The 922,746-nt window shown below is 65.8% G+C and carries 711 protein-coding genes, 5 tRNA genes, 2 other RNA genes, 107 pseudogenes, 1 riboswitch and 1 other annotated feature (1 of these 827 running past the window's edge); of the genes and pseudogenes, 472 read left to right on the top strand and 353 right to left on the bottom strand.

Features of this window, described 5'->3' with window-relative positions; translation table 11 throughout:
* The first annotated feature begins 23 nt into the window (after positions 1 to 23).
* Positions 24 to 2,190 (top strand): annotated as a pseudogene (locus tag SHTP_RS06170) (PE family protein).
* A gap of 6 nt (positions 2,191 to 2,196) precedes the next feature.
* Here the strand turns inward: SHTP_RS06170 and SHTP_RS06175 are convergent.
* Positions 2,197 to 2,829 (bottom strand): annotated as a pseudogene (locus tag SHTP_RS06175) (carboxymuconolactone decarboxylase family protein); the annotation flags it as partial.
* A gap of 69 nt (positions 2,830 to 2,898) precedes the next feature.
* Between SHTP_RS06175 and SHTP_RS06180 the strand changes: the two are divergent.
* The 4 genes from SHTP_RS06180 to SHTP_RS26800 all read left to right on the top strand — a co-directional run bounded on the left by SHTP_RS06180 (position 2,899) and on the right by SHTP_RS26800 (position 7,733).
* Positions 2,899 to 3,342, top strand: a complete 444-nt coding sequence (locus SHTP_RS06180; RefSeq protein ID WP_015354785.1) for a condensation domain-containing protein — start codon at positions 2,899 to 2,901, stop codon at positions 3,340 to 3,342.
* A gap of 213 nt (positions 3,343 to 3,555) precedes the next feature.
* Positions 3,556 to 4,911 (top strand): PE family protein, encoded by a 1,356-nt coding sequence (locus tag SHTP_RS29960; protein ID WP_157756276.1) that lies wholly within the window; start codon positions 3,556 to 3,558, stop codon positions 4,909 to 4,911.
* 4 nt (positions 4,912 to 4,915) lie between these two features.
* Positions 4,916 to 5,281, top strand: a complete 366-nt coding sequence (locus SHTP_RS26795) for a hypothetical protein (protein ID WP_231991824.1) — start codon at positions 4,916 to 4,918, stop codon at positions 5,279 to 5,281.
* A complete protein-coding gene (locus SHTP_RS26800; RefSeq protein ID WP_157756280.1) occupies positions 5,217 to 7,733 on the top strand; it encodes a GTP-binding protein in 2,517 nt (838 codons plus the stop codon). Before SHTP_RS26795 ends, SHTP_RS26800 begins: the two co-directional genes overlap by 65 nt.
* An 11-nt stretch (positions 7,734 to 7,744) precedes the next feature.
* On the opposite strand, the gene SHTP_RS06195 is transcribed toward SHTP_RS26800, so the two are convergent.
* Genes SHTP_RS06195 through sdhC form a run of 4 tightly spaced genes read right to left on the bottom strand, consistent with a single transcriptional unit; the run spans position 7,745 to position 11,226 of the window.
* Positions 7,745 to 8,557, bottom strand: coding sequence for a succinate dehydrogenase iron-sulfur subunit (locus tag SHTP_RS06195; RefSeq protein ID WP_096370077.1), 813 nt, complete (start codon positions 8,555 to 8,557; stop codon positions 7,745 to 7,747).
* The gene (sdhA, locus tag SHTP_RS06200; protein WP_096370078.1) at positions 8,557 to 10,311 is read right to left on the bottom strand and encodes a succinate dehydrogenase flavoprotein subunit; all 1,755 of its coding nucleotides are present in this window, start codon (positions 10,309 to 10,311) and stop codon (positions 8,557 to 8,559) included. Before sdhA ends, SHTP_RS06195 begins: the two co-directional genes overlap by 1 nt.
* Positions 10,312 to 10,339: 28 nt before the next feature.
* Entirely contained in the window at positions 10,340 to 10,807 is a 468-nt protein-coding gene (locus SHTP_RS06205; protein ID WP_012393082.1) for a succinate dehydrogenase hydrophobic membrane anchor subunit, read from the bottom strand.
* On the bottom strand, positions 10,804 to 11,226 hold the full coding sequence (sdhC, locus tag SHTP_RS06210) for a succinate dehydrogenase, cytochrome b556 subunit (protein WP_096370079.1): 423 nt from the start codon (positions 11,224 to 11,226) through the stop codon (positions 10,804 to 10,806). The genes SHTP_RS06205 and sdhC overlap by 4 nt, the downstream gene beginning before the upstream one ends.
* Before the next feature lie 219 nt (positions 11,227 to 11,445).
* On the opposite strand from sdhC, the gene SHTP_RS06215 reads away from it, so the two are divergent.
* The 3 genes from SHTP_RS06215 to SHTP_RS06225 are packed head-to-tail and all read left to right on the top strand — an operon-like array spanning position 11,446 to position 14,227.
* Positions 11,446 to 11,844, top strand: coding sequence for a cytidine deaminase (locus SHTP_RS06215; protein WP_012393084.1), 399 nt, complete (start codon positions 11,446 to 11,448; stop codon positions 11,842 to 11,844).
* Positions 11,841 to 13,142, top strand: coding sequence for a thymidine phosphorylase (locus SHTP_RS06220; protein WP_020727320.1), 1,302 nt, complete (start codon positions 11,841 to 11,843; stop codon positions 13,140 to 13,142). Before SHTP_RS06215 ends, SHTP_RS06220 begins: the two co-directional genes overlap by 4 nt.
* A complete protein-coding gene (locus SHTP_RS06225; RefSeq protein WP_096370080.1) occupies positions 13,139 to 14,227 on the top strand; it encodes an adenosine deaminase in 1,089 nt (362 codons plus the stop codon). The genes SHTP_RS06220 and SHTP_RS06225 overlap by 4 nt, the downstream gene beginning before the upstream one ends.
* Before the next feature lie 8 nt (positions 14,228 to 14,235).
* Here SHTP_RS06225 and SHTP_RS29700 read toward each other — a convergent pair whose 3' ends face one another.
* The 5 genes and pseudogenes from SHTP_RS29700 to SHTP_RS06240 form a co-directional block, all read right to left on the bottom strand.
* Positions 14,236 to 14,661: a hypothetical protein gene (locus SHTP_RS29700; protein ID WP_265338865.1), complete on the bottom strand. Its 426-nt coding sequence runs from the start codon at positions 14,659 to 14,661 to the stop codon at positions 14,236 to 14,238.
* 599 nt (positions 14,662 to 15,260) lie between these two features.
* Positions 15,261 to 15,445: pseudogene (locus tag SHTP_RS30665) on the bottom strand (PGRS repeat-containing protein); the annotation flags it as partial.
* A gap of 1,041 nt (positions 15,446 to 16,486) precedes the next feature.
* Positions 16,487 to 16,987: pseudogene (locus SHTP_RS30670) on the bottom strand (PE family protein); the annotation flags it as partial.
* A 402-nt stretch (positions 16,988 to 17,389) separates the two neighbouring features.
* On the bottom strand, positions 17,390 to 18,592 hold the full coding sequence (locus tag SHTP_RS06235) for an ISAs1-like element IS2404/ISMul1 family transposase (RefSeq protein WP_420872952.1): 1,203 nt from the start codon (positions 18,590 to 18,592) through the stop codon (positions 17,390 to 17,392).
* 119 nt (positions 18,593 to 18,711) lie between these two features.
* Positions 18,712 to 20,160 carry a PE family protein gene (locus tag SHTP_RS06240; RefSeq protein WP_420872953.1) on the bottom strand — a complete coding sequence of 483 codons (1,449 nt, stop codon included), beginning with the start codon at positions 20,158 to 20,160 and terminating at the stop codon, positions 18,712 to 18,714.
* Positions 20,161 to 20,310: 150 nt separating this feature from the next.
* Between SHTP_RS06240 and SHTP_RS06245 the strand changes: the two genes are divergently transcribed.
* The 4 genes from SHTP_RS06245 (at position 20,311) to puuE (ending at position 24,893) form a co-directional block, all read left to right on the top strand.
* On the top strand, positions 20,311 to 21,513 hold the full coding sequence (locus SHTP_RS06245; RefSeq protein WP_420872954.1) for an ISAs1-like element IS2404/ISMul1 family transposase: 1,203 nt from the start codon (positions 20,311 to 20,313) through the stop codon (positions 21,511 to 21,513).
* Between the two features lie 232 nt (positions 21,514 to 21,745).
* Positions 21,746 to 23,029 carry a DUF6986 family protein gene (locus tag SHTP_RS06250; protein ID WP_096372347.1) on the top strand — a complete coding sequence of 428 codons (1,284 nt, stop codon included), beginning with the start codon at positions 21,746 to 21,748 and terminating at the stop codon, positions 23,027 to 23,029.
* Positions 23,026 to 23,985, top strand: coding sequence for an allantoicase (gene alc, locus SHTP_RS06255; protein WP_096370083.1), 960 nt, complete (start codon positions 23,026 to 23,028; stop codon positions 23,983 to 23,985). Before SHTP_RS06250 ends, alc begins: the two co-directional genes overlap by 4 nt.
* Positions 23,986 to 24,002: 17 nt before the next feature.
* Positions 24,003 to 24,893 carry an allantoinase PuuE gene (gene puuE / locus SHTP_RS06260; protein WP_085979794.1) on the top strand — a complete coding sequence of 297 codons (891 nt, stop codon included), beginning with the start codon at positions 24,003 to 24,005 and terminating at the stop codon, positions 24,891 to 24,893.
* Here the strand turns inward: puuE and SHTP_RS06265 are convergent.
* Positions 24,872 to 26,398: an NCS1 family nucleobase:cation symporter-1 gene (locus tag SHTP_RS06265; protein WP_096370084.1), complete on the bottom strand. Its 1,527-nt coding sequence runs from the start codon at positions 26,396 to 26,398 to the stop codon at positions 24,872 to 24,874. The two genes, puuE and SHTP_RS06265, sit on opposite strands and share 22 nt — an antisense overlap.
* 108 nt (positions 26,399 to 26,506) lie before the next feature.
* Complete coding sequence (locus SHTP_RS06270; protein ID WP_096370085.1) at positions 26,507 to 27,961, bottom strand: HNH endonuclease signature motif containing protein; 1,455 nt, start codon at positions 27,959 to 27,961, stop codon at positions 26,507 to 26,509.
* Between the two features lie 114 nt (positions 27,962 to 28,075).
* Between SHTP_RS06270 and SHTP_RS06275 the strand changes: the two genes are divergently transcribed.
* Positions 28,076 to 28,972: an alpha/beta fold hydrolase gene (locus SHTP_RS06275; RefSeq protein ID WP_096372348.1), complete on the top strand. Its 897-nt coding sequence runs from the start codon at positions 28,076 to 28,078 to the stop codon at positions 28,970 to 28,972.
* Positions 28,973 to 29,037: 65 nt separating this feature from the next.
* Here SHTP_RS06275 and satS read toward each other — a convergent pair whose 3' ends face one another.
* Both satS and SHTP_RS06285 read right to left on the bottom strand, forming a co-directional pair.
* Positions 29,038 to 30,372: a protein export chaperone SatS gene (gene satS / locus SHTP_RS06280; RefSeq protein ID WP_096370086.1), complete on the bottom strand. Its 1,335-nt coding sequence runs from the start codon at positions 30,370 to 30,372 to the stop codon at positions 29,038 to 29,040.
* Between the two features lie 48 nt (positions 30,373 to 30,420).
* Entirely contained in the window at positions 30,421 to 31,308 is an 888-nt protein-coding gene (locus tag SHTP_RS06285) for an alkaline phosphatase family protein (RefSeq protein ID WP_012393095.1), read from the bottom strand.
* Positions 31,309 to 31,399: 91 nt separating this feature from the next.
* Between SHTP_RS06285 and upp the strand changes: the two genes are divergently transcribed.
* A complete protein-coding gene (upp, locus tag SHTP_RS06290) occupies positions 31,400 to 32,023 on the top strand; it encodes a uracil phosphoribosyltransferase (RefSeq protein ID WP_015354800.1) in 624 nt (207 codons plus the stop codon).
* Between the two features lies 1 nt (position 32,024).
* Here the strand turns inward: upp and SHTP_RS06295 are convergent, their stop codons facing one another.
* Together SHTP_RS06295 and SHTP_RS06300 are read right to left on the bottom strand one after the other, a co-directional pair.
* Positions 32,025 to 33,605, bottom strand: a complete 1,581-nt coding sequence (locus SHTP_RS06295) for a phospho-sugar mutase (RefSeq protein WP_096370087.1) — start codon at positions 33,603 to 33,605, stop codon at positions 32,025 to 32,027.
* Positions 33,595 to 34,416: a purine-nucleoside phosphorylase gene (locus SHTP_RS06300; RefSeq protein ID WP_096370088.1), complete on the bottom strand. Its 822-nt coding sequence runs from the start codon at positions 34,414 to 34,416 to the stop codon at positions 33,595 to 33,597. Before SHTP_RS06300 ends, SHTP_RS06295 begins: the two co-directional genes overlap by 11 nt.
* Before the next feature lie 82 nt (positions 34,417 to 34,498).
* Between SHTP_RS06300 and SHTP_RS06305 the strand changes: the two genes are divergently transcribed.
* From SHTP_RS06305 to SHTP_RS06315, 3 genes are all read left to right on the top strand, one after another.
* Entirely contained in the window at positions 34,499 to 35,680 is a 1,182-nt protein-coding gene (locus SHTP_RS06305) for a M20 family metallopeptidase (RefSeq protein WP_096370089.1), read from the top strand.
* Positions 35,677 to 36,846, top strand: coding sequence for a M20 family metallopeptidase (locus tag SHTP_RS06310; RefSeq protein ID WP_096370090.1), 1,170 nt, complete (start codon positions 35,677 to 35,679; stop codon positions 36,844 to 36,846). Before SHTP_RS06305 ends, SHTP_RS06310 begins: the two co-directional genes overlap by 4 nt.
* A 111-nt stretch (positions 36,847 to 36,957) precedes the next feature.
* Positions 36,958 to 37,845: a type IV toxin-antitoxin system AbiEi family antitoxin gene (locus tag SHTP_RS06315; protein WP_096370091.1), complete on the top strand. Its 888-nt coding sequence runs from the start codon at positions 36,958 to 36,960 to the stop codon at positions 37,843 to 37,845.
* 91 nt (positions 37,846 to 37,936) lie between these two features.
* On the opposite strand, the gene SHTP_RS06320 is transcribed toward SHTP_RS06315, so the two are convergent.
* Positions 37,937 to 38,416, bottom strand: coding sequence for a gamma-glutamylcyclotransferase family protein (locus SHTP_RS06320; RefSeq protein WP_011740604.1), 480 nt, complete (start codon positions 38,414 to 38,416; stop codon positions 37,937 to 37,939).
* Positions 38,417 to 38,557: 141 nt separating this feature from the next.
* Between SHTP_RS06320 and SHTP_RS06325 the strand changes: the two genes are divergently transcribed.
* Positions 38,558 to 39,970, top strand: coding sequence for an NAD(P)H-quinone dehydrogenase (locus SHTP_RS06325; RefSeq protein ID WP_096370092.1), 1,413 nt, complete (start codon positions 38,558 to 38,560; stop codon positions 39,968 to 39,970).
* An 84-nt stretch (positions 39,971 to 40,054) separates the two neighbouring features.
* Complete coding sequence (locus tag SHTP_RS06330; protein ID WP_096370093.1) at positions 40,055 to 41,812, top strand: glycerol-3-phosphate dehydrogenase/oxidase; 1,758 nt, start codon at positions 40,055 to 40,057, stop codon at positions 41,810 to 41,812.
* Between the two features lie 13 nt (positions 41,813 to 41,825).
* Here the strand turns inward: SHTP_RS06330 and SHTP_RS06335 are convergent, their stop codons facing one another.
* The gene (locus tag SHTP_RS06335; protein WP_020727309.1) at positions 41,826 to 42,008 is read right to left on the bottom strand and encodes a hypothetical protein; all 183 of its coding nucleotides are present in this window, start codon (positions 42,006 to 42,008) and stop codon (positions 41,826 to 41,828) included.
* Positions 42,009 to 42,219: 211 nt separating this feature from the next.
* Here SHTP_RS06335 and SHTP_RS06340 point away from each other — a divergent pair, with 211 nt between their 5' ends.
* Positions 42,220 to 43,764 (top strand): FMN-binding glutamate synthase family protein, encoded by a 1,545-nt coding sequence (locus SHTP_RS06340; RefSeq protein WP_096370094.1) that lies wholly within the window; start codon positions 42,220 to 42,222, stop codon positions 43,762 to 43,764.
* A gap of 7 nt (positions 43,765 to 43,771) precedes the next feature.
* Here the strand turns inward: SHTP_RS06340 and SHTP_RS28605 are convergent, their stop codons facing one another.
* From SHTP_RS28605 to SHTP_RS06350, 3 genes are all read right to left on the bottom strand, one after another.
* Positions 43,772 to 44,065, bottom strand: coding sequence for a three-helix bundle dimerization domain-containing protein (locus tag SHTP_RS28605; RefSeq protein ID WP_231991714.1), 294 nt, complete (start codon positions 44,063 to 44,065; stop codon positions 43,772 to 43,774).
* A 1-nt stretch (position 44,066) separates the two neighbouring features.
* A complete protein-coding gene (locus tag SHTP_RS28610; RefSeq protein ID WP_231991303.1) occupies positions 44,067 to 44,411 on the bottom strand; it encodes a DUF5994 family protein in 345 nt (114 codons plus the stop codon).
* Between the two features lie 132 nt (positions 44,412 to 44,543).
* The gene (locus SHTP_RS06350) at positions 44,544 to 49,007 is read right to left on the bottom strand and encodes a cation-translocating P-type ATPase (RefSeq protein ID WP_096370095.1); all 4,464 of its coding nucleotides are present in this window, start codon (positions 49,005 to 49,007) and stop codon (positions 44,544 to 44,546) included.
* A 319-nt stretch (positions 49,008 to 49,326) separates the two neighbouring features.
* On the opposite strand from SHTP_RS06350, the gene phoU reads away from it, so the two are divergent.
* From phoU to SHTP_RS06370, 4 genes and pseudogenes are all read left to right on the top strand, one after another.
* Positions 49,327 to 49,992, top strand: a complete 666-nt coding sequence (gene phoU, locus SHTP_RS06355) for a phosphate signaling complex protein PhoU (protein WP_096370096.1) — start codon at positions 49,327 to 49,329, stop codon at positions 49,990 to 49,992.
* A gap of 41 nt (positions 49,993 to 50,033) precedes the next feature.
* Positions 50,034 to 51,032, top strand: a pseudogene (locus SHTP_RS06360) (magnesium transporter CorA family protein).
* A 204-nt stretch (positions 51,033 to 51,236) separates the two neighbouring features.
* A pseudogene (locus SHTP_RS06365) lies at positions 51,237 to 52,103 on the top strand (pseudouridine synthase).
* Between the two features lie 21 nt (positions 52,104 to 52,124).
* Positions 52,125 to 55,028 (top strand): arylsulfatase, encoded by a 2,904-nt coding sequence (locus SHTP_RS06370; protein WP_096370097.1) that lies wholly within the window; start codon positions 52,125 to 52,127, stop codon positions 55,026 to 55,028.
* Positions 55,029 to 55,049: 21 nt separating this feature from the next.
* Here the strand turns inward: SHTP_RS06370 and SHTP_RS06375 are convergent, their stop codons facing one another.
* A complete protein-coding gene (locus tag SHTP_RS06375; protein ID WP_012393111.1) occupies positions 55,050 to 55,370 on the bottom strand; it encodes a DUF732 domain-containing protein in 321 nt (106 codons plus the stop codon).
* Between the two features lie 260 nt (positions 55,371 to 55,630).
* Here SHTP_RS06375 and pstS point away from each other — a divergent pair, with 260 nt between their 5' ends.
* The 3 genes from pstS to SHTP_RS06390 all read left to right on the top strand — a co-directional run bounded on the left by pstS (position 55,631) and on the right by SHTP_RS06390 (position 58,929).
* Positions 55,631 to 56,743 (top strand): phosphate ABC transporter substrate-binding protein PstS, encoded by a 1,113-nt coding sequence (gene pstS / locus SHTP_RS06380; protein ID WP_096372349.1) that lies wholly within the window; start codon positions 55,631 to 55,633, stop codon positions 56,741 to 56,743.
* Positions 56,744 to 56,828: 85 nt separating this feature from the next.
* Positions 56,829 to 57,959: a PPE family protein gene (locus tag SHTP_RS06385; protein ID WP_096372350.1), complete on the top strand. Its 1,131-nt coding sequence runs from the start codon at positions 56,829 to 56,831 to the stop codon at positions 57,957 to 57,959.
* Between the two features lie 52 nt (positions 57,960 to 58,011).
* Positions 58,012 to 58,929, top strand: coding sequence for a CE1 family esterase (locus SHTP_RS06390; RefSeq protein ID WP_096370098.1), 918 nt, complete (start codon positions 58,012 to 58,014; stop codon positions 58,927 to 58,929).
* A gap of 14 nt (positions 58,930 to 58,943) precedes the next feature.
* Here SHTP_RS06390 and nei2 read toward each other — a convergent pair whose 3' ends face one another.
* The 5 genes and pseudogenes from nei2 to hglS form a co-directional block, all read right to left on the bottom strand.
* Entirely contained in the window at positions 58,944 to 59,708 is a 765-nt protein-coding gene (nei2, locus tag SHTP_RS06395) for an endonuclease VIII Nei2 (RefSeq protein WP_011740593.1), read from the bottom strand.
* A 3-nt stretch (positions 59,709 to 59,711) separates the two neighbouring features.
* A pseudogene (locus SHTP_RS06400) lies at positions 59,712 to 64,331 on the bottom strand (ATP-dependent helicase).
* Between the two features lie 32 nt (positions 64,332 to 64,363).
* On the bottom strand, positions 64,364 to 65,038 hold the full coding sequence (locus SHTP_RS06405; protein WP_096370099.1) for a TetR/AcrR family transcriptional regulator: 675 nt from the start codon (positions 65,036 to 65,038) through the stop codon (positions 64,364 to 64,366).
* 48 nt (positions 65,039 to 65,086) lie between these two features.
* Positions 65,087 to 66,601, bottom strand: a complete 1,515-nt coding sequence (amaB, locus tag SHTP_RS06410) for an L-piperidine-6-carboxylate dehydrogenase (protein ID WP_096372351.1) — start codon at positions 66,599 to 66,601, stop codon at positions 65,087 to 65,089.
* A gap of 77 nt (positions 66,602 to 66,678) precedes the next feature.
* Positions 66,679 to 67,950, bottom strand: coding sequence for a 2-oxoadipate dioxygenase/decarboxylase (gene hglS / locus SHTP_RS06415; protein WP_096370100.1), 1,272 nt, complete (start codon positions 67,948 to 67,950; stop codon positions 66,679 to 66,681).
* Between the two features lie 33 nt (positions 67,951 to 67,983).
* Here hglS and SHTP_RS06420 point away from each other — a divergent pair, with 33 nt between their 5' ends.
* The 6 genes from SHTP_RS06420 to SHTP_RS06450 all read left to right on the top strand — a co-directional run bounded on the left by SHTP_RS06420 (position 67,984) and on the right by SHTP_RS06450 (position 72,426).
* A complete protein-coding gene (locus SHTP_RS06420; RefSeq protein ID WP_096370101.1) occupies positions 67,984 to 68,436 on the top strand; it encodes an Lrp/AsnC family transcriptional regulator in 453 nt (150 codons plus the stop codon).
* Between the two features lie 53 nt (positions 68,437 to 68,489).
* On the top strand, positions 68,490 to 69,830 hold the full coding sequence (gene lat, locus SHTP_RS06425; RefSeq protein ID WP_420866653.1) for an L-lysine 6-transaminase: 1,341 nt from the start codon (positions 68,490 to 68,492) through the stop codon (positions 69,828 to 69,830).
* Between the two features lie 79 nt (positions 69,831 to 69,909).
* Positions 69,910 to 70,296, top strand: coding sequence for a hypothetical protein (locus SHTP_RS06430; protein ID WP_172900639.1), 387 nt, complete (start codon positions 69,910 to 69,912; stop codon positions 70,294 to 70,296).
* 112 nt (positions 70,297 to 70,408) lie between these two features.
* Positions 70,409 to 70,720: a protein UsfY gene (gene usfY, locus SHTP_RS06435; protein ID WP_012393121.1), complete on the top strand. Its 312-nt coding sequence runs from the start codon at positions 70,409 to 70,411 to the stop codon at positions 70,718 to 70,720.
* 483 nt (positions 70,721 to 71,203) lie between these two features.
* The gene (locus SHTP_RS06445; RefSeq protein WP_096370103.1) at positions 71,204 to 71,641 is read left to right on the top strand and encodes an anti-sigma factor; all 438 of its coding nucleotides are present in this window, start codon (positions 71,204 to 71,206) and stop codon (positions 71,639 to 71,641) included.
* Positions 71,638 to 72,426 (top strand): RNA polymerase sigma factor SigF, encoded by a 789-nt coding sequence (locus tag SHTP_RS06450; protein WP_011740583.1) that lies wholly within the window; start codon positions 71,638 to 71,640, stop codon positions 72,424 to 72,426. Before SHTP_RS06445 ends, SHTP_RS06450 begins: the two co-directional genes overlap by 4 nt.
* A 61-nt stretch (positions 72,427 to 72,487) precedes the next feature.
* On the opposite strand, the gene SHTP_RS06455 is transcribed toward SHTP_RS06450, so the two are convergent.
* On the bottom strand, positions 72,488 to 73,057 hold the full coding sequence (locus SHTP_RS06455) for a TetR/AcrR family transcriptional regulator (RefSeq protein ID WP_096370104.1): 570 nt from the start codon (positions 73,055 to 73,057) through the stop codon (positions 72,488 to 72,490).
* 627 nt (positions 73,058 to 73,684) lie between these two features.
* Between SHTP_RS06455 and SHTP_RS06460 the strand changes: the two are divergent.
* Positions 73,685 to 83,150: pseudogene (locus SHTP_RS06460) on the top strand (amino acid adenylation domain-containing protein).
* A gap of 21 nt (positions 83,151 to 83,171) precedes the next feature.
* On the opposite strand, the gene SHTP_RS06465 reads toward SHTP_RS06460, so the two are convergent.
* The 6 genes and pseudogenes from SHTP_RS06465 to SHTP_RS06490 form a co-directional block, all read right to left on the bottom strand.
* The gene (locus SHTP_RS06465) at positions 83,172 to 84,965 is read right to left on the bottom strand and encodes an acetyl/propionyl/methylcrotonyl-CoA carboxylase subunit alpha (protein ID WP_096370105.1); all 1,794 of its coding nucleotides are present in this window, start codon (positions 84,963 to 84,965) and stop codon (positions 83,172 to 83,174) included.
* A gap of 110 nt (positions 84,966 to 85,075) precedes the next feature.
* The gene (locus SHTP_RS06470; RefSeq protein WP_012393126.1) at positions 85,076 to 85,495 is read right to left on the bottom strand and encodes a SufE family protein; all 420 of its coding nucleotides are present in this window, start codon (positions 85,493 to 85,495) and stop codon (positions 85,076 to 85,078) included.
* Positions 85,492 to 86,397, bottom strand: a complete 906-nt coding sequence (locus SHTP_RS06475; protein ID WP_096370106.1) for a sulfurtransferase — start codon at positions 86,395 to 86,397, stop codon at positions 85,492 to 85,494. The genes SHTP_RS06470 and SHTP_RS06475 overlap by 4 nt, the downstream gene beginning before the upstream one ends.
* Before the next feature lie 39 nt (positions 86,398 to 86,436).
* A complete protein-coding gene (locus SHTP_RS06480; protein WP_096370107.1) occupies positions 86,437 to 87,087 on the bottom strand; it encodes a Maf family protein in 651 nt (216 codons plus the stop codon).
* Positions 87,084 to 87,293 (bottom strand): annotated as a pseudogene (locus SHTP_RS06485) (acyl-CoA carboxylase subunit epsilon); the annotation flags it as partial. The gene SHTP_RS06480 and the pseudogene SHTP_RS06485, both read right to left, overlap by 4 nt.
* Positions 87,294 to 87,400: 107 nt before the next feature.
* On the bottom strand, positions 87,401 to 89,041 hold the full coding sequence (locus SHTP_RS06490) for an acyl-CoA carboxylase subunit beta (protein WP_096370108.1): 1,641 nt from the start codon (positions 89,039 to 89,041) through the stop codon (positions 87,401 to 87,403).
* Positions 89,042 to 89,191: 150 nt separating this feature from the next.
* Here SHTP_RS06490 and SHTP_RS06495 point away from each other — a divergent pair, with 150 nt between their 5' ends.
* Both SHTP_RS06495 and SHTP_RS06500 read left to right on the top strand, forming a co-directional pair.
* Positions 89,192 to 90,022: a biotin--[acetyl-CoA-carboxylase] ligase gene (locus tag SHTP_RS06495; protein ID WP_096370109.1), complete on the top strand. Its 831-nt coding sequence runs from the start codon at positions 89,192 to 89,194 to the stop codon at positions 90,020 to 90,022.
* A gap of 62 nt (positions 90,023 to 90,084) precedes the next feature.
* On the top strand, positions 90,085 to 90,603 hold the full coding sequence (locus tag SHTP_RS06500) for a PH domain-containing protein (RefSeq protein ID WP_012393132.1): 519 nt from the start codon (positions 90,085 to 90,087) through the stop codon (positions 90,601 to 90,603).
* Here SHTP_RS06500 and SHTP_RS06505 read toward each other — a convergent pair.
* Entirely contained in the window at positions 90,558 to 91,241 is a 684-nt protein-coding gene (locus SHTP_RS06505) for a GtrA family protein (RefSeq protein ID WP_096370110.1), read from the bottom strand. The two genes, SHTP_RS06500 and SHTP_RS06505, sit on opposite strands and share 46 nt — an antisense overlap.
* Before the next feature lie 99 nt (positions 91,242 to 91,340).
* Here SHTP_RS06505 and SHTP_RS06510 point away from each other — a divergent pair, with 99 nt between their 5' ends.
* The 6 genes from SHTP_RS06510 (at position 91,341) to SHTP_RS06535 (ending at position 97,745) form a co-directional block, all read left to right on the top strand.
* Positions 91,341 to 92,555, top strand: a complete 1,215-nt coding sequence (locus SHTP_RS06510) for a 5-(carboxyamino)imidazole ribonucleotide synthase (RefSeq protein ID WP_172900640.1) — start codon at positions 91,341 to 91,343, stop codon at positions 92,553 to 92,555.
* Positions 92,548 to 93,063, top strand: coding sequence for a 5-(carboxyamino)imidazole ribonucleotide mutase (purE, locus tag SHTP_RS06515; protein WP_011740570.1), 516 nt, complete (start codon positions 92,548 to 92,550; stop codon positions 93,061 to 93,063). Before SHTP_RS06510 ends, purE begins: the two co-directional genes overlap by 8 nt.
* 24 nt (positions 93,064 to 93,087) lie before the next feature.
* Complete coding sequence (locus tag SHTP_RS06520) at positions 93,088 to 94,257, top strand: acyl-CoA dehydrogenase (protein WP_096370112.1); 1,170 nt, start codon at positions 93,088 to 93,090, stop codon at positions 94,255 to 94,257.
* Between the two features lie 193 nt (positions 94,258 to 94,450).
* Positions 94,451 to 95,689, top strand: coding sequence for a PP2C family protein-serine/threonine phosphatase (locus SHTP_RS06525; protein ID WP_096370113.1), 1,239 nt, complete (start codon positions 94,451 to 94,453; stop codon positions 95,687 to 95,689).
* On the top strand, positions 95,686 to 97,308 hold the full coding sequence (locus SHTP_RS06530; protein ID WP_096370114.1) for a sensor histidine kinase: 1,623 nt from the start codon (positions 95,686 to 95,688) through the stop codon (positions 97,306 to 97,308). The genes SHTP_RS06525 and SHTP_RS06530 overlap by 4 nt, the downstream gene beginning before the upstream one ends.
* Positions 97,305 to 97,745: a response regulator gene (locus tag SHTP_RS06535; protein ID WP_096370115.1), complete on the top strand. Its 441-nt coding sequence runs from the start codon at positions 97,305 to 97,307 to the stop codon at positions 97,743 to 97,745. Before SHTP_RS06530 ends, SHTP_RS06535 begins: the two co-directional genes overlap by 4 nt.
* A gap of 13 nt (positions 97,746 to 97,758) precedes the next feature.
* Here the strand turns inward: SHTP_RS06535 and SHTP_RS06540 are convergent, their stop codons facing one another.
* From SHTP_RS06540 to SHTP_RS06550, 3 genes are all read right to left on the bottom strand, one after another.
* Positions 97,759 to 100,005 carry a SulP family inorganic anion transporter gene (locus SHTP_RS06540; RefSeq protein ID WP_012393139.1) on the bottom strand — a complete coding sequence of 749 codons (2,247 nt, stop codon included), beginning with the start codon at positions 100,003 to 100,005 and terminating at the stop codon, positions 97,759 to 97,761.
* A gap of 277 nt (positions 100,006 to 100,282) precedes the next feature.
* Positions 100,283 to 101,470 (bottom strand): CoA transferase, encoded by a 1,188-nt coding sequence (locus tag SHTP_RS06545; protein WP_096370116.1) that lies wholly within the window; start codon positions 101,468 to 101,470, stop codon positions 100,283 to 100,285.
* A 176-nt stretch (positions 101,471 to 101,646) separates the two neighbouring features.
* Positions 101,647 to 102,291: a TetR/AcrR family transcriptional regulator gene (locus tag SHTP_RS06550; RefSeq protein WP_231991304.1), complete on the bottom strand. Its 645-nt coding sequence runs from the start codon at positions 102,289 to 102,291 to the stop codon at positions 101,647 to 101,649.
* A gap of 84 nt (positions 102,292 to 102,375) precedes the next feature.
* On the opposite strand from SHTP_RS06550, the pseudogene SHTP_RS06555 reads away from it, so the two are divergent.
* Both SHTP_RS06555 and SHTP_RS06560 read left to right on the top strand, forming a co-directional pair.
* Positions 102,376 to 104,082, top strand: a pseudogene (locus tag SHTP_RS06555) (CocE/NonD family hydrolase).
* A gap of 78 nt (positions 104,083 to 104,160) precedes the next feature.
* Positions 104,161 to 104,862, top strand: a complete 702-nt coding sequence (locus tag SHTP_RS06560) for a cation diffusion facilitator family transporter (protein ID WP_096370118.1) — start codon at positions 104,161 to 104,163, stop codon at positions 104,860 to 104,862.
* Positions 104,863 to 104,905: 43 nt separating this feature from the next.
* Here the strand turns inward: SHTP_RS06560 and ctpC are convergent, their stop codons facing one another.
* The 4 genes from ctpC to SHTP_RS06580 all read right to left on the bottom strand — a co-directional run bounded on the left by ctpC (position 104,906) and on the right by SHTP_RS06580 (position 109,675).
* A complete protein-coding gene (gene ctpC / locus SHTP_RS06565) occupies positions 104,906 to 107,104 on the bottom strand; it encodes a manganese-exporting P-type ATPase CtpC (protein WP_096370119.1) in 2,199 nt (732 codons plus the stop codon).
* 9 nt (positions 107,105 to 107,113) lie between these two features.
* Entirely contained in the window at positions 107,114 to 107,392 is a 279-nt protein-coding gene (locus SHTP_RS06570; protein ID WP_096370120.1) for a DUF1490 family protein, read from the bottom strand.
* A gap of 115 nt (positions 107,393 to 107,507) precedes the next feature.
* Positions 107,508 to 108,230 (bottom strand): TIGR03089 family protein, encoded by a 723-nt coding sequence (locus SHTP_RS06575; protein ID WP_197706230.1) that lies wholly within the window; start codon positions 108,228 to 108,230, stop codon positions 107,508 to 107,510.
* Entirely contained in the window at positions 108,218 to 109,675 is a 1,458-nt protein-coding gene (locus SHTP_RS06580; RefSeq protein WP_096372353.1) for an LCP family protein, read from the bottom strand. Before SHTP_RS06580 ends, SHTP_RS06575 begins: the two co-directional genes overlap by 13 nt.
* Before the next feature lie 67 nt (positions 109,676 to 109,742).
* Between SHTP_RS06580 and rfbD the strand changes: the two genes are divergently transcribed.
* Genes rfbD through manB form a run of 3 tightly spaced genes read left to right on the top strand, consistent with a single transcriptional unit; the run spans position 109,743 to position 112,624 of the window.
* Positions 109,743 to 110,669, top strand: coding sequence for a dTDP-4-dehydrorhamnose reductase (gene rfbD, locus SHTP_RS06585; protein ID WP_012393147.1), 927 nt, complete (start codon positions 109,743 to 109,745; stop codon positions 110,667 to 110,669).
* On the top strand, positions 110,662 to 111,546 hold the full coding sequence (locus SHTP_RS06590) for a glycosyltransferase family 2 protein (RefSeq protein ID WP_096370121.1): 885 nt from the start codon (positions 110,662 to 110,664) through the stop codon (positions 111,544 to 111,546). Before rfbD ends, SHTP_RS06590 begins: the two co-directional genes overlap by 8 nt.
* A 1-nt stretch (position 111,547) precedes the next feature.
* Entirely contained in the window at positions 111,548 to 112,624 is a 1,077-nt protein-coding gene (manB, locus tag SHTP_RS06595; protein WP_096370122.1) for a mannose-1-phosphate guanylyltransferase, read from the top strand.
* Between the two features lie 28 nt (positions 112,625 to 112,652).
* Here the strand turns inward: manB and SHTP_RS06600 are convergent, their stop codons facing one another.
* Genes SHTP_RS06600 through cofD form a run of 4 tightly spaced genes read right to left on the bottom strand, consistent with a single transcriptional unit; the run spans position 112,653 to position 117,163 of the window.
* The gene (locus tag SHTP_RS06600) at positions 112,653 to 113,201 is read right to left on the bottom strand and encodes an NUDIX hydrolase (protein WP_012393149.1); all 549 of its coding nucleotides are present in this window, start codon (positions 113,199 to 113,201) and stop codon (positions 112,653 to 112,655) included.
* On the bottom strand, positions 113,198 to 114,784 hold the full coding sequence (locus SHTP_RS06605; protein WP_096370123.1) for an Eco57I restriction-modification methylase domain-containing protein: 1,587 nt from the start codon (positions 114,782 to 114,784) through the stop codon (positions 113,198 to 113,200). Before SHTP_RS06605 ends, SHTP_RS06600 begins: the two co-directional genes overlap by 4 nt.
* A gap of 28 nt (positions 114,785 to 114,812) precedes the next feature.
* Entirely contained in the window at positions 114,813 to 116,177 is a 1,365-nt protein-coding gene (locus tag SHTP_RS06610) for a coenzyme F420-0:L-glutamate ligase (RefSeq protein ID WP_096370124.1), read from the bottom strand.
* A complete protein-coding gene (cofD, locus tag SHTP_RS06615; protein ID WP_011740552.1) occupies positions 116,174 to 117,163 on the bottom strand; it encodes a 2-phospho-L-lactate transferase in 990 nt (329 codons plus the stop codon). The genes SHTP_RS06610 and cofD overlap by 4 nt, the downstream gene beginning before the upstream one ends.
* A gap of 419 nt (positions 117,164 to 117,582) precedes the next feature.
* Here cofD and SHTP_RS06625 point away from each other — a divergent pair, with 419 nt between their 5' ends.
* Positions 117,583 to 117,939 (top strand): WhiB family transcriptional regulator, encoded by a 357-nt coding sequence (locus SHTP_RS06625; RefSeq protein ID WP_020788379.1) that lies wholly within the window; start codon positions 117,583 to 117,585, stop codon positions 117,937 to 117,939.
* A gap of 65 nt (positions 117,940 to 118,004) precedes the next feature.
* Here SHTP_RS06625 and SHTP_RS06630 read toward each other — a convergent pair whose 3' ends face one another.
* Positions 118,005 to 118,427, bottom strand: a complete 423-nt coding sequence (locus SHTP_RS06630) for a metallopeptidase family protein (protein WP_020727278.1) — start codon at positions 118,425 to 118,427, stop codon at positions 118,005 to 118,007.
* A 173-nt stretch (positions 118,428 to 118,600) separates the two neighbouring features.
* Here SHTP_RS06630 and SHTP_RS06635 point away from each other — a divergent pair, with 173 nt between their 5' ends.
* The 4 genes from SHTP_RS06635 to manA all read left to right on the top strand — a co-directional run bounded on the left by SHTP_RS06635 (position 118,601) and on the right by manA (position 122,935).
* The gene (locus SHTP_RS06635; protein ID WP_181005660.1) at positions 118,601 to 119,047 is read left to right on the top strand and encodes a DUF3499 domain-containing protein; all 447 of its coding nucleotides are present in this window, start codon (positions 118,601 to 118,603) and stop codon (positions 119,045 to 119,047) included.
* A 147-nt stretch (positions 119,048 to 119,194) separates the two neighbouring features.
* Positions 119,195 to 120,595 carry a phosphomannomutase/phosphoglucomutase gene (locus SHTP_RS06640; RefSeq protein ID WP_096370125.1) on the top strand — a complete coding sequence of 467 codons (1,401 nt, stop codon included), beginning with the start codon at positions 119,195 to 119,197 and terminating at the stop codon, positions 120,593 to 120,595.
* The gene (locus tag SHTP_RS06645) at positions 120,592 to 121,701 is read left to right on the top strand and encodes a TobH protein (protein ID WP_096370126.1); all 1,110 of its coding nucleotides are present in this window, start codon (positions 120,592 to 120,594) and stop codon (positions 121,699 to 121,701) included. Before SHTP_RS06640 ends, SHTP_RS06645 begins: the two co-directional genes overlap by 4 nt.
* Before the next feature lie 7 nt (positions 121,702 to 121,708).
* The gene (gene manA, locus SHTP_RS06650) at positions 121,709 to 122,935 is read left to right on the top strand and encodes a mannose-6-phosphate isomerase, class I (protein WP_015354847.1); all 1,227 of its coding nucleotides are present in this window, start codon (positions 121,709 to 121,711) and stop codon (positions 122,933 to 122,935) included.
* On the opposite strand, the pseudogene SHTP_RS06655 reads toward manA, so the two are convergent.
* Together SHTP_RS06655 and SHTP_RS06660 are read right to left on the bottom strand one after the other, a co-directional pair.
* Positions 122,913 to 124,297: pseudogene (locus SHTP_RS06655) on the bottom strand (FAD-dependent oxidoreductase). The gene manA and the pseudogene SHTP_RS06655 sit on opposite strands and share 23 nt — an antisense overlap.
* Positions 124,298 to 124,363: 66 nt before the next feature.
* The gene (locus SHTP_RS06660; RefSeq protein WP_096370127.1) at positions 124,364 to 125,758 is read right to left on the bottom strand and encodes an FAD-dependent oxidoreductase; all 1,395 of its coding nucleotides are present in this window, start codon (positions 125,756 to 125,758) and stop codon (positions 124,364 to 124,366) included.
* Between the two features lie 56 nt (positions 125,759 to 125,814).
* Here SHTP_RS06660 and SHTP_RS06665 point away from each other — a divergent pair, with 56 nt between their 5' ends.
* The 7 genes from SHTP_RS06665 (at position 125,815) to SHTP_RS06695 (ending at position 133,475) form a co-directional block, all read left to right on the top strand.
* Positions 125,815 to 127,299 carry an APC family permease gene (locus tag SHTP_RS06665; RefSeq protein ID WP_096370128.1) on the top strand — a complete coding sequence of 495 codons (1,485 nt, stop codon included), beginning with the start codon at positions 125,815 to 125,817 and terminating at the stop codon, positions 127,297 to 127,299.
* A 110-nt stretch (positions 127,300 to 127,409) separates the two neighbouring features.
* A complete protein-coding gene (locus SHTP_RS06670; RefSeq protein WP_096370129.1) occupies positions 127,410 to 128,660 on the top strand; it encodes an alkane 1-monooxygenase in 1,251 nt (416 codons plus the stop codon).
* Positions 128,660 to 128,830 (top strand): rubredoxin, encoded by a 171-nt coding sequence (locus SHTP_RS06675; protein WP_011740542.1) that lies wholly within the window; start codon positions 128,660 to 128,662, stop codon positions 128,828 to 128,830. Before SHTP_RS06670 ends, SHTP_RS06675 begins: the two co-directional genes overlap by 1 nt.
* Complete coding sequence (locus SHTP_RS06680; RefSeq protein WP_011740541.1) at positions 128,831 to 129,013, top strand: rubredoxin; 183 nt, start codon at positions 128,831 to 128,833, stop codon at positions 129,011 to 129,013.
* A 41-nt stretch (positions 129,014 to 129,054) separates the two neighbouring features.
* On the top strand, positions 129,055 to 129,660 hold the full coding sequence (gene alkX, locus SHTP_RS06685; protein ID WP_420866654.1) for a TetR family transcriptional regulator AlkX: 606 nt from the start codon (positions 129,055 to 129,057) through the stop codon (positions 129,658 to 129,660).
* A gap of 104 nt (positions 129,661 to 129,764) precedes the next feature.
* On the top strand, positions 129,765 to 131,243 hold the full coding sequence (ahcY, locus tag SHTP_RS06690; protein WP_012393163.1) for an adenosylhomocysteinase: 1,479 nt from the start codon (positions 129,765 to 129,767) through the stop codon (positions 131,241 to 131,243).
* Positions 131,244 to 131,786: 543 nt separating this feature from the next.
* Positions 131,787 to 133,475, top strand: coding sequence for a PecA family PE domain-processing aspartic protease (locus SHTP_RS06695; protein ID WP_172900513.1), 1,689 nt, complete (start codon positions 131,787 to 131,789; stop codon positions 133,473 to 133,475).
* Between the two features lie 442 nt (positions 133,476 to 133,917).
* On the opposite strand, the gene SHTP_RS06700 is transcribed toward SHTP_RS06695, so the two are convergent.
* Positions 133,918 to 135,120, bottom strand: coding sequence for an ISAs1-like element IS2404/ISMul1 family transposase (locus SHTP_RS06700; RefSeq protein ID WP_420872955.1), 1,203 nt, complete (start codon positions 135,118 to 135,120; stop codon positions 133,918 to 133,920).
* A gap of 145 nt (positions 135,121 to 135,265) precedes the next feature.
* On the opposite strand from SHTP_RS06700, the pseudogene SHTP_RS06705 reads away from it, so the two are divergent.
* A pseudogene (locus tag SHTP_RS06705) lies at positions 135,266 to 136,240 on the top strand (PPE family protein); the annotation flags it as partial.
* A gap of 15 nt (positions 136,241 to 136,255) precedes the next feature.
* On the opposite strand, the gene SHTP_RS06710 reads toward SHTP_RS06705, so the two are convergent.
* Positions 136,256 to 137,458 (bottom strand): ISAs1-like element IS2404/ISMul1 family transposase, encoded by a 1,203-nt coding sequence (locus SHTP_RS06710; protein ID WP_420872956.1) that lies wholly within the window; start codon positions 137,456 to 137,458, stop codon positions 136,256 to 136,258.
* Positions 137,459 to 137,586: 128 nt separating this feature from the next.
* Between SHTP_RS06710 and SHTP_RS06715 the strand changes: the two are divergent.
* The 11 genes and pseudogenes from SHTP_RS06715 to mddA all read left to right on the top strand — a co-directional run.
* Positions 137,587 to 138,492, top strand: a pseudogene (locus tag SHTP_RS06715) (pentapeptide repeat-containing protein); the annotation flags it as partial.
* Positions 138,493 to 138,582: 90 nt separating this feature from the next.
* Positions 138,583 to 139,236, top strand: coding sequence for a dTMP kinase (locus SHTP_RS06720; protein ID WP_012393166.1), 654 nt, complete (start codon positions 138,583 to 138,585; stop codon positions 139,234 to 139,236).
* 70 nt (positions 139,237 to 139,306) lie between these two features.
* Positions 139,307 to 139,993: a two-component system response regulator MtrA gene (mtrA, locus tag SHTP_RS06725; RefSeq protein ID WP_015354856.1), complete on the top strand. Its 687-nt coding sequence runs from the start codon at positions 139,307 to 139,309 to the stop codon at positions 139,991 to 139,993.
* 49 nt (positions 139,994 to 140,042) lie between these two features.
* Entirely contained in the window at positions 140,043 to 141,722 is a 1,680-nt protein-coding gene (gene mtrB, locus SHTP_RS06730; protein WP_012393168.1) for an MtrAB system histidine kinase MtrB, read from the top strand.
* Positions 141,723 to 141,739: 17 nt separating this feature from the next.
* On the top strand, positions 141,740 to 143,500 hold the full coding sequence (gene lpqB, locus SHTP_RS06735) for an MtrAB system accessory lipoprotein LpqB (protein WP_096372356.1): 1,761 nt from the start codon (positions 141,740 to 141,742) through the stop codon (positions 143,498 to 143,500).
* 60 nt (positions 143,501 to 143,560) lie between these two features.
* Positions 143,561 to 144,391, top strand: coding sequence for a hypothetical protein (locus SHTP_RS06740; RefSeq protein WP_096370133.1), 831 nt, complete (start codon positions 143,561 to 143,563; stop codon positions 144,389 to 144,391).
* A 42-nt stretch (positions 144,392 to 144,433) separates the two neighbouring features.
* Positions 144,434 to 145,069 carry a ComF family protein gene (locus tag SHTP_RS06745; protein ID WP_086085449.1) on the top strand — a complete coding sequence of 212 codons (636 nt, stop codon included), beginning with the start codon at positions 144,434 to 144,436 and terminating at the stop codon, positions 145,067 to 145,069.
* A gap of 341 nt (positions 145,070 to 145,410) precedes the next feature.
* Positions 145,411 to 146,100, top strand: coding sequence for a ribosome hibernation-promoting factor, HPF/YfiA family (gene hpf, locus SHTP_RS06750; RefSeq protein ID WP_011740530.1), 690 nt, complete (start codon positions 145,411 to 145,413; stop codon positions 146,098 to 146,100).
* A gap of 96 nt (positions 146,101 to 146,196) precedes the next feature.
* The gene (secA, locus tag SHTP_RS06755; protein ID WP_096370134.1) at positions 146,197 to 149,049 is read left to right on the top strand and encodes a preprotein translocase subunit SecA; all 2,853 of its coding nucleotides are present in this window, start codon (positions 146,197 to 146,199) and stop codon (positions 149,047 to 149,049) included.
* A gap of 84 nt (positions 149,050 to 149,133) precedes the next feature.
* Positions 149,134 to 152,364: pseudogene (locus SHTP_RS06760) on the top strand (MFS transporter).
* A gap of 56 nt (positions 152,365 to 152,420) precedes the next feature.
* On the top strand, positions 152,421 to 153,176 hold the full coding sequence (mddA, locus tag SHTP_RS06765; RefSeq protein ID WP_096370135.1) for a methanethiol S-methyltransferase: 756 nt from the start codon (positions 152,421 to 152,423) through the stop codon (positions 153,174 to 153,176).
* On the opposite strand, the gene SHTP_RS06770 is transcribed toward mddA, so the two are convergent.
* A complete protein-coding gene (locus SHTP_RS06770) occupies positions 153,142 to 154,344 on the bottom strand; it encodes an ISAs1-like element IS2404/ISMul1 family transposase (RefSeq protein WP_420872957.1) in 1,203 nt (400 codons plus the stop codon). The genes mddA and SHTP_RS06770 overlap by 35 nt on opposite strands.
* A gap of 317 nt (positions 154,345 to 154,661) precedes the next feature.
* Between SHTP_RS06770 and SHTP_RS06775 the strand changes: the two genes are divergently transcribed.
* Positions 154,662 to 155,144 carry a cation:proton antiporter regulatory subunit gene (locus SHTP_RS06775; protein ID WP_012393175.1) on the top strand — a complete coding sequence of 161 codons (483 nt, stop codon included), beginning with the start codon at positions 154,662 to 154,664 and terminating at the stop codon, positions 155,142 to 155,144.
* A 4-nt stretch (positions 155,145 to 155,148) separates the two neighbouring features.
* Positions 155,149 to 156,294 carry a cation:proton antiporter gene (locus SHTP_RS06780; RefSeq protein WP_096370137.1) on the top strand — a complete coding sequence of 382 codons (1,146 nt, stop codon included), beginning with the start codon at positions 155,149 to 155,151 and terminating at the stop codon, positions 156,292 to 156,294.
* Between the two features lie 17 nt (positions 156,295 to 156,311).
* Here SHTP_RS06780 and SHTP_RS06785 read toward each other — a convergent pair whose 3' ends face one another.
* Positions 156,312 to 156,851: an Rv3235 family protein gene (locus SHTP_RS06785; RefSeq protein WP_020727266.1), complete on the bottom strand. Its 540-nt coding sequence runs from the start codon at positions 156,849 to 156,851 to the stop codon at positions 156,312 to 156,314.
* A gap of 206 nt (positions 156,852 to 157,057) precedes the next feature.
* On the opposite strand from SHTP_RS06785, the gene SHTP_RS28160 reads away from it, so the two are divergent.
* The 5 genes from SHTP_RS28160 (at position 157,058) to SHTP_RS06810 (ending at position 162,627) form a co-directional block, all read left to right on the top strand.
* Positions 157,058 to 158,476: a WS/DGAT/MGAT family O-acyltransferase gene (locus SHTP_RS28160; protein ID WP_096370138.1), complete on the top strand. Its 1,419-nt coding sequence runs from the start codon at positions 157,058 to 157,060 to the stop codon at positions 158,474 to 158,476.
* A 42-nt stretch (positions 158,477 to 158,518) separates the two neighbouring features.
* Positions 158,519 to 159,391 (top strand): polyphosphate kinase 2, encoded by an 873-nt coding sequence (ppk2, locus tag SHTP_RS06795; protein ID WP_096370139.1) that lies wholly within the window; start codon positions 158,519 to 158,521, stop codon positions 159,389 to 159,391.
* A 65-nt stretch (positions 159,392 to 159,456) separates the two neighbouring features.
* Positions 159,457 to 159,957: a DUF6912 family protein gene (locus SHTP_RS06800; protein ID WP_096372357.1), complete on the top strand. Its 501-nt coding sequence runs from the start codon at positions 159,457 to 159,459 to the stop codon at positions 159,955 to 159,957.
* Positions 159,958 to 160,097: 140 nt separating this feature from the next.
* On the top strand, positions 160,098 to 161,252 hold the full coding sequence (locus SHTP_RS06805) for a ferredoxin reductase (RefSeq protein WP_096372358.1): 1,155 nt from the start codon (positions 160,098 to 160,100) through the stop codon (positions 161,250 to 161,252).
* Between the two features lie 88 nt (positions 161,253 to 161,340).
* A complete protein-coding gene (locus SHTP_RS06810) occupies positions 161,341 to 162,627 on the top strand; it encodes a fatty acid desaturase family protein (protein ID WP_096370140.1) in 1,287 nt (428 codons plus the stop codon).
* A gap of 37 nt (positions 162,628 to 162,664) precedes the next feature.
* On the opposite strand, the gene SHTP_RS06815 is transcribed toward SHTP_RS06810, so the two are convergent.
* Positions 162,665 to 163,846: a thiolase family protein gene (locus SHTP_RS06815; protein ID WP_096370141.1), complete on the bottom strand. Its 1,182-nt coding sequence runs from the start codon at positions 163,844 to 163,846 to the stop codon at positions 162,665 to 162,667.
* Between the two features lie 89 nt (positions 163,847 to 163,935).
* On the opposite strand from SHTP_RS06815, the gene SHTP_RS06820 reads away from it, so the two are divergent.
* Positions 163,936 to 164,409, top strand: coding sequence for a winged helix-turn-helix transcriptional regulator (locus SHTP_RS06820; protein WP_096372359.1), 474 nt, complete (start codon positions 163,936 to 163,938; stop codon positions 164,407 to 164,409).
* On the opposite strand, the gene rsgA is transcribed toward SHTP_RS06820, so the two are convergent.
* A complete protein-coding gene (gene rsgA / locus SHTP_RS06825) occupies positions 164,396 to 165,388 on the bottom strand; it encodes a ribosome small subunit-dependent GTPase A (protein ID WP_096370142.1) in 993 nt (330 codons plus the stop codon). The two genes, SHTP_RS06820 and rsgA, sit on opposite strands and share 14 nt — an antisense overlap.
* Positions 165,385 to 166,671, bottom strand: a complete 1,287-nt coding sequence (gene aroA, locus SHTP_RS06830) for a 3-phosphoshikimate 1-carboxyvinyltransferase (RefSeq protein ID WP_096372360.1) — start codon at positions 166,669 to 166,671, stop codon at positions 165,385 to 165,387. Before aroA ends, rsgA begins: the two co-directional genes overlap by 4 nt.
* Before the next feature lie 63 nt (positions 166,672 to 166,734).
* Here aroA and SHTP_RS06835 point away from each other — a divergent pair, with 63 nt between their 5' ends.
* From SHTP_RS06835 to SHTP_RS30075, 3 genes and pseudogenes are all read left to right on the top strand, one after another.
* Positions 166,735 to 167,508, top strand: a complete 774-nt coding sequence (locus SHTP_RS06835; RefSeq protein ID WP_197706231.1) for an SOS response-associated peptidase — start codon at positions 166,735 to 166,737, stop codon at positions 167,506 to 167,508.
* A gap of 97 nt (positions 167,509 to 167,605) precedes the next feature.
* Entirely contained in the window at positions 167,606 to 168,490 is an 885-nt protein-coding gene (locus SHTP_RS06840; RefSeq protein WP_172900514.1) for a 3-hydroxyacyl-CoA dehydrogenase family protein, read from the top strand.
* Between the two features lie 64 nt (positions 168,491 to 168,554).
* A pseudogene (locus SHTP_RS30075) lies at positions 168,555 to 169,834 on the top strand (PucR family transcriptional regulator).
* 20 nt (positions 169,835 to 169,854) lie between these two features.
* Here SHTP_RS30075 and SHTP_RS27940 read toward each other — a convergent pair.
* Positions 169,855 to 170,031, bottom strand: coding sequence for a hypothetical protein (locus SHTP_RS27940; protein ID WP_015354875.1), 177 nt, complete (start codon positions 170,029 to 170,031; stop codon positions 169,855 to 169,857).
* Between the two features lie 613 nt (positions 170,032 to 170,644).
* On the opposite strand from SHTP_RS27940, the gene SHTP_RS06850 reads away from it, so the two are divergent.
* The 9 genes from SHTP_RS06850 (at position 170,645) to SHTP_RS06885 (ending at position 181,610) form a co-directional block, all read left to right on the top strand.
* The gene (locus SHTP_RS06850; RefSeq protein ID WP_096370144.1) at positions 170,645 to 173,374 is read left to right on the top strand and encodes a helix-turn-helix transcriptional regulator; all 2,730 of its coding nucleotides are present in this window, start codon (positions 170,645 to 170,647) and stop codon (positions 173,372 to 173,374) included.
* Positions 173,375 to 174,369: 995 nt separating this feature from the next.
* Complete coding sequence (locus SHTP_RS06855) at positions 174,370 to 175,458, top strand: EspA/EspE family type VII secretion system effector (RefSeq protein ID WP_231991305.1); 1,089 nt, start codon at positions 174,370 to 174,372, stop codon at positions 175,456 to 175,458.
* 75 nt (positions 175,459 to 175,533) lie between these two features.
* Positions 175,534 to 175,848 carry an ESX-1 secretion-associated protein gene (locus SHTP_RS06860; protein ID WP_012393193.1) on the top strand — a complete coding sequence of 105 codons (315 nt, stop codon included), beginning with the start codon at positions 175,534 to 175,536 and terminating at the stop codon, positions 175,846 to 175,848.
* A gap of 81 nt (positions 175,849 to 175,929) precedes the next feature.
* Positions 175,930 to 176,313, top strand: coding sequence for a hypothetical protein (locus tag SHTP_RS28630; protein WP_231991306.1), 384 nt, complete (start codon positions 175,930 to 175,932; stop codon positions 176,311 to 176,313).
* Entirely contained in the window at positions 176,306 to 176,545 is a 240-nt protein-coding gene (locus SHTP_RS28635) for a hypothetical protein (RefSeq protein ID WP_231991307.1), read from the top strand. Before SHTP_RS28630 ends, SHTP_RS28635 begins: the two co-directional genes overlap by 8 nt.
* Positions 176,546 to 176,767: 222 nt before the next feature.
* Positions 176,768 to 177,364, top strand: a complete 597-nt coding sequence (locus SHTP_RS06870) for a hypothetical protein (RefSeq protein WP_096370145.1) — start codon at positions 176,768 to 176,770, stop codon at positions 177,362 to 177,364.
* A 78-nt stretch (positions 177,365 to 177,442) separates the two neighbouring features.
* A complete protein-coding gene (gene espB / locus SHTP_RS06875) occupies positions 177,443 to 178,963 on the top strand; it encodes an EspB family ESX-1 secretion system-associated protein (protein ID WP_096370146.1) in 1,521 nt (506 codons plus the stop codon).
* A complete protein-coding gene (locus SHTP_RS06880; protein ID WP_096370147.1) occupies positions 178,960 to 179,307 on the top strand; it encodes a YbaB/EbfC family nucleoid-associated protein in 348 nt (115 codons plus the stop codon). Before espB ends, SHTP_RS06880 begins: the two co-directional genes overlap by 4 nt.
* Positions 179,308 to 179,477: 170 nt before the next feature.
* Positions 179,478 to 181,610 carry an EspK C-terminal domain-containing protein gene (locus SHTP_RS06885; protein ID WP_096370148.1) on the top strand — a complete coding sequence of 711 codons (2,133 nt, stop codon included), beginning with the start codon at positions 179,478 to 179,480 and terminating at the stop codon, positions 181,608 to 181,610.
* Positions 181,611 to 181,635: 25 nt separating this feature from the next.
* Here the strand turns inward: SHTP_RS06885 and SHTP_RS06890 are convergent, their stop codons facing one another.
* Positions 181,636 to 182,091 carry a YbaK/EbsC family protein gene (locus SHTP_RS06890; protein WP_015354882.1) on the bottom strand — a complete coding sequence of 152 codons (456 nt, stop codon included), beginning with the start codon at positions 182,089 to 182,091 and terminating at the stop codon, positions 181,636 to 181,638.
* 11 nt (positions 182,092 to 182,102) lie between these two features.
* Complete coding sequence (locus SHTP_RS06895; protein ID WP_096370149.1) at positions 182,103 to 182,951, bottom strand: SDR family oxidoreductase; 849 nt, start codon at positions 182,949 to 182,951, stop codon at positions 182,103 to 182,105.
* A gap of 316 nt (positions 182,952 to 183,267) precedes the next feature.
* Here SHTP_RS06895 and SHTP_RS06900 point away from each other — a divergent pair, with 316 nt between their 5' ends.
* Together SHTP_RS06900 and rsrA are read left to right on the top strand one after the other, a co-directional pair.
* A complete protein-coding gene (locus tag SHTP_RS06900) occupies positions 183,268 to 183,918 on the top strand; it encodes a sigma-70 family RNA polymerase sigma factor (RefSeq protein WP_172900644.1) in 651 nt (216 codons plus the stop codon).
* Positions 183,915 to 184,220: a mycothiol system anti-sigma-R factor gene (rsrA, locus tag SHTP_RS06905; protein ID WP_096370151.1), complete on the top strand. Its 306-nt coding sequence runs from the start codon at positions 183,915 to 183,917 to the stop codon at positions 184,218 to 184,220. The genes SHTP_RS06900 and rsrA overlap by 4 nt, the downstream gene beginning before the upstream one ends.
* Positions 184,221 to 184,316: 96 nt before the next feature.
* Here rsrA and SHTP_RS30325 read toward each other — a convergent pair whose 3' ends face one another.
* Complete coding sequence (locus SHTP_RS30325; protein ID WP_011728008.1) at positions 184,317 to 184,391, bottom strand: 50S ribosomal protein bL37; 75 nt, start codon at positions 184,389 to 184,391, stop codon at positions 184,317 to 184,319.
* Between the two features lie 190 nt (positions 184,392 to 184,581).
* On the opposite strand from SHTP_RS30325, the gene SHTP_RS06915 reads away from it, so the two are divergent.
* Both SHTP_RS06915 and SHTP_RS06920 read left to right on the top strand, forming a co-directional pair.
* On the top strand, positions 184,582 to 184,797 hold the full coding sequence (locus SHTP_RS06915; RefSeq protein ID WP_012393203.1) for a biotin/lipoyl-binding carrier protein: 216 nt from the start codon (positions 184,582 to 184,584) through the stop codon (positions 184,795 to 184,797).
* Between the two features lie 49 nt (positions 184,798 to 184,846).
* Positions 184,847 to 186,346, top strand: a complete 1,500-nt coding sequence (locus SHTP_RS06920) for a sensor histidine kinase (RefSeq protein ID WP_012393204.1) — start codon at positions 184,847 to 184,849, stop codon at positions 186,344 to 186,346.
* Positions 186,347 to 186,408: 62 nt separating this feature from the next.
* On the opposite strand, the gene whiB1 is transcribed toward SHTP_RS06920, so the two are convergent.
* Positions 186,409 to 186,663 carry a transcriptional regulator WhiB1 gene (gene whiB1, locus SHTP_RS06925; protein ID WP_012393205.1) on the bottom strand — a complete coding sequence of 85 codons (255 nt, stop codon included), beginning with the start codon at positions 186,661 to 186,663 and terminating at the stop codon, positions 186,409 to 186,411.
* A 296-nt stretch (positions 186,664 to 186,959) separates the two neighbouring features.
* Positions 186,960 to 187,709: pseudogene (locus SHTP_RS06930) on the bottom strand (diacylglycerol/lipid kinase family protein); the annotation flags it as partial.
* A 134-nt stretch (positions 187,710 to 187,843) separates the two neighbouring features.
* Between SHTP_RS06930 and SHTP_RS06935 the strand changes: the two are divergent.
* Positions 187,844 to 189,046 (top strand): ISAs1-like element IS2404/ISMul1 family transposase, encoded by a 1,203-nt coding sequence (locus SHTP_RS06935; RefSeq protein ID WP_420872958.1) that lies wholly within the window; start codon positions 187,844 to 187,846, stop codon positions 189,044 to 189,046.
* Between the two features lie 21 nt (positions 189,047 to 189,067).
* Here the strand turns inward: SHTP_RS06935 and SHTP_RS06940 are convergent.
* Positions 189,068 to 189,301, bottom strand: a pseudogene (locus tag SHTP_RS06940) (diacylglycerol/lipid kinase family protein); the annotation flags it as partial.
* A 124-nt stretch (positions 189,302 to 189,425) separates the two neighbouring features.
* On the opposite strand from SHTP_RS06940, the gene SHTP_RS06945 reads away from it, so the two are divergent.
* Complete coding sequence (locus SHTP_RS06945) at positions 189,426 to 189,857, top strand: hypothetical protein (RefSeq protein WP_172900515.1); 432 nt, start codon at positions 189,426 to 189,428, stop codon at positions 189,855 to 189,857.
* Here SHTP_RS06945 and SHTP_RS06950 read toward each other — a convergent pair.
* The 3 genes from SHTP_RS06950 to SHTP_RS06960 are packed head-to-tail and all read right to left on the bottom strand — an operon-like array spanning position 189,809 to position 191,984.
* Positions 189,809 to 190,291 carry a GNAT family N-acetyltransferase gene (locus tag SHTP_RS06950; RefSeq protein WP_011740496.1) on the bottom strand — a complete coding sequence of 161 codons (483 nt, stop codon included), beginning with the start codon at positions 190,289 to 190,291 and terminating at the stop codon, positions 189,809 to 189,811. The two genes, SHTP_RS06945 and SHTP_RS06950, sit on opposite strands and share 49 nt — an antisense overlap.
* Positions 190,288 to 191,388 carry an isochorismate synthase gene (locus SHTP_RS06955; RefSeq protein ID WP_096370153.1) on the bottom strand — a complete coding sequence of 367 codons (1,101 nt, stop codon included), beginning with the start codon at positions 191,386 to 191,388 and terminating at the stop codon, positions 190,288 to 190,290. The genes SHTP_RS06950 and SHTP_RS06955 overlap by 4 nt, the downstream gene beginning before the upstream one ends.
* Positions 191,385 to 191,984, bottom strand: a complete 600-nt coding sequence (locus tag SHTP_RS06960; RefSeq protein WP_071497839.1) for an acid phosphatase — start codon at positions 191,982 to 191,984, stop codon at positions 191,385 to 191,387. Before SHTP_RS06960 ends, SHTP_RS06955 begins: the two co-directional genes overlap by 4 nt.
* A gap of 76 nt (positions 191,985 to 192,060) precedes the next feature.
* Here SHTP_RS06960 and SHTP_RS06965 point away from each other — a divergent pair, with 76 nt between their 5' ends.
* A complete protein-coding gene (locus SHTP_RS06965) occupies positions 192,061 to 192,861 on the top strand; it encodes a ParA family protein (RefSeq protein WP_096370154.1) in 801 nt (266 codons plus the stop codon).
* A 22-nt stretch (positions 192,862 to 192,883) separates the two neighbouring features.
* Here the strand turns inward: SHTP_RS06965 and SHTP_RS06970 are convergent, their stop codons facing one another.
* On the bottom strand, positions 192,884 to 194,098 hold the full coding sequence (locus SHTP_RS06970) for an Rv3212 family protein (protein ID WP_096370155.1): 1,215 nt from the start codon (positions 194,096 to 194,098) through the stop codon (positions 192,884 to 192,886).
* A gap of 14 nt (positions 194,099 to 194,112) precedes the next feature.
* Complete coding sequence (locus SHTP_RS06975; protein ID WP_096370156.1) at positions 194,113 to 195,666, bottom strand: DEAD/DEAH box helicase; 1,554 nt, start codon at positions 195,664 to 195,666, stop codon at positions 194,113 to 194,115.
* Between the two features lie 262 nt (positions 195,667 to 195,928).
* On the opposite strand from SHTP_RS06975, the pseudogene SHTP_RS06980 reads away from it, so the two are divergent.
* A pseudogene (locus SHTP_RS06980) lies at positions 195,929 to 196,584 on the top strand (ferritin-like fold-containing protein).
* A gap of 51 nt (positions 196,585 to 196,635) precedes the next feature.
* Here SHTP_RS06980 and SHTP_RS06985 read toward each other — a convergent pair.
* Positions 196,636 to 197,616 (bottom strand): MmpS family transport accessory protein, encoded by a 981-nt coding sequence (locus SHTP_RS06985; protein WP_096370157.1) that lies wholly within the window; start codon positions 197,614 to 197,616, stop codon positions 196,636 to 196,638.
* Between the two features lie 14 nt (positions 197,617 to 197,630).
* On the opposite strand from SHTP_RS06985, the gene SHTP_RS06990 reads away from it, so the two are divergent.
* Positions 197,631 to 197,876 (top strand): DUF3107 domain-containing protein, encoded by a 246-nt coding sequence (locus tag SHTP_RS06990; RefSeq protein ID WP_012393216.1) that lies wholly within the window; start codon positions 197,631 to 197,633, stop codon positions 197,874 to 197,876.
* Here SHTP_RS06990 and SHTP_RS06995 read toward each other — a convergent pair.
* Positions 197,873 to 198,556, bottom strand: coding sequence for an HTH-type transcriptional activator FasR (locus SHTP_RS06995; RefSeq protein WP_011740487.1), 684 nt, complete (start codon positions 198,554 to 198,556; stop codon positions 197,873 to 197,875). The two genes, SHTP_RS06990 and SHTP_RS06995, sit on opposite strands and share 4 nt — an antisense overlap.
* Before the next feature lie 185 nt (positions 198,557 to 198,741).
* Between SHTP_RS06995 and SHTP_RS07000 the strand changes: the two genes are divergently transcribed.
* The 3 genes from SHTP_RS07000 to SHTP_RS07010 all read left to right on the top strand — a co-directional run bounded on the left by SHTP_RS07000 (position 198,742) and on the right by SHTP_RS07010 (position 202,040).
* The gene (locus tag SHTP_RS07000; RefSeq protein WP_096370158.1) at positions 198,742 to 199,767 is read left to right on the top strand and encodes a DUF3152 domain-containing protein; all 1,026 of its coding nucleotides are present in this window, start codon (positions 198,742 to 198,744) and stop codon (positions 199,765 to 199,767) included.
* Positions 199,768 to 199,938: 171 nt separating this feature from the next.
* Entirely contained in the window at positions 199,939 to 201,120 is a 1,182-nt protein-coding gene (gene moeZ / locus SHTP_RS07005; RefSeq protein ID WP_012393218.1) for an adenylyltransferase/sulfurtransferase MoeZ, read from the top strand.
* 65 nt (positions 201,121 to 201,185) lie between these two features.
* On the top strand, positions 201,186 to 202,040 hold the full coding sequence (locus SHTP_RS07010; protein WP_012393219.1) for a TIGR02569 family protein: 855 nt from the start codon (positions 201,186 to 201,188) through the stop codon (positions 202,038 to 202,040).
* Here SHTP_RS07010 and SHTP_RS07015 read toward each other — a convergent pair.
* The 3 genes from SHTP_RS07015 to SHTP_RS07025 form a co-directional block, all read right to left on the bottom strand.
* Positions 202,037 to 202,339, bottom strand: a complete 303-nt coding sequence (locus SHTP_RS07015) for an MGMT family protein (protein WP_096370159.1) — start codon at positions 202,337 to 202,339, stop codon at positions 202,037 to 202,039. The two genes, SHTP_RS07010 and SHTP_RS07015, sit on opposite strands and share 4 nt — an antisense overlap.
* 2 nt (positions 202,340 to 202,341) lie before the next feature.
* Entirely contained in the window at positions 202,342 to 203,127 is a 786-nt protein-coding gene (locus SHTP_RS07020) for an alpha/beta fold hydrolase (RefSeq protein ID WP_157756284.1), read from the bottom strand.
* 64 nt (positions 203,128 to 203,191) lie between these two features.
* Positions 203,192 to 203,413 carry an Rv3202a family protein gene (locus SHTP_RS07025; protein WP_012393222.1) on the bottom strand — a complete coding sequence of 74 codons (222 nt, stop codon included), beginning with the start codon at positions 203,411 to 203,413 and terminating at the stop codon, positions 203,192 to 203,194.
* 169 nt (positions 203,414 to 203,582) lie between these two features.
* Between SHTP_RS07025 and SHTP_RS07030 the strand changes: the two genes are divergently transcribed.
* The 5 genes and pseudogenes from SHTP_RS07030 (at position 203,583) to nudC (ending at position 213,328) form a co-directional block, all read left to right on the top strand.
* Complete coding sequence (locus tag SHTP_RS07030) at positions 203,583 to 204,425, top strand: DUF6159 family protein (protein ID WP_096370160.1); 843 nt, start codon at positions 203,583 to 203,585, stop codon at positions 204,423 to 204,425.
* 145 nt (positions 204,426 to 204,570) lie between these two features.
* Positions 204,571 to 207,744 (top strand): PD-(D/E)XK nuclease family protein, encoded by a 3,174-nt coding sequence (locus SHTP_RS07035; protein ID WP_096370161.1) that lies wholly within the window; start codon positions 204,571 to 204,573, stop codon positions 207,742 to 207,744.
* Complete coding sequence (locus SHTP_RS07040; RefSeq protein WP_096372363.1) at positions 207,741 to 211,046, top strand: ATP-dependent helicase; 3,306 nt, start codon at positions 207,741 to 207,743, stop codon at positions 211,044 to 211,046. Before SHTP_RS07035 ends, SHTP_RS07040 begins: the two co-directional genes overlap by 4 nt.
* A gap of 61 nt (positions 211,047 to 211,107) precedes the next feature.
* A pseudogene (locus SHTP_RS07045) lies at positions 211,108 to 212,172 on the top strand (potassium channel family protein); the annotation flags it as partial.
* A gap of 217 nt (positions 212,173 to 212,389) precedes the next feature.
* Positions 212,390 to 213,328 carry an NAD(+) diphosphatase gene (nudC, locus tag SHTP_RS07055; RefSeq protein WP_172900517.1) on the top strand — a complete coding sequence of 313 codons (939 nt, stop codon included), beginning with the start codon at positions 212,390 to 212,392 and terminating at the stop codon, positions 213,326 to 213,328.
* Positions 213,329 to 213,331: 3 nt separating this feature from the next.
* On the opposite strand, the gene SHTP_RS07060 is transcribed toward nudC, so the two are convergent.
* Positions 213,332 to 213,994 carry a sensor domain-containing protein gene (locus tag SHTP_RS07060; protein WP_231991584.1) on the bottom strand — a complete coding sequence of 221 codons (663 nt, stop codon included), beginning with the start codon at positions 213,992 to 213,994 and terminating at the stop codon, positions 213,332 to 213,334.
* A 295-nt stretch (positions 213,995 to 214,289) separates the two neighbouring features.
* Here SHTP_RS07060 and SHTP_RS07065 point away from each other — a divergent pair, with 295 nt between their 5' ends.
* Entirely contained in the window at positions 214,290 to 215,492 is a 1,203-nt protein-coding gene (locus SHTP_RS07065; RefSeq protein ID WP_420872959.1) for an ISAs1-like element IS2404/ISMul1 family transposase, read from the top strand.
* Positions 215,493 to 215,617: 125 nt separating this feature from the next.
* On the opposite strand, the gene mrx1 is transcribed toward SHTP_RS07065, so the two are convergent.
* On the bottom strand, positions 215,618 to 215,872 hold the full coding sequence (mrx1, locus tag SHTP_RS07070; RefSeq protein WP_096370165.1) for a mycoredoxin Mrx1: 255 nt from the start codon (positions 215,870 to 215,872) through the stop codon (positions 215,618 to 215,620).
* Positions 215,873 to 216,027: 155 nt separating this feature from the next.
* Here mrx1 and SHTP_RS07075 point away from each other — a divergent pair, with 155 nt between their 5' ends.
* The gene (locus SHTP_RS07075; protein WP_172900519.1) at positions 216,028 to 218,127 is read left to right on the top strand and encodes an ATP-dependent DNA helicase UvrD2; all 2,100 of its coding nucleotides are present in this window, start codon (positions 216,028 to 216,030) and stop codon (positions 218,125 to 218,127) included.
* 431 nt (positions 218,128 to 218,558) lie between these two features.
* A complete protein-coding gene (locus SHTP_RS07080; protein ID WP_036451446.1) occupies positions 218,559 to 218,822 on the top strand; it encodes a WhiB family transcriptional regulator in 264 nt (87 codons plus the stop codon).
* Between the two features lie 102 nt (positions 218,823 to 218,924).
* On the opposite strand, the gene SHTP_RS07085 is transcribed toward SHTP_RS07080, so the two are convergent.
* Positions 218,925 to 220,268, bottom strand: a complete 1,344-nt coding sequence (locus tag SHTP_RS07085) for a macrolide-binding ATPase MABP-1 (RefSeq protein ID WP_012393232.1) — start codon at positions 220,266 to 220,268, stop codon at positions 218,925 to 218,927.
* A 191-nt stretch (positions 220,269 to 220,459) separates the two neighbouring features.
* On the opposite strand from SHTP_RS07085, the gene SHTP_RS07090 reads away from it, so the two are divergent.
* Entirely contained in the window at positions 220,460 to 220,633 is a 174-nt protein-coding gene (locus SHTP_RS07090) for a hypothetical protein (RefSeq protein ID WP_012393233.1), read from the top strand.
* 19 nt (positions 220,634 to 220,652) lie between these two features.
* On the opposite strand, the gene SHTP_RS07095 is transcribed toward SHTP_RS07090, so the two are convergent.
* Positions 220,653 to 221,492, bottom strand: a complete 840-nt coding sequence (locus SHTP_RS07095) for a TOMM precursor leader peptide-binding protein (RefSeq protein WP_096370167.1) — start codon at positions 221,490 to 221,492, stop codon at positions 220,653 to 220,655.
* Positions 221,493 to 221,530: 38 nt separating this feature from the next.
* On the bottom strand, positions 221,531 to 222,949 hold the full coding sequence (locus SHTP_RS07100; RefSeq protein WP_096370168.1) for a zinc-dependent metalloprotease: 1,419 nt from the start codon (positions 222,947 to 222,949) through the stop codon (positions 221,531 to 221,533).
* Positions 222,950 to 223,027: 78 nt separating this feature from the next.
* Here SHTP_RS07100 and SHTP_RS07105 point away from each other — a divergent pair, with 78 nt between their 5' ends.
* Both SHTP_RS07105 and SHTP_RS07110 read left to right on the top strand, forming a co-directional pair.
* The gene (locus tag SHTP_RS07105) at positions 223,028 to 224,050 is read left to right on the top strand and encodes a YlbL family protein (protein ID WP_011740464.1); all 1,023 of its coding nucleotides are present in this window, start codon (positions 223,028 to 223,030) and stop codon (positions 224,048 to 224,050) included.
* A gap of 121 nt (positions 224,051 to 224,171) precedes the next feature.
* Complete coding sequence (locus SHTP_RS07110) at positions 224,172 to 227,159, top strand: UPF0182 family protein (protein ID WP_096370169.1); 2,988 nt, start codon at positions 224,172 to 224,174, stop codon at positions 227,157 to 227,159.
* Here the strand turns inward: SHTP_RS07110 and SHTP_RS07115 are convergent.
* On the bottom strand, positions 227,143 to 227,331 hold the full coding sequence (locus SHTP_RS07115) for a hypothetical protein (RefSeq protein ID WP_096370170.1): 189 nt from the start codon (positions 227,329 to 227,331) through the stop codon (positions 227,143 to 227,145). The two genes, SHTP_RS07110 and SHTP_RS07115, sit on opposite strands and share 17 nt — an antisense overlap.
* Positions 227,332 to 227,375: 44 nt before the next feature.
* Entirely contained in the window at positions 227,376 to 228,389 is a 1,014-nt protein-coding gene (locus tag SHTP_RS07120) for a TIGR03617 family F420-dependent LLM class oxidoreductase (RefSeq protein ID WP_096370171.1), read from the bottom strand.
* 228 nt (positions 228,390 to 228,617) lie between these two features.
* Between SHTP_RS07120 and SHTP_RS07125 the strand changes: the two genes are divergently transcribed.
* The 5 genes from SHTP_RS07125 (at position 228,618) to SHTP_RS07145 (ending at position 233,426) form a co-directional block, all read left to right on the top strand.
* Positions 228,618 to 228,694: transfer RNA gene (locus SHTP_RS07125), tRNA-Met, on the top strand.
* Between the two features lie 313 nt (positions 228,695 to 229,007).
* Positions 229,008 to 229,328 (top strand): FKBP-type peptidyl-prolyl cis-trans isomerase, encoded by a 321-nt coding sequence (locus SHTP_RS07130; protein ID WP_231991585.1) that lies wholly within the window; start codon positions 229,008 to 229,010, stop codon positions 229,326 to 229,328.
* A 297-nt stretch (positions 229,329 to 229,625) separates the two neighbouring features.
* Positions 229,626 to 231,929, top strand: a complete 2,304-nt coding sequence (locus SHTP_RS07135) for an arylsulfatase (RefSeq protein ID WP_096370172.1) — start codon at positions 229,626 to 229,628, stop codon at positions 231,927 to 231,929.
* A 112-nt stretch (positions 231,930 to 232,041) separates the two neighbouring features.
* Positions 232,042 to 232,497, top strand: a complete 456-nt coding sequence (locus SHTP_RS07140) for a nuclear transport factor 2 family protein (protein WP_231991308.1) — start codon at positions 232,042 to 232,044, stop codon at positions 232,495 to 232,497.
* Complete coding sequence (locus SHTP_RS07145) at positions 232,494 to 233,426, top strand: TIGR03619 family F420-dependent LLM class oxidoreductase (RefSeq protein WP_096370173.1); 933 nt, start codon at positions 232,494 to 232,496, stop codon at positions 233,424 to 233,426. The genes SHTP_RS07140 and SHTP_RS07145 overlap by 4 nt, the downstream gene beginning before the upstream one ends.
* 50 nt (positions 233,427 to 233,476) lie before the next feature.
* Here SHTP_RS07145 and SHTP_RS07150 read toward each other — a convergent pair whose 3' ends face one another.
* On the bottom strand, positions 233,477 to 234,907 hold the full coding sequence (locus SHTP_RS07150; RefSeq protein WP_096370174.1) for a short-chain fatty acyl-CoA regulator family protein: 1,431 nt from the start codon (positions 234,905 to 234,907) through the stop codon (positions 233,477 to 233,479).
* Positions 234,908 to 235,017: 110 nt separating this feature from the next.
* On the opposite strand from SHTP_RS07150, the gene prpD reads away from it, so the two are divergent.
* The 8 genes and pseudogenes from prpD to SHTP_RS07190 all read left to right on the top strand — a co-directional run bounded on the left by prpD (position 235,018) and on the right by SHTP_RS07190 (position 241,515).
* The gene (prpD, locus tag SHTP_RS07155; RefSeq protein ID WP_197706232.1) at positions 235,018 to 236,523 is read left to right on the top strand and encodes a 2-methylcitrate dehydratase PrpD; all 1,506 of its coding nucleotides are present in this window, start codon (positions 235,018 to 235,020) and stop codon (positions 236,521 to 236,523) included.
* Positions 236,523 to 237,440, top strand: a complete 918-nt coding sequence (gene prpB / locus SHTP_RS07160) for a methylisocitrate lyase (RefSeq protein WP_015354914.1) — start codon at positions 236,523 to 236,525, stop codon at positions 237,438 to 237,440. The genes prpD and prpB overlap by 1 nt, the downstream gene beginning before the upstream one ends.
* Positions 237,437 to 238,570: a bifunctional 2-methylcitrate synthase/citrate synthase gene (locus SHTP_RS07165; RefSeq protein WP_096370175.1), complete on the top strand. Its 1,134-nt coding sequence runs from the start codon at positions 237,437 to 237,439 to the stop codon at positions 238,568 to 238,570. The genes prpB and SHTP_RS07165 overlap by 4 nt, the downstream gene beginning before the upstream one ends.
* A gap of 360 nt (positions 238,571 to 238,930) precedes the next feature.
* Complete coding sequence (locus SHTP_RS07170; RefSeq protein WP_231991309.1) at positions 238,931 to 239,449, top strand: DUF5994 family protein; 519 nt, start codon at positions 238,931 to 238,933, stop codon at positions 239,447 to 239,449.
* A 129-nt stretch (positions 239,450 to 239,578) separates the two neighbouring features.
* Positions 239,579 to 239,812, top strand: coding sequence for a hypothetical protein (locus SHTP_RS07175; RefSeq protein WP_011740453.1), 234 nt, complete (start codon positions 239,579 to 239,581; stop codon positions 239,810 to 239,812).
* Positions 239,813 to 239,882: 70 nt separating this feature from the next.
* Positions 239,883 to 240,617, top strand: a pseudogene (locus SHTP_RS07180) (DUF2652 domain-containing protein).
* A 48-nt stretch (positions 240,618 to 240,665) separates the two neighbouring features.
* A pseudogene (locus tag SHTP_RS07185) lies at positions 240,666 to 241,041 on the top strand (nuclear transport factor 2 family protein).
* A 69-nt stretch (positions 241,042 to 241,110) separates the two neighbouring features.
* A complete protein-coding gene (locus tag SHTP_RS07190; RefSeq protein WP_096370177.1) occupies positions 241,111 to 241,515 on the top strand; it encodes a nuclear transport factor 2 family protein in 405 nt (134 codons plus the stop codon).
* Between the two features lie 10 nt (positions 241,516 to 241,525).
* On the opposite strand, the gene SHTP_RS07195 is transcribed toward SHTP_RS07190, so the two are convergent.
* Positions 241,526 to 242,917, bottom strand: coding sequence for a flavin monoamine oxidase family protein (locus tag SHTP_RS07195; protein WP_096370178.1), 1,392 nt, complete (start codon positions 242,915 to 242,917; stop codon positions 241,526 to 241,528).
* A 160-nt stretch (positions 242,918 to 243,077) separates the two neighbouring features.
* On the opposite strand from SHTP_RS07195, the gene SHTP_RS07200 reads away from it, so the two are divergent.
* Positions 243,078 to 244,058, top strand: coding sequence for an alpha/beta fold hydrolase (locus SHTP_RS07200; RefSeq protein ID WP_197706233.1), 981 nt, complete (start codon positions 243,078 to 243,080; stop codon positions 244,056 to 244,058).
* Here SHTP_RS07200 and SHTP_RS07205 read toward each other — a convergent pair.
* Positions 244,053 to 245,399 carry a flavin monoamine oxidase family protein gene (locus tag SHTP_RS07205; RefSeq protein ID WP_096370179.1) on the bottom strand — a complete coding sequence of 449 codons (1,347 nt, stop codon included), beginning with the start codon at positions 245,397 to 245,399 and terminating at the stop codon, positions 244,053 to 244,055. The genes SHTP_RS07200 and SHTP_RS07205 overlap by 6 nt on opposite strands.
* Before the next feature lie 103 nt (positions 245,400 to 245,502).
* Between SHTP_RS07205 and SHTP_RS07210 the strand changes: the two are divergent.
* Positions 245,503 to 246,501: pseudogene (locus tag SHTP_RS07210) on the top strand (TIGR03617 family F420-dependent LLM class oxidoreductase).
* Positions 246,502 to 246,562: 61 nt separating this feature from the next.
* On the opposite strand, the pseudogene SHTP_RS07215 reads toward SHTP_RS07210, so the two are convergent.
* A pseudogene (locus SHTP_RS07215) lies at positions 246,563 to 248,978 on the bottom strand (PE family protein).
* Here SHTP_RS07215 and SHTP_RS28645 point away from each other — a divergent pair.
* Complete coding sequence (locus tag SHTP_RS28645) at positions 248,865 to 249,131, top strand: hypothetical protein (RefSeq protein ID WP_231991826.1); 267 nt, start codon at positions 248,865 to 248,867, stop codon at positions 249,129 to 249,131. The pseudogene SHTP_RS07215 and the gene SHTP_RS28645 overlap by 114 nt on opposite strands.
* A 60-nt stretch (positions 249,132 to 249,191) precedes the next feature.
* Here the strand turns inward: SHTP_RS28645 and SHTP_RS07220 are convergent, their stop codons facing one another.
* Positions 249,192 to 250,316 carry an Rv3169 family protein gene (locus SHTP_RS07220; protein ID WP_096370180.1) on the bottom strand — a complete coding sequence of 375 codons (1,125 nt, stop codon included), beginning with the start codon at positions 250,314 to 250,316 and terminating at the stop codon, positions 249,192 to 249,194.
* Complete coding sequence (locus SHTP_RS07225; protein ID WP_420866688.1) at positions 250,316 to 251,395, bottom strand: phosphotransferase family protein; 1,080 nt, start codon at positions 251,393 to 251,395, stop codon at positions 250,316 to 250,318. Before SHTP_RS07225 ends, SHTP_RS07220 begins: the two co-directional genes overlap by 1 nt.
* A gap of 101 nt (positions 251,396 to 251,496) precedes the next feature.
* Between SHTP_RS07225 and SHTP_RS07230 the strand changes: the two genes are divergently transcribed.
* The 8 genes and pseudogenes from SHTP_RS07230 to SHTP_RS07265 form a co-directional block, all read left to right on the top strand.
* On the top strand, positions 251,497 to 252,099 hold the full coding sequence (locus SHTP_RS07230) for a TetR/AcrR family transcriptional regulator (RefSeq protein ID WP_096370182.1): 603 nt from the start codon (positions 251,497 to 251,499) through the stop codon (positions 252,097 to 252,099).
* Positions 252,096 to 252,962, top strand: a complete 867-nt coding sequence (locus tag SHTP_RS07235) for an SDR family NAD(P)-dependent oxidoreductase (protein ID WP_096370183.1) — start codon at positions 252,096 to 252,098, stop codon at positions 252,960 to 252,962. Before SHTP_RS07230 ends, SHTP_RS07235 begins: the two co-directional genes overlap by 4 nt.
* A 116-nt stretch (positions 252,963 to 253,078) precedes the next feature.
* A complete protein-coding gene (locus SHTP_RS07240) occupies positions 253,079 to 254,059 on the top strand; it encodes a DUF4129 domain-containing protein (protein ID WP_015354924.1) in 981 nt (326 codons plus the stop codon).
* A pseudogene (locus SHTP_RS28650) lies at positions 254,056 to 254,367 on the top strand (hypothetical protein); the annotation flags it as partial. The gene SHTP_RS07240 and the pseudogene SHTP_RS28650, both read left to right, overlap by 4 nt.
* Position 254,368: 1 nt before the next feature.
* A pseudogene (locus tag SHTP_RS07250) lies at positions 254,369 to 254,551 on the top strand (ISAs1-like element ISMul1 family transposase); the annotation flags it as partial.
* A 265-nt stretch (positions 254,552 to 254,816) separates the two neighbouring features.
* Positions 254,817 to 255,986, top strand: a pseudogene (locus tag SHTP_RS07255) (PPE family protein); the annotation flags it as partial.
* Positions 255,987 to 256,129: 143 nt separating this feature from the next.
* Positions 256,130 to 257,332, top strand: a complete 1,203-nt coding sequence (locus tag SHTP_RS07260; RefSeq protein ID WP_420872960.1) for an ISAs1-like element IS2404/ISMul1 family transposase — start codon at positions 256,130 to 256,132, stop codon at positions 257,330 to 257,332.
* Between the two features lie 21 nt (positions 257,333 to 257,353).
* Positions 257,354 to 258,073 (top strand): annotated as a pseudogene (locus SHTP_RS07265) (hypothetical protein); the annotation flags it as partial.
* Between the two features lie 58 nt (positions 258,074 to 258,131).
* Here the strand turns inward: SHTP_RS07265 and nuoN are convergent.
* The 14 genes and pseudogenes from nuoN to SHTP_RS07335 form a co-directional block, all read right to left on the bottom strand.
* Positions 258,132 to 259,718 (bottom strand): NADH-quinone oxidoreductase subunit NuoN, encoded by a 1,587-nt coding sequence (gene nuoN, locus SHTP_RS07270; protein ID WP_096370185.1) that lies wholly within the window; start codon positions 259,716 to 259,718, stop codon positions 258,132 to 258,134.
* Positions 259,715 to 261,301 (bottom strand): NADH-quinone oxidoreductase subunit M, encoded by a 1,587-nt coding sequence (locus SHTP_RS07275; RefSeq protein WP_096372366.1) that lies wholly within the window; start codon positions 261,299 to 261,301, stop codon positions 259,715 to 259,717. The genes nuoN and SHTP_RS07275 overlap by 4 nt, the downstream gene beginning before the upstream one ends.
* Positions 261,298 to 263,199, bottom strand: a complete 1,902-nt coding sequence (gene nuoL / locus SHTP_RS07280) for an NADH-quinone oxidoreductase subunit L (RefSeq protein WP_096370186.1) — start codon at positions 263,197 to 263,199, stop codon at positions 261,298 to 261,300. The genes SHTP_RS07275 and nuoL overlap by 4 nt, the downstream gene beginning before the upstream one ends.
* A 10-nt stretch (positions 263,200 to 263,209) precedes the next feature.
* Entirely contained in the window at positions 263,210 to 263,509 is a 300-nt protein-coding gene (gene nuoK, locus SHTP_RS07285) for an NADH-quinone oxidoreductase subunit NuoK (RefSeq protein ID WP_096370187.1), read from the bottom strand.
* Positions 263,506 to 264,282, bottom strand: a complete 777-nt coding sequence (locus SHTP_RS07290) for an NADH-quinone oxidoreductase subunit J (protein WP_096372367.1) — start codon at positions 264,280 to 264,282, stop codon at positions 263,506 to 263,508. The genes nuoK and SHTP_RS07290 overlap by 4 nt, the downstream gene beginning before the upstream one ends.
* An 8-nt stretch (positions 264,283 to 264,290) precedes the next feature.
* Positions 264,291 to 264,854, bottom strand: a pseudogene (nuoI, locus tag SHTP_RS07295) (NADH-quinone oxidoreductase subunit NuoI); the annotation flags it as partial.
* Entirely contained in the window at positions 264,829 to 266,103 is a 1,275-nt protein-coding gene (gene nuoH / locus SHTP_RS07300; RefSeq protein WP_011740429.1) for an NADH-quinone oxidoreductase subunit NuoH, read from the bottom strand. The gene nuoH and the pseudogene nuoI, both read right to left, overlap by 26 nt.
* Before the next feature lie 49 nt (positions 266,104 to 266,152).
* Positions 266,153 to 268,570 (bottom strand): NADH-quinone oxidoreductase subunit G, encoded by a 2,418-nt coding sequence (locus SHTP_RS07305; protein ID WP_096370189.1) that lies wholly within the window; start codon positions 268,568 to 268,570, stop codon positions 266,153 to 266,155.
* Complete coding sequence (nuoF, locus tag SHTP_RS07310) at positions 268,567 to 269,913, bottom strand: NADH-quinone oxidoreductase subunit NuoF (protein ID WP_096370190.1); 1,347 nt, start codon at positions 269,911 to 269,913, stop codon at positions 268,567 to 268,569. Before nuoF ends, SHTP_RS07305 begins: the two co-directional genes overlap by 4 nt.
* Positions 269,913 to 270,668, bottom strand: coding sequence for an NADH-quinone oxidoreductase subunit NuoE (nuoE, locus tag SHTP_RS07315; protein WP_011740426.1), 756 nt, complete (start codon positions 270,666 to 270,668; stop codon positions 269,913 to 269,915). The genes nuoF and nuoE overlap by 1 nt, the downstream gene beginning before the upstream one ends.
* A complete protein-coding gene (gene nuoD / locus SHTP_RS07320) occupies positions 270,665 to 271,963 on the bottom strand; it encodes an NADH dehydrogenase (quinone) subunit D (RefSeq protein ID WP_096370191.1) in 1,299 nt (432 codons plus the stop codon). Before nuoD ends, nuoE begins: the two co-directional genes overlap by 4 nt.
* A 19-nt stretch (positions 271,964 to 271,982) precedes the next feature.
* A complete protein-coding gene (locus SHTP_RS07325; RefSeq protein ID WP_012393325.1) occupies positions 271,983 to 272,699 on the bottom strand; it encodes an NADH-quinone oxidoreductase subunit C in 717 nt (238 codons plus the stop codon).
* Positions 272,696 to 273,250: a NuoB/complex I 20 kDa subunit family protein gene (locus SHTP_RS07330; protein ID WP_011740423.1), complete on the bottom strand. Its 555-nt coding sequence runs from the start codon at positions 273,248 to 273,250 to the stop codon at positions 272,696 to 272,698. The genes SHTP_RS07325 and SHTP_RS07330 overlap by 4 nt, the downstream gene beginning before the upstream one ends.
* Positions 273,251 to 273,258: 8 nt before the next feature.
* A complete protein-coding gene (locus SHTP_RS07335) occupies positions 273,259 to 273,642 on the bottom strand; it encodes an NADH-quinone oxidoreductase subunit A (RefSeq protein WP_011740422.1) in 384 nt (127 codons plus the stop codon).
* A 91-nt stretch (positions 273,643 to 273,733) separates the two neighbouring features.
* Here SHTP_RS07335 and SHTP_RS26860 point away from each other — a divergent pair, with 91 nt between their 5' ends.
* The 5 genes and pseudogenes from SHTP_RS26860 (at position 273,734) to SHTP_RS07355 (ending at position 279,921) form a co-directional block, all read left to right on the top strand.
* Entirely contained in the window at positions 273,734 to 273,895 is a 162-nt protein-coding gene (locus tag SHTP_RS26860; RefSeq protein WP_157756286.1) for a hypothetical protein, read from the top strand.
* Between the two features lie 165 nt (positions 273,896 to 274,060).
* A complete protein-coding gene (locus SHTP_RS07340; RefSeq protein ID WP_096370192.1) occupies positions 274,061 to 275,401 on the top strand; it encodes a PPE family protein in 1,341 nt (446 codons plus the stop codon).
* A gap of 227 nt (positions 275,402 to 275,628) precedes the next feature.
* Positions 275,629 to 276,801, top strand: a complete 1,173-nt coding sequence (locus SHTP_RS07345; protein WP_420872961.1) for an ISAs1-like element IS2404/ISMul1 family transposase — start codon at positions 275,629 to 275,631, stop codon at positions 276,799 to 276,801.
* A gap of 123 nt (positions 276,802 to 276,924) precedes the next feature.
* Entirely contained in the window at positions 276,925 to 278,127 is a 1,203-nt protein-coding gene (locus tag SHTP_RS07350) for an ISAs1-like element IS2404/ISMul1 family transposase (protein WP_420872962.1), read from the top strand.
* 226 nt (positions 278,128 to 278,353) lie between these two features.
* Positions 278,354 to 279,921 (top strand): annotated as a pseudogene (locus tag SHTP_RS07355) (phospholipase C).
* Between the two features lie 36 nt (positions 279,922 to 279,957).
* Here SHTP_RS07355 and SHTP_RS07360 read toward each other — a convergent pair.
* The 10 genes and pseudogenes from SHTP_RS07360 to SHTP_RS07405 all read right to left on the bottom strand — a co-directional run.
* Positions 279,958 to 280,359, bottom strand: coding sequence for an Rv3143 family two-component system response regulator (locus SHTP_RS07360; protein ID WP_096372368.1), 402 nt, complete (start codon positions 280,357 to 280,359; stop codon positions 279,958 to 279,960).
* A gap of 74 nt (positions 280,360 to 280,433) precedes the next feature.
* Entirely contained in the window at positions 280,434 to 280,973 is a 540-nt protein-coding gene (locus tag SHTP_RS07365; RefSeq protein ID WP_096372369.1) for a YceI family protein, read from the bottom strand.
* 35 nt (positions 280,974 to 281,008) lie between these two features.
* Entirely contained in the window at positions 281,009 to 281,419 is a 411-nt protein-coding gene (locus SHTP_RS07370) for a nuclear transport factor 2 family protein (RefSeq protein WP_096370195.1), read from the bottom strand.
* Positions 281,420 to 281,430: 11 nt separating this feature from the next.
* Positions 281,431 to 281,772 carry a DUF6285 domain-containing protein gene (locus SHTP_RS07375; RefSeq protein ID WP_096370196.1) on the bottom strand — a complete coding sequence of 114 codons (342 nt, stop codon included), beginning with the start codon at positions 281,770 to 281,772 and terminating at the stop codon, positions 281,431 to 281,433.
* Complete coding sequence (locus SHTP_RS07380; protein WP_096370197.1) at positions 281,772 to 282,734, bottom strand: phosphotransferase family protein; 963 nt, start codon at positions 282,732 to 282,734, stop codon at positions 281,772 to 281,774. Before SHTP_RS07380 ends, SHTP_RS07375 begins: the two co-directional genes overlap by 1 nt.
* Entirely contained in the window at positions 282,731 to 283,969 is a 1,239-nt protein-coding gene (locus SHTP_RS07385; protein WP_096370198.1) for an acyl-CoA dehydrogenase family protein, read from the bottom strand. The genes SHTP_RS07380 and SHTP_RS07385 overlap by 4 nt, the downstream gene beginning before the upstream one ends.
* A gap of 24 nt (positions 283,970 to 283,993) precedes the next feature.
* Positions 283,994 to 284,635 (bottom strand): TetR/AcrR family transcriptional regulator, encoded by a 642-nt coding sequence (locus SHTP_RS07390; protein WP_012393335.1) that lies wholly within the window; start codon positions 284,633 to 284,635, stop codon positions 283,994 to 283,996.
* A complete protein-coding gene (locus tag SHTP_RS07395) occupies positions 284,635 to 285,531 on the bottom strand; it encodes a hydroxymethylglutaryl-CoA lyase (protein WP_011740412.1) in 897 nt (298 codons plus the stop codon). Before SHTP_RS07395 ends, SHTP_RS07390 begins: the two co-directional genes overlap by 1 nt.
* Complete coding sequence (locus tag SHTP_RS07400) at positions 285,528 to 286,733, bottom strand: CaiB/BaiF CoA transferase family protein (protein ID WP_096370199.1); 1,206 nt, start codon at positions 286,731 to 286,733, stop codon at positions 285,528 to 285,530. Before SHTP_RS07400 ends, SHTP_RS07395 begins: the two co-directional genes overlap by 4 nt.
* Positions 286,730 to 287,578: pseudogene (locus SHTP_RS07405) on the bottom strand (alpha/beta hydrolase); the annotation flags it as partial. The pseudogene SHTP_RS07405 and the gene SHTP_RS07400, both read right to left, overlap by 4 nt.
* A gap of 140 nt (positions 287,579 to 287,718) precedes the next feature.
* On the opposite strand from SHTP_RS07405, the gene SHTP_RS07410 reads away from it, so the two are divergent.
* Positions 287,719 to 288,921: an ISAs1-like element IS2404/ISMul1 family transposase gene (locus tag SHTP_RS07410; RefSeq protein WP_420811867.1), complete on the top strand. Its 1,203-nt coding sequence runs from the start codon at positions 287,719 to 287,721 to the stop codon at positions 288,919 to 288,921.
* 21 nt (positions 288,922 to 288,942) lie between these two features.
* On the opposite strand, the pseudogene SHTP_RS07415 reads toward SHTP_RS07410, so the two are convergent.
* From SHTP_RS07415 to SHTP_RS07425, 3 genes and pseudogenes are all read right to left on the bottom strand, one after another.
* Positions 288,943 to 289,296 (bottom strand): annotated as a pseudogene (locus SHTP_RS07415) (alpha/beta hydrolase family protein); the annotation flags it as partial.
* A 2-nt stretch (positions 289,297 to 289,298) separates the two neighbouring features.
* The gene (locus tag SHTP_RS07420; RefSeq protein WP_096370200.1) at positions 289,299 to 290,402 is read right to left on the bottom strand and encodes a homogentisate 1,2-dioxygenase; all 1,104 of its coding nucleotides are present in this window, start codon (positions 290,400 to 290,402) and stop codon (positions 289,299 to 289,301) included.
* A gap of 463 nt (positions 290,403 to 290,865) precedes the next feature.
* Entirely contained in the window at positions 290,866 to 292,068 is a 1,203-nt protein-coding gene (locus tag SHTP_RS07425; RefSeq protein WP_420872963.1) for an ISAs1-like element IS2404/ISMul1 family transposase, read from the bottom strand.
* A gap of 144 nt (positions 292,069 to 292,212) precedes the next feature.
* Between SHTP_RS07425 and SHTP_RS07430 the strand changes: the two are divergent.
* Positions 292,213 to 292,617, top strand: a pseudogene (locus tag SHTP_RS07430) (ISAs1 family transposase); the annotation flags it as partial.
* Positions 292,618 to 292,638: 21 nt separating this feature from the next.
* Here SHTP_RS07430 and SHTP_RS26880 read toward each other — a convergent pair.
* Positions 292,639 to 293,118: pseudogene (locus SHTP_RS26880) on the bottom strand (ISAs1-like element IS2404/ISMul1 family transposase); the annotation flags it as partial.
* Positions 293,119 to 293,241: 123 nt separating this feature from the next.
* Positions 293,242 to 293,403: a hypothetical protein gene (locus SHTP_RS26890; RefSeq protein WP_157756288.1), complete on the bottom strand. Its 162-nt coding sequence runs from the start codon at positions 293,401 to 293,403 to the stop codon at positions 293,242 to 293,244.
* On the opposite strand from SHTP_RS26890, the gene SHTP_RS07440 reads away from it, so the two are divergent.
* Genes SHTP_RS07440 through alsS form a run of 4 tightly spaced genes read left to right on the top strand, consistent with a single transcriptional unit; the run spans position 293,343 to position 297,750 of the window.
* A complete protein-coding gene (locus tag SHTP_RS07440) occupies positions 293,343 to 294,221 on the top strand; it encodes an acetylating acetaldehyde dehydrogenase (RefSeq protein ID WP_420872964.1) in 879 nt (292 codons plus the stop codon). The two genes, SHTP_RS26890 and SHTP_RS07440, sit on opposite strands and share 61 nt — an antisense overlap.
* On the top strand, positions 294,218 to 295,252 hold the full coding sequence (gene dmpG / locus SHTP_RS07445; protein ID WP_096370202.1) for a 4-hydroxy-2-oxovalerate aldolase: 1,035 nt from the start codon (positions 294,218 to 294,220) through the stop codon (positions 295,250 to 295,252). The genes SHTP_RS07440 and dmpG overlap by 4 nt, the downstream gene beginning before the upstream one ends.
* Before the next feature lie 48 nt (positions 295,253 to 295,300).
* Positions 295,301 to 296,077: an acetolactate decarboxylase gene (budA, locus tag SHTP_RS07450; RefSeq protein ID WP_011740401.1), complete on the top strand. Its 777-nt coding sequence runs from the start codon at positions 295,301 to 295,303 to the stop codon at positions 296,075 to 296,077.
* Between the two features lie 2 nt (positions 296,078 to 296,079).
* Positions 296,080 to 297,750 (top strand): acetolactate synthase AlsS, encoded by a 1,671-nt coding sequence (gene alsS / locus SHTP_RS07455; protein WP_096370203.1) that lies wholly within the window; start codon positions 296,080 to 296,082, stop codon positions 297,748 to 297,750.
* Between the two features lie 9 nt (positions 297,751 to 297,759).
* Here alsS and SHTP_RS07460 read toward each other — a convergent pair whose 3' ends face one another.
* From SHTP_RS07460 to hisN, 3 genes are all read right to left on the bottom strand, one after another.
* Positions 297,760 to 298,965, bottom strand: coding sequence for an acyl-CoA dehydrogenase family protein (locus SHTP_RS07460; protein WP_096370204.1), 1,206 nt, complete (start codon positions 298,963 to 298,965; stop codon positions 297,760 to 297,762).
* A gap of 54 nt (positions 298,966 to 299,019) precedes the next feature.
* Positions 299,020 to 300,417, bottom strand: a complete 1,398-nt coding sequence (locus SHTP_RS07465; protein ID WP_096370205.1) for an acyl-CoA dehydrogenase family protein — start codon at positions 300,415 to 300,417, stop codon at positions 299,020 to 299,022.
* Between the two features lie 81 nt (positions 300,418 to 300,498).
* A complete protein-coding gene (gene hisN, locus SHTP_RS07470; RefSeq protein WP_096370206.1) occupies positions 300,499 to 301,287 on the bottom strand; it encodes a histidinol-phosphatase in 789 nt (262 codons plus the stop codon).
* Between the two features lie 23 nt (positions 301,288 to 301,310).
* Between hisN and SHTP_RS07475 the strand changes: the two genes are divergently transcribed.
* Positions 301,311 to 301,646, top strand: a complete 336-nt coding sequence (locus SHTP_RS07475; RefSeq protein ID WP_096370207.1) for a hypothetical protein — start codon at positions 301,311 to 301,313, stop codon at positions 301,644 to 301,646.
* Positions 301,647 to 301,664: 18 nt separating this feature from the next.
* Here SHTP_RS07475 and SHTP_RS07480 read toward each other — a convergent pair.
* The 4 genes and pseudogenes from SHTP_RS07480 to SHTP_RS07495 form a co-directional block, all read right to left on the bottom strand.
* A pseudogene (locus tag SHTP_RS07480) lies at positions 301,665 to 302,162 on the bottom strand (PE/PPE C-terminal domain-containing protein); the annotation flags it as partial.
* Positions 302,163 to 302,182: 20 nt separating this feature from the next.
* Positions 302,183 to 303,023 (bottom strand): annotated as a pseudogene (locus SHTP_RS07485) (ISAs1 family transposase).
* A 141-nt stretch (positions 303,024 to 303,164) separates the two neighbouring features.
* A pseudogene (locus SHTP_RS07490) lies at positions 303,165 to 303,827 on the bottom strand (PPE family protein); the annotation flags it as partial.
* Between the two features lie 539 nt (positions 303,828 to 304,366).
* Positions 304,367 to 305,515, bottom strand: a complete 1,149-nt coding sequence (locus tag SHTP_RS07495) for a PPE family protein (RefSeq protein ID WP_096370208.1) — start codon at positions 305,513 to 305,515, stop codon at positions 304,367 to 304,369.
* A gap of 937 nt (positions 305,516 to 306,452) precedes the next feature.
* Between SHTP_RS07495 and SHTP_RS07500 the strand changes: the two genes are divergently transcribed.
* Genes SHTP_RS07500 through SHTP_RS07510 form a run of 3 tightly spaced genes read left to right on the top strand, consistent with a single transcriptional unit; the run spans position 306,453 to position 309,690 of the window.
* Positions 306,453 to 307,247 (top strand): universal stress protein, encoded by a 795-nt coding sequence (locus SHTP_RS07500; RefSeq protein ID WP_096370209.1) that lies wholly within the window; start codon positions 306,453 to 306,455, stop codon positions 307,245 to 307,247.
* Positions 307,248 to 307,270: 23 nt separating this feature from the next.
* Positions 307,271 to 307,921, top strand: coding sequence for a hypoxia response regulator transcription factor DosR/DevR (dosR, locus tag SHTP_RS07505; RefSeq protein WP_011740390.1), 651 nt, complete (start codon positions 307,271 to 307,273; stop codon positions 307,919 to 307,921).
* Positions 307,922 to 307,932: 11 nt separating this feature from the next.
* Positions 307,933 to 309,690, top strand: coding sequence for a sensor histidine kinase (locus SHTP_RS07510; RefSeq protein ID WP_231991312.1), 1,758 nt, complete (start codon positions 307,933 to 307,935; stop codon positions 309,688 to 309,690).
* On the opposite strand, the gene SHTP_RS07515 is transcribed toward SHTP_RS07510, so the two are convergent.
* Complete coding sequence (locus SHTP_RS07515; protein ID WP_096370210.1) at positions 309,670 to 310,668, bottom strand: Acg family FMN-binding oxidoreductase; 999 nt, start codon at positions 310,666 to 310,668, stop codon at positions 309,670 to 309,672. The two genes, SHTP_RS07510 and SHTP_RS07515, sit on opposite strands and share 21 nt — an antisense overlap.
* A gap of 191 nt (positions 310,669 to 310,859) precedes the next feature.
* On the opposite strand from SHTP_RS07515, the gene SHTP_RS07520 reads away from it, so the two are divergent.
* Positions 310,860 to 312,248: a WS/DGAT/MGAT family O-acyltransferase gene (locus tag SHTP_RS07520; RefSeq protein WP_015354971.1), complete on the top strand. Its 1,389-nt coding sequence runs from the start codon at positions 310,860 to 310,862 to the stop codon at positions 312,246 to 312,248.
* A gap of 2 nt (positions 312,249 to 312,250) precedes the next feature.
* Positions 312,251 to 312,667: a group III truncated hemoglobin gene (locus SHTP_RS07525; protein ID WP_015354972.1), complete on the top strand. Its 417-nt coding sequence runs from the start codon at positions 312,251 to 312,253 to the stop codon at positions 312,665 to 312,667.
* Between the two features lie 83 nt (positions 312,668 to 312,750).
* On the opposite strand, the gene SHTP_RS07530 is transcribed toward SHTP_RS07525, so the two are convergent.
* Together SHTP_RS07530 and SHTP_RS07535 are read right to left on the bottom strand one after the other, a co-directional pair.
* Complete coding sequence (locus SHTP_RS07530; protein WP_096370211.1) at positions 312,751 to 313,179, bottom strand: pyridoxamine 5'-phosphate oxidase family protein; 429 nt, start codon at positions 313,177 to 313,179, stop codon at positions 312,751 to 312,753.
* A 4-nt stretch (positions 313,180 to 313,183) separates the two neighbouring features.
* Positions 313,184 to 314,185, bottom strand: coding sequence for an Acg family FMN-binding oxidoreductase (locus SHTP_RS07535; protein ID WP_096372371.1), 1,002 nt, complete (start codon positions 314,183 to 314,185; stop codon positions 313,184 to 313,186).
* A gap of 151 nt (positions 314,186 to 314,336) precedes the next feature.
* Between SHTP_RS07535 and SHTP_RS07540 the strand changes: the two are divergent.
* From SHTP_RS07540 to SHTP_RS07550, 3 genes and pseudogenes are all read left to right on the top strand, one after another.
* Positions 314,337 to 315,712: pseudogene (locus SHTP_RS07540) on the top strand (HNH endonuclease signature motif containing protein).
* Between the two features lie 28 nt (positions 315,713 to 315,740).
* On the top strand, positions 315,741 to 315,944 hold the full coding sequence (locus tag SHTP_RS26900) for a hypothetical protein (RefSeq protein WP_012393364.1): 204 nt from the start codon (positions 315,741 to 315,743) through the stop codon (positions 315,942 to 315,944).
* A gap of 10 nt (positions 315,945 to 315,954) precedes the next feature.
* Positions 315,955 to 317,547, top strand: a complete 1,593-nt coding sequence (locus tag SHTP_RS07550; RefSeq protein WP_096370212.1) for an FAD-binding oxidoreductase — start codon at positions 315,955 to 315,957, stop codon at positions 317,545 to 317,547.
* On the opposite strand, the gene SHTP_RS07555 is transcribed toward SHTP_RS07550, so the two are convergent.
* A complete protein-coding gene (locus SHTP_RS07555) occupies positions 317,548 to 318,918 on the bottom strand; it encodes an FAD-dependent oxidoreductase (protein ID WP_096370213.1) in 1,371 nt (456 codons plus the stop codon).
* A gap of 133 nt (positions 318,919 to 319,051) precedes the next feature.
* On the opposite strand from SHTP_RS07555, the gene prfB reads away from it, so the two are divergent.
* Genes prfB through smpB form a run of 6 tightly spaced genes read left to right on the top strand, consistent with a single transcriptional unit; the run spans position 319,052 to position 323,783 of the window.
* Positions 319,052 to 320,167, top strand: a complete 1,116-nt coding sequence (prfB, locus tag SHTP_RS07560; RefSeq protein WP_096370214.1) for a peptide chain release factor 2 — start codon at positions 319,052 to 319,054, stop codon at positions 320,165 to 320,167.
* Positions 320,157 to 321,143 (top strand): mechanosensitive ion channel family protein, encoded by a 987-nt coding sequence (locus tag SHTP_RS07565; RefSeq protein ID WP_096370215.1) that lies wholly within the window; start codon positions 320,157 to 320,159, stop codon positions 321,141 to 321,143. Before prfB ends, SHTP_RS07565 begins: the two co-directional genes overlap by 11 nt.
* Positions 321,144 to 321,145: 2 nt before the next feature.
* On the top strand, positions 321,146 to 321,646 hold the full coding sequence (locus SHTP_RS28655) for an Rv3103c family proline-rich protein (RefSeq protein WP_096370216.1): 501 nt from the start codon (positions 321,146 to 321,148) through the stop codon (positions 321,644 to 321,646).
* Between the two features lie 44 nt (positions 321,647 to 321,690).
* The gene (ftsE, locus tag SHTP_RS07575) at positions 321,691 to 322,380 is read left to right on the top strand and encodes a cell division ATP-binding protein FtsE (RefSeq protein WP_011740377.1); all 690 of its coding nucleotides are present in this window, start codon (positions 321,691 to 321,693) and stop codon (positions 322,378 to 322,380) included.
* On the top strand, positions 322,381 to 323,274 hold the full coding sequence (gene ftsX / locus SHTP_RS07580) for a permease-like cell division protein FtsX (protein ID WP_096370217.1): 894 nt from the start codon (positions 322,381 to 322,383) through the stop codon (positions 323,272 to 323,274).
* A gap of 2 nt (positions 323,275 to 323,276) precedes the next feature.
* Complete coding sequence (smpB, locus tag SHTP_RS07585) at positions 323,277 to 323,783, top strand: SsrA-binding protein SmpB (RefSeq protein ID WP_096370218.1); 507 nt, start codon at positions 323,277 to 323,279, stop codon at positions 323,781 to 323,783.
* Positions 323,784 to 323,816: 33 nt separating this feature from the next.
* Here smpB and SHTP_RS07590 read toward each other — a convergent pair whose 3' ends face one another.
* Both SHTP_RS07590 and SHTP_RS28660 read right to left on the bottom strand, forming a co-directional pair.
* Entirely contained in the window at positions 323,817 to 324,686 is an 870-nt protein-coding gene (locus SHTP_RS07590) for a hypothetical protein (protein WP_172900521.1), read from the bottom strand.
* The gene (locus SHTP_RS28660) at positions 324,683 to 324,991 is read right to left on the bottom strand and encodes a hypothetical protein (RefSeq protein ID WP_231991717.1); all 309 of its coding nucleotides are present in this window, start codon (positions 324,989 to 324,991) and stop codon (positions 324,683 to 324,685) included. The genes SHTP_RS07590 and SHTP_RS28660 overlap by 4 nt, the downstream gene beginning before the upstream one ends.
* 362 nt (positions 324,992 to 325,353) lie before the next feature.
* Between SHTP_RS28660 and SHTP_RS07600 the strand changes: the two genes are divergently transcribed.
* Complete coding sequence (locus tag SHTP_RS07600) at positions 325,354 to 326,556, top strand: ISAs1-like element IS2404/ISMul1 family transposase (protein ID WP_420872965.1); 1,203 nt, start codon at positions 325,354 to 325,356, stop codon at positions 326,554 to 326,556.
* Here SHTP_RS07600 and SHTP_RS28665 read toward each other — a convergent pair whose 3' ends face one another.
* Positions 326,557 to 326,973, bottom strand: coding sequence for a hypothetical protein (locus SHTP_RS28665; protein WP_231991718.1), 417 nt, complete (start codon positions 326,971 to 326,973; stop codon positions 326,557 to 326,559).
* Positions 326,946 to 328,397, bottom strand: a complete 1,452-nt coding sequence (locus SHTP_RS30330; protein ID WP_420866689.1) for a putative alpha/beta hydrolase — start codon at positions 328,395 to 328,397, stop codon at positions 326,946 to 326,948. Before SHTP_RS30330 ends, SHTP_RS28665 begins: the two co-directional genes overlap by 28 nt.
* A gap of 344 nt (positions 328,398 to 328,741) precedes the next feature.
* Between SHTP_RS30330 and SHTP_RS07610 the strand changes: the two genes are divergently transcribed.
* The 4 genes from SHTP_RS07610 (at position 328,742) to ssrA (ending at position 332,321) form a co-directional block, all read left to right on the top strand.
* A complete protein-coding gene (locus tag SHTP_RS07610; RefSeq protein WP_172900522.1) occupies positions 328,742 to 329,977 on the top strand; it encodes an ATP-binding protein in 1,236 nt (411 codons plus the stop codon).
* Complete coding sequence (locus tag SHTP_RS07615) at positions 329,977 to 331,005, top strand: tetratricopeptide repeat protein (protein WP_096370221.1); 1,029 nt, start codon at positions 329,977 to 329,979, stop codon at positions 331,003 to 331,005. The genes SHTP_RS07610 and SHTP_RS07615 overlap by 1 nt, the downstream gene beginning before the upstream one ends.
* Before the next feature lie 24 nt (positions 331,006 to 331,029).
* A complete protein-coding gene (locus SHTP_RS07620) occupies positions 331,030 to 331,875 on the top strand; it encodes a maleylpyruvate isomerase family mycothiol-dependent enzyme (RefSeq protein WP_096370222.1) in 846 nt (281 codons plus the stop codon).
* Positions 331,876 to 331,953: 78 nt separating this feature from the next.
* Positions 331,954 to 332,321, top strand: a transfer-messenger RNA (tmRNA) gene (ssrA, locus tag SHTP_RS07625).
* Positions 332,322 to 332,475: 154 nt separating this feature from the next.
* On the opposite strand, the gene SHTP_RS07630 is transcribed toward ssrA, so the two are convergent.
* On the bottom strand, positions 332,476 to 333,876 hold the full coding sequence (locus SHTP_RS07630) for a PecA family PE domain-processing aspartic protease (protein WP_096372373.1): 1,401 nt from the start codon (positions 333,874 to 333,876) through the stop codon (positions 332,476 to 332,478).
* A 289-nt stretch (positions 333,877 to 334,165) separates the two neighbouring features.
* The gene (locus tag SHTP_RS27960; RefSeq protein WP_015354987.1) at positions 334,166 to 334,318 is read right to left on the bottom strand and encodes a hypothetical protein; all 153 of its coding nucleotides are present in this window, start codon (positions 334,316 to 334,318) and stop codon (positions 334,166 to 334,168) included.
* 173 nt (positions 334,319 to 334,491) lie between these two features.
* Here SHTP_RS27960 and SHTP_RS07635 point away from each other — a divergent pair, with 173 nt between their 5' ends.
* Together SHTP_RS07635 and SHTP_RS07645 are read left to right on the top strand one after the other, a co-directional pair.
* The gene (locus SHTP_RS07635; RefSeq protein WP_012393378.1) at positions 334,492 to 334,845 is read left to right on the top strand and encodes a hypothetical protein; all 354 of its coding nucleotides are present in this window, start codon (positions 334,492 to 334,494) and stop codon (positions 334,843 to 334,845) included.
* Positions 334,846 to 335,397: 552 nt separating this feature from the next.
* Positions 335,398 to 336,096 carry an MspA family porin gene (locus tag SHTP_RS07645; RefSeq protein ID WP_172900523.1) on the top strand — a complete coding sequence of 233 codons (699 nt, stop codon included), beginning with the start codon at positions 335,398 to 335,400 and terminating at the stop codon, positions 336,094 to 336,096.
* A 43-nt stretch (positions 336,097 to 336,139) separates the two neighbouring features.
* On the opposite strand, the gene SHTP_RS07650 is transcribed toward SHTP_RS07645, so the two are convergent.
* The 3 genes from SHTP_RS07650 to SHTP_RS07660 form a co-directional block, all read right to left on the bottom strand.
* Entirely contained in the window at positions 336,140 to 337,006 is an 867-nt protein-coding gene (locus SHTP_RS07650; protein ID WP_096370223.1) for a VOC family protein, read from the bottom strand.
* A gap of 66 nt (positions 337,007 to 337,072) precedes the next feature.
* On the bottom strand, positions 337,073 to 337,768 hold the full coding sequence (locus SHTP_RS07655) for a hypothetical protein (RefSeq protein WP_096370224.1): 696 nt from the start codon (positions 337,766 to 337,768) through the stop codon (positions 337,073 to 337,075).
* 42 nt (positions 337,769 to 337,810) lie between these two features.
* Positions 337,811 to 338,428 carry a PadR family transcriptional regulator gene (locus SHTP_RS07660; RefSeq protein WP_012393382.1) on the bottom strand — a complete coding sequence of 206 codons (618 nt, stop codon included), beginning with the start codon at positions 338,426 to 338,428 and terminating at the stop codon, positions 337,811 to 337,813.
* A 74-nt stretch (positions 338,429 to 338,502) separates the two neighbouring features.
* On the opposite strand from SHTP_RS07660, the gene SHTP_RS07665 reads away from it, so the two are divergent.
* The 3 genes and pseudogenes from SHTP_RS07665 to SHTP_RS29965 all read left to right on the top strand — a co-directional run.
* Positions 338,503 to 339,324: a maleylpyruvate isomerase N-terminal domain-containing protein gene (locus SHTP_RS07665; RefSeq protein WP_096370225.1), complete on the top strand. Its 822-nt coding sequence runs from the start codon at positions 338,503 to 338,505 to the stop codon at positions 339,322 to 339,324.
* Between the two features lie 333 nt (positions 339,325 to 339,657).
* A complete protein-coding gene (locus tag SHTP_RS07670) occupies positions 339,658 to 340,860 on the top strand; it encodes an ISAs1-like element IS2404/ISMul1 family transposase (RefSeq protein WP_420872966.1) in 1,203 nt (400 codons plus the stop codon).
* Between the two features lie 781 nt (positions 340,861 to 341,641).
* Positions 341,642 to 342,688, top strand: a pseudogene (locus SHTP_RS29965) (PPE family protein); the annotation flags it as partial.
* An 8-nt stretch (positions 342,689 to 342,696) separates the two neighbouring features.
* Here SHTP_RS29965 and SHTP_RS07685 read toward each other — a convergent pair.
* Entirely contained in the window at positions 342,697 to 343,899 is a 1,203-nt protein-coding gene (locus SHTP_RS07685) for an ISAs1-like element IS2404/ISMul1 family transposase (protein WP_420872967.1), read from the bottom strand.
* Positions 343,900 to 344,043: 144 nt separating this feature from the next.
* Between SHTP_RS07685 and SHTP_RS07690 the strand changes: the two are divergent.
* The 3 genes and pseudogenes from SHTP_RS07690 to SHTP_RS07700 all read left to right on the top strand — a co-directional run.
* Positions 344,044 to 344,643, top strand: a pseudogene (locus SHTP_RS07690) (alpha/beta hydrolase fold domain-containing protein); the annotation flags it as partial.
* A gap of 67 nt (positions 344,644 to 344,710) precedes the next feature.
* Complete coding sequence (gene glsA, locus SHTP_RS07695) at positions 344,711 to 345,673, top strand: glutaminase A (RefSeq protein WP_011741248.1); 963 nt, start codon at positions 344,711 to 344,713, stop codon at positions 345,671 to 345,673.
* A gap of 93 nt (positions 345,674 to 345,766) precedes the next feature.
* Positions 345,767 to 346,189, top strand: a complete 423-nt coding sequence (locus tag SHTP_RS07700) for a pyridoxamine 5'-phosphate oxidase family protein (protein WP_096370228.1) — start codon at positions 345,767 to 345,769, stop codon at positions 346,187 to 346,189.
* 4 nt (positions 346,190 to 346,193) lie between these two features.
* On the opposite strand, the gene SHTP_RS07705 is transcribed toward SHTP_RS07700, so the two are convergent.
* Positions 346,194 to 348,167: a PPE family protein gene (locus tag SHTP_RS07705; RefSeq protein WP_096370229.1), complete on the bottom strand. Its 1,974-nt coding sequence runs from the start codon at positions 348,165 to 348,167 to the stop codon at positions 346,194 to 346,196.
* Positions 348,168 to 348,494: 327 nt separating this feature from the next.
* The gene (locus SHTP_RS07710) at positions 348,495 to 349,358 is read right to left on the bottom strand and encodes a phytanoyl-CoA dioxygenase family protein (protein WP_036426372.1); all 864 of its coding nucleotides are present in this window, start codon (positions 349,356 to 349,358) and stop codon (positions 348,495 to 348,497) included.
* 139 nt (positions 349,359 to 349,497) lie between these two features.
* Here SHTP_RS07710 and SHTP_RS07715 point away from each other — a divergent pair, with 139 nt between their 5' ends.
* Positions 349,498 to 349,812 (top strand): hypothetical protein, encoded by a 315-nt coding sequence (locus SHTP_RS07715; RefSeq protein WP_094359373.1) that lies wholly within the window; start codon positions 349,498 to 349,500, stop codon positions 349,810 to 349,812.
* Positions 349,813 to 350,018: 206 nt separating this feature from the next.
* Complete coding sequence (locus SHTP_RS07720) at positions 350,019 to 350,507, top strand: LppP/LprE family lipoprotein (RefSeq protein WP_096370230.1); 489 nt, start codon at positions 350,019 to 350,021, stop codon at positions 350,505 to 350,507.
* Positions 350,508 to 350,520: 13 nt separating this feature from the next.
* On the opposite strand, the gene SHTP_RS07725 is transcribed toward SHTP_RS07720, so the two are convergent.
* A complete protein-coding gene (locus SHTP_RS07725; RefSeq protein WP_096372375.1) occupies positions 350,521 to 351,657 on the bottom strand; it encodes a cellulase family glycosylhydrolase in 1,137 nt (378 codons plus the stop codon).
* Positions 351,658 to 351,917: 260 nt separating this feature from the next.
* Positions 351,918 to 352,394 carry a winged helix-turn-helix transcriptional regulator gene (locus SHTP_RS07730; protein ID WP_096370231.1) on the bottom strand — a complete coding sequence of 159 codons (477 nt, stop codon included), beginning with the start codon at positions 352,392 to 352,394 and terminating at the stop codon, positions 351,918 to 351,920.
* A gap of 79 nt (positions 352,395 to 352,473) precedes the next feature.
* Between SHTP_RS07730 and SHTP_RS07735 the strand changes: the two are divergent.
* From SHTP_RS07735 to SHTP_RS07745, 3 genes and pseudogenes are all read left to right on the top strand, one after another.
* Positions 352,474 to 353,647, top strand: a pseudogene (locus SHTP_RS07735) (acyl-CoA dehydrogenase family protein).
* Positions 353,644 to 354,621, top strand: a complete 978-nt coding sequence (locus SHTP_RS07740; RefSeq protein WP_096370232.1) for an LLM class F420-dependent oxidoreductase — start codon at positions 353,644 to 353,646, stop codon at positions 354,619 to 354,621. The pseudogene SHTP_RS07735 and the gene SHTP_RS07740 overlap by 4 nt, the downstream one beginning before the upstream one ends.
* On the top strand, positions 354,618 to 355,625 hold the full coding sequence (locus SHTP_RS07745) for an NADP-dependent oxidoreductase (RefSeq protein WP_012393394.1): 1,008 nt from the start codon (positions 354,618 to 354,620) through the stop codon (positions 355,623 to 355,625). The genes SHTP_RS07740 and SHTP_RS07745 overlap by 4 nt, the downstream gene beginning before the upstream one ends.
* A 21-nt stretch (positions 355,626 to 355,646) precedes the next feature.
* Here SHTP_RS07745 and SHTP_RS07750 read toward each other — a convergent pair whose 3' ends face one another.
* From SHTP_RS07750 to miaB, 8 genes and pseudogenes are all read right to left on the bottom strand, one after another.
* Positions 355,647 to 357,122 carry a glutamate-cysteine ligase family protein gene (locus SHTP_RS07750; protein ID WP_096370233.1) on the bottom strand — a complete coding sequence of 492 codons (1,476 nt, stop codon included), beginning with the start codon at positions 357,120 to 357,122 and terminating at the stop codon, positions 355,647 to 355,649.
* A gap of 65 nt (positions 357,123 to 357,187) precedes the next feature.
* A complete protein-coding gene (locus SHTP_RS07755) occupies positions 357,188 to 358,168 on the bottom strand; it encodes a nucleoside triphosphate pyrophosphohydrolase (protein WP_096370234.1) in 981 nt (326 codons plus the stop codon).
* A gap of 86 nt (positions 358,169 to 358,254) precedes the next feature.
* A complete protein-coding gene (miaA, locus tag SHTP_RS07760; protein WP_096370235.1) occupies positions 358,255 to 359,199 on the bottom strand; it encodes a tRNA (adenosine(37)-N6)-dimethylallyltransferase MiaA in 945 nt (314 codons plus the stop codon).
* Positions 359,200 to 359,367: 168 nt separating this feature from the next.
* Positions 359,368 to 359,958: an LOG family protein gene (locus SHTP_RS07765; RefSeq protein ID WP_231991586.1), complete on the bottom strand. Its 591-nt coding sequence runs from the start codon at positions 359,956 to 359,958 to the stop codon at positions 359,368 to 359,370.
* A gap of 173 nt (positions 359,959 to 360,131) precedes the next feature.
* Entirely contained in the window at positions 360,132 to 360,593 is a 462-nt protein-coding gene (locus SHTP_RS07770; protein WP_096370237.1) for a nuclear transport factor 2 family protein, read from the bottom strand.
* On the bottom strand, positions 360,590 to 361,825 hold the full coding sequence (locus tag SHTP_RS07775; protein WP_231991720.1) for a cytochrome P450: 1,236 nt from the start codon (positions 361,823 to 361,825) through the stop codon (positions 360,590 to 360,592). The genes SHTP_RS07770 and SHTP_RS07775 overlap by 4 nt, the downstream gene beginning before the upstream one ends.
* Positions 361,826 to 361,895: 70 nt before the next feature.
* A complete protein-coding gene (locus tag SHTP_RS07780) occupies positions 361,896 to 362,744 on the bottom strand; it encodes a methyltransferase domain-containing protein (RefSeq protein ID WP_231991722.1) in 849 nt (282 codons plus the stop codon).
* Between the two features lie 216 nt (positions 362,745 to 362,960).
* A pseudogene (gene miaB, locus SHTP_RS07785) lies at positions 362,961 to 364,447 on the bottom strand (tRNA (N6-isopentenyl adenosine(37)-C2)-methylthiotransferase MiaB).
* A gap of 519 nt (positions 364,448 to 364,966) precedes the next feature.
* Here miaB and SHTP_RS07790 point away from each other — a divergent pair.
* Positions 364,967 to 365,773, top strand: a pseudogene (locus tag SHTP_RS07790) (ISAs1-like element IS2404/ISMul1 family transposase); the annotation flags it as partial.
* A gap of 20 nt (positions 365,774 to 365,793) precedes the next feature.
* Here SHTP_RS07790 and SHTP_RS07795 read toward each other — a convergent pair.
* Positions 365,794 to 366,198: pseudogene (locus SHTP_RS07795) on the bottom strand (ISAs1 family transposase); the annotation flags it as partial.
* Positions 366,199 to 366,342: 144 nt separating this feature from the next.
* On the opposite strand from SHTP_RS07795, the gene SHTP_RS07800 reads away from it, so the two are divergent.
* Together SHTP_RS07800 and SHTP_RS07805 are read left to right on the top strand one after the other, a co-directional pair.
* Positions 366,343 to 367,545, top strand: coding sequence for an ISAs1-like element IS2404/ISMul1 family transposase (locus tag SHTP_RS07800; RefSeq protein ID WP_420872968.1), 1,203 nt, complete (start codon positions 366,343 to 366,345; stop codon positions 367,543 to 367,545).
* A gap of 309 nt (positions 367,546 to 367,854) precedes the next feature.
* Positions 367,855 to 368,771: pseudogene (locus tag SHTP_RS07805) on the top strand (DUF808 domain-containing protein).
* A 16-nt stretch (positions 368,772 to 368,787) separates the two neighbouring features.
* Here the strand turns inward: SHTP_RS07805 and SHTP_RS07810 are convergent.
* The 6 genes and pseudogenes from SHTP_RS07810 to SHTP_RS07835 all read right to left on the bottom strand — a co-directional run bounded on the left by SHTP_RS07810 (position 368,788) and on the right by SHTP_RS07835 (position 375,382).
* The gene (locus SHTP_RS07810) at positions 368,788 to 369,591 is read right to left on the bottom strand and encodes an SDR family NAD(P)-dependent oxidoreductase (RefSeq protein ID WP_015355012.1); all 804 of its coding nucleotides are present in this window, start codon (positions 369,589 to 369,591) and stop codon (positions 368,788 to 368,790) included.
* 32 nt (positions 369,592 to 369,623) lie between these two features.
* A complete protein-coding gene (locus tag SHTP_RS07815; RefSeq protein ID WP_096370240.1) occupies positions 369,624 to 370,391 on the bottom strand; it encodes a TetR/AcrR family transcriptional regulator in 768 nt (255 codons plus the stop codon).
* Positions 370,392 to 370,444: 53 nt separating this feature from the next.
* On the bottom strand, positions 370,445 to 371,080 hold the full coding sequence (locus SHTP_RS07820; RefSeq protein WP_231991724.1) for a DUF732 domain-containing protein: 636 nt from the start codon (positions 371,078 to 371,080) through the stop codon (positions 370,445 to 370,447).
* A 59-nt stretch (positions 371,081 to 371,139) separates the two neighbouring features.
* Positions 371,140 to 372,831 carry a patatin-like phospholipase family protein gene (locus SHTP_RS07825; protein ID WP_096370241.1) on the bottom strand — a complete coding sequence of 564 codons (1,692 nt, stop codon included), beginning with the start codon at positions 372,829 to 372,831 and terminating at the stop codon, positions 371,140 to 371,142.
* 36 nt (positions 372,832 to 372,867) lie between these two features.
* Entirely contained in the window at positions 372,868 to 373,758 is an 891-nt protein-coding gene (locus tag SHTP_RS07830) for an Rv3090 family protease (RefSeq protein WP_096370242.1), read from the bottom strand.
* Positions 373,759 to 373,918: 160 nt separating this feature from the next.
* Positions 373,919 to 375,382: pseudogene (locus SHTP_RS07835) on the bottom strand (protein adenylyltransferase SelO).
* Positions 375,383 to 375,461: 79 nt separating this feature from the next.
* Here SHTP_RS07835 and SHTP_RS07840 point away from each other — a divergent pair.
* The 3 genes from SHTP_RS07840 to SHTP_RS07850 all read left to right on the top strand — a co-directional run bounded on the left by SHTP_RS07840 (position 375,462) and on the right by SHTP_RS07850 (position 377,292).
* Entirely contained in the window at positions 375,462 to 375,860 is a 399-nt protein-coding gene (locus SHTP_RS07840; RefSeq protein WP_012393410.1) for a DUF4267 domain-containing protein, read from the top strand.
* Positions 375,861 to 375,868: 8 nt separating this feature from the next.
* Positions 375,869 to 376,696, top strand: a complete 828-nt coding sequence (locus SHTP_RS07845) for an LLM class F420-dependent oxidoreductase (protein WP_096370243.1) — start codon at positions 375,869 to 375,871, stop codon at positions 376,694 to 376,696.
* 209 nt (positions 376,697 to 376,905) lie between these two features.
* On the top strand, positions 376,906 to 377,292 hold the full coding sequence (locus SHTP_RS07850) for a DUF2750 domain-containing protein (RefSeq protein WP_012393412.1): 387 nt from the start codon (positions 376,906 to 376,908) through the stop codon (positions 377,290 to 377,292).
* Positions 377,293 to 377,313: 21 nt separating this feature from the next.
* Here the strand turns inward: SHTP_RS07850 and SHTP_RS07855 are convergent, their stop codons facing one another.
* The 5 genes and pseudogenes from SHTP_RS07855 to SHTP_RS07875 form a co-directional block, all read right to left on the bottom strand.
* Positions 377,314 to 379,125 (bottom strand): sulfatase-like hydrolase/transferase, encoded by a 1,812-nt coding sequence (locus SHTP_RS07855; RefSeq protein WP_096370244.1) that lies wholly within the window; start codon positions 379,123 to 379,125, stop codon positions 377,314 to 377,316.
* Positions 379,118 to 379,567 (bottom strand): SRPBCC family protein, encoded by a 450-nt coding sequence (locus SHTP_RS07860; protein WP_096370245.1) that lies wholly within the window; start codon positions 379,565 to 379,567, stop codon positions 379,118 to 379,120. Before SHTP_RS07860 ends, SHTP_RS07855 begins: the two co-directional genes overlap by 8 nt.
* A gap of 113 nt (positions 379,568 to 379,680) precedes the next feature.
* Positions 379,681 to 381,354 (bottom strand): amidohydrolase, encoded by a 1,674-nt coding sequence (locus tag SHTP_RS07865; protein WP_096372377.1) that lies wholly within the window; start codon positions 381,352 to 381,354, stop codon positions 379,681 to 379,683.
* A 63-nt stretch (positions 381,355 to 381,417) separates the two neighbouring features.
* Positions 381,418 to 382,841, bottom strand: a pseudogene (locus SHTP_RS07870) (phytoene desaturase family protein).
* Positions 382,838 to 384,654, bottom strand: a pseudogene (locus SHTP_RS07875) (DUF3556 domain-containing protein). Before SHTP_RS07875 ends, SHTP_RS07870 begins: the two co-directional pseudogenes overlap by 4 nt.
* A gap of 191 nt (positions 384,655 to 384,845) precedes the next feature.
* Here SHTP_RS07875 and SHTP_RS07880 point away from each other — a divergent pair.
* Both SHTP_RS07880 and SHTP_RS07885 read left to right on the top strand, forming a co-directional pair.
* The gene (locus tag SHTP_RS07880; protein ID WP_096370246.1) at positions 384,846 to 386,123 is read left to right on the top strand and encodes a PucR family transcriptional regulator; all 1,278 of its coding nucleotides are present in this window, start codon (positions 384,846 to 384,848) and stop codon (positions 386,121 to 386,123) included.
* 108 nt (positions 386,124 to 386,231) lie between these two features.
* Positions 386,232 to 387,149 (top strand): HpcH/HpaI aldolase/citrate lyase family protein, encoded by a 918-nt coding sequence (locus SHTP_RS07885; RefSeq protein ID WP_096372378.1) that lies wholly within the window; start codon positions 386,232 to 386,234, stop codon positions 387,147 to 387,149.
* Between the two features lie 21 nt (positions 387,150 to 387,170).
* Here the strand turns inward: SHTP_RS07885 and SHTP_RS07890 are convergent.
* Positions 387,171 to 388,447: pseudogene (locus SHTP_RS07890) on the bottom strand (HNH endonuclease).
* A 57-nt stretch (positions 388,448 to 388,504) separates the two neighbouring features.
* On the opposite strand from SHTP_RS07890, the gene SHTP_RS07895 reads away from it, so the two are divergent.
* Genes SHTP_RS07895 through SHTP_RS07905 form a run of 3 tightly spaced genes read left to right on the top strand, consistent with a single transcriptional unit; the run spans position 388,505 to position 390,418 of the window.
* Positions 388,505 to 388,861 (top strand): DUF488 domain-containing protein, encoded by a 357-nt coding sequence (locus SHTP_RS07895; RefSeq protein ID WP_011741222.1) that lies wholly within the window; start codon positions 388,505 to 388,507, stop codon positions 388,859 to 388,861.
* Between the two features lie 41 nt (positions 388,862 to 388,902).
* Positions 388,903 to 389,781 carry an LLM class F420-dependent oxidoreductase gene (locus SHTP_RS07900; protein ID WP_096370247.1) on the top strand — a complete coding sequence of 293 codons (879 nt, stop codon included), beginning with the start codon at positions 388,903 to 388,905 and terminating at the stop codon, positions 389,779 to 389,781.
* A gap of 13 nt (positions 389,782 to 389,794) precedes the next feature.
* A complete protein-coding gene (locus SHTP_RS07905) occupies positions 389,795 to 390,418 on the top strand; it encodes a GNAT family N-acetyltransferase (protein ID WP_096370248.1) in 624 nt (207 codons plus the stop codon).
* 9 nt (positions 390,419 to 390,427) lie between these two features.
* On the opposite strand, the gene SHTP_RS07910 is transcribed toward SHTP_RS07905, so the two are convergent.
* Genes SHTP_RS07910 through crcB (SHTP_RS07920) form a run of 3 tightly spaced genes read right to left on the bottom strand, consistent with a single transcriptional unit; the run spans position 390,428 to position 392,300 of the window.
* Entirely contained in the window at positions 390,428 to 391,534 is a 1,107-nt protein-coding gene (locus SHTP_RS07910) for a DUF190 domain-containing protein (RefSeq protein WP_096370249.1), read from the bottom strand.
* Positions 391,531 to 391,905, bottom strand: coding sequence for a fluoride efflux transporter CrcB (crcB, locus tag SHTP_RS07915; RefSeq protein WP_096370250.1), 375 nt, complete (start codon positions 391,903 to 391,905; stop codon positions 391,531 to 391,533). The genes SHTP_RS07910 and crcB (SHTP_RS07915) overlap by 4 nt, the downstream gene beginning before the upstream one ends.
* On the bottom strand, positions 391,905 to 392,300 hold the full coding sequence (crcB, locus tag SHTP_RS07920) for a fluoride efflux transporter CrcB (RefSeq protein WP_096370251.1): 396 nt from the start codon (positions 392,298 to 392,300) through the stop codon (positions 391,905 to 391,907). The genes crcB (SHTP_RS07915) and crcB (SHTP_RS07920) overlap by 1 nt, the downstream gene beginning before the upstream one ends.
* 127 nt (positions 392,301 to 392,427) lie before the next feature.
* Between crcB (SHTP_RS07920) and pgm the strand changes: the two genes are divergently transcribed.
* The 3 genes from pgm to SHTP_RS30335 all read left to right on the top strand — a co-directional run bounded on the left by pgm (position 392,428) and on the right by SHTP_RS30335 (position 394,567).
* Positions 392,428 to 394,059 (top strand): phosphoglucomutase (alpha-D-glucose-1,6-bisphosphate-dependent), encoded by a 1,632-nt coding sequence (gene pgm / locus SHTP_RS07925; RefSeq protein ID WP_096370252.1) that lies wholly within the window; start codon positions 392,428 to 392,430, stop codon positions 394,057 to 394,059.
* A 65-nt stretch (positions 394,060 to 394,124) separates the two neighbouring features.
* Positions 394,125 to 394,197 (top strand) — tRNA-Ala (locus SHTP_RS07930).
* A 160-nt stretch (positions 394,198 to 394,357) separates the two neighbouring features.
* A complete protein-coding gene (locus SHTP_RS30335) occupies positions 394,358 to 394,567 on the top strand; it encodes a hypothetical protein (protein ID WP_161628242.1) in 210 nt (69 codons plus the stop codon).
* On the opposite strand, the gene SHTP_RS07935 is transcribed toward SHTP_RS30335, so the two are convergent.
* From SHTP_RS07935 to SHTP_RS30345, 3 genes and pseudogenes are all read right to left on the bottom strand, one after another.
* Positions 394,560 to 394,712, bottom strand: coding sequence for a hypothetical protein (locus SHTP_RS07935; protein ID WP_231991317.1), 153 nt, complete (start codon positions 394,710 to 394,712; stop codon positions 394,560 to 394,562). The two genes, SHTP_RS30335 and SHTP_RS07935, sit on opposite strands and share 8 nt — an antisense overlap.
* Positions 394,713 to 394,822: 110 nt before the next feature.
* Positions 394,823 to 399,181, bottom strand: a complete 4,359-nt coding sequence (locus SHTP_RS30340) for a PE family protein (protein ID WP_157756294.1) — start codon at positions 399,179 to 399,181, stop codon at positions 394,823 to 394,825.
* Positions 399,178 to 400,964 (bottom strand): annotated as a pseudogene (locus tag SHTP_RS30345) (PE family protein). Before SHTP_RS30345 ends, SHTP_RS30340 begins: the two are co-directional and overlap by 4 nt.
* On the opposite strand from SHTP_RS30345, the gene SHTP_RS28690 reads away from it, so the two are divergent.
* Positions 400,864 to 401,100 carry a hypothetical protein gene (locus SHTP_RS28690; RefSeq protein WP_231991631.1) on the top strand — a complete coding sequence of 79 codons (237 nt, stop codon included), beginning with the start codon at positions 400,864 to 400,866 and terminating at the stop codon, positions 401,098 to 401,100. The pseudogene SHTP_RS30345 and the gene SHTP_RS28690 overlap by 101 nt on opposite strands.
* Positions 401,101 to 401,774: 674 nt before the next feature.
* The gene (locus tag SHTP_RS07950) at positions 401,775 to 402,977 is read left to right on the top strand and encodes an ISAs1-like element IS2404/ISMul1 family transposase (RefSeq protein WP_420872970.1); all 1,203 of its coding nucleotides are present in this window, start codon (positions 401,775 to 401,777) and stop codon (positions 402,975 to 402,977) included.
* Positions 402,978 to 404,202: 1,225 nt separating this feature from the next.
* Positions 404,203 to 404,333 (top strand) — a sequence feature (AL1L pseudoknot).
* A gap of 49 nt (positions 404,334 to 404,382) precedes the next feature.
* Here the strand turns inward: SHTP_RS07950 and SHTP_RS07955 are convergent.
* Positions 404,383 to 404,634 (bottom strand): hypothetical protein, encoded by a 252-nt coding sequence (locus SHTP_RS07955; RefSeq protein WP_157756296.1) that lies wholly within the window; start codon positions 404,632 to 404,634, stop codon positions 404,383 to 404,385.
* 24 nt (positions 404,635 to 404,658) lie between these two features.
* On the opposite strand from SHTP_RS07955, the gene SHTP_RS07960 reads away from it, so the two are divergent.
* The 5 genes and pseudogenes from SHTP_RS07960 to SHTP_RS07980 all read left to right on the top strand — a co-directional run bounded on the left by SHTP_RS07960 (position 404,659) and on the right by SHTP_RS07980 (position 409,218).
* Complete coding sequence (locus SHTP_RS07960) at positions 404,659 to 405,615, top strand: SAM-dependent methyltransferase (protein ID WP_096370257.1); 957 nt, start codon at positions 404,659 to 404,661, stop codon at positions 405,613 to 405,615.
* On the top strand, positions 405,608 to 406,369 hold the full coding sequence (locus SHTP_RS07965; protein WP_096370258.1) for a class I SAM-dependent methyltransferase: 762 nt from the start codon (positions 405,608 to 405,610) through the stop codon (positions 406,367 to 406,369). Before SHTP_RS07960 ends, SHTP_RS07965 begins: the two co-directional genes overlap by 8 nt.
* A gap of 172 nt (positions 406,370 to 406,541) precedes the next feature.
* On the top strand, positions 406,542 to 407,165 hold the full coding sequence (locus SHTP_RS07970) for a TetR/AcrR family transcriptional regulator (protein WP_172900648.1): 624 nt from the start codon (positions 406,542 to 406,544) through the stop codon (positions 407,163 to 407,165).
* Positions 407,166 to 407,578: 413 nt separating this feature from the next.
* A pseudogene (locus tag SHTP_RS07975) lies at positions 407,579 to 408,697 on the top strand (IS3 family transposase).
* A 131-nt stretch (positions 408,698 to 408,828) separates the two neighbouring features.
* Positions 408,829 to 409,218: a DUF732 domain-containing protein gene (locus tag SHTP_RS07980; RefSeq protein WP_096370260.1), complete on the top strand. Its 390-nt coding sequence runs from the start codon at positions 408,829 to 408,831 to the stop codon at positions 409,216 to 409,218.
* A 106-nt stretch (positions 409,219 to 409,324) separates the two neighbouring features.
* On the opposite strand, the gene SHTP_RS29975 is transcribed toward SHTP_RS07980, so the two are convergent.
* Positions 409,325 to 409,921: a PE family protein gene (locus SHTP_RS29975; RefSeq protein WP_096372379.1), complete on the bottom strand. Its 597-nt coding sequence runs from the start codon at positions 409,919 to 409,921 to the stop codon at positions 409,325 to 409,327.
* Between the two features lie 371 nt (positions 409,922 to 410,292).
* Here SHTP_RS29975 and SHTP_RS28700 point away from each other — a divergent pair, with 371 nt between their 5' ends.
* The 3 genes from SHTP_RS28700 (at position 410,293) to SHTP_RS28710 (ending at position 412,373) form a co-directional block, all read left to right on the top strand.
* Entirely contained in the window at positions 410,293 to 410,799 is a 507-nt protein-coding gene (locus SHTP_RS28700) for a hypothetical protein (RefSeq protein WP_231991319.1), read from the top strand.
* 8 nt (positions 410,800 to 410,807) lie between these two features.
* Positions 410,808 to 411,986 carry a GMC family oxidoreductase N-terminal domain-containing protein gene (locus SHTP_RS28705; protein WP_231991320.1) on the top strand — a complete coding sequence of 393 codons (1,179 nt, stop codon included), beginning with the start codon at positions 410,808 to 410,810 and terminating at the stop codon, positions 411,984 to 411,986.
* Between the two features lie 84 nt (positions 411,987 to 412,070).
* A complete protein-coding gene (locus SHTP_RS28710; RefSeq protein ID WP_231991587.1) occupies positions 412,071 to 412,373 on the top strand; it encodes a GMC oxidoreductase in 303 nt (100 codons plus the stop codon).
* Here the strand turns inward: SHTP_RS28710 and SHTP_RS07995 are convergent.
* Positions 412,300 to 413,565, bottom strand: coding sequence for a PucR family transcriptional regulator (locus SHTP_RS07995; RefSeq protein ID WP_096370261.1), 1,266 nt, complete (start codon positions 413,563 to 413,565; stop codon positions 412,300 to 412,302). The genes SHTP_RS28710 and SHTP_RS07995 overlap by 74 nt on opposite strands.
* 281 nt (positions 413,566 to 413,846) lie before the next feature.
* Between SHTP_RS07995 and SHTP_RS08000 the strand changes: the two genes are divergently transcribed.
* The 6 genes and pseudogenes from SHTP_RS08000 (at position 413,847) to SHTP_RS08015 (ending at position 419,400) form a co-directional block, all read left to right on the top strand.
* Entirely contained in the window at positions 413,847 to 414,737 is an 891-nt protein-coding gene (locus SHTP_RS08000) for a lysophospholipid acyltransferase family protein (protein ID WP_096370262.1), read from the top strand.
* Between the two features lie 6 nt (positions 414,738 to 414,743).
* A pseudogene (locus SHTP_RS29725) lies at positions 414,744 to 415,112 on the top strand (wax ester/triacylglycerol synthase domain-containing protein); the annotation flags it as partial.
* Between the two features lie 34 nt (positions 415,113 to 415,146).
* Positions 415,147 to 415,230: pseudogene (locus SHTP_RS30085) on the top strand (wax ester/triacylglycerol synthase domain-containing protein); the annotation flags it as partial.
* A 74-nt stretch (positions 415,231 to 415,304) separates the two neighbouring features.
* A pseudogene (locus SHTP_RS30090) lies at positions 415,305 to 416,276 on the top strand (WS/DGAT domain-containing protein); the annotation flags it as partial.
* Entirely contained in the window at positions 416,273 to 417,760 is a 1,488-nt protein-coding gene (locus tag SHTP_RS08010; protein ID WP_096370263.1) for a long-chain-fatty-acid--CoA ligase, read from the top strand. The pseudogene SHTP_RS30090 and the gene SHTP_RS08010, both read left to right, overlap by 4 nt.
* 92 nt (positions 417,761 to 417,852) lie before the next feature.
* Positions 417,853 to 419,400, top strand: a complete 1,548-nt coding sequence (locus SHTP_RS08015) for an aldehyde dehydrogenase family protein (RefSeq protein ID WP_096370264.1) — start codon at positions 417,853 to 417,855, stop codon at positions 419,398 to 419,400.
* Between the two features lie 16 nt (positions 419,401 to 419,416).
* On the opposite strand, the pseudogene SHTP_RS08020 reads toward SHTP_RS08015, so the two are convergent.
* The 9 genes and pseudogenes from SHTP_RS08020 to SHTP_RS08060 form a co-directional block, all read right to left on the bottom strand.
* A pseudogene (locus SHTP_RS08020) lies at positions 419,417 to 421,297 on the bottom strand (alkyl/aryl-sulfatase).
* Between the two features lie 35 nt (positions 421,298 to 421,332).
* Positions 421,333 to 421,884 (bottom strand): hypothetical protein, encoded by a 552-nt coding sequence (locus SHTP_RS08025; RefSeq protein WP_096370265.1) that lies wholly within the window; start codon positions 421,882 to 421,884, stop codon positions 421,333 to 421,335.
* A gap of 95 nt (positions 421,885 to 421,979) precedes the next feature.
* Entirely contained in the window at positions 421,980 to 422,228 is a 249-nt protein-coding gene (locus SHTP_RS08030; protein ID WP_096370266.1) for a hypothetical protein, read from the bottom strand.
* Positions 422,229 to 422,384: 156 nt separating this feature from the next.
* Positions 422,385 to 422,963, bottom strand: coding sequence for a TetR/AcrR family transcriptional regulator (locus tag SHTP_RS08035; RefSeq protein ID WP_096370267.1), 579 nt, complete (start codon positions 422,961 to 422,963; stop codon positions 422,385 to 422,387).
* The gene (locus SHTP_RS08040) at positions 422,960 to 423,283 is read right to left on the bottom strand and encodes a DMT family transporter (protein WP_096370268.1); all 324 of its coding nucleotides are present in this window, start codon (positions 423,281 to 423,283) and stop codon (positions 422,960 to 422,962) included. The genes SHTP_RS08035 and SHTP_RS08040 overlap by 4 nt, the downstream gene beginning before the upstream one ends.
* A gap of 68 nt (positions 423,284 to 423,351) precedes the next feature.
* Positions 423,352 to 423,987, bottom strand: a complete 636-nt coding sequence (locus SHTP_RS08045) for an HD domain-containing protein (RefSeq protein WP_096372380.1) — start codon at positions 423,985 to 423,987, stop codon at positions 423,352 to 423,354.
* Positions 423,988 to 424,076: 89 nt separating this feature from the next.
* A complete protein-coding gene (locus SHTP_RS08050; RefSeq protein ID WP_096370269.1) occupies positions 424,077 to 424,907 on the bottom strand; it encodes an oxidoreductase in 831 nt (276 codons plus the stop codon).
* Positions 424,908 to 424,931: 24 nt separating this feature from the next.
* Positions 424,932 to 426,470 carry an Hsp70 family protein gene (locus SHTP_RS08055; protein WP_096370270.1) on the bottom strand — a complete coding sequence of 513 codons (1,539 nt, stop codon included), beginning with the start codon at positions 426,468 to 426,470 and terminating at the stop codon, positions 424,932 to 424,934.
* 82 nt (positions 426,471 to 426,552) lie between these two features.
* Positions 426,553 to 428,830: pseudogene (locus SHTP_RS08060) on the bottom strand (carbon starvation CstA family protein).
* Positions 428,831 to 429,198: 368 nt separating this feature from the next.
* Between SHTP_RS08060 and SHTP_RS27970 the strand changes: the two are divergent.
* Together SHTP_RS27970 and SHTP_RS28715 are read left to right on the top strand one after the other, a co-directional pair.
* Positions 429,199 to 429,423 (top strand): hypothetical protein, encoded by a 225-nt coding sequence (locus tag SHTP_RS27970; RefSeq protein WP_172900525.1) that lies wholly within the window; start codon positions 429,199 to 429,201, stop codon positions 429,421 to 429,423.
* A 99-nt stretch (positions 429,424 to 429,522) separates the two neighbouring features.
* Positions 429,523 to 429,792 (top strand): annotated as a pseudogene (locus SHTP_RS28715) (multicopper oxidase domain-containing protein); the annotation flags it as partial.
* Between the two features lie 17 nt (positions 429,793 to 429,809).
* Here SHTP_RS28715 and SHTP_RS28720 read toward each other — a convergent pair.
* On the bottom strand, positions 429,810 to 430,013 hold the full coding sequence (locus SHTP_RS28720) for a hypothetical protein (protein ID WP_231991726.1): 204 nt from the start codon (positions 430,011 to 430,013) through the stop codon (positions 429,810 to 429,812).
* Between the two features lie 40 nt (positions 430,014 to 430,053).
* On the opposite strand from SHTP_RS28720, the pseudogene SHTP_RS28725 reads away from it, so the two are divergent.
* The 3 genes and pseudogenes from SHTP_RS28725 to SHTP_RS08075 all read left to right on the top strand — a co-directional run.
* Positions 430,054 to 430,761, top strand: a pseudogene (locus SHTP_RS28725) (multicopper oxidase family protein); the annotation flags it as partial.
* An 82-nt stretch (positions 430,762 to 430,843) separates the two neighbouring features.
* A complete protein-coding gene (locus SHTP_RS28730) occupies positions 430,844 to 431,563 on the top strand; it encodes a hypothetical protein (RefSeq protein WP_096370271.1) in 720 nt (239 codons plus the stop codon).
* Between the two features lie 245 nt (positions 431,564 to 431,808).
* On the top strand, positions 431,809 to 432,393 hold the full coding sequence (locus SHTP_RS08075) for a hypothetical protein (RefSeq protein WP_036450758.1): 585 nt from the start codon (positions 431,809 to 431,811) through the stop codon (positions 432,391 to 432,393).
* Between the two features lie 14 nt (positions 432,394 to 432,407).
* Here SHTP_RS08075 and SHTP_RS08080 read toward each other — a convergent pair whose 3' ends face one another.
* A complete protein-coding gene (locus SHTP_RS08080; protein WP_096370272.1) occupies positions 432,408 to 433,142 on the bottom strand; it encodes a Crp/Fnr family transcriptional regulator in 735 nt (244 codons plus the stop codon).
* A gap of 205 nt (positions 433,143 to 433,347) precedes the next feature.
* Between SHTP_RS08080 and SHTP_RS08085 the strand changes: the two genes are divergently transcribed.
* Positions 433,348 to 433,824, top strand: a complete 477-nt coding sequence (locus SHTP_RS08085) for a hypothetical protein (RefSeq protein WP_231991728.1) — start codon at positions 433,348 to 433,350, stop codon at positions 433,822 to 433,824.
* Between the two features lie 4 nt (positions 433,825 to 433,828).
* Here the strand turns inward: SHTP_RS08085 and SHTP_RS08090 are convergent.
* A pseudogene (locus SHTP_RS08090) lies at positions 433,829 to 435,274 on the bottom strand (ATP-dependent DNA ligase); the annotation flags it as partial.
* 144 nt (positions 435,275 to 435,418) lie between these two features.
* Between SHTP_RS08090 and SHTP_RS08095 the strand changes: the two are divergent.
* Positions 435,419 to 436,621 carry an ISAs1-like element IS2404/ISMul1 family transposase gene (locus tag SHTP_RS08095; protein WP_420872971.1) on the top strand — a complete coding sequence of 401 codons (1,203 nt, stop codon included), beginning with the start codon at positions 435,419 to 435,421 and terminating at the stop codon, positions 436,619 to 436,621.
* A 20-nt stretch (positions 436,622 to 436,641) separates the two neighbouring features.
* Here the strand turns inward: SHTP_RS08095 and SHTP_RS30350 are convergent.
* Positions 436,642 to 436,746 (bottom strand): annotated as a pseudogene (locus tag SHTP_RS30350) (hypothetical protein); the annotation flags it as partial.
* A 108-nt stretch (positions 436,747 to 436,854) separates the two neighbouring features.
* Between SHTP_RS30350 and SHTP_RS08100 the strand changes: the two are divergent.
* Both SHTP_RS08100 and SHTP_RS08105 read left to right on the top strand, forming a co-directional pair.
* Positions 436,855 to 437,613, top strand: a complete 759-nt coding sequence (locus SHTP_RS08100) for an SDR family NAD(P)-dependent oxidoreductase (RefSeq protein WP_011741195.1) — start codon at positions 436,855 to 436,857, stop codon at positions 437,611 to 437,613.
* A gap of 110 nt (positions 437,614 to 437,723) precedes the next feature.
* Complete coding sequence (locus SHTP_RS08105; protein WP_096370274.1) at positions 437,724 to 439,889, top strand: acyl-CoA dehydrogenase family protein; 2,166 nt, start codon at positions 437,724 to 437,726, stop codon at positions 439,887 to 439,889.
* 33 nt (positions 439,890 to 439,922) lie between these two features.
* Here SHTP_RS08105 and SHTP_RS08110 read toward each other — a convergent pair whose 3' ends face one another.
* Positions 439,923 to 440,597, bottom strand: a complete 675-nt coding sequence (locus SHTP_RS08110) for a winged helix-turn-helix transcriptional regulator (RefSeq protein ID WP_096370275.1) — start codon at positions 440,595 to 440,597, stop codon at positions 439,923 to 439,925.
* A gap of 165 nt (positions 440,598 to 440,762) precedes the next feature.
* Here SHTP_RS08110 and SHTP_RS08115 point away from each other — a divergent pair, with 165 nt between their 5' ends.
* A complete protein-coding gene (locus SHTP_RS08115) occupies positions 440,763 to 441,593 on the top strand; it encodes a class I SAM-dependent methyltransferase (RefSeq protein ID WP_096370276.1) in 831 nt (276 codons plus the stop codon).
* Here the strand turns inward: SHTP_RS08115 and SHTP_RS08120 are convergent, their stop codons facing one another.
* Positions 441,594 to 441,944, bottom strand: a complete 351-nt coding sequence (locus SHTP_RS08120; protein WP_020786449.1) for a Zn-ribbon domain-containing OB-fold protein — start codon at positions 441,942 to 441,944, stop codon at positions 441,594 to 441,596.
* Between the two features lie 56 nt (positions 441,945 to 442,000).
* Between SHTP_RS08120 and SHTP_RS08125 the strand changes: the two genes are divergently transcribed.
* The 3 genes from SHTP_RS08125 (at position 442,001) to SHTP_RS08135 (ending at position 445,768) form a co-directional block, all read left to right on the top strand.
* The gene (locus SHTP_RS08125) at positions 442,001 to 443,194 is read left to right on the top strand and encodes a thiolase family protein (RefSeq protein ID WP_096370277.1); all 1,194 of its coding nucleotides are present in this window, start codon (positions 442,001 to 442,003) and stop codon (positions 443,192 to 443,194) included.
* A 22-nt stretch (positions 443,195 to 443,216) separates the two neighbouring features.
* Complete coding sequence (locus SHTP_RS08130) at positions 443,217 to 444,683, top strand: FadR/GntR family transcriptional regulator (RefSeq protein ID WP_096372381.1); 1,467 nt, start codon at positions 443,217 to 443,219, stop codon at positions 444,681 to 444,683.
* A gap of 122 nt (positions 444,684 to 444,805) precedes the next feature.
* Positions 444,806 to 445,768, top strand: a complete 963-nt coding sequence (locus SHTP_RS08135) for a sensor histidine kinase (protein WP_096370278.1) — start codon at positions 444,806 to 444,808, stop codon at positions 445,766 to 445,768.
* 41 nt (positions 445,769 to 445,809) lie between these two features.
* On the opposite strand, the gene SHTP_RS27980 is transcribed toward SHTP_RS08135, so the two are convergent.
* Positions 445,810 to 445,962, bottom strand: coding sequence for a hypothetical protein (locus SHTP_RS27980; protein WP_015355071.1), 153 nt, complete (start codon positions 445,960 to 445,962; stop codon positions 445,810 to 445,812).
* Between the two features lie 311 nt (positions 445,963 to 446,273).
* Between SHTP_RS27980 and SHTP_RS08140 the strand changes: the two genes are divergently transcribed.
* Entirely contained in the window at positions 446,274 to 446,804 is a 531-nt protein-coding gene (locus tag SHTP_RS08140) for a 2-isopropylmalate synthase (protein WP_096370279.1), read from the top strand.
* Positions 446,805 to 446,831: 27 nt separating this feature from the next.
* Here the strand turns inward: SHTP_RS08140 and SHTP_RS08145 are convergent, their stop codons facing one another.
* On the bottom strand, positions 446,832 to 448,310 hold the full coding sequence (locus SHTP_RS08145) for a cytochrome P450 (protein ID WP_096372382.1): 1,479 nt from the start codon (positions 448,308 to 448,310) through the stop codon (positions 446,832 to 446,834).
* A gap of 113 nt (positions 448,311 to 448,423) precedes the next feature.
* On the opposite strand from SHTP_RS08145, the gene SHTP_RS08150 reads away from it, so the two are divergent.
* Complete coding sequence (locus tag SHTP_RS08150) at positions 448,424 to 449,074, top strand: TetR/AcrR family transcriptional regulator (protein ID WP_096372383.1); 651 nt, start codon at positions 448,424 to 448,426, stop codon at positions 449,072 to 449,074.
* A 72-nt stretch (positions 449,075 to 449,146) separates the two neighbouring features.
* Positions 449,147 to 450,022: an SDR family oxidoreductase gene (locus SHTP_RS08155; RefSeq protein ID WP_011741183.1), complete on the top strand. Its 876-nt coding sequence runs from the start codon at positions 449,147 to 449,149 to the stop codon at positions 450,020 to 450,022.
* Positions 450,023 to 450,062: 40 nt separating this feature from the next.
* Here SHTP_RS08155 and SHTP_RS08160 read toward each other — a convergent pair whose 3' ends face one another.
* On the bottom strand, positions 450,063 to 450,665 hold the full coding sequence (locus tag SHTP_RS08160) for a TetR/AcrR family transcriptional regulator (RefSeq protein WP_012393465.1): 603 nt from the start codon (positions 450,663 to 450,665) through the stop codon (positions 450,063 to 450,065).
* Between the two features lie 90 nt (positions 450,666 to 450,755).
* On the opposite strand from SHTP_RS08160, the gene SHTP_RS08165 reads away from it, so the two are divergent.
* The 9 genes and pseudogenes from SHTP_RS08165 to SHTP_RS08205 all read left to right on the top strand — a co-directional run bounded on the left by SHTP_RS08165 (position 450,756) and on the right by SHTP_RS08205 (position 463,017).
* Entirely contained in the window at positions 450,756 to 451,313 is a 558-nt protein-coding gene (locus tag SHTP_RS08165; RefSeq protein WP_096370280.1) for an NAD(P)H-dependent oxidoreductase, read from the top strand.
* 482 nt (positions 451,314 to 451,795) lie between these two features.
* Positions 451,796 to 453,406 carry a PPE family protein gene (locus tag SHTP_RS08170; protein WP_420872925.1) on the top strand — a complete coding sequence of 537 codons (1,611 nt, stop codon included), beginning with the start codon at positions 451,796 to 451,798 and terminating at the stop codon, positions 453,404 to 453,406.
* A gap of 123 nt (positions 453,407 to 453,529) precedes the next feature.
* Positions 453,530 to 454,732: an ISAs1-like element IS2404/ISMul1 family transposase gene (locus SHTP_RS08175; protein WP_420872972.1), complete on the top strand. Its 1,203-nt coding sequence runs from the start codon at positions 453,530 to 453,532 to the stop codon at positions 454,730 to 454,732.
* Positions 454,733 to 454,756: 24 nt separating this feature from the next.
* A pseudogene (locus tag SHTP_RS08180) lies at positions 454,757 to 457,099 on the top strand (beta strand repeat-containing protein); the annotation flags it as partial.
* Between the two features lie 511 nt (positions 457,100 to 457,610).
* Positions 457,611 to 457,850: a redoxin NrdH gene (locus SHTP_RS08185; protein WP_012393468.1), complete on the top strand. Its 240-nt coding sequence runs from the start codon at positions 457,611 to 457,613 to the stop codon at positions 457,848 to 457,850.
* Positions 457,851 to 457,896: 46 nt separating this feature from the next.
* Positions 457,897 to 458,355, top strand: coding sequence for a class Ib ribonucleoside-diphosphate reductase assembly flavoprotein NrdI (gene nrdI / locus SHTP_RS08190; protein ID WP_096370282.1), 459 nt, complete (start codon positions 457,897 to 457,899; stop codon positions 458,353 to 458,355).
* The gene (gene nrdE, locus SHTP_RS08195; protein ID WP_096370283.1) at positions 458,325 to 460,490 is read left to right on the top strand and encodes a class 1b ribonucleoside-diphosphate reductase subunit alpha; all 2,166 of its coding nucleotides are present in this window, start codon (positions 458,325 to 458,327) and stop codon (positions 460,488 to 460,490) included. The genes nrdI and nrdE overlap by 31 nt, the downstream gene beginning before the upstream one ends.
* 114 nt (positions 460,491 to 460,604) lie before the next feature.
* Entirely contained in the window at positions 460,605 to 461,348 is a 744-nt protein-coding gene (locus tag SHTP_RS08200; protein WP_015355078.1) for a TetR/AcrR family transcriptional regulator, read from the top strand.
* A gap of 118 nt (positions 461,349 to 461,466) precedes the next feature.
* Positions 461,467 to 463,017 carry a flavin-containing monooxygenase gene (locus SHTP_RS08205; protein ID WP_231991323.1) on the top strand — a complete coding sequence of 517 codons (1,551 nt, stop codon included), beginning with the start codon at positions 461,467 to 461,469 and terminating at the stop codon, positions 463,015 to 463,017.
* Here the strand turns inward: SHTP_RS08205 and SHTP_RS08210 are convergent.
* Both SHTP_RS08210 and SHTP_RS08215 read right to left on the bottom strand, forming a co-directional pair.
* Complete coding sequence (locus SHTP_RS08210; protein ID WP_096372385.1) at positions 463,007 to 463,546, bottom strand: TetR/AcrR family transcriptional regulator; 540 nt, start codon at positions 463,544 to 463,546, stop codon at positions 463,007 to 463,009. The genes SHTP_RS08205 and SHTP_RS08210 overlap by 11 nt on opposite strands.
* Positions 463,530 to 463,976, bottom strand: coding sequence for an SRPBCC family protein (locus SHTP_RS08215; protein WP_096370284.1), 447 nt, complete (start codon positions 463,974 to 463,976; stop codon positions 463,530 to 463,532). The genes SHTP_RS08210 and SHTP_RS08215 overlap by 17 nt, the downstream gene beginning before the upstream one ends.
* Positions 463,977 to 464,186: 210 nt before the next feature.
* Between SHTP_RS08215 and nrdF the strand changes: the two genes are divergently transcribed.
* Entirely contained in the window at positions 464,187 to 465,161 is a 975-nt protein-coding gene (gene nrdF, locus SHTP_RS08220; protein WP_096370285.1) for a class 1b ribonucleoside-diphosphate reductase subunit beta, read from the top strand.
* Positions 465,162 to 465,288: 127 nt separating this feature from the next.
* Positions 465,289 to 465,672 carry a DUF3349 domain-containing protein gene (locus SHTP_RS08225; RefSeq protein ID WP_096372386.1) on the top strand — a complete coding sequence of 128 codons (384 nt, stop codon included), beginning with the start codon at positions 465,289 to 465,291 and terminating at the stop codon, positions 465,670 to 465,672.
* Here the strand turns inward: SHTP_RS08225 and SHTP_RS08230 are convergent.
* A complete protein-coding gene (locus SHTP_RS08230) occupies positions 465,661 to 466,701 on the bottom strand; it encodes an NAD(P)-dependent alcohol dehydrogenase (RefSeq protein WP_096370286.1) in 1,041 nt (346 codons plus the stop codon). The two genes, SHTP_RS08225 and SHTP_RS08230, sit on opposite strands and share 12 nt — an antisense overlap.
* Before the next feature lie 133 nt (positions 466,702 to 466,834).
* Positions 466,835 to 467,914, bottom strand: a complete 1,080-nt coding sequence (locus tag SHTP_RS08235; RefSeq protein WP_096372387.1) for an iron-siderophore ABC transporter substrate-binding protein — start codon at positions 467,912 to 467,914, stop codon at positions 466,835 to 466,837.
* A gap of 193 nt (positions 467,915 to 468,107) precedes the next feature.
* Between SHTP_RS08235 and ctaD (SHTP_RS08240) the strand changes: the two genes are divergently transcribed.
* The 15 genes from ctaD (SHTP_RS08240) to SHTP_RS08310 all read left to right on the top strand — a co-directional run bounded on the left by ctaD (SHTP_RS08240) (position 468,108) and on the right by SHTP_RS08310 (position 484,187).
* Positions 468,108 to 469,829: an aa3-type cytochrome oxidase subunit I gene (gene ctaD, locus SHTP_RS08240; protein WP_012393478.1), complete on the top strand. Its 1,722-nt coding sequence runs from the start codon at positions 468,108 to 468,110 to the stop codon at positions 469,827 to 469,829.
* 58 nt (positions 469,830 to 469,887) lie between these two features.
* On the top strand, positions 469,888 to 471,117 hold the full coding sequence (gene serB, locus SHTP_RS08245; RefSeq protein ID WP_096372388.1) for a phosphoserine phosphatase SerB: 1,230 nt from the start codon (positions 469,888 to 469,890) through the stop codon (positions 471,115 to 471,117).
* Positions 471,118 to 471,298: 181 nt separating this feature from the next.
* The gene (locus SHTP_RS08250) at positions 471,299 to 471,643 is read left to right on the top strand and encodes an ArsR/SmtB family transcription factor (RefSeq protein WP_096370287.1); all 345 of its coding nucleotides are present in this window, start codon (positions 471,299 to 471,301) and stop codon (positions 471,641 to 471,643) included.
* A gap of 14 nt (positions 471,644 to 471,657) precedes the next feature.
* The gene (locus tag SHTP_RS08255; RefSeq protein ID WP_011739972.1) at positions 471,658 to 472,137 is read left to right on the top strand and encodes an NADH-quinone oxidoreductase subunit B family protein; all 480 of its coding nucleotides are present in this window, start codon (positions 471,658 to 471,660) and stop codon (positions 472,135 to 472,137) included.
* Entirely contained in the window at positions 472,134 to 474,110 is a 1,977-nt protein-coding gene (locus tag SHTP_RS08260; RefSeq protein ID WP_096370288.1) for a proton-conducting transporter transmembrane domain-containing protein, read from the top strand. The genes SHTP_RS08255 and SHTP_RS08260 overlap by 4 nt, the downstream gene beginning before the upstream one ends.
* Before the next feature lie 5 nt (positions 474,111 to 474,115).
* A complete protein-coding gene (locus tag SHTP_RS08265; RefSeq protein WP_096372389.1) occupies positions 474,116 to 475,054 on the top strand; it encodes a respiratory chain complex I subunit 1 family protein in 939 nt (312 codons plus the stop codon).
* A gap of 4 nt (positions 475,055 to 475,058) precedes the next feature.
* Positions 475,059 to 475,721: a hypothetical protein gene (locus tag SHTP_RS08270; RefSeq protein WP_096370289.1), complete on the top strand. Its 663-nt coding sequence runs from the start codon at positions 475,059 to 475,061 to the stop codon at positions 475,719 to 475,721.
* Entirely contained in the window at positions 475,721 to 477,187 is a 1,467-nt protein-coding gene (locus SHTP_RS08275; protein WP_096370290.1) for a proton-conducting transporter transmembrane domain-containing protein, read from the top strand. The genes SHTP_RS08270 and SHTP_RS08275 overlap by 1 nt, the downstream gene beginning before the upstream one ends.
* Positions 477,187 to 478,683 carry a hydrogenase large subunit gene (locus SHTP_RS08280; protein WP_096370291.1) on the top strand — a complete coding sequence of 499 codons (1,497 nt, stop codon included), beginning with the start codon at positions 477,187 to 477,189 and terminating at the stop codon, positions 478,681 to 478,683. Before SHTP_RS08275 ends, SHTP_RS08280 begins: the two co-directional genes overlap by 1 nt.
* 98 nt (positions 478,684 to 478,781) lie before the next feature.
* A complete protein-coding gene (locus SHTP_RS08285; RefSeq protein WP_012393487.1) occupies positions 478,782 to 479,624 on the top strand; it encodes an ABC transporter ATP-binding protein in 843 nt (280 codons plus the stop codon).
* Positions 479,621 to 480,463, top strand: coding sequence for an NUDIX hydrolase (locus SHTP_RS08290; RefSeq protein WP_096370292.1), 843 nt, complete (start codon positions 479,621 to 479,623; stop codon positions 480,461 to 480,463). Before SHTP_RS08285 ends, SHTP_RS08290 begins: the two co-directional genes overlap by 4 nt.
* Positions 480,460 to 481,233 (top strand): enoyl-CoA hydratase, encoded by a 774-nt coding sequence (locus tag SHTP_RS08295; protein WP_096370293.1) that lies wholly within the window; start codon positions 480,460 to 480,462, stop codon positions 481,231 to 481,233. Before SHTP_RS08290 ends, SHTP_RS08295 begins: the two co-directional genes overlap by 4 nt.
* A gap of 10 nt (positions 481,234 to 481,243) precedes the next feature.
* Positions 481,244 to 482,227 carry a class I SAM-dependent methyltransferase gene (locus SHTP_RS08300; RefSeq protein WP_096370294.1) on the top strand — a complete coding sequence of 328 codons (984 nt, stop codon included), beginning with the start codon at positions 481,244 to 481,246 and terminating at the stop codon, positions 482,225 to 482,227.
* A gap of 164 nt (positions 482,228 to 482,391) precedes the next feature.
* Positions 482,392 to 483,429 carry a THUMP-like domain-containing protein gene (locus SHTP_RS08305; protein WP_096370295.1) on the top strand — a complete coding sequence of 346 codons (1,038 nt, stop codon included), beginning with the start codon at positions 482,392 to 482,394 and terminating at the stop codon, positions 483,427 to 483,429.
* Positions 483,430 to 483,503: 74 nt separating this feature from the next.
* Entirely contained in the window at positions 483,504 to 484,187 is a 684-nt protein-coding gene (locus tag SHTP_RS08310; protein ID WP_020728139.1) for an esterase, read from the top strand.
* A gap of 3 nt (positions 484,188 to 484,190) precedes the next feature.
* On the opposite strand, the gene SHTP_RS08315 is transcribed toward SHTP_RS08310, so the two are convergent.
* Together SHTP_RS08315 and SHTP_RS08320 are read right to left on the bottom strand one after the other, a co-directional pair.
* Positions 484,191 to 484,580, bottom strand: a complete 390-nt coding sequence (locus SHTP_RS08315) for a DUF6264 family protein (protein WP_096370296.1) — start codon at positions 484,578 to 484,580, stop codon at positions 484,191 to 484,193.
* 16 nt (positions 484,581 to 484,596) lie between these two features.
* Positions 484,597 to 485,913 carry an outer membrane protein assembly factor BamB family protein gene (locus SHTP_RS08320; RefSeq protein ID WP_096370297.1) on the bottom strand — a complete coding sequence of 439 codons (1,317 nt, stop codon included), beginning with the start codon at positions 485,911 to 485,913 and terminating at the stop codon, positions 484,597 to 484,599.
* A gap of 176 nt (positions 485,914 to 486,089) precedes the next feature.
* Between SHTP_RS08320 and SHTP_RS08325 the strand changes: the two genes are divergently transcribed.
* Positions 486,090 to 486,827, top strand: coding sequence for an acyltransferase (locus SHTP_RS08325; RefSeq protein ID WP_096370298.1), 738 nt, complete (start codon positions 486,090 to 486,092; stop codon positions 486,825 to 486,827).
* 20 nt (positions 486,828 to 486,847) lie between these two features.
* Here the strand turns inward: SHTP_RS08325 and SHTP_RS08330 are convergent, their stop codons facing one another.
* The 5 genes from SHTP_RS08330 to SHTP_RS08350 all read right to left on the bottom strand — a co-directional run bounded on the left by SHTP_RS08330 (position 486,848) and on the right by SHTP_RS08350 (position 492,266).
* The gene (locus tag SHTP_RS08330; protein WP_020786477.1) at positions 486,848 to 487,627 is read right to left on the bottom strand and encodes an alpha/beta hydrolase; all 780 of its coding nucleotides are present in this window, start codon (positions 487,625 to 487,627) and stop codon (positions 486,848 to 486,850) included.
* Between the two features lie 24 nt (positions 487,628 to 487,651).
* Positions 487,652 to 488,197 carry an anti-apoptotic protein gene (locus tag SHTP_RS08335; RefSeq protein WP_096370299.1) on the bottom strand — a complete coding sequence of 182 codons (546 nt, stop codon included), beginning with the start codon at positions 488,195 to 488,197 and terminating at the stop codon, positions 487,652 to 487,654.
* Between the two features lie 126 nt (positions 488,198 to 488,323).
* Entirely contained in the window at positions 488,324 to 489,667 is a 1,344-nt protein-coding gene (locus tag SHTP_RS08340) for a cryptochrome/photolyase family protein (RefSeq protein WP_096370300.1), read from the bottom strand.
* An 8-nt stretch (positions 489,668 to 489,675) separates the two neighbouring features.
* Complete coding sequence (locus SHTP_RS08345; RefSeq protein WP_096370301.1) at positions 489,676 to 490,155, bottom strand: TspO/MBR family protein; 480 nt, start codon at positions 490,153 to 490,155, stop codon at positions 489,676 to 489,678.
* A complete protein-coding gene (locus SHTP_RS08350; protein WP_096370302.1) occupies positions 490,152 to 492,266 on the bottom strand; it encodes an MMPL family transporter in 2,115 nt (704 codons plus the stop codon). Before SHTP_RS08350 ends, SHTP_RS08345 begins: the two co-directional genes overlap by 4 nt.
* 214 nt (positions 492,267 to 492,480) lie before the next feature.
* On the opposite strand from SHTP_RS08350, the gene ampC reads away from it, so the two are divergent.
* Both ampC and SHTP_RS08360 read left to right on the top strand, forming a co-directional pair.
* Positions 492,481 to 493,689 (top strand): class C beta-lactamase, encoded by a 1,209-nt coding sequence (gene ampC, locus SHTP_RS08355; RefSeq protein ID WP_096370303.1) that lies wholly within the window; start codon positions 492,481 to 492,483, stop codon positions 493,687 to 493,689.
* 109 nt (positions 493,690 to 493,798) lie between these two features.
* Positions 493,799 to 494,302: a MarR family winged helix-turn-helix transcriptional regulator gene (locus SHTP_RS08360; RefSeq protein WP_096370304.1), complete on the top strand. Its 504-nt coding sequence runs from the start codon at positions 493,799 to 493,801 to the stop codon at positions 494,300 to 494,302.
* A gap of 2 nt (positions 494,303 to 494,304) precedes the next feature.
* Here the strand turns inward: SHTP_RS08360 and SHTP_RS08365 are convergent, their stop codons facing one another.
* Entirely contained in the window at positions 494,305 to 494,712 is a 408-nt protein-coding gene (locus SHTP_RS08365; protein WP_096370305.1) for a hypothetical protein, read from the bottom strand.
* A gap of 173 nt (positions 494,713 to 494,885) precedes the next feature.
* On the opposite strand from SHTP_RS08365, the gene SHTP_RS08370 reads away from it, so the two are divergent.
* Positions 494,886 to 495,527 carry an SOUL family heme-binding protein gene (locus SHTP_RS08370; protein WP_096370306.1) on the top strand — a complete coding sequence of 214 codons (642 nt, stop codon included), beginning with the start codon at positions 494,886 to 494,888 and terminating at the stop codon, positions 495,525 to 495,527.
* A gap of 236 nt (positions 495,528 to 495,763) precedes the next feature.
* Complete coding sequence (locus SHTP_RS08375) at positions 495,764 to 496,411, top strand: Rv1815 family serine proteinase (protein WP_231507101.1); 648 nt, start codon at positions 495,764 to 495,766, stop codon at positions 496,409 to 496,411.
* A gap of 4 nt (positions 496,412 to 496,415) precedes the next feature.
* On the opposite strand, the pseudogene SHTP_RS08380 reads toward SHTP_RS08375, so the two are convergent.
* A pseudogene (locus SHTP_RS08380) lies at positions 496,416 to 497,771 on the bottom strand (TIGR01777 family oxidoreductase).
* A gap of 66 nt (positions 497,772 to 497,837) precedes the next feature.
* Here SHTP_RS08380 and SHTP_RS08385 point away from each other — a divergent pair.
* Positions 497,838 to 498,815 (top strand): SDR family NAD(P)-dependent oxidoreductase, encoded by a 978-nt coding sequence (locus SHTP_RS08385; RefSeq protein WP_096370307.1) that lies wholly within the window; start codon positions 497,838 to 497,840, stop codon positions 498,813 to 498,815.
* Here the strand turns inward: SHTP_RS08385 and SHTP_RS08390 are convergent.
* The 3 genes from SHTP_RS08390 to SHTP_RS08400 all read right to left on the bottom strand — a co-directional run bounded on the left by SHTP_RS08390 (position 498,812) and on the right by SHTP_RS08400 (position 502,558).
* Positions 498,812 to 500,056 (bottom strand): glycosyltransferase family 4 protein, encoded by a 1,245-nt coding sequence (locus tag SHTP_RS08390; protein WP_012393506.1) that lies wholly within the window; start codon positions 500,054 to 500,056, stop codon positions 498,812 to 498,814. The genes SHTP_RS08385 and SHTP_RS08390 overlap by 4 nt on opposite strands.
* Before the next feature lie 91 nt (positions 500,057 to 500,147).
* Positions 500,148 to 501,743, bottom strand: coding sequence for a 1,4-alpha-glucan branching protein domain-containing protein (locus SHTP_RS08395; RefSeq protein ID WP_096370308.1), 1,596 nt, complete (start codon positions 501,741 to 501,743; stop codon positions 500,148 to 500,150).
* Positions 501,740 to 502,558, bottom strand: a complete 819-nt coding sequence (locus tag SHTP_RS08400; protein WP_011739997.1) for a class I SAM-dependent methyltransferase — start codon at positions 502,556 to 502,558, stop codon at positions 501,740 to 501,742. The genes SHTP_RS08395 and SHTP_RS08400 overlap by 4 nt, the downstream gene beginning before the upstream one ends.
* 272 nt (positions 502,559 to 502,830) lie before the next feature.
* Between SHTP_RS08400 and SHTP_RS08405 the strand changes: the two genes are divergently transcribed.
* The 7 genes from SHTP_RS08405 to mnmA all read left to right on the top strand — a co-directional run bounded on the left by SHTP_RS08405 (position 502,831) and on the right by mnmA (position 509,333).
* Positions 502,831 to 503,622, top strand: a complete 792-nt coding sequence (locus tag SHTP_RS08405; protein WP_012393508.1) for an electron transfer flavoprotein subunit beta/FixA family protein — start codon at positions 502,831 to 502,833, stop codon at positions 503,620 to 503,622.
* Between the two features lie 47 nt (positions 503,623 to 503,669).
* The gene (locus SHTP_RS08410) at positions 503,670 to 504,626 is read left to right on the top strand and encodes an electron transfer flavoprotein subunit alpha/FixB family protein (protein ID WP_096370309.1); all 957 of its coding nucleotides are present in this window, start codon (positions 503,670 to 503,672) and stop codon (positions 504,624 to 504,626) included.
* Between the two features lie 100 nt (positions 504,627 to 504,726).
* Entirely contained in the window at positions 504,727 to 505,587 is an 861-nt protein-coding gene (locus SHTP_RS08415) for a GNAT family N-acetyltransferase (protein ID WP_096370310.1), read from the top strand.
* Entirely contained in the window at positions 505,587 to 506,423 is an 837-nt protein-coding gene (locus tag SHTP_RS08420; RefSeq protein WP_096370311.1) for a lysophospholipid acyltransferase family protein, read from the top strand. The genes SHTP_RS08415 and SHTP_RS08420 overlap by 1 nt, the downstream gene beginning before the upstream one ends.
* A gap of 79 nt (positions 506,424 to 506,502) precedes the next feature.
* The gene (locus SHTP_RS08425) at positions 506,503 to 507,003 is read left to right on the top strand and encodes a DUF427 domain-containing protein (RefSeq protein ID WP_096372390.1); all 501 of its coding nucleotides are present in this window, start codon (positions 506,503 to 506,505) and stop codon (positions 507,001 to 507,003) included.
* A gap of 60 nt (positions 507,004 to 507,063) precedes the next feature.
* Positions 507,064 to 508,245 carry a cysteine desulfurase family protein gene (locus SHTP_RS08430; RefSeq protein ID WP_096370312.1) on the top strand — a complete coding sequence of 394 codons (1,182 nt, stop codon included), beginning with the start codon at positions 507,064 to 507,066 and terminating at the stop codon, positions 508,243 to 508,245.
* Complete coding sequence (gene mnmA, locus SHTP_RS08435; RefSeq protein WP_096370313.1) at positions 508,242 to 509,333, top strand: tRNA 2-thiouridine(34) synthase MnmA; 1,092 nt, start codon at positions 508,242 to 508,244, stop codon at positions 509,331 to 509,333. The genes SHTP_RS08430 and mnmA overlap by 4 nt, the downstream gene beginning before the upstream one ends.
* Here mnmA and SHTP_RS08440 read toward each other — a convergent pair.
* Positions 509,330 to 509,959: a sensor domain-containing protein gene (locus tag SHTP_RS08440; protein ID WP_011740004.1), complete on the bottom strand. Its 630-nt coding sequence runs from the start codon at positions 509,957 to 509,959 to the stop codon at positions 509,330 to 509,332. The genes mnmA and SHTP_RS08440 overlap by 4 nt on opposite strands.
* Before the next feature lie 95 nt (positions 509,960 to 510,054).
* Between SHTP_RS08440 and SHTP_RS08445 the strand changes: the two genes are divergently transcribed.
* The 8 genes and pseudogenes from SHTP_RS08445 (at position 510,055) to SHTP_RS08480 (ending at position 519,555) form a co-directional block, all read left to right on the top strand.
* Entirely contained in the window at positions 510,055 to 511,068 is a 1,014-nt protein-coding gene (locus SHTP_RS08445) for a uroporphyrinogen decarboxylase/cobalamine-independent methonine synthase family protein (protein ID WP_096370314.1), read from the top strand.
* A gap of 325 nt (positions 511,069 to 511,393) precedes the next feature.
* Positions 511,394 to 511,666, top strand: coding sequence for a hypothetical protein (locus tag SHTP_RS08450; RefSeq protein WP_096389512.1), 273 nt, complete (start codon positions 511,394 to 511,396; stop codon positions 511,664 to 511,666).
* A gap of 119 nt (positions 511,667 to 511,785) precedes the next feature.
* Positions 511,786 to 512,626 (top strand): annotated as a pseudogene (locus tag SHTP_RS08455) (ISAs1 family transposase).
* Between the two features lie 22 nt (positions 512,627 to 512,648).
* Positions 512,649 to 513,038 carry a hypothetical protein gene (locus tag SHTP_RS08460; protein WP_231991730.1) on the top strand — a complete coding sequence of 130 codons (390 nt, stop codon included), beginning with the start codon at positions 512,649 to 512,651 and terminating at the stop codon, positions 513,036 to 513,038.
* Between the two features lie 289 nt (positions 513,039 to 513,327).
* Positions 513,328 to 515,391: an NAD-dependent DNA ligase LigA gene (gene ligA / locus SHTP_RS08465; RefSeq protein ID WP_096370315.1), complete on the top strand. Its 2,064-nt coding sequence runs from the start codon at positions 513,328 to 513,330 to the stop codon at positions 515,389 to 515,391.
* A gap of 57 nt (positions 515,392 to 515,448) precedes the next feature.
* Positions 515,449 to 516,057, top strand: coding sequence for a TetR/AcrR family transcriptional regulator (locus tag SHTP_RS08470; RefSeq protein ID WP_085979884.1), 609 nt, complete (start codon positions 515,449 to 515,451; stop codon positions 516,055 to 516,057).
* Positions 516,058 to 516,229: 172 nt separating this feature from the next.
* The gene (locus SHTP_RS08475) at positions 516,230 to 516,661 is read left to right on the top strand and encodes an MmpS family transport accessory protein (RefSeq protein ID WP_197706235.1); all 432 of its coding nucleotides are present in this window, start codon (positions 516,230 to 516,232) and stop codon (positions 516,659 to 516,661) included.
* Positions 516,658 to 519,555 carry an MMPL/RND family transporter gene (locus tag SHTP_RS08480; RefSeq protein ID WP_096370317.1) on the top strand — a complete coding sequence of 966 codons (2,898 nt, stop codon included), beginning with the start codon at positions 516,658 to 516,660 and terminating at the stop codon, positions 519,553 to 519,555. Before SHTP_RS08475 ends, SHTP_RS08480 begins: the two co-directional genes overlap by 4 nt.
* Before the next feature lie 10 nt (positions 519,556 to 519,565).
* Here SHTP_RS08480 and SHTP_RS08485 read toward each other — a convergent pair whose 3' ends face one another.
* Positions 519,566 to 520,222: an ACT domain-containing protein gene (locus SHTP_RS08485; RefSeq protein ID WP_020786497.1), complete on the bottom strand. Its 657-nt coding sequence runs from the start codon at positions 520,220 to 520,222 to the stop codon at positions 519,566 to 519,568.
* Positions 520,223 to 520,379: 157 nt separating this feature from the next.
* On the opposite strand from SHTP_RS08485, the gene gatC reads away from it, so the two are divergent.
* The 5 genes from gatC (at position 520,380) to SHTP_RS08510 (ending at position 525,547) form a co-directional block, all read left to right on the top strand.
* Positions 520,380 to 520,679: an Asp-tRNA(Asn)/Glu-tRNA(Gln) amidotransferase subunit GatC gene (gene gatC, locus SHTP_RS08490; RefSeq protein WP_011740011.1), complete on the top strand. Its 300-nt coding sequence runs from the start codon at positions 520,380 to 520,382 to the stop codon at positions 520,677 to 520,679.
* Positions 520,676 to 522,157, top strand: coding sequence for an Asp-tRNA(Asn)/Glu-tRNA(Gln) amidotransferase subunit GatA (gatA, locus tag SHTP_RS08495; RefSeq protein WP_096370318.1), 1,482 nt, complete (start codon positions 520,676 to 520,678; stop codon positions 522,155 to 522,157). The genes gatC and gatA overlap by 4 nt, the downstream gene beginning before the upstream one ends.
* A gap of 99 nt (positions 522,158 to 522,256) precedes the next feature.
* Entirely contained in the window at positions 522,257 to 523,288 is a 1,032-nt protein-coding gene (locus SHTP_RS08500; RefSeq protein ID WP_011740013.1) for an ATP-dependent 6-phosphofructokinase, read from the top strand.
* Between the two features lie 114 nt (positions 523,289 to 523,402).
* Positions 523,403 to 524,911 (top strand): Asp-tRNA(Asn)/Glu-tRNA(Gln) amidotransferase subunit GatB, encoded by a 1,509-nt coding sequence (gene gatB, locus SHTP_RS08505; protein WP_096370319.1) that lies wholly within the window; start codon positions 523,403 to 523,405, stop codon positions 524,909 to 524,911.
* 36 nt (positions 524,912 to 524,947) lie between these two features.
* On the top strand, positions 524,948 to 525,547 hold the full coding sequence (locus SHTP_RS08510; protein WP_096370320.1) for a flavin reductase family protein: 600 nt from the start codon (positions 524,948 to 524,950) through the stop codon (positions 525,545 to 525,547).
* A 25-nt stretch (positions 525,548 to 525,572) separates the two neighbouring features.
* On the opposite strand, the gene SHTP_RS08515 is transcribed toward SHTP_RS08510, so the two are convergent.
* Complete coding sequence (locus tag SHTP_RS08515; protein ID WP_096372391.1) at positions 525,573 to 526,694, bottom strand: PQQ-dependent sugar dehydrogenase; 1,122 nt, start codon at positions 526,692 to 526,694, stop codon at positions 525,573 to 525,575.
* Positions 526,695 to 526,924: 230 nt separating this feature from the next.
* Here SHTP_RS08515 and SHTP_RS08520 point away from each other — a divergent pair, with 230 nt between their 5' ends.
* Positions 526,925 to 527,773 carry a DoxX family protein gene (locus SHTP_RS08520; RefSeq protein ID WP_096370321.1) on the top strand — a complete coding sequence of 283 codons (849 nt, stop codon included), beginning with the start codon at positions 526,925 to 526,927 and terminating at the stop codon, positions 527,771 to 527,773.
* Between the two features lie 8 nt (positions 527,774 to 527,781).
* Here SHTP_RS08520 and SHTP_RS08525 read toward each other — a convergent pair whose 3' ends face one another.
* Positions 527,782 to 528,141, bottom strand: a complete 360-nt coding sequence (locus SHTP_RS08525; protein ID WP_373120878.1) for a PH domain-containing protein — start codon at positions 528,139 to 528,141, stop codon at positions 527,782 to 527,784.
* A gap of 80 nt (positions 528,142 to 528,221) precedes the next feature.
* Here SHTP_RS08525 and SHTP_RS29740 point away from each other — a divergent pair, with 80 nt between their 5' ends.
* The 4 genes from SHTP_RS29740 (at position 528,222) to ilvC (ending at position 531,927) form a co-directional block, all read left to right on the top strand.
* Entirely contained in the window at positions 528,222 to 528,344 is a 123-nt protein-coding gene (locus SHTP_RS29740; RefSeq protein ID WP_020728169.1) for a hypothetical protein, read from the top strand.
* Positions 528,345 to 528,487: 143 nt separating this feature from the next.
* The gene (locus tag SHTP_RS08530; protein ID WP_096370322.1) at positions 528,488 to 530,344 is read left to right on the top strand and encodes an acetolactate synthase large subunit; all 1,857 of its coding nucleotides are present in this window, start codon (positions 528,488 to 528,490) and stop codon (positions 530,342 to 530,344) included.
* Positions 530,344 to 530,853 (top strand): acetolactate synthase small subunit, encoded by a 510-nt coding sequence (gene ilvN / locus SHTP_RS08535; RefSeq protein WP_096370323.1) that lies wholly within the window; start codon positions 530,344 to 530,346, stop codon positions 530,851 to 530,853. The genes SHTP_RS08530 and ilvN overlap by 1 nt, the downstream gene beginning before the upstream one ends.
* Before the next feature lie 72 nt (positions 530,854 to 530,925).
* On the top strand, positions 530,926 to 531,927 hold the full coding sequence (ilvC, locus tag SHTP_RS08540) for a ketol-acid reductoisomerase (protein ID WP_036450759.1): 1,002 nt from the start codon (positions 530,926 to 530,928) through the stop codon (positions 531,925 to 531,927).
* Positions 531,928 to 531,983: 56 nt separating this feature from the next.
* Here the strand turns inward: ilvC and wrbA are convergent, their stop codons facing one another.
* The gene (gene wrbA / locus SHTP_RS08545; RefSeq protein ID WP_096370324.1) at positions 531,984 to 532,586 is read right to left on the bottom strand and encodes an NAD(P)H:quinone oxidoreductase; all 603 of its coding nucleotides are present in this window, start codon (positions 532,584 to 532,586) and stop codon (positions 531,984 to 531,986) included.
* Positions 532,583 to 534,013, bottom strand: coding sequence for a phytoene desaturase family protein (locus tag SHTP_RS08550; RefSeq protein ID WP_096370325.1), 1,431 nt, complete (start codon positions 534,011 to 534,013; stop codon positions 532,583 to 532,585). Before SHTP_RS08550 ends, wrbA begins: the two co-directional genes overlap by 4 nt.
* Positions 534,014 to 534,043: 30 nt before the next feature.
* On the opposite strand from SHTP_RS08550, the gene serA reads away from it, so the two are divergent.
* Both serA and SHTP_RS08560 read left to right on the top strand, forming a co-directional pair.
* The gene (gene serA, locus SHTP_RS08555) at positions 534,044 to 535,630 is read left to right on the top strand and encodes a phosphoglycerate dehydrogenase (RefSeq protein WP_096370326.1); all 1,587 of its coding nucleotides are present in this window, start codon (positions 534,044 to 534,046) and stop codon (positions 535,628 to 535,630) included.
* A 55-nt stretch (positions 535,631 to 535,685) separates the two neighbouring features.
* Entirely contained in the window at positions 535,686 to 536,705 is a 1,020-nt protein-coding gene (locus SHTP_RS08560; protein ID WP_096370327.1) for a 3-isopropylmalate dehydrogenase, read from the top strand.
* Here SHTP_RS08560 and SHTP_RS08565 read toward each other — a convergent pair.
* Positions 536,605 to 537,879 carry an MFS transporter gene (locus SHTP_RS08565; protein ID WP_172900655.1) on the bottom strand — a complete coding sequence of 425 codons (1,275 nt, stop codon included), beginning with the start codon at positions 537,877 to 537,879 and terminating at the stop codon, positions 536,605 to 536,607. The two genes, SHTP_RS08560 and SHTP_RS08565, sit on opposite strands and share 101 nt — an antisense overlap.
* A 220-nt stretch (positions 537,880 to 538,099) precedes the next feature.
* On the opposite strand from SHTP_RS08565, the gene SHTP_RS08570 reads away from it, so the two are divergent.
* The 4 genes from SHTP_RS08570 (at position 538,100) to SHTP_RS08585 (ending at position 540,723) form a co-directional block, all read left to right on the top strand.
* Positions 538,100 to 538,897, top strand: a complete 798-nt coding sequence (locus SHTP_RS08570; RefSeq protein WP_096370329.1) for a fumarylacetoacetate hydrolase family protein — start codon at positions 538,100 to 538,102, stop codon at positions 538,895 to 538,897.
* Positions 538,894 to 540,363: a glutamate--tRNA ligase gene (gene gltX / locus SHTP_RS08575; RefSeq protein WP_096370330.1), complete on the top strand. Its 1,470-nt coding sequence runs from the start codon at positions 538,894 to 538,896 to the stop codon at positions 540,361 to 540,363. Before SHTP_RS08570 ends, gltX begins: the two co-directional genes overlap by 4 nt.
* Positions 540,364 to 540,506: 143 nt before the next feature.
* Positions 540,507 to 540,578 (top strand) — tRNA-Gln (locus SHTP_RS08580).
* A gap of 72 nt (positions 540,579 to 540,650) precedes the next feature.
* Positions 540,651 to 540,723: transfer RNA gene (locus SHTP_RS08585), tRNA-Glu, on the top strand.
* Between the two features lie 16 nt (positions 540,724 to 540,739).
* On the opposite strand, the gene SHTP_RS08590 is transcribed toward SHTP_RS08585, so the two are convergent.
* Positions 540,740 to 541,261: a pyridoxamine 5'-phosphate oxidase family protein gene (locus tag SHTP_RS08590; RefSeq protein WP_011740027.1), complete on the bottom strand. Its 522-nt coding sequence runs from the start codon at positions 541,259 to 541,261 to the stop codon at positions 540,740 to 540,742.
* A 152-nt stretch (positions 541,262 to 541,413) separates the two neighbouring features.
* Here SHTP_RS08590 and SHTP_RS08595 point away from each other — a divergent pair, with 152 nt between their 5' ends.
* Complete coding sequence (locus SHTP_RS08595) at positions 541,414 to 542,379, top strand: NAD(P)H-dependent flavin oxidoreductase (protein ID WP_096370331.1); 966 nt, start codon at positions 541,414 to 541,416, stop codon at positions 542,377 to 542,379.
* 25 nt (positions 542,380 to 542,404) lie between these two features.
* On the opposite strand, the pseudogene SHTP_RS08600 reads toward SHTP_RS08595, so the two are convergent.
* Both SHTP_RS08600 and SHTP_RS08605 read right to left on the bottom strand, forming a co-directional pair.
* A pseudogene (locus SHTP_RS08600) lies at positions 542,405 to 545,265 on the bottom strand (MMPL/RND family transporter).
* Positions 545,262 to 545,510 (bottom strand): annotated as a pseudogene (locus SHTP_RS08605) (MmpS family transport accessory protein); the annotation flags it as partial. The pseudogenes SHTP_RS08600 and SHTP_RS08605, both read right to left, overlap by 4 nt.
* A gap of 145 nt (positions 545,511 to 545,655) precedes the next feature.
* On the opposite strand from SHTP_RS08605, the gene SHTP_RS08610 reads away from it, so the two are divergent.
* Positions 545,656 to 546,858, top strand: coding sequence for an ISAs1-like element IS2404/ISMul1 family transposase (locus tag SHTP_RS08610; RefSeq protein ID WP_420872973.1), 1,203 nt, complete (start codon positions 545,656 to 545,658; stop codon positions 546,856 to 546,858).
* Here SHTP_RS08610 and SHTP_RS08615 read toward each other — a convergent pair.
* From SHTP_RS08615 to SHTP_RS08625, 4 genes are all read right to left on the bottom strand, one after another.
* Positions 546,824 to 547,045: an MmpS family transport accessory protein gene (locus SHTP_RS08615; protein WP_231991732.1), complete on the bottom strand. Its 222-nt coding sequence runs from the start codon at positions 547,043 to 547,045 to the stop codon at positions 546,824 to 546,826. The two genes, SHTP_RS08610 and SHTP_RS08615, sit on opposite strands and share 35 nt — an antisense overlap.
* Before the next feature lie 239 nt (positions 547,046 to 547,284).
* Positions 547,285 to 548,286, bottom strand: a complete 1,002-nt coding sequence (locus SHTP_RS08620) for an aminotransferase class I/II-fold pyridoxal phosphate-dependent enzyme (RefSeq protein ID WP_231991326.1) — start codon at positions 548,284 to 548,286, stop codon at positions 547,285 to 547,287.
* Entirely contained in the window at positions 548,286 to 548,534 is a 249-nt protein-coding gene (locus SHTP_RS28735) for a hypothetical protein (protein WP_231991327.1), read from the bottom strand. The genes SHTP_RS08620 and SHTP_RS28735 overlap by 1 nt, the downstream gene beginning before the upstream one ends.
* A 543-nt stretch (positions 548,535 to 549,077) precedes the next feature.
* Positions 549,078 to 549,779, bottom strand: a complete 702-nt coding sequence (locus SHTP_RS08625; RefSeq protein WP_096370333.1) for an IclR family transcriptional regulator — start codon at positions 549,777 to 549,779, stop codon at positions 549,078 to 549,080.
* A gap of 82 nt (positions 549,780 to 549,861) precedes the next feature.
* Here SHTP_RS08625 and leuC point away from each other — a divergent pair, with 82 nt between their 5' ends.
* From leuC to SHTP_RS08640, 3 genes are all read left to right on the top strand, one after another.
* Positions 549,862 to 551,283 (top strand): 3-isopropylmalate dehydratase large subunit, encoded by a 1,422-nt coding sequence (gene leuC, locus SHTP_RS08630; RefSeq protein WP_096370334.1) that lies wholly within the window; start codon positions 549,862 to 549,864, stop codon positions 551,281 to 551,283.
* Between the two features lie 24 nt (positions 551,284 to 551,307).
* Positions 551,308 to 551,904 carry a 3-isopropylmalate dehydratase small subunit gene (gene leuD, locus SHTP_RS08635; RefSeq protein WP_096370335.1) on the top strand — a complete coding sequence of 199 codons (597 nt, stop codon included), beginning with the start codon at positions 551,308 to 551,310 and terminating at the stop codon, positions 551,902 to 551,904.
* Positions 551,905 to 552,128: 224 nt separating this feature from the next.
* Positions 552,129 to 552,791: an HU family DNA-binding protein gene (locus SHTP_RS08640; protein ID WP_012393541.1), complete on the top strand. Its 663-nt coding sequence runs from the start codon at positions 552,129 to 552,131 to the stop codon at positions 552,789 to 552,791.
* 61 nt (positions 552,792 to 552,852) lie between these two features.
* On the opposite strand, the gene mutT1 is transcribed toward SHTP_RS08640, so the two are convergent.
* From mutT1 to cofC, 3 genes are all read right to left on the bottom strand, one after another.
* Positions 552,853 to 553,791: an 8-oxo-(d)GTP phosphatase MutT1 gene (gene mutT1 / locus SHTP_RS08645; protein WP_096370336.1), complete on the bottom strand. Its 939-nt coding sequence runs from the start codon at positions 553,789 to 553,791 to the stop codon at positions 552,853 to 552,855.
* Between the two features lie 79 nt (positions 553,792 to 553,870).
* Complete coding sequence (locus SHTP_RS08650) at positions 553,871 to 556,087, bottom strand: RNA degradosome polyphosphate kinase (RefSeq protein ID WP_096370337.1); 2,217 nt, start codon at positions 556,085 to 556,087, stop codon at positions 553,871 to 553,873.
* Between the two features lie 78 nt (positions 556,088 to 556,165).
* A complete protein-coding gene (gene cofC / locus SHTP_RS08655; RefSeq protein WP_012393543.1) occupies positions 556,166 to 556,819 on the bottom strand; it encodes a 2-phospho-L-lactate guanylyltransferase in 654 nt (217 codons plus the stop codon).
* A gap of 191 nt (positions 556,820 to 557,010) precedes the next feature.
* Between cofC and SHTP_RS08665 the strand changes: the two genes are divergently transcribed.
* Positions 557,011 to 558,018, top strand: a complete 1,008-nt coding sequence (locus SHTP_RS08665; protein ID WP_096370338.1) for an NAD(P)H-dependent glycerol-3-phosphate dehydrogenase — start codon at positions 557,011 to 557,013, stop codon at positions 558,016 to 558,018.
* Positions 558,019 to 558,109: 91 nt separating this feature from the next.
* Positions 558,110 to 559,231 carry a D-alanine--D-alanine ligase family protein gene (locus tag SHTP_RS08670; RefSeq protein WP_096370339.1) on the top strand — a complete coding sequence of 374 codons (1,122 nt, stop codon included), beginning with the start codon at positions 558,110 to 558,112 and terminating at the stop codon, positions 559,229 to 559,231.
* Here the strand turns inward: SHTP_RS08670 and SHTP_RS08675 are convergent.
* The gene (locus tag SHTP_RS08675; protein ID WP_172900527.1) at positions 559,228 to 559,812 is read right to left on the bottom strand and encodes a DUF3515 domain-containing protein; all 585 of its coding nucleotides are present in this window, start codon (positions 559,810 to 559,812) and stop codon (positions 559,228 to 559,230) included. The genes SHTP_RS08670 and SHTP_RS08675 overlap by 4 nt on opposite strands.
* A 207-nt stretch (positions 559,813 to 560,019) precedes the next feature.
* Between SHTP_RS08675 and SHTP_RS08680 the strand changes: the two genes are divergently transcribed.
* From SHTP_RS08680 to SHTP_RS08700, 5 genes are read left to right on the top strand one after another with little or no spacing between them, the layout of a single operon-like run.
* Complete coding sequence (locus SHTP_RS08680; RefSeq protein WP_096370341.1) at positions 560,020 to 560,985, top strand: thiamine-phosphate kinase; 966 nt, start codon at positions 560,020 to 560,022, stop codon at positions 560,983 to 560,985.
* 25 nt (positions 560,986 to 561,010) lie between these two features.
* Positions 561,011 to 561,301 carry a DUF1330 domain-containing protein gene (locus tag SHTP_RS08685; RefSeq protein ID WP_011740044.1) on the top strand — a complete coding sequence of 97 codons (291 nt, stop codon included), beginning with the start codon at positions 561,011 to 561,013 and terminating at the stop codon, positions 561,299 to 561,301.
* Positions 561,298 to 561,981, top strand: coding sequence for a uracil-DNA glycosylase (locus SHTP_RS08690; protein WP_096370342.1), 684 nt, complete (start codon positions 561,298 to 561,300; stop codon positions 561,979 to 561,981). The genes SHTP_RS08685 and SHTP_RS08690 overlap by 4 nt, the downstream gene beginning before the upstream one ends.
* Before the next feature lie 5 nt (positions 561,982 to 561,986).
* Positions 561,987 to 562,919 (top strand): NADP-dependent oxidoreductase, encoded by a 933-nt coding sequence (locus SHTP_RS08695; protein ID WP_096370343.1) that lies wholly within the window; start codon positions 561,987 to 561,989, stop codon positions 562,917 to 562,919.
* A 49-nt stretch (positions 562,920 to 562,968) separates the two neighbouring features.
* Positions 562,969 to 563,619, top strand: coding sequence for a nitroreductase (locus tag SHTP_RS08700; protein ID WP_012393550.1), 651 nt, complete (start codon positions 562,969 to 562,971; stop codon positions 563,617 to 563,619).
* 155 nt (positions 563,620 to 563,774) lie between these two features.
* Here SHTP_RS08700 and rpmB read toward each other — a convergent pair whose 3' ends face one another.
* The gene (rpmB, locus tag SHTP_RS08705; protein ID WP_011740047.1) at positions 563,775 to 563,969 is read right to left on the bottom strand and encodes a 50S ribosomal protein L28; all 195 of its coding nucleotides are present in this window, start codon (positions 563,967 to 563,969) and stop codon (positions 563,775 to 563,777) included.
* Positions 563,970 to 564,250: 281 nt separating this feature from the next.
* Between rpmB and SHTP_RS08710 the strand changes: the two genes are divergently transcribed.
* Genes SHTP_RS08710 through SHTP_RS08720 form a run of 3 tightly spaced genes read left to right on the top strand, consistent with a single transcriptional unit; the run spans position 564,251 to position 568,897 of the window.
* Entirely contained in the window at positions 564,251 to 565,945 is a 1,695-nt protein-coding gene (locus SHTP_RS08710) for a DAK2 domain-containing protein (RefSeq protein WP_096370344.1), read from the top strand.
* 2 nt (positions 565,946 to 565,947) lie between these two features.
* Complete coding sequence (recG, locus tag SHTP_RS08715) at positions 565,948 to 568,179, top strand: ATP-dependent DNA helicase RecG (protein WP_096370345.1); 2,232 nt, start codon at positions 565,948 to 565,950, stop codon at positions 568,177 to 568,179.
* 4 nt (positions 568,180 to 568,183) lie between these two features.
* The gene (locus SHTP_RS08720) at positions 568,184 to 568,897 is read left to right on the top strand and encodes an HNH endonuclease family protein (RefSeq protein WP_096370346.1); all 714 of its coding nucleotides are present in this window, start codon (positions 568,184 to 568,186) and stop codon (positions 568,895 to 568,897) included.
* A gap of 4 nt (positions 568,898 to 568,901) precedes the next feature.
* Here the strand turns inward: SHTP_RS08720 and SHTP_RS08725 are convergent, their stop codons facing one another.
* A complete protein-coding gene (locus SHTP_RS08725; protein ID WP_036426399.1) occupies positions 568,902 to 569,750 on the bottom strand; it encodes an aldo/keto reductase in 849 nt (282 codons plus the stop codon).
* Between the two features lie 624 nt (positions 569,751 to 570,374).
* Between SHTP_RS08725 and SHTP_RS08735 the strand changes: the two genes are divergently transcribed.
* The 6 genes from SHTP_RS08735 (at position 570,375) to coaD (ending at position 577,570) form a co-directional block, all read left to right on the top strand.
* A complete protein-coding gene (locus tag SHTP_RS08735) occupies positions 570,375 to 571,436 on the top strand; it encodes an alpha/beta hydrolase (RefSeq protein WP_272890004.1) in 1,062 nt (353 codons plus the stop codon).
* 186 nt (positions 571,437 to 571,622) lie between these two features.
* Positions 571,623 to 572,390, top strand: coding sequence for a DsbA family protein (locus tag SHTP_RS08740; protein WP_096370347.1), 768 nt, complete (start codon positions 571,623 to 571,625; stop codon positions 572,388 to 572,390).
* A 5-nt stretch (positions 572,391 to 572,395) separates the two neighbouring features.
* Positions 572,396 to 573,034 (top strand): vitamin K epoxide reductase family protein, encoded by a 639-nt coding sequence (locus SHTP_RS08745; RefSeq protein ID WP_096370348.1) that lies wholly within the window; start codon positions 572,396 to 572,398, stop codon positions 573,032 to 573,034.
* Positions 573,035 to 573,076: 42 nt separating this feature from the next.
* Positions 573,077 to 576,472: a pyruvate carboxylase gene (locus tag SHTP_RS08750; protein ID WP_096370349.1), complete on the top strand. Its 3,396-nt coding sequence runs from the start codon at positions 573,077 to 573,079 to the stop codon at positions 576,470 to 576,472.
* Positions 576,469 to 577,023, top strand: coding sequence for a 16S rRNA (guanine(966)-N(2))-methyltransferase RsmD (gene rsmD, locus SHTP_RS08755; protein ID WP_081435690.1), 555 nt, complete (start codon positions 576,469 to 576,471; stop codon positions 577,021 to 577,023). The genes SHTP_RS08750 and rsmD overlap by 4 nt, the downstream gene beginning before the upstream one ends.
* 73 nt (positions 577,024 to 577,096) lie before the next feature.
* Positions 577,097 to 577,570, top strand: coding sequence for a pantetheine-phosphate adenylyltransferase (coaD, locus tag SHTP_RS08760; protein WP_011740055.1), 474 nt, complete (start codon positions 577,097 to 577,099; stop codon positions 577,568 to 577,570).
* Positions 577,571 to 577,982: 412 nt separating this feature from the next.
* Here coaD and purU read toward each other — a convergent pair whose 3' ends face one another.
* On the bottom strand, positions 577,983 to 578,879 hold the full coding sequence (gene purU / locus SHTP_RS08765) for a formyltetrahydrofolate deformylase (protein ID WP_015355151.1): 897 nt from the start codon (positions 578,877 to 578,879) through the stop codon (positions 577,983 to 577,985).
* Positions 578,880 to 578,912: 33 nt separating this feature from the next.
* A complete protein-coding gene (locus tag SHTP_RS08770) occupies positions 578,913 to 580,094 on the bottom strand; it encodes a permease (protein ID WP_096370350.1) in 1,182 nt (393 codons plus the stop codon).
* Between the two features lie 498 nt (positions 580,095 to 580,592).
* Between SHTP_RS08770 and SHTP_RS08780 the strand changes: the two are divergent.
* Together SHTP_RS08780 and SHTP_RS08785 are read left to right on the top strand one after the other, a co-directional pair.
* Positions 580,593 to 581,854: pseudogene (locus tag SHTP_RS08780) on the top strand (glycosyltransferase).
* 160 nt (positions 581,855 to 582,014) lie between these two features.
* Entirely contained in the window at positions 582,015 to 582,812 is a 798-nt protein-coding gene (locus SHTP_RS08785; protein ID WP_011740058.1) for a class I SAM-dependent methyltransferase, read from the top strand.
* A gap of 50 nt (positions 582,813 to 582,862) precedes the next feature.
* On the opposite strand, the gene SHTP_RS08790 is transcribed toward SHTP_RS08785, so the two are convergent.
* Positions 582,863 to 584,119, bottom strand: coding sequence for a saccharopine dehydrogenase family protein (locus SHTP_RS08790; RefSeq protein ID WP_096370352.1), 1,257 nt, complete (start codon positions 584,117 to 584,119; stop codon positions 582,863 to 582,865).
* A gap of 281 nt (positions 584,120 to 584,400) precedes the next feature.
* Here SHTP_RS08790 and SHTP_RS08795 point away from each other — a divergent pair.
* The 6 genes and pseudogenes from SHTP_RS08795 (at position 584,401) to SHTP_RS08820 (ending at position 598,491) form a co-directional block, all read left to right on the top strand.
* Positions 584,401 to 585,489 (top strand): annotated as a pseudogene (locus tag SHTP_RS08795) (LLM class flavin-dependent oxidoreductase).
* 948 nt (positions 585,490 to 586,437) lie between these two features.
* A complete protein-coding gene (locus SHTP_RS08800) occupies positions 586,438 to 588,186 on the top strand; it encodes an AMP-binding protein (protein WP_096372393.1) in 1,749 nt (582 codons plus the stop codon).
* Positions 588,187 to 588,190: 4 nt separating this feature from the next.
* Positions 588,191 to 588,829, top strand: a complete 639-nt coding sequence (locus tag SHTP_RS08805; RefSeq protein ID WP_096370353.1) for a chorismate--pyruvate lyase family protein — start codon at positions 588,191 to 588,193, stop codon at positions 588,827 to 588,829.
* A 118-nt stretch (positions 588,830 to 588,947) separates the two neighbouring features.
* A complete protein-coding gene (locus tag SHTP_RS08810) occupies positions 588,948 to 591,056 on the top strand; it encodes a p-hydroxybenzoic acid--AMP ligase FadD22 (protein ID WP_096370354.1) in 2,109 nt (702 codons plus the stop codon).
* Between the two features lie 16 nt (positions 591,057 to 591,072).
* Positions 591,073 to 597,387, top strand: a complete 6,315-nt coding sequence (locus tag SHTP_RS08815; protein ID WP_096370355.1) for a type I polyketide synthase — start codon at positions 591,073 to 591,075, stop codon at positions 597,385 to 597,387.
* Between the two features lie 414 nt (positions 597,388 to 597,801).
* Positions 597,802 to 598,491, top strand: a complete 690-nt coding sequence (locus SHTP_RS08820; protein ID WP_096370356.1) for an LppX_LprAFG lipoprotein — start codon at positions 597,802 to 597,804, stop codon at positions 598,489 to 598,491.
* A 39-nt stretch (positions 598,492 to 598,530) separates the two neighbouring features.
* On the opposite strand, the gene SHTP_RS08825 is transcribed toward SHTP_RS08820, so the two are convergent.
* Positions 598,531 to 601,281 carry an MMPL family transporter gene (locus SHTP_RS08825; protein ID WP_096370357.1) on the bottom strand — a complete coding sequence of 917 codons (2,751 nt, stop codon included), beginning with the start codon at positions 601,279 to 601,281 and terminating at the stop codon, positions 598,531 to 598,533.
* Position 601,282: 1 nt separating this feature from the next.
* Complete coding sequence (fadD28, locus tag SHTP_RS08830) at positions 601,283 to 603,025, bottom strand: fatty-acid--AMP ligase FAAL28/FadD28 (RefSeq protein ID WP_096370358.1); 1,743 nt, start codon at positions 603,023 to 603,025, stop codon at positions 601,283 to 601,285.
* A 436-nt stretch (positions 603,026 to 603,461) separates the two neighbouring features.
* On the opposite strand from fadD28, the pseudogene SHTP_RS08835 reads away from it, so the two are divergent.
* Both SHTP_RS08835 and pks2 read left to right on the top strand, forming a co-directional pair.
* Positions 603,462 to 604,272 (top strand): annotated as a pseudogene (locus SHTP_RS08835) (phthiotriol/phenolphthiotriol dimycocerosates methyltransferase).
* 559 nt (positions 604,273 to 604,831) lie between these two features.
* Complete coding sequence (pks2, locus tag SHTP_RS08845) at positions 604,832 to 611,131, top strand: sulfolipid-1 biosynthesis phthioceranic/hydroxyphthioceranic acid synthase (RefSeq protein WP_096370359.1); 6,300 nt, start codon at positions 604,832 to 604,834, stop codon at positions 611,129 to 611,131.
* A gap of 205 nt (positions 611,132 to 611,336) precedes the next feature.
* On the opposite strand, the gene SHTP_RS08850 is transcribed toward pks2, so the two are convergent.
* From SHTP_RS08850 to SHTP_RS08900, 12 genes and pseudogenes are all read right to left on the bottom strand, one after another.
* Entirely contained in the window at positions 611,337 to 612,581 is a 1,245-nt protein-coding gene (locus tag SHTP_RS08850; RefSeq protein ID WP_096370360.1) for a phthiocerol/phthiodiolone dimycocerosyl transferase, read from the bottom strand.
* A gap of 33 nt (positions 612,582 to 612,614) precedes the next feature.
* Positions 612,615 to 613,445, bottom strand: a complete 831-nt coding sequence (locus SHTP_RS08855) for an ABC transporter permease (protein ID WP_011740070.1) — start codon at positions 613,443 to 613,445, stop codon at positions 612,615 to 612,617.
* A complete protein-coding gene (locus SHTP_RS08860) occupies positions 613,442 to 614,311 on the bottom strand; it encodes an ABC transporter permease (protein ID WP_096370361.1) in 870 nt (289 codons plus the stop codon). Before SHTP_RS08860 ends, SHTP_RS08855 begins: the two co-directional genes overlap by 4 nt.
* The gene (locus SHTP_RS08865) at positions 614,308 to 615,303 is read right to left on the bottom strand and encodes an ATP-binding cassette domain-containing protein (protein ID WP_096372394.1); all 996 of its coding nucleotides are present in this window, start codon (positions 615,301 to 615,303) and stop codon (positions 614,308 to 614,310) included. The genes SHTP_RS08860 and SHTP_RS08865 overlap by 4 nt, the downstream gene beginning before the upstream one ends.
* A gap of 10 nt (positions 615,304 to 615,313) precedes the next feature.
* Positions 615,314 to 619,759 (bottom strand): type I polyketide synthase, encoded by a 4,446-nt coding sequence (locus tag SHTP_RS08870; protein ID WP_096370362.1) that lies wholly within the window; start codon positions 619,757 to 619,759, stop codon positions 615,314 to 615,316.
* A 5-nt stretch (positions 619,760 to 619,764) separates the two neighbouring features.
* The gene (locus SHTP_RS08875; protein ID WP_096370363.1) at positions 619,765 to 625,185 is read right to left on the bottom strand and encodes a type I polyketide synthase; all 5,421 of its coding nucleotides are present in this window, start codon (positions 625,183 to 625,185) and stop codon (positions 619,765 to 619,767) included.
* Complete coding sequence (locus SHTP_RS08880; RefSeq protein ID WP_096370364.1) at positions 625,185 to 631,796, bottom strand: type I polyketide synthase; 6,612 nt, start codon at positions 631,794 to 631,796, stop codon at positions 625,185 to 625,187. The genes SHTP_RS08875 and SHTP_RS08880 overlap by 1 nt, the downstream gene beginning before the upstream one ends.
* Positions 631,796 to 636,370 carry a type I polyketide synthase gene (locus SHTP_RS08885; protein WP_096370365.1) on the bottom strand — a complete coding sequence of 1,525 codons (4,575 nt, stop codon included), beginning with the start codon at positions 636,368 to 636,370 and terminating at the stop codon, positions 631,796 to 631,798. Before SHTP_RS08885 ends, SHTP_RS08880 begins: the two co-directional genes overlap by 1 nt.
* The gene (locus tag SHTP_RS30355) at positions 636,370 to 637,848 is read right to left on the bottom strand and encodes a beta-ketoacyl reductase (protein ID WP_420872974.1); all 1,479 of its coding nucleotides are present in this window, start codon (positions 637,846 to 637,848) and stop codon (positions 636,370 to 636,372) included. Before SHTP_RS30355 ends, SHTP_RS08885 begins: the two co-directional genes overlap by 1 nt.
* 221 nt (positions 637,849 to 638,069) lie before the next feature.
* Positions 638,070 to 641,178, bottom strand: a pseudogene (locus SHTP_RS30360) (type I polyketide synthase); the annotation flags it as partial.
* On the bottom strand, positions 641,175 to 642,950 hold the full coding sequence (gene fadD26 / locus SHTP_RS08895; protein ID WP_096370367.1) for a long-chain-fatty-acid--AMP ligase FAAL26/FadD26: 1,776 nt from the start codon (positions 642,948 to 642,950) through the stop codon (positions 641,175 to 641,177). The pseudogene SHTP_RS30360 and the gene fadD26, both read right to left, overlap by 4 nt.
* Positions 642,951 to 643,655: 705 nt before the next feature.
* The gene (locus SHTP_RS08900) at positions 643,656 to 644,441 is read right to left on the bottom strand and encodes a thioesterase II family protein (protein WP_172900657.1); all 786 of its coding nucleotides are present in this window, start codon (positions 644,439 to 644,441) and stop codon (positions 643,656 to 643,658) included.
* A gap of 269 nt (positions 644,442 to 644,710) precedes the next feature.
* Between SHTP_RS08900 and sepIVA the strand changes: the two genes are divergently transcribed.
* From sepIVA to SHTP_RS08955, 11 genes and pseudogenes are all read left to right on the top strand, one after another.
* Complete coding sequence (gene sepIVA / locus SHTP_RS08910) at positions 644,711 to 645,448, top strand: cell division protein SepIVA (protein WP_015355171.1); 738 nt, start codon at positions 644,711 to 644,713, stop codon at positions 645,446 to 645,448.
* Between the two features lie 74 nt (positions 645,449 to 645,522).
* Entirely contained in the window at positions 645,523 to 646,116 is a 594-nt protein-coding gene (locus tag SHTP_RS08915) for a YceD family protein (protein ID WP_096370370.1), read from the top strand.
* Positions 646,113 to 646,844, top strand: a complete 732-nt coding sequence (rnc, locus tag SHTP_RS08920) for a ribonuclease III (protein ID WP_011740085.1) — start codon at positions 646,113 to 646,115, stop codon at positions 646,842 to 646,844. Before SHTP_RS08915 ends, rnc begins: the two co-directional genes overlap by 4 nt.
* Positions 646,845 to 647,723 (top strand): DNA-formamidopyrimidine glycosylase, encoded by an 879-nt coding sequence (gene mutM / locus SHTP_RS08925; RefSeq protein WP_096370371.1) that lies wholly within the window; start codon positions 646,845 to 646,847, stop codon positions 647,721 to 647,723.
* Between the two features lie 90 nt (positions 647,724 to 647,813).
* Positions 647,814 to 648,218: pseudogene (locus SHTP_RS28740) on the top strand (OsmC family protein); the annotation flags it as partial.
* Between the two features lie 6 nt (positions 648,219 to 648,224).
* Entirely contained in the window at positions 648,225 to 648,506 is a 282-nt protein-coding gene (locus tag SHTP_RS28745; protein ID WP_231991593.1) for an acylphosphatase, read from the top strand.
* A gap of 98 nt (positions 648,507 to 648,604) precedes the next feature.
* The gene (gene smc, locus SHTP_RS08935; RefSeq protein WP_096370373.1) at positions 648,605 to 652,207 is read left to right on the top strand and encodes a chromosome segregation protein SMC; all 3,603 of its coding nucleotides are present in this window, start codon (positions 648,605 to 648,607) and stop codon (positions 652,205 to 652,207) included.
* A gap of 59 nt (positions 652,208 to 652,266) precedes the next feature.
* Positions 652,267 to 653,643, top strand: a complete 1,377-nt coding sequence (gene ftsY, locus SHTP_RS08940) for a signal recognition particle-docking protein FtsY (protein ID WP_015355175.1) — start codon at positions 652,267 to 652,269, stop codon at positions 653,641 to 653,643.
* A 143-nt stretch (positions 653,644 to 653,786) separates the two neighbouring features.
* The gene (locus SHTP_RS08945; RefSeq protein WP_096370374.1) at positions 653,787 to 655,220 is read left to right on the top strand and encodes an ammonium transporter; all 1,434 of its coding nucleotides are present in this window, start codon (positions 653,787 to 653,789) and stop codon (positions 655,218 to 655,220) included.
* Positions 655,217 to 655,555: a nitrogen regulatory protein P-II gene (glnB, locus tag SHTP_RS08950; RefSeq protein WP_012393592.1), complete on the top strand. Its 339-nt coding sequence runs from the start codon at positions 655,217 to 655,219 to the stop codon at positions 655,553 to 655,555. Before SHTP_RS08945 ends, glnB begins: the two co-directional genes overlap by 4 nt.
* A gap of 93 nt (positions 655,556 to 655,648) precedes the next feature.
* On the top strand, positions 655,649 to 658,087 hold the full coding sequence (locus tag SHTP_RS08955) for a [protein-PII] uridylyltransferase (RefSeq protein WP_096370375.1): 2,439 nt from the start codon (positions 655,649 to 655,651) through the stop codon (positions 658,085 to 658,087).
* Positions 658,088 to 658,113: 26 nt separating this feature from the next.
* Here the strand turns inward: SHTP_RS08955 and SHTP_RS08960 are convergent, their stop codons facing one another.
* Together SHTP_RS08960 and SHTP_RS08965 are read right to left on the bottom strand one after the other, a co-directional pair.
* Positions 658,114 to 659,850, bottom strand: a complete 1,737-nt coding sequence (locus tag SHTP_RS08960; protein WP_096370376.1) for a DEAD/DEAH box helicase — start codon at positions 659,848 to 659,850, stop codon at positions 658,114 to 658,116.
* A gap of 215 nt (positions 659,851 to 660,065) precedes the next feature.
* Positions 660,066 to 660,281, bottom strand: a complete 216-nt coding sequence (locus SHTP_RS08965) for a hypothetical protein (protein ID WP_011740092.1) — start codon at positions 660,279 to 660,281, stop codon at positions 660,066 to 660,068.
* 138 nt (positions 660,282 to 660,419) lie between these two features.
* On the opposite strand from SHTP_RS08965, the gene ffh reads away from it, so the two are divergent.
* From ffh to SHTP_RS08990, 5 genes and pseudogenes are all read left to right on the top strand, one after another.
* Complete coding sequence (ffh, locus tag SHTP_RS08970; RefSeq protein WP_096370377.1) at positions 660,420 to 662,000, top strand: signal recognition particle protein; 1,581 nt, start codon at positions 660,420 to 660,422, stop codon at positions 661,998 to 662,000.
* Positions 662,001 to 662,006: 6 nt separating this feature from the next.
* On the top strand, positions 662,007 to 663,098 hold the full coding sequence (locus SHTP_RS08975) for a metal-dependent hydrolase family protein (protein ID WP_096370378.1): 1,092 nt from the start codon (positions 662,007 to 662,009) through the stop codon (positions 663,096 to 663,098).
* Between the two features lie 48 nt (positions 663,099 to 663,146).
* A pseudogene (locus SHTP_RS08980) lies at positions 663,147 to 664,948 on the top strand (serine/threonine-protein kinase).
* 75 nt (positions 664,949 to 665,023) lie between these two features.
* Positions 665,024 to 666,847 carry an N-acyl-D-amino-acid deacylase family protein gene (locus tag SHTP_RS08985; RefSeq protein ID WP_096370379.1) on the top strand — a complete coding sequence of 608 codons (1,824 nt, stop codon included), beginning with the start codon at positions 665,024 to 665,026 and terminating at the stop codon, positions 666,845 to 666,847.
* A 1-nt stretch (position 666,848) separates the two neighbouring features.
* Positions 666,849 to 667,451, top strand: coding sequence for a TetR/AcrR family transcriptional regulator (locus tag SHTP_RS08990; protein WP_096370380.1), 603 nt, complete (start codon positions 666,849 to 666,851; stop codon positions 667,449 to 667,451).
* 19 nt (positions 667,452 to 667,470) lie between these two features.
* Here SHTP_RS08990 and SHTP_RS08995 read toward each other — a convergent pair whose 3' ends face one another.
* A complete protein-coding gene (locus tag SHTP_RS08995) occupies positions 667,471 to 668,343 on the bottom strand; it encodes a D-alanyl-D-alanine carboxypeptidase family protein (RefSeq protein ID WP_096370381.1) in 873 nt (290 codons plus the stop codon).
* A 71-nt stretch (positions 668,344 to 668,414) separates the two neighbouring features.
* Between SHTP_RS08995 and SHTP_RS09000 the strand changes: the two genes are divergently transcribed.
* The 5 genes from SHTP_RS09000 (at position 668,415) to trmD (ending at position 671,026) form a co-directional block, all read left to right on the top strand.
* Positions 668,415 to 668,834, top strand: coding sequence for a nuclear transport factor 2 family protein (locus tag SHTP_RS09000; RefSeq protein WP_096372395.1), 420 nt, complete (start codon positions 668,415 to 668,417; stop codon positions 668,832 to 668,834).
* Between the two features lie 205 nt (positions 668,835 to 669,039).
* A complete protein-coding gene (gene rpsP, locus SHTP_RS09005) occupies positions 669,040 to 669,525 on the top strand; it encodes a 30S ribosomal protein S16 (RefSeq protein ID WP_096370382.1) in 486 nt (161 codons plus the stop codon).
* 8 nt (positions 669,526 to 669,533) lie between these two features.
* Positions 669,534 to 669,776, top strand: a complete 243-nt coding sequence (locus tag SHTP_RS09010) for an RNA-binding protein (RefSeq protein WP_003878715.1) — start codon at positions 669,534 to 669,536, stop codon at positions 669,774 to 669,776.
* A gap of 24 nt (positions 669,777 to 669,800) precedes the next feature.
* Positions 669,801 to 670,325 (top strand): ribosome maturation factor RimM, encoded by a 525-nt coding sequence (gene rimM, locus SHTP_RS09015; RefSeq protein ID WP_011740101.1) that lies wholly within the window; start codon positions 669,801 to 669,803, stop codon positions 670,323 to 670,325.
* 8 nt (positions 670,326 to 670,333) lie between these two features.
* Entirely contained in the window at positions 670,334 to 671,026 is a 693-nt protein-coding gene (gene trmD, locus SHTP_RS09020; protein ID WP_011740102.1) for a tRNA (guanosine(37)-N1)-methyltransferase TrmD, read from the top strand.
* 111 nt (positions 671,027 to 671,137) lie between these two features.
* Here the strand turns inward: trmD and SHTP_RS09025 are convergent, their stop codons facing one another.
* Positions 671,138 to 672,097: a serine hydrolase gene (locus SHTP_RS09025; protein WP_096370383.1), complete on the bottom strand. Its 960-nt coding sequence runs from the start codon at positions 672,095 to 672,097 to the stop codon at positions 671,138 to 671,140.
* Between the two features lie 357 nt (positions 672,098 to 672,454).
* On the opposite strand from SHTP_RS09025, the gene rplS reads away from it, so the two are divergent.
* The 4 genes and pseudogenes from rplS (at position 672,455) to SHTP_RS09045 (ending at position 674,918) form a co-directional block, all read left to right on the top strand.
* Positions 672,455 to 672,796 carry a 50S ribosomal protein L19 gene (rplS, locus tag SHTP_RS09030; protein WP_012393605.1) on the top strand — a complete coding sequence of 114 codons (342 nt, stop codon included), beginning with the start codon at positions 672,455 to 672,457 and terminating at the stop codon, positions 672,794 to 672,796.
* A gap of 111 nt (positions 672,797 to 672,907) precedes the next feature.
* Positions 672,908 to 673,771, top strand: a complete 864-nt coding sequence (gene lepB, locus SHTP_RS09035; RefSeq protein ID WP_012393606.1) for a signal peptidase I — start codon at positions 672,908 to 672,910, stop codon at positions 673,769 to 673,771.
* A gap of 2 nt (positions 673,772 to 673,773) precedes the next feature.
* A pseudogene (locus tag SHTP_RS09040) lies at positions 673,774 to 674,608 on the top strand (ribonuclease HII).
* A gap of 4 nt (positions 674,609 to 674,612) precedes the next feature.
* Positions 674,613 to 674,918 (top strand): DUF2469 domain-containing protein, encoded by a 306-nt coding sequence (locus SHTP_RS09045; protein ID WP_012393608.1) that lies wholly within the window; start codon positions 674,613 to 674,615, stop codon positions 674,916 to 674,918.
* Positions 674,919 to 674,923: 5 nt separating this feature from the next.
* Here the strand turns inward: SHTP_RS09045 and SHTP_RS09050 are convergent.
* Positions 674,924 to 675,708: pseudogene (locus SHTP_RS09050) on the bottom strand (ANTAR domain-containing protein).
* Between the two features lie 77 nt (positions 675,709 to 675,785).
* A complete protein-coding gene (locus SHTP_RS09055) occupies positions 675,786 to 677,144 on the bottom strand; it encodes a WS/DGAT/MGAT family O-acyltransferase (protein WP_096370384.1) in 1,359 nt (452 codons plus the stop codon).
* 117 nt (positions 677,145 to 677,261) lie between these two features.
* Here SHTP_RS09055 and SHTP_RS09060 point away from each other — a divergent pair.
* The 8 genes and pseudogenes from SHTP_RS09060 to SHTP_RS09095 all read left to right on the top strand — a co-directional run bounded on the left by SHTP_RS09060 (position 677,262) and on the right by SHTP_RS09095 (position 685,369).
* Positions 677,262 to 678,241, top strand: a pseudogene (locus SHTP_RS09060) (NAD-dependent epimerase/dehydratase family protein).
* Between the two features lie 134 nt (positions 678,242 to 678,375).
* The gene (fdhD, locus tag SHTP_RS09065) at positions 678,376 to 679,197 is read left to right on the top strand and encodes a formate dehydrogenase accessory sulfurtransferase FdhD (RefSeq protein WP_094361834.1); all 822 of its coding nucleotides are present in this window, start codon (positions 678,376 to 678,378) and stop codon (positions 679,195 to 679,197) included.
* A gap of 116 nt (positions 679,198 to 679,313) precedes the next feature.
* Positions 679,314 to 679,682, top strand: coding sequence for a YraN family protein (locus SHTP_RS09070; protein ID WP_096370385.1), 369 nt, complete (start codon positions 679,314 to 679,316; stop codon positions 679,680 to 679,682).
* On the top strand, positions 679,682 to 681,193 hold the full coding sequence (locus SHTP_RS09075; protein WP_096370386.1) for a YifB family Mg chelatase-like AAA ATPase: 1,512 nt from the start codon (positions 679,682 to 679,684) through the stop codon (positions 681,191 to 681,193). Before SHTP_RS09070 ends, SHTP_RS09075 begins: the two co-directional genes overlap by 1 nt.
* Positions 681,190 to 682,365: a DNA-processing protein DprA gene (dprA, locus tag SHTP_RS09080; RefSeq protein ID WP_096370387.1), complete on the top strand. Its 1,176-nt coding sequence runs from the start codon at positions 681,190 to 681,192 to the stop codon at positions 682,363 to 682,365. The genes SHTP_RS09075 and dprA overlap by 4 nt, the downstream gene beginning before the upstream one ends.
* Positions 682,366 to 682,397: 32 nt before the next feature.
* Positions 682,398 to 683,246 carry a siderophore-interacting protein gene (locus tag SHTP_RS09085; RefSeq protein ID WP_096370388.1) on the top strand — a complete coding sequence of 283 codons (849 nt, stop codon included), beginning with the start codon at positions 682,398 to 682,400 and terminating at the stop codon, positions 683,244 to 683,246.
* Positions 683,247 to 683,269: 23 nt separating this feature from the next.
* A pseudogene (locus SHTP_RS09090) lies at positions 683,270 to 684,429 on the top strand (lactate 2-monooxygenase).
* A gap of 31 nt (positions 684,430 to 684,460) precedes the next feature.
* Positions 684,461 to 685,369: a tyrosine recombinase XerC gene (locus SHTP_RS09095; RefSeq protein ID WP_096370389.1), complete on the top strand. Its 909-nt coding sequence runs from the start codon at positions 684,461 to 684,463 to the stop codon at positions 685,367 to 685,369.
* A 21-nt stretch (positions 685,370 to 685,390) separates the two neighbouring features.
* On the opposite strand, the gene SHTP_RS09100 is transcribed toward SHTP_RS09095, so the two are convergent.
* Positions 685,391 to 685,897: a M23 family metallopeptidase gene (locus tag SHTP_RS09100; protein ID WP_096370390.1), complete on the bottom strand. Its 507-nt coding sequence runs from the start codon at positions 685,895 to 685,897 to the stop codon at positions 685,391 to 685,393.
* Between the two features lie 304 nt (positions 685,898 to 686,201).
* Between SHTP_RS09100 and rpsB the strand changes: the two genes are divergently transcribed.
* The 3 genes and pseudogenes from rpsB to SHTP_RS09120 all read left to right on the top strand — a co-directional run bounded on the left by rpsB (position 686,202) and on the right by SHTP_RS09120 (position 689,286).
* Entirely contained in the window at positions 686,202 to 687,032 is an 831-nt protein-coding gene (gene rpsB, locus SHTP_RS09110; protein WP_096370391.1) for a 30S ribosomal protein S2, read from the top strand.
* A 1-nt stretch (position 687,033) separates the two neighbouring features.
* Positions 687,034 to 687,849 (top strand): translation elongation factor Ts, encoded by an 816-nt coding sequence (gene tsf / locus SHTP_RS09115; RefSeq protein WP_011740116.1) that lies wholly within the window; start codon positions 687,034 to 687,036, stop codon positions 687,847 to 687,849.
* 20 nt (positions 687,850 to 687,869) lie between these two features.
* Positions 687,870 to 689,286, top strand: a pseudogene (locus tag SHTP_RS09120) (amidase).
* A gap of 15 nt (positions 689,287 to 689,301) precedes the next feature.
* Here SHTP_RS09120 and SHTP_RS09125 read toward each other — a convergent pair.
* Positions 689,302 to 689,721 carry a MarR family winged helix-turn-helix transcriptional regulator gene (locus tag SHTP_RS09125; protein ID WP_096372396.1) on the bottom strand — a complete coding sequence of 140 codons (420 nt, stop codon included), beginning with the start codon at positions 689,719 to 689,721 and terminating at the stop codon, positions 689,302 to 689,304.
* 289 nt (positions 689,722 to 690,010) lie between these two features.
* Here SHTP_RS09125 and SHTP_RS09130 point away from each other — a divergent pair, with 289 nt between their 5' ends.
* Both SHTP_RS09130 and SHTP_RS09135 read left to right on the top strand, forming a co-directional pair.
* Entirely contained in the window at positions 690,011 to 690,493 is a 483-nt protein-coding gene (locus tag SHTP_RS09130) for an MPT63 family protein (protein ID WP_096370392.1), read from the top strand.
* Positions 690,494 to 690,611: 118 nt separating this feature from the next.
* On the top strand, positions 690,612 to 691,562 hold the full coding sequence (locus SHTP_RS09135; RefSeq protein ID WP_096372397.1) for a lysophospholipid acyltransferase family protein: 951 nt from the start codon (positions 690,612 to 690,614) through the stop codon (positions 691,560 to 691,562).
* Here SHTP_RS09135 and SHTP_RS09140 read toward each other — a convergent pair whose 3' ends face one another.
* Positions 691,563 to 692,363, bottom strand: a complete 801-nt coding sequence (locus tag SHTP_RS09140; protein WP_172900528.1) for a winged helix-turn-helix domain-containing protein — start codon at positions 692,361 to 692,363, stop codon at positions 691,563 to 691,565. It abuts the gene before it with no gap.
* 392 nt (positions 692,364 to 692,755) lie between these two features.
* Here SHTP_RS09140 and pyrH point away from each other — a divergent pair, with 392 nt between their 5' ends.
* The 3 genes from pyrH to SHTP_RS09155 all read left to right on the top strand — a co-directional run bounded on the left by pyrH (position 692,756) and on the right by SHTP_RS09155 (position 695,122).
* Positions 692,756 to 693,553 (top strand): UMP kinase, encoded by a 798-nt coding sequence (gene pyrH / locus SHTP_RS09145; protein ID WP_096370394.1) that lies wholly within the window; start codon positions 692,756 to 692,758, stop codon positions 693,551 to 693,553.
* A gap of 64 nt (positions 693,554 to 693,617) precedes the next feature.
* Positions 693,618 to 694,175, top strand: a complete 558-nt coding sequence (gene frr, locus SHTP_RS09150) for a ribosome recycling factor (protein ID WP_012393625.1) — start codon at positions 693,618 to 693,620, stop codon at positions 694,173 to 694,175.
* Between the two features lie 32 nt (positions 694,176 to 694,207).
* Complete coding sequence (locus tag SHTP_RS09155) at positions 694,208 to 695,122, top strand: phosphatidate cytidylyltransferase (RefSeq protein WP_011740124.1); 915 nt, start codon at positions 694,208 to 694,210, stop codon at positions 695,120 to 695,122.
* Between the two features lie 240 nt (positions 695,123 to 695,362).
* On the opposite strand, the gene SHTP_RS09160 is transcribed toward SHTP_RS09155, so the two are convergent.
* The 4 genes from SHTP_RS09160 to SHTP_RS09175 all read right to left on the bottom strand — a co-directional run bounded on the left by SHTP_RS09160 (position 695,363) and on the right by SHTP_RS09175 (position 699,283).
* Entirely contained in the window at positions 695,363 to 696,565 is a 1,203-nt protein-coding gene (locus tag SHTP_RS09160) for an ISAs1-like element IS2404/ISMul1 family transposase (RefSeq protein ID WP_420872975.1), read from the bottom strand.
* A 520-nt stretch (positions 696,566 to 697,085) separates the two neighbouring features.
* Positions 697,086 to 697,214: a hypothetical protein gene (locus SHTP_RS29745; RefSeq protein ID WP_020725846.1), complete on the bottom strand. Its 129-nt coding sequence runs from the start codon at positions 697,212 to 697,214 to the stop codon at positions 697,086 to 697,088.
* Between the two features lie 104 nt (positions 697,215 to 697,318).
* Positions 697,319 to 697,579, bottom strand: a complete 261-nt coding sequence (locus SHTP_RS28750) for a hypothetical protein (protein ID WP_231991733.1) — start codon at positions 697,577 to 697,579, stop codon at positions 697,319 to 697,321.
* A gap of 501 nt (positions 697,580 to 698,080) precedes the next feature.
* Positions 698,081 to 699,283: an ISAs1-like element IS2404/ISMul1 family transposase gene (locus tag SHTP_RS09175; RefSeq protein ID WP_420872976.1), complete on the bottom strand. Its 1,203-nt coding sequence runs from the start codon at positions 699,281 to 699,283 to the stop codon at positions 698,081 to 698,083.
* A gap of 147 nt (positions 699,284 to 699,430) precedes the next feature.
* Here SHTP_RS09175 and SHTP_RS30675 point away from each other — a divergent pair.
* Positions 699,431 to 700,165, top strand: a pseudogene (locus tag SHTP_RS30675) (protein kinase domain-containing protein); the annotation flags it as partial.
* Between the two features lie 138 nt (positions 700,166 to 700,303).
* Positions 700,304 to 701,179, top strand: a complete 876-nt coding sequence (locus tag SHTP_RS30680) for an ATP-binding protein (protein ID WP_477506021.1) — start codon at positions 700,304 to 700,306, stop codon at positions 701,177 to 701,179.
* Here the strand turns inward: SHTP_RS30680 and SHTP_RS09185 are convergent.
* Positions 701,176 to 702,378 carry an ISAs1-like element IS2404/ISMul1 family transposase gene (locus tag SHTP_RS09185; RefSeq protein WP_420811867.1) on the bottom strand — a complete coding sequence of 401 codons (1,203 nt, stop codon included), beginning with the start codon at positions 702,376 to 702,378 and terminating at the stop codon, positions 701,176 to 701,178. The two genes, SHTP_RS30680 and SHTP_RS09185, sit on opposite strands and share 4 nt — an antisense overlap.
* 61 nt (positions 702,379 to 702,439) lie before the next feature.
* On the bottom strand, positions 702,440 to 704,878 hold the full coding sequence (locus SHTP_RS09190) for an ATP-binding protein (RefSeq protein ID WP_231991737.1): 2,439 nt from the start codon (positions 704,876 to 704,878) through the stop codon (positions 702,440 to 702,442).
* 205 nt (positions 704,879 to 705,083) lie between these two features.
* Here SHTP_RS09190 and htpG point away from each other — a divergent pair, with 205 nt between their 5' ends.
* On the top strand, positions 705,084 to 707,030 hold the full coding sequence (gene htpG / locus SHTP_RS09195; protein WP_096370399.1) for a molecular chaperone HtpG: 1,947 nt from the start codon (positions 705,084 to 705,086) through the stop codon (positions 707,028 to 707,030).
* On the opposite strand, the pseudogene SHTP_RS09200 reads toward htpG, so the two are convergent.
* The 5 genes and pseudogenes from SHTP_RS09200 to SHTP_RS09220 form a co-directional block, all read right to left on the bottom strand.
* A pseudogene (locus tag SHTP_RS09200) lies at positions 707,031 to 708,003 on the bottom strand (aldo/keto reductase). It abuts the gene before it with no gap.
* A 116-nt stretch (positions 708,004 to 708,119) separates the two neighbouring features.
* Positions 708,120 to 708,758 carry a TetR/AcrR family transcriptional regulator gene (locus SHTP_RS09205; protein WP_096370400.1) on the bottom strand — a complete coding sequence of 213 codons (639 nt, stop codon included), beginning with the start codon at positions 708,756 to 708,758 and terminating at the stop codon, positions 708,120 to 708,122.
* A gap of 210 nt (positions 708,759 to 708,968) precedes the next feature.
* On the bottom strand, positions 708,969 to 709,154 hold the full coding sequence (locus SHTP_RS09210; RefSeq protein WP_011740670.1) for a rubredoxin: 186 nt from the start codon (positions 709,152 to 709,154) through the stop codon (positions 708,969 to 708,971).
* A 1-nt stretch (position 709,155) separates the two neighbouring features.
* Positions 709,156 to 709,323, bottom strand: a complete 168-nt coding sequence (locus SHTP_RS09215) for a rubredoxin (protein ID WP_096370401.1) — start codon at positions 709,321 to 709,323, stop codon at positions 709,156 to 709,158.
* The gene (locus SHTP_RS09220) at positions 709,323 to 710,543 is read right to left on the bottom strand and encodes an alkane 1-monooxygenase (RefSeq protein WP_096370402.1); all 1,221 of its coding nucleotides are present in this window, start codon (positions 710,541 to 710,543) and stop codon (positions 709,323 to 709,325) included. Before SHTP_RS09220 ends, SHTP_RS09215 begins: the two co-directional genes overlap by 1 nt.
* 209 nt (positions 710,544 to 710,752) lie before the next feature.
* Between SHTP_RS09220 and glgX the strand changes: the two genes are divergently transcribed.
* The 3 genes and pseudogenes from glgX to SHTP_RS09235 all read left to right on the top strand — a co-directional run bounded on the left by glgX (position 710,753) and on the right by SHTP_RS09235 (position 714,728).
* Positions 710,753 to 712,897 carry a glycogen debranching protein GlgX gene (gene glgX, locus SHTP_RS09225; RefSeq protein ID WP_096370403.1) on the top strand — a complete coding sequence of 715 codons (2,145 nt, stop codon included), beginning with the start codon at positions 710,753 to 710,755 and terminating at the stop codon, positions 712,895 to 712,897.
* A gap of 199 nt (positions 712,898 to 713,096) precedes the next feature.
* Positions 713,097 to 713,862 (top strand): annotated as a pseudogene (locus tag SHTP_RS09230) (SDR family oxidoreductase).
* 50 nt (positions 713,863 to 713,912) lie between these two features.
* The gene (locus tag SHTP_RS09235) at positions 713,913 to 714,728 is read left to right on the top strand and encodes an SDR family NAD(P)-dependent oxidoreductase (RefSeq protein WP_096370404.1); all 816 of its coding nucleotides are present in this window, start codon (positions 713,913 to 713,915) and stop codon (positions 714,726 to 714,728) included.
* 13 nt (positions 714,729 to 714,741) lie between these two features.
* Here the strand turns inward: SHTP_RS09235 and SHTP_RS09240 are convergent, their stop codons facing one another.
* From SHTP_RS09240 to SHTP_RS09250, 3 genes and pseudogenes are all read right to left on the bottom strand, one after another.
* A complete protein-coding gene (locus SHTP_RS09240) occupies positions 714,742 to 715,770 on the bottom strand; it encodes an acyl-CoA dehydrogenase family protein (RefSeq protein ID WP_096370405.1) in 1,029 nt (342 codons plus the stop codon).
* Positions 715,767 to 716,945: pseudogene (locus tag SHTP_RS09245) on the bottom strand (acyl-CoA dehydrogenase family protein). The gene SHTP_RS09240 and the pseudogene SHTP_RS09245 overlap by 4 nt, the downstream one beginning before the upstream one ends.
* The gene (locus tag SHTP_RS09250) at positions 716,945 to 717,721 is read right to left on the bottom strand and encodes a crotonase/enoyl-CoA hydratase family protein (RefSeq protein WP_015356358.1); all 777 of its coding nucleotides are present in this window, start codon (positions 717,719 to 717,721) and stop codon (positions 716,945 to 716,947) included. The pseudogene SHTP_RS09245 and the gene SHTP_RS09250 overlap by 1 nt, the downstream one beginning before the upstream one ends.
* A gap of 70 nt (positions 717,722 to 717,791) precedes the next feature.
* Here SHTP_RS09250 and SHTP_RS09255 point away from each other — a divergent pair, with 70 nt between their 5' ends.
* Positions 717,792 to 718,610, top strand: a complete 819-nt coding sequence (locus SHTP_RS09255; protein WP_096370406.1) for an SDR family NAD(P)-dependent oxidoreductase — start codon at positions 717,792 to 717,794, stop codon at positions 718,608 to 718,610.
* Positions 718,611 to 718,646: 36 nt separating this feature from the next.
* Here SHTP_RS09255 and SHTP_RS09260 read toward each other — a convergent pair whose 3' ends face one another.
* Together SHTP_RS09260 and SHTP_RS09265 are read right to left on the bottom strand one after the other, a co-directional pair.
* The gene (locus SHTP_RS09260; protein WP_096370407.1) at positions 718,647 to 719,153 is read right to left on the bottom strand and encodes a hypothetical protein; all 507 of its coding nucleotides are present in this window, start codon (positions 719,151 to 719,153) and stop codon (positions 718,647 to 718,649) included.
* A gap of 166 nt (positions 719,154 to 719,319) precedes the next feature.
* Positions 719,320 to 720,177 carry a helix-turn-helix domain-containing protein gene (locus tag SHTP_RS09265; protein ID WP_231991739.1) on the bottom strand — a complete coding sequence of 286 codons (858 nt, stop codon included), beginning with the start codon at positions 720,175 to 720,177 and terminating at the stop codon, positions 719,320 to 719,322.
* 110 nt (positions 720,178 to 720,287) lie between these two features.
* Between SHTP_RS09265 and SHTP_RS09270 the strand changes: the two genes are divergently transcribed.
* Positions 720,288 to 721,211: a hypothetical protein gene (locus SHTP_RS09270; RefSeq protein ID WP_231991740.1), complete on the top strand. Its 924-nt coding sequence runs from the start codon at positions 720,288 to 720,290 to the stop codon at positions 721,209 to 721,211.
* A 45-nt stretch (positions 721,212 to 721,256) separates the two neighbouring features.
* Here the strand turns inward: SHTP_RS09270 and SHTP_RS09275 are convergent, their stop codons facing one another.
* Entirely contained in the window at positions 721,257 to 722,594 is a 1,338-nt protein-coding gene (locus SHTP_RS09275) for an adenylate/guanylate cyclase domain-containing protein (protein WP_096370408.1), read from the bottom strand.
* A gap of 143 nt (positions 722,595 to 722,737) precedes the next feature.
* Here SHTP_RS09275 and SHTP_RS09280 point away from each other — a divergent pair, with 143 nt between their 5' ends.
* The 9 genes and pseudogenes from SHTP_RS09280 (at position 722,738) to SHTP_RS09320 (ending at position 731,513) form a co-directional block, all read left to right on the top strand.
* Positions 722,738 to 723,100 (top strand): bleomycin resistance protein, encoded by a 363-nt coding sequence (locus SHTP_RS09280; RefSeq protein WP_172607291.1) that lies wholly within the window; start codon positions 722,738 to 722,740, stop codon positions 723,098 to 723,100.
* Between the two features lie 193 nt (positions 723,101 to 723,293).
* Positions 723,294 to 725,108: pseudogene (locus tag SHTP_RS09285) on the top strand (heavy metal translocating P-type ATPase); the annotation flags it as partial.
* Between the two features lie 171 nt (positions 725,109 to 725,279).
* A complete protein-coding gene (locus tag SHTP_RS09290) occupies positions 725,280 to 726,281 on the top strand; it encodes an Acg family FMN-binding oxidoreductase (RefSeq protein ID WP_096370409.1) in 1,002 nt (333 codons plus the stop codon).
* A 61-nt stretch (positions 726,282 to 726,342) separates the two neighbouring features.
* Positions 726,343 to 726,924, top strand: coding sequence for an Rv1733c family protein (locus tag SHTP_RS09295; protein WP_020786902.1), 582 nt, complete (start codon positions 726,343 to 726,345; stop codon positions 726,922 to 726,924).
* Positions 726,925 to 727,009: 85 nt separating this feature from the next.
* Entirely contained in the window at positions 727,010 to 728,146 is a 1,137-nt protein-coding gene (locus SHTP_RS09300) for a 4Fe-4S dicluster domain-containing protein (protein ID WP_096370410.1), read from the top strand.
* Positions 728,139 to 728,995: pseudogene (locus SHTP_RS09305) on the top strand (FAD/NAD(P)-binding protein). Before SHTP_RS09300 ends, SHTP_RS09305 begins: the two are co-directional and overlap by 8 nt.
* Entirely contained in the window at positions 728,996 to 729,751 is a 756-nt protein-coding gene (locus tag SHTP_RS09310; RefSeq protein WP_096370411.1) for an NADH-quinone oxidoreductase subunit B family protein, read from the top strand.
* Positions 729,751 to 731,043 carry a Ni/Fe hydrogenase subunit alpha gene (locus SHTP_RS09315; RefSeq protein WP_096370412.1) on the top strand — a complete coding sequence of 431 codons (1,293 nt, stop codon included), beginning with the start codon at positions 729,751 to 729,753 and terminating at the stop codon, positions 731,041 to 731,043. The genes SHTP_RS09310 and SHTP_RS09315 overlap by 1 nt, the downstream gene beginning before the upstream one ends.
* The gene (locus tag SHTP_RS09320) at positions 731,040 to 731,513 is read left to right on the top strand and encodes a hydrogenase maturation protease (RefSeq protein ID WP_012395128.1); all 474 of its coding nucleotides are present in this window, start codon (positions 731,040 to 731,042) and stop codon (positions 731,511 to 731,513) included. Before SHTP_RS09315 ends, SHTP_RS09320 begins: the two co-directional genes overlap by 4 nt.
* A 10-nt stretch (positions 731,514 to 731,523) precedes the next feature.
* Here the strand turns inward: SHTP_RS09320 and SHTP_RS09325 are convergent.
* From SHTP_RS09325 to acsA, 8 genes and pseudogenes are all read right to left on the bottom strand, one after another.
* Positions 731,524 to 731,943, bottom strand: a pseudogene (locus SHTP_RS09325) (DUF302 domain-containing protein).
* Between the two features lie 259 nt (positions 731,944 to 732,202).
* The gene (locus SHTP_RS09330) at positions 732,203 to 733,810 is read right to left on the bottom strand and encodes a PE family protein (RefSeq protein WP_231991335.1); all 1,608 of its coding nucleotides are present in this window, start codon (positions 733,808 to 733,810) and stop codon (positions 732,203 to 732,205) included.
* A gap of 167 nt (positions 733,811 to 733,977) precedes the next feature.
* Positions 733,978 to 734,397, bottom strand: coding sequence for a pyridoxamine 5'-phosphate oxidase family protein (locus SHTP_RS09335; RefSeq protein ID WP_012395125.1), 420 nt, complete (start codon positions 734,395 to 734,397; stop codon positions 733,978 to 733,980).
* 101 nt (positions 734,398 to 734,498) lie between these two features.
* Positions 734,499 to 734,756 carry an acyl carrier protein gene (locus SHTP_RS09340; RefSeq protein WP_012395124.1) on the bottom strand — a complete coding sequence of 86 codons (258 nt, stop codon included), beginning with the start codon at positions 734,754 to 734,756 and terminating at the stop codon, positions 734,499 to 734,501.
* A 7-nt stretch (positions 734,757 to 734,763) separates the two neighbouring features.
* Positions 734,764 to 736,005: a dihydrolipoamide acetyltransferase family protein gene (locus tag SHTP_RS09345; protein ID WP_096370413.1), complete on the bottom strand. Its 1,242-nt coding sequence runs from the start codon at positions 736,003 to 736,005 to the stop codon at positions 734,764 to 734,766.
* A complete protein-coding gene (locus SHTP_RS09350) occupies positions 736,002 to 736,979 on the bottom strand; it encodes an alpha-ketoacid dehydrogenase subunit beta (protein WP_096370414.1) in 978 nt (325 codons plus the stop codon). Before SHTP_RS09350 ends, SHTP_RS09345 begins: the two co-directional genes overlap by 4 nt.
* Positions 736,976 to 737,980 (bottom strand): pyruvate dehydrogenase (acetyl-transferring) E1 component subunit alpha, encoded by a 1,005-nt coding sequence (pdhA, locus tag SHTP_RS09355; RefSeq protein WP_096370415.1) that lies wholly within the window; start codon positions 737,978 to 737,980, stop codon positions 736,976 to 736,978. The genes SHTP_RS09350 and pdhA overlap by 4 nt, the downstream gene beginning before the upstream one ends.
* Positions 737,980 to 739,779, bottom strand: a pseudogene (gene acsA / locus SHTP_RS09360) (acetate--CoA ligase). The gene pdhA and the pseudogene acsA overlap by 1 nt, the downstream one beginning before the upstream one ends.
* A gap of 169 nt (positions 739,780 to 739,948) precedes the next feature.
* Here acsA and SHTP_RS09365 point away from each other — a divergent pair.
* From SHTP_RS09365 to SHTP_RS09410, 10 genes and pseudogenes are all read left to right on the top strand, one after another.
* Positions 739,949 to 741,151, top strand: coding sequence for an ISAs1-like element IS2404/ISMul1 family transposase (locus SHTP_RS09365; RefSeq protein WP_420872977.1), 1,203 nt, complete (start codon positions 739,949 to 739,951; stop codon positions 741,149 to 741,151).
* Between the two features lie 322 nt (positions 741,152 to 741,473).
* A pseudogene (locus SHTP_RS09370) lies at positions 741,474 to 742,454 on the top strand (Acg family FMN-binding oxidoreductase).
* A 209-nt stretch (positions 742,455 to 742,663) separates the two neighbouring features.
* A complete protein-coding gene (locus SHTP_RS09375) occupies positions 742,664 to 742,936 on the top strand; it encodes a hypothetical protein (protein WP_096370418.1) in 273 nt (90 codons plus the stop codon).
* Between the two features lie 189 nt (positions 742,937 to 743,125).
* Positions 743,126 to 743,389, top strand: coding sequence for an Mtp family mycobacterial-type pilin (locus tag SHTP_RS09380; RefSeq protein ID WP_373121360.1), 264 nt, complete (start codon positions 743,126 to 743,128; stop codon positions 743,387 to 743,389).
* A 195-nt stretch (positions 743,390 to 743,584) separates the two neighbouring features.
* Positions 743,585 to 744,016, top strand: a complete 432-nt coding sequence (locus SHTP_RS09385) for an Hsp20/alpha crystallin family protein (RefSeq protein ID WP_096370419.1) — start codon at positions 743,585 to 743,587, stop codon at positions 744,014 to 744,016.
* Positions 744,017 to 744,034: 18 nt separating this feature from the next.
* Complete coding sequence (locus SHTP_RS09390) at positions 744,035 to 746,077, top strand: erythromycin esterase family protein (protein ID WP_096370420.1); 2,043 nt, start codon at positions 744,035 to 744,037, stop codon at positions 746,075 to 746,077.
* Between the two features lie 28 nt (positions 746,078 to 746,105).
* Positions 746,106 to 747,077 carry a 1-phosphofructokinase family hexose kinase gene (locus SHTP_RS09395; RefSeq protein ID WP_096370421.1) on the top strand — a complete coding sequence of 324 codons (972 nt, stop codon included), beginning with the start codon at positions 746,106 to 746,108 and terminating at the stop codon, positions 747,075 to 747,077.
* Between the two features lie 141 nt (positions 747,078 to 747,218).
* Positions 747,219 to 747,983 carry a universal stress protein gene (locus SHTP_RS09400; RefSeq protein WP_096370422.1) on the top strand — a complete coding sequence of 255 codons (765 nt, stop codon included), beginning with the start codon at positions 747,219 to 747,221 and terminating at the stop codon, positions 747,981 to 747,983.
* Between the two features lie 208 nt (positions 747,984 to 748,191).
* Entirely contained in the window at positions 748,192 to 748,845 is a 654-nt protein-coding gene (locus SHTP_RS09405) for a response regulator (RefSeq protein WP_096372401.1), read from the top strand.
* 177 nt (positions 748,846 to 749,022) lie between these two features.
* Complete coding sequence (locus SHTP_RS09410) at positions 749,023 to 750,735, top strand: sensor histidine kinase (protein WP_096370423.1); 1,713 nt, start codon at positions 749,023 to 749,025, stop codon at positions 750,733 to 750,735.
* Positions 750,736 to 750,756: 21 nt separating this feature from the next.
* Here the strand turns inward: SHTP_RS09410 and SHTP_RS09415 are convergent, their stop codons facing one another.
* On the bottom strand, positions 750,757 to 751,539 hold the full coding sequence (locus SHTP_RS09415) for a universal stress protein (protein WP_231991337.1): 783 nt from the start codon (positions 751,537 to 751,539) through the stop codon (positions 750,757 to 750,759).
* A 335-nt stretch (positions 751,540 to 751,874) separates the two neighbouring features.
* On the opposite strand from SHTP_RS09415, the gene SHTP_RS09420 reads away from it, so the two are divergent.
* The 5 genes from SHTP_RS09420 to SHTP_RS09440 all read left to right on the top strand — a co-directional run bounded on the left by SHTP_RS09420 (position 751,875) and on the right by SHTP_RS09440 (position 757,450).
* Positions 751,875 to 752,771, top strand: coding sequence for a universal stress protein (locus tag SHTP_RS09420; protein WP_096372402.1), 897 nt, complete (start codon positions 751,875 to 751,877; stop codon positions 752,769 to 752,771).
* Positions 752,772 to 752,896: 125 nt separating this feature from the next.
* On the top strand, positions 752,897 to 754,351 hold the full coding sequence (locus tag SHTP_RS09425; protein WP_443986817.1) for a bifunctional aminoglycoside phosphotransferase/ATP-binding protein: 1,455 nt from the start codon (positions 752,897 to 752,899) through the stop codon (positions 754,349 to 754,351).
* A 103-nt stretch (positions 754,352 to 754,454) separates the two neighbouring features.
* Positions 754,455 to 755,444, top strand: a complete 990-nt coding sequence (locus tag SHTP_RS09430; protein ID WP_096370425.1) for an Acg family FMN-binding oxidoreductase — start codon at positions 754,455 to 754,457, stop codon at positions 755,442 to 755,444.
* Between the two features lie 28 nt (positions 755,445 to 755,472).
* On the top strand, positions 755,473 to 756,573 hold the full coding sequence (locus SHTP_RS09435) for a 3-oxoacyl-ACP synthase III family protein (protein WP_096370426.1): 1,101 nt from the start codon (positions 755,473 to 755,475) through the stop codon (positions 756,571 to 756,573).
* Positions 756,557 to 757,450 carry a beta-ketoacyl-[acyl-carrier-protein] synthase family protein gene (locus SHTP_RS09440; RefSeq protein ID WP_096370427.1) on the top strand — a complete coding sequence of 298 codons (894 nt, stop codon included), beginning with the start codon at positions 756,557 to 756,559 and terminating at the stop codon, positions 757,448 to 757,450. The genes SHTP_RS09435 and SHTP_RS09440 overlap by 17 nt, the downstream gene beginning before the upstream one ends.
* Before the next feature lie 6 nt (positions 757,451 to 757,456).
* Here the strand turns inward: SHTP_RS09440 and SHTP_RS09445 are convergent, their stop codons facing one another.
* Positions 757,457 to 758,350, bottom strand: coding sequence for a haloalkane dehalogenase (locus SHTP_RS09445; RefSeq protein ID WP_096370428.1), 894 nt, complete (start codon positions 758,348 to 758,350; stop codon positions 757,457 to 757,459).
* 434 nt (positions 758,351 to 758,784) lie between these two features.
* On the opposite strand from SHTP_RS09445, the gene SHTP_RS09450 reads away from it, so the two are divergent.
* The 4 genes and pseudogenes from SHTP_RS09450 to SHTP_RS09465 all read left to right on the top strand — a co-directional run bounded on the left by SHTP_RS09450 (position 758,785) and on the right by SHTP_RS09465 (position 763,247).
* Positions 758,785 to 759,219, top strand: coding sequence for an SRPBCC family protein (locus tag SHTP_RS09450; protein WP_012395103.1), 435 nt, complete (start codon positions 758,785 to 758,787; stop codon positions 759,217 to 759,219).
* A gap of 9 nt (positions 759,220 to 759,228) precedes the next feature.
* Positions 759,229 to 760,014: pseudogene (locus SHTP_RS09455) on the top strand (SDR family NAD(P)-dependent oxidoreductase).
* A 90-nt stretch (positions 760,015 to 760,104) separates the two neighbouring features.
* The gene (locus SHTP_RS09460; RefSeq protein ID WP_096370429.1) at positions 760,105 to 760,347 is read left to right on the top strand and encodes a hypothetical protein; all 243 of its coding nucleotides are present in this window, start codon (positions 760,105 to 760,107) and stop codon (positions 760,345 to 760,347) included.
* A gap of 1,436 nt (positions 760,348 to 761,783) precedes the next feature.
* The gene (locus tag SHTP_RS09465; protein ID WP_231991742.1) at positions 761,784 to 763,247 is read left to right on the top strand and encodes a PE family protein; all 1,464 of its coding nucleotides are present in this window, start codon (positions 761,784 to 761,786) and stop codon (positions 763,245 to 763,247) included.
* Here the strand turns inward: SHTP_RS09465 and SHTP_RS09470 are convergent.
* Together SHTP_RS09470 and SHTP_RS30365 are read right to left on the bottom strand one after the other, a co-directional pair.
* Entirely contained in the window at positions 763,213 to 764,415 is a 1,203-nt protein-coding gene (locus SHTP_RS09470; RefSeq protein ID WP_420872978.1) for an ISAs1-like element IS2404/ISMul1 family transposase, read from the bottom strand. The two genes, SHTP_RS09465 and SHTP_RS09470, sit on opposite strands and share 35 nt — an antisense overlap.
* A gap of 141 nt (positions 764,416 to 764,556) precedes the next feature.
* Positions 764,557 to 764,682, bottom strand: a pseudogene (locus SHTP_RS30365) (transposase); the annotation flags it as partial.
* Positions 764,683 to 765,399: 717 nt separating this feature from the next.
* Here SHTP_RS30365 and SHTP_RS09480 point away from each other — a divergent pair.
* On the top strand, positions 765,400 to 766,542 hold the full coding sequence (locus SHTP_RS09480) for a PPE family protein (RefSeq protein WP_096370431.1): 1,143 nt from the start codon (positions 765,400 to 765,402) through the stop codon (positions 766,540 to 766,542).
* Between the two features lie 174 nt (positions 766,543 to 766,716).
* Here SHTP_RS09480 and SHTP_RS09485 read toward each other — a convergent pair whose 3' ends face one another.
* The 4 genes and pseudogenes from SHTP_RS09485 to SHTP_RS09500 all read right to left on the bottom strand — a co-directional run bounded on the left by SHTP_RS09485 (position 766,717) and on the right by SHTP_RS09500 (position 770,602).
* The gene (locus SHTP_RS09485) at positions 766,717 to 767,919 is read right to left on the bottom strand and encodes an ISAs1-like element IS2404/ISMul1 family transposase (protein ID WP_420872979.1); all 1,203 of its coding nucleotides are present in this window, start codon (positions 767,917 to 767,919) and stop codon (positions 766,717 to 766,719) included.
* Positions 767,920 to 769,452: 1,533 nt separating this feature from the next.
* Positions 769,453 to 769,932: pseudogene (locus SHTP_RS09495) on the bottom strand (IS1380 family transposase); the annotation flags it as partial.
* Complete coding sequence (locus SHTP_RS29755; RefSeq protein ID WP_257535291.1) at positions 769,916 to 770,041, bottom strand: hypothetical protein; 126 nt, start codon at positions 770,039 to 770,041, stop codon at positions 769,916 to 769,918. The pseudogene SHTP_RS09495 and the gene SHTP_RS29755, both read right to left, overlap by 17 nt.
* A gap of 72 nt (positions 770,042 to 770,113) precedes the next feature.
* On the bottom strand, positions 770,114 to 770,602 hold the full coding sequence (locus SHTP_RS09500) for a transposase (protein WP_197706236.1): 489 nt from the start codon (positions 770,600 to 770,602) through the stop codon (positions 770,114 to 770,116).
* A gap of 460 nt (positions 770,603 to 771,062) precedes the next feature.
* On the opposite strand from SHTP_RS09500, the gene SHTP_RS09505 reads away from it, so the two are divergent.
* From SHTP_RS09505 to SHTP_RS09520, 4 genes and pseudogenes are all read left to right on the top strand, one after another.
* Positions 771,063 to 772,475: an FAD-binding oxidoreductase gene (locus tag SHTP_RS09505; RefSeq protein ID WP_096372403.1), complete on the top strand. Its 1,413-nt coding sequence runs from the start codon at positions 771,063 to 771,065 to the stop codon at positions 772,473 to 772,475.
* A gap of 474 nt (positions 772,476 to 772,949) precedes the next feature.
* Positions 772,950 to 774,134 (top strand): annotated as a pseudogene (locus SHTP_RS09510) (IS30 family transposase).
* A gap of 17 nt (positions 774,135 to 774,151) precedes the next feature.
* Positions 774,152 to 775,331 (top strand): annotated as a pseudogene (locus tag SHTP_RS09515) (acyl-CoA dehydrogenase family protein).
* A gap of 101 nt (positions 775,332 to 775,432) precedes the next feature.
* Complete coding sequence (locus SHTP_RS09520; RefSeq protein ID WP_020786938.1) at positions 775,433 to 776,161, top strand: 3'(2'),5'-bisphosphate nucleotidase CysQ; 729 nt, start codon at positions 775,433 to 775,435, stop codon at positions 776,159 to 776,161.
* Between the two features lie 18 nt (positions 776,162 to 776,179).
* Here the strand turns inward: SHTP_RS09520 and SHTP_RS09525 are convergent, their stop codons facing one another.
* Positions 776,180 to 777,028: a DUF3159 domain-containing protein gene (locus SHTP_RS09525; protein ID WP_096370433.1), complete on the bottom strand. Its 849-nt coding sequence runs from the start codon at positions 777,026 to 777,028 to the stop codon at positions 776,180 to 776,182.
* A 132-nt stretch (positions 777,029 to 777,160) separates the two neighbouring features.
* Between SHTP_RS09525 and SHTP_RS09530 the strand changes: the two genes are divergently transcribed.
* Positions 777,161 to 777,706 carry a PadR family transcriptional regulator gene (locus tag SHTP_RS09530; RefSeq protein ID WP_096370434.1) on the top strand — a complete coding sequence of 182 codons (546 nt, stop codon included), beginning with the start codon at positions 777,161 to 777,163 and terminating at the stop codon, positions 777,704 to 777,706.
* 3 nt (positions 777,707 to 777,709) lie between these two features.
* Here SHTP_RS09530 and SHTP_RS09535 read toward each other — a convergent pair.
* The 3 pseudogenes from SHTP_RS09535 to SHTP_RS30095 all read right to left on the bottom strand — a co-directional run bounded on the left by SHTP_RS09535 (position 777,710) and on the right by SHTP_RS30095 (position 781,184).
* A pseudogene (locus tag SHTP_RS09535) lies at positions 777,710 to 778,908 on the bottom strand (MalY/PatB family protein).
* A gap of 67 nt (positions 778,909 to 778,975) precedes the next feature.
* Positions 778,976 to 780,055, bottom strand: a pseudogene (locus SHTP_RS09540) (DUF190 domain-containing protein).
* 188 nt (positions 780,056 to 780,243) lie between these two features.
* Positions 780,244 to 780,318, bottom strand: a riboswitch (Fluoride riboswitch).
* Positions 780,318 to 781,184: pseudogene (locus SHTP_RS30095) on the bottom strand (metallophosphatase). Its footprint overlaps the riboswitch before it by 1 nt.
* Positions 781,185 to 781,585: 401 nt before the next feature.
* Here SHTP_RS30095 and SHTP_RS09550 point away from each other — a divergent pair.
* On the top strand, positions 781,586 to 781,906 hold the full coding sequence (locus SHTP_RS09550; protein ID WP_096372404.1) for a DUF732 domain-containing protein: 321 nt from the start codon (positions 781,586 to 781,588) through the stop codon (positions 781,904 to 781,906).
* 71 nt (positions 781,907 to 781,977) lie between these two features.
* Here the strand turns inward: SHTP_RS09550 and SHTP_RS09555 are convergent.
* Positions 781,978 to 782,859: pseudogene (locus SHTP_RS09555) on the bottom strand (alpha/beta fold hydrolase); the annotation flags it as partial.
* A 134-nt stretch (positions 782,860 to 782,993) separates the two neighbouring features.
* Between SHTP_RS09555 and SHTP_RS09560 the strand changes: the two are divergent.
* Positions 782,994 to 784,196 carry an ISAs1-like element IS2404/ISMul1 family transposase gene (locus tag SHTP_RS09560; protein WP_420872980.1) on the top strand — a complete coding sequence of 401 codons (1,203 nt, stop codon included), beginning with the start codon at positions 782,994 to 782,996 and terminating at the stop codon, positions 784,194 to 784,196.
* Between the two features lie 21 nt (positions 784,197 to 784,217).
* Here SHTP_RS09560 and SHTP_RS27005 read toward each other — a convergent pair.
* Positions 784,218 to 784,349 (bottom strand): annotated as a pseudogene (locus SHTP_RS27005) (alpha/beta fold hydrolase); the annotation flags it as partial.
* Positions 784,350 to 784,401: 52 nt separating this feature from the next.
* Positions 784,402 to 785,736 (bottom strand): M23 family metallopeptidase, encoded by a 1,335-nt coding sequence (locus SHTP_RS09565; protein ID WP_096370436.1) that lies wholly within the window; start codon positions 785,734 to 785,736, stop codon positions 784,402 to 784,404.
* A gap of 17 nt (positions 785,737 to 785,753) precedes the next feature.
* Between SHTP_RS09565 and SHTP_RS09570 the strand changes: the two genes are divergently transcribed.
* From SHTP_RS09570 to SHTP_RS09580, 3 genes and pseudogenes are all read left to right on the top strand, one after another.
* Positions 785,754 to 786,242, top strand: coding sequence for a hypothetical protein (locus tag SHTP_RS09570; RefSeq protein WP_231395635.1), 489 nt, complete (start codon positions 785,754 to 785,756; stop codon positions 786,240 to 786,242).
* Between the two features lie 56 nt (positions 786,243 to 786,298).
* Positions 786,299 to 786,838 carry a hypothetical protein gene (locus SHTP_RS09575; protein ID WP_231991744.1) on the top strand — a complete coding sequence of 180 codons (540 nt, stop codon included), beginning with the start codon at positions 786,299 to 786,301 and terminating at the stop codon, positions 786,836 to 786,838.
* Positions 786,839 to 786,945: 107 nt separating this feature from the next.
* Positions 786,946 to 787,835, top strand: a pseudogene (locus SHTP_RS09580) (CDP-diacylglycerol diphosphatase).
* 75 nt (positions 787,836 to 787,910) lie between these two features.
* Here SHTP_RS09580 and SHTP_RS09585 read toward each other — a convergent pair.
* A complete protein-coding gene (locus SHTP_RS09585; RefSeq protein ID WP_096370438.1) occupies positions 787,911 to 789,044 on the bottom strand; it encodes a PPE family protein in 1,134 nt (377 codons plus the stop codon).
* Here SHTP_RS09585 and SHTP_RS09590 point away from each other — a divergent pair.
* Positions 789,043 to 789,279 (top strand): hypothetical protein, encoded by a 237-nt coding sequence (locus SHTP_RS09590; RefSeq protein ID WP_231991342.1) that lies wholly within the window; start codon positions 789,043 to 789,045, stop codon positions 789,277 to 789,279. The genes SHTP_RS09585 and SHTP_RS09590 overlap by 2 nt on opposite strands.
* Here SHTP_RS09590 and SHTP_RS09595 read toward each other — a convergent pair.
* The 6 genes from SHTP_RS09595 to SHTP_RS09620 form a co-directional block, all read right to left on the bottom strand.
* Positions 789,273 to 790,007, bottom strand: coding sequence for a hypothetical protein (locus tag SHTP_RS09595; protein WP_015356320.1), 735 nt, complete (start codon positions 790,005 to 790,007; stop codon positions 789,273 to 789,275). The genes SHTP_RS09590 and SHTP_RS09595 overlap by 7 nt on opposite strands.
* The gene (locus SHTP_RS09600; RefSeq protein ID WP_096370439.1) at positions 790,004 to 790,870 is read right to left on the bottom strand and encodes a TIGR03619 family F420-dependent LLM class oxidoreductase; all 867 of its coding nucleotides are present in this window, start codon (positions 790,868 to 790,870) and stop codon (positions 790,004 to 790,006) included. Before SHTP_RS09600 ends, SHTP_RS09595 begins: the two co-directional genes overlap by 4 nt.
* A gap of 83 nt (positions 790,871 to 790,953) precedes the next feature.
* Positions 790,954 to 792,480, bottom strand: coding sequence for an FAD-dependent monooxygenase (locus SHTP_RS09605; protein ID WP_096370440.1), 1,527 nt, complete (start codon positions 792,478 to 792,480; stop codon positions 790,954 to 790,956).
* On the bottom strand, positions 792,473 to 793,123 hold the full coding sequence (locus SHTP_RS09610; RefSeq protein ID WP_096370441.1) for an acyl-CoA-like ligand-binding transcription factor: 651 nt from the start codon (positions 793,121 to 793,123) through the stop codon (positions 792,473 to 792,475). Before SHTP_RS09610 ends, SHTP_RS09605 begins: the two co-directional genes overlap by 8 nt.
* Before the next feature lie 62 nt (positions 793,124 to 793,185).
* The gene (locus SHTP_RS09615) at positions 793,186 to 794,778 is read right to left on the bottom strand and encodes a Na+/H+ antiporter (RefSeq protein ID WP_096370442.1); all 1,593 of its coding nucleotides are present in this window, start codon (positions 794,776 to 794,778) and stop codon (positions 793,186 to 793,188) included.
* 95 nt (positions 794,779 to 794,873) lie between these two features.
* A complete protein-coding gene (locus SHTP_RS09620) occupies positions 794,874 to 796,022 on the bottom strand; it encodes a DUF5685 family protein (protein WP_096370443.1) in 1,149 nt (382 codons plus the stop codon).
* Positions 796,023 to 796,467: 445 nt separating this feature from the next.
* Here SHTP_RS09620 and SHTP_RS09625 point away from each other — a divergent pair, with 445 nt between their 5' ends.
* Positions 796,468 to 796,908, top strand: coding sequence for a protease inhibitor I42 family protein (locus tag SHTP_RS09625; protein WP_096370444.1), 441 nt, complete (start codon positions 796,468 to 796,470; stop codon positions 796,906 to 796,908).
* A 144-nt stretch (positions 796,909 to 797,052) separates the two neighbouring features.
* Positions 797,053 to 797,745, top strand: coding sequence for a mycothiol-dependent nitroreductase Rv2466c family protein (locus SHTP_RS09630; RefSeq protein ID WP_172900529.1), 693 nt, complete (start codon positions 797,053 to 797,055; stop codon positions 797,743 to 797,745).
* Positions 797,746 to 797,750: 5 nt separating this feature from the next.
* Here SHTP_RS09630 and SHTP_RS09635 read toward each other — a convergent pair whose 3' ends face one another.
* The 4 genes from SHTP_RS09635 to SHTP_RS09650 all read right to left on the bottom strand — a co-directional run bounded on the left by SHTP_RS09635 (position 797,751) and on the right by SHTP_RS09650 (position 802,769).
* Positions 797,751 to 798,899, bottom strand: a complete 1,149-nt coding sequence (locus SHTP_RS09635; RefSeq protein ID WP_096370446.1) for an acyl-CoA dehydrogenase family protein — start codon at positions 798,897 to 798,899, stop codon at positions 797,751 to 797,753.
* An 80-nt stretch (positions 798,900 to 798,979) separates the two neighbouring features.
* Entirely contained in the window at positions 798,980 to 800,320 is a 1,341-nt protein-coding gene (locus tag SHTP_RS09640) for a WS/DGAT/MGAT family O-acyltransferase (RefSeq protein ID WP_096370447.1), read from the bottom strand.
* A 188-nt stretch (positions 800,321 to 800,508) separates the two neighbouring features.
* A complete protein-coding gene (locus SHTP_RS09645; RefSeq protein ID WP_096370448.1) occupies positions 800,509 to 801,510 on the bottom strand; it encodes a tocopherol cyclase family protein in 1,002 nt (333 codons plus the stop codon).
* Positions 801,507 to 802,769 carry an alpha/beta hydrolase gene (locus SHTP_RS09650; RefSeq protein ID WP_096370449.1) on the bottom strand — a complete coding sequence of 421 codons (1,263 nt, stop codon included), beginning with the start codon at positions 802,767 to 802,769 and terminating at the stop codon, positions 801,507 to 801,509. The genes SHTP_RS09645 and SHTP_RS09650 overlap by 4 nt, the downstream gene beginning before the upstream one ends.
* A 101-nt stretch (positions 802,770 to 802,870) precedes the next feature.
* Here SHTP_RS09650 and SHTP_RS09655 point away from each other — a divergent pair, with 101 nt between their 5' ends.
* Both SHTP_RS09655 and SHTP_RS09660 read left to right on the top strand, forming a co-directional pair.
* Positions 802,871 to 803,245, top strand: a complete 375-nt coding sequence (locus tag SHTP_RS09655; RefSeq protein ID WP_096370450.1) for a ClpX C4-type zinc finger protein — start codon at positions 802,871 to 802,873, stop codon at positions 803,243 to 803,245.
* Positions 803,246 to 803,680: 435 nt separating this feature from the next.
* Entirely contained in the window at positions 803,681 to 804,373 is a 693-nt protein-coding gene (locus tag SHTP_RS09660; protein WP_231991746.1) for a PE domain-containing protein, read from the top strand.
* Here SHTP_RS09660 and SHTP_RS09665 read toward each other — a convergent pair.
* Entirely contained in the window at positions 804,339 to 805,541 is a 1,203-nt protein-coding gene (locus SHTP_RS09665; protein ID WP_420872981.1) for an ISAs1-like element IS2404/ISMul1 family transposase, read from the bottom strand. The two genes, SHTP_RS09660 and SHTP_RS09665, sit on opposite strands and share 35 nt — an antisense overlap.
* Before the next feature lie 142 nt (positions 805,542 to 805,683).
* Here SHTP_RS09665 and SHTP_RS09670 point away from each other — a divergent pair.
* From SHTP_RS09670 to SHTP_RS09685, 4 genes and pseudogenes are all read left to right on the top strand, one after another.
* A pseudogene (locus tag SHTP_RS09670) lies at positions 805,684 to 806,706 on the top strand (PE-PPE domain-containing protein); the annotation flags it as partial.
* 290 nt (positions 806,707 to 806,996) lie between these two features.
* Positions 806,997 to 807,323 (top strand): lysophospholipid acyltransferase family protein, encoded by a 327-nt coding sequence (locus tag SHTP_RS09675; RefSeq protein ID WP_231991344.1) that lies wholly within the window; start codon positions 806,997 to 806,999, stop codon positions 807,321 to 807,323.
* A 123-nt stretch (positions 807,324 to 807,446) separates the two neighbouring features.
* Positions 807,447 to 808,649, top strand: coding sequence for an ISAs1-like element IS2404/ISMul1 family transposase (locus SHTP_RS09680; RefSeq protein WP_420872982.1), 1,203 nt, complete (start codon positions 807,447 to 807,449; stop codon positions 808,647 to 808,649).
* Between the two features lie 20 nt (positions 808,650 to 808,669).
* A pseudogene (locus SHTP_RS09685) lies at positions 808,670 to 809,191 on the top strand (lysophospholipid acyltransferase family protein); the annotation flags it as partial.
* A gap of 8 nt (positions 809,192 to 809,199) precedes the next feature.
* On the opposite strand, the gene SHTP_RS09690 reads toward SHTP_RS09685, so the two are convergent.
* Positions 809,200 to 810,432, bottom strand: a complete 1,233-nt coding sequence (locus SHTP_RS09690) for an alpha/beta hydrolase family protein (RefSeq protein ID WP_096370452.1) — start codon at positions 810,430 to 810,432, stop codon at positions 809,200 to 809,202.
* A 284-nt stretch (positions 810,433 to 810,716) separates the two neighbouring features.
* Here SHTP_RS09690 and SHTP_RS29760 point away from each other — a divergent pair, with 284 nt between their 5' ends.
* Both SHTP_RS29760 and SHTP_RS09700 read left to right on the top strand, forming a co-directional pair.
* Positions 810,717 to 812,081 (top strand): PE family protein, encoded by a 1,365-nt coding sequence (locus SHTP_RS29760; protein ID WP_096370453.1) that lies wholly within the window; start codon positions 810,717 to 810,719, stop codon positions 812,079 to 812,081.
* A 184-nt stretch (positions 812,082 to 812,265) separates the two neighbouring features.
* The gene (locus SHTP_RS09700; protein ID WP_015356312.1) at positions 812,266 to 812,859 is read left to right on the top strand and encodes a TetR/AcrR family transcriptional regulator; all 594 of its coding nucleotides are present in this window, start codon (positions 812,266 to 812,268) and stop codon (positions 812,857 to 812,859) included.
* Positions 812,860 to 812,985: 126 nt separating this feature from the next.
* On the opposite strand, the gene fdxA is transcribed toward SHTP_RS09700, so the two are convergent.
* Positions 812,986 to 813,312 carry a ferredoxin gene (fdxA, locus tag SHTP_RS09705; protein WP_096372406.1) on the bottom strand — a complete coding sequence of 109 codons (327 nt, stop codon included), beginning with the start codon at positions 813,310 to 813,312 and terminating at the stop codon, positions 812,986 to 812,988.
* Positions 813,313 to 813,334: 22 nt separating this feature from the next.
* Positions 813,335 to 814,708, bottom strand: a pseudogene (locus tag SHTP_RS09710) (FAD-dependent oxidoreductase).
* A 77-nt stretch (positions 814,709 to 814,785) separates the two neighbouring features.
* On the opposite strand from SHTP_RS09710, the gene SHTP_RS09715 reads away from it, so the two are divergent.
* Positions 814,786 to 815,724 (top strand): LysR family transcriptional regulator, encoded by a 939-nt coding sequence (locus SHTP_RS09715; protein WP_096370454.1) that lies wholly within the window; start codon positions 814,786 to 814,788, stop codon positions 815,722 to 815,724.
* Between the two features lie 20 nt (positions 815,725 to 815,744).
* Here SHTP_RS09715 and SHTP_RS09720 read toward each other — a convergent pair whose 3' ends face one another.
* From SHTP_RS09720 to SHTP_RS09735, 4 genes and pseudogenes are all read right to left on the bottom strand, one after another.
* Positions 815,745 to 816,464 (bottom strand): sirohydrochlorin chelatase, encoded by a 720-nt coding sequence (locus SHTP_RS09720; protein ID WP_096370455.1) that lies wholly within the window; start codon positions 816,462 to 816,464, stop codon positions 815,745 to 815,747.
* On the bottom strand, positions 816,461 to 817,195 hold the full coding sequence (locus SHTP_RS09725; RefSeq protein ID WP_096370456.1) for a phosphoadenylyl-sulfate reductase: 735 nt from the start codon (positions 817,193 to 817,195) through the stop codon (positions 816,461 to 816,463). The genes SHTP_RS09720 and SHTP_RS09725 overlap by 4 nt, the downstream gene beginning before the upstream one ends.
* Before the next feature lie 29 nt (positions 817,196 to 817,224).
* Positions 817,225 to 818,892, bottom strand: a complete 1,668-nt coding sequence (locus SHTP_RS09730) for a nitrite/sulfite reductase (protein WP_096370457.1) — start codon at positions 818,890 to 818,892, stop codon at positions 817,225 to 817,227.
* 419 nt (positions 818,893 to 819,311) lie between these two features.
* A pseudogene (locus tag SHTP_RS09735) lies at positions 819,312 to 820,948 on the bottom strand (inorganic phosphate transporter); the annotation flags it as partial.
* A 603-nt stretch (positions 820,949 to 821,551) separates the two neighbouring features.
* Here SHTP_RS09735 and SHTP_RS09740 point away from each other — a divergent pair.
* Positions 821,552 to 822,754, top strand: a complete 1,203-nt coding sequence (locus tag SHTP_RS09740; protein WP_420872983.1) for an ISAs1-like element IS2404/ISMul1 family transposase — start codon at positions 821,552 to 821,554, stop codon at positions 822,752 to 822,754.
* Positions 822,755 to 822,774: 20 nt separating this feature from the next.
* Positions 822,775 to 823,053: pseudogene (locus SHTP_RS09745) on the top strand (potassium channel family protein); the annotation flags it as partial.
* Positions 823,054 to 823,076: 23 nt separating this feature from the next.
* On the opposite strand, the gene SHTP_RS09750 reads toward SHTP_RS09745, so the two are convergent.
* From SHTP_RS09750 to SHTP_RS09770, 5 genes and pseudogenes are all read right to left on the bottom strand, one after another.
* Positions 823,077 to 823,412: a DUF202 domain-containing protein gene (locus SHTP_RS09750; protein ID WP_096370460.1), complete on the bottom strand. Its 336-nt coding sequence runs from the start codon at positions 823,410 to 823,412 to the stop codon at positions 823,077 to 823,079.
* Complete coding sequence (locus SHTP_RS09755) at positions 823,409 to 823,786, bottom strand: YidH family protein (RefSeq protein ID WP_096370461.1); 378 nt, start codon at positions 823,784 to 823,786, stop codon at positions 823,409 to 823,411. Before SHTP_RS09755 ends, SHTP_RS09750 begins: the two co-directional genes overlap by 4 nt.
* 198 nt (positions 823,787 to 823,984) lie before the next feature.
* On the bottom strand, positions 823,985 to 824,293 hold the full coding sequence (locus SHTP_RS09760) for a cupin domain-containing protein (protein WP_231991749.1): 309 nt from the start codon (positions 824,291 to 824,293) through the stop codon (positions 823,985 to 823,987).
* 86 nt (positions 824,294 to 824,379) lie between these two features.
* A complete protein-coding gene (locus SHTP_RS09765) occupies positions 824,380 to 824,913 on the bottom strand; it encodes a hypothetical protein (RefSeq protein WP_096370463.1) in 534 nt (177 codons plus the stop codon).
* A 68-nt stretch (positions 824,914 to 824,981) separates the two neighbouring features.
* A pseudogene (locus SHTP_RS09770) lies at positions 824,982 to 825,600 on the bottom strand (ester cyclase).
* Positions 825,601 to 825,858: 258 nt separating this feature from the next.
* On the opposite strand from SHTP_RS09770, the gene SHTP_RS09775 reads away from it, so the two are divergent.
* Together SHTP_RS09775 and SHTP_RS09780 are read left to right on the top strand one after the other, a co-directional pair.
* On the top strand, positions 825,859 to 826,875 hold the full coding sequence (locus tag SHTP_RS09775; RefSeq protein ID WP_231991751.1) for a hypothetical protein: 1,017 nt from the start codon (positions 825,859 to 825,861) through the stop codon (positions 826,873 to 826,875).
* Between the two features lie 192 nt (positions 826,876 to 827,067).
* On the top strand, positions 827,068 to 827,694 hold the full coding sequence (locus tag SHTP_RS09780; RefSeq protein ID WP_096370464.1) for a class I SAM-dependent methyltransferase: 627 nt from the start codon (positions 827,068 to 827,070) through the stop codon (positions 827,692 to 827,694).
* 8 nt (positions 827,695 to 827,702) lie between these two features.
* On the opposite strand, the gene SHTP_RS09785 is transcribed toward SHTP_RS09780, so the two are convergent.
* The 3 genes from SHTP_RS09785 to SHTP_RS09795 form a co-directional block, all read right to left on the bottom strand.
* Positions 827,703 to 829,076, bottom strand: coding sequence for a flavin monoamine oxidase family protein (locus tag SHTP_RS09785; RefSeq protein ID WP_096370465.1), 1,374 nt, complete (start codon positions 829,074 to 829,076; stop codon positions 827,703 to 827,705).
* Between the two features lie 33 nt (positions 829,077 to 829,109).
* Positions 829,110 to 830,411 (bottom strand): cytochrome P450, encoded by a 1,302-nt coding sequence (locus SHTP_RS09790; RefSeq protein ID WP_096370466.1) that lies wholly within the window; start codon positions 830,409 to 830,411, stop codon positions 829,110 to 829,112.
* 105 nt (positions 830,412 to 830,516) lie between these two features.
* On the bottom strand, positions 830,517 to 830,855 hold the full coding sequence (locus SHTP_RS09795; RefSeq protein ID WP_012395006.1) for an MmpS family transport accessory protein: 339 nt from the start codon (positions 830,853 to 830,855) through the stop codon (positions 830,517 to 830,519).
* Positions 830,856 to 831,069: 214 nt separating this feature from the next.
* Here SHTP_RS09795 and SHTP_RS09800 point away from each other — a divergent pair, with 214 nt between their 5' ends.
* Positions 831,070 to 832,155 (top strand): NAD(P)H-dependent amine dehydrogenase family protein, encoded by a 1,086-nt coding sequence (locus SHTP_RS09800; RefSeq protein ID WP_015356278.1) that lies wholly within the window; start codon positions 831,070 to 831,072, stop codon positions 832,153 to 832,155.
* Positions 832,156 to 832,286: 131 nt separating this feature from the next.
* A complete protein-coding gene (locus tag SHTP_RS09805) occupies positions 832,287 to 834,224 on the top strand; it encodes an Hsp70 family protein (RefSeq protein WP_096370467.1) in 1,938 nt (645 codons plus the stop codon).
* A gap of 23 nt (positions 834,225 to 834,247) precedes the next feature.
* Here SHTP_RS09805 and SHTP_RS09810 read toward each other — a convergent pair whose 3' ends face one another.
* The 3 genes from SHTP_RS09810 to SHTP_RS09820 all read right to left on the bottom strand — a co-directional run bounded on the left by SHTP_RS09810 (position 834,248) and on the right by SHTP_RS09820 (position 836,760).
* Entirely contained in the window at positions 834,248 to 834,604 is a 357-nt protein-coding gene (locus SHTP_RS09810; protein ID WP_096370468.1) for a hypothetical protein, read from the bottom strand.
* A 94-nt stretch (positions 834,605 to 834,698) separates the two neighbouring features.
* Positions 834,699 to 835,805, bottom strand: coding sequence for a class I SAM-dependent methyltransferase (locus tag SHTP_RS09815; protein ID WP_096370469.1), 1,107 nt, complete (start codon positions 835,803 to 835,805; stop codon positions 834,699 to 834,701).
* Position 835,806: 1 nt separating this feature from the next.
* The gene (locus SHTP_RS09820; RefSeq protein ID WP_096372407.1) at positions 835,807 to 836,760 is read right to left on the bottom strand and encodes an SDR family oxidoreductase; all 954 of its coding nucleotides are present in this window, start codon (positions 836,758 to 836,760) and stop codon (positions 835,807 to 835,809) included.
* 82 nt (positions 836,761 to 836,842) lie between these two features.
* Between SHTP_RS09820 and SHTP_RS29765 the strand changes: the two are divergent.
* The 5 genes and pseudogenes from SHTP_RS29765 to SHTP_RS09840 all read left to right on the top strand — a co-directional run.
* Positions 836,843 to 837,067: pseudogene (locus SHTP_RS29765) on the top strand (apolipoprotein N-acyltransferase); the annotation flags it as partial.
* Between the two features lie 68 nt (positions 837,068 to 837,135).
* On the top strand, positions 837,136 to 838,344 hold the full coding sequence (gene lnt, locus SHTP_RS09825; protein ID WP_265338831.1) for an apolipoprotein N-acyltransferase: 1,209 nt from the start codon (positions 837,136 to 837,138) through the stop codon (positions 838,342 to 838,344).
* On the top strand, positions 838,341 to 838,790 hold the full coding sequence (locus SHTP_RS09830) for a hypothetical protein (protein ID WP_231991346.1): 450 nt from the start codon (positions 838,341 to 838,343) through the stop codon (positions 838,788 to 838,790). Before lnt ends, SHTP_RS09830 begins: the two co-directional genes overlap by 4 nt.
* Before the next feature lie 119 nt (positions 838,791 to 838,909).
* Positions 838,910 to 840,112 (top strand): ISAs1-like element IS2404/ISMul1 family transposase, encoded by a 1,203-nt coding sequence (locus SHTP_RS09835; protein WP_420811867.1) that lies wholly within the window; start codon positions 838,910 to 838,912, stop codon positions 840,110 to 840,112.
* Positions 840,113 to 840,133: 21 nt separating this feature from the next.
* Positions 840,134 to 840,466: pseudogene (locus SHTP_RS09840) on the top strand (SHOCT domain-containing protein); the annotation flags it as partial.
* Between the two features lie 62 nt (positions 840,467 to 840,528).
* Here the strand turns inward: SHTP_RS09840 and SHTP_RS09845 are convergent.
* Both SHTP_RS09845 and SHTP_RS09850 read right to left on the bottom strand, forming a co-directional pair.
* Positions 840,529 to 841,152: an MBL fold metallo-hydrolase gene (locus SHTP_RS09845; RefSeq protein WP_012394998.1), complete on the bottom strand. Its 624-nt coding sequence runs from the start codon at positions 841,150 to 841,152 to the stop codon at positions 840,529 to 840,531.
* Positions 841,152 to 842,237 (bottom strand): S-(hydroxymethyl)mycothiol dehydrogenase, encoded by a 1,086-nt coding sequence (locus SHTP_RS09850; protein ID WP_011739474.1) that lies wholly within the window; start codon positions 842,235 to 842,237, stop codon positions 841,152 to 841,154. Before SHTP_RS09850 ends, SHTP_RS09845 begins: the two co-directional genes overlap by 1 nt.
* Before the next feature lie 139 nt (positions 842,238 to 842,376).
* On the opposite strand from SHTP_RS09850, the gene SHTP_RS09855 reads away from it, so the two are divergent.
* From SHTP_RS09855 to SHTP_RS09865, 3 genes are all read left to right on the top strand, one after another.
* The gene (locus SHTP_RS09855) at positions 842,377 to 843,438 is read left to right on the top strand and encodes a class I SAM-dependent methyltransferase (protein WP_085981931.1); all 1,062 of its coding nucleotides are present in this window, start codon (positions 842,377 to 842,379) and stop codon (positions 843,436 to 843,438) included.
* Between the two features lie 12 nt (positions 843,439 to 843,450).
* Positions 843,451 to 844,269, top strand: a complete 819-nt coding sequence (locus SHTP_RS09860) for a serine hydrolase domain-containing protein (protein ID WP_012394996.1) — start codon at positions 843,451 to 843,453, stop codon at positions 844,267 to 844,269.
* Between the two features lie 153 nt (positions 844,270 to 844,422).
* The gene (locus SHTP_RS09865) at positions 844,423 to 844,935 is read left to right on the top strand and encodes a DUF3145 domain-containing protein (protein ID WP_011739477.1); all 513 of its coding nucleotides are present in this window, start codon (positions 844,423 to 844,425) and stop codon (positions 844,933 to 844,935) included.
* Between the two features lie 5 nt (positions 844,936 to 844,940).
* Here the strand turns inward: SHTP_RS09865 and SHTP_RS30100 are convergent, their stop codons facing one another.
* The 3 genes from SHTP_RS30100 to SHTP_RS09880 form a co-directional block, all read right to left on the bottom strand.
* Entirely contained in the window at positions 844,941 to 845,459 is a 519-nt protein-coding gene (locus SHTP_RS30100) for an Rv2253 family sensor-like surface protein (RefSeq protein ID WP_096370471.1), read from the bottom strand.
* A 122-nt stretch (positions 845,460 to 845,581) separates the two neighbouring features.
* A complete protein-coding gene (locus tag SHTP_RS09875) occupies positions 845,582 to 846,517 on the bottom strand; it encodes a diacylglycerol kinase (RefSeq protein WP_172900659.1) in 936 nt (311 codons plus the stop codon).
* A 23-nt stretch (positions 846,518 to 846,540) separates the two neighbouring features.
* Positions 846,541 to 848,121 carry an FAD-binding oxidoreductase gene (locus tag SHTP_RS09880; protein WP_096370473.1) on the bottom strand — a complete coding sequence of 527 codons (1,581 nt, stop codon included), beginning with the start codon at positions 848,119 to 848,121 and terminating at the stop codon, positions 846,541 to 846,543.
* Positions 848,122 to 848,168: 47 nt separating this feature from the next.
* Between SHTP_RS09880 and SHTP_RS09885 the strand changes: the two genes are divergently transcribed.
* Together SHTP_RS09885 and SHTP_RS09890 are read left to right on the top strand one after the other, a co-directional pair.
* Positions 848,169 to 848,738, top strand: a complete 570-nt coding sequence (locus SHTP_RS09885) for a TetR/AcrR family transcriptional regulator (protein ID WP_096370474.1) — start codon at positions 848,169 to 848,171, stop codon at positions 848,736 to 848,738.
* Positions 848,738 to 850,273 carry a glycerol-3-phosphate dehydrogenase/oxidase gene (locus SHTP_RS09890; RefSeq protein ID WP_096370475.1) on the top strand — a complete coding sequence of 512 codons (1,536 nt, stop codon included), beginning with the start codon at positions 848,738 to 848,740 and terminating at the stop codon, positions 850,271 to 850,273. The genes SHTP_RS09885 and SHTP_RS09890 overlap by 1 nt, the downstream gene beginning before the upstream one ends.
* Positions 850,274 to 850,353: 80 nt before the next feature.
* Here the strand turns inward: SHTP_RS09890 and SHTP_RS09895 are convergent, their stop codons facing one another.
* The 8 genes from SHTP_RS09895 to aceE form a co-directional block, all read right to left on the bottom strand.
* On the bottom strand, positions 850,354 to 851,241 hold the full coding sequence (locus tag SHTP_RS09895; protein WP_197706237.1) for a type IV toxin-antitoxin system AbiEi family antitoxin: 888 nt from the start codon (positions 851,239 to 851,241) through the stop codon (positions 850,354 to 850,356).
* A gap of 125 nt (positions 851,242 to 851,366) precedes the next feature.
* Entirely contained in the window at positions 851,367 to 852,788 is a 1,422-nt protein-coding gene (locus SHTP_RS09900; RefSeq protein ID WP_096370476.1) for an acyl-CoA carboxylase subunit beta, read from the bottom strand.
* Positions 852,789 to 852,825: 37 nt separating this feature from the next.
* Complete coding sequence (gene kasB / locus SHTP_RS09905) at positions 852,826 to 854,079, bottom strand: 3-oxoacyl-ACP synthase KasB (protein ID WP_197706238.1); 1,254 nt, start codon at positions 854,077 to 854,079, stop codon at positions 852,826 to 852,828.
* Positions 854,080 to 854,160: 81 nt separating this feature from the next.
* Positions 854,161 to 855,411: a 3-oxoacyl-ACP synthase KasA gene (kasA, locus tag SHTP_RS09910; RefSeq protein ID WP_096370478.1), complete on the bottom strand. Its 1,251-nt coding sequence runs from the start codon at positions 855,409 to 855,411 to the stop codon at positions 854,161 to 854,163.
* Positions 855,408 to 855,755 (bottom strand): meromycolate extension acyl carrier protein AcpM, encoded by a 348-nt coding sequence (acpM, locus tag SHTP_RS09915; protein WP_011739486.1) that lies wholly within the window; start codon positions 855,753 to 855,755, stop codon positions 855,408 to 855,410. The genes kasA and acpM overlap by 4 nt, the downstream gene beginning before the upstream one ends.
* Positions 855,756 to 855,827: 72 nt before the next feature.
* Positions 855,828 to 856,736, bottom strand: a complete 909-nt coding sequence (locus SHTP_RS09920) for an ACP S-malonyltransferase (RefSeq protein WP_096370479.1) — start codon at positions 856,734 to 856,736, stop codon at positions 855,828 to 855,830.
* Positions 856,737 to 856,897: 161 nt separating this feature from the next.
* The gene (locus tag SHTP_RS09925) at positions 856,898 to 858,208 is read right to left on the bottom strand and encodes a PucR family transcriptional regulator (protein ID WP_096370480.1); all 1,311 of its coding nucleotides are present in this window, start codon (positions 858,206 to 858,208) and stop codon (positions 856,898 to 856,900) included.
* 133 nt (positions 858,209 to 858,341) lie between these two features.
* Entirely contained in the window at positions 858,342 to 861,131 is a 2,790-nt protein-coding gene (gene aceE / locus SHTP_RS09930; RefSeq protein WP_096370481.1) for a pyruvate dehydrogenase (acetyl-transferring), homodimeric type, read from the bottom strand.
* 184 nt (positions 861,132 to 861,315) lie between these two features.
* Between aceE and SHTP_RS09935 the strand changes: the two genes are divergently transcribed.
* The 4 genes from SHTP_RS09935 to SHTP_RS09950 all read left to right on the top strand — a co-directional run bounded on the left by SHTP_RS09935 (position 861,316) and on the right by SHTP_RS09950 (position 863,013).
* Positions 861,316 to 861,918, top strand: coding sequence for an Rv2240c family protein (locus SHTP_RS09935; RefSeq protein ID WP_096370482.1), 603 nt, complete (start codon positions 861,316 to 861,318; stop codon positions 861,916 to 861,918).
* 80 nt (positions 861,919 to 861,998) lie between these two features.
* A complete protein-coding gene (locus SHTP_RS09940) occupies positions 861,999 to 862,421 on the top strand; it encodes a DUF3052 domain-containing protein (protein ID WP_015356256.1) in 423 nt (140 codons plus the stop codon).
* Positions 862,421 to 862,882 (top strand): peroxiredoxin, encoded by a 462-nt coding sequence (locus SHTP_RS09945; protein ID WP_011739492.1) that lies wholly within the window; start codon positions 862,421 to 862,423, stop codon positions 862,880 to 862,882. Before SHTP_RS09940 ends, SHTP_RS09945 begins: the two co-directional genes overlap by 1 nt.
* A 56-nt stretch (positions 862,883 to 862,938) precedes the next feature.
* Positions 862,939 to 863,013: transfer RNA gene (locus SHTP_RS09950), tRNA-Val, on the top strand.
* 7 nt (positions 863,014 to 863,020) lie between these two features.
* On the opposite strand, the gene SHTP_RS09955 is transcribed toward SHTP_RS09950, so the two are convergent.
* The 6 genes and pseudogenes from SHTP_RS09955 to SHTP_RS09980 all read right to left on the bottom strand — a co-directional run bounded on the left by SHTP_RS09955 (position 863,021) and on the right by SHTP_RS09980 (position 871,467).
* Positions 863,021 to 864,571 (bottom strand): WS/DGAT/MGAT family O-acyltransferase, encoded by a 1,551-nt coding sequence (locus SHTP_RS09955; RefSeq protein WP_096370483.1) that lies wholly within the window; start codon positions 864,569 to 864,571, stop codon positions 863,021 to 863,023.
* Entirely contained in the window at positions 864,568 to 866,040 is a 1,473-nt protein-coding gene (locus SHTP_RS09960) for a WS/DGAT/MGAT family O-acyltransferase (protein ID WP_096370484.1), read from the bottom strand. The genes SHTP_RS09955 and SHTP_RS09960 overlap by 4 nt, the downstream gene beginning before the upstream one ends.
* A gap of 36 nt (positions 866,041 to 866,076) precedes the next feature.
* Positions 866,077 to 867,114, bottom strand: coding sequence for a zinc-binding dehydrogenase (locus tag SHTP_RS09965; protein ID WP_231991752.1), 1,038 nt, complete (start codon positions 867,112 to 867,114; stop codon positions 866,077 to 866,079).
* Between the two features lie 44 nt (positions 867,115 to 867,158).
* On the bottom strand, positions 867,159 to 867,719 hold the full coding sequence (locus tag SHTP_RS09970; protein WP_012394980.1) for a 2,4'-dihydroxyacetophenone dioxygenase family protein: 561 nt from the start codon (positions 867,717 to 867,719) through the stop codon (positions 867,159 to 867,161).
* Between the two features lie 176 nt (positions 867,720 to 867,895).
* A pseudogene (locus SHTP_RS09975) lies at positions 867,896 to 870,484 on the bottom strand (PE family protein).
* Between the two features lie 422 nt (positions 870,485 to 870,906).
* Positions 870,907 to 871,467 (bottom strand): 2,4'-dihydroxyacetophenone dioxygenase family protein, encoded by a 561-nt coding sequence (locus SHTP_RS09980; RefSeq protein ID WP_012394978.1) that lies wholly within the window; start codon positions 871,465 to 871,467, stop codon positions 870,907 to 870,909.
* Between the two features lie 368 nt (positions 871,468 to 871,835).
* On the opposite strand from SHTP_RS09980, the gene SHTP_RS09985 reads away from it, so the two are divergent.
* From SHTP_RS09985 to SHTP_RS10025, 9 genes are all read left to right on the top strand, one after another.
* Complete coding sequence (locus SHTP_RS09985; protein ID WP_096370485.1) at positions 871,836 to 872,837, top strand: NAD-dependent epimerase/dehydratase family protein; 1,002 nt, start codon at positions 871,836 to 871,838, stop codon at positions 872,835 to 872,837.
* A 59-nt stretch (positions 872,838 to 872,896) separates the two neighbouring features.
* Entirely contained in the window at positions 872,897 to 873,958 is a 1,062-nt protein-coding gene (locus SHTP_RS09990) for a thiamine pyrophosphate-dependent enzyme (protein ID WP_096370486.1), read from the top strand.
* Positions 873,955 to 874,968 carry an alpha-ketoacid dehydrogenase subunit beta gene (locus SHTP_RS09995; RefSeq protein WP_096370487.1) on the top strand — a complete coding sequence of 338 codons (1,014 nt, stop codon included), beginning with the start codon at positions 873,955 to 873,957 and terminating at the stop codon, positions 874,966 to 874,968. The genes SHTP_RS09990 and SHTP_RS09995 overlap by 4 nt, the downstream gene beginning before the upstream one ends.
* 10 nt (positions 874,969 to 874,978) lie before the next feature.
* Complete coding sequence (locus SHTP_RS10000; RefSeq protein ID WP_096370488.1) at positions 874,979 to 876,400, top strand: SRPBCC family protein; 1,422 nt, start codon at positions 874,979 to 874,981, stop codon at positions 876,398 to 876,400.
* A gap of 72 nt (positions 876,401 to 876,472) precedes the next feature.
* Entirely contained in the window at positions 876,473 to 877,507 is a 1,035-nt protein-coding gene (locus SHTP_RS10005) for an AraC family transcriptional regulator (protein ID WP_096370489.1), read from the top strand.
* Positions 877,508 to 877,610: 103 nt separating this feature from the next.
* On the top strand, positions 877,611 to 878,621 hold the full coding sequence (locus SHTP_RS10010) for an NAD-dependent epimerase/dehydratase family protein (RefSeq protein ID WP_096370490.1): 1,011 nt from the start codon (positions 877,611 to 877,613) through the stop codon (positions 878,619 to 878,621).
* 134 nt (positions 878,622 to 878,755) lie between these two features.
* Positions 878,756 to 878,950 carry a hypothetical protein gene (locus SHTP_RS10015; protein WP_012394971.1) on the top strand — a complete coding sequence of 65 codons (195 nt, stop codon included), beginning with the start codon at positions 878,756 to 878,758 and terminating at the stop codon, positions 878,948 to 878,950.
* A gap of 29 nt (positions 878,951 to 878,979) precedes the next feature.
* Positions 878,980 to 880,104, top strand: a complete 1,125-nt coding sequence (locus SHTP_RS10020; RefSeq protein WP_096370491.1) for an epoxide hydrolase family protein — start codon at positions 878,980 to 878,982, stop codon at positions 880,102 to 880,104.
* A gap of 88 nt (positions 880,105 to 880,192) precedes the next feature.
* On the top strand, positions 880,193 to 881,122 hold the full coding sequence (locus SHTP_RS10025) for a cation diffusion facilitator family transporter (RefSeq protein WP_020725686.1): 930 nt from the start codon (positions 880,193 to 880,195) through the stop codon (positions 881,120 to 881,122).
* Positions 881,123 to 881,142: 20 nt separating this feature from the next.
* On the opposite strand, the gene SHTP_RS10030 is transcribed toward SHTP_RS10025, so the two are convergent.
* Positions 881,143 to 881,958 carry an oxygenase MpaB family protein gene (locus SHTP_RS10030; RefSeq protein ID WP_011739495.1) on the bottom strand — a complete coding sequence of 272 codons (816 nt, stop codon included), beginning with the start codon at positions 881,956 to 881,958 and terminating at the stop codon, positions 881,143 to 881,145.
* A 113-nt stretch (positions 881,959 to 882,071) separates the two neighbouring features.
* Between SHTP_RS10030 and SHTP_RS10035 the strand changes: the two genes are divergently transcribed.
* Positions 882,072 to 883,013, top strand: coding sequence for a cobalamin biosynthesis protein (locus tag SHTP_RS10035; RefSeq protein WP_096370492.1), 942 nt, complete (start codon positions 882,072 to 882,074; stop codon positions 883,011 to 883,013).
* On the opposite strand, the gene SHTP_RS10040 is transcribed toward SHTP_RS10035, so the two are convergent.
* The 3 genes from SHTP_RS10040 to SHTP_RS10050 are packed head-to-tail and all read right to left on the bottom strand — an operon-like array spanning position 882,995 to position 885,025.
* Positions 882,995 to 883,783 (bottom strand): SURF1 family cytochrome oxidase biogenesis protein, encoded by a 789-nt coding sequence (locus tag SHTP_RS10040; RefSeq protein ID WP_231991597.1) that lies wholly within the window; start codon positions 883,781 to 883,783, stop codon positions 882,995 to 882,997. The two genes, SHTP_RS10035 and SHTP_RS10040, sit on opposite strands and share 19 nt — an antisense overlap.
* Before the next feature lie 35 nt (positions 883,784 to 883,818).
* Complete coding sequence (locus tag SHTP_RS10045; protein WP_096370493.1) at positions 883,819 to 884,313, bottom strand: low molecular weight protein-tyrosine-phosphatase; 495 nt, start codon at positions 884,311 to 884,313, stop codon at positions 883,819 to 883,821.
* Positions 884,306 to 885,025: an HAD-IA family hydrolase gene (locus SHTP_RS10050; RefSeq protein ID WP_172900530.1), complete on the bottom strand. Its 720-nt coding sequence runs from the start codon at positions 885,023 to 885,025 to the stop codon at positions 884,306 to 884,308. Before SHTP_RS10050 ends, SHTP_RS10045 begins: the two co-directional genes overlap by 8 nt.
* A gap of 187 nt (positions 885,026 to 885,212) precedes the next feature.
* On the opposite strand from SHTP_RS10050, the gene cobC reads away from it, so the two are divergent.
* The 6 genes and pseudogenes from cobC to SHTP_RS30370 all read left to right on the top strand — a co-directional run bounded on the left by cobC (position 885,213) and on the right by SHTP_RS30370 (position 892,600).
* Positions 885,213 to 886,268 (top strand): Rv2231c family histidinol phosphate aminotransferase CobC, encoded by a 1,056-nt coding sequence (cobC, locus tag SHTP_RS10055; RefSeq protein ID WP_096370494.1) that lies wholly within the window; start codon positions 885,213 to 885,215, stop codon positions 886,266 to 886,268.
* On the top strand, positions 886,265 to 887,401 hold the full coding sequence (locus tag SHTP_RS10060) for a Nif3-like dinuclear metal center hexameric protein (protein ID WP_096370495.1): 1,137 nt from the start codon (positions 886,265 to 886,267) through the stop codon (positions 887,399 to 887,401). The genes cobC and SHTP_RS10060 overlap by 4 nt, the downstream gene beginning before the upstream one ends.
* 22 nt (positions 887,402 to 887,423) lie before the next feature.
* Complete coding sequence (locus SHTP_RS10065; RefSeq protein ID WP_096370496.1) at positions 887,424 to 888,161, top strand: zinc ribbon domain-containing protein; 738 nt, start codon at positions 887,424 to 887,426, stop codon at positions 888,159 to 888,161.
* Positions 888,158 to 889,282, top strand: coding sequence for a bifunctional RNase H/acid phosphatase (locus SHTP_RS10070; RefSeq protein ID WP_012394957.1), 1,125 nt, complete (start codon positions 888,158 to 888,160; stop codon positions 889,280 to 889,282). The genes SHTP_RS10065 and SHTP_RS10070 overlap by 4 nt, the downstream gene beginning before the upstream one ends.
* A gap of 92 nt (positions 889,283 to 889,374) precedes the next feature.
* Positions 889,375 to 889,800, top strand: an RNA gene (rnpB, locus tag SHTP_RS10075) — RNase P RNA component class A.
* Between the two features lie 432 nt (positions 889,801 to 890,232).
* Positions 890,233 to 892,600, top strand: a pseudogene (locus SHTP_RS30370) (PE family protein).
* Positions 892,601 to 892,662: 62 nt separating this feature from the next.
* Here the strand turns inward: SHTP_RS30370 and SHTP_RS10095 are convergent.
* Positions 892,663 to 893,472, bottom strand: coding sequence for a sulfotransferase family protein (locus tag SHTP_RS10095; RefSeq protein WP_096370499.1), 810 nt, complete (start codon positions 893,470 to 893,472; stop codon positions 892,663 to 892,665).
* A 323-nt stretch (positions 893,473 to 893,795) separates the two neighbouring features.
* On the opposite strand from SHTP_RS10095, the gene SHTP_RS27995 reads away from it, so the two are divergent.
* The gene (locus SHTP_RS27995) at positions 893,796 to 893,966 is read left to right on the top strand and encodes a hypothetical protein (protein WP_015356207.1); all 171 of its coding nucleotides are present in this window, start codon (positions 893,796 to 893,798) and stop codon (positions 893,964 to 893,966) included.
* A gap of 99 nt (positions 893,967 to 894,065) precedes the next feature.
* Here SHTP_RS27995 and SHTP_RS10105 read toward each other — a convergent pair whose 3' ends face one another.
* Positions 894,066 to 895,658 (bottom strand): CYTH and CHAD domain-containing protein, encoded by a 1,593-nt coding sequence (locus SHTP_RS10105; RefSeq protein WP_096370500.1) that lies wholly within the window; start codon positions 895,656 to 895,658, stop codon positions 894,066 to 894,068.
* Positions 895,659 to 895,814: 156 nt separating this feature from the next.
* Between SHTP_RS10105 and SHTP_RS10110 the strand changes: the two genes are divergently transcribed.
* Entirely contained in the window at positions 895,815 to 896,243 is a 429-nt protein-coding gene (locus SHTP_RS10110) for a heme-binding protein (RefSeq protein ID WP_020787057.1), read from the top strand.
* 7 nt (positions 896,244 to 896,250) lie between these two features.
* Here SHTP_RS10110 and panB read toward each other — a convergent pair whose 3' ends face one another.
* Entirely contained in the window at positions 896,251 to 897,132 is an 882-nt protein-coding gene (gene panB, locus SHTP_RS10115; protein WP_231507117.1) for a 3-methyl-2-oxobutanoate hydroxymethyltransferase, read from the bottom strand.
* Positions 897,133 to 897,279: 147 nt separating this feature from the next.
* Here panB and SHTP_RS10120 point away from each other — a divergent pair.
* The 8 genes and pseudogenes from SHTP_RS10120 to SHTP_RS10155 all read left to right on the top strand — a co-directional run bounded on the left by SHTP_RS10120 (position 897,280) and on the right by SHTP_RS10155 (position 909,790).
* A pseudogene (locus SHTP_RS10120) lies at positions 897,280 to 898,671 on the top strand (WS/DGAT/MGAT family O-acyltransferase).
* A 59-nt stretch (positions 898,672 to 898,730) separates the two neighbouring features.
* On the top strand, positions 898,731 to 900,287 hold the full coding sequence (locus tag SHTP_RS10125; protein WP_011739507.1) for an alpha/beta hydrolase: 1,557 nt from the start codon (positions 898,731 to 898,733) through the stop codon (positions 900,285 to 900,287).
* Between the two features lie 143 nt (positions 900,288 to 900,430).
* Entirely contained in the window at positions 900,431 to 902,164 is a 1,734-nt protein-coding gene (gene ctaD / locus SHTP_RS10130; RefSeq protein ID WP_096370501.1) for an aa3-type cytochrome oxidase subunit I, read from the top strand.
* Positions 902,165 to 902,224: 60 nt separating this feature from the next.
* Positions 902,225 to 903,793, top strand: a complete 1,569-nt coding sequence (locus SHTP_RS10135; RefSeq protein ID WP_096370502.1) for an alpha/beta hydrolase — start codon at positions 902,225 to 902,227, stop codon at positions 903,791 to 903,793.
* 89 nt (positions 903,794 to 903,882) lie between these two features.
* The gene (locus SHTP_RS10140) at positions 903,883 to 905,223 is read left to right on the top strand and encodes a glutamine synthetase family protein (protein WP_096370503.1); all 1,341 of its coding nucleotides are present in this window, start codon (positions 903,883 to 903,885) and stop codon (positions 905,221 to 905,223) included.
* A 70-nt stretch (positions 905,224 to 905,293) separates the two neighbouring features.
* Positions 905,294 to 908,281 (top strand): bifunctional [glutamine synthetase] adenylyltransferase/[glutamine synthetase]-adenylyl-L-tyrosine phosphorylase, encoded by a 2,988-nt coding sequence (locus SHTP_RS10145; protein ID WP_096370504.1) that lies wholly within the window; start codon positions 905,294 to 905,296, stop codon positions 908,279 to 908,281.
* Positions 908,282 to 908,294: 13 nt separating this feature from the next.
* Positions 908,295 to 908,933: a PaaI family thioesterase gene (locus SHTP_RS10150; RefSeq protein WP_096370505.1), complete on the top strand. Its 639-nt coding sequence runs from the start codon at positions 908,295 to 908,297 to the stop codon at positions 908,931 to 908,933.
* Positions 908,930 to 909,790, top strand: coding sequence for a TIGR03619 family F420-dependent LLM class oxidoreductase (locus tag SHTP_RS10155; protein ID WP_096370506.1), 861 nt, complete (start codon positions 908,930 to 908,932; stop codon positions 909,788 to 909,790). Before SHTP_RS10150 ends, SHTP_RS10155 begins: the two co-directional genes overlap by 4 nt.
* Positions 909,791 to 909,834: 44 nt before the next feature.
* Here the strand turns inward: SHTP_RS10155 and SHTP_RS29980 are convergent, their stop codons facing one another.
* The 3 genes from SHTP_RS29980 to glnA all read right to left on the bottom strand — a co-directional run bounded on the left by SHTP_RS29980 (position 909,835) and on the right by glnA (position 913,588).
* On the bottom strand, positions 909,835 to 910,026 hold the full coding sequence (locus SHTP_RS29980) for a PE-PGRS family protein (RefSeq protein WP_276527063.1): 192 nt from the start codon (positions 910,024 to 910,026) through the stop codon (positions 909,835 to 909,837).
* A gap of 137 nt (positions 910,027 to 910,163) precedes the next feature.
* A complete protein-coding gene (locus tag SHTP_RS10160; RefSeq protein WP_276527064.1) occupies positions 910,164 to 911,888 on the bottom strand; it encodes a PE family protein in 1,725 nt (574 codons plus the stop codon).
* A gap of 263 nt (positions 911,889 to 912,151) precedes the next feature.
* The gene (gene glnA, locus SHTP_RS10165; protein WP_096370507.1) at positions 912,152 to 913,588 is read right to left on the bottom strand and encodes a type I glutamate--ammonia ligase; all 1,437 of its coding nucleotides are present in this window, start codon (positions 913,586 to 913,588) and stop codon (positions 912,152 to 912,154) included.
* A 245-nt stretch (positions 913,589 to 913,833) separates the two neighbouring features.
* Between glnA and SHTP_RS10170 the strand changes: the two genes are divergently transcribed.
* A complete protein-coding gene (locus SHTP_RS10170; RefSeq protein WP_012394942.1) occupies positions 913,834 to 914,256 on the top strand; it encodes an RDD family protein in 423 nt (140 codons plus the stop codon).
* Between the two features lie 50 nt (positions 914,257 to 914,306).
* Here the strand turns inward: SHTP_RS10170 and SHTP_RS10175 are convergent, their stop codons facing one another.
* The 3 genes from SHTP_RS10175 to lipB are packed head-to-tail and all read right to left on the bottom strand — an operon-like array spanning position 914,307 to position 916,782.
* Positions 914,307 to 915,059 (bottom strand): DUF4191 domain-containing protein, encoded by a 753-nt coding sequence (locus tag SHTP_RS10175; RefSeq protein WP_096370508.1) that lies wholly within the window; start codon positions 915,057 to 915,059, stop codon positions 914,307 to 914,309.
* A gap of 26 nt (positions 915,060 to 915,085) precedes the next feature.
* Positions 915,086 to 916,060, bottom strand: coding sequence for a lipoyl synthase (gene lipA / locus SHTP_RS10180; protein ID WP_096370509.1), 975 nt, complete (start codon positions 916,058 to 916,060; stop codon positions 915,086 to 915,088).
* The gene (gene lipB / locus SHTP_RS10185; protein WP_096370510.1) at positions 916,057 to 916,782 is read right to left on the bottom strand and encodes a lipoyl(octanoyl) transferase LipB; all 726 of its coding nucleotides are present in this window, start codon (positions 916,780 to 916,782) and stop codon (positions 916,057 to 916,059) included. Before lipB ends, lipA begins: the two co-directional genes overlap by 4 nt.
* Positions 916,783 to 916,942: 160 nt before the next feature.
* On the opposite strand from lipB, the pseudogene SHTP_RS10190 reads away from it, so the two are divergent.
* From SHTP_RS10190 to SHTP_RS10200, 3 genes and pseudogenes are all read left to right on the top strand, one after another.
* Positions 916,943 to 918,784, top strand: a pseudogene (locus SHTP_RS10190) (ABC transporter ATP-binding protein).
* Positions 918,785 to 918,963: 179 nt separating this feature from the next.
* Positions 918,964 to 921,039, top strand: coding sequence for an ABC transporter ATP-binding protein (locus SHTP_RS10195; RefSeq protein ID WP_157756304.1), 2,076 nt, complete (start codon positions 918,964 to 918,966; stop codon positions 921,037 to 921,039).
* Positions 921,040 to 921,151: 112 nt separating this feature from the next.
* A complete protein-coding gene (locus SHTP_RS10200; RefSeq protein ID WP_096370511.1) occupies positions 921,152 to 921,544 on the top strand; it encodes a DUF1622 domain-containing protein in 393 nt (130 codons plus the stop codon).
* Between the two features lie 24 nt (positions 921,545 to 921,568).
* On the opposite strand, the gene SHTP_RS10205 is transcribed toward SHTP_RS10200, so the two are convergent.
* Positions 921,569 to 922,746 carry the 3' portion of an acetolactate synthase large subunit gene (locus SHTP_RS10205; protein WP_096370512.1) on the bottom strand. The gene runs 499 nt beyond the window's last position, so 1,178 of the gene's 1,677 nt are visible here — the last part of the coding sequence; the start codon falls outside the window, past its right edge; it ends in the stop codon at positions 921,569 to 921,571.

The raw sequence follows: 922,746 nt of genomic DNA on the forward strand, positions 1-922,746 counted from the left end.
CAGTGCCTGCGCGGAGGTCGGCGATGTCATACGTTCTAACGATTCCCGACGCGCTGACCTCAGCGGCCAGGGATGTGCGGGGAATCGGCGCGGCGCTGGACGCAGCAAACCTGACGGCGGCGGTCCCGACCGCAGGGGTGCTGGCCGCGGGTGGCGATGAGGTGTCGGCGGCGGTCGCGGCGGTGTTTTCTGCCCATGCCCAGGACTATCAAGCGCTCAGCGCCGAGGCGACGCAGTTTCAGAGCCGGTTTGTGTCGGCGCTGAGCAATGCCGGAAGCGCCTATGCGGCCGCCGAGGCGGCCGCCGCGTCGCCGTTGGCCACCGTGCAGGAGGACCTGCTGGCTGTGATCAATGCGCCGACCCAAGCGCTGTTGGGGCGCCCGCTGATTGGCAACGGTGCCGACGGGACGGCCGCCAATCCGAATGGCGGGGCGGGCGGGTTGTTGTACGGCAACGGCGGCAACGGCTATTCCTCAACGACCGCCGAGGTGGCCGGCGGCAATGGCGGCGCCGCGGGGCTGATCGGCAACGGCGGGACCGGCGGCGGCGGTGGGGCGCGGGCGGCCGGCGGATACGGCGGCCACGGCGGCTGGTTGTACGGCAGCGGCGGTGCCGGCGGCGATGGCGGATCGGGCGCCGCAATTTCCGCAGGCGTGGTCGCAGGTGCCGGCGGAGCGGGCGGGGCCGCGGGGTTGTGGGGCTCAGGAGGGGCCGGTGGTGCCGGCGGGGCCATGACCGGCGGCGGCCAAACCGGCGACGGTGGCGCCGGCGGGGCGGGCGGCCACGGCGGCTGGGTGCATGGCAATGGCGGCGCTGGGGGCGATGGCGGGCTTAGCAACAGAGGCGGCGGCGGCACCGCCGGTGCCGGGGGAGACGCCGGGCTATGGGGCGCCGGCGGGTCCGGCGGGGCCGGTGGGAACGCCCAAGGTTCGACCGGCAACGTGTCCGGGCCCGGCGGGGCCGGCGGTGCGGGCGGCCACGGCGGGTCGTTGTATGGCGACGGTGGTGCTGGTGGGGCCGGCGGGTACGCCACTGCCCAGCACGCCGGCGGCATCGGTGGTGCCGGCGGCTCAGCGGGGCTGATCGGCGATGGTGGGGCCGGTGGGGCCGGCGGTCGTGGACCGACAAGTGCGACTGTGCAGTCGGGCGGGGCCGGTGGGGCCGGCGGGGCCGGCGGGTCGCTGTACGGCGACGGCGGTGCGGGCGGTGCCGGTGGCGACAGTTTTGGCAGCCAAGTGGGTAGTGCTAGCGGCGGTGACGGCGGGGCCGCCGGGTTGATCGGCACCGGCGGCACCGGCGGAGCCGGGGGCAACGGCCACGGTCAGGGTGCCGACGCTCCCGCCGGCGGAGCCGGCGGCACCGGTGGGGCCGGCGGGCGGCTGTACGGCGCCGGCGGGAATGGTGGGGCCGGTGGCGACGGCGGCTCCGGCGGTCAACCAAACGATCAAGATGCCGGGAATGGAGGCTACGGGGGGGGGCGGTGCCGGCGGTGCTGCCGGGTGGTTCGGTGCCGGCGGAAATGGTGGAGCCGGCGGGGTCGGTGGTGACAGCTACGGCGCCGACAGCGGCATCGGCGGACGCGGCGGCGCTGGTGGCGCAGCCGGATTGCTGTCCGGGGCTGGCGGGGCTGGCGGGGCCGGCGGGTCCAGCTCGGGCGGGAACGCAAATGGCGGGGCCAGCGGCGCCGGCGGTGCCGGCGCCCTCGGGGGCCTGCTGAACGGGGCTGGCGGTAACGGCGGCGCCGGTGGGGCCGGCGGCAACGGCGGGGACATCAGTCCTCTTGCGGGCGGTAACGCTGGAAATGGTGGTGTCGGCGGGTCCGGCGGGGATGCCGGTCTGTTCGGTTTGGGCGGAGCCGGCGGGTCAGGCGGCGGCGGTGGGGACAGCGTCGGGCTGCAGAGCGGAGCCGGTGGCGGCGGCGGGGCCGGCGGTGATGGTGGTTTGCTCAACGGCACTGGTGGTGCGGGTGGCGCCGGTGGCGACGGTGGTAGCGCGCTTTCCGGCGGTACCGGGGGTAATGGCGGGGCGGGTGGGGCCGGCGGGGACGCCGAGCTGACCGGAGATGGCGGCAGCGGGGGAGCCGGTGGCGATGGCGGAAGTCCCGGTGGCACCGGCGCGGCCGGCGGGGCCGGCGGGGACGGCGGGCAGCGCGGCGGCAGCCCCGGCGCACCGGGTGCCGCCGGCGTCTGACTGCGCTTACCTCCCGAACTGCGGCTCGGCGGTGGCCCATGGCACGCGGCAGGCGTCACCGAAATTGAAGCCCTGCTCGGTGATGCCCAGCGCGGCGTTCATCCGCGCCCGCATGTTCTCCAAGCCGATCTGATAGGTCAGCTCGACCACTCCGGCGTCACCGAAGCGGCTCCGCAGCTCGGCCACCTGCTCGTCGGTGACGGTGTGCGGGTCGGTGGTTATCGCCTCGGCATAGGCGATAGCGGCGCGCTCGTCGTCGCTGAACAGCGGTGACGTCGCGTACTCGTCGATGTCCTCGAGTCGGTGCACGTCCAGGCCGTCGAGGCGCTGCAGCATCGATCCGAAGTCAACACACCATGAGCAGCCGATTTGGCGCGCGGTCCAGAACACGGCCAGTTCTCGCACGCCGGCCGGCAGCGTCCGTGACGCTCGCTCGACCATGGTTTCGTGCACGGCATTGGCAACCAGCAGACGCCGGTGCTGTGCCACCACGCTGAATGGCTCGGGAACTTCGCCGCGGCGCCGTTTGGCTATCCGATAAAGGGCGCCGACCAGCAGGCCGGCTCGCTTTGGGGGCAAGGGTTCGATACGGGTTTTCTGTGTCATACCCCTCAGACGAGACGGGCCGCCCGAATGTGACAGGCCGGCGCGGCGGCGCTCCAAGAATCTGCCAAGAATTCATCGAGGACTGTGCCGGAGCCTCGGGTCATGTCGTACTCGTATTTCGCGGAGCTGCCCCGGCTCGAGGACATCGAGCCCAGCGCACACACCAACGTGTTGGTCGCACACTCGCGGGTGGATCAGTCGCGCATACGAGCCGCGGTCGACACGGTCTTCGACGCTCATCCCGCCCTCGGCACCATGTTCGAACCCCGGGTGGATACCTGGACGTCTCGGCCCGGCGGCGGCTGGGGTTGGGCGGTGGAACCCCCGGGCGCGGCGGTGGCAGAGGTGGTCGCACGGCATCGGTCCAGCTTCGACATGTGCACCGGCCGGCTGTTCGCTGCGTCGCTACTTCCCGGGGCACCCGAGCGGTTGGTGCTCACCGCCAGCCAACTCTGCATCGACGGCCCGGGGTGGCAGTCGGTGGTCGACGAGTTGGTGCGCGAGTGTGACGGGGACGTCCTAAGGTCTGAAACGTCGAACGCATGAGGTAACCAGCGCCGTGCGTTGGTGCGTGCCGGAGCGGCTCCGATACCCCGGGGCCAGTTGCGTCACTTGCCCGTTGGCCGCGCCATCCCAAGCATTCTAGAATGAAATTCTAAAATGTACTGTGGGCGAGACCGCCGCCGTCTACTCTACTGATTAATCAACAAAGTGACCGGATGACTCCGGTGAGTAGCTAAGACGTCCTGGAGGTCCCAAATGGGGTATGTGGTTGCCGCGCCGGAAATTTTGTCGGTCGCCGCGTCTGATCTGGCAAACATCGGGCCGATGCTTCAGGCGGCCAACGCGGCCGCGACAACCCCGACCGTTTCGGTGCTGTCGGCGGCCGCCGACGAGGTATCGGAAGCCATTGCGGAGCTGTTTGGCGCCTACGCCCGTGACTATCAGGCCATCAGCGCACAGGCGGCTGGGTTTCACGCCGAGTTTGTTCAGGCCGTGAACGCGGCTGCCGAGTGGTATTCGGCCACCGAGGTCGCCAACGCGTCGCCACTGCAGACTCTGCTGGGAGCGGTCAACGCGCAAACCGAGGCCATGATCGGGCGCCCATTGATCGGCAATGGCGCCGACGGGACAGCGGCCAGCCCGAACGGCCAGGCCGGCGGGCTGCTCTATGGCAACGGCGGAAACGGCTACAGCCAAACCGAGGGTGGGCTAGCCGGTGGTAGGGGTGGTGGCGCGGGACTGATCGGCAACGGCGGTGCCGGCGGTGCCGGTGGCTCCGGCGGGTGGCTCTACGGCTCCGGAGGGTCCGGCGGGTGGGGCGGGAACAGCGTCACCGGTATCGGCGGAAACGCCGGGGCCGGTGGAAACGCCGGACTGTTCGGCAACGGCGGATTGGGCGGAAACGGCGGGAACTGGCTCAGCGGGGCGGCCGGTGCGGGTGGTGCCGGCGGCAACGGTGGCTGGCTGATCGGCAATGGTGGCGCCGGCGGCGCCAATGGGGGTGACGGGGGCAGCGCCGCGGGACTGTACAACGGTGGCGGCCAGGGTGGGGATTCCGACGTCGATGGAGTCGCTGGGGGGCGCGGTGGCAACGGTGGTTGGTTGATCGGTCAGGGCGGTGCCGGCGGTGTTGGTGGTGTGGACGGTGACGGTGGCGGCGGGGGCAACGGCGGGTTGATGCTTGGCCGCGGTGGTGCGGGCGGTGCCGGTGGTCGTGGGGGTGCGCGCGGACTGTTCGGGCTGCACGGCAGTGCCGGTGCCGGTGGTATCGGTGGTGACGGTGCCCTGGGCGGGGCTGCTGGTGATGGTGGCTCCGGCGGCAACGGCGCCGCGGGACCGACGGGCGGTGACGGTGGTGCCGGCGGTGCCGGTGGCGATCCCGGCGCGGGCGGCAAGGGGGGCATTGGCGGTGACAGCGGCAACGGCACCCATGCCGCTAGCGGTGCCACCGCCGGTGATGACGGCACCGGAACCCGCGGCATCAGCGGTAATGGCGGGGCTGGAGGTCGAGGTGCCGACGCGACCGTGGCCGGTGGTGCCGGCGGCGCTGGTGGGGCCGGCGGCGATGGCGGGCGCATTGGGTCTGGGCGGTGCCGGCGGCGCCGGTGGTGACGGCATGGCGGGAACTTCGGGTGCGGATGCCACCGTCGCCGGTGCGACCGGTGGTGCCGGCGGGGCCGGCGGCGGCGGTGGTGCCGGCGGGGACGGCGGCAGTGGCGGCACGCATGCCGGCAACGGCGGAGATGGTGGCATCGGCGGCAAGGGCGGGGCCGGCGGTCTTGGCGGGCACGGCGCCACCGGTGCTGCCGGTACGCAGGCCGGTGCCAATGGAGACGATGGTGACGATGGTGGCGTCGGCGGTGCTGGTGGTTCCGGCGGTGCCGGTGGGGCTGGCGGCGGTGCGGTAGCGGCTGGCTATGTCTCCGGCGGTCATGGCGCGGGCGGCGTTGGCGGTGACGGCGCTGGGCGGGGCCGCCGGTGACGGTGGTGCCGGGGCCGCCGGTAGCGCGGCGGTCAACGATGGCGCCGGTGGCGCTGGTGGCGCCGGTGGCGCTGGTGGCGCCGGTGGTGATCCCGGCGCGGGCGGCAAGGGGGGCATTGGCGGTGACAGCGGCAACGGCACCCATGCCGCTAGCGGTGCCACCGCCGGTGATGACGGCACCGGAACCCGCGGCATCAGCGGTAATGGTGGGGCTGGAGGTCGAGGTGCCGACGCGACCGTGGCCGGTGGTGCCGGCGGCGCTGGTGGGGCCGGCGGCGATGGCGGGCGCATTGGGTCTGGCGGTGCCGGCGGTGCCGGTGGTGACGGTATGGCGGGAACTTCGGGTGCGGATGCCACCGTTGTCGGCGGATCCGGCGGCGATGGCAGTGCTGGCGGCAGCGGTGGTGCCGGCGGGGACGGCGGCAAGGGCGGCGCCGGTGCCGGCAACGGCGGCGATGGCGGGGTCGGCGGCAACGGAGCGGCCGGCGGCAACGGCGGGGACGGCGCTGACGGCAAGTTGATGTCGGTCCACAACGGCGCGGGCGGTAACGGTGGAGACAGCGGCGCTGGTGGCGCCGGCGGCAAGGGCGGCAACGGCGGCACGGCGGCGGCGGGCACCCAGGGTCATGGCGGCAACGGTGGTAACGGTGGACTGGCCGGGACTGCTGGTGACGGCGGAGACGGTGCCACCGGTACCTATGACTCGAGGCTGATCGGCGGGGGAGACGGATCCGGAGGGGGGACATATGGTGTCGACCTCACGGGCGGCGCCGGCGGCTCCGGCGGTGACTCCGGGTATAACGGGGCCGGCGGCGCGGGCGGAACCGGTTCCGGCATCAGTTTCAGCGGCTCGACCACGCTCACTGCAGGCAGTGGCAACGGCGGCAACGGCGGGGCGGGCGCTGATTCCGGATGGTCGGCCAGTTCCCCCAACGGCGGTGACGGCGGGGTAGGTGGCGATGGCGGGCGGCTCGGCAACGGCGGCACCGGTGGGGCCGGTGGAGCCGGGAGGGTCGGTGCCGAGGGCAGCGGCGGGCTCGCCGCGGGCGATAGCGGCGGCGCTGGTCAGGCCGGCGGGACCGGCGGTTCCGGTGGCGCCGGCGGCAAGGGCGGTTCCGAGTTCGGCAACGGCGGTAACGGCGGGGCGGGCGGGGCCGGCGGCGACGGCGGTGTTGGCGGCACTGGCGCCGACGGGACGGTCGGCAACGCGCTGTCGAACGATATCGGCGGCGGAACTGGCGGTGACGACGGGACCGGCGGGGCTGGCGGAGCTGGCGGGAAAGGGGGCACCGCGGCAGCAGGTCATGCCGGCGAACAGGGCCACGGTGGGGTGGGAGGTGACGGCGGGACCGGTGGCATCGCCGGCAACGGGGGCGACGGCGCCAATGCCGTCAACCCGGGCCAAGCCGGTGGGGCCGGTGGTAACGGCGGCGATCCCGGCGCCGGTGGTGCTCTCGGCAAGGGAGGCGCGGGCTCCGTGAGAGGTGCGTCCGGCGTCTCAGGCGCCGCCGCCGATCACGGCGGCAACGGCGGCAACGGCGGCAACGGCGCAACCGCCACTACCGCCGGGGCCGCCGGTGGCGCGGGCGGCGCTGGTGGCAACGGCGGCCTGGTTGGCGACGGCGGCGACGGTGGAAACGGAGGTAACGGCGCCAGCGGCGTGGCCGGCGCTGCGGGCGCGGATGGCTCCGTCGGTCGCCCAACGAACGGCGAAGACGGCGGCACCGGCGGGATCGGCGGTGCCGGTGGCAACGGTGGTATGGGCGGAAGCCTCGCAGGTGATGGGGGCTCCGGCGGGGCCGCGGGTGCGGCACCGGTCGGCGACGCGGGCAGCTTGGGTGCCGGCGGGGTCGGTGGAACCGGCGGCCAGGGCGGCGACGGCGGCAACGGCGCCAACGGGCAAACGGGTGGCTACATCCACGGCGCTAGTGGCGGTAACGCTGGCGCCTCCGGTGCAGGGGGTGCGGGCGGGAGTGGCGGCGCTGACAGTAACGGAGCCACAAGTGCCAACGGTGCTACCGGCGCGGCGGGTACCTGGGGCAACGGTAAGAACGGCGGAAACGGCGCCGACGGCGCCGGCGGCGAGGCCGGCGGACGTGGGGGTCGTGGCGGTGACAGCCTGTACGGGACAGCGGGCGACGGCGGCGACGGCGGCCGGGGCGGCGACGCCTATGCCGGCCACAACGCCGGAAATGGCGGAAACGGCGGGGTCGGCGGGGCCAGCAACGTCCACTCGGGCGATGGCGGTAGGGGCGGTGCCGGCGGCACCGGCCTACCAGGGGTTCCGCCCCCATTTGGGAGTGGCGACTACCTGGCCGGTAGCGGCGGGAACGGTGGTAATGCTGGTGCTCTGGGGGTCATTCCGGGTGCGCAAGGCGAATACGGCGGCGCTGCCAATGGCATCGATGGCGGCGGCGGCGGTGCCGGTGGCTTCGGCATCTCCCTATCTTGAGACGGACCGGCTCAGCGGGAGAACAGCAGCGCCCGCTTGACTTCCTGGATCGCCTTGGTCACCTCGATGCCGCGCGGGCAGGCCTCGGTGCAGTTGAACGTGGTGCGGCAGCGCCACACGCCGTCGACCTCGTTGAGGATGTCGAGTCGCTCGGCGGCCGCCTCGTCACGGCTGTCGAAAATGAAGCGGTGCGCGTTGACGATCGCCGCCGGGCCGAAGTAGCTGCCCTCGTTCCAGAACACCGGGCAGCTGGTGGTGCAGCACGCGCACAGGATGCACTTGGTGGTGTCGTCGTAGCGGGCGCGGTCGGTGGGGCTCTGAATGCGCTCCCGGGTGGGCGGGTTGCCGCTGGTGATCAGATAGGGCTTCACCGCGCGATACGCGTCGAAGAACGGCTCCATGTCGACCACCAGGTCTTTTTCCACCGGCAGCCCGCGGATCGGTTCGACGGTGAGGGTGAGCTGTTTGCCCGATTTCTTGGGCAGCAGGTCACGCATCAGCACCTTGCAGGCCAGCCGGTTCACGCCGTTGATCCGCATGGCGTCGGAGCCACACACTCCGTGTGCGCAGGAACGTCGGAAGGTCAGGGTGCCGTCCAGGTAGCCCTTGATGTAGATGAGCAGGTTCAGCAGCCGGTCACTGGGCAGGCACGGCACCCGGAAGCTCTGCCAGCCGCCGGTCGATGCGAAGGCCTCGGGGTCATCCGGGTTGAACCGCGCGATCTTCACCGTCACCATCACCGCACCGTCCGGAACCGGCGGCAACGGTGGGGCCAGCGAGTCGGTGACGTCGTCGGAGGAGGCCCTCTCAGTGTCCAAAGACATCAGTACTTCCGTTCCTTGGGTTCGTAGCGGGTCTGCACGACGGGTTTGAAGTCCAGCCGGATGTCGCTGAGCAGGTCGGTGCCTTCTTTGTAGGCCATGGTGTGGCGCATGTAGTTGACGTCATCGCGGTTGGGGTAGTCCTCGCGGGCGTGCCCGCCGCGGGACTCCTTGCGGTTCAATGCGCCGACCACGGTGACTTCGGCCAGCTCCAGCAAAAAGCCCAGTTCGATGGCTTCCAGTAGATCGCTGTTGAACCGCTTCCCCTTGTCGTGCAAGGTGATGCGGGAATACCGCTCCTTGAGCGCGTGGATGTCGGTGAGTGCCTGTTTGAGGGTTTCCTCGGTGCGGAACACCGCGGCATTGTTGTCCATGGTCTGCTGCAGGGCACCGCGGATGTCGGCGACGGGCTCGTTGCCGTGCTCGGACAGGATGTCGGCTACCCAGCTGACCACCATCGAGGCCGGCTCCGCCGGCATGTCCACAAAGTCGTGCCCGCGCGCGTAGCGAGCCGCGGCGATACCGGCCCGGCGGCCGAACACATTGATGTCCAGCAGCGAGTTGGTGCCCAGCCGGTTGGCGCCGTGCACCGAGACGCAGGCGCACTCACCCGCGGCGAACAGGCCGGGAACGACGTGAGTGTTGTCCCGCAGTACCTGTCCGGTGACGGTGGTGGGGATGCCGCCCATCACGTAGTGGCAGGTCGGATAGACCGGCACCAGCTCGTGCACCGGGTCCACCCCCAGATAGGTGCGGGCGAACTCGGTGATGTCGGGCAGCTTGGCCTCCAGCACGTCCTCGCCCAGGTGGCGGACGTCGATGTAGACGTAGTCCTTGTGCGGACCGGCGCCGCGGCCCTCCAACACTTCCAGCACCATCGAGCGGGCGACGATGTCGCGGGGCGCCAGGTCGACGATGGTGGGGGCGTAGCGCTCCATGAAGCGCTCGCCTTCGCCGTTGAGCAGCCGGCCGCCCTCGCCTCGTACCGCCTCGGAGATCAGGATGCCCAGGCCGGCCAGGCCGGTCGGGTGGAACTGATGGAACTCCATGTCCTCCAACGGGAGTCCCTTGCGGAAGACGATGCCGATGCCATCACCGGTCAGCGTGTGCGCGTTCGAGGTGGTCTTGTACATCCGGCCCGAACCGCCGGTCGCCAGGACGATGGCCTTGGCGTGGAAGATGTGAATGTCGCCGGTCGCCAGCTCGTAGGCGATGACTCCGGTGGCGACCGGACCGCTCGGGGTCTCGGTGAGCGCGAGATCGAGCGCATAGAACTCGTTGAAGAACTCCACGTCGTGCTTGACGCAGTTTTGGTACAGCGTCTGCAGGATCATGTGCCCGGTGCGGTCGGCGGCGTAGCAGGCCCGACGCACCGGAGCCTTACCGTGGTCGCGCGTGTGCCCGCCGAAGCGGCGCTGGTCGATGCGGCCCTCGGGGGTGCGGTTGAACGGCATCCCCATCTTTTCCAGGTCGAGCACCGCGTCGATGGCCTCTTTGCACATGATCTCGACGGCGTCCTGGTCGGCGAGGTAGTCGCCGCCCTTGACGGTGTCGAACGTGTGCCATTCCCAGTTGTCGTCTTCGACGTTGGCCAGCGCGGCGCACATGCCGCCCTGGGCCGCGCCGGTGTGACTGCGGGTCGGATACAGCTTGGTCAGCACCGCGGTGCGGACCCGCGGACCCGCTTCTACCGCCGCACGCATGCCGGCACCGCCCGCGCCGACGATCACCACGTCGTATCGGTGTTGCTGGATCAAGGCTTGCCTTTCCGGACTTTCTGGACTTTCAGGAGATGTTCGCGTCGAACGTCAACAGCACGTAGCTGCCTAGGGCCAGCGTGAACACGATCGACACCACCAGCAGCGAATTCAGCCAGAATCGAGTGGAATCCTTGCGGCTGTAGTCGTCGATGATGACTCGCAGCCCGTTGCCGCCGTGCAACTGTGCCAGCCACAACAGCAGCAGATCCCAGGTCTGCCAGAACGGGGACGACCAGCGCTGCGCCACGTAGTTGAAGTCGATTCGGTAGACCCCGTTTTCCCACATCAGCCCGATGAACAAGTGCCCCAGCGCCAGGAACACCAGCACTACGCCGGAGAATCGCATGAACAGCCAGGCGTATTTCTCGAAGTTGGGCATGCCGGCGCGGCGACGCGGCGAACGTGGATTGTCCAGGCTGGCGGGCCGGTCGTGGCTGCGCTGCAACACCGGAGCGTGCTCGCCCCGGCCGAGCTGGTGGTCTGGGGCGCTCATAGGAAGTGCTCCGCCATGTGAATGCCCAGCACCACCGCCGACGGCACCAGGATCAGCAGCCAGGCCACGCCGATGACCGCCAACATCAGCCGCTGATAGCGCGGCCCCTCTGACCAGAAGTCGATCAAGATGATCCGGATCCCGTTCAGTGCGTGGTAGGAGACCGCGATCACCAGCCCGAATTCCATCAGGCCGACGATCGGTGTCTTGTAAGTGTCGATTACCGAGTTGTAAGCCTGTGGGCTCACCCGCACCAGGGCGGTGTCCAGAACGTGGACAAACAAGAAAAAGAAAATGGCGGCGCCGGTGATGCGGTGCAGCACCCACGACCACATTGCGGGATCGCCCCGATACAGGGTGCGTGGCGGTCGCCTTTTACGGGAAGATCCCGGCGCCTTTTTCGCGGCGGCCGGATCCACGCTTGTCGCCGTTGTGCTCACCTTTTACTGACCCCTTCCAAGCCCTTCAAGCACCCCTAAAAGCCCCTCAAAACCACGGTCGAACAGCTCTTGTCGGGCAATCGAGCTTATCTTGACCGCGATGCGCGCGATACCGCACTCTGCGATCCAGATCATGTGTCGGCTACCGGGAGTTAGGGTGACTTACCTGAAACAGGCCATCGTCGAGCGGGGTTGGGAATGCCCGATATTGATTGGAAACAATTGCGCGACAAAGCAACCCAGGTTGCGGCCGGGGCTTATGCACCCTATTCGCGGTTCCCGGTCGGTGCCGCCGCGCTGGTCGACGACGGCAGGGTCGTTACCGGGTGCAATGTGGAAAATGTCTCATACGGGCTTGCCCTGTGCGCGGAATGCGGTGTGGTGTGCGCCCTGCATGCCACGGGTGGGGGTCGGCTGGTCGCGCTGGCATGTGTCGACGGCCGCGGAGCACCGCTGATGCCGTGCGGCCGGTGTCGCCAGCTGTTGTTCGAGCACGGCGGCCCGGAGCTGCTCGTCGACCATCTCGCCGGGCCTCGCCGGCTCGGCGATCTGCTGCCCGAACCTTTCCACGCCGACCTCACCGGGGAACCAACTTGACCGACTTCGAGTTCGATGCACCGACGGTGATCCGCATCAAGCGTGACGGCGGTCGGCTGTCCGATGCCGCTATCGACTGGGTGATCGACGCCTACACCGAGGGCCGGGTCGCGCCCGAACAGATGTCGGCGCTGCTGATGGCGATTGTCTTGCAGGGCATGGACCGAGGTGAGACCGCCCGGTGGACATCGGCGATGCTGGCGTCGGGCCCGCGGTTGGACTTCTCCGATCTGCGCGCGGGCGGTGCGCCGTTGGTGACCGTGGACAAGCACTCCACCGGCGGGGTGGGGGACAAGATCACGCTGCCGCTGGTGCCTGTCGTCGTCGCCTGTGGGGGCACTGTCCCGCAGGCGTCGGGTCGTGGGCTCGGCCACACCGGCGGCACCCTGGACAAACTGGAATCCATCAGTGGATTCACCGCGACGCTGTCCAACCAGCAGGTGCGTGAACAGCTTTGCGATGTCGGCGCCGCGATCTTCGCCGCTGGTGAGCTGGCGCCCGCCGATGCCAAGCTGTACGCGCTGCGCGACATCACCGGCACCGTGGAATCGCTGCCGTTGATTGCCAGCTCGATCATGAGCAAGAAGCTGGCCGAGGGGGCGGGCGCGCTGGTGCTGGACGTGAAGGTCGGCTCGGGAGCGTTTCTGAAATCCGAAACCCAATCACGTGAATTGGCACACACCATGGTCGAGCTGGGCGCGGCACACGGCGTGCCCACCCGAGCGCTGCTGACCGACATGAACTGTCCGTTGGGCTCGACCGTCGGCAATGCGCTCGAGGTGGCCGAGGCGCTGGAGGTGCTCGACGGCGGTGGGCCGCCCGACGTGGTGGAACTGACGGTGCGGTTGGCAGCCGAGATGCTCGACCTGGTTGGGATCGATGGCCGCGACCCGGCCGAGACGCTGCGCGACGGCTCCGCGATGGACCGGTTTCGCCGGCTGATCGCGGCCCAGGGGGGAGAGTTGGCCAAACCGTTGCCGATTGGTGCGCATTCGGAAACCGTCCGGGCCGGCCGCGGCGGCACAATGGGCGACATCGATGCGATGGCGGTGGGGTTGGCGGCATGGCGGCTCGGCGCGGGCAGGTCCCGCCCCGGCGCACGGGTCCAGCACGGCGCTGGCATTCGGATCCATCGGCGACCGGGGGAGCCGGTGGCGGCCGGTGAGCCCTTGTTCACGCTCTATACCGACACCCCCGAGCGGTTCGGCGCCGCGGTAGCCGAGCTGGCCGCCGGCTTCAGCGTCGCTGACAGCGCGCCGACCACTCGGCCTCTCATCATTGATCGGATCAGCCGATGACAGACATGCCGACGCTAGACGCAATCCGGCAGGCGCCCAAGGCCCTGCTGCATGACCACCTCGACGGCGGGTTACGTCCGGAAACCGTGCTCGACATAGCCGGCCAGGTCGGGTACGACGGCTTGCCCTCCACCGATGCCGGGGAGCTGGCGAGTTGGTTTCGCACGCAGTCGCACAGCGGCTCGCTGGAGCGCTACCTGGAGCCGTTCTCGCACACCGTCGCGGTGATGCAGACGCCCGAAGCGCTGTATCGGGTCTCCTACGAGTGTGTGGAAGATCTGGCCGCCGACGCGGTGGTCTATGCCGAGATTCGTTTTGCGCCAGAACTACACATCAATCAGGGATTGACCTTCGACGAGATCGTCGACGCGGTGTTGGCGGGCTTTGCCGCCGGCGAACGGGCCTGTGCCGGTGCCGGGTGTCCCATCAAGGTGCGCCTGCTGGTCACCGCGATGCGACACGCGGCCATGTCGCGCGAGATTGCCGAGCTGGCGATCCGGTTCCGCGACAAAGGGGTAGTGGGCTTCGACATCGCCGGCGCGGAAGCCGGCTACCCGCCGTCGAGGCACTTGGACGCATTCGAGTACATGCGGGACAACAACGCGCGCTTCACGATTCATGCTGGTGAGGCGTTCGGTCTGCCGTCCATCCACGAGGCGATCGCGTTTTGCGGAGCGGACCGGTTGGGTCATGGGGTGCGGATCGTCGACGACATCGAGGTGGGTCCCGACGGCGATGTGAAGTTGGGCCGGCTGGCGGCAATCCTGCGGGACAAGCGGATTCCGTTGGAGCTGTGCCCCAGCTCCAACGTCCAGACCGGAGCGGTGGCCAGCATCGCCGAGCACCCCTTTGACCTGTTGGCCCGCAGCCGATTCCGGGTCACCGTCAACACCGATAACCGGTTGATGAGCGACACATCGATGAGCCAGGAGATGTACCGCCTGGTGGAGACGTTCGGCTACGGGTGGAGCGATATCCAACGCTTCACGATCAATGCCATGAAGTCGGCGTTCATTGCTTTTGACGAGCGCCTGGAGATCATCGACGAGGTGATCAAGCCGCGGTTCGCGGTGCTGATCGGCTAGCCGGGCGGCTACCCGCCGGAATTGCCGAACACCAGTCCGCCGGACCCGCCGGCACCGCCGACTCCGTCCTGTCCGTCGTTTCCGGCCGGGATGTCGGGCGGACTGTCGGGCCCGCCGGCCCCGCCGGTCCCCGCCGCTCCGCCGGAGCCGCCGGAGCCGATGACCTGTGCGGCTCCGCCGTTTCCGCCGTTTCCGCCGGTGCTACCCGGGTAAAAGCTGGCCGTTCCGGCTCCGCCCGCGCCGCCGCTGCCGCCGGAGCCGTAGAGCCATCCGGCCGTGCCGCCGGTGCCGCCGGCTCCGCCAGTGCCTCTGAGCAGACCGTCGACCCCATCCGGGGTACCCGATACTCCACCTTGTCCGCCGGCCCCGCCGTTGCCGATCAACCATCCGGCGGCGCCGCCGGTGCCGCCGCTGCCGCCGCCGCCGGCGAACACTACGGTGCCGCCCCCCCCCCTACTCCGCCGTTTCCGCCGCTTCCGCCGTCGCCGAATAGCCTTGCGGCCCCGCCGCCACCGCCACTACCACCGGTCCCGCTTGCGGAATCCCCCAACCCGCCGACACCACCGGTCCCGCCGGCACCTCCGCTGCCGGCCAACCAACCGCCGTAGCCGCCCTGGCCACCGTGACCGGCGTCGCCACCGGCGGGGGCGTTGCCATTGCCGCCGGTTCCGCCGGTCCCACCAGCCCCGCCGGCTCGGAACAATCCGGCGGCACCGCCATTGCCTCCCGCCCCGCCACCGCCGGCGATGTAGTTTGACGCCACCCTGGCGCCGCCTTGCCCGCCGGCCCCGGCGTCGCCGGACAGCCAGCCGCCGCCTCCGCCGTTGCCACCGGTGCCGCCATTTCCGGCATGGATTCCAGTCCCGCCACCCGCTTCTCCGCCGGTGCCGCCTTGGCCGCCGATGCCCCCGCGGCCCCACCAGCCGGCGGCTCCGCCGGCTCCGCCGTTGCCGCCGTTACCGCCGTTGACACCGGGCAAGCCGGCGACGGCGTCTCCGCCGGTTCCGCCGGTTCCGCCGTTGCCGAACAGCCAGCCACCGGCGCCGCCGTTGCCACCGGCGCCGCCGTTGCCGATCAACCCGGCTGCACCTCCGGCCCCCCCGGCTTGCCCGGCGGCGCCGGAGCCGCCGGCGCCGCCGTTGCCGTAGAGCCAGCCGCCGTCGCCGCCGGCTTGCCCGGTGCCCCGTCGGCGCCGTCGCCGATTAGTGGGCGGCCAAAGATGTCGGGGATCCCGTTGCCCGAGTACAGTCGTCCGCCCACGCCGCTGGCGCCGGCGCTTCCGGTCACCCCCGCGGCCCCGGTTCCGCCGACCCCGCCCTCCCCGCCGCCACCGCCGGCACCGATCAGCTGTGCCGCCCCGCCGTTGCCGCCGTTGCCGTCGTTGCCGCTGTAGCCCGAGACTTGGTTGGTATTGCCGGCGCCGCCGGCGCCGCCGGCGCCACCATTGCCGATCAGCCCGCCGATGCCGCCGGTGCCGCCATTACCGCCGCTGCCGCCGGCGCCGCCGTTGCCGTAGAGCCACCCGCCAGCGCCACCGGTCCCGCCGGCCCCGCCGTCGCCGGTAAACGTCTGGCTTGCCCCGCCGGCCCCGCCGGCGCCACCGGCGGCGCCGGCGCCGAACAATCCGGCGGCACCACCGCTGCCACCCGCGCCGCCGTTGCCGGGAAAGACGGGGCTGGTACTGTCCAGGACCCCGCCGGCCCCGCCGGCCCCGCCGGCCCCGGCGTTACCACTGAGCCACCCGGCGCGCCCACCATCGCCACCGGCGCCGCCGTCGCTCGCGCCGACTAATCCCGCCGGTCCGCCGTCGCCGCCTTGTCCGCCGGCTCCGCCGTCGCCGAAGAGCCCGGCGGCGCCCCCGGCCCCACCGACCCCGCCGGCACCGGCAACCAGGCCATGGTCGGCGGCGTTGCCGTCTCCGCCGACTCCGCCGTTGCCGCCGGCCCCGGCGTTGCTGGCGAACCATCCGCCGTTGCCGCCGCTGCCGCCGTTGCCACCGGCCCCGCCCGTTTGGCCGTATGCGATATCGGCCGGGTCGCCGCCGGCGGCCCCGCCCTCGCCGCCCGCGCCGCCGGCCCCACCAGTGCCCCACCAGCCGGCCGCGCCACCGTTGCCGCCGTTGCCACCGTTGTTGCCGTTGAAGCTCACCGGCCCCGGCGCGCCGGCCCCACCGGCGCCACCGGCGCCGCCGTTGCCGTAGAGCCAGCCCCCGGTCCCGCCGGCACCGCCGGAGCCACCGGCGCCGCCGATCCCGCCGGCACCGCCGTTGCCGATCAACCCGGCCGCCCCGCCGGCCCCGCCGGCCACTCCGGGGTTGGTGCCCGCGGCGCAGTTACCGCCGTTGCCGTAGAGCAGTCCACCGGCTCCGCCGGCCTGCCCTGGCGCGGTTCCGTCGGCGCCGTCGCCGATCAGCGGGCGCCCCAACAGTGCTTGGGTGGGGGCGTTGACGACATTGAGCAGGTCTTGCAATGGCGTGGCGGCGGCGGCCTCGGCGCTGGAGTACAGGCCGCCACCCGCGGTCAGGGCCGCCACGAATTGATCGTGAAACGCTGTCATCCGGGCGCCGAGGCTCTGATAGTCCAGGGCGTGGCCGGAAAACAGCGAGGCGATGGCTTCGGAGACCTCATCGGTCCCGGCGGCCAGCAGCTCCGCGGTGGGTGCCGCGACCGCGGTATTGGCCGTGTTGATCGCCGAGCCGATATTCGCCAAATCCGACGCCGCGGCCGTCACCATCTCCGGAGCCACCAACACAAACGCCATCGCTGCCCTCCAAGCCAGAAATAAATCAGTAAAATCGGCAGGCGTTTACGCTAAAGGCTGAATGCGTTGCCTATCGGTCTTTTGGCCGAATTTCATATGTCGCATCGGATTAGCGCAGGATTAATTTGAATCCATTTGTGGCGAAATGAAATTGGTCGGGTGGCGATTGCGCGGATTGCCAGGTCCTAACGCTCCGGTTTGTTGCGGCGCGAAGAAGCATTGCGCCGTTGGCTCCCAACATGATTGGTGCAGATCGGGTGGCGAGGTGCCTATCCGCCGGAATCGCCGAACACCAGTCCGCCGGACCCGCCGGCGCCGCCGGCTCCGTCCTGTCCGTCGGTTCCGGCCGGGATGTTGTTGGGCGGATCGTCGGGCCCGCCGGCAGGGCTCCGGCGTTGTTGATTAGCAGGCTTGTGAGCTGGGGAATTGTGGATTGAGGAGGTCTAGGCGGCGGTTGGCGGTCAAAGCGGTGATCCGGCAGGCTTCGGCGATGTTGTCGGCGCCGTTGAGGCGGTGCAGATTGATCGCGGTGTTGCGTAGCGTTGCTAGGACCTGTGCGCCGTTTCCGGTATGTGCTCTTTGACGGTCTTCGTCGAAGGTGACGTCGCGTATCCAGTGCAGGCTGTTCTCGATTCCCCAGTGTTGACGCATCCAGGTCATGATCGCGGTAGGGCGGGCGTGCTCGAACGGCAGGCTGCAGATGGCATAGACCACCTCCACGCTGCGCTGGTCGGTGGCGGTGATCAAGCGTTCACGAGTGATCCGGATGATTTGTTTTGCGTAGGGGAAGCCGATTCCTCGTGCAGCGGTGATGATTTGCAGGGTGCGGGTCTCGACACGGCCGTGGCCGCGGGAGTCGTCGGTAGCGGCTGCGGGCACCTCGGCCCAGGGCAGCGCGGTGATACGCGCAAGTATTTTGGCTTGGTTGGACTTGACGATCATCAGGTAGTGCGACTTCAAGGTGGCGCAGATCAACTTCGCGGTGACGACCTGGGTATGCATCGCATCCACGGTGACCAGCCACCGCAAGCTACCCGGCAGCAGCGTGAGCAGGGCACGTACGCAGGGAATTTCATTGCTTTTCTCGGCGACAGCGAGTTGACCGAGCACCAATCGGGCACGGTGGGCGAACACCGACACGAGATGCGTGGCTGTCGCTTTGGCGCGTAAAGCACCACGCAGCATCTTGCCGTCCAACGCGATCGGCACCAATCCACTGGGGTCGCTGCTGGCCACGTATGCAGTGAAGTAACTGCCCATCCTGGCGTTGAGGTCGGCGGGGTCTAGCCGAGACAAAACAGCGCGGAAGGTCTTCTCACTGGGCCGCCGGAACCGGACCCCTAATTGGGCCAACACATCATCGGGAGCGGTGGCCGCCCATGTGGCAAAACCAGCATAGCCGCGCATCCCCGCGGCAGTGGCCAGAACCGCGATCGCCAACAAAGCCATCAGCGAATACCTCCGACCGCGTGGGCCCCTCGGGTCTGGCACCGAGGCCAACACATCGAGAAACTCCGATCCGATGAGCTCGCTGCGCTCACCAGGACTCCAGCGGTCGAACACCTCTGGAACCGACGACACAGGCAATACTGAAACGGTAGGCACGAGCAACTCCAGACCAACGACGAACAGTAACCAACTCGATCGTTCTCCAGATAGCCCGTGCCTACACTCCGGCCCCAATAGCGCGGCACCAAAGATCATCAACCCAGTTCACAAGCCTGCTAATCAACAACGCCGGAGCCCTGGCTTGCTCCACCAACTCCGCCGGCGCCGCCGGTTCCACCGGTCCCGAATAGTCTTGCGGCTCCGCCGCTACCCCCGGTTCCGCCGTAGATATCACCCGAACCGCCGGTGCCGCCGGTGCCGCCGGCGCCTCCGCTGCCGCCCAGCCAGCCGCCCTGGCCGCCGTGGCCGCCGTTGCTGCCGACGGCGATGCCCGCCCCGGCGGTTCCGCCGGCGCCGAACAGTCCGGCGGTCCCGCCATTGCCGCCGGCGCCCCCGCTGCCGCCAGTGCTACCGCCTACCAAGGGGTCGGTCGCCGCTCCGCCGGTGCCACCGGCGCCGCCGTTGCCGATCAACCCGGCTGCACCTCCGGCCCCTCCGGCTTGCCCGGCGGCGCCGGAGCCGCCGTTGCCGGCGTTGCCGTAGAGCCAGCCGCCGTCGCCGCCGGCTTGCCCGGTGCCCGGTGCCCCGTCGGCGCCGTCGCCGATTAGTGGGTGGCCAAAGATGTCGGGGATCCCGTTGCCCGAGTACAACCGTCCGCCCACGCCGCTGGCGCCCGCGCTTCCGGTCACCCCCGCCGCGGCCCCGGTTCCGCCAGCCCCGCCGACCCCGGCCACTCCGCCGCCGCCGGCACCGATCAGCTGTGCCGCCCCGCCGTTGCCGCCGTTGCCGCCGTTGCCGCCGCTGTAGCCCGAGGGGCCGGAGGCGCTGCCGGCGCCGCCGGCGCCACCGGCGCCACCATTGCCGATCAGCCCGCCGATGCCGCCGGTGCCGCCATTACCGCCGTTGCTGCCCAAGCCCCCCGTCCCGATCCCGGCGCCGCCGGCCCCGCCAGTGCCCCACCAGCCGGCCGCGCCGCCGTTGCCGCCGTTGCCGCCGCCGTTGCCGTAGAGCCAGCCCCCGGTCCCGCCGGCCCCGCCGGCGCCACCGGCGCCGCCGTTGCCGTAGAGCCAGCCCCCGGTCCCGCCGGCACCGCCGGAGCCACCGGCGCCGCCGATCCCGCCGGCACCGCCGTTGCCGATTAACCCGGCCGCCCCGCCGGCCCCGCCGGCCACTCCGGCGTTGGTGCCCGCGGCGCCGTTACCGCCGTTGCCGTAGAGCAGTCCACCGGCTCCGCCGGCCTGCCCTGGCGCGGTTCCGTCGGCGCCGTCGCCGATCAGCGGGCGCCCCAACAGTGCTTGGGTGGGGGCGTTGACGACATTGAGCAGGTCTTGCAATGGCGTGGCGGCGACGGCCTCGGCGCTGGAGTACAGGCCGCCACCCGCGGTCAGGGCCGCCACGAATTGATCGTGAAACGCTGTCATCCGGGCGCCGAGGTTCTGATAGTCCAGGGCGTGGCCGGAAAACAGCGAGGCGATGGCTTCGGAGACCTCATCGGTCCCGGCGGCCAGCAGCTCCGCGGTGGGTGCCGCGACCGCGGTATTGGCCGTGTTGATCGCCGAGCCGATATTCGCCCAGGGCTCCGTCGTTGTTGATTAGCAGGCTTGTGAGCTGGGTTGATGATCTTTGGTGCCGCGCTATTGGGGCCGGAGTGTAGGCACGGGCTATCTGGAGAACGATCGAGTTGGTTACTGTTCGTCGTTGGTCTGGAGTTGCCCGTGCCTACCGTTTCAGTATTGCCTGTGTCGTCGGTTCCAGAGGTGTTCGACCGCTGGAGTCCTGGTGAGCGCAGCGAGCTCATCGGATCGGAGTTTCTCGATGTGTTGGCCTCGATGCCAGACCCGAGGGACCCACGCGGTCGGAGGTATTCGCTGATGGCTTTGTTGGCGATCGCGGTTCTGGCCACTGCCGCGGGGATGCGCGGCTATGCTGGTTTTGCCACATGGGCGGCCACCGCTCCCGATGATGTGTTGGCCCAATTAGGGGTCCGGTTCCGGCGGCCCAGTGAGAAGACCTTCCGCGCTGTTTTGTCTCGGCTAGACCCCGCCGACCTCAACGCCAGGATGGGCAGTTACTTCACTGCACACGTGGCCAGCAGCGACCCCAGCGGATTGGTGCCGATCGCGTTGGACGGCAAGATGCGGCGTGGTGCTTTACGCGCCAAAGCGACAGCCACGCATCTCGTGTCGGTGTTCGCCCACCGTGCCCGATTGGTGCTCGGTCAACTCGCTGTCGCCGAGAAAAGCAATGAAATTCCCTGCGTACGTGCCCTGCTCACGCTGCTGCCGGGTAGCTTGCGGTGGCTGGTCACCGTGGATGCGATGCATACCCAGGTCGTCACCGCGAAGTTGATCTGCGCCACCTTGAAGTCGCACTACCTGATGATCGTCAAGTCCAACCAAGCCAAAATACTTGCGCGTATCACCGCGCTGCCCTGGGCCGAGGTGCCCGCAGCCGCTACCGACGACTCCCGCGGCCACGGCCGTGTCGAGACCCGCACCCTGCAAATCATCACCGCTGCACGAGGAATCGGCTTCCCCTACGCAAAACAAATCATCCGGATCACTCGTGAACGCTTGATCACCGCCACCGACCAGCGCAGCGTGGAGGTGGTCTATGCCATCTGCAGCCTGCCGTTCGAGCACGCCCGCCCTACCGCGATCATGACCTGGATGCGTCAACACTGGGGAATCGAGAACAGCCTGCACTGGATACGCGACGTCACCTTCGACGAAGACCGTCAAAGGGCACATACCGGAAACGGCGCACAGGTCCTAGCAACGCTACGCAACACCGCGATCAATCTGCACCGCCTCAACGGCGCCGACAACATCGCCGAAGCCTGCCGGATCACCGCTTTGACCGCCAACCGCCGCCTAGACCTCCTCAATCCACAATTCCCCAGCTCACAAGCCTGCTAATCAACAACGCCGGAGCCCTGGATATTCGCCAAATCCGACGCCGCGGCCGTCACCATCTCCGGAGCCACCAACACAAACGCCATCGCTGCCCTCCAAGTCGGATTCCCCATCAACAAGATCGACAGCGCATGTTGGCATCCGGGCGTTTCGATTGTGATTCATATGATTTGCTGAAGCCCCGTCCAATTCATGGACGCCCCGTCGTGCTTGCCCGCCATTGGCTGTCAGCCGGGTGCGGGGCATCTGTGATGATGGGCGGGTGGCAGCAGCGACCGAAAACCCCAAATCGGGGTCTAGACCCGTCGACTCGCCGGCTCTCGCACACATCGATGCGGTATTGGCGCAGGTTGACCAGGAGTTGGCGGCTCGCTACCCGGGCGACGGCCCCGGCGTGCAACCGGTCCACACCGTGTACGTCAGCGCCGCCGAAGCTACCTCCCAGACGCCTTCCCAGTGGGGTGCCGCCGCCGCCGCGTTGCTGCAGCGCCATGTCGACCTATTGAGCGAACTTGGCGACGATGCGGCACTTGGGTTGGTCCAGCGACGTCTGGCCGCCGGCCCCATCGAGGACCTACGGCTGGACTTGGAGGACGGGTACGGGATACGCGGTGACGACGTGGAGGACGACGACGCCGTGCGCGCCGGACAGACGTTGCGGTCGCTGGGACTGCCTGTCTGCGGCGTCCGGATCAAGGGCTTGACCAGCTCCGAGTGGCGTCGGGCGCTACGCACACTGGAGCTGGTGCTCGACGGTGCGGGTGGCGTTCCGGACGGTTTCGTCTTCACCGTGCCCAAGCTTCGCGCCGGGGACCAGGTCGGCGCGGCGGTGCAATTGTGTGAGGCCCTGGAAACAGCGCACGGCTTGCCGACGGGCGCTCTGAAGTTCGAATTGCAGATCGAGAGCCCGCAGGCAGTCATCGGCCCGGACGGCGCCGCTATCCTCGCACGAGCGATCCACATGTCGCAGCGCCGCTGCACCGGCCTGCACTACGGCACCTACGACTACAGTGCCGCGTGCGGGATCGCACCTCAGCACCAGGCGCTCGATCACCCGGTGGCCGACCACGCCAAGGCGGTGATGCTTGCCGCGGCCGCGCAGACCGGTGTCCGGGTCTCCGACGGATCCACCAACGTGGTGCCTGAGGGAACCGAAGAGCAAGTGGTGCAGGCGTTTCGGAGTCACTACCGGTTGGTCACCCGGTCGCTGGAACGCGGTTATTACCAGGGATGGGACATGCATCCCGGCCACCTGGTCACCCGATGGCTTGCCACCTTCACCTTTTTCCGGGCGGCGCTGGGCGTTGCCGCCCCGCGGCTGCAGGCTTATCTCGAGCGCGCCGGTGGTGGTGTCATCGACGAGCCGGCCACCGCGGAGGCACTGGCGGCGGTCGTGCTGCGTGGCCTTGATTGTGGAGCCTTCAGTGCCGACCAGGTGCGCGACGCCGCACCTGGCGCCACTGAGTCAGTGCTGCGAGCCCTAAAAATGCGAATACCGCAGGAGTACAACCCTTCATGACAGATACCCCGGACTTCACCTGGCTGCCCGATCTGGCGCTGCGACCGCTTGGCGGCGCGGTGATTTGGGCCAACGATGAGTCGTTCGCCGAAAAAGAGAACCTGATCAATCCGGGCCCCGCAAGCTATCGCCGGGCTTCCTTTGGGCACAAGGGCCAGGTCTATGACGGATGGGAGACCCGCCGTCGCCGTGAGCCTGGTCACGACCAGGCGATCGTGCGACTCGGTGTCCCGGGTGTGATCTGCGGTGTGGTGGTCGACACCGCGTGGTTCAAGGGCAACTACCCGCCCGAAGTCTCGATCGAGGCGTTAGCGGTCGACGGTTATCCGCCGGCCGAGCAGCTGGCCAGCGACGGTGGCTGGGTAACGATCGTGGCCCGTGCCAAGGTGGTCGGTGACGCCGACAATCCCTTTGTGGTCAGCTCCGAAAAGCGTTGGACCCATGTGCGGCTCAGCATCTATCCGGACGGCGGCGTGGCGCGGTTGCGGGTACACGGAGAGGGACGTCCCGACCGTCGGTTCCTAGGTGCCGGCCCGCTGGATCTGGCCGCGCTGGAAAATGGCGGGCTGGTGCTGGACTGCTCGAACCGCTTCTACAGCTCGCCGCAGCACGTCATCTTCCCGGGCCTGGCGCGAGTCATGGGTGACGGTTGGGAGACTGCCCGGCGTCGTGACGATGGCAACGACTGGGTGCTGATCAAGCTGGCCGGCCCCGGCGTGGTGCGGCTGGTCGAAATCGACACGTCGTATTTCGTCGGGAATAGTCCGGGCGCGGCGGCGGTGGTTGGTCGGCAGCCCACTGGCGAATGGATCGAGCTGCTACCGCGCACCAACCTCTTGCCCGACACCCGGCACCGGTTTCTGGTCAGCACCAAAGATGTGGTGGATCAGGCTCGTTTGGAGATCTATCCGGATGGCGGGCTATCGCGGCTGCGGCTGTTCGGGGACCTGGCGTGACGGGGTATCCGCGGGATATGACCGGGTATGGTCGCACGCCGCCCGATCCCCAGTGGCCCGGCGGTGCGCTGATCGCGGTGCAATTCGTGCTGAACTACGAAGAGGGGGCCGAAAGCAGCGTCCTCGACGGCGACTCGGGGTCAGAGACCTTCTTGTCCGAGATCGTGCCCGCACAGTCATTTCCGAACCGGCACATGAGCATGGAGTCGCTCTACGAATACGGATCTCGGGCGGGCGTGTGGCGGGTGCTGCGGGTCTGCGAGCAATCCGGCGTGCCGCTGACCATTTTCGCCGTCGCCCAGGCGATGCAGCGAAACCCAGAGGTGGCAAAGGTTTTTCGTGAGCTCGGTCATGAAATTGCTTGCCATGGGCTGCGTTGGAAGTCCTACCAAGAGATCGACCGGGATACCGAGCGGGCCCACCTGTCCGAGGCGGTGCGAATCCACCATGAGCTCACCGGGTCCGCGCCGCGCGGTTGGTACGGCGGTCGCGACTCACCGCACACCCGCGAGCTGGTGGTCGAACACGGTGGTTTCCTCTATGACTCCGATTCGTATGCCGACGACCTGCCGTACTGGGTGCGGGTCGGCGCCAGCGATCACCTGGTCGTGCCGTACACCCTGGATACCAACGACATGCGATTCGCCTCACCGGCGGGGTTCTCCAACGGCGATGAGTTCTTCGCCCATCTGCGCGACGCGTTCGATGTGCTGTATGCCGAGGGGCGTGCGGGCAGCCCGAAGATGCTATCCGTCGGTTTGCATTGCAGGCTGGTCGGCCGCCCGGCCAGAACGGCTGCCCTGCAGCGCTTCCTCGACCATGTGCGGTCCCACGATCGGGTGTGGCTGGCCCGGCGCGTCGAGATCGCCGAGCACTGGCGCGAGGTTCATCCGGCGCCAACCGGGTGATAGGGCGGCGCTATGGCGAGCCGGCCGCGGGTAGCCAACAGGTAGTAGACGACTAGCGCGACACCGCAGCCGATGAACCAGCTGTACTCCGCGGCGGTGTACATGCCGTAGACATCGCTGGCCAACACCGGGACCATGGCAATCGCCGCTGACACGGCCGTGGCGATGACCGCGGCGGGGTTGTATCCCTTGCGGTACCAGTAGGTTCCGTCGTGCGAGAGGCTGAACAGGTAGTCGACGACGACGTGTTGCTTGCGCACCAGGTAGTAGTCCGCGATCAGCACGCCGAACAGTGGGCCGATGAAGGCGCCAAGGGTCTCGAGCGTGTAGTGGATGACATCAGGGTGGTTGTACAGATTCCACGGCGTGATCAGCGCCGACCCCACCGCCGCGATCATCCCGCCGGTTCGCCAGCTGATCCGCTGCGGGTTGACGTTGGAGAAGTCGAACGCAGGGGAGATGAAGTTGGCTACGATATTGATGCCGATGGTCGCGATGGTGAATGTCGAAGCGCCCAGAATGATCGCGAAGGTGGAGTCGATGCGTGCCACCGTCTGCACCGGGTCGGTGATCAGTTCGCCGAACACCGGAACGGTGAGCGAGGCCGTGACCACCACCAGAAGCGAGAACAGCAGGAAGTTGAGCGGCAGCCCCAGGAAATTTCCCTTGCGTACCGCGCCGAACGAGCGTCCGTAGCGGGAGAAGTCGCCGAAATTGAGCATCGGGCCGGAGAAGTAGGACACCACCAGCGCGATGGCCCCCAACATCACCGGTATCGCATCCCATCCGGAGTACCTCACGTCGCCGAGATTCAAATCGATGGCAGCCCAACCGGCCTTGCTGATGAGATATCCGGACAGCGCGAATATCACGACGTATACCGCAGGACCGCAGAAGTCGATGAACTTGCGAATGGCCTCCATGCCGCGCCAGAACACGCATGCCTGCAGAACCCACAGAATCAAGTAGCTGGCCCAGCCCAGTGCCGGCAACCCCAGGAATCCGTAGTCCTCGACGACGGCGTAGCGGGCCAGGCCGGGAAACAGCTTGATCATGACCACATCGAGTGCGGCCGAAGCAAGGTATGTCTGGATTCCGTACCAAGCCACCGCGATCAGCCCGCGGATGATTGCCGGGATGTTCGCGCCGAGAACGCCGAATGCGGTCCGGCAGATGACGGGATACGGCACGCCGGTTGCCTGACTGGGCCGCGCCACCAGGTTGCACAGGAAGTAGACGATGGTGATCGCGATGACCAGTGAGACCAACACCTGCCAGCTGGCCAGTCCCAGCGCGAACAGGCTCCCCGCCGTCACGTAGCCCCCGACGCTGTGCATGTCTGACATCCAGAAAGCGAAGATGTTGTAGGTGCCCCACGTCTGCTCGCGCAGCGGCGCCAGGTCGTCGTTGGTCAGCCGAGGGTGATAATCGGGCTTGATGTTGGCGGGTCCGGCTCCATGGCTTGGCGAATGCACTGGACTGTGCGGTGCGGTGGTGTCGATCATGGCTCTTCCGTCGGGCGTCGATGAACCCATGACACTATTTCCAAGGTATTGCCGTCACATTTCGCGCGGGCTATGTGCCTATTGCGCGTGAGGCGGATGGGTCCAGCGTTAGAAGGGTGGCGGTTCCTCGTCATCGGATGCCGATGCGTCGCGCGGCCCGAAATAGCACTCTTCCCAACGCCGTCGCCGGGCTTCGCGGCTAGTCATGTTGTGGTTGCGTTCGGCCGCAATGCGTGCGGCCGAGCTTTGGGCGCGAGTTCGGGCGCGTTTGGGCATCATCGCGTCGCGGCTTCCGCAGTGATCCTGTGGCTTCCGAGCGGGGGGCGGCAGCTCTGGGCTGGGCGCGAATAGTCCCGGGAGAAGCCATGCGCTGCCCGGCGTGGTGACGTAGGTCTGCCCATCGGGCAACGACCAGATGACAGTTGCATCCGGTAGCTGCTCGTCGTGCCAGCCCCAAAATGTCTTGAGCAGATGATGTTTGCGGCAGAGGCATTTCAGGTTCGACGGGTGCGTCGCTCCGCCGTCGCTGTACGGGATTGTGTGATCGACATCGCACTGGGTTGCGGGTCGATCGCAGCCGGGAGCCCGGCAGGTCAGGTCGCGGGCGCGAACAAAGTCCATCAGTGCCGGGGACGGTACATATCCGGTTTCGGCCAGTATCGGCGTCGACAATGGTTGGAGCTTGGCTGATTTGGCCAGTTCGCGCACGATCTCGGCGGGGATGATCCCGTCGCCCGGAAGAACTCCCGGCGCCTCGCCCGCCCCGTCCACCGTCTCGCGACCCGCAACAACGTGAATCACCACTCGGCTGGGTTGTTGCGGAGCGCCCGCGGCCGGGCAGTCCGTCCTGCCGCAGTCGCATATCAGCCGGTCCTGACCGGCGGCCAACGTGCCCAGTGCGTCCGCACGCCGCTGTACGACGGTACGCGGATCATCGGCACAGACTGTCTTGGCGAGTTCATCGAGGCGACGCGCTAGCGCCTCGGCCGTCGCCGAGAAGACCTGGCCGTTGACCAAGGCCATCCCGGGCTCGAGCGGGGCGCAGTCCACATGCCGGTCGGCGGCATCGCGTCGCGAGCGGCGTACCGCGTCGCGATCGAATTTTGCAACCACGCGATCGACCTCTGTCGCGAGCTTCCAACTGGTCATCGATGGCCAGCGGGGCGCCTTGATGGCCAGTCGAGCGTCCACGGCCGCCAGGGCGTCAGAGTCGGTGATCAGATCGATGCGAAACACAATCGTGCGGAACAGCCGAAAGTCGATGCCGCCGGCCCGGAACTCCGCACCCAACTGCGGTAGCCGCTCACGCATCGCCCGCGCATAACGCAGGTTGCTGTGCCCCATCGCCACGCTGGTGTTTAGCGCTGCGGCGACCTCAGCCGCTACCGCGTCGCAGGTGTCGGCCACCCAATCCTCGCGGTTGCCGTGCTGGGACAGCCGCAACCGGAACAGATCGCCGATGGCCGCCAGGCGTTCCGCGGCAGCCCGGGCCTCGGCCCGCGCGGCAGCGGTGATCCGAGTCAGGGGCGCGGAATCGTCAGTATCGAACACATATTCGATCATATGCTGGTCCACCGACACCGTGGGGCGCAGCGCCTGAGCACGCACATCGCGGCCTACCATCGCTCGTGTGCTGCGCAACCGGGTCACCGCCCCCGCCGGGGCGGCGCGCGCCTGATGCAGACCTTGTCGGAAGACATTCGCGCCGACGAGGCCAACGTGGTCACCTTGCCCGATGGGCGCGAACTTGCCTGCCTCGAATGGGGCGACCCCACCGGATACCCGACGTTCTACTTTCACGGCACACCCAGCTCGCGGCTGGAAGGAGCCTTCGCCGACGGCGCCGCGCGGCGTGCCCGGTTTCGGCTCATCGCCGTCGACCGGCCCGGCTACGGGCGATCGACGTTCCAAGAGGGCCGCACATTGCGGGACTGGCCGGCAGACGTCTGCGCTTTGGCCGACGCGTTGGGGTTGGACAAGTTCGGCGTGGTGGGTCATTCGGGGGCGGGACCGCACCTGTTCGCCTGCGGTGCCCGGATTGCCCTCTCGCGTCTGGCGTTCATCGGCGCACTCGGCCCCTGGGGGCCGCTGGCGACGCCGGAAATCATGGGTAGCCTCAATTTGGCGGACCGGTCCTACGCCCGTCTGGCCCAACATGGGCCGCGGTTGTTTCACGCCCTGTTCGCCCCGCTCGGTTGGTGTGCAAAGTACGCACCCGGACTGTTCACCAAGCTGATAACCGCTTCGGTACCCGCGGTCGACAAGCACCGGATGCGTGACAAACGCTTCGTCCAACACTTCCAGGCGGTGCAGCTCGAGGCGTTTCGGCAAGGCAGCCGGGGTGCCGCATACGAAGCGTTTCTCGAGTATCGGCCGTGGGAGTTCGACCCCAGTGAGGTGGACGTGCCCACCCATATCTGGCTGGGCACCCACGACAGCTTCGTGCCGCGCGAGATGGGGGAGTACCTCGAGCGTGTGATCCCCAACGTCGAGTTGCATTGGGCCGCCGGCAAGGGCCATTTCAACGTCGAGGACTGGGATGCGATTTTCGCTGCCTGCGCCGCCGACATCTGAGCTCGCGACGCTGTTCGCGCCTTAGCCGCGACGCTTTGGTTATATGTCGTCGCCGGCTGGCGGCGCTATTCGCGCCTTAGCCGCGACTCCACGAACCGCTCCAACTGTTCCCACTCGCGCACCGCTTTCGCATACGGAGCCGCCGGCTTGCTGCCCGAATCGGGGTCCAACACGTAGGCCACCAACTTGCCCAGCGGCTTGGCCGGGTTGAGCGCCTTGTCGACGGTGCCTTCCTCGGAGTAGTCGCCGATGTCGCGGAGCAATTCGACGGCCAGGTCGAGCTGGTCATGATCCACCGCCTCGGGTCCGTCGGCGAAATCGTCGGCCAGCCCGGTCAACACATAGATGTTTTCGTCGGTCACATCCACCGCCAGTGAGCCGTCCGTGGCGGCGGTGCGGATGTCGTCGTAGGTGGCCAAATCCGACAGATCGTGATCATGCTCGTCGGCAAGATAGCGCGCGAGCGCCCGCTCGGAGCTGAAGACGCTGATCCGGCCGTTGCGGCCCAGGAAGATCGGGCGATCGTCCAGGTAGCAACGAAGCGTGTAGAGGTTGCCCGCGCCGGTCATGATCCGGATCGGGTCAATCCCCACCTTCAGCCAGAAATCCTCGTCGCCGCCCAGCACGACGGTGTCGCCGGCGGCGCGGTCTTCTTCGACGGAGTCTTCCTCGTCTTCCTCGTCTTCCTCGTCTTCCTCGTCTTCGTCCTCGGCGGCCTCGTCCTCGTCGTCCTCATCCGCGGAGTCAGCGCTGGCCTCGTCGTCCTCGCCGGCTGCGCCCTCGTCCTCTTCGGGCTCCTCGGGCTCCTCTTCCAATTCCTCGGCGGCCTTGGCGGATAGCTTTTCGTCAACCTCAGGGGTACTGACGACTTCTTCGATCGCCTTGAGCACGTCGTCCCAGCTGCGAGCGATGATCTCGGCGATCGCGTTCCAGCGTTTCTGGCCGGCTTTACCGGAGAAGTAATCGATGCCGCCCGACACGGTGCCCAGCGTGGGATTGCCGTTGAAGAACTTCGAAACCGCCGTCAGCTCGCAGACCGATCCGATCGACGACACGATCGCCAGGGTTGCGGCCATCGCGTTCACCGATTGCTCGGTCGGCTTTTCGGCCACCAGCTCCTCGACGATGACCAGATCGAACTTCTTGTCGTCGGCCGGATCGAAGTTGTGGGCGTGGGCCTCCGTCAGGTCCTGCCACCCCGGGTGATCAACCAGGTCGTTGTCGGTGTCGGTGCGTACGAATGCGACGAGGTCCGCGACGCTGTCGAAGACGTAGAGGTCCTCGTCCTTGCCCAGGAACGCCTCCCACTCGTCCCCGGAGTCACGCCAGCGCGGTGCCCACAGCGTGTAGTGGTCACCATCGGGCAGGCTCAGGCGAATGGGCACGAGGTCAGCAGCCATGCGGCACAGAATAGCGACGGCCCGCCGGCGGGCCCGGCCCGGTAGTGGTTAGCCGCCCCAGATATCAGCGATGACCGGGGCGTTCGCCGCGAAACCCGTCTTGGGCAAGCCGTACATCTGCTCCAGCGTGGAAAGCACGTTGTAGTGGCTGATGGTCTGGTTGTAAGTGCCCGGCCGTACGTGTGCGCCGTAGAACACCGTGGGAATCTGGTTGCGGCTGCCGCCGTCGTCCTCATCCCACGTCACGATCAGCAGGCTGTTGTTGGATCGGGCCCAGTTGGCGTACGGCGACAGTTGACGGTTCAACCACTCGTCAGCTGCCGCGATGGTGCCGTCGTGCATGTTGTTATCCCCGTTGGGGATGACGAAGGACACCGTGGGCAGCCTGGCGTAGTCCGCCGGCGTCGGAAACGCGGAGAAGGGCATCGACAGCGTGGCCGGAACATTGCTGAAGTTCACCCAAGGCGCATGCTTGCGCCCGTACTTTCCGGCGCTGCAGACCGTCGAACCGACTTCGGGCAGGCTCTCGGCGAAACCTACGAACGTGTGGCCCGCGGCGAGCAACTCCGAAGCCAGGTTGGGCGTGCTGCCCGCATTGACCGGACACGTGTTCTTCTTCAAGCCGAAGGTGGTACCGGCGAACAAGGCCAGGTAGTTGGGTTCGCTGGGGTGCGTTTCGGCGAACGACTGCGACATCATCGCGCCATTGGCGGCCAGCGCATTGATGAACGGGGCCGCCTTGTTGCCAATGATGTTGGCCTGCGAATGGTTCTCCTCCACCACGACCACCACATGTGAGAACGCCGGCAACGCAGTGGCGGTCAGGTCGATACGCGGGGGAGCGTCGCTACCGTGGGCCGGTAGGGATACCGCCACCGCGCCGAGCACCGCCAGAGCTCGAAATGTACTGGTAAAACGCTGTTTCAGGCCACACACGCCCGGAGTATATGGGCGGCTCGGCCTCGGCGCCGCGAGGAGGGGGAGCGTGTCAGCGGCTTGAATCCGATTGTTATATAGGGTCACCCATGTGGAAGTCCACGTCATTGATCACCCGCTGGCGGCGGCCCGCCTGACCGCGCTGCGTGACGAACGCACCGGAAACGCTGCTTTCCGCCAGGCCTTGCGTGAGCTGACACTGGTACTGGTCTATGAGGCGACCCGCGCAGCGCCCACCGAATCCGTCGCTATCCGTACACCGCTTGCGGCCACGACAGGCCTAAGACTGGCCAACCCCCCGCTTCTGGTTCCGGTGCTGCGCGCCGGACTGGGCATGGTCGACGAAGCGCATGCGGCGCTGCCGGAGGCGCGGGTCGGCTTTGTCGGTATCGCCCGCAATGAGCAGACCCACCAGCCCGTCCCATATCTTGAATCGCTGCCCGACGACTTGTCCGGGCTACCCGTAATGGTGTTGGACCCGATGCTGGCCACCGGCGGATCGATGACCTTTACCGTCGACTTGTTGTTGTCCCGCGGTGCGACGGACATCACGGTGCTGTGCGTGGTGGCGGCGCCGCAAGGCGTCTCGGCGCTCGAGAAGGCGGCACCGAACGCGCGGCTGTTCACGGTAGCCATCGATGACGGGCTCAACGAGGAGGCGTATATCGTGCCCGGGCTCGGCGATGCCGGCGACCGCCAATTCGGTCCGCGCTGAACTACCAACCGCTGACCGTGGAAGCCAGCTCACGACGCAGCTCCTGGGCCCGTTGACGGGTGGCCGCCAAGTCGCCGGCTACTTCGCACCGAACTTCGATGTAGCACTTCAGTTTCGGTTCGGTGCCCGACGGCCGCACGACCACTCGCACCGAGGTGCGGTCGTCCCCGCCGGCGAAGATCAGCGCGTCGGTGATGTCGGTCACGGTTGCGGTGAAACCGGCGAGCCGTTCCGGCGGGGATTCACGCAGCCGACGCATCAGTGCCGCGGCCTGGTCGGCATCGGCAACCCGGCGCGCTACCGCGCCAACCTCGTGGACTCCGTACCGGTGGGCGAGGTCGTCGAGGACATCGGGAACCGATCGGCCCTGCCGCTCGAGGCTGGCCACCAGATCGCACGTCAAGACGGCGGCGCTGATGCCGTCTTTGTCCCGCACGGCGGTGGGGTCCACACAGTGCCCGATCGCCTCCTCGTAGGCGTACACCAGGGTGCCGGGCCGGTCGGCATCGGCGCGGGCCAGCCATTTGAAGCCGGTGAGGGTCTGCACGTGGACCACGTCGTAGTCCGCGGCGATAGCGGCCAGCATCCGCGACGAGACCAGCGTGCTGGCCACGATCCAGTCGCCAGGCGGTTGCTTCGAGAGGATGTAATCGCCCAGCAGCCAACCGGTTTCATCGCCCGATAGCATTCGCCAGCCGGAGGACGTCGGTATCGCGACCGCGCATCGGTCGGCGTCGGGGTCCAGCGCGATTGCCACGTCCGCCCGCACGCCGGCGGCCAGCTCCAACAGCGCATCGGTCGCGCCCGGCTCCTCCGGGTTCGGGAATGCGACGGTGGGAAAGTCCGGATCGGGCTCGAACTGTGTCGCGACGGTATGCACGTCGGTGAAGCCGGCCCGACGCAGCGTCGCCACGGCAACCGTGCCGCCCACCCCGTGCATCGGGGTCAGGGCGACTCGCACCGAACCGGCGCAACGGCGGATCCCGGCCGCACGCGCGATGTAGTGCTCAACCAGATCGGTGCGAGCGGGTGTGACGGGTTTGCGGGCGATCTGGTCGGCCGGCGGAGCGGCGGCCATCGCGGCCTCGATCTTGCGGTCGGTGGGGGAGATGATCTGGATTCCGCCATCGAGGTAGACCTTGTAGCCATTATCGGTGACCGGGTTGTGTGACGCCGTGATTTGGATGCCGGCCACCGCGCCGCTGTGACGTACGGCGAACGCGACTATCGGTGTGGGTAGCGGCTCGGGCAGCAGCACCACCTGGAATCCTTCGGCGGCAAGTACTTCGGCTGTCGCAGTGGCGAAAGACGCCGAGCCGTGACGAGCATCACGTCCGACGATCACTGTCGCGGGCCCCGCCGGGGTCTGCTCGGCGAGCACCCGTGCCACCGCCCAGGTGGCGCGCAACACCACCGCGAGGTTCATCGCGTCCGGCCCGCCGCGCACCGGTCCGCGCAGCCCGGCAGTGCCGAAGGCCAGCGGCCGGGCGAACCGTGCGGCAAGTTCTTGGGCGTCACAGGCCGCCAGCTCGGCGGCGGTCACCGGGTCAGGATCGTGCGCGATCCACTCCTCAGGCGTCACTGTTGCGTAACTCGGCGATGACGGTGGCTAGCAGTGAGCCGATCCGCGACGCCGACGCGGCGCCCGCCGCAAGCACCTCGGCGTGGCTCAGCGGCTCACCGGTGATCCCGGCGGCCAGGTTGGTCACCAGCGAAACACCGAGCACCTCGGCCCCCGCCGCGCGGGCGGCAATGGTCTCGTGCACCGTCGACATGCCGACCAGGTCGGCGCCCAACACCCGCAGCATGCGGATCTCGGCGGGTGTCTCGTAATGCGGCCCCGGCAGGCCGGCGTACACGCCTTCGGCCAACTCGGGGTCGGCTTGCCGGGCGACCGCGCGCAGCCGCGCCGAGTAGGCGTCGGTCAGATCCACGAACTGCGCCCCGACCAGTGGCGATCGCGCGGTCAGGTTCAGGTGGTCGCTGATCAACACCGGCTGGCCGACCTGCATGTCCGGTCGCAACCCGCCGGCCGCGTTGGTCAGCACCACGGTCCGCGCGCCCGCCGCGCACGCCGTTCGCACCGGGTGCACCACATGGCGCAGGTCATGCCCCTCGTAGGCGTGAATGCGGCCCGCCAGTACCAGCACCCGGTGATCGCCGACGGGCACCGACAGCAGCTCGCCCGCGTGCCCGGCCGCGCTCGGCGGGGTGAACCCGGGAACTTCGGTCTGCGCCAGCACGGCGGTCGGGGATCCCAGCGCGGCGATGGCCGCCGACCATCCGGATCCGAGAACTACCGCGACGTCATGCTCAGCGATCCCGGTGCGCTCGCCGATGACCTGGGCCGCGCGGCGTGCGAGTTCGTCGGGATCGGGCTGGGGGCCAGTCACACTGGGGAGCCTAGCGAGTGTGGCCGGGCGTTGAGATGGCTGTTGTGCGGGGCCGGGCGCGCGTCGATGAGATACTGCCAGAATGCCCGCACTCGTCTTGGACACCGTCGAAGAGTTGGTGCGACGGCGTGCCGGTGATCTGGTCGAGCTCTCCCACGCGATCCACGCCGAGCCGGAGTTGGCCTTCGCCGAGCACCGCAGCTGTGCCAAGACACAGGCGCTGGTGGCCGAACGCGGCTTCGAGATCACCCGGGCCGCCGCGGGGCTGGACACCGCATTTCGGGCCGATTTCGGCGATGGACCGCTGGTGGTGGGAATTTGCGCCGAATATGACGCGCTGCCCGAAATCGGGCACGCCTGCGGGCACAACATCATTGCGGCATCGGCGGTGGGGACCGCGCTGGCCCTGGCGGAAGTCGCCGACGATCTCGGTCTGACGGTCGCATTGCTGGGCACGCCGGCCGAGGAGTCCGGCGGTGGCAAGGCACTGATGTTGGACGCCGGGGTATTCGACGACATCACGCTGGCCCTGATGGTGCATCCGGGGCCCACGGACATCGCCGGCGCTCGATCCCTGGCGTTGTCCGAGGTCACCGTGCGTTACCGGGGTAAGGAATCACACGCCGCCGTGGCGCCGCACCTGGGGGTCAATGCTGCCGACGCCCTAACCATTGCGCAGGTGGCAATCGGATTGCTGCGGCAGCAACTGGCGCCGGGGCAGATGACCCATGGAATCGTTATCGACGCAGGTCAGGCGGTCAACGTAATTCCCGGACACGCGATGATGCAGTACGCGATGCGCGCGGTCGAGTCGGAATCGCTGCGCGACTTGGAGGGCAGGATGTTTGCTTGCTTTGCGGCGGGGGCGCTGGCCGCCGGATGTGAATACGACATCGATGCGGCCGCACCCGCATATGCGGAATTGAAACCCGACCACTGGCTGGTCGAGGTGTGTCGAGAAGAGATGCTTCGGCTTGGGCGCACCCCGGTGCCGGCCAGCGTCGAGGAGGGGCTGCCGCTGGGCAGCACCGACATGGGCAACGTGACACAGGTGCTGCCGGGCATCCATCCGGTGATCGGTGTCGACGCCGGCGGGGCCACGGTGCACCAGCGCGCCTTCGCGGCCGCCGCGGCCGGTCACAGCGCTGACCAAGCGGTCGTCGACGGCGCAATCATGCTGGCACGCACCGCGGTCGCGCTGGCCGAGAATCCGGACCAGCGGGACCGAGTGCTGGCCGCCCAGCAGCGCAGGGCGGCGTCATGAGCCTTGTCGACACCGCTGAATCCTGGCTGGCCGCGCACTATGACGACCTGGTCGGCTGGCGCCGGCACATCCATCGCTATCCGGAGCTGGGCCGCCAGGAGTTCGCCACCACCCAGTTTGTCGCCGAACGGCTGGCCGACGCTGGGCTCAACCCCAAGATATTGCCCGGCGGGACGGGACTGACCTGCGATTTCGGTCCCGAGCATCAGCCCAGGATCGCGCTGCGTGCCGACATGGACGCGCTGCCGATGGCCGAGCGCATCGGTGCGCCGTACGCCTCGACGATGCCCAACATCGCCCACGCCTGCGGGCACGACGGCCACACCGCGATTCTGCTGGGTACCGCGCTGGCGTTGGCGACGGTGCCGGAGCTGCCGGTCGGGGTGCGTCTGATATTCCAGGCCGCCGAGGAGCTGATGCCCGGCGGCGCCATCGACGCGATCGCGGCCGGAGCACTGACCGGGGTGTCACGGATCTTTGCCCTGCACTGCGATCCCCGGCTCGAGGTGGGCAGGGTTGCGGTGCGGCAGGGGCCTATCACCTCGGCGGCCGACCATATCGAGATCACGCTGTATTCACCCGGTGGGCACACGTCGCGGCCACACCTGACCGCCGACCTGGTCTACGGGCTGGGCACGCTGATCACCGGGCTGCCCGGCGTGCTGTCGCGGCGCGTCGACCCCCGTAACAGCACCGTCCTGGTCTGGGGGACGGTCAACGCGGGCGTGGCGGCCAACGCCATTCCGCAAACCGGCGTGTTGGCCGGCACCGTTCGCACCGCCAGCCGGCAGACCTGGATCGATCTGGAAGAGATCATCCGTGAGTCCATCACTGCGCTGCTGTCGCCCTTGGCGATCGAGCACACGCTGCAATACCGGCGCGGCGTTCCACCTGTGGTCAACGAGGAAGTCTCGACCCACATCCTCACCCACGCCATCGAAGCCGTCAGCCCGGATGCGCTGGCCGATACCCGCCAGTCAGGCGGCGGCGAGGACTTCTCCTGGTACCTCGAAGAGGTCCCGGGTGCCATGGGGCGTCTGGGAGTTTGGTCCGGCGACGGACCGCAGCTGGACCTACATCAGTCGACGTTTGACCTCGATGAGCGGGCACTGGGGATCGGCGTGCGCGTGATGGTCAACATCATCGAGCAGGCTGCGGCGTTCTAACCGCTCGCGAGGGTGCGTGTCTGGACAACGACACGCCGGTATTGCCGGCATTATGCGCACGCTCGTCGTGGTGAATTGTGGGCCCGTCAGTTGCGCCTCGACGATGGCCCCATGCACGCAGAGCTCGCCCGGTTGCTCGACGCCCAAGGCGGGGTGGCGACGTCCGCCCAGGTACTGACGTTCCTGACCCGGCGCGGGCTGGAAGCCGACCTGAAAAGCGGGGTACTGAGCAGAGTTTGGCATGGCATTTATGGCCGCGGTGAGTTGACCAGTGGGCTGCGGCTGCGCGGAGTGGACCTGGTAGTCGGCACACCGGTCGCCGCATGCCTGGGGACCGCCGCCGCGGCCTACGGCTTTGACACCGAGCAAACCGGGGATCTGCATGTGCTCAATCCCGAGGGGCGGCAATTGCGATCCACCGACGGCCTGACCGTGCACCGGCGCGCCGGTGCACCGTTGACTCGCCTCGCGGGGCGAGAACTCAGGACGCCGGCGTGGACGGCGATAGAGGTCGCCCGGGGGCTGCGTCGGCCGCGAGCGTTGGCGACACTGGACGCCGCCCTGCGCAGCGGGACATGCGACCGTGACGACCTCGACCGAGCGGTCTGTCTGCAATCCGGCCGGCGCGGCGTCGTGGCCGTGCGCGAGTTGCTCGCCTTGGCGAGTCCGCTGGCGGAGTCGCCGATGGAGAGCGAGACCCGGCTGGTGATGATCGAAGGCGGACTACCCGCGCCAGTGCTGCAATACGAGCTGGTCGGCTCCGACGGCCGGCGCTGGCGACTGGATTTCGCGTGGCCGGGTCTGCGGGTCGCGGCAGAGTACGACGGCGTCGACTGGCATAGCGGGCCGCAAGCGTTCCTGCGGGATCGACGGCGCAGTGCGGCGCTGCAGGAGGTGGGGTGGGTGATAGTGCCCATCGTGGCCGGCGATGTCAGGCATCGGCCGGCCGAACTTGTTCAGCGGCTGGCCGGGGCGCTGGCCCGGGCTCAGGCCGCCTGATGGGCTCGCGAGGGTGCCCAAATTGCCGGCCGCAACGGCGTGTCGGCGTGCAGACACGCACCCTCGCGGCAGAGGGTGACGCAACCCCCGGCTAGGTTCCGGTCCCCGGGCCGATGTTGCGGGCCGGCCGGGTACGCAAATCGTGCACATAATCGCTTGGTGCGCCCGCGATCTCGGCGGCATCGGCCATCACGCCCAGGTAGCGCGCCGACGGCAGACCGCCCTCCCAGGCGTCGAGCACATACAGCCAGGCCAGGACGGGATCGGTGGTGGTGTCCGAGGACAATCGCTCCACCCGGCAGCGGATCTTCTGGTGGATGCCGAACTCCGAGCCCTCCCAGTGGTCGAGGTTCTTCTCGTCGGCCGGTGTCATGTCGTAGAGCACCACGAACACCTTGGAGTCGGGATCCTCGACGACGGTGGCCAGGGCTCCTTCCCAGCCGATGTCCTCGCCGCCGAAGGTCAGCCGCCACCCGGGCAACCAGCCGGTTCCGGCCATCGGGGAGTGGGGTGCACGCATGAGCATCTGATCGGGATGCATGTTCGATCCGTACGCGGCGTAGAGCGGCACGCAGAAATCTTAAACGTCACGTAAACGGATGCGGCTCATCCCTGGGTGTGATGCTTGGCTCTTCATGCTCAGGCGCGCCCGGTCGGGCTCTCGCGGCGGCACGCGAGGCAGTTCTGAGCCCCTCAAGCTAGGTTATTGCGTGTGGTGACCCGCATCGTGATCCTCGGTGGAGGCCCAGCCGGTTACGAAGCTGCGCTGGTGGCCGCCACCTCACACCCCGAATCAGCCCAAGTCACAGTGATCGACTCCGACGGTATCGGTGGTGCCGCCGTTCTGGACGACTGTGTGCCGTCCAAGACGTTCATCGCGTCCACCGGCCTGCGCACCGAGCTGCGAAGAGCGCCTCACCTGGGCTTCCTCATCGACTTCGACGAGGCGAAAATCTCGTTGCCCAAGATCCACGCCCGGGTCAAGGAGCTGGCCGCGGCGCAGTCGGCGGACATCACCGCCCAGCTGCTCAGCGTGGGCGTGCACGTGATCGCCGGCAAGGGCGAGCTGCTCGACCCCGCACCCGGCCTGCGCCACCGCGTCAAGGCGACGGCCGCCGACGGCACCACCAGCGAGCACGACGCCGACGTCGTGTTGATCGCCACCGGAGCGAGCCCGCGGATCCTGCCGTCGGCGCGACCGGACGGCGAGCGCATCCAGACCTGGCGGCAGCTCTACGACCTGGACGCGTTGCCGCAGCACCTGATCGTGGTGGGCTCGGGGGTGACGGGCGCGGAGTTCGTCGACGCCTACACCGAGCTGGGTGTGCGGGTCACGGTGGTGGCCAGCCAGGATCACGTGTTGCCCTACGAGGACGCCGACGCCGCACTGGTCTTGGAGGAGTCGTTCGCCGAACGTGGCGTCCGACTGTTCAAGAACGCCCGCGCCCAGTCCGTCACCCGCACCGAAAACGGGGTTCTGGTGACCATGACCGACGGCCGCACCGTCGAGGGCAGCCACGCGCTGATGACGATCGGGTCGATCCCCAACACCAGCGGCCTCGGCCTGGAGCGCGTTGGTATCGAGCTCGGCCCGGGCAACTATCTGAACGTGGACCGGGTGTCGCGCACGTCGGTGCCCGGCATTTACGCCGCGGGTGACTGCACCGGCCTGCTGCCGCTGGCCTCGGTCGCCGCGATGCAGGGCCGCATCGCGATGTACCACGCGCTGGGCGAGGGCGTGAGCCCGATCCGTTTGCGCACGGTTGCGGCGACGGTGTTCACCAGGCCCGAGATCGCCGCCGTCGGCGTGCCGCAGTCGGCGATCGACAACGGTTCGGTGCTTGCCCGCACCATCATGTTGCCGTTGCGGAGCAACGCCCGGGCCAAGATGTCGGAGGTGCGGCACGGTTTCGTCAAGGTCTTCTGCCGGCGGTCCACCGGTGTGGTCATCGGCGGCGTGGTGGTGGCGCCGATCGCATCCGAGCTGATCCTGCCGATCGCGGTGGCGGTGCAGAACCGGATCACGGTCAACGAGCTGGCCCAGACACTGGCCGTCTACCCGTCGTTATCGGGTTCGATCACCGAGGCCGCTCGCCGCCTGATGGCCCACGATGATCTGGACTGAAGCCCAACTACTGCCACGCCCCACCAATTAGCCTTGTGGTGCACCTAACGCCTACTGACAAGCAACCGACAGGAGTTCATTGTCGTGAGCAATCCGACCGACGCATCGCAGCGTGACCAGACCGGGCCCGCCGATTCGCTGGGGCCCGAGCAGCGCGCGTTGGCCTGGGAGCGGCTCGGTGCCGAGCAGTTCGATGTGGTGGTTATCGGCGGCGGGGTAGTGGGCTCCGGGTGTGCGCTGGACGCCGCCACCCGCGGGCTGAAGGTGGCCCTGATCGAAGCCCGCGATCTGGCCTCTGGCACGTCGAGCCGTTCGTCGAAGATGTTCCACGGTGGACTGCGTTACCTCGAACAACTGGAATTCGGCCTGGTGCGCGAAGCCCTTTTCGAGCGGGAGCTGTCGCTGACCACGTTGGCGCCGCATCTGGTCAAGCCCCTGCCGTTTCTGTTCCCGCTCACCAAGCGTGGCTGGGAACGTCCCTACATTGCCGCCGGGATCTTCCTCTACGACCGCCTCGGCGGCGCGAAATCGGTTCCCGCGCAGAAGCATTTGACCCGTGCCGGCGCGTTGCGGCTGAGCCCGGGCCTCAAACGCAGCTCCCTGATCGGCGGTATCCGCTACTACGACACCGTCGTCGACGATGCCAGGCACACCATGACGGTCGCTCGTACCGCGTCGCACTACGGGGCGGTCGTCCGTTGTTCCACCCAGGTGGTAGCGCTGCTGCGCGAGGGCGACCGGGTGGTCGGGGTGCGGGTGCGCGATTCCGAGGACGGCTCGATCACCGAGGTCCGCGGGCACGTGGTGGTCAATGCCACCGGGGTCTGGACCGACGAGATTCAGGCGCTGTCCAAGCAACGCGGGCGATTCCAGGTTCGAGCGTCCAAGGGTGTGCACGTGGTGGTGCCCCGGGACCGCATCGTCAGCGACGTCGCGATGATCCTGCGCACCGAGAAGTCGGTCATGTTCATCATTCCGTGGGGAAGCCACTGGATCATCGGGACTACCGACACCGACTGGAACCTGGACCTGGCCCACCCCGCGGCCACCAAGGCCGACATCGACTACATCCTGGGAACGGTCAATGCGGTGCTGGCCACGCCCCTGACGCATGCCGACATCGACGGCGTGTACGCCGGTCTGCGGCCGCTGCTGGCCGGGGAGAGCGACGACACGTCCAAGCTGTCGCGCGAGCACGCTGTGGCGGTACCGGCGGCAGGGCTGGTGGCCATCGCCGGCGGCAAGTACACCACCTACCGGGTGATGGCGGCCGACGCGATCGACGCCGCCGTGCAGTTCGTTCCGGCCCGGGTGGCGCCGTCGATCACCGAGAAGGTCAGCCTGCTGGGCGCCGACGGTTACTTTGCGCTGGTCAACCAGGTGGAACACGTCGGCGAGATGGTCGGCCTGCACCCCTACCGAGTGCGTCACCTATTGGACCGCTACGGATCGCTGATCAACGAGGTGCTGGAACTGGCGGCCGACGATCCGGACCTGCTGACGCCCATCAAGGAGGCTCCTGGCTACCTCAAGGTGGAGGCCCTCTACGCCGTCACCGCCGAGGGCGCGCTGCATCTGGAAGACATCCTGGCCCGCCGCATGCGAGTCTCCATCGAGTACCCGCACCGAGGTGTCGATTGCGCCCGTGAGGTGGCCGACGTGGTCGCACCGGTGCTCGGGTGGGCCGTCGAGGACATCGAGCGAGAAGTCGCGAACTACAAGGCGCGGGTGGAAGCGGAGGTCTTGTCGCAGGCCCAGCCCGACGACGTATCGGCGGACATGTTGCGGGCCAGCGCACCCGAGGCGCGTGCCGAGATCCTCGAGCCGGTGCCGCTGAATTGAAACTAGCTGGACCTCAACACCGCTCGGCGCCGCGAGCCATGAGCATCGGGTCGTCCTCATCGCTGGCGGCCGGGGTCAGCTTGCTGGCGACCGCCGCCAACGCCGAGCGCACCGCCTCGCGAGATCGCGCTGTCAGAACGGCCGCGGCTCGCACACCGTCGGGCCGCATGTTGATGTGATCGGGCAACGACACCATTGGCCTCCTTCGTGGGAAGAGGACACCTGCGGCCCGGGATTTAAGGCCAGCGGCCCCGGTTCGCCGTCGAACCGTCACCCGGCCGCTGGTAGATCACGTTATTCATCGGTGACGTCAAATCCGACATTTGCGCGTCAAATCCACGTGAACAAATTTCTCCTGGGGATCAGCAAGGGGCAAACATGGTGATGACGACGAACCCGGGTTCGGCATGAAGCCGCGATCGGTGGCGGCGGTGCTCGGCGGCGGTATGGCCGGGGTAGCGGGCTGGGATCTCTGGCAGCGCCGGCACGCCATCCTGCGCAACTTCCCGATCATCGGCCATCTGCGCTTTCTGCTCGAAGCCGTTGGACCGGAGTTGCGCCAATACATCGTCACCGACAACAACGAAGAGCGGCCCTTCAGCCGTGACCAGCGGCGCTGGGTGTACACGTCATCTAAATTTACCAACCGATACTTCGGATTCGGCACCGACAACGACCTGGAGCGGGCCCACAACTACCCCATCATCAAGCACGCGGCATTTCCGGTATCGGCCCCGGACGGCGAGCCCGCTCATCCGGATCCCGCCGTCGCGCTGCCGGCGGCAAAGGTGCTTGGTGGCGCCCGCGGGCGTGCCAAAGCCTTCCGGCCCTCGTCTTTGGTCAAGATTTCCGGGATGAGCTATGGCGCGCTCGGTGGCGCGGCCATCAGCGCGCTGAATCAGGGCGCGGGGATCGCGGGCGCCCTGCACACCACCGGTGAGGGCGCGGTGTCGCCCTATCACCTCAACGGTGGCGACCTGGTATGGCAGATCGGCACCGGATACTTCGGCTGCCGCAGCGACGACGGGACGTTCAGCCTGTCGCGGCTGATCGATCGGGTGGCCGCCACGCCCTCGATACGCGCGATCGAAATCAAGCTGAGCCAAGGCGCCAAGCCGGGGCTGGGCGGCATGCCGCCCGGCGCCAAAGTCACCGCGGATATCGCTGCCATCAGGGGGATTCCGGTCGGAGTGGACTGCAAGAGCCCCGCCGGACACTCCGCGTTCGCTGACATCGACGGGATGCTCGAGCTGGTGGAGACCATCGCCGATGCGACGGGTCTTCCCGTCGGCATCAAGTCCGCCGTCGGCGAAGGGTTGTTTTGGCCCCAGCTTGCCGCGCGGATGGCACGCACCGGTCGCGGTGTCGATTTCGTGACCGTCGACGGCGGAGAGGGCGGCACCGGCGCGGCCCCGCTGGTCTTCAGCGACCATGTCGCCCTGCCCTTCAAATGGGCCTTCCCCAGGGTGTTTCGCGCCTTCGCCGAAGAGGACCTGCACCACGACGTGGTGTTCATTGGCTCCGCCAAGCTCGGTATCCCCGAGAACGCGCTGCTGGCCCTGGCGATGGGCGCCGACATGATCAACGTCGGACGGACCGCCATGTTCGCCATCGGTTGCATCCAGGCTCAGCGCTGCCACACCGGCCGATGCCCGTCCGGCGTGGCCACCCAGTCGGCGTGGTTGCAGCACGGTCTGGACCCGGCCCTCAAAGCGGTGCGCTGTGCCAACTATCTGGCCACGCTGCGCTTCGAGTTGCTGTCTTTGGCCCGGGCCTGCGGCTACGTACACCCCGCCCTCGTCCCGTTGCAGGCGATCGAGCTTCTCGACGTGGATCTGCAGACGGTGCAGGTCGACGACTTGTTCGGCTACCAGCCCGGTTGGGGCATACCCAGCCCCGCTGACGTGGCGGCGATCACGGCTCTGATGACCAAGGCGAGCCCGCCCCGATAGGGACGGTTCAGCGGCTGTTCGCCGGCTCGGGTGAGCGTTCCAGCAGCGGCGAGCGCGTCGCACCACGGGATTCGATCATGCGATTGCGCACGATGTGCTCGACCAGGATCGGAACGAACGTTTGCACCGGCGCATCGACGAACTGTGCTGCGGCCTCTTCACACCACCGGTTGATCTGGGCGGTCCGCTGATCGTCGTCGAGCCCCTCGTGGCGGGCCAGCTTGTCGGCGACGTCGGCTACGTTGCGCTCCACCAGGGAGCGGCCCGCGGGCGGGCTGCCGGCGCCGGTATCGACCCGCACCTCATCGAGGGTCCGCTGCGCACTCTGGTCGCTGGCATCCGGTGAGATCACCCGCAGCGTCAGATGGTGACCGGTCTTGGCCGATCAGGATGAGACTGGCCGGGTCGTCGCTGCTGAAGCCCAGCAATTCGACAGTGTGACCGGCGATCTCGGCCACCGTCGGGGTCTGTTCACACCCATTGCGGTGGTAGCTGACCATCACGATCGGTCCCAGGCGTTCGGTAATCGAGGCAACCAGGCCCGGCAGCTCGTCCACCAACTGCCTCGACCGCGGCCACCACGCGCCATCGACATGTTCCAAAGCAGGCCGAAATGATCTCAGCTGCAAGCGAGTTTCGCGCTCCATCCCAACCACCCGTCGGTTGACTGTGCGGGTTGTCAGCCAACCCGTCGGACCCCGAATCAAAAACTACGGGCGTAGGGAACGCCCTGCGACTCGAAAGCTCGACGTCGGGGTAGCGGCTGAACGAACATTTGGTTACGTGGGCGCCCCGGCTTCGCGTTCCTGCACCGTTGCCTGCCCATCGGCGGTGACGCTGATTAGGCGCTGAGCTTGCCGCGACACCCGCATGAGCAGTTCGGGTGCGATGACCGACGCCGAACCCGCCACCGCGGCGGCCAGCAGCGCCTGACCCCAGGCCAACGGGCCCACCGGGGTGCAACCGAACAGGTGACTGAGGCCCGGGGTGGTCACCACCACCACGAGCACCCCGAAGGACCCGACCGTGGTCAGCACCACCAGCGGGCCGTGCGAGTCGGCCACGGTCTGCGTGAGTTGCGTGCCGACCAAACCGATCAGCGCGACCGTCGCCGCCCGGCGCCGGGTGCCGGTCGCGCTGGCCATCAGCCACGCCAGCATGGCGCCGGTCGTGGTGGAGGCGCCGCGTATCCCGATCGCTCGCCACATGGCCGCCTCGTCGCGTTCCACCTCGACGTTGCTGGTTTGGGGACTGACGGCCAACGCCGCCGCCGGCAGCGCATCGGTAAGCATGTTGACCAGCAGCATCTGCCGCGCATTGAACACCGAGCAGCCGGTCAGCAGCGTGGTGATCAGCGCGAACGACACCTCGCCGAGGTTGCAGCCCAACAGCACCGAGACCGCCGAATGCACGCGACGCCACAGCTGTTGGCCTTCGTCGAGAGCCTCCAGCAGCGCGTCGATCCGTCCGTCCAACAGCACCACATCGGCCGCCGTCCGGGCCGCATCGCTGCCGCGGGCGGCCATCCCGATACCCACGCTGGCCGCTCGGATCGCGGCGGCGTCGTTGACCCCGTCGCCGACCATCGCGGTAACCAGCCCGGCGCGCTCGAGAGCCTGCACCACCTCCACCTTGTGTTCGGGCGACATCCGGGCAAAGACCAGCCGTGATGCGACCACCGTGGCCCGCTGGTCGGCCGACAGCGCTTCCCATTCGGCGCCGGTGATCACCTCGGAGTCGGTGACGTCCAGTCCGAGCTCCTGGGCGGTTGCGGTGGCGGTGGCGGGGTGGTCGCCGGTGATCAGGCGGACCCCGATATCGCGGTCGGCGAGCCCATTGAGCACGGACTGGGCCGTCGGCCGGGGAGTGTCGGCCAGGCCCAGCAGACCGACCGGCGTGAGTTCGGACTGGCACAGGGATTCCAGCAGATCGGGATCGGCGGCGGCCGCGGTGGCTTGCTCGGGGCGCAGCTGACGCTCGGCCACCGCCAGCACCCGCAGGCCACCGGTGGCCATCTCGTCGATCTGCTTGGTGAAGGGGTCCGCGGCGGCCTCGGGGGCCCGCCGCAGCGCCGCCGAGAGCACCTCCGGTGAGCCCTTGATGGTCAGTCGGGTCCCGGCCAGGGCGGCGGCAAACGGGCGGCCCGACTGGAACGGCAGGAACGCGTCACGGGAGAGCCGCGGTTGCGGCTGGGAACCGTCGCCGCGAACCGCGGGGTCGTCGGCGGCCTGGAATATCGCGTCGTCGGTGGCATGCTCAACCCGGTGGGTGTGCCTGGAGTAGGTGGTGCTCAGCGCGGCATCCAACACCTGCCCCGGGGTGAAACCCGGCGCCGGGCGCACCGTTTTGACCTTCAGCCGGTTCTCGCTCAGCGTTCCGGTTTTGTCGAAGCACACCACGTTCAACCGGGCGAGCGCTTCGATCGAGTGGGCATTGCGGATCAGCACGGATTCGCCGGTGAGCCGGCGCGCCGCAGCGAGCTGGGCCAGCGTCACCACCAGCGTCAAGCCTTCCGGCACTGCCGCGACGACCAGGGTGACCGCACTGGCCACCGCCTCTCGCAGCGGAGTGCCGCGCGACATGCTGAGCAGCCCGACCAGGCCCCCGCTGGCGACGCTGAACGGCAACGCGCGCCGGGTGATTCGGCTCAACTGCCGCTGCAGGCCGATTTCCCGGGACTTGCGCGGGGCCATCGCCAGCGCCCGGCGCATCTCCGAACGCGAACCGACTGCGGTGACCACGGCCACCGGCGTGCCCGCCACCATCGTGGTGCCGGCATAGAGCATGCAGGCCCGCTCGGCCAGCGGGGCGCCCGGGGTGGGCTCGGTCTGCTTGGAGACCGGCAGCGACTCGCCGGTCAACGTCGACTCATCGACCTCGACACTGGATGCGTGCAACAGCCGGGCGTCGGCGGGCACCACCTCGTCGGTGTGGACTTCGATGATGTCGCCCGGACGCAGCCGCTTGGCCGGAACCTTCTCGCGGCGCTGGTCGTCGAGCGGGCCAAGTCGTCGCCGCGCGGGTGGATCCTGCACTGCCAGTAAGCGATTCAGGATGCGCTCGGCGTGCAGTTGCTGCTCGGCCGACAGCGCGGCATTGAGCAACAGCACACTGCTGACCAGGAAGGCATCCAGCGGAGAACCCAGCAATGCGCTGGCGGCGGCGCCGGTGGCCAGCATCGGGGTGATCGGATCGGACAGATCGTCGCGCATCTCGGCGGCGAAATCACGAACCAGGCGCAACGATGCGGCGGTGCCGCGGTGCACCATCCGAATCGGCGGCAACTTCTCCCATCGGTTCTCCGCGTCACGACGGTCTTCTTCGGCCGGACGCGGCAGCAGCCGCCGCACCTCCGCGATGGGCAGGCTGTGCCAGTCGTGGCCGGCTTCGGGCTCCGGCACCGTATCGTGAAAAACCTTGGTGCCCGAGCGGAATCCCAGATACAGGCTGACCGCCATGCCGACATTGACCGACGCCGAACCGCGCCCCGGCACACTGGGAATCAGCATCAGCGCGCCGATCGCCGAAGCCGACGCCGACAGGCGGATGGCGCTGTCGGTGGCGGTGCGCGCCGCCGGCAGCGCGTGCAGCACCCGCCAGGCGCCGGTCAGGTCCGAAACCAGGACATCGGCGCCCCACGGCGGCGGATGGCGCGCCCGGAGCACCCCGATGGTGACGTCGGACCGGTGCTCGGCCTGCAGCGCCGAGGTGGTCAACAGCGCCACCGTGGCCCCACCGGCTTTCAGCTCGGCAAGCGCGGCCGCCATCGCATCGTCGATCGACTCGGCCGAGGGATAAAGGTGGTCGAATCCTTGCGCCAGAGAACGTAATCCGTCATCCTCCAGGGAAAAGACCCGAGGGCGCGCGCGGCGTGCTTCGGTGGTCACCGCGGCCGCGTATGGGTCGCGAACGGGGCTGATCAGGGCCCGGCCGGTCCGCCCGGCTCCCGGGATGTCAGCCAGGTGGTGCCATCCGGGGGCCAGCCGTTGGTCGTCGAGGGCGGCCGCGACCGCCTCCCAGGCCTTGCCGCGCGCCGAATTCTGTACTCCCAAGACGCGGCTGACCGTCAACTCGTCGGTGTAGAGGGCGCGCGGATCGATCATGATCGCGTCGACCCGGTCGAGTGCCCGCAGGGCGCGGGGGCGCAGCACCAGCGCGTCGTGCTGGGAGGTCAGGCCGTTGCTCAATGCGTAGCCGAACGCTTCGCGCACGGTGCGCAACGGCTTTGGGACCGCGGCCAGGGCGGCGGCGCCGGCCGCGTCCGGGTTACGTGACAACAACCCGACCACGGCGGCGGCGCCGAGACCGGTCAAACCGATCCGGTTGGCGTAGCGTTCCGCGGGTGCATCGGGCGGACTCGAGATGCGCTTTGGTGTTGCCGCGGTAGCGTCCGGGGTGGCGTAGCTGCCCAGGCGCGGCTCGTGCCGAAACCAGGTGGACCGGCCGTTCCACGCCTCGGCGGCGAGCATCGCCCGGGTGGCGGCTTCGGCGGCGGCGGCCGTCGGCGACAGCGTCAATGCGGCCGTGGTGGCATTGACGACGCCGAACAGGACGTCGGTGCCCTCCGGCCCGAGCCGCTTTTCCGGTTCACGCCGTAGCCGGGGCAGGTGGTCGATCAGCGTCGGGGGTACCGCGACCAAGTCGGGCAATCGGGGCAGCCGCAGCAGGCTGCCGGTCAGCGAAAGGCCAAGGCCCATGGTGGCGGCCCCGGCCGCGATCATGCGGCCCATCAGCACCACGTCGTCGCCCGGCAGGCCGGTCGGCTGCTGCCCGGTTGTCCGGGTCCGATGGCGCCGCTCGGCAGCGGCGACGATCCGGCACAGTTGCGCCGTCGAGGGCCCCTCGGCCTCGGCATCCAACGTGACCACCAGCCGTGCCAGGGTGCGATTGAGGAATGCGGTGTGCACGCCCGGTGTCTGGCGCACGGCCGCCAGTACGTCGCCGGCGATGGCCGCGGCGTCGTCGCCGCTCAAGCCGCGCACCTCGATCCAGCGGCGCCGACCATTGGTGCTGCAGCGCCGTGCCGGTGGGCCGCCCATCGCCTCGACCGCCACGCCCGCCGCCGCCCGGGCCAAGGCCGGCACATCGGGGGTGGCGCGGGCCAAGGACTTTCCGATGCTGGCCGCAACGTTGCCGCCCAGCAGAGCCGTGCTGCCGGCGGTGGCCGCCAGCAGGGCTCCCGCCCGCAGCGGCGCCGTCACCAGGCCGAAACCGGGCAGATACCGCGTGATCGAGTTGTTCACGTTACCTAGCACCGATTCCCGATTGGTCTGTCAAGAACTTCCGAGCGGTCTGGCAGCCTCCCCGGTCGCACCACACTCGAATGCGTTAGCGCCGCTGCTCTCACTGGGAACACTAGTCGGGCGCGACGACATGCGCAGGAGCCATTCAGGCCCGGATCCGCGGGTCTTTCGTCACTAGCGCAAGTCGCGCGACGGTGACCGCGCGGGTTGAAAAATTTGGCTCGCAATCTCATGTCTGCGGGCGCCGCCTGGTCCATGATGGCCCTGTCGACTCCGCGGTGGCACTACCCGGAAATTCACGCCTAGAGAGGTTCTACCCATGCGGACCGCCTACCACGAGCAGCTCGCCGATCTGGCCGCGCGACTAGGAGAGATGTGTGGCATGGCCGGGTTGGCGATGAAGCGTGCGACCCAAGCCCTGTTGGAGGCCGATGCGGTGGCCGCCGACCAGGTGATCGCCGACCACGAGCAGATCGTGGCGATGCGCGCGAAAATCGAAAAAGACGCGTTGGCGTTGCTGGCGTTGCAGCAGCCGGTGGTCAGCGAGTTGCGGTCGGTCTTCAGCGCCGCGCAGATCATCGCCGATACCGAGCGGATGGGTGCGCTGGCGGTACACATCGCCAAGATCGCCCAGGTGGAGTATCCCAAGCAGGTGCTTCCCGAGGGAGTCCGCGGCTGCTTCGCCGAGATGGCCAAGGTGGCAATCGCGTTGGGGGACAGCGCAAAACAGGTGCTGCTGACCCGTGACCCGAAGAAGGCCGCGTTGCTGCACGACCAAGATGATGCGATGGACGATCTGCATCGGCGCCTGCTCGGTGTGCTGATTGACCAGAAATGGAAATACGGGGTCGCCACGGGTGTGGAAACCGCACTGTTGGCCCGTTTCTACGAACGCTTCGCCGACCATGCGGTGGAGGTCGGGCGCCGCGTCATCTTCATGGTCACCGGGGTACTGCCTTCCGAGGACGAGATATCCACGTATTAGGTCGGCGCGCCGCATCTGCTCTGGGCTGACAAGATGACCTCGTGCAGGTAGCGCCGAGTGTCCGGGGCCGCGTGTGGCGGTCTGGGCAGCTCCAGGATGAGTTCGATTTCGACAAGATCGCTGAGTACCTCAGCGAGGAGAACACCCTGGTCTGGGCCGATTTGTGCAATCCGGACCATGACACGTTGAGCGACCTGGCCGAAAAACTCCGCCTGAACCACTGGGCCGTCGAAGACGCGGTGGCGGCGGCGGAGCGGGTCAAGTCGACCGCCTATGTGACCCACACCTTCTTCACCGTCTAAGACGCCGGTGTGGTCGGCGGCCTGGGCGAAGACACTGCGCCGATGTTGTCGATGCGCCGGATTTCGGCGTTCGTGCTCGGTCAGGGGTTGATCACCGTGCGGCTGACGCCGGATTTCGACATCACCCAAGTCACCCGGCGCTGGGATGAGATCGGCGGGCAACAGTACGGCGTGGGTGCATTGGTGCACGGTTTGCTTGACGTGGTGGTCGACAGTCACTTCGCGGCGGTGGAAGCCCTCGATGACTGCATCGAGGCGATTGAAGACGAATTGTTCGAAAACAACTCGCCACGGGGGAGCTTTCAGCGCCGAACCTTTCAGATCCGCAGAGACCTGGTCAACCTGCGGCGCATCGCGCTACCGATGCGCGAAGTGGTCAACTCCCTGCAGCATCACCGCCTGCACGTTGAGGCCGCCCGGGAACTCGACCCGCTCTACGCCGATCTGTATGACCACGTGCTTCGGGTTTCGGAGTGGACAGAGTCGTTACGCGACATGATCTCAACCATTTTCGAAACCAACCTCTCGCTGCAGGACGCCCGGCTCAACGCCGTCATGAAGAAGCTGACCGGATGGGCGGCCATCATCGCGGTGCCAACCGCGATCACGGGCTTCTACGGCCAGAACGTTCCCTACCCGGGCTTCGGAACGCTAGCGGGTTTCCTCGCCAGTACCAACGTGATCGTGGTCCTGATGGCGTTGCTCTACGTGATGTTCCGCCGTCGCGACTGGCTCTGATCCCGAATCACATGCGGGACATGGTGTTTTGCGTTCAAGGGCGCGCCCAGCACCAGTCCGTCCGGCATTTGGGTGAATGAACCCAAGGAGTCCGCAGCGCCAACCCCGGACGCGACGGCGCAAACTTTGCCGTTAGGGCCCCTATGCTCGGCTGGGTCGGTAGTCTCCCACCGGCGACGTCGCCACCCGGCTAGGAGGACCGCTGTGAAGCCCGCACGGCTGCGCGTCCGCGACGCTTTGGGGCCGGCGCGGGTACGACTGCACGGTGGGCCGGTGCTGGCCGAGCTGAGCGAACGGTTCGGCGCGGCCGCCCGCGCAAAGGTGCTGGCCGGCGAGGTGGTCGACGCGGCAGGCGCCATCGTCGATACCGCGACGGTGGCGGAGCCCGGATCGCATGTGTACCTCTACCGTGATCTTCCCGAAGAAGTGCCGGTGCCCTTCGAGATGCCGGTGCTCCACCAGGAGGAGGACATCGTGGTCGCCGACAAGCCGCACTTTCTGGCAACCATGCCGCGGGGTCGCCACGTCGCGCAAACCGCGCTGGTGCGGTTGCGCTGCGAGCTCGGGTTGCCCGAGCTGAGCCCGGCGCACCGGCTCGATCGGCTGACGGCCGGGGTGTTGCTGTTCACCACCCGGCGCGAGTTGCGCGGGCGATATCAGACGCTGTTTGCCCGGGGTGCGGTACGCAAGACCTACCTGGCCCGGGCCGCGGTCGATGCTGACCTGGCATTCCCGCGGGTTATCCGCAGCCGCATCGTCAAGCGGCGGGGCCACTTGCAGGCGGTCTGCGAGCCCGGTGAGCCCAATGCGGAAACGCTGGTGGAGCTGATCTCACCCGAGGGCCTGTACCGGTTGACCCCGCGGACCGGGCGCACCCACCAGCTGCGGGTGCACATGGCCTCGCTTGGCCTGCCGATCTTCGGGGATCCCCTGTACCCCAACGTGATACCCGAGTAGCCACATGACCTTAGCGACTTCAGCTCGCCGCTGAGCCTGGTGGCTCAGCGCATCGAGTTCGAGGATCCGCTGTCCGGCTCGCGCCGCGAGTCCGTCAGTCCCCGAGAAATATGAGCCAACCACCGGGAGTGCCTCATGAGTGAAGAAAACACACTGGTCATCGTCGCCGGGTACCAGGATCTGGATGCGACTCAACACGATTTCGAGAATCTGACCGGTCGGGCCAACGCCAAGACTCTGCCGCTGCAAGGCGCGGTGCTGGTCGGCAAGGACAATGAGGGCAATCCCGTCCTGATCGATACCGGCAACCGTCTCGGCCGCCGTGGGGCCGCCTGGGGGGCCGGCGCGGGGCTGGCGGTCGGCCTCTTCTCGCCGGCGCTGCTGGCGTCGACGGCGGTGGGTGCGGCGGCCGGCGCGCTGGCGGGCACCTTCATCCAGCACCGGGTCAAGAGCGGCCTGGCCGACAAGATCGGGCAGGCGTTGTCGGCGGGCAGCGCGGTGGTCATCGCCGTGACGCCGGCGCAGGGCCGGTTGCCGGTGGAGCAGACGTTGTCGGGCTCGCCGATGAAATCGGTTGCCGAATTGAGCCGGTCGACGATGCGGAGCCTGGGTGCGGCGCTGCAGGAAGCGATGGGCAAGTTCAATCCGGACCGCACCAAACTGCCGATCCCGCAGCGCAGCTTCGGTGGCACCATCGGCCGCACCATGGCGGAGTCGGTCGGCCACTGGACGATCGTCGCGGGCGCCAACGCCCCCGACGATGCACCCAACGTGCTCATCGTGCTCATCGACGACGCCGGATTCGGGGGACCGGATACCTTCGGAGGCGGCATCAGAACTCCGACGCTGTCGCGGGTGGCGAACAATGGTCTGGCCTACAACCGCTTTCATCTCACCGCGATCTGCTCGCCGACTCGTGCCGCGCTACTGACCGGCCGCAACCATCATCGGGTCGGCTTTGGATCGGTGTGCGAGTTGCCCGGCCCCTACCCCGGCTATTCGACGGTCAAGCCGCGCAGCTGCGCAGCGCTACCGCGTATCCTGCGCGACAACGGTTATGTGACCGGCGCTTTCGGTAAATGGCATCTGACCCCGGACAACGTTCAGGGAGCGGCGGGTCCATTCGACAACTGGCCGCTGGGTTGGGGGTTTGACCATTTCTGGGGATTCCCGTCGGGTGCGGCCGGCCAGTATGACCCGATCATCACCCAGGACAACTCCGTGCTGGGCATACCGCAGGGGGACGACGGGAAGCCCTATTTCTTCCCCGACGACCTCACCGACAAGGCCATCGAGTGGCTGCACACCGTACGGGCGCAGAACGCGACCAAGCCGTGGCTGTTGTACTACTCGACCGGCGCCACACATGCACCGCACCACGTGTTCAAAGAGTGGGCCGACAAATACCAGGGCCAGTTCGACGAGGGCTGGGATGTGTATCGGCAAAAGACATTCGAGCGCCAGAAGGAGCTCGGGATCATTCCGCCCGACGCCGAACTGACCGAGCGTCCCGACCTGTTCCCGGCCTGGGACAGCTTGTCGGAGGCGCAACAGAAGCTCTTCGCCCGACAGATGGAAGTGTTCGCCGGGTTCTCCGAGAACGCGGACTGGAACGTGGGCAGGCTGCTCGACGCGATCGACGGTCTCGGTGAATCGGACAACACGCTGGTCTTCTACATCTGGGGCGACAACGGCGCCAGCATGGAGGGCACCAACACCGGATCGTTCAACGAGGTGACGTTCCTCAACGGCCTGGATCTCGATGCCGAGCGGCAGCTGGAGCTCATCGAACAATACGGTGGCATCGAGGCGCTCGGCGACGAGTTCACCGCACCGCATTTCGCCAGCGCGTGGGCGCACGCCAACAACACGCCGTTCCAGTGGGGCAAGCAGATGGCCAGCCACCTCGGCGGCACCCGGGACCCGATGGTGGTCTGCTGGCCCAGCCGGATCCCGCGCGAAGGCGGTATTCGAAGCCAGTTCACCCACTGCATCGATATCGCGCCAACTGTGTTGCAGGCCATCGGCTTACCGGAGCCCACCAGTGTCGATGGCTTCGAGCAGGAACCGATGGACGGCACCAGCTTCGTGCACACCTTCGATGACGCGCAGGCCGAAGAACGTCATACCGTGCAGTACTTCGAAAACTTCGGCAGCCGCTCCATCTACCAGGACGGCTGGTGGGCGTGTGCCCGGTTGGACAAGGCGCCGTGGGACCTGTCTCCGCAGACCATGGCGCGCTTTTCGCCCGGCAACTACGACCCGGAGAAGGATGTCTGGGAGCTCTACTACCTGCCCGACGATTTCTCTCAGGCCAGAAATGTGGCGGCCGAGCATCCGGACAAACTGGCCGAGCTACGTGAGCTGTGGTGGCAGGAAGCCGAACGCAATCGGGTGCTGCCGCTGCTCGGCGGGCTCGCGGTGATGTACGGCGAGCTACCGCCGCTGCCCACCATCACCCGGTTCGCCTTCCAGGGCGGCGTGCAGAACATCCAGCGTGGCATGGTGCCGCGCGTCTTCGGGCGCTCCTACGCGATCGAAGCACGGCTGCACATCCCCGATGGCGGTGCCGAAGGGGTGATCGTGGCCAACGCCGACTTCATGGGTGGGTTCGCGTTATGGGTAGACGAACAGCGGCGGTTGCACCACACCTATTCGTTCCTCGGCATCGAGACCCACCGGCAGGTGTCCACCGAACCCGTCCCCACCGGCGATGTCACGGTCCGGATGTTGTTCGAATCCGAAGCGCCCGTGGTCGGCTCCGGTGGCCGGGTGACGTTGTGGGCCAACGACCGTCTGATCGGCGAGGGCGAGTTGCCGCAAACCGTGACGCTGGCCTTCACGTCCTATGCCGGGCTGGATGTCGGTCGCGACAACGGCCTGGTCGTCGACCGGGACTACGAGGACAAGGCGCTGTACATGTTCAGAGGCACGGTAAAAGAGGTCGTCTTCGACCTCAAACCCGTCCATCCTGACGCGGAGAAGGCGTTGCATGAGCATGCCTCGATCCAAGCCGTGGGTCAGGGTGCTGCCGGCTAGCCCGAGACGCTCGCCCGACGCTTAGGCCTGGGAGTGATGCCTGGGGCAGTACGCGGCAATGCTCACGCCGACGAAGTAGCCGGCACGGTAGCCGTCCAGGCTGCTGCTGGCCGCCACGTCACCAGCGACATCGGACTTCTGCCTGCCGGAATCGAGCGCATTGCACACCTGGTGACCGGCCATGATCGCGGCTTGTGGCGATGCGAAGTTGATGCCGTGGGACCTCACGGCGTTCAAGAAGGCGTCATCCACCGCATCGGCGTGCGCGGTCGCGGTGGCCAACTCCGTGAGCCCGACCAGCGCGACCACCAAGACCAGGGCACGCGTTCTGCTGCTCCTCATTGCTGGAACCTCCCCGCCGAGAAGAGCCCTTCGGCCCTCGGCCGCCATACCCGCAACAGGTTGTAGTTGGCCATCCGGGCGCGGTGATGTCGGCCGTCTTTCGGGAGCGTGTACCGGTCGCAAACTGTGGCTGAATTTGCGAATGCGGCCCCGTTGCGGCTTCGCCGGAGCCGATCTTTGCATCGGAGATCTTGTTACGATGTGTCTGGCTGGCCGCGACCATGCCGACGGCGATCATTTCATCGTTGCAAGGAATTGAAGTGAGATTCAATCGATTTGGCGCCGCGGTGAGCGTATTGGCCCTCGGCGCATCGATACTTTCGGGATGTTCGGGTGACAACAACGTCGCCGGCAAAAGCGCGGCGCCGGGAACCACTTCGGCGCAAGTGACCTGCGGCGGCAAGCGGACTCTGGCGGCCAGTGGTTCCACCGCCCAGGAAAACGCCATGATCCGGTTTGTCCGTTCCTTCGAGCAAGCCTGCCCCGGTCAGTCGTTGAACTACACGGCCGACGGCTCAAGCGCCGGGATTAGCGAATTCATCCGCGGCCAGACCGATTTCGGGGGCTCGGATTCGCCGCTGAACAGCGACGAGCACACCCAGGCCGAGCAACGCTGCGGCTCGCCCGTCTGGAATCTGCCACTGGTGTTCGGCCCGATTGCCATCGCCTACCGGGTCAACGGTCTGACATCGCTGAACCTGGACGGCCCCACCGCGGCCAGGATCTTCAACGGCAGCATCACCAACTGGCACGATCCCGCGATCGAAGCACTCAATCCGGGCGCCGACCTGCCCACCGAACCCATTCGCGTCGTCTTCCGCAGCGACGGGTCCGGCACCACGGACAACTTCCAGCGATACTTCGATAGCGCTTCCAACGGTGGGTGGGGCAAGCGTGCCGGCAAGCATTTCAACGGCGGCGTGGGGGAGGGCGCCAAGGGCAACGCCGGCGCCGCCGCCGTCGTCAGCAGCACCGAAGGGGCGGTCAGCTATGTGGAATGGTCGTTCGCTCGTGAGCAGCATCTCGACATGGCCAAGATCATCACCTCGGCCGGGCCCGCTCCGGTAGCGATCAGCGAAGAGTCGGTGGGAAAGACGATTTCGGCTGCCTGGTTTGTCGGGGAGGACAACGATCTGGCTTTCGATACCCTCTCGTTCTACCGGCCAAACCAACCGGGCGCTTACCCGATCGTGCTGGCGACCTATGAGATCGTGTGCTCGAAGTACCCCGATGCGCAGGTCGCAATGGCTGTCAAAGCGTTTCTGCAGAGCTCGGTCGGTGCCGGCCAGAATGCCCTTGCGGGCACCGGATACGTGCCGATTCCCGACGAATTCAAGTCGCGATTGTCGCGCGCCGTCAGTGCCATCGCCTGACGGTGACGCGCAATGTTCCAAGGCATTTCCCGCCGTCGTCTACGCGATGTTCCGGAAAATTTTCTCGCGTAGTCAAGGTGATGTCATGGACTTCATCGCGATGCCCCCGGAGATGACCTCGGCGTTGATCCACTCGGGGCCCGGTCCCGAATCACTGATTGAGGCCGCCGATGCGTGGCAGCGGCTGGGCGCCGATTTGGAGGAATCCGTTCGCGCTCACGATCCGGTGTTGTCCGTGTTGACCGATGTCTGGCGCGGCCCGTCCTCGGCGGCGATGGTTGGGGCCATCAGCCCGTATCTCACCTGGCTGCGAGCCACCGCCCAACAGGGCCAGCAACTGGCGGCATCGGCGCAGGTCGCCGCGGCCGCATTTGGCTCCACGCTGGCGACCGTGGTGCACCCCTCGGAGGTCAGGGCCAACCGGATTGCGCTGGCGCAGTTGTTGGCCACCAACCGACTGGGCCGAAACCTTGCGGCCATCGTCGAGACCGAAGCCCAGTACGAGGGCATGTGGGTGAACAACTCTGCGGCCATGTGTCGCTACGAGGCGGCCTCGGTACAAGCTGTCGCATTACCGCAGTTCTCTTCGCCGCTGTCGACGCCCGATCTGACCGGCCCGGCCACTCGAGCCAACGTGGCCGCGGCGGCCGCGGCTCCCGTTTCGGCCGCCTCCCCGCTTGATGTATTGCAGTCGCTGACCTCTATCGATCCCAACAGCGGCTGGTTTGGATTGGCGAACACCTATGCCAATCAATTTGTGTCGTCCGGTTTTCCGGTCAACCTGCTCAGCTACCTGGCACAGAACACCTCGGCGCAGGCGTTGACGTCGGTGGCCCCCGACATCGCCGAGGGACTGTCGGAAGGTGAGTCGGCGCTGGGGGAGTCGGCGGCCACCTTGTCCAGCGCGGTGGAAGGTGTCGGCGCCGCGGCGGCGCCGACGGCCGCGTTGGGGGTCGGCATGCCGATAGGCAACCTCACCGCACCACCCGCTGCGGCCGGGCTGTTGCCAGCCGCCCAGACGCCGGTGCAACTCGCGTCGGTGGCATCACCGCTCGGGACCGCGGAGTCCGGGTTTCCGATGCTGCCACCGCTGATGCCACCGCCGATCTCGGCGGGCAGCGGTTGGCGCAAGCGCAAGCAGCAGAAGTACGAAGACCTCGAATACGGCCTGGAACTCAAGGGGACGTTCATGCCCCGACCGCCATCGGCGGGCTGAACGGCGGGGAGGCCGTCAAGCACGTTGGGGCAGCGGACGGTAACTTTGCGTCATGCTCGCGGTGCGCTGGCTATCACTGCTGGTTCTGGCGCTATGCCTGGTGGGGTGCGGTGAACAACAAACCTCGGTGCCCCGCGCGCGAAACGAGGCCGGAATGTTTGCGTTCGGCGGTCTCAAGCGGACCTACATCCTGCACGTGCCGCCCGGTCCGCCGACTGGGCTGGTACTCAATCTGCATGGTGGCGGCTCCAGCGGCGCCGGACAGCAACGCCTCACCGACTTCGACTCCGCGGCCGACGCGAACAACTTGCTGGTGGTGTATCCCAACGGCTACGACAAGAGCTGGGCCGACGGGCGGGGGGCCGCACCGGCCGACCGGCGCCACCTCGATGACATCGGCTTCCTGGTGGCCCTAGTGGGCAAGGTACAGAAGGACTTTGGGGTGCCGGCCGGGCACGTCTTCGCCACCGGGATGTCCAACGGGGGATTCATGTCCAACCGCCTGGCGTGTGACCGCGCGGACGTATTCGCGGCGATCGCTCCGATCGCCGGCACGCTGGGCGTGGGTGTGCCGTGCAATCCGTCCCGCCCGGTGTCGGTGTTGGCGGCGCACGGTACCGGAGATCGGGTGGTGCCCTTCAAGGGAGGCAAGGTGCGCGGGCGCGGCGGGCTGAGCCGCGCCATCTCGGCCGCGAGCATGATCGAGCGCTGGCGGGCAGTCGATGAGTGCCAAGGCAAACCAGCGGTAGCAGAGTTGCCCGAAGCCGGGGATTCAACGGTGGTGCTGCGCTTCGATTCCACCGCGTGCGCCCCCGGCACGGAAGTGATCTTCTACCAGATCGGCAACGGCGGGCACACCTGGCCGGGCAGCAGGCAGTACCTGCCCAAGCCGGTCATCGGGGCCACCACCCGCGCATTCGACGGGTCGGAGGCGATTGTCCAATTCTTCGTGACCCACGCCCGCGAGTAGCTGGGATCGCCGGCTCAGCGTTGGCAGGCCGGGCACCAGTACCGCACCCGCTCGCTGGAGCCGTCAGGCCCTTGGCGCTCGATGCCGGTCGCGCAGCGCCGGCATGGCTGACCGGCCCTGCCGTAGACCCACAACTGCCGACCGGCGCGGGTGTCGCCGGTGGTGGTACGGTTCCAGCGCAGCCGGTTGGCCCACAGCATTTCTCGAGCGCGGGTAACCAGGCGCAGCGGCTTGGCAACGTCGCTGACCGGCGCGGTTGGCAGGTGTCCGCTGACGAAGCACAGCTCGTTGCAGTAAACGTTGCCGATCCCGGCCAGCACCCGTTGATCGAGCAGTGCCTCGGCGATGCAACGATGCGGGTCGGCGGCCAGGTTGGCGGCCGCGATGTGTGGATCCCAGTCCTCACCCAGCAGATCGGGCCCCAGATGCGCGACGACGGCGCCCTCGTTGTCGCGCTCCAGCAGCTCCAGCACGCCCAGGTCAACGCCCACTGCCCGGATATCGTTGGCTTCCAGGATGATTCGTGCGTGGTGGTCTACCCGCGGCGGCCGGTCGCCGACTCGCCAGCTGCCGTCCATCTTCAGATGGGAGTGAATGCTGACCAGAGCGGTCCGGATGAACAGATGCTTGCCGCGGCTTTGCACCTCCTCCACCACTTGCCCGGTCAGGTCCACGGTCGCGAACCGCGGCACCCGAATATCACAGCGGGTCAGCGTTTTTCCGGCCAGGTATTGACGCAGCCTGGCTGCGGTGTGCCAGACGGTGTCACCCTCGGGCATGGCTCACCGAAGCCGCAGACCGCGAGGCGTGCGTAGGAAGCCGGCATCGGCCAGGGCGGTGACCGCCAGGCTCGCATGGCCGGCCCCGGCCTGTAGCACCGGCACTCCGTTGATTCGCTCGACCAATAGTGACCCGACCCGCCGGGTGGCGACCAGGTCGGCCAGCGCGATGGCCGCCGCAGCGTTGGCCTCGGGGTCGTCGGTGAAGGTCAGCAGTGTTCGCCCGCCTCGTTCGAGGAACCAGGCCAGGGCGCCATCCACCAGCACGACCAGTGCCCCGGCCTTGCGGCCTGGGCGGGCCCCGACGTTGGAACCGTCGTCGTCCGAAGTGGGCCACGGCAGCGCGGCGCCATAGGGGTTGGCCGGGTCGGCGGCGGCCAGCAGCACGGCCTGATACTGCGGACGCCGGCTGTCGGTGAAAGCGCTCGGATCGTCGAGGTAGCTGCGTAATCTGTCGACGGTGGCCGCGACGGCGAATTGCGCACCACCGAGCGACTCGACGAAGTAGCCGCGTTGGCATCGCCCGGCATCCTCAAACGCGCTCAACACCTTGTAGAGGGTCGCGAATCCGCCCGGAACACCTTCGGAGGCCACCGTACCCTTGGTCAGCGCACCGTGTCGGTTCAGCAGCAGCTCGGCTTGGTAGTGGGCCCGCACCGTCGAGTCCGGCTCCGGCGGCGGCAGCAGCGACCAGCGGCCGGCCACGGTCGGGTCGACGGAACGGGGCTGGGCATGGGCGACGCTGTATCGGCTGAGCCGGGGTGGGCGGTGTCCGCGATGCGCGGGGGCGGAGCGTTTTCGGCTCCCCGGGCCGCCGCCACCGAGCAATGCCCGCACCGGCACGAACGTGTCGCCGCAGACCCGGCCGGCCCAGATCAGTTCCCACAGGGCGGCCTTGATCGCCGCCTCATCCGGTATGTCGCCGATGAGCTGGCGGAAGAAGTAGGCACCTCCGCCGGCCAGCGTGTCCAGGATCGCCCGGTGGGCTTCGCCGAACTCGATCTCGGCGGGTGCGGCCAGGGTCAACGGAGCCGAATCGGCAAGGTGCAGCGTCACCCAACCGTCACTGCCCGAAATGGATCCGGCGCCCGCCCAGGTGACTTCGCCGGTGGCAAGCAGCTCGTCGAGCATCGCCGGGTAATAGTCGCGCACCCGCGGGGCCAGCACCAGCGGTTCCAGCGCGGACGCGGGGATCCGCACGCCGGCGAGCTGATCGATCACCGATGCCAGCCGGTCAATGCCGCCGTGGCCCGAGTCGGCGCCGCCCACCTGGTGCCACTCCGGTAGGAAACGCCCGTAGGCAGCGGTGCTGATCGGCTCAACCTGGGCCCGCAGCGCGGCCAACGAACGGCGCCGCAAGATGCGCAATACCTCGGCATCGCACCACTGCTCGGACCCCGCGCCGCCAAAGACCCCGGTGGCGACGAAATCGCCGCGCACCAAGCGCCCGTCGCTGGCCAGCCGGCCCAGTACATCGGCGGTCACCCGCAGCCCCAAGCCGAACCTGCCCGCGGCCTCGGCGGTGGTGAACGGCGGGTGGGTGCGTGCATAGCGGCCCAGCAGCTCGGCCAACGGGTCGGCCACCGCCTCGGTAAAGGCGGTCGGTAAGCCCACCGGAACCGCCGCGCCGACGCCGTCGCGCAGCCGGCCGATGTCCTCGACAGCCACCCACCAGCTGCGGCCCGCGTAGGACACCTACAGCGCGCGCCGCGCGGCACGCAGGCCCTCTAGCCAGCCGCCGATGTCGGTGCCGCCGGTGGTGTCGGACCGCGCCGCGACCTCTTCCTCGGTTAGTGGACCCAGCAGACGCAGCAGATCCGCCACCCCTTCCGCGTCGCGGGCGGCCCGATCGGCGCACAGGTGCTGCAATTGGCGGCCGGTCGCGGCGATCACCTCGGGGTCCAGCAGCTCGCGCAGCTCGACGCGGCCGAGCAACTCGGCCAGCAGCGTGCTGTCCAGTGACAGTGCCGCGGCGCGGCGCTCGGCCAGCGGCACATCGCCCTCGTACATGAACGCGCCGACGTAGCCGAACAGCAGCGACGCCGCGAACGGCGAGGGCTTGGTGGTTTCGGTCTCGGCCACCCGAACCCGACGCTGGGCGATGTCGGTCATCAGGGTGGTCAGCGTCGGAACGTCATAGACATCCTGCAGACACTCGCGCACCGTTTCCAGCACCATCGGGAAGTCGGGGTACTTGCGCGCCACATCCAGCAGCTGCGCGGCGCGCTGGCGCTGGTGCCACAACGGTGACCGGCGGCCGGGATGGCGGCGGGGGAGCAGCAGCGCCCGGGCCGCCGACTCCCGGAATCGGGAGGCGAACAACGCCGAAGCGCCCACTTCGGCGGTCACGATCGCGTCGACCTCGTCGGCGTCGAAAAGGAACAGCTCGGCACCCGGGGGCGTTTCGGTGCCGGTGTCGGAAATGGTGTCGGGCAATCGAACCACGATGCCGTCATCGGAGGCCGTTGGCTTCTCGTCGAGGCCGTAGCGATCACGCAGTCGCCGGCCGACTGCCAGCGCTAGTGGGCCGTGCACCCGCAGGCCGTAGGGCGAGTGCAGGATTACCCGCCAGTCGCCGAGCTCGTCGCGGAAGCGCTCGACCAGCAGCGTGGTGTCGGTGGGTACCACCCGGGTCGCGGTCTTCTGGTCGTCGAGCAGTCCCCACAGGTTGTCCGTCGCGAAATCGTCGAAACCCAACCCCGCACAACGCTTGTCAAATTCCGCGCGGTCTAGCCGGGCCAACTCGCCGGTGAGCGCGCCCAGTGCGGCGCCCAGTTCGGCGGGGCGGCCGACATCGTCACCGCGCCAGAAGGGCAGCCGAGCGGGTTCGCCCGGAGCGGGTATCACCAGCACCCGGTCGTGGGTGATCTCGGTGATTCTCCAGCTGGTGGCACCCAGCGAGATCACGTCACCCGGCCGGGACTCGTAGACCATCTCCTCGTCGAGTTCGCCTACCCGAGAGGGCTTTTCCGGTTCGCTGGCCAGGTAGACGGTGAACAGGCCGCGGTCGGGGATGGCGCCGCCGGAGGTGACGGCCAGGCGCTGCGCCCCGGGGCGTGCGGTCAGCGTTCCGGTTCCGCGGTCGTAGACCAGTCGTGGGCGCAACTCGACGAATTCGGTGGACGGATACTTGCCCGACAGCAGATCCAGCGTGGCCTCGAAGACGCTGCGCGGCAGGGTGGCGAAGGAAGCGCTGCGGCGCACGGTGTCGAACCATTGATCGGCGTCGAGCGGCTCCAGGGCGGCGGCGGCGACCGTGTGCTGGGCCAGGATGTCCAGCGGGTTGGCCGGCACCCGCATGGTCTCGATCTGGCCGGTGCGCATGCGCTGCACGCTGATCGCGCAGCCGAGTAGGTCGGTGCGGTGCTTGGGGAACAGCACCCCGCGGGAAACCTCGCCGACCTGGTGGCCGGCCCGCCCGATGCGTTGCAGGCCGCTGGCCACCGACGGCGGTGCTTCCACCTGAATCACCAGATCGACAGCCCCCATGTCGATCCCGAGTTCCAGGCTCGAGGTTGCCACCACCGCCTTGAGCGCTCCGCGTTTGAGGTCCTCCTCGACCTGGGCGCGCTGTTCCTTGCTGACCGAACCGTGGTGGGCCCGGGCCAGCAGGGGCGCAGCGCCGAAGGTCTGCCCACTGGCCATGATCTGGGCCGGGGCGCCGCCGGCGACCTGCGTGTTGGCCTCCGACGGGAGCGTCATGCCGGACCGCTCCGCGTGAATCTCGTTGAGCCGTGCGGTGAGCCGTTCGGCTAGTCGCCGCGAATTGGCAAACACGATGGTCGAGTTGTGCGACTCGATGAGGTCGACCAACCGAGACTCCACATCGGGCCAGATGGTGTTGTTCGCCAAGTTGGCCATGTCAGCCACCGGAACCTGCACCGTGAGGTCGAAGGTCTTGGCCGAATGCGGGGCGACGATGGTGGGCGGCGCCGATCCGGACAGGAACCGGGCGAGTTCCTCGGGCGGTCGTACGGTCGCCGATAGCCCGATGCGCTGCGCGGGGGGCCCGACGCGGCGATCGGGGGCCAGTTGGTCGAGTCGCTCCAGGGATAGCGCCAGGTGCGCTCCGCGCTTGGTGGCCGCGATCGCGTGGATCTCGTCGACGATGACGGTCTGCACCCCGGCCAACGTCTCGCGTGCGGCCGAGGTCAACATCAGAAACAGCGACTCCGGGGTGGTGATCAGCACGTCGGGCGGTCGCGTGATGAGTTGGCGGCGCACCGCCGGCGGTGTGTCCCCGGAGCGGACCCCGACGCTGATCTGCGGCGGGGGCAGACCCCGGCGTTCGGCAAGCCGGGTGAGCCCGGCCAGCGGCGTGCGCAGGTTGCGCTCCACATCGACCGCCAGGGCCTTCAGCGGCGACACGTAGAGCACCCGGGTGCCGGCCGTGCGGTCGGGGCAACGGGCCAGGCTGTCCAGGGCCCACAGGAACGCGGCGAGCGTCTTACCCGAGCCGGTCGGGGCGATCACCAACGTGTTGTCGCCGGCCGCGATGGCGGCCCAGGCGCTGGCCTGTGCTGGGGTGGGCGCGGCGAAGGTGTTGGTGAACCATTCGCGAGTGATCGCGCTGAACCGCCCCAGGGGTTCGGGGCCCAGGGGTTCGGGGCGCGCGGTGCTCACCTAGCCATGGTGCCAACGGGCACCGACAAAAACTATTGCGGCGTGTGTCGGGCGGTCGCCATCGCCTCGGCGAGCTCGCCGGGAATCTCGGGCACCCGCGCGATCGCGTCCAGCAGCGTGTGGGCACAGGCGTCGGCGAGGCGGTCGGCGTCGGTGCCGGGGTCCATGATCCGCTGGCGGCAGATTTCGAAGGTGAACGCCAACCAGCCGTAGATGATCACCCGCAGGTCACGCTCGACATGCTGGTCCAGCGCGGTGCCGCCCGGAATGCCGCTCACGACTTGGCCGATCCGGGTCATGATGTGTTCCATCTGGCGGTTCTTGGCCTCGTCATCGATGCCCAGCAGAACCGGATCGGAGCGTCCCAGGCCCACGTAGGCGGCCCAGGCGGCCTCCGGGTTCTGTTGGTGGTAGGCCATGTAGGCCAGCACGCCGAGGCGGATCTCCTCGAACATCGTCATTCCGACGGGGGACTCGATGCTGGTGGCCTCGTAGAGCCGATCCGCCTCGTCCTTGACGACCGCCGCGAAGAACGCCCGTTTGTCCGGGAAGTAGTGATACATCAGCGCGCGCGAAACCCCGGCGCGCTCCGCAATCTCATCGATGCGGACCTCGTCGTAAGGTCGCTTGCCGAAAACTTCCGCCCCCAGGGCGAGCAGTTCAGCGCGTCGATCCTCGGGGGATAACCGCCTTCTGGCTGTCGCCATGGGGAAGATACTACTCACGCGGCCAACGCCCTCCGCTAGCGCGCAGGCTCACCCAAACTGGACGCTCTGGGCCAGCGGCAGCTCGGTGGAGTAGTTGATGGTGTTGGTGGCGCGGCGCATATACGCCTTCCAGGCATCCGAACCGGACTCGCGGCCGCCGCCGGTCTGCTTCTCGCCGCCGAACGCCCCGCCGATCTCCGCGCCCGATGTCCCGATGTTGACGTTGGCGATCCCGCAGTCGGATGCGGCCAGGAAGCGCTCGGCCTCACGCAGGTCGTTGGTGAAGATCGCCGACGAGAGTCCCTGCGGTACAGCATTGTTGAGCGCGATCGCGTCATCTAGATCGTCGTAGGTGAGGACATAGAGGATGGGGGCGAAGGTTTCGGTCGCCACAATGGCGGTCTGCGCCGGCATCCGGACCACCGCCGGTGCGACGTAATAGCCGCCCGCGGGGCCGTCGCGGCGCGGGTTGGGGTCGATCACCTCGCCGCCCTCGGCGCGCGCCTGGTCCAGCGCGCCCAGCATGTCGCGGTAGGCGGTCTCATGGATCAGCGGGCCGATCAGGGTCGCCGGATCGCACGGGTCGCCGACGGGCAGCGTGCGGCAGGCGGCGACGACGTGCGCCACCACATCGTCGGCCACGGAGCTGTGCACGATCAGGCGGCGCAGGCTGGTGCAGCGCTGCCCGGCGGTACCGGCGGCGGCGAACACGATGCCCCGCACCGCCAGGTCCAGGTCGGCCGATGGCGTCACAATGACCGCGTTGTTGCCGCCCAGTTCCAGCAGTACCCGGCCGAATCGCCGGGCGACCCGGGGCCCCACCTGCTGGCCCATGCGCACCGAACCCGTCGCGGACAGCAACGCGATGCGCGGGTCATCGACGAGTTGTTCGCCCAGCTCGGCCCCACCCAGCACCACAGCGCCCACCGACGGCGGCGCGCCGACGTCGGCCGCGGCCCGGGTCAGCAGTGCCTGGCAGGCCAGCGCCGTCAATGGCGCCAGCTCCGAGGGCTTCCACAGCACGGTGTCGCCGCACACCAGCGCCACCGCGGTGTTCCATGCCCAAACCGCAACCGGGAAGTTGAACGCGGTGATCACGCCGACCACACCGAGCGGATGCCAGGTCTCCATGAGCCGGTGCCCGGGGCGCTCGGAGGCGATGGTGAGACCGTAGAGCTGGCGGGACAGGCCGACCGCGAACTCGCAGATATCGATCATTTCCTGCACTTCGCCCAGCGCCTCGGAGCCGGTCTTGCCGACTTCGATCGTCACCAGCTCGGCCAGGTCGTGCTTGTGTGCGCTGATCAACTCACCGAGGCGGGCCACCAATGCGCCGCGCACCGGCGCCGGCGTGCTTCGCCATTGGGTGAACGCGGCCTGCGCGTCGGCGATGCTGCGCTCGGTCTGTTCGGCAGTGGTGGCGGTCAGGGTGAACAGCGTCTCGCAGGTGATAGGCGTGCTCGACGGCATCCCGTGTCCGCCTGGCTCGTCGAGGCTGGCGGTCACGCCGATCGCCTCGAACGCCTTGCGTACCCGGTTACGTAGCTCATCTGAGTGGGTCATTGGCCCCGCTCGCTCCTTTTCACTGTTTGTCGCTGTCTGTGGCTGCTTGTTGCCGATTGTCGCTGCGCCGTGCACCGTCATCGCGCCCGCTCGGTGGCGAGTGCATGGTAGAGCGAGTACGGGTCGTAAATGTCGCGGTCGATGGCCCCGGCCAGCCACCCCACGTGGTAATCGGGGTCGCTGTCCACGGCGCCGGCCGCCTGCCCGGTGCGGGTATCGCCGTCCAGGTTGGAGCGGAAGATGCCGGCCGCCGAGGCGGGCAGGAAGTCCTCATAGACGATAGGCGACGACGGGTCACCGCCGCGGTAATAGGCCAGACCCTGCGCCGCCATTTCGGCATCGGTCGTCGGAAAGTGGTCGCTCCAGATCGTGGCTGGGTCCCCGGCGCCGGCGAGCCGTGCCATCGCGGCGTCGTAGCGCTCCCGTCCGCGTCGCGTCAGCGCGACGCCGCGCGCCTCGACCTCGCCGAACCGCACCCGCAGGCTGCCTTCGGTGACGGTGCCATCGGCACCGCGGAACAGTCGCGGCTCGGCCAATGCGCGAAACGACGTCTGGCGCAACAGCGCCGCGGGTCCGACGGTGCGCGGCGGACCCTGGATCGCCTCGATCATGGTGATGCCGCGCCCGGTCATCCTCGCGTAGAGGTCGTCGATGTCGAGCACGCGTGGCGTGAGGTGGTTGATGTGGGTCGAGCCGACCTCCGCGATGTCGGCCGCCACCGCCGATACCCGCGAGAGCTCGTCGTACCACGCCTTGTCGATCGGCTCGCGCGAGAGCGCGAACGCCGCCACGGCTTTGGCGACGAAGTCCGGTGCCTGCGCGGCGTCGCAGCCGCCTTCGGCGGCGATCACCCGGGCCTGGGCCAGCAGCGCGGGGTCGAACAGCTGCCGGCGGCCCAGAAATGTCAGCACTCGCGCGCGCAGCCCGGAATCGAAGAACCGGCTGTCGCCGGTGGCCAGCATCGAGGTGAACACCCGAAAGGGGTTGTTCGCCAATTCTTCGGCGTCGATTGGGCGGAATGCGGTGGATACCACGGGAATCGGCGACCGGGCCGAGCGCAGGTCGTAGAAGCCCACCGCGAACATGCCGAACGCGGCGAACAGGTCGGCGACGGCGGCAAGTTCGGCGGGGCTGCCCACCCGGATGGCGCCGTGGCGCTCGGCGGTGACCCGCTGCAGTGATCCCAGCCGTTCGGCGCCGGAGTGCGCTGCCACACAGTCACGGTTCACCTCTGCGGTGACGTCCACCAGCGTGCTGTATGCGGGGACTTCGCCGGCGTACATGGCCGACAGTCCCGCGGCGAAGCGGGCCCGCAGTTCCCAGGTCGCCAGCTTATTCGTCGAACTCATGGTGTGCCCTGGCTGCTGCGATAGTCTGCGCCCATGGGTGAGACGCTCGACGACATCGACCGGATCCTGGTGCGCCAGCTGGTCTCCGACGGGCGTGCGACTCTTGCGGAGCTGGCGGCCAGTGCCGGTCTTTCGGTCTCGGCGGTCCAGTCGCGGGTGCGCAGATTGGAGTCACGCGGTGTGGTGACCGGGTACTCAGCGCGCGTCGACCCCGAGGCGGTGGGGCACTTTCTATCGGCGTTCGTGGCGATTACTCCTCTTGATCCTTCCCAACCCGATGATTCGCCCGCCCGTCTGGAACACATCCATGAGGTTGAGTCGTGTCATTCGGTGGCCGGTGAAGAGAGCTATGTCCTGCTGGTGCGGGTTGTCTCCGCGCGGGCGCTGGAGGACCTGCTGCAACGGATCCGGGCAACCGCTAACGTGCGCACGCGAAGCACCATCATTTTGAACACTTTTTACAGTGATCGGCAGTTCATACCATAATCTTTCCGGCCCAAGGGTCATGTTTTCGTAAATAACACGCTAGCATGGTCGGCATGACCGCCGCCGTGAGATCCACCGTGCCTGCATGCCAGCAAATAGAAGCAGATGACGTCCAGGAGGTGCTGGGGCGCAGCATGCTGGTCGATGGCTTCGACCTGGTGCTCGATCTGTCCCAATCCGCCGGCTCGTATCTGGTCGACGCCCGAACCGGTCGGCGCTACCTGGACATGTTCACTTTCTTCGCCTCGTCGGCATTGGGGATGAACCACCCGGGGTTGGCCGAGGACGAGCAGTTCCGCGCCGAACTACTCGAGGCGGCGCTGAACAAGCCCAGCAACGCCGACGTGTACTCGGTGCCGATGGCGCGCTTCGTCCAGACCTTCGTGCGAGTGCTGGGCGACCCGGCATTGCCGCACCTGTTCTTCGTCGACGGTGGCGCATTGGCTGTCGAAAACGCGCTGAAGGTGGCTTTCGACTGGAAGCGCCGGCACAACCAGGCACTCGGTATCGATGCGGGGCTGGGCACCAAGGTGTTGCACCTGCGCGGGGCGTTTCACGGCCGCAGCGGCTACACGTTGTCGCTGACCAACACCAAGCCGGTCAATGTCGCCCGCTTCCCGACGTTCGACTGGCCGCGCATCGATGCTCCATACATTCGGCCGGATGCCAACATGGATGCCGTGGAGGCGGAGTCCTTGGCTCAGGCCCGCGCCGCGTTCGAGGCGCACCCGCACGACATTGCCTGCTTTATCGCCGAACCCATTCAAGGTGAAGGTGGTGACCGGCATTTCCGGCCCGAGTTCTTCGCGGCGATGCGACGGCTCTGCGACGAGCACGATGCGCTGCTGATCTTCGACGAGGTCCAGACGGGTTGCGCAATGACCGGTACCCCCTGGGCTTACCAGCAGCTCGGGGTGAAACCCGATGTGGTGGCGTTCGGCAAGAAGACCCAGGTGTGCGGGGTGATGGCCGGCGGCCGGGTCGACGAGATCGTCGACAACGTGTTTGCCGTCTCGTCGCGGCTCAACTCGACCTGGGGCGGCAATCTCACCGACATGGTGCGCGCCCGCCGCATTCTGGAAGTGATCGAGGCCGAAGGATTGGTCGATAACGCGGCCGAGCAGGGTCGCTACCTGCGTGCCCAATTCGACGAGCTAGCCAAGGACCTGCCGGCGGTGGTTCTGCATCCCCGTGGGCGTGGCCTGATGTGCGCCTTCGACCTGCCGACCACCGCCGATCGCGACGAATTGATTCAGCGTCTGTGGCAGCGGGCGGTCATTGCGTTGCCGGCCGGTAAGGTCAGTGTGCGATTTCGTCCCGCGCTCACCGTCGGTCGCGACGAAATCGATCTGGCAATTGCGGCCGTGCGTAGCGCATTATCGGCTATGACCTGAGCCGCGCGCTGTTTATCCCAGCTCCCGGCGGGGTATTCGGTTTGCTGTGTATCCGCAGAACGCAGGATTGGGGTTCAGGATGCAAAGGGTGCATGAGCGATCGGACGGTGATCGCCTCGGACAGGATGACGAAGAGGTCCGAGCTGCTATCCGCTTTGCGGCCCTGGCGGCCAGCGCTGGCGTCGGCTTCCTCATTATGGCGGCGTTATGGGTCAGTACGTGCGGCGGACGCGCAGGAGTCGACACCGCGGCGTGTGGCATGCCCGAGCGCACCTTGCTCGCGCTCGGGGCGCCGGCGATCCTGTTCGCCAGCGGGATATGGGCCTTCGTGCGCACCTATCGCGTGTGGCGTGACGGGGGCACCTGGTGGGGGTGGCACGGCGCCGACTGGTTTTTGCTGACGCTGATGGTGGTGGCTCTTTCCCTGGGCGTTCCGTCAATTGCGGGTCCGGTACTGGCACTTTGACAAATAATTTGCCCTGATCACTCCACATCCTATTCGGGGAGTTCTACCGTTGAAGGTAATGCCTGGTAATGGCAGCAATCGCGGGATAGAACGGGATAGCAGAGGAGGAGCCATGGGGGACACCTATCGTGACCCCGTCGACCACTTGCGGACGACGCGGCCACTCGCAGGCGAGTCGCTGATCGACGTGCTGCACTGGCCTGGGTACCTCTTGGTCGTGGCGGGCGTAATCGGCGGCGTCGGGTCGCTGGCGGCCTTCGGTACCGGGCATCACTCCGAGGGCATGGCTTCCGGCGTGGTCGCGCTCACTGTCGCCGTGGTCGGTTTGATCTGGCTGGCGTTCGAGCATCGACGGGTTCGCAGGATTGCCGATCGCTGGTACAGCGAACACCCCGAAGTCCGTCGACAGCGGCTGGCCAGCTAGACGCCATTGGTGAGCACCCCGTCGTCGCTTGGCGGCTGCGGAGTCCGCCCCCCTGCCGCGTCGGTGCTTGTTGGTGTTTGTCGCGGCTGCGGGGGTGGGGCATCTCGGCGGTACCCGGTGCGCGAAGAAACATGCAATCGAAAATCGATTCGCGGTTTTACCGGCGGTAGCGACTGGGTATCAGGTCTAAACCATGATGAGTACCGGCATTGTTGCGTCCGCGTTGTCACCCCATCATGGGGGACAAAATCGCCAAAGCACCGACCTAGATTTCCACTGCGACCACGATCACGACGACCGACGTCATCCCGGCAAACATCGCGATTTGCTCGAGCCGGCGCGTCCGGACTGTGTCGGTCCCGCCCGCCTCGCCGGTAGCTGGTTGAATACCCGGTGGCGATCATGACCAACCGGCTGCAACGCTGGGCCCAAAGCGGGACTCAAAGCGAGAGTACTGTCGGTGCAAAATTGCCGGGAGGCCAGATGACCGATGCGGATCCGCGCATCAACAAGCGCGAACGCGGCCACCGTGCCGTCGAACTCAACGTTGCTGCGCGCTTGGAGAACCTGTCGATGCTGCGCACCCTGGTTGGTGTCATCGGCACGTTTGAAGACTTGGATTTCGACGCTGTGGCAGACCTGCGGCTGGCCGTCGACGAGGTGTGTACTCGGCTGATCCGTTCGGCCACACCGGACGCCACGCTGACCCTGGTGGTGGACCCGCGCGACGACGAACTTGTGGTCCAGGCCTCTGCCGCGTGCAGTACGCACGACGTGGTGGCGCCGGGAAGTTTCAGCTGGCATGTGCTGACATCGCTGGCCGACGATGTTCAGACATTTCACGATGGCCGCCCACCTGAGGCAGCCGGCAGCGTGTTCGGCATCATGTTGACGGCTCGAAGGGTGGCCTCCGGCAGGTGACCTCCCGAACTGCCGGCGGTTCCTCTTCACGACCCAACGAATACGCCGATGTCCCGGAGATGTTTCGTGAGTTGGCCACCTTCGATGCCGACTCACCGAATTTCCAGCGCCACCGCGACACGATCGTCGAGCGCTGCTTGCCGTTGGCCGATCACATCGCCCGGCGGTTCGAGGGACGTGGCGAACCACGCGATGACCTGGTTCAGGTCGCGAGGGTCGGGCTGGTCAACGCGGTGGTCCGCTTCGATGTCGAGACGGGTTCGGATTTCGTCTCGTTCGCGGTGCCCACCATCATGGGCGAGGTCCGGCGGCATTTCCGAGACAACAGTTGGTCGGTCAAGGTTCCGCGGCGGCTGAAGGAACTGCATCTGCGATTGGGCGCGGCCACCGCCGAGCTGTCGCAGCGGCTGGGCAGGGCGCCCACCGCGACCGAACTTGCCGCCGAGCTCGAGATGGACCGAGCCGAGGTAGTCGAGGGCTTGGTAGCGGGCAGCTCCTACAACACCTTGTCCATTGACAGCGGTAGCGGTAGCGAGGACGACGACGCCCGCGCTATCGCGGACACGTTGGGTGACATGGACGCCGGTTTGGATCGGATCGAAGATCGCGAGTCGCTTCGTCCCTTGCTCGAGGCGCTGCCCGAGCGGGAGCGAACGGTGCTGGTGCTGAGGTTTTTCGACTCGATGACACAAACGCAGATCGCCGAACGGGTGGGCATCTCACAGATGCACGTCTCGCGGCTGCTGGCCAAATCCCTGGCGCGGCTGCGCGATCAGCTCGAGTAAGCGCGGCCGCGCGTCCCGTTCGCGGCCGGTTTTCGCGCGCCCTAGTGTCCGTTGACCGATGTCACGTCTCGAACAGCATGAGCGCGACCCGCTCCGCAGTTGCGATCGGATCCGTGCATTCGCCCGGGTCCGACGGCAGCACGCCGTTGAGCCACAGCATCGAGAAGCCATGGATGAGCGACCAAGCCGCGAGTTCGGCGCCGTGGCGATCCGCCACGGCTTTTGGATCTTGGAGCAGTGAGGCGCCCCGGGCGAGCTCCATCGCGGCGGCCGCGTGCGCGGCGGCCAGATTGCTATCCGTGCGGTCGATCAGGGACCAGTCGAACATCACCGCGTAGTGGCCCGGATGCTCGATCGCAAAGCGGACGTAGGCGCGGGCACCGTCGAGGAAGTTTCCGCGGGCCTCACGCAGTGCTTCGGCAAGCAACATGAAGCCTTGCGCCGCTAGTGCGGTGAACAATCCGCGCCGGTCGGTGAAGTGGTGGCCATAGGCATTGTGTGACACGCCAGCGCGGCGGGCCAGCTCACGCACCGACACGGCGCCAACTCCGCGCTCGGCGACCAGGGTGGCCGCTTCGGTCAGGATCGCGTCGCGCAGACCGCCATGGTGATACTGCGAGCGTTCACTCATTCGAGCATCGTACGAGTTGGCCCTGAGCTGCCACGCGTTAGCTCATGGTAAATCAACGAGGCGGGTCCGGCCCTTCGGTCGACAGGTAGGCCAACCCGTGGCGGGAGATTCGGCCCAGCTTATCGACGTTGGCGTGCCGCAGTTCCGCAGCGTCGGGACGCCGTTCGGCTACCGATACCGGTGGCTCATCAAAGTTTGCTGACTAACGCCTGCTTGTCTCGTTCTGACGCGCTGATCGTGGCTCTTGCCGGAAGATCCGCTGTGTTACGGACGTCGCAGGCTAACTACGTTTGCCGATCAGCGGCGTTGCGTCGAATCCTCTATTGAATACCGACGCCGCGAGCAAAAAGCTATGACCTGCTAGTAATTGATCGTTCTGGCTCTGTGTCGCGGCAGCCCGCCGTCTGCCGCCTCGCCAATCGGAACATTCAGCTAACTTCACGCCGAGCCGTGTAGCCAATGTCAAGTTGGCAATGTCAATATTTCACGTTGACAATGACAACATAGCCATGTACCTAACGGGGCGTGACCGCATCGCGCGGTCTTGTGGTCCCCCTGGGCAGGGAATGCGCGCCGCCCTTGTGTCGCGTGGCAGGTAGCCGTGGCGAATGAGCTGAGGAGTTTCATATGACGGCTGGTACCCCGACGGTCTCGCAATGCCCTGGTGAGGACGACGGGGACCAGGCAGCCCGGTGGGTAGCGGCTTCGGCATCGTTGACCCTTGATCGGTCGTTGCATGAACTCGCCGACGCGGGACACTTCGGACACATCAGTGCCGGAGCCGACGGATCCGCGGTCGATCTCGCCGAGCTCAGTGCGATCGTGGAGCGCGTCGGTGGCATCGATGTCGGCCATGCGGCCCTGCTCGCGGTACATCACGGTGCGATGCAGACCGTCTTGCTCCATGGCAGCAGCCAAGCCCGTCAGCGATTCATCGATCCGATGCGCACCGCCCGGCTGCTGGGTTCCCTGGCGATCACCGAGCCCAGCGTGTCCGGTTCCAACCTGCGTGAACTGGTCAGCACAGCGATCCCCGACGGCTCCGACTGGGTGATCAGCGCCGCGAAATCCTGCATTACCGGTGCGGGATGCACCGGCGTGTTCGTGACTCTGGTGCCGTTCGCCGTCGACGGTGGCACCGCGTTGACCGCGGTGGCGATCCCGGCTGACAGTCCGGGGGTCAGCGTGCTGCCCCCTGAGAGAACCTTCGGATTGCGGTCCGTTCCGGTGTCGGGCATCCGCTTCGATGGGGTGCGGGTAGCGCCCTGGCAGATCCTCGGCGGGATTGGCGATGGGCTCGAGGTGATCGACCAGGGCCTGCGGATCGGCCGCGCTAGCGCCGGCGCGATTGGCCTGGGCGTGATGAAGCGATGCGCGCAGTTGATCTACCGCTTCGCGTCACAACGGGAGGTGAGCACCGGCCTGCTCATCACCGACCCGGTTGTCCAGCGCCGCACGGCGCGCATCGCCGCAGAGATCGAATCGATCGAGGCCCTGCTCGGCGTCGTCGCGACCGAGCCCGACACCCCGCAAGAGATCTTCCTGACGCTCAAGGTCGCCGCCTCCGAGTTCGCCTATCACGCCACCGACAACGCGATGCAGACGCTGGGATGGCGCGGCTACGTGGAGCGCAACCGGGTCGCCGCATTGATGCGAGACGTCCGGTTCCTGCGGATCGGGGAGGGGCCTTCGGAAGCCCTGCTGACCGAACTGGGCGCTCGCTTGGCCGCGCGATCGGACACCGTCTATGACTGGATGGCCAGCCGCGGCTCAGGCCGCGATGCGGCAAACCGGCTGCGGGAAATCGTGGACGAACTCGCTGCCGATACCTCGGTCAACAATTTTCACGACCTGGGCCGGCTTGGGGGCTGGGCGATCCTTGCGGCGGTGGCACCGCAAGGGTTGGCGGCGCAGGCGCTCATCGAGCGGGGTTGGCGTCTCGAACGGACCAAGGTGGGCGGGCGAAACGAGCACGCCAGCGGCTACGAACAGGCGCTACCTGCCTACGCCGATGCGGTCGGCACGCTTGATGAATTTCTCGCCGGCGACGCCGAGGTTGACCCGGCCCTGCATCCGCTTCGCCGGCGGGAGGCTGAACCGATCGCCGGTCCCCGGCGGCCGGGCGGGGATCACAGCATTCACGAACTCGTTGCCGCCCAGATCGAGCGCACCCCCCAGGCCATCGCCATTGAAGACGTTCACGGGGCCACGGTCACCTATGCCGAGCTGGGCGAGCGGGTCGACGCGTTCGCCGAACACCTAGCCGCGGCGGGGGTCCGACCCGGTGATGCCATCGGCGTCTTCCTCGGGCGCAGCGTTCACCTGGCCGTCGCGGCGCTGGCGATCGCGCGATCCGGGGCGGTGGTGGTGGTGAACCCAACCCATCCGAGCGCGCGGGTCGCGGACATGATCACCGATGCCGGTGTCAGTCGCGTTGTCGTCGACGATCAGACCCGGCCATTGGTTCCGGTCAACGCACCCGAGCTGATCGCGGCCGACCGCGCCGGCGCAGCGGTCGCGTCGATGCCGCCGCCCCAGCTCGATCCTGCTGAGCCGGCCTACCTCAACTTCACGTCGGGTTCTACCGGCCACCCCAAAGCGGTGACCAGTTCGCACCGTGCATTCTGCAATCAGCTGCTGTGGCGGCGCGACGAATTCGGCCTTGGCGGCGATGATGCGTTGCTGCAGACGGCCGCACCCACATTCGACATCTTCATGTGGGAGATCTTCGGCCCGCTGGTGGCCGGTGCCCGGCTGGTGTTCAACCCGGGGGGAGTGGGATCCGCACTCTATCGTCCAACGCGTCAGGCAGTCGAGCATCACGATGCTGCAGATCGTTCCCTCGCAGCTGGATGTGCTGCTCGAGGAGCCCGATCTTGGCCAGTGCATGACCTTGCGCTACGTGTTCTGCGGTGGTGAACCGTTGTCGTTGGCGCTGTGCCGGCGGTTTGCCGCCGTGTTGCCCCACGCCGAGCTGGTGAATCTGTACGGACCGACCGAGACGACCATCGATGCGACCTTCTGGCGTGTCGAAGTCGCCGACGAGGCATCCTGGGCGCCTATCGGACGTCCGATCGCCAACGCGTGCCTCTACGTTGTCGATCCGGAGGGCGCGCTGGCCGCCCCGGGGGGCGAAGGCGAGCTGTGGATCGGCGGTGCCGGTGTCACGATGGGCTACCTCGGCTCGCCGGCCATCACCGCGCAGCGTTTCCGCCGCGACGTCCGCTGCGCGCATCCCGGTGCCCGGGTCTATCGCACCGGTGATCGGGTACGCCAAAGACCCGACGGGACGCTGGAGTTCCTCGGTCGGATGGACCGGCAGCTCAAGGTGCATGGCGTGCGGATAGAACCGGCAGAGATCGAGCGAACCCTGTGTGAGCACCCGGGTGTGCAGCATGCGGTGGTCACCGTCAAAGAGCGCGCGCCCGGCGACAAGGCCCTGGCCGCCTATCTCATTTCCGACTCCCCGAACATGGAGCTGGATCTGGAGGCCGTGCTCAAGACCTGCCGCACCAAGTTGCCCGCCACGATGGTTCCGGCCGCGGTGATGGTGCTGGACTCGCTTCCCCGCACCTCGACCGGCAAGGTGGATATGGCCGCGCTACCAGCCGTTCCCTTCGCCGGTGCTGTCGGTGCTGCCGATGCTGACGCCGATGTGCGCGATGTGCCGCAGCGACTGATCGGACTGGCCAGAATCTGGGAAGAGATCCTCGGCCGGCCCGTCCTCGATCCCAATGCGGACTTCTTCCGCATCGGTGGGCATTCCCTTGCCGTGTTGCGGGTGATCATGCGGGTGCGTGAACGGATGGGCGTGGTCCTGCAGATGCGCGACTTCGTTTCGGCCGGGACCCTGACCGGCCTGCAAGACCTCATCGAGCAGAAACTGCGACAGGTCGCTACCGCCGCCGAGGTCGAGATGCTTGAACCGGCGCCCGTGGACCGGCGGGCGCCCCTGCCGCTGGCACCCATGCAGGCCAATCTGTGGTACCTGCAGCAGCTGGCACCGACGATGTCGGCCTACAACATCGTCGAGGCCGTGCACATTCGTGGCGAGGTGGACACTCGACGCTTGGAAGCCGCGTTCGCCGCGGTGATCGAGCGGCACGAGGCGCTGCGGACGATCTTCCCCTATCAGCAGGGGCAGCCGGTCCAGGTTGTGCTGGCACCCGGCGGCGCCGCGCCGATCGAACATGCCGACCTTTGCGGCGGCGGCCAAGACGACGGCGATGCCCGCGCCCACGAGCTCATCGCCGAACTGGGGGCGCGCCCATTCGTCCTGCAAAAGGATCTACCCATCCGAGTGCTGCTCATCGCGCTCGGCGCCGATGACCACTACCTGGCCTGGAGCGTGCACCACATCGCCGCCGACGGGTGGTCGGCCGCCGGACTGCTCAACGCCGAGCTGAGCAAGGCCTACGCGGCGCTGGGTAGGGCAGCGCGGCTGCCCCAGCTAAGCCTGCAACCAATCGATTACCACCACTGGGTGGCCGGGCAAATCACCTCCGGCGACCGCGCGGCGCTGGAGGGCTATTGGAGTGAGCATCTGCGCGATGCGCCGCCGGCGATCGATCTGCCCAGGGATTTCCCGCGCCCGCTGCGGGGTAGCTTCCGCGGGGCGCGAGTGCCGATCGTGATCGACGACGACGACGACCGGGCGGCGGTGCGAGCACTGGCTCGCGAGCATGGCGCGACCCCGTACAGCGTGCTGGTCGCGGCCTTCATGGCGTGGATCGCCAGCCGTGGCCGCCAGCGCGACATCGTGATCGGCGGCGTGACCGCCGGGCGTGAGCATTCCGGCATCGAGAACGTGATCGGCAACTTCGCCAGCACCCTGCCGTTGCGCTGCCGGCTGCGCGACAACCCCACGTTCGCCGACCTGGTCGTCCGCGCCCGCGATGAGGTCCAAGCCATGGTCGACCACAGTGCTTTGGCATTCCCCGACATCGTCAATGTGGTCCGCGCGGAGCGCGCTGGTACCCGCAACCCGATCTTCCAGGCCGTGGTCACGTTGTTCGACGGCGATATCGCCCCGGTGCGCATCGAGGGTGCCGAGGTCAGTCACGTGGCGGTCGACCCGGGGTCGGCCAAATTCGACTTGGTGGCGTCGTTTGCCGACGACGGGAAAACGCTGGGCGGTTTCCTGGAATACGACCGCGAGCTGTTCAAAGCGGCCACGGCCGAACGGCTGGCGGCCGAGCTGGTCGCGACCATCGGTTCGCTCACCCGAACACCCGAATGCCGCATCGAGGACTACGCCGTGGGCGGTGGGGCCTTCGTTGCGGTCACCCCAGCCCCGCTGACCCATGCCCAGCTGCGGATCTGGCTGCTCGACCGGAGGAACGCGGGCGGCCCGGAACTGTGTGCGCAGCGGTATTTCGACCTGCGCGGCAAGGTTGACGTCGAGCGGTTGCACGACGCCCTGGAGCTCCTTGCACAGCGCCACCCCGTGCTGCGGACCAGATTCCCCGAACGCGCGACCGGGCCGGTCCAGATAATCGGGGATGCCGAGCCGGTGCAAGTCCGCGATCTGCGCGGCCATGACCCAAGCGATCAGGAATCGCTACTGCGAGAGCTGGTCTGCGCGGATGCCGCCAGACCGATCGACATCACCACCGACTCTCCGCTGCGTGCGCTCATTCTTCGGCTGGCCGACGACCGGGTGGTGCTCGGACTCAACTACCACCAAATCGTTGCCGATGATTGGGCCGGGGCGACGATCTTGGCCGAACTGTCCCGGCTCTACGGCGCCCTGGGCGACGGGCCGCTCGATGATGAACCCCCCGTCGCGCCGACCATGGGGCAGCTGGCCCTGGCCGAGTCCGCCCAACCCCGCCATCGGCTGGAGGAAACCGACCTGCCGTTCTGGGACGAGATGCTCTCCGGCCTCCCGGGTCGCCTGGAGCTTCCCACTGATTTCCCGGCGCCGTCGGTGGCGTCGTTTTCCGGGGCCAGGTTCGAATCGCCGCTGCCCGATGATGTGCTCGAGCGGCTGGACCGGTTCGCGGCGCAGATCCAGGTGCAGCGGTCCACGGTGGTGCTGGCGATGTGGCAGTACCTGCTGCACCGCCACTCCCAGCAAGACGCGTTGCTGGTTGGGCTGCCGTTCCCGGCCCGCCCCGCCGGGGTGTCCGAGGCCGCGATCGGATATTTCGCAAACCTCCTGCCGGTGCGCGCGGATTTCTCGCCGGCGCTCACCTTGTGGTCGCTGACGACCGCGACCGCCGAGCGGCTGGCCGCGACGACAGCCCACGCCGACGTGCCCTTCGAAGAGCTGCGGGAGCGGTTCGCGGCGCGGGACAAGGCCGCGTCGCTGATCGAGGCGGCGTTCGTTCCGGAGGTCCCCGGCTCCTATCGGCCGACGCTGGACGGGCTCGACGTCACCCCGGTGCCACACGACCCCGGCCGTTCGCTGTTCTGGCTTTCGCTGTCCTTGCAGTCCGACGGGACCGCATTGCGGCTGGTGTTCGAATACCGCGATGCGTTGTGGGACGCACAGAGCATCGCGCGGATGGCCGCTCATCTGGTGACACTGCTGGCCGCGGGCCTCACCCAACCCGACACCACGTTGGCCGAGTTCTCCATGCTCACCCAGGGCGAGACCGACCAGTTGCGGGCTCTGGATGGACGCCGCGAGATTCGGCCCGCACACCCTGCGCTGCACCGATGGTTCGAGGACCGGGCGCGAGTTGATCCGGACGCCGAAGCCGTCCGGTTCCTGGGGCGTGGGCTGACCTATGCCCAGCTGGACGCCGAGTCGAACCGGCTGGCCAGGTTACTGATCGCCGGTGGCGTGCGCCCCGGTGACAAGGTCGCGATGCTGCTCGAACGCACCCCGCTGATACCCATTGCGGTACTGGCCATCATCAAGACCGGCGCCGCCTATGTGCCGCTGGACCCCAGCTGGCCACCGCAACGAGCCGAACTCGTGCTGTGCGACTGCGCCCCGACGGCAATCCTCACCGAGACCGCGCTTCAACACGTGGTGGCCGACCATGACGCGCCGATCCTGCAGCTGGATGCGCTGGACCTCTCCGACCAGCCCGGGACCGGGGTCGACATCGAGGTGAACGACGACGACGTCTCCTATGTCATCTACACCTCGGGCTCGACCGGCCGCCCCAAGGGTGTCGAGGTTACCCACGCCAATGTGATGCGGCTGTTCAGCGCGACCGAGGGGCTCTTCGAGTTCACCAGCGCGGACCGTTGGACGATGTTCCACTCCATCGCCTTCGACTTCTCGGTTTGGGAGCTGTGGGGACCGCTTCTGTACGGCGGATGCGTGGTGATGGTGCCATATCTGGAGACCCGGACCCCGCGCGCGTTTCGCGAATTGCTGTCACGTGAGCGGATCACCGTACTCAACCAGACGCCGTCCGCGTTTCGACTGCTGCGCGACGCTGACGCCGAGGCCGACACACCGCTGTATTTGCGCTACGTGATCTTTGGCGGCGAAAGGCTGACGTCCTCGGACCTGATCCCCTGGATCGAGGCACACGGCGATTCCCATCCCGACCTGATCAACATGTACGGCATCACCGAGACGACGGTGCATGTGACGTTTCGTCGATTGCGCCGCGAGGATGTGCTGGGCGGGCGGGGTTCGCGGATCGGACGCCCGATACCCGACCTCGAGTGCCTGCTCACCGACGCTGCCGGCAACCTGGTCCCGCTCGGTGTGCGCGGCGAGATCTGCGTGGCCGGTCCCGGGCTGGCAAAGGGCTACCTGGGGCAGCCGGAACTGGCCGGTCAACGCTTTGTTCCACACCCGTTTCGCCCTCGGGAGCGGCTGTACCGAAGCGGCGACGTCGGACGGCGACTGCCGTCGGGCGAGATCGAGTACTTCGGCCGCCTCGATCACCAAGTCCAATTGCACGGTTTTCGGATCGAGCTCGGAGAGGTCGAAAACGCCGTCTCGGGGCTGGAAGAGGTGGTGGCCTGTCATGCGATGGTGCGCCACGACGACGCCAAACCCCGGTTGGTGGCCTACGTGGTGACCTCGACCGGCGAGCAACTGCCGATCAATTCCAGCCGCCAGAAGTTGGCCGCCCGCCTTCCCGGCTACATGCTCCCGTCAGCGATCGTCATCGTCGAATCCCTGCCACTGACCGCGAACGGCAAGATCGATCAGCGGGCGTTGCCGGCACCGATGGTGGCGGCCGGGGCGCCCAGCGCAACGCCGAGTGAGACCACCGACTCCACCCGGAATCTCGCCGCCTCGACGGTTGACCAGATCCGGCAGGTGTTCGCCGAGGTCCTGGGACTTCCCTCGGTCGGTGCTGACGACAACTTCTTCGATATCGGCGGCGACTCGATGTACGCGGTGCAGCTCTCGGCGAAGGCCAGAGCGTTGGGGCTGGCGGTGGAGGTTCAAGATCTCTTCCAGTGCCAGACGCCCGAGCAACTCGCGGCCGGCATGATCCGCACCGGTTCGGCCGGTGCGGCGCTGCAATCGGAGCCGCGAACGCCGATGGTCGAGGGTCCGCAACCCAGCGATCTGCCGCCGAGTGTGGAGGATGCCTACCCCCTGGCCGCCCTACAAGCCGGGATGCTGCTGCACAGCCGAGTCGATGGGCCGTGCATCTATCACGACGTGTTCAGCTATCTGGTAGACGCCCCGTGGGACGAGATCGCGTTCCGCGCCGCCGTCGACGTGGTCACCGCCCGGCACCCGATCCTGCGGACGACCTTTGATCTGTCCGGCTATTCGCGACCGCTACAGGTGGTGCGTGAAGAGGTGTGCACCCCACTGACGGTGATCGACCTGTCCGGGCAGAGCGCCGCCGAACAGGAGGCCACCGTGGCGGCCTGGATGGAAGCCGAATCGAGTGCGGCCATGCAGTGGCAAACCCAGACTCCGTTCGGGGTGGTGATCCACGTGCGCGATGGCGAACGCTTCGAACTGGGGCTGACGGTCCACCATGCGCTTCTGGATGGGTGGAGCGTGGCCGAACTTCAGCGTGACCTGCTCGTCAGCTACGACGCATTGCGGACCACCGGCGCGCCCCCGGCCCGACCGCGGCTGCAGAACCATTTTCGGGAATTTGTCATGCTCGAGAGCGAAGCCGAGGCCAGCCCGTCGAGGGCCTTCTGGCTCGATCGGCTACAGGGCTTCCAAACGCTGCGCTTCGCGGGTGACCGCCTGCAGCACGTCCGCCCCAAGTTCCGGTGGATCGAGCTGCCCGAGCGCATCGAGGCGGGCCTGGTGCGGATGGCTCGCAGTCGACACGTACCGCTGAAAAGCACGCTGCTGGCCGCCCACCTGGCGGTCAACGGCCGTCTCGGCGCCACCGACGACGTCCTGAGCGGGGTTGTCGTCAACGGCAGGCCCGAAACCGACGACTCGGCCAGCGCCCTGGGGATGTTCTTGAACACGGTCCCGTTGCGGATCAAGATGACGGCACCGGACTACGCCGGGCTGGTCGACCAGGCGTTCGCCGCCGAGCGCGACCTGTTGCCGCATCGTCGGGTGTCGTTGCGGGCAATCCAGCGTGACATCGGCATCGGCGGATTGTTCGAGACGGCGTTTAACTTCGTCAGCTTCGACAAGGCCGGTGCCAGAGAGCGCACACCGGGTTCCGCGGGTGCCAGGGATTCGAGAACCTTGCGGCGCAAGATGATCGCCCACACCAATCTGCCGTTGGTCACCATATTCGCCCGCGAGTATGGCGCCCTCGGCATCGGCATCGAATACGATCCGCGGCTGGTTTCCGACGAACAGTTCGACGCGATTGTCGCCGCCTATCTGGATGCCATCGAAGCCATCGCCGATGGTGGATCAGCTCGACTTCCGGTGTTTCGGCACGAGACGGAGTTGAACTTCCTTCGCCCGACGGGTCTGGTGGCGCCACACGTGGCGGCCAACCCCCAGGAAGTCACCCGCAGGCAGCTGGAGCGGATCTGGGAGCGGGTTCTGGGCCATCCCGTGGTCGGTACGGATTCGGTGCGCGATTGCGGCGGCGACTCCATCGACGCTTTGGTCATCGGTGAGCACATCGCCACCGAATTCAAGTGCGATCCGCCCCTTGCCGAACTCCTCGACGGTGCCACCGTGCAGTCGCTGACGTCGACGCTGACGCCGGCGGGCACCGGGTGAAATCTGTGGCCGGGGGCGGCCCTACTTGATCTCGGCGAGCACCGTTCCCTGGGTGATGGCCGCGCCGGCCTCGACCGCAAGCCCGGTGATGACACCGTCTTTGTGAGCGGTGACCGGGTTCTCCATCTTCATCGCCTCGAGGACCACGACGAGCTCGCCGACGACGACCTCCTGGCCTTCTTCGACCGCCACCTTCACCACGGTGCCCTGCATCGGCGCAGTCACGGCGTCGCCGGAGGCGGCGGCACCGGTGTGGGCACCGCGCTTGCGCGGCTTGGGCTTGCGCCGGATGACACCCGCATCGGCGCCGGAGCCGTTGGACATCGCCAGATCGGCGGGCAGCGAGACCTCGACGCGGCGACCATCGATTTCGACGACCACGGTTTGGCGTGGGCGGAAGTCTTCGTCGTCGAGCGGTTCACCGGCGGTGAACGGTTCGATCGTGTTGTTCCATTCCGTCTCGATCCAGCGCGTGTGCACCGAGAAACCGTGCTCGTCGCCGATGAATGCCGGGTCGGAGACCACCGCGCGGTGGAACGGGATGACGGTGGCCAGGCCCTCGACCTGGAACTCGGCCAGAGCGCGTCGAGCTCGCTCCAGCGCCTCGGTGCGGTTGGCGCCGTACACGATCAGCTTGGCCAGCATCGAGTCGAATTGGCCGCCGATCACCGAGCCGGTCTCCACACCGGAGTCCATCCGCACGCCAGGACCGGCCGGCGGGTGGAACTTGGTGACCGGACCGGGAGCCGGTAGGAAGCCGCGGCCGGCGTCCTCGCCGTTGATCCGGAACTCGATTGCGTGTCCCCGCGGGGTGGGGTCTTCGGTCAGGTCCAGCTTCTCGCCGTTGGCGATGCGGAACTGCTCGCGGACCAGGTCGATCCCCGCGGTCTCCTCGGTGACCGGGTGTTCGACCTGAAGACGGGTGTTGACCTCCAGGAAGGAGATCAGGCCGTCCTGGCCGACCAGGTATTCGACCGTGCCGGCGCCGTAGTAGTGGGCCTCTTTGCAGATCCGCTTGGCCGACTCGTGGATCTCCTTGCGCTGGGCGTCGGAGAGGAACGGCGCCGGAGCCTCTTCGACCAGCTTCTGGTAGCGGCGCTGCAGCGAGCAGTCGCGGGTACCGGCGACCACGACGTTGCCGTGCTGGTCGGCGATCACCTGCGCCTCGACGTGGCGCGGCTTGTCCAGGTAGCGCTCGACAAAGCACTCGCCGTGGCCGAATGCCGCGGTGGCCTCGCGCACCGCCGAATCGTAGAGCTCGGGAATCTCTTCCATGGTGCGGGCGACCTTCATGCCGCGCCCGCCACCACCGAAGGCCGCCTTGATGGCGATCGGCAGCCCGTACTCCTGGGCGAAGGCGACCACTTCTTCGGCGTTCTTGACCGGGTCGGGAGTGCCGGGCACCAGGGGCGCCTTGGCGCGGGCGGCGATGTGGCGGGCGGTGACCTTGTCGCCGAGGTCGCGGATGGACTGCGGGCTGGGACCGATCCAGATCAAGCCGGCGTCGATCACGGCCTGGGCGAAGTCGGCGTTCTCCGACAGGAAGCCGTAGCCGGGGTGGATCGCGTTGGCTCCGGACTCCGCCGCCGCGTCGAGGAGCTTCTCAAAGTCCAGGTAGGACTCGGCGGAAGTCTGGCCGCCCAGGGCGAACGCCTCGTCAGCCAGGCTGACGTGCGGGGCCTCGGCGTCGGGTTCGGCGTAGACCGCCACGCTGGCCAGGCCCGCGTCCCGGGCCGCCCGGATCACTCGGACTGCGATCTCGCCGCGATTGGCCACGAGAACCTTGGAGATCCTGGAGCTGGCGTGACTGGCCACTGCGCCTCCTGTAGGGCTGGAAGTCTCTTCGTCTTTAAGAGAATTTCTTACAAGTCTTGTCCGGGGAAGTTTAAGCGGCGCGCCGGAAGCTCGGTCACGCGGTTCCCCTTTCACACGGTCTCGCGCAGCCGCCGCTTGATTCGGGCGAGCATCGCCGACATCCCGCGCAGCCGTAACGGGCTGATCAGATCCGCCAGGCCCAGTTCGCTGTAGAAGTCCTCAGGCACGGCCAAGATCTCGGATGCGGGTTGCTCGTCGAGGCCGGCGGCCAGGATCGCGGCAAAGCCACGGGTGGTCGGCGCCTGCGCCGGGGCGCTGAAGTACAGCCGCACCCGGTCCGGGTCTTGCGCGTCGACATGCAGGAACAGGGGGGACTGGCACTCGGGCACGGGCTCCATGGCGGCCTCGGCGAGGTCGGACGGCAGCGGCGGTAGCTCGTTGGCGAATTCCAACAGCAAGGCGAGCTTGTCCTGGCCCTGGACTTCGCCAAAGTCGGACACCACCTCCGCCAGCGGAGCGGGCATGCTCATCGCGGCGACGCAAGTCCATCGGCGGATCCGGGGCTCTCGCCCCCGACGATCGGCACCCGCACGGTATTGCCCCACTCGGTCCAGGATCCGTCGTAGTTGCGCACCCCGGGCTTGCCCAACAGATGGGTGAGCACGAACCAGGTGTGGCTGGAGCGCTCGCCGATGCGGCAGTACACGATGGTCTTGTCATCGGGGTCCAGGAAGCCGTAAAGCTCGTCAAGCTCGGCGCGGCCGCGGAACCGCCCGCTCTCGTCGACCGCCTTGGCCCACGGAATGGACTGCGCCGTGGGGATGTGGCCGCCCCGCAACACGCCTTCCTCCGGGTAGTCGGGCATATGCGTGCGCTTGCCGGTGTACTCGTCGGGGGAGCGCACGTCGATCAGCGGCTGGGTGCCCAATGTGGCCAGCACGTCGTCCTTGTAGGCCCGGATGGGGGCGTCGTTTCGCTCCACGATCGGATAGCCCGCGGAGGTCTTGGCGGGCACGGTCAGCGAGGTGTCCCGGCCCTCTGCGATCCACAGGTCGCGGCCCCCGTTGAGCAAGCGCACGTCGGGGTGGCCGAACAGGGTGAACACCCACAGGGCGTAGGCCGCCCACCAGTTGCTCTTGTCGCCGTAGATCACCACGGTGTCATCGCGGCTGATGCCCTTGCGGTCCATCGACTCGGCAAATTGCGCACCGTTGATGTAGTCGCGCACGCGCGGATCGTTGAGGTCGGTATGCCAGTCGATCTTGACGGCGCCCGGGATGTGGCCGATGTCGTAGAGCAGGACATTTTCGTCGGACTCCACGATTGCCAGGCCGGGAACGCCCATGTGTGCGGACAGCCAGTCGGTGGTCACCAGGCGTTCGGGGTGGGCGTAGGCCGACAGGGTGGGATTTGGGTCTGGGGGCAACGGCACGGTGTCAGCCTACCCATCGCACTATCAGGTCAAGCAGCATCAGGGGAGCGGATTCGACGCCCAAAGTGCGGCTATGGATATACCGGCGCGGCTGATCAGGTCCCGCGTCAGCGGCAGCCCAATTCCCACCACGGCGGACGGATCGCCCTCGACGCCGGTGATGAACCAGCCGCCCAAGCCGTCCAGGGTGAACCCGCCGGCCACCTTCAACGACTCCCCGGTGGCCAGATAGGCCTCCAGGTCGTCGTCCGAGGGGGCCGCGAAGTGGACCGTGGTGGTCGAGGTCTCGTCGTCGCGGTGCGTGACGCGTTGCTCGGTCAACCGTACGACGCTGTGCCCGGTGTACAGGTGCCCGCAGCGACCGGCCATCGAGCGCCACAATTGCCGGGCGCCGTCGACGGTCTCGGGCTTTCCGCACAGCCGGCCGTCAATGTAGAGCATCGAATCGCAGCCGATGACAAGGCAGTCCGCGGCGACGGAAGCCTGCTGCCCGGTCAGGGTGGTCGCTACCTGTTCGGCCTTTGCGCGTGCCAGCACACGCACCACATCCGCCGGTGTTGCGGCCGGACCCAGCCCGGCCATGATGGCGTCCTCGTCGACTCCGGAGACCACCACCAGCGGATCAACGCCAGCCTGTTGAAGCACCTTGAGCCGACCCGATGAGGCCGAGCCCAGTACCAGTCGGGTCATCGCCGCATGTGCGTCATTTCCTGCAACGTGATGCGCTGCCAACTGAAGACGGGGTAGCGCAATCTGTCTACCGACAACCCCCACCGGGATGGCTCGGGCGCTGCGGCCGGGGCTGCGCTGCGCAGGCTGCCCAGCACCGCGACCAGCGCCGCGAGCTCCTGTTCGGTCGGCGCTCCCTTGAGCACGTGGATGTGCGGTTCCAGCGGGTCATGCGCCGGCGCGGTCACCGTACCCTCGCCGCCCTCGCTGGCCTCGGTGGCGTCGCTGGTCTCGGGCTGTTGATCGATCGGCTGGTTGCCGTTGTTCACGTCGCTCACAGGGGGATGTTCCCATGCTTCTTGGGGGGCTGCTGGGCGATCTTGCGTTCCAGCAGACGCAACGCGGTTCCGATGTACCCGCGGGTGTACGACGGCGGGATCACCGCGTCGACGTACCCGCGTTCGGCGGCGATGTAGGGATTGACCAGGGTGTCCTCGTACTCCTGCTGCAGCTGCAGCAGGAGCGCGTCGACATCCTTGCCGGCCTCGGCCGCTTTCTTGAGCTGCTGGCGATACACGAAGCCGACCGCCCCGGACGCGCCCATCACCGCGATCTGCGCTGTCGGCCAGGCCAGGTTGACGTCGCAGCCCATGTCTTTGGAACCCATCACGCAGTACGCGCCGCCGTAGGCCTTGCGGGTGATGACGGTGACCTTCGGGACGGTGGCCTCGCCGTAGGCGTAGAGCAGCTTGGCGCCGCGGCGGATGATGCCGTTGTACTCCTGGCCGGTTCCGGGCAGGAAGCCCGGAACGTCCACCAGCATCACGATCGGGATGTTGAAGCAGTCGCAGGTCCGCACGAAGCGGGCCGCTTTCTCGGAGGCATCGATGTCCAGGCAGCCGGCGAAGTGGGTCGGCTGGTTGGCGACGATGCCCACCGGCCGGCTCTCGATGCGCCCGAACCCGACCACGATGTTCTGCGCATAGCCGGCCTGGATCTCGAGGAACTCGTCCTCATCGAGGATCCGGGTGATGACCTCATGCATGTCGTAGGGCTGGTTGGGCGAGTCCGGGATCAGCGTGTCCAGCTCCAGGTCCTCGTCGGTGAGGTTCTCCTCGATGGGCCCCTCGGGGGCGGGAGCGGGGTAGCGCGGTGCGTCGGTGGCGTTGTTGGGCGGCAGATAGCTCAGCAGCTCGCGCACATATTCGAAGGCGTCCTGCTCGCCGGACGCGACATAGTGGGCGGTACCCGACTTGACCATGTGGGTGTGGGCACCGCCGAGCTCCTCCATGGTGACGTCCTCGCCGGTGACGGTCTTGATGACGTCGGGTCCGGTGATGAACATCTGACTGGTCTGGTCGACCATGACCACGAAGTCGGTCAGTGCCGGGGAGTAGACGTGCCCGCCCGCGGCGGCTCCCATGATCAGCGAGATCTGCGGGATGACGCCCGAGGCCAGGATGTTGTTGCGGAAGATCCGGCTGTACAGGCCCAGGGAGACGACACCTTCCTGGATGCGCGCGCCGGCGCCGTCATTGATGCCGATCAACGGTCGTCCGGTCTTGACTGCCAATTCCTGAACCTTGACGATCTTCTCGCCGTACACCTCACCCAGGCTGCCGCCGAACACGGTGGCGTCCTGGCTGAAGATGCACACGTCGCGGCCGTCGATGGTGCCGTAGCCGGTGACCACACCGTCGCCGACCGGGCGGTTGCTCTCCAGGCCGAAGTTGGTGCTGCGGTGCTTTGCCAGCGCGTCCAGCTCCACGAACGAGTCCTCGTCGAGCAGCGCATAGATCCGTTCGCGTGCGGTCAGCTTGCCTTTGGCGTGCACCTTCTCGATGGCGCCCTCGCCGACCGGATGCAGCGACTCGGCGCGGCGCTTGTGTAGCTCTGCGAGCTTGCCCGCGGTGGTGTGGATATCGATGGTGTGCTCGGCAGCGGGCTCAGCAGTGTGGTCGGTAACGCTGGTCATGGGAGTTGATGGTATCGGCCGGACCCGCATCGGTTGGCCCGGGCGTGCCTGAGCACCCGACGGTCGCGCGGGGATTGCCGATGTGCGCCGCGGCGAACCGTCCGACAATTGATCTCCCACGGCCGGCCCGGCGTTCTCTAGGCTTGTGCCGTGACGGACCGCGATCAGCTCAGGTTGCCGTTGGACGCCAGCAAGCTGCGTAGTGAGGCGATCGACTCGGGATGGCGCCAGCTCGACGTCGTCGATGAGACCGGCTCCACCAACGCCGATCTGCTGGCCCGGGCCGCTGCCGGGGCCGATATCGAAGGGGCGGTGCTGATCGCCGAACACCAGACGGCCGGACGGGGGCGGCTGGGGCGCGGCTGGTCGGCCACGGCGCGAGCGCAGATCACCATGTCGGTCGGGGTGCGGGTGGACGGCGTCCCCACCGCCACCTGGGGCTGGCTGTCGCTGGCCACCGGGTTGGCCGTGGTGGACACGGTGACCCCGTTGCTTGACGGCACGGCGGCGCAAGCGGGTTTGAAGTGGCCCAACGATGTGCTGGCCGGTCTGCCCGGATCGCTGGGCAAGCTGGCGGGCATTCTCGCCGAGGTGGCGATGCCCTACGCGGTGATCGGCATCGGGCTCAATGTCACCCAGGCGCCCGACGAAATTGCGGGGCCCGCAGCGACCTCGCTGCTGGACCTCGGGGTGCCGGCACCGGATCGCAACGAACTGGCTGCCCGCCTGTTGCGCGAGCTTGCGGCGCGGATCGATGAGTTCAGACGCGCTCACGCGCGGCTATCGGCGGACTACCGGGCCCGCAATCTGACCATCGGTTCGCGCGTGCGTGCGCAACTCCCCGGCGGGCGCGAGATCGTCGGGATCGCCCGCGACATTGATGAGCAGGGGCGATTGCGCCTGCAGACTACGCCCGACGAGGCGGGCAAGTCCGGCGAGACGGTCGTGGTCGCCGCGGGTGACGTGGTGCATCTGCGCTAGTGCGGCGCGGCCATCCGTCCAACTTCAGCAAACAGCAGCCAACGGGGGATAGGGTCGCCACCATGGGCTATCCGGACAATGCCATGGCCGCAGGCGAGCAGGTCGTCCTGCATCGTCACCCGCACTGGACCCGGCTGGTCTGGCCGGTCGTGGTGTTGATCCTGATCACCGGGCTGGCCGCGCTGGGCTCGGGGTTCGTCAACTCGACGCAATGGCAGCAGCTGGCCAAGAACATCATCCATGGCGTCATCTGGGGGATCTGGCTGGTGATTGTCGGCTGGCTCACACTATGGCCGTTCCTGAGCTGGCTGACCACACATTTCGTGGTCACCAACCGCCGGGTGATGTATCGCCAGGGCGTGCTGACCCGCAGCGGGATCGACATCCCGTTGGCCCGGATCAACAGCGTGGAATTCCGGGACCGGATATTCGAGCGAATGCTTCGCACCGGGACGCTGATTATCGAATCGGCGTCACAGGATCCGTTGGAGTTCTACAACATTCCGCGCCTGCGAGAAGTGCACGCGCTGCTCTATCACGAGGTTTTCGACACCCTGGGCTCCGAGGAAGCCCCCAGCTGAGCGGCCGATCGCGCATCTGAGCGGTTGGCCCTGGCGGACTTGTTGCGCCGGGAGCGCAGCAGGGTGACGTTGCCGCCCTCGATCTCGTCTTCGAAGACTTCGGCGATACCGCCCGCGGTCAGTGCCGACTCCAGCGCCTTGTCCGGGTTGCGTGCGAACTCGTCGGGGAACACCCAGCGGCGGAACGCCCAGAACCGGAAGGCCATCTGCAGCAGATTTCCGATGATGTAGGCCGAGACAAAGTCGGCCAGGTTCTCCACGGTCAGCGAGACCATCGGCACCCGTAACTGCAAGACATAGCTGGAGAACCACAGCGGGGCCATGCTCAGCAGCACACCCACGCCGCTGAACGCGAAGAACAGCAGCGCCTCGTGGTGGCGCTCCCGGCCGCCACGGTCGCGGAAGCTCCATTCCCGGTTGAGCACATAGGACGCGATGACAGCGACGATTCCGGCGATCACCTTGGCCGTCACCGGCTTGGGTTCCAGAATCGTCAACTTCAGCGTGTAGAAAATTGCCGAGTCGATGATAAAAGTAGTGCCGCCGACGATGGCAAATTTGATCAGTTCATGATGACGCTGCGCAAAGGGCTGAACCACCCTGGGAAGGCGCGCGATTGTGGCATCGGCAAAGGACACAACAAGTCAGTGTACGGATTGACACGAAATAGACGCAAAATGATACATAACGATTTGGTGTTGCAGCCGCCAAACACGCCGGTCATGGGCCATGACACCATGATGGCCGTGCCAAGTTCTCGCACCCCCCAGGTTGCCATGGTCGGTGGTGGCCAGCTCGCCCGGATGACCCATCAGGCCGCTATCGCCCTGGGTCAGAACCTGCGTGTGTTGGTTAACTCCGCCGATGACCCGGCGGCGCAGGTGACACCCAATGTGGTGATCGGATCGCACACCGATCTGGACGACCTGCGCCGCATCGCGGCCGGAGCCGACGTGGTGACCTTCGACCACGAGCACGTTCCCGCCGAGCTGCTGGACAAGCTGGTGGCCGAGGGAGTCGTGCTGGCGCCGCCGCCACAGGCTCTGGTGCACGCGCAGGACAAGCTGGTGATGCGCCGGCGGCTGCAGGCACTCGACGTCCCGGTGCCGCGCTACCTGGGCATCCACCAGCTCGAGGAACTCGGTGAGCTGGACGCGTTTGCCCGCGAGCTGGACGCGCCGCTGGTGGTCAAGGCGGTCCGGGGTGGTTACGACGGCCGCGGTGTGCAGATGGCGCGCGATCTGGCCGATGCTCGCGACATCGCCAGCGGCTACCTGGCCGGGGGTGTTCCGGTGCTGGTCGAGGAGCGGGTCCAGTTGCATCGAGAGCTCTCGGCGCTGGTGGCACGCTCGCCGTTCGGCCAGGGGGCGGCGTGGCCGGTGGTCGAGACGGGGCAGCAGGACGGCATCTGCGTCGCGGTGATCGCGCCCGCGCCGGCGCTGTCCGCGCAAGCTGGCGCCGATGCGCAACAGCTAGCGCTGCGGTTGGCCGCCGAACTGGGCGTGGTCGGGGTGCTCGCCGTGGAACTCTTCGAGACCACCGACGGCGCTTTGGTGGTCAACGAGCTCGCGATGCGGCCGCACAATTCCGGGCACTGGACCATGGACGGATCGCGCACCAGCCAGTTCGAGCAGCACTTACGCGCGGTGTTGGACTACCCGCTCGGCGATACCGAGGCGATCGCGCCGGTGACCGTGATGACCAACGTGTTGGGGGCGGCCGCGCAACCGGCGATGAGCCTGGACGAGCGGCTGCACCACCTTTTCGCCCGGATGCCCGATGCCCGGGTGCACCTCTACGGCAAGGACGAGCGTCCCGGCCGCAAGGTGGGACATATCAATTTCCTCGGTTTCGACCCGGCGGCCGTTGCCGGGCTGCGAGAGCGGGCCGAGTTGGCGGCACACTGGTTGTCACACGGACAGTGGACGGACGGATGGGATCCCCATGGCTGAACAGCCCCGGGTCGCGGTGATCATGGGCAGCGACAGTGACTGGTCGGTAATGGCTGACGCCGCCAAGGCGCTGGCCGAATTCGACATCGCGATGGAGGTGCGCGTGGTCTCGGCGCATCGCACCCCGCAGGTGATGTTCGACTACGCGCGCGACGCGGCCGGTCGTGGCATCGAGGTGATCATCGCCGGCGCCGGCGGAGCCGCGCACCTACCCGGAATGGTGGCCTCGGCCACCCCGCTGCCGGTGATCGGGGTGCCGGTGCCGCTGGCCCGCCTCGACGGACTGGACTCGCTGTTGTCGATCGTTCAGATGCCGGCCGGGGTGCCGGTGGCTACCGTGTCCATCGGAGGCGCCCGCAATGCCGGCCTGCTGGCGGTGCGGATGCTGGGATCATCCGATCCTGCGCTGCGCGCGCGGATCGCCGCTTTCCAAGACCAGCTGGCGCAGACCGTGCAGGCCAAGGATGCGGAACTTCAGAAACTTGCGGGTAAGTTAACCCGCGACTAGAAGCCGACTAGGAGGGCTCGCAAGATGGCTGGTTGGGCCGGAAACCCGTCTTTTGATTTGTTCCAGCTTCCGGAGGAACACCAGGAGTTGCGGGCGGCGATACGCGCGCTGGCGGAAAAGGAGATCGCGCCGCACGCCGCGGACGTGGATGAGAATTCCCGGTTTCCGCAGGAGGCCCTTGATGTGCTCAACGCTTCCGGGTTCAATGCGTTGCACGTCCCCGAGGAGTACGGCGGCCAGGGGGCCGACTCGGTGGCGGCCTGCATCGTCATCGAGGAGGTCGCTCGCGTCGACGCCTCAGCCTCGTTGATCCCGGCGGTCAACAAGTTGGGCACCATGGGCCTGATCCTGCGCGGTTCCGACGATCTGAAGAAGCAGGTGTTGCCGTCGCTCGCCGATGGCGCCGCGATGGCCTCCTACGCGCTCAGCGAGCGCGAGGCCGGTTCGGACGCCGGAGCGATGCGCACCCGGGCCAAGGCCGACGGTGACGACTGGATTCTCAACGGCACCAAGTGCTGGATCACCAACGGCGGCAAGTCCTCCTGGTACACGGTGATGGCCGTGACCGACCCCGAAAAAGGTGCCAACGGGATATCGGCGTTCATGGTGCACAAGGACGACGAAGGCTTCGTCGTGGGCCCCAAGGAGCGCAAGCTGGGGATCAAGGGCTCACCGACCACGGAGTTGTACTTCGAGAACTGTCGGGTTCCCGGCGACCGGATGATCGGGGAGCCCGGCACCGGCTTCAAGACCGCCCTGGCGACGCTGGACCACACCCGCCCGACCATCGGTGCCCAAGCGGTGGGCATCGCTCAGGGCGCCCTGGATGCCGCAATCGCCTACACCAAGGACCGCAAGCAGTTTGGGAAGTCGATCAGCGATTTTCAGGCGGTGCAGTTCATGCTCGCCGACATGGCGATGAAGGTGGAGTCCGCGCGGCTGATGGTCTACTCCGCCGCCGCGCGCGCCGAGCGTGGCGAATCCAACCTCGGATTCATCTCCGCCGCGTCGAAGTGCCTGGCCTCCGACGTGGCGATGGAGGTCACCACCGACGCGGTGCAGCTGTTCGGTGGCGCCGGATACACGGTTGACTTCCCGGTCGAGCGGATGATGCGCGACGCCAAGATCACCCAGATCTACGAGGGCACCAACCAGATTCAGCGCGTCGTGATGTCGCGGGCATTGCTGCGCTGAGGTACCGAACCGCAGATTCGCTTCATCGCATCCGATCCGCCCGTACAGTCAAGGTCACGGCACCGCCAATCAATCGGGTGGGCAGGCAGGTGGCCGAAATAAGCTGGCGCGCCGAGTATCGTCGGCCTTCGTCTGACTCGAGCAAACGGGTTATCCGCGGCCAGGGGGTGTGAGGTAGAGGACGTGGTTACCTGTGCGCGTACCACATGAGCATGATCTGACTGCGGGGCTTGGTCCCAGCACCGGCCAGCGGGCTCAGTGGCAGATGTTGTCGCTGCTGCTGGTCGAGGACGATCGGGCCGACGCAATGCTGGTCGAGGAGCTGATCGCGGACGCGGCCGTCGACATCCAGGTGGTGTGGGCGCGCTCGATGGCTCACGCCGAGCGCGAATTGAGCGCGGCCCGGCCCGATTGCGTGCTGTTGGACCTCAACCTTCCCGACGCCAGCGGCATCGACGCGCTGGACCGCATCGCCAACCGCGATGCCACCGTCCCGGTGGTGGTGCTGACCGGGCTGAATGACGAGTACTTCGGCGCGACGGCGGTCGCCGCCGGTGCACAGGACTATCTGGTCAAGGGTCGCGTCGATCCGGAGATGCTGCGGCGCGCGATGCTGTACGCGATTGAGCGCAAACGTGCCGAGCTGATCGCCGCCGACCTGCACGCAACCCAGCTCCGAGCCCGCGAGAATGCGCTGCTGGAACGCGGCCTGCTGCCCTCGCCGCTGCTGCTCGACTCGCCGGGAGTCGACATCGTCGCCCGGTACCGGCCCAGCCGCGAAGACGCGTTGCTGTGCGGCGACTTCTATGACGTCGTGCAAACGGCCGACCGGGTGGTCCACGTGTTGATCGGTGACGTCGCGGGGCACGGCCCCAATGAGGCCGCGCTGGGCGCGGCGCTGCGCATCGCGTTTCGGGCCCTGACGCTGGCCGGCGTGCACGGCGGCGAGCTGATGCGCCAGCTCGACCGGGTGCTGCGCGCCGAACGCACCGGCGAGGGGATCTTTGCGACGGTGCTCAGCCTGGCCATTCCGCCCCAGCCCGCCGGCTCGGCCGACGGCGCTCACATCCAGGTGATCCGTGCCGGACATCCCGGGATGCTGCTGCACGGCGGTGGCACCGTGCACTGGCTCGAGCCGCCGGCCGGGCCGGCGCTGGGGCTGAATTTGGGCAACTGGTGCCAGCATGAGGTGGAGCTGCCGGTGGACCACGGGCTACTGCTGCTTACCGACGGGCTCTTCGAGGGGTATTCGGGGCACCGTCGGGAACGGCTGGGCGAGCATGGGCTGCTGTCGCTGGCCCGTTCACACGCTGGCTTGTCGGGTCCGGCGTTCGTCGACGCACTCATCGACGGTGCGCAGCAACGCGCTCAATCACTCGGCGGGCTCACCGACGACATAGCGGTGCTGCGAGTGGAACGCACGCCTGCATGACTCCGGAACCGCCCATCCGGCCCCGCACGCGGCGCCGTATCGCGCTCACGGTGCGGGGATGGCAAGCCCTGGTGCTGTCGATCATGGGCGTGATGGTGCTCGCCGGCACCGTCGCCGGCGCGGTCCTGCTCAATCGCACCGACGGTGTATCGCGGGAACTCAGCGACAACATCGAGCCCGCACGGGTCGCGGCTTTCCAGCTGCAGTCGGCCTTGCGCGAGCAGGAATCGGGGATCAGAGGCTATGTGATTTCCTCCGACAGCCAGTTCCTCAGCCCCTATTACGACGGCCGGCGCACCGAAGAGGCTGCGGCCCAAAATATCCGGCGACTACTGGGGCGCCGGGGTGACCTGCTTGCCGACCTGGACGCGATCGAGAAGGCGGCGCGCGCGTGGCGGGCCAGCTACGCCGAGCCGCTCATCGCACAGGTCAACTCGAATGCTCCGGTCATGCTCAACGGCGCGGCAACCGCGATCGGTAAGGCCCAGTTCGACCAGCTACGAACCCTTTTCGAGGACCAAAACCGGCATCTGGGTGCCGCCCGCGCGCAGGCCGCCGAGCGCCTGCAACGAATGGACGACTGGCGTGACCGGGTGCTGGCCGCAATGGTGCTGTTGTTCTTCGCGACGGCAGCGCTACTGGGAATCCTGACCAGGCGTGCGGTCACCATTCCGCTGGCCGCGCTGGCTGCGGCCTGCCGCCGGGTCACCGAAGGCAACTTCGGCGAACGCATCGTTGCGCCGCGCCGGCCCAGAGACATCCGGGGTATCGCGATCGACGTCGAGAACATGCGCCAGCGAATGGTCGAAGAGCTCGACACCTCACGTTGCGCCCGAGCTCAATTGGACGAACAGGCAGAGGAATTGCGACGGTCCAATGCCGAGCTCGAGCAGTTCGCCTACGTCGCGTCCCACGATCTGCAGGAGCCGCTGCGCAAGGTCGCCGCATTCTGCCAGTTACTGGAGCGGCGTTATGCGGATCAGCTCGACGAACGCGGCATCGAGTACATCGGCTTCGCGGTCGACGGCGCCAAACGCATGCAGGTCCTGATCAACGACCTGCTCAGTTTCTCCCGGGTCGGCCGGCTGGGTGCCACCAGCGTCGAGGTCGAACTCGGCGCGACCCTCGATGCTGCCGTGGCCAATCTCGGCGCGGCCATCGAGGAATCAGACGCCGAGATCGTGCGCCTCGAGCACGGCTTCCCACCGGTTGTTGGAGATCCGACCCTGCTGACGATGTTGTGGCAGAACCTGATTGGCAACGCGGTCAAATTCCGGCGCGAAGACCTGCCGCCCCGGGTGGTCATCGATTGCCAGCTCGGCTCGGGAGATCACCAGGGCCTGTGGCTGTTGAGCGTGTCGGACAACGGTATCGGCATTGCGCAGGAGTTCGCCGACAAGGTCTTCATCATCTTCCAGCGCCTGCATGGTCGCGATTCCTACGGCGGAACCGGTTTGGGCCTTGCGCTGTGCCGAAAGATCGTCGAGCACCACGGCGGCACGGTGTGGATTGACTCCTCGTACACCGATGGGACTCGCTTCCAGTTCACCTTGCCCGTCGCCGCGCCCGCGACCGCGGACCCAGAACACCTCGAACCTGCCGAAGGGATAGCCGAATGACAGCACCGGGTCGACCCATTGACATCCTGCTCATCGAAGACGATCCCGGGGATGAACTCATCACCCGGGAGGCGTTCGAGCACAACAAGGTCAACAACCGGCTGCACGTCGCCCACGATGGCGAGGAGGGGCTGGATTACCTTTATCAGCGGGGCAAGTACCAGCAGGCGCGCCGGCCCGATCTGATCCTGCTCGACTTGAACCTACCGAAGTACGACGGTCGGCAGTTGCTGGAGAAGATCAAGTCCGACTCCGAGCTTTGTCGTATCCCGGTGGTGGTACTGACCACGTCCTCGGCCGAGGCGGACATTCTGCGTAGCTACAACCTGCATGCGAACGCCTACGTCACCAAGCCGGTCGATCTCGACCAATTCATGACCGCCGTCCGGCAGATCGACGAGTTCTTTCTTCAGGTGGTTCGGCTTCCGCAAAGCTGAGTAGCGCCGCGGCTCAAGGTTTTCCGACAGGCTGGTTGGACGCCACGATCCCGAGTTGGTCGACCTCGTGTACGTGGACGGTCGAGAAATCGAAGAACATACCGACGATCTGTATCGCACCGGAGGCTATCGCGGGAGCCAAGACCTGGTTGTGCGCAAGCCTTTCCAGCTGAACCGCCACATTGACCACAGCTAGCTGGTCGAGTTCGCCGAACCCGACGGACGCCGCGCTCGCCCGTGCCGGATGACCGTCTCGGAACGCGGCCAAACTATCGTGTGCGTGTTCAAGCCAGTGGTTCATCGGGCGGTCGACGTCACTCGCGCCGTTGTCCAGCAACGCCTGCATTGACCGGCACGACGAGTGTCCGCATACGACAACCGAACTCACACCGAGTTGGTTGACCGCGAAGTCCAGGGCGGCATCCACCGAGCGTTCGGTTGGATCGATCGGTACCAGGTTGCCGACGTTGCGGACGATATACAGGTCGCCCGGTTTGCTGGCCGTGATGACGTCGGGCAGGATCCGGGAGTCGGCGCAGGTGAGAAAGACCGTGTCCGGGTTGGCCGGATCCATCAGTTCCCGCACATGGTGGTGCAGCGTGCCGATGCCGTTGCGATGGTATTCCTCGACACCGTGCCGAATCGAGGGTTCGGCATCGGGATGGCTGTCGCGCCTCGATGTCCAGGGTTCCCGCAGCGCTCGAGACATGAAGTGGCGTTTCGGCGGACTGGTGTGCGCGCTGACCAGGTTGGCCGGCGACGTCTCGATGATGGTGACTTCGCCGCCGGTTGCTTCGTGAGCGGTCTTCCAGTCGGAAATGGCTTCGGAGACGGAGTGGTCGATGTAGTCGGCATTCAGGTTCAGCGTGATGTCGCTGCCCTCTGGCAGCTCGGAGAGCACGTTGGTCAGCCGCGGCAAGAGCAGGAAACTCAACGTGCCATCGATGTCGACCCGCCAGCGCTTCGCCTCTTCGCTCACCAGCCTGGCCTCGATCGGGGCGCGGATGACCCTGATCAACAAGAAGGCAATCGCAACACCGAGTCCAATGACCACGCCCTCGAGCAGGTTGAGGAATATGACGCCCAGGATGGTGATGACGTAGATCGCAAAATTGCCGGTCCGCCACGCAATCTGGATGTGTGCCAGCTGGATGAGCTGGGCGCCGACCACAATCAGGAGCCCGGCGAGCGCCGCTTTGGGGATGAGTTCCACCAGGCCGGTGAACAGCGAGGCGAACAGCAAGATCCACACCCCGTGCAGCACCGCTGAGGTGCGGGTGCGGGCTCCGGCTGCCACATTGGCCGAACTGCGCACGATGACGCCGGTGACGGGAAGACCGCCGAGCAGCCCGGAGAGGACGTTGGCGCTGCCCTGCCCGAGCATTTCTCTGTTGAAGTTGGTCCGCGGGCCATGGTGCAACTTGTCCACACCGACCGCGCACAGCAGCGATTCGACGCTGGCGATCAGGGCGATGGTCAACACGCCGACGGCGATGATGCTGATGTCATTGCTCCAGGGCTGACCGTCGGGGGTCAGCTCGGGCAGCCGGGGCAGCGAGATGGCCTCGAAGAAGTTGCCCGAAAGGTTGATGCGCTCCACATCTAGATTCACCATCAGCGACAGTGCGGTGGCTCCGGCGATGGCCACCAGGGGGCCCGGAACCATCCGCACCATGGCGGGCAACCGTGACCACACCAACAATATTGCGATCACCGTTCCGCCGACGATCACTTCGTGTAGCTCGTGATGAAGGATGCCGTTGGGCAACGCCGCAATGTTGCGCCACGCCGAGCTGTGCGCCGAGCCGCCCATCAGGACATGGATCTGTTGCAGCACGATGGTCACGCCGATGCCGGCCAGCATGGCGTGCACCACCACCGGTGCAATGGCCAGCGCGGCGCGTGCCATCCGGCTCAGCCCGAAGATGATCTGCAGGACGCCCGCGCCGAGGGTCATCAGGCACAACATCTGCCAACCGACCTGTTCGATCAATCCGGCGACCACCACGGTGAGGCCGGCGGCCGGGCCGCTCACCTGAACCGACGACCCGCCGAGCAGTCCGGCGACAATGCCACCCACCACCGCGGCAATCAAACCGGCCATCAACGGAGCACCGGAGGCAATGGCGATCCCCAGCGACAGGGGCAGCGCTACCAGGAAGACGACGAGCGACGCGGGGAAGTCATGGCGCAAGTTGGCCCGCATCCACTGGGATCGAGATTCGGGTGCCTCGGCGGAGTTCTTGACTGCGGTGCTCATTTGTTGACTCCTCAAAGCCGGTCAAAGAGGCCATCCCGGGCGGGCCGGCAATCGAGACCTGACACCCCTTCGACACCGGCTGGAATGTGGTCTGTCAAATCAAGTGTCCGCCGAGCGTCGTAGGTGCGTGTGAGGCAGTTCATATTTGTGCGCAGCAAATCTATGAGTCGGCAGGTTTTATATCCAAAATCCTCCACGCTTCACCGGCCCGTGCGGCAAACCCCCGCACTGATTCATTGACAACTCACAAGAAAGTTTCCGGTGCTGACCGCGAAAATTAGGATTCGCCCAGAAGTGTTTCGTTGTGCTCGCCGGTGGCCGGCGGGGGATCGGCGAGCACCGCGCTAAAGCTCGAGTAGCGCGCGGGCGTCCGGATCACCGTGACGGCGTCATCGCCACTGCCGACCTGCAATGCCAGCTCGTTCTCGGCGAACAACGGCGTTGTGACGACCTGTTTCCAGGTGTAGGCCAGGCAGGCCATCAACCCGCCTTCGTGCAGCAGTTCGACCCATTGCGCGGCGGTCTTGGCGGCCAGGGCCGATTCCAGTTCTTCGGTCAATTCCGCGTAGTTGATCGCCCGCGCGCGTTGGTCGATGAAGCGCTCGTCGTCGAGGAGATCGGGCTGGCCGATGATCTCGCACAGCCGCTGCCAGTGCTTGGGCACGTAGGCGCTGATCAGCAGGTAGCCGTCGGCGGCGCGGAAGGCATCCGATGGCTGGGTCGCAAAGGCAACCCGTTTGCGGCGCGCGCCCGCGGGTGTCTGCTCGGGCCTTTTCGGCGCGTCCGAACTGGGACGATTGAGGTGCATGGTGAGCTGGTTGGCCTGCAGCCCCACCGCGACGTCGTACATCGCCACCCGGACGGTGTCGGCCACCCCGTGCCGCTCGCGGTTGAGCAGCGCGGCCAGGACCGCCTGGGCCAGCACATGCCCGCTGGCATTATCGACCAACTGAAACGGGATGATCTGTGGCTTGCCGTCGGGGGTGGGCATTCCGGTGGTCATTCCCGCCTCGGCGGCGATCATCAGATCGACGCCCGGTCGAGTGCCGTGCGGACCGTTGCTGCCGAATGCCGACAACCGGGCATAGATCAGTTTGGGGTTGCGGGCGCGCAGGTCCTCGGGGCCAAGGCCCATTCGCTCCATCACGCCGGGCCGAAACCCCTCCAGCACCACGTCGGCGGTGTCGGCGAGCCGCAGGATCTGCCGGCGAGCCGTGTCGGTGGACAGATCCACCGACACCGACTTCTTGCCCCTGTTGTTCGGTAGGAAATAGGTCGCTAGCGGCGGGCGGTGCGGCAGCACGGCGGTGATGTGCCGCGCCGCCTCACCGCCGGGGGCCTCAACCTTGATCACCTCGGCGCCCAGGTCGGCCAGGACCTGTCCGGCCAGCGGCCCGGCAACGTTCTGGGTGAAATCGAGCACCCGAAACCCATCGAGTGGTTTGGCGGGGTTGCCCTCGGGCATCGGCAAATCCTTCCCTGCGGCGCGTGTCACCAGGCGACCGGCTCGGCGCGCTCGGTTGGACGAGTCGCGACATCGTGACGTTCGCCCCGAAAACTCAAGCTGTCAAGTGGGACATCAAGATCGGCCACTGCTCAGCCCGGTTGACGAGCCGCCGGGGCGGCGCGGCACGACGTGGCTCACCCGCTGCCCTCCGGATCGCGCAGGATGGCGTTTTGCAAGGTGGTGGTGAGCCAGGCTTCAAAGCGCTGCAAGGTGAACCCGCCGTGGGTAACCATGATCTCGTGGCTGGCTGGACTGGTGATGGCCCAGGCGGTATCCACCGCGTCTTGACGGGGCAATCGCAGGGCGTCGTCGGGAATGGTCACCAGCAGTGCCCGCATCGTTTCCCGGCGCAGCATCTGGATCTGATGCCACTCCGCTGCGATGGCGCTGTCGACGCCGGATCCGTCGCGGTAGGCGCGCCACGCTATCGCCGAGCGCCGTGCCGCGTCGCAGACCAACGCCGAAACCTGGGCCAGGGTCCCGGCGGGGCTATCGGGTTGAAGTTGAGCGGCAAAGTGCTGTCCCGATGGCGCGGCGTCGGGGGCGAGGGTGCTCTCGAGATAGCCGCGGAGCAGCGCGCGTTTGCTGCCCCAGGCGAGGTAGAGCGTTTGCACGGTCACCCCGGCTCCCTCGGCGATCCGGCTGACCGTCGAGGCGACGTATCCGACACGAGCGAATTCTTCGGCGGCGGCCGTGAGCAGCAGGTGACGGGTCTGCGCGCGCGACGCGGCCCCCGCTTCGCGTACCCGGGTTTTATTTCGCTGCCGCTTTCTTTCCATCGAAGTCAGCATACTTCAGCGTGCTAGATTGTAACTCAATCAGGATTGAGTGCCACTCAAGTATGTGCGTGAACAGGAGTTATCGTGCCGACGCGAAATCCAATCTACGACCGTCCATGGCGGCGGGCCGGGGTTGTCCGCTACGCGGCGGCTCGGGTACGGGCAATCCTGCGGCCGCCGGTGAGGGTGTCGGCGGCGCCGTCGGACCTGGTGGTGGACCGCGACGTTTCGGTTCGGATGCGCGATGGCGTGGTGCTGCGGGTCAACGTATACCGGCCCCCCGGTTCGGGGCCGTTTCCCGTCATCCTGGCGGCCCATCCCTACGGCAAGGACCGGCTGCCCAAGCGCAGATGGTGGGGCTGGGGCATCAATCCGCAGTTCAGGATCCTGCGCCAGCCCGGCCAGGTGGAGATCTCGAGCGAGACCAGCTGGGAGGCGCCCGATCCGGTCTGGTGGCTGGCCCATGGCTATGCCGTTGTCAACGCCGACATCCGCGGCGCCGGGACATCCGATGGCGCCGGGGCGTTGATGTCCGACCAATAAGCCGAGGACGTCTACGACCTGATCGAGTGGGCCGGCGCCGCGCCTTGGTCCAGTGGCGGCGTCGGCATGGCGGGCGTGTCCTACCTGGCGATGGCACAGTTCAAGGCCGCCGCGTTAAGACCGCCGAGCCTCAAGGCGATTTGCCCCTGGGAGGGGTTCACCGATGCGTACCGGGACATGTTCAACCCCGGGGGAGTGGCGGAAAAGGGCTTCTCGCGAGTCTGGCAGACCGGCACCAAGCATGTGATGCGGGTGACCGAGGACATCGGCGCGCAGCGCCGGGTGCACCCGCTGCGTGATCAGTGGTGGCAGTCCCTGGTACCCGACCTCGGCCGGATCGAGGTCCCGATGCTGGTCTGCGCCAGCTTTTCGGATAACAACCTGCATGGGCGCGGTTCTTTTCGGGCATTCGAAAAGGTCGGTGCCGAAGACAAGTTCGCCTACACCCACCGGGGCGGCAAGTGGACGACCTTCTACAGCCCCGAGGCCCGCCAGGCCCAGCTCGCCTTCTTCGACCGCTATCTCAAACACCTTGATGTGCCCAAACCGCCCCGGGTTCGGCTCGAGGTGCGCGAGCGGGGCGACGTCATCGCGGAGACTCGCGCCGAGCGGCAATGGCCACTGGAAAACACCGACTGGCGCGACCTCTACCTGGCCGACGACGGTGTGTTGGACCATGAGCCCTCGGCAGCCGAGGGATCGGTCACCTTCCACACTCGCAGGCGCGCAGCGGCATTCACCCTTCCCGTGGTGGCAGATCTCGAGCTCACCGGTCCGATGAGTTTGGCGCTGTGGGTGTCAGTCGAGGGCGCCGACGATGTCGCGTTGTTTGCCGGCGTTGAGAAATGGGTTGGCAACAAATGGGTTTCGTTTGAAGGGTCCTACGGTTACGGCCGGGACCGGATCACCACCGGGTGGCAACGCGTATCGCTGCGAGAACTCGATGTCGAGCAGTCGACGCCGTACGAGCCGGTGCACACTTTCGCACACTCCCAGCCGCTGTCGCCGGGTGAGGTTGTTCCCGTCGAACTCGCATTGGGCCCATCAGCAACCGCCTTTCACCACGGCGATCGCATCCGGCTGGTCATCGCCGGTCGCCAGCTTGCCCCGCGCAATCCGCTCTACGGAAGTTTTCCCGCCCTGTACGCGCCCAGCCCGCCGGCGCGCTGCACCCTGCACTGGGGAGTGGACCGGCCGGCACGGTTGCGGGTGCCGGTCACCAGCTTCGGCGACAACGCCCCAGCCTGAGAATTACTACCGCCCAGCTCAACCGCGCCGCGCGCCAACCTGTCCGAGGGTCACAGAACCTTGACCTACCATCGCCTGATGAACACTTCCAGTTCGGTCGGCAAGGTAGGTGACTTGGCCGGCGACGCCTGCTGCGATGTGTCCACAACAGCTGCGCATACCGGGCACTCCGGCGATGCGGCCTGGCAACAGGGCGTTCGATGGGCGCGCCGACTGGCCTGGATCAGCTTGGCCGTATTGGTCACCGAGGGTGCTGTCGGGGTGCGGGAGGGCGTTGCCGTCGGGTCCGTCGCATTGACCGGATGGGCCCTCGGTGGCGCATCCGAAGGGCTGGCCAGCGCAATGGTGTTGTGGCGGTTCACCGGTTCCCGCACGTTGTCGGAGACCGCCGAGCGCCGCGCCCAACGTGGCGTCGCCGTGTCTTTCTGGTTGGTTGCGCCGCTGGTTGCCGCGGAATCCATTCGCCACCTCACCGACAAGCACGAGGTTGGCACCTCGGTGATCGGAATCGGGTTGACGGTCTTCGCTTTGGTCGTCATGCCCATCCTCGGCCGGGCCAATCACAAGCTGGGTGTGCTCTTGCAGTCCGGGGCCACCGAAGGTGAAGGCACCCAGAATTATCTGTGCGCGGGCCAAGCCGCCGGGGTGTTGCTTGGGCTTGCGATCACCGCGGCCTGGCCCGGCGGTTGGTGGATCGACCCGGTGATCGGGCTCGTCATCGCCGGCATAGCCGTCTGGCAGGGTGTCAGAGCCTGGCGCGGCCAGGACTGCGGCTGCTGAGTAAGGCCTCGCCGATCCGAGGCCCTACTCGAGCATCGAGGCCTCACTCCAGGCGGTACCGGATCAGCCGGGAGCTGTTGGCTACCACCGCCACTGAGGACGCGTTGTGCAGGATCGCGGCCAGCACCGGTGAGAGCGCACCGCCCGCACCGATCAGCAGACCGGCGGCATTGACGGCGATCGACATACCGTAGTTCTGCCGGATCACGTCGACTGCCCGCCCACCGAGATCGCGGACGTCGAGCAGCCGATGCAGATCGTCGTTGGCCAGCGCCACATCGGCGGTCTCCACGGCGACGTCGGTTCCGGCCAGGCCCATCGCGATTCCGATATCGGCGGCGGCCAATGCCGGGGCATCGTTGATGCCGTCACCGACCATGCCGACCACGTAGCCCTCGTCCTGCAGGTCCCGCACCACTTCGAGCTTGTCCTCGGGCATCACCTCGGCGCGCCATTCGTCGATCCCCAGCTCTTCGGCGACGACTTTGGCGATGTCGGGGTGATCCCCGGTGAGCATGACGATCCGGCGAACTCCGTTGTCCCGCAACTTGGTCAGCACTTCGGCGGCCTCGGGCCGCACTTCGTCGCGCAGGCTGATCAGCCCGACCAGCGTGCCGTCCACGGCGAGCAGCAGCGGTGTTTCGGCCTGTTGTCGCAGCTTGCCGACCCATTCCGATGCCTTCTTGGATACCTTGACCTGCTCCGACTCGAGCAGCGATGGGCTGCCGAGCAGCAGGGTCCGGCCGTCGGCCCAGGTTCGCATGCCCAGACCCACCAGGACCTCGCACTCCTCGTGCGGCGGGATGCTGATGCGGCGTTCCTCGGTCGAACGGATCACCGCCTCGGCCAGTGGGTGACGGGAGTGGATTTCCGAGCTGGCGGCGTAGGCCAGAACCTGCTCGGGCTCCCAATCCTTGTGCATCGCAATAATGTTGGTGACCACCGGACGTCCCACGGTGAGCGTTCCGGTCTTGTCGAACACGATTGCGTCGACCCGGCCGGCCTGCTCGAGGTGCGATCCGTCCTTGATCAGGATGCCGCGCCGGGCGCCGTTGCCGATGGCGGCGCTGATCGCGGTCGGGGTGGACAGGCCTACCGCGCATGGGCACGCGATCAACAGCATCGTCATCGCGCGCCGGACATCCCCGGTGACCAACAAGGTGATGGCTGAGACGATGAACGAGGTGGGCACGAAGCGGCGAGAGAAGTTCTCGCCCACCGTTTGAATCGGTGCCCGGTCGTTCTGGGCTTCTTCGACTCTGGTGATGATCCGCCCGATCGTGGTCTGGTTGCCGACCGCCTGCGCACGCACCACCAGGCGCCCGCGTACCACGACGGATCCGGCGTGCACGGTCGCGCCGGCCACGACGCTGACCGGCAGGTTTTCCCCGGTGATCGCCGACTGGTTGACGATGGCCTCACCGTCGACCACTTCACCGTCGACCGGGATGGCAACGTGATCGTGTACGACGACCTCGTCGCCGATCTGCACACTGTCGATCGGTACCTGGACCTCGGTTCCTGCTTCGGGGCCGTCGGTCAGCCGGATCCAGGCGGTGTCCTGGTTGCCGCGCAGTAGCTCCGAGATGGCGCGCCGGGTCCGGCGCAGGGTCAGATCCTGCAGGTACTCACCGATATTGAGCAGCCACAGCACGGTGAGCGCGACGACGTTTTCCCGCAGGATGAGGCTGGCGATCGTGGCCGCCGAGACCAGCGCGTCGGTGCCGGCCTTGCCGGAGCGCAAGGAGCGCAGGGCGCCGCGCAGGAAGGGATAGCCGGTGAAGATGGTGACACCGGTGGCCACCATCCTCCCGCTCGGCCCCAGCAGTGGTGGGCGCGCGAACACATACCGGCGAACGCCCAGCAGGGCCAGTGCCGCTCCACCGATCACCATGCGCAGCACATCGGTGTTGCGGATCTCGGTCGAGTGGGGTGCGCGCGCCGGGATCAGTTCGGCGGCAACGTGCTTGGCGCCGCCGATCGCTTCCAGTACCGCGGCGCGATCACAACGTCGCGGTGAGTACCACACCACGACCGACCCGGTGCGCGGGTAGGCGTGGACGACCCGTACCCCGTCCTGCTTGGCGACGGCCTCTTCGACGGCTACCGCGCGCCGGGAATTGCCGCGTACCCAGTCCGCCCGGACGCGCATGCGTCCGGCCGCGTCGGAAAGTACGACCAGGTCGGTGGTGTCGTCACCGTCCGCACCTGCTGGGACCTCTTTAACGATCGCTAGGGTCATGTCGCCGGATCAGTGGTCGTGGTCGTGCGCGCCGACGGCGGGGGTGGGCGCCTCTTCGCCAATGCGTTCGCGGGCCTCGGACATCACGTCGGAAATCTTGAGCCGGGCCGACTCCGCGGCCTCTTCGGCCTTGCGGGTTCCGCGCAAGCTCAGCTCCGCTGCCGACACCGCGGTCTGGCGCAGTGGTGCCTTCTTCGCGGCCTTGCGGACCACGCCATAGGCTGCCGCCCCGACCACACCGTGGACCACGAGTGTGCCTAGCTTCGCGAACAATCCGTACGCCACCATTACCTGAACCTACCTTCCGTCGTGTTCTCGCCTTGGGCCCTCGACGCTAACATCTAAATATCGCGATATCAACATGTATTGGGCGTGCCGAGTGCGGCGCTGATCACGCGCCGGATCACAAGACGCGCGACACCTTTTCCATCTCGATCCGGCGCTGCATGGCCGCCGGATCGGGGTTGGCTACCTGCACCAACGACGCGCCCACGGACAGAATTGCCAGCAGGTGATCCACCAACTCACCGGGGCTGGTCCAGGTACCGGTGGACAGCACCCGGTCGGCCGCCGTCAGGTGCCGCGCCGCCGCCGACTCGGCGCACTCTCGCAGCACTTGTTCGACCGATCGGCCGGCCAGCGCCGGTCCGGGCAGCCGTTCGGGACTGATCTGGTCGCCGTGCACCCGCACCGAGGTCGCGTAGTCGGTGACGCCCACCGGTAGGTCGGGAGCGGGGCGGCCGAACGGGTCCAGTGACAGCACCGCCACCTCGCCGGCCGCGTCCTGCACGGCACTGTCGGCTTCATCGAGGCGCCCCGCGGTGCACAGCGCGACGTCGGCCGCACCGTCGAACACCACTTCGGCCCCGATCCACCACACCCCGAACAGCACCGCAGCGGTCTGCCAATGGGCCGGCAGCAGAATCGCGACCCGGCTTTGCGGCCCGGCGGCCAGTTCGTCGCGCAGCAGGTTGGCGGTCTTGGCGGCCCAGTTGGCCAGTGTCACCGCCGACAGTTCGATGCGCTCGCCGGTGGCATCGTCGTAATAGGTGATTCGGGGGCCGACGGGATCGGCCCGCAGCATCGGGTCGAGGATCGCCGCGCTGAGCGTGCTCAGTTGATGCACTCCGGCTGATCTGATCCGGCGGTCAGGATCGGCGACGGCGGGGGAGCGGTGTCGGAGTACCCGGGGTTGGACGCATGCGCGGGAGCCATCGCGCCGCCCAGCCCGGAGCCCGGGCCGCTGTAGTCGTTGGACAGCACCACCCGAACGGATCCACTCGGTATCGACGTGTCGGCGACCACCGGTAGGCCGCCCAGTTCCTTGGCGACCTGCTGTGCTCCCAGATCGTCGGTGGTGGCGGCGCGAACCTGGCTGAGCTTGACATGGCCGGCCTCGTTGTTGCCGACCGAACCGGTGGTAAACCCTTTTGCGCTCAACACGTCTGACACCGCTGCCGCCAGTCCGTTGATGTCGGTGTCGTTGACCACGTCGGCGGTGGTCTTGGCGGGCGCGTACGCGAGTTCCGCGGTCTTGCCTTCGTTCTGCTCGTTGAGCAGGCTGCCGACCCAGTCGGCAACCTGGTGCGGGTCGACGCCGACCACGCTTTGCATGCCGTCGTCACTCCAGCCGGACCCGTCGAGCACCGGGATGGTGGCGAAGGCGACGTTGCCGCCGGTCAGCTGTTGTAGCTGTTGGACGAAGTCAATGATGTTCCAGCCGGAAGACAGCACCACCGAGCGCTGCACGGCCTGCTCCAGGCGCCGCACCGTCGTCGGGCTGGACAGTGTCTTGCCGGAGATGACGCGGTGGGCCAGTGAGGCCATCACCGCTTGCTGACGCACCACCCGGTCCAGGTCGCCTCGGGGCAGCTCGTGGCGCTGACGCACGAAGGCCAGTGCCTGCGGACCGGTGAGTTTCTGTCGCCCGGCCGGAAAATCCGCTCCCGAAAGCGGTTCGTAGACGGGCCCGTTGAGGCAGACATCGACGCCACCGAGCGCATCGGTGATCAACGCGAAACCCAGCAGGCCGATCTCGGCGTAGTGATCGACGGTGACACCGGTGAGGTCGGCAACGGTCTTGATCAGCGCCTCACGCCCGGCCTCGGTACCCGCGGCCGCGGCTTCCGCCGCCGACGCGCCGGCCTGGACCAGGCCGGCCCGCTTGGTCTCCCTGGTCTGGCCATAGACGCCGTTGATCTTGGTCTTGCCCAGGCCGGGGGCCTGGACATAGGAATCGCGCGGGATCGATATCGCGGTGGCCGACCTCCCGTTGTTGGGGATCCGGACCAGGATGATCGTGTCGGTGTTGGTGGCTTCCTCGTCGCCGGCCCGCAGGGTCGCCAATTCCTCGGGCGTCAGCGGGTTGCCGTGGGCATCGGTACGGCTGTCGAGGCCGACCAACAGAATGTCGATCGCTCCGTCGTCGGCGCCGTGTCCCAGCGAGGGTGCGGACATGTGGAAGATGCCGCCTTCGAAGGACCGGACGTTGGTCCACGCCAAACCGGTGCCCAGGACGACCACGACGGCCAATGCGGTAGCGACCGCACGAACCACACGTTGCACAGGCATCACTGTAGGTTATTTGTGTAACAGCCGCTTTCCTGTTAGCCCGCTCCGGCGTGCCAGACTCGAACGCATGGTTGGCAGGTCGGAGAGGCTGGTTATCACCGGCGCAGCGGGGCAGCTCGGCGGTGTTTTGGCTGCCCAGGCGGTGCGTGCGGGCCGTGATGTGTTGGCAAAAACGTCATCGGAATGGGACATCACCGACGCCGCGGCCACCGAGGAGATCATCGGAACCGGTGATGTCGTGATCAACTGCGCGGCCTACACCGACGTCGACAGCGCGGAAAGTGACGAGGCTCGCGCCTACGCCGTCAACGCCACCGGCCCGGAAAATCTCGCCAAGGCCTGTGCGCGCGCCGGTGCGGCGTTGATTCACGTCTCCACCGACTACGTATTCGATGGTGATCACGCTGATCTGCCCGACGGGGCGCAGCCGCAACCCTACGAGCCCGGCGACAAAACGGCGCCACAGGGCGTGTACGCGCGCAGCAAGTTCGCCGGTGAGCGGGCGGTGCTGGCGGCCCTGCCCGATGCCGTCGTGGTGCGGTCGGCCTGGGTCTATACCGGCGGGACGGGCAGCGATTTCGTCGCCATCATGCGCCGACTGGCCGCTGGAGAGGGCCCGGTGGATGTGGTGGACGACCAAACCGGGTCACCGACCTATGTCGCTGACTTGGCGGCCGCGCTGCTGGAGGTGGCCGATGCCGGCGTGCGCGGGCGCCTGCTGCACGCCGCCAACGGGGGCGCGGTCTCGCGGTTCGGGTTGGCCCGCGCGGTGTTCGAGGAATGCGGCACCGATCCGCAGCGGGTGCGCCCGGTCAGCACCGCACAGTTCCCCCGGCCGGCGGTGCGGCCGGGCTACTCCGCGCTGGGCGGGCGGCAGTGGGCCGCAGCAGGCCTGACTCCGCTGCGTCCGTGGCGCAGTGCCCTGGTCGCCGCGTTGGCCGCGGCTTCGGACCGGGCGTTGGCCGGTCGACCGGTACCCTCGACGAGTGACTGACGTCCTGCCGGTCGTGGCGGTGACCTACTCGCCGGGCCCCCACTTGGAGCGCTTCTTGGCGTCTTTGTCGCTGGCCACCGACCGTCCGGTGAGTGTGCTGCTGGCCGACAACGGCTCCACCGACGGAACACCTCAGGCGGCCGTCGAGCGCTACCCCAACGTGCGGATCTTCGACACCGGGGCCAACCTCGGGTACGGCACCGCGGTGAACCGGGCCGTCGCCCAGCTCACCGAACAACCGGAGCCAGACGACTGGCTGATCGTGGCCAACCCGGACGTGCAGTGGGGTCCGGGCAGCATCGACGCGCTGCTCGAGGCCGTCGAGCGCTGGCCCCAGGCCGGGGCGTTGGGCCCGCTGATCCGCGATCCCGATGGATCGGTGTACCCCTCGGCGCGCCATCTGCCCAGCCTGGTCCGCGGCGGTATGCACGCGGTGCTCGGGCCGGTATGGCCCCGCAATCCCTGGACCAAGGCCTATCGCCAGGAACACCTCGAGCCCAGCGAACGGCCGGTGGGCTGGCTATCGGGTTCGTGCCTGTTGGTGCGCCGCTCCGCGTTCAGCCAGATCGGCGGTTTCGACGAGCGCTACTTCATGTATATGGAAGACGCGGACCTCGGCGACCGGCTGGGCCAGGCCGGCTGGCTCAGCGTCTATGTGCCGTCGGCGGAAGTGCTGCACCACAAAGGCCACTCCACCGGACGCGATCCGGCCAATCACCTGGCGGCACACCACCGAAGCACCTACATTTTCCTGGCGGATCGCTATGCCGGCTGGTGGCGGGCCCCATTGCGCTGGACTTTGCGGGGATCGCTGGCGGTACGCTCCCGTCTGATGGTGCGCAGTTCGCGCCGAAAGCTGGTAGAAGGGCGGCACTGACTTGGCAACCAACGGCGTCGACGCGGTGGTCCTGGTTGGTGGTAAGGGCACCAGGCTGCGCCCGCTCACATTGTCCGCACCCAAGCCCATGCTGCCCACGGCTGGGCTGCCGTTTCTCACCCACCTGCTCTCGCGCATCGCCGCGGCGGGGATCGAACACGTGGTGTTGAGCACGTCGTATCAGGCCGGGGTGTTCGAGGCCGAGTTCGGCGACGGATCCAAGCTGGGCCTGCAGATCGACTACGTCACCGAAGACAAGCCGTTGGGGACCGGTGGCGGCATCGTCAACGTCGCCGGCAAGCTGCACCACGACACCGTGATGGTGTTCAACGGCGACGTGCTCTCCGGTGCGGATTTGGGCCAGCTGCTCGACTATCACCACCAGAACCAGGCCCACGTCACCCTGCACCTGGTGCGGGTGGGCGACCCCCGGGCATTCGGCTGCGTGCCCACCGAGGACGGCCGGGTCACGGCGTTCTTGGAAAAGACACAGGATCCGCCCACCGACCAGATCAACGCCGGCTGCTATGTCTTCAAGCGCGAGATCATCGACCGGATTCCCCGGGGCCGTGAGGTATCGGTGGAACGCGAGGTGTTCCCCTCGCTGCTGTCCGACCCCGACATCAAGATCTACGGCTACGTCGATGCCACCTATTGGCGGGACATGGGCACGCCGGAGGACTTCGTGCGCGGCTCGGCGGATCTGGTGCGCGGGATCGCGCCTTCCCCGGCGCTACAGGGCCAGCGTGGCGAACAACTGGTACACGACGGCGCGGCGATTGCTCCCGGCGCGGTACTGATCGGCGGCACCGTGGTGGGCCGAGGCGCCGAGATCGGACCCGGTGTCCGGCTGGACGGCGCCGTCATCTTCGACGGCGTCAAGGTCGAAGCGGGCAGTGTGATCGAACGATCGATCATCGGCTTCGGTGCGCGCATCGGCCCCCGTGCGCTGGTCCGCGACGGCGTGATCGGCGATGGCGCCGACATCGGCGCGCGCTGCGAGTTGCTGCGCGGTGCCCGCGTCTGGCCCGGCGTCTCCATTCCCGACGGCGGCATCCGCTACTCGTCGGACGTGTGATCGCCGGCCGCCCAGGCTGCGGTCGGTGTCAGGCCCTCTGTGCCGCGCGGTCGACCAGGTATCGCAGCGCGTGATCGGTGCCCGGCGGCAACGCATCCGGCGGCCACCACTGCAGATCGTCGGATTCCTCGCTGACCGTTATTTGCGCCCCGGCCGGCGCACGCGCCACGAACTGCAGGTCGAGATGACGTGTCGGCACGCCCAGTGAACAGGTCACCGGGTGGACATGCACGGCCACCAATTCGGGGTCGATGAGCAGGTTGTCGATGCCGGATTCTTCGGTCGCTTCCCGCAATGCCGCGGCGACGATGTCATGGTCGTCCTCGCAGTGCCCGCCCAGCTGCACCCAACGGCCCAGCCGCGGATGCAGGGTGAGCAGCACGTGGCCACGCTCGTCGAGCACCAGCGTCGACGCGGTGATATGACCGGCTTCGCACTCGCGCAGACACGCATCGGCGCGGGCGTGCAGGAAGGCCAGCACGGCATGACGTAGCGAGTCCTGGGCCGGGTCCGGGGCCCGCCACTGCGACAGCATCGCGATCGCGGACTCTCGAACACCGACGGGGGCAACCTTCATCGTGATCCCCGTTTGATCCGGCGATCACGCAGCGTCATCCAGGCCGAGCGGCATCGCGCCACGGCGTCTGGAGCCATGCCCAGTTCGCCGATCAGCACATGTCGGTCCACCAGGTCCAGCGCCTTGTCGATCTCATCGGCCTTGAGCAGCAGGTCCACATCGGTGGCCAGCTCGGCACCCGTACGGGTGGGCGGGGGAATCGGAAGTAGCTCGGCCTCACGGGGTTCCAGTTCCAAGATGCCTCCTCCGTAACTGCGGCCCATGATCTCGGCGAAGGCGAACGTCACGCTGTTGTGGAACGCCACGGCCAGGGCCGTCGGGTCGACCCGGGGCCCTGCCGTCTTGATCCGGACCCGATGCACCGTGTCGGTGCTGGTTGCCGCCGCGGAATTGACGCTCAGACGCGGCGTCCGATGGATTTGGCGCAGCATGAACAAATCTGGGACCCACAGCGACGGTGTGCTCCACCACGGCTTGCGGATCGAGCACTTGTAGCCCAGGTGGACACCAGCCGCCTCGCCGGCGTCGATGTGCGCGATCAGCGCTGGGTCGGCCGGATCGGCGGGAGCGTCGAGCAACCAGGTCCGATGATCGGCGGCGATATCGCTTGCCCGGCAGTCCGGGTCGTAGACCAGACCACGCAACTGCGCGCTGCGCGAAACCAGCGGCACGCAATGTGCCGCCAGCCCCAATTGGCGGGCCACGGTGTCGGTGAAGGTGAAGAAGCTGTTGCGGCCCGTCACGATTCCCACATTCACATCGGCCACCGCGCCCAGCCGGATCATCGCATCGCATTGTTTGAGCGCGCGCATTGTCTGTATTTGACGGGGGTCAAGAAAGTATTTTGTCCACTTCTCATTTTCGTGACGCAGCGCGGCCGCGGGCTCGACTTCAAGATCAGCGGTCGCAAGCGCGTCGGCGTCGCCGAGGTTGACCGTGCGGATCTGCGCGGCGTCACTGCCGACGACACCACAGAACAAAACAACTTCCTGCAAGACTCCGTCGAATACCAACCGGTCGAAGGTCACCAAGGTGATTTCCCGGAACCGGTTCAGCAAGAATTCGCGTAATTGACCGGCGTAGCCGACCTGAAGCAGTTCGGCGGGTAGCACCAGACCCACTCGTCCGCCGTCGCGCACCACGATGGTGCTCGCCACAACGAACGGTACCCATGCGTTGGTCAATCTGGTGGGGTTCAGTCCGACCTGTCGCATGAGTTCCAAAGCCGGGTCGCGTTGGTCGGCCGGCCAGTTTCCGAACCTGATGTAGGGCGGGTTGCCGGCCACCCCGTCCCAGCGGCCGGTCGCTGACTCGTCCAGCCAGGTGAACAGGTTCGTATTGTCGACGGGCGCGAACCGTCGAGCCTTGGCCGCTTCGTCTGCGATGAGCTCCACACCCCGGGCGCTGCCACTGGCCGCGGCCAGCTCGGCCAGGATCCGGCCGTCGCCGCACGATGGCTCCAGGATCTTCGTCCCGGCCCGGCCGACCCAGCGCGCCAGAAATCGGGCTACCGGCGCCGGGGTGTAGTAGCCGCCGCGGACCTTGTCGGCAGACGCGGCGGTCTTGCCCGCGAACGTCTTCATAGCTCCAAGTATCGTCGCAGCCGTCGGCTCACTTGCGGATCAGCAGGTCCCCGGGGTGCACCGGGTCGCGTAACTCGGCCGGCTGCTGCGCGTAGCCGATCGCGATGGCGCCCAATGGCTCCCAGTCGGCAGGCAGCTGCAACTGTGCGCGTACCAGGTCGGCGGCAAAGATCGTGGAGCCGATCCAGCAACTGCCCAGCCCGCGCACCGCCAAAGCCACCAGCAGGGTCTGCACGGCCGCTCCCACCGCGACGGTGAACATGGTGTGCTCGGCTTGGGTGCGGGCCCCGTCGGGGTAGGTGTGCGCGCCGTCGGGGACCAGCATCGGAATCACGACCTCGGGCGCATCGTAGAGAATCTGACCGCGCGTGACTCGGCGTTCGATCGAATCAGCCGACCTGCCGTCGCCGGCGAGGTCGTGGCGCCACTTGTCTTTCATGGCGTCGAGCAGCGCAATTCGGGTGGCATGGGATTGCAGCCAGACGAACCGCACCGGGCGGGTGTGGTGTGGCGCCGGAGCGGTAAGCGCCTCTGCGACGGCGGCCTCCAGCAGCTGCGGAGGGACCGGCTCGTCGGCGAACTGCCGGATCGACCGGCGCATCAGTTGGGCTTGTTGGTGGCCCAGCTCGATGGCTTCGGCGGTGCCCAGCCAGAACAAGTCTTCCTCGCCCGGCCGCACCAGATTCCGGGCGGTTGAGCCGTCGTCGCGCACCGGCAGCCCGCGCACCACGGCCACTGGCATCGCGGTCAGTTTGCCCTTGACCAGATCCGCCGCGGCGGCGATTTCGTCGGCGACCGCGATCTCGGTGACAATCAACTCGTTGCCATGCCGGTCGGTGGCGCCCGAATAGTTGTGCAGTACCGAGACGCCGGCGGCGCCGACCGCGGCGTCGATCTGGCCGTTGCGCCAGGCGCGGCCCATGGTGTCGGTGATGACCACGGCGACGGTGACACCGAGCCGCTCCCGCAGGCCGGTCCGCAGAGCCGCCGCACTGGCGTCGGGATCGACTGGCAGCAATGCCAATTCAGATCGATCCACGTTGGAGCCGTCCACGCCGGCGGCAGCCTGGACCAGTCCGAGCCGGCTCTCGGTGATCAGGGTGCGGCCCTTGCGTGCGAGTACCCGCACCGCTTCGTCGTCGACCAACTTGCGGCGCAGCTGATCTCGGGCTTCTTCATCGGCAGGTGCGGTCACCAACCGGCCCTCGCACTTGGACACCACTTTGCTGGTGACCACGACTACGTCGCCGTCGCGCAACCACGGTGCGGCCGTGGCGATGGCCGCGCTGAGCTCATCACCGGGGCGGAATTCGGGCAGGCCCTCGACCGGCAAGATCTCGATGGCCGATGCCGTGCCGTGTTCGCCCGTCGGCGGTAGCGCAGGACCGCTCACACCGTCACGCCTGCAAGCTCGAGACCGGCCCGCACCATCTGTGCCGTCGCTTCCGGGTCACTCATTAGCAGCGGTATCGATCGCACCGTGACCGAGTCGATTTCGGCCTGATCGCCCTCGGCGACCAGCCAGTAGTCGAGTACACCGGTGGCGGCGCGGGCGCCGTAGTGCCGGCCGACCGCCTCCGCGGTGGTGTCCACACCGATCACCGAAAGGCAGGCATCGGCCATGCCGCGCACCGGCTTTCCGGCGATGATGGGGGAGTAGCCGATGATCGGGGCGCGGGTGGCCCGCAGCGCGGCGCGGATGCCGGGAACCGCAAGGATGGCCCCGATGCTGACCACCGGGTTCGACGGCGCCAGCATGACGACATCTGCATCGGCAATCGCTGCCGTGACTTCTGTTGTGGCGCTGGCTGTTTCGGTGCCGATGAAGGCAAAGCTATGTGTTGGCAGTTCGGCGCGATAGCGCACCCACCATTCCTGGAAATGGATCGCCCGCTGTTGCTGGTCGGTCGGATCGGTGACCACAACGTGTGTCTCGCAACGATCGTTGCTCACTGGTAGCAACGTCGCGCCCGGTTGCCAGCGATCGCACAGTGCCGTGGTGATCTGTGCCAGCGGGTAGCCGGCCCGCAGCATCTGGGTGCGCACCAAATGGGTTGCCAGGTCTCGATCACCCAGCTGGAACCAGTCGGGCTGGACGCCGTAACGTGCGAGTTCCTCTTTGGCATGCCAGGTTTCGTCTCGATGGCCCCAGCCGCGCTGGGGGTCCACGCCGCCGCCGAGGGTGTACATGCAGGTGTCCAGGTCTGGGCAGATGCGCAGCCCGTGGATCCAGGCGTCATCGCCGATGTTGACCACTGCGGTCAGTTCGTGGCGCGCGTTGTCGTCGGGTGTGGCAAACTGGCCCAGGCCGAGCAGACGCTGCGCCCCGAGTAGGAAGCGGGCGCCGCCCACTCCGCCGACGAGAACGGTGAGCTTCACAACGCAGGACAGTACCTGTTGGCTAAGGCAGGGTCGGGCGGGGTCAGGTACGCGGGATTAGTCGGGCGGGTAGTCTGTCGGCGCACATCGTGACCGACCCGTGACCGAGCCAGGAAGGACTTTCGGCAAGTACTGTGACGAGTTCCATTCGACACGCCGGGACCGCAACTGAAACAGAAACGCCGAATTTTCATCACGAGATGATATGGAAATGCGCCGTAGTGCTTGACCAGGCTGCCCAACCCGTGTCTAATCACATCAGTGTCATTTCCCGGTTGGCCGGCCGGTTTCGGTGTCGCAGACCGAGATTCGATCACTAGTTCGAATTGGGTTGGCTGTACATCAAAACAGTGGGAAACCATTCATTATCTATTAGGTGAGGAGGCGGAGGCATGCCCTATGAGCACCTTCGGGGCGTAATGGGAGGCACACCGCACACCACGGCCGGTTCGGTGACGGTGTCGCCGATGGAAATTGCCCGGCCGCATTTGAGTTTGGTTCCCGATGCGTCTGCCGCATTCGAGCCTGAACCGCTGCCGGAGCCGGTAGACCCGCCCGCCGACCAGTGGCAGGACCGCGCCCTTTGCGCGCAAACCGATCCCGAGGCTTTCTTCCCGGAGAAGGGTGGCTCCACCCGGGAGGCCAAGAAGATTTGTCTGGGCTGCGAGGTGCGGCACGAGTGCCTGGAGTACGCACTGGCCCACGACGAACGCTTCGGCATCTGGGGCGGCCTGTCCGAGCGCGAACGCCGCCGCCTCAAGCGCGGCATCATCTGATCAGAGCTGAGTCGGATAGGGTCCAGATCTGATCCACTGCGGATGCGACTGGGCCAACCGTCGATCTAGTCGTCGCCGATGGTCGGATCGATGACCGAGGGTTCAACGTCCAAATGAATGGCCACCTGGGCCACCAAGATCTCATGCAGTAGTTCGCCAAGCTCGATGGTGTCTTTAGCCCGTCGCTCTATTGGCTTGCGGAACAAGACAATTCGCGCCCGCGTGGAGTTGCCGCGGACGTCCACTCCTGCCGGAATCAGCCGGGCAAGCGCAATGGGGCCGTCGGCGATCACTTCGGGCGGCCACTGCACACTGTGCGGATCCTTGGCTGCGATGCGGGGGATCTCGTCGACCGCGATGTCCAGTTCGGACAACCGATCTTGCCAACGACGCTCGATGGGTTCGTATGCCTCCAGCACCGCCATGTCGAATCGCTCGGCGCGGCTGCGCCAGCCGGGCACCGTGGGCGGCAGCAGCGGGCCGCGCAAATCGCGACCCCGGCGTCTGGCTCGGCGCGACGCGGGCCTGCCGCTGGGCCGACCGCTTCGCTCGAAGCCGCGGTAATCGCTCACGCGCCGATAGTAACGGTTGGACATCGTGGCTAGAGCGGATGCGCGTGTCCGCCCCTTCGGCGGCGTTTCCGCACGATAGCCTTTGCCTCGTGAACGTACCCCGTCGCTGCTGCCGGCCCGGGTGTCCGCACTATGCAGTGGCCACGTTGACGTTCGTCTACTCGGACTCGACTGCGGTAATAGGTCCGCTCGCTACCGCGCGGGAACCACACTCCTGGGACTTGTGTGTTGGTCACGCTGGCCGAATTACCGCCCCGCGCGGGTGGGAACTCGTGCGCCATGCGGGCCCACTGCCTACCCACCCGGATGAGGATGACCTGGTCGCACTCGCTGACGCCGTGCGCGAACAGGGCCCAACCGCGGATGCATCCTGCGCGGGTGCAACAGGTGCGGCACACAACGGATTCTCTGACCAGGTGATGCGTCATGCCGGAGCGCATGCCACCGCGCCGAGCGGTGGCGTGCTGGCTTCACCCGAACATCGCTCCGGCCGGCGCCGTGGACACCTGAGGGTGTTGCCCGACCCCTCCGATTAGTTCTGGGCCCGACTTCGGCCCAGCCCCGGTCGGTCGCTGTCGGCGGCCCCGGCAACTCGACACCGTTCGGGTCCCCGGCTGATTCGGCGGGCCGATAGGCTGGCGGCCAAGAGTCCAACCAATCTAGGTCGTCAGGAGCCCCCCGCCATGTCTTGGCCCGCCGCGGTTATCAATCGTGTCATCAAGGCTTATGACGTCCGAGGGCTGGTAGGCGAAGAGATCACCGAAGCCCTGTGCGCCGATATCGGCGCCGCGTTCGCGCGGTTGATGCGCGGCGAGGGGGCGCGGCAGGTGGTGATTGGCTACGACATGCGCGACAGCTCGCCGGCGCTGGCCGCGGCCTTCGCCAGTGGGGTGGTCGCGCAAGGCCTCGACGTGGTGCGCATCGGTCTGGGATCCACCGACCAGCTGTATTTCGCCGCCGGGCAGCTCGATTGTCCGGGCGCGATGTTCACTGCCAGCCACAACCCGGCGGCCTACAACGGCATCAAGCTGTGCCGGGCCGGCGCCAAGCCGGTCGGTGCGAACACCGGGCTCAACGCCATTCGCGAGGACCTGGTCAATCCGGTGGCGATCGCCGTGGCCGAGACCGCCGGAACAATCGCCGACAAGGATGTGCTCGGGGACTACGGGGTGTTTCTGCGCTCGCTGGTCAACACCGCGGATCTGCGACCGCTGCGCGTGGCCGTGGACGCCGGTAACGGGATGGCCGGGCACACCGCGCCGGCCGTGCTCGGTGCGATCGATTCGGTCACGCTGTTGCCGTTGTATTTTGAGCTCGACGGCACCTTCCCCAACCATGAAGCCAACCCGCTGGACCCGGCGAATCTGCTGGACCTGCAGAAGTTCGTGGTGGCAACCGGTGCCGACATCGGGCTGGCCTTCGACGGGGATGCCGACCGCTGCTTCGTGGTGGACGAGCGTGGGGAGCCGGTCTCTCCATCGACGGTGACCAGCCTGGTGGCGGCGCGCGAGCTCAGTCGGGAGATCGGCGCCACCGTGATCCACAACGTGATCACCTCGCGCGCGGTGCCCGAGCTGGTCGTCGAGCGCGGCGGCACGCCGCTGCGTTCGCGGGTCGGCCACTCCTACATCAAGGCCCTGATGGCCGACACCGGCGCGATATTCGGCGGCGAGCATTCGGCGCACTACTACTTCCGCGACTTCTGGGGCGCCGACTCGGGAATGCTGGCCGCGCTGTACGTGCTGGCGGCCCTCGGTGAGCAGAGCCGACCATTGTCGGAGTTGACCGCCGACTATCAGCGCTATGCATCCTCGGGCGAGATCAATTTCACCGTGGCTGACGCGCCGGCGTGTGTCGAGGGCGTCTTGAAGTCATTTGGTAGCAGGATTGTGTCCATCGACCACCTGGATGGGGTGACGGTGGATTTGGGTGACGACAGCTGGTTCAACCTGCGCAGCTCCAACACCGAGCCGCTGCTGCGGCTCAATGTGGAAGCCCGCAGCGCCGAGGATGTCGACGCGGTGGTCCAACAGGTCAGCGCGGAAATCGCTGCCCAGTCACCCCGGGGAGAGGCGGGACCGTGAAGGCCACCCAGGCGATCGATCTGGAAGATGCCGATGGCCTGATTGCTGCTGATCGAGACGGCCTGTTGCGGGCCGCATCGACGGCCGGCGCGCAGGTGCGCGCCATCGCTGCCGCGTCCGACGAAGGCGAACTGGACTCACTGAACATCGATGACCGACCACGTACGGTTATCTGGGTGGCCGGCCGGGGCACCGCCCAGACCGCCGGGGACATGCTCGCCGCAACGCTGGGGGCGACGGTTGGTGCGCCGATCACGATCGCCACTGAGGCGCCGCCGTGGGTGGGCCCGCTCGACGTGATGGTCGTCGCCGGCGACGACCCCGGAGATCCCGCGCTGGTGGGAGCGGCGGCGATGGGAGTGCGTCGAGGTGCGCGGGTTGTGGTCGCGGCCCCCAACGAGGGGCCACTGCGCGATTGCGCGGCGGGTCGGGCCGCGGTGCTGGCACCGCGGTTGTCGGTTCCCGACGAATTCGGGCTGTGCCGCTACCTGGCCGCGGGGCTGGCCGTGCTGCGCACCGTGGATCCCAAGCTGCGCATCGACCTGGCGGCGCTGGCCGACGACCTGGACGCCGAGACGTTGTGCAACAGCGCCGGTCGCGAGGTATTCACCAACCCGGCCAAGGCACTTGCCGCGCGCATCTCCGGTCGCCGGATTGTGCTGGCCGCCGATGGTGCCGCGACATTGGCCCTGGCCCGCCACGGCAGTTCCGTGCTGCTGAGGATCGCGCACCAGGTCACCGCTGCCACCTGGCTGGCCGACGCGGTTGTCGCGCTGCGTGCCGGGGCGGCTTCCGGGTACGACGACGGTGTGGACGCGTTGTTCCACGACGAGGAGATAGACGGCCCGCGGCCGGAGCAGATGCGAGTGCTGGCATTGACGCTGGCCGCCGAGCGCACGGTGGTCGGCGCGCGGGTCGCCGGGCTCGACAACATCGACCTGATTGCGGCCGAGGATGCGGCGCAGGTTCCAGGGGGACCCGGCGGGCCCGCCGGCTCGGACCGTGCGCCGGCTCCGACCGCCGCACCCCGTGCCGAACAACAACTGGCAGTATTGGCCGTTCGCCTGGAGATGGCTGCGGTGTATTTGCGACTCGTGCGGGGATAGGTAGAAGGTGGAACTACTACGCGGAGCGTTACGGACATACGCGTGGGGATCGCGCACCGCCATCGCCGAGTTCACCGGTCGGCCGGTACCGGCCGCTCATCCTGAGGCCGAACTCTGGTTCGGCGCGCACCCCGGAGACCCGGCCTGGCTGGAAACCGATGGCGGCGAGAGCTCGCTGCTCGAGACGCTGTCCGCAGATCCGGAGGGACAGCTTGGGCCCGGCGCACGAGCCCGGTTCGGTGACGTGCTCCCGTTTCTGGTCAAGGTGCTGGCCGCCGACGAACCGCTGTCGCTGCAGGCCCACCCGAGTGCCGAGCAAGCCGTCGAGGGATATCTGCGTGAGGAACGAATGGGCATCCCGGTGTCCTCACCCGTGCGCAACTACCGCGACACCAGCCACAAGCCGGAACTGCTGGTGGCGTTGCAGCCCTTTGAGGCGTTGGCCGGATTCCGTCAAGCGGCCCGTACCCGCGAACTCCTGCAGGCGCTGGCGGTGTCGGACCTCGACCCGTTTATCGACTTGCTCTTTGACCAGTCCGACGCCGATGGCCTGCGTGCCCTGTTCACCACTTGGATCACCGCTCCCCAGCCCGACATCGACGTGCTGGTGCCGGCCGTGCTCGACGGCGCCATCCACTACGTCAGCTCCGGCGCGACAGAATTCGTTGCCGAAGCCAAGACGGTGCTCGAACTCGGTGAGCGTTATCCCGGTGACGCCGGAGTGCTGGCGGCGTTGCTGCTCAACCGCATCAGCCTGGCACCCGGGGAGGCCATCTTCTTGCCGGCCGGCAATCTGCATGCGTACCTTCGCGGTTTTGCGCTTGAGGTAATGGCCAACTCCGACAACGTATTACGCGGCGGACTGACTCCGAAGCACGTGGATGTCCCGGAACTGCTGCGAGTGCTCGACTTCGCTCCGACTGCCGCTTCCGACCTGCGGTCGCCGGTTCGCCGGGAAGGCCCGGAACTGGTGTATGAGACCCCGACCGACGAGTTCGCCGTCGCGCTGCTGGTGCTCGACGGCGACTACCTCGGCCATGAGATCGACGCATCCTCGAGCCACGAGGGACCGCAGATCTTGTTGTGCACCGAGGGTTCCACGGTGGTGCATGGGAAGTCTCAGTCGCTGACGCTCGAACACGGTAATGCCGCTTGGGTGGCGGCTGACGACGGCCCGATCCGGTTGCTTGCCCAGGAGCCCACCAAGCTGTTCAGGGCGACCGTGGGGCTGTGAGGGTTCGGCCGCGGCTGCTGGCCGATTGCCGGCGTTCGCGCAACCACAGTCCTACATTGTGGGCGATGGTGCGACCGATCAGCCGCGGTGGCGGGACGATGTAGAGGCTGTCCAGCAATGAGAACCTGCGCAGAAACCATTCGGCGAGAACGGGATCGGTTTCGGCGGCCCCGAGGAACTGATCGAACAGGGCCCCGGCCGGCCGCCACCAGGCCGGTGGCGACTGCGTGAGGCCATGGTGGAAGCTGATGTCGCTGATAGCGTTCATCGTCCACACCGGGTAGGTCGTTTTGGCGGTGGCCCGATTCAGTTGGGTGGCCAGGTCACCGTGCGGGGATTGCAGCGCGCGGCGCAGATGACCGGCTTGTAGCGATGTCATCGTCATGCCCTGCCCGAAAGTGGGATTGAAACTGGCCACCGCGTCACCGAACGGCACTATCCCGGCCGGGAAGCGGTCCAGTTTGTCGTAGCGGCGCCACTTGCTGGCGGGGAAGGCGTGAAACATCGGGGCCCCGATGGGTTCGGACTGTGCCAGCGCGGCGTTGAATCGGGCCGGGAGCAGCCGCTCGGCGAGCGCGCGCATCTCGCCGAAGGTCGGCGGTGGCTTGGCGCCGGCGACTCCGAAGGTGGTCATGACCCAGGTGCCGTCCTCGTAGCACAGCATCCCAAGCCCAAGCGAGCGGTCATGTGCGACACCGGCTACCACCACTTTTTCCTGGATCAGGCCGTCGGGGATGCGTAGCTGTTGACTCGCGTAGTTGATGCCGATGTCCATGCTTTGTTCGGCGGGGCGCTGATACCCCCACTTGCTCAACCAAACCGGTAGGCGGGTACCCCGGCCTGCCGCGTCGACCACGAGGTCGGCGGCCAGAAACTGTGGCTCAGCACCATCGTCGTCGTCGGGGGTGCGACCAGCACCCCGCTCACTGTCTGGGTCGTCGGTTCGAAACGGGGCTCGATGACAAGTCCCCGCACGATTTCGATGTTGTCGAGTTCGATCACTCGCCGGCGCAGCTGCCACCCCAGATGTGGCCGACTGGGTACGTAGGCGGTGAATTCTTTGCGCAGGGTGTGACCCGTGCCCAGGGCGTGGCCCGCGGCGGCGAAGTAGATGCAGTCCGGCCGGTTCTCCAACATGGGCACGCCCGCGGCCACCATGTCGGTCAGCAGGCCGGGGAACAGGTTCTCGAATTCGTTTGCCCCACGGGCCATCAACATGTGCAGGTGGCGGTCCTGCGGAACGGTCGCACGACCGTGTGGCACGCTGGGTAACTCGTCGCGCTCGATGAGAGTCACTCGGTGGAAAAAATCCGAGAGCACCCGTGCCGCGCAGAGCCCCGCGATGCTTGCCCCGATGACCAGCGCATGGTTATTCGAAGTGCTCAAGGTCCCCCTCATCTGCGCAGGGTACCCATTGCCATGCCGTTACTACCGTGATGTGGCCGATGGTTTCGGCCGGCGCTGCCGAAGCCACATCCGCGCGTTGTGTGCGACGGCGCGGCCGATGATCAGTGGCGGCGGCACCATGTAGAGACTGTCGAGCAGCGAGATCCGGCGCAAGAACCATTCGGCGAGAACGGGATCGGTTTCGGCGGCACCGAGGAATTGGTCGTAGAGCCCCCCGACCGGCCGGTACCACCGCGGCATCCGTCCCTCGGCGTGTTGGAAGCAAAGGTCGGTGAGTGCGTTCATCGTCCACACCGGTCGGATGGTCTTGGCGGTCGCCCGGTTGAATTCGTTCGCCGGTTCGGCGGGGTGGGATTGCAGGGCCCGGCGCAGATGACCGGCTTGCAGCGACGCCATGGTCATGCCCTGCCCGAAGGTGGGGTTGAAGCTGGCCACCGCATCCCCCAACGCCACGATTCCGGCCGGGAAGCGGCTCAGCTTGTCGTAGCGGCGCCATCTGCTGGCCGAAAATGCGTGAAACACCGGTTCGCCGATGGGTCCGGCCGCCGCCAGCGCGGCAACGAATCTGCTGGGGAGCAGCCGGTAGGCGAGTTCGCGCATCTCGCCGAACGTCGAGGGCGGCTTGACCTTGGCCACCCCGAAGGTCGTCAAGATCCAGCTGCCGTCCTCGTTGCACAACATGCCCAACCCCAGTGATTGTCCTGGGCCGACACCGGTGACCACGATCCTTTCCCGCATCAGGCCGTCCGGGATACGGAGCCGCTGGCTGGCGTAGTTGATGGCGATGTCCACGGTTTCCTCCGGTGGGCGCTGATATCCCCATTGGGTCAACCACACCGGCAACCGGGTGCCGCGTCCGGCCGCGTCGATTACCAGGCCGCTGGCGATCAGTTCTGGATCGCCGTCGTGGTCATCGAGCAGCAGTCCGGTAACCCGCTGGCGTACCGGATCGAAGTGCGGCTCACGAACCTTGCGCTGCCGGATTTCGACGTTGCCGAGGGCAAGCACCCGTCGTCGCAGCTGCCATTCCAGGTGCGGCCGGCTCGGCAGATAGGCGGTGTATTGCTTGCGCAGCTTTGCGCCGGTGCCCAGGACATGGCCCGCGGCACCGAGATAGATGCAATCCGGACGGTTGTCGAGCATGGGCACCCCCGCGGCCACCAGGTCGGTCAGCAGTCCCGGAAACAGGGTGTCCAACTCCGCCGCGCCGCGGGCCATCAGCAGGTGTAGGTGCTGGTCCTGAGGAACCGTGCCGCGCCCGGATGGCGTGCTCGGTAAGTCGTCGCGTTCGCAGACAATGACCTTGGAATAGAAATCGGATAGCACCCGCGCGGCGCACAAACCACCGATACTGGCGCCGATTACGGTCGCGTGTTCGGCGGGATTTACGGCGCGCTTCTCTACGCTCGCGCCCATCCCGGAAGCGTACCCAGTACTGTGCGTTCACATCCGTTGATGAGAGGGACAAATTGATGGCCGGTCGTTTGCGCACGAAGTCGGTAGAACAGTCAATCGCCGACACCGACGAGCCGGAGACACGGCTGCGCAAGGACCTCACCTGGCGTGATTTGGTGGTCTTTGGTGTCTCGGTGGTGATCGGGGCGGGTATTTTCACGGTTACGGCGTCGACCGCGGGTGACATCACCGGCCCGGCCATCTGGATATCGTTTCTGATCGCCGCGGGCACCTGCGCGCTGGCGGCCCTGTGCTATGCCGAATTCGCCTCGACGCTGCCGGTGGCGGGGAGCGCTTATACGTTCTCCTACGCCACTTTCGGTGAGTTTTTGGCGTGGGTGATCGGCTGGAACCTGGTGCTGGAATTGGCCATCGGCGCGGCGGTGGTCGCCAAGGGCTGGTCCAGCTACCTCGGCACCGTATTCGGATTCTCCGGTGGCACCGCCGATTTCGGATCGATACGCCTCGACTGGGGTGCGTTGCTGATCGTTTCCATCGTGTCGCTGCTGGTTGCCTACGGCACCAAATTGTCCTCGAGGTTTTCCGCCGTGGTCACCACCATCAAGATGGCGGTCGTGATCTTGGTCGCGGTGGTCGGGGCGTTCTACGTCAAGGCCGCCAACTATTCGCCGTTCATTCCTGAACCCGAGGCCGGGCCAGAGGGCAGAGGCGCCGATCAGTCTTTGCTGTCACTGCTGACCGGTGCTCCGGGCAGTCATTACGGCTGGTATGGCGTGTTGGCCGGGGCCTCGATCGTCTTCTTCGCGTTCATCGGTTTCGACATCGTGGCCACCATGGCAGAGGAGACCAAACATCCCCAACGCGATGTCCCGCGGGGAATTCTGGTGTCGCTCGGTGTTGTCACCCTGCTGTACGTGGCCGTTTCGATCGTATTGTCCGGAATGGTCTCCTATACCCAGCTACGCACGGTCTCCGGCGGCGGACACGCGAACTTGGCCACGGCATTCAAGGCCAACGGTGTGTATTGGGCCAGCGGCATCATCTCGGTGGGTGCGCTGGCCGGATTGACCACCGTGGTGATGGTGCTGATGTTGGGGCAGTGCCGGGTGTTGTTCGCGATGGCGCGCGACGGACTGTTGCCGCGCCAGTTGGCCAAGACCGGGGCACGCGGCACCCCGGTTCGGATCACCGTGCTGGTGGCGGTGGTGGTGGGTGCGACGGCATCGGTGTTCCCGATCACCAAGCTTGAAGAGATGGTCAACGTCGGCACGCTGTTTGCGTTCGTCCTCGTTTCGGCCGGCGTGATCGTATTGCGCAAGAAACGGCCTGACCTGGAGCGTGGGTTCCGCGCGCCCTGGGTGCCAGTGCTGCCCATCGCCTCGCTCTGCGCGTGCCTTTGGTTGATGCTGAACCTGACGGCCCTGACATGGATCCGATTCGGCGTCTGGTTGTTGGTGGGCACCGTGATCTACGTCGGGTACGGGCGCAAGCACTCGATGGTGGGTCGTCGGCAGCTGGCCGAAGCCGCGATGGACAAATAATGATCGTTTGATAATTAACTGGACAAAATAGGCAGCTGTGTCTAGACGGCTGACGAATAGGTGCGTATTGTCCAAACCTACGTGGTGTGACTCACGAGGAGGTTTGGCATATGACCACACAGTTCAGGTCCGACGTACCTGATGCGCCGGAAACCGAATGGCGAGACAAGAAGCGCTATCTCTGGCTCATGGGGCTCATCGCCCCCACCGCGCTGTTCGTGGTCTTGCCGATCGTCTGGGGGCTGAATCACTTTGGCTGGCACCTCGCCGCCCAGGTGCCCCTGTGGGTGGGCCCCATGCTCGTCTACATCCTGCTGCCGCTGCTCGACCTGGGGTTCGGGCCCGACGGGCAGAACCCGCCGGACGAGGTGATGGAGCGGCTGGAAAACGACAAGTACTACCGCTACTGCACCTACATCTACATCCCGTTCCAGTACCTCAGCGTGGTGCTGGGGGCCTACCTGTTCACCGCCTCGGACCTCGGCTGGCTTGGTTTTGACGGCGGCTTGAACTGGTTGGGGAAGATCGGTGTGGCGTTGTCGGTCGGGGTTCTCGGCGGCGTCGGCATCAACACCGCCCACGAGATGGGGCACAAGAAGGATTCGCTGGAACGCTGGCTGTCCAAGATCACCCTGGCGCAGACCGGCTACGGCCACTTCTACATCGAGCACAACCGGGGCCACCACGTGCGCGTCTCCACACCGGAAGACCCGGCATCGGCGCGCTTCGGGGAGACCTTCTGGGAATTTCTGCCCCGCAGCGTTTTCGGCAGCCTCCGTTCGGCGATCGGGCTGGAGGCACAACGGCTGCGCCGGCAGGGGCGCAGCCCCTGGAACCCCAAGACCTATCCGTCCAACGACGTGCTCAACGCCTGGGCGATGTCAGTGCTGCTGTGGGGCGTGCTGATCGCGGTCTTCGGGCTGGGGCTGATTCCCTTCGTGATCATCCAGGCGGTGTTCGGCTTCTGCCTGCTGGAAGCGGTCAACTACCTCGAGCACTACGGGCTGCTGCGGCAGCCGACTTCCAACGGCCGTTATGAGCGTTGCGCGCCGGTGCACAGCTGGAACTCCGACCACATCGTCACCGACCTGTTCCTCTACCACCTGCAGCGACACAGCGACCACCACGCCAACCCCACCCGTCGGTACCAAACGCTGCGCAGCATGGACGGCGCTTCCAACCTGCCCAGCGGGTACGCGTCGATGATCTCGCTCACCTACTTCCCGCCGCTGTGGCGCAAAGTGATGGACCACCGTGTGCTCGAGCACTACGGCGGTGACATCACCAAGGTCAACCTGCACCCCCGGGCGCGGGACAAGATGCTGGCCCGCTACGGGGCTTCGCACCAAGGCATTGGGTGATGACCGCCTACCGGTGTCCCGTCTGCGATTACACCTATGACGAGGGCAAAGGCGATCCGCGGGAAGGTTTTCCGGCCGGCACCCGGTGGGACCAGATTCCCGACGACTGGTGCTGTCCGGACTGCTCAGTGCGCGAGAAAGTTGATTTCGAAAGGATGGGAGGCAAGTAAGTGAGTGACTACAAGTTGTATCAGTGCGTCCAATGCGGCTTCGAGTACGACGAAGCGCTGGGCTGGCCGGAAGACGGTATCGCACCCGGCACCAGATGGGACGACATCCCGGAGGACTGGAGTTGCCCCGACTGCGGTGCGGCAAAGGCGGACTTCGTGATGGTGGAGGTGGCTCGACCGTGATCGACACCAACTCCTTCGCCAAAAGAGATATCGTCGGCCCTGTGAAGCGCGTTCCCTACGCCGAAGCCTCCCGCGTCCTGCTGCGTGATTCGGTCCTGGATGCCATGCGTGATCTGCTGTTGACCCGCGACTGGTCGGCGATCACCTTGTCCGACGTTGCCCGGTCCGCGGGCATCAGCCGCCAGACCATCTACAACGAGTTCGGCTCGCGGCAAGGCCTTGCGCAGGGCTACGCATTGCGTCTGGCCGACCGCCTGGTCGACAAGGTGCATGCCGCCCTGGACGCCAACGTCGGCAACATCTGCGAGGCGTTCCTGCAGGGCTTTCGGTCATTCTTCGGTGAGTCGGCGGCCGACCCGCTGGTGATCTCGCTGCTGACCGGGGTGGCCAAGCCCGACCTGCTACAGCTCATCACCACCGACAGCGCGCCGATCATCACGCGTGCCTCGGCTCGACTGGCGACGGCCTTCACCCAGACCTGGGTGGCGACCAGCGACGACGACGCCAATGTGCTGGCGCGGGCGATCGTACGTCTGTCGTTGAGTTATGTGTCGATGCCGCCGGAGGCCGACCACAATGTGGCGGCGGATCTGGCTAGGCTGATGACCCCGTTCGCCGAGCGTCATGGTGTGATTAACGTCCCCTGACCTGCGCGGCTTGGGGGCCGAGGGATACAGTGGCGCGAGAGCATTTATAGCCAAAATAGTCTGCTCAGTTTTTCATAGGTCCCCTAAGTAAGGATGTAACCCGTATGACGACTACCGAAACTTCGCTATCTGCCGACACGAAGAACGGCATCGATTTCAAGATTGCCGATTTGTCGCTAGCGGATTTCGGGCGCAAAGAACTGCGGATCGCTGAGCACGAGATGCCCGGCCTGATGTCGCTGCGCCGCGAGTACGCCGAGGTGCAACCTCTCAAAGGTGCCCGTATCTCGGGTTCGCTGCACATGACCGTCCAGACCGCGGTGTTGATTGAAACCCTCACCGCGCTAGGCGCCGAAGTTCGTTGGGCGTCATGCAACATCTTCTCGACCCAAGACCATGCGGCGGCCGCCGTTGTCGTCGGCCCGCATGGCACCCCCGAGGAGCCCAAGGGCGTCCCGGTGTTCGCCTGGAAGGGCGAATCGCTTGAAGAGTACTGGTGGTGCGCCGAGCAGATGCTGACGTGGCCCGACTCGGACAAGCCGGCGAACATGATCCTCGACGACGGTGGCGATGCCACCATGCTGGTGCTGCGCGGGATGCAGTACGAGAAGGCCGGTGTGGTGCCTCCGGCCGAGGAAGACGACTCGGCCGAGTGGAAGGTCTTCCTGGGCCTGCTGCGCAGCCGCTTCGAGACCGACAAGGGCAAGTGGACCAAGATCGCGGAGTCGGTCAAGGGCGTCACCGAGGAGACCACCACCGGCGTGCTGCGGCTTTACCAATTCGCCGCGGCCGGGGATCTGGCCTTCCCGGCGATCAACGTCAACGACTCGGTCACCAAGTCCAAGTTCGACAACAAGTACGGCACCCGGCACTCGTTGATCGACGGCATCAACCGCGGCACCGATGCGCTGATCGGTGGCAAGAAGGTGTTGATCTGTGGTTACGGTGACGTCGGCAAGGGTTGTGCGGAGGCGATGAAGGGCCAGGGTGCCCGCGTCTCGGTCACCGAGATCGACCCGATCAACGCGTTGCAGGCCATGATGGAGGGCTTCGACGTGGTTACCGTCGAGGACGCCATCGGCGACGCCGACATCGTCGTCACATCGACCGGTAACAAAGATATCATCATGCTCGAGCACATCAAGGCGATGAAGGATCATTCGATCCTGGGCAACATCGGCCACTTCGACAACGAGATCGACATGGCCGGCCTGGAGCGTTCCGGAGCCACGCGTACCAACATCAAGCCGCAGGTCGATCTGTGGACCTTCGGCGACACCGGTCGCTCGATCATCGTGCTGTCCGAGGGCCGTCTGCTGAACCTGGGCAACGCCACCGGGCACCCCTCCTTCGTGATGAGCAACAGCTTCGCCAACCAGACGATCGCCCAGATCGAGCTGTGGACCAAGAACGACGAATACGACAACGAGGTCTACCGGCTGCCCAAGCACCTCGACGAGAAGGTGGCGCGCATCCACGTCGAAGCCCTTGGCGGTCGCCTGACCAAGCTCACCAAGGACCAGGCCGAATACCTCGGCGTGGACGTCGAAGGCCCCTACAAGCCCGACCACTACCGCTACTGACACTCAACGGAAGCCACGCTGGTAGCTGCACCGCTGCCCGCGTGGCTTCCGCTTTTGGCGGGTACGGCAAGTGCCCGCTGCAATCGCGCTGTTGTGGCTTCGACCGTTAGGCGGTCGTGAGCGGACGCGCGACCCAAGTGTCGGTAGCGGCGATCGCCATGACGGCCACCGCGGGACTGCCCGTTCCCCCGAAGCCCCCATAGGCGGCCGCTGATCCGAGTGGCGACATCATCGAAGACCGCAACCCCAGACACCCGAGTGCATGAGTTGGGGTGTGGTGGGACCGGGGCGCGGGTGATGGTTGGGGTGTTTGTGGGTCTGTCTCGGTGTTGAGACGGGTTTGGTGGCTGCCGGTGGTTGTTTGTGCAGTTTGGGTTGGGGTGGCTAAGACGCTGGTGGGCGGCGTGCGGGAGCGGTGCTACTCAACTTTTGACGATCTGATTTTTCTACGGATGCATCGCTGACCTGCGGATATAGCGTGTTTGGACCGGTTGGGTCCGGGTCGAACTCTGTTGGCCTTTGGGTGGATGGGCGGTGGGTGTTGTGTCGTTTGTGAGTGTGGTTCCGGAGTGGGTGGCGGCGGCGGCAACCGATGTGGCCGGGATTGGGTCGGTGGTGGGTGCGGCTAATGCGGCGGCGGCGGGGGCGACGACGTCGGTGACGGCGGCTGCCGGTGATGAGGTGTCGGTGGCGATTGCGGCGGTGTTTGGGGGGTTTGGTCGCGAGTATCAGGCGGTGTGTGGGCAGTGGGCGGAGTTTGAGCAGCGGTTCGCGCGGGCGTTGGGGGCCGGGGCGGGGGCGTATGCGGAGGCTGAGGCGGTTGCGGTCGGCTATGTCCGGGACTATCAGGCGATCAGCGCGCAGGTGGATGCCGCGCCGCTGCAGGCCGTCGAGCAAGACCTGTTGGGCGCGATCAATGCGCCGACTCGAGCCCTCTTGGGGCGCCCGCTGATCGGCAATGGAACAAATGGGACGGCCGCCGATCCCAACGGCGGGGCGGGCGGGCTGCTGATCGGCGACGGTGGAACTGGTTATTCGCAGACGACGGCAGGGGTCGCCGGTGGGGCCGGCGGCGCGGCGGGGCTGATCGGCAACGGGGGCGACGGTGGTGCCGGCGGTGCTGGCGCAAATGGCGGGGCCGGCGGTCGCGGCGGCTGGCTGATCGGTGACGGCGGGCACGGTGGGCAGGCGGGAGCCGCAGGAAGCGGGCCCGCTACCGTCGGTGGGCCGGGAGGCAGGGCGGTCCTGATCGGCAATGGCGGCGATGGGGGTGCCGGCGGCACCAACGCGGCCGGTGGGGCAGGAGGCCTCGGCGGCTGGTTGTTTGGGCAGAACGGGGCGGCTGGTGTTGGTTCACCGGTGAACGTCACCGTCCCGTTGGACGTCGCCGAAGGTTACGGTCTGACTTCGCCGAACGTCAACGTCTCGGTGAACGGGGGACCGAGCGTGTCCGTGCTGGTTGACACCGAATCCAGGGGCCTCGTCATCCCGTTCTGGGCGGTCGGATTCCAGAATCTGGGCTGGCCCACCGGCATTGGCATCGCTAGCTACGCCTCGGGTCTGGACTTCGTCACCATCGGGTTCAACACGACGGTGGATTTCGGCAACGGCGCCGTTAGCGCGCCGACGCCGATTGAGGTCGCCGTCCTACCCTTCCCGACGACTCTGAACAGCCTACTGATCATTGCCCTGAGCCCAGTCCTACAACCCGTTTTCGGCGTGGGCATGTTCGGTTTGGCACATGGCACGCTGGGCGTTGGGCCCAACGCCGGGGGCCCGGGGATCAGCAGTCCTACTACGGCGTTGCCGGGCCAACTCGACGAGGGCGTGCTCTTCAACGCGCCCCAGGGTGAGCTGCAGTTCGGCCCCAATTCACTACCCTCGGGCATCTCGGTTCCGGGTGCGCCGATTACCCCGCTGCTGGTACAGGTCAATGGCGGTCCGCTGCAACCCATTACCGCGGTCATCGACTCCGGTGGTGTGGACGGGACTATTTCGTCATCGGTGCTCGGAACCGGTCAGGTCTCTGGAACCGTGCCAGCCGGGACAGCCATTTCGGTGTATACCAGTGACGGCTCCACACTGCTGTACTCGTACACGACGACGGCGACCAACGGCCCAACGGTGACCTCGGGAACCTCGATGAATACCGGATATCTCCCCTTCGGGCAGCAGGCGATATACATCTCGAACAGCCCCAGCGGCGTCGGGACCACCATCTTTCACAACTGACACGCAGGTTGCCGAGCGCCCACCCGATTTCCGCTGATGTCGACCGGGCGGACTGTCGCCATCGTGTCGTGTGCATGCCCAACCCGAAGTGACCACCGGCGTCGCCGGTGCGCCGCCTTGGCAATCGGTAGCGTCCGCACCGTGTGCGTATTTCAACGCACCATGAATTATCAAGAACTCCAGTTAATTTCACCAAATGGAGTGTTGGCGACATTTCATCGCGTTATGAAATAATCTAAGCGACAATCTATTTCGCTTCTAGCAGGTCGTTGAATATCTCATCCAACTATGAATTATCAAGTGCTCAAAGTCATTCCCGATAATCGACATCTATGTAGACTCCGTCGCAATAACTGGGCGGGCGGTCGCCGATGGTTGCGGCCGGAAGGGGATGTTGTGATGAATTTTTCGGTCATGCCACCCAGGGCTCCGGCGTTGTTGATTAGCAGGCTTGTGAGCTGGGGAATTGTGGATTGAGGAGGTCTAGGCGGCGGTTGGCGGTCAAAGCGGTGATCCGGCAGGCTTCGGCGATGTTGTCGGCGCCGTTGAGGCGGTGCAGATTGATCGCGGTGTTGCGTAGCGTTGCTAGGACCTGTGCGCCGTTTCCGGTATGTGCCCTTTGACGGTCTTCGTCGAAGGTGACGTCGCGTATCCAGTGCAGGCTGTTCTCGATTCCCCAGTGTTGACGCATCCAGGTCATGATCGCGGTAGGGCGGGCGTGCTCGAACGGCAGGCTGCAGATGGCATAGACCACCTCCACGCTGCGCTGGTCGGTGGCGGTGATCAAGCGTTCACGAGTGATCCGGATGATTTGTTTTGCGTAGGGGAAGCCGATTCCTCGTGCAGCGGCGATGATTTGCAGGGTGCGGGTCTCGACACGGCCGTGGCCGCGGGAGTCGTCGGTAGCGGCTGCGGGCACCTCGGCCCAGGGCAGCGCGGTGATACGCGCAAGTATTTTGGCTTGGTTGGACTTGACGATCATCAGATAGTGCGACTTCAAGGTGGCGCAGATCAACTTCGCGGTGACGACCTGGGTATGCATCGCATCCACGGTGACCAGCCACCGCAAGCTACCCGGCAGCAGCGTGAGCAGGGCACGTACGCAGGGAATTTCATTGCTTTTCTCGGCGACAGCGAGTTGACCGAGCACCAATCGGGCACGGTGGGCGAACACCGACACGAGATGCGTGGCTGTCGCTTTGGCGCGTAAAGCACCACGCAGCATCTTGCCGTCCAACGCGATCGGCACCAATCCACTGGGGTCGCTGCTGGCCACGTGTGCAGTGAAGTAACTGCCCATCCTGGCGTTGAGGTCGGCGGGGTCTAGCCGAGACAAAACAGCGCGGAAGGTCTTCTCACTGGGCCGCCGGAACCGGACCCCTAATTGGGCCAACACATCATCGGGAGCGGTGGCCGCCCATGTGGCAAAACCAGCATAGCCGCGCATCCCCGCGGCAGTGGCCAGAACCGCGATCGCCAACAAAGCCATCAGCGAATACCTCCGACCGCGTGGGTCCCTCGGGTCTGGCACCGAGGCCAACACATCGAGAAACTCCGATCCGATGAGCTCGCTGCGCACACCAGGACTCCAGCGGTCGAACACCTCTGGAACCGACGACACAGGCAATACTGAAACGGTAGGCACGGGCAACTCCAGACCAACGACGAACAGTAACCAACTCGATCGTTCTCCAGATAGCCCGTGCCTACACTCCGGCCCCAATAGCGCGGCACCAAAGATCATCAACCCAGCTCACAAGCCTGCTAATCAACAACGCCGGAGCCCTGTCATGGCACGTGAGATCAATTCGGTGTTGATGTTCGCCGGTGCGGGCTCCGAGCCGATGCTGCCGGCGGCTCGAGGGTGGAGCGAGTTGTCCGCGGAACTGCAGTCGGCGGCGGCCGGCTTTGCTTCGCTGACCTCGGGGCTCACGGGTCAGTTCTGGCAGGGCGCGGCGGCGCAGGCGATGACGGGTGTGGCGCAGGCGTACGCGGCGCATCTATCCGCGACGGCCGCACAAGCTGGGCAGGTGTCGGCGCAAGCCAATGGTGTTGCCGCGGTGTTCGATGCGGCGCGGGCTGCGATCGTGCATCCGCTTCAGGTGGCGGCCAACCGCACCCAGCTGGTGTCGTTGGTGGTATCGAATCTGTTCGGTCAGAACGCACCGGCGATTGCCGCGGTCGAGGCCAACTACGAGGAGATGTGGGCCCAGGACGTGTCTGCGATGTCTGGCTACTACACCGGCGCCTCGGCGGCGGTCGCGCAGTTGACCCCCTGGGAGCTGACGTCGGAGGGCATCGTCATACCGTTGCCCGACCATATTGGCGTCCTCAACTTCACCCCGGGCAACATCGGCTCCCTCAACCTGGGTATCGGTAACGTCGGCGACCTCAACCTGGGCAGCGGCAACACGGGACCGGGCAATCTGGGTCTGGGCAACTTCGGCGAGCTCAACCTGGGTAGCGGGAACATCGGCAGCCACAACTTCGGCTCCGGGAACAGCGGCAGCGCCAACTTGGGTAGCGGAAACACCGGCAACTCCAACTTCGGTTTGGGCAACACCGGCAGCACCAACCTCGGCAGCGGGAACACGGGATCGGCAAACTTCGGCAGCGGCAACCTCGGTGACGCCAACGTCGGCTGGGGGAACCTGGGTAGCCATAACCTCGGCTTCGGAAACAACGGCAGCAACAACATTGGTATCGGGCTGACCGGCGACAACCAGATCGGCATCAACTTCGGTGCGCTCAACAGTGGCCCAGGGCTCCGGCGTTGTTGATTAGCAGGCTTGTGAGCTGGGGAATTGTGGATTGAGGAGGTCTAGGCGGCGGTTGGCGGTCAAAGCGGTGATCCGGCAGGCTTCGGCGATGTTGTCGGCGCCGTTGAGGCGGTGCAGATTGATCGCGGTGTTGCGTAGCGTTGCTAGGACCTGTGCGCCGTTTCCGGTATGTGCCCTTTGACGGTCTTCGTCGAAGGTGACGTCGCGTATCCAGTGCAGGCTGTTCTCGATTCCCCAGTGTTGACGCATCCAGGTCATGATCGCGGTAGGGCGGGCGTGCTCGAACGACAGGCTGCAGATGGCATAGACCACCTCCACGCTGCGCTGGTCGGTGGCGGTGATCAAGCGTTCACGAGTGATCCGGATGATTTGTTTTGCGTAGGGGAAGCCGATTCCTCGTGCAGCGGTGATGATTTGCAGGGTGCGGGTCTCGACACGGCCGTGGCCGCGGGAGTCGTCGGTAGCGGCTGCGGGCACCTCGGCCCAGGGCAGCGCGGTGATACGCGCAAGTATTTTGGCTTGGTTGGACTTGACGATCATCAGGTAGTGCGACTTCAAGGTGGCGCAGATCAACTTCGCGGTGACGACCTGGGTATGCATCGCATCCACGGTGACCAGCCACCGCAAGCTACCCGGCAGCAGCGTGAGCAGGGCACGTACGCAGGGAATTTCATTGCTTTTCTCGGCGACAGCGAGTTGACCGAGCACCAATCGGGCACGGTGGGCGAACACCGACACGAGATGCGTGGCTGTCGCTTTGGCACGTAAAGCACCACGCAGCATCTTGCCGTCCAACGCGATCGGCACCAATCCACTGGGGTCGCTGCTGGCCACGTGTGCAGTGAAGTAACTGCCCATCCTGGCGTTGAGGTCGGCGGGGTCTAGCCGAGACAAAACAGCGCGGAAGGTCTTCTCACTGGGCCGCCGGAACCGGACCCCTAATTGGGCCAACACATCATCGGGAGCGGTGGCCGCCCATGTGGCAAAACCAGCATAGCCGCGCATCCCCGCGGCAGTGGCCAGAACCGCGATCGCCAACAAAGCCATCAGCGAATACCTCCGACCGCGTGGGCCCCTCGGGTCTGGCACCGAGGCCAACACATCGAGAAACTCCGATCCGATGAGCTCGCTGCGCCCACCAGGACTCCAGCGGTCGAACACCTCTGGAACCGACGACACAGGCAATACTGAAACGGTAGGCACGGGCAACTCCAGACCAACGACGAACAGTAACCAACTCGATCGTTCTCCAGATAGCCCGTGCCTACACTCCGGCCCCAATAGCGCGGCACCAAAGATCATCAACCCAGCTCACAAGCCTGCTAATCAACAACGCCGGAGCCCTGAACAGTGGCCACGGAAATATCGGCCTGTTCAACTCCGGCAACGACAATGTCGGTTTCTTCAACTCCGGCGACAAGAACATCGGCATCGCGAACTCGGGCTTGGGAGTTGGGCCGCTGAGCACGGAATTTTTCACCTCGGGGGAGTTCAATTCGGGTGTCGGGAGCTCGGGGACACTCAACACCGGCTGGGGAAACTCGGGTTCCACCAACACGGGCTACTTCAACGCGGGTCACACCAACACGGGCCTGTTCAACTCCGGTGACACCAGCACCGGCCTGTTCAATGACACCAACACCGGTCTGTTCAACTCCGGTGACACCAACACCGGCTTCTTCAACGCCGGCACCGCCAACTTCGGTAGCTTCAACGGCGGCAGCACCAACACCGGCGACTGGAACTCGGGCAGCATCAATACGGGCTACGCAAATTCCGGCGGCACGAATACCGGCATCCTCAATGCGGGCAACCTCAATACCGGCGCGTTCAGTCCCTTTGATCAGCCGGTGGTGAACTCGGGCTTCTCCAATGATTTCGATGGCCCATTCGGTAAAGGGGGCGTCAACCAATCGGGCGCCTTTAACCAGGGCGTCGGTAACTCGGGCTTCGATTCCGGCGACAACATAAAGGGCGGCACCGTGAGCTCTTCGGGCTTCGAGAACCACGGAAACTTCGGATCCGGTTTCCTGAATGCCGGTTCGTTTAGTTCGGGCTTTCGCAACACCGGCCCCGAGGGCATCAACCCCGGCTTCATGTCGGGCTTCGTCAACAGTTCCGGGACGTTCATCTCCGGCTTCTTCAATGCGGGCACCTTCACCCCGGGGTTGTTGGAGACCTTCAATTCGGGGTTCGGGAACCTGGGTAACCAGGTATCAGGCTTGTTCAACGCCTAGAACGTCAAGTCAGGGCCGATTCACTGACCGTGCGGATGGGCACCGACATGCTCCGCAGAAGTGCCGCACGGCGCGCAATAGGCTGATGCCGTGCTGATCGCGATCGAAGGCGTTGACGGCGCGGGCAAGCGAACTTTGTCCGAGGGTCTGCGCAAGGAGTTCGAAGCCGCCGGAAGATCGGTGGCCACGCTGGCCTTCCCGCGCTACGGAAACTCGGTCACGGCCGATATCGCGGCCGAGGCGCTACACGGCGAGCACGGCGATCTCGCGTCCTCGGTGTTCGCGATGGCGACGCTGTTCGCGCTGGACCGCGCCGCCGCGGTCGACGAGATCCACGGCTTGTGTCTGGCCTACGAGGTGGTGATTCTGGACCGCTACGTGGCGTCCAACGCCGCCTACAGCGCGGCGCGCCTGCATCAGGACTCGGCGGGGGAAGCTGTGGCCTGGGTGGGGCGGATGGAGTATGAGCGGTTCGGGCTGCCCGAACCGGACTGGCAGGTACTGCTCGCGGTGCCCGTCGAGCTGGCCGGCGAGAGGTCGCGTGGGCGGGCCCGCAGCGACCCGGGCCGGCCCCGCGACAGCTACGAACGCGACGATGGGCTGCAGCAGCGCACCGGCTCGGTGTACGCCGAGCTGGCCGCCGCGGGCTGGGGTGGTCGGTGGCTGGTTGTCGACGCGGACGTCGATCCGGGGGCTCTGGCGGCGACATTGATGTCGCCGACGGCCCCAGAGGGGGGAAATTGAGGGGTATTTGCCCTAATCAAGCGCGAAACGCCCGTGTGGTGCGCCAGTTTTGTCCCAATCTGGTGCCACCATGGACACCATGAGGCAAAGGATTCTGGTTGTCGACGACGACGCTTCGTTGGCGGAGATGCTCACCATTGTGTTGCGTGGGGAGGGTTTCGATACCGCGGTCATCGGCGACGGTACTCAGGCCCTGACTGCGGTGCGCGAGTTGCGCCCGGACTTGGTGCTGTTGGATTTGATGTTGCCCGGGATGAACGGGATCGACGTGTGCCGGGTGCTGCGCGCCGATTCCGGGGTGCCGATCGTGATGCTGACCGCCAAGACCGACACCGTCGATGTGGTTCTCGGCCTGGAGTCTGGCGCTGACGACTACATCATGAAGCCGTTCAAGCCCAAGGAGCTGGTGGCCCGGGTGCGGGCGCGGCTGCGCCGCAACGACGACGAGCCCGCCGAGATGCTGTCCATCGCCGACGTCGACATCGACGTGCCGGCGCACAAGGTCACTCGCAACGGCGAGCAGATCTCGCTCACGCCGCTGGAGTTCGACCTGCTCGTTGCGTTGGCACGCAAACCGCGCCAGGTGTTTACTCGTGATGTGCTGCTCGAACAGGTGTGGGGGTACCGGCACCCGGCGGATACCCGCCTGGTGAACGTGCATGTCCAGCGTCTGCGGGCCAAGGTTGAGAAAGACCCTGAGAACCCGACCGTGGTATTGACCGTTCGAGGAGTGGGTTACAAGGCCGGACCTCCGTGATCTGCACCGGCGACGATGCAGAGCGCGGCGATGCTGAGGATCGGTGCCAGTGATCTGGGGCTCGCGACGGCGCATGCGGGGTCGCTGGGGGCGTTCCGGTCCGATGACGCGCGGGTTGAGCGCGTTGAGCCGAGCCGTTGGCGTTGCGTGGCGTCGGTCGCTGCAACTGCGCGTGGTGGCGCTGACGCTGGGGCTTTCGCTGGCTGTCGTCATGGCGCTGGGCTTCGTGCTGACCAGTCAGGTCACCAACCGCGTGCTCGATATCAAGGTCAAAGCCGCCATCGACCAGATCGAGCGGGCCCGCAACACCGTTAGCGGAATAGTCAACGGCGAGGAGACCCGCTCGCTGGACAGCAGTCTTCAGCTTGCCCGCAACACTTTGACCTCGAAGACCGATCCGGCCTCGGGTGCCGGTCAGGCCGGTGCGTTTGATGCGGTGCTGATGGTGCCGGGTGACGGTCCGCGCGCTGCCTCCGCGGCCGGCCCTGTCGACCAGGTGCCCAGCGCATTGCGCGGCTTCGTCAAGGCGGGGCAGGCCGCATATCAGTACGCCACCGTGCATACCGATGGCTTCTCCGGGCCGGCGCTCATCGTCGGCACCCCGACGTCGTCGCGGGTGGCCAATCTCGAGCTGTACCTGATCTTTCCGCTGGCCAATGAGCAGGCCACGATCACGCTGGTGCGCGGCACGATGGCCACCGGCAGCCTGGTACTGCTGGTCCTGCTGGCCGGTATCGCGTTGCTGGTCTCGCGTCAAGTCGTGGTCCCGGTCCGGTCCGCATCGCGGATCGCCGAGCGCTTCGCCGAGGGACACCTGTCCGAACGGATGCCGGTGCGTGGTGAGGATGACATGGCGCGGTTGGCGCTGTCGTTCAACGACATGGCCGAAAGCCTGTCTCGTCAGATCACCCAGCTCGAGGAGTTCGGCAACCTGCAGCGTCGGTTCACCTCCGATGTCAGTCATGAGCTGCGCACCCCGCTGACCACGGTCCGGATGGCCGCCGACCTGATCTATGACCACAGCGCCGACCTGGATCCGACGCTGCGGCGCTCCACCGAGTTGATGGTCAACGAACTGGACCGGTTCGAGTCCTTGCTCAACGACCTCCTCGAGATCTCGCGCCACGACGCCGGTGTGGCCGAGCTGTCGGTTGAGGCGGTCGACCTGCGCACCACCGTCAACAGCGCGCTCGGCAACGTGGGTCACCTGGCCGAGGAGGCCGGCATCGAGTTGTTGGTGGAGATGCCGGACAGCGAGGTGATCGCCGAGGTCGATGCGCGCCGGGTGGAACGGATACTGCGCAATCTGATTGCCAACGCCATCGATCACGCCGAGCACAAGCCGGTGCGGATTCGGATGGGCGCCGACGAAGATACCGTCGCGGTCACCGTCCGCGACTACGGCGTGGGACTGCGGCCCGGCGAGGAGAAGTTGGTGTTCAGCCGCTTCTGGCGGGCGGATCCGTCCCGGGTGCGCCGGTCCGGCGGCACCGGGCTGGGTCTGGCCATCAGCGTCGAGGACGCGCGGCTGCACCAGGGCCGGCTGGAAGCCTGGGGCGAACCCGGCCAGGGTGCCTGCTTCCGGCTGACCTTGCCGCTGGTTCGGGGCCACAAGGTCACTACCAGCCCGCTGCCCATGAAGCCGATCCCGCAACCGGCGGCGCAACCGAATGCGCTGGAGCACACCGACCGCCTGCGCCCCCGTGAGCACGCGGAGTGGAGCGGCTGATGCGGGAGTTTCCGACGATGGTTCGGTCGGTATTTGCCCTGGTGTTCGCGGCTGTGCTGCTCGGTGGCTGCGCGAGCGTGCCGAGTTCATCAGCTCCACAAGCCATCGGCACCGTGGAGCGTCCGGCGCCGTCGAATCTGCCCGAGCCGATCCCGGGCATGGATCCTGACGTGCTGCTGCGGGAATTCCTCAAAGCCACGGCCGATCCGGCCAACCGGCATCTGGCGGCGCGGCAGTTCCTCACCCAGTCGGCTTCCAACGCGTGGGACGATGCCGGTAGCGCCCTGCTGATCGACCACGTGGTCTTCGTGGAAACCCGTGGCGCCGAACGGGTTTCGGCGACCATGCGGGCAGACATCCTGGGCTCACTGTCCGATATGGGAGTCTTCGAGACCGCCGAAGGCGAGTTACCCGACCCGGGGCCGATCGAGTTGGTCAAGACCTCCGGCGGCTGGCGCATCGATCGGCTGCCCAACGGAGTCTTCCTGGACTGGCAGCAATTCCAATCCACCTACAAGCGCAACACGCTGTATTTCGCGGACCCGACCGGCAAGACGGTGGTTCCCGACCCACGCTATGTTGCCGTGTCCGACCATGACCAGCTGGCCACCGAGCTGGTGTCCAAGCTGCTGGCCGGCCCACGTCCGGAGATGGCGCATTCGGTGCGCAACCTGCTGGCGCCGCCGTTGCGGCTGCGCGGTCCGGTGACGCGGGCCGATGGCGGCAAGAGCGGCATCGGCAAGGGATACGGTGGCGCGCGCATCGACCTGGAGAAGCTGTCCACCACCGATCCGCACAGCCGGCAATTGCTGGCCGCGCAGATCATTTGGGCGTTGGCCCGAGCGGACATCCGAGGGCCCTATGTGATCAACGCCGACGGTGCCCCGCTGGATGACCGGTTCGCCGAAGGGTGGACCACCTCCGATGTCGCCGCCACCGACCCGGGGGTAGCCGACGGAGCCGGGGCGGGACTGCACGCCCTGGTGGGGGGGTCACTCGTGGCGCTGGACGGACAGCGGATCACTACCGTCGGGGGAGCCTTCGGTCGGATGGGGGACCAGACCGGTGCGGCGTTGTCACGCACCGGTCGCCTGGTGGCCTCGGTGGTGACGCTGCGGCGCGGCGCCCCCGACGTGGCCGCCTCACTGTGGATTGGTGAGCTCGGCGCCGAGGCGGTGCAAGCCGCCGACGGCCACAATCTGTCGCGGCCCAGCTGGTCGCTCGACGACGCGGTCTGGGTGGTGGTCGACACCAACAATGTGCTGCGCGCGATCCAAGAACCTGCGTCCGGACAGCCGGCCCGGATTCCCGTCGACTCCACCGCGGTGTCCAGTCGCTTCCCCGGGGCGATCACCGATCTGCAGCTCTCCCGGGACGGCACCCGCGCGGCGATGGTGATTGACGGGCGGGTGATTCTGTCCAGCGTCGAGCAGACCCAGGCCGGCCAGTTCGCCCTGACCTACCCGCGGCGGCTGGGTTTTGGGCTTGGTACCTCGGTGGTCTCGTTGTCCTGGCGAACCGGCGATGACATCGTGGTGACCCGTAACGACGTCGGCCATCCGGTGTCGTATGTGAACCTGGACGGAGTGAATTCCGATGCGCCGGCGCGCGGTCTGCAGATTCCGCTGTTCGCCATCGCGGCCAACCCCTCGACGGTGTACGTCGCCGGACCGCAAGGGGTGATAATGTACTCGGCCTCATCCGCCGAAGGCCAACAGAGCTGGGCGGAAGTGCCCGGCCTGATGGTGGCCGGGGCGGCGCCGGTGTTGCCGGGATAACCGCTGGGCTGCGCCGGGCCGGGCGGGCCAACTACCCTCGTAGTGAGGAGTCGCTTTCCGATGTCGCCCAAAGTTCCTTTCCTGCGTTGGGATGATCCGTTCCGCGCGCTGGAAATGCTGGGCTCGCTATGGTCATCAACCGGTTTGCAGTCGGTGACCGCGGGAGCCGCCCAGGTCGTCGCCATGCCATACCGGACGCTGTTCATGACGCTGCAGCAACTGCTTGTCGGCAAGGAAGTCACCGTGCGCATGGGCGACCAGGACGTGGTGCTCACCGTCACCGAGTTGGACTCCGCGCTGGACCCGCAGGGCCTTGCCGTCGGGCAGCTCGGCGAGGTCCGGGTGGCCGCCCGGGATGTCAGCTGGGATGAGCAGCGGCTGCAGAGCGCGGTCGCGGTCCTGCGCAACGTGCACATCCGCCCGGGGGTACCACCGATGGTGGTGGCGGCACCGGTCGAGTTGTCCTCGGTGCTGCCGGCGGCGATCTTCGACGAGGTGCTGCAGCAGGTGGCTCCGCAGCTGCGCAGCGAGCTGTCCGAGGATGGGACCGCCCGACTGCGCTGGTCGCGCCGGCCCGAGTGGGGCGGACTGGAGGTGGACGCCGACGTGGTGGGGACGACGCTGTGGCTGCGACCCCGCGCCGTGATGACCGGACGCCGACGCTGGTCTTTGCCGGCCCGGATGCCCGCCTACCAGGTACCGCTGCCGCCACTGCCGCACGGATTGCTGATCACCCACGTCAACCTCGGACTGGATGCACTGCAGCTGTCTGCGCTGCTGCCCGAGTGGCGCATGGAGTTGCCGCTGCGGCACCTAGAGGACCTGATCACCCGGCTGAGCCAGGGAGCGCTCAGCTTCAGTTGGCCCTCCCTGTTGCGCGGCTCGGACTGAACGCCGGCCTCGGATGTCACCCCGAGCGGCGACACTTCTTTCGTGCTCGACCTCGTCTTGCCGCTGGAATGCGGCGGCTGCGGAGCCCCATCGACGCGGTGGTGCGCTGCCTGCGCCACCGAGCTCGCGGTGGCCGCCACCCGCCCGCATGTGGTCAGCCCCCGGGCCGACCCGCAGGTGCCGGTGTTCGCGTTGGGTCGCTACGCGGGTGCGCGGCGCCACGCGATCCTGGCCCTGAAGGAACGCGGTCGCGGCGACCTCGTGGCGCCGTTGGCCCGGGCGCTGGCCGTCGGTGTCCATCGGCTGCTGTGCTGGGGCATCGTCGGCACCCCGCTGACGCTCGTGCCCGCACCGACCAGGCGTGCCGCGGCGCGGCGCCGGGGCGGGGACCCCATCACCCGGATCGCGGACGCGGCGGTGGCGGCTCACCCTGACATCGCCGTAGTCCAGGCGCTGCGGATGAGAGCACTGGCTCGCGACTCGGTGGGCCTGGGTAGCTCGGCCCGGGAACGCAACGCCGCGGGCCGCGTGCTGATGCTGAAGGGACAGCGACTGGGCACCGAAATCGTCGTCGTCGACGACGTCGTGACGACCGGGGCGACGGTGCGGGAGTCGGTTCGGGTGCTGCGGGCCGCCGGGGTTCGGGTGGCCGCCGTGCTGACCATCGCGGCGGCGTGATGGGGCGAATCGAAAGCCGTGAATGTCAACGCATCCGCGCAACCCGATGAATCTGCCAAGAGACGGTGAAGAACACACAACACGTGTGCCAATTAGGTGGCACGGTAGGGCAAACACCAGCTAACGTCGAGAGCAGATTTCAGACTCAATGAGAAGACTCACGGTCGATTCTCCTAGGTTCCAGCAATACCCGCGGTAGGAGGTGAGCTACTCGACATCTTGCTCCGGCGGGCAGCCTGCGGCGGTGCTTGCTCCAAACCGCTCCAACCCCCGTCGGCGCGTATCAGAAAGCCGGGCACGCAGGGCGCGTGCGACGTGAAAAGAGAAACGAGTTGTCACGAATGACAAGGCTAACTGTGGATTCCGACCAGGTTCTGGACCAGGCGCCGGCACAATCCGGTCAACCGGAGGAACCGCAAGCGACCGCCGAGATCGTCTTCAAAGGCCGCAACGTCGAGATTCCCGACCACTTCCGTACCTACGTTTCGCAGAAACTCTCCCGCTTGGAGCGGTTCGACCGAACCATCTACCTGTTCGACGTCGAACTCGACCACGAACGCAACCGTCGCCAGCGCAAGTCTTGTCAGCGGGTGGAGATCACCGCGCGCGGCCGGGGGCCGGTTGTGCGCGGCGAGGCCTGCGCCGACAGCTTCTACGCCGCCCTGGAATCTGCGGTGGTCAAGGTTGAGAGCCGGCTGCGGCGCACCAAGGACCGGCGCAAGGTTCACTACGGCGACAAGACCCCGGTTTCGGTAGCCGAGGCGACCGCGACGGTGACAGCGCCCGAAATGGCTTTCGCCGCGGAGCCGGCCGAGCCGCACGAACATGATGGGGCGGTGTTGGACCACCAGCCCGGGCGGGTCGTGCGCACCAAGGAACACCCGGCCAAGCCGATGTCGGTCGATGATGCGCTCTACGAGATGGAACTCGTCGGACACGACTTCTTCTTGTTCTTCGACCAGGAGACCGAGCGGCCAACCGTGGTGTACCGCCGGCACGGCTATGACTACGGGTTGATCCGACTGTCGTGACCGGGCTCGACTGACGATCACCGGCCATTACCGCGTCGTCACCTACGATGGGAGTCGCCTAACCGAAGAAGACTCCTACCCACAAGGGACATTGCTGTGCTGTCGAAGTTGCTGCGCGTTGGTGAAGGTCGCATGGTCAAGCGCCTCAAAAAGGTCGCTGACTATGTCGAATCATTGTCCGGAGACGTCGAGAAGCTTACCGACGCCGAACTGAGGGCCAAGACCGACGAATTCAAGAAGCGGCACGCCGAAGGCGAGAGCCTCGACGAGTTGCTGCCTGAAGCCTTCGCGGTGGCGCGCGAAGCCGCATGGCGAGTGCTCGACCAGCGCCCGTTCGAGGTCCAGTTGATGGGTGCGGCCGCGTTGCACCTGGGCAACGTCGCCGAGATGAAGACCGGTGAGGGCAAGACCCTGACCTCGGTGTTGCCGGCCTACCTCAACGGCATCGGCGGCAAGGGCGTGCACATCGTCACCGTCAACGACTATCTGGCCAAACGTGACAGCGAGTGGATGGGCCGGGTGCACCGCTTCCTGGGGCTGGACGTGGGCGTGATCCTGGCCCAGATGACGCCGGAGGAACGTCGTGTCGCCTACAACGCCGACATCACCTATGGGACCAACAACGAGTTCGGCTTCGACTATCTGCGCGACAACATGGCCCACACGCTCGACGACTGCGTCCAGCGCGGGCACAACTTCGTCATTGTCGACGAGGTCGACTCCATCCTGATCGACGAGGCCCGCACCCCGCTGATCATCTCGGGTCCCGCCGACGGCAGCTCGAACTGGTACACCGAGTTCGCCCGGCTCGCACCGCTGATGGAAAAAGACACCCATTACGAGGTCGACCTGCGTAAACGCACCGTCGGGGTGCATGAGCTCGGGGTGGAGTTCGTCGAAGACCAGCTCGGCATCGACAACCTCTACGAGGCCGTCAACTCGCCGTTGGTCAGCTACCTCAACAACGCCCTGAAGGCCAAGGAGCTGTTCAACCGCGACAAGGACTACATCGTCCGCAACGGTGAAGTGCTCATCGTCGACGAGTTCACCGGCCGGGTGCTGATCGGCCGGCGCTACAACGAAGGCATGCACCAGGCGATCGAGGCCAAGGAGCACGTCGAGATCAAGGCCGAGAACCAGACGCTGGCGACCATCACGCTGCAGAACTACTTCCGCCTCTACAACAAGCATGCCGGCATGACCGGTACCGCCCAGACCGAGGCGGCCGAGCTGCACGAGATCTACAAGCTGGGTGTGGTCCCCATCCCGACCAACAGGCCGATGGTCCGCGAAGACCAGTCGGATCTCATCTACAAGACCGAGGAAGCCAAGTACATCGCGGTGGTCGACGATGTCGCCGAGCGCTACGAAAAGGGCCAACCGGTGCTGATCGGCACCACCAGCGTGGAGCGCTCGGAGTACCTGTCCCGGCAGTTCACCAAACGGCGCATCCCGCACAACGTGCTCAACGCCAAGTACCACGAGCAGGAGGCCGGCATCATCGCCGAGGCGGGCCGGCGCGGAGCGATCACGGTCGCCACCAACATGGCCGGCCGCGGTACCGACATCGTGCTGGGCGGAAACGTCGACTTTCTGACCGACAAGCGGCTGCGCGACAACGGTCTGGATCCGGTGGAGACCCCCGACGAGTATGAGCAGGCCTGGCACCAAGAACTGCCCAAGGTCAAGGAGGAGGCCCGCGACGAGGCCACCGAGGTGATCGAGGCCGGCGGCCTGTACGTGCTGGGCACCGAACGTCACGAGTCGCGGCGCATCGACAACCAGCTGCGCGGCCGTTCCGGCCGCCAGGGTGACCCCGGGGAGTCGCGCTTCTACTTGTCGTTGGGCGACGAGCTCATGCGCCGGTTCAACGGCGCCGCGCTGGAGTCGCTGCTGACCCGGCTGAACCTGCCCGACGATGTCCCGATCGAAGCCAAGATGGTCACCCGGGCCATCAAGAGCGCCCAGACCCAGGTCGAGCAGCAGAACTTCGAGGTGCGCAAGAACGTCCTCAAGTACGACGAGGTGATGAACCAGCAGCGCAAGGTCATCTACGCCGAGCGCCGCCGCATTCTCGAGGGCGAGAATTTGCAGCAGCAGGCCAAGGACATGCTCACCGACGTCATCACCGCCTACGTTGACGGTGCGACCGTCGAAGGCTACGCCGAGGACTGGGACCTTGACGCGCTGTGGACGGCGCTGAAGACGCTGTACCCGGTGGGCATCAAAACCGACACCTTGATGCGGCGCGACCAAGACTCCGATCGCGACGACCTGACTCGTGATGAACTGCTCGAAGCCCTGCTGCAAGACGCGGACCAGGCCTATGCGGCACGAGAAGCCGAGCTCGAGGAGCTGGCCGGCGAGGGCGCGATGCGCCAGCTGGAACGCAACGTTTTGCTCAATGTCATCGACCGCAAGTGGCGTGAGCACCTCTACGAGATGGACTACCTCAAGGAGGGCATCGGCCTGCGCGCGATGGCGCAGCGCGATCCGCTGGTCGAGTACCAGCGCGAAGGCTACGACATGTTCATGGCCATGCTTGACGGCATGAAAGAGGAATCGGTCGGATTCCTGTTCAACGTCAGTGTCGAGGCGGTCCCGGCCCCGCAGGTTGAGGTCGCTCCCGTCGCCGAGCCCGAAGACCTGGCCGAATTTGCCACCGCGGCCGCGGCCGCGGCCCAGGAGGGGGGCGCTGGCCGCAAGACTGCGGCGGCGCGCGAAGAAGCGCCGAGTAGGTTGCGCGCCAAGGGGATTGAGGACGAGTCGCCCGCTCTGACATATTCCGGACCGTCCGAGGACGGCTCGGCGCAGGTGCAGCGCAATGGTGGTGGCGCGGCCAAGACCCCGGCCGGAGTACCCGCGGGTGGCAGCCGGCGTGAGCGACGTGAGGCCGCGCGTCGGCAGGGCCGCGGCGCCAAGCCGCCGAAGTCGGTCAAAAAGCGCTGATGTGCTAGCTACCCGCGGCATTGGTGATCGGCTACAGTAGGCACCCTCACCAGCTGCGCAGTGTCGCCAACAGGAGCTTGCACGATGAGCGGTGTGTCGATTTCTTCGTTCGAGAAGGTCACCTCCCGTCACAGCAAACGCCCCGGCGCGACGCCCGCGCGAACCCATCTGGCCGGTCATGCGCGCAAGGGGTTCGCCAATCTGACCCACCGCCGGCAGCCCTCGTCGGCGGCGGTTCTGCTGGTGGCCGCATTTGGCGCCTTCCTAGCCTTCCTGGACTCGACGATCGTGAACATCGCGTTCCCCGATATCCAGAAATCGTTCCCCTCCTATGATCTCGGCAGTCTGTCCTGGATCCTCAACGCCTACAACATCGTCTTCGCCGCTTTCCTGGTCGCTGCGGGCCGGATGGCCGATTTGCTGGGCCGCAGAAGAACATTCACGTTCGGAGTGGTGATATTCACCATCGCCTCCGGGCTGTGCGCGGTGGCCGGCAGTGGCGAGTGGTTGGTGGCCTTCCGGGTGCTGCAGGGCATCGGGGCGGCGGTGCTGGTCCCGGCATCCCTGGCGCTGGTCGTCGAGGGTTTCGAGCCGGCGCGCCGAGCACACGCGATGGGTCTGTGGGGGGCGGCCGCGGCCATCGCGTCCGGTTTGGGCCCGCCCATCGGCGGCATGCTGGTCGACTGGGCAAGCTGGTGATGGGTGTTTCTGGTCAACATTCCCCTGGGCGTCGTCGCGGTGCTGGCAACCAGTCGGGCGCTGGTCGAAAGCCGCGCCGCGGGGCGCCGGCGCAAACCCGACCTGCGTGGTGCGACGCTGCTGGCCGGAGCGCTGGGGCTGCTTACCCTGGCACTGGTCAAGGGCCCGGATTGGGGCTGGGTGAGCGTGCCCACCCTGGCCGTGTTCGCGGCCAGCGCGATCACCCTGGTCGGCTTCGTGCTGAGTTCGATGGCCGCGCCGGTGCCGCTGGTCGAGCCGGCGTATCTGCGCAGCCGGCCGTTCGTGGTGGGCAACGTGCTCACGCTGGTCGCCGCGGCCGGCTTCTACTGCTACGTACTGACCCACGTGCTGTATCTGAACTACGTGTGGGGCTACTCGCTGCTGAAGGCGGGGTTCGCGATCGCGCCGGCCGCGCTGGTCGCGGCGGTGGTAGCCGCGCTGCTCGGCCGGGTCGCCGACCGCCACGGGCACCGGCTCATCGTCACCCTCGGTGCTCTCGTCTGGGCCGGGAGCCTGTTCTGGTACCTACAGCGGGTCGGCACCGAACCGGATTTCCTGCGCAGGTGGTTGCCGGGCCAACTGCTGCAAGGTATCGGTGTCGGTGCGACATTGCCGGTGCTCAGCAGCGCCGCCCTCACCGGGGTGGCCAAGGGCGGCAGCTATGCCACCACCTCGGCGGTGGTCAGCACGACGCGTCAGCTCGGCGCGGTGATCGGCGTGGCGGCCCTGGTGATCCTGATCGGCAAGCCCGAGCATGGTGCCGCCGCAGACGCGCTGCGGCGGGGATGGGCGATGGCGGCGATGTGCTTTGTCGTGGTGGCGATCGCCGCGGTGTTGTTGGGCCGCACCAACAGCAAGCCCGGTCAGGAGCTCGAACCCGAGTCGGCGGCCGCGGCGCGCGCGGCGCCCACCACGACGGAGCCGGCGGCGGCACTGATCGCCAACCGGGCCACCGATGAGGCGGACCTGCTGGGAAATCTGCCACTGTTCGCCGGGCTGGATGCGGCCGCCCTGGCCGAACTCGCCGATCGAGTCGAAGAAGTTGAACTGCAGGCGGGTTCGTATCTGTTTCTTGCCGGCGACGCGTCCGACTCGCTCTACGTGATCCGCAGGGGCCGCGTGCAGGTGCTACACGGCGACATCGTGATCAAGGAGCTGGGCCGCGGTGAGGTCCTCGGCGAGCTTGGGCTGCTGATCGACGCGCCCCGCTCCGCATCGGTGCGGGCGTTGCGTGACTCCAGGCTGGTTCGGCTCACCAAGGCCCAGTTCGATCAGATCGCCAACCGTGGCGTGCTGGCGGCGCTGGTCAGGGTGCTGGCCACCCGGCTGCGCGAGGCGCCACCGCCCGCCGTTCACACCACCTCGCCCGGGGTGGTGGTGTCGGTTGTCGGGGTAGGGGCCGACGCCCCCGTGCAGTCGGTCGCGGCTGGACTGCTGACGGCCTTGTCGAAGCAGCTGCGGGTGGTGGATCCCGGCCGGGTCGACATCGACGGTCTGGACCGCGCCGAGCGCGGTGCCGACAAGGTGCTCCTGCACGCTGGCGCCCAGGATACGGACTGGCGCGATTTCTGCCTGCGGGTCGCGGATCGGATCGTGCTGGTGACCGGGGATCCGGACCCGGGCGCGGCCGCACTGCCGGCACGAGCCCAGGGTGCGGACCTCGTCCTGGCCGGGCCGACCGCCAGCCGCGAACAACGGCGCAGCTGGGAGGAGCTGATCACGCCGCGATCGGTGCACGCGGTGCACTACCGGCGCGTGGTTCAGGACCTGCGGCCACTTGCCGCGCGCCTGGCCGGCCGATCGATCGGGCTGGTCCTCGGCGGCGGCGGTGCGCGGGGCTTTGCCCACCTCGGAATACTCGAAGAGCTGGAGCAGGCCGGGGTCGCGATCGACCGCTTCGCTGGTACCAGCATGGGGGCGGTCATCGCGTCGCTGGGAGCCAGCGGCTTGGACGCCGCCACCGCGGACGCGTACGCCTACGAGTACTTCATTCGGAACAATCCGCTGCGTGACTACGCGGTACCGATCAAGGGGCTGGTTCGTGGCCGGCGGACCCTGACGCTGCTCGAAGCTGCGTTCGGAGATCGGCTGGTGGAAGAGCTTCCGAAGGAATTCCGTTGTGTCAGCGTGGATCTGATTGCTCGGCAACCCGTCGTGCACCGCCGGGGCAGGCTCGTTGATGTGGTTGGATGTTCGCTACGGTTGCCTGGAATCTATCCGCCGCAGGTCTACCAGGGTCGGTTGCATGTGGATGGTGGCGTGCTGGACAACCTGCCCGTGTCCACCCTGGCAACGTCGGACGGCCCGTTGATCGCGGTGAGTCTGGCCTCAGGCGAGGTGCCTGGCGCCCCGCTGCAGCCCGACGGCCCGCCCCGGGTGCCTGGAATCGGCGACACCTTGATCCGCACCATGACGATCGGCAGCCAGCGCGGGGCCGATGTCGCGTTGGGCCTCGCGCAGGTCGTGATCCGTCCCGACACTTCCGCCGTTGGGCTGCTGGAATTCCACCAGATCGATGTCGCTCGCGAAGCGGGACGTGCCGCCGCCCGAGAGTCGATGCCGCAGATCATGGCGCTGCTGAATCAGCGGCGTTAGGCGGCGACACCGGAAATTGTGGGTGCAATTGCTACTGCGGGGAGCACAATCGAGTAATGAAGCGTTATCTGATCATCGGGTATGGAGCGGCGGGCTACCTGTTGTTTTTGGTTGCCACTTTGTACGCTATCGGCTTCGTAGGTGCAATTGTGGTGCCGCGCAACATCGATCACGGAATCGACGGTCCCATATGGTTGGCGGTGCTGGTCAACGTGGCGCTGCTGGGCCTGTTCGGTATTCAGCACAGCGTTATGGCGCGACCGGGTTTCAAACGTTGGTGGACGCGATTCTTGCCGAAGACGGTTGAGCGCAGCACCTACGTATTGCTGGCAAGCGCGATACTGCTGCTGCTGTTCTGGCAGTGGCGCACGATGCCGGCCGTCATCTGGGACGTGCAGTATCCGCCCGCCCGGGTGGTGCTGTGGGGGCTGTTCGGGCTGGGGTGGGTGGTCGTGTTTGCCTCGTCGTTCATGGTCAGCCATTTCGACCTGCTCGGTCTGCGCCAGGTGTATCTGGCCTGGCGTGAAAAGCCCTATACCGAAATAAATTTTCGCGTCAATGTCTTCTACCGGGTGGTGCGCCATCCGCTCATGCCGGGCTTTATCATCGCGTTCTGGGCAACGCCCACAATGACGGCGGGGCATTTGCTGTTTGCCATTGTTACAACGGCCTACGTATTGGTCGCCCTGCCCCTGGAAGAGCGCGACTTGGTGGCCGCGCTGGGGGATCAGTACCGCGATTACCAGCGCTCGGTACCCAGGGCTCCGGCGTTGTTGATTAGCAGGCTTGTGAGCTGGGGAATTGTGGATTGAGGAGGTCTAGGCGGCGGTTGGCGGTCAAAGCGGTGATCCGGCAGGCTTCGGCGATGTTGTCGGCGCCGTTGAGGCGGTGCAGATTGATCGCGGTGTTGCGTAGCGTTGCTAGGACCTGTGCGCCGTTTCCGGTATGTGCCCTTTGACGGTCTTCGTCGAAGGTGACGTCGCGTATCCAGTGCAGGCTGTTCTCGATTCCCCAGTGTTGACGCATCCAGGTCATGATCGCGGTAGGGCGGGCGTGCTCGAACGGCAGGCTGCAGATGGCATAGACCACCTCCACGCTGCGCTGGTCGGTGGCGGTGATCAAGCGTTCACGAGTGATCCGGATGATTTGTTTTGCGTAGGGGAAGCCGATTCCTCGTGCAGCGGTGATGATTTGCAGGGTGCGGGTCTCGACACGGCCGTGGCCGCGGGAGTCGTCGGTAGCGGCTGCGGGCACCTCGGCCCAGGGCAGCGCGGTGATACGCGCAAGTATTTTGGCTTGGTTGGACTTGACGATCATCAGGTAGTGCGACTTCAAGGTGGCGCAGATCAACTTCGCGGTGACGACCTGGGTATGCATCGCATCCACGGTGACCAGCCACCGCAAGCTACCCGGCAGCAGCGTGAGCAGGGCACGTACGCAGGGAATTTCATTGCTTTTCTCGGCGACAGCGAGTTGACCGAGCACCAATCGGGCACGGTGGGCGAACACCGACACGAGATGCGTGGCTGTCGCTTTGGCGCGTAAAGCACCACGCAGCATCTTGCCGTCCAACGCGATCGGCACCAATCCGCTGGGGTCGCTGCTGGCCACGTGTGCAGTGAAGTAACTGCCCATCCTGGCGTTGAGGTCGGCGGGGTCTAGCCGAGACAAAACAGCGCGGAAGGTCTTCTCACTGGGCCGCCGGAACCGGACCCCTAATTGGGCCAACACATCATCGGGAGCGGTGGCCGCCCATGTGGCAAAATCAGCATAGCCGCGCATCCCCGCGGCAGTGGCCAGAACCGCGATCGCCAACAAAGCCATCAGCGAATACCTCCGACCGCGTGGGCCCCTCGGGTCTGGCACCGAGGCCAACACATCGAGAAACTCCGATCCGATGAGCTCGCTGCGCTCACCAGGACTCCAGCGGTCGAACACCTCTGGAACCGACGACACAGGCAATACTGAAACGGTAGGCACGGGCAACTCCAGACCAACGACGAACAGTAACCAACTCGATCGTTCTCCAGATAGCCCGTGCCTACACTCCGGCCCCAATAGCGCGGCACCAAAGATCATCAACCCAGCTCACACGCCTGCTAATCAACAACGCCGGAGCCCTGGCTCGGTACCGATGTTGCTGCCGGTACCGCACCGCGGCTCGGGTAAAACGGTTGGTCAGCACTGATTTTCGGCCACCCGGCCGGTGCCGCGCGGGCAGCCCGATGTCCGGCCGCCGGCTATGAGTTTGGTCGTTGCCACTGTGATCTTGACGGCATTTCGTTAAGTATTGGGGTATGGATGTCAAGGAGGTGCTGCTGCCTGGCGTCGGTCTCCGCTACGAGTTCACTAGCCAGAAAGGCGAGCGGATCGGCATTATTGCCCGGCGCACCGGCGATTTCGAGGTCGTCGTATACGCCGCCAACGACCCGGATGCGGCGCGACCGGTCTTCTGCCTGACCGATGAAGAGGCTGATGCGTTGGCTCAGATCCTGGGTGCACCACGGATCGCCGAGCGGTTCACCGAGCTGACCCGTGAGGTGCCCGGGCTCGAGGCGGGCCACATCATCATCGCGCCACAGAGCCCGTTCGTTGACCGGCCGCTCGGGGAGACCCATGCCCGCACCCGCACCGGCGCGTCGATCGTGGCAATCGTGCGTGGCCAAGAGGTGGTCGCATCGCCGAACCCGGCGGAGCTGTTGCGCGAGCGCGACGTCCTTATCGTGATCGGTACCGAAGAGGGCATTGCCGGAGTCGAGCAGATCGTCGACAAGGGCTGAATCGGTGGAGGTTTCGAGGGCACTGCTTTTTGAGGTCGGCGCACTCCTGACAACGCTTGCCCTGCTTGGTGCCATCGCGCGCAGATTCGCGTTGTCCCCGATCCCGGTCTATCTGCTGGCCGGCCTCTCGTTGGGCAAGGGCGGCGTCCTGCCGGTGGCCGCCGCCGACGATTTCGTCGCCACCGGCGCGCCCATCGGCATTGTGCTGCTGCTGCTGACGTTGGGTCTCGAGTTCTCCGCGACCGAATTTGCCAGCAGTCTGCGCCACCACATGCCCTCTGCCATGGTCGATATCGTCCTCAATGCCACGCCAGGGGCGGTGGCCGGCTGGCTGCTGGGGTTGGACGGTGTGGCGATCCTCGCGCTGGCCGGGGTCACCTACATCTCGTCGTCGGGCGTGGTGGCGCGGCTGCTGGAAGACCTGCGCCGGCTCGGTAACCGCGAAACACCGGCGGTGTTGTCGGTGCTGGTGCTCGAAGACTTCGCCATGGCCGGCTATCTGCCCTTGTTCACGGTGCTGGCCCTGCACGGCGATTGGCTCCATGCGCTCGGTGGAACGCTGGCCGCGATCGCAGCCCTGCTCGGGGCCTTTGCGGCGTCCTTCTACTTGGGCCATCACTTCGGCCGGCTGTTCGCGCACCCGGATTCGGAGCAGTTGTTGCTGCGGGTATTGGGCATCACCCTGATGGTTGCGGCGCTGGCTGAGACGTTGCACGCCTCGGCGGCGGTGGGCGCGTTCCTGGTGGGCCTGACCCTCACCGGCGAGACCGCTGAGCGGGCCCGCAGGGTGCTGGGGCCGCTGCGCGATCTGTTCGCGGCGATCTTCTTCCTGGGCATCGGCCTGTCGGTCGCCCCCAAAGAGTTGATTCCGGCGCTCCCGGTGGCCATCTTGCTGGCCGTCGTCACCGCGGCAACCAAGGTGCTCACCGGAATGTTCGCCGCTCGACGCGACGGAGTGGCCCGCCGCGGACAGCTGCGTGCGGGTACCGCCCTCATCGCCAGAGGCGAGTTCTCATTGATCATCATCGGACTGGTCGGCGCGTCGATCCCCGCCGTAGCGGCGTTGGCGACCGCGTATGTCTTCATCATGGCGGTCGCCGGACCGGTGCTAGCCCGCTATACCGGCGGGCCGGTGGCAACCACCGCCTGACCGGTCTCGGGTGGCACTCAACCGATATGCAGGGCGACGACCACCCAGCGCGGTGTGCCCAACGCGGCGACCCGCTCCACCCGGCAGGCGATCGCGTGAATCCGGTCTGCGCGGCTGTAGGTTCCAAAAACCTCGGCCGCGGTGTCACGGCCAGCGCACGCGACGGGCTGAAGCCCGAGCCGGCGCAGCGCAGCGGTGCCGTTGCGCCCGGCCATCGATTGACTGGCCGACAGCACCGAATCGACCAGGCCGGGCGTCAGCAGCGACCGGAGCTGCCCCGCCGGACGGCGGCGGTCGATGACCTCCAGAACGCGGCGCAGTGCCGCGTCGGTGAACGCGGCCGCCTGGCGCATCGGCGCGGACATGGCATCGGTCGCTGTGGCGGCTGGCTGTTCGCCGCGGGCGGGACCGCCGGTGCGGGCAAGGCGTGGCCGCGCCGGTGCGTGCGACGAGGGCCGGCACCGCTCGACGGTGCGGCTCGCAGGTTCGTATTCGACTACCGGGATGACGGCGAAGGCCGCCCGACGGGGCGCGGCGGCATCAGGACCAATACTCAAGTGGCACTCTCCAACTCGTAATGGCGCAAACCAACAACCGACCCAAAGATCGGGTGCGAGTGCCCGCTGGAGAGTGGCAGACAAACTGCGGGCCATCATCGCACAAATGACGGCGGCGCGTACCCGCGCCCGCAGGTGGCCACACCAGCGGTTACGGTGACCCACATCGGTTGACGCAACCAGTCGACAAGGAGGACAGGGCCGTAATGGTGACCCGGTTGTCCAACACCGATGCGTCTTTCTATCGGTTGGAGAACACCGCTACCCCGATGTACGTCGGGTCGCTGATGATCCTGCGCCGTCCGCGTGCCGGGTTGAGCTATGAGGCGCTGCTGGCCACGGTCGAGCAGCGGTTGGCTCAGATCCCGCGCTACCGGCAGAAGGTCCGTGAGGTGCGGATCGGCATGGCCCGGCCGATGTGGATCGACGATCCGGACTTCGACATCACCTATCACGTCAGGCGGTCGGCGCTGCCGTCGCCGGGCAGTGACGAGCAACTGCATGAGCTGATTGCGCGGCTGGCCGCGCGGCCCTTGGACAAGTCGCGCCCGCTGTGGGAGATGTATCTCATCGAGGGGCTGGAAAAGGGTCGCGTCGCCCTCTACACCAAGACGCACCAGGCCTTGATCAATGGGGTGACAGCACTGTCGCTCGGACACGTCATCGCTGACCGGACCCAGCGCCCACCGCCGTTCCCGGAAGACATCTGGATTCCCGAGCGCGATCCGGGCAACACCAGGTTGGTGATGGGGGCCATCGGCGATTGGGTGGTGGGACCCGGCGCGCAGTTGCAGGCGGTCGGATCGGCGATCGCCGGGTTGGCGACCAATCAGAGTCAGCTCGTCAACGCCGGCCGTCGGATCCTCGATGTCGCGCGTAACGTCGCGCGCGGCACCGCCCCCAGCAGTCCGCTCAATGCGCCCGTTTCGCGGAATCGAAGGTTGACGGTTGCCAGCGGACGCCTGGAGGACTACCGGACGGTGCGGGCCCGCTACGACTGCGACGTCCACGACGTGGTGCTGGCCGTGATAGCCGGCGCCCTGGGCAACTGGCTGATGTCGCGCGGTGAGACGGTTTCCCAGACGGCAACGGTGCGTGCGATGGCGCCGCTGTCGGTCTATGTGGAGGACCAACTCGACTCGTCCGGGCCCGGTCAGCAGATCAGCCAGGTGACGCCGTTCCTGATCGACCTGCCGGTGGGGGAGCGCAACGCCGTGGTGCGGCTGTCGCAAGTCGCTCACGCCACCGAATCGAACCCGACGGCGGCCAGCCTGGTCGATGCCCGCACCATCGTCACGCTGTCCGGCTTTGCGCCGCCCACCCTGCACGCGATGGGTATCCGGGTCGCCACCAGTTTTCCCAGCTTTTCCAAGCGGACGTTCAACTTGTTGATTACCAATGCCCCCGGAGCCCAGTCGCAGATGTATGTGGCCGGCGCCAAGTTGTTGGAGGCCTATGCGGTGCCGCCGCTACTGCACAATCAGGCCCTGGCCATCAGCGTGACCTCCTACAACGGCATGCTCTACTTCGGCATCAACGCCGACCGCGACGCGATGAGCGACGTCGAGCTGCTGCCGGCGCTGCTGGCTCAATCGCTCGAGGAGCTGCTGGAAGCTTCTCGGTAGTCGCCGGGGCAAAGGTGCTGCTTAGAGATAGCATTCGTTGATGTGAGCACCGCGACGAATGACGGCGCGCCGGCGAAGGCGAAGAAAAAGAAGAAGAAGTCAGCCGGGGCCGGCAGACACAAGATTTCCAAAGGCGTCTACGAAGCCGAATTATTCCGGCTACAAACCGAATTCGTGACGCTGCAGGAGTGGGTCCGGCACGCGGGCGCGCGTGTGGTGGTCATCTTCGAAGGTCGAGATGCCGCCGGCAAGGGTGGCGCGATCAAACGGATCACCGAGTACCTCAGCCCACGACACGCCTACGTTGCCGCGTTGCCGGTGCCCAACGATCGGGAACGCGGGCAGTGGTATTACCAGCGCTATATCGCCCATCTGCCCGCGAAAGGGGAAATCGTTTTCTTCGATCGGTCCTGGTACAACCGCGCAGGTATCGAGAAGGTGATGGGATTCTGTACGCCCCAAGAACATGCGCTGTTCCTGCGGCAGACGCCGATCTTCGAACAGATGCTCATCGATGATGGGATCTTGCTGCGCAAGTATTGGTTCGCGGTCTCCGATGAGGAACAGTTGCACCGGTTCAAGGCGCGCCAGACCGACCCGGTCCGGCAGTGGAAACTCAGCCCCATGGACCTGGAATCGGCCTATCGGTGGGAGGACTATTCGCGTGCCAAGGACGAGATGATGGTCCACACCGATACCCCGGTGAGCCCGTGGTACGTCGTCGAATCCGATATCAAGAAGCATGCGCGGCTGAACAACATGGCGCATCTGTTGTCGACGATCGACTACCGCCCGGTGGAGATGCCCAAGGTCAATCTGCCCGACCAGCCGATCGTCACCGGCAACTACAAGCGTCCACCACGCGAATTGTCCAAGTATGTCGAGGACTACGCGTCGACGTTGATCGGGCGCTGAATGACGATCCCAAATGCGGCGGGCCGGTGCTGGTGCAGACAACCGTGCCAACAGGTGGTCGGCCGATGATCCAGGTCTATGTGCCCGCGACGCTGGCCATGTTGCAGCAACTGGTGGCTGATGGCTCGTTGTGGCCGGTCAATGGCACGGTGTTCGCGGTGACTCCGACGTTGCGTGAGGCCTACGCGCAAGGCAACGACGATGAGCTGGCCGAAGTGGCACTTCAAGAGGCCGCGCTGGCGTCGCTGCGGCTGCTGGCAAACGATGAGGACGAGAAGCTGCTGCCGCGGCGGGCGGTGCTTACCGCGGAGGTGGACGACGCCATCTACCGGCCGGATCTCGACGATGCCGTCGTCCGGCTGAGCGCTCCGATTGCCATGGATCAGGTCGTCGCCGCCTACGTCGACAACGTTGCCGCCGAACCGGCCGTCAGCGCGGCCATCGCCGTCATAGATGCCGCCGACCTCGGTGACGAGGACGCCGACTTGGTCGTCGGCGACGCGCAGGATCACGACCTGGCGTGGTACGCGAACCAGGAATTGCCGTTCCTGCTCGACCTGCTGTAACCCCGCGGATGTGAGGTAATCAGCACCGCCGGGGTCTAGCTACGCAACCGTAACCTACGCTACCATAGCTTTATCGCAAGGGCGTGCTGCCGCCCAAACCCGGGCGGCTACCGACTCCACGCCGCGAGCAGGAGCTTTTTATGGTCAAGAAGAACGCGGCACTGAGCGCCCAGATCATCGATACCAAGCTGCGGAGCATCGTCGGTGCGGACAAACACCCGGGCTGGCACGCGCTGCGCAAGATCGCCTCACGTATCACCACGCCGCTGTTGCCCGATGACTACCTTCAGCTGGCCAACCCATTGTGGTCGGCGCGCGAATTGCGCGGCCGCATTCTCGAGGTTCGCCGGGAGACCGAGGATTCCGCCACGCTGGTCATCAAACCCGGCTGGGGCTTTAGCTTCGACTATCAGCCGGGCCAGTACATCGGGATCGGGCTGCTGGTGGATGGGCGTTGGCGGTGGCGATCGTATTCACTGACGTCGAGCCCGGTTGGTGGGAAGTCCGGGCCGGGGTCGGCGCGGACGGTGACGATCACTGTCAAGGCGATGCCCGAAGGCTTCCTGTCCACGCATTTGGTGGCCGGTGTCGCGCCGGGGACCATCGTGCGACTGGTCGCACCCCAGGGCAATTTCGTTTTGCCCGACCCCGCCCCGCCGTCGATTCTGTTTCTCACCGCCGGGTCGGGGATCACGCCGGTGATGTCGATGCTGCGAACGCTGCTGCGCCGCAACCAGATCACTGACATCACCCACCTGCATTCGGTGCCTACCGAAGCGGACGTGATGTTTGGTGATGAGCTTGCCGGGGTGGCCGCCCAGCACCCGGGCTACCGGCTTTCGGTGCGCGCGACGCGCTCCCAGGGTCGTCTCGATCTTTCCCGGATCGGCGAGCAGGTGCCGGATTGGCGTGAGCGACAGACCTGGGCGTGTGGGCCCGAGAGCATGCTCAACCAGGCGGAAAAGGTGTGGTCCGCGGCCGGGATCGGCGACCGACTGCACTTGGAGCGGTTCGCGGTGTCCAAGGCGGCCCCCGCGGGCGCCGGTGGGACGGTCACGTTCGCCCGCAGTGGGCGCAGTGTCGACGTCGACGCGGCGACCTCGGTGATGGATGCCGGCGAGCGCGCCGGTGTGCAAATGCCGTTCGGTTGCCGGATGGGTATCTGCCAGTCGTGTGTGGTCGATCTGGTGCAGGGGCACGTTCGTGACCTGCGCACGGGCCAGGAGCACGATCCCGGGAGCCGGGTGCAGACCTGTGTCACGGCAGCGTCCGGCGATTGTGTGATCGACGTCTAAAGCTACCCACTGGTAACTTACGGAGGCGTAGATTACGATTGCGTAGGTTCGTAGCAGATTTGGGACCGTACGACGCAGGGAGAAGACGATGGCGATTACCGACGTCGACGTATTCGCGCATCTGACGGACGTCGATATCGAGAATCTGGCGATTGAGCTCGATGCCATACGACAAGACATTGAAGACTCTCGCGGTGAGCGCGACGCCCGCTATATCCGCCGCACCATCGCGGCGCAGCGCGCGTTGGAGGTGAGTGGCCGCCTGATGCTGGCCGCCAGCTCGCGCCGTTCGGCGTGGTGGGCGGGGGCATTGACCCTCGGGGTGGCCAAGATCGTCGAGAACATGGAGATTGGCCACAATGTCATGCACGGCCAATGGGACTGGATGAACGATCCGGAGATTCACTCCTCGTCGTGGGAGTGGGACATCACCGGCGCGTCCAAGCATTGGCGCTACACCCACAACTTCGTGCACCACAAGTACACCAACATCTTGGGCATGGACGACGATGTCGGCTACGGCATGCTTCGCGTCACCCGCGATCAGCGCTGGAAGCGCTACAACATTTTCAACTTGGTGTGGAACACCTTGCTGGCGCTCGGCTTCGAATGGGGAGTCGCGTTGCAGCATTTGGAGATCGGCAAGCTCCTCAAGGGGCGGCTGGACCGCGACACCGCCAAGACCCGGGTGCGCGAGTTTTCCCGCAAGGCCGGTCGCCAGGTGTTCAAGGACTACGTGGCGTTCCCGGCGTTGACGTCGGTGTCGCCTGCCGCGACCTACCGGTCTACCTTGACCGCCAACGCGTTTGCCAATGTGATCCGCAACGTCTGGTCCAACGCCGTTATTTTCTGTGGGCATTTCCCGGACGGCGCAGAGAAATTCACCAAGACTGATTTGGTAGACGAGACCCAGGGCCAGTGGTACCTGCGGCAGATGCTGGGTAGCGCCAACTTCGAAGCCGGGCCCGCGCTGCGGTTCATGAGTGGCAACCTGTGTCATCAAATCGAGCACCATCTCTATCCGGACTTGCCGAGCAATCGGCTGGCCGAGGTTTCGGTGCGGGTGCGCGAGATCTGCGATAAGTACGACTTGCCTTACACCACAGGCTCGTTCCTGGTGCAGTACGGCAAGACTTGGCGGACCCTAGCCAAGCTGTCGCTGCCGAACAAGTACCTGCGTGACAACGCCGACGATGCTCCGGAGACCCGCAGCGAGCGCATGTTCGCCGGTCTGGAGGCGGGCTTCGCGGGAACCGATCCGATGACCGGCCGTCGTCGCGGCCTCAAGGCCGCGATAACCGCGGTACGCGCCTGGCGGCGCGCCAAGCCCGGCAAGGCCAAGAAGGCCGGCGGCACCGACGGTCTGGCGGCCTAGCCTCGGCGGTGGCGGCGGCCGTCGGCGCGCGCTGCGGCTACCCCAGTCGCTCGATGATGGTCGCGTTGGCCATGCCGCCGCCCTCGCACATGGTCTGCAGGCCGTAGCGGCCACCGCGCTGCTCCAAAGCGTTGACCAGCGTGGTCATGATGCGCGCACCGCTGGCGCCCAACGGGTGGCCGATGGCGATTGCGCCGCCGTTGACGTTGGTCTTGGCCAGATCCGCCCCGGTGTCCTTCGCCCAGGCCAGCACGACCGGGGCGAAGGCCTCGTTGACCTCGAACAGGTCGATGTCGCGCAGGGCCAACCCGGCGCGGCGTAGCGCCTTTTCGGTGGCCGCGATGACCCCGGTCAGCATGTAGAGCGGATCCGAACCCACCACCGTGGTGGTGTGAATGCGCGCCAACGGGCGCAGGACCAGCTTCCGGGCGACGTCGCTGCTGGTGATCATGACCGCGGCGCTGCCGTCGGACAACGGTGACGAATTACCCGGGGTGATCGACCAGTTGATCTGCGGGAAGCGCTCTTTGATCGCATCGCTGTAGAACGCCGGCCGCAGCGCGGCGAGCGTATCGACGGTGGCGCCGGGGCGGATGATCTCGTCGTGGGTGAGCCCGGCGATCGGGATCAGCTCGTTGTCGAAGAGTCCGTCCTTGGTGGCGCGGGCGGCCTTGTCATGGCTGGCTGCGGAGAACTCGTCGAGTTGGGTGCGCGACAAGCCCCACCGTGCCGCAATCAGCTCGGCGCTGATGCCCTGGGGGACCAGCCCGTCGGGGTAGCGGTTGTTCATGTCCGCGCCGAACGGGTTGCTTCCGGGCAGCACCGAGGTGCCCATCGGGACGCGGCTCATCGATTCAACGCCGCCGGCGATCACCAGATCGTAAGCACCGGCCAGCACGCCCTGGGCGGCAAAGCTGATGGCCTGCTGGCTGCTGCCGCATTGCCGGTCGATGGTGACCCCGGGAACCGATTCCGGGAATCCGGCACCCAGCAGCGCATTGCGCGCGATGTTGACCGCCTGATCGCCGACCTGGGTCACCGCGCCGGCGATCACATCGTCGACTTGTACCGGGTCGACGCCGGTTCGGGCCGCCAGTTCGCGCAGGCTATGCGCCAGCAGGTCGGCGGGTAGTACCTGGTGCAGTGCGCCGTTGGCCTTGCCCTTGCCGATGGGGGTGCGGACGGCGCCGACGATGACGGCGTCGCGACTCTGGGACATGGCTCCTCCTTGAGCTGAGTATCGGTAACTATACTCAGCTATAAACAGCTGGGTATACTCAACGCAACCTGGAGCGGAGGGTGATCTTCGTGACAATGCTTGAGGGCCCACTGGCCGACCGTGATGGCTGTTCGGCGGTGGGCGAGTGTCCGATTGAGAAGACCATGGCCGTCGTCGGTACCAAATCCGCGATGCTGATCATGCGGGAGGCCTACTACGGCACCACCCGTTTTGATGACTTCGCCCGCCGGGTGGGTATCACCAAGCCCGCGACCTCGGCGCGGCTGGCCGAATTGGTCAGCCTCAAACTGCTGGCGCGGCGGCCGTATCGCGAGCCGGGGCAGCGCAGCCGCGATGAGTATGTGCTCACCGAGGCCGGGCTTGATTTCATGCCGGTGGTCTTTTCCCTGTTTCAGTGGGGCAAGCGCCACCTGCCCGGCGGCGATCGCCTGCAACTGACCCACCTGGGCTGTGGGGCGCAGGCGCAGGTTGAAATTCGATGTGCCAAAGGGCACTTGGTGCCCGCCGACGAACTCGGTATGCGGTTGGTCAGGTCTCCCTGAGGGCGGTCAGCAGCCGGCGGGCCGCTGCCACGCGGCGCACCGCGGTTCCGGACAAACTGTCCAGTACGCATTCGGGATCGGCCGGCGGCCCCATGTGCCCGCAGCCGCGCGGGCAATCGCCGATCGCCTCGGCCAGGTCGGTAAAGGCCAGCAGCACGTCGTCTGGCTGGATGTGGGCCAAGCCGAACGAGCGGATTCCGGGAGTGTCGATCACCCACCCGCCGCCCTGCCCGTACGTCTCGAGAGGCAGCGCGACCGACTGCGTCGACGTGTGCCGGCCCCTGCCGATCTCGGTGACCTCGCCGACGGCCCGATCGGCCTCAGGGACCAGGCGATTCACCAGAGTCGACTTGCCGACGCCGGAATGCCCGAGCAGTACGGTCGTCTTGCCGTCGAGTAGGTCGGCCACCGCGAGGAGCGGATCGTCGCGGCCCGCCGCAACCACCTGAAGGTCCAGTTCGAGGAACTGCTCGGCGAAAGGTTCGGGCGGGGCCAGGTCGGTCTTGGTCAGGCAGAGTATGGGGGTCAGACCGCCCGTGTAGGCGGCGATCAAGGCCCGGTCCACCAATCCGCTGCGCGGTGGCGGGTCGGCCAACGCCACCACCATCAACAACTGATCCGCGTTGGCGACCACGACCCGTTCGGTGGGGTCGGTGTCATCGGCGGTGCGACGCAGCACCGTTCGGCGTGGCCCCCTGCGCACGATGCGGGCCAGGGTGTCGGGGCGTCCGGACAGATCCCCGACCAGGTCGACGTCGTCGCCGACCACGATCGGGGTGCGTCCGAGCTCGCGGGCCCGCATCGCGGTGACCCGACGCAGCGGGTCCCCGCCGAGCACGCATCCCCAGCGGCCGCGGTCAACGGCGACCACCATGGCGGCTTCGGCGTCAGCGTGTTCCGGACGGGTCTTGGTACGCGGACGTGAGCCGCGACCCGAACGGATCTTGACGTCGGATTCGTCGTAGTCGCCTGGCCTCAACCGCTGGACCCCTCGACCATCTCGGTCCACAGCTGTGGGAACTCCGGCAACGTCTTGCTGGTAGCCCCGATGTCGTCCACCTCGACCCCGGCCACCCGGAGTCCGACGATCGCGCCGGCCATCGCCATCCGATGATCGGCGTAGGCGCGCCAGCTGCCCGGACGCAGCGGCGTAGCGGTGATCACCAGACCGTCGGAGGTTTGTTCGCAGTTGCCGCCGAGGCGGTTGATTTCGGTGCTCAAGGCGGCCAGCCGATCGGTCTCGTGGCCGCGCAGATGCGCGATGCCAGCCAGCCGGGACACCGATCCGGGGCTCGCCAGCGCCGCCAGTGCCGCCACCGATGGGGTGAGTTCGCCGACATCGCGCAGGTCGACGTCGAATCCGCGGTAGGTCTGCGGACCCTGCACCTGAAGGCATGAATCAATATGTCGGACCGTGGAATTCAGTGTCTGCAGAATGTCGAGAATGTTCTTGGCGGGTTGCACGCTGTCCGCCGGCCAGCCGGTGATGGTCACCGTCCCGCCGGTGACCACGGCCGCCGCCAGAAATGCGACCGCATTGGTCAGATCCGGCTCGACGTCCCAATGCCGAGGCCTGAGGGCGCCGGGCCGGACCAGCCAGCGGTTGGGTATCGAGTCGTCGACATCGACGCCGGCTTGGCGCAGCATCTGCACCGTCATCGCGATGTGCGGTGCGGACGGCAGCTCCGAACCGGTGTGTTGCACCGTTAGGCCATCGGTGAACGACGCGCCGGACAGCAGTAGGCCGGAGACGAACTGTGACGACGCGGATGCATCGATGGCCACCGTGCCGCCCGCGACCGACCCGGTGCCTTGAACCCGGAACGGAAGGCCGGCACCATCGGCGGGCACACCCAGGCCGCGCAGCGCATCCAGCAGCGGTGCGATGGGGCGGGCCCGGGCCTGCTCATCCCCATCGAAGGTGATCGGGGCGGCGCTCAGCGCCGCCAGCGGGGGAACGAACCGCAACACCGTGCCGGCCAGGCCGCAGTCGACCCGGGCCTCGGGGCCGGGCCGGATGCGGCCACTGACCGTCAGCTCGGAACCAGTCCCGTCGACCCGCAAGCCCAACGTCTGCAACGCCTCGATCATCAGATCGGTATCGCGGCTGCGCAGCGCGCCGGTGATGGTCGAGGAGCCTTGGCCCTGTGCCGCGGCCAGCGCCGCAAGCACCAGCGTCCGGTTGGTCTGCGACTTCGAGCCCGGGACGGTCACGGTCGCGTGCACGGGTGTCGGTGCGAATGGGGCTGGCCATGGCTCGATGCTGCTCACCGCTTCATCCTGCCGTGTCGGCGGGTGTCGTGGATACCAGGCACCATGGGAGTCATGTGTGGACGGTTTGCGGTCACCACCGATCCGGCCTTGCTGGCCGAGAAGATCAACGCCATCGACGAAGCCAGCGGCGCGGCCTCCGATGGCTTCGCCCCCAACTACAACGTGGCCCCAACCGACATGATCGCCACCGTCGTGACCCGCCACAGCGAGCCCGATGACGAGCCGACTCGCCGCGTCCGGATGATGCGCTGGGGATTTGTGCCGTCGTGGGCCAAACCGGGGCCTCAGGGCGCACCGGAGGGCAAGGGGCCGCTGCTGATCAACGCCCGCGCGGAGACGGTCGCCACGTCGCCGGCGTTTCGTGGCGCTGCGCAGCACAAGCGTTGTCTGGTGCCGATGGACGGCTGGTACGAATGGCGGGCCAACCCCGACGTTCTCAGCGGCGCAGGGAGCAAGAAGGTTGCCAAGACGCCCTTCTTCATCCATCGCGCTGACGGCAACACGGTGTGCATGGCCGGGCTGTGGTCGGTGTGGAAGCCGAATAACGCGGCCGCCCCGTTGTTGAGCGCCACGATCATCACCACCGATGCCGCGGGCGAACTGGCCGGGATCCACGACCGGATGCCGCTGATGCTGTACGAAGGCGACTGGGACGCCTGGCTCAACCCGGATGCACCGCTGGACCCGGCGCTGTTGTCCCATCCGCCCGATGTGCGCGACATGGCGTTTCGTGAGGTGTCCACGCTGGTCAACAGCGTGCGCAATAACGGGCCGGAGCTGCTGGAGCCGGCCAAGCCGCAGCCCGAACAGATCACGCTGCTCTAGCGCGCCGGTACGGGCTGTCTCGGCAAGACAACAAGCTGTCGATCTTTGTGCTTTCGCGACACTGCCCGAGCACCCCGCGCGGACCTAGCATGCGGGTGTGACTGGCGCATACACGTACACCTTTGCAGACATCCGTAGCCGCCCGGTGGCGGTGATCGGCGCGGGCACTTTGGGGCGCCGTATCGCGTTGATGTTCGCCAGCCGTGGCGGGACCGTGCGAATCTATGCGCGCCGCGCCGAACAGCGGGCCCAGGCAACGCAGTATGTGGCAGACAATCTGCCGAAGCTGCTGCAGGACAGAGGTTTCGGTGAAGTCGGTAGTGTCATGGCCACGGATTGCCTGGCGACCGCACTAGAGGGTGCATGGCTGGCGGTCGAGTCCGTTCCCGAGAAGCTGGAGATCAAGACTGCGCTGTGGGGCCAGATCGATCAGGCGGCGCCGCCGGACACCATCTTCGCGACCAACTCGTCGTCCTTCCCGTCCCGGCTGATGGCCGACAACGTGCGCGACAAGACCCGGTTGTGCAACACGCATTTCTACATGCCGCCTCAGTTCAATGCGCTGGACCTGATGTCCGACGGCGAGACCGATCGTGGTCTCCTGGATACCCTGCTGACCGTTTTGCCCAAATTCGGCGTGCATCCTTTCGAGGCGCGTCGGGAGTGCACCGGCTTCATCTTCAATCGGGTCTGGGCCGCCATCAAACGTGAGTCGCTGGCCGTGGTCGCCGAGGGAGTGGCCCGCCCAGAGGACGTCGACGGGATGTTCAAGGTCAATTGGCGGGTACCGGCCGGGCCGTTCCAGCTGATGGACCAGGTCGGTCTGGACGTCGTGCTCGACATCGAAAACCACTATGCCGACGAGTTTCCGTACCTGCCGACAAACGTGCGGGACTTGCTGCGGTCCTACGTTGACGCGGGCAAGCTCGGTGTCAAGACCGGCGAAGGTTTCTACACCTACCCGAATTCCTCGGATACGTAGCTGCGCGAATCCGGGACCGTCTTGCTGGCACCGAAACGTGACGGCAAGGGCTAACGTCGAGGACGTGGAGAATCCGCACCTCGATGGTGAGGTCGGGGTGAGCCGTTACGTCGCCGCTGTCGCCGTGCGACTGCACGACCGGTTGGGCGAGGTGGCTTCCCACATTCGGCGCTCGTTGGAGCGCACCATTCCCGAACTCGGCGGCGACCTTCGCATCGAGGAATTGCTGGGCACCAGCATCGAGGCCAACGTGGACACGATGCTGCATGCGCTGCGCTACGACATCGCCGTCGAGCGAGTCGAGGCGCCCACCACGGCATTGGAGTACGCGCGCCGACTGGCGCAGCATGGCGTGCCGGTCAACGCGTTGGTGCGGGCGTATCGGCTGGGTCAGCGCCTGATGAACGAGCTGATCTTCGACGAGTTGCGGGCCACCGACATCCCGGAGTCGATGCGGGTGCCGGTTATCGAAGCGATCAGTGTCGCGATGTTCGAGTACATCGATTGGATGTCGCAGCAGGTCGTCGTCGTCTACGAAGACGAGCGCGAACGCTGGCTGGAAAACCAGAACAGTCTTCGTGGCGTGCGGGTGCGCGAGATCCTGGCCGCAGACAAGGAGATCGACGCCGACGCGGCGATCACTTCGGTGCGCCATCCGCTGCGATGGCACCATCTCGCCCTTGTCATGTGGTATCCCGACCAAGGCTCGGAAGTCGACGAACTGCCCAGGCTGCAACGCTTCCTGCGGGAACTGGGCGAAGCCGCCGGAGTCGACGCCAGCCCGTTGTTCGTGGCCGCTGACCCGAGCTGCGGATGGGGCGGCTGCCGTACCGGGCGGCGCCGGAGCGCGCCGTGGCGGCGGTCGCTGACTTCGTACGGTCTCGCCCGGATTCACCGAACGTGGCGATCGGAACACCGGCCAGTGGGGTGGACGGCTTTCGCCGATCGCACCGGGAGGCGGCCGAAGCTCGCAGCGTTGGGATCCTGTGCGATCGCCGCCCGCCGCTGATGATCAGCGCCGGTGAACCCGGGTTGTCGGTGGTGGCGCGTTTTGGTGGTGACCTGGCCGACACCCGAGAGTGGGTGGCCCAAGTCCTGGGCGAGCTGGCGCGCGACGGAGATAGCGACGCGCGGCTGCGCGATACCCTGCGCGGCTACCTGGCGTGCGGGTCGAGCTACAAGCTCGCCGCGCAGCGGCTCAACATGCATTTCAACACGGTGAAGTATCGCGTCGGCCGCGCCGTCGCCCGGCGTGGCCGGGCGATCGGTAGCGACCGCCTTGATGTCGAACTCGCGCTGCTGGTGTGTCACTGGTACGGCGGCTCGGTCTTGCAGTCGAAGTAGGCCAGGACGGCCGGGCCGCGCTATCCGGCCTCGGGAACGGCCAGCCCCTGAGACCGGGTGCGACGCAGGTACCGGGCTGCCCGCGAGCCCGGGTCGGTGACGGTGTGCACCAGCGTGATCAAAGCCGGCACGATCAGCGGGAACAAGACAAGAGCAAGCATTCCGGCGATGGTCAGGTACGGCAGGATGACGGTCATGATCTACTCACATTTCTCCGCGCCACCGATCTAGGACGCAGTGGGGCGGAATTAGTTTGTGGCTGTGGGTTATTCGAATGCGCACCGTTGCGCTCGGTACGTAAGTTAATTGCAGTCCGAGCGCGCTGCGATGTCGTCAAGCGACCAACTTTGGGTCCAGACTTGTTGTCTGGAGACGAACCCAAACCCATCGGCGGCACCACCATGGTCAGCGCGCCCGGCCAATCCTGAAAAGGGCCCGTGCCCGCCCTGAGCGCCAACCTCGTCGCATCAATAGATCGCCATCCGGAGCGTATTACCTTGCGTTGTAATGACTTACAGTCGGTCTTTGCCGAATTGGGTGCCGGTCCGGGTGATCGGGTAGCGGCCCTACCCGGTGATCGAACGCGACGCAGAGTTTGCGGACCTGCCTGCGAACTCTCCGGCGGCCGCTTTCGACCATCCGCCCGGCCGCAGTCCTGTCCAGGGCTGACGGAAGCTGCCAGTCCTGGGCGGTCACGCGGGCCGCTCCACCTGGCCCGATGCGCGCGCTTGCTGGCAGGTAGCTGTCAGTTCACTGGCAAGTCGGTGCCGTACTCGCGGATCATCGGTCTTTGGTTGCTGAAATGAATTTGTGGACTTGGGTGGTTGTCGTCTTATCGAAAGGGTCGATGAACTAGCCGCGCTGGAGTCGTTTGTTAACGGTGGGACCGCTGACGGTTGCCTGGCGTTGCGAGGCGACTCCGGTGTCGGCAAGTCCATGCTGGTCCAAGCATTGTCGGAGCGGGCTGCGGTACCGGGCAGGCGGGTGCTGCGGTGCAGCGGGGTAGAAGCCGAGGCGGCCTTCGTGCTGGCCGGGCTGAGCCAACTCGTTTACCCGCTGCGGGAGTTCATCGCCCAACTGGGCGCCGATGATCAGCGCACCTTGGCGGCGGTGCTGGGTGCGGTACCCGACCGGGTGCCGACAGTTACCGCGCTGACCTTTGCCTTGCTCAACCTGTTGGCGTTGGCGAGTGAGGTGACGTCGCTGCTGGTGGTTATCGATGACGCACATTGGTTCGACGACGTCAGCGCACGGGTCATCGCGATGGCCGGACGGCGGCTCGACGGTGCGGCGGTGCGGTTTCTGGCTGCGTGCCGTAATGAGGTCCCCAATGCGTTGGCGGACGGGGGATGGCCGCAGATGGTGCTGGCTCCGCTCGGCCCGGAGCAGGCCGAGCGGTTTCTGGATCAACTCGACGTCGACCTGCCGCACTCCGCGCGCGTTGGGGTGCTCGAGCAGGCCGCCGGAAATCCGTTGGCGCTGGCCGAGCTGTCGCGGTGCGCGTTGGAGAACAGCTGGGCGCCTGACGCGCCGTTGCCGCTGACTCAGCGACTGGTGGCCATCTTCGGTGATCGGCTGAACAAACTCGACGAGTCGGTCAAGGCGCAACTGCTGCGCGGCGCACTGGATGGGGCCGCGACGGGTGGTGTGGCATCGGCGCCGCCGCGAACGCGGTATGTGATGCAGGGAGTCGACGCCGCCATCGAACACGGCGTGCTGGTGGTCGACCGCGGTGAGCTGGTCTTCCGGCATCCATTGGTCCGTGCGGCAGTGATCCAGACCTCAACCGCCGGGCAGCGGCGCCATGCCTACGCGCAGTTGGCCCACCTGTATCCCGATGACGTGGTGCGCCGGGCCGCCTATTTCGCTCATGCCACCGTCGATCCCGATCCGGCGGTTGTCGATACCCTCGCCGCGGCGGCCGAGCTGACGATCCGCCGCGGCGATGCCTGTCAGGCGATCGAGTTGCTGCGGCGCGCGGGTGAATTGAGCGACCGACCACGGCGTCGCGAACAGTTGCTGGCCAGCGCGGCCTTTGTTGCGTTGCAGGCGGCGCAACTCGACGAGGCCGAGCGACTTCTGGCCGATGCGGGTTTGGGTGGCGGCGCGTCGGCAAGTGCGCTGTTGATCTCGTCTTTCATTTCGCTATACCGCTATGGAGATGTCACCGCGACACATCGTCGCCTGGTTGAGCGGCTGCAATCGGCCGATGACCTCGACGGCGAAACCCTGACCCGGATGGTCAACCTGTTGCTCGCGGTCAGCATGTTTGCCGCGGACCCCGCGCTGTGGCAGATCACCGATGGCCTGGTCGACTCGCTAGCCGACCGGCTGGGCGAGCTGAGCGTCATCTACCGCGACGCCTGGGCCGATGCGGCCCGCCGCGGCCGCACCGTGACGCAGCGGCTGAAGGAGCAACTGGATCGGTTGGGGGAGCTGGAGCCATGGGATGTGATGCGCGTTGCCCTGGCCGGCTATTACGTGGACCTGATCGACGACTTTCGTTCGGTACTGGTTCCGCTGGCTGACCGCGAAATCGAGGGCGGCGCGGCCACCATTGCGCTTGCGACGCTCGCGTTGGTCACGGCCTATCAGCTGGCCAGCGGTCAGTGGGCCGAGGCGGTCGATACCAGTCAGCGCGGCGTGGCGTTGTGTAGTCAGCACCACTACGAGCTGTTTGGCTATCAGCTCAGAGGTTATTTGGGTGTTATATCGGCCTGCCGCGGCGATGTGGTGCGGGCCCGTGAGCTCGCCGCCCAAGTGCGGGTATGGGTCGAGCCGCGGCGGGTCGGCTTCCTCACCGGGGCCGTCGCGCAGATCGCAATCCTGTGTAGCTTTGCCGAAGGCGACTACGAATCGGCCTACCTGCAGGCCACCGCGATCACGGCGCCGGGGGAGTTCCCGCCGTTCGCGTTGCACGCCACCCGCACCCTGTTCGATCTCGTCGAGGCTGCGGTTCATGCGGATCGACTCAACGAGGCGCGCCGGCACGTTCGGGCGGCCAAGCGCCTGCAATTCGCCGACGCCCCGCCGCGACTGGCCATCGCAACCGGTGCTGCGGAGGCCTTGTGTGCCTCGGACGAGCGGGCTCCAGCGTTGTTCGAGAAGGTACTTGGCCATCCGGCGGTCGCTTCATTTCCATTCGAGCACGCCCGTATTCGGCTGGCGTACGGAATGCGCCTCCGCCGGCTGCGCCGCTATCGCAACGCCCGCGTTGTGCTTCGTGCAGCCGCGGAGATCTTTGCCGGTCTGGGCGCCGAACCGTGGACCCAGCGGGCGCGCAATGAACTGCGTGCCGCGGGTACCGCGGTACGCCACTCGGCCGCGGTGGGTCCCGCTCCGCTCACCGCGCAGGAACGTCTGGTGGCCGAATTGGCCGCCAAAGGCCTGTCGAACAAGGAGATAGCCGCACGGCTATGCCTGTCGCCGCGCACCGTCGGTGCACATCTGTATCGGTTGTTCCCCAAACTGGGGGTCACAAACCGGGCCGGATTGCATGACGCCCTCGACGCCATCCATGCGGCACCCGATCAAATCTGATTGATTCCATCCGCCGGCCAGCGCAACCACCGACGTCTCCAAGCGGCCCGAACGCGGTGCGGTTGCCGACCATGACGGGCCGCACTTGTGGCAAAACGCCTGACAAACGAGTAGATCGGTGCAAAGCTGCGTCTATCGCAACGCACCGTTGGTGCGCAGCCGTATCGGCTGATTCCGATTACCTCACGCAATTGAGTCATCTGACCGATGCCGCCCGGTTCGCCAGGTGCAACCCTTGGCATGTCACCGCCATGAAGCGGGACTAGGGCAAGGAGCAGCGAATGCAGTGTACGTGGACACCGGTGGTGTTCATCCATGGGCTTTGGCCAGCCGTGTCCGCGTCCCGGCGAGGTTGCCCCGATGATGCCTGGCGCCCTCGCGTTGTTGCCGCACCGCGCGGTGCTCGGACACTGGAATATCAATCCCAGCAGTGATGTCCGCGCCGAATCCCAACCGGTCGCCCGGTATTCACCCATGCCGCAGCCAGCTGCGTCCAGTGGCACGCGGTCGGGGGAGCCTGCCGACGTCTGGCGCGACAACGTACGTTGCCCGGACACCTCGCACTGGATTTGCCGTCTCGAGCCACGTTCGGTTCGTGTGTGAACCGTTCCTGGCGAGGGCAATTGGATCACCAGCCGCGTCGGCCGGCGGGCCGCGCGTGTGGCGGCGCGTGCGAAGCCAATTCAGTTCGCCGCGTTGCCTCACGACGATGTGATGGAAGTGGGTCGCCCCGCGGGGGCACCCGTACGGCGCCGAATCGCCAAGAACGAACAGTAAGGACGTCTCTATGCCTGCAGGACTAATCGCCGCTGCGGTTAGGACCATCGTCAACCTCGGCAGTTTTGGTCAACAATTCGTCGGAGTTAATGATCCAAAGTTCACTAACCCTGAATATCTCGCGGCGAGTGCGACCGGCATGGCCGCGGACGGGCTGACCGCTGTTTTCGGACAAACTTGGGTGCCGCAGGCGCAGCAAGCGCGTAGGTCACTCTCGGTTGACCAGTCTTGCCAGTTCAAAAGCGGCGCAAGGGGCCAGTGCCATCCTCTGGACGATCAACATCGGCGAAGTGTTGGAGACGTTGATGGGGTTCGGGCCGCCAGCCGAAGGAGATGAACTCCTGGTCGGCTCGACGCAGTTCGCCAAGGCTCAGGCACAGTTGGGGTCGGCCCTTCCGGATAACAGTTGGCAGGGCTCGGCATCCTATGCCTATGCCAGCCAGAACACGGCACTGCAGAATCGCGGACAAGCGCTCGCCGAGCTCGACGTCAAGTTCGCGGCCCTGGTAAAAGATCAGGCCGAATGGGTGACCCATGGGCGCCTGGGGATTGCGATTCTCAAGAACCTACTTCTGGCGACTTTCGCGGTTGAGATGGCCTTGATGTTTGCGGTACCGGCCGGCCCAGCCATGGCCCGGTCTTTCGGATTCACGGTGAGTGGGCTTGGCATCGCCATCGCCATGGGCCTGCTTTCCACCGTGCTCACCTATTCGGTTGAGAACTCCAAGAAGGCGGACGTCTTGACCGCCAATTACCAAGATTTGACTCCGGATCCGTACCAAGGAGCGGACCCGAGTATGCCGGTGGCGGCCAATATGCCCGCGTCGGCCGAGTCGACGATCTCGAGCTTTGCGGCGTCGGGCACGGCGTTCACAGCTGAGGCGGCCGGGTCGCTCGGCCGCGCCAGCGGCGCCGCGGACGAATCCGCGTTCTACAGCGCTGCCGCCGATGAGGCTGTGCCGCTCGAAGATACGCCGTCGGCGACGTCGGCGTTCACCATGCCCACCCTGGCCCAACTGATGGCGATTTCGGGGCTAGGCGCAAAGTTCTCGGGGCATGTCTCTCAGCACGCGAACCTGGCCAACCAGGCGATGGGACAGGGCCAGCAGGTCGCATCGATGGCCCAACAGGGCAAGGGGACTGCTCCCGCCGAGGACACCGCGCAGGCCGAGGCCACCACTGTTGAAGATGTCGAGGGCGCCGGGGCGGACTCGGCCGGCGCAGCTGCCGGGCGTGCACCGATCGAAGCGGCCGCTGCTGACACCCCACCGGCGCAGCAGCCGATCTTTGCGCAGCAGGTCGTGTGACGCTCGCCGTCGAGTCGAAGCCGCTGCAGGCCGATGCGATAGCGCACAGAAACGATATGACGAGGAGATAGATCCATGGCGAACTTGGTTGTCACACCGCAATACCTACAGACACTGGCCGCCACACAGACCCAAGCGGCGGCCACGGCAGCATCTGCGGGTGCCGCGTCCACGAATCTCAAGAATGAGGTCTGGGTGTCTCACGGTGTGATCAGTGGAGCCTCCAACACCTCATTTGCCAATGCCGAGGCTGCCCGCCGCGCGGCGGCCAACAGCATGAACACGACTTCTAGCAAGCTCGCCGCCAAGCTACGCACCGCCAGCAGCGCATACCAGGGAGTCGACGAGCAGGCCGGCGAAAGCCTCGACAAACAGATCATTGAGCGCTGATCGGGTCGGAACCCGCTGGTGGGCATGGTTACCGCGCCGGGGTCGACCATTAGCGCTTCAGATGCAGAAAGAAGGGACACCATGTCGCTCTACCACGACCACGATGATCTCGACGCCCTGGATTTCTTTGTCGCCGAGGAGGTTTGCGAAGACGGCGCGGAGTCGGATGCCCTGGATGGCTTTGCCACCGATGACCCGACACACCCAGTACCGGACATCGATGCGATGGATCAGTTCATGCCTGGCGAGGTCGAAGACGAAGACACCGATCCCGACACCGCCCCATTGCAGATCGAAGAGCCCCACGGTGCCGCCGAGACGGCGGGTGCCGAGGAAGGCGTCGACTCGAATGGCGCCCCGCTGTTCACGGTCGTCAACCCCCCCTGGGGCGGTGTCGGTGTCGGCGCTGATGGACGGCCGGATCCATCGAGTCACTCTGTCGGCAAAGGTGACCAGCATGAGTGAAGCCGAGCTCGCCGAGGAGGTACTGGTAATCGTGGCCCTGGCTCGACAAAACGGGTTGGCGGCCCAGCACAGCTATATGTTGGGAAGCTATTCCGAGTGGGAACCCGTGGCGGAGATGGGCACTGACGAGCGCGAGGTATTGCGTGACTTCATGGAGAACACCATGGGTTTGATGTCCGAAGAACAGGCCACCGCAAAACAAGCAGAGGTTTTCTCCACCCGATACCGATAGCTGAGGAACTGCTGCAGATTTCGACGCCTCGGCCGCGTAGCGGATGCAACCCGAGCCGACGATCGCGAGATTCGTAACTCTGACCGGATCGACGGTGATCCCAGGGCCGCAACGCCTGCGCTAGGTGCGGATTCAGGCGTTTTGTGGCCCACCCCACGAAGACAGGCGCGGCGGCCGCGGGCCGCCTTAGCTCAAATAGCAACACATGTAAGGGGATTGGACATGGCTAAGGAGCTGGTCATCGATTCTTCCCGCCTGAAGATTGCTGGAATCGATTTGGCGGAGCCGACTTTGCCGACGCCCCCGCCGCCGATCGTTTCGACCGGACTGGATTCCGCGTCGGCAGCCATCAACGCAATCTTGCCGATTATCGAGTCGCCGGTGGCCGACTCGTTGCCCGTCGTCAACTCCGCCCTGACGAAGACGGGGTCCAATTTCGTCGCCGCCGCCGCGATCTATGCGGAAGCCGACCAGTCGCTCGGAGAACAATTGGGCCAGTTCCAATTCCGTTCCGCCGCAACGACGTCCGAGTATGCCGCTCGCGGCAACGCCTTGATGGCGGGCAGTGCGGCCCTCGGATATGGCTTGGCGGCTGGACCCGAGATACCGATCGCATCGAGGTTCACCTTGCCCACCATGGCCCAGATGGGTTCGCTGCCGGGGCAGGCCGCGACGCTATCGGGACACGCTTCTCAGTACGCGAACCTGGTCAACCAGACCATGGGGCAGCTGCAGGGGGTTGCGTCGATGGCCCAGCAGGGCCCGGGGACCGCGCCCGAACCCGCCGAAGACGGACCCGTTCTGCAGCTCGAACACTGAATTCATTGTCTATCAGCGTCTATCAGCCACTGACGGTGAATTTCACGATTTTCAATAGCCCCTAGGAGGAGGATTCGCGTGACGCTAGCACAGGTGCTCGCCGTGGAAGGCGAGGAGCTCTTGGCCAGAGCGGTCCGGCTGGAGGCTCCGATACCCGGACTGCCGACGGAAGATCCCCAGCCCCCGTGCGACTTCGCACCGGCTAAGGAAGCTGCCGCAGAGCTTGCGCGCTCCGCCGGTGAAATGCGCAAGTATCTGGGCTATTTCGACACGGAGCGGGCGCGGCTGGCGCAGTCGTTGAGGAACGCGGCCAAGGCCTACGAGGAAGTCGACGAGCACGCTGCGGCCGACCTCGACACGGGCAGCGCCTCGGTGTCGGCGGCGACCCCCGGCCCCGCAGGCGCGGAGCCGGAAACGGAGGCATTCGACGACGCCGGGGTCTCCACAATGGCAGCTGACCACCGCCTTGACGACTACGCAGATCTCAAGGTCAGGGCATTGACCATCGAGTGGGCCGACAACGGCAATTCATTCGAAAACTTCGCGAGGACGTGGCTGGACTATCGGCTGAAGCTGCTGGAGGCCACCGACCGCTTCGGACCCTTTCAGCGTTGGGACGGTGAAGCGGCGGCGGCCGTCGAGGACCATTTTGACAGGCAGATCGCGTGGCTGCGGCAGATGGCGGACTTGTGTAGCACCATGGCGAGTCAGGCCCAAACGGTTGCGGCCGCGCAACGCCAGCTTCATGCCAGCCATATCCAGTTCCAGGGAAAGACGGTTCGATTCGCGGATCTGAGAGACCTCGACGACCTGTACTGCAGCGTCCCCAAGGCTGATGTCACGAATATGCGGAACCAGATCCTTGCGATCTATGCGGTGCTGCAGCAAACATCGGATGAGGAGCTGGCGGAATACGAACGGGCGGCGAATTTTCCATTGCCGCCCGTGCAGCCAACCAAGCCTCCCAAAGCCAATGAGGTCAAAATCGATCCGCCCGCGCAGGCCAAGCCGCCCGAGCAGATCGTGGTGCCGCCCGGGCCCGATCCGGTGCCCGCCCCGGCTGATGACTGGCCAGTGGACGAGGCCCTGCCCAACCCCACTGACATGCCCGTCGTGCCGTTCGCCGGCAGCCCCCAGCTGCCGGGCAATACCTTGGCCGATTCCTTTGCCGGTCGCGGCGGCGGGACGGGTCTTTCGGCGGGGGCGCCGAAACTCAAACCGGCCTCGTTCGGAGGAGCTGGAGCTGCGTCGATGCGGCCTCCCATAGGACCGGACTCCATCTCATCGCAGCTCGGTGGCCGCGATCTGTTGGGGGCTGGCGCCGCGCCGGGGGCCGCGATGGGGTCGGGCGGTGCGGGCATGGCGCCCATGGGAGCCCCCGGCGCCGGACAGGCCCCTGGGCAGACCGGTAAGGGCAAGCGCGCGGAGCCGGGGGACGAGTTGCTCTACACCGAAGAGCGGCCGTGGACCGAGGGCCTCATCGGCAAACGCCCACGTAAATCCGCCGCCGAGGTCGCCGGCCCGGACGCGAGTGCCGCCCCCGATAGCAAAGCCGGGCCCGACAGCAAGGCCGGCTCCAACAGTAAGGACTCCAAATGAGCACCCAGATGCACCCGCAGGTGGCTGAGGCATTGCGCCAGGCGCAGCAGTTCCAGTCCGCGTGTGAAGACCAGATGCACCGGACCAACAGCGGATCCTTCGCCGGAACCGACGAAGCCAAGACCGTCGACGTGACTCTGAACGGACGCCAGTGGCTCACCGACCTGCATATCGAAGAAGGTCTGCTACGGCTGGGCGCTGAAGCCGTCGAGCAGCGAATCAACGAGGCGCTCCAAGATACGGATGCCGTCGCGTCCGCGGGCATCGAGGCCCGCCAGCAGCAGTTCCTCGAGTCGCTTGCCGGAATTTCCAGTGAGCTCCAGAAGGGGCTGGGCATCACGTAACGAACAACGTCTATTCGGGTGTCGGCGTGTGTCATCCGGCAAATCGCTGATTGCCGCAAGGCCGACCCAAGCGTCGATCAGCGGGTCAGGGCTGACGATGCCAGCGGCCGCGGCGAAGTTGCCGGCAGGTACGGATTGATATGTCGTGTCGAATATTGCGGGGAATAACGATGAGCATGCTAAGGCCGACGGGTGGGTATTTCGACCAGCTATTGGAGCCGGGCGGATGGCCAGAGATCGATGAGGACGCCTTTTATGAACGGGCGCAGGAATTTACGCAGGTCTTGCGGCAAGTCACCGAAGTGCTGGAGAGTTGTCAACAGCGTCGGACTCAAGTTTTCGACGACGGTGTCTGGTCGGGTGGTGCCGCCGATGCCGCCAACGGCGAACTCGGCACCAATATCGGTCACCTGATGACCCTGCAGAACGACCTTGCCACCGCGATTACGTGGCACAAATATGTTGCCGGTTTGGTTGTGCTAGCCAAGTTGGCCATTGATACAAACGCGGAGGTCGCACACCAACAGATCCTCGTTCTGCAGAACGAACCCGGCCTCACCGCCGCCGAGCGAGCCATTGCGATCGAAAGCTTGGTCGTCGCTACGCACGGGGCCAATGTCGCCGTGGTCGCCGACACCACCGAGCAGATTCTCGCGAGCAGGACGTGGACCCCCCCGCGTAATGCGCTGGAAGACTTGCTCAACCAGCGGACACCGCCACCGGCCGCACCCCCGCAGCGCCGTGACGTTCAGACCGGGCAGCCGATCGAGCAAGAACCGGCGCCGCCGGCGCCTGCACAACCGGTGCCGGTCACCCCGGTGATAGTTCCGGAAGCCGAGCAGTCAACACCCGGTGCCGCCGAGCCGGGGTGGATCCCGCCCGCACCGGCGGCAATGTCGCCGGTGGGCCCACCGATGATGCCTTCGTCGCCGGCGCATCCTGTTCCCGGATCCGTTGCCGGGCCCGCGTCGCCGGCACCGGCTGCCGCCGATGGCGGGGCACAGGGCCCGGTGTTGAGGGCCGCGGCGGCCCGGTCCGCGCCAGGTGCCGGCGGGCGTGGCAACCCGCCGGCGCCGGCACCGTCGCAGCCTTCGGAGCCCCTGCGTGAGCAGGACAAGGCGACCGAGCACGCTTCGGCGGGGCCGGTCGGTGCCGCCGCGGGTCCGCGAGCCGGAGCGGCCGCACCCGTGGGCCAGAAGCCTTCAAGTGCGCCCATCAGGCCGGCGGCGGCGACCACCCGGGCCGCCGCAAAGACCGGGCCGACCATCGGCCTGGATGCCACCGATCGCACCGCCGCGGTCAATGCCGGGGCGGTAATGGAGCCGCTCATCCCGGTGTCGGCGGCGCGTGCCGAACGCGTCGCCATCGCCGAGGCGTCCACCGCTGACGCGGCCCGTCGCAATGGGGCCGATCCGCTGCAACTGGCGCGCCGCATTGCCGCGGCATTGAATGCACCGGGCGGTGGCGGGCAAGGCGATCTCGGATTCTTCTGGGTGACCGCGGTGACCACCGACGCCACCATCGTGGTGGCCAACAGCTACGGGTTGGCCTACATTCCCGATGGGGTGCAGTTGCCCGAGCCGGTGCAGATGGCCAGTGCGGATGAGGCCATTTCCGTCACCGAGCGGGCCTGCTGGGCCACTCGACCAGTGCGGGCCGTGCAGCGCTGGGCGGCATGTCAGGGCAAGACACTGCGAGCGGTAATCGCCACCGAGCAACAGTTCGCCGATTCCGACCCGGGCGTGGCCAGAATTGTCCTGGACCCAGAAGACATCCCGGCCAGCGGAAAGATGACCGGCCGGCACCGGCTGCAGGTGGTCAATCCCGAAGCCGCGCAATGGCTGGCGGACACCAGCGATGCCGGTTTGACCGATCTGCTGCCGCCGGCGTCGGCGGTTGACCCTGCGCACGCGGATGGACGCGCTACTCGCGCCACCTCGGAGACAATGAATTCCGAGGCGGTGGCCGCTACGGCGGAAAGACTGGCAGCCACCTTCAACCTGCGGTTGCCCGACCTGGGGTCCTCAGTTCAGCTAGCTGCCCCACCGCCGGGGGATCGCCGCCCGATGTTGTGGCTCGAAGTGATGAAGCCGATGGCCAGCAACGCCGTCGACCGCGAGGCGGCGCATCTGCGGGCGTTTCTGACCTTTGCCGAACACGCGCAACGGTTCGCCCTCGACCAGGCGCATTCCCTCGCCGAACCGGCCGATTCGCGGGCCGCCATCGCCGACTGGCTGTACTGGAAACACCTCAGCGGGCTGCTGCACGCCGCCCTGAACCCGAAGCTCGCGGCCTGCGGATGACGGACGGCACCGCGCGGTTCGTGCGCTAGGCCCGGATGTCGGCGGTGAGCGCGTCGGTCAATCTGACCAGATCCGCCGGAGGGACCGCGACGTCCCAATGCCGCTTCCCGGCGCTGCACAGCACCCGGTCCCACGTGAGGGCCGAGCTGTCTACCACCGTCCGAAGTTTCCTACGCTGACCAAACGGCGAGATGCCGCCGACCACGTATCCGGTTGTCCGTTCGGCGTCGGCGGGCTCGGCCATGCTGGCCTTGGCCGCCCCCAACGCCGAGGCGGCGGCCTTCAACGACAACCGCGACGGCACCGGCACGACCGCGACCGCAAACTCGCCGGGTAGCGCGATGACCAGAGTCTTGAACACCTGCTCGGGCGCGATATCTGTGCGGTCCGAGAGGTCCGTGACAGCCTCGAAGTGCAAGAGTTCGTGTGTCACACCGGCTTTGATGAGCGCGGCGACCCCCGGTGTTGCGGCCCTGGCCACGCTGGTGCACCTCAGGGCTGCGTGTACCCCGGCGGGTTGACCTCTTCCACCCACAGGTCCACGCCCAGCTTGGTTCCGGGCACGCAGTTGTAGATCGAAAGGTCGCTCACTCCCGACTCGAGCAGCACGTCCTCGCACAGCGCCGAGTTGCCGGTGTACTCGCGGGAGTTCTTGTTGAGGATGACGTAGGCCGCATCGGCATAGACATCGGGTTTGCGGGCCCGTCCCATCGCCTCGTCGCCGCCGAGCAGGTTCTGCACCGCGGCGGTTGCCACCAGGGTGCGGGGCCACAGCGTGTTCGAGGCGATGCCCTCGTCGCGCATCTCCTCGGCGATTCCCAACGCGCACAGCGTCATACCGAACTTGGCCATCATGTATGCGGTCGGCTTCAGCCACTTCTTGTCCAGCTGCACCGGCGGAGAAAGCGTCAAGATGTGCGGGTTTTCCCGGCCCTTCAGGTGCGGGATGCACGCCTGCGACACCGCATAGGTGCCGCGCACCTGGATGCCGTTCATCAGGTCGAACCGCTTCATTGGCACTTCGGTGATGGACCCGAGGTTGATGGCGGAGGCATTGTTGACGCAGATGTCGATGCCGCCGAACTGTTCCACCGTCTTGGCAACGGCGGCGCTGACGGAGTCCGGGTCGCGGACGTCCCCGACGATCGGCAGTGCCTGACCGCCGGCTTCCTCGAGCTCTTTGGCTGCCGTGTATACGGTGCCCGGAAGCTTCGGGTGGGGTTCGGCGGTCTTGGCGATCAGTGCGATGTTCGCACCGTCTTGTGCGGCCCGCTTGGCGATCGCCAGGCCGATACCGCGGCTGGCGCCGGAGATGAACATGGTCTTGCCGTTAAGGGACATGGCGTCACACTAACGCCACCCTGGATCAGCGAGGTTTGCGGGATCGCGGATCGGTCGGGAAATAGCGGGCGAGAAAATGCCGTTGATTGATTGCGGTCTCATCAACCGTGGGCGTTGGTGGGATGAGGGAGCCGAAGGAAAGGGCGGACTGACGCGGACATTGTCAGTCGTGGCCTTTAGATTGGGAGGAGGGAGCTTGGTGTCGACCTCGACGAGCCTGCTGGGCGAGGAGCGGTTGGGGCGCTTCCCTGCGAGTCCGGCGTCGGTAGCGACGCTGTCCGGTGGCACCTCGACCGAAGGGACCGTGTTTATCAAGATGGCCGACATCGATGGTGTGACCCTGGCTGAGGCGCCCGACCCGGAGCCGCCTGAGGAGACTGACGAGCAGCTGACTGCGCGCTTCGAGCGCGACGCGATTCCCCTGTTGGACCAGCTGTACGGCGGCGCGCTGCGGATGACGCGCAATCCGGCCGATGCCGAGGATCTGCTGCAGGAGACCATGGTCAAGGCCTACGCGGGTTTTCGTTCTTTCCGGGAGGGCACCAATCTCAAAGCGTGGCTGTACCGGATTCTGACCAATACCTACATCAACAGCTATCGCAAGAAGCAGCGACAGCCCGCGGAATATCCCACCGACGAGATCACCGATTGGCAGCTGGCATCCAACGCCGAGCATTCCTCGACCGGGCTGCGTTCGGCCGAGGTCGAGGCCCTCGAGGCGTTGCCGGACACTGAGATAAACGAGGCGCTGCAGGCATTGCCGGAAGAATTCCGGATGGCGGTCTACTACGCCGACGTGGAGGGTTTTCCCTACAAGGAGATCGCCGAGATCATGGACACGCCGATCGGGACTGTGATGTCGCGGCTACACCGGGGCAGACGGCAGCTGCGCACCCTGTTGGCGGATGTGGCCAAGGAACGTGGCTTCGTCCGCGGTGAGCAGGCCCACCAGGAGGTGTCTTCATGAGCGAAGTTCCCGGCTCACCCGACTCGTTGCCGGACAATGAGGATTCGCACGGCTACTTTGGCTGTGCGGAGGTGATCGCCGAGGTGTGGACCTTGCTTGATGGCGAGTGCACCCCGGAAACGCGCCAGAAGCTGCGCAAGCACCTCGAGGCATGCCCCGGATGCCTGAAGCATTACGGGCTCGAGGAGCGGATCAAGCTACTGATTGCCACCAAGTGTCAGGGCGAGAAGGCCCCGGAGGGGCTGCGGGAGCGGGTACGCCTACAGATCAGCTGCACCACCATCATCCGGGGCGGCGAGTAACGAGCGATCGACAAAACCGCCCGCTCAGCGGGCTGGCCGCGGGGCGGGTAGCCTTCGGCTTGCTTGGCTGGGCGGGCGGGCGGTTATGCCGCTGAGCTAGGCGTTTGGCCGCTTGCCGTGGTTGGCCTTGCTGTGCTTGCGGTCGCGCTTCTTACGGCCACGCTTGGCCATGATGAACCTCCGTAGTTGGTCGATGCAGGGCGGCCAGGTTCCGCCCGGGTTGTCGCAAGTGTCTCACGCGGGAGTCAGTGCCACCGCACTAGCCCGCGCGCCGCGACCCCGGGTGGCCTTATGGTTCGATATACATGAGCCGATAGACCAGCAGCCGGCATGTGCAATGGCCGAACCGAGTGGGGTGAAGATGTCCGAGGATGTTCGCGCCGAGATCGTGGCCAGCGTGCTCGAAGTCGTTGTCAGTGAAGGTGACCAGATCGGCAAAGGCGACATAGTCGTGCTGCTGGAGTCGATGAAGATGGAGATCCCGGTCCTGGCTGAAATCGGCGGCACCGTGAGCAAAGTGAGTGTGGCCGTGGGTGACGTTATCCAGGCCGGCGACCTCATCGCGGTGATCAGTTAGCCCTTGAACCCAAAAACCCCGCGTCCGGGAGCGACTCTGGAGCCTGTTGATGTCCACTCTCGGTAATTTGCTGGCCGAAAACACGATGCTGCCCGGCAATGCGGTGGACCACCTCCATGCGGTGGTGGGGGAGTGGCAACTGCTCGCCGACTTGTCCTTTGCCGACTACCTGATGTGGGTTGCCCGAGACGATGGCGCCCTGGTCTGTGTGGCGCAATGCCGGCCCAACACAGCGCCGACGGTTCTGCAGACCGACGCGGTGGGCAGCGTCGTCGAAGCCGATCGGCTGCCGCTGGTCGCCGAGACGTTCGCCTCCGGTAGCGCCCGGCGTGACAGCGATGCCGACCAACAACACTTGGGCCAGCTGCCTGGGCCGAGCATCGAGGCCTCCCCGGTGCGCTACGGCGATCAGGTGGTCGCGGTGTTGACGCAGCATCAAACCGCGGTCGCCGCCGAACGCGCGTCCGGACACTTGGAGAGCGCCTACCGGGACTGCGCCACCGACCTGCTGCAGATGTTGGCCGAGGGCACCTTCCCCGATGTCGGTGACGTCGCCATGTCGCGTTCGACGCCGCGGGCCGGTGACGGCTTCATCCGCCTCGATGTCGACGGTGTCGCCATCTACGCCAGCCCCAACGCGTTGTCGGCCTACCACCGGATGGGTTTGACCACCGAGTTGGAGGGCCACGAGCTGATCGAAGTGACGCGGCCGCTGATTTCGGATCCGTTTGAGGCCGAAGAAGTGGCTGAGCACGTCCGAGATCTGCTGGTCGGTGGCAGAAGTATGCGGATGGAGGTCGACGCCGGAGGCGCGACGGTACTGCTGCGTACTTTGCCCTTGGTGGTGGGCGGTGTCAGCGCCGGAGCCGCCATTCTCATTCGTGACGTCACCGAGGTGAAGCGCCGGGACCGGGCCCTGATCTCCAAGGACGCGACAATCCGCGAAATTCACCACAGGGTGAAAAACAACCTGCAGACCGTTGCTGCGTTACTGCGGTTGCAGGCCCGACGCACCACCAATGCCGAGGGGCGAGAGGCGCTGATCGAGTCGGTGCGCCGGGTTTCGTCGATCGCGTTGGTGCACGACGCGCTGTCGATGTCCGTCGATGAGCAGGTCAACCTCGATGAGGTCATCGACCGGATCTTGCCGATCATGAACGATGTGGCGTCAGTGGATAGGCCGATCCGGATCAACCGCGTCGGTGACCTCGGCGTGCTGGACTCCGATCGCGCGACCGCCCTGATCATGGTGATCACCGAGTTGGTTCAGAACGCGATCGAGCATGCATTTGATCCCGCGGCTCAGGGGGCGGTGACCATTCGGGCCGAGCGCTCGGCGCGCTGGCTCGATGTTGTGGTGCACGACGATGGACGTGGCCTTCCCTCCGGTTTCAGCTTGGAGAAGTCCGACAGCCTGGGCCTGCAGATTGTGCGCACCCTGGTGTCAGCGGAGCTGGATGGCTCGCTGGGGATGCGAGAAGCGCCCGGGCGAGGTACCGACGTGGTGCTTCGAGTGCCAATCGGTCGCCGGGGCCGGCTGCTGGCCTAATGCAGCGCGCAACAATACGGCCCCGACGCGTTGTCGGGGCCGTACAGCTGCGTACCGAGTTGTCAGACTCCGCTGCGGGCCTTGGTCCGTGCGTTGCGGCGCTTTAGGGCGCGTCGCTCGTCTTCGCTCATACCGCCCCAGACGCCCGAGTCCTGGCCCGTGTTCAGGGCCCAGCTGAGGCAATCGGTGGTCACAGGGCACCGATTACAGACCAGTTTCGCGTCAGCGATCTGCGCGATTGCCGGACCGCTGTTCCCAACCGGGAAGAACAGCTCCGGATCTTCGTCACGGCAGACCGCCTTGTGGCGCCAATCCATTAGTCACTACTCCTCACTAAGTGTCCTCACTAAGTGCGCGGCAATGCGCACAGCCGATTTTTCCTTGGCGGTTAACGATGTGCACAAGAAAAGGTTTCTGTAGCCCTACATGTCTTCGCATGCAACCTTTTGATCGTTTCACAGGCTTCGCAGATGTCAATAGTGTTACGTGAGCGCGTGGGCTATCTCACTTTGGTGATCTCTTACCAAAGCCCTTATACAGTTGTACTACACTGCCCCGTCGGTTGAGGGTAGATTGGCTGTCGCAACCTTGTCACGACTTGGTTTTTCCCAGCTCAGCAGGGATTTTTGGAGGGAGGGGCGACCACCGCCACCGCTTCCGGAACGGCCCTGAACGTCATGGTTTGGCGCACCCCAAGGTAGTCCCCGTCGAACTGACAGGCCACCGGCGCGGCTGTGCTGGTAACACGCAGGCTTGGGACGTCGTCGTCGCGGACGAGGCGTTTGCTGTCGAACTTCCGTCGTTTGGCCAGCATCTGCCGCAGCAGCCGCAGCGTCGGGATCGTCTTCATGTTCCTCATGGCAAACACTCCGAGGCCCGTTTCGAAGGTGCAGCCCGGATTGGTCCACACCGGCCGGTTGTCCACGAAGGTCCAGGGACTGGCGTTGGACACGAAGACAAAGCTCACCTCCGTGACCGATTCACGGCCCGGAATCTCCAGCTTGAGTGCGGGTTCGCGGCCGGCGTTGGACAGCATGGCGGGCACCGTCGCGCGGACATAGCGCCAGGGAGTGACTTTCCTGCCGCCGTCGCGCTCGGCTTCTACCGCGGCGACCACCTCGGCGTCCACGCCCATGCCGGTGTTGAAGGCGGCCCAGCGCTCGCCGCAGTCGATCAGTCCGATTCGACGCCACTGCGGGCGGCGGCGGTAGTCATCGAGCAGCTGAAGCAGCTGGTTGGTGGCGGCAACGGGGCCGTGCGAGATCCCGAGCGACCTGGCCAGGACGTTTGCCGAGCCGCCGGGAATGACCGCGATGGCCGGCAGCGGGCCGGTCGGGGTTGAGTCGGGGCGGCCCAGGGCTCCGGCGTTGTTGATTAGCAGGCTTGTGAGCTGGGTTGATGATCTTTGGTGCCGCGCTATTGGGGCCGGAGTGTAGGCACGGGCTATCTGGAGAACGATCGAGTTGGTTACTGTTCGTCGTTGGTCTGGAGTTGCCCGTGCCTACCGTTTCAGTATTGCCTGTGTCGTCGGTTCCAGAGGTGTTCGACCGCTGGAGTCCTGGTGAGCGCAGCGAGCTCATCGGATCGGAGTTTCTCGATGTGTTGGCCTCGGTGCCAGACCCGAGGGACCCACGCGGTCGGAGGTATTCGCTGATGGCTTTGTTGGCGATCGCGGTTCTGGCCACTGCCGCGGGGATGCGCGGCTATGCTGGTTTTGCCACATGGGCGGCCACCGCTCCCGATGATGTGTTGGCCCAATTAGGGGTCCGGTTCCGGCGGCCCAGTGAGAAGACCTTCCGCGCTGTTTTGTCTCGGCTAGACCCCGCCGACCTCAACGCCAGGATGGGCAGTTACTTCACTGCACACGTGGCCAGCAGCGACCCCAGTGGATTGGTGCCGATCGCGTTGGACGGCAAGATGCTGCGTGGTGCTTTACGCGCCAAAGCGACAGCCACGCATCTCGTGTCGGTGTTCGCCCACCGTGCCCGATTGGTGCTCGGTCAACTCGCTGTCGCCGAGAAAAGCAATGAAATTCCCTGCGTACGTGCCCTGCTCACGCTGCTGCCGGGTAGCTTGCGGTGGCTGGTCACCGTGGATGCGATGCATACCCAGGTCGTCACCGCGAAGTTGATCTGCGCCACCTTGAAGTCGCACTACCTGATGATCGTCAAGTCCAACCAAGCCAAAATACTTGCGCGTATCACCGCGCTGCCCTGGGCCGAGGTGCCCGCAGCCGCTACCGACGACTCCCGCGGCCACGGCCGTGTCGAGACCCACACCCTGCAAATCATCACCGCTGCACGAGGAATCGGCTTCCCCTACGCAAAACAAATCATCCGGATCACTCGTGAACGCTTGATCACCGCCACCGACCAGCGCAGCGTGGAGGTGGTCTATGCCATCTGCAGCCTGCCGTTCGAGCACGCCCGCCCTACCGCGATCATGACCTGGATGCGTCAACACTGGGGAATCGAGAACAGCCTGCACTGGATACGCGACGTCACCTTCGACGAAGACCGTCAAAGGGCACATACCGGAAACGGCGCACAGGTCCTAGCAACGCTACGCAACACCGCGATCAATCTGCACCGCCTCAACGGCGCCGACAACATCGCCGAAGCCTGCCGGATCACCGCTTTGACCGCCAACCGCCGCCTAGACCTCCTCAATCCACAATTCCCCAGCTCACAAGCCTGCTAATCAACAACGCCGGAGCCCTGCGGGGCGGCCCAGGACTCCGTTGATCACTCCGCTTACCGTGCCGTCGCCGCCGTGCACAACCACCAGGTCCACGCTGGCGGCGGCGGCCGCTTCGCCCAGCTCGGTGGCGTGGCCACGATGTTTGGTGTGTTCGATGTCGAGATCCAGGCGGCCCTTGAGCGCGTTGACCACCAGTTCGCGATCCGCCGGTGTGATGGAGGTGGCGGTTGGGTTGACGATCAACACGGCGCGCATGAGGCATGAGCCTAGGCCGTGTAAACCTGCTGCGTCGGTGTCGTCTGTTTCGGGTTAGCCGCGCCATCGGACGCCCCGGCGCCGTGAGTGCGCCTCGGCGTGGCCCCACGACTACGCTGAGGCTGTGACTGTGCCAGCCCCGACCCCCATCCGCGGCGCTGGAGTGGTCGTGGCGGTGCAGGGGACCGCAGGGCTGATCGTGGCGGCGGTGTTGGCAGTGCGCGGGCTCGCAGGGGCCGATCAGCGCCAGGTCAACGGCCTGGGCACCGCGGTGTGGTTTGTCCTCATCGGTGCCGCGGTGCTGGCCGCTGGATGTGCTCTGGTGGCCGGTAGGCGCTGGGGTCGGGGGCTGGCCGTGGTCACCCAGCTACTGCTGTTGCCGGTTGCCTGGTATCTGACCGCTGATTCGCACCAGCCGGTGTTCGGCATTCCGCTGGGGGCCGTGGCACTGACCGTGTTGCTGCTGCTGTTCAGCCCCCCATCGCTGCGCTGGGCCGGCGCCGGGGATCAGCGGGGTCCGGCCAGTGCCACCAAATCCGGGCCAGACAGCCGGTAGGTGGTCCATTCGTTCTGCGGCTGCCCGCCGACGGCGTCGTAGACCGCAATGGCATTGGAGTTCCAGTTCAGCACCGCCCAGGACAGCCGCGTGTAACCGTTGTCCAGGCATTCGGCGGCCAGCGTCGCCAGCAGCCTTCGGGCCAGCCCACGCCGGCGGAATTGCGGCCGCACGTAAAGGTCTTCCAAGTAGATCCCGGCGGCGCCGTCCCAGGTGGAGAAGTTCAGAAACCACAGCGCCATCGCCGCGATCTGACCGTCGATCTCGACGATGTGTCCCCGCACCGTCGGCAGAGCTCCGAAAAGTGCTGTGAATATCTGCTTTTCGCTGACCGTGCATTGGTCGGCGGCGCGCTCGAACTCGGCGAGCTCGCGGATCATGGCGGTAATTTCAGCGGTGTCTTCCGGCTTGGCCCGGCGGATGTTCTCGGTCATTGTTTGACTCCTAGAGCGGTCAATATTGTGGCGAATTTCGTTGTGGTCTCGTCGACTTCGTCATCGGGATTGGATTCGGCGACAATGCCGCCACCGGCGTGCGCCAGCGCGGTGCGCCGGTCGGCTGACAACTGTGCGCAGCGAATGGACACCACCCAGTAGCCGTCACCGCCCGCGTCGCACCAGCCGACTGTTCCCGCGTAGAAACCGCGGTCGCCCTCCAGCGAGGCGATGAGCTCGCTGGCGGCGTTCGTCGGCACACCGCCCACCGCGGGGGTGGGGTGCAGTGCCAATGCCAGATCGATTGCCGTAGTAGCGGTATCGCGCAGTTTACCAATGACTGGAGTGCACAGATGCCAGACCGCGGCGGTACCGGTCAGTTCGGGCTCCGGTGCGATTTTCAGCTTGTCGCAGAGCGGCTCCAGCGCCTCGCGCATGGTGTCGATCACCAGTTGATGCTCGTGTCGGTTCTTGGCCGAACCGGCCAACGCCGTCGCGTTGGCGGCGTCGATCTCCGGATCCGCGGAGCGTGGCGCGGAGCCGGCGAAGGGTTGGCAGGTGACCTGATCGCCGAATCGGGCGACCAGCAGCTCGGGGCTGGCGCCCACCAGGGCCGCTCCGGTGTAGCAGTCTCCAGCCGCGGTCAGGTCGACCAGATAGCCGTAGGACGTGGGGTTGGTCGCCATCAGCCTGCGCAGGACGACTCGAGGGTCCAGAGCGGTCTCCGCGGTCAACTGCAGGGCCCGCGCCAGCACCACCTTGTGCAGCAAGCCCTGCGGTGCGGCCAGCTGATCTCGCGCGCGGGTGATCCGGGCGCGGTGTTCGGCAAGTGGCGGCACCGCGGCGCTGATGCGCACCCTGGGCGGCGCTTCGGTGGGCCAGTCGGGCAGCCCCGTCACGCGTCGCACCGACGTCGGCACCATCAGCGCCGCTGGTTGGCTTACGTCGAAAGGCAACGCGCCCAACAATATTGGTGCTGATCCTGAGCGCAGTGCGGCCTGGGCCGCCGCAATTTCGGAGTAACTGGTACGCACCCCTTCGGCAATCAGATTTCCCCGGGGCCCGCACAGTGCGAACGGCGGTTCGCTGGCTCTCAACTGTCCGAAAACCCTTTCAATCCGAGCGCGCTCAGCTGACGCACCCCGTGCTCGAATCCGCAAATGGCGATGGAAGCGGTGGGCATGTAGAACCGGCTGCCTTCGACCAATGCCAATTCGACCCAACGCGTTGTCACCGACCGGGAGAAGTGGCTGTGGCTGGCGAACACCACATCACGTGAAGTCATGTGTTCCAGCGCAAGTGCGATGGCCCGGTCGGCGCGCTCAGTGACCTGCTGCACGGATTCCCCGCCGGGGCATCCGTGCGTCCAGACCAGCCAATTCGGCTCGAATTCGCGGATCTGCGGCGTGATCAGGCCTTCGTAGGAACCGTAATCCCACTCGGCGACCAGTTCGGAGACCGTATCGACGGTCAGCCCGGCCAACTCGGCGGTGGCCAGGGTTCGCTTGCGGGGACTGCTGATCACCAGCGGATTGTCGAGTTCGAGCTCGTTGAGCGCCCGCCCAGCCAGCTCCGCTTGCGCGCGGCCGGTTTCGGTCAGCTCGATGTCGGTTCGACCCGTGTGCTTGCCCGATTTCGACCATTCGGTGTCGCCGTGGCGGAGCAGCAGGAGTCGGTGGTTGTGCACGCCCATGCCGAACGATTGTGCCGGACGACATGCCGGACCCATCGCCCCAGCCAGACTGACGAGTACATGCCAGGATGACACTGTGACAGAGATCCGGGTACTGGCGGTGGCCAACCAGAAGGGCGGAGTGGCCAAGACGACGACGGTGGCCTCCCTCGGTGCGGCAATGGTGGACAAGGGACGGCGGGTGCTGCTGGTCGATTTGGATCCGCAGGGGTGCTTGACCTTCTCGCTGGGCCACGACCCCGACAAACTGGCGGTGTCCGTGCATGAGGTGTTGCTCGGGGAAGTCGAGCCGAGCGCCGCGTTGGTGACGACGCTGGAGGGAATGACGCTGCTGCCGGCCAACATCGACTTGGCCGGCGCCGAGGCGATGTTGTTGATGCGGGCCGGTCGTGAGTACGCGCTCAAACGGGCGCTGGCCAAATTGTCGGACGAGTTCGACGTCGTCATCATCGACTGCCCGCCGTCGCTGGGTGTGCTCACGCTCAACGGGTTGACGGCCGCCGACGAGGTCATCGTCCCGCTGCAATGCGAGACGCTGGCGCACCGCGGCGTGGGACAGTTCCTGCGCACGGTCTCCGACGTGCAGCAGATCACCAATCCAGACCTACGGTTGCTGGGCGCCTTGCCGACGCTGTACGACCCGCGTACCACCCACACCCGCGACGTGCTGCTTGACGTCGCCGATCGGTACAGCCTGGCGGTGCTGGCGCCACCGATCCCACGCACCGTGCGATTCGCCGAAGCCACCGCGTCGGGTTCGTCGGTGCTGGCCGGACGCAAGAACAAGGGCGCGCTGGCCTATCGCGAGCTGGCGCAGGCACTGCGCAAACACTGGAAGACCGGCAAGCCCCTGCCCACCTTCACGGTCGAGCCCTAGCCGCGCCCGGGCACCCCGACACTCAGCCGAGCGCCACCACGGCGTCGCCGCGTTGCTCGATCACCGTGGAACCCACCACGACCGGGATCACCGCCGAGGTGTTCGGCTGTCGGTCCACCGGGATGTAGCGAATGCTGGCGCCGCTGACCGGGTCGTAGACACCCAAGGCGCCGGTGACCGGTACCAGCAGCTGGCCGGCCATCATCACCCCCGGGCCCAGGGGCGCGGCCGTGTCACCGGCGGCGATGGTGTACCGCTGGGTCAATTTTCCGGTGTTGAAGACCAGCAACGCATCGCCGGTCCACCAGGTCACCAGGTTGCCGGTCTGAGACACCACGGCCGCCGGTGACGGGGGTTTGGGCAGCAGGGTGCTTGCCGTGGTGGTTCCGGTTTCGTCGATCACCTCGACGTGGGGTTGCGGCGATGGAAGGTACACCGCGGTGTTGTTCTGCGAGACGATCAGCACGCGTGCGCCCGACCCGGCGCGAATCCCGGGCTCGGGCACGATCCGTTGCTCGGGTTCGTCTTCTTCCTTGCCGGGGCGCAGCAGCACCAGCCGCAGGTCCGCCTGGTCCTGGCAGGCTTCGAGCACCGAGACCGCCGAAGAGCTCGCCGCGGCCGACTCCAGCGTGCATCCGGAGTGCAGGCCCCGGTTTGCCGGTTTCACCCGAGCGTCGGTCTCGCCGTAGGACAGCATCCGAACCATGTCGGACCGCCACAGTTCCAGGCGGGTGCTGCCGGCCGACAGCACCGTGGTGCCATCGGAGGACAGCCGCACCTTTGGGTCCGCGTAGCTGCTGCGGGCGGGGCCGCGACGACCGGTCGATCCGTCGATGGTGCTCACCTGGCCGCAACCACGATCATCGCGGTACGCCGCGACGGCATAGCGATACACCCAGCTCACGCCGCACAGGTCGGTGTCGCGCGAGTAGCTCCACAGCGTCTCACCGGTGGTCGGGTTCCGCCCTTCCACCAGGCGTCCCGCGCCGGTGGCCACGGTCCCGCCCGCCACCATCGGCACGCGGGTGGCCGGGCTGTTAGCCGTCCAGAGCTGCTTGAGCGTGCCCGGCACCTCCCGGGCGGGGCTCGGGTTGGGTGCCGGAGCGGCGGCCGGCCGGCTGACGGTCGCCCGCGCATCACTGGTCCACCAGATCAGCAACGTGACGAGCGCGATGACCACCACGATCGCTGCGGCGGCCAGGATGTCACCCCTGGTGCGCCGTTCCGGCTTCACCATGCGCGGGTGCAGGTTCAGTTAGCCGATGCGGCGGCGTTGTCTTGGACGCCGGCAGGCTTGCGGCGGCGGCGACGGCGCCGGGTGGCCCCGGCGTTGCCGGACGGAGAGCTCGCACCGAAACCCGACCCCGTCTCGGTGGCCGTCTCGCCACTGGCCACCGGCGTGGTGGCGGGATGTCCGGTGACCGGCTTGCCGCCGCGGGTGCGCCGCCGGCGCCCAGCGTCCGAGCGCGCGCGCCCCGACTTCTCGCCCTGCTGGTCGTCCTGTTTTTCCGTCGTACGGGGCTTGGACCCGGACTTGCTCGGCGGGCCGACGGTGCCAGCGGCATCGGTCGGGATCGACAGCTCGGTGTAGAGATGCGGCGAGCTGGAGTACGTCTCGGCCGGGTCGGGTGAGCCCAGGCCCAATGCCTTGTCGATCATCGTCCAGCGGGGCAGTTCATCCCAATCCACCAGCGTGACGGCGACGCCGGTGCGGCCGGCCCGGCCGGTGCGCCCGATGCGGTGGACGTACATCTTCTCGTCCTCGGGGCACTGGTAGTTGATGACGTGGGTGACGTCGTCGATGTCGATACCGCGCGCGGCGACATCGGTGGCCACCAGCACGTTGACGCTGCCGCTGCGGAAGGACTTGAGGGCCTTCTCGCGGGCCACCTGTCCGAGGTCACCGTGCACGGCGCCCACCGCGAAACCGCGCTCGTTCAGCTCGTCGGCAACCTTCTGCGCGGTGCGCTTGGTGCGGGTGAAGATCATCGTCGCGCCCCGCTCCCGAGCCTGCAGCACCCGGGTGACCAGCTCGACCTTGTCCAGGACGTGGGCGCGGTAGACGAACTGCTCAGTGGTGTCGTGCACCGCCAGCGAGTGCGGCGCCTCGGCCCGGATGTGGGTGGGCTGGATCATGAAGGTCCGCGCCAGCGTGATGATCGGGTCTGGCATGGTCGCCGAGAACAGCATCGACTGCCGGTCCGCGGGAATCTGGCGCAGGATGCGCTCGATATCGGGCAGGAAGCCCAAGTCGAGCATCTCGTCCGCTTCGTCGAGGGCCAGCACGGACAATCCGCCCAGCTGTAGATGGCCCTGCTGGCTCAGGTCGAGCAGCCGGCCGGGGGTGCCGACCACGACGTCAGCGCCGGCCCGCAGGGCCTCGATCTGCGGCTCGTAGGCGCGTCCGCCATAGATCGAGACCACCGACAGCGGGCGCTGGTCGCCGGTCTCGGTGGTGGCGGTGAGGTACTTGGCGGCCACCGCCAGGTCCTCGGTGACCTGCAAGCACAGCTCGCGAGTGGGGACCACGACCAAGGCGCGGGGGGCGCCGGTCAGCGGTCGCACGCCGGTTCCGGAGCTGACCCGATGCAGCAGCGGCACGCCGAACGCGAAGGTCTTGCCCATGCCCGTGCGGGCCTGGCCGATCAGATCGTCTCCGGCCAGTGCCAGCGGCAGGGTGAGTTCTTGGATGGCGAAAGGACACTCGATGTCCCGTTCGCCCAGTGCGCGTACTATTTCGTCGCGAACTCCAAGTTCAGCAAATGTTTTTGGGGTTGTTTCGGTTGTGCTTTTCAGCGCAGTCATACGGGAGTGAAGAGCCTTTCGGTGACAGTATCGGTATTTATTGGTCGGTCATCTCAATCGCGGTTCATCGCGCGCACGAGTTTCCGACTCCGATACGTCGCCGAGTCGCCGGCCCACCGCTCGCCTGGGCGGGGCCAGCTACGTGCACGCACATTGCACTGGTAGCGGCAGCACAAACATACGGCCGCTACCTAACCTTCATCATAGCTGGTCGGCTCACGGCCACCGGCTTTCCGTCGTTCTCGCCGACTAGAGTGTTGCCATGACTTCGCCCTCATCCGCCGATCAGGTGGCCGATTCGACCGGGCCACAGCTATCGGCGGATCACCCGGCGTCAACGAGTTGTTCGCATTGCTGGCCTATGGCGAGGTGGCCGCCTTCTACCGGCTGACCGACGAGGCGCGGATGGCCCCGGACCTGTGGGGACGTGTTTCGATGGCGAGCATTGCGTCGGCTGAGATGGGGCATTACGAGCTGTTGCGGGACGCGCTGGAACGGCGCGGTGTCGATGTGGTGCCGGCCATGTCCAAGTACGTCTCGCCGCTGGAGAATTACCACCGGCTGACCACGCCGAGTACGTGGCTGGAAGCCTTGGTGAAGACCTATGTGGGTGACGCACTGGCCGCCGATCTCTACCTGCAGATCGCGGGCGGGCTGCCCGATGAAGTTGCGGACGTGGTCCGGGCGGCGTTGGCCGAGACCGGCCACTCTCAGTTCGTTATCGCTGAGGTGCGTGCCGCGGTGACAACCAGCGGGAAACAGCGCAGTCGGCTGGCGCTGTGGTCGCGTCGTCTGTTGGGCGAGGCCATCACGCAGGCCCAGTTCCTGCTGGCCGACCACGACGAGCTGGTCGACCTGGTGGTCGCCGGTACCGGTGGTCTCAGCCAGCTCGGCACGTTCTTCGAACGTCTGCAGTAGACGCATGACAAGCGGATGAGTGAGCTCGGCCTCGGCTGACTGCCCTCGGCGCTAGCGGGTGCACGTCGCGATGATCGACGTGTTGGTGGATGCCACCACCAGCTGTCCCTGCGCGTTGACAATCGCGCAGTTCAAACGGCCGTAGATGCTGGTCGCGACCACCGACTCGGTCTGCACGCCCGGGTTCAAGACCACCATCTTGGTCCAGGGCAGGGCCACATTGAACTCGGTGACGGGGAAGCCGCGTGCGTCGGTGTAGACGATGTTCACCATGTCCAGGAGTTGCTTGGTTCCGGTCACGCGATAGATGACGGTGCGCGGATTCAGCGCGGCCGAGGGGGGTTCGGCGGGTAGCGGCTGCATGCCCGGCAGCGGCGCCACGGCGGTGGGTGGCCACGTCGGCGCTGCGCCCGGTGGTGTCACCGTTGTGAAGGTTTTCGGGGGGAGTTGGGACGCGGAGGTGCCGGGGCCTGGCCTGGTGCTGGTGCTGGGATAGGGAGCCGTCCGCGGTGGCGCTGATGGCGCAGTGGTGCGCGGTGTCGTAGAGATGACTGTCCGCGGCGTCGGAACGCCAACCTTGCCCTTGGTGGTCGCGCTGTCGCCACTATTGATCACGAGCGCGGTCGTGATGGCGCCCAGGGCCACCACGACGCCCAGCACCGCGGCGACGGGGCGCCACCGGCGATCCGCCGGCCAGGCGAGGTCCGCATAGCTGTCTGGGTATTCGTCTTGGTCGTCTTGGCTGTCTTGGTAGCCGTAGTCGCTGTAGCCGCCATAGCTCTCATCGTCCGGGTAGTCCTCGACGTCCCGGACGGTGTCGTACTGGGTGTGAGCTGAGTTGCTGATGGGGCCGATGGTATCTACGCGACGGTGCCGCTTCAGGGCTGCGATGGCGTGTCGGGCCAGGTTAGACCCAATTGTGATGAACCAATCTGCTAGCCGTGACCTGCTGGTACGGGCCGACAGGCCGATGTGCGGCGCCTCGAACGCGTCTACTAGCCTGCTGCTGATACGTCGACGACGGAGTAGCAACGGAAGGGGCCCCCGTGGAGGTCAAGATCGGAATCACGGACAGTCCGCGCGAGCTGGTGTTCGGCAGCGCGCAGACGCCCGGCGAGGTCGAAGAACTCGTCAGCGCAGCGCTGCGTGATGACTCGGGCTTGTTGAGCTTGGACGACGAGCGGGGCCGTCGGTTCTTGGTCGCCGCCGCCAAGATCGCCTATGTCGAGATCGGAGTGGCCGACGCCCGTCGGGTTGGCTTCGGGGTCGGTGCGGAAGCGGCGCGCAGCTAAGACCGAGCCAGCGGCACGTGCGACAGTCCGCCCCAGGCGAACTGCACGGTGCCTTCGATGGCATCCGACTTGGAGATCGGCCTGTCGGAGTCCAGCCAGTATCGGGCGCAGTCGACGCTCATGCTGACCAGGGCTACCGCGATCATCCGCGCTCGGTGCGGGTCCAGCCCGGAATCGGCGCTGATCAGGGCGAACACCGCGTCGATGCAGGATTCGGTGGCAACCCGCACTTGCGCGGCGACCTCGGGTTCGGTGACGTAGTCGTTTTCGAAGATCAGCCGGTAACCCTGGCTGTCGTGCTCGATGAAGTCGAAGAACGCCTGAACCGCGGCATACAGCCGTCCCCGGTTGTCGGTGGTCGTGCGCAGAGCTTGCTGTACCCCGGCCACCAGCTTGTCCACGTGCCGATTCAATACCGCCAGATAGAGTTCGAGCTTGCTCGAAAAGTGTTGGTAAAGAACAGGTTTACTGACGCCCGCCCGTTCGGCGATCTCGTCCATGCCGGCGGCGTGGTAGCCGCGATCGACGAAAACGTCGCTGGCGACGATGAGCAGCTGGCCGCGTCGCTCGTCTCGGGGCAGTCGGTTACCGCGCGCTTTGGGGGTCGCGCCCTCAGTCGACCGCACGCGGTCGGCTGATCTGACGGCGCGGTGCTGCGCCGCCTTGGCGAGATCGCTCATCGGTCCTCATCTGCTTGTCGGCCACTTGCCAACCCCGCGGCCGCACTGTTTGTCGCAACGACATTACTACCCGCGCCGCCGGGTCGATCCTTACTGGACGCTATCGGTGCCGGTGGATAGTAGTCGGACGGTCCATTCGGGCGTGCCAGGGGTCTACTCAGCGATGGCTGTGCCATCCTGGGAAAATGACGCATCCGCGCCCGTCGCGCAGCTCCGGTCAGGTACCTGTGCTGCGTGATGAGTGGCGAGAGCCCTTACGGGCCCAACGTGACCCCCTCGGCCAGGCGACCGGGCGGGCCCGCGTCGATCGGGACCGGCCGCGCCAGTGGCGCAAACAAAGCTGGCTGGGGCGCTTTGTGTCGACCTACGGGTGGCGGGCTTATGCCTTACCCGTTCTGATGGTGCTCACCGTGGTCGTCGGCTATCAGGCGGTCACCGGGACCACGTCGCCGAAGCCGGCGGCGGCCGAGGCCGTTCATGACACGCCCAACATTGGTTCGGTCGGCACTTCCATCATCGACACGCCGCCACGTGGTCTGGCCACATTCGACGCGAATCTGCCCGCCGGCACGCTGCCGGCGGGCGGTCCCTATACCCAGGCGGGGGACAAGACTTGGCGGGTGGTTCCGGGTACGACACCGCAGGTGGGGCAGGGCACCGGCAAGGTGTTCAAGTACACCGTCGAAGTCGAGAACGGCCTGGACCCGACGATGTACGGCGGCGACGATGCGTTCGCCCAGATGATTGACCAGACGCTGGCCAATCCCAAGGGGTGGACGCACGATCCGCAATTTGCGTTCATGCGGATTGATACCGGAAAGCCCGACTTCCGCATTTCGCTGGTGTCCCCGGTCAGGGTGCGCGAAGGATGTGGCTACGAATTCCCGCTGGAAACATCCTGCTACAACCCGTCCTACGGCCCGGACCGGCAGGCCAGGGTCATCATCAACGAAGCCCGCTGGGTGCGCGGCGCCGTACCGTTCGAGGGCGATATCGGTTCCTACCGGCAGTACGTGATCAATCACGAGGTCGGTCACGCCATCGGGTACCTGCGGCACGAGGCCTGCGAGAAGCCGGGCGGCCTGGCCCCGGTGATGATGCAGCAGACCTTCTCGACGTCGGATGACGAGGCCGCGCCGTTCGATCCCGAATTCGTCAAGGCAGATGGCAAGACCTGTCATTTCAATCCCTGGCCCTACCCGATCGCCTGAGAGCGGCGGGGCGTCACCGTCCTTCGGCGCCGATCCGCGTGCCGAAATTGCGCCGACAGTTTGGCTGTTGAACACTGTTGCGCATCGTTGCCGCCTATCCGCGTACCTGCTGTGATTGGTTGGGCAACGTGTATCGGCGTTGAACCGCCATGATTGCCGAGGAGATGTTCGGTGTCCACGACAGCATTGCCGCCCCTGGTTGCGCCCGCCGCAACGCTGAGCCGCGAAGAGGTGGCCCGCTACAGTCGCCACCTGATCATCCCCGATCTGGGCGTTGACGGGCAGAAGCGACTCAAGAACGCGCGGGTCCTGGTGATCGGTGCCGGAGGGCTGGGTTCGCCCACGTTGTTGTACCTGGCTGCCGCGGGTGTGGGCACCATCGGCATCGTCGACTTCGACGTCGTCGACGAGTCGAACCTGCAGCGCCAGATCATTCACGGCGTCGCCGACGTCGGGCGCTCCAAAGCCCAGTCGGCGCGTGACTCGATCGTCGCGATCAACCCCCTGATCGAGGTCCGGTTGCACGAGTTCCGGCTGGAATCCGACAATGCGGTCGACCTGTTTGGCCACTACGACCTGATCATCGATGGCACCGACAACTTCGCCACCCGCTATCTGGTCAACGATGCCGCGGTACTGGCCGGAAAACCCTATGTGTGGGGTTCCATCTACCGGTTTGAGGGCCAGGTATCGGTGTTCTGGGAGGACGCCCCGGGCGGGCTGGGGCTCAATTACCGAGACCTCTACCCCGAACCGCCGCCGCCGGGAATGGTGCCTTCCTGTGCCGAAGGCGGGGTGCTGGGCATCATCTGCGCCTCCATCGCGTCGGTTATGGGCACTGAGGCGGTGAAGCTGATCACCGGGATCGGAGAGACACTGCTGGGCCGGCTGATGATCTATGACGCGTTGGAGATGACCTACCGCACGATCAGGATTCGCAAGGATCCGGCGACGCCGAAGATCACCGCGCTGATCGACTACGAGCAGTTCTGTGGCGTGGTCTCCGACGACGTCGCCAGGGCCGCCAGCGACTCCACCATCACCCCGCAAGAACTGCGCGCGATGATCGACTCCGGCAAGAAGCTGGCCCTGATCGACGTGCGCGAGCAAGTGGAGTGGGACATCGTGCACATCGACGGAGCTCAACTGATCCCCAAGTCGTTGATCAGCACCGGTGAGGGTCTGGCGAAGCTGCCCCAAGACCGCACCACGGTGCTGTACTGCAAAACCGGCGTGCGGTCGGCCGAGGCGTTGGCCGCGTTGAAGAAGGCCGGTTTCGCCGATGCGGTCCACCTGCAGGGCGGGATCGTGGCCTGGGCCAATCAGATGCAGCCCGACATGGTGATGTACTAAGCCGGATGTCTTCTAAGCCGGATACAGGCCCAGCGCCCCGCGGGGCCTCCACTAGGCTGACTGCCGTGAGTGTCGAGCCACCGCCCGAGCACGTGTTGGCGGCATTTGGTTTGACCGGTGTGGAGCCCGCCTCTTTGGGCGCCAGCTGGGAAGGCGGCTGGCGGTGCGGTGAAGTCGTGTTGTCGATGGTGGCAGAGAATGCCCGGGCGGCCTGGTCGGCCCGGGTACGCGAGACCCTCTTCGTCGACGGCGTGCGCCTGGCCCGACCGGTCCGTTCCACCGACGGGCGGTACGTGGTTTCCGGCTGGCGGGCAGATACATTCGTGGCCGGAACACCGGAGCCGCGCCACGATGAGGTCGTTTCGGCGGCGGTGCGACTGCACGAGGCCACCAGCAAGCTGGAACGGCCGCGGTTTTTGACCCAGGGGCCCGCCACGCCGTGGGCGGAGGTCGACGTTTTCATCGTCGCCGACCGCGCCGCGTGGGAGGAGCGACCCTTGCAATCGATCCCGCCGGGGGCCCGCCCGACCCAGATGACCGAGGACGCAGAGCAGTCGATCGAACTCGTCAATCACCTCGCGACGCTTCGCAAACCGACGCGCAGCCCCAATCAGGTGGTGCATGGGGACCTCTACGGCACCGTGCTGTTCGCCGGAACGGCTCCGCCGGGGATCACCGACATCACACCGTATTGGCGGCCCGCGTCCTGGGCCGCCGGAGTGGTTGTCATCGACGCGCTGGCCTGGGGCGATGCCGACGACGGACTCATCGAACGGTGGGGTGCTCTGCCGGAATGGCCGCAAATGCTATTGCGTGCCTTGATGTTCCGTCTGGCTGTGCATGCGCTGCATCCCCGCTCTACGAGTGAGGCATTTCCGGGTCTGGCCCGCACCGCTGGGCTGATCCGGATGTTGCTCTAGCAACCGGGCGGGAATTCGTAACGCACCTGATCCAGCGCGATCTTGCCGTCCACGCTGAGCACCCCTTCGGCGCGCAGCAGCTCGAGTTGGCGGCTGGTCAGGTGCCGGGCCGGACGCCCGGAGGCAGTGATCACCCGGTGCAGATCGACCGAGTCGGTACGCATGATCCAGCCGGCGATGCGGGGGCTGGAAAGCCCGGCGGCAGAGGCGATATCACCATAGGTGGCTACCCTGCCCGACGGAATCGCTGCGACCAGCCGGCGGACCCGCTCGACCTGCTCGTCGGTGACGGGGGCCATGGTCAGGGTGTTTTCAGCTGTTCGCGGATCAGTGTGGCGACTTCAGTGGGTTTGGCCTGGGGAACCATGTGTCCGCACTCGAATTCCCGCAGGGCGAAGTCGGCTCCCAGCCGTTCCCGCAGGGCCGCGATGAGTTCGCCGCTGACGTACTGCGGATCGGCACGCACCGCCCGCACCAGCGTGGTCGCGATTCCCGGGGGAGGCAGCGCGGCGTCGCGGGCGAGCTCACTCCAGTAGCATACCATGGCGGGCAGGCTGATTCGCCAGCTGTACCGCCCGTTCGGCAGGGTGATGAGGTGCTCGTCGAGTTCGGCGTCGAGCACCGCGGGATCCACGTCCGCCCACGCGCCGTATGCCCGCTCCATTCGCGCCTCGGCCGGGTCGGTGTAGTCGGGGAAGGCCACCATGGCGTCGACCACCTCGCGCACCCGTGAACCATCCAAACCGATCGCGGGATCCAGCAGTATCAGCGCTGCGACCAGGTCCGGATGCGCCGCGGCCAGTTGCAGCGCCACCGCCCCGCCAAAGGAGTGCCCCACCACCACTACCGGCCCGTCGGCTTGGTCCTTGAGCAATGCGGCCAATGCCGAAACGTTGGCATCGATGCTCCAGGGCGCGGCCCACGACGATCTGCCGTGGCCCAGCAAATCCGGTGCGGCGATGTTGACTTCGGGCAAGTAGCCGGCCAGGTATTCCCAGGATTGCCCATGCTCGGTGACGCCATGGATGGTCAGCACCCGCACGGGTTCCTCGGGGCCATAGCGGTGCACGTGCAGGTCGGTGCTCACGTGTCGATGGCGCCAGGTCGAGCACCCGTCGCCCCTCGAGGGAGGTGCGCGGCAAAAACACCGATCAGCGGTCAGCGCCCAAGTCGTCGTCGGAGGTCGCGACGATGTAGGCCTGATCGATCACATCGGCTTCGTTGGCATCGCGGTCCCCGGCGTCGCTCAGGTACTCGGTGTCCAACCCCGGCTCTTCGTCGTAACCGGCCGGAATGCTCTGTTCGGCGGCATCACCTTCAGGCACGGGATCGGGTGTACCTACTACTTCGGCATTGTTGTCGGCATTGTTCATGATCGATACTCCTGCCGTAGACATCCGGCATCAAGCCAGCTTAATCGGCCTGACCTGATGCCCGTCGCCGTTGCTGTTGCCGCGGGCTACGATAGCCGTTCACAGTGCGCGCCAGCGAACTTTTCACGTTTGACGGCGTGGAGCGGGCCGAAATCCACCGGGAGCAGCAATGGACAGCATCAAGCGCGGTTGGGCGCTGACCGGGCAGAGCTGGCGGATCCTCAAAGGCGACCTGTCGCTGATGCTGTTCCCACTTCTTTCCACGCTTTTCGCGTTCCTGGCCGTGGTCGCCATCTGGGCGCCCACGCTGATCCTGCGGGGAGTGTTTGACGGCCAATACATCGACGAGCATGACCCGGTCTTCTACATTGCCGGCTTGGCAACGGCGTACGTGTCCACTTTCATCGCCATCTTCTTCAACGTGGCACTGGCCGCTTGCGCGGCGCGTTCCATGCGCGGTGAGGACACCAAGGTCAGCGATGGGGTCAGGGCCGCCATGCACCGCATCGGCCCGATCCTGGGTTGGACTCTGGTGGCCACCACGGTTGGGCTGATCCTGTGGGCCCTTGAAGAACGGATGCCGCTGTTGGGCAAGATCGCGGTCTGGCTGACCGGAGCCGCTTGGGCCATCGCAACGTTTTTCGTGATCCCAGTCGTGGCGCTCGAGGGCAGCGGGCCGATCGAATCCCTGAAACGTTCGGCGACCGTCGTCAAGGCGCGGTGGGGTGAAAGCGCAACCGGGTCCGCCACCATCACGGTGATCATCTGGCTGGTCAGCATCATGATCGTGCTCACCGGCGTGGGGGGTGCCGTCGCGCTACTTGCGGTCAATCAGCCGGTGCTGGCTGCCGCCGTGGTGGCGATCGCGGTCGCCTGCATCATTGTCGTCTCGTTGATCTCGGGTGCGCTGGGCCAGATCTTCCGCGTTGCGGTTTACCAGTACGCCGTTTCCGGCCAGGCGCCGAGCGGGTTCGACGCGGGGCTGCTGCAGGCGGCGTTCGAGCGGCGCTAGCCGAGCCCTGCCGAGTCGGCTTGGCCGCACCGCGGCCAGCTTTGTACCTGAAACCACCTATGCACTAGCGAATTTGGTCCGATCTGGCGCCTTGGCCGCCATCAGCCGGGCCAACCTTGTCAGACCCCTGTGATTGCATGCCGTCATGTCACTGAGCTGGGGTGCCGAGGCGCGGGAGCTGCTGACGCCGGGGTCACGGGGACTGGTGCGGGTCCTGGGTGGTCCCGGCACCGGGAAGAGCGCCTTGCTGGTACAGGCGGCAATCGCTCATATCGCCGCGGGTGCCGATCCGGAATCGGTTCTGCTGCTTACCGGTTCCGGCCGGATGGGGATGCGGGCGCGCAGCTCGTTGACCACGGCGCTACTGCGCTCACACACCACCGGGACCGGCCGCGCCGCGGTCCGTGAGCCGTTGGTGCGTAGCGTGCACAGTTACGCCTACGCGGTGCTGCGGCGGGCGGCCGAACGCACCGGCGATGCGCCGCCGCGGCTGCTGACCAGCGCCGAACAGGACGCCATCATTCGGGAACTGCTTGCCGGGGACCTCGAAGACGGACCGAGTGCCAGGTCGGCCTGGCCGCGACACCTGCTGCCCGCCCTGACGACCGCGGGATTCGCGACCGAGCTCCGAAACCTCCTGGCACGCTGCGCCGAACGCGGGGTAGACCCAATGGAGTTGGAGCGGCTGGGCCGTCGCAGCGGACGCCCCGAATGGGCCGCTGCCGGCCGATTCGCCCGACAGTACGAGCAGGTGATGTTGTTGCGCGCGGCGGTCGGGACGGCGACGCCACAAGCCACCGCACCGGCATTGGGTGCCGTCGAACTGGTCGGGAGCGCACTGGAGGCCTTCGCCAGCGATCCCGAATTGCTGGCCGCCGAACGTGCGCGGCTGCGGTTCTTGCTGGTTGACGACGCTCAGCAACTCGATCCGCAGGCGGCAAGGCTGGTTGAGGTGCTGGCGGCCGGTGCCGAGTTCGCCTTGATCGCTGGCGACCCCAACCAGGCGGTGTTCGGTTTTCGCGGCGGTGAGCCCGCCGGATTGCTGGGCGGCCCGCTGGACGGCGGTCCGGCGGTGACCTTGACGATGTCGCATCGCTGTGCCCCCGCCGTGGCGCGCGCCGTCAGCGGCATCGCCCGCCGGCTGCCGGGCGGCAGTGCCGGTCGCCACATCGATGGCACCGGAACCGAGGACGGGCCGGTCACCGTGCGCCTGGCCGCCACGGCGCATGCGGAGGCGGCGGCGATCGCCGATGCGCTGCGACGGGCACATCTGGTCGACGGAGTTCCGTGGTCGCAGATGGCGGTGATCGTCAGGTCGGTACCCCGGGTCGCCGCGCGGCTGCCGCGGGCACTGGCGGCCGCGGGTGTTCCGGTGTCGATACCCCCGATCGGGGGGTCACTGGCCGAGGAACCCGCGGTAGGCGCGCTGCTTACGGTTCTGGCTGCGACCGCCGAAGGGCTCAACGCCGATCAGGCGCTGGCACTGATCAGCGGACCCATCGGCCGCGTGGACCCCGTCAGGCTGCGGCAGCTGCGCCGCACCCTGCGGCGCGCCGTCGCCGGTCGTTCGCCAGAGGATTTCGGGGACTTGCTGGTTGCGACGTTGTCCGAGGATGGGCGCCCTGCAGTCGGGTCAGCGGGGTCAAACCAGCCGCCAGGGCCACAGTTTGGGCCGCTACGGCGGGTGCGTGCCGTGCTGGCCGCGGCAACGCGATGCCACCGTGCGGGCCAAGACCCGCGCTACATCCTGTGGGCCGCATGGCATCGGTCGGGTCTGCAGAATCGCTGGCTCGCAGCCATCGATCGCGGCGGCCCGGCCGGTGTCCAGGCGACCCGCAACCTTGAAGCGGTAACGGCCTTGTTCGACATCACCGACCAGTACGTCTCGCGCACGTCGGGCGCATCACTGAGCGGACTCCTCGAGCACGTTGCGGCCCTGCAGTTGCCTCGAGTCAGCGAGGAGCCGGTAGCACAGAACGAGCAGGTCCGGGTGCTCAGCGCGCACGCGGCGCTCGGTCATGAATGGGACCTGGTGGTCATCGCCGGATTGCAGGACGGCTTGTGGCCCAACACGATTCCGCGCGGGGGAGTGCTGGCCACGCAGCGCCTGCTTGATGAACTCGACGGCGTCAGCGGCAATGCCTCGGCGCGGGCACCGCTACTGGCCGAGGAACGCCGGCTGTTGCTGGCGGCAATGGGCCGGGCGCGGCGGCAACTACTGGTGACTGCCGTCGACGGCGACACGAGCGGGGGTGGCCAGCAGGCCGCGCTTCCGTCGGAATTCTTCTTCGAGATCGCGCAGTGGGCCAACGGGGACAGCCAAGCCGTCGCAGCGCCGCCGGTTTCGGCGCCGCGCGTGCTGTCGGCCGCGGCGGTGGTGGGCAGATTGCGCGGCGTGGTGTGCGCGCCGGACGGCGCGGTTGACGACGCTGCCCGGCAATGTGCAGCAACACAATTGGCTCGGTTGGCCAAGGCCGGCGTGGCGGGGGCCGATCCCGCGGGATGGCACGGGCTGATCCCGGTGAGCACGACTGCTGCGCTCTACGGCGCCGGCGATGTTGTCACGCTGACGCCCTCCACCCTGCAGACCCTCAACGACTGTCCGCTGCGTTGGCTGGCCGAACGTCATGGTGGGACCAACCCGCGTGACCTGCGAGCCACCATCGGTTCGGTGCTGCATGCGCTGATCGCCGAGCCGGGCGCAAGTGAAGAGCAACTGCTGGCCGAGCTGGCCCGGGTGTGGAAGCTCCTGCCGTTCGAGGCGGATTGGTTTTCGAGCAACGAGCTTGCCCGGCACCGAGCGATGATCCAGGCGTTTGTCGAGTGGCGGGGCCAGACGCGCAGTGAACTGACCGAAGTGGGAGTCGAGATCGACATCGATGGAGTCCTGGACGCGGCCCGCGACGACGGCGGCGCAATTCGTCTGCGGGGACGGGTCGATCGGCTCGAGCGCGACGGTGCGGGGCGATTGGTGATCGTCGACATCAAGACCGCAAAGACACCAGTCAGCAAGGACGACGCACAGCAAAATGCCCAGCTGGCCATGTATCAGCTTGCGGTGGCCGAGGGGATGGTGGAGGCCGGTGCCGAGCCCGGTGGTGCGCGACTGGTCTATCCGGGCAAGAGCGCGGCCGCCGGTGCCGCCCAACGGGATCAGGATCCACTGACGCCGGCCGCTCGTGACCAGTGGCGCAATCTGGTCCGTCAGGCTGCCGAGGCAGCGGCCGGGCCGCACTTCATCGCTCGGCGCAACGATGGCTGCTCGCACTGCCCGATCCGGCCGTCGTGTCCGGCCCACACCGACCGGTCGCCGCGATGAACCCGCGCTACAGCCCGGATGAGATAGCAAGTGCGCTAGGAATTTTCCCGCCCACCGACGAGCAGGCCGCCGTTATCGCCGCCCCTCCGGGTCCGTTGGTTGTCATCGCGGGCGCGGGAGCGGGCAAGACCGAGACGATGGCCGCCCGGGTGGTTTGGCTGGTCGCCAACGGCTACGCCGAACCAGGCCAGGTGTTGGGCTTGACGTTCACCCGCAAGGCTGCCGGCCAATTGCTGCGCCGTGTCCGGTCGCGGCTGGCCCGATTGGCAGGTACCGCCGTGGGTGTCGCCGTCGGCGAAGCAGCGGGTGCGCCCACGGTCAGCACTTATCACGCATTTGCCGGCTCACTGCTGCGTGACCACGGCTTGTTGCTGCCCATCGAGCCCGACACCCGGTTGCTCAGCGAGACAGAGCTGTGGCAGCTGGCGTTCGAGGTCGTCAACGGATATCGCGGTGAGCTGTGCACCCAGAAGACCCCGGCGGCGGTCACCGCCACGGTGCTGCGGCTGTGGGGCCAGCTCGCCGAGCACCTGGTTGACACCCGGCAGCTTCGCGATACCGACATCGAGCTGGAACGACTCGTGCACGCCCTGCCGGCGGGCCCAAACCAGCGCGATAGCGGCCCGAATCAGTGGCTGTTGCGGATGCTGGCCACCCAGACCGAGCGGGCCGAGCTGGTGCCCTTGCTCGACGCGTTGCATGAGCGGATGCGCGCCGCCAAGGTGATGGACTTCGGAATGCAGATGGCCGCCGCCGCACGGCTGGCAGCGACGTGCCCGCAGGTCGGCGGGGAGCTGCGCAGCCGGTACCGCGTCGTGTTGCTCGACGAGTACCAGGACACCGGACACTCCCAGCGCATCGCGCTGTCGGCACTGTTTGGTGGCGGCGTCGATGACGGGTTGGCGTTGACGGCAGTCGGTGATCCGATTCAGTCGATCTACGGCTGGCGTGGTGCCTCGGCGACGAACTTGCCCCGGTTCAGCACGGATTTCGCGCTGTCCGACGGTGCCCCGGCACCGGTTCTGGAGCTGCGGACCAGCTGGCGCAACCCGCCGCGCGTACTGCACCTGGCAAACGCGATCTCGGCGGAGCCCCGCCGGCGGTCGGTGGCCGTACATGCACTGCGTTCGCGCCCGGATGCGCCGGCCGGGGCGGTTTGTTGTGCGCTACTCGCCGATGTGCAGGCCGAACGGGACTGGATCGCAGACCAATTGCAGGGTCACTATCAGCGCGCGGCGGCCGACGGGGTTAGCCCGCCGACGGCAGCGGTGCTGGTGCGCCGCAACGCCGACGCCGCACCCATCGCCGATGCACTGGTTGCGCGGGGAATCCCGGTTGAGGTTGTCGGGCTGGCCGGCCTGTTGTCCATTCCGGAGGTGGCCGACCTGGTAGCGATGCTGCGACTGGTGGGTGACCCGACGGCCGGGGCCGCGGCGATGCGAGTGTTGACCGGTCCGCGCTGGCGGTTGGGCGGCAGCGACGTCGCCGCACTTTGGCGACGGGCGGTCGCGTTGGTGGGCGGTCTTCAGGTGGGCGCATCGGTCTCTCCCGGCGCCGTCGCGGCGGCGGCGGGTCCGGACACCGATACGGCGTGTCTGGCCGATGCCATCTGCGACCCGGGCCCCGCCGACTGGTACTCGTCGGCGGGCTACGAGCGCATCGGTGCGCTGGCAGCGGAATTGAACGCCCTGCGTGGGCATCTTGGTCATTGGCTGCCGGATCTTGTCGCCGAGGTGCGACGCGTGCTTGGGCTGGATTGCGATGTCCGTGCCGCGGCGACGGCTTCGGGGGCATGGGCCGGTGCCGAGCACCTCGATGCGTTTGCCGACGTGGTCGCCGACTACGCCGAGCGGGCCGCCATCTCGGCTGGTAGCACCCTGTCCACCAAGGCATCGGTGGACGGTCTGCTCGCCTATCTCGATGTCGCGGCGGAGGTAGAGAACGGGTTACCGCCGGCCCAGTTGACGGTGGCACGGGACCGAGTTCAAGTGCTCACCGTGCATGCCGCGAAGGGCCTGGAATGGCAGGTGGTGGCGGTGGCACATCTATCGGCAGGTGTTTTCCCGTCGACCGCGTCGCGAAGCAGTTGGCTCACCGATCCGGGCGAGTTACCGCCGTTGCTTCGGGGGGACCGGGCGTCGGTGGGCGCGCTGGGCATCCCGGTGCTAGATACCTCGGCGGTGACAAACCGAAAGCAGTTGTCGGACACCATTTCCGCGCATCGGGAGCAGCTAGATCAGCGGCGCGTCGATGAGGAGCGCCGGTTGCTCTACGTCGGCGTTACCCGGGCCGAGGACACCGTGCTGGTATCGGGTCACCACTGGGGGGCCACCGGGCTGAAGCCGCGCGGACCATCGGACTTCTTGTGTGAACTCAAGGACATCATCGAGCGGTCGGCCGCGGCCGGCGATCCCTGCGGGATGGTGGATCAGTGGGATCGGGCACCGGTCGCTGGTGAACGGAACCCGCTGCTGGACGACGTTGTCGAAGCGGTTTGGCCAACTGATCCGTTGGCCACGCGGCGCGGCGATGTCGAACGTGGGGCCAGGTTGGTCGCGGAGGCGATCTCTGCCGATGCCGGTGTCGAGGCCCCCGCTGGCGGTGCCGCGGTCGCCGATATCGAGGGCTGGACAGCCGACGTCGATGCGCTGTTGGCCGAGCGGGCGCGTGCCGTGGGGCCGCCGACGCGAGCGTTGCCGAACCAGTTGACGGTGAGCGGGCTCGTCGAGCTGGCCCGCGACCCGGTGGGGGCCAGGCAACGGTTGGTGCATCGCTTACCGACTCGGCCGGATCCGCATGCCCAGCTGGGCAATGCCTTTCACACATGGGTACAGCAGTTCTACGGCGCGGAGCTGCTGTTCGACTTGGGGGACCTCCCGGGTGCTGCCGACTCCGATGTGGGCCAAGTCGAGGATCTTGCGCCGTTGCAGGAGGCCTTCGCCGGATCTCCTTGGGCGGCGCGCACGCCGATCGCCGTCGAGGTGCCATTCGAAATGCCGGTCGGCGACACCGTGGTGAGGGGCCGCATCGACGCGGTATTCGAAGACCCCGATGGCGGCGCAACCGTCGTCGACTGGAAGACCGGTGAGCCGCCGCGTGGGCCCGAAGCCATGCGGCAAGCCGCCGTTCAGCTGGCTGTGTACCGGATGGCGTGGGCTGCCCTGCGCGGATGCCCCGAATCGTCGGTGCGTACCGCCTTTCACTATGTGCGCACCGGAGTCACCGTCATCCCCGATGAGCTGCCTGATGGGATGGTGTTGGCCGAGTTGCTCGCCGACTCCGATCCGCCTTGCAGTTGCTAATCGTGGTTACATGTTTCTCGTGCCTGTGTCGTGCATTGGGGTTAGCCGATGACGGATTTCCGTGGCGAAAGGTAGTTGGCGGCGGCTGAGGCGTCTCGACGAGAGACTGACCGCTCAGCCCAGTTACGCGCTTATCGGCGTGCTGCGTATTCCTCAAGGGCAGGCCAGTCCTGCTCGCATCATTACGCGCAGGGTGACGATCGCCTTGGCGGCGCTGCTGGCGGGTGCCATCATGGTCTATCTGGATCGCGATGGGTATCACGATTCGCAGGGTGATGAACTGTCCTTCGTGGACTGCCTGTATTACTCGGCGGTGACCCTGTCGACCACCGGGTATGGCGACATCACAGCGATTTCCGAACTGGCGCGCGCGGCGAACGTCCTGATCATCACACCGCTGAGGATTGCGTTTCTGATTTTGCTGGTCGGGACGACGCTCGAGGTTGTCACCGAAACGTCGCGTCAGGCACTGAAGATCCAGCGTTGGAGGAGCAGAGTGCGTAACCACACCGTGGTCATCGGCTATGGCACCAAGGGCAAGACGGCAATCAGCGCAATGCTCGGCGACGAGGCCGTTCCCGGTGAGATCGTTGTTGTCGACACCGACCGGGGCGCCCTCGACCGCGCCGCCGCGGCCGGGTTGGTCACCGTGCACGGTGACGCCACCAAATCCGATGTGCTGCGGTTGGCCGGTGCACAGCACGCGGCCTCGATCATCGTGGCCGCCAGTCGCGATGACACCGCGGCGCTGGTCACGTTGACGGCTCGCGAGATTTCGCCCAAGTCGCAGATCGTGGCATCCATCCGAGAGGCTGAGAACCAGCACCTACTCGAGCAGTCGGGAGCCGACTCGGTGGTGGTTTCTTCCGAAACCGCCGGCCGGCTGCTGGGGCTGGCCACCACCACACCCAGTGTCGTCCAGATGATCGAAGATCTGCTCACTCCGGATGCCGGGCTGGCCATCGCCGAACGCGAGGTGGAACAAAGCGAGATCGGTGGATCTCCGCGTCATTTGCGCGACATCGTGCTCGGTGTCGTTCGTGGTGGCCAGTTGCTGCGCATCGGCGCCCCCGAAGTGGACGCCATTGAGGCCAACGACCGCCTGCTCTACATCCGCAACACGGGGGCACTAGTGGCGATCGGAAGCGTGGCGCAGCCGGGGGCAGCGGGTCGCCACCAAGGTGGCGGCGTGGCGATCGCAAGCGCGGCGCAGCCGGGGGCAGCGGGTCGCCACCAAGGTGGCGGCGTGGCGATCGCAAGCGCGGCGCAGCCGGGGGCAGCGGGTCGCCACCAAGGTGGCGGCGGGGCGATCGTAAGCTCGGCGCAGCCGGGTCGCCAGGGGGGTGAGAGCTAGCGTGGACTTCCAGCTGCGCGAGGTTCCGTTGTTGTCCCGCATCGGCGCAGACCGGGCCGACCACTTGCGAACCGACGTCGAAGCGGCGGCCGCGGGGTGGGCCGATGCGGCGCTGATGAGGGTGGATTCTCGTAATCGGGTATTGGTGGCCGACGGCCGGGTGGTGCTCAGCCCGGCCGCCGATTTCGCCGAGAAGCCGCCGCCGGAGGCGGTGTTTTTGGGCTGTCTCGAGGGCGGTCGCCATGTCTGGGCAGTCCGAGCCGCGCTGGAAGCTCCCGAGGATCCTGGAGCTCAGTCCGGGGTGGCCGACCTGCGCAAACTCGGCAGCATCATCGATGACACCAGCAGCCAGCTGGTGGCATCTGCCATGGCCTTATTGAACTGGCACGACGGTTCGCGGTTCAGCCCAGTCGACGGCAGTCCGACCAAACCGGCCAGGGCCGGCTGGTCGCGAGTGAACTCCCTGACCGGCCACGAGGAGTTCCCGCGCATCGACCCCGCGGTGATCTGCTTGGTGCACGATGGCGGCGACCGGGTGGTGCTGGCCCGCCAGGCAATCTGGCCGCACCGGATGTTCTCGCTGCTGGCCGGGTTTGTGGAGGCCGGCGAATCGTTCGAAGTCTGTGTCGCCCGGGAGATTCGTGAGGAAATCGGTCTGACGGTGCGCGATGTGCGTTATCTGGGCAGCCAGCCCTGGCCCTTACCGCGCTCGCTGATGGTCGGTTTCCATGCGGTGGGTGACCCAGATGAAGACTTTTCCTTTAATGACGGCGAGATCGCCGAGGCGGCCTGGTTTACCCGCGATGAGGTGCGAGCCGCCCTTGCGGTCGGTGATTGGACGAGTGCATCGGACGCAAAATTGCTGCTGCCGGGATCGATTTCGATCGCCCGCGTGATCATTGAATCTTGGGCGGCAGCGCGCGACTAAGCGCTATTTGACTCGATCACAAATGGCTTCGAGCACCGCATTCGCGATCCGCTCGGCGGGTTCGATGCCCAATACGCCAACGGATATTAGAACCGAATTCTTGGCCCGATACAGGTGGCTCCATCCCGCGTCGGTGATCCTCAGCGTGGTGGGATCCGACTTGTCCACATCGAAATCGTAATTGGGGTCGTGCATTGCCACACACGTCGTCAGGGACGTTTCGAGCTGATCGAGTGCATTGCGAGCGACGTGCTCGTCCGGGTAGATGGCTACCGCCTGACTGACCGAGTCAATCAAGGCCTTTCCGCCGGGATCGATGTCGTCGGTGACCCCGCTGTAGCCCGCGCTACGAAATTCCAGCCATCCACTGGCAAAGGTGAGGTCACTGGTTCCGGCCGCCCGGCAGGGGCCCGGCGCGCTCAGGTCACCCGGCGGTGGATGGCGCAAGTCTGCGTGCGCGTGTGCGGTCAGTTCTTCGTAGTTAGCAATGCGACGCACTTCTTCGACGCTGATGATCAATGCGTCGGCGCCGCTGGGAGGTGTAGAAGTGGTGGTGCTGGGCTTGGCTGTGGTGCTCTGATGCGAGCAGGCTGAAATCGCCAACACCGCAATGCAGACGATGAAAGCCGACCTGTTGCGACGGCTAGACGCGGCACGAAAGACCATCTGCCACTTGCGCCAGCCTGCGAAACGCATCGTTGTCGTTCGGGTTGAGCCGTCTGGCCTCATCGTTGATAGCCGTTTTCTGCGGACTGCTGTCCGCGGTCGGAGTTGGCGTTGCTGTACCGGCGAGTCACCGGTACTCGACGACATAATGGCAGGGCTCCGGCGTTGTTGATTAGCAGGCTTGTGAGCTGGGTTGATGATCTTTGGTGCCGCGCTATTGGGGCCGGAGTGTAGGCACGGGCTATCTGGAGAACGATCGAGTTGGTTACTGTTCGTCGTTGGTCTGGAGTTGCCCGTGCCTACCGTTTCAGTATTGCCTGTGTCGTCGGTTCCAGAGGTGTTCGACCGCTGGAGTCCTGGTGAGCGCAGCGAGCTCATCGGATCGGAGTTTCTCGATGTGTTGGCCTCGGTGCCAGACCCGAGGGACCCACGCGGTCGGAGGTATTCGCTGATGGCTTTGTTGGCGATCGCGGTTCTGGCCACTGCCGCGGGGATGCGCGGCTATGCTGGTTTTGCCACATGGGCGGCCACCGCTCCCGATGATGTGTTGGCCCAATTAGGGGTCCGGTTCCGGCGGCCCAGTGAGAAGACCTTCCGCGCTGTTTTGTCTCGGCTAGACCCCGCCGACCTCAACGCCAGGATGGGCAGTTACTTCACTGCACACGTGGCCAGCAGCGACCCCAGCGGATTGGTGCCGATCGCGTTGGACGGCAAGATGCTGCGTGGTGCTTTACGCGCCAAAGCGACAGCCACGCATCTCGTGTCGGTGTTCGCCCACCGTGCCCGATTGGTGCTCGGTCAACTCGCTGTCGCCGAGAAAAGCAATGAAATTCCCTGCGTACGTGCCCTGCTCACGCTGCTGCCGGGTAGCTTGCGGTGGCTGGTCACCGTGGATGCGATGCATACCCAGGTCGTCACCGCGAAGTTGATCTGCGCCACCTTGAAGTCGCACTACCTGATGATCGTCAAGTCCAACCAAGCCAAAATACTTGCGCGTATCACCGCGCTGCCCTGGGCCGAGGTGCCCGCAGCCGCTACCGACGACTCCCGCGGCCACGGCCGTGTCGAGACCCGCACCCTGCAAATCATCACCGCTGCACGAGGAATCGGCTTCCCCTACGCAAAACAAATCATCCGGATCACTCGTGAACGCTTGATCACCGCCACCGACCAGCGCAGCGTGAAGGTGGTCTATGCCATCTGCAGCCTGCCGTTCGAGCACGCCCGCCCTACCGCGATCATGACCTGGATGCGTCAACACTGGGGAATCGAGAACAGCCTGCACTGGATACGCGACGTCACCTTCGACGAAGACCGTCAAAGGGCACATACCGGAAACGGCGCACAGGTCCTAGCAACGCTACGCAACACCGCGATCAATCTGCACCGCCTCAACGGCGCCGACAACATCGCCGAAGCCTGCCGGATCACCGCTTTGACCGCCAACCGCCGCCTAGACCTCCTCAATCCACAATTCCCCAGCTCACAAGCCTGCTAATCAACAACGCCGGAGCCCTGGACAGAATGGCCATGGTACGGGCGGCTGCATTCTTTGTTGGGCACCCATGCATTGGGCGACAAGCTGTGTCGGAAACGCGCCGTGAGTGCGCGGTCCCCAATTAGCTAGCCGCCAATGTCGGCCATTTTTTTCTTGACCTCCCGGGCGCTGGGGTTAGTCAGCGTCGAGCCGTCTGCGAACTTCACTGTCGGAACGGTCCGGTCGCCCCCGTTGACCGAGCCTACGAAATCCCCTGCGGCAGGTTCGCGTTCAATGTCGATCTCATCGTAGGCGATTCCTTCGGCTTTTAGGGCCGTCTTGAGCCGAAGACAATAACCACACCATGAAGTTGTGTAGATGGTGAGCGCAGCATTGGTCATGGGACGTAAACGTAGCCCGGTGATCGGGGGCTGCGCGCGGCAGGGCTGATCAGCGGCGGACGGCTTAGGGTAGAGGCGTCCGGCAGGGTGCCGGCCGCGTCTGGCGGCGTGGCGGGGCCCCCGGATTGTCAGCCCGCACTGTCAAGATGGAGACCATGCCGACGCTCGCTCAGCCACTGATCGCCGGGCTGGACGACGAGCAACGCGAAGCCGTGTTCGCGCCCCGCGGACCCGTCTGCGTGCTCGCCGGGGCCGGAACCGGCAAGACGCGCACCATCACGCATCGGATCGCTCAGTTGGTCGCTAGCGGCCACGTCGCCGCCGGGCAGGTACTCGCGGTGACATTCACTCAGCGGGCGGCGGGGGAGATGCGCGCCCGGTTGCGAGGGCTGGATGCCGCGGCACAGACAAGCTCCGGTGTCGGTGCCGTCCGGGCGCTGACGTTTCACGCGGCCGCCCACCGCCAGCTGCGATACTTCTGGCCGCGCGTCGTCGGCGATATCGGCTGGCAGCTATTGGACAGCAAGTTTGCCGTCGTTGCCCGCGCGGCCGGCCGTGCCAGGCTCAACGCCAGCAGTGATAACGTGCGCGACCTGGCCGGCGAGATCGAGTGGGCCAAGGCATCGCTGATCACCCCCGAGCAATACCCGGCGGCGGTGGCCGTCGCATCCCGAGATACTCCGCTGGACGCCGCGCAGATCGCGGCCGTCTACGCCGAATACGAGTCACTCAAGGTGCGCGATGAGAGCCTCACCCTGCTCGATTTCGACGATCTGCTGCTGCATACCGCGGCCGCCATCGAAAACGACGCCGCGGTGGCCCAGGAATTCCGGGACCGGTACCGCTGCTTTGTCGTCGACGAATACCAGGATGTCACTCCGCTGCAGCAACGAGTCCTGTTGGCCTGGTTGGGAGATCGCGACGACCTGACAGTCGTCGGTGACGCCAACCAGACCATCTATTCGTTCACCGGGGCATCGCCTCGATTCCTGCTCGACTTTTCCCGCCGATTTCCCGACGCCACCCTGGTGCGTCTGGAGCGCGACTACCGGTCCACTCCGCAGGTGGTCTCGTTGGCCAACCGGGTGATCGCGGCGGCCCGCGGCCGGGTTGCCGGTAGCCGGCTGCAGCTGACCGGCCAGCGCGAGCCCGGCCCGGCTCCGTCGTTTGATGAATATCCCGACGAGGTCGCCGAAGCCACCGCGGTGGCGGCGTCGATCGCCCGGCTGATCCAATCCGGAACGCCCGCATCCGAGATCGCCATCCTCTACCGCGTCAACGCGCAGTCCGAGGTCTACGAAGAAGCCTTGACCGAGGCCGGTATCGCCTACCAGGTGCGTGGCGGCGAGGGATTCTTCAACCGCCAAGAGGTCAAGCAGGCGATGGTGGCCCTGCAGCGTGCGGCGGAGCGCGATATCGAGGCAGCGTTGCCCGATGTGGTCCGCACGGTCCTAGAACCCCTCGGGCTGACCGCCGAAGAACCCGCCGGGACCCGGGCCCGGGAGCGCTGGGAGGCGCTGAGCGCATTGGCGCAACTAGTCGACGACGAGGTGGCGCAGCGACCGCACCTGCAGCTTGCCGGATTGCTCGCCGAGCTTCGAGCGCGCGCCGACGCACGCCATCCACCGGTGGTGCAGGGTGTCACCCTCGCCTCACTGCACGCGGCCAAGGGTCTGGAGTGGGACGCGGTGTTCCTCGTCGGCTTGGCCGACGGCACGCTGCCGATCTCGCGCGCGTTGGCGCATGGCCCCGAGAGTGAACAGGTCGAAGAGGAACGCCGGCTGCTTTATGTCGGAGTCACCAGGGCCCGAGTGCATTTGGCGCTGACCTGGGCGCTGGCCCGGTCTCCGGGCGGGCGTCAGGGCCGCAAGCCGTCGCGCTTTCTCAACGGCATTGCGCCGCAGACACGTGCCGATCCGGGGCCGGCCAAGAACCGGCGCAACCGCGGCCCAGTGCGCTGCCGGATCTGCAACAAGGAGCTGACCACGCCGGCGGCCGTGATGCTGCGCCGGTGCGAAACGTGTGCCGGCGACGTCAATGAGGAATTGCTGCTGCAGCTCAAGTCCTGGCGGCTCAACACCGCCAAGGAACAGAACGTGCCCGCCTACGTCGTCTTCACCGACAACACGCTCATCGCGATCGCCGAGCTGCGTCCCGCCGATGATGCATCCCTGATCGCGATACCAGGCATTGGCGCCCGAAAGCTGGAGCAGTACGGGGCCGATGTGCTCGAGCTGGTGCGCCAAGCACGGTAAGCGGCAAAACCGCTGGTCAAAAAATCGGTTGTGATGTTCGGTCGCGACCGTTTAACCTCTAACAGGCTTATAGGTGCCGGCGCTGAACGCTGGCACGGCGGCGAGCAACACGAAAGGAGGCGGCCACGATGATGAACATGAATACGTTCGGTGTAGGCGTGGCTGCCGCCGTGTGGTACCCGGCCGCCCGTCATGCCGCCCGCACCGCCATCCCGGCGGCAGCGGGTAAGCACCGCGTCGCCGCCGCGACTGACTCGTCCGTGGATCGGAGCCCAACGTAGGCACTACGTAAAGCCCGATTTTCGCCCAAATGGCCACGGACCTCAGTCACCAGGATCCGTGGCCAATTTTTTTTTGGGTCAACCGCCCGCCGCCTGGTCCGGATCACTTCGAACGAAAGCCCCTAGACCAGGAAACAGGTGAGCATGGACATGTCGGCACTGACCGTCCCTAGACAGACGCTGCCGGTGTTGCCCTGTCATGTCGGTAATCCGGACTTGTGGTTCGCCGAGACCCCGGCCGATCTCGAGCAGGCCAAGGAACTCTGCGCGAGCTGCCCGATTCGCCCCCAGTGCTTGGCTGCTGCGCTTGAACGCGCCGAGCCGTGGGGAGTATGGGGTGGCGAGATCTTCGAGCGTGGCTCGATAGTGAACCGCAAGCGCCCGCGCGGGCGTCCGCCCAAGGTTGCCGCCTAGTAACCGCCCGAATCGCCGGGGCGCGGCCATCGCACCGATTCTCGATGGCCGCACCCTGGCGATCCTTACGCGGAACCCGGATCCCGCGGCCCGGGCGCCCGCTCAGACAGCGGCGGTATCGGGCTCGGCAAAACCGGGGATCAGCTCTTCGGACAGCGCCTTGATCGGCACATGCGCATCCAGCTGGCACAAAATGGCGGCCACCGACGCGATCACACGCATCGGAATGGCCAGCTTGGGCGGTAGATCCATTTGCCGAGCCGCTTTGATCTGCGCGACCGAGCGGTCAATCTGGCTCACGGTCATCCGCTGTAGCCACCTACGCGTGTAGTGGAAGACCTCGACTTGGATGGGTTCGACGTACTGGCGCAGCATCTCGTCGATCTCTCGCACCGAGACCTGTTGCCCCCGCTGGATGAGCCCGGCTTTCTCCATCGTCGGCAACAGCAGGTCATAGTTCTTGTCACGAGCCAACCGAATGGTCATCCCGAGCTCGATGGGGTAGCCGCCGGGCATCGGCGCCACCGCGCCGAAGTCGATGACGCCCATCCGCCCGTCTGGCAGCAGCATGAAGTTTCCCGGGTGCGCATCGCCGTGCAGCATCTCCAGCCGCCGCGGCGCGTCGAAGGTGAGCTCGAGCAGCAGCGTGCCCATGAGGTCGCGCTCCTGCTGGGTCCCGTTGCGGATGATCTGCGACATCGGCACGCCGTCGATCCACTCCTGGATCACCACCTTTGGCGCACTGGCCACGATGTGCGGTACCAGGAAGCGTGGGTGACCCGCGTAGGCCTTGGCGAAGGCACGCTGGTTATCGGCTTCGAGCCGGTAGTCGAGCTCCATTTCGGTCCGCTCGATCAGCTCGTCGACGACGCCCTGCACGTCGGCACCCGGCGAAAGTTGCTTGAAGACACCGACCATTCGCTGCATCGTCTTCAGATCGGCCTTCAACGCCTCATCGGCGCCGGGGTATTGGATCTTGACCGCCACTTCCCGGCCATCCGACCAGATCGCCTTGTGCACCTGGCCGATGCTCGCCGAAGCGACCGGGGTGTCGTCGAACGAGCCGAATCGATCGCGCCATTTGGTGCCTAGCTGCGCGTCCAGCACTCGATGCACCTTGGCCGCCGGCAACGGTGGTGCGTCTTTTTGTAGCTTGGTCAGTGCCTCGCGGTACGGTTCGCCAAATTGCTCGGGAATGGCCGCTTCCATCACGGACAACGCCTGTCCGACTTTCATCGCTCCGCCCTTGAGCTCACCCAAGACCGTGAAGAGCTGGTTGGCCGCCTTCTCCATCAGCTCGGCGTTGACCTCGTCTTTTGACTTGCCGGCCAGTCGCTTGCCGACCCCTAGCGCTGCCCTGCCAGCAAAGCCGACCGGAATGCTGGCCAGCTTTGCGTTGCGCGCGGCCCGGCCGCGTTTGATGTCCGACACACCCCCATCATCCATTACGGACCTGTGCGCAGGGTATTGATCTGGCTACAACTGATTTCAATTGATTCAATCGCAATTGGTGCGGCCGTCCCAGCGCTGACGTTGCGTCGAGACCGGCGCGATCAGCAGCGCATATGTAATCTCTTGCAGGTCGCAATGGTGTGACTCATCGAAACCCACGTCCGGAGGGTGGACCCCGAGAAGCCATGTCAGCAAAACAGACGCAGCACGAGGCCGCAGATGCCCTGTTCAGGGCGATCATCGAAACGTTGGACAAGCACCGCAAAGATTGCACCTTGACCGAGGGCGTACTGGACGACTTGGCCAGGGCGTACGCGGCGATCTCCACCAACGTTCCCGAGCAGGGTCGCCTGGGCTAGCGGGCCCGCGGGGCCGGCGTCAGCACGAGCACAACGGGTGCCTGGCCCAATACCGCGCCACGACGGAGCCCGCCTGGAGGTCGAATTCCAACGTGGCATTCAGCGCCGACGGCGGATCGGACGGGTTTTCCTGATCTCGGACCGCGGCGATCACACCGTTGATTTGGCGCAGCGCCAGCGCCGCCGTCGCCAGCACGGTGGCCCGATCGGCCACCCCCACGGTGTCACGAAGCTGCGCCGCGATGGCCGGCCAGGCCGGGTCGCGGTCGCTGCGGTGTAAGTCGGCGCACCGCAGGCAGCTGGTCACGCCGGGAATCACCAACGGTCCGACCAGCCCGGTGCCGTCGCGAACCCGAACCGGCAGGTGCGCGATGCCCTCCCTTTGCAGGTCGCGCACCAGGCGCGGCTCGGCCACCAGGTTGTCGGACAACACCACCAGATCCACGGCGCTGCGGGTGACCGCCGCGTGTGGCTGACTGCTTTGGCCGATTCGTGCCCCCGAGCAACGCAGCGCCTGCACCAGCAGGTCGGACAACGGCCCGCGGCCGTGGATCCGGATTGACGCCGTTCGGCCGGTCCGATCCCGGTGCCGGCGGGTCGCGACGCCGGCGCCGACCAGTTGGCTGACCAGGTTGGCCACGTCACCGGGCACCCATCCGCGGCCGGTGGCGTGGCGTTGCAGTTCGGTGATCGGTATCGGTGATTGCATGGACCGCAGCAGTTCGGCGACCGCCGTCGTCGTCAGCCCCTCTGGCGGGCGGATCAGCACGGCCCGTTGCGGATCCCAGCCCACCTGCACCGCACCGTCGGGACGCAGCAGCACCGGCATCGCCGGATCCAGCGAGTACAAGGCGGGCATGACCCGAGACTGTGCCAGGCCGGCCGGGCAGACCCCGCTCAGTTATCCACAGGACCGGCGCCCGGGTCCTCCCGGTTGCGCATGTCGCGGTCGAGCTCGGCTTTCAGGTCGGACAGTGCCTCGTCGATACCGGAGGTGTCGCCCCCGATGGTCCGATCGATGAACGCCGCCGGGTCATCGAGGTCCTCGATGGAGGGCAGCAGGTCGGGGTGCTGCCAGACCGCGTCGCGCGCGTCGATACCGGCGCCCTGAGTCAGCCGGCCCCATAGGGCCGCGGCCTCGCGCAGTTTGCGGGGCCGAAGTTCCAAACCGACCAGTGTCGTGAAGGTCTGCTCGGCGGGCCCGCCACTGGCCCGGCGGCGACGAAGTGTCTCGCTGAGCGCGGCGGTGCCCGGAATCCGGTCACCGAGTGCATCGGTCACCACGGTCTGGACCCAGCCTTCGATCAGGGCCAGCAGTGTTTCCAGACGCTCGAGCGCCTGGATCTGCGCCGGGGTTGCCTGCGGCTCGAACACCCCTTGGCTCAACAACTGCTCCATGGCCGCCGGATCGCCCAGCGTGGCCGGGTTGAAGTCGCGGGCCAGCTCCTCGATGCCGCTCATGTCGATCTTCATGCCCGCCGCGTAGGCCTCGACCGCGCCCAGCAACTGGCTGGACAGCCAGGGAACATGGCTGAACAGACGATGATGCGCCGCCTCCCGGGCGGCCAGGAAGGTCATGATCTCGCTGCGCGGCTGTTCGAGGCCGGAGGCAAACGATTCGACGGCCTCGGGAAGGATCGCCGCCACGCCTTTGGGGCCCAACGGCAGACCGATGTCGGTGGAGGTCAGCACCTCACGGGACAGCCGGCCCAACGCCTGGCCCAGCTGCGAACCGAACGCCATGCCGCGTATCTGCGACATCATCGACAGCAGCGGTCCGGCCATGCTCTTGGCTTCCTCCGGCAGCGAGGATGCCCACACCGACGAGATCTGCTGGGCCATGGGATCGCACAGCCGCTTCCAGACGTCCATGGTGTTGTCGACCCAGTCGGTGGGGCTCCAGCCCACCGCCTTGGCGGTGCCGGCGGGCAGCGAGGTCGCCCCGTCGAGCCAGGTCTCAGCCAGGTGCACCGCGTCGGAGATGGCGGAGTTGGTCGCGTCGGGGATGGGCGCGATGAAGCCGATCGAGCTGGCGGCGACTTGCCGGGCCAACTGGTAGTTGACCGGGCCCGAGCTCTGGCCCGAGGTCATGGCGCTGCCGACGCCGCCGAACATTTCGCCCAGGCGGGTGAAGATCTGGCCCAGATCGGCCATGCCGAAATCCCCGCCGATGCCGAACGCGCCCAGCGGGTTGGCGTCCGACCCAGACTCGGGATCGTTGTTACCGGGCTTGTCGCGCCCAGATCGATCGTCGCGGGGGTCGTCTCCGGAGGAGAAGCCGAAAGGCAGGTCAGCCATAACCCCAACGGTACCCACCGGGGGAACAGAAAGCGCGAGGCACCGTCATGCTTGTAGCTGAACCGGCACCTGCTAAGTCCGTCTAGTGTATGCGGCGTGAACAGGCGGATATTGACGTTGATGGTGGCGCTGGTACCGATTGTGGTGTTCGGGGTGCTGCTAGCGGTGGTGACGGTGCCGTTTGTGTCACTGGGCCCCGGCCCCACCTTCGACACCCTCGGTGAGGTCGACGGCAAGCAGGTTGTCCAGATCGAAGGTACCCAAACGCACCCGACAACGGGTCACCTCAATATGACGACCGTGTCTCAACGCGATGGGCTGAGCCTGGGTGAGGCCCTGACCCTGTGGTTGTCCGGGCAAGAGCAGCTGGTGCCGCGCGACCTGGTGTATCCGCCGGGTAAGTCGCGCGAAGAGGTCGACAACGCCAACAGTGCGGATTTCAAGAACTCCGAGGAAAGCGCCGAGTACGCGGCCCTGGAGTACCTGAAGTACCCCGACGCGGTGACGGTGGCCACCGTGAGCGAGCCCGGTCCGTCCGCGGGCAAGTTGAAGGCCGGTGATGCCATCGACGCGGTCAACGGCACCGCGGTGGCCAATGTCGAGCAGTTCACCTCGATCTTGAAGGACACCAAGCCCGGCGACGTCGTGGTGATCGACTTCCGCCGAAAGAACGAGGCGCCCGGCGTCGCGCAGATCACGCTGGGCACCAACAAGGATCGCGACTACGGCTTCATGGGCGTCGCGGTGCTCGATGCGCCGTGGGCGCCGTTCGTGGTCGATTTCCACCTCGCCAACGTGGGCGGCCCCTCGGCCGGGTTGATGTTCAGTCTCGCCGTGGTGGACAAACTGACCACCGGCGATCTGGTCGGTTCGACCTTTGTGGCCGGCACCGGAACGATCACCGCCGACGGCAAGGTCGGCCCCATCGGCGGCATCACCCACAAGATGGCGGCGGCCCGGGCCGCCGGCGCCTCGGTATTCCTGGTGCCGGCCAAAAACTGCTACGAGGCGGCCTCCGATACGCCCAGCGGCCTTCGGTTGGTGAAGGTCGAAACGCTGGGCCAAGCGGTGGACGCATTGCACGCCATGACCTCGGGGACAGCGACGCCGAGTTGCTAGCACCAGGGGATGCGTAGAGTTGTGACCGTCTAGACAAATCTCTAGCAGCCGGTCGGGAAACGTCTCGTGGAACGACGGCCTTCAAAACGGCGCCAGCCAAACCGAGCAGGGAGCGTAGCTAGTGGGGATGCGGCCCACCGCAAGGATGCCGAAGCTGACTCGGCGCAGCCGGGTTTTGATCTTGATCGCTTTGGGTGTGATCGCCCTGTTGTTGGCGGGTCCGCGTCTGATCGACGCATACGTGGACTGGCTGTGGTTCGGCGAGCTTGGCTATCGCTCGGTGTTTACCACCGTGCTGGTCACCCGATTCCTGGTTTTTCTGGTGGCAGGAGTGCTGGTCGGCGGCATTGTCTTCGCCGGGCTGGCGCTGGCCTACCGCACCCGCCCGGTTTTCGTGCCGAACAACGACAACGATCCGGTGGCGCGCTATCGCACCGTCGTGCTGGCTCGGCTGCGGCTGTTCGGGATCGGGATTCCGGCGGCGATCGGCCTGTTGGCCGGCATTGTCGCCCAGAGCTACTGGGTTCGGATCCAGCTGTTCTTGCATGGCGGTGACTTCGGGATCACCGACCCGCAGTTCGGCAAGGACCTCCGCTTCTACGCCTTCGAGTTGCCCTTCTACCGGCTGCTGCTCAGCTACTTGTTTGTCGCGATCTTCCTGGCGTTCGTGGCCAACGTGGTGTCGCACTACCTGTTCGGCGGCATCCGGTTGACCGGCCGCAGCGGCGCCCTGAGCCGCTCGGCGCGCATTCAGTTGGTCAGCCTGGTCGGGGTGCTGGTGCTGCTCAAAGCGGTCGCCTACTGGTTGGACCGCTATGAGCTGCTGTCACACACCCGCGGCGGCAAACCGTTCACCGGCGCCGGATACACCGACATCAATGCCGTGTTGCCGGCGAAGCTGATTCTGATGGCCATCGCCGTCATCTGCGCGGCGGCGGTGTTCTCGGCGATCGTTCTGCGCGACTTGCGGATTCCCGCCATCGGTTTGGTGCTGTTGCTGCTCTCGTCGCTGATCGTCGGCGCCGCCTGGCCGATGATCGTCGAGCAGATCAGCGTCAAACCCAATGCGGCGCAGAAGGAAAGCGAGTACATCAGCCGAAGTATCACGGCGACGCGGCAAGCCTATGGGCTGACCTCAAATGTGGTGACGTATCGCAACTACACCGGCGACGGCGAAGCGACCGCACAGCAAGTCGCCGCCGACCGCGCCACCACCTCCAACATCCGGCTGCTCGACCCGACGATCGTCAGCCCGGCATTCACCCAGTTCCAGCAGGGCAAGAACTTCTACTATTTCCCCGACCAGTTGTCGATCGACCGCTACTTCGACCGCAACAACAACCTGCGTGACTACGTGGTCGCGGCTCGCGAACTCAACCCGGACCGGCTGATCGACAACCAGCGGGACTGGATCAACCGGCACACCGTGTACACCCACGGCAACGGATTCATCGCCTCGCCGGCCAACACCGTTCGGGGCATCGCCAACGACCCGAGCCAAAACGGCGGTTACCCCGAGTTCCTGGTCAACGTCGTGGGCGCCAACGGCACCGTCGTGTCCGACGGTCCGGCGCCGCTGGATCAGCCGCGGATCTACTACGGGCCGGTCATCTCCAACACCCCCGCCGACTACGCGATCGTGGGCAAGACCGGTGCCGACCGGGAATACGACTACGAGACCAGTGCGGACACCAAGAACTACACCTACACCGGTAGCGGGGGAGTGTCGGTCGGCAGCTGGATCTCCCGCACCGTGTTCGCGGCCAAGTTCGCCGAGCGTAACTTCCTGTTCTCCAACGTGATCGGCTCCAACAGCAAGATCCTGTTCAACCGTGATCCCGCGCAGCGGGTGGAGGCGGTGGCGCCGTGGCTGACCACCGACAGCGCGGTCTACCCGGCGATCGTCAACAAGCGGATGGTTTGGATCCTCGACGGCTACACCACCTTGGACAACTACCCGTACTCGCAGCTGACCTCGCTGTCGTCGGCGACCGCGGACTCCAACGAGGTCGCCTTCAACCGGCTGCTCCCGGACAAGCAGGTCTCCTACATCCGCAACTCGGTGAAGGCCACCGTCGACGCCTACGACGGCACCGTCACGCTGTACCAGCAGGACGAGCAGGATCCGGTGCTCAAAGCCTGGATGCAGATCTTCCCCGGGACGGTCAAGCCCAAGGGTGACATCAGCCCGGAGCTCGCCGCACACCTGCGCTACCCCGAAGACCTGTTCAAGGTGCAGCGCATGCTGCTGGCCAAGTACCACGTCAATGACCCGGTGACCTTCTTCTCCACCTCGGATTTCTGGGACGTGCCGCTGGACCCGAACCCGACCGCCAGCAGCTATCAGCCGCCGTACTACATCGTCGCGAAAAACATTGCGAAGAATGACAATTCGGCGTCATATCAGCTGATCAGCGCGATGAACAGGTTCAAGCGCGACTATCTGGCCGCCTATATCAGCGCCAGCTCGGATCCCGCGACGTACGGAAAGATCACCGTATTGACCATCCCGGGGCAGGTCAACGGTCCCAAACTGGCCAATAACGCGATCACCACCGATCCGGCGGTGTCCCAGGACCTGGGTGTGATCGGGCGAGATAACCAGAACCGCATCCGCTGGGGCAACTTGCTGACTCTTCCGGTGGGCCAGGGCGGGCTGCTCTACGTCGAACCGGTGTATGCATCCCCGGGTGCCAGCGACGCGGCCTCTTCGTACCCGCGCCTGATCCGGGTGGCGATGATGTACAACGACAAGATCGGCTACGGCCCCACCGTGCGCGATGCGCTCAACGGGCTGTTCGGGCCGGGTGCCGGTGATGCCGCCACCGGAATCCAGCCCACCGAGGGCGGAGCACCCGCCAATGTTCCGCCCAACAACGCGCCCTCGCCGGAGGCGCTACCGGGAACGCCGCCATCACCGCCCACAGCGGTGCCGCCGGCTCCCGAGGCGTCGGTGACGCTGTCACCGGCCAAGGCCGCGGCCATGAAAGAGATTCAGTCGGCCATCGGCGCGGCGCGTGATGCGCAGAAGAAGGGCGACTTCGCCGCCTACGGGGCAGCGCTGCAACGGTTGGACGACGCGATCACGAAGTTCAACAACACCCAGTAGGGGCGGGCTGGGGCTTGCCCTTGTCGCCCTTGCTGCTCTTGTCGCCCTTGCTGCTCTTGTCGCCCTTGCTGCTCTTGTCGCCCTTGCTGCTCTTGTCGCCCTTGTTGCTCTTGTCGCCCTTGCCGCCGCGAGCGTGCGTGTCTGTGCACTGACACGCCGCTTGGGCCGGCATTTTGCGCACGCTGGTGCTGGCCGTGGCCGACGTGGTGGTTGTCGTTACCCGTGCATGCGGCGGGCCACTTCGCCGTAGCGCTCGAATCGCCCAGGGTCGCCCAGGGCGTTGTACATCACCAGGCGGGTGGCGATGCCCCCGTATTTGTCGGTCAGCGCATCGGCCAGCCCATCCCAGCTGGACTCGGTGGCAAAGGCATCGATGTGCTCATCGGAGATCTGGGCCATCATGGCGGGGAAATCCCCGGCTTTCTGCTTTTCCCGAATCCGCGCGGTGGTCCCCTCGAACCCGGCCTCGTCCCAGATGAACGCGTAATTGGGCGTGCTTCCGTAGAAGGCCATGCTGGCGCGCACCGACTCGCGTTCGATCGCACGCTCCTCGTCGCTGTCGCCGACGATGGTCATCACCGGCAGGATGACGGCGATGTCCGCCGGTGAGCGCCCGGCTTTCGCGGCGCCCTTGGCGACGTTGGGCACGACATGGCGGGTGAGGTAGCCAAGCTCGCCGAGCGGATGGATGTGTACCCCGTCGGCCAGCTCGCCCGCCATCCGCAGCATCCACGGATTCACCGCTGCGATATCGACTTTGGGGTCGGGGGCATCGATGGGGCCCGCGCTCCATTGGGGGGTGATGAAGTCGAGATCGTAGAACTCGCCATGGTGGTCCAGCGTCCCCGTGCGGAAGGCGGAGAAACACGCCTTGACGGCGAGCACGCAATCGCGCAGGCGCGGGCCGGGGCGTTCAAAAGCCATGCCGTAGCGCCGCACCACGTGGGTGCGTACCTGGGTGCCCAGACCGAGCCGGAACTTTCCGCCCGTCGCCTCCTGCAGCTCCCAGGCCGTGGCCGCGGTAACGAACGGACTGCGGGGAAAGGCCACCGCCACGCCGGTGGACAGCTCCAGGCCGGGCGCGGCCTGTGAGGCGATAGCGGCGTTGAGATAGGCCGTGCGGCCGGTTTCGGTGAACAGTAGACCGGAGAACCCCGCGGCCTGGGTGCGACGGGCCAGATCGCCGATCTGAGCCAATGGTTGCGGGATCGTCATCACATCGATGTGCACGCCGTCACAGTATGCCCGCGAAGCCGTCGCTGGCGATGCCTCCGCGGGCGGTAGTGCCCAAAACGTCCAGTTGAGCGCCGCTGTTGGGTCGTCTTGCCGCGGGCCGGATTGTTTGTTCGGTGTCGGGCGCCGACGGCGCCGCGTTTCCAGGCGTTTTCGGGCCGCGCGGGCCGCTGAGCGTGCGATTTGGAGAGCCCCGTACGTGTTCGGTAACCTTGCATTCACCAACGCGGGGTGGAGCAGCTCGGTAGCTCGCTGGGCTCATAACCCAGAGGTCGCAGGTTCGAATCCTGTCCCCGCTACCAGCGGAAATGGCCCTCGGAGGAGACTCCGGGGGTCATTTTCATTGGCGTCCATCGGACGACGATGGATGTGAGGACGGGCCGGTTGATTTTGCCGGCGTAGAAGTGCTCGGATGCGGTAGCTGGTGAAGCCGCAGCCGATGCGTTTGATCAGCTTGTTTACATATTGAGCGAGTGCAACCACGCGTCTTCCCGCGCCAGAGCAACTCGCGACGGCACCCGCCGGCAAGTCCACCGGCGACCATCTGCCAGTGTGGTGGGCATGACTGCAAAGAAGCCTGAGATCGACTTTCCCGGCGGGTAGCCGCCCACCGACCTGGTCATCACCGACGTCGTGGAGGGTGACGGTGCGGAGGCTACCTCCGGCAAGACGCTGGTCGTGCACTACGTCGGGGTGGCCCACTCCACCGGCGAGGAGTTCGACGCTTCCTACAACCGCGGTGACCCGTTGATGTTCAAACTCGGCGTCGGCCAGGTCATCCAGGGTTGGGATCAAGGCGTGCAGGGCATGAAGGTCGGCGGCCGCCGACAGCTGCATATCCCCGCCCACCTCGCTTACGGCGACCGTGGCGCCGGAGGCGTCATCAAGCCCGGCGAGTCGCTGATCTTCGTGGTGGACCTGCTCGATGTCAGATAGCAAATGAGACCAGGCGAACATTCGACAACCTCTGGCCGCTAGCCCAGCGGCCGCAGGTTCGAAATTCGGTCCCCGCTACCAGCGAAGATGGCCCTCGGAGAGACTCCGGGGGCCATCTTCATGCGTTCTGCGAGCGTGACCCCGGTGCATTCGCGCCGGCGAGCGCGCCTGACCCCGCAGCGGCGCGGCCACTACCTACAATTGCCCAAGCCCGCCGACGGCATGTTCCAAGAGCGCCGGCGGGCGTGAGTGGCGCGTAGGTCATCAGCTCGATCGAGGGTGAAGTGGAGGGCCGCGATGGCGCATGACGCGACCGCGCATGACCCGGGCGAAAACCTGGACCGAACCCGACTACCGCTGCCGGATACACCGACCGGCGGCCATTCCGGCAAGACGGTCGCCGAGTCGAAGATGGCGACCATCACCCCCATCCGGCCCCCGCAGGAGGCGCCGAACGTGGTGATCGTGCTGCTCGACGACGTCGGCTTCGGCGCCACCGCAACATTTGGTGGGCCGGTTGAAACCCCGGCCGGTGACGCGTTGGCCCAGGAAGGGCTGCGGTACAACGGTTTCCACACCACGGCGCTGTGTTCGCCCACCCGGGCCGCGTTGCTGACCGGCCGCAACCACCACGTCGTCAACACCGGAACCATCACCGAGTTTGCCACCGGCTACGACGGCTACAACTGCATCATCCCGAAATCGGCGGCGACCGTAGCCGAGACGTTGCGACAGAACGGCTACAGCACAGCGGCTTTCGGTAAATGGCACAACACTCCGGTATGGGAAGTCAGCGCGGCCGGACCGTTCGATCGGTGGCCCACTGGGATGGGCTTCGAAGAGTTCTACGGATTCATGGGGGGTGAAGCCCACCAGTACAACCCGGGTCTGTATCACGTCACCACGCCGATCGAACGACCCGAAGACGCCGAGGACTATCACCTGAGCACCGATCTCGCCGATCGCATGATCGAGTGGGTCCACCGGCAGCGGGCCATGGCGCCGGACCGGCCATTCTTTGCCTACTGGGCGCCCGGCGCGACCCACGCGCCCCACCATGTGGCGCCGGAGTGGAGCGATCCGTTCCGGGGCCGCTTCGACCAGGGCTGGGACGTGCTGCGCGAGGAGATCTTCGCCCGGCAGAAGCGGTTGGGGGTGATTCCCGCCGATGCCGAGCTGACCGAGCGCCACGAGTCGCTTCCCGCGTGGGACTCGCTGCCCGAGCAGCGCCAGCGCATCGCATCGCGACTGATGGAGGTGTATGCCGGGTTTCTGGCCCACACCGACCATGAGGTCGGGCGAATCATGGACGCCCTCAAAGAGATTGACGTATGGGACAACACGCTGTTCATCTACATCATCGGTGACAACGGCGCCGCCCCCGGGGGCGGGCTCGGTGGCGTCTTCAACGAAATGGTCACCCTCAACGGACTCCAGGAGGACGTCGATGTGGTGCTGTCGAAGATGGACGAGATCGGCGGGCCGAGGGCCAGCAACGAGTATCCGGTCGGATTCGCCTGGGCCATGTGCACGCCGTTTCAGTTCACCAAGCAGTTCGCCAGCCATTTCGGCGGCACCCGCAACCCGATGATCGTGAGCTGGCCCGCGCGGATCACCGACCGCGGCGGGCTGCGTTCGCAGTTTCACCACGTCGTGGACATCGCACCCACCATCTTGGAGGCCGCGGGTATCCCCGCACCCGAGATCGTCAACGGGGTGGCGCAAAAGCCCCACGACGGGATCAGCCTGATGTACACGTTCGACGACGCGGAGGCCGCCGATCGTCGCCGCACCCAATACTTCGAGATCGGCGGTCTGCGCGGGATCTACCACGAGGACTGGATGGCCTGCACCTACCACGGTCGCATCCTGTGGCGACCGGGGGCGCTGCCCGCGTTCTCCGACGATCGCTGGGAGTTCTATGACCTGTCCCGCGACTACAGCCAGGTCGTGGACCTTTCGGCGCAATTCCCCGACAAGCTCGAGCAACTCAAGGCGCTGTTTGACGCCGAAGGCGTGAAGAACAACGTCTTTCCGCTCGATGACCGGGGCCGCCTCGCCCGCGCGCTGGAGCCCCGGCCCACGATCTTGGGATCGCGGACCTCGATCTCATTCCGCCAAGGCGCCACCCGCATCCCCGAAGACATCATTCGCAGCGCCTTCAATCGGTCGTATTCGATCACCGCAGTCATCGGCACCCCCGGCGGCAGCACGGTCGAAGGGGTGCTGCTGGCGGCCGGGGGATACTTCGCCGGCTTGTCGCTGTATGTGCAGCACGGGATCCCCAAGTTCACCTACAACTATTTCGGGTCGACCTACACCACCGTCGCGGCCACCGAGGCCCTGCCCGCCGGCAAAGCCACCGTGGCGATGGAATTCGACTACGACGGCGGCGGTCTGGGCAAAGGGGGACTGGTCAGACTGCTGCTCAACGGACGCGACGTCGGGCAATCTCGCATCGAACGGACCGTGCCGCTGGGCTTCAGCGCCGACGAGGGCGTCGACATCGGCATGGACTGCGGAACCCCGGCCGCAGACACCTACGAAGGCACCTTCGTGTTCAACGCCACGATCGAGCAGGTGACCATCCAGTTGCGCTGATCCGCCGGCCGATGCGGCCACTCCGGCGCGACTGTTGCGGAGCCCGCCACGGCCCGCAGGCCTGGCCGGTATTGTCGACGGCGTCCCTTTCCCGGTTGGCTTTGGCATGCAGATGGATATCTCGACGGCAATTTCCAGTCCCGAGCTCGAAGCGCTGTCCCGCCGATACGCGGCAGCGGTCGATCACCGAGACAGTGCTGCCCTCATCGAGGTGTTCACCCCCGATGCGACGATGCGAATCCACCGCCCCGGACGCGAACCCGCACTGCTCACCGGTCACAGCGAGCTAGCGGGGATCATCACCATCGTGGCGCGCTTCCCGCGCACCGTACACCTGGTGGCGCAAAGCCTCTACGTCATCGAAGGGAAGACGGCCAGCGGCGAAGTCTATTGCACCGCCAACCATTTCAGTGAGAAGCAAGGTGCCTGGCGTAACCACGTGATGTACATCCGCTACCTGGACCGGTATCTGCTCGGCGGCGACGGGGCGTGGCGGATCTCGCACCGCACCGTCGCCATCGATGCCACCGAGGACCGTCCCGTGTCGATCACCGAAGGCGGGGCATGACCTCGGTGCAACTGTCGATGGGGATCCCCTCATTTTCGGCCGAGCCGCCACCGAGCTGGGAACACCTGACCGACTGGGCCCAACTTCTCGAGGGCTGTGGGTTTGATCGAGTGCTGGTTTCCGAGCACATCGCGTTCGGCGCGCACATGGACGCCTACGCAAATCCCGCGACGGGGGGAACCGCCGGTGGCCGCCAGCCCACCGGCCCGGACGGCCACTGGTTGGAGCCGCTGACCACACTGACTTATCTTGTCGCTCGCACCGAACGAATCCGGTTGGGCACCAACATCCTGCTCGCCGCGCTGCGGCCCGCGGCGGTGTTGGCGAAAACCCTGGCCACCATGGATGTGCTGTCAGGTGGGCGCATCGACATCGGTGTGGGCGTGGGCTGGCAGCGCGAGGAATACGAGGCCGCTGGTGTCGACTTCGACCGCCGCGGGGCGGTCCTGGATCAGACCCTGGAAGTGTGTCAGCGCTTGTGGCGGGAGAACGAGGTCAGCTTTGAGTCTGCGGGGCTGAATTTCGAGCGGATCCATCAGATGCCCAAGCCCGCGCAGCCGGGGGGAGTGCCGATCTGGGTGAGTGGGACGGTCAACCGGGCGGTCGCCCGCCGGCTGGCGCGCTTCGGAGCGGGCTGGATTCCCTGGGGTCCCGACGCGCGCGATGTCGCCGCGGGAATCGCGCGGATGCGCGCGGCGGTGGCACATGCCGGTGGCGACCCGAACGGTTTCGGCGTAGCGGGCGCGCTGCGGGTCAAAGCTGATGCGGATGGCCGACCCGACCTGGCCGACGTGGCCGAGCGGGCAAAAACGCTGCGGGACGCGGGCGTCACCGAGCTGAGGATGACCCACTGGCCACTCGCGCCGGAAAACCGCGAACGTGACATCAGCGCCGTCGTCGAAGCGGTGCGCGCCGCCACCGGCGGCTGAGGCCACTTGCGCTGGGGCCCAACGTTCGTCGCCTCAGCCGAGAGGGCGCCCTAGCGCTCTGTGCTGATCGCCGGCGGATAAGGCAGATCGGTGCTGGTGTGCGGATCTACCCGCACCGGGCGGCCCAGGTAGGGGAAGGCGCGTTGCGGGCAGGAGGGGCGATCGCAGATCTTGCAGCCCGCGCCGATGGCGGCGATCGCCTCGGTGTCGGTCAGGTCGACCCCGGCGGAGTAGATCAGCTTGTCGGCGTGGGCCAGGTCGCATCCCAGGCCGATGGCAAAGCTCTTCCCGGGTCCGAGGTAGCGGCTGGGCTCGGCGGTGGTGGTTCGGGCGATCCAGAAATAGGTTCGCTCATCGGGCATCTGGGCCACCTGGGTCAGGAACTGACCGGGCCGGGCGAACGCTTGGTGAATCACCCACAGCGGACAGTTCCCGCCGACTCGGGAGAAGTGAAATGCCGTGGCGGATTGGCGCTTGGAGATGTTTCCGGCACTGTCGGTGCGGACGAAGATGAACGGGACCCCGCGGGCGTTGGGGCGCTGCAGGGTGGACAGCCGGTGACAGATGGTCTCGAAGCCGACCTCGAATCGGCGCGCCAGTTGATCGATGTCATAGCGCGTGCTTGCGGCCGCGTCCAGAAACGGCCGGTAGGGCAGCAGCAACGCTCCGGCGAAGTAGTTGGCCAGACCGATGCGGGCCACCCCCCGCGCCTCATCGCTGAGCTGATCGTCACCGGCGATGATGCCGGTGATCAGGTCGGCCTGGGTCAGCAGCGCGATCTGAGTGGCCAGCTGAAAGGTGCGCTGGCCGCGGTTGAGCCAGCGGGCCAGGTAGAGCGTCTTGGACTCTGGCTGAAACATGCGCTTGGAGTTGGGGTTTAGCGACTGCCCATCGTCGAGCACCACGGTGATGCCGAGGTTGTCGCCGAGTAGCCGCGCCAATTGCGCGTCAAGCCCCCCGAGGTGCAGGCCGTGGCGGCCGAACATCTGCTCCGCGGCGATGTCCAATTCGCCGATGTAGTTCTTTCGGTCATAGAAGAAGTCGCGGACTTCTTCGAAGGGCATCGGCTGCCCGGACACCGCCGAAACGTCGGCGGTGGCGCGGCTGTGCAGCGCTTCGAGCTCGGCGGTGGCGTCGTAGAGCCGTCGATGCAGGTTGACCAGCGTCTGTCCCACCGCGGGCATCCGGGCCACCAGTTCCTCGATCTGCGCCGGGGTGGCGGGCCCCTCGGCGAAGACCTCACGCAAGTCCGAGACCAGCCGTGCATCGGAGTCCGGCGCGAAATAGTGGGTCGGCAAGTCGAAACGTTCGGCAAGAGCGAGCAGCACCGAGACCGTGATCGGGCGCTGGTCGTTTTCCAGCTGATTGACGTAGCTGGTCGACAGGCCCAGCGCGCGTGCCAGCGCCACCTGGGTCAGCCCGTGGTCCTCGCGGAGTCGCCTCAGCCGCGCCCCGGCGAAGGTCTTTGGCACGTGTGACACCCTACGCGCACCGCCTTTCACAAGATTTGCAAAATCGCGCCGGTGAGGACACAAAATTACGCCCTTATAGGGCATTTACCCCGAATGTGTGGCTGCGTACTGTGCGGTTTATGCGGATGCACGACGTTCGAACCAGACGCAGCGCCGAGGACTTCCCACGCCGTGAACACCTGGCGTACCAGATCGCCGAGGTGGCGGCGGACCCGGTCGCGGTGCCCGCCGAAACCGCGGCGATGGTGATCAACCGGATCATCGACAACGCTGCGGTGTCGGCAGCTTCGCTCACCCGCCGCCCGGTGGCCGTGGCCCGGGCGCAGGCACGGGCGTATCCGCGGTCAGACAGGGGCGCAAAGGTTTTCGGCATCACTGGGAACCATGCGCCGGAGTGGGCGGCCTGGGCCAACGGAGTCGCGGTGCGCGAGTTGGATTTTCATGACACCTTTCTGGCTGCCGAATACTCCCACCCGGGCGACAACATCGCACCCTTGGTCGCCGTCGCCCAGCACCTCGGCCTGGATGGCACCGACCTGATCCGAGGCATCGCCACCGGCTACGAGATCCAGATGGCCCTGGTCCGCGGAATCTGCTTGCACGAGCACAAGGTCGACCACGTGGCACACCTGGGCCCATCGGTGGCGGCCGGTCTGGGCACCATGCTCGGGCTGGACCCCGACACCATCTACTCCGCGGTCGGCCAGGCCCTGCACCTGACGACGTCCACCCGGCAGTCGCGCAAGGGATTGATCTCCAGCTGGAAGGCGTTCGCACCCGCCTGGGCGGGCAAGGTCGCCATCGAAGCGGTTGACCGCGCGATGCGTGGGGAAGGGGCGCCGGCGCCGATCTGGGAGGGCGAGGACGGCGTGATCGCCTGGCTACTGTCGGGCCCCGAGCACACCTACCACGTCGCACTGCCCGGCCGCGGTGAACCAAAGCGGGCCATTCTGGACAGCTACACCAAAGAGCATTCGGCCGAATATCAGAGCCAGGCCCTCATCGATCTGGCCCGGCGGATGCGCGGGCGCATCGGTGACTCAGACCAGATCGAGACCATCGTGCTGCACACCAGCCATCACACGCACGTGGTGATAGGCACCGGCTCCAACGACCCGCAGAAGTTCGACCCGGATGCCTCGCGGGAGACCCTCGACCACTCGGTGATGTACATCTTTGCGGTCGCCCTGCAGGACGGCAGCTGGCATCACGTGCGCTCCTACTCGCCGCAGCGGGCGCACCGACCGGACACGGTGGCGCTGTGGCACAAGATCTCCACGGTCGAAGATCCGGAGTGGACCCGGCGCTACCACAGCGCCGATCCGGCGGAAAAGGCATTCGGTGCGCGCGCGGAAATCACCCTCAACACTGGCCAGGTGATCGTCGACGAGCTGGCCGTCGCGGACGCTCATCCGCTGGGGGCCCGTCCTTTTGAGCGCAAGCAGTACGTGGCCAAGTTCCTCGGCCTGTCCGACGGGGTGATCGGTGAAACCGAGCAGCGACGGTTCCTCTCGACGGTCGAGGGCCTGTCGAGCCTGCCGGCGGGCTCGCTGGGTGGGCTCAACCCGATCGCCGATGCGGGGGTGCTGGACCGGTCCCCGACGATTCCGCCCGGGATCTTGTGATGAAAACGGTGTTGGGCACCGCGGTGTCGGCGACCGAGAAGCGCACCGGGTTTCGCGCTGCGCTGGAAAGTGGCCGGCTGCTGCGATTCCCGGGAGCCTATTCGCCGCTCGTGGCCCGATTGGTCGCCGAGATCGGCTTCGACGGGGTGTACGTATCCGGTGCTGCGCTCTCGGCCGACCTGGGGTTGCCCGACATCGGCTTGACCACCCTGACCGAGGTCAGCGCGCGGGGAGCGCAGATCGCGGCCGCCAGCGAGCTGCCCACTTTCATCGATGCCGACACCGGTTTCGGTGAACCGATGAGCGCGGCCCGCACGGTGGCCGTGCTCGAAGATGCCGGGCTGGCCGGCTGCCACCTGGAAGATCAAGTCAACCCCAAGCGGTGTGGGCACCTGGACGGCAAGGCGGTGGTGCCCGTCGGCGTGATGGTCAGTCGGCTGCGGGCCGCGGTATCGGCGCGGCGCGACCCCAATTTCATCGTCTGCGCTCGCACCGACGCCGCGGCGGTCGAAGGGCCCTCCGCTGCGATCGATCGGGCCAAGGCCTACGCCGACGCGGGCGCCGACCTGATCTTCACCGAGGCGCTGCGCACCCCCGCGGAGTTCGAACAGTTTCGCGCGGCGGTGGATACACCGTTGCTGGCCAACATGACCGAGTTCGGAAAGTCTGGGCTGCTGAGCGCCGATGAGCTCCGCGGGATCGGCTACAACGTGGTGATCTATCCGGTGACCACCCTGCGACTAGCCATGTACGCTGTCGAGGCCGGTCTTCGCGAAATCGCCGATGCGGGAACCCAATCCGGACTTCTGAACCGCATGCAGCAGCGTAGCCGGCTCTACGAGCTATTGCGCTACGCCGACTACCAGCAGTTCGACTCCAGCATCTACAACTTCGTCCGCCAAGGAGATCGGCCATGAGCACCCTCGACGACACACCTCGAATCTGTAAGGGCCTGGCCGGCGTCGTGGTCGACAACACCGCCATCTCCAAGGTTGTTGCCGAGACCAACTCGCTCACCTATCGCGGGTATCCGGTTGAGGACCTCGCCGCGCACTGCAGCTTCGAGCAGGTGGCCTACTTGTTGTGGCACGGCGAGCTTCCCGACGACCAGCAGCTGGCATTGTTCATGCAGCGCGAGCGCGCCGCCCGCCGGTTGAACCGATCCATGTTGTCGCTGTTGGCGAAACTGCCCGATACCTGCCACCCGATGGACGTGGTGCGGACATTGATCAGCTACCTGGGGGCCGAAGACCCCGACGAGGACGACAGCAGCCCGAGGTCCAACTACGCCAAGTCGCTGCGGATGTTTGCGGTACTGCCCACCATCGTTGCGGCCGATATGCGGCGTCGGCGCGGCTTGGCACCCATCGCGCCCCACAGCCACATGAGTTACGCGCAGAACTTCTTGCACATGTGCTTCGGCGATGTCCCCGAGAGCGCGGTTGTGGATGCCTTCGAGCAATCCCTGGTGCTCTACGCCGAACACAGCTTCAACGCTTCCACGTTCGCCGCCCGGGTCGTCACATCCACCCAATCCGACATCTACAGCGCGGTAGCGGCGGCGATCGGTGCGCTCAAGGGGGCGCTGCACGGCGGGGCAAACGAAGCGGTGATGCGCGACATGCTCGAGATCGGTTCGGCGGACCAGACATCGAAATGGTTGCGGCGCAAGCTGGCTCGCAAGGAAAAGGTGATGGGCTTTGGCCATCGGGTGTATCGCAACGGCGATTCCCGGGTCCCGACCATGAAACGGGCCCTCGACCGGGTGGCTGCCGTGCGTGATGGCCAGCGGTGGCTGGACATCTACCAGGTCTTGGAGCGGGAGATGCTGGCCGCCACGGGAATCAGGCCGAATCTGGACTTTCCCACCGGTCCCGCCTACCACTTGATGGGATTCGATATCGGCTCCTTTACCCCGATCTTCGTGATGAGCCGTATTACCGGGTGGACCGCACACATTATGGAACAGACCGCGTCCAACAAGTTGATCCGTCCGCTCAGCGAATATGTGGGTCCGGCCCAACGCACGCTGAAGTTCGCCCGATAGAGACGTTGGGCCGCGAGCGGCTGCCCGCCGGGGCGCCGGACGATGTCAATCAATACGGGATCCGGCGCCGTGGCAGCTGGCGACGGTGTAACGTCGGTCATGAATCCATTGGCCAGGGCTGACCGGAGTGCTTGTTCATAACTGAGACGCCAGGCCGTGCGTGGTTTTGTTTGTCGATCCTCACATGCGTGTGCCGGGTCTACCCGAAGCGAAGGGATCGCGGATGGATCGCCAAGTGTCTTGGCCGGGCCAACGGGAGGCGGTACCCGTTCCTGCGCCGCCAATCTCGCCGCGGCAAATTGGGCGCCAAGGTCTTGACGGCACAAAGCGTGCTGTCGCCGGCGCGATGTTGTTGACGCCATGAGCGCAACTGCGGCTGCTCGGCGCTTGGCTAGTCCGGTGCGGGTTGCCGTGGCGATCGATCTGGGTGCGGTCCTTGACGGGGCATGGTGGCCACGTACAGCCTCGATATCCCAGGAGCTGCCCGAGTTGGTCGACGCCCTGTCCTCGCGCCTGGGCAAGATCATCGAGATCAGCGTCAACTGGTCTTCGCTGGACGGCTCACCGGATCTCGACGCGCTGAACCCGCTCAGAAGTGGTGAACCCGCTCGGCCCGCCGGGCGCCAGCGGCTGATGATGATCACGGGTAGCCGGGCCTTGGCAAACCTGCTGGTCGTACCGTGCCGAACCTCGGTCGCCCTGGCGAAGATGATCCTGCGCACGGCCGCGCGGCTGCCCATCATGCCCATCGAACGCGAAACCCAGGAATTCCGGACCAGCGACGACGTGGTGCGGGCCGCGCGTGCACAGAGCGCCTTGGGTGGGCAACATCCGCCCGATTGCGAACCTGACCCCGCTGCTCCAGCGATTCCCGATTGATCAATCCGCCCGAACCCCGGGACGTCGGCGAGCTTACGTGCGGGTACCACAAACTCCGGTCCGCCCAATCCGAGCGACCGTATCGGCAACGCGTCACCTTTGGCGCGCAGTGAGAAAAGGATGGGTGTTATGGCCATGCAGGACAGGTGTGATGCACCACAGGTTCATCCATCCGAGATTCGGATCGGTGACACCATCGGCACCATGGACGACGAACATCTTCCATTCCTGGTCAAGCTGATCAGCGAACCGCAGCGAAGTCCGCAGCGCTGGACATTTTTCGGCAGCGACGAGCGGGGTCTGCAGCACGTGAGCACCTGTGGCGAGGATCAATTGGTTCACCGATACGGCAAGGCGTCGTGACGGCGCCGTTATCACCCGATTGCCAGTGCCCCTACCTCGACCGGGATTGAGTCACTAGACTCCGGAGTTCATGGCCATTCGTCGCGCTGTGCTCGCCATCGCCGACATCGGCGGATACACCAATTACATGAATTGGAACCGGATGCACCTGGCCCACGCGCAGTGGGCGGTCGCCGAACTGCTCGAGGCGGTCACCGACGCCGGCAAAGGCCTCAAGCTGGCCAAGCTGGAGGGGGACGCGGCATTCTTCTGGGCCCCCGGCGGAGACGCGAAAGTCGTTGTTTGTGAACGTATCGCGGCCATGCGGCAAGCCTTTATGGAACGACGGGAACGGATCAAGAAGGACATCTCCTGCGACTGCAAGAGCTGCGCACAGCTCGATGATCTGTCGCTGGAGTTCGTCGCGCACGAGGGCGAGGTTGCCGAGCAAAAGGTCAAGCGCCGACTTGAATTGGCCGGGGTCGACGTCATCCTGGTGCACCGGATGCTGAAAAACTCGGTGCCGGTGTCGGAGTACGTGCTGATGACCGAGTCCGTTGCGGAATGCCTTGATGAGTCGATACGCGGGCTCTCGATGCCGCTGACCCACGATTTCGAAGGCATTGGTCAAACGCCGACGTACTAAATCGATCTGGCCACCGCCGAGGTGCGTCCCGTGGTGCCCGAACGCGGTTTCGTGAGCCTGTTTTCGGAGATGTTCAAGTTCGAGCTGAAGTCGCTGCCATTCATCCTGGGCGCCAAGCAGGCGTGCGCGGGCTTCCGCAACCTCGATCGCGGCCGAGCCGAGGGACTGCCGGCGGCCTGACGTGGCGCCGCCGTCGTAAGCCCACCCGAGCCTGGCTAGGATCACGGGGTGTCGATTGCGCTGCTTCGTGAGATGTTCGAGAAGATGGTCGTTGCCAAGAACGCCGAGTTGATCGGGCATTACTACGACCCTGACTTCGTGATGTATTCCGAGGGGCTGCGCCAGGAATTCGCCGAGTTCAGCGAGGGGCACCGCAAGATCTATGCGAGCGCCATCAGCTACGCGATCGAATACGACGAGGACGCGTGGGTGCAATCCCCCGACCGGGTCGCCGGACGCGTGTGGATCACCACATCGCGGCCCGGGGAAAAGCCGACGCGAATCGAAGTTTCTCATCGCCGCATACCGAGACGGCCGCATCCACCGAATCTGGGAGACAACATGGCCGAGTTGGCGCAATGTGGCCGCGCTCGAAGACTACTGATCGGCCCCGTCCGGTAGCACCGCGACGGCCTGATGCGCGCGCCAGCGACCACCGATCGGGCGGTGGTGGATGAGGCCTGAACCTGCGACGGTCGCCCGGGACTTCATTGCGGCGTTCTCGGCGGCGGACTTTGGCGCGATGCGACATCTGCTCGCCGCCGACCTGATTGCGCACATCACCAACGCCGATGGCGGTGCGGACGTCGTCAACGGACGCGAAGACTACCTGCGCCGCATCGAGGCAATGGATCTGGATGCGGCGCAGTTCCGGGTCGAGTTGACCCAGCCGCCCCAGCCCGTCGATACCGATCGTGTCCTGGTCATGGTCGAGGTCCGTGCCCGTAAAGGCGACAGTGACCAGCTCCAAGACCTGCACAACTACGCGGCCCACTTATTGCGGGTCGTGCGCGGACAGATCGCAGAACTCCACATGGTTGACGCGAAACCCGCTGAAAGCGCCAGGTTTTGGGCCTAGCGCGGCGTCGTCACTGCAGCTGGCGCATCAACTCGGCGGCCGCGGATCGGCCGCTGATCAGCGCTCCGTGCACGGTGGCGGGATTGTCGACCCCCACGGCCTCACCGGCCAGGTAGAGGCGATCGCTGATCGGTTCCTGCAGCTGGCGGCGATCGTCGAGGCCGGATCCCGGTGCGTGGAAGGAATACGAGCCGAGGGCAAGGGGATCGGTGCTCCAACCCGACGATCGGACCTCGGCGGGGGCGATGTCTTTGCCGAACAGCTGCCGGGCGACCGGTAGCGCGCCAGACATCAACTCACTGGGGGAGCAGGACTCCACGTGCCGGCCACGACGGCCGGCGTTGAAGGCCAGCACAATTGGGCCCGCGGCGGCCGGCAGGGTAAGCCACTGTGACCACATGCTGCCCGGGGGTCCGAGGAACTGGTAGAAGGCGTTGTCGGCATCCCAGGTGCGTCTGTCGAACCGGAAGTAGCTCTTGGGCAGGACTCCAAATCCCAACGCGGCTATGGCGCGACGGTGGTCATCGGGCAGGGGAGGATCAAAGGTGATGGCGCCGGCTTTCAGGACGCCCAGTGGGGCGGTGACTATTGCCGCGGGCCCCTGGAAGGTTCGGCCCGCCGCCCGCACCAACACCGAGTCATCCTTGTGCACCATGGAATCGACCTTCGTGCCGAAGACGATCGGCAGCCCGTCGGCGAGGCGCCGCGGCAATGCGTCGTAGCCGCTGGTGATAACGACCTGCGGCCCGCTCGAATACGTGCCCTGGTCGTAAGTCGTCGCGGAGAGCTGATCCGCGTCCGCGGCGTACTCGTCTTCGATCACGGTGTTGACGTAGTAGGCCAACTCGGCGCGCTCCCGGTCGGACAGGTCGTCACGGGGGGCCTGAGCGTCCAGCGCCGCGGCCAGACTCCCGTCGTCGACATCGCGGCGAGCTTGGGCCACCAGCCGTCGCCAGGTGTCGTCGTCGTAGCTGATCGGCTCGAGGCGCGGGTCAACCGCCAGCTTGGCCGGGGTGTCATAGTCGGTTGGCGCAAGCCGTGCCTCGACTTGGCCGGCCAGCTCGACGAGCGGATTGTCGGTCGTGCCGAGGATCCAGGAGGCGCCCATTTCCAGCGGCACGTCCCAGTCCCGGACGGTATTGACCCGGCCGCCGACCCGATCGCGGGCCTCGATCAGCCGCACCGGCCATCCGGCATCGGCAAGTGCACGCGCGGCGCCCAGGCCGGCCATCCCGGCGCCGATGACCAGAATCGACCGCGTATCCGTCTTATCCGCCGGCGTTGCGGGGGCGCTCGGCCGCGCTGCGTGATTCGACGCGCATCCGGCGCCCAACTCGGCAGCGGCGCCGCAGCTCAGGCCCGCTGTCGCCGCCAAGAATTTCCTGCGGGGTACCCGGGACACGTCGTCAGCGTCTCATATTTCACCCGATCGCGGCTGGTCCGCGGCCCGGGGGTCGTTATCGGACCGTGTTCGGGGATTGTGATCGGCGGCACATTGGGCTCATGTAAACTTGCGCCCATCCAGAAGGCGGCAACGGGGCCGCGTTGAAGGGGGAGCGGCGATGAGTGCTCGGAAGGCCACCGACGGCAAGGCGCATACCAAGGCGCCCGCTGCATTGCCGGACGTTCTACCCCCGAGCCGCAGCCTTACCGTCCGCGCGGCGGACGGCACCGCACTGCACACCCAGGTCTTCGGGCCGGCCGATGGCTACCCGATCGTGTTGACGCATGGTTTCGTCTGCTCCATCCGGGCCTGGGCCTACCAGATCGCCGACCTGGCGACCGACTACCGGGTGATTGCATTCGATCATCGTGGTCACGGGCGCAGCGGCATCCCGCGGCGCGGCGGCTACACCCTCGAACACCTTGCCTCCGACCTGGATTCGGTATTGGATGCGACGTTGGCCCCGCACGAGCGGGCGCTGATTGCCGGACATTCGATGGGCGGCATCGCTATCTCCGCTTGGTCCGAGCGCTACCGGCACAAGGTGCATCGGCGTGCCGACGCCGTCGCATTGATCAACACCGCCACCGGCGACTTGCTGCGCAAGATCAGAATGCTGTCGGTGCCGGGGGAATTGTCGGCGGCTCGAGACTTTGCCGGCCGGGGTCTGATCAACGCGTTCGGCGGGTTTCCGCTCCCGAGCGCAGTCCGGATTCCCACCCAGTACTTGATCGCGATGATGGCGGTCGGGGCCGACGCCCATCCAACCGCGGCACGCCTGCTCTACGAACTGTTCGCGCAGACGTCGGCGGCGGGCCGTGGCGGCTGCGCGCGGATGCTGGTCGGCGAGGTCGGATCGCGCCACATCAGTCTGGACGGTTTGACGGTACCGACGCTGGTGATCGGCAGTGAGCGTGATCGGCTCACGCCGATCAGCCAGACCCGCAAGATCGCAAGCACTGCGCCCAACGTCTTCGATTTGGTCGAATTGCCGGGCGGGCATTGCTCGATGCTGGAACAGCACCACGAGGTGAACCGGCACTTGCGGACACTCGTCGATTCGGTCGGCGGCCACTCTCGGGCCCGCATCAGCTCATAGCAGGGCGGCGACCTCCGCGGCAGCGCGTTGGCCCGACCTGACCGCCCCGTCGAAGTAGCCGGTCCATTCGTCCGCGGTCTCGGTACCGGCCCAGTGAATCGACCCGACCGGTTTTCGCAATAACTGGCCGTATCTGGTCCACGACCCTGGCGGTACCGCGGCGGTGGGTCCGCCTGGCGCGAATTGTTCTGTGCCCCAGCAGTAATCGGCGTAGTCGAGGGGCTCGAGCGCGTCATCTCCGAACAGCGAGGCGAAACAGCGCAGCGTCCGGTCGCGACGCTGGTCGGCAGATAGCGAGTCGAATTCACGGGCGTCGACGAAGCCCATCAGAATGCCGGGACCGTCGTCGTGCGGACTGGCGTCGAAGGTGATGAAAACGGGGCCCATGTCTGACAACGACTGCCCGGTGAAGCCGTTGATGCGCCAAAATGGCGTCGAATACGCCGCGTAGGCCTTGCTCAACCGGCCCTGCGGCCAGTTGTCGGCGAGTTCCTGGTACCCGGTGGGCAGCGGGGGGTTGAACTCGATGGCGGCGCGATGCGCGGGCGGAATCGCGACAATGACAAAGCCCGCCTCGGCCTGGCCTTGATCGGAGGAGACGGTCACACCGGCACCGTGTCGGTCGATGCGACGAACGGGTGCGTCCAGCACGACATGGGTGCCCAGTTCGGCCGCGGCCAGTTCGGCGATCTGCTGGGTGCCGCCGGGGATGAGCTCCTGCTGGGCCCCGTTTTCCACATCGAGCAACCGGTCCAGCCCGCCGGCGGCCCGCACGTAGCGGGCCGCGTGCAGCATGGACACGTCGTCGGGCTCGCACTCCCAGGTCACCCGGGTCATGATCGCCATCAGGTCGTGTGAGGACGCAGAAGCGCGAACCGATCTCAGCCATTGCCGCAGCGAGACACCGTCGAGGTCGGCGGCCCGGTTCGCAGCCCAGGGAGCCGATATCGGGATGCTGCGGGCAAGCCTCTCGAATTGCCAGCGTAGCCGCGCGATGTCGAGCAGCCCCGTCAGCGAAAGTCTGGGAATGGTGCCGCTGTAGGGGCGGACCCCGCCGCGCCAGCGGATCACGTTCTTGCCGTCGTGGAAGGTCGGAACGGTGGGAACACCCAACTCGTTGGCCCCACCCAGGACTGCGTCCTGGGTGGGGCCAACGAACGAGCCGCCCATATCCGCCGGCAATCCGGCGATGGAGCCGGTGAAAGAGCGGCCGCCAACGCGATCGCGACCTTCTAGTACCAGCACATCATGACCTTGACGCGCCAGGTCGCGGGCTACGGCTAGACCGGCAAAGCCGGCGCCCACTATCACCACGTCGACAATCCACGATGGGTTTGTCACGCCCTCCAGTGAACAGCATCTCAGCCCATCCGTACGCTAAATTTCGATTGCCCGAAATTCCGGCGGGCGGCGGCGCTGCCCACATTGTCGACAGGCAGGTGCGTTGAGGGTCTTCACCGCGTTGTACGGGTTAGCCGACGCCGCCGAGCGGGCGCGGGAGCTGCGGGACGCCGGTGCGAGTGGGGTAGCCACCTTTGAGGGCCCACACGACGTATTCGCTCCACTGACCCTCGCCGCCACGGTAGGCGGCCTGGATCTGATGACCAACGTGGCGATCGCTTTTCCACGCAATCCGATACACCTGGCCCATCAGGCCTATGACCACCAGCTGCTCAGCGGCGGCCGATTCATCCTGGGCCTTGGCACCCAGGTGCGCGCCCAGATCGAGAATCGGTTCGGCGCCGCGTTCGACCACCCGGTGGCCCGGATGACCGAGCTGATCGCTGCCTTGCGGGCAATCTTTGCTGCCTGGAATTGCGGTGACCGGTTGAACTTTCGCGGACAGTTCTACCGGCACACGCTGATGACACCGACTTTCAACCCCGGCCCAATTCCCTTCGGCCCGCCCCCGATATACGTCGGTGCGCTCGGGCCCAGGCTGACCCGGGCCGTCGCCCAGCATGCCGACGGTCTGCTGGTAATGCCGTTTGGCTCCAAGCGTTTTCTGCATGCCAACACGATGCCGGCGGTACACTAGGGGCTGCGTGCCGGCGGGCGTCAGGCCGGCGAATTCACGATAATTCCGGAGATCATTGTGTCGGCCGGCGACACCGAGGCCGACCGGGAACAAGCCGCCGCGGGCACCAGACGGCTGCTGGCCTTCTACGGGTCTACCCCCGCCTACCGGCCGGTGCTGGCGGCGCACGGCTGGGAAGGCTTGCAGCCCGAACTCAATGCCCTGTCCAAGCAGGGGCGCTGGCAGGAAATGGGCGCGCTGATCGACGACACCATGATGCACACCTTGGCGGCCTGCGGCACACCCGCCGACGTTGCGGCGCACATCCGCGATCGGGTGGATGGGATCTCTGACACCGTGTGCCTGTATCAGGCCGCACCCATTGGGCTTCGCACGCTCGCTGCGATCATCGACGAGCTGCGCTGAACCAATTGGGTTGCCTGTCAGGCGCTTCGGGGCCCTGATGTCTTCGGGGCGGGTGCATCGGCTAGGGCAGGCCGTCGCTTCCGTCTTGGCCGAGCAGCAGCCCACCGGAGCCGCCGGCACCGCGAGTGCCGGTGCCGGCGGCCACACCGCCGTTGCCGCCGGTGCCGATCAGCACGGCGTTACCGCCCATGCCACCGGCCCCGCCGCTATCGCCGACACCCAACGATTCTGCGCCGGAACCGCCGGCCCCGCCGGTACCCAGCAGTATTCCGCCGGTGCCGCCGGCCCCGCCGGAGCCGCCGGAGCCGGCGATACCGAGCCCGCCGGCCCCGCCGGCCCCACCGCAACCGAGCAAGCCGGCATTGCCGCCGGCCCCACCGGAACCGCCGCCGTTGGCGACACCGAATCCGCCGAAGCCACCGGCCCCGGCGCTGGAGAACAACAACCCGGCATTGCCGCCGGCCCCACCGGCACCGCCGGTGTTGCTGCCGAACCCGCCGTCGCCGCCGATCCGGCCGCTGCCGAACAGCAACCCGGCGCTGCCGCCGGCCCCACCGACAGCGCCGTCGGCGACGGCGCCCGCTCCGCCCGTTCCGCCGGAACCACCCGGGCCGCTGAGCAGCCCGGAATTGCCGCCGGCCCCGCCGGCGCCACCAGCACCGGTAAGGCCGTAACCACCGGCCCCACCGTCACCGCCGCCGGCTCCGACCAGCCCACCCAGCAGCCCGCCGGCTCCGCCAACACCACCGGCCGCGCCGTTCAACGCGCCGAAGCCGCCAGCCCCGCCGATCCCTCCGCCGCCCCACAGCCCGCCGGCGCCGCCGGCCCCGCCGACGCCGCCATCCGCGGTCGATGAGTATCCGCCGGAACCGCCGGCCCCACCGGTGCCGGCCGCACCGCCAGCCCCGCCATCGGCACCGGTGCTCATCGCGCCGGACCCGTCGGGCCCGCCGTCTCCGAACACCCATCCGCCCGCGGTCCCGGCGGCGCCGCTGCCCGCGGCCCCGGGGGTGCCGTTGCCGATCAGCGGGCGCCCGGTGAGGGTCTGGACGGGCGCGTTGACCGCGCCCAGTGCTTGTTGTTGGAAGGTATGCAGTGGCGAGGTGCTGGCTGGCGCGTTGAATCCGTCCAGCCCCAGCAACAGCCCGCTGGTCCCGCCGACCCCCGTCGCGCCGGCCGCCGGGCCGGTCCCGCCGACACCGGCATTGCCGCCGTTGCCGATGAGCACCCCAGTGCCCCCGCGCCACCGTCCCCGCCGGTGGTGGCGCCCTCGCCGCCGGCACCGCCGCCGATCGCCAGGCCGGCGCTGCCGCCGGCCCCGCCGACACCACCGGCGGCGGCAGCGCCGTAGCCGCCGGTCCCGCCGACCCCGCCGTTGGAGTACAGCAGCCCGCCGTTGCCGCCGGCCCCGCCCGTGCCGCCGTCGGAGGAGCCGTACCCGCCGGCCCCGCCGACGCCGCCGGCCGAGAACAGCAACCCGGCGTTGCCGCCGGCCCCGCCGACCCCACCGGCGCCGGCAACTCCGCTGCCACCGGCCCCACCGGCCCCGCCCGTGCCGAACAGCGCGCCGGCGTTGCCGCCGGCCCCACCATTGCCCCCGTCCCCGCCGGTACCGACTCCGCCCGTGCCGCCGGCCCCACCCGGGCCACCGAACAGTCCGGCGTTGCCGCCCGCCCCGCCATCGCCCCCGGTCCCACCGGCGCCGAACCCGCCGGTCCCGCCATGGCCGCCGCCGGCACCGACCAGCCCGGCCAGCAGCCCGCCGGCGCCACCGGCCCCACCGGTCCCGCCGACCCCGCCGGGGCCGTACCCGCCGGCGCCACCGAGACCCCCGGCACCCAACAGTCCGCCGGCCCCGCCGGCCCCGCCGGCCCCACCGGCGCCGCCGTTGAAGCCGAACAAGCCGGGCCCGCCGGCCCCGCCGGCCCCGGCGTTACCCACAACCATCCGCCGGCTCCGCCGACTCCGCCGGCACCTCCGTCGCCGAACGCCGAGCTCCCGCCGGCTCCGCCGGCGCCTCCCGAGCCCAAGAGTCCCGCCGCCCCGCCAACCCCGCCGACCCCGCCGGTCGGGTTGGCGACGGTGCCCGGTGTCCCCGAGCCGCCGATCCCGCCGTCACCGAGCAACCAGCCGCCATCGCCACCGTTGGCTCCGGTCCCCGGGGCCCCGTTGGCGCCGTTGCCGATCAGCGGGCGTCCCGTGGCCGCCAGCAACGGCGCGTTGATGAGGGTCAACAGCTGCTGCAGCGGGCCGGTGTTGGCCGCTTCCGCGGCGGAATAGCCGCTGGCGCTGGCGCTCAGGGCCGCCACGAACTGGTCGGAAAAGACCCCCACCTGGGTACTGAGTTGCTGGTAGGCCAGGCCATGGCCGGAAAACAGCGCCGCGATCGCCGCCGACACCTCGTCTTGGGCCGCGGCCACGACCGTTGTTATCTGGGTAGCGGCGGCCGCAGTGGCCGCATTGAGGGTCGTATTCAGGCCTGCCAGATCGTTTGCCGCGGCCTGCACCATGCCGGGCACCACGTCAACAAGCGTCATGTCACACCTCCGCTGGGTCGTTACACCCGGGCTGCGGCTCGGATCTCCATCGATACGCTCGGCAAACTGGAGCCTACTGCGGATGCGGTGTGAAATACCAGGTTCTTGGCGCTCTGATCGCGTACGCCGGGCGTCGAGCAACGCGCGGTGCGGTCAGGGCGCAACCGTGAGCCAGTCGGAGAATCCCGACGGATCGTGGCGTCCCAGCGCCCCGTGCTCGTAGAGGCCCCAGCCTTCCACCGGATCCGTGTCGCCGTCACGGCATACCGCGCGGCCCACGTGGTCGATGACGCCGAAGCCGGACCGCGCGATGATCGCCGGATCGGTCATGCCGTAGGTCAGCCGCTCGACGAACTTCTCGCCCTTCCACATGCCGTGCAGCCAGTCCGAATCGCCGCCGTAGCCACCGCCGACATGAATCGGAACCGCCAGCTTGGATTCCACATCGAAGTGCACCGGCGTGCCATCGGGTCTGGTGGCGTCGATGGTTGCCCCGGTCGGGATGCGGGTGCCCGAGCGGTAGTGAATCTTGACCCGCGGCCAGCCCAGCTGTTCGACGCGGCCATCACGCCAGATCCGGGTGCAGTCATTGAGCGAGCGGAATCCGCTGGGCTCCTCTTGAATGATCAGCACGATCGCGAAGTCGTCGAACGCCATGGGGACATACAGCCACCACATGCCCTCAAACGGCGGGTCCGCGGGTCGCCCAGCCGGCTCGGGCTCGCCGACCGGCCGGATGCCCCACGATCGGTCCCGACTACCGATCCAGGTCGCCGGGTCGACGTCGATCTGCTGCCCGTCGCCCTGGATTTGGCCGCTCCAGGTGCCGAGCTGGGCGAAGCGCTGCGCATCCAGGGTCACCCGGTTGCCGGACCGCAGCAGATGCGGCTGCTCCGCAACGACGTCGAACAACCCCTCCCAGGTGAGATCGGCTGACACGCCTTCGGTTTCGTCCAGCACCAGGCGCAGCTTGCGCAGCGGCTCTATCACGTCGATCCGGTAGCCGTTGACATGCTGGTGCAGCCGGTCCTGATCGATCGCGTCCGAAAGGTGCACCGCGGTTTGGGTATCCCCGCGCCTGATCAGCAGGAACGCGTCCTTGACGCCGAGGTTGGGGTAGTAGCCGATACCTCTGATCACAAAGATGTTTCCGGTGCGGTCATGGGCGTTGAAGTAGGAGCGGTCGTAGAAATTGCGGTCGGAGGAGCCGGGCCAGGCGATCGGTTGGGGAAGTTGATGTACCGGGTACTCGTCGAGGGGGCCAAGTGGTTGCGGCATCAGCGCTCATCTCCGATCAGACGTTTCATCAATCCAGCGTGGTAGAAAAGTGATTCGACATCGTCGGGCTTTTCCACCTCACCGAAATGCACCCGACGCGCCCCGGTGCGCATGAAGACGCAGGCCCACATGACTCCGGAATAGACGTAAAACCAGTGCAGGTCACCAAGTTGGGTACCGGTGAGTCGCTGGTAGGTGCGGCGTACGTCGTCCTCGCGCATCACCGTGGGCAGCCCGGGCAACGTCGCCAATCCGGCAAGTTCTTCAAAAACCATGTGCGCAAATATCATCCACGCGACATCGAGTTCGCGGGGTCCCAACGTGACCATCTCCCAGTCCAGTACCGCCACGGGCCGAAAGTCGCGGTACAAGACGTTGCCCACCCGGGCGTCGCCCCAAAGCAGCACGGGTTCGCGTGCGGCCACCTCGCTGGGCCAGTGCTCTTGCAGCCACTGGAAGGTCCGCTCTATCAGCGCGGAGTTGCCGATGCCAGGAACCGCGAAGTCGTACCACGAGCGCACCCAGTCGAAATGCCGGCGCAGCGCGGTGTCACCGGACGGCCCGTCGGACAGGAAGCCAAATGTGTCTTGCGGCTTCGGTATTGAATGCAGCATGGCCAACAGTCCGACGGTGGCGTCCTGTAGCTCACGCTGCCGCTCGGCCGGCGCATCGACGAACCAGTTGTTGCCGAACGTGTAGGGCATCACGTCGGGCGGTACCACGCCCTCGACGTAGTCCATCAGAAAAAACGGCGTCCCCAGCATTTCTCCGGTGGGTTCCATCCAGCGCACTCGGGGCATTGGGACGTCCCTGAGTTCACCCACCAGCTTGATGACTTCGAATTGGTGGTCGAGTCGGTAGCTGGGGAACACGGGCACATCTCCGGCGGCCGGCGCCACCCGGGCCACCAGCTTCTGCTGCACAGGCCGGTGATCCTCGTGCCAACGTGCGGTCAGGATGATCGTTTCCGAAGACATCCCCGTCGAGTCGACACCGCTTTCCACGGTCACCTCGGGTGCCGCGTTGCCGGGCAGCACGCCCGCCAGCCACCGTGCCATCATTGCCGGCAAAGTCGTCATGTCGCGGCTGGAGCGCTGTAGGTGGGCTACATCTTCGACCGGCGTTTCGTTGGCCACAGCTGCTTCCTTCAAGAGGCAATTACGATACGGTAGGTAGCGTTATGAAAGCAGACCCCTCTTCCCTTGACAAGGCCCCCGGCGTCGGGCGGCCGCGGGATCCCCGCATCGACTTTGCCATTTTGAGCGCGACCATGGAACTGCTTGTGCAAATCGGCTATTCCAACCTCAGCCTGGCTGCTGTCGCGGAGCGGGCGGGCACCACCAAGTCTGCGTTGTACCGGCGGTGGTCGAGCAAGGCCGAGCTGGTCCATGAGGCCGCGTTTCCGGTGACGCCCAGCGTGCTGTCGGCTCCGGCCGGCGACTTCGCCGGAGATATCAGGATGATGGTCGCGGCGACGCGCGATGTCTTCACCACCCCGGTGGTTCGAGCCGCATTGCCGGGGCTGGTCGCCGACATGACCGCGGACGCCGACCTCAACGCCCGGGTGCTGTCGCGTTTCACCGAGTTGTTCGCCACGGTGCGTATCCGGCTGCAGGAGGCCGTCGACCGTGGCGAGGCGCATCCCGACGTGGATCCGAACCGGATGATCGAATTGATCGGGGGAGCCACGATGCTGCGGGTACTGCTGTATCCGGACCAGATGCTCGACGAGGCATGGGTGGATCAGACCACCGCGATACTCGTGCATGGTGTGACCCGGTGACGGGTGCGCTCGCCGGGCGGGCGGCCATCGTCACCGGCGCCAGCCGTGGGCTGGGGCGCGCCATTGCGCTTGCCTTGGCCGCCGCAGGGGCCGCCGTTGTCGTGGCCCCGCGTACCGAGCAGGTGTGGGACAGCCGCTTGCCCGGAACCATCGGTGACACCGTCGCCCAGATCGAGGCGGCAGGGGGACGTGCGGTAGCGGTGCGCGCCGATCTGACCGACCGCGACGACGTCGCGGCGCTGGTGACGGCGGCCCGGGACAGCCTGGGCCCCATCACAATTCTGGTGAACAACGCCGCGTTCACCGCCCCCGGACGGCCACCGGTGCCCGGTGCGGCACCGCGCGCCAAATCCAGCAGAGCCGCGGTCGGCAAGCCGGGCTGGCCCGGATTCGTCAGCGTCCCGTTGGCGGCGTACCGCCGGCACTTCGAGACTTCGGTTTTTGCCGCATACGAGTTGATGCAACTGAGCTGCCCCGACATGATCGCGGCGGGGGCCGGCTCGATCATCAACATCACTTCGGTGGCATCCCGGCTACCCGGCGACGGGCCCTATCCTGACCGCAGCGGCGGCGTCCTGCCCGGATACGGCGGCTCCAAAGCCGTGCTCGAACACCTGACCCAATGTGCGGCTTTCGATCTCGCCGACCACCACATTGCGGTGAACGCGCTGGCGCCTTCGAAGCCGATTCCGACCCCGGGGCTGTCCTATTACGCACGCGAATTCGATGACACCGCTTCGGCGGAGGAATTCGCACGGGCGGCCGTGGTGCTGGCGTCGGTGGACGCCGACCTGGTTACCGGGCGCACCATCGGCCATCACGAAGTCCTCGACGGTAGCTTTCGGGCGTTCGGGCGCGACTAGCGCCCAGGGCGCCGAGGCGGCCAGCGATAGTGTGCGTGTTCCTGGCGGCGCGGACTCCTGACGTGCAACTATGAACAAAGACCATGCCGCAGATGGCGGCAGGCAGGTGTGTGCCGATGCCCGGAATTGACAAGCCGACGGGACGCGTTGTTGCGCTGATCGTGTTGCTGATTCTGGTTGCCGCTGCCCTGCGCGGCTATCTCCCGGACGACGATGGCACCTCGCACACCGAACCGGCTACCAGCCGTCCGGCGCTGGTATTCGTCATAGCGGTCTTGAGCGGCAGTGTCGCCTTGATGGCATTCGCCATCATTGCGCGGCTGCGGGATCCGCGCGCAGTGGCGCCCAGCGCGGGGGACCTCGCCCAAATGCTTGGCGGCGGACACCGACGAACCAGTTGGCGGGTATTGCTGATCGGACTCGCGGTGATTGCCGCCTATCTGCTGCTCACGCTGCTGCTGTCGCGCCTGTTTACCCCGGACGAAGTCGCGCCGTCGGCGCCCGCTTCCGATCCCGGCGTGCCGGCGCCGACCGGCGACGGTGCGCCCAGGCCGCAACAACCACAACAGCCTTCCGACGACAACATCAATACCCTCGAAATTCTGCTCGCAGCAACAGCGCCGTTGCTCCTGACCATCCTGGCTGCGGTGGCGGTTCTGTGGCGGCGCCGATGGCGTGCCGAGACCTCCAATACCCACACCGACGTTGCCGGCGAATCCCCGGAGCCGCCGCAACGTTCGCAACTGCTGGTGCGGGCGGCCAAAGTCGGACTGGCCGAGATGGCCGACCTCGAGCGCGATCCACGCGAGGCGATCATCGCCTGCTATGCGGCCATGGAACGCGAACTGGCCAATGTCCCCGCGGCCGCGCCGCGCGACTTCGACACCCCAACCGAGGTGTTGGCGCGCGCAGTGCAACATCATGCGCTGCAGGCCGATAACGCCGTACAGCTGGTGAACCTGTTCGCTGAAGCGCGGTTCAGCACGCATGTCATGAACGAGGGCCACCGCGAGTTGGCGGTGCGCGTTCTGCGGCTAGTGCTCGACGAACTCGCGGCGCCCGTGGGTGCCTCGACCGGCCGAGGCGATGAAATGTGAAAAGGCTTATTGTGCTGGGCGTATTGCTCATTGTCGCGGTGGAGCTGCTGACGCTGGCCGTGCGTGACCACCGACTGGTCCTGGCGGCCTCGGGGGTGGCCGTCGCCCTGGTGCTGCTCAACATTCGTCGAGTGGTGGGGCACGCAATGGCGCCGCCGGCGGAGACGGACCCCGATGACGTGGGCGACGGACTGCGTCGCTGGCTGTCGGGTACCGAGACCACGATCCGTAGGTCGGAATCCACCCGGGCGGACTGGGACCGGCATCTGCGTCCGATGCTGGCGCGACGATACGAAATCGCGACCGGGCCGTCAAAGGGCACATACCGGAAACGGCGCACAGGTCCTAGCAACGCTACGCAACACCGCGATCAATCTGCACCGCCTCAACGGCGCCGACAACATCGCCGAAGCCTGCCGGATCACCGCTTTGACCGCCAACCGCCGCCTAGACCTCCTCAATCCACAATTCCCCAGCTCACAAGCCTGCTAATCAACAACGCCGGAGCCCTGGGGGGCCGTGCCAATGCGCGCGATAAATTGAAATAGCATTCTGGAATTGTGTGCACGATCGGCAGCCGGATTCCAGCAATTTCTCGTGCAATTGCCCAGAAACCGACGGAATTTGACAGAACCGCTGGCAAAGCGGCAAGTTTTGCCTACAGTCTATTGCTACTGGTCGAGCGGAGCGCATGGCCACGCGTCATGGCGAACCGCCGCGGACAGACGCTTGGTGTGGTTCACGGAAGGACTGAGTGATGAGCTTCTTGCTGCTGCCGCCGGAGATCAATTCGGTGCGAATGTTTGCCGGTGCTGGGGCTGCGCCGATGCTGGATGCCGCGGTGGCCTGGGGTGGGCTGGCTGAGGAATTGGGGACCGCGGCGCGGTCGTTTGAGTCGGTGACTTCGGGGCTGGCCGGTCAGGTCTGGCAGGGTGCGGCGGCCGCGGCGATGGCGGCTGCGGCGGCGCCCTATACGGGTTGGTTGAGCGCGGCGGCGGCGCGTGCGGTGGGGGCTTCGGCCCAGGCCAGGGCGGTTGCCGAGGTTTTTGAGGCAGCGCGCTCGGCGATGGTGCATCCGGTGGCGGTGGCGGCCAATCGCAATGTGTTTGTGCAGTTGGTGATGTCGAATCTGTTTGGGCAGAATGCGCCGGCGAAAGCTGCGACCGCAGGCGCCTATGAGCAGATGTGGGCCGCGGATGTGGCGGCGATGGTGGGCTATCACGGTGGGGCGTCGGCGGCAGCGGCTGCATTTCCGTCCTGGGAGGCGGGGCTACAGCAATGGATCTCGGGCCTACCGGGGGTAGCTCAGCTACAGGCCGCCGCATCGGCAATTCCCGCTTTCAACCTGGGGCTGGGCAATATTGGCGACTTCAACCTGGGCAACGGCAACACCGGGGATAACAACCTGGGCAGCGGCAACATCGGCAACCTCAACCTCGGGAGCGGAAACACCGGCGGCTCCAACGTCGGCAGTGGCAACTACGGCGACGGAAACCTGGGCAGCGGCAACTACGGCAATTCGAATCTGGGTAGCGGAAACGGGGTGCTCTCATCGGTCGGCAGTGACAGTAATGTCGGCAGTGGCAACCTCGGCAGTCACAACTTCGGCAACGGTAATACCGGCAGCAGTAACATCGGCAGCGGAAATATCGGCGACACCAACCGCGGCTTTGCCAACCTTGGCAGCAACAACTTTGGTTTCGCCAATCTCGGAGATGGCAACGTGGGGTTTGCCAACGCCGGTAACAACAACATTGGCTTTGGGCTCACCGGCGACAACCAGATGGGCATTGGCGCGTTGAACACCGGACTCGCCAACACGGGTTTTGGCAACTCGCGAAGCAACAACATCGGGTTCTTCAACTCTGGTGACCACAACGTGGGCTTCTTCAACTCGGGCAACGGTAACTACGGCTTCTTGAACTCCCAGGGCTCCGGCGTTGTTGATTAGCAGGCTTGTGAGCTGGGTTGATGATCTTTGGTGCCGCGCTATTGGGGCCGGAGTGTAGGCACGGGCTATCTGGAGAACGACCGAGTTGGTTACTGTTCGTCGTTGGTCTGGAGTTGCCCGTGCCTACCGTTTCAGTATTGCCTGTGTCGTCGGTTCCAGAGGTGTTCGACCGCTGGAGTCCTGGTGAGCGCAGCGAGCTCATCGGATCGGAGTTTCTCGATGTGTTGGCCTCGGTGCCAGACCCGAGGGACCCACGCGGTCGGAGGTATTCGCTGATGGCTTTGTTGGCGATCGCGGTTCTGGCCACTGCCGCGGGGATGCGCGGCTATGCTGGTTTTGCCACATGGGCGGCCACCGCTCCCGATGATGTGTTGGCCCAATTAGGGGTCGGGTTCCGGCGGCCCAGTGAGAAGACCTTCCGCGCTGTTTTGTCTCGGCTAGACCCCGCCGACCTCAACGCCAGGATGGGCAGTTACTTCACTGCACACGTGGCCAGCAGCGACCCCAGTGGATTGGTGCCGATCGCGTTGGACGGCAAGATGCTGCGTGGTGCTTTACGCGCCAAAGCGACAGCCACGCATCTCGTGTCGGTGTTCGCCCACCGTGCCCGATTGGTGCTCGGTCAACTCGCTGTCGCCGAGAAAAGCAATGAAATTCCCTGCGTACGTGCCCTGCTCACGCTGCTGCCGGGTAGCTTGCGGTGGCTGGTCACCGTGGATGCGATGCATACCCAGGTCGTCACCGCGAAGTTGATCTGCGCCACCTTGAAGTCGCACTACCTGATGATCGTCAAGTCCAACCAAGCCAAAATACTTGCGCGTATCACCGCGCTGCCCTGGGCCGAGGTGCCCGCAGTCGCTACCGACGACTCCCGCGGCCACGGCCGTGTCGAGACCCGCACCCTGCAAATCATCACCGCTGCACGAGGAATCGGCTTCCCCTACGCAAAACAAATCATCCGGATCACTCGTGAACGCTTGATCACCGCCACCGACCAGCGCAGCGTGAAGGTGGTCTATGCCATCTGCAGCCTGCCGTTCGAGCACGCCCGCCCTACCGCGATCATGACCTGGATGCGTCAACACTGGGGAATCGAGAACAGCCTGCACTGGATACGCGACGTCACCTTCGACGAAGACCGTCAAAGGGCACATACCGGAAACGGCGCACAGGTCCTAGCAACGCTACGCAACACCGCGATCAATCTGCACCGCCTCAACGGCGCCGACAACATCGCCGAAGCCTGCCGGATCACCGCTTTGACCGCCAACCGCCGCCTAGACCTCCTCAATCCACAATTCCCCAGCTCACAAGCCTGCTAATCAACAACGCCGGAGCCCTGCTTGAACTCCGGTGATACCAACACGGGATTCGAAAATTCCGGCAGCGGCAATACGGGTGTTCAGAACGCTGGTGCCGCCAACTTCGGCGCCTGGAACGCGGGAGGCGGCAATTTCGGTTTCGGCAACGGTGGCGGCGGCAACTTCGGCTTCGGAAACTCGGGCCTGTCGAACACCGGCAGCTTCAACGCTGGCGACGTCAACACCGGTGACTTCAACTCGGGCAGCACCAACACCGGATGGGGGAATTCGGGGGACATCAATACCGGTCTGTTCAATTCGGGCAACCTGAACACGTCCATCGCGAGCTCCGCCACCCAGGCTGGCCCGAACTCGGGCTTCGGCAATACCGGTACCGGACTCTCCGGCTTCAACAACTCCGGTGTCGATACCTCCGGTATCCAAAACGCCCAGTACGAAACCACCAAGACGCTTCCGCCGCCGGCGCCGCCGATCCCCATTCATTTCAACCAGGGGACATCGGGCTTTTTCAACATGGGCCCCGGCACCGCGGGCATCGGTAACTCCGGGGGCGGCCTCAACAGGGGGCTGTTCAACAACGGCTTTCTGAACATCGGTATCGCAAACTCCGGTGACAACGGTTATGTGTACGTGGCGCCGTTCATCACCATTTCGTTCACCGCGGGCGTCTTCAGCTCAGGAGCCTTCACTTCGGGCTTCTTCAACACCATGGACAACCAGTCGGGGTTCTTCCACCTCTAGCCCGCTGGTAGGGGCGATTACCCCCGTGAGTCACCAGCCGGGTCACCCCACAGCTGGTTCAGTGCAGCAAGTGGGCGGCCTGGTTGGCGAGGTCGAGCACCGGTTGCGGCAGGATCCCCAGCAGCACAGTGACCGCCGCACAAACCGCGATCGCCGCCTTGCTCAAGATGCCCGGCGCCACCACTTGCGGTGTGTCGCTGGACTCTTCGGTGAAGAACATCAACACGATCACCCGGACGTAGAAGTAGGCGGCCACTCCGCTGGAGATGACACCGATGACCACCAACGGCGCCGCACCGCCCTCGGCGGCGGCCTTGAACACGGAGAACTTGCTGATGAACCCGCTCGTCAGCGGGATGCCGGCGAAGGCCAGCAGGAACATCGACAGCATCACGCCCACAATCGGGGAGCGCTGACCCAGCCCCGCCCAATGGGACAGGTTGGCGTCCTCGACCCCGTCCGCGTCGCGGACCAAGCCGACGATGGCGAATGCGCCCACCGTGCTGAAGCTGTAGGCAACCAGGTAGAACAGCGTCGCCGACAGACCCGCCGAGTTGTCGGCGATCACGCCGGTCAGGATGAAGCCGACGTGTGCGACCGACGAATAGGCAAGCATCCGTTTGACATTGGTCTGGTTCACCGCGGTGATGGCGCCAACCGCCATGGTCAATATCGAAATCGCCCACAGCACCGGCCGCCACTGATCGTGCAGCGGGGGCAGCGCCACGTAGACCACCCGAAGTAGGGCGCCGAAAGCGGCAACCTTGGTGGCCGCCGCCATGAACCCGGTGATCGGCGTGGGTGCGCCTTGGTACACATCGGGAATCCACGAGTGGAAGGGGACGGCGCCAACCTTGAACAGCAGACCGACCGACAGCAGACCGACGCCCACCAAGGCCATGGACATATCGCTGCGTGCCGCCAGCGAATCCCGGATACCGGTCAGGGTCAGCGAGCCGGTAGCGCCATAGAGCAACGCGACACCATAGAGAAAGAATGCCGAAGAGAACGCGCCCAGCAGGAAGTACTTCAGCGCCGATTCCTGCGACAGCAACCGGCGGTGTCGCGCCAGTCCGCACATCAGATACAGCGGCAGGGAGAGCACTTCGAGCGCGACAAACATGGTCAACAGGTCGTTGGCCGCGGGAAATACCATCATGCCGCCGACGGAAAGCGTGAGCAGCGGGAAGATTTCGGTTTGCGCTGCCCCCGCACGTTGCGCCTCGCGTTCGGCGTCGCTGCCGGGCACGGCCGAAGCCTGCGGCGTGAAGGAGTCGAGTCCGCCGCTGCCCGCGGCGACCGCCGTCTTGGTCTGGGCGGCCACCCGGTGGGCGCTGCGTTCAGCGATGAAGATGACCGCCATCACCGCCACCAGCAACACCGTGCCCTGCAAGAACAGCGTTGGCCGATCCACTGCCATCGACCCGAGCACGGCGCGGCGGCCAGTCACCGGAATCGACCGGGCCACCACGATGACCGCGACGAATGCGGCCACCAACCCGCTCAGGGCCAGTGTCACCTGCGCGCCGTATCGCAGCCGGCGCGGCAGGAACGCCTCGGCCAGCACGCCGACGACGGCGATGCCGAAAACGATGAGCATCGGACACAGCAGGAAGTATTCGATGCTTGGGCTGGGCAAAATCATTCGTGTGGTCCTTCGGCTGTCCGGCGGGCGCTCACGCCCGAAACCGGGTGTGGCACCTTGGGCGCGGGATCGTGCTGGCCGATGGTGCTCATGGTGTGCTCGACCGCCGGGTTGATGACATCGAGCACGGGTTTGGGATAGACCCCGAGGATCAGCAGCATCGCGATCAGCGGCGCGACCACGATCATTTCGCGTGGCACCAGGTCACCGATGCGCTCGTTGCCCTTGGCCAGCGGTCCGGTCATCACGCGTTGGTACAGCCACAACATGTAGATGGCGGAAAGCGCCAGCGCGGTGACGCCAAAGGCTGCGGCCAGCCAGTAGCGGTTGAAAGTGCCAAGCAGGACCAGGAATTCACTGATGAATGGGGCCAGGCCGGGCAAGGACAGGGTGGCCATGGCCGAAACCAGGAAGGTGCCGGCCAGCACCGGAGCCACCTTCTGCACACCGCCGTAGTCGGCGATCGCCCGGCTGCCGTGGCGCGAGATCAGGAAGCCGGCGATCAGGAAGACCGCGGCCGTCGACAGTCCGTGGTTGAGCATGTACAGCGTCGAACCGCTCTGGCCCTGGGTGGTCATCACGAAGATCCCCGCGATGATGAACCCGAAGTGCGAGATCGACGTGTAGGCGATCAGTCGCATGATGTCGGTCTGACCGATCGCCACGACTGCGCCGTAGATCACGCCGATGATGGCCAGCGTCACGATCAACGGGCGGAAATAGGTTGAGGCGTCCGGGAACAGCTGCAGGCAATAGCGCAGCATGCCGAACGTGCCGACCTTGTCCATCACCGCCATCATCAGCACCGCGGTCGCCGGCGTGGACTCCACCGCCGCATCGGGCAACCAGCGGTGGAAGGGCCACAGCGGGGCCTTGATGGCGAACGCAAACATGAATCCGAGGAACAAGGCTTTGAAGACCGCCGGATGTTCGCCGTAATGCCCGCCCTGCACGCCGGCCACGATGTCGCGGAAGTCGAAAGTTCCAGACCCGTTTTGGGCGGTCACCACATAGAGCCCGATGACCGCTGCCAGCATGATCAGCCCGCCGAACAGGTTGTACAGCAGGAACTTCACCGCGGCCCCGGAGCGCGCGCGGCCCTGCCCGAAACCCCCGATGAGGAAGTACATCGGAATGAGCATGGCCTCGAAGAACACGTAGAACAGCAAGACGTCCAGCGCGACCACCGAGATCAGCACCATCGACTCGATGGCCAGCGTCAACGCGACGTAGGCGTGCACACCCCTGGTGCGTTCGCCGCCGTCATTCCAGCCGGCGATCTGCAGCAGCGGGATCAGCACCGTGGTCAGCAGCACCAGCACCACCGCGATGCCATCCACCCCGAGCGTGTAGCTGGCGCCGAACGCCGGGATCCAGGAGCGGTTTTCGACGAACTGGTAGTGCTCGCCGCTCGGCTTGAACCCGGTAGCGACGACAACCGACACCGCCAGCGTCACGACGCTGGCGATCAGGCCGGTCCACTTGGCGAGCTGGCGCAGCCCCGGGGGCAGCAAGATGATGAGCACCGAAGCGGCCAGCGGGACCAGCCACAGCAGCGTCAGCCACGGTACGTGTGAGTTCACCACAGCTGCACCGCCAAGAGCACCGCGGCCACCAGGACCGCACCGGCCAGCATCGACAACGCGTAGTTGCGGGCGAAGCCGGTTTGCATTCGTCGCAACCGATTCGACGTCATGCTCACCAATCCGGCCAAAGCGTTGACCGAGCCGTCCACACCCGCGTTGTCGACCTCGACCACCGCGTCGGTCAGTTGCGCGCCAGGGCGCATGAACACCTCCTCGTTGAAGGCATCGGCATACATGTCGGCGCGCGCGGCCGTCGTCAGCACCGAAACCCGGACGGGGGCCACCCGGGGGATGGCAGCGGTGCCGTACATCCGGTAGGCGACCGCGATACCGACGGCGACGACACCGAGCGCCACCGTGGTGCTGACCCAGGTCGGGAGCGCATGGGTGGCTTCCTCATGGGCTCCGACGACGGGCTCGATCCAACGCTGCAGCGTGCCGCCCATCGCCAGCAGACCACCGGAGAAGACGGAGCCGAAGGCCAGCAGGATCATCGGCCAGGTCATCAGGGCCGGAGCCTCGTGCGGGTGGGCTCCCGGCGCCCACCGCTTCTCACCGAAGAAGGTCATCAGCATCACCCGGGTCATGTAGAACGCGGTGACCCCCGCTCCCAGCAGGGCCGCACCGCCGAGCACATAGCCGCGGGTGTCGCCGGCGCCCAGCGCTGCCTCGATGATCGCGTCCTTGGAGAAGAAGCCCGCGAAGGGTGGCACACCGATGATCGCCAGGTAGCCCAGCCCGAAGGTGACGAAGGTGACGGGCAGGGCGGCGCGCAGCGCCCCGTACCGGCGCATGTCCTGTTCCTCATGCATCGCGTGGATGACCGATCCGGATCCCAGGAACAGTCCGGCCTTGAAGAAACCGTGGGTGAGCAGGTGCATGATCGCGAACGCGTAGCCGGCCGGGCCCAGGCCGGCGGCCAGCACCATGTAGCCGATCTGGCTCATCGTTGAGGCGGCCAGCGCGCGTTTGATGTCGTCCTTGGCGCACCCGATGACCGCCCCCAGCAGCAGCGTGACGGTACCCACCACGACCACGGCCAGCTGCGCGTCCGGCGCCAGGTTGTAGAGCGGGTTGGACCGCACGATCAGGTACACCCCGGCGGTCACCATGGTGGCGGCGTGGATCAGGGCGGATACCGGGGTGGGGCCCTCCATCGCGTCGCCCAACCAGGCCTGCAGCGGCACCTGGGCGGACTTGGCGCACGCCCCCAGCAGCAGCAGCAAACCCATCGCGGTCAGCGTTCCCCGGCTGGCGGCCGGCGCACCGGCAAAGACCCCGGCGTAGGACAGCGTGCCGAAGGTGCTGAACATGACGAACATGCCCAAAGCCAGCCCGGCGTCGCCAACCCGGTTCATCACGAACGCCTTCTTGGCCGCCGTGGCGGCCGACGGCTTGTGGTACCAGAAGCCGATCAGCAGGTAGGACGCCAGGCCCACGCCTTCCCACCCGACGTAGAGCAACACGTAGTTGTCGGCGACCACCAGCAGCAGCATCGAGGCCAAGAACAGGTTGAGGTAGCCGAAGAACCTACGGCGATCGGGGTCTTCGGCCATGTAGGCGACCGAGTAGATGTGGATCAGCGATCCGACTCCGGTGATCAGCAGCACGAAACAAATGGACAGCTGATCGATTTGCAGTCCGAAGTCCACCTGCAGCTGGCTCACCGGCATCCAGGTGAAGACCGTTTGGTGGATGAGCCGATCGTCGACGGAGCGCCCCACGAGGTCGGCGAGCATGGTCGCGCCAACGCCGAATGAGGCAAGGGCCGCCGCACAACCCAACCAGTGTCCCCACGCGTCGGTCCGCCTACCGCCGAACAGCAAGATCGCGGCACCCGCCAGCGGCAGCGCCACCAGCAGCCAGGTGTGTTGAGTCCCCAGAAAGTTCGTCACTGTGGCGCTATCAGCCTTTGAGTAGGTTCGCGTCGTCGACCGACGCCGATTTGCGGGTACGGAAAATCGTCATGATGATGGCCAGACCGACGACGACTTCGCAGGCTGCGACCACCATCGTGAAGAACGCGATCATTTGTCCGTCCAGATGCCCGTGCATTCGGGCGAACGTGACAAACGCGAGGTTGACGGCGTTGAGCATCAGCTCGACACACATGAACATGACTATCGCATTGCGGCGCAACAACACCCCGGAGGCGCCCATGGTGAACAGCAGCGCCGAAAGATACAGATAGTTGGCGGGATTCATGACGCACCACCTGTGATGGCCTCGGGCGAAGGCGTCTGGAGTCCATCCGCCCCGCGGGGCTGCAGGATCCCCGGGACCGACAACTCGGAGTAGGAGCCGTCGGGCAGCAGCGCGGCCACATCGACCGCGTTGTGGCGTGCGTAGACGCCGGGGTTCGGCAGCGGTGTGGGGTGACCGCCGGGGCGGAAGCGCCCCTGGGAGAGTTCGCGTTGGGACTTGCGGCGCTCGAAGCGCTCCCGGTGGGCCAGCACCATCGCGCCGATGGCCGCGGTGATCAGCAGTGCGCTGGTCAACTCGAAGGCCCACAGGTAGCGCGAGAAGATCAGCGCCGCCAAGCCCTCGACGTTGCCGTTGGCGTTGGCGGCCGTCAACCCCGCGAAGCCTCCGGCCGCCACATTGCCGATGGCGGCGATCAACAGGACACCGAATCCGACCCCGATCACCAGCGCGGCGACCCGCTGCCCGCGCAGCGTCTCTTTGAGCGACTCCGCGGAGTCCACACCGATGAGCATCAGCACGAACAAGAACAGCATCATCACCGCGCCGGTGTAGACGACGACCTGGACCACCCCCAGGAACAGCGCGTCCTGGATCATGTAGAACACGGCCAAAATGATCATCGTCATCGCCAAGAACATCGCCGAGTACACGGCATTGACGGCCATCACCACCCCGAGCGCGCCGACCAGCGCCAGCGCACCCAGAATCCAGAAGGTCACCGCCTCACCGGTCGAGGTAACGGTGATGGTGTCCGCGGCCAGACTGGAAGCCAGGGTCGAAGTCACCGCGACTCTCCGGTTTTCTGTGTTTCGCGCAAGCCTTCGGCGGTCACGTTGCCCAGGTAGTAGTCCTTGTCGGTGGCGCCGACAGCCCTGGGATGCGGCGGCGCGGTCATCTCGGGCTGCAGCGGGGCCAGCAGCCGGTCCTTCTCATAGATCAGGTCGGCACGGTTGTCGTCGGCCAACTCGTAGTCATTGGTCATGGTCAGCGCCCGGGTCGGACAAGCCTCGATGCACAGACCGCAACCGATGCAGCGCAGGTAGTTGATCTGGTACACCCGGCCGTAGCGTTCACCCGGGGAAAACCGTTGCTCGTCGGTGTTGTCCGCGCCCTCGACGTAGATCGCGTCAGCCGGGCAGGCCCAGGCGCACAACTCGCAACCGATACATTTCTCCAGGCCGTCGGGGTAGCGGTTGAGCTGATGGCGGCCGTGATACCGGGGAGCTACCGGACCCGGCTTCTCCGGGTACTCCTCGGTGACCGTCTTTTTGAACATCGACCCGAAGGTCACGCCGAATCCGGCAATGGAGTCCAGGAATTTAGCCACGGGCGTTCTCCTTGCTCGCACCAACTGGCTGAGCCAGCGGCTTCATGGGCAGCGGCGGCGTCGGGAACAGCGGTTCCAAGGCGCCTTGCTCGTCGGGGCCGGCGGCCGGCTGCTTGCCGCGCCGCCGGGCCTTTGTCACGGCGTTGGGCGTGCTGAACGGTTTTCGTAGCGACATCACCAGGATTGCGGCCACGACGATGCTGCTGACCACCAGCGCCGGTGTCCAGTATTGGTAGCCCTGGTTGCGCAGGGTCCGGATCACCGCCGCGATCAGCACCCACACCAGCGAGACGGGAATCAGCAGCTTCCAGCCCAGCGCCATGAACTGGTCGTAGCGCAGCCGAGGGAGCGTGGCGCGCAGCCAGAAGTACATGAACAAAAATCCCCACACCTTGGCGGTGAACCAAAGCACCGGCCACCAGCCCGCGTTGGCCCCGTGCCACAGGTTCAACGGCCATGGCGCGTGCCAGCCGCCCAGGAACAACGTGGCCGCCAGCGCCGAAACCGTTGTCATGTTGACGTATTCGGCGAGCATGAACATCGCGAACTTCAGCGACGAGTACTCGGTGTGGAAACCGGCCACCAGCTCACCCTCGGCCTCGGGCAGGTCGAAGGGGGCCCGGTTGGTCTCGCCCACCATCGAGATGAGGTAGATCACGAACGACGGCAGCAGCAGGAAGATGTACCAGACGCGATCCTGTGCGGCGATGATCTGCGAGGTCGACATGCTGCCGGCATAGAGGAACACGGCCGCGAACGACAGCCCCATGGCCACCTCGTAGGAGATGACCTGTGCCGTCGAACGCACCCCACCCAGCAGCGGGTAGGTGGATCCGGATGCCCAGCCGCCGAGCACGATGCCGTACACCCCGATCGCCGACAGGCCCAGGATGAACAGCACCGCCACCGGCAGATCGGTCAACTGCAGCGGCGTGCGATGCCCGAACACCGACACCACCGGACCGAACGGGATGAACGCGAACGCGGTGAACGCGGGAATCACCGAGATGATCGGGGCGACAAAGTAAACGAATCGATCGATGCCGCCGGGGGTGATGCTCTCTTTGAGCGCCAGCTTGATTCCGTCGGCCAGGCTTTGCAGCGAGCCCTTGGGCCCCACCCGGTTTGGGCCGGGGCGCAATTGCATCCGGCCCAGCAACTTGCGTTCGGCCAAGATCGCCACCAGCACCGTCAGCATGAGAAACACGAAGATGGCGATCGCCTTGGCGACGACCAGCCACCAGACGTCATGTCCGAAATCGGTCATGGGCGCCACTCCTGTTCATCGCTTCGCTCTGCATCGTCGCTGGTGCGGGTCATGAGCCGGCGCCGATTCGTACGACGCTGCCGATCCCCGCGCCCAGCTGGCGATACACCGCCGAACCAGGCGAGTTGAGGGGCAGCCACACCACCCGTTCGGGCATGTCAGTGATGTTCAGCGGCAAGGTGATCGAGCCACGTGACGAGCTGACGGTCACCGCGTCGCCGTAGGCGGCGCCGATCTCGGCGGCAGTTTCTGCCGCCAGACGCACCACCGGTGGGCGTGCGGTGCCGGACAGATGGGGTTCGCCGTCCTGCAACCGCCCCGCGTCGAGCAGCATCCGCCAGCCCGTCAGGATGGCCTCACCCGCCGCGGGTTGGGCCGCACCGGCGGCAGTGACATGGGGGCTGGCGGCGTGCTTGCCATCCCAGTTGCCCAGCGCCGCGAGCTCTTCGCGCGCCGACTCGACCGACGACATCCCTAGATAGACGCCCATCTCATCGGCCAGCGCGTCGAGGACCCGGTGATCTGACTGGCCGGCTTGCTGGGTGCTGCCCCGCAGCGACGGTTCGAATTCCCGGTAGCGGCCCTCCCAGTTGACGAACGCTCCGGACTTCTGCGTGGTCGGCGCGACCGGGAACACCACGTCGGCGCGCTCGGTGACGGGGCTGTGCCGCAGTTCCAGGCTGACCACGAACCCGGCGGCGTCCAGCGCGGCCAGCACCGCGTCAGGGTCCGCGAAGTCGTCGGGCTCCAAGCCTCCCACCAGGAGGGTGTCCAGGTCCCCGTCGGTGGCGGCGGCCAGGATGCCGGCCGCGTCACGTCCAGGGGCGGTCGGCAAGTCGGAAACGTGCCACGCCGCACGAACCTGCGAGCGGGCGGTGTCATCGGCCAGCGGACGGCCGCCGGGCAGCAGTGTGGGCAGCGCGCCGGCTTCCAGCGCGCCACGTTCCCCGGCCCGCCGTGGTACCCAGGCCAGCCGGGCGCCGGTGCTGTCGGCCAACCGTGCCGCGGCGGACAATCCACCGGGCACCGTGGCCATGCGCTCGCCGACCATGATGACCGCGCCCGGCGTCGCCAGCAGGTCACCTAGCTCGCCGGTGGCCAGGGCGTCCAGCGCCGCGGGCTCGGCGCCGGGAGTGGTCTTGATCAGCCGGCCCGACATCTTCTGCAGGCCGCGGGTGGCGAACGGGGCGAGAGCGTAAACGGGAAGACCGTTTTTGCGCGCCGCCTTACGCAGCCGCAAGAACACGATCGGCGACTCGTCTTCCGGCTCGAACCCGACCAGCAACACCACCGGCGCGGATTCCAGGTCGGCGTAGCTGACGGTTACTGGCCGTCCCGCGATACGTGCGGCCAGGAAGTCGGCCTCCTCGGCCGAGTGCGGCCGGGCCCGGAAGTCGATGTCATTGCTGTCCAGGGCGATTCGCGCGAACTTGGCGTAGGCGTAGGCATCCTCCCAGGTGGCCCGGCCGCCGACCAGCACACCGGTGCGGCCGCGGGCTTCCTGCAGGCCCCGGGCCGCTGCCACGATGGCGTGCGACCACGATGCCGGGACCAGGTTGCCGTCGGTGTCGCGGATCAGGGGAGTGGTGATGACGTCCGGCTGGGTCGCGTAGGTGAACGCCCAGCGGCCCTTGTCGCAGTTCCACTCTTCGTTGACTTCAGGGTCATCACCGGCGAGCCGGCGCAGCACTTTGCCGCGGCGATGGTCGGTGCGTTGCGCACACCCCGATGCGCAGTGCTCGCAGACGCTGGGGCTCGAGACCAGATCGAATGGGCGCGCCCGGAACCGGTAGGCGGTCCCGGTCAGCGCACCCACCGGGCAGATCTGCACGGTGTTGCTCGAGAAGTAGGAGTCGAACGGTTCGTCGGCATAGATGCCGACTTGCTGCAGGGCGCCGCGCTCCTGCATGTCGATGAACGGGTCCCCGGCAATCTGGTTGGAGAACCGGGTGCACCGGGCGCACAGGATGCAGCGTTCGCGGTCCAGCAACACCTGCGCGGAGATGTTGATCGGCTTGGCGAAGGTGCGCTTGACGTCGGTGAACCGCGACTCGGGCTGCCCGTTGGACATGGCCTGGTTCTGCAGCGGGCATTCACCACCCTTGTCGCACATCGGGCAGTCCAAGGGGTGGTTGATCAGCAGCAATTCCATCACGCCGTGCTGTGCCTTGTCGGCGGCCTCGGACGTGAGCTGGGTGCGAACCACCATATCGTCGGTGGCGACGGTGGTGCACGACGCCAACGGCTTGCGCTGCCCCTCCACCTCGACCAGGCATTGCCGACACGCGCCGACCGGCTCGAGCAGCGGGTGATCACAGAACCGTGGGATCTGTATACCCATGAGCTCGGCGGCCCGAATAACCAAAGTTCCTTTGGGAACGCTGATTTCGGCACCGTCGATAGTCAGCGTCACCAGCTCCGGCTGGCTCACCCCGTCGCCGGTCTTGGTATTGGCCGCACTTGTCATTGTGGCCCAGTCCCTTTCGCGGTATTCCGGCCTGCTGTGAGCATGGAGTCCCGGGGATCGAAGGGGCAACCGCCCTGTTCGACGTGGGCGATGTACTCGTCTTGGAAGTGCTTGATCGAGGACATCACCGGGCTGGCAGCTCCGTCACCCAGGGCGCAGAACGACTTTCCCAAGATGGAATCCGAGATGTCGAGCAACTTGTCGATATCCTCGAGGGTGCCCTTGCCCGTTTCGAGGCGCGCGTAGATCTTGTCCAGCCAGAACGTGCCTTCTCGGCACGGGGTGCATTTGCCGCATGATTCGTGCTTGTAGAACTCGGTCCAGCGCCGCACCGCACGGACCACACAGGTGGTCTCGTCGAAGATCTCCAACGCTTTGGTGCCCAGCATGGACCCCACGCCGCCGACGCCCTCGTAGTCCAGCGGCACATCGAGGTGCTCGTCGGTGAGCAATGGGGTCGACGATCCGCCCGGCGTCCAGAACTTCAGTTGGTGCCCGGCCCGTATCCCGCCGGCGTAGTCGAGCAATTCGCGCAGGGTAATCCCCAGCGGGGCCTCGTACTGTCCGGGCCGGGTGACATGGCCGGACAGCGAATACAGGGTGAAGCCGGGCGACTTCTCGCTGCCCATCGAGCGGAACCAGTCGACGCCGTTGAGGATGATGGTCGGGACGCTGGCGATCGTTTCGACGTTGTTGATCACCGTCGGGCAGCCGTAGAGCCCGGCAACCGCGGGGAAGGGGGGCCGCAGGCGTGGCTGACCGCGCCGGCCCTCGAGCGAATCCAGCAGCGCGGTCTCCTCGCCGCAGATGTAGGCACCCGCGCCGGCGTGGACCACCAGTTCCAGATCGAATCCGGAGCCATTGATGTTGCGGCCCAACAGGCCCGCGGCGTATGCCTCGGCCACCGCGTTCTGCAGGCGGCGCAACACCGGCAGCACCTCGCCACGCACGTAGATGAACGCGTGGCTGGCCCGGATCGCGTAGGCGGCGATGATGACGCCCTCGACGAGCACGTGCGGTGTGGCCAGCATCAGCGGAATGTCTTTGCACGTGCCGGGTTCGGACTCGTCGGCGTTGACCACCAAATAGTGGGGCTTGGCCGCGGGACCGGCATCGCCCTGCGGAATGAACGACCACTTGGTGCCGGTGGAGAAGCCGGCGCCGCCGCGTCCGCGCAGACCCGAGTCCTTCACCGTCCCGATCACCGCGTCGGGCCCCATGGCCAGGGCCTTCTCCAACGCCCGGTACCCGTCGTGGCGACGGTAGGTGGCCAGCGTCCACGACTCGGGGTCGTCCCAGTAACGACTGATGACCGGCGTCAAAGGTGTTGCCTGGGAAGTCATCACTGCCCTCCAGGTGCCGGCGGTGCCTGCATGTCGTTGTCTTGCGCCACCCGCAGTCCGGCTAATGTCGCGGCTCCCGCACCGCCCTGGCCCTGGTCGGGCCGGGTGTCGGGCAAGCCGGCCAGAATGCGCGATGTCTGGCGGAAGCCGCACAGCGGAGCGCCCCGGGTAGGCGCGATCGGTTCGCCCGAGCGCAGCGAGTCAACGAGTTCGCGCGCCGATTCCGGTGTCTGGTTGTCAAAGAATTCCCAGTTGACCATCACCACCGGCGCGTAGTCGCAGGCCGCGTTGCATTCGATGTGCCCCAAGGTGACCGAGCCATCGGAGGTGGTCTCGTCGTTGCCGACGCCGAGGTGGTCTTTGAGGGTCTCAAAGATTGCGTCGCCGCCCATCACCGCGCACAGGGTGTTGGTGCAGACGCCGACCAGGTATTCGCCGGTCGGCCCACGGCGATACATGGTGTAGAAGCTGGCCACCGCCGAAACCTCGGCTCCGGTCAGGCCCAACTGATTTGCGCAGAACTGCAGGCCCGCGGGGGTCAGGTAGGAGTCCTCGCCCTGCACCAGGTGCAGCAACGGCAGCAGCGCGGAGCGCTGGTCGGGATAGCGGCCGATGATCTCCTTGGCTTCGATCTCCAGTCGTGCCAGCGCATCCGGCGGGTAGGCCTGCGGGGCGCCCTCAACCGTGAATTGGTTGGGCTCCTCGGGTGGCGGTCCGAGCCGGACGAATACCGGCTGACTCTGTGGCGCGTTCACCGATCCACCCCTCCCATCACGGGATCGATGCTGGCGACCGCGGTAATCAAGTCGGCAACCATCCCGCCTTCGGACATTGCTGCAACCGCTTGCAGGTTGGTGAATGAGGGGTCGCGGTAGTGCACGCGGTAGGGGCGGGTGCCGCCATCGCTGACCATGTGCACGCCGAGCTCGCCGCGCGGTGATTCCACGGCCACATACACCTGACCGGCCGGCACCCGGATCCCCTCGGTGACCAGCTTGAAGTGGTGGATCAGGGCTTCCATCGAACTACCCATGATCTTGGCGATGTGTTCGGGTGAGTTGCCCATGCCGTCGGGCCCCACCTTCAAATCGGCCGGCCACGCCAGTTTGCGGTCCTCGATCATGGTCGGCCCGGGCCGCAGCCTGTCCAGACACTGCTCGACGATCTTGATCGATTCCCACATCTCTTTGACACGAATCATGTAGCGGCCGTAGGCATCGCAACCGTCAGCGGTGATCACGTCGAACTCGTAGTTCTCATAGCCGCAATAGGGCTCGCTCTTGCGCAGATCGTGGGGCAGCCCCGTGGATCGCAGGATCGGGCCGGTGATGCCCAGGGCCATGCATCCGGCCAGATCCAGGTAGCCGACGTCCTGGGTGCGCGCCTTCCAGATGGCGTTTTCGTTGAGCAGATCCCCCATCTCGCGCAGCGGCTGGCGAAGATCCGCAATGGCTTTGGCGATCTCGGTAGGCCCATCCGGTGGCAGGTCCTGTGCCACACCGCCGGGCCGGATGTAGGCGCTGTTCATCCGCAGGCCGGTGATCGACTCGAACAGGCTGAGAATGATCTCGCGGGCCCGGAAACCGACAAACATCGGTGTCATGGCACCCAATTCCATGCCGCCGGTGGCCAATGCGACGAAGTGCGAGGAGATCCGGTTGAGCTCCATCATCATCACCCGGATGACGTTGACCCGCTCGGGAATCTCGTCGGTGATGCCCAGGAGTTTCTCGACACCCAGACAGTAGGCGGTCTCGTTGAAGAACGGCGACAGGTAGTCCATCCGGGTCACGAAGGTGACGCCCTGAGTCCAGTACCGGTATTCGAGGTTCTTCTCGATTCCGGTGTGCAGGTAGCCGATTCCGCACCGGGCCTCGGTGACGGTTTCACCCTCGATCTCGAGGATCAGCCGAAGCACCCCATGGGTGGAAGGGTGCTGGGGCCCCATGTTGACGACGATGCGTTCCCCGGGGTCGGCGCCGCGGGCGGCCTCGACGATCTCGTTCCAGTCCTGTCCGCCCGCGACCAGCACGGTTTCGGTGTCGGTCATTTCTCTTCTTGTTTCGTCATCAGTTGTAACCCCTTCGCTCGTCGGGCGGGGGTATCTGCGCGCCCTTGTATTCGACCGGGATGCCGCCGAGTGGATAGTCCTTGCGCTGTGGGTGCCCCTGCCAGTCGTCAGGCATCTCGATTCGCGTCAGCGAGGGATGCCCGTCGAAGATGATGCCGAAGAAGTCGTATGTCTCGCGCTCGTGCCAATCGTTGGTCGGGTAGACGGCGTATAGCGACGGGATATGCGGATCGCTGTCGGGGGCAGACACTTCCAGCCGCAGGCGACGGTTGTGGGTGATCGATTGCAGCGGGTAAACCGCGTGTAGTTCGCGGCCGGTCTCATGCGGGTAGTGCACCCCGTTGACTCCCAGGCACAGCTCAAAGCGCAATTCCGGCTCGTCGCGGAGGGACTGTGCGACTCGCAGTAGGGCCTCGCGGCGAACGTGCAGGGTCAACTCGTTGCGATAGACCACGACTTTCTCTATGGCATCCTCGAATTCGACGCCGTCGCGGTTCAGCGCCTCGGCCAAGCGATCGGCGATCTCGTCGAAGTAGAAGCCGTACGGGCGGGGGCTACTGCCCGGCAGCACGATCTCGCGCACCAGTCGCCCGTATCCGGAGGTGTCGCCGGTGCCTTTGACGCCGAACATGCCGCGACGCACGTCGACCACTTCTTCATTGGAGGAGCCGGTTTGGCCCGCTGCGTCTGATGGGTTCTGGTCTGGCGAGCTCATCGCAGCAATCCACGCATCTCGATAGTGGGCCTGGCCAACATCGCCGCCTCTTCGGCTTCGGCGATGGCGCGTTCCCGGTTGACGCCCAGCGGCATTTCCTGAATCTTCTCGTGCAGCTTGAGGATTGCGTGCAACAGCATTTCCGGACGGGGTGGACAGCCGGGCAGGTAGATGTCGACCGGAACAACGTGGTCCACGCCTTGCACGATCGCGTAGTTGTTGAACATCCCGCCCGACGATGCGCACACGCCCATGGCCAGAACCCATTTCGGCTCGGCCATCTGGTCGTAGATCTGGCGCAGCACCGGCGCCATCTTCTGGCTGACCCGCCCCGCCACAATCATCAGGTCCGCTTGGCGTGGCGTCGCCGAAAACCGCTCCATCCCAAACCGGGCGATGTCGAACCTCGGCCCCGCGGTTGCCATCATCTCGATTGCGCAGCATGCCAGCCCGAACGTTGCCGGCCACAGTGAGTTCTTGCGGACATAGCCCGCTACTTTCTCGACTGTCGACAACAGGATTCCGCCGGGTAGCTGTTCTTCCAGTCCCACGACCTACCTCAATCCCACGTCAGGCCCCCGCGGCGCCACACGTATGCGTACGCCACGAACACCGTGAGCATGAATATCGCCATCTCAACTAGAGCAAACGTCCCCAGCGCATCGAAGCTGACCGCCCATGGATAGAGGAACACGATTTCGATGTCGAAGACGATAAACAACATTGCGGTCAGGTAATACTTCACCGGGAACCGCTGCCCGCTCGCCGTTTCGCGGCCGCTGGCCCCGGCTTGCGCCTCGGTGGGTTCGATTCCGCATTCGTAGGCGGCAAGTTTCGACCGGTTGAAGCGGGTCGGTCCGACCAGGCTTGCGATCACAACCGAGACCACGGCGAAGCCGGCGGCGAGCGTCGCCAGTACCAGGATGGGTATGTAAGCGTTCAAGTCGCTCCATGATCCGTCGTACGGGCCGCCAACACGGCGGCCGGGCAGCTGACTGGGCTGCTGTGACGGACCGGGCGCGTGGACCGTCACAGTGACCTTCAACATAGTCGCGCTTCGGCGGGGCTACATGCCGGGGGTCAACCTGGTGGACATCCCCAGGATGCGCGGCCGCGTCGCGCCTGGCTTGCTGGTCACGGTGATGAGCGGCCAGGGTCAGCGCGGGGTCGCGGCATCGGCGATTGCCGCCGATTGACGTAGCTGGTTGCCGTCGAGTGCCGGTGCGGATTCCTATGAAAGTCAGGTAAACCGTCGGATAACTGGCACCACTTGTTGCTAATGTTTGCTGCTGGCGGGTTGTCGCTGGGGAGTTCGCGAAAGGCAGTGCAATACTGCCCCGCGATCTGGGAGGATTGATGCCGTGAGTTTCTTTGTGCTGCCACCGGAGATCAATTCTCTGCGAATGTTTATTGGTGCTGGCACAGCGCCGATGCTGGAGGCGGCCGCGGCCTGGCAGGGGCTTGCCGAGGAGCTGAGCACCGCGGCGCAATCGTTTGCTTCGGTGACCGCAGGGTTGGCGGGTCAGGCCTGGCAGGGTTCGGCGGCGATGGCGATGGCCTCGGCGGCGGCGCCGTACGCGGGCTGGTTGGCCGCGGCCGCGGCGCAATCGGCTGGAGCGGCGGGCAACGCCCGGGCCGTGGCAAGCATGTTCGAGGCGGCGCAGGCCGCAACGGTGCTTCCGACATCGATATCGGCCAACCGCAATGCATTCGTGCAGCTGGTGATGTCGAATCTGTTCGGTCAGAACGCACCGGCGATAGCGGCTGCCGAGTCCATCTACGAAGAGATGTGGGCCGCCGACGTTGCGGCGATGTCCGGGTACTACTCCGGGGTGTCGGCGGTGGCGGCGCAAGTGGTGCCGTGGCAATCCGTGCTGAAGGGCTTGCCGGGGCTTGCCTCCGGCCTGGCGGGCGGCGCCGGTGCCGGTAGTGGTTTTGCCGGCGGGTCCGGGATGGTGGGCGGCGCCGCTGGGAGCCCTGGGAGCCAAGGTGGCGCGGGTGCGGGCAGCGACACCGCCGGCGCCAATGCTGGTGGTGACGCCAGCTCCAGCGTTGTTGCTGGTGGCGGTGCCGGAGGTGCCGGTTTGGTTGGTGCGGGCGGTTACGCCAGTGGTGGGGGCGGCGCAGATTCCGGTGCGATGGGGGCCCCGGGCGGTGCCGTCGATGGCGCGAGTAGCGGTGTCGGCGGTGGCGGTGGCGGAATGGCCGCCAGTGCCGGCGCGGCGACTCCCGGGATGGGAGCCATGGCCATGCCGATCGCTGGCATGGCTGCCGCCCGCGCCGCGATGGCGGCCGGTGGTGGTCAATCCGGGCCGGTGAACGCCGGCCCGCCGGTCCGAGAGACCGCCCCCGCGGCTCCAGAACCCGAGGCAGCGGCTCCGGCGCCGGAGGAAGTCGAAGCGCCGGTACCGCAAATGGCGGTTTTGCCGACGGCGGATCCCGGCATTGCCGCGGCGGCCGCACCGGGATCGAAGTCTCAGGCAACGCGGGCCACCGGTACTACCGGAATTCCCGCGTCGCCGCTGCGTTCTTCGCCGGCCGGAACGGAATCGAAGCGGTCGGCGCCAACGCAGGATCAACAAGATGGTGCCGAACAGACAGCTGCCGAGGACACCGTGGTGCCGTTGCGGCCGGAGGCGGTGGCCGGGGAATTGCGCTCTCGCGTGCAGGAACCGTCCGGCATTCAAATGCGGGGTGGCTGAGAAGCCGGCGCCCGAGCGCGCTCACCCGCGAAAGCCCGTCCTCCGGGCTTTGCGCAAACTTTAACTGTCGGCCGGGTGGCATGACAGGGCTCCGGCGTTGTTGATTAGCAGGCTTGTGAGCTGGGTTGATGATCTTTGGTGCCGCGCTATTGGGGCCGGAGTGTAGGCACGGGCTATCTGGAGAACGATCGAGTTGGTTACTGTTCGTCGTTGGTCTGGAGTTGCCCGTGCCTACCGTTTCAGTATTGCCTGTGTCGTCGGTTCCAGAGGTGTTCGACCGCTGGAGTCCTGGTGAGCGCAGCGAGCTCATCGGATCGGAGTTTCTCGATGTGTTGGCCTCGGTGCCAGACCCGAGGGACCCACGCGGTCGGAGGTATTCGCTGATGGCTTTGTTGGCGATCGCGGTTCTGGCCACTGCCGCGGGGATGCGCGGCTATGCTGGTTTTGCCACATGGGCGGCCACCGCTCCCGATGATGTGTTGGCCCAATTAGGGGTCCGGTTCCGGCGGCCCAGTGAGAAGACCTTCCGCGCTGTTTTGTCTCGGCTAGACCCCGCCGACCTCAACGCCAGGATGGGCAGTTACTTCACTGCACACGTGGCCAGCAGCGACCCCAGTGGATTGGTGCCGATCGCGTTGGACGGCAAGATGCTGCGTGGTGCTTTACGCGCCAAAGCGACAGCCACGCATCTCGTGTCGGTGTTCGCCCACCGTGCCCGATTGGTGCTCGGTCAACTCGCTGTCGCCGAGAAAAGCAATGAAATTCCCTGCGTACGTGCCCTGCTCACGCTGCTGCCGGGTAGCTTGCGGTGGCTGGTCACCGTGGATGCGATGCATACCCAGGTCGTCACCGCGAAGTTGATCTGCGCCACCTTGAAGTCGCACTACCTGATGATCGTCAAGTCCAACCAAGCCAAAATACTTGCGCGTATCACCGCGCTGCCCTGGGCCGAGGTGCCCGCAGCCGCTACCGACGACTCCCGCGGCCACGGCTGTGTCGAGACCCGCACCCTGCAAATCATCACCGCTGCACGAGGAATCGGCTTCCCCTACGCAAAACAAATCATCCGGATCACTCGTGAACGCTTGATCACCGCCACCGACCAGCGCAGCGTGGAGGTGGTCTATGCCATCTGCAGCCTGCCGTTCGAGCACGCCCGCCCTACCGCGATCATGACCTGGATGCGTCAACACTGGGGAATCGAGAACAGCCTGCACTGGATACGCGACGTCACCTTCGACGAAGACCGTCAAAGGGCACATACCGGAAACGGCGCACAGGTCCTAGCAACGTTACGCAACACCGCGATCAATCTGCACCGCCTCAACGGCGTCGACAACATCGCCGAAGCCTGCCGGATCACCGCTTTGACCGCCAACCCAGGGCTCCGGCGTTGTTGATTAGCAGGCTTGTGAGCTGGGTTGATGATCTTTGGTGCCGCGCTATTGGGGCCGGAGTGTAGGCACGGGCTATCTGGAGAACGATCGAGTTGGTTACTGTTCGTCGTTGGTCTGGAGTTGCCCGTGCCTACCGTTTCAGTATTGCCTGTGTCGTCGGTTCCAGAGGTGTTCGACCGCTGGAGTCCTGGTGAGCGCAGCGAGCTCATCGGATCGGAGTTTCTCGATGTGTTGGCCTCGGTGCCAGACCCGAGGGGCCCACGCGGTCGGAGGTATTCGCTGATGGCTTTGTTGGCGATCGCGGTTCTGGCCACTGCCGCGGGGATGCGCGGCTATGCTGGTTTTGCCACATGGGCGGCCACCGCTCCCGATGATGTGTTGGCCCAATTAGGGGTCCGGTTCCGGCGGCCCAGTGAGAAGACCTTCCGCGCTGTTTTGTCTCGGCTAGACCCCGCCGACCTCAACGCCAGGATGGGCAGTTACTTCACTGCACACGTGGCCAGCAGCGACCCCAGTGGATTGGTGCCGATCGCGTTGGACGGCAAGATGCTGCGTGGTGCTTTACGCGCCAAAGCGACAGCCACGCATCTCGTGTCGGTGTTCGCCCACCGTGCCCGATTGGTGCTCGGTCAACTCGCTGTCGCCGAGAAAAGCAATGAAATTCCCTGCGTACGTGCCCTGCTCACGCTGCTGCCGGGTAGCTTGCGGTGGCTGGTCACCGTGGATGCGATGCATACCCAGGTCGTCACCGCGAAGTTGATCTGCGCCACCTTGAAGTCGCACTACCTGATGATCGTCAAGTCCAACCAAGCCAAAATACTTGCGCGTATCACCGCGCTGCCCTGGGCCGAGGTGCCCGCAGCCGCTACCGACGACTCCCGCGGCCACGGCCGTGTCGAGACCCGCACCCTGCAAATCATCACCGCTGCACGAGGAATCGGCTTCCCCTACGCAAAACAAATCATCCGGATCACTCGTGAACGCTTGATCACCGCCACCGACCAGCGCAGCGTGAAGGTGGTCTATGCCATCTGCAGCCTGCCGTTCGAGCACGCCCGCCCTACCGCGATCATGACCTGGATGCGTCAACACTGGGGAATCGAGAACAGCCTGCACTGGATACGCGACGTCACCTTCGACGAAGACCGTCAAAGGGCACATACCGGAAACGGCGCACAGGTCCTAGCAACGCTACGCAACACCGCGATCAATCTGCACCGCCTCAACGGCGCCGACAACATCGCCGAAGCCTGCCGGATCACCGCTTTGACCGCCAACCGCCGCCTAGACCTCCTCAATCCACAATTCCCCAGCTCACAAGCCTGCTAATCAACAACGCCGGAGCCCTGACCGCCAACCGCCGCCTAGACCTCCTCAATCCACAATTCCCCAGCTCACAAGCCTGCTAATCAACAACGCCGGAGCCCTGGGGTGGCTACTCGGTAAACAAATTCGTGCACTGCGACACGTGACTATGTCGCTGCGGCGCTTTATGCCCGCGTTCCCCTAACTTGACGTGAAATACGTGGGAGGGGAGATGAACAAACTCGGCGGTATGTCGCGTCGCAAGGTTTTGGCCAAAGCCGCTGCTGACGGCGCTGGAGCGCTAATGTCCTTCGCTGGACCGGTGATAGAAAAAGCTTACGGGGCCGGGCCCTGCTCCGGTCACTTGAGCGACATAGAACACTTTGTGTTTTTCCTGATGGAAAACCGGTTCTTCGATCATTATTTCGGCACACTTTCGGCCACCGACGGTTTCGACAGCGGCTCACCACTTTTCCAGCAGAAAGGCTGGAACCCGCAGGCCCAGACAATTGACCCCGCGGGCATCACGATGCCCTACCGCTTCGACACCACGCGGGGACCGTTCGTCGACGGCGAATGCCTCAGCGACCCCGATCATTCCTGGGAAGCGATGCACAAGTCCTGGAACGGCGGGGCTAACGACAACTGGTTGCCGGCGCAGGTCGGCCACAGTCCGGTGCCCAACGGCGGCAACGTCCCGGTGACGATGGGCTATCTCACCCGCAAAGACATCCCGATCCACTACCTGCTCGCGGACACGTTCACGGTGTGCGATCGGTACTTTTCCTCGGTGCTCGGTCCCACCCTGCCCAACCGGCTGTACTGGTTGAGCGCCAGCCTCGGTGCCGACGGCACCCAGGGTGGCCCGCAGCTGACCAGCCCTCCGACCGACCCGATCGGCCGGTTCAGTTGGACCACGATGCCGGAGAATCTCAGCGCCGGGGGCATCAGCTGGAAGCTGTATCGAAACAAGACCCTGGGGCCGGTCCTCAACCAGTACTTCAACTACACCTACGACGACATAGTGATGTTCTTCAAGCAAGCGCAGGACCCGCGCTCAGAGTTGGCTCGCTTCGGAATGGCCCCCACCTACCCCTTCGAATTCATGGCCGACGTCAAGGCCAATAGGCTGCCGCAGGTTTCCTGGGTGGTCCCCAACACCCCTCAATCCGAACACCCCGCCTTCCCGCCGGCCGTCGGAGCCGTCGCCATCGTGAACCTGCTCAGGATCTTGCTATCCAATCCGGCGGTATGGGAGAAGACGGCGCTGATCGTCGGTTACGACGAAAATGGCGGCTTTTTCGATCACGTCGTTCCGCCTACCGCGCCGGAGGGAATTCCCAGCGAATACCTCACCGTGCCGGACATCAATTCGGTCTCGGGGGCCGGTGGCATACGCGGGCCGATCGGCTTGGGCTATCGCGTCCCCGGCATTGTCATCTCGCCGTTTAGCCGCGGCGGCTTGATGGTCCACGACGTGCTCGACCACACCTCGCAGCTGAAGTTGATCAGCAAGCGGTTTTCGGTACCGATCCCCAATCTCACCCCCTGGCGCGACAGCACGGTGGGCGACATGACCTCGGCATTCAACTTCGCCGTCCCGCCCAACCCGTCGCGGCCCAGCCTGAGTCATCCGGGATTGGCCGCCCTGCCCAAGCTGCCGCAGTGCATTCCCAACGTGTGGTTGGGCACGGTGGGGTGAACCCGAATCCCTACACCGGCTCCCCGCAGGGAAATCCCTATCGGGTGCCGTTCCCACAGTCCCTGCCGTCGCAGGAAACCACCCCCGCCCGCGGGATCCCCAGCGGGCCTTGCTGACCGGTCGGCCACACCGGGCCGGACCAAGCGCTTGGGCTACAGCGCGGGCGCGCGGAGCAGACCCAGCACCGTTCGGCCCAGCACAATCGGGTCGATGGGGTGAGGCACCGCGGCCTCGGCCCGCGACCAGCTGGCCAGCCAGGCGTCGTCGGGGCGGCCGGTGAGCACCACCAGCGGCGGGCAGTTATCCAGTTCGTCCTTGAGCTGCTTGGTGATTCCCATGCCCCCGGTGGGTGTCGCCTCACCATCGAGAATGGCCAGGTCGATGCCGCCTTCGTCCATTCGCCGCAAAACCATGGGGCCCGTCGCCACCTCGACGTAGGTCAGCGCGGGCAAGTCCGGATGTAGCCGTTTGCCCAGCGCCCGCACTACCTGTTCGCGGGTCTGGACATTGTCGCTGTAGACGAGGATCCGCAGGTCTTCGCTGGAGTCGGCCACGGTGCAGATGCTACTGGTCTCCGGTTGCCCGGCGCCGGGTGGCACCACGGCAAGTGTGCTGGACCCGCGTTGAATCAGACGACCCGCGCCGGGGCGAAGACCAACACCGCCGACACGGTCGCCGTCCTGGCCATCACCCCGAACTTGTTCCAGTCCAGGCCAAACTGCGCGCGATCGATTTCGGCCTCGCCGCAGATCCGCACCGAGCCGTCGCCGAACTCGGTGATTGTCACCGGCAGCGGTACCGGGTCGCCGACGCCTTTGATGGTGAAGTTCGCCCGCAGGTCGGCCCCGCGGCCGTTGGTCGGCTGCAGTCCGGTGACCACCACGCGGATCTGCGGGAAACGCTCGACATCGAAGAAGTCGGCCGAGCGCAGATGCTTGTCCCGGCTGCCGATGCCGGTGCGCACCGAGGCCGTTTCGATCTCCAGATAACCGGAGACTGCGCCGTGGTCGGCCAACTCGCCGTAGCCGCCGAAGTTGGTGAATTCGCCCTTGACGGTCAGCAGACCCCACATGTTCTTGATCTTGAAGGTGATGGTCGAGCGGTCGGCGACGAGATGCCATGGGCCTTGGGCGTCGGGATCGCTCAGCAGAGCTTCCAGGGTCGTCATCATCGCTCCTCGCGGTTGTCGAGCTCGTCGGCGCCCTAGTCGAGCAGGGGCGCGAGTTCGGAGGGGTCGAAGTATTCGTCGATACGGTTGATCACACCATCTCTGTCCAGCTTGATCACGATGCGGACCCGCATCGCGATCACCTGGCCGGCTCGGCCGGTCGCGTGCAACGTGTGTTGTTGGACGAAGCCGCTGGCTGATTCGTCGCTGAACACCCGACGGTCCAGGATTTCATAGCGGCGCTCGGTGGTCGCCGAGAGGAACCAATCGATCACCCGCAGCGCGCGCGCCTTGTCGTTGTCCCGGCGCGCGCCGACCCGCCAGACCGCAATGTCGGGGCTCCACATCCGGTCGACTTCGGCCCGGTCGCCGTTCTCGATCGCGGTGAACAATCGGTCGGCTATCTTAGTGATAGCCTCGGTGCTGGATAGGGGCGGTGGGGGCATGCGCCGGGCTCCTATTCGCTGTCATATCCGGGGTGGGCAACTGCCAATCGATGTCGCACCAGTGTGCGCAGGCACCCGATGACCACCTCGGCGCGACCGTCGAGTTCGCCGGCCCGGATGGCCGCGACCAGAGCGGCCTCGTCGGCGAAGCCCAACTCGCCCAGCGCGGTCCGCACCTCGGCGTCACCGGGGCCGAGCAGCTCTCGCTCGACGATGCGCAGGGCATTGGCGGCCACCCTGGCATGAAAGTTGACCTGGCCGTCGGTCGCCGCCCGGACATCGCCCTCCAGGAACTCGGCGACGGCGGCCACGAGCTCGGCCGCGGTTGGACGCCCGTAGTCGCCGGTGCGCATCAGGCCCCCTCCAATAGGTCCAGCAGATCCCATTCGTTCTCGCATACCCGTCGGCCGATCGTCGCCAACTCCACCGAGCGGGCCTGCCCGCTCAAATGGCGCCATGCCTGGTATTGGCAGATCACGCCCCAACGCAGCGTGGCCAACACCAGCCACCAGTGAAAAGCGCCTCGGTCGACGGCGGTGCCGCCGGCTCGCTCGTAGGCCCGCATGAAGTCCTCGATGCTGCCCAGCCCGCCGGCGCCGTAGCTGGCCGGAGCCCCGAACCGCCAGGCCCGCACGCAGAACCAGGCCAGGTCCTCGTATCCCGCACCGACGTGCACCAGCTCCCAATCCAGTACGGCGGCAAGCCTGGATCCCTCGACGATCAGATTCCCCATCCGGTAGTCGCCGTGCACCAGAACCGGTGCCGACTCGGCCGGCCGATGGGCATCGAGCCAGCGGAACGCCCATTCGAAGGTGGCGGTGGACTCACCCATCGCGTCGAGCCGTTCACGCCAGTGCGCCACCGGGTCTTCGTGGACAAGGCCGGCGTCGCCGGCGTCGGCGCGGTGAATCGCGGCCAGCGCCTGCGCGCATTCACCCAGTAGCCGCTGCCGGCCCGCGTCGTCGAGCTGGCGTTGGATGCGCCGGACGATGGTTTCGCCGCCGACCTCGTCGCAGATCAGGAACGGATTGCCGAGTGCGGCGGGGGAGTCGTCGGCGACCAGCACGTGGGGGACCGGTGCACCGGCGGCCGCGGCGGCGGCCTGAACGCGGGCTTCGAGCTCCATGCCGGCGTGCACATCGTCGGGCGGCCCGGTGCGCAGGATCAGCGATCGGCGTCGGTGGCCGGTAACGGCGTCGAATGCCCAGGTGGTCCTGCTGGCTCCGCCGGTCAGTGCGCGCAGCTTGTCGATGGCCACCTCGGTGCCCAGCATCGGGCGCAACACGGTGGCCAGGCGGTCGGCCAACTCGGTCACTTCTGGCCAAACTTGAACAGCCGCTGCGCGACCCGGCGAATCTGAATTTCCTCGGCGCCCTCGGTGATCCGGTATCGGCGGTGGTGGCGATAGATGTGCTCGAATGGTTCGTGCCGGCTGTAGCCGACGCCGCCGAACACCTGCATGGCCCGGTCGGCGGCCTCGCACACCAGTCGGTTTGCGCGGTAGTTGGCCATCGAGACCTTGTCGGACACCTCCATATGGTGATTTCGGTCCAGATGCCAGGCCGCGTAGTACACCAGCAGCCGCACCATCTGCGCCTCGGTCTGCAGTTCGACAAGCGGCCACTGGATGGCCTGGTTCACCGACAGCGGCTTGCCGAACACGCGGCGTTCGCCGGCGTAGCCGACGGCCCGGTCGATACAGTATTGGGCCGCGCCCAGGCTGCTGGCCGCCTGGCGAATCCTGTTCTCGTGCAGAAAAGTCTGGCCCACCTCGAGGCCCCGATCGACCTCGCCCAGCACCGCGTCATCGGGGACGCGCACGTTGGTGAGCTCGACCTCGCCGTGATCGGTGGGCATGTTCAGCGTCCACCAGTAGTACGGGACGTTGAATCCCGCGGTGTCGGTTGGGACCAGGAACGCGGTGATGCCCCGGGCCTGCCCCGGCTCGCCCGAGGTTCGGGTGAACACCAGGTCGTGGGTCGCGCGATGCACACCGGTGTTGAACCGCTTGGCGCCGTTGATGATCCAGCTGTCACCGGCGTGCTCGGCCCGGGTCTGCATCCAGGTGGCATCCGACCCGTGCAGCGGCTCGGTCAGCCCGAACGCCATCGACCGCTCGCCGGTGATGAGCGCCTCGGTCCATTCGCTTTTCTGAGCGTCGGTGCCAAAGCGATCTATCATGATGACCTGCGGGAAGTTGCCGACGATGGAGGACTCGTTTTGCAGGTCGTTGTGCAGGCCAAGGCCTTTGTGCGCCAGATGTTCGCGGATGGCGGCCATGTCCAGGTTGGTCCCGTCGCGACCGCCGAACCGGGCCGGCAGCCCGTAGCGCAGCCAGCCCGCCTGGTCGGCGCGCCTGCGCATCTCGGCTAGCAGTTCTTCCCATTCCCGGCGCGGGACACCATCGTTGTCCCAGTCGGTGCGGGCGTGCTCGCGACGATGGTCGAAGTATTGAATGTGTTCGTGTTCCAGCGGTTTGATCTCGGCCTCGATGAAATCGTCCATCTGGGCCAGTAGGCTCTGAAGATGTTCTGGCAGAGTGAATTCCACGTTGAATCTCCTCCTGTCGTGCCGCTAGAAACCGTATAGAGTCTTCTTCCAGATCCGCGACAGCGTGGTGATGGCGTCCTCGTCGGTGATGGTGACACCCAGGCCGCCGGGTCCCGAGGATCCCGAGGTGCCGACCAGGACCGAGGTGAAGTTCTCGAACAACAACGCGATGGCCACCGCGGTGTGGTCCGGGTTGAGTTCGGTTCCGTAGCCCTGATCCTGCGCGTGCCGTACCGAGGCGGCGATGATGTCCATGCCGAAGCGCCGGAATTGGTTCTGCACCGCGGCAAAGCGTTGCTGGGTGGCGGCCAGTTGGTCGACGGCGATCATGATGCCGATGTTCTGTTTGAAGATGTTCCAGTAGCCGGTCACCACCGCGGTGAAGAACGTGTCATCGTCGGGAGAGTCCGGCAGTTGCAGGCTGACCCCGGAGGGAGTCACCACATCGTGTAAGAACGACTGCGCCAGGGCGGCCAGTAGGTCTTCCTTGTCGGTGAAGTATCGGTAGAACACCGCTGAGGACTTGCCCGCGGCGGAGGTGATGTCGGCCAGCGTGGTTCCGTGGAATCCTCGCTCGGCGAACAGCTTGCGCGCGGCCTGCTCGATGGCCTGCCGGGTCTGGCGGCCTTTGGAGCTGAGTTCTCGTGACTCTTGCCGGGCGGGCATCAGCTGCGAATCCGGTCTCCTGCGCGCAAGAGTGCGCCTGGCAGGTCATGGCCAACAACCGCCTTGGCCACCTCGGCCGCGGCGATGGCGGCGGCCAAGTCGACATCGACGGCAAAGCCGCTGTCGGCCAGCAGGTACACCAGGTCCTCGGTGGCGATGTTTCCGGTGGCCCCGGGTGCAAAGGGGCAACCGCCGAGCCCGCCGACCGAGGCGTCCAGCCGGGTGACACCGGAGCACACCGCCGCATAGGCACTGGCCAGCCCGGAGCCGCGGGTGTTGTGGAAGTGCGCGCCCAGCGGCATGTCGCCGAGCACCGGCCCCAGCTGCGCGATGAGCGCACTGACCCGGCCGGGCGTGGCGGTGCCGATGGTGTCGGCGATCGAGAACCGGTCCACCCCTTGGTCAACGGCGGTGGCCGCGATGTCGAGAACTTGCTGTGGCGCGACGGCCCCGTCGAACGGACAGTCCCAAGCGGTGGCCACGATCACCTCGACGGTGACCTCGCCGTCGCGGCCGATGGCGAGGATCTCGCTGATCTGATCGGTCGCGTCGGCGGTGCTCCGTCCGACATTGGCCATGCTGAACGAATTGCTGGCCGCCACCACGTATTCGATCGCGTGCAAGCCCGCGGCAATCGCCCGCCTGGCCCCGTTGGGACTGGCTACCAACGCGGAGAACTCGATGTCGGGGTAGCTGTGCAGCTCCGCGGCGAGTTCGGCGGCGTCGGCCATCGACGGCACTTTCGACGGCGACACGAACGCCGTCGCCTCGACTTCACGGACTCCGGTTGCGGCCACCGCTGCCAGCAGCTCCAGCTTGGCGGACAACGGCACCGGCTTCTCGATCTGCAATCCGTCGCGTAGCGCTACCTCGCGAATGGTGACGTGGGTCGTCATAGCACCTCCTCGGCGCGCAGCTGCTCGAGCTCTTCGATGCTCTTGCCCAGCAAGCCGATGTAGACGTCGTCATTGTGCTGCCCCGGCCGCGCAGGCCCGGCGCTACGCACCTGGCCGGGGGATTCGGAGAGCGCCGGCACAATCCCGGGGCCCAGCACGTTGCGCCCGATTCGTTCGTCGTAGTGCTCGACCAGCATGCCGCGGGCCCGCAGTTGCCGATCCTTGACCACTTCGGCGACGGTATTGATCGGCCCGGCGATCACCCCCGCGGCCGAAAGCGTTTCGATGATCTCATCGGGTTGGCGCTGCGCGGCCCACGCGCCGATGATCTTGTCCAGTTCGTCCTGGTTGCGGCCGCGGGCGCGGTGGGTGGCGAAGCGGTCATCGGTGGCCAACTCCGGACATCCCATCGCTTGGCACAGCCGCGTGAACGCGGTGTCCTGGTTCGCCGCGATCACCACCCACGATTCGTCGGCACTGCGATAGATATTGGACGGCGCGATACCATTCAGCCTGGTACCGGACGGCCCACGCACCACTCCGCCCACGTCGTAGTCCGAAATGGTGGACTCCTGCAGAGCCAAACAGGATTCGGTCAGCGCGACATCGACCACCTGGCCCGTCCCGGTGACGCTGCGGCGGTACAGGGCGGCCAGCGCACCTTGGGCGCCGAACATCCCGGCCAGGCTGTCGCCCAGGGACAGGGCCAGCCGGGGCGGGGGTCCGCCGGGGAAGCCGTTGAGATGGCGCAACCCGCTGGCCGCCTCGGCTACCGACGCGTAACCGGCCTTGTGGGCATCAGGGCCGGTCTGCCCGTAACCCGATACCCGCACCAGGATGATGCCGGGGTTGCGTTCGCGCAGTACGTCGTAGCCCAGGTCCCACTTCTCCAGCGTGCCCGGCCGGAAGTTCTCCACCACGATGTCGGACTTGTCGACCAGCTCCAGGAACAGCTCCCGGCCCTGCGGCCGGCGCAGGTCGAGCGTGATGGCCCGTTTGTTGCGGGCATGCACCGTCCAGAACACGTGGTGTCCGTCGACTTCGGCCTGGACCCAGGTCCGCAGCGGGTCGGGGGCGCCGGGCGCTTCCACCTTGATGACGTCGGCACCCATGTCGCCGAGGAGCCGGCCGGCGAAGGGGCCGGCGATCAGGGTGCCCAGTTCGAGCACCCGGATACCGTCCAGTGCCCCGGGTTCGGTCATGGCCTGCTCGCAAAGTCGTGTCGCAGCAGACAGTCGGTGACAATGTCGACGGCCTGACCTAGCTTGTCGCGCTGGTCGGGGCCCGCGTAATAGTGAGTAGCACCAGGGATTTCGTACATCTCCTTGTCGGCATGCCCGATGGCCTCGAAGAGTCGTCGGGTGTGGCTGGGCGTGCAAGCGTCATCGGCCAGATTACCGATGACCAGTGCCGGGACGGCAAGATCCCGGCCGCATACCACGCCGTCGCCCCGCGCATCGTCGTAGCTCCATTGCGACAACCAGCTGCGCAGCGTGCAGAAGCGTGCAAGCCCGACCGGGCTCATGTTCACCACCTGCGGATCACCCAGATAGCAGGTGCCGGGCGTGCGCTCGTTGGGGTCGACGCTGGGATCGAGCCAGCGCGGGTCGGCCATGGTGCCGTGCACCACGAAGCAGAACTCCGCAACATCGGAGTCGGGGCGCCCGCTGGCCTCGAGTTCGGCCAGCTTGTCTTTCACCCAGGCGGTAATGCGCCGGTTGCGGTCGATCTGAGCCTGCCGGTAGCGGGTGAGGAACTGTGCGCTGTAGGGCGGTTGGTTGGGGTTGTTCGGGTCGTAGAGATCCAGGTCGGGATCGCGTTTGCTCGGATCGGATTCGTCGATGATCGAGGCGTCCAGCCATTCGGTGAGCGTGCCGTGGCGGCTGATGTGCGCGGCGAGCAACATGATGGCGTCGGCGGCGGGCAGGTCCAGCTGGGTCAGGTCGGGGCCGTCGCCGGAGGGGCTGGCCGTCAGTGTCGGCCGCTGGGCCTGCTGCTGGTAGAGCACCGACAGCGAGCCGCCGCCGCTCCATCCGGCCAGTACCAGGGCTCCGGCGTTGTTGATTAGCGGGTTTGTGAGCTGGGTTGATGATCTTTGGTGCCGCGCTATTGGGGCCGGAGTGTAGGCACGGACTATCTGGAGAACGATCGAGTTGGTTACTGTTCGTCGTTGGTCTGGAGTTGCCCGTGCCTACCGTTTCAGTATTGCCTGTGTCGTCGGTTCCAGAGGTGTTCGACCGCTGGAGTCCTGGTGAGCGCAGCGAGCTCATCGGATCGGAGTTTCTCGATGTGTTGGCCTCGGTGCCAGACCCGAGGGACCCACGCGGTCGGAGGTATTCGCTGATGGCTTTGTTGGCGATCGCGGTTCTGGCCACTGCCGCGGGGATGCGCGGCTATGCTGGTTTTGCCACATGGGCGGCCACCGCTCCCGATGATGTGTTGGCCCAATTAGGGGTCCGGTTCCGGCGGCCCAGTGAGAAGACCTTCCGCGCTGTTTTGTCTCGGCTAGACCCCGCCGACCTCAACGCCAGGATGGGCAGTTACTTCACTGCACACGTGGCCAGCAGCGACCCCAGTGGATTGGTGCCGATCGCGTTGGACGGCAAGATGCTGCGTGGTGCTTTACGCGCCAAAGCGACAGCCACGCATCTCGTGTCGGTGTTCGCCCACCGTGCCCGATTGGTGCTCGGTCAACTCGCTGTCGCCGAGAAAAGCAATGAAATTCCCTGCGTACGTGCCCTGCTCACGCTGCTGCCGGGTAGCTTGCGGTGGCTGGTCACCGTGGATGCGATGCATACCCAGGTCGTCACCGCGAAGTTGATCTGCGCCACCTTGAAGTCGCACTACCTGATGATCGTCAAGTCCAACCAAGCCAAAATACTTGCGCGTATCACCGCGCTGCCCTGGGCCGAGGTGCCCGCAGCCGCTACCGACGACTCCCGCGGCCACGGCCGTGTCGAGACCCGCACCCTGCAAATCATCACCGCTGCACGAGGAATCGGCTTCCCCTACGCAAAACAAATCATCCGGATCACTCGTGAACGCTTGATCACCGCCACCGACCAGCGCAGCGTGGAGGTGGTCTATGCCATCTGCAGCCTGCCGTTCGAGCACGCCCGCCCTACCGCGATCATGACCTGGATGCGTCAACACTGGGGAATCGAGAACAGCCTGCACTGGATACGCGACGTCACCTTCGACGAAGACCGTCAAAGGGCACATACCGGAAACGGCGCACAGGTCCTAGCAACGCTACGCAACACCGCGATCAATCTGCACCGCCTCAACGGCGCCGACAACATCGCCGAAGCCTGCCGGATCACCGCTTTGACCGCCAACCGCCGCTTAGACCTCCTCAATCCACAATTCCCCAGCTCACAAGCCTGCTAATCAACAACGCCGGAGCCCTGCGGCCAGTACCACCTTGGAGTAGCCCAGCCGCTTCTTCGCGTCCTTGATGCATTCGCCGAGATCTTCGACCACCTTCTCCATCAGCAGCGCCGAGTCGGTGCCGCGGAACCGGCTGTTGCAGTAGATGACGTGGTGGCCGGCGCGGGCCAGTGCGTTGATCATCGGCAGATATGCGCCGCCGCCGATCGGGTGCATGAATACCAGCACGGTCTCCGACGGTTTGTCCTTCGGCTTGAGCAGATAGCCCTCCAGGACGGTGATCTCGGCGAGTCCGCCATAAACATCGCGGACCCCGGAATTGTTCTGGAAGGCAACGAGATAGGGGATTCGATCGTATTCGTGTCGGGTCGCCATGGTCAGTGTTGCCCCAGGTCGTGGGCCAGCACCGCGGGCGAGGGTGTCAGGCGCCGGCGGGTGTCGACGGCGATGACCTGCCAGTCGATGCGGGAATATTCGGCGAACTTGCGCCGGGCCCGTTCCCGGGCACGTTCGGGTGCGCCGTGATGAACCCCTTGCGGTGCATAGGAAATCAGCCCCGGCGGCATCGGGATGCCGTAGAGCGAGCCGCCATGGAAAAACGCGATCTCGTCATAGTCGACGTTGCGGTGATACCAGGGTGTGCGCTCGGTCCCCGGAACTCCTTCGGCGGGTTTGGGCAGGAAGTTCATCACGCATACGCCGGTGGCCTGCATGAACAGGTGCACCGTCGGGGGCAGGTGCACACTGTCGGAGGTGATCACGTTGTAGTCGGCGATGTTGAAGGTGAAGGCGAAGTTGTCGCCCCGCCAGCCTTCGACGTCGATCGGATTATGTTGGTAGAAAAGCGTTGTCGGGCCACCCTCATGTACGAGCCGGACTTGGTATTCGTCGCGCGCCCCCAACCCCGGCGGGTTATCGACGGGGGCCGGTTCGGGGATCACGGCTTGGGATGGGTCGAAGGGGAAGTGCCGGCCGAGCGCGTCCGGGGCGGGGACGCGGAACTCGTCGGTGGCCTCCACCATGAGCAGCGTCGTCTCGGTGTCCGGCAGCTGGCGCCAGGTGGTCGCCTTCGGGATATACACGCAGTCGTCGGTGCGGTAACGCAGCGGCCCGAACTCGGTTTCCAGCAGCCCGGCGCCGTCGTGCACGAAGCACAGCAGGTCGCCGTCGACATGGCGGTTGTAGAACGGCATCACTTGGTGGCGGCGACTGAGCAGGATGCGGCAGTCGGCGTTGCTGAACATCAGCAGCGGGCCGCCGTTGGCGTCGGTGGCATCGCTGGGCTCGAGCTGGTCGGCCAGCACGTCGACGGGGCGCAACGGTCCCACCGCGCGGTAGGCGGTGGGGTCATGGCGACGGTAGAGGTTCGCGGTGCGGCCGGTGAACCCGCCGCGGCCGAGCTCGTCGTCCTTGAGCCCGTCGAGGTCGGCGTGCAGGCGCCGCGGTGTCCTGCCTTTGCGCAGGTGAACGAACGATTCCATGGGTGCTCCGGGACTCGTCGGATACAAAACTTAAAGTGACATTACTTTCTCTTTTGGTGGTGAACAAGGGCCCTGCGCGCAGCTTCGCGCGAGTCGGGGGCCGGCCTCGGCAACGCCGCACCATCAGGGCGCCGGTCGATCGGCTGAAAACGTTCAATTTCGAAATGCCTGCGCATTTCGATGTCTGTGCGACCGCAATTGCGCCTGCGACATTGGGCTGAAACGTGAACGTCATTCGGCCGCCTGGGCTAACGTTCGCGCCATACGCTTGCGTATTGCTGGTCCTGCTCGATCCGGATGAACGAGGTGGGTTAGGTGAATTTTGCCGTGCTATCGCCGGAGGCAAATTCGGCTCGAATCCTTCGGTCCGGGGCCAGGGCTCCGGCGTTGTTGATTAGCAGGCTTGTGAGCTGGGGAATTGTGGATTGAGGAGGTCTAGGCGGCAGGGCTCCGGCGTTGTTGATTAGCAGGCTTGTGAGCTGGGGAATTGTGGATTGAGGAGGTGTAGGCGGCGGTTGGCGGTCAAAGCGGTGATCCGGCAGGCTTCGGCGATGTTGTCGGCGCCGTTGAGGCGGTGCAGATTGATCGCGGTGTTGCGTAGCGTTGCTAGGACCTGTGCGCCGTTTCCGGTATGTGCCCTTTGACGGTCTTCGTCGAAGGTGACGTCGCGTATCCAGTGCAGGCTGTTCTCGATTCCCCAGTGTTGACGCATCCAGGTCATGATCGCGGTAGGGCGGGCGTGCTCGAACGGCAGGCTGCAGATGGCATAGACCACCTCCACGCTGCGCTGGTCGGTGGCGGTGATCAAGCGTTCACGAGTGATCCGGATGATTTGTTTTGCGTAGGGGAAGCCGATTCCTCGTGCAGCGGTGATGATTTGCAGGGTGCGGGTCTCGACACGGCCGTGGCCGCGGGAGTCGTCGGTAGCGGCTGCGGGCACCTCGGCCCAGGGCAGCGCGGTGATACGCGCAAGTATTTTGGCTTGGTTGGACTTGACGATCATCAGGTAGTGCGACTTCAAGGTGGCGCAGATCAACTTCGCGGTGACGACCTGGGTATGCATCGCATCCACGGTGACCAGCCACCGCAAGCTACCCGGCAGCAGCGTGAGCAGGGCACGTACGCAGGGAATTTCATTGCTTTTCTCGGCGACAGCGAGTTGACCGAGCACCAATCGGGCACGGTGGGCGAACACCGACACGAGATGCGTGGCTGTCGCTTTGGCGCGTAAAGCACCACGCAGCATCTTGCCGTCCAACGCGATCGGCACCAATCCACTGGGATCGCTGCTGGCCACGTGTGCAGTGAAGTAACTGCCCATCCTGGCGTTGAGGTCGGCGGGGTCTAGCCGAGACAAAACAGCGCGGAAGGTCTTCTCACTGGGCCGCCGGAACCGGACCCCTAATTGGGCCAACACATCATCGGGAGCGGTGGCCGCCCATGTGGCAAAACCAGCATAGCCGCGCATCCCCGCGGCAGTGGCCAGAACCGCGATCGCCAACAAAGCCATCAGCGAATACCTCCGACCGCGTGGGTTCCTCGGGTCTGGCACCGAGGCCAACACATCGAGAAACTCCGATCCGATGAGCTCGCTGCGCTCACCAGGACTCCAGCGGTCGAACACCTCTGGAACCGACGACACAGGCAATACTGAAACGGTAGGCACGGGCAACTCCAGACCAACGACGAACAGTAACCAACTCGATCGTTCTCCAGATAGCCCGTGCCTACACTCCGGCCCCAATAGCGCGGCACCAAAGATCATCAACCCAGCTCACAAGCCTGCTAATCAACAACGCCGGAGCCCTGCGCTGCACGAGGAATCGGCTTCCCCTACGCAAAACAAATCATCCGGATCACTCGTGAACGCTTGATCACCGCCACCGACCAGCGCAGCGTGGAGGTGGTCTATGCCATCTGCAGCCTGCCGTTCGAGCACGCCCGCCCTACCGCGATCATGACCTGGATGCGTCAACACTGGGGAATCGAGAACAGCCTGCACTGGATACGCGACGTCACCTTCGACGAAGACCGTCAAAGGGCACATACCGGAAACGGCGCACAGGTCCTAGCAACGCTACGCAACACCGCGATCAATCTGCACCGCCTCAACGGCGCCGACAACATCGCCGAAGCCTGCCGGATCACCGCTTTGACCGCCAACCGCCGCCTAGACCTCCTCAATCCACAATTCCCCAGCTCACAAGCCTGCTAATCAACAACGCCGGAGCCCTGGGGCGAACACCGACACGAGATGCGTGGCTGTCGCTTTGGCGCGTAAAGCACCACGCAGCATCTTGCCGTCCAACGCGATCGGCACCAATCCACTGGGGTCGCTGCTGGCCACGTGTGCAGTGAAGTAACTGCCCATCCTGGCGTTGAGGTCGGCGGGGTCTAGCCGAGACAAAACAGCGCGGAAGGTCTTCTCACTGGGCCGCCGGAACCGGACCCCTAATTGGGCCAACACATCATCGGGAGCGGTGGCCGCCCATGTGGCAAAACCAGCATAGCCGCGCATCCCCGCGGCAGTGGCCAGAACCGCGATCGCCAACAAAGCCATCAGCGAATACCTCCGACCACGTGGGTCCCTCGGGTCTGGCACCGAGGCCAACACATCGAGAAACTCCGATCCGATGAGCTCGCTGCGCTCACCAGGACTCCAGCGGTCGAACACCTCTGGAACCGACGACACAGGCAATACTGAAACGGTAGGCACGGGCAACTCCAGACCAACGACGAACAGTAACCAACTCGGTCGTTCTCCAGATAGTCCGTGCCTACACTCCGGCCCCAATAGCGCGGCACCAAAGATCATCAACCCAGCTCACAAGCCTGCTAATCAACAACGCCGGAGCCCTGCCTCTGGAACCGACGACACAGGCAATACTGAAACGGTAGGCACGGGCAACTCCAGACCAACGACGAACAGTAACCAACTCGATCGTTCTCCAGATAGCCCGTGCCTACACTCCGGCCCCAATAGCGCGGCACCAAAGATCATCAACCCAGCTCACAAGCCTGCTAATCAACAACGCCGGAGCCCTGGTTGACGGGCTGCTGAGCATGCCCGAGTTTGCGGATATCCGCCTGGTTTTCGACACCACCAACCCCGGCGCACACCAGAGCAATTGGGCGCGGCTGGCCGATACCGGCGTACGGATGCTCGACCTCACCGCGTCCGCGATCGGCCCATGCTGCGTGCCGGCAGTCAATCTCGATGCCCAGCTCGACGCGCCGAACCTGAGCATGGCGACCTGCAGCGCACAGGCGGCGGCGCCCATCGTCGCCGCGGTGCGCCGGCACGGGGTGGTGCGCTATGCCGAAGTTGTTTCTGCCATCGCCTCGCAGGCCCTGGGGCCGGCTGAGCGGGTGACCCTCGATGAATTCGCCGAACTAACCACGACCGCGGTCCAAGAGCTCGGTGGCGCGCGCCGGGCCAAGACGCTCACGATCGTCAACCCCGCCGATCCACCGATGCCGATGCGCACCACCGTCTTCTGCCTGGTTGACCAAGCTGACGAGGTGGCTCGGATCGAGGCGGACGTACTGGCCGTGGTCGACGGAGTCCAAGCCTTGCTGCCCGGCTACCGGCTCAAGCATCGCGTGCAATTGGAGCGGTTGGGCAGCGGCAACACGCTCTACATTCCGGGGACGGGGGAGTTCGGTGGCACTCGGATCACCGTTCTGCTCGAGATCACCGCTGCCGGGGGCTACCTGCCAGCCTGCGCCGGAAACGTCGCGATCGTGACGTCGGCGGCCAAGGCCACCGCCGAGGCGATCGTCGAACGCCACGCTCAAACGCTAAAGGCGAAAATATGATTGGCGATCTGTACATCAGCGACGTCACCTTGCGCGACGGCATGCACGCGGTGCGTCACCAGTACGGCATCGCCCAAGCCGTGGCGATTGCCAGGGCCCTCGACGATGCGGGGGTCGACTCCATCGAGGTCGCCCACGGTGACGGGCTGGGCGGGTCGAGCTGCTGTTACGGCTTCGGCGCGCACACCGACCTGGAATGGATCGAAGCTGTCGCCGGCGCTGTCGATCGCGCCAGGGTGGCGACATTGCTGCTGCCCGGGATTGGCGGCGTCGCCCACCTCGAAGACGCGCACCGCGCCGGCGCGAGCGTGGTTCGGGTGGGTACCCACTGCACCGAAGCCGATCTGGCTGCTCGCTACCTCGGGGCCGCCCGTGACCTCGGTATGGACGCCGTCGGATTCCTGATGATCAGCCACCTGACCATCCCGAAATTGTTGGCCGAACAGGCCAAACTGCTGGAGGGCTATGGGGCGTCCTGCGTGTACGTCGTCGACTGCGGAGGTGCGATGACCGGCGCGGCCGTTGCGCAGCGATTTGACGCGCTGCGCCAGAACTTGGATCCGGCAACAGAATTGGGCATCCATGCGCACCACAATCTGTCGCTGGGCGTGGCGAACTCGGTGGTGGCCGTCGAGCATGGTGCCCGCCGCATCGACGCCTCGCTGGCGGGCATGGGTGCCGGGGCGGGAAACGCGCCCCTGGAAGTGCTCATCGCCGTGGTGAATCGGCTGGGCTGGACGCACGGATGCGAGCTGAACGCCCTGGAAGACGCCGCCGACGACCTGGTACGGCCGCTGCAGGACCGGCCGGTGCGCATCGACCGCGAGACGCTGACGCTGGGCTACGCCGGCGTATATTCGAGCTTCCTGCGGCACGCCGAAATCACCGCCGGGCGTTACGGGATGGACGCGCGCAGTCTGCTCGAGGAGGCCGGTCGCAGCGGCCTGATCGGCGGGCAAGAGGACTTGCTCGTCGATATCGCTCTGGATCTGGTCGGGCCGGCCGAGCCGTTGGCCCACGGTGCGCCATGATGGGTTAGGGTTGCCGCTGCCTGCTCGTCTGGAAGGAGACCCGAAAAGATGCCGGCCTTTGACAGCGAGCTTGGCGCCTTGCGCCGTTGGGCCCAGGCGATCCTGAACCGGCGTCGCGACGGTGAGATCTACCAGACATCGACCATGGGAGCGTTGCTCAGCGGGGTTTATGAGGGTGATGTCACCATCGGTGAGCTATTGCGCCACGGTGACTTCGGTCTGGGCACTTTCAACCGGCTGGACGGCGAGATGCTGGTGCTCGACGGAGTCTGCTACCAGCTCCGCAGCGACGGCAGCGCCACCGTAGCCGATCTGGACGAACGCACGCCGTTTGCCGCGGTGACCTGGTTTCGCCCCGACCACACGATCGACGTTTCGGCTCCGTGTGATCGCGCCGCCCTGAAGTCGGTCATCGACGCGGCCCTGGAAAGCGCGAATCTGATGGTGGCCGTGCGGGTTAGCGGCCAGTTCAGCTCCATCCGCACCCGTACCGTCAGCGAGCAGCGGCCACCCTTTCGCCCCTTCACCGAAGCTACCCAAGACCAGCGCGAGGTGACGTTCACCGACGTCAGTGGCACGCTGGCGGGATTCCGGATGCCGGACTACGAACAGGGCATTTCGGTGGCCGGCTATCACTCACACTTCATCGACAGCGAGCGCCGCCACGGCGGGCACACCCTCGACTATCGGCTGATGGCCGGGACCGTGGAAATCGGTATCCAATCCGAACTGCATCTGAGCTTGCAGCACACCCCGGCGTTTCTCAACGCGGAACTCGACCAGGACGATCTGGATGGACAGATCCGGCGGACGGAGGGCGATTGAGCATGAGCGACGGCGGTGTGCGCTCGGCGCAACGGGTGGTCGAGACATTGAGCGCCTACGGGGTCCGATACCTCTTCGGTGTGCCCGGGGCCAAGATCGACTCGGTATTCGATGCGTTGCGCGACAGCGAACTCGAGGTGGTGGTCTGTCGCCACGAACAGAACGCAGCGTTCATGGCGGCCGCTGTCGGTCGGCTGACCGGCACCCCGGGGGCCGCGCTGGTGACCTCGGGGCCGGGCACCACCAATCTGGCCACCGGCCTGGTCACCGCGACCACCGAGCAGGATCCGATGGTCGCGATCTGCGGTGCCGTTACCCGCGCCGACCGACTCAAGCGCACCCATCAGTCGATGGATGCCGTCGCGGCGCTCAAGCCCTTCACCAAGTACACCGGCGAGGTCACCGACCCTGACAACGTGCCCGAAACCGTCGCCAACGCGATCCGGGCGGCGGTGACGGTTCCGCGCGGCGCGGCGGCGGTGGTGTTGCCCGCCGACGTGTCCAGCGCGCCGACCACCGCCGCCATCGTGCGCCCCACTCGGGTGGCCACACTTGGCGCGGCGCCGCCCGAATCAATCGCGGAGGCGGCCAAGCTGATTCGTGCCGCCGAGCGGCCGGTGCTGTTTGTCGGACTTCGGGTCGGCGACCCGGCACCGTGTGCGGCGTTGCGTGCCTTGCTGGCCGCCACCGATCTGCCCGTCGTGGAGACATTCCAGGCCGCCGGGGTGGTATCGCGCGAACTCGAGAATCGTTTTGTCGGCCGCGTCGGACTCTTCCGCAATCAGCCGGGCGACATCCTGATGGGGCATGCCGATGTGCTGGTGACCATCGGCTTCGACCCCGTCGAATACGACCCGCGGCTGTGGAACACCGATCCGACCAGGACGCTCATCCACATCGATGAAGTGCCCGCCGAGGTCGACAACCACTATCAGCCAACGCTGGAGCTGCGCGGCAACATCGCCGCGACCCTGACCGAGTTGACTCGGCGAGTCGATGGCCTGCGATCCTCGGATGAGGCGAACGCCGCCCAGGCCGACCAGCGTGCGGCGCTGCGCCGTACCGATGAGCAAGCCCGCAACCATCCCGACGGTGCACAAGGTCTGAACCCGGCGGCCGTGGTCCTCAAGATCCGTGACCTGGTTGATGATGACGCCACCATCGCATGCGACGTGGGGTCGCACTATATCTATATGGCTCGGCACGTCCGGGTGTATCAACCACGCCGGCTGTTGTTCTCCGATGGACAGCAGACGCTCGGAGTCGCACTCCCGCGCGCCATGGCCGCCGCGATGGTGCGCCCCGGCACCCAAGTGGTGTCAGTGTCCGGTGACGGCGGCTTCCCGTTCAGCGCGCAGGAGCTGGAGACCGCAACCCGGCTGGGGCTAGATCTCACCCACGTCATCATGCGCGACAACAGCTACGACATGGTTGGTTTCCAGGAAGTGCTCAAATACGGCCGCACATCGGGTGTCGAGCTAGCCGACTACGACGTGGTCCACTACGCCAAAGCCTTTGGAGCCAAGGGAATCCGGATCCACAGCATGGACCAGTTCGCCGAAGTGTTCCGGATGTCGCTGGCCGAACCCGGCGTCACGCTCATCGATGTGCCCGTCGACTACAGCCGCAACATCGAACTGTTTGCCGACCTGCATGACGGGGTGCTCGACTGAATCCCCGGGCTACTTGAGCTCGGCGGACGACATGCCCAGCAGTCGACGAGCGACAACCAGCTGCTGGATCTGTTGGGTGCCCTCGAAGATGTCCAGGATCTTGGAGTCGCGGCCCCACTTCTCCAACAGCAGCTGCTCGGAATAGCCAGTGGTGCCGGCCAGCTCGACCACCTTGAGGGTGACGTCACTGGCCATCCGGCCAGCCTTGGCCTTACTGATCGAGGCTTCCTTGGAGTTGGGGATCTTGTTGTCCGCCTGCCATGCCGCGCGCAGCGAAAGCAGGTAGCTGGCTTCCCAATCGGCTTCCATCCGCAGGAACTCGGCCGCGGCGGCACTCTGGGTGTACGCGGGCCGGTCGTAGTCGATGTCGATGCCGGCATCGGTGAGGATCTTGCGGATCTCCTCCAAGGCGGCGCGGCCAATGCCGACAGCCATGGCGGCCACGATCGGGCGAGTGTTGTCAAAGGTTTCCATGACCCCGGAGAAACCCTTGCCCACTTCGATTTCCGGCTTGCCCAACAGGTTGTCTTTGGGGATGCGCGCGTTGTCAAAGCGGATTACGGCGGTGTCAGAACCCTTGATGCCGAGTTTGTGCTCGAGCCGTTCGACGATGACGCCGGGATGTTCGCGTGCCACGATGAACGACTTGATCGCCGCCCGGCCCTTCGACTTGTCGAGGGTGGCCCAGACCACGATGTGAGTAGCGCGCGATCCCGCGGTGACAAAGATCTTCTCGCCGTTGATCACGTACTCGTCGCCGTCGAGGGTGGCCGTGGTCGACACGGCGGCCGAGTCGGAGCCGAAGGCCGGCTCGGTGATGGCCATCGCCGCCCACACCTTGCCGAGGCGCTCCAGTTGCTCGTCGGTGGCCACCGCCGAGATCGCGGCATTGCCCAGGCCCTGGTAGGGAATCGAGAGCATCATCGCGACGTCGGCCCAGCTGGCTTCCATGGTCTGCACCAGGGCCGCCATGTTGGCGCCGTTGTGGTTCTCGTCCTTGCCGTCTTCGGAGCCGCGCAGCGCGTCGGCTCCGGCGAAGTTGTAGGACTCCGAGGCTCCCTCAAACAACGTGATGAGGGTGTCCAGCTCGACCGGGTACGCGTGTTCCTTGAGGTCGTACTTGCGCGCGATCGGTCGAATCAGCTCCGCCGTGCCCTGGTGGGTCTTGGTGATGATCGCTTGTAGCTTGCGCGGGATTTCTAAATTGATTGCCATGATTGATCTTTCGCTTGAAAGGCCGGAAAGTCTTGGTTGACGACTGGTTGTGGACTAGATGACGACTACGCCCTCGGCGACGCCGATGGCCCGCAGGTCGCGGTACCAGCGCTCGACCGGGTGCTCCTTGGTGTAGCCGTGCCCGCCCAGCAGCTGCACGCCGTCCAGGCCGATCTGCATGCCCTTGTCGGAACCGAGCCGCTTGGCCAGTGCGGCCTCGCGGTCGAACGACCGACCCTGCTCAGCCCGTGACGCGCCGCGCCAGGTGATCAACCGCAGACCGTCGAGCTCGATGGCGATGTTGGCGCACATGAACGCAACGGCTTGACGACGCGCGATTGGCTCGCCGAAGGCTTCGCGCTCCTTGACGTAGGGGATGACGTAGTCGAGCACCGCGTGCGAGGTGCCGACGGCCAGCGCGGCCCAGCCCAGCCTGGCCAGGGCGATGGCCTCCGAGTAGTCGGCGTCGGTGGCCTGATCCTCACCCAGCCGGGCGCTCAGCGGTACCGAAACCTTGGAGAGTTCGATCTGGCCCAAGGCGGCGGCGCGAATGCCCATGCTCGGGTCCGCCTTGACGATCAGTCCGGCGGCCGAGGACTCCACGATGAACAGTGCCGGCTTGCCGTCGAGCTGGGCGGCGACGATGAACAATTCGGCGTCGGCCGCAGCGGGAACCAAGGACTTCACGCCATCGAGGCGGTAACCGGACGGGGTGCGCACCGCGGTGGTCTTCAGCCGGGTGGGATCGAACAGCGGTTGCGGCTCGGCGATGGCCACGCAGGCCTGCGGGACATTGTCGCCGGCGAACTCGCTGAGGTAGGTGGCCTGCTGGTCGGCGCTGCCCCAATGGGTCAGTGCCGATGCCACGCCGCCGGGCGCCAGGATCGGCAGCGCCAGCCCCATGTCGCCGTAGGCCAGGGCCTCGGCCACCAACGCGTTGGTCACCGTGGAGCGCTGCTCGACGATCCCGTCGAAGTCCTCGGGAATGTTGATCGCGGTGATGCCCAATTCGGCGGCCTTGGCGATGAGATCGGCGGGATAGCTGATGGCTTCGTCGGCGTCGTGAGCGGCCGGACGCAGGATCTCAGCGGCGAACTCCTGCACCGTCTCGACGATCATCTTCTGGTCGTCGTCGGGCGTGAGGTCGAAGTAGTCCTTGCCGCTGGACTTGAGCCGGACCGGGCCGCCGCCGCGCAGGTTCTGTACCCGCTGGAATTGACGGTTCGCCTTGCCGGAGGTGGAGAACATGGTCTTCACCCCGTAGCGCAGGCCCCGGTTCAGCGGATCGCGCAGGTTGTACTTGTCCAGAAATTCCTGGCCGATGATCGGGGTAAGGAATGCCAGTGCCACGTCGATTCCGGTTCGTTTGTGGGGTTGCATCCCCAGCGAGGTTTGGCGGTCGTCGCGTGAGCGAGAGCGCTTGGCGGAAGGGGCGGGAAGTGTTTCGGTCATGTCAGCAAGCCTCTGTCGTTGGGGCAGTGCGATAACCGTATATTACTCCTGAGTAAGATAGATAGGGGCCTGTTAGTTAATTCACACCCGGTCGCTGCGAAGCCGGTTGAGGACCTGTTCGTGCAGCAGGCCGTTGCTCGCCACGGCGCTGCCGCCGTGCGGGCCGGGGGTGCCGTCCAGGCTGCTGAATTGCCCGCCGGCCTCACGCACCAAAATGTCCAGCGGGGCCAGATCCCACACCGACACCTCCGGTTCGGCGGCGATGTCGATGGCCCCTTCAGCGAGCAGGCAGTAAGAGAAGAAGTCGCCGTAGGCGCGCACGCGCCATACCGCATCGGTCAGGTCGACGAATTGTCCGCGCAATCCGAGTTGGGCCCACCCGGACAGGCTGGAGAAGGAGAGACTGGCCGAATTCAGTTCTGCCACAGAAGAAACCGCTATCCGGCGCGGCGGTCCACCCTGGACCGCGGTGAAGGCGCCCTGACCCCGTCCGGCCCACCATTGTCGCTGCAATGCGGGGGCGCTGACCACCCCGATGGATGGGACGCCGTCTTCGAGCAACGCGATCAGGCTGGCCCACACCGGCACCCCGCGGACGAAGTTCTTGGTGCCGTCTATCGGGTCGATGATCCACTGGCGTCCGCGCAGGGTCGTGGTACCGCCGTATTCCTCGCCCAAGACGCTGTCGCCGGGGCGCTCACGTTGCAGCGCCGCACGTATTTCAGTCTCGACCGCCCGGTCTGCGTCGGTGACCGGGGTCAGGTCCGGTTTGGTGTCCACCCGCAGGTCGAGCGCCTGGAATCGGGCGCGCGTCACTGCGTCGGCACGGTCGGCGAGTGCCAGCGCAAGGTGCAGATCCTGCTCACTCATGCCAGCAGTCCTACCATGGCGGCGTGGGATGGGAATTCGGCGTGTTGCTCATATTGGTCGCGGTGCTCTTGGCGTTTCTTGCCCCGCGGTTCCTTCCTCGTGGTCCCCGCGGTGCCCTGGCCAGCGGCACCTTGTTGGTGACCGGAGTGAGCCCGCGGCCAGACGACGCCGTCGGCGAGCAGTACGTGACCATCACCGGCGTCATCAACGGGCCAACCGTCAACGAATACACGGTGTATGGGCGGATGGCCGTTGACGTAGATCAGTGGCCGTCCACCGGGCAGGTGCTGCCGGTCGTGTATTCCCCCAAGAACCCCGGCAATTGGAACTTCGCGCTCGAAGAACCGCCCGAGGACTAGCGGGCTTGGCACGCGATCTCACCCGGCCGCCGGGGGGTGTGCCATCGCGGTGAGCCGGACGCCGTAGCGGGGCAGCACGCCCGAGGCCCGTGTTGCGGGCGGCGCGACCATGCCCGGAAAGCCCGGTGAACCCGCGGCGGCAGCCTCCTCGGTCCCCGGGATCGTGGTCAGCCCGGACGGCGACAGCGCCGAGACCATCCGCGCCGACGGCGCGGACCAGCTGGGTGGAACCGACAATTGGCCGATCGAGCCCGACCGTCCGACGCTGGCGGCCACCGCACTGCCCAGCCCGCCGCCGGAGGCGGCGCTGGCGGGAGCGGTTGACGAAATCAGCGAGCCGAGCCCAAAATCGCTGGGCGTTACCTCGGCAGGATTTTCTGATGTGCCGATCAAGCCCAAGTTGTTCTCGGCGCCGATGACCCCGGCGCAGAACGACTCGATGTCCTGCGTGACGCCGACCGTCGCATAGGCGCTGAAGACGCCGTCGAGGATCGTGAAGTCATCGGGGAGGATGCTCAGGGCTCCGGCGTTGTTGATTAGCAGGCTTGTGAGCTGGGGAATTGTGGATTGAGGAGGTCTAGGCGGCGGTTGGCGGTCAAAGCGGTGATCCGGCAGGCTTCGGCGATGTTGTCGGCGCCGTTGAGGCGGTGCAGATTGATCGCGGTGTTGCGTAGCGTTGCTAGGACCTGTGCGCCGTTTCCGGTATGTGCCCTTTGACGGTCTTCGTCGAAGGTGACGTCGCGTATCCAGTGCAGGCTGTTCTCGATTCCCCAGTGTTGACGCATCCAGGTCATGATCGCGGTAGGGCGGGCGTGCTCGAACGGCAGGCTGCAGATGGCATAGACCACCTCCACGCTGCGCTGGTCGGTGGCGGTGATCAAGCGTTCACGAGTGATCCGGATGATTTGTTTTGCGTAGGGGAAGCCGATTCCTCGTGCAGCGGTGATGATTTGCAGGGTGCGGGTCTCGACACGGCCGTGGCCGCGGGAGTCGTCGGTAGCGGCTGCGGGCACCTCGGCCCAGGGCAGCGCGGTGATACGCGCAAGTATTTTGGCTTGGTTGGACTTGACGATCATCAGGTAGTGCGACTTCAAGGTGGCGCAGATCAACTTCGCGGTGACGACCTAGGTATGCATCGCATCCACGGTGACCAGCCACCGCAAGCTACCCGGCAGCAGCGTGAGCAGGGGTGGCCAGAACCGCGATCGCCAACAAAGCCATCAGCGAATACCTCCGACCGCGTGGGTCCCTCGGGTCTGGCACCGAGGCCAACACATCGAGAAACTCCGATCCGATGAGCTCGCTGCGCTCACCAGGACTCCAGCGGTCGAACACCTCTGGAACCGACGACACAGGCAATACTGAAACGGTAGGCACGGGCAACTCCAGACCAACGACGAACAGTAACCAACTCGATCGTTCTCCAGATAGCCCGTGCCTACACTCCGGCCCCAATAGCGCGGCACCAAAGATCATCAACCCAGCTCACAAGCCTGCTAATCAACAACGCCGGAGCCCTGGGAGGATGCTCGGTATCGCCTGTATTGCCCCCAGCGACTGAGTCAGCGACGAAACCAGTTGGGTAATCGGATCTGTGGCGGCGGCGGTGGCATTGGCTTGGGTGACCGCGGTGCTTTGCGCGGCAAGCCCAGCCGGGCTGGTTGCCTGGTTCGGAGAAGAGAACGGCGTCAGCATGCCCGCTGCCGCCGAGGTGGTGGCATAGCCGTACATCGCCGCGGCGTCCTGGGCCCACATCTCCGCATACTGCGCCTCGTTAGCCGCGATCGCCGAGGTGTTCTGTCCGAAGAAGTTCGTCGCGATCAGCACCAGCAACTGCGCGCGGTTGGCCGCGACCAGGGGTGGCGGCACGGTCATGGCGTATGCCTGCTCGAAGGCCAACGCTGCCGTCCTGGCCTGGATTGCGGCCTGCTGCGTCTGCTCGGCCGTCCGATACAGCCAGCCGACATAGGGGGCGGCGCTGGCCGCCATCGATTCCGATGCCGGGCCACGCCAACTCAAGTCGGTCAGACCCGTCAGGATCGACCCACATGTTTCGGCCGTGGTACCCAGCTCGGCTGCCAGCGCATCCCAGCTGGCCGCGGCCGCCAGCAGGGAGCCCGAACCAGGGCCGGTGTACATGCGGGCGGAGTTTACTTCCGGCGGTAATAGCGAGAAATCCATTGGTACACAGCTCCTTAGTTGATGTGAGTGTTGAACCCTTCGCGATCGGCGGCGGCGTCGTCGGCGGCCGTTGTGGTGGGCGGGGGTTACTCAAATATCTAGAATTTCCGCAATTGCGGTGGGGGATTGACGCAAAATGTGCGAATCACGTGAAATGCCACCCGCGGTGGGTTGGCGCGCCCGCGGCAGTTGGGCGTCGTGACGGGCTTAACCAGGCGCAATCAGGCGCCAGTCGCCGCCAGGGCGGGTGACGTCCGCCAATCGGCGGCGGGCCTCGTGCGCGTGGCATGCGGGCGACCTTCGGTTCAGGCTTGCCCTAAAAGTCGCAAAGGTGCGGGTGACGGCGCATACCGTTTGAGTAAATTCCTGGTAATAGTCCAGTGAATTCCGCGCCGCTGCCGGCGATAGCTAAAGTCCGGCGATCCAGCCAGCCGTTCAACAATCGCCGAAAGGCGGAATTGCTTTCTGCTACTGGCCGTCTCACCAGCCGGAGTGGCTCAGCGCAATCCGGCTATTCGGGTTCGAGTGCCCGCGGGGTGTCAGCCGGCCGCGGGCGGGCGCGCCATGACCGTGAGCCGGACTCCGTATCGGGGTATGACGCTGGTGGCTCGCTTTCCAGTTCCCACCGGCATACCCGGCATGCCCGGTGCGCCCTGCTCGGCCACTTCGGCGCCCGGGATCGTGGTCAATCCGCTGACCGACAACGCCGAGGCGGAGCCCGACGAAGGGGCGGCCCAAGACGGGGGCACCGACAACTGGCCGATGGAACCCGCCCGGCTCATGCTGACGGTCACCGCATTGGTCGCGCCCCCGACGGCGCTGCGCTCGGCGGAGGAGAACATCGCGCCGAGTCCGAGGGCACCAGGAGTCACCTCGGCGGGGTTCTCCGAAGCGGCGCCGAGCAGACCCAGATTGTTCTCGGCGCCGATGATTCCGGCGCACAACGATTCGACATCCTGGGTGACGCCGACCGTCGCGTACATCGCGAAGATGCCGTCGAGAATGCTGAAGTCGTCGGGCAGGATGTTTGGCCAGTTGCTCAATGACGGCAGCGCGTCGGGCACCAGCGAGGTCAACTGCGACCACACGGACTGGGCGCTGGCCGGGGCGTTGCCGGCGGCTTGGCTGACCGCGGCGCTTTGGGCGGCCAACCCGGCGGGGTTGGTGTCCTGCCCGGGAGCGGAGAACGGCACCAACGCGGTAGCCATGGCCGAGGTGGCGGCATAGTCATACATTGCTCCGGCGTCTTGGGCCCACATCTCGGCATACTCTGACTCGGTAGCCTCGATCGCTGCGGTGTTCTGCCCGAAGAAGTTTGAAGCGACCAGTGCTACCAGCAGGGCGCGATTTGCCGCAACAACGATCGGCGGAACCGTCATCGCGTAGGCCTGTTCGTAGGCCGCGGCCGCCGCGGCGGCCTGGTTGGCGGTTTCGCTGGCCAGCGCGCCGGTTATCTCCAGCCAGTCGATAAACGGACCGGTCGCGGCCAGCATTGCCGCAGAGGCGGGGCCCCACCAGTACATACCGCTGAGGGTTGAGATCACCGAGCGGTAGCCCTCGGCCGCCGATGCCAACTCGATCGCGACCATGTCCCAGCTTGCCGCGGCGGCCAGTAGCGACGCAGAACCGGGGCCGCTGTACATCCGCGCTGAGTTAACTTCGGGCGGCAACAAGAATGCGTAGTTCATTGCTCCACAGCCCCTTTGACTGGTTGTGGCCGTATGTGGCGGTATGTGTGCGTGGGTTGTACGTGCGTTGGACGTGGGTGGGCGTTCCGAGCCGACACTGGCTCTCGGGAGGGTCACAAGCGCTAAGCAACTGCCGGGGTGCGAAACGCTGAATTCGCGTCCGAGTGGGAGCTGGCTAGCGTCGCGCCGAGCTTACAACCGGCCGGCGGTCGCGCCAGTGCGCGACAATTTGCGGGACAGGCGCCGCTTGCACCTGAAATTGCACTGTGGGATAGCTGTATAGCGGCTATTAAAGGGCGCTATTGGGTATTCGCTGCGTTGGCCCTGAGTCGTTTGTTGACTTTTGGTCACGTTGAATCTAAACGATCATGCGACGTTTGCCGGCCGGCTTGTCTCCGGCGCATGGTTCCGGTTTGCCGTGCCGGCTAGCTGGGGCCCAGGGCTGTTTGCTGCCCGTTGCCGCGCGCTTGGCCGAGTCGGGCCGCATCGACGAACGGGGAGGCGGAAAGCCCAGCTCCACTGGGCCGGGCGGGCCCAGCGGATGTCGAACTCGCAGCGGGCACGCACAGCCCCCGGGCGTGCCCCGCCATCGCGGTTGGGTCGGTGTTGGGAACTGACCCATTGCCAACCTACCGGGCCGTGATGCATGCTTGTGTACCGGAAGTCACCAGGCGATGTTTATTGCCGCGTGATTGCACCGTCATTGCGTTCCGCCAGTTGGCGATGAACGTAATTCTCGGGTGTCTGTGGAGCGCTCGTGCGTGGATGAGACACGGGAACCCCCAATTCGTCTGTTGTCGCTTTAGTAGCTGTGTTCTCACTACGGCCGGATTCGTAGGGACCAATGGCACTGGAATCGGGACCAACGCCTCTGGGAACTCTGGCCCGCCGCCGATAACGTATTGACTAGCCGAGCGGCCCAGTAGAGGAGGCCACGATGAGCAACCAGGCAGCCCCGGCAATCGTCGTCGGTATCGATGGATCGCGGGCGTCCACCCATGCGGCTGTGTGGGCAGTCGATGAGGCGGTCAGCCGCGATATCCCCGTGCGCTTGGTGTACATCATCGATCCCGCGCAGGCTCCTGCCGGTGATCGAGATGGCCGGCAAAGCGCCGCGCGCGCGGCGCTGTTCGACGTTCAGCGCGCTGTCGAGGCAACCGGACAACCGGTCAAGATCGAAACCGAGATTCTGTGGGGACGGCCGCTTACCAAGCTGCTGGAGGAGTCTCGCACGGCGGTAATGGTCTGTGTCGGGTCGATCGGACTCAACCACGCACGCCGGGGCGAGGGCTCGGTGGCGGGAACTCTGGCCGGTTCGGCGTTGTGCCCGGTGGCCGTCATTCAGTCACCCGCGGGTGCTGCGGGGTCGCCCAAGGTCGGCGAAGTCGTCGCGGAAGTGGACAACGGCTCGGTGCTACGGCATGCATTCGAGGAGGCCAGGCTGCGCAATGTCCCATTACGGGCCATCTCCTCACGCGTTGCCACAGGTCACGGGAGTGAGGACGGAAACCGTTTGGCGACAGCGCAACTGACCCGGCGGCTGACCCGATGGACACGGCTATACCCCGATGTTCGGGTGGAGTCGGCGATCATCGCCGGACATGCCTGCCGCTACATGGCTGCCAATGCCAAGCCGGACGAACTGTACGTCACGGATTCGCACGCAGCCCAGGTGTGCAGCGTGTACGGCGCTGGATGCTCGGTCCTGACGGTCCGTAGCGGCAACCTGTAGGCAGCAGAGCGGGGAGTGGTCCGTTGGTAACGGTCTTCTTGGTCGATGATCATGAGGTGGTGCGGCGCGGCCTGATCGACCTGCTCGACGCCGATCCCCAACTTGACGTCGTCGGTGAGGCGGGTTCGGTGTCGGAGGCGATGGCCAGGATTCCCGCGGCCAATCCCGACGTCGCGGTGCTCGACGTCAGGTTGCCCGACGGAGACGGCATCGAACTGTGCCGTGACCTGTTGTCTCGCATGCCGAATCTGCGCTGTCTGATCCTCACGTCCTACACCTCCGATGAGGCGATGCTGGATGCCATCCTGGCGGGAGCCAGCGGATATGTTGTCAAGGACATCAAGGGGATGGAATTGGCTCGAGCCATCAAAGAGGTCGGTGCGGGGCGCTCGCTGTTGGACAACCGTGCCGCGGCCGCACTGATGTCCCGATTGCGCGGCGTTGTCGAGAGGCCGGACCCGCTGTCCGGCCTTACCGATCAGGAGCGGACGTTGCTGGGGTTGCTCAGCGAGGGGCTCACCAACAAGCAGATCGCCGACCGGATGTTCCTGGCCGAGAAGACGGTGAAGAACTACGTTTCGCGGCTGCTGGCCAAACTGGGGATGGAGCGCCGGACGCAGGCCGCGGTGTTCGCCGCGGAGTTGAAGCGCGCGCGCTCGGCAGGCCATCGATAGGCGGCGCGGCCATGACCGACGAACCACATCCGCAGGATGCAGGCCCATCCCTGGGCGTGCCCTCAGGTGACGGTCTACGTCCGTTGCGCCTCACGCTGTCTCAGCTGCGGCTGCGTGAGCTGCTGGTCGAGGTGCAGGAACGGGTCGAGCAGATCGTCGAGGGCCGCGACCGTCTCGACGGACTGGTGGAGGCCATGCTCGTGGTCACCTCGGGCCTGGAGTTGGACGCCACCTTGCGCACGATCGTGCACTCGGCCACCAATCTTGTCGACGCTCGATATTGCGCCCTGGAGGTGCACGATCGGGATAAGCGCGTGTTGCAGTTCGTCTATGAGGGCATCGACGAGGACACGGTTGCCTGTATCGGCCACCTGCCCGAGGGCCTGGGCATCATCGGTCTTCTCATCGATGAGCCCAAACCCCTACGGCTGGAAGATATTTCCCAGCACCCGGCCTCGATCGGCTTTCCGTCGCATCACCCGCCGATGCGGACCTTCCTCGGGGTTCCGGTTCGGGTGCGCGACGTGTCGCTGGGCACCCTGTACCTGACCGACAAGACCAACGGGCAACCGTTCAGCGACGACGACGAATTGCTGGTACAGGCACTGGCGGCGGCGGCCGGTATCGCAATCGCCAACGCGCGCCTCTACGAACAGGCCAAAGCGCGACAGGCGTGGATCGGGGCCACCCGTGACATCGCCACCGAACTGTTGTCCGGCACCGAACCGGCGAGTGTGTTTCGGCTCGTCGCCGAGGAGGCGCTCAAGCTCACGTCGGCCGACGCCGCGCTGGTGGCCATTCCCGTCGATGAGGATGTGCCCGCTTCCGAGGTGGCACAGCTACTGGTGATTGAAACGGTTGGCAATGCGGTGGCTGCGGCCGAGGGGTGCACCATCGCGGTAGCAGGTACCGCCCTGGCGGAGGTCTTGCTCGACAGCGCTCCACGGCAAGTCGACAAGATCGCTGTCGAGGATGTGGACGAACTGGGCGACATGGGTCCGGCGCTGGTCCTGCCGCTGCGCGCCACCGATGCCGTGGCAGGTGTCGTGGTGCTGCTGCATCCCAGCAGTCCGGAGTCGGTCACCGAAGAGCAGCTGGAGATGATGGCCGCCTTTGTCGACCAGGCCGCGCTGGCCCTGCAGCTCGCCACCTCGCAGCGGCGAATGCGCGAACTTGACGTGATGACCGAGCGTGATCGCATCGCACGCGACCTCCACGATCACGTGATCCAGCGGTTGTTCGCCATCGGTCTGGCGTTGCAGGGCAGTGTGCCGCGAACGCGTGAACCAAAAGTGCAGCAACGGCTTTCAGAAGTGATCGATGACCTGCAGGGGGTGATCCAGGAAATCAGAACGACCATCTTCGACCTGCATGGGTCATCGCAGGGCGTCACTCGGTTACGGCAGCGAATCGATGCCGCCGTCGCTGCGTTCGGCAGCTCGGGATTGCGCACCACCGTCCAATTCATCGGGCCGCTGTCGGTGGTTGACAACGTGCTCGCCGACCACGCCGAGGCGGTGGTCAGGGAAGCGGTCAGCAACGCGGTCCGGCACGCGCAGGCCACCACCTTGACCGTTCGGGTCAAGGTCGACGACGACTTGTGCATCGAGGTCAGTGACAACGGGCGCGGGATGCCCAAGACGTACACCAGTAGCGGGCTGACGAATCTGCGGCGGCGCGCCCAGGAGGCTGGCGGCCAGTTCACCATCGAAAGCCCGGCCGCCGGCGGCGGAACGTTGTTGCGCTGGTCAGCCCCGCTCATCCAATAGTTGTTCGGGCCATTCGACCACCCGGGAAAGGTTGCGACGCGGCGTCGCCGGCAGTGGATCGGCATTGATCGGTGCCCAACCGACTCGCAGCAGCATTTGCGGGTAGGCACTGCCGCCGAACACATCCTTGCGAATCGCTTGGCGGGTCTTGTGGACCTCCAGCGGTTCGGTGATGGGACAGGAGGCCAACCCCATCGCCGTCGCGGTCAACAGGACAGCGCTGGTCGCCTCGCCCGCGCGAAGTCTTGATGCCCGATCATCTTCCTCGGTGCCCAGCGCCAGGATCACGGTGCTGTCGGCGGCCGGTGAGACCCCCGACGGCTGGGCCAGCCCCGGCCCAGCGAAAAGGCGTCCGGGAATCGGGGCGTCCTGATCCGACGGGGGCGTATTGCGGGCCGGAACTCCGGCTACCGCGCCGTATCGTCCACTCCACGTGGTGAGTTCGCGCATGTACTCGTCATTGGTGGCGTGGTCCCAGACCGCCTGCGCCACAACTTCGCGCATCTGGTCCAGCGCTTCGACCTGGCGCAGCGCTACGTCGCAGCGGGCTACCCGGGCCGCCATCTGGGCGATGTCGCCGGCGGCCACTGGCCAGGAACTGTAGGCCCGCCGGTCCGTTCGCCGCCGCGGGATGGCCGCCGCAAGCGCGATGTCGCCCTGATCCGGTGGCTTCGCCTGCAGCTCGAGGCTCGCCAGATGACGGGAGTTGTCCGGGTCGGGAATGCGGGTCACCGTGGCTTGCCAGCCCATCGACGCCAGGGCGACGACGCAGTGATGCAGTGCGACGCCGCAGCTGATGATCAGGTCGCGGCCGTCCGGGTCGGTGCTGTGCAGCTGCATATCCGGTTCGGAGAAGAGCTCCAAACTTCTCGAGGTGACCTGCCAGCGCCACGGCTGCGTGTTGTGAATGGACGGTGCGCGGGTGGCCAGCGTGAGGACCGTTCGCAGGGTGCCCACGTCTGGAAATTGGGCGTTCATCGCTGCCTTTCCGGTCAGACAAGCCGTCCCATCGCTGTCATACGTCAAGGATCGGTGTGCGACCTCTGATCGTGGCAGAGGATGAAGCCACCGGCAACGAGGGACCTTTGGCCCTGCTCCGGGCCGTGGCCGCACCGGAATAGTGGTACTGCGGGTTGCAGATAAACCGCGGGAGGTTGGGAAGAGCGCTCATGAACCATCTGACGACGCTCGATAGCGGGTTCCTCAAGGCCGAAGATGTGGACCCGCGGGTGAGTCTGGCGATCGGTGGCCTGGCCGTCATCGAGGGGCCGGTACCCGAGCAGCATGACCTGGTGTCGGTGTTCTCCGAGCGGATCCGCGCCTGTCCGCGGTTTGCCCAACGACTGCGTCGGTACCCGTTCGACCTCGGCGCACCACAGTGGGTGGATGACCCCGACTTCGACATCGCCCGGCACGTGCGGCGCGTGGCGCTGCCCCACCCCGGCGATGATGATGCGCTGTACCGGCTGGTTGCCGACGTGATGGCGCGGCGCCTGGACCGCGATCGGCCGCTGTGGGAACTCTGGGTTATCGAGGGCCTCGCCGGAGAGCGGTGGGCGATGCTGACAAAGGTGCACCACTGCATGGCCGACGGGATCGCGGCAACCCACATACTTACCGGGCTATGCGACCGCGATGGTGGCGGCGCGGCTGACGGTTCGGCCCGCTGCCGCGCCGCGCAGCGGCCGAAAACGGCCGCCGCCCGCCCCCGCAGCGGGCTGAGTGGGCTGTGGAATGCGCCCGCCGCGATCGCTTCAGGGGTGGTCCGCCTGGCCCAAGGGTCGGGCGAACTTGTCACCGGCCTGCTGACCCCGGCGGCGTCGGCGCTGACCGGGCCGCTCAGCGACCTGCGCCGGTTCAGCGGGGCTCGGGTGCCGATGGCCGACCTCGAACTGGTTTGTGAGACATTCGACGTCACCATCAACGACGTTGCGCTGGCTGCCATTACCGAGAGTTACCGCAACGTGCTGCTGGCGCGGGGCCAGCAGCCGCAGCAGGGTTCGTTGCGAACACTGGTGCCGGTTTCGGTGCGGGCCGACAACGCCTTCGACAAGACCGACAATCGGGTCTCGGCGATGTTGCCGAACTTGCCCGTGGACGAGGAGGATCCGGTTCAGCGGTTGCGCAAGGTGCATGCCCGGTTGGGGCAAACCAAGGCCAGCGGCCAGCCCCAAGCCGGAAACCTGTTCCTATCTCTGGCTGATCGCATCCCGTTTGCACTGACCGCCTGGACCGTTGGCGTCTTGATGCGGCTACCGCAACGCGGAGTCGCAACGGTGGCGACGAATGTGCCCGGGCCACGCCAACCACTGCAGATCATGGGTCGGCCAGTGGCCGCGGTATTCCCGGTGCCGCCGCTGGCGATGCACCTGCGCACCGGCGTCGCGATGCTCAGCTACTCCGACGACCTGTACTTCGGCATTCTCACCGACTACAACGCGGTTGCAGATGTGGATCAGCTGGCGCGGGGGATCGAAGCCGCGGTGGCCCGGCTGGTGGCGATCAGCAAGCGGCGCAAGGCCCGTCGCGCTCGCGGACCGTTGTCACTGGTGGTGTGAGGATGGGCGATTCTGCTAGCGACCTGGCAAACCGCACCGATGTCGCGGCACTGTTGCGCCGGTTCTACGGTCGAGCCTTGGACGACGAGGTGTTGGCGGAGCCGTTTACCGAACTGCGGTCGAGCGGACTGGACTCGCACCTTCCGGTCATGTGCGACTTCTGGGAGACGGTGTTGTTCCGTGCCGGTCGTTATCGTGGTAGCGCGCTGACGGCCCACCGGGATCTACACCGCCAGACCCCGCTGCGCGCCCGCCATTTCGTCCGGTGGCTGACCATTTGGAATGACACCGTCGATGCGATGTATCGCGGGCCGGTGGCCGAGCATGCGAAAGTTCAGGCCGCCAGGATCGCCTGGGCGATGCATCGCCGGCTCAACGGAGTGGATGCCCTCGAACTCGACGCACTCGTCGGCCGCTGAGGTCACGCCCCCCCCGAGCGTCACGCCAGAGTGACGCTCCATGCCGAACGCCACGCTGGCGTGACGCTCGGCGCAGAAGGGGGTCAGGCGAAGGTGTCGTTGCGGTCTGGCTCCGGGTCGAACTTGAAGTGCCGTCCGGTGATTCCGGTCGGGATCACCCGCACGTAGTGCAACTTCAAGGTCGGGATCCACGGTGACAGTTTGGCGCGCTCTGCTTTTTGCACCTCCGCGTCGGTTCTCAGTACCTGAGCGCGACCCTTGACGATCACACTCCAGCCTTCGGTGTCGCTGTGATCGTCAGCTTCAAAGGCGACCGGGCTACTCGTCACGGCGAGAAACAGTTTGGTGCCCTCGGCGGTGCGGAACAGCACGGTGCGATCCTGCACCACGTAGTTGACCGGGAAGATCTCCGGCTCGCCGGCGATGCTGGTGACCAACCGGCCCAGCGCCGCGCTGCTCAGCAGCTTCCAGCTTTGATCGTCAGACAGAAACGTGACTGGTCGGTCGGGCATCGTTTCAACCTTTCTCGGGCTTCTGGCGAACTTCAAAAATACTGTCTAGTCCTCGCCGCGGCGTCGGAGCGGGAATTTCTTCGATCAGCGGAGTGATCCCAGCGCGGATCAAGACTTGCGGCTGGCCGCGTCGGCCGATCAGGTCGGCGACGATGTCGCGGCTTTCGTTCGACTCGATCAGATGCGTCAAGGTGCACGTTGCCATTCCGGCGATGGTGCATTCGAGCAGAACGCTGGACAACACCTCACCGCACCGCAATACGTCGGCCCGAGTGTCGCCGGGGGTGGATAGAACAAGGATTTTCGACCAGTCCGAGGTGATTTCGGGCCGGCGGTCCTGGTGACTGCGAACCGGAAAATCGCGGCTCAGGTCTACCCGCTGGCGCTCGGTATCGGAAGCGAGCGCCAGCGGTGGCACGCCATCGGCCAGCACGAACGGTGAAGTCCACCAATCCAGTTCGGCATGATAGGACAAGTCATCGCGCCGTAGCGCCGCGCTGAGGTGCGACGCTTGCACCAGTTGTGGCCGTTGCTCGGCGGTGAGCGCGTCGAGCATCGGGATGTCGTTGTCGATGGTGTTCCTTAACACCCCTTCAAACAGGTCCCAGTAGCGGGGACGGTCAAACGCAAGTCGATCGGTGCGCCGTTGCAGGATCGACTCGGCCCGTTTGAGTTCGGTCTCGGTGACTTCCTCGATGGGGCGGAAGTCGACCGTGGCCAGATGGTTGGGGTCATCGGGGGTGGGGAAGCGGGTGATGCTGGGTTGCCAGCCCGCCGCCGTCATGGCTACGCCCAGATGGTCGAGCACCGCCCCGCAGCTGATGAGGGTTTCCCGGCCGGAATGGTCTGTGGCGGGAACGGTTCGGCCGCGATCGGCGAACAGGTGAACAGCCACGACCTCGGAACCGGAATCGCGGTCGCGGTCGGCCACCCACCGCCACGGTTGGCTGTTGTGTACCGATGGCGCCCGGCAGGCCAGCAGCACTGCGGTTTTGAGCACCTCCATGTCCACACCCTCGAGGCTACGGACGGCCTGGAGCGGCTGGCTAGGGTCATTCGTCATTCAGCGCAAATACCTTGTGCCACTGTGCGTTCAGGGTGGAGTTGCTGCTCGCTCGGGCTCTGATTCTGTCGGTGGCCGCTCGTATTATTCGAACATGAGTGCGATTAACCGGGAAGAGGTTGTTGCGGCTTTCGACGCGCTCGATGCGGTGATGACGCGGCTGCAGGACTTGTGTTTTGACGGGTTGACGACGCCGGAGCGGTTGGCGTTGTTGCAGCGTTGTGAGGTGGTTGCGCGGCGTCGGTTGCCCAGCATCGAGCATCCGCTGATCAATCAGCTGGGGGAGCAGGCCGGTGAGCAAGAGTTGGGTGGGAAACTGGCGGCGGTGTTGGCCGGTCGGTTACGGGTCAGTCGCGGGGAAGCCAGTCGGCGGCTGGGGGAGGCCGCTGATCTGGGTCCGCGCCGGGCGTTGACGGGCGAACAGCTGGCGCCGTTATTGAGTGCGACCGCCTCCGCGGTGCGTCAGGGGCGTATCGGTGCGGGTCATGTGCGGGTGATCCGGGAGTTCTGTGGCCAGGTGCCCGCCGAGGTGGACCTAGAGACCCGCGAGCGCGCCGAAGCGCATCTGGCGCGGTTGGCGGGGCAGTTCCGCCCCGATCAGTTGGCCAAATTGGCGCAGCGGTTGATGGATTGTGTGAATCCCGATGGTCGCTATAGCGATGAGGATCGGGCGCGGCGACGCGGCTTGACGCTGGGGCGGCAGGGACGCGACGGGATGTCGCGGATCAGCGGCTGGCTGACCCCGGAAGCGCGGGCGGGGTTGGATGCGGTGCTGGCCAAGCTGGCGGCCCCGGGGATGTGCAACCCCGATGACGAGAGTCCGGTGGTGCAAGCCCCGGCCGGTGCGGACGCCGTGAGTCGTGATCGGCGTTCGGTTGGGCAGCGTCACCATGATGGGCTCAACGCTGCGGTGCGGGCGTTGTTGGCCTCAGGAGACTTGGGCCAGCACAACGGGTTACCTGCCTCCATCATCGTGACGACCACCCACGGTGAGCTGCAAAAGGCCTGCGGTCAGGGGCTGACCGGGGGCGGCACCGTGTTGCCGATATCGGATGTGATCCGGTTGGCCCGTCACGCGCATCACTATCTGGCTGTGTTTGATCGGGGCAAGGCGGTGGGGCTGTATCACGCCAAACGGCTGACCACTGCGGGGCACGCCTGGTGTTGTATGCCAAAGACCGTGGTTGCACCCGTCCGGGCTGTGATGTGCCGGGCTATCAATGCGAGGTGCATCATGTCGCCGCGTGGGCCACCAGCGGGCGCACCGACATCGATCAACTCACTCTGGCCTGCGGGCCTGACCACAAACTGCTCGAGCAGGGCTGGCGCACCCGCAAGAACGCCCACGGTGATACCGAATGGCTGCCACCGCCGCACCTCGACCATGGACAGCCAAGAACCAACACCTACCACCACCCCGAAAAACTGCTCCGCGACAGCGCAGCCGACGAAGGCGAAGAGGGGGGTTGATCGCGCCGTTGTCTGGCATGCTGAACCCATGGCAGGCAAGGAAATCGATCGGGTCCGCGCGACGAGCGCGCTGGCGGTGATCAAGCAGCACCCCGCAATGGTGCTGTTCGTGTTGTCGCCGGCGCTGGCACTGTTGGCTGTCATCTGGTGGCTGGCTGGTGCCGGTTGGGCAATCGCCGCGGCCCTGGTGGTGCTGGTCGTCGGTGTTGCCGTCGTGGTCCGCAAACGCTGATCGCGCCACGATGCGGTCATGGTGGGGTTGGGGCAACGTCGAGGATGCTCTGACCGAGGCGGAGACGCACGCGTTGTTATCGCGCGTATCGGCGTTGCTTCCCGGCCATGACCTTTCCGATCATCAGCCGCCGGACCCGGCCGCGCTCGCGCTGCCCGCGGCCCGGGTCAGCCCGCCGGAATCGCTGGCGGGGATCTGCTCGTCCGATCCGATAGATCGTGCGGGTCATGCGCGCGGCAAGGCTTTTCGCGACGTCACCCGCAACCTGCTGGGCCACCTCGACCATGTGCCCGACCTGATCGCGCGGCCGCGCAGCGAACAGGACGTTGTCGATGTGCTGGATTGGTGTACCCGAGAACAGATTCCGGCGATCCCATACGGTGGTGGCAGCTCGGTGGTCGGCGGTGTCGAGCCGCGCTTCGACCAGCCGGCGGTCACGGTGGACATTGGTGCACTGGGTGCGGTGCTCGAGATCGACAGGGTGAGTCGGGCGGCACGGATCCAGGCGGGCGCGCTGGGGCCCTCGATCGAAGATCAGCTCCGCCCGCACGGTCTCACGTTGCGCCATTTCCCGCAGTCCTTCGGATTCTCCAGCCTGGGCGGCTGGCTTGCCACTCGCGCGGGCGGGCACTTCGCGACGCTCTACACCCACATCGACGACTTGACCGAATCCATGCGGGTGGTCAGTCCGGCGGGAGTTGGCGAGTCGCGGCGGCTGCCGGGCTCGGGTGCGGGGCCCTCTCCGGACCGGATGTTCCTCGGTTCCGAGGGCACCCTGGGCATCATCACCGAGGCGTGGATGCGGTTGCAGGACCGCCCGCGATGGCAGCTCACCGCATCGGTCGAGTTCGACGATTGGGCGGGGGCGGTCACCGCGACCCGCGCCATCGCGCAAGCGGGCCTCTATCCGACGAACTGCCGGCTGCTGGATCCGGCCGAGGCGTTCCTCAACACCGGTACCGCGGTCAGCGGCGGCCTGCTGGTGCTGGCTTTTGAATCGGCCGATCATCCGATCGACCCGTGGCTGGACCGGGCGGTGGAGATAGCCGCCGGCTACGGCGGCACCGTGACCGCACGGCGTGGACGCGAGACCCGCCAAGCCGCCGCGGCGCAGAGTGGCTCTGACGTCTCTCAGGCATGGCGTTCGGCGTTCCTGCGGATGCCCTACCAGCGCGACGCTCTGGCCCGGCGCAGTGTGATCGCCGAAACCTTCGAAACCGCATGCACCTGGGACGGATTCGACGCCCTGCACGCCGCCGTCACCGACGCGGCCCGCGCGGCGATCGAGCGGGTCTGTGGCGTCGGGTTGGTGACCTGCCGCTTCACCCACGTCTATCCGGATGGTCCGGCCCCCTATTACGGCGTCTACGCGGCGGGGCGCTGGGGATCCCTGGATGCGCAATGGGACGAGATCAAGGCAGCCGTTTTGGAAGCGATCAGCACGACCGGCGGCACCATCACCCACCACCACGCCGTCGGCCGCGATCACCGGCCCTGGTATGACCGGCAGCGCCCCGATCCCTTTATGGCGGCGTTGCGCGCGGCCAAGACCGCACTGGACCCGGCCGGGATTCTCAACCCCGGGGTGCTTCTCGACCGTTGATCAGGCGTGCCCGATGCGCAGCATCTCGGTCACGTTCGGCAGTTTCACGCGCGGACGTCCGAGGGCCTCGCCGGCGGCTCGTTCGAAGTGGTCAATGGATTTCCAGTGCTCGGCGGTGATCAGCTCCGGCTGGCGTGAACTCAGCCAGTCGGCAAGGTCGGCGGTGTGGCTGCTGGGGAACGTGTTGAGCTCGGCGGCCGTCAGGTCGGCCATCAAGGTGTCGACGGTGTCCTGGGAATCTTTCTTGTTGGTCCCGATCACCCCGGTCGGTCCGCGCTTGATCCAGCCCACGACGTACTCGTTGCTGCTGCCTTGCACCCGGCCGGCGGTGTTGGGGATGATCCCGCGTTTCTGGTCAAACGGCAGCCCGGGGGTGGGCACCCCGCGGTAGCCAACCGATCGCACGACCAGCTGAACCGGCAGTTCCTCTCGCTCTCCGGTGTCCTTGGTTGACACCCACCCGTCCTCATCGGTAACGAGTTCGTTGTGGCCGAGCACGATCTGCTCCACCCGGTCGGTGCCTTTGATTTCGACCGGCGAAGTCATGAACTTGAACACGATTCGGCGGTGACCTGGACGTGGTGCGCGCTCGGTGTAGCCGCGCAACACCTTGATGTTCTGCTTGATCCCCTTGCCGGCCGCCTCCGCATCCGCGTCGCTGATGCCCTCCAGCTGGGTCGGGTCAACCACCACGTCGACCCCTTCGAGCTCACCGAGCTCGCGCAACTCCAGAGTCGTGAATGCGGCCTGCAGCGGCCCGCGCCGACCGATGATCACCACTTCCTCGACCCCGCGCGGGCGCAGTGAGTCCAGTGCGTGGTCGGCGATGTCGGTGAGGGCCAACACTTCGGGATCGGTGACCAGGATCCTGGCTACGTCGATCGCGACGTTGCCGTTGCCGATGACGACGGCGCGACGGCCCGACAGATCCGGTGTCGAGTGTTCGAAGTTCGGATGCGCGTTGTACCAGCCGACGAAATCGACGGCGGCCACGCTGCCGGGCAGGTTCTCCCCGGGGATGTTGAGCGGCTTGTCGGATTGGGCCCCGATGGCGTAGATGACGGCGTCATAGCGTTCGGTCAGCTCGGCGGTGGTGACGTGTTCGCCCACCACCACGTTGCCGAAGAATCGGACGCGAGGGTCTTCGGCGGTCTTCTCGAACTGTTTGCTGATCGACTTGATCTTGGGGTGGTCGGGGGCGACGCCGGAACGCACCAGTCCCCACGGGGTCGGCAGCATCTCGAGTATGTCGACGGCCACCTCGATCTCGTCGGAGGAGTCGGCTGCCTTCAGCAGCGACGCTGCGGCGAAGAACCCCGACGGCCCGGAACCGGCGACGGCGACGTGGTACGGACGTTGGTTTTGCGGCATGGTTCTGCCCTCTGTTCGTGCCCGGCTGCGCGCAGGGGGTACATGGGCTGACAGCGTCGCAGTCGCGCGGTGCACATGATCGTCTCCTGATGCTAGACGCTGATGCCAGCGACTACCGGTAGCCTTGTCGGCTGTGGAACCCGACCGTCAAGCCGAGATCGCTGCCCTTGACTCCGTTCTGACCACGGTGGAGCGGGTGCTCGACGTCGAAGGTCTGCGCAGTCGCATCGAGAAGCTCGAGCACGAGGCGTCCGACCCGAAGCTCTGGGACGACCAAACCCGAGCCCAGCGTGTGACCAGTGAGTTGTCTCACGCCCAGGGGGAGTTGCGGCGGGTCGAGGAGCTGCGAAGGCGTCTCGAGGACCTGCCGGTGCTCTACGAGCTCGCCGCCGAGGAAGAGGGCGCCGCGGCCGGAGAAGCGCTGGCCGAGGCGGACGCCGAGTTCAAGGCGTTGCGTGCCGACATCGAGGCCACCGAGGTGCGCACCCTGCTTTCCGGCGAGTACGACGAGCGTGAGGCGCTGGTCACCATTCGCTCCGGTGCAGGGGGAGTCGACGCCGCGGACTGGGCCGAAATGTTGATGCGGATGTATGTCCGGTGGGCCGAGCAGCACAAGTACCCCGTTGAGGTGTTCGACACCTCCTACGCCGAGGAAGCCGGGATCAAAAGCGCCACGTTCGCCGTGCATGCGCCGTTTGCCTACGGCACGCTGTCGGTCGAGCAGGGCACCCACCGGCTGGTGCGGATCAGCCCGTTCGACAATCAGAGCCGCAGACAGACGTCGTTCGCCGAGGTCGAAGTGCTGCCGGTGGTGGAGACCACCGATCACATCGACATCCCCGAAGGCGATGTGCGGGTCGATGTCTACCGGTCCAGTGGCCCGGGCGGGCAGTCGGTGAACACCACCGACTCGGCGGTTCGACTGACCCACATCCCGACCGGCATCGTGGTCACCTGCCAGAACGAGAAGTCGCAGCTGCAGAACAAGGTGGCGGCGATGCGGGTTCTTCAGGCAAAGTTGTTGGAGCGCAAGCGTATAGAAGAACGCGCTGAGCTCGACGCATTGAAAGGCGACGGCGGTAGCTCGTGGGGCAACCAAATGCGCTCCTACGTGCTGCACCCCTACCAGATGGTCAAGGATCTGCGAACCGAGTACGAGGTTGGTAATCCGGCGACCGTGCTAGACGGAGACATTGACGGATTCCTGGAAGCAGGGATCCGGTGGCGCAACCGGAAAGATGACGACTAACACCACAGCTTTTGCCCTGGCAACATTCTCGCCGGCCCAGTATTGGCACGACTTCTGGCGCGGGCAGATCGGCGAATGGATCATCACCCGCGGTCTGCGCATCGTCATGGTGCTGATCGCGGCGGTACTGGCCGCGCGCTTCGTGACCTGGGTTGCCAAGCGAGTGACTCAGCGCCTCGACCTGGGGTTCACCGAAAGCGACGCGCTCGTGCGATCGGAGGTCTCCAAGCACCGCCAGGCGGTGGCGTCGGTGATCTCCTGGGTCTCGATCGTCCTGATTTACGTCATCGTCCTGTACGAGATCGTCGACATTCTGCCGTTTCCGGTCGGGTCGTTGGTAGGGCCGGCCGCGGTGCTGGGTGCGGCGCTGGGCTTCGGCGCCCAGCGCCTGGTGCAGGACCTGCTCGCGGGGTTCTTCATCATCGTCGAGAAGCAATACGGGTTCGGCGACCTGGTGGAGCTCAGCATGGTCGGGTCACCGGAGAATGCGGCCGGCACGGTGGAGGAGGTCACGCTGCGTGTGACCAAGCTGCGATCCAGCGACGGTGAGGTGTACACCCTTCCCAACGGCAACATCGTCAAGTCGATCAACCTGTCCAAGGACTGGGCGCGCGCGGTCATCGACATCCCGGTCCCGACCGGCGCCGACCTCAACCGCGTCAACGAGGTCTTGCACCGGGAATGCCAACATGCGCGCGAAGACGCCATCCTCGGCGACCTGTTGCTGGATGAGCCCACGGAAATGGGCGTGGAGAAACTCGAAATGGACACCGTCACGCTGCGGCTGGTGGCGCGCACGCTGCCCGGAAAGCAGTTCGCGGCGGGCCGGCAGTTGCGGGTGTTGGTGATCCGCGCGCTCACCGGCGCCGGGATCATCACCCCGGCCGACGCCCAGGCCGCGGTGGGGGTCATGGCTCACCCGGCCACCGTTAGTGGGGCAGCGGACGCACCTGCGGGAGCGGAGCAGCAGCGGTAGCGATGAAAATCACATTTGTTCCTACCCGCTTGCGGCGCAGCGGTCAGTCGAACGGCAACCGCAAGCGCGGTACGCCCCGTCAGTTGTTCGGCGGCCGGATCCGTCTGTCAACGGTGGTACTGATGGTGGCTTTCTTGGCGGTGTGGTGGCTCTATGACACCTACAACCCGCAGCACTCGGCTGGAAAGACCACACCCCCCAGCCAGGTGGTACCGCCGGGCTTGGTGCCCGATCCGAACTACACCTGGGTGCCGCGCACCAGGGTGCAGCCACCGACCACGGCCACCCGGCCCACGCCCACCACCACATCGCCGACGCCGACTCCGACGCCGACCACGTCAACTCCGGTTCCCGGCCCCTCGGCGCCGCCGTGTCTGCTGCCGCCGCCGTTCTGTCCCGCCACTACGATCCCGCCAACACCGGTTCCGTCACCGTCGCAGACCCCTGAGCCGGAGCCGGGGCCGGTATCGTCGGGGCCGACTCCGACACCACCGGCCAGCTAATTTTCGCCTGCAGGCGAAGCGCACCGCTACACTGGCGTGCCGTGATGATCACCCTGGACCATGTCAGCAAGCAGTACAAATCGTCGGCGCGCCCGGCGTTGGATGACATCAATGTCAAGATCGACAAGGGTGAGTTCGTCTTCCTGATCGGTCCGTCGGGTTCGGGCAAGTCGACGTTCATGCGGTTGTTGCTGGCGGCGGAGACGCCGACATCCGGAGATGTGCGGGTGTCGAAGTTCCACGTCAACAAGCTGCGTGGTCGCAATGTGCCCAAACTGCGGCAGGTGATCGGTTGCGTTTTCCAGGACTTCCGGTTGCTGCAACAAAAGACGGTGTACGAAAACGTCGCGTTCGCCCTTGAGGTGATCGGCAAGCGTGCGGACGCGATCAATCGGGTGGTGCCCGATGTGCTCGAGACGGTCGGCTTGTCGGGCAAAGCCAACCGCCTGCCGCACGAGCTGTCCGGCGGCGAGCAACAGCGGGTCGCGATCGCCCGCGCCTTTGTCAACCGGCCGCTGGTGCTGCTGGCCGACGAGCCCACCGGCAACCTGGACCCAGATACCAGTAAGGACATCATGGATTTGTTGGAGCGAATCAACCGCACCGGGACGACGGTGCTGATGGCAACGCACGACCACCACATCGTTGACTCGATGCGGCAGCGGGTGGTCGAGTTGTCGCTGGGCAGGCTGGTTCGTGATGAACAGCGCGGTGTCTACGGGATGGATCGCTAAGTGCGCTTCGGCTTCCTGCTCAACGAGGTCCTGACCGGACTTCGTCGCAATGTCACCATGACGGTCGCCATGATCTTGACGACCGCGATCTCGATCGGCCTGTTCGGCGGTGGTCTGCTGGTGGTCCGCCTGGCGGAGAACTCGCGTGCCATCTATCTGGACCGCGTCGAAACCCAGGTGTTCCTCACCGACGACGTATCGGCCAACGATCCCAACTGCGATTCCGACCCGTGCAAGGCGTTGCGCGAGAAGATCGAAAAGCGCAAAGACGTCAAAGCGGTGCGATTCCTCAACCGCGCGCAGGCCTACGACGATGCCATCCGCAAGTTTCCGCAGTACAAGGACGTTGCGGGCAAGGATTCATTCCCGGCATCGTTCATCGTGAAGCTGGAGAACCCGGAGCAGCACAAGGACTTCGACTCCGCCATGCAGGGCCAGCCCGGGGTGCTCTCGGTGCTCAACCAGAAGGATCTGATCGACCGGTTGTTCGCGGTGCTGGACGGCTTGAGTAACGCCGCGTTTGCCGTGGCATTGGTCCAGGCCGTCGGTGCGATCTTGCTGATCGCCAACATGGTCCAAGTCGCCGCGTATACGCGGCGCACCGAAATCGGCATCATGCGATTGGTGGGGGCCAGCCGCTGGTATACCCAGCTGCCGTTTCTGATGGAGGCGATGCTGGCCGCGACGCTCGGGGTCGTCATCGCCATCGGCGGCCTGATAGTCGTGCGGGCGATGTTCCTGGAAAACGCGTTGAACCAGTTCTACCAGGCCAATTTGATCGCCCGTATCGACTATGCCGACATCTTCTTCATTTCCCCGGCCCTATTGGCGCTGGGCGTTGCGATGGCCGGGGCCACGGCGTACGTGACGTTACGGCTATACGTGCGGCGGTAGCGATGGCAGCGCAGTCGAAGCAGGCGAAACCGTCCGGCAAGCAGGGTGGCAAGAAGATCATCGCCACCAATCGCAAGGCTCGGCACAACTACTCGATCATCGAGGTGTTCGAGGCCGGTGTCGCACTGCAGGGGACCGAGGTGAAGAGCCTGCGGGAGGGGCACGCGTCGCTGGTCGACGCCTTCGCCACCGTCGACGACGGCGAAATCTGGCTGCGCAACCTGCACATCCCGGAGTACCTGCACGGCACCTGGACCAACCACGAACCGCGGCGCAACCGCAAGCTGCTGTTGCATCGCCGCCAGATCGACACCCTGTTCGGCAAGATTCGCGAAGGCAATTTCGCGCTGGTTCCGCTGTCGATGTATTTCCTCGACGGCAAGGTCAAGGTCGAACTCGCGTTGGCGCGCGGTAAGCGCGCCCACGACAAGCGTCAGGACCTGGCCCGGCGTGATGCCCAGCGTGAGGTGATTCGCGAACTGGGTCGCCGGGCCAAGGGCATGGGCTGACTGGCGGTGCGACCGTAAGCGTCGCGTTTGGGCTCACGCCGGGTTTGCGATTGGCCAGCCGGGGTAGGGGTGTTGCGTCGGGAAATCGGAGCGCGGGTGGACTCCATCGGCTAGAAACACGCGCCGCTGGGGTGGGTCGGGTGCTTTGGTGACACACGCGTTGGTGTCGGCTTGCCTGGTTGGCCATTGCGGTGGGGCAAGCCGCAGGGTGTCGGTCGGTCCGTGGATGGCGTAGCCGACGATCCGCCAGCGGTCGAACACATCTGTTGTCGGTGCGGGGGCCGGCCCCCGCTGAGGTGGCAACGGCGGGCTTGTGTCGGGTGCGGGGGCGGTCATTGCGACCCATTGCGCGAAAATGCCGCCGTCGGGATTGTGAGTGCCCAGAGGGTTGGTCGGATCGTTGCTGTATCGGCCATCTCCGATGTCGTAGGCGGTCCCGTAGTCCCATCCGCAGACCACGGCGGTGACCTGGCGGCCGGAGGTGTCGATACGCAGGATGTGGGAGCGGCCCGTACCTACGGCTGGATACGGGAGCGAACTGCTGTCGGGGCGTGGCTCAGGCCAGAGGTCTTGGGTGATGGGGGGTGGGTTCAGCGAATAGTCGGGCTCGGCTGGGTCGTTGGGTGCGACCGCGTGTTTGAACCCGGGGTAGACGTAGTCGATGTCGCCCATCTGGCTGGCAAGTGAGCGCGACTCCAGGTACGCGCGGATGACTACCGCAGGTCCGGTCACAAGGTCGATTCCCGGTTCCGCGCTCCACATTTCTCGTTCTTGTGCCAGCAGTCCGGTCCAGGGGACCTTTGATAGCGGCGGCGCGGGTTCCGAGTGACTGCAGCCGATGGCTGCCATCATGACAACGGGTAGCGTGGCCAGTGCTCGGGATACGCGACGTGTTGCGCTCATTTTTTCCATGGTTGTGGGTTGTGCACAACATTGTTGTAGTAGGTCGAAATATCGGAGTCGATCCGTGTCACCGTGTCGTTGCCGAGTGTCTGGCTTAGCGCGCTTGAAAGTACGCTGTCGTAGGCTTGCGGAGTATTCCTCTTGCGCCAATCCTCGTTCATCTCGGCATAGGTGGCAATTCGCATCGGGCCGTCAGGATGCTGCGGATCGACTGGGCGATATAGCTCCGGTTCCAATCCAGACAGCGGTTGGCCGGACGCCAGAAATCCGTCGAGCACCAGCCGCGGTGGGGTGGTGTGGGGCATGTCCGGAATCGACGTCGTGGTCGGCGCGGGACCGACGATGTCGTGCTCTATGGCCGTGCCGATGAGATTTGTTCCGCCGCCTACGATTCCCGCTCCGGGGATCGGCAGAGTGCCGACGCCGAAGGTGCCGCCCTTGAGGAGACTTTCGTAGGCTGATTTCTTCAGGTTGTATGCGGCCGTCAGATCGGCGTTGGAAGCGTTGTAGGTGCCGACGTCGATCAGGGCTCCGGCGTTGTTGATTAGCAGGCTTGTGAGCTGGGTTGATGATCTTTGGTGCCGCGCTATTGGGGCCGGAGTGTAGGCACGGGCTATCTGGAGAACGATCGAGTTGGTTACTGTTCGTCGTTGGTCTGGAGTTGCCCGTGCCTACCGTTTCAGTATTGCCTGTGTCGTCGGTTCCAGAGGTGTTCGACCGCTGGAGTCCTGGTGAGCGCAGCGAGCTCATCGGATCGGAGTTTCTCGATGTGTTGGCCTCGGTGCCAGACCCGAGGGACCCACGCGGTCGGAGGTATTCGCTGATGGCTTTGTTGGCGATCGCGGTTCTGGCCACTGCCGCGGGGATGCGCGGCTATGCTGGTTTTGCCACATGGGCGGCCACCGCTCCCGATGATGTGTTGGCCCAATTAGGGGTCCGGTTCCGGCGGCCCAGTGAGAAGACCTTCCGTGCTGTTTTGTCTCGGCTAGACCCCGCCGACCTCAACGCCAGGATGGGCAGTTACTTCACTGCACACGTGGCCAGCAGCGACCCCAGTGGATTGGTGCCGATCGCGTTGGACGGCAAGATGCTGCGTGGTGCTTTACGCGCCAAAGCGACAGCCACGCATCTCGTGTCGGTGTTCGCCCACCGTGCCCGATTGGTGCTCGGTCAACTCGCTGTCGCCGAGAAAAGCAATGAAATTCCCTGCGTACGTGCCCTGCTCACGCTGCTGCCGGGTAGCTTGCGGTGGCTGGTCACCGTGGATGCGATGCATACCCAGGTCGTCACCGCGAAGTTGATCTGCGCCACCTTGAAGTCGCACTACCTGATGATCGTCAAGTCCAACCAAGCCAAAATACTTGCGCGTATCACCGCGCTGCCCTGGGCCGAGGTGCCCGCAGCCGCTACCGACGACTCCCGCGGCCACGGCCGTGTCGAGACCCGCACCCTGCAAATCATCGCCGCTGCACGAGGAATCGGCTTCCCCTACGCAAAACAAATCATCCGGATCACTCGTGAACGCTTGATCACCGCCACCGACCAGCGCAGCGTGGAGGTGGTCTATGCCATCTGCAGCCTGCCGTTCGAGCACGCCCGCCCTACCGCGATCATGACCTGGATGCGTCAACACTGGGGAATCGAGAACAGCCTGCACTGGATACGCGACGTCACCTTCGACGAAGACCGTCAAAGGGCACATACCGGAAACGGCGCACAGGTCCTAGCAACGCTACGCAACACCGCGATCAATCTGCACCGCCTCAACGGCGCCGACAACATCGCCGAAGCCTGCCGGATCACCGCTTTGACCGCCAACCGCCGCCTAGACCTCCTCAATCCACAATTCCCCAGCTCACAAGCCTGCTAATCAACAACGCCGGAGCCCTGCGACGTCGATGAGCCCCTTCAATCTGGCCGCGTACTTGAGATCTTCGTCGTGATTGATCAGGTCGGGAACCTGGTTGGCCGCGGATTGAGCGAAATGCTTTTCAGCCTGGATGATATTGCGGTCGGCCGCGCCATTGAAATAATCCGAAGCCGACTTATCGGTACTCAGCACCGAGAAGATCCCTTTCGCCGCCGGCCAGGATTCGTTTTCTTGGTTCTCGGCCGAATCTGGGGTGGCAAAAAACTGGGAAAATTCATTGTGCTCGCCTGCGATGTTGGGTATGTATGGCGCCAGGCCGTGTGCGAAAGATTGGACCAGCTCGGGATTTGCTTCGCCCAGCGTGGTGGTGCTGAATCCGTTCGGCAAGTTCAGTAAGTCACCGGGGTGTTGGCCCAAGTAGCTTGCGTATGCATGTGCGGTTTTCCCCGCGAGCTCGGCTTCAGGCCCCCAGGGTTTTGCGTCCAGCTGAACAATGAGCCGATGCCCTTGCCGCCGTCGTCCCACCGATTGTGGGTCACATCGAACAAGAACTGATCGTGGCCACTGCCGGTAAGCAGGTCGGTCACCCTCACGTGATCGCGCCCGGCCACCCGGAATACATCGTCGAGGGTGCTCCGCTGGGCGCCATGGAGCAAACTATGGTCCACGATTTGCCCGTGTGGCATTTCTTCGTGGAGTTCTCGCGTGCCCCAGTCAAGCATGGCCTTGTCCAGCTCCGTGCCGTGCTGCAGTCTTGGGCTGCCATCACCGGCGACCTTGGCGATCTCCGCGATGTCGTTGGCCGAATTCGGGTGCGAGGGTTCGTTGAATGTGAGTGCGTTCTGCAAACTTTGCGGCAGTTGATTAAACCCGCCCTGCGTCGTTTCCGAACCCTCTTGGGCTCCTACTTTGGTATCGGTCTTGGGGAAATTGATGTTCGGGTTGCTCATCAACTGCCACGAGTCGCCGATGATGGCTCGCTCGACTCCCAGGCGTTGTTCGGCGGTCTTGAGCGCATCGACAGACATGCCATGCTCTTGAGCTTGTAGCTGGCTCAACACCGATGCCTGCTCCGCGTTTAGTGGCGTCTTTCCGGCCAGCTGATCCGGGGTGATGGAACCCAGCACCCCGCTGACGCGAGCGGCCGCTCCCAGGTCACCGGCAAGCGCGTCATGTACGTCTCGCTCGGCCTGGCGGGGCGTCTCTGCCTCATGGCCGTCGGCCCCCCGAACCCGAGCCGGGTCGTATCCATCGGCGGCGAGGTTGGTCTGTCCTTTTTGCAGAATGTCTGAGTAGCAGTTTCGGATTGAGTGCAGTCGTCTCAGGGCGTCCTCTGTGTCGCGGATTGCATCGTCTTCACACGCCGTGATGATGGCATCGAGTGCGTTTCTATCCGCCGCGCTGAGGTGGGGGTCCTTTTCCATCTCCATCGCCTGCGCGATCAGGTCATCAAGGTCCTGCAACTGAATTTCGAGGGTGGCGATTCTTCCGGCAGCGCCTTTTTGCGCCTCAGCCAGCGCTGCGGCGACCTCCTCCAGATGGGCTCCGATCTGGGGCAACTGCTCGGATTGAGCGCCCAGCGCCTGGGCTGTGCGCTGCACCTCGGCGGAATCGTTGATGGGGTTCTCGCCGTTCTGGTGATTCCAGGCCGCTTCAAAGCGTCGGCGGGCTTGCTCAAACGTAACGTTCGACTCGGCAGGGCTGCGTCCCGCAGCGTGAAACGCGGTTGCCAAGTCGGAAATCTGAGCTGGGCGACCAGCCTGGAGGCTTTGGTTGATCGCCCAGGGATCACCTCCGGCATAGGCGACTAGCGCCGGGACGCTTATGTACCTAAGCTGCATTGCCCCACCTCGAGCGTGGCTGTCCGCGCGCTGGGATTGGTTCGTGCGCTCGGAATGGAACAAACCCGAATTGATCAGCATCGCCGTCCCTTCTCGGCCCGGGGACACAGGATACTGTCGCGAGCCGGGTGGTCAATTCGCTTGGCGATGGCCGGTCGTGCGGCGCTACGGGCGCATTTCGCTCCGGCCGGGTCGACCTGACACCATCGGCCCAAGAGACAACCCCAATAGACAACACAGAGACCTGGATCTCGTTGTCGGTCGCTATCGAGGTGGGCGAACATGGACAAGGCATGGGCTGACTGGCGCGCACGCGCAAGCTGCGGTACGTACGGGAGATGGCGGTGACTGAAGACCCTGTGATTCGGGAGTTGTCCGCGGCGGTGGAGCGCAGCCCCGAGGTTGTCGAACTTCGGCTGCATCTGGCCGCGCTGTTGGCTGACAGGGGACGCCACGCGGAGGCGCTGGGGCATTGCAGTGCGCTACTTGCCAAGGACACCGCCAATGCGGAGGCGCTGAGCTTGTTGCAGCGTTGCAGCGCGGCGTTGGCAGCGCCTGTCGAGGTGGTGCCGGCGCAACAGCAACAGCACGCTCCCGACACTGCCGGCTTTGACTGGTCCAAGGCGGAAAAACAGGTCGCCGACATCATCGAGCCCGCATTCGTGGAGGCGCCCCCGGACGTCGTCGGCGAGGGCGATTTCGACGTGGTGCAGCGCAGCCAGGTCCGGTTGGCCGATATCGCCGGTATGGCCGATGCCAAACAGCAACTGGAGCTTTCACTGCTTGGGCCGCTACGCAACCCCGAGCTGATGAAGGCGTACAAGGTCTCCGCACGCGGTGGCCTGTTGTTATACGGCCCGCCCGGGTGTGGGAAAAGCTATCTGGCCAAGGCCGTTTCGGGGGAGCTGGGCGCCAGCTTCTACCAGGTGGGAATCGCAGATGTGTTGCATCGCTGGTTCGGGGACAGTGAACGCAGCATCCGCGCGGTCTTCGACAATGCCCGCCGCAACGCTCCGTGTGTGCTGTTCTTCGACGAAGTGGACGCGTTGGGGCATCGGCGTTCCGCGCTCAGCGGCAGTGCGGGTTTGCGCACGGTGGTCAACTCCATTCTCGAAGAACTCGACTCGGCGGCGTCCTCCAACGATGGCGTCTACGTGCTCGGGGCGACCAATGCGCCCTGGGACGTCGACCCGGCGCTGCGTCGGCCCGGCCGTTTCGATCGGATGATTTTTGTCGGCCTGCCCGACGCCGAAGCCAGGGCGGGCATCGTCCGCGTTCATCTGCGGGATCGGCCGGTCGCGGGGATCGATCCCCGGGCGATCGCCAACCGCACTGAAGGGTTTTCCGGCGCAGATCTGGCGCACATCTGTGACAGCGCAACCCAGATAGCGATGGCCGAATCGATGCGTGCCGGACAGGTTCGTCCGGTGATGATGGCAGACATCGACGCGGCTGCCGCACAGATCCGCCCCAGCACTGGGCCCTGGTTCGAGACCGCGCGCAATGTCGTCGAGTTCGCCAACAACGACGGAACCTACGACGACCTGGCAAAGTATCTGCGCCGTAGAAAGATTCGGTGATGCCAGGCCCCGCCGCCGATCAGCGCGACGAAGCCATCCACATCGCCAGCATCCACTGCGACACTGGGAATTACGAACGCGCCCGAGAGGTCTTGCGCAGTTCGTTGGCGCAAAACCCCAATGACCCGAACCTGTTGGCGCATCTGTCTCGGGCTGAATACCTGCTGGGCAACTACGACAATGCCGCGTGGAGCGCATACAGCGCGTTGGCGGCCGCGCCCGAATCGGAATTCGCCATGCGGCTCTACGCGGTATCCCTCGATCAGCTGGGGCGCAGCTGGGACGCCCTGTGCATGGCGTGGCGGGCGGTGCTGGCTCATCCCAATGAGCCCCTGGCGCATCGAACGTACGCGAGCTTATTGCAGAAGGCCTGGCAATTGCCCAACGCGCTCTATGCCATCGACCAAGCGTTACGGCTCGATCCCGGCAACGTCGACGCACACGTTCTGCGCGGCTCGATCTTGCACGACCTGCGCCGAATCGAGGAATCCACCGAGGCGTATCGAGCCGCATTGGCGCTGGACCCAGGCAACGCCGAGGCGCTCAACAATCTGGCTATCAACCGGCTTCGTCGGCGCAAATTTGCGCACGCGCTGCGCGGGTTTCTCGATGCGGCAGGCACCGACCCGGCCATAGGTGCGGTGGCCCGCCGGAACATCGGTGTGGTCCTGGAACGGGTGTTTCGCGGGGTGACGGTGGTTGCCGGGGTGCTCGCGTTCTTCGCCGCCATGGTGCTGAAGCTGAACGCCAAGGCGCAATCGACGGCGGGGCTGCGGGTGGTCACCGGAATTCTCACCGGGGTGCTGATCGTCGGGTTCATCTGGATGCTGCGCTCGGCGCCCCGTCGGGTACTGGCTTCGGCGTTGCGCGAACAGCGCCTGACCTATCTCCGGGTGCTGCACGCGCTACTGGCAGTGCTGGTCGGGGCGATTGCCGCCATCTTGGCCTGGCCCGCCGGCATCATCCCGGTGTGCGGCCTGCTGATATTGAGCGGGCTGCTGTTGTTCTGGGTCGGCCTCAGCTACTGAAGCTGACCGGCCTAGTATCCGACCATGGCCTCCCGACCCCTTACTGAACTCGATAAATCCGACGTATTGGCTGGGTTGTTCGCCGTGTGGGACTCCATCGACGCGCTGCTGGACGGGCTGCCCGAGGCCGATTGGCAGGCTAAGAGCCCGCTGCCGGGTTGGGATGTCAAGGCCGTCGCGGCGCACCTGATCGGGACCGAGTCTTTCCTGATGGGCGTCGCCGCGCCCGAGCCCGACGTCGACGTTTCCGCGCTGGGGCACGTGCGCAACCCCATCGGGGTGATGAACGAGTACTGGGTGCGCCACCTGTGCGGGGAGTCCGGTGCCAGCCTGCTGGAACGTTTCCGCAACGTGACCGAGAAACGGCGCAAGGCTCTCACCGACCTTTCCAACGAAGAATGGAATGCCGCGACCACCACGCCGGCCGGACCCGACAGCTACGGGCGGTTCATGCGGATCCGTGTCTTCGACTGCTGGATGCACGAGCAGGACATCCGCCACGCGCTGCAGCAGGAATCGTCCGACGAGCAGCTTGCGGGGCCGGCTTCGCGCCTGTCCCTCGACGAGATCTCGACCTCGATGGGGTTTGTGGTCGGCAAGCTGGCCAAAGCTCCAGAGGGCTCACGCGTCCTATTCGAGCTGACCGGACCGCTGACCCGCGAGATCCGCGTCAACGTCGAGGGTCGTGCGCAGGTCGTCGACGACTTCGGGGGACAAGAACCGACCGCGACGATCCGGATCGACGGCCTGCAGTTCACTCGGCTCGCCGGTGGTCGCCCGAAGAGTCCGGCGCGCAGCCAGGACATCGAATTCGGCGGCGACAAGGACCTGGCCGCCCACATCGTCGAGCGTCTCAACTTCGTGATCTGATCGGGAACATAATTCGGTTGCCGCTGGTTTTTCAGGGCGTACCATGGGTTGTCCTGCCGAAGATCGGCAGGGATGCGAGGGGCTGAACGGTTTCGACTTCGCGCATCGAATCAAGGGAAGCGTGCCGGTGCAGGCAAGAGACCACCGTAAGCGTCGATGCAACTAGATAAGCGCCGATTCACATCAGCGCGACTACGCTCTCGCTGCCTAAGCGACGGCTAGTCTGTCGGACCGGGAACGCCCTCGCCCCGGACCCCGGCATCAGCTAGAGGGATCAACCGATGAGTTCGGTCGCGGGGCTCATCGGGACATCAACAGCGACTGGGATCGTCATCCTGGCTAGTTCGCGTGACCAGGAGATCCGAGCAGAGACATAGCGGACTGCGCACGGAGAAGCCTTGAGGGAATGCCGTAGGACCCGGGTTCGATTCCCGGCAGCTCCACAACTGAATGGCGGGTCGTACGCCATAACTATCGCGTACGAACCATGCCTGATTCCCAAATCGGTTGCCGGTCATGGCTGTGGCCGGACCCGCAGGGTAGTTGGTGTCGACGCCACCCGCGCATTGTCGTGGCAACTGAACCTGCGCAAGCACCCGGTCACGGCGGCGGGTAGTTGAATACCACCGTCCCAACACCGCTCGGACTGTTCGAGATGTACACCGGGCCCAATGCGAAGGGCAGAAGCCCGGTATTCATTGGAATGTTTCCGGTGACTACCGGGCTGTCGGTGGCGGTCGTCGTGTAGGAGTACAGCAGCGTTTGATTGTCGTTCGTGGAGATGGAGATAACCGTTCCCGGAGGGACGACTCCGGATGTCTGTCCGGTCCCGAGAATGATCCCGGGAATCGTCCCGTGGTTTCCGCCGGAATCAACAATCGAGGTGACCGGATAATAGGTGCCGAGTGGGTCATAACCGCCGAACTGGACATCCAGGGTGGTGATCGGTACTCCGCTCACCGAGGTTATGGGTGTGCCTGTGTTGGGCCCGAACTGCATGTATCCCTGAGGAATGTTAATCAGTTCGCCCTCATTGAGTTGACCCGGCAGCGCCGTGGTCACGACGTTGCCGTGCCCTCCTGCGGCGGCGTTGATATTCGGTCCGATGCCCAGTACGCCGTGCCCCGTCGGGCCGAAGCCGTTCCCCATCGCAATCAGGGTCAGGCCTTGCAGAGATGTCGGGAACGGGAGGATGCCGACCTGAACGCTGGTCGGGGCAGTGACAGCCCCACTGCCGAAGTCCACTGTTGTGTTGAAATCGGCGTAGAGGATGTTGACCCCGTTGCCGTACCGAATCACATCGAATCCGGTGGGCAGGCCAAGGTTTTGTAATCCGATGTCCCAGATGGGGACGACAAGACCAGCAGATCCGATGTCAAGCAGCACAGGCACACTGGGCCCGCCGTTAATGGAGACATTTACCGCCGGAAAGTTGTTGTCGAGGTATAGCGGGACAGATGCGTTGACCCGTGACCCAGTGCCAGCGGGCCCGTTGTTGCCGTATAGCCAGCCGCCGAGGCCTCCTGGTCCGCCCGCCGCGTTGGGTCCTCCGGCACCCCCGGATCCGCCGTTGCCGATGAGCAGACCGCCAGCGCCGCCATTGGGGTTGGCTGCGGTGCCGTCGGCGCCGTTGCCGATGAGCGGGCGCCCGAGCAGGAATTCAGTGGGTGCATTGATGGCTCCCAGCACGTCGCGTCCGACCGTCTGCAACAGCGACGCGCTCTGTGCCTCAGCGGAGGCATATGCGCCGGACGCCGAGTTCAGCGCTTGCACGCACTGCTGGTTGAAAGCGCCGAAATGCCCACTCAGGGAATGATATTCGCGCGCGTGCCCCGCAAATAGCGCCGCAATTGCCGTTGATACTTCGTCGGCGGCAGCGGTTGCGAGAACGGTGGTTGGGCCGGCAGCGGCCCCATTGGCCGCTGCAAGAGTCGAACCGATGCTTTGTAGATCCTGCGCTGCCGATACCAACCACGGTGGGGCCACGCTCAGTTGCGCCACGCCAACCCCCTTCCTGTCATGGTTGTCCACGTCCCCGGCTGTCTCGTCGAGGTATCCCCAGTGATTCCGAGACAGTCGGCGCTCTTCGTCGTTTCCGAGTGCCCCAATTTCAATGCGGTGTGTCCGGGCAAAGGTGGTGTTGTGCGGCGTAGACGACGGCCGGCATTGGGATCCGGCGCGATTGCACACCGCGCACACACGCAGGTGTTGGCCATGCCGCACCTCCCAGGTGGGGGTGATGCTACGCCGACGGCATCTTCTTTGGCGGACGGTTTGATCGGCGCACGCCTCAACCGTGGTGCGGTGGTGCCTCGTTGCGCAGCCATTCGTCGTTTGACGCCCGCCGGATCAGATCCTCATCGCCGAACCTGTCCAGATCCTCGGGCGTGACGCGCACCCGCGGAGGTTTTGCCGGGGCCGGCGGCGGGGTTTCGGAGTCCATGACAGTGATTGTCTCTGATTTGAACGTCGGGTTGGGATTCGCGGTCGCTGCACCCCGGACAGCTAAGACGAACAATCCTGCTGTTTGGGATCGGTAGCGGATCCGCGCCGCTACTTTTCGCGTGACGACGCCAGACAATGGCGTCAGTGGATTTGAGCGAAAGAAGTTCCACGATGTGTGAATCTTCGGCTTCCAGCAAGCAGGCGACTGCCCTGGTGGGTGCGGTGTCACGGCTGAGACCACTAGTCGTCGGCTCGGCAATGACGGTGTTCGTCTATATCGGTCTGGGGCTTGCCGGTTTGGCGCTAGGCGCGGGGACGGCCCGGGCCGATTCGAGATGTGACCCGATCTGTCACGGCACTTGGTGCCCAGGCGAACCGGTGCCGTGGGCGGTGCGGGAGCTGGCCCAAACCTGGGACATGAACGTCTGCCATGACTTTCACCAGGTATCCGGTGGGGTCTACGCGGAGGGGCCACTTCCGCCGGACGCGGTGCGGTGCCCGCCCATTTCGTTTTTGTGCCCCTGACCGGGGTGTGGTCGACGCGTTGAACGCCGATAGTGAAGCCTAGAAGCCCATCTTCTGGCATCTCACATTGTGATTCTGACAGACCATTCCGATCCGGCCTTGGCCTTCCAAGGCGCCCTCCGGATGGCTCTGATGCAACGCGCGTGGATCCTGGGCGGGGGGCGGGTGAGGATGAGCAAATCGTCGATTATCGGGGGAGTCGCATCTTCTGGGTCCGCGTTGGCGATCGCGCTGGGTGGTTGTGCAATTCGTGTACTTACTTGGTTTGCCGGATCGCTAATGGCTGCGCTTGGCGACTAAACTTCACACTTAGCCAGAAATTCGTGGCAGGCGGCAGAGAGGTTGATCAATGCCCCTTCGGAGAATCGCTCACGCAGTGTCGGCAATCCTGATTGCGCTGACGGCTCTGGTGGGTAGCTCCACAAACCGACCGGGTCGTGTCCAGAGTGACGTGTCTGCGTCGCGAACCAGCTACAAACGGGAAACAACTCTGATTTCTTCAACCAGCAAAGCCGTGAGGCGAATCGGGCGGTGCCTAGCGTATCGGCTGTGATGCCGATTTCCGCGGTGATTCGTCGTGCCGCGGTTCTCGCTGTGTGCCTAGTCGTATCGATTTCCGCGCCGTCGGCAGGTGCACAACCGGACGCCCAACCCCCGCCCGGTGCCGTGCCACCGGATGACGGGGCGGTGCCGCCTGGCACACCCGCCAAGATCACCACCCCTGACGGCTGGGTCCTGGCGCTCGGCGCGAAAAACGAGAAACACGTTCCGGTGGCGCCGATGACCACCGCGATCTCGTCTCGGGAGTACCTCTCCAGCGGGATCTTCGGCGCTTCGCTAACCGGGCCGGAAACCCCGCGGGGCATCCTCGAGGTCGGCTACGAGATTGGCTGCGGCATCGACATGAGCACCTCCAACGGCTTCGTCATGGCCAATAGCGGCGGTGTTGCCCCCTCGATCGGCGCCGAACTACCCCTGGGGCCCGGCCAGCCGCCGATTCTCATTCCGCTGATAACCGGGCAATACAACAACGTGGTCAGTGTGGGGCTCAAGCCCGGGTTCGTCGTCGTGGTGCCAGTGGTCAGAAAAGAGTTCAAGGGGGCAAATCCCTGGATCATGATCAGCGCCTTCTATCTCAAAATCGATGGGTGCGTTGGTCAATCGTTCGTCCGCTCGTACGCGACCCTGACCCGGATTACCGATGAATCCGACGTGGTGCTGTCCTACGTCGGCTCCACCAAGGCCGTCTGATCGCATCCCGGCCGATTCGGGTCGGTGGTCCTCGGAGCCCTTACTACGCCGGTGCGGCGGGCTCGATCAGAAGTGTCGGTACGTCGCACGTACCGTCCTTCACGCTGACCACGCGGGTGCCCGGCTTGCGTCCGACCCGAACGTCGGAGACGTCGAACCCGGCTTCGGCGAGGCGCCTTCGCGCGGCATCGGCGTCGGGGACGCGCCAGGACAGCCCCCACACCTGATCGGTTCGGGCTGGAAGCCGCGCGTCGCCCAGTGGCTGCGCGATCTCGATGGTGACTCCGCCCACGCGCAGGAACACCAGCCGCATGCCCCAGTCGGCAAAGCTGCGGTCCAGCGCGAGACGCAGGCCGAGCTGGTCGCGGTAGAGCGTGATTGCCGCATCGGCGTCGGATGTCTTGACCACGACGTGATCGATCCCGGTGACCACCGCATCCGGGGATCCGACTAGTGCGGCCTCGGCAAGGCGATCCGGCGACTCGTGCTCGATCGCGATCATCAACACCGCCCGGGTGCGGGTCTCCGGTAACAGCGCGCTGCGCCAGCGCCGCACCTGTCCGGTTTCGGAGTCGCGGCCGAGACCGGGGGACACCGGCGAGGGCTCGAGCCCGTTTGCGGCGAGCCGCGCATGCGCCGTGTCGAGATCGGCCGTCGCGAATGCGAGCCCGATCGGGCCCTCGCCGCGTTCATCGAGCTGCGCGGTGATCCGCTGCCCGAAGGGCCCATCGCCGCGCGGCGTGATCAGCTCGAGGTAGGTGTTGTCCAGCCGGAACAGCGTATTCGCTGTGCCCCAGCCGGGATGATCTCCGCGCCACGACGGGCTGCGGGACAACAGCGTGGCGTAGCGCCGCGTGGCGTTGTCGAGGTCGCGCACGGCGAGGATGACGTGGTCGAGCGCGTCGAACACATGCCCAGCATGCCTGATCGTCCTGAATGCTCGATCCGCCGGGTTGGCCCGGCGGGGTAGGGCCCGCTAACCGCCGCTCTCGCGGGCCTTGATCGCGTCTTGGGATATGTAGACGTCGAATTCGACCGGTGCGGCGATGACGGCGTTGCCGTAGGCCGAGCGCACGAATGGCTTGGTCCACCACTTGCCGCCGCGCATTTCGGCGAAGAAGCTCCCCTCACCGCCGTTGAGGAAGATCTGGTGCCGTGTCGGTGAAACACCGTCGAGACGCTCACCAAACAGGCGGGTCACCTTGTAACCGGAATGCATGCCCAAGATATTGACCCAATGGTGAAGCTCGACGATGTCGGCTTGCAGCACCCACATGTCGCCTTCGAGCTGATAGGTGTGGCGGCTATAGGCCTTGCCGGCATCGTCGTAGAGGTCGTAGAGGGTGAGATCCACGTTGAGTTCATGCGCGGAGTTGCTGACCTGCGTCGCCACCACGTGGGCGGCCTTGACTTCGCCGGTCAACCCCAAATACGTCTGCACCAGCGTGGCAAACCAGAGCATCAGTAGCGAAACAACCAGCAGCGCAACGCCGGTGACCGCTCGCCCGGGCCGGAATCGCAGTCGGCGCCCGCGCGCCGCCGCTCCCGAGCGGTCGCCGGAATGCACCTTCCGGCGTCGTCCGACCACCGACGACAGCAACATCACCACGGCGGCGACGGCGATGCCCGCCAGCACGATCTGCGCCAAGCCGAACTGGTGAGGGAAGTTCATATCCGTAGTTGTACCCGCTGAACCTCAATGCGAAGCCACGACCTAGGGGTGTTCGCTAATTGCCCGCACCAGTCGTTGCCGGCCGCTGGGGGTGAGCCCGATGTCCTGAGTGCCTTGCCAGGTCTCGACATCGGCCAGAGTCTCTTCGCACCAACGCAATAGCAGATTGTTGAAGTCGGAGTAGAAGGACACGAGGCGTTCGTTGAGGTGCAGTCGCTGCGGGAACGGTCCTCCCGTCGCGAGCAGCTCCGCCACGAGCGGTAGACCTTCGGCGCGTACCGTGCGCGCTTGCCGTGCTGTCGCTTCGACGGCGGCGCGTAGATCGTCCATGTTTCCTTGGTCGGCGAGCATGACCCGAAGCAGTCCCTCGATTTCGAGCGTCGGGGGTGCCGGCTCCGTGCCGAGCCAGGCCTGTAGCGCGGCGCGGCCAGCGGGAGTGATCGTGTAGCGGGTGCGCCGCCGCCGCCCGCCCTCCACGTGCGCTTCGGCGTGTCCGCGTTCGACCAGACGCTTGAGCTCCGCGTACAGATGTCGCTCCGACCGGGGCCAAAACCAGTGCAGACTCCGCTTCGACTGGGCTACCAGCTCGTATGCCGTCCAGGGTTGCACGCCCAGCAATCCGAGGACTGCGAAAGAACTGGCAGTTGGTTGAGGCGTCATGCTATTGACAGTACCGCATGATGCAGCAAGTAATACTGCACTATGCAGCAACGCCCTCCCGCAAGGAGATCGTGATGAACGCAGCCGAGTGCATCGCCCTTGTCGACACCTCCCGGGATGAGTTACGAGATCGAATTTCGCTGGCACACAGGCGATTTGATCGCCTCATTCGCACCGCGGACCCGCTGGCCCGACCGCCGGGCCACGATTGGACAGTGCAGCAGATCGCGGCCCATGTGCTGACACTGGCGCACCGCTATCACCAGATCGCGCGGGGGCGTGACTATCGGCACGCGGGCAGCGCAAGTGCTGTCGCCGCACTCAATCAGTCCGAGCTGGAGGCGGTGCTGGCCCCGGTGTTCGAACTCGCCGATCAGCTTCAGGCACTGCTTCCGGAGATCGACGCCTTCTTCGACGCGAACAGCGACGACCGGCTGGCCATCCCGTTTCATGGCTGCGGCTTCATGTCGACCAACACCGCGCAGACCAACTTGTTGGGTGAATTCCTCCTGCACGGCCAGGATGTCGCGCAAGCGGTAAAGCTGCCCTGGGACCTACCCGAACGCGACATGGCGCTGATACTGCGGGGGGCAAGGGAGATGGTGCCCATCTACCTACGCCCTGGGGTGGGCGCCAACGTCGATATTTGTGTGGCCTTCCAGGTCCCCGCGGCGCGCCCGTATCTCATCCATATTCACGACGGAACCGCCGAGATGCGCGAACGCCGGCCTGAGGACCGCCCCGACGCGGTGTTGCGGGCACCCGCGTCGACCATGACTCAGCTGCTCTATCAACGCATCGGGCAGTTCGCCGCCGTCCGCCGCGGTCTGTGGCTGACCGGTGGCCGGCGGCCCTGGGTGGCACTCAAACTCATGACGTACTTCGAACGGGCCTGACCCGCCCCGCGCGCCATCAATGGTCCGCGGCACAGGTCAGGGGACATCAGGAACATTTACCAGACAGATCATTTGCCAACCCATATACGGCATTTGTCTGCTCTTCCATGTAATCGAAGCTGCCCCAAGTGCCCGCCTCTGGCCAAGCCAGGCTGGTCGAGCCGTCATCCAACCAGTAGAGTCCTTCGACCAGGGCTCCGGCGTTGTTGATTAGCAGGCTTGTGAGCTGGGTTGATGATCTTTGGTGCCGCGCTATTGGGGCCGGAGTGTAGGCACGGGCTATCTGGAGAACGATCGAGTTGGTTACTGTTCGTCGTTGGTCTGGAGTTGCCCGTGCCTACCGTTTCAGTATTGCCTGTGTCGTCGGTTCCAGAGGTGTTCGACCGCTGGAGTCCTGGTGAGCGCAGCGAGCTCATCGGATCGGAGTTTCTCGATGTGTTGGCCTCGGTGCCAGACCCGAGGAACCCACGCGGTCGGAGGTATTCGCTGATGGCTTTGTTGGCGATCGCGGTTCTGGCCACTGCCGCGGGGATGCGCGGCTATGCTGGTTTTGCCACATGGGCGGCCACCGCTCCCGATGATGTGTTGGCCCAATTAGGGGTCCGGTTCCGGCGGCCCAGTGAGAAGACCTTCCGTGCTGTTTTGTCTCGGCTAGACCCCGCCGACCTCAACGCCAGGATGGGCAGTTACTTCACTGCACACGTGGCCAGCAGCGACCCCAGTGGATTGGTGCCGATCGCGTTGGACGGCAAGATGCTGCGTGGTGCTTTACGCGCCAAAGCGACAGCCACGCATCTCGTGTCGGTGTTCGCCCACCGTGCCCGATTGGTGCTCGGTCAACTCGCTGTCGCCGAGAAAAGCAATGAAATTCCCTGCGTACGTGCCCTGCTCACGCTGCTGCCGGGTAGCTTGCGGTGGCTGGTCACCGTGGATGCGATGCATACCCAGGTCGTCACCGCGAAGTTGATCTGCGCCACCTTGAAGTCGCACTACCTGATGATCGTCAAGTCCAACCAAGCCAAAATACTTGCGCGTATCACCGCGCTGCCCTGGGCCGAGGTGCCCGCAGCCGCTACCGACGACTCCCGCGGCCACGGCCGTGTCGAGACCCGCACCCTGCAAATCATCGCCGCTGCACGAGGAATCGGCTTCCCCTACGCAAAACAAATCATCCGGATCACTCGTGAACGCTTGATCACCGCCACCGACCAGCGCAGCGTGGAGGTGGTCTATGCCATCTGCAGCCTGCCGTTCGAGCACGCCCGCCCTACCGCGATCATGACCTGGATGCGTCAACACTGGGGAATCGAGAACAGCCTGCACTGGATACGCGACGTCACCTTCGACGAAGACCGTCAAAGGGCACATACCGGAAACGGCGCACAGGTCCTAGCAACGCTACGCAACACCGCGATCAATCTGCACCGCCTCAACGGCGCCGACAACATCGCCGAAGCCTGCCGGATCACCGCTTTGACCGCCAACCGCCGCTTAGACCTCCTCAATCCACAATTCCCCAGCTCACAAGCCTGCTAATCAACAACGCCGGAGCCCTGGCCCTTCGACCGATTTCTGCAGATTGTTTGAAGCACGGTCCAGCCTGCCGAGAAGAGGTTCTAAACCGGGGACGTTGTGGTCGGCATTGAGATCCTGAAGGCGCAAAATACCTTGACGCATTGTGTTTAGCTGTCCTGTGGCGTCCCGCCGCTGCCATCCGCCGGATAAGTACGGCGAACTGATAATCCTGCGTGTCTCGTTGATTCCGGGCGACACTTGGTTGTCGAGAATATTGCGAATTTGATCAGGCACTGCACAAGGAACGGAACCCTGGGGTGCGGCTCCCGCTTTTGGCGCATTGCACACGAGCGGGAAGATGGCTACTGCGATAGATAGTGCGATGAGTCGTAGGGGCACGACGGAACTCCTGATCGGATCACTAATCACTGAACTCCTGCTAAATGATGACCGTCTGGGTTTGATTAAACGGTTGAGCAGGATTCGGCTGGTCGATTCAACGTTACCTGTGGCGGTTATCGAGGCGATGTTTCTGGCGCGGTTCTAACGGGTTGCAATCACCCTGTAAATTCCTTTTACGAATTTTTTGAGTCAGATTTGTCTTGTCCGAATTTAGTTGAATTCTCGCCGGTCGGAGCGTATTCAATATGAGCACCCCGCAGCGTGTTCCGCGCCGGCCGGTAGCCCCCCGGTGTCCCCTCGCGCCTGCGCATTAGAGCCCTCTCGAAGGCGTCGAAGATGTACGTTGCTGCAAAGGGGCCGCTGAAGTGCTGATCGAGGGGGACCGCTAGTGAGTTTCTGGATGTGGCCGCCCGAGGTGAATTCGGTGCTGCTGCTTGATGGGCCGGGGCCGGGGCCGATGCTGGAAGCGGCCGCCGCCTGGGACGGGATCGGTACCGAGGTGAGCGCCGCGGCCTCCGCATTTGGCTCGGTGACCTCAGAGCTGGCTGGCCAGGCCTGGCAAGGCCCGGCATCGGCGTCGATGTGGGCCGCGGCGGTCCGATACCTGGATTGGCTGGGGGGCACCGCCGCTCAGGCCGAGCAGTCGGCAACCCAAGCCCGGGCGGCGGCCGTCGCATATGAGGCGGCACTGGCAACCATCGTGGACCCCGGATTGATCGTGGCCAACCGCGGGTAGCTGGTGTCGCTGGTGTTCTCGAACCTGTTCGGCCAGAATGCGCCGGCGATCGCGGCCGCTGAGGCCGCGTATGAACAGATGTGGGCTCAGGATGTCGCGGCGATGGGTGGCTACTACTCCAGCGCGTCGGCGACGGTCGCGGCGCTGGGGCCGTGGGCCCGAGCGCTGGAGAATCTGCCAGGCGAATTCGCCCGAGCCCTGGACAACGGTCTTGTCCTGGTCGAGCAGGAGATCGAACAGGCCGCCACAACATTGGCCACCGAATTCACCCAGGTGTCCAACACGCTGTTCACCACGATCTTTGGGGCGCCGGCCGATCCTCCCTTCGCGGCATCGCAGACCGGGACATTTACCGGCACCCCGTCGCTGATAACCAGATTTGAAAATACTGCGCTGTTGCCGCTAAAGCCACTGCTGAGTGTGTCCGGGCTCGACAGTCAAATTGCGGTTCCCGGCAACCCGCTGCTGGCGTTGGTTGCCAGCGACATCCCGCCGCTGTCGTGGTTTATCGGCAATTCCCCGCCGCCGCTGTTGAACTTGCTACTGGGCGAAACGGTGCAGTACAGCACATATGACGGGATGAGCGTCGTGCAGATCACGCCGGCTCAACCAACCGGGGACTACGTGGTCGCCATTCACGGTGGCGCATTTATCTTTCCGCCCTCTTTTCTGCACTGGATCAATTATTCGGTGATGGCCCAGGGCTCCGGCGTTGTTGATTAGCAGGATTGTGAGCTGGGGAATTGTGGATTGAGGAGGTCTAGGTGGCGGTTGGCGGTCAAAGCGGTGATCCGGCAGGCTTCGGCGATGTTGTCGGCGCCGTTGAGGCGGTGCAGATTGATCGCGGTGTTGCGTAGCGTTGCTAGGACCTGTGCGCCGTTTCCGGTATGTGCCCTTTGACGGTCTTCGTCGAAGGTGACGTCGCGTATCCAGTGCAGGCTGTTCTCGATTCCCCAGTGTTGACGCATCCAGGTCATGATCGCGGTAGGGCGGGCGTGCTCGAACGGCAGGCTGCAGATGGCATAGACCACCTCCACGCTGCGCTGGTCGGTGGTGGTGATCAAGCGTTCACGAGTGATCCGGATGATTTGTTTTGCGTAGGGGAAGCCGATTCCTCGTGCAGTGGTGATGATTTGCAGGGTGCGGGTCTCGACACGGCCGTGGCCGCGGGAGTCGTCGGTAGCGGCTGCGGGCACCTCGGCCCAGGGCAGCGCGGTGATACGCGCAAGTATTTTGGCTTGGTTGGACTTGACGATCATCAGGTAGTGCGACTTCAAGGTGGCGCAGATCAACTTCGCGGTGACGACCTGGGTATGGATCGCATCCACGGTGACCAGCCACCGCAAGCTACCCGGCAGCAGCGTGAGCAGGGCACGTACGCAGGGAATTTCATTGCTTTTCTCGGCGACAGCGAGTTGACCGAGCACCAATCGGGCACGGTGGGCGAACACCGACACGAGATGCGTGGCTGTCGCTTTGGCGCGTAAAGCACCACGCAGCATCTTGCCGTCCAACGCGATCGGCACCAATCCACTGGGGTCGCTGCTGGCCACGTATGCAGTGAAGTAACTGCCCATCCTGGCGTTGAGGTCGGCGGGGTCTAGCCGAGACAAAACAGCGCGGAAGGTCTTCTCACTGGGCCGCCGGAACCGGACCCCTAATTGGGCCAACACATCATCGGGAGCGGTGGCCGCCCATGTGGCAAAATCAGCATAGCCGCGCATCCCCGCGGCAGTGGCCAGAACCGCGATCGCCAACAAAGCCATCAGCGAATACCTCCGACCGCGTGGGCCCCTCGGGTCTGGCACCGAGGCCAACACATCGAGAAACTCCGATCCGATGAGCTCGCTGCGCTCACCAGGACTCCAGCGGTCGAACACCTCTGGAACCGACGACACAGGCAATACTGAAACGGTAGGCACGGGCAACTCCAGACCAACGACGAACAGTAACCAACTCGATCGTTCTCCAGATAGCCCGTGCCTACACTCCGGCCCCAATAGCGCGGCACCAAAGATCATCAACCCAGCTCACAAGCCTGCTAATCAACAACGCCGGAGCCCTGGGTGATGGCCCACCAGACCGGCGCGACCGTTCAGGTGCCGATCTACCCGTTGCTGCAGGAAGGGGGTACGGCCGGCACCGTGGTACCGGCGATGGCCGGCCTCATCTCAAACCAGATCATGCAACATGGTGCCGCCAACGTCAGCGTGATCGGCGACTCCGCGGGCGGCAACCTGGCGCTGAGCGCGGTCGAATACATGGCGAGCCAGGGGAGCCAAGTGCCGTCGTCGATGGTTTTGCTGTCGCCATGGCTGGACCTTGGGATGACCAATCCAAATATTGCTTTCGTCCAGGACCCGCTCCTCCCGTTCGGGCCCGCACAACAGATCGGCAAGGCGTGGGCGGGCAATCTCGCCGTGACCGACCCGATGGTGAGTCCGCTATACGGGTCGCTGAGTGGACTTCCGCCCACCTACGTCTACGCGGGGTCGCAGGAAATCCTCGCCCCGGACGTGCTCGTCCTGTAGCAAGAAGCCGCAGCCATCGGAGCCCCGTTCAACTTCGTGTTGGCCCATGGCCAGATTCACGACTGGGTGTTGCTGACGCTGGACGGTCCGAGATACCTCGCGCAGATCAACCAGGAACTCGGCATCGCGGCCTGAATGCGGGATGCGCCGTTGACTGCTGTCGCCGCCGCTGATGCCGGCGCCATCGAACAGAATTGAACCCATGGCTCCCACTTCGGTGTCGAACGCCCGGATCGAGAAGGCAGTCCTCGACGCACACGAGAAGCAGAAGAACAAGCACGGCGGCAAGAACGCCGACTACATTCCGATTCTGGCGCAGGTGCCCTCGACCCTATTCGGAGTGTCCGTCGCTACCGTCGACGGACAGGTCTTCACCGCGGGTGATGCGGGGTACGAGTTTGCGCTGGAATCGATCTCGAAGATCTTCACTCTTGCGCTGGTGATCGAACAACGCGGTCCCCGAGAGCTGCGCCTCAAGGTTGGCGCGGACCCAACCGGTGAGGCGTTCAACTCGGTGCTGGCGCTCGAGCTGCACAACGACAAACCGATGTCGCCGCTTGTCAATGCCGGCGCGATATCGACGACCAGCCTGGTGGACGCCGTTGGTCCCGAGGACCGCTGGCGCCAGATCGTCGGGGCGCAAAGCGATTTCGCGGGACGTCAGATCTCGATCAGCGAGGAGATCAACGCCTCCGAGCAGGCCACCAACTTTCACAATCGCGCCATCGCCTGGCTGCTGCGCGGCAGCGGATACATCTACTGCGATCCGATGGAAGCCTGCGACATCTACACCCGCCAGTGCTCGACGTTGGTCACGACGGCGGACCTGGCTGTGATGGGGGCGACGCTGGCCAACGGCGGGACGAATCCGATCACCGGCAAGCGAGTGATCGCACGCAAGAATGTTCCGCATGTGCTCGCCGAGATGACGATGGAAGGTGTCTACACCCGCTCGGGCGACTGGGCCTATACGGTCGGGTTGCCCGCCAAGAGCGGCGTGGGCGGCGGGCTGGTCGCCGTCGCGCCGGGGCAGCTGGCGATAGCGGCCTTCTCGCCGCCGCTGGACAAGGTGGGCAACAGCGTTCGCGCCCAAGCCGCTGTGGCCCAGATCGCAGACACCCTGCAACTCGGGCTGTTCAACGTTCCCGGCGAGGAAGACGAATAGGGGACTCGGCTCGGCCGCCCAAACCGCGAGCAGTGCCGAGATGGGGACCTTCGGCCGTGGCGGTGACCGGTGCGTGCCGACGAGAATCGCGTGATGGCCCAACGCGAGCTCGAAGAACTCTCCGACGCCGAATGCTTTGAGCTGCTCGCTACCGGGCGGGTTGGCCGACTGGTGTACCAAGACGACCTCGGACCGGTCGCCGTTCCCGTCAACTACGCGATGGCCGGACACGACATCGTCGTCCGAGTTGAGGGCGGCGCGAAACAAGCGGCGATGGCCCAACCGATGCTCGCTTTCGAGGTCGACCATGTCGACGAGGGCCAGCAGTCGGCATGGAGTGTCCTGGTGCGCGGTCCCGGGGCAGAGGTCGACATGGAACGGATTCCGGCGCTACTGCGAGAGATGGATGGCCACTTCCCCAAGCCGTGGGCGCTCGGCATCCACAACGTCTGGCTTCGGATTGTGCCCACAACCATCACCGGGCGGCGGCTCGGCGGGCAGCGTCGGTCGTGGTGACCTGCTACAGCAACGGGACGAACGACAGCAGGGAAAGCAGCAGTATCAGGGGGACACCGGAATTGGCGGTGCCGGAATTGAGGACACCGGAGTTCAACGAACCGATGTCCAGCACACCCGAGTTGTAGCCGCCCAAGGTGAAGAAGCCCGCGTTGCTGCCATCGCTGCCCGCGTTGACGAAGCCGGTGTTGTAGCCGCCGTTACCGACGTTGAAGAATCCCGTGTTGTTTCCGCCGTTGCCAAGGTTCAACAAGCCGGTGTTGCCGCCACCGGCGCCCGAGTTGAAGAAGCCCGCGTTGCTCCCGCCGGCCCCCAAGTTGAAGAATCCCGAGTTGTAGCCGCCGCTGCCCACGTTGAAGAAGCCCGAGTTCGCGACGGTTTGGGTGATCGCACTGCCCAAGCCGGTGTTGAGATCACCCGAGTTCCACATGCCGGTGTTGATATCGCCCGCATTCCAGAAACCAGTGTTGTAGCCGCCCGCGTTGAAGGCGCCCGTATTGTGCGCGCCCGAGTTGAAGCTGCCCACGTTGAACCCGCCCAAGACGAAGTTGCCCGAGTTGAAGCTACCCAGGTTGCTGGTGCTCGAGTTGAAGCTGCCCGCATTGAAGCTGCCCGAGTTTCCCACGCCGAAATTGTTGATTCCCGAGTTGCCGAATCCCACGTTGAACCCCGAGCCCGCGTTGAGGCCCGAGTTCCCGATGCCAGTATTGAGCGCGCCGGAATTCCCGATGCCAGTGTCGATGAAGTCCGAGTTGCCAAAGCCGGTATCGATGGCACCCGAGTTTCCGATGCCCCAGTTCCCGACCCCGGAGTTGAAGAAACCAACATTGCCGGTGCCGGAGTTGCCGAAGCCGAGATTGCCGCTGCCGGAATTCAGCCCCCCAAACCCCATCTGATTGTTGCCGGTAAGGCCGATGCCGATGTTTCCCGAACCGGTGTTGCCGAAGCCGACGTTGTTGTTGCCGGTGTTCCCGAAGCCCATGTTGTCGCTGCCGCGGTTTGCCAGGCCCACATTGTTGTCGCCCTGATTTCCCCAACCCTGGTTTTGGTTGCCGATGTTGCCGCTGCCGGTATTGCCGCTGCCCAGGTTCCCGTTGCCGAAGTTGTCGTTGCCCGCGGTTCCCCCCAGCCCCGCGTTTCCGAAGCCCACGTTGTTATCGCCGTGATTTCCGCTGCCCTGGTTGTAGTTGCCGGTGTTGCCGCTGCCCCAGTTGGAGTTTCCGAGATTTCCGCTGCCGACGTTGCTGTCACCGCGGTTGCCGCTACCGAGATTGCCGTTGCCGGTGTTGCCGCGACCCAGGTTGGTGTTGCCGGTGTTGCCGCTGCCCAGGTTTTGGGTGCCGACGTCGCCACTGCCCACGTTGCTATCGGTGTTGTTGATGCCCAGGTTGGGCCAACCATTCGCGGCCGCAGCGGCGGTGGCTGAGCCAGCCAGTTGCCCCGGCAGGCCGGGCAGGCTCTGCAGCCACTGCTGCCATGGTGCCAACTGCGCGGCCGCCGCCGACGCGCCGCCGTGATAACCCACCATCGCGGCCACGTCGGCGGCCCACATCGCCTCATATTCGGCCTCGGTGGTCGCGATTGCCGGCGCGTTCAGCCCCAACAGATTCGACCGCACCGGCGACACCAGCTGGGCGCGGTTGGCCGCCACCAGCATCGGATGCACCGTGGCCGCTCGGACCGCCTCGAACGCTGCTGCCACCACCTTGGCCTGCGCGGACACATCACCGGCGCGGGCGGCCGCTAAACCCAGCCAGCCCGCATAGGGAGCGGCCGCGGCGGCCATCGCCGCCGCCGCGGGGCCCTGCCACGACCCGCCCGTCAGCCCCGACGTCACCGACGAAAACGCGGCCGCCGCCGTGCTCAACTCGTCGGCCAACCCGTCCCAGGCGGCTGCGGCCGCCAGCATTGGCCCGGACCCCGTGCCAGCGAATATCCGTAGCGAATTGATCTCTGGCGGCAACACCGAAAAGTTCATCACTGTCGTCCTCGTACCAGTGCCTTCTCAGCGTCGGGGGCAATTGTTCGTTGTCACCGTGGCGCTATTTGAAAGCGTAATTTTAATGACTGACTTGGCGGCATGTTGCCGCCTTTGAAGAGAAAAGCTCGACCGCATCGTCGACGCGGTGGCGTCGGCCGGGCTCGGATGCCGCGGTTTGCGCGACGCCCGTGACCAGTGTTTCGCGTCAGGGCGGGGACGTGTTCATTTGCGGTCCTTCGCGGTAGTCAGGCCGAAGACGGTTCGGATGATTCGCGAAATATTTGCATTCGCTCGCGGCTACCAATCCCAACAACGCATCCAAACCTAGGAATCAGGCCCGGACTCCAACAGTCGCAATGGGTGCAGGCCATCAACCGCGCCAACGAACGGGGGATGGATGCTGTAGCCGAGCATCCGGCGAATGTCGTCGGAGACCGCTCGGGCAATTTCGCGCGATATTGACAGGGTGTAGGCCTCCATCGGGCGCAGCCACGGTTCGCAGTACTGGGCGGTGACGGCCAGACGCTCGCTGGTGCTGGTATTGGCGCCACCACCATGCCAGAGGGTGCCGACGAAGAAGACGCACGAGCCGGCAGGCATCACGACGGGCAGCACCTGATCGTCCGGGCCCGGCGGACGTCTGCCCCAACGATGGCTGCCGGGGATGACCACCGTGGCGCCATTGTCGGCGGTGAAGTCGTCGATCGCCCAGATCGTCGCCGCCGCCAATGGTGCCCTGGGCCGCGGAATCGGGTAGAACCCGTCGTCATGGTGAGGTAGCTGCGCGTCTTCTCCGGGCAGAATGTTGATCGCCTGCAATGCCGAAAGCAGGTAGTTGGGCATCAATATCCGATCGAGCACCGCCAGCACCCGTGGATGATCGGCAAGCCGGTCGCACACTCGCGTCCTGCTCAACACGCTGTAGATGCGTTGGGTGCGCCGGCCCTCAAACGAGTTACGTCCGGTGTGCTCGAGCCAGGGTCGTACGACCTCTTGGATCAGCCGGCACTGCTCGGCACTGAGCAGGTTCTCCCAGATGACGTAGCCGTCGCGGTCGAGGGCCGCCATGTCGGCCTCGATGGTCGCGCTGTCGACCGAGCTTCCGCCGCTTGGCGTCCATTTGTAGCGGTGCGCCAGATCGCCCTTGAGGTCTTCCAAGGTTGTGACGGCTTCGTCATCAATGCTCATTGGCACTCGTCCTTTTCCCGCTGGCACCAACGGCGGCCAGCCCTGCGCGGCGACGGCTCGCACCACCACAGTAAGCCGACGATGGCCGAAATGGGTCAGACCAGGCGGCGGCTGACGGCTCGATCGGTACCCTGGCGCCATGAAGACGTTGCTGCCAGCCCTGTCGCTGGTGATCGCGCTGGCTGGTCCAGCCGCACTTCCGGGCATTATCGCCACGGCCCAGGCCGAACCGGTCATGTTCGAGCCCGACTGGCCCAATCACCAGGAGCAAGCCGAACAAACGATATGCCTGGCTCTGGCGCAAGGCTGGCCACGCACCCAGATTGTCGACGTCGCCGAACACGCAAACGACATCGACCAGACGGGACTGAGCGTGCCTGAGGCCGCCCGGCTGGCCGACACGTGGATCGACGAGGCGCACAACACCCTTTGCCCAACACTTGCCCTGGATTGACCGTTCGGCGGCGCCGCACCTTCTGACTAGCCAGCTATCAGCTGCATACCAACTTCGACTCAGATCTGCGACATTCCCTCGTCCCGCCCTTGTCGGCCCGTGTAATCGCCTGTGTACTCGGTGAGGTCAGGGCTCATCGAATGCCCGGAGATCGGCCGCGATGAGGTCTGCGACAACGCATTCCGGGGAGAGGAGGCAGTGCTTCCATGCGAATAGTTGGTTGGGCAGCGACGGTCGCTGTCCTGGCCGCCTTGAATCCGCTGGCGCCACCGGCACAAGCGGAACCGACCTGTGGGGTCAACCTCAATGCCCCAGAGATCCAGGCAGCGATCAAGTCATTGCCAACCCTGCCGCAGAGCTACCCGTGGGACACCAATCCGCGCAGCTTCGATCCGAGTAGCAACTACAACCCGTGTTCCACACTGTCGGCGGTCATCATCAGCGTTGAAGGCGCGACGGGCAGCTCACCGGACCTCGTTCTGCTTTTTCACAACGGCACCTCCGCCGGTATTGCCACCACAAAGGCGTATTCGTTTACGACGCTGAATGCGGCGAAGACAACCGATGACACGGTGGCCCTCGACTACAAAGACGGCAGAGACGTCTGCACGGCGTGCCCCGGACCGATCACGACGGTGAGGTACGAGTGGAAGGGCGACCACGTCGCGATGTTGGACTCGGCGCCGGCTTGGTGACCCACGCCTGTCGTCAGTCCTGGGTTCGGGCGCCGGTCAGCGACTGGATGGTCTGTATTTCGCTCTCCCGGTAGGGCCGTCCGTCGGGTTGCAGAAGATCGCTGAACCATACCTTCGGGGGCTTGGTGTACGGATGATCCCAGGAATCCCACGGTAGGTAGGTCTGAGTCTTACCGGCGACCAAACCCCAATTGAAGGCGCCGACGTTGCGACGCTTGGCGATTGGTAGCACCCCCTCCACACTGCTGCCCTGGGAGCGCGCCAGGTACTCGGTGCAGATGATCGGCCGCCCCAGCGGCGCAAGTTCGTCGATACGGGCCTCAAAGCCGGCCGGTGCCGCGTAGCTGTGAAATGTGATGACGTCGGCATTGTCGAGCTGGATGCTGGCGATGGTGGAGCGCTTGCCCGGATCCGACCAATTTCCCTGCCAGACACCGCTTGTCAAGGGCTGGCTGGGATCGACCTCGCGCGCCCACTGAAACACCTGGGGGAGTAGCTCCGCGACCCGCTCCAGCTTGTCCTTTCTCTCCACCTTTCGGTACACCTTCGCCGGATTGTCGGGCTCATTCCACAAGTCCCAGCCCAATACGCGGTTGTCGTTGCGGAACTGGTTCAACACTCCAGTCACGTAGCCGTGCAGAACGGCCTGGTAGCTGGGGTCGCCGAGGTGTTCGGCGCCGGGGCTTTGCACCCAACCCGAGTTGTGCACGCCGGGCCTTGGTGCACGCTGCTGACCCAGCTTGGGGAACGGGTCCCAACAGGAGTCGAACAAGACGAAAAGAGGTTTGATGCCGTGGCGCGCCGCGATGGCGACGAATTGTGCCAGCCGAGTCTGAAAGCCCCTTTGATCCGAGGCCCACAACTGATCGTGCAGGAAGACTCGCATGCTGTTGAACCCGATCAACCGGGCCAAGCCCAGCTCTCTGTCGATGCGCCGCGGATCGTAGGTGGCGGGCTGAAACATCTCGAGCTGATTGATGGCGTTGGCGGTGATGTAGTTGGCGCCGACGATCCAGCCTTGGGTCTGGTACCAGGTGTTGGCGCGCTCAGCCGGCCACCGGCCTGCCACAGCGGTGGCGCGGGGGGTCTGGGCCAGCGCGGCGCCGGCCGCCAGCAGCAGCGGCAGTTTGAGAGCCGTTCGACGTTGCACCAAGTGACGATAATTTCGCGGGCGATCTGTCCGGTCTTGCGCGCTGACGTGTCTAGGCATGCTTATCGATTCGCAACAACCTGGGATTGCAAATTGTTATCTCCTGAACACCATCCAGGCTACCCGGCCGGCGGGGTGAAGTCTCGGCGCAACGCTGTGGATTGTCTTGTGCCACACTGGCCGAGCGCACTGTGTAGGATGGCTTGAGCGTCTTGTCGAAGACGTCTCGGGAGACTCTGTGGTGCCGCGCGTCTGCGCGCTTAGTTTGGCGCGGCTACCGCGTACCCGAAGCCGGGCCCGGCTTCGGGTGTGACATTGCGTGCGGTGATCTCTTCGCCGCAGTGGGCGCAGATCAGGCGCGGCTCGACGAACTGGCTGCAATGGTGACGCAACACAATCGGTGGGCCGTCGGGGTTCGGCAAGTGCTTGTCGCCCCACTGCATGAGGACGACGATCGCGGCGAACAGTTCGTGGCCGGTGTCGGTCAGCCGGTACTCGTGGCGCTCCGGATCCTGGGAGTAAGGCACCCGGTCCAGCAGGCCCGCATTGACGAGCATCCGCAGCCGCGATGACAGGGTGGGGCGCGGAATGTTGAGGTTGCGGGCGAGCTGGCCGAAGCGGTGCACGCCGAAGAACGCCTCGCGCAGGATCAATAGGGTCCAGCGCTCGCCGACCAGCTCGAGGGCACGGCCAACCGACTCCCCTTCGAAGCGGTGGGACAGATCGGCGGCGCCCATGGTTCAACAACTGTACCCGGTTCAATTTCCGAACCATGGTGGTAACTTGACGGAACCGCCGTCATTACCAGGAGTCCTGATGAATCAGCCGGACCTGAGCGCCGCACCACTGCGCAGAGCAGATAGCGAGATGGAGAACCTCGCCGAGAAGATCGCCCTGATGGCGCGGGAGATGTCGGCGGAGATCGACCGCGATCGCAGACTGCCCGACGAATTGGTGGCGCGGCTTGGCGAGGCAGGATTGCTGCGCGCCACGATGCCGCGCGAGGTACAGGCGGCAGGGCTGGCCCCCGGACCGGCGCTGCGGTGTGCCGAAGCGGTGGCGCGCGGCGATGCTTCAGCGGGATGGTGCGTGTCGATCGCGATCACCAGCGCGTTGTTGGTCGCCTATCTACCGGCGTCCAGTCGCGACGAAATGTTCGGTGCCGGGCGAAGTGTCGCCGCGGGTGTGTGGGCACCGCGAGGTAAGGCGAAGTCGGTCGACGGCGGTGTTGTGGTGTCCGGGCGCTGGCCGTTCTGCAGCGGGATCAACCACGCGGACATGATGTTCGCCGGTTGCTTCGTGGAGGGCCAGCCGGTGCCATCGGTGGTGGCGCTACCCAAAGACGATCTGCGCGCCTTGGACACCTGGCACACCCTGGGGCTGCGCGGTACCGGCAGTCACGATTGCGTTGCCGAGGAGGTCTTCGTCCCCGCCGATCGAGTGTTCTCGGTGTTCGACGGCCCCACCATTGACAGGCCGCTGTATCGCTTCCCGGTGTTCGGCTTCTTTGCGCTTTCGATCGGCGCGGCGGCGCTGGGCAACGCGCGCGCTGCGATTGACGACTTGGTCGAGTTGGCCGGCGACAAGAAAGGGCTGGGGGCCAAGCGCACCTTGGCCGAACGGTCGGCCACCCAAACGGCGGTCGCGACGGCCGAGGCGGCACTTGGTGCGGCGCGCGCACTGTTTTACGAGGCGATCGACTCGGCCTGGCAAGCCAGCCACAATCCCGGTGCCGGTGCCGGTGCCGGTGCCGGTGGCGCTGCGCAACCGGCTACGGCTGGCGGCCACCCACGCGGCGCGGACCTCTGCCGACGTCGTGCGCACCATGTATGACCTGGCCGGGAGCAGCGCGATCTACGATGGCTCACCACTGCAACGCTGGTTTCGCGACGCGTTTACCGCCACCGCCCATTTCCAGGTCAACGAGGCATCCCGCGAACTGCCGGGGCGCGTCTTGCTCGGCCAGCACTGCGATACCTCGATGCTGTGACCGATTTAGAAGTCGCCCTACCGTTTTGGCTGGACCGGCCCGACGACGAGGCGATGGAGGTGGCGCTGGCGGCGTCGAACGCCGGTTTCGACGTGCTGTGGGTTGGGGAAATGGCCACCTACGACGCGTTTGCCCTTGCCACCGCGATAGGGCTGGGTGCACCCGGAATGGGCTTGAAGATCGGACCGCTGGCCGTCGCCGTTCGTGGCCCGGTGGGGCTGGCGTTGGGCGTCAATTCGGTCGCCTCTCTCACCGGTAGCCGGGTCGATATCGCCCTGGGCGCCTCCAGCCCGGCGATAGTGGCCGGTTGGCATGATCGGCCGTGGGCACACCACGTGCCGGTGATGCGGGAAACCATGGAATGCCTGCGGTCGATACTGGGTGGGGCGCGCGTCGACTACCACGGGCGCCATGTCGCCAGCCACGGCTTTCGGCTGCGCAACCCGCAGCCGGAGACTCGAATTGCGTTGGGGGCCTTCGGCCCTGGCATGATTCGCCTGGCGGCAAGGCACGCCGATGAGGTGGTGCTCAACCTCGCATCGCCGGCTCGGGTGGCGGAGGTTCGTCACGCCATCGACTCCGCGGCCGCCGCAGCGGCAGGTCGCGCCGCACCGCGGCTGACGGTATGGGTGCCCGTTGCCGTTGATCCCGGTGCCGCCGCGCACGCTCAGCTGGCGGCGCAGCTGGCGGTCTATCTCGGCCCGCCCGGCTACGGCGAAATGTTCAGTGCACTGGGCTTTGACCGCCTCGTCGGCGCGGCGCGCGCCGGGGCGAGCCGTCGAGAGTTGGCTGCCGCCATCCCCGTCGAACTGCTCGAGCAGGTGGGGGCATTGGGCACCGCCGAGCGAGTCGCCGCCCGGCTGCGGGACTACGAAGAGGCCGGCGCGGACTGCCTGGCACTGGTGCCCTGCACTGCCGAAGATCCGGCGGGCCGGGCAACGCTGAACGCACTGTCGAGGAAGAGTGAATCGTGACGCTGGTCAATACCGTGTGCCGGCTGGCCGCGCGCCCGATCGGATTGCCCAAGCCATCGGACTGGGAGGTCGCCGACGAACCCGTTGGCGGTCCGGCCGATGGGGAGTTTTTGGTGCGCGTTGAGTATCTGTCGGTCGATCCGGCGATGCGGACGTGGATGAACGCGGGGCGGTCCTACGTGGCGCCGGTGCAGATCGGCGAGGTGATGCGCGCGGGCGGCATCGGGCGCGTGATCGATTCTCGCCACCCGGATTTCGCGGCCGGCGACGAGGTGTACGGAATGTTCGGGGTGCAGCGTTACGCGCATTCCGACGGTAGCGGTGTGACGCGCGTGGACACCACCCTCGCGCCGGCCCCGGTGCATCTGGGCGCCCTGGGCATCAGCGGTATAACGGCCTACTTCGGGCTCCTCGACGTCGGTCGCCCGCAACCCGGTCAGACCGTCGTCGTCTCCGGAGCCGCCGGTTCGGTGGGCAGCATCGTCGGACAGGTAGCCCGGATTGTGGGTTGCCGGGCGATCGGCATCGCCGGCGGTGAGCAGAAATGTCGTTGGCTGGTAGAAGAGCTTGGCTTCGACGCCGCCATCGACTACCAAGCCGGGGATCTGCGCCGTCAGCTGAAGATGCATGCCCCCAATGGCATTGACGTCTTTTTCGACAACGTCGGGGGAGAGGTGCTCGAGGCGGGGTTGTCACGTCTGGCCCGCGGAGCGCGTGTCGTAATTTGCGGAGCCATCTCCCAGTACAACGCCGCCGGGGAGCTGCACGGGCCGGCCAACTACATGCAGTTGCTGGTCGCACGCGCCTCGATGACCGGGTTCGTGGTCTTCGACTACGCGGATCGATATGGCGAAGCCGTTGGGCAGCTGGCGAATTGGCTGGCTAGCGGTGAGTTGCGCGCCCGCGAGCAGGTGGTTGCGGGCGATGTCGGCGACTTTCCTGAGGTGCTGTTGGCGCTGTTTCGGGGTGAGAACACCGGCAAACTCGTGCTCGCCCTGCGCTAGCGATTCGGACGGATCGGACCGTCACGATAGCGGCCATTCATGGACTGGGGCCCCGCTGCGCGCGTGCTCGACGTATCGCCGGGTCATCTCGTGCAGCGCCGAGATGCGTTCCAGTCCGCGTTCTTCGAGGTGGCGCACCGTTTCCGTCTGCCAGGCCGCGCCGGTGCGGCCGCTGCGAACCCGCGCTTCGATGACACCGAGGTACCGGTCGCGGTCGTGGGCGTCCACGCCCCACGCGTCGAGTCCGGACGCGGCGGCCGGCAGCAGGACGTCGCGGGTGAGCTGTGCTGCGGGCTGGTCGGTGCCCTGCCAACTCAATTGCGCCGCCAGCCCGTCGCGTGCCGCGCGGTGCAGGTCTCGCTCGGCCACCGCGAAAGGGGTCTGTTCCCACGGAGTGCGGTCACTGTCAGCGATTGCGCGCACCAGTCCGTAGTAGAAGGCGGCATTGGCGACCATGTCGACTGCGGTGGGCCCGCTGGGCAGCACCCGGTTCTCGATTCGCAGCTGCGGGCTGCCGCCCTGGACGTCGTAAACGGGGCGGTTCCACTGCCCCACCGTGCCGTTGTGCAGCCGAAGCTCATGGAGCACCGGAGCTTGCCCGGCCTCGAGGGCAGCGTCGGGATCTTCTGCCTCCAGGGTTGGGAACAGGGGCGGGTACTCGCGCACCAGGTGGTCGAAGAGGTCCACGGGGTCGCTGATCCACCCCTCCCCGAGCCGGACGCGCGCCGGTGCGTTGGCCTTGACCTCGCTGGGGCGGCGGGAATCGAGTAGCTGCTCCACCAGCGTGATTCGGGTCTCCTGCCAGGCGTGCCGGCCGAGCAAGAACGGGGAATTGGCGGCCACCGCGACCTGCGCTCCGGCGATCAGTTGGGCCGCGTTGAAATAGGCCGCAAATCGGTCCCGGTGCGCCCGCAAGTGCAGCTGCAGGCTGGTTGCGGAGGCTTCGGGCGCGACCGAGTCGGTGGTGAATTCGACCGGCTCGGGTGCGTCGCTGATGTGCACCCGGAACGGCCGGTGGCGAGCGGTGCGGATGCGGCGGCTCAGCAGCTCGTAGCGCGGGTTGGTGGAGAGCCGTTCGGCGGTCATGTGGTCGGCGCTCAGGGTGGGAAGCATGCCAACCGCGATCAGGCGGGTGCCCAGGCTTTCGATCCGCGCGCCGGACCCGTCGAGCACGTCGGCAAGAAGTTGTTCGCTGTCCCGGAGCACGTGGCCCGTTAGCGGGTGGGGCGGCAGGTTCAACTCGACATTGAACTGGCCAAGCTCGTGCTGCATATCGGTTCGGTCCAAGGCCTGTAGAACCGCGTCGTTGACCAGTCGCGGCCGGCCCAGCGGGTCCACCAGGTCGAGTTCCACCTCCATGCCGATGGTGTCCTCGTGGCCGGCAAACCAGCCGGCTTCGACCATTTGCCGCAACACCGCGACTGAACGCGTGAGCCGGCGCCGGACGTCATCTCCGTGCCCGAGAACCAACGCGGACGCGTCGATGCGATCACCCACGGGCCTACCTTCCCTCCCGCACACCCGGCCATCAGTTGCTTGTGCCGGTATACCTAATTCGCAAACTAGGCGTCATCGCGGGGTTTGGCGACTCGGACCCCGGATTGGGTGTGGGCGCCCACGGAAGGCCAGCACATACGCCACTCCCGCTCGGTGATTCCGCCGAGCGCCGTGCGGTCGGGTTCTTCGGTGGCATCGGGCGCGCGGCGCCTGGCGGCGATCGTGTCCTCGGCACGGCGCACCGAGTCCATGAACTCCAGGACCGCCGCCCGCAGCACGCCTTCCGAATCGATGTCAGGTGACACCACGACGGAGGTGAGCGTCGCCGGGACCAGGTCCATCGGCAGGCCAGCCCTGACTGCGCGTTCGATCAGCTTCTGGGCCAGAGCCAACGCGGGCTGACCATGAAACAGGTCGTGCATCACCGAGCCCGCCCGTTTGTCTGCCTTTTTGCCCTTCTCCCACTGCGCCACGTGCTCCTGGAATGAGGGCGAATTGCCCGCCAGCACTCCGCGGCGCCGGTTGCCCAGCTTGCGTATCAGGGTGTCGGCCACGTCATCGATGGCGAAGGGGCGTCGCGGCGCGTCCTGCGCGATCCGAGCCTGGAAAAGTACCTGCAGGAGCAAGGCGCCGAGTTCTTCGCGTAGCTGGCCGGCATCTGCGCTACGCAGCGCATCCAGCAGCGCATAGGTTTGGCTCAGCAAATAGCGGCTAACCGAGACGTGGGTCTGCGCGGCTTCCCACGACCCAGCTGTGCGTAGTTCGTCCACTGCCGCAACGGCATCGATCAGGCGCTCACCGCACTGTGGGTGCGGTATGGAGATCAGCCGGTCACCGGCGACCAACCGTGCCGTAACCGCAGGATGTGTTGGATCGGAGGACAACAACACGGTGGCGTGGCTTCCGGCGCGCACGGGGCGCGCCGCGGGCAGCAGCCGAGTCAACGCGGCCGGTATTTCCTCGGTGTACTGCACCTGCTGCCGCAGCACTTCGAGGGCTTCCATTGGTACCAGCAAATAATGCGGGTCAATCAGTACGACAGTCATCACACAGCCGGCTACGCGTTCGACGGTGACATGGCAGCCGTCGCGGCCATTGCAGTTGGCGCTGATTCAACCCGCGTCGGGGAGCCTCATGATGCCCGCCGCCAGGCGCCCAACACCGCTTCGATGATGGCCGTGCGGTGGGCCGCGGTGGACACCGTGGCATCGAGCCAACGCACCCTGCGGTCTCGCCGAAACCACGACCGCTGCCGTCGGACATAGCGTCGAGTGGCCAGACAGGTTTGTTGGCGCGCGCGATCCAGGGCTTGAGTGTCTGCGCCGGCCTTGAGCGCCTCCATGACTTGGGCGTACCCCAACGCGCGTGAAGCGGTGACCCCCCTGGCCAGGCCGCAGGGGAGTAGCGAGATCACCTCTTCGATCAGGCCTCGATCGAACATGGCTTTGGTTCGTGCCGCTAGCCGTTCATCAAGAACCTTTGTCTCGCAATCTAATCCGATGATCGCGCTATCCCAGCGAGGGCTGCCGATACGTGGAGCGGAGGCGGCATACGGGCGACCGGTGATTTCGACCACTTCCAGCGCACGCACCGTACGGCGGGCGTCGTTGAGCGGGATGACTGCGGCCGCGGCAGGGTCGCGGCGGACCAGCTCGGCATGCAACCTGGCCGGCCCGACCTGAGCGAGACGTCGCTCCCAGCGGGCTCGGATCGCTGGGTCTTTCGCCGGAAAGGCCCAGTCATCGAGCAGCGACTGGACGTAGAGCATCGAGCCCCCGACCAGCAGCGGCAGCGCTCCGCGTGAGGCGATCGCTTCGATGTCAGCTGCAGCCGAACGCTGGTAGCCCGCGACAGTGGCGGTTTCGGTGACGTCGAGCACGTCGAGTTGGTGATGCGGTATGCCGCGGCGCTGGGCCAGCGGCACCTTGCCGGTGCCGATATCCATGCCGCGGTAGAGCTGGTACGCGTCGGCGTTCACGATCTCCACGGCGATCTTGCCGCTGAGTCGGTCCGCAATCTCGATCGCTAAGTCTGACTTGCCGGTTCCCGTTGGTCCGATGATCGTTAGTGGTCTCATATCCTCTGCCTGCTATCTCGCCTCAACAGCGCCTGTCGGAGGGTCAGCAGTGGGGCGAATCGATGTCGACATGCGTGCCATCCCGTGCTCCCCGGCGGTGGTCCTGCTTGCTAGCGGTGACACCACAAGGGTTGCGTTCGGCGGCCGCGCTGGGATCAGTCAAATGGCCTAATAATGCGCATGGGTCCGCTCTGAGACGCTGGCCTCCCCAGACGACGCGAACGCCGACCGAGTTGATGGGCAGAGGTTGCTGAATGCGCTGTCGACGTCGGTCGTGACTATGAGCCGATCGATCGCGGCGGTGCGCACGAAGCCTTGCTGCCGCAGTTCTTCGAGCCAGTCGAGCAGTCCGCGGTAGTGTCCGGCGGGGTCCAGCAGGACTACGGGCTTGTGATGTATGCCGAGGCTGGCCGCGGTCCAGCATTCGAGCAGCTCTTCGAGGGTGCCCAGACCGCCGGGCAGCGTCAGGAACCCGTCAGCGCGTTCGCCCATGAGGTGTTTGCGTTGGGTGAGTGTGTCGGTGACGATCAGCTCATCGGCACCGAGGTCAGCAAGTTCGGATTGCAGGAGAATTCTCGGGATTACGCCTGTGGTGTGGGCTCCGGCGGTTCTGGCCGCGCGGGCCACCGCGCCCATCATGGCGATGGTGCCGCCTCCAGAGATCAATCGCCATCCGCGTCTACCGATTTCGGTGCCCACGGCGGCGGCCAGGCTCAGGTCGGCGGGGTTGTCGCCGCCGGAAGCGCAGTAGACGCAAATCGTCGGACGGCCATCGGTCCGAGCGCGCCAGGCAGGTCTGGGCCCAGCGTCAACGAATCCCGCCTCCTCGAGCAATCCGGTCACCCGCGCGGATTCGTCGGCGTCCAGCAGGGAGCCGCCGCTGTGCAGGTCGTAGATTCGGCTGGCCGTGCGTTGTGCCGGCAGGTCTCGAGTCACAGACCGTCCTCCAGTACCTTCCTCGAACTGATCAGAAGTTGTCCGCTGACGCGGGTCAACTTGTCGTGGATCATGCAACTTTGGGCGATCGCCGGCTTGGTACCGGGACGAGTGTTGATTTCGATCAGATAGGCAGATGCCTCGATCACGCCGGCACTACGCGACGCCAAGTCGATCATCGACAACCAGTGCCGTCGTTGAATCGCATCCCCAGCTCTGCTATCCCACTTCAGCAGGGCTTTCTCGATTGCTGCGCGTGTCGAGACCGGGCCGGCACCGGGGATGTGCTCGAACGTGGCGTCCTTGGTGAACGTCTTTGCGTGGGAGCCGATGTCGCGCAGGTCCAGTAGCCTCATCTGCCGTGCGTAAAACTGCTGCACCTCCGCGTACAGGCAGCTGTGCAGCGCCTTGCCCCGCGGCCAGGAGAACAAGCGCAAGCGGTTCGCTGACGGGATCACGCCGCCGTCACTGCCTTCAGGTGCAACAGCGCGGGCAACACGATGTTGGTGTGGCGGTGCAGTTGGGTCCTCTCGGTCAATGTCAGCCGTGGTAGCCGACGCATCAGAGTTCCCACTGCGATCTGGCATTCGAGGCGGGCCAAGCGTGCCCCAAGGCAGTAATGAATTCCAGCGCCGAACATGACCGCTGCGCCTCGGGCACGGGTGATGTCGAATCGGTCCGGCTCCTCGAACACCTTCGGATCCCGGTTGGCTGCGCCTACGAAGGCGATCACCGGTTGCCCCGCACGAATGTGCGCGCCGCCGAGCGTGACGTCTTCGATGGGCTTGCGTGCAGCCGTGGACTGAACCGAGCCGTTGAAACGCAAACTCTCGTTGACCGCAGCTGCCATCAGCTCCGGATGCGCCCGCAGTAATGCCAGCTGGTCAGGGCGCGTCCACAGATCCGCGATCATGTTGCCGATCTGCGCAACCGTCGTCCCGTGTGCGGCGAACATGAGCTGCACACAAAGGGCCAGCAGTTCTTCGTGCGTCAGCTGACCGGCCTCGCGGGCCGCGATCAGGGCGCTGATCAGCCCCGGTCGTAACCGATCGTGGCTGGCCGCGGCGGTCTCGAAGAACCACAACATGTTCGCGGCGGCATCGTCGGCTCTCGCTATGGCCGCAGGTTCCTTGCGCAGATCGAACCCATCGCCAAACCGAGAGACCCACACCGGAAGGTCCGGATGCAACTCGTCGGCGGTCAAGCCCAGCATCGCTGCTATCAATGTCATTGACAGAGGAACGGCATAGTTGTCGATCACGTCGAACGCAGTCGCCTCGTCGAGCCCGTCGATCAGCCGATCCGCGGCCTTGGCCGCGATCATCCGGTAAGACTCGATTGCCGAAGGTGTGAACGTGGGCGCCACGATGGAACGCAGACGCCCATGATGGGGCGGATCCAGTGACAGCAACAGCCGACCCGACAACTCGGCGAAACCGCGGGGCGCGCCAAACACTCGCCCGGATGCCAGAGGATCGGCCGGAACCAATTTGCGGCGAAATCGAGGGTCCCTCAGCATCGCAACGACATGATCGTGTCGAAACAGGTACCAGCATCCGTTGTCGCCGGGTTTGAACGGTTGTCCCCAATGCACCGGATCCGCCTGACGATAGGTCGCGTACACCGCGTACGGATCGTCGCGCAGCTGCTGATCGTGTGGGTCGAAACGGGCCAACATGGTGTCTGTCACATTCCGTAGGGCGGGGCCGGTTGCCTACGCGATGGCGTTGATCCCAGCCGGGATGGACAGTCGTGATCGGTCACGGTTCGCCTGGCGTCTTGAACGAAAACAACTCGTATGTCATCAGCCGCTGCGCAAATGCCGAATGCATCAACTCTTCGGTGCCGGTCACGTGCGCCGACTCCAGCCGTGTCTTCCAGTATGGGACGGTGAGTCCGGTCAAATCCACCTGCCGACAAGTGATCAACCCGGCCTCGTCTGCCGCTCGCCGGTAGTCGGTCGGCTCGTGAATGTTCGTGCAGTATTGGTCATCGACGCGCTGCTTGACGCTTTCGGCGGCCCGACCCCGGCCCGCGCACCACGCGATCACTACGATTTGCCCACCCGCGACCAGCACTCGGCCAAACGTGGTGAACATCAACCCCAGATCATCGACGTGCTCAGTGCTTTCGCACGCCCACACGGCTTGATAGCGGTGTCGGATCTGGCCGGAACCCAAGCGGCGGTCAACCTCGAGCATGTCGCCGACCCTGAACCTGACCTGGTCTTCCACGCCGCGCACCAGGGCCGTTGCGGCGGCGAACCGCGCCTGCTCAGGCGACACTGTCACGCCTTCCACGGCACACCCGAATCGCTGGTGAATCATGATCGCGCCGTCCCCGGCCCCACAGCCGGCATCTAGCACGGTGCCATCCGAAGGCGGTTTACCGAGGAACTTCAGGCCAAAGCTGACCAGCTCGGCCTCGGAGCGGTGCAACCAGTCCAGTCGAGCCTTCTCCTGCATCGGCGCCGGACCGTCCGGCAGGTCGATGCCGTTGTGATTGAAAAACAATCCATCGCGCGACGCGAGCATTGCGTTGAGCCCGTCGCAATCGCGGGTCTTCCGGTTGTAGAGCGCGGCAATGGACATCCGCCGCGCTTCACTCAAGCCGGTTACTATCTCACCAGTACTCAAGTCGATCACCCTCCCTCACTTGAAAATGCCAATCGCCCACTGCTGTTGGCTGCGCAAGGACTTCGATGCGGCAGTGACTTTGCACAGTCGCCGTCCGTGGTTGTCCACCGCTGCGGCCGCACGGGTAGCGGGGGAGAAAGCGGCGTAGGTGCGGTAAAGGCCAGGAGCTTCATCGGTGGGCCCCCGCCGCTAACGGCACGCGGTGTCGGGATGCGTACCGGAACTGGGGATTTGGGCTTGGGCAACCGTGATTCGGGGTACCCCCAGCCCGACGCCACGCGTTGTCGGGGTCTGGCCGCGTTCGCTGGCATCACCTGCGGGGGTCCTGCGATGCTGCAGCAGCGGCCCGTCTGCGATCAGATGGTGCGGTGCGGCATCGGTGATTTCGACATCCACCAAGTCACCCGGCCGGACCGAACCGTCGGCGCTGTCCGGACGGAAGTGGACGAGTCGGCCGTCGCGGGCGCCCGCCCGCTGATTCGCGCCGTGGTGGCGTTTTTGCGGCCCTCTCCTGCGACCACCAGCAGTTCCTGCCGGGTCCCGACCAGGGATCGGTTGCCCTCCAAGGAGATTCGCTCTTGCAGCGCCACCAGCCGCTCGAAGCGCTGCTGGACGACGTTCTTGGGAATCTGGTCGGGCATGTCCGCCGCGGGTGTGCCCGGCCGAGGCGAGTATTGGAAGGTGAATGCGCTTGTGAACCGCGCTTTTTGTACCACGTCGAGGGTCTGCTCGAAGTCATGTTCGGTTTCGCCGGGAAAGCCGACTATCATGTCGGTGGTGATGGCCGCGTGCGGTATCGCGGCACGGACCTTATCGATGATGCCCAGGTAGCGATCGCGCCGGTAGGAGCGGCGCATGGCCTTGAGGATCTGGTCCGAACCCGATTGCAGCGGCATGTGTAGATGCGGGCACACAGCCGGAGTTTCGGCCATCGCCAGGATCACGTCGTCGGTCAATTCGGCCGGGTGCGGTGAGGTGAACCGGATGCGCTCTAGACCCTCGATCCGGCCGCAAGCGCGTAGCAGCTGCGCAAACGCACCTCGATCCCTAGACAGTGGTGCCTCGCCCGTCGAAGGGTCCGGGTCTGCGAAATTGACGCCGTAGGAGTTGACGTTTTGGCCGAGCAGGGTTACTTCCAGCACGCCCTGCTCTACCAGGGCCTGCACCTCGGCGAGGATGTCGCCGGGGCGGCGGTCGGCTTCCTTGCCGCGTAGCGACGGGACGATGCAGAAGGTGCAGCTGTTGTTGCAGCCCACCGAGATCGACACCCACGCGGCATAGGCTGAATCCCGTGCCGCGGGCAGCGCCGAAGGGAATGTCCGCAGTGATTCGAGAATCTCGACTTGCGCGTCTTGGTTGTGCCGAGAGCGTTCCAAGAGCACCGGCAGTGAGCCGATGTTGTGTGTGCCGAAGACGACGTCAACCCATGGTGCCCGGTCGAGCACGATGTGGCGGTCTTTTTGGGCCAGGCATCCGCCGACCGCGATTTGCATGCCGGGCCGGCTCGCCTTGATCGGAGCCAGGTGCGCTAGCGAGCCGTAGAGCTTGTTGTCGGCGTTTTCACGCACCGCGCAGGTGTTGAATATCACCAGGTCTGCAGGCGCGCCCGGGTCGGCTTTGATGTACCCGGCGTCTTCAAGCAAACCCGCCATGCGCTCGGAGTCGTGAGCGTTCATCAAGCAGCCGAGAGTGCGGACTTCATACGTGCGGGCGGTTGCGTTGCCCGCGGTATCATTCCTGGTCGCAGGTGGCCGCTCAGTCACAATGTGGTCTTGAGTCACGATTCTTCCGGCAATTTCTCGACTGGAGGGGCGACATTTCCATCGCACGCCCAAAAGGATCGGAACAAGGCATAGCCGAAATTGGACTAATCGAATTCCCCAGGAAAGGGGAATTCGACAAGCCACGGCGAGATATAGCCCATGCAAAACTTTCCGAGCCTCCTTTTGAGGGGGGTGCGGGTTTTGCTGAGTCCGGGACTCCTTTTAAGGGAGCTGCGGATCCACTTCGATTTGAATCTCTGAGAAGTGGTGCTGGTAAGTACTGTAAACCCAGGGCTCCGGCGTTGTTGATTAGCAGGCTTGTGAGCTGGGTTGATGATCTTTGGTGCCGCGCTATTGGGGCCGGAGTGTAGGCACGGGCTATCTGGAGAACGATCGAGTTGGTTACTGTTCGTCGTTGGTCTGGAGTTGCCCGTGCCTACCGTTTCAGTATTGCCTGTGTCGTCGGTTCCAGAGGTGTTCGACCGCTGGAGTCCTGGTGAGCGCAGCGAGCTCATCGGATCGGAGTTTCTCGATGTGTTGGCCTCGGTGCCAGACCCGAGGGGCCCACGCGGTCGGAGGTATTCGCTGATGGCTTTGTTGGCGATCGCGGTTCTGGCCACTGCCGCGGGGATGCGCGGCTATGCTGGTTTTGCCACATGGGCGGCCACCGCTCCCGATGATGTGTTGGCCCAATTAGGGGTCCGGTTCCGGCGGCCCAGTGAGAAGACCTTCCGCGCTGTTTTGTCTCGGCTAGACCCCGCCGACCTCAACGCCAGGATGGGCAGTTACTTCACTGCACACGTGGCCAGCAGCGACCCCAGTGGATTGGTGCCGATCGCGTTGGACGGCAAGATGCTGCGTGGTGCTTTACGCGCCAAAGCGACAGCCACGCATCTCGTGTCGGTGTTCGCCCACCGTGCCCGATTGGTGCTCGGTCAACTCGCTGTCGCCGAGAAAAGCAATGAAATTCCCTGCGTACGTGCCCTGCTCACGCTGCTGCCGGGTAGCTTGCGGTGGCTGGTCACCGTGGATGCGATGCATACCCAGGTCGTCACCGCGAAGTTGATCTGCGCCACCTTGAAGTCGCACTACCTGATGATCGTCAAGTCCAACCAAGCCAAAATACTTGCGCGTATCACCGCGCTGCCCTGGGCCGAGGTGCCCGCAGCCGCTACCGACGACTCCCGCGGCCACGGCCGTGTCGAGACCCGCACCCTGCAAATCATCACCGCTGCACGACAGGGCTCCGGCGTTGTTGATTAGCAGGCTTGTGAGCTGGGGAATTGTGGATTGAGGAGGTCTAGGCGGCGGTTGGCGGTCAAAGCGGTGATCCGGCAGGCTTCGGCGATGTTGTCGGCGCCGTTGAGGCGGTGCAGATTGATCGCAGTGTTGCGTAGCGTTGCTAGGACCTGTGCGCCGTTTCCGGTATGTGCCCTTTGACGGTCTTCGTCGAAGGTGACGTCGCGTATCCAGTGCAGGCTGTTCTCGATTCCCCAGTGTTGACGCATCCAGGTCATGATCGCGGTAGGGCGGGCGTGCTCGAACGGCAGGCTGCAGATGGCATAGACCACCTCCACGCTGCGCTGGTCGGTGGCGGTGATCAAGCGTTCACGAGTGATCCGGATGATTTGTTTTGCGTAGGGGAAGCCGATTCCTCGTGCAGCGCAGGGCTCCGGCGTTGTTGATTAGCAGGCTTGTGAGCTGGGTTGATGATCTTTGGTGCCGCGCTATTGGGGCCGGAGTGTAGGCACGGGCTATCTGGAGAACGATCGAGTTGGTTACTGTTCGTCGTTGGTCTGGAGTTGCCCGTGCCTACCGTTTCAGTATTGCCTGTGTCGTCGGTTCCAGAGGTGTTCGACCGCTGGAGTCCTGGTGAGCGCAGCGAGCTCATCGGATCGGAGTTTCTCGATGTGTTGGCCTCGGTGCCAGACCCTAGGGACCCACGTGGTCGGAGGTATTCGCTGATGGCTTTGTTGGCGATCGCGGTTCTGGCCACTGCCGCGGGGATGCGCGGCTATGCTGGTTTTGCCACATGGGCGGCCACCGCTCCCGATGATGTGTTGGCCCAATTAGGGGTCCGGTTCCGGCGGCCCAGTGAGAAGACCTTCCGCGCTGTTTTGTCTCGGCTAGACCCCGCCGACCTCAACGCCAGGATGGGCAGTTACTTCACTGCACACGTGGCCAGCAGCGACCCCAGTGGATTGGTGCCGATCGCGTTGGACGGCAAGATGCTGCGTGGTGCTTTACGCGCCAAAGCGACAGCCACGCATCTCGTGTCGGTGTTCGCCCACCGTGCCCGATTGGTACTCGGTCAACTCGCTGTCGCCGAGAAAAGCAATGAAATTCCCTGCGTACTTGCCCTGCTCACGCTGCTGCCGGGTAGCTTGCGGTGGCTGGTCACCGTGGATGCGATGCATACCCAGGTCGTCACCGCGAAGTTGATCTGCGCCACCTTGAAGTCGCACTACCTGATGATCGTCAAGTCCAACCAAGCCAAAATACTTGCGCGTATCACCGCGCTGCCCTGGGCCGAGGTGCCCGCAGCCGCTACCGACGACTCCCGCGGCCACGGCCGTGTCGAGACCCGCACCCTGCAAATCATCACCGCTGCACGAGGAATCGGCTTCCCCTACGCAAAACAAATCATCCGGATCACTCGTGAACGCTTGATCACCGCCACCGACCAGCGCAGCGTGAAGGTGGTCTATGCCATCTGCAGCCTGCCGTTCGAGCACGCCCGCCCTACCGCGATCATGACCTGGATGCGTCAACACTGGGGAATCGAGAACAGCCTGCACTGGATACGCGACGTCACCTTCGACGAAGACCGTCAAAGGGCACATACCGGAAACGGCGCACAGGTCCTAGCAACGCTACGCAACACCGCGATCAATCTGCACCGCCTCAACGGCGCCGACAACATCGCCGAAGCCTGCCGGATCACCGCTTTGACCGCCAACCGCCGCCTAGACCTCCTCAATCCACAATTCCCCAGCTCACAAGCCTGCTAATCAACAACGCCGGAGCCCTGCCGCCTAGACCTCCTCAATCCACAATTCCCCAGCTCACAAGCCTGCTAATCAACAACGCCGGAGCCCTGACTGTAAACCCCATCACCTATGCCGCACAAGTCCCGTGTGGCGATTCCTCGAAAAATTTCCCGGTAAGCAGATAAAAGCCCCGCGAGAGGCATGGTAGGTGCGGCGTTGGGCCATTTCGCGCCGCACTTTGAGGCCGCACTCGCCGGTCAGAGGGGTCGATTGCCCGCACCGACGACTTCGGCAACACGCGGTAACCTCGGTCGCCATGGGGGAGAGCCGATGAGCGCAGGCCTGTTCGGGCTGCTCGATGACGTCGCTGCCCTGGCGCGGCTGGCCGCGGCCTCGGTGGACGACGTCGGTTCGGCCGCGGCTCGCGCGACCGCCAAGGCGGCAGGCGTAGTGGTCGATGACACCGCGGTAACGCCACAATCGTGCACGGCATCACCGCCGAGCGCGAACTGCCGATCATCAAACGCATTGCGCTCGGCTCGCTGCGCAACAAGTTGGTGTTCATCCTTCCCGGCGCGATGCTGCTTAGCCAGTTCGTCCCGTGGCTGTTGAGTCCAATCCTGATGCTCGGCGCCACATACCTGTGTTACGAAGGCGCGGAGAAGCTGTGGAGTGCGCTGCGCGGCAACGGTTCCCAGGCCAGGAGGCCGAAAGACGAACAGCAAGTGGTGACCGGGGCGATCCGGACCGACGTCATCCTCTCCGCCGAGATCATGGTGATCGCGCTCAGCGAAGTGGCCGACTTGGCTTTTCTGCCAAGGCTTGTCGTCTTGATCGTCGTTGCGCTGGTGATCACTGGCGCGGTGTATGGGGTGGTGGCGGCGATCGTCAAGATGGACGATGTTGGGCTGCGGCTGGCCGAGACGTCGTCTCGGGTCGGGCAGCGGCTCGGTCGCGCCCTGGTCGCTGGGACGCCCAGGTTGTTGTTCATGATCGCGGCGGTCGGAACGGTTGCGATGCTGTGGGTGGGTGGCCACATCCTGTTGGTGGGCAGCGATCAGATCGGTTGGCACACCCCATACGGCTTGGTGCATCATCTCGATGAACAGGTGCGCCACGCGGTCGGGTCCCTAGGTACCGTCGTGGCCTGGCTGGTCAATACCGGCGTGTCGGCGGCGCTCGGACTGATTGTCGGGGCAGTAGCGGTCACGCTCGTGCACCTGCTGCCGTTTCGTCGGGTGGGTTAGGCGCCGGCGTGCGCCGTCAAATGAAGTCCGAGCCGCCGTCGGCATTCACCGTCGCGCCGGTCACATAGCCGTTGCGCCGCGACACCAGGTAGGCGGTGATGGAAGCGACCTCCTCGGGAAGGCCGGCGCGGCCCAGATCGCACGGCTGGTGAAAGTATTTGTCAATCCAGGCCATGACGTCGTACGGGTTGGTGGCATCGAGTCCGTCGGCGGCCAGCAGGTCTTTGAGCTGTTCGGTAAAGCTGGCCGTGACGATGGTTCCCGGGCACACGCAGTTCACCAGGATGCCGTCCTTGGCCAGGCTCTTCGACAGGTTCTTGGTCACGCTGGACAGGGCCGCCTTCGAGGCCGTGTAGGCGACCAGGCGTGGGTTCTGTCGCTGAATCGAGTGCGCGGACAGCGTCACAACGCGGGCCCAGTCCGCGGCGCGCAGCAAGGGCAACGCGGCGCGAATCGCCCGGACCCCCGACATCGTGCCCAGCGTGAACGCGGCATCCCAAGCGGCGTCGTCGAGTTCCTCGAAGTACCCGTCGCCCGGTCCGATCGTGTGCACCAGGCAATTGAGTTGCCCCCAGCGTTCGGAGACGGCGGCGAAGGCGCTGGTGATCGATGCGGCGTCGGCCATGTCCGCGCTGATCGCCATCGCGTCGGGAGCGCCGGCCTGACTTAGCCTTTCCACGGCGCTGTCCAGTGCCCGCTTGCCACGGGCGATCACCGCCACGCTGGCTCCTTCGGCGGCCAGGGTCTCGGCGATGGCCAGGCCCATGCCTTTGCTGCCTCCGGTGACGACGGCCTTGGAACCGCTGAAGCCCAGGTCCATCGCATCTCCTCTGCGGGCGGGCGCCTCACATGTCAGTCTGGCGCGGTGATCTGCGCAATGGTGTCCGGCGCAACGCCCAGTCCGCGCAGGCAAAATCGCACCGTGCTCTCGCGAACCTCGTCGCGTCGGCAATCCCCGGAGGCCCACTGCTGTTCCGTGTTGGCCCACACCACGCCCTGAATGGAGCGCGCCTCGCTGTGCGGGTCGACGTCGTGGAACACTTCCTGGGCCACGCCGAGGTGAAGCTGCTCGATGAGCGGCTCAAGCGTTTCGGCGTATGCGGGTTCGACCAGCTCGGGGGCGTTGAGCAGATGTGATTGAGCATCCATGGACAGGTGACGCAGGTCTGCCTTGACCGCGTCGCCGAAAGCCAAGTCGAGGCGGCCGTCGATCCAGGCAGCCACTCCTTCGATTGGATTTGTCGCTTTGGCCATGAGCGTTCTGAGCCGCACCGCTTCGACCCGGGCGACCTCGAGGAACATCGCGGCTACCAGTTGGTCTTTCGACTCGAAATGCCGGTAGAACGCCCGGGTGCTGAGTTGGGCCCGGTCCAGGACGGTCGCGACGCTAAGTCCACGAACCCCATGTTCGCGAACCGACATCGACGCGGCGACCAGGATGGCACGCCGAATGCCAGGATCCGGAGCAAGCTTGTGTCGGCGCCGCGTAAGCCGGCTACTCAGGTCCGCCTGGCGGCGGGTGCCCGGGTTGTTCGGATGCGTCATAGATCCGTAGGTACCCACCAGGCGCTTCCGGGACACCCGCAGCCGACATTTCATCGTCGCTGCAATGTCGGACATGTGTTAGCTACCTGCGCGGCAGTGCATTGTGGGTGAGGGGGATGAGCCGCCTTTTACGGGCAATATGTGCGCATCGAGATGTCGACGTAGTCGCCAGCGTGGTTGCTGAGGGCCGGATTGCTCGAACGAAATGCCGCGACGATCTCGTCCACAGTGAGCCCACGACGGAAGTTCTCGCACACCAACTTGCCGTTGTAGATCGCTGCGTTGGGATTGGCGAAGGAGATACCCCGGTCGTTGAGCGCTGCGATGTAGGCGCTGTCCTGCTCAGGAGTTGAGGCGATCGTCGTCGTGGTGGTTGGGGCGGCCGTCGGCGTTGGCGCAATCTGGGTGACCGACCGCGGCTTCGAGGCCTTGCCCGGCGAGCTCTCCGTGGACAGGGCCCAGCCACCGATCACGATCACCGCCGCAAACCCGAGACCGAGCAACAGTAGGGCCGCGGCCCTGGCCAAGGTGGTGCGCCAGGACTGGACGAGCGACGCCGGTTCAGCAGCAAGCTCCTCGCCGCGACCATCGGGGATGTCCGGGACATCGGGCAGGTCTGGGCCGGGGTCGCGGACGTCGCTGACGTCCTGTCCGCGCGACCAGGCCGTCTCGACCGTGTCGGTGGGTGCGGGACTGGGGACGGCTGCCGTCTTGTCGCCGTCGAGTGCGGCGGTCTTGTCGGAAGCCGGGACCGGCTCGGCCATGAGGGCCATGGTAGCCATCGACTCCGTCACCCGATGTGGGCCAACGGCGGGCGCCCGCTTTATGTGAGGTGACGGTCACGCCACCTGGCGAATCGGCCCGTCGGTGCGTGTATCGCCGCCATCACCGAGCTCATCGATGAAGCCACCGAACTCGCGTGCTCGGCGGGCTCGGCGACCGGCGGTCCATCACCCTCCCACCACGTCGGCCGCAATAGTGCCGTCGTCACCGGAATCGCGTCCTCGACGCTGCTGCGGCCCCACTCGTAGGCACGGTCGATGGCGCCGGCCGAGGGGGCCAGGTTGATCGGTGACAGCGTCGGCTGGAACCTGACCAGGTGGTCGGCATACGGCAAATTGCGCACCATCTGCAGCTGGATCGCCTGGGTAATCGGGGCCAGCCACATGTGCCGGGAGTCCCACTGCGGATGGAAGCAATCAAAGGCCAGGTAGCACGCGTTGCGGGTGCCGAGCTTTCCGTCACGCACCCGCTTCCACGCCAATTCGACCGGCACGTTGCTGGCCGCGCAGCCGTCGACGATCGCCGCGATGTCTTGGTCGGCGCAGAGGGCATCGAGCATGTCGAGCATGCGGTCATCACTGGTTTCGTGGTGCAGCACGCCGGGAACGGCAGACGAAAACGACGCCGCGTCGACGACGTCGAAGTCGCGATCGGGGTCATCGCCGCTGACCACGATCGGTTTGACCACCCGCAAGTCGATGAAGGCGGAAACCTGCCACATTCGGGCTGCGACCAGCGGGCCGATGCCGATGGGCTGGAAGGGCAGTGAGCGCAGTTGCAGCGCCGCCAGTTCCGGACGGCGAAACCGGGATGGCAGTGCGGAATACGGTTGCTTTCGCACGCCGGAGACCACGACATCGAACGGAATCGTCAGATCTGACATGCGGAGCCGGATGTTGTCTTCACGGCTGAGCAGCGATAGCGCGAATTGGTCGAAGCGCAGGGCGAACATCCCGGCCAAGCCGTGGCGGCGGCGCAACCGCTCGGGGCCCAGAATGGCGCGATAAGACACCGTCTTGGCCCATTCCACATAGTCGTCGATCGGCACCGGCAGGCAACGCGCCACCAGACTGCCGATGATCGACCCGAACGACGACCCGATCATGTAGTCAGGCGTTTGGCCGGCCTCCAGGAGGCGCTGGATGCCGCCGATGTAGACGAACCCCGCGCCGCCCCCGCCGCCGAGGATGGTGACGAGCTTCTTGTAGCCGACTTCGGAGTCCAGTTCGGCCGCAGAGAAGTCGCTGCCGTGGCGTTCGATCAGCACTCGCCGTTGGTCGTCTTGGTCGGCGGACAAACCGTCGAGCGCGGTGCGTGCGGCCTTGAGCGCGGTGATCGGATCTGGCTCTTCGCGCAGCGGTCCATACAGGGTGTCGCTGACCCGGGACCGCCACGGAGCGACTTCGGCGCCCACCGAGATGTCACCGCGTCCGCGGCTGCCGCCCGGACCCGCGGCTCCCGGTTCGAAGTCGGCGAGTCTGGCGAAGTTGAGGATGTAGCGCAGCTTGCGCAGCTCCTCGTCGCTCAACACGCCCGGGTTGGCCAGGTGCTGCCGGATCAGCCTGCTTTCCATCTTTTGCAGCAGCTGGGCCGGCTCGGCCGATGGGAGATCGACGGTGTCGAGGGAATCATCGATGTCCTGAGTCTCGGCATCGATCTTGTCGACCAGGTCCAGTGCGGCGTGACGGCGAGCAAAACGGCTGCCTATCAACTCGGCGAACGGAATGTGCATCAGATCAACCCTCTCATGGCGATCATCTGCGCATGGCTACCGCCCGGGGGGCACCGAGACGGTCGGCAGAGCCGAGCTGCCCGGCCAGCAGCCCAGCGGGCTGATGCCCTTGTTGATCGCGGCCGTAATGCAGTTCTGCACCACAACGTTGGGGTCGTTGCTGATTGAGCGGGACAAGATCTCGTTGGCCTTGGCCTGAGCCTCGGCGGTGCGCTGCGCCTCCACGGCGATCGAGGTCTGCGCGCGCTGCTGGTTGAGCTGGTTGATCTTGTCCTCGGTGCCCTGGTCGTACTGGATGGTCGGAACGTTGACGTCGAAGATGTCGACTTGGCCGCCCACGTCCTGGCGCATGATGTCGGCGGCTCGCTTGGCCAGGTTGGGCAGAGGGGACACGTCCAGGTTTTGCGGGTCCAGTGGGTTGAATGCGGCGAACACCTCGTTGAGGGCAACCGACAGATTCCGCTCGATGAGGTTGACCCGCACGTTGTCGAAGGTTTTGTACTGCTGGAAGAGTTCGGGTGCGGCCGACTGCTTGAGCTGCCAGCGGATACTGACGTCGGCCAGGGCCGTGGATTGGTTGCCCAGCCGCACGGTGATGCGCTGGTCGCTGTTGCCTTCCTTGACGTACTTGTCGATCTGCACCGCGCCGTCCATTTGGTGGGTCATCTGCCAGGGCCATTTGCCGTGGAAGCCGTTGTTCAGGCTCACCCCGTTGGGGCGGCCGAAGGTGGTGACGATCGCGATCTGCCGGGTCCCGACGATGGTGAAGCAGCCCATCAGGAAGAACAGGACCGCCGCCCCAAGGGCGCCGAGGGTCACGATCTTGCCGCGTAGGCGCGCTTTGTCATTGCTGGCGAACTTCCACAGCAACGCCGCCACGGCGGCGCCGATCAAGCACATGGTCAACATCACGATCTCCCACGTCATCCCTACGCTCCTTCTCCCGCTCGGGTGATGCCGATCGGGCGCGGCATTGCTCAGTTGGGTTCAGCCAGGCCCAGCCAGGTGCGGCCGGGTACGTGCAGACTAGGCGTTGGCGCGACCTGGCCGGGTGCAACGCCCGAGAATGTGGCGTCCGCGGCGGGCTTCAGGTGCCGCAGTAGGTCCGGTAGGCGCCGAAATCCTCGGGCGCCGGGCCGGCGTAGCGCTCGAGCCCAGGCCTTTCGACATAGGGGTCCGTGACCGCATCCAAGAGCCGGCGGAACGGATCGAGGTTGCCGTCGGTCGCCGCGGTCAGAGCCTCCTCGACGAGATGGTTGCGGGGGATGTAGATCGGATTGACTCCGTCCATCAATTCGGCATCCGGCCCCAGGTTCTGCCAGCGTGACAGCCAGTCGTCGAATCCGCTTGGGGCGTCAAACATTGCGCGGGCCGCGCCGCCATCTCCACGGGCCGCTGCCGCCAGGTGCCGGAAGAACGAGGTGTAGTCGACCTGGCCCTGCCGCAGGAGCTGCAGCAGCTCGTCGGCCAGGGGCTTGACCACCTCGGCCTCGGTCACCGCCGGCAAGCCGAGTTTGGCTCGCATACCGGAGCACCAGACGGCGTCGTAGCGGGTGCGGAATACCCCGAAGGACTTCTCGGCGAGGGCGATGCCCTCCTGCATGTCGTCGGCGAGCAGCGGCAGCAGGGCCTCGGCAAAGCGGGCCAGGTTCCAGCCCGCGACGACGGGCTGGTTGGCGTAGGCGTAGCGGCCCCAGTGGTCGATCGAGCTGAACACCGTTTCGGGGTCGTAGGCCTCCATGAAGGCGCACGGCCCGTAGTCAATGGTTTCGCCCGAGATGGTCATGTTGTCGGTGTTCATCACCCCGTGCACGAACCCGATCAACATCCAGCGCGCCAGCAGTGCGGCCTGGACCGCGACCACCTCTTCGAACAGCGCGAGGTAGGGGCGCTCGGCATCCGCGGCGCCGGGGTAGTGGCGGGCGATGGCGTAGTCGGCGAGGCGCCACAGCAACTCGACGTCGCCGGTAGCGGCCGCGTACTGGAAGCTGCCCACCCGCAGGTGGCTACGGGCGACCCGGACAAGCAAGGCGCCGGGCAGTGGTGTCTCGCGCTGAACCTGGCGCCCGGTACCCACGACGGCCAGGGACCGCGTTGTCGGGATGCCCAACGCGTGCATCGCCTCGCTGACGATGTATTCGCGCAACATCGGCCCAACCACGGCCAGGCCGTCGCCACCGCGGGCGAACGGGGTGCGCCCGGAGCCTTTGAGGTGAATGTCCTACAGGCGCCCATCGGTATCGGCGATCTCGCCGAGAAGCAGGGCGCGGCCGTCGCCCAACCGCGGGACGAACCCGCCGAACTGGTGCCCGGCGTAGGCCTGCGCCACCGGAACCGCTCCGCTGGGTAGCAGACTGCCGACCAGGAACCGGACTCCTTCGGAACTGCGCAACCACGTGGAGTCGAGTTTGAGCTCGCCCGCCAACGGTTCGTTGAGCACCAGCAGCCGCGCGTCTGGCGGCACCTCGGCCTGCCAGCGAACGGCCAGCTCCGGCAAGTCCCGCAAGAAGTGGCTTTGCAGAGCGATGGTTAGATCCGGTGCAGCGCTCATCACACCAAGCCTACGGACGGGTCAGCCACTCGGGCGTGTCCATTCCCTGTCGGATGATTACCTCCTAGGCTTGCGTGCCATGTCGATCGATCGTGCCGCGCTGGTTGCGGGCAGTCTGCGTTGTGCCTCCGGTATCTCATTTCTCGTCGACCCGGTACGGGCGAACCGGCTTTGGGGTGCGGGTGCGCAGGAGTCGTCGCCGACGGCGCGGCTGCTGTTGCGGTCGATGGGCTATCGCGACGCCCTCATCGGAGGGCTGCTGGCGACAGCTGCGGTGCGCGGCAAGAACACCCGTGGCTGGTTCCTGGCTTCGGCTGGCGCGGACGCAGCCGACCTGCTCGGCGGGATCAGCGTGCATGACGAGCTGAAACGGCTACAGCAGATCGTCGCCCTCGGCGGCGCAGTCGTCGGTATCGGAGTGGGGCTCTGGGGTGCCGCGCGGCCGGCCACCGAAGCCAGTGCGTCCCAACTCGGGTAGGAGCAAGCATGCGTGTCGGAGTCCTGAGGTTTGTCACCGATGAAGGCATCGGCCCTGCGGAGCTGGGCGCGGCACTCGAAGAGCGTGGGTTCGAGTCGCTGTTCCTCGCCGAGCACACTCACATCCCGGTAAACAATCAGAGCCCGTATCCGCCCGGCGGGCCAATTCCGCGCAAGTATTACCGCACGCTGGATCCGTTCGTGGCGTTGACGGCGGCGGCGGTGGCGACCGAGTCACTCGTCTTGGGCACCGGCATCGCGTTGATCCCCGAGCGGGATTCGATCGTGACGGCCAAAGAGGTGGCATCGCTGGACGTGGTGTCCGCCGGGAGGTTCTGCTTCGGTGTGGGTGTGGGGTGGCTGCGAGAAGAAGTCGCCAATCACGGTGTTGATCCGGCGGTGCGAGGACGGGTCACCGATGAGCGGCTGGGCGCGATGATCGAGATCTGGACCCAGGACAACGCCGAATATCACGGGAAATATGTCGATTTCGACCCAATTTGCTGCTGGCCGAAGCCGGTGACCAAGCCCCATCCGCCGCTGTACATCGGGGGAGGGCCGGCAAGCTTTGGCCGCATCGCCCGCCTAGGTGCCGGATGGATCGCGATTAGCCCGTCGCCGCAGCTGTTGGCCGGTCCGCTCGAAGAACTGCGCTCGCTGGCCGGTGAGGACGTGGCGGTGACGGTGTGCCTGTCGGATGAGACGAAGGTCAGCGACCTCGAGGGTTACCTGCCGCTGGGGGTCGAACGAGTCCTGCTGGGATTGCCGACCGAGCCTCGCGACCAGACGTTGCGATATCTTGACCAGATGGAATCCGAACTGGTCCAGTTGGGATAAGACCGCAACCCAGTCAAGTGTGGGGGCAGGCCTCTTTCTGCGCAAAGTGGTTGTGGTTATTCAGATTTCGTGCCGATACCCGGATCTGGACGGGATCTGTAGCCGTGATGCGCCGAAAATTATTGTAATTTGCGTAATTTCGGTCATTCATGCTGAATTGTGCTTATATTGCTTGACTTTCGTCGGGATCGGCGAGCTAGGGTGGTGGCGTGAATCTCCACTTGAACGCGGACCTGCAAGCCCGCTATCACCGCTTCGTCGAAAGGGTGCGCACATCAGGCGAACTCTGGGTGCTGATTGGACCCGAGGCGCGGGGAGCGTGGGTCGAATCGAACCACTACGTGACCGAGGACGACGAGCCCATCCCCGTGCATCTGGTCTATTCGGCTGCAGCCTATGCGCGCCAGCACGCCACAGGGGCGTGGGCGGCATACGAGCCGGCGGCGTTGGAGCTGGACCAGTTCCTGGCCGGGCCGCTTCAGCACATGCACCAGAGCGGCGAGATGCTGGGCCCCGACTACAACGCCGATCTCGCGGGAGTCGAGATCGAGCCCATCGACCTGGCCCGTGCCCTGCTGGGGGAAGAGCAGCCGTAGCCCGCGCAGTGGAGCCGTTGGCTAGCTCCCGATTCGGCCCAGCAGCCGACGAATCGGGCCCTGCGACTCACCGGTCTCCGGCTGTCGATTGGCATAGGGCCACGGCTGGTTGCGCTCCGGCACCGACGAGGCCCGCTGCTGTTTGAGCTGCATCCGCAGATGCTGACGCAGCTCATGCAACTCGGGGTCGGTCCAACGATTGTCGGTCTCGATTGGATCGGCAGTCAGATCGTAGAGTTCCCACTGGTCGTCCACCGGGTCGGTGCGATAGGTCTCGCCGCCCACACCGTTGCTGGCCAGGTGACGTACCCCGGGCTCGGTCCAGGTTGCCGGGTCGTCAAAGGTGCGCACCAGCTTCCACAAGTGGCCGGCGCCTCCGGGGGCGTCGGAGTCCTCGACCCGCACCACCAGCCCTTCGAAGTTGGCGGCCACGTGCGCGGGCAGCTTGATGCGCAGCGGCGCTGGGGGATTGACCGTGCGTCCCAGCTGTCGGGACAGCAGCGATGCGCCGGTGTCGCCTTCGAGCACGTTGTCGCGTGTCATCAGGTAGATCGCTCGATCTTCGTCGGCGGGGGCCCCGTCGACCACCGCCATCAGATCCCGACCGGGCAGCGGGTGCACCTCGGTGAATGATTCGGCAAGGTTTGCGGCGACGGCCTCGGTGTCGATGCCGGCCGCGCTAAGCAGCGTCGGCACCAGGTCGACGTGCGATGTTGGGGCCGAAACGGTGCGTGCCGTGGTCGCCTCATTGCCGACTCGGGCGATGACGAACGGAACCCGGGTGGCCTCGTCGTAGAGGTTGAACCACTTCTGATGCAGCCCGCCATGAGCCCCGAGCAGATCACCGTGGTCGGATGTGCGGACCAGGACGGCGTTGTCGGATCCGCCCTCGGTCACCGCGCGGCGGACCCGGTCAATCGGCCCGTCGTTCTCGGCGTGCAAGCGGTAGTAAAGATCGCGGTAGCGCTGCGCGTTGCGCTGGTAGGTGCGCTTGATCGCCGGTGCCACGCCGTATCCGGTGTAGTACGCCTGCCGGAATGCGATCTGTGCGGCCGGCTTTGTTCTCAGGTCCTCGTCGGCGGTGGGTGGTGCCGGCACATGTGGGGGGTCTAGGTGCGACGGCTTCAACGGGCCGAATCGCACCCAGGCCGGGAACAGCACCACGTCGTGCGGGTTGATGAAGCTGGCCACCAGCAAGAACGGACGCAGCGTCGCTTCGTCGCCGGCACGGCGGCGCGCATAGCGGTCCTCGAGCCACGCAACAACTCGATCGGCGATCAGCGGGTCACGACGGAAACCGCTGTTCGCGTTGCCCGCGCCATGCGGCTCGGGGCCCACCCAGCCGGAAAAGCCGTACGGGCCGAGCGGGTCGGCGTCGAGGTAGCGCTGTACGGCCGCCGGGTCGATCTCGCCGTCGTCGTCGTTGGTGGCCAGCGAGAGGCCGGTGTCGGGGTCTTCCAAATCGGCATGCGAGATGTGCCATTTGCCGTCGTAGTGGGTGTCATATCCCGCCGCGCGGAACCAGTTGCCCAGAGTCGGTACCTCGCCCGCCCGCAGCCAGCGCAGCCGGGAGTCGTCGAACCGTTTGCCGATGCCATCGGTTTGCGTGACACCGTGCAGGTCGGGGTACTGGCCGGTGAAGATCGTCGGGCGACTCGGCACACAGGCCAGCGATCCTGTGTAGTGCCGGGCGAAACTCACCCCGTGTTCGTCGAACCAGCGACGGCCGGTGAGGGTGCGCTGCCGCCAAGCCAGGACGTCGGCCGACTCGTAAGGGGGAACCGCGCGCTCCTCGTCGGTCATGATGATGACGATGTCGGGGCCCTCAGGCATGCGTTTTCTCCAATCGGCTCGCCAATCCGGCAAGCATCGCGTCGGACTGCTTGGCCAGCACGCGCAGCGCAACCCGCTCCGCCATCTGAGCCAGCCGGCCGGTCCCGACCTCTACCGTGCTCGTGAGATCCACGATGGTGGCGTTACCGCTTCGGCGCAACCTCCAGTGGTTGGCGACCTTGCGGAGGCGGTTGGGTAGGCCCTCGATGTCATAAGCCAGCGAGGTGGGCGGGTCGAACGCGGTTATGCGTTCCACCAGGGTGTTGCGGCCCACCTGTACGCGGCGGGTGGTGCCCACCGGCTCCCCGTCGGGGCCCTCATTCAACACGCACGAATGGTCGATGCCGTCAGCCCACGTGCTCAGGGCGCCGAAGTCGGCGAGTACGTTCCAAATCGCCTGCGGCTCGGCCACTATGGTCCGGCTACGGCTGATATCTGCCACTCAGCCATCCAACACTATGCGGCAGGCTCGCGCGCCAAGTTGGTATGTTCGCGTCCTCGACGCGGGACGCGGCCGCCGTTGCCCGGCCGGGTCGGCGATGCGGCGGCGCGGGGTCACGATGGCAGTGATCGGACCTGCCCCTCGAACACCGTTCCCCAAATGGGGAGGTCTTTGAGGCCGTCGACGCCGACCTGGTAGGGGTCGTCGTCGAGGACGGTGAAGTCCGCGTACTTGCCGGCGCGGATCGATCCGAGGTCGTTTTCTTTGCGCATGATCCAGGCGGCGTCGATGGTGATGGCCCGCAGTGCGGCGTGCAGGCTTATCCGCTCCTGCGCGCAGTTGAGGTTGCCGTTGATCGTGATCCGTCGGGCCGCGACCCAGGCGAGGGTCAGCGGGGCCAGTGGCGCCATGGGGCAATCGGAATGCAGGCCGAACGGGACGCCGAGGCGTTCGAGTGATCCCAGGCGCACCAGCTCGGCGCCGCGGTCGCTGCCGAGCCATTCCGAACTGTAGATATCGCTGAGTAGGTAGTGGTAGTAGGGATTGGCGGAGACCACCATGCCCAGCTCCCGCATCTGCAGGTTCTGTTCCTCGGTGGTGTAGCCGAAGTGTTCCAGGACGGTGCGGTGACCGATCCGGGGATGGATCCACTGCAGGTGGCGTACCAGGTCGATCAAGGCCTCGGCACTGAGGTCGCCGACGGTGTGGGCGTGCAGTTGGTAGCCCTCCCGCCAAAAGACCTCGGCCCAGGTCCGCGTGACTTGCAGCGGGGCCATCCACATCCCGGTGTGGCCGTCGAGGTAGCCGGGATACCCGAACTGGGCCATTCCGCTGAAGATCGCACCGTCCATCATGAGTTTGAAGTGGTGGTCAAACCCGACTCGTCCGGAGGTCATTTGCGCCCACTCCGCGACAACGGCCACGGCCTCCTGCGGGGTGACACCGCGGGCCAGGAAATCAGAGATCAACGGGGTGAGCACGATCCTGGACGGTGCGTCGATCTCCCGCGAGATCCTGTTGATCAGCCGGATCTCGTTTTCCGGATTGCCCATGCTGCCGACGCCCATGTCCAGACAGGTCGTGACGCCGGCTAGGTGGACCATGCGGAAGAAGTTGGCCATGCCTTCCCCATACCGGGCGGGTTCGAACAGGAGTTGCGGCAGGCGGCTGGCGCCGACCAGGGCCATTGCGCCGTTCTCCCAGAAGCGTCCGCGCTCCCAGTCCACCTCGGGAAGATCGGCGAACTGCTGCTCGCTGAGCCCCATCCAGTCGATCGCGCCATCGTTGGCGATCAATTCATGGAACGACCGGTGCCAGAGGATGACGGGCCGGGTTCCGAACATCGCGGTCAGCTCGGGGCGCCCGATCGGCCCGTGCCAGAGCGGGTGGTAGCCCCAGGCCACGAACGGCACGCTCCAGTCCGGGTGGGCGTCGACCAGTTCCCGCAACCGCGTGCGGAACGCGTCCGGGGTCGTTGCGCCGGCAAAACGTCCGGTCGGCAGGTTCCAATCCTCGGGAGCGAGGAACGGAAACTGAGTAAGCACCGCAGGCAATGAGGGGTGCACGTGCGGGTCGATGAAGCCGGGAAGCGCCACCTTGTCGGACAGCCGCTCGTCGACCACGTATTCGTGGCGATTCAGCCAGGGGCGCATCGAGTCCAGCGAACCGACGGCGACAATCCGGCCGTCGGCCACCGCGACCGCGGAGGCCTCCGGTAGTGAGGGCGTCATCGTCAGCACCTTGCGGGCCGGGAAGACAGTGATCGGATGCGTGGGGCCCTCGGACATATGGCCAGCTTGCTCCACGGGCTCACCCCAGCGGTACAAATCAACGAAATCGGCGGCCGTCGGCTATTTCAGTTCCGCTAGAGCTAGTTTCGCCGCATTGGCGCCACACATGCCATGGGCGCCCGGCCCCGGCGGCGTCGCGGCCGAGCAGATGTAGGTGCCCGGCACCCCGGTTCGATAGGGCGACAATGTCACCCGCGGTCCAAAGGTCAGCTGGCGGATATCTTTGGCGCCCGTCATGATGTCGCCGCCGACGTAATTCGGGTTATATCTGGACATCTCGGTGGTGCTGCGGACGGTCTGCCCGACGATGTGCTCCCGGAATCCGGTGCGAAACGCTCGATCTGCGCGATGATCGCGGCGGTGGCGTCGCCGGTGTAGCCGTTGGGGACGTGTGCGTAGGTCCACAGCGGATGGATATTGCCGACCGAGCGCTCAGGATCGGCCAGGTACTGCTGCCCGACCAGAACGAATGGTCGTTGTGGCATCCGTCCGGCATGGACCTCGCGTTCGGCGGCGGCGAGCTCGGCGTAGGGGCCTCCCAGATGCACCGTCCCCGCCCGGCGGGCCTGCGGGTTGGTCCATGGTACGGCGCCCTCGATGGCGAAGTCGACTTTGAATGCGCCTGGCCCGCGCCGAAATTTGTTGTAGGCGCGGGCAATCCGCCCGGGCTTCCGGTCGCCGAGGATGCCGGCGACGGCGTCCGGCGCGAGGTCGAACATGGTCACGTCCGCCGGTGGCAGCTGCGATGCCGTCTGTACCCGTACGCCCGTTTCGATCTTGCCGCCCAGCTCGTCCAACGTTGCCACCAGCGCGTTGGTGATTGACTGCGAACCGCCGGCCGCTACTGGCCAGCCGTGCCGGTGGCCTGCGGTGATGATGCCCAGGCCGATGGCTGAGGTCATCGGGTAGTGCAGTGGCCGAAACGCATGCGCGGCAACGCCTCCGAACAATGCCCGGCCCTGGTCGGTGCGAAACAGCCTGGCCAGCACCGAGGCGGGAAGCACCGTCGGTGCACCGAACCGGGCCAATGTGATCGGGTGCCCGGGAATGCTCAGCAGCGGACCCATGATGTCCTCGGCCAGCATGTCGAATCGTTGCGAAGTCCAATCGAACAGGGCCCGCCATCGGCGACCATCGACGCCCAACCCGTCGGCCGTCTGGCCTACCGAACGGTGCAGCACGCCCGCGCTGCCGTCATCGAGCGGATGCACGCAGTCGATATCGGGCAGCAGCCAGCTCAGGCCGTGGCGGTCCAGGTCCAGGCCGGCGAGGAACTCCGAGCCGACGGCCATCGGATGGATGGCCGAACAGTGGTCATGCACCAGGTCGGGCACGATGGCCTCGCTGCTGCGGGCACCGCCGCCCACCTCCTCGGCGGCCTCGAGAACGGTGACCTGCAGTCCGGCTTTGGCCAGGGTGATGGCGGCGGCGAGCCCATTGGGCCCGCCACCAGCCACGATCGCGGTCTGCGATGCACCTTTCATGCCAGCGCCCCATGCTCGCGGTCCTGCCCGTCGCGGATCCGTTCCCGCCTGCCGCCGAGCGACCAGGTCACCTGCGTTGGGATCGGGCCGTTAGGCAGCCACGGTTGCTCGGCCACCGCATCGGCAACCTTCCAGGTGCCGCGCTCGAGCACGCCCAGGGCCGCGTCGATGACCTCGTAGTGCTGCACCTTGCTGCCCCAGGCCTGCGACTCCACCCATACGACGACGAGTTCACCGGGCTCGAACGCGGCCTGTGTCTGCATCGCCGCGATCAGATCTTCGTTGTGCAGGTGACCGTCGCCGAAGTTGAACCCGATCAACGAGTTGCAGATGAACTCGCCTTCCCGCACGGTGCGGGTGTCGATGTCGGGCAGGTTCTTCAGCAGCACCGAGAACAGGCCGCGGCCCTGGCTGTGCATGCTGCGCCAGGCGATCGAGTGCTGCATCGTGATCTCCGCCCACTGCGGCTCATAACCGAAGTCGATGAACTGGTCGAGCTGGTTCTTCGACGACCGGGTGACCTTGTTGAGTTTGTGCTCGGTGCCCGGAGCGAAGGCCCATACCGCGGAGGCCCAGTTGCCGGCGTATTGGCGCATGGACGGCAGGAAGGAGACCTTGTCGGGCCGGAAGTTGCCCAGGATCGGGAAGAACAGCAGTGCGGCGACGATGGCGGCCAACAGCCATGGCGACGACATGGAGGTCACGCCGTAGCCCTGCCAGGCCGGGAAGCCCAGGAACAGAAAGATCGTGGCGTAGGCGAACAGCACGTTCCATTCCAGCGGGACCGCCAGCGGGAACGTCGAAATGATGAACAGGTGGAACGACACCATCAAGGCGGCGGCCGCCAGGGTCAGCCACTTGTTGGTGGAGAACAACAGCGTCAGCGGGGCGAGGACTTCTACCGTGGTGCCGGCGGCGTGGGCCATCAGCTCGGCAAGCCGAGACGGGCGCAGGTCCCGCGGAAAATTGCGGTAGTGGGCCCGCTTGAGCCACCTGAACGCAATGGCCGGGCTGTTGCTCACCATCGGGGGGATGACGTTGGCGAAATGCTTGCCGAACTTGGATGCGCCGGCGCCCACCCATACGACAACGATCAGTAGCTTGAGCGCGATGATCATGTCCGCGAAGTTCGCGAATCCCAGCACCGCGAAGAAAAACATCGCCGGCAGATACTGCTCGCCGCGGGCGCCCAGGAAGATCGTCTTGTCGCGCAGTCCCACCAGGACCAGCAGCACCATCGGCGCGATCAGCAGTGCGGGACTGACCAGGCCGGATGTGTTTCCGGGAAGCGCCGCCGACAGCGAGTCACTGGGCACGCCGGGCGAAAACAGCGCAACCGCCACACTGACCAGCAGGGCGACATAGAGCGCAACGTCCAACAGAGTGCGCCGGTCGCCCTTGGTGAACGGCACCCATTTCCATGGCCGCAGCCGGATGGTGCCGGGGCGGGTCCAGAAACGAATGCCGCCGGTCATCGGCTTGATCTTGCCGGCGAGGGGCCCCAGGAACCGGCGACGCCAATGGATTCCAGCAGCACCGTCCACAGGATGACCTTCTGGTACACAATCGGTTGGTTCTACCACGCGGCCACGTGCCAGAAGGCCGGCAGCCCTGAGGTCAACGTGGCAACGATGACCCCGCCGAGCGCGTAGCCGAAGATGAGCTTCAGGATGTAGATGGCATGCACCATCCGCGGCGACGGGAACCCGTATTCCACCCAGCTCTGGGCGAGGATGCGCCCCCGCTCCATCAGCGGTTTGCGCAGGAATGTGTCCGGATCAACGTCGGGAAAGCGTGGTTTGAAGAATCCCATCGCAGTGGCTCCTTGATTCATTGAAACTTGTTTGGTCAGGTCGAAGGTGGATCGGGACACCGTACGAATCAGGTGATGTGGCCCACACCGTCTCGACCGGATGAAATTGCTTGTTCGCACTGTCCTGGGAGGACAAAAGCACCGCTAAGACCCGGTTCTGTCGGACCCGTCAAGACGTCTAGTGTCGGTTCATGGCGGAACGAAACCGCACCGACGACGCGGTGGTCGGCAAAATCGTGGTCGAGGTCGTGTACCGCCTTAGCGCCCAATTAGCCGAGGCGACCGCATCGATTCAAGGCACCCTGGAACGCGAAATCGTCGAGCTGCGCGGTGACGTGCAACTGCTGGACCTTCTCCACGCCAGCGTCGAGGGAAACGTGGCCGCGGTGCTCAACGCGATCCACTACGACATTCCGATCGAGCGCGTTGAGTCTCCGACAGCGGCGCTGGAGTACGCCAGGAGGTTGGCGCAGCGGGGGGTGCCGGTCAATGCGCTGGTGCGTGCCTACCGGCTTGGTCACAAAGAGATGCTGGAGCGAATCATCGATGGGGTCCAGGAAGCGGGCGCCGATCCCGCGCTGAGCCTTGATGTGTTCAACCGGATCTCCGAGGTCACCTTCAACTACATCGACTGGATCTCGCAACAGGTCGTGGCGGCCTACGAGGCCGAACGCGACCGGTGGCTGGAAAACCGCAGCCGAGTCCGCAATGTCCGGATCGCGGAGATTCTCGATGGCGGCGACATCGACACCGACGCGATGACCAAGTCGATTCGCTACCCGTTGCGAAAGGTGCATCTCGCGCTCGTCTTGTGGTTCCCCGATGACGCGACCGACGGTAACGAGTTCGAGAGGCTGGAGCGGTTCTTGGACGAACTTGCCGAGCACCTGGGTACGGGCAATGCGCTGTTCGTGGCCGCGGATCGGATCACCGGGTGGGGGTGGATCCCGTTGCGGGCCAATGATGCTGGCCTGACCGGGCGGGTCCGTCGCTTCGTCGCGGGCCACACCGATGCGTCGCACGTCGCATTGGGCCAGGCGTTGCCGGGCGTCGAAGGGTTCCGGCGGGCGCACCGTCAGGCGCGAAACGCACACCGTGTTGGTGTCGCGGTGGGTGCATCCGCGCCGGCGGTCATGGCGGTCAGCGACGAGGGACTGTCCGCGGCCGCATTGATGGGTGCGGATCTGCCGGACGCCGGGGCCTGGGTGCGCGAGACCCTGGGCCCGTTGTCCACCGATTCGGACAACGATGCCGTGCTGCGCGAGACGCTTCGGGTCTTCCTGCGCGAAGGGGGTAGTTACAAGGCGGCGGCCGAGCGCCTGCACCTGCACTACAACTCGGTCAAGTACCGGGTTGCCCGGGCGGTCGAGCGTCGGGGCCGGCCGATCGACGACGAGCGGCTCGACGTCGAGATGGTGCTACTGGTCTGCCAGTGGTTCGGCGCGGTGGTGCTCGGCCCCGAGCGGTGAGGGTGCCGGCGCCGTGGGTACAGGTCGTTGGAGGCAATCGGTGGCGTTACCGCTACGGTTTAGGTAATACGCCCGACTAATAGAACGAAGATGGCGGCAGAACAAGCAATGTACGAACAGGTCAATAGCTACGTCGTGGATCCTGCCGACGTGGGTTCACGCATCGACCCAGTGCTGGCCCGGAGCTGGTTGCTGGTCAGCGGCACGCATGCCGACCGATTCCAGGCCGCGTCGCATTCTCGCGCCGACATCGTCGTGCTCGACATCGAGGATGCGGTCGCCCCCAAAGACAAGGGCAGCGCTCGCGACAATGTGGTGCATTGGCTCGGTGACGGCAATGCCGACTGGGTTCGCATCAATGGCTTCGGCACCCCGTGGTGGGCCGACGACATAGCCATCCTGGCTGGCAGCTCGGTCGGTGGTGTCATGTTGGCGATGGTGGAATCGGTTGACCATGTCACCGAGACCACCAGGAGGCTGCCCAACGTGCCGATCGTGGCATTGGTCGAGACGGCCCGTGGCCTGGAGCGCATCACCGAAATCGCGTCGGCCAAGGGCACCTTCCGGCTGGCTTTCGGCATCGGTGACTTCCGCCGGGATACCGGCTTTGGCGAAGACGCCACCACGCTGGCGTACGCGCGGTCACGATTTACCATCGCGGCCAAGGCGGCCGGCCTGCCGAGTGCGATCGACGGGCCGACCATCGGTTCCAACCCGCTCAAACTCATCGAGGCCAGCGCGGTCTCGGTGGAGTTCGGGATGACGGGCAAGATCTGTTTGTCGCCGGAGCAGTGCGCGGTGGTGAATGAGGGGCTGTCCCCGTCGCAAGATGAGATCGGCTGGGCGAAAGAGTTTTTCGCCGAGTTCGAACGCGATGGGGGAGAGATCCGAAACGGCTCCGACCTGCCGCGTATTGCCCGCGCAACCAAGATCCTGGATCTGGCGCGTGCCTACGGCATCGAGGCCTCTGACTTCGAGGACGAGCCGGTGCACTCACCCGCGCCAACCGACACCTATCACTACTAGTCACTACTAGGTTGTGACGGGCTAGGCGGCGTGCCGGGCGAGTGAAATGCCTACCCTGACCTCGAGTTCGCTGGCCGTGACGGTCTGCACCCGCGGCGGGGCGCCGGATCGATAGCTTGTTCCCGTTGGCGTGGTGAATTCAGCTGTGTGCGTGTGGGTTTCGTGCATACTCGTCTCGACTCGCCAACCGTACGCCTCCTTCGCGTAGTTGCAGCGCTCGCACGATCCCAGGCCGTTGTCCGCTGTGGTGGGGCCGCCTTTGGCCCAAGGCCGCGCGTGATCGCGGTGTCGGATCGGGGCGTCGCAGTAGGGAGTGCGACACCGCTGATCCCGCAACTCGATGAAGGCGGCCAGGCCGCGGGGAAATAGCCGCGCTCGTGATTCCATCGCTACCAGCGCCCCGGCTCGGGGATGGGCGTAGAGCCTGCGCAGCGTCGCCCGCGAACGTCCGTCGGCGACAGCGTCGGCGACCATCGTACGGGCGACCGCCGCGGGGATTGGGCCATAGCCGCAGACATTCGCGGGTGCGCTATCGGCTCCCAGCAGTGATTCATCCGTCAGCACCAGGTTGACCGCGATCGGAGTCGAGACCGCCGCGTCGCGCCCGGTGACCCGCTCGACCAGGGTGTCCGCCATCACCTGCCCGCGGGAGCGCCCGTCTCACACCGGGTGTCTGCCGCACGGCGCAGCGCCGCGTACACCGATATGCCCTGGGCCACCGGCAATAGCGCGGTCAGATAGGTCATGGTGTCGGGAGCCGGGCGGATGGTGACTGTCCGTTCCCTCTCGGCCTTGGCCGCCCGGTCGACGACAGCATGTGGGTCCAGCCGGTAGGCGATCGCTTTGGCCGCCGCGGCGACCCGAGCATCACCCATCCCCTCAAGGCCGGACGGGTCGCCACACAATTCGGCATCCAATTCGCGCCGGTGCTCGATGTCCAGACAAGCGCTCTCGCGAACGATCAGGGTGGCCCGCCACTCCGACAGCAACCCGCATTCCAGCGCCGCCAGTGTGTGCGGCATTTCATGCACTAGTGCCTTGGCGAATCCCAGGTGGCGGCTGCCCCGGGCGGGCGAGTCTCGTCGCGCCAGCGCGATCTCATTGGCCAGACCACGTCCACGCCGGGCGGCTGGCACGCCGGCAGCTGATTCGGCAGCTCGGCGTGCCGTGTCCAAGGCGGCCGCCGCGCGAGCCTGGCCTGCTGCGGCCGCCGATTTGACCCTCTCCAGCTCAGCAATGCGCTCGACCAGCGCGGCTTGGTCGGTGGCGGGATCGACAGTCGCCAAGGATTCGAACATGGGTTCGATTCTAGCAGGTTCCACTGACTGGACGACAGCCCCCGATACGCTGGCTGGATGAGCCGCGAGGCCCGGATCCGGGTGGCTCGGATCTATGACGACGTCGAACCCGACGACGGCCAGCGCGTCCTGGTCGACCGCATCTGGCCGCGAGGCATTCGCAAGGACGACCCCAGGGTCGGCATCTGGTGCAAGGGCGTCGCCCCGTCTACCGAGTTGCGTCAGTGGTACCACCACCAACCTGAGCGATTCGACGAGTTCGCGGCGCGCTATGAGGCGGAGCTGTCTGGCAGCGCGGCGCTGGCCGAACTGCACACGCTGGCCCAGGGCGGTGTGGTCACGCTGGTCACCGCTACCCGAGAGGTAGCTGGAAGTCACGTGGCCGTTCTGGCGAATCTGCTGAAAGCCCGCTGAGATTCGTCGCTCGGGGGTGCGCTGCGTGAGACGATCTCCGGGTGCAGCTGGGATTGCATGCGCTGGGAATCGGTGCCGGGGCCGACCGCTCGATGATCGACGCCGTGGCCTGCGCGGCCGATGATGCCGGGTTTGCCACATTGTGGGCCGGCGAGCATGTCGTGATGGTCGACCGGCACACATCGCGCTACCCGTACTCCGAGGACGGCGTCATAGCGATCCCGCCCCAGGCGGACTGGCTGGACCCGATGATTGCGCTGAGCTTCGCCGCCGCCGCCTCCTCCCGTATCACCGTGGCGACCGGGGTGCTGCTGCTGCCGGAGCACAACCCGGTAGTGGTGGCCAAGCAGGCGGCAAGTCTGGACCGGTTGAGCGGGGGACGGTTGACGCTTGGCGTGGGCGTCGGCTGGTCTCGCGAGGAGTTCGCGGCGCTGGGTGTCCCGTTTCAGGATCGTGCTGGTCGTACGGCCGAATACGTCGCCGCGATGCGCACCCTGTGGCGCGACGATCTCGCCTCGTTCACCGGGGAGTTCGTCCGGTTCGATTCGGTTCGGGTGAATCCCAAGCCCGTGCGCGACCGACGGGTCCCGGTCATGGTCGGGGGCAACAGCGATGCGGCGCTGCGCCGCGTCGCGGCCTGGGCGGATGGCTGGTACGGCTTCAACCTCGACGGCGTTGGCGCCGTCCGCGAGCGGGTTGGCACGCTCGACCGGCTGTGTGCCGAGTCGGGCCGCAACCGTGATGAGCTGCGGTTGTCCGTCGCCCTGCGCTGCCCCCAGTCGTGCGACGTCGATGCGCTGGCCGAGCTGGGGATCGATGAGTTAGTGCTGGTTGAGACGCCGCCCGAGGCCGCCGATGCGGCGCAAAACTGGGTTTCGGCGCTGGCAGAAAGATGGCTGTCCACAGTGTGGGTTAGGTAGGCTCCCCGTTGACATGAGTGAAGCCGACACGCTGTTCCCGAGGGAACTGACCGACCTCGACGACGAGGTCCGCAGCGTTCCGCCGCCGCCGGCGCCGGAGGTCCCCAGCCCGTACGCGTTCCGGCTGGCTGATCCCGACGCCGACGCCGAGAAGATCGCTGACTGGATGCGCCGGCCGCACCTGCTCAGGGCCTGGGATGCCGCATGGCCGGCGTCGCGGTGGTACCGCTACCTGCAGGCACAACTCGAGGGCGACTACTCGCGACCCTACATCGGCAGCTTAGATGGCCTGGACTATGGATACCTCGAATTGTATAGGGCTGCAAAAGATCTCATATCAACGCTATATGAGTCTGACCCCTATGATCTTGGCATCCACGCCGCAACGGCTGAACCGAAGTTCGTTGGCCTGGGAAATGCCCAACTCTTGCTGCCGCACTTCGTGGCCAGCGTACTCAATGCCGAACCGCAATGCCGCCGGATCGTCTTTTCCCCGGACTATCGCAGCAGGGGCACCCGCCGATTCTGCGAGAACGGTGGCTGCACATTCCTGGGCGAACATGACCTGCCGGATCGTCGCGTGGCGCTCTACGTGCTACCGCGCACTCTCGACGACGTGCCCGGACTACGCAGCTGAAGGTTCGCTTCAGTAGTCGTAGCGAGCCATCGGGGGTTCGCAGGTGCGCTGCGTCCAGTCCAACGACTCGCTGAACGACATTGCGGCAGGAATCATTTCGCTGGTCACCAGCCCGTGACGGGTGGTCAGGTCCTCGACAATCTCGAAGCTGCGCGCGATCGCCTCGGGTGTGTCGATGATGATCGTGGTTACCGGCACATCGCGGGTGATCCGAAACAGCTTGTCTCCGTGTGTTCTGCGGTCGCCATGAAACCCCCAGATGCCGCGTAGGGCGGTCGCTCCGCGCGCCGCCCCGGACTGCATCAGTCGATGCACCAGGGCACGGTGGATGGGCACCCCCTCGTGGTGACTGGCTTCGGAGGTGTGCACCATCAGCTTCTGCCACAGGTGGCGTCCTTGGTCATCGGTCGGCGGCAGCTGTTGGGGGCGGGCGAACAATCTGCCGTCGTTCTTGCACAGCCGCACCCGTTCGATGGTCAACAGCGGGTTGGTCAGTACGGCGGCGAGTTTGGTGGCGGCGGCGGACACCTGCGCGGCCGTTCCGATGCCGATGATCATGAGCGGAGCGTTGACATTGCGGCCAAAAAAGCGGGCCCGGAATCGTTCGCCATCTGCTGTGCCGTCCACACCAAGAAGTACCGTGGCCCCGGCAAATCCATGCTGCCATAGCAACTCGCAGACGGCATAGGCGGCGGGGGATCCGCCAACCCGGACCTGGCGGCCGACATAGACGGTCAGCTTTGCGGCGTCCGCGGTTTGCTGCTCGATGTCGTTCAATGCTTCGACGCCGTTGTTCCGGGTCACCAGTCGAGCGCGCTCGAGTGTCAACAGCGCCCGGCCGGTCATCGCCGTCACTTCGTCGACCAGCGAGCGGATCTTGGACTCGACATCGACGGCGACGACTGTCACCGGAGGGTCCTCGGACAGGCTCAGCGACTGATCGCTGCGCAGCTCGTGCTTGAGGCCGAAACCGGTGGTACCGCGCAGCATTACGCTCGTGGCGATGCCACGGTTGCCGAACAGATCCAGCATCGCATCGGCCAGGAACCGATTGGTACCCACAACGCGATGCCGCTCACCGAAGTACGCGGTCAACTTGAGGCTCTGCGCGCTCATAGCAGCTGCGCGATCCAGTGCCCCAACAACGCCGCCCCGAGGCCGGCGAGCACGCTGAGCCCAATATTGGCCAGCGCGACCCACATTTGCCGTTCCTCGCTCAGCCGTTGGGTTTCCAGCATCCAAGTGGAGAAGGTGGTGTAGGCGCCCACAAACGCGGTGCCCGCCAACAGGGCCGCGTCCCGGGACAGTGCCAGGCCGGCAAGGAATCCGAGTAGTGCTGCGCCGCTGACGTTTACGGCGAAGATGCCAAACGGAAACGTCCTGGCCATTCTGCGCGCGATCGTGCGGTCCACCAGAAAGCGCAGCGTCGAACCGAGGCCCCCAATGACCATGACGCCCATCCAGACCACCACGGTGCCTGCGGTCATCAGCGCACCCGCACGCGGCGAACCGCGACCGTCGCCAGTTTGACCGCAGGCAGCCCGAAATTAACGCTCACGAGCGTGTAGACGAGGGCCAGTGCCCAATGGCCGTACTCGATCATCTTCAGCGTCTCGACTTGCATCGTAGAGAAAGTGGTTAGGCCGCCACACAATCCGGTTCCCAACAGTGGGCGTCGGTAGCTAGACAACGGCAACCGCCCCAGCAGGCGGGTGGTGAAGTAACCCACCAAGAAGGCGCCGACGATGTTCACGGTGAAGGTGGGCCAGGGCCACTTGGTCGGGTCGGGGACCGCCAGAGTGCTCAATGCCGCGCGGGCCAGGGCGCCCAGGGCTCCGCCGGCGAAAATCGCGGCCAGTTCTCGGTAGTCGGGGCGTGCCACCAGTCGCTTCCCTCCCGCGGTACAAGTTCGTGTCCATTAGCAGCCTAGGTGGGGACTTGCAAGTGGGTAAACCCTGGGGAATACCTGGGAAGTTCCCGAGTGGTAGGGGGAGGCAGAATTGGTACTCATGGTTGCCAACCCGCGGGCCGGACAGCCGGCCCAGCCCGAAGACCTGGTCGATCTGTCCCACCTGGTGACGGCCTATTACACCATTGAACCCGATCCGGACGACGTCGCCCAGCAGGTGGTGTTCGGCACTTCGGGTCATCGCGGCTCCGCGCTGAACGCAGCGTTCAACGAGGCCCACATTCTGGCCATAACCCAGGCCATCGTCGAGTACCGCGCCGCACGTGGCACCACCCGACCGCTGTTCATCGGCCGTGACACACATGGTCTTTCGGAACCGGCCTGGGTGTCGGCGCTGGAAGTGCTCGCCGGCAACAACGTGGTCACCATGATCGACTCGGCGGACCGCTACACACCGACGCCGGCGGTCAGCCACGCGATCTTGACCTACAACCGCGGCCGCACCGAGGCGCTGGCTGACGGCATTGTGGTCACGCCATCGCACAACTCGCCGCCGGACGGTGGCTTCAAATACAACCCCCCCAACGGGGGCCCGGCCGACACCGGCGCCACCAACGCAATAGCCAAGCGCGCCAACGAAATTCTGCGGGACGGGGCAGGCGTGGCGCGGATGCCATTGGCCCGAGCGCTACGTTCCGCGCAGCGGCATGACTACCTGGGCAACTACGTGGACGACTTGCCCAACGTGGTCGATATCGCTGCCATCCGCGAGGCTGGGGTTCGCATCGGTGCCGATCCGCTGGGCGGGGCCAGTGTGGGCTATTGGGGTGAAATCGCCAGTCGGCACGGTCTGGCGCTCAGCGTGGTCAACCCGCTGGTCGACGCGACCTGGCGGTTAATGACGCTCGATCACGACGGCAAGATCCGGATGGACTGCAGCTCACCGGATGCGATGGCCTCGCTGATCGCCAACCGGGACCATTACCAGATCGCGACCGGCAACGACGCCGACGCAGATCGACACGGCATCGTCACCCCTGATGAGGGGCTGCTGAACCCGAATCACTATCTGGCGGTGGCCATCGACTATCTGTACACGCACCGGCCGTCGTGGCCGGCAGGCATTGCCGTGGGCAAGACCGCCGTCAGTTCGTCGATCATTGACCGGGTCGTCGCAGGAATCGGCCGTGAGCTTGTGGAAGTGCCGGTCGGGTTCAAGTGGTTCGTCGACGGCCTGATCGGCGGCACCATCGGGTTCGGCGGCGAGGAGTCGGCGGGCGCCTCGTTCCTGCGGCGCGACGGATCGGTCTGGACCACCGACAAAGACGGCATCATCATGGCGCTGCTGGCCGCGGAGATCCTGGCCGTCACCGGCGCCACGCCTTCGCAGCGGTACCGCGCGCTGGCTGATCAATATGACGCCCCCACGTATGCCTGGGTAGACGCGCCCGCAAATCGGGACCAGAAGGCCCGCCTGGCCAAGCTGTCGCCCGACCAGGTCAGCGCCACCGAACTCGCTGGTGAGCCGATCATCGCCAAGCTGACCCAGGCGCCGGGAAACGGGGCATCGCTGGGTGGGCTCAAGGTGACCACCGCCAACGCGTGGTTCGCGGCGCGTCCGTCGGGCACCGAAGACGTCTACAAGATCTATGCAGAGTCCTTCAACGGGCCCGCGCATCTGGCCGAGGTACAGAAAACCGGGCGCGAAGTGGTGAATCAGGTGATCGGGTAGTTGTTGCGGCCAGCGACTTTGAACCCGTGATGCTAGTGGTGTAGCTTCGATGAGCACGACTTCGCGGGGCTATGGCGCAGCTGGTAGCGCACCACACTGGCAGTGTGGGGGTCAGGGGTTCGAGTCCCCTTAGCTCCACTCGATTTGACTGGGCATTTTGCGTATTTCTACGCGGGATTTGAGTGGTCAGGAGTGGGTTGACGACCGTGTTCGTCCGCACGCTGAAAGCGGGCTCGAACACCGGCCGACTGAGTGGCCAAGGCCCTGCACTCGCAGGCCACTCGGGTACCCCGAGGCGTTGGAAGCGAAGGTCGAGTCGCTCCGCCGTTCCCAAACCGCGGGCAAAGTGTCCGACGGTTACCCGCCGAGCTTCCTACTGACCTTGGCCATGGCCACGGCCACGGCTTGGAGCGCGATGAGCCCGTTCGGACCGTCTTTGAAGCCCTTGTCCAGCCAGCAGCTTGCGGTGATGCGGGAGTGTGTTGCGCGTCGGCCGGCCCTTAGCTGATCACCGACACGGTGTCGTCACCCTTATTTGCGACATAGACGTCGCCGGCTTCGGCGCCGGTCGGGCTGACCGCCACCTCGATCGGCTTGGTACCGACGGAGATCGTGTCTATGACGGCGTTGGTGGTGGGGGCGATCACCGACACCGTGTCGCCGCCCCTGTTGGTGACGTAGATGTCGCCGGCTTCGGGGCCGGTGGGGCTGACCGCGCCACCCCAAACGGTCCGTTGCCGACGGAGACGGTGGCGGTGACGCTCTAGCCCGCACCTCCGTCACCGCCGTCACCGCCGGTGCCCCCGGTGCCTCCAGGGCCGCCGGCCGCACCGGAGGAGCCACTGCCGGCGTTGCCGGCGTTACCCGTGCCTCCGGCGTTACCGGCACCGACGACGCCGGTGCCGCCGTCACCGCCGCTGCCTCCGGTGCCGCCGCTGCCTCCGGTGACCGCACCGGTGCCTCCGGTGCCGCCGCTGCCACCTTGACCGCCCTCGCCGCCGGTGCCGCCGGGGCCGGCGCTGCTGGATCCGCCGCTGCCGCCTGGACCGTCCTGGCCGCCTTGGGCTCCGGCGCCGCCGTTGATGCCGCTGATGACTCCGTTTGCTCCGGTGCCGCCTTGGCCGCCTTGACCGCCGCTGTTACCACTGAAAGTGGAGACGCCGCCGGTGCCGCCCTTTCCGCCTTGACCGCCGAGGCCGGCCGTGCCCCCGGTGCCCGGTGTGCCGGGTCCGGCACCGGCCGTGCCGCCGGCTCCACCCTGGCCGCCATTGCCGCCGGTGCCGCCGGTGCCGGCATTGTCGGTACCGGTGTCGAACGCGCCAACACCGCCTTGGCCGCCGCCGTCGCCCTGGCCTCCATCGCCGCCGTCGCCGTTGGTGCCGTTGGTACCCGTACCGGCAGCGGCGCCGCCGTCACCGCCGGTGCCTCCAGCGGCGCCGACACCGCCGTCACCACCCACGGCGGCTAGTGCGGCTGCTCCGCCTGTGCCGCCGGACCCGCCGCCGCCGGCGTTGCCGCCGTCGCCTCCGCTGTCGTTTCCGCCGGCCCCAGCATCGCCGCCGGTGCCGCCGTTGCCGGCGGCGCCACCCGCGCCGCCCACACCGCCCGCACCGCTACCGGTGGACCGGGCTGCGCCGCCGTTACCACCGGCGCCGCCGCTACCACCGTCGCCAGCACCACCCGCGCCACCGTTGCCGCCATCACCAGCGGCCCCACCTGTACCGCCATTGCCACCGGGGCCAGTGGAGGCATCGCCGCCTTGGCCCCTGCCGCCGGTGCCGCCGTTGCCCCCGTGGCCCCCGGCTCCGCCGTCGCCGCCGCCACTAGCGCCAATGCCGGCGCCGCCCGCACCGCCGTCACCACCCCTGCCTCCTACGCCGCCAGTTTGGCCGGCTTGGCCGTTATTAGCGGTGGGCGCGCCGCCAAGCCCGCCCTTCCCGCCGTTTCCTCCCGCTCCGCCGTCTCCAGCGGCGCCGCTAGCCCCGCCGCCCGCGCCGCCCGCGCCGGCAGCACCACCGGCACCGCCGGTCCCGCCAGATCCACCGTCTCCGCCGACCTGTCCGGCCGAGCCCTGCCGCCCGTTGCCGCCGTTGCCGCCGCCGCCGCCACCGTTTCCGCCGTCGCCGCCGCCGACTCCACCGATTCCCGCGCCGCCGGTCCCGCCGGCTCCGCCGACACCGCCGTCGCCGCCGTCGAGGCCTGGGGGGAGGGCGGCTCTGGTGCCACTGCTGCCGCCGCCGGCGTCGCCGCCGTCGCCGCCCGTCCCGCCGTTGCCGGAACTGCCGTCAGCGCCCGTGCCCGTGCCGCTGCCGCCTGCACCGGCTGCGCCGCCGGTGCCGCCGTCGCCGCCTGCGCCGCCGGTCCCGAGAGTCCCGTCGGGAAGCGCCGCGGCGACACCGCCGTTGCCGCCGGTGCCCCCAGTGCCCCCAGTGCCTCCGGTGCCCCCATCGCCGTTGCCGCCGGCGCCAGCCGTGCCGCCGGCGCCCCCGGCACCGGCCGCGCCGCCGATACCGCCAGCGCCCCCGTTGGTGGTAATGGTGCCGGTTCGGGGGTCGCCGAGGCCGCCGGTGCCGCCATCGCCACCGAGGCCGCCGGTCCCTCCGTGACCGCCACCGATCCCGCCTGTACCGCCGACGCCGCCATCACCGGCCGCACCGCCGGCCCCGCCGTCGCCGCCGAGCTCGCCGCCCTGACCGCCGGTGCCGCCACCGCCGCCGGTGCCACCTCCGCCGCCGGTGCCACCTCCGCCGCCGGTGCCGCCGCCGGTAGCGCCGATGCCGGCCCCGCCGGTGCCGCCAGTGCCGCCGATGCCGCCCGTCCCGCCGTCGCCGCCGGGGTGGTCACTGTCCCACGGACCGAGGCCGCCGGTGCCGCCTTTGCCGCCGCTACCGCCATCCCCGCCGGTGCCGCCACCGTCGCCGCCGCCGCCGCCTTGGCCGCCGGCGCCTTGGATGCCGCCGCTGCCGGTTCCGGCTGCGCCGCCCGTTCCGCCTTGGCCGCCGGCACCACCTGATGCACCCTGGCCGCCGATACCGCCGCCGGAAGTCCCGTTGGTGCCTTGGCCGCCGGCCCCGCCGGTCCCGCCGGTGCCGCCGGTGCCGCCGTCGCCGGAGTTGCCGTCGGCACCCGTGGTGGATCCGGTGCCGCCGGTGCCTGCTGCTCCGCCAATGCCACCGGTGCCGCCTTGGCCGCCGGCGCCTTGGATGCCACCGGTGCCGGTTCCGGCTGCGCCGCCCGTGCCGCCGGAGCCGCCGATGCCGCCGACCCCGTCTTGGCCGCCGGTGCCGGCGTCGGCAGCCCCCGCGGTGCCTTGGCCGCCTTGGCCGCCGCTGCCGCCGGTGTCGCCGACCCCGCCGTCGCCGGAGCTGCCATCAGAGCCCATGGTGGACCCGGCGCCGCCAGCACCCGCTGCACCACCGGTACCGCCGACACCGCCCGTACCGCCGATGCCGCCGGACAACAAAGGATCGGTGCTATCGGTACCGGCGCCTCCGGTGCCGCCTTGGCCTCCAGTGCCGCCGTTGCCGCCTTGGCCTCCGGCGCCCTGGATTCCGCCCGTGCCGGTTCCGGCCGCGCCGCCAGCCCCACCGATGCCCCCGGTGCCGCCAACGCCGCCTTGGCCTCCGGTGCCGGCGCCCGCCGTTCCGGTGGTGCCTTGGCCGCCTTGGCCGCCTTCGCCGCCGTCGCCGCCGAGTCCGCCGGTGCCGCCGTCGCCGGAGGAGCCCTCGGCACCGGTCACTGATCCGGTGCCACCTTGACCGGCTGCGCCGCCGGTCCCGCCGACGCCGCCCTGGCCGCCGGCTTGCGCGGCTTGCGATGGGTCGGTGCTGTCGGTGCCGTCGCCTCCGGTGCCGCCTTGGCCTCCTGTGCCGCCGGTGCCGCCCTGGCCGCCGGCGCCTTGGACGCCGCCGGTGCCGGTTCCGGCTGCGCCGCCGGTTCCGCCGGTTCCGCCTGCGCCGCCTGATGCGCCTTGGCCTCCGGTGCCGGCGCCCGCCGTTCCGGTGGTGCCTTGGCCGCCTTCGCCGCCGTCGCCGCCGAGTCCGCCGGTGCCGCCGTCGCCGGAGGAGCCCGCGGCGCCCATGGTGGATCCGGTGCCGCCGCTGCCTGCGGCTCCGCCGGTCCCGCCGGTGCCGCCTTGGCCGCCAGCGCCGCCGGCTGCTCCTGGGGTGGTGCTGTTGTCGGTGCCGTCTCCGCCGGTGTCGCCTTGGCCTCCGGTTCCGCCGGTGCCGCCCTGGCCGCCGGCACCTTGGATGCCACCGATGCCGGTTCCGGCTGCACCGCCGGTTCCGCCTTGGCCGCCTGCGCCGCCGGTGCCTCCGGTGGCGCCTTGGGCGCCGGTGCTGACCGTGGTGGTGTTGTCGGCGCCTGCGCCGCCGTCGCCGCCGAGTCCTCCGGTGCCGCCGTCACCGGAGGAGCCCTCGGACCCGCTGGTGGATCCGGTGCCGCCTTGACCGGCTGCGCCACCAGTGCCGCCGGTTCCGCCTTGGCCGCCGGCTTGCGCGATTTGCGATGGGTCGGTGCTGTCGGTGCCGGTGCCGCCGATACCGCCCGTGCCTCCGGTTCCGCCGGTGCCGCCTTGGCCTCCGGCGCCTTGGGTACCACCGGTGCCGGTTCCGGCTGCGCCGCCCGTTCCGCCGGTTCCGTCTGCGCCGCCGGTGCCTCCGGTGGCGCCTTGGGCGCCGGCGCTGACCGTGGTGGTGTTGTCGGCGCCTGCGCCGCCGTCGCCGCCGAGTCCTCCGGTGCCGCCGTCACCGGAGGAGCCCTCAGTGCCGGTCACTGATCCGGTGCCGCCTTGACCGGCCGCTCCGCCGGTTCCTCCGGTTCCGCCTTGGCCGCCGGCTTGGCCGACGAGGGTTGGGTCGGTGCTGTCGGTGCCGATGCCTCCGATACCGCCCGTGCCTCCGGTTCCGCCGGTGCCGCCTTGGCCTCCGGCGCCTTGGATGCCACCGGTGCCGGTTCCGGCTGCGCCGCCGGTTCCACCTTGGCCGCCTGCGCCGCCGGTGCCTCCGGTGGCGCCTTGGGCGCCGGCGCTGACCGCGGTGGTGTTGTCGGCGCCCGCGCCGCCATCGCCGCCGAGTCCGCCGGTGCCGCCGTCGCCGGCGGTGCCGTCAGTGCCGGTCACTGATCCGGTGCCGCCGCTGCCTGCGGCTCCGCCGGTCCCGCCGGTGCCGCCTTGGCCACCGGCTTGCGCGATTTGCGACGGGTCGGTGCTGTCGGTGCCGGTGCCGCCGATACCGCCCGTGCCTCCGGTTCCGCCGGTGCCGCCTTGCCGCCGGCGCCTTGGATACCGCCGGTGCCGGTTCCGGCTGCGCCGCCCGTTCCACCGGTTCCGCCTGCGCCGCCGGTGCCTCCGGTGGCGCCTTGGGCGCCGGCGCTGCTCCGGCTTGGCCGCTGGCACCGCCGATCCCGCCGTCCCCGCCAGCACCGCCGATACCGGTAAGACTGTCTGCGCCCGTGCCGCCGCCGCCACCGGCGCCGCCAGCACCGGCGTGGCCCCCGGTCCCACCGCAGCCGAACAACAGCGCGGCTTGACCGCCGGCGCCGCCGTCGCCGCCAACACCGCCACCGCCACCAGTGGCGCCGTTGCCTCCGTCGCCGACACCGTTGATGCCATCAGCACCAGCTCCGCCGGCCCCGCCGTCCCCGCCGGCACCGCCACCCATCAAGACGCCGCCGCGTCCGCCGGCCCCGCCGTGGCCAACCACGCCTCCGGTGGCGCCGACTGTGGTAGCAGCCCCGCCGGCCCCGCCGTCTCCGCCGGAGCCAGCTCGGCCCAACAGCCATCCGGGGTTGCCGCCGTCGCCGCCGGCACCCCCGCCGCCGCCGGCAGTGCCGACTCCGCCGGCGCCACCACCGCCGCCGTGCCCGAAGAGCAGCGCGGCCTGACCGCCCGCCCCGCCTGCACCGCCGCCGATGCCGCCGGTGCCGCCGTGTCCGCCGAAGCCCATCACCAGGCCGCCTGCGCCGCCCGCCCCGCCCGTGCCGCCGCCGATGCCGCCGGTGCCGCCGTGCCCGCCGAAGCCCAACAACCACCCGGCATTGCCACCATCGCTGCCCCCGAGGCCGCCGTCACCGCCGGCGCCGCACAACAGGCCGCCGTGGCCGCCGTCGCCACCGGCGAACCCACCGTTGTCGCCGCCAGCCCCACCAGCCCCACCGCGGCCCCACAGCGCCGCCCATCCGCCGGACCTGCCGGTCTGCCCAGTTGCACCGGCACCGCCAGCGCCGCCGTTGCCATACAGCAGCCCGCCGTGCCCGCCGGTGCCGCCGAAGCCGCCACCGGAGCCGCCGGTGCCGCCCATCCCGCCTGCGCCGCCGTCGCCAAACAGCCACGCACCTCCACCGCTACCCCCGCTACCGCCACCAGTGCCGCCCGCACCGCCGATGCCACCGCGGCCAAGCAGCCACCCGCCGCTGCCGCTGTTGCCGCCGGTGCCGCCGCCTATTCCGCCGGAGCCGCCAGAGCCACCGTTGCCCCATAGGCCCGCGGATCCGCCGGCCCCGCCGGCCTGCCCGGGCGCACCGGCCGCGCCGTTGCCGCCACTGCCGTAGAGCAGCCCACCGTCGCCGCCCGCACCACCGGGGGTTGTCGCATTGGCACCGTTGCCGATCAACGGGCGCCCGAGCAGAGTCTGGACCGGCGCGTTGACCGCGTTCAGCAGATTCTGCTAAACGTTGGTCGCCTCAGCCCACACATACGAACTCGTCCCAGTGTTCAAAGCCGCAACGAACCGGTCGTGAAACGACGCTATCTGTGCGCTGATGGCCTGATACTCGACGCCGTTGGCGCCAAAGAGCGCTGCGATGCGCGTCGATACCTCGTCAGAGCCAGCAGCTAACAACTCTGTCGTGGCGACGGCAGCCGCCGCGTTGGCCGCGCTGACCGTCGATCCGATGTTCGCCAATTCACCTGCGGCCGATGAGACGATTTCCGGTGAGATAGACATGTACGACACAGGGCAGCTTCAAAACACGCTCGGTGACGGCAGTGCACCCGCAGCCAGAATTGATGCGGTTGGTATTGGGAAAGAAAATAGGTAGGCGGCCTACTGGCGTAGGTTCGCTTTGGAGAGATTACCAAGGTGAGCCCGTCGTTGTGGTCCAGCCTTTGTGCGACTCGGTCACGCGACGTTCGGATGGGACGACTCTGCGGGACACGACATCGACCAAGTGCCAACCGCACACGTTGGACCGAAGCATTCCTAGCCTCGTCACGGTCAACAAAAGTGTTGGGGCAGAGGATAACCCGACGTCATGGTCGGGAACCCGAAGATCGGGCAGGATGCGCGACGCGACTCGAGATGCTCAAGGTGCCGAACACCAATCATGTCGTGGTGGTTGGCCGCGATCACGAAATCGGCAGTGTCATTTGGTGTTCATGCGGACCTCATGATCGGCGGTCGGCCGGAGGCGAGGCATGGTTGCGCACCAATCCTGGGACTGTTGGTGCGGATCGGCGAATTCTGCACCGGCAGAGCGCCCAGGCAGCCAACAGTCGGCCTCTGCGTGCAGTGGGTCGCGACGTACGTCGGCTCGTACATCTGGGCGAGCGCCTGGTAATCGGTTCGGCCGCAGGGCTCCGGCGTTGTTGATTAGCAGGCTTGTGAGCTGGGTTGATGATCTTTGGTGCCGCGCTATTGGGGCCGGAGTGTAGGCACGGGCTATCTGGAGAACGATCGAGTTGGTTACTGTTCGTCGTTGGTCTGGAGTTGCCCGTGCCTACCGTTTCAGTATTGCCTGTGTCGTCGGTTCCAGAGGTGTTCGACCGCTGGAGTCCTGGTGGGCGCAGCGAGCTCATCGGATCGGAGTTTCTCGATGTGTTGGCCTCGGTGCCAGACCCGAGGGGCCCACGCGGTCGGAGGTATTCGCTGATGGCTTTGTTGGCGATCGCGGTTCTGGCCACTGCCGCGGGGATGCGCGGCTATGCTGGTTTTGCCACATGGGCGGCCACCGCTCCCGATGATGTGTTGGCCCAATTAGGGGTCCGGTTCCGGCGGCCCAGTGAGAAGACCTTCCGTGCTGTTTTGTCTCGGCTAGACCCCGCCGACCTCAACGCCAGGATGGGCAGTTACTTCACTGCACACGTGGCCAGCAGCGACCCCAGTGGATTGGTGCCGATCGCGTTGGACGGCAAGATGCGGCGTGGTGCTTTACGCGCCAAAGCGACAGCCAAGCATCTCGTGTCGGTGTTCGCCCACCGTGCCCGATTGGTGCTCGGTCAACTCGCTGTCGCCGAGAAAAGCAATGAAATTCCCTGCGTACGTGCCCTGCTCACGCTGCTGCCGGGTAGCTTGCGGTGGCTGGTCACCGTGGATGCGATGCATACCCAGGTCGTCACCGCGAAGTTGATCTGCGCCACCTTGAAGTCGCACTACCTGATGATCGTCAAGTCCAACCAAGCCAAAATACTTGCGCGTATCACCGCGCTGCCCTGGGCCGAGGTGCCCGCAGCCGCTACCGACGACTCCCGCGGCCACGGCCGTGTCGAGACCCGCACCCTGCAAATCATCACCGCTGCACGAGGAATCGGCTTCCCCTACGCAAAACAAATCATCCGGATCACTCGTGAACGCTTGATCACCGCCACCGACCAGCGCAGCGTGGAGGTGGTCTATGCCATCTGCAGCCTGCCGTTCGAGCACGCCCGCCCTACCGCGATCATGACCTGGATGCGTCAACACTGGGGAATCGAGAACAGCCTGCACTGGATACGCGACGTCACCTTCGACGAAGACCGTCAAAGGGCACATACCGGAAACGGCGCACAGGTCCTAGCAACGCTACGCAACACCGCGATCAATCTGCACCGCCTCAACGGCGCCGACAACATCGCCGAAGCCTGCCGGATCACCGCTTTGACCGCCAACCGCCGCCTAGACCTCCTCAATCCACAATTCCCCAGCTCACAAGCCTGCTAATCAACAACGCCGGAGCCCTGGGTTCGGCCGGTTTAGCGTTTCGCGTCGGTGCCGGAGATCGCAAAGTGCTTGAGGGATCGGCCAGCGAATTCCTACCACCACCCACACGAGCTCGTGTTGTTCGACCGACGATCGTGTTGCCGCGACTGGTATCGGCGCCGGTCTGATGCTTCGCGCCGGCCTCGCGTGGGTCCCAGCGATAGCGACGTCATCCAAACCATCGATCCGAACAACGCGGGCGACACCCGCGTTTCCGTTGACTGATGGAGCCGCTTCTCACAACGACCGCTTATTCGATTTGACTTTCATTGCCGTTTGCGAAGCCAGGCGCACTCTAGACCTGGTCAAGGCGAAGATCGGAAGTTAGCAATTGAGCCGATAACTGTCGGCAACGTAATTTTCGACCGTGAGCTGCTGCTACGCACCTGCCTCGGTGGGGGAGTTAGTCGATAGCCGAATGGGGGATAGGAAAGTTTATGCCAGGAATGCCTGGTCGGCCCCAATTGCTTGAGCCGGGGTGTATGAGAGGTTTTCCGAGAATGGTCGCTGAGACTGGCCGGATGCGGCGCGTTTGCCCGGCAGGGCTGGCGACAAGGGTGCTTGGACATCTGGGGCGACGTCGCCTCGATATCCCGTGGCTCGCACGCCTGTGTGCCAACGACACGAGTGCACTGCCATGTCGATATCACCAGCGCTACGGGACCTTACGGCACTACCTGCGCCCGGATGCGCGGCGTTGCGCTCGGCCCGAACCTGCCTCGGCCCGCGTGCCATCACCCGCCGTCCGCGCAATATCGGTAGGGCATTTGACAATTATTTTCGACAAGACTCTCATACACCCCGGCCCAATTAATTGGGGGCAGCTGGTTATTTCTAGTCCGGCCGCCGGACGCTGTTGTAGTTTGCGGCAGTGAAAATAAGGCACAACACCAGCAGTGATGCCTTGTTCAAGCCCGAGCATCGCGAGGTCTCAGCAAATTGTTAGCTATCAATTAGTCGCATCACAGAAATGGCTGTCTAGCATCTGCATGCTTATTTAATGGAAACGTTATAAATCGCCCCGGGGAGGTGCACTGGTTTGAACGCAATCGTTACCTTCTGAGAGCTGCTTGTGGAACCGGTTGAAAGTTCGGCTAGTGACGAACAAACGTCGTTGCTCAATGTGCAGGCCTCCCGGAGTTGGAAGCGACAACGGAAGTCGTACCGAGGGAACAATCATCCGGCAAGCTGATTCTTTCTGGCGGAGCTCGACCGCCAACGCAGGAAGTAGTCGTGTGCAATGACACGAATCGCGACGAATTCGGGGGTCGAGCCCACCTGCACCGGCTGTGATCGGCAGTCGGGCGGGTGGCCCCGAACGCGCATTGCCTGACAGCGCACCCGCCCGTCGCGGTGCCTTTCCGCCTCAACGCATTTCATCAGAGCAGTCCTGCCGCACGTCGCGGCAGGGCAATTCCCGGGTCGGGGCGGCCGCAAAGCTGTGCGAGGCGGCCCGCCGCGCCGGCGTGATATCGGCTGCGATCAGGGCGTTCGGCCACGCCTGGGTACGGGCATTGCCGGCGCCGCCGTAGCCACCGGTGGAGAGCGGCCAAGCTCGCTTCTCGGCGGGCCTCGACGACAAAGACTGCGGCCGCAGACGAAGGGTCCGCGGCGTCAAAACCCAACTCTGGAAAGGTTCATCATGTCCATCACCAATAACGCCCCCCGGGAAGGGGCCGAGGAAGTGGCGGCCACCGCGCTCGGTGTGGCCGCCGCGCGTGCGGCAGAGACCCGGCGGCAGCGGCCGCTGATCGTCGATCCGTTCGCGCAACTATTCGTCGATGCGGCCGGTCAGGACTTGTGGAGCATGGTGGCCAGTGGCGCGGCGCGCGATGAACTTGCCAGTGCCGATCCGGCTTTGGCGGCGGTAGTGCAAACCTCGCTGGGGCACATCGCATCGCGCACCAAGTTTTTCGACGAATTCGTTCCTGCAGCGGCTGACGCGGGCATCCGCCAGGTGGTGAGTCTGGGGGCCGGTCTTGACACCCGAGCGTGGCGTCTGAGCTGGCCTGACGCTGTCACCGTGTATGAACTCGAACAGCCCAACGTGCTGGAATTCAAGTTGTCTACGTTGCGGGACAACGGCGCAACGCCGGCGGCGAAATACGTCGACGTCCCGGTGGATCTACATCGATGCTGGCCGCGATCACTGTGTCTGGCCGGATTCGACCCTGCCGCACCGACCGCCTGGCTGGTCGAAGGTCTCCTGCCGTTCCTTTCTGTCGCGGCCCAGGATCTGCTTTTTGGGGACGTCCACAAGCTCAGCGTGCCTGGAAGCTGGCTTGCCGCTGAGGCATTGGGTAGCGAGTTCCTCAAGCCAACGACGGTGGCGCGCCAGCGTGCTCGCATACGGCGGATGCGAGTCACCGCGACCACGCTGGCCGGGCTTTCCAACGTTACCGAGTTGTGGGATCTCGCCGAAGGACGCTCAGACGTCGCCGACTGGCTACGCGGGCGTGGTTGGCGCGCTTCTGTGTTGACCGCGGAGCGCCTCTTGGCCCGCTATCACCGCAGCGCACCCGTCGAGCTGGGTGATGCAACACCGCCGAGCCCGTACGTAACCGCTCGGCTTAGTGCGGAAAGCAGCCTCGATGCCTAACTACGTCACCACCATGCCTCACGGCAATCCACCGGGAGCCGTCAGCGCAGTGACCGGCGACGGCAGCGTGGTCGAAATCTACCGCCGAATGCCATCGCTGGGCGAAGTTGAACGCATCCATTCGCTACTCCCGCCGCGCAGTTCGGTGCTGGACCTCGGCGCCGGAACCGGCCGTATCGCCAACGCGCTAACGGCGTTGGGGCATCGGGTCACCGCGGTCGACGACTCGGCCGAGATGCTTGAGCATGTCCGTTGTGCGTGCACGGTTCAGGCGCGAATCGAGAACCTGCGATTGGCCGAGAGGTTCGACGCAGTTCTGCTGATATCCAACCTGATCAACTATCCGGACACTCAACTGCTCAGGTCGATGTTGGCCTCGGTCACCCACCATCTTGCGCCGGCCGGAAAGGCCATCATCGAGTGGTCGCTACCGTCCTACTTTGCCGAGCGGCCGACGGGCTGGACCGGAACCCATGTCAAGGCGGGAGTGACGATGAGCTTGGCCATCCACTCCAACCGAGGCGGTGTCATCGACGCTGAGTTGGTTGTTGCTGTCGACGACCAGCAATGGTGCCAGCGGCAGACGATGCGGCGAATCACCCTCGCAACGCTGCGCCGCGAACTGGCACGGGCCGGACTGGTCTTGACGACGGCCGCTCCCGAATCGACTCGATGGTTACAGGTCAAAACGAGGCACGAGCCCGAACGCACGGTGCGGGCTTTCCCGCTCGGGCGGGGGCCTGGTGTTGCGTGAGGGCGGCCGGCTCGCCGAATTTGTGCCGAGAGGCAAGCCGAGGTGGTGCTCACCAACAACCCCTCTTTGACATGTTGATCGACCGTCTGGTACAGCTAATACGGCGACTTGATCTACCGATTGGTAGATCAAGTGTGACGCCAGCACGAAGTTGGAAGTGAGGGCAATGGCGATGGTGTCCAACGATCACAGCGGTGAGCGTGTGGATGGCCGGCGGCTGCGCTACCGGGACCTGCGCGGCGAAATCCTCGACGCGGTCATGGCCCATCTGTTGGAGCACGGGATTAGCGGGATGTCGTTTCGCACTCTTGCGGTAGCGGCAGGCGTGTCGCACATAACGTTGCGCCACCACTTCGGCACAAAGGACGAACTGCTAGTCGAAATCTTTGGCGTGATCGGCGCACGGGTACAGATCCCGGATCACTTTGGTGCTGATGATGTCGAGTCGCTAGTCAGGAAGATGTGGCAGCGATGGACCGAGCCACAGTCTGACCGCAGGTCTCGACTTGTGTTTGAGGCCTACGCACACGCGGTGCGCAGCCCAGATGAGTACCGCGCGTTCCTGGACCGCGTGGTGACCGGATGGATCGAAATCATCCGCTACCACGCACTGCTAGCCGGGTGCCCCAGCGACGAGGCCGACACCTTTGCCACGCTGTTGCTGGCGCAACTGCGCGGTCTGCAGTTCGACTTTCTCGCCACCGGTGACCGCGTGCGTATCGGTACAGCGCTTGAAAGTGTCATTGATGGCATCCACCATCAGCGCGCCCAATGGGCCAGGGTCGCCAGTCGCTGACATCGGACAGACACGCCATGCACAGCGACCTTGCACTGAACCTGGCTTCGCCCGACAACGCCGGGCGGGCCCTGTCGGCTACGGTCCCGCCGAAATGCCCGGCACACCGACGCGGGTCAATATCGCTGGCATCGCCAAACATTGACCCGACATCCACCGCGTCGTGGCCATCGGCCGCGCCGGGGTAGATGTCGAAGACATCGAGGCTGCCCTTACAGGTTGGCACCTGTGGGTCCGCCTCGCCGAGAAAACACCCAACCTGCAGCCACCCGTCGGCGCATTCGCGACGCCGGTCTTGGCTGACAGTTCTCGATTGGATGGTGCCCATCGTGGACCAAAGAACTCTCATACACCCTGGCTCACTCGATTGGGGTCAGTCCAGCAGCAGCACGCCAGCGCGGAGGCTCGATAGGATCGTGGCGACGAGGAAGAGGCACAGCCCCGAACAGGTTGTACGCAAGTTGGTGACGGCCGATCGGCTGCTGGCTGAGGGGCTGGACACGGCGGCGGTGTGCCGCGAGCTGGGTATCTCGCAGGCGACATATCACCGGTGGCGCAACCAGTTTGGTGGTTTGAAGGCTGACGACGCTAAGCGCCTCAAGAAGCTCGAGCGGGAAAACGCCAAGCTCAAGCGGCTGTTGGCAGATGCCGAGCTGGAGAAGATCGCCCTTAAGGAGATCGGGAAGGGAAACTTCTAGGCCCGGAACGTCGGCGGGCGGCCGTTCGTCATCTCCAGCAGGAGCTGGGGGTCAGCGAGCGATTCGCCTGCCGGGTTACCGGGCAGCCCCGTGCGACTCAGCGACACCAGCCCGCAGCCACGACAACCGACCCCGATGCGGCGTTGCGGGCCTGGCTGCGTAGCTACGCGAAGGAGCATCCAGGTCGCGGGTTTCCGGCCGGCCTATCGCGACGCCGTCGTTGAAGGCTGGGTGGTCAATCACAAGAAGGTGCAGCGACTCTGGCGCGAGGAAGGCCTGCGGGTGGCGCAGAGTCGGCGCGGCGAGCGCCAGGCCAGCTCGATTTCGCCAAGCGGGATGACAGCCGACAGGCCAAACCGGATATGGGCGGCGGTCTTCCTGTCCGGTGCCACTATCGACGGACGGCCGATCAAGATCATGTCGATTGTCGATGAGCACACCCGCGAATGCTTGGGTGGGCTGATTGTCCGCAGCATCACCGGCGAAGGCCTGATCGCTGTACTCGAGAGACTCGCGGCCAGCCGCGGAACCTACCCGGATGTGGTGCGCTGTCACAATGGACCCGAATTAGCCTGTGCCGCAATGTCCGAATGGGCCACCGAACACGCAGGTCTGCACTTCATCCCGCCCAGTGAACCTCGGCGCAACAATTACGTGGAGTGGTTCAACTCGCGCATCCGCGACGAATGTCTCAACATCAACAGCTTCTGGTCGCTGAACCAGGCCCGGATAGCCATCAATGACTGGAAACACGACTACAACCATCGCCGTCGCCACGCCGTGCTCGGGCACCTGCCGCCCGCCCGCTACGCCGCCGCGTGCAAGCACCGATGAACGGCTCGGCGCTGGATGCGGCCAATCGCAACGCCAGCGGCGCATCGGGGTATTCGCTAATATCCCTAGCAATCGCGTCGTGACAGCCCGGGGCGCCCAACACGCGACATCCGAGCAAGGAGGGGCACGCCATGGTGGCGAAAGGCGTAGCGCTGATGGTCCTTGCGGTCGGATTGGCCGCGCCGGCCGCTGCAGACTCCACCGACGATGCATTCCTGACCAACCTCAACACCTCCGGCATGGATTTCGGATCCCCAGACAAGGCAATCCAAGTCGCGAAAACCATCGTGTGCGGCTCGCTGCACGACAATCCCAATGCCAGCAACGCGGACCTGATCGCCAAGGTGACCAAAGCCACCGACTGGCCGGCGCTCGACGCTGCCTATTTCACCGGAGCCGCAATTCAGGCCTATTGCCCACAGTACGGCACGCTGACTCCGCTAAGTCTGCCCAGCAAAGTCCCCACCGCCCCCAGTGCACCTCCCGCACCCCCATCCACCTCAGTGGTGCAGACCGCGTAACCGCGATACTTGGTGACCGACTCAACGGTCCCGGCGGCACGCTGTCCTCTTCGAATGATCGTCCACGAGTTCGGGTTGATGACTGATTCCCCGACTGGACTAGCGACTATGGGACAGGGATCGGCGGGATGAAACCGAACGCCCAGTTGATGAGGGAGTTCACCCAATTGATCCCGTAATTGATCCACGAGTTGATCCAACCAAGTGACGGGATGAAACTGAGCGCCCAATTGATTACCGAGTTCACCAATTGGATCCCCCAGTTGATCCACGAGACCGCCCAGTCAATTGCCCAGTTCACGACGTCGAACGCCCAATTGATGAGCTCGTTGATGATGGGCGGAAGCGGGGGGAGTGGGGGTACGGGGATCGTCGCGGCCGAGGCCGAGGCCGCTGCCGCCGAGGCCGACATCAGTGCTGCGTTGGTGGCTTCACTGGCCGCAAAGGCGGACCCAGCCCCACCCAAGGCCTGCACAAACCGGGAGTGAAATGCCGCCGCTTCACCGCAGAGGTGCTGGAAACCTTGCCCGTGCTCCGCGAACAGCGACGCCACCGCCGCCGACACCTCGTCACCGGCTGCGGCCGCTATCCCAGTGGTGGGCGGCGCCGCCGCCGCATTGGCCGCACCCAACGCCGTGCCGATGTTTTCCAATTGTCCGGCCGCCTGGTTCAAACATTCCGGCACCACCATCACCAACGACATATTCGATCCCCATTTCATCGTCACCGATTCCCAGGTGCCGCCGACCGTATCAGCGTCGCCGCAATTCGGGGGCCGAATTCCGCAGATGGTGACGTGCCCGGTCAATCGTCCACGGCGCCGGCGAAGAAGCGGAGTTGGCCGCGGACGCGGTGGGATCCGGATGCCAGCGACGGGGGCAATAGCGGCCGACGGTTGTCCGGCTGACTTGTCTCCCGACGACAAGGCCGCATCAAGAGTTTCGTCACCCGGCAACGTCGACGCACACTCGTCGTCTCGGCAATTCTTATTGCGACCGCGCGGAGGGCACGCGTCGCGATTTCGCTACCTCCCCGCAACGGAGTCAAGATCCCACCAGCCTGTAGGAGGCACCAATGAATTCCCCCGTCACCGATACGCACCGCGCGGTCTTGGCAGCGCTGGCGGACACCGTCGTGCCTTCGTTGGATCGCTCCGATGACCCAACCCGGTTCTGGTCGCTGGGCGGCAGTGACCTGCACGCGGATGTCGCGGTCGGATTCACCCTCGTGGAACTTCCCGAGCAACAGCGCGCGGGCATGCTCGCACTGCTCGACGGGCTGCATGCGCAGGGATTCGTCGCCGCCTCGCAATCGGCGCGCGAGCGGCTCATCGGTGACTTTGCCCAGCTGGGTCCGCAGCCGGCGGCGGCGATGAACGCGCTGGTATCGCTGACCCTTGCGGTCGCCTACGCGGGGCCCGATCCGCAGACTGCTAGCAACCCCATGTGGGAAGGTTTCGGTTACCCGGGCGCGCCGCGTATCGAGCCGGGCGGCGACGAGGCCCCCGTGCCGTTTGTTCCCGACGGGCCCGAGCTCAGCGCCGATGTCTGTGTGGTCGGGTCGGGGGCCGGGGCGGTCTGATCGCGGGCGTGTTGGCGCAGGCCGGGCTCGATGTCGTGGTGCTCGAGGCGGGTGGGAACTTCAATGAGCCCGACTTCAGCGGGCTCGAGTTGCCCGCTTTCCAGCAGATGTTCTGGCGCGGCGGCCCCACCCCGACGGCCGATTTCAACGTCACCCTGCTGGCCAGGGCGACGCTCGGTGGCGGCCCGACGATCAACTGGTCGAACTGCTTGCGCACCCCGGCGCAAGTGCGCGAACAATGGGCGCAGGAGTTTGGCCTCAAAGATGTGGACGGACCCGAGTTCGACCGCCACCTGGACGCGGTATGGGAGCGCCTCGGGGTCAACCCGGATTGCTCGGACCTCAACGGCCCCCACGAACGCATGCGTGACGGCGCCCAAGAGCTGGGCTGGTCCTTCAAAACCCTGTTCCGCAACGCGGATCCGGCCGCGTATTCACCGGACACCGCGGGCTACATCGGCTTGGGTGACCGCTCCGGAGCCAAGCTCGATGTGCGTCGCACCTACCTGCGCGACGCGGTGCACAGCGGTGCCCGGGTAATCGCACGCTGTCGCGCCGAGCGGGTGCTGACGCGGGACGGGCGGGCCACCGGGGTGCAGGCCAGTTTCGTGGACCCGCGCACTGGGGCGAGTGTGCCGTTGCAGGTCAATGCGCCGCGCGTGGTCGCCGCATGCGGCTCGCTCGAGTCTCCCGCGCTGCTGCTGCGCTCGGGTATCGACGGTCCGGCGGTCGGCCGGTATCTGCACCTGCATCCGGTGGTCGCCATGCTCGCGCTACACGACGAGCCGCAGCAGGCGTGGTGGGGCGGCCCGATGACCGCACTGGTCGACGAGTTCTCCGATATCGAAGACGGCTACGGCTTCCTGATCGAAGGTGCCCAATGGGCGACATCGATCATTGCCGGCGGCATGGCGCGTGCGACCTTCGAGGAGCACAAGGAAACGATGGCGCGGCTGGGGAACGCGGCCTGGTTGATCGGGCTGGCCCGCGACCGCGGGCACGGGACCGTCACGATCGACGACGCCGGGGAGGCGGTGGTTCACTACGATCCGACCGACGAACTCGACATGCGCATCGCGCACCAGTCGATCGAAGCTCAGATCCGCATCCATGCCGCGGGTGGGGCTCGGGAGATCGTGTCGTTCGCCGCAACCGGCGCCCGCTGGCGCGCCGGCGACGACCTCTAGGCGTTCATCGCCGAGATGCAGCGAATCCCGCTTGGCGCGGGCGGGCATCGGCTGTTCTCCGCCCACCAGATGAGCAGCTGCCGGATGGGTTCGGATCCGGCCACCTCGGTTGCGAACGAGTGGGGCGAGCTGCACGACACGCCCGGGGTCTTCATCGGTGACGCGAGCGCACTGCCGAGTGCCAGCGGTGCCAATCCGATGATCTCAACAATGGCTCTGGCACATCGCACCGCGGAAGCCATCGCTGCGATCGCCGTGCCTGGCGGGGGAACGCCTGACGTGGACAACCACGGCAGTTCTGGGCTGACCGACATCAGCCCAGAACTGCGGCCCCGTACCAATGGCAAAGCAGGAGTGCGACTTCAACGTCGAGGCGGTCATCGGTGAGCGGTCGGCCCCGACGCTTGATCGCGCGCTGCACTCGATAGTTGACGGAGTTGTGATGCAGGTGAAGCTCCTCGGCGGCCGCTTTGAAGCTCGATCCGCTGCGCAGGAACGCGCGCAGCGTCTCCCGTAGCCGCTCGTCGCTATCGGTTTGAGAGGCCAACGGGCCGAGTATCTGGCCGACCCAGGCCGCCGCGTCCTCGATGTTGCGGCCGAGTAGACCCGCCATGGAGAGCCCAGGATCGCCGGCGGCGGTGACCCGATGCGCATTGGAGCCCAACACGATTGCTACCGAACGAGCGTCCCGCGCCTGCCAGTGCGAGCGGCGGAAGCCGGCTACATGTGGCAGGGGATCGCCAACCGCGATCCACGGGATGTCGGTTCGCTCCCGGGCGAATTCGCGGATCTCTGTCACCGCGTTTCGCGCGGTGTCGGTCGTCAACGGGACCCATGCCCATCCGGTCAGTCGGTCCACCGGGATGAACAACGGGCTCGCGCTCGCGCCAACCGACTGTCCGAATTGGCGGATAACCCGTTGCATGATCGCGAGTTCGTTGCCGAGGGCGGGCCCGTCGAACCACATCACGGTGGCCAGGTGGATGAGGTTGAGTGGATAGCGAATCTCGGTCGTCATGGCATCGACGTCGAGCTGGGCTCCGTCGAGTACTTCACGTACTCGCAACGCGCGCAGACTGTTTCGGTTCTCGGTCCAACGGTCGTGCTCACTCTGATAGGTATTCACCACTTCTTGGGTGATGTGATCGACGTAGCCGAAGGTGACCTGCTCGATGCGGCCGAATACGTCCAGGCTCAGGCCCTGGTCCAGCTTCAAGGCGCGGACTTGTCCGCGTGCGACGTCGAGTACCGCCTTGTGTCCCAGCCGATAGGAGCGCACCAGCCAGTTCACCGACACCTCGCGTTGTGCCAGGCGCCGTGCGTGCTCGAGTGCGGCTGTTGGCGGCTCGACGTTTTCGATTCGGATCCCGTGGCGGATGGCGGAGAAGACCGTCTCGATATTCGCCCTGATGCTGTCATGCAACAGTCTCGTCAGCAACGCGTCCTCGCGCAGTTCGCCGACTTCGCTGACCACCTCGGCTTCGACCGTGTCGACAAGCGAAGTCATCAGGTCACCGAGCCGCGTGACGATTTCGACCGCCCAGGTGTCGACGGAGTCTTGCTGGCGGTCTGCGGCCATGCCCAGACTCTATGACGCGGCGGCGGGCCGGCGAAGTGATTCGCGGGTTCGCCCGGCGCGAAGAGGTTTGTTCTCGAGAGACAAAGACTGCCTGCGGAGTTGGTTGCCTGACGACCTCGTTTCCGAGTTCTGGGAGCCGTAATTTTGGAGACGTCGGATTCCGTTCCACCCCATCGCGCAGCCATGGTCCGGGCGATCCGTTCAGTCAATGACAGTCAAGGGCAGCTGATGCCATCCCGTCGAGCGCTCGCTCGGCGTGAAACGCGTAAGGAGGAACATTCATGACGACCGCGACCGTCACCCCCATCAATACCAGGCAAGCGTCCCAGGGGCGGCTGGAGAAATTCATGGCACGTCGCATTGCCGGGGCGATGTCCGCCGCGGCCCCCAACCAGCAGTTCATGCGATACGTGCAGAATCCGATCTGGAATTTCCTGTGCGACAATTGCTTTCGGGTGAAGATCGATGGCTGGCACCGCATCCCTGACGAACCGTCGTTGCTGATCGGCATCCATTCGGGCGGCTCGCTGACAATGGACGCGTGGACGCTGGTGCATTCCTGGTATCGGCGGTTCGCGGGACGGCGGATCTTGAACGGCACCGCGCACGACGTGTTGATGGCCGCGCCGCTGCTGGGCGACTATTTCAAGGCCCTCGGGGTGATTCCGGCGTCCCGCAAGGGGGTCACCGATGCCCTGGCGGCGGGCCACGATGTGGTCGTCTGGCCGGGAGGCGAGCAGGATGCGATGCGCAACTGGCGCCAGCGGGACAAGGCGATCTTGGCCGGCCGCAAGGGATTTGTGCGCCAGGCGATCCGTTCCGGTGTGCCGATTGTGCCGGTGGCCACGGTCGGTGGCCACGACACCGTGTTTGTGCTGTCCGAGGGCCGGTTCATTGCTCGCTGGACGGGTCTGGGTAAGCGGTTGCGCGGCGCGACGATACCGATCATCGCGGGCTTCCCGTTCCCGCTGGCCGTCGAGATCCTGCCCGCACATCTGACGTTGCCGGCCAAGATCCGCACCGAGTTCCTCGATCCGGTTTACGTCGATACCGACCCGGCGCGCGCCGACGACACCGAGTACGTGGACAAGATCTACCGGGAAGTACAAAGCGCGATCCAGGACGGGATGGACCGGCTGGCCAAGCGCCGCAGCTTCCCGGTGTTCGGCTGAGCTGCGATGCACCAGCTCACCAGTCTTGACGCGCAGTTTCTCGCCGCTGAAGACGGTCGCACGCACGGCCACGTCAGCGCGTTGGGCATCTACGATCCTTCGACCGCGCCCGGGGCGAGGCTTACCCTCGAGGCTGTGCGCGACCTCGTCGCGACGCGGATCGACTCACTGGCGCCGTTTCGGTGGCGATTGGCGCCTGTGCCGCTGAACCTCGACCACCCCTATTGGTTCGACGATCCGGTCTTCGATCTCGAGTTTCACATCCGTGAGCTGGCATTGCCCGCCCCGGGTGACGACCGCCAGCTCGCCGAGCAGGTGGCGCGCCTGCACTCGCGCCCGCTGGACCGCGGGCGTCCACTGTGGGAGCTCTATCTCATCCAGGGCTTGTCGGGGGGGGGGAGTCGCGATCATGACCAAGATCCACCACGCCGCCGTCGACGGGGTGTCGGGCGGCGAGTTGCTCAGCGTGTTGTTGGATCCCGACCCGAACCCCCGCACACTCGAGCGCCTCGAACCGGCGCAGCGCCCTCCTCGGCGCGGCGACCCGGTTCCGGGTCAAGTGGGGCTACTGCTGCGCGGTCTGCTCGGTTTGGCCCGGCGCCGCTGCGCGCGCTCGCCGCGACACCGCGCACGCTGCCACATCTGGACCAAGTGCCCACCGTGCGGATGTTGCCCGGGGTGCGGGCGCTGGCGGCCGGCAGCGCTCTGCTGACCGGCGCGCGGCGCCGCGACGGTGGCGTGCTGGAGCGGACCAACCTGCGGGCACCTCGAACACGATTCAACCGGCGTATCGGTCCGCACCGCCGGTTCGCGTTCGCCTCGGTGCCGTTGGCCGATGTCAAGGCGGTCAAGAACGCGATGGGCGTCACCGTCAACGATGTCGTGCTCGCATTGAGCGCCGGGGTATTGCGTCGGCGGCTGGCCGCCGCCGGCGATCTGCCGACCGAGCCGTTGCTGGCCATGGTCCCGGTGTCGGTGCGCACCCCCGAGCAAGCCGGGACCTTCGGTAACCGCGTCTCGACGATGATCGTGCCGCTGCCCACCGACGAACCCGACGCTCGGCGGCGAGTCGCGCGGGTCAATGACGTCATGCGCTCGGCCAAGCAGCGTCACCGCGCCATCCCGGCCACGCTGATGCAAGACGCCAACCAATTCATTCCACCGGCATTGCTGGCGCGGGCATCCCGGGTCGTCGGCCAGCTGTCGGTCAGCGACCCACTGGCGCCGCCGGTCAACGTCGTGGTTTCCAACGTTCCGGGCTCACCGACGCCGTTGTATCTGGCCGGCGCCCGGCTGCAAGCCCAATTCCCGGTGTCGATCGTCATCGACGGCGTCGGGGTCAACCTCACGGTGTTGAGCTACCGCGACTCACTCGACATCGGCGTGATCGCCGATCGTGACCTCGTCGAGGACGCGTGGCCATTCATCGAAGACATCAAGGCGGAGCTGGCAGAGCTGTCTGCTCTGGTGATTCCGCGCCCAAAGCGCAAGACTCGAACTCGCACCGCGAGAACGCAACCCAAGGAGGATCCGAAGTGACCAGTCTGGCCGGCAACCTGATCGAGGGCGCTCGCCGCCACCCGAACCGAATCGCGTTGCGTCTCGACGAAATCGAAATACCTTACGGCGCACTTGATACCGCCAGTGCGCGGCTCGCCGGCCTGCTGATCCAGCGCGGATTACGACCCGGCGACCGGGTGGGTGTCATGCTGCCCAACGTCCCCTACTTCGCGGTTGCCTACTATGGCGTGCTGCGTGCGGGCGGGGTGGTGGTGCCGATGAACGTGTTGCTCAAGGAGCGGGAAACCAGCTTTTATCTCACCGACTCCGAAGCCAAGGCGATCATCGCCTGGCACGAGTTTGCTCCCGCAGCTCAAGCGGGTGCCGATGAGGCTGGCGCCGCGTGCATCTTGGTCAAGCCGGGCGAATTCGAGGAACTCATCCAAGCGGCCGAGCCGCTCGAAGAGGCGGCCGTGCGCGAGGACGACGACACCGCGGTGATCCTCTACACCTCGGGCACCACCGGAAAGCCCAAGGGCGCCGAGCTCACCCACGCCAATCTGCGCCGCAACGTCGAGGTGATCGTGCAGATGCTGCAGGTGGGGCCCGATGATGTGATCCTGGGCGCCCTGCCCGTGTTCCACGCGTTCGGGCAGACCGCCGGGCTCAACGCCGCAGTCGCCGCCGGCGCATGCCTGACCCTGATCCCGCGCTTCTCGCCGGAGAAGGCGTTGCAGATTATCGAGCGAGACCGGGTCACTGTTTTTGAGGGCGTGCCCACCATGTTCGCCGCGATGCTGCACAGCACCGAGCGCCCGGACACCGGATCGTTGCGGCTGTGCGTGTCCGGTGGGGCCGCGATGCCGGTCGAAGTGATGCGCGGCTTCGAGCAGGCCTTCGGCACCATGGTGCTCGAGGGGTACGGCCTGAGCGAAACCTCGCCGACGGCGTCGTTCAACCATCCCGATCGGGAGCGCAAGCCGGGGTCGATCGGCACGCCGATCGCTGGGGTCCAGATGAAACTTCTCGAAGTCGACACGCACGGCATCGGCGAGATCGCCATCCGCGGGCACAACGTGATGAAGGGCTACTGGAACCGGCCCGATGCCACCGCGGCCGTGATCGACGCCGAGGGCTGGTTTCGCACCGGGGATCTGGCGCGCATCGATGAGGACGGCTACTACTTCATCGTGGACCGGTCCAAGGACATGATCATCCGGGGCGGCTACAACGTCTACCCGCGCGAGATCGAGGAGGTGCTCTACGAGCATCCCGAGGTCCGCGAGGCGGCGGTGGTCGCCGTTCCCGACGACATGCTCGGGGAGGAGGTGGGCGCCGCGATTGTGCTGATACCGGGCGCCACGTCAGACGCCGCAGCGCTTTCGGACTTCGTCAAAGAACGCGTCGCCGCTTACAAGTATCCCCGTCGGATCTGGTTCGTCGATGAACTGCCCAAGGGGCCTACCGGCAAGATCCTCAAACGCGACATCACCGTTCCCCAGGCTAGCCCGGCGCAGCAGTGATGACCGGGCACGTAATGACCCATATCCCGTCCGGGCGCGGCGGCGGCCAAGCCGCTATCGACACGCTGCGCTGAGATCCTGAGGAGATTGAAATGTCAAGCATCGCAACCGAACCAACATTGCAAAAGGATGATGGCCAGCCTCAGATCCCGGTTGAGAACCCCGCGACGGGTGAGGTCATCGGGCATGTTCCCGACATGAGTGCGGCGCAGATCGCCGAGCTGGCCTGGCGGGGCCGGGCCGCCCAACCGGGCTGGGAGGCGCTGGGCTACGAGGGCAGAGCCGTCGTGCTGAAGCGGATGCGACGCTGGCTCGTCGACAACGCAGATCAGGTGATCGCGACGATCTGCTCCGAAACCGGCAAGACCTACGAGGACGCGCAGATCGCCGAACTCATATACGGCGCAGCGGCATTCGGGTTCTGGGCAGACAAAGCCCCGCGCTACCTCGCCGACGAGCGGATCCACTCATCGTCGGTATTCGTCAAGGGCAAGCAGCTGGTGCTGCGCTACCGGCCAATGGGGCTCATCGGAGTCATCGGCCCGTGGAACTACCCGCTGACCAACTCCTTCGGCGACTGCATTCCCGCACTCGCGGCCGGAAACAGCGTGATTCTCAAACCTTCGGAGGTCACGCCGCTGACTTCGCTGCTACTGGCGCAGGGACTGGCCGAATCCGGTTTGCCTGACGGCGTGTTCGCGGTGGCAACCGGCCGGGGCGGCACCGGTGCGGCCGTCATCGACGAGGTCGACATGATCATGTTCACCGGTTCCACCGCCACCGGGCGCAAGGTCGCGGTCCGCGCCGCCGAGCGCCTGATACCGGCATCGCTCGAGCTCGGTGGCAAGGACCCGATGATCGTGCTCGCCGATGCCGACATCGAGCGGGCAGCCAACCACGCCGCCTACTATTCGATGTCCAACTGCGGTCAAACGTGCATCTCTATCGAGCGCTGCTACGTGGAGGCGCCGGTCTACGACGAGTTCGTCGCGAAGGTCACCGAAAAGGTGCGTGCGATCCGCCAGGGCGTACCCGCCGGCCCCGGCAGCGTCGACGTCGGGTCACTGACCTTCCCACCGCAAGTCGAAACGGTGCAGCGCCACGTCGAGGAAGCGGTTGAACGTGGCGCGAAGGTGCTCACCGGCGGTCATCGCGGCCGGACGAAGGGGTACTGGTATGAACCGACGGTGCTGGTCGACGTCAACCACGACATGGCCTGCATGCGCGAGGAGACCTTCGGGCCGACGTTGCCGATCATGAAGGTCGCCGACGCCGAAGAGGCGATTCGGCTGGCCAACGACTCGGAGTACGGACTGTGCGCCGCGGTGTTCTCCCGCGATCTGGCGCACGCCGAGGCCGTGGCGCGACGCGTCAATTCGGGTGCGGTCACCGTCAACGACGCGCTGTTGAACTACACCGCGCTGGAGCTACCGATGGGCGGAGCCAAGCCGGGCTCCGGGGTTGGCTATCGCCACGGCCCGGGTGGCATCCGCAAGTACTGTCGCCAGCAGGCGCTGCTCATTTCCCGCTTCCACGGGCGTCGCGACGTCCACATGTACCCGTACTCGGCGCGGCGAACCCGGATCCTCGGCCGCCTGGTCGGGCGTCTGTATCGGGGAGTTCGGGGAACCGACAGCTAGGGTGCGTGGAGAGGTACTACGGCGTCACGATGTTGAAGTCGGGGTTTGGGCCTGTCGAGCACACTGACAAGGGATTGCAGGGCTTGCGGGTCGCCACTGATCTCGACGCCGGGGGAGGTCTGATCCCCGGCTGCCAGGGTGACCAACCTCAGCTTGCCCGCGAGTTTGATCGTGGCATTCGCGGTTGACGCATCGGTGCTGGCCTTGCGATAGACCAATACCCCGTTGCGCAGCGTGAGCCGGTAATTGACTGCCAGGTCGTTGAACGAAACATCAAGTGCCAACGAGAGATCCCACGCCTTCGGACCGTTCACGCTGATTGCCAGGACGTCGAACATCTGCTCGGGCGTGAGTTGGCCGAGCAACGAGGCCGACGAGGCGGCCTGAGTAGGCGTTCCCATGTTGCCCGCCGCCAGCTCGGTGGCTCCGGACAGGAAGAAGTTTCGCCAGGTGGCGCACTCCGCCCCGTAGGCCAACTGCGTCAGGGTGTCCGCGTACAGCTTGCGCGCGCCGGCGTGCTGCTCGTCGGTGAACACAATGTGATCAAGAAGTGTTGCAGCCCAACGGTAGTCGCCGGTGTCGTAGGCCTTCTGGGCCAGTTCGAGGGTGCGGTCGATGCCGCCGATGGCCTCGACGTATCGGGGCCCGATCGCTTCGGGCGGGTGCTGCCAGAGCCGGGCGGGATTGCCGTCGAACCAGCCCATGTAACGCTGGTAGACGGCCTTGACGTTGTGGTTGACCGATCCGTAGTAGCCATGGGTGTGCCAGGCCTTCTCCAGCGCCGGGGGCATCCGGAAGTTTTCCGCGATCTCGATACCGGTGTATCCCTGGTTGAGCAGGCGCAGCGTCTGATCGTGCAGGTAGGCGTATAGATCCCGTTGCAGCGAGAGGAATTCCACGATGCCCTCGCGGCCCCAGGTCGGCCAGTGGTGTGAGGCGAATACGACGTCGGTGCGATCGGCGAAGGTGTCGATGGCCTCGGTGAGGTAGCCCGACCACGCGTGCGGATCGCGCACCAGCGCGACGCGCAGGGTCAACAGGTTGTGCAGGTTGTGGGTGGCGTTCTCGGCCATGCACAGCGCCCGGAACTTGGGGAAGTAGAAGTGCATCTCTGCCGGCGCCTCGGTGCCGGGAGCCATCTGGAATCGATGTCGACACCGTCGATGGTGTGGATCTCGCCGGTGCTGGTGATGTCGATCGTCGGCACGATCAACCCGACCTCACCCAGGGAAGGGGTCTGTCCCAGGCCGCATCCCACCTGACCTTGCGGACCACGCGGCAGGACCGCTCCGTACATGTACGCCGCCCGGCGGGCCATCGCGGTGCCGGCATAGACGTTCTCTTGCACCGCGTGTTCGACGAATCCTTCGGGCGCCAGCACCGCGACCTTGCCGGCATCGACGTCGGCCTGGGTGGTCACCCCGAACACGCCCCCGAAGTGGTCCACGTGGCTGTGGGTATAAATGACGGCGCTCACCGCTCGGTCACCGCGGTATTCGCGGTACAGGGCCAGCGCGGCCGCCGCCGTCTCGGTGCAGACCAGCGGGTCGATGACGATGACACCGGCGTCGCCTTCGATGAAGCTGATGTTGGACAGGTCCAGTCCGCGCACCTGGTAGATGCCCTCGACCACCTGGTAAAGGCCCTGCTTGGCGCAGAGCTGCGACTGACGCCACAGGCTGGGATGCACCGACGGCGGGGCATCCTCGTCGAGGAAGGAGTAGGAATCGTTATCCCAGACCACCCGGCCGTCGGCGGCGGTCACCACGCACGGTGACAACTTGGCGATGAAACCGCGATCGGCGGCGGTGAAATCCTGCGTGTCGCCAAAAGGGAGCGCGCTGAGGTGATCGCGGTGATTCGAGACGATGAAGGGGCTGGGACTGGTCTGCTCCATGACCCTAATTTGTAGCCGAAGGCGCTGCGGTGAACCTATCCGGACTGGGGACGATTTGTGTTCAGTACCGCGGTACGCCAGGCCTGCATCATCGAGCAGAACGACTCCCTGGACAGCCCGTAAGTGTTCGGGAAGGACACCATGTCGCGGCGTTGGCCGCCGGTGCGGTCGGTCTCGACTTCGTCAAAACAGACCCGCTGTATCACATGGCCATGGACGCGAACCGACTTGATCCGGAAGTTCTCGACGGCGCTCCAGCGGAAGTTCTGGGCATCGTGGGCCTTGATGATCCCGAATCCCCGCTTGTCCAGGACCAGTTCGGGCGGGTTGCGCAGGTCGCTGATGGAGAGCGCGAGGGCCAACACGCCCGAGGTTCCGAACACCAACGTCCCGAAGAATGCCTGTGCCGCGCGGGGAAAGTGGGGGTCGGAGTCACCGACTCCGACGAAGACGAACCAAAGGAAGGTAAAGGTAAGCGCCACGCCCACCGGGAGTCCGAGTCGGGTCACCCACCTGGGTTGCTGCATGGTGACCGGGCCGGGAAAAGAATCCAGCGCGGCCTGCGCGCGCGCTGTGGAGTTCGACACGGCAGTCACCTTCCAGTGGGTCTTCGTAGTGAGGTCAGACTGCGCCGTCAGGCTTGGTGGATTCTTGGGAAACTGCGCTCTCGGTAGTTGCTGCCCTATATTTCGCAACGGGTGTGCGGCGACGGGTCGAAGCAGGTCACCGTTCCGTGCGGGCAACGTGGCAAGGCGCGGGTGGCGGTCTTGCGCCAGTGACGCCGGAGCAGCCGGCGGGCCAGATATCGCGCCGCGACCACTCGCTGCTCCTTGTTGTACTGCGGGCCGTCGTGCTCGATTCCGTAGTAGATGTCGTAAACGTCGTAGGCGAGGGCGTCGATTAGTTCCTCCACTTCCGTTGGTGTGCTCATCCCTCCAGGGTTCCCCGTGCGGCCCCAGCCGCAACCCCCTGCGCGAAACTCACAACGAACTTTGTGCGAGCAATCCTCGTTTCTGGCCACGTCGGTATCGGTCGTCACCGGGATGACGGCGATGTGCACCGCGAGTTCACGATGGCCTTCGGCGGCCTACCGACTGCCGGGCGTCCCGGTGTCGTTGCCGACCAGTCTGGCGATCGCGTCGGTGAGCGCCGGAGCGTCCAGGGGGGTGTCGCTGATCATGGCGTGCAGGGTGGCGCCGTCGAGGAAAATGCTGACGACGCGAGCGGCGCGGGGCCCGATACGCGGCTCCAGCAGCGCGACTAGGCCTTCTGACCACAACTGGGCCAGCGATTGCAGTTCGGGCTGATGACTTGCCGCAACGTAGAGCTCGTTGAGGGTGCGGTGCCGATCAGGGTCGGTCAGGTAGTCGGCGGTGAGCCGGGCCAGGGTCGCCGGAATATCGGTGCTCTCATCGAGGTCGCGCTCCCAATGCTCGAGCCAGTCGGTTGCGCTGGTCGCGACGTGAGCGAGGGCAGCTTCCCTTAGTTCGCCAAGATCGCTGAAGTAGTAGGTGGTCGACCCGACCGGTACGTTGGCTTCGGTGGCAACCCGGCGATGGGTGAGGTCGCCCAGTCCGTGGCGGGCGATCAGCCTCCCGGCCGCCTCGATGATCGTCTGCCTGCGACCCGCGGGGTCTCGAGGGCGACGCTCGACTTCCCGGGTCAATGGGCGCCGGTCAGGTTCAGCGTGAGCACGCCGCCGATGATCAGCCCCACTCCGAGGACCTTGGTCAGCGACAAGTGTGAGCCGAGGAAGAGCACGGCGATGAGGACGATGGTGCCGGTGCTGATGGCCGACCACAGCGCGTATGCGACGTCGGTTTGCATGCCGCGCGCGATCGACATCGCCAGCATCGCGAGGGAGAAGCCATAGACCGTCAAGCAGATCACCGTGGGCCACAGTCGGGTGAAGCCCTCGGTGCTCTTCAGGAAGCTGGTCGCCATCACCTCCATGGCGATCGCGCCCAACAACAGTAGGTAAGCCATGAACCCTCCTCGTGTACAAATGTACATGTACAAATGTACATGAAGGGTCGGCTGGGGTCTACCCAGGCCTATTCACCCCACCTACCCAGCGACTCCAGCTGTTCCAGGGCGGTGATGCCATTGGTGCGGCGTTCCAGGAGCAGGCCTCCGGGCGCCGTGTAGGGCGGCGCCGCCTCGGGGCTGCGCTGCGCGTGGGTGGTGATCGCGTCGACCAGGGTGGTGGCCATGGACAGCCGTGGGTACTGATCGTGGATCAGTGCGGCGGTCCGGTCGTCAACGAATTCGGCGTTGCGGCCGAAATCCATGCCCACCCCGGCGTGGACCAGATAGCAGATCGGTCCGCGCCGCTTGGCGATCCCGAAGCAAGTGTGCAAGGCGATGGCTTCCCAGACGGTGTCCACGACCTCGTTGTCGCAGCCGTGTTCGCCCAACAGCGCTGCGGCGAGGTCCGCGCCCTCGACCTCGAAGCGGGCCTTGCCGGGGGCGGCGGACCCGGCGCCCAAGTCATGAAGCACGCAGCCCAAAAACAAGATCTGGCTGTCGTAGTCGACTCCGTGGCGCATGCCGTCGTGTGCGGCAAGTAGTTCGCCGAACAGGTAACTGCGCACGCTGTGGTTGAACACCGCGGGCGACTCGGTGGAACGGGACAGCCGCAGTGCCGCTTGGGCGACGGTGGTGTCGACGAGCTCTGGAACTGATTGCATACCGGGCACGTTAGGGCGTTCGCCGCGTCGTGGGGAGTGGCCGATAGGTCGCTGACCGCACAATTTAGGTCAAGTTCGGGACCTGGCAGTTACGGGGTGAGGTTGGTGCCGGCCGTGAGTTGTTCCCAATCGGTGATCTCCACATCGCGCCGTTGCGCGATGTGGCGGTAGGCCATCAGCGCGTCGGGCCCCAGCAGCAGAAATGCCGGCGGGGCGGGTGATTCGACGGCGGTGATGATCGCGGCGGCAGCCTTGGCGGGATCACCGGGCTGGTTGCCGTGCATGGTGTCGTTCTCCTTGCGCCGTTGCCCTGCCGTGGCGGCGTAGTCATTGATCATCCTGGTCGATTGCACCAGGGAGCGGCCGGCGAAATCGGTACGGAAGGCGCCGGGCTCGACGACGGTGACCGATATGCCCAGCGGCGCGAGCTCCCCGTGCGATGCGCCGCTCATCCCCTCCATGGCGGCCTTGGCCGCCGCGTAGTAACCCGATCCCACCGGCGTCAGCGCCACCGCGATCGATGAGATGTTCACGATCGCACCGCTGCGGGGGGCCCGCATGTCGGGAAGGACGGCTATGATCAGTGCCACGGTGCCGAAGAAGTGTGTCTCGAACAGGTCGCGGACCTCGGCGTCGGCGCCCTCTTCGACCGCCGCACGGTATCCGTAGCCGGCGTTGTTGACGAGTACATCGATGCCGCCGAAACGCTGCTGCGTCGCCTGCATCGCCGCAGTGATCTGGTCGGGCTCGGTGATGTCCAAAGCGAGGGGCAAGACCCGTTCGGGGGACCGCTGGGCCAAGTCGGCAACGCCGCCGACGCTGCGCGCGGTGGCGACGGTGTGGTGACCGGCGTCGATGACGGCTTCGGCCAGGGCGCGGCCCAGCCCGGTGGAACAGCCGGTGATGAGCCAGGTGGACACGGTGAAAGCCTCCTTGGCTATAGGTCAGGATCGTGCTGGGACGTGCCGTTGCAGCCGGAAGGTGCGGTTGAAGCCGGCCGGATGCGTGGTGAGGGTCACTTCGACCGCGCCGCTGGGGGCGATGACGTAGCGCTCCTCGACATCGGGCCCCTCGTCCCAGCGGCCGACCGGCTGATGCCCGAGGTCTTGCCGGTCACGAAGGGCCGGGTCGAACGGGAAGTAGACCGGATCGTAGGGCGTGACGTCACCGTCGGGGCGGCCGTTGACCAGGCGGCTGCACTCCACGAACCGGAAATGGCCGATGTTGTGCGCGGCCCGGTAGGTGCGCCGGATGACCAGCGGCGAACTTCCGTCGCGGGGAAGTGGGGAGTCTTTTGCCACGATGGGGTCAAAGACGACGTCGGCACCGGCTTGGGCCTCGCGAAAGACCCCGAAGTGTCGCGAGAAATGTTCGGAAAGCTCGAAACTCGCTTCGTGGTCGAGGAAGACGGCCAGCCCGATGGCGGTGGCCGCAAACGCGTGCGGCGAGCGTTTCACCCGCTTGTCGCCGAAGGTCGCGCGCAGCATGCGCGAGATCAGTGGGAAGCTCCCCGCCCCACCGGCCAGGTAGATGCCCGCGACTTCCGACCAGGCCACACCGTCACCGCCGGGCGCCGGATCACGCAAGACGCGCGACAGTACCCCGATCGTGTCGTCGACCAGCGGTGCACATGCGGAATACACGTCATCGATATCGCAGGAAAATGGTGGCCGGTCGCCCCCGATCCCGGTGAGGTCCATCAGGAAGCGGCGCGTCTGTGGCCCGACGGCTTCTTTGCGCGCGGCGCATTCCTCCCTCAGCACGTCGTATCCGGTGACGTCGGTTGCGGCCAGCTCCGCGATCTCGGGCAGCCGTGCGGCAACGAGTTGCAGTATCGCCTCGTCGAAGTCGTCGCCGCCGAGCCGCTGGATGCCCTCGCTGCGGACGACGTCGTTGACGTGGCCGGTCATCTTCAGCAGTGAGGCATCGAAGGTGCCGCCGCCGAGGTCGTAGATCACGACGTACTCGCGCTTGGCGGTGATGGTAGAGCGGTAACGATGTGCGTATTCCAGGCTGGCCGCAGACGGTTCGTTCAACAACGCGACTACTTGGAAACCCGCCGCCACGAAGGCATCCAGCGTCAGGAAGCGTTGTGCGCTAGACGCATTCGCCGGCACGCTGATCGCGGCCTCGACCGGCTCGCCGGGTGGCAGGCCGGCGTTTGACCGGTGTTGCAGATCGTCTTTGAGCTGTTCGAGGAAGCGGGCCAGCAGCTCGGTCAGCCGGTAGCTGCGGCCGGCCAGGCTGACTTCGGTGTGCGGTCCGGCGTCGTTGAGCAGACGTTTGAACGAACGCAGCACCGACCAGCCGGGATCGCGGCGCACCGCGGTTGCGTCCAAACCGAAGCGCAGCTCACCGGCCGCGTTGGCGGCGATGGCCGAAGGCCATGCGTCCACTCCGTCGAAGGACACGACGGGATAGTTGCCTCTGTCGACGACCGCAGCCACGGTGTGGGTGGTGCCGAAGTCGATACCGACTCTCATTGCGCACAATTCTAGGGCGCTACAACGCAGTTGGGCACTACCTGATTTCCGGCGCGCCGATACCGGATTGATCAGCGGGCGGTCATGATGGTCGCCCACCTTGCGTGTCGGCCAGCGCTGACGACTGCTGCGCTACCTCACGTTCGACGGCGGTGGGAACCAGGCCGGCGGGGGCGAACAGCTTCGACGGCATTGGCTCGTCTTCGGTCAGCGGGCGAGCGCTTCCGCGAAGTGCCTTGTAACACATTGCTATTCCAGCGATCACAATGATGATGACAATGCCGGCGAAGACGATGGACAGGATCCCCTGCACCAACGTGTTGCGGATGACGTCGTCGAGCTGGTCGACATTGGCGGCCGAACCGAACGCCGTCTTGCCGGCGTCCTTGGCCTCCTGGTACCGAAAGTGCTGGGTCCAGTAGCCGACGGCGGGGTCACCGGAGAAGATCTTTTGCCATGACGCCGTCAAAGTGACGATGAGGTCCCACAGCAGTGGGACGCCCGGTATCCAGGCCCACTTCAGGTGACCCTTCTTGATCACGATGACGGTGATGACCGTGAGTGAGATCGCGGCCAGTAGCTGGTTGGCGATACCGAACAGCGGGAACAGCGTGTTGATCCCGCCCAATGGGTCGGTGACGCCCAACAGCAAGGTGCCGCCCCATTCCGCAACCACCAGTATGGTGGCCAACCATGCGCCCGGGCGCCAGCTCGGATTCTGCAGCTTGCGCAGCGGCCCGCCGAGGTTGCTCAGCGCATCGGACACCATGAAGCGTGCGGCCCGGGTGCCGGCGTCGACGGTGGTCAGGATGAACAGCGCCTCGAACATGATCGCGAAGTGGTACCAAAATGCTTTGAGGCCGATGCCGGCAAGGGCGCGGTTCATGATCTCCGACATGCCGAATGCCAGCGTTGGTGCGCCGCCGGTGCGCGACACGATCGAGTGTTCGCCCACGCCCGCGGCAGCCTGGGTGATCTGGTCTGCGCTGGCCGGATTTCCCGATAACCCGAGTCCGTTGACGTAGTCCGCGGCGCTGGCCGCCGTGCCGCCGGTCTTGGCGGCGGGGGCATTGAGCACGAAATACAAGTGCTGGTCCAGGATCGATGCGGTGAGCAGTGCGATGATCGCCACGAAGGACTCGGTCAGCATCCCGCCATAGCCGATCAGGCGCATCTGGCCTTCCTTCTCCAGCATTTTTCGGCGTGGTGCCCGAGGAGATCAGCGCGTGGAATCCGGACAGCGCGCCGCAGGCGATGGTGATGAACAGAAACGGAAACAACGCGCCGGCGAACACCGGCCCGTCACCGGTCATGGCGAATCGGGAAACGGCCGGGGCCATGATGTCGGGCCGAACAACCAGCACGCTGACGGCCAGCAGCGCGATGGTGCCGACTTTCATGAACGTAGAAAGGTAGTCACGCGGTGCCAGCAGCAACCACACCGGCAGCACCGACGCCGTGAAGCCGTAGATGATCAGCAGCCATGACAGGGTGACCGGCGACAGGCTGAACCAGGATGCACCCCATGATGTTTCGGCAACCCAGCCGCCGGAGACCACGGCCAACAGCAGCAACCCGATCCCGATCACCGACACCTCGGCGACCCGCCCGGGCCGCAGGAACCGCAGATAGCAGCCCATGAACAGGGCAATCGGAATGGTCATCGCGATCGAGAAGACACCCCACGGGCTTTGCGACAGCGCCCGCACCGCCACCAGCGCCAGCACCGCGATGATGATCGTGATGATCACCGGCACCCCGATGAGCGCGGCCACCCCGGCTGTCGCGCCGAGTTCGTCGCGCACCATCTGCCCGAGCGAGCGCCCGCGCCGCCGAGTGGAGATCCACAACACCAGGTAGTCGTGCACGCAGCCGGCGAATACCGCTCCGGCCACAATCCATATGGTGCCGGGCAAATAACCCATCTGGGTGGCCAAAACCGGACCGACCAGCGGACCGGCTCCGGCGATGGCGGTGAAATGGTGGCCGAACACCACCCGACGGTCGGTGGGCGTGTAGTCCATGCCGTCGTCGAGATATTCGGCCGGGGTGGCGTGATCGTCGCGGGGGCGGACGATCTTCATTTCGACCAACCGCGCATAAAAACGAAAGGCGATGATGTAAGTGCACCCAGCCGCGGCGACAAGCCAAATGGCGTTGACCGTCTCACCCCGGGCGAAGGCGATCATCGCCCAGGCGACGGCACCAACGGCGGCGATCACCCCGAAGACGATCTTGTGCCGGAAGGTGATCGGGGAGCGGTCCACGATCGCGACCGGCGGTAGATCGGCGTCGGTGCGGATATAGCTGACGTCCGCGGAGCGGTCTTCGATTCGATCCGGCGGGGTCGACTGGGCCACCGGCGCCTCCCTTGCTGACAGGTGGTCGTTGTTCCCGGTGATCCTTGCACCATGAGGGGGATGTGCGGAACCCGAGAGCGGCATACGCCACTGTGGCGCCCCGTCGTCTGTCGGCCACTGCCCTGGGTCCTCGGCCGGCACATCGTCTCCAAATATGCAGATCTCGAAAATTCCTTCGGGCCAATACAAGAGGCGGCCTTTAACGGCATTGCGTAGCGCGAAATATGAATGCGCCCGGATATCATCCAGATTGTCATTTGGATGACACAATTGCCCGCGCTGGTCATGCTGAATTTGGCCGCGCGAAATGGCGCATTCTTGGCTAAGCTCCCGTTGACGAATCGGAAAGCACAGTAGGGACTTGGCGGTTGGCGACTGTGAATCGCAGGGCGTTCCTGGCTCTTATGGCGGCAACTGGCGCGGCCGGCGCGATAAGAGGCGCATCGGCGCCAGCACACGCGGGCGGTGACGAGCTTCGTGACCTTCCCGAATTCTCAAGCGCAAACGGTGTTTTGGATACAGAGTTGAGCGCCGTCACCAATGTTGTCGAACTCGATGGCCGTCAACTGACCTTGGAGACGTTCAACGGCTAGCTACCCGGGCCCATCCTGCGAATCCGGCCGGGTGACAATCTGCGGGTCTTGCTCAAGAACCGGATTGTCCCGGTCGGGATCCCCACCAACAACGTATTCATGCTGCCCTATTGCGCCTCCAAGTCCAACGACGCGCGTTATGACACCCGGCGGGCCTGTGTCCACGACCTGTGGAACAAGTGGGAGAGACGGCAAACGCTCGCGCAAGAGGATGTCGACATCAACTTGCACACCCATGGCCTCCAAGTGAGCCCAGAAGACCCCGCGGACAACGTCTTTCTGCAGATCGGCCCGCTAAACGATCACCAATACAGCTACGACATCCCAAAGGATCAGCCGGCTGGCTTGTATTGGTACCACCCCCATTTCCACACGGCGACCGCACATCAGGGCTGGAACGGGCTCTCCGGCGCAATCATCGTCGAGGGCGACATTGACGCGGTGCCCGAGATCGCCGCCATGCGTGAGCGCACCATCGTGATCAACGAGCTGTGGATCGCCGATGACAGCGGTGAGGTTTCGTTCACCGTGGTGGCGCCCATCGCGGGCGATGTGCCGTTCGCCTCCTTTCCCTCAGTGCCGTCGAGCATGTACTACACCGTCAACGGCCAACTCATCCCAGACATCACCATGCAACCGGGTGAAGCCCAGCGCTTTCGGGTGCTCAACGCGTGCCCGCATCGGTCGATATGGCTGCACGTGGAAGGGCATTCACTCGAGCAGATCGGAACCGATGGGACGCCCTACGCCGCCCCGCGCACGCGCCAGCACATTTTCTTGGCCTCGGCCAACCGGGCCGAGTTCATCATCAAAGCGGGCGAGCCCGGGCGCTACCGGATCTACGCCGAAGCCTACGACCAGGGACACCCCGGTGGCCCCCGCCCTTATCTGCCGCTGGCCACCCTGGTGGTGCGCGGCAAACCGACCGACACACCGATGCCGAAGACCCTGGTGGAGCCGCCACGGATGCCGAACCTGCCGGTGTCGCGGCGCCGGGTTCTGGTGTTCTCCGGCGATATCAGCGGGCGGACCGGTATGGGAATCCAGTTCCTCATCGACGGTAAGGAGATGAATATGGACCGGATTGATCAGGAGGTCGAGGGTGGCACGGTCGAGGAGTGGACGATAGTCAATGAGGACGTCTTCCAGCACCCCTTGCATATCCACATAAACCCGTTCCAGGTTGTCGACGTCCAAGGGATCCCAGCAGGTGACACCAGTTGGGCGGCGGCCTACGAGCCCGACATCTGGTGGGACACATTCCGCCTACCGCCATACCGCAGGTATACGTTGCGGACCTACTTCCGTCCGGACGTGACCGGCAAGACCGTCTATCACTGTCACATCCTGCCCCACGAAGACAGGGGAATGATGGGCATCTTGCTCGTCGATCCCCAGGGCGGTATCCGAAGGGGGCACCGTGAGGCTGCGCCGCCCGCTGCTGGCCGCATTCATCGCCGCTCTGGTGTTTGCCGTCGGTCCCGCGGTGGCCGAGCCCGAAGATGCCCAGTTGCCGCTGCACAACGAGGGTCGCTATGTCTTCACCCAGCAGCATCGGGACAATCTGAGTTGGTGGAACCGCACCTGGACTCCGCAACTGGTGCCCAAGGGTGCAATGCTGGAAGTACAGCTTCCCAGCACCCCGGTGCACTGGATTCCCTACGGAGAACCGGAGTGTCAGCCGAGCCCAGGCTGGGACTGGGCCGAGATCAGCGGTTCCTGGTACCCCGACGGTCCGCCGCGCCATCAGCGTGTGCCGGTGCAACTGGTCGGTCAGCGTATTGTTCCCAACCCAAACCGCATGAGGGAGTCGGCCAACCCCTATGAACTTCCGGGGGTCTACATCCCGTTCGACAAGCGAGTGTTGGGCAGCTCGACCCTCAGTGTGTTCGAGTACCGACTCGAGACCGGTGCCCCCGACGACTATTGGGCGGGCAGGGGCCTGGCGACGATATGCCTTCGCCCCGAACCGATTCCCGAAGATGTAAGGGTGCTGGGCTTCCCGCCCGATACTCCGCCCACCTTCGTGCTTACCTTGGTGGTCGGCGTGCGACAGGCATCCTATGGGGGTGGTCTGCCGCTGGCCCCACTGCCGGCACCGCCGGAGGTGCGCCCCATGCCCGACGAGCCTGCGCCATAGGCACTCCGGCACAGAGATTGCAGATGGGAGGTCACTACGATCCGGCTAGGAGCCGACGAATGGCGCGGCGCCTTTCAAAAGCATTTGATCAGAATGTGATTCGGACTTGGCTCTGGCTTCTAGGATCAGGGCAAACCCCAGAGTTTCGGCTGCCGTTGATACGGATGAGCACTAGCCACGCCAACAGATCTGCCCGACGATTTCGAGATGGCAGCCATGGGATGCCCGGCGTACGATACGAAGCCATGCGAGTTGCGGTGTACGCATGGGTGTCGATCGCGGCGGTGCTGGCCGCCGCCGTCGGCCCTGGACTCGCACCGGATGTTGCGCGAGCGGATCCACCAGGCGCGCACACAATCACCTACATCGCGAAGGTGGATGCCCCGATCTCCAGCGGACGGGCCATCTACATGGTCAACGACACCTACACGGCAACCGCCCCGTTGAGCGCGACCGGCCGCGAATTCACCACCACTACGATGCTGGCCGATCCGGCGAAAGCGGGGATGCAAGTAAGTATCCCTTGGCCGTACTCGGGCAATGTGCACTGCGAAATCGATGTGGACAACCACATTGTCGCGCAGGTGGATCAGTTCGTGGCGTCCACGCCCGGCAACGGCGACCCCAACTCCTACGGAGTGGTGTCGTGCGGCGCCGGGTCGTTGCCCGTGCCGCTGTGGTGGGCGAAAATCTGCGACGCATGGTGGTGTACGGATACGTCGTTGCCGTCTAACGCCCGTGATCAAGCCCGCGCCGACGTGACGCGGGACTCGGATCTGGGGCGCAGTCCTTCGTGGCCTCCGCCTGACCCAAATGAGCCGGCCACCTAGTTCGGGCTGCCGGCCTAGCGTGCTCTGGCGCTGAGCCCGTTGACGTCAACGATCGATATCTCGGCGTAGCCGACGGCGATCAACCCGTCACGTTCAAAGCCCTTGAGGATCTTGTTCAGAGACGGTCGCTGCACACCGAGCATTGCCGATAGCGTGCGTTGCGCGAGTTGTATTGATCCTTCCGATGATTCGTCGAGCAGTAGCTGGGCAACCTGACCCGGAAGCGGTCGGCCCAGCAGGGCAATGAGCCGGGCTTGCCCGGCTGAGACGCGCTGTGCGACCGATGACAGCCAGCGCCGCGCGATGTTGGGGTGGCCTGCCAGTAGGCTCTCGAAGTTCGCCCGGTCCAGATAGAGGCAAGTGCTGTCCTCGAGCGCGCGGGCGGTATAGGCCATCGGCATCTCCAGCAACAGCGGAATGTCTCCGTCGACATCGCCGCCGCGCAGCACATCGACGACTGCGCGCCGCCGCCCCGAACCTACCGCGAGCTCGATCTGTCCCTGTCGCACAATCCACACCCCGGTCGGATCTTGGCCGAGATTGAAAAGTACTGCCCCGGAGGTGACCTGACGTTGACTAAGGGTTCCGGCGAGAGCCGTGAGGTCGTTGGGATGCAGCGGCGCTGCCGCTCCCCGCCCGACGCAGCGGGCCACCCACGCGGCGTGGCGGACTGGCGACTCACTGGGTTGCGCGCCACCGGTGAAAAGGGTGACCGCCTCTCGAAATCCCGATCCGCGGCGTTCGCTCATCGTCGTGCCCTCCTAGATTCCTGTAATCCTGATGACATTTCCGCGGTGTGCGCAAGGTCTAGCGGATTGAGTGTCAGCGGCGCCGCTTCTCATGCGCCGACGTACGGAGGTATTCGAAATGGCAACTGCTGCTTCATCTGGCTCGGAGGCATCGACAATATCCCGCCAGGCCGTGCGAGGCCTGCTTATGGGCGGGGGAGCGGGTGTGCTCGCCTCGCTGGTGATGGCGATGTTCGCGATGCTGGCCGGCGCCACGCTGCTGCACAGCGGGTTCTTCACCCCGCTCTATCGCATCGCCGCTACGTTCGTCGGCCCCGACGCGATGGTGCAGTCGATGCGGGCGGCCACGGCGGGACAACTGTTCACCTTCATCGCCGCGCCGGCGGTGCTGGGCGCGCTCGTGCACATGATGGTGGGCGCGGGGTATGGCGCGGTCTTCGGGCTGATTGTGGACCGGGTGCGACTGCGCGGCGTTGCCCTGGTCGGCGCGGCGCTGGTCTGGGGCCTGGCGGTTTTCGCGGTCAGCACCTGGATTGCCCTGCCCGTTTCGGCGGCGCTGTTCGGCGGCGGGGATCCGGTGCGCAACATGGCGGCTGCGGCCGGTTACGGCCCCTTTGCCGTCCAGCACCTGATCTACGGGGCGGCGCTTGGCCTGCTCCTGCTCAAACCGGCGAACCGCTAGCGCGTCAATACAGCGCCCGCACGGTGTCGATGGTGTCTGCGTCGGCCGGCCCCTTGTCGTCGCGGTAGCGCACCACCCGGGCGAAGCGCAACGCCAGCCCGCCGGGATAACGCGAGGACGCCTGCACGCCGTCGAAGGCCACCTCGACCACCTGCTCGGGGCGCAGCGCGACCACATAGCCGTCGGTGCCCCCCACGGCAAGTTCGGTGAATCGCGCGGTCTGCCAGTCCAGCATGGCATCGGTCATGCCTTTGAACGTCTTGCCCAGCATCACGAATTCGCCGGTGGCGGCATCGCGGGCGCCGAGGTGAATATTGGACAGCTTGCCGCGTCGTCGTCCTGACCCCCACTCCACCGCGAGCACCACCAGGTCCAGCGTGTGCACCGGTTTGACCTTCAGCCATCCGGCGCCGCGGCGGCCGGCCAGGTAGGGCGCGGTGGGGGATTTGGCCATCACGCCTTCGTGGCCGGCGGCCAGTGTTGCCCGCAGAAAATCGGTCGCCGCGGCCGCGTCTGCGGTGGTCAGCCGATCGACTCGGTGCCGGGCCGGCACCACGGCGTCCAGGGCTGCCAGCCGGTCGGTGGTCGGCGCATCGAGTAGGTCGCGTCCATCCCGATGCAAGATGTCGAAGAAGAACACCGACAGTGGCTGTTTGGCTTGGGCGGCAGCGACATTCACCGACCGGCCAAATCGTGATGCGGTGACCTGGAAGCGATGCGGCCGGCCGTCTGGTTGCAGGGCAATCGCCTCGCCGTCGGCAACAAGGTCGCTGACCGGCAGCGCCAGCGTTGCCTGAACCACCTCCGGCAGGCGGGCCGTGACGTCGTCGAGGCTTCGGGTATAGACGGTGACCTCATCACCGGTTCGGTGGATCTGAACCCGGGCGCCATCCAACTTTGCCTCGAAAATTGTTGCACCGCCATGGCGTTCGAGGGCATCGGTGATGCTGCCGGCGCTCTGCGCCAGCATCGGCCCGATCGGTCTGCCCACCCGCAGCGTGAACGAATCCAGCGCGCCGGCCGCGCCCGATGACCCGGCCGCCAGGCACGCCGCCGCCACCGTCGGTAAATCCCCGCCCAGCATGGCGGCTCGTTGCACCGCCGTAGCGGGGACTTCGGCCGCCCTGGCGACGGCGTCGACCATGATCCCGGCCAGCGCGCCCTGGCGCAGTTCGCCGCTGAGCAGCCGCACCAGAAAGGCCTGCTCGGTTTCGGTCGAAGCGGCGAACAACCGAGTGATGAGTTCGCGGCGGCGGGCCGCAGACCCCTTACCCGACACCGCGCCGATCTCGCTGAACGCCGCGTCGGTACCGGTGACGGTGAGCGCCGGGCTACCCGCGGCCGCGGGCAGCGACCGCAACGTGGCCCAGCCCACGCCGATCTGGCGCTGCCGCAGCTCGCCGGAGAGCCACGCCACGACGATCGCGACCAGCTCCGGGTCGGGTGCGGCCCAGGGCTCCGGCGTTGTTGATTAGCAGGCTTGTGAGCTGGGTTGATGATCTTTGGTGCCGCGCTATTGGGGCCGGAGTGTAGGCACGGGCTATCTGGAGAACGATCGAGTTGGTTACTGTTCGTCGTTGGTCTGGAGTTGCCCGTGCCTACCGTTTCAGTATTGCCTGTGTCGTCGGTTCCAGAGGTGTTCGACCGCTGGAGTCCTGGTGGGCGCAGCGGGCTCATCGGATCGGAGTTTCTCGATGTGTTGGCCTCGGTGCCAGACCCGAGGGACCCACGCGGTCGGAGATATTCGCTGATGGCTTTGTTGGCGATCGCGGTTCTGGCCACTGCCGCGGGGATGCGCGGCTATGCTGGTTTTGCCACATGGGCGGCCACCGCTCCCGATGATGTGTTGGCCCAATTAGGGGTCCGGTTCCGGCGGCCCAGTGAGAAGACCTTCCGCGCTGTTTTGTCTCGGCTAGACCCCGCCGACCTCAACGCCAGGATGGGCAGTTACTTCACTGCACACGTGGCCAGCAGCGACCCCAGTGGATTGGTGCCGATCGCGTTGGACGGCAAGATGCTGCGTGGTGCTTTACGCGCCAAAGCGACAGCCACGCATCTCGTGTCGGTGTTCGCCCACCGTGCCCGATTGGTGCTCGGTCAACTCGCTGTCGCCGAGAAAAGCAATGAAATTCCCTGTGTACGTGCCCTGCTCACGCTGCTGCCGGGTAGCTTGCGGTGGCTGGTCACCGTGGATGCGATGCATACCCAGGTCGTCACCGCGAAGTTGATCTGCGCCACCTTGAAGTCGCACTACCTGATGATCGTCAAGTCCAACCAAGCCAAAATACTTGCGCGTATCACCGCGCTGCCCTGGGCCGAGGTGCCCGCAGCCGCTACCGACGACTCCCGCGGCCACGGCCGTGTCGAGACCCGCACCCTGCAAATCATCACCGCTGCACGAGGAATCGGCTTCCCCTACGCAAAACAAATCATCCGGATCACTCGTGAACGCTTGATCACCGCCACCGACCAGCGCAGCGTGGAGGTGGTCTATGCCATCTGCAGCCTGCCGTTCGAGCACGCCCGCCCTACCGCGATCATGACCTGGATGCGTCAACACTGGGGAATCGAGAACAGCCTGCACTGGATACGCGACGTCACCTTCGACGAAGACCGTCAAAGGGCACATACCGGAAACGGCGCACAGGTCCTAGCAAGGCTACGCAACACCGCGATCAATCTGTACCGCCTCAACGGCGCCGACAACATCGCCGAAGCCTGCCGGATCACCGCTTTGACCGCCAACCGCCGCCTAGACCTCCTCAATCCACAATTCCCCAGCTCACAAGCCTGCTAATCAACAACGCCGGAGCCCTGGGGTGCGGCCGCGCGTAACAGCTCGGCAATCCGTGCGACCTTGGCCAGCCGAGACGAGGTGCCGCCCACATTAAGCGAAGTGCTTGCTATGTCGATGAGGAGCACGTTTCGAGCTTGGCATGAGTCGCCGACATCAATGCACGGTAGACGCGCTAGCGTTCCGAGATAACGTTACAAATTGTCATGATTCTGACAAGGCATCGGGAGGTCCGGATGGAGATCAGCGGCAAGAAGGCCGTCGTTATCGGCGGCGCGTCGGGGATGGGTCGTGCCACCGCCGAATTACTGGCAAAACGCGGTGCTGACGTGGCGATACTGGACCGCGAGGGGTCCGACGGCAAGAGTGTTGCCGAGGCGATCGGCGCGGCGTTCTACCCGGTCGATGTCACCGACTTCGCCGGCACCGAAGAGATCCTGCAGACCGCGGTTGATCGTCTCGGCGGTCTGCACGTCATCGTGACCACCGCCGGCGGTGGTATCGCCAAGCGGACCCTGACCAAGTCCGGTCCGCACGACCTGGAATCCTTCCGCTCCGTGGTGGATCTCAACCTCATTGCAACCTTCAACATCAGCCGGCTCGCCGCCGCGCACATGGCCAACAACGAGCCGGAGGACGACGAGCGCGGCGTCATCATCAACACCGCATCCATCGCGGCCTTCGAGGGCCAGATTGGGCAGGTCGCCTACACGGCCGCCAAGGCTGGAATCGCCGGCATGTGTTTGACCATGGCCCGCGATCTGGGCTCGATGGGGATCCGGGTGCTGGCTATTGCGCCGAGCCTGTTCCTCACCGGGCTGACTGCGATGGTCCCCGACGAGATGGCCGCCCAGCTGGTCAAGGACGCCGCCTTCCCGAAGCGGATGGGCCGGCCCGAGGAATACGCCAAGCTGGTCGCGGCAATCGTGGACAACCCGATGCTCAACGGGCAGTGCCTGCGACTGGATGCGGGACAGCGGTTCGCGCCCAAGTGAGTGACCCCACAAACCCCGCCGATCGCACCGCACATATTTGAGTACACTCTTTAGGTGATCGGCCGGGCCCGTAACGAGGCGAGCTTGACAGTGCCGCGAGGAGGGCCCTGATGGGTATCGCATTGACCGACGACCATCGCGAGCTTGCCGAGGTAGCCCGCGCGTTCTTGACCTCGCAGAAGGCGCGCTGGGCGGCGCGTTCGCTGCTCGATTCACCCGATGAGTCGCGACCACCCTTCTGGCAGGACATGGTCGAGCTCGGTTGGCTCGGCTTGCACATCGACGAGCGTCACGGCGGCTCCGGCTACGGATTGCCTGAACTTGTCGTGGTAGTCGAAGAACTCGGCCGTGCGGTGGCGCCCGGCCCCTTTGTGCCCACCGTTATCGCTTCGGCGGTGCTCGCCAAGGAGGGCAGCGACGAGCAGCAAACGCGGCTGCTGCCGGGCCTGATCGACGGCACCGTCACCGCTGGCATCGGCCTCGACGGCAACGTACGGGTCGAGAACGGGGTCGCCAGCGGTGATGCCGGGATCGTGCTGGGCGCGGGACTGGCCGAGCTGCTGCTGGTCGCCGCGGGGGACGACGTGCTGGTGCTGGACCGCGGCCGCAGCGGTGTGTCGGTGGAGGTTCCGGACAACTTCGATCCCACGCGGCGCTCGGGGCGGGTGCGGTTGCACGAGGTGAAGGTCAGCGCGCAGGACCTCTTGTCCGGCGCCCGGGCCGCGGCGCTGGCCCGGGCCCGGACCGTGCTGGCCGCCGAGGCGGTCGGCGGCGCGGCCGACTGCGTCGACGCCGCTGTCGCCTACGCCAAGGTGCGCCAGCAATTCGGTCGCACCATCGCCACTTTCCAAGCGGTGAAACACCATTGCGCAAACATGCTGGTGGCGGCCGAGTCTGGGATCGCCGCGGTATGGGATGCCGCGCGGGCAGCCACCGAGGACGAAGAACAGTTCCAGCTCATCGCCGCAGTGGCCGCGCTGCTGGCGTTCCCGGCCTACGCGCGCAACGCCGAACTCAACATCCAGGTGCACGGCGGGATCGGATTCACCTGGGAGCATGACGCGCATCTGCATCTACGCCGGGCGCTGGTGGATGCGGCCCTGTTGGGCGCGGAAGTGCCGGCTCGTGATGTTTTCGAGCGCACCGCCGCCGGAGCGACGCGAGAGAACAGCCTGGACCTGCCCGCCGAGGCCGAAGAATTGCGTACCCAGATCCGGGCCGACGCCGTCGAGATCGCTGCCCTCGACAAGGCTGCCCAACTCGACAAGCTGATCGAGACCGGTTATGTGATGCCGCACTGGCCCAAGCCGTGGGGGCGCGCGGCGGATGCGGTGGAGCAGCTGGTGATCGAGGAGGAGTTCCGCAAGGCGGCCATCAAACGCCCGGACTATTCGATCACCGGCTGGGTGATCCTGACGCTGATTCAGCACGGGACCGCTTGGCAGATCGAGCGATTCGTGGAGAAGGCGCTGCGGCAGGAGGAGATCTGGTGCCAGCTGTTCTCCGAGCCGGAGGCCGGATCGGATGCGGCCTCGGTCAAGACCCGCGCCACCCGGGTCGATGGCGGCTGGAAGATCAACGGCCAGAAGGTGTGGACCAGCGGCGCGCAGTACTGCGCCCGCGGTCTGGCCACCGTACGCACCGATCCTGACGTGCCCAAACACGCGGGCATCACCACGGTGATCATCGATATGAAGTCGCCCGGGGTCGAGGTCCGCCCGCTGCGTCAGATCACCGGTGGTTCGGAATTCAACGAGGTGTTCTTCAACGACGTGTTCGTTCCCGACGAAGATGTCGTCGGCACGCCCAACTCCGGCTGGACGGTCGCGCGGGCGACATTGGGCAACGAGCGGGTCAGCATCGGCGGCAGCGGTGGCTACTACGAGGGCCTGGCCGCCAAGCTGGTCAAGCTGGCCCAGAACGGGGCGGATCGATTGGCCGGCGCCGAGATTCGGGTCGGGTACTTCCTAGTCGAAGACCACGCGCTGCGGCTGCTCAACCTGCGCCGGGCCGCGCGCAGCGTCGAAGGTGCCGGTCCGGGGCCGGAGGGCAACGTCACCAAGCTCAAGCTGGCCGAACACATGGTGGAGGGCGCGGCCATCTCGGCGGCCTTGCTGGGCCCCGAGATCGCCCTGCTAGATGGCCCCGGTGCGGTGATCGGCCGGATGGTGATGGGCGCTCGCGGCATGGCGATCGCGGGCGGCACCTCGGAGGTGACCCGCAACCAGATCGCCGAGCGGATCCTCGGCATGCCGCGTGATCCTTTGATCAACTAGCGCCCGCGGCTCGGGGTCATCCGCCTCGCGGGCTCAGGCCGGGCGGGGGACCGCCGCCAGGCGCGATTGGCCGAGCCAGGCGGGCACCGACCGGCGCACCTGCGCCGGCCCGTCGATGCGCACCCCGCCGTTGAGCATCGCCCGCGACCAGGACTGGTCCCCGCGCCAGAGCTGAGTCAGCGTGAGCAGGCTGGTCTCGACGGTCGCGGCAACCTGATAGCCGGGGTCGAAATCGCACACGTCGGCCTCTCCCTCGGACACCAGCAGCCACCAGCGTGCGGCTTTGGGTGCCACACCAGCCAACCGGAACGCCAGGACCGTGCGGGCCCGCGGCCACGCGTCGATGGGTACGGTGTGCCGGATATCCCACATCAACAGGTGCGGATCGAGGTCTTCGTCGCCGAGCTCAGGTATCCAGCGAATGCCCCACTCACCGAGTGCATCCACCACCGTGGCGAGCTCGCGACCGCAGGTTGTCAGCGAGTACGAGGTGCGCCCCTCGATATCGTTGCGTTCAACGACAGCGGCCTTGGTCAACGAGTTGAGTCGCTTGGACAACAACGCCGGTGACATCTTGGGTACCCCGCGGCGCAGGTCGTTGAAATGCGTGCTGCCCAGCAGCAGCTCCCGAACCACCAGCAGTGTCCATCGTTCGTCGAGCAACTCCATCGCCTTGGCGACCGGGCAGAACTGGCTGTATGTGGACATCGCGCAAGACCCTCCAGTCGACTGTGTCCAGTAGACGCTGTGGCGATCGAATTGACTAGTACAGACTGTGTACCGCCGCAGGTTCACATCTGTCACTGGAAGTGATTCAGCGCCGGCCCGACGATGGTGATCAGTCATCAGAACAGCCCAGAAAGGTAACTCGTCATGACGACCCTGGCCCGGACCGAACCGACCGATCGCGGTTACGAAAGCAAGCATCGCGCCCTGTGGGCATTGGGCGACTATCCGGCCGTGGCCACCGATCTGGTGTCGCCACTTGGCCCAATCCTGTTGGAAGCCACTCGAATCAGCGCCGGTGACCGGGTGCTGGATGTCGCGGCCGGATCTGGCAACGTGGCGATACCGGCCGCGCTGGCCGGGGCTGACGTCATTGCCAGCGACCTGTGCCCGAACCTGCTCGAGTGCGGCCGGGGGCTGGCGGCCGCCCGTGGTGCCAGCCTGCGCTGGGTGGAGGCCAACGCCCAAGCCTTGCCGTTCGACACCGATGAGTTCGACGCCGTGGTTTCCTGCGTCGGCGTCATGTTCGCGCCGTATCACCAGCCCTGCGCCGACGAGCTGGTTCGAGTGTGCCGGCCCGGCGGGGTGATCGGTTTGATCAGCTGGACCCCAGGCGGATTCATCGGTGAGATGTTCACGACCATGAAGCCCTACCTGGCCCCTCCGCTACCGGGCGCCCAGCCGGCGCCGCTGTGGGGAACCGAAGGCCACGTCCGTGAGTTGTTCGCGGATCGGGTCACCGACTTTGCCGTTCGCCGCGGTGCGTTGCTGGTGGACGAGTTCGCCGACGGTGCGCCCTTCCGTGACTACTTCAAAGCGAACTACGGGCCCACCATTGCGGCCTATCGGGCGATAGCGGCCGAACCCGATCGTGTCGCGGCGCTGGACGCGGAGCTGGCCGCACTCGGCGACCGGTATCTGGCCGGCAGCTCGGCGATGGAATGGGAGTACCTGCTGGTCACCGCGCGCAAGCGGTGATCAGCGCCCGGCCGGTGCGAAAAGCGGCGCCCCGCCGGTGCCCCGCTCCGGCCGGATAGTGACCGGCATGCCACAGGTCACCGAATCGGGTTCGCAATCAACGATATTGGCGGCCACTCGCAGCCCGGCTTGCTCGCTGAGTTCTACCAGGGCGATGATGTAGGGCGTCGGGATGTCCGGGTGGTACCGGTGGTGGTTGACCGTGTAGGTAAACACCGTGCCGCGCCCGGATACCGGACGTGGCACCAGCGCGGCGTCGCAGTCATCGCACCGTCCGGTTGCCGGGTGTACCCAGCGAGCGCAAGTATCGCAGTGCTCGATGAGCAGCGAGAAGATCGGCTCGGCGGACACGCTCAATACAGTACACTTTATTAATTCGTGTACGCGGGGCCTTCGGACGGTTGCAGATGAAGCACTTCGAGAAAGACGCGATCCTATCCGGTATCGGGATTTCGCGGATCGGCCGTCGAACCGGCATCCCCGGGCTCGAACTGACCATGGAGGCGGTGCGGGCCGCCGTTGCCGACGCCGGCCTGACCCCCGCTGATGTCGACGGCATCGCGACGCTGGGTGACACCCCGGCCGCCGACGTCAACGCCGAACTGCAGATCGACGCCCCGGACTGCGGAACCGGCTTCGGTACCGGCGGGTTGTTGAGCCCGGTGATGTCGGCCTGCCGTGCCGTCGCCGAGCGGCGCGCCCGTCATGTGATCGTTTACCGGACCATTCAGATGCTGGGCGGCACCGTTGCGCTCCAACCGGAGCAGGACGCTCCCGCTCCGCCGCTGGCCCGCATGTTCGATGTTGCCGAGGGTGCCCCGCGCCCGGCGGTGGGGCCGATGGATGACATCACCGATCTCATTGCGGCGCATGCCTACTCGGCGGCGAACTGGCTGGCGCTGAACTGCCGCCGCCACATGGAGCTGTATGGCACCACAAGGGAGCAGCTGGGCTGGGTCGCCCTCAACGGGAGGCGCAACGCGGCGTTGAATCCGCTTGCCGTCTATCGCGAACCCATGACCATGGCTGACTACTTGGGGGCGCGCCCGGTGTCCACACCATTGGGCTTGCTGGATTGCGATGTGCCCATCGACGGCTGCGTCGCGGTGCTGGTCTCGACCGCCGAATACGCGCGTGATTGTCCGCACCGCGCTGTCCGGGTCGAGGCGATTGGGGGATCCGATGGGTCCGGCGGCTGGTTTCACCGCGCCGACTATCCCAAGATGGCGATGTCGGACGCCGCGGCGCAGATGTGGTCGCGCACCGCGTTGAAACCAGCCGATCTCGAGGTCGCGCAGCTATATGACGGCTTTACGTTTCTGACCCTGGCCTGGCTGGAAGCCCTGGGCATTTGCGCCGACGGCGAAGCCGGCCCGTTTGTCGAGGGCGGAGCGCGAATAGCGCGTGACGGGAAGTTGCCGCTCAACACCTACGGTGGCCAGCTATCGGCGAGACGCATGCATGGCTACTGGGCACTGCATGAAGGCTGTCTACAGTTGCGCGGGGATGCGGGGCAGCGGCAGGTGCCGCGCCGCCCAGAGGTCGGGGTGGTTTCTGTGGGCGGAGGACCGATTGCCGGATGCATGTTGTTGACGTGTTGAATCAGCTGGTGGGGTGGGGCAGTTGAGCGTTGAGCCGGATGTGATCCGGGCGGACAAGCGAGCCGCAAGAGTCGCCCGCCACATTGAGGCCGAGATCGTGCGCCGCGGGTGGACAGTGGGGGCGTCGCTGGGTTCCGAGGGCGCTCTGCAACAGCGGTATGGCGTAAGTAGGTCGGTGCTGCGTGAAGCGGTTCGGTTCGTCGAGCACCATCAGGTCGCCAGGATGCGTCGCGGACCCAACGGTGGGCTGCTTATCTGCGCGCCCGATGCCGGACCTGCGACCCGGGCCGTCGTCATCTACCTCGAATATCTCGGCATCACCCTGGGGGAATTGCTCGACGCGCGGCTGGTGTTCGAGCCGCTGGCGGCCTCGCTTGCCGCCGAGCACATCGACGAAGCCGGGATCGACCGGCTGCGAGCGGTGTTACGCGCGGAGGAACAGCGCAAGCCGGGGCTGCCGGCTGCGCGTGACGAGTTCCATGTGGCGCTGGCGCGGCAGTCGAAAAATCCAGTCCTGCAACTCTTTATCGAAATCCTGATGAGGTTGACCCGCCGCTACGCGCTCACTTCGCGCACAGATACGGTGGCCGAGGCGTTTGAGGCTGTCGACCAGATGCACAACGACCACGCGGCCATCGCTGCAGCCGTCACGGCGGGGGATTCGGCGCGTGCCAAGACGCTCAGCGAGCAGCACGTGCAACGGGTGACCGGTTGGCTGCAACAGCATCAACCTGGTGGGGATGCCAAGCTGGCGCACGTGCCGCGCCGGTCACTGCGGCTGGACTCCGAGACCCCGCCCGGCAAGCTCGCCGAAGTGTTGGCCGCCACGATCGCCGACGACATCGCCGCCAGCGGCTGGCAGCTCGATTCGGTCTTCGGGACCGAAACAGCTTTGCTGCAGCGCTATCGGGTGAGCCGTGCGGCGCTGCGGGAAGCCGTGCGGTTACTGGAGTATCACTCGGTGGCGCGCATGCGCCGCGGTCCCGGTGGTGGGCTGGTGGTCACCAAACCACAGTCGCAGGCCAGCATCGACACCATTGCGCTCTACCTGCAGTACCGCCAGCCCAGCCGCGAGGACCTGCGTTGTGTTCGTGACGCCATCGAGGTCGCAAACGTAGCCAAAGTCGTGGAGCAGCGCGCCCGGCCCGAGGTTGCTTCGGTCCTCGACGAGCTGGTTGTGGCCAGCGACTTCGCGTTCGAGGACGCCGCAGACGCCGCCCGCAAGGTCGCCGTCGAGGAGTTCGGCTTTCATGTCGGTCTGGCTCAGCTGGCGGGCAACGCACTATTGGACTTGTTTCTGCGGATAATCGTCGAATTGTTTCAACGGCACTGGTCCAGCACCGAACACCAGCAGCCGACGTTCAACGATGTCGGCGCCGTCGAACATGCGCATCAGCGGATTCGCGAGGCTGTCATCGCCGGCGATGACAGCCTGGCCCGCTACCGCATCCGCCGTCACCTTGATGCTGCGGCGTCCTGGTGCCTCTAGTCCTGTGCCGGGGATCTGACAAACCCATAGAGCCCGTGCATAGCAACGCCTCTCGACGGGTATGCCGATAGCCAAGCGAGAGGCCGGTCCAGCGGGGTGCCGGCGCAGGCGGGAGCGTTGAGATGGCCACTAGCACGGTGACCGGACAACGAAACTTTGTCCATTCCGCGCTGCTGTACCACTCCCAGCATGAGTATCTGGAATCGGTGCAACGCTTCGTTCGCGAGGCGATGGTGCTAGATGAGCCGGTCCTGGTCGCGGTGCCCACCGACCGGCTGGCGCTGCTGGGTAGCCGGCTGCGCGGTGGAGCCACGGCCGAGCTGCAAATGATCGACATCGCCGAGGCCGCCCGCAACCCGAGCCGGCTGCTGGCCCTCCAGAATGCGTTCGTGGCGCGACACCGCGGTCGGCGGGTCCACATTGTCAGCCAACTTGTCTGGCCGGGGCGCACCGTGGACGAGTGTCTGGCCTGCATGCAGCACGAGGCGCTGGTCAATGCGGCGCTGGAAAACGACAGCGTGACGGCGCTGTGCCTCTACGACGCCGAACGAATGGAGGAGGAGGTGCTCGCCGACGCCCGCGCCACCCATCCGTTGCTGTGGAAATGCGGGTCGCCGCAGCGCAGCGCCGACTACGCGCCGGCTGAGGTCCTGGCCCGGCGCAATCGGCCGCTACCACTTCATCCGGGCGCCGTTACCTACCTGGTGCGCGAGAGCACCGACCTGCGGCCCGCGCGCTCGTTCGCCGTCGACTACGCGGGTTGGGTCGGTTTGTCGCAGGAAGGGCTCACCGATCTGCAGTTGATCGCCACGGAGTTGGCCACCAACAGCCTGCAATACGCCGACGGTGGCTGCCAGCTGGCATTTTGGCGTCACGATGAGCATCTGGTGTGTGAGGCGCGCGACGGCGGGGAACTCGGTGACCAGATGGCCGGACGTCACATCCCCGGCGGCAGCGGAACTGCCAGCCGCGGACTGTTCCTGGTCAACGCCATGGCGGATTTGGTCCGCACGCATACCTCGGCAAGCGGCACCACCATCCAGGCCTACCTACGCCTTGATCCGATGCGAGGCCAGACCGGATAGCGGCCCGCATACCTGCGGGCCGGCAGCCAGGCGAACCAGCCCTACTGTTCTTCTGGATATGTTGGGACGACCGGCTCCACGGGTGACTCGCGTTGGGTTGAGCAACCCGCCGACGCCACGGCGAACGCCGCGGCCAGTACCACGACCACCATCCGGATTGCCTGCATGCCCTTGCTGGTTTTCCTCGCGCTCATTACCGCGCCTTCCACTAGCCCCAATCCCCACAACCTGCGATTTGTATCGCAAGCCGATGCTAACGCCATCGTTTGGCGACGCGAGCGGTTTTCGGATCTTTGGGCGGCCCGGTTGCGCCAGCGCGCGGCCGCTGCAGACAAAACCCGCTTGCGCCGGTCGCCGACCCCGTCTAGTGTCACCGTTCGTGCTTCTTCTCGAGCGTGCCGTAGTAGCCAGCACCCGCAGCGGGGTCTGATCCAGACCGACCCCCCGCTGTGGGTCGGAAGCTACTGCCGTCGGTCGTTCCTGCGAATCAGAGAAGACCGCCACCATGACTCTGCTCACCACTTTCGATCTGGACCTCGACCCCGAACCGATCGACGGTTCGGCGCGCAAGCCCGGCGCGCGAGCACATTTCGCGGGAATCTTCGGCGTCGATTTGCCGCGCGGACTGCGCGAGCAGGCCGCCACGATGTCATGGGATCGCTTTGTCGCGACCTATGGTCGCACCGGCGGTCCGGTCCGGTTGGGGCACTGGGAGTGCACCGACGCGGATCGGCCATCCGGGCGGCTGGGGCCGCAGGCCCGCAGCTTCCGCGCGATGATCGCCGTCGGGGATCAGATGAACACCTCGACTGCCGCCGCGGGCGGCCCGATGGCGGCCCTGACCGCGATGCTGCACGACCGCGCGATCATGGTCGAGACGCTGAAATTCCATCAGGTGCAATCCGGCCCACACACCGCGACGTTCATCTGCGGAACCAACGGGGTGCGCTCCCAGTGGGCTATGGGCTGGTCGCAGGACCCGACTCAATCCGCGCTGCGTGCGCTGATCGCCTGCGCCAACCGGCTGCTCGACTGATGTCCGGCTCGGCTGGTGGGCGGGTGATCAGAGCGGACGCAACACGATCGGCATCCCGTCCTTGGGGGCGGGCATACCTCCGTAGTCCCAGCACGCACGGTAGTCCGGCCGGGCGAGCTCCAGGCGGTAGCGGCGCAGCAATCGGTGCAGGATCGTCTTGATCTCCAATTGACCGAACACCATGCCGAGGCATTTGTGCGCGCCGCCGCCAAACGGTGTGAACGCGTAGCGGTGCCGCTTGTGTTCGTTGCGCGGCTCGGCGAACCGATCCGGGTCGAATGTCATTGGATCCGTCCAGAATTCGGGCAGGCGATGGTTCATCCCCGGGTATGCGATGACGTTGGTGCCTTTGGGTAGGTAGTAGCCCAGCAGCTCCGTATCCCGCACGGTCTGCCGCATCGCCCATTGGACCGGGGTCACCAAGCGGATCGACTCGTTCATCACCAGATCGAGGGACTCCAGCTTTTCCAGCGCCTCGATGTCGAGTGGTCCGTCACCGAGGCGGTCCGATTCGTCCCGGCAGCGCTGCTGCCACTCCGGATGGGCGGCCAGGTGGTAGGCCATCGTCGTGGCCGTCGACGTCGACGTGTCATGGGCCGCCATCATCAAGAAGATCATGTGGTTGACGATGTCCTGGTCGGAGAACCGGTTGCCGTCCTCGTCGGCGGTATGGCACAGCACCGTGAGTAGGTCGTTGCCCTCCTGGCCGCGCCGTTCGGTGACCCGGGCGGCGAAGTAGTTTTCCAGAAGCTGCCTCGCCCGTATCCCTCGCCACCAGGTGAACGGTGGCACGCTGGTGCGGATCACCGCGTTGCCCGCGCGGGTCGTCGTGGTGAACGCCCGGTTCACCTTGGTCACCAGCTCGTGGTCGGTGCCCGGTTCGTGGCCCATGAAGACCATGGACGCGATGTCAAGGGTCAGCTTCTTCATCGCGGGATAGAGCAGGAAGCGCGCGTCGTTGGTGGCCCACTCTCCGGCGATGGCTCGCGATGCCACCTCGTCCATGTGCTCGACGTAGCCAACCAGCCGGGACCGGACGAATGCCTCCTGCATGATCCGGCGGTGGAACATGTGTTCTTCGAAGTCCAGCAGCATCAGCCCGCGGCGAAAGAACGGCCCGATCACCGGGACCCAGCCTTGTTGCGAATAGTCCTTGTTGCGGTTGGAGTAGATGACCTGGGCGGCGTCGGGCCCCAGGGCGACGACGGCCGGCAGCACCGGCGAGTCGCCGAATACAACCGGGCCCTTGGTTCGGTACAGGAACATCAAGTAGTCGGGTCCGCCGCGCAACATCTCGATGAGGTGCCCCAGGATGGGCAATCCTGCATCACCGACAACCGGCTTGAGGTCACTGCCCGGTGGGGGATCGGCGAGCGTGGTTTCGGGAAATTGCGTCTTGAGTAGCCAGCGCTCGACCATGCCCATGCCGGGGAAATTGTTGAACGACGGGGTCAGCCGACGCTGGGCTTGGTCGAGGAGGTATGCCGGGGTACTGATAGTGGCCACTGGCGCTCCTTCGTTGTGGCAGCCGTCACTTCCACCTATCCTCAGGACGAACTTGACGGCTGTCAAGTTTCCTTTTCGTGCGGCTTGGTGCATGGTCGGAGGGTGATCGAATGGTGAACGGCCAGGCCGCCGATGAGAAGCAGCGTGGGCCGACGTTGCGACGACGAGGCGACAAGCAGCGACAGGCGATCTTGCAGGCGGTGCGCGAACTCCTCGAGGAGCGGCCGTTCGCGGAGTTGTCGGTCGCCACGATCAGTAACCGCGCCGGCGTGGCCCGCTCAGGCTTCTACTTCTATTTCGATTCCAAGTACTCGGTGCTCGCGCAGCTCATGGCGGAGGCGGTTGAGGAACTCGAAGAGCGCACGCAGTATTTTGCGCCCCGCCAGCCCGGTGAGTCGCCGCAGGAGTTCGCCAAGCGGATGGTTGGTAGTGCGGCGATCGTCTACACGCACAACGACCCGGTGATGATGGCCTGCAATGCCGCGAGACACGCCGACATTGAGATTCGCGACATTCTCGATCAGCAATTCGACGTGGTGTTGCGCGAAATTGTCGGTGTCATCGATGCCGAGATGCGGGCCGGCACCGCGAACCCGATCAGTGAAGACCTGCCGACGCTGATTCGCACGCTGACGGCCACCACCGCACTGATGTTGACCGGGGACGCGCTGTTGGTGGGTCGCGACAGTGACTTGGAGCGCAGGGTGCGGGTGCTCGAGCAGATGTGGCTCAACGCGCTCTGGGGTGGTCCGATCCGGACCTGACGGGGCGGTCGGAAGGATCCCGGTGGTCTGGGCCGAGCGGCGCGCGCCGTTACCGCCGGTATCGTCACCGCCATGGCGCAGCGGCGGTATTTCGCGGGAAAGCGGTGTCTTGTCACGGGGGCGGCCAGCGGTATCGGCCGCGCTACCGCTTTGCGGCTTGCTGAGCAGGGCGCCGAACTGTATTTGACCGATCGCGACGGTGACGGTTTGGCGCAGACCGTGTCGGCGGCCCGCGCGCTCGGTGCGCAGGTGCCCGAGCATCGCGTTCTGGATATCTCCGACTACGACGAGGTGGCCGCCTTCGCGGCCGACATCCACGCCAGCCACCCCAGCATGGACGTGGTGCTCAACATCGCCGGCATTTCGGCGTGGGGGACCGTGGACCGGCTGTCACACGAACACTGGAGCAAGATGGTCGCCGTCAATCTGATGGGTCCGATCCATGTGATCGAGACTTTCGTCCCGCCGATGGTTGCGGCTGGTCGGGGCGGGCATTTGGTCAACGTGTCCTCGGCGGCGGGGCTGGTCGCGCTGCCCTGGCACGCCGCCTACAGCGCCAGCAAGTACGGTCTGCGCGGACTGTCTGAAGTGCTGCGCTTCGACCTGGCGCGCCATCGGATCGGTGTGTCGGTCGTGGTGCCGGGTGCGGTGGACACCCCATTGGTCGATACGGTCGAAATCGCCGGCGTCGACCGCGAAGACCCGCAGGTGAACCGCTGGGTGAACCGCTTCAGCGGCCATGCCGTTTCGCCGGAAAAGGCCGCCGAGAAGATCCTGGCCGGGGTCGCCAGAAACAGGTATCTGGTCTACACCTCGGCTGATATCCGCGCGCTTTACGCGTTCAAGCGGCTCGCATGGTGGCCGTACAGCGTGGCGATGCGCCAGGTCAACGTGATCTTCACGCGCGCGCTCAAACCCAAACCGGTGGCCCTGCCGCAGCGCGAGTGACCTGTCGTCGCGAGCCTGCGTCGCAATGCTGAGCCGCTGGTCATCGGCCGCACAGCTTGCGAGCCAGGTCCTCCCATGCGTCACCGAGCGTGCGCAGGGTGTGGCCGCGATCGTTGAGCTGATGTTCGACATAGTCGACGTCGAGTAGGGCCAGCAGGGCATCGGTTTGGACATCAAGATCACCCGTGGTGTCTGCCGACTCCAAGAGCACCCGCACGTGTCTACGGTGCACCGAGGCCGCCGCGCCGTAGCGGGTCAGCGGATTGCGATTGGCTTCCGAGAGCAGCTCGTGGTGAGCGTGAACGAAGCAGATCCGCTCGCGACCGAACGCGATGAGGCGGTCCAGTGGTGCGGCCTCGGGGCCCAGCGGTGGCGGACCGAACAGGAACGCCTGCTGACTGGCGCGCTCGTCTTCGTCGAGCAGCACCATCATCAGGCCGGCGCGACTGCCGAACCGGCGAAACAGGGTGCCCTTGCCGACGCCCGCCTCGGCGGCGATGTCATCGGTGGTGACGGCTTCCGCGCCGCGCTTGGCGACCAGGCGGCGTGCCGCTTGCAGCAACAGCTCACGATTGCGCGCCGCGTCACCGCGTTCCTGGCGAGCGGATACGGGCAGCTCTCCCAGCCCCTCGACGCCGCTCACCCCAGCACTGTAGCTTGGTTGGAATAAATCGGACCATAGTCCGTTTAGATATTGCAACAATGAAGACCAACCAGTGAAGGGAACGGGCCAGTGGCACAGACAACGTCCGACATCAAAGTCTTGGCGCTAGTGGGCAGCCTGCGTGTGGCGTCTATCAACCGCCAGATCGCTCAACTCGCGGCCGACGTTGCACCCGACGGCGTCAGCGTCACGGTCTTCGAAGGCCTGGGGGACTTGCCCTTCTACAACGAAGACATCGATACGCCCGACCAGGTGCCCGCGCCGGTATCCGCGTTACGCGAGGTGGCCGCGCAGTCCGATGCCGCGCTGGTGGTCACGCCGGAATACAACGGCAGCATCCCCGCAGTCATCAAGAATGCGATCGACTGGCTGTCCCGGCCGTTCGGCGACGGCGCGTTGAAGGACAAGCCATTGGCGGTCATCGGAGGGGCCTTCGGCCGGTACGGCGGGGTATGGGCACATGACGACACCCGCAAATCATTTGGCATCGCCGGTGCTCGCGTCAGCGACGCGATCAAACTCTCGGTGCCGTTCCTGACGTTGGAGGGAAACCCGCCCGCAGACAACTCCGAGGTAACGGCGAACGTACGTGACATCATTGCCAAGCTCGCGGCCGAAGTCGGCTGACCTGGCGGTCGGTGGGATTAGCGGACTGGGCCCGAACGCCGACTCGCACCCCACCGACCGAGCCGCGCTCTAGAATCGGATTCTATTGTGCGCTAGCCACTTTGCCTGCCGCAGCCAATGTGAATGATTGTGTCAGGTGACCTCTTTTGGGTGTGGCAAGATTGCTCCCAGGGGTGGTTTCTGGAAGTCGTCCAGAGGCGGCTTCGCGGATATTCACCATCCGCGCACGGCCTGTCGTAGAGTCCTCCGCAAACCACCTCCGGCTCGGCAGCTGCCGGGTTGAGACTGGAGCGATTGCGAGGAGGCGGGGGCTTGAGATGCGCGGCCAGCAAAGCGGTCAGCGGCAGGTGGCCACTTGCATCACGGCTTTGGTCGCCGGCCGAGGTGGCGCGGCGGGCTACGCGCAAGAGCGCCTCGGATCGACGCAACGCGATTAGTCTGGCCACTGGGATGGTTCCGGTCGACCACGGACCGGGTGACGAATGAATTTTGCGGTGCTGCCGCCGGAGATCAACTCGGCGCGATTATTTAGCGGCGCGGGGTCCGGGCCGGTGCTGGCTGCTGCGACCGCCTGGACCGGGTTGGCCGCCGAGTTGCGCTCGGCGGCAGCAGCGTTCTTGGCGGTGACATCGGGCCTGACGGGCAATTCGTGGCGGGGGCCGGCGGCGGCGGTGATGTCGGACGTGGCCGCTTCCTATGTCGGATGGCTGAGTGCGTCCGGGGCGCACGCCGAACAGGCGGCCGAACAGGCCAAAACCGCGGCGCAAGTGTTCGAGGCCGCGCGGGCTGTGACGGTCCAGCCGGGGCTGGTGGCTGCCAACCGCGCTCAGATCGTGTCGTTGGTTGGCTCCAACCTGTTCGGGCAAAACGCCCCGGCCATCGCAACCGCTGAAGCTCAGTATGAGCAGATGTGGGCCCAGGACGTGGTGGCGATGCTTGATTACCATGCCGGGGCCTCGTCGGTTGCCGCCGCGCTGACCCCGTTGAGCTGGCCAACCCAAACCCTGGCGGGCCTGGCGGCTCCCGCCGCGGCTCTTGGTTCGGTCGCCAGGTCGATCAGCTTCAATGTGGGCTTCGCAAACGCCGGCCAGGGAAATGTGGGCTTGGCAAATATCGGCGATTTCAATCTGGGCTTGGGCAATATCGGTTCCGGCAACGTCGGTAGCGACAATATCGGCGGCATCAATGTGGGCTCGGGCAACCGCGGCAGCTACAACATCGGTCCGGGCAACCTGGGTGATTACAACATCGGCCTGGGCAACCTGGGTGATTCCAGTGTTGGTTTCGGCAATGCGGGTGACCACAACGTGGGTGTGGGCAACGCCGGCTTCAACAATTTCGGTTTCGCCAATACCGGCAGCAACAACATCGGGATTGGGCTCAGCGGGGATGGGCAGGTCGGGTTCGGGGCGCTGAACTCGGGCGCCGGCAACATCGGGTTGTTCAACTCGGGCACCGACAACATCGGGTTGTTCAATTCGGGGACGGGCAACTTCGGGATCGGCAACTCCGGTGACTACAACACCGGCATCGGCAACGCGGGCGCCACCAACACCGGCCTGTTGAATGCGGGCCTGGTCAACACCGGTGTGGGCAACGCGGGCAACTACAACTCCGGTGGCTTTAACGCCGGGCACACCAACACCGGCAGCTTCAATTCCGGTGACTACAACACCGGCTACCTCAACCCGGGTAACTACAACACCGGTCTGGCCAACAGCGGCGACGTCAACACCGGCGCGTTCATCTCCGGCAATTACAGCAACGGCGCCTTCTGGCGCGGCGACCACCAGGGCGCCGGAATTTCTTACTCGGTCACGATCCCAGCGATTCCGATCAATATCAACGAGACTTATAGTCTGGACATACCGTTTACCGAAGACATCGGACCCAGGTCCATTGCAAGCTTTGTCATTCCCCGGCAATCGGTCACCGTGATCGGAATCGACTTGCTGTATCTGGGCCCGATCACCATCCCGCAGATCAACATTACGGGCCCCGTACTTTCTTTCGAAATCGGTCCTGCCACATTGCGCCTGCATGCCACCGGTGAAATTGGGCCCGTCGAGGTTCCAGGGCTCCGGCGTTGTTGATTAGCAGGCTTGTGAGCTGGGTTGATGATCTTTGGTGCCGGGCTATTGGGGCCGGAGTGTAGGCACGGGCTATCTGGAGAACGATCGAGTTGGTTACTGTTCGTCGTTGGTCTGGAGTTGCCCGTGCCTACCGTTTCAGTATTGCCTGTGTCGTCGGTTCCAGAGGTGTTCGACCGCTGGAGTCCTGGTGAGCGCAGCGAGCTCATCGGATCGAAGTTTTTCGATGTGTTGGCCTCGGTGCCAGACCCGAGGGGCCCACGCGGTCGGAGGTATTCGCTGATGGCTTTGTTGGCGATCGCGGTTCTGGCCACTGCCGCGGGGATGCGCGGCTATGCTGGTTTTGCCACATGGGCGGCCACCGCTCCCGATGATGTGTTGGCCCAATTAGGGGTCCGGTTCCGGCGGCCCAGTGAGAAGACCTTCCGCGCTGTTTTGTCTCGGCTAGACCCCGCCGACCTCAACGCCAGGATGGGCAGTTACTTCACTGCACACGTGGCCAGCAGCGACCCCAGTGGATTGGTGCCGATCGCGTTGGACGGCAAGATGCTGCGTGGTGCTTTACGCGCCAAAGCGACAGCCACGCATCTCGTGTCGGTGTTCGCCCACCGTGCCCGATTGGTGCTCGGTCAACTCGCTGTCGCCGAGAAAAGCAATGAAATTCCCTGCGTACGTGCCCTGCTCACGCTGCTGCCGGGTAGCTTGCGGTGGCTGGTCACCGTGGATGCGATGCATGCCCAGGTCGTCACCGCGAAGTTGATCTGCGCCACCTTGAAGTCGCACTACCTGATGATCGTCAAGTCCAACCAAGCCAAAATACTTGCGCGTATCACCGCGCTGCCCTGGGCCGAGGTGCCCGCAGCCGCTACCGACGACTCCCGCGGCCACGGCCGTGTCGAGACCCGCACCCTGCAAATCATCACCGCTGCACGAGGAATCGGCTTCCCCTACGCAAAACAAATCATCCGGATCACTCGTGAACGCTTGATCACCGCCACCGACCAGCGCAGCGTGGAGGTGGTCTATGCCATCTGCAGCCTGCCGTTCGAGCACGCCCGCCCTACCGCGATCATGACCTGGATGCGTCAACACTGGGGAATCGAGAACAGCCTGCACTGGATACGCCACGTCACCTTCGACGAAGACCGTCAAAGGGCACATACCGGAAACGGCGCACAGGTCCTAGCAACGCTACGCAACACCGCGATCAATCTGCACCGCCTCAACGGCGCCGACAACATCGCCGAAGCCTGCCGGATCACCGCTTTGACCGCCAACCGCCGCCTAGACCTCCTCAATCCACAATTCCCCAGCTCACAAGCCTGCTAATCAACAACGCCGGAGCCCTGCCTGGGGAGCCTGGGTGACTCGAGTATTGGTTTCGGCAATGCGGGTGACCACAACGTGGGTGTGGCCAATGCCGGCTTCAACAATTTCGGTTTCGCCAATACGGGCAGCAACAACATCGGGATTGGGCTCAGTGGGGATGAGCAGGTCAGGTTCGGGGCACTGAACTCGGGCACCGGCAATATCGGGTTGTTCAACTCCGGGACCGACAACATCGGGTTGTTCAATTCGGGGACGGGCAACTTCGGGATCGGCGACTCCGGTGACTACAACACCGGCATCGGCAACGCGGGCGCCACCAACACCGGCCTGTTGAATGCGGGCCTGGTCAACACCGGTGTGGGCAACGCGGGCAACTACAACTCCGGCGGCTTCAACACGGGCAGCACCAACACCGGCAGCTTCAACCCGGGCGACTACAACACCGGCGGGCTCAACCAGGGTGACTACAACACCGGTTACCTCAACTCGGGCGACTACAACACCGGTTTTGTCAATGCCGGTGACGTCAACACGGGCGCATTCATCTCCGGAAATTACAGCAACGGATTCTTCGCCAGAGGCGATTATCAGAACTTGGTCGGTTGGTCCTACTCGATCACGGTGTCCGAGTTCCCCGCATACGGCACCCTCGATATTCCCGTGTACATACCATTCACCGGCGCCATCGGACCCATCACCATACAAGAGTTCACGATTCCCAGTTTGCCCCTGGATGCGTTGGTATATATCAACGGAACCCCCATCCCGATTTTCTATGATTTTGGCCCGATCACCGTCGATGAGACCACCACCGACCCCATTGCGCTGAATTTTGTTTGGGATCAGCTCTATCACTACGAAGTGGGTCCCAGAACGTTCGGTCCCTACGAAATTCCGCTGTTCAGCTTCCCCGGCCCCGGATTCGCCAACTCGACCACCAGCCCCTCGTCGGGCTTCTTCAACTCCGGAACCGGTCCTACCTCGGGCTTTTTCAACTCCGGTGCGGGCAACCTCTCGGGTCTGATCAACCTCGGAGCCAATAGCTCCGGCTTCGCAAACACCGGTATCGGCGGCCTCGGAAACTCCGGCTTGATCAACGATGGCGCACTGCAGTCCGGCATGGCCAACGTGGGCAATACCATATCCGGCATATACAACTCGACCACGCTGGATCCGACAGCGGTGGCCAATGTTTCGGGTATCGCAAATACGGGCGTCGACCTAGCGGGCGTGTTCCGCGGGGCCAGCAGGATTCATAACTTGGGCTTCGCGAACCTTGGTTTTGCAAACCTGGGTAGCGCAAACATCGGCGACCTCAACCTGGGCGGCGCAAACTTCGGCAGTGCAAACATTGGCAGCGGAAACATCGGTTTCGGCAACGTCGGTGGCGGCAATGTGGGCAGCCTCAACCTTGGCTTCGGGAACCTGGGCGACCACAACATCGGTCCGGGCAACCTGGGTGACTACAACATCGGCCTGGGGAACCTGGGTGACTCGAATGTTGGTTTCGGCAATGCGGGTGACCACAACGTGGGTGTGGGCAACGCCGGCTTCAACAATTTCGGTTTCGCCAATACCGGCAGCAACAACATCGGGATTGGGCTCAGCGGGGATGGGCAGGTCGGGTTCGGGGCGCTGAACTCGGGCGCCGGCAACATCGGGTTGTTCAACTCGGGCACCGACAACATCGGGTTGTTCAACTCGGGCACCGACAACATCGGGTTGTTCAACTCGGGCACCGGCAGCTTCGGGTTCGGCAACTCCGGTGACTACAACACCGGCATCGGCAACGCGGGCGCCACCAACACCGGCCTGTTCAACACGGGCCTGGTCAACACCGGTGTGGGCAACGCGGGCAACTACAACTCCGGCGGCTTCAACACGGGCAGCACCAACACCGGCAGCTTCAACTCCGGTGATCACAACACCGGTTACCTCAACTCGGGCGACTACAACACCGGCCTGGCCAACAGCGGCGACGTCAACACCGGCGCGTTCATTTCCGGCAACTACAGCAACGGCTTCTTCGTCGATGGCGACCACCAAGGTCTGATCGACGGGACTCCGGGCTTCTTCAACTCGAACACCAACCCATCGTCTGGTCTGCTCAACTCGGGGGAGGGCAGCGAGTCCGGGGTGGGCAACTACGGCGTCGGCAATTCAGGCTTCCTGAACTTCGCCTCGGTTACCGGTGCGGGCAGCTCCGGCCTACTCAATGTCGGCGCACTGCAGTCGGGCACCTTGAACCTGGGCAGTACTATCTCCGGGTTCGGCAACACGGGCTCGGTGACGCCGGCCTTCGTCTCCGGGGTCGCCAACGCCGGAACCAGACTCTCCGGCTTCTTCTTCAGGGGGACCGGTCCCTAGTCGCACGTAGCGCGGCCGGCGTTTGCGCCGGTGGCCCGGGCGCCAGGGGCTACGAGCGCAGCGCCGCCGGACGGCACATCGGCGCGTTTGCTGCTGGTCGGATCGGTGCGACTGGACCGCGCCGCTGTCGGTGGTCGGTGGTACACCATTCGTGGACGACGCGGCCGGCGGATTTGTGATCTGCGACACGCCGTGCCGACGTCCGACACAGCCTCACGACCAGGGAATTTCAAAAATGTCATTCCGAACATCTTGTATCTCTTCTCGTTGTCACCCCCTAGGTGTAGTGTTTCGAGGACCGACAGAACCCAGGTTCACCGGTTCCCAGCAGATTCACGGGATTCGAGGAACTTCCCGGGATCGGCATCGCCAGGTCGACGGACATGGCGGCCGCGCAACGGGTATCTGGGGGCTTGCCGGGCCGCTGAAACATAGCGAAGATGCACAACCCAAATCGTTGCCAGTCCCAACAGGCCAGACTCCCCGACTTCCGGAAAGGAGCGGTACACCCATGACCATCACCGTGTACACCAAGCCCGCATGCGTCCAGTGCAGCGCCACCTACAAGGCGCTGGACAAGCAGGGCATCGACTACGACAAGGTCGACATCAGCCTGGACCCGGAGGCGCGCGACTACGTGATGGCGCTGGGCTACCTGCAGGCGCCCGTCGTGGTGGCCGGCGACGACCACTGGTCCGGTTTTCGGCCCGACCGCATCAAGGCGCTCGCCAAGTCGGCGCTGAGCGCATAGCGGCGCCGAGCGCAGAGCGGGGCAGACGATAGCGAAGGAGGCTGTGGTGGAGCCGTGCAACCTGGTCTATTTCTCCAGCGTCTCGGAGAACACCCACCGCTTCGTGCAGAAGCTAGGTCTTCCCGCCACGCGGATACCCCTGCACGGCCGTATCGAGGTCGACGAGCCGTACGTGCTGATACTGCCCACCTACGGGGGCGGCCGGGCTAACCCGGACCTCGGTCTGGGCTCCAACGCCGGCGGCTATGTCCCCAAACAGGTCATCGCCTTTTTGAACAACGAACACAACCGGTCGCTGATCCGGGGCGTGATCGCCGCCGGCAACAACAACTTCGGTGCCGAATTCGCCTATGCGGGCAACGTGGTGTCCCGCAAATGCGGTGTTCCGTATCTCTACCGCTTCGAACTGATGGGTACCGCGGACGACGTCGCCGCCGTCCGCGCGGGACTTGCCGATTTCTGGAAGGAACAGACGTGTCACCAACCGTCACTGCAGAGCCTGTAACCACCAGCGCGCACGCGCTGCCGGGGGAAACGGACTACCACGCGCTCAACGCGATGCTGAATCTGTACGACGCGGACGGCAAGATTCAGTTCGACAGGGACGTTCTTGCCGCACGTCAGTTTTTCCTGCAGCACGTCAACCAGAACACGGTCTTCTTCCATAACCAGGACGAGAAGCTCGACTATCTGATCCGCGAGAACTACTACGAGCGTGAGGTGCTCGATCAGTACTCGCGCAACTTCGTCAAGACGCTGCTCGATCGCGCCTATGCAAAGAAGTTCCGGTTCCCGACGTTCTTGGGGGCGTTCAAGTACTACACCTCCTACACGTTGAAGACCTTCGACGGCAAGCGCTACCTGGAACGCTTCGAGGACCGCGTGGTCATGGTGGCGCTGACGCTGGCCTCCGGTGACGCGACGTTGGCCGAGAAGCTCGTCGACGAAATCATCGACGGTCGGTTCCAGCCGGCCACGCCGACCTTTTTGAACTCCGGCAAGAAGCAGCGCGGCGAGCCGGTGAGCTGCTTTCTGCTGCGCATCGAGGACAACATGGAGTCGATCGGACGATCGATCAACTCCGCGTTGCAGCTGTCCAAGCGGGGTGGGGGAGTAGCGCTGCTGCTGACCAACATCCGCGAGCATGGTGCGCCGATCAAAAACATCGAGAATCAGTCGTCGGGCGTCATCCCGATCATGAAGCTGCTCGAGGACTCGTTCTCCTACGCCAATCAGTTGGGGGCGCGTCAGGGTGCCGGCGCGGTGTACCTGCACGCGCACCATCCCGACATCTACCGCTTCCTGGACACCAAGCGCGAGAACGCCGACGAGAAGATCCGGATCAAGACCCTGAGCCTGGGGGTGGTGATCCCGGACATCACCTTCGAGTTGGCCAAGCGCAACGACGACATGTACCTCTTCTCGCCCTACGACGTCGAACGCGTCTACGGTGTGCCGTTCGCCGACATCTCGGTGACCGAGAAGTACTACGAGATGGTCGACGACTCGCGCATCCGCAAGACCAAGATCAAAGCGCGAGAGTTCTTTCAGACGCTGGCCGAGCTGCAGTTCGAGTCCGGCTACCCCTACATCATGTTCGAAGACACGGTGAACCGGGCCAACCCCATTGAAGGCAAGATCACCCACAGCAACCTGTGCTCGGAGATCCTGCAGGTGTCCACGCCGTCGTTGTTCAACGACGACTTGTCGTACGCCAAGGTGGGCAAGGACATTTCCTGCAACCTGGGCTCACTGAACATCGCCAGGACCATGGATTCCCCGGACTTCGCCCAGACCATCGAGGTGGCGATCCGGTCGCTGACGGCGGTCAGCGACCAGACGCACATCACCTCGGTGCCCTCAATCGAGCAGGGGAACAACGACTCCCACGCCATCGGTCTGGGACAGATGAACCTGCACGGCTACCTGGCCCGCGAACACATCTTCTACGGCTCCGAAGAAGGCGTTGACTTCACCAACATCTACTTCTATGCGGTGCTCTACCACGCGCTGCGGGCGTCCAACCGAATCGCGGTCGAACGCGGCACGCGCTTCAAGGGTTTCGACCAATCCAAGTACGCATCGGGGGAGTTCTTCGACAAGTACACCGAACGGGTTTGGGAGCCGAAAACCGAGAAGGTGCGCCAGCTCTTCGCCGACGCGGGCATCCGCATTCCCAACCAGGACGACTGGCAGCGGTTGAAGGAGTCCGTGCAAGCTCACGGCATCTACAACCAGAACCTGCAAGCGGTGCCGCCGACCGGGTCGATTTCCTACATCAACCACTCGACCTCGTCGATCCACCCCATCGTCTCCAAGGTCGAGATCCGCAAAGAAGGCAAGATCGGTCGCGTCTACTACCCGGCGCCCTACATGACCAACGAGAACCTGGACTACTACCAGGATGCCTATGAAATCGGCTACGAGAAGATCATCGACACCTATGCGGCCGCCACTGAGCATGTGGACCAAGGGCTTTCGTTGACGTTGTTCTTCAAGGACACCGCCACCACCCGCGACGTCAACAAGGCGCAGATTTACGCCTGGCGCAAAGGGATCAAAACCCTGTACTACATCAGGCTGCGGCAGATGGCGTTGGAGGGAACCGAGGTCGCCGGCTGCGTGTCCTGCATGCTCTAGGCCCGCAGAAGGTAAGTCGACCGCGGGTTCGAGGCGTCTCGAGCCGCGCGATCCGCCCTGGCGGCATGTCATGTCTGCCCAGGTCAGCAACTGCTACACGGTAAGGTATTTGACGTGCGGAGAATAAGCCGAGCCCACCCCAATGCAGACGCGGGGGTGAAAGTCGACGCACGCAGTGAACGGTGGCGCGAGCACCGCAAGAAGGTCCGCAACGAGATCGTCGAAGCGGCCTTTCGTGCCATCGACCGGTTGGGGCCCGAACTCAGTGTCCGCGAAATCGCTGAGGAAGCCGGCACCGCCAAGCCCAAGATCTACCGGCACTTCACCGACAAGTCCGATCTCTTCGTCGCGATCAGGGAGCGTCTGCGCGACATGTTGTGGACGTCGATCTTCCCGTCGATCAACCTGGCCACCGACTCGGCCCGCGAGGTGATCCGGCGCAGTGTCGAAGAGTACGTCAGCCTGGTCGACAAACATCCCAACGTGCTGCGCGTGTTCATCCAGGGTCGCTTCGCGACCCAATCCGAGGCGACGGTGCGGACCCTCAACGAAGGCCGAGAGATCACGCTGACCTTCGCGGAGATGTTCAACAACGAGCTGCGCGAGATGGAGCTGAACCGTGCGGCCTTCGAACTCGCCGCCTTCGCCGCCTTCGGGTCGGCGGCGTCGGCCACCGAATGGTGGTTGGGGCCGGAACCGGACAGTCCGCGGCGCATGCCGCACGATCAGTTCGTCGCGCATCTGACCACGATCATGATGGGCGTCATCGTGGGCACCGCGGAAGCGCTCGGCATTGCGATGGACCCCGACAAGCCGATTCACGACGCGGTACCTGCGCCGACTGCCGACCGCCGTTGACATCGTTGCGGCTATCGATAACACTCGCGTTATCCGATACCGGGGGTACCGGGTATTCGCGTTCAGGTAGACGCCTATCGTCGTAACTGCGCGTACTCACACAACAGGAAAGACCGCCATGACCGATGTCGTGATCCCCAGCACAGAAACAACAGCATCCGGGGAACCGCAGGCGCCCACACCGCCAGTCAAGACCCGCTCGGTCATCATCGGCACCGGGTTCTCCGGTCTCGGCACGGCCATCGCGCTCCAAAAACAAGGCGTTGACTTCGTCATCTTGGAGAAATCCGATGACGTGGGTGGAACCTGGCGTGACAACAGCTATCCAGGTTGTGCCTGCGATATCCCTTCACACCTGTACTCGTTCTCGTTCGAGCCCAAGCCGGACTGGCGCAACCCGTTCTCCTATCAACCCGAGATCTGGGACTACCTCAAAGGGGTTACCGAGAAATACGGGCTGCGCCGCTACGTCGAGTTCAACTCCCTGATCGACCGCGCCTATTGGGATGACGAAGAGTGCCGTTGGCATGTGTTCACCAGCGATGGGCGCGAATATGTCGCCCAGTTCCTCATCTCGGGGGCCGGTGCGCTGCACATTCCTTCCTTGCCCGAGATCGAGGGCCGCGAAGAATTCGCGGGACCGGCGTTCCATTCAGCCGAGTGGGACCACAGCGTGGATCTGACCGGCAAGCGGGTGGCGATCATCGGCACCGGCGCCAGCGCGATCCAGATCGTTCCCGAGATCGTCGAGCAGGTCGGCGAACTGCAGCTCTACCAGCGCACCCCGCCGTGGGTGGTACCGCGCTCCAATCCGGAGATTCCGCCGGCGCTGCGCCGGGCCATGGAGAACGTTCCAGGGCTGCGCGCACTGTCGCGCCTGGGGATCTACTGGGCGCAGGAGGCGTTGGCCTTCGGCATGACCAAGCGGCCGAATGTGCTCAAAGTCGGTGAGGCCTATGCCAAGTACAACATCCGCCGCTCGGTGAAGGATCGTGAGCTGCGCCGCAAACTCACCCCGCATTACCGCATCGGCTGTAAGCGAATCCTGAACTCGTCGAGCTACTACCCGGCCGTTGCGAACCCGAAGACGCGCCTGATCACCGACCGCATCGCGCGAATCACCCGCAATGGCATCGTGACCGCCGACGGTGTCGAACATCAGACCGACGTGATCGTGTACGCCACCGGGTTTCACGTCACCGACTCCTATACCTACGTTCAGATCAAGGGGCAGCACGGCGAGGACCTGGTCGACCGGTGGAACCGGGAGGGCATCGGCGCTCACCGCGGCATCGCCGTCGCCGATGTCCCCAACCTGTTTTTCCTGCTCGGCCCGAACACCGGATTGGGGCACAATTCGGTGGTCTTCATGATCGAATCGCAGATCCACTACGTCGCCGATGCGATCGCCAAGTGCGACAAGCGGGGTGCCCAAGCGCTGGCTCCCACTCGGGCTGCGCAGGATCGTTTCAACGAGGAGCTGCAACGCAGGCTGGCGGGCTCGGTGTGGAACAGCGGCGGATGCAGCAGCTGGTATCTCGATGAGCACGGGCGCAACACCGTGCTCTGGTGTGGCTACACCTGGCAGTACTGGCTGGCCACTCGGTCGGTCAAACCCGAGGAGTATCAATTCTTCAAGGCCGGCGCTAAGAGCTCGGTCAACGGCTGAGTAGTTGGGCGAAGGCCCGTGCGGCCGCGTCCACGCCGGCGTCGTCGTCGGTGGCAACGAGGTCGAGCAACAGGCCACGGATGACCGCCAGCCCGAGTCGTACCAGCGCGGGATCGGCCGACCCCTCGGTGAGGGCGTTGGCCTCGGCCAGCCAGCCGTAGACCGCGCGGGGAACCATCTGAGCGAATCGCTTTTCGCCCTGCGCGGCGCGGGAGTAGCACTCGAAGAACAGACGCTCGAGCTGGCGCAGCTCGGGCCGACGCACATCGGCCCACATCGCGGTGAAACTTTCCGCCGGGCTGGTCGGCAATTCGGGCAACAGACTCATCTGTCGACGCTCGACCTCTTCGACCACGGCCACCAGTAGATTGTCTCGAGATCCAAAGTGGTGCAGCAGCATTCGATGGCTTGTGCCGACCGCCGCCGCAACGTCGCGCAGCGATCGGTCGCCGACCCCGTGCGTGGCGAAGTCCTCGACCAGAGCGTCCAGTAGCTGTCTGCGCCGCTGTAGGTCAGGCGTGCGCGCCACGGGCACGCCCGAGTTGCTCGGCTCTGCTCTTCAGGCCGCTGGCCTCCATGTCGAGGTAGCGCTTGGTCATGCTGGTCATCAGCCGGCCGACCACGGAGCCGAATGCGCCGCGCTGGTCGATTTGCTGGCGCACCAGCGTCCGGCCGCCGGGCAGGGGGGTGACGTCGTGGCGTGCGTAGGCCAGGGCGCCGGGGCCGCGCTGTTCCCATGTCCACGAGACGCCCGGATCGATCTCGGTGACCTTCCAGACGAGTTTGGTCATCCTCGGTTGCTTGATCGCGAACCGTTTGCCCACGGCGAGGCCGGGCCCATCCAGTGCGGTCAGCGAGGTCACCGAGGCGGTCCATTCGGGCCAGCGTTCAACATCGCTGAAAACCGCCCAGACGGTTTCTGGTGGCGCATCGATTTCGACACTGTGTTCGGTAATCATGTACCAAACGGTACATGATTGATCAGCTTCTGGATAGGCCCTGGTAGCGCGGCTGCCCTGGATTCCGGGCCGCTTGGTTGGCGACACGCAAACACAACTTCTTGTGTTGCGCCGCCTTGTCGGCCCTTACGGGTAGTGTTTGTGGCCTAAGCAACGCGCTGGCCAATTCGTCCCAATTTGGCCCAATCGCCCTGGAGGAGTGGAGTTCCGGTGACTGGAAATGCAAAGCTGATCGACCGCGTCTCCGCGATCAACTGGAACCGCGTCCAAGACGAGAAAGACGCCGAGGTCTGGGACCGGTTGACCGGCAACTTCTGGCTGCCAGAGAAGGTCCCGGTATCCAACGACATCCCCTCCTGGGGCACGCTGACCGCCGGTGAAAAGCAGCTGACCATGCGGGTGTTCACGGGTCTGACGATGCTGGACACGATTCAGGGCACCGTGGGTGCGGTCAGCTTGATCCCCGACGCGCTGACTCCCCACGAGGAGGCGGTGCTGACCAACATCGCGTTCATGGAGTCGGTGCACGCCAAGAGCTACAGCCAGATTTTCTCCACCCTGTGCTCGACCGCCGAGATTGACGACGCGTTCCGCTGGTCGGAGGAAAACTCCAACCTGCAGCGCAAGGCGGAGATCGTGCTCGAATACTACCGGGGCGATGACCCGCTCAAGCGCAAGGTGGCCTCCACGCTGCTGGAAAGCTTCCTGTTCTACTCGGGCTTCTACCTGCCGATGTACTGGTCGAGCCGGGCCAAGCTGACCAACACGGCTGACATGATCCGGCTGATCATCCGCGATGAGGCCGTGCACGGCTACTACGTCGGCTACAAGTTCCAGCGCGGGCTTGCGGCCGCCGACGAGGCCCGGCGTACCGAGCTCAAGGACTACACCTACGAGCTGCTCTTCGAGCTATATGACAACGAAGTCGAGTACACCCAGGATCTCTACGACGAGGTCGGGCTGACCGAGGATGTCAAGAAGTTCTTGCGCTACAACGCAAACAAGGCGTTGATGAACCTCGGCTACGAGGCCCTGTTCCCGCGCGATGAGACCGACGTGAACCCGGCGATCCTTTCGGCGCTGTCGCCCAATGCCGACGAGAACCACGACTTCTTCTCCGGCTCGGGGTCGAGCTACGTGATCGGCAAGGCCGTGGTCACTCAAGACGAGGACTGGGACTTCTAGGGTGCCACCAGGCGCCATAGTCGGGCCCCGCCATATGTGTGCGGTCCGTGAACGGCCGGTGAATTGTGCGCACGACGGGACCCCGCGGTGGCGCCGGCGAGGCGCCTACCGTGACACTGGTGGGGTGATGAAAACCTTGTCTTCTCACCCCCGGCTCGTCCGCTCAGTGGTTCGTTGGCTGCAGGTGGGCTACCCTGACGGCGTTCCGGGGCCCGATCGGGTGCCCCTGTTGGCGTTGTTGCGCAGCACACCGCTGACCGAGGACCAAATCCGGCAGGTGGTGCGCGATATCACCGCGGAGGGTTCACCCGCGACGGCCGACGGGGTGATCAACCGCGACGAGATTGCGGAATTCATTACCGACGTGACTCACCACGATGCGGGACCGGAAAACATCCAGCGGGTAGCCGGCGTGCTCGCCGCCGCCGGCTGGCCGCTGGCCGGCATCGACCTCAGCGAGACCGAGGATGGCGACGCCGAGACACCCGAAGGGCTTTCGTCACAGGCTTGATGTATCGATGACGAATCGATAGCGCACGTCGCTGGCCAGCACCCGCTCGTAGGCTTCGTTGATGTAATCGGGCTCGATGAGCTCGATTTCGGGCGTGACTTCGTGCTCGGCGCAGAAGTCCAACATCTCCTGGGTCTCGGCGATCCCGCCGATGTTCGATCCGGACAGGCTGCGCCGCATCAGCGCCAGCGCGAATGCCGGCACCTCCATGGGGTGCTCCGGGATGCCCAGCTCCACCAGCGTGCCGTCCACGTCCAGCAAGTTGAGGTACTGGCCCATGTCCAGGTTCGCCGACACGGTGTTCAGGATCAGATCGAAGCTGCCGCGCAGCTTGCGGAAGGTGTCCGGGTCCGATGTTGCGTAGTAGTGGCTGGCGCCCAGCCGCAACCCGTCTTCCATTTTCTTGAGTGACTGCGACAACACGGCCACCTCGGCGCCCATCGCGGTGGCCAGCTTCACGCCCATGTGCCCGAGCCCGCCCAGGCCGATCACCGCAATTCGCTTGCCCGGCCCGGCGTTCCAGTGCCGAAGCGGTGAAAACAGCGTGATGCCCGCGCACAACAGTGGGGCGGCCGCATCCAGCGGCAGTGCGTCGGGGATGCGCAGCACGTAACTCTCGTCGACGACGATCGCCTTGCTGTAGCCGCCCTGCGTCGGTTGGCCGTCTTTGCCGACCGAGTTGTACGTGAAGGTCGCGCCGCGCTTGCAGTATTGCTCGATGCCGCGCTCGCAACAGCTGCACTCGCGGCAGGAGTCCACGAAGCAGCCGACACCGACGTGGTCGTCCACCTTGTGCTTGGTTACCTGCGAACCCACCGCGCTCACCACGCCGGCGATCTCGTGGCCCGGAACCACGGGGTAGTTCGGCTGGCCCCACTCGGCTTTGACGGTGTGGATGTCGGAGTGGCAGATGCCGGCGAACTTGATGTCGATTGCCACATCGTGCGGGCCGGGGTCGCGACGGGTGATTGTGGTCTTGGTCAGCGGTTCGGTGGCCGACAGGGCGGCGTATGCGGAGACGGTGTTCATGGAAGTCCTCTTCGAATCCTCGGGAGCATCGCTTTTTGTAAAGATTAGCTAAGTTAAAGTTCTGGGGCCAGGTGAGGGCGCTCACTCACCAGCCTATGACTCGGCCCGCGGTCCGGTCTGACCGGTCGAGCGTTCAGTTGATCGGTGCGTTCACCCAGCGCAGGTCATCGACAATGCCCCGAGCGGCGACTAAACCCTCACCCGTCTGCCATATCTCGTCGTTGACGATCAGGACCCGGTTGTCGTGGTTGGCGGACAGCTTGCGCCACGGACCGCTGTCCAGCACGGTAGCGGCTCGTTCGGCGGCCGCGGGGGAGGCGCAGGACACGTAGATGATGTCGGCGTCAGCGGCCGAAAAGTCCGGTACCTTGGCAAGTTCGGCGTCGGTGGTGCCCATCTCGAGATAAGGCTTGTCGGTGAACCGCTGCGACGCGGGCCGATCCACCCCGACCGCGGCGAGCACACTGGCCGCAAAGTTGCGGGACCCATAGATCCGCATGCTGTCGCGCGTCAGCTGGACGATCGACGCTTGGAAATGGGTTGCGTCATGTTTGGTCCCCACCTGTCTGGCTCGCTGGGTGAATCCGCTGAGCAGCTCCTCGACCGCGGCGCTGCGGGCGGTCGCGGCCCCGACGCCGCGCAGATTGTCCTTCCACGCCGCCCCCGGTGCCGCCGTGAGCACGGTGGGGGCGATCGCCGCCAACTGCGCATACAAATTCGGTGTCAGCGCTTCTGAGCCCAGGATCAGATCCGGGTGGGCCGCATCGATCGCCTTCAGATCTGGCGCGGTCCGGCTGCCGACCCCCGGCAGGTCGTGCACGGCGGTGCCGAGGTAGGAGGGCTGGCTATTGGAACCGTCCGGGAAGGCGGCACCGACCACCCGGGATTGCAGTCCCAGCGCACACAGCGCGTCGAGCTGGTCGCCGGAGAGCACCACGATGCGCTGCGGTTCGGCGGAGATCTGGGCGACATCCGGGGTGACGCCCGCGGCGTTGTGCGCCGGGCGGGTTGCCGGCCCCGGGTCGGGTGCGGCCGCCTCGCGCGCGCACGACTCATCGGCCTTGCGGTCGTTGCCCAGCACCCCGGCGCCCGCGATCTGGGTGGTAGGAGTGGCCACCGAACGCGACGCTTTGGTGGCGGGTTGGTTTGACCCGCAACCGGAGCACACCACGATTGCGACACTCAGAGATACCGCGACCAGACCCAGTCGCATCCGGCCGAATTGCACGCGTTCGACGTTAACATCTGCCCAGGTGCGGGCGATCCGCCCGAGCTCGATGGGCGCCGCCGGAACCCAATTACGACAGTTTGTAGGACCAGGCCTGCCGGCCGGCTGATAGCGGGCTAAGATTCGTATCAGTGTTGGGTAAAGCGACCCTGTCCGCGCTGGATGTTTGGAGGAGCTGTTGACAGCCGAAGCGCCCCCTTTGGGAGAACTCGAGGCCATTCGTCCGTATCCGGCCCGCACCGGTCCCAAAGGGAATCTGGTCTACAAGCTGCTGACGACGACCGATCACAAGCTGATCGGCATCATGTACGTCGTCACCTGCTTCATCTTTTTCCTGATCGGCGGGTTGCTGGCGCTGCTGATGCGTACGGAGCTGGCCACGCCGGGCCTGCAGTTCTTGTCGAATGAGCAGTTCAACCAGCTGTTCACCATGCACGGCACGGTCATGCTGCTGTTCTATGCGACCCCGATCGTGTTCGGCTTCGCGAACCTGGTGCTTCCGCTGCAGATCGGGGCGCCCGACGTCGCGTTCCCGCGGCTGAACGCCTTTTCGTTCTGGCTGTTCCTGTTCGGCGCCACGCTGGGTATGGCCGGCTTCATCACGCCCGGTGGCGCCGCCGACTTCGGCTGGACCGCCTACACCCCGTTGACCGACGCCATCCACTCACCCGGCGTCGGCGGTGACCTGTGGATCATGGGCATCGCGGTCGGTGGTCTGGGCACCATCCTGGGCGCGGTCAACATGATCACGACCGTCGTGTGCATGCGTGCACCCGGCATGACGATGTTCCGGATGCCGATCTTCACCTGGAACATCCTGGTGACATCGATCCTGGTGCTGATCGCGTTCCCGTTGCTGACCGCGGCGCTGTTCGGGCTGGCCGCCGATCGCCACCTGGGCGCCCACATCTACGACCCGGCCAACGGCGGGGTGCTGTTGTGGCAACACCTCTTCTGGTTCTTCGGTCACCCCGAGGTGTACATCCTCGCGCTGCCGTTCTTCGGGGTGGTCTCCGAGATCTTCCCGGTGTTCTCGCGCAAGCCGATCTTCGGCTACACCACGCTGGTCTACGCGACCTTGTCGATCGCGGCCCTGTCCGTTGCCGTGTGGGCGCACCACATGTTCGCCACCGGTGCGGTGCTGCTGCCGTTCTTCTCGTTCATGACCTTCCTCATCGCGGTACCGACCGGGATCAAGTTCTTCAACTGGGTCGGCACCATGTGGAAGGGGCAGTTGACCTTTGAGACGCCGATGCTGTTCTCGGTGGGCTTTGCGGTCACGTTCCTGCTGGGCGGTCTGAGTGGGGTGCTGCTGGCCAGCCCGCCGCTGGACTTCCACGTGACCGACAGCTATTTCGTGGTCGCGCACTTCCACTACGTGCTGTTCGGCACCATCGTGTTCTCCACTTTCGCCGGGATCTACTTCTGGTTCCCCAAGATGACCGGTCGACTGCTGGACGAGCGGCTGGGCAAGCTGCACTTCTGGTTGACGTTCATCGGGTTCCACACCACGTTCCTGGTGCAGCACTGGCTCGGCGACGAGGGCATGCCTCGCCGGTACGCCGACTACCTGCCCACCGACGGCTTCCAGGGCCTGAACATCGTCTCGACCATCGGGGCGTTCATCCTGGGCGTGGCGATGATCCCGTTCGTGTGGAACGTGTTCAAGAGCTGGCGCTACGGCGAGGTGGTGACCGTCGACGACCCGTGGGGCTACGGCAACTCGCTGGAGTGGGCGACCAGCTGCCCGCCGCCGCGGCACAACTTCACCGAGCTGCCCCGCATCCGTTCGGAGCGCCCGGCGTTCGAGCTGCACTACCCGCACATGGTGGAGCGTCTTCGGGCCGAGGCCCACGTGGGTCGTCACCACGACGAGTTGGCCAAGGCAACGTCGAGCTGATGGAAACGCACCGCCTGGGCCGGTGCTCGGCGTGGCTGGGTGGTAATCGCGAGTGAGCGTGCCCGCCAAAGTGCCGGTGTTGATCACTGTCACCGGCATCGACCAGCCGGGTGTGACCTCCGTGCTCTTCGAGGTGCTCTCCAAGCATGGCGTGGAGCTCCTCAACGTCGAACAGGTCGTCATCCGGCGCCGGCTCACGCTGGGAGTGCTGGTGTCCTGCGCACCGGAAGTCGCCGACGGCGCCGCGCTGCGCGAGGACGTCGAAGCCGCGATCCATGAGGTGGGCCTGGACGTAACGGTGGAGCGCAGCGACGACCTACCGGTCATCCGGGAACCGTCGACGCACACCATCTTCGTGCTGGGCCGCCCGGTGACCGCCGGGGCATTCGGTGCGGTGGCCAAAGAGGTGGCGGCGCTGGGCGTCAACATCGACTTCATCCGCGGCATCTCCGACTATCCGGTCACCGGCCTGGAGCTGCGGGTCTCGGTGCCGCCCGGCACCTATCGACCCTTGCAGACGGCCCTGACCAAGGTCGCCGTCGACGAGCGGGTCGATGTCGCCGTCGAAGACTACGGGCTGGCCTGGCGGACCAAGCGAGTGATCGTGTTCGATGTCGATTCGACACTGGTTCAGGGTGAGGTCATCGAGATGCTCGCGGCCCGGGCCGGTGCCGAGGGCACCGTGGCGGCGATCACCGAGGCCGCCATGTGCGGGGAACTGGACTTCGCGCAGTCGCTGCAACAGCGGGTGGCCACCCTGGAGGGCCTGCCGGCCACCGTCATCGACGATGTCGCCGCACAACTGCAACTGATGCCCGGCGCACGGACCACGCTGCGCACCTTGCAGCGGTTGGGATTTCGCTGCGGCGTGGTCTCCGGTGGCTTCCGCCGGATCATCGAGCCACTGGCGCAAGAGCTGAACCTGGACTTCGTCGCCGCCAACGAGCTGGAGATCATCGACGGCACACTGACCGGCCGGGTCGTCGGCTCCATCGTCGACCGGCCGGGTAAGGCCGCGGCGTTGCGAGAATTCGCCGGGCGCTTCGGCGTTCCGATGGAACAGACCGTCGCGGTGGGCGACGGCGCCAATGACATCGACATGCTGGCCGCCGCCGGCCTGGGCGTCGCGTTCAACGCCAAGCCGGCCTTGCGCGCCGTGGCCGACGCGTCGTTGAGCCATCCATACCTGGATACCGTGCTATTTCTGCTGGGGGTGACTCGCGGCGAGATTGAAGCCGCCGACAACGTCGACGGCGTGATGCGCCGCGTCGAGATCCCCGAGGACTAAGCCGCCGCGCGCAATCGCGCTGAGCAGACGCAGACTCGCAGCAAAATCACCGATTTTGTGCGAGTCTGCGTCTGCTCGCGGGTGGGGGAGCGGGTAGCGCGCGAGTCTGTCGAACACCTGATAAAGTTTTCAATTGATAAATTCACAGAAGCTGAAATTGTGGAATTTTAAGCGAGGTCGGGTGACGGAGCCGGTCTACAAGCTCAAGGCCGAGTTCTTCAAGACGCTGGGGCATCCGGCCCGGGTCAGGATTCTCGAACTGCTCTCCGAGCGGGACCATACGGTGGCCGAGCTGTTGCCGGAGGTGGGCCTGGAGTCGTCCAATCTGTCTCAGCAGCTCGGCGTCCTGCGCCGGGCTGGAGTGGTGAGCGCGACCAAGGATGGCAACACGGTCATCTACTCGATCACTTCGCCATTGATCGCCGAACTGATGGCCGTGGCGCGCCGGGTGTTGACCGGGATGCTCAGCGGTCAGGTCGCCATGCTCGAGGATCTGCGGGCCGGCGTTCCGGGCGCGGACAACTAGCGGGGCGGCGGGCAATGGGTTGGATCGCCAGAATCATGCGGCTGGGCCTGGTGGCCGAGAAGCTGGGGGACGAATCCACCCCGGCGGTGGCGGCGCCGGCCGGGTTGCGGGGGTCCCTGCAGGTGCGCCACGTCGATGCCGGGTCCTGCAATGGCTGCGAGGTGGAGATCTCCGGAGCGTTCGGGCCGGTCTATGACGCCGAGCGGGTTGGGGCGCGGCTGGTGGCCTCGCCGCGGCACGCGGATGCGCTGCTGGTCACCGGGGTGGTGACCAGGAACATGGCGCAACCTTTGAAGAACACCTTGGCGGCCACACCCCAACCGCGGGTGGTGATCGCGTGCGGCGACTGCGCCCTCAACCGTGGGGTGTTTGCCGACGCCTATGGGGTGGTGGGTGCGGTCAGCGAGGTCGTCCCCGTCGATGTCGAAGTCCCGGGCTGTCCACCCACGCCCGACCAGGTGGTTGCCGCGCTGCGATCAGTGACCGGCCGGTGACGGCGACACTGTCGGACGCACCGCCCGAGCATCAGGTTGCGCTGTCGGGCAACGGCTTCGGGGCGGTGCTGAGCGGCGCGACCACGGCGGGCATCGGCGCGTGCGGTACCGCCCTGGGGCTCACCGCGGTCTTCGGCGTGGTGCGGCAGGTTCACATTGCCTGGCTGGTGCCGCTGATCGGCGTCGATTTCGATATCGGGCGCCTCGGTGGGTTCTTCATTGCCCTCACGGGTGCGGTGGCCGTGGTCGCCGGCATTTACAGCATCGGGTATGCGCGCCGTGAGCACCTCGGTGCGGTCGCGCTGACCATGCTGCCGGTGTTTGTCACCGCGATGCTGCTGGTGCCCGCGGCCGGATCGGTGAGCACGTTCCTGCTGGCGTGGGAGCTGATGGCGATTTCCTCGCTGGTGCTGGTTGCGACGGATCATCGCCGCGCGCAGGTTCGTTCGGCGGCGGGCTACTACGCGATGATGACCCAGCTGGGCTTCGCGACACTGCTGCTCGGACTGATGGTGCTGGCCGCCGCGGCCGGTACCGATCGCTTCGCCGACATGGCGGTGCCGTCGGAGGGGGTACGCACCTTCGTTTTCGTTGCGACATTGCTCGGATTCGGATCGAAGGCGGGCTTGCTGCCGTTGCATGCATGGTTGCCGCGGGCACACCCGGAGTCGCCCAGTCCGGTGTCGGCGTTGATGAGTGCCGCCATGGTCAACCTCGGCATCTATGGTCTGGTGCGGATTGATCTGCAGTTGCTCGGGCCGGGACCCAAGTGGTGGGGCGTGACACTGCTTGTGATCGGCGCTTTTTCGGCCATGTACGGGGTGCTGCAGGCGTCGGTGGCCACCGATCTCAAGCGTCTGCTCGGGTATTCGACGATTGAAAACATGGGCCTGGTGACCCTCGGGCTGGGGGCGGCCACGCTGTTGTCGGCGGCCGGTGCCGGCCCGGCGGCCGTCATCGCGATGACCGCGGCCCTGCTACACCTGATCGCCCATGCGGCGTTCAAGAGTCTCGGATTCCTGGCCGCCGGTTCGGTTCTGGTGGCGACGCAACAGCGCGACCTGGACATGCTGGGCGGCCTTGCGCATCGGATGCGCTGCACCACCACATTCTTCGGTATCGCCGCACTCGGCGCTTCCGGATTGCCGCTCGGCGCCGGCTTCGTCAGCGAATGGCTGCTGGTGCAGTCGCTGATTCACGCCCGGCCCGAACACAACACCATCGTGGGTTTGGCCACCCCACTGGGAGTCGGTGCCGTCGCACTGACGACGGGGCTGGGGGTGGCCGCCATGGTGAAGGCATTCGGTACCGGGTTTCTGGCGCGACCCCGCTCGGGGTCGGCCGAGCGGGCGCGGGAAGCCCCGGCCACCATGCTCGTGGGCATGGCGGTCGCCGCCCTCGGGTGTGTGGTCATCGCGATCGCGCCGGCGGTCGTCACGGGACCGCTGCAATCGGTGCTGGACACCCTGCCCGCATCCAGGAATGCCGATCTGACCGACCTGGGCGCGGTGTTGCGACTACCGGGGATGGACGGCTCGATCGCACCGGCACTGCTGGCCGCGGCCCTGGTGGCGGCCCTGCTGGTGGTGCTGGTGCTGGCTCGCTGGGGGTCACGTCACCGCCCGGAGCCGGTGACCTCGCCGCTATGGGCATGCGGCGCAGACGAACTCACCGCCCGGATGGAATGCACGCCGACCTCCTTTGCGCAACCGCTGCAACGCGTCTTCGACGACGTGCTGCGGCCCGATACCGGCATCGAGGTGACTCACCTGGAAGCAACCCGCTATCACGTCGAGCAGATCGCCTATCGCGCCCATCTCAGCGATGCCATCGAAGACCGCGTCTACGCCCCGGTGTTGCGGGCACTGGCGTGGTGTGCGCAGGTGATCCGTCGCGCGCACAACGGAAGCGTGCACCTCTACCTGGGCTACGGCGCCCTGGGCGTGCTCATAGTGCTGGTGGTGGCGCGATGAACCTGATGTCGGCGATGGCCGGGGCGGCGCAGATCGGCGCCGTCATTCTCGGTGCCCCGTTGGTGATCGGGCTGATGCGACAGATCCGGGCGCGATCCGAAGGGCGCTGTGGCGCGGGAATTCTGCAGCCCTGGCGCGATTTGCGCAAGCAGCAGGTCACCCCGGAGGGGACCACGGCGGTGTTTGCCGTGGCACCGGCCGTGGTGGCGGCAACCACCCTGTTGATCGCGGCGATCGCACCGCTGGTCGCCACCGGCTCACCGCTGGACCCGGTGGGCGACTTGTTTGTGGTGGTGGGCCTGCTGTTCTTGGGTACCGTCGCGTTGACCCTGGCCGGAATCGATACCGGGACTTCCTTCGGCGGCATGGGCGCCAGCCGTGAGATCACCATCGCCGCCTTGGTTGAACCCACCATCCTGTTAGCGGTCTTCGCGCTGTCCATTCCCGCGAAATCGGCCAATCTTGGCGCCATCGTCGCCTTTAGCCTCGAGAACCCGGCCGAAGTGGTGTCACTGGCCGGAATACTGGCCTTCGTAGCCTTGGTGATCGTCGTCATCGTGGAGACCGGCCGGCTCTCGGTCGACAACCCCGCCACCCACCTGGAGCTGACCATGGTGCACGAGGCGATGGTGCTGGAATACGCGGGACCACGGCTGGGCGTCATCGAGTGGGCCAGCGGCATGCGGCTCACCGTGCTACTGGCACTGCTGGCGAATCTCTTTGTGCCGTGGGGGATCGCGGGTGCGGATCCCAGCCTGATCGGGATTGCGGTCGGCATCGCGGCGATCAGTATCAAGGTCGCGATTGCCGCCGGTGTGCTGGCTACCGTGGAGGTGTTCATCGCCAAGCTGCGATTGTTCCGGGTGCCCGAATTGCTGGCGGGCTCGTTCCTGCTGGCGCTGCTGGCGGTCACGTCAGCCAATTTCTTTACGGCCCAGGTGTGATGCGATGACCGATCTCAACTACGCCGGTGTGCTTGACCTCGCCCCAGCAGGGCTGGTCCTGACCGCAGTGCTGATCGTGTGGCGGCGCGACCTGCGCTCGATCGTGTGGCTGCTGGCGGCGCAGGGTCTTGCGCTGGCCGCGATCCCGATGATTCTTGGTGTGCACTCCCATGACTGGGAGCTCGTTGGCATCGGTCTGGCCCTGTTCGCGCTGCGCGCAGTGGTCCTGCCGTGGCTGCTGGCCCGTGCGCTGGGAGCTGAGAAACATGAGCAACGGGAGGCGACCCCGCTGGTCAACACCACCGCGTCACTACTGATTGCGGCGGTGCTGACGGTGGTCGCGTTGGCGGTCACCCGCCCCATCGTGGACCTGCACTCCAGCGCGGCGGTCAGTGCCGTACCGGGAGGTCTGGCGGTGGTGCTGATCGCGCTGTTCGTGATGGTGACCCGGCGCCACGCCATCTCACAGGCCGCGGGATTTCTCATGTTGGACAACGGGATCGCGGCCACGGCGTTTCTGCTCACGGCTGGGGTGCCGCTGATTGTCGAAATGGGTGCTTCGCTGGACGTGCTTTTCGCGCTGATCGTGCTGGGTGTGCTCACCGGACGACTGCGGCGGACGTTCGGCGGCACCGACCTGGACCGGCTACAGGAACTGCGGGACTGATGACTGCTTTGATTCTGGTGCCGATCGTGGCGCCACTGGTGGCGGCAGCCTTCGCACTGGCCGGCGGCTGGCGGCGCGCAACCGCGGTGCTCACCGTGCTGTCGGCGGTCGCTGTGCTCGGATCGGGCATTGCGCTTGGTCTTCAGGCAACGCCGCAACCACACCTGGTGCTGGGCGGCTTGCTGCGCGTCGACGCGTTGTCGGTGATCATGCTGATCGTCATCGGGGCCGTCGGCACCTTGGCGACCTGGGCGAGCATCGGCTACATCGATGCCGAACTCGAACACGGCCACCCCGATCGCCGCGATGCCCGGCTGTACGGGGCGCTGATGCCGGCGTTCTTGGCGGCAATGGCGATCGCGGCGTCCGCCAACAACATCGGGTTGATCTGGGTCGCGGTGGAAGCCACCACGGTTGTCACCGCGTTTCTGGTCGGACACCGTAGGACTCGCACCGCGCTGGAAGCCACCTGGAAGTACGTGGTGATCTGCTCGGTCGGCATCGCGGTGGCATTTCTGGGCACGGTGCTGTTGTACTTCGCGGCGCAACACGCCGGCGCCGACGGTGCCAACGCGCTCAACCTCGATGTCCTGACGGCCTGTGCGGCACACCTCAACCCGGCCGTCACGCGGCTCGCCGGTGGTCTGCTGCTGATCGGGTACGGCGCCAAAGTCGGCCTGGCGCCCTTTCACGGTTGGCTGGCCGACGCGCACAGCCAGGCCCCGGCACCGGTCTCGGCATTGATGAGCGGGGTGTTGCTTTCGGTGGCCTTCTCGGTGCTGATCCGCCTACGGCCGGTCATTGATGCCGCGGTGGGGCCGGGTTACCTGCGCGCCGGGCTATTGACGGTTGGGCTCACCACGGTGCTCATCGCGGCCTTCCTGCTCACCGTGGTCACCGATCTCAAGCGGATGCTGGCCTACTCCTCGATGGAGAACATGGGCCTGATCGCGATTGCGGCCGCGGCGGGAACCAAGCTGGCGATCGCGGCCCTGCTGTTGCATGTGCTTGCGCACGGCATCGGCAAGACGGTGTTGTTCCTGGCCGGTGGGCAGCTGCAGTCCGCGCATGACTCGGCGAGCATCGCCGACATCACCGCGGTGTTGTCGCGGTCGCGGGTGGTCGGCGTCTCGTTTGCCGTTGGTGTCGTTGTGCTGCTCGGGTTGCCGCCGTTTGCAATGTTTGCCAGCGAGGTGTCGATCGCCCGGTCGCTGGCCAACTCCGGGCTGGCCTGGGTGCTCGGTGTGACATTGCTGTTGATGGTGGTGGCTTTCGCTGCGCTGGTGGCGAATTCGCGGCGGATGCTGCTCGGCGCCGCCAGCGAGGGTGCTCCGGGGATCGCGGTGCCCGCGACGGTGGCGGCGGCCCTGGTGACCGGCGTCGTGGCCTGCATCGCGTTGGGGGTCACCGCGGGACCGCTGGGCGGGCTTTTCGATGCGGCCGCGGGTCAGTTCGGAGCGAACTGATGGCACACAAGACGGTCAGCCGCACGGTTTCGGATGCCGAACTCGCCGAATCGGTGGCGGAACTACTGGCCGAGGGCTACCGGCTTGCGTTGGTCGCGGCGCACGACGATGGCGACGCACTGCGGGTGGTCTACCTGCTGGTGGCGGGACAGCCGGATCGGCGAGTCGAGCTGACGCTGCGCACCGGCGCGGCGAATCCGTCGGTGCCGTCGCTGGCGGAGTTGTCCATCCCGGCGGGCCGCTTCGAGCGGGAAATGATGAACCTGTACGGGATTTCGCCAGTGGGGCATCCGCAACCACGACGGCTGGTGCGCCACGCGCATTGGCCGCAGGATTGGCATCCGATGCGCCGCGACGCCGGTGACCCGCCGCCCTTCGATGCGGTGGGACGCTTTCCATTCGTGACCGTTGAGGGCCCGGGGGTCTACGAGATCCCGGTCGGGCCGGTCCATGCCGGCCTGATCGAGCCCGGCCACTTCCGGTTCTCGGTGATCGGTGAATCGATACTGCGGCTCAAGGCGCGACTATGGTTCGTACACCGGGGCGTCGAGAAGCTCTTCGAGGGGCGAAATGCGCTGGGCGCCAGGGAGGCTGTGGAACTCGCCGAACGAATCAGCGGAGACAGTTCGGCGGCGCATTCGCTGGCGCACTGCCTGGCCGTCGAGGACGCGCTGGGATTGGATGTGCCCGAACCGGTGCACCGGCTGCGCGTCCTGCTGGTGGAATTGGAGCGGCTTTACAACCACGTGACCGATCTGGGTGCGCTGGCCAACGATGTGGGTTTTGCCCTGGCCAACGCCCATGCGCAGGGCATCCGCGAGCGGGTGTTGCGGATCAACCGGCGGGTCACCGGACATCGCCTGCTGAGGGCCGCGATGGCGCCTGGAGGCGTTGTGCTGCAGGAGCTTCCGGATCCGGCGGAGCTGCACGCGGTGGCCGCAGAGGTTGCCGAGATCAGCGAGCTGACGCTGCGAAATTCGGTCGTCTACGACCGGTTCGCCGAGACCGCGGTGCTGCACAGCGAGGATGCGCGCGCGCTCGGGTGCCTCGGCTACGTTGCGCGCGCCAGCGGCATCGCTACCGATGCCCGGCTGGATAACCCGACGGCCGAGCTGCCGGTCACCGCGGTTGCGGCCGGCGGAGGTGACGTCCTGGCTCGCTACACGATTCGGCGCGACGAGTTCGCCGCATCGGTCGCGTTGGCCTGCCACCTGGTCGAGAACCACCACGGTCGAACCCGGTTCGCGCCGCCGCCGGCGGCCAACGGCGCGCGGTCGGCGCTGACATCGGGCGTTGGGATCGTCGAAGGCTGGCGCGGCGCGGTGCTGCATCGGGTCGAAGTCGACGGCGCGGGCCGCATCACCCGATGCAAGATCGTCGATCCCTCGTGGTTCAACTGGCCCGCGTTGCCGGTCGCCATGGCCGACACCATCGTCCCGGACTTTCCGTTGGCGAATAAGAGCTTCAATTTGTCCTATGCCGGCAATGACCTCTAGTGCGGTGTAGGCCCCTCGCGGGGCCCGGCCCGGCGAACCCGGGCGGGGCGAGACGACCCGGCAACGGTTGCGGTGGCGCGGTACGGCACGATGGTCGAGTGTCTGAAGCTGGGCCTGATACAGCCGATCCCGACCTGTTGATCGACTTCAGAGACGTTTCGCTGCGTCGCGGCGGACGCACCTTGGTCGGTCCGCTGGACTGGGCCGTCGAACTCGACGAGCGTTGGGTGATCCTGGGCCCCAACGGCGCCGGCAAGACCTCCTTGCTTCGGATGGCCGCCGCCTCCGAGCACCCGTCCTCGGGGGTTGCCTTCGTCCTGGGCGAACGGCTGGGCCGGGTCGACGTGTCGGAGCTGCGCGCGCGCATCGGGCTGAGTTCCTCGGCCCTGGCGCAGCGCATACCCACCGACGAAGTGGTGCGAGACCTCGTCGTATCGGCCGGCTACGCGGTGTTGGGCAGGTGGCGGGAGCGCTACGAGGACGTCGACTACCGCCGGGCCGTCGACATGCTGGAGAGCCTGGGTGCCGAGCATCTGGCCGACCGCACCTACGGAACCCTGTCCGAGGGGGAGCGCAAGCGGGTCCTGATCGCCCGTGCGTTGATGACCGACCCCGAACTGTTGCTGCTCGATGAGCCCGCGGCCGGCCTCGACTTGGGCGGCCGCGAGGAATTGGTGGCGCGGCTGGCCGATCTGGCCGCCGACCCGGATGCGCCCGCCCTGGTGCTGGTCACCCACCATGTCGAAGAGGTTCCTCCCGGCTTCAGCCACTGCCTGCTGCTGGCGGAGGGCCACGTCGTGGCATCGGGCCTATTGTCTGACGTGCTCACCGCCGAAAACCTGTCGGCCGCATTCGGCCAACAGATTGCCGTCGATTTCGTCGACGGGCGATATTTCGCCCGCCGGATCCGCGCCCGCGCAGCCCACCGGAGGCAGCAATGAATTCCCCGCCAGACCCCGTTCCATTGCAGGCCAGGCCCGCAGCAACCGTGATGCTGGTCCGCGACACCGGGCTCGACACCGGACTCTCGGTATTCCTGATGCGACGACACGCGGCGATGGATTTCGCTGCCGGGGTGATGGTGTTTCCCGGCGGCGGCGTCGACGACCGGGACCGCAGCGCCGACCTGGGCGGGCTGGGGGCCTGGGCCGGCCCGCCGCCGTTGTGGTGGGCCCAGCGCTTCGGCATCCAACCCGATCTGGCTGAGGCGCTGGTCTGCGCCGCGGCGCGCGAGACGTTCGAGGAATCCGGGGTGTTGTTCGCCGGACCGGCCGACGACCCCGACGGCATCGTCGGTGACGCCTCGATATACAGCGAGTCCCGCGCGGCGCTGGCCGACCACACGCTGTCCTTCGCGGACTTCCTGCGCCGCGAAAACCTGGTGCTGCGCGCCGATCTGCTGCGGCCCTGGGCGAACTGGATTACCCGGGAGGCGGAACGGACCCGTCGCTACGACACCTTTTTCTTCGTCGGAGCCCTGCCGGAGGGGCAGCGCGCCGACGGCGAGAACACCGAATCCGATCGGGCGGAGTGGATGCTGCCCCGTGATGCCATCGCCGACTTCGCCGCGGGCCGAAACTTCCTCTTGCCGCCGACCTGGACTCAGCTGGACGCGCTGGCCGGCCATACCGTCGCCGATGTGCTCGCCGTGGAACGCAAGATCGTGCCGGTGCAACCCAACCTCGCGCTCGAGGGCGACAACTGGGAGATCGAGTTTTTCGACTCCGATCGCTACAACCAGGCGCGGATCTCCGGCGGATCGACCGTTTGGCCGTTATGAACGAGTTCGTCAGCGTCGTGGCTGACCAGGGACTGGCCACCTTGGTGGTGTTCAGGGCACCCACCAATGCGATGACCCGCCAGGTCTACCGGGAGATCGTCGCGGCCGCCGACGAGCTGGGACGCCGCGACGACATCGGCGCAGTTGTGCTCTTCGGCGGCCACGAGATTTTCTCCGCCGGCGACGACATGCCCGAACTGCGGACCCTCAACGCCCCGGAGGCCGACACCGCCGCCCGGGTCCGGCTGGAGGCCATCGATGCGGTGGCGGCGATTCCGAAACCAACCGTGGCGGCCGTCACTGGATACGCGTTGGGCGCGGGGCTGACCCTGGCGCTGGCGGCCGACTGGCGGGTCAGCGGTGACAACGTGAAGTTCGGCGCGACCGAGATCCTCGCCGGCCTGATTCCCGGCGGCGGCGGCATGGGGCGCCTGACCCGCGTGGTCGGGTCCAGCAGAGCCAAGGAGCTGGTTTTCAGCGGGCGATTCTTCGACGCCGAGGAGGCCCTCGCGTTGGGCCTGATCGACGACATGGTGGCCCCCGACGACGTCTACGACTCCGCCGTCGCGTGGGCCCGCCGCTATCTGGAATGCCCGCCGCGCGCCTTGGCCGCCGCCAAGGCGGTCATCAACGACGTCTTCGAACTGGAAGCCACCGAACGGGCCGCCGCGGAACGGCGCCGCTATGTCGAGCTGTTTGCCGCTGGTCAGCGCGGTCCTGACGGCCGTGGGCCGGGCGGTGGTAACACGGGCGACCAAGACGGTCGTTAGGCTGCCCTGCATGACGAGGAGCTCGGAGATACCTGCCGACGTGGCGCCCAACCCGCACGCCACTGCCGAAGAGGTGGAGGCCGCCCGGCACGACAGCAAGCTCGCCCAGGTGCTCTACCACGATTGGGAAGCCGAGAACTACGACGAGAAGTGGTCGATCTCGTATGACCAGCGTTGCGTCGAGTACGCCCGGGGCCGCTTCGACGCCATCGTGCCCGCCCAAGTCCACGCCGATCTGCCGTATGAGCGGGCGTTGGAGCTTGGCTGTGGTACCGGGTTTTTTCTGCTCAACCTGATCCAGGCGGGGGTCGCCCGGCGCGGCTCGGTGACCGACCTATCCCCGGGCATGGTCAAGGTCGCCACCCGCAACGGGCAGTCACTGGGGCTCGACATCGATGGCCGAGTGGCCGACGCCGAGGGCATACCCTACGACGACGACACGTTCGACCTGGTGGTCGGGCACGCCGTGCTACACCACATCCCCGATGTCGAGTTGTCGCTGCGTGAAGTGATGCGTGTGTTGAAACCGGGCGGCCGGTTCGTGTTCGCGGGGGAGCCCACCACGGTGGGCAACGAGTACGCCCGCACGCTGTCCACCCTGACCTGGCGAATCGCCACCAACGTCACCAAACTGCCCGGCCTGGGCGGCTGGCGGCGGCCGCAGGAAGAGCTCGACGAATCCTCGCGGGCCGCGGCCCTGGAGGCCATCGTCGACCTGCATACCTTCGCCCCCGAGGACCTGGAACGGATGGCGAAAAACGCCGGGGCGATCCGGGTCGAGACGGCCAGCGAAGAGTTCAGTGCCGCCATGTTCGGCTGGCCGGTGCGCACGTTCGAATCCTCGGTGCCGCCCGGGCGACTGGGCTGGAACTGGGCGAGGTTCGCCTTCAACGGCTGGAAGGCACTGAGCTGGATGGACGCCAACGTCTGGCGGCATGTGGCGCCCAAAGGCTGGTTCTACAACGTGGTGGTCACCGGGGTTAAGCCCTCCTGAGCCCTGCGGGCACCGGCGTCGTTTTCGGCGTCGACGACGTCGCCTACCTGCGCTCCGACGCAGGTACCGCCGCCCTTCGCGCGGTCGCCGATCTGGAACTGCGGGACGCGACCCGAATCGCCGACATCACCGCGGCGCGCGCCCGCTTCGGCGAGCGCACCCCCATGCTGATCGAGACGACCCTGCTACGACGTCGGGCCGTGGCAAAACTGGGTGGGCTGTGCCCGAGTACGCCGGTGTCGGACTGGCTGTTCACCGACACCGCCTTGCAGCAGGCCACGGTGGCGGCGGTGGCCCTGCACCGGGCCAGGCGATTGGCCGATCTGACGGTGCACGACGCGACCTGCTCCATCGGCACTGAGCTGGCCGCGCTGTGCCGATCGGCGGCGACGGTGATCGGCAGCGACATCGACCCGGTACGGCTGGCGATGGCGCGCCACAACCTGGGGGGCGCGGTCGGGTTGTGCCGTGCCGACGCGCTGCGGCCGGTGACCCGGGACACGGTCGTCCTGGTCGATCCGGCGCGTCGCAGCAAGGGGCGCCGGCGCTTCAGTCCGGGCGATTATCAGCCCGGGCTGGGGCCCGTTCTCGACGTCTACCGCGATCGGCCGCTGGTGGTGAAGTGCGCGCCCGGGATTGATTTCGATCAGGTGAGTCGCCTGGGTTTCGACGGCGAAATCGAGGTGACGTCCTACCAGGGCTCGGTTCGCGAGGCGTGCCTGTGGTCGCGGGGCCTGGCCGCAGCTGGGGTGTGCCGTCGGGCCAGCATCCTCGACAGCGGCGAACAGATCACCGATTCCGAGCCCGACGACTGCGACGTGCGTCCCGCCGGGCGCTGGATCATCGATCCCGACGGAGCGGTGGTCCGGGCCGGCCTGGTGCGCCACTACGGCGCCAGGCACGGGCTGTGGCAGCTCGATCCCAATATCGCCTATCTGTCCGGCGACACCCTGCCAGAAGGGATACGGGGCTTCGAGGTGCTCGAGGCGCTACCGTTCGACGAGCGGCGGCTGCGTCAGGCCCTGAACGCGCTGGACTGCGGAGCGCTGGAGATTCTGGTCCGGGGCGTGCAGGTCGATCCTGACGCCCTGCGCCGGCGGCTACGGCCGCGTGGCGGCCGCGCGCTGTCGGTGGTGATCACGCGCATCGGTACGGGAAGCGCCAGCCACGTGACGGCATACGTTTGCTGTCCGTCGCGGTAGCGTCCGGGTACGCTGGCGGCGGTCACCCCTTTGCAACGCCACCGCCCGTTTTGGTCTGCGAGGAAAAATCAACGATGCGCTTAATGATTGCGGCCGCAATGCTTGTCAGTGCGGTCCTATTGGCTTGGCCGGCTGCCGCCGAGCCGCCGTCCTGTGCCAGCCTCGGCGGCAACGTCGAAGGCGCTCAGATGTGCCACATCCACGCGACGGGGTCCACGTACACGTTGGACATCACGTTTCCCCAGGACTACCCGGATCAGCAGGCGCTGACCGACTACATCACCCAGAACCGGGACGGGTTCGTCAGCGTGGCGACCGGGTCCGGGCGACGTGATCAGCCCTATCAGATGGACGCTACCACCGAACAACACGCCGCCGGCCAGCCGCCGCACAACACCCGCAGCGTGGTGCTGAAGTTCTTCCAGGATCTCGGTGGCGCACACCCCTTCACCTGGTACAAGGCTTTCAACTACAACCTCGGGACCAAGCAGCCGATCACCTTCGACACCTTGTTCGCGCCGGGGACCACCCCGCTGGACGCCATCTACCCGATCGTCCAGCGCGAGCTGGCGCACCAGACCGGGCTCGGTGTGGCGATCCTGCCCTCCAATGGTCTGGACCCGACGCACTACCAGAACTTCGCCATCACCGACACCGACGTGATCTTCTATTTTGCTCAGGGTGAGCTGCTGCCGTCGTTTGCCGGCGCTACCCAGGCCCAGGTGCCGCGCAATGCCATCCCGCCCCTGGCGATCTGAGGTTCACACGGGGCCGGCCAGCGATTCCATCGCCGCGGCGCCGATGCCCAGCGTCAGCTGGGCCACACACCCGATGATCGGCACCACGAAGGCCACGTTGTGCCGTGCGAGCCGGTACACGCTGATGATGAGATCGGCGAGAAATATCACGATGCCGCCCCAAAAACCCAGCCCGATCGCTTTGTCGACCCAGGAGGGATCACCGCAGGTCTGGTAGCCGCACGGGTCGGTACCCATGACGAGCAGGCCCAACACCAACATCGTCACCACGAATAAGAAGGCGTGCAGGACCAGCAGGGCGATGGTGAGGGTGACATTTACCGCTCGATGGGCCTTGGCGCGACAGCTGCCGGCGCCGCCGGTGTGCACCGGGGCGAGATCGTCGGTAGACACCCAACAAGTATGGCCGCTAGGCCGGCGCGAAGCTGTATACCTGGCCGACGCTGGTCGCAGTTACCACGCGGCCGTCGACGGCGATCGACACCCCGACCGGATATCCGGTCGCCGCGGGCAGCGAATAGCTGTTGATCGTGTGGCCGTCCGCCGGGTTGAACACCAGCAACGACATACCGGGTCCGCCTTCGTGGGGCGGACCCGCGACGATCGTGTAGCCGACGTTTCCGGCCGCCAGGCTGGACGTCGATAGGGGCGTGACGTCATCGCGGCGCCAGGCCTGGTCGGCATGGTCGCCCGCGTCGCGAAACGCCGCCAGCCGGGTGTCGGGGCCGCCGCCGGAAACGATCAGGCCCTCCGGGGTGACCGTCGGCGGTGTCTGAGCCAGAAATCCCAACGGCACCGACCACTTCACCTTGCCGTCCGTTGCGTGCAGGGCCCACAGCCGTTGGTCGCGGCCGTTGACGTACACGGTTTCGCCGTCGGCCGATAGCACCGGACTGGCAAGCACGCCGTCTTTGACGGCGTCGCTGGTCCACTCCCGAACCAGTTGCTGCGCGTGGTACTTGAGCCCGACCAGCCCCGCCGCCGGCGCTCCGGGTTGCCAGACGCCGACCACCACCATGCCGTTGACCTTTGAGAACGCCGGGGCCGCCGCCACCGGGCAGCCCTGTCGTGCCGGAGTGCAGTCGGCCAGACCACGCGCCGGATCAGTCGGATCGACGCCCTCCACCAGATCCATCGGGCTGCCTACGATCTTGCCGCGGTGGGCGTCGAACACCAGCATCTGTCCCAGATGGGTGGCCACGAGTAGGTGGCCGTTGCCCAAAAATCGCGGGGTGGACGGCATGCCGATCACCGGTTGGCGCCAGCGCGTCCACTGGGTGACGGGGAAGGCAACGATCGCGCCCGGCTGGCCGACGTAGAGGTTGTCGAATCCGTCGAACAACGGACCGGCGAAGCCGCCGCCCTGGACCAGCCGAACACACCAGCGTTGCCGGCCGTTGTCGTTGTTCTCCCACTCCATCAGCGAACACCCGGCCGGGGTCTGCGAGTTGAGCGCGAGGTAGCCGCGCCCGCTCAACGCCGGCCCGGCGGCCAGACTTCCCTTGACCGAACGCGTCCACTTCAGCGCCAGCTTGCTGGAGCCGGCGGTGGTGGTGTAGCTGCTGTTGGCGGCGTCGCCGTACTGTGCGGGCCAACCTAGCGCGGGTGCGGCGTCCACCCACGAATCGGTATTGCCGCAGCCGCCCAGCCCGATCGTGAGTGCAGCCGCGAGAGCGGTCGTCAGGAGACGTCGGGCAAACACCGGATGATTTCGCAGGGTTCCCAAATCCTTCCGCTACGCGGTAGCTCACGGGGTCCGGCCCGTCTGCATGAGCAGCGATCGAGTACAGGTGAGGGTAACGCGTGGCGGTGTACTCGTGGCGATTGCCCGACGTCCTTCGGGGTGGTCAGGCCTCGGGACGCTGTGCGTCGTGCATCGGCGTCACGCTAGGCTTTCCGCCCATGACGACCATGTGGGGTGCGCCGCTTCATCGCCGCTGGCACGGGTCGCGGTTGCGGGACCCCCGCCAGGTCAAGTTCCTGACGCTGGCATCGCTGAAATGGGTGCTGGCCAACCGCGCGTACACGCCGTGGTACCTGGTGCGGTACTGGCGGCTGCTCAAGTTCAAACTCGCCAACCCGCACATCATTACCCGGGGCATGGTCTTCCTCGGGAAGGGCGTGGAAATCCATGCGACACCTGAGCTGGCGGAGCTCGAGATTGGCCGCTGGGTGCACATCGGGGACAAGAACACCATTCGTGCCCACGAGGGATCGCTGCGCTTCGGCGACAAGGTGGTGCTGGGCCGCGACAACGTCATCAACTGCTACCTCGACATCGAGTTGGGGGACTCGGCGTTGATGGCCGATTGGTGCTACGTCTGCGACTTCGATCACCGGATGGACGACATCAACGTCCCGATCAAAGACCAGGGGATCATCAAGTCGCCGGTGCGGATCGGGCCTGACACCTGGGTCGGTGTCAAAGTGACGGTGCTGCGTGGCACGTCGGTGGGGCGCGGTTGTGTGCTGGGCGCGCATGCGGTGGTCCGTGGTGACATCCCCGACTATTCGATCGCGGTGGGATCACCGGCCAAGGTGGTCAAGAACCGCCAGCTGTCCTGGGAGACCTCGGCGGCTCAGCGCGCGGAGCTGGCCGCGGCGCTGGCCGACATCGAGCGCAAGAAGGCGGTTCACTAGTCGGCGGTGCGCCTGGCGCCTCAGGCGGTGGCGAACAGATGATTGTGTGCGATCCACTCGCTGATCCGAGCCATGGTGGCCGGTAGCACTCGCGCCGAGAACACGAGATGGTCGGAGCCGGGAATCTCGACGAAGGTGCCGTTGCGGTACCGGCCGGCCGTTTGGCGTGCGATCGCGCTCCCCACGATGCGGTCGTACTCGCCGCCTAACACCAGAACCGGACCCGTGACCGCGGGGTAGTCGACGCGCGCGACCTTGGAGCGGTCCAGCCAGGGCAGGGCCAGCTCGAAGAACAACACGCGTCCGGACTCGCAGACCAGATCATCGAACATTTCGCGGGCCGCGCCGGCCGACTGGGCTCCGGCGATACCGGTCCGAAACCGGGGCCACGACGGGGGCGCTACCGGCTTGGTCCATGGCCGCGGCCGCAGCGCGTGCCGCATCGAAAGGCCCGCCGTTGTGCGGTTCAGACCAACGGGTCCGACCGGCGAGGGGCAGGCGGCGACCACGCCGATGTGGCGGGTTCGCGCTGCCACCAGCTGGACCAGCAGGCCGCCCAGGGAGTGTCCGACCAGCAGGGGCGCGGAGTCGAGCGAGGCCACCAGCTCGACCAGGTCATCGGCGTAGTCACGCAGGCTCAGCGTGGCAATGCGGGCCGCGCCGTCGGGCAACGGCAATTCGTGATGGCGCAACGTCGGAGTGTGGACCGTGTAGCCGTGGTGTTCGAAAGCGGACCGGGCGCCGGCCAGCTGCCGGCCGCGGCTCCATGCGCCATGAATCAGGACGACATGTTTGCGCACTCCTGCAGTATTGCTGTCGCGGTCCTACTCGGGGTGGTCGTCGACCTTGAAGTCGAACCGGACATCGCCGGCGTCGATGCTGGTCACGGTCACATTGACGCCATAGGTCTTGCTGCCGTCGATGAGCTGACACCGCAGTGTCGCGCCCACCACGCCCTTGAGGTTGTCGGGGCAGATCACCGAGTCGGGTCGTTGGCCCACCTTCTGATACAGCTTGTTGCTGATGATGTGTGCGACCTTGTCCTTGTCGACGGTCTCCACCATGTCGAACTTGACGTCTTTGCCGTCGACGCTGGTCGCGGTGACGTTGACGTTGTATGTGGAGTCTTTGACCTTCATTTCGCAGTTGAGCTGAGCCCCGACCTTGGCCGGGAGATCTCCCGGGCAGGTCACCGACTCGGGCTTGTTGCCGGAAGCGTCGGTCATCTTGGCCTTGATCTGCTCGGCCACATCGCTTTTGCTCACCGAATGCGATCCGGTTCCGATCGAACAGGAACAGGCGCCGGCGCTGGCCATCAGGCCCACCGCGGCGCCTGAGACCAGAAACGTCCGCACGATCGAATGAGCCATATCGCCTCCCTGGCGTCGACAACTGGGAATCGGCTGATAGTTACATGTCAAACAGCTCCGGAAAGGCGAATCAGCCAAACACCAAGCAAACGCTACTGTTTGGCAAAGAGATCCGGCGCCCGCAGGTCAGCCGATGTCGTGATAGCGGCGCAACGCCTCGGCGCGTTCGGTGCCGTGATCCACGATCGGCGCCGGATATGTTGACGGGCATGGGCCGCCGCGCCGCTGAATCCGATGCACGTTGTCGACATCGCGCAGTTCGGGGACCCAACGTCGAATGTAATCGCCCGCGGGATCGAACTTTTCGGCTTGTGCGCTCGGATTGAAGATCCGAAAGTACGGCGCGGCGTCGGTGCCGCATCCCGCCGACCACTGCCAGCCGTGCTGATTGCTGGCCAGGTCACCGTCGGTGAGTTGGTCAAGGAACCAGGCGGCCCCCCATTGCCAGGGCAGGTGCAGGTCTTTGACCAGGAAGGATGCGGCGATCATCCGGACCCGGTTGTGCATGAACCCGGTTTCGCGCAACTGACGCATCCCGGCATCGACCAATGGATATCCGGTTTCTCCGGCCTTCCAGCACTCGAAAAGGTGTCTGGCGTTGGCGTCGGTGTCGGTCACGATGCCGTCGAAGTTGCTGTTCCAGTTGTGCCAGGCGCTGGCCGGCCAGTGGTGCAGGACGGCGCCATAAAAGTCCCGGAACGCCAACTCACGTAGGTAACTACGCGCTCCGGTGCCGGTCAGGCCCATGCCCGCGACCATGGTCCGGGGATGGATGGTGCCGAACTTCAGGTGCGCCGACATCCGGCTGGTGCCCTCGAAGTCCGGCCAGTCGCGGTCATGCTCATAGCGGTCCAGCTTGGCGGTGCGGAATGCTGTCCATTCCCGGATGGCCGCGGCCTCACCGGCGGCCAGGTCAAGCTCAGTGCCCGGATCGGGGATCTCGCACTGCTCGATGTCGGTCTGCGCCGGATCCAGCCAACACGCCGATCCGGGCCCCGTGTCAGCCGGTGCTCGCCATCGAGCGTCCTGCCATTTGCGGAAGAACGGGGTGAACACCTGGTAGGGGCTGCCATCGTTTTTGACGACTCGACCCGGTGAAACCAGATACGGCGAGCCCGTCGCTACCAGTGGCACGCGGCCCAGCCCCGCTGCAACCCGTTCGTCGCGACGCCGCCCAAACGGCGCGAAATCGCCGGTAACGTGCACCGATGATGCCTCGATTGCTTTGGCTATCAGCGGAATCCGCTGCTCGGGCCGACCGCGTGTCACCAGTAGGCGGCCCTGCAGTGCATCGTTGAGTTGGCGAAGTGAGTCGCCGAGGAACTGCAGGCGGCGCAGGCCTGAGGAAGCTTCCAGGCGCGGGTCGACCACGAAGCAGGCGAGCACTTCCTCGCTATCGGCGGCAGCGGCCAGTGCCGGATGATCGCCAAGCCGCAGATCGCGGCGAAACCACAACAGAGCCCTTGTCATTGGGTGGTTCAGCGGTTGAGTCGCCAGACGTGGGTGGCCAGCACGGTGGCGAACGCGCACCACACGGCGTAGGGGAGCATCGCCAGCCCGGCGCGCCGATCGGCGTCAGCGGATCGCTGCACCAGGTCGGCGCTGCTGGTTGCCAGGACCGCGGCACCGAGCGCTGACGCTCCCAGCCGGTGGAACCGGAACAACACCCAACTCCACCCGGCGTTGAGTACCAAGTTGATGCTCAACGCGCCGATGTAGCGGCGTGCCTTGTCGCGCTGGCCAGTTGCGTTCAACCGGTCGATGGCCACTGCCGAACTGGCGGCGATATCGCCGTAGAGCGTGGTCCACACCATGGGGAAGGCGACCGAAGGTGGCTGGTAGGACGGTTTGCGCAGTCGCGCGTACCAGTCTGAGGTTCGTGGCGGGCTGGCAATGCTTCCGCTACCGGCCGCCGCGGTGACCGCAAGCGCGGTGCCGGCCAGTGTCGATTTGTTCATTCTGATCCTCCGTCCGCGTGCGAATACGCTAAATCAGGTTGGTGAGCAGTGGTTTTGGGATCACTGGGCCACCAGATGCGATCGCCGATCAAGGTGAACAGCGCCGGAATTACCAGGGTACGTACGACGAAGGTGTCCAACAGAATTCCCAGGCCGACGATGATGCCCAACTGGGTCAGCACGATCAGGGGCAGCACAGCGAGCACGCAGAAGACGGCGGCCAGAACGATTCCCGCGCTGGTGATGACCCCGCCGGTGGCGGACACCGCCCGGACCATCCCGGCGCGCGCGCCATTTCGTGCCGACTCCTCACGGGCTCGGGTGACCAGGAATATCGTGTAGTCCACCCCGAGGGCGGCCAGGAACAGGAACGCGAACAGTGGGGTGCTGTTGTCCAGGGCGGGAAAGCCGAATACGTGGATGCTGGCCCAGCCGCCGAGTCCCAACGCGGCCAGCGCGCCGAGAATGGTGGCGGCCAGCAGGATCAGCGGAGCCAATGCGGAGCGCAGCAGCGCGTAGAGCGCCACCAAGATGACGGCAAGGATGGCCGGAATCAGCAGGGCACGGTCGTGCTCGGCCGCGTCGCGTACGTCAAGTGCCTGCGCATCCGGCCCGCCGACCAACGCGGAGGGGGATGCTTGGCTGGCCGAATGTCGAAGCGCTGCAATCGTTGTGAACGCCCGTTCGGAGGATGGTGGGGCGTCGATCACCACCGACCACTTGGTCAGTCCGGCCCCGAACTTGCCGGAGCGGCCCGACTCGGTAACCGAGACCACGCCCGGTGTTGCGCCAATGGCTTGCCGCACTTGCGTCGCCTGCGCCGAGGGGGCTACCACCAGTGTGGGGTTAACCAGGCCCGCGGGGAAGTGCTGGGCCACGACGTCGTAGCCGGAAACCGAATCAGCTTTGACCCGGAACTGCTCGGTCTGAGACAGCCCGATCCGGGTGCCGAGTAGCCCGGTCGCCAACCCGATCAACAGGGCGACGGTGACCAGGGCGACCGGAGCGGGTCGGCGAGCCACCCGTTGGGCGACCGCATGCCAAAAGCCGGAATCGAGCGCCGTGGTGTCCTCGGCGCGGGGAATGAAGGGCCAGAACAGTCTTCGCCCACACAGCGCCAGCAGCGGTGGCAGCACCACTAGCACCGATACCGCCGCGACGACCAGCCCGCACGCCGCCAGGGCGCCCAGACTGCGGTTGCTGGGGGTTGCCGCGAAGACCAGCGTGAGCAGCGCCAGCACCACGGTGGCATTGCTGGCGGCGATCGGCGGTCCGGCCCTGCGCACCGCCCGGGCCAGCGCGTCGCGGTGATCGCGGTGAACCGGAAGTTCCTGCCGGTATCGAGAAATCAGCAGCAGCGCGTAGTTGGTCCCGGCGCCGAAGACCAGCACACTGGTGATCCCCGAGGTGGATCCGTCGAAGTTCAGCCCGGTCAGGGCGGCGACCGCGGTCCCGACTGTGGTCGCGACCCGATCGGCGAAGGCGATCACCAGCAATGGCAGCAGCCATAGCACCGACGAGCGGTAGGTGAGGATGAGCAGCAGCGCTACCACCGATGCCGTCACCGCCAGCAGGGTGATGTTTGCGTTGGTGAATGCATTGGCGATGTCGGCGCCGAAGGCCGGTCCGCCGGTGACATGGGCGTCCAGGTCCGCCGGCAGTCCCTCGTGTGCCGCCTCGCGTAACGCCTTGACAGCGTCGTTGAGGGCCAGGCCCGACAGGTTCGCGCTGATGGGCACCACCGAGATTGCCGCTTTTGTGTCGGCCGAGATCAACGGAGCTGCCGGTCGCGGGTTCGCGCCGGGGTGTGCCGAGGCCTGCATGCGCTGTGCTGCCTGTTGTGCCGCGCGGCGATCGGCGGCGTCCAGCGTGGTCCCGTCCGAGCGAGTGACGACCAGGATCAGTGGGGCCCGGTCGCCGCCGGGGAAGCGGCCCAGCTCGGATTCGACTTTCGCCGACTCCGCGTCGGCGGGTACCGACTGCGGTGCTTGCCCGGCCGCGGAGTTTCCTCCTACCAACACCATGAACACCGTGGCCAGTGCGACGACACCCACCGAGATCAGCCACGACCTCTTGGCCGCTAGCGCCGCCGCAAGTCTGTCCCAAACCACGTGCGCAAGTATTTCAGTTGTTTAAGTAATTTTCAATCAAGGGTGCACCCGGTGTGCTCCGCTGGTGCCGCACCAAATGCCAAAAGCTATGGGGAGTAGCGTAATTCATTCAGATCGTCTGATCGCATGCCGGTCGGCGCCGGGTAGCGCCGCTCGAGGCGCCGGTGCTGCCCGCCGGGTTTGGCCAGTAGTGTCGTCGGCTTAGCGGGCAGTCATGCCCGGTAAGGGCATTCGGGCCGGCGAAGGGACTCCGTTGGGCATCATCACCAGGGCGGCCACACCGCTAATCCTGGCCATCGCCTCGCTGTGCGCGCTTGTCGCCACCCCGGCGGTAGCGGCGTCCGATGCGCTGTCCGCGGCCGTGGACAGCGCGTTTCGACCGCTGCTGGTCCAGTACGACATACCCGGTATGGCCGTAGCGGTGACGGTCAACGGCCAACAGCGCTACTTCAACTATGGAGTTGCCGCCAAGCAAAGCGGTGCCCCCGTGACGGCGGACACCATCTTCGAGATCGGTTCGGTGAGCAAGACGTTCACCGCAACGCTGGCCTGCTACGCGCAGGAACTCGGCAGAATATCGCTGGCGGGGCACCCCTCCGCGTACATGCCGCAGCTCGCGGGCAGCGCCATCGACAAGGCCACCCTGCTGAACTTGGGTACCTACACCCCTGGCGGACTGCCCCTGCAATTTCCGCCCGAGATCACCGACGACGCCCAGATGCAGGCCTACTTTCAGCAATGGACACCCGATGACGCCCCGGGCCAACAGCGGCGCTACTCCAACCCGAGCATCGGGCTGCTGGGCCACCTCACCGCGCTGGCGATGAACAGCGATTTTGTCGATTTGGTCCAAACCCAGGTCTTTCCCAAGCTGGGGCTGTCCCACAGCTTCATCCGGGTGCCGCAAGCCCAGATGGACGACTACGCGTGGGGGTACAACGCCAGCAACGAACCGGTTCGGGTGAACCCGGGGGTTTTTGCTGCCGAAGCCTACGGCGTCAAGTCATCTGAACCTGACATGCTGCGCTTCGTCGAGGCCAACATCTCACCCGAGGGCCTACCGGCGTCGATGCGCCGTGCCGTGCAAGCAACCCACCTCGGATACTTTAATGTCGCTGACATGGTCCAGGGGCTTGGCTGGGAGCAGTATTCCTACCCGGTCACCCTCGATCAGCTGCTGGCCGGCAACTCCAACACCATTGCCATGCAGCCAAACCCGGTTACCCTGGTCGCCGGGGTGCCCCCGTCCGGCCCGAGGCTGTTCAACAAGACCGGTTCCACCGACGGGTTCGGCGCCTATGCCGCGTTCGTACCCGACAAACGGATCGGCATTGTGATGCTGGCGAACAAGAACTTCCCCAACGCCGCGCGCATCACGGCGGCCCATGCGGTGCTCGAAAAACTCGCGGCCGAGTCGCGATAGATCGGATCAATGGTCGAGCCCGCACCGGCCTTCGCGAGCCGGCGCCCGCCTCCGTCAGCTAATTCAACTGGTTAAAGATTAATGAACTGAAATAATTGCCGATGCGGATATGCTGCACATTGCCATGGATGCGGATGAACAGGCCTGCAGCCGCCAGGGGCTCGAGTCGGCGATTTCGGCCGATCTGCGGGAGTTATCGACCGAATCCGATCAGATCGGCCACTTGTTTGCGGTGTCACACAGCGTGTGCCCCAACGATTTTCGGGCGCTGCTACACATCATGGTCGCCGAAACCGGCGGTCGGCCGCTGACCTCGGGGCAACTCGGGGAGCGGATGGGTCTATCGGCCGCCGCGATTACCTATTTGGTGGATCGACTCATCGAATCCGGCCACATTCGACGCGATACTCACCCCGACGACCGTCGCAAGGTCGTCCTACGGTATTCCGAACCCGGCCTGGCGACCGCCCGGTCTTTCTTCACTCCGCTGGGAATGCACACCCGTGCCGCGCTGGACGGCGTTGCCGACCCGGATCTGGTGGCGGCGCATCGAGTCTTTACCGCCCTTATCGCCGCGATGCGCGTGTTTCGGACCGATCTGAGCTCGCCGTAGCGCTAGGGCGCGCTCTGGCCGATCTTCTTCAGGGCGGCCACCAGGCCCGCGGGATCGGCGACGGTCACGGTCAGTGCCGAGTGATCCCGCAAACCCAACACCCGGTGGATCCGCGGCTCGAAGTGGACACACGCCCCGGCCTGCGCATTGGTGCCAAAGGTAAGGCCGTCGTCGACCATCGACAGTCGCGGGCCTACCGCGGTCCACCATCGGTATGGCCCGGTGACGTGGGAGTCGGTCACGCTCGACAGTGGCGCTTCGGCATGAAAGGGCCCATAGCGGGCCACGAAACGGCCGTCGTCGGTCAGCGTGACGCCTTGGCGGCCCGGCCACCGGAACGGGAGCCGCATGGGGGCCAGGCGGGCGTCGTAGCGGTAGGGAAAGTACTCGCCCCGGTCTTGCGGCGTCATTGCATGGCTCCGATCGTTGGCGCCCCAGCTGCCTGTGTCCCCTCGAGGCTAGTGGTCGCACCGCATGGTTTCGACGTGGTGGTTGGGTCGGTGGCTGTTCCACAATTGACGGGCCGGCGGGCTCGACTTGCCGGGGCGTAGCGTCGACAGACACACGAAAGGTAGATCGCCAGATGCTGGGATGCATTGTGCCGCGTTTGGCCCAACTCCTGGAGGCGGTCGGTCTCGTCGTTGGGGTGCGGGTTACCGAAGAACCGGCCCACACCGTCGAACAACTCGGCAAGGGCCTAGAGGTCCGTCGTTATGGTCCGCGCGTTGCGGCCGAAACCGTGGTCGACGACACCGAGGAAGGCGCCCGAAATTGCGGATTCCGCGTCCTGGCCGGCTATATTTTCGGCGCCAACCACGCCAAGTCGAAACTGGCGATGACGGCTCCCGTGAGCCAACACCGCGATCAGACCGGCGCGGGCGAACCCATCGCCATGACAGCGCCGGTGGCGCAGCAAGCCGGCGACGGCGGCACGTGGACGATACGGTTTTTCATGCCGGCCAAGTGGACCCTGGATACCCTGCCGGTGCCGAACGACAACGCCGTCGCCCTGGTAGCGGTGCCGGCGGAGACTTACGCGGTGCTGCGCTTCAGCGGTGATCGCGGCGCGGGCGCGGTGGCGGCGCGCACCACGGAGCTACTCGGCTTGCTCGACGGCACCGATCTGCAACCGGTTGGTTCGCCGGTGGCGTGGTTCTACGATCCGCCGTGGACAATTCCATGCCTTCGTCGCAACGAAATCGCCGTTCCGGTGACCAGGCGCTGACCAGGCCTTCGGTAGAGTCATTACTACTGCATCGAGCGTGGCTTTTGCACTGTGGTGATCGACCGAGCTGCGATTGAGCAGTAGTGTTTGACTACGCCAAGAATGGGTAACCGGTTTCCGCCGGATAATGTCGTTGCCAATAGAAGTGGGGTTGGTCGCGGCTGGATTGCCGTGACCGGTTGGAAATCATGTATCACCGATGGTGTCGCGCAGCGATCGCGGTCGTGTTCGTGCTGGTGAGCGTTGAGACGCCGGCACTGGGGCGGGCCGCCGTTGGAGTGACGGCATATCCCGGATTGGAAATCCATCAGGGCTCGGTGGTGTGCGTGATTGGATTCGTCGAACCGCAGATGCGGATAGCCTTCAGTGCCGGTCGATGCAATGGCGATCCGATGGTGACCGACCGCTACGGCAATGCGGTCGGTGCCGTGACGCTGGCCGGCCAGGCGACGGTCAGTGAAGTGGCGGTCGACGGTGCGGCTGCCGGTGTCGACTATGAAGTCATCACCTTGGCCCCCGAAGTGGCCGCTACCGACCTGCTGCCCACCGGACTTCGATTGCAGTCGAAACCAGGGTTTCGGGTCCAGCCCGGTGCACGGGTGTGTGAGGCCACCGCGGCGAGGCAACGCTGCGGCCGCGTCGACACCGTCACCGAGAGCCGCTTCGTCATTGCCGGCATGGACGCGGATCAGCACGAGATTGGTGCACCCGTATACGTGCTGGACGACGACAACCACGCCTTGATCGCCGGCTTGCTCGACGGTGTGCGCGGCTCGATATCCGAAGCCCAGTCCTGGCCGGCGGTCATGCGGCAGGTCTACCTCGATTCACGCTCGGTGGACTCCACGCAGCCACCCCCGCAGGGGCGCACGATCGGCAGCTAGCTGATCACCGATGACGCCCCAGCAAGTGGCGCAGGGCCGTGTCGAGGTTGGGCTGGCGGAACCGGTGCTCAGCCAGCGCCAGCCGCGCCGGCAGGACGCGCTGATTGGCACACGCGAGTTCGCGGGCGCCCTGATCGCCCAGCAATAGCCGCGGTCCCAGTGCCGGGACCGGCAACACCGCGGGTCGATGCAAGACCTGGGCCAGGGTGCGCGTGTACTCGGCGTTACGCACCGGTTGTGGTGCAACAGCGTTCACCGGACCCGATAGCCCGGTGTCCCACAAGGCGCGGTGATAGATGTCGACCAGGTCGTCGATCCCGATCCAGGACAGCCACTGACGACCGTCGCCAAGGCGGCCGCCCAGCCCGGCGCTGAACAGGGGGCGCAGCAACTGCAGGGTGCCGCCGCGGGGAGACTGCACGATGCCGGTGCGTACCAGCACCACTCGCACGCCGTCTTGTCGGGCGGGGCCGGTCGCCGCTTCCCACTCGGCGACGACATCGGCAAGAAACCCCTCGCCGCGACCGCTTTCCTCGGTCAGTATCTCGTCGGCACGGTCGTAGCCGTAACACCCGACAGCCGAGGCCGAGATCAGCACGCGAGGCCCGTCAGCGCCGCGGCCCAGTAACTCGGGAAGCCGACGCGTCGGACCAATTCGGCTCTCGCGTATAGCGTTTCGATGCGCTGTGGTGAACCGCCCGGCGATTGAGGCGCCGGCCAGATGAATCACCGCGTCGATCCCCGTCAGTAACTCGGGGTCAGGATCGTGCGGGTCCCAGTGCCGCTCGTCGGCGCCGCGTGGGGTGCCACGAACCAAGCGCACGACCCGGTGCCCGCCAGTGCTCAAAAAGGCGGTCAGCGCCGAACCGACCAGCCCGGAGGACCCCGTGACCGCAATTGTTGTGGCGCCCAGGCCAGCAGCGGCGGCAAGTTTGTGTGCGGCCAGATCATCGGCAAGCTGCTGGTGGCGGTATACGAACATCGGCCGCAATGCCGATGCCGGTATCGGGGTGTCGACACGGTCGATCACCCGGGTCCGGCCCGCGCCGGCGTCCTCGAAGTCGTGAGTGTGCCGCCACCGCACCGCGATTCGGGCCGGCAGCGAAGCCAGCCCGTCGCTTGCGATGGTGTCGACGAAACGCCTTGGGGGATCGTAGGAATCGGGCTGGTGCTGGGCCAACTAGCGCAGGCCGCCGGGAAGCGCCAGCGTCGCGCGACCATCTTCGAGTGATCGCGCCTCGGTTACCAACCGCATGGGTTGCCAGGGCGGTGACAGTCGGCTGAATGCTCCAGGCCTGCTGTGCCACTCGAACACCTCATCGCGTGGCGCGTCGACCACGCTGGAATACACCACGCCCATCGTTGCACGTTACCGCCGCGGGTGGCCGCGCGGCGACGGCGTGCCCGATAGCGGATAGTGATCAGCATGAGCGTTGTCGATGGCATCCGTTCTTTGCTGGATACCACCCTGGATCGGGCACTCGATCGCGCCATCGTTGGGGGATACACCCGTGTCGGCTATCAGCTTCGCCATTCGGGCTGGTTCGACGATCCCTCACCGGCAGCCCTGCGGGGCCGCACCGCGATGGTCACCGGCGCAAATCGCGGCCTGGGTAAGGCCATTGCCGCCGGGTTGGCCGAGCTGGGAGCCACCGTTGTGTTGACCGTGCGCGATCGCGACAGTGGGCAGCGCGCACGCGACGAGATCGCCGCGGCCTCCGGCGCCGACGTGCGGGTGGAGGTCTGCGATGTCTCCAGCCTCAGTGCCGTTCGGGCCTTCGCGACAGACCTGCGCACCCGGGTGTCCCGGCTGGACGTGCTGGTCCACAATGCCGGGTTGCTGCCCGCGGCCCGCGCCGAGACCGACGAGGGCCATGAGATCACGCTGGCCACCCACGTCTTGGGGCCGATACTGCTGACCGAACTGCTGGTTCCGATGCTGGCCGAGTCCGACGACCCGAGAGTGATCCTGATGTCTTCGGGCGGCATGTACACCCAACCGCTGCCGATCGAGGATCCCGAATACCGTGCCGGTGGCTACCGCGGGGCGGTCGCATACGCCCGCACCAAGCGCATGCAGGTGGCATTCACGCCGCTGCTTGCCCGGCGCTGGAGCGGCGAGCGCATCCGCGTCTACTCCATGCATCCCGGCTGGGCCGACACTCCGGGGGTGGCCACATCACTGCCGGGTTTTCGCGGGGTCATCGGGCCGCTACTGCGCACCGCCGAACAGGGCGCCGACACCGCGGTGTGGTTGGCGGCCACCAGACCGGCACCGCTGAGCGGCACCTTCTGGCATGACCGTCGGACTCGCCCGGAGCACTACCTGCCGTGGACCCGGTACAGCGACGATGACCGTCAACGGCTGTGGCGGTACTGCGCGGACGCGATCGGCATCGACTAGCGATCAGGCAGCGCGTGCTCGACGATCGGCAACCGGGGCAGCGGCTGCCGTTCTCCGCGCTTGGCCGCCAGGTACACCTGCGCGGTCTGCTCGGCCACGGTCTGCCAATCGAAGTCGGAGTTGAGCCGTTCCCGCGCGGCCCGGGCACGTTGCTGCGCGGCGGCCGGATCATCGAGCACACCGCACACCGCGGCGGCCAGCGCCGCCACGTCGCGGGGTGGGCACGATACCCCGGTGACCCCGTCGATCACCGCTTCGCCCAACCCGCCGATATTCGACGTCACCAACGGTGTTCCGGCCGCGGCGGCCTCCAGCGCGACCAGTCCGAACGGCTCGTAGTGGCTGGGGAACACCGCGGCGTCGGCCCGATGTAGCAGGGTCAGCAGTTCGGCGTGCTCGAGGTGGCCCAGGAACTTGGTGGCCTTGAGCACCCGGTGTTTGCGTGCCTGCTCGACCAGCCAATCCTGTTGGGTGCCTTCGCCGGCGATGGTAAGTGTGGTGCCTGGGTGCGCGCGCCTGATCCGCGGCAGTGCGGCAATGGCATTGTGCACACCCTTCTCGTACTCCAGCCGACCGACGTAGAGCAGTTCCGGTGGCCCGGTGCGTGGTTTACGGACCGCAAAAGGCCAGCGCGCCGCGTCGATACCGTTGCGAATCACCGCCGTTTCGGCCAGCCCTGGGCCGAACAGCTCGGTGATCTCATCGCTCATCGATCCCGAACATGTGATCAGCGAATCGGATTCACGCACCAGCCAGGATTCGACCGCGTGCACCTGGCGACTCAGATCTCCCGAAACCCAACCGGAATGCCGCCCGGCTTCGGTCGCATGAATCGTGGAAACCATTGGCACGTCGTAGTAGTCGGCGAGCGCAATCGCCGGATGTGCCACCAGCCAGTCATGCGCGTGCACGATGTCGGGTTGCCAGGGTTGCTCCGCGCCGGGACCGCTGAGGGTAAGGCCGGCCCGGACCATGGCGTGACCCATGGCCAGGGTCCAAGCCATCATGTCGCTACCGAAGCTGAATTCGTGCGGATCCTGCGCGGCCGCGATCACCCGGACTCCCTCGCTGATCAGATCAGACGATGGGTGGGTGCTGGGGTCGGTGCCCGAGGGCCGGCGGGACAGCACCACGACTTCGTGGCCGGCCGCGACCAATGCGGTGGCGAGGTGGTGGACATGGCGGCCGAGCCCGCCGATCACCACCGGTGGGTACTCCCACGACACCATCAGGATCTTCATGAACGTGGCCCCCTCCACGAACGTGCACAAAATGTCGGCCGTAGCGGCGTGTCGCTGTACAGCCGCGCACGCTCGTCGGTCGCCGGCGCGCTCACTTGGGCAGCCTTCGTGCGTCCAGAGCCCCGAACAGGCCATCGGCGCGGTTCCAGCCTTGGGCCAGTCGCTGGGCGTTGTCGCGCCGGCCCGACGCCAGCGCCCCGGCGATCTCTTGGGTGGCGTGCGCATGCAAGTGCGCGCGATAGCGCGCATAGTCGGCGGCGGAGTCCTTGCTCACCATGAACGGCCAGTCGCTCGAGACAGTCAGCAGCGTCTCACGCAGGATCTGATCGGCGACGTGATCGCGGGGGATCGGGCCATCCAGGGACGCGGTCTGGGCCAGCGCCTTATCGACGGTGGTCAGTGCGGTGTCGACCACTTCGGAGTTGAGCTGGACCAGATCGGAAACCTTGGGGCCGTTCCAGACTTGCCAGTCCTTGCCGGAACCCCAAGAGCTGGGGGGCAATTCGACCGGAGCGCCCACGAATCCGTTGGCCATGGCATCGTGCAGCGTTCCCACCCGCACGCCGGCGGCAGGCAGGGCGCGCAGCACCCGCTGCAACCAGGTCGGCCCCTCGTACCACCAATGGCCGAACAACTCGGTGTCGAACGCGGCGACCACGTGCGCGGGCCGGCCGATGCGCTGTGACTCGGCAATCAGCCGGCCGCGCACCACTTCGACGAAGTCGGCGACGTGGACGTCGATCGCGCGGTCGGCGCGCTGCGGGTCGTAGGGGGCTTTGGCCTCCGATGCCACATTGCGGCCGGTGACGCGGGCCGGTTTGAGGCCGGTCAGGTGATCGTAGGTGTGGAAATCGCGGTATGCGGCATGCCCGGGGTAGCCGGATTTCGGTGACCACACCCGGTAGCTGACCTGCAGATCACGCCCGAACGCGACCACGTCGGTGTCGCCGACCGGTCGGCCCAGTGCGGTGTCGCCGTGCAGGGATGGACCGTCCACCATGAAATGGCTGACTGCGGCGGCCGCGTAGTCGTGCTCCATGCCGGGGGCGTATGCGCATTCGGGTGCCCAGATCCCCGATGGGCTGTGCGCCATCCGCAGCCGTGCGTCGGCCAAACCTTCGCGCAGCGCGAACTCCCGCAGCCGCGGATTCAGCAACGGCTGGAACGGGTGGGCCAGTGGGCCGCCGAGCAACTCGACCGTGCCGGCGTCGATCAGGGCGCGCAGCAGCGGGCTTGCGCCATGGCGCCAGGCGGCGGCGAAGTCGTCAAGCGCCTGATCGGCCTCGGCGCACTCGCGGGTTCCGAAGTCGCGTAGGGCCTCTGGTGTGCAGGAGAGGTGTTTGGCCGACTTCGATGCGGGCGCAGACCGGACGCTGGTGGCCTCGGCCGCGCGCAGCCGCCAGTTGGCCAGCCAGTGATGCATTCCGTCCAGGCAATAGGGGTCATCGAGTTGGGCGTTGACTACCGGAGTCATCCCCAGCGTGATGAGCCCGCGGCGCCCCTCGTCGGCCAGGGTGCGCAGCACCCGGAACAACGGCAGGTAGGCGGCCGACCAGGACTGGTAGAGCCACTCCTCGCCGACCGGCCATCGGCCGTGGTGGGCAAGCCAGGGCAGATGGGTGTGCAGCACCAGGGTGAACAACCCGGGCACCCGGTCTGGCGAATTGGTGTTGTCCCAATTGGTCAATGCCGCACCGCGATCGCAATCAGATCCAGGCTGTCGTCAATTTCGTGGGCGGGTTCCAGCCCCGCCCCGATGATGTCGAAGTCCGCGGTGGTGACCGCCGCGACATCGGCGGTCAGTTCGGCTGACCACGGTTGGTCGGCGACCGCGCGGGCGATCTGGGCGTCGATGATCGAGCCGCCATGGCGTTCATCTATCGCGCGCAGCTGCGGCCCGTGGAACAACCCGTACATCGTCACCTCGGCAAAACCCGCTTCTAGCAGCAGTTCGGTGAGTTCGGCGGCGTTGAGTTCGCGAGTGTGGAAGGGGTTGATCGGGGTGTCGCGGCCGGGGGAGAAGGTGATCCGGTTCGGCGTGGACACCATCAATACGCCCGACGGGCGCAGCACCCGCGCGCATTCGCGGACGAATTGGCCCTGATCCCACAGGTGCTCAATGACCTGGAAGTTGACCACCACGTCCATCGATGCGTCGGGAAGGGGCAAGTCCGCCAGGTTCGCCTGCATTACCTCGACTCGGGGGTAGCGGTGGCGGACATGCGCTACCGCGGCCTCGTCGTAGTCCACGGCCACAACGCGGCGCGCGACATCGGCGATCATGTCGGCGCCGTAGCCTTCGCCGCAGCCCGCTTCCAGCACGTCGCGGCCCTCGCAACGAGGCGCCAGCCGTTCGTATACGACCTCGTGGCGACGGAACCAGTAGTTCTCGATGTCCAGATCGGGGATGGTGCGTTCGCCCGTCAGCGTCAACACCGCATCGACCGGCGGCGCACTGGCGGTCGGGATCTGGTCGGGAACGTCGGGGACGAATGAGCTCATTGCTAACGCAGGCTAGTGCCTAGCGCCCGATTCGCGAACCGTAGCCAGAAATGCCAGGAATGCTCGAGCCCCCGACGCGGGGGTCTGGCGGGGTGGGATAGCCGCGGGTTATGGGGGGTGAGCGGGCAATTGAGCAACTGCCACCCGCTAAGGTGTGAGGGCAGACCGCGAGAAGTTACCGCCTAGTAACATGCCGTGCGGTTGCGAACCGCGTGACCGAAGTCCTGCAGTCGACGGCTGCGGGACTCCTTCGAGGAGGACGAGCCATACCCATGACAAACATTGTGGTCCTGATCAAGCAGGTCCCAGACACCTGGTCGGAGCGCAAGCTGACCGAGGGCGACTGGACGCTAGACCGCGAGGCCGCCGATGCGGTCCTGGACGAGATCAACGAACGAGCGGTGGAAGAAGCGCTGCAGATCCGCGAGCGCGAAGGCGGCGAGGGTTCGGTGACCGTGCTGACCGCGGGTCCCGAGCGCGCCACCGAGGCGATCCGCAAGGCCCTGTCCATGGGCGCGGACAAGGCCGTCCACCTCAAGGACGACGGCATGCACGGCTCGGACGTCATCCAGACCGGGTGGGCGCTGGCACGTGCGCTGGGCGCCATCGAGGGCACCGAGCTGGTGATCGCGGGCAACGAGTCCACCGATGGCGTGGGCGGCGCGGTGCCGGCCATCATCGCCGAGTACCTGGGCCTGCCGCAGCTCACCCACGTGCGCAAACTGTCGGTCGAGGGTGGCAAGGTCACCGGCGAGCGTGAGACCGACGAGGGCCTGTTCACCCTGGAAGCCTCTCTTCCGGCTGTGGTCAGCGTCAACGAGAAGATCAACGAGCCGCGCTTCCCGTCCTTCAAGGGCATCATGGCTGCCAAGAAGAAGGAAGTCACCGTGCTGACCCTCGCCGAGATCGGGGTTGAAGCCGACGAGGTGGGCCTGGCCAACGCCGGGTCGACGGTGCTGTCGTCGACCCCGAAGCCTGCCAAGACTGCCGGTGAAAAGGTCACCGACGAAGGTGAAGGCGGCAACCAGATCGTGCAGTACCTGGTTGCGCAGAAAATCATCTAGCGAGTGCCCTGCATTTCAGGCCCAATGACGAAAGAGCGATAAACCCCATGGCTGAAGTATTGGTGCTCGTTGAGCACGCGGAAGGCGCGCTGAAGAAGGTCAGCGCCGAATTGATCACCGCCGCCCGTGCGTTGGGTGAGCCGGCCGCCGTTGTGATCGGCGCCCCCGGCACCGCCGCGCCGCTGGTCGACGGACTGAAGGCGGCCGGTGCCGCCAAGATTTACGTCGCTGAGTCCGGCGTCGTCGACCAGTACCTGATCACCCCGTTCGTCGACGTGCTGGCGGGACTGGCTGAATCCTCGGCCCCGGCGGCCGTGCTGGTGGCTGCCACCGCCGACGGCAAGGAGATCGCCGGGCGGCTTGCTGCCCGGATCGGGTCGGGTCTGCTCGTCGACGTGGTGGGGATCAACGACGGTGGCAAGGCCGTCCACTCCATCTTCGGTGGCGCGTTCACCGTCGAGGCCCAGGCCACCGGTGACACCCCGGTGATTTCGGTGCGTGCCGGTGCGATCGAGGCCGAGCCGGCCGATGGCGCCGGTGAGCAGGTCAGCGTGGACGTCCCGGCCCCTGCCGAGAACGCCACCAAGATCACCTCGCGTGAGCCGGCGGTCGCCGGCGACCGCCCCGAGCTGACGGAAGCCACGGTGGTGGTGTCCGGTGGCCGTGGTGTCGGCAGTGCCGAGAACTTCAGCGTGGTCGAGGCGCTGGCCGACTCGCTGGGGGGTGCGGTCGGTGCTTCGCGTGCCGCGGTCGACTCCGGCTACTACCCGGGTCAGTTCCAGGTGGGGCAGACCGGCAAGACGGTTTCGCCGCAGCTCTACATCGCGCTGGGTATCTCCGGGGCGATCCAGCACCGCGCGGGCATGCAGACGTCCAAGACCATCGTTGCGGTCAACAAGGACGAAGAGGCGCCGATTTTCGAGATCGCCGACTACGGCGTGATCGGCGACCTGTTCAAGGTTGCCCCGCAATTGACCGAGGGGGTCAAGGCTCGCAAGGGCTGATCGGCCGTTATCGTCGGCTGCGACATTTCGTCATCTGACGTGCACCGACATGTCACAGCGCTGATGCCGGTTAGCTGACCGGTTAGGCCACGTTGGTGGCATGAGCATCGCTTCTGTCCTCATACCCAGCGACAAACCGCGTGGCCCGGCGACCGATGCGGGTGCCGGCCCGCGCTATTCCCTATTGCTGTCCACCGATTCCGCGCTGACCGAGGCCGCTCAGCGCCTGCGCTATGACGTGTTCGCCGCCACGCCGGGCTTCGCGCTACCGGCGGCCGACGACCGCAGGGATGTCGACCGCTTCGACGAGTACTGCGATCACCTGCTGGTCCGCGACGACGACACCGGTGAGCTGGTGGGGTGCTACCGGATGTTGCCACCGGCAGGGGCCATCGCCGCGGGAGGCCTCTATACCGCTACCGAGTTCGACGTGGGTGCCTTCGACCCGCTGCGGCCGTCGCTGGTGGAAATGGGTCGCGCCGCGGTGCGTGACGGGCACCGCAATGGTGCGGTGGTGCTGTTGATGTGGGCGGGAATTCTTGCCTACCTGGACCGCTGTGACTACGACTACGTAACCGGCTGCGTGTCGGTGCCGATCGTCGAGCCAACCGGCCGGGACGGCATCACGCCGGGCCGCGAGCTGCGGGGCGTGCGTGACTTCGTGCTGAGGCGCCACCCGGCTTCCTACCGGGTGGACCCCTACCGGCCGGTGCGCATCGACGGCAAGAGCCTGGATGACATTGCCCCACCGCCGCGGCCGGCGATCCCGCCGTTGCTGCGTGGCTATCTGCGGCTGGGCGCGCAGGCCTGCGGCGAGCCCGCCCACGATCCGGACTTCGGGGTGGGGGATTTCTGTGTGCTGCTCGGCAAGCGTGACGCCGACATCCGCTACCTCAAGCGGCTCAGATCGGTGTCCGCGGCCGCGGAAATGGCGGGCGAGCTGGCGGGCGGAGCGGCCTGATGAACACTGAGGCCGGGCACTCCTGGCTGCCTCGCACCTCGTGCGACATCAGCTGCGTCAGCCTCGGCCACCCGGCGGTGCCCCGCCGGGTACCGGCCACCCTGCGGGTGGCGTTGCGCATCCTCTGGGCGCTGCTGCTGATGCCGGGGCTGCCGCTGCTCGGCGTGCCGGTGCCCGGCCGCAGCCACGCCCAACGCGCATACTGCCGGCTGGTCCTGCGTTGTTTCGGTGTCCGGATCACGGTGTCGGGCAGCCCGATCCGCAACCTGCGCGGGGTTCTGGTGGTCAGCAACCACATCTCCTGGCTGGACGTCTTTGCCATCGGCGCGGTACTGCCAGGTTCATTTGTGGCACGCGCGGACATGTTCACCGGACCCGGGGTCGAGATTGTGGCCCGACTGCTGAAAATCATTCCGATCGAGCGGACCAGCCTGCGCCGGCTGCCCGGCGTGGTCGACACCGTCGCCCGCCGGCTGCGCGCCGGACAGACCGTGGTGGCCTTTCCGGAAGGAACCACCTGGTGCGGGCTGGCGTCGGGCAGCTTCTATCCCGCGATGTTTCAGGCCGCGATTGACGCCGGCCGTCCGGTGCAGCCGCTGCGGCTGACATATCACCACGTCAACGGGGCCATCTCGACCACCCCGGCCTTCGTCGGAGACGACACCCTGGCGCGCTCGGTTCGCCGGGTGCTCGCCGTGCGTCGCATCGTGGCGTCGGTGCATGTCGATTCCCTGCAACTGCCGGGCCGCGATCGCCGGGCCCTGGCCAGCCGCTGCCAGTCCGCAGTGCACGCTGGGGCGGCGCACCCGGCACACCGGCCCGCGCTGGTGGCCTGAAAAGGCCTCTCATCCTGCGGCAACGTGTCTGTGGACAATGGGTGACAGGGACCGTCAGCCCAGCGTGCAGGAGGCCGTCATGACAACATGGCCAACACCCGATCCGCCCGCCGGCGGCCAGGAGTCGGTGTGGGACTATCCCCGGCCGCCGCGGTTGGAGCCGTTCGCCGGTTCGATCACCATCGAGCGGGGCGGCCAGACGATTGCGTCGGCGACCCGAGCCTGGCGCGTGCTCGAGACCAGTCACCCACCCACGTACTACCTGCCCGAAGATGCGTTCGGCGACGGTGTGTTGCGCCCGGCGGCGGGCGGTTCATGGTGCGAGTGGAAGGGCCGAGCGAGCTACTTCGACCTGGTAACCCCGGCGCGACAGGCCGCGCACGCGGCATGGACCTACCCAAACCCCACCCACCCCTTCCAGCCCATCGCTGGTGCGATCGCGGTGATGGCGGCCCAGGTGGACCGCTGCACGGTCAATGGCGAGCCGGTGGTGCCCCAACCCGGCGGTTTTTACGGCGGATGGATCACCAGCTGGATTGTCGGCCCGTTCAAAGGCATTCCCGGATCGATGGGGTGGTAAGCGCGGCCGCCGGCTCAGGAGTTTGGGGTCGCTGACCTGGCCGGTATCGTGGGGCGAGTCATGGTCTACCTCGATCACGCCGCCACCACCCCGATGCATCCAACCGCCATCGAGGCGATGACGGCTGTGCTGGCCACCGTGGGCAACGCGTCGTCGCTGCACACCACCGGGAGGGCTGCGCGCCGGCGCCTCGAGGAATCCCGCGAGCTGATCGCGGCCAAGCTGGGGGCACGCCCCTCGGAGGTGATTTTCACCGCGGGGGGCACCGAGAGCGACAACCTGGCCGTCAAGGGAATGTACTGGGCGCGCCGAGACGCGCAGTCCGCCCGTCGGCGCATCGTCACGACTCGGGTGGAGCACCACGCCGTTTTGGACACGGTGGACTGGCTGGTTGAGCACGAAGGCGCCGAGGTGACCTGGCTGCCCACCGACGCCGATGGCTCGGTGTCGGCCAGCGCGTTGCGCGATGCGCTGGAGAGCCATGACGATGTCGCGTTGGTATCGGTGATGTGGGCCAACAACGAGGTCGGCACGATCATGCCGATCGCCGAACTGGCCGGGGTTGCCGCCGAGTTCGGTGTCCCCATGCACAGTGACGCCGTGCAGGCCGTCGGCCAGATACCGGTGGACTTCGGTGCCTGCGGCCTGGCGGCGATGAGTGTGACGGCACACAAGTTCGGCGGCCCACCCGGAGCCGGGGCGCTGCTGATGCGACGCGACGTCAGTTGTGTGCCGCTGCTGCACGGTGTTGGCCAAGAGCGCGATATCCGGTCCGGCACCCCCGACGTCGCCAGTGCGGTCGGTATAGCGGCGGCGGCGCGGATCGCGGTGGACGGGCTGGAGGCCAACAGTGCGCGGCTGCAGACGTTGCGGGACCGCCTCGTTGCCGGGGTGCTCGCCGAAATCGACGACGTTCGTCTCAATGGTGCCCGCGATCCGCTACGGCTGCCCGGCAACGCGCACTTCACCTTCCGCGGTTGCGAAGGTGATGCGCTGCTGATGCTGCTGGACGCCAACGGAATCGAGTGCTCGACCGGATCCGCCTGCACCGCCGGTGTCGCGCAGCCGTCGCATGTGCTGATCGCGATGGGCGCCGATCCGGCCAGCGCGCGCGGCTCGCTTCGTCTTTCGCTGGGGCACACGACAGTCGAGGCGGACGTCGATGCGGCGCTGCAGGTGCTGCCCGCAGCGGTGGCTCGCGCCCGCTCTGCCGCCGTGGCTGCCGCGGGAGCGGCCTGGTGAAAGTTCTAGCCGCAATGAGCGGAGGCGTCGACTCATCGGTGGCGGCCGCCCGCATGGTCGATGCCGGCCACGACGTCGTCGGCGTGCATCTGGCGCTGTCGACCGCGCCGGGCGCGCTGCGTACCGGCTCCCGGGGTTGTTGCTCCAAAGAGGACGCATCCGACGCGCGCCGGGTCGCCGATGTGCTTGGAATCCCGTTCTATGTATGGGATTTCGCCGAGAGGTTCAAAGAGGATGTGATCGACGACTTGGTGTCCTCCTACGCCCGCGGTGAGACCCCCAACCCCTGCATTCGCTGCAATCAGCGCATCAAGTTCTCGGCGCTGTATGCCAAAGCGTTGGCTCTGGGCTTTGACGTGGTGGTTACCGGCCACTATGCCCGGCTATCCGAGGGGCGGCTGCGCCGCGCTGTGGACCAGGACAAGGACCAGTCCTACGTGCTGGCGGTGCTGACCGCCGAGCAGCTGCGCCACGCGATGTTCCCGATCGGGGACACCCCCAAGCCGCAGATTCGGGAAGAGGCGTCCCGGCGCGGCCTGGCGGTGGCCGACAAGCCGGATAGCCACGACATCTGTTTCATTCCGTCGGGCAACACCCAGACGTTTCTGGGCGAGCGGATAGGGGTTCGTCGCGGCACAGTGGTGGACGCGGCCGGTGCGGTGCTGGCCACCCATGACGGCGTGCACGGTTTCACCATCGGGCAGCGAAAGGGCCTGGGGATCCCCGGGCCGGGGCCCGACGGCCGCCCGCGCTACGTGACGGCGATCGACGCCGAAACCGGCACGGTTCGGGTCGGTGACGTGGCCGATCTGCAGGTGCACGCGCTGACAGGGCGGGCGCCCATCTTCACCGCGGGTACCGCTCCGACGGGCCCGCTCGAGTGTGCGGTTCAAGTGCGTGCGCACGGTGAAACCACCAGTGCGGTAGCCGAATTGGTCGGCGACGAACTGTCGGTGCGGTTACATTCCCCGCTGCGGGGGGTGGCACGGGGGCAGACGCTGGTGTTGTACCGCCCCGATCCGGACGGCGATGAGGTGCTGGGCAGTGCCACCATCACCGCAACCTCGGCGTGCTCGCCGGTGTCCTAGCCCGGCACGTTGGCGGCGATGTTGGTGAGCACGATGTCAGAGACCGAATCCGGGAACCCGCAGAAGGTGACTTCCAGCAGGGCCACCGAAAGCACCCGGTAGTCGCGGCCGCAGTCACCGGGGCGCATGCGCAGCGAGTCGGCGTCGGCTTTCCAGCTGCTGACGAACAACCAGCCGCTGGAACTGTCTGCGCAACTTCCGACGGCGCCCACCAGATCGTCGAAGGCTCGTCGGGCGATGTCGGCGTCCGGATACACCGCCGCGGCTTCGGAGATCAGAGCGCTATCTGGCGGATCTTGGAAGGTGGTCTTGTGGAACCCCGCGATGTCGGGTCCAAAGGTGGTGGTCTCGGAGAAGATGAACCGGCATTCCACCGGCGCGGTCTTTGCCAGGGCATCGATATCCACCGGATAGCTGCCGTCCATCGCCGGAATGATCGTCAGGTCCTCGCCGGCGCCGGTGATCGCGCGCATCCGGGTTTGGTCCAATAGCAGGGCGCCGGCCTGCCGGGCCTCCGGGGCGGACGCACCGAACGCGGGTAGCGCTTCGCCGTCCACCACTCGCGTACACGCCGCTGCCAGGAGCGTGGCGCAACACATCAACAGCGGTCGAATCAGTCTGGCCATCTGCCACCCCTTTGTGCTTGCAACCTACCCCGGCGGTCCGTCGGTAAACACCCCTGGCTGTGTGCCACCGATGCGATGTCGAATACGGTTGGCAAGTGAGTGTTTTCGCAACGGCGACCGGCGTCGGGTCCTGGCCGGGCATCCTTGCGCGGCCGGCCGCCGAGGTCGTCGTTGGCGAGTTGGCGGATGCGCTGGCTTATCTGGTGGAGTTGCCCGCCAGGGGAGTGGGTGCCGACATGCTCGGGCGGGCGGGCGCGCTGCTGGTCGACTTGGCCCTGGACACGGTGCCGCGCGGCTACCGCATTGTGTCGCGGCCCGGCGCGGTGACCCGCAGGGCCATCAGCATGCTCAACGAGGACATGGACGCCCTGGAAGAAGCTTGGGAGACCGCGGGCCTTCGGGGCGGCGGGCGGGTGGTCAAGGTGCAGGCTCCCGGGCCGATCACCCTGGCGGCCGGGGTGGAGTTGAGCAACGGGCATCGGGCCATCATCGACCCCGGGGCCGTGCGTGATCTGGCCGCCTCGCTCGGCGAGGGAGTGGCCGCCCACCGGGCGGAATTGGCGCGCCGTCTCGATACACCGGTGGTGGTGCAGTTCGACGAGCCGACGCTACCGGCGGCCCTGGAGGGGCGGCTGACGGGCGTGACTTCGCTGGCCCCGGTCGCCGCACTCGACGAGGCGGTGGCGCTGGGGCTGCTCGATACCTGCGTCGAGGCCGCCGGCGCCGACGTGGCGCTGCATAGCTGCGCGGCGGCGCTGCCGTGGGATCTTTTGCAGCGCAGTGGTATCAGCGCGGTGTCGGTGGATGTCGCAACACTGCGCGCCGCGGACTTGGACAGCATCGCGGCGTTCATCGACTCGGGCCGCACGGTGGTGCTCGGCGTCGTGCCCGCCAGCGTTCCCGACCGCCGGCCTTCGGCCGAAGAGGTCGCCGCCGACGTGGTCGCGGTGACCGACCGGCTTGGCTTCGGCCGCACGGTGCTGCGCGACCATGTTGGGGTCGCGCCGGGCTGCGGTCTGGCCGGCGCGACGCGGCAATGGGCCCGCACCGCGATCGGCCTCGCCCGCAAGGCCGCCGAAGGCCTGGCTCGAGATCCCGATGCCATCTGAGGGTGCGATGTTCGGGGCCTGTGGCCCTGGCGGAGACCTCACCCTGTTCCGCTGATTGGTGGACATGCGGGTCGACGGGTGTATGCATCCGATTGGCGGACAGACCGCACTCGTTCGCGTGAGTAGGGTTCGGAAATATCCCATACGGAACGGAATGGGTGAGTGATCGATTCGCGAGACAACGGCGATTCTGCGAGCCGAAAGCCATTCCTGATTTTTTTCGCGAGTGTGGGTTAAGCTCGCGCGAAGTCTGTTGGTTCGGGCCATGCAGACCGTGAGTGAAAATCAGGTTATCAACTGCTGATTTCGGTCGTGGGGTCCAGAAGTGACGATATTGCTTGTCAATCCTCCCGGTGCCCGCCGTAATGGGCGCTCCTATTTGAGCGAGCAGAAGCTTGGCGACCCGTGGGTGTATTCCACCATGTCGATGGAGCACCTCGGCATGATGTCGATCAAGGCTTACGCCAAGACCCAGGGGATCGAGATTGCCACCGTCAACGGGCTCGTTGCCGGGCACAGTTCGGTACAGGAAACGTGGTCGGCCATCGAGAACGCCGTGCGTTGCAGCGGTAAGCAGGGCTCCGGCGTTGTTGATTAGCAGGCTTGTGAGCTGGGTTGATGATCTTTGGTGCCGCGCTATTGGGGCCGGAGTGTAGGCACGGGCTATCTGGAGAACGATCGAGTTGGTTACTGTTCGTCGTTGGTCTGGAGTTGCCCGTGCCTACCGTTTCAGTATTGCCTGTGTCGTCGGTTCCAGAGGTGTTCGACCGCTGGAGTCCTGGTGAGCGCAGCGAGCTCATCGGATCGGAGTTTCTCGATGTGTTGGCCTCGGTGCCAGACCCGAGGGACCCACGCGGTCGGAGGTATTCGCTGATGGCTTTGTTGGCGATCGCGGTTCTGGCCACCCCTGCTCACGCTGCTGCCGGGTAGCTTGCGGTGGCTGGTCACCGTGGATGCGATGCATACCTAGGTCGTCACCGCGAAGTTGATCTGCGCCACCTTGAAGTCGCACTACCTGATGATCGTCAAGTCCAACCAAGCCAAAATACTTGCGCGTATCACCGCGCTGCCCTGGGCCGAGGTGCCCGCAGCCGCTACCGACGACTCCCGCGGCCACGGCCGTGTCGAGACCCGCACCCTGCAAATCATCACCGCTGCACGAGGAATCGGCTTCCCCTACGCAAAACAAATCATCCGGATCACTCGTGAACGCTTGATCACCGCCACCGACCAGCGCAGCGTGGAGGTGGTCTATGCCATCTGCAGCCTGCCGTTCGAGCACGCCCGCCCTACCGCGATCATGACCTGGATGCGTCAACACTGGGGAATCGAGAACAGCCTGCACTGGATACGCGACGTCACCTTCGACGAAGACCGTCAAAGGGCACATACCGGAAACGGCGCACAGGTCCTAGCAACGCTACGCAACACCGCGATCAATCTGCACCGCCTCAACGGCGCCGACAACATCGCCGAAGCCTGCCGGATCACCGCTTTGACCGCCAACCGCCGCCTAGACCTCCTCAATCCACAATTCCCCAGCTCACAAGCCTGCTAATCAACAACGCCGGAGCCCTGCGGTGCAGCCGGACGAATTGCGCGAGACCGCGCGGCTGCTACGGGCCACAAAATTCATCTCCACCTATAAGTTCATGGGCAAGATCACCCCGTATCCGGGAACACCCCTATACCAGGAGTATTCGGATCTGGGCTATCTACGCGAGGAATGGCCGCTGGGTGAATGGGACTTCGTGGACCCGGAGGCCGCGCGTGTTTATGCCGATGTCTGTTCGCTCATCGCGCCACGCCCGGACCTGCCCTACGACGAGGCCGAGAAGTTCTTCCTGGCGCGCCTTGACGAATGGGACGACGTCATCGCCGCGCGAATTGAGCAAACGGCAGCCGACGGCACCGGCACACTCGAGCCGCCCGGCGGCCCTCAGACGTCGGAACTGCTGTCGTTGACCTGACAATCCCGGGCCTTGCGGGCTGATTGGCGCGCCAACCGAGCCGGGGCCGACTGGAATCGAGCGGGTCAGGACTGAGAACCCACGGGCAGTCCGATAGCTGCCCGAGGACCCCGCCACGCCACGTCCCCGGATCGGCAACTACGTATTGTGGCTGCGTTGCGCCTGATAATCGAGATGTCGGCGGTCCGGGTGGACGTCGCAAGGCCGTGTGCGGCGAGGCCGCACGCACGGATGGGAAGGGGGATGGGGCGCCGGGTCCGCCGCGCGGACGTCGTGCCCCTGATCGCCAATGACTCCTGAGGTGTTGCGGCAGTGGCAGGAACTGGCCGAGCAGGTGCGTGAACACCAGTTTCGCTACTACGTGCGCGACGCGCCGGTGATCACCGACGCGGAATTCGACGAATTGCTGCGCCGGCTGGAGGCGCTCGAAGAACAGTATCCCGAGCTACGCACACCCGATTCGCCCACTCAGCTGGTCGGTGGCGCCGGTTTCGCGACCGAGTTCGAACCCGTCGAGCATCTGGAAAGAATGCTCAGCCTCGACAACGCGTTCAACACCGAGGAACTCACCGCCTGGGCCGGCCGCATCCACGCCGATGTCGGCGACAGTGCGGCCTATTTGTGTGAGCTCAAGATTGACGGCGTGGCGCTGTCGCTGGTGTACGAAGGGGGGCGGCTGACCCGGGCCTCCACCCGGGGCGACGGCCGCACCGGCGAAGATGTCACGCTCAATGCCCGCACCATCGAGGACGTTCCGGAACGGCTTTCCCACAGCGAGGACCACCGCATGCCCGAGGTGCTCGAGGTCCGCGGTGAGGTGTTCTTTCGGGTGGCTGATTTCCAGGCGCTCAACGCGAGCTTGGTCGAGGAGGGCAAGGCACCGTTCGCCAACCCCCGCAACAGCGCGGCCGGGTCGTTGCGGCAAAAGGACCCGGCGGTCACGGCCCGGCGCAGATTGCGGATGATCTGCCATGGGCTGGGCCACACCGAAGGCTTTCGCCCGGCGACGCTGCACCAGGCCTACCTGGCGTTGCAGGCCTGGGGGCTGCCGGTTTCTCGGCACACCACGCTGGTCGCCGACCTGGCCGGGGTACAGGAGCGCATCGACTACTGGGGCGAGCATCGCCACGAGGTCGACCACGAAATCGACGGCGTGGTGGTCAAAGTCGACGATGTCGCCCAGCAGCGGCGGCTCGGTTCCACCTCACGGGCACCGCGCTGGGCGATCGCGTACAAGTACCCGCCCGAGGAAGCCCAGACCAAGCTGCTCGATATTCGGGTCAACGTCGGCCGAACCGGGCGAGTTACGCCGTTTGCGTTCATGACGCCGGTGAAGGTCGCGGGCTCGACGGTGGCACAAGCCACCTTGCACAACGCGTCGGAGGTCAAGCGCAAGGGCGTGCTGATCGGGGACACGGTGGTGATCCGCAAGGCCGGTGACGTGATCCCCGAAGTGTTGGGTCCGGTGGTCGACCTCCGTGATGGGTCCGAACGCGAATTCGTCATGCCCACAACGTGTCCGGAGTGCGGCACGCCGCTGGCTCCGGAGAAGGAGGGCGACGCCGACATCCGCTGTCCGAATACCCGCAGCTGTCCGGGGCAGTTGCGGGAGCGGGTTTTTCATGTCTCCAGCCGCAATGCCCTCGACATCGAGATGCTGGGCTATGAGGCTGGCGCCGCGCTGCTTTCGGCGCGGGTGATCGGCGATGAAGGCGACCTGTTCGGGCTCACCGAGGAAGAGCTGCTTCGCACCGACCTGTTCCGCACCAAGGCCGGTGACTTGTCCGCCAACGGCCGGCGGCTACTGGCCAATCTGGACAAGGCGAAGGCGGCGCCACTATGGCGCGTGCTGGTGGCGTTGTCCATCCGCCATGTCGGACCGACAGTGGCACGCGCACTGGCCACCGAGTTCGGCAGCATCGATGCGATCGTCGCCGCGACCACCGAACAGTTGGCCGCCGTTGAGGGAGTGGGACCGACGATCGCCTCCGCCGTTTCGGAGTGGTTCACCGTCGACTGGCACCGCGAGATCGTCGAGAAGTGGCGGGCCGCCGGTGTGCGGATGGCCGATGAGCGCGACGACAGTGTGCCGCGCACACTGGCCGGGGTAACCGTGGTGGTCACCGGCTCGTTGCCCGGATTCTCACGGGACGAGGCCAAGGAGGCGATCGTGACCCGTGGCGGCAAAGCCGCCGGTTCGGTATCGAAAAAGACCTCCTACGTCGTCGCCGGTGACGCACCCGGCTCGAAGTACGACAAGGCGGTCGAACTCGGCGTGCCCATCCTCGACGAAGATGGGTTTCGAAAGTTGTTGGAGCAGGGCCCCCCGGTCGAAGTGGGGGAGCCGACCTAGCGGTCGCAACCCCCGACGACCGGGCCGCGACGATTGTGGCTACCACCGGCGAGTTCTATCGTGGGCGCTATGACGCAGACTGCCGACCGGTCCGCGCAGGTATCACCGTGGTCGCCGCGTGAGGCGGAGTTGCTCGCGGTGACGTTGCAGTTGCTGCAAGAACATGGCTACGACCGGTTGACGATAGACGCCGTTGCCAACACCGCCCGGGCCAGCAAAGCCACCGTGTACCGGCGCTGGCCGTCGAAGGCCGAATTGGTGCTGGCGGCATTCATCGAGGGGGTGCGACAGGTCGCCGTCGCGCCGAATACCGGCTCGCTGCGCGACGATCTAGTGAAGATCGGCGAGGGCATTTGCGGCCAGGCCCACCAACAAGCCAGCACCATCCGCGCGGTGCTCGTCGAGGTGTCGCGGCACCCCGCGCTCAGTGACGCGCTGCAGCGTCAATTCGTGGATCAGCGCAAGGCGTTGATCCAGCAAGTGCTGCAACAGGCGGTCGACCGGGGGGAGATCACCCAGGCGGCCATCACCGACGAACTCTGGGACCTGTTGCCCGGCTATCTCATCTTCCGGTCCATCATCCCCAACCGGCCGCCGACCCCTCACACGGTGCAGCTTCTGGTTGACGACTTCATCATGCCCGGCCTGACCCAAGCCACCGGGTGACCGTTGAGCCCCGGCGAGATCGGCGCGCGCCAGGAGGATACAGGCACGTTTCTTGTGCAGTACGGTCCAGTACCGTACTGTCATAGCAGTCAAACTCACTTGAAGTGCACCGCCACCCGGGCACGGGTGCTTCGGCCCCTCGTCGAAAGGCCAACGAGTGAAGGAGATTTCAATGGAAGCCCTCGTCAGAAGGGGGTGGATGATGATTGTCGCGGTGGCCGTCGTCGTGATCGCGGGATTTGTGATCTATCGTTTGCACGGGATTTTCGGGTCGCACAACAACGCTTCGGGCGCCAACGGCATCTCGAATGAAATCGTCCCCTTCAACCCCAAACAGGTAGTTCTGGATGTGTTCGGCGCCCCGGGGGCCGTGGCGACCATCAACTACCTCGACGTGAACGCTCAACCCCAGCAAGTCGTGGACGCGCCGCTGCCCTGGTCCTTCACCATCACCACCACGGAGCCGGCGGTTCTGGGCAACGTGGTGGCGCAGGGCAACGGCGGCACCATTGGTTGCCGGATCACGGTCAACGGTGAAGTCAAGGACGAGCGGATCGTCAACACCCCCGATGCCTACACCTTCTGTCTGGACAAGTCCGGATGAGTGACCAGCAGCCCACGCCGCCTCGCATCCCGCACGCCATCCGCCGGCTCGCGGTGCCCATCGTGCTGCTGTGGCTGGCCCTTGCCGCGATAACCAACGCTTCGGTGCCACAGCTGGAGGACGTCGGCAAGACCCACAACGTGGCGATGAATTCCCCCGATGCGCCGTTCTTGCAGGCGACCAAGCGAATCGGCAAGATGTTCGGTGAGTTCGACTCCGACAGCTCGGCCATGGTGGTGCTCGAAGGCGACAATCCGCTCGGCGCCGACGCCCACAAGTTCTACGACATCCTGATTCACAAGCTCGAACAAGACACCAAGCACGTCGAGCATGTACAAGACTTCTGGGGCGACACGCTCACCGCGGCGGGCGCGCAGAGCACCGACGGCAAGGCCACCTACGTGCAGGTCTACCTGACGGGAAACCTCGGTTCGGCGCAGGCCAACGAGTCGGTGGACGCGGTCCGTGACATCGTCGAGCACACCCAGGCGCCGCCGGGTATCAAGGCATATGTCACCGGCCCCGCGCCCCTGATCGCGGATCAGTTCGAGGTGGGCAGCAAGGGGACCGCCAAGGTCACCACGATCACCGTCGGGGTGATCGCGGTGATGCTGTTCTTCGTTTACCGCTCCGTCCTCACCACGCTGCTGGTGCTGCTCACCGTGCTCATCGAGATGGCCGCCGCCCGCGGCATCGTCGCCGTGCTGGGAAATGCCGGAATCATCGGGCTCTCAACCTACGCAACGAATCTGCTCACGCTGCTGGTCATCGCCGCCGGAACCGACTACGCGATCTTCGTGGTCGGCCGCTATCAGGAGGCCCGCTCTGCCGGCGAGGAACGAGATACCGCGTTCTACACGATGTTTCGCGGTACCGCCCACGTCGTCCTGGGCCCCGGCCTGACCGTTGCCGGTGCCGTGGCATGTCTGAGCTTCACCCGGTTGCCCTATTTCCACAGCCTGGGTATCCCAGCCGCACTGGGCATTCTGGTTGCGCTGCTGGCCGCGCTGACCCTGGGGCCTGCGGTGTTGACGCTGGGCTCGGCGGTGGGCGTCTTCGAGCCCAAACGCGCGATGCGAACCCGCGGCTGGCGGCGGATCGGCACCGCGATCGTCCGGTGGCCCGGCCCCGTTCTGGTGGTGGCATGCGCGTTGGCGCTGGTGGGTCTGCTGGCCCTGCCGGGATACAAGACCAGCTATGACACGCGCCCCTACATGCCCTCCAGCGCCGCGGCCAACGTCGGATACGCGGCCGCCGAGCGGCACTTTTCCCGCTCCCGGTTGGAGCCCGAGCTGCTGATGATCGAAACCGATCACGACCTGCGCAACCCGGCCGACATGCTCATCCTGGACCGGGTGGCCAAGGCGGTTTTTCATGTACCCGGCATCGCCCAGGTGCAGTCGATCACCCGGCCGTTGGGCACCCCGCTTGATCACAGTTCGCTGGCGTTTCAGATGAGCGCGCAAAGCGCCAATCAGATCGAAAACCTCAGCTACCAAAGAGATCGCGCGAACGACTTGCTCAAGCAGGCCGGCGAACTATCGACCACGATCGACCTGCTGAACAAGCAATACGCCCTGCAGCAGGAACTCGCGGCCACGACGCACGGCGAGGCCGAGAACTTCCACGACACCATCGCGACGATGAAAGAGCTGCGCGACAAGATCGCGAATTTTGACGACTTCTTCCGGCCGATACGCAGCTACTTCTATTGGGAGAAGCATTGCTATGACATCCCGGTCTGCTTTGCGCTGCGGTCGATCTATGCCGCGCTCGACGGGATCGACCAGCTCACATCGAAATTCGGGGACCTCACGGCGACCCTGGACCGGCTCGACGCGCTGCAGCCCAAACTGGTGGGCTTGATCCCACCCCAGATCGCCAGCCAGGAGACCAATCGCGAACTGCTGATGGCGAACTACGCGACCCTGTCGGGCATCTATGCGCAGACGGCGGCAGCGATCGAAAACGCCACGGCACTGGGCCGGGCTTTCGATATGGCCAAGAACGACGACACCTTCTACCTGCCGCCCGAGGTCTTCAACAATCCCGACTTCAAACGCGGTCTGAAGCTTTTCCTTTCGCCTGACGGCAAGGCGGCCCGCATGATCATCACCCACGAAGGTGATCCCGCCACCCCCGAGGGCATCTCGCACATCGACCCGATCAAGAAGGCCGCCCACGAAGCCGTCAAGGGCACCCCGTTGGCCGGGGCGCAGTTTTTCCTCGGCGGCACCGCGGCCACCTACTACGACATCCAAGACGGCGCCAAGTACGACCTGATGATCGCCGGGATCGCGGCGCTGAGCCTGATCTTGCTGATCATGATGTTTCTCACCCGAAGCCTGGTTGCCGCGCTGGTCATCGTAGGCACGGTTGCGCTGTCACTGGGGGCCTCATTCGGCCTGTCGGTGCTGGTGTGGGAGTACCTCTTTGGCATCAAGCTGTATTGGGTGGTGCTTGCCCTGGCCGTGATCCTGCTCTTGGCCGTGGGATCCGACTACAACCTGCTACTCATCTCACGGTTCAAAGAGGAGATCGGTGCCGGACTCAAGACCGGGATCATCCGTGCCATGGCGGGCTCCGGCTCGGTGGTCACCTCGGCCGGCCTGGTGTTCGCCGTCACCATGTGCGCCTTCGTGTTCAGCGGTTTTCAGGTGCTCGGTCAGATAGGAACCACCATCGGTCTTGGCCTGTTGTTCGACACCCTGATCGTGCGCTCGTTCATGACACCGTCGGTCGCCACGCTGCTTGGGCGCTGGTTCTGGTGGCCGTTGCGGGTACGCCCCCGTCCGGCCAGCCAGATGCTGCGCCCCTACGGTCCACGCACGGCCGTTCGTCAACTGCTGCTATGGGAAGACGACGACCCGGTGGTTGCCAAAGAATCGCACTAGCCGCGCCGCGCTAGCGCAGCATGGTGGCCACGATCCCGGCCAGATAGCCCAGCCGAGCCACCTCCGAGGGCCGAAATTCCGGGCCGGGCCGCCCCAGCACCACCGCAGTGTGCTGGTCGCCCAGCGGCGCGGCCACCATCCTGGTGTCCATATCGCGCCAGACCTTTGGCACCCACTCGGCGCTTCCGTCCAGCGGTTTGGCTTGCTCGATCGGAAGCCACGGTGCCGAAGCGGCACGCGTCTCCGGGGCGCCCGGGCTTCCGGCCAACCGCTGCAACTCGCCCTCGACGCTGCGCAGCACCGTGCACCAGCTGACCCGCAGCACTCGGGGCGCCTCGTTGGCCAGAACCTGCAGCCGGGACGTGTTGTCCCGTGCCGTGGCGACGTGGTCAAGAAGCTCCAGCTCACGGTGGGCTTCCAAGAGGCCGGTATGCGGACGCACGCTGTCCACTCGGACGCCGTTGAGGGATTCCGCGGCGGTGATCAATGCGTCCGGCATGGCGCCCGGAGCAAGCTCGACGACCAGATCATCGATTGCATATCCACAGCCGCGCTCGACGACGTCGAGCGACAAGATGTCAGCACCTACCGAACCGAGTGCGACCGCCAGCGACCCCAGGCTGCCTGGACGGTCCAGCAGTTCGATGCGCAACAGATACGAAGGCACGCGCATCACTGTTGCACAGCGATGCGCGTGGGGTATTTCGGCAGGACACGATCGGGCCGCATCACGGCCGCCTCGAACTGCTCGGGAGACGGGCATCGCGTCGCATTCGGTGACGGGCGTGAAACCGGCCCGACGGGCGCGGTTAGGCTTTTCGCTCGTGTCCCAGATCTCCCGCGACGAGGTGGCCCACTTGGCCCGGCTTGCCCGTCTGGCGTTGACCGAAGATGAGCTTGACAGCTTCGCTGGTCAACTCGACGCCATCCTGACGCACGTCAGCCAGATCCAGGCCGTCGACGTCACCGGCGTCGAAGCCACCGATAATCCGCTCAAAGACGTCAACGTGATGCGCGCAGACCAGACGGCGCCGTGTCTGACGCAGGAAGAGGCGCTGGCCGAGGCGCCTGCAGCGGTTGACGGCCGCTTCGCCGTTCCGCAGATTCTGGGGGATAGCGAATGACCGACCTCATCCGATCCGATGCCGCCACGCTGGCCGCCAAGATTGCCGCAAAAGAGGTGTCCGCGACCGAGCTGACTCAGGCCTGCCTGGACCAGATCGAGGCGACCGATGACAGGTACCACGCCTTCCTGCACATCGGGGCGCACGAGGCGCTGTCTGCGGCGGCGGCCGTCGATACCGCCCTGGCCGCGGGGGAGCGGCTGCCGTCGGCGCTGGCCGGGGTGCCGCTGGCGCTCAAAGACGTGTTCACCACCGTCGACATGCCCACCACCTGCGGGTCCAAGATCCTCGAAGGCTGGCGCTCCCCGTACGACGCCACGCTCACCCTGCGGCTCCGCGCGGCCGGAATCCCGATTCTGGGCAAGACCAACATGGACGAGTTCGCGATGGGCTCCTCGACGGAGAACTCCGCCTATGGCCCGACCCGCAACCCATGGAACCTCGACCGGGTACCCGGCGGCTCCGGCGGTGGTAGCGCCGCGGCCTTGGCCGCCTACCAGGCTCCACTGGCCATCGGCTCGGACACCGGCGGGTCGATCCGCCAGCCGGCCGCGCTGACCGCGACCGTCGGTGTCAAACCCACCTACGGCACCGTTTCCCGATACGGGCTGGTGGCCTGTGCCTCCTCCCTGGATCAAGGGGGGCCGTGCGCGCGCACCGTGCTGGACACCGCCATGCTGCACCAGGTGATCGCCGGTCACGACGCCAAGGACTCCACCTCTTTGGAAACCGAGATACCCGATGTGGTCGGCGCGGCCAAGGCCGGCGCGTCCGGTGACCTGCGCGGCGTGCGCATCGGGGTGGTCAAGCAGCTGCGGGGCGACGGCTATCAGCCCGGAGTGCTGGCCTCGTTCGAGGCCGCGGTAGCGCAGCTGACCGCGCTTGGCGCCGAGGTGAGCGAGGTCGACTGCCCGCACTTCGACCATGCGCTGGCCGCCTACTACCTCATCCTGCCGTCGGAAGTGTCGAGCAACCTGGCGCGCTTCGACGCGATGCGCTACGGGCTTCGGATCGGCGATGACGGGACCCACAGCACCGAAGAGGTGATGGCCATGACGCGGGCCGCCGGGTTCGGGCCCGAGGTCAAACGCCGCATCATGATCGGCGCGTACGCGTTGTCGGCGGGCTACTACGACGCCTACTACAACCAGGCGCAGAAGGTTCGCACCCTGATCGCACGCGATCTGGACGAGGCCTATCAATCAGTCGACGTGTTGGTTTCGCCGGCGACCCCGACCACCGCGTTTCCGCTCGGGGAGAAGGTCGACGATCCGCTGGCGATGTACCTGTTCGACCTGTGCACGCTGCCGCTGAACCTGGCGGGGCACTGCGGCATGTCGGTGCCGTCGGGATTGTCTCCGGATGACGGGCTGCCGGTGGGGCTGCAGATCATGGCGCCGGCGTTGGCCGACGACCGGCTCTACCGGGTGGGCGCGGCCTACGAGGCCGCCCGAGGCCCGGTACCCAGCGCCATCTGATTCCGCGCGAGCAGACACAGAATCGCGCCAATCCAGCCTATTTCGGCCGATTTTGCGTCTGCTCGCGCCAATGGTCGCCGCCCCAGGCAAGATGAAGGGATGCGGATTGGAGTACTCACGGGAGGCGGCGACTGTCCAGGGCTGAATGCGGTGATCCGGGCGGTGGTGCGCACTTGCGACGCCCGGTACGGCTCATCGGTGGTCGGATTTCAGGACGGCTGGCGCGGGTTGCTGGAGAACCGGCGGCTGCAGTTGCGCAACGACGACCGCAACGACCGGCTGCTGGCCAAGGGCGGAACGATGCTCGGCACCGCCCGCGTACACCCCGACAAGCTGCGGGCCGGGTTGCCCCAGATCAAACAGACGTTAGACGACAACGGCATTGACGTGCTCATCCCGATCGGCGGCGAAGGCACGCTGACCGCCGCGCACTGGCTGTCCGAAGAGAACGTTCCGGTGGTCGGCGTGCCCAAGACGATCGACAACGACATCGACTGCACCGATGTGACTTTCGGCCACGACACGGCCTTGATGGTGGCAACCGAGGCCATCGACAGGCTGCACAGCACCGCGGAATCCCACCAGCGGGTGATGCTGGTCGAGGTGATGGGTAGGCATGCGGGCTGGATCGCGCTGAACTCCGGGCTGGCATCTGGCGCACACATGACGCTCATCCCTGAGCAGCCCTTCGACATCGAAGAGGTGTGCCGTCTGGTCAAACAGCGCTTCCAGCGAGGCGATTCGCACTTCATCTGTGTGGTCGCCGAGGGCGCCAAGCCCGTTTCGGGCTCGATGCAGTTGCGCGAGGGCGGACTCGACGAATTCGGTCACGAACGATTCACCGGCGTCGCCGCTCAGCTCGGCTGGGAAGTGGAAAAGCGCATCAACAAGGATGTCCGGGTGACCGTGCTGGGCCACGTGCAACGGGGCGGACAGCCGACGGCCTATGACCGGGTGCTGGCCACTCGGTTCGGCGTCAATGCCGCTGACGCCGCACATGCGGGCGAATACGGCCAGATGGTGTCGCTGCGCGGTCAGGACATCGGCCGTGTACCCCTGGCCGACGCCGTTCGACAGCTCAAGCTGGTACCGCAGAGCCGCTACGACGACGCCGCTGAGTTCTTCGGCTGAGGCCGGCCCGCTTCGCCCGGCTTCGCCGGTTTCGCGACCACCACGGGGCTTGTCGGTGGTGGCCCGCTTCGCCCGGCTTCGCCGGTTTCGCAACCACCACTAGGATCGAACGACATGACGGTCACTAGCGCTGAGCTGCTCGATTACGACGAGGTCATTGCACGCTTCGATCCGGTGCTAGGCCTCGAGGTACACGTGGAGCTGTCCACCGCGACGAAGATGTTCTGCGGCTGCGCGACCACGTTCGGCGCCGAGCCCAACACGCAAGTTTGCCCGGTCTGCCTGGGTCTGCCCGGATCGTTGCCGGTGCTCAACCGGGTCGCTGTCGAGTCGACGATTCGCATCGGGTTGGCGCTCAACTGCGAGATCGTTCCCTGGTGCCGCTTCGCGCGGAAGAACTACTTCTACCCGGACATGCCCAAGAACTACCAGATTTCGCAGTACGACGAGCCGATCGCCATCAACGGCTACCTTGAAGCGCCGCTCGAAGACGGCAGCACCTGGCGGGTAGAGATCGAACGTGCCCACATGGAAGAGGACACCGGCAAACTCACCCACCTCGGCAGCGAGACGGGCCGTATCCACGGAGCGACGACCTCGCTCATCGACTACAACCGCGCCGGTGTGCCGCTCATCGAAATCGTGTCCAAGCCCATCGAAGGTGCCGGTGCCCGGGCGCCACAGGTCGCGCGGGCCTATGTGACGGCGTTGCGAGACCTATTGCGCGCATTGGACGTATCCGACGTGAGAATGGATCAAGGTTCGATGCGCTGCGATGCGAACGTGTCGCTAAAGCCTTCAGGCGCAGCGAAATTCGGTACTCGGACCGAGACCAAGAATGTCAACTCGCTCAAGAGCGTTGAAGTTGCCGTCCGCTACGAAATGCAGCGCCAAGCTGCCGTCCTGGAGGCCGGTGGGCAAATCACCCAGGAGACGCGGCACTTTCACGAGGCCGGCTACACGAGCCCGGGACGGGTCAAGGAGACGGCGGAGGACTATCGGTACTTCCCCGAGCCCGACCTGGAGCCCGTCGCACCCAGCCGCGAATTGGTGGAGCAATTGCGCCACACCATTCCGGAATTGCCGTGGTTGAGCCGCAAGCGAATTCAGCAAGAGTGGGGCATCTCCGACGAGGTGATGCGCGATCTGGTCAATGCCGGCGCGGTGGACCTGGTGGCCGCGACCATTGCGCATGGCGCTTCGAGCAAGGAGGCGCGCTCGTGGTGGGGCAACTTCCTTGTGCAAAAGGCCAATGAGGCCGGCATCGGCCTGGACGAATTGGCCATCACCCCGGCTCAGGTCGTGGCCGTCGTGGCATTGGTGGAAGCGGGCAAGTTGTCCAACAAACTGGCCCGCGAGGTCGTGGAGGGCGTGCTGGCCGGGGAAGGTGAGCCCGACCAGGTGATGTCCGCCCGTGGCCTGGAACTGGTCCGCGACGATTCGTTGACCCAGGCGGCGGTTGATGAGGCCCTGGCCGCCAATCCGGAAGTGGCGGAAAAGATTCGCGCCGGCAAGGTCGCGGCCGCCGGCGCGATCGTCGGGGCGGTGATGAAGGCCACCCGCGGCCAGGCCGATGCGGCTCGGGTGCGGGAGTTGGTGCTGGTGGCCTGCGGCCAGGCCTAGCTTCGCTGAGTGTTCGCTGACCAATCGTGAGAAAGAGTGTCACAACCGGCGTTGTGCATCCATGATGTTGATGTGGTCGGTGAACCGTTCGAAGACATGATGGCGATGCTGGACGCGCCGGTGTTTGTGGTGACAACCCAGGCCGACGCGGTCCCGTCGGGTTGCCTGGTCAGTTCTGCCACCCAGACCAGCGTGCAGCCACCAAGTTTCATGATCGGGATGCCCACCACCAGCCGCATGGTGGGGCCGGCGAGCCGCTCCGACTGTGTCGCGGTGCACGTGCTGGCCCGTCGTCACCAGGCCCTGGCCGAACTCTTCGGTAGCCAAGCGGGCGAGGAGGCTGACAAATTCGAACGTTGCTCGTGGCGCGCCGGTCCCTACGGCATGCCGATTCTCGACGATGCGGCCGCGTGGTTCGTCGGCAAGATCTTGAGCCGCAGCGACGTTGGCGACCACGTGGCCTACCTGCTGGAGCCGATTGCTGTCTGGGCTCCCGATGCCCCGGAAGAACTGCTCTACCTGTCCGACCTCGATATTGAGGACTTCGAACCCGGCCAGGAGGAGCCGACCCGGTTCCACAAACCCGCTGAGGTGACGCGCCGATACGGCGTGCGATTCACCCTCGACTATCCCTAGTCGCGCCCTAGTAGGGGCCCGATCGTCAGGTCTTGTCGTCGTTGTTGCGGGGGAATCCGCCGCCCTGCGGGAACAGCGGAAACACCACGTCATCAAGCTTCTCGGCATCGCCGGCGGTCCTGTTGACCGTGGCGCCCCAGACGTTGCCGTCCGGTGACATGCGCAATGCCCAGGCATGTGCGTGCGTGTCTTTGCGCACCACATCCGGCTCACCGGTGACCGCCCCGGTCGACGCCGCGAGCCGGACCGCCACCGTCAGCTTGGTTTCAATCAGGTTGACCAGCACGGTCCCGTCCATCGCCGCGCACCCGGCCACGCCGGGTTTGTCCGGCCAGGTCCACACCGTGGAAACCTCTGAGTTCTTGTTAATGCGCTGCAACCGATCCGCGGTCGGCGTGCGATCGGCGATGTAGAGCGAGCCGTCGACGGGGTCGATGCACATGCCGCCCCCCGAGCCGACGCCGGCCAGCGCCGTGGTGGGCGGGGCTTGCCCGATCGTGGTGGGCTGCTCGATCCGCAGCACCTTGCCCGCCAGCGAATTGGGATCGGCGGCCATCTCTGGGCTACCCGCGTCTCCGGTCATGACGACCAGCGTGGTGGGGCTGGTGAAGATCAACGCGCCGGTATTGCCGGTGGGGCCCTTGGGGATACCGGCCAGGATGTCCTTGGGGACATCGCCGTCGGCGATGCGGATCACCCGGTTATCGGTGGGCGTGCTGATGTAGGCGTACATCAACCGGTCCTGCGAATAGGTCGGCGAGAGCACGATATCCATCAAGCCGCCATCGCCGGCCGGGTCGACCGGGATGACCACCTTCACCTTGGGTTCTGCGCTGACCGACACCTCCTTGACGGCGCCGGTGGTGCGCTCGGCCACCAGTGCGGACTTGCTGTCCAAGCCCATGATCAAGCCGCTGGTGCTGTCCAGGCAGCCCTGCATCACTCCGGGGGCCGGGCATTCCTTGGGGAATGGTGTCGGAGGCAGCGGCGGCGGGGGAGGAGGCGTCGAACTCGGCTGAGGCCGCAGTTCGGGGTTGGTGGTGAACGGCTGGGATTGGGCGTCGTTGAACCGCGCGCAGCCGCTCGATACCAACGTCACCGCGCACAACGCAGCGAGCGCGTACCGAATCGGCCGCCGTATCCGCATGACCGACAGGCTACGGACATTGTCTGCGGCGCCGCCACCGGCCGCCACCGTGCGTCGTCGAGGCGGTTGTGCTCGCAGGCCCACCGCACTGGTTTGGATGACCGCGGTCCCTCGGCTGAGGGCCGATTTGAGGGTACCGGCGGACCCGTCGGGTACGAAGTGCGGATTTAACAGGCGAAAGCGCCGCTCAAATCCCCAATTCAGGTCTAGTTGCCCTTACCCTGGCACGAGTGACCAGTTCGAATGACTCACGTTGGCAACGACCGGACGATTCCCCTGGACCGATCCCGGGACGCCCCGTCACGGCGAGCCTGGTCGACCCCGAAGACGACTTGACCCCTGCGAAGTACTCGAGTGACTTTGGCAGCGCCGGAACCACCACCGTCATCCCGCCATACGACCCGACCAACTCGGGAGCTGTGCCTTCGGGATACAACCTGATGGACGCGCAGGAACCGTTGCCCTACGTCCAGCCCCAGCCGGGCGCGCGCCACATCCCGGCGACGCCCGCAGCTCTGGACATGGACGAGGACGACGAGCGGATACGCGCCGCCAGCCGGCGCGGGACCCAAAACTTCGGCCTTCTGATCCTGCGGGTTGGGCTGGGGGCGGTGCTGATCGCGCATGGATTGCAGAAGTTGTTCGGCTGGTGGGGCGGCTCCGGGGTGACCGCGTTCAAGAACTCGCTCTCAGATGTGGGCTTTCAGCATGCCGACATCCTGGCCTACGTAGGCGCCGGCGGCGAGATCGTCGTGGGAGTGCTGCTGGTTCTGGGCCTGTTCACGCCGCTGGCCGGGGCGGGCGCACTGGCCTTCCTGATCAACGGCACGCTCGCCAACGTTTCGGCGCGGCCGCATTCACAGTTCTTCTACTTCCTGCCCGACGGCCATGAGTACCAGATCACCCTGGTTGTGATGGCCGTCGCCGTCATCCTGAGCGGTCCCGGCCGCTATGGCCTCGACGCGGGCCGCGGCTGGGCGCACCGGCCGTTCATCGGGTCCTTCGTCGCCCTGCTAACGGGCATCGCCGCCGGTATCGCGATATGGGTGTTGCTCAACGGGGTGAATCCAGTCGCCTGAGCCCGGCCTCACCGGTACGGATTGGGGACGCGCCCTGAGCTGGCTTCGGTCAGCTGCGGCAGAGTCGCGAAGGTGACCGCGGGCAACCGCAGTTCACCGCCATTTCTGAGTTGGGCCCGCGCCCAGGAACCGCGGTTAAACCGCAAACCTTCGATGTCATCCCAGGCCACGGTGGTACTGCCCAGCAATGTCCGCGCGGTCACCCCGTTCTCGTCGGCGACCGTCCGCAGCCGGATGATCAGCGCCGAAACCAGCACCGGGAGAAGGAGCAGCGGAGCGCTTGGCGGCCAGGCCAGCACCGGTATCAGCAGACCCAGCGTCGCAAAGCCAACCGCAAGGTGCGCAATGGGCGACACCCTGATCACCACCGCCGTTTGAGTAGTCACCCTCGTATCATTCCATCGCCGCGCAATCGGGTCCGTCTGGCCATGTCGGGGCGGTGGCGCCGGTGCGGACCGGCGCCGAAGCCGACGGTGAACACCAGCTCGAGGCCTCGGATTTGACGGTTGAGCTGTGCGAAGGCTACCGTCAGACGCTATGGATACCGCCGGAACCCCCGGAAAGCTTGTAGTACTTGGTCGGCGCGTTGTTGCCTGACTAGGTCAATCGAGCACCAACGCGCAACCCTCGTGCAGCAGCTGAGCTGACGGGGGTTTTTTGTTGCCTAACCAACGAGACTTCGACAGCGAAGCGGGACAAAGGACTAGAAGGACAGTGAGCGCACCGACCAAGCGACACTCCCCGACATCAGAGCCGCAGCCGCGCGGCGTGGCAGCTGGCGTGAACTCTTCGCCGGTTCACTCGAAACATGTTGCACCGGAGCAGCTTACCGGCGCCCAGTCGGTCATCCGGTCGCTGGAAGAACTCGACGTCGAGATCATCTTCGGGATTCCCGGCGGTGCCGTCCTGCCGGTGTATGACCCGCTGTTCGACTCGCAGAAGCTACGTCACGTGCTGGTCCGTCACGAACAGGGCGCCGGTCACGCGGCCAGCGGCTACGCGCATGCCACCGGCAAGGTCGGGGTGTGCATGGCGACCTCGGGCCCGGGCGCGACGAACCTGGTGACTCCGCTGGCCGACGCCCAGATGGACTCGATCCCGGTGGTCGCCATCACCGGTCAGGTTGGCCGCGGGTTGATCGGCACCGACGCCTTCCAGGAAGCCGACATCTCTGGCATCACGATGCCGATCACCAAGCACAACTTCTTGGTTCGCACCGGTGACGACATCCCTCGGGTGCTGGCCGAGGCCTTCCACATCGCGGCCTCGGGGCGCCCCGGCGCTGTGCTGGTCGACATCCCCAAGGACGTGTTGCAGGCCCAGTGCACGTTCAGCTGGCCGCCGCAGATGGATCTGCCGGGTTACAAGCCGAACACCAAGCCGCACAACCGGCAGATCCGTGAGGCCGCCAAGCTGATCGGGGCCGCGCGCAAGCCCGTGCTGTACGTGGGCGGCGGCGTCATTCGTGGCGAGGCGACCGAGCAGCTGGCCGAGTTGGCCGAACTGACCGGCATTCCGGTGGTCACCACCCTGATGGCGCGTGGCGCGTTTCCTGACAGCCACCGCCAGAACATGGGCATGCCGGGCATGCACGGCACGGTGGCCGCGGTGGCGGCCCTGCAGCGCAGCGACCTGCTGATCGCCCTGGGCACCCGCTTCGACGACCGGGTCACCGGAAAGCTCGACTCCTTCGCCCCCGAGGCCAAGGTGATCCACGCCGACATCGACCCTGCCGAGATCGGCAAGAACCGCAACGCCGATGTTCCGATCGTGGGTGACGTTCAGGCCGTTATCACCGAGCTGATCGCGATGCTGCGCCACTACGACATTCCGGGCAACATCGAGATGTCCGAATGGCTGGCGTACCTGGAGGGTGTGCGGGCGACGTATCCGCTGAGCTACGGACCTCAAAGTGACGGCAGCCTGGGCCCGGAATACGTGATCGAGAAGCTGGGCGAGATCGCCGGCCCCGACGCCATCTATGTCGCCGGAGTCGGGCAGCACCAGATGTGGGCGGCACAGTTCATCAAGTACGAGAAGCCGCGCACCTGGCTCAACTCCGGCGGGCTGGGCACGATGGGCTTCGCCATCCCGGCGGCCATGGGTGCCAAGATCGCGCTGCCCGACACCGAGGTCTGGGCGATCGACGGCGACGGATGCTTCCAGATGACCAATCAGGAACTGGCCACCTGCGCGATCGAGGGCATCCCGATCAAGGTCGCACTGATCAACAACGGCAACCTGGGCATGGTGCGGCAGTGGCAGAATCTGTTCTACGAGGAGCGCTACTCACAAACCGACCTCGCCACCCACTCACACCGCATCCCAGACTTCGTCAAGCTGGCCGAGGCCCTGGGCTGTGTGGGATTGCGTTGCGAGCGAGAAGAAGATGTCGCCGACGTGATCAACCAGGCCAGGGAGATCAGTGATCGGCCAGTGGTCATCGACTTCATCGTCGGTGCCGATGCGCAGGTCTGGCCGATGGTTGCCGCCGGAACCAGCAACGACGAGATCCAGGCGGCCCGCGGCATCAGCCCGCTGTTCGACGACGAGAGCGAAGGGCACGCCTGATGAGCACGAAGACTCACACCTTGTCGGTGCTGGTCGAAGACGAGCCCGGTGTGTTGGCGCGCGTCGCGGCGCTGTTCTCGCGGCGTGGTTTCAACATTGAGTCGTTGGCTGTGGGTGCTACCGAGCAGAAGGACATGTCGCGGATGACCATCGTGGTCTCCGCCGAGGCGACTCCGCTCGAGCAGATCACCAAGCAGCTCAACAAGTTGATCAACGTCATCAAGATCATCGAGCAGGATGACGACCACTCGGTGGCCCGGGAACTGGCGCTGATCAAGGTTCGGGCGGATGCGGGCACCCGCAGTCAGGTGATTGAAGCGGTAAATCTGTTCCGTGGCAAGATCATTGACGTATCGCCGGAATCGCTGACCATCGAGGCCACTGGCGACCGCGGCAAGCTGGAAGCGTTGCTTCGAGTACTGGAGCCGTTCGGCATCCGCGAAATCGCCCAGTCCGGAATGGTGGCGTTGTCCCGCGGTCCGCGCGGCATCGGCACCGCCGCCAAGTAAATTCGTACGTTTCGAAAAGACAAGTAAGAAGGAGATATTCACGTGGCAGACGTGTCATCCCAGGCATTGGAGATGTTCTACGACGATGACGCCGACCTTTCGATCATCCAGGGCCGCAAGGTCGGTGTGATCGGCTACGGCAGCCAGGGACATGCGCACTCGCTGAGTCTGCGCGACTCGGGTGTCCAGGTGCGGGTCGGGCTCAAAGAGGGCTCGAAGTCGCGGGCCAAGGTCGAGGAGCAGGGCATCGAGGTCGATACGCCGGCCAAGGTGGCCGAGTGGGCCGACGTCATCATGGTGCTGGCACCCGACACCGCCCAGGCCGAGATCTTTGCCAACGACATCGAGCCCAACCTCAAGCCCGGTGACGCCTTGTTCTTCGGTCACGGCCTCAACGTCCACTTCGGCCTGATCAAGCCGCCGGCCGACGTCACCGTGGCCATGGTGGCCCCGAAGGGGCCCGGCCACCTGGTGCGCCGTCAGTTCGTCGACGGCAAGGGCGTGCCGTGTCTGATCGCGGTCGACCAGGACCCGACCGGCAAGGGTGAGGCGCTGGCGTTGTCCTATGCCAAGGCGATCGGCGGCACTCGGGCCGGCGTCATCAAGACCACCTTCAAAGACGAGACCGAGACCGACCTGTTCGGCGAACAGGCCGTGTTGTGCGGTGGCACAGAGGAACTGGTGAAGACCGGTTTCGACGTGATGGTCGAGGCGGGCTACCCGCCGGAGATGGCCTACTTCGAGGTGCTGCACGAGCTCAAGCTGATCGTCGACCTGATGTACGAGGGCGGCATCGCCCGGATGAACTACTCGGTGTCGGACACCGCGGAGTTCGGTGGCTACCTGTCCGGTCCGCGCGTGATCGACGCGGGCACCAAGGAGCGGATGCGCGCCATCTTGCGCGACATCCAGAGCGGCGACTTCGTCAAGAAGCTGGTCGCCAACGTCGAGGGCGGCAACAAGCAACTCGAGGCGCTGCGCAAGGAGAACGCCGAGCACCCGATCGAGGTCACCGGTAAGAAGCTGCGCGACCTGATGAGCTGGGTGGACCGCCCGATCACCGAGACGGCCTAGCCCTTTGCGGCTCACGGCGCCGAGCGTCACACCAGCGTGGCGCTCGGCGATCGGGCTTAGCCGGAGGCGAGCCGATCGGCGGTGTGCACCACGCGGCGCGCCAGGTGGTCCAAAGCGTTGGCGGTCGGCTCGTCGATGTCGTTGATGTTGTCGTGGGTGGCCACCAGGCTCGTTCCGTAGGGATTGCCGTCGATGAACTTGAGCGCGTCGGTGTACCCCGGCGCCACGATGATGCCCCCGAAATGCATCAGCGTGACATACAACGTGAGCAGGGTGGTCTCTTGACCGCCGTGGGCGGTGTTGGTTGAGGTGTAGGCCGCGTAAATCTTGTCGGCCAGCTTGCCTTCGGCCCACAGCCCGCCGAGTGAGTCGAGGAACTCGCGCAGCTGTGCCGCGACCGATCCGAAATGGGTGGGTGAACCGAAAATGACCGCGTCGGCCCACACGATGTCGTCTCCGGTGGCAGCCGGAAGGTCTTTGGTCGCTTCGTAGTTGGCTGACCACGCGGGATTGTGGGCGAATGAATCGGGGTCGCGGGTTTCGGCGACGTGTCGCACCCGTACCTCGGCGCCGGCGGACTCGGCCGCGGCGGCGACGTGCCGCGCCATCGTTGTCCCGTGGCCGGTGGCCGAGTAGTAAATGACCGCGAGTTTTGTCATAGCGATAGCTTAGGCATTTCGGCAATCCCAAACTCGCGACGCAAGAGCGTGCGCGCACAGTAGTAGCCGGCCATGCCATGGACCCCGGCGCCGGGTGGGGTTGCGGCCGAACACAGGTACACCTTCGGAATCGGTGTGCGCCAAGGATTTAGCCGCGGGGTGGGGCCAGCCATCGCTCGCCAGACGGAGTTTGCCCCCACTGCGATGTCGCCGCCCACGTAGTTGGCGTTGTGCGCGGCCATCGCGGCCGCGGGCACGCTGCGAGCCGCCACCACGACGTCACGGAAGCCGGGCGCGAACCGTTCGACGACACGACACACCGCCTCGGTGGCATCGACGGAAAACCCCGCCGGCACATGGGCGTAGGTCCAAAATGGCCGGTGGCCGCCGTCGTCGACGCGGCCGGGATCGGACGTGTGGGGCGAGGACGCCAGCACCATCGGCCAATCGGCGTGGCGCCCGGCGGCGATTTCTGCTTCGGCGTGCGCCATCTGTTCGCGCGTACCGCCGAGGTGAAATGTCGGGGCCGTCGCGATCCGGTCATCCGACCACGGGATGTCGCCGTTGAGCACGAAGTCGACCTTGGCTACCCCGGATCCAAATCGGTACCGGCGCAATGCGGTCGCGTACCGGTTGGGGATCGTGTCCCGATACACCTGCAGCAATGCCGTGGGTGCGGTGTCGAAGACGGCGACGCCCTGGGGCGGTTCGGTCACCTCGATCCCGGCGGTCATCTCGCCGCCGTGCGCGCGCAGATCGGCGATCAGCGCGTCGGGAATCACCTGGCTGCCGCCGATCGGGATGGGCCAGCCGACCCTATGGGCCAGGGTGGCCAGCATCAGCCCCGCGCCGGCCGACACCAGCGAAGGCAGCGGCGAAATAGCGTGGGCAGCAACGCCGGTGAACAATGCGCGGGCATCTTCGCCAGCGAGTCCGCGCCATGCTGGGGTGCCCTGCGCCAGGACGCGTAGACCCAGATGCATGGCGGGGCGCAGCGCGGTGGGTACCGACCGCTTGTCGCCGAGTAGCAAATCGACCGCGGCGTCGCAGTTCTCTACGAGCGGGCCCAGCAAGCGCTCCCAGGATGGGCCATGCTCGAGTTCGGCGCAGGTTTGCCGCAGATCGCGGTAGGCGATCGCCGCTGGGCGGTCCGGCAGCGGGTTGGCATAGGAGATGTGCGGCACGGCCAGCCGCACGCCCCGGGCGGCCAGATCGAACTCGACAAAAAACGGCGACGCCGGCGCCAGTGGGTGCACCGCTGAGCACACGTCGTGCAGGACTCCGGGAAATTCGAAGTCAGCTGCCGTGCGGGAGCCGCCACCGAAGGTCTGTTGGGCCTCTATGACCTGCACTCTTAGACCTGTGCGAGCACAGATCACCGCTGCGGTCAACCCGTTGGGCCCGCTGCCGACGACGGTGACGTCCACCCCATGATTACAGCCGACTACGCTGGCCGCGTGAACCTCCCTGTTGTGTTAATAGCCGACAAACTTGCTCAATCAACAGTCGCTGCCCTGGGAGACCAGGTCGAGGTGCGCTGGGTGGACGGTCCTGACCGGGAAAAGCTGCTGGCCGCGGTGCCCGAGGCCGACGCGTTGTTGGTGCGTTCGGCCACCACGGTCGACGCCGAGGTACTTGCCGCGGCGACCAAGCTCAAGATCGTCGCGCGCGCCGGCGTGGGGCTGGATAACGTCGACGTGGATGCGGCTACCACGCGCGGTGTGCTGGTGGTCAACGCTCCCACCTCCAACATTCACAGCGCCGCCGAGCATGCGATGGCGCTGCTGCTGGCCGCCGCTCGCCAGATCCCGGCCGCCGACGCCTCATTGCGCGAGCACACCTGGAAGCGGTCATCGTTTTCCGGTGCGGAGATCTTCGGCAAGACCGTCGGGGTGGTGGGTCTGGGCCGGATCGGGCAGTTGGTCGCACAGCGGGTCGAGGCGTTCGGTGCCCATGTGGTCGCCTACGACCCCTACGTGTCGCCCGCGCGCGCGGCTCAGCTGGGCATTGAGCTGCTGCCCCTGGACGACCTGCTGGCCCGTGCCGACTTCATCTCGGTGCACCTGCCCAAGACGCCCGAGACGGCCGGCCTGCTCGGCAAGGAGGCGCTGGCCAAGACCAAGCCCGGCGTCATCATCGTCAACGCCGCACGCGGCGGACTGATCGACGAGTCAGCGCTGGCGGAGGCCATCACCAGCGGCCACGTCCGTGGGGCCGGGCTCGACGTGTTCGCCACCGAACCGTGCACCGACAGCCCGCTGTTCGAGCTACCGCAGGTCGTGGTCACACCGCATTTGGGGGCCTCCACCGCCGAGGCCCAGGACCGGGCCGGAACCGACGTCGCCGCCAGCGTGAAGCTGGCGCTGGCCGGTGAGTTCGTTCCCGACGCGGTGAACATCGCCGGTGGTGCGGTCAACGAGGAGGTGGCCCCGTGGCTGGATCTGGCCTGCAAACTCGGGGTACTGGCCGCCGCGCTGTCCGATGAACCACCGGTGTCGCTGTCGGTTCAGGCCCGTGGCGAGCTGGCGTCTGAAGACGTCGAGGTGCTCAAGCTGTCGGCACTGCGCGGTATGTTCTCGGCGGTCGTCGAAGGCCCGGTGACCTTCGTCAATGCGCCGGCGCTGGCCGCCGAACGCGGTGTTTTCGTCGAGATCAGCAAGGCCTCCGAGAGCCCCAACCACCGCAGCGTCGTCGACGTGCGTGTCGTCGGGGCGGACGGCTCGGTGGTGAGCGTCTCGGGCACGTTGTACGGCGCGCAGTTGACCCACAAGATCGTTCAGATCAACGGCCGGCACTTCGACCTGCGGGCCGAGGGGACCAACCTGATCGTCAACTACGTCGACCAGCCGGGGGCTTTGGGCAAGATCGGCACGCTGCTGGGTGCGGCCGGGGTGAACATCCATGCCGCGCAGCTCTCCGAGGACGTGGAGGGCCCGGGCGCCACCGTTCTGCTGCGCCTGGACCAGGATGTGCCTGAGGATGTGCGTTCGGCCATCGCCGCCGCGGTGGGCGCCAACAGGCTTGAAGTTGTCGATCTCTCGTGAGCCGCGGCGGTGACGGCGTGCAGCGAAACGACGTGGGGGCAGGAGAGCGATACCGATGAAATTAGCGATCGTTGCCGGTGACGGGATCGGTCCCGAGGTGGCGGCCCAAGCGGTCAAGATCCTCGACGTGGTCCAGCCGGGTGTCGAGAAGACGAACTATGACCTGGGTGCACGGCGTTTTCATGCCACCGGCGAGATATTGCCGGATTCGGTGATCGCGGAGTTACGCGAGCACGATGCCATCTTGTTGGGCGCGATCGGTGACCCGTCGGTGCCCAGCGGCGTGCTCGAGCGGGGTCTGCTACTACGGCTTCGATTCGAGCTGGACCACCACATCAATCTTCGTCCGGGTCGGCTGTATCCGGGAGTGAAGAGCCCGTTGGCGTTGGAGCCGGGCAATCCCGAGATCGACTTCGTGGTGGTGCGTGAGGGAACGGAAGGCCCTTACACCGGAAACGGCGGCGCGATCCGGGTCGGCACGGCCAATGAGGTTGCCACCGAGGTCAGCGTGAACACCGCGTTCGGGGTGCGCAGAGTGGTGCGGGACGCCTTCGAACGAGCCATGCGGCGGCGCAAGCACCTGACCCTGGTGCACAAGAACAACGTGCTGACCTTTGCGGGCTCGCTGTGGTGGCGGACCGTGCAGGAGATCGGCGAAGAGTATCCCGATGTCGAGTTGGCCTACCAGCACGTCGATGCGGCGACCATCCACATGGTTACCGATCCCGGCCGCTTTGACGTGATCGTCACCGACAACTTGTTCGGCGACATCATCACCGACCTGGCGGCGGCCGTGTGCGGTGGAATCGGCCTGGCCGCCAGCGGAAACATCGATGCGACCCGGACCAACCCGTCGATGTTCGAGCCGGTGCACGGAAGTGCGCCCGATATCGCCGGTCAGGGCATCGCCGATCCGACCGCGGCCATCATGTCGGTGTCGCTGCTGCTTGCCCACCTGGGCCTGGACGACGCGGCTAGCCGGGTGGATCGGGCGGTCGAGGGTTACTTGGCAACTCGCGGGAACGAACGGCTTGCCACCGCCGCAGTCGGCGAGCGGATTGCGGCCGCTCTCTAGGCTCCAACCCGGGCGGACGTAGCCGGGTGGGAACCAGCGGTATCGCTGCCAGCGGGAACAACCCGCACAGTCCCCAGGCCAGTGGGTAGGCAGCCGTGGTGATCAGCGCACCGAAGATGGGAGGCCCGGCGGCCGCCATCAGGCGCTGAGTGGTGTTTTGAACGCCCAATGCGCGTCCGCTCCAGTACGGCCCGGCGTATTCCGTGATCGCGGTTGCCTGCAGCCCATTGTCGAGCACTGCGATCACCGTGATCGTGATCATCAGTAGGACGTCATACCGGGAGCCCTCGTCGTCGACGAGCGCGAGCAGGAACAGGGCGGCAGCCGACGCGATCGCGATGACGCGCACCGGTCGCATCCGCGAACCCACGCGGTCGGACCAGCGGCCTACCGCGATGCGGCCCAGCGCGCCCAGCAGCTGCGAGACGGTCACCAGGATTCCGGCAGTGGCAACCGGCCAGCCGTGATGATTCATCAGCCAAACCAGCATGAACGTGACGGTCACGGTCTGGGGCATCATCAGCAGCGCCGAGGACGCATGAATTCGCCACAACACCGCCGAACCCCGATACGGGCTGGCAAGTTCTTCCTTGCTGGCCACTTTGCGGGACTTGCGGGGCGGGTCGACCACGCCGACCAGGCTGGCTACCGCGGCGATCGTGCAAAAGGCAGCGGGAAACATCAACGCGTTGTGAATGCTGTGTTCGGCCAGCTCGGGGATCACCAGCGCACCTAGGGCGATTCCCAGTGGTTGCGCCGTCTGACGGATACCCATCGCCAACCCACGTTGATGGGGCGGAAACCAGCCGGACACCAACCGGCCGCCGGCGCTGTTACAGCTGGCGGCCGCCATGCCGCCGAGGAACAGATAGATGCCCATCAACAACAGCGAATCCACCGATGCCGCGGCATAGGCGGCGATCGCGGTGAGCGCCGAGCCCACGGTCATCACGATCTGCTCGCCGACGTGGTCCAACACATAGCCCCAGGCGACCAGCGTTACCACCATGCCCCAGCTGGGCATGGACGCCAGCAGACCCGCCTCGGCCAGCGGGGTGTCGCGCGCGTTTTCCAACCGGGGGATCAGGAAGGCGACACCGTTGATGAATAGAAATGAGCTTGCTGTGACGATCAGCGAGACGAGCACAATCCACCACCGCGCGGAAAGACTCAGTTCCTGTGTGGCGCTCGACTCATCAGGCACTAGCTAATGCTTGCACACCTCTGCGCTGTCGGGTGGCGCAGCGGGATCGGCGGACTCGGCGCAGGGCGCCATCGAATCGCTTTCCAGTAAGATCGCCGGGCCGCAGCGCGCCCAGGCCCGCTGGGTGGGATTGCGGGGCTTCTCATCGGGCCGTGCCAGCCCGAATCGTCGCCCCGCTAGGCTCATCCGAATGCGCCTTGGACGTATTGCCAGCCCTGACGGGGTCGCCTTCGCGAGCATCGAAGGCGAGTTAGACAATCCGGGTGCGATGACCGCCCGGGAGATCGCGGAGCACCCTTTCGGGACGCCGAACTTCACCGGCCGCTCGTGGCCGTTGGCCGATGTGCGGCTGCTGGCCCCGATACTTGCCAGCAAGGTGGTCTGTGTCGGCAAGAACTACACCGATCACATCGCGGAGATGGGCGGCCAAACCGGTCCGACGCCGGCGGATCCGGTGATATTCCTCAAGTCCAACACGGCGATCGTCGGTCCGAACGTGCCGATTCGGTTGCCCGCCAACGCATCACCAGTCCACTTCGAAGGCGAACTGGCGATTGTGATCGGCCGGCCGTGTAAGGACGTCTCGGCCGCGCAGGCGGTCGACAACATCCTCGGCTACACCATCGGCAATGACGTGTCCGCCCGCGATCAGCAGAAATCCGACGGGCAATGGACCCGGGCCAAAGGCCATGACACATTCTGTCCGGTCGGGCCATGGATCGTTACCGATGTCGACCCTGCCGACCTCGAACTGCGCACCGAAGTCAATGGTGCGGTCAAGCAGCACGCGCGTACCTCGCTGATGATCCACGATGTGGGTGCCATCGTGGAGTGGATCTCGGCGGTAATGACATTGCTGCCCGGTGATCTCATCCTCACCGGAACACCCGCGGGGGTCGGTCCCATCGAAGACGGTGACACCGTCTCCATCACCATCGAGGGGATCGGCACCCTGACCAACCCCGTAGTCCGTAAAGGAAAGTCGTGACTTCATCCAGCGTCCGGGTCCGATTCTGCCCGTCGCCCACCGGTATCCCTCATGTTGGAATGGTTCGCACCGCGCTGTTCAACTGGGCCTATGCCCGGCACACCGGTGGCACCTTTGTTTTTCGCATCGAGGACACCGACGCCGCACGCGATAGTGAGGAAAGCTATCTCGCCCTGCTCGACGCGTTGCGCTGGCTGGGCTTGGACTGGGATGAGGGGCCCGAGGTGGACGGGCCCTACGGGCCCTATCGGCAGTCGCAGCGCACCGAGATCTATCACGACGTAGTGGCCAAGCTGTTGACGGCGGGTGAGGCCTATTACGCCTTCTCGACGCCCGAGGAGGTCGAAGCCCGCCACATCGCCGCCGGCCGCAACCCCAAGTTGGGTTACGACAACTTCGACCGTCAGCTGACCGATTCCCAGCGCGCGGCCTACCTGGTCGAAGGCCGTAAGCCAGTGGTGCGGCTGCGGATGCCCGACACCGATCTGGCTTGGCATGACCTGGTGCGTGGGCCGACCACCTTCGCGGCGGGCTCGGTGCCCGACTTCGCGTTGACCCGGGCAACCGGAGATCCGTTGTACACCTTGGTCAACCCCTGCGACGACGCGCTAATGAAGATCACCCACGTGCTGCGCGGCGAGGACCTGCTGCCGTCCACGCCGCGCCAGATCGCGCTATACCAGGCGCTGATGCGCATCGGGATTGCCGAGCGCGTTCCGGAATTCGCGCACTTGCCAACGGTATTGGGGGATGGGACCAAAAAGCTCTCCAAGCGGGACCCGCAGTCCAATCTGTTTGCCCACCGCGACCGGGGCTTCATTCCCGAAGGCTTGCTCAACTACCTTGCGCTGCTCGGCTGGGCCATCGCCGATGACCACGATCTGTTCAGCCTGGATGAGATGGTGGCCGCGTTCGATGTGGCCGACGTGAATTCCAACCCGGCGCGCTTCGATCAGAAGAAGGCTGACGCGATCAATGCCGAGCACATCCGGATGCTCGACGTCGCGGATTTCACCGCCAGATTGCGCGCGTACCTGGATACCCACGGCCATCAGCTCGCGCTGGACGACGCGGCGTTCGCCGTCGCCGCGGAGTTGGTGCAGACCCGCATCGTGGTACTCGAGGATGCGTGGGCATTGCTGAAGTTCCTCAATGACGACCGGTACGCGATCGACCCCAAAGCCGCGGCCAAGGAGCTGGGGCCCGACGCCGGCCCAGTGCTAGACGCCGCTATCGCGGCGCTTGACGGTGCGGCCGACTGGACCACTGCCGACATCGAGGCGGCCCTCAAGACCGCGTTGATCGAGGGTATGGCCCTCAAACCGCGCAAGGCGTTCGGCCCGATCCGGGTTGCCGCCACCGGCACCACGGTTAGTCCGCCGCTGTGTGAATCACTGGAACTGCTCGGCCGCGAACGTAGTTTGGGCAGGCTCCGATCGGCGCGCGATCAGGTCGGTTCGCCCTAGTGTGACGAGAATCGAAGGCGCCATGCGCAATACCGGCTGAGTCTTTGGTAGTGTGCACGTCGGCCGACAATGGTTGGCAGTAGTGGGGTCGCGATGCGGGTAAATCTCGCAGATCCGCTCTGACCAGCTGTTTTAGGCCAAAATGGGGTATGGTGTAATTGGCAACACAGCTGATTCTGGTTCAGCCATTCTAGGTTCGAGTCCTGGTACCCCAGCAAAAGCCCACCAGTGCAAGCGATTAGGTGGGCTTATCCGGGTGAGCTATGCTGACTGCTCGGATTGGTTCTGGCCCCGTCGTCTAGCGGCCTAGGACGCCGCCCTCTCACGGCGGTAGCGTGGGTTCGAATCCCATCGGGGCTACAACAGAACAAGTGCGTTACCGGTCGGTCCGACCGGTACCCAGCACAGCCGGCGCGGTGCTGCCTCCGACCGGCATGGGCGGCAGCCCGAGCTTGCGGTGGTCCCAGGATCGGGTTCGGTGGCTGAGGATCCGAACGCCGACGCGTTTGTTCATCATCTGGTCGACCATGGGCTTCACGTCGTCGGTGTAGGGCCCGGTGTAGCGTTCCCACACGCTGACCCCCACCCGGTGCAGCGCCTCGGGATCGTCGATTATCTCGGCGACACCCTCGAAGGAAACCCCGCGCAACGTGTCATAGGTATTGCCGTCTTCGAGCAGGAAGCTCACCCGCGGATCCCGTTTGAGATTGACGGCCTTTTGTGACTTGGCCTTGGTCTCCAGCCAGATCTCACCGTCGACCACGGCGTACCACATCGCGGTCAGGTGGGGCTGGCCGTTCGGCCCGATCGTGGCCAGTGTGCCGGTGCGACTGGTGGTGACGAAGTTGGCGATTTCAGCCTCGGACATGACGATGTCTGCGCGCTGCTTTGTTCCCATTCGGTCAGTGTGGCAGGCACGGGCTCAATCCCTACCGGCGGACGGCCTGCCAGCAGCGACCGCGGTGCCGCGAACTTCGGTGACCGCCCCGGCCGCGGGCCATGGTAGAAAGCCGAAACAGCAGCTCAACAATTCTCTGAAGGGGGCTAGCGGTGTCGCTGAATACCCGTCTCACAGAATTCCTCGGAGTCCAACACCCGATCCTGCTGGCACCGATGGCAATGACGTCGGGGGGCCGGCTCGCTGCGGCGGTGACCGCCGCGGGTGGCCTGGGCCTGATCGGTGGAGGCTATGGCGAGGCCGAGTGGCTGCAGCGCCAGTTGGAGCAGGCGCAGGGGCAACGGGTCGGATGTGGGTTCATTACCTGGAGCCTCGCCCGCAATCCCGAGCTGCTCGACCTGATCCTGGCCGCGAACCCGGCGGCGATCATGTTGTCGTTCGGTGATCCACACAACTTCGCCGGCCCCATCCACGATGCCGGCATTCCGCTGATCTGCCAAATACATACCCGCGAGCAGGCGCTGCGTGTGCTGGAAGTCGGTCCGGACATCATCGTGGCCCAGGGCAGCGAGTCAGGTGGACACGGAATGAGTGTGCGCTCCACTTTCACGCTGGTTCCCGACGTGGTGGACCTGGTTGCCCAACGCTCGGCCGAAACGCTGGTCGTGGCGGCCGGGGGGATCGCCGATGGCCGCGGGCTGGCAGCAGCGCTGGCGCTGGGCGCAGACGGCGCCCTGGTGGGTGCCAGATTCTGGGCTTGCCCAGAGGCGCTGGTATCGCCGCGAGCCCACCAGCGGGCGGTGGAGGCCAGCGGGGACGACACCATCCGTACCCGCGTCTACGACATTGTGCGGCAGCGGGATTGGCCGGCGGAATACGATCTTCGGTTGCTCAGCAACTCGTTGAGCCAGGCATGGCATGGCAACGAATCCGAACTGATACGGCGACTGCCGGACCTGCTGGGCGCCTTCGAAAACGCGGTCGCGGCAGAGGACTTCGAGATGGCCACGGTGCTGGTTGGCGAGGCGGTAGGTCTGATCTCGAGAGTTGGCCCCGCCGCTGACATCGTGTCCGAGATGGTCTGCGATGCCACCCGGATACTGAACCGGTCGGGTTAGCCGCCGGCGGCGGGCACGTTCGACGTCAAGCCAGCACAGACGTCGCGGCCGCACCGGGACTGGCCGTAACGGCCGGCGGCGAAGCGGCGTGCGTGGGTACCCGGCGCGGCCACCAGAACCAGCGGCCGAGCAGGGCCGCGATGGCGGGCATCATGAAAGAGCGGACAACCAGGGTGTCGAACAACAGTCCGATCATGATGGTGGTGCCGACCTGGCCGACCACGCGCAGGTCGCTGGTGAGCATGGAGCCCATCGTGAAGGCAAACACCAGTCCGGCGATGGTGACGACGCGGCCGGTGCTGGCCATGGCTCGGATCATGCCGGTCTTGAGGCCGGCGCCGATCTCTTCCTGGAATCGGGCGACCAGCAGCAGGTTGTAGTCCGATCCGACGGCCAGCATGACGATCACGGCCATGGGCAGCACCAGCCAGTGCAGCGGCATGTGCAAGATGTGCTGCCACAACAGGACCGAGAGTCCAAAGGCGGCGCCCAGCGAGAGTGCCACCGTGCCGACGATGACCGCGGAGGCCACAACGCTTCTGGTGATGGCCAGCATGACCACGAAGATCAGACACAGGGTGGCCACCACCGCGATCAGTAGGTCATAGGTGCTGCCCTCGCTGATGTCCTTGTAGGTGGCCGCGGTGCCGGCCAGGTAGATGTTGGCGGCTGCCAGTGGGGTTCCTTTCACCGCCTCGCTCGCGGCCAGCAGGATCGGGTCGATGTGGGCGATTCCCTCGGCGGTGGCGGGATCGCCCTTGTGGGTGATGATGAACCGGGCCGCGGTGCCGTCGGGGGATAGGAACAGGGTCAGACCCCGTTGAAAGTCGGGATTGTCGAAGGCTTCCGGCGGCAGATAGAAGGAGTCGTCGTTCTTGGAGGCGTCGAGGGCCTGCCCCATGACGGTGGCGTTGCGGGTCATGTCGTCCGTTTGGGTGATCAGTGCCGAGAAGGTGCTGGCCGTGGTTTGGGTGAGGCTCTTCACGGTTTGCATGGTGGCGATCATCGGGGACAGCAGGGCGAGCAGTTTGGGTTGGAGTTCGTCGATGCGATCGAGGTCGTCGGTGAGCGTGCCGACGTCTTCGCTGAGCTTGTCGACGCCGTCGATCGCGTCGAACAGGGACCGCAGTGACCAACAGATCGGGATGTCCGAACAGTGGCGTTCCCAGTAGAAATAGCTTCTGATGGGTCGCCACAGGTCGTCGAATTCGGCGATCTGATCACGCAGTTGATCGGTGTTGGCCTGCATCTGCTTGTTGTGGGTGAGCATGTCGTGGCTGGCGTCGTTGAGCTGTTGGGTCAGTTCTTGTTGGCGCGCCGCGATATCGATCATGTGTTGCAGCTCATCGTGATGGTGTACATGTCGGCGACGCGGGCTTTGAGGTAACCCATGTTCTCGATGGTCATGGCGTTTTGCATGTTGAGCTGAAACGGGATCGAGCTGTGGTCGAGCGGTGAGCCCAGTGGCCTGGTGATGCCTTGGACACGTGCGATGCCGGGAAGGTGGAACACGCCTTTGGCGATCCGGTCCAGCAGCATCATGTCGGTGGGATTGCGCAGATCGTGGTTCGCCTCGATCATCAGCACTTCGGGTTCCATGCGGGCCGGGGGGAAGTGGCGGTCCGATGCGCGGTAGCCGATGTTGGAGGGGGCGCCGGCCGGGATGTAATGGCGCTCGTTGTAGTTGGTTTGGTACTTGGGCAGGGCGAGCAGTCCGATCAGCGAGATCAGTGCCGCGGCGACCAGGACCGGGCCCGGCCAGCGCACCACGATGGTGCCGATGCGACGCCAACGCCGGGTTGTGGTGGCGCGTTTGGGTTCGAATACGCCGAATTTGGTTGTTAGGGCGATGACTGCCGGCGCCAGGGTCAATGAGGCCAGGATCACCGCCAGCAGACCGATCGAGCATGGTGACCCGAGGGTTTGGAAGTAGGGGAGCCTGGTGAAGCTCAGGCAGTACATCGCTCCGGCGACGGTCAGCCCGGATCCCAAGACGACGTGACTTGTCCCGCGGAACATGGTGTAGTACGCGAGCTCTCGGTCCTGGCCGGCCATCCGGGCCTCTTGGTAGAGGCCGACTAGAAAGATGATGTAGTCCGTCGACGCCGCGATCGTCAGTGCCGTCAAGACATTGATGGCGAAGGTCGATAGGCCAATCAGGTCGTTGGCGGCCAGCGCAGCGATCACGTCGCGTGCCGCAAGCAGCTCGATCCCGACTGTGAGCAGCATCACCACAACGGCCGCAATCGATCGATAGGCGATCAACAGCACGATGGTGATCACCGCAATCGTGACCGCGGTCAACCGTTGCAGACTGCTGTTGCCGGACGTGTCTTGATCGGCGCCGAGTGCACCGGGGCCGGTCAGGTAGGCCTTGATTCCGGGCGGCGGCGGCACATCGTCGAGGATCCGCGCAACTGCGGCAACGGAATCGTTGGTTCTGGCACTGCCCAGGCCACCGGTGAGGTACAGCTGCACATAGGTGGCCTTGCCGTCGACGCTTTGCGAACCCGCGGCCGTGAGCCTGTCGCCCCAGAAATTGTCGATGTGTTGGATGTTCGTCTTGTCCTGCGACAGCTTGGCAATTAGTGCGTCGTAGTAGCGGTGAGCTTCGTCGCCGAGTTTGGCATTGCTCTCCAGCACGATCATCGTGGTGTTGTCGGAGTCGAACTGCTGAAAGTCTTTGCCGATGCGCCGCATCGCGATCGGTGACGGAGCATCACTGGGGCTCAACGACACCGAATGCTCTTTGGCGACCTCTTCTAGTTGTGGTGCCAGCAGGTTGGCGCCGACGGTGAGCGCGATCCAGAGCAAAATGACCGGTAGCGAAAACTTTTGGATAGTCCGGGCGATAAAGGGGCGCCCCGCGCTGTGTGCCGGCGTCACGCAGATTTCACTAGGCAACTAGTCGCGGCATCGTGGGCATCGGCCGTGCGCTCGGCGCGGACCACGCCGTTGACGGTGATGCGACAGCTCAGGGTCGCGCTGTTGCCCTGCGCCACGAGATGGGCAACCACCGAGGTCAGTGTGGTCACGATGGTCAACGACCACGGGATCGCGGCGTTGGCGACTTCGTGTGGTTCGGCCTGGGCATCGAGGTAATTGACCGTGACGACCGTTCCCGGAGGACCAACAGGGCTCCGGCGTTGTTGATTAGCAGGCTTGTGAGCTGGGTTGATGATCTTTGGTGCCGCGCTATTGGGGCCGGAGTGTAGGCACGGGCTATCTGGAGAACGATCGAGTTGGTTACTGTTCGTCGTTGGTCTGGAGTTGCCCGTGCCTATCGTTTCAGTATTGCCTGTGTCGTCGGTTCCAGAGGTGTTCGACCGCTGGAGTCCTGGTGAGCGCAGCGAGCTCATCGGATCGGAGTTTCTCGATGTGTTGGCCTCGGTGCCAGACCCGAGGGGCCCACGCGGTCGGAGGTATTCGCTGATGGCTTTGTTGGCGATCGCGGTTCTGGCCACTGCCGCGGGGATGCGCGGCTATGCTGGTTTTGCCACATGGGCGGCCACCGCTCCCGATGATGTGTTGGCCCAATTAGGGGTCCGGTTCCGGCGGCCCAGTGAGAAGACCTTCCGCGCTGTTTTGTCTCGGCTAGACCCCGCCGACCTCAACGCCAGGATGGGCAGTTACTTCACTGCACACGTGGCCAGCAGCGACCCCAGTGGATTGGTGCCGATCGCGTTGGACGGCAAGATGCTGCGTGGTGCTTTACGCGCCAAAGCGACAGCCACGCATCTCGTGTCGGTGTTCGCCCACCGTGCCCGATTGGTGCTCGGTCAACTCGCTGTCGCCGAGAAAAGCAATGAAATTCCCTGCGTACGTGCCCTGCTCACGCTGCTGCCGGGTAGCTTGCGGTGGCTGGTCACCGTGGATGCGATGCATACCCAGGTCGTCACCGCGAAGTTGATCTGCGCCACCTTGAAGTCGCACTACCTGATGATCGTCAAGTCCAACCAAGCCAAAATACTTGCGCGTATCACCGCGCTGCCCTGGGCCGAGGTGCCCGCAGCCGCTACCGACGACTCCCGCGGCCACGGCCGTGTCGAGACCCGCACCCTGCAAATCATCACCGCTGCACGAGGAATCGGCTTCCCCTACGCAAAACAAATCATCCGGATCACTCGTGAACGCTTGATCACCGCCACCGACCAGCGCAGCGTGGAGGTGGTCTATGCCATCTGCAGCCTGCCGTTCGAGCACGCCCGCCCTACCGCGATCATGACCTGGATGCGTCAACACTGGGGAATCGAGAACAGCCTGCACTGGATACGCGACGTCACCTTCGACGAAGACCGTCAAAGGGCACATACCGGAAACGGCGCACAGGTCCTAGCAACGCTACGCAACACCGCGATCAATCTGCACCGCCTCAACGGCGCCGACAACATCGCCGAAGCCTGCCGGATCACCGCTTTGACCGCCAACCGCCGCCTAGACCTCCTCAATCCACAATTCCCCAGCTCACAAGCCTGCTAATCAACAACGCCGGAGCCCTGGGAGGACCAAAAACCTCGTAGCGAACGTACTTCGGGTTGAACGCGACAATGGCGTCGGAGTTGCCCGCATCCGGCACATATCGATGTGAGCCGAAGACGCCATGCAAGCGCATTACCACCGATGCCCCGACAATTGCGACGAGGATCATCACGATCGGCACCCACATTCGCCTAAAAAGGCTGACCATTGAACCCCCGTTCGGTATCGCCCGGTCGTCGCGTTATGCGACGAACCCATCGTGACCATGAGGGCACCGTGATTGCGCCGCGAGGCGGGTAAATTCTTGCATTTCATCGGACCGGCTCGCGCCCGAATCCTGGGAACAAAGCGGGTGAAACTACGCGCTGGGGCGGGTCCGCCGCCGAGAGGGCGTCATCGGGTCGCGGTGCCCGAAGGCGACATCGCTCAGGTGGGCGCATTATCGAGCTGCGGGATGGTCCGGTTTCCGGTCAATTCCTTGTAGACGGCCGCGATGGCTTTTACCGTCGGCTCGACATCAGCGATGTCGTGGCCCGCGGTTGAGATCAAGCGCAGTTGAACGATCCCGGGCGGTACCACCGGATAGGTCACCGCTGAGCAGAATATTCCGTGCTTATGGCGCAATTCGGTCAAGAATGCGAGAGCCGACAGCGGGTCCATCGGCAGGTACACCGGCGTGATGAGAGAGTTCGCTTTCCCGATGTTGAGACCTTCTTCGGTCAGCGAGGCCTGAAGTTTGCCGGCCACCGCGTGCGCTCGTCGGCGCAGGTCGTCGCTACGCCGCAGCAACCCCAAACGCACCCGGTTACCCGCGACGATCGGCCAGGGCAAGCCGCGGGAGAAGATCTGGGACCGCATCGTGTAGCGAAGCTTCCAAATGACATCGGCCTGTGATGCGACGAATGCTCCGGCGCCCGCGGCGGCCTTGGTGAAGGTGCCGAAATAGAGGTCGATATCGTCCTGGACGCCCTGTTGTTCCCCGGTGCCGCCGCCGTTGGGGCCGAGAACGCCGAATCCATGTGCGTCGTCAACGAGCAACCGGAAGTCGTACTGCTGCTTGAGTGCCGCGATTTCGCGCAATGCGCCCTGATCGCCGGACATTCCGAAGACTCCCTCTGTGACCACCAACACCCCGGAGTCGGGGCCCCGCACCCGGTTGATTTCGGCCAGGTGTGTCTCGAGTTGGTCAATGTCGTTGTGGGCGAACATTCGGGTCCGTTCACCGCGTTTACGGTGCAATCGAATCCCATCGATGATGCAGGCATGGTTTTCCGCATCCGACACGATCCAGTCCACCTCGGTGGTCAGGGAGTCAATCAGCGAGATCATGCCTTGATAGCCATAGTTGAGGACCAGTGCTGCCGGTTTTTGCGCATAGTCGGCCAGTTCGCTCTCGAGTAGCTCGAGATCGTCGGTTTCGCCGGACATCATTCTCGAGCCCATGGAGTCGCCAGTCCGTAGCGGCCTGCGAACTCGGCATCGGCCGCCCGGACTTCGGGATGATCGGCCAGCCCAAGGTAGTTGTTGAGGTTCCAGATGATGTATTCATCGTCGCGCCACGTCATTCGCGTGCCGGCGGCTCCGCCTAACTTGGGAAATGTCGCTATCCCGTGGATGGCACGTGAAAGTTGAAACAGCGGATCCTGATCTGCGACAAGTTTGGCGAATAGATCCATGGTTCCCCCATGATTGGTTGGCTCTGCGAGCTACGAGGATGTCGACGAGACAGCGGCTTGGTGCCCGGCGGTAACGGATCAGGTTGCCGACGGTGGAGCCGGGTAGTGCTTGGTGGTTGCGGCCCGAGGCGGTCGGGGATTGCTCACCGCCCAAGCCGTGCCGCGTCAGGTGAGCGTGGCCGGTAAGCCGCTCGCGTTTCGCCAAAGCGCGGATTCGGCAAAATTGTGCGCACCCGAGCGTCGTTGCAGCGCCGGCACTCCGGCGCAGACGGCGCCGCATCCTGGATCGCCGCTACGAGGATCGAGCGCATCTGATTGGTCCTGACCTAATGTGCGAACGGTCGGCGAGCGCGGCCGTGTGGTTCCGGTTACAGACAGGATTACGGTAACGACAATAACCTAGCGCGCCCGGGGCTGCGGCGTTTCGGGAATGAATCGATTGCCGCAGGCAGGGGCGCGGCGATCGCCACCAGGCCTCGACGCGCGGGCGGCTGAACCGGGTGGTGTGTCACAAGATTGGGGCCGCCGGCCAAACGGGTAGCGCTAGAGCCGGCGGGCGAGTTCGTCGGCCGCGGCCAACAGGTCGGCGGCCCAACGCGCCCCGGGCCGTCGACCGATCCGGTCGATCGGACCGGATACCGATATGGCGGCGACGACGACACCGCGGCCATCGCGCACCGGCGCCGAGACGCTTGCTACTCCGGGTTCGCGCTCGGCCACGCTCTGCGCCCAACCCCGGCGGCGTACTTCGGCCAGCACCCGGTCGGTGAATTTGGCGGTTGGTAGGACGGCCTGCTGGGTGGCCGGGTCGCTGTGGGCCAGTAGCACCTTGGCTCCGGAGCCCGCCGTCATCGGTAGCCGGGCGCCGACCGGAACCGTATCGCGAAGGCCCGCAGGTGGTTCCAGCGCCGCCACGCACACCCGTGACGTGCCTTCGCGGCGGTACAGCTGCACGCTTTCGCCGGTGGTCTCGCACAATCGGGGCAGCACGGTCGCGCCGGCGGTCAGCAGGGGATCGTCGACATGGGCCGCGAGCTCGGTGATCGCGGGGCCCAGGCCCCAGCGTCCGTCCTCGTCCCGCCCCAGCAGGCGATGGACCTCCAGGGCCGCCGCCAGCCGGTATGCGGTGGCTCTGGGCAGGCCGGTCCGTTCGCATAGTTCGGCCAAACCGCAGGGTGATTCCGCGGTGGCGCGCAACAGACCCACCGCTTTGTCGATGACGCCGATGCCTCTATCCTGTCTCACAAGGAGATACTAGCGTCTCGTATTATGAGATGGAGCCCTCATTGATCGCGAGCCGCGGATACACGAATCGAGGCAATTCGAGATGGCACTGCAGACGCGCGAGGCGCGCACGCTGGCTGAGAAGGTCTGGGGCGACCACGTCGTGGTGTCCGGTCGGAACGAGGCTCCCGACCTGATCTACATCGATCTGCATCTGGTGCATGAGGTCACCAGCCCGCAGGCATTCGATGGTCTGCGCCTGGCCGGCCGCCCGGTGCGACGGCCCGATCTGACTATCGCCACCGAGGATCACAATGTGCCGACCGTCGATATCGATAAGCCGATCGCCGACCCGGTGTCTCGGACCCAGGTGGAGACATTGCGGCGTAATTGCGCGGAATTCGGCATCCGGCTGCACCCCATGGGTGATGTCGAGCAGGGCATCGTGCACGTCGTGGGACCTCAGTTGGGCCTCACTCAGCCGGGAATGACCATCGTCTGTGGTGACAGCCACACTTCGACCCATGGCGCGTTCGGTGCCTTGGCGATGGGCATCGGCACTTCCGAAGTCGAGCATGTGCTCGCAACACAGACGCTGCCGTTGCGGCCGTTCAAGACGATGGCGGTCAATGTGGATGGGCAACTACCCGCAGGAGTGTCGGCCAAGGACATCATCCTTGCGCTGATCGCCAAGATCGGCACCGGCGGTGGGCAGGGGCACGTCATCGAATACCAGGGCAGCGCCATTGAATCGCTGTCCATGGAAGGCCGGATGACGATCTGCAACATGAGCATTGAGGCCGGCGCCCGAGCCGGGATGGTGGCGCCGGACGAGACCACTTACGAGTACTTGCGAAACCGGCCACACGCCCCAACCGGTGCCCAGTGGGATGCCGCGCTTGGGTACTGGCAACAACTGCGGACCGATCCTGGCGCCGTCTTCGACACCGAGGTCCATCTCGACGCCGCCGAGCTGAGCCCCTTTGTTACGTGGGGAACCAATCCCGGCCAGGGCGTGCCGCTTTGCGCCACGGTGCCCGATCCCGAGCTCATCGGCGATGACGGCGAGCGCCAGGCCGCCGAGAAAGCATTGGCGTACATGGACCTTGAGCCAGGAAAAGCCATGCGCGAGATCGCGGTCGATGCCGTGTTCGTCGGGTCGTGCACCAACGGCCGGATCGAGGATCTGCGGGTCGTGGCCGAAGTGCTGCGTGGCCGCAAGGTCGCCCCAGGGGTGCGAATGCTCATCGTTCCCGGCTCCATGCGGGTGCGTGCCCAGGCCGAGAAGGAGGGCCTGGGTGAGGTCTTCACGGTCGCGGGCGCCGAATGGCGGCAGGCGGGATGCTCTATGTGCCTAGGGATGAACCCCGATCAGCTCGCGCCGGGGGAGCGCTGTGCGGCGACGTCCAACCGCAACTTCGAGGGGCGCCAGGGCAAGGGCGGGCGGACACATTTGGTCTCGCCGGCGGTGGCCGCCGCAACCGCGGTTCGCGGCACCCTATCCGCGCCTGCCGATTTGAATTGAACTCAAACAAACATCGGAAGAGTCATGGAAGCCTTTGACACCCACACCGGCATCGGTGTACCGCTGCGCCGGTCCAATGTCGACACCGATCAGATCATTCCCGCGGTTTTCCTGAAGCGTGTCACGCGAACCGGTTTCGAGGACGGGTTGTTCGCCAGCTGGCGCTCGGATCCGTCATTCGTGCTAAACCTCAGCCCCTTTGACCGGGGCTCGGTGTTGGTGGCCGGGCCGGATTTCGGCACCGGATCCTCCCGCGAGCATGCCGTCTGGGCGCTCATGGACTACGGATTCCGGGTGGTCATCTCCTCGAGGTTCGGCGATATTTTTCGCGGGAACGCGGGCAAGGCGGGTCTGTTGGCCGCCGAAGTCGACCAAGATGGCGTTGAACTTCTTTGGAAGCTCATCGAGCAGAGTCCAGGTTTGGAAATCACTGTCAATCTTCAAGATCGAAATGTGATTGCCGGAACAGTGGTGCTGCCGTTCAGGATTGACGACCACACCGCGTGGCGACTCCTTGAAGGTCTTGACGATATAGCCCTTACGCTGCGTAAACTCGATGAAATCGAGGCATATGAGGCTGCTTATCCGGCGTGGAAACCGCGCACTTTGCCTATCTCCTGAAGGCTCTTGGGGCGGGGAATTTTCCCTTCCGTGAGCCGCTGTGGTGTGGGCAAGCAACACCCATTTTGGGGTCACTCCACCGGTCAAGGGCGGCAATCGGATTGCCGAAATTGCGTTCGACGGGTCCTGAAATTGCGCGTGGCTCTTGGAAATCAGGCAGGTGAGGGTTTACCGTGTCCACTAGTCGGTTCCATAAACGAGGACCGCTAGCTTCGGAGGGTTGGATGAACAAAGCAGAGCTCATTGACGTGCTCACACAGAAATTGGGCTCGGACCGTAGGCAGGCAACCGCGGCCGTCGAGAATGTTGTCGACACCATTGTGCGCGCCGTGCACAAGGGCGACAGCGTCACGATTACCGGATTTGGGGTGTTTGAACAGCGTCGCCGTGCGGCCCGGGTGGCCCGCAATCCGCGTACCGGTGAGACGGTGAAGGTCAAGCCGACGTCCGTCCCGGCATTTCGCCCAGGCGCGCAATTCAAAGCGGTTGTCTCTGGCGCACAGCGTCTCCCGGCGGAGGGCCCGGCGGTCAAGCGTGGCGTGATGGCGAGCGCCGCTGCCAAGAAGGCAGCAAAGAAGGCTCCCGCCAAGAAGGCCGCGACCAAGACCGCTGCCAAGAAGGCTGCGACCAAGGCTCCCGCCAAGAAGGCCGCGACCAAGGCTCCCGCCAAGAAGGCCGCGACCAAGGCTCCCGCCAAGAAGGCCGTGACCAAGGTCACCAAGGCTCCGGCCAAGAAGGTGACCAAGGCAACAGTGAAGAAGACCGCCGCCAAGGCGCCAGTCCGCAAGGCTGCGACCAAGGCACCCGCCAAGAAGGCTGCGGCAAAGAGGCCGGCCACCAAGGCTCCCGCCAAGAAGGCGACGAGCACCCGGCGCGGTCGCAAGTAAGTCAGCTCACACGCAAATACCCTTCGGGTGGCAGCGATGCCCCCCGAAGGGTATTCGTGCGTTAGGCCCGCACGTTGGCGGCCAGCGCGCCGCCGATGTGGTCGGCGGCGATGACGCGGCCGCCGGAAAGCGACAGCACCCACGTACTGCCTTTGTGGTTGCGCGATCGGTCGGAGCGGACGCCGTCGCGTTCGCACCACCAAGCGATCAGGTCCGGAATCACCTTGCCCTGTGAGCAGATCACGGGTGTGCCATCGCGCGTAGCGATCTGCAGTAGCCGTTGCCGGCCGCGTTTGGCGTTCTTGGCGTAGGCCTCTTCGGTGAGGGTGCGCTCGTTGTGGATGACCACTCCCAATTCCTCGACCAGCGGCTGCACCGTCTGATGGCAGCGCAGCCGGTCGGCCGCGTACACCGTGTCGGCACCGAAAGCGAGTAGCTGTGGCACGAGTGCCTCGGCCTGGGCTCGTCCCTTCTTGTCGAGTGGCCGTTGGGTGTCATCTCCGGAGAAGCGTGACTTGCTGCCGGCGCTGCCGTGCCGGACCACCAGGACGGTCTTGGTATCCGCCGGCTTTTTGCCGAACCGCCGCAAGACCTTTCGATCCTGTGCGTAGTCAAGCTTGGTCATCGCGTCGGCGACCGGTAACCAGATCAGCTTGTCGACCTCGTTTCCGGCGGTGAACTCCCCGCCGAGGCTGCGCGCGGCCCAGTAGTAGACCTTCTTGAGGCCCTGCTCGACGGGATAGCTCACCATGATCAGTCGCCTGCCGAGGTGGGCGTGCTGGCCCGTCTCCTCGCACACCTCACGCGCGGCCGCAACCGCTGCGGTCTCGCCGGGATCCACTTTGCCCTTGGGCAGCGACCAGTCGTCATAGCGAGGGCGGTGGATCAATGCAATCTCGATTGCCCTCTTGGCCTTTCCCGGGCGCCACAGCACCGCACCGGCGGCATATACGATTCGGTCTCCCGCGCGTCGGTGGACAGACGAGCTGGGGATCGACAAGTTAACTCCTGCAGGTCAATTCGGCCTGGGCCGCGCGCGGTCGGTTAGGTGGCACAAAACTCGCCGGAGTTTCACAGTGTTAGGGGTGGCGGTGCCGCTCCATCAGTGATACCTGATGGTCGCGAACGGTACGGCCTTCCTGAGGCGACGCGGTCCACTGACCGTCGGGCCCCAGTTCCCAGCAGCGGGTGGCAGGGTCGAGTGCGGACTCGAACAAGTCGTCCAACTGCGCGGTCAGCCGCGGGTCCTTGACCTGAGCCATCACCTCCACCCGCCGATCGAGATTGCGGTGCATCATGTCGGCGCTGCCAATCCAGAACTCGTCAATCGCGCGGAAATGCAGGATTCGCGAATGTTCTAGGAATCGGCCGAGAATCGAGCGGGCGGTGATGTTTTCCGAGAACCCCTCGGCCCCGGGGCGCAGCGCGCAGATGCCACGCACCACGACCTCGATCCGGACCCCCACTTGCGAAGCGCGGTAGAGCGCGTCGATGACCTGTTCGTCGACGAGGGCGTTCATCTTGAGCCGGATGTGGCCCTTTCCCGCCTGGGGGCCGTGTTCAAGGTGTGCGGCCACCTCGCGTTCGACGCGTTCAATGATGCCGGCACGAATCCCGTGCGGGGCCACCAACAGATTGCGATAGGACAGCTTTCGCGAGTAGCCGGTCAACGAATTGAACAGGTCGGTGAGGTCTGCGCCAATGTCGGGCGCGGCGGTCAGCAGGCCGACATCCTCATACAGGCGCGCGGTCTTGCTGTTGTAGTTTCCCGTCCCGATGTGGCAGTACCGCCGGATCACCGGGCCCTCACGACGCACGACCAGTGCTGTCTTGCAGTGCGTTTTGAGCCCGACGATGCCGTAGGCCACGTGCACGCCCGCCTGCTCCAGCGCGCGGGCCCAGCGGATGTTGGCCTGCTCGTCGAAGCGGGCCTTGATCTCGACCAGCGCCACTACCTGTTTGCCCGCCTCGGCCGCGTCGATCAGCGCCCGAACAATCGGCGAATCCCCGGAGGTGCGATACAGCGTCTGTTTGATCGCCAGCACGTTGGGGTCTGCGGCGGCTTGTTCGATGAACCGCTGCACGCTGGTGGAAAACGAATAGTAGGGATGGTGCACCAAGACGTCACCCTCGCGCAGCGTCGCGAAGATGCTCTTGGGCGTTTCGCGCTCGGCGAAGGCGGGATGGGTGGCCGGAACGAAGGTCCGATCCTTGAGGGCGGGGCGGTCCAAACCGTAGATCTGCCACAGCGATGAGAGATCCAGCAGCCCCGGCACCTCGATGACATCGCCGGGATGCACGTCGAGCTCACGCGGCAGCAACTCCAGCATGCCTTCGGTCATGTCGTCGGCAACTTCTAGCCGCACCGGCGAACCGAACCGTCGGCGAGCCAATTCCCGCTCGAGCGCCTGCAGCAGGTCTTCGTCGCGATCCTCCTCGACTTCGAAGTCTGCGTTGCGGGTGATGCGAAACGCGTGATGCTCGACGATTTCCATCCCGGGGAAGAGCACCGGAAGAAAGGCCGCGATGAGTTCCTCCACGGGCAGGAAACGGTGTACGGCCGCCCCTTCGGCTCCGTCGGTATCTGTGCCGCCCAGTTCGACGAAGCGATCGACGTTGTCGGGCACCTTTACCCGGGCGAAGTGCTGGCCACCGTCTTCGGGTTGGCGCACCGTGACCGCCAGGTTCAGGCTCAACCCGCTGACAAACGGGAACGGGTGCGCGGGGTCGACGGCCAGCGGAGTCAGTACCGGAAATACCTGCTCGTGGAAATAGGTCGACAGTTGCTCGCGCTCAGCCTGATCCAGGTCGGCCCAGGTGACAACGTAGATGCCTTCCTCGCCGAGCGCGGGCAACACCGAATCGCGAAACACCCGCGCATGGCGCCTGGCGATGCGCTGCGTCTGCTCGCCGATGCGGCCCAGCTGCTCCCGTGGGGTGAGGCCGTCGGCGGACAGAGCCGACAATCCCATCTGGTCGCGGCGTTTGAGACCGGCCACCCGAACCATGTAGAACTCGTCGAGATTGGACGCGAAGATGGCCAGGAACTTTGCCCGTTCGAGCAACGGCATCGAGTCGTCGGCGGCGAGCGCGAGCACCCGGGCGTTGAACTCCAGCCAGCTCAGTTCGCGGTTGAGGTAGCGGTCCTCGGGCAGCTGGTCGGTGGTCGCGGCCGGCGTCGCGGCCGGCGGTGCCGCCGGGGTCCTGTCGCCTGGCTCCCGTGCGTTCGTGTCTGGCCGTGCCTCTGTGACTGGGCCGGTTTCGATTTCGGTCACCCAGCGATCATTGCCTATCACCGAGTGACGTTGCCAGCGCTGAACCGACATCCGTTTGCTGTTTTTGTTCCGTTCATCCCCGCACAGCCGCCATGCGGGCTAGCGATGGTGGGCGACGACTCGTGCAGTGGCCGGTCCGACCCCGAGGCTGCGGGCGGCCGCCAAGTCCGCCGGAGTGTCGACGTCGCAACGCAGGCCGGGCCACGCGCCGGTCAGCTCGACGGCCCCGGAACGGCGATGTCGGGCGCTGGAATCCGGCCCGAACTGGGGATCGAGTGCGCTTCCGAAGGCGCACAGGGCCGCGGTGCCGGTGCCGAGCCGATCGGCGACGAAGCTGCGCTGGTGAGCGCGTGCGGCGCAGATCGCATCGGCGAGCTCCTGGGTCTGCATCGCAGGCAGATCGCCTTGCAGCACAACAATATTTGGCACGGAACCGGATACCACCTGTTCGGCGGTGAGGATGGCGTTGTTCAGCGGGTCGGGATCACCTTGGCGAGTCGGGTCGGCCAACACCTCGGCGCCGAGCTCGGTTGCCGCGGCCGCGGCGGATTCGTCCGGTGTGATGACGGTGATCGAGCGCAGGTCGCCTACCCGCGCCGCGGCGGTCAAAGTGTCCATCAGCATGGCCAGCACCACACTTTCCCGGGCCGCCGCGGAGAACACCGGGGCCAATCTCGTCTTGGCCGCACCCAATCGCTTGACGGCGATGATCAGGCCGACATCACCCGTACCGTCGGCCCGTATGCCGCTCATGAAGGCCATCCTGCCAGCGCTGGTTTCGGTGCTACCCAGCTGCCACCCCGCCGCCGCCCGCTTTCACTGGGCTGGCGCCTGCCGCAGTGACCCCCGCCGCAACAGCGTGACGGCGGCCCCTGCCGGGGTCTACTGTGTAGCGGCTACCGGTGCCGTCGCAAACGACAAATGGGACAAATAGGGGTGTGGGGATGGCCAGCACGGGAACCGTCACGGTGATGGGAGCCGGTGCCTGGGGCACCGCCCTGGCCAAGGTGTTGGCCGATGCCGGGGGCGAGGTCAAGCTGTGGGCCCGGCGCGCCGACGTTGCCAACCAGATCAACGACAGCCGATACAACCCCGACTACCTGCCCGGTACGTTGCTGCCGCCGGGGATCCGGGCCACCGCCGACGCGGCAGAGGCGCTCGCCGGCGCGGATACGGTGCTGCTGGGTGTACCCGCGCAGACGATGCGGACCAATCTCGAGCACTGGACAACCCTGATTCCACGTGGCGCGACCCTGGTGAGTCTGGCCAAGGGCATCGAGCTGGGCACCCTGATGCGGATGAGTCAGGTGATCGTCTCGATCACCGGAGCAGACCCGGCCCAGGTCGCGGTGATCTCGGGCCCCAACCTGGCTAGCGAGATCGCCGAGTGCCAGCCCGCTGCCACCGTCGTGGCCTGCAGCGACTCCGGCCGGGCCGTCGCGTTACAGCGTGCGCTCAACAGCGGCTACTTCCGTCCCTATACCAACACCGATGTCGTCGGCACCGAGATCGGGGGAGCGTGCAAAAACGTCATCGCGCTGGCGTGCGGTATGGCCGCGGGCGTTGGCCTGGGTGAAAACACCGTGGCAACCATCATCACCCGCGGATTGGCGGAGATCATCCGGCTCGGTATCGCCCTGGGCGCCAAGGGGGCGACGCTGGCCGGGCTGGCCGGGGTAGGTGACTTGGTAGCGACCTGTACGTCGTCGCGCTCCCGCAACCGGTCGTTGGGCGAGTGCCTGGGCCGCGGCGAGATCCTGCAATCGGCACTGCACAGCAAGGAAGGCCACGTCGTGGAAGGGGTGACGTCGTGCGAATCGGTGCTCGCGCTGGCGTCCAGCTACGACGTCGAAATGCCGCTCACCGACGGCGTACACCGGGTCTGCTACAAGGGCCTGTCGGTAGACGACGCGATCGCGTTGTTGCTGGGGCGTAGTACCAAACCCGAATAGGTCAGACCCGCTCTGTCGGCGCCGCCCGATTGCCCTGGTTAGTGCGGGTAGTCCGGCCTGGTCGCTCAGCACCCGGTAGCCTCTCCAGGTTGTGAGTGGCAGCAGCCGGCGTGGCGAACGTCTCCGGGTTGCCGTCGTGTTCGGCGGACGCAGCAACGAGCATGCGATCTCATGCGTGTCTGCGGGCAGCATTCTGCGCAATCTTGACCCGCGACGCTTCGAGGTGATCGCGATCGGGATCACCCCGCAAGGCTCGTGGGTGCTCACCGAGGGCAACCCGGATGCGCTGGCAATCACCGACCGGCGGCTACCCGAGGTGAGCTCCCAGTCCGGCACCGAGCTGGCCTTGCCGGCAGATCCGCGCTGGGGCGGCCAATTGGTCTCGTTGCTGCCCGGTGCCGGAGAGGTGCTGGCCTCGGTCGACGTGGTGTTTCCAGTGCTGCATGGACCGTACGGCGAGGACGGAACGATCCAGGGACTACTCGAACTCGCCGGCGTTCCCTATGTTGGCGCCGGGGTGCTGGCCAGCGCGGCCGGTATGGACAAGGAGTTCACCAAGAAACTGTGGAGTGCGGCGGGGCTACCGATCGGCCCGCATGCCGTGCTGCGCCCATCGCGACAATCGCTGGACCGCGAGGAACTGCAGCGGTTGGGGTTGCCGGCTTACGTCAAACCCGCGCGCGGCGGCTCCTCGATCGGTGTCAGCCGGGTCTCGAGCTTCGATGAGCTGCCCGCCGCGATCGCCGCCGCCCGGCGACACGATCCGAAGGTGATCGTCGAGGCCGCGATCAACGGTCGCGAGCTGGAGTGCGGCGTGCTCGAGTTCCCCGACGGCAGATTGGAAGCCAGCACCCTGGGAGAGATCCGGGTGGCCGGTGTGCGTGGACGCGAAGAGGGCTTCTATGACTTTGAGACCAAATACCTCGACGACGCTGCCGAATTGGACGTGCCGGCCAAGGTCGAAGACGACGTCGCTGACGCGGTGCGCCAGCTGGCGATTCGCGCTTTCGAGGCCATCGACTGCCAAGGCCTGGCCCGAGTCGACTTCTTCCTCACCGACGACGGCCCGGTGATCAACGAGATCAACACGATGCCAGGGTTCACCACGATCTCGATGTACCCGCGGATGTGGGCGGCCAGCGGGGTCGACTATCCCACCTTGCTGGCCACCATGGTGGAGACCGCGTTGTCGCGGGGCATCGGCCTGCGCTAACCCGCCGGGGCCGGGTCGATCGGCACCGGCGCAATGGCGCGGTCGATGATCTCGGACAACTCCTGGATGGGGGTGGGCCCCGACCCCGCGGGCAAGGTCAGCACCACGTAGACCGGACGGTCCACGGTGTACCAGGTGGATCTGCTCCCCGCCGTCGCGGTGCCGGCGGCCTCGGTTTGGTCGCTGACCCGAAACCACTGCACCCGGTCGACGACCTGAATCGGCGACCCCACCACGAAGTCGGCCGGGCGGTCCAGCCCGCAGCGCAATATCACCGGCTCATCGGCGGCCGCGGAGCTCCAGGCGCCGGTGCCTTGCGGTGCGGGTTGCACCATGGGCGCGCGCTGATAGTCGCCGAGACGCTGCGGCAACGCGGTCAGCAGCGCGTGGCACGCAGGACTGGCCGCCTGCGGGGCCGGAACCGAGGGGACGGCGACCGGTTGTCGCGGTACCTCGCGGTTGGCCGCGATCACCAGAATTGTCCCGAGGGCGGCCACGGCCAGCAGTGCGGCGGCGATGATCAGGACTCGTGGCGGACCATCGGGATCGGGTTGGGGGTTGGCCGGGGTGTCGCCTGTCACCGCGTCGGATACCTCCGGTTCAACTCGACTCTCCTGTCCCACCCGGTCCGCCCCGGAACCGCAACCGGCCCGCGCGGGTGTTTCGGGTCGTCAGGGCTCATACACTAACGCGGTCCGCCCGGGCGGGCAGGAACCCCAAAATTACCGCAGACCGCTCTCGGTTCGCGGGTATGCGAGTCCGGGCCGGTACACCACGAAGGAGGTGGCGTGGGTCAGGACACGTCGGGACAGACACCGACCCTGCGCGAGCTCGGGGAGTTCGCCGTGATCGACCGGTTGGTGCAGGGGCGCAACCAGCCCGCTGTCGTTGAGCTGGGGCCAGGCGATGATGCTGCGGTGGTGGCCGCCCCCGACGGCCGTACGGTGATTTCCACCGACATGCTGGTCCAAGATCGCCACTTCCGGCTGGACTGGTCGAGTCCCCACGACGTCGGCCGAAAAGCGATCGCCCAGAACGCCGCCGACATCGCCGCGATGGGCGCCAGGCCTACCGCGTTCGTGGTGAGCTTGGGCGCACCCGCCCACACGCCGGTGGCCGAGGTGACTGCGTTGCTCGACGGCATGTGGGAGGAGGCCGGGCGGATCGGCACCGGAATCGTCGGCGGCGATATGGTCCGGTGTCCGCAATGGGTGGTGTCGGTCACCGTTCTGGGTGACCTCGAAGGTCGCCCGCCGGTCACCCGTGGCGGCGCCAAGCCGGGCTCGTCGGTTGCGGTCGCTGGCGAACTGGGCCGTTCGGCGGCCGGATATGCGCTGTGGCACAACGAGATTGCCGGGTTTGACGAACTTCGCCGCCGCCATCTGGTACCCGACCCGCCCTACGGCCAGGGTGTGGCGGCCGCGGTGGCCGGGGCTCAAGCGATGATCGACGTCTCCGACGGCTTGGTCGCCGACCTGCGCCATATCGCCGATTCCGCTGCGGTCGGCATCGACGTCGCCACGGCGGCGTTGGCCCAAGATCATCGCACGCTGATCGCAGCCGCGGATGCGGTGGGCGCCGATCCGTGGGGGTGGGTGCTCGGTGGGGGTGAGGACCACGCGCTGGTGGCGTGTTTTTCCGGTGCGGTGCCCGATGGCTGGCGGGTGATCGGGCGGGTGTTGGACGGGCCGGCCCGGGTGCTGGTCGACGGCCAGCAGTGGAGCGGCTACGCCGGCTGGCAGGCATTTGACTAGCGCGGCAATTGAGTAGGGTGACGCGGTGACCGTCTACGCGATCGCCCAATTGAGATTCACCGACCGGCCCGCCTATGACCGGTACCAGGCAGCGTTTATGCAGGTCTTCGACCGCTACGCGGGAACGCTGCTCGCTGCCGACGAGTCACCGACGGTGGTCGAGGGGCAGTGGGACCGCGAGAAAGTGGTGCTGATGTCATTCCCTGACGAAGCGGCATTTCGGGACTGGGCGCAGTCGCCGGATTACCAGGACATCGCCAAGGATCGCCGGGAGGGCGCCGATACGGTCGTGTTGCTGGCTCGGGGGGTGCAGTGACCGCGCGGGCGCTCGATGAACTGGTCGAGCCGGGGTGGGCGAAAGCTCTCGAGCCGGTCGCCGACCAGGTAACTGCGATGGGGCAGTTCTTGCGGGCCGAACTCGCGGCGGGCCGTAAGTACCTGCCCGCGGGGCCGAACGTCTTGCGCGCGTTTACTTTTCCCTTCGGCCAGGTGCGAATTCTGATCGTTGGCCAAGATCCCTACCCGACACCCGGACACGCGGTGGGACTGAGCTTTTCGGTAGCCCCCGATGTCCGCCCGCTCCCACGCAGCCTGTCCAACATTTTCCAGGAGTATGCGGACGATCTGGGCTATCCGATGCCCGCCTGCGGCGACTTGACGCCGTGGGCGCAGCGCGGTGTCATGCTGTTGAACAGGGTGCTCACGGTTCGGCCCAGCAACCCGGCGTCACATCGGGGCAAGGGCTGGGAAGCGGTGACCGAGTGCGCCATCCGGGCTTTGGCCGCGCGGTCGCAGCCGATGGTTGCCATTCTCTGGGGGCGCGACGCGTCGACCCTGAAGCCGATGTTGGCCGACGGCGATTGTGCTTCGATCGAATCTCCACACCCATCGCCGCTATCGGCGTCTCGTGGTTTCTTCGGTTCACGGCCGTTCAGCCGGGCCAACGAATTGCTTACCGGCAGGGGAGCCGACTCGATTGACTGGCGCTTGCCCTGAGCGCCATGAGGGCGTTGCGTGCGCACCGGAGCGGCGGCCCGGAAACGCCGGCCGTCGAGCGCGCACCGGTGCCGGTGCCGGCGGCCGGCGAGGTCGTGGTAGCCGTGCGCGCTGCCGGCATCACGTTCGACGAGTTGACCTGGGACCAGACCTGGACCCGCGATGGTGTCAGCCGGACACCGGTGATCCCGTCACACGAAGTCTCCGGAGTGATCCATGAAATCGGATCGGGTACCGAAGATTTCCATTGTGGTGATGAGGTCTACGGGCTGATCGGTTTCGATCGAGACGGTGCGGCAGCCGATTTCGTCGCGGTGCCCGCCGCACACCTGGCCGCCAAGCCTGCGACGATCAGCCATACCGTGGCGGCGGCGCTGCCGCTGGCCGGGTTGACCGCGCTGCAGGCACTTGTCGATCACGCGGCGGTACGGCCCGGCGAAGCGGTATTGGTGCACGGAGGGGCCGGGGGAGTCGGGGCCCTGGTGGTCCAACTGGCGGCCATCCTCGGCGCCAACGTCACCGCTACCGTTCGCAGCGATGCCGGCGAGCTGGTCAGCCGCCTGGGTGCCCAGCGGGTAATCGACACCCGCACCGAAGCATTCGAGCGGACCGCCACGGATTTCGACGTCGTCATCGACACGGTGGGCGGGGACACATTGGACAGATCCTTCGCGGTGTTGCGTCCAGGCGGACGGCTGGTCACCCTCTCGGCACCGCCGCCCGCCGGCAAGGCCGACGAACATGGCGTTACTGCAGTGTTTTTCATCGTGACGCCCAACCGCGATCAGCTCAACAGGCTCGGCGAGCTGGTCGGCAGTGGGCGGCTGCATGTCGAGATTGCGCAGAGTTTTCCGCTGGCAAAGGGGCGCGAGGCGTTCGAAAGCGGACGGGGTGCCGCTCGGCGAGCGGGCAAGACCGTCATCACGGTTGGACAGTGATAGCGGCCGGCTCGACGCGGATTGCGCTACGGCCTGAGACCATCGAGGCATGTACGACTTGGATGAGACCATCCGTCTGCGGCGTTCGACGCGCATGTTCCTGCCCCGCCCGGTGCCGCGGCGGTTGGTGCAGGAAGCGCTCGAACTTGCGATGTGTGCTCCCTCGAACTCCAATGTGCAGCCCTGGCATGTCGTGTTTACCAGCGGTGCGGCACGCGACCGATTGGTCGCGGCGATGCTGGAAAGGGCGCGCTCCGAGCCGCCCAATGTTGCGCGATTGCCGCCGGCATTCACCCATCTACGCAGCGCACTGGGAGCACAGGTCTACGGGGCGATGGGCATTGCTCGCGATGACACGCAGGCCCGACAGACCGCTGTGCTGCGCAACTGGGAGTTCTTCCGGGCCCCGCTGGGTGGCATCGTATCGATGCACCAGGAGCTGGGGCTGGTCGACAGCATGGGTGTCGGCATGTTCCTGCAGAACCTGATGCTGGCGCTGACCGCGCGCGGTCTGGGCACCTGCGTACAGGTCTCCATCGCCGGCTATCCCGAGATCGTCCGCAAGCAGGTGGGCATACCTTCGCACCTGACCATCCTGTGTGGCCTGGCGATCGGCTATCCCGACCCGGACTTTGCCGGCAATCAGCTGCGCGTTGGTCGCGACGATGTTGCTGAACACGTCGTTTTTCTCGACGATTGACTGGCCAGCGGGCGCGAGAAGAGCTTGCGGTGACCGGAGTTGGGCGGGCCCGTACACGCCAAATCGCCCGGCTCTATCGAGACGGGCGAACAGGCGCGAGCAACCACGAACTCGGTGGCGCCGCTACTGGCTGGCCCGAACCCGCCGGTGGCTGTTCAGCCGCGGCTGACCTTACCGGCCTTGATGCACGAGGTGCAGACGTTGAGGCGTTTCTTGTTGCCGCCAGGGCGGGTCACGGCGCGCACGGTCTGGACGTTGGGGTCCCACCGGCGACTGGTGCGGCGGTGGGAGTGCGACACCGACTTGCCGAAGCCGGGGCCTTTCCCGCAGATATCGCACACAGCGGCCATTGTTGCACTCCTCAAGTCTGTTGGGTTCCGGCGACCCGGCCGGGACAGCCTAGATCTATCCAGGCCGTCCTAGGATACCGACGTCCCCGGCAAGCACCAAACGAGCCACCGCTAAGGGTGGCGTCAGGGCCGGTCTCGTCGGACCGCCTGGCTAGGCTCGATGGGCCGGGTCCCCGGTGGCCCGGGGTGTTCCCTCGCGCATGAACCGACGCAAACTATCCGCAACGTCACCGGAGCTACGCTGGCGCCCACCGGGGCTAGGCAGAGGAGGTGGGGGCAGGTTGGGCACGACTGAACGCCCGCTGGATGCCTTGGCCCTGCGAGACTGGGCGCACACCGGCGTCAGCGACCTGATCACCCACCTTGACGAGATCAACCGGCTGAACGTGTTTCCGGTCGCCGATTCCGATACCGGCGCGAACATGCTGTTCACTGTGCGATCCGCGCTTGCTCAGGTCGATTCGACGGGTGGTGCGGGGCCCGAACACCCCGAAGACCCCGAGCACAGGGATGTCGCCCAGGTCGCGGCCGCGTTGGCGGCCGGCGCCCTCAACGGCGCACGCGGCAATTCCGGGGTGATCCTGTCACAGATCCTGCGCGGTGTTTCCGATGTGACCGATAGCGCCGCCGCCGGTCAACCGTTGGCCGCAATCGACGCGGCACTGCTGGCCGCGGCCCTGTGGCGCGGCGTCGAGCTGGTCATCACGTCGATGGGCGGTGAGGAAGTGCCGGGCACCATCGTCTCGGTCCTGCGCGCCGCCGCGGTCGCGGTCCGGCAGTGTGCTGACGCCGGCGAAGGGTTGGCCGCCGCCGTCGCCGCGGCGGGGGACGCGGCGGTGGTTGCGCTGGAGAAGACCCCCGAGCAGCTCGACGTGCTGGCCGACGCGGGTGTTGTCGATGCCGGCGGACGAGGATTGTTGGTCCTGCTGGACGCGCTGCGCTCGACCATCACCGGTCAGACTCCCGCGCGATCGGTCTACGAGCCGGCCCCGCGCTCGCCGGCGCTCGGGGCGGGGGTGCCGGCACCCGTACCGCAGTTCGAGGTGATGTACCTGCTGGCCGGTTGCGATGCCGCGGCGGCCGACACGCTGCGCGATCGGCTCTCGGAGCTGGGGGATTCGGTGGCAATTGCCGCCGCACCATCGGAGAGCTATTCGGTGCATGTGCATACCGACGACGCGGGCGCGGCCGTCGAGGCCGGGCTGGCGGCGGGGCGGCTGAACAAGATCGTGATCTCGGCGCTCAGTTCCGGGACCACTGCACTGGCGGCCGGCGGTTGGACCCGCCAGCGCGCCGTGCTGGCCATTGTCGACGGCGATGGTGCCGCCGAACTGTTTGCCGCCGAAGGTGCGTGTGTGTTGCGTCCCGGCGCGGGGGCCGCGGCGCCCGCGTCCGACCTGAGCGCACACCAGTTGGTGCGCGCGGTGGTCGACACCGGTGCCGCGCAGGTCATGGTGTTGCCCAACGGCTACGTCGCCGTCGAGGAACTGGTGGCCGGCTGTACGGCGGCCATCGGCTGGGGCGTTGACGTGGTCCCGGTGTCGACGGGGTCGATGGTGCAGGGCCTGGCCGCGCTGGCCGTGCACGACCCGGCCAGTCAGGCGGTCGACGACGGCTACATCATGGCCCGGGCCGCCGGGGCCGCCCGGCACGGATCGGTACGTATCGCCACCGAGACGGCACTGACCTGGGCTGGAACCTGCAAACCGGGCGATGGTCTGGGTATCGCCGGCGATGAGGTGCTGATCGTCGCCGATGACGTCGCCGCGGCGGCGATCGGGTTGGTCGATCTGTTGTTGGCGCCGGGAGGAAACTTGGTGACGGTGCTGATAGGCGCCGGTATCGATGATGATGAACGGATTGCCAGGCTGGTTGAGAGCCTGGAAAAACACATGCACGACCATCACCCGGGGACCGAGCTGGTGATCTACCGCACCGGTCATCGCGGTGACGCGCTGCTGATCGGGGTGGAGTAGCCATGGTGGCATTGAGCGATCGGCTCGACTTCGTTCTGGGTGCCAAGGCGGCCGAGGCTCTCGACGAGGAGTTCGGCATCCGGACTGTCGACGACCTCTTGCGGCACTACCCGCGCAGCTATGTCGAAGGCGGGGCACGCCGCGGCACCGACGATGAGCAGCCCGAAGTGGGGGAGCACATCACCATCGTCGATGTCATCACCGAAACCAAGTCGTTTCCGATGAAGAAGACCCCGAGGCGGTTGTGTCTGCGGATCACCCTCGGGTCGGGGCGCAACAAGGTGACCGCCACCTTCTTCAACGCCGACTACATCAAAAAGGGCCTCACCAAGAACACCCGGGTGATGCTGTCCGGCGAAGTCGGGTACTTCAAGGGCGTCATGCAGCTCACGCACCCGGCGTTTCTGATCCTGGATTCGCCGGACGGCCAGCATCACGGCACCAAATCATTGAAGAGCATCGCCGACGCCTCCCAGGCCATCAGCGGCGAACTGGCGATGGAGGAGTTCGAGCGGCGCTTTTTCCCGATCTATCCGGCCAGCACCAAGGTGCAGAGCTGGGACATCTTCAAGTGTGTGCGCCAGGTGCTCGAAGTGCTCGACCCGGTGGACGAGCCCCTGCCAGCGGCGTTACGCGCCGAGCACGGCCTGATTTCCGAGGACGACGCCTTGCGCGCGATCCACCTCGCCGAGGATGAGTCCGAACGCGAACAAGCGCGCCGGCGGCTGACCTTCGACGAAGCCGTCGGGTTGCAGTGGGCGTTGGTGGCCCGCCGGCACGGTGAGCTATCCGAGTCGGGGCCGCCGGCCCCGGCCCGATCCGACGGCCTGGCCGCCGAGCTGTTGGCACGGTTGCCTTTCGAGCTCACCGCGGGGCAGCGCGAAGTGCTCGACGAGTTGTCCGACGGGCTGGCGGCGACCCGTCCGATGAACCGCTTGCTGCAAGGCGAGGTGGGCTCGGGCAAGACGATCGTGGCGGTGCCGGCGATGCTGCAGATGGTCGATGCGGGCTACCAGTGTGCGCTGCTGGCTCCTACGGAAGTGCTTGCCGCACAGCATCTTTTGTCTATCAACGATGTTCTGGGTCCGCTGGCGATGGGGGGCCAGCTGGGCGGCGCCGACAACGCCACCCGGGTGGCGCTGCTGACCGGCTCGATGACAGCGGGGCAAAAAAAGCAGGTTCGGGCCGGAATCGCCAGCGGTCAGGTCGGCATCGTCATCGGTACCCATGCGCTGCTGCAGGACGCGGTGGAATTCCACAATCTCGGCATGGTGGTGGTCGATGAACAACACCGCTTCGGCGTCGAGCAGCGAGACCAACTGCGGGCCAAGGCTCCCGCCGGCATCACACCGCATCTGCTGGTGATGACGGCCACGCCGATACCGCGCACCGTAGCGCTCACCGTCTACGGCGACCTGGAGACCTCCACCCTGCGTGAGCTTCCGCGCGGGCGTCAGCCGATCACCACCAACGTCATCTTTGTGAAAGACAAACCCGCCTGGTTCGATCGGGCCTGGCAGCGCATCGTCGAAGAGGTTGCCGCGGGTCGCCAGGCCTACGTGGTGGCCCCGCGCATCGACGAGAGCGACGAGAGCGACAAAGCCGAAAACGGCGCCCGCCCGTCGGCGACCGCCGTGGGGCTCTATTCCCGTTTGCAGGCCGCCGAACTGGCGGGGCTGCGATTGGCGTTGATGCACGGACGCCTGTCTGCCGACGAGAAGGAAGCCGCGATGGCGGCCTTCCGCGCCGGCAACGTTGATGTGCTGGTGTGCACCACGGTCATCGAGGTGGGTGTCGATGTCCCCAACGCCACGGTGATGCTGGTGATGGACGCCGACCGCTTCGGCATCAGCCAGCTGCACCAGCTGCGCGGCCGCATCGGGCGTGGCGAACATCCCAGCCTTTGTCTGCTGGCCAGCTGGGTTTCGCCGGGCTCGCCGGCGGGGCGACGGCTGCGCGCGGTCGCTGAGACCATGGACGGCTTTGATCTTGCCGAGCTGGACCTCAAGGAGCGCCGGGAAGGAGACGTGCTGGGCCGCAACCAGTCCGGCAAGGCGATCACCCTACGCTTGCTGTCGCTGGCCGAGCATCGGGTATTCATCGAGGCCGCCCGGGACTTCTGCAACCAGGCGTATCAGCAGAGCACTGGCGGCGGTGGCCCACATCCCGGGTTGGCTCTGATGGCGGCGCGCTTCACCAACACCGATCGCATCGACTACCTGGACAAGTCATAACGTCGTGAACCGAAAGATGTTGCTGTGGCTGTCGGTGGCCGCGCTGCTTGCGGTGCTGGTCGCCTATCAGAGCGTGCGGGCGTCGACGGCCAGGCACGCAGAGGAGTTCGCCGCGCGGGCCGGCGTTCCGACGGTCCAACCCGGGACCGACGTGCTCGCCGGGATCGGCGTGCTGCCGCGGCGAATGCACCGCTACGACTACCGCAGGGCCGCATTCGGCGCGGCCTGGGACGACAACAACGACGCCCCCGGCGGCCACAACGGGTGTGACACTCGTGACGACATCCTCGACCGCGATCTCGTCGACAAGACCTATGTGGTGACCAAGCGGTGTCCGAATGCGGTGGCCACCGGCACGCTGCACGACCCGTATACCAACACCATCGTCGTCTTCCAGCGTGGCGCCAGAGTGGGGCAATCGATGCAGATCGATCACATCGTCCCGCTGTCGTATGCGTGGGACATGGGCGCATCGGACTGGCCGGCGGCGCGGCGGCTGCGGTTCGCCAACGATCCGGCCAACTTGCTGGCCGTGCAGGGGCACGCCAATCAGGACAAAGGGGACTCCCCGCCGGCCGGGTGGATGCCGCCCAACGCCGCGTTTGCCTGCCAATACGCCATGCAATTCATCGCCGTGCTGCGCGGATATGCGCTGTCGGTCGACCGGGCGTCGAGCGACGTCCTGCGCCAGGCCGCGGCGACCTGCCCGACCGGGTAGCCGGTTACACCCCGGCGAAGGTCATCGGGTCCTCACGCAGGCGGGTCCCGTCGTTGAGGCCGTTGATGGCGTCCATGTGCTGGGAGGCCAGCTCGAACTCGAACACGTCCAGGTTGGTGGCGATGTGCTCGGCATTGGAGGAACCGAAGATGACGGCATTGCCCAGTTGCAGGTTCCAGCGCAGCAGCACCTGGGTGGGCGTCTTGCCGTACTCGCCCGCGATCGAGGTCACGGTCGGGTTGTCGGCCAGCTGGCCGAGCGCCAGCGGGGTGTAGGACTGCGTCACCACGTTGTGCTGGGCATTTGCCTTGCGCAGCTCGTCCTGGTTGAGCAGCGGGTGCAACTCGACTTGGTTGACCGCGGGGGTGACGAAGGTCAGGTCGATGACGTTGGAGACGTGTTCCTCGGTGAAGTTGGACACCCCGATGGAGCGGGTGAAGCCTTCACCGCGGGCCTGGATGAGGCCGCCGAACGCGTCCACGTACTTGCCCACCGCCGGGGCCGGCCAGTGAATCAGGTACAGGTCGACGTAGTCCAAGCCCAGCCGGTCCAGGCTGGCCTTGCAGGCCTCGCGGGACGCGGTGAAGCCGTGGTCGGCGGTGGCGACTTTGGTGGTGACGAACAACTCCGCCCGGGGAATGCCGGATGCGGCGAGGGCCCGCCCGACTGCCGCCTCGTTGCCGTATGCGGCGGCGGTGTCGATGAGCCGGCAGCCGATTTCCAATGCCGCGGACACCGCGCGCTCGGTCTCGTCATCCGACAACCCAGCGACGCCCATGCCGAGGACCGGCATGGTGTTCTCGTCATTGAGCGCTATCGATGGGGCAGAGGGGCTGGGGGCGCCCGGCATCATCTCACCTACCTGTGAAAATTGAACGTTCGCGGATTTTGACTAAGTCGGGTTCGAACCTCTGGCGACCAGGCCACCGTGATTTTATCGGCGCTCAGTTCAAAGTCGAACACGGTGGAAGTCGCTCGCAATCCGTCTGGGGGTTTACCGACTCAGGGAATCACGATATTACCGAGTTGTATATGTCACCTAATCAACGCCCGTGCCGCTGCTTCGTCGCAGGTGACGGCGACGGCGTTGCGCCCTGTGACGCTCGGTGTCGGGGGGCGCTTCGGGTGAACTTGTCCGGCGGTGGCCAGCGCCGATGCGTGGAAGATGGTCGGATGGCTGCCGCGCATCCGGCCCGCGGCTGCAACCGTGGTCCAGATTCGGCAACAAGGCTACCACGTATAGTTGGTCGCAGGGCACGTCGGACTCGCCGACCGCGCGCCGGGTTTCCCGTTCACTGCGGTTTACCTCGGGGGTTGTCGGGATCCAGCAGTTGCCGAGCCCGACGACGGCTACCGAATGATCGTCGTCCAGCAAGACGAGGCAAGACGAGACTTATCTAGCGATTCTAGGGAGTAGCCCATGACAAATAGCCTGCCAGGTGAGACGGACCTCCATCCCGAAACGGTGCACGCGACGATGAGCTGGCTGAGTCGCGTGCAGAACACCGTCACCGTCGTCGGCGCCAAGGTCATCCCATGGGTTCCCGATGTCGCCAAACGGCTGATCACACGGGGTCGCTCGGTCATCATCGACGGAAACACCCTCGATCCCGCATTGCAGCTGATGTTGTCGGGCATGCGGGTCGTGGGTCTGGACGGGCTGGTGATCGATGACGACCTGGCCGCTTCCCGCGCCCACATGCGCGAGGCGATGTTGGGATTTCCCGGTCCGCAGATCCATGTCGATGTCGAGGAATTAACCCTGCCCGGACCTGCCGGCGACATCAGCGCCAGGCATTACCGTCCGCCCGGCGATGCGGCCGCGCCGTTGCTGGTTTTCTACCACGGGGGCGGGTGGGCACTCGGCGACCTCGACACCCACGACGCGGTCTGCCGACTGACTTGTCGCGATGCGGGCATCCATGTCCTGGCGATCGACTACCGGCTGTCGCCCGAGCATCGCGCCCCCGCCGCGATCGACGATGCGTTCGCGGCCTTTGAGTGGGCGCACGCGCACGCCGCCGAGCTTGGTGCTCTGCCGGGACGGGTTGCGGTCGGTGGCGACAGTGCGGGGGGCAACCTGGCGGCCGTGGTGAGCCAGCTGGCCCGAGACAGCGGAGGCCCGGCCCCGATTTTCCAGTGGCTCATCTACCCACGAACCGACTTTGCCGGGCGGACCCGTTCCGCGAGCCTGTTCGCCCGAGGGTTCTTGCTGACCAAACGCGACATCGACTGGTTTCACTCCCAGTACCTGAAGGGCTCCGGCATCGAGCCCACGGACCCGCGGGTATCGCCGTTACGAGCCGAATCACTGGCCGGGCTGGCGCCGGCGCTGATCGCGGTGGCAGGCTTCGACCCGTTGCGTGACGAAGGCGAGAACTACGCGACCGCCCTGCGGGCCGCCGGCACCCCGGTTGACCTGCGCGCCATGGGGTCGCTGACGCACGGGTTCCTCAATCTGTTTCCGCTCGGTGGTGGTTGTGCCGCCGCAACCAGCGAGCTGATTTCTGCGCTGCGTGCACACCTGACCCGGGTTTGAGCGGTGCCGGTGGGGTGGCTTCGCGCCGTGGGTGCGGACCGTTGCGGGCACCATCGGTCAATATCGTCGTGGGTCTCAGCTGCGGCTGGCCGGCCGCCGGTACTCTAGAGGCGCCCGACCACCGGAGGCTGAACGAGCCCGCAAGCGAAGCGCAGCCGACCAATACATGTGAGGATCAGCAAACCTGTGGCCGACAAAAACAAGCGTCCCCCGCGGATCGACCTGAATTCGCCCGACGGCAAGTTCGGCCGGCTCATCCAGATCGGTGGCACCGCGTTCGTCGTGTTCTTCGCGGTCGCCCTGGTCTTCTACATCGTGACCTCGCATCAGAAAAAGGGCGGCGGTGCCGCCGGTCCCGGCGACTCGGTCCGGGTGACGTCGAGCAAGCTGGTCACCCAGCCGGGGACCCAGGACCCCAAGGTCGTGATGACCTTCTACGAGGACTTCCTGTGTCCGGCGTGCGGCATGTTCGAGCGCGCGTTCGGCCCGACGGTGTCCAGGCTGGTCGACATCGGGGCGGTCGCCGCCGATTACACGATGGTCGACATTCTCTCCAGCCCGCGCAACCAGAACTATTCGGCGCGAGCCGCCGCCACGGCGTACTGCGTCGCCGATGAGTCCATCGATGCGTTCCGGCGGTTCCACACCGCGATGTTCAGCAAGGACATTCAGCCGTCCGAGGTCGGCAAGACATTCCCCGACAACGCGAAGTTGATCGAAATCGCGCGTGAGGCGGGTGCGGCGGGAACGGTGCCGGACTGCATCAACAGCGGCAAGTACCTCGACAAGGTCAACGGGTTGGCGGTGGCAGCCAATGTGCATGCCACCCCGACAGTCAAGATCAATGGCGAGGAATACGAATGGTCGACGCCGGAAGCGCTGGTGGCCAAGATCAAAGAGATCGTGGGCCCCATTCCGGGCATTGACGCGGTCGCAGCCAACGCGACATCCTGACCACTGTGGTGTCAGCTGACTCCGCCGAGCGATCCAGCGACCTGACGTCAGGCGCCGTTCGCCAGGTGCACGTGCCCATGGCCAGCGCATGGTGGGTGCTGATCTGCGGTGTGACGGGCCTGCTTGCGTCCGGAGCGCTGACCGTGGAGAAGGTCAGGATCCTGCTCGACCCCAGCTATGTTCCCGCATGCAACATCAACCCCATCGTGTCGTGCGGCTCGGTGATGACGACCGCGCAGGCCTCGCTGCTGGGCTTTCCCAACCAGCTGTTCGGCATCGCGGCGTTCACCGTGGTGGTGGTCACCGGCGTGCTGGCGGTGACGAAAGTACCCCTGCCACGTTGGTATTGGGTGGGGCTGACGATCGGTGTCCTGGTCGGAACGGTGTTCGTGCACTGGCTGATTTTCGAGAGTCTCTACCGCATCGGGTCGCTGTGTCCGTACTGCATGGTGGTCTGGATCATCACCGCGACTTTGTTAGTCGTGGTTGGCTCGATAGCATTCCGTCCGGACCCGGACAGCACCAGCGCCGCTGCTGTGCGGGTCTTTTTCCAATGGCGGTGGTCGATTGCCACGCTGTGGCTCACCGCAGTGTTTCTGCTGATCATGGTTCGCTTCTGGAACTATTGGTCGACACTGCTCTAGGTGTCGAGTTTGCGTTGCGACGGGTGAAGTAAGGGGTCAATCATGATCTCAAAAGTGCTGGTGGCCAACCGCGGTGAGATCGCGATCCGCGCGTTTCGCGCCGCCTACGAATTGGGCGTCGGCACCGTTGCCGTCTACGCGTACGAGGACCGCAATTCACTGCACCGGTCCAAGGCCGACGAGTCCTACCAGATCGGCGAGGTCGGGCACCCGGTGCGCGCCTACCTGTCGGTGGACGAGATCGTCGAAACCGCCCTCCGTGCGGGTGCGGATGCCATCTACCCGGGCTATGGGTTCCTGTCGGAGAACCCGGATCTGGCCGGGGCGTGTGCGGCGGCGGGCATCACCTTCGTCGGCCCCCGCGCCGAGCTGCTCCAGCTGACCGGAAACAAGTCCCGCGCGGTCACCGCGGCCAGGGAGGCCGGGCTGCCCGTGCTGAGGTCGTCGGCGCCGTCGGCCTCGGTGCAGGAGCTGGTGGCTGCGGCGCAGTCGGAGACCACCGGCCTGCGCTTTCCGCTCTTCGTCAAGGCGGTTGCCGGCGGTGGTGGCCGTGGCATGCGCCGGGTCAACGACATCTCCGCGCTGGCCGAAGCGATCGAGGCAGCCAGCCGCGAAGCCGAGTCCGCATTCGGTGACCCGACGGTGTATCTCGAACAGGCGGTGTTGAACCCCCGTCACATCGAGGTGCAGATCCTGGCGGACACGCAAGGCAACGTGATTCACCTCTACGAGCGCGACTGCAGTGTGCAGCGCCGTCACCAGAAGGTCATCGAGTTGGCGCCGGCGCCTAACCTGCCCGGTGAGCTGCGCGACAAGATCTGCGCGGATGCGGTCGCCTTCGCCCGTCACGTTGGCTACACCTGCGTCGGTACCGTCGAGTTCCTGCTGGACCAAAGTGGTGAATACGTCTTCATCGAGATGAATCCGCGGATTCAGGTGGAGCACACCGTAACCGAGGAGATCACCGACGTCGACCTGGTTTCCAGCCAGATGCGGATCGCCGCGGGGGAGTCGCTCGAAGATCTGGGTCTACGACAGGAAACCGTCCGGCCGCACGGCGCCGCCCTGCAATGCCGGATCACCACCGAGGATCCGACCAACGGTTTCCGGCCCGACACCGGGCGGATCAGCGCCCTGCGCGCCCCCGGCGGCGCGGGCATCCGCCTGGACGGCAGCACCAACCTCGGTGCGGAGATCAGCGCGCACTTCGATTCCATGCTGGTCAAGCTGACCTGCCGGGGACGGGATTTCTCGACGGCGGTGAACCGGGCACGCCGGGCGATCGCCGAGTTCCGGATTCGCGGCGTATCGACCAACATTCCCTTCTTGCAGGCGGTTCTGGATGACCCGGACTTCCAAGCCGGGCGCATCACGACGGCGTTCATCGACGAACGCCCCCAGCTGCTGACCGCGCGCACCTCGGCCGACCGCGGCACCAAGATTCTGAACTACCTGGCTGATGTCACGGTCAACAAGCCGCACGGCAGCCGCCCGTCCAAGGTCTACCCGAACGACAAGCTGCCCCAGGTTGATCTGGATGCCCCGCCGCCGGCCGGCTCCAAGCAGCGCCTGGTCGAATTGGGGCCGGAGGGTTTCGCGCGCTGGCTCCGGGAATCGCCGGCGGTGGGGGTCACCGACACGACCTTCCGAGACGCCCACCAGTCGTTGCTGGCCACTCGGCTGCGCGCCAGCGGATTGAGCCGGGTGGCGCCCTATCTGGCGCGGACCATGCCGCAGCTGCTCTCGGTGGAGTGTTGGGGTGGTGCGACCTACGACGTGGCGCTGCGCTTCCTCAAAGAGGACCCGTGGGAGCGGCTGGCCACGCTGCGCGCGGCGATGCCCAACATCTGCCTGCAGATGCTGCTGCGTGGCCGCAACACGGTGGGGTACACGCCCTACCCCGAGGTGGTTACCTCGTCCTTCATCGAGGAAGCGACCGCGACCGGCATCGACATCTTCCGGATCTTCGATGCGCTCAACAACCTGGAGTCCATGCGGCCCGCGATCGACGCGGTGCGCGAAACCGGTTCTGCGATAGCCGAAGTCGCGATGTGCTACACCGGCGATCTGAGCGACCCGGCCGAGCAGCTCTACACGCTGGACTACTACCTGCGGCTGGCCGAGCAGATCGTGGAGGCGGGCGCGCATGTGCTGGCCATCAAGGACATGGCCGGACTGTTGCGGGCCCCGGCGGCTCACCAGCTGGTTACCGCACTGCGCAGTCGCTTCGATTTGCCGGTGCATGTGCACACCCACGACACCCCGGGCGGCCAGCTCGCCAGCTATGTCGCCGCCTGGCATGCGGGGGCCGACGCCGTCGACGGCGCCGCCGCCCCGCTCGCCGGTACCACCAGCCAGCCCGCGCTGAGTTCGATCGTTGGCGCCGCCGCGCACACCGAATACGACACCGGTCTGTCACTGGCGGCGGTTTGCGCGCTCGAGCCTTACTGGGAGGCGGTGCGAAAGGTCTACGCGCCCTTCGAGTCCGGGTTGCCGGGTCCGACGGGTCGGGTCTACCACCACGAGATTCCGGGCGGCCAGCTGTCGAACCTGCGCCAGCAGGCGATTGCGCTGGGGCTGGGGGACCGGTTCGAAGAGGTCGAAGAGGCCTACGCCGGAGCCGACCGGGTGCTGGGCCGCTTGATCAAGGTCACCCCATCCTCGAAGGTGGTCGGCGATCTGGCCCTGGCGCTGGTTGGTGCCGGGGTGAGTGCGGACGAATTCGCTGCCGAGCCCGCACGATTCGACATTCCGGACTCGGTCTTGGGCTTCTTGCGTGGCGATCTGGGCGACCCGGTCGGGGGGTGGCCGGAACCATTGCGGAGTGCGGCCCTGGCCGGGCGCGCACCGGCGAAGCCCGTTGGTCAGCTCACCGGCGAGGACCACAGCGCGCTGGCCGCGCCGGGACCCAAACGCCAGGCGACCTTGAACCGGTTGCTGTTCCCGGCGCCGACAAAGGAGTTCGAGGAGCACCGCGAAGCCTACGGCGACACGTCCCAAATGTCGGCCAACCAGTTCTTCTACGGCCTGCGACAGGGCGAGGAGCACCGGGTCAAGCTGGAGCGCGGGGTGGAACTGTTGATCGGCCTGGAGGCCATCTCCGAACCCGACGAGCGTGGAATGCGAACCGTCATGTGCATCATGAACGGTCAGCTGCGGCCGGTACTGGTGCGTGACCGCAGCATTGCCAGTGCGGTCCCGACCGCCGAGAAGGCCGACCGCGGCAATCCTGGACACATCGCCGCGCCGTTCGCCGGCGTGGTCAGCGTGGGCGTCGCGGTCGGGGATCGGGTGAGCGCCGGGCAAACCATCGCCACCATCGAGGCGATGAAAATGGAGGCCCCGATCACCGCGCCCAACGATGGCACCGTCGAACGGGTTGCCGTGTCGTCGACCGCCCAGGTGGAGGGCGGCGACCTGCTGGTGGTGGTGAGCTGACCCGGATCATCGGTGGCGTCGCCGGCGGCCGTCGCCTCGTTGTCCCGCAGCGTGGTACCAGACCCACCACCGATCGGGTGCGCGAGTCGCTGTTCAACATTCTTGCGGCGCGACGCGCGATGACCGGCCTGGCCGTGCTGGACCTGTATGCCGGTTCGGGAGCGCTCGGACTGGAGGCACTCTCGCGCGGCGCGGCCGCCGCGCTGTTCGTGGAGTCCGATCAGCGCACCGCGGCCGTTCTGGCCCGCAACATCGAGGCTCTGGGGCTCGCCGGCGCGACACTGCGCCGGGGTGCGGTCGCTGCGGTCCTGGCGGGTGGCACCGCGTCGCCGTTCGACCTGATCCTGGCCGACCCGCCCTACGATGTCTCCTGCGCCGAGATCGAAGCCGTCTTGGCGGCTTTGGACTCCCACGGGTGGGTGCACCAGGCAACGGTGGCCGTCGTGGAGCGGCCGGCCACCGGTGCGGCGTTGACCTGGCCGGCCGGCTGGTCGGTGTGGCCCGAGCGGGTTTACGGCGACACCCGTTTGGAGCTGGCCGACCGGTCGTAGGCCAGCGTGTACCGTCATCGGTCATGGCCGCCGGCGACCAGGCAGGCCGAAGCGACGAGGAGAAGCGGCGCAGATGACGGGCGCGGTATGTCCGGGTTCGTTCGACCCGGTGACGTTGGGGCACGTCGACGTCTTCGAACGCGCCGCCGCCCAGTTCGACGAGGTGGTGGTGGCGATTCTGGTCAATCCCGCCAAGAAGGGCATGTTCGACCTCGATGAGCGGATCGCGATGATCGAGGAGTCGACGGCTCACCTGCCCAACCTGCGGGTCGAGGCCGGGCAAGGCTTGGTGGTCGACTTCGTCAAGGCCCAGGGGATGAACGCCATCGTCAAGGGGTTGCGCACCGGCACCGACTTCGAGTACGAGCTGCAGATGGCGCAGATGAACAAACACATCGCTGGCGTCGACACATTCTTCGTCGCGACGGCGCCGCGGTATTCGTTTGTGTCGTCGTCGCTGGCCAAAGAGGTGGCGATGCTCGGCGGCGACGTCTCCGAACTGCTGCCGGAACCGGTGAACCGCCGCCTGCGGGAGCGGACAAAATAGCAGCGGACCTAGCCGCGGTTGGCGACTAGGTCCGCTCACCTGTCCACAGTGTCGAGCGACGATGCGGCCCCGACTAGCGTGGGTCGAAGCAGCCGTAGAAGGTTTGCGTCGCCGTGTCGTAGCAGGTCTAGGTGCCGTAGTCGGGCTGGTGGCTGGGGGCCGCGCTGGCGGCTCCGGCCGCTGCGAAGGCGGCCAGGCCGATGGCCGAGGCCAACAGCGACATCCCGGCGAGGGCACGGATTCGGGCAGCGATTATAGATGCCTTTCTGTTCGGTCATCGGGTGCGGGTGAGGCGAATGTCGCCGTCCAAGCAAGGTTGATGGCGCGCGCTTGGCGAAACCTTGGCACATTCTTGGTGCCCCGGGGTGCATCGGTGTCGCGGGTATGCCGGCGTTGACGGCCGGCCGCGGCGTCAGAAGATGATGGTCTGGTTGTGGTGCACGATGACGCGGTCCTGGCAGTGCCACAGCACCGCACGCGACAGCACGGCGCGCTCCACGTCGGCGCCGACTCGCACCAGGTCGTGCACGGTGTCATTGTGGTCGACCCGAACGACGTCTTGTTCGATGATCGGCCCCTCGTCGAGAGCTTCGGTCACGTAGTGTGCGGTGGCGCCGATCAGCTTGACGCCACGTTCCCGGGCGCGTTTGTAAGGAGACGCGCCGGTGAAGGCGGGAAGAAACGAGTGATGAATGTTGATCAACGGGCAACCGATGGCGTCGAGAAACGTGGGGCTGAGGATCTGCATGTAGCGAGCCAGGATCACCAGATCCACGTTGCCGCTTAACAACTGAAGTTGACGCTGTTCGGCGTCGGCGCGAGTGTCCCGAGTCACGGGGATGTGGATGAACGGCACACCGAACGGGCGCACATGGTCGGCCAGATCAGGGTGGTTGGCGATCACCATGGCAACCGACATCTCGAGTTCGCCACGTCGGTTGCGCCACAGCAGATCTAACAAGCAGTGGTCTTCCTTGGAAGCCATGATCGCGACTCGTTTGGGTTTGGCCGCTTCAGTGAACCGGTAGTCGATGTCGAACTTGTCGGCGACGGCACTGCCGAACTCGCGCTGCAGTTCGTCGATGGCAGCGGTGAGCCCGGGTAGGTGAAAGATCGCCCGCTGCAGGAATGTTCCGCCCTCGGGGGCGGTGGAGTGCTGGTCCAGGGAAATGATGTTGGCGCCGGCCTGGGTCAGGAACGTGCTGACGGCGGCGATGATCCCAGGGTGGTCGTGGCAACGCAGTAGTAGCCGACCGATATCGGCCGGCGGCGGTGGACCGCCAGGCGGCGGTGGAAAATTCTGAGACATTGCCGCCGGAAAGGATACCGCCGGCGCCCTCGGCTAGTGACACTGATGGCCGTGTTGGTGGCCTTCGGCTTCGGGAGAGCCGCCCATCATACGCAGCATCGGCATGCCGCCACTGGTGATGAAGCGAGTCACCAGCACTGCCGCGATTCCGAGAAAGATGATGTTGAGCCAGGTGGTGTAGTTCCACGAAATGCCCGCGTGCAGGACCGTGGCGCTGCGCTGTCGAGGAATCAAGTTCGCCGCGCCAAAGATGAGTTCGATCAGGTATCCAGCGACGACCATCGAGACATAGAAGGTGCCCAGCAGGGTCAACATCATCTTCGTTCCGTAGTACTTCCGGTAGATGTTCAAGATCGGCAGGATCAGCAGGTCGGCGAAGATGAAGGCGATGACACCGCCGAAGCTGATGCCACCGTTCCACAGCACCGCGGCAAGTGGCACATTGCCGATCGAGCAGACGAAAGAGACGATCGCGACGATGGGGCCAACGAGCGGTCCCCACACCACCGACAAGTTCGGATGATTCGCCAAAAAGAAGTTCTGCCAGAAAGTTTCGGGAACCCAAGCCGCGATTGCGCCGGCGATCACCAGACCGAGAACGAGGTCGCGCAGAATTGCCGCCCACTCCATCACGAACACGTGCGACACCGAGGTGAAGGCGCGGCGGGAGAACAGCCGGCGCAGAAACGAGTCCTCGCCGCCCACCGACATGTCCATGGCGGCGTGACCTTCCATGGAGCCGGCGATCCCGCGTTCGGCCTGCTCGCGGGCCGCGTCGATGAGCCGGGTGCGTACGAACAGCCGGAACAACACGGCCAACACGATGATCATCAGCGGGCCACCGACGAACTCCGCGGCGGTGAACTGCCAGCCCATCAACAACGCCAGGATGATGCCCAGCTCGACGACCAGGTTGGTGGAACCTATCTCAAACGCCATGGCTGCGGTGAAGTTCGCGCCCTTGCGAAACAGCGATCGTGCCAGCGCCACCGCGGCGTAGGAGCAGGACGACGAAGCGGCGCCCAGTCCGGCGGCAACCGCAAGCGTGCGCGGTTTGTCGTTGCCCATCAAAGCAACGATCGTCGAGCGGCGCACCACGGCCTGCACCATCGCCGACAACGTGAAGCCCAAGATCAGCGCCCACAAGATTCCCCAGGTCATCGATCCGGTCAGGGCCAGTGCATGGCCGACCGCTCCCAATACTGTGCCCGCCACCCGGTCCTCCGTTTCGCATCATCCATCCGGCAAGTCTTCATTCTGGGCCGACCCGCTCCCTTGCGGCAACATATACCCTATGGGGGTATCAGTCCAAGGGGGTGCCGTGTCCGGAATCCGCAGGATATGCGGCTGTTTTGGGGGGCGCATGCGGGTTCGCCTCCCGCTTGCTGGCGACCGGACGTCCCGGCCGTCGGTGAACCGGTTGGCGGCAGCGTCGCATTGGCTGGCGATAGAGTTCCGGACGGCTGCCCAAAAGCGTTGGCACACAATGAAACACGATGTTCGAGATGGGCAATGAAGCGCGGGCGCCCGGTTGGATGTCATCGCGACCGGGCGCTGCGGTGAACGAGTCGACCGGATCGGCATCGCCCACGCCATTTTGGCCCGATCTTCCAGACCGCGGGCGTCCAGGGGGTACGCTACGGCGTTTGGGTGGGGCGTAACGAACAACGGTTACCGACAACTTGCCGACAAACGTCGTGAAGGGGCGTGGTCATGAGCATCGCAACAAACGCACCGCAGCCCGTCAGGAGGCAGCGGGTCCTGTTTGTCGCCGAGGCAACGACGCTGGCCCACGTCGTGCGACCGTTCGTCGTCGCGCTGTCGCTGGACCCGAGCCGCTATGAGGTGCATTTCGCGTGTGACCCGCGGTTCAACAAGCTGCTGGGGCCGATCCCGTTTCCCCATCACCCGATCTACACCATCCCCAGCGAGCGATTTCTCGGCAACCTGGTGCAGGGCCGTTTCTATACGACCCGGACATTGCGCCAGTACGTCGAGGAGGACAGCAGGGTGCTGGCCGAGGTTGCGCCGGATCTGGTCGTCGGTGACCTTCGCATTTAGCTATCGGCCAGCGCCCGACTGGCCGGCATTCCCTACGTCGCCATCGCCAACGCCTACTGGAGTCCCTACTCGCGCCGTCGTTTTCCGCTGCCCGAGGTGTTCTGGAGCCGCCTGTTCGGTGTTCGGCTGGTCAAGCGCGCCTACCGGCTGGAGCGACCGTTGTTCTTCGCTCTGCAGTGCATGCCGCTGAATCGGGTCCGGCGCAAGCACGGATTGCCGAGCCTGGGTTTGAACCTGTGCCGCATTTTCACCGATGGCGACCAAACCCTGTACGCGGATATCCCCGAGCTGCAGCCGACCTACAACCGGCCGGACAACCACCAGTATCTCGGCCCGGTTCTCTGGTCGCCGTCGGGGGAGACGCCGGACTGGTGGGATTCGCTGCCGGCGGACCGGCCGATCGTCTACGCGACCCTGGGTACCTCCGGGGGGGGGATCTGTTGCAGGTGGTGTTGAACGGCCTGGCCGATCTGCCGGTGACGGTCATCGCTGCCACCGCCGACCGTAGCGACCTGGACAATATCCCGGCCAATGCCTATGTGGCGGACTATCTGCCGGGCGAGGCGGCCGCGGCTCGCTCCGACGTGGTGATTTGCAACGGGGGCAGCCTCACGACGCAGCAGGCCCTGGTGGCTGGGGTGCCGGTGCTGGGGATCGCTAGCAACCTGGACCAGCACCTCAACATGCAGGCCATCGAGGCAGCCGGAGCGGGCTTGCTGCTGCGCACCGAGCGGCTCAAGGCTCGCTCGGTGTCGGCGGCCGTGCGCCAGCTGCTCGACCGACCTGGATACCGGCAATCCGCTCAGGAGCTCGCCGAGGTGTTCGGACGCGAATTGGCTCGCTTTCCTCAGCATGTGGAGAGCGCTTTGCGGCGCGTATCCGAGGGCGCGGTCGCGAAATCGGCGGCCGGCTAGCAGGGGTAGCGCCTGTCAATCAGGTCAATTAGTAGGTTTGGACCAGCGGTCGGCTCATCGGCGGCATCGGACGATTCGGTCCCCACAGATCCTCGATTCAAACGTTAGTTCGATGCCGCACTGCGGCTAACGTTTCTCCTCTCGGCGAAAGGAACCCTTCATGGGAGCAACCGAAACTTCAAAGGCGCTGGTGTGGCGCCTCACCGAAGAGTCATGGAACTACGGTCAGTTCCACTTCGGGAAGGATCGTCGGATGAACCGGGTCAGGGCCGTGCAACGGGCGCTCGCCGGTAGGGCGGCGCCTGTTTACCTCGAGATCGGTGTCTCCCATGGGTTTGCGTTCCGGCGAATAGCTGCCGACGAGAAGACGGCAATCGACCCCGAGTTCAAGCTGTCGGCGCGGACCCGCAAGCTGGCCTCGGCCAAGGCGCGTGTCACCCATTACTTCGAGACGACCAGTGACGCCTTTTTCGCCAATGATGCCGGCTATCTCGAGCACAACGGTGTCGATGTGGCCTTGGTCGACGGGCTGCACACCTACAAGCAGGTAGTGCGTGATGTCGAGAACATCCTGCGCTACCTCAAGGACGACGGGGTCATCGTCCTGCACGACTGCAACCCCACGCATCCTTCGATCGCCTATCCGGCGGCGTCCTATGAAGACTTTCGTGCCGAGAACCGCTGGTGGCAGATGTTGTGGAGCGGCGACGTCTGGAAGGCGATCGTTCATCTGCGCAGCACTCGGGCGGATCTGCAGGTCGCGGTGCTCAATTGCGATTTCGGCGTCGGGATCGTGCGTAAGGGCTCGGCGGAATCGCAGTTGTCCTACACGGCGGACCAGATCGAGGCCCTCGACTACGCGGATCTGGTCGCCGACCGCGAGCGCCTACTCAACCTGAAGCCGCCCACGTATTTCGACGACTTTCTCGCATCCGACGGAATCAGCCCGAAGATCTGATCGGCCGGCGACCGCCGCTCGGGCGCTGACCTGAGCGGCGGCGCCAGGAGTCAGTGCAGTCGGGTCGCGCTCACAACGACGCCGGTCTGGGGCAGCCGCGCCAGCAGTGCATCCCCCATGGCGGCGGCGGGGGTCAGCACACCGCGCAACTCGGAGAGCCGATCGCGGTCCAGCGCCAGGGCCAGACCGCTTTCGCCGAGCAGCACGGCCGTCGAGGCATACGCGTCGACGTTGTGTGCGAACGTCGCCAGGTAGCGGGCACCGGTGGTCGTGGTGGTGTACGTCTCACAGCGGTAATGGCCGCGTTCCCGGCTTTTTTGGCTCGGGCCGGTGCCTGGTTTCGGAGTGACCCGCTCTAGCGCACGTTGCGGTAGGCGACTGAAGTACTTGTTGCCCAAACCGATGCCGCCGGCGATAGCGCCCGTGACGGCAGCGGAGGCGATTGGTGCCGCAAACGACCGACCGAGACTCATCGTCTCCGAGTAGCGGAATTGCTTGCCATAAGCCCAATCCTGTAATGCATTGCGACGTCGGACAATTCGAGTGTTGAATGGGCCCTGTACGAATGCGCCGGTCCAGAAGCCCGCGAGCTCAGGAGCCAGGTCGCGTCCGCGCCGCATGGAAAAGTCCGGCTGCGGACCGAGATCGGGTTCGGCACTGCGGTCGGTGGTCAGCGTATAAGGGTCGTTGACCAACCGGTACGCCTCGGGATCGCTCGATGCGGTGCGCATCGCTTCGGAATAGGTTGCCACCGAGCCGCCGGAGGCCCAACGCTGGGAGAACGAGCGGAGCACCAGGTTGGTCTCGGCCAATTCTCCGGTGCCGTCTTCGGCGGCACGGCGGTACAAGTGGTGGACGTTCAGATCCGATGGAATTGAATCGAATCCACACGCGAGCACTATTCGGGCGCCGGTGTCAGCGGTCTGTTTGTGGTACAGGTCGATGCTGTTGCGGCAGAACATCAATTCGCCGGTCAGATCGGCGTAGTCGGTGCCAGCCTTGGCGCAGGCCGCCACCAGGGGCAGGCCATAGCGCGTGTAGGGGCCAACGGTGGTGAGGATGACCTGTGCCCGGGTGGCCATCTCCTCGAGCGTCGCCGGTTGTGATGCGTCGGCGACGACGAGTGGCCAGTCGCTGGCTAGTGGGCCCAACTTGTCCCGCACGGCCCGCAGCCGTTGGGGCGAATGGCCGGCCAGGGCGATCCGAGCGTTCGTGTCACGTTGCGCAAGGTGTTGGCCGGTCGGCATGCCGGAGAAGCCGGTTGCGCCGTATAAGACAATGTCGAACTCGCGTTGCGCTGAACTCATCGGGCGAGACTACCCGAGCGGGCTGGGGAGGCTGAGTTACGGGCGACCAGCGATGAATGCAATTGCGTAGGAACGCAGTCGCCGCGTCATCGGCGCGAGATGGTAGGGCCGGCCGGCGATCCGCAGGCCGCCAGTTGGCTGCGGGATGTCCACAGAAACGTCAGGTAACCTCGCCGCAGTCACACCGCGACGGACGGCAAGGTAGGCGGATTTTGAAGAAATCGAGCGGTTTTCGTTACGGCTTTGTCGACGCTCCGGTGCACTCGCGCCTCCCACCGAGCATGATCGCGCGGTCGAGCATGATGGCCGGCGCAGTGATGGGCGCCGACTCGTATTGGATCGGTGACCATCTCAACGCGCTGGTGCCACGGTCGGTGGCGACCCCCGAATTTCTCGGTCTTGGGGCGCGGCTGGTGCCCAAGGTTGATGCCAACTACGAGCCTTGGACGATGCTGGGAAACCTCGCCGCGGGCAACCGGATCAACCGCTTGCGGCTCGGTGTGTGCGTGACCGATGTCGGCCGTCGCAATCCAGCGGTTACCGCGCAAGCCGCGGCGACTGTGCATCTGCTGACCAGAGGCCGAGCCATTCTTGGCATCGGTGTTGGAGAACGTGAGGGCAACGAGCCCTACGGGGTGGAGTGGAGCAAGCCCGTTGCGCGGTTCGAAGAGGGCCTCGTGACGATTCGTGCCCTGTGAGATTCGAACGGGGCGCTGGTCACGCGTGAGTCGCCGTACTTTCCACTGCGCAATGCCCTGTTCGACCTGCCGCCCTACAAGGGAAAGTGGCCCGAAATCTGGGTCGCGGCGCACGGTCCGCGGATGCTGAGGGCTACTGGACGCTACGCGGACGCCTGGGTGCCCATCGTCATCATCCGGCCCACCGACTACAGCCGCGCGCTGGAAGCGGTGCGTGCCGCGGCATCCGATGCCGGTCGTGACCCGATGTCCATCACCCCTTCGGCAGTGCGCGGCGTGGTCACCGGGTGGAGTCGCGACGACGTGGATGAAGCGCTGGACTCGGTGATCGTCAAAATGAACGCGCTCGGAATGCCCGTGGAGGCCTGGGCGCGCCACGGTGTCGAGCACCCGATGGGAGCCGACTTCACCGGCGTGCAGGATCTGATCCCCCAGACGATGGACAGGGAAACGGTCCTCTCCTACACCGCGAAGGTTCCGCCCGGCCTGATCCGCGAAGCGGTGGCCAGCGGCACGCCGGACGAGGTCATCGATCAGGTCGCCGAGTGGCGTGACCACGGTCTGAGGTATCTGCTGGTGATCAATGGCAGCCTGGTCAACCCGAGCCTGCGCAAGACCGTCACTGCGGTGCTGCCGCACGCCAAGGTGTTGCGGGGGCTGAAGAAGCTGTGACCGGCCACCGGCGAATCCGCTCGGAGCCGGTTCGCGGCTAGCCTGGGCTCGTTGCGGCCGCAGATCGATCAAAGCCATTGCTGAAGTTAGCTATTCGGGTCGCTTAGCGATCGGCCGGAAGTCGTTGCGGGCACTTTGGTGGATGGATCCGCAGCGCTGAATCGGTGGCCTCGGGGGCGCGGCGAGTTGGCCCCAACCCGTTGCCTGGTAACGATTTAGCGGCGACGCTTCAGCGCACCGTCGCGCGACACCGCGTGCCCGAGATGCCACATTGCCTTTGTCGCAACGGTTTTGCCGCGACTGGTTACGGCCTGCTCGGGGCTAGGGGAGTGGGGCGATCACCGCCGGGCGTGGTTACCGCAGCGGCGTGTATCGCCAAACGTTGCGCGCGCCAAACTTATTTAGCAGTGGTCGTACTTAGCACTTCTCATGAAAATCGGCTGTTGGTTGGTTATCCAGAGATGATTTGCCGAGGTGATTGTCGTAGACCCCTCGATGCTTCAGATTGCACCCGGCGTCCGGGCCCTGGGAAGGGTGATTGGATGGCCCAAATTTTCCCAGGACCGTCGGTCCCAACATCTCACCTATCGCTGATCCTTAGTAACCTCAAAGCTCATGTCCACCAAACGGGTTCCAGCAAGAGCCATGGTCGTGAGTGACGACCATGTTAAATCTTGCTGCGAGCCGGTGGCGCGAGGGCTGTTATGGCGGTGCGGCCATATCGATTTCGAGTTGCGGCGCGGCTTTGCGCGGCACGCCGGCCCGCTGATTCGGGTTTCGACTGACACAGCAGCGAAACGCCCGTAGTCTCTTCCGTCGAGAGTAAGGATGATCATGGACACCAACGCCGTTTCGCTTCGTGCCCGGGACGAGGTGACGACGCAACTGGCACCGGGAACGGGTGGCCAAGCAGTACCAACGTCCAATGGGATGATGACGCGATTCGCGATGAGTGAGTCCTCGCTTACCGATCTGCTGCACAAGGCGGCCACCCAGTACCCCAATCGCGCGGCCTACAAGTTCATCGACTACGACGTGAACCCGGACGGGTTCACCGAAACGCTCACCTGGTGGCAAATCTATCGGCGCGCCAAGATCGTGGCCGAAGAGCTGCGCGGCTACGGGGCCAGCGGTGATCGGGTCGCGGTATTGGCTCCGCAAGGCCTCGAATACATCATCGCCTTTCTGGGCGTGCTAGAAGCCGGACTTATCGCTGTCCCCCTTCCAGTGCCCCAGTTCGGCATTCACGACGAACGAATCTCGGCAGCGCTGCAGGATTCCACGCCGAGCGTCATTCTTACGACTTCGCCGGTGATCGACGAGGTCACCAAATATGCGCCACATGCACGCGCCGGGCAGGGCGGCACACCCATTGTGGTGGCGGTCGACTTGCTGGACTTGGATTCCGCGCGGGAGCTCGATCTCACGCCGCCGGCCCATTCGAGCACCGCGTATCTGCAATACACGTCGGGGTCGACCCGTTCGCCTGCCGGTGTGGTCCTCTCCCACAAGAACGTCATCACCAACTGCGTCCAGTTGATGTCCGATTACCTTGGGGAGACAGAGAAAGTTCCCTCGACCGCGGTGTCGTGGCTGCCGTTCTATCACGACATGGGGCTGATGCTCGGCATCATTCTGCCGATGATCAATCAAGACACCGCGGTATTGCTGAATCCGATGGCATTCCTGCAGCGGCCGGCCCGCTGGATGCAATTGATGAGCAAATTTCGTGGACAGATTTCCTGTGCGCCAAACTTCGGTTTCGAATTGGCGGTCCGCCGCACGTCGGACGAAGATATGGCCGGATTGGATCTCGGACACGTCCGGGGGATCGGTAGCGGTGCGGAGCGGGTGAATCCGGCGACGCTGCAGCGCTTCATCGACAGGTTCGCCCCCTTCAACCTGCGCGACACGGCGATCCGACCCTCCTACGGGCTCGCCGAGGCGACGGTGTTCGTGGCCACCGCGGAACCGGGACGCCCGCCCAGAAGCGTCAACTTCGATTACCAGAGCTTGTCGGTCGGTCGGGTCGAGCGGTGCGCGAATGAAGCCGACGACGGTGCCAAGCTGGTCAGCTACGGTTCGAGCTGGACATCTGAGGTGCGGATCGTCGACCCCGAGGCCAGGACGGAATGTCCGGCGGGGACGGTCGGCGAAATTTGGGTGCAGGGGGATAATGTTGCCATGGGCTATTGGCGTAACCCCCAGCTCACCGAGCGCACGTTCGATGCGAAGCTGACCGACCCCTCGCCGGGCACCTCGATCGGTCCGTGGCTTCGAACCGGAGACCTCGGGGTGATGTTCGAAGGCGAGTTGTTCATCACGGGCCGCATCAAGGATCTGCTGATCGTGGACGGATCCAATCACTATCCCGACGATATTGAGTCGACGATTCAGGAAATCACCGGTGGCCGGGTGGTGGCGATAGCGGTGCCCGATGCCGACGGTGAGAAGTTGGTCACCATCGTGGAGTTCGCCAGCTGGGGCCACTCGGGTGAGGAGGCCATCGACAAGCTGCGCTCGGTCAAGCGGGAGATCACCTCCGCGATATCGCGGGCACACCGAGTGCGGGTCGCAGATGTCGTGTTGGTGGCGACCGGTTCGATTCCGGTCACGACCAGCGGCAAAGTTCGACGTTCATCCTGTGTGGAGCGTTACCGAAACGACGGATTCACCCGTTTGGACCGGTCCGCATGACGGCATGTTGGCGGTTTTGCCCGAGAAACAAGAAATGACCGAGTGTCATCTGTCTGATGAAGATATCCGAAAGCTCAATCGCGACCTTCGGATACTGATAGCGACGAACGGCACCCTCACTCGGATTCTGAACGTGCTTGCCAACGACGAGATCGTCGTAGAGATAGTCAAGCAGCAGATTCAGGATGCCGCGCCGGAAATGGATGGGTGCGACCATTCTTCGATCGGCCGCGTCTTGCGGCGCGATATCGTGCTGAAGGGCCGCAGGTCGGGAATCCCGTTCGTCGCCGCAGAATCATTCATTGCCATCGACTTGCTGCCTCCCGAAATCGTGGCGAGCCTGCTGGAAACGCATCTTCCTATTGGCGAGGTGATGGCCGCCAGCTGTATTGAAACCTTTAAAGAAGAGGCGAAGGTCTGGGCGGGAGAGTCACCGGCCTGGCTCGTGCTCGATCGGCGTCGTAACTTGCCGCCGAAAGTTGTCGGCCGTCAGTACCGTGTGTTCGCGGAAGGCCGGCCGGTGATTATCATCACCGAGTATTTTCTCCGAAGTGTATTCGAAGATAATTCGCGTGAAGAACCTATTCGTCACCAACGTTCCGTCGGTACCAGTGCGAGGAGTGGGAGATCGATTTGTACCTAATGGCCGGTTCCCCGTGGGTTTATGGGGGTGACGATGCCAGAGGTCGCAGAATTTGTATCCATGGATCCAATTCAGTCGGCAAGCCAGAAACAGCATCGGCTAGGGCGGTCATCCAATAATGCGGAATGAGAATGTAGCGGGACTGCTCGCCGAGCGGGCATCGGAAGCGGGATGGACTGACCAGCCTGCCTATTACGCGCCGGATGTGGTGACTCATGGTCAGATCCATGATGGAGCCGCACGGCTCGGCGCGGTGCTAGCCAATCGTGGCCTTTGCAGGGGGGATCGTGTCCTGCTGTGTATGCCGGATTCGCCGGAGCTGGTGCAGGTTTTGCTGGCATGCCTGGCACGCGGGATCCTGGCGTTTCTGGCAAACCCGGAGCTGCACCGTGACGACCACGCGTTCCAGGAGCGGGACACGCAGGCGGCGCTGGTAATCACCTCCGGTCCTCTTTGTGACCGATTTGCGCCGTCGACGGTGGTGGATGCCGCGGATCTATTTTCCGAGGCGGCCCGGGTCGGGCCGGCGGACTACGAGATCTTGGGTGGTGACGCCGCCGCGTATGCCACCTACACCTCCGGTACAACGGGTCCGCCCAAGGCGGCGATTCACCGGCACTGCGACGTGTTCGCGTTTGTCGAGGCCATGTGTCGCAATGCGTTGCGGCTGACTCCCGCCGACATCGGGCTGAGCAGCGCGCGCATGTATTTCGCCTATGGCCTGGGAAATTCGGTCTGGTTTCCGCTGGCCACCGGCAGTTCGGCGGTGGTCAATCCGCTACCGGTGGGCGCGGAAGTCGCGGCGACGCTGAGCGCCCGATTCGAGCCCTCGGTGCTCTACGGTGTGCCGAATTTCTTTGCCAGAGTTGTCGACGCGTGTTCTGCGGATTCGTTCCGTTCGGTGCGATGCGTGGTATCGGCGGGCGAGGCCCTGGAGGTGGGGCTGGCCGAGCGGCTCACCGAATTCTTTGGCGGTATCCCGATCCTGGACGGGGTCGGATCGACCGAGGTCGGGCAGACGTTCGTATCCAATACCGTCGACGAGTGGCGCCCGGGGAGCCTGGGCAAGGTTCTTCCGCCCTACCAGATTCGCGTCGTGGCACCGGACGGTGCGGCCGCCGGGCCCGGGGGGGAGGGTGACCTCTGGGTCCGCGGACCGTCGATTGCCGAGAGCTATTGGAACTGGCCGGAGCCGCTGCTGACAGATGAGGGTTGGCTGGACACGCGTGACCGGGTCTGCATCGACGACGACGGATGGGTCACCTACGCCTGCCGCGCGGACGACACCGAAATCGTCGGGGCGGTCAATATCAATCCGCGCGAGATCGAGCGGCTGATCGTCGAGGAGGACGCCGTCGCCGAGGTCGCGGTGGTTGGAGTCAAGGAAGCCACCGGCGCATCGACACTGCAGGCATTTCTCGTTCCGGCGAGCGCCGAGGGCATTGACGGGTCGGTCATGCGCGACATCCACCGACGATTGCTCACCCGCCTGTCTGCATTCAAGGTGCCGCACCGATTTGCCGTTGTTGAGCGACTTCCCAGAACCGCCAACGGGAAGTTGTTGCGCAGCGCGCTGCGTGGCCAGACCCCGGCCAAGCCGATCTGGGAACTCGCTTCGGCCGAGCACCGGTCCGACGCGCCCGGCCAACTCGATGATCAGTCGGCGTCTGCCCTGGTTTCGGGCTCCCGCGAAGTGAGCCTCAAAGAGCGGCTGGCCGCGCTGCAGCAGGAACGTCACCGGCTGGTACTCGACGCCGTATGCGGGGAGACCGCGAAGATGCTCGGTGAGCCGGATCCGCGCTCGGTCAATCGCGATCTCGCCTTCTCGGAGCTCGGCTTCGACTCGCAGATGACCGTCGAACTCTGCCACCGATTGGCCGCGGCCACCGGGTTGCGCGTGCCCGAGACGGTTGGGTGGGACTACGGCTCGATATCGGGACTGGCCCAGTACCTGGAGGCCGAACTGTCCGGCGCGGACCGGCGGGTGACGCCGCAGTCAGCGCGCAGCGGCGCGCGGGCGCTGCCGCTGATCGAAGCGCAGCTGAACAAGGTCGAAGAGCTGACCGCGGCCATCGCCGACGGTGAGAAGCCGCGAGTGGCCGAACGGTTGCGTGCCCTGCTCGGCACGATCACCGAAGGGCAGGAGCACTGGGGCCAGCGCATCGCCGCCGCCTCGACCCCCGACGAAATTTTCCAGCTGATCGATTCGGAATTTGGCGAATCATGAACAGGAGCAACTGAGTATGACCACCAGCGGTGAAAGCGCCGACCAGCAGAACGACAAGCTCTTCCGCTACCTGAAGAAGGTCGCTGTCGAGCTCGACGAGGCACGCGCGCGACTGCGGGAATACGAACAACGCGCAACCGAGCCGGTGGCGGTGGTAGGAATCGGCTGCCGGTTTCCCGGCGGCGCGGATGGCCCGGAAGGGCTGTGGGATCTGGTTTCGCAGGGGCGCGACGCCGTAACGGAGTTCCCGAATGACCGAGGGTGGGACACCGAGGGGTTGTTTGACCCGGATCCGGATGCCGAGGGCAAGACCTACACGCGGTGGGGTGCGTTTGTCGAGAACGCCACCAACTTCGATGCCGGGTTCTTCGGCATCCCGCCAAGTGAGGTCCTGGCGATGGATCCCCAGCAGCGGCTCATGCTGGAGGTCTCCTGGGAGGCGCTCGAGCATGCCGGGATCGACCCGATGTCGTTGCGCGGGTCCTCGACGGGGGTCTTCACCGGAATTTTCGCGCCCAGCTACGGCGGCAAGGACGTCGGTGCGTTGCAGGGGTACGGGCTGACCGGCTCGCCGGTGAGTGTGGCCTCGGGACGGGTCGCTTACGTGCTGGGGCTGGAAGGCCCGGCGCTGTCGGTGGATACGGCGTGCTCGTCGTCGTTGGTGGCGACCCATTGGGCGATGGCCTCGTTGCGTTCCGGGGAATGCGACATGGCATTGGCCGGCGGTGTGACGGTGATGGGGCTGCCGTCGATCTTCGTCGGGTTCAGTCGGCAGCGGGGGTTGGCCGCAGATGGGCGATGCAAGGCATTTGCCGCGGCGGCCGACGGGACCGGCTGGGGCGAAGGTGCCGGGGTGCTGGTGCTCGAGCGGCTATCCGATGCGCAACGCAACGGACACAACGTATTGGCGGTGGTGCGGGGCAGCGCGATCAATCAGGACGGCGCGTCCAACGGCCTGACCGCGCCCAATGGGCTCGCCCAGCAGCGCGTGATCCAGGCGGCATTGGCAAATTGTGGGCTGACCTCCGCCGATGTCGACGTGGTCGAGGCCCACGGGACCGCAACCACATTGGGTGATCCCATCGAAGCCGAGGCGTTGTTGGCCACCTATGGGCAGGGACGCCCGACGGATCAGCCGCTGTGGGTGGGCTCGATCAAATCGAACATGGGTCACACTCAGGCCGCCGCGGGTGTGGCAGGGGTGATCAAGATGGTGCAGGCCATGCGGCACGGCCTGATGCCGGCGTCGCTGCACGTCGATGAGCCTTCCAAACGAGTGGATTGGGAAAGCGGCGCGGTGTCGGTGCTGGCCGAGGCTCGGGACTGGCCGGATGCCGGGCGCCCGCGCCGGGCCGGTGTGTCCTCTTTCGGGATCAGCGGCACCAACGCGCACGTGATCCTGGAAGAGGCTCCGGCACCGGAAGCGGTGCCGGACAGCGAATCCAACAAGGGCGAGCCGAGTTTGCCGGTGGTGCCATGGGTGATTTCGGCGCGATCGGCCGAGGCGCTGACGGCGCAGGCCGGCCGACTGTTGGCCCATGTCCAAGCCGACCCGCAGTCCAACCCGGTCGACATCGGGTTCTCGTTGGCGGGCCGATCGGCGTTCGAGCATCGGGCCGTGGTGGTCGGCGCCGATCGCCAGCAATTGCTGACCGGGCTGGCGACGCTGGCCGACGGCGCGCCGGGCGCGGGCGTGGTGACCGGGCAAGCGGGGTCGGTAGGCAAGACCGCCGTGGTATTCCCCGGGCAGGGCTCGCAGCGCATCGGCATGGCCCGGGAACTCCATGACCAACTTCCAGTGTTTGCTGAAGCATTTGACGCGGTGGCCGACGAGCTGGACCGCCATCTGAGAATCCCTCTGCGTGAAGTTATGTGGGGATCCGATGCGGCGCTGCTGGATAGCACCGAATTTGCTCAGCCGGCATTGTTCGCGGTGGAGGTGGCGTTGTTCGCGGCGCTGCAACGCTGGGGACTGCAGCCCGACTTCGTGATGGGCCACTCGGTGGGAGAGCTGTCCGCGGCCTACGTCGCCGGGGTGCTGACATTGGCCGATGCGGCCATGCTGGTGGTTGCGCGCGGCCGGTTGATGCAGGCCCTGCCGGCCGGCGGAGCCATGGTGGCGGTGGCCGCCGCCGAAGACGAGGTGTTGCCGTCACTGACCGACGGTGTGGGCATCGCCGCGATCAACGCCCCCAAATCGGTGGTGATCTCCGGGGCCGAGGCCGCGGTGACCGCCATCTCCGACCAGTTCGCCCAGCAGGGTCGGCGGGTGCATCGGCTGGCGGTCTCGCATGCGTTCCATTCGCCCCTGATGGAGCCGATGCTCGAGGAGTTCGCGCGGATCGCCGCCCAGGTTGAGGCGCGGGAACCACAGATCGCGCTGGTGTCGAATGTGACGGGCGAATTGGCCAGTGCCGATGGCGGTTTCGGATCTGCGCAGTATTGGGTCGAGCACGTTCGGCGGGCGGTCCGCTTCGCCGACAGCGCGCGGCAGCTGCATACACTCGGGGTGACCCATTTCGTGGAGGTCGGACCCGGTAGCGGATTGACCGGCTCCATCGAGCAGTCGCTGGCGCCCGCCGAGGCGGTCGTGGTGTCGATGCTGGGCAAGGACCGTCCCGAGGTGGCCTCGGTGCTCACCGCGTTCGGCCAGCTGTTCAGCACCGGGATGTCGGTGGATTGGCCGGCGGTATTTGCCGGCTCGGGTGCCACCCGGGTGGACCTGCCGACGTACGCCTTCCAGCGCCGGCGGTTCTGGGAGGTACCGGGCGCCGATGGGCCCGCCGACGCGACCGGACTGGGTCTCGGCGGTGCCGAGCATTCCCTGTTGGGTGCGGTGGTCGAGCGTCCCGATTCCGGTGGCGTGGTGTTGACCGGCCGGCTGGCGCTGGCCGATCAGCCTTGGCTGGCCGATCACGTGATCGGCGGAGTCGTGCTGTTCCCCGGGGCGGGCTTTGTGGAATTGGCCATCCGCGCCGGTGACGAGGTCGGCTGTGCCGTCGTCGAGGAGTTGGTGCTGGCCGCGCCGCTGGTGCTGCACCCCGGAATGGGCGTGCAGGTGCAGGTGATCGTGGGAGCCGCCGATGACTCCGGGAACCGGGCGCTGTCGGTGTATTCGCGCGGCGATCAGAGCGAGGACTGGCTGCTCAATGCCGAGGGCATGTTGGGGGTCGAGGCGGCAAGCTCCGGTGCGGATCTGTCAGTCTGGCCGCCGGAGGGCGCCGAGAGCGTCGACATCTCCGATGGCTATGCGCAGCTGGCCGACCGCGGTTATGCCTACGGCCCGGGATTTCAGGGGCTGGTGGGGGTCTGGCGGCGCGATTCCGAGCTGTTCGCCGAGGTGGTCGCTCCCTCCGGAGTGGCCGTCGACAAGATGGGAATGCACCCGGTGGTACTGGACGCGGTGCTGCACGCGCTGGGGCTGACCGCCGAGCAGAACCCGGATTCCGATGAGACAAAGCTGCCGTTCTGCTGGCGGGGCGTGTCGCTGCACGCCGGCGGTGCCGGCCGGGTGCGGGCGCGCCTGACCATGTCCGGGCCGGATTCGATCTCGGTGGAGATCGCCGATGCCGCGGGGCTGCCGGTGTTGACGGTGGGCGCGCTGGTCACCCGGGCGATGTCGGCGGCCCAGCTGCGCGCCGCGGTTGCGGAGGCCGGCGGTGGCGCACCCGACCAGGGACCACTGGACGTGATCTGGTCGCCGATACCGCTGAGCGGGAGCGGCACCAACGGGTCTGCTCAGCCCGCCGTGGTGTCGTGGGCGGACTTCTGCGCCGGCGGTGACGGTAGCGCGGCCGGCGATGCCGGTGTGGTGGTGTGGGAGCCCAACCCCGCAGGCGAGGATGTGGTGGGGTCGGTGTATGCGGCCACCCACGCCGCCCTGGAGGTGTTGCAGTCCTGGTTCGACGGGGACCGCGCGGGCACCTTGGTGGTGTTGACCCACGGCGCCGTGGCGATGCCCGGCGAGAACGTCAGCGACCTGGCCGGCGCTGCGGTATGGGGAATCGTGCGGTCGGCGCAGGCCGAGAATCCCGGCCGGATCGTGCTGGTCGACGCGGACGCCGCGGTGGAGGCGGCGGAGCTGGTCGCAGTTGGGGAACCCCAACTCGTGGTGCGCTCCGGCGCGGCACACGCCGCTCGGCTGGCCCCGGCCGCGCCGCTGCTGGCGGTGCCGGCGGATGAGTCGGCGTGGCGGTTGGCCGCCGGTGGCGGCGGAACGTTGGAGGACCTGGTGATCGAGCCTTGTCCGGAGGTCCAGGCGCCCTTGGCGGCCGGACAGGTCCGGGTGGCGGTGCGTGCGGTCGGTGTCAATTTCCGCGACGTGGTGGCGGCATTGGGGATGTATCCCGGTGAGGCCCCGCCGCTGGGGGCAGAAGGCGCGGGGGTGGTCCTCGAGGTCGGTCCGCAGGTATCCGGGGTTGCCGTCGGTGACTCGGTGATGGGTTTCCTTGGTGGTGCCGGTCCGCTGTCGGTCGTGGACCAGCAGCTGATCACCCGGATGCCACAAGGGTGGTCGTTCGCCCAGGCTGCCGCCGTGCCGGTGGTGTTCCTGACGGCCCTGTTCGGGTTGCAGGACCTGGCCAAGATACAGCCCGGCGAATCGGTGTTGATCCATGCCGGAACCGGTGGCGTGGGCATGGCGGCGGTGCAGCTGGCTCGCCACTGGGGCGTCGAGATCTTCGTCACCGCCAGCCGCGGCAAGTGGGACACGCTGCGCGCCATGGGATTTGACGACGACCACATCGGCGACTCCCGCACGCTGGACTTCGAGGAGAAGTTCCTCGCGGTCACCGACGGCCGTGGGGTCGATGTGGTGCTCGACTCGCTGGCCGGTGATTTCGTGGATGCTTCGCTGCGACTGCTGGTACGCGGCGGGCGTTTCCTCGAGATGGGCAAGACCGATATCCGCGACGCCGACAAGATCGCCGCCAACTACCCCGGCGTGTGGTACCGGGCTTTCGACCTGTCCGAGGCCGGCCCGGTGCGCATGCAGGAGATGCTGGCCGAGGTGCGGGAGCTGTTCGACACCGCAGTGCTGCATCGGTTGCCGGTCACCACCTGGGACGTGCGCTGCGCGCCGGCGGCCTTCCGGTTCATGAGCCAGGCCCGCCACATCGGCAAGGTGGTGCTGACCATGCCGTCGGCGCTGGCCGACGGGCTCGCCGATGCAACGGTGCTGATCACCGGTGCCACCGGGGCGGTTGGTGCGGTGCTGGCCCGCCACATGCTCGACGCCTACGGCGTGCGTCATCTGGTGTTGGCCAGTAGGCGAGGCGATCGGGCCGAGGGGGCTGCCGAACTGGCCGCCGAGTTGTCCGAGGCCGGCGCCAATGTGCAGGTGGTGGCCTGTGATGTGGCGGACCGCGACGCGGTGGAGGCGATGTTGGCCCGGTTGTCGGGGGAGTACCCGCCGGTGCGTGGCGTGATTCACGCCGCCGGTGTGCTCGACGACGCGGTGATCAGCTCACTGACACCGGAGCGGATCGATACCGTATTGCGGGCCAAGGTGGATGCGGCCTGGAATCTGCACGAGGCCACATTGGATCTGGATTTGTCGATGTTCGTGCTGTGTTCCTCGATCGCGGCGACCGTCGGCTCGCCGGGGCAGGGCAACTACTCGGCAGCAAACTCGTTCCTGGACGGGTTGGCGGCGCATCGGCAAGCCGCGGGGTTGGCGGGGATATCGGTGGCGTGGGGGCTGTGGGAGCAGTCCGGCGGCATGGCTGCCCATCTGGGCAGCCGCGACTTGGCCCGGATGAGCCGCAGTGGGCTGGCTCCGATGAACCCGGAGCAGGCGGTAGGGCTGCTCGATGCGGTGCTGGCGATCAACCATCCCCTCATGGTGGCTACGCTCTTGGATCGGCCCGCCCTGGAGGCCCGGGCTCAGGCCGGCGGCTTGCCGCCGTTGTTCGCCGGGGTGGTGCGCCGGCCGCGGCGGCGCCAGATCGAGGACACCGGTGATGCCGCCCAGTCGAAGTCGGCGCTGGCCGAGCGCCTCAATGGGCTGAGCGCAGGCGAACGCCAAGACGCCCTGGTCGGCCTGGTGTGTTTGCAGGCCGCCGCGGTGCTGGGCCGGCCGTCCCCCGAGGACATCGATCCGGAGGCAGGATTCCAGGACCTTGGCTTCGACTCGCTGACCGCGGTAGAACTGCGCAACCGGTTCAAGAGCGCCACGGGCCTGACGTTGCCACCCACGGTGATCTTCGACCATCCGACACCGACTGCGATCGCCGAATATGTCGGCCGGCAGATTCCGGACAGCCAGGCGACCCAAGCCGAAGAAGAAAAGCTGCCCGAATCCGACGGCGAGATGGTTTCGGTAACTGCGTAGCAGGGACGAGCGCCGGTTGCCGGTGAGTTGGCGGGACGCGACGGATCGCTGGAAAGAACTGAAGCGCTGGCTAACTCACCGGTATGGCCGGTATGTGCATCAGGGTGGTCGATGAGCCGATGCTGGCCGCGGCCGGGAGGCCACGTCGACGCACGCTACGATCGGGTACGCCAGCAAGCGCATGATGTTCGGGTCCACCGAGACGCGCCGAATGTTTTGTTGGCCAATTTGATGGACGACGCGCGGCCAATCGTGCTGCGCCGTAGGGCCGCCAGAGGGCACAGTGCCGGACACCAGAGCGGTGAGCGGTATTGCTGTCGGCCCGCTCATGACCGAACCCTGCGCTGGGTTCGGTGCTGCCCGCGGTGCAAGCGGCTTGGACCAATACAGCGAATATCAGCGAGGTGGTAGGGAATGAACGATAGGAAACCGGCGGTTATTTCCGCCCTTCTGGTAGCGCTTGGACTGGTGTTGTGGCTGTCCGGATGTTCTTCTGACAAAACGCAACCCGAGGCTCAAAGTTCGACCACGGTACCGGCCGACCCGGCGTTGATGGCCGAGATCGAGCAGTCGCTCGACGCGACAAAGGCCTTGACCAGCGCGCATCTGGCGATCCGCACGACCGGGAAAGTCGGCAGCATGCTCGGGATCAGTAGCGCCGACGTGAATGTCCAGGCCAAACCGCTTGCCGCCAAGGGTGACTGCACCTACAACGGCGAGGCGGGTGTCCCGTTCCGCATCAAGGACGACAACATCTCGGTCAAACTGTTCGACGACTGGAGCAATCTGGGCTCCGTGTCCGACCTGTCGGCCTCACGCGTGCTGGACCCCATCAATGGGGTGACGAAGTTGCTCTCCGGTGTTAACAACCTGCAGTCGCAGGGCAACGAGGTCATCAACGGAATTCAGACCAGCAAGATCACCGGAACGCTGCCAACGGACAGCGTCAAGATCTTGGATCCTGGCGCGCGCAGTCCGCGACCGGCGACCGTGTGGATCGCCCAGGACGGTTCGCACCGCCTCGTTCGGGCCAACGTGGACCTCGGTTCCGGGGCCGTCGAGGTCACGTTGTCCAAATGGAATGAACCGGTCAACGTCGACTGATTGCGGCGGGCCGGCCGTTGACCGGTGCCCAGTCGATTGCTAGTCGGGCTGGGCGACCGGCTCGGTCGCGACGGTGGTGCGGTCAGCCCGATCTTGCATCGCGGCTGGAATGCACACCCGTGCCAGCACCGTCAGCGCGGCGACGCCGAACAGCACCACGGTGCCGATCTGACTCAGCGCGCCCAACGACCCGGCTGAGACCAGCACCAAACCCAGGCCGAAGACCGCGGTCAGGGCCGCCAGCGGCGCACCGGCGTTGCGCAGCGCCGCGGTATCCGCGGGTTGTGCGTCGGAGGTGATCGGGGCTTCGGTGCTGATCGGGGGGGCGGTGCGATCCAGCAGATAGGGAAGCCCGCACGCCGCCAGGATGGCGAAGGACACCAACGGCACCGCTGCGGGGATCTCACGCCCGGCCAGGTATTGCCAGAGGGCCGTCGAAATGCCCAGCGCCGCGAGGTAGGCCGCGAGCAACCCGACTGCCATCACAACGGCGGTGAGCGCTCCGCGCCACATGCTGACCAGAACCACGGCCGCCAGCATCATGGCGGCCAGCAGCACGGCATCGTGGGTGAGGGAGCCCCGGACGTCGGTGGCCACTTGGGCGGCCCCGTTCACGGTGATCTCGGCGTCCTCGAGGCTCCCGTACTTCATCGCCTTGCCGGCCGCGGCTTCGAGCTGTTGTGCCCTTGCCGACGCGTCCAGACCGGGGTTGCCCTCGGAGAAGACGAGTAGCCGGGTGGCCGTCCCGTCCGCCGAAAACATCGACTGCCGGACCTGCTGATAAGACGGGTCCGCGAGGGCCTTACCGGATAGATAGAAGCCACCCTGGCCGGTGTTGGCGAAATCGAGCCTGAGATTTTTCAAGAACGCCGACACCTGCACCAGCTGCGGGAGGGTGTTCTCGATGGTCGTTTCCAGGTTGGGCACAAAAGACTGCAGCTGGGCCAGTGCCGATCGCATCTGAGCGACCACCTGCGGCGCGGAGGAGAACGCGCCCACCGTCTTGCGCGATACCGCGGCGATGCGATCGGCCCCGTCGGTGAGCAACTTCACGTCGTCGACCACCCTGTCGACGGGATCGATCACCTTGCCCGCGGCGACACACAACATGTCGCCGGGACAGTTCGGGACGTCGCCCATCCAACCGCGGACCGGATCCAAATATCCGGACAACTCCACGGTCACTCCTTTGATGTTCTTGGTGCCAGATATCAGCAGGTCGACGTTCTGCTGGATTTGGGCCGCCCCGGCCAGACCGGCGGTGACGCTGCGGTCCAGTTCGTCGACCGCGCCGGACATCTGATCGACGATCGACCCCAACGTCTTGATCGCTCTCACCTGCGGCATGAAGGAGCCGGCCCCGCGATCGAGCTCATCGCTGAGTTTTCCGGCAGCGGCGGTCACCGACGCGTCGGTCCAGGGCACACCGGCCGGCCATGCCGCCGACTCCACCCTGCGGACGCCGGGAATCTCCATCAGCCGGTGGCTGACCTGGTCGATGGCAATGAGCCCGGCTGGATCTGACAGATCGTGCTTGGCTTCCAGTATCACCACGTCAGGCGGCGGTTGCCAAGGTAACGCCCGCTTGGTGCCGCCTGCGGCCGGGTTCACCGGGCCGTCACCGATGCCCCATTGCATCCCGATGACCGGTACCGCACACACCGCGAGCACCAGGACGGCGACTACGGCGGTGCGCGGTATCGACACGGGCAGTGTGCGGCGGGCGCCGACGGGTCGTGACGAGGACAGCCGTGACGGCCCGGTGAGCCCGATCAGGGCAGGCAACAGCGTCAGCGAAGCCGCGAGTGCCACAACGACACCCAGCGCGGCGACGCCGACGCCGTGGAGCGCGGGCGTTCGGGCCAGCAGTAGCGGGGCGGTGAGTATCGCGACGCCCGCTGCGGGCATGGCCAACGCGGCCAGGTTGTCGCGGGATGCCGATCGGCCCAGCGGCTGGGCCGCGGTGGCACCCGGGGCATGTCCGGGCCGTGCGACCAGCATGGTGGAAGCGGCGATCGCGCCGATTGTCAGGACCGCGGCCAGGGTCGCGGAGAACACGGTGAAGACCGAGATGTTCTGTCCGGGGATAGCGCGCAGCGCGGCGGCCAGCGGCCACGCCACCGCGAGCGAGAGGCCGGCGGTCAGCAGCACGACTGCGGCGGCCACGAGCGAGCGGCGCGCCCACAGCAGTAATAGGACGGCAATCACCGCAGTGGCGGGCACGATCACCGCGCCCTGCCACACCGTCATGTGCGCGGGCACGCTGCTCGACGTGGTCGGACCTACGACGCGGGCACGCAGCCCCGCACTTGCCGGCAGATTGTGCACCACCGATTGCGCGGCTTGCAGCGATTCCCGCGCCTGGGTCGACCCGGCCTGGCCCACCAGCCAGACCATCGCCATCGCCGAGTGGCCATCGGAGCCGGTTCCCAGCGGGACCGTCAGAGGATCTGACCACCAGTCGAGGACGGAACCGATGTGGCGGCTGTCCGCGCGCAGCGCGTTAACCGCCGCGTCGTAGTAGCTCTGATCGGCGGGCCCAAGGGTGTCGGGCCCATCCACCACCAGGTAGGCGACCGCGTTGGTGCCGGTGCCCGGGAAGGCCTGCCCAATCCGGCTGCTGGCGGCAGACGCCGTGGAATCCGGCGACAACAGCGCCGAGCCGGCATCGCTGGACTTTCCCGGCGCTAGCACCACAGCCAGATTCGCGATCACCGCCACCGCAATCCAGGCGGCGACGATGAGGAAGTTGACCAGCCGCGACGACCTATGGGTACCGTCGGTTGACACGCTAGACGTCCAGGCGGGCGAACTGCTGCTGTCGATACTGCTCGACGCACGCAGCCCGCCTGACCTTGCCGCTAGTGGTGGTCGGGATCGAACCCGGCGCTACCAGAACCAGATCCGCGACGCTGAGGCCGTGCGAATTCGACAGGGCCGAGGTGACTTCACGCTTGACGGCGACCAGCATGTCCATCGCCTCTTGGTCCGAGTCGCCGCGGCGTCGGTATTCGATGATGGCCACCAGCTTCTCGGTGCTGCGGTCTCCGGGAACCGATATCGCCGCGCAGCGGCTCCGGGTGATCTCGTGGATCGTCGCCTCGATGTCGTCGGGAGAGTGGTTGCGCCCGTAGACGATCAACAGATCCTTGATTCGGCCGATGATGAACATCTTGCCGTCAGTGATGAAACCGGAGTCTCCCGTTCGCAGCCACGGCCCCTCCGGGATGCCTTCAGAGGGAGAGGCCAGCTTGCCGCCGAAGGTCCGTTCGCTTTCTTCGGGCTTGTTCCAGTAGCCGATGGCGACGTTGTCTCCGCACACCCAGATTTCGCCGACGGTCCCGTCCGGGCACTCGGTGCAGGTGTCGGGGTCGACGACCCGCACGATCGGTGAGCGCGGCAAGACGTAGCTGACCAACTGGGTGCCGGCTCCGCTTTCGCACTGCTTGGCCTGGCCGGTGGACAAACTCTCCGCATCGAACTCGACGAGTTCGGGTGGTTGACCCGGTCTGCTGGTCGACACATACACCGTTGCCTCCGCCAAGCCGTAGGAGGGGCGGAGCACGTTTTCCTGCAGGTTGAAGCGGGCAAAGCGGTCGGCGAAGCGTTTCAGGGTTGCCGGCTGTACCCGCTCGCTGCCGCTGAGGATGGTCAGCACGTTGCCGAGATCGAGCCCGGCCATGTCGTCATCCGATACCTTCTTGGCTGCAAGTTCGAAGGTGAAGTTCGGTGCTGCCGAAAATGCGTGCGAACTGGTTGCCAGCATCTGCAGCCACCGCGCCGGACGCTGCAGGAACGACACCGGGCTGGTGAGCACTGCCTGATACCCACCCAGAATCGGTGCGCAGACACCCAGAACCAAACCCATGTCGTGGTAGAAGGGCAGCCACGACACCAGCGTCGAGTCCGGTGGCGCGATCCCATCGGTGTCGGCGAAGTAACCCGACATCAGCTGTTCGAAGTTGGTCACCAGATTCTGATGGGAAAGCATGACGCCGGCCGGTTCCCGGGTCGATCCGGAGGTGTATTGCAGATACGCTGTGGCCGGGTAGTTCTCCGTCCCGGCGCCGGATCCAGCCGCAGCGTCCAGGTCCAGCCGGTCGAGTTCGATGATCGAGGGAGCCGGCCCGGCGGACTGAGCCGAAACATGCTGGGTCACATCGTCGATCACCGGCGATGTGGTGAGAATCGCGACCGGGGACGCGTCACGAAGCACCGATGTGGCGCGCTCATCGCTGGCGCCGCCCTGGGGAACCGAAAGCGGAACCGCGATCCGTCCGGCCTGTAGCGCGCCGAGGAAAGCGACGACGTACTCGAGTCCCTGCGGAGCCAAGATCACCGCACGGTCACCGACCGACCCGCAACTGCTCAGCTCTCGGGCCACGTTCAGAGTCCGCCGATACAGCTGCGACCACGTCAGCGTCTCCGCTGCACCGTCCCAGTTCTGTTCGTAGTTCATGAAGGTGAACGCTGGGTCGTTGGGCTGCAGGCGGGCGCAGGCACGAAGCGCCGAGGGAAGGGAACGCACACTCATGGGCATCACGTTACCGGCCTGGATGCAACGTTGCCCCGCCCTGCCCACGAATCCGGGCGGCGGGCACCCCACCGGGCCCTAAAAGCCGCATTTCGCGAGTTCAACGATGGTTTAAACGGTGGCTTAACGGTGGCTTAGTGGACGTTCACGCAACGCCGGGCAGGTCGAGCCACCCGGTTGATCTTGATTTCTTGTGCGCCCGGATGCGCGGGGAAATGATTGCCGTCGATGGGCCCCATTTCTTGGGGGGGGGCGGGTCGGGTCACTACCGGCGGTGGGGGCCGGTTAATCGAGGGGCACAGCAAATGGCGTTGTCCATATTCGCGGCCGCCACCGCACTGCGGTGGCGGGGTACGCCGAATTTTCCTGGACGCGCCGTTGTCGTTCTTGCCATTCTTGCCGTTCTTGGACAGGTGCTCTGCCATACTGCTTCCCCGTGGCCTTAAGTCGTACCCACCGTGTCGTCGCCGGCGTCGCACACACCCGGGTCTACAAGAAAATTTGGAAATACTGGTATCCGCTTATGACCCGTGGGCTCGGTGCCGATGAGCTTGTGTTCATCAACTGGGCTTACGAGGAAGATCCGCCGATGGACCTGCCATTGGAGGCGACCGACGAGCCGGACCGATGCCACATCAACCTGTATCACCGGACGGCGACCCAGGCCGATCTGAGTGGTAAGCGCGTGCTGGAGGTCAGTTGCGGCCATGGCGGGGGAGCCTCCTACCTCACCCGCACCCTGGGCCCCGCCTCGTATACGGCATTGGACCTGAACCCGGCCGGCATCAAGTTCTGCCAACAACGGCACCATCTGCCCGGTTTGGATTTCGTGCAAGGCGATGCCGAGGACCTGCCTTTCGAGGACGAATCCTTTGAGTGGTGCTCAACGTGGAAGCCTCACATTGCTACCCGCGGTTTCCAGTTTTCCTCGAAGAGGTGAAGCGGGTGCTGCGCCCAGGAGGGTACTTCGCATACGCGGATATCCGCCCGTGCACTGAGATCGCCGAATGGGAGGCTGCCCTGGCCGCCACCGGGCTACAGCAAATTTCGCACCACGAGATCAACGCGGAGGTCCTTCGCGGCATCGACATCAATACGCCGAAGTCGCGAGAACGGGTAAAGCGCCATCTGCCGATCTTTTTGCGCGCCGCCGGCCGCAACTACATCGGTGCGACGGGAACCCCCGATACCGCCTGATGCAAAGCGGTGATATCTCCTACCGGATGTACTGCTTCGTCAAGGAGTAGCCGCCCCGCCGGCCCCCTGCCTACTCCGCAGCAACGTCATGCGAATGCGTTGGAGCAGAACAAGATTGACGGCGGGATTGAGGGCTGTCCTGGTGGGTCCGGGCGCGGCTTCGGGGCTTCGGGGGGCCCTGCGTCCTGGTTCGGGGCCTCGCCCACGTGTGCCACCGGGTGACGCGAGATCGGCCGGCCGGATCGATTCATCTCACAGCTGAAGGTCATTCTTCTCACAGCAGGCCGGTCGGACCGTCCGATCTCGGGGTTCTTCGGGTCCGGACCCTCGATATACGCCGTGGTGGCCAAGGCCACTTGCCGCTCAATCGGTCGGACCCGTCACAGGCCGGGCATTCGGACAAGCCGTGCCCCCGGCATGCCCTGAGTCGTCTAGGCTTGCTTGCGAGACCCGCCAGCGGTGTCGAGATCCGGCTTGGCCTGGATTGGCGGCTTCGGAACCGGCGCTGTAGCCATTTCGTTGCCCTTGTGAATGATTCGGTGGTGTCGTCGGTGTCACACCGGTTGAACGGTGTGAGATCGGTCGAGCTGAGACAAGGAATATAGATTTATGCAAAAACCTGCCACGCCCGTTGCGATTATCGGGATGGGATGCCGGCTGCCCGGAGGCGTCGACTCGCCCGAGAAACTCTGGGAGTCCTTGCTGCGCGGTGACGACTTGGTCTCCGAGATTCCGCCTGACCGGTGGGACGTTGACGACTACTACGACCCCGAGCCGGGCGTCCCGGGTCGAACGGTATCGCGATGGGGTGGGTTCATCGACGACGTCGCCGGTTTCGACGCCGAGTTCTTTGGCGTCAGCGAACGGGAAGCGACCTCGATCGACCCGCAGCACCGGCAGTTGCTGGAGACCGCGTGGGAGGCGATCGAGCACGCCGGTCTCGATCCGGCGTCGTTGTCGGGCTCCTCGACGGGGGTGTTCGTTGGGCTGTCCCACGAGGACTACCTGGTGCGCAGCGTCCTCGCGGGCGACCTGGCGGGCCCCTACGCGTCGACGGGCCTTATCAACAGTGTGGCGTCCGGGCGCATTGCCCACACGCTGGGCCTGCACGGTCCGGCGATGACGGTGGACACCGCATGCTCTTCCGGTCTGCTCACGGTGCATCTGGCCTGCCGCAGCCTGCACGAGGGGGAGAGCGACCTCGCGTTGGCCGGCGGCTGTGCGTTGCTGCTGGAGCCCAACGGCAGTGTTTCGTTGTCCTCGCAGGGCATGCTCTCTCCGACCGGTCGCTGCCACGCATTCGACGTTGACGCGGACGGCTTTGTGCGTTCCGAGGGTTGCGCGGTGGTCGTGCTCAAGCGACTGTCGGATGCGCTGGCCGACGGAGACCGGATCCTCGCGGTGGTACGCGGTACGGCTGCCAATCAGGACGGTCGCTCCGAGACGTTGCTCATGCCCTCGGAGACCGCGCAGGTCGCCGTCTACCGCGAAGCCCTGGCGGCGGCGGGAGTGGACGCAGCCAGCGTCGGAGCGGTGGAGGTGCACGGCACCGGCACCCCGGTCGGTGACCCGATCGAGTACCGGAGCCTGGCGCAGGTGTACGGCTCCGGCGGCAGCCGCTGCATGCTGGGATCGGTCAAGACCAACATTGGGCACAGCGAGTCCGCCGCGGGAACGGTGGGACTGATCAAGGCGACCCTGTCGCTTGGACACGGGGTGGTGCCGCCGATGGTGCACCACACCCGACTGCCCGACGAGCTTGCGGAGATCGAGACGGGGCTCTATGTGCCCCACGAGATCACGCCATGGCCGGAGGATCAGGGGCCGAGGCGGATCGCGGTGTCCTCGTTCGGGATGTCGGGGACCAACGTGCACGCCATCCTCGAAGAACCGCCCACCCCAGCGCCGGCAAGGGATCAAGCGTCCGCGGAGCCCGGCATGGCCAGCCCATTGCTGTTCGCTTTGTCCTCCACCTCGGCCGACGGGCTCCGCCAGACCGCACGCGAGCTCGCCGAGTGGGTGGGTAGTCGCGCGGACTCCGCGGACTCCACCGAGGCTGTTGACCTGGCCTACACGCTGGCGCGCCGGCGTGCGCACCGGCCGGTGCGCACCGCGGTAGTCGCCGCCAGCCTGCCCGAACTGGTCGAGGGTTTGCAGGAGGTCGCCGAGGGCGACCTCATGTATGAGGCCGCGGTCGGACGCGGCGACCGGGGACCCGTATGGGTGTTCTCGGGGCAGGGGTCGCAGTGGGCCGCCATGGGAGCCGACCTGTTGGCCAACGAACCAGTGTTTGCTGCGACCGTTGCCGCGGTAGAGCCGATCATCGCCCACGAGTCGGGTTTTTCGGTGACCGAGGCGATGACGGCGCCGGAGAAGGTGACCGGGATCGACAAGGTGCAGCCGACTCTGTTCGCCATGCAGGTTGCGCTGGCCGCCACCATGGAGAAGACCTACGGGGTGCGCCCGGGTGCCGTCATCGGGCACTCGCTGGGTGAGGCGGCCGCGGCCGTCGTCGCCGGCTCGCTGTCGCTGGAAGACGGCGCACGCGTCATCAGTCGCCGGTCCAAGCTGATGCTGCGGATCTCCGGCGCCGGCGCGATGGCATCGGTGGAACTGCCTGCCAAGCAAGTGAATTCGGAGCTCATGGCCCGCGGCATCGATGACGTCGCCGTCGCGGTGGTGGCCTCGCCGCAGTCCACGGTAGTCGGCGGTGCCACCGACACGGTGCGTGATCTCGTCGCGCGGTGGGAGCAGCGGGAGGTGATGGCGCGCGAGGTTGCAGTGGACGTGGCGTCGCACTCGCCTCAAGTTCACCCAATCCTCGAAGATCTGGCCACGGCGCTGGCGGATATCGTTCCGTCGGATCCCAAGGTTCCGTACTACTCGGCCACTCTGTTCGATCCGCGTGAGCGGCCCACCTGCGACGCCGCCTACTGGGTGGACAACCTGCGCAACACCGTGCAGTTTGCTGCGGCGGTGCAGGCCGCGCTGGAGGACGGCTTCCGAGTTTTCGCCGAGCTCTCGCCGCACCCCCTGCTGACCCACGCCGTCGACCAGAACGCCCGCAGTCTCGACATGTCGGCGGCCGCCCTGGCCGGTATGCGGCGGGAGCAGCCGCTGCCGCACGGGTTGCGCGGCCTGCTGACCGATGTGCACAGCGCTGGCGCCGCCGTGGACTTCTCGGTGCTCTATCCAGCCGGACGGCTGGTGAATGCGCCGCTGCCGGCGTGGACGCACCGTCGCTTCTTCGTCGACGGTGAAGGACAAGACAGCAAGGCGCAAAGTGCCTGCTCGGTCACCGTGCATCCGCTGCTCGGCGCACACGTGCGGCTCAGCGAGCAGCCGGAGCGCCATGTGTGGCAGACCGATGTCGGCACCGACACCTTGTCGTGGCTCAGCGATCACCAGGTGCGCAACGTGGCCGCCCTTCCCGGCGCGGCTTACTGCGAGATGGCGTTGGCGGCCGCTGGCGAGGTATTCGGCGAAGCATTCGAGGTCCGCGACCTGGCCTTTGAGCAGATGCTGTTGCTCGACGAGGAGACCCCGATCGACGCCGTCGCATCGCTGGATTCGCCGGGTGCCGCCAACTTCGTGGTGCAGACCCACGTTGACGGTGAGACCACCCGCCACGCCATCGCGGCGTTGCGCGCCAGCGACGACGAATCCGTGCCGCCGGCCTACGACATCGCAGCACTGTTGGCGGCCCATCCCGTCTCGGTCAACGGAGCCGAGTTGCGCGAAGCGTTCGTCGAACGTGGCATTCAGCACGGTCCCGCATTCAGCGGTCTGGCCATCGCGCGCACCGCGGAGACAGAAGGCGGCACGGTGCTGGCCGAGGTGGCGCTGCCCGCGTCGATTCGGTTCCAGCAGGGGGCCTACGGCGTGCACCCGGCGCTGCTGGATGCCTGCTTCCAGTCCGTCGCCGCGGGCGTCAAGAGCACCCGCGGTGGCGGCTTGCTGTTGCCATTGGGGGTGCGCAGCCTGCGTGCCTACGGGCCGACCCGCAATGCCCAGTACTGCTACACGCGGGTGACCAAGGCCGACGCCAATGGAGGCGAGGCCGACCTGGAGCTGCTCGATGAGCAGGGTTGCGTGCTATTGGCCGTGCGTGGCCTACGCCTGGGCACCGGGACCTCCGAAAGCGGTGAACGCGACCGCGTGCTCAGCGAGCGTCTGCTCACCCTCGAGTGGCAACAACGACAGCTGCCCGAGGTCCTCGACGAGGAGACCGGTTCGTGGTTGCTCATCAGCGCCTCCGATGGTGAGGACTTGATGGCAACGATGTTGGCTGATGCGCTGAAATCCCAGGGCGCGGAGTGCGCCAGCATGGTCTGGTCGGCACAGGACGATCTGGCCGGCGGCATCGAAAAGCTGGGCGCCCAGCTTCGGGCCCGTACCAACAAGGGTGTAGTGATCGTCTGTGGGCCACGTAGCGGCGACGCGGATGAGCAGAGCCTGCTGCAGGGTCGTGAGCAGGTGCGCCACCTGGTTCGGATCACCCGGGAGCTGGCCGAGCTAGAAGGTGAGCTTCCGCGTCTGTTCGTGGTGACCAGGCAAGCTCAGCGAGTTCGGCCAGAAGACGAGATCAACCTGGAGCAGGCCGGACTGCGTGGCCTGTTGCGGGTGATTGGCAGTGAGCATCCGCTGTTGCAGACAACCCAGGTCGACGTTGACGAAAGCACGCAGGCCGAACAGCTCGCCCAGCAACTGTTGGGAGGATCCGAGGAAGACGAGACCGCCTGGCGCGGTGGCGAGTGGTACGTGGCGCGCCTGTTCCCCGGCCCGCTGAGCGCTGACGAGCGGCAAACCACCATCGTCGACCACGAGCGTGACAACATGCGTCTGCAGATCCGCACGCCGGGTGACCTGCAGACGCTGGAACTCGCCGCCTGTGACCGCGTTCCGCCGGGGCCCGGTCAGATCGAGGTCGCGGTGACCATGTCCAGCATCAACTTCGCTGATGTCCTGATCGCCTTCGGCCGGTACCCCAGCTTGGAGGGACGGCTGCCGGAGACGGGCACCGACTTCGTCGGCGTGGTGACGGCGGTCGGGGAGGGCGTCACGGATCATCAGGTCGGTGACCGGGTTGGCGGCTTCTCCAAGGACGGATGCTGGCGGAGCTACCTCACCTGCGACGCCAACCTCGCTGTCACACTGCCGGCGGGCCTGTCCGACGAGCATGCGGCCGCGTCCTCCACCGCCCACGCCACCGCGTGGTACGGCCTCAACGACCTGGCCGGAATCAAGGCCGGTGACCGGGTGCTGATCCACTCCGCAACCGGTGGTGTGGGGCAGGCGGCCATCGCGATCGCGCGCGCCGCAGGAGCACAGATATTCGCAACGGCCGGCAACGCAGAACGTCGGCAACTGTTGAATGACATGGGCATCGAGCACGTTTACGACTCGCGCAGCATCGAGTTCGCGGATCAGATCCGGCGCGACACAAACGGGTACGGCGTCGATATCGTGCTGAACTCGCTGACGGGTGCCGCCCAACGCGCGGGCCTGGAACTGTTGGCCTTCGGTGGACGGTTCGTCGAGATCGGCAAGGCCGACGTGTACGGCAACACCCGAATGGGGCTGTACCCGTTCCGGCGCGGCCTGACGTTCTACTACGTGGACCTCGGGCTGATGTCGGTCATCCAGCCCGAACGGGTCCGCGAGTTGCTTTCCACGGTGTACAACCTCACCGCCGAAGGTGTGCTGAGTGCGCCGGAGTGCACTCACTACCCATTGGCCGAAGCCGCCGAGGCTATCCGGACAATGAGCAACGCCGCACACACCGGCAAACTGCTGCTCGACATGCCGCGAAGTGGACGCAGAGGGGTAGTGGTACCTCCGGAGCAGGTTGAGGTGTTCCGCGGCGACGGGTCTTACATCATCACCGGCGGCCTGGGTGGCCTGGGGCTCTTCTTCGCCTCGAAGATGGCCGCGGCGGGATGCGGCCGGATCGTGCTGACTGCCCGCTCACAGCCCAACCCCAAATCGCGGCAGGCCATCGAGCGGCTGCGGGCCAATGGGGCTGACATCGTGGTGGAGTGCGGCAATATTGCCGAGCCCGAGACCGCTGACCGTCTGGTCAGTGCGGCGACCGCCACCGGGCTTCCGCTGCGGGGTGTGCTGCACGCGGCCGCGGTGGTCGAGGACGCCACGTTGAGCAACATCACCGACGAACTGATCGGTCGGGACTGGTCGCCCAAGGTTTACGGATCCTGGAACCTGCATCGCGCATCGACCGGACAGCCGCTCGACTGGTTCTGCCTGTTCTCCTCGGGTGCGGCCCTGATGGGTTCGCCCGGTCAGGGTGCCTACGCGGCGGCCAACAGCTGGGTCGACGCGTTCGCTCACTGGCGCCGTGCCCAGGGCCTACCGGTCTGCGCCATCGGCTGGGGTGCGTGGGGCGAGGTCGGCCGCGCCACATTCTTGGCCGAAGGTGGCGAGATCATGATCGCCCCCGACGAGGGTATGTACGCATTCGAGCAGATGCTGCGCCATGCCCGCACCTACACCGGCTACATCCCGATCATCGGTGCGCCATGGCTGGCAGACCTCGTCAGGCGCAGCCCGTGGGCTGAGATGTTCCAGTCCAGCGGTCAAAACACGAGGGGCCCAAGTAAATTCCTCGCGGAGCTGAAGTTGCTGCCGCAAGAGGAGTGGGCCGGTCGGCTGCGGCGCCTGATAGCCGAGCAGGCCAGTGTGATCCTGCGTCGCACGGTGGACGCGGACCGGCCGTTCGTCGAGTACGGCCTGGACTCGCTGGGCATGCTCGAGATGCGGACCCATATCGAAACCGGGACCGGGGTGCGGCTGTCGCCCAAGGTCATCGCCAGCCATAACACTGCGCGTGCCTTGTCGCAGCATCTGGCCGACACGTTGGCCGAGGAAGAAGCCCAACCCGCGGCGTCATAACGGCGGATCCGTTGCACTGTAGCGTTCTTCGTGAGACCGCGAGGGGCGCTGTGCAGTGCAACGGTGCCTTATGGCAGCGAACTAGGCTTGATGGTGGCGAAGGCGAACGAGAGCCGATCTGCACAACGTGCGATCCAACAAAAGGGTCCGATCCGACAAAAGGTCGGATCTACAGGTCGGATCTACAAAAGCGCGCAGGCGCAGGTCATTCCATGAACAACCCGTACTCTGAGGGAACAGAGCACAGGATGTCGCGGATGGCGTCCAACAAGAGCTGAGGCGCCGGGATGCTGCCGTGCAGCTCGATCGAGAGCCGGTCGGTGGCAATCGAGCAGGCGTAGAAGCCGAAGGGGACATCCATCGCGCAGTGGATCCTGCTGTGGAAGTCCACCAGCTCCACGTCTTCCGGTGTGCGGATCGGCGGCAGCGTACTGACGTTCGTGCACAAGACAAATGGTGGCAGTCCGGGGGGAGTTCCCTCCAGGATCCGGCCGGAACGAAGCGCCGATTGGTGAATCATGCCGTCGGACAAGTCAGCCCGGAAAGTTGCGACGATGTCGGCTGCCAACTCGGTGATGTCGGTGTCGGGACCAATCTCGGCGAGATAGGTTGCCAATCCCACCGGGTTGGTGCTCTCGGTCGCCCCTACCGGAGGGCTCAAAAGGAAGCGCAGATCTACGGCGTAGCAGTAGGGAATTGGGACGTGCGGCGTCTCGCGCAACCGCCACTCGGCGAGCAGGATAGCGGCCGCCAGCACCGCGTTGAAGCTGAGCCCATTGTCTCGGCTGAACGAGACCAGGTCAGCGGTCTCCTGGCTGGTGAGTCGGCACCTGGTGACCGGAACCGGCTCGGGCGCTTCGAACTTGCGCATCTCCTCGGCGATGGGCGGAAGGTCATAGGCGAACAAGAGCGGCAAGAAACGCTCGAACCCGGTCAGCGCTGATTGCTTGATACCGCGGCGCTTCAGCAGGTCTTCAGCTGGTTGGGGCGCCGGCTCGGGCGTTATCGGACCGGGGTCGCCGGTAGTGACCACGTCGGTGTAGCGGGACAACAGCTCGTCAAGCAGGCTGCCGAGGTGGTGAGCGTCGGCCAGGCTGTGATGGACATACGCGGTGACCAGGTTCTCCGACTCGCCGAGCGTCAACTGCAGCCTGAACAGCGAGTCGCGCTGATCGAGCTGCACATGCGGGTTTTCGGCCCGCCTGCCGTCGATGACCACCAGCCCCGAGTGCAGCAGGTCATTGGCGACGATGTGGTGGTTCCCGTCGGGACCTTCCTCCAGATGGGCCGCGAACACCGGATGGGCCTGCAAGAGAGCGTCGAAGGCCTCCGACATCGCATCGATATCGACCGTACCTCGCACATGCGCTGTGAACGAGGTAAAAGCCTGGTATCGGGCGTATATTTCCTCGCTGAACGCCAGCTTCCGGATTACGGCCCCGGGGAACACGTTAAGACTCTCCGTTCTTCACTGCATGGTGGATCAATGCGTGCTGGCCCGTCGCCAGCCGACGGCCAGGGGAACCGCGCACACCGCGCAGATGCCCGCGGTCCACAACAGCACCCCGATCATCGGTAACAGGACCGGGCCACCCATCGACAGTCCGCGCATCGCCGAGACCGCATAGCTTACTGGCTGATGGGCCACCACCGGCTGAATCCAGTGTGGGTATTGGTCCAGCGGAATCAGGCCCGTGGAGAAGAAGATCGCGATCGCCTGGGTCAGCTCGACCCCCTCGACGATCACTGCCTGCGACGAATAGAGCGCCACGGTGGTGACCATGACGGCGAAGGCGATGCCCAGCGTCACCGGAACGCACAGCCACATGAGGCTCGCGATCAGACCTTGGCGAAACTCGAAGCCCATCAGGATCCCCACGCCCAGCATCACGAGAGTGGTGAACAGAATCCGAACCGCGTCCGCCAGGATGCGGGCCATCAGACCCGACATCCGGTGCACGGGCAGCACCCACAGTCGGGACAGCAGTCCGCTGGTGCGTTCTCGCATCAGGTCGATCGCGACGAACGCCGATCCGGTGATCGCGGCGCCGAGTGCGATCAACGGAACGATGCTGTACATCGCATCATGGTGGGTTACGGCATAGATCAGATTGCCGAGCACGATCTTCAACACCAGCATGAACAGAATCGGGAAGACCAGCGCTTCGATGAGGGTGACGAAGTCACGCGACCAGCGCGTGAGTATCCGCTGGGTCTGCACCAGAGTCTGCCAAATGAGCAGCCGGGCAGAGTGGTCGGTGTGCTGGGACTGTGCGGGCGCAAACGCGATTTCTTGACTTGTCATACCGATCATGGCCGCCGGGACAAAACGATGATGGACACGGGCACCAGGAACAGGGCGAAGCCGGCTAGCCACGCCAAGGTCGGCGTCATTACCGTCCACGTCACCGGTATGGCCGCCTTGGTGGTATCCCCGGCCAACGCGCGCAGCGCCACCACGAACTGCGTTATCGGTTGGTTGCGAACAAACGGGTGGATCCAATGCGGAAACAGCTTGAGCGGCATGAGACCAACGGACAACAGCCCAAAGATCAAGATGGGCAACGACAGCAACGGCAGCATGGCATCGGGGTTCTTGGTGCCGGTGCCGAGTAGGTCGGCACCGAATGACAGCACCGCCCCGATCGCGATCGCCAAAAGGCAGTAGCCGCCGATGTAGAGCGGTCCGCGATTGAAGTGGAAGCCGATCGCGTATCCGCAGATCAGCGCCACCGTCAGACCGACGCAGCAGCGGTAGATCGCGGCTGTCACGCGGGCGACTACCGGTGTCAACGGGGCGATCGGCATATACCTGAACCGTCGATTGATGCCCTGCAGGGAATCGGTGGCCGCCCGAAAGGCCGAGGAGATGGCGGCGAACGAAATGGACTGCAGCACGATCAGCGGGGCGATGTATTGCCCCAAGCTGCTGGCGACACCGGAGGCGCCGCCACCCACATAGTGATTCCACGGTATGGCGAACGGTATGTAGAAGCCCACCGTGAAGACCACTGGCGCGCCGACCATGGTGATCAGCTCCGGGTCGCGCAGGCGCGGTTTGGTGAAGCGTCCAACGAGCACCCACCATTGCTGCAGCGTCGACAGACGTGGTTTCGCCGCGCTCGGGCCTGCCCCCTTGAAGGTCGGGACCGGGGTTGGGTCGACCGCCGAGATGCTCACAGCATGGCCCCCGACGCCACGTGACTCAGCGCGTGGGCCTCGCTGGGATCGGTTGTCATGGAAAGGAATACGTCATCAAGAGACGGCCGGCGCAGCGCGATGTCGGCCAGCTCGATATTGGCCTCATCGATCCTTCGGGCCGCTTCGATGAGGGTGCGGGTGCCATCGGGAGCCGGCATCGTGATGCGGTCCGATTCCGACGTCACCATGGCCCTGTTGTGCTCGGGCAACAGCGAGCCGAGGGCGGCGACGGTAGCGTCCAGATCCTTCAGATGCCGCGGCACAATCTCGCAGAAGGTGTCGCCGGCGCGGTGCTTGAGCTCATTGGCAGTACCGTCGGCAATGATCTTGCCGTGATCGATCAGGATGATCCGGTCGCTGAGCGCGTCCGCCTCCTCGAGATACTGCGTGGTCAGCAGGGTGGCGATGCCAAGCTTCTTGAAACTGGTGACCAGGTCCCAAATGGCTTGTCGGCTTCTGGGATCCAGCCCCGTGGTCGGCTCGTCCAAGAACGCCACTTGCGGCTCGACCACCAGTCCGCACGCGATGTCGATTCGTCGACGCATCCCGCCTGAGTAGGTGCGCACCAGCCGCTTGCCGGCATAGGTGAGGCCAAATTGATCGAGGAGTTCCTGCGCCCGCTGGCGAGCACGGGACTTGCGCAGCCCGTAGAGGCGGCCGAACAACACCAGGTTCTGCTCCCCGGTCAGCCCGTCGTCGACGGCCATTTGTTGCCCGGTGACCATGATCGAGCGCCGCACTCCGGCCGGCTGGGCGACGACGTCGTAGCCGGCGACGTGGGCCGAGCCGGCATCCGGGCGGGTCAAGGTGGACAAGATGTCCACCATGGTCGTCTTGCCCGCCCCGTTCGGGCCGAGTAGACCGATGACCTCGCCGCGGCCAACCTCGAAACTGATGTCGTTGAGAGCCACGACGTCGCCAAAGGCCTTGCGAACCCCGCGAACCTCTACCGCCAAGTCGTTGTTACGCATCCAATCCTCCTCAGCCGGCATCCAGGCTCGAGAGGTCCACCAGAGCGCCGGCTTCGATTACCCCAACCTTTTCGTCTTCGTCGCGCTCTTCCTGCTCCGCCGCGATGCTCTCCTGGATCAGTTCGCTGAGTGCGGTGGGGAACGACCGCGCCAGCGCCGTTGCTGTTTCCGCGGTGATACGCCGGGTGTCGTACCACCAATCCACATGTAGCGAGCTGCCGGACCGGTAGGCCCGGATTTCGACGGCGTGGCCGAGCCCAGGGAGCGGCTCTCGCACCGGCATTGCCAAGTCGGAATCGAACTGTACCGGAGCATCCACGGGGGGCAGCTCGGGAATCGTGCCGGCGTACCGGAAGTGGATGTCGGGTGTGCGCTGCGCACCCAGCACCCGTCCGGTCGGGGCATACAGGTACCGCAGCAGCCCGTATCCGATCCCATAGTGCGGAACCGACTTGAGGGTGTCGTGAACGGCGTCGAGCCCCTTGAGCGCTGCCGCGCCTTGCCCGGTGGCACACGTCAGGGCAACCGGGTAGTAGGTGGTAAACCTGCCGACGGTCCTGCGCACGTCGACATCCGGCCGCAGCACCGAGCGGCCCTCGCCGTCGAGCTCGACGGCCACCACGCCGTCACCGACGGTTTGGGCGATCGTTCGGCCGAGCGCGGCCAGCAAGATGGTCTGAATCGACCGCCGGAACCGGCGCCGGGCATCGTCGAGCTCGGATGTCTGCTCGGCGTTGAGCACGCTGGGCAGCTTGGTCAGATCGGTGGCGCTGGGTGGTTGGGCGGCATCGCCATCGGTCAACCACAGGTTGGCCTTGGTCGACTGCTCGATCCAGTACGAACGGGTGTCGAGGGCCGCCGGGTGGGTCGCCAACGCCGCGCAGCGCACCGACCAATCCCGCCACCCGGTGGTGACCGGGTCCAGCTTGATCTCTTGATCGCCGAGCCGCTGCGCGAACGCGGTGATGATGTCTGCGCCCAGCAGCTGACGCGAGGCGTCGTCGGCAACCATTTCGTGCAATGCCAAACCGAGGTATTGCGCACCACCATTGGGTGCAGTGACATGCACGGCGATCAGCGGCGCGTTCGAATCACCTTGCTCGGCAATCAGCTCGGCCACGATGTTGGAGACCGCGCTGTGCTCATCCGCCTCGTCGGCGGCCAGGTCACCGGGAAGCTGCCGGGTGGCAAGCTCGGTGAAGTCTGCAGGCGCTGCGATGTGCTGCTCCCACACTCCGCCGTTCTCGACCAGGCGCAGGCGCAACGCGTCGTGGTGGTTGGTCACCGCGCTGAGCACCGCTCGAATGTCCTCGGGGCCCACTTGGGGATCCAGTCGCAGGATCAGGGGTACCCGCCAGCGGCCGGTGTCGCGCAACCCACGGTCGAGGAAGTACGCGATGTTGGGCGGAACTGCCGGATTTGCGTCGGCCTCCGGGGGCTTGGCCAACCCGCTGGACGCGAACGAGGCATCGATGGCGGCCGTCAACGACGCAAGGGTGGGATGTTCATACAGATCCTGCGGCGTGATGGTCAGACCTTCGTTGGCGGCGCTCATCGCGATGCTGATCGCCATCAGGGAATCGCCGCCCATGTCGAAGAAGTTGGCGTTTCGATCGACCGAGCCGACACCCAGGCACTGCGACCAGATCCGCTGCAAGACGTCTTCGGTCTGCGACTCCCCGGTTTGCGCACCGCCGCGGATGCCCGAGTCGGCGCCCGAGCCGAGCTTTGCGCCAACCGATGAGCCGTTGCTCGCGGTGGGAATCTGCGCCCAGGCCATGTGCTTGGGCTCGACCCAATGCCGTTGGCGGGCAAACGGATAACCGGGCAGGGAGACGATGCGCGGCGAAGCCGCACGCCGTGGCGTCCAGTCCACGTCAACTCCGGCCGACCAGAGTTCACCCAGCGCGCGCAGGAAAGTTTCGCGGTCATCCAGGTTCTGGATCGGGTGACGCATGAGCCGGACGCTGCGGTGCCCATCCGACCATTTCGGATGCCGGATCGCCGAACCGGTCAGGCTGCCACCGGGCCCGATTTCAACCAGGATCCGGTTCGGTTGGGACAGCACCACGTCGAGTTCGTCAGCGAACCGGACCGTGGAACTGATCTGACGCGCCCAGGTAGCCGGATCGGTGACCTGCTGCTCGGACAGCCACGTTCCGGTGAGGTTGCTCAACAACGGTGTTTGCGGGGCGCGCAACTGCTGGCGGGACAGAAACTCCTGGAACTCTCCGAGCATCGGTTCCATCGAGCTGGAATGGAAAGCGTGGGTCGCGCGGACCCGGCGCACCGGTATCCCGGCCTCGTTGAGGCGTTGGCTGAATGCCCGGATCTCGTCCTTGGGCCCGGCGACCACGCAGTTGCCGGGATCGTTGACCGCGGACAGCTCCACCCCGTCGCCGAGGTACTGCGCAATGTCATCGGGGCCCACAGCCACGGCGACCATGGCGCCGGGGGGTGACTCGTGCATCAGGCGGGCCCGCAACGAGACCGTCTTGATCGCCGTCTCGAGATCGAAGACTTCGGCCAGGGTGGCCGCGATGTATTCGCCGGTGCTGTACCCGATATACGCGCCGGCGCGCACGCCATAGGTGTCGACCAATTTGGCCAGTGCGTATTCCACCGTGAACAGCGCCGGTTGTGAGCGGTCGATGCGCTCCAAGTCGGTGGCGGTTCCGTTGAAGATCTCGGCATTGAGGTCGACACCCATCTCCGCGCGGAATCCCGCGGCGCAGGCGTCGAAGTGTTCGGCGAAGACCGGTTCGGTCTCGTAGAGCCCCTTGGCCATTCCGACGTGCTGGGCGCCCTGGCCGGGGAACAGGAAGACGACCCGCTCTGCTGCCGCTGCGGTGGCATCGGCGACGCCGGCTACGGATTCGCCGACGAATATGCTGTCGTTGTCGGCCGCGCGCAGCGCCGTTGCCGCTTCTTCACGGTCGCTGACGACGGCGGCCATCGTGACGTTGTGCTTGCGCCGCCGGGACAGCGTGTAGGCCACATCGGAGAGGTCTGGGCTGTCCGACCGCTCCAACACCTCGGCCAGGGCGGTCCGCGACTCCGTAAGCGCCGCAGCGGTTTGCGCCGACAGCAGCAGCACCTGGGGGCCGGCCGGCTCGTCGTGCGCAGGCACCGTCGGTGCCTCCTCGAGCACGACGTGCGCGTTGGTGCCGCCGACGCCGAACGAACTCACCCCGGCGCGCAGCACCCCATCCCATTCCCAGGGGCCGTACTTGTTCTGCACGACGAATGGGCTCTGCTCGAGCCGCAGTTCCGGGTTCGGGCTGGTGTAGTGCAGCGTCGCGGGGATCGCCCGGTTTTTCAGGCACAGAATCGTCTTGATGAGACCCGCGATCCCGGCGGCAACTTCCAGGTGGCCGATGTTCGACTTGACCGAACCCAGCACGCAAGGACCCGTACGGGTGGTCTCAGATGCCTCGAAAGCCGTTCGGAGTCCTTGGATTTCGATGGGGTCGCCGAGCGGGGTGCCGGTGCCGTGGCACTCGACGTAGCTCACCGTCGACGCGTCGATGCCCGACACCGCGTGAGCTTCCGCGATGACATCGGCCTGGGCGGCGGGGTTAGGTGCCGCGTAACCCATTTTCGCCGATCCGTCATTGTTGATCGCCGATCCGCGGATGACGGCGTGAATGCGATCCCCGGCGTCGATGGCGGCCTGCAATGGCTTGAGGACCACCATCGCGACGCCGCTGCCGAAGACCGTTCCATCCGATCGCACATCGAACGGTCGGCAGTGGCCCACGGCCGACACCATCGATCCGGGCGAGGTGAAGTAACCGACGTGGTGGGGGACGCATAGCGAGGATCCGCCGGCCAGTGCGACGTCACACTCGCCGGACAGCAGGCTCAGGCAGGCCAGGTGAACCGCGACCAGCGACGACGAGCACGCGGTTTGGACGGCAATGCTGGGGCCACGCAGGTTGAACGCGTGCGAGATCCGCGTTGCCAGGAAGTCCTTGTCGGTCTGCAGGAACAGGCTGAACTGATCGAAGTTGAGCCCTTCGGCCAAAACCGTGTTCGGGTCCCGGTGCGAGAACAGGTTGTGCAGCAGATAGCCACTGGGAGAGGAGGTTCCGTAGACGCCGATCGAGCCGTCGAACTTGGCGGGGTCGCAGTTCGCGTCTTCGAGTGCATGCCACGCGCACTGCAGGAACAGCCGGTGTTGCGGGTCCAGGACCTGCGCCGCCAGCGGTGGGAACCCGAAGAAATCGGCGTCAAACTCGTCGATCCCGTCGACCAGGGGAGCGCGACGCACATAGGACGGGTCGGCCAGCGTCTTGTCGCTGACTCCGGCTTCGCGCAGTTCCTCTTCGGACAGCGTGACGATCGATTCCTTGCCCCGCCGCAGATTGCTCCAAAAGGTCGAAACATCCTTGGCGCCAGGGAATTTGCCGGCCATGCCGACGACCGCGATCGCGTTGTCGGGGATGGTGCTCACAGGTTCTATCCTCGCTTCCGCCGCATCGCGGCTCCGTGTCGCGCTGCCGCGCGCTGCTGCGCCCGGTCGCGAACAACGTCGACATGTTCGTGGGTCTGCTCATCGCCGGCCAAGTCGAGCTGGCGGATCACGTCGACCGTCAGGTCATGCAACGACGCGCCTTGCAAAATCAGTGTCACCGGCGGCTCCACACCGAAGTCCGCTCGTGCGGTGTTTCGGATACGCACCGCCATCAGAGAGTCCAGACCCAGCTCCGTCAACGGCATGGAGGCATCGACAGCCGACCGGTCAGCGTAGCCCATCACCGCGGCGATGCGCGTGTGCAACCGCTCGGTCACAACTTGACGTGCCTCGGCCGGGTCCATTTCCTTGAGCGCCTCGGGACCAGCCCAGTCGCCGCCGTCGCCGGCCGCGTCGAGTTCTTGGACCACCAGGGTGAAGTAACCGAGGTTGCGGATCTCGGGGAAGGCGATCAGCGCTCGGTCCGAACGCAGCCGCGCAACGCCGGTGCGGCCGCGGTCGGCGGCGAGCAAGGCGTCCAGTGCCACCACGCCTTCGGCCGGAGTGATCGGGTCCAGCGGGGTGCCGACCAGCGCTTGGGCCACACCCACCTCTGACCACGGGCCCCAGTTGATGGTGGCGGCCGGCAAACCGGCCGCCCGGCGCCACGCAACCAGACCGTCCAGCCACGCGCTCGCGCACGCGTACGCGGTCTGGCCGGGGGAGCCCAACAGCGAAGCGGTAGAGGAAAATCCCAGCCACCAGTCGAGTTCGCGAGTCGCGGTTGCGTCGTGCAGTCGCAGCGCGCCGGCGGCCTTGGGGGCCCACACTCGTTCGAGGCTGTCCTTGGTCATCGAGAACAGCAGGCTGTCGTCGATGACCGCCGCTCCGTGCACGATGCCGCGCAGCTGGCGCTGCTGGTCCTCGGCCGCGGCAACCAGACTTTCCGCCACGCCTTCGGTGGCCGAATCGCCGCAGACCACGACCACCTCTGCCCGGCTTTCCAGCTCGGCCAGAACTTTGCGCTGCTCATCGGAGGGTTCGCTGCGGCCGTTGAGAACCACGCGGCCCGCGCCGCTGTCCACCAGCCATCGGGCGACAACCAAGCCGAGACCACCGAGACCGCCGGTGACGATATAGGACGCTCCCGGGCGAATGACCGGGTCGCGCTGCGGTTCGGGGTCGAGGATCGCGCGGCACAGCTGGGTGACGTATCGGTGCCCATCTCGCCAAGCGACAACGTCGTCGTAGTTCGGGTCGTCACGCGGCGAACTGAGTTCGCCGGCCAACCTCGTTACCGAATCCGCACCCGTGTCCAGGTCCACGAGGGTGGCGCGCAGTTCGGGGTGCTCGTAGGCGAGCACCCGCACCAGACCCTGCAACGCACCGATCGCGGGGCGGCCCGGCTCGTCGTGAACCACGAGGCCGCCTTCGGTGACCAACCACAGCCGCGGTGCCCGCCCATGCCAGGTGCCGACGATCGCGCGAACGACCGTCGAGATCTGCCAGACGGTATCGCGGGACTGGATCAGGCCGTCATAGCTGATGCGGCCGCCGTCGGCAGCGCCGGAGTTGTTCCCCGCGCCCCCAACGAAAACGACGACACCGACGGGAAGCCGGTCGGGATCGCCCGCGGTTTCGGCGAACGCGGCGAGCATGGCGGCTTCATCGCCTAGGTCTGCGGTGATCACCCGGCGTTGCGGCGAACTCCACCGCGCGACGAACTCGTCGGCGTTGGACTTGGCGTCGGTGAGCACCAGCCAACTGCCGGGAGCATCGGGTTGGTCTGCGCCGGCGATGGATTTCTCCACCCACTCGGTGTCGAAGATCTTCTGCGCCAACGGCAGCGGCACACTGCGGCGCTCGACGCGACGCAGGTAGATGTCGTTGATCTCGACGGTCACATTTCCCGCGTCGTCGGTCAGGGTGATTCGGCCCAGCTTCCCGGCGCCGCCGTCGTTGAGGTTTGTCAGCTGGGCCCGGCAGCGAGCATGCCGGCCGGGGTTGTTGTACACCCGCAACGTCTCGAACGACACCGGCAGATAACTGGCTTCGGCCGACCCGGCGAACTCGTCGTTGGGGACGGCGGCCGCCAGACTTTGCAGAGCCGCATCCAGCATTGCTGGGTGGATGCGATAGCCCTGGTGCCTGGGCGCCTCGTCAGAAAGGGTGATCTCGGTTTCCACGGATCCGTCTGGCCGTCGGAGAATGCGAGTCAGGGCGGCAAACGCCGGACCATGGTTCTGGCCGGCTTGGCGCAGCAGGGCGTACAGGTCGGCCGGTTTGATGTCGGTCTCGTCCTGACGTGACGTGCGTTCTTCCAGCACCGGGGCCGCGCTCGGCGTGGACGTTTCGGCCTTGGCCACGGCATGCCGGCGCCAGCCGCTGGCGGAGCGGGAATAGATCTCGATGCGCGTCTTGTCGTCGGCCCGTCGAGTCAACTGCGTTGTGACCTGAGTGTGCTCGTCCAGATCGAGCATCTGTTCGATCTCGAGCTGGTTGATCGAGAGGGCATCGACCGGCAGATCGAAAGCCTCGCTGGCCGCCGCCAACGCGATCTCGGCGAAACCCGCCGCCGGCATGATGGCCTGACCGAACACCTTGTGGTCGCCGAGCCAGGGGCAAGCCTTGGTTCCGACGTCGGCCTGCCAGACGTGGTCGTGGCCAGAGGGAACCTCGATGTGCACGCCGAGCAACGGGTGGGCGGCCACCAATTCAGATATCCCGGACCGATCCTCGACCCAGAATTGGGTGTGCTGCCAGGGCGTCACCGGGATGTCGGCGAGTTGACCAGTGACAGCGTCGGCGGGCTTTTTGCCGACCGCCGCCAGGTTCGTGTGGAAGGTGATGGCGTCGTCTCCGTCGCGTTGCAAGGTGGCGGTTATCAGTCGGGTTCGGCTCTCGGCTGCGGCCAACGTGTCGGTGATGGCATGCGTCAGCAGCGGGTGGGGGCTGATCTCGACAAAGGTGTGATGTTGCGCGCCGGCGGTGGTGATGGCCTGGTGGAACCGCACCGGATTGCGCAGGTTGGCCGCCCAGTAGTCGGCGTCGAGCACCGGCTGAGGCTGCTCGCAGGTGGTCGTGATCATCGGGATGGCGGGCGGCTGGGGAGTCAAATCCGCTAGCGCGCTTCGCAAGTCGGGCAGGATTGGATCGATGATGGGGTGATGCGAGGCGACATCGACCTCGATCCGTCGGGCTAGCCGATTCTGGCCGGCCACCGCGGCGTTCACGGCGTCCACCGACTCGGGCGGGCCGGCCACCACCGACTGGTGCGGCGAGGCGTGCACGGCCAGCGTCACCTGCGGATAGTCGGCTATCAGAGCCTCGGCGGCATCGGAGTCGAGTTCCAACAGGGCCATCGCGCCCTGGCCGGCCAGCCGCGCCATCAGTCGCGAGCGGGTGGCGATGACTTTGAACCCGTCCGCCGGTGTCAAAGCCCCGGCTACCACGGCGGCGGACACCTCGCCCATCGAGTGGCCCACCACCGCGTCGGGTGTCACGCCGTGGGAGCGCCACAGTGCGGTCAGCGCCAGTTGGATACCCACCAGCACCGGCTGGATGCGGTCGATGCCGACCACCTCGCGGCCCTCGGTAAGGGTCTGCTGCAGCGAAAAACCGGCCTGGGCAACGAAATCGGGCTCCAGCTCGGCGATGGCTGCGGCGAATGACGGCTCGTCGGCCAACAACTGCCTGCCCATGCCAACCCACTGCGAGCCCTGTCCGGAGTACACGAACACGGTGCCCGGCTGGTTTTGGACGTCCTGGCAGCCCAGGACTCCGGGGCCAGGCTGGCCGGCGGCCAGTGCCCGCAGCCCCTCGACCGCGCCGGCTCGATCACGCGCAACCACGGCGCCGAACTTGCCATGGCGGGCCCGATGATGGTTGAGCGTGTGTGCCACATCGGCCAGCGGCGTCTGGGCCCCCGGTCCGTCCACCCAGTCGGCCAAGGCGGACGCCATCGCGGCCACCCGCTGCGGCGTCTTGCCCGAGACGACCAACGCCGACAACCCGGAACGGGGCTGATCCGCCGGCGCGGGCGCCGGGGGCTGCTCGAGCACCACGTGCGCATTCGTCCCGCTCAGGCCGAACGAGGAAACGGCCGCCCTGCGCAGGCCGGCGGGCCATTGCGCGCCCTGCGTGGGCACGAACAGCCGGGTTGACGATGCGTCGATGGCCGGATTCCAGCGGGAAAAGTGCAGATTGGGCGGAATGTATCCGTGCGCCACCGCCAGCGTCGCCTTGATGAAACTGGTAATCCCGGCGGCCGCCTCGAGGTGACCGAGGTTGGTCTTCACCGACCCCAGGGCGCACGAGTCCGCACCCTTGTCTTTGCCAAGGCCATAGGTGGCCGCGAGCGCCTCGAATTCAATGGGATCGCCCAACACCGTTCCAGTGCCGTGGGTCTCGACATAGTTGACGCTGTCGGCGGTCGCATCGGCCAGCTTCAACGCCGTGCCGATCACATCACGCTGCGCTGCCGCGTTCGGCGCGGTCATGCCGTTGGATCGACCGTCTTGGTTGATCGCCGAGCCCCGGACCACTGCCAGCACGCGGTCGCCATCGCGGACGGCGTCGACCAACCGCTTGAGCACCACGACCCCGCAGCCTTCACTGCGGACGAACCCGTCGGCCAAGGCGTCGAAGGTTTTACACCGGCCGGTCGGTGACAGGGCGGACCACTTGGACAGCGCGATGCTGGTGAACGGTGACAGCATGAGCTGAACCCCACCCGCGAGCGCCACGTCGCTTTCGCGCAATCGCAGGCTCTGGCAAGCCAAGTGCAGCGCCACCAGAGACGACGAACACGCGGTGTCCACGGCCACGGCTGGGCCGCGCAGTCCCAACAGATAGGAAATCCGCCCCACCGCGGCACTGTGCGGATTGCCGGTGCTGATGTACGCGTCGATCTCGGCGCGACGCTCGAGGTTCACGATCGTGTAGTCCCACGCCGACAACCCCATCACCGCCGCGGTTCGGGTGCCGCTCAGCGAATCCGGTGGCAGGCCGGCATGCTCGAGGGCTTCCCAGGCAACTTCGAGCAGCACCCGCTGCTGGGGGTCCATTGCCACGGCCTCGCGCGGGGTGATGCCGAAGAAGTCGGCGTCGAACCCGGCGACGTCGTCGATGAATCCGCCCCATTTCGTCGTCATCCGCCCCGGTGCCCGCGGATCGGGGTCATAGAACGCGTCCGCGTCCCATCGATCGGCCGGCACCTCGTCGACGGCGTCCCTGCCGTCTACCAGCAGCTGCCAAAAGCTGTCCGGCCCCGAAACATTCCCCGGCAACCGGCAACCGATCCCAACCACTGCCACCGGCTCGGCGATATCCGTCGGGAACGCCGTTCCCGCCCGCACAAGTTCACGCGCGAGGACCTCGCGCGCCTTCGGTGACATCTGTGCCGCGCGTTCGGCAAGACTTGTCATTACTCGCTGCTCCCCGTTGCCGTTTCCAGCTCGCTTGCTGCCACGAGGTCGGACAGCAATTCCATTTCTTCGTCCGACAATGCCGCCTCCGCGTCGGGCGTCTGCTCGACATCGGCTAGCTGCGCATAGCCAAGGCGTTCGCACAACGCGCCGGCAAGATCGGTGATGGTCGGGTATGCCCAGACCAAAGCCGCCGGCAACGTGGTGCCCAGGCTCGCTTCGAGCCTGTTGCGCAACTCGAGGGCCATCAGCGAGTCCAGACCGAGGGACTCCATCGGCCGGTCGACGTCGATCGGCTCGGTTGAGCGCAGCACCGCCCGGATCTCGCCGGCGATCGCGGCCGCGAGCCGGGCGGGACGCTCGGCGGCGGCCGCACCCTCCAAGGCATCCAATTCCGCACGGATCGCGCCGCCAGCACGGCGCTCCGGCGTGGTCGACTCCTGCAGCTTCGAGAACAGCGACGAACCCGCTGCGGCCGGGAAGGATTGGAACCACTGCCGGGCGTCGAGAATGAACACACCGGTGCGTGCCCGGTCTGCCGATAGCACCAGTTGCATTGCCGCCAGTCCCTGCTCGACGGTGATCATCGAGACACCGAGATCGGCGAAGAACTGGGCGCGGCCGACTTCGGCCCACGGGCCCCAGTTGATTCCCACGGCGGGCAGTCCGAGCGAACGGCGATAGGCGACCAGGCCGTCGACGAACGAGTTCGCGGCGGCGTAGGAACCCTGACCGGGCGCCCCAAGCAGCGAAGCCACCGACGAGAAGGTCAGCCACCAATCGAGGTCGAGGTCGGCGGTGGCCTCGTGCAGCCGCCAGCTACCGGCGACTTTCGGAGTGAACACCCGGCGCGCGGCCGATTCCGACATGTTCAAGACAATCTCGTCGTCGAGCACCATCGCGCTGTGCAGGACTCCGGCCAGCCGGAAGCCGCTGTTCTGCACCGTCTGCACCAGCCGTTCGGCGGTGCCGGGCTCGGCGATGTCGCCGGTGACGACCTCGATCCGGGTGCCACCGGAGCTCAGATCCGCGATGGCCGCCCGAACGTCGTCGCTGGGCTCCGAACGTCCGTTCAGCACAATCAAACCCGCGCCCTGCTCGGCCAGCCACCGCGCGACCACGAAACCCAAACCGCCCATGCCGCCCACGATGAGGTAGCCGCCCTCCGGGCTGACCAACGGCTCCGGTGGGGGCGAGGCGATCGTCTCGACAGTGCCGCCATCGGGGATCGAGATGACGATCTTGCCGGTGTGCTTGCCGGAGGCCATGAGCCGAAATCCGTCGGCCGCATCGCGCAGACCGAATTCGGTGACCGGAAGCACTTCCAGCGTGCCATCGGCCACATGCTCGAGAATTTCCTGCAGAAGTTCGCGGTACTTGGCCGGCTGCAGCTTCAGATTCAGGTCAAGGTCCACCACCGAGAACGACGCGCTCTTCGCCAACGCGGCCAATCCCAGGTTGGCGTTGGCGTGGACGTCCTTCTTGCCCAGTTCGATAAACCGGCCGCCAGGGGCCAGTATCTGCACGCCGCGCTGAATCGCCTCGCCGGCCAGCGAGTTGAGAACGATGTCGACACCGTAGCCGTCTGTGAGCTCCAGAATTTCGTCGGCGAAGTCGACGGTGCGCGAGTCGCCGACGTAGTCGACGCCCAGGCTGGACAGCATTTCGCGTTTGGCATCCGAGCCGGCCGTCGTGTAGATGCGCGCGCCGATCATCTTCGCGATCGACACCGCTGCCATTCCGACCCCGCCGGTGGCGGAGTGGATCAGCACGCGTTCGCCGGGGGATAGCCGCCCGACCTCGCACAACGAGTGCCACGCGGTGAGATAGGCGATGCCGAAGGTGGCCGCCTCGTTATCGGGCAACGTGTCGGGGATCGGGACGACGAGATCGGCAATCGTGCCCAGATGCGATCCGAATGTGCCTGGGCCGAAGGCGATCACGCGCTGCCCGATCTCGAGTGAGTCGACGTCGTCGCCGATGGCAGTCACGTAGCCGACACACTCGCCGCCGATCACCGGAGCCGCACCGTCGAGTCCCGGGTAGACGCCCATCGCCTTGAGCACATCGCTGAAGTTGAGCCCGGCGGCGGCGACACGAACCTCCACCTGATCGCCTTGAGGCCGGCATCGTTTCACCTGATGCACGGTCAGCGAGTCCAGCCGTCCGGGTTGATCGGTCCGCAGCTGTACCGCCCCGCCGGCGTCCAGATTTACCACGGTGCGGCGAGATTCGAGTTCGAGATCCCCGGTGCCAACCGTCGGTGCGGCCACCAGTCGGTGGACAAAGCGTTGTCCGTCCCGAAGCGAGATTTCGTCGTCGTCCGCGTCGGCCAGCAACTCTTGGGTCAGGGCGGCAAGTGAGCCCTCGCCGTCGCCCTCGATGTCGACGAGGGTGGTCTTGAGTTCCGGGTGCTCGAAGGTGAGCACGCGCGCGATTCCTCGAAGCTGTGTCTGTGCCAGGGTGACCTCGTCGGCCGGACTCAGCTGTTGTGCGCCCCGGGTGACGATCCACAATCGTGGGCTGTTCCGGGCCCCCATCCGCGTCACGGTCTGTGCCACGTCGGCGATCATCAGCGTGCGCTGCTGGGTCAGGTCCAGTTGAGCGTCCTGCGGCAGGGCCTCATCGACGGCTCGTGGTGGACAGACCACGACGATGTCCTGCCACAGGGCATCGGTTCGGGTGATGGCCGCGCGCAGCTTGGCTGCGTCGGCCGGTGACACCACGTCCAGCTCGGCGGCGCTGCCGGTCAGCGACGTCTGCAGGGCCGGCAACAGCCGGTCGTCGGCGCCGAGGTCACCGATCAACAACACGGCACCGGGTGTGGCGGCGGTTTGGTCGAGGGGTTTTGGCTCCCATTCCAGAGTGAACAGGCGGCTGGTGAGTTCGGTCGGGCTGGCGCTGGACCCCAGCACCGCCATCTCTACCTCGTCGATGACCAGCAGCGGCTGGCCATCGGGATCAACCAGGGTCACTCGGCCCACGAGGCGGTCCGGGCGATCGGTGGCGGCCCACGAGCCGATCGCGCGGACTCCCTCGGCGATGTCGCCGTACACGTGGATACCCGCGAAACGTATTGGCAGCACCAGGGTGTGGCCAGAATCCTGCTGTTCGGCGAGTTCGAGGGCCATCCGGGTGGCCCCGAGGGTCTGCACCGCGATATCCATCATCACCGGGTGTAGCGCGAAGCCGCGGTAGCCGATCCTGGCCGAAGAGGGGAGCCGGACGTCCGCACGGGCGGCACCCGACTCGGTGACGGCGAGGCCGACGATTCCGCGAAACGCGGGTCCGTGCTGTTGCCCGGCGCCGCGGAGCCGCTGATAGAGCTGCTCCGGGTCGAGTTCGTCGGTTGGGGCGCCCGCTTCCTCGACCGCCGGTCGCGGTGCGTCGCTATCGGAGGCGTCGTGGCGCGCGAGTGTCGCGGAGGCGTGCTTGACCCACCCCGAGGCGCCGCTTTGGGTGCTGATCTCGATCCGGCAGGTGTGCTCGTCCCCGGTGAGGGTGGTGACAAGTTTGGTGCCGTCGGTGACGTGGAGCAGTTGATGGAGGCTCAGTTCACGAATCACCCAGGGCTGATGCGCGTTTGAGGCCACCGAACCGTCCGGGCCGGCTGGGTCTGCCGAACCCTGGTCGCCTTCAGCGTCTTTGAAGGTGTCCATCGCTGCTGCCAGCGCGACCTCGGCGTAGGCCGACCCCGGCAGCACGCAAAGGTCGTCGATGACGTGATCTCCGAGCCACAGCAGATCCGGGCCTAGCTGGGATTCCCATACCCGGGTGCCATTGGTGGGATCGGTGACACCGATGCCGAGCAGTGGGTGGGATCCGGTCGCATAGCGAGACGCGGTCGTGCTGGAAATCCAGTGCTGGCCGTGTTGCCAGGGGGTGGTGGGTAGCACCGGGTGCGGTTCGGCAGGGTGCGGCGTCTGGGGGCCGCGGGTGGTGTGGGTCGCGTTGAAGTTGGTGTGGAACGTCAGGGTGTCATGCGCATCGCGCTGCAGGGTGCCGATGCTCAGATAACTCGCACCGGAATCGGTTTCGCCTTGGGCGCTGTCCTGGCTTGCGGCCAGCGTCTCGCTGATGGCGTGTGTCAACAGCGGGTGTGCGCTGATCTCGATGAAGGTGTGGTGGGCGGTGTCGGCACCGTTGAAGGCATGGGTGATGGCCTGCTGGAAGCGCACCGGGTTGCGCATGTTGGTGGCCCAGTGCTCGGCGTCGAAGGCCGGGCGACTTTCCAGATCCTCATAGGTGGTTGAGATGATCGGAATGGAGGGCGGCCGTGGGGTGAGGTCGGCCAACTCGGACCGCATCAGGGGCTGCAGGGCATCCATCGCCGGGTTGTGTGGGGCCACTTCGATATTGACCCGGCCGGCGAAGCGGTTCTGCGCGCGTACCTGCTCGATGAGTTCGTCGATCATCTGGGGCGGGCCCGCGATGACGGTTTGGCGTGGCGAGGCGTAGATGGCCAACGTGACCTCGGGGTAGCCAGCGATCAGTGCCTCGGTAGCCGTGGCGTCCAGTTCGAGCATCGCCATGGTGCCCTGGCCCGACAGCGGTGCCATCAGCCGGGACCGGGTCGCGGTCACCCGCAGGCCCTCGGCCGGCGTCAAGGCACCGGCCACCACCGCGGCGGCCACTTCACCCATGGAATGGCCGATCACCAGATCGGGTGTAACCCCGTAGTGGCGCCACAGCGCGGTGAGCGCCAACTGCATCCCGATCAGACCCAGCTGGATTTGTTCGATGCCTTCCAGTTCTTTTCCGTCGGCGATCACGTCGTGGAGCGAAAACCCGGCCTCGGCCAGGAACACCGGTTCCAGTTCGGCGATCGCCGCGGCGAATGCGGGTTCGTCGGCGAGAAGTTGGCGGCCCATTCCGGCCCACTGCGACCCGCGACCCGAGTACACGAACACGGTGCCGGGCCCGAGCGGCTTCTCGGGGCAACCGACTACGCCGGTGGCCGGCTCGCCGGCGGCCAGCGCACGCAACCCCGTGATGGCTTGCTCGCGGTCGACGGCGGCCACCGTGGCAAATTTGGGTTGGCGGGCGCGGTGATGGTTGAGCGTGTGGGCCACATCGCTCAGTGGCACCTCGCTACCGGGGCCTTCCATCCAATCGGCCAGCGCAGCGGCCGTTGCGGCCACCCGCTGCGCCGTCTTACCCGACACCACCAGCGTCGACACCGCCGGAGCAGCGTCTCGCGGCACCGGCACCGGCGCCGGATCCGGGGCCTGCTCGATCACCACGTGCGCATTGGTCCCGCTGACACCGAACGACGACACGCCGGCCCGGCGCGGTTGATCGGTGGCCGGCCATTCCATTTCCTCGGTGGCAATGGTCAGCCGCGACACGCCTTCACTGGCGTGGGGAGTGAGCTGGCGGAAGTTCAAGTTGCGTGGAATACGGCCGTGTCCGACGGCCAGCACCGACTTCATGAATCCGGCGATCCCGGCCGCGGCCTCCAGGTGGCCGAGGTTGGTCTTGACCGCGCCGAGCACCAGCGGCTCGCGGCCCTCCCGATCGGCGAAAACCTTACTCAGCGAGTCGAGTTCGATCGGGTCGCCGAGGGGAGTGCCGGTTCCGTGCGCCTCGATGTAGTCGATGTCGGCCGGCGTCAACTTGGCCGAATCGAGCGCCTGCGCCAGCAGCGCTTGCTGGGCCGGGCCGTTGGGAACCGTCACGCCACTGCTGGCGCCGTCCTGGTTGACCGCCGAACCGCGCACCACGGCGAGGATCCGATTGCCGTCGCGCTGCGCGTCGGACAACCGCTTGAGCACCACCACGCCAGCGCCTTCGCTGCGTACGTACCCGTCGGCGTCCGCGTCGAAGGTCTTGCATTGACCCTCCGGCGACAGCATGCCCCACCGGGAGCAGGCGATGCTGGTTCCGGGGCTGAGCAACAGGTTGGTCCCGCCGACCAAGGCCATGTCGGTTTCGCGCCAGCGCAGGCTTTGGCAGGCCAGGTGGATGGCCACCAACGACGACGAGCACGCCGTGTCCAGGACCATGGCGGGACCTCGGGCCCCGAGCAGATAGGCGGTTCGTCCGGCAGCGAAGTTCGCCGAGTTCCCGGTGAGCAGGTAGGCGTCCAGTTCTTCGGCTCGCACGGCGCCCGACATCATCAGCATGTAGTCATAGGCCGTTACGCCGACGAAAACCCCGGTCTGGGTGCCGCGAATGGTCTGCGGCGGGATTCCCGCGTTTTCCAGGGCTTCCCAGGCAACTTCGAGGAACAACCGTTGTTGCGGGTCCATCGCCGCCGCCTCGCGCGGCGGGATGGAGAAGAACTCCGCATCGAATTCGCTCGGCTCCCATGTCGAGAGGAAGCCGCCTTCGCGATTACAGATCGTTCCCGCAAGGGTGTGGTCGTCGGTGTAGAGGGCGTCGGCGTCCCACCGCTGGGAGGGAACCCGGACGATGCCGCTGCGGCCTTCGTGCAGCAAGTCCCAAAACTGTTCCGGGTTGTCGACTCCACCAGGGAATCGGCACCCCATGCCAACCACTGCGATTGGCTCGGTGCCCGCCTTTTCGGTGATTTCCAGGCGTGCGCTGAGGTCATCGATCTTGCGCAGCGCATCGGTTATGACCGCTCTGCGGTCCGGTGTCGCGGTCATCAGGTTCCTCGCAGCCTCTGCGAAAGCTGTTCCAATAGTTCGGCTTCGGTCAGTTCGTCGTAAACATCGGCTGTCGACTCATCGTCGGTCTCCAGCTCGGGCAGGATAGTCGCCAGATAGTCGGTAAGGCTGTAAACGGTCGGGTAGTCGAAAACCACCGACGGTGGCAGGAACTCGCCGAGGCTGTCCGACAGCGCCCGCTGCAGCGTCACGCTCATCAATGAGTCCATCCCGAGCTGGAAGAAGCCCGTGGAGGGATCCAGCGATTCGCCCGCATGTAAACCCATCACGTTGGCGGCAAGCATTGCCACCTGGTCGTGCAGCATGTCGTGGCGACGCTCCGGTGCACAGTTGCGCAGGGCGACACGGAATTCGCTTTCCAGCACCGTCGTCTCGTCCGAGACCGGCAGCACATCATCGACGATGCGCAGCGACCCGCGGGTTCGGTAGGCGGCGGCCAGCAGCGGCCAATCCGCCGCCACGACTACCGAATGCACTCCGGCGGCTTGGCTCATCACCAGCGGCAATGCGCCGATGGCGACGTCGTCCTGCATGGGCACCAACCCGGAGCCGAGGCTGACCTGGCTGGCATCGTGCTCGGCGTCGGCGAGGGACTTCCACAGGCCCCAGTTGACCGTGGTGGCCGGCAACCCCATCACCCGGCGCGCGTAGGCCAGTGCGTCGAGGTAGCCGCTGGTGGCGGTGTAGTGGGCTAGCCAGCGTGAGCCGATCAGGCCGGAGATGGAGGAGAACAAGACGAAGTGACGCACCGGGACCTTCAGCGACAACCGGTGCAGCAGGGCCGCGGCGTCGAGTTTGGGCGCAAACATGGCCGTCACGTCGTCGTTTGTCATCTCGGTGAGCAGCACGGGCTGGCCCGCGAAGGCGGCCAGATAGATGCCTTCCAGCGGTGGCAAGTCGGCACCGAACCGGTCGAACAACGCGGTCATCGCGGCTTCGTCGGTGGCATCAGCGGCCGCGATGACGAGGTTAACCCCTTCTGCGGCAAGGCTTTCAGCCAACTTCTGCAGCCGCTGACCGGGATTGCGCGATACGGCGACGATGGTCTTGGCGCCCATCTCGGCGAGCTGGTTGATGAGGTGCGGCCCGATGTTACCGGTGGCGCCGATCACCAATTGGCTAGCGCCGGCATCCAGCGCGACCGGTTGCGCGGCGAGGGAGTGTCTGCGCAACCGGGGAACGTGGCGCACCCCCGACCGGTAGACCACCTGGTCCTCCGAGTCGGTGGCGTCGGCTTCGTCCAACACCTGGCGCGCGACCACCTGGGCCGGCACCGAGTTGTCGAAATCGATTATTGCGCCCCAGATTTCGGGGTGCTCGAGGGTGATGGTGCGGCCCAGGCCCCACAGCACGCCATGGCTGGGGTTCGCGGGATCGCCTTCGGCGATCGGCTGGGCGTTGCGGGTGGCGATGAGCAACTTGGCCGGTGAGCCGTTGGCGATCATCGCAGTGGCGAGGCGGCGCGCCTGGTGGAACAGCTGGTAGGCCTCTGCGACATCGAGCGGGTCGGCGGGGACCGGCGGCGCGTAGAGCACGTAGTCGACATCGCTGAGCGCCCGGGCCAACGCGGCCGGCTCGCTATCGCTGTCCAGCACGTCCGCGCCACGGCCCAGTTCGGCGGCCAGGTCGGCATTGCCCAGCACCAGCCACCGGCCGTGGACCGCGGTCTGCGCACTCGGCGTGTCCGGCAAGGACTGCGCCGCCCACACAACCTTGTGGGACCACTCGTCGAGGAGGCTGCCGCTCTCCGGTGACCAGCGGGTATCCAACGCGGCCCCGGTACCGTCTCGAGACTCCGACCGCGACAGCGCGGGTGAACTCGAGGCCGCGTTGTCGATCCAGTGGTGGGTGTGGTGCCAGGGTGTGGTGGGGATTTGGGGGTGTGGTTCGGGGGGGTGGGGGGTTTGGGGTGGGGCGGTGCGCACGGTGTTGAGGTTGGTGCGAAAGACGATGGTGTCGTCGCTGTCGCGTTGCAGGGTCCCCAGGCTGGTGTATTTACTTCCGGGCTGCACGGTGTGCAGGGTTTCCAGGATCGCTTGGGTCAACAGCGGGTGTGCGCTGATTTCGATGAAGTTGTGCTTGTCGGTTGCCGCTGCGGTGATGGCTTGTTGGAAGTGCACTGGGTTGCGCATGTTGATGGCCCAGTGCTCGGCGTCGAAGGTCGGGCCGGATTCGCGGGCAGCGCCCAGGTCCGCGTAGGTGGTGGAGATGATCGGGATTGTTGGGGTCCGCGGCGCCAGATCCGCTAGTTCCGAACGCATCTGGGGTTGCAGCGCGTCCATGGCGGGGTTGTGCGGGGCCACTTCGATGTTGACTCGGGTGGCGAAACGGTCGCGGGCGCGTACGACGGTGATCAACTCGTCGATCTGGTCGGTGGGCCCGGAGATCACGGTCTGGCGTGGCGAGTTGTAGATGCCCAGCGTGACCTGTGGGTAGTCGGCGATCAGCGCCTCGGTCTGGGACGCGTCGAGCTCCAGGAGGGCCATACCGCCTTGTCCGGACAGTGGGGCCATCAGCCGCGAGCGCACGGCGGTCACCCGCAATCCTTCGGCGGGGGTCAGTGCTCCGGCGACCACGGCGGCGGCGACCTCGCCCATGGAGTGGCCGATGACCAGGTCGGGCTGGATTCCGTAGGAACGCCACAGCTCGGTGAGGGTGAGCTGCATGCCGATCAGACCTAGCTGGATCTGTTCGATGCCGACTAGTTCTGTTCCGTTGGCCAGGACGTCGTGCAGGGAGAACCCGGCTTCGGCCAGGAATACCGGTTCCAGTTCGGCGACGGCTGCGGCGAAGGCGGGTTCGTCGGCCAGCAGTTGGCGGCCCATTCCGGCCCACTGCGATCCGCGGCCGGAGTAGACGAACACGGTGCCCGGCTCGGGCGGGGCGTCGGCTGGATTGACCACGCCGGGGGCGTGTTGGTTGGCGGCCAGCGCGCGTAGTCCGGCCACCGCTTGGGCGCGTTCCCGGGCGACCACGGTGCCGAACCTGGCCTGCCGGGAACGGTGATGGTTGAGCGTGTGGGCCACATCGGCCAGCGCCACCTCGGCGCCCGGGCCCTCCATCCAATCGGCCAGCATCCCGGCCGTCGCAGCCACCCGCGCCGGCGTCTTACCCGCCACCACCAGCGTCGTGACCTCATCGTCGGTGCCGCGCCGGCCGGCTGGCGACAGTTCCGGACCCTGCTCGACGATTGCATGCGCATTCGTCCCGCCCAGGCCGAAGGAGGAAACCGCCGCCCGTCGTGGACCCGAATCTGACGGCCAAGCAATGTTGTCGAGCGGAACGAAAAGCCGCGTCGATGCCGCGTCGATGGCCGGATTCCATTGTGAGAAGTGCAGGTTCGGGGGGATTTGGCCGTGTTGTACGGCCAGTACCGCCTTGATGAACCCGGCCACGCCGGATGCGGCCTCGAGGTGACCGATGTTGGTCTTGACGGCTCCCAGTGCGCACGAGTCGCCATCCTGGCCTTTGATGAGGCCATAGGTGGCCGCCAGCGCCTCGAACTCGATCGGGTCCCCGAGTTGGGTTCCGGTGCCGTGGGTCTCCACGTAGTGCACACTCTCCGGCGCGACATCGGCCGAGCGCAACGCGTCGGCGATCACATCGCACTGGGCGGCCGTGTTCGGTGCCGTGATGCCGTTGGAGCGCCCGTCCTGGTTGACCGCGGAACCGCGCACCACCGCCAGTATCTGATTCTGGTCACGTAGCGCGTCGGTAAGACGCTTGAGCACCACAACCCCGGCGCCTTCACCACGTACGAACCCGTCGGCGGCCGCATCGAAGGTGGCGCACCGGCCTTCCGGTGAGAGCAGGCCCCACGCCGAGATGGCGATCTGGGTCTCCGGGCGCAGGGTCGCGCTGACCCCGCCCGCCAGTGCCAGATCGGTTTCGCGCAGGCGCAGGCTCTGGCACGCCAGGTGGATCGCCGACAAGGACGACGAGCAGGCCGTGTCGATTGCCGCGGCCGGGCCACGCAGCCCCAGCAGGTAGGAGATCCGCCCGGCGGTAATGCTGTGCGAGTTGCCGGTTCCGGTGTAGGCGTCCACGTTTTCGCGGCTGGACGCCAACATGGATTGGTACTCGTTGAAGTAGACGCCCATCATGACCGCGGTTCGCGTGCCGGCGAGGGATTCCGTTGGAATGCCCGCATGTTCGAGGGCTTCCCAGGTGACCTCGAGCAGCATCCGCTGTTGCGGGTCCATCGACGCCGCTTCGCGCGGGGTGATGCCGAAGAATTCGGCGTCGAATCCGGCGATGTCTGCTACGAAGGCGCCCCACTTGGTGGTCATGTGCCCGGGCGTCAACGGGTCGGGGTGGTAATAGTCGTCCGCGTCCCAGCGCTCCGCGGGAATCCCCGAGATGGCGTTGCCGCCTTCGACCAACAGGTCCCAGAAGCTGTCGGGGCCCGTCACGTTCCCCGGAAAACGGCAGCCGATACCCACGACCGCCACGGGCTCTGCCGTGGTGGTGCGTGAGGCCCGGGAGAACTCCTCGGACAGGGCAGCACGCTGCTGAGCCGTCATACTCGAGATGCGGCTGTACACAGATCGCATTACCCAGGGCCCTCCGGGAGCAGTGAAGACGACTCGATGCGGTCGAACAGGCTGTCCAATGTGCTTCCCGCTGAAGCGGACAATTCGGCCATCTGGTCGTTACTTGAATTATCTTGTGGCGCAACACGGTTAGCGAGATAGCTGGCAAGTGATGCGACAGTCGGGTGATTGAACAGCATGGTTGCCGACAACTCGATACCCACGAACATCTCGGCCTCGCGCCGAATCGCCATCGCCATCAGGGAATTGAGCCCCAGTTCGGCAAGCGGCCGGTCGGTTTCCAGATCTGACTCCGAAACCCGCAGCTCGCGGGCGACTATCCTGCGTAGCCCCGCTTCAAACTCGGTGCGCACTTCCTGCGCCGACAGGTGCGACCAATCTCGCGCCGGAATCGTCGAAGCCTCCGCAAAATCGCGCAGCAGGTCGTCAACGATGTGCAGGGACCCGCGGGTTCGGTAGGCGGCGGCCAGCAGCGGCCAATCCGCTTCGACCACAACGGAATGCACTCCGGTGGCTGGGTTCATCAGCAGCGGCAGTGTGCCGATGGCGACCTCGTCCTGCATCGGCAGTAGTCCGGATCCCACGCTGACCTGGCTGGCGTCGTGCTCGGCGTCCGCGAGGGACTTCCACAGGCCCCAGTTGACCGTGGTGGCCGGCAACCCCAGGGCGTGGCGTGCGTAGGCCAGTGCGTCGAGGTAGCCGCTGGTGGCGGTGTAGTGGGCGAGCCAGCGTGAGCCGATCAAGCCGGAGATGGAGGAGAACAAGACGAAGTGGCGCGCCGGGACCTTCAGCGACAACCGGTGCAGCAGGGCCGCGGCGTCGAGTTTGGGTGCAAACATGGCGCGCACGTCGGCATCGGTCATTTCGTTGAGCAGGACCGGTCCGCCGGCAAAGGCCGCCAGATAGATGCCTTCCAGCGGTGGCAAGTCGGCACCGAACCGGTCGAACAGCGCTGTCATCGCTGTTTCGTCGGTGGCATCAGCAGCTTCGATGACGAGGTTGGTCCCTTCTGCGGCAAGACTTTCAGCCAGTTCTTGGAGTCGCTGTCCGGGATTGCGCGACACCGCGACAACGGTCTTGGCGCCCATCTGCGCCAGCTGGCGGATCAAGTACGGGCCGATGTTACCAGTCGCGCCGATGACGAGTTGACTGCTGTTGGGGTCCAGCGTCACCGGCGCCACGGCAGGCGCCGTGCGGCGCTGCAAGCGGGGCACGTGGCGACCGCCACACCGGTAAACGACCTGGTCTTCGCCATCGGTGCCGGTGACTTCGCCCAGTATCTTCGGCGCCGCCAGCTCGGCCGGCATCGATTCGTCCAAATCGATAATGCCGCGCCAAATTTCGGGGTGCTCCAGGGCGATGGTGCGGCCCAGGCCCCACAGCACTCCGTGCGCGGGGTTGGCGCGATCGCCCTCGGCGATCGGCTGCGCGTTGCGGGTAACGAGCAACAGTTTGGCCGTCAAAGACGCCTTGGTCATCACCGTGACCAGGCGGCGCACCTGGTGGAAGAGCTGGTAGGCCGCGTTGACGTCGAGGGACTTTCCTGCGGGTGGGGCGTAGACCACATGCTCGACGCCGGCAAGCGCCGCGAGCAGCTCGCTCTCCTCGGTCAGCGCGGACGGGTCGATGACGTCGACGCGTGTTTGTGCGCCGGCGGCCAGGCCCAGCTCGGCACCGAGCTCTGCGTCCGCGAACACCAGCCACCGGGTACCGCTTGCGGTCTCGGTGCTTGCCTTGGCATCAGCCAACGGCTTGGTGGGCCAGCCCACCCGGTAGTGGCAGGAGTCAACCGCATCGTCGGAGTCGCCCGACACCGAGGGCTCGCTGGACCCAGCGGCGTCCTTGTCCGGGGTTGATGCCGATCGGCTGGCGACTGCTGGGGTGTCGATCCAGTGGTGGGTGTGGTGCCAGGGTGTGGTGGGGATTTGGGGGTGTGGTTCGGGGGGGTGGGGGGTTTGGGGTGGGGCGGTGCGCACGGTGTTGAGGTTGGTGCGAAAGACGATGGTGTCGTCGCTGTCGCGTTGCAGGGTCCCCAGGCTGGTGTATTTACTTCCGGGCTGCACGGTGTGCAGGGTTTCCAGGATCGCTTGGGTCAACAGCGGGTGTGCGCTGATTTCGATGAAGTTGTGCTTGTCGGTTGCCGCTGCGGTGATGGCTTGTTGGAAGTGCACTGGGTTGCGCATGTTGATGGCCCAGTGCTCGGCGTCGAAGGTCGGGCCGGATTCGCGGGCAGCGCCCAGGTCCGCGTAGGTGGTGGAGATGATCGGGATTGTTGGGGTCCGCGGCGCCAGATCCGCTAGTTCCGAACGCATCTGGGGTTGCAGCGCGTCCATGGCGGGGTTGTGCGGGGCCACTTCGATGTTGACTCGGGTGGCGAAACGGTCGCGGGCGCGTACGACGGTGATCAACTCGTCGATCTGGTCGGTGGGCCCGGAGATCACGGTCTGGCGTGGCGAGTTGTAGATGCCCAGCGTGACCTGTGGGTAGTCGGCGATCAGCGCCTCGGTCTGGGACGCGTCGAGCTCCAGGAGGGCCATACCGCCTTGTCCGGACAGTGGGGCCATCAGCCGCGAGCGCACGGCGGTCACCCGCAATCCTTCGGCGGGGGTCAGTGCTCCGGCGACCACGGCGGCGGCGACCTCGCCCATGGAGTGGCCGATGACCAGGTCGGGCTGGATTCCGTAGGAACGCCACAGCTCGGTGAGGGTGAGCTGCATGCCGATCAGACCTAGCTGGATCTGTTCGATGCCGACTAGTTCTGTTCCGTTGGCCAGGACGTCGTGCAGGGAGAACCCGGCTTCGGCCAGGAATACCGGTTCCAGTTCGGCGACGGCTGCGGCGAAGGCGGGTTCGTCGGCCAGCAGTTGGCGGCCCATTCCGGCCCACTGCGATCCGCGGCCGGAGTAGACGAACACGGTGCCCGGCTCGGGCGGGGCGTCGGCTGGATTGACCACGCCGGGGGCGTGTTGGTTGGCGGCCAGCGCGCGTAGTCCGGCCACCGCTTGGGCGCGTTCCCGGGCGACCACGGTGCCGAACCTGGCCTGCCGGGAACGGTGATGGTTGAGCGTGTGGGCCACATCGGCCAGCGCCACCTCGGCGCCCGGGCCCTCCATCCAATCGGCCAGCATCCCGGCCGTCGCAGCCACCCGCGCCGGCGTCTTACCCGCCACCACCAGCGTCGACAGCGCCGGGGTCAAGTCCGCCTCGGGCGAGGAAGCCGCTTCTTGACCCTGCTCGATCACCACGTGGGCGTTGGTGCCGCCGAATCCGAATGACGACACGCCGGCCCGCCGCGGATGACCCGTGTCCGGCCAATCAGTCAGTTCGCCAACGACCTTCATCCGCAGGTCGGCGAAGGCAATGTGTGGGTTTGGGCTCTCGAAACGCTGGTTGGGCGGAATCCGGCCATGCTGCACCGCCAGCACCGCCTTGATGAAACCGGCGATTCCGGCCGCTGCCTCGGTGTGGCCGAGGTTGGTCTTGACGGCGCCGATGAGCAGCGGAGATTCCTCGGGACGACCGCGGCCCAGCACCGAGCCCAGGGCGCGCGCCTCGATCGGGTCGCCCAGCAATGTTCCGGTCCCGTGCGCTTCGACGTAGTCGACCTCGCTGGGCTGCATCCCCGCGTTCGTGTAGGCCGCACGGAGCACGGCCTGCTGCGCGGCCGGGTTGGGAGCCATCAGACCGTTGGAGCGACCGTCCTGGTTGATCGCCGAACCGCAGATCACTGCGAGCACTCGATCGCCGTCTTGCTGCGCATCGGTCAACCGCTTGAGCACCACCACCCCGGCACCTTCACCACGGACGAAACCGTCGGCGGCCGCGTCGAAGGCGCGGCAGTTGCCGGTTGGCGACAATGCGCCGACCTGATCGAATCCGCGAAACACCGCCGGAGACAACAGCAAATTCACCCCGGCGGCGATCGCCAGGTTCGAGTCCTGCATGCGAAGGCTCTGGCAGGCGAGATGAATCGCCACCAACGACGACGAGCAAGCGGTGTCAACTGCCACCGAAGGGCCACGCAGGTCAAGGAAGTAGGAGAGGCGGTTGGCGATGATGCTCATCGCGCCGCCGGTGTTGCTCCAGCCATCGACTTGAGTGAGGTCGGTGGAAGCGATGGCGCCGTATTCACTCAGACATGAGCCGGCGAACACCCCGGTTTGCGAACGGCGCAGCGAGCTCGGCGGAATTCCCGCGTGCTCCAACGCTTCCCACGCCACCTCCAGCAGCAGGCGTTGCTGCGGGTCCATCTTGTCGGCCTCGCTGGCGGAGATCTCGAAGAAATCCGCGTCGAAGGCATCGATGTCGGTCAGGTACGAGCCCCACCGGGTGGTGCGGGCCAGCAGCGCTTTTACCGCGGGCGATCCGTCGTCGAATTGCGCCCACCGTTCGTCGGGAACCCGACCGATCGAGGACTTGCGGTCACAGAGGAACTGCCACAACGCTTCCGGTCCGGATATCCCGCCCGGAAACCGGCACCCCATGCCGACAACGGCGATGGGCTCCTCGAGTGAGCCGCGCACGGTGCGGCTCACTGCGGCTTCGGCCCCCGTGCTGGGCTCGGGCGCGGTCAGGTATGCGGCCAGGTCATTGATGGTCGGATGTTCCCAGAAGTCGATCGGGGAGACGGTCCTGCCCAGCAACTCGGTCAACTCGCCCGACAGCACAACGGCGTCACGGGAACTCACGCCGAGGTCAGCCAGCGAAAGGTTGGGGTCGACCTCATCGGGTGGGCAGCCGATGTTGGTGACCAGGTAATCGACGAGCCAGTGGCGGAGGTCGGCTTCTCCACCGATGCTCGGTGTCATACCGTCACGTCCAGCCGATTGAATCCGTCGCTGCGATAGCGTTCGACGCAGGCCGCACGCCGGATCTTTCCGCTGGTGGTGATCGGGATCGAGCCGGGCGGTACCAGCACGACGTCGGCCACCCGCAGACTGTGTGACTTCGAGATCGCCGAAGTGATCTCGCGCTTCACCGAGCAGAGCTTGACCATGGCTTCCTCCGCGGAAGCCCCCCGTCGCTTCAGCTCGATGATCGCCACCAGTTGCTCGGTGATGTTGTCCGGCACGGCAATGGCCGCCACGCGCCCGCCGGTGATTTCCTGGATCGTCGCTTCGATGTCGTCGGGGTAGTGGTTGCGGCCGTCCACGATCACGAGGTCCTTGATCCGGCCCATGAGGTCCTTGATCCGGCCCATGATGAACAGTTCGCCATTGGACATGACGCCCAAGTCTCCGGTGCGCAGCCACGGCCCCTCAGGTGTTCCGGGCGCGGGATTGACGATCCGTGCGTTGAACGTGCGGTCGCTCTGCTCGGGCTTCTGCCAGTACCCCATGGCCACGTGCTCGCCATGCGCCCAGATCTCACCGACCGTCCCCGATGGGTTCTCGATCATGGTCTCGGGGTTGACGATTCGCACGGCCGACGGGTCGGGCGAGCCGTAGCTGATGAGTTCGGTGCCGACCGATCCGTCAGCCCGGCACGGCCTGGCATGGCCGGCGGTCAGGGACTCGTAGTCGAACCGGACCGTCCTGGGGGTGGTGCCGGGTTCCGGTGCGGCCACGTAGAGGGTTGCCTCGGCGAGGCCGTAGGACGGCCGCACCGCAGCGGGGCTGAGGTTGAAGGGAGCGAAACGCTCGGTGAACCGCTTGATCGTTGCCACGTGAATGCGCTCACTGCCGCTGACGATCCCGAGCACATCACCCAGGTCGAGTCCGGCCAAGTCCTCGTCGGTCGTCCTGCGCACCGCCAATTCGAAGGCAAAGTTCGGCGCCGCGGAAAAGCATTTGGGATGGCTGGCCAGCAACTGCATCCAACGGGCCGGCCGGCGCAGGAACGACATCGGGCTCAACAAGACGGCGGTGCAACCGGTCACCAACGGGGCGCAAATTCCGAGGATGAGTCCCATGTCGTGAAACAGTGGCAGCCATGAGACCATGGTGGTGTCCGCGGGGAACTTGTCGGGACCGCCGAAGTACCCGTACAGGCTCTGCGTCACGTTCGCGATGACATTCTCGTGCGAGACGATGACGCCAGCCGGGGTGCGGGTCGACCCGGACGTGTACTGCAGATACGCGGACCCGGAGGCGGGCTGTGGGAGAGCTTGCTGCGGGTGCGGGGTGTCCAGGTCGAGCAGGTCGACCTCGATGACCGACGGAGCGGGCTGTCCGTCTTGTGAGCTGGCGTATTTTGTTACGACGCCTACCACGGCCGAGGTCGTGAGAATGGCGACCGGTTGGGAATCCCGCAGTACCGCGGATACACGTTCGTCATGAACGCCGTACTGCGGTGTGGAAAGTGGGACCCCGATAAATCCGGCCTGTAGTGCCCCGAGGAACGCGACAATGTATTCCAGCCCCTGCGGCGCCAAAATTGCTACTCGGTCACCCGGAACGCCATACATTGTGAGTTCGTCAGCAACGACGCAGGCACGCGCATGAACCTGCGACCAAGTCAACGTCTCGGCAAAGCCGTTGGGGTCTAAGTCGTAGTCCAGAAAAGTAAAGGCAGTCTCGTTGGGCCGCTGGTCGGCCTGCTCCTTCAGCAAAGAGGGGATGGAACGGTCGGTCACCGGCATCGCACTACACTCCCATTCGGCTGTCTGCTCAATTATGTGTTGCGGAAGCTGTGAACCCGCTTGCGATCGCACAGCGAGACTTCGCAGCGCTGTCTAACCGCGCTGGTCCGCATTGACCAGGCCGCTCTGTTGCTGCCGCAGTTTTGCACCTCGCAAAGCACGCCTGCGTGGCACCAGCAGTCGGGCCTAGACTAAACCCAGTTCCCCGAATAACGAATCCCTAGCTGTAGGGTATGCGCCTTCGGAGACAGGTGCGGGCGGTATTCGGAAAATCTGGTCGCTGCTTGCGACGCCCGCAGATCGCACTATCTAGTATCCCAGCGCTTTGATCAGCATTGAGCGCTAATTTCATGCCCCCCCGGGGGAAGCGGTCGTACGTTCTGTGAAATTTGAGGCATGTGTGACCAATGTCCAGTTGAGGCATGTGTGACCAATGTCCAGTTGCGTGAGATATGAGGTTTCGACTGCTAGGACCAGGATGCCAGCGGTTTTGGGACTGGCGTCCAGTTGTGACAAAGGTAACATCGGTGAAACCTCCGTCGCGGGTGATCCATGGCACATCGGCCCAGGCTAGGTGGCATGCGGGGGCGAAACTGGGTGGGCTTGCGGCGGCCCGGCGGCCCCCGTCAGCGTGCAGCGAACCGGGATGCCGGAGCGGCGTAAGCCGCCCGTCAGCCGGCGTCGCGGGCCCAGGTTTCGCCCTAGCTAAATTTGGTCAAACTGCTGCAGCGTTCCGATCTCTATGTCGCTTACCAGCTCTGGCAAATTTTTGTTCAGGTAAAAATGGTCGCCGGGAAACTCGCGGAGCGAAAAGTCTCCGGTGGTGCGCTCGCGCCACGGTTCCATGTCTTCTCGGGTGGCAATCCAATCTTTGCTCCCGATAAATGTGTAGATTGGGCACGATAATTTGTTTTCCGGTGGGCAGTTATAACCGGCGATGGCTCGAACTGCCCTCAATGTCGGCAGGACTCCCACTCGAAATTCTTCATCGTTGAAGAATTCTGGATCGGTTCCAGTTGCCCGGGCGACGAGGTCGAGCATCTCGTTATCCGAGTAGCCCTTGAGTTGCTTGTACTTGATGTGACCCGGCGCCGAGCAGGCGGACAGAAACAGGGCAAGTACCCGATATCCCGCCGCTTCGAATCGCAGTGCCACTTCGAAGGCCAGCATTCCGCCCATGCTGTGACCGAAAAGCGCGACCGGAGTGTCAATCCGAGCCGCTGGCTTCATGATCGCGAAGATTTCCTCGGCGAGGCCGGGGATGCTTTCCAGTGGTGGCAGGCCGTACCCGTCCTGCTGGCCGGGGTATTGGACGGCTACCCGCTTCACTTCGCCGGAAAACTCCTTAGCAAATGGAACGTAATCCTTCGCCGTTCCACCGGCATGTGGGAAGATGTATAGCGTAGGTGCAGTTAGCTTTTCGTCGCTTTTACTGTTGCTTGAGCGCCCGTTCACGGGGTCACCATACCTTGGTTTACAAACCGCTTGTATCGGCGTTCTTGCTCGTCGTGGTGGTTAGCCGACTCACTGACGCGGTGCCGCGCGGGCCCGGCGATGACCGCTTCGGGGGCCACGCCCGCCGGCCCGGCCGGCCGCTGGGCGTGGCCGTGTGCTGCGGGAACCGCCGTATCGCGGGTCGCCGAGGCTGCGTTGAAATCTGGAAATAGACCCGACACACCGGTGCCGAACCATCGTCACAGGGATAACACCGGGCACACTGGTAACAACAGCAGTGCCAGTGATACCAGGAGGGTATGGCCGTGTACCGAGTCTTTGAAGCGCTCGACGAATTGGGCGCAATCGTCGAAGAAGCCCGCGGCGTGCCGATGACGGCCGGATGCGTTGTGCCCCGCGGCGACGTGCTCGAGCTGCTCGACGACATCAAAGACGCGATTCCGGGTGAACTCGACGACGCCCAGGATGTGCTCGACGCGCGCGACTCAATGCTGCAGGAGGCCAAGGCCCATGCCGACTCGATGGTGTCCTCGGCGACCACCGAGTCGGAATCGATGCTCAACCACGCCCGTGCGGAGGCTGACCGGATTCTCTCCGATGCGAAAGCTCAGGCCGATCGGATGGTTGGTGAGGCGCGCCAGCACAGCGAACGGATGGTGGGGGAAGCACGCGAGGAGGCCATTCGTATCGCGGCCGCGGCCAAGCGCGAATACGAAGCGAGCATGAGTCGGGCCAAGTCGGAATGCGATCGGCTCATCGAAAGCGGCAACATCTCTTACGAGAACGCCGTGCAGGAGGGCATCAAAGAACAGCAGCGCCTGGTTTCGCAGAACGAGGTGGTCCAGGCGGCGAATGCGGAAGCCACCCGGCTGGTCGATACCGCCCACGCCGAGTCTGACCGGCTGCGTGGTGAATGCGATGTCTATGTGGACACCAAACTCGCCGAGTTCGAGGAAATGCTCAACGGCACGCTCCGTTCTGTCGGGCGGGGACGCCACCAGCTACGCACCGCGGCCGGTACGCACGACTACGCCACGCGCTAGTCGCGAGCGGGCGCCGGGAGGCCGGGCAAACCGGATGGCGCCAGATCGCGGGCTCGCGCCGTAGGATTTCGCCTATGGCAAGGCAGCGCAGCCAGACAAAATCGGGACATGTAAGTAGCCCCTTGACGGTCGACATTGCACGACTCGGGCGCCGCCCCGGGTCGATGGTCACCGTGCACACCACTGTGGACAGCCCCTCACGCATCGGGCTGGACCTGATCGCGATCGACAAGGGTGCGCCGGTGGAGCTCGACCTGCGGGTGGAGTCGGTATCGGAGGGAGTGCTGGTGACAAGGACCGTCGCCGCGGACACCGTCGGTGAGTGCTCCCGCTGCCTTACTCCCGTCACCGGCAGCGTGCAGGTGCACCTGACCGAGCTATTCGCCTATCCCGACAGCACCACCGAGGGGACCACGGAGGAAGGCGAGGTCAGCCGCGTCGTCGACGAGAGGATCGACCTCGAGCAACCGATCATCGACGCCGTCGGTCTGGAACTGCCGTTGTCGCCGGTGTGCCGGCCCGATTGCTCGGGACTGTGCCCACAGTGCGGTGTCGCCTTGGATGCCGAGCCCGGTCATCACCATGACCAAATCGATCCGAGGTGGTCCAAGCTGGCCGACATGTTCACCCCCGACGGCCCCGAGGCGACGGGGCGGGGTGAGCGGTGAGCGTGTCACGGCAAGCGCTGCTCGACGCGGTGGGCGTCGAGCTGCCTGAGGAACTTGTCACGCTGGCGTTGACGCATCGCAGCTACGCCTATGAGAACGGCGGGTTGCCGACCAACGAGAGGCTGGAGTTTCTGGGCGACGCGGTGCTCGGGCTGACGATCACCGACGAACTCTTCCACCGGCACCCGGAACGCTCGGAAGGCGACCTGGCCAAACTGCGGGCCAGCGTGGTCAACACTCAGGCGCTGGCCGATGTGGCGCGCCACCTGTCTGACCACGGTCTGGGTGCCCACATGCTGTTGGGGCGGGGTGAGGCCAACACCGGTGGTGCCGATAAATCCAGCATCCTGGCCGACGGCATGGAATCGCTGCTGGGCGCGATATACCTGCACCACGGCATGGAGGTGGCGCGCGAGGCGATCCTGCGCATCTTCGGTCCGCTGCTCGACGCGGCACCCACGCTGGGCGCCGGATTGGATTGGAAGACCAGCCTGCAGGAGTTGACCGCCTCGCGCAGTCTGGGCGCCCCGTCCTATGCGGTGACATCCACCGGTCCGGATCATCACAAGGAGTTCACCGCGGTGGTCGTGGTGAACAACACCGAATACGGATCGGGTGTCGGGCGTTCCAAGAAGGAAGCCGAGCAGAAGGCGGCGGCCGCCGCCTACCAGGCACTCGAAGGTCTGGAAGTCCTCGACGGCGCCATGCCCGGCAATTCGTCGGCCTAGATGCCCGAGCTGCCCGAAGTCGAGGTGGTGCGGCGCGGCCTGCAGGACCACGTGGTGGGCAAGACGATGACCGCGGTGCGGGTCCACCACCCCCGTGCGGTGCGCCGCCACGAAGCCGGGCCGGCCGACCTGACGGCGCGGCTGCTCGGCGCGCGCATCAGCGGAACCGATCGGCGCGGCAAGTACCTGTGGTTGACGCTGGACGCTGGGGCGCCCACGACCGTGCGCGATGATCCGGACGCCGCGCTGGTGGTGCACCTGGGGATGAGTGGGCAGATGTTGCTGGGGGGTGTTCCACGCGCCGAGCACGTGCGGATCTCCGCCGTGCTCGATGACGGGACGGTGCTGAGCTTCGCCGACCAACGGACCTTCGGCGGGTGGCAGCTTGCCGACCTGGTGAGCGTCGACGGCAGCGTGGTACCGGCGCCGGTCGCGCACCTGGCGCGTGACCCGCTTGATCCGCTCTTCGACGTTGACTCCGTCATTAAAGTGTTGCGGGGCAAGCACTCTGAGATCAAACGCCAACTCCTCGACCAGCAGGTGGTCTCGGGAATCGGGAACATCTACGCGGATGAGGCGCTGTGGCGGGCCAAGGTGCATGGCGCCCGGGTGGCCGCCACGCTGACCCGTCGGCAACTGGGCGCGGTCTTGGATGCGGCCGCCGATGTGATGCGTGAGGCGCTGGCCAAGGGCGGTACCTCGTTTGATTCGCTGTATGTGAACGTCAACGGTCAGTCGGGTTACTTCGACCGATCGCTGGACGCCTACGGCCGCGAAGGAGAACACTGCCGGCGCTGTGGTGCGGTGATGCGTCGAGAAAAGTTCATGAACCGCTCGTCGTTCTACTGCCCGAGATGTCAGCCGCGGCCCCGCCGGTAGCCAGAGTTGAGTTCGTGGGGGGTGACCTGGCGCCGTCCGGGGGCGGTAGTGGTGTCCGGAGGCGGCACCGCAATTTAGTAGAAAGAAGCCATGACGCAACTGTGGGTCGAACGCACCGGTGCTCGCCGCTATACCGGACACAGCTCGCGGGGTGCGCAGGTACTCATCGGCTCGGAGGACGTCGATGGGGTGTTCACCCCGGGCGAGTTGATGAAGATTGCGCTTGCCGCGTGCAGCGGCATGTCCAGTGACCGGCCGCTGGCTCGTCGTCTCGGCGACGACTACCAAGCCGTGGTCAGGGTTTCCGGTGCCGGCGACCGCGATCAGGAACGCTATCCGCTGCTGGAGGAGACCCTGGAGCTGGACCTGTCGGGTTTGTCCGAAGAGGAGAAGGAGCTCGTGCGCGTGGTCGTCGACCGGGCCATCGACCTGGTCTGCACCGTGGGCCGCACGCTGAAGTCGGGCACCGTGGTCAACTTCGAGGTCGCCGATGTCGCGCCCGTGTCACAGCCGGATGTGCGGCTGACCGCATGGGTGCACGGTCACGTCCAGGGGGTTGGTTTCCGCTGGTGGACCCGCTGCCGGGCGCTGGAGCTGGGCCTGACCGGTTACGCCGCCAATCACGCTGACGGCCGGGTGATGGTGGTCGCCCAGGGTCCGCGCGACTCGGGTGTGCAGCTGCTGCAGCTGCTCGAGGGAGATACCACTCCCGGCCGGGTGGACAAGGTCGTCGCGGACTGGTCGCAACGGGTTGAACCGATCAGTGGGTTCAGCGAGCGATAGCCCGGGCGGCGAGACGCACCGCGACTGAGGGTGCGCGGGTCCGCCAGCTTGCGGGGGACCGGGTGGGGCGAATGCGCTGCTAGGTAGTCTGGCTGGTCGTGTACCTCAAGAGTCTGACGCTGAAGGGCTTCAAATCCTTCGCTGCGCCGACGACTCTGCGCTTCGAGCCGGGCATCACGGCCGTGGTCGGGCCCAACGGATCCGGCAAGTCCAATGTGGTGGATGCCCTGGCCTGGGTGATGGGGGAGCAGGGCGCCAAGACCCTGCGTGGCGGGAAGATGGAAGACGTCATTTTCGCCGGTACGTCGTCGCGGGCACCGCTGGGGCGCGCCGAAGTCACGGTCACGATCGACAATTCCGACAACGCCCTGCCGATCGAGTACACCGAGGTGTCGATCACCAGGCGCATGTTCCGCGATGGCGCCAGTGAGTACGAAATCAACGGCAGCAGTTGCCGGTTGATGGATGTCCAGGAACTGCTGAGCGACTCGGGCATCGGCCGTGAGATGCATGTGATCGTCGGTCAGGGCAAGCTGGACGAGATCCTGCAGTCGCGACCGGAGGACCGCCGCGCATTCATCGAAGAAGCCGCGGGTGTGCTCAAACATCGCAAGCGCAAGGAAAAGGCCTTGCGCAAACTCGACGCGATGTCGGCCAACCTGGCCCGGCTCACCGACCTGACCACCGAACTGCGTCGCCAGCTCAAGCCGTTGGGCCGACAGGCCGAGGTGGCCCGCCGTGCCCAGACCATTCAGGCCGATCTGCGCGATGCGAGGCTGCGGCTGGCCGCCGACGATGTGGTGAGCAGGCGCGCCGAGCGCGAAGCCATTTTCGAAGCCGAGGCGACGATGCGTCGCGAGCACGACGAGGCCGCTGCCCGCCTGACCGTCGCGGCCGAAGAGTTGGCCGCTCACGAGGCGGCGCTGGCCGAGCTCACGTCCAGGGCGGAGTCGGTTCAGCACACCTGGTTCGGGTTGTCGGCATTGGCCGAACGAGTGGGCACCACGGTGCGCATCGCCAACGAGCGTGCTCAGCATCTCGACGTCGAGCCGGTGACCAACAGCGACACCGACCCGGACGCGTTGGACGCAGAGGCCGAGCAGGTCGCGATCGCCGAACAACAGCTGCTGGTCGAGCTGGCCGAAGCCCGCGACCGGCTGGATGCCGCGCGCGCGGAGTTGGCCGACCGTGAGCATCGTGCCGCCGAGGCCGACCGCGCGCACCTGGCAGCGGTCCGCGCCGAGGCCGACCGCCGTGAGGGGTTGGCGCGCCTGGCCGGACAGGTGGAAACCATGCGGGCGCGCGTCGAATCGATCGACGACAGCGTTGCGCGGCTCTCCGAGCGCATCGAACATGCCGCCGCCCGGGCCCAGCAGACCCGCGCGGAGTTCGAGACCGTGCAGGCCCGCGTCGGCGAATTGGATCAGGGCGAGGTCGGCCTGGACGAGCAGCACGAACGCACGGTGGCGGCACTGCGGCTGGCTGAGCAGCGGCTCGCCGAACTGCAGGTCGCCGAACGTGACGCCGAGCGGCAGGTGGCGTCGCTGCGGGCCCGCATCGAGGCGCTGTCGGTGGGTCTGGACCGCAAAGACGGCGCGGCGTGGCTGGCCCGCAATCACAGCGACGCGGGGCTTTTCGGATCGGTTGCCCAGCTGGTCAAGGTGCGTTCGGGTTACGAGGCGGCAGTTGCCGCAGTGCTCGGGTCTGCGGCCGAGGCGCTGGCCGCCGACAGTTTCGGGGCAGCCCGCAGCGCGGTCACCGCGCTCAAGCAGGCCGACGGCGGCCGCGCCGCGCTGGTGCTGGGTGACTGGCCGGATGCCCACGACCACCGGGCGGCCGGTGGCCTGCCGTCCGGGACGCTGTGGGCGCTGGATTTGATCGAGGTGCCGTCGCGGTTACGGCCAGCGATGACGGCGATGCTCTCGGGCGTTGTCGTGGTCAACGACTTGTCCGAAGCGCTGGATCTGGTGCAGGCCCAACCTCAACTGCGTGCGGTCACCCTCGACGGTGATCTGGTGGGTGCCGGCTGGGTGAGCGGCGGTTCGGACCGCAAACCCAGCACGCTGGAGATCACATCGGAGATCGACAAGGCCCGTCGCGAGCTGGCCGCCGCGGAGGTGCGGGTGGCGGAACTCGGCGCGGCGCTCTCGGGCGCGTTGACCGATCAGACCTCCCGCCAGGATGCGGCCGAACAGGCCTTGGCGGCGCTCAACGAATCCGACACCGCCATTTCGGCGATGTATGAGCAACTGGGCCGCATCGGACAGGATGCGCGTGGGGCCGAGGAAGAGTGGACCAGGCTGCTGCGACAGCGTGAGGAATTAGAGGTTGGGCGAACGCAGACCCTCGAAGAGGTCCTCGAGCTGGAGAGCCGGCTGCGCAACGCTCAAGAGTCCCAGCACGTCCAGGCTGCCGAACCGGTCGACCGCCAGGAGATAGCGGCGGCTGCCGAGAGCGCGCGCGCCATTGAAGTGGAGGCCAGGCTCACCGTGCGGACCGCCGAGGAGCGTGCCAACGCGTTGCGCGGGCGGGCTGACTCGCTGCGCCGGGTCGCCGCGGCGGAACGCGAAGCCCGGGTGCGCGCCGAGCTTGCGCGGGCGGTTCGATTGCGCTCGGCGGCGGTGGCCGCGGCCGTCGCAGAATCCGGGCGGCTGTTGGCGTGGCGGTTGAACCGGGTGGTCGACGCGGCATCGCAGCTTCGTGACGAGTTGGCGGCCGAGCGGCAGCAGCGTTCAGCGGCGATGTCGGCGGTTCGCGAAGAAACCAGCTCGCTGAGCGCCCGAGTGGCCACACTGACTGATTCGCTGCACCGTGACGAGGTGGCAAATGCCCAGGCGGCGTTGCGAATTGAGCAAGTCGAACAGATGGTGCTCGAGCAGTTCGGGATGGCGCCCTCAGATCTGGTCGCCGAGTACGGCCCAGATGTTGCGCTGCCGCCCACCGAGCTGGAGATGGCCGAATTCGAACAGGCCCGCGAACGTGGCGAGCAGGTCGTCGCGCCGGCCCCGATGCCTTTTGATCGCGCCACCCAGCAGCGCCGCGCCAAACGCGCCGAGCGTGAACTGACGGAGCTGGGCAGGGTCAACCCGCTGGCCCTGGAAGAATTTGCTGCGCTAGAGGAGCGCTACAACTTCCTGTCCACCCAGCTCGAGGACGTCAAAGCGGCCCGCAAGGATTTGCTGGATGTGGTTGCCGACGTCGATGCCCGCATCCTGCAGGTGTTCAGCGACGCCTTCGTCGACGTGGAACGTGAGTTCCAGATCGTCTTCAGTTCGTTGTTCCCGGGGGGTGAGGGCCGGTTGCGGCTCACCGCGCCCGAGGACATGCTCACCACCGGCATCGAGGTGGAGGCCCGCCCGCCCGGCAAGAAGGTCTCCCGGCTGTCGTTGCTCTCCGGTGGTGAGAAGGCGCTGACCGCGGTGGCGATGCTGGTGGCGATCTTCCGGGCCCGTCCGTCGCCGTTCTACATCATGGACGAGGTGGAGGCGGCCCTCGATGACACGAACCTGCGCCGGTTGATCGGCCTGTTCGAGATGCTGCGGGACCGATCGCAGCTCATCATCATCACGCACCAGAAGCCGACGATGGAAGTCGCCGATGCGCTCTATGGGGTCACCATGCAGGGCGATGGCATCACCGCGGTGATCTCGCAGCGGATCCGCGGTCAGCAGGTCGATCGGCTGGTTGCCAACTCGTCGTAGCGTTCGGCTGAAACTGCTTCGGAAACTGCCTCGCGTCTAGCACTGGAAGGATTGTCAGCGTGTCGGAAGGTCTGTGGGTCGCGATCGCGGTCATTGCCGCATTGCTTGTCATCGTCGCGCTGGTTGTGGGTCTGTTGCGCTACCGCAGGCGCCGGATCAGCCTGGCGGCCCGGCCGGAGGTGGAGTCCAAAGACCGTTCGGGCGGCTACACGGCGTCCTCGGGCATCACCTTCAGCCAGACGCCAACGACCACCGAACCGGCCGATCGGATAGACACCAGCGGCCTGCCCGCGGTCGGCGACGACGCGACCATCCCGCGCGACGCCCCGAAACGCACCATCTCCGAGGTTCATCTACCAGAAATCGAGCCCGAACCCGAGACCCCCGCCCCGGTTGCCGCAGAACCGGTGGCGCCGCCGGTCGCACCTGAGACCCCCCAAGCGCCCGAAGTGCCTGAAGCGCCCGAAGCACCCGAAGCGCCCGAAGCGCCCGAGGTTGCCGAGGCCGAGGTCATCGAGCCGCCGGAAGGCCGCTTGGAGCGCCTGCGCGGACGCCTCGCCAAGTCGCAGAACGCGCTCGGGCGCAGTGTGCTGGGCCTGATCGGCGGCGGTGACCTGGACGAGGACTCCTGGCAGGACGTCGAAGACACCCTGTTGGTCGCCGACCTCGGACCGGTTGTCACCGAGGCGGTGGTGTCACAGTTGCGCAGCCGGCTGGCCAGCGGCAATGTCCGTAGCGAGGATGACGCCCGGGCGGTGCTGCGCGATGTTCTGATCAAGGCGCTGCAACCCGACATGGATCGTTCGATCCGCGCGTTGCCGCATCCGGACCATCCGTCGGTGCTGCTGGTGGTCGGCGTGAACGGAACCGGCAAAACCACCACGGTCGGCAAGCTGGCGCGGGTGCTGGTGGCCGATGGCCGGCGCGTGGTGCTGGGTGCGGCGGACACCTTCCGGGCGGCGGCGGCGGTCCAGCTGCAGACATGGGCGGCCCGGGTGGGCGCGGAGGTGGTCAGCGGGGCCGAGGGAGCCGATCCGGCATCGGTGGCCTTCGATGCCGTCGACAAGGGGGTTGCCGCGGGCGCCGACGTCGTCCTCATCGATACCGCCGGTCGGCTGCACACCAAGGTCGGCCTGATGGATGAGCTGGGCAAAGTGAAGCGTGTGGTGACCCGGCGCGCGGCCGTCGACGAGGTGTTGCTGGTGCTCGACGCCACCATCGGGCAGAACGGGCTGGCTCAGGCCAAGGTCTTTGCCGAGGTCGTCGACATCACCGGGGTGGTGCTGACAAAACTGGACGGAACAGCCAAGGGCGGCATTGTCTTTCGCGTTCAACAGGAACTCGGCGTGCCGGTGAAGCTGGTTGGGCTCGGCGAAGGCCCCGACGACCTGGCGCCGTTCGAACCCGCCGCGTTTGTCGACGCCCTGCTCGGCTGAAAGCTACTCCACAGCAAGTTTTACGTTAATCCTGATGAAACACGTCGGCACCATTGCTGCAACAACTACTGCGCATGGTTCTGGATCAGGTCACCAGTCAACAAATCTGGAGCCCTCCCAACGCTGACTGGAGGTGATAACGAGTGAGTGACTTCCCGATAATGGGCGTGCCCGACACCGGCGACACTGCCTGGATGCTGGCGAGTTCCGCGCTCGTGCTGCTGATGACGCCGGGGCTGGCGTTCTTCTATGGCGGCATGGTGCGCGCCAAGAGCGTGCTGAACATGATCATGATGAGCATCAGCGCGATGGGCGTTGTGACCGTGTTGTGGGTGCTCTACGGCTACTCGATCGCTTTCGGCAACGACATGGGCGGCGTCGCCGGAAACCCGACCGAATACCTGGGGTTGAAGGGGCTGATCGGGGGCAATGGGGCGCCCGCGGATCCCGCCACGCAGACCGCGGCGGTGGACATCCCGCTGGCCGGTTCGCTGCCCATGACGGTGTTTGTGGCATTCCAGCTGATGTTCGCCATCATCACGGTCGCACTGATCTCGGGGGCGGTGGCTGACCGGCTCAAGTTCGGCGCCTGGTTGCTGTTCGCCGGACTGTGGGCGACCTTCGTCTACTTCCCGGTCGCGCACTGGGTCTTCTCGTTCGACGGCGTCACCGCTGCCACCGGCGGCTGGATCGCCAACAAGCTGCACGCGATCGACTTCGCGGGGGGAACCGCGGTCCACATCAACGCCGGTGTGGCCGGCTTGGTGCTGGCGCTGGTGCTGGGCAAGCGCCGCGGTTGGCCCACGACGCTGTTCCGACCGCACAACCTGCCGTTCGTGATGCTCGGGGCGGGGCTGCTGTGGTTCGGCTGGTACGGGTTCAACGCCGGTTCGGCGACCAGCTCCAACGGCACCGCGGCCACGACGTTCGTCACCACCACCGTCGCTACGGCCGCGGCGATGCTCGCCTGGCTGCTCACCGAGCGAATCCGGGACGGCAAGGCGACCACGCTGGGTGCCGCCTCGGGCATTGTCGCCGGGTTGGTTGCCATCACCCCGTCGTGCTCTTCGGTCAACGTGCTGGGCGCGCTGGTGGTCGGCGCGGTAGCCGGGGTGCTGTGTGCGCTGGCGGTCGGATTGAAGTTCAGACTTGGATTCGACGACTCGCTCGACGTGGTCGGCGTGCACCTGGTCGGTGGTCTGGCCGGCACCTTGCTGGTGGGCCTGATGGCCGCCCCGGAGAGCCCGGCCATCAACGGAGTCGAGGGTGTCTCCAAGGGCCTGTTCTACGGCGGCGGCTTCGATCAGCTGGTACGACAAGCTGTCGGAGCCTCTAGCGTTCTCATCTATTCTGGTGTAGTCACGTTCATCCTTGCTTTGATCCTGAAGTACACCATCGGGTTGCGTCTGGGTCCGGAGCAGGAGTCCGCGGGCATCGACGAGGCTGAGCACGCCGAGAACGGCTACGACTTCGCGGTCGCTAGCGGTTCGGTTCTACCTCGTCCCGGCATCGTCGCGGATTCGCGTAACGGCCTAGAGGAGCGAGTAGGCGAGAAAGTGGAGGCGGAGCCGAAATGAAGCTGATCACAGCGATCGTAAAGCCGTTCACCCTCGACGACGTCAAGACCAGCCTCGAAGAAGCTGGAGTCTTGGGAATGACGGTCAGCGAGATCCAGGGCTATGGGCGGCAAAAGGGGCACACCGAGGTCTACCGGGGCGCCGAATATTCGGTGGACTTCGTGCCCAAGGTCCGAATCGAGGTCGTGGTCGACGACTCCATCGTGGACAAGGTCGTGGACAGCATCGTCCGGGCCGCGCGCACCGGAAAGATCGGCGACGGCAAGGTGTGGGTCAGCCCCGTGGACACCATCGTGCGAGTACGCACGGGTGAACGCGGACCTGACGCGCTGTGAGAATAGCCGCGCATTGCGCAACGAATCCGGATGGGCCGGCCGGGCGTGAGACAGCACCGGCCGGACCCGTCCGGGCTATCTGATTCGGAGGTCATGGAGCCGGGGAGTGTCCGCGCGGTAAGCGATTTGGCTGCCGCGCGGCGCCAGTTGTTGTCCGATGATCATCGCGACATGGATCCGGCCGAGTTGCGGCAGGCGTGGCTGGATCTGCATGAGTCCTGGCTGATCGTCAAGGCCGCGCAGATCGGGATCGCCGATGACAGCGGTTATGCGATCGTCGGGGTCGGCGGGCTCGGCCGGCGCGAGCTGCTGCCGTATTCGGACCTGGATCTGGTGCTGTTGCACGACGGCAAACCCGTCGAGGAACTGGGCGATGTCGCCGATGCGCTGTGGTATCCACTGTGGGACGCCAACATTCGGCTGGACCACAGTGTGCGCACCGTCTCGGATGCCCTGGGTGTGGCCGGTGCCGACATGGCGGCCGCGCTGGGCATGTTGGAAGCCCGCCACATCGTCGGGGACCAACAGCTCTCGGCGAGCTTGATCGACGGCGTACGCCGCCAGTGGCGCAGCGGAATCCGTTCGCGGATGAACGAACTCGTCGACATGACCCACGACCGTTGGCTGCGCTGCGGGCGCGTCGCCAACCGCGCCGAGCCCGATCTGAAGTCGGGTCGCGGTGGCCTGCGCGATGTCCAGTTGCTCGACGCGCTGGCGATCGCCCAGCTCATCGATCGCCACGGCCTGGTCACGCCCGACATGCCGGTGGGTTCACTGGATGCCGCATACCTCACCCTGCTCAATGTGCGTACCGAGTTGCACCGGGTCTCCGGCCGTGGCCGCGACCTGCTGTTGGCTCAACATGCCGACGACATCAGCGCGGCGCTGCATTTCGGTGATCGGTTCGACCTGGCCCGAATGCTGTCCAGTGCTGGCCGCACCATCGCCTACCACGCCGAAAGCGGGCTGCGGACCGCCTGCAATGCCCTGCCCCGGCGCGGCATCTCAGCCCTGCGGCGGCGCCCCAAGCGGCGCCCGCTGGACGAGGGCGTGGTCGAATGTGCCAACGAAATCGTGCTGGCCCGCGATGCCCAACCCGAACAAGATGCCGGTCTGGTGCTGCGGATGGCCGCCGCGGCGGCCCACGCCGGGTTGCCGATCGGTGCCGCCACGCTGCGCCGGTTGGCCGACAGCGCTGCGGAATTGCCGACGCCGTGGCCCCGAGAGGTCCTCGACGACCTGCTGGTGGTGCTGCTGGCCGGTCCTACCGCGGTGGTGACCATCGAAGCGCTCGATCGCACCGGGCTATGGGGGCGCCTGTTGCCGGAGTGGGGTGCGATCCGAGACCTGCCGCCGCGCGACGTGGCCCACAAATGGACGGTGGATCGCCATCTGATCGAGACCGCCGTGCAGGCGGCGCCGCTCACCACGCAGGTGGCCAGGCCCGACCTGCTTGCGCTCGGCGCGCTGTTGCACGACATCGGCAAGGGCAGGGGAGCCGATCACAGCGTGCTCGGCGCCGAGATGGTCGTGGCGATCGGCCAGCGGCTGGGCATTTCCGCCCCCGACATCGATCTGCTGTCCAAGCTGGTCCGCCACCACTTGTTGCTACCGGTCGTGGCCACCCGATGCGACCTGAATGACCCCAGCACCATCACGCGGGTGTCGGAGGCCCTGGGCGGGGATCCGCAATTGCTCGAGGTGCTGCGTGCGCTGACCGAAGCGGACTCGAAGGCGACCGGTCCGGGTGTGTGGAGTGACTGGAAGGCGTCGCTGGTCGACGACCTGGTGTCGCGCTGCCGCTTGGCGATGGCGGGCGAACCGCTGCCGCGTGCCGATCCCGAAGCACCACACTATGTTTCGCTGTCGGTCGACCACGGAGTGCACGTGGAGATCGCGCCCGGCGAGAGTGCTCGCATGTACCAGGTGGTGATGGCCGCTTCGAACAAGCCCGGGTTGGTGTCCAAGGCGGCGGCGGTGTTGGCGCTGAATTCGCTGGGTGTGCATTCGGCGTGGGTGAACAGCCACGAGGGCGTCGCGATCACCCAATTCGTGGTGTCCCCGCTTTTCGGCACCCCGGCCGCCGCCGACCTGTTGCGTCAGCAGTTCGTCGGCGCGCTCAGCGGCGACATCGACGCCCTCGCCATGGTGGAAAAGCGGGACAGCGAGGCCACCAGCAACGCGTCCCAGCGAGCCGGCGAGGTGGTCGCGGGGGTGCCGGTCACGCGTTCGACCGCGCCGCCGCGCATCCTTTGGCTCGACTCCGCCGCCCCCGATCAGCTGGTGCTCGAAGTTCGTTCGATGGACCGGCCGGGACTGCTCGCGCTGCTGACGCGCGCGCTGGAACGGGCGGGCGCAGACATCGTCTGGGCCAAGGTGAACACGTTCGGTTCGACCGCCGCAGACGTGTTCTGCGTGACGGTTTCGGCCGGGCTCGACGAGCCCCAAGCACGGGCCGCGATGGAGCAGCAGCTCTCGGCCGTGCTGGGTGGGTCCGCGGACGTGCTGCTCGACGAGCCCGTCGGCGACTAGCCGTGCGAACCGGGGGCCGGCCGGCCTCACCCATGTTCGGCGTTGAGTTGGCGCACCGCGTCAATGCGCGCCTTGAGCTGGTCGCGGGTTGCCGCGGCGATCGGTGGTCCACCGCAGCGCCGCCGCAGTTCGTTGTGGATCCATCCGTGCGGCTTGCCGGTCCGGTGGTGGGCTATCGACACGAGGGTGTTGAGCTCGCGGCGCAGCTCGCGGATCTGGCCGTGGGTGGTGGCCGGCTCGGCCAGCGTCCCGACTTGTGTGACCCCTTGTTGCAGCTGGGCCCGCTTCTGCAGTTGTTCGTCTTGGCGACGGTGTAGCAAGGCGCGCATCTGATCGGCATCCAGCAGGCCGGGGATGCCCAGATAATCGGCTTCCTCGTCGCTGCCCGCCGGGGTGGCGGTCCCGAACGAGGAGCCGTCGAAGATGACCTGATCGAGTTCGGCGTCGGCTCCTAGCGAGGTGAAGCCCTTCTCGAGATCGCCCTGCTCGTCTTGTGTCTTGGTGGCCGGATCGCCGTCGAGCGGATCATCGAGGGATTCGCGATGCGGTTTGCCCAGCACGTGGTTGCGCTGGGCCTCGAGTTCGCTGGCCAACTGCAACAGGTTGGGCACCGAGGGCAGGAAAATGCTCGCGGTTTCGCCCGGTCGGCGGGACCGGACGAATCTGCCGATGGCCTGCGCGAAGAACAACGGTGTCGAAGCGCTGGTGGCGTAGATCCCCACGGACAGGCGGGGCACGTCGACGCCTTCGGACACCATGCGCACCGCGACCAGCCAGCGGCTGGTGCCGTTGGAGAATTCCGTGATCCGTTCCGATGATCCGGGGTCGTCGGAGAGCACGACCGTGGGTGTTTCCCCGGTCATCTTCTGCAGCAACGCGGCGTAGGCGCGGGCGGCGGTGCGGTCGGAGGCGATGATCATGCCCCCGGCATCGGGCACGTGCTCGCGCAACTGACGCAGTCGCCGGTCCGCGGCCGCGATCACCGCGGGCATCCATTCGCCGGCCGGATCCAGCGCCGTGCGCCACGCCCGTGCGGTCTGTTCGGCCGACAGCGGCTCGCCCAGTCGCGCCTCGTGCTCTTCGCCCGCGCTATCGCGCCAGCGGGCCTGCCCGGAGTAGGCGAGGAACACCACCGGCCGGACCACGCCGTCGGCAAGGGCCTCCGCGTAGCCGTAGGTGTGGTCGGCCTGGGAGCGCAACACACCTTTCCCGTCGGGCTCATAGTTGACGAACGGGATGGGGGAGTCGTCGCTGCGGAAGGGCGTCCCGGTCAGCGCGAGCCGGCGCGACGCGTCGCTGAACGCCTCCCGGATCGCGTCGCCCCAGGTCTTGGCATCGCCGCCGTGGTGGATCTCATCGAAGATGACCAGGGTCTTGCGCTGCTCGGTGCGCACCCGGTGCAGCGTCGGATGCGCTGCGACCTGGGCATAGGTGACCACCACACCGTGATACTCGGCCGAAGTCTGGGCGTTGGAGTTGCTGAACTTCGGGTCCAGCGAGAGGCCCAGCCGAGCGCCCGCCTGCGCCCACTGGGTCTTGAGATGCTCGGTGGGCACCACCACCGTGATCTGCTCTGCGGCCCGCTGACCAAGCGCTTCGGCCGCGATCCGCAGGGCGAATGCCGTCTTGCCGGACCCGGGGGTGGCCACCGCCAGGAAATCACGCGGCTGGGTGCCCAGGTACTTCACCAGTGCCCTGCGCTGCCAGCTGCGCAGCGGTCGAGTGCCCTCGATGATGGGTTCGGCGGGGCTTACCGACTGCATCGACCTTGCTCCCCCCGTAGCTGTTCGGCCGCGCCTGGCGTTCACCAATCGAGCCACTGCCAAGCCCCGGATCCGCGGCGTCGCTGCCGCGCGGTGCCCTCGCGGCGCAGCTCACGACGGTCTTCATCGGCCGGTCGACGACTTGGCGAGTGTGAAATCTAGCATGACAACACATTTCGGCACGTGCACGACACCGGTCGGTGCGGTGCTGGGAGCTACCCGGACGCTCGGTGGCGGCTTGCCGGCGCGGTGAATCCGCCGGTGTCGTCGAAGAACGCCCACTGGCCGCCGTCGTTGACCTCCAACCGCCAGCCCAGCCGGGAACTGCCCGCAACCGAGCCGGTGAACCACGTGTGTGCGTCCTCGGCGCTGTCGCAGTTCTTCGTCGCGACGATCGCGCCGTGCGGGTCGATAACTCGGAACGCAACCATGGGGCTTGGTTAGCCCTTCCGGCGGGCTTTCAATCGCGGCGGGAGGTCGCGCTGTGGCACGGCGGGATTTGTCGCGCCGGCGAGCGGACCAAGGGCCACGACGGTGCCGCACCATGATTACGCATTAGGCTGGCGGTCGTGTTTGAATCGCTGTCCGACCGGTTGACCGGTGCCCTGCAGGGGCTGCGCGGCAAGGGCCGCCTCACCGACGCCGATATCGATGCCACTGCCCGTGAGATCCGGCTGGCCCTGCTCGAGGCCGACGTTTCGTTGCCGGTGGTTCGGGCTTTTGTCCACCGGATCAAAGAACGCGCCCGTGGGGCCGTGGTATCCGGAGCCCTCAACCCGGCGCAACAGGTTGTCAAGATCGTCAACGAGGAGCTTGTCGGCATCCTCGGCGGCCAGACGCGCGAGTTGGTTTTCGCCAAGACACCGCCGACCGTGGTGATGCTGGCCGGTCTGCAGGGGTCCGGCAAGACGACGCTGGCCGGCAAGTTGGCCGCACGTCTTCGCGGCCAAGGCCACACGCCGCTGCTGGTGGCGTGTGACCTGCAGCGACCGGCCGCAGTGAACCAGCTGCAGGTGGTCGGCCAGCGGGCCGGGGTGCCGGTATTCGCGCCGCATCCGGGCGCCTCGCCCGAATCCAGCCCCGGCGACCCGGTAGCCGTCGCCGCGGCGGGGCTGGCCGAAGCCCAGGCCAAGCATTTCGACGTCGTCATCGTGGACACCGCCGGCCGGTTGGGCATCGACGAGGAGTTGATGACCCAGGCCTCGGCCATCCGCAAGGCCATCAACCCCGACGAGGTGCTGTTCGTCCTGGACGCGATGATCGGCCAGGACGCCGTGGCCACCGCCCAGGCATTCGGGGAAGGGGTCGGCTTCACTGGGGTGGCGCTGACCAAGCTCGACGGCGATGCCCGCGGTGGTGCCGCGTTGTCGGTCCGCGAAGTGACCGGCGTTCCGATCCTTTTCGCGTCAACCGGGGAGAAGCTCGAGGACTTCGACGTCTTCCACCCGGACCGCATGGCCAGTCGCATCCTGGGCATGGGCGACGTGTTGAGCCTGATCGAACAGGCCGAACAGGTCTTTGACGCCGAGCAGGCCGAACAAGCCGCCGCCAAGATCGGCGCCGGCGAACTGACCCTGGAAGACTTCCTCGAGCAGATGCTCGCGGTGCGCAAGATGGGCCCGATCGGCAACCTGCTGGGCATGCTGCCCGGTGGTGCGCAGATGAAGGATGCGCTGGCCGAGGTCGACGACAAGCACCTGGATCGGATCCAGGCCATCATCCGCGGTATGACACCCGAAGAACGGGCCGACCCCAAAATCATCAATGCGTCGCGGCGGCTGCGTATCGCCAACGGCTCCGGTGTATCGGTGTCGGAGGTCAACCAGCTGGTCGACCGCTTCTTCGAAGCTCGCAAGATGATGTCGTCGATGCTCGGCGGCATGGGCATCCCCGGCATGGGGCGCAAGTCCGCGACCCGAAAAAGCAAGGGTGCAAAAGGCAAGGCCGGCAAGAAGGGCAAGAAGGGGGGCGCCCGCGGTCCGACTCCGCCGAAGGTGAAAAGTCCCTTCGGCATGCCGGGCATGCCGGGTATGCCGGGTATGCCGGCCGGATTCCCGGATCTGTCGCAGATGCCCGAAGGGCTCGATGAGCTGCCGCCCGGCCTGGCCGACTTCGACCTGTCCAAGCTGAATTTCCCGGGCAAGAAGTAGTCCGCCGTGCGACTGCACGTGCGGGGGCGGGGGCTGCCCGACGAGACTGCGGTCGAGCTGTGGATCGTCGACGGCCACATCAGCACGGAGCCGGTCAGCGGCGCCGACACGGTCTTCGACGGCGGCTGGATTCTGCCCGGGCTGGTCGACGCGCATTGCCACGTTGGGCTGGGCCACCAAGGTGCCATCGAGCTTGACCAGGCCATCGCCCAAGCCGAAGCCGAACGCGACGCGGGGGCGCTGCTGCTGCGCGATTGCGGGGCACCCACCGACACCCGCCCCCTCGACGACCGCGAAGACCTGCCGCGAATCATCCGCGCGGGCCGCCATCTGGCCAGACCGAAACGCTACATTCCGGGATTCGCGCCAGAACTCGAAGACGAATCCGAGTTGCCCGCCGCGGTGGCCGCCCAAGCCCGCCGCGGCGACGGCTGGATCAAGCTGGTCGGGGACTGGATCGACCGCCAAATCGGCGATCTCGCCCCGCTGTGGTCCGACGAGGTACTCAAAGCCGCCATCGACGCGGCACACGCCAACGGTGCCAGGGTCACCGCGCACGTTTTCGGAGAGGATGCGCTGCCCGGATTGATCAACGCCGGGATTGACTGCATCGAGCACGGCACCGGCCTGACCGACGACACGATTTCGCTCATGCGCGACCACGGGACCGCTCTGGTCCCCACGCTGATCAACGTCGAGAACTTTCCCGGCATCGCCGATTCCGCCGTCCGCTATCCGACCTACGCCGCCCACATGCGCGACCTGTATGCGAGCACCTACCCGCGGGTCGCGGCGGCGCGCGAGGCGGGGATTGCGATCTACGCCGGCACCGACGCGGGCGGCACGATCCAACACGGGCGGATCGCCGACGAGGTCGAAGCCCTCAAGAAGATCGGAATGAGCGCCACCGAGGCGCTGGGTGCCGCGTGCTGGGAGGCGCGGCGCTGGCTGGGCCGGCCCACGGTAGAGCACGGGGTATCGGCGGACCTGGTGTGCTTTTCCGAAGACCCCCGTCGGGGTGCCGCAATACTTAACCGGCCGGATTTGGTGATCCTGCGCGGCCGGACCTATCGCCCCAACCAACTAGGTCACCGCTAGCTCAGCGGCGGTCGTGCGCGGCTACTCGCGCCTGGCTACTATCGCGAAATGGCGTTGGACAACGGTGCGGTCTATGCCGGCTACACCGTGTTCGCAGGTTGCGCGCGGACGCGACCGGTGAGAGCTATCTGGTTAGCGAACCCGGCTTTCCGGGCTGGCAGGTGCTCGAGATCCTTCCGCAGTCGTGGTCGTCGGATGACGCATTCCGCCGGCGATTCGAGCGCGACAGCGCGATCGCGGCCAGGCTCTATCACCCGCACATCGTGGAGGTTCGCGCCCACGGCGAGCTGGACGGCAGGCTGTGGATCGCGATGGACTACATCGAGGGCATCGATGTCGGGCAACTGATGCGCGATCGGTTTCCCGCGGTCTTGCCGGTCGGCGAGGTACTCGAGATCGTGGCTCCGGTTGCCGACGCCCTCGACTATGCCCATCAACGCGGGCTCGTCCACGGCGACGTCAAACCCGCCGACATCGTGATGACGAATGCGGGGGAGGGCCAACCCCGGATCCTGTTGAAAGGCTTCGGCATAGCCGCTCCCCACGGCGCGCCGGGCGACGCGACCGGATTTGTGGCGCCCGAACAACTCACCGGCGCCGAGGCCGACGGGCGCTCCGACCAGTATGCGTTGGCGGCCACCGCCATGATCCTGCTCACCGGCGCGGCCCCGGGTGGCGGTTCCCCATCCGCGGCGCCCAAACTCAGCGACCTGCGTCCCGACCTGGCACGGCTGGATGCGCTGTTCGCCAGAGCGCTGGCAACCGAGCCGGCCGGCCGCTTCCGGACCTGCCACGAGCTAGCGGATGCGCTGCGCGATGAGGTCGGGGGCAGTTTCGGCGCTGCCGGCCGGGACGACATGGAGGTGGGCGCGTCCTGGGACCTCTCTCCGGAGGCCGGGGCCACCGGTGCGAGCCAGGACCGCGAGGTCCTTGACTACCCGGCCTACGGCTGGCCGGCGGTCGCACCGCCGCAGCCCCCGGTCCACCCCGGACCCATGCCGATGGTTCCCCAGCCGCCCGCCACCCTGCTGCAGGCGGTGGCAGCGTCGCTGGCACGGCGGCTCAACGAATTCTCCGCGGCGGGCCGTGAACCGCGCAAGCGCAGGCTACGGCGCATTCTCATCGGGTCGGTGGTCGCGATCCTGTTGGTGGGCATGCTGGCCGTCGCCATCCCGAGCCTGCGTGAGATAACCAGCAGCCCACCTCCAGCAGCGGCCCCCGCAATCAGTTCACCGCCCGCGCCCAGCACGTCGGCCACCAGCCCCCAGGCCGCCACCCCGGAGCCCCTGGACGGCACCTACAGCATCGGAATTCAACGCGCCAAGCAGCTCTACAACGGCAGACCCAGCCCACAGCCGCCCAATGTGACCACCTGGTGGGCCATCCAATCCTCGTGCATACCGACGGGGTGCCTCGCGGCTGCCGCCATGCTCGACGGCTACGGTCATGGGCAGGCCAAGAAGGGGATTCCCCCCATCATCATGGAGTTTTCCGAAGGTCAGTGGCGATCGCGGCCCGATACGGTGCGGTTTGCCTGCATCGGGCCCAATGGCGAGGCGAACACCCAGACCACAGTGCAGGTGCTGACGCTGCGCCCGCAATCCACGGGTGACCTCGTCGGTGCTCTGGTGGTCACCGTGGAAACCAATGAGTGCGGCCAACAATCGGCCGTGATCCGGATCCCCGCGGTGGCTAGCCGCAGTGGCGATATTCCGCCTGGGATCAAGGTGCCCAACCCGGTGACGATCCCCAAAGCCCCTCAGGCGCCTGCCACGTCCGAGTCCCCGTCCGAGACGCCAACGGTCACCCCGACCACCCCGACCACTGCGCCGTCGGGCCCCGGCCGCTGATCGATAACTGCCCAGCACAAATGGGGGAGGAGCGCGAATCCAAAAAAGATTGCGAGTGATCGCTATCTATGTTAGATTGTCTGCAACCCGCAATCCGGAGGAACTGTGACCTACGACGTGATCATCCGTGACGGACTCTGGTTCGACGGAACCGGCAGCGCGCCGCAAACCCGCACGCTCGGAATCCGCGACGGCATGGTGGCGACGGTGTCGGCAGGCCCGCTGGATGAGACCGGGTGCGCCCAGGTCATCGACGCGGCCGGGAAGTGGGTCATGCCCGGCTTCATCGACGTGCACACCCACTACGACGCCGAGGTGCTACTCGATCCCGGGCTGCGCGAGTCGGTGCGCCACGGTGTCACCACGGTGTTGCTCGGAAACTGCTCCCTGTCGACGGTCTACGCGGGCGCCGAAGATGCCGCCGACCTGTTCAGTCGGGTCGAGGCGGTGCCGCGCCAGTTCGTCTTGGGTGCCTTGTCCGCCGCCAAGAGCGAACGCGCATGGTCGAACGCGGCCGAATACATCACGGCCATCGACTCCCTGCCGTTTGGGCCGAATGTGAGCTCACTGCTTGGTCATTCGGACCTGCGAGCCACCGTCCTCGGGCTCGAACGCGCCACCGACGCGAGCGTGCGGCCCAGCGAAGCCGAGCTGGGGCGCATGGCCACGCTGCTCGATGAGGCACTAGATGCCGGGATGCTCGGCATGTCCGGGATGGACTCGGCGATCGACAAGCTCGACGGTGAGCGCTTCCGGTTGCGCGCGCTGCCGTCGACCTTCGCGACGTGGCGGGAACGGCGCCGGCTGATCAAAGTTTTGCGCAAGCGCGGGCGAATCCTGCAGAGCGCACCCAACGTCGACAAGCCCGCTGCGGCGCTGCTGTTCTTCCTGGCCAGCAGTCGGATCCTGAACCGCCGCAAGGGAGTTCGGATGAGCTTGCTGGTCTCTGCCGACTCCAAGTCAATGCCGATGGCGGTGCACACGTTCGGATTGGGTGCCCGGCTGCTGAACAAGCTGTTGGCCGCCAGCGTCCGATTCCAGCACCTGCCGGTGCCGTTCGAGCTCTACTCCGACGGAATCGACGTGCCGGTCTTCGAGGAGTTCGGCGCCGGCACCGCGGCGTTGCACCTTCGCGAACAAGTGCAGCGCAACCAGTTGTTGGCCGACGAGTCCTACCGTCGCGAGTTTCGGCGTGAATTCGACCGCACCAAACTCGGACCGTCCTTGTGGCACAAAGACTTTCACGACGCAGTGATCGTCGAGTGCCCCGACGAGTCGTTGATCGGCAAGAGCTTCGGGGCCATCGCAGACGAGCGCGGGCTGCATCCACTCGATGCGTTCCTCGACGTGCTCGTCGAAAACGGCGAACGCAACGTGCGCTGGACGACCGTCGTCGCCAACCACCGTCCCAAACAGCTCAACAAGCTGGCCGCCGAGCCCGGCGTTCACATGGGCTTCTCCGACGCCGGCGCGCACCTGCGCAACATGGCCTTCTACAACTTCCCCTTGCGGTTGCTCAAGCGAACCTGGGACGCCGAGCGGGCCGGAAAGCCGTTCCTGTCCCTGCAGCAGGCGGTGTATCGCCTGACCGGTGAACTGGCCGAGTGGTTTGGCGTCGATGCCGGCACGTTGCGCGAGGGTGACCGCGCGGACTTCGTGGTGATCGACCCGGCCCACCTCGACGAATCGGTAGACGGCTATCACGAGGCGCAGGTGCCGTTCTATGGCGGCCTGTCGCGCATGGTCAATCGCAACGACGCGACCGTGATCGCCACCGGTGTGGCCGGTGTCGTGGTGTTCGGCACCGGCCAGTTCCGGGACGGCTATGGTCAAACGGTGCGGTCGGGCCGGTACCTGAGGGCGGGGCAGCGATACACGGCAGCTAGCGTCAGCGCCTGAGATGGCCCGGACCCAGCAGCAACGCCGCGAAGAAACCGTCGCGCGGCTGCTGCAGGCCAGCATCGACACCATCGTCGAGGTTGGATACGCCCGGGCGTCGGCGGCCATCATCACCAAGCGTGCCGGCGTGTCGGTGGGCGCTCTGTTCCGCCACTTCGAGACGATGGGCGACTTCATGGCGGCGACCGCCTACGAGGTGCTGCGCCGGCAACTGGACATCTTCACCAAGCAAGTCGCCGAAATACCCGCGGACCGGCCGGCGCTGGAAGCGGCGCCGGCAATACTGCGCGACATCACCGCCGGGGCGACCAACGCGGTGCTGTATGAACTCATGATCGCGGCGCGCACCGACGACAAGCTCAAAGAAACCCTGCAGCACGTGCTGGGGCAATATCGCGCCAAGATCTACGACGCCGCGCGCACCCTGCCCGGCGCTGAGGGCTTCCCGGAGGAGACCTTCCCGGCCATCGTGGCGGTGTTGACCAACGTGTTCGACGGAGCCGCGATCGTGGGGGCGGTGTTGCCTCAGCCGGACATCGACGAGCAGCGAATCCCGGTGCTCGCCGCGCTACTGAGCGCCGCGGTGCCGGATACCGCTCCCTAGCGGTCGAGCCCGCCGGCGGCTACAGAGATCCGATGCCGGACTGCGGGTTGAGGGCGAATCCCCAGTCGAAAAGACTTCCGGCCTGGTCCCAGTAGGTGGGCCCGCCCTCTTTGACCAGCCCGTACATCATGGCAATCACCAGCCGGCGGCCGTTTCGGGCCGCCGCACCGACAAAAGTCTTGCGGGCGGCGTTGGTGTAGCCCGTCTTGCCCCCGATCGCGCCCGGATAGCGCTGTAACAGCTCGTCTTGGTTGACGATCGGGTGCTCACCATCCTCGCCGGGGAACATCGCCGACGGCTCCGCGGTGATGTGCGCGAACACCGGATTGGCCATCGCGGTGCGGAAGATCACCGCGAGGTCATGAGCGGTCGACCATCCCGACCCGCCGGGGCCGTCCAATCCCGAGGGAGTGGCCGCGTGGGTGTTCATGGCGCCCAACGCGGCGGCCTTGGCGTTCATCTTGGCGACCGCGGCGTCCTGGCCGCCGAGCATCTGCGCCAGCGTGTTGGCGGCATCATTGCCCGACACCAGCAGCAGGCCGTCGAGCAGTTGACGGGCGGTGTAGGTGTGACCCGCTTTGACGCCGACGCAGTTGCACTCCGCGTGCGTGTCGGCCTCGTCTGCGACGACGGTCGAGTTCAGGTTGAGCTCGTCGAGCGCCACCAAAGCCAGGAGCACCTTGATGGTGCTCGCGGGCGGGTGGGTGACATTCTGGTCGCGCCCGGCAAGCACCTGGCCGGTGTCCAGATCGGCGACGATCCAGGTCTGTGCGGGACCGTCGGGGATTGGTACCGATCCGGCCGGCTGCATTTCGGTATCGGCCGATGCGGTGGCACCGCTGATGGTGGCGGCCGTGAGCAGCACCGCGGCTACGGCCATGACCTTTCGCATGGGCGCAAAGTGTAACTTCCGCGGCTTCGGGACGCCTATTTTCGAACGGATCGGCGGTGTTGAATCGAATCATGTTGAGCCTGCCCGAAATTTCTGACCGGTTAGAGATCCAGCAGCTGCTCGTGGACTACTCCACCGCCATTGACCTGCGCCGATTCGATGACCTCGACAAGGTGTTCACCCCGGACGCCTATATCGACTACCGCGCGATGGGCGGCATCGACGGCCAGTACCCGCACGTCAAGGCGTGGCTTGCCGAGGTGTTGCCCAACTTCGCCAACTACGCGCACATGCTGGGTCTGCCATCGATTCGGCTCGCCGGCGACACCGCGACCGCGCGCACTTTCTGCTTCAACCCGATGGTGTTCGCCGGCGAGAAGCCCACCACCATGTTGCTCGGGCTCTGGTACGACGACGAGTTCGTGCGCACCGCCGAGGGCTGGCGGATGGGCCGCCGCGCCGAAACGAAGTGCTTCGATCGACGCCCCTGACGCCGGCGCGCCCCAGCGGTGCGTTGGCGGATCGAGCGAATTTCCGGGATCGCAGGGTGCTCTGGCACAATGGGCGGCTGTCCACCGCGCGACCGTGCATCGTTGCGATACCGCCCGGTGGTCGAACACGCGAGGCAAAACCGGTTCCCGGCATCCCGCCCGGATCGCTGAATTGCAGCGTGCGCACACAGGAGAAATCGCTTTCATGGCTGTAAAGATCAAGCTCACCCGGCTCGGCAAGATCCGTAACCCGCAGTACCGCATCGCGGTGGCGGACGCTCGCACCCGGCGTGATGGTCGCTCGATCGAGGTCATCGGCCGCTACCACCCCAAGGAAGAGCCGAGCCTGATCGAGATCAACTCCGAGCGGGCCCAATACTGGCTGTCCGTGGGGGCGCAGCCCACCGAACCCGTTCTCAACCTGCTCAAGATCACCGGTGACTGGCAGAAGTTCAAGGGCCTGCCCGGCGCCGAGGGCCGGTTGAAGGTCAAGCCGCCCAAGCCCAGCAAGCTCGAACTGTTCAACGCCGCGTTGGCTGCCGCCGAGGGTGGTCCCACCACCGAGGCCACCAAGCCGAAGAAGAAGTCGCCGGCCAAGAAGGCCAAGGGCGGCGAAGGCGACGCCGATGCGGCGGCCGAGAAGGTGGAAGCTTCCGCCGAGGGTGAGCAGACCGAATCGGCCGAGAGCTGACGACCGCTATGAGCACTGTCGTGGTCGACGCTGTCGAGCATCTGGTCCGCGGAATCGTGGACAACCCCGACGATGTGCGGGTGGACATGGTGACGAGCCGTCGCGGACGCACCGTCGAAGTCCACGTCCACCCCGACGACTTGGGCAAGGTGATCGGGCGCGGGGGACGTACCGCAACGGCACTGCGGACACTGGTCGCCGGCATCGGCGGCCGTGGTATCCGCGTTGACGTGGTGGACACCGACCAGTAGCGAAGCCTTACTCATGGAGCACCGATGGAGCTGGTAATCGGGCGCGTGGTGAAAGCGCACGGGATTACCGGCGAGGTTGTCGTCGAGATCCGAACCGACGAACCGGACCGCCGGTTCACGCCGGGCGCCAGCCTGCGCGCCAAGAGATCCCGAGACGGCGGCACCGGCCGCAATTATGTGATCGAAGGCGTGCGTGAGCACGGTGCGCGGCTGCTGGTGCGATTGGCCGGGGTGAACGACCGGGATACGGCCGATGGGCTGCGTGGCAGTCTGTTCGTCATCGATTCCGCCGACCTGCCGCCGATCGAGGAGCCCGACACCTACTACGACCACCAATTGGAGGGACTTCGGGTCCGGACCACGGCGGGCCAAGACGTCGGAGTGGTCGCCGAGGTACTGCACACCGGTGCCGGCGAGTTGCTGGCGGTCAAATGTGATTCCGGCGAGGTGTTGGTGCCGTTCGTCGGCGCGATCGTCACGTCGGTGTCGCTGGACGATCGCATTCTCGAGATCGACCCGCCCGACGGGCTGCTGGACCTGGGGTCCTAGGGGGTGTCATGAAAATCGACGTGGTGACGATTTTCCCGGCGTACCTGGACCCGCTGCGGCAATCGTTGCCGGGCAGGGCGATTGCGTCGGGCCTCGTCGACCTACAGGTGCATGACCTGCGCCGGTGGACCTACGACGTGCACCACTCAGTAGACGACTCGCCCTACGGCGGCGGGCCCGGAATGGTCATGAAGGCGCCGGTCTGGGGGGAAGCGCTCGACGAAATATGTTCGGCTGAAACGCTTCTGGTTGTCCCGACGCCCGCCGGCTCGCTGTTTGACCAGGCCACCGCGCAACGGTGGAGTGCCGAGCAGCACTTGGTGTTCGCCTGCGGCCGGTATGAGGGGATAGACCAGCGGGTCGCCGAGGACTCGGCCCGGCGCATGCGGGTCGAGGAAGTCTCGATCGGCGACTATGTCCTGCCCGGCGGGGAGTCCGCGGCGGTGGTGATGATCGAGGCCGTGCTGCGATTGTTGACCGGAGTGCTGGGCAATCCCGCATCCCACCAAGAGGATTCGTTCTCGCCGGAACTGGATCGGTTGCTGGAGGGGCCCAGCTATACCCGGCCACCGAGCTGGCGGGGGCTCGACGTGCCCGAGATCCTGCTCTCCGGTGACCACGCGCGCATCGCCACTTGGCGCCGGGAGGTCTCGTTGCGGCGCACCCGGGAGCGCCGGCCCGACCTCGCGCCACCGGAGTAGCCCTGCCGAGCAGACGCGGAATCGCACATCGCGAAGCGGTTTGGCGTGATTCCGCGTCTGCTCGCCGGCAAGAGGGGCGTTGCGGGGCCGTAGGGCCCGCGCTGGACCGGGTCAGATCCGGCCGGCGGGAAAGATCGTCTTGACGGCTTGGGTGATCGTTTCGCGCGCGGTGGCGTCATCGGAGGCCTGCAGCGATTCGATCACGATGATGTAGCGGCGGTCCGAGCCGATGATTCCGGTCGACAGATGCATCCAGTCGGCGCCGATGCAGCACATCCACCCCTGCTTGACCGCGACCGGTTCGGCGTAGAGGCCGTCGGGGATGCCAAACCGTTGTGGGTAGCCGTCGATTCCGTTCGGAGTGGACTGGGCCAGGTCGTTGACGATGATGGCGGCACTCTGCAACGGCAGCCCACCCTCCCCGTCGAGCAACATCTCGTAGTAGCGGATCAGGTCAGGTGCGGAACTGAAGGTGTTCCACCAGCGCCCGTCGCTGGGTGGTGCGGTGGCGGCCAATCCGTACCGGGTCGCGATCTCGGTGACGATGGCATCGCCGCCGAGCTCGCCCCAGAACTGCTCGGCGGCGCCGTCATCCGATGAGCGCAGCATGTTGTCGAGGGCCTGGCGATCCTGGGCAGAAAGGGTGGTCTTGCCCTGGGACGCCCGCAATAACAACTCGTCGGCGATGAACAGCTTGGACACCGAGGCGGTGGCGATGATCGAGGTCTTGCCGTTGGAGACCAGCTGGTGGGTAGCGCGGTCCAGGATCGCGACCGTGATGGTGGCGCCCTTGGCGGCGGCTTCCTCGGTTGCCCGCTGGATGCGTTCTTGAACCCCGACCAGACCGGCCGAGGGCAATAGCGCGGCCGGATCCTCGGGCGGCGTGATGGCACGCAGCAGCAGTTCGATCAGCTGTTGCTGCTGGGGCTGGGATTGTTGCCGGGATGATTCGCGATCATCGGTCCCATACGCCTTGGCCTGCACCTTTGCCTCGCAACCGGTGAGCGCCAGCGATACCACCAACGCCACCGCCGCCGCGGCGGTCAGCATCGTCAGCGGCCGTGCTCGCATGCTTCTCCTTCAGCACTCTCCGGTGACGCGAAGACGCGCAAGTGTGGCGGCCGCACTGCCATCTGCCCCGGGAATCACGCAAAGCTGAGGGTTCGGCCTGCGCGGTTTGGCACCTGTCATATGTACCACTTGCAGGCGCTTTGCGGACGATGTGAACCGCCCGGATTTCCTGTGATTTTCACTGCATGCGTACCGTCTGGCACAATTGGCCAGTTGTCTTTAGCAGTTGTCGGCGGGCCGCTTGCTCCGCCTGCTGCGAGATACACCCATAAAGCCCATATCCATTGGCTTGGTAAGTGCCGCGTGCCTGCGTGTATGCGGTCTGCCGAGCCGCGATCCGGAGGAAGTGTCTTTCCAATGAACAGGCTGGACTTCGTCGACCAGGCGTCGCTGCGCGACGACATCCCGGCCTTCAGCCCGGGCGACACCATCAATGTGCACGTCAAAGTCATCGAGGGCGCCAAGGAGCGTATCCAGGTGTTCAAGGGTGTGGTGATTCGCCGGCAGGGTGGGGGCATCCGCGAGACGTTCACAGTGCGCAAGGAAAGCTACGGCGTCGGCGTCGAGCGGACGTTCCCGGTGCACTCGCCGAACATCGACCACATCGAGGTGGTAACGCGTGGTGACGTTCGTCGCGCCAAGCTGTACTACCTTCGTGAACTGCGCGGCAAGAAGGCCAAGATCAAGGAGAAGCGCTGACCGGCGCGGCCTTGGTGGCCATCCCGGCCTGCCTGGGCACCACCGGCGGTTCAACTCGCCAGTGGCTCGCCAGTCTCGAAGGCTACGGCGCGCGCTGGCTACGCTGATCACGTGACCGAAACCACGGACTCCCCATCTGAGCGCGAGCCCGACGCAGGTCAGTCGGAGGCGCCGCTCGCTGCTCGAGGTGCTGATGCCCCGGGTGCGGCGGCTCAAGAAGAACCTGGGGCGGAGTCGAGGGCGGCCGACGAGGACGAGTCGAAGCCGGCCAAGAAATCGACCCTGCGTGAACTCGCGACCCTGGCCGTCATCGCGATAGTGATCTACTACGTGATGTTGACGTTTGTGGCGCGTCCATACCTGATTCCGTCGGAGTCGATGGAGCCCACCCTGCACGGGTGTTCGACCTGCGTCGGTGACCGCATCATGGTGGACAAGCTCACCTACCGGTTCACTTCACCCAAGCCCGGTGACGTCATCGTCTTCAAGGGGCCACCATCGTGGAACGTCGGCTACAAGTCGATACGTTCGAGCAACACCGCGCTGCGCTGGGTGCAAAACGCCCTCTCGTTCATCGGTTTCGTGCCCCCGGACGAGAACGATTTGGTCAAACGCGTCATCGCGGTGGGCGGACAGACCGTCCAATGCCGCTCCGACACCGGGTTGACCGTCGACGGTAAGCCGCTCAAGGAGCCATATCTGGATCCGGCCACCATGCTGGCTGACCCATCCGTCTACCCCTGCCTGGGCAGCGAATTCGGGCCGGTGACTGTCCCGGCGGGCCGGCTGTGGGTGATGGGCGACAATCGGACCCACTCGGCGGATTCGCGGGCACATTGCCCCATGCTGTGCACCGGGGACGCCATGGCCGGCACCGTGCCGGTGGCCAACGTCATCGGCAAGGCGCGGTTCATCGTGTGGCCGCCGTCGCGGTGGGGCGTGGTGCGTTCGGTGAACCCCCAAACGGGCCAGTAACCGTGGCCACCACCTGGCCGCCACGAACCGTGATCCGCAAGTCTTCCGGACTGCGCACGCTGGAGTCCGCGTTGCAGCGCAGCGGTCTGGGACCGGTAGCCGGTGTGGATGAGGTGGGGCGAGGTGCGTGCGCGGGCCCGCTGGTGGTCGCCGCTTGCGCACTCGGGCCGAATCGCTACGAGAGCCTGGCCGCCCTCGACGATTCGAAAAAACTCACCGAAAAGACTCGGGAAAAGCTGTTCCCGTTGATCTGCCGCTATGCCCTGGCCTATCACGTGGTGTTCATTCCGTCGGTGGAGGTCGACCGTCGTGGTGTGCACGTGGCCAACATCGAAGGCATGCGGCGGGCGGTGGCCGGGCTGTCGGTGCGCCCCGGCTATGTGCTCAGCGACGGCTTTCGGGTCCCGGGACTGTCGGTGCCGTCGCTGCCGGTGATCGGTGGCGACGCGGCCGCCGCCTGCATTGCCGCGGCCAGCGTGCTGGCAAAGGTCAGCCGCGATCGGCTGATGGTGGCGATGGACACCCAGTACCCCGGATACGGATTCGCCGAGCACAAGGGCTACAGCACCCGCGCACACACCCTGGCGCTGACCCAGCTAGGGCCCTGCCCCGAGCATCGTCGGTCGTTCATCAACGTTCGCCGAGTGGCCACCCGGTCCAACGGCGCCGCGACGGCCGAGCGCGAAGCGGACCCTCCCCAAGAGCGTGACGGAACCGGGTAGGGAAAGATGGGGCAAGATTTCCGACCGGGCGGCGATCGGCGCCGCCGGTGGCGCGCGGAGTCCTGCAGGGCCCCGAGCGGGAGATCTGGCAAATTGTTGGGAGAAGGACGTCTGAGCAGATGAGTGCAGAGGATCTCGAGAAGTACGAAACCGAGATGGAGCTCTCGCTGTACCGCGAATACAAGGACATCGTCGGCCAGTTCAGCTACGTCGTGGAAACCGAGCGACGCTTCTACCTGGCTAACAGCGTGGAGATGGTGCCGCGCAACGCCGATGGCGAGGTGTATTTCGAGCTACGACTGGCCGATGCCTGGGTATGGGACATGTACCGGCCGGCTCGGTTCGTCAAGCAGGTGCGGGTGGTCACCTTCAAGGACGTCAACATCGAAGAGGTGGAGAAGCCCGAGCTGAGGCTGCCCGAATAGTTCTCCTAGCCGCTGACGGTGGGGTTGACCGTGTCGTCGGTTTCGAGGGCTTCGGGGGGCAGCTGGCCACGGTTTTCGATGACGGTGCGGGCAACATCGGCGAGCTTGATATTGAGGCTCTGGGAATGGTGGCGGAGCAGGTCGAACGCCTCTTCCTCGGTGAACCCATTCAGCAACATCAACATGCCGACGGCTTTTCCGATCTCGCGGTTGCTGAGCAGCCCGCGGCGCAGGCTGGCGGCATCCTCGCCGTGTGCGATGGCGTTGACCGCCACGCTCGCAAACGATGTCAGCACCGCCGCACGGCCGGCGGACTCGGTATCGAAACTGTTGGGGGTTTCGCTGAATAGGTTGAGTGCGGCGCCCTTGCGCTTGTCGACCAGCAGCCGGAATCCCATGGCGCGCGTACCGGTGTTTGGGCCAGAAGCGCGGCCGCAAACTTCGGCCATTGCGTCGGAGTGGTCAGGTCCGTTTCGATCTGCGGCGTTTCTTCCTCGATGGCGTCGATGCACGGGCCGTCGCCGGCTTTGCGCTCGAGTTCGTCGACGTGCTGGGCCAGCCGGTCGCTGGCGCCGACGGTGATGTAGCGGTCATTGGTGCGGACCAGCAAGCTGGCATGGTCACACCCCGGAACGATCAGGGTGGCGGCGATGCAGATCGCGGAGTACATCTCGGCGGGTTGGGCGCCCTGATAGATGATCTCGGCGAGGGCCGCAAAGACTGTCGCCGGGTCGGCGGTCGTCCCACCCGGTACCGAGTCCGGGTTGCTGTCCTTCGGTGTGGCCGTCACGTGTTCCCTCACTTCGGGTGGCAGGGGGGAGTCGCCCCCCAGTGCGCTGGCGTAGATTATCGGGCCTGGCCGGGCCCTCAAACTCCGACAGCGCGTTCCAACTCTTTCAGCGATGTCTCCAAGTGCCCGAGCATGCGCTGCAGGCGAGGCACGCTGCGCCGGCAACCGACGAGCCCGAAATCGAGATTGTCGGCGTTGTTGGTCACTGTAATGTTCATCGCCTGGCCGTCCAGGGCAATTGAGAGTGGATAGTTTCCGACCAGCCTCGCGCCCCGCCAATACAGCGGGTTGGGCGCGCCGGGAACATTCGATATGACGACGTTGAACGGTGGCGGCGCGGTGGCCACGAAACCGGGAACCAGTCCGAACACCAAACCGCCGGTCAGTAAGCCCGACAACGCCAGCTGCTGGATGCGGGGAAGCTGAGCGAACACCTTCTTGTTGTCCGACATCGACTGGCTGATCACCTGGAGGCGTTTCACCGGGTCGTCGAGGTTGGTCGCGAGGTTGCACAGCAGGGTGCCGACCATGTTGCCGCCGCGATCGGCATCGCCTTCCTTGCGCAGACTCACCGGAACCATGGCGATCAGTGGGGCGTCGGGAAGCGCGTGTTGATCGATCAGGTAGGCGCGCAGCGCGCCGGCCGACATCGCCAGCACGACATCGTTGACGGTGACGTCTGCCGCGTTCTTCACCGCCTTGGTGCGATCGAGGGACCAGGACTGGGCGGCGACCCGGCGTGCTCCACCGATCCGGACATTGAACATCGTCTTCGGGGCTCGAAATGGCAGGGTCAGTTGCTGCTCGAGCAGCGCCGCGCGGGCCAGTGACAGCGCCGAGGGCGCCAGAGATGCTGTGGCGCCAACCGTCTCGGTGAGTAGCCGAAGCGGTGAGGATCTGTGCCCCGGGTTCGAGCGGCGCCGCGGTTTTAGTTCCCACGGCACCCGGATCTCATCGTCATCCGGATCGGTGCTGAATGCGCGCTGCATCAACTTCTGCGCGGAAACCCCATCCTGCAAGGAATGGTGGAACTTGATGTAGACCGCGTAGCGCCCGTCGTTGAGTCCCTCCACCAGATGGGCTTCCCAGAGGGGCCGGTGCCTGTCGAGCAGGCTGCCGTGCAGCCGAGAGGTCAGCTCGAGGAGCTCCCGTACCCGGCCTGGCCGGGGGAGAGCGGACCGGCGGAAGTGATAGTCGAGCTCCACGTCGTCGTCGAACGTCCACGCGAAGTTGGTCATCGCGCCCAAGAACGCGGGATGCTTGCGGAACATGGGCTGGACGTCGGTGCAGCCGAGCATGGCTTCATATGCCTCGGTGACGAAGTTCTCGTCGGCATCCTCGGGCGGCTGGAACAGCTGCAGGCCCCCCACATGCATCGGGTGTTCGCGCGATTCGCCGAGCAAGAACATGGAATCGGTGGGTGAGATCAGCTTCATCATTCGTCTCCCCGAACTCGAGCAACACCAACCGGGATAGCCGCGCGCAAGGCCCCGCACACATTGCGGGTTTTGGTCCTGCGTTTGGGCGCGGTCGCTGGCGGAAACCCATTCTAGGTGGGTGTTGCTGTCGCGGTTACCGGGCCGACTGGAGATATCGGCATCTCGGAGGTCACCGCGCTGGAGCGGGAGCCGGCCGTGGCGTCGATCGTCGGTATGGCGCGCCGGCCGTTTGACCCGGCCATCTACGGCTGGTCCAAGACCACCTATCAGCGGGGCAACATCCTGGATCGCGATGCGGTCGACGCGTTGGTCGCCCAGGCCGATGTGGTGGTCCACCTGGCGTTCATCAAGCTCGGATCGCGTGCCGAGAGCGCGCAGGTCAATCTGCAGAGCGCCCGCAACGTCTTCGAAGCGACCGTCGCGGCGCGCCGGCCACGCCGCCTGGTCTACACGTCGTCAGTGGCGGCCTACGGCTACCACTCGGACAACCCGGCGGCCATCACCGAGGACGTACCCGCGCGCGGATCACCGGAGCACTACTACTCCGAGCAGAAGGCGCAAAGCGAGGCAGAGCTCGCCAAGATCACCGAGGACTCGTTACTGCAGGTGTTCGTCCTGCGCCCGTGTATCGTCGCGGGCCCGCACGCCTACTCGTTGGCCGAGGCCATGCCGTGCAGGCAGGTGCCCGCGCCGGTGCGCGCGCTGAGCCGGGTGGTGCCGATGCTGAAGCCGATCGTGCCGGATCCGGGTGTCCCGGTGCAGCTGGTGCATCACGACGACGTGGCAGCCGCGATAGCGTTGGCGGCGACCGCACCGGTGCCCGCGGGGGCCTACAACATCGCCGCTGACGGGGTCGTGACGATCACCGACATGGCCAGGGCGCTGGGCGGCCGTCCGGTCCGGGTCCCAGCGGCCGCCGCCTCGGTCGCATCCGCGGCGATTTCCCGGTTGCCGCTGGTACCCCGCTGCTCGAATGGCTTCATGCGGTGCGACAACCCGTGGTGATGGACACCGCCAAGGCGAAACGCGAACTCGGGTGGTCGCCGACGCACTCGTCAGCTGAAACCTTGTCGGCGCTGGCTGCAGCGATATGACGGCGGCCGGCCGATCCGACAGGCGGTGCGCAATCGAGGTACGTTGAGGCCGTGTTCGGGTGTTCTGCGGTCCCTGCCGATGCCGTGGCCTCCTGCCGGTGCGATTCGGCGGCGGGGCCAATCGAAGCCGGTCAGTGGGCCACGTAACGGCGCGTCGGCGGGTCAAGCACCTCGCCGCCGGTGATGCGATCACCCGACCGGAAACCCTGGCCGTCGAGGAGCCGCTGGAGATCCGCGTCAACGGTGTGCCGATATCGGTCACCATGCGCACCCCCGGCTCGGATTTTGAGCTCGCGCGCGGTTTCCTGCTGACCGAAGGGGTGATCGCCCACCGTGACGATGTGCTGACGGTCCGCTATTGCGGCGGGCGCGGTGCCGATGGCGCCAACACCTACAACGTCTTGGACATCACGCTGGCGCCCGGGGTAAGCCCGCCGGGCCTCGATGTGACCCGCAACTTCTACACCACCTCGTCGTGCGGAGTCTGCGGCAAGGCGTCGCTGGACGCGGTGCGGCTGATCAGCCGATTTTCGCCCGGCGACGATCCGGCCACCATCACGGCCGGTGCGCTCGAGGCGATGCCCGGCCAACTCCGTAGTGGCCAAAAGGTTTTCGCGAGCACCGGCGGCCTGCACGCCGCGGCGTTGTTCAGCGCGGACGGCACAATGCACGTGATCCGCGAAGATATCGGCCGGCACAACGCGGCAGACAAGGTCATCGGCTGGGCCATCGAGCACGATCGGGTTCCGTTGGCGGGGTCGGTGTTGCTGGTCAGCGGTCGCGCATCGTTCGAGCTGACGCAGAAGGCGCTGATGGCCGGGATCCCGGTGCTGGCCGCGGTCTCCGCCCCGTCGTCGCTGGCGGTCTCGCTGGCCGAAGAATCCGGGATGACGCTGGTGGCGTTTCTGCGGGAAGACTCGATGAACGTCTACACGCGCCCGGACCGCATCGTCTGAATCCACTGTCGGCCCGTTGTGGACGAGTGCGCGACTGTTGATAATCGGGCGGTTTTGCTTCCCTGACGCCCTCGGTCCGGCGGCCAGTGTCGGGGCCGGCGTGCAGGTTTGGGCGCATGAAGACGTTGACTCGCATGCAACTGGGAGCCCTGGGTGAGCAGCTGGCCGTGGAGCATCTGAGCGGTCAGGGGCTACAGATCTTGACCCGAAACTGGCGGTGCCGCTATGGCGAATTCGATGTGATCGCCTGTGAAGCTGCCACCCGCACCGTGGTGTTCGTTGAGGTCAAGACGCGCACCGGCGACGGGTACGGCGGGCTGGCCCAGGCGGTGACCGAAGGCAAGGTCCGCAGGCTGCGCCGCCTGGCCGGGTTGTGGCTGGCCGGTCAGGACCGCGGCTGGGCGGCCGTGCGCCTCGATGTCATCGGGGTGCGCATCGGCCGCAGCGCCAACCCCGAGATCACGCATCGGATGGGCGTGGGCTGATGGCGCTGGGGCGGGCGTTCTCGGTGGCGGTGTGCGGGCTGGACGGCGAGATCGTGGAAATCGAAGCCGACATCAGCTCGGGGCTGCCGGGGGTGCATCTGGTGGGTCTGCCCGACGCGGCACTGCAGGAATCCCGCGACCGGGTTCGCGCGGCGGTCACCAACTGCGGCAACAGCTGGCCAATGGCTCGGCTGACGCTCGCACTATCGCCGGCCGCCCTGCCGAAAATGGGTTCGGTCTACGACATTGCCCTGGCCGCCGCGGTGTTGTCGGCGCAGCGAAAAAAGCCGTGGCAGCGTTTGGAAAAGACGCTGTTGTTGGGGGAGTTGTCGCTGGACGGCCGGGTCCGCGCGGTGCGTGGCGTGCTGCCGGCCGTGTTGGCCGCCAAGCGCGATGGCTGGCCGGCCGTGGTGGTTTCGGCGGATAACTTGGCCGAGGCCAGCCTGGTGGATGGCATCGATGTCTGGGGTGTGCGCACCCTGGGACAACTGCAGGGCTGGCTGACGGGTGCTGCCGGTTTGGACAGTCGCAGCGGGCCCGCGGCCACCAGCGAGGGGATTTCGGCCGACTTGGCCGATGTGCTCGGGCAGTCCCAAGCGCGTTTTGCGGTCGAGGTGGCGGCGGCCGGTGCGCACCATCTCATGCTGACCGGTCCTCCCGGGGTAGGCAAAACGATTCTGGCACAACGCCTTCCGGGTTTACTGCCGCCGCTGTCGCGCGGCGAGTCACTGGAGGTCACCGCGATCCACTCGGTGGCTGGTTTGTTGTCGGGGGACACCCCGCTGATCACCCGGCCGCCGTTCGTGGCGCCGCACCACAGTTCCAGCGTCGTCGCGCTGGTGGGGGGCGGCACGGGCATGGCCCGCCCTGGCGCCGTCAGCCGGGCACATCGTGGGGTGTTGTTTCTCGACGAGTGCGCCGAGATCAGCGTCAGCGCCATGGAAGCGTTGCGAACTCCGTTGGAGGACGGAGAAATCCGCCTTGCCCGCCGCGACGGAGTGGCGTGTTACCCGGCCCGATTTCAGCTGGTGCTTGCCGCAAACCCGTGTCCATGCGCTCCAGCGGACCCGCAAGACTGCATCTGTGCGGCGGCGGTGAAGCGACGTTACCTCGGCAAACTGTCGGGGCCGTTGCTGGACCGGGTGGACCTGAGGGTACAGATGCACCCGGTGCGGGCCGGAGCCTTCTCGGCGGTGGCGGGCGAGTCGACCTCGCAGGTTCGTGACCGGGTGGCCCAGGCCCGCAACGCGGCCGCCCAGCGGTGGCAGCCGCACGGCTTTCGCACCAATGCAGAAGTCAGCGGCCCCCTGCTGCGTCGGGAATTCCGGCTTGGCAACTCAGCGATGGTCCCGTTGCGCACGGCGCTGGATCGGGGGCTGCTCAGCATCCGCGGTGTCGATCGAACTCTGCGAGTCGCGTGGAGTCTGGCGGACTTGGCCGGCCGGGCGGCACCCGGCCTGGACGAGGTGTCGACCGCGCTGAGCTTTCGGCAGCCGGGAGCTTGCCGATGAGCGCGTCCGATAGTGCCTTGCGGGCCTGGGGTTACCTGTCGCGCGTGGCGGAGCCGCCGTGCGCGGAATTGGCTGCCCTGGTGCAACGAGTCGGCCCGGTAGAGGCGGCCGAGCGGATCCGGCGCGGCCAGGTTGACGGCGAGCTTGCCCGCTTGACCCGGGCCAGATGCGAAATCGATCGGGCCGCAGCGGATCTCGAGCAACTCGCGCGCCGTGGCGGGCGCTTGATCACACCCGACGACGACGAGTGGCCGGTGGTGGCCTTCACGGCTTTTTCTGGTTCGGCGATCCGGGCGAAGGGAAACGGCGGAGCTCCGATGGCGTTGTGGGTGCAGGGCCCCGCTCGCCTCGACCAGGTGGTTCAGCGCGCCGCCGCTCTCGTGGGAACCCGCGCCGCGACGGCATATGGCGAGCACATGCCCGCGGATCTGGCCGCCGGCCTGGTCGAACGTGACGTTGCGGTCATCTCCGGCGGTGCCTACGGAATCGACGGAGCGGCCCATCGCGCAGTGCTCATTGCCGAGGGCACCACGGTGGCGGTACTGGCCGGTGGGATCGACATCCCGTACCCCACCGGGCATTCGGCCCTGCTTCATCGGATCGGCCAGCACGGCTTGCTGGTCACCGAATACCCGCCGGGTGTGCGGCCGGCCCGGCATCGGTTCCTCACCCGCAACCGGTTGGTGGCTGCTCTCGGTGGCGCCGCGGTCGTGGTCGAAGCGGGGCTGCGTAGCGGTGCCGCCAACACCGCCGCGTGGGCTCGGGCGCTGGGGCGGATCGTGGCCGCGGTGCCCGGGCCGGCGACATCATCGGCTTCGGCGGGCTGCCATGTGCTGCTTCGCAACGGGGCGCAGCTGATCACCCGCGCCGATGAGATAGTCGAACTGGTCGGTCGGATCGGCGAATTGTCCCTCGAACAATCGCGTCCCACGTCCGTCCTGGACGGACTCAGCCAGTCCGAAAGTCAGGTCTATGAGGCATTGCCGGGTCGCGGCGCGATGAGCGTCGACGAGATCGCTGTCGCATCCGGGCTGGTGGCCGAACAGGTGATGGGGCGGTTGGCGATCCTCGAGGTGGCCGGACTGGCCGAGCGTGACGGCGGGCGGTGGCGCCTGGTGCGTGCCGGCCGCTCACGGCCCGCGGCCGAGGGCGTGCGGGCGCGGCTCGTATAGTCGACTGGGGTCGGATCTGGACAGGAGGAGTAGTGGCGGGTCGACCTGTACACACCTTCGAAGTCGTGGGTACCCAACAACTCGCGCCCCACATGGTCCGGGTTCGAGTCGGTGGCAGCGGCTTCGACACATTCGTTCCCAGCGAATTCACCGACTCTTACGTCAAGCTGGTTTTCGTCGCGCATGACGTCGACGTGGCCGCACTGCCTCGGCCGTTGACACTGGATTGCTTTTCCAGTCTTCCGCCCGAGAAGCAGCCCGCGGTGCGGACCCTGACCATCCGTCGTGTCGACGCCGCGGCGCGCGAAATCGTGCTCGACGTCGTGGCGCATGGCGAACACGGGGTAGCCGGTCAGTGGGCGGCGGCCGCGCAACCTGGCGAGCCGGTCTACCTGATGGGTCCTAACGGCGCTTACAAGCCCGACCCGGAGGCCGACTGGCATCTGCTGGCCGGCGATGAATCCGCGCTGCCGGCCATCGCCGCTGCGCTCGAGGCGCTGCCCGCCGACGCTGTCGGCAAAGCGTTCATCGAGGTTGCCGGTCCCGACGACGAGATCGAATTGCGCGCGCCGGAGTCGGTCCAGATCAACTGGGTCTACCGCGGTGGTCGCGCCGATCTGGTTTCAGCGGATCGTGCCGGCGACCATGCGCCGCTGATCGAGGCCGTCAAGACCGCCCTGTGGCTTCCCGGTCAGGTGCACGTCTTCATCCACGGCGAGGCCCAGGCCGTCATGCACAACTTGCGCCCCTATATCCGCAAGGAGCGGGGTGTGGATGCGAAATGGGCGTCCTCAATCTCTGGTTACTGGCGACGCGGGCGCACCGAGGAGACGTTCCGGCAATGGAAAAGGGAATTGGCGGAGTCAGAAGCGGGTAGCTGACCGCCGGCTGGCATTCTCATCGCATGGCATTCGGCGACTATCAGTACGAGATCTACTTCCAGGGGCTATCCGGGGTAGTGCCAGGGCTGCCGATGGCCTTCGCCGAACTGGAGTCCAGGGCTCAGATGGCGCTGCCGCCGTCGGTGTGGTCATACGTGGTCGGCGGGGCCGGCGACGAGCGCACCCAGCGCGCCAACTGTGAGGCCTTCGACCGGTGGGGGTCTGATGCCGCGCATGTTTGTCGGTGCCGCGGAACGCGACCTGACCGTGGAGATGTTCGGACTGACCCTGCCCTCACCGATCTTCCTGGCACCGATCGGCGTCATCGGACTGTGCGCCCAGGACGGCCACGGCGATCTGGCCACCGCGCGCGGCGGCCCGTACCGGAGTCCCGATGGTGGTCTCCACCCTGACAGCCGACCCCATGGAAGACGTGGCCGCCGAGTTCGGTGACACCCCCGGGTTCTTTCAGCTGTACACGCCGAAGGATCGCGAGCTGGCCGCCAGCCTGGTGCAGCGCGCCGAATCCGCGGGTTTCAAGGGCATCGTGGTCACCCTCGACACCTGGATCCCCGGCTGGCGGCCGCGTGACCTGAGCACCGCCAATTTTCCCCAACTACGCGGACACTGCCTGAGCAACTACACCAGCGACCCGGTGTTCCGCGCCGGCCTGCCCCGCCCCCCGGAGGAAGACCCGCAGGAAACCGTGCTGCGCTGGGCCCAGCTCTTCGGAAACCCGCTGACCTGGAGCGATCTCGCCTGGCTGCGCGAACTCACCGATCTGCCACTCATCGTCAAGGGCATCTGTCATCCCGATGACGCCCGGCGCGCCAAGGACGGGGGCGTGGATGGCATCTACTGCTCCACCCATGGCGGACGCCAGGCCAACGGCGGTCTTCCGGCCCTGGACTGTCTGCCGGGTGTGGTCGAGGCGGCCGACGGGCTGCCGGTGCTTTTCGACTCGGGGATTCGCAGTGGCGCCGACATCATCAAGGCGCTGGCGATGGGCGCGACGGCGGTCGGCATCGGGCGGCCCTACGCCTACGGATTGGCGCTGGGCGGCGTGGACGGCGTCGTGCATGTACTGCACATGCTGCTCGCCGAAGCCGACCTGATCATGGCCGTCGACGGGTATCCCACGCGCAAAGATCTCACCCCGGACACATTGCGGCGCGTCAACTGAAACCCGCAGCGCTGTCTGCGACGGTGGGGGAGTGCCGGACAACAGCGAAGCGATTCTCGAGGAGTTCGACGAATACCTCGCACTGCAGTGCGGCCGCTCGGCCCACACTCGTCGCGCGTATCTGGGCGACCTGCGATCGCTGCTGGATTACCTCGCCGGCCGCGGCGCTGACCTGCGGGCACTGAGTCTACCCGTGCTGCGGTCGTGGCTGGCTACCGCGGCGGGGGCCGGGGCGGCCCGAACGACGCTGGCCAGGCGCACCTCTGCGGTCAAGGCCTTCACCGCCTGGGTGGTGCGGCGCGGGCTGTTGGCCACCGACCCCGCGGCGCGGTTGCAGGTGCCCAAGGCGCACCGCACCCTGCCCGCCGTGCTGCGCCAGGACCAAGCGCTGGCGGCCATGACGGCGGCGAAGTCCGGCGCGCAGCAAGGGGATCCGCTGGCCTTGCGGGACCGCTTGATCGTCGAACTGCTGTATGCCACCGGGATCCGGGTGAGCGAACTGTGTGGTCTTGACATCGACGACGTCGACACCGGCCATCGGCTGGTGCGGGTGCTCGGGAAGGGCAACAAGCAGCGCACCGCGCCGTTTGGCCAGCCCGCTGCCGAAGCGCTTCAGGCCTGGCTGGCAGACGGACGTCCGGCACTGGCAACGGCGGAGTCCGGTCCGGCGCTGCTGCTCGGCGCCCGGGGCCGGCGCCTCGATGTGCGGCAAGCCCGCACGGTGGTTCATCAAACCATCGCCGCGGTGGATGGGGCCCCCGACATGGGGCCGCACGGGTTGCGTCACAGCGCGGCCACCCATCTGCTTGAAGGTGGAGCCGACCTGAGGGTGGTCCAGGAGTTGCTCGGGCATTCCAGTTTGGCCACCACCCAGCTCTATACCCACGTGGCGGTCTCGCGACTGCGCGCCGTACACGACCAGGCCCATCCGCGGGCCTAGCCGGACCCTCCGGCGGGGAGCTCAGCCCGTCACGGGCTTGAGCCGGATCGGGGTGGATTTCAGCAGGCCGAGCGGATCGACATAGTGGGCGTCCGACGCCGGCCCCCACATCGCGCCCCAATGCAGGCACGCCTTGGCTGGGCAGCCCGTGTGCCCAGCCACCAGGGTGCCTACCGCTGATCCCGCCGTCACGTGCTGGCCGGCTCGCACCGTCGGGCGCACCGGCTGGTAGCTGGTGCGCAAGCCGCCTGGATGGGCCAGCGAAACGACCGGCCAATCCGCCAAGGTTCCGGCATACACGACGGTCGCGTCACCGGCGGCAAAGATCGGCTCGCCGGGGACCCCGGCCAAGTCGACGCCGCGATGCCCGGGGCGCCAATTCGGTGTGGGTGCATCAAAACCACGCAACACGACCGCCGGCGGCCGCAACGGCCACTGCAACCGGGTGTCGTCGGCATGTGCCGCCGCCGCGCCCAGCAGCGACCAGGCGGCAAGCCAGGATGCCAACCAGGATGCAGCCACCGTCACCCGTCGCACATGATCAGTTCAATGCGCCGACGGCGTCCTTGCCAGCCAAATTCGCGGATCTGTGCGCCACGGGGCCGCTGTGGAAAAACCGTCGCCGGCTTCGGTGTAAACTTCTCGACGCAGCTCGCAACCGCGGGCTGACTTCGCGCGTCTGCTTCGCGGCCCGGTAGTTCAGGGATCCGCAACAGCATGCCGAGCGGTCCCGTAGCCGGAGTCTCCGGAGCGGGTTCGGCATCGCGGCAGGCGCCAGGGCCCCGGTTTCAGCCGATACCGGGCGAACAACCGACACAAGTAAGGCATCAGCATGGCTGTTGTAACCATGAAGCAGCTGCTTGACAGCGGCACCCACTTCGGGCACCAGACCCGTCGTTGGAATCCCAAGATGAAGCGGTTCATTTTCACCGACCGCAACGGCATCTACATCATCGACCTTCAGCAGACGCTGACCTTCATCGACAAGGCGTACGAGTTCGTCAAAGAGACCGTCGCCCACGGTGGAACCGTGCTGTTTGTCGGCACCAAGAAGCAGGCGCAGGAGTCCGTCGCAGCCGAAGCGACCCGCGTCGGCATGCCGTACGTGAACCAGCGCTGGCTGGGTGGCATGCTCACCAACTTCTCCACCGTGCACAAGCGGCTGCAGCGCCTCAAGGAGCTCGAGGCCATGGAGCAGACCGGTGGCTTCGAGGGCCGCACCAAGAAAGAGATCCTGGGCCTGACCCGGGAGAAGAACAAGCTCGAGCGCAGCCTCGGTGGTATTCGCGACATGGCCAAGGTGCCGTCGGCGATCTGGGTTGTCGACACCAACAAGGAGCACATCGCCGTCGGCGAGGCCCGCAAGCTGGGTATCCCGGTCATCGCGATCCTGGACACCAACTGCGACCCCGACGAGGTCGACTACCCGATCCCGGGCAACGACGACGCGATCCGCTCGGCCGCGCTGCTGACCAAGGTGATTGCCTCCGCGGTCGCCGAGGGCCTGCAGGTACGTGCCGGAGCGGGCCGCGGTGATGGCAAGCCTGTGGTCGAGGCCGCGGAGCCGCTGGCCGAATGGGAGCAGGAGCTGCTTGCCGGTGCCACTGCCGCCGCCCCGGCCGAAGGCGCTGTCGCAACCGAAACAACCCCCACGGAAGGCTGAAATGGCGAACTTCACCGCTGCCGATGTCAAGCGACTTCGGGAGCTGACCGGTGCTGGCATGCTCGCGTGTAAGAACGCGCTCGCCGAAAGCGACGGAGACTTCGACAAGGCCGTCGAGGCGCTGCGGATCAAGGGTGCCAAGGACGTCGGCAAGCGCGCCGAGCGTGCGACCGCCGAGGGTCTGGTTGCTGCCAAGGATGGCGCGCTCATCGAGCTGAACTGCGAGACGGACTTCGTCGCCAAGAATGCGGAGTTCCAGAAGCTTGCCGACGACATCGTCGCTGCGGCGGTGGCGTCGAAGGCCGCTGATGTTGACGCGCTCAAGGCGGCCAGCATCGGCGGTCAGACGGTCGAGGAGGCCATCGGGGCGCTCTCGGCCAAGATCGGCGAGAAGCTGGAACTGCGTCGCGTCGCGATCTTCGGCGGCACGGTCGAGACCTACCTGCACCGTCGGGCGGCCGACCTGCCGCCGGCGGTCGGGGTGCTGGTCGAGTACACCGGTGCCGGTGCCGAAGCGGCGCATGCGGTGGCACTGCAGATCGCCGCGCTCAAGGCGCGCTACCTCTCGCGCGAGGACGTGCCCGAAGACCTGGTGGCCAGCGAGCGCCGTATCGCCGAGGAGACCGCAAAGGAAGAGGGCAAGCCCGAGCAGGCGCTGCCCAAGATCGTCGAGGGCCGGCTCAACGGCTTCTTCAAGGACGCTGTGCTGCTCGAACAGCCCTCGGTGTCCGACAGCAAGAAGAGCGTCAAGGCTCTGCTCGACGACGCTGGTGTGACGGTCACGCAGTTCGTACGGTTCGAGGTGGGCCAGGCCTAGCTTGGGCTACCGTCGACCGTATGGTCCGTGTCCACGCTTTCGGTGACGACGTCCTCGGTGACCTTGACGCTGTCGGCCTAGCCGATGCCATCCGGTCCGGCCAGTTGGGTGCGGTCGAGGTTGTCGAGGCCGCCGTCGCGCGGACCGAAGCGGTCAACGCCCGGCTCAACGGCGTGGCGCACGCCGATTTTGACCGGGCGCGAGACGCGGCTCAGCAGCACGGGCGCGGGTCGGGGCGCGGCTTCTTCGGCGGGGTGCCGAGTTATATCAAGGACAACGTCGACGTCAGTGGCCTGCCGACGATGCGGGACTGACGCGTGGGTGCCCCGTCGGGCCGGTACCGACAGTGAGATTGCCCGGGAACTGCTGTCTACCGGATTGATCGCGTTGGGTAAGACGCAGATGTCGGAGTTCGGCTTCTGCGCCGCGGCCGAGCATCCCCGGTTGGGCCCGGTCCGTAATCCGTGGAATACCGACCACACCGCGGGCGCCTCCTCGTCGGGATCGGGGGCGTTGGTGGCCGCGGGCGTGGTGCCGATCGCGCACGCCAACGACGGCGGGGGTTCGATCCGAATTCCGGCATCCTGTAACGGCCTCGTCGGGCTCAAGCCGTCGCGCGGTCGGCTGCCATTGAATTCGCAATTGCGCCGACTGCCACTGGTCATCGTCGCCAATGGTGTGCTGACCCGGTCGGTGCGCGACACCGCTGCCATCTACCGCGAGGTCGAGCGCAGCTGGCGGCCGAGTGGATTGCCACCCATCGGGGACGTCACCCGGCCCGGCACCGAGCGGCTCAAGATCGCGGTGGTGACTCGCTCGGTCGACGGTGAATGCGGCACCGAGATGCGGGAACTGACATTGAAGACCGCCGGGCTTCTCGAGGAACTTGGGCACCGGGTCGAATATGTCGAACAGGTTCCGGTACCGGAGTCTTTGCCCGACGACTTCATCTTGTACTGGGGCTTCTTGGCCACCGCGCAGGTGCTTACCGGCCGCTATTCTTTCGGTAAGTCGTTCGATCGCAACCGGTTGGACAGTTTGACACTCGGGTTGGCTCGCCACGCCAACCGCAATGTGCACCGCTTACCCACGGCGGTGGCCCGGTTGCGTACGCTGCGGCGGCACACAGAGCGGTTCTTCCAACGCTATGACGTGGTACTCACGCCTACCCTCGCGGACCCGCCGCCGCAGGTCGGCTACCTTTCGCCCACTGACTACCACCAGGTCATCGAGCGGCTGCGCAAGTGGGTCACCTTTACTCCGCTGCAGAACGTCACCGGTGACCCGGCGATTTCGCTACCGCTGGCCCAATCCTCGGATGGGTTGCCGGTGGGCATGATGCTCACGGCTGACATCGGCCGCGAAGCCCGCCTGCTCGAGCTGGCCTACGAATTGGAGGAAGCGCAGCCTTTCGCGCGCATCCACGTACCCGGGTGAATGTAGACGTGCCCGCTATTCGGTGCCCAGCATCTCCAGCATCCGATTGAACTCACGCTGCTCAGCTGGGGTCAGCTTGGCCAGGATGCGGTCATCGGCGCCGCGCACGACGACCTCCGCGCGCTTCAACAAGGCCCGTCCGGGTGCGGTCAAGGTGGCAGGCAGGGCGCGACCGGAGGGCACTGATGCTGGGCGCGATACCGCGCCGACCTCTTCCAATTTGCGCAGCACCGTGTTCATCGCCTGCGGTGTGACATTGGTGTGGCGGGCCAACTCGGCGCTGGACAGGCCGGGCGACGCCGAGAGTATGCGTAGACAGACGAATTCCGGCAACGTCAGCCCCAGGGGGCTCAGTGCGGTAGAAACCTCTGGCCGCAGCACCGCTGCGGCCCGGTAGAGCAGGAACCCTAGCGGGGCTTCTTCGGCTTGACCCATGTCAACCATCCTGACATATCGCGCGGAAGGCGGTCGCGATCGTCGCCGGGAAGCGCTTGATTCAGCAAAGGCCGGCAATTGATGCCGCTGTAAGAGGTGATGCCAATGATGCTGCAGTGTAAAAGGAAACAAACTGAAAATGCACAGTCCCCGCAGGCAGATCGGTGTGGCAAAACAATTCCCGGGTTATCGGTGTTTGGGTCCGGCGGCACCCGGAAACCCAGTTGAAAGCGGTTGGTCCCCATGGCGGGGCGGACTGTTTGAACGACACGAGAGAGAGGGGATAACCGTGGAGTTGATTGCTACCACCATGAAGACGGCTGTGGGGGCCGCGGCCATTGCGGCGGCAAGCGTTTTCGGCGCAGCGTCAGCGTCGGCCGCGCCACCGACTATTCAAGGCTTCGGGACCAGCGAACGGCTCGTCGACGGGCCCATGGTCACCTCCTACACGGTCGGTAACCTGCAGCTCAGCGATGTCACCATTGCGGGCTACCTACCTCAGGGACAGCTTTACTTCGCCGACGTCACGGCTCGGTCCGTGACCGGAACGATCACCCCGCTGGTGTCGAGCTTCAGCGCCCGCGCGGCCAACGGTGACACCTACGGAGTGGTCAACGAAGTCCCGGCACCCGGTGGCCTCAATCCCGCACCGATCCTGCAGGGCAACAGCCAAAGTGGCGTCCTGTACTTCGATGTGACCGGCCCACCGCCTAATGGCGTTGTGTACAACGACGGCGTGCAAGACGTTCTCATCTGGACCAGTAACGTCTGATTGCGCACCGCTAGCCGACATCCTCCCCGCGTCATCTGGCGCGGGGAGGGTTGTTTGTGCCGCCGAAATCCGTTCGATTGGCTGAGTCGTGGGTCTGGCAAACGGGTACTCCTTCGCCATGAGCGCAACCGACACGAGTGCAACCGACCCCAGGCCGGAACCGCTACGGCGACAAGCTCAGCGCCATGCCGAGCGGGCGAGAGTGGCGATGGATGACAAGCGTGAGCGCCGCGACGGCGGACTCAGCGGTTGGGTGGCGCAACGAGCGGGGCGGTGGGACCTAGATGGCCAAGACGAGGCCACCCTGCAGCGGCAGAAGTTTTTCTGGAATCTGTTGGTCGACTACTGGTTTCGCATGGAGATCGACGGCTGGGAAAACATCCCGGATTCGCCGGCACTGCTGATCGGCATTCACTCGGGTGCTCCCTTTGTCTGGGATGCGTGGACGGTGGGACTGCAGTGGTGGCGGCGGTTCGGTCCGCAGCGTCCGCTGCACGGTACGGCTCACGATGCGCTGATGGCGATTCCGGGTATTGGGCGCTACTTCCGGTCTATGGGAGTGCTCCCCGCCGCTCCGGACGCGATCGCCACGGCGTTGGCCGAGGGCCGCGGCGTGGTGTTGTGGCCGGGCGGCGAGGTGGATTCATTGCGTCCGTGGACCGAGCGCGACTGTGCCAACCTGGCCGGGCGCAAGGGATTCGTGAAGATGGCGATTCGTGCCGGAGTCCCGATCGTGCCGATTGCGACCGTCGGCGGGGCGGACGCGATGCCGGTTCTGATCCGGGGGGGCCGTCTGTCGCGGGTGCTACAACTTGACCGGCTGCTGCGCTTGAAGGTGTTCCCGCTGGCAATCTCACTGCCATGGGGGATTGCGCCAGCTGCCCTGCCCCAGCTGCCGTTGCCGGCCAAGATTCGCACCCGGTTTATGCCCGCGATCGATCTTGACCACGATCCCGACCGCACCGATGACGATGCGTACATCGACGACATCTACCACCAGGTTGAGGACAGCATCCAACACGGGATGGACGCGTTGGCGCGCAAGCGCGCTCTGCCCCTGTTCGGGTGATCAACGGACGAGGACCTGTTCGGTCGGCACCGAAATGTCTTGCGGCTCTGGCCCCGAACCCGGGCTGAGTACGGGTTGTCGGGCGGTCCATCGGGGCGGCGGTGGCGTTACCGCCATATAGCCCACGCCCCGCACGGTATCGACCATCGATTCGTGGTCTGCTCCCAGCTTGGCGCGCAGTCGCCGCACATGAACGTCGACGGTGCGGGCCCGTCCGTTGCAGTCGTAGCCCCAGACTTCATGCATGAGCCGCGTGCGGGTGAAGGCTTGTCCGGCGTGGCGGACGAGAAAGTGGAACAGCCGAAATTCGGTGAGTGTCAGGCCTAAGGCTTCGCCGGCCACGGTGACCGTGCAACTGTCTGGGTGAATGGCGAGGTCGCCGAATTCCAGGGTGCCTTTGCGGGCCCGGCGGCGACGCATGACCGCCAGCCGCAGCCGGGCCCGCAGCTCGGCCGCGCCGGCCGCCGCCAGCAAGACGTCGTCGAAGTGCCAATCGATGTCGATGTCGACGAAGTCGGCCGCGGCGACAACTGCAACCACCGCAACAGACGGCGCGTTGGCGGTCAGCCGTCGGCAGGCGCTGCGGGCAGTTGTCAGGTCGGAGCGCGCGTCGATCATCGCGACATCTGGGCCGGCCCAATCCGGTGGGTCGGCAGCGTCTAGCCGCGCGTGTTGTATTACCGATGCGAACGACTTCAACGTCGGCAGAGTCGATTCGAAGTCAGCGGCATTGCTGAGCAAGAGGACTCTCAAAAAACATCTCTCAACCCCTCGCGGGGTTCCGGCCACCCCGGTCCGCATGCATCTCCCGGGGAGATGTCTCACGGCAGCACTGGGTACCCCTTTTCGGCCGCAACTATTCCGCCCCCTCGTGCCGGTGGCATGCACGACAGTCCAGAACAAGTCGGTGGGCCCGATCCGTGTCCGGACCGGGCCCACCTCTCCAACAAGCCTGCTTGGTCCCCAGCGGGGCGCCGCGGTTGGGGTCAACGGCCCGCGCTCGATGGCGGATTCCCGGGGCACCGGCCGTTCAAACATCGCTGCGCCGGTGTCCGCGACCTGACACCGGGCACGCTTTTGGTGCCGTTGGATATGAGCGGACACCCCGGCTACCCCGGAGCAGTGCGATGAGGCAGGATATGAGAGGCCGTTCCGGGTGGTTGCCGGGATGGCACTCTCATGCGAGGAGATTCATGACGGAGTCCGACGTCGCCGGTGGGGCGGCTCCGAAGCCGGAGCCGGCAAGCGCCAACGGCGTACCGGCAGCTCCTGTTTCGGGGTCGGTGTCGCAATACAAGCGAGTATTGCTCAAGCTGGGTGGCGAAATGTTCGGCGCCGGTCAGGTGGGCCTGGATCCCGACGTGGTGGCACAGGTGGCCCGGCAGATCGCCGAAGTGGTGCGCGGTGGCGTACAGGTGGCGGTCGTGATCGGCGGGGGCAACTTCTTCCGCGGCGCCCAGCTTCAGCAGCGCGGTATGGAGCGGACCCGGTCGGACTACATGGGAATGCTCGGCACCGTCATGAACAGTCTCGCGTTGCAGGACTTTCTTGAAAAAGAGGGCATAGCTACCCGAGTTCAGACCGCGATCACCATGGGCCAGGTGGCTGAGCCATACCTGCCGTTGCGCGCCGTTCGCCACCTGGAGAAGGGGCGAGTGGTGATCTTCGGCGCCGGCATGGGGTTGCCCTACTTCTCGACGGACACGACGGCGGCGCAGCGCGCACTCGAGATCGGGGCCGACGTGGTTCTGATGGCCAAAGCGGTCGACGGGGTGTTTGCCGAGGATCCGCGGGTGAATCCGCACGCCGAGCTGCTCGCCGTGATCAGTCATCGGGAGGTCATCGACCGAGGGTTGCGGGTCGCCGATGCCACCGCATTCAGTCTGTGCATGGACAATGGCATGCCGATTCTGGTGTTCAACCTGTTGACCAACGGCAATATCGCCCGTGCGGTCGCTGGTGAGAAAATCGGAACGCTGGTCACCACCTAAGAGGAAGACTCAATGATCCGCGCTTGCGACGATGGAGGGCGCAGCGATGAGGAGGAGCGGCGCAATGATCGATGAGGCTCTCTTCGATGCAGAAGAGAAAATGGAGAAGGCCGTATCGGTAGCCCGTGAAGACATGGCGACAATCCGCACCGGCCGCGCGAACCCCGGAATGTTCTCCCGGATTGTTATCGACTACTACGGCACCCATACCCCTATCACTCAGCTGGCCAGCATCAATGTCCCCGAGGCGCGAATGGTGGTCATCAAGCCGTATGAAGCCAATCAGTTGCATGCGATTGAGACGGCAATTCGCAATTCCGACCTCGGGGTGAATCCCACCAACGACGGCACCATCATCCGAGTGGCCGTACCGCAGCTCACCGAGGAACGTCGGCGCGACCTGGTCAAGCAGGCCAAACACAAGGGCGAGGAAGCCCGGGTCTCGGTGCGTAACATTCGGCGCAAGGCGATGGAAGAACTGCACCGCATCCGCAAGGACGGCGAGGCGGGCGAGGATGAGGTCGCCCGTGCGGAAAAGGACCTCGACAAGAGCACCCACCAGTACGTCGCGCAGATCGATGAGCTGGTCAAGCATAAGGAAGGCGAGCTGCTGGAGGTCTAACGACCTCTCAGCAGCTGAGTCCGTTTAGGTCCGTGGCCAACACCGACGCCACCACCGGCACCCCGGCCGACGAGCCGGTGCAAGAGCCGCCGAAAAAAGCATCACGAGCTGGGCGCGACCTGCCCGCGGCCATCGCGGTGGGCCTCAGCATTGGTTTGTTCCTGGTTGCGACGTTGGTGTTCGCGCCGCGCGGTTGGGTCGCGATCTGTGCGTTTGCGATGGTCGTCGCTACCCACGAGGTGGTGCGGCGGCTACGTGAAGCCGGGTATCTGATTCCGGTTGTTCCGCTGCTGATCGGTGGACAGCTAACCGTCTGGCTGAGCTGGCCATACGGCGTTCGCGGTGTGCTAGCCGGGTTCGGGGCCATGATCGTGGTTTGCATGTTCTGGCGGCTGTTCATGCAGGACAACCTGCCGCACGACGGTGCTGGCAGCGACGGGGTGCCCGCGTCGGGAACCTATTTGCGCGATACCTCGACCACCGTTTTTCTGGCCGTTTGGGTTGTGCTATTCGGTTCCTTCGCCGCGATGCTGGTCTACCCGCCTAACGGCACCGGATGGGTGTTCTGCGTGATGATCGCGATCATCGCGTCCGATGTCGGGGGATACACCGTGGGTGTGCTTTTCGGTAAGCATCCGATGGTCCCCACAATCAGCCCCAAGAAGTCCTGGGAAGGTTTTGCCGGTTCGCTGTTCTGCGGGATCGTTGCAACGACTATCACGGCGACATTCCTGGCGCATGAACCCCCCTGGGTGGGTGCGCTGCTCGGGGTGCTGTTCGTGCTCACCACCACGCTGGGTGACTTGGTGGAGTCGCAAGTCAAGCGTGACCTCGGCATCAAAGACATGGGGCGGCTGCTACCCGGCCACGGAGGTTTGATGGATCGGCTCGACGGCGTTCTGCCGTCAGCGGTGGCGGCCTGGATCGTGATGTCACTGTTGACCTGACAGAGTCAGTCAGCCCCGATGTGACAGCCGGGTCCGGCTCGGAGAAGATGCGGCAGCTGCTTGAGGCGTAACGCATCTTCGGTAGATCCATGCCTTCCAAATGCGTTCCATCCGCCAGAGAGCTCATTTCTGGCGGATTTGCATTTCGCAATTGTGAGACGCAACGAGTCGCTCCCGGCAGACGGAACTGCAGTTCGCGTAATCGAGGTGAGATTGCCGCCAGGGCTCCGGCGTTGTTGATTAGCAGGCTTGTGAGCTGGGGAATTGTGGATTGAGGAGGTGTAGGCGGCGGTTGGCGGTCAAAGCGGTGATCCGGCAGGCTTCGGCGATGTTGTCGGCGCCGTTGAGGCGGTGCAGATTGATCGCGGTGTTGCGTAGCGTTGCTAGGACCTGTGCGCCGTTTCCGGTATGTGCCCTTTGACGGTCTTCGTCGAAGGTGACGTCGCGTATCCAGTGCAGGCTGTTCTCGATTCCCCAGTGTTGACGCATCCAGGTCATGATCGCGGTAGGGCGGGCGTGCTCGAACGGCAGGCTGCAGATGGCATAGACCACCTCCACGCTGCGCTGGTCGGTGGCGGTGATCAAGCGTTCACGAGTGATCCGGATGATTTGTTTTGCGTAGGGGAAGCCGATTCCTCGTGCAGCGGTGATGATTTGCAGGGTGCGGGTCTCGACACGGCCGTGGCCGCGGGAGTCGTCGGTAGCGGCTGCGGGCACCTCGGCCCAGGGCAGCGCGGTGATACGCGCAAGTATTTTGGCTTGGTTGGACTTGACGATCATCAGGTAGTGCGACTTCAAGGTGGCGCAGATCAACTTCGCGGTGACGACCTGGGTATGCATCGCATCCACGGTGACCAGCCACCGCAAGCTACCCGGCAGCAGCGTGAGCAGGGCACGTACGCAGGGAATTTCATTGCTTTTCTCGGCGACAGCGAGTTGACCGAGCACCAATCGGGCACGGTGGGCGAACACCGACACGAGATGCGTGGCTGTCGCTTTGGCGCGTAAAGCACCACGCAGCATCTTGCCGTCCAACGCGATCGGCACCAATCCGCTGGGGTCGCTGCTGGCCACGTGTGCAGTGAAGTAACTGCCCATCCTGGCGTTGAGGTCGGCGGGGTCTAGCCGAGACAAAACAGCGCGGAAGGTCTTCTCACTGGGCCGCCGGAACCGGACCCCTAATTGGGCCAACACATCATCGGGAGCGGTGGCCGCCCATGTGGCAAAACCAGCATAGCCGCGCATCCCCGCGGCAGTGGCCAGAACCGCGATCGCCAACAAAGCCATCAGCGAATACCTCCGACCGCGTGGGTCCCTCGGGTCTGGCACCGAGGCCAACACATCGAGAAACTCCGATCCGATGAGCTCGCTGCGCTCACCAGGACTCCAGCGGTCGAACACCTCTGGAACCGACGACACAGGCAATACTGAAACGGTAGGCACGGGCAACTCCAGACCAACGACGAACAGTAACCAACTCGATCGTTCTCCAGATAGCCCGTGCCTACACTCCGGCCCCAATAGCGCGGCACCAAAGATCATCAACCCAGCTCACAAGCCTGCTAATCAACAACGCCGGAGCCCTGTACGTGCGCCTCGGAACGGGGCTTTGTCTATCACGGCTTCTTCCTTTCTGGGAAGCGCTTCTTGACCGCGTCACTTGCACGGGCAAACGCCATCGTTTGTTGCGCGCAGATTTGCCGCGGCGGTAGTAGCGGTTGTGTTGTGGTGCGCACGTCGGCATGCGTCATTGCGCTGACGTGTTTCCGCTGTCCGGCGGCTGGCGTGGGTGAATGAAACTCGAGTTGCCGCGACGCGGATGGGAGCGAGCCGTAGCGGGGCAGGTTGACGTCGCCGACCTGGCACCTGTGGATCCGGCTGCCTGGAACCGTGTTGGGTTCGCATGTCAGCACTATCGGGTTCCGACCTTTACAAATCCTTACCGTCGCCCGGTCGGTCGGCGTCAATCGCCGATGATCACCGGGGCAACCCGCGTTAAGCGGTGCAATTTCTCGCGTGCGGTGTTTGAATAGTCGGGCATTTCCCCAGGTTGTGGGATTTCCAACCAGCCGCCGGTGATCTTGGGCGTCACTGTTGAACCGCAGGGCGCAAACGCCGCTGGGGTTACGGCGCGCCGCTTATCCGGGTGAGCCGTCTAGGGGACAGGCCACGTAGGCCCGCAAAAGGTAGTTCTCATCATTCGCTCATGGCGACCATGACGGCCTGTTGAAAGCTCAGCGCGCTGCCTTGGTTCCAAGCCTCCTGATATTCCGCGTCGTCGAGCCCGGCGCGGGAGCGCTGTTCACACTCGTCGTGAAGTCCGGAGAAAAGTGCCATCAGCGGAAATCCAGTAGCCGGGCTCAGCACATTGGCCGCCGCCATCAACACGACGGCACGCCGGAAGTCCTCATTGGATCCGGCGCACCACGCCAGTGCCTCAAAATACTGCGCGGCCATCCACCGCTCATTGAGTGCTCGACAAATTTGGATACCCTGCTGGAGCTGTTGCTCGGCGCGTTCGAACTCGCCTCGGCGCCATGAACTAATTCCGGTGCATACCAACACATATGATCGTTGCAACGATTCGCCGTGGGATTCGGACACGGCAAGGGCCTTCTCGAACCAGTCTGACGCCTTCTCAACATCGCCCCAAAAGAGAGAGTCTCAACCCATGAGCAACATCGCGCAGCCCTTGGATTGCAGGTCGTCGGTTGCCGACGCAGCACGTCGGAGACAGTCTCGCGCGCGTTCGAAATCACCGTTGATCATCGCCATATGGCCGTCGGTGCATTCGAGCACGGCAATTACTCGTCGATCGGCCAGCGATTCGTAAAGTTGGCGTGCCTACGCTACTAGCTCCGTCGCTCTCGGCAAATTGCCGCGAAAATTTGCGAACTCCGAAATGTGAGCCAACGCTCGGATGCGTTCGGGGCTGGGGCAGGGCTCCGGCGTTGTTGATTAGCAGGCTTGTGAGCTGGGGAATTGTGGATTGAGGAGGTCTAGGCGGCGGTTGGCGGTCAAAGCGGTGATCCGGCAGGCTTCGGCGATGTTGTCGGCGCCGTTGAGGCGGTGCAGATTGATCGCGGTGTTGCGTAGCGTTGCTAGGACCTGTGCGCCGTTTCCGGTATGTGCCCTTTGACGGTCTTCGTCGAAGGTGACGTCGCGTATCCAGTGCAGGCTGTTCTCGATTCCCCAGTGTTGACGCATCCAGGTCATGATCGCGGTAGGGCGGGCGTGCTCGAACGGCAGGCTGCAGATGGCATAGACCACCTCCACGCTGCGCTGGTCGGTGGCGGTGATCAAGCGTTCACGAGTGATCCGGATGATTTGTTTTGCGTAGGGGAAGCCGATTCCTCGTGCAGCGGTGATGATTTGCAGGGTGCGGGTCTCGACACGGCCGTGGCCGCGGGAGTCGTCGGTAGCGGCTGCGGGCACCTCGGCCCAGGGCAGCGCGGTGATACGCGCAAGTATTTTGGCTTGGTTGGACTTGACGATCATCAGGTAGTGCGACTTCAAGGTGGCGCAGATCAACTTCGCGGTGACGACCTGGGTATGCATCGCATCCACGGTGACCAGCCACCGCAAGCTACCCGGCAGCAGCGTGAGCAGGGCACGTACGCAGGGAATTTCATTGCTTTTCTCGGCGACAGCGAGTTGACCGAGCACCAATCGGGCACGGTGGGCGAACACCGACACGAGATGCGTGGCTGTCGCTTTGGCGCGTAAAGCACCACGCAGCATCTTGCCGTCCAACGCGATCGGCACCAATCCACTGGGGTCGCTGCTGGCCACGTGTGCAGTGAAGTAACTGCCCATCCTGGCGTTGAGGTCGGCGGGGTCTAGCCGAGACAAAACAGCGCGGAAGGTCTTCTCACTGGGCCGCCGGAACCGGACCCCTAATTGGGCCAACACATCATCGGGAGCGGTGGCCGCCCATGTGGCAAAACCAGCATAGCCGCGCATCCCCGCGGCAGTGGCCAGAACCGCGATCGCCAACAAAGCCATCAGCGAATACCTCCGACCGCGTGGGCCCCTCGGGTCTGGCACCGAGGCCAACACATCGAGAAACTCCGATCCGATGAGCTCGCTGCGCCCACCAGGACTCCAGCGGTCGAACACCTCTGGAACCGACGACACAGGCAATACTGAAACGATAGGCACGGGCAACTCCAGACCAACGACGAACAGTAACCAACTCGATCGTTCTCCAGATAGCCCGTGCCTACACTCCGGCCCCAATAGCGCGGCACCAAAGATCATCAACCCAGCTCACAAGCCTGCTAATCAACAACGCCGGAGCCCTGCGGGTCACCCGCCTATACCGCTCCGGAGTTGTTGGCTGGTGAATCGCCTAACGCCGCGTCGGATGTGTATGCGCTTGGAGCCAGCCTGTTTGCCGGATTGACGGGCGATGCGGCGTTCGAACGGCGCAATGGTGAGCAGGTAGTGGCGCAATTCCTGCGGATCGCCAATGAGTCGATCCCGGATTTGCGTGACAACAATATTCCCACCCAGGTGGCGGACGTGGTCAATGCGGCGATGGCCCGCGAGCCCGGGGATCGCCCTTCGGCGCTCAAGCTGGGTGAAATGATCCAGCAGGCCCAAGCCGATCTTGGGCTGGCTGTTGATGCGATGGCGCTGCCGGAAGCCAACGGTGAGGAGGGAATTCGGTCGGCGCGCCGGATACCGACGGGGGCGCGTTCCGGGGCGGAGCGCTACGGACCGGGCCGGGTGCCGGTTCTGCCGGCCGGGCTGGTGGGACGCCGCGACGAGCTGGCGCAGTTGCGAAAGTCGTTGTACAGCTCGCGGCTGGTGACGGTGACGGGCATGGGTGGAGTCGGAAAAACCACGCTCGCGATCGCCGCGGCCGGCCAGTTGCGCGCCGAGTTCTCCGATCAGGTGTGGCTCGTCGAGCTCTCCGAGCTACGCGACGGCGACATGCTAGCTGAGGTCGCCATCGCCGCCCTGGGGGTCTGCGATCAAACGGGCGCGCCGCCAACCGACGTGCTTGTCGAATTTCTTGGCCACGGCATGACTCTGCTGGTGATCGACAACTGTGAACCGATCATCGACGCGGTAGCCAAACAGGTCGACAACTTGCTACACCACTGCCCGCAGCTACACATTCTGGCTACCAGCCGTGAAGTCCTCGATATCGATGGGGAATCTGTCCTACCGTTGATGCCGCTCGCGGTGCCCGAAACCGATGCCGACTCCACGCTGGGCAGTCTGGCCCGCTATGACGCGGTGGAGTTGTTCGTTGCTCGCGCCCGGGCCGGGGTCCCCGAGTTCCGCCTGACCCACGCCAATGCGGCGGCGGTGGCCCGCGTCTGCGCGCGCCTGGACGGCTTGCCGCTGGCGATTGAGCTGGCGGCAGCCCGGCTACGGGCATTGTCGATCGAGCAGATCGCCGACGGTCTGGCGGACCGCTACCGCCTACTCAGCCGTGGCCACCGCGGTGCGCCCACCCGGCAACAAAACCTCGTCAGCTGTGTGGCGTGGAGCCATGACCTGTGTACCCCCACCGAACAACACCTGTGGGCAATACTGTCGGTCTTCGCCGGCAGTTTCGATCTGCCCGCCGCCCGGCATGTGAGCGCCGGCAGTTTGCTCGACGAGCAGTGTCTGGATGTGATGTGCACGCTTGTCGACAAGTCCATCCTGATCCGCACCGAGCACGATGGCCAAGTTCGGTTCCGATTGCTCGACACCCTGCGCGACTACGGCCGCACCCACCTCAGCGCTGCCGAACACCACCAACTGCGCCACCGCCACGCCGACTACTACCACCGTCTGGCGGCGCAAGCGTACAGCGATTGGTTTGGACCTCAACAAATCGAATGGTTGAGTCGTCTCACCGCAGAAACGCCTAACCTGCGCGAAGCGCTGCAATTCTGCATCACCCATGAACCTGCCACCGCGCTGGAATTGGCCGCAAATTTGCGCGAGATCTGGATTCCGCGCGGAATGTTCAGCGAAGGGTACCGCTGGCTGGATCTCGCGCTGACTGCGTTACCACCCCTACCCAGCCCCCAGGGCTCCGGCGTTGTTGATTAGCAGGCTTGTGAGCTGGGGAATTGTGGATTGAGGAGGTCTAGGCGGCGGTTGGCGGTCAAAGCGGTGATCCGGCAGGCTTCGGCGATGTTGTCGGCGCCGTTGAGGCGGTGCAGATTGATCGCGGTGTTGCGTAGCGTTGCTAGGACCTGTGCGCCGTTTCCGGTATGTGCCCTTTGACGGTCTTCGTCGAAGGTGACGTCGCGTATCCAGTGCAGGCTGTTCTCGATTCCCCAGTGTTGACGCATCCAGGTCATGATCGCGGTAGGGCGGGCGTGCTCGAACGGCAGGCTGCAGATGGCATAGACCACCTCCACGCTGCGCTGGTCGGTGGCGGTGATCAAGCGTTCACGAGTGATCCGGATGATTTGTTTTGCGTAGGGGAAGCCGATTCCTCGTGCAGCGGTGATGATTTGCAGGGTGCGGGTCTCGACACGGCCGTGGCCGCGGGAGTCGTCGGTAGCGGCTGCGGGCACCTCGGCCCAGGGCAGCGCGGTGATACGCGCAAGTATTTTGGCTTGGTTGGACTTGACGATCATCAGGTAGTGCGACTTCAAGGTGGCGCAGATCAACTTCGCGGTGACGACCTGGGTATGCATCGCATCCACGGTGACCAGCCACCGCAAGCTACCCGGCAGCAGCGTGAGCAGGGCACGTACGCAGGGAATTTCATTGCTTTTCTCGGCGACAGCGAGTTGACCGAGCACCAATCGGGCACGGTGGGCGAACACCGACACGAGATGCGTGGCTGTCGCTTTGGCGCGTAAAGCACCACGCAGCATCTTGCCGTCCAACGCGATCGGCACCAATCCACTGGGGTCGCTGCTGGCCACGTGTGCAGTGAAGTAACTGCCCATCCTGGCGTTGAGGTCGGCGGGGTCTAGCCGAGACAAAACAGCGCGGAAGGTCTTCTCACTGGGCCGCCGGAACCGGACCCCTAATTGGGCCAACACATCATCGGGAGCGGTGGCCGCCCATGTGGCAAAACCAGCATAGCCGCGCATCCCCGCGGCAGTGGCCAGAACCGCGATCGCCAACAAAGCCATCAGCGAATACCTCCGACCGCGTGGGTCCCTCGGGTCTGGCACCGAGGCCAACACATCGAGAAACTCCGATCCGATGAGCTCGCTGCGCTCACCAGGACTCCAGCGGTCGAACACCTCTGGAACCGACGACACAGGCAATACTGAAACGGTAGGCACGGGCAACTCCAGACCAACGACGAACAGTAACCAACTTGATCGTTCTCCAGATAGCCCGTGCCTACACTCCGGCCCCAATAGCGCGGCACCAAAGATCATCAACCCAGCTCACAAGCCTGCTAACCAACAACGCCGGAGCCCTGGTGTTTCCGGCCTCGTGGTGATTATGAATCGCCAATGTGAAGTGGTCGAGCGCGGACAATGGATCACCATATTTGGCCTCGACGCGGCACAATACGGCGGCTAGGTGCGTCTCGCTGTTGCGGTTACCGGTGTCCTGGGCGATCCGCAAACCACGGCGCATGGCGGCAAGGGCGCTGGCGGGGTTGGTGTCGCGGAAGGTGAATCCATAGGCAAGTAGGGCGTAACACAGCGCCGCGGGGTTGCGGGTGGCTTCGGCGGACTCGATCAACGCATCGGCCAGCTGCTCGGCTTCGTCGCATTGACCCTTGTTCGTCAAGGCCAGCACCAGACATCCCAGGGTGAGTGTGTGCGTGTCGTGACCGAGCGCGAGCTGGGTGCGGCACAACTCGACCGACTGTTCAGGGTGCCCGCTGCTGGTATACGCACCGGATGGCCACCCCTCGATGCCGAACGGCACCTCGTAGCGGTCGGTGGCCAGCAACCGGGCGGCCTCATCGGCGTAGCGGATGGCTTCTTGGACGCGCCCCGTCGTATAGCACTGTGATGCCAGCACGTGCAGGAACGCGAGCTTGGGATGATCGACCGCTCGTTCGATCGCTTCCTCGACCCACGTCAGCGGCTCAAATCTGTTCACAAAAAAGCCGAGAAATCCCACCCAGGTGGCGATGCTCGCGGCATCGTCGAGGTCATTGTTGTCGGCGGTCCAGCGAAAGGCCAGGCGCAGATTGGCGAGTTCGGCGGTGAGCCACGTGTAGGCCTCAGGTTGCCGGGGGCTGTCCCACACCGCCGCCACGTCGGGCAACCGCTGGGCGAGGTGGCGGGCATGCGCCGTTCGAGCGGCCAGTGCCTGCCCGCGGGTGACCAGTTGCTCCTCGGCGAACTCGCGGATGGTCTCCAGCATCGAAAACCGTGATCGCCCCGAAAGCCGGTCGACGATGAGCAGGGACTTGCCCACCAACGCATCCAACAAGTCCAGCAGCTCGTAGTCGTCGTGAGTATCGGCGGATCCGGCTACCGCGCAGGCGCTTTGCAGATCGAAACCACCGGCGAACACCGAGCAACGCTCTAGCAGAACCTTTTCCGCGTCGCTGAGATGGTCGTAAGACCACGCAACGGCGTGACGCAGCGTTTGGTGACGTCCCAGGCCGCGCCGAGATCCGACCAGCAAGCGGAAGCGGTGATCGAGCCGATCACGCACCTCGATCGGGGTCATCGACGCCATGCGGGAGGCGGCCAGCTCGATGGCCAGCGGGATTCCGTCAAGACGCCGGCAGATTTCGGCGATCGCGGCCGCATCCTGGGCATCGGTCGGTGCGAAGCCGGGGGCAACACTTTGGGCGCGTTCGACGAAGAGGGTGCCGGCAGCGGACACCACGCCGCCACCGACATCCAGCGACGGCACCGACCACAGCTGCTCGTCAGGCACCTCCAGCCGCTCGCGACTGGTCGCCAGGATCCGCACGGTCGTCGAACCGGCGAGGATGGCTTCGATCAGGTCGGCCGCCGCGTCACGCACGTGCTCGCAATTGTCGAACACCAAGAGCCGGACCCGTCTTTCCAGCGCCGTGGCCACGCTCTGGGTTACGGTCTTTCCCGCTTGTTGGGTAATCCCCAGCACGGCGGCCACCGCGTCGGGCACCGCGGCCGGATCGGAAACGGCGGCCAGTTCGAAAAGCCAAACGCCATCCGGGAATTGATCAGCAACACGTGTTGCGACCTCCAGCGCCAGCCGAGTCTTGCCGACACCACCGACCCCGGTCAACGTCACCAACCGATGGACCTGCAACGCCGTCTGTACCTGGCCGATCTCCGCCGCACGAGCGACGAAGCTGGTCAGCGCGGGCCGCAGGTTGCCAGGACTTGTATCCGGTGCCCGCAAAGCGGGGAAATCGGTGCGCAGGCCCGGTGCCCGAACCTGGAACACCCGCACCGGGGCAGGCAGATCCCGCAACCGGCGTGACCCGAGATCTAGCAAGTCCACTCCGCTGATCAGATTTGCTGTCGAGTCGGTCAGCAGGATTTGGCCACCGTGGCCGGTCGCCATCACCCGCGCGGCGCGATTGAGCACCGCACCGAAGTAGTCCGCGTCATGCGGCTCGGCTTCGCCGGTCGCCAGCCCCATCCGCACCGGCAACTCGAGTGCTCGCTGTGCATCGACGGCGGCATCGACGGCGGATCTCGGCGACGCGAACGCGGCGCAGACGCCGTCGCCCGTGTGCTTGAACAACCAGCCCCGGTGCGTCTGGATCGTCCGTGTGAGCACCGCATCATGGGCCGCGAGGGCGGCCCGCATCCGATCGGGGTCGGACTCCCACCGGCGGGTGGAGCCCTCAACATCGGTGAACAGGAACGTCACGATCCCCGAAGGTGGACCCCCCAGATCAGCGGCCACTAACGAAGAATGCCACACCGAAGGCGGTTCTACCTCGAACATTGCCGCAAAGTGTTCGGCTGGGCGCAGGGGCTGCACCGACCTCAGCGGCCTCGCTCGGTGACCCCCGTGACGGGTGTTTTCAACCATCTCGCTAAATTCGAGACGCCATGTCGTCGGAAGGAATCTCATGAACGCGCGTGTCGAGCAGCTGGAGTTTCAGGCGGAGGCCCGGCAGCTGCTGGATCTGATGATCCACTCGGTCTACTCCAACAAGGACTCATTTCTGCGGGAGCTGATCTCCAACGCCTCCGATGCGCTGGACAAGCTGCGAATTGAGGCCTTCCGGAATAAGGACCTCGAAGTCGACACCTCGGACCTGCACATCGAGACCGAGGCCGACAAGGGCGCGCGGACACTGACGGTGCGCGACAACGGCATCGGAATGACCCGGGCGGAGGTCGTGGACCTGATCGGCACCCTGGCCAAGTCGGGCACCGCCGAGCTGCGCGCGCAGCTGCGGGAGGCCAAGAACGACGCAGCCTCCGAGGAGCTGATCGGCCAATTCGGCATCGGGTTCTACTCATCGTTCATGGTCGCCGACAAGGTCGAACTGCTCACCCGCAAGGCCGGGGAGAGCGAGGCCACCAAGTGGGAGTCCAGCGGAGAGGGCACCTACACGATCGAATCCGTCGAGGGTGCTCCGCAGGGGACCTCGGTCACATTGCACCTCAAGCCCGAAGACGCCGAGGACGAGCTGTATGACTACACGGCGGATTGGAAGCTACGGCATCTGATCAAGAAGTACTCGGACTTCATCGCCTGGCCGATCCGCATGGTGGTGGAGAAGCGCGTCCCGGCCCCTCACGAAGAGGGTGAGGAGCCCGGCGAGGAGACCGTGGTCCTCGAAACCGAGACGCTCAACTCGATGAAGGCGTTGTGGGCCAGGCCCAAGGACGAGGTCTCCGCCGACGAGTACAACGAGTTCTACAAGCACATCGCGCATGCCTGGGATGACCCGATGGAGGTCATCGCCATGAAGGCCGAAGGTACCTTCGAGTACCAGGCGCTGCTCTTCATTCCCTCGCACGCCCAGCATGACCTGTTCAATCGGGATGCGGTCTTCGGTATTCAGCTGTATGTCAAGCGCGTATTCATCATGGGCGACTGCGACCAGCTGATGCCCGAGTACCTGCGCTTTGTCAAGGGTGTCGTCGACGCACAGGACATGTCACTGAACGTGTCTCGCGAAATTCTGCAGCAGGATCGCCAGATCAAGGCGATTCGCCGACGGCTGACCAAGAAGGTCCTGTCCACCATCAAGGATCTGCAGTCCGAGCGGCCCGAGGACTACCGCACCTTCTGGACCCAGTTCGGCAAGGTCGTCAAGGAAGGGCTGCTGGCCGACTTCGACAACCGCGAGACGCTGTTGGAGATCTCCTCCTTCGCCTCGACCCACAGCGAAGAGGAACCCACCACCCTGGCCGGCTACGTGGAGCGCATGAAGGAAGGCCAGACGCAGATCTTCTTCGCGACCGGGGATTCGCGACAGCAGATCCTCAAGTCGCCGCACCTGGAGGCCTTCCGGGCCAAGGGCTATGAGGTGCTGCTGCTCACCGAACCGGTCGACGAAGTATGGGTGGGAGTGGTCAACGAGTTCGATGGAAAGCCGCTGCAGTCGGTCGCCAAGGGCGAGGTAGACCTGGACTCCGACGGCGAAGGGAGCGAGGCCGAGCGCGAAGAGCAGCAGAAGGAGTTCGCCGACCTGCTGGGCTGGCTCAAGGAGACGTTGGGCGAACAGGTCAAGGAAGTGCGGTTGTCCACCCGCCTGACCGAGTCGCCGGCTTGCCTGATCACCGACACGTTCGGCATCACTCCCGCGCTTGCCCGCATCTACCGGGCCACCGGGCAAGACGTTCCGGTCGGCAAGCGAACGCTGGAACTCAACCCCACCCATCCGCTGGTGATCGGTCTGCGCCAGGCGCAGGCGAGCGCTGACGACGATGCCAAGAAGGAGGCGGTCAGTGAAACCGCGGAGCTGCTCTACGGCACAGCGCTTCTTGCCGAAGGCGGTGCGCCAGACGATCCGGCCCGGTTCGCCGAGCTGTTGGCGGATCGTCTGACGCGAACGCTGTAACTAACGCCGGCCCAGCTTCTCGCGGACCGTGTCGGTGAGGAATCGCCGGGCCGACACGGGGTGGAAAAGCCCTGGCCGCCTCGGTTAGTGCGGCACGCGCGTCCGCGCTGAGTTCGATGTCGGCTGCGGCAACATTGAACTCGAGTTGCTCCACGCTGGACGCTCCCGGGATGGCGACCACGCCGGGCAGGCTGATCAACCATGCCAGCGCCACCTGGGCGGGCTTTGCGTCGACGTCAGTGGCGACGGCGCGAAGCGTCTGCAGCAGCGGCTCGATCCGGCGCAGGTTCTCCGTGCCGAACAGTGGGTTGACGGCCCGAACACCGGCCGGCCGGTTGTCCACACCGTATTTGCCGCCCAGCAGCCCCTGCGCCAGTGGGCTGTAGGCGATGATGATGCGGTTCTCCCGTTCGGCGAAGGGAACCAGGTCATCGAGCGGACCGGGATGCGCCAGCGAGAAATGCACCTGGTTGCTGACGACGGGGCGCCCGAGTGCGGCGTCCGCTTTCTTCCAGCGCGCCAACGAGTAGTTGGAGACGCCAGCCGCTCCGATCCTGCCGGTGTCGAGGAGCTCGCGCATGCCCGGCATGATCACCGAATCGGGGACCACCGGGTTGGGCTGGTGGATCTGATATAGCGGGATGCGGTCGAGCTGCAACCTGCGGGCACTGGCCCGTTCGCGCTGCTTGACCACCGCCGGAAACGGCGCCACGGGCATGATCTTGCTGGCTACGACCACTTCGGCGCGCTCGTCGCCGAGTGCCTCGCCGAGAATCCGCTCACTCTTGCCCAGTCCGTAGACCTCGGCGGTGTCGAACAGGGTGACTCCCAGCGCACAAGCGCGCGCGACGATGTCGCGGGCGGCGCCGGAGGCGTACCGGTCCCCATAACCCCACTCGCGTGAGCCGAACTGCCAGGTGCCCAGCCCGATCCGGCTGACATTTCCGATTCCGTCGACCTCGAGGTGTTTCATGGTTCACACGGTACTGAGCGGTCTCCCTGCGTCTGGGCGGTGAGGGTGCGCAGAATGCCGGTCAGCACGGCGTGTCTTCGTGCAGACACGCACGCTCGCGGCGACGGCGAGTGCCGTCAGCGCGCCCTATTGACTGAGTCGACGTAGGGCGCGAGCAGGTGCGCCATCCCTTTGGCGGCCTCATCGGCATCACTCGGGGGCAGGGCGAGGTAGCTCAGGGCAGCCCGTACCACCGCCTGGCCCATCACAGCCGCGTCGTCTTCGTTGGCGTTTACCCAGCTGTGCTGGAAGGTCTGGGACAGCTGTTCGGTGGCATGATCGACCAGGAACTGACTCTCGACGGTGATCAAACGCAGAATGTCGTTGGGTGCGTCTTCAGTTCGCAGCACCTGGGCTAGGGGGTCGTTGGCGACGCGGTGGAAGAAATCACTGAACACGGTCTGCATAGCGCTGTAGCCGTTGCCGTGGTTTTCGCTGATCGCCGTTTGCATTCCGGTGACGATGCTGTCGGTCAGGCGCAGGGCGTAGTGGCGCGCCAGGCCCCGGCGCGACTGGAATTCGTTGTAGAGGGTGCCCCTGCTGATGCCTGCGGCGGAAGCCACATCGGCCATGGTGATCGACGACCATTTCTTGACCAGCAGCAACCCGTGCATCGCGTCGAGAACCCCGTTATGCATCAGATTCGCAGCGATGCTGCGATACGGATTGCGGGTTCGATGCTCGGGGTCGACCATGTAGCTGAGATTAGTGCGCATTGATAGTGCCTTCGACTTTCGGTCCACAATGTTGTTTTGGGTAGGCGCCGCCCGTGCATTTGCGAGAATGTCGACGACGACGGTCCCGCCCGAATTAACTCCGATAGGTCCTCGCGGGCCGGTTGTGACAACCGAAATGGCTACTGAAGGTTGCTATCTGGGGATATGGCCATACATGTCCGCATGGCCATATCCGGTGGGCTGATGGTGCTAGGTCCGGCTGACTTCGATCATCTCGAAGTCCGACTTTGCGGCGCCGCAGTCCGGGCAGCTCCAGTCGTCGGGAATGTCGTCCCAACGTGTTCCCGGGGCTATGCCGTCTTCGGGCCAACCTTGTGCCTCGTCATACTCAAACCCGCACTGCACGCAGCGATACAGCTTGAAATCGGTTGACATGTCAGGCCTCCTGTAGCTTGAAGTCGATCTTCTCCCGGACGCCGCAGTCTGGGCAGTTCCAAGTTTCATCGACATCGGCCCAGCTGGCGCCCGCCGGATACCCCTCGCGCGGGGCACCGACAGCTTCATCGTAGACGTAGTCGCACACCGGGCAGTGGTAAGCGGCCATCACCGGACACCGTAGGTGGCGAGGATCTTGTCGCGCTTGCGCGGATCGATGTTGACCTTGGTGATGTCGCCGTCGTAGTGCTCAATGACGCGGTGGTCCATCAGCTTCCGCCACAGCGGCGGGAAGTAGGTCAGCGTGATCAACGTGGCATAGCCGCTGGGCAGGTTGGGGGCGCCGTCCATGCTGCGCAGCGTCTGGTAGCGGCGTAGGGGATTGGCGTGGTGGTCGCTGTGCCGCTGCAGATGGTACAGGAAGATGTTGGTGACGATGTGGTCGGAGTTCCAGCTGTGCACGGGTGCGCAGCGTTCGTAGCGCCCCGAAGCGGTGCGCTGCCGCAGCAGCCCATAGTGCTCGAGGTAGTTGACCGACTCCAACAGTGATGCGCCGAACAGTCCCTGAATGATCAGGAATGGCAGCACCTGCCAGCCGAACACGGCGGTCAGCGCGCCGAACAGAACCACCGACATGATCCAGGCGTTGAGCACATCGTTGCACATGCTCAGGGTGGGCTTGTTGATGCGTTGCATGCGGCTCTTTTCCAGCTCCCATGCGGACTTGAGCGAGCCGAACATGCTGCGCGGGAGGAACATCCAGAAGCTTTCACCGAACCGTGCGCTGGCCGGGTCCTCCGGGGTGGAGACGCGGACGTGGTGGCCGCGGTTGTGCTCGATGTAGAAGTGGCCATACAGGGTCTGGGCGAGGGTGATCTTGGACAGCCACCGCTCCAGGTTCTCGCGTTTGTGTCCCAATTCGTGGGCGGTGTTGATGCCCACCCCGCCGACGACTCCGATGGTCATGGTGAGACCGATCTTGGAGATCAGGCCCAGTCCTGCGCCCAGTCCCAGCCAGCTCAAGTTGTCGGCCGACCACAGGTAGCAGGCCAAGACGAGGCTGACCATCTGCAGCGGAATGAAGGCGTAGGTGCAGTAGCGGTAGTACTTGTCGTTCTCCAGGCGCTCCATCACTTCGTCAGGAGGGTTCTCGCCGTCTGGGCCGAAGAACACATCCAGGGCCGGTAGCAGCAGGTAGAGCAGGAACGGTCCGATCCACCACAACACCGGAGTGACGGCGGTCCAGCCGAGCTTGCCGAACACCCATGCCAGCGCGAGGCTTGCCGGCAATGCCGTCGGCAGCACCAATCCCACCAGCCACAGGTATCGCTTCCGGTCTCGCCATTGCTGGACCGGATTTTCCGACTTTGGTTGCGCCACGGACGTCATGACGATCCTTTCTCAGTGTGGTCACTGCCCTGATCCAGGTAGTGCGGCCAGCGCACCGGAGGGGCGACCGCTGGCATGTTTTGAACATATCAGAGGATTTGTGCAATCAATAGATAAATTTCTAGATTTGTTCAAACTGCCTGATCGTGCGGTGCCCACCGGGCCGTCGCGCTGTTTGACCGCGACGCCGATCGGGTATCAAGTTCGCCATGGCTGGCACCGCCGTTGCTCCCACACCCACCGGTGAGGTCTGGCCGGGCCGGGCCTACCCGCTGGGTGCGACGTATGACGGTATGGGTACGAATTTCGCGATCTTCAGCGAAGTCGCTGAGCGGATCGAGCTGTGTCTGTTCGATGCGGACGACACGGAGAGCCGGGTCGAACTGCCTGAGGTTGACGGGTTCGTCTGGCACGCGTATGTGCCGGCCATCGACCCCGGCCAGCGTTACGGATACCGCATCCACGGTCCCCACGATCCCCGCGCCGGGCACCGGTGCAATCCGAACAAGCTGCTGCTGGACCCTTATTCGAAGGCGATCGAAGGCACATTCGCCTGGAACCAGTCGCTGTTCGGCTATACCTTCGGTGACCCCGAGAGCCGCAATGACGAGGACTCCGCGGCCAGCATGCCCAAAGCGGTGGTGATCAATCCCTATTTCGACTGGGCAAACGATCGGCCCCCCGACCACCACTACGCCGACACGGTCATCTACGAAGCACACGTGAAAGGCCTGACACAGACCCATCCGGACATACCCGAACAGCTACGTGGCACCTATGCCGCGGTGGCGCACCCGGCAATCATCGACCACCTCAAAAGCATCGGTGTCACCGCGATCGAGCTGATGCCGGTACACCGTTTCGCCAACGACTCGACGTTGGCCGACAAGAATCTCTCGAATTACTGGGGCTACAACACGATCTCGTTCTTTGCGCCCGACCCGAAATATTCCAGCGCCATGCTGCCAGGGGACCAGGTTCAGGAGTTCAAGGCGATGGTGCGCGCCCTGCACGAGGCGAACATCGAGGTGATCCTCGATGTCGTCTACAACCACACCGCCGAGGGCAACCATCTGGGGCCCACGCTCTCTATGCGTGGTATCGACAACGCCGCCTACTACCGGCTGGTCGATGATGACATGCGTTACTACGTGGATCACACCGGAACCGGCAACAGCTTCAATGTCAGCCATCCGCACTCGCTGCAGCTGATCATGGATTCGTTGCGCTACTGGGTCACCGAGATGCATGTTGATGGCTTCCGGTTCGATCTGGCGGCTACCCTGGCGCGCGAGTTCTATGAGGTCGATCGGTTGGCGGCGTTTTTCGAACTCGTGCAACAGGATCCAACCGTCAGCCAGGTCAAGCTCATCGCCGAGCCGTGGGATGTGGGCCCCGGCGGCTATCAGGTGGGCAACTTTCCGCCGCAGTGGACGGAGTGGAACGGCAAGTACCGCGACACCGTTCGGGACTTCTGGCGCGGTGAGCCGGCCACGCTCGATGAGTTCGCCTACCGATTGTCCGGATCGGCCGACCTCTACGAGCACACCGGGCGAAGGCCGGTTGCTTCGATCAACTTAGTCACCGCCCATGACGGGTTCACACTGCGCGACCTGGTGTCCTACAAGGACAAACACAACGAGGCCAACGGGGAGGACAACGACGACGGCGAGGGCCATAACCGCTCGTGGAACTGCGGTGTGGAAGGGCCCACCGATGACCCCGCGATCAATGCGCTGCGGGCCCGTCAGCAGCGCAACCTCATCGCTACTCTGATGCTGTCGCAGGGTGTCCCGATGATTTCGCACGGTGACGAGCTCGGGCGTACCCAATACGGGAACAACAACGGATACTGCCAGGACAGCGTGCTCACCTGGATCGACTGGTCCGACGTCGATACCGGCCTGCTGGAGTTCACCCATGCGGTGTCCGCACTACGTGCCAACCACCCGCTATTCCGTAGGCGGCGCTTCTTCAACGGAAAGCTGGTCGGTCGCCGTGGCGAAGCGGGGCTGCCCGACATCGCTTGGTTCGCCGCGGATGGATCAGAGATGGCTGACGAGGACTGGGGGGTCGGTTTCGCCAAGTCGATCGCCGTTTTCCTCAATGGTCAGGGCATCGCCGACCGGGACATGCGTGGCCACCGAGTCCTCGATGACTCGTTCATCCTGTGTTTCAACGCTCACTTCGAGCCCATCGACTTCACCCTCCCGCCGGTGGAGTTCGGCAACGGTTGGCGGGTTGTGGTCGCTACCGCTGCCGCAACAGCGACTTCGGCCGGGGCTCTGCCGGCGGCGGCCACGATCGTCGTTGACGCGCGCAGCAGCGTGGTGCTGCAAGCGGTCACCGAGTAGACGTCGGCGATCTTCGGGCCACCGAACGCCTTACGCGGTCCGGGTACGGTCGATACGCTGTGGCTTGCGCGGGGCTCTTCGCGCAGCGTCGATGCGACCTTGCGCGCCGTGGATCGAAGGGAATCGCGCTGGCATCCTTCCAGGCCATGGCGCCGGGGGGAGTGACATCGGCTGGTGAAGTCGGGTTATGTCAAACACCGTGGTGATCGGAGCCTCGAGCGGGCTGGGGCGCTGCATTGGTGTTGGACTTGCGCGGCGTGGCGATCATGTCGCACTTCTGGCCCGGCGGCGCGAGCGAACGGAGGCCGCCGCCAAGGAAGCGGGGCCGGGGACCGTCGCCGTCGAATGCGACGTTACCGATGAAGCGTCGTGCCGATCGGCGCTCGCCGCGGCGGCCGACGCGCTTGGGGGGATCGACAACCTCGTCTACGCCCCCGCCATCAGCCCCCTCGTTCGGCTGGCCGAAACCGACGCCGACACCTGGCGGCGGGTCTTTGACACTAACGTCATAGGCGCGTCGCTCGCGACGGCGGCGGCGTTGCCGCACCTGAGGGCCGCCGCGGGCAAGGCGGTCTATCTCTCCTCGGACGCCGGGCAGCCACGCGCCCCCATGGCCTGGTCTGGGTGCCTACGGCGTCAGCAAGGCGGCACTGGAACGACTCGTGGAGGCGTGGCGAGCCGAACACCCGGAAATCGGGTTCACCTGCGTCATCGTCGGAGAGTGCGCCGGCGGCGAGGGCGATGCTCAGACCGGCATGAACATCGGCTGGGATAGAGAGCTAGCCATGAAGGCCTATCCGCTTTGGCTGGCGCGTGGCTGCATGCCAGGCAAGTTGATGCCGGTCGAGGACTTGGTCAACATCGTGCACTCGATCCTGCGCACCGACGCGGCTACCTCGATACCGGTCGTCATTGCCCGGGGCGCATCCGCTCCGGCCGGGGTGCTGGATGCGGGTAAGTCCTAGACTGAAAAATGTTGTTCCAGTGCGTGATTCAGTGAAGATTCGGGACCGTGATGAGTGACGAGGCGTTGGTTGCGGTGGTGACCGGGGCGAGCCGTGGGGCCGGGCGTGGTATCGCGGCGGCTCTGGCCGCGCGGGGCTGGCGGGTGTATGCGACGAGCCGCAGCGTCGCCGACGCGCCGCCCGGGGGAGTCGCGGTCCGGGTCGACCATCGCGATGACACGGCCACCGCCGCGCTGTTTGAGCGGGTGCAGCAGGAATCGGGCCGCCTTGATCTGCTGGTCAACAATGCCGCGGCGATCTCCGATGACTTGGTCGACCCCAAGCCGTTCTGGGAGAAGCCGCTTGCGCTGGCCGACGTACTCGATGTCGGTCTGCGGTCCTCTTATGTCGCATCCTGGTATGCCGCACCGCTTCTGGTGGCCGGCGGCCGCGGCCTGATCGCCTTCACCTCGTCACCGGGGTCGGTGTGTTACATGCACGGCCCGGCGTACGGGGCGCAGAAGGCCGGTATCGACAAGATGGCCGCCGACATGGCGGTGGACTTTCATGACACCGGCGTCGCAACGGTGTCGATCTGGATGGGCATCCTGCTGACCGAGAAGCTGCGAGGCGCATTCGGGCAACACCCAGACGGTCAGCGCACGCTCGCCAAGACCGCTGAGCACGCCGAAACCCCAGAATTCACCGGCTATTTGATCGATGCACTGTATCGGGATCCCGCTCTGGGCGAGCTGAGCGGACAAACCGTGATCGGCGCCGAGCTTGCCGAGCGCTACGGCATCACCGACGAGGGCGGACGCCGCCCGCCGTCTCACCGGCACATCTTGGGTGCACCGCGAACACCGAGCACCGTTGTGGTGCGGTAGCGCTCCGGCCCGGCTACCCGCTAATCAGACCCCACAACCCGGAGCCGTCCGCGTGCAGTGCGGCCTTGGTCACCTGCTCGTCCCAATAGTGGACCGAGCCGAACTCCGAACGCCAAGCCAATGCCGCGCGCGTGAATTCGTGCAGCCGGTGCTCTTCGGTGGTGCCGATGGCGCCATGCACCTGGTGGGCGTTGCGCACCACGACCGAGACGGCGTGGCCCACGCACGAGCGGGCAACCGCGACAAGAAAGTCCAAGTTCTGCGCCGACCATTGACTGGTAACGGCCTTGGTGAGTGCGGCCTCGGTCGCTGCCCTGGCCAGCGCGGTCTCGGCGGCGATGTCGGCGATTAGATTCTGTACCGCCTGGAACTTGGCCAGCGGACGGCCGAACTGGACGCGTGAGCTCACGTGCTCAACCGACAGATGCAGAATCTGGTCCAGCGCCGCGCAGACCTGGATCGCCCGCACCAGTGCCGACTTGAACTTCAGCGTTGAAACCACGGCTCCGGTGGTGGGCACACCCCGAAGGTCGAGATGGTCGGCACGGACCGTGTTACGCGGTTCGCCGATCATGTTGGCGCCGGGAGTGATAGTGAGTGTCTGCGCATCGACGTCGGCAAGGCGGTATTCGCCAGCCGATTGCCTGATCACCACGATGCGGTCGGCGTGAGAGGCCCATGGAACCTCGGTAGCGACCCCATCGGCGTCGAGTAGACACACCGTTCTTACCGCGGCGTCGGCGCCCATGTCATGGGCATCGAGCAACCAGCGAGCCAACAGATCATGTTCGGCCAACGGAATTCGCACCGCGTTGCGTACCGCTGCAGCTAGCAACTCGGCCGCCTCATACCAGCTGGCCCCGCTGCCGCCGCTGTCTTCCGCACCGGTGAGACGGGCCAGGCCAAGCTGCTCGAGTCGCTGCCACAGCGCCGGATCGTGCCGGCTTGCCTCGGTGGGGGGATGCGACGTACGGTACTGGGCGAAGACCGCCTCCATCATGTTCACCAGGGCGGGGTCGACGGTGTGCACGGTGGCGCTCATCGCAGTCCCAATCCCCGCGCGATGACACCGCGCAGCACTTCGTTGGTTCCGCCACGCAGGGTGAAGCCCGGCCGCTGGTCCAGCGCCGCGGTGACCAGGGCGGCGAACTCGGGATCGCGCGGGCGGTGCGGGGCGCCCGAGTCGGCCAGGTCGGTCGAGTCGGCCAGGTCGGCGAGTTCGGCTATGTCGCTCTCGGTGCTGGTGCCCAGCACCTTGACCACCGCCGCAGGTAGGTCGGCGGGATCGTTGCGCTCAAGTGCGCCAGCCACCGCGGCGGACATCTGGTGCAGGCCGGCGATGCGCGCCACCAGTCGCCCGAGCTGCTGGTCGCGGGTAAAGCGTTGCTCGGCCATGCTTTCGGCGGTAGCAGCCAGCAATACGAAGGTGGACAGGAAGCGCTCTGGTCCACTGCGCTCGAAGCTGAGTTCCGATGTCACCTGCGTCCAGCCGTTGCCGATTGCCCCGAACACCATCTCGTCGGGTACATGGGCGTTGTCGAGGATAACCTCGTTGAAGTGGTGGGCGCCATTCATGGAGATGATCGGCCGGGTCTGGACCCCCGGCCCGCGTAGGTCGACGATGAATTGACTTAGCCCGGCATGCCTGTGGTCGGGGTCCACCGGCGCGGTGCGCGCGAGCACGATGAACGCGTGGGCGCGGTGTGCCCCCGAGGTCCATACCTTTGTGCCCGACAACAGCCAACCGCCCTCGCCGCGTACCGCCCGGGTCCGCACGCTGGCCAGATCGGAACCGGAATCGGGCTCGCTCATGCCGATGCCGAAAAAGCACTCACCGCGCACAATCCGAGGCAGGAAGTGCGACTTCTGCAGTTCGGTCCCGTACTTGAGCAGTGACGGCGCGATTTGACGGTCGGCTATTCAATGGGCGGCCACGGGTGCACCGACGGCCAGCAGTTCTTCGGTGACGACGAATCGTTCCAGGAACGTGCGCCCGTGTCCGCCGTACTCGACGGGCACGGTCATGCCCAACCAGCCGCGGTCGGCGAGCGTGGCGGTGAAGTCCTCATCCCACGCCGACAGCCAGGCATCAACCGAGGGGGTGAACCCGCCGGCGACGGACTGCTCGGCAAGAAATGCGCGGACCTCGCCGCGCAGGACATCGGCCCGGGGGGAATCGAGGGCCCCCGCGGGTGGCACCAACCGGGGCAGCGCCATCAGCGCGTCCGCCACTTCGCAATGCGTTGTTGGTGTTCGGGGTCGCGATGGGCAAGTGGTTGCATGGCGGCGGCCATCCCCAGCGTCGACTCGAGCGAGCCGACCCGGGACTCTTGCAGCAGTCGCTTGGCCATGCGCAACGCGTGCGCGGGGTTCTTGACGATCCGCTCGGCCAGCTCCTGTGCCTGCGGCAGCAAATCGTCGTGGGGCACCACCCGGCTGACCATGCCCCATTCGAGAGCCGTTGCGGCATCGATGCGGTCGCCGGTCAGCGTCATCTCCGCGGCGCGCTCGTAGCCGATCGCACGCTGCAGAAACCAGGTGCCGCCGTCGCCGGGGATGATGCCGAGCGCGACGAAGCTCTCCGCGAACGAGGCTCGCTGCGATGCGATCCGGATGTCACACATCATCGCCAGGTCGCAGCCCGCGCCGATGGCCGCGCCGTTGATCGCACCGATGAGCGGGACTTCGAGACGGGCCAGTGCGCGCGGAATGCGCTGGATTCCGTCGGTGTAAGCCTGCCGCTGTTCGAGCGCGTCCAAGCCGAACATCCCGTCGCGGTTGGCCATTTCCTTGACGTTGCCGCCCCCCGAAAAGATCTTGCCGGCCCCGGTGAGAATGACCGCGCGGACGCTGGTGTCGATGTTCGCGTCGTCGACCGCGGCCTCGAATGCCGCGATGAAGTCCCTTCCGGTGATCGCGTTGCCCACATCGGGCAGGTTGATCGTCCAGGTCCGGATCGGTCCGTTGGTCGTGATGTCCAAGGCGGTGTTCATGAGGGCAACTGTAAGGAGTTGGTCCCCCACGTGGACCGGGCGGGCGCTGCCAGTGCCACGCTGTTCAACCATGACCGACATGACCAAATACGGTCCGTGGGCGGTGATCGCCGGCGGTTCGGAGGGGGTAGGCGCCGAGTTCGCCCGGCAGCTGGCTGGCGGCGGGCTGAATCTGGTGCTGATCGCGCGCGCATCCGGGCCGCTGGCCGATACGGCGCGACGCTGCCGGGAGACCGGCGTGCACGTGCGCACGATTGCCGTGGATCTCGTTGATCCCGAGGCGGTTGCGCTGATCTGCTCCGAGACGGCCGACCTCGAGGTCGGCTTGTTGATCTACAACGCGGGCGCCAACACCTGCCGGGAACAGTTCCTCGATGCCGAGCTAACCGAACTGGGTCGGGTGATCGACCTCAACGTGACGCGGATGCTCGAACTCGTGCACCACTTCGGGCGGCCGATGCGGGCGCGCCGCCGCGGCGGCATCTTGCTGGTCGGTTCGACGGCGGCCACCTACGGAGCGATGCGGCAGTCGGCATACGCCGGTGCCAAGGCGTTCAGCCGGCTGTTCGCCGAAAGCCTCTGGCTAGAGCTGCGCGAAGCCGGGGTGGATGTGCTTGAACTCGTGCTGGGGGTGACCCGCACGCCGGCGATGCAGCGGGCCGGGCTGAACTTCGATGCGCCGGGAATCTTGGTTTCCGATCCGGCCGACGTAGCCCGTGAGGGTCTGGACAACCTGGCCAACGGTCCGGTTGTCATCGCCGGTGACAACGCCGCACACGTGCACCGCGGCAGCGGAGCGGACCGGGCGGCGATCGTCCTGCGCGCGCACCGGGCCATGCAGGCGCTCATCGGTTCGCCCCCGCCACCTCCCAAAGGGGATCGCGCATGACCGATGCCGCCGATCTGGTGGCCCGGTTTGCGCGGATCAACTGCTTCCTCCGGTGACGAAGCAGCGGCTATTGCCGGTGTCGAGGAACACTTCGTCGACGGCGGACTGGTCGACGGTCGGAAACTCGAAACGATGCACTTGTTGGCCGGCTTCGATGACGGCCTCTTGGGACTCGTTGCTGCCGTCCTTCTTGCGCACCACCGCGGTCACCTTGCCGGACTTCGACATGTCTTGCGGCTCATGGAAATACCACACTTCGATACCCGATCCGGACGAAGTGGGCTGCCAACCGTCGGAATAGAAGCAGGCCGGGTTTCCCTCGGCGTCCGGTGGTGGGGGCGGGCATATCGACAGTCCGACGCACGGTGCGGTGGTGGTTGGGCTCGCGCCGGTGCGCGTCGTCATCGGGGTGGCCGGGTTGACGGCCGATGTCGACGAACTCGGAGCAGATGCTGCCGGTGGTGCGGGCCCCCCGGATGCGCATCCGGCGATGACCGCGCAACCGGCCAGGATGATGACCGGCAACCGGAATGCCTTTGACATGACTGCCCTCTCCGCGCCGCGACTCGTCGGACCACTCTTCGGGAGATTATGTCGCCTGCAAACTCCGGCCGGCGGCCAAAACAGCCAATTGGCGACGACAGAATCTGGGCGTCATCTGGGCATCGGCGAATTAGCGGACCGACGACGTCGTCTGGTGCGTGCCAGGTCACGCGCTAGAGCGCGCGCTGCGTTGCTCGATGACGTGTGCGCTGCGGCGCAGTCTTTCGCCGAGCTTGCGAATGCCGGCGCCGTCGAGGTTGGCAAATACCGTGGCCATCACGGTCATGGTGGCCGAACCGTCGGGCCCGCGGATCGGCGCCGAGATCGTGGCGATACTGTGGGTGGCGCCGCTGGTCGGCTCCTCATCCAAGACGTCGATGATGGCCAGGTCGGCATAAGCGCGGGCCAATTGGGTGGTGATCTCATCGACCTCGCCGTCGGCGCTGAGCGCGCGCAACGCCGTGTAGACCCGAACGTACTGCCGGGTGAGCCGTTCGACGACGAAGCCGCGCCGTTGAATCTGGTTGAGTACTAATGTCATTCGCTGCAGAAACCGGGGGTTTGGCGCCCCGAATGCCCGCAGCCAGTCTTGCTGGGCATCCGGGCTCCACCAGGCGACATAGTCTCGTCCGATCGGAGTCACGAACGGTGTGCGCATACCCCGCGAGATCCGCGGTCCGCGCGGGCACTCGCCGACGGTGTCGATGACAACCAGCGTGGCGTCTTCCCGGCGGGCCAGCATCACTTGGGTGCCGGTGGCGGCGGCCAGCTCTTGCAGATCGCCTCGGTGTAACTGTGCGGTGGTCGGCGTGTCCAATCCGGCGATGGCCGGCCCCCAGCTGTAGCGAAACGTTTCGGGATCCCTGATCACCCACTCCCGCGCGGCCAGCGTGGTCAGGATGGCGTGACCGGTGGCGCGGCTGATGCCGAGGCCGCGGCAGATTTCGGCCAGCGAGAACTGCTTGGCCGAATTATGGCCGAGCAGTTCCAGCACCGCGATGACCCGCTCGGTGGGCGGGGACAAGCCTTGACTGGAAACTGAGGCTGGGTCTACGGTGTCCGTCAAAATATCGAACGGTATGTCGATATTTCGACAGACGCAAGGGCCGGTGGTGAGGGCATGAAATGCGGCAAATGGGGACGCGCCGGTGTCGCCCGGGAGCAGACGACGGGGTCGACGAGACGGGCCGGGCGATGCGGATGACCGCACTGGCCAGTCCCACCACCGACCGCTTTTTGCCCGGCGCTGGCGAAGAGCGCCGAGTCAGCTCCTCGACGTGGCGGGCGTTCGCGGTGTGGACCGCGATCTTCTGGGGCGCAACCGCGATCTTTGCGGCGCTGTTCTACCTGGGCGTGCTGGACTTCACGACCAGCACCAAAACGTCTCTTTACGGCATCAGCATCTGGCTCAACGGTTGGTTCATCCCGCTGCTGCTCCCCGGGGCGCGCAAGCGGCCGCGGATGGCGCTGTTTCACGAGTGCCTGGTGTTGTGGATGGTTTCCTACGCGATAACCAACCTGCTCTGGGAGATCCCCTGGGTGATCTTTTCGCCGTTTGTTTTCCACGACCTGCACACCCTGGGCGATATCGTCGCCTACACCCCGTGGCTGCGCGAGAACGTCCTGCACATGTACTGGTGGGACCTGGCCTCATTTGGTTCGGTTGACCTTCGTACGGTCAATCACAATCCGACGTTCTTCACCCTGGAGATCTATGCCTTCGTCAACATCGCCGGCGCGCTGGCGTTTTGGCGGCTCAACAAGAGACGCTCGCCGATGCGGTACCTGATCCCAGTCCTGGGAGCAGGAGAATCGGTGGTGGCTACCTTCATCTTCTCGTTCAGCGGAGTGTTCGGGGGCTTCAAGAACATGGCCGGCGGCGTGGCCGATACCCTGCTTGCGCTGGCGTGGACCCAATATCAGTACTTCGTTTTCCCGCTCGTCTTCGGGTGGCTGGGATGCAAACTCCTGTACGCGGATTGGCGCCGGTTGAGCGGGTCGACGGGGCCCGCGCGGGTATCCCTGAACCGGACTGGCCAGCCGGCCGGGGACGGGTGAGAGATCGTTGAGCTGGGTGCCGCCGGCGCCGCGGTCGAAGCGGTATCAGGCCGCACTGACCCGATAGATCTCGATCTGTTCGGGGAGGCCCTTGAGTTGCTGGGGGCCAAGGCTTTCGAAGGTCAGGCCGGAGCCGGCGGTCAGATCGCGCACGGTGCGGCTGGCGAACACTTCGCCGGCATCGGCCAGCGCGCCGATGCGGGCGCCGATGTGTACCGCCATGCCGCTCCACTCCTGGCCCCGTCGCTCACACTCGCCCGTATGTATTCCGGCGCGGATCGCGATGTTTAGGGCAGCAAGGGCCGGGACCAGCTGCAGGGCGCAGCGAGCCGCCTTCGTTGGTGCATCAAACAGCGCGAAAACACCGTCGCCAGTGTGCTTGGCGCGGGTGCCGCCGTAGCGCAGCAGTAGGTTGTCGACCACGCTGTCATGGCCGTTGAGCTGGTGACGCCATGCCGTATCGCCCATGGTGCTGAGCTTCTCGGTGGAACTCACGATGTCGGTGAACAGCACGGTCTTCAGCACGCGTTCGTCGGCCGGCGCACCCGACTCCCCGGTGAAGAAGTCGAGCACCTCCCGGGCCAGATCGTCGATGATGTCGAACGGAGTGTGGGGACCGGGCGGCAGGAGGCGAAACTGAGCGTTGGGAATTGCCGCCGCCAGTGCCGCCGAGGATTCCAGGGGTACGAGTTGATCACCGGGGCGCGCCAGGACCAATGTGGGAACGCGGATCGAACCCAGCACGGCACGGACGTCGGTCGCCATGAAGGCCTGCCACCACAGTTTCGCCATCGAAGGGCTTGACACCGACCTTTGCAGCCTGCCGAATAGCTCTCGCATTCCGGGCACCTCGGCCGCTTGACCGTAGAACAGTTCCGCCAATGCCCCTCGGCCCCAGTCATCTTCGATCGCGCAGAGCTGCGACTGCACCTCAGCGGGGGTGAATCCCCAGGGAAAGTCCGGCAGATCTTGGGAAAACCGTGCGGCGGTACCGAAGAGGCTCAGCAAGCCCACCCGGTCCGGGTAGGTTGCGGCGAACAAGATGCTCACGGCGCCGCCCTCGCTGGTACCCCAGAGTGCGGCTGGGTCGAGTCCCACCGAATCGACGATGGCACGCAGATCTTCTAGGCGCTCGTCCAGCGAGAGCAGATGCGTCGCCGGGTCCGAGAGGCCGGTCCCACGTCTATCCCACACCACCAGCCTGACCTGTTGGGAGGCGCGCTCGATGCCGGGCGCATAGGGACTGCCTGGTTCGTCGATCGTGTCGACGTTACTGACCATCCACCCCGGCACCCAGATCACCGTCGGCCCGGACTGCCCGAACACCCGGTACGCCAGGTGCACGTGGCCATTGCGGGCGTACCGGACTCGATCGTCCCTCATCCAACGATGGTGACACCACAACGGTCACCCGCGCGCGGGACTCTGGTACTTCTACGCGCCGGTTTTTGGCCGTCGCCGCGATTAGGCAAAACCGGGGCGAGATCCGGTGCGGGACGCAGCTGACACACTGAGGTGTGGCTGAAATCGACTTCACTGCGATCGCGCCGATCTTGACCGTCCGGAGTCTAGATGCGGCGCTGGCCCGGTATCGCACGCTGGGCTTCGCCGCTCGAGCCTACGAAGGTCCCGACCGGTACGGATTCGTCGACCGAGGGCAGGTGTCGATCCATCTCACCGAGTGGGCCGACCATGACCCGCTGAGCACCTCTGCCAGTGTCTACCTCTATGTCGGTGATGCCGACTCGGTCTACACGCAGTGGCAAGCGGTGGAAAACCTCGGCGGCCACTTTCATGCCCCGCACGACACGCCCTACGGATTGCGGGAGTTCGCCTACGTCGATCCTGATGGCACCTTGCATCGGGTCGGCTCACCGCTGAGCCACTGACAGGTATCGCAGCGCCACGCGCCCGAAGTCCTAAGGCCCGGGCCGGCTGGGTATTACGGCCCTAGCCCAGCACGGTCCGGGAATGATCGACTGGGCTGGCACGGCGATCTGCTCACACCTGGGCTCTCGGCGTGCTGGACTCAGAAATGGCTGGTGTCGATAGGATTTCCCGGTGGTTGGCGATACTGCGACGATGGCCCACCGGTGGATGTTGCGGGTGCGCTGGCTGATCGAACCCACCCTGGTGGTGCTCACCGTGGGTTTGTTGGTCATCGGTGGCCTCGCCTGGCTCTTCGGTGCGCGGGTGGTGGCCGACGGCTGCTGGATCGCGGCCACCGTGGTGGCCGTCGTGCCGGCGCTGACCTGGGTCGTTTTGGCGTTGCGCCGGGGTCAAGTCGGCGTGGACATCATCGCGGTCCTATCGCTGGTCGGCACCCTGCTGGTCCACGAATACCTGGCCGGTGCCTTGATTGCGGTGATGCTGGCGGGCGGGCGTGCGCTCGACGCGGCCGCGCAACGCCGTGCCACCCGGGACCTGAGGTTGTTGCTGGAGCGTGCGCCGCGGTTTGCGCGGCGACGCACCGGATCCGACGTCAGCCAGATCCCGCTGGCGGAGGTGGTCGTCAACGACATCCTGGTCGTGGGCCCGAGTGAAGTGGTCCCGGTGGACGGCCGGATCGCCGATGTGGTGGCGGTACTGGACGAGTCGGCCCTGACCGGTGAGCCGCTGCAGGTCGAACGTGGTGTCGGCGAACCGGTCCGCAGTGGTGTGGTCAATGCGGGCGGCGCCTTTGAGATTCGGGCGAGCGCGACGGCGGACGAGAGCACCTACGCGGGCATCGTACGGATGGCGCAGCAGGCCGGCGCCGAGAATGCGCCGATCGTGCGGTTGGCGGACCGTTACGCGGCCTGGTTTCTGCCGATGGCGCTGGTGCTGGCCGCGGCGTCATGGCTCGCCAGCGGCTCCGCGGTGCGAGCCGTTGCCGTGCTGGTGGTCGCCACGCCATGCCCGCTGCTGCTGGCAGCACCGGTCGCGATCGTCTCCGGCCTGTCCCGCGCCTCACGCATGGGCGTGGTGATTCGCGGTGGCGGCGCACTGGAAAACCTCGGTCACGCAACGACATTGATGATGGACAAGACCGGCACGTTGACGATGGGGCGCCCCTCGGTGGTCGACGTGGTGAGCGCACCCGGTAGCGGCGGGACCTAGCTGCTGCGCCAGGCCGCCTCGGTTGACCAGCTTTCCCCGCACGTCCTCGCCGAAGCCATCGTCACCGAGGTGCTCAATCGCGGTTTGCAGCTGTCACTGCCGGCAGACGTCGTCGAGGAGCCGGGCCGCGGTGTCAGTGCCACCATCGACGGGCGGCGCCTGACGGTCGGCAAGCTATCGGCCGACACGGCGACCGGCCCTTGGGCGCGAGCCGCGGTCAACCGCGCCCGCCTCGACGGTGCGGCAATCGCGTGGGTCTGTGTGGACGGCGACCCCCAGGGCGCGGTGTTGCTGCGGGATCCGTTGCGCCGGCAGGCGCCACGAACCATGCACCGGTTACGCCAGGCCGGCTTCACCCGGCTGATCCTGCTCACCGGCGACCGAGCCGAGCCGACTCGGGAGGTGGCCGCCATTTTGGGCCTCGACGAGGTCTATGCCGACCAGGGCCCGGCCGACAAATTCAGCGCGGTGCGCGCCGAAACCCAACGGGCAGTGACCGTGATGGTCGGCGACGGTGTCAACGATGCTCCTGCACTGGCGGCGGCCACGGTTGGGGTGGCGATGGGAGCACGTGGGGCCACCGCGTCTTCGGAGGCCGCCGACATAGTGTTGACCACCGACCGCCTCGACCGGTTGGCCGACGCGATGGATATCGCCCGGTGGTCGCGGCGCATTGCGGTACAAAGCGCCAGCGTTGGCATGGGCCTGTCACTGCTGGCCATGGCGATGGCCGCACTGGGCTGGTTGCCGCCCGCGGCGGGTGCGCTGCTGCAAGAAGGCATCGACGTCGCGGTGATACCCTCGCGCAGGACGATTCTTAGCGCGTTTGCGCTGTGCTGCCGTGCTGATGGCGCGTTGGCCGCTTCGACAATGGCACAAAGTCCCTCGCCGCAGGGACGCCATGCCCTCGTATGGCCGATGTGATTGCGCAATCGTTGAGGAGAACGACTTGCCGAAGGAGCAGCAATCATGAATGCGCATTTCCCGGATGCCGGCACGGTCCGAACTGTTCTCACCCTCGCCTCGCGCGCGCCCTCGGTGCACAACACCCAGCCGTGGCGTTGGCAGGTTGGGGCAACGACGCTGCATTTGTACGCCGACACGAGCCTGCAGCTGCCCAACACCGACCCGGAGGGGCGAGACCTCATCTCGAGTTGCGGCGCCGCCTTGAATCACTGCGTCATTGCGCTGGCGGCGGTCGGCTGGCATGTCAAGGTGGCTCGTCTGCCGAACCCGGCCGATCCGACTCACCTTGCCGCGCTGGAGGTGTCCCGCCACACCCCCGACCAGCTGAACATCACCCTGGCCGCAGCGATACCGAGGCGCCGAACCGATCGGCGCCACTACAGCTTCTGGCCGGTTCCGGTAAGCGATGTTGCCCTGATGGCGGCGCGGGCCGCCCGCTGCGGGGTATCGCTGCGGCAAGTCGACGCCACGGACAAGTTGAACGCGATTGTGGCGAAATCTGTCTGGGACCACGCCGCCGATGACGAGTATCTGGCCGAACTCAACGCCTGGAGCGGGCGGCACGCCTCGGCCTCCGATGTTCCGGCTCGCAACACGCCCGTCTCCGATCCCGCGGCGCCGCTGCCCAGCCGGCTATTCGCCGGCTCAACGTTGGTGATGCCGGCCGATGCCGCGCCCGCCGATGACAATGCGGTGATGCTGGCGTTGGGTACTCGAACCGACGACCGGCTCGCCCAGCTCCGCGCCGGCGAGGCCACCAGCGTCGTGCTACTCACCGCGACAGCGATGGGTCTGGCCAGTTGCCCGGTCACCGAACCGCTCGAGATTGCCGAAACACGCGAGTCCGTTCGGACCGATGTGTTCGGCAACAATGACTATCCGCAGATGCTGCTTCGGGTGGGATGGGCCCCGATCAACGCCGATCCACTGCCGTCGACCCCGCGACGTCCACTCGCCGAGATCGTCGAGTGGATGTCTGACCGCGAACAATGGGGCACCGAATAGCCCCCTGGTGCGGCGTACGCGGCCTCGGGCGAGCCGCACCGCGGGGACGGGGAAAGCTGTGATGGAGACGTTCAAACTGGACCCACGGGACTGGTGGATCGCTCGCATCGCCGGCCGCAACCCACTGCTTCGGCGCGCCGACCGCGTCGAAGCCTTGGTCGTGCTGATCGCGCTGGCGGCATCGCTAGTCGCAATACCGGTCGCCGCGGTGTTGGGCGCGGTCGTCTTCAACGCACGTGCTGATCAATACGCCGAGCAGGCACAGGTGCGCCACCCCGTTACAGCGGAAGTGACGGGCACGACGCGCAACCCGAACACCGAAGCCGTTGTGGTGCAAGTGCGATGGCCCGGGGCGGCCGCGCAGCACTCCGGTTCGCTGCAACGCACCAGCCCGGTCAAGGCGGGCCAGCGTATCCAAGTATGGGTGGATCGAGACGACAATCTGGTGCGGCCGCCGACACCGACTTGGCACGCCGCCGTCGACGCGGTCGGCGTGACCATGGTGATCCTGCTGAGCATGTGCGTCGTGCTGGCAGCACTGGTGGCCGCGGTCCGTACCCAGCTCGATCGAGTGCGTGACGCACAGTGGGACCGTGAGCTCGGTTGTCTGCAAGACGATGACGGCAGGACGAATCGATATTGATGAGATGGCTGGCGGGCTTCACTTCGGCTGGCACAGGCCGAAATTCAGGCGTTGTGCCCTTTGGCGTCTGTCGTGAAATAGGCTGATGAGTGTGACGATGAACAGACCCGGGACAGATTCCGGCGCCGCGTTGTTGGACATGGCCGGGCTGCGTCGCCTCGTCGAGGTGCTGATGGAGCGGCAATATCGGGTGGTCGGTCCGACCTTGCGTGACAACGCGATTGTGCTTGCCGAACTCGAGTCCGCAGACGACCTTCCGCGCGGCTGGGGTGTTGACGTGGCTCCGGGGCACTATCGGCTGCGTCGTCGCGATGACGATGCGGCCTTCGGGCACTCGGCGGGACCGCAATCCTGGAAGCAGTTCCTGCATCAGCCGCGTCAGCGGATGTGGGCCGGCACTCGAGACGGGGATGGCGCAGCCGAATTCGAGTCGGAGGCCCCGCGTTACGCATTCCTTGGCGTGCGCGGTTGTGATCTGGCGGCGATCGCGACGTTGGGCGGGGTGTTGGGTCGTTCCGACTACCCCGACAGCGCATTTGTCGGTCGCCGGCGCCAGATCTTTGTGGTAGCGGTGAACTGCACCGAGCCCGGGGGAGTGTGCTTCTGCGCGTCGATGGGCACCGGTCCCGGCGTTGGACCCGGCTACGACCTGGCGCTTACCGAGCGTGTTGGTTCCGACGGAGTCGGTTACGTCGTTGACGTCGGCAGTCCACAGGGCGCCGACGTGCTCGCCGCGCTGCCGCATCAGTCAGCCAGCAGCGGCGACGTGGCGTCGGCGCGCGCCGATGTCGAGGCCGCCGCCGACCGGATGGGACGGCAGATGCCCGAGGTCGATCTGCGTGACCTGCTGCTGCGCTCCCGGGAGTCGCCGCAGTGGGAGGAGGTGGCCAGTCGCTGCCTGACCTGTGGCAACTGCACGATGGTCTGCCCCACCTGCTTTTGCACCAGCACCGAAGACGTCAGCGATCTCACCGGCGAACACGCCGAACGCTGGCGGCATTGGGCGTCATGTTTCGAGTTCGACTTCACCTACGTCCACGGCGGCGGCAGCGTGCGCCAATCCGGCGCGTCACGCTACCGGCATTGGCTGACCCACAAGTTGGCTACCTGGCACGACCAGTTCGGCATGTCGGGCTGTGTGGGCTGTGGGCGATGCATCGCCTGGTGCCCCACCGGCATCGACATCACCGCTGAGATGAACAAGATGGCCGACGATGACTGACGCAGCGGCCGGAGTCGCAGCGCCGCCATCAGCGATGGCGCCAGTCCCGTATCGGGTGCGCAGTCGCGTTGTGGAGAGCCCGGATTCGGCGACGCTGTGCCTGGAGCCGGTCAGCGAGGCATTGCGGCGCCCGGAGCCGGGCGAATTCATGATGCTCTACGCATTCGGGGTGGGCGAGGCGGCAATCTCGATCAGTGGCGATCCCAGCGTCACAGATGGGTCGATCACCCACACGATTCGCGCGGTCGGGGCGGTCAGCCGTGCCCTGCACGATGCCGCACCGGGCAGCATCGTGGGAGTGCGGGGCCCATTCGGCACGACCTGGGGGCTTGATGAGGCGGCCGGCCGTGATCTGGTCATGGTCGCCGGCGGTGTGGGGTTGTGCCCCTTGCGCCCAGCGGTCCTGGGCGCGCTGGCGCAGCGCTCTCGCTACCGCAGGCTGACGCTGATCGTGGGCGCCCGCTCCCGGGCGGATTTCGTGTTCGCGGCCCAGCTGGAAAAGTGGGCCCAGGACCCCGATATCGAACTGCACGTCACCGTCGACGTCCCGGTTCAGGGCTGGCGCGGCGAGGTCGGTCTGGTCACCGAGCCGCTGCGCCGACTTGCCCTGGACCCCGAACACACCACCGCATTCCTGTGCGGGCCCGAACCGATGTTGCGGTTCGGGCCGAAGCTCTGCTGGCAAAAGGGGTAGCGGCCCAAGATATTCGGGTCTCATTGGAGCGCAACATGCAATGCGGTGTGGGGTGGTGCGGTCACTGCCAGCTGGGACCGCTGCTGTTGTGCCGGGACGGGCCCGTCGTCAGCTATGACGTCGCCGGACCGCTGCTACGAGTGAAAGAGCTTTAGATGGGCCCAACCACTTTGGCTGTGTGGAAATTCGCCTCCTGCGACGGTTGTCAGTTGACCCTGTTGGACTGCGAGGACGAGCTGCTCACGCTTGCCGATCAGGTGCAGATCGCCACATTCGCCGAGGCGTCCAGCACCATGGTGGGCGGGCCCTACGACGTTTCGCTGGTCGAGGGGTCGATCACCACCCATCACGACGAGCAACGTATCCAAGAGATTCGGGCCCAGTCCAAGCTGCTGATCACCATCGGTGCCTGCGCGACCGCCGGGGGAGTGCAGGCGCTGCGCAACTTCGCCGACGTCGCCGAGTTCACCTCGGTCGTCTACGCCAAGCCCGAATACATCGACACCCTGGCCACTTCCACGCCGATATCCGCGCACGTCAAAGTCGACTACCAGCTGCACGGCTGCCCCATTGACCGAGGGCAGCTGCTCGATACTCTCGAGGCGCTGCTGATCGGGCGTAAACCGCGGCTGCCGGCCAAGACGGTGTGCACGGAGTGCAAACTGCGCGGCGTGACGTGCGTGATTGTCGCCGAGGGTACCCCGTGCCTGGGCCCGGTCACCCACGCCGGCTGCGGTGCGCTGTGTCCCATGCACCATCGCGGCTGCTATGGCTGCTTCGGTCCATCGGCGGCACCGCAGACCGCGACCTTGATCCCGCTGCTGCGCCGGGACGGCATGTCCGAAGACGGTGTCGACCGGGTGTTCTCGACTTTCAACGTCACCAGTTTCGCCGCGGAGCGGAGCAAGTGATGGCACCTGACAACCGGACGCTGAGCGTCGGAACGTTGACACGTGTCGAAGGCGAAGGGGCGCTCTACGTTTCGCTCAAAGATGGCGAGCTGGACCGAGTCGAGCTCAACATCTACGAGCTGCCAAGGTTTTTCGAAGCGTTCCTGCGCGGCCGCGCGCACACCGAGCCGCCCGACCTGACCGCGCGGATCTGCGTCATCTGTCCGGTCGCCTACCAGGTCAGTGCCTGCAATGCGCTCGAAGGTGCCTGCGGTGTCGAGCTGGACGCGGACCTAATAGAGCTGCGCCGGTTGCTGTACTGCGGCGAATGGATACACAGCCACGTCCTGCACATCTGCTTGTTACACGCACCGGACTTTCTGGGCTATCCCGACGCGATCGCCTTCGCCCGAGACGAACGTGAGATCGTCGAGCGCGGGTTACGCCTGAAGAAGGCCGGTAACCAGCTGATGGAGTTCGTGGGCGGGCGGGCGATCCACCCGATCAATGTTCGGCTGGGCGGATTCTATTCCGTCCCAACTCGATCGGACTTCGCGCCGATGGCTGAGCAGTTGCGCCGCGCTCTGGTCGACGCGCTGGCCACCGTGGAGTGGGTGGCCGGGTTCGAGTTCCCCGACCTCGAGTTCGACCATGAGTTCCTGGCGCTCACTACGCCCGACCGCTACCCGATCGAGAACGGCACCATCGCGCGCAGTGCCGGACCGGTCTTTCCGGTGGCCGAATTCACCGACCACGTCGTGGAGCTGCAGGTGCCCCATTCAACCGCCCTGCATGCGACATTGGACGGCGGCTGCCATGTGACCGGTCCGCTGGCCCGCTACGCGCTGAACTCGTCGTTACTCACCCCGATAGCCGCGCAGGCCGCCGCCCGGGCCGGACTTTCCGCCCAGTGCCGAAATCCATTCCGCAGCAACATCGTTCGTGCCGTGGAAGTGGTGTACGCGATAGAAGAGGCGCTGCGGATCATCGAGAACTACCAGCGGCCGGCGCGACCGTGCGTCGAGGTGCCGGCTCGGGCCGGGGTGGGCCATGGCGTCAGCGAGGCGCCACGGGGACTGCTCTACCACCGCTACCGTATCGACGATGCCGGATTGGTGTCGGCGGCCACCATCGTTCCGCCCACCTCGCAGAATCAGGCGGCCATCGAGGCCGACCTGGCCCGGGTGGTTTCGGAGAACCTCGTTCTTGACGACGAGGTGCTCACCACCATGTGTGAACGTGCGATCCGCAACTATGATCCGTGCATCTCGTGCTCGACACACTTCCTGACACTCACCCTCGAGCGTGGATGAACGCAGCTGTCGTCGTCATCGGGCTCGGCAATCGCTACCGGCGTGACGACGGTGTCGGGGTGGCCGCCGCCACGGCGTTGCGGGAGCTGGCGTTGTCGGGCGTTCGTGTGGTGACCGACCTCGCGGATCCGATGAGTCTGCTCGAAGCGTGGTCGGGTGCCGGGCTGGCCGTGCTGATCGATGCCGCGGTCGCGACGCCAGCAACACCGGGCCGGGTGCGTCGCTGTGCTCTGGGCGACCTGGCGGCCGGATCCAGCGGGGTGAGTTCGCACCGGGCCGACGTGGCCAAGGCATACGCACTGGGACAAGCCTTGGACCGGGTGCCCGAACGGCTGGTCATCATCACCGTCGACGTCGCCGACATCGGCCACGGCGTTGGTTTGACGCCACAGGTCTTGGATGCCATTCCGGTGGTGGTCGGCCTGGCCGTCGATGAAATCGGTCGCCCGCGGCCACGCGCCGACGTGTAGCGGACGTCGATCAGGCCGGCGCGGCCGCTTCGGTGGCGGCCAGCAAGGCGATGGCGGCGACTAGCTTCTGGGTCGCCTCATCGGCGATCGAGATGAGCGCCGCCTCGCCCGTCACCGCGAGCAGCATGCCCGGATTCACCGCCTCGACCAGCACGTCGCCCGGGCGGTCCGGGTCGGCGCGAACCAAGACGTTGCAGGGCAGCAGCAGCCCGATCTCGCGGTCGGCTTCGATTGCCCGGTGCGCCAGGTCCGGGTCACAGGCGCCGAGGATCAGATAGTCCTCCATCTGCGTGCCGAGTTTGGCTTACAGCGTCGCCTTGACATCGATCTCGGTGAGCACCCCAAGCCCTTGGGCGGCCAGAGCCGCCCGGGTGCGTGCCACCGCGTCATCGAACGGGGCCGTCAACCTTGTCGATAACGCGAGGCCCATGGTGATTCCTTCCGTAGCTGACCCCGACGGTGAGGTGCCGGGCGGTGTGTCGCTCATGGTGCTAACTCAGTTGGCGCCCGAGCCGACCACCGCGTCCGTAGCGACGAGCTAGAGCTATCTGAGCATCGACGCACACCGTGTGGGCGGGTCCGAAGTCCCTTTCTCGCAGAGACATTCGTCGTGAGAGGCGGGTATGGAGCGGCTTCGCGCCGGACCGGCCGGGCCGAACGCACCGGAATTGGGAATGGCCGCCGACCCATTACTCGGGTGCAATCGCCTCGGCGACGCGTTGGGGTATCACGTTCAGCAGGGTAGGAACGACACCCGCAACTTGCATATCGGGGATCGTGATGTCGAGCGGGGCGGGACTCCCCGTGCCCGGAAGTTCGATCGTCGCGGTGATCGGTTGCGGCTGGGCCAGCACTCCGCCGAAGGGCATCCGGACCAGGACCGGCGTGTTGGCGCCGACGACGATGGGAGGCGTCAGGGGCGTCAACGGGATAGTCACCGTCTCGCTCACCGGCACCCTTAGCTCCACGACGGTTTCGCCGTTGAGGAAACCGTCCAACACGCAGGCGGGCATATCGAGCAAGGCGCCGACAGCCCCCACACCGTTTCCCGTGGCCACCGCTCCGCCGAGCACCGTCAGGCCCGTTGCAAACCCATCGAGCGTGGCGATCGGCGGGCCGATTGCGGCCAAGGCGATCGAGTTGACGACCGTGTTGGTGGCGTTGAAGTTGTTCTGCACCATTTGCGTGAGAATGGCGCCCGGCGGAAGCAGGTCGATCAGGTCCTGCTGCATCTGCGCAGGCAGTGACATCAGCGGGAGTAGCTCTCCCGCTGGGCCCTCGACGGTGATCTGCGAGAGGTTGTTGATGTTGACTCCGCTGAGGAAAAGATCCACCGCGGCTCGCGGGACGTAGTCCACCGCGTCGTTGTAGTCGCCCGCCATCACCGCTTGGTTGGCCTTGTCGACGTCGCCGAAAAAGTTGGGCAAAGTCTGCGGCAGCTCCGCGCCCGCGTTCTGCAGCGCGTCCACAACTACCTGGCCGTAGCCAACTTGCTTGCCGAGGTATCCCTGCAGCTCCGCCGGGAAATTCACGGCGTCGGCGACGGCGAGTCCGATGTTCGCCGGCAGGTTCGCCACAGTTGCGGGGAGGTCTTGCGCGGCGGCCGCGAGTCCGCCGCCTATCGTCCGGGCGTATTCGGCTTGGTTTGCGATCACCTGCTGCGCGGCCGGGAACGGATGGGCAGCCCAGTCGCTATAGATGGTCTGCAGATTGGCGCAGGTATTGGCGAACAGGGTTTGCCATGGCCCCTCGGCAACGGCAGGCGAACCGGTTGTCGGAGCGAACGGGCCAAACCCGAACAGCCCGGGCAACAGGGAGCCGCCGCCGAGAACAGATATGGCGGCACCAATCTCTGGCGGGGCGCCCGGGAGAAGTTCTCCCACCGAGATTGCACCGGTGATCGGGCCCAACTCGGTGTTGCCCGCACTCAACTCGGCGAGGAAGGCGCCGCCGGGCGCCGCGGCCGCCGGAGCCGGCGAGTTCGCCGGGTTCGCCTGGCCCAGCCGGGCGTTGGCGAACTCGGTGTCGAGGTATGCGGCCGCGCCGCCGCGCAAGCGGCTGACAAATTCATCGTGAAATGCTGCCGCCCGCGCACTGAACGTCTGAAATTGCTTGCCGTAGGTACCGAAGAACTCCGAGATAGCGATCGACACATCATCAGAGGCCGCGGCGGCGACGGTAGTTGTGGGACCGGCCCCGGCAGCCGTCGCATCCTCGATCTTCGAGCCGATACCCGCCAAATGCCCGGCTGCGTTGCTCAACGCGTCGGGTTCGGCGACTACCAGCGACACTGCCATCCCCCCCGGGTTCGACGTACGGCCCCGTGCGGCCCATCTTCACAGGCGAGCACGTCAGCCGTATCCGAAATCTGTCGTTTTCAGGGCAGATCTAACCCAGATCTAACAAACTCGCCGTGCTGGCGCTGGCGATCACGAGTCGGCGCCGACGCCAGCTGGCGGTTGGTTTATTCCTGGCCCGGTGGACCGAACTGGAACCGCCGACCTGTCACCGCGTCCGGCAGAATCCGCACATAGTGGGTTTTCTCCGTTGCCGTCCACGTCAACAGGTGAGCGCTCTCGGCCTCCGCGATCTCCTCGTCGGTGCGCATCGAACGGGCCCTGCCTTCGACGATGACGCTCCAGCCCTCGCTGGAGGTGTGATCGTCAACTTCGAACAGGACTTTGTGGTTTATCGCCGTGCTGACCAACTTGGTGCCCTCGGCCGTGCGGAACAGCACGGTGCGGCGCTGGACGACGAAGTTCACCGGGAAGATCTGCGGCCGCCCGTCGACGCTGGTAACCAGCCGTCCTAACGTGACGCTTTTCATCAGGTCCCAGCATTCGTGCACGGGCAGGATGGTGATCCCATCACCGGCTCCCGACATCAGCCAACCCCTCTCCTTTGGTAGGTCACAAGCATGATGCTATTGAAGTCGGCGGCGCGCATCGCCGGCCCAAGGTCCTACCGGGCAGGGACCAATGTCGTTCAAGCGGTTTTGGACGCGTGTGTCTCGACGTAGGTCACGACATCGTTGAGGGTGCGCAGGGTCGCGTAGTCGGATTCGGGGATGTCCACGTGCATCCGTTTGTGGATACCGAGTAGAAAGTTCAGCCAATCCATCGAGTCAAGATCGACCTGATCGCGCAGCAGCACATCGTCACAGATGTCATCGGCGTCGACCTCGGGCGCGATGGTCGTCAATACCGACAGGACCACGGCGCGGGTGTCTTGTTGTGTCGTCATGTGCCCATCACTTCTCTAGCAGGTCGGGCTGCTGAAGCAGCTCGTTGATCGCGGCCAGAAATAGGGCGCCACGGTGTCCATCGCTGGCCCGGTGGTCTGCGGCGAGGGTGCCCTCCACGGTGGTGACAACGCGAATCCCGCCGTCGATGACGCACACTTGTTGGGCCGGTTTCCCGAACCCGACAATGGCCACCTGCGGTGGGTAGATCACGCCGAAGACGGTGTCGACGCCCTGGTCGCCAAGGTTGGTGACCGTGATGGTCGGGTCCGACATCTCCGAACTGCGCAGCGAACCGGCGCGTGCCTGCGCGACGAGGTCGGTGAGGTCACCCATCAATTCGTCGAGCTTCTTGTCGGCGACGTCGTGGATGGCCGGGGCGACCAGCCCACCCCCGCGAAGTGATATCCCGACCCCGACATGCACGCCGGTGGTGGCCTGGAACCCATCGTCGCGCCAGAAGCCGTTGAACTCGCCGAAGCGTTGGGCGGCCAGTCCGACGGCCTTGAGCAGCAAGACGGCCGGCAGCACCCGCTCGGTGATTGAGCGTTGCGCATTTCGGGTGGTCAGCCAGTTCAGTGACTTCTCCATCAGGATTTCGTCGGCGAGATAGTAGTGCGGGATCTCCCGCTTCGACCGGCTGATCGCCGCGGCGATGGATTTGCGCATTTGCGCGGCACGCTCGGCGATCTTGTTCTGGGCCGTGGATTTGGCCCCGATGGATTTGGCGGACGTGCTCGCAGCCGTGGCCGCGGGCCGCTTGGCAGGTACGGCGCTGGCGGCGGCGTGCTCGACGTCGCTGATCGTGACCGCCCCTTGGGGGCCGGTGCCGCTGACCGCGTCGAGATCGACATGCAGGGATTGGGCCAGCCGGCGGGCGGCGGGGGAGACCCAGCGCCGGTGGCGCGGCGCCGCGGTGGCGCCGTGGGCGGGCGCCGGTGCCGATGCGGCTACCGTGGGGGCGGGTTTGGCGCGCTTGCGGGGTCGCTGGCGCGGCGACTTCTGCGGACTGGCTCCCGGCTCCAGCAGGGTGGCCAGTACCGTTCCGACTTCGACAGTATCGCCGACGGGGACGACCAGCTCATCGACCGTGCCCTCCTGCCAGCACTCGATCTCCACGGCGGCCTTGGTCGTCTCGACGATCGCCACGATCTGTCCGCGGCTTACCTTGTCGCCCGGCTTGACCAGCCATTCGTTCAGCGTGCCCTCGTCCATGCCGGAGCCCAGGGCGGGCATTTTGAACTCGATCATGACTGGTCACCGAACAGCGCTTGGACCGCGGCAATGATCTTGTCGGGTTGGGGCAGCGCCGCCTGCTCCAAGTGTTTGGCATAGGGGATGGGGACCTCCACACTGCACACCCGCGAAACCGGTGCATCCAGGTCATAGAAGGCGCCCTCCATGATTTGCGCGGAGATCTCGCCGGCCAAACTTCCACTGCGCCAAGCTTCGTCGATCACCACCGCTCGATGCGTCTTGCGGACGGACTCCAGGATCGTGTCGGTATCGAATGGACGCAACACCCGCAGATCGACGACCTCACACTCGATTCCGTTCAGCGACAACTCGTTTGCCGCGTCCAGCGCCTTGGCCAGGCAGCCGCCGTAGGCGATCAAGGTGACGTCGGTACCGCTGCGGCGCACCGCCGCCTTACAGATGTCGGTCGGCTTGAGCACATCGATATCGGCGGAGGTGTTGTACAGCTGTACGTGCTCGAAGATGATCACCGGATCCGGGTCAGCCAGCGCGGGGGCGAGCATTCCGTAGGCATCCTCGACCGTGGCGGGGGCGAGGACCTTGATCCCCGGGACGTGGGCATACCAGGGCTCCAGGCTGTGTGAGTGCTGCGCCGCCAGCTGACGTCCGGCGCCGGTCGCCATTCGCACCACGATCGGTACCGAGAACTGCCCGCCGGACATGTGTCGCAGGGCGGCCGCGGTGTTGACGATCTGGTCGAGGGCCAACAGGCTGAAATTGACTGTCATCACTTCCACGATGGGACGTAACCCGTTGAGTGCCGCGCCGATTCCGATGCCGACGAAGCCCAGCTCGGACAGCGGTGTGTCGCGCACCCGCTCGGGTCCGAACTCCTCGAGCAAGCCCTTGGATGCGGCGTAGGTGCCCCCGTAGCGGCCGACGTCCTCGCCCATCAGCACCACCCGCGGGTCGTTGCTCAACGCGTCGTGCAAGCCATCGTGGACAGCGGTTCGGTAGGTGGTCTTCATCGCGCCGGCTCCCAGGTCGATTCCGCGGTCGCATCGCAGCTATCGGGCGGAGTCAGCACGTCGCGTTCGAGATCCGATGCGTCCTCCCATGTTCCGGCATCGGCGAAGGCAACCGCCGCAGCGATCTCGTCGGCCGCCGACCCTTCGATGTCGCGCACGTCGTCATCGGTCAGCGTGCCGCTGTTCAGACACTGTTCGGTGAACAGCCGGATCGGGTCGCGCTCGCGCCATCGCTGCACTTCCGCCTTGTCCCGGTACAGCTCGGGGTCGAACATCGAATGGGCCCGGAATCGGTAGGTACGGAACTCGATGAAGAACGGTCCGCCGGTGCTGCGGATGTGGTCGACACCCTGCTGGGTAGCGCTCATGCAGGCCGCTACGTCCATCCCGTCGACCGCCAGCGTCGCAACGTTGTACGACGCCGCCTTGACCGTGAGGTCGGTCTGCGACTGGGCTCGATGCAATGCGGTGCCCATGGCGTACAGGTTGTTCTCGCATAGGAACAGCACCGGCAACTTCCACAGTGCCGCCATGTTCAGTGACTCGTGAAACGCGCCTTCGGCGACGGCTCCATCACCGAAGTAGCATGCCGTGACCCGATTTCGCTTCAGCATGGAGTCGGCGAGCGAGATGCCGACCGCCAGTGGCAGGCCTCCGGCGACAATGGCGTTGCCGCCGTAGAATCGCCGGGCCTGGTCGAACAGATGCATCGACCCGCCGCGACCTCGCGAGCAGCCCTCCTGCTTGCCGAACATCTCGGCCATGATCGAGGTCATCGGAATACCGCGCGGCAGCGCGTGCGCGTGCTCGCGATATGTCGCCACCACCGCGTCGTCCTCGGCAAGCACTCGCAGAGATCCGGCGGCTACCGCCTCTTCTCCGACGTAGAGATGCAGAAATCCGCGGATCTTGGCTGCGCTGTAGAGTTCCGCGCACTTCTCTTCCATCCGGCGCACCCGCACCATGTCCGACAGCAGCTCGCGCGCCAGCTTCGCATCCATCACAGTGGCACTCCTTGGGGCTTGGGTTCGGGAAATCCCACGACGGTGGATGTGTCCCCCTCGGGGAGACCGAGTTCGCGGGCTTTGAGCAGCCGCCGCATGATCTTGCCGCTGCTGGTGTGGGGCAGTGCGTCGGCGAACTCTATTTCTTTGGGCGCCACGGCCGCTCCGAGGTGTTTGCGGGCGTGCCCCAGCAGCTCCAGCCGCAGGTCGTCATCGGCGGTAAAGCCGTCCTTGAGTACCACAAATGCTTTGATGATTGCGCCGACGGTCGGATCGGGCTTGCCGATGACCGCCGCCTCGGCCACCGCCGGATGATCGGTCAGCGCGCTCTCCACCTCGAACGGGCCGATGAGGTGGCCGGCGGATTTGATCACGTCATCCTTGCGGCCGACGAACCAGAAGTAGCCATCGGCGTCCTTCTTGGCCAGATCTCCGGTGAGGTACAGCCCGTCGCTGAAGCACTTTCGATATCGGTCCTCGGCGTGTAGATAGCCGCGGAACATCGAGGGCCAGCCCGGCTCGAGGGCTAGCTCACCTTCTTCGTCGGGATCATCGATCACCGAGGTGGTGCCATCGTCGTTGTGGCGCAGGATATATGCGTCCACCCCGGGCAGCGGCCTGCCCATCGAGCCAGGTTTGATGTCGAAGGCCGGCGTGTTGGCGATCATGATGCCGCCAGTCTCGGTCTGCCACCAGTTGTCGTGAATCGGCAGGCCCAGCACCCGCTTTCCCCACCACACCGCTTCGGGATCCAGGGGTTCGCCCACGCTTGCGATGAAACGCAAGTGGGGGAAGCAATACTGTGCTGCCAATTCGGCGCCCGCTTTGATCAGCATCCGGATCCCGGTCGGGGCGGTGTACCAAACCGACACATTCTGGTCTTGCAGGATCCGGTACCAGCGCTCGGCGTCGAACTCGGCCTGGTCGACGATGGACGTCACGCCGTGCAATAGCGGACTGATGATGCCGTAGGACGTTCCGGTGACCCAGCCGGGATCTGCTGTGCACCCATAGATGTCGTCGGGGTGTAGGTCGAGTGCATACAGGCCGGTGATGTAGTGCATAGTGACCGCGCCGTGCACATGTATGGCGCCCTTCGGTGTTCCGGTGGTGCCACTGGTGAAGTGCAGCAGGGCCGGGTCGTCGGCGGTGGTGGGTTCCGCCGGCGCGTTGTCGTCCGCGGCTGCCATCAGCTCCCAGAGGCTGAGCGTGCCGGGCAGCTGATCGCCCGAGCTCTGAGCGTCCACCACCAAAATGTGGCGCACCGACGTGAGTCGTTCGCGGATCTTGGCGATCTTGCGCCGGTAGATCGCCGCCGTGGTCACCAGCACATCGGCTTGCCCGATCTCCACTCTGGTGACGATCGGCTCCGGGCCGAATGCCGAGAACAGGGGCGAAACCACGCTGCCGTTGCGCAGCGCGCCCAGCATCGTTATGTACAGCTCGGGGATGCGGCCCATGATGGTGAACACGCGGTCACCCTTGTTGACGCCGAGCCCGCGTAGCACCGCGGTGAATTTCCGGACCAGCCGGCCCAATTCCGCATAGCTGACGTCCTGAGTGGGGGGCTGGTCCTCCCGGCTTTGGTCGGTGACAAACCGCAGGGCGGTACGGGTCGCGATCGGACCAGCGCAGTGCCGATCCACCGCCGCGAAGGCGATGTTGCACTTGTCGTCTCCCATGCCTTCGCACAATGCCGGCACATCGGTTCACCGGAATTGTGCCCGCGCCCGCTGGTAGTCGGAGAGGTTGGGGGCGACACGAGAGTCGTGGGCAGTCTTGTGAATAACGTCCATGGGTGGTCCTAGCGGCGGGGGCCAGCCAGGGCTCCGGCGTTGTTGATTAGCAGGCTTGTGAGCTGGGTTGATGATCTTTGGTGCCGCGCTATTGGGGCCGGAGTGTAGGCACGGGCTATCTGGAGAACGATCGAGTTGGTTACTGTTCGTCGTTGGTCTGGAGTTGCCCGTGCCTACCGTTTCAGTATTGCCTGTGTCGTCGGTTCCAGAGGTGTTCGACCGCTGGAGTCCTGGTGAGCGCAGCGAGCTCATCGGATCGGAGTTTCTCGATGTGTTGGCCTCGGTGCCAGACCCGAGGGACCCACGCGGTCGGAGGTATTCGCTGATGGCTTTGTTGGCGATCGCGGTTCTGGCCACTGCCGCGGGGATGCGCGGCTATGCTGGTTTTGCCACATGGGCGGCCACCGCTCCCGATGATGTGTTGGCCCAATTAGGGGTCCGGTTCCGGCGGCCCAGTGAGAAGACCTTCCGCGTTGTTTTGTCTCGGCTAGACCCCGCCGACCTCAACGCCAGGATGGGCAGTTACTTCACTGCACACGTGGCCAGCAGCGACCCCAGTGGATTGGTGCCGATCGCGTTGGACGGCAAGATGCTGCGTGGTGCTTTACGCGCCAAAGCGACAGCCACGCATCTCGTGTCGGTGTTCGCCCACCGTGCCCGATTGGTGCTCGGTCAACTCGCTGTCGCCGAGAAAAGCAATGAAATTCCCTGCGTACGTGCCCTGCTCACGCTGCTGCCGGGTAGCTTGCGGTGGCTGGTCACCGTGGATGCGATGCATACCCAGGTCGTCACCGCGAAGTTGATCTGCGCCACCTTGAAGTCGCACTACCTGATGATCGTCAAGTCCAACCAAGCCAAAATACTTGCGCGTATCACCGCGCTGCCCTGGGCCGAGGTGCCCGCAGCCGCTACCGACGACTCCCGCGGCCACGGCCGTGTCGAGACCCGCACCCTGCAAATCATCACCGCTGCACGAGGAATCGGCTTCCCCTACGCAAAACAAATCATCCGGATCACTCGTGAACGCTTGATCACCGCCACCGACCAGCGCAGCGTGAAGGTGGTCTATGCCATCTGCAGCCTGCCGTTCGAGCACGCCCGCCCTACCGCGATCATGACCTGGATGCGTCAACACTGGGGAATCGAGAACAGCCTGCACTGGATACGCGACGTCACCTTCGACGAAGACCGTCAAAGGGCACATACCGGAAACGGCGCACAGGTCCTAGCAACGCTACGCAACACCGCGATCAATCTGCACCGCCTCAACGGCGCCGACAACATCGCCGAAGCCTGCCGGATCACCGCTTTGACCGCCAACCGCCGCCTAGACCTCCTCAATCCACAATTCCCCAGCTCACAAGCCTGCTAATCAACAACGCCGGAGCCCTGGGGGGCCAGCGACTTTTCGTGCCGGATGCTCAGGGCGGCAGGTTTTTGCCATGGCCGTTTCCTTTGGTTGCTGACGCGCCTCCATCGTTTTCCCGGGATGGTGTGCGGCAATAGAGAAGAAAGTCATCTATGTCAGCGGTCGCCCGTCCCGCCACGCAAGTGGCAACCTGGTGAACGCGAGTTGGTGCTCCTGGGGGCCCGGCGAGTCTCCCGGGGCCCTATGTCGTCGCGGCGGGGGCCAAAGGCCCTTGCGTCGGATTTTCTGATGCCCGATGGTCGAAGATGGGAGGCAGGTGAGTGCGATGACCGAGACGATGGTTGACACCGAGGTGATTGCCAGGGCTGTCGAGCTGGCAAGCCGCGCTCCATCGCTGCACAACAGTCAGCCCTGACGTTGGGTGGCTGCCAGCGGCGCCGTCTACTTGTTTCTCGACCCGCATCGGATGGTGACGTCGGCCGATGATTCGGGCCGCGAAGCGGTGATCAGCTGCGGCGCGCTGCTCGATCACTTCCAGGTCGCGATGGCCGCCGCCGGCTGGGACAGCAACGTCGACCTGTTTCCCAACCCCAACAATCCTGACCATCTGGCTTCGATCGACTTCGCGGCGATCGACGACATTGCCCAGGCCCGGCGTGAGCGGGCCGAGGCGATATCGCGGCGCCGGACTGACCTCCGTCCATTCCGGGCGCCAGGCGACTGGGAGTCGTTCGAGCCCGTACTGCGCAGTTCGGTGGACACCGAAACGGTCACGCTGGCGGTGTTGGCCGAAGACGCGCGGCCCCGGCTGGCGGAGGCGTCTCGGCTCACCGAGGCGCTGCGCCGCTACGGCGACGCCTACCATCATGAATTGGCCTGGTGGACGGCACCTTCCAGGGAGTCTGAGGGGATACCCCAGAGCGCCCTGGCGTCTGGAACAGCGGCCCGGGAAGTAGCGGTGAACCGTTCGTTCCCGGTCGACTGGCGTAGCGAGAGCAGTTCTGCGGGCCGGCATGACCACGCCACGATCGTTGTGTTGTCGACGCCGGGCGACAGCCGCGCGGATGCGCTCAACTGCGGCGCGGCACTATCAGCGGTCCTGTTGGAGTGCACCCTGGCGGGGCTGGCCACTTGCCCGGTCACCCACCTCACGGAGATGGACGCCGGCCGTGCCACCGTTCGCGAACTCACCGGTGGTCAAGCCGAGCCACAGGTATTGGTTCGGGTCGGCAATGCGCCAACGGGTGCCGCCCCGGAGTTGACGCCGCGGCGGCCGCTGCGCGATGTATTGGAGATCCGCCGCTAGCGCCAGGTTGTGGCTCGGGCAGGTGGCGCTATTTGGCCGCTGCAATTTGCCGGTGGGCTCTTTCGCGGGTACCGGTCGGCGGCTACCGTGGAATTACCAGATTTGCTTCTCGCATAGGTGACTTACGGCCCTATGCGGTGCGTGAAGGGCACCGAATCATGGGGTCACCCTGGTGACTCAACCAGTGCCGTGCGTACATAGGTAAGGAAATGGAAGTGGTTTCTGCGCTGGGCGGTCCGCCGTTATTGACAGACTCTGATGTCGATGTCATAGCCTGCCGATTCGTGAGGTCGCCCTATGCCGACAACACGATGTATCGCGAATGGCCGTTGGATCGGCGCATTGAGGGCTTTTTGCGGCGTGAGGGGCTGGTCCGCCTCGCAGAGGACGGCGATGCGTACGATCTCATTCTCGGCCGTGTCATGGCCTACATCAGTGCGGTGCCGCACCCAGCTGTGGAACTGCGAACATCGGAGCGCTAGCCGGTGATCACCGGGGGCTGCTCGGGTCGGGCGGTGTCCGCCGGCAGACACCGGCTCTTAGCACATTCGCCGACATCCCAGACCAATTTCAGCCAACTGCCAGGCAACTTGAATAGGGTTCCTGCTGTGCATCGGTTCATACGTCTGGCTGTCCTGGTTGTCGCGGGTATCATCGCCGCCGTGCTCGCTATGGCGGACTTCGGGCTCATCGCCAACGCCGGCGCCCATCCGGCGCCGGCCCCCACCTACTACTGGTGCCCGGGCCAGCCTTTCGATCCGGCTTGGGGGCCCAACTGGGATCCGACGACCTGCCACGATGATGTTCACCGGGATGTCGATGGCGCCGACCACAGTCGTGACTTCGTGCCCGGCGACCTTCCCGTCGATGAACAGCCGTGGCTGGACGAGCCGGCGCCTCCCGCGCCGCCCGCCGCGGGTGGTGGCGGCGCTTAAACCGGTTGTTGCGGCCGACCGGCCGAGGTTGCCGGCTGCCCCGTCGGTCGTGGTGCCCGTGTGATCTGAGCCCACCCATTGCGGCGATCCCCAGAAAGCCGCGCCAGTCGGGGACTTCCGTCCCTATTGGCGGCCGGCATTTGGTGGTCGGATGGACAGTGGTCAACACGGTGATTTCGAGATCGAGGAGAAATCATGGGCACCCTTTCCGTTCAGCGCCCCGCAAGGTCGCTTTTCCCGGAGTTTTCCGAGCTGTTCGCGGCTTTCCCGTCTTTCGCCGGGCTCCGTCCTGCCTTTGATTCGCGGCTGATGAAGCTCGAGGACGAGATGAAGGGCGACCGCTACGAACTACGCGCAGAAATCCCTGGTGTCGACCCCGAAAAAGACATTGAGATCACGGTGCTCGACGGGCAGCTGACCATCAAGGCCGAGCGCAGTGAGAAGAAAGAGTTCAACGGGCGATCAGAATTCTGCTACGGCTCGTTCATCCGGACCGTGCCGCTACCGGCCGGCGTTACCGAAGACGGCATTGAGGCCTCCTACGACAAGGGAATTCTCACCGTCTCGGTTCCCGTCGCGGAGGCGAAGCCGGCCGAGCGCCGGGTACGGTTCCAGTCCGTCAACTGACACGACCGCGGGTACGCAATGACGAGCGCGGCGAGAGCCGAGCGGAACGCACCGCGGCGGGTCTTCCGGGACCGTCACGAGGCTGGCCAGGTGCTGGCAGATCTGTTGACCGCCTACCGCGACCGGCCAGACGTGATTGTCCTGGGTTTGGCGCGCGGCGGAATACCCGTCGCGTGGGAGGTCGCGGCCGCGCTGCACGCACCGTTGGACGCCTTCATCGTGCGCAAGCTCGGCGCTCCCGGCCACGAGGAGTTTGCCGTGGGTGCTCTGGCCAGTGGCGGCCGCGTGGTGGTCAACGACGACGTCGTGCGGGGCCTGCGGATCACGCCGCAGCAACTTCGCGACACCGCCGAGCGCGAAGCCCGGGAGCTGGTCCGGCGCGAAGCCGCCTACCGCGCGGGCCGTCCACCTCTGGACGTGGCCGGCAAGACGGTGGTCTTGGTCGACGATGGTTTGGCGACCGGCGCCAGCATGTTTGCGGCGGTGCAGGCGATACGCGATGCCGAGCCCGCGCACATCGTGATTGCGGTGCCGGCCGCCCCCGAGTCGAGTTGCCGAGAGTTCGCCGGCCTCGTCGATGACGTGGTGTGCGCGTCGATGCTGACCCCCTTCCTCGCGGTCGGGGAGTCTTTCTGGGACTTCCGTCAGGTCACCGACGAGGAGGTTCGCAACCTGCTGGCTACCCCGACGACGGGGATCCCGGCGCTCAGACCTGCGGTACCCACGCCGGCCGAGGTGATCAGAAATGTGGCCATCGACGCGCACGGAGGGGTACCGCCGCGCGAAGCGCTGGAAGCCGTCATCGGTGACGCCCGGATCGTCTTGATCGGCGAGAGCTCGCACGGCACGCACGAGTTCTACGAAGCCCGGGCCGAGATTACGAAATGGCTGATCGAGCAGAAGGGTTTCTGCGCCGTGGCGGCCGAGGCGGACTGGCCCGACGCGTATCGCGTGAATCGATATGTGCACGGGCTGGGGGAGGACCAGAGTGCCGAGCAGGCGTTGCGCGGTTTTGAGCGCTTTCCCGCCTGGATGTGGCGCAACACCGTGGTTCGTGACTTCGTCGACTGGCTACGGGAGCGCAATCAGCGCTGCGCGTCAAACGGTCAGCGTCAAGCCGGTTTCTACGGCCTAGACCTCTATAGCCTGCATCGGTCGATGCAGGAGGTGGTCGCCTTCTTGGACAGGGTTGATCCGGCGGCGGCGGCGCGGGCCCGGGCTCGCTACGCGTGCTTCGACCACACGGCTGCCGATGACGGCCAGGCGTATGGGTATGCGGCGGCATTCGGTGCCGGCCCCTCCTGTGAACGCCAAGCGATCGAGCAGTTGGTCGACACGCAGCGCAATGCGCTCGACTACGTGCGCAGAGACGGACTCATCGCCGAAGACGAGGCCTTCTACGCCCAACAGAATGCACAAACGGTGCGCAATGCCGAGGTGTATTACCGGGCGATGTTCAGTGGCCGTGTCACGTCATGGAACCTGCGCGACCAGCACATGGCCGAGACGCTGGCGGCGCTGCAGGCGCACCTGGATCGCCATCGCGAAGCGGCGCCCGCCCGGATAGTGGTGTGGGCCCATAATTCTCATGTCGGCGATGCGCGAGCCACGGAAGTGTGGGCGGACGGACAACTGACGCTGGGGCAACTGGTCCGTCAACGCTACGGCGATGACAGTCGTCTGATCGGGTTGTGTACCTACTCCGGTACGGTCACCGCCGCCAGTGAGTGGGGCGGCATCGCCGAACGCAAAGTGGTGCGCCCGGCGCTGCACGCAAGTGTGGAAGAACTGTTCCACGACACCGGCAAGGACGCCTTCCTGGTTTCGGCGGCAACCAGCCCGGAGGCCGCTGACCCCTTGTCCGGGGTTCGATTGGGCCGGGCGATCGGGGTGATCTATCTTCCGGCCACCGAGCGGCAGAGCCACTACTTCCATGTCCGTCCCGCCGATCAGTTCGACGCCATGATCCACATCGACAAGACCCGCGCCCTCGAGCCCCCCGAGACCACGAGTTTGTGGATCGCCGGGGAGACGCCCGAAACCTACCCGAGTGGCCTGTAGCGCCCGGCGATCAGCGGAGCCAACGCGGATGACGAGTCCGGCCGATCCGGCGGTGCGCGGACCACAGATCGTCACGCTGACCATGAACCCGGCGTTGGACATCACCACCTGTGTCGGCGTGGTGCGGCCGACGGAGAAACTGCGTTGCAGCGAAACTCGCTATGACCCGGGTGGGGGAGGCATCAACGTCGCGCGGATCGCGCACGTCCTCGGCGGCTCGGTGTTCGCGGTGTTTCCGATGGGCGGATCGCATGGCGCCCACGTCAGCAAACTGCTCAGCGAAGCCGGTGTGGCCTTCGGCGAAATCCCGATAGCGGCATCGACGCGGGAGAGCTTCACCGTCAACGAATCCAGCACCGGCGAGCAGTATCGTTTTGTGCTTCCCGGACCCGTGCTGGCACCCGAAGAGCAGGCCCAGTGCCTGCAAGAATTTGGATTTGCCGCGCGCTCAGCGCAATTCGTGGTGGCCAGCGGCAGCCTGCCGCCGGGCGTGCCGGCCGACTTCTATCAGCGGGTCGCCGAGGCTTGCCGTGGTCTGGGCGCACGTCTGATCCTGGACACCTCCGGCGGCGGGCTCAGCCACATCCGTGCGGGAGTGTACCTCCTCAAGGCCAGTGTGCGGGAGCTGCGCGAGTGCGTCGGTCGGCCGCTGGTTACCGAGGCCGAGCAATTGGCCGCGGCAAGCGAACTCGTCGAAACGGGTCGCGCAGAGGTCGTGGTGGTGTCGTTGGGCTCTGATGGTGCACTGCTTGCGACTCGCCGGGCGCGGCATCGATTTCGAGCGGTTGAGATGCGAGGCGGCAGCGGGGTTGGGGCCGGCGACGCCATGGTTGCCGCGACCACGGTCGGTCTGGCTCGCGGATGGCCGCTGGTCAAGTCGGTTCGGTTGGGCATTGCGGCGGGTGCGGCAATGCTGCTGACGCCGGGTACGCAAGCCTGCGAGCGTGCGGATGTCGAGCGGCTGTTCGAGCACGTCGCCGAACCGGTGGAGGTCGCCTAGGGGTTGCCGCAACCCCCGAACGCGGATCTGTGGTCGGACCCCCAACAAGGAACTGCCGCGGCAGCGGTCCAACGGCCCTCACATTACGGACGCAGGCGCAATAGGCTGGGATGGAGCGGATCGAAGTAATTGGGAGCCTTCATGAAGCACCTGGACGCGAAATCGGTGGTGGCGGGCATCAACGGCTCGCAGGCCGCGATCAACGCTGCCAAGTGGGCCGTAGACGAGGCGATCAGCCGGCAGCTGCCCCTTCGCCTCGTCTATGTCATCCCCAGCCAGCAGACGGGATCGGTGCATGCCCCCGACTGGGAGCTCGAGCGCGCGGAGCGGGCACTGGCCGAGGCGGAGGGTGCCGTCCAGGGCGACGGCCATCCGATCGAGGTCGAGACCGTTGTTCGTGCTGGTGAGCCCGCGCAGGTCTTGATCGATGAATCGCAGGAGACGGCACTGATCTGTGTCGGCACCGCCAGGCGAGGACCGGCGACGGACGGGTTACTGGGCCCGACCGCGGCGGCGTTGGTCCGGGGTGCACACTGCCCGGTGGCGGTCATCCGGACCAATCCCGATGGATCCCCGACGGAGCTGGGGGTAATCGCTGTCGTCCTCAACGACGACGCCGACAATGACGAAGTTGTGCACGCGGCCATGGAGGAGGGGCGGCGTCGCCACGCGGTCGTTCGCCAAATCGATCGCCGGCTGGACAGCTGGGTGCGCCGCTACCCGGACGTGCCGGTCCAGGTTGTCGCCTCCGGTACCGGCGCACGATCCGTCGAAAACCACAGCAGTGCCATCGACCTGGCCGTTGTGGGCGAAGCCGACGCCGATGAGTTGCCGGGACTGACCACCCCCAACTGTCATCCGATATTGGGCTACCCCGACTGCTCGGTTCTGCTGGTTCGGCATTAAACAGCCTGGCTGGCGGGCCAGCGCCGGCGGGCCGGCCGCGATACGTCACCGGATGCTACCGGCCGCGGCGCCCACCCCCGCCGGGCGCGAGTACCCATCGCCGGCGAAAGTGGGGAATCATGGGGTGTGGAAATCGTCACCCACGGCTCCATGATTCTCAGTTCGCACCGTCATGTGGAAGGACTGGCAATGGTTAGGGTTTCTCGCCATGGTTAAGGTTTTTTTGGTCGACGACCATGAAGTCGTTCGGCGCGGACTTGTCGACCTGCTCGGGTCCGACCCAGATCTGGAAATCATCGGCGAGGCGGGCTCGGTCTCCGAGGCGATGGCACGAATCCCGGCATTGCAGCCCGACGTCGCCGTGCTTGATGTCCGTCTGGCCGACGGCAACGGCATCGAACTGTGCCGCGACCTGCTTTCGGACCTGCCGGAATTGCGGTGCCTGATGCTGACGTCGTTCACCTCCGACGAGGCGATGCTCGAGGCGATTCTGGCGGGGGCCAGCGGCTACGTCGTCAAAGACATCAAGGGAATGGAGCTGGCGCGGGCCATCAAAGACGTCGATGCCGGCAAATCGCTGCTGGACAACCGCGCGGCCGCGGCACTGATGGCGAAGCTGCGTGACGGGGCCGAGCAGAAGGATCCGCTGTCCGGATTGACCGAACAGGAGCGAACGCTGCTCGGACACCTCAGCGAGGGGTTGACGAACCGACAGATCGCCGCCCGGATGTTCCTCGCCGAGAAAACCGTGAAGAACTACGTGTCGCGCCTACTGGCCAAGCTGGGCATGGAGCGGCGAACGCAGGCGGCGGTGTTCGCTTCCCGTTTGGGTCAGGGAACACGGCCCGTGAAGGGCGATTGACGGCCCTCGCGACGAAATCGCGGACGCGGCTGAGACTGGGGGAGTTCTCCCCGGCTTGCGGCCAGGTTGTGGTCGCTCAATTTCAATGGGATTAAGCTAAATATCGGTTCCCGACGCTGCGAACGCAGCGTCACCTGCGGTAGTACCGAAAAGGCATGGGTGGAGGTGCCGGGTCGGGTGGGCAGCGACGAAAGCGGCCCAGCGTTTGCTGGACTGGGCCGGCCAGGGCTGGTTAGCAGGATGCACGCGCAGCTAGACGAGTTGCTGGCAGCTCGCGATCAGATGGAGCAGTTGCTGCGGGTGATCGTCGAGATCGGCTCTGATCTCGACCTCGACGCAACGCTGCGCCGGATCGTCCTTGCCGCCAGGGAGTTGACCTCAGCCCCCTACGGCGCCTTGGCCGTCCGTGATCCCGAGGGGACACTGATCAGGTTCATTCACGCGGGAATGGACGATGACGTGGCCCGTCGCATCGGGCATCTGCCGGTCGGCAAGGGGGTGCTGGGCGTTTCGCTGGTCGAGACACCCGCGCTGCGTCTGGACGACCTGACCATGCACCCGGCGGCCTGCGGCTTCCCCGAACACCACCCGCCCATGCGAGCGTTTCTCGCGGTACCGATCACGATCCGGGGAACCGTGTTCGGCAGCTTGTATCTGACCCATGTCGATCCGGGCCGCAAGTTCTCCGAGTCCGACGAGTTCGCCGCCCGCGCGTTGGCGTTTGCGGCCGGTGTCGCTATCGACAATGCCCAAGTGTTCGAGCGCGAGCGCACGGCCGTGAAGTGGATGGAGGCCAGCCGCGAGATCACCACGGCGCTGATGTCCAGCACCGAGTCGCGGCGCGAGCCCCTGCAATTGATCGCCCAGCGGGCCTGCACGCTCACCGATGCCGAACAGGCCATCGTTCTGGTGCCCGTCGAGTCCGACCTGGCCACCGACGAGATCGACACCCTGGTGGTCTCCGCCGCGGTAGGGCTGCATGCCGAGGAGGTTGTCGGCCAGCAGGTTCCGGTGCGCGGCTCTACCTGCGGCGACGTTTTTCGGTCCGGCGAACCATTGATCAGTGAGGCTTTCAGTTACCCGATTGAGGCATTCACCGACGTGGCGCAGCGCTCGGCCATCGTGATGCCGCTGAGCGCCCACGAAAAGATCGCCGGGGTGATTGCCGTCGCGCGGGGCGCGGATCAGCCGCCATTCGATGCCCGCTGCCTGGATCTGGTGAGCCAGTTCGCCACCCACGCGGCGATTGCACTGCTGCTGGCTTCGGGCCGCGAGGACGCGCGGCAGCTGACCATCTTGGCCGAGCGCGAGCGCATTGCGCATGACTTGCACGACCACGTCATCCAGCGGCTGTTCGCCTCGGGTATGGATCTGCAGGGAACGCTGGCCAGGGCCCGCTCCCCGGAGGTCATCGACCGGCTCAACCGTACCGTCGACGATCTGCAAACGATCATCGAAGAAATTCGCAGCACCATCTTCCAGCTGAAGTCTCCGTCGGGTCGCGACGGCGGCTTTCGGCAGCGGATTCAGCAGGTGGTTGCCGACCTGACCGAACACCGTGCCGTTGTCACCACAATCCATATGCATGGGCCGATGTCGGCCGTTCAAGGTGAGCTTGCCGACCACGCCGAGGCGGTGGCCACCGAAGCCATCAGCAACGCCGTTCGCCATTCCGGCGCCGGGCGAGTGACGCTGGACGTCAGTGTCGGCGACATGTTCAGCCTCGAAGTCGTCGACGATGGCTGCGGCATATCCCCCGACGTATCGCGGCGCAGCGGCCTAGCCAACATGCGGTCGCGGGCCGAAAAGCTCGGCGGCACTTGCGGGATCACCACGCCCACCGAGGGCGGAACGCGGATCAGCTGGACCGTTCCATTCGGCGATCTCTGACTTCGGGCTCGGTCAGCGCGATCAGCGGCGGACCACCAGCACCGAATGCCCGCTGCGCTGGGGAAGACGCCGGCTCACCGCGCCGACCATTCGTGCCACATCGCCAGCATCATCGCTGCCGACCACGGCCAACTGGATAGGTTCCTCGGTCTTGGCGAGGAAGTCGGCCGCACCGTGTCGTGCGGCCGCGGGCTGGACGTGGACATCTCGATAGCGGGACACCCAGCGGTCAAGCCGGCGATGGAGTTGCTCGTAGGCAATCTCGCCCAGGCCCCACCGCCACACTCCCATCGCCAGAATCGGCGCCCCGCGCAGCTGGGCCTCCCGGAAGCCGTGCTCGAGCACCGCATCGTTTCCGGGCGAGTCATCGACGACAACAGCGATCCAGGACGTGTCCGACAACTCGGTGTCAGGATCGGTGCGGATGATGGCCGCTGGGCAATGCGCTCGCTGCGTCACCGCCTCGGCGGTCGAACCGAGTAGCTTGCGCGCCACTCGATCGATTCCCACCGATCCAACGCAAACCATTGCCGCAGTTAGTGATTCGCTGACCAACGCGGCCTCGGCCGATCCTCGCACGATGTCCACTTCTACCTCGATCGGCACTTCGATGGCATGCAGCGCAGCCGAAGCCGCGTGCAACGCTGCTTGTGCGTATTCGACATCCAGGGCGGCCTCATCGTTGGTCGATGCCGCCCGCTCGGGAACGGCATGGACCAGGCGTAGGGGAATGCCGCGGCTGGCGGCCTCGGGGACGGCCCAGCGCGCGGCGTTGATCGCGGCCTGTGAACCGTCGACGCCCACAACAACGCACCTAGGCGCTTGCGGATGGCTCATGGCACCCTCCCATCCGGGACCGCTGGCCTGCCCTGGCGTCGGTGGGCCGCTCACGGCAAGAGGCTATTGAGCTGCCCTGAGGCCGGGGCAGGGCCGTTTGGCCCCGGTTTTGCGGCTTTGGTAACGCGCGGCCGACCGGAATCTGCGCGACGTCGGCATTGGACCTCGATCGGCCGGCAAGCCACAGCCTGGGTGGTGCCGATAATGTCAGCCCGGGCCTCATGACCACGTGGCTGATGACCAAAGCCTCAAGACCGATGGCCATTTGGCGAATAACGTATTTGATGACCGAGGAGGATCAAATGTCTGCACCGATGAAACACCTTGGCATTGTTGTTGGCGTCGATGGCTCGGCTGCCTCGTATGCGGCGGTTTCGTGGGCGGCGCGTGACGCCACATTGCGTCATGTTCCGCTGACCTTGGTTGACATGGTGAACCAGGCGGTGCCGATGTGGCCCGAGATGCCCATGATGACGAGCATGTCAACGTGGCAGGAGGAAGACGGCCGCCAGGTTCTCGAACAGGCGGGAAAGATCGCCCAAGAGGTCACGCAGCAGGGGCGCGACACCCAGATCAAGAGCGAGTTGAGATGGTCGGCGCCGGTTCCCACGTTCGTCGAACTGTCGCAGGAAGCGGATTTGGTGGTGGTCGGCAGCCACGGCCGCGGGGCCGTCGCTCGCGGCCTGCTCGGCTCCGTTAGCTCCGGGGTGGTGCACCGGGCGCACTGTCCGGTGGCAGTGATCCGAGACGAAGATCCGGAGGCGCCCCAACCCGAAGACCGTGACCGGGCCCCCGTGGTGGTGGGCATCGATGGCCCGTCGGCCTCAGAGCTGGCGACCGCGATCGCATTCGACGAAGCGTCGCGCCGGGGCGTCGAACTCAAAGCGGTGCACGCCTGGAGTGATCTTGAAGTGGTTGACCTGCCCGGGTTGGACTGGTCGACGGTAAAGGGAGAGGCCGAGGAGACTCTGGCCGAGCGTCTGGCCGGCTGGCAGGAGCGCTATCCGGATGTCACGGTGGATCGAGTGGTCGTGTGTGATCGACCGGCGCGACAATTGATCGACCAAGCACAGACCGCGCAGCTGGTCGTTCTGGGCAGCCACGGCCGGGGCGGATTTACCAGCATGCTGGTCGGTTCGACCAGCAACGCGGTGCTGCACGCGGTTCACACGCCGGTCATCGTGGCCCGGTCCGCCTGAGATCGGCGCCAACCGGGCTGGCCGCCCATACCCGCCGATAACCGAGAGCCACGGAGGCCGCCATCAGCACCGACAGCGAATCTGCCGAGTCGCCGGATGCCACCCACAGCCCTAACACCGCCTATATCGAGGTGCACGAAACACATACCGGTGTGGTGGTGCTGGTCGGCGAACGTGCATACAAGGCGAAGAAACCGGTGCTGACCGACTTCCTGGACTTCCGTACCGCGGAGCAACGGGAGCGGGCCTGTGCCCGCGAGGTCGAGCTGAACAGTCGACTAGCCCCCACCAGTTACCTCGGCGTCGCGCACTGCACCGACCCGACCGGGGGGCCGGCCGAACCGCTGGTCGTAATGCGTCGCTACCACGACAGCGACCGGCTTGCGTATCAGATCAGCAGCGGCGGATCCGACGAATCGGTGCGCGCGTTGTTGGACACCATCGCCACAGTGCTGGCCCGCTTTCACGAGGGCGCCGAGCGCAGTCCGACAATCAACACCGCGGGCGAACCGGCCGCGATCGGCCGACGCTTCGGCGACAACCTGGCAGAACTGCATCGTTATGCGGGGACGTCGTTCCCCGACGAGTCGATCGGGCGGATCGAAGACCTGGTCGCGGCATTCATCTCCGGCCGCGAGACCCTCTTGGCCCAGCGCATTGCCCAGGGATGCATCGTCGACGGTCACGGGGACCTGCTCGCCGATGACATCTTCTGCGCCGAAGGCGGACCCGCCCTGCTCGATTGCCTGGAGTTCGACGACAGACTTCGTTATGTCGATCGTGTCGATGATGCCGCGTTTCTGGCGATGGACCTGGAGTTCTTGGGGCGCAAGGACCTGGGGGAGTACTTCCTGGATCGCTATCTCGCGCACTCCGGGGATGTGGCGCCGGCGTCACTACGAGACTTCTACATCGCTTATCGCGCGGTGGTGCGCGCAAAGACCGACTGTGTCCGGCTGTCGCAAGGCAAACCAGAGGCCGCCGCGGATGCCGCCCGACACCTGGAGCTAGCCACCCGGCACCTGGAGACCGGCGCAGTTCGGTTGGCGCTGGTGGGCGGGAATCCAGGTACCGGAAAGTCGACGTTGGCGCGTGCTCTGGCCGAACAGGTTGGCGCACAGGTCATCTCAACCGACGATGTGCGCAAGGAACTGCGCGACCGCGGTGACATTCACGGCGAGTCGGGTGTTCTGGACGAAGGCCTGTACACCCGCGACAACGTCACGGTCGTTTACGATCTGGTGCTGAGCCGGGCGCGCAGGTGTTTGCAAGAGGGGCGATCGGTGATCCTGGACGGGACCTGGCGGGATCCGCAATCTCGCGCGCGGGCTCACCACCTTGGCGGCCAAACTCATGCGGCCTTGGTGGAACTGCTGTGCACCCTGCCGGTCGATATGGCCGCTGACCGAATCATCACCCGAGCGCCGGGCAATTCCGAGGTAACTGCGGAGATCGCCGCGACCATGGCGGCTCAACATGCCGGCTGGGATACCGCCCTACCGATGGATACCTCCCGGCCAATTGAGTTCTCCCTAAACGAAGCCCACGACGCTTGGTGCCGAGCGATCTACCCCGAGTAGGCGGGGCTGCGAGCCTAAGTCCCTGCCGTGAAGGACCAACGGCCCTGGCCAACCTGCGGCGCAAGTTTCTAGCGTTGACGTCACAGACGCAAGGGTGGTGGCTATGACGGGGGCGACGGCGCCCGACGAAACCGTGATTCGAGAATCAGTGGCGCTTGCCAGTCGTGCTCCGTCGCTACACAACAGCCAACCGTGGCGGTGGGTCGCCGAAGCCGACACACTGCAACTGTGGGCTGATCGAGCCCGTTCGATGCCGGCCACCGACCACGCGGGCCGGGAGCTGATATTGAGTTGCGGTGCTGTCCTTGACCACCTGCGGGTCGCGACGTCGGCTGCCGGCTGGGACAGTGTCACCGAACGGACGCCCGATCGGGGCAATCCAGATCATCTGGCGACACTGCGGTTTCACCCGATGCAGGCCGTCACCGCGTCCCAGCGCCATCGGGCGGATGCCATCGGGCAACGCCGCACCGACCGTTTGCCTTTTGACCCGGTCACCCAATGGGCGGCGATCGAGCCGGTGCTGCGTCACGCCGCGGTCCGGTATGACGTGCTGCTGCACGTGGTGGCGGACGATGGCCGAGCGGCGCTGGCCGAGGCGTCTCGGCTCACCGAGAACTTGCGACGTAACGACACCACGTATATGTCCGAACTACGATGGTGGACTTCGCCATTCAGCTCGAACGCCGACCATGCGCCGGAAGGTGCCCTGCTGTCGACGTCGGAAGCTTCCCGAGTCGACGTTGCGCGCAGCTTTCCCCCGGCCGGCGGGGGGCGACGTCGCTCCGCTATCGAGCATGATCAGTCTAAGATCGTGGTGCTCTCTACCGATTCCGACGACTTGTGTGACGTGCTTCGATGCGGTGAGTCGTTGTCGGCGGTGTTACTCGAGTGCACGATGGCGGGCCTGGCGACCTGCACGCTGACCCACATGACCGAGATGGCCATGAGTCGCAACATCATCGCCGAGATCGTCCAGACAACAAGCCTTCCGCAATTGCTCATCCGAATCGGCAAGTCGCCGGGACATGATCAGCACGTGGAACGCTCCGGCCGTCGCCCAGTCGACGACGTCCTTGAGTTCCGGCTCTGACCGGTGCTACCGCAAGGAGGTCTCACGCATGACGCGACATTGGCTGGTGATGGAGACCCCGAACGGTCCGCACGCACCGTATGTCACCCGGATCGCCGGTGCTGGTCGGCATCTACCCGAAACGCACCTCACCACAGACGAATTGATGTCCAGCACCCGCCATCGCACCCACATCGATCTGGAACGGCTGACCGGGATCCGCGAGCGCCGCGTCTCGGTGGGCGATGAGGATTCCTACAGCCTGGCCACCGCCGCCGCCCTGGACGCGCTGGCCGCTGCACGCCAGGATCCGGCGTCGCTGGATGTGGTGACCAATTGCAGCATCACCAAGTTCCGCGGTGGCCTCACCCAATGGCTCGAGCCATCGATGAGCAGTGCGGTGGCCCGCGGCATTGGGGCACACCGTGCGATGACGTTCGACGTGTCCAACGCCTGCGCCGGAATGCTCACCGGGGTAACGATTTTGAACAACTGGATCCGGCAGGGGGTGGTAGAGCGCGGCCTGGTCGTCAGCGGTGAATACATCTCACAACTGAGCCACAATGCCGCCCGCCACATCCGCAACATCATGAGCAAGGAGTTGGCCTCGTTGACCCTGGGAGACGCTGGCGCCGCGCTGCTGCTGGAGCGAGCTCCCGTCGGTTCCGCGGGAATCGCGCTGGCCGGATTCACAACCGTCGCCGACTACAGCCGGCTGTGCCTGGCCTACCCGCGCGGACACGACCCGGGCGCGCGGATGTTCACCAATGCCCGCGCGATCCACCAGGCCGCAATGGCCAATACGCCGTTGCTGCTCGAGGAGGTCCTCGAGACGGCCGGAATCTCAATTCACGACATCGACCATGTGATCACCCACCAGACGTCGGCACGTGCCATCCGTAAAGGCATGGCCAAGATGTCGGAAGCCTTTGGGGACAAGCCCCGCCATGACGCGGTGATCACCGTGGACCGCTACGGCAACACGGCATCGACAACACACACCGTGGCCCTCATCGAGGAACTCACGGCCGGACGCATCGTGGCAGGGGAGCGAATTGCCTTGATCGCTCTGGCCTCGGGGCTGGAAATCGGGATCGTCTTGCTGACCCTGGATGAGAAGATGGTGAGCCGCTATGGGCACAGTGATTGACCGCGTCGACGTTGCACATTCGGGCTGGCGCAACCGGCACAGTGCGCTTCACCTAGCCGTTGCAGCTGCCAAAGACTGCCTACAGGGCGCCGGATGCGACCCCGACGAGTTGGATCTTGTGGTCAATGCGGGGATCTACCGCGACCGCAACCTCGGTGAGCCGGCATTGGCGGCACTGATCCAGGACGACATCGGCGCCAACCCGGAGGACCCCCACGCCGGTGCTCACGGTACGTTCTCCTTCGATATCGCCAACGGGGCCTGCGGGGTGCTCACCGCATTGCAGATCGTTGACGGATTCTTGCGGACGCACAGCATCAGTCGGGCGCTCATCGTCGCCAGCGATGCCGATCCAGGCCATGGAATGAGCGAGCACTTTCCCTTCTCCGCCACGGGGACCGCGCTGCTATGCGGCTGGAGCGATGACACCTACGGCCTGAGCCGGGTGCAGTGGGCTAACGCCGTCAACGGGAAGGCAGACGAATCATTCAGCGCAACAGTTGGTTTCGCTGACGCCCGCAACGTTCTGCGATTCGCGGAGTCGGCCGAGGCGGATGAAGAGTTTGCCGCTGTCGCGGCACATGCGGTGCGCGAATGCCTGGCGGCGAACTGCGTGGCGCTTTCGTCGGTCGACATGATTGTTGTCGCCCCGCCCAGGCCCGGGTTCCGCGCCGCGTTGAGCGCTCGGCTCGGGGTGGCGGCAGAGCTGATCGGGGTTGCAGACGATCGACGCATGCACACCGCAGCGCTGCCCGCCGCGTTCGAGCAGCAGATCGCGCGGGTTCCGGTGGGCGCCCAGATCCTGTTTGTGGCCGCCGGGGCCGGCGTCACGGCCGGCGCCGCGCTTTACCGCCGCCCGCCAGGTCGCGCTGCCTGAACGGGCCTACTGCCAGGAAATGATGCGCTCGGCCAGCTCTGGCCCGCTGTCTTCCTGGATGAAATGGTTGGCGTTGATACGGGCGTGCGGCTGGCCCGCCGCACCGGGAATGTGCTTGATCAGTGGACGGTCGGCTCGTCCAAGGAGTGGGTCGCGCTCCCCGAAGATGGCCAGGAAAGGCTTCTCCCAGCGGCCAAGGGCGTCCCATGCGGCACGGTTGGCCGCAACCGCGGGATCATCGGGTGAGATCGGCACCAACTGGGGGAAGGCGCGGGCGCCAGCCTGGTAGCTCTTGTCGGAGAAGGGGGCGTCGTACCCGGCCCGCACGGCGGGGGGAACTTTGCGCACCGTCCCGGCCGCAACAAGGCGACCGGCGGGCAGCACCGGAGAGTAGCGCGCGAAGGCCCGCCAGATGTGAAACGCCGTCGGGGTGCGCCCGCGTGCCGTGGGAAGGAACCCATTGGCCACCACCAGCCGCGCAATCGCGTCACCGTGTTCGGCGGCGACGCGCAGTCCGATCAGCGATCCCCAATCCTGGACGAAAAGCGTGGCCTCGGCCAGGCGCAATTCTTCAAACCAGGACTTCACCCATTCGACATGGCGCAGGTATGTGTAGTCCGCGATACGAGTGGGCTTGTCGGAGCGGCCGAAGCCGATCAGATCGGGCGCGAGCACACGGTATCCGCCGGCAGCAAGCGGTGGGATCATGGTGCGGTACAAGTAGCTCCACGTGGGCTCCCCATGCAGCAGTACTATCGGCGGCCCGTCGGCAGGACCCTCGTCGATGTAGTGCATCCGCAAATGTGGGGTATCGGTTGCCGCGACATCGACGTAGTGGGCCGCAAACGGGTAACCGACCAGATTCTGGAATCGGGCATCCGGGGTCCTCACCACATCCATGAATCAGCTCCTTCCAATAGCGGCCACCCGGTGTTCGTCGAGCAGTTTGCGACCATGTTGCCTCCCGCCGGGCCCGCACAGCGTCAAACCAGACGGTGCGGCGGAGCGCAACGGGCAGTTCAAACTGCGTGAGTCGGTCTGCTGCCAAAGTGCGCCGGCTCAGAATATGCCATGCGCGGCGCACGACCGCCGGGCCATCGCCGATTCGAGGCTTAAAACCAACCAAGCCAAGCTATTTCGCGTGGATGGTGGCTGACGATCAACCCATCGCGATTCGCTGGCAAACAACGGTCGGTGCCGATCTCGCCGAGTGGCCCTCGGCAATGTCAGGCCCTCGTTTCGAAACGGTGCGCCGCCGCGCGGGGCAGCGACAGCGCGACGCGGTGGCGTCTAGCATGTGCGGGGGATGCGGCTTCGGCCAGACAGGAGATCTCATGGTCGAGATTCACTTGGAGCGAACCATCGCTGCGCCGGTTGAGCAGGTCTTCGACTGGCTGGCCGACCCGACCAAGTTGGCCGCGGCCCCCTTGGTACTCAAGGCCGGCTACACCAAAGACTCACCCCCGCCCGGCGCTGGTGCGGTGCGCGAGGTGACCGCGCTGGGTGCCTGGTTCCGGGAGCAGATCACGGCCGTCGACCGTCCACGCAGCTACTCCTATCTCATCTTGCGATCCTTCCCGCCGTTGATTCATCAGGGGGGCACCCTGACGTTCACGCCGTCAGACGGTGGAACCCACGTCGACTGGCTGACCACCTATACCCACCCGGCGCGTGCGGGTGGCAGGTTCTTGGAGGTGGTCAGTCGCCCGATATTGAGGTCGAGCTTCGTCGCGGTCCTGGACGGCTGCGCGGCAGCACTGGAAAGTTAGGGCGGCCCGGTGCTCGATCATCGGGCGTCCCGCACGTTTGTGGTAACCGGTGCGTCCTCGGGCATTGGCTTGGCCACCGTAGGCCGCTTGCTCGAACAAGGCTGCGCAGTTGTCGGTGCCGACGTCGTAACCCCGCCCCACGACCTCGGTCCGCGATTCACGTTCGTGACCGCCGACGTCACCGACGAGGACGCGGTCGCCGGCGTGTTCGACGCCGTGCCCGACCGCCTCGATGGGGTGGTGCATTCGGCTGGGGTGGCCGGTGGCGGCCCGGTGCATCTGCTGGCGCGCGCTGAATGGGACCGAGTCATTGGGGTCAATCTCACCGGCACTTTTCTGGTAGCCAAGGCGGCGTTGGCCAGGATGATCGAGCAACCCCGGGTGGACGGCGAACGCGGCTCAATCGTGGCGCTGGCCAGCATCGAAGGTCTGGAGGGCACCGCCGGCGGTAGTTCTTACAACGCCGCCAAGGGCGGTGTTGTGTTGCTGACCAAGAACATTGCGCTCGACTATGGGCCCAGTGGTATCCGGGCGAACAGGATCTGCCCGGGCTTCATCGCCACCCCCCTGGCCGAAGGGGTCTTCGGCATGCCGGGAATGGAGGGCCCGCGTGCGTCGATCACCAACGAGCATGCGCTGCAACGATTGGGAAAGCCGGAGGAGATCGCGGCCATGGCTGCCTTCTTGCTCTGACCCGACGCTTCTTTTGTGACAGGCCAGGCCATTGCCGTCGACGGCGCCTACACCGCCGGGCGCGATCACGGGGTGGTTCGGCTCTTCGGTCTCCCACAGTGAGATAGGGAGATAGGGCGGATTCGACTGGTCGTCGCAACACCTCGATGTTGGAGGTGTTGAATGGCTTGTCGTCAGCAGGCAGCAGACCGGGTGATCCGGCCGAAGCTGCGATCGCCGGGGCATCGGAAGTATCGGCGTCATGTCGAGGTGGCCTTCTGGGGACAGATCGCTAAAGGTCTTCTCGCCGAAGAAGCCGCGGGCATTGTGGGCGTGGCGTCCGGCGGTCGGGGCACGCTGGTTCCACAACGCTTTGATGTGAAGTTCCAGCCCTCGGGCCGCTGCCTGTCTTTCGCTGAGTGTGATGAAATCGCGCTTCAGGGCAACGGTGTTTGAGCAATCGTCCGGGCGATTCGGCGCGACCCGTCCACGATCTCACGGGAACTGCGCCGCAGCGCCGCTGTTCGCTACGGGAGCTGCGGTTCCCGGACCTCGGTCGTGCTGTGGAAGACCGATATGGCCGCATGTCGGCCCAAGACCGCGAAATTGGCCGCCAATCCGCAACTGCATAATTATGTGCAGCAACGCCTTTCAGGGCGAAGTGGCATCAAACCAGCATCAACCAGACCCGCGCAAAAAATCCGGGCTAGGGCGGCGTCTTGGACCGCTACGACGCACGGGCGCACCAGACACCCAACCGGGTGCAGAATGCGCCTTCCGCGTGTCAGACCGAGCCATTCCCCTATTTGCTGGGTACCCCATCCGGCTCCGGCCCAGCAGGCAACGGCACGATAATCGGTATCGACGCTACACCCGCCGGAAGCGGGCCTGGTAATGGCCCCGAGTGGCCCGGGACAACTCCCGGCGCAGCGGCCACCGGGTCCGGTGCGGGATCTACCGGCGCAACGTCGGGACCGCCTGCAATGAATGGCATAGCCGCCCCGAATAACCCAGCGATTGGTAATATGACGCCGATCATGAAGTTATCCAGTCGCACCATGCAAAACCCTTTCATTTTATTTGCTAGCTGCTTCCGAAAGTTCAAGACGTTTTCCAACGGTTCCTGTGTCTCGGGTAGCGTAGACAACCTAAATGATTTGATTGCTGGAATCAAGTTGTGATGTTTTGAACGTCGCATCCCGCCGCCTGACCGGCCCCGAAAGTCCGGTCCCCTAATTTTGAGATCAAAGGTTGTGATTCGATGCGGGTTTCGGCAAATGCGGCCCACTGTCGCGAGGTTGCCTTTACTCCGGCGGGGACCCTGCACCGGCTCGCTCACCCCCTTCCGGATGCCACCCCATGACTATCGGCTCGATGGCTTGGGCATAACCTCCTCTACGGGCTTTGCGATCTCCACCCTAGCGACTTCTGACGCTAATCGCCCTGTGCACCAAGGCATTTCGATGTGTACACCAACGCCGCTAGTCTTGATTTTGCATGTATTCGTGCAGGTTTGGGTAGGGGCCGTGGTCTGGATTCGCTTGCGCGGTTGCCTTCTCGTTGAATGGGCGCGTTAGAGCGGACGTGCCCCACGCCGGTCGGATCTACCGAGGACTTTAACGCTCTTACGTCCAAACATTTTCACGCTTCCCTAAACGAGGGAAATTCATGTCTCGCATGAGACAAATTATCCCAACGTGAGACATAACAGTATTGCGCCCGGGGCTGCTTGATGCGCCTGCTGGGAGTCCCCTTAATGGCCGCCGCTTCCAGGCGCAGGCAATATTCCCGTTTCGGGCCACCAAGTTGGGCATTGGTGCTTAACTTCACGACTGTGCCCATTGCAATGTGAGCGTGACAACGAAATATTCTTCCGTTGAAGGGATGTCCAGGTGAGCCATTTGGTGACGCAACCGCAACTGATGACTGCCGCTGCCGAGGACTTGGTAGGTATCCAGACGTCCATCGCGGAGGCCAGCATCGCCGTTGGCGGTCGGACCACCGGTTTGGCGGCGGCAGCCGCCGACGAGGTATCCGCGGCGATTGCGGACGTGTTTAGCGTGTTCGGTGAGGATTATCAGGCGTTTGCCCGGCAGGTTGAGGCATACCACAATGCGTTTGTGCAGACCCTGACCGCAAGCGCCAATGCCTACGGCCATGCGGAGGCTGATGCCCAGGCCCTGCTGAGCGGGAGCACGGCCGCATCAGGTGGGGCGCCATCTGCGCAGGCTACGTTGCAGGGAACAACGTTCGGCTGGATGATCGGCGGAAGTGGAAATCCGATACCCTCGCAAACATACGTGAATAAGGTGCTGCCTTACGTCAACGAAGCGTTCGGCGTGCTTCCGGAGAACGCGAAAGCCCTCTTTACCCCCGAGGGGTTGCAGCCGATATACACCGGGATCAAGAGCTTGCCTCTTAATACATCGGTAGATCAAGGCGTCCAGATCCTCGACCAGACGATCAAGAGCACCCTGGCCGCGCATCCCGGCGACAGTGTCGCCGTTCTAGGCTATTCCCAGAGCGCGATCATCTCCTCACTGGAGTTGCGAGACTTGATGAACCCGGCGCTTAACCCAACGCCACCTCTACCAACCGAACTCGGCTTCACCCTGCTCGGCAGCCCCATGAATCCCAATGGCGGTCTCCTGTCGCGCTTCGTAGGACTGAACGTGCCGAGCCTGGGATTGGACTTTTATGGCTCGACACCGCCCGACACCCCCTATCCGACCAACATCTACACGCTCCAGTACGACGGATTCGCCTCTTTCCCGCGGTACCCGCTCAATCTTTTGTCGGACCTGAACGCCTTCTTGGGAATCCAAACTATCCACGGCCAGTACCCGGATCTCGACCCAGCAAATCTTCCCCCGGGGTACGAGATGGTCACACTCCCGGGCTCAGCATCCCTGACCGGGCAGGGCCAAACCAACTACTACATGATCACGCACCCAAACCTGCCGATCACAGCGCCGCTCCGAGCCATCCCGGTCATCGGTGACCCGCTGGCAGACCTCATTGAGCCGAATATGCGCATCCTGGTCAACTTGGGCTATGGCGACCCGAACTACGGCTATTCAACGTCACCAGCGAACGTGCCGACGCCATTCGGGCTATTCCCGGACGTGAACTATCTTGAGGTCGCTGGCATGCTGGCCGACGGAACTCAGCAGGGCGGCAACGCCTTCATCGCCGACATCAGTGCAATGGCCCCGTCGTTTGCCGACCTCCCTACCTCGTTCGCCTCGGCAATGGGATCGGCCGGCACCGCCGGGAGCGGGTTGCTGGCTGCGGCACCAACCAGGGCTCCGGCGTTGTTGATTAGCAGGATTGTGAGCTGGGGAATTGTGGATTGAGGAGGTCTAGGCGGCGGTTGGCGGTCAAAGCGGTGATCCGGCAGGCTTCGGCGATGTTGTCGGCGCCGTTGAGGCGGTGCAGATTGATCGCGGTGTTGCGTAGCGTTGCTAGGACCTGTGCGCCGTTTCCGGTATGTGCCCTTTGACGGTCTTCGTCGAAGGTGACGTCGCGTATCCAGTGCAGGCTGTTCTCGATTCCCCAGTGTTGACGCATCCAGGTCATGATCGCGGTAGGGCGGGCGTGCTCGAACGGCAGGCTGCAGATGGCATAGACCACCTCCACGCTGCGCTGGTCGGTGGTGGTGATCAAGCGTTCACGAGTGATCCGGATGATTTGTTTTGCGTAGGGGAAGCCGATTCCTCGTGCAGTGGTGATGATTTGCAGGGTGCGGGTCTCGACACGGCCGTGGCCGCGGGAGTCGTCGGTAGCGGCTGCGGGCACCTCGGCCCAGGGCAGCGCGGTGATACGCGCAAGTATTTTGGCTTGGTTGGACTTGACGATCATCAGGTAGTGCGACTTCAAGGTGGCGCAGATCAACTTCGCGGTGACGACCTGGGTATGCATCGCATCCACGGTGACCAGCCACCGCAAGCTACCCGGCAGCAGCGTGAGCAGGGCACGTACGCAGGGAATTTCATTGCTTTTCTCGGCGACAGCGAGTTGACCGAGCACCAATCGGGCACGGTGGGCGAACACCGACACGAGATGCGTGGCTGTCGCTTTGGCGCGTAAAGCACCACGCAGCATCTTGCCGTCCAACGCGATCGGCACCAATCCACTGGGGTCGCTGCTGGCCACGTGTGCAGTGAAGTAACTGCCCATCCTGGCGTTGAGGTCGGCGGGGTCTAGCCGAGACAAAACAGCGCGGAAGGTCTTCTCACTGGGCCGCCGGAACCGGACCCCTAATTGGGCCAACACATCATCGGGAGCGGTGGCCGCCCATGTGGCAAAACCAGCATAGCCGCGCATCCCCGCGGCAGTGGCCAGAACCGCGATCGCCAACAAAGCCATCAGCGAATACCTCCGACCGCGTGGGCCCCTCGGGTCTGGCACCGAGGCCAACACATCGAGAAACTCCGATCCGATGAGCTCGCTGCGCTCACCAGGACTCCAGCGGTCGAACACCTCTGGAACCGACGACACAGGCAATACTGAAACGGTAGGCACGGGCAACTCCAGACCAACGACGAACAGTAACCAACTCGATCGTTCTCCAGATAGCCCGTGCCTACACTCCGGCCCCAATAGCGCGGCACCAAAGATCATCAACCCAGCTCACAAGCCTGCTAATCAACAACGCCGGAGCCCTGGGTCTGGCACCGAGGCCAACACATCGAGAAACTCCGATCCGATGAGCTCGCTGCGCTCACCAGGACTCCAGCGGTCGAACACCTCTGGAACCGACGACACAGGCAATACTGAAACGGTAGGCACGGGCAACTCCAGACCAACGACGAACAGTAACCAACTCGATCGTTCTCCAGATAGCCCGTGCCTACACTCCGGCCCCAATAGCGCGGCACCAAAGATCATCAACCCAGCTCACAAACCTGCTAATCAACAACGCCGGAGCCCTGCCATCCAGGGTAAACGCCATTCATTCATGCCATTTTCATAAAGCCTGTATCGCTCCTGTACAAGTGGTCGTAGCCAGAAGCGGGTCCGGCGAGTCCCCGTTAGCGAGTGCAGCCCATTCTTGAGTCGCCCGGATGCAGATCACGCGGGTCTTGTTCGTGCAGAAGCGTTGTAAGGCTCGGGAAACCAACTCCGGTCCATTGTACCGAGGACACCCCGGTCCGCTTGCGTGCAGCGACGACCGTGACCCAAATAACTAATACCTAAATGACTAATAGCGCCACTTGACAGCTACTCTATAGTTAGATCAAAGCGGAAATGCAGGTTCAGCGCTGCAGTGTGCCGCAAATTGCGGCACACTGTCGCCATCGCTGGCGGGCTGCACGCTCGGTACGACGCTAGCCAGCTCCCACTCGGAGGCGGACTCGGCGCTCTACGCCTGGTAGTTATTTAGCGCTTGCGACCCTCCTGCGAGCCAGTGTCGGCTCCGAACGCACGACCATGTCCAACGCACTCACCACCCACATGCACATACCGCCACATACGGCCACAACCAGTCAAAGGGGCTGTGGAGCAATGAACTACGCATTCTTGCCGCCCGAAGTTAACTCAGCGCGGATGTACAGCGGCCCCGGCCCGGAGTCGCTACTGGCCGCCGCGGCAAGCTGGGACATGGTCGCGATCGAGTTGGCATCGGCGGCCGAGGGCTACCGCTCGGTGATCTCAACCCTCAGCGGTATGTACTGGTGGGGCCCCGCCTCTGCGGCAATGCTGGCCGCGACCGGTCCGTTTATCGACTGGCTGGAGATAACCGGCGCGCTGGCCAGCGAAACCGCCAACCAGGCCACCGCGGCGGCCGCGGCCTACGAACAGGCCTACGCGATGACGGTTCCGCCGATCGTTGTCGCGGCAAATCGCGCCCTGCTGGCAGCGCTGATCGCTTCAAACATCTTCGGGCAGAACACCGCAGCGATCGAGGCTACCGAGGCAGAGTATGCCGAGATGTGGGCCCAGGACGCCGGAGCAATGTATGACTATGCCGCCACCTCGGCCATGGCCACCGCGTTGGAGCCGTTCCCCGGGCCACAACAGCACACCAACCCTGCCGGGTTGCCCGCCCAAGGCGCCGCGGTCAGCAAGGCGGCCGCCAGCTCTGAGGATGGTTCCCAGTCGCTGTTGTCACAGTTGATCGCGCTGGTGCCCCAGGCGCTACAGGTACTCGGGATCTGGCCAATTCTGCCCGAGGAATTCACCCTCCTCGACGCCATCTTCGCGATGTATGCGACGGTCGGCATGACGGCGGATGCCGTGACGATACCTGTTGCAATCATCGCCGCGGACAACAATCTGGGTCTGCTCGGCGCCGCGTCGGAGAACCCCGCCGAATTGGCTCCTGGTGCGCTCGGAGTCGGCGCGAAACTCTCCTCCGCGGAGATGGGCGCCGCCAGGGGCGCGGCCAATGCGGTGACTGTCAGCATGAGCCGGGCGGGTTCCATCGGCCAGTTGTCGGTGCCTCCGTCTTGGGCCGCCCCTTCGTCGGGCTCCGCCTCGGCGTTGTCGGTCAGCGGATTGACCACGATCCCGGGCACCGAGGTGGCCGAGCAGGGTGCACCGGGCGTGCCGGGTATGCCGGTGGGAACTGGAAAGCGGGCCACCAGCGTGATACCCCGATACGGGGTCCGGCTCACGGTCATGGCGCGCCCGCCCGCGGCCGGCTGACACCCCGCGGGCACTCGAACCCGAATAGCCGGATTGCGCTGAGCCACTCCGGCTGGTGAGGCGGCCAGTAGCAGAAAGCAATTCCGCCTTTCGGAGATTGTTTAGACGGCCGGCTGGATCGGCGGGTTTTATCTATAGCCAGTGGCCTGGCCCCCAGGGCTCCGGCGTTGTTGATTAGCAGGCTTGTGAGCTGGGGAATTGTGGATTGAGGAGGTCTAGGCGGCGGTTGGCGGTCAAAGCGGTGATCCGGCAGGCTTCGGCGATGTTGTCGGCGCCGTTGAGGCGGTGCAGATTGATCGCGGTGTTGCGTAGCCTTGCTAGGACCTGTGCGCCGTTTCCGGTATGTGCCCTTTGACGGTCTTCGTCGAAGGTGACGTCGCGTATCCAGTGCAGGCTGTTCTCGATTCCCCAGTGTTGACGCATCCAGGTCATGATCGCGGTAGGGCGGGCGTGCTCGAACGGCAGGCTGCAGATGGCATAGACCACCTCCACGCTGCGCTGGTCGGTGGCGGTGATCAAGCGTTCACGAGTGATCCGGATGATTTGTTTTGCGTAGGGGAAGCCGATTCCTCGTGCAGCGGTGATGATTTGCAGGGTGCGGGTCTCGACACGGCCGTGGCCGCGGGAGTCGTCGGTAGCGGCTGCGGGCACCTCGGCCCAGGGCAGCGCGGTGATACGCGCAAGTATTTTGGCTTGGTTGGACTTGACGATCATCAGGTAGTGCGACTTCAAGGTGGCGCAGATCAACTTCGCGGTGACGACCTGGGTATGCATCGCATCCACGGTGACCAGCCACCGCAAGCTACCCGGCAGCAGCGTGAGCAGGGCACGTACGCAGGGAATTTCATTGCTTTTCTCGGCGACAGCGAGTTGACCGAGCACCAATCGGGCACGGTGGGCGAACACCGACACGAGATGCGTGGCTGTCGCTTTGGCGCGTAAAGCACCACGCAGCATCTTGCCGTCCAACGCGATCGGCACCAATCCACTGGGGTCGCTGCTAGCCACGTGTGCAGTGAAGTAACTGCCCATCCTGGCGTTGAGGTCGGCGGGGTCTAGCCGAGACAAAACAGCGCGGAAGGTCTTCTCACTGGGCCGCCGGAACCGGACCCCTAATTGGGCCAACACATCATCGGGAGCGGTGGCCGCCCATGTGGCAAAACCAGCATAGCCGCGCATCCCCGCGGCAGTGGCCAGAACCGCGATCGCCAACAAAGCCATCAGCGAATACCTCCGACCGCGTGGGCCCCTCGGGTCTGGCACCGAGGCCAACACATCGAGAAACTCCGATCCGATGAGCTCGCTGCGCTCACCAGGACTCCAGCGGTCGAACACCTCTGGAACCGACGACACAGGCAATACTGAAACGATAGGCACGGGCAACTCCAGACCAACGACGAACAGTAACCAACTCGATCGTTCTCCAGATAGCCCGTGCCTACACTCCGGCCCCAATAGCGCGGCACCAAAGATCATCAACCCAGCTCACAAGCCTGCTAATCAACAACGCCGGAGCCCTGGCCTGGCCCCGATTAGTTGATCCATGAGATCTGCACCCCGGTCATAGGTCCACCGTTATGAGAGTTGGGGCAGGATTATCACCAGGAGGTCACATGCCTCGTCAGTATTCGTCGTGGGCGCGTCGGCAAGTCGTTGTTCGGTTGCGATCGGGTGAATCGGTGTCCACCAGTCACCCACACCAGGCCAACAATAAGAAAAGTCAACGGGCCGCCGCAGGAAAGCCCAGAATCCCTGCTATGGCCCGGACGCGCCTTTGCAAACAGTTAGTTCATCACCGTGACGATTTCGCAAGGTGATTACCTACCGTGCGCCAGTGCATCCCGTCACGTTTCATGGTTAGTTTTTCATATTGCCGCATATTGCCGCATATTGCCATGGATGAATTTCTTCATATGCTCGACGATGACCCGCCTAGGACTTCAGACTACATAGCTTGATAGGCGAACGCGCGCCCGGCAGGTCGAGGCAACGCCAGATCGGCGGCTTGGCATCCATCAGGTCGATCCGCACCCGCAAACCCTGCGCTCACTCCGGCCCAGCCCGGACCACTGGCGTCGGCTCATCGAACACCCGCGCGAACAGATCCCGGCCAGCGTCAGCCACCAGCTTCTCAAGCAGCGCCAGGTCCGCACTAGCCCCGGACGCACCGCTCTTCCTCTTCCCCCCTTCTCCGGCGGACCCCCAGCCAACCAGACCCCGGAGCACTATTCGAAGACCAGTTGGCTCATTCGCAGGTCTTTACACCATCGACTGCGAAGAGCCCTTTTTGTGGGCACGCGGCGGGTGTTGCAATCGGCGCCGGGATCGCGGTAGAAGGGGGTTCAATGCGCCATGGGAGCAATAAGAGAGCGATCTCACATTACTGCGCCTTTTACTTCGTGATTGACTCAGGTAGCCTTATTCCGGCGTGAACAGAACGCCTACTTATGACGGTTTCCAGCGGATCTTCTATTCAATTGCTTAGAGCCGCACGGATGGTCGTTGTTAAGAAATGAACCAACGACATGATTAGGCCGTTACGTTGCCAAACCCTGAAAGGAAATTGAAAGTCTATGTCTGTTGCAGCCTTGTCCTGTGAGACTGAGTTGGCTTTGTCTTCGATTAACGCATCCGAGTTTGATGACATAACAGACGCCCTATTCCGCGAGCAGGAGTTGGCCTACTCGCTTAACTGGGTACTCCTTACCGACCCAGAGTTCTAAGCCTCGATCCACCGACGGACCTTGGAGACTGGTGTCCGTACTTGTTGATCCCGATTATTGGCGTTGGGCCCGAGGGAGTCGCTGGCCTGTCCAGCCTTTCCTGTGCGCTGCGGTCGGGCCTGTCGGCGGGGTCGGGTTGTTGCGCCCGTTGGGGGTTGTATCTGATGGTGTTGTGCCGCAACGCAAGCTAGGCCTTTGACCAGGGCTAGTGGGTGGGTAGGTGCAGAACCGGCCGGCGTTGTGGGCGGGGCAGCCGGGCCGGGACGTCGACGATCTTGCGGCGCAGGGTCGATCCGCGTGCCCGCGTGTGTCGGTCCCCAGCCAGGACGCCGGTAGCGCGCAGCAGGTTGGGAGAGATCGCCGCGCAGAGCACCCAGGTGGAGTTCGCGGCGAAGTGGCCTGACGGGATGTGCGCCATGGGTCCGTCGATTAGGCCGGCGAACACGGTTTCGATGATCGCGTGTTGGCGGTGGGTGATGTCGGCCGCCTCGACGGGTAGGTCGGTGTTGGTGAAGAACGGGTGATGCCGCCAGACCGGGAACAACGCGTCGGGGCGGCAGGCGTCCTTGACACGACGGACGACCAGGCGTGCGGTGATCCGGTCTTTGGTGGATGCGAAGGCGGTGTAGGGGATTTCGGCGACTTCGGCATCAGAGATCCAGCGACGAGAGTCCCTTGCACGGAATGTTCTTGTCGGCGATCTTGGTGTGTCCGAACGCTATCTCTCCGAAACCGCCCTTGCTCTGCTCAGCCGCGCTGATGATCAACCCGGCCAACACGTTGTGGTCCCAGCCGCGTTCACGGCATGGTTAAAACTCGCAGAGCCTCATGCGAATCGCCAGCCCGACTTACACCACTGCATGGGACGCGACGGCACGCCGCGCGGTAGCCAGCACCACCGCCTCGTAAGCATCCTCGAATGCCGACTGCGTGGGGGCGGCGTCGAATCGCTGGTGGTGCAGCCACCGGTCGGGGTGTTCAGTCCACGCCTTGCCGTCGTAGTTGACGATCCCGTGACGCACCAACAATTTCGACAACCGATGTCTGATCCGCATCAAGTCCGTTCTGGCGGCTTCTCGGGCGCGGACCAGATCCTGGGTAGCATCCTCGGCCGCACTCGGAATCCACACCGGCACAACCTCGTCCAGCCGCAACAACCGCGCCAAATTCAGCGCGTCGCGCGCATCGGTTTTCACCCGATCACTCGCCGGGCGAAACAAGTTCGACGACGCCGCGACCTCGCATCGCAATCCCGCCGCCGACAACGCCCGCGCCAACCCGAAACCCGTCGGACCGGCCTCGTAGACCACCGCGCACGGGCCGGGCAGCTTGCCCACTCACTCGATGACCTTCGCGTGCGACGGCGTCAACCGCGCCCAAAACACGTCCGCGCTTCGCCCATCGATCGCCGCCGCGACAACCGAACACGCGTGCACATCAAACCAACACTTGTACGCCCGCAAAACACGGGGGCCTCCTTAACACCTGTCGGAAGGGCCGAGCACAGAACCGCGCTCGGTAGCCCACGAGATTGCGTGAGCGAGGCCCCGGCCAGTAAGTACGCCACTCGGCGAGCAGTCACCACATACGGTCTCATGCACTGCCTCGGACGCATCCCGCCCGCCGAAGCCGAAGCCCGCTACTATTCCCAACTCGTGACCGGTCGACCGGCTGGCTCACAGAATCCCGAGGGGGCATGAAACCGCATGAAATCCGGGATGGTTCACACCGGCCCGCCGCGGAAGTTTTGCGGAACTCGGGACAACCTCTGTCCCGCCGAACATGATGGAGTTTGGCATGGCTCTTGAGGCGTGCGATTTTCGAACCTTGGAGAACCTGTGCCCGGGGCGAGTGGGTGCTCCCGGCTCCCCGCTCTATGAGGCCGGGCGCAGAGTTTTTTCGCGCGCCGGACGCATCCGGTCGCCAGCGGCCGTGTTGCGTCCAGCTGATCGAAACCAGGTTGCCGCCATCATGGCCTGGGCGAATGCGGCGGGGATTCGGCTATCGATTAGGTCGGGTGGGCACAGCTTTGATGGATTCCCTGTCCGTGACGACGGCGTATTGCTTGACCTGCGCGGATTGAGCGCGGTCCGATACGCCCCGTCGGGATACCTGCACGCGATGACGGGTGCGACCGTCGGCGACATTGCGCGCGCGCTGGATGGAACTGGGCGGGCGATGCCCATCGGCGAATGTCCCACCGTGGGCGTCGGCGGGTTAGTGCTTGGCGGCGGGTTTGGCCAATGCACTCGCCACTTCGGCCTCACCTCGGACTTCTTGGCCGAGGCGACGGTTGTCACTGCCAGTGGACAGATTCATGTGACCAACGCAAATCTGTTCTGGGGGCTGCGTGGCGGCGCTGGTTGTGTAGGAATCGTCACGGACCTGGTGTTTCACACCGTACCGATCCAGCAAGTGACAGGTGTGACTCTCGGCTGGCGTTGGGACGCGGCAGTCGAGGCGATTCTTCTGTTCACTCAATTGATGCACACGGCGCCGAGCGAACTCGATCTGCAACTCAGCATTCGAACGACAGGTGCGGACCGTTATGCCGGCGAAGCAAGCGCCGGCCCTGCCGACGTGATTCCCGGCACGCCCCGAGTGCGTATCGATGGCCAGTTTCTCGGCAACCAAGACGACGCCCGCTCGCTCATGCGGCCACTGCTCGAGCACCCTGCTGCCTTGCATGCATCGATCCGCGAAGAATCGTTTTTCGATGCCGTGTTCGTCTCGAACGATTTTCTTCACGACCCGGCACCCGCGACCCTCCGTCCACACCGAATAGCCAGCGACATCGGCCGAGGTGCACTCGGTGCAGTCGAAGCGGCCGCCATCGTCGGACAGATCAACGAACTTCAATTCGCGCCCGAACTGCCTGGCGGCGCAGTGAGCATCGAGGCGATCAACGGTGCAGTTGCCGCATTCACGCCGCAGGAAACCGCCTTTTTCCACCGCGGGCAGGACTTTGTGTATCACTGGGCGCTGGGTGACCGGTTGCCGGCTGACGCGGGCCTCGCCGCCCGGCACGACGCCCTGTTGCAAGAAATCCGACACGACCTTGCCGGCGTGTTGACGGGCGGGCGTTACGTCAACTACGCCGACATCTTGGACACGCCGAACGACTGGTGGGGCGACAACACCGACCAGCTGATGTCCGTTGTTCAGGAGCACGATCCGGACCGCATCCTGATCTCCAGGCTTAACCCCTAATGGCCCAGGCCGGAGGCGGGACTGCGGTTAGAGGCTGTTCACATACTCGTGTGACTAAAGTGACTGGTCATATCGGTGTGATCACGATCGGGCGTCGCGCAATGGCATGAGACGGAGCCCGCGGTAGCAGATGGACACCACATCCCCTTGCTGCCGGGAACCCCGTGAATGCCTGTCTACCTTGTCGAGTCCAGGCAAACCAGTTGCCCCGCTGCGGGTTGCCCATGTCGTGACAGAACAGCGCGGTATCCCTGGGGCCTCACCGACGAACAGTGGAATCTGCTGCGCTCAGAGGTTGAGGCGGTGATGGCGGATTCGAGTGGTCGTCGCAACACCTCGATGTTGGAGGTGTTGAATGGTTTGTCGTCAGCAGGCAGCAGACCGGGTGATCCGGCCGAAGCTGCGATCGCCGGCGTGGCGTCGGCGGTCGGGGCACGCTGGTTCCACAACGCTTTGATGTGAAGTTCCCGTTGCCTGTCCTTCGCTGAGTGTGAGGAAGTCGCGCTACTGCGGGTTCAGGGCAACGTGTTTGAGCAATCGTCCGGGCGATTCGGCGCGACCTGTCCACGATCTCACGGGAACTGCGCCGCAGCGCCGCTGTTCGCTACGGGAGCAGCGGTTTCCGGGCCTCGGTCGTGCTGTGGAAGGCCGATATGGCCGCATGTCGGCCCAAGACCGCGAAATTGGCCGCCAATCCGCAGCTGCATGATTATGTGCAGCAACGCCTTTCAGGCCAGATTAGCCACCCCGACGGCGGCACCATCGCCGGACCGCAACCGCCCCGATTCACCGGCCGCAACAAGCCCCACCGCAAGGACCGACCGTGGTCGCTAGCGTGGAGCCCAGAGCAGATTGCCAACCGGCTCAAAGTCGATTTCCCCGAGGACAAGTCCATGCGTATCAGCCACGAAGCGATCTACCAATCGCTCTACATCCGGGGCGGGGCGCGCTCAAATGGGAGCTGGTCTGGTGCCTACGCACCGGACACGCACTGCACGCGCCTCGGGAACGATCACGACGCAAGACCTGCGCCCACGTCACCCCAGAGGCGGCGATCTAAGCCATACCTGCCACCCGAGGGTGATCAGGACCCTACGACAGCCCCGAAACACCCTTCCAACAAGTTAAGGAAGGCGATCTTCCCATCGGGCTCGAACGCTCTCGGCGATCGGCACCGTCGTCGAGCGTACGACCGGGTTCACCATGTTGATCCACTTGGCCCGCGAAGAAGGGCACCGGCACAAACACTCGGTCAAGAACGGTCCGGCCCTGGCCGGCTACGGCGCAATAACGATGAAGGACGCCCTGGCAAACACCATGTCGACCCTGCCGCAGCAGCTCGTCCGGTCGCTGACCTGGGATCGCGGCAAGGAAATGTCCGCGCACGCCCAATTCAAAGTCGAGACCGGCATCCCTGTCTTCTTCGCCGACCCCCAGTCACCACGGCAACGCGGCACGAATGAAAGCACCAACGGCATGCTGCGCCAATACTTTCCCAAACGCACCGACCTCCCGCGATGGTCTGCCGAGGAAATCGAGGCCGTCGCTCACGCCCTCAACACCAGGCCACGCAAGACACTCGGCTGGAAGACACCGGCCGAAGCATTTCATGAACAGCTACTCTTGCTCCACCAAACCGGTGTTGCATCCACCGGTTGAACCCAGGTAGAGAACAGATGATATCGACAACGAGTGGCCAGGTTGTCGCGCTGGCCCGCACCATGCGGGACCTGGTGCGGGCCGAAACCGGCGAGTCCGAACGCCGGCGCACGCTCACCGACAAGATCGTCAACGAAATGTGGTCCACCGGACTGATGTCGGCATTCAATCCGACTGCGGCCGGAGGAACCGAGCCCGCGTTTGTCGAGATGATCGAGACATGGATCGAAATGGCCTGGCAGGATGGGTCGTTCGGTTGGATTGGGATCGCGAACCTGCCGTCGACGTTCGCCGCCGCCACGTATCTCCCCGACGACGGCTTCGCTGAGGTGTTCAGCGCCGCCGACAACCGAGTCACGATGGGCGGCCAGTTCTTCCCCAACGGGCAGGGAAGCGCCGTCGACGGCGGCTACCGACTGAGTGGATCGTGGAGCTTCGGCTCGGGGACCGGTCATGCGCAGTACATCGCGGCGGGCTTCTTCCCGATGGATGACGGTGAAATGCGCTGGATCCGTGAGGGTGTTCCGGACATGCAGGTGGCCGTGGTTCCGCGCGAACAGATCACCTTCAATGACGGCTGGTTTGTGCAGGGGCTCAAAGGGACCGGTTCCTATGACTACAGTGCCGAGGACGTGTTCGTGCCGCAGGGCCGCACCTTTGGACTATTCGCCCGGGAGCCGCGACGGGGAAGTTCGCCGGCCACTAGGATGGGGCTGATGCCGGTGACCGCGGCCGGCCACGCCTCGTGGGCGCTGGGGGTCGCCAAGAGCATGCTTGACGATGTCACCGAACTTGCGGCGACGAAGTACCGGATGAGCGACATGGCCGCTCTGGCCAGTCGGCCCCACTTTCCAGAAGGGCCTGGCCCATCACGTCGCGGCATGGCGCGCGGCGCGCCTGCTGGTCCTGGATGCCTTCACCACCGCCGAAGCCGCGGTCGGTGCCGGCCAGGAACTGACTCCTACGTTGCGTTCGGACATGCGCGCGGCGGCCGTCTTCGCCACCGATACCGCTCGAAGCTGCGCCGAATGGGCACATCTGGTGGCCGGAACGAGTTCAATCCGCGAGGGTAGCCGCGTCGAACGGGCGTTTCGTGACATGTACACCGGAACCCAGCACGCCTTCATCAGTGAGAAGGTCGCCATCGATTGCGCGCAGATCTGGCTCGGCATCGTCGAGGACCAGTTCGGACTCTGAGTTCACGCTCGATCCTCGGGGTGCGGAGGAAGATTTACCTGCTCGGCCAGTGATGTAATTTGGGTAAGAATTACCAATCTATCGCCGGAAATGGGTGTTGGATGAACGACCACGCTGTGGCTGCGTGGCTGGCCACCGAGGCAGGTCGCCTGCTGCTCGGAGTGCGGGAGGAGTTCGCCGCAGCCGAGGGTGCCCAGCGTAAGGCGGCGGGGGACAAGCGATCTCATGACTTTCTGATGGACAAGCTGGCCGCCGAGCGTCCCGGGGACGCGGTGCTCTCCGAGGAGGGTGCCGACGACCCCGTCCGGCTACGCAGCGAGCGAGTCTGGATCGTTGATCCGCTCGACGGCACCCGCGAATTCTCCGAACTCGGCCGCGTCGACTGGGCGGTGCATGTCGCGCTGTGGCAGGCCGGCCAGCTCGTCGCCGGGGCCGTGGCGCTCCCGGCGCAGGGCATCACCTTGGCGACACCACACGTCGAGCCACCCCCGGCGGCACCCGACAGGCCGCGCATCGTGGTTTCGCGGACTCGTCCACCGGCCATCGCGCTGGCTGTGCGCGACGCGTTGGATGGCACCTTGGTGGAAATGGGCTCTGCCGGGGCCAAGGTGGCATCGGTCGTGCAGGGCTTGGCCGATGTGTATGTCCATGCCGGCGGGCAGTTCGAGTGGGACTCGGCCGCCCCGGTGGCGGTGGCCCGATCCGCTGGGCTGCATACGTCTCGTATCGACGGGTCGGCATTGACCTACAACCGGCCGGACCCCAAGCTTCCCGATTTGGTGGTATGCCGCCCCGAGCTCGCTACCGCCGTGCTGGCTGCTACCGGCTGAGACTTGCTCGTGGCGTCGCTACGATTTCGTCTGCTTCGGAAGAACTTTCGCCAGGATGCTGGATGCGACATTGCCGGCCACAATCAGCGCGATCACGGCGAGGGAGTCAACCGAGTTGGTGAGCAGACCCGCAATTCCGGTGACCGTGAGGAAGGACGGCAACCAGCCGACAGTCTGTAGGACGGAGGGAACCAGCGCCGGCTCGCCGTTGGCCAAATCGAACTTGGCGGCGGCGTAGTCCGGGTAGAAGTCGGTAATCGCCGCCGCGAAGAAGATCGCCGCCAATTGAAGGATCCACCCGGTCCAGAAGTTGGTGCCGTCATGCCACAAGTAGTCGCCGATGAAGCCGACGGTTCCCGCAAAGGTGAAGGCGCCCGCCCACACGATGGTGATCACCGTGTTGATCTTTTTGAACAAGGGGCTCTCCCAATGCTCCGGTGGCGTGGTGTCTTTGGCGTAGGCCATCGTGAATGGCCGTCTGATCAGCAGGGTGAGCCAGGCAAAACAGGCTAGGGCGGCGTTGGTGAGCTCCCCGGGCCACAACTCGAGCCACTGGATTGCGTTGTCGGTCGCGAACAGGCCGACGACCAACATGGCGCCGAAGAACGCGGTGCCGAAGACCTCGAGGGCGTGAACCTTGACGCCACGGCTGAGGCCGGCAAGCATCACCAGCGCGGAGAGCCCCAACGCGCCGGCCGCCGCCAGCTCGAAGCGCCCGGGTCCGGACAGGATTGCTAGCAGTGCCCATGGGGCGATTCCCGCAAGCGGCGAGCGAAGGAACCCATCGAGGGCGCGTGCGGGGCTGAAGACCTTGGCCGGTGGCCGATCCGGCTGCTTGTCGTTGTCGACGCTGCAGAAGGCAGGCACACTCGGGCGGGCACTTTAAATCACCTGTACTCCTTACGTTTCCGACATTCCAATATCGACATGTCAAAAGTGACATGTCGATATTGGCATGGCATTGGTGACATGTCAAAACTGGAGGGTTAGTATGGTTGGGTGAGCCTGCGACATGCGGCGTTGGGGCTGCTCTCCCAGGAGCCGGGAAGTGGATATGACCTGCTAAAGCGGTTTCAGCTGTCGATGAACAACGTCTGGCCAGCAACGCAGAGTCAGCTCTACAGTGAGCTTAACAAGCTGGCTGCTGCCGGACTAATCAAGTCCTCGGGCCTGGGGCCACGGGGGCGCAAGGAGTACGCGATCACTGACGCGGGACGCGCCGAACTCTACCGATGGATGACTTCGCCGCAGCAGGACCCACCGGTCCGCAATGCCGCGCTGCTGCGGGTCTTCCTGCTCGGCCAGCTAGATCCCAGTCAGGCCCGTAGCTACCTGGAATCGTTGTTGTCTTTGTCCGAGCAGGAAAAGACGCACTACGAACGGATCCGCTACGCCTACGACTGGGCTGAGGATGACGACTCCTTCTTTGCCCGGGCCGCGCTGGAGCAAGGGTTGCGGTGGGCCCAACAAAAAATCGAATGGGCCAAGTGGGTCATTGCCGGGTTGGACCACCGCAGCGGCGTCGCGCCGGCGGGGCAAGGCTGAGGGCTACCGCAGCTCGCCGAGCGCCTTGCCCATCCGCGTCACTGCCTCAGTCAGAATGGCCTGGGACGTAGCGAAATTCATGCGCACGTGCCCGTCTCCGCCGGTTCCGAACACGTGGCCCGAACTCAACGCCACTCGGGCGTGATCGAGGAACCAGCTGGCCGGCCCGGATAGATCTGACACCACCGCAAGACCGGACGCATCCTGCTCGGAAATTCCGAGGTCTCGACAGTCCAGCCAGGCCAGGTAGGTGCCCTGCGGCCATCGCAGCCGCACCCCGGGAAGCTGCGCGTCCACCAGATCGCTCGACAACGTGCGGTTTGCGTCCAGTCCGGCCAGCAGCGCGTCAAGCCAGTCGCCGCCGGTTCGGAACGCTTCGGTGTGCGCAATGATGCCCAGGTGACTCGGCCCGTGGCTGACCTCTTCCGGCATCCGGCGTAGATCGGCGGCGGCCTCCGGACGGCAACAGCCAACGCCGCCTTGACGCCACCCAGATTCCACGCCTTGGTGGCCGATGTCAGCGACAGCGCATTCTCGGAGCCGGGCACCGTCAGGTACGGGGTGAAACGTGCTCCGGAAAAGACCAGGGGAGCATGAATCTCGTCCGACACCACCCGCACGTCATATCGACGGGCGCGTTCGGCGACGCCGCGCAGTTCGTCGCAGCTGTGCACGGCACCGGTCGGATTGTGGGGATTGCACAACAGGTAAGCCACGTTGCCACCTGCGCGGCGCGCGTGAGCGAAGGCCTCTTCCAGCGCGTCCAGGTCGATCCGGCCATCAGTGCCCAGCGGCGCTTCGACCACCCTTCGGCCGTCGTGTGACACGAATGCGTAGAACGGGGCGTACACCGGTGAATTGACGATCACGGTGTCACCGCGATCGGTGACCAGACGCAGCATCTCAACGATGCCCATCATCACGTCCGGAACGATCGCCGTCCGGCCGACCTCCAGGTCGTGCCATTGCCAACGCAGCGCAGCGAATTCGGCAAGGGCTTCGGCATATGCGGTACCGTAGGGGTATCCGGTATCGCCGTTGTCGACCGCTCGATGAAGCGCGGCGGCCACCGTGGGTGCCAGGTTCACGTCCATCTCCGCCACCCATAAGGGCAAGACATCGGCCGGGTGCGCACGCCACTTCATGCTTGTCCGGGTGCGTAGTTGCTCGAGTGTCAGTTGCTCGAGCGGGTTGGGGTTCATGGGCGATTACGTTAGCGGGCTGTGCGGTACCGACTTCACCGGACGTGGCTTGGGCTGTGCCACCTGGCTAGTAGTCGTAGCGGGCGATGACCGGTCCGCCCCGATCGCCATCGCCGTCGTCAGATACCAAGGCGGGCACCATTTCACTGGTGACCAATCCATGTTCGCGGGTCAATTCGTCAACCACTTCGAATGATTCGGCGATGTTGGTCGGGGTATCGATCACGATGGTGACGACCGGCACTTGGCGGCCCAGTGCGAACAGCTTGTCGCCGTGGGGCTGATGTTCGCCGTTGAAGCCCCAGATGCCGCGCAGCACGGTAGCCCCGTCGGGCCTCCGGCGCCGGTATAGGCGTCGCACGATGGCCCGGTGAATGGGAACCCCGTCGTGCCGGGCCGATTCGGAGGTGTAGATCATCAGCTTCTGCCACAGCGGCAGACCGTGTTCGTCGGCTGCCGGCAGGGCATGGGGGCGGCCCAGCAGTTCACCGTCACGCTTGCAAACCCGAACTCGTTCGAGCGTGATCAGTGGACGGCGCAATAGCCCACCGAGCTCCGGGAGTACCCGACGGATGCGATCGCCCGAGCCAACGGCAATGATCATCATCGGGACGTCGGCGTTACGGCCGAAGAACATGGCGCGTTGCCGCCGCCCGTGCGCGGTGCCGTCAACACCCAGGAAAACCGAGGCACCAGCCAGTTGGCGTCGGTACATCAGATCGCAGATGGCCAGATAGGCGGGCATACCGTAGGCGCGTTCTTTGCGGCCAACGTTGACGGTCAACTTGGCGGCTTCGTGAAGTTGCTCTGACAATTCCAGTGGTGGCAGGTCCCCGCGCACCATGCGGGCGCGCTCGAGAGTGAGCAGCCCTCGTTGCTTGATGGCAAGCACCGGGTCGAGTAATGCCTCGATTTTGGGCCTACGGTCGGTACCGATGATCACCACGGGCGGATCCTCGGAGAGGGTCAGCGATTGGTCGGTCCGCAGGTGGCGTCCCGTCCCGAATCCACCGGCTCCGCGCAGCACGACGCTGGACGCGATGTTGTGTTCTTGTTAGAGGCTGAGCAGCACATCGGCCAGGAAGCCGTCGTCGGTTCGGCGCCGCTCACCCAAGTAGGCGCTCACCTTGAGGCAATCGTCATCCATGCCGGCCCCTGAAGCCGTGCTGCCTAGGAGTTTTCATGCCGCAGCGCCGCCGCTGCAACCGATGTTCGCCTCGTGGGCATCGGGTCGGTGTGTGCCTATCGGATGACCACCGTTGCGGCGCAGCTCGATTCGGGCCACGCGCGGCGCAGGACAAGCGCGGGAGTTTGGATATGCCACCTGGGACTCCTTTGTTCGCAGGTGCCATCAGCCGGCTGGCGGTTCAGAAGTCGAGCTTCCTGGCGAGCCCCATCGCCGCTGCTAGTTAACCGACGGCCTCTCGGTGGGTCAAGTCCGAATTCGAAGGCCCGTCGGTCCCGCGACTACTCAGCCGGTGCGATCCCAGAGCGGCGAGGTTGACTACCACCATGTTGTTGTCGATGGGATGCCCGTTTTTGCTCAGGCCGTCCACCACGGTGCGATAACCCTGCCAGTGCAGTACCGCCTGATAACGGTGGTGAAAGTGTCCGTGCCAAAGCCGACCCGGGCGGACGGCGTCGACAACGCAGCGCAGCCGCTCGCGATGCAGCTCGGACCGACGCAGCTCGAGTTCCGGGAACCCGCGCCGGTCGCGCGCCGCGCTGGGAACGGTGATTCCGGCCGGGCAGTCGTGACAAAACATGGCATCGGCTTCTCCGGCGGCCGCCGCAGCATTCGCCTGGCGCATGGTCAGTAGCTCCTGCTCTCACCAGGAGCGGCCCCGCTTGCGCAGGAAACGGTCGATCGAATAGGCGCCACCGAGGGCCAGACACCGGGTCTGGCCCCATAGCCAACGAAAACCCCGCGGCAGGTGCACGAGGTGGGCACGCAGGTATCGCAGACCGTCCTGGCCGATGGGCCAACCAAGCAATCGTTCGAAGTTCTCGTGGTTGCCGTCGACGAACCCCAAGACCATCCCGCACCGGTCCAAAGCTTCTTCGAGCGAATCCAGATACTCGTCGGTGAAGTTATAGCCGAAATCGCCGAGCTGAATCAGCACTGTCGCTTCGCGTTTGGCGGCGTGCTCGATCGCGCCGACGGCGTACTTGGCGTCGGAATGCCAATCGCCGGCGATCGCGACGCGCAACGGTTGGGCTAGAAAGGACCGCGTAGTCGGCTGTCGCAGCATCTGAGAATCCGGTGAGCCGTTCATGGACCGCCCTCCTAGTTCTGCGATCGAGCCGCCCAACGGCAGTCATCGAGTCCCAAAGACCGTTGGCATTTAGTCGCCGGGTATGGACGAGGCCACCGCCTATTTTGCTTTCGAGGGTACGCGGCAAAATCTGGACGGGTCAACCGTGCGGCATTAGCCCCCACCCGGTCTCGGTGGGTGCCGGTCTGCCGAATCTATTCCCAGCGCTCGCAAGTGGCGGGTCGGCATCTTTGCGGGCCGCGTCGAGCATCGGTAACCTTGGTGGTATCGCAGTGAAGTTCGCTGCAATCTCGCTGCAGGTGCCGGACTTGGCCGGGCCTTTGCGATGCGCCAATGCCCGGCAAGGCATCGTGCAGCGGGATTCAGGCCGGCCAGCCCCCGATCAAAGGCGGTGTGAGCCAATGAAATTGCTAATCGCGGTAATGGGCGTGTGCGCCGCGGTCGTATTCGGTGCGCCGGTGTGGGTTGCCGGTGTTGCCCGCGCCGACGATGATGTCGGATTCCTGGTCGCTTTGCAGCGGATCGGCATCACCTATCCCAGCCCAGCCCAAGCAATCGATGCCGCCCGAGCGGTGTGCGTGTGCCTGGATCGTGGTGAATCCGGTCTGGCCGTAGTTCAGGAAGTGACGGCGCGCAACCCCGGCTTCGACATGGACGCTGCCGCGCACTTTGCGGTCATCTCGGCGACCTACTATTGCCCGCATCACCTCGCCGTGACCTGACGCGGCCCAAGGGTGTTAGTAGCGCAGCGGCGCGGGCGGTGCCGAAACAACGCCCTGTGGCCCACTTTCGGCTAAGCGGGACCATCGCATTGATCGACCAGAACCGCGCCATCGGCCCGGTCTCCGAGCGTCTGCAGGGCAACGTCCCCGCCCGCGGCGGTGACACGCACGATCTCGGCTAGCTCCGCCGGGGCGCCGCATTGCAGGTAATGGTCGGCGGTGGGAACCACCCAGTAGCGGCTTCGGCCGGGTTGGTTCTTCAGATACGCCTGCCATACATGGTTGGGGACACGCAGCGGCGCGACGGTGTCGTGCAGTCCCCACACCAGCGTGGTGTTGACGGTTATCGTGGAAAGTGATTCAAGCCAATGGGTTTCACCTGCAGCACGTTCATGCAGATACTGAACTGTGTCTGGTAGTGCCTGGATTCCATCGTTATGCGCAAAACACCTTGCCAAAGCGATGATCTCGGGATCTTCCAGTGCCCTGCGTGGCATGAAGGTACTCGCACCGAGTCCGGCCGCGAGTAGCTCGGGCGTCGTCGCGGCGGCGGTGGCTCGTGCCGTCGCGGGGTCGAGCAGCGCGGTTTGGAATGCGGTGAGGTTCGACAGCGGAAGGTAGATGTTGGCGTTGGTGATGATGAGGTCGATGGGCAGCGCCGGTGGATCCTCAGCGGCCAGCATTCCCAGTGCGATCATGCCGACGCTGCTGCCGCGGTCGTGGGTGAGCATCCGGAACTCGGTGAGCTTCCCGACCCGTCTGATCGCGTGAACGAGCAGACGGGCATCGTCATACGACGAGTAGACGTAAGGTTGCCGCGGCTTGTCGGACAGCCCGTAGCCCGGGAAGTCCAGCACATAGATGTCGAACTCCGAGCCCAGTTCGCGCGCCAATGCGAAGTAGTCGATGCTGGCGGTTGGGAAGCCGTGAACCAGGACCAGGGCCAGGGCTCCGGCGTTGTTGATTAACAGGCTTGTGAGCTGGGTTGATGATCTTTGATGCCGCGCTATTGGGGCCGGAGTGTAGGCACGGGCTATCTGGAGAACGATCGAGTTGGTTACTGTTCGTCGTTGGTCTGGAGTTGCCCGTGCCTACCGTTTCAGTATTGCCTGTGTCGTCGGTTCCAGAGGTGTTCGACCGCTGGAGTCCTGGTGAGCGCAGCGAGCTCATCGGATCGGAGTTTCTCGATGTGTTGGCCTCGGTGCCAGACCCGAGGGACCCACGCGGTCGGAGGTATTCGCTGATGGCTTTGTTGGCGATCGCGGTTCTGGCCACTGCCGCGGGGATGCGCGGCTATGCTGGTTTTGCCACATGGGCGGCCACCGCTCCCGATGATGTGTTGGCCCAATTAGGGGTCCGGTTCCGGCGGCCCAGTGAGAAGACCTTCCGCGCTGTTTTGTCTCGGCTAGACCCCGCCGACCTCAACGCCAGGATGGGCAGTTACTTCACTGCACACGTGGCCAGCAGCGACCCCAGTGGATTGGTGCCGATCGCGTTGGACGGCAAGATGCTGCGTGGTGCTTTACGCGCCAAAGCGACAGCCACGCATCTCGTGTCGGTGTTCGCCCACCGTGCCCGATTGGTGCTCGGTCAACTCGCTGTCGCCGAGAAAAGCAATGAAATTCCCTGCGTACGTGCCCTGCTCACGCTGCTGCCGGGTAGCTTGCGGTGGCTGGTCACCGTGGATGCGATGCATACCCAGGTCGTCACCGCGAAGTTGATCTGCGCCACCTTGAAGTCGCACTACCTGATGATCGTCAAGTCCAACCAAGCCAAAATACTTGCGCGTATCACCGCGCTGCCCTGGGCCGAGGTGCCCGCAGCCGCTACCGACGACTCCCGCGGCCACGGCCGTGTCGAGACCCGCACCCTGCAAATCATCACCGCTGCACGAGGAATCGGCTTCCCCTACGCAAAACAAATCATCCGGATCACTCGTGAACGCTTGATCACCACCACCGACCAGCGCAGCGTGGAGGTGGTCTATGCCATCTGCAGCCTGCCGTTCGAGCACGCCCGCCCTACCGCGATCATGACCTGGATGCGTCAACACTGGGGAATCGAGAACAGCCTGCACTGGATACGCGACGTCACCTTCGACGAAGACCGTCAAAGGGCACATACCGGAAACGGCGCACAGGTCCTAGCAACGCTACGCAACACCGCGATCAATCTGCACCGCCTCAACGGCGCCGACAACATCGCCGAAGCCTGCCGGATCACCGCTTTGACCGCCAACCGCCGCCTAGACCTCCTCAATCCACAATTCCCCAGCTCACAAGCCTGCTAATCAACAACGCCGGAGCCCTGGGACCAGGGCTGGCGCGTCGGGTGTGCCACAACGGCGGGTGAACACCGTGACCTCGGCATCGGCATTGGCGGCAGTGGTTGAACGCCAGCGTAATGTCGAAGCACCGCTTTGCCATTCGGCGAAGATGTCCAAGACCATTCTCCTGTGCACTATTCCAACCACCGCGGGTGTGCCCGGCGGCGGCTTACCCGAAGTTCACGATTGCCAGCAAGACCGGAAGCTGCTTGGTGCGAGGCTCCGGGGCCGCGAGCCGGTCAGGTCCGAAGAAGGAGCCGCTGAGGTAGTTGTCGGCATCCCAGACGGTCGCCGGGCTGACCTGTCCCTGGTAGCTGAAGGTGTCCAGCACGTAGGGCAGTGCATCGGCTTCCAGCAGCGAAGGGCCGTCCATCAGCTGGAAGTGCAGATGTGGGGCGTTCGAATTGCCGGTATTGCCCAGCTTTGCGATCTCTTGGCCGTTTTTCACCTTGTCGCCCGGTTTGACCAGCAGCGAGCCTTTGATGAGGTGGGCATACATCGCATACGCGCCACCGCCGATGTCGAGGACAATGTGGTTACCATCGACGTTGTCCACCGTTATCTTCGCCGCCAATGCCGGATCCGATGCCGGCAGGATGCCCGGCACGTTGGCTTCCATGTCATCGAGCGTCGAGGTCACGGTGCCGTCGGCCACCGCATACACGCTGCTGCCGTAGGAGATATAGCTGTCGTTGTTGGTCTTGTCGCCGGCGAAAAAGTTGCCCTGGCCGTTTGTTCTCATCCAGTCGATGGCGAAGCGCTGGCTGTTGTTCAGCTTCATGTTCAGCGGGAGGATGGAGTCGCGATGGGCCCAACCCGGTTCACAGCAGCCGTTGAACGCCACCCAGTTGTTGCCGCGCAGCGGCGGACTGATCACCCGCGGCGTGCCGGCCGAGATGTCGAACGGCGCACCCAGGGTGTCGAAGGGGCCGGATTCGGCGCTTGAGCCCGGGGCAGTCACCCCGGTGCCATGCAGCCGCAGCATCACCGCCTTGGGGAACTGCGCCAACTTGTCGAACGTGAAGTCAAGCAGCAGCGCACGTGATCCTTGTGGCGGGATGGTGAAATCGGTTGACGGTCTTCCGGTCAGCTGTCGCAGCCGGTTGCAGTTTCCATAGCTGCACTTGGGGTCGACCAACTGGGTACCCGAGAACGAGGTGAGTACCTTGCTGGGGTCCTGGGCGCCGACTACATCGACGCTGGTGAGGGCCGCCGGAGCCCCGGTGGCGTTGGTGATCTGCACGTCGTACGCTAGGTGGTACTTGCCGTCGGTGCCGGGGAACGGAAACGTCGGCCGGCTGATTGGGGCGATGGTCAGCGGTGTGAACGCGTCGGGAACCGTTACTCCCTCGAGCGCGTTGTCTGTGCCGTTGGCGTTGGTCGAAGCGCCTTCGGCGCTAGTGGTACTCGATGAGCATGCGGCAACAGAGAGTGCTAACCAGAAGACAGCCAACGACTTCCAGAACGGACTGCGCGCCCGGTGTCGTGGTTGCTCGTATGCCATCAGGTATGCCTCCTTGGTTGACGCCGGACTCCGTGAGCTTAGTCATTGAGAACCGCTACTTCGGCGAAGCCATCCGCCACCGGCTTACCATGCTGCACATGATCAGTACCCGGGTAATCGGCGTTGGCGAATATCACATTAGCAATGAGCAAGACGGCGTGATCAATGCACGGTATCTGTCGACGGCGGCGATGAAGTCCGGCGGTGCGATCGGTGTCGGCCGCGCGCGAGGCGACACTTCCAATGGTTTTCCCGGCGATTACCGGGCCCAATATTTCGATGCCGCCGGTGATTTAACCGGTGATCTCGATCTGCGAATACAACGGAGTGGAGCCTCCTACCGGTTGACCTGGCGGCACCGGCGGCAAAATGTCAGCCTGCCGGCGGCGGTTGGCGAAGTCATTTTTGAAGGCATCGGCTTTCCGAGTGGGGACCGGTCGATGGCGGTTAGCTATTGGATGACCGAGCAGGTGTCAGCCGCGATCGAACGTCGGCCGTTGCTGTGAAGCGCCGGGCCCAGCAGAAACCCCCGATAGGGTACCGGTTGTTGCTACTGGTTGGTGTGCTGGCGCTGGCCCTCACGGGCTGTGTGGGTGCGCCGCCGGAGCCACGCCTTTGGGGTGCGTTCACCGAACGAGGCCTGAGCAACATGCCGATGAAACCGGGTATGAATGTCCGCGTATTCAATGACGTGAACATGGATGCGCACGGTTACATCAAGTATGACAAGTCGAATGGCCGGCTGACGTTACAGCCGGGTACCTACCGCATTGATGGTTGGTCGCTGACCCTGTTCGGGTTTCAGCTGACACCACAGCAACAGGCTGCCACCTACTCAGCGCCCGGATACGCGTTCTTCTGGAATGCCGACGAGAAGAAGGCCGAGATTCTCGGGTCCCTGCAAGACCCCCTGTATGCCCAAAAGAGCATCATCAACGGGATCCTCACGGTCCGCAAGACGACGAACTACTACTTAGGCAATCAAAATGGCATCAAGCTCGATGGGATCAAGCTGGAGATCTACGACCCCGACATCAAGACCCCGGACGGCCAGAGTTCGACCGATCACGCGTTCGCGCAACTGGTTGTCGAACGGTTTTAGTAGCCCCGCAGGAGCGGCGGTGACCAGATCGAATCACGGCGAACCCGTCTCTCTTCGACCCGACGATCTCGTAGATGATCTAGATGGGCGAAAAACGTTCAGGGACAGTGAATCGCGCGAACAGTGAGGCGGATTTTGTGCAGAGCGCAGCACGAACGCGGCTGGATGCCCTTCGGCCAACCGTTTCAGCCTGCAGGCTGAAATTGTCCAAAGCGATTGCCGGGATCGCGCATCGCGGCGTGTTGGTGGTGGCTCTGGTGGCGGCCGTGGTGGGGACCTTGGCTGGTGCGCGAGGAGCGGTAACGCCGGCTACCCGGCCACCGGCCGACCGGGATCAACTTTGGAAGATTGTGCACGACCGATGCGAGCGTGACTATCAACGTACGGGTGCTTATGCCCCTGCACGCTGGTGGACGAAAGCTCCGGCATCGCCTTGTACAAGGCCGACGGTGACCCATATCAGTTCCTGTTGCTACCACTGGCCCGGGTCAGTGGAATCGAGGATCAGGCCCTGCAGGAGCCGTCGACTGGTAAGTACCTCTATGAGGCCTGGGCCGATCGATTCGCGGTGACTGCTCGGCTGAACAACGCGCTTCCGGAGTCCCATCTGGTGCTCACGATCAATGCAAAGAATGCACGCAGCCAAGATCAGCTGCACATTCACATATCGTGTTCGTCACCAGCGACATTGGCCACTTTGAAGGAGGTCAACGCAGCTGACTACGTTCGCTGGAAGCAGCTCCCGGTCGATTTGGGTGGCCATAGTTATCACGTCTTGGCGGTGAACACCGACACCCTCAAGTCCAAGAACCTATTCCGCGACATTCACGATAAGGTGGCCGCCGATGGCAAGAAGATGGAAAACGCCTCGGTCGCGCTCGCCAACGTGGCGCCGGATCGGTTCCTACTGCTGGTAGTCGAGGGAACGGACGAAGATCCGGTTGCCGCAGAGACCCTGCAGGACCACGACTGCTCGGTCGCCAAAGCCCTGCGCTAGCGCAATGGCGCAGTTGCCGTTTCGGACGCGGCCCTCGGCGCGGTGAACTGCCGGACGGGCCCGGTTACGGCCTGGTTATCCGCCGGAGAATGGGCGGGGCATCACGGTCAGTCGCACTCCGTATCGGGGTGCGACGCCGCCGCGGCCTGTTCCGGTCATTGCCATTCCGGGCATTCCGGGGATGCCGGATGCGGGAACCTCGTCGGTGGGCAGGGTGGTCAGCGGGGTGGCCTGCAGCGCTTTGATGGTGGTGACCTTCGGCTCGGTCCAGCTGGGCGGGACCGACATTTGGCCAATTCTGTTGCCACTGGTCAGCTCTGCTGCGATCGGGCCCAGTTCGGCGCCCAGCGCCGGCTCACCACCGAGTGCGGCGAGCGCGTTGGGGGCGTCGGCGGTGGCCGCGGCGGCGTGGGGGATGAGGCCCAGCGTGTCGTCGGTGCCGATGATTCCGCTGCCCATCGACTGGATGTTCTGCATCGAACCGATCGTCGCGTAGAACGCCAGCAGGCCGTCGAGGACGGTGAGGTCGTCGGCCAAAAACGATGGGAAGGGGATCATGTTGATCAGCTCTCCCAGCGGTATCAGGATTGCTGAGAGTTCGGGAGCGATCGGCAGGAGCGCAACACCTATGGCGTCGATCAGATTTCCTAGCCAGTTACCGCTGTCAGCGGCCACATTGGCGGTGGAGTTGGCCACTGCGGCGCTTTGAGCGCCCAGGCCGGCGGGGTTGGTGGTCTGATGCGGGGAACTGAAGGGGGTCAACGCTCTTGCGGCAGCCGAGGTGGAGGAGTAGCTGGTCATCGCGGTGGCGTCGGTGGCCCACATCTCGGCGTATTCGGCTTCGCTGGCCGCGATCGCCGCGGTGTTTTGGCCGAAGAAGTTCGTGGCAATCAGTGCCGCGAGTTCGGCGCGGTTGACGGCGATGGCCGGCGGCGGCACCGTCATCGCGAACGCCTGCTCGTAGGCCGCGGCCGCGGCCGAGGCCTGCATGGCCGAGTGTCCTGCCTGGACGGCAGTGGCCTCTAGCGCACCAACATAGGGCAGCACTGAGGCGACCATTGCGGCCGAAGACGGACCCAGCCATTGGAAGCTGGTCAGGTCTGCGATCATGGCCCGGTAAGACTCGGCGGCGGAATGCAATCCGACCGAGACGCTGTTCCAGCTTGCCGAGGCGGCCCTGAGCGAGGCCGAGCCCGGGCCGGTGTACATGCGGGTCGAGTTGATCTCTGGCGACCGCGACGCCGACTGGTTTGTCTGGTACGAGCACGGAGGTCTCGGCTATTTCTGGCAGGCGGTGGTGGCACACGTTGAATCGGGTGCCCCGATCAGTACCTTGGCAAATGCCGGAACCGTCTCTGACCTGCTCTGCGCCTTGACCGACGCGGTGTTCGCCGGCAAAGTCCCGCCCTACCCGCCTGGCACGTGGGCTGCGTTTGGCTATTGAGGCCACACTTCCCAGGTGACCATCGTACGCATCGGTCCGGCGAACACCGGTTGCACCGCTCCTGATCGCCAGCGCTCTTCGGCGATCGGCGCCAGCGCGTTGGTTGCGGTCAGCGGATCCCCGTCGAGGTACACGACGGTGATGTATTGCGGGCCGGGATACCAGCCGCGTGGCAACGGATTCCACGCGGTGCTCGAGCCGAAGGTCCAAGCTCCCGCAACGCCAGGGCTGGCCAGCAGCGCCGGGTAGTGTTCGGCGTGCAGCCATTGCAGCCACGTATCGGGGCGGGTGCCAGTAGGTTCCTCGACGATCAGCACTATCCCGCGGTGTGGCCGAAACGGCACGACCTCCGCAGAGATAAGCGCGCTCGGTGCGGAGTGCCGATGCAGCAAGCGCACACCGCTCACCCGCAATAGCGGTCGCTTGACGGGGAAGCGGCCAGTGTCGGCCAGCGTGCGCCCCAGTGCCACAAAGTCGTCGAAGGTCTGCCGCACGGGTTCACCGACGAGGTAGTGCACCGCGTTGCAAATCTTGCCCAGCGGTCCGCGAGCGGCCAGCCGTGAGCTGAGGTAGTCTCCATCGGCGATCCAGCGCAGGCCGTGCACGATGCCGGGGAGCTGGTATTGCTCGGGCATGTGATCGAGCAGGTGCCAGCGCAGATAGTTGCCGTCATCGTCGGGCGGCGCGGCTGCGGTCAGGCTGAATATCCCCGCGGCGGTCCGGATCACGGTGAATCCAGCTCGGCCAGTGCGTGCAGGTTATCCAGGTACTGCTGCCGCGAGGAGTGCGCGAACGTGGCGCAGATGGTGGTGGCGCCGTGCGCGGCGAGGTCGGCGAGGAGGTGCCGGGTTCTTTCCGGGTCGCCGATCGGGTTCAACGGCTCTGGTGAACTGAGCACGACTTCGAATCCTGATCCAATATCGAAGCGGCTCAGCCAGTCCCGAGCTTCGCCCAAGCTTATTCCGAAGGGAACCCACCCTTCGGCGAGGCTGGTGGCTCGCCGCAACGAACGCAGGGTGCGCCCTCCCACCCAGATGGGAAGGCGCTTCTGGACGGCACACGGGTCGACCACCATGTCGCGGAACGAATAGAACTCGCCGTGGTATCTGGGTTCGGGTACTGACAATGCGGCGCGCAGCGCGCGCAACGCGTCGTCGGCTCGCGCGCCCCGGTTTTCAAACGGCGCACCGATGAGGTCAAATTCTTCTTTGAGGCTACCGACGCCGACGCCGAGGATGAGCCTACCGTTGCTGACCGTGTCCAAGGTGCCGTAGCGCTTGGCGATCTCGAGCGGGTGGTGATAGCCGAGCACCAGGACGTTGGTAGCCAACCGGATTCGCTGGGTGCGGGCGGCGAGGTAACCCAACGTCGCCAGCGGATCCCAGTAGCGTGTCCCGCGGCGCCGTTTCTCCGCGGCTGGCAGCGCGATGTGCTCACTGCAGGTCAGATGGTAATAGCCCAACTTGTCTGCGGTTTCGGCGATCTGGGTCAGGTCTTCGATCGAGGCGGCCTTCTCCCAGGGGGCGCTGACCCCGGGTAGCAGTGTGACCGCCGGTGTGGCAATGGACAGCTTCGCGGCTGCGGCGCTCATCGCGATTGATGCTAACAACCTCTTGGATGGGCGGGGTCGTCCCTGGCGGCTCGGTCTCGGCGAGCGGCGTCGCCGGGCGGAGGTCAGCCGCCCAGGTGCGAGCCGAACCAGCGTTGCAACGCGTCCCGCAGGCTGCCTCGGGCCGCGGTGTCGAATGCGTTTGCTGCCCAGGCGACATAGCCGTCGGGCCGGATCAGCATCGCGGCGGCCGGACGATCGGCGATCGAGGTGTGCACAATCTCGACGCGATCGGCCCAGCCCTGCGCCGCAGCCGCGGCGTCACCGTCTGCGAGGTCAATCAGTAGTGGACGAGCACCACACATCAGCTCATCGATACGTCGTCCATCATCGGTGGTCAGTACGGGAACCAGCCGCCCGGACAGCGGGTGCTCGTCGCCGACGGGGTAGATGAGGTCCGACCCGGCCAGCAGCGCCCCCATCTGTTTGGTGACTTCGGGAATGGTGAGCAGCTCGCCAAATAGCTCTCGCAGGGCGCCGACTTCGGGCCCGGGGGCCATCAGCGCGGTCTGGGCCAGCGAATGCATCATGACTCGAGCGCCCACCGGGTGACGTTCGGACTCGTAGGCGTCGAGCAAACCATCCGGGGCCCAGCCGTTGAGCTCGGCGGCAAGTTTCCATCCCAGGTTGAATGTGTCCTGTAGACCCAGGTTCAGGCCGGGGCCGCCCATCGGGCTGTGCACGTGAGCGGCGTCGCCTAGCAGCAATAGCCGCCCGCGACGATATCGCTCCGCGTGTCGAGTGTTCTGTCCGTTGATGCGGCGCAGGGCGTGGGGGCCGGGGCCTTTGGGTCTTTTCAGGGGGATGTCGACGCCGAGCACCCGCTGCACGCTTTCGCGCAGTTCGGCCAACGACATCGGCCGCTCCTCGACGGGGGGACCGGACTCGATGGTCCCCAGCATGGACCGGCCCGGTTCAAACTCGGCAAAGATCACCCCACCACGGTCGAAACGGCTGTGCCCGAATGGAAGCCGACCGAATTCTGGAATCTCGACAGCACGGTCCGCGGTGCGGAACTCGTCGGGAAGCTGCACATGCGCCAGCCTGCCGACGGTGGCTGAGGTGCATCCGGGGAACTCGATGCCCAGCGTCTTTCGCACCAGGCTGCGGCCTCCGTCGGCGCCAATCAGGTACCGGGAGCTGATTTCGTAGCTGCGCTGTGGTGAGGACACCTCCGCCACAACGGATTGCGAGTCGCAGCGAAACCCGGTGAGTTCATCTCCCCAACGTAGGTCCACACCAAGAGCGCTAGCCCGCTGTTCTAGCAGTCGCACCAGTCTGGGCTGTGGCATCAGCATTGTGTAGAGGGAATTGTCGTTGAGGCCCAGGAAGCTCAGCGGCATGGCGGCGAACATCCAGCCCTGCGCCGGTTGTGGTGGACCGTCATCGCCGCTGAAACTCTGATAGAGGCCCCGCATGTCCAGCATCCGGACAACCTGCCCAACAAGACCATTGGCCTTTGGTTCGGCACTGGGTCCGGATAGCTTGTCGAGTACCACGGGCCGGATGCCGGCCAACGCGAGTTCGCAGGCCAGCATCAGCCCGTTTGGTCCGGCGCCGGAGATCACGACATCGGCCGCCACGTCAACCACGTTGTTCCCCCGGTTTGGCGGGTTCGGGCAGTCCGGCGGCTACGGAGGCGAAACCCGCCCGGATCAACTCCGTGATGGCCACTGGTGGATCGGCCGTCGCGTAAGTATCCATTGCCGCGTCGCCGACCGCGCGCACCACTGCTACCACCAACCTTGGATACATGTCGTTCTCGGGGTCGGTGCCGGTGCGTTCGGCGATTGCGTCGCGCCAATCCTCCAACAGCTCGCGTGAGGCCGCTTCGCGAATTTGCGGGTTCATGAGCAATTTTCGGACTTCGGCAAGCTCACCACGGCTCGGGAGTCGGTCCTCGTCCGCCGTGGCTTCGTGGAGGTCGGCCTGCAGCGGTTCCAGTACGGCGTGCGCGATCGCGGTCCAGAGCGGTTCGCCGGCGGGGCGCTCTCGCAGCGCCGCGATGCTGCGTCGCATGCGTTCGGTTTGCCGGTAGGCCAGCGCCTCATATTTGCCTGTGAAGTAGTTATTGAAGGTGCGTAGCGACACCCCGGCCACATTGGCGATGTCTTCGCGGGTGACGTTATCGAACCCGCGTTCGAATGCCAGTGCCAGTGCTGCGTCGCTGAGCGCCCGTCTGGTGTCGGCCTTCTTGCGCTGGCGCAGACCTGTCGGCGGGTGATCGTCGGGCACGGCAAGAGCATAGTGGATAATTGCCCATCGGGCAAAATTGCCTGCCAGGAAATTATCTACGGTCAATCATGTTCGACGGGGTCGAGTAGCTGGACCTCTTCCAAATCCATGTCGGCTTGCACTTCGCGCAACACGATGTCATCGATGAGGTTCTGGTTGCGCAGCGCCGTGATGGCGTGGCGTTGATGTTCGAGCACCCCAAGACGCACCCGTCGGACCAGATCGGTGCGCTGGGCGAGGTCGCTGGGCGCGGAATCGTCGCCGTTTTCCCGGATGATCGTGGCGCGCTCCTCGTATTCCTTGGTCAGCCGTTTCAACAGGTCCGGACTCACCCCGAGCTCGCTTGCGACGTCCGGCAGGACCTCGAGGGCGGCTTCGGCGCTGCGGGTTCGGGCCAGTTGAACTTCGTCGGCGTGCGCAACGTCCCCGGGTACTCGGGCCCACCGGACCACCGCGGGCAGCGAGCTGCCCTGGACCAGCACGGTCACCAATATGACGACGGATACGACAAAAATGATGAGGTTTCGATCCGGGAACGGGGCGCCGCTGTGGGTGGTCATGGGAACCGCGAGCGCGGCGGCGAGTGACACCGCACCGCGGAATCCAGCCCAGCTGGTGATGCAGCGCTGCCGAAAGCCGACGTGGCGGGTGTCCTTTTTCAGGAAGCGGTCCAGCGCGACCCCCAACACGGTGGTCACCTCCACCCAGACGATTCGGGTCGCGATGATCACGCCGGTGACAGCGAGTGCGATGAACGTGGCGCGCCGAAGTCCGCCGTCGACATTGGAGATGTGGTCTATCGCACCGGGGATCTGAACGCCGACGAACACCCACAAAGACCCGTTGATGAGGAAGGTGGTGATGTCCCAGAAGGCGTAGGACTGCATCCGCGACCGCGCCCGGATCACTCGCGGACCCGTGTAGGTGAGAACCAAAGCCGAGATCAGCACGGCGACGACACCGCTGCAGTGCATGGATTGGGCGAGCAAGAACGCCGCGAACGGCGTCAGCAGACTCAGGGCTCCCTCCTCGAGCGGTGCATCGATTTTGCGGCGCAGCATTGTCACCAGTCCGCCGACCAGCAGCCCGGCAACAATGCCACCGAGGTAGGACACCACGAACCGGCCGGCCAGGGCGGCCGGTCCAAGCTGGGCGGAGCCCTCGGCGACCGCGACGGTCACGGCGAACAGGACTAGCGCGGTCCCGTCATTGATGAGGCTCTCGCCGCGTAACACGGTCAGGGCCCGGCGCGGCAGTCGTTTGGCCAGACCGGCCACGGCGGCGGCATCGGTGGGGGAGAGCACCGCACCGAGGACCGCGGCGGCGTGGGACTCCATGCCGAGCGCCCGCGCCGTCCACGACACGGCCACCGCGGTCGCGATCACCAGGCCGATGCTGAACATGATGACGATGCGCAGATTCCAGCGAAGTTCGCGGAAACTGGTGTTCAGGCTCTCCCAGTACAGGATCGCGGGCAAGAACAGCAGCAGGACGATCTCGCCGTCGATCTGGACATCTCCGAAACGAGGGACCAGGCCCAGCAACGCGCCCAGCAGAATGAGCAGCACCGGGGGGCCTACGCGATAGCGGCGTCCCAGGACGGCGCCAATGACCACGGTGGCCACCAGCGCGACGATGACGACAAGCCCAAACACCAGACCATCCTCGCGTACGCACCAGGTGCTCGCTCAGGCGCCGGGCGGGTGATCGCTGTCGGCGCAGCGGTCAGGCGGATTGGCGGGTGGTCGCGCTATGAGCAGTCGCAGCAGTCTCCGCAGTCACAACAGTCTCCGCAGTCGCAGCAGTCTGCGCAATCACCGCAATCGCAGCAACAGTCGTCGTCGCAGCAGCCCTCGCAGCAATCACAGGTGCAGTCACAGCAGCGGTCTTCGGTGCAGGTGTTCCAGCACCCCCGCCTGGGGCTTTGGTCGGGGTTGGGTGCAGGCTCGCCTGGTAGTCCGGGGTAGGGGCCGGCGCTCATCGGCTGGGCGCCGAAGTTGATCGGTTCCTGCCGACCGTGCGGCGTCGCTTTGTACCCCGGGTATCCGAGCTGGCTGAACGTGCGCGATACGCTGTGGCGCACCTCCCGGGTCAACAGCCGCCGGGCCAGCCTTCCGTCGGTGAAGTCCACGTCGGCCAGCGCGAGTTCGATACCCAGCAGCGCGTCGTCACAAAGGGGGCGGACCGCTGCGATGGATGTTGCGGTCGCGGTCAGCGGATTCCACTTTCCCCGCGCCAGGTCGTCGTGGTAGTCGGCGACGGCGTCCAGCAGGTGTGCGATCCGTCCGAAGAGGCGGCCGATCTCGCGCAGCGGAGCTTGGTTGGCGGGGCGCTGCGCCAACACCGCGGTGTGCTCGAATGCCGCGGCGAACGCCGACTCGGTGGGCTCGGTCACCAGTAACAGTGAGCTGCCCGCAACGGCGTTGGCCTCCAGATCGGCCTGTCGGTCCATCGCGGCGACGAGCACGTTGGTGTCGAAGCCCAGCGCGTTCCCGGCATCCGTGCCCTGGCGGACCCATCGCTGCGCGATGCGCCGCGCCGTGGGTCGTATCGGTGCCGCACCAACAACGCCGTCTCGGTCCTCGATGTGGTCGCGCACTCGCGCTGCGGCCAGCGCCAACGAGACCACGGCGGCCAGTCGCGCACATTCGCCGGTCGCGACGTCGGCCCGGCGCATCCCGCGCAACGGGCAAGGTCCGGCCGTTCGCCGGGTCGCAGGCGTCATGGAGTGCGCTTCGACCAGTACGGATACCACCAACCCGTCGTAGTTGGTGGCGATCCGTGCGGCCTGACCGTAGTCGTCACGCAGCGCCAGGCACAGCCCGCACAACTGGGCGCGCCAGGCGGCCGTGAGTTCTCGGCCTAGCCGATGGCGGCAGGGCCAGATGATGCCAAACACGGATCGAAGCTACCGGAGCAGGCGCCGTGCGTCCGGGTAAACGTAGCGCCCGCCGCGCCGGAGTTGGCCGCCCTGGGAAACGGCTGCCGGCCAGCACGAACTCCATCGTGAGAACGCGGGGTGCGATTGGCGGCGCCGGCTGGTGTGCGGTGTTTTCGCCTTGCTGTGAAAGTTGTTTGTGGCCGGTGCAATACACCAAGCAATGTCTGAAACCCCGCTAGCCCAGGTGCCGGTGTCTGTGCCGGAGCCAAAGGGTGGGATCGTGGGCCGATCCTGACTGGCGGTGAAATCAATTCCGGGCGTTGATAATCCCGCGGTTGATCTTGGAGTACGCCGTTGCCCGCCTCGGGCGATACAAACACTGCGGCGGCGCACGCAGCGTGCTTTCGCCGCACCGGGAGCACCGGGGGACTAAGCTGCGAACCCGGATCGAAGGGTGGTGTAGATGAACTTCAAGCTCATGGTGACCGTTGCGATGCTCATTCTCTCGGTGGTGATGGGCAGCACCGGCTGCTCGCATCGCGGTCGGTCGCCGGCTACCAAGGCCATCGACGTTTCGATGGATGAGGTGTTGAAGCAGAGCAGCATCGAGCGTGACATCACGCTCTCGGTCGGCGACACACTCCTGGTGACCCTGGGATCCAACTACACCACGCCCTACCGCTGGACCGAAGACGCGACGATCGGAGATCCCACCGTGCTGAATCAGATCAGTCATCGGTATGTCCGGCCGGATACCGACGTGATCGGAGCGCCTGGAACCGAAGTGTGGACATTCACGGCGCTCAAGCCCGGCACAACCACGATCACCACCGGCTATGCCAGTTTCGTAGGCAGCGACAACACTCCGACGTGTACCTTCACCGCGAAGGTGACCGTGAAGTAGTCGCCGCCGCGGCGCTGCGTTGGTGCGTGCGCGCCTACCCGCACCAATGTGTCCTCGCTAAGCTGGGCAGCAGCGTCGAGTCGCGAACCGCAACCGGTGGCAGGACCCATGGTCGCGAGTTTCCCGCTGGAAAGGTCAAGCGTGATGAACACCGTTGTGGATTTCCACTTTGACCCGATGTGTCCGTTCGCCTACCAGACTTCGGTCTGGATTCGCGATGTCCGGGCGCAGTTGGGAATCACCATCAATTGGCGGTTCTTCAGCTTGGAAGAGATCAACCGGGCAGAAGGCAAGAAGCACCCCTGGGAGCGGGACTGGTCCTACGGCTGGTCGCTGATGCGGATCGGCGCACTGCTGCGCCGATCGGACATGTCGTTGCTGGACCAGTGGTATGAGGCGATCGGGCACGAATTGCACGTGCTCGGTGGGAAGCCACACGATCCCGCGGTGGCGCGACGCCTGCTTGGTGACATCGGCGTGGAGGCGGCGGTTGTCGATGCAGCGCTTGATGATCCGAGCACCCACGACGAGATCCGTGCCGAGCATCAGCGAATGGTCGACGCCAATGGATACGGCGTGCCGACGCTCTTCATGGACGGGCAATGCTTGTTTGGGCCGGTGCTGGTAGACCCTCCGACCGGCGCTGACGCCCTGAAACTGTGGAATGTGGTCAGCGGGATGGCCGAGCTGCCGCACGTCTACGAACTGCAGCGGCCGAAGTCGGCGGCCGATGCCGAGCTCATCGGGCAGAGTCTGCGCCCGTACCTTGATGGGCGCGATTGGGTCAGCATCAACCGCGGCAAAATCATCGATGTCGATCGCCTGGCCGGACGCTAGGCCACTCACACCATAGCGACGGGGGAGATCTTGCGCCCGATCGCCAAGGCGCCGGCCAGTTCTCGGCTGACGTCGTAGTCGAAGACGGCGTGTCCGCTGATCACGTCAACGTCGCGTTTGGCTCGCTGCAGAGGGTTGTTCAGGAAATGTGCGCTGGCACCCGACGCTTCAAGTAACTCGCCGATCACCGCACGTGATTCGTGCACGATGTGGGCGGCCGCCAGGCGGGCATCGGCGCGGATCGGACGCGGTACCCGGTCTCCGGTCGCGAGGATGTCTTCGATTCGCCCGACGGTGTCGGCCAGCAGACCGTGCAATGCCCGCAGCCGGACCCGGGCTTCGCCCACTCGGACTTGCGCGGCGGGTTTGTCCTGTTGTTTGGCGCCTTCGTAGGCTAGGATCCGCTCGCCCAGCCGCGCGGTGAAGACGTCCGCGACGTGCTCGGCCGCGCCCAGCGCGGGCATGGCAGCGACCAGAGCGAGGGCGGGCACCAACGGCCAACGGTATGCCGGCGCTTCGTGCACCTTCGAGCCTGGCGTGGTGCCAGCGTAGATATCAGTGACCTTGATCAGCCGGTAGGTGGGTACGAAGACGTCCTCGATGACGACGTCGTTGGACCCGGTGGCCCGCATCCCGTCGGTGTGCCACACGTCGATGATCCGAATGTCGTTGGCGGGCAACAGTGCCAGGGCGGGATAGATCGCATCGTCGGAACCGCACAACGTGCCGACGATGATCCAATTGCCGTCCATCACGCCGGTTGCCCATGACCAGCGTCCGCTCAACCGGACGCCCCCGTCGGCGGGTAGGCCGCGGCCGGTGGGCGCCAACGGCGCCGGGGCAAGAAATGGTGTCGTGGTGAAGCCCTCACTTTGTGCCCGCTCGTCGAAGAGGGCCAGCATCCAGTTGTGCAAGGCGTAAAACGCCGCGGTCCAGGCAGTTGAGGCACACCCGTGCGCCATCCGGCGCACCGGGTCGAAAATTGCGCTGAACTCGGCCTGCTGCCCGCCGTAGCGGGCCGGTTTGAGCAAGTCGGGGAACCCGGCCGCGGTCAGTTCGGTGACGGTGGCCGCGGGCAAGCGCCGAAGTTTTTCGGCCTCGTGTGCACGCTGTGCGAGGCTGTGCACAAATGTGTCGGTAATGCCGGCCGTCATGAGTCCACCATACCGTTCTGTATGGCAATCCAAGGTCGGGGACGGCAATGTCGCGCTGGCAGGAGCTTTCGGGTATCCGGCTAGGCGGTGGTTGTTGCGGTCTCGAGTTCGTCGAACGCCTCGCCTGTGTAGCGCACCAGTCGTTGCAGATGCGGCAGGGTGTCGCGGCAACCGAGGAATCCGAGCACGACCTTGTCGGTATAGCCGACCAGCGTCACATTGAGGCCGTAGCCATCGCACAGGAACGACATGGGAACGATGACGTCCAGCTTGGCGCCGGAAAGGTACAACGGCTCCTTGGGCAGCACCACGTTGGAGACGGTGAAGTTGAACAGGGGCGGGATGATGCCCAGCGCTCCGCTCTTTTGTCCCGCCGCGATCGGCAGCAGGCCGAACACGGAGTAGTGCTGCAGGGCGTTGGGTGACAACGCCAGCAGTTCGGCTTTGCCCCGGCTGGTCGATGCCGAAATCGTGGTCAGCCGCTCGATCGGGTCTTCGATCGAGGTGCCTAGCTGGGTGACGAAACCTGACGCGGCATTGACCGTGTCGGCGTCACGTTCGAAGCCCACCGGCACTGACACCGTGAGGTTGCTCTTCGGCAAGGCGCTCTGATCCCGCAGGTAGTGTCGGCACGCACCGCCGATCGAAGCCAAAACCACGTCGTTGATGGTGGTACCGGTCGCGCTGGACACCGCCTTGAGCCGGGGCAGGCTGAGCACCTGGACCGCCAGCCGGCGATGCCGGTTGATCCGGGTGTTAAACGGTGTGCCCGGGGTAGTGAGCGCCGCTCGTACCGAGCTGTTGGCGCCGCGTGCCATGCTGATGATCTTTCCGATCAGCTCGCTGACCGCCGAAACGCCCTCGACCGCACGCTTGGCCGTGGTGGCGGCGAACACGGTGGCCAGTTCGTAATCATCGCCGAGCGGTTCCGGCTTGCCCGAACCCGGGGGAGCGGTGGGATCGGTGGTTAGCCAGCTCTTGATCAGGTTGACCCCGCCCATGCCGTCGACCGCGCAGTGGTGGGCCTTGAAATAGATGGCGAACTGCTTGCCTTCCAGACCCTCGATGACGTGCAGTTCCCACAGCGGCTTGGTCATGTCCAGTGGCGTCGAGTGCAGTCGCTCCACCAGGGCGCCAAGATCGCGTGCGGTTCCGGGTTGGGGGAGTGCGGACATCCGGACGTGGTAACTCGGGTCGGGCTGCACCTGCTTCCAATAGGCCATGGAGGGGCCGCCGACGATCACGCTGTCGAACGGAAAGGGGAGAAATGCCAGCTGTGAGACCGCCTCATAGAGGTCACGGATGAAGCCCCGCGGTGCATTCTTGGGCATGTCGAAGATTGCAAACGCCCCGATGTGCATCGGGGTGCGGGGCGCCTCCATCCGTGCGAACATCTGGTCCAGCGGGCTGAGTAGTTTCACGTGGCTCACCCTAGCGATTTCGGCTGCCAGTGGTTCGTGGTTGGCGCGATCGGATTACTGGCTTCGGGAGCTGCCGAAATGGCCGTTGGCCAGGCATCCCGTGCGCCGCGCAGTGGCTGTTCCGTGGTGCCGAATGAGTGAATGAATCCGCTTTTGCACCAGCCGTTTTGCCACGCAGCGTGCGGCTGTTAGCTCGGGCGGCTGCCGACCTCCAAACTTGCCAGCCCGCAGGTGCCGTCGAACACCACCCGGCCGAATTTGCGCACGACGCAATGGAGTCGCCCGGCAAGGTGCTCAAAGTCGGTGTCGACGTTGTGGCGTTGGGCCGGCACTGGCACGGGCAGGGTATGCGGACCGCTGCCGGCGCCTTCGCCCTCCAGCTCGATCTGGTAATGCAGTGAGAAGGCGCGCACCCGCCAGTGTCCGTCGGTGATCTGGGAACGCACTACCGCGGGGGGCGTCACGCGAATCACCTCGTCGCCGAGTCGCACCACCACTCCGGTGACATCCTGGCGGATTGGACCGAACTGAAGAAGGCCCCCAGAGAATGCGACCGAGGCGTCGGCGTTGTCGAAATCGTGCGCTTGACCCCACCACCAGTGTTCGGGAAAGCCGGTGCCCCAATTGCGTTCGCAGTAGAGCCGGGCCGAGTCGAATGACCAGGTTTCGCCATTGAACCCCACTGTGCCACTGGCATTCCCGCCGAGGCGGTAGGGATGCCAGTACTGGTTGAGGAACGGAATGGAAGAAAACAGTCCACCGCCCCCGAACGGCTTGGGCCATTCGACCGGATCACTGAAGTGTAGGTCTAGATGAACGTCGTCAATGTCGATGCGGAGTCGATCGGTGCCGGCCACCACCCGGGCCGTGTCGTCATCGCCGGCATGTACCGAGAACGGGGATGAGTCCGCGTTGGCGTCGTCCAAGGCGACGCTGCGCACAACATCACCGGGGTGCAGCGCCACCGCGACCGTGGCCCAGTCCCCGTCCGGGTGCTGGTTCACGCTGCACAGGGCGACAACCACGCGGCCAGAGGCGCGATCGGTGAGGCGCCAGAACCAGCCCTCCATTTCGCGCCCATGTGATGGCAACGGGTCACCGAAAGGCAGATCGGCGCCGGTGCTCCGATATGCGTCGACCAGTCGCTTGACGGCGCCTTCGGCCACCCAGCGCAGATATGTAGCCGTCATCGTTGTTGGCGTACGTAGGTCTCGGCCAGGAACTGCTCAACCGCAATGGCGGCATGCGCCGCGCGCGCGGAGCCAAAGATGTCGAATGCGTGCTGGGTGAAGGGTAATTCGGCGTAGGCCACCGGCTGGGTGCTGACACCTTGCAGTGCGGTGACGAACGCGCGGGCCTGCTCGACCGGAACCAGTGAGTCGTTGCGGCCGTGCGGCACAAAAAACGGGGGTGCGTCGGCGCTCACATGATTGACCGGCGACGCTGTGATGAATGGCTGCAGGTTGGCCGATGGGCGCTGCTTGACCACCGATCGCACCAGCAGCCCGGGCATCATCGGATGCATCGCGTCGTCGAAACGGGTGAAGTCATAGACGCCGTAGAACGGCACGGCCGCCTGTACTCGGGTGTCGGCTTCCTCGAAGCCGGGCTGGAACTGCGGGTCGTTGGGGGTCAGTGCGGCCAGCGATGACAGATGGCCGCCGGCAGAACCGCCGGTGATGGCGATGAAGTCGGGGTCGCCCCCGTATTCGGCGATGTGTGCCTTGACCCAGGCCAGGGCGCGTTTGACGTCGATGATGTGGTCGGGCCAGGTATTGCGCGGGCTGTGCCGATAGTTGATCGCCACGCAGGCCCAGCCCAGCTCGGCGAGATGGCTCATCAACGGATGGGCCTGCCCGCGCTTGTTTCCTGTCGTCCAGGCGCCGCCGGGGATTTGAAAAAGCACTGGCGCCTTGGCGCTGAGATCGAGGTCGGGACGCCGCCAGATGTCGAGATGGTTGGCGCTGCCGTATTCGCCGTAGGAGATGTTGGAGTCGTGCGCGTAGTCGCGATAGATGCGCAACATGCGCAGTGGCCCCGGGGCCTTGGCGGTGCCGGGACCGGCCGGACGGTGCCACAGTCCGGCCGAGCCGGCACGGTGATCGGTCCCCAGGCCACTGTCGAGGGCGTCCTTGAGCGTGATGTCGGCCCGGTGGCCTGCCCGATTGAAGTTCAACAACCTCAATGCCGAGATCCCTGCCACCAGCCACGAGATTGCCCGGACCGGGCGAGTGAGGCGTTGGGCAGTCAACAACAGCCCGCCGACCTGACTGGCCATAGTCTGCAACGCAAACTCCGTGACGACCAGGCCGAACATCCACGACCAAATCGACAGGAATCCCTTGCGTGCCAAGGGTTTATACGCGTTCAGCGTGGACACCGCGGTGACTGCGGCTACTCCCAACGCTCCGAATTGGCGGATGATGTGGATGATCTGTGCGCGCCCCATGTTCCCACAATACTTAGTTCGGCTTCCCACTATTTTGTCAGGCGCTTCCCACTACCTGACGACGTGTCGTGTAAGGAAGTTCCTGACGGAGTGGGAGTGTTGTGTTGAGTGCTCACCCAACGCCGGTTGCGCAGATCTGGTGTTCATTCTGCGCAAAGCCCGACACCGAGATCGACATGCTGGTGGCCGGGGCCGGGGTGCAGATCTGCAACGAGTGCGTGGCGACCGCCGCGGCGATCATGGACACGTATCGCGACAGACCGCATGAGGTTCGGCTGCCGATGTGGGAGTCGATGGATGATCAGCAGATGCTCAGTCACATCCCGCGAATTGCGGTGGTAGCTGGTCAGGTCGAGGCGGATTTGCGGGCCTGGGGCGCCGGGCTGCGTCGCCGTGGCGTGACGTGGTCGAGAGTTGGTGAAGCCCTTGGCGTCACCCGGCAGTCCGCGTGGGAGCGATTCTCGGTGCAGCGGTAGCAATACTGTGGGCGGACCGGCCGGCGCGTTGGGGTGTGGCTCGGTGCGACACCCGCGATATCCACGTCCGCGGAGTTCGTCGACGAAGCGCATCGCGCGTTCGGTTGTGGTGCGAACATGCCTTCGAGTACGGTAGCTCTCGGTCGCCGGGCGTTGTCCGTCGCCGACCCTCCGGGGCTCGTAATGCTCGTCCCGGCCGGGCGGAAATCTCGTCGCGACGATGAAAAAAGTTGGAAAGAAACGGTTTTCACGGTCTTCTTGGTGACTATATGCAATGTCGGCCACGAAGTGCCCGGCCGTTGACCACCCGAGACGTTTCCCAAATCCAGGACAGCGGGTGGGAGGCCGCCCTAGGCTCTGTGATCTACACCGCATCGATTGCCCAGGGTTGTTGGGCTTTGCTCAAGTGTCGGTCGCTGAGAAGGGGTGCAAACGGTGGCGTTCTTGGTTGCGGAGCCGCAGGTCATGGCGACGGCTGCCGGGCAGGTCGAGGAAATCGGGTCGGCGATCGGGGTGGCCAACGAGTTTGCCGCCGGCTCCATCTCGGGCGTTGCTGCCGCTGCCGGTGACGAGGTATCCGCCGCGATAGCCAGCTTCTTTGCGGCCCATGGTCAGGCCGATCAGACGATGGCCGGTCTGGTTGCGGCGTTCCATACCGAGTTCCAGCAGGCCTTGGCTCAAGCCGGAAATGCCTATGTGCAGGCGGAGGCGGCCGGGGCGGCAGCGCTTGCGGGTGCGCTGGGCGTCCCGGTGACATCGGCCGCGGCGCCCGCTGCCACGATCCCGCCATTCCCGGCAAATCTTACGACGCTGGTTATGGGGGGCACCGGAATTCCGATACCGGGTCCAGGGTTTATCAATCTCGCCAATGAACTCTACGTGCGTTCGGCCAATGCCCTGTTGGGGCTGAACACGCCCGAGGAACTGTATCCGCTGACCGGTACCAAGAGTCTTACTCTCGACGCCTGGGTAAGCGAGGGGTTGACCATTCTGGATAACGCGATCATGGAGCAGCTTGCGATTCCCGGTAATACCGTCACGGTGTTCGGGGTTTCGCAGAGTGCGGTGATCGCCAGGGCTCCGGCGTTGTTGATTAGCAGGCTTGTGAGCTGGGGAATTGTGGATTGAGGAGGTCTAGGCGGCGGTTGGCGGTCAAAGCGGTGATCCGGCAGGCTTCGGCGATGTTGTCGGCGCCGTTGAGGCGGTGCAGATTGATCGCGGTGTTGCGTAGCGTTGCTAGGACCTGTGCGCCGTTTCCGGTATGTGCCCTTTGACGGTCTTCGTCGAAGGTGACGTCGCGTATCCAGTGCAGGCTGTTCTCGATTCCCCAGTGTTGACGCATCCAGGTCATGATCGCGGTAGGGCGGGCGTGCTCGAACGACAGGCTGCAGATGGCATAGACCACCTCCACGCTGCGCTGGTCGGTGGCGGTGATCAAGCGTTCACGAGTGATCCGGATGATTTGTTTTGCGTAGGGGAAGCCGATTCCTCGTGCAGCGGTGATGATTTGCAGGGTGCGGGTCTCGACACGGCCGTGGCCGCGGGAGTCGTCGGTAGCGGCTGCGGGCACCTCGGCCCAGGGCAGCGCGGTGATACGCGCAAGTATTTTGGCTTGGTTGGACTTGACGATCATCAGGTAGTGCGACTTCAAGGTGGCGCAGATCAACTTCGCGGTGACGACCTGGGTATGCATCGCATCCACGGTGACCAGCCACCGCAAGCTACCCGGCAGCAGCGTGAGCAGGGCACGTACGCAGGGAATTTCATTGCTTTTCTCGGCGACAGCGAGTTGACCGAGCACCAATCGGGCACGGTGGGCGAACACCGACACGAGATGCGTGGCTGTCGCTTTGGCGCGTAAAGCACCACGCCGCATCTTGCCGTCCAACGCGATCGGCACCAATCCACTGGGGTCGCTGCTGGCCACGTGTGCAGTGAAGTAACTGCCCATCCTGGCGTTGAGGTCGGCGGGGTCTAGCCGAGACAAAACAGCGCGGAAGGTCTTCTCACTGGGCCGCCGGAACCGGACCCCTAATTGGGCCAACACATCATCGGGAGCGGTGGCCGCCCATGTGGCAAAACCAGCATAGCCGCGCATCCCCGCGGCAGTGGCCAGAACCGCGATCGCCAACAAAGCCATCAGCGAATACCTCCGACCGCGTGGGTCCCTCGGGTCTGGCACCGAGGCCAACACATCGAGAAACTCCGATCCGATGAGCTCGCTGCGCCCACCAGGACTCCAGCGGTCGAACACCTCTGGAACCGACGACACAGGCAATACTGAAACGGTAGGCACGGGCAACTCCAGACCAACGACGAACAGTAACCAACTCGATCGTTCTTCAGATAGCCCGTGCCTACACTCCGGCCCCAATAGCGCGGCACCAAAGATCATCAACCCAGCTCACAAGCCTGCTAATCAACAACGCCGGAGCCCTGCGGTGATCGCTTCTTTGGAAATGCAGAAACTGGCGGCTCTGGGACCGGCCGCGCCAACCGCGTCTCAGCTGAACTTCGTGCTGTTGGGCAACGAGATGAACCCGAACGGCGGATTGCTGGCCCGGTTCCCGGACCTGTCGATCCCGAGCCTGGGGTTGACCTTCTACGGCGGAACGCCGCCGGACACTATTTACCCGACCGCGAATTACACGCTGGAATACGATGGCTTTGCCGACTTCCCGCGTTATCCGCTAAATTTTATTTCCGATCTCAATGCAGTCATGGGCATTGTGTATGTGCATCCAACTTATTTGGATCTCACCCAAGCTCAGGTCGATAATGCGATTCCATTGGCGACCTCCCCAGGCTACTCGGGCGTCACCAGTTACTACATTCTTCCGACGGCAAACTTGCCACTTCTGGAGCCGCTACGTGCGATCCCGGTCATCGGGAACCCCTTGGCGAACTTGATCCAGCCGGACCTGAAAGTGCTCGTCAACCTCGGCTATGGCGACCCCGCCTACGGTTATTCCACGAGCCCCGCCGACATTACGACGCCGTTCGGCTTGTTCCCCGATGTGCCGCCACACGTCATCGCCGACGCGCTGGTGGCGGGAACGAAGCAGGGCATTAGCGACTTCAAGGCCGATATTCAGCAAATGTTCTCGCAGCCGGCCACGCTGCCATCACCGCCGATGCTGCAAGCGCCGGACCTCATGGCCGCGCTCGCGGCGGCCCCCACTCCGGTAGAGGTCGTCAACACGCTGACCAAGATTGTCTCCGACGACTACGCAACTCTGCTTCCGTTGGCAGACATCGGCACGGCCTTCGTCATCACGATGCCCACTTATGACGCCACCCTCTTTGTCGATCAACTCCTGCAGGGCAACCTCATCAATGCGTTCGGATATCCCATCGCGGCCGACGTGGGCCTGACCGCGATCTCGGGTGGAGTAGTCGCCCTGGTCGCCATCGGAACTCTCCAAAGCAACATCAGAGATCTGCAGAGTCTCTTTCCCTAGCTCGATCGGTCTGGCTGGGTGATCGGCGAGGGCGATCGATCTGGAAGTCAGTCGATGACGAGCGGATCCGCAGCCGCGTCCCGTGCGTTGCAATGGTGACCGGCCGGGCCGAGACGTACTTACGGGTCTGGGCTTTGGGAACTGCGCCAGGTGCGTGATGTGGTCGAGAGCTGTTGAGGCGCTTGTCATCACCTGGAATTCCGAGGGTCGCTGATTTCGCTGCAACACAGCGCTACGGTGCCCCTGGGGCGGCGTAGCATCAAAGCCGGCACCCGTGAGCTAGGCATGACATGAGCAAAACCCGGAGCAATACCACCGACATCGACAAGTGGGATCGCGCCCTCACCGCGCATGTCATCGCCCTGACCAGGCCGATTGTCAAGCGCTATTTCCGTTCCGAGGTGCGTGGCCTGGACAACATCCCGCCCGGTGCGTCCCTGCTGGTGTCGAACCATTCCGGTGGCCTGGTTTCGTTTGATCTGTCGGTTTTTGCCGTCGGCTACTACGACCAGTACGGCTACGAGCGCCCGTTGTTCGCGCTTGGCTTTGACACCTTGTTCGCCGGGCCCGCCGCGGAGTTCTTCAACCGCACCGGGGCGGGGCTCCGGCGTTGTTGATTAGCAGGCTTGTGAGCTGGGTTGATGATCTTTGGTGCCGCGCTATTGGGGCCGGAGTGTAGGCACGGGCTATCTGGAGAACGATCGAGTTGGTTACTTTTCGTCGTTGGTCTGGAGTTGCCCGTGCCTACCGTTTCAGTATTGCCTGTGTCGTCGGTTCCAGAGGTGTTCGACCGCTGGAGTCCTGGTGAGCGCAGCGAGCTCATCGGATCGGAGTTTCTCGATGTGTTGGCCTCGGTGCCAGACCCGAGGGACCCACGCGGTCGGAGGTATTCGCTGATGGCTTTGTTGGCGATCGCGGTTCTGGCCACTGCCGCGGGGATGCGCGGCTATGCTGGTTTTGCCACATGGGCGGCCACCGCTCCCGATGATGTGTTGGCCCAATTAGGGGTCCGGTTCCGGCGGCCCAGTGAGAAGACCTTCCGCGCTGTTTTGTCTCGGCTAGACCCCGCCGACCTCAACGCCAGGATGGGCAGTTACTTCACTGCACACGTGGCCAGCAGCGACCCCAGTGGATTGGTGCCGATCGCGTTGGACGGCAAGATGCGGCGTGGTGCTTTACGCGCCAAAGCGACAGCCACGCATCTCGTGTCGGTGTTCGCCCACCGTGCCCGATTGGTGCTCGGTCAACTCGCTGTCGCCGAGAAAAGCAATGAAATTCCCTGCGTACGTGCCCTGCTCACGCTGCTGCCGGGTAGCTTGCGGTGGCTGGTCACCGTGGATGCGATGCATACCCAGGTCGTCACCGCGAAGTTGATCTGCGCCACCTTGAAGTCGCACTACCTGATGATCGTCAAGTCCAACCAAGCCAAAATACTTGCGCGTATCACCGCGCTGCCCTGGGCCGAGGTGCCCGCAGCCGCTACCGACGACTCCCGCGGCCACGGCCGTGTCGAGACCCGCACCCTGCAAATCATCACCGCTGCACGAGGAATCGGCTTCCCCTACGCAAAACAAATCATCCGGATCACTCGTGAACGCTTGATCACCGCCACCGACCAGCGCAGCGTGGAGGTGGTCTATGCCATCTGCAGCCTGCCGTTCGAGCACGCCCGCCCTACCGCGATCATGACCTGGATGCGTCAACACTGGGGAATCGAGAACAGCCTGCACTGGATACGCGACGTCACCTTCGACGAAGACCGTCAAAGGGCACATACCGGAAACGGCGCACAGGTCCTAGCAACGCTACGCAACACCGCGATCAATCTGCACCGCCTCAACGGCGCCGACAACATCGCCGAAGCCTGCCGGATCACCGCTTTGACCGCCAACCGCCGCCTACACCTCCTCAATCCACAATTCCCCAGCTCACAAGCCTGCTAATCAACAACGCCGGAGCCCTGCGCACCGGGGTGATCCGCGCGACGCGGGCCAACGCGGCCGCGGCGTTGGCGTCGGGTGCGGTAGTGCTGGTCTTTCCGGGCGGAGACCTTGACGTGTATCGACCGACCTTGCGCGAGAACGTCATTGACTTCGGCGGTCGGACCGGTTACGCGGCCACCGCTATCGAGGCAAAGGTGCCGATCGTTCCCGCGGTGTCCATCGGCGGGCAGGAAGGCCAGTTGTTCTTGACCCGGGGCAGGCGCGTCGCGCGTGCGCTGCGGCTCACCAGGCTGGAACGCAAGCTGTTTCGCACCAACATCCTGCCGGTCACTTTCGGTATTCCGTTCGGGTTCAGCGTCGTGGCGCCGGTCAACGTGCCGCTGCCCACCAAGATCGTCACCGAGGTGTTGCCGCCGATCGACATCGTCACCGAGTTCGGCGGTTACCCCGATGCCTCAGACGTCGACGCGCGGGTGCGTCAAGTGATGCAGCGCGGGCTGGACGCGTTGGCGTCCCAGCGTCACTTCCCGATTCTGGGCTAATGGCTGCGTCAGCGTCGGCGACGTAGCTGCGCCGGGTCCACCAACCCCGACTGAACCAGCGCGGCGTCGACGAACCGTTGAACCGGCTGGGAGCCAAAGAAGCCGGTGTGGCCGCCCTGATACCAATGAATCTCGGGCTTGCCCCAGCGCTCCCAGAGCCGGGCGACCTGGTCGCGAGGGTGAACCAACCGGTCGGCGACACCGGCGTAGATGAACCGGCCCGATTGCGGGGTACGTGGAGTCAGCGCCAACGGTGAGATCATCCGACCGATGGGCTTGGCCGTGTTCATCGTCTGACGGAGCCGGCGATGCCCACTGATTCCGGCATGACGGCCAATCAGATCAACCACATCGACGGCCGGCACTCCCAGGATCGCGCACGTGAGCCCGTCGTCGAGGCTGGCGACCAGCGCGCTGAGCAGACCTCCGAGGGAAATCCCATTGAGCCCGATCATCGGGCCGGCCTGCTGTGAGCGAATCCAGGACAGCAGACGCCGCAAGTCCCACACGGCTTGGGCGGCGCCATGGACTGCATCGAGCACGTTCTCACTCGGGAACGCGGCGCCCTTGGGTCGACCCCGCGCCCGGGGGCCATGCAGCGGCAGCACCGGCAACACGACGTTAAGACCCAGATCCGAGTACAGGTGCCAGGCGTGAAACAGCATCAGATCGAGCGCGGCACGCCCCATCTCTGCGCCGTGCACGCAGATCAGCCAGGGACGGGGCCGACGGTGTTGCAGCATCAGGCCGTACACCCGCCGGTTTCCCGGGTAGCTGAGCCATCGCTCGCGGCCCGGTTCGCCGGGGTGGGGCTGGTACTCGCTGTCGAACGAGATGCGCTGGTAGGTGCGTCCCATGCTATGCACGCGTTTGACGGTGACATCGGCGAGCGGCGGGGGAGCCGCGAAGAATGCTTCGGGCCGGTCAAGCCAGCCGTGTTGGCGGTACATCTGCAGCGCCGCGAGCACCTCGCGATCGGTCTGTTCCAGCGTCGTTGTCGTGGGTGTGGGCCGCAGCATGCCGAAGCCGGCCAGCACGATCTCGTCTCGGAATGCCTGGGCGGCCAGTGCGAGTGTGGGTCTTGCCACCGGAAGTTCGCCAGGCTGGCGATCCAGGTACGTGCCCCAAGTTCGGGCGTAGAACCCACCGGTACGGGTGAGTGGGCCCAGCATCTGCTGCAGGGGACTGGCGTTGCCACGGCTCGGGCGCGGCGAGGCGGCCGTTTGGTCGATGTCCTGCATCTGGCCTCTACTTCGTTGAACACGGCAGGGTACGGGACTGGATATGGCCAGCCTAGCTGCGTTGACTCGAGTCGGCGCACGGCACAAGCCATGATCGCGCTCGCGCGTCACTTGCACATCGCCCGGGCAGTGCCCGGTCGCAGACATCATGTCCCAGTAACAATCTAGATGGTACGGTGTGTACCGCGCTGTCCGCCTATCCGGTATTCGCACGGCAGGAGGAACTTTGGCTCCGAGGGATGGGCAGTGGATGAGTGGACAACGATTCCCTTGGAGGATTTGCGATGCGATCTGTCGCGGTGGCGCCCCAGGCTCTGATGTCGGCGGCAATGGAACTACAACGAATCGGGTCTGTGCTGGTCGAAGCGAACACGGCGGCGGCGGCGCCCACCACCGGTGTGCTGGGGGCTGGTGCCGATGAGGTGTCGTCGGCGATCGCGGCGTTGCTGGCCGGCCATGCCCAGGCGTATCAACGGCTAGGTGCTCAGGTCGCGATGTTTCATCAGCAGTTTATCCAGTCTTTGAACGTAGGCGCGGAGCTCTACGCGGCCGCTGAAGCGGCCAACGTTGCGCCTTTGCAGCAACTGGGGCAAGACGTGCTCAACGTGATTAACACGCCCACCCAATCACTACTGGGGCGGCCATTGATCGGCAATGGCAGCAACGCGACGGCCCCAGGGGGTAGCGGCGGTGACGGCGGGTTGTTGTGGGGCAACGGAGGAAGCGGTGCGGCCGGCGATGCCGCACACCCTGCGGGTGGTGCGGGCGGGGCCGCTGGACTTTTCGGCAATGGCGGTAATGGCGGCTCGGGTGTCGATGGAACCAGCGGCTCGGCTGGCGGGGCCGGCGGGTTGGGGGGCAACGGCGGGCTGCTGTACGGCAACGGAGGGGCAGGGGGTGATGGCGGTGCCGCGGGTGCCAATCCCGCCAGCTTTGTGAGTGGGGGTGCCGGCGGGAATGGCGGCGCGACTGGGATATTCGGCGGGATGGGTGGGCACGGCGGCAATGGCGGAAGAGGTGGGGTTGATCCCGTCGGGGCTTTTGGGGGTGCCGGCGGGCATGGCGGTAATGGCGGGTCCGCCATGTTGTTCGGCGATGGCGGTTTTGGCGGGCACGGGGGCGGCGGTGCCACCAACAACCTCGGCAATGGCGAGTTCGGGGGATTCGGTGGATCTGGTGGCGATGGGGGCAATGGGGGCCTGCTCTGGGGTGGCGGCGGATCCGGGGGCGACGCAGGCAACGCCGGAGATGATGCCAACTTGAAGGCATTCGGCGGTGCTGGCGGACTCGGTGGAAACGGCGGCGCGGCCGGGCTGTTCGGTGACGGCGGCGCCGGTGGGGCCGGCGGGACTGGTGGAAGTGGCGCCGATGGGGGCGATGCGGGCACCGGTGGCGCCGGAGGTCGTGGGGGGTGGCTGATCGGCAACGGTGCTGGTGGTGGCACTGGGGGGAGCGGAGGGGATGGGACAACAGAGGCTGGCCGCGGTGGAGATGGCGGAAACGGTGGTAGCGCCGGGCTGATCGGGAATGGTGGTGCCGGCGCCGTCGCCGGTGGTGGTGGAACTGGTCCAATCAGCCGGGGCCCCGGTGACCCCGGCGCCGGTGGTAGCGGCGGGCTGCTATTTGGCCGGCCCGGACCGAGCGGGTAACCGGCGCTTTGCCGGGCGCCGACTTGGTCGGGGCCAACCTTGTCGGCGACCATGACGCTCCGGCGGGGCCGGGCCGTTGGCCTGCGAAATCACTCGAGGCCCACATCTGGCCGACTGGTGGGATGCTTGCCCTGTTGGGCACCTCACAGCAAGAGCAGTGCCAACAGTACGTAGGCTCGAATTCATGGCAGGGCGTAGCACGTCGGGAAATCGCAGGCTTGGGGTAGACGACTGGGTGCAGGCTGGGTTCGAAATATTGGCCGAGGAAGGACTCAGTTCGCTCAAGCTGGATCAGCTTTGCGCCCGCCTAGGCGTAACGAAGGGCAGTTTCTACTGGCATTTCGCCGACATGGAAGGCTACCGGCACGCGCTCGTTGAGGCGTGGGCGCAGTTCCGCGACGAAGATCGCGACGAAATCGAAGGTCTGAGTGAGGTCGAGCCGCGGGAACGGTTGGCGCTGATGATGGCCCTGCTGGCCAGGCCTCGACTGTGGAAGCTCGAACGCGCCATGCGCGAGTGGGCCCGGTCCGACAAGACCGTTGCGGCCGCGGTCCTTTCGGCCGACCGCCGGATGGTGCGAGCCGTGCAGCAGGCGTTCTGCGACTACGGATTTGATGCCGACGAGGCCGAAATGCGTGCCAACACAGCCTTTGCCGCCGGGCTGGGGCTGCTGCACATGTCCGGTTCGGCGCTTAAGGGCTTATTCGGTTCGGCGCTGAAGAGGCAGACGGCGGCGCCGGAACGCAATTGGTTTCTGGAATTCTTGTTGCGGGAGTAGCCGGGCCGTCCTGTCCCTCAGTGTGGCAGTGATTCTCGGCTCTCGGCGCGGGCGGAACGAAAAACTGCCCGGGCGGGTCATACGCGCCGCCCGGGCAGGGTCTGGTGGGTTTGATCCGGGTTGGTGTTACTGGGCCTCCGCCCGGATTTCCAGGCTCTTGACGGCGTCCGGATCGTTCTCGGTGAGACCGACTTTCGCGGCGCCGCCGGGCGAGCCGAGCTCGCCGAAGAAGTCGACGTTGATTTGTGTGTAGCCGCTGTATTCGGCGGGCAGATCGTCTTCGTAGTAGATCGACTCAACCGGGCACACCGGTTCGCAGGCACCACAGTCGACGCACTCATCGGGGTGGATGTAGAGCATCCGGGCGCCTTCGTAAATGCAGTCGACGGGGCATTCCTCGATGCACGCCTTGTCTTTGATGTCGGCGCAGGGTTCGGCAATAACATATGTCATAGCGGTTTCCTTCCAGGAGATGTCAGCCGTGGCCAATGCGAAGCAGTTCGGGCAGACTCGCGACCTTGACGCGGGGACGCTGCTGGGACTGGCCGGCTTCGCGCTGAAAGTTGTCGATAGCCTCCCAGTGCGCAGCGGCAATCAGTTGCGGCTGGCAGGAGATCAACCATTGGGCGAGCGCGTCGCCGCGGTTCTGGTGGGCGGCCGGGGTGGCGGGTTGGTACGCCAAGTCCTCGAGCAGGGTGTCGACGGTGTCCTGGGAGTCTTTCTTGTTCGTTCCGATTACGCCGGTCGGTCCACGCTTGATCCAGCCAACGACGTATTCGTTGCTGCTGCCCGCGACTCGACCGCCACTGTGGGGGATGGTGGCGCTATTGGTGTCAAACGGCAAGCCAGGGGTGGGGGTACCGCGATAGCCGACGGCGCGCACCACCAGTTGGGCGGGCAGTTCCTCACGTGCGCCGGTGTCCTTGGCCATCATTCGTCCGCTGGCGTCGCTCACCAAGTCATTTCTGCCGACCACGATGCTTTCCACCTTGCCGTCTCCCTTGATCTCGATGGGAGACGTCAAGAAACGCAGCACGATCCGACGGTGCCCCGGTCAGGCCGGGCGACTGGCGTAATCGCGCAGCACCTTGAGGTTTTGTTTGGCGACTTTGCCTATCGCGGCCGCATCGTCATCGCTGATGCCGTCAAGCTGGGCTGGGTCGACTACGACGTCGACGCCGTCGAGCTCGCCGAGTTCACGCAACTCCAGTGTGGTAAACGCGCTCTGCAAGGGGCCGCGCCGACCGATGATCACCACTTCCTCAACCGTGCGGGCGCGCAACGATTCCAGCGCGTGATCGGCGATGTCGTTGGCGGCCAGTACATCTGGATCGGTCACCAGGATGCGCGCGACGTCGACGGCAACGTTGCCGTTGCCTATGACGACGGCGCGGGCGCCGGACAGATCCGGTGCCATCTGCTCAAAGTGCGGGTGCGCGTTGTACCAGCCGACGAAATCAACCGCGGCAACACTGCCCGGCAGCTGCTCGCCGGCAATGTCGAGTGCACGGTCAGACTGCGCACCGACGGCGTAGATCACCGCGTCGTAGCGCAGGGCCAGGTCGGCCGCTTCGACATGCTCGCCCACCTTGATGTTGCCGAAAAAGCGAAAACGGGGGTCCTGCGCGGTCTTCTCGAACTGCTGGCTTACCGATTTGATCTTGGGGTGATCGGGCGCGACACCGGAACGGACCAGGCCCCAGGGCGTCGGCAACATCTCCAGCATGTCGACCGCGACATCGATCTGATCCGACGCATTGGCGGCTTTGAGCAGGGCCGCCGCCGCAAAAAACCCGGACGGGCCGGAACCCACAATCGCTACGTGGTAGAGACGGGTCATGTCTCTCATGCTCGTCATCCCCCACGCGACCGGGTAGAGGTGTCGATGTTGTGGAGTCACAAGCATTGGTTGTGATTTGATCAAGCATGCCGCTCAGCCCCCGCATGCCCGAACTTGCCTCTTTTGAAATCTTTCTGGCAATCGCCCAGGCCGGAAGCCTGGGGGCAGCCGCCCGCGAGCTTGGGCTGACCCAACAAGCGGTGTCCAAGCGGCTCGCGGCCATGGAGGCCCACACCGGCGTGACGTTGGCCGTCCGCACGACGCGCGGCTCACAACTTACCCCAGCCGGCCTGATCGTATCCGAATGGGCAGCCCGCCTGCTTGAAGTGGCACAGGAGATCGATGCGGGCCTTGGATCGCTGCGTAAGGAGGGACTCGAACGGATCCGGGTGGCGGCCAGCCAGACGATTGCCGAACAGCTGATGCCGCATTGGCTGCTGGCATTGCAGGACGCGGCCAAGCGGCGCGGCACCACCGCCCCGCAAGTGATCTTGACCGCCACCAACAGTGACCACGCGATCGCCGCGGTTCGTGACGGCACCGCCGATCTCGGATTCGTCGAGAATCCCGGTCCGCCGACCGGACTGGGCAGTCGTGTGGTGGGCCACGACGACTTGGTGGTGGTCGTCCCGCCCGGGCACAAGTGGACTCGGCGGCCCAGCCCGGTGACCGCCCGCGAGCTGGCCGAGACGCCACTGGTTACCCGCGAACCCCGCTCTGGCATCCGCGATTCGCTGACCGTGGCGCTGCGTCAGGTGCTGGGTGAGGACATGGTTCAAGCATCGCCGGTTCTTGAACTCTCGTCGGCGGCGGCGATGCGCGCCGCGGTCTTGGCCGGTGCGGGGCCCGCGGCGATGAGCCGGTTGGCCATCGCCGATGACCTGGCGGTCGGCCGGTTACGGGCCATCAGCATCCCTGGCCTGGACCTGCGCCGCCAGCTTCGAGCCATCTGGGTCGGTGGGCGTGTTTTGCCCGCCGGGGCAATACGAGAATTGCTGAGCCACATCACGTCCGGCGGTGAGTAGCCGGCGCCCGGCGGACAGGTTCAGGCCGCGGCGTCACCGGCGGCCAGCGCCTGGCCGTAACGGTCGAGCACGGTTTGCGCTACCAGCGGGTGGGCGCCCATCGGACGCGCCATCGCAATGTCGTTGTCGCATGCGTACTTCCACACCCGGTCGGTGATGAGCCCCGGTGCCAGAAACCATGGGGCGATGACGAGACGGCGGGCGCCGCTGGCGCGCAACTGTGCGGCGGCGTCGGCCACCGACGGCTTGGGGCCGGTGGCGAACGCCATTGTGGTGCCGGCCCAACGGGTGCCCGCACCGAGCTTGGCCGCCACCCGTGCCGTGCGCGCGTTCACCGGGGCGTGCGATGAACCGACCGCGACCACCAGCACGCCGATGTTGCGATCCCGCGGGGAAACCCCGCGCTCGGCAAGGCGGTCGCGTAACACCGACACCAGCCGATCGTCCTCGCCGAGCACGGCGGCCTCGCGGACACCGAGCGCGCCGGAGCGCGCAATCTGTTCCGGGATGTCGGTGCGGGCGTGGTAGGCGCTCGCCAGTAGCAGAGGAGTGACCACGGCCCGCTGGCTGTCGGGCAGTTCGGCGAGTACGTCGACGAAGTTTGGTGCACAGAGTTCCAGGAAGGCCAGCCGCACATCGAGATTCGGCCGCATGCGGCGTAGCGCAGCGGCGACGGCCCGGGCGTTGTCCGCCGACCGGGGGTCTCTACTGCCGTGCGCGGTGAGCACGAGCGTGCTCATGAGGCGTGCAGCCCGCATTCGGTCTTGGTTCGGCCCCGCCAACGCCCGCTGCGCGGGTCCTCACCGACTGCCGGTTTGGCGGTGCACGGTGCACAACCGATCGACGGGTAGCCCTCGTCGACCAGCGGGTTGACCAGCACGTTGTTGCTCTGGATGTAGTCCTGCACATCCTGGTCGGTCCACGCCACCAATGGGTTGATCTTGACCAGCTTGAAGGCCTCATCAAAGCTGATCACCGGGGCGTTGGCGCGAGTGGGGGACTCCACCCGGCGCAGGCCGGTGATCCACGCCGCATACCCACGCAGCGCATTGGTCAGCGGGACGACCTTGCGCAGTCGGCAACACTCGTTGGGGTCGCGCGCGAAGAGGTCCTTGCCCAGCAGCTTGTCCTGTTCTGCCACGGTGTGCTCGGGGCTGATGTTGAGCACTCTGATGTCGTAGACGGCCTCGATTGCGTCGCGGGTACCGATGGTTTCGGCGAAGTGATAGCCGGTGTCGAGGAAGATCACCGGCACCCCCGGGCGCACCTTCGATGCCAGGTCGATCAAGACGGCGTCTTGCATATTGGAGGCAACCACGTAATTACACGTCGCCCAGCCGCGGGGTCCGTTGATCCCGGCAAAGTGTTCGTCGGCCCAGCACAGCAGATCGGTCGCGCTGGCACCCTCCATCTCCGCGGCACCGCGTGCGGCCAGCTCACGCAGCTGCGTCTCGTTGGGCTGATCGCTCATCGTGTTGTCCTCAGCTCGTCGGGAAGCGCTCAGCGCAAGTCGGCTTCGTCGGCGCGCAGCGCCCAATTCGCAAAGCGTTCGCCTTCCTCGCGTTGATCCAGGAACTTTCGGGTCACCCGGTCGATGTAGTCGCCGAGCTCGTCACTGGTCACCTTGTGCTGGCGCAGCTTGCGGCCGAACCCGCTTTGTTCGCCCAGGCCGCCACCGAGGTGGACCTGGAATCCTTCGACCGAGTTGCCCTCACCGTCATCGATCCACTGACCCTTGAACCCGATGTCGGCGACCTGGATGCGGGCGCACGAGTTGGGGCAGCCGTTGATGTGCAGGGTGATCGGCACGTTGATCTTGGATTCGACGTCGGCCATGCGCTCTTCCAGCTCGGGCACCAAAGACTGGGCACGGACCCGGGTTTCGGCGAACGACAGCTTGCAGAACTCGATGCCGGTGCAGGCCATTGTGTTCTTGCGCCACCCGGACGGCTTGGACGGCAGGCCCAGCTTGTCCAGACCGGTGACCAGTTCGTCCACCTTGTCGTCGGGCACATCGAGGATGATCAGCTTCTGGAAGGGGCTGAACCGGGCCCGGTCGGAGCCGACCTTCTCCATCAGGTCGGCCACCGCCTGCAGGGTGGTGCCCGTGACGCGTCCCGCGATAGCGGCGACGCCGACGGCGTTGAGCCCGTTTTTGATCTTCTGCACTCCGACGTGGTCGATCGGGTGCTTGATCGGCTCGGGAGCCGGGCCGTCGATCATCTTGCGCTTGAGGTACTCGGTTTCCATGACCTCACGGAATTTTTCTACGCCCCAGTCCTTGACCAAGAACTTGATCCGGGCCTTGGCGCGCAGCCGTCGGTAGCCGTAGTCGCGGAACACCTGGGTGACCGCCTCCCAAACGTCGGGCACCTCGTCCAGCGGGACCCACACGCCGACGCGTTGCGCCATCATCGGGTTGGTCGAAAGGCCGCCACCGACCCACAAGTCCATCCCGGGACCGTGCTCGGGGTGATTGACTCCGACGAACGCGACGTCGTGGGTCTCGTGGGAGACGTCCTGCAGGCTCGAGATCGCGCTCTTGTACTTGCGGGGCAGGTTCGCGTAGTCGGGGTTGCCCAGGAAGCGCCGGATGATCTCGTAGATCGCCGGCGAGGGATCGAGCACCTCATCGAGCGAGTCGCCGGCCAGTGGTGAACCGTGAATGCCGCGTGGGCAGTCACCGCAGGCCTCAATGCTGGACAGGCCGACGGATTCGAGCCGGCGCCAGATCTCGGGAACGTCCTCGATCCGCAGCCAGTGGAACTGCACGTTCTCCCGGTCGCCGATGTCGGCGGTGTCACGGCCGAATTCGCTGGAAATCTGGCCCAGCACGCGCACTGTCTGCGCCGACATTGGTTTGCCGTCGGAGCGCACCCGCATCATGAAGTACTTGGCTTCGAGCTTGTCGATGTTCTCGTCGCCGGTCCAGCTGCCGTCGTAACCCTGCTCGTGTTGGGTGTACAGACCCATCCATTTGAAGCGCAGCCGCAGATCGGTCTTCTCGATGCTGTCGAAGCCTTCTTTGGCGTACTTGTTGAGGATCCGGTCGCGCACGTTCAGCGGGCCGTCATCGTGCTTGATCTGCTCGGTGTCATTCAGCGGATCAAGCTGTCCCAATGCCCATTGGCCTTCGTTGCGAGTCTTGGCGGGACGGGCTGTCGTCATGCGGCCTACTCCTCTGTCGACAATGCTGACCGGGATTGGCTGCCTGGACCGCACGCTCCGCCGGTTGATGGCCAACCGGCGGACCCCTCGTGTGCGGACATGAGGCTGGCCTGCGACATCGACGGTGATGTTGGTCAGCGGGAGATACCCGAAAGGCGCTTCATCGGACCCCGCGGGTCATGACCCCGATGTTTCGCCGCCCCGGTAGGCGCCGGTAGAGGCCAACACGTTGTGAGATCACAACTACTGGTTGTGATTACGTTTGACGGGTTGTGCCCGTGGCCGGCACCCGTGGTCGCCGTGTCCGCCCGAAGATAGCAAGCGGGATAACTGATTTTGCAATCTCAGACAGCCGAGGTCGGATTCCGGGGCGGAGTCCATGCGCGGACTCGAGATGTCACATGCTCGGGAAATCTCGGTCAGAAAATCGCGCGCAGCGTGACCAGGCCGACCGCGCTCAGGATAGCCGCCGAGGGCAGCGTGATGACCCACGCCAACGCGATTGGCTTCATCAGTGCCCAGTTGGTGGCCCGGTTGACGATGCCGACGCCGAGGACGGCGCCGATCAGGATGTGAGTGCTGGAGACCGGAAGACCCAGCACGGTTGCGCCCATGACCACTCCCGCCGCCGACAATTCGGCGGCAAAGCCCGAGGCCGGATGCATCGTGGTCAGATTGTGTCCCACGGTTGCGATGACCCGCCGTCCGATGAACCACAGCCCGGCGCACAACGCGACCCCGAACGTGATCATGGCGGCGGCGGGTACCGCCGCCTTGCCTTCAATCGAACCCGAGCGCAGTACATCCAGCACTGCGGCGAATGGGCCGATGGCGTTTGCGATGTCATTGCTGCCGTGGCTGAATGCGAAACCGGAGGCGGTGAATACCTGCATCCAGCTGAACATCAGATAGGTCGAGCGCGAAAGTGATTCACCCCGAAGCGTTTTAGCCAGAATGAAGGTGGCCATCCACACCGCCGCACCCACCATCCCCATGATGAAGAAGTTGTTCATGGTGGTCAGGCCCAAGTGCATGTGCTTGAAGCCCTTGAACAACAGCATGGCGGAAATGATCATCGATCCGGCCGCGGCGACCAGCGGGACCCAGTTCTGCAGCGCCCGGAATGCGTCAACCGACGATCTCTTGGTATCGATCTCGTGGAGTTCGCGGTAGTAGTCGGACTCCAGCTCGTCGGGATCGAAATCCCTGCGGTTGGCCGCGACGGCGTCGCGTGCGATCGCACCGGTGTAGGCGATCTGCTGGATTTCGCTGAGACGCTCGAATGCCGCCTTGTGACGCTCGCGGTGCGCGATGCGTTCCTTCTTGATTTCCAGGAGCTTTCGTTCGGCTTCCTCGTTGTACAACAGGATGTGGCGTTTGATCGCGCCGTAGAGCGCGTAGGACACCAGTCCGCCCAGCAGCGGTGAAAGCACCCATGAGATTGCGATTTGGCCGATCTCGTCCCACTGGACCATCTGGAGAGCGGAGAGGCCCTTTCCGTCAACGATGCCCAGCGTGACCGCGGCGCCGACGATGCCGCCCACGATCGAGTGTGTGGTCGACACCGGGTATCCCATCCGGTTGGCAAACAGCAGCCACAGTGCTGCCGCCAGCAACGCGGCCAGCATGATGTTCATGAAATCGTTGGGAGCGACCGACACTCCGGACAGGTCGACGATTCCGCTGCGAATTGTCTCGGTGACATCGCCCCCGGCAATCACCGCGCCGCTGACCTCAAAAATGGCTGCCACCAGAAGCGCCTGTTTCATGCTCAGCGTGCCCGCACCGACGCTGGTGCCAAAGGAGTTGGCGACGTCATTGCCGCCGACGTTGAAGGCCATGAACATGCCGACAACGGTGGCCAGGACCAAGATGAGCTTGTTGGCGCCGGGGCCGGCGTAGTCGAACGCCCAGAACGAGAACAGCACGAACGATCCGGCCAGCAGCAGGCCGAACGAGAGGTGCCACGCGCGATCTTGGCCGAACAAGGCCCCGTACTGCGGCGTCGGCGTTATGGGATCCTGTAGTCCGCTTGCCACCAGTGGCCGTCCCTGTGTGCTCTCTGTCGCGGCTCACGCCGGCTCGTACCTGGTGATCGAGCGTCAGCAGGGTACGACACGGCAGCGAGCGCCCGGTAAACGTCGAGTGAACAAAGGCCATACGGTCGGGGCGCACCCCGCGCCCAGCTTGATCGAACTCCCGATGGTGGGCGATGGAGGCGCCGCGAGTGACTGCTGGTTCGTCGTGCGGTGGGCATCAGAGTGGTTGCGGCCGTTTGCCCAACGGTTCGCCGACGAGCCCCGGGCCCGAGCATGACGGCTCGGCCGAGATCGGCCAGACGGGGGCGGATCCTCGAGGCGACGGACCATCAAATGACGTCAGACACGAGGCGCTAGCTCGACTGGGAACTCGCCCCGCGGCGGTCAGAGGTGGCATAGCTGTTGGCCGCCACGCGCAGCAATTCCGCATACGCCCGGAGCTGGGCGGAACAAGCATGTCCCAATGCGGCCAGCGCCCAGGGCTCCGGCGTTGTTGATTAGCAGGCTTGTGAGCTGGGTTGATGATCTTTGGTGCCGCGCTATTGGGGCCGGAGTGTAGGCACGGGCTATCTGGAGAACGATCGAGTTGGTTACTGTTCGTCGTTGGTCTGGAGTTGCCCGTGCCTACCGTTTCAGTATTGTCTGTGTCGTCGGTTCCAGAGGTGTTCGACCGCTGGAGTCCTGGTGAGCGCAGCGAGCTCATCGGATCGGAGTTTCTCGATGTGTTGGCCTCGGTGCCAGACCCGAGGGACCCACGCGGTCGGAGGTATTCGCTGATGGCTTTGTTGGCGATCGCGGTTCTGGCCACTGCCGCGGGGATGCGCGGCTATGCTGGTTTTGCCACATGGGCGGCCACCGCTCCCGATGATGTGTTGGCCCAATTAGGGGTCCGGTTCCGGCGGCCCAGTGAGAAGACCTTCCGCGCTGTTTTGTCTCGGCTAGACCCCGCCGACCTCAACGCCAGGATGGGCAGTTACTTCACTGCACACGTGGCTAGCAGCGACCCCAGTGGATTGGTGCCGATCGCGTTGGACGGCAAGATGCTGCGTGGTGCTTTACGCGCCAAAGCGACAGCCACGCATCTCGTGTCGGTGTTCGCCCACCGTGCCCGATTGGTGCTCGGTCAACTCGCTGTCGCCGAGAAAAGCAATGAAATTCCCTGCGTACGTGCCCTGCTCACGCTGCTGCCGGGTAGCTTGCGGTGGCTGGTCACCGTGGATGCGATGCATACCCAGGTCGTCACCGCGAAGTTGATCTGCGCCACCTTGAAGTCGCACTACCTGATGATCGTCAAGTCCAACCAAGCCAAAATACTTGCGCGTATCACCGCGCTGCCCTGGGCCGAGGTGCCCGCAGCCGCTACCGACGACTCCCGCGGCCACGGCCGTGTCGAGACCCGCACCCTGCAAATCATCACCGCTGCACGAGGAATCGGCTTCCCCTACGCAAAACAAATCATCCGGATCACTCGTGAACGCTTGATCACCGCCACCGACCAGCGCAGCGTGGAGGTGGTCTATGCCATCTGCAGCCTGCCGTTCGAGCACGCCCGCCCTACCGCGATCATGACCTGGATGCGTCAACACTGGGGAATCGAGAACAGCCTGCACTGGATACGCGACGTCACCTTCGACGAAGACCGTCAAAGGGCACATACCGGAAACGGCGCACAGGTCCTAGCAACGCTACGCAACACCGCGATCAATCTGCACCGCCTCAACGGCGCCGACAACATCGCCGAAGCCTGCCGGATCACCGCTTTGACCGCCAACCGCCGCCTAGACCTCCTCAATCCACAATTCCCCAGCTCACAAGCCTGCTAATCAACAACGCCGGAGCCCTGGCCGTGTGGTGGGCCATCACTACGGTGACAACCGTTGGTTACGGAGATTTGTACCCGATCACAGTCACCGGCCGAGTAATTGCCGTATTGCTGATGATCGGTGGCATTAGCCTGATCGGTGTCGTTACCGCCTCACTCGCATCGTGGATAGTGCAGCGGGTCGCTGAAACTGATTCCGCGAACCGTGCCGCCACCGCTGCGCAGATCGATGAGCTGCGCACGGAAGTACGCCGACTGGCGGCGCTCTTGCGCGAACAGCACTCCGACCGCGTCAACTGAGCCCGGCGATGGCCTGGCGGGGCCTACAGCAGCTGCGCGAACGCGGTCACGACCATCAGCACCAGCACCGCCAGCCCGACGATGTAGACCTGACGGCGAGCGGTGATTCGTTGCGGTCGTGGGCGCCGGCGCAGGGTTCGCTGGCGTTGGTAGGCGATGATGTAGCCGCACTCCGCCGCCAGCGCGGCCAGGCCGGCCGGGACCAGCCCCGCTAGTCCGGCGTGGGCCTGCACGTCCTTGGTCGTCAACAACACGCCGTTGACCAGCAGCGCAAACGACGTCCGGGTCCAGGCCAGCGTGGTGCGTTCGGCCTGTAATCCGCGATCCGCCGCCTGGGCAGTCTCCGACGACTGGCTCAACCCGTGACCACCTTGGCGACCACCAAGATGAGCGCGACGACGCCGACGATCGCCAGTCCTACAGCCAGGTATGCCGGTGTCGGGTGGTGGGGCAGTGGTTCGCCGCGGCGCATGGCGCGATCGGCCTGCTGCCAGCGCAGCAGCCCCATCCCGCTGGTCAGAATCGCCAGTGTCGCGAGCACCACGTCCAGCACATGGCGTGCACCGTGGACGGCCAGCTCGGGGACGAGTTGCACCAGGGCGACCGCCGCGGCAAGAAGCCCCAACGCGGTTCGCTGCCAGGCTAGGAAGGTTCGTTCGTTGGCCAGAGTGAACCGGTAGTCGGGTTCGGTCTCGGCGCATTCTTCGCTGTCGGGTGTGGTGGTTTCGGCCACTAGGCACCTCGCAAGTCATATTGGGGACAGGCGTTTTCGACGTCGACCGAGTCTAGCCAGAGTTGTGCCCGGTCCGGGCGCGCACAGCCGAAACGCCAGCGATCGGTGTGGGCTGAGGCCAACCGGCTCGGTGCGACGATACGCAAACCGCAGCTGAGGGCGGGTGACCGGGCCGACTCAGGGCGGGTGGGGTTGGTGTCAGCGATTCCGCTCGTCATCTGGTGTCGCGACGCTGAAGGCAGATGGGTCGATCGGCGACCAGTCCAGCGCTACGCAGGGTTCGTCGCCGACCACCCACGCGTCGTGGCCAGGCTCGGCGGCAAATGCCTGGTTGGGTCCCACCAGAATCTCCAGACCGTCGTGGCTGCGCACCGCCATGTGCCCGCTCAGCACGTACCCGACGTGCCGCGCCGAGGCCCTGCCAGTTGTCGGGCCGACGTGGACCGACCACTTCCAGCCGGGTTGGTAGATGCCATGGCCGATGGCGACCGTGCCCAACAGGTCCATCACGACACGCACGCTGCCGTCGAGGAATCGCACGGTCCTGTCGGGTTGCTGTATCGCCTTGATTTCCGCGTCTACATGTTGGTGGTTCATGAGCCCGGGCGCTGGGCGGAGCCGGTCAGCGGCTGACCGTCGGCGGCCTGCAGCAGACAGATGACGGTGCTGGGGGTGGGGTCTGCGCCCGTTCTGTCCTGCCGTGAGTCGATCAGCCAGGTCACCGCGTAGGGGCTGTCGTCGACGGCCTTGCCGGTGTAGGGCGCAAACCCTGCCGCGCATTCCCGATTGGCGACGTCGGCGACGGCGGAGTCGACGGCCACCGGAGCGCGTAAGTACACCTGAGCTAGATGCGTTGTCGCGCAATCGGTTACGGTGACGTAGATGCGGCTCAGGTCTGTCGGGGGAAGGTCGGCGACGCAATCCCCGACCTGCAGGTCAATCCATTTCTGTGTGCTCGAGCCGGGGGCGGCGGGCTGCGCCGGGACGGTAGCGGTGACCGCTGTTGCGGCTTTGGTGGGCGACGCGATCGTGGATTCCTGCCCCGCTTGATGAGTGGTGGTGGCGCAGCCGGACAGCAATGGTATTGCGGCCAGGGCGCCCAACACATGTCGGTCTGCTACTCGCATGGCAGCCTCCTGAAAAGCATCGGCTAGCGGGGGAGTCTAGGCATTCGCACTGCCACGGGGAAGCGTAGTCACGCAAACGTCGGCTCGGTGGTGTTGGTCAGTGCCTGGTCCGGTTCCCCCGACGACATGGACAGCAGGCCCCGGACACAACGCGCAGCCAGCAGCCAGTTCGACGGCCGCCGCATGGCCAGCCCGCCCAGCTTTGATCATGGTCAGAGTGTCGAAATAGATGCGTTCGCAGACAAGGGTTTCCGCCTCGTCGAAAACGAAATAGGCGGTCATCCGGACCCGGAACCGGCTTCCGGTGGGCGGAATCTTGCCGAGGTAGCCGCGGTGGGTGCCCATCAGCCAGAACTCGACGATCACCGCGTCGGCACTGTGTCGCAAAGCGATGATTTCGTGGTCCTGGTCCTGGTCCTGGTCCTGGTCCTGGTCCTGGTCCTGGTCCTGGTCCTGGTCCTGGTCCTGGTCCTGGTCCGGGAACGCCGTTCGGGTGTAGTGGTAGTAGCCGCGCACCGCCTGGTCTCCGTCGTGGACGGTCATCTGCGGGATCAGCTCGTAGCGCGGGTGCGGAAAGGTGGACAGCACGTCGTCCCAGTCCTGACGGACCTCATGGTGGAAATGGTCGAGCACCAGCTTCTGGCGGGCCGCCAGCACCTCGGGAGCGGGAAACGCGGAAATGGGCATGCTTGACGATAGGCTCCGAGCTCATCGACCGGCCAGATACTTTTGTTGGCCGACCCGGGGGGGCCGGTCACGCCAGCGTCATCAAGCTCAGAAACGCCTGTGCCCGTTGACGTGTCACTGATCGGCGGCCCGGTGACGTCTTGTTCCGGAGTCCAGTCCTGCCGCGCTTGTACCGCATACCCCTATATGGTATCCATCGACTATGGATTGCAGCCGGGGATTTCCCACAACTCGCCGATACCACCCCCGGTAGTCAGGATGGATATCGCCGGACTATCCAGCTACGATTACCTACTCCAACGTGTGGCGACCGGCCGGCTGCGGCTGGTGCTGCTGCTGTCGCCGCCGCGCACCGGTTCGACGGCGCTTGCCAATGCCCTGGCGCGACGCGGTCAGGTTGATGCGGTGGTGACCGAGCCGGCGGGCCAGTACCATCTGCGGGCCGATGCTCGGGTCGTCGAGACTTTTGGGCTGATCGCCGATGCGGTTGCTGCGGTTGGTTCGTGCCCGGCGTCCCGGCCGGCTGTCGTGCTGATCAAGGAGACCGCGCAACATATCGGGCCCGATCGGGAGTGGCGGGCTTGGCGCGCGATCATCGACAAGACTTTGGTGTTGGTGCGCCAGCCGGCGCTGCCCTTGGAGTCGCTGATCCTGATGACACTCGGGCTGGTGGACCTGTTGTCGGGAGGTTCCGAGGCCAGGCCCCGGCTGTGGCTCAGCCCAGCGGGGCGGGCGACCTGCCCGCCCGCCACACTGACCTGCTGGGCGGACTTCCTGGCACGGCTGCGCGAGGAACGCGACTTCAGCGGATTCGATGAAGGCCGTTTGCGTGCCCATTGGCATAAGAGCGCCTTGTTCGGCATGCCCAGCCTGCAACGCGAAGTCTGGGCCAACGAGGCGCGACAGCGCAGGCTGGGAGATGTCGGTGACTTCGAGCCATACCTGGGCACCCCGCCCTGCGCTCTGAGCACACTGCCTGAACCGCTGGTGCGCCCATTCAACGATCGCCACTTCGCCTGGTCTGCGCTGTGGGATCTGTACGACAACACCCCGGCCGGCGACCAGGGGGTGGCGCTTGTCGATTTCGCTGCAGTGCAGGCCGATCCGCCTGCCCGGCTCGGCGCGCTCGCCGCGTTCCTCGGGTTGTCCCCGCGCGATCCCAGCGCCTCGCCCCCGATCGCGCGCTCAGGTTACGACACGCGCTGTCCGCAACTGCATGACGTGTTGTTCCGCGAGGCGAGGGCGAGGTCAGACATCGCGCCAGGCAATCGTTAGCCGCTGCCGATCGAAGGATTTCCGTCCTGGCTGCACCCCCAGTTGCGCGCGGCCCAGACGATCTACCGGAACCTGCATCGAGAGCTGCGTCAGCCGTGACCACTTGGATCGCCGCTTCGCGTTCTGTGGTCATCGGGCACGTCGTGTCAGTTCGGCCGCCAGGCGCCGATTCTCTGATATGGTCACGGCAAAATGAGTGCCGTGCAGCCATTTTCCGAGAAGTTGAGCGCAAAGCTTAACGACATGCGCGAGGTGCTGCGGCCGGCAGAGCGACTTCGGCAACAGGCTCACGCGCTTGGCGGCCACCTCGGCAAGGGCGATAGCGTTCTCGATGTCGGGTGCGGGACGGGTTATCTGTCTGCGTACTTGCAGCAGATGTACGGGATATCCCCGAGTGGCATAGACGTCAAGGACGCTCGTCGTACCGAGATTCCGTTCCGCGAGTTCAATGGCACGTCAATTCCTTTTCCGGACAGGTCATTTGACCATGTTGTTCTCGGTGAAGTGCTGCATCACAGCCATGACCCGGTGGCGCTGATCAAACAGTGTTACCGAGTTGCGCGCCGCAGCATCATCGTGTTCGAAGACATGCCGGACGGACGGCTGGGCAAAGGCATTCTTTTCCTCCATGTCCACGTGTTCGCCCGCTACTACCGCTACCCATTTCGCCCGGCAACCATAGGCTCCTACCGATCGGCACTAAATTGGTTGGGCGACAATGCATCCTGCGTTCTGCAGGCCCGGCAGCCACCAGAATGGCTCAGCGTGTACCCGCGCGAGCTATTCGTGTACGAGCTTGCCGAATCGGCTCAGTGGTGATCGCCAGGTCATGAGCCGCTGGCCATGGTCATCGTCTGGTTCGCCATTACTTCGCTGGCCGCGCGCTCGCCCGAGCGAATGGCGCCATCGATCCAGCCGCACATCTTGGCCGAGGTCTCGGTGCCTGCCCAGTGAATCCGGCCGCACGGCCTGCGCAGCGCATGACCGAACTGGGTGAGCACGCCCGGGGGAGTATGGCTGAGCATCCCACCGCCGGAGTAGCGCTCACGGCTCCAGTTCTGCTCGAAGTAGTCGATCGGCTTCGCGGCCTTGGCGCCGAAGCGTTCCACCAGGGCGGCGAGCACCGCCTGACGTCGACCGTCGTCGTCGAGGCGCTCGTATTGCCGGGCGACCGGCCCCTCGATCACCACGCACAGCACCCCCGGTGTCCCGCTATTGGGGCTGGCATCGATGGTCAGCGTAGCCAGCGATGTCGGCGCGGCGCTTTGGCCACACAATCCATCGGCACGCCAGAACGGCTCGTCGTAGACGGCGGAGATCTTGACAACCGCGCCGCTGGGCATCCGCTGGTGCAGAAATGACCGATCGGTGGGAAGCATTGGTTCATAAACGATTTGGCTGGCGATCGCGAGCGGAACCGCGACGATCGTTCGGTTCGCCCGCACGGTTAGCCCCTCGGCTTGCACGGTCACGCCGCCGGAATCCTGGGTGATCGATCGAACCGGTTGGGACAGGTGGATCGCGTCGCCCAGCTCGGCGGCCATCGGCCCATAAACGGCGCCCATGCCACCGATCGGCCGGGCGTCTTGTGCGGCGCCCTTGCTGCCCAGCACGAAGCCGGGCCCACCGCCCGAGGCCATCTGGTACAGCACGAACAGCATTGATACCTCCGAGGCGTCGGAGGTGTAGCAGCCGGCGATCGCCGTTTCCAGGAGGTCGTGCGCTGCTTTGGACTTGACGTTGTTGCGCAGCCACTGGGCCAAGGTCATTCGGTCCCATTTCGCGGCTCGCTTGGCTTCCCAGGGCGCCTCGAGTGGAATCGTCTTGCACATCTGGCTGATTTCGAACATGGCTGTGCCCAGATTCATCGAGGCCAACGGGCTCAGGGTCCGCGGGATCGTGCCCTGGTAGCGGTACTGCTTGCCATCGACAACCATCATGGCTTCGCCGTCGGTGTACTGCTTGAACGCCGCGACTCCGAATTCCTTCATCAGCGCATAGATTCGGTGCTGAGTGGGGCCGATCCACGCGCCGCCCTTGTCGATCCACGACCCGTCTTCACGCACCACGGTGAAGGTTCGGCCGCCAACCCGGTCCCGAGCCTCCAGCAATGCCACCGAGTGACCGGCCTGCTTCAGCCGAAGCGCGGCGGTCAGGCCAGCGAACCCCGCACCCACCACGCATACATCGACCTCGGCCATGCTGAATAGGCCTACCGGCAAACGGCTTCGCAGTCAACGGCTCCACGCGACTGGTAGCCGTTTGATGCCATGAATGAACTGTGACAGCAACCGTGCCGGCTCCTCGGTCGCGACGACGTCAGGCATTTGCCGGCGCAATTCGTCGAATACAACTCTGATTTCACGGCGGGCCAGGTTTGCGCCCAGGCAGAAATGGGCACCTCCACCACCGAAGCCGACCTGCGGATTGGGGTTGCGGGTCACATCGAACGTCCAGGGATCGGCGAACTTCTCCTCATCGCGATTCGCCGAGCAGTACCACAGGGTGACCTTGTCGCCGGCCGCCATCTTGGTGCCCCGAAGGTCGACGTCCTGGCTCAACGTTCGGCGCATATAGACCACCGGCGAAGCCCATCGCACGATCTCCTCGACCGCGGTCGCGGCCAAACCGTCGAAGTCCGACCACCACTTGGCACGCTCGTCGGGGTAGCGCGACAGCGCCAGCATTCCGTGACTGATCGCATTGCGGGTGGTTTCGTTGCCGGCGACCACCAGCAGGATGAAGAACATCGCGATCTCCGACGAGGACAACCGCTCGCCGTCGACCTCGGCTTCCACCAGGCTGGTCGTCAGATCGCCGTGGTGGTTGACCCGACGATCATCGGCCAGCGCGGTGGCGTAGCCGCCGATGGCCATCGAAACTTGAAGGAACTCATCGAAATTGGTAGTCAGGTCGGGGTCGCCGAACCCGAGAATCACGTTCGTCCAATGAAAAATTTGCTCGTGGTCTTCTTCGGGAATCCCCATCATGTCGCAGATGATCTGCAAAGGCAGCGGGCCGGCGAGCTCGCTGACCAGGTCGGCTTGCCCGTCGGGATGGTTCTCGATCATGGCTGCGACCAACCGGTGGGCCCGCTCCCGCACCGAGGCTTCGATGCGGGCGACCACCTTCGGGGTGAACGCCCTGCTGACAATCGAGTGCAGGCGCTGGTGGCGCGGATCGTCGAGCACGATCATCGAGCCGAAGTATTCGGCCAGCTCCGGTGTCTGATCGTGGATCACGATGTTGGGACTGGAATGAAAGATTTCCGGATGCCGACTGGCGAAGTGGATATCGTCGTGCTTGGTCAGCGCCCAGTGCCCCTTGCCCGCAGTGAGTCCGGCGAGTTCGATCGGGGGCCAGAAGGAGATGGGGGCTTCGCGGCGCAAGGTCGCGAAAGCGCCGTCGCGGAAGTCGTCATCGCGTCCCCAGAACTCCAGCGAACCAAGTTCGATGTCGGCCAGTGGGACTTCCGGTGGCGGTGTCCCGTTAACCTGAGGCAGCAGGCCGGTGTTGAGGTTCGTGCTGAGGTCCATCGTGCTTCTCCTACGTCTCCGCTTCGTCGTTGAAGGGGTGACACTGGCGAGCTTAAACCGCTGGCGGCGACAACGTGGCGGTGCGGAGCCACCGCATGCGGTGGGTCAGTGTGTGCACACGGTGTGTCCGGGCGTTCCGGTCCCGGTCTGCTCGGTCACCACGCTGCCGTCAACCAGAATCCTGCAGGTAATGCTGCCCTGCCCTTGGGCGCTGAGCACGAAAACCTGCCCGCCGAAGGCGGTGAACTCCGACGACCAGGGCAGGTTGATGTTGGTCGCTCGCTGCTGGCCCTTGGCGGTTTGGTACGAGACGAACTCGGCGACGCCCGGGCCGCTCACTTCATAGCGGACCTGCTGAAACGGGTCGGCGTTCGCCACGCCGCAGGTGGCTGCGACGCCGACACCGATAGCGAGCAGAATCGCCGGTCCGCTGAGACGGCGCATGGGTCTGGCTGCCAATCGACTGGTCATGGTTTTCCATAGTGTCATCAGGTAGGACGGCATGTAAGTGGTTTGTTGGGCTCCCGCCCCGCCGGCACGAGTGCGTTTGGTGCCCGAGAACAGCGAGCGGACTCGTTGAAGACCCAAATGTGAGCCCTGATGCTAGATGTCGCCCCCGATCGCGCGTAGTGCGACGTAGTCAGGGAGGTGGCCGTTTATGTCGCAAAGTGGCGGGAAACGAGTGGTCGTCTGGGGCACCGGCTTCGTGGGCAGGATGGTGATTCCCGAAATCGTCAAGCATCCATTGTTTGAGCTGGTGGGTGTTGGTGTCAGCAATCCTGACAAGGTGGGGCGCGACGTCGGCGAAATCTGCGGACTTTCCGAGCCGGTGGGAATCAGCGCCACCGACGATGTCGACGCGCTGATCGCGCTGCGGCCCGACGCGCTGGTGCATTACGGCCCGACGGCGATGCACGCGCAGGACAACATCTCACTCATCACGCGCTTCCTGCGGGCCGGCATCGACGTCTGCTCGACCGCAATGACGCCGTGGATCTGGCCGACGATGCACCTGAACCCGCCGCAGTGGATTCAGCCCATCACCGAGGCTTGCACGTTGGGGGAGTCGTCGTGCTTCACCACCGGCATCGACCCGGGATTCGCCAACGACTTGTTTCCCATGACCCTGATGGGTTTGTGTTCGGAGGTCCGGCGTGTGCGGGCCTCCGAACTGCTGGACTACACGAACTACGAGGGCGATTACGAAAAAGAGATGGGCATCGGCCGCGAGCCCGAATTCAGCCCGATGCTGGAAAACCGCGACGTGCTGATCTTCGCGTGGGGCGCCACCGTGCCGATGATCGCTCATGCCGCCGGGATCATGCTCGATGAGATCACTACCACCTGGGAAAAGTGGGTGACCCCCACCGAGCGCAAGTCGGCCAAGGGCCTCATCAAAGCGGGCCACGTGGCCGCGGTGCGGTTCACCATCAATGGGGTCTATCAGGGCGAAACCCGCATCCAACTGGAACACGTCAACCGCATCGGCCACGATGCCGCGCCGGACTGGCCCTCCGGCCACGACGACGACGTCTATCGGGTGGATATCGAAGGAACTCCCAGCATCTTCCAGGAGACCGCGTTCCGGTTCACCGACGGTTCCGGGCGAGATCCAGCCACCGCCGGGTGTCTGGCGACCGGCATGCGGGCGCTCAATGCGGTGCCTGCCGTCAACGACTTGCCGCCGGGCTGGGTCACCGCGCTCGACCTGCCGCTGATTCCAGGCGCGGGCACAATCCGTTGACCTGCGTCGATTGCTTGGCGTTGAAGTGCTTATACAGCTGGCGCATAGCTGGCGCAGAGATTGGCTATAGGTTCTATCGACAGAATTTGAGTTAGGCGGGTGGCGTGCCGCCGGACATGGGGACTTACTAGATGGCAGAGGGAGCACGGCCCGCGCTGGGTCTATCGATCGGTGCCACCAATCTGGCGGCGGTAACCGCCGATAGCGCCATCCTGCGAAAGCCCGTACTGACGCTGTACCGACAGCGTCCACCCGAGATCGGACTGCCGTCGGAGAACCCGAGGCTGGATCAGTCCGGTTTGGTGATCAGCGACTTCGTGGACCGCGTCGGGGACCAGATCGGCATCGTCGCGGCCGACGGGTCGGTGCATCGCAGCGAGGCATTGGTGGCCGATGCGTTGCGGGCGTTGACATATACGGCCACCGGAGGTCACACCCTGCGCGCCAGTACCGCAGTCGCCTATCCCGCTCACTGGACCACGAGCGCGGTAGACGCATTGGGCGCCGCATTGGGCCGGGTTCCGGAATGGTCGCCGGCGGGGCAGCCTCTGCTGCTGATCCCGGACGCCGCGGCGGCGTTGTTCGCCGCGCGTGCCAACCCTGGCATCCCGGCCCGCGGCGTCGTCGCGGTCTGCGATTTCGGTGGCAGCGGTACCAGCATCACGCTAGCCGACGCCTCCGGCGAATATCAGCCCCTGGGTGCAACGGTGCGGCACCCGGATTTCTCCGGCGATCTGATCGATCAGTCGCTGTTGACCTACGTCATGTCCGAGATGCCGGCGACGGGTTCTTTCGATCCGTCGGGGACCTCGGCGATCGGCTCATTGAACCGGTTGCGCGCCGAGTGCCGCCAGGCCAAGGAGCAGCTCTCCCTCAGCACGGTGGCCACGCTGTCTGACGCGCTGCCCGGGGTAAGCGGAGAGGTTCGGCTCACCAGGAACGAGTTGGACGAGACGATCCGCGATTCGCTCGATGGATTTGCCCGCGTTGTCGAACACACGCTGCAGCGCGCCGGCGTCCCCGCCGCGGACCTGGTCGCCATCGTCACCGTCGGTGGTGGCGCCAATATCCCGTCGGTCACCACAACGCTGTCGGGGCGCTTCGGCGTACCGGTGATTACCGCACCCCGCCCGCAGCTGACAGCCGCGACCGGCGGGGCGCTGCGGGCTGCCCGGGGACCGGGTGATTCCAGTGCGACGGTGTTGACCTCAGCGGCACCGATGACCCAGACCGCGATGGCGCCGCTGGACCCAGACGTCGGGGCGGTCGCGGCGGCCGACGCGCCGGTGTCGGCGTTGCAGCCCGCTTTGGCATGGTCGGAAGCCGACGACCAATCCCGGGCGATGCCGGTGGTTGGCGACGATTATTCGGGGGCTTCCGGCTACACCTCCGCGCGGCCCCAGCTGACCTTTGAAGAGAATGCCCGGGCGGAGCCGGCGCCCAAGTCCGTGGTGATCCCGTGGTACCGCCTGCCCGGAGTAATCATCGTCGCAACGGTGGTTGCGGTGCTGCTCGTCGGCGCCGCGGTCGCGATCGCGCTGAGCTCCGGAGAACAGCCGGCGACTCGCTCGCCCGAAGCGACCACGTCCCCGCCCACCTCGGCCCCCGCAGCCGTGCCACCGGTGACCGATGCCGGAACTTCCGCGCCCGCGCCGTCCACTCAGCCACCTGCCTCCCAGGAGCCGGCGCCGCCGCCGACACAGCAGGCGCCCCCGCCGCCGTCGACCGAGGCACCGCCGCCCTCAACCACACAAGCCCCGGTCACCACCCAGCCTCCGGCCACCACCGAGGCGCCGCCGGCAACCACCCAGCCGCCGGTCACCACCGAGGCGCCGCCCACCACGCAGGCGCCGGCGACACAGCAATTGCCCACGCCGCCCCCGATCCCGCCCATTCCCCAGATTCCGCCCATCCCGCAGATCCCGGGAATCGGTTTCCCGCAGGTGCCGCAGGTGCTGCAGATACCTCAGGTGCCTCAGGTGCCGGGAGTTCCCGGGTTCGGCCAAGTCATCGCGCCGCAGGTCATTGCGCCGCAAGTAATTGCGCCCCAGGCGGCAAACGGTCAATGAGGTGAGCGACCGCCCCGCGGCGTTCAGCTGGCGGCATCCTTGAGGACGCGCTCGTTGTAGGCCTTGTCTTGGGCGTAGTTTTCTTCGGCGCTCCACTCGCCGGTCCCGTCGGCCTTGCCTGCTGTGGCGACGTCTTTGGCCTTCGCCGCTGGGGCGTTCCGGTCACCGGCGGCTTTGGGGTCGCCGTTTTCGTCGAGCCAGTCGTTGACCGCGGTCCCGGTGATGGTCTTGCCGGAACCGGGTAACACCAGCGTCGGCCGGTCCTCATAGGCAGTCATCATCTCGGCGGCCTTGTCGTGGGCGCCTTGGTCCGGCTCGATGTTGTCGCAACGATCCGGCTCCTCATGTTGGTCGGCCGGCTGATCTTGGGCTGCAGTCATGGCTCTTGCTCCCTGCGCAGTTAGTTGCGGTTGTGACCGACCCTCTGCTCCGGTTACCCATCCCGGTGCCGGGTCGAAACGCGCGCTACCGCGATCAGGCGCGCTTGGCAAGCACCAGCGATGCCAGCGGAATCCGCATCGGCTCGGGCTGGCTTGCCAGCCGGTCGGCGACGGAAGCCTCCAGCTGCTCGATGAACGCGGTTGCGCGAGGGTCGCCGGTCCCGCAGTCCAACGCGGCCGCGAGTGTGGGGAACAATGCCGCCCGGGCGAAGCCGGCCCACTGCGCTCCGAAAGCCTCTGCGTCGCCGTCTGATTGGAAGGCGGCCCAGAACCGGTCCTCGGCGTTGAACACGTCGAGCTGCTCGATGGTCAGACCCTCGAACCAGCCGCGCGGCGCAAACGGAGCGCGTAGGTCCTTTTCGGCCCGGGCGACCACAGGTATCGCCATGCGTCGCAGCTCTTCTGGGCGCAGCAGCCTGTCGCGCACCTGATCGTTGAGCGCCGCCACAAGCGCGTCGTTCATCGGTCGATAGCCGAAGTGGCCGTGTTCGTCGAGCGCCATTGTCAGCACCACCAATCGCCCGCCCGGACACAGCTCCCGCCCCCGGAAGGCAAGAAAGTCTTGCCAATCCGTGGCGGCCTGGTGCGTGTATGCCGCGCGCGCTCGCTCGTCTTTGCTGTAGGCGACTTGCACGTGATCGGTGAGTTCCGGCGCCCCCGCGGGGATTCGGCTAAGCCATTGGAACGCCCATGAACTCCAGCCCAGGCTCACCGTATTGCTGGGCAGGATCTGGGTATAAAACGACCTGCCGACTGCCGATGCGAAGCTCGCCGAGTCATGGTGCAGGTAGCTGTCCGGGTCATCGGCCAAGGTGCGGAACAAGGCAGTGACATCGTTGTCCGGTACATCGGTGTGCGCCACCATGATTGCGCGATCTTCGCGGATGCGCCGGCGAAGTGCGTTGATCGCGGCCATCATGGGCTTGAGTGAATTGTGGCCGGTGGCCACCCCATAGTCGGCGATGACGACCGGTTGCGGTGCATCGGGCAGCGGCACGGTTTGGGCGGCCTTTTCGAACAGCGTGATGGCCGGCGACAAGCCCGCGGCCTGTAGTCTTGACGACTGGCTGTAGGTCGCACTTTCCATTGGCGCCGGCCGGACCACCACACTTGACTCCGGCAGCCTGATCTCCCGTGGCATGTCAGCTCGACGTGGGGTAACCGACACCCGTGAGACGTTCGGAAACCTCCCAAAGGCGTTGGTAGTCAGCGTCATTGCCAGCACGAGCGGGCACCTTGGCCGCCCTCACACCGCCACCGGCCGCCTCATAGAAGCCCCGCGGGCCGTAGAAAGCACCGCCCTCGGCCTGCGGTGTAACGGCGGCGTAGAGCGCCGGCAGGATCCCGTCTTCGATTTCTTGCCAAAGGAACGGAGCGAAACGCCATGAGGTGGTGTAGAACCGCTGCATCAGTGCCGGCTTCTCCCGCCCATGCGAAGGCCCGCTGATCTGCAGGTTGGTCTTGGTCAGTCCTGGGTGCGCCGCGTTGGACATCACGCCCCAACCCGCCGCCCGGCTGCGACGGTCCAGCTCGCGCGCGAACATCAGCACCGCCAGCTTGGATTGACCGTATGCCGTCATCGCAGCGTATGACTTCTCGAACTGCAGGTCGTCAAAGTGGATACGGCCACGCCGGGCCGCCAGGCTGCTCAGCGATACCACCCGCGCGCCTTGCGCCGCGCGCAGCAGCGGCAGCACGTGCGCGGTCAGCGCGAAGTGTCCGAGATGGTTACTGCCGAACTGCAATTCGAAGCCGTCGGCGGTGGTATCACGTTCGGGCGGAGTCATGACGCCGGCGTTGTTGATCAGGATGTCGATCGGGCGGCCCTCGGAGTTGAGCTGGTCACCCAATGCGGCTACCGACGCCAGCGAGGACAGATCGAGCGCTTTGATACTCAACTTGGCATCGGGCACGGCACTGCGGATCTCCTCGATCGCCGCCTCGCCCCTGGCGCGGTTACGGATTGCCATCACCACATCGGCGCCCGCCGCCGACAGCCGTCGGGCCAGCCCAAAACCCAACCCGCTATTGGCTCCGGTGACTATCGCGAGTTTTCCGGACAAATCGGGCACGGTGGCGATGAGATCGCTGGCCATGCGTATCACTCCCTTTCCGGTGTTGCTGTCCAGTGTGCGCTTTTCCCCGCTATCCGCGAGTCGGAGCGGCATGCTTTAGCCCATGGTCCCGCACCCGAGAGCGCTCCGGCGGCGTGCTTTCGGGTGGACGGCAGCATTGGCCCTCGGCACGCTACCCGCGCTCGCTTTCCCGGCGCCATCGTGGTGGTGGTTGGCCTGGTTCGCGCTGGTGCCGCTGCTGCTGCTGGTGCGGGCAGCGGCGACGTCCGGCGATGGTGCGGTGCGGGCCGGTTGCGGTGTTGCCGGCTTCGTGCTGGCCAACCAGTACTGGTTGGCCGCCAGCATCGGCCCGCTGCTGGCGTTGTTGGCTCTCGGAATGGGCGCGTTGTGGTTGCCGTGGGGTTGGGTTGCGCACCGCCTGCTGTCGGCACCGCTTTCCGCCGCCCGCGCGGCTGGGGCACTGCCGTCGTACCGAGCGCCTGGGTGGTGGCAGAAGCGGCGCGGTCCTGGCCGCCATTGGGCGGTCCGTGGGCGCCGCTGGGTGCGTCGCAATGGAACCAGCCCTACACGCTGGCGTCGGCATCGGTGGGCGGGGTGTGGCTGACCAGCTTTCTGGTGATGGCCGTCAATACCGCCATCGTGGCCGGCATCGTGGGCCGAGGGCTGCCCCGGCTGGTGCTGCTGGGCTGCGCGGTGGCGGGGGTGGGCCTCGGACCGCTGTGGTACCTCGTTGGCCCAGCTCCCGCTGCGGGTCCGGCGATTCGGGTGGCGCTGGTGCAGCCGGGCCTCATCGCCGACTCGGCGGCCCGCCAGGCGGCCAGTGAAGAACTGACCGCCGGCTTGGTGGGTCAACGGCCGGACCTGGTGGTCTGGGGGGAAAGCAGCGTCGGCCACGACCTGGCCGACCATCCCGGCGACCTGGCCCGGCTGGCGGACCTGTCCGCGCGGGTTGGCGCGGATCTGCTGGTCAATGTCGATGCGTGGGCACCGGGCGGGGGCATCTACAAGTCGTCGGTGCTGCTCGGTGAGCACGGCGTGGCGGGCAGCGACCGCAAGACCCGTTTGGTGCCGTTTGGTGAATACGTTCCGCTGCGGCGGTTGGTTGGCTGGATCACCCAGGGCACCAAGGCCGCCGCGGAGGACCGGCGGCGGGGAACCGGCCCGGTGGTGCTGCATGCCGGACCGCTGGCCATCGGAGCGCTGATCAGCTACGAGACGACGTTTTCCGATCTGGCCCGACGCGAAGCGCTGCTGGGCGCCGAGTTGTTGGCATTCCAGAGTTCCACCTCGTCGTTTCAAGGGAGTTGGACGCAGCCGCAGTTGGCCAGCCAACCCGCGGTGCGTGCCGTCGAAGTGGGGCGACCCGCGGTGCACGCCGGGTTGTCCGGTGACAGTTCGGCCTTCGACGCCCGGGGACGCCGGCTGGCGTGGTGCCCGTCGGACTTCGCGGGCGTGACGGTGGTCAGCATCGAGCTGGGTTCGCGCGACACGCTGTATCGACGACTGGGGGATTGGGTGCCGGTGACGGCCCTGGTGGTGCTGGCGGGATACGCCGGCTCAGCTGGGCTTCGCCGCTATCGAATGCGTGACACACTGCGTGCATGACTAGCAGACGGGTCGCCAAGTTTTCGCTGACCGTCGCCATCCTCACGTTGGTGGTGTCGGTGGCCGGCTTCATCGTCACCCTGGTGCTCAACGCGTTCTTTCTGGACAAGTACGACGCGTACGGCGAGGTGGCGATCCCCGGTTCGGGCAGCGTGCATTTGCCGGCCGGAGATGTCACCGTCAGCCTGCACACGCTGGTCATCGGCGGCACCAACGGCGTTGGCCTGCCGGTGCCGCCGTTGGGGATCTCGATCAGTCCGCCCGACGGTGTACCGCAACCGGAGGTAACCGAAAGTATCGGCAGCACAACGACGGTCAACAACGACGCCCACGTACGGGTATGGATGGTCCGCGTTCCCGTCGAGGCCACCTACCGCGTCACGACCGACCGTGAGGTCGGCGGATACATCAACCCCCGGCTGCAGGGCTCCGGCGTTGTTGATTAGCAGGCTTGTGGGCTGGGTTGATGATCTTTGGTGCCGCGCTATTGGGGCCGGAGTGTAGGCACGGGCTATCTGGAGAACGATCGAGTTGGTTACTGTTCGTCGTTGGTCTGGAGTTGCTCGTGCCTACCGTTTCAGTATTGCCTGTGTCGTCGGTTCCAGAGGTGTTCGACCGCTGGAGTCCTGGTGAGCGCAGCGAGCTCATCGGATCGGAGTTTCTCGATGTGTTGGCCTCGGTGCCAGACCCGAGGGACCCACGCGGTCGGAGGTATTCGCTGATGGCTTTGTTGGCGATCGCGGTTCTGGCCACTGCCGCGGGGATGCGCGGCTATGCTGGTTTTGCCACATGGGCGGCCACCGCTCCCGATGATGTGTTGGCCCAATTAGGGGTCCGGTTCCGGCGGCCCAGTGAGAAGACCTTCCGTGCTGTTTTGTCTCGGCTAGACCCCGCCGACCTCAACGCCAGGATGGGCAGTTACTTCACTGCACACGTGGCCAGCAGCGACCCCAGTGGATTGGTGCCGATCGCGTTGGACGGCAAGATGCTGCGTGGTGCTTTACGCGCCAAAGCGACAGCCACGCATCTCGTGTCGGTGTTCGCCCACCGTGCCCGATTGGTGCTCGGTCAACTCGCTGTCGCCGAGAAAAGCAATGAAATTCCCTGCGTACGTGCCCTGCTCACGCTGCTGCCGGGTAGCTTGCGGTGGCTGGTCACCGTGGATGCGATGCATACCCAGGTCGTCACCGCGAAGTTGATCTGCGCCACCTTGAAGTCGCACTACCTGATGATCGTCAAGTCCAACCAAGCCAAAATACTTGCGCGTATCACCGCGCTGCCCTGGGCCGAGGTGCCCGCAGCCGCTACCGACGACTCCCGCGGCCACGGCCGTGTCGAGACCCGCACCCTGCAAATCATCACCGCTGCACGAGGAATCGGCTTCCCCTACGCAAAACAAATCATCCGGATCACTCGTGAACGCTTGATCACCGCCACCGACCAGCGCAGCGTGGAGGTGGTCTATGCCATCTGCAGCCTGCCGTTCGAGCACGCCCGCCCTACCGCGATCATGACCTGGATGCGTCAACACTGGGGAATCGAGAACAGCCTGCACTGGATACGCGACGTCACCTTCGACGAAGACCGTCAAAGGGCACATACCGGAAACGGCGCACAGGTCCTAGCAACGCTACGCAACACCGCGATCAATCTGCACCGCCTCAACGGCGCCGACAACATCGCCGAAGCCTGCCGGATCACCGCTTTGACCGCCAACCGCCGCCTAGACCTCCTCAATCCACAATTCCCCAGCTCACAAGCCTGCTAATCAACAACGCCGGAGCCCTGCCCCCGGCTGGCGTTCGGGCACCAGAATTCGTATGGCTGGTTGGTGTGGGTTTTCGTCGCCATGTTCGGCGTCGGGCTGATCGACTTGGTGCTTTCGGTGGTGTGGTTGAGCCGCAGCCGTCCGGCCGCATCGGCGTCGCCGGCCAGCCCCTACTTTGCTGAAGCACCCGTCCTGGCTTCCCACCCCAGCGATCCGCCCAGGACGGCCTACGAGCCCAGCGACGACGGGATCAGGCTGGAGCGGCTCAAGACGCTGGCGGCGTTGCGCGATTCGGGGGCGCTGACCGAGGAGGAATTCCAGAGCGAGAAACGCCGGATCCTCGACGGCAGATAGCCGGCGTCGCGCGGGCGCGTGGCTTGCTAGCCGATCTCGGTGAGCGTTTGACCTGTTGCGCCCTAGTGGCCGCGGGCCACCCATTCTTCGTAGTGCACGATTTCGTCGCCGATGGTGGTGCTGTCGCCATGGCCGGTATGCACGACGGTGTCGCCGGGCAGCTTGCCCAGCCGTTCGGATATCGACTGCAGGATGGTCGGGAAGTCGGAAAACGAGCGTCCCGTCGCGCCGGGTCCGCCGCAAAACAGCGTGTCCCCGCTGAACACCACATCCAGCTCCGGGGCGTACCAGCACACCGATCCCGGGGAGTGGCCCGGAGTGTGCAGTGCGCGTAGCTCGGTACCGCCGACCCGCAGCGTCTCAACGTCAGAGACAGCGCGAAAGTCCTTGTCCGGATGGGTCATCCGCCACAGCATCTCATCGCCGGGGTGGAGCAGCACCGGAGCGTCGAGTGCCGCGCCGAGTTCGGGAGCCACCGTCACGTGGTCGTTGTGGCCGTGGGTGCACACCACCGCAACCACATTGCGGCCGGCGACCGCCTCGATGATCGGAGCCGCCTGATGGGCGGCGTCGAAGACCACCACATCGGAGTCGTCGCCGACCAGCCAGATGTTGTTGTCGACTTCCCAACTGCCGCCGTCGAGTTCGAAGGTTCCGTGGGTCACCACCCGGTCGATGTGAACCACTACAACACCACCACCGAGCGCAGCACCTTGCCGGCGTGCATCTTCTCGAATGCCTCCTCGATACCGCCCAGACCGATCTGCTCGGAAACGAACTTGTCCAGCGGAAGCCGGCCCTGCAGGTAGAGGTCGATCAGGGTGGGGAAGTCGCGCTCGGGTAGGCAATCGCCGTACCAGGACGACTTCAACGCGCCACCGCGGGAGAAGAAGTCCACCAGCGGCATGTCCAGCCGCATGTCGGGGGTGGGAACCCCCACCAGGACAACGGTTCCGGCCAGATCGCGAGCGTAGAACGCCTGCTTCCAGGTTTCGGGCCGGCCGACCGCGTCGATCACCACGTCGACCCCAAAGCCGCCGGTGAGGTCCTGGATCGTTTCGACGACGTCGAGTTCGCGGGCGTTGACGGTGTGGGTGGCGCCGAAGGCGCGCGCCCACTCCAGTTTGGTGTTGTCGGTGTCGACGGCGATGATCTTCTTGGCTCCGACCAGTGCTGCACCGGCGATGGCGGCATCACCCACGCCGCCACAACCGATCACCGCGACGGTGTCATCGCGGGTGACGCCACCGGTGTTGACCGCGGCGCCCAGTCCGGCCATCACCCCGCAACCCAACAGGCCCGCCACGGCGGGGTCGGCCGCGGGATCAACCTTGGTGCATTGGCCGGAGTGCACCAGCGTCTTGTCGGCGAATGCCCCGATGCCCAGTGCCGGGGTGAGTTCGGTGCCGTCGGTCAGTGTCATCTTCTGCTCGGCGTTGAACGTGTCGAAACAGTAGCTCGGCCGGCCCCGTTTGCAGGCCCGGCACTGGCCGCACACCGCACGCCAGTTCAGGATCACGAAATCGCCTGGCTCCACGTTGGTTACCCCGGGCCCAACCGCTTCGACCGTGCCCGCGGCCTCGTGGCCCAACAGGAACGGGTACTCGTCGTTGATGCCGCCCTCGCGGTAGGTCAGATCGGTGTGACAAACGCCGCAAGCGCTGATATCGACGACGGCTTCGCCGGGCCCGGGATCCGGGACGACGATGTCCACCAATTCAACGGGTTCGCCCTTTTTCCGGGAAATTACGCCGCGCACTGTCTGACTCATGGCCTCTAACCTACTGTTCGGCATTCGCGGCGGTTGCGCCGCGCCTGCGCTCGCGGCGCCCATATTGCGTTGAGCTTTGGTCCCGATAGCCGGCCCGACGGGCGGCGATGCCGGTGTAGCGTCGCTGAGCATGACGGCAATCGACGGCGGAACCGAAACCACGGAGGAATTCGGCGGCAGAATTGTCGCGGCCATCGACAGCGCCGGTTTGACGATCTTGCTCAGTGTCGGACATCAGACCGGGCTGCTGGATGTCATTTCTCAATTGCCGCCGTCCACTAGCGCCCAAATCGCCGAGGCGGTGGGCCTCGACGAGCGCTATGTGCGGGAATGGCTGGGCGGGATGACGGCCGGGCAGGTGATCGAGTACGACGCCGAGACGGCCACATATTCGCTGCCCGAACATCGCGCGGCCATGCTGACGCGGGCCGCCGGCCCGAACAACCTGGCCCGCGTGACGCAATTCATCTCACTGCTCGGAGAGGTCGAACAGAAGGTGATCGCCTGCTTCCGGGAAGGGGGCGGTGTGCACTACACCCAATACCCGCGCTTTCACACGCTGATGGCCGAGATGAGCGGCGAGGTATTCGACAGTGCGCTGGTCGACGTGATTGTGCCGCTGGTCGAGGGCCTTCCCGAACGCTTGCAGGCCGGCGCGGAGGTGGCCGATTTCGGTTGCGGTAGCGGTCACGCGGTCAACCTGTTGGCGCAGGCATTTCCGAAAAGCCGGTTCACCGGCATCGACTTCTCCGAGCCAGCCATCGCGGCTGCCTCCCAGGAGGCGCAGCGTCGCGGCCTGTCCAACGCAACCTTTCAATCTCGGGATCTGACCACCCTGGACGATGTCGGGGTCTACGACGTCATCACCGCCTTCGATACCATTCACGATCAGGCGCAGCCGGCGCGCGTGCTGGAGAACATCTACCGCGCGCTGCGGCCCGGCGGCGTGCTGCTGATGGTCGACGTCAAGGCGTCGAGCCGACTCGAAGACAACGTCGGCAACCCGATGAGCACCTACCTGTACACAATTTCGATGATGCACTGCATGACCGTGTCGCTGGCGCTGGACGGCGTCGGCTTGGGGACGGTGTGGGGCAGCCAGCTGGCCACCAAGATGCTGGCCGACGCCGGATTCGAGGACGTGACGGTGGCCGAGATCGAGTCGGACCCGCTGAACAACTACTACATCGCCAGGAAGTGACGAACCGCCACGATGGCTGCTCTGGACGCTCTTGATGATTGGCCGGTACCGGCCGCCGCCGCAGCGGTGATCGGCCCTACCGGTGTATTGGCGACGCACGGCAATGTCGAGAAGGTCTTCGCGTTGGCCTCGGTGACCAAACCGATGGCGGCGCGCGCCGCGCAGATCGCGATCGAGGAAGGCGTCGTCGACCTCGACACCCCGGCGGGCCCGCCCGACTCCACCATTCGCCACCTCCTGGCGCACACCTCGGGCCTGTCAATGCACACCAATCAGGTGCTCGCCCGGCCCGGGACCCGCCGCATGTATTCCAACTACGGCTTCACCGCGCTGGCCGAAGCCGTGGCGCAGGAATCCGGAATCGAGTTCAGTAGCTATCTGGCCGAGGCGGTGTTCGAGCCGCTGGGCATGTCGACGAGCAAGCTGGAGGGCGGCGCGGCCGCGGCTGGGTTCGGGGCCACCTCAACGGTTGGCGACCTGGCGCTGTTCGCGGGCGACCTGTTGCGTCCGTCGACGGTCTCCCCGCCGATGCACGCCGAGGCGATCGCCGTGCAGTTTCCCGGTCTGGACGGTGTGTTGCCCGGATTTGGTGTGCAGCGCCCCAACGACTGGGGGCTGGGATTTGAGATCAAGAGCGCCAAGTCGCCGCACTGGACCGGTATCCGCAACTCGCCGCGAACCTACGGCCATTTCGGGCAGGCGGGCGGCTTCATCTGGGTGGATCCCGAAGCCGACCTGGCGCTGGTGGTCCTTACCGACCGTGATTTCGGGGACTGGGCGCGAGAGCCCTGGCCAGCGCTTTCGGACTCCGTACTAGCCGAATATGCCTAATGCGAACTGCACACTAGCGCAACAGGGGTCTCACAGGGCACAATAGACACGCAAGACATCAAAAATCGCAGAAGTTTCGTCGCAGGCATCCCGCCTATCGGGTTCACCAGGTCGTTGGGGAAGACGTCCCTCGTGGAACCGAAGGAGTAAGAGATGCGTGCATCGAATCAGTTCGCCGACGTGACGAGCGGCGTGGTGTACGTCCACGCCTCTCCAGCGGCGGTGTGCCCGCATGTCGAGTGGGCACTGTCGTCGACCCTGCATGCCAAGGCCAACCTGGTCTGGACGCCGCAGCCGGCGATGCCTGGCCAGTTGCGTGCCGTCACCAACTGGGTCGGGCCGGTGGGCACCGGCGGCCGGCTGGCCAATGCGTTGCGCTCGTGGTCGGTGCTGCGGTTTGAGGTCACCGAGGATCCCAGCCCCGGCGTGGACGGGCAGCGGTTCTGCCACACTCCGCAGCTCGGCTTGTGGAGCGGGGCGATGAGCGCCAACGGCGACACCATGGTGGGTGAGATGCGGCTTCGGACCCTGATGGCGCAGGGGGCGGACACCCTTGCTGCCGAATTGGACTCGGTGCTCGGAACGGCGTGGGACGAGGCGTTGGAGGATTACCGCGACGGTGGCGACACCGGTGAGGTGACCTGGCTCAGCCGCGGCGTCGGCTAGTCCGGCTAGCTGACCGGCACCGCGACCGGTTTGGCCGACAACGGCATATCGACGTTGCCTTTGCACGCGCCGCTGTAGATGTTGGTGTGAAAGACGCCGGTGAGAATTCCGTAGTCGCCGGGCGTGTACACCGAGATGGATTTGGCCGGGTTGTACTCAATGGTGCCGTCCGGCAGTAGACAATCCCAATTCCAGGTCATCTCGCATACCCATTGGGACCCGTTCCAGGTGAATTCGATTGATTGCGGCATGGATTCATTTTTGGGCGGGGGAGGGTTATTCACCGTCGCAGTGCAGACGCCCGCCGAGCAGCTGGAGCTAATGGAGACGCTGGTCCGGTGGGCAAACTCGGGTTGGCTGGCCGCGATGCTGGTGCCGGTCTTCGCATTGGCGGCCAGCGTCAGAATGTAATCCCCATTCCATGCCGCAACTTCACCCGCGTAAGCCGGCGGCGCGAAACACAACGAGACGCAAAACCAAGCCGCTGCCGCGGCTCCAAGTCCGGTTTGGTGAGGCCTCGACATCTTTCCTCCCAGGTGAGCGGCTCTGAGAAAGATGTCGTATTCGGTGCATTAGGTGTTACAGGAAGGGGCGTCGACAGGTCGCCCGAGAATTGGCATCGGCGACCCGGCAGCGCTGCAAATGATTATCGGTCGTTGGGCCGCAATATCTGCAGTGCGCCCGCAACCGCGGAGATATTGGCCGGCAATGGGCACGCGTAGTCACCGTCGGCATACACGTTGATGCCAGGGCATTCAACGTCGATGGACTTGGCTCGTGCGGTGGTCACTTCGTCGAGCTCCACATGAGTGCCCTTGACCACCGTCGGGAACAGCCGCAGGAATCTGCTGCGCGGGCCGGATCGCACCATGGTGATGTCCAGCAGACCGTCGGTACGGTCGGCGTTGGGGCACATCAGCATCCCGCCGCCGTAGCTGCGGGTGTTGCCGAAGGTCGCCAGCGTGAGGTCGGTTTCGATCTCCTCGATGCCGTCGAGCACGAGCCGGAATGGCAATGGCCGCAGCTCCGACAGTTCGACCAGCATCGCGATGTAGTACCGCAGTCGTCCGTGTGGCCAGGTCATCCGGTTGGCCCGGTCGGTTACCAGCGAATCGAAACCGGTTGCGGCCAGGGTGCCAAACCATTTGTCGCACTTGTCTTTGCCGCTGCCGGCCTGAATCCGGCCCAGGTCGATGGTTTCGGTCCAGCCGTCCACCACGATGTCCGCGGCGGCTTCGGCATCCTTTGGGGGAATCTCGAATTCACGTGCGTGATCGTTGCCGGTGCCGGCCGGGATGATGCCCAGCGGGACATCGGTTTCGGCCAGCACCTGCAACGCGTTGGAGATGACGCCGTCGCCGCCGGTCACGACGACCGCATCGGTGCCCTTCTCGACCGCCGCGGCCAGCAGGTAGCGCGCATCCTCGGCGTTTTCACCAACGATCTCGATGACCTCGACGCCACGATGATGCAGCCGGGCGATCGCGTGCTGGGCGGCCTGGACCGCGGCACCATGTCCGGACAGCGGATTGGTCAGGGCGGTCACCTTGCTGATGCTGCGCTGACGTAGTTGCCCTGCCAACGGGTTGACCGGGTTCTCGGGGGTCACGGAATCAGCTTGCCGGGGTTGAGGATCCCAGCCGGGTCCAGGGTGGCCTTGACCGCGCGCAACAGCTGCACACCCAGGTCGCCCACCTCGTCGCGCATCCAGGGCCGGTGGTCGGCGCCGACGGCGTGGTGGTGCGTGATGGTTGCGCCGGTGGCCATCATCGCATCGGATGCGGCCTTCTTGGCGGCCATCCATTGCTCGATCGGATTACCCCGCTGCCCGGCGACGACGGTGAAGTACAGCGATGCACCGGTGGGGTAGACGTGCGAGACGTGGCACATCACCAGCGCCGGGGTGCCCGACTCCGCCAACGATGTGGTGAGTGCCTCGGTAACCGCGGCTTTGACCGCGGCAATGTTGGACCAGTCGGTGGCCGTCTCGAGGGTTTCGCAGAGCGCACCGGCGGCCAGCAATGAATCGCGCAGGTAGGGAGCGCTGAACCGGCCATGCTCCCAGCTCTGGGCCGGGCCTTCACCCAGCGACTTGCCGCCATGGGCCTCCAGCGACGCGCGGGTCTCGGCGTGCCTGCTTTCGGTGTGTTCCTTGGTGCCCTCGAACAGGGTCAGCCCCAGACATCCGCCGGTTACCTGGTTTTCGCCGATCGACTCGTGGGTGGCCAGGTTGATCCCGGTTTCGGCCTCATCGGAAAGGCGCACCACGGTCGGGCCGGTGCCGGTCTGGGTGATCGCGCGCAGGGCTGCGACCCCGGTGCTGAAGTCCGGAAACGACCACGCCTCATATCGGGTGGTTTCGGGCACCGGGTGCACCCGCAGCCGCACCTTGGTGATGACACCGAAAACACCTTCCGAGCCGATCGCCAACTGACGCAGGTCCGGACCGGCGGCGGAGGCGGCCACCCGACCAAGATCCAGCACGCCTGCCGGAGTGATCATGCGCAATCCGATGATCATGTCGCTGAAGCGGCCATACCCGGCCGAGTCCTGGCCTGAGGACCGGGTCGCCGCGAAGCCGCCGATGGTTGCGTATTCGAAGCTCTGCGGGAAGTGCCCGAGAGAGAAGCCGCGCTCGCCGAGCAGCCGTTCGGCGTCCGGGCCGGTGACGCCGGCGCCCAGTTCGGCGATACCCGAGACTTCGTCGAGGGAGTGCAGTTCGTTGAACCGGCGTAGGTCCAGCGAGATCACGGCGCTGAACTGGCCGCGGTTGGGGTCCAGCGCACCGGTCACGTTGGTGCCGCCCCCGAACGGGACGATCGCAATGCCCTGATCCGAGCAGTACCGCAGGATCTCGGCAACGGCCTGGTCGTCGCCGGGCAGCAGGACCGCGTCTGGCGCATCCTGGATGCCGGTGTCCTTCCGTCGCAGCATGTCGGGGGTGGACTTGCCGCCAGCGCGCAGCAGCCGGTCGCGGTCGGCGGTGCGCATGTATTCGGGCCCGACAATCTTGGCCAGCGCATCCTGATCGCTTTGCGACAACGCGCACGGGCGCAGCTTGACCTGGTCGGCGCCGAGTTCGGCTTCGCCTGAATCCTCAAGGCCCACCACCTGCTTCAGGAGGGCCCGGATGCCGTCGGAGAGCGGCTTGGCTGCGGCGGGATCTCCCCACGCGTTCCATTTCATCGGTGGAAGGAGTTCCTCAGGATGCGTCATGCGTTACAATGTTACACATGCCGTCAATGAGTAATGCTCCCGAAGATATTGGGGACCGCATACTTCAGGCGGCCGCGAGCTGCGTTCGCGACTACGGTGTCGACCGCGTGACCCTCGCCGAGATCGCGCGGCGTGCGGGCGTGAGCCGCCCCACCGTGTACCGCCGCTGGCCGGATACGCGGTCGATCATTTCGGCGCTGCTGACCAGCCATGTCACCGACGTGGTGCGCGCGGTGTCCCTCGACGGCCATGACCGACAGACCGTGGTACGGCAAGTGGTCGCCGTGGCCGATCGGCTCCGGGGCGACGAATTAGTCAAGGCACTCATGCACTCGGACCTGGCCCGGGTGTACATCACCGAGCGTCTCGGCGCCAGCCAGCACTTCCTGCTCGAAGGACTTGCGGCGCGGCTGCAAGTCGCCCAAGGAACGGGCAGCGTCCGCGCCGGCGATCCCCGCAGACTTGCGGCCATGGTCTTGCTGATCACCCAGTCGACCATCCAGTCGGTGGACATCATCGATCCGATCCTCGACTCCGAGGCCCTGGCCGCAGAACTCACCTACTCACTGAACGGATACCTGGCCTAATGCCTGACTCGACCGCACTCAACGCCGCTCGCCGCAGCACCGAACTCACCGCACTCGCTGACGGCGAAGCGCTGGACGTCCTCGTCATCGGCGGCGGCATCACCGGTGTCGGTATCGCCTTGGATGCCGCGTCGCGGGGCCTGCAAGTGGCCCTGGTAGAAAAGCATGACCTGGCATTCGGCACCAGCCGGTGGAGCTCGAAACTGGTGCACGGCGGGCTGCGGTATCTGGCGAGCGGGAACGTCGGCATCGCCCGCCGCAGCGCCATCGAGCGCGGAATTCTGATGACGCGCAATGCCCCGCATCTTGTTCACGCGATGCCGCAACTGGTCCCGTTGCTGCCGTCGATGGATCATCTCAAGCGTGCCCTGGTGCGGACTGGGTTCCTGGCCGGTGACGCGTTGCGGATGCTTGCGGGCACGCCATCCTCGACATTGCCCCGGTCGCGGCGAGTTTCAGCGCAGCGTGTGGTGGAGCTGGCGCCGACCGTGCGGCGTGATGGGTTGACCGGCGGCCTTCTCGCCTACGACGGGCAATTGATCGATGACGCCCGGCTGGTTACCGCGGTCGCGCGCACCGCGGCCCAGCACGGTGCGCGCATCCTGACATATGTTGGGGCGTCCGAGGCCACCGGCACGTCGGCTCGGTTGACCGACCAACGTAGCGGAGAGTCGTTCGACGTGTCTGCGCGCGCGGTGATCAACGCCGCTGGAGTGTGGGGTGGCCAGATCGACCCCGCGCTGAAGCTGCGTCCGAGCCGCGGCACCCATCTTGTGTTCGATGCGAACGCCTTCGGCAATCCGACTGCGGCGCTGACTATTCCGATTCCAGGTGAACTCAACCGGTTCGTGTTCGCCATGCCCGAGCAGTTGGGCCGCGTCTATCTCGGGCTTACCGACGAAGACGCCCCAGGTCCGATTCCCGATGTGCCAGAACCTTCTTCGGAAGAAATCATGTTCCTGCTCGATACGGTCAACACCGCGCTGGGCACCGCGTTGCAGACTTCTGACGTCATCGGAGCCTACGCCGGTCTGCGACCGCTGATCGACACCGGCGAAGGTCGCACCGCTGACGTCTCGCGCGACCACGCGGTCATCGAGTCGCCATCGGGTGTGATCAGCGTGGTCGGTGGCAAGCTGACCGAATACCGTTACATGGCAGAGGATGTGCTCAATCGCGCCATCAGCTTGCGGCAGTTGCAGGCCAACCAGTGCCGAACGCGAGACCTGCCGCTGATCGGGGCGCCGGCCACCCCCGGGCCGGCCGCCGGTCCGGGTGGCCTGCCCGAGTCTCTGGTCGCGCGCTTCGGAGCGGAGACGGCCAACGTCGTCGTGACCGCAACATGTGAGCGGCCTACCGACCCGGTCGCCGAAGGCATCGACGTGACCAGGGCCGAGTTCGAGTACGCGGTCACCCACGAGGGCGCACTGGACGCCGAGGACATTCTTGATCGCCGGACCCGCATTGGGTTGGTGCCCCATGATCGGCAGCGCGTGGTCGGCATCGCCGAGGAGTTTCTGGCGGGGGTCGGCTGACTGGCGAGCAGACGCAGAATCGCACGGCGCCGGCCCGGCGCGTGCGATTCCGCGTCTGCTCGCGGGGGAGGGCGGGGCCGTCAGCTGGCTGCGCGCAGGCGATCGAGGTGGTTGCCGATTCTCTGCACGAGACGGCCGGGCTCGCGTCTGACGTCATCGACGACAATCGGGATGATCGTCCACCCGAGGTCTTGGATCTTGGCCCAGCGGGTCTTGTCCCGCAGCATTTCCACTCGTCCGGCGTGCCAGTCGATGCTGTCGTATTCGGCGGCCAGGCGCAGGTCGGGCCAGGCGAAGTCCACTCGCCACAGCTCGCCATCGGAACCGTGGATCAGATACTGCAGCTCCGGACGCGCCAACCCGCCATCAATCATGACCAGCCGGGTCTCACTTTCCATGGCCGACTCCGCGCGTGGGTCGGCAAGTGGCAGGAGTTCGCGTACCGCAACGATCCCGCGCCGGCCGTGCTGCTCGGCAACCGCGGATTCGATTTGATCGCGAGTGCACTGCATTGACCGCAGCGCGGCATCAAGTGTTGCCAGTGCTCGCGGACGGCGCAGCGCTCTGGCGACCTCCACGGCCGTCCATGCCGGGGCGGTCGCCAGCCGCCCGGCCACCCGCTGCAACCGCGCGCCAATGCGTTGATGAACCATCAGGCCGATCGTGGGGCGCATCCGGACGCCGGGGTCCAGTACGTGGACGGCGGAGCTGCACTCGGTGTCGAACCCGTACAAAGTGGCTGCCGTACCCATGCACGCCACGACCGGCCGGCCCATGAATACGTCGAGTGCGGTCAAGCGGCCCAACAGATTCGGTTCCTCGGCCGCGTAGACGCCATGCCATACCCGCACCAGGCTGCCGTTTCTGACCCGAACATCGAGCTGTTGGCGGGTCATGACCGTCAACAGCTGCGCGGTCGTGGCGAACCCGCCGGATTTCTGCAACAGCGCCTGGGCATCTGTGGGCACTGACCGAGGATGCGAGCAGGGCCTCGGCTTGGCCAGTCAGGCTGGGGATAACTGCGGCGAGCAGACGCAAAATCGCACTGCGCGAAGCACGCGCAGTGCGATTCCGCGTCTGCTCGCGGGAGAAATCAGAGCGGGATGTTCTTGTGGCGACCGCGGCGTGCGGGTGCCTGCGCCAGCGCCTCGGTGAGCCTGCTGCGAGTGTGCGCGGGGTCGATCTTCTCGTCGACCACACCGATGTCGATGGCGCTATCCACACCACCGGCGATCCGCTCGTGCTCGGCGGCCAGCTCGTCGTGCAGAGCCTCACGCTCGTGCTCGGCCGCAGCGGCCAGCTTCTTCTTGTGCAGGATGCCGACCGCGGCCTTGGCGCCCATCACCGCCACCTCGGCGTCCGGCCAAGCGAACACCTTGGTCGCGTTGAGCGAACGCGAGTTCATGGCGATGTAGGCCCCGCCGTAGGTCTTCCGGGTGACCAGCGTGACACGCGGAACGGTGCACTCGCCGAAGGCGTGCAGCAGTTTGGCGCCGCGGCGCACCACGCCGCCCCACTCCTGGTCGACGCCGGGCAGATAGCCCGGAACATCCACAACCACCACCAGCGGGATGCCGAACGCGTCGCACAGGCGCACGAAACGTGCTGCCTTCTCGGCGCTTTCGGAGTTCAGGCAGCCGCCCAGTCGCAGCGGATTGTTGGCCAGTACCCCGACGGTGCGGCCGGACAGCCGTCCCAGGCCGACCACCATCGACGGCGCCCAGTTGGTCTGGAACTCGTCGAAAGGCGTGTCCGCATCAAGGATCGCGGTCACGATCGGATGCACGTCGTAGGCCCGCCGAGCCGACTCGGGCAGCAGCGCGTGGATGTCGGTGTCGCCGGCCTCTGCCTTGCTGCGGTCGAAATGCCCCTGCTGGCAGAACAAGCCGACCAGGCGGCGGCCCCGCTCGTAGGCGTCGAGCTCGTCGTCAGCGACGATGTGGCACACCCCGGACTTCTTGTGGTGGGTCTCCGGGCCGCCCAGCGAGGCCATGTCGACGTCCTCGCCGGTAACACTGCGCACCACGTCGGGCCCGGTGACGAACACCCGGCTTTCCGGTGCCATGACGACGACGTCGGTCAGCGCCGGCCCGTAGGCGGCGCCGCCGGCGGCGAAGCCCACGACCACCGAAACCTGCGGGACATAGCCCGACGCGCGGATCATGGCTTCGAATACCTGACCGACCGCGTGCAGTGCCCGCACGCCCTCGGCCAGACGGGCGCCGCCCGAGTGCCAGATACCCACAATCGGGCTCTGCTCGTCGATCGCCGTGTCATAGGCGTTGACGATGTGCGCGCAGCCTTCGACACCCATCGCGCCACCCATTACGGTGCCGTCGGTGCAGAAAGCAATGGTGCGCACACCGTTCACGGTGCCCGATGCGGCCAGCACTCCGGACCGGTCACGCTCGTGCAAAAGCACCACGGTGCCGTCGTCGAAGAAGTTGCTCAGTCGCAACAGCGGGTCGCGGGGGTCGAGCGACTCGCCAACCGCCTCGGGGGCCATGATTGTCATCGCAGGTCTCCTGTAGTTAACGGGTGTTGCTTGGATGTTAATACCGCCCAAACGTGATTGCCACGTTGTGTCCGCCGAATCCGAACGAATTGTTGACCGCGTACCTGTAATTGCCAGGCCGCGGCTTACCCGCTACCACGTCTAGGTCGATTTCTGGATCGAGGTTGACAAGGTTCAGTGTCGGCGGAACGACCTGGTCCCGCAACGCGAGGACGGTCAAGATCGATTCCACCGCACCGACTGCACCAACCGAGTGGCCCAGAGCGGACTTGGGCGCGTACACCGCCGGCTTGTGGGAGCCGAGGGCGTTGTTGATGGCCCTGCCTTCGGCGACGTCACCGACCTGGGTGCCGGTCGCGTGGGCATTGACATGATCGATGTCGCTGGGCTGCAGGCCCGCGAGCTGGACGGCCCGGGTGATCGCATGTCCGGCGCGTTCCCCGTTGGGGTCCGGCGCGACCATGTGGAAGCCATCCGAGGTGATGCTGGCGCCCATGATGCGGGCCAGGATGTTGGCGCCGCGAGCCTTCGCATGCTCCTCGGTCTCGATTACTATCAAGGCGCCGCCCTCGCCGAACACGAAGCCGTCGCGGTCCTTGTCGAATGGCCGACAGGCACCGGCGGGGTCGTCGTTGTTGGTGGACATCACGATCCGCATGTTGGCGAATCCGGCGATCGGCACCGCCTCGATCCGGGTTTCCACACCACCGCAGATGGCGATGTCGGCCTCACCGAGCACGACTTGCTGCCAGGCGCGGGCGATGGCCTCGGAACCGGACGCACACGCCGACACCGGTGTCATCACACCCGCTTTGGCGTGGCGTTCGAGACCGACGGCCGCCGCGGCTCCGTTGGGCATGTATTTCTGCACGGCCAATGGGGAGATCGCGCGAAACCCACGCACCCGCATTTCGTCGTACCCGAAGACGAGCTCCTCAGCTGAGCCCAACCCGGTGCCGATCGATACCGCCAAACGGTTGGTGTCGACCTCGGGGGATCCGGCGTTCTCCCAAACTCGGCGGCCGATGATGGTGGACATTCTTTGCAGGTAAGCCGTCCGACGCAGTTCGACCCGGGTGAGTTGGTGGTCGAACTCTTCGAGCAGGTGCCCGCCGATGCGAACCGGCAGGTTGAACTCCTCAACGAACGGGTCGTCGAGCGTGCGAATCCCGCTTTGGCTGTCCAACAACAGCTTCCACGTGGTTTCAGCGTCGGTTGCGAGTGCAGTAGTCATGGCAATGCCGGTGACGACTACATGCGGGAACGCTTTCCCGGTAACCAGCTCTGTCATGGGTGTTGCGAAGATTCCTTCCGTATCTGTCCGGCTCCTCTTCGGGCCGTTAGGGGCTTGCTTCGTTGCCGGACACCGTGCTTAGTAGCGCCCGAAAGCGAGCGCCACGTTGTGGCCGCCGAAGCCGAACGAGTTGTTGATGGCGTACTGGAATTCGCCGTAACGCGGTTCGCCTGCCACAACATCTAGATCGATCTCGGGATCGGGTGTCTCGTAGTTCAAGGTGGGTGGGATGACTCCGTCACGCAGCGACAGCACGGTGAGCGCCGACTCGAGCGCGCCGACCGCGCCAATGGAGTGACCCAGTGCCGACTTCGGCGCGTAGATCGCCGCGTTCTCGCACCCCGCCACCCGGATGGCGTTGGCTTCGGCGGAATCACCGATCGGTGTCGCCGTTCCATGCGCGTTGACGTGGTCGATGTCCTTGGGGGACAAACCGGCCAACTCCATGGACCGCTGCATCGCCCGGCCGGCACGCACACCGTCGGCGGCAGGAGCCACCATGTGGAACGCGTCGGAGGTGATACCTGCACCCATCAGCCGGGCCAGCGGCTTGGCGCCACGGGCCTTGGCGTGCTCCTCGGTCTCGATGAGCAGGAGCGCACCGGCCTCGCCGAACACGAAACCATCACGGTCCTTATCGAACGGCCGCGAGGCGCGCTCGGGTTCGTCGTTGCGGGTGGACATGGCCCGCATCATGGAGAACGCCGCGATGGGCAGCGCCTCGATGGGGCCTTCGACGCCACCGCAGACGGCGACGTCGGCATCACCCATGACGATCTGACGCCATGCGTGGGCGATGGCCTCCGAACTCGACGAACACGCCGACACCGGAGTGATCACCCCGGCGCGGGCGCCCAGCTGCAGACCAACGACCGCCGCGGCACCGTTGGGCATGATCATCTGAACGGTCAGCGGGGACACCTTACGGGGCCCGCCCTCGTTCATCAGGTCGTAGCTCTCAACGATGCGCTCGGCGCCACCCAGACCGGTACCAACCACGACGGTAAACCGGTCCGGATCGACCTCGGGGCTGCCGGCGGACTCCCAGAGTTGCCCGCTCAGGAACTTGGCCATGCGCTGGACATACGACATCCGTCGCATGTCCAGCCGGCCCATGTGGTTGTCCACCGGATCCTTGAGGTGCCCACCGATCTTGACCGGCAGGTCCCACTTGGTGAGGTATTCGTCATCAAGGACGTGGATGCCGCTCTCGCCGGCCAACAGGCCCTTCCACGTGCTTTCGATGTCCGGCGAGATCGACGTCGTCGCTGTGACGGCGGTTACCACAACGCTGGGGTAACCGCCATTAGCAGTGGAAGGCTTGGTCACTTGCTCTCTGCTTCCAGCCTCGCCTTGACGTTGGCGGCAGCCTCGGGGTTCTCGGTCTCGAGCTTGGCACGCAGGGCCTCGGCAGCCTCGGGGTTCTCTTCCTCGAGCTTCTGGATGTAGGAGACGACGTCACCGACGGTACGCAGACCGGCGAGGTCCTCGTCGGGGATCTTCACGCCGTACTTGTCCTCGGTCTGCACGGCGATCTCAACCATCGACAGCGAGTCGATGTCGAGGTCGTCGACGAACGACTTCTCCGGGGTAACTTCCGACGGCTCGATACCGGTGACCTCTTCGATGATCTCGGCGATACCGGCGATGATTTCTTCCTGACTGACGGCCACGACTTGTTTCCCTTCGTAATATGTTGTGTGTAAATCGAATTGACGTGCTTTGGTTCTGGACGTAACCGGTGGCTAGAGGTTTGCCAATTCGTCCAGATCTGCGGGTGACTTGACGGCGTGCGTCGGAACCCCCCGAAGTTCGCGTTTGGCGATGCCGGTGAGGGTGCCCGCGGGGGGGAACTCCACGATCGCCGTGACACTGTGCTCGCGGATGGTCGCGGTACACAGGTCCCATCGGACCGGCTGAGTGAGCTGCGAGACCAGAGTCTGCATCGCCGCAGCCGCAGATGTGACCGGCTTGCCGTCGCGGTTGGACAGCAGCGTCGCGGTGGGCTCAGCGGTGGCGATGGCCTCGGCCGCCGCGGCGTACCCCTCGAGCGCGGGAGCCATGAACTGGGTGTGGAACGCTCCGGCGACCCCCAGGGCGCGTACTCGGGCCCTCGCTGGTGGGTCCTCGGCGAGCTTCTCTAGCGCGGTCAGGCGACCGGCGGCAACGATCTGGCCGGCGGCGTTGCGGTTGGCGGGGACCAAGTCGAGTTGTTCGAGGCGGCTCAGCACCTCGTCCTCGGTGCCGCCCAGCAGGGCGGACATGCCGGTCGGCTCGGTGGCGCACGCCTTGGCCATCTCCGCGCCGCGGGTGGCGGCAAGCGAGACAGCATCGTTGGCGGCCATCACGCCGGCGATCGCGTAGGCCGCGATTTCGCCGACCGAGTGCCCGGCCACGATCACTTCTTGGTCGTTGAGCAAGCCCCGCCTGATCAGCTCTTGGTGGGCCAGCAGGGTGGCCGCAACGATCAAGGGCTGAGCAACCGCGGTGTCGGTGATCTCCTCCGTCGTCGCGGTGGTGCCCAAGCGGGCGAGGTCCAGGCCGCTGGCCTGCGACCAGGAGGCGATCTGGTCCGCCGTGCCTGGCAGTTCCAGCCACGGCGACAGCATTCCCTGGGTCTGGGAGCCCTGTCCGGGCGCAAGCAACGCAATCACGTGTCTAAGAGAACACTGTGAAGATGGTTTTGCGCGGTGTAACAGATTATAAACCTCGTCTTAGGTTTTTGTGGGGACCCTACAAAACAGCTCGGTAAGCTACATGTTTGAGATCGCCCCGCGACTTGTGCTCTAGGTCACTATTGGCTCAGGTCGGGTCTTTATGGCCCTTCCGTACCCCTTCTGACCGGGAGTGGAACCGGCGTGATGGTGTTGTTGGCGGCGCCCGACGGCGGCGTTGGGTAGTTCAGTTGGCCCACCGTCGCGGCCACTCGAAGGACATAGGCATCGCGTGGCTGAGTCGGATCACGCCCGGTGAACTCGGTGATCCGCTTGAGTCGGTAGCGGATGGTGTTTGGATGAACGAACAACTTCCTGGCACAAGCCTCAATAGCACCGCCACAATCTAAGTAAGCGTCCAGTGTCTCGATCAGCGTTGGACCGGCATCGGCCAGCGGTCGCATCACGTCGGTGTGCAGCGCCACGATGGCCGACGCGTCACCCATCAGGGCTCGTTCGGGCAGCAATTCCCGGGCCAGCACGGGGCGCGGGGCTCCGCGCCAGCCGGCCACCGCATTCATGCCGGAAATTGCCTCGCTGGCGCTGTGATAGGCCGCCGTCAGCATGGGGGCGGTGGGGCCGATCACCACGGGCCCGTCGGAAAAGGCCTCCAATAGGTCTTTAAAGACCTTGTCGGTGGGGGACAGGTGGCCGGACACGATCGCCACCAACCAGGTGCCGTGCACATCGGTCAGCGCCGCTCGGCCGTGCTGGGCGGCGGCGTCCCGGACGTCCTGGATGGCCCGTTCGCTGCCGTCGGAGCCGTCGCGCGCCGATGCCGGCGTGCCCACGACCACCGTCGCCGGAGCGGTCGTGTCCCAGTTCAGTGCCGCCGCCCGCGACAGTAGTTCGGGACCCGTGTCGCCGCGTACCACCGCGTCGACCACGCTGGCCTCCATCCGGCTGTCCCAGGTGCCGCGCGCTTCGGCGGCGTCGGCATAGGCCGAGGCGGCGGTGAAGGCCAGATCCCGGCTGTATTTCAGGATGCCCACCGTCAGGGCGGTCAGCTGCTCTTCGGATCGAGCCAGCAGCGGCACCACTTCCTCGAAGAACTCCATGGTGACGCGCACCATGTCCACGGTGTGGCGCAGCGCGATGCGTCGGGTCAGGTCCTGGGGTACCAGTTCGAACGCCTGCGCTGTGTAGCTGACGTCGCTGCGCGGATTCTGCATCCACTCGGCGAAGTTCACTACTGCCGTCTGCACCACCAGTGCCACGCTGGCGCGCTGGGAGGCTTCCAGGTCAGCGAAGAACGGCAGCCGCTCCTGCATGGCCGAGACCGCCTCGGTGGCCAGCCGGCCGGAGTACTGCTTCAACCGCCGCAGCAGGGAATCGGGCACGGTTTCCAGGAGTTCCAGCGGCGATCTTGCAGACCCAAGTCGCGCGATCGCGGAAAACTGGTTGTCGTTCACGCCTAAAAGCTACGCCTGATTTCTAGAAGAACCTGCTAAAAGTTTTGCGAGCCGGGCGTCGATCGTCACGCCAGCGTGGCGGTCGCCGCCGTGCGTCACACTGGCGTGACGCACGGCGACGAACGGCCGGGGGTTATGCGACGCCGGAATCCGAGGTCTGCTTCGGCGCGGCCTGCACATCATCGATCCGGTACTGACGGGCGGCGGTGACGGCCATCGACTCATCGATCTCACCGTCGCGGGCCAGCGCCTCGAGCACCGCGACCACCTGTGACTCGGCATCGGTGTTGAAGTAGCGGCGGGCGGCGGGCCGGGTGTCGGAGAAACCGAACCCGTCGGTGCCCAGGGTGACGTAGGTCCCGGGCACCCAGGGCCGGATCTGCTCGGGCACCGCGCGCATCCAGTCCGATACCGCGACCACCGGGCCGCTGGTGCCTTCCAGCGCCGTCGTCACGTAGGCGACACCGGCGGGTTCACCGGGGTGACGCAGCCGGTGACGTTCGACGGACACCCCGTCGCGGTTCAGCTCGCTCCAACTGGTCACCGACCACACGTCAGTCGCGACGTCCCACTCGTCGGCCAGCATCTGCGCCGCCTTCAGCGCGTCGGGCATCGACACCCCGGAGGCCAGCAGCTGAGCCTTGTGCGCGCACTGTTTGGTCGCCGCGCGGTAGCGGTACATGCCGCGCAGCACGCCCTCGGGATCGAAGTTCTCCGGCTCGGCCGGCTGCACATACGGCTCGTTGTAAACGGTGATGTAGAAGTAGATGTTCTCCGGGTTCTCCCCGAACATCCGAGACAGGCCATTTTCGATGATGTAGGCGAGCTCGTAGGCAAACGCCGGGTCGTAGGAGACCACCGCCGGATTGGTCGCGGCCAGCAGCAGCGAGTGGCCATCGGCATGTTGCAGACCCTCACCGGTCAGCGTGGTGCGTCCAGCGGTCGCACCCAGCACGAACCCGCGTGCCATCTGGTCGGCGGCGGCCCAAAAGCTGTCGCCGGTGCGCTGGAACCCGAACATCGAATAGAAGATGTAGATCGGGATCATCGGCTCGTTGTGGGTCGCATACGAGGTGCCGGCCGCGGTGAAGGAGCCCACCGACCCGGCTTCGTTGATGCCCTCGTGCAGGATCTGGCCGACGTGGCTTTCCTTGTACGCCAGCATCAGTTCCGCGTCGACGGCGGTGTACAGCTGCCCATTGCGGTTGTAGATCTTGAGCGACGGGAACCAGGAGTCCATCCCGAAGGTGCGGGCCTCGTCGGGAATGATCGGGACGATCCGATTCCCAATGTTCTTGTCGCGCAACAGTTCTTTGAAGGTACGGACCAGGGCCATGGTGGTGGCGACCTCTTGTTGTCCGGACCCCTTCTTGAGCACCTTGTAGGCGTCGGGGCCGGGCAGGGTCAGGGTCTTGGCCTTGGTCGGGCGCTCGGGCAGGAACCCGCCCAGGGTGCGGCGCCGGTCAAGCATGTACCGGATCTCCGGGGCGTCCGAGCCCGGGTGGTAGTAGGGCGGCAGATAGGGGTCCTCGTCGAGCTGGGCATCGCTGACCGGGATGCGCATCGAATCCCGGAACCGCTTGAGGTCGGCGAGGGCAAGCTTTTTCATCTGGTGCGTGGCATTGCGGCCCTGGAAGTGCGCGCCAAGCGAATAGCCCTTGATGGTCTTGGCCAGGATCACCGTCGGCTGACCCTTGTGGTCGACGGCGGCGCGGTAGGCGGCATAGACCTTGCGGTAGTCGTGGCCGCCACGCTTGAGGTTCCAGATCTCCTGGTCGCTCATGTTGGCCACCAGGGCCTTGGTCCGGGGGTCGCGGCCAAAGAAGTGGTCGCGCACGTAGGCGCCGTCGTTGGCCTTGTAGGTCTGGTAGTCGCCGTCGGGGGTGCTGTTCATCAGGTTCACCAGCGCGCCGTCGCGGTCGGCGTGCAGCAGCGCATCCCATTCGCGGCCCCAGACCACCTTGATCACGTTCCAGCCCGCGCCGCGGAAGAAGGACTCCAGCTCCTGGATGATCTTGCCGTTGCCGCGGACCGGGCCGTCCAGGCGTTGCAGATTGCAGTTGATCACGAAGGTCAGGTTGTCCAGGCCTTCCAGCGCGCCCATGTGGGCCAGTCCGCGGCTTTCCGGCTCGTCCATCTCGCCGTCACCCAGGAAGCACCACACGTGCTGATCGGAGGTGTCCTTGATGCCGCGGTCGTGCAGGTAGTGGTTGAACCGCGCCTGGTAGATGGCGTTGAGCGGACCCAGGCCCATCGACACGGTCGGGAATTCCCAGAAGTCGGGCATCAGCCGTGGGTGCGGGTAGGAAGGCAACCCGCCACCGGGGTGGCTGTGCTCCTGCCGGAAGCCGTCAAGCTGATCCGCGCTGAGTCGTCCCTCCAGGAACGCGCGGGCATAAATGCCGGGGGAGGCATGGCCCTGGATGAACACCTGGTCTCCGCCGCCGGGATGCGATTTGCCGCGGAAGAAGTGGTTGAAGCCGACCTCGTAGAGGGCCGCGGACGAAGCGTAGGTCGAGATGTGGCCACCGACGCCGACGCCCGGGCGTTGTGCGCGGTGCACCATGATTGCCGCGTTCCACCTGATCCAGGTCCGGTAGCGGCGCTCGACATCCTCATCGCCGGGAAACCATGGCTCCAACTCGGTGGGGATGGTGTTGACGTAATCCGTTGAGGTCAATGACGGGATGGCGACGCGTTGTTCGCCCGCCCGCTCGAGCAGTCGCAGCATCAAATAGCGCGCCCGCGCCGGTCCGGAGTGCTCCAAGAGTGCGTCGAATGACTCCAGCCATTCCGAAGTTTCCTCGGGGTCAATATCGGGCAGGTAGGACGCCACGCCTTCGCGAATGACCCGAACGCGGTCGGGTTCGCTTGCGCTGCTTGAGGTTTTGGCAAGATCGTGGCGGACGAACTCGGTGGTCAAACTTCCGCTCCTGTAGTCGGCGGGCTATCGGGTGGGGTGATCGTCTTCCTATCGTGCCGCACCGACGTTTCGAGTAGATAGCCGCCGTCCGGTCGATGCCGTGAGATGGCTCCGATGGCCGCTGTGACAACGAATTGGATGCGTTGAAGCCAGTCCGAGCCCCGACCCGGTAACGTCACTAGCCGTGCTCATCGGATGGCGTGCCGTTCCTCGCCGGCACGGGGGGGCTTTCTCTGGTTCGCGCGCCCGGCGAGGTGCCCAGGCACTCGGTTGCATCGCGGTGCTGCTGATGGGCATCGTGGGATGCACCAGCGTCACCGACGGCACGGCCACCCCGGACACCAAGGTGGCTCCGGCCTACCGCTCATCGGTATCGCTGTCGATTTCGGCCTCCGCGGCGACTTCGAGCGTGCGCGAGTCCCAGCGGCAACAGTCGCTGACCACCAAGGCGATTCGCACCTCGTGCGAAACCCTCGCCACCACCAGCAAGGAAGCCATCGACAAGGTGAACGAGTTCGTCGGCGCGTTCAATGCCGGACGCAGCATCGGCCCGACCGAAGGCCCGGCCATCGAAGCGCTCAACAACAGCGCTTCTTCGGTTTCCAGCGCACTCAACGAGGCGCTGTCACCGGATATGCGCGACGCGTTCAACGCCTACACGGACGCGGCGCGTTCGGTGGCCAACGCGATCGGCACGCATGCGCCGACGGGGGAGTTCAACAGAAGAGTCGATCAGCTCAACGACACCAAGACCAAGGCTTTGAAGCCTTGCATGGCTTCCTACTGAGGTAGCCGTATTGGTTCGATCATGTTTGTGCGACGATAGTGCGAATCGCACTTTGTGTGAAGGAAAAGGGAGGTTCCACGGTGGTCGCGGCGGATCACGCCCCGAGCTACGCTCGCAAACTGGACATCCAACGAGACCAAGTCGTCCAGGAGTGGGGCTGGGACGAAGATACCGACGATGAGATCCGCGCTGCCGTCGAGGAAGCCTGCGGCAGCGAAATGCTCGATGAAGACACCGATGAGGTGGTCGACGTCGTGCTGCTGTGGTGGCGAGACAGCGACGGGGATCTGGTCGACACTCTGATGGACGCAATCAGCCCGCTTGCCGAGGATGGCGTGATCTGGGTGCTGACACCCAAGACCGGCCAGCCCGGCCACGTGCTGCCGGCCGACATCGCGGAGGCGGCCCCCACCGCGGGGCTGATGCCGACGTCGTCGGTCAACCTGGGTAACTGGGCTGCCAGTCGGCTGGTCCAGCCCAAGTCGCGGGCCGGGAAGCGCTGATGCTTGAAGTCGGAGCCACCGCTCCGGACTTCACGCTGCGCGACCAGAATCAGCAGCCGGTCACGCTCAGCGACTACCGCGGCGCCAAGAACGTGCTGCTGGTGTTCTTCCCGCTGGCCTTCACCGGGATCTGTCAGGGCGAGTTGGACCAGATACGTGACCATCTGCCGCAGTTCGAGAACGACGACACCGCGGCGGTCGCGATTTCGGTGGGGCCACCACCCACCCACAAGATCTGGGCCACCCAAAGCGGATTCACCTTCCCGGTGCTGTCGGATTTCTGGCCGCACGGCGCGGTCAGCCAGGCCTACGGTGTGTTCAACGACACAGCCGGCATCTCCAACCGCGGGACTTTCGTGGTCGACCGGGCGGGGATCATTCGGTTCGCCGAGATGAAGCAGCCCGGTGAGGCCCGCGATCAGCGGCTGTGGACGGATGCGTTGGCGGCATTACAGGCCTGAGCGGGCCAAGATTTTTGGGTGTTGACGTCTCGGGCGTGTAGCCTGCGGCGGGCATAGGGCGCGTAGCTCAGTGGTAGAGCTCTGGTTTTACACACCAGCGGTCGGCGGTTCGATACCGTCCGCGCCCACCAAGTTCGTTCAGCGGGGGATCGCACCGGGTTTGGCCGTTGGCCGGCCCGTCGTACCCGTGGGTGCACCATCGGCCACCGGATTCCTCGGCGCGCCAACCTCGGCGGCCAGGGCACTCAGTTCGGCCGCCAGTTCGTCGGCGAGGTGCCAGACGTCGGGCAGCAATTCGCGATCGGCGGTGAGCCCGAAGTCAAGCCGGTCCTGGTAGCTGAGCAGGGTGATGCTCAGGCCCATCCCGTCGAGCAGGACGTTCACCGGGTGTTGGGACACCACCCGGGCTCCCGCGCAGTACAGCGGGTCCGGCGATCCCGGGATGTTCGAGATCGTCACGTTGAATGGCGGCCTTATCCAACCCGAGCCGGTGGTCATCGAGATCACCCGGGCGGCCCGGGTCAGCAGCGCCGGGGGAACGGTGTGGTTCGCCTCGGTGAGCAGCTTGGCGGGGATGGCGCGGTGCCGTTCCTTGGCCGCCCGCATGACCTGGTGGGCGGAGATCAGCCGGGTGCGGGCATCGGCCTGGTCGGTGGGAATCGGCACGATCATCGAGGAGATCTGGTTGCCGTACTGTCGCTCGCCGGTGCGCACCGACACCGGCACCATGGCAACCAGGGGAGTCGCCACGTCGTCGCCCCGAGCGATCATGCGTCGCCGTAAGGCCCCGGCGCACACGGCGACCACGACATCGTTGACGGTTGCGCCGGGCACGGCGAACTTGGCGGCCTTGATCTGGTCTAGCGGCAACGACCCGAATGCGAATCGCCGTTGTGCCGAAATCCTGCCGCCGAAGGAGACTTTCGGGGCAGCGGCCCGAGGGTGCTGCAGATTGCGACCGTCTTTGTTGCGGGTGGCGAGCCGTTCGGCGCGGTCGGCGACTTTGGCGATCACGGCGGCACCGGGCAGGTGGCGCATGGTGGGGAGTTGATCGATATGGCGCAGCATGGGCGGCAGACCCCGCACCATTCGCGCGGGCTGAACGGGCAACGAGGCGAGCGCGCGCGCCAGCAGCCCGGCGTCACTGGATGCGTTGCCGATCGCGGTGCCGGTCGGGGGTTTTTCGAGCTCCGGCCCGGCGTCCGGGAAGGGAACGGTGTCCAGCAGCGCGCCCAGCAACTCCATGCCCGAGACCCCGTCGATCACGCTGTGGTGCAACTTGGTCACCAGCGCGACGCGGTCGCCGGCCAGGCCGTGGATCACGTGGAGTTCCCACAGCGGTCGAGCCCGATCCAGCGGCCTCGACGCGATATCGGCGACGGCCCGGCCGAGTTGTTCGTCATCCCCGGGTGTGGGGAGCGCGCTTTCCCAGAGATGCGAATCCAGATCGAATGTGTCGTCCTGCACCAGCACGGGATAGTCGATGCCGAACGGGACCTCACGCACCCGCCAGCGCAACGGCGGCATCAGGTCGATGCGCTGGGCCAACAGGCCGCGGATCCGCTGCCCGTCCAGTCGCAGGCCATCCGTGGTGGTGGCCTCGACGATGGTGAGCTGACAGACGTGAGAATGGTTGCGGCCGTCCTCCATCGCGAAGAATTGGGCATCAACGCTGCTGAGCCGTCTCATTTGCGGCCTCCTCGGGGCTTGCGCACGCTCTGCTCGAGCACAGCGAGTTCCGCGCCGAACGCATCGGCGAGGCGGTCCAGGTCCTTGACCAGATAGCGGTCACCCACCAAGCCGATTTCCAAACGATCGGTGTAGCTGAAGACCGTGACGTTCAGGCCTAGGCTGTCGCTGATCGTGGACACCGGGTAGTGCTCGCAAACCCGTCGGCCCGCGCAGTAGAGCGGCGACCGGGGGCCCGGCACATTGGAGATGACGAGGTTGGCGACCGGAGAGAGCGCGTCGCTGGCCGCGACGGCCGTCATCGCGCGCATCGCCGGCCCGAACAGCACCGGCGGGACCAGATCATTGGCATCGCGCATCAACGAGGCCGGCACCGCCTCATTGCGGCGTTTGGCCGCACGCAGCTCCTTGCGGCACCGCTGCAGGCGAATCGCCGGATCGGTCACGTCGGTCGGCAATGCCGCCAGCATGGTGCCCACCTTGTTGCCATACGTTCCGAACTCGGCTTCGGCGCGAACCGACACCGGGATCGCCGCCACCAGCGGCTGTTCGGGAAGTTCACCGCGATCGGCGAGCCAGCGGCGCAGGGCACCGGCGCACAGGGTGACGACGACATCGTTGACCGTCGCCTCGAAGTGGGTCTTGATCTCCTTGACGTCCTCGAGCGGCAAGCTGGTCAGCGCCACCCGCCGATGCGGGGAGATCTTGCCGTTGAAACCCAGTCTGGGCGCGGTCACCGTCGCGGGGCTGGGTGCCGATGGCCCCCTGCGGATGGGTGCTTGGGCTCGTCGCATCGCGCTCCTCACCGCCGCCACGCCGGGTATCGAGCGCAGGGTTGCGATCTGATCCAAATGGGTCAGCGTGCGCCGAGCCGCGCCCGCGGACTGCCATTGGCGGCGTGGCATGCCCACGATGGTGCGCGCCAACATCCCGAGTTGGCCGGGCTCTTTCTCAGGTCGGTACCGCGGGGCCGGTGGCAGCACCCGCCCCTGCGGCGTGGTGTCGAACATTACGTTGAGCACCTCCCCGCCCGACATCCCGTCCACCGCGGCATGGTGCAGCTTGGTCAACAGTGCGACCTTGTCGTCTTGCAGACCCTGGATCAGATACACCTCCCACAGCGGGCGGGAGCGGTCCATCGGATGGGCCGACAGCCGAGCGACCAACGTCTCGAGTGCGGCCCGGTCGCCCGGGGCCACCACCGCCGTCTCGCGGACGTGGAAGTCGAGGTCCACCTCGCCCTCCACCCACGACGGGTGGCCCAGATCGAGCGGAACGGTGGCCAGCCGCCAGCGCAGCGGGGGCAGTAGGTGCAGGCGGTCGGCCAACAGTTCGGCGATGTCCGCCCGGGTGAGTTCCTTACCGGACTCATCGGTGCGGTCCATGACCGCCAGGCTGGACACATTGGTGACGGTTCGACCATCTTCGGCGGCAAGAAACATGCTGTCGAGACTGGTGAGGGCGCGCATTTTGTCGGAGCTTTCTCGGGAGAGGGGACGGGGTGTTCAGCGCGTCGGGTCGAGCAGGATCTTCGCGTCGTGCGGGTTGTTCCGGAGCCGCTCGAAGGCGTCGGCGACGCCTTCTAACGCGACGGTCCCGGTCAGCAGCGGGGCCACGTCGAAATCGCCGACGGCCAGGTGTGCGAAGGTCTGCGCGAACTCGTCGAGCGTGTAGTACAGCGAGAAGCGGATGTCGAGTTCCTTGGCGATGCATTGGGCGGGCTCGAAGTGATCCGAGCTCATGTTGATGCCCGCCACGCCGATCCGGGTGCCGGGCGGGACACCGGCGATGAGCTGCTGGATCAGGCCGGGGACGCCGACGCATTCGAACGCGACGGTGGGACGAAGCGGCAACTGTCCGAACACGGTGTGCGCGGGTGCCATTCGTGCCGGGTCGTCGGTGACTGCGGCCGCCATGAAGGCCTCGAACGGGGAGTTCTCGTTCGGGTCGAGGACCACGTCGGCACCGAGTTGTGCTGCCAGGGCCCGCCTTTCGGGAGAGAAGTCCGACGCGACGATGGGGCCGACGCCTTTCATCTTGAGCACCGCGATGACGGCGAGCCCGATCGGTCCGCACCCGACCACCAGGGCGACGTCGTCGGTGGTGGTGTCGACGCGGGCCACCGTGCGGTAGGCCACCGCCAGTGGTTCGGTCAGTGCAGCGACCTCGGTCGGCACGTGATCGGGCACCTCGATCAGCAGTGGTTCGGACAGCAGCATGCGCTCGCTGTAGCCGCCGGGTGCCTCAGGGCCGGCGAAGCCCAGGGTCACCTTCTGCTCGCGGAGCAGAAACGGTGCCGAGACCACGCGGCGGCCGACCGGGATGCGTTGGTCGGTGTCGGGTCCGTAGGCCGCAATGCGGCCTACGAACTCGTGTCCGAATACCACCGGACGGCTGAGATCCATCATGTCGAATCCACCCGCGGCCTGGGTGGCCGCGTTGAATTCCGGGCCGTGGGCCGCGCAGTGCAGGTCCGATCCGCAGATGCCACAGGCCAGCACATCGACCAGCACCTCGCCGGGGCCGGGCACCGGCTCGGGCACCTCGGCGACCTGCAGCTGGGAGTCCTGCATCAAAACCGCACGCATCACGCACCACCCGCGGTGATGCCGGCGGCGCCGCCACCGATGTAGGTGATCGGACCGAGCCCCTGCGCCTCGGCGAGTTGACCGGTCAAGTGCGCAATCAGGGCCGCGTCCAGGATGGAGTGGAACTGGCCGTCGTCGGTGAAGTTGACGTTGGCGCCGCTGACCCGGAACAGGACCACGGTGTCTTCGGTGTTGGTTGCCGGGCAGGCGAGCGTGTGCACCGAGGAGCCGGGCTCGAACAGGTAGGAGCCGGCGGTCTGCGGCTGGTCGGCGTATTCCATGTAGTGCCAGGAGCCGCTGATGGTCCAGGCGTCGACGGTGCCGGTGTGGTAGTGCAGCTGGATCCGCGCACCGGGCGCGAACGTCGCCAGCACCACCCACTCGCCGTTCTCGATGTCCAGGCGCAGCGGCTTGAAGTGCACGCCGTCACCGAGGGCATCGCGAACCAGCGGAATGTCGTTGGCGTTGACGGTGAGCAGCTCACCCTGGGGCAGAGCTACCAGCGGCAGCGGTGCGCCGGTGGCGGTGGCAGCCGGAGCGGGAGCGGTCATGAGGGTCATGGTGGAGCCTTTCGGGAGTGTTGGGCTTGATGACTCCAACTGTGCCCGCCAGGAGACCCCAAATCTTGACGCCAGGGGACAAGTGCTTGACAGCAAGGGACATATCGGTGATCCGGGGTACATCCGCCCGGCAGCCTGATCAGCGTGGGTTCGCGCGCCGATCGAGATTGGGGTTGCTAGCCCAGCCCGTCGTTTCCGTCTGCGCCGAGCAGAATTCCGCCGGTGCCGCCGGCGCCGGGGCTGCCGGCGGGTGCGCCGGTGTCATCGGTGCCGCCGTTGCCGCCGTTGCCGCCGTTGCCGATCAGCACGGCGTCGCCGCCGGCCCCGCCGTCACCGCCGGTGCCTGTGCCGGTGCCGCCGACGTTGCCTTGGCCGCCTTGGCCGCCGGCGCCGCCGCCACCCGACAGCTGTCCGGCGGCGCCGCCCGCCCCGCCGGCGCCGCCGTCATCGCGCTGGGCAATTCCGCCGGTGCCCCCGGCGCCGCCATCGCCTAGCCAGCCGGCGTCACCGCCACGCCCGCCGGCACCGCCGGGGCCGCTCACGCCGAACCCGCCGGCGCCACCGGCTCCGGCGCCCGAGAGCAGCAGCCCGGCGCTTCCACCGTGACCTCCGTCCCCGGCGCTGGCGCTCCCAAATCCGCCCGTGCCGCCGATGCCGCCGCTGCCGAACAGCAATCCGGCATTCCCACCGGCCCCACCCGCTCCGCCGTGAGCTTGGCTATAAGGGCCAGGCCCGCCGGTGCCGCCGGCCCCACCCGGCCCGCCGAGCAGCCCGGCATCGCCACCGGCCCCACCGGCACCACCAGCCTCAGAATTACCTATTGTCATTCCGCCGGCGCCGCCGTGGCCCCCGCCGGCGCCGACCAGCCCGGACAACAGCCCACCGCTCCCGCCTGGGCCGCCGGCACCGCCGAACGCAGAACCTAGGTAAGTGCCGACACCGCCGGCGCCGCCGTTCCCTCCGGCCCCGAACAGCCCGCCGGCACCACCTGTCCCACCGGCCCCGCCCGCGGCCCCAATTGCGGTGCTGTGGCCGCCGATACCGCCGGCACCGCCGTCACCGGAGAACCAGCCACCGGCTCCACCGGCTCCGCCATCACCTCCGGTGCCGCCGCGGCCACCGGCACCGCCGGTGCCGCCGGTGCCCCAGAGCCCGGCGGCCCCACCAGCCCCGCCGTCCCCGCCGGCCAGGCCGGAGCCGCCGGCTCCGCCGTCACCGAGCAGCCATCCGGCGGGCGTGCCGTCGGCGCCGCTGCCGGTGGCGCCGGGGGTGCCGTTGCCGATCAGGGGGCGTCCGGTCAGTGCTTGGGCGGGTGTGTTGATCGCGGCCAGCGCCTGCTGCTGGGCGACGTGGATGGGTGAGGTGCTGGTGGGGGCGTTGTAGCCGTCCAAGCCCAGTAGCAGTCCGCTCATGCCGCCCGCGCCGGTGGCGCCGACGGTGGGGCCGGTACCACCCATGGCGCCGTTGCCGCCGTTGCCGATCAGCACCGCGTTACCACCGGTCCCGCCGGCGCCGCCGTTGCCGATCAGCAGCCCGGCGGTGCCGCCGTCGCCACCGTCACCTCCGCGACCGACCATGCTGCTTCCGCCGGTGCCGCCGGTGCCGCCGTTACCCAGCCAGCCGCCGGTACCGCCGGTCCCGTCGTCAGCTCCGGGACCGGACCTGCTGAATCCGCCGGTGCCGCCGGTACCGCCGTTGGAGAACAGCAGCCCCGCATCGCCGCCAGCCCCACCCGCACCCCCTATGGAGCCGGACCCGCCGGTGCCGCCGGCGCCCCCGCTGCCGAACAACCACCCGCCAGCACCACCGGGCCCACCCGCGCCCCCGGTGCCAAGGGCGTTGGTTCCGCCGTCGCCGCCGGCCCCGCCCGGCCCGCCCAGCAACCCGGCATGACCACCGGCCCCACCTGCGCCTCCGGCGCCGCCGCCAGACCCGCCGGTGCCGCCATGGCCGCCACCGGCACCGACCAGCCCGGACAACAATCCACCCGCTCCACCGGCCCCACCGGCACCTCCGGTGGAAACTGAATGTGCCGTCCCGCCGGCGCCGCCGACCCCCCCCGCCCCCAGAAGTCCGCCGGTCCCGCCGGCCCCCCCGACCCCACCCGTTCCGGGGGCTAAAATCCCGCTGAATCCGCCGGCTCCGCCGGCGCCACCGGTGCCCAGCAGCCAGCCGCCGGCCCCGCCCGCACCCCCGGCCCCAGCAACTCCGCTGCTGGTACTGCCGCCGGCCCCGCCGGCGCCGCCGGAGCCTCACAACCCGGCCGCCCCACCGGCCCCGCCGGCCTTACCGGGCGCACCCGAGCCGCCCGCACCACCGTCGCCGAGCAGCCAGCCGCCCGGGGCGCCGGCGGCCCCGGTGCCCGGGGCGCCGTTGGCGCCGTTGCCGATCAACGGGCGCCCGGTAAGCGCCAGCACGGGTGCGTTGATCGCCCCTAGCAGATCCTGGGGCACCACTTGGGCCGGGTTGGCCAACGCCGCTGCGGCGGCGGACTCGGCGCCTGCATACGAGGTCGCCCCGGCGGCCAGGGCCCGTGCGAATTGCCGTTGAAAAACCTGGGCTTGGGCACTGGCGGCCTGGTAGGCCTGGACATGCCCGGAGAACACCGCCGCGATCGCCGCCGACACCTCGTCCTCTGCGGCGGCCAGGATGTTCACGGTTGGGGCTGCCGCGCCCGCGGTGGCCTGACCCAGTGCCGAGCCGATTCCGGCCAGCTCGGTTGCCGCAGCCTCCACCAGTTCGGGTACTGCGATCACCAACGACATTCGAAACCTCCAGAAGATCATCACAATCCGGTGTGCGCTTCGACGACCACCATGAGCCGGGCACCGTCACCGTAACTTCAGGCGATATACCGCGTCGCGGTTATGGCCAAAGGTCTTTGCTTACTTGCTGATTGCGTGTGGTGACGCGCCTGGTGGATGACCATTTCGTGCACTGCCGGCCGGTGATCATGTGCATCGGATATGCAGATGCTATGTGGTTAAACATGTTTGGCACGCCGCTAGGGTCGTGCGGACAGGCCCGGCGTGAATTGTCCTGATCTGCATTGAGATTGCTCGAATTCGTAACGTGAGCACCGAGCGGTGATAGTGGCCGGACCGCCCACGGTGAATCCCGGCGCGGCTCGAGTGGCTCGGCCGCGCCGGGATCTACGGTTCGGGTCTGGCGGGAGAATTGCTGGGTGTCAGGCCTCCTTGGTGGTGTGGCCGGCGGCGCCGCCGCCGATGTAGTTGATCGGTCCGAGGTTTTGCTCTTCGGCCTTCAGTTGGGTCACGTGGGCGATCAGGGCGGCGTCGAGGATGGAGTCGAACTGGCCGTCGTCGGTGAAGTTGATGTTGGCGCCTTGCACGCGGACCAGGAAGACGGTGTCTTCGGTGTTGGTGGTGGGGGTGACGAAGGTGTGCACCGACGAGCCCGGCTCGTAGAGGTAGGAGCCGGCGGTTTGCAGCTGGTCGGGGTACTCGAGGTAGTGCCAGCAGCCGGAGAGCGTGTAGACCTCGGCGGTGCCGGTGTGGTAGTGCAGCGGCACGGTGGCGCCGGGTTCGAAGGTGGCCAGTACCAGCCATTCGCCGTTCTCGATGTCCAGGCGCAGGGGTTTGAAGTGCACGCCGGGGCCGAGGGCGTCGTGCACCAGGGGTACGTCGTGTTCGTTGACGGTCAGCAGTTCGCCCTGCGGCAGGGCCACCAGGGGCAGCGGGGCGCCAGTTGCGGTGGTCGCCGGTGCGGGTGCGGTCGCCAGGGTCATGGTGGGGTCCTTTCGGGATATGGCGGGGCTGTCGACTCCAACCGTGCCTGCGGCGCTCCCTGATGTCTTGACGGTAAGGGACAAACGCTTGACCGTAAGGGACGTTCGGCGATCGGAAGCCCGCGGCGGAACCCGCACGCCTGGCCTAGGGGTGGGGTGTTTGCGGCCACCGGGCATCGCCGTGGTGCCGGTGGTGATCCGCGGGTTTTCGATGGCCGTGCAAGGCGCCTCATCGCTGGGTGGCAGGTGCCTCGATCGCATGTGCGTCCCCTCGGGTCAAGTAGGTGTCCCTTGCTGTCAATACATCGACGGCCCGGACGGGCAGGCTAAGGGCTAACAACAACGTCCACAGCGAATGGAAACCCATCGTGAGCACCGACCAATCTGCGCGTCCCGCACCGTTTTTCGCCCAGCGCAAGATCTTCATCACCGGAGCCAACGGCTTCATCGGCGCAAACCTCGCGGCCCGGCTACGCCAGCTCGGCGCGAGGGTGACCGGCGTCGACCTGGTCGCAGATCCCGCCAACGGAATCATCGCCGGCAGCACTGCCGACCCGGCCGCTTGGGCATCGGCACTGGACGGCGTCGACGCGGTCGTGCACCTGGCGGCGTTGGTGAGCACCGTGGTTGCGGTCGAAACCGGCTGGGACGTCAACGTGCTCGGGACCAAGAAGGTCATCGACGCCGCGGTCGACGCGGGGGTGCGCCGGTTCGTGCACCTGAGCTCGATCGCCGCGTACGGGTGGGATTTTCCCGACCACGTGACCGAGGATTACCCGACCAGGGTGACCGCCGGCCTGAGCACTTACGTCGACACCAAGACCAACTCCGAGTTGGTCGCGCTCGCCAACGCCAACCGCGGCATGGAGATGGTGGTCGTGCGTCCCGCCGACGTCTACGGCCCCGGCTCGGTGTGGATCCGCGAGCCGATCGCGATGGCCAAGGCCAACCAGCTGATTTTGCCGGAACGGGGCTCCGGCGTGTTCGACGTGATCTACATCGACAACTTCGTCGACGCCATGGTGCTGGTCCTGGCCACCGAGGGCATCGCCGGGGAGGTTTTCAACCTCGGCGAGGAGCTGGCGGTTAGCTGCCAGGAGTACTTCGGCGAGGTCGCGTCCTGGACCGGCGCAAAGGTCCGCTCGGTGCCGATCCGGATCGGTGCACCGGCTCTGGGAGCCATCGGCCGCATCCAGCGTCGACTCGGTATGAGCAGCGAACTCGGCCCGGCCCTGCTGCACATGCTCAACCGCCGCTATGTCGTCTCCAACGACAAGGCCCGTGACCGCTTGGGATTCAAGCCGGTCGTCTCCTATCACGAGGGGATGGCCCGATCCAAAGAATGGGCCCGCCATGAGGGCCTCATTTGAGATCCGAGCCTAGGCACCAACGGATTCCACGAAAGACACGAAAGAAAGGAACGCGCAGAATGAGCCCCATCGACGCCGCCCGCGTCTACCGGATGGTGGTGCGGATGCGTCTGGCCGAAGAGGCCCTGGTCGAGGCGTGGCGGGAGGGGCTGGTTCCCGGCGAATACCACTCCGCCATCGGCGAAGAGGGCATCGTCGCCGGCATCCTCACCCAGCTATTCGAATTCGACACCCTGGCGTTGGACCACCGCAACACCGCGCCGTTGGTGGGTCGGGGCATCGACCTGCAGGCCCTGATGCTCGAAGTGCTGGGCTCCGACCAGGGCATCGCCAGCGGCATGGCGGGGCACATGCACATCTTCGACCCCGATCTGCGCGCCGGAGCTGACGGCATCGTCGGTGCCGCCGGCCCGCTGGCTGTCGGACATGCGATCGCGCACACCCGGCTGCACCCGGGCAGCGTCGCGATCGCCTTCCACGGGGAGGCCGCGATGAACCAGGGAATGCTGATGGAGGCCTACAACATGGCCGTGGCGTGGAACCTGCCCGTGGTGTTCGTCTGCAAAGACAACAAATGGGGCATCACGACTTACTCCAAGGACCAGACCGGTGCCGACCCGATCAGCCGAGCACGCGGCTTTGGACTCGAGGTCGCCAGCGCCGCCGGACACAAGGTCGCCGACGTACACGCAGCGGCGGGGCGGCTCATCGAGCGTGCCCGCTCCGGCAACGGATCCGGCTTCCTCTACGTCACCTGCCACCGGCCCGGCGGCCACTTTGAAGGCGATCCGCTGGTCGGCCTGCTGCGTGCCCCCCGCAAGCAGCTGTCGGTCTGGGTGCCGGAGCTGCGTTCCGGGCTGACCGCCACCGAAAGCGGTTCGCGCACAGACAAACTGCGCGCCATGGCCGGCATCGGCAAGCGCGCCGCGCGGTTCGCCTACGACGTGGGCCGCACTGCCGGCAAGGATCCCGTCCGCCGGGGCCGGTCCTTGATCAGCGCGGACGCCGCAACCGCCATCGAAGCCCAGGAGCGAGCCGAGGTGCTCGCCGCCATGACCGAAGCACGCGCCCGCGTCGGCAAGCGGGCCGGCTTCGGCATCAAGACAGGAGCAGACCGATGACCATCATGCGCTACGACGAGGCCGTCGACCACGCACTCGGGCAGGCGATGGCCGCCGATCCGCGGGTGCTCACCTGGGGCGAAGACGTCCAGATCCTGCGCCGGGTGCTGCTGAGTCGATTCGGACCCGACCGGGTGCGCGACACCCCGATCTCCGAACAGGCGTTCATGTACGCCGGAGTCGGTGCGGCGATGGCAGGGCTGCGTCCGGTCGTCGAGCTGTACATGATCGACTTCGGCACCGTCGGCTGGTCCGCGATCATCAACGCGGGCTCGAAGTTCAAGGACTTCTCCGGTGGCCGCTGGAACGTGCCCATGGTGCTACGGGCCGGGGTCGGCGGCTGGTACGCCGACGGCGGCGAGCACGAGCAGACGCTGTGGGGCACCCTGGCGTCCTACCCGTCGACCGAGGTCGTCGTGCCCTCCACGCCGGCCGACGCGGCGGGCCTGATGCTGTCGGCCGTGCGCAGCGACGAGTTCACCGTTTTCCTCACCCCCAAGCTGCTCGATCAGCAGATCCTGGACTACCTCGGTGGTGACCAGCGATCCACGGTCGACCTGACCGACGTGCAGCCCGCAGCCGGTGTCCGCGGCGAGGTGCCCGACCGGGTCGAGCCGATTCCGTTCGGCCAGGCGGCAATTCGACGCGACGGGTCAGACCTGACGCTGGTGTCGGTGGGCGTCGGCGTGCATCGCTGCCTCGAGGCGGCCGAGCGACTGTCCGCCGACGGCATCGAGGCCACCGTGCTGGACCTGCGCACCCTGGCCCCACTGGACAAGGAGGCCATCGTCGAGCACGTGAGCCGGACCGGCCGGGTGGTCCTCGCCGGCGAGGACTACGTTCGCGGCGGGCTCACCGGCGAGGTCGCCGTGCTGCTGCTGGAAGCCGGGACCAGCGCCCGTTACGCGCGGGTGGCGGTCGAGCAGACCATCCCATTCGCGCCACACCTGGAGTACGCCGTCCTGCCCAACGCGGAACGGATCATCGCCGCCGCCAAGTCATTAGCCTGAGGACCCCGAGATGACCACCACCCTTCCCCTTGTCCAGATCGCGCTCAGCGTTCGCGACATCCAGCACTCCCAGCGCTGGTACCGCGACATCTTCGGCCTCACCGAGGCCGGCGGTACCCACATGTTCATCCCGGCGCTGGGCTCCGAGGACGTCCAGGGCGTGCCGGGCGCCACCAGCGTGTGCTGGTGGCTGCTGGACGGCAAACCCGGCTTCCAGCTGGAGCTGTTCGAGTTTTCCAAGCCGCACCCGCGTCCGATTCCGCAGGACTGGCGCCCGTGCGACATCGGCTACACGATGCTCGGCTTCCACGTCACCGACTTCGACGCGACGCTGGGGAATCTCACTCGCCGCCGCGTGCCCCCGCTCACCGAGCCCATGGGGGAGCCCGGTTCTCGCCGGGTCTGTGTCAAGGATCCCGATGGAACCCTGCTGGAGATCCTGGAGGCGGACCCTGTGGTTGCCGGCATGGCGGCGCGCCCCACCGGATCGCCGGCGGTCGCCCGCTTCGCCACCCTGTCGGTGCCGGACCTGGCCGAGGCGCGGCGAACCTGGGTGGACGTGATGGGGCTGCCCGAAGTCGACTACCGGCTGCACTACCCCGAGCGCGAGCAGCTGTGGGGCCTGGCCGGGGCAGATCGCGAATCCTTCGTGGTGCGCGCCGGTGACAGCCTGCTCGAGGTGGTGCAGTACCTCGACCCGGTCGGCAAGCCATGGCCGGCCGGCTACCACATCAGCGACATCGGCATCCTCAACGTCGCGCTGGGGCCTCAGGACCGGGCGAGCCTCGACGCGCTCGTCGCCAAGGGGCAGCACCACGGGATACACCCGAACAGCACCAAGTCCACCCTGCTGGACCGCTGGTGGCATGCCAGCTATGTCAATGATCCGATGGGCTTCTCGATCGAGCTGCTGTTTCATGGGAGCAAGGGGCATCGGCACCGCGCCGACCCGTTCAACCTGATCGAACTCGGCTTCACCGAAAAAGAACCACCCGTTACCCGGGCCCGCGCGGTCGCCCGCTGTGCAGCGTCGCCCGAACAGGTGTGGACGGTGTTGGCCGACCACGAGTCCATGGCCCAGTGGACTCCGTTCCAGCGCTCCGAGGTGCTCAGCACCGGCGATACCGACGGTGTCGGCCTGGTCCGGCGGCTCAGCGGCGGCTCGGCCGGGATGTCGGTGGTCGAGCGGGTGGTCGCCGCCGAGGCGCCTTACCGCTTCGAATACCGCGCCAAGGGGGCGCCCGGTCTGAACCGCTACCACGCGTTCGTCACCGTCGAGCCGGACTCCTCCGGAGGCTGCACGATCACCTGGGAGGCGCAGTACCGTTCCCAGCTGCCCGGCTCGACGTTGATCACCACCAGGATGCTGCGCATTCTGGTCCGCGGGCTGGCCCGCCGGGCCGAGCGGACCGGTGCCCGGATAACCGCGTAGTCGATTTCGCGGTCGATCCGTTGGGGCCATCGGGCCTTGACGGCGGGGAACGGATGCTTGACTGTAAAGGACGTGTCGGTGATCCGTGGCACCGCGTTGACCGGTTATCCGGCGCTGGTGAGCGAACTCGGGGCGGATCCCGAGGCGCTGCTCGCCCGCGCTGGCGTGAAGCGGTCCGATGTCGGCCGATTCGACGCATTTATCACCTATCTGGCGCTGATCCACGCGGTCGAATCCGCTGCGGCAGTGACGAAAACACCTGACTTCGGCCGTCGGCTGGCCGAACGCCAAGGCATCGAGATCCTGGGGCCGGTCGGGGTGGCGGCGCGGACCTCGAAATCGGTTGCCGAGGCACTCGACACTTTCGAGCACTACCTCGCCGCCTACAGCCCCGCGATCGCCCCGACGATGAGCCGCGATCCCGGCGGTGAAGCCTCATTCCTGGAGTTCAAGATCCTGATCGCGCACCCGCCGGCGCACCCACAGACCACCGAGTTGTCGCTGGGAGTCATGTTGCGGGTGCTGCGCTTTCTGCTGGGTGCCGGGTATGCGCCCACCGTGGTCGACCTTCCGCACCCGGCGCTGACCCCGCGGGAAGACTACCTGCGCTACTTCGCGTGCACACCTCGCTTCGGGTCGCACAGGGGCGGATTCCGGTTGCCGAGCGAGGACCTGCAGCGCCCCCTGGTCAGAGACGAGCTGGCGCATCGTGTCGTGCTCGAATATCTCGACACCGTCATCGACCGGCAACGGCCGACAATGGCCTCCTCGATTCGAGAACTGATCCGCCAGCTGTTGCCGACCGGCGCGGCGACGGTTCCGGTGATTGCCGACCAGTTTCGGCTGCACCCCAAGGCATTACGGCGCCGACTCGCCGCCGAGGGGACGAACTTCAACGCGGTTGTCGACGACGTTCGGCGGGAGGTGACCGAACGCTACTTGCGCGACAGCGACATGACGCTCACGCATCTGGCCCGGCAACTGGGTTATGCGGAGCAAAGCGTGCTCTCCCGGTCGTGTCAACGGTGGTTCGGTGCGAGCCCGGCGTCGCTGAGGGCGCAGTGGCAACGGACCGCATCGCCGATCACGCTGCAGTCCACCCGCTGATCGTCCGTTGCGGTCAAAGTCATGTCCTTTGCTGTCAAGACACCGGTGAATTCGGTGAGCATGCTGGTTTGAGACGACCACACCCACAACGAATGGAATCGCAATGAGCGAACACGAATTCGACCGTCCCGCGCCCTCGCTGTCCGGTCGCACGATCTTCATCACCGGAGCCAACGGCTTCATCGGCCGCGCCATGGCGGCCCGGTTCCGCGCCCTCGGCGCCGTGGTACGCGGTGTCGATCTGGAGGCCGATCCGGCAGGGGACGTGGTCGCAGGTGACATCACGCGTCCCGAGACCTGGGCGGCGGGGCCGACGGGGCTGGAGGGGGCGGACACCGTGATCCACACCGCCGCGCTGCTGGGGGCGGCGTTCCCGCTGAAACAGGCCTGGCACGTCAACGTCCTGGGCACCAGCCGGGTGCTGCGCGCGGCGATCGACGCCGGGGTCCGCCGGTTCGTGCACTTTTCCTCGGTGGCGGCCTACGGCTTCGAGTTCCCCGACGGTGCGGATGAGACCTACCCCGTGCATGTCAACGGCGACGTCTACACCGACACCAAGGTGAACTCCGAGGCGGTCGTGCTGGCCGCGCACGGCGCAGGCGAGATTGATGTCACCGTGATCCGGCCTGGCGATGTCTGGGGTCCCGGCTCGGTGTGGGTCCGTTCGCCGATCGCCGAGATGCGCAAGAGGACCGGCTTTCCGCTGCCCAACGGCGGAAACGGCATCTTCTCCCCGGTGTACATCGACAACTTCGTCGACGGCATGGTACTCGCCGTGTCATCCGATGACGCGGTGGGCCAGATTTTCAACATCACCGACGGCAAAGGTGTGCGGTGCGCCGATTTCTTCGGCCGGATGGCGAGCATGAGTGACGGCACGATCCACACACTGCCGATCCGGGTGGCCGCACCGGCCGCCGAACTCCTCGGCTCGCTGCTGCGCCGTTTGGGCCAGAAAACCGATCTGTCGGCCGGAACGATGTGGCTGCTCAATCGGCCCGGCACCTATTCGATCGAGAAGGCCCAGAAGATGCTGGGCTACCAACCGCGGGTTTCGATCGAGGAGGGGATGGCCCGCGTCCACGAGTGGGCACGGGCCGAACGTCTCATCTGAGCGCCGGCGCCAGCACCGCGCAACGGACCCCAATGCCTCCGATGGTCCCCGTGACAAGGCAATACGGTGACTGACAGCACACTCGGGGTGGGTTTCGTTGTCGCTGGCGAGCCGGTTGTGGCAGTCTCTGGGGCGTGGACGAGCGACCTGGGACTCAGAGCGACAGCGCGTCGGCGGGAAAGACGGCGCCGCCTGTGCGGCCGCTCTCGTCAGACCAGCAGCCGGCGACCAAGGCAGACTTGTACGCCGCGGTCGATGCGATGCGCGCCGATATGCGTGAACTGCTAGAACAGATCAGCACCCTGATCAAGGAAGCAAATCAGAAATAGGCCGCCCGGCCAGGCGGCATGATGAACGGGTGAGGCCGTTTCGCATCGATGTTCCCGAAGACGTTATCGATGACCTGAAAGCCCGTCTGGCGCGCACCCGTTGGCCGGAGGCCGAGTGTGTCGACGATTGGAGCCAGGGCATCCCGCTGAGCTACACGCGGGACTTGGCCGCCTACTGGGCCAACGAGTACGACTGGCGGGCGCGCGAGGCCGCGCTGAACCGCTTCGACCAGTTCATCACCGAAATCGATGGCCTGGATCTGCATTTCGCCCATCAACGCTCCCCGCACGAGGACGCGTTTCCGCTGCTGATCACCCATGGCTGGCCCGGCTCGGTGGTGGAGTTCCACAAGGTGATCGAGCCGCTGACCAACCCCACCGCCCATGGCGGGCGCGCCGAAGACGCCTTCCACGTCGTCTGCCCGTCCCTTCCCGGATACGGATTTTCCGGCAAGCCGAGCAGCACAGGCTGGGGAGTGGACAGGATCGCGCGGGCCTGGGAAACGCTGATGCAGAACCTGGGCTATCAGCGATACGGCGCCCAGGGCGGCGACTGGGGCGCGGCGGTCACCACCCAGATCGGCCGAAACGGCGGGCGCTGTGTGGCCATTCATCTCAATATGCCGATCGCCATGCCCACGCGTACAGCGCTGACCAACCCGACCGCGGCAGAACAAGAGGTGCTGGCAGCGTTGGCGTACCACCGGAAATGGGGAACCGGCTACTTCAAACAACAGTCCACCCGACCCCAGACCGTGGGCTACGGCCTGACCGATTCCCCGGTGGGACAACTGGCTTGGATCGTGGAGAAGTTCTGGGCATGGATGGACTGCGCGGGAAACCCGGAGAACATCCTCACCCGCGACGAGCTACTGGACAACGTCATGATGTATTGGGTAAACGCCGCCGCGGCGTCGTCGGCCCGCTTGTACTGGGAGAGTTTCAAGGTCTGGGGGCAGACCGAGCGGGTCGAACTGCCCACCGGTGTGGCGTCGTTTCCCAAGGAGGTGCTGCGTGCACCGCGCGCCTGGTGTGAACCGAACTACAACATCACCCACTGGACGACGATGCCGCGCGGTGGTCACTTCGCCGCGTTCGAACAGCCGGAATTGTTCGTCGGAGACGTCCGTGCGTTCTTCGCCACGGTGCGCTGACGCGACCGCGGCACAACCGGGCCGGCTGCGTGAAAAAGTTGTGCGCTAGCCGGGCAGGTTGCACCGGGGGCGTGGCAGGCTAGGGGACATGCATCTGGTTGACGGTCAGCGGGATCCGGCCGCAAGCTTTCCCTTGGCCCAGGCCGTCGACGACCAAGCCGAACGCCGGCGGGCCAATCGTGCGGTCGCCGTCAGCGCGGCCGGGCTGGGGTTGACAGGTCTGATCGAACTGGCGATAGCCCTGGTGTCCGGCTCGGTGGCCTTGCTCGGCGACGCACTGCACAACCTGTCCGATGTCTCCACGAGTCTGGTTGTGTTCGTTGGGTTTCGGAGCTCGCGCAAGTCGGCGAGCGAGCGCTACCCGTACGGTTTGGAGCGGGCCGAGGATCTCGCCGGGATTGGTGTGGCGCTGGTGATCTGGGCCAGCGCCGCGGTTGCCGGGACCGAAAGCGTCGGCAAGTTGCTGCGGCACGGCTCAACCCAGCATGTGGGCTGGGGGATCGCCGCCGCGGCGGTTGGCATTGTCGGCAATCAGCTGGTGGCCCGTTACAAGCTCGTTGTCGGGCGCCGGATTCAATCATCAACGATGATCGCCGATGCGAAGCATTCCTGGCTGGACGCGCTGTCCTCGGCGGGCGCGCTGCTGGGATTGTGTGGTGTCGCGATGGGGTGGGGATGGGCCGACGGGGTTGCCGGGCTTGCGGTGACGGGATTCATCTGCCATGTGGGTTGGGAGGTGAGCTCCGAGATCGGGCATCGCCTGCTCGATGGGGTAGACCCGGGCGTGGTGGACACCGCCGAAGCGGTCGCCGCCGCCATACCGGGAGTCGTTCACGCGCACGCGCGGGCCCGCTGGACCGGACGCACGCTACGCGTGGAGGTCGAGGGCTGGGTGGACCCCGCCATGTCGGTGGCCGACGCGGACGACATCGGCCGGCGGGTCGCCGACCAGCTTGGGGCCAGGTTGCCGCAGATGCGCAGTTTCAGCTGGGCCGCACGCGGTGTGCCGCTCGGCTAGCACCGCCGGTCGGCCTCGATCTAGACGACGCGCCACCCGCGGCGGGCGCGAAACCGCATATCCCACAGGTAAAGCTGATAGATCAAGATCCACGCCCGATGGGGGATGAGCCGGTCGGCCAGCCGTAGGGCGGCCAACAGCCACTCGAATCGGCTCTGCTGGGATTGCGACCAGTCCAACCGCATCATCGCGCGAAACTCCGGCGCCAAGAACCCCGTCGTCGCGAACAGGTTGAACGGCCCCGCCAGCGCCCGCAGCGGCCACGGCAGAAACGCCATCGAAGCCACCCCTCGGAGGTGTTCGCGCACCGGTGGGTCGATGTGCAGCTCATCGAGTGAGCGCTTCCAGTACTCGTCGAAGGCGATCCGGTCCGGCGGCCACATGCGCTCCGGCACTTGAAGGGTGGTGCCCAGCCGTTTGGCGTCGAGGTAGACCGAGTCGGCGGCGCCGTCATCGAGCGGTCCGTGCAGGAATTCGTGTTGCTCGACGAAGTAGCGGTACAAGCAGGCGGCCACCCACAGCTGCAATTTGGGATCGAAGGCGTTATAGGACACCGGACTCGACGAGGTGGACCGGACTTGCCGGTGTACCGAGTCCACCGCAGCGCGGATCAACGCGCGGTCGGACTCCGACCCGATGGTGGCAACCGCCAGGTAGGTGCCGGTGGTGCGGGCGCGCTTGAACGGATGCTTGTAGACGTTGCCGCTGTCCACCGGACTCTCCAGCACGCCATACCCGACGCCGGGCAACGACAGCTGCATGATCACGTTGGCGGCGGGCAGCAACAGCGCGGCCGGGTTCAACAGGTCGGCGACCCGGGTCGCGGGACGCTTCATCGGGATTCCTGACCCATGAGGATGAGTAGACCACGCGCCGGGGGGTGCCGTCATGGACTAGCCGAACGCGCGGGCCCGGTGGCCACCGGACGGCCATGTGAGACGCTGCCTGAGTGGTTGCGTCGGCACGGCAGGCCCGGACGGTCGGTGTCCTGGTGGGCTATCTGGCCGACCTGGTGCTGGGTGACCCACAGCGAGGTCATCCGGTCGCGGTGTTCGGGCGGCTGGCCGCGGGGTTGGAGCGGGCCAGCTATCGCGATACCAGGGTCGCCGGCGCGGTGCACGTTGGCGTGCTGGTTGGCGGGGTGGGCCTGCTGGGTGCGGTCTTGGGGCGCCCGGCCGGCAGGCCGTGGTCGGTCGCGGCGACGGCGATGGCGACCTGGTTATCGCTGGGCGGAACCTCGCTGGTGCGCACTGGCCGGGAAATGGCCGAGCTGTTGGGCCGCGGCGACCTCGATGCCGCCCGGCGGTTGCTGCCGTCGCTGTGTGGTCGCGATCCGGCTCAGCTGGACGTGCCGGATTTGACCCGCGCGGCCCTGGAATCGGTTGCCGAGAACACTTCCGACGCGCAGGTGGCGCCGCTGCTGTGGGCGGCGGTCGGCGGCGTGCCGGCGGTACTGGTATATCGCGCCGTCAACACCCTGGATGCGATGATCGGCTACCGCTCGCCGCGCTACCTGCGATTCGGTTGGGCCGCAGCGCGGCTGGATGATCTGGCCAACTACTTCGGGGCCCGCGTGACCGCGGGGCTGGTGGTGCTGTGCGCGCCGCTGGTCGGTGGGTCAGCGCTGGGCGCGGTGCGGGCCTGGCGGCGCGACGCGGCGCGGCACCCCAGCCCCAACGCCGGGGTGGTCGAGGCCGCTTTTGCCGGGGCGCTCCGGGTGCGTCTGGGCGGGCCCACCCGGTACCACTTTGAGCTGCAGATTCGCCCCACCCTCGGGGACGGCGGTCAACCCACGGTCGATGACCTGCGCCGCGCCGTGACGTTGTCGCGGGCCGTGCAGGCCGCCGCGGCAGTGGGCGCCGGGCTCTTTGTCTACCGCCGGCGGCCGTAGCGGTCGGCGAGCTTTTGCTCGACGGTCATCTGTGTGTCCGCGGGCGGCGCATCCTCGCGGGCGCGTGTTTCGCGCCGGCGGGCCCGCAGTTCGGCGTAGGCGAAGTAGCCGAGTCCGATTGGCGCCAGAATGCCGAAGGCGATCCACTGGATGCCGTATGACAAGAACGGTCCGGAATCCAGATGCGGCAAGCCGATCAGACCGAGCCCGCCGGGTTGGTTTTCGACCAACTGCAGATAGGAGCCGGCCAACGGCACTCCGGTCAACGTGGAGATCTGCTTGGCGTTGATCGAGTACACCTGCTCGAAGCCGTCTCGGGAGAACGGCTCCTTGCCCGCCATGGTGGGCTCGAAGTCGCGCAGCCGTGCCGTGATGGTCAGGGTCTGGTCCGGGGCGCGGGGGATAGGCGGCACGTGCGAGCCCGGTTCGGGGCGGACGTACCCGCGGTCGACCAGGACGGTGGGTCCGCCGTCGACGGCGAACGGGGTCAGTACCTCAAACGCCTGGTCTCCGTCGACCACCCGCAGCCGGGCCAGCACCTGCACATCGGACAAATAGTGTCCGGTCGCCGTCACGCTGCGCCACTGCGCCTCGGGAGCTGACGAATCTTGCTGTGGCAGTAATGTTTTGACCGGAACCGCCGGCGAACTCAGGGCATGGTTGATCTGGCGGTTCTCCCGCGACGTCTTGGTGTTCTTTCCCAGCTGCCACGGCGCGAGCACCGTGAAGCACAGGTAGGTGAACGCGATGACCACCAGGGCCAGCGCTATTCACCCGGGCCGCAGCAGAAACGCCAGGCGTCGCATCACACCTTGCCGTCCTGCGCCAACTGTTCGTCCACCCAATCGTGCAAACCGGGCAGGGCGGCCTCGATGACGACGAGGACCTCCTCGAAGTCGTCATGGCCCCCGTAGTAGGGGTCCGCGACATCGAGAACGTAGACCCCCGACCGTGGGTCAAACGAACGCAACATCCGCAGCCTGCTCTCCTCCACGCCGAGCTGACGCAACTGCAGGGCGTGGTTGCGCCCCAGCGCGATGACCAGATCCGCCTCCAGGTGGTCCGTGCCGACCTGGGCGGCGCAGTGATCGGTGGGGTAGCCGTGGGAGTGCAGCACCTGCCTTGCCCGTTCGTCGGCCCGATTGCCGACGTGCCAGTTGCCGGTGCCGGCGCTGGTCACCCGCACCGCCTCGCCCAGCCCGCGTTCCCGCAGCTGGTGGGCGAACATCTTCTCGGCCATCGGCGAGCGACAGATGTTGCCGGTACACACGAAAGTGACGTGCAGCGTTGAGTCAGACACCTAACGCCTCCCGCAATTCGTCGACCGTGCCGGCATGCAGGGTGGCGCCGCTGTGGGTACCGGCGGCGAAGTCGGCCTTTCCGTAACCCCAGCCAACCACGACCGTGTCGATGCCATGGGCGGCCGCGCCCTCCACATCGTGGCTGCGGTCACCGACCATGAGCACCCGTTCGGGCAGCGGGTGCAGCTGGGCCAGCGCGTGGGCGAGCACCTCGGTCTTGCTGCGGCGTGCGCCGTCGCCGGTCGCGCCGGCGATCACCTCGAAATGCGCGTCGAGCCCGAAATGGGCGAGTACCCGCCGCGCCGTTGGCTCCAGCTTGCAGGTGGCCACCGCCAGCCGAACCCCGGCGGCACGCAGGTCGGCCAGCAACGGCGCGATCCCGTCGAACAGGGTGTTCATCGCCCAACCACGGGCACCGTATTCGGCCCGGAAGGCGGCGATCGCGTCCTCGACGCGGTCGCCGAGCTCCATGGCGTGAAAGGTGTCGTCCATCGGCGGGCCGACGATCTGGGCGACCAGGTCGCCGTCGGGAACGGCGGCACCGATGTGGTTGAGTGTGTGGCGGAAGCTGGCCACAATCCCGTGGGCCGAGTCGGTCAGGGTGCCGTCGAGATCGAAGATCACCAGCTGCGGCGTCCTCTCCGGGCACCGGGTGTCCTGCGGTGTGGCGCCGGGGTCAGCCGGTGAATCGGCTGCAATCGAACCTGTCACCACTCCATTGTCGTTGATGCGGCGGTCGGCGGGGTCGGCAGGAGCTGGCGAGACCGGCTTGAGCAGCCGAGTTTGGTCGGACCCGGCCGGTGCCCGGGACTCGCGGCCGCGCGGGTAGCCGTGTGCCAGGCAGGGGCGTAGTGCTCCGGATGCCTGGTTCTGTCACCGGCGCACTAGTGTTTTCTAGGTGGTGAGTCTGGACACGAGCCCGCTGGCGGCGGCGCGTTATCACGGGGATCAGGCCGCCACGCCCGGCATGCTGGATTTCGCCGTGAATGTCCGCCACCCGCACCCGCCGCACTGGCTGGTCGAACTGCTGGCGCAGCGGCTGACCACGCTGGCACGCTATCCCAGCATCGAGGACACCCAGCGCGCGCAGGATGCGGCGGCGCTGCGTCACCGCCGAACCCGCGCGGAGGTGCTGCCGCTGGCCGGGGCCGCCGAGGGTTTTGCCCTGTTGAGTAACCTGCGTCCGGTTCGGGCAGCAATCATCGCGCCGTCATTCACCGAGCCGGCCGCGGCCCTGAGCGCCACGGGGATCCCGGTGCACCATGTGGTGCTGGCGCCGCCGTTCCGCCTGGAGGAAGCCGCGGTCCCCGACGATGCCGACCTTGTCGTCGTCGGCAATCCGACCAACCCGACCTCGGTGTTGCACAGCCGCGAGCAGCTGCTGGCATTGCGCAGGCCGGGCCGGATCCTGGTGGTCGACGAGGCGTTCGCGGACGCTGTTCCCGGCGAGCCGCAGTCGCTGGCCGGCGACTGCCTGCCCGACGTGCTGGTGCTGCGCAGCCTGACCAAGACGTGGTCACTGGCGGGTCTGCGGGTGGGGTACGCCCTTGGCACGCCGGACCTGCTGGACCGGCTGACCCGGATGCGGGCCCACTGGCCGGTGGGCACCCTGCCGTTGACGGCCATCGCGGCCTGCTGCACGCCCGAAGCGGTGGCCGAGGCCGCCGCCGATGCTCGACTGCTGCTGGCAGCGCGGGCCGAGATGGTCAGCGGCCTCGGCTCGGTTGGTGCCAGCGTGGTCGATGGCTGCGCACCGTTTGTCTTGTTCAGCGTCCCCGATGCCGATGAGCTCCGCAAACGGCTGCATCAGCGCGGAATCGCGATCCGCCGCTGCGACACCTTCGTCGGCTTGGACGACGGGTATCTGCGCGCGGCGGTGCGGCCCGAATGGCCGCAGCTGGTCGATGCCATCGCCGAAGTCAGGCAGGCCGGCCGCAGCGGGAGGCGACGATGAGCGTTCGGCTCGCTGACGTCATCGAAGTGCTCGACGGCGCATATCCGCCGCGTCTTGCCGAGTCCTGGGATTCGGTCGGCCTGGTGTGTGGAGATCCCGGGGAGCCGGTGGAATCGGTGACGGTCGCGGTGGACGCCACACCGGTGGTTGTCGATGAGGTTCCGGAGCGCGGGTTGCTGCTGGCCCATCACCCGTTGCTGTTGCGCGGGGTCGATACGGTGGCCGCCAATACCGCCAAGGGTGCGCTAATCCACCGTTTGATCCGGACGGGTCGCTCGCTGTTCACCGCGCACACCAACGCCGACTCGGCATCGCCGGGGATGTCCGACGCGCTGGCCCAAGCGCTGGGACTGACCGTCGAATCCGTGCTCGCCCGGTCGCCAAGCGTGGCCGAGCTGGACAAGTGGGTTATCTACGTGCCGCGCGAGCACACAGAACCCGTGCAGGCGGCGATCTTTGACGCTGGCGCCGGACATATCGGTGACTACTCGCATTGCAGCTGGAGCGTTACGGGCATCGGGCAGTTCCTCCCGCTGGACGGCGCGTCACCGGCGATCGGCAGCGTCGGCACCGTCGAACGAGTCACCGAGGACCGGGTCGAGGTCATCGCACCCGCGCGCGCCCGTGCCGCCGTGCTGTCGGCCATGCGAGCCGCGCACCCGTACGAAGAGCCGGCATTCGACATTCTTGCGCTGGTGCCACCACCGGCCGACGTCGGGTTGGGGCGCATCGGTACGCTGGACCGGCCGCAAACCTTGCGCGACTTCGTCTCTCGCGTCGGCGCCGTGCTACCGCAGACGTCCTGGGGAGTGCGCGCGGCGGGGGACCCCGAGATGCTGGTGACGCGGGTGGCGGTGTGCGGTGGCGCCGGCGATTCACTACTGGGCGCGGCGGCCGCGGCGGACGTCCAGGCCTACCTCACCGCAGATCTGCGCCACCATCCTGCCGACGAACATCGCCGCGCCTCCGCGGTCGCGTTGATCGACGTCGCGCATTGGGCAAGCGAGTTCCCTTGGTGCGGCCAGGCGGCCGAGGTACTGCGGTCCCATTTCGGTGAGGCGCTGCCGGTGCGGGTATGCCCGGTGCGTACCGACCCGTGGAACGTTGCAGCAAGCCGCGAGAACGACAGCTGAGAATAGGACCGGGAGATCAGATATGAAGGCCGAAGCGGCACAGCAGCGTTCGCTATTGGAGTTGGCGAAGCTCGATGTTGAGCTGTCACGGATCGCCCATCGGTCCACCCATCTGCCCGAGGGGTCCGCTTTCGAGCAGGTTCGGGTTCAGCACGAGGCGGTCAGTGACCGACTCGCTGCGGTGCGAATCGCGTTGGAGGACTTGGACGCCCAGGTTTCACGCCTAGAAGACGAGATCGACGCGGTACGTAAGCGTGAAGACCGGGACCGGTCATTGCTCACCTCGGGGGCTGTGGATGCCAAGCAATTGGCTGACCTGCAGCACGAGCTGGATACCCTGGAACGCCGCCAGGCCAGTCTGGAAGATTCGCTGTTGGAGGTGATGGAGCGCCGCGAGGAGTTGCAGGCGCAACAGAACACCGAGATTGCGGCGCTCGAAGTCCTGCAAGCCGAACTGACCGCTGCCCAGCAGTCCGTCGATGCCGCCCTGGCCGAACTCGACCAATCCCGTCAAGAACATTCATCGCGACGCGACACGCTGGCCGCATCGTTGAATCCCGATCTTGCCGCGCTCTACGAACGGCTGCGGGCCGGCGGCGAGCCAGGCGCGGGGCAGTTGCAGGGCCACCGTTGCGGTGCCTGCCGTATTGAGATCGGCCGCAGCGAATTGGCTCGTATCTCGGCGGCCGCCGAGGACGAGGTGGTTCGGTGTCCGGAATGCGCCGCGATCCTCTTACGGATCAAGGGACCCGAGCTGTGAAAGTCATCATCGAAGCTGATGGTGGATCGCGTGGTAACCCGGGGCCGGCCGGATACGGCGCAGTGGTGTGGACCGCGGACCGTTCGACCGTGTTGGCGGAGAGCAAACAGGCGATCGGCCGCGCCACCAACAACGTCGCTGAATACCGCGGTCTGATAGCCGGTTTGGACGACGCCGTCAAGCTGGGTGCCACCGAAGTGTCGGTCCTGATGGATTCCAAACTGGTGGTCGAGCAGATGTGCGGGCGCTGGAAGGTCAAGCACCCGGACCTGGTGGAACTGCACGGGCAGGCGCGCGAGCTGGCAGGGCAATTCCGCCGGATCAGCTACGCGTGGATTCCGCGGGCCCGCAATGCGCATGCCGACCGGCTGGCCAACGAAGCGATGGACGCCGCGGTTCGCACCAATCGGCGTGGCGAACCCGGTACCGTGGCGGTGGCCGCCGTCGCCGACCCCGCCAACACGGCGCCTGTCCAAACCCCGGCAGCTCCCGGATGGACCGGTAGACGCGATACGGCCACCAGGCTGCTGCTGCTGCGACATGGTCAGACCGAACTGTCGGTGCAACGCCGCTATTCCGGGCGCGGCAACCCGGCGCTCAACGAAGTCGGTTGGCGCCAAGCCGGTTTGGCCGCCCGCTACATCGCGCACCGCGGCGGAATTGCTGCGGTGGTGTCCTCGCCTTTGCAGCGTGCCTATGATACGGCGACGACGGCGGCCCGAGCCCTCGGGCTGGACGTGACGGTGGACGAAGACCTGGTCGAAACGGACTTCGGGGACTGGGAAGGCATGACTTTCGCGGAGGCCGCCAACCGCGACCCCGACCTGCACCATCGTTGGCTCAACGACACCAGCATCACGCCGCCGGGCGGTGAGAGCTTCGATGAAGTGCTGCGGCGGGTTCGGCGCGGACGCGACCGGATGATCTCCCGGTATGAAGGCACGACCGTGCTGGTGGTCTCACACGTCACGCCCATCAAGATGTTGCTGCGACTCGCGCTCGATGTCGGCTCCGAGGTCCTCTACCGGCTGCATCTTGATCTGGCGTCGCTGAGCATCGCCGAGTTCTATGCCGACGGCGCGTCGTCGGTGCGGCTGGTCAACCAGACCGGCTACCTGTAGCAGCGCCGCCGTCAACGATCGGGCCAGGCGGCTGGGTTCGACGGCGTCTGTTGGCCGCGATTTTGCGTAGCGGGTAGCGTATGTTCCGCGGACGAGTTGGCTGGGCGGCCGCGGCTCGGGTTGGGCTCGTGTTGTCACGAGTTCAGCGCCGAATCGAGGAAAGTCCGGACTTCACAGAGCTGGGTGATTGCTAACAGCAATCCGAGGTGACTCGCGGGAAAGTGCCACAGAAAACAGACCGCCACCCTCACGGTGGTAAGGGTGAAACGGTGCGGTAAGAGCGCACCAGCACCCCGGGTGACCGGGGTGGCTAGGCAAACCCCACCCGAAGCAAGGTCAAGAAGGCCGTACCGTAGGTGCGGCCGGGCAGGCGTTTGAGGGCTGCTCGCCCGAGTCTGCGGGTAGGCCGCTCGAGGTACCCGGCAACGGTGTGCCCAGATGGATGGTCGCCGCCGCGCCGCCGCTGGTTCAGCCGCGGCGGTGTGGAACAGAATCCGGCTTACAGGCCAACTCGTCCGCCTTACGTTTACGACCTGCATATTCAGCTAGCCGGAGCCGCCTCCGTCCGCAGCAGATCCGAGTACCGAATCAATTGCGTCCCGCGTCCGGTTGTCGGAATCGGGCCGCAGGCGGCTGTAGGCGGGACTGTGGGACGGAGTTTGCTGATCCGGCGATGTGCACCGCTGGTCGCCAAGAAGGTCAGCGGCGACGACGGGCGCCGGTGCCTTGGGGGGCAAGCTTCGGTGGGTTGCCTTTCGCTGGTTTGCCGTTGGTTAATTAGCCTCACGAGTTAGTGACTTAGGTCCTTAAGAGCATGGGGCTTCTGTCACCGGACCGTGGATTTGCTGCGATCATCGGAATGGGCGGGCGTAGCGTCTCGGAAAAGTCGGAGAAGGCCGAAAATTGTTTCCTTCGGACTTGGGCCGCCCGGTCGTGATGGGGATTGACGAGTGTCAGCTTTTGTTTATGCCGCACCCGAGGAGTTAGCTGCAGCGTCTTCCAGCTTGAGCAGCCTGGGGTCGTCGATCAGGGAGGCGCATGCGGCGTCGGCGGGCTTGACGACATCGATTGCGGCGGCGGCTGAGGATGAAGTGTCGGCGGCGGTCGCAAAGTTGTTTGGTGGTTACGCCCAGCAGTTTCAGGCGCTGGGCGCGCAGGCGTCGCTGTTTCATGACCAGTTCGTGCAGGCGCTGAATGGCGGTGGGTTCTTGTATGCGGCCACCGAGGCCACCAGCGCGTCGCCGCTGCAAGCGGCAGCCGCTGGGGCCGTGGGGGTGCAAGACGCCATCAATGCGCCGTTCCTGCAGTTCACCGGGCGCCCGTTGGTTGGGCCGGGTACCGATGGGGCGCCGGGCACCGGGCAGGCCGGTGGGCCCGGTGGATGGTTGTGGGGCGATGGCGGCGATGGCGGATCGGGCACGCCGGGTACGGCCACCAGCCCGGCCGGTGGCGCGGGCGGGGCCGGTGGGTCGGCGTTCCTGTTCGGCTCCGGCGGTCACGGTGGATCCGGCGGGACCGCCTATGCGGGCAGCGGCGCGGTCGGCGGGACCGGAGGCAACGGTGGTGCCGGTGGGCTGATCTTCGGCGGCGGCGGGGCCGGCGGTGTCGGCGGGCTGGGTGCGGCCGGTTCAGCCACCGCGGCGCCCGGCATGGGTGGTCACGGCGGGGCCGGCGGCACCAGCTATCAGCTGGGTGGAGCCGCCGGTGCCGGTGGTGCCGGCGGGCAGGGCGGCCTCGGCTATGACGCAGCCGCCGACCCGATGGCCGCAGCCGGCGCGTCCGGCGGCCACGGCGGCCCCGGCGGGGTCGGTGGCGTCGGTGGCCGCGCGGTCGGGCTGTTCGGGAGCGGCGGGGGCGGCGGTGCCGGCGGGGACGGCGGCGTGGGTGGCACCGGCGCGCAGGGCGCCCCGGGCACGCAGTCCTTCTCGGCCGGCACCGGCGGTAACGGTGGTGACGGCGGCTCCGGCGGCGTCGCCGGGGCCGGTGGCTCCGGCGGATTCCTCGGTTCCGCTGGCGCCACAGGCGGCGCCGGTGACGGCGGCAGGGGCGGCACCGGCGGGTTGGGCGGCGTCGGTACCTCCACGAACGGGGGCGCGGCCGGCGGTACCGGCGGCAGGGGCGGCCTTTCCGGCGGCCACCAGCGGCGGGCCGGGCTACGGCGGTGGCGGCGGTGGCGGCGGCGGGGGCGCCAGGGTGCTACCCATCAGCGGCGGCATTACCAGCGGTACCGCCACCGGTGGTGAGGGCGGCGTCGGCGGCGCCGGTACCACCGTGGCCGCCGGCGGGGTTGGCGGCCACGGAGGCAACGCCACCCTCGCCGCCAGCGATGCCGGCAGCTCCGCCGACGGTACCGCCACCGGCGGGGCCGGTGGGGCCGGCGGCACCAACTACGCCAGCGGCGGCCGCGGAGGCGACGCCACCATCAGCACCAGCGGGGGCGGCACCATCACCGGCGGCACGGCGACCGGCGGCGTCGGGGGTGCGGGCACCACCGGCGGCAGCGGCGGCGGCGGCGGTAGCGGCGCCCTATTTGCCAACGGTGCCGGCAGCTCCGCCAGCGGCAGCGCCATCGGAGGCTATGGGGGCGTGGGCACCACCGGCGGCGTTGGCGGCTACGCCCAGGTCAGTGCTTCTAACGGCGGCACCGCCACGGGCACGGTCAGCGGCGGCGTCGGGGGTGCGGGCACCACCGGCGGCCACGGCGGAGGCGGCGGCAACGCCTTCCACCGGGCTAACGGCGCGGGCAGCTCCGCCAGCGGCATCTCCATCGGCGGCGCCGGGGGCGCGGGCACCGCCGGCGGCTACGGCGGCAGCGGAAACTACGCCTCGATCAGAGGTTATAGCGGCGCCACCGTCACTGACGGCACGGCCACCGGCGGCGGCGGTGGCGCGGGCACCGGCGGCCGCGGCGGCTTAGGAGGCAGCGCCACCCTGTTTGCCAACGGGGCGGGCAGCTCCGTCGCCACTGGCGCCGCCACCGGCGGGGTCGGCGGGGCCGGCTCCACCGGCGGCATCGGCGGCGCCGGAAACATCGCCCGAATCACGGCCATCGGGGGCGGCACCGTCACTAGCAGCGCCACCAACGGCGGGGCCGGCGGTGACGGCATCACCGACGGCATCGGCGGCAACGGCGGGGGATCCACCTTCACCGCAAACACCGGCGGCACCATCGACACCAGCACCGGCACTGGCGGCAACGGCGGTAGCGGCACCGGCCTGGGCAACACCGGCGGCAACGGCGGGGCCGCCGACCTCACAGCTCCCCCCGACTGGATGGGAGTGGACCTTTTCGGTACGCCCGGCGCGAATGTGCCGTGACAGTTCGCCGCTGATCGAAACGCCACCACGGCCTGGTCGAGATGGCTGGGAGAGAGCAAACCTCACACGACCGTCAGCCCGGCCGGAATCCTCTCCGGGTCGCGCCAGAAGGCGTCGTGGGTGAAGCGGTTGAACAGATCCGGCGGTAGCAACGTGTCGCGCGGTTCGGCCGTGACCGTGGGGCGCACGGTGTGCAACCCCGGTGTCCCGGCGCGCTCGTCGAACTCGGTGACGTCGTACTCGACATGGCCGAAACCGTGCTCGAACACCGGCTCACCCAGAAACGCGTAGGTGGCTTGCATCGCCTTGGCCGGGTCGGTGCTCAGGGTTTCGTACTGCAGCAACAGAAGTCGATCTCGTTGCGCGCCGTAGCACGCCTGCCGCAGGGCATCGTAGGGACCGCCGACCATGCCGTCGGGCGCCACCACACTTGTGGCGCGGCTAAACACCGTGCCGCCGGCGCTGTAGTTGAAAATCGACGACGGGCTAAAGACGTTGTGTTGAATCAACCGCTCGATGCTGTCCACCACCCACTGCAGTTCACGCACGCAGGCAATCACTTTCGCATCGGGAAACAGCCGCGCAATCGCGGGCATCCACGCACGCCAGCCGCGGTTGGTGTCAAAGATCACCTCGGCGGTGCAGTCCGCATAAAAGTCGTTGAACAACCCGCGCAGGATGCGCTCGCGCTTGGCGTCATCGATGAACACCGAAAACTCGTTGCGCCCACTCATTTCGTCGAGCAGGGCGCCGAACAGGCCGGCCAGCGGACCCGACATTCCGGCCTGGAACCGCGGGTTTTGCCGCAGCAACGCGGCCAGCAACGTCGAATCCGAACGCGGCAGACCGGAGATGAAATGAATGGCTTTCACGGCACACTCCCGACTTGGCTTCCGCGCCATGACCTGCCCTGCGGACGTCTACCTCGTGTGATGCCGTCATTCTAACCGATCGTAAATTCCTTTCGTTGGATGATCGCGCATGAACGCGGCCGCCCGCCATGAGCCAGGCTCATCAAGATCGGTCTGCGGGAACACGGGGGCTGGGCCGGCGGAGGTTCTGGCTTCGGTGGGTGATGTTGCGCCGTCGCGGTGATGGTTGCGGTGGTGCTGGCCGCGGATTCAGAACCCGTGCCGCACGATTCAGTACCGCACCGACGTAATCCCCATCGCGCAGCCCGGCTTCGCCGGTCGCGATGCCCATCGGTGCCGGCAGCTCCAGCGCCCGCTGGGCAGCCACCGCCGACGTGATCGAGACGCCGGGATTGTCGGCCGACTCTGCGACAGCCGCGCGCGAGCTGGCGCTGATCCGTGGCGGTGCCACACCCGGCAGCTTCACCGTGACGCGGCCAGCTGTGCCCGCCTGATGACCAACGTGTTGGGCCTGCTCGCACTACTGGCCTTCGCTTTGTTCGTCGGAGCCCTGATGCTGCGCGTGGGATGGCGTTTGACTTGCCCACCCGCGCTCAGCGTCGGGTCTTGCGTACCGACTTGTCGAGCCGGTGCAGGGCGGCGTCGAGCCGCTGCCGGCAACCCTCGGCCAGATCGCTCTCCCGCTGATACAGCAGACCGTAGGTAAAGGTGTCCTGGCCCGCGGCGTGCGCCGCATCGGTCTCGTGGAGCAGGTGCTCTCGGCTGACTACGCTGTCCTGGTGATCGCCGAGCAGCGTCTGGATGGCCTTGGCCTGGCTGGAGACCTGGACGGCTCCGGTGGCCGCGGCGGTGTAGCGCAGCCTCTTGGCGCGATTGCGGATTCGGTGCAGCGCCTCGTTGGGGCCGAGGTGGGCACCCGCGTCCACGGCGGCAGACTCGGCCGGCGAACTTGGCTCCTTGGCGGCCGCCTTGGCGAGTTTGGCGGCCTTGCGGACCCGTCGGTAGGCCGCCTCGATACTCGGGGGTGGGGCCGGCTCAGCCCCCGCGGCGGCGGTGTCGGCCGGATACGCGGCCGCGATGGCGTCGAGGGCATCGAGCAGGCGGAAGTAGCGCTTGGGCCGCATGGCCACCAGCGACCGCCGCAGCCCGGCGTGGTAGCGGTGCCGGGCCCCGTCGACCAGACGCTCGTAGACGGGTCCGCGCACCAGCGTCGGGTCTAGCCTCTCCAGGGCATGCTGGTAGCGCTGGCCAAGCACCTCGGCATCACGGGCCACCCCCAGCACGGCGGCGAGTTCGCGCAGCTCGTCGAGAACCCACGCCTTGTCGGCCAATCCGAACGAATCCTGCGAATCCGCGAGCAGGCTGCGAATCTTGCGCGTGGTTACCCGCATCTGATGGACGGAATCGTCGACGTCGGTGCGCACGGCGCGATCCCATACCAGCAGCTCCGCAACGTAGCGGGCCACCGCGCGGCGCACCGGATCCGCCGGTTCGGGCCGGCCCGCCCACGGCGAGGTCGAGCCCAGCACCCGAGCCAGCTTGGAGCCGTGCCCAGCCGGTGCCGCTCCGGTGTCAAGCAGCCGGTTGCTCAGCCGGTCCAGCAGTTCGCGACTGGCGCTCTGGCTCGGGTCCGAAAGCTCCAGCTCCCACTCGCGCCACTGTTGTTGCGCCGGTTCGGCATCCGGACCGGCACCAGCCGACCAGGCGGTGACGTGGTCATCGCAGAACTCCGCGAGCGGTGCTCCGTCAACGCCGTATAAGAACTGGCTCGCGCGCTGTGTGCTGATGCGCGCGACCGGCTGCAGCGGGCGATCACGCACGATCGCCAACACCACATCGAGCAGCTCCGCCGGAACGCGGTGTTGGGTCGGCGCCCCCAAGGACCCGGATGTGTCCGGCTCCGTGATCGGCGCATGCAGCTCGGTGCGGGCGTCACCACCGGCCGGCAGCTTGAGATGCCAGCCGGCGTCGGAGCCACCGGTGCGCCGCCGCAGGGTGATCCGATTGCTCGCGAGGTCCTGGTCTGCGGTGTCGAAATACACCGCATCCAGCGCCTGGACCGGCTTCCTTTCCACACGAGCCACCGCCGCAATGCCTTCGAACGAGGGCGATACCGTCGACTCGACGACGTCGAACTTGCACTCGACCTCCAAGTGACGCGCCGTCTTCGGCGCCTTTACAGGCATTTTCGCCTCCGGTCAGGCCACAGATCCGCGGACATGAAATCGTGGATAGGCATCATAGAGTGCCACACCGAGGTGACGCGTGAGCCTCAAGGTTCGGTTGCCGACGCCACACACCATTCGGTTCCTGCGCCGGCCCGAAAGCACCTATCGTGTGCGATGCGGGCCGTCCCGGCGGCCTTCGGTTACTTGATGAAGGAGTCGTTCATGGTGTTGTTCGGTGCTGCCAGATCGCGCCTGGTCGCCGGTGGGATCGTTGCCGGCGCGATGTTCCTGGGTGCAGCCGGCTTCGCGTCCGCGGTCGCCGGGGCAGATCCGGATGATCCCGCTCCCGTTCCCGCACCGGCACCGCCGAACTGCACGGCGGCGGACCTGGCCGGGGTGTCTGCCGGGGTTGCCGCAGCGACTTCGGTGTACCTGTTCAGCCATCCCGAGGTCAACGACTACTTCACCGGTCTGCGAGGTCAGCCTCGCGACGACATCCGTGACCAACTGCAGCAGTACATGGACGCCAACCCCGGCGTACACGCCGAGCTACAGGGCATTCGCCAGCCGCTGACCGACTTTCGGGATCGGTGTCAGCAGTAGGGGAGAATCAGAAGCAGTGCTCCTCGGCGGGAAATACGCCACCGGCCACGTCTTGCGCGTATTGCACCGCGGCGCGGCGTAATTCGCCGCCGACATCCGCGTAGCGCTTGACGAATCGGGGGGCCTTGCCGCTGCTGAGGCCGGCCATGTCCTGCCAAACCAGGACCTGGCCGTCGCAGCTCGGGCCGGCGCCGATTCCGATGGTCGGGATGGTGAGCTTGCCGGTGATCTGGGTGGCCAATTCCGCGGGCACCATTTCCATCACTACCGAGAATGCCCCGGCTTCGGCGACGGCGATCGCGTCGGCGATCGTTTGTTCCGCGGCGTCACCGCGGCCCTGCACCCGGAACCCGCCCAAGGTGTTCACGCTCTGTGGGGTGAAGCCGATGTGGGCCATCACCGGGATGCCCGCCGCGGTCAGGCACGCGATCTGCTCGGCCACCCGCTCGCCGCCCTCGAGCTTGACGGCATGGGCACCGGCTTCCTTCATGAATCGGGTGGCCGCCGCCAGCGCGGCCGAAGGTCCGGACTCGTAGCTGCCGAACGGCAGGTCGGCGACGACCAACGCGTGCGGGGCGCCGCGCACCACACCGCGCACGAGGGGAATCAGCTCATCAATCGAGATCGGCACCGTGGTGTCGTAGCCGTACACGACGTTGGCGGCGGAGTCGCCGACCAATAGAACCGGGATGCCTGCGTCGTCGAAGGCCCGCGCGGTCGAGTAGTCATAGACCGTGAGCATGGCCCACTTGTGGCCTTCGGCTTTCCATTTCTGCAGGTGGTGGGTTCGCACCTTGGTCCGCGGCGCGCTGGCCGCGGAAGGCGACGACTCACCGGCGGGCACCGGCGGGCACGCGCCATAGACATTTTGCTCAGACTGCTCAGACATCATTGTCCCTAGCTGTTGGTCGGGTAGATCCTCGTGGCCCTCAGCACAAGCTGATATCCGGGTCCCCGGGTTCATCTGACCTGGCTAGTCTGCCATTTCTTACGCACGGATGCACTGTGAGCCCGCGCACGGCCTACCATCGGCGGAATGCAGCGGCTTAGTGGCCTCGACGCCAGCTTCTTGTACCTGGGAACCTCGAATCAGCCGATGCACGTCTGCTCGATCATGGAGCTGGACACGTCGACGATGCCCGGCGGCTACACGTTCGACCGGCTGCAGGACGCGTTGGCACTGCGGATCAAGGCGATGCCGGAATTCCGCGAAAAGCTGGCCAACAGCGCACTGAACCTCGATCACCCGGTATGGGTGGACGACGAGGACTTCCAGCTGCATCGGCATCTGCACCGTATCGGCCTGCCCCCACCGGGGGGCCGGGCCGAGCTCTCCCAAATCTGCGGCCACATCGCCTCACTGCCGTTGGACCGCAGCCGCCCGCTCTGGGAGATGTGGGTGATCGAAGGAGTGGCAGGCACCGACGGCCACCACGACGGGCGCCTGGCGGTCCTGACCAAGGTGCACCATGCCGCGGTCGACGGCGTGACCGGTGCCAACCTGATGTCGCAGCTGTGCACCACCGAAGCCGACGCTCCCGCCCCGGATCCGGTCGACGGGGTCGGCGGTGCCACCGATTGGTAGATCGCCGCCGGGGGCCTGCTCAGGTTCGCCACCCGGCCGTTGCAGCTGGCCAATGTGGTGCCCGAAACGGTGTCCTCGGTGGTGTCCACCCTGCTGCGGGCGCGCGAAGGCCTGACCATGGCGCGTCCATTCACCGCGCCGCGCACGGTGTTCAACGCCCGCGTCAGCGGCCGGCGCGCCGTTGCCTACGCGGAGCTGGATCTCGAGGACATCAAGGCGGTGAAGAATCACTTCGGCGTCAAGGTCAACGACGTGGTGATGGGGCTGGTCTCCGGCGTGCTGCGCAATTACCTGGCGGACCGGGACGCACTGCCCACGTCGTCGTTGGTGGCGTCGGTGCCGGTGTCGGTGCACGGCAAGTCCGACCGTCCCGGCCGTAACCAGGTATCGGCGATGTTTTCCAGCCTGCACACCGAGATCGCCGATCCGGCCGAGCGGCTGAACGCCATCGCGCACGGCAATACGGTTGCCAAGGGCCACAGTTCGGCGATCGGCGCCACGCTGCTTCAAGACTGGTCGCAATTTGCCGCGCCGGCGGTCTTCGGCGCCGCCATGCGTGTCTATGCAAGCAGCCGGCTGACCGAAAGCCTGCCCGTGCACAACCTGGTGGTCTCCAATGTGCCGGGCCCGCAGCTGCCCCTGTACATGCTGGGATGTGAGGTCAAGGCGATGTACCCGCCGGGGCCCATCTTCCACGGTTCGGGCCTCAACGTCACGGTGATGTCGCTGAACGGCAAACTCGACGTCGGGCTGGTGGCCTGCCCGGAGCTGCTTCCGGATTTGTGGCAAATGGCCGACGAATTCGCCACCGTAATGGAAGAACTGCTGGCCGAGACCGGATGACGGGCGCGGTGACGGTGGTTAACCAGCATTTACCGTGTTCTCTGGCACCATAGGTTGCCATGTTCCTGTCTCGCCGCGACAAGCTCGCGCGAATGCTGCTGATATGGACCGCGATCGCCAGCGTGGCGCTCGTCCTGACCGGCTGCATCCGCGTCGTTGGCGGGCACGCCCGCATGGCCGAGCCGAAGCTCGGCCAGCCGATCCAGTGGTCACCGTGCCGCAGCTCCAATCCGAACGTGAAGATTCCCGGCGGAGCGCTGTGCGGCAAACTCGCCGTGCCGGTCGACTACCGCCAACCCCGCGGCGATGTCGCGGCGCTGGCGTTGATTCGCTTTCCGGCCACGGGCGACAAAATCGGTTCCTTGGTGATCAACCCCGGCGGGCCCGGTGAATCCGGCATCGAGGCAGCGCTCGGCGTCTTCCAGACGTTGCCCAAGCGCGTCCACGAGCGCTTCGACCTGGTTGGATTCGACCCACGCGGAGTGGCGTCCTCGCGTCCCGCGTTGTGGTGCAACTCCGACGCGGACAACGACCGGTTGCGCGCGGAGCCGCAGGTCGACTACAGCGAGGCCGGCGTCGCGCGGATGGAGGAGGAAACCAAGCAGTTCGTTGCCCGCTGTGTCGGCAAGATGGGCAAGAACTTCCTGGAAAACGTCGGCACGGTCAACGTGGCACGGGACCTCGATGCCATCCGCGCGGCGCTCGGCGATGACAAGCTGACCTACCTCGGCTACTCCTACGGCACCCGGATCGGTTCGGCGTATGCCGAGGCCTACCCGCAACGGGTGCGGGCGATGATCCTCGACGGTGCGGTCGACCCGAATGCCGATCCCATAGAGGCGGACCTGCGGCAGGCCAAGGGGTTTCAGGAAGCGTTCAACGACTATGCCGCCGACTGCGCCGAGAACGACAGCTGCCCATTGGGTACCGACCCGGCCAAGGCCGTCGCCGTCTACCACAGCCTGGTCGACAAGCTCGTCGACCCGAACAACCTGCAGGTGAGCAGGCCGGCTCGGACCAAGGACCCGCGCGGGCTCAGCTACAGCGACGCCATCGTGGGCACCATCATGGCGCTGTATTCGCCCAACCTGTGGCAGCACCTGACCGACGGCCTCACCGAGCTGACCGAGGATCGTGGTGACACCCTGCTGGCCCTGGCCGACATGTACATGCGTCGCGACTCGCACGGCCACTACACCAACGCCACCGACGCGCGTGTGGCGATCAACTGTGTTGACCAGCCACCCATCACCGATCGCGCCAAGATCGTGGACGAAGACCGCCGCTCGCGCGAGATCGCGCCGTTCATGAGCTACGGGAAGTTCACTGGCCACGCCCCCCTCGGCACCTGCGCGTTCTGGCCGGTCCCTCCGACCAGCAAGCCCCACGCGGTGTCGGTGCCGGGCTTGGTGCCGACCGTGATCGTGTCCACCACCCACGACCCGGCCACGCCGTACAAGGCCGGGGTGGATCTGGCGAACCAGCTGCATGGTTCGTTGCTCACTTTCGCCGGAACCCAACACACGGTGGTGTTCCAGGGCGACAGCTGCATCGACGACTACGTCACGGCTTATCTGATCGGCGGCACCACGCCACCGCGCGGCGCGAAGTGCTAGGCGTGCGATAACACCGGGTAACCAGCTCCGCGCCGGACGCCGCGGTTAGGGACTATTGGCCCTAGGGCGGTGCAGCGGCGGCCCGGAATACTTGGGCGGCTTGTCCAAAGCTATTCGGTCACCGTTGCCTTTGGAGCTGATCAATGACCACCGAAGCGCCGCCTGCCCGCGATCTCGAAGCCCGCCGGCCATTTCCGCCGCGAATGGGACCCAAAGGCAGCCTGATCTATAAGATCATCACCACCACCGACCACAAGATGATCGGCATCATGTACATGGTCGCCTGCTTCATCTTCTTCTTCATCGGCGGCTTGATGGCGTTGCTGATGCGCGCGGAGCTCGCCACACCGGGGCTACAGTTCCTGTCCAACGAGCAGTACAACCAGCTGTTCACCATGCACGGCACCGCCATGCTGCTGTTCTACGCGACCCCGGTGGTGTTCGGATTCGCCAATCTGGTTCTGCCCTTGCAGATCGGCGCACCCGACGTGGCCTTCCCGCGGCTCAACGCATTGTCGTTCTGGCTCTTTGTCTTTGGCGCGTTGATCGCCTTGAGTGGATTCATCGTGCCCGGAGGCGCCGCCGACTTCGGGTGGACCGCCTACACGCCACTGTCCAACGCCGCTCACAGTCCCGGTGTGGGGCCGGACCTTTGGATTCTGGGCCTGGCGGTCGGTGGACTGGGCACCATCCTCGGGGGAGTCAACATGCTGACCACCGTGGTGTGCCTGCGTGCTCCGGGAATGACGATGTTCCGGATGCCGATCTTCACCTGGAACATCATGGTCACGAGCTTGCTTGTGCTGATGATCTTCCCGCTGTTGACCGCGGCGCTGTTCGGTTTGGCCGCCGACCGTCACCTCGGCGCCCACATCTACGACCCCGCCAACGGTGGGGTCATTCTGTTTCAGCACCTGTTCTGGTTCTTCGGGCACCCCGAGGTGTATGTCATCGCACTGCCGTTCTTCGGGATCGTGTCCGAGGTGATCCCGGTGTTCAGTCGCAAGCCGATCTTCGGTTATACGACGCTGGTCTACGCGACACTGTCGATTGCGGCACTGTCCGTGGCGGTTTGGGCCCACCACATGTTCGCCACCGGGGCCGTGCTGCTGCCCTTCTTTTCGTTCATGACGTTTCTGATCGCGGTGCCGACCGGTCTGAAATTCTTCAACTGGATCGGCACCATGTGGCGGGGTCAGCTGACGTTCGAATCACCGATGCTGTTCTCGCTGGGATTCCTGGCCACCTTCCTGGCCGGCGGGCTGACCGGCGTGTTGCTGGCCAGCCCGCCGCTGGACTTTCACGTCAGCGACACCTATTTCGTGGTTGCCCATTTCCACTACACGCTGTTCGGGACCATCGTGTTCGCCACCTATGCGGGCATCTATTTCTGGTTCCCCAAGATGACCGGGCGCCTGCTCGACGAGCGGCTGGCCAAGTTTCACTTCTGGCTGACCTTCCTCGGGTTCCACGCCACCTTCTTGGTCCAGCACTGGCTGGGCAATTCGGGGATGCCGCGTCGGTATGCGGACTACCTGCCCACCGACGGCTTCCAGACGCTCAACGTCATCTCCACGATCGGAGCATTCACCCTCGGTGTCTCGGTGCTGCCGTTTGTATGGAATGTGTTCAAGAGCTGGCGCTTTGGCGAACCGGTGCTGGTCGACGATCCGTGGGGACACGGCAACTCGCTGGAATGGGCCACCAGTTGCCCTCCGCCTCGGCACAATTTCACCGAGCTGCCCCGAATTCGTTCGGAGCGACCGGCGTTCGAGCTGCACTACCCGCACATGGTGAAACGTCTTCGGGCCGAGGCCCACGTCGGTCGTCACGAAATCGAGACCGACACTTCAGAACTGGCGGGTAGTCCGACGTAGTGAGATACGAGACCAAGGCGTAACCATTTCGCGGCGCCACGGGTATCCGTGGGTGAGACGATGTCCGCCATGTTGCGCCTGAGAACGCTGAGCTCGGCGCTGCTGTCTTTTGGGCTGGTGCTCTGCGGCGCGTTGCCGACCACGCTGGCTGTGGCGGGCGCGATACCGGAACCCGATGTCGGTCAGACCCAGAGCCCGGGCATACCTATAGCAGCGCCGCAGCAGAACTGGGGCTCCTGTGGGCCGTTCATCGATAACGTCAGTGAGATTCCAACCGCACGGTGCACCACCGTAGGGGTCCCGATCGACTACGACAAACCCGGTGGGGCACAGGCCAAACTGGCCGTGATCCGGGTTCCCGCGACGGGCCAGCGAATCGGTGCGCTGCTGATCAACCCCGGCGGGCCCGGAGCGTCCGCGGTCGACATGGTCGCCGGTATGGCACCCGAGCTGAGGGGCACCGAGATCGCCCGCCATTTCGACCTGATGGGATTCGACCCCAGGGGAGTGGGCCACTCCACTCCCGCGCTGCGGTGTCGCACTGACGCCGAATTCGACGTGTTCCGGCGTGACCCGATGGTGGACTACAGCCAGGCTGGCGTGGCTCACATCGAGCAGGTGTACCGAGAGTTGGCCCAACACTGTGCTGACCGGATGGGCCTGGGCTTCTTGGCCAACGTCGGCACCGCGGCCACCGCACGCGACATGGACATGATCCGCCGGGCGCTGGGCGACGATCAGCTCAACTACCTGGGCTACAGCTACGGTACCGAGTTAGGCACCGCCTACCTCGAACGGTTCGGTTCCCACGTCCGGGCGATGGTGCTCGACGGCGCCATCGATCCGATGGCCGGGCCGATCGACGAAAACGCCAAACAGTTGGCGGGATTCCAGACCGCCTTCAATGACTACGCCGCCGACTGTGCTCGCTCACCGGCGTGCCCGCTGGGCACCGACCCGGCCCAATGGGTCAACCGGTACCACGCTCTGGTCTATCCACTGGTCAGCCAGCCGGCAAAGACCTCAGACCCGCGGGGCCTCAGCTACGCCGACGCCACCACGGGCACGATCAATGCGCTCTATGCGCCGCAGCGCTGGAAGTATCTGACCAGCGGTTTGCTCGGCCTGCAGCGGGGTACCGACGCCGGTGACCTGCTGTTGCTGGCCGACGACTACGACGGCCGTGACCGCGCGGGGCGCTACAACAACGGCCAGGACGCGTTCAACGCGATCCGCTGCGTGGACGCGCCGACACCGACGGATGCCGCTTCGTGGGTCTCGGCCGACCAACAGTTCCGTCAGGCCGCTCCCTTCCTCAGTTACGGGCAGTTCACCGGGTTGGCCCCGCGTGATCTGTGTGCGTTGTGGCCGGTGCCGGCGACGTCGGTGCCACATGCGGCCTCGCCCGCGGCGCCGGGCAAGGCTGTCGTGGTGTCCACCACCCATGACCCGGCCACGCCATATCAGGCCGGCGTTGACCTGGCCCGGCAGTTGGGTGCTCCGCTGATCACTTACGACGGGACTCAGCACACCGCCGTATTCGACGGCAACGACTGTGTTGACGGCGCGGTGGTGCGGTATTTGCTCAACTTGACGCCGCCGCCGGCCAATTTGCGCTGCGGGTCCTAGCCGGTCGCGCGCTCGCCCGGGCACTCCGCAACGTGCCTGGCCGGGCATCGGTAACACGCATTTAACACATCTTGCATACTGTTCGAGTCATGGATCGGCAGAAGGAATTCGTCCTCCGCACACTGGAAGAGCGTGACATCCGCTTCGTCCGGCTTTGGTTCACCGACGTGCTTGGTTTTCTCAAGTCGGTTGCGATCGCACCTGCCGAACTCGAAGGCGCCTTTGAGGAAGGCATCGGCTTCGACGGATCGTCGATCGAGGGCTTTGCCCGGGTCTCGGAATCCGACACAGTGGCGCACCCGGATCCGTCCACCTTCCAGGTGCTGCCCTGGGTCACCGACGCCGGCCATCACCATTCGGCTCGGATCTTCTGCGACATCACCATGCCGGACGGCTCGCCGTCGTGGGCCGATCCGCGCCACGTGCTGCGGCGTCAGCTGATCAAGGCCAACGAACTCGGCTTCTCCTGCTACGTACATCCCGAGATCGAATTCTTCTTGCTCAACCCCGGCCCCGAGGACGGGACGGAACCGGTGCCGATCGACAACGCCGGCTATTTCGACCAGGCGGTGCATGTATCGGCGTCGAAGTTCCGCCGGCACGCGATCGACGCCCTGGAGTTCATGGGAATCTCGGTGGAATTCAGCCATCACGAAGGCGCGCCGGGCCAGCAGGAAATCGATCTGCGGTTCGCTGACGCGCTCTCGATGGCCGACAACGTGATGACCTTCCGCTACGTCATCAAGGAAGTGGCGCTGGAAGAGGGCGTGCGCGCCACGTTCATGCCCAAGCCGTTTGGCCAGCACGCCGGTTCGGCGATGCACACCCACATGAGCCTGTTCGAGGGTGACGTCAACGCGTTCCACAGCCCCGACGATCCGCTGCAGCTGTCGGAGGTGGGCAAGTCGTTCATCGCCGGGATCCTCGAGCACGCCTCTGAGATCAGCGCGGTGACCAACCAATGGGTCAACTCCTACAAGCGGCTCATCCTGGGCGGTGAAGCGCCGACCGCCGCCTCCTGGGGGGCGGCCAACCGCTCCGCGCTGGTGCGCGTGCCGATGTACACGCCGCACAAGACCTCGTCGCGGCGGATCGAGGTGCGCAGCCCCGACTCCGCGTGCAATCCGTATCTCGCGTTCGCCGTGCTGCTGGCCGCCGGGCTGCGCGGGGTGGAGAAGGGCTACGTGCTAGGCCCTCAGGCCGAGGACAACGTGTGGGACCTGACGCCCGAAGAGCGCCGCACCATGGGCTACCGCGAGCTGCCGACGAGCCTGGACAGCGCGCTGCGCGCGATGGAATCCTCCGAGCTGGTCGCGGAGGCATTGGGGGAGCATGTTTTTGACTTCTTCCTGCGCAACAAGCGTCGTGAATGGGCCACCTACCGCAGTCACGTCACCCAATACGAACTGAGCACATACCTGTCGCTGTAGCCCGCGGGGCGCGGTGAAATCAATCTGATGGACCAGACGGTCCGATCAGTGGTCGGCTTGCGCTACCGTCATGAACGTGACGAAGCCCGCGACGCAGCGACCAAAGCTGCCCAGCGTCGGCCGTCTGGGATTGGTGGATGCTCTGGCCGGGGCGCGCCTGGCGGAGCTGGGTTGGACCGAACACGATGACCAGGCGCATGTGGATCTGCTCTGGTCGTTATCACGCGCACCGGACGCCGACGCTGCCCTGAAGGTCTTGGTACGGCTCGCCGAGAACCCCGACACCGGATGGGACGAGCTGAACGCGGCGCTGCTCAAAGAACGCAGCCTGCGCGGGCGACTGTTCGCCGTGCTGGGTTCCTCGCTGTCTCTGGGGGACCACCTGGTCGCCAATCCGCAGTCGTGGAAGTTGCTCAGGGGCAAGGTCGCACTGCCATCACACGCGGCGCTGCTCGAGTCGTTCGTGGATCTGGCCGAGGAGGTGGCCGCGGCGCCGGCCTCGGCCGTACATCGATTGCGCGCCCTGCACCGTGACCACGTTCTGGTGCTGGCCGGGCTGGACCTGGCGGCGACGGTCGAAGACGAACCGGTGCTGTCGTTCACCGTGGTGGCCGCGCACCTGGCCGATATCGCCGACGCCGCGCTGGCGGCGGCTTTGCGGCTGGCCGAAAAGACGGTGTGCCGCGACCGCACACCACCGCGACTGGCGGTCATCGCGATGGGCAAATGCGGCGCCCGCGAACTGAATTACGTCAGCGATGTCGACGTCATCTTTGTGGCCGAGCGCGCCGACCCGATCAGCATCCGCGTCGCCGGCGAGATGATGCGGGTGGCGTCATCGACGTTCTTCGAAGTGGATGCCGGACTGCGCCCGGAGGGCCGCAGCGGCGAGTTGGTCCGCACCGTCGAATCGCACATCGCCTACTACCAGCGTTGGGCCAAGACCTGGGAGTTCCAGGCACTGCTGAAAGCCCGGGCGGCGGTCGGCGACGCGGAACTGGGCCAGCGCTACCTGGCCGCGCTGATGCCGATGGTGTGGACCGCCTGTGAACGTGACGACTTCGTGGCCGAGGTGCAGGCCATGCGCCGCCGGGTGGAACAGCTGGTGCCCGCCGATATCCGCGGACGCGAGCTCAAGCTGGGGACCGGCGGGCTGCGCGACGTGGAATTCGTCGCGCAACTGCTGCAGCTCGTGCATGGCCGCAGCGACGAGTCGCTGCATGTCGCCTCTACCGTGGACGCGCTGTCGGCGCTCGGCGAAGGCGGCTACATCGGGCGCGAGGACGCGGCGAACATGATCGCCTCCTACGAATTCCTGCGCCTGCTCGAGCATCGCCTGCAGCTGCAGCGACTCAAACGCACCCACCTGCTCCCCGAATTCGACGACGAAGAGGCGGTGCGCTGGCTGGCGCGGGCGGCTCACATCCGGCCCGACGGCCGTCACGACGCGGCCGGGATGCTGCGCGAGGAACTCAAGCATCAGAACGTGCGAGTGTCGCGGCTGCACGCGAAGCTCTTCTATCAGCCGCTGCTGGAGTCGATTGCCCCGGCCGGGCTGGAAATCGCCGGGCGGGGCATGACGTCGGAGGCGGCTGAGCGCCAGCTGGCGGCGCTGGGCTACGAGGGCCCGCAGACCGCGTTGAAGCATATGGCGGCGCTGGTCAATCACAGCGGCCGGCGCGCGCGCGTGCAGTCGGTGCTGTTGCCCAGGCTGTTGGACTGGCTGTCCTATGCCCCAGACCCCGACGGCGGGCTGTTGGCCTACCGCCGGCTCAGCGAGGCGCTGGCCCCGCAAAGCTGGTATCTGTCGACCCTGCGCGACAAGCCGACCGTGGGTAGGCGGCTGATGCACGTGCTGGGCACCTCGGCTTTCGTGCCAGATCTTTTGATGCGCGCACCCGAGGTGATTCAGAACTACGGTGACAGCCGGACCGGACCCAAGCTGCTCGAGACGGAGCCCGCGGCGGTTGCCCGGGCACTGATCGCCTCGGCGGGCCGATACTCCGATCCGTTGCGCGCCATCGCCGCCGCCCGCACGCTACGACGCCGCGAGCTCGCCCGCATCGGTTCCGCGGACCTGCTGGGCCTGCTCGAAGTCACCGAGGTGTGCCGTGCGCTGACCTCGGTGTGGGTGGCGGTCCTGCAATCCGCGCTGGAGGCGATGATCCGGGCCAACACCCCCGAGGGGGGACGGCCCCTGGCCCGCATAGCGGTCATCGGCATGGGCAGACTGGGCGGCTCCGAACTGAGCTACGGATCAGATGCCGATGTCATGTACGTCTGTGAACCGGCCAGCGGTGTGACCGATGCGCAGGCGGTGAAATGGTCCACCGCGGTGGCCGAGCAGGTTCGAGCAAAACTGGGCACCCCCAGCGTCGATCCACCGCTGGAGGTGGATGCCAACCTTCGGCCGGAAGGCCGCAACGGTCCACTGGTTCGCACGTTGGCGTCCTATGAGGCCTACTACGCACAGTGGGCGCAGGCCTGGGAGATTCAGGCGTTACTGCGCGCGCACGCGGTCGCCGGCGATGCGGAGCTGGGCCAGCGGTTCTTGCTGCTGGTAGACCACACCCGCTATCCGCCCGACGGCGTCTCCGCCGAGGCGGTGCATGAAATCCGCCGCATCAAGGCGCGGGTCGAGTCCGAACGGCTGCCGCGCGGCGCCGACCCCAATACGCACACCAAGCTGGGCCGCGGCGGGCTGGCCGACATCGAATGGACCGTGCAGCTGCTGCAACTGCAAAACGCGCACGAGATCGAGGCCTTGCACAACACCTCGACGCTGGAATCACTGGATGCGATAGCCGAGGCGAAACTGGTCGCCGAGGACGAGGTGAAGCTGCTGCGGCAGGCTTGGTTGACTGCGACCCGGGCGCGCAACGCCTTGGTGCTGGTGCGTGGCAAGCCCACCGACCAGCTGCCGGGACCGGGACGTCAGCTCAACGCGGTGGCGGTGGCCGCCGGCTGGCACAACGACGACGGTGGCGAGTTCCTGGACAACTATCTGCGGGTAACCCGGCGCGCGAAAGCCGTCGTGCGCAAGGTGTTCGGAAGTTAGGGGCTGGTCCGGGTTGGGCGCCGCGTTCGAGGGCTCGAGCGACGACGCTGAGCTGGATCGGGTCGAGGCGACCTACGCACCCCTGGCCGAGGCCGTGCGCGATCTCATCGACGCCACCATCCAAACCCGGGCAGACGAAGAGGGGATCCTGCAAGCGAGGGCCGTGATCGAGGCGGTGACACAATCGCTGCGCCGCGAGCAGAGCGGGCCCTGCGAGGTCAGCTACCGCGGTGACGCGCGCCCGATTCCGCTGGCAAATGCGGTAATCGGCCAGTGCAATCCGATAGCACCGCCGGTGGTTGTCCATCACGATCCCGACGCCGCAGACGGCCGGTGCTGGGCCGAGTTCGTGCTGGGCGCGGCCTACGAGGGTCCGCCCGGCCTGGTGCACGGCGGGGTGTGCGCACTGGTGCTGGATCATCTGCTTGGCGAGGCGGCCAGCCAGGGACGGACCCAGCCCCTGTTCACCGGCACCATCACGGTGAAATACCTGCGCGGCACCCCACTGGGGCCGCTGCGCTGCGAAACCTGGGTGGACCGGACCGAAGGGGTCAAAGCCTTTGCACGCGGATTTCTGTCCGACGCCGAGGGAGTCACGGCGCAGGCCGAGGGGGTCTTCATCAAACCGGCTTGGGCGCGGGAGGTCCCGTGAAGTTCTACGTCAGCAGCGCCTTCCTCAACACCCCGGAGATCATCGAGATCGCCAAGGCCGCCGACGAGCTGGGCTATGACGGCATCGGGATCCCGGACCACGTGGTCAACCTGGAGACCTTGCAGACCCCCTACCCCTATACCAAGGACGGGCAGCGGCGATGGCAGCGGTTCACCGACTGGCCCGACCCCTGGGTCCTCGTGGGTGCGCTTGCGCAGGTGACGCGGCGGCTGAAGTTCGTCACCACCGTGTACATTCCCGCGATGCGCAACCCCTATTCGGCGGCGAAAGCCATTGGCACTGCCGCACTTCTGGCGTCGGGACGGGTCGAGCTGGGCGTCGGCGTCGGCTGGTGCGCCGAGGAATTCGCTCTGATGGGGGAGCAGTTCGCGGCCCGCGGCAAACGTACCGACGAAATGCTCGCCCTGATGAAGCGGCTGTGGGAACCGGGCTGGACGGAATTCGAGGGTCGGTTCTACCAAACTCCGCGCCTGGAGATGCAGCCAACTCCGCCGCCCATTCCGATCTACGTCGGGGGGCTCAGCGACATCGCATTGCGCCGCGCCGTCCGCTACGACGGCTGGATCGGAGACTTGATCAAGACCGAACGGGCCATCGAGGCGGTGGGCAGGTTACGCGAACTGCGTGCCGAAAACGGCTTGCCGGTAGATGATTTCACCATCCTGACGCCGCTGACCGATGTCTTCACCCCCGCCGACTACCCGCGTGCCGAGGATGCCGGCATCACCGGGATCATCACCATGCCGTGGATGTTCTACACCGGGCCGGACGCCGGGTTGGACGCGAAGATCGACGGCATGGCGCGATTCCGCAAGGACCTTTCGCTCGACGGCTAGCCCTGGCGCGGACGGCCAATCCGGCTTTTTGGGTCGGTCGCCGGTCAGGGCAGCCCAGCCACCCCATCCGAGCCGAACACCGCGCCGCCGGCGCCACCCGTGCCGCCGGCGGCCGGCGTCGCGCTGAATCCGCCGTTGCCGCCGTTCCCACCACTGCCGACCAGCCGGGCGTCGCCGCCGGCGCCGTCATCGTCGGCGTCGCCGCCGGCGCCACCGCTTCCGCCGTCACCGATCAAAGCCGCGTTGCCGCCGTTGCCGCCATTGCCACCGTCGCCGGTGTTGCCGCCCTGGCCCCCGGCGCCGCCGGCCCCGCCATTGCCGACCAGCCCGGCGCTGCCGCCATTGCCGCCGGCCCCGCCGTTGCTGCTAACGATTACGGTATCGAGAAAGCTGGTTCCGCCGGCCCCCCGCTGCCACGGGCTCCGGCATCTCCGAACAGACGCCCGCCGTTGCCGCCGGCCCCACCGGAGCCGCCGTCGTTGATGGCGCCGGCCCCGCCGCCGCCGGAGCCGCCGCTGCCGAACAGCCAGGCGTCGCCGCCGGCCCCGCCGGAGTCGCCTCGTCCACCAGCGCCGAACCCGCCGTTGCCGCCGTCACCGGCCGCGCCGAAGAGCAACCCGCCGGTACCGCCGATGCCGCCGGTACCGCCGCTGGCGAACCCGCTGGCCCCGCCAGCGCCGCCCGCTCCACCGTCACCGAGCAGTCCGGCGGAGCCCCCGGTCCCGCCGGTGCCACCGGCCCCGCCGGCGGTGATGGGGCCACTGAACCCGCCGTTACCCCCGACCCCGCCGTTGCCGTAGAGCCTGCCGCCCTGGCCACGGGCGCCGCCGTGGCCACCGACCCCAGAGTACCCGACGGCGTTGCCACCGGTGCCGCCGCTGCCACCATTGCCGATCAGCCCGGCCCCGCCGCCGTCGCCGCCGGCCCCGCCTTCGCCGAACCCGCCCACACCGCCCTGGCCCCCGACGCCGCCGGTTCCGGAGATCAGGCCCGCGTTGCCGGCGGCGCCACCGGCAACGCCGACCCCAAAGAAGCCGGTGCCGCCCAGACCGCCGTCGCCGCCGACACCGAACAGTCCGGCGTTGCCGCCGTCACCGCCTTGCCCGCCCAGGGGGCCATCGCCGAATCTGCCGGTGCCGCCGGTTCCGCCGGTGCCGATCAGCCAGCCGCCGGCCCCACCGGCCCCACCGGCCCCACCGATACCGTCGTTGTCCACGCCCATGCCGGTGCCAGTACCGCCGGCTCCGCCGCCACCACCGTGCCCGTAGAGTCCGGCGTTTCCGCCGGCACCACCTGCACCGCCGAAACCGGACAACCCGGTTCCGCCATTGCCACCGGCCCCGCCGGCGGAAATCGACAGGGCACCGGCGCTACCGCCGTCCCCGCCCAAACCACCGATACCGGAGGTCCCCGATCCACCCGCCCCGCCGGCACCGCCGGCCCCGAACAACAACCCGCCGACCCCGCCGGCACCACCGGCACCCCCGTTGAGGCCACCGGAGCCGCCCGGACCGCCGGCGCCGCCGTTGCCGAAGAACAGGCCGCCGGCCCCGCCGGCGCCCCCTTGGGTCTGGCCCGTCCCGCCGGCACCGCCGGCGCCACCGTTGCCGAAGAGCCCGGCCCGCCCACCGGCTCCACCGTCTTGACCGCCAGCGCCGGACCCACCGGCTCCGCCGCTGCCGAACAATATTCCGCCGTCGCCGCCGGGTGCCCCGGTTCCTGGAGCGCCATTGCTGCCGTTGCCGATCAGCGGCCGCCCAAACAACGCCTGCGCGGGTGCGTTGACTGCGGCAGGCATGTTCTTGAGCAGGGACGCAGCGGTGAGATCGGTAGTTGTGTAGCTGGCCGCAGCCGCGTTGACGGTCTGCACAAACCGGTCATGAAACGCCGTCGTCTGCTGGCTGATCGACTGATATCCCAAGCCGTGCGAATTGATCAGTGCGGTGATCGCAGCCGACACCGCATCGGCGCCGGGCTGGATGACTTCGGTGGTCGCGAGGATCGCATTGGCGTTGGCGGCGTTGATCGTCACGCCGATATTCGCCAAATTCCTTGCCGCCGAGGCAAACTCTTCTGGTGCCGCAATGACATACGACATGTGCCCCCCCGGTTCGGTTAGGAACAGTCAGAATTCAGCAAGCCAGAGTCGACGAGCCGTGCTGAGCAGAGCCTAATCGATGGCGTGGATCCGCAAGCGCGATTGCCGGCTGTCGCCGGCCCTTGCGACGCACGTCTCGCGAGGGTGGCACCGCGCGACTCCGGCGCGAAAAACAGACAACCCGCTTGGCGACCGGTGAGGGTCGCCAAGCGGGTTGCTGTACCCGGTGTGTGTTACACGACTTGGAAGCGCGCTAGACGTCTCTAGCAGTCATAGTAGAGCGCGAACTCGTACGGGTGCGGCCGCAGGTTGACCGGCTCGATCTCGTTCTCGCGCTTGACGCTGATCCACGTCTCGATCAGGTCGGGGGTGAATACGCCACCCTCCGTGAGGTATTCGTGGTCAGCCTCGAGCCGGTCGATCACCGCAGCCAGCTGGGTCGGGGCCTGCGGGATGTTTGCGGCTTCCTCCGGCGGCAGCTCGTAGAGGTCCTTGTCGACCGGCGCCTGCGGCTCGATCTTGTTCTTGATGCCGTCCAGGCCGGCCATCAACATCGCCGCGAACGCCAGGTACGGGTTGCCCGACGAGTCGGGGCAGCGGAACTCGAGGCGCTTGGCCTTCGGGTTGCTGCCGGTGATCGGGATACGCACACAGGCCGAGCGGTTGCGCTGGCTGTAGACCAGGTTGATCGGGGCCTCGTAGCCGGGCACCAGCCGCTTGTAGGAGTTCACCGTGGGGTTGGTGAAGGCCAGCAGCGAAGGCGCGTGGTGCAACAGGCCACCGATGTAGTGGCGAGCCGTGTCCGACAGGCCGGCGTACCCGGTCTCGTCGTACATCATCGGGGTGCCGTCCTTCCACAGCGACTGGTGGGTGTGCATACCCGATCCGTTGTCACCGAAGAGCGGCTTGGGCATGAAGGTCACGGTCTTGCCGGCCTGCCATGCGGTCTGCTTGACGATGTACTTGTAGAGCTGCATGTCGTCCGCGGCGTGCAGCAGCGTGTTGAACTTGTAGTTGATCTCGGCCTGCCCGCCGGTGCCCACCTCGTGGTGACCCTTTTCCAGGCTGAAGCCGGCGTTGATCAGGTTGGTCAGCATCTTGTCGCGCAGGTCGACGTAGTGGTCGACCGGCGCCACCGGGAAGTACCCGCCCTTGGGGCGGACCTTGTATCCGAGGTTGGGGCCGCCGTCGGCTTCGTTGGCTGCGCCGGTGTTCCACCACCCGGAGATGGCGTCCACCTCGTAGAACGACCCGTTGGTGCGCGAGTCGAAGGCCACCGAGTCGAAAATGTAGAACTCGGCCTCGGCGCCGAAGTAGGCGGTGTCGGCGATGCCGGTGCTGATCAGGTAGTTCTCGGCCTTGCGGGCGACGTTGCGCGGGTCGCGGGAGTAGGGCTCAAGGGTGAACGGGTCATGCACAAAGAAGTTCAGGTTCAGCGTCTTGGCTTCGCGGAACTGGTCGATGATCGCGGTATCGGGGTCCGGGAGCAGGAGCATGTCGGACTCGTGGATCGACTGGAATCCGCGGATCGAGGAGCCGTCGAAGGCCAGGCCCTCCTCGAAAACGGCCTCATCGAAGAAGGAGATCGGAATCGTGAAGTGCTGCATGACACCGGGCAGATCGCAGAACCGCACATCGACAAACTCGACGCCGTCGTCTTTGGCGAGTTTGAAGACGTCGTCGGGCGTCTTATCCGTCACTGAGTGCTCCTTTTTTGCTTAGGTGATTCGCGGCCGACGCTATGGAGGTGTTGTTGCCCGCCAGTCAACCCCGTGTTGCGCGGACGTTACGCGACCATCAGCCCCGGCATCAGCCCCCGGCTTCTGGCCGAGTCCTATTGTGAAGCCATGGCCCGCAAGATCGTAACTGGTCCGTCGATGACAATATCCCCGCCAGCCGTCGGCCGGCTCGCTGGGAAGCACAACCATGCGAGCGGACCGGGCCGATGACCACAGAATCGTCCACCAGCTATCCGGGTAAGACGCTCGGGTTCCCGAGAACCGGGCCGGGATCGCTTGCTGGAACGGGGCGCCGGCTGGCTGCGCTGTGCGTCGACTGGCTGCTGGCCTACGGTCTGGCCCTGCTGGGCGTGGGAGTCGGTGCCTGGCCCCAGGCGATGTTGTCGACGGTGGTCCTGGTGATCTGGCTGTTGATGGGTGTATTGGCGGTACGCCTGTTCGGATTCACGCCAGGCCAGTTGATGCTCGGTCTGGCGGTGGTGAGGCTGGATGGGCGGATGCCCGTCGGGGTCGGCCGTCTGGCCGGACGCGGACTGCTGATCGCCCTGGTGGTCCCGCCGCTGTTCACCGATGCCGATGGGCGCGGGATCCACGACCGGCTGACGGCCACGGCGGTGGTGCGGCGCTGAGACCGCGCCCCGGTCCGTGGCGGTCTGGCCCGGGCAGAGCGTGTGCGCAGCTACCTGCGGCGCACCGAGCGCTGGACACCGCGCATCTTGCCGGCGTTGGGCAACGGCCCCTTCGGCAGCGCGCCGGCGCCGGCCCGTGACCCCAGCGCGGCCAGTCGCGACTCCAGCGAGTCCAGCTGCTTGACCGTGATGTTGGCCGGAAGGCGGGTGAGGTGGCGTTCCAACTTGGCCAACGGAATTTCGCCGTCGCCGTTGCCCACGATGATGTCGTAGATCGGTACCTCGCCGACCAGGCGAGCGGTGCGCTTCTTCTCCTGTGCCAGCAGCGGTTTGACCCGGGCCGCGGATCCCTCGCCGACCAGAATCACGCCGGGCCGGCCCAGCACCCGATGTACGACGTCAAAGTGGCCGGTCGCGGCGACCCCGGGGCTCACGCGCCACTTGCCGCGCAGGTTCTCCAACGCCCAGGCGGCCGCACCGGTCTGGCCTTCAGCTTTGCTGTAGACCGCCCGTTGAGCGCGGCGGCCGAAAATGATGAACGCCACCAGACCGCCCAGCAGCAAGCCGAACGGGATCATCGTGATCATGGTGAGCCCGCCGGCCCACACCCCGACCGCCACCGAGATGCCCACGATCAGGACGAAAGCCCCGATCATGTAGGGCAGCAGTCGCTTGTCTTCCTTGCGCTGCAGGTTGAACGCCTGCCAAAGCTGGGTGCGGCGTTCCCGGGCGGCGGCCTTACGGGCCGCCTTTGCCTCGGCCTTGGCGGCCTTGTTTTCAGCGGAATTTCGGGATCTGGCCATAGTTGTCAAGAATACGTAGGCACTGGCTACCTTGAGTTCGAGGCTCCCGAGGTGTTGCGGGACCGGGCCTGCTCGTAGAGCCGGCCCGCCCGGTAGGACGAGCGCACCAGCGGACCGGCCAACACCCCGGCGAAGCCCAGCCCCTCGACGTACTGGGCGAACTCGACGAACTCCTCGGGCCGTACCCAGCGCTCGACCGGGTGGTGGCGCGGCGACGGGCGCAGATATTGGGTGATGGTGATGATGTCGCAGCCGGCATCATGCAGATCGACCAGCGCGGTGCGCACCTCCTCAGGGGTTTCCCCCATACCAAGAATGAGGTTGCTCTTGGTCACCAGGCCGAACTGGCGGGCCGCGGTAAGCACGTCCAGGCTGCGCTGATAGGTGAAGGCGGGCCGGATCCGTTTGAAAACCCGTGGCACGGTTTCGACGTTGTGCGCCAATACCTCCGGGCGGGCCTCGAAGACTTCGCCAAGCTGATCAGCTTTGCCGTTGAAGTCCGGGATCAGCAGCTCGACGCCGGTGGACGGGTTGAGCTCCTTGATGGCGCGCACGGTCTCCGCGTAGAGCCAGGCGCCGCCGTCGGGCAGGTCGTCGCGCGCCACGCCGGTGACGGTGGCGTAGCGCAAGCCCATGGTGTGCACACTCTCGGCGACGCGGCGCGGCTCGTCGCGATCCAGCGGGGCCGGTTTTCCGGTGTCGATCTGGCAGAAGTCACAACGTCGGGTGCACTGGTCCCCGCCGATCAAAAACGTGGCTTCCCGGTCTTCCCAGCATTCGAAGATGTTCGGGCAGCCGGCCTCTTCACACACCGTGTGCAGGCCCTCGCGCCGAACCAGGTTTTTCAGCTCGGTGTATTCGGGCCCCATGCGGGCGCGGGTGCGGATCCACGGGGGTTTGCGTTCGATAGGGGTCTGCGCGTTGCGCACTTCCAGGCGCAGCAGCTTGCGGCCCTGCGGAGCCGCAGCGCCGGCGGCACCGGGCTCCGGAGCGACATTCACGTTGATGATGCTACGCGGGCGCCCGGGTGGTCGCGGACCGGCAGGGCTCCGTCCAACGCATTGCAGACGGCGTCGGCGACCGCGCCGCGGACCTCCTCGACGCCAACGGTGCGGCCAAGCTCGGCCGACAGCGAGGTCACCCCGGCATCGGAGATGCCACACGGCACGATCGCGGTGAACGCGGCCAAGTCGCAATCGCAGTTCAGCGCGAAGCCGTGCAGCGTTGTCGCCCGTGACACCCGGACACCGATGGCGGCGATCTTGCGCTCCGGGCGCCCGGATCCGGCCGGTATCCACACCCCGGACCTGCCCTCGACCCGTCTGGTCTCCAAACCCAAGTCGAGACACACCTTGATCAGCGATTCTTCGAGGCGCCGAACGTAATTGACCACGTCGAGTGGCTGGGCCAAACCGATGATCGGATAGCCGACCAGCTGGCCTGGGCCATGCCAGGTGATCTTTCCGCCGCGGTCTGTGTCTACGACATCTATCGCCTCGTCCCCGGCAGCGCTCGCAAAGACGGGGCCGGGCCGTTCGTGCGGCTCGGTCCGTCGTCCGGCGGTGTAGACCGCGGGGTGTTGCAGCAGCAGCAACGTGTCGGGGTCGCCGGCGACGCGGGCGGCGGCCAGGTCGCGTTGCATCTGCCAGGCGGTCTGGTAATCGACGCTGCCAAGTTGGCGCACGTCGATTCCAGCCGTGCTGGAGCGGATTGACCCGGTCACAGATGCGACGTTACCCGTAGCAGCCGGTCACCCGCGGGCGTGGTGTGCCAGGTCCCGGCCCTGGCTGTCGACCGTCTTGAGAATCCTTTCAGAATCCGCCAGGGCGCGCCGCTGACGCTGTGGTTGACCGCACCACTGGATGCATCGGAAGGACGCCGCAGTGATCGCTGCCCAACCCGGACCGGGCGTGCCAGCCAGCGATACGGCGCTGCGGCGCCTGGTCAGCCACGCCGCGCGGCGCAGTCCTACCGCGACCACCGCGCTGAGGCTGGTGCGGCGGTGCGTCGCTGGTAATCCCCGCCTTTTGGCGGCGGTCACCGCGGTGCAGCTGGTCGGCACCCTGGCGGCGTTGTACTTGCCGGCCGTCGACGCCAGGATCATCGACCGCGGCATCGCCCAGGGGGACACCGCCACAATCATCAGGCTGGGGGCGGTGATGCTGGCCGCCGGCGGAATTCAGCTGCTCTGCTCGGTGGCCGCGGTCTACCTCGGCTCGCTGGTCAGCATGGGGTTCGGGCGTGCCCTGCGCCGGGAGCTGTTTGACCGGGTGACCGGTTGGTCGATGCTCGAGGTGTCCAGGTTCGGAGCCTCCTCGCTGCTGACGCGCACCACCACCGACGTACAAACGATCGAGTCGACGCTGCAGCAGTACATCACGACGCTGATCGCAACCGTGATAACCGGCATCGGCGGGGTCGTGATGGCGGCGCACGAAGACGCCGCCCTGTCCTGGGTGCTGTTGGTGGCGGTTCCGGTGTTGGCGGCGCTCACCTCATGGATCATGTCGCACCTGATCGCCCACGAGCGCGGCCTGCAGAAACTCTTCGATCGAATGAACCAGGTTGTACGCGAACAGCTTTCGGGCATCCGGGTGGTCCGCGCCTGCGCTCGCGACGGGTTCGAACGGGGCCGGTTCGGCCAAGTCAGCGCCAGCTAATCGCGGACCGCGCTGGCCGCCGATCGGTGGCAGGCCCTGCTGGCGCCGGTTGCCACCCTGGTGATCAGCCTGTCCAGCGTTGCGCTGGTCTGGTTCGGCGCGACGGCCATCGACGCCGGCCAGATGCGGGTGGGGCAGCTACTCGCTTTCATGCTGTATGCGATGCAGATCTTGGCCGCGGCGTCGATGCTGTCGAAAATACTGGCCAACATGCCGGCGGCGGCCGCCAGTTTTGAGCGGATCAATGAGGTGCTATCGACCGACGCCGGCCTGGCCTCGACACCGGCCCGAGCTGACCATGGTGGGGGCGCGCCCGCCCGCGATGATGCCGTCATCGGATTGCACAACGTGAGTTTCGGCTATCCCGACGCGGACCGGGCCGTGCTGCGTGACGTGTCGTTCACCGCCGCGCCGCGCAGTGTGACGGCGATTGTCGGCGCCACCGGTTCGGGCAAGTCGACGATGATCTCACTGCTCACCGGGCTCTATGACGTTACCGGTGGATCGGTACGGGTGAACGGAGTCGACGTGCGCGACTGCGATCCCGAACAGCTGCGCTCGATCGCGGTGGTCCCTCAGGGCGGATACTTGTTCGCCGGGTCGGTTGCCGACAATCTGCGCTACGGCAAGCCCGACGCCACGAACGCCGAGATGTGGGAGGCGTTACGCATCGCGGCCGCCGACGGATTCGTGGCCGCCCACCCCGACGGCCTGCAGATGCCGGTTGCGCAGGGCGGTGTCAATCTCTCCGGTGGCCAGCGACAGCGGCTGGCCATCGCCCGCGCCGTCATCCGCCGGCCCTCGGTGTATCTGCTCGACGATGCCTTCTCGGCGCTGGATGTGCGCACTCAGCGCGATGTGTGGGCCGCACTGCGCGCCAGTTGCCCCGACGCGGCGGTCATCACGGTGTCGCAGCGAGTTGACGCGGCGGCCGAAGCGGACCAGGTGATTTTCCTGCACGGCGGCTCGGCCACCGGCTCACGCGCCCCAATGGACGCCCACGAGTCGCTGCTGGCCGATTGCCCGCGCTACGCCGAGTTCGTCGCGGCCCAGGCCCCGGCATAACCCGGACACGTCCCTGAACCGTCTTGAACCGGCCTGAACCGGTGTCGAGCCGGTCCAAGGGGATCTGCCACGCGAAACCCGGCGTCTCAAGAATGCATGCAGAAGCCGACAAGGGACACGTTCGACGCTGGTGGCGGCGATAAGCGAATTCGGTCATCGAGCTGGGGAGGGACGTGACAGTGATCGGCCACCAACATTGGCCCCGGTTCCGGCGCGGGTGTGCCGCCGTACCGGCACGGCGCGCCGGGACCGCCGCACTTCTGTGCAAACGGCTGCTGGCCAGTCGGGGCCTGATGGCCGCCGTCGTCGTGCTGGCCATCGCGGGCGCCGCGATCGATGTGATTGCGCCACGGCTGCTCGGGCACGCCACCGATCTGCTGTTCGCCGGGATGATGGGTCGTCAGCTGCCCGCCGGCACGACCAAGGAGCAGGCGGTGTCGGCGGCATACTCGCGGGGCGACGGCACCGTCGCGCACCTGTTGTCCACGATGGACGTGGTGCCGGGCGTGGGTATCGACTTCACCGCCATCGCCCACACCCTGCTGGTGGCCGCGGCCCTGTTCTGCGTTTCCGCATTGCTGGTCTCGGTCCAAGCCCAGCTGCTGAAGATCGCAATCCAGAAAATGATGGAGCGCCTGCGCACCGAGCTCGAGGAGAAGCTGCACCGGCTCCCACTGTCCTATGTCGACGCGCACCGGCACGGCGAGCTGCTCAGCCGGGTCACCAACGACATCGATACCGTTCAGATGGCTCTGAAGCAGACCGCGAGCGCGCTGCCCACCACGGTGCTGACCGTGCTGGCGGTACTGGTGATGATGGTGACCATTTCCCCGCTCCTGGCGGTGCTCACGATGGTCACCGTGCCGATATCGGTGCTGGCGAGTCGCTTCCTCCTGCAGCGCTCCAAGCAACTACGGGTGGCCCGGGCCGCCGATATCGGTCGGCTCAACGCGGCGGTCGAAGAGATCTACAGCGGGCTTGCCGTGGTCCAGGCTTTCGGCCATCAGACACCCGTGCGCGAACAATTTGCGCAGATCAACGACGATGTCTACCGCACCAGCTCGGGTGCGCAGTTCATCTCGGGGCTGATCTCTCCGGCCACCACGTTCGTCGGCAATCTGGGCTACCTGGTGGTGGCGGTGGTGGGCGCACTGCAGGTGACGTCGGGCAGCCTCAGCCTCGGCACCATCGAGGCGTTCATCCAGTACGTGCGCCAGTTCAACCAGCCGGTAACCGACGTCGCGACCAGGTACGACGTGTTGCAGGCCGGGTTTGCCTCCGCGGAAAGGGTTTTCGAGCTGCTCGATGCGCCTGAACAGCAAGACGACCCGGGCCTCGAGTTGCCCGCAGTCGGTGCTGGGGGTGGCCGGGTCGAATTCGACCAGGTCAACTTTGGCTACCAGCCGGGCAGGCCGGTGCTCGAGGATCTGTCCCTGGTGGCCGAGGCGGGCAAGACGGTCGCGATCGTTGGGCCCACCGGGGCGGGCAAGAGCACGCTGGTGAATCTGTTGATGCGGTTCTACGAGGTGGACTCCGGACGGATCCTGATCGATGGAGTGGACATCGGCACCGTCGACCGCGATTCGCTGCGCTCTCGGATCGGCATGGTCCTGCAGGACACCTGGCTGCTGGCCGGCGCCATCGCCGAAAACATCGGCTACGGACGTCCCGAAGCCAGCCGCGAGGAGATCATCGCGGCGGCCAAGGCGGCACATCTGGACGAGTTCGTCTGTGGCATGCGTGACGGCTACGACACCTGGGTGAGCGAGGACGGCGGCAACCTCAGCGCCGGCGAAAAGCAGCTGATCACCATCGCTCGGGCATTTCTGGCGGGTCCGCAATTTCTCATCCTCGACGAGGCCACCAGTTCGGTCGACCCGGGCACCGAGGCCCTGATTCAGCAAGCGATGACCGAACTTCGGCGTGGCCGAACCTGTTTCGTTATCGCCCACCGTCTGTCGACGATCCGCGACGCCGACGCGATCCTCGTCATGGAGGCAGGGCAGGTCGTCGAACAGGGGACTCACCGACAGCTGGTGGCCCGGCGCGGCAGCTACTTTCAGATGATGCAGGCCGCCGGCATGTGCGTGGCGCCTCGGCCGGGACGGGCCGACGATGGCGGTGCACCGTGTTGCGACGGTGCGCGTCGGCACCCCCGGTCCCGGGTGAGCGAGGCGCATCACCGGCCGGTGAACATACCCCGGACCGCCCTGGGCCCCGGATTGCGTCGCGCACCAAGACGTCACATGTTCTGATCGGCGATTCCGTCAGGTGCCGAACGTGATTCGGCGCGGCAGGAATTCGGCGGACCGCGTGGGTAGTTGATGTGCTGTCACAACACCGGGCTACAGCGATACCCTGCGTGTAATGAGCTTCATCGAAACTGTCAGTCGGATAGGCATGGCCATCGACGGCATGGGCGTCGCGGTGATCATGCTGGGCGCGGTGGTCTCATCGGGGCTCTTCGTCGCCCACCTGCCGCGCAGGCCGGACCGCGCCTATCGGGAGTTCCTGCAAAATCTCGGGCGATCCATCCTGATCGGCCTGGAGCTGCTGGTGGCCGGCGACATCATCAACACGATCCTGGTGACTCCCAACGGGGAAAGCATTGCCGCGCTAGCCGGTGTCGTGGCGATCAGGACCTTTCTGGGCATCTCGCTCACCGTCGAGATGACGGGTCGATGGCCCTGGCGGCAGCCGACGGTGTCACCGGAGACCACCGCCGCTGGGGGCCAACTCGACGCGGCTGCCGACAGCTAGCCAGCACGCCGGCGTGGCTGCCCGCTATCGTTGGCTGCCGGCCAGCAGCTTTTCGCAGTCCACCGAACGCATCTCCATCATCAGCGCCATGTTCTGCTGTGGGTCCACCGGCGCATCGATGATGTGGACACCGCCGGCCGCGGCGGCCTGATCGAGCACCTCGCGGAACCGGGCTGGATCATCCAACCGGTGACTCGTCGCCCCGTAACTGTGGGCGAAGCCGACAAAATCCGGATTGGTGAAGTCCACCCCGTACCTGCCGAAGCCATCGGACATCTGCTTGAGGGCGATCATGCCCAGACCATTGTCGTTGAACACGACGATGATCAGATCCAGCCCGAGGTGAACCGCCGTTTCCAGGTCTTGACTGTTCATGGCGAATCCGCTGTCACCGGTCACCACCACCACCTTGCGATCGGGATGAACCAGCTTGGCGGCGATCGCGGCGGGCAGGCTGATGCCCATGGACCCCAGCGCATGGTCGATCAGCATCGTGTTGGGCTGGCGCGCGTTGAAGTTGCGGGTCGCCCACATCATGTGGATGCCGTTGTCGAGCGACAGAATGTCATCGTCGGCCATGAAGTCACGCAGCGTGGCGATCAGGTACCCCTGTTTGGCCGGGAAAGACGTGTCGGTCGAGGCGCGTTTGATGCTGTCCTGCATCGCCTTTGCGAGTCGGTGGAAGCCAGCGTGGTCCCACGCCGGATTGGGGCAGAGTTGCTCGGTCAGCCGGTGCAGCGCGTCTGCCATGTCGCCGACGACCTGCCCCTGCGGGAAGTAGCTGTTGTCGCCCTGGGCGGCGAACGGATTGAGGTGGATGACCGTGCGCCCGTCATCGGGTTGCATGAAGAAGGTCGGCTTCTCCAGGACGTCGTGACCAACGTTGAGAATGACATCCGCCGTCGTGATGGCGCAGTTGGGATAGTCACCCGGCATGATCGAACAACCGAGATAGCGTGGATCGTCCTCGTTGGCGACGCCCTTGCCCATCATGGTTGCCACGAAGGGGATCTGGGTCTTCTCGATGAGCGCGCGCACCGCCGCCGCCACCGCGGGCCGATTGGCGCGGGTGCCGCCGCCGACCATGATCAGCGGCCGGCGGGCGTCACGGATCAACCGGGCCGCGGTCTCAATGCTGTCCTGCGTGGCTACCGGAATGTCGCCGTGCCAGCATGGGACCAGTGGCCCGAGTTCGGTTTCTC

The sequence above is a fragment of the Mycobacterium ulcerans subsp. shinshuense genome (genome assembly GCF_002355775.1).
In the GTDB taxonomy this organism is placed as follows: Bacteria; Actinomycetota; Actinomycetes; order Mycobacteriales; family Mycobacteriaceae; genus Mycobacterium; species Mycobacterium marinum.

Excerpts from the sequence above, each read along its gene's own strand:
- SHTP_RS06180 (WP_015354785.1), top strand. The coding sequence starts at position 2,899 with ATGTCGTACTCGTATTTCGCGGAGCTGCCCCGGCTCGAGGACATCGAG.
- SHTP_RS29960 (WP_157756276.1), top strand. The coding sequence starts at position 3,556 with ATGGGGTATGTGGTTGCCGCGCCGGAAATTTTGTCGGTCGCCGCGTCT.
- SHTP_RS26795 (WP_231991824.1), top strand. The coding sequence starts at position 4,916 with ATGGCGGGAACTTCGGGTGCGGATGCCACCGTCGCCGGTGCGACCGGT.
- SHTP_RS26800 (WP_157756280.1), top strand. The coding sequence starts at position 5,217 with ATGTCTCCGGCGGTCATGGCGCGGGCGGCGTTGGCGGTGACGGCGCTG.
- SHTP_RS06195 (WP_096370077.1), bottom strand. The coding sequence starts at position 8,557 with ATGTCTTTGGACACTGAGAGGGCCTCCTCCGACGACGTCACCGACTCG.
- SHTP_RS06205 (WP_012393082.1), bottom strand. The coding sequence starts at position 10,807 with ATGAGCGCCCCAGACCACCAGCTCGGCCGGGGCGAGCACGCTCCGGTG.
- SHTP_RS06215 (WP_012393084.1), top strand. The coding sequence starts at position 11,446 with ATGCCCGATATTGATTGGAAACAATTGCGCGACAAAGCAACCCAGGTT.
- SHTP_RS06225 (WP_096370080.1), top strand. The coding sequence starts at position 13,139 with ATGACAGACATGCCGACGCTAGACGCAATCCGGCAGGCGCCCAAGGCC.
- alc (WP_096370083.1), top strand. The coding sequence starts at position 23,026 with ATGACAGATACCCCGGACTTCACCTGGCTGCCCGATCTGGCGCTGCGA.
- puuE (WP_085979794.1), top strand. The coding sequence starts at position 24,003 with ATGACCGGGTATGGTCGCACGCCGCCCGATCCCCAGTGGCCCGGCGGT.
- SHTP_RS06265 (WP_096370084.1), bottom strand. The coding sequence starts at position 26,398 with ATGATCGACACCACCGCACCGCACAGTCCAGTGCATTCGCCAAGCCAT.
- SHTP_RS06270 (WP_096370085.1), bottom strand. The coding sequence starts at position 27,961 with ATGATCGAATATGTGTTCGATACTGACGATTCCGCGCCCCTGACTCGG.
- SHTP_RS06275 (WP_096372348.1), top strand. The coding sequence starts at position 28,076 with ATGCAGACCTTGTCGGAAGACATTCGCGCCGACGAGGCCAACGTGGTC.
- satS (WP_096370086.1), bottom strand. The coding sequence starts at position 30,372 with ATGGCTGCTGACCTCGTGCCCATTCGCCTGAGCCTGCCCGATGGTGAC.
- SHTP_RS06305 (WP_096370089.1), top strand. The coding sequence starts at position 34,499 with ATGCCCGCACTCGTCTTGGACACCGTCGAAGAGTTGGTGCGACGGCGT.
- SHTP_RS06310 (WP_096370090.1), top strand. The coding sequence starts at position 35,677 with ATGAGCCTTGTCGACACCGCTGAATCCTGGCTGGCCGCGCACTATGAC.
- SHTP_RS06315 (WP_096370091.1), top strand. The coding sequence starts at position 36,958 with ATGCACGCAGAGCTCGCCCGGTTGCTCGACGCCCAAGGCGGGGTGGCG.
- SHTP_RS06335 (WP_020727309.1), bottom strand. The coding sequence starts at position 42,008 with ATGGTGTCGTTGCCCGATCACATCAACATGCGGCCCGACGGTGTGCGA.
- SHTP_RS06340 (WP_096370094.1), top strand. The coding sequence starts at position 42,220 with ATGAAGCCGCGATCGGTGGCGGCGGTGCTCGGCGGCGGTATGGCCGGG.
- SHTP_RS28610 (WP_231991303.1), bottom strand. The coding sequence starts at position 44,411 with ATGGAGCGCGAAACTCGCTTGCAGCTGAGATCATTTCGGCCTGCTTTG.
- phoU (WP_096370096.1), top strand. The coding sequence starts at position 49,327 with ATGCGGACCGCCTACCACGAGCAGCTCGCCGATCTGGCCGCGCGACTA.
- SHTP_RS06370 (WP_096370097.1), top strand. The coding sequence starts at position 52,125 with ATGAGTGAAGAAAACACACTGGTCATCGTCGCCGGGTACCAGGATCTG.
- SHTP_RS06375 (WP_012393111.1), bottom strand. The coding sequence starts at position 55,370 with ATGAGGAGCAGCAGAACGCGTGCCCTGGTCTTGGTGGTCGCGCTGGTC.
- SHTP_RS06385 (WP_096372350.1), top strand. The coding sequence starts at position 56,829 with ATGGACTTCATCGCGATGCCCCCGGAGATGACCTCGGCGTTGATCCAC.
- SHTP_RS06390 (WP_096370098.1), top strand. The coding sequence starts at position 58,012 with ATGCTCGCGGTGCGCTGGCTATCACTGCTGGTTCTGGCGCTATGCCTG.
- nei2 (WP_011740593.1), bottom strand. The coding sequence starts at position 59,708 with ATGCCCGAGGGTGACACCGTCTGGCACACCGCAGCCAGGCTGCGTCAA.
- SHTP_RS06405 (WP_096370099.1), bottom strand. The coding sequence starts at position 65,038 with ATGGCGACAGCCAGAAGGCGGTTATCCCCCGAGGATCGACGCGCTGAA.
- amaB (WP_096372351.1), bottom strand. The coding sequence starts at position 66,601 with ATGACCCACTCAGATGAGCTACGTAACCGGGTACGCAAGGCGTTCGAG.
- hglS (WP_096370100.1), bottom strand. The coding sequence starts at position 67,950 with ATGAGTTCGACGAATAAGCTGGCGACCTGGGAACTGCGGGCCCGCTTC.
- SHTP_RS06420 (WP_096370101.1), top strand. The coding sequence starts at position 67,984 with ATGGGTGAGACGCTCGACGACATCGACCGGATCCTGGTGCGCCAGCTG.
- lat (WP_420866653.1), top strand. The coding sequence starts at position 68,490 with ATGACCGCCGCCGTGAGATCCACCGTGCCTGCATGCCAGCAAATAGAA.
- SHTP_RS06430 (WP_172900639.1), top strand. The coding sequence starts at position 69,910 with ATGCAAAGGGTGCATGAGCGATCGGACGGTGATCGCCTCGGACAGGAT.
- usfY (WP_012393121.1), top strand. The coding sequence starts at position 70,409 with ATGGGGGACACCTATCGTGACCCCGTCGACCACTTGCGGACGACGCGG.
- SHTP_RS06445 (WP_096370103.1), top strand. The coding sequence starts at position 71,204 with ATGACCGATGCGGATCCGCGCATCAACAAGCGCGAACGCGGCCACCGT.
- SHTP_RS06455 (WP_096370104.1), bottom strand. The coding sequence starts at position 73,057 with ATGAGTGAACGCTCGCAGTATCACCATGGCGGTCTGCGCGACGCGATC.
- SHTP_RS06470 (WP_012393126.1), bottom strand. The coding sequence starts at position 85,495 with ATGAGCATGCCCGCTCCGCTGGCGGAGGTGGTGTCCGACTTTGGCGAA.
- SHTP_RS06480 (WP_096370107.1), bottom strand. The coding sequence starts at position 87,087 with ATGACCCGACTGGTACTGGGCTCGGCCTCATCGGGTCGGCTCAAGGTG.
- SHTP_RS06490 (WP_096370108.1), bottom strand. The coding sequence starts at position 89,041 with ATGACCAGCGTTACCGACCACACTGCTGAGCCCGCTGCCGAGCACACC.
- SHTP_RS06500 (WP_012393132.1), top strand. The coding sequence starts at position 90,085 with ATGGGCTATCCGGACAATGCCATGGCCGCAGGCGAGCAGGTCGTCCTG.
- SHTP_RS06510 (WP_172900640.1), top strand. The coding sequence starts at position 91,341 with ATGATGGCCGTGCCAAGTTCTCGCACCCCCCAGGTTGCCATGGTCGGT.
- purE (WP_011740570.1), top strand. The coding sequence starts at position 92,548 with ATGGCTGAACAGCCCCGGGTCGCGGTGATCATGGGCAGCGACAGTGAC.
- SHTP_RS06520 (WP_096370112.1), top strand. The coding sequence starts at position 93,088 with ATGGCTGGTTGGGCCGGAAACCCGTCTTTTGATTTGTTCCAGCTTCCG.
- SHTP_RS06530 (WP_096370114.1), top strand. The coding sequence starts at position 95,686 with ATGACTCCGGAACCGCCCATCCGGCCCCGCACGCGGCGCCGTATCGCG.
- SHTP_RS06535 (WP_096370115.1), top strand. The coding sequence starts at position 97,305 with ATGACAGCACCGGGTCGACCCATTGACATCCTGCTCATCGAAGACGAT.
- SHTP_RS06540 (WP_012393139.1), bottom strand. The coding sequence starts at position 100,005 with ATGAGCACCGCAGTCAAGAACTCCGCCGAGGCACCCGAATCTCGATCC.
- SHTP_RS06545 (WP_096370116.1), bottom strand. The coding sequence starts at position 101,470 with ATGCCCGAGGGCAACCCCGCCAAACCACTCGATGGGTTTCGGGTGCTC.
- SHTP_RS06550 (WP_231991304.1), bottom strand. The coding sequence starts at position 102,291 with ATGGAAAGAAAGCGGCAGCGAAATAAAACCCGGGTACGCGAAGCGGGG.
- SHTP_RS06560 (WP_096370118.1), top strand. The coding sequence starts at position 104,161 with ATGAACACTTCCAGTTCGGTCGGCAAGGTAGGTGACTTGGCCGGCGAC.
- ctpC (WP_096370119.1), bottom strand. The coding sequence starts at position 107,104 with ATGACCCTAGCGATCGTTAAAGAGGTCCCAGCAGGTGCGGACGGTGAC.
- SHTP_RS06570 (WP_096370120.1), bottom strand. The coding sequence starts at position 107,392 with ATGGTGGCGTACGGATTGTTCGCGAAGCTAGGCACACTCGTGGTCCAC.
- SHTP_RS06580 (WP_096372353.1), bottom strand. The coding sequence starts at position 109,675 with ATGCCTGTGCAACGTGTGGTTCGTGCGGTCGCTACCGCATTGGCCGTC.
- rfbD (WP_012393147.1), top strand. The coding sequence starts at position 109,743 with ATGGTTGGCAGGTCGGAGAGGCTGGTTATCACCGGCGCAGCGGGGCAG.
- SHTP_RS06600 (WP_012393149.1), bottom strand. The coding sequence starts at position 113,201 with ATGAAGGTTGCCCCCGTCGGTGTTCGAGAGTCCGCGATCGCGATGCTG.
- SHTP_RS06605 (WP_096370123.1), bottom strand. The coding sequence starts at position 114,784 with ATGAAGACGTTCGCGGGCAAGACCGCCGCGTCTGCCGACAAGGTCCGC.
- SHTP_RS06625 (WP_020788379.1), top strand. The coding sequence starts at position 117,583 with ATGGGAGGCACACCGCACACCACGGCCGGTTCGGTGACGGTGTCGCCG.
- SHTP_RS06640 (WP_096370125.1), top strand. The coding sequence starts at position 119,195 with ATGTCTTGGCCCGCCGCGGTTATCAATCGTGTCATCAAGGCTTATGAC.
- SHTP_RS06660 (WP_096370127.1), bottom strand. The coding sequence starts at position 125,758 with ATGGGCGCGAGCGTAGAGAAGCGCGCCGTAAATCCCGCCGAACACGCG.
- SHTP_RS06665 (WP_096370128.1), top strand. The coding sequence starts at position 125,815 with ATGGCCGGTCGTTTGCGCACGAAGTCGGTAGAACAGTCAATCGCCGAC.
- SHTP_RS06670 (WP_096370129.1), top strand. The coding sequence starts at position 127,410 with ATGACCACACAGTTCAGGTCCGACGTACCTGATGCGCCGGAAACCGAA.
- SHTP_RS06675 (WP_011740542.1), top strand. The coding sequence starts at position 128,660 with ATGACCGCCTACCGGTGTCCCGTCTGCGATTACACCTATGACGAGGGC.
- ahcY (WP_012393163.1), top strand. The coding sequence starts at position 129,765 with ATGACGACTACCGAAACTTCGCTATCTGCCGACACGAAGAACGGCATC.
- mtrA (WP_015354856.1), top strand. The coding sequence starts at position 139,307 with ATGGACACCATGAGGCAAAGGATTCTGGTTGTCGACGACGACGCTTCG.
- lpqB (WP_096372356.1), top strand. The coding sequence starts at position 141,740 with ATGGTTCGGTCGGTATTTGCCCTGGTGTTCGCGGCTGTGCTGCTCGGT.
- SHTP_RS06740 (WP_096370133.1), top strand. The coding sequence starts at position 143,561 with ATGTCGCCCAAAGTTCCTTTCCTGCGTTGGGATGATCCGTTCCGCGCG.
- hpf (WP_011740530.1), top strand. The coding sequence starts at position 145,411 with ATGACAAGGCTAACTGTGGATTCCGACCAGGTTCTGGACCAGGCGCCG.
- mddA (WP_096370135.1), top strand. The coding sequence starts at position 152,421 with ATGAAGCGTTATCTGATCATCGGGTATGGAGCGGCGGGCTACCTGTTG.
- SHTP_RS06775 (WP_012393175.1), top strand. The coding sequence starts at position 154,662 with ATGGATGTCAAGGAGGTGCTGCTGCCTGGCGTCGGTCTCCGCTACGAG.
- SHTP_RS28160 (WP_096370138.1), top strand. The coding sequence starts at position 157,058 with ATGGTGACCCGGTTGTCCAACACCGATGCGTCTTTCTATCGGTTGGAG.
- SHTP_RS06800 (WP_096372357.1), top strand. The coding sequence starts at position 159,457 with ATGATCCAGGTCTATGTGCCCGCGACGCTGGCCATGTTGCAGCAACTG.
- SHTP_RS06805 (WP_096372358.1), top strand. The coding sequence starts at position 160,098 with ATGGTCAAGAAGAACGCGGCACTGAGCGCCCAGATCATCGATACCAAG.
- SHTP_RS06810 (WP_096370140.1), top strand. The coding sequence starts at position 161,341 with ATGGCGATTACCGACGTCGACGTATTCGCGCATCTGACGGACGTCGAT.
- SHTP_RS06815 (WP_096370141.1), bottom strand. The coding sequence starts at position 163,846 with ATGTCCCAGAGTCGCGACGCCGTCATCGTCGGCGCCGTCCGCACCCCC.
- SHTP_RS06835 (WP_197706231.1), top strand. The coding sequence starts at position 166,735 with ATGTGTGGACGGTTTGCGGTCACCACCGATCCGGCCTTGCTGGCCGAG.
- SHTP_RS27940 (WP_015354875.1), bottom strand. The coding sequence starts at position 170,031 with ATGACCGTCATCCTGCCGTACCTGACCATCGCCGGAATGCTTGCTCTT.
- SHTP_RS06860 (WP_012393193.1), top strand. The coding sequence starts at position 175,534 with ATGGCGAACTTGGTTGTCACACCGCAATACCTACAGACACTGGCCGCC.
- SHTP_RS28630 (WP_231991306.1), top strand. The coding sequence starts at position 175,930 with ATGTCGCTCTACCACGACCACGATGATCTCGACGCCCTGGATTTCTTT.
- SHTP_RS28635 (WP_231991307.1), top strand. The coding sequence starts at position 176,306 with ATGAGTGAAGCCGAGCTCGCCGAGGAGGTACTGGTAATCGTGGCCCTG.
- SHTP_RS06870 (WP_096370145.1), top strand. The coding sequence starts at position 176,768 with ATGGCTAAGGAGCTGGTCATCGATTCTTCCCGCCTGAAGATTGCTGGA.
- SHTP_RS06880 (WP_096370147.1), top strand. The coding sequence starts at position 178,960 with ATGAGCACCCAGATGCACCCGCAGGTGGCTGAGGCATTGCGCCAGGCG.
- SHTP_RS06885 (WP_096370148.1), top strand. The coding sequence starts at position 179,478 with ATGAGCATGCTAAGGCCGACGGGTGGGTATTTCGACCAGCTATTGGAG.
- SHTP_RS06895 (WP_096370149.1), bottom strand. The coding sequence starts at position 182,951 with ATGTCCCTTAACGGCAAGACCATGTTCATCTCCGGCGCCAGCCGCGGT.
- SHTP_RS06900 (WP_172900644.1), top strand. The coding sequence starts at position 183,268 with ATGGCCGACATCGATGGTGTGACCCTGGCTGAGGCGCCCGACCCGGAG.
- rsrA (WP_096370151.1), top strand. The coding sequence starts at position 183,915 with ATGAGCGAAGTTCCCGGCTCACCCGACTCGTTGCCGGACAATGAGGAT.
- SHTP_RS06915 (WP_012393203.1), top strand. The coding sequence starts at position 184,582 with ATGTCCGAGGATGTTCGCGCCGAGATCGTGGCCAGCGTGCTCGAAGTC.
- SHTP_RS06920 (WP_012393204.1), top strand. The coding sequence starts at position 184,847 with ATGTCCACTCTCGGTAATTTGCTGGCCGAAAACACGATGCTGCCCGGC.
- whiB1 (WP_012393205.1), bottom strand. The coding sequence starts at position 186,663 with ATGGATTGGCGCCACAAGGCGGTCTGCCGTGACGAAGATCCGGAGCTG.
- SHTP_RS06950 (WP_011740496.1), bottom strand. The coding sequence starts at position 190,291 with ATGACCGAGAACATCCGCCGGGCCAAGCCGGAAGACACCGCTGAAATT.
- SHTP_RS06960 (WP_071497839.1), bottom strand. The coding sequence starts at position 191,984 with ATGGGCGTGCACAACCACCGACTCCTGCTGCTCCGCCACGGCGACACC.
- SHTP_RS06970 (WP_096370155.1), bottom strand. The coding sequence starts at position 194,098 with ATGGTGAAGCCGGAACGGCGCACCAGGGGTGACATCCTGGCCGCCGCA.
- SHTP_RS06975 (WP_096370156.1), bottom strand. The coding sequence starts at position 195,666 with ATGACTGCGCTGAAAAGCACAACCGAAACAACCCCAAAAACATTTGCT.
- SHTP_RS06995 (WP_011740487.1), bottom strand. The coding sequence starts at position 198,556 with ATGAGCGATCTCGCCAAGGCGGCGCAGCACCGCGCCGTCAGATCAGCC.
- SHTP_RS07000 (WP_096370158.1), top strand. The coding sequence starts at position 198,742 with ATGACGCATCCGCGCCCGTCGCGCAGCTCCGGTCAGGTACCTGTGCTG.
- SHTP_RS07015 (WP_096370159.1), bottom strand. The coding sequence starts at position 202,339 with ATGGCCCCCGTCACCGACGAGCAGGTCGAGCGGGTCCGCCGGCTGGTC.
- SHTP_RS07025 (WP_012393222.1), bottom strand. The coding sequence starts at position 203,413 with ATGAACAATGCCGACAACAATGCCGAAGTAGTAGGTACACCCGATCCC.
- SHTP_RS07030 (WP_096370160.1), top strand. The coding sequence starts at position 203,583 with ATGGACAGCATCAAGCGCGGTTGGGCGCTGACCGGGCAGAGCTGGCGG.
- SHTP_RS07035 (WP_096370161.1), top strand. The coding sequence starts at position 204,571 with ATGTCACTGAGCTGGGGTGCCGAGGCGCGGGAGCTGCTGACGCCGGGG.
- SHTP_RS07040 (WP_096372363.1), top strand. The coding sequence starts at position 207,741 with ATGAACCCGCGCTACAGCCCGGATGAGATAGCAAGTGCGCTAGGAATT.
- SHTP_RS07060 (WP_231991584.1), bottom strand. The coding sequence starts at position 213,994 with ATGGTCTTTCGTGCCGCGTCTAGCCGTCGCAACAGGTCGGCTTTCATC.
- mrx1 (WP_096370165.1), bottom strand. The coding sequence starts at position 215,872 with ATGACCAATGCTGCGCTCACCATCTACACAACTTCATGGTGTGGTTAT.
- SHTP_RS07075 (WP_172900519.1), top strand. The coding sequence starts at position 216,028 with ATGCCGACGCTCGCTCAGCCACTGATCGCCGGGCTGGACGACGAGCAA.
- SHTP_RS07080 (WP_036451446.1), top strand. The coding sequence starts at position 218,559 with ATGTCGGCACTGACCGTCCCTAGACAGACGCTGCCGGTGTTGCCCTGT.
- SHTP_RS07085 (WP_012393232.1), bottom strand. The coding sequence starts at position 220,268 with ATGGATGATGGGGGTGTGTCGGACATCAAACGCGGCCGGGCCGCGCGC.
- SHTP_RS07090 (WP_012393233.1), top strand. The coding sequence starts at position 220,460 with ATGTCAGCAAAACAGACGCAGCACGAGGCCGCAGATGCCCTGTTCAGG.
- SHTP_RS07095 (WP_096370167.1), bottom strand. The coding sequence starts at position 221,492 with ATGCCCGCCTTGTACTCGCTGGATCCGGCGATGCCGGTGCTGCTGCGT.
- SHTP_RS07115 (WP_096370170.1), bottom strand. The coding sequence starts at position 227,331 with ATGCCGGCCCAAGCGGCGTGTCAGTGCACAGACACGCACGCTCGCGGC.
- SHTP_RS07135 (WP_096370172.1), top strand. The coding sequence starts at position 229,626 with ATGGCGCATGACGCGACCGCGCATGACCCGGGCGAAAACCTGGACCGA.
- SHTP_RS07140 (WP_231991308.1), top strand. The coding sequence starts at position 232,042 with ATGGATATCTCGACGGCAATTTCCAGTCCCGAGCTCGAAGCGCTGTCC.
- SHTP_RS07145 (WP_096370173.1), top strand. The coding sequence starts at position 232,494 with ATGACCTCGGTGCAACTGTCGATGGGGATCCCCTCATTTTCGGCCGAG.
- prpD (WP_197706232.1), top strand. The coding sequence starts at position 235,018 with ATGCGGATGCACGACGTTCGAACCAGACGCAGCGCCGAGGACTTCCCA.
- prpB (WP_015354914.1), top strand. The coding sequence starts at position 236,523 with ATGAAAACGGTGTTGGGCACCGCGGTGTCGGCGACCGAGAAGCGCACC.
- SHTP_RS07165 (WP_096370175.1), top strand. The coding sequence starts at position 237,437 with ATGAGCACCCTCGACGACACACCTCGAATCTGTAAGGGCCTGGCCGGC.
- SHTP_RS07170 (WP_231991309.1), top strand. The coding sequence starts at position 238,931 with ATGAGCGCAACTGCGGCTGCTCGGCGCTTGGCTAGTCCGGTGCGGGTT.
- SHTP_RS07175 (WP_011740453.1), top strand. The coding sequence starts at position 239,579 with ATGGCCATGCAGGACAGGTGTGATGCACCACAGGTTCATCCATCCGAG.
- SHTP_RS07190 (WP_096370177.1), top strand. The coding sequence starts at position 241,111 with ATGAGGCCTGAACCTGCGACGGTCGCCCGGGACTTCATTGCGGCGTTC.
- SHTP_RS07200 (WP_197706233.1), top strand. The coding sequence starts at position 243,078 with ATGAGTGCTCGGAAGGCCACCGACGGCAAGGCGCATACCAAGGCGCCC.
- SHTP_RS28645 (WP_231991826.1), top strand. The coding sequence starts at position 248,865 with ATGGCCGGAAAACAGCGCCGCGATCGCCGCCGACACCTCGTCTTGGGC.
- SHTP_RS07220 (WP_096370180.1), bottom strand. The coding sequence starts at position 250,316 with ATGCCGCAACCACTTGGCCCCCTCGACGAGTACCCGGTACATCAACTT.
- SHTP_RS07225 (WP_420866688.1), bottom strand. The coding sequence starts at position 251,395 with ATGACGACTTTGCCGGCAATGATGGCACGGTGGCTGGCGGGCGTGCTG.
- SHTP_RS07230 (WP_096370182.1), top strand. The coding sequence starts at position 251,497 with ATGAAAGCAGACCCCTCTTCCCTTGACAAGGCCCCCGGCGTCGGGCGG.
- SHTP_RS07240 (WP_015354924.1), top strand. The coding sequence starts at position 253,079 with ATGCCCGGAATTGACAAGCCGACGGGACGCGTTGTTGCGCTGATCGTG.
- nuoN (WP_096370185.1), bottom strand. The coding sequence starts at position 259,718 with ATGATTTTGCCCAGCCCAAGCATCGAATACTTCCTGCTGTGTCCGATG.
- nuoK (WP_096370187.1), bottom strand. The coding sequence starts at position 263,509 with ATGAATCCCGCCAACTATCTGTATCTTTCGGCGCTGCTGTTCACCATG.
- nuoH (WP_011740429.1), bottom strand. The coding sequence starts at position 266,103 with ATGACCGATTTCGGACATGACGTCTGGTGGCTGGTCGTCGCCAAGGCG.
- SHTP_RS07305 (WP_096370189.1), bottom strand. The coding sequence starts at position 268,570 with ATGACAAGTGCGGCCAATACCAAGACCGGCGACGGGGTGAGCCAGCCG.
- nuoF (WP_096370190.1), bottom strand. The coding sequence starts at position 269,913 with ATGACTTCCCAGGCAACACCTTTGACGCCGGTCATCAGTCGTTACTGG.
- nuoD (WP_096370191.1), bottom strand. The coding sequence starts at position 271,963 with ATGACCGACACCGAAACCGTGCTGGTCGCGGGCGGACAGGACTGGAAC.
- SHTP_RS07325 (WP_012393325.1), bottom strand. The coding sequence starts at position 272,699 with ATGAGCTCGCCAGACCAGAACCCATCAGACGCAGCGGGCCAAACCGGC.
- SHTP_RS07365 (WP_096372369.1), bottom strand. The coding sequence starts at position 280,973 with ATGACGACCCTGGAAGCTCTGCTGAGCGATCCCGACGCCCAAGGCCCA.
- SHTP_RS07370 (WP_096370195.1), bottom strand. The coding sequence starts at position 281,419 with ATGCCCCCACCGCCCCTATCCAGCACCGAGGCTATCACTAAGATAGCC.
- SHTP_RS07375 (WP_096370196.1), bottom strand. The coding sequence starts at position 281,772 with ATGCGCACCGGCGACTACGGGCGTCCAACCGCGGCCGAGCTCGTGGCC.
- SHTP_RS07390 (WP_012393335.1), bottom strand. The coding sequence starts at position 284,635 with ATGCCCGCCCGGCAAGAGTCACGAGAACTCAGCTCCAAAGGCCGCCAG.
- SHTP_RS07395 (WP_011740412.1), bottom strand. The coding sequence starts at position 285,531 with ATGACGACCCACGTCACCATTCGCGAGGTAGCGCTACGCGACGGATTG.
- SHTP_RS07400 (WP_096370199.1), bottom strand. The coding sequence starts at position 286,733 with ATGACCGAACCCGGGGCACTGGACGGTATCCGGGTGCTCGAACTGGGC.
- SHTP_RS07420 (WP_096370200.1), bottom strand. The coding sequence starts at position 290,402 with ATGGAATCGTTCGTTCACCTGCGCAAAGGCAGGACACCGCGGCGCCTG.
- SHTP_RS26890 (WP_157756288.1), bottom strand. The coding sequence starts at position 293,403 with ATGATCTTTGGTGCCGCGCTATTGGGGCCGGAGTGTAGGCACGGGCTA.
- dmpG (WP_096370202.1), top strand. The coding sequence starts at position 294,218 with ATGATTGGCGATCTGTACATCAGCGACGTCACCTTGCGCGACGGCATG.
- budA (WP_011740401.1), top strand. The coding sequence starts at position 295,301 with ATGCCGGCCTTTGACAGCGAGCTTGGCGCCTTGCGCCGTTGGGCCCAG.
- alsS (WP_096370203.1), top strand. The coding sequence starts at position 296,080 with ATGAGCGACGGCGGTGTGCGCTCGGCGCAACGGGTGGTCGAGACATTG.
- SHTP_RS07460 (WP_096370204.1), bottom strand. The coding sequence starts at position 298,965 with ATGGCAATCAATTTAGAAATCCCGCGCAAGCTACAAGCGATCATCACC.
- SHTP_RS07465 (WP_096370205.1), bottom strand. The coding sequence starts at position 300,417 with ATGACCGAAACACTTCCCGCCCCTTCCGCCAAGCGCTCTCGCTCACGC.
- hisN (WP_096370206.1), bottom strand. The coding sequence starts at position 301,287 with ATGAGTGAGCAGGATCTGCACCTTGCGCTGGCACTCGCCGACCGTGCC.
- SHTP_RS07495 (WP_096370208.1), bottom strand. The coding sequence starts at position 305,515 with ATGAACTACGCATTCTTGTTGCCGCCCGAAGTTAACTCAGCGCGGATG.
- SHTP_RS07500 (WP_096370209.1), top strand. The coding sequence starts at position 306,453 with ATGAGCAACCAGGCAGCCCCGGCAATCGTCGTCGGTATCGATGGATCG.
- SHTP_RS07510 (WP_231991312.1), top strand. The coding sequence starts at position 307,933 with ATGACCGACGAACCACATCCGCAGGATGCAGGCCCATCCCTGGGCGTG.
- SHTP_RS07515 (WP_096370210.1), bottom strand. The coding sequence starts at position 310,668 with ATGAACGCCCAATTTCCAGACGTGGGCACCCTGCGAACGGTCCTCACG.
- SHTP_RS07520 (WP_015354971.1), top strand. The coding sequence starts at position 310,860 with ATGAACCATCTGACGACGCTCGATAGCGGGTTCCTCAAGGCCGAAGAT.
- SHTP_RS07525 (WP_015354972.1), top strand. The coding sequence starts at position 312,251 with ATGGGCGATTCTGCTAGCGACCTGGCAAACCGCACCGATGTCGCGGCA.
- SHTP_RS07530 (WP_096370211.1), bottom strand. The coding sequence starts at position 313,179 with ATGCCCGACCGACCAGTCACGTTTCTGTCTGACGATCAAAGCTGGAAG.
- SHTP_RS07535 (WP_096372371.1), bottom strand. The coding sequence starts at position 314,185 with ATGGAGGTGCTCAAAACCGCAGTGCTGCTGGCCTGCCGGGCGCCATCG.
- SHTP_RS26900 (WP_012393364.1), top strand. The coding sequence starts at position 315,741 with ATGGCAGGCAAGGAAATCGATCGGGTCCGCGCGACGAGCGCGCTGGCG.
- SHTP_RS07550 (WP_096370212.1), top strand. The coding sequence starts at position 315,955 with ATGCGGTCATGGTGGGGTTGGGGCAACGTCGAGGATGCTCTGACCGAG.
- SHTP_RS07555 (WP_096370213.1), bottom strand. The coding sequence starts at position 318,918 with ATGCCGCAAAACCAACGTCCGTACCACGTCGCCGTCGCCGGTTCCGGG.
- SHTP_RS07565 (WP_096370215.1), top strand. The coding sequence starts at position 320,157 with ATGACGACTAACACCACAGCTTTTGCCCTGGCAACATTCTCGCCGGCC.
- SHTP_RS28655 (WP_096370216.1), top strand. The coding sequence starts at position 321,146 with ATGAAAATCACATTTGTTCCTACCCGCTTGCGGCGCAGCGGTCAGTCG.
- ftsE (WP_011740377.1), top strand. The coding sequence starts at position 321,691 with ATGATCACCCTGGACCATGTCAGCAAGCAGTACAAATCGTCGGCGCGC.
- smpB (WP_096370218.1), top strand. The coding sequence starts at position 323,277 with ATGGCAGCGCAGTCGAAGCAGGCGAAACCGTCCGGCAAGCAGGGTGGC.
- SHTP_RS07590 (WP_172900521.1), bottom strand. The coding sequence starts at position 324,686 with ATGAGCGCAACACGTCGCGTATCCCGAGCACTGGCCACGCTACCCGTT.
- SHTP_RS28660 (WP_231991717.1), bottom strand. The coding sequence starts at position 324,991 with ATGCCCCACACCACCCCACCGCGGCTGGTGCTCGACGGATTTCTGGCG.
- SHTP_RS30330 (WP_420866689.1), bottom strand. The coding sequence starts at position 328,397 with ATGCAGCTTAGGTACATAAGCGTCCCGGCGCTAGTCGCCTATGCCGGA.
- SHTP_RS07615 (WP_096370221.1), top strand. The coding sequence starts at position 329,977 with ATGCCAGGCCCCGCCGCCGATCAGCGCGACGAAGCCATCCACATCGCC.
- SHTP_RS07620 (WP_096370222.1), top strand. The coding sequence starts at position 331,030 with ATGGCCTCCCGACCCCTTACTGAACTCGATAAATCCGACGTATTGGCT.
- SHTP_RS27960 (WP_015354987.1), bottom strand. The coding sequence starts at position 334,318 with ATGGACTCCGAAACCCCGCCGCCGGCCCCGGCAAAACCTCCGCGGGTG.
- SHTP_RS07635 (WP_012393378.1), top strand. The coding sequence starts at position 334,492 with ATGTGTGAATCTTCGGCTTCCAGCAAGCAGGCGACTGCCCTGGTGGGT.
- SHTP_RS07645 (WP_172900523.1), top strand. The coding sequence starts at position 335,398 with ATGCCGATTTCCGCGGTGATTCGTCGTGCCGCGGTTCTCGCTGTGTGC.
- SHTP_RS07655 (WP_096370224.1), bottom strand. The coding sequence starts at position 337,768 with ATGAACTTCCCTCACCAGTTCGGCTTGGCGCAGATCGTGCTGGCGGGC.
- SHTP_RS07660 (WP_012393382.1), bottom strand. The coding sequence starts at position 338,428 with ATGACGCCTCAACCAACTGCCAGTTCTTTCGCAGTCCTCGGATTGCTG.
- SHTP_RS07665 (WP_096370225.1), top strand. The coding sequence starts at position 338,503 with ATGAACGCAGCCGAGTGCATCGCCCTTGTCGACACCTCCCGGGATGAG.
- glsA (WP_011741248.1), top strand. The coding sequence starts at position 344,711 with ATGGCTCCCACTTCGGTGTCGAACGCCCGGATCGAGAAGGCAGTCCTC.
- SHTP_RS07700 (WP_096370228.1), top strand. The coding sequence starts at position 345,767 with ATGGCCCAACGCGAGCTCGAAGAACTCTCCGACGCCGAATGCTTTGAG.
- SHTP_RS07705 (WP_096370229.1), bottom strand. The coding sequence starts at position 348,167 with ATGAACTTTTCGGTGTTGCCGCCAGAGATCAATTCGCTACGGATATTC.
- SHTP_RS07710 (WP_036426372.1), bottom strand. The coding sequence starts at position 349,358 with ATGAGCATTGATGACGAAGCCGTCACAACCTTGGAAGACCTCAAGGGC.
- SHTP_RS07715 (WP_094359373.1), top strand. The coding sequence starts at position 349,498 with ATGAAGACGTTGCTGCCAGCCCTGTCGCTGGTGATCGCGCTGGCTGGT.
- SHTP_RS07720 (WP_096370230.1), top strand. The coding sequence starts at position 350,019 with ATGCGAATAGTTGGTTGGGCAGCGACGGTCGCTGTCCTGGCCGCCTTG.
- SHTP_RS07730 (WP_096370231.1), bottom strand. The coding sequence starts at position 352,394 with ATGGGCGCCGCCGATCTGTCCCACCGCTTCGAAGGGGAGTCGGTTGGC.
- SHTP_RS07755 (WP_096370234.1), bottom strand. The coding sequence starts at position 358,168 with ATGACTGTCGTACTGATTGACCCGCATTATTTGCTGGTACCAATGGAA.
- miaA (WP_096370235.1), bottom strand. The coding sequence starts at position 359,199 with ATGAGACCACTAACGATCATCGGACCAACGGGAACCGGCAAGTCAGAC.
- SHTP_RS07810 (WP_015355012.1), bottom strand. The coding sequence starts at position 369,591 with ATGGACCTGGGCTTCAGCGGTTCCAAGGCCGTCGTCACCGGAGGCAGC.
- SHTP_RS07815 (WP_096370240.1), bottom strand. The coding sequence starts at position 370,391 with ATGTCCGACATTGCAGCGACGATGAAATGTCGGCTGCGGGTGTCCCGG.
- SHTP_RS07820 (WP_231991724.1), bottom strand. The coding sequence starts at position 371,080 with ATGGCCGAGCCGGTCCCGGCTTCCGACAAGACCGCCGCACTCGACGGC.
- SHTP_RS07825 (WP_096370241.1), bottom strand. The coding sequence starts at position 372,831 with ATGCACATTCCGTTCGCCGAGTTGATAGGCAGCCGTTTTGCTCGCCGT.
- SHTP_RS07830 (WP_096370242.1), bottom strand. The coding sequence starts at position 373,758 with ATGACGTGGGAGATCGTGATGTTGACCATGTGCTTGATCGGCGCCGCC.
- SHTP_RS07840 (WP_012393410.1), top strand. The coding sequence starts at position 375,462 with ATGTCGATCGATCGTGCCGCGCTGGTTGCGGGCAGTCTGCGTTGTGCC.
- SHTP_RS07845 (WP_096370243.1), top strand. The coding sequence starts at position 375,869 with ATGCGTGTCGGAGTCCTGAGGTTTGTCACCGATGAAGGCATCGGCCCT.
- SHTP_RS07855 (WP_096370244.1), bottom strand. The coding sequence starts at position 379,125 with ATGCCTGAGGGCCCCGACATCGTCATCATCATGACCGACGAGGAGCGC.
- SHTP_RS07865 (WP_096372377.1), bottom strand. The coding sequence starts at position 381,354 with ATGTCCGAGGGCCCCACGCATCCGATCACTGTCTTCCCGGCCCGCAAG.
- SHTP_RS07880 (WP_096370246.1), top strand. The coding sequence starts at position 384,846 with ATGGCGGAACGAAACCGCACCGACGACGCGGTGGTCGGCAAAATCGTG.
- SHTP_RS07885 (WP_096372378.1), top strand. The coding sequence starts at position 386,232 with ATGTACGAACAGGTCAATAGCTACGTCGTGGATCCTGCCGACGTGGGT.
- SHTP_RS07895 (WP_011741222.1), top strand. The coding sequence starts at position 388,505 with ATGAGCCGCGAGGCCCGGATCCGGGTGGCTCGGATCTATGACGACGTC.
- SHTP_RS07905 (WP_096370248.1), top strand. The coding sequence starts at position 389,795 with ATGAGTGAAGCCGACACGCTGTTCCCGAGGGAACTGACCGACCTCGAC.
- SHTP_RS07910 (WP_096370249.1), bottom strand. The coding sequence starts at position 391,534 with ATGAGCGCGCAGAGCCTCAAGTTGACCGCGTACTTCGGTGAGCGGCAT.
- crcB (WP_096370250.1), bottom strand. The coding sequence starts at position 391,905 with ATGACCGCAGGCACCGTGGTGGTCTGGATGGGCGTCATGGTCATTGGG.
- pgm (WP_096370252.1), top strand. The coding sequence starts at position 392,428 with ATGGTTGCCAACCCGCGGGCCGGACAGCCGGCCCAGCCCGAAGACCTG.
- SHTP_RS28690 (WP_231991631.1), top strand. The coding sequence starts at position 400,864 with ATGCGCGTCGATACCTCGTCAGAGCCAGCAGCTAACAACTCTGTCGTG.
- SHTP_RS07960 (WP_096370257.1), top strand. The coding sequence starts at position 404,659 with ATGTCCATCACCAATAACGCCCCCCGGGAAGGGGCCGAGGAAGTGGCG.
- SHTP_RS07965 (WP_096370258.1), top strand. The coding sequence starts at position 405,608 with ATGCCTAACTACGTCACCACCATGCCTCACGGCAATCCACCGGGAGCC.
- SHTP_RS07970 (WP_172900648.1), top strand. The coding sequence starts at position 406,542 with ATGGTGTCCAACGATCACAGCGGTGAGCGTGTGGATGGCCGGCGGCTG.
- SHTP_RS07980 (WP_096370260.1), top strand. The coding sequence starts at position 408,829 with ATGGTGGCGAAAGGCGTAGCGCTGATGGTCCTTGCGGTCGGATTGGCC.
- SHTP_RS29975 (WP_096372379.1), bottom strand. The coding sequence starts at position 409,921 with ATGTCGTTGGTGATGGTGGTGCCGGAATGTTTGAACCAGGCGGCCGGA.
- SHTP_RS28700 (WP_231991319.1), top strand. The coding sequence starts at position 410,293 with ATGAATTCCCCCGTCACCGATACGCACCGCGCGGTCTTGGCAGCGCTG.
- SHTP_RS28710 (WP_231991587.1), top strand. The coding sequence starts at position 412,071 with ATGGGTTCGGATCCGGCCACCTCGGTTGCGAACGAGTGGGGCGAGCTG.
- SHTP_RS07995 (WP_096370261.1), bottom strand. The coding sequence starts at position 413,565 with ATGGCCGCAGACCGCCAGCAAGACTCCGTCGACACCTGGGCGGTCGAA.
- SHTP_RS08000 (WP_096370262.1), top strand. The coding sequence starts at position 413,847 with ATGACGACCGCGACCGTCACCCCCATCAATACCAGGCAAGCGTCCCAG.
- SHTP_RS08015 (WP_096370264.1), top strand. The coding sequence starts at position 417,853 with ATGTCAAGCATCGCAACCGAACCAACATTGCAAAAGGATGATGGCCAG.
- SHTP_RS08030 (WP_096370266.1), bottom strand. The coding sequence starts at position 422,228 with ATGAGCACACCAACGGAAGTGGAGGAACTAATCGACGCCCTCGCCTAC.
- SHTP_RS08040 (WP_096370268.1), bottom strand. The coding sequence starts at position 423,283 with ATGGCTTACCTACTGTTGTTGGGCGCGATCGCCATGGAGGTGATGGCG.
- SHTP_RS08045 (WP_096372380.1), bottom strand. The coding sequence starts at position 423,987 with ATGCAATCAGTTCCAGAGCTCGTCGACACCACCGTCGCCCAAGCGGCA.
- SHTP_RS08055 (WP_096370270.1), bottom strand. The coding sequence starts at position 426,470 with ATGAGAGTCGGTATCGACTTCGGCACCACCCACACCGTGGCTGCGGTC.
- SHTP_RS28720 (WP_231991726.1), bottom strand. The coding sequence starts at position 430,013 with ATGCTCGACGGCACTGAGGGAAAGGAGGCGAACGGCACATCGCCCGCG.
- SHTP_RS08075 (WP_036450758.1), top strand. The coding sequence starts at position 431,809 with ATGCGAGTTGCGGTGTACGCATGGGTGTCGATCGCGGCGGTGCTGGCC.
- SHTP_RS08080 (WP_096370272.1), bottom strand. The coding sequence starts at position 433,142 with ATGAGCGAACGCCGCGGATCGGGATTTCGAGAGGCGGTCACCCTTTTC.
- SHTP_RS08100 (WP_011741195.1), top strand. The coding sequence starts at position 436,855 with ATGGAGATCAGCGGCAAGAAGGCCGTCGTTATCGGCGGCGCGTCGGGG.
- SHTP_RS08105 (WP_096370274.1), top strand. The coding sequence starts at position 437,724 with ATGGGTATCGCATTGACCGACGACCATCGCGAGCTTGCCGAGGTAGCC.
- SHTP_RS08110 (WP_096370275.1), bottom strand. The coding sequence starts at position 440,597 with ATGTCCACATACAGCCAGTTCTGCCCGGTCGCCAAGGCGATGGAGTTG.
- SHTP_RS08115 (WP_096370276.1), top strand. The coding sequence starts at position 440,763 with ATGACGACCCTGGCCCGGACCGAACCGACCGATCGCGGTTACGAAAGC.
- SHTP_RS08125 (WP_096370277.1), top strand. The coding sequence starts at position 442,001 with ATGAAGCACTTCGAGAAAGACGCGATCCTATCCGGTATCGGGATTTCG.
- SHTP_RS08135 (WP_096370278.1), top strand. The coding sequence starts at position 444,806 with ATGGCCACTAGCACGGTGACCGGACAACGAAACTTTGTCCATTCCGCG.
- SHTP_RS27980 (WP_015355071.1), bottom strand. The coding sequence starts at position 445,962 with ATGAGCGCGAGGAAAACCAGCAAGGGCATGCAGGCAATCCGGATGGTG.
- SHTP_RS08140 (WP_096370279.1), top strand. The coding sequence starts at position 446,274 with ATGACTCTGCTCACCACTTTCGATCTGGACCTCGACCCCGAACCGATC.
- SHTP_RS08155 (WP_011741183.1), top strand. The coding sequence starts at position 449,147 with ATGGCGCAGCGGCGGTATTTCGCGGGAAAGCGGTGTCTTGTCACGGGG.
- SHTP_RS08170 (WP_420872925.1), top strand. The coding sequence starts at position 451,796 with ATGAATTTTGCGGTGCTGCCGCCGGAGATCAACTCGGCGCGATTATTT.
- SHTP_RS08185 (WP_012393468.1), top strand. The coding sequence starts at position 457,611 with ATGACCATCACCGTGTACACCAAGCCCGCATGCGTCCAGTGCAGCGCC.
- SHTP_RS08205 (WP_231991323.1), top strand. The coding sequence starts at position 461,467 with ATGACCGATGTCGTGATCCCCAGCACAGAAACAACAGCATCCGGGGAA.
- SHTP_RS08215 (WP_096370284.1), bottom strand. The coding sequence starts at position 463,976 with ATGATTACCGAACACAGTGTCGAAATCGATGCGCCACCAGAAACCGTC.
- SHTP_RS08225 (WP_096372386.1), top strand. The coding sequence starts at position 465,289 with ATGAAAACCTTGTCTTCTCACCCCCGGCTCGTCCGCTCAGTGGTTCGT.
- SHTP_RS08230 (WP_096370286.1), bottom strand. The coding sequence starts at position 466,701 with ATGAACACCGTCTCCGCATACGCCGCCCTGTCGGCCACCGAACCGCTG.
- SHTP_RS08235 (WP_096372387.1), bottom strand. The coding sequence starts at position 467,914 with ATGCGACTGGGTCTGGTCGCGGTATCTCTGAGTGTCGCAATCGTGGTG.
- SHTP_RS08255 (WP_011739972.1), top strand. The coding sequence starts at position 471,658 with ATGGGTTGGATCGCCAGAATCATGCGGCTGGGCCTGGTGGCCGAGAAG.
- SHTP_RS08265 (WP_096372389.1), top strand. The coding sequence starts at position 474,116 with ATGTCGGCGATGGCCGGGGCGGCGCAGATCGGCGCCGTCATTCTCGGT.
- SHTP_RS08270 (WP_096370289.1), top strand. The coding sequence starts at position 475,059 with ATGACCGATCTCAACTACGCCGGTGTGCTTGACCTCGCCCCAGCAGGG.
- SHTP_RS08275 (WP_096370290.1), top strand. The coding sequence starts at position 475,721 with ATGACTGCTTTGATTCTGGTGCCGATCGTGGCGCCACTGGTGGCGGCA.
- SHTP_RS08280 (WP_096370291.1), top strand. The coding sequence starts at position 477,187 with ATGGCACACAAGACGGTCAGCCGCACGGTTTCGGATGCCGAACTCGCC.
- SHTP_RS08290 (WP_096370292.1), top strand. The coding sequence starts at position 479,621 with ATGAATTCCCCGCCAGACCCCGTTCCATTGCAGGCCAGGCCCGCAGCA.
- SHTP_RS08295 (WP_096370293.1), top strand. The coding sequence starts at position 480,460 with ATGAACGAGTTCGTCAGCGTCGTGGCTGACCAGGGACTGGCCACCTTG.
- SHTP_RS08300 (WP_096370294.1), top strand. The coding sequence starts at position 481,244 with ATGACGAGGAGCTCGGAGATACCTGCCGACGTGGCGCCCAACCCGCAC.
- SHTP_RS08305 (WP_096370295.1), top strand. The coding sequence starts at position 482,392 with ATGCTGATCGAGACGACCCTGCTACGACGTCGGGCCGTGGCAAAACTG.
- SHTP_RS08310 (WP_020728139.1), top strand. The coding sequence starts at position 483,504 with ATGCGCTTAATGATTGCGGCCGCAATGCTTGTCAGTGCGGTCCTATTG.
- SHTP_RS08325 (WP_096370298.1), top strand. The coding sequence starts at position 486,090 with ATGACGACCATGTGGGGTGCGCCGCTTCATCGCCGCTGGCACGGGTCG.
- SHTP_RS08335 (WP_096370299.1), bottom strand. The coding sequence starts at position 488,197 with ATGGCTCATTCGATCGTGCGGACGTTTCTGGTCTCAGGCGCCGCGGTG.
- SHTP_RS08340 (WP_096370300.1), bottom strand. The coding sequence starts at position 489,667 with ATGACAAGGGCTCTGTTGTGGTTTCGCCGCGATCTGCGGCTTGGCGAT.
- SHTP_RS08345 (WP_096370301.1), bottom strand. The coding sequence starts at position 490,155 with ATGAACAAATCGACACTGGCCGGCACCGCGCTTGCGGTCACCGCGGCG.
- ampC (WP_096370303.1), top strand. The coding sequence starts at position 492,481 with ATGCCCGGTAAGGGCATTCGGGCCGGCGAAGGGACTCCGTTGGGCATC.
- SHTP_RS08360 (WP_096370304.1), top strand. The coding sequence starts at position 493,799 with ATGCTGCACATTGCCATGGATGCGGATGAACAGGCCTGCAGCCGCCAG.
- SHTP_RS08365 (WP_096370305.1), bottom strand. The coding sequence starts at position 494,712 with ATGACGCCGCAAGACCGGGGCGAGTACTTTCCCTACCGCTACGACGCC.
- SHTP_RS08370 (WP_096370306.1), top strand. The coding sequence starts at position 494,886 with ATGCTGGGATGCATTGTGCCGCGTTTGGCCCAACTCCTGGAGGCGGTC.
- SHTP_RS08385 (WP_096370307.1), top strand. The coding sequence starts at position 497,838 with ATGAGCGTTGTCGATGGCATCCGTTCTTTGCTGGATACCACCCTGGAT.
- SHTP_RS08390 (WP_012393506.1), bottom strand. The coding sequence starts at position 500,056 with ATGAAGATCCTGATGGTGTCGTGGGAGTACCCACCGGTGGTGATCGGC.
- SHTP_RS08400 (WP_011739997.1), bottom strand. The coding sequence starts at position 502,558 with ATGAGCTCATTCGTCCCCGACGTTCCCGACCAGATCCCGACCGCCAGT.
- SHTP_RS08405 (WP_012393508.1), top strand. The coding sequence starts at position 502,831 with ATGACAAACATTGTGGTCCTGATCAAGCAGGTCCCAGACACCTGGTCG.
- SHTP_RS08410 (WP_096370309.1), top strand. The coding sequence starts at position 503,670 with ATGGCTGAAGTATTGGTGCTCGTTGAGCACGCGGAAGGCGCGCTGAAG.
- SHTP_RS08415 (WP_096370310.1), top strand. The coding sequence starts at position 504,727 with ATGAGCATCGCTTCTGTCCTCATACCCAGCGACAAACCGCGTGGCCCG.
- SHTP_RS08420 (WP_096370311.1), top strand. The coding sequence starts at position 505,587 with ATGAACACTGAGGCCGGGCACTCCTGGCTGCCTCGCACCTCGTGCGAC.
- SHTP_RS08425 (WP_096372390.1), top strand. The coding sequence starts at position 506,503 with ATGACAACATGGCCAACACCCGATCCGCCCGCCGGCGGCCAGGAGTCG.
- SHTP_RS08430 (WP_096370312.1), top strand. The coding sequence starts at position 507,064 with ATGGTCTACCTCGATCACGCCGCCACCACCCCGATGCATCCAACCGCC.
- SHTP_RS08440 (WP_011740004.1), bottom strand. The coding sequence starts at position 509,959 with ATGGCCAGACTGATTCGACCGCTGTTGATGTGTTGCGCCACGCTCCTG.
- ligA (WP_096370315.1), top strand. The coding sequence starts at position 513,328 with ATGACTCCTGAGGTGTTGCGGCAGTGGCAGGAACTGGCCGAGCAGGTG.
- SHTP_RS08475 (WP_197706235.1), top strand. The coding sequence starts at position 516,230 with ATGGAAGCCCTCGTCAGAAGGGGGTGGATGATGATTGTCGCGGTGGCC.
- SHTP_RS08480 (WP_096370317.1), top strand. The coding sequence starts at position 516,658 with ATGAGTGACCAGCAGCCCACGCCGCCTCGCATCCCGCACGCCATCCGC.
- gatA (WP_096370318.1), top strand. The coding sequence starts at position 520,676 with ATGACCGACCTCATCCGATCCGATGCCGCCACGCTGGCCGCCAAGATT.
- SHTP_RS08500 (WP_011740013.1), top strand. The coding sequence starts at position 522,257 with ATGCGGATTGGAGTACTCACGGGAGGCGGCGACTGTCCAGGGCTGAAT.
- gatB (WP_096370319.1), top strand. The coding sequence starts at position 523,403 with ATGACGGTCACTAGCGCTGAGCTGCTCGATTACGACGAGGTCATTGCA.
- SHTP_RS08515 (WP_096372391.1), bottom strand. The coding sequence starts at position 526,694 with ATGCGGATACGGCGGCCGATTCGGTACGCGCTCGCTGCGTTGTGCGCG.
- ilvN (WP_096370323.1), top strand. The coding sequence starts at position 530,344 with ATGAGCACGAAGACTCACACCTTGTCGGTGCTGGTCGAAGACGAGCCC.
- ilvC (WP_036450759.1), top strand. The coding sequence starts at position 530,926 with ATGTTCTACGACGATGACGCCGACCTTTCGATCATCCAGGGCCGCAAG.
- wrbA (WP_096370324.1), bottom strand. The coding sequence starts at position 532,586 with ATGACAAAACTCGCGGTCATTTACTACTCGGCCACCGGCCACGGGACA.
- SHTP_RS08560 (WP_096370327.1), top strand. The coding sequence starts at position 535,686 with ATGAAATTAGCGATCGTTGCCGGTGACGGGATCGGTCCCGAGGTGGCG.
- SHTP_RS08570 (WP_096370329.1), top strand. The coding sequence starts at position 538,100 with ATGCGCCTTGGACGTATTGCCAGCCCTGACGGGGTCGCCTTCGCGAGC.
- SHTP_RS08590 (WP_011740027.1), bottom strand. The coding sequence starts at position 541,261 with ATGGGAACAAAGCAGCGCGCAGACATCGTCATGTCCGAGGCTGAAATC.
- SHTP_RS08615 (WP_231991732.1), bottom strand. The coding sequence starts at position 547,045 with ATGTGGGTGCCGATCGTGATGATCCTCGTCGCAATTGTCGGGGCATCG.
- SHTP_RS08620 (WP_231991326.1), bottom strand. The coding sequence starts at position 548,286 with ATGTCCGGCGAAACCGACGATCTCGAGCTACTCGAGAGCGAACTGGCC.
- SHTP_RS28735 (WP_231991327.1), bottom strand. The coding sequence starts at position 548,534 with ATGGATCTATTCGCCAAACTTGTCGCAGATCAGGATCCGCTGTTTCAA.
- leuC (WP_096370334.1), top strand. The coding sequence starts at position 549,862 with ATGGCACTGCAGACGCGCGAGGCGCGCACGCTGGCTGAGAAGGTCTGG.
- leuD (WP_096370335.1), top strand. The coding sequence starts at position 551,308 with ATGGAAGCCTTTGACACCCACACCGGCATCGGTGTACCGCTGCGCCGG.
- SHTP_RS08640 (WP_012393541.1), top strand. The coding sequence starts at position 552,129 with ATGAACAAAGCAGAGCTCATTGACGTGCTCACACAGAAATTGGGCTCG.
- cofC (WP_012393543.1), bottom strand. The coding sequence starts at position 556,819 with ATGAGCGGCATACGGGCCGACGGTACGGGTGATGTCGGCCTGATCATC.
- SHTP_RS08665 (WP_096370338.1), top strand. The coding sequence starts at position 557,011 with ATGGCCAGCACGGGAACCGTCACGGTGATGGGAGCCGGTGCCTGGGGC.
- SHTP_RS08695 (WP_096370343.1), top strand. The coding sequence starts at position 561,987 with ATGAGGGCGTTGCGTGCGCACCGGAGCGGCGGCCCGGAAACGCCGGCC.
- SHTP_RS08700 (WP_012393550.1), top strand. The coding sequence starts at position 562,969 with ATGTACGACTTGGATGAGACCATCCGTCTGCGGCGTTCGACGCGCATG.
- rpmB (WP_011740047.1), bottom strand. The coding sequence starts at position 563,969 with ATGGCCGCTGTGTGCGATATCTGCGGGAAAGGCCCCGGCTTCGGCAAG.
- recG (WP_096370345.1), top strand. The coding sequence starts at position 565,948 with ATGGTGGCATTGAGCGATCGGCTCGACTTCGTTCTGGGTGCCAAGGCG.
- SHTP_RS08725 (WP_036426399.1), bottom strand. The coding sequence starts at position 569,750 with ATGATGCCGGGCGCCCCCAGCCCCTCTGCCCCATCGATAGCGCTCAAT.
- SHTP_RS08735 (WP_272890004.1), top strand. The coding sequence starts at position 570,375 with ATGAGCTGGCTGAGTCGCGTGCAGAACACCGTCACCGTCGTCGGCGCC.
- SHTP_RS08750 (WP_096370349.1), top strand. The coding sequence starts at position 573,077 with ATGATCTCAAAAGTGCTGGTGGCCAACCGCGGTGAGATCGCGATCCGC.
- coaD (WP_011740055.1), top strand. The coding sequence starts at position 577,097 with ATGACGGGCGCGGTATGTCCGGGTTCGTTCGACCCGGTGACGTTGGGG.
- purU (WP_015355151.1), bottom strand. The coding sequence starts at position 578,879 with ATGTCTCAGAATTTTCCACCGCCGCCTGGCGGTCCACCGCCGCCGGCC.
- SHTP_RS08785 (WP_011740058.1), top strand. The coding sequence starts at position 582,015 with ATGGGAGCAACCGAAACTTCAAAGGCGCTGGTGTGGCGCCTCACCGAA.
- SHTP_RS08790 (WP_096370352.1), bottom strand. The coding sequence starts at position 584,119 with ATGAGTTCAGCGCAACGCGAGTTCGACATTGTCTTATACGGCGCAACC.
- SHTP_RS08800 (WP_096372393.1), top strand. The coding sequence starts at position 586,438 with ATGAGTGAGTCCTCGCTTACCGATCTGCTGCACAAGGCGGCCACCCAG.
- SHTP_RS08805 (WP_096370353.1), top strand. The coding sequence starts at position 588,191 with ATGTTGGCGGTTTTGCCCGAGAAACAAGAAATGACCGAGTGTCATCTG.
- SHTP_RS08810 (WP_096370354.1), top strand. The coding sequence starts at position 588,948 with ATGCGGAATGAGAATGTAGCGGGACTGCTCGCCGAGCGGGCATCGGAA.
- SHTP_RS08815 (WP_096370355.1), top strand. The coding sequence starts at position 591,073 with ATGACCACCAGCGGTGAAAGCGCCGACCAGCAGAACGACAAGCTCTTC.
- SHTP_RS08820 (WP_096370356.1), top strand. The coding sequence starts at position 597,802 with ATGAACGATAGGAAACCGGCGGTTATTTCCGCCCTTCTGGTAGCGCTT.
- fadD28 (WP_096370358.1), bottom strand. The coding sequence starts at position 603,025 with ATGAGTGTGCGTTCCCTTCCCTCGGCGCTTCGTGCCTGCGCCCGCCTG.
- pks2 (WP_096370359.1), top strand. The coding sequence starts at position 604,832 with ATGCAAAAACCTGCCACGCCCGTTGCGATTATCGGGATGGGATGCCGG.
- SHTP_RS08855 (WP_011740070.1), bottom strand. The coding sequence starts at position 613,445 with ATGATCGGTATGACAAGTCAAGAAATCGCGTTTGCGCCCGCACAGTCC.
- SHTP_RS08865 (WP_096372394.1), bottom strand. The coding sequence starts at position 615,303 with ATGCGTAACAACGACTTGGCGGTAGAGGTTCGCGGGGTTCGCAAGGCC.
- SHTP_RS08875 (WP_096370363.1), bottom strand. The coding sequence starts at position 625,185 with ATGACAAGTCTTGCCGAACGCGCGGCACAGATGTCACCGAAGGCGCGC.
- SHTP_RS08880 (WP_096370364.1), bottom strand. The coding sequence starts at position 631,796 with ATGACCGCGACACCGGACCGCAGAGCGGTCATAACCGATGCGCTGCGC.
- SHTP_RS08885 (WP_096370365.1), bottom strand. The coding sequence starts at position 636,370 with ATGCGATCTGTGTACAGCCGCATCTCGAGTATGACGGCTCAGCAGCGT.
- SHTP_RS30355 (WP_420872974.1), bottom strand. The coding sequence starts at position 637,848 with ATGACCAAGGCGTCTTTGACGGCCAAACTGTTGCTCGTTACCCGCAAC.
- fadD26 (WP_096370367.1), bottom strand. The coding sequence starts at position 642,950 with ATGCCGGTGACCGACCGTTCCATCCCCTCTTTGCTGAAGGAGCAGGCC.
- SHTP_RS08915 (WP_096370370.1), top strand. The coding sequence starts at position 645,523 with ATGGCAAGGCAGCGCAGCCAGACAAAATCGGGACATGTAAGTAGCCCC.
- mutM (WP_096370371.1), top strand. The coding sequence starts at position 646,845 with ATGCCCGAGCTGCCCGAAGTCGAGGTGGTGCGGCGCGGCCTGCAGGAC.
- glnB (WP_012393592.1), top strand. The coding sequence starts at position 655,217 with ATGAAGCTGATCACAGCGATCGTAAAGCCGTTCACCCTCGACGACGTC.
- SHTP_RS08955 (WP_096370375.1), top strand. The coding sequence starts at position 655,649 with ATGGAGCCGGGGAGTGTCCGCGCGGTAAGCGATTTGGCTGCCGCGCGG.
- SHTP_RS08960 (WP_096370376.1), bottom strand. The coding sequence starts at position 659,850 with ATGCAGTCGGTAAGCCCCGCCGAACCCATCATCGAGGGCACTCGACCG.
- SHTP_RS08965 (WP_011740092.1), bottom strand. The coding sequence starts at position 660,281 with ATGGTTGCGTTCCGAGTTATCGACCCGCACGGCGCGATCGTCGCGACG.
- SHTP_RS08990 (WP_096370380.1), top strand. The coding sequence starts at position 666,849 with ATGGCCCGGACCCAGCAGCAACGCCGCGAAGAAACCGTCGCGCGGCTG.
- SHTP_RS08995 (WP_096370381.1), bottom strand. The coding sequence starts at position 668,343 with ATGCGAAAGGTCATGGCCGTAGCCGCGGTGCTGCTCACGGCCGCCACC.
- SHTP_RS09000 (WP_096372395.1), top strand. The coding sequence starts at position 668,415 with ATGTTGAGCCTGCCCGAAATTTCTGACCGGTTAGAGATCCAGCAGCTG.
- rpsP (WP_096370382.1), top strand. The coding sequence starts at position 669,040 with ATGGCTGTAAAGATCAAGCTCACCCGGCTCGGCAAGATCCGTAACCCG.
- SHTP_RS09010 (WP_003878715.1), top strand. The coding sequence starts at position 669,534 with ATGAGCACTGTCGTGGTCGACGCTGTCGAGCATCTGGTCCGCGGAATC.
- rimM (WP_011740101.1), top strand. The coding sequence starts at position 669,801 with ATGGAGCTGGTAATCGGGCGCGTGGTGAAAGCGCACGGGATTACCGGC.
- trmD (WP_011740102.1), top strand. The coding sequence starts at position 670,334 with ATGAAAATCGACGTGGTGACGATTTTCCCGGCGTACCTGGACCCGCTG.
- SHTP_RS09025 (WP_096370383.1), bottom strand. The coding sequence starts at position 672,097 with ATGCGAGCACGGCCGCTGACGATGCTGACCGCCGCGGCGGCGGTGGCG.
- rplS (WP_012393605.1), top strand. The coding sequence starts at position 672,455 with ATGAACAGGCTGGACTTCGTCGACCAGGCGTCGCTGCGCGACGACATC.
- SHTP_RS09045 (WP_012393608.1), top strand. The coding sequence starts at position 674,613 with ATGAGTGCAGAGGATCTCGAGAAGTACGAAACCGAGATGGAGCTCTCG.
- SHTP_RS09055 (WP_096370384.1), bottom strand. The coding sequence starts at position 677,144 with ATGAAGCTGATCTCACCCACCGATTCCATGTTCTTGCTCGGCGAATCG.
- SHTP_RS09070 (WP_096370385.1), top strand. The coding sequence starts at position 679,314 with ATGAAGACGTTGACTCGCATGCAACTGGGAGCCCTGGGTGAGCAGCTG.
- SHTP_RS09075 (WP_096370386.1), top strand. The coding sequence starts at position 679,682 with ATGGCGCTGGGGCGGGCGTTCTCGGTGGCGGTGTGCGGGCTGGACGGC.
- dprA (WP_096370387.1), top strand. The coding sequence starts at position 681,190 with ATGAGCGCGTCCGATAGTGCCTTGCGGGCCTGGGGTTACCTGTCGCGC.
- rpsB (WP_096370391.1), top strand. The coding sequence starts at position 686,202 with ATGGCTGTTGTAACCATGAAGCAGCTGCTTGACAGCGGCACCCACTTC.
- tsf (WP_011740116.1), top strand. The coding sequence starts at position 687,034 with ATGGCGAACTTCACCGCTGCCGATGTCAAGCGACTTCGGGAGCTGACC.
- SHTP_RS09125 (WP_096372396.1), bottom strand. The coding sequence starts at position 689,721 with ATGGGTCAAGCCGAAGAAGCCCCGCTAGGGTTCCTGCTCTACCGGGCC.
- SHTP_RS09135 (WP_096372397.1), top strand. The coding sequence starts at position 690,612 with ATGAGCGCAACCGACACGAGTGCAACCGACCCCAGGCCGGAACCGCTA.
- SHTP_RS09140 (WP_172900528.1), bottom strand. The coding sequence starts at position 692,363 with ATGCGGACCGGGGTGGCCGGAACCCCGCGAGGGGTTGAGAGATGTTTT.
- pyrH (WP_096370394.1), top strand. The coding sequence starts at position 692,756 with ATGACGGAGTCCGACGTCGCCGGTGGGGCGGCTCCGAAGCCGGAGCCG.
- frr (WP_012393625.1), top strand. The coding sequence starts at position 693,618 with ATGATCGATGAGGCTCTCTTCGATGCAGAAGAGAAAATGGAGAAGGCC.
- SHTP_RS28750 (WP_231991733.1), bottom strand. The coding sequence starts at position 697,579 with ATGGCCGCGCAGTATTTTGAGGCACTGGCGTGGTGCGCCGGATCCAAT.
- SHTP_RS30680 (WP_477506021.1), top strand. The coding sequence starts at position 700,304 with ATGCCGCTCGCGGTGCCCGAAACCGATGCCGACTCCACGCTGGGCAGT.
- htpG (WP_096370399.1), top strand. The coding sequence starts at position 705,084 with ATGAACGCGCGTGTCGAGCAGCTGGAGTTTCAGGCGGAGGCCCGGCAG.
- SHTP_RS09205 (WP_096370400.1), bottom strand. The coding sequence starts at position 708,758 with ATGCGCACTAATCTCAGCTACATGGTCGACCCCGAGCATCGAACCCGC.
- SHTP_RS09210 (WP_011740670.1), bottom strand. The coding sequence starts at position 709,154 with ATGTCAACCGATTTCAAGCTGTATCGCTGCGTGCAGTGCGGGTTTGAG.
- SHTP_RS09215 (WP_096370401.1), bottom strand. The coding sequence starts at position 709,323 with ATGGCCGCTTACCACTGCCCGGTGTGCGACTACGTCTACGATGAAGCT.
- SHTP_RS09220 (WP_096370402.1), bottom strand. The coding sequence starts at position 710,543 with ATGACGTCCGTGGCGCAACCAAAGTCGGAAAATCCGGTCCAGCAATGG.
- glgX (WP_096370403.1), top strand. The coding sequence starts at position 710,753 with ATGGCTGGCACCGCCGTTGCTCCCACACCCACCGGTGAGGTCTGGCCG.
- SHTP_RS09235 (WP_096370404.1), top strand. The coding sequence starts at position 713,913 with ATGAGTGACGAGGCGTTGGTTGCGGTGGTGACCGGGGCGAGCCGTGGG.
- SHTP_RS09240 (WP_096370405.1), bottom strand. The coding sequence starts at position 715,770 with ATGAGCGCCACCGTGCACACCGTCGACCCCGCCCTGGTGAACATGATG.
- SHTP_RS09250 (WP_015356358.1), bottom strand. The coding sequence starts at position 717,721 with ATGAACACCGCCTTGGACATCACGACCAACGGACCGATCCGGACCTGG.
- SHTP_RS09255 (WP_096370406.1), top strand. The coding sequence starts at position 717,792 with ATGACCGACATGACCAAATACGGTCCGTGGGCGGTGATCGCCGGCGGT.
- SHTP_RS09260 (WP_096370407.1), bottom strand. The coding sequence starts at position 719,153 with ATGTCAAAGGCATTCCGGTTGCCGGTCATCATCCTGGCCGGTTGCGCG.
- SHTP_RS09270 (WP_231991740.1), top strand. The coding sequence starts at position 720,288 with ATGGGGACGCGCCGGTGTCGCCCGGGAGCAGACGACGGGGTCGACGAG.
- SHTP_RS09275 (WP_096370408.1), bottom strand. The coding sequence starts at position 722,594 with ATGAGGGACGATCGAGTCCGGTACGCCCGCAATGGCCACGTGCACCTG.
- SHTP_RS09290 (WP_096370409.1), top strand. The coding sequence starts at position 725,280 with ATGAATGCGCATTTCCCGGATGCCGGCACGGTCCGAACTGTTCTCACC.
- SHTP_RS09295 (WP_020786902.1), top strand. The coding sequence starts at position 726,343 with ATGGAGACGTTCAAACTGGACCCACGGGACTGGTGGATCGCTCGCATC.
- SHTP_RS09300 (WP_096370410.1), top strand. The coding sequence starts at position 727,010 with ATGAGTGTGACGATGAACAGACCCGGGACAGATTCCGGCGCCGCGTTG.
- SHTP_RS09310 (WP_096370411.1), top strand. The coding sequence starts at position 728,996 with ATGGGCCCAACCACTTTGGCTGTGTGGAAATTCGCCTCCTGCGACGGT.
- SHTP_RS09315 (WP_096370412.1), top strand. The coding sequence starts at position 729,751 with ATGGCACCTGACAACCGGACGCTGAGCGTCGGAACGTTGACACGTGTC.
- SHTP_RS09320 (WP_012395128.1), top strand. The coding sequence starts at position 731,040 with ATGAACGCAGCTGTCGTCGTCATCGGGCTCGGCAATCGCTACCGGCGT.
- SHTP_RS09330 (WP_231991335.1), bottom strand. The coding sequence starts at position 733,810 with ATGGCAGTGTCGCTGGTAGTCGCCGAACCCGACGCGTTGAGCAACGCA.
- SHTP_RS09335 (WP_012395125.1), bottom strand. The coding sequence starts at position 734,397 with ATGTCGGGAGCCGGTGATGGGATCACCATCCTGCCCGTGCACGAATGC.
- SHTP_RS09340 (WP_012395124.1), bottom strand. The coding sequence starts at position 734,756 with ATGACGACACAACAAGACACCCGCGCCGTGGTCCTGTCGGTATTGACG.
- SHTP_RS09345 (WP_096370413.1), bottom strand. The coding sequence starts at position 736,005 with ATGATCGAGTTCAAAATGCCCGCCCTGGGCTCCGGCATGGACGAGGGC.
- SHTP_RS09350 (WP_096370414.1), bottom strand. The coding sequence starts at position 736,979 with ATGAAGACCACCTACCGAACCGCTGTCCACGATGGCTTGCACGACGCG.
- pdhA (WP_096370415.1), bottom strand. The coding sequence starts at position 737,980 with ATGGATGCGAAGCTGGCGCGCGAGCTGCTGTCGGACATGGTGCGGGTG.
- SHTP_RS09375 (WP_096370418.1), top strand. The coding sequence starts at position 742,664 with ATGGAAGTGGTTTCTGCGCTGGGCGGTCCGCCGTTATTGACAGACTCT.
- SHTP_RS09380 (WP_373121360.1), top strand. The coding sequence starts at position 743,126 with ATGGCGGACTTCGGGCTCATCGCCAACGCCGGCGCCCATCCGGCGCCG.
- SHTP_RS09385 (WP_096370419.1), top strand. The coding sequence starts at position 743,585 with ATGGGCACCCTTTCCGTTCAGCGCCCCGCAAGGTCGCTTTTCCCGGAG.
- SHTP_RS09390 (WP_096370420.1), top strand. The coding sequence starts at position 744,035 with ATGACGAGCGCGGCGAGAGCCGAGCGGAACGCACCGCGGCGGGTCTTC.
- SHTP_RS09395 (WP_096370421.1), top strand. The coding sequence starts at position 746,106 with ATGACGAGTCCGGCCGATCCGGCGGTGCGCGGACCACAGATCGTCACG.
- SHTP_RS09400 (WP_096370422.1), top strand. The coding sequence starts at position 747,219 with ATGAAGCACCTGGACGCGAAATCGGTGGTGGCGGGCATCAACGGCTCG.
- SHTP_RS09405 (WP_096372401.1), top strand. The coding sequence starts at position 748,192 with ATGGTTAAGGTTTTTTTGGTCGACGACCATGAAGTCGTTCGGCGCGGA.
- SHTP_RS09420 (WP_096372402.1), top strand. The coding sequence starts at position 751,875 with ATGTCTGCACCGATGAAACACCTTGGCATTGTTGTTGGCGTCGATGGC.
- SHTP_RS09430 (WP_096370425.1), top strand. The coding sequence starts at position 754,455 with ATGACGGGGGCGACGGCGCCCGACGAAACCGTGATTCGAGAATCAGTG.
- SHTP_RS09435 (WP_096370426.1), top strand. The coding sequence starts at position 755,473 with ATGACGCGACATTGGCTGGTGATGGAGACCCCGAACGGTCCGCACGCA.
- SHTP_RS09440 (WP_096370427.1), top strand. The coding sequence starts at position 756,557 with ATGGGCACAGTGATTGACCGCGTCGACGTTGCACATTCGGGCTGGCGC.
- SHTP_RS09445 (WP_096370428.1), bottom strand. The coding sequence starts at position 758,350 with ATGGATGTGGTGAGGACCCCGGATGCCCGATTCCAGAATCTGGTCGGT.
- SHTP_RS09450 (WP_012395103.1), top strand. The coding sequence starts at position 758,785 with ATGGTCGAGATTCACTTGGAGCGAACCATCGCTGCGCCGGTTGAGCAG.
- SHTP_RS09480 (WP_096370431.1), top strand. The coding sequence starts at position 765,400 with ATGAACTACGCATTCTTGCCGCCCGAAGTTAACTCAGCGCGGATGTAC.
- SHTP_RS09505 (WP_096372403.1), top strand. The coding sequence starts at position 771,063 with ATGGCTCTTGAGGCGTGCGATTTTCGAACCTTGGAGAACCTGTGCCCG.
- SHTP_RS09520 (WP_020786938.1), top strand. The coding sequence starts at position 775,433 with ATGAACGACCACGCTGTGGCTGCGTGGCTGGCCACCGAGGCAGGTCGC.
- SHTP_RS09550 (WP_096372404.1), top strand. The coding sequence starts at position 781,586 with ATGAAATTGCTAATCGCGGTAATGGGCGTGTGCGCCGCGGTCGTATTC.
- SHTP_RS09565 (WP_096370436.1), bottom strand. The coding sequence starts at position 785,736 with ATGGCATACGAGCAACCACGACACCGGGCGCGCAGTCCGTTCTGGAAG.
- SHTP_RS09590 (WP_231991342.1), top strand. The coding sequence starts at position 789,043 with ATGCGGGTCGAGTTGATCTCTGGCGACCGCGACGCCGACTGGTTTGTC.
- SHTP_RS09585 (WP_096370438.1), bottom strand. The coding sequence starts at position 789,044 with ATGTACACCGGCCCGGGCTCGGCCTCGCTCAGGGCCGCCTCGGCAAGC.
- SHTP_RS09600 (WP_096370439.1), bottom strand. The coding sequence starts at position 790,870 with ATGAGCGCCGCAGCCGCGAAGCTGTCCATTGCCACACCGGCGGTCACA.
- SHTP_RS09625 (WP_096370444.1), top strand. The coding sequence starts at position 796,468 with ATGAACTTCAAGCTCATGGTGACCGTTGCGATGCTCATTCTCTCGGTG.
- SHTP_RS09630 (WP_172900529.1), top strand. The coding sequence starts at position 797,053 with ATGAACACCGTTGTGGATTTCCACTTTGACCCGATGTGTCCGTTCGCC.
- SHTP_RS09635 (WP_096370446.1), bottom strand. The coding sequence starts at position 798,899 with ATGACGGCCGGCATTACCGACACATTTGTGCACAGCCTCGCACAGCGT.
- SHTP_RS09645 (WP_096370448.1), bottom strand. The coding sequence starts at position 801,510 with ATGACGGCTACATATCTGCGCTGGGTGGCCGAAGGCGCCGTCAAGCGA.
- SHTP_RS09650 (WP_096370449.1), bottom strand. The coding sequence starts at position 802,769 with ATGGGGCGCGCACAGATCATCCACATCATCCGCCAATTCGGAGCGTTG.
- SHTP_RS09675 (WP_231991344.1), top strand. The coding sequence starts at position 806,997 with ATGAGCAAAACCCGGAGCAATACCACCGACATCGACAAGTGGGATCGC.
- SHTP_RS09690 (WP_096370452.1), bottom strand. The coding sequence starts at position 810,432 with ATGCAGGACATCGACCAAACGGCCGCCTCGCCGCGCCCGAGCCGTGGC.
- SHTP_RS29760 (WP_096370453.1), top strand. The coding sequence starts at position 810,717 with ATGCGATCTGTCGCGGTGGCGCCCCAGGCTCTGATGTCGGCGGCAATG.
- SHTP_RS09700 (WP_015356312.1), top strand. The coding sequence starts at position 812,266 with ATGGCAGGGCGTAGCACGTCGGGAAATCGCAGGCTTGGGGTAGACGAC.
- fdxA (WP_096372406.1), bottom strand. The coding sequence starts at position 813,312 with ATGACATATGTTATTGCCGAACCCTGCGCCGACATCAAAGACAAGGCG.
- SHTP_RS09715 (WP_096370454.1), top strand. The coding sequence starts at position 814,786 with ATGCCGCTCAGCCCCCGCATGCCCGAACTTGCCTCTTTTGAAATCTTT.
- SHTP_RS09720 (WP_096370455.1), bottom strand. The coding sequence starts at position 816,464 with ATGAGCACGCTCGTGCTCACCGCGCACGGCAGTAGAGACCCCCGGTCG.
- SHTP_RS09725 (WP_096370456.1), bottom strand. The coding sequence starts at position 817,195 with ATGAGCGATCAGCCCAACGAGACGCAGCTGCGTGAGCTGGCCGCACGC.
- SHTP_RS09730 (WP_096370457.1), bottom strand. The coding sequence starts at position 818,892 with ATGACGACAGCCCGTCCCGCCAAGACTCGCAACGAAGGCCAATGGGCA.
- SHTP_RS09760 (WP_231991749.1), bottom strand. The coding sequence starts at position 824,293 with ATGGACCTGTTGGGCACGGTCGCCATCGGCCATGGCATCTACCAACCC.
- SHTP_RS09765 (WP_096370463.1), bottom strand. The coding sequence starts at position 824,913 with ATGCGAGTAGCAGACCGACATGTGTTGGGCGCCCTGGCCGCAATACCA.
- SHTP_RS09775 (WP_231991751.1), top strand. The coding sequence starts at position 825,859 with ATGGATATCGCCGGACTATCCAGCTACGATTACCTACTCCAACGTGTG.
- SHTP_RS09780 (WP_096370464.1), top strand. The coding sequence starts at position 827,068 with ATGAGTGCCGTGCAGCCATTTTCCGAGAAGTTGAGCGCAAAGCTTAAC.
- SHTP_RS09785 (WP_096370465.1), bottom strand. The coding sequence starts at position 829,076 with ATGGCCGAGGTCGATGTATGCGTGGTGGGTGCGGGGTTCGCTGGCCTG.
- SHTP_RS09790 (WP_096370466.1), bottom strand. The coding sequence starts at position 830,411 with ATGGACCTCAGCACGAACCTCAACACCGGCCTGCTGCCTCAGGTTAAC.
- SHTP_RS09795 (WP_012395006.1), bottom strand. The coding sequence starts at position 830,855 with ATGCGCCGTCTCAGCGGACCGGCGATTCTGCTCGCTATCGGTGTCGGC.
- SHTP_RS09800 (WP_015356278.1), top strand. The coding sequence starts at position 831,070 with ATGTCGCAAAGTGGCGGGAAACGAGTGGTCGTCTGGGGCACCGGCTTC.
- SHTP_RS09805 (WP_096370467.1), top strand. The coding sequence starts at position 832,287 with ATGGCAGAGGGAGCACGGCCCGCGCTGGGTCTATCGATCGGTGCCACC.
- SHTP_RS09810 (WP_096370468.1), bottom strand. The coding sequence starts at position 834,604 with ATGACTGCAGCCCAAGATCAGCCGGCCGACCAACATGAGGAGCCGGAT.
- SHTP_RS09815 (WP_096370469.1), bottom strand. The coding sequence starts at position 835,805 with ATGCCACGGGAGATCAGGCTGCCGGAGTCAAGTGTGGTGGTCCGGCCG.
- SHTP_RS09820 (WP_096372407.1), bottom strand. The coding sequence starts at position 836,760 with ATGGCCAGCGATCTCATCGCCACCGTGCCCGATTTGTCCGGAAAACTC.
- SHTP_RS09830 (WP_231991346.1), top strand. The coding sequence starts at position 838,341 with ATGACTAGCAGACGGGTCGCCAAGTTTTCGCTGACCGTCGCCATCCTC.
- SHTP_RS09850 (WP_011739474.1), bottom strand. The coding sequence starts at position 842,237 with ATGAGTCAGACAGTGCGCGGCGTAATTTCCCGGAAAAAGGGCGAACCC.
- SHTP_RS09860 (WP_012394996.1), top strand. The coding sequence starts at position 843,451 with ATGGCTGCTCTGGACGCTCTTGATGATTGGCCGGTACCGGCCGCCGCC.
- SHTP_RS09865 (WP_011739477.1), top strand. The coding sequence starts at position 844,423 with ATGCGTGCATCGAATCAGTTCGCCGACGTGACGAGCGGCGTGGTGTAC.
- SHTP_RS30100 (WP_096370471.1), bottom strand. The coding sequence starts at position 845,459 with ATGTCGAGGCCTCACCAAACCGGACTTGGAGCCGCGGCAGCGGCTTGG.
- SHTP_RS09880 (WP_096370473.1), bottom strand. The coding sequence starts at position 848,121 with ATGAAATGGAACGCGTGGGGAGATCCCGCCGCAGCCAAGCCGCTCTCC.
- SHTP_RS09885 (WP_096370474.1), top strand. The coding sequence starts at position 848,169 with ATGCCGTCAATGAGTAATGCTCCCGAAGATATTGGGGACCGCATACTT.
- SHTP_RS09890 (WP_096370475.1), top strand. The coding sequence starts at position 848,738 with ATGCCTGACTCGACCGCACTCAACGCCGCTCGCCGCAGCACCGAACTC.
- SHTP_RS09900 (WP_096370476.1), bottom strand. The coding sequence starts at position 852,788 with ATGACAATCATGGCCCCCGAGGCGGTTGGCGAGTCGCTCGACCCCCGC.
- kasB (WP_197706238.1), bottom strand. The coding sequence starts at position 854,079 with ATGACAGAGCTGGTTACCGGGAAAGCGTTCCCGCATGTAGTCGTCACC.
- SHTP_RS09945 (WP_011739492.1), top strand. The coding sequence starts at position 862,421 with ATGCTTGAAGTCGGAGCCACCGCTCCGGACTTCACGCTGCGCGACCAG.
- SHTP_RS09955 (WP_096370483.1), bottom strand. The coding sequence starts at position 864,571 with ATGAGACGGCTCAGCAGCGTTGATGCCCAATTCTTCGCGATGGAGGAC.
- SHTP_RS09960 (WP_096370484.1), bottom strand. The coding sequence starts at position 866,040 with ATGCGCGCCCTCACCAGTCTCGACAGCATGTTTCTTGCCGCCGAAGAT.
- SHTP_RS09970 (WP_012394980.1), bottom strand. The coding sequence starts at position 867,719 with ATGACCCTCATGACCGCTCCCGCTCCGGCTGCCACCGCCACCGGCGCA.
- SHTP_RS09980 (WP_012394978.1), bottom strand. The coding sequence starts at position 871,467 with ATGACCCTGGCGACCGCACCCGCACCGGCGACCACCGCAACTGGCGCC.
- SHTP_RS09990 (WP_096370486.1), top strand. The coding sequence starts at position 872,897 with ATGAGCCCCATCGACGCCGCCCGCGTCTACCGGATGGTGGTGCGGATG.
- SHTP_RS09995 (WP_096370487.1), top strand. The coding sequence starts at position 873,955 with ATGACCATCATGCGCTACGACGAGGCCGTCGACCACGCACTCGGGCAG.
- SHTP_RS10000 (WP_096370488.1), top strand. The coding sequence starts at position 874,979 with ATGACCACCACCCTTCCCCTTGTCCAGATCGCGCTCAGCGTTCGCGAC.
- SHTP_RS10010 (WP_096370490.1), top strand. The coding sequence starts at position 877,611 with ATGAGCGAACACGAATTCGACCGTCCCGCGCCCTCGCTGTCCGGTCGC.
- SHTP_RS10025 (WP_020725686.1), top strand. The coding sequence starts at position 880,193 with ATGCATCTGGTTGACGGTCAGCGGGATCCGGCCGCAAGCTTTCCCTTG.
- SHTP_RS10030 (WP_011739495.1), bottom strand. The coding sequence starts at position 881,958 with ATGAAGCGTCCCGCGACCCGGGTCGCCGACCTGTTGAACCCGGCCGCG.
- SHTP_RS10060 (WP_096370495.1), top strand. The coding sequence starts at position 886,265 with ATGAGCGTTCGGCTCGCTGACGTCATCGAAGTGCTCGACGGCGCATAT.
- SHTP_RS10065 (WP_096370496.1), top strand. The coding sequence starts at position 887,424 with ATGAAGGCCGAAGCGGCACAGCAGCGTTCGCTATTGGAGTTGGCGAAG.
- SHTP_RS27995 (WP_015356207.1), top strand. The coding sequence starts at position 893,796 with ATGCCCATCGGTGCCGGCAGCTCCAGCGCCCGCTGGGCAGCCACCGCC.
- SHTP_RS10105 (WP_096370500.1), bottom strand. The coding sequence starts at position 895,658 with ATGCCTGTAAAGGCGCCGAAGACGGCGCGTCACTTGGAGGTCGAGTGC.
- SHTP_RS10110 (WP_020787057.1), top strand. The coding sequence starts at position 895,815 with ATGCGGGCCGTCCCGGCGGCCTTCGGTTACTTGATGAAGGAGTCGTTC.
- panB (WP_231507117.1), bottom strand. The coding sequence starts at position 897,132 with ATGTCTGAGCAGTCTGAGCAAAATGTCTATGGCGCGTGCCCGCCGGTG.
- SHTP_RS10125 (WP_011739507.1), top strand. The coding sequence starts at position 898,731 with ATGTTCCTGTCTCGCCGCGACAAGCTCGCGCGAATGCTGCTGATATGG.
- ctaD (WP_096370501.1), top strand. The coding sequence starts at position 900,431 with ATGACCACCGAAGCGCCGCCTGCCCGCGATCTCGAAGCCCGCCGGCCA.
- SHTP_RS10135 (WP_096370502.1), top strand. The coding sequence starts at position 902,225 with ATGTCCGCCATGTTGCGCCTGAGAACGCTGAGCTCGGCGCTGCTGTCT.
- SHTP_RS10140 (WP_096370503.1), top strand. The coding sequence starts at position 903,883 with ATGGATCGGCAGAAGGAATTCGTCCTCCGCACACTGGAAGAGCGTGAC.
- SHTP_RS10145 (WP_096370504.1), top strand. The coding sequence starts at position 905,294 with ATGAACGTGACGAAGCCCGCGACGCAGCGACCAAAGCTGCCCAGCGTC.
- SHTP_RS10160 (WP_276527064.1), bottom strand. The coding sequence starts at position 911,888 with ATGTCGTATGTCATTGCGGCACCAGAAGAGTTTGCCTCGGCGGCAAGG.
- SHTP_RS10170 (WP_012394942.1), top strand. The coding sequence starts at position 913,834 with ATGACCACAGAATCGTCCACCAGCTATCCGGGTAAGACGCTCGGGTTC.
- SHTP_RS10175 (WP_096370508.1), bottom strand. The coding sequence starts at position 915,059 with ATGGCCAGATCCCGAAATTCCGCTGAAAACAAGGCCGCCAAGGCCGAG.
- SHTP_RS10200 (WP_096370511.1), top strand. The coding sequence starts at position 921,152 with ATGAGCTTCATCGAAACTGTCAGTCGGATAGGCATGGCCATCGACGGC.